Raw genomic sequence first — 922,746 nt, 5'->3', positions numbered from 1 at the left:
CGGGGCGCGGGCCCAGCGTGCCGACGATCTTGCGCACGATCCGCAGCGCGTCGCGATCGTCGTCGGCGAGATGGTCGGTGACGCCGGAGGTGCGCGAGTGCAGCAGGCCGCCGCCCAGGTCCTCGGCCGAGACGACCTCGCCGGTCGCGGCCTTCACCAGCGGCGGGCCGCCGAGGAAGATGGTGCCCTGGTCGCGCACGATGACGGCCTCGTCGGCCATCGCGGGCACGTAGGCGCCGCCCGCGGTGCAGGAGCCGAGCACCGCCGCGATCTGGGCGATGCCCTTGGCGCTCATATTGGCCTGGTTGTAGAAGATGCGGCCGAAGTGATCCCGGTCCGGGAACACCTCGTCCTGGCGGGGCAGGAAGGCGCCGCCGGAGTCCACCAGGTACACGCACGGGAGGTTGTTCTGCGCGGCCACCTCCTGGGCGCGCAGGTGCTTCTTCACCGACATCGGGTAGTAGGTGCCGCCTTTGACCGTGGGGTCGTTGGCCAGGATCAGGCATTCCCGGCCCTCGATCCGGCCGATCCCGGCGATCACGCCCGCGGCGGGGCATTCGTCGTCGTACATGCCCGTGGCGGCCAGCGGGGCCAGTTCGAGGAACGGACTGCCGGGGTCGAGCAGCTGTTCCACCCGCTCGCGGGGGAGCAGTTTGCCCCTGGCCACGTGCCGCTCGCGGGACTTCTGCGGACCGCCCAGCGCCGTGCTCGCCAACCGCTGTCGCAGGTCGTCGACCAGGGCGTGGTGCGCGTCGCGGTTGCTCGTCGCGGCCGCGGCGTCGTTGTCGAGGTCGTGCGTCACCGTCATCACGCCATCCTGCCATCCGGTTAATCGCCAATAACTGAAATTCAGGTTAATCTTGACTAACCAAGTTGTCCAGAGCAGGTGAAGGGAGACGAGGTTGGCTGCGGTCGAGCCCGCCCCGGCGACCCGGCGTGACGTGCTGAAAGCCCAGCGACGCGAGCAGCTGCTCGACGCGGGAGCCCGGCTCATCGCCGATCGCGGGTTCTTCGGTGTCCGCCTCGACGACCTCGGCGCGGCCGTCGGCATCAGCGGTCCCGCGGTCTACCGGCACTTCGCGAACAAAGAAGCGCTGCTGATCGAGCTGCTGGTCGGCGTCAGTGAGCGGCTGCTGGCCGGCGGGCGCGCGGTGGTCGAGGCGGCGGAGTCGCCCGGCGCGGCGCTCGAGGGCTTGGTGGACTTCCACCTCGACTTCGCCTTCGGCGACCCCGAGCTCATCCGCATCCAGGACCGCGACCTGGACAATGTGCCCGCCGCCGAGCGCCGCACGCTGCGCCGCACCCAGCGGCACTACGTGGAGGTCTGGGTACAGGTCCTGCGCGACGTGCATCCCGGCCTGGCCGAGGAGACCGCCCGGATCCAGGCGCACGCGGCCTTCGGCCTGATCAACTCGACCCCGCACAGCGCCACTCCGGCCAGCGCCACCAAGGCGCGGCCGGTGCTGCGGCAGATGGCCATGGCGGCGTTGACGGCCCCGGTCACCGGCGGATAGCCGCGACCGGCGGCTCACTCGAACTGGTTGCGCAGCCAGCCCGGTCCCACCGAATCCGCGCCGTAGGCCTCCACCCGATGCCGCAGTTCCCGGTCGGCGGTGACGACCGTGAGCTGCTCGAACCCCGTCGCCGCGGCGACCACTTCGACGATCTTGTCGTCCCCCGACCGCTCGGCGAGCACCACCGTCATCCGCGGCGCGGTCGGTTCGTCCCCGTCCACCGCGCCCTTCGCCGCGCCCTCGAGCACCACGATCACCTCGGTCGCCTCCGGCAACCGCCCCACCAGCCCCGCGATACTCCCCAGCAGCCGCCGCGCCGCCCCCGCCCGGTCCCGCCACCACCCGTCGGCCTTGGACCCGATGACATTGGCCGCGTCGACCACGATCACCCGCTTCGGCTCGCTCATCGTTCCAGTCTGCCCGGCCCCCGGTGCCCCGACCAGGGGCACGCCGGTTCGCGCCGTGCGGTGACGTGGCGCGGTGGCTACAATTGGCTAGAAATTTATGGCTACGAAAGGGGACGTGGTGGAGGTCGGTGTGCGGGACCTACGGGATCACCTCAGCCGTCATCTGGCCGATGTGCGTTCGGGGCGAACTGTGACGGTGACCGACCACGGGAAACCGATCGCTCGTATCGTCCCCGTCGATCGGCTGACGGCTTTGGAACAGTTGCGCGAGGAAGGCCGGATCCAGACGGCCCGCAAGCGCAAGCGGCCTACGGCCGAGCCGGTTCAGGGCAGCGGTATGGTCTCCGACCTGATCGATGACCAGCGTCGGTGATCGGCTACCTGGATACTTCGGCGTTCATCCCTCTGTTGGTGGCCGAGCCGGGCAGCGCCGCGTGCCGTCGATTCTGGGACGTGGCCGACGACATCGTCGCTTGTCGGCTGCTCTACGTGGAATCGTCGGCGGCGCTGGCCCAGGCGCATCGAATGGGCAGGCTCGACGAGATCGCACTGCGCTCGGCGATGCGGTTGCGGGATGAGTACTGGCAGCAGCTGAACGTGACAGAGGTGGACGAGGCGTTGATCCGGACGGCGGCGGACTTCGCGCAGGCGCACGCATTGCGTGGCTACGATGCGGTCCACTGCGCGGCCGCGGCGCAACTGGACGACGACGACCTGGTTGTGGCGTCGGGCGATCGGAAGCTGCTCGCCGCGTGGAAGGCGCTGGGAATAGCCACTTTCGACACGAATTCGCCGGAGCTCTAGGCCGGCCGGATCAGGTCCGGGCCGGGACCTCGAGGGGGGTCAGGTGGCCGTCGGTCATGCGGTAGACGGCGTCCATGCGGTGCAGGTGGGTGGGGTCGTGGGTGACCAGGATGGTGGCGGCTCGGTGGGTGCGGGCGATGGTGGTGATGAGGTCGAGGACGGCGGCGCCGCGTTCGGTGTCGAGGGCGCTGGTCGGCTCGTCGACGACGAGCAGGGCGGGGTCGTTCATCAGGGCGCGGGCGATGTTGACGCGCTGACGCTGACCGCCGGAGAGCTGGGCGGGTCGCTTGCCCGCGTGGTCGGCGAGTCCGACGGCGGCGAGTAGTTCCATGGCGCGGGTGCGGGTTTCGCCACGGCTCGCGCGCTTCCTGCCGCCGAGGTGGGCGGTTACCTCCAGCTGTTCGACGGCTGTCAGGGCCGGGATGAGGTTCGGCTGCTGGAAGACGATGCCCATCGCGGTGCGGCGGACGGTGGCCGCCTCGCGCCTGCCCAGCGTCGCGAGATCGGTACTGCCCGTGTCGGTGTCGAGGACGACAGTGCCCGCGTCGGGTCGGATCAGCGTCGCCGCCACCGCGAGCAGGCTCGACTTGCCCGAGCCGGACGGTCCGGTGACGGCGGCGATGGTGCCGCCGGGGACGCGCAGGCGCACGCGGTCGAGCGCGGTGAGCCTGCCCGCGCCGTCGGGGTAGGTGAGGGTGACATCGGTGAGAGTGAGCGCCATGGGGGAGTCCTTCAGCGGGTCGCGCCGAGCGCGGTCAGCGGATCGGTGGTGAACAGGAAGCGCAACGCGACCGCGGCGCCGGCCAGGCCGAGCGCGATCAGGGCCAGCGCGGGGACCAGCGTCGTCGCGGGCGACAGCACGAACGGCATCGCGTCGCCGAGGAACAGGGAGGTCACCGCGGTGATGCCGAGCCCGGCCGCGACACCGGCGACCAGCACGATCGCCGCCTGCGCCAGCGCGTCGAGCACCAGTGAACCGGTGGTCGCGCCGAGCGCCTTCAAGGTGGCGATATCGGGTTGGCGCTGGACCGTCCACACCGTGAAGAAGGCCCCGATGACCAGCGCGGAGATGGCGAACAGCAGCACCGTCATCAGGGTGAGCGAGCTGTTCTCGGCCTGGTAGGACCCGATCGCCCGCACGGCATCCTGCGCGGGCACCGTTCGGGTGCCCGCTTCGGTATCGAGGGCCGCGGGCGAAGCGTCGCCGGTCACCGCGAGCACGGTGGCGGCGCCCGAGCGGGGGCTGGCCGCCTGCCAGTCCGCCATGCTGGTCCAGACGACCGGCGTGTGGCTGTACCACTCGTCCCCGGCCACCTCGGCGACGGTGAACTCGTGGCCTGCCAGCAGCACGGTGTCGCCCGCGCCCGCCGACAGCTCGCGGGCCGCCGCGGCGCTCAGCACCACCGCGCCCGGCGCGGTAGCAGGATGATTGCCGAAGGCCGACGGGTCGCCGCCGAACAACGCCACCTGCTCCGGGCTGGCGCCCGCGTGCTCGGCCCGCGCCCGGGAGATGCCGATCGGGTCCACCCGGATACCGTCCGTGGCCCGCCACCGCGCGATCTGCTGCTCGGTGAGCACCGACGAGTCGAAGGACGGATCGGTGCCGGTCTCGGCGAACACCACGTGCTCGGCGTCGATGCCCTCGACCGCGGAGATGTTCTGGTGGGCCAGTCCGGCGGTGAGGCCGCTGAGGAAACTCACCAGCACCGCCACCAGCAGTACGACGGTGGTGATCAGCAGGAAGCGGCCGCGGGCGGCCCGCAGATCTCGGAGTGCGACGAACATGCCTCCACTCTCGCCGCGCGCGTCCGGTCCGCCATCGCACCGGCGCAGGAAACCCCGTCCATCCAAGGTGGGCCCGCGTTTACACCTTTCGATGGATGCCGGGGCAGTTGCCGCACATAAGCTGGTCGGGTGCACTCGTCCCCGCTGACGCCGGTCGTCACCACGCTGCGGCTCGGCCTGCATGTGCTGGTCACGGCGCTGGCCGTGGTGGTCGTGGTGCGGGCGGTGCTGCCGGGCGGCGGGGATCACGATGTCGCGGTGGTGGTGTCGACCGTCGTCTGGCTGCTCGTCTACTTCGCGGGCGCCGAACTGCTCCGGCGCGCCGGTGTCGCGACCGACCCGGAGCGCACCGACGGCTCGACCGTCAGGTCACCGGCGACCGCGGTCCTGCTCTGGCTGTTCGCGCTCACCGCGTTGTGGCTGCTGCTGCTCGGACTCACCCCCGACGCGGTGTACCTGGCCTTCGGATTGTTCTTCCTCTACCTGCACCTGTTGCCGCGGCCGTGGAGCCTGATCGCGGTGGTGCTGGCCACGGTGGTCGGCGTGCTCGGCTTTGCCGCGCATCGCGGCTGGTCGGTGGGCGCGGTGGTCGGGCCGGTGTTCGGCGCGGCGGTCGCGATCGGGATCGGGCTCGGTTATCAAGCGCTGCGCCGCGAGGCGCTGGAACGTGACCGGCTGATCGCCGAATTGCTCGGCACCAGAGCGATTCTCGCCGAACGGGAACGTACCGCGGGCAAGCTGGCCGAGCGGGAACGGCTGGCCAAGGAAATCCACGACACCGTCGCGCAGGGGCTCAGCAGTATCCAGTTGCTGCTGCACGCCGCCGAGCAGGCCGCGCCGGATCATCCAGCGCTGGACCGGATTCGGCTCGCCCGGGAGACGGCGGCCGAGGATCTGGCCGAAACCCGCAGGCTCATCGACGAATTGTCGCCCGCCGCGCTCGACGGGCAGTCGCTGGCCGAAGCGCTGGCCCGGATCTGCGATCGCGCGCAGTCGCCCACCCTGGCGACGCAACTGCTGGTGGAGGGTGAACCGGAGCGACTGCCGATGCCGGTGGAGGCGGCGCTGGTGCGGATCGCGCAGAGCGCGGTCGCCAATGTGGTGCAGCACGCCGCGGCCACCCGGATGCGGGTCACCCTCACCTACGACGACACCGACGCGCACCTCGACATCGTCGACGACGGCATCGGCATCGACGCGGCCGTGCTGCGCGGCTCGCGCGGGCCCGGGGCGGAGGACGCCGGCGTGCGTGGGTTCGGGCTGTCGGCCATGCGCAGCCGGGTCGAACAGCAGGGTGGTGCGATGACGGTCGAGTCCGAGCCGGGCCACACCGCGGTCACGGTGTCCTTCCCGCTGGGAGCCGCCGAATGATCCGTTTGCTGCTCGCCGACGACCACGCCATCGTGCGCGCCGGGCTGCGCGCCCTGCTCGAGGCGGCCGACGACATCACCGTCGTCGGCGATGTGCCCGACGCCGACGCGGCCGTCGCCTTCTGCGCCACCACCCCGGTCGACCTGGTCCTGATGGATCTGCGCTTCGGCGACGGCCGCAGCGGCGCCTCCGCCACCGCCGGCCTGCGCGCCCTGCCCACGCCGCCGAATGTCCTGGTGGTCACCAACTACGACACCGACGCCGACATCCTCGGCGCCATCGAGGCGGGCGCCGTCGGCTACCTGCTCAAGGACACCCCGCCCGCCGAACTCCTGGCCGCCGTCCGCGCCGCCGCCGCGGGCGAGAGCGTGCTCTCCCCGACGGTCGCCTCCCGCCTGATGACCCGCGTCCGCCGCGCCGACACCACCCTGAGCCCCCGCGAAGTCGAAGTCCTGCGCCTGGTCGCCGCGGGCCTGTCCAACCGCGACATCGCCAAACAACTGTTCCTCAGCGAGACCACCGTCAAGTCCCACCTGGTCCACATCTACGCCAAACTCGGCGTCAAATCCCGCACCTCCGCCGTAGCCACCGCCCGCACCCAGGGCGCCATCTGAGCTGTTCCTACGCCGGGCCGTCGGCCTGCCACGGATCGATGACGGGAATGCCGGTCGGTGCGAAGTCCTTCGTATTGCGGGTGACCACGGTCATCCCGTGTTCACTCGCGGTCGCCGCGATCATGGTGGCGCGCTCGAGACGGGGATCTGGGACGTGCATGCGCGCGGCACGGCGCGCGACCGCGAGGTCGATGGGCAGGATCCGCCCGGCGAAAGCGTCGAGCACGGTGTCGTCGAGCCATGCTCGCAGCCGTTTGCCCTGCGCGGAGTCGCGGCGCTCCACGCGGTTGATGCCGATGTCGAGCTCCATGATCGTGACCACGCTCAGATAGAGCTCCGAGGGCCGCCGCGCGGCGATCCAGGACCGCACCGACGGGTCCGCCGAGCGCGCCGATTTCCGCAGCTCGCTCAGCACGTTCGTATCGAGCAGGTAGCTCACAGCTCCGGGACTTTCAGGTCGACCCGCAGCGGTTCCGGCTCGAAATCGATGTCGTCGTCATCCATGCTCAGCCGGGCGACCAGGTCCTGGCTGTCGGCCCGTAGCCGCCGATACTCCTCGATGGACAGCAGCACGAACGCTTCCTCGCCGCGATCGGTGATCACGACGGGGCCCTGCAGAGCTGCGCGTTTGGCCGCGCTGACGTCCTGGTTGAGCTCGCGAGCACTCATTCTCGACATGCCGCCTCCAGTAGGTAGGTATGTACCTACAATAGCGCGCCGACCGGTCGGCGACATACCTCGCGTCGTCGGGGTGGCCACGCGGTGTCCGCGCCTAGGGTGGGGGGATGGCCTCTCTTGCTGATGCTCAGGTGCGCGAGTTTCTCTCCCACGGGACGCGGACGGGGAAGGTGGCGTTCACCGGTGGTGACGGGCGGCCGTTGGTGACGCCGGTGTGGTTCGTGGTGGAGGGGGACGAGCTGGTGTTCAACACCGGGAAGAACACGGCCAAGGGGCGGGCGTTCGCGCGGGATCCGCGGGTCGCGCTGTGCGTGGATCTGGAGGAACCGCCGTACGGGCTGGTGGAGGTGCAGGGGACGGTGACGTTGTCGGAGGATCCCGGCGAGCTGGTGCGCACGGCGACCGAGATCGCGGCCCGCTACATGGGGCCGGACAAGGCCGAGGAGTTCGGCAAGCGCAACGGGGTCGCGGGCGAACTGGTCGTGCGGGTGCGCCCGACGAAGGTCATCGCCCACTTCCGGGTGACGGAGTAGGCAGGCCAGGGACCGTGCCGCCGTCGCTGTTCGGGTCGACGGCGTCGGGGCCGGGCGGGGTGGGATCGAACGGCGGCGGGTTGGTGCGGTCGAACAGCGGGGACGAACAGGTCGCGCCCGGTTCCGGTGTGGTGTACGGGTTCTCGCGCAGGGCGAGGATGAACTGGTCGATCCGGTGGTCGTCGGCGCGGTCGAGTTTCAGCTGGTGGCCCCAGGATTGCAGAGAGATGGGGTCGGCCATGCCGGGGATCGGCGACATCAGGGTGTAGGGCCGACCCGTCACCCGGGCGGCGAGCGCGGTCCGGTCCGTCGCGCTCACCTTGTCGGGGTTGTAGGCGATCCACACCGCGCCGTGTTCCAGCGAGTGCACCACGTTCTCGGTGCGGACCCCGGTGGCGTACACGACACCGTCGCAGGCCGCCCACCTGCTGTCGTGCGGTCCGCCCAGCGGCGGGATCACGGGGTAGGCGACCCGCTGCGTACTGGTCACGTGCAGGCCGGGCGGGAACTCGGTGATCACGATGCCGGGGATCTCGCGGGACGGGTCCTGGTTCTCCTGGGTGGGCACGAAGGCGTCCGTCGCGGCGACCGGGGTGCCGTCGACCTTGCCGCCCGGCGCGCACCCGGCGACGAGGAGCGCGGCGATCGCGATGCCCACCGTGGCGGCGGCGCTGCCCACCGTGGCGGCGGCGCTGGTAGTTGGCGAAATCCGCACTGCGGTCCCCTGTCGTCGGGACGGCCCGCGCCGTCGGGTCCGAACATACTTGCCCGCCGCCCCCGCCACCGCGCCCACGGTCTCGACAACCCGGGTGACCTGCGCGAAAGCGCGCGTCGCTGCCGGTTCGGACGGACGACCAGAGCTACCGTTTCGGCAAGTTTCCTCGGCAACGGCGCTGGCGAACGGAGCTCTGGCATGGCCGGACGAACTGTGCTGCGGGCCTGGCTCGCCGCCTCCCTCGGCGCGCTGCTCGCCGTCGGCACCGCGACATTCGCGCAGGCCCAGCCACCGAGCCCACCCGCCGACCGCGCGTCCGAGCACTTCGAGGACGCGGAGTCCGGCCTCGCGATCGACGTGTTCTACTGCAGCTCGCGCACCCAGACCTACACCGTGCCCGCGGGCACGACGAGCCTGTACATCGAGGCCGTCGGCGGCCAGGGCCAGACGCCGAATCCGAACTTCACCGGTATCGGCGGGCTCGGCGGACAGGTCAGCGGTGGTCTGCGGGTGACGCCGCAGCAGCAGTTCCAGGTGCAGGTCGGGTGCGCGGGCGGGGAGAACGGCGGGTTCTCGCCGTACGCGCCGGGCGGGGCCAGGGGCGAGGCCGTCGATCAGGTCACCAATTTCGGGACGGTCTACTCGAGCGGCTGGGACGGCGGTGGCGGCGGAGGGGCGTCCGCCGTGCTCGGCCCGGACAACGCGCCGGTACTGGTGGCCGGTGGCGGCGGCGGGGCGGGCGGCAACGCGCCCGACTGCTATTCGGTGTCGCCGGTGCAGGACTCGACCTTCTTCTACTGCGGCGGCGGCTCCCGGCGCGACGGCGGCGACGGTGGTGACGGCAGCGCCGCGGTCGGCTGGCAGGAGGGTCCGCCGTGGACGGGTGGGGCGGGCGAGAACAATCCGGCGGGCACCACGCCCAGCGGTCTCACCTGTGGTGGTCCACGCGCGGGCGGCGCCGGGCACACCTTCGACAAGACCGGCGGCGGTGGTGGCGGTGGCGGCGGGGGTGGCGGCTATCAGGGCGGCGACGGTCAGGGCGGGGGATGCGGTGGCGCGGCCGCGCCGGAGACGCCGATCTCGCACGGCCCGCACGCGGCGCCCGGAGCCGGTGGCGCCGGCGGCGGTGGCGGGACCTCGTACGCCTCGCCGGGTCTGTCGAAGGCGAGCGTCACCACGGCGTCGGTCTCGGGCGACGGCTACGTCCTGTTCCTCACCTCGGCCGACGGCGTCCGCACCACCACCTTCGGTGTGCACGGTGACCAGGCCCAGTACTACTGCGTGGGCGACGGCGTCGACGAGATCTTCGCCGACGTCCTCGGCGCGGCGGGCGGGGGCGGCGGCCACGACTTCGGCGATGTGGGCACCGGCGGCGCGGGCAGCGGGGTGCAGGCCGTCATCGCGGTGCGGGAACGCAAACAGCTGAAGATCGAGGTCGGCCGGTACGGCGGGGCCGGTGGCGGCTGGGGGTACGGCAAGGGCGGGTCACGGGGGACGGCCGACTCCGACGCCTCCTACAGCGGGGCCGGTGGCGGTGGCGCGTCGGCGGTGAGCCAAGACGAAGCCGAGTGCGGGACAAGACCTTCCAGAGACAGCAAACCCATCGTGATCGCCGGTGGCGGCGGTGGAGGCGGTGGCAACGGCTTCGGCGCCGGCGGCGGTGACGGTGGCAACGGCGCTCCCACGCCCGGCGACGGCGGCAGCGGCGGTTTCGGCGGCGGTTTCGGCGGCGAGGGCGGCAGCGAACGCGGCGCCGACGGCGGCCACGCGACCGGCAGTACCACCGGCGGTGGCGGTGGTGGCGGTGGTGGCGGCAGCAACGGCGGCGGCAAAGGCCATGGCGCACAGGACGGCAACGACGGTGGCGGTGGTGGCGGTGGTGGCGGCCGGTCCACGGTCGAGGCCGTCGCGAACCAGCGGCCGCACTTCTACAACGGCCCCGACGGCAGCTACGGCAATCGCGATCGGCTCAACGACGGCAAGGTGCAGCTGATCGTGCCTATCCCGTCGAAACGCAGCCGGGTGAACCTGATTTCGGGCAACAGCCAGAGCGCCTATTCAGGTCAGCCGTTCGCCCAGCCGTTGCGGGTGCAGTTCGTCGACGCGATCCATGGTCCGCAGGCGGGCAAGTCGATCACCTTCGAGCTGCCTGCCGGGCAGCCGCCTGCCGCCGTCTTCGCCAACGGCGGCACCAGCATTCAGGCCACCACCGACGCGGAGGGCTTCGCCGAGGTGCGCCTCACCGCGCTGCCCGCCGCGCGGCAGGGCGAGCTGAGCGGTGGTTTCCTGGTCCACGCCGCCGCCACCGACGACCCGGCCCACCTGATCGGCGGCACCGTCTTCCGCCTGCACGACGACCAGGTTCCCACCGAGATCGAGGTGACGACGAGCGCGCCCGGCCAGATCTCCCGGGTCGGCGAGCCGGTGAATTTCCGCGCGAAGGTGAGCCAGAAGCCCGGCACCACACCGGCATTCGGCACACCGGCCGGTCACGTGCGGTTCGAGATCGACGGCGTCGCGACACCGGGACCGATCGAACTCGTCGACGGCGTGGCGACCCTGCCCGCGATCAGCGGTCTGCGGCCGGGCACCCACCACGTGCTGGCAACCTACCTGGCCGACGACCCGAGCAAGGTCTTCGCGCCGGTATTCGGCAGTGTCGGGCTGCTGGTGCAGGCCGACCAGGCGGCCACCGAAACACACCTGACCCTCCCACCGCCGCCGGTGCTCGCCGGCGCGGTGGTCGGCGCCACGGTCACCGTGCCGACGCCGAGACCGGATACCCCCGCGCCGACCGGTGCGATCCTGTTCGCCCAGAACGGTTCTCCACTCGGCGACCCGGTGCCGATCGCGGCCGACGGCACCGCGAGCTCACCGCCGCTGCGCGCGGGTACCGGCACGATCGAGGCGCGCTACCTCGGCGACGACAACTACGCGCCGTCGCAGGGACAGGCCGAGCTCACGGTCTACACCGCGACCACCACGACGACGGTCAGTGCCGACCACAACCCGGTCTCCTACTTCGAACAGCTCGACCTCACCGCCCGGATCACCCGCGACCCGGCAGGGGAGATCGACGCGGGCACCGTCCAGTTCTCCGCCGACGGGAAACCGCTCGGCGCGCCGGTGCCCGTGGACAACGGTCTCGCGATCGCCCGCGACGTCGACGTCGCCCACCTCGGCTTCGGCACCCACCTGGTCGCCGCCGACTACTCCGGCGACGCGGCCACCGGGGTCGCGCCGAGCCGGGGCACGATGACGCTGTGGGTGCTGCGGGTGGGCCAGTCGCCCGGCGACCTCCCCGGCGACGTGGGCGTGCGCCTGGACCTGCCGCGCACGGCCGAGCCCGGCGCGCAAGTGACGGCGACGGTCACCCTCACCAATGCCGGCGGCCGACAGGCGACCGGGGTGGAAGCGCGCCTGTCGACCCAGGGCTGGGACCGGCTGGTCGACCCCGGCGGCGGTGAGGTGCGCCCGACCCACGTGCGCTTCCTGCTGCCCACCCTCGAGGCGGGGGAGACCAGGACGTTCACCGTGGTCTTCACCGCGCCCCGCCGGCTGACGCTGATCACCTCGTTCCTGCACGTGTCGAGCGCGAGCACGGACGCGAACCCGCGGAACAACCTGCATCTCGCGTCGACCTTCGTGCGGGCGACGACGCGCTGAGCCGTCGTCGCGGCGATCCGGACGGCGCTCGGGAACGGGCGATACGCGGGCTCTACGCTGCTGGCATGACGGTGCACTTCATCGGCGCGGGCCCCGGCGCGGCCGACCTGCTCACGGTGCGCGCGGTGAACCTGCTGCGCGCGAGCCCGGTGTGCCTGTACGCGGGCACCTACCTCGACCCCGAGGTGCTGGCACACTGCGCGCCCGGCACCGAACTGATCGACACCCAGCGCCTCGACCTGGACCAGATCACCGAGCACCTGGTCCGCGCGCACCGGGCCGGGCAGGACGTGGCCCGCCTCTGCTCGGGCGACCCGTCGATCTACTCGGCGCTCACCGAGCAGACCCGCCGCCTCGACGCGCACGGCGTGCCGTGGGACATCACCCCCGGTGTCCCCGCCTACGCGGCCGCGGCCGCCGCCCTCGGTACCGAGCTGACCGTTCCCGAGGTCGTCCAGTCGGTGGTCCTCACCCGCACCCAGGCCCGCTCCACCGCGATGCCGGAGGGTGAAGCGCTGGCCAACTTCGCCGCCACCGGGGCCACCCTGGCCCTGCACCTGGCGATCACCCGCGTCCGGATTCTGGCGGCGGAACTGGCCGGCGAGTACGGCCCCGACTGTCCCGTCGCCGTGGTCTACCGCGCCAGCCAGCCCGAACAACTCGTCCTGCGCGGCACCCTCGCCGACATTGCCGACCAGGTCGAGGCCGCCGGCCTGCGCCAGGCCGCTGTGATCCTCGTCGGCCGGGCCCTCACCCCCTCGCTCGACTGCGCGCAATCCCACCTCTACGACCCGGCCCGGGTCCGGGCGAGCGCTACCCCGGGAGCAGACCGCCCGGTGTGATCCACGCCTCAGTTCCTGCGCCGCCGAAGCCATCCCACGACGATGTGAGAACGCAGACAAGCGTCAGCTAACCGGCTCCGTGGTCCTTACCTGGTCCGATGCTCGGTGGCTATGGAGGTGGTTGGTTGCCGGGCGAGCGCACCGGTAGATTGGTGCGATGGTTTGCGACGAGCACACCGGCGCTGCCGGTCCGGCGGTCGTGGGCATGGTCTCGGCCATGTAACACGACCGGACGGCCTGACAGATAGTGCCAATGGACATTTTTTGCCTGATTGATTTCGAGAACTGAACCCGAGACGCAGGCGCCACGCTAGTTCTGGCTGAGGCGCCTGCGTTCCGGTGTCGTCGGGGAGCGCCTACCCAGGTGTTCCGGAAGCGAGGTTTGGGTTGGACCGGCTGGATTTCGGCGGAAACGGCGAAACTGGTGACGGACGTGGAGTCTCTGCGGAGTACTTCCCGCTCTCGCCCGCACAGCTGGGTATCTGGTACGCGCAGCACGTCGACCCACAGGTGCCGATCAACATCGCCCAGTTCGTCGACCTGCGTGGCCGCCTCGACGTGCCCACGCTCGAGCGCGTCAGCTCCGCGGCCGCCGCGGAGCAGCAGTCGGGCTTCCTGCGCATCGTCGAGATCGACGGCGAACCGATGCAGACCGTCGACCTCACCCAGGACGACACCCTGATCTATGTCGACCTGCGCGGCGAGGCCGATCCCGAGGCCGCGGCCGCGGCGTGGATGCGCGCGGAGTACTCCCGCCCGCTCGACATCGTCGCCGACCGCCTGGTCCAGGCCGCCGCGCTGCAGCTCGAGGACGAGCGCTGGTACTGGTACGCCCGCGTCCACCACATCGTGCTCGACGGTTTCGGCGCCAACAACTTCGTCAACCGCACGGCACAGCTCTACACCGCGGCCGTCACCGGCGTGGACGCGCCGGACAACAAGGCCACCGATCTGCGCGCGCTCTACGAGTCGGAGATCGCCTACCGCGACAGCTCCCGCTTCGAGTCCGACAAGCAGCACTGGGCTCAGCGGGTGGCGGGCCTGGAGGAGGGCAGCAGCCTCACCGGCCGCTCGGCCCCGCCCTCGCCGGTCAACGACGTCACCAGCGCCGCCCTGAGCCCCGCCCAGGACGAGCTGCTCGACGCCGCCATCGCCCGCCACGACACCACCTCGGCGCCGCTGCTGATCGCCGGCTTCGCGGCGTACCTGGCGCAGATCACCGGCACCGAGGACGTCATCCTCAGCCTTCCGGTGACCGGCCGCACCACCGCCGTGATGCGCCGCTCCGGCGGCGTCACCTCCAACATCGTGCCGCTGCGCCTGCGCGTCGGCCACGACACCACCGTGGCCGAGCTGCTGCGCGCGGTCACCACCGAGGTCTCCGGGGCGCTGCGCCACCAGCGCTACCGCCACGAGGACATCCGCCGTGATTCGGCGGGCGACGGCATGGTCGCCACGGAGTTCTTCGGTCCGTGGGTCAACATCATGCTGTTCGACAACGGGCTGCGTTTCGGCGACATGGACGGCACCCTCAACGTGCTGTCCACCGGTTCCATCGAGGACCTGGGCGTCAACTTCTATCAATCGCACGGCGGCACCCGCTCGCACATCGACTTCGAGACCAACCCGAACCTGTACACGGCGTCGGAGGCGGCCACCCACCACGCCCGGTTCCTGGAGTTCTTCGACCGCTTCCTGGCCGCCGACGCCGCGCTGCCGGTGTGGCGCCTGCCGGTCACCGGCGCCGCCGAGCTGGAGCGCTCGCTGACCGAGTGGAACGACTCGGCGCACGAGGTCCCCGCGACCACCCTGCCCGCCCTGCTGGACGCGCAGATCCCGCTCACCCCGGACAACATCGCGCTCGACTTCGAGGGCCGGACCCTCACCTACGCCGAGTTCGGCGCGCGGGTCAACCGGCTGGCCCGGTTCCTGATCGCCGACGGGGTGGGCCCGGAGTCGCTGGTCGCGCTCGGCATGCGCCGATCGCTGGACCTGGTGATCGGTATGCACGCGGTGCTGCGGGCCGGTGGCGCGTACGTGCCGATCGACCCCGACCACCCGGCCGACCGCACCGCCTACATCCTCGAGTCCGCGGCACCGGTTTGCGTGCTCACCACCACCGGCGACGACCTGGACCTACCGGAGACGGTGGCCCGGGTGGAGATCGACACCCTCGACACCGCCGCCTTCGCCGACGCGCCGATCACCGACGCCGACCGCCTGGCGCCGCTGCGCCCGGACAACACGGCCTACGTCATCTACACCTCGGGTTCCACCGGCCGCCCCAAGGGCGTGGCGGTGACCCACCACGCGATCGTCAACCAAGAGCTGTGGATGCTCGACGAGTACCGGTTGACCGCCGACGACGTCTACCTGCAGAAGACCGCCACCACCTTCGACGTGTCGCTGTGGGGCTACTTCCTGCCGCTGATGGTCGGCGCCAAGCTGGTCATCGCCTCGCCGGACGGCCACCGCGACCCGCTCTACGTGGCGGACATGATCGAACGCCACGGCGTCACCGTGACGGACTTCGTGCCCTCGATGCTCACGGTGTTCGTCTCGCACGCCACCGCGGCCCAATGTGAAACGCTGCGTGCGGTTTTCGTGATCGGTGAGGCGCTGCCGCCGGAGACCGCCGCCGGTCTGCGGGCGATCTCCACCGCGGGCCTGCACAACCTGTACGGCCCCACCGAGGCCGCGGTCTCGGTGACCTACTGGGAGGCCACCGAGGCCGACACCGTGACGGTGCCGATCGGTATCCCCGAGTGGAATGTCGAAGTGTACGTGCTGGATTCGCGGCTGCGCCCGGCCGCGATCGGCGCCCCGGGTGAGCTGTACCTGGCGGGCCGTCAGCTGGCGCGCTGCTACCGTGGCCGTCCCGATCTGACCTCGGATCGCTTCGTGGCCAACCCGGTCGGCGGGCCCGGCGAGCGCATGTACCGCACCGGTGACCTGGTGCGCTGGAACGCCGACGGCGTGCTCGAGTACATCGGCCGCACCGACTTCCAGGTGAAGTTCCGTGGTCAGCGCATCGAGCTCGGCGAGATCGAGACCGACCTGCTCGCGCATCCGGCCGTGAGCCAGGCCGCGGTGCTCGTGGTGGACACCGCCACCGGCCAGCAGCTGGTGGCCTATGTGGTGCCCGCGCCGGGCCAGTCCGCCGACCCCGCGACACTCACCCGCTTCGTCGCCGAGAAGCTGCCCAGCTACATGGTGCCCGCCTCGATCATGGTGCTCGAGGCGTTCCCGCTCAACACCTCCGGCAAGCTGGACCGCAAGGCGCTGCCCGAGCCCGTGTTCACCGCCGCCGCAGGCGATTTCCGCGCCCCGCGCACCCCGGCCGAGCAGATCGTGGCAGGCATCTTCGCCGACGTGCTCAGCCAGGAGCGGGTCGGCGCCGACGACAACTTCTTCGAACTCGGCGGCAACTCGCTGGTCGCCACCCAGGTGGTGGCCCGCATCGGCGCCGCGTTCGGCATCCAGCTGGGTGTGCGCGCGCTGTTCGAGACCCCGACCGTGGCCGGGCTGGCCGCGCGGGCCGAATCCGTCACCCCCGCCGATGTCTCCGCCGCGCGCCCGCCGCTGGTGGCCCAGCAGCATCCGGCGCAGGTGCCGCTGTCGCTGGCGCAGCAGCGGATGTGGTTCATCAACCAGTTCGACCCCGCCGCACCGACGTACAACCTGCCGTTCGTGGTGCAGATGAAGGGCCGCGTCGACGTCGACGCGCTGATCGCCGCGCTCGACGACGTTGTGGTGCGCCAGGAATCGCTGCGCACCATCTTCCCCGACGCCGACGGCGGCTACCAGCAGGTGCTCGGTGCCGACGAGTTCGATCTCGGCATCACCGTCACCCCGATCGACCAGTCGCTGCTGCGCGACGAGCTGATCAACTTCGCCTCCACCGGTTTCGACGTCACCCTGGAACTGCCGATCCGCGTGCGGATCTACCAGGTGACCGGCGGAACCACCAACGGCACACCGGAATTCGCGGTCGCCTTCGTGGTGCACCACATCGCGGCCGACGGCTTCTCGTTCGGCCCGCTGGCCCGCGACGTGGCCACCGCGTACCTGGCCCGCTCGGCGGGCGAGGCGCCCGGCTGGGCGCCGCTGCCGGTGCAGTACCGCGACTACACCCTGTGGCAGCGCGAACTGCTCGGCGCCGAGAGCGATCCCACCTCGATGGCGGCCCGCCAGCTCGACTACTGGCAGCGCGCGCTGGACGGCCTGCCCGATCAGCTCGACCTGCCCAGCGACCGGCCGCGCCCGCAGCGCCAGAGCTTCCGCGGCGCCCGGGTCGGTTTCGACATCGACGCGCGGACCCACGAGCAGCTGGCCGCGCTGGCCCGCGCCAACGGGGTCACCCTGTTCATGGTCATGCACGCCTCGCTGGCCGTGCTGCTGGCGCGGCTGTCCGGCACCACCGACATTGCGGTCGGCACGCCCATCGCCGGCCGTGGTGAGCAGGCGCTCGACGACCTGATCGGCATGTTCGTCAACACCCTGGTGTTGCGCTCCGACGTCGACCCGACCCAGCCGTTCAGCGAGTTCCTCGCGCGGACCCGCGAGACCGACCTGAGCGCCTTCGCCAATGCCGACGTGCCGTTCGAGCGGCTCGTCGACGTGCTCAACCCGTCGCGCTCGCAGGCCAGGCACCCGCTGTTCCAGGTGGTCCTGTCGTTCCAGGAGATGTCGCACGGCACCCTGGAGCTGCCCGGCCTGTCGGTCAACGCCGACGAGGTCGAGGTCGACATGGCCAAGTTCGACCTGCAGTGGACCCTCACCGAGGAGCACACCGGCACGGGCGCGCTGTCCGGCATGACCGGCGTGCTCACCTACGCCGTGGACCTGTTCGACCAGTCGACCGTGGAAGAGCTGCTGCTGCGCTGGCGGCGCGTGCTCGACGCGATCCTGGCCGACCCGGCGATCACCGTCGGCGCCATCGACGTGCTCGACGACGCCGAGCGCACCGACCTGGTCACCCGCTACGGCGCGCCGGCCGCGGTCGCGCGCACGCTGCCGCAGCTGATGGCGCAGGCCGCCCGCGAGACCGAGGCGACCGCCGTGGTGTTCGAGGGGACAGCTGTGTCCTACGGCGAGCTGGATCGCCGCTCGAACCAGGTGGCGCGCTTGCTGATCCAGCAGGGGCTCGGCGCCGAGGACTTCGTCGCCGTGGCGGTGCCGCGCTCGCTGGAGTCGGTGCTCGCGGTGTGGTCGGTCGCCAAGACCGGCGCCGCGTTCGTGCCGGTCGACCCGAACTACCCGGCCGACCGCATCGCGCACATGATCACCGATGCCGGTGTGTCCGTGGGTATCACGGTCACCACCGAGGCCGGCGAACTGCCGGAATCGGTGCGCTGGATCGAGATCGACGAGGTCGAGCTCGACGACATCTCCGACGCGCCGCTGGCCCCGCGCGAGCTGGTCCGCCCGACCGATCCGGCTCAGCCCGCGTACCTGATCTACACCTCCGGTTCCACCGGTGTGCCCAAGGGCGTCGTGGTGACCCATGCCAGCGTCGCCAACTTCTGCGCCGAGCAGATCGACCTGTACTCGCTCGACTCCGACACCCGCGCACTGCATTTCGCCTCGCCGTCGTTCGACGCGTCGGTGCTGGAACTGCTGCTGGCGCTGGGTCGCGGCGGCACCCTCGTGGTCGTGCCGCCGGGCGTGTACGGCGGTGAGGAACTGCGCGACATCCTCATCACCGAGGAGGTCACCCACGCCTTCGTCACCCCGGCCGCGCTGGCCACCTTCGACGCCCGCGGCCTCGATCACCTGCGGGTGCTCGCCGCCGGTGGCGAGGCGGTGCCGCCGGAGCTGGTCACCAAGTGGGCGGTGCCGCTGCCCGACGGTTCGCGCCGCATGCTCGGCAACGTCTACGGCCCCACCGAGACCACCATCGCCTCGAACCTGTCCGAGGGCCTGATCCCGGGGGAGCGGGTCGTCATCGGTGGACCCATCCGCGGTGTCCACACCCTGATCCTGGACGACCGCCTGCGCCCCGTGCCGGTGGGCGTGGCCGGTGAGCTCTACATCGGCGGCGTCGGCATGGCGCGCGGCTACCACGCGCGCGCCGCGCTGACCTCCGACCGTTTCGTCGCCAACCCGTACGCGCCCGGCCTGCGGATGTACCGCACCGGTGACGTGGTGCGCTGGACCGCCGACCGCAATGTCGAGTACGTCGGCCGCTCCGACTTCCAGGTGAAGGTCCGCGGTTTCCGGATCGAGCTGGGCGAGATCGACTCCGCGCTGGCCTCGCACGAGACCGTCGACTTCGCGGTCAGCATCGGCCACAAGAACAAGGGCGGCAGCACCTCGCTGGTGTCCTACGTGGTCGCGGTGCCGGGCAGTTCCATCGATGTGCCCGCGCTGACCGACCATGTGGCGCAACGTCTCCCCGCGTACATGGTGCCGTCCTCGATCATGGTGCTGGCCGCGATCCCGCTGACGGTCAACGGCAAGCTCGACCGCCGCGCGCTGCCCGCGCCGGTGTTCGAGGTGCGCGAGTTCCGCGCGCCGACCACCCCGATCGAGCAGATCGTGGCGCAGGTCTTCGCCGACGTGCTGGAGCTGTCGCGGGTCGGTGTCGAGGACGACTTCTTCGAGCTGGGCGGCAACTCGCTGATCGCCACCCAGGTGGCCTCCCGCATCGGCATCGCCCTGGACACCCGCGTCCCGGTGCGCATGCTGTTCGAGGCGCCCACCGTCGCGGCGCTGGCCGCGCGGGTGGAGTCGCAGGCGGGCGACGGCGCCCGCAAGGCGCTGGTCGCGCGCGAGCGGCCCGAGCTGGTGCCGCTGTCGCTGGCCCAGCAGCGCATGTGGTTCCTGAACCGCTTCGACACCGCCTCGGCGGTCAACAACATCCCGGTCGCGATCCGCCTGTCCGGTGACCTCGACGTGGCCGCGCTGCAGGTCGCCGTCATCGACGTGATCGACCGGCACGAGTCGCTGCGCACCGTGTTCCCCGAGTCGGGCAACGGCCCGGTGCAGGTGGTGCTCGACGCCGCGCAGATCGTCCCCGACCTGACCCCGTACCGGGTCACCGAGGACAACCTCATCGACCATCTGATCGACCTGGCGTCGATGGCCTTCGACGTCACCAGCGAGGTGCCGCTGCACGCCCGGCTCTTCGAGATCAGCGAGACCGAGTACGTGCTCGGCATGGTGGTGCACCACATCTCCGCCGACGGCTGGTCGATGGCGCCGCTGTCGCGCGATGTCATCGTCGCCTACGCCGCGCGTACCTCGTGGGAGGCGCCGACCTGGGCCGAATTGCCGGTCCAGTACGCCGATTACGCGCTGTGGCAGCGCGAGGTGCTCGGCTCCGAGGACGACCCGCAGTCGCTGATCTCCTCCGAGATCGACTACTGGACCCGCGAACTCGCGGATCTGCCCGACGAACTGGTGCTGCCCGCCGACCACCCGCGCCCGCCGGTGGCCACCTACCGCGGCGGCACCTACAGCTTCGTCATCTCCGGCGACACCCAGCGCGCCCTGGTGGAGCTGGGCCGCCGCTACAACGCCTCGCTGTTCATGGTCATGCACAGCGCGCTGGCCGTGCTGCTGGCCCGCGCCAGCGGCACCAGCGACATCGCCATCGGCACCCCGGTGGCCGGCCGTGGTGACCAGGCCCTCGACGACCTGGTCGGCATGTTCGTCAACACCCTGGTACTGCGCAGCCAGGTCGAGGGCGCGACCCCGTTCGCGACCCTGCTCGACCAGGCCCGCGAGACCGACCTGCAGGCGTTCGCGCACGCCGACGTGCCGTTCGAGCGTCTCGTCGAGGTGCTCAACCCGCCGCGTTCGCAGGCCCGGCACCCGCTGTTCCAGGTGATGCTGTCGTTCCAGAACAACAAGCAGGCCTCGCTGCAGCTGCCCGGCCTGTCGGTCAGCGGCATCGACTACGACTCGCAGCTGGCCAAGTTCGACCTGCAGCTCTCGCTGACCGAGATCCAGGACACCGACGGCGAAGCCGGTGGCATGGCCGCCGAATTCTCCTATGCGCTGGACCTTTTCGAAGAGTCCACGGTCGCCGCGTTCGCGCGCAGGCTCGACAACATCTTCGCCGCGATCGTGGCCGATCCCGAGGTCGCCGTGGGCGACATCGATCTGCTCGCGCCGGAGGAGCACGCGCAGGTCCTCGTCGACTGGAACGACACCGCCCGCGCGGTGCCGCCCGCCACCCTGATCTCGCTGTTCGACGCGCAGGTCGAGCGCACGCCCGACGCGGTCGCGCTGGTCTTCGAACAGGAACAGCTGACCTACCTGGAGCTGCAGGAGCGGGCCAACCGCATCGCGCGCCGCCTGATCGCCGACGGTGTCGGCCCCGGTTCGCATGTGGCCCTGGCCATCCGGCGTTCCACCGAGCTGGTCGTGGCCATGTACGCGGTGCTGCAGACCGGCGCCGCCTACGTGCCGCTGGACCCGGATCAGCCCGCCGACCGCATCGGCCACATCCTCGAGACCGCGCAGCCGCGCCTGGTGCTCACCAGCCGCCGCGACGCGTTCGAGGCCGAGGGCGTCACCGTGCACGCCGTCGAGAACATCGAGTCGCCCGCCGATTTCAGCGGTTCGCCGATCCGCGACGCCGAGCGCACCCAGCCGCTGCGTGCCACCAACACCGCCTACGTGATCTTCACGTCGGGTTCGACCGGCCGCCCCAAGGGCGTCGCGGTCGACCACGCCGCGATCGTCAACCGCCTGCTGTGGATGCAGCACGAGTACCCGATCGATGCTGCCGACGCGGTGCTGCAGAAGACCCCGGCCACCTTCGACGTGTCGGTGTGGGAGTTCTTCTGGCCCTTGCAGACCGGCGCGCGCCTGGTCGTGGCCAAGCCCGACGGCCACCGCGACCCGGTGTACCTGGCTCAGATCATCGCCGAGCGCGGCATCACCACCGCGCACTTCGTGCCGTCGATGCTGTCGGTGTTCGTGTCCACCCTGGGCAACAACGGCAACGGCACCGCCGTGCGGATGCGTCAGGTGTTCGCCTCGGGTGAGGCGCTGCCCGCGCCCACCGCGCAGCGCCTGCGCGAGCTCACCGGCGCCCGCCTGCACAACCTGTACGGTCCCACCGAGGCCGCGGTCGACGTCACCTATCACGAGGTCGTCGACACCGACGTGGAGTCGGTGCCGATCGGCCGTCCCGTGTGGAACACCCGGGTGTTCGTGCTGGACGCGCGCTTGCACCCGGTGGCCCCCGGTGTCGCGGGTGAGCTGTATCTGGCGGGCGATCAGCTCGCCGTCGGCTACCTCAACCGGGCCGACCTCACCGCCGACCGCTTCGTCGCCAACCCCTACGGCGCGGCCGGTTCGCGCATGTACCGCACCGGTGACCTCGTCACCTGGACCCGTGACGGTGAACTGAACTACCTGGGCCGCACCGACTTCCAGGTGAAGCTGCGCGGTCTGCGCATCGAGCTCGGCGAGATCGAGGCCACCCTGCTCGCACAGCCGGGTGTGGCGCAGTCGGTCGTCGTGGTGCGCGCCGACGCGCACGCCGGTGACCAGCTCGTGGGTTACGTGGTGCCGGAAGCGGATTCGAGCATCGACGTCGCCGCCGTGAAGGCGGGTATCGCCGACGAACTGCCCGCGTACATGGTGCCCGCGGCCCTGATGGTGCTCGACGAGTTCCCGCTCAACGCCTCCGGCAAGCTCGACCGCAAGGGGCTGCCCGCGCCGGTGTTCGAGGCCAAGGTGTTCCGCGCGCCCTCGACCCCGATCGAGGAGATCGTCGCGGAGATCTTCGCGGATCTGCTCGGCGCCGAGCGGGTCGGCGTGGACGACGACTTCTTCGCCCTGGGCGGCAACTCGCTGGTCGCCACCCAGGTGGCGGCCCGGCTGAGCAAGGCGCTGAACGCCGAGGTCGGCGTGCGCACCCTGTTCGAGGCGCCGACCGTCGGCGCGCTCGCCGCCCGGGTGGAATCGCACGCCGGCGCGGGGATGCGCGCCGAGCTCACCGCGCGGCCGCGCCCCGAGCACCCGCCGCTGTCGCTGGCACAGCAGCGGATGTGGTTCCTCAACCGCTTCGACCTCGGCGACACCGGCGACGCGGGCACCTACAACATCCCGGTCGCGGTCCGCCTGCAGGGCCTGCTCGACCTGCCCGCGCTGCGCGGCGCGGTCGCCGACGTGATCGCCAGGCACGAGTCGCTGCGCACCGTCTACCCCTCACACGACGGCACCGCCTTCCAGAAGGTGCTCGCCGCCGCCGTCGCCATCCCCGAGGTGGAACTGGTCGAGGCCGACGAGACCGACATGGCGATCTCGCTCTACGAGTTCGCCCGCCGCGGGTTCGACGTCACCGCCCACGCCCCGGTCCGCCTGCGGGTCTACGAGCTGGGCGAGCGCGAGCACGTGCTGGTGATGGTGGTCCACCACATCGCCGCCGACGGTTTCTCGCTGCGCCCGCTGGTGCGCGACCTGATGACCGCCTACGTGGCGCGCACCGCCAACGCCGAGCCGGGCTGGCCGCCGCTGGCCGTGCAGTACGTGGACTACGCGCTGTGGCAGCGCGAGACCCTCGGCGAGGAGACCGATCCCACCTCGCTGATCTCCGAGCAGCTCGACTACTGGCGCGGCGCGCTGGCCGATCTGCCCGACGAGCTGCGCCTCGGCCACAAGTCGCGGCCCGCGCAGGCCACCTACCAGGCGGGCACGCACCGCTTCGAGGTGCCGGGCGAGCTCGTCGACGCGCTGAACCGGGTCGCCCACGAGCACGGCACCACGCTGTTCATGGTGGTGCACAGCGCCTTCGCGGTGCTGCTGTCGCGCCTGTCGGGCACCGAGGACATCGCCGTCGGCATCCCGGTGGCCGGTCGTGGTGAGCAGGCGCTCGACGACCTGGTCGGCATGTTCGTCAACACCCTGGTGCTGCGCGCCCAGGTCGACCCCGCGGCCACCTTCACCGAGCTGCTCGGCCGGGTCCGCGAACACGACCTGGCCGCGTTCGCGCACGCCGACGTGCCGTTCGAACGCCTCGTCGAGGTGCTCAACCCGGCCCGCTCGCAGGCACGGCACCCGCTGTTCCAGGTGATGCTGTCGTTCCAGAACCTGGGCCGCACCACCCTGGAACTGCCCGGCCTCACGGTCTCCGAGCTGGCCATCGACCAGCACGTGGCCAAGTTCGATCTGCAGCTGGCGCTCAGCGAGGTGCCCGCCGACGACGACAGCCATATGGAGGCCGAACTCGTCTACGCCACCGACCTTTTCGACGCCGGCTTCGCCGCCACCTTCGGCGCCCGCCTGCTGCGGGTGCTCGAAGGCGTGGTCGCCGATCCGTCGGTGGCCGTGGGTGACCTCGACCTGCTCGACGCCGCCGAGCGCACCCTGGTGCTCGACCGCTGGAACGACACCGAATTCGCCGTCGACGCCGCGCTGAGCACCCCCAGCGACGACGACCCGGCCACTCTCAACGCCTTGTTCGAGGCGCAGGTCGCGCGCACGCCCGACGCGACCGCGCTCACGTTCGAGGGGACGAGTCTGTCCTACGCCGAGTTCGCGGTGCGGGTGCGGCAGCTGGCGCGCTGGCTCAAGGACGCCGGCGTCGGCCCGGAATCGTATGTGGCCCTGGGGATGCGGCGCTCGATCGACCTGCTGGTCGGCATGTACGCCGTGTCCGCCGCCGGTGGCGCGTACGTGCCGCTCGACCCCGATCACCCGGCCGAGCGCATCGAGCACATCCTCGAGACCGCGCAGCCGGTGTGCGTGCTGACCTCCGGGGAGAGCCTGCCCGGCGTGGCCGGGCGCGAAGTGCGCATCGATCAGCTCGATCTGTCCGGCCAGTCGGCCGAGCCGGTGACCGACGCCGACCGGCATCGCCCGCTGCGCTCGGACAACACCGCCTACGTCATCTTCACCTCCGGTTCGACCGGTCGCCCGAAGGGTGTGGCGGTCAGCCACGCCGCGATCGTCAACCGCCTGGTGTGGATGCACGCCGCCTACGGCCTGGCCGCCGACGACGTGGTGCTGCAGAAGACGCCCGCCACCTTCGACGTGTCGGTGTGGGAGTTCTTCTGGCCCCTGCAGGTCGGCGCGCGCCTGGTGGTGGCCAAGCCGGACGGGCATCGCGACCCGGCCTACCTGGCCCGCCTGATCGCCGCCGAGCAGGTCACCACGGTGCACTTCGTGCCGTCGATGATGGCCGTGTTCGTCACCGAACCGCTTGCCGCGGACTGTGTCTCGCTGCGCAATGTGTTCGCCTCCGGTGAGGCGCTGCCCGCGCCGACCGCGCAGCGCCTGCGCGAGCTGACCGGTGCCGCGCTGCACAACCTGTACGGCCCCACCGAGGCCGCGGTCGACGTGACCTATCACGAGGTCACCGACGCCGACACCGACACCGTGCCGATCGGCGCCCCGGTGTTCAACACCCGTCTCTACGTGCTGGATTCGCGGCTGCGACCCGTTCCGGTGGGTGTCGCGGGTGAGCTCTATCTCGCGGGCGTGCAGCTGGCGCACGGCTATGTGGGTCGCCCCGACCTCACCATGGACCGCTTCGTCGCCGACCCGTTCGCCCCCGGCGAGCGCATGTACCGCACCGGTGACCTCGTCACCTGGACCCCGGACGGCGAGCTGGAGTACCTGGGCCGCACCGACTTCCAGGTGAAGCTGCGTGGTCTGCGCATCGAGCTGGGCGAGATCGAGTCGGCGCTCACCGCGCTGCCGCAGATCGCCCAGTCGGTGGTCGTGGTCCGCGCCGACGAGCGCACCGGCGATCAGCTGGTGGCCTACGTCATCCCGCAGCAGGGCTCGATCGTCGACACCGACGCGGTCAAGGACGCCCTCGGCGCCGAGCTGCCGGTGTACATGGTCCCGGCCGCCTACGTGGTGCTCAACGCCTTCCCGCTCAACGCCTCCGGCAAGCTGGACCGCAAGGCCCTGCCCGCGCCGGTGTTCGCCGCGCGCACCTTCCAGGCGCCGGTCACCCCGGTGCAGCAGATCGTGGCGGCCACCTTCGCCGAGGTCCTCGGCGCCGGTCAGGTCGGCCTCGACGACGACTTCTTCGAACTCGGCGGCAACTCGCTGGTGGCCACCCGGGTCGCCGCGCGCCTGTCCGAGGCGCTCGACACCCAGGTGCCGCTGCGCGCGCTGTTCGAGGCGTCCACCGTGGCCTCGCTGGCCGCCCGGGTGGAGACCGCCACCGGCCGCGGCGGGCGCATCCCGCTGGTGCCGCAGCCGCGTCCCGAGCTGGTCCCGCTCTCGCAGGCCCAGCAGCGCATGTGGTTCCTCAACCGCTTCGACAACCGCACCGCGGTCAACAACATCCCGGTGGCCATCCGCCTCACCGGTGACCTCGATGTCGCCGCGCTGGAAGCGGCCATCGCCGACGTCACCGCGCGGCACGAGTCGCTGCGCACCTTCTACCCCGAGGTCGAGGGCGCCGGGTACCAGCAGGTCCTGCCCGCCGACGAGGTCCGCTTCGCGCTGCCCGCCCAACCGGTGACCGCCAACGAGGTCGTCGCCCGCGTAGTGGAACTGGCAGGCGTGCACTTCGACGTCACCCGCGAGGTGCCGTTCCGCGCGAGCCTGCTCCGCGTCGACGAGCGCAACCATGTCGCCGTCCTGGTCATGCACCACATCAGCGGTGACGGCTTCTCGCTGCGTCCGCTGCTGCGCGACGTGGTGGTGGCCTACACCGAGCGCGTGCGCGGCGAGGTCCCCGCGTGGGCCCCGCTCGAGGTGCAGTACGCCGACTACACGCTGTGGCAGCGCGAGGTGCTCGGCGAGGAGTCCGATCCCGAGTCCGTCGCCGCGAGCCAGATCGCCTACTGGACCGAGCAGCTGCGCGACCTGCCCGACCAGATCGAGCTGCCCGCCGACCGGCCGCGTCCCGAGATTGCCACCAATGCCGGTGACCTGTACCGCTTCTCGGTCGACGCGCGACTGCACCAGTCGCTCACCGACATCGCCCGCGCGCACGGCGTCACCCTGTTCATGGTGATGCACGCGGCGCTGGCCACCTGGGCCGCGCGCCTGTCCAACAGCACCGACATCGCCATCGGCACCCCGATCGCGGGCCGCGGCGAGCGCACCCTCGACGACCTCGTCGGCATGTTCGTCAACACCCTGGTGCTGCGCAGCGAGGTCGACCTCGGCGCCCGCTTCGGCGACCTGCTCGACCAGGTCCGCAAGGTGGACCTGGCGGCCTTCGCCAACGCCGACGTGCCGTTCGAGCGCCTCGTCGACGTGCTCAGCCCCACCCGCTCGCAGGCGCACCACCCGCTGTTCCAGGTGGCGCTCACCTTCGAGGCGGCCACCGCCGCCGACACCGGCACCGTGGCACTGCCCGGCCTTGACCTCGACGTCGTCGACTTCGACCCGGGCACAGCGAAGTTCGATGTGCAGCTGACCGTGGGCGAGGCCGCCGACGGCTCGCTGGCCATGTCCTGGAACTACGCCACCGATCTGTTCGATGCCGAGACCGTCGCCGCCTTCGGCGACCGCCTGGTGCGCATCCTGCGCAGCGTCGCCGAGAACCCGGACGTGATCGTCGGCGACATCGACCTGCTCGGCGAGGCCGAACAGCGCGACGTCGCGCAGCGCTGGGTGTCCTCCGGCGCCGACGCCATCGCCCTGCCGGTGATCCACGATGCGAGCACCCCGGCGGGTCACCGCCGTGGCCTGTTCGGCAACAAGCACACCACCCTGGTCGACCTGTTCGACGCCGCCGCGGCGGCCTACCCGGACCGCATCGCGGCCAAGTTCGGTGTCGAGTCGCTGACCTACGCCGAACTCGACCGGCGCGCGAATGTGCTGGCGCGCAGGCTGATCGACGACGGCGCCGGCCCCGAGTCGCTGGTCGCGGTGATCCTGCCGCGCTCGCTCGACCTGGTCGTCGCGCTGCTGGCCGTGGTGAAGACCGGTGCCGGTTACGTGCCCGTCGACCCGACCTACCCGGCCGAGCGCATCGCCTACGTGCTCGAGGACTCCCGGCCCACCAGCGTGGTCCTGGACTCGACCGTCCAGGTGACCGTGCCCGCCGAGCTGCCCTCGGTGGTGCTCGACGGATTCGCCGTGGAGACCGGCAATGTCGAGGACGCCGACGACCTGCCGATCACCGACGCGGACCGGATCGCGCCGCTCTCGCCGGACAACGTCGCCTACGTCATCTACACCTCCGGCTCGACCGGCCGCCCCAAGGGCGTCGCGGTCGCGCACCGGAACGTGGTGCGCCTGTTCGCCAACACCGATCGCGATTTCGGCTTCGGTCCGCGCGATGTGTGGACGCTGTTCCACTCCTACGCCTTCGACTTCTCGGTGTGGGAGCTGTGGGGCCCGCTGCTGTTCGGCGGCTCGCTCATCGTGGTGGACTACTACACCTCGCGCTCGCCCGAGCAGTTCCTGGAACTGCTGCGCGTCGAACAGGTGACGGTGCTCAACCAGACACCGTCGGCGTTCTACCAGCTGGCCGAGGCCGACCGGATCGCCGGACCCGGCCTGGCGCCGCTGGCGCTGCGCTACGTCGTGTTCGGTGGCGAGGCGCTGGAACTGCGCCGCCTGTCGGACTGGGTCGCCCGTCACGGCGACAGCGCGCCGACGCTGGTGAACATGTACGGCATCACCGAGACCACGGTGCACGTGTCGTACCGCGCGCTGGACGCGAAGACCATTGCCGCCGCGGCCGGTTCGGTCGTCGGCCGGGCCATCGCGGGCCTGGGCGTGTACGTGCTCGACAACCGGCTGCGGCCGGTGCCGGTGGGCGTCGCGGGCGAAATGTATGTCGCCGGACCGCAGTTGGCGCGCGGCTACCTCGGTCGCCCCGACCTCACCGCCACCCGTTTCGTCGCCAACCCGCTGGCGGGCCCGAACCAGGCCGGTTCGCGCCTGTACCGCTCGGGTGACCTCGCGCGCTGGAACCGCTTCGGCGAACTCGAATACCTCGGCCGCGCCGACGATCAGGTGAAGGTCCGCGGTTTCCGCATCGAACTCGGCGAGATCGAAGCCGCCGTGCTGGCCCAGCCGGGCATCGCCCAGGCCGCGGTCATCGTCCGCGAGGACCAGCCGGGCGACCAGCGCATCGTCGCCTACGTGGTCGCCGACGGCGACGCCGAGCCCGACCTCGACGTCGTCCGCAGCGGCGCCGCCGAACAGCTGCCCGCCTACATGGTCCCGGCCGCGCTGGTCCGCCTCGAGTGGATCCCGCTGACGGTCAACGGCAAGCTGGACCGCCGTGCCCTGCCCGCGCCCGCGGTGCAGGCGCGCGCCTTCCGCGCGCCGGTCACCCCGGTGCAGGAGACCGTCGCCGCGGTCTTCGCCGACGTGCTCGGCCTGGACCGGGTCGGCGTCGACGACGACTTCTTCGACCTCGGCGGCAACTCGCTCATCGCCACCCGCGTCGTCGCCCGCATCGGCGCGGCGCTCGGCGCGACCGTGCCGGTGCGCGCGCTGTTCGAGGCGTCCACCGTGGAAGCCCTCGCGGCGCGGGTGGAATCGCACACCGGCGGCACCGCCCGCGCGGCGCTGGTCGCCCGCGAGCGCACCGACGGCGAGCTGATCCCGCTGTCGTTCGCGCAGCAGCGCATGTGGTTCCTGAACAAGTACGACACCACATCGGCCGCCTACAACCTGCCCGTCGCGATCCGCCTCACCGGCGCGCTCGACACCGAGGCGCTGGCGCTGGCGCTGGCCGACCTGCTGCGCAGGCACGAATCGCTGCGCACCCGCTACCCCGAGCACGGCGGCACCCCGGTGCAGCAGATCGTGGCCGCCGAACGCATCTCGCTGGATCTGCGTCCGGTCACGGTCACCCAGGACCGGCTGTTCGACACCGTCACCGAGTTCGTCTCCACCGGTTTCGATGTGGCCGAACAGGTTCCGCTGCGCGCCCGCCTGTTCAAGGTGAGCGACGACGAGCACGTGCTCGTCGTGGTGGTCCACCACATCGCCGCCGACGGTTTCTCCATCGCGCCGCTGACCCGCGACGTGATGCTGGCCTACACCGCCCGCGCCCAGGGCACCGCGCCCGGCTGGGCGCCGCTGCCGGTGCAGTACGCCGACTTCGCGATCTGGCAGCGCGCCGTGCTCGGCACCGAGGACGACGCCGACTCGCTGCTGTCGCGCCAGGTCGGCTACTGGCAGCGCCAGCTCGCCGGTGTCCCCGACGAGCTGACCCTGCCGTTCGACCGGGCCCGCCCCGCCATCGCCTCGCATCGCGGCGCCACCGTGCACCGCGAGCTGTCGCCGGAGCTGATCGGCAAGCTCGACGAGGTGGCCCGCAGCCAGGGCGCGTCGCTGTTCATGGTCATGCACACCGCGCTGGCGGTGCTGCTGTCGCGCCTGTCCGGCTCCGACGACATCGCCATCGGCACGCCCATCGCGGGCCGTGGCGAGCAGGCCCTCGACGACCTGGTCGGCATGTTCGTCAACACCCTGGTGCTGCGCACCGGCGTGCGCCCGGCCGAGTCGTTCACCGACCTGCTCGAGCAGTCCCGCAAGGCCGACCTCGACGCGTACGGCAATGCCGATGTGCCGTTCGAGCGCCTGGTGGAACTGCTGGCGCCGGAGCGCTCGCAGTCGCGCAACCCGCTGTTCCAGGTGATGCTGGCCTTCCAGAACCTGGACCGCGCCACGCTGGAGCTGCCCGGTCTGGCCGTCTCCGCGCTGGACCTCGACGAGAGCGTCGCCCGCTTCGACCTGCAGTTCACCCTGTCCGAGCTGGGTGAGCCGGGCAGCGGCGGCATGGCGCTGGCACTGAACTACGCCACCGAACTGTTCGACGAAGCCACCGTCGACACCATCGCCACCCGCTGGGAGCGCGTGCTCGCGGCCGTCGCCGCCGACGCGTCGGTGACCGTCGGCGCCATCGACGTACTCGACGCCGCCGAGCGCACCGACCTGGTGTTGCGGGTCGGCGAGCCGCCGGTGCCCGCGCGCACCTTGCGCAGTCTGCTCGCCGACGCTGTCGCCCAGAACCCGACCGGCGACGCCGTCGTGTTCCAGGGGACAGCTCTGTCCTACGCCGAGCTCGACGAGCGCTCGAACCGCCTGGCGCGCTTGCTGATCGCCGAGGGCATCGGCGCCGAGGACCTGGTCGCCGTCGGTGTGCCGCGTTCGGCCGACTCGGTGTTCGCCGCCTGGGCCGTCGCCAAGACCGGCGCCGCCTTCGTGCCGGTCGACCCGACCTACCCGGCCGACCGCATCGCGCACATGGTCACCGACTCCGGCTCACCGCTGGGCCTCACCGTGGCCTCCGTGCGCGAGGGCTTGCCCGAATCGGCCCGCTGGCTGGTGCTCGAGGAACTGGATCTGGACGCCTTCGACGGCGGCCCGATCGACGACGCCGAGCTGGTCCGGGCGACCACGCCCGAGCAGCCCGCCTACGTCATCTACACCTCCGGCTCGACCGGTGTGCCCAAGGGCGTCGTGGTCACCCACGCCGGTCTGGCCAACTTCGGCGAGGAGCAGGCGAAGCGCTACGCCCTCGACTCCGACACCCGCGCACTGCATTTCGCCTCGCCCTCGTTCGACGCCTCGATCCTGGAGCTGCTGCTGGCGCTGGCCCGCGGCGGCGCGCTGGTCGTGGTGCCGCCGGGTGTCTACGGCGGTGACGAACTGTCCGAGCTGATCCGCGCCGAGCGGGTCACCCACGCCTTCATCACCCCCGCCGCGCTGGCCACCTTCGACCCGAGCGGCCTGGACTCGCTGCGCGTCCTGGTCGCCGGTGGTGAAGCGGTGCCCGCCGACCTGGTGAGCAAGTGGGCTGTTCCGCTGGCGGACGGCACGACTCGTGCCTTCCACAACGGCTACGGTCCCACCGAGACCACCATCATGACCAACATCAGCGCGGCGCTGACGCCGGGCGAGCTGGTCACCATCGGTGGCCCGACGCGCGGTATGCGCTCGCTGATCCTGGACGCCCAGCTCCAGCCCGTTCCGGTGGGTGTCGCGGGTGAGCTGTATCTGTCGGGCATCCAGCTGGCGCGCGGCTACCACGCCCGCGCCGGCCTGACCGCCGACCGCTTCGTCGCCGATCCGTTCGTGCCGGGGGAGCGGATGTACCGCACCGGTGACGTCGTGCGCTGGACCGCCGACGGCACCGTCGAATACGTCGGCCGCTCCGACTTCCAGGTCAAGATCCGTGGTTTCCGTATCGAACTGGGCGAGATCGACTCCGCGCTCGCCGCGCACGAGACCGTCGACTTCGCCACCACGGTCGGCCACAAGAGCACCGCGGGCGCGGTCTCGCTGGTCGCGTATGTGGTTGCCGCGCCGGGACATTCGATCGATGTCGCGGCGCTGACCGCGCACGTCGAGGAGCGCCTGCCCGCCTACATGGTGCCCTCGTCGATCATGGTGATCGACCACGTGCCGCTGACTCCGGTCGGCAAGCTCGACCGCAAGGCGCTGCCGGAGCCGGTGTTCGCCACCGAGGTCACCTTCCGGGCCGCGCGCACCTCCGTCGAGCAGACCATCGCCGAGGTCTTCGCCGAGGTGCTCGGCGTGGAGCGGGTCGGCGTGGACGACTCGTTCTTCGCCCTGGGCGGCGACTCGATCGTGTCCATCCAGCTCGTCTCCCGGGCCAAGGCCCGCGGCGTGCTGTTCACCCCGCGCCACGTCTTCGAGCAGCGCACCGTCGCCGGGCTGGCCTCGGTGGCCGAGACCGCCGATGTGGCCTCGGCCGCCGCGATCACGCTGGCCGAGCTGCCCGGTGGCGGTGTCGGCGAGATGCCGCTGACCCCGGTCGTGCGGTTCATGGCCGAGCGGTCCGGTTCGTTCGACCGGTTCAACCAGACCATGGCGCTGGAACTGCCGGTCGGCATCGACCGGGCGGGCATCGCCGCCACCGTCGGCGCGGTCGTCGACCGCCACGACATGCTGCGTTCGCGCCTGCACCAGGTCGACGGCCGCTGGGTGGTCGACACCGCGCCCGCCGGCGCGGTCGACGTCGACGCGCTGATCGATCACAGCACCTTCCCGGCCGACGCCACCGACGACCAGCTGGTCGAGATCGCTTCCGCCGCACTGGATGCCAGCCTGGACCGGCTCGATCCGGCCGCCGGTGTGGTCGTCCGCTTCGTGTGGCTGGAGCCGACCGTGAGCGCGTCGGCGCCCGCGATCTCGCTGCCCGCGACCGGCGATGCCGCGGGTTCGGCCGTCGGCGCGCTGGCCGGCACCGAAGCCGCGGCTGCGGCGAAGGTCACCCGCGCCGGTCGCCTGATCGTCGTCGCCCACCACCTCGTGGTCGACGGAGTCTCCTGGCGCATCCTGGTGCCCGACTTCGTCGCCGCCTGGGGTCAGCTGTCCGCCGGACAGGCCCCCGAGCTGGTCGCCCCGGCCACCTCCATGCGGGCCTGGGCGCACGCGCTGGCCGACGAGGCGCGCACCCCCGAACGCGCCGCCGAGCTGGACTTCTGGCGCGAGGTCGTCGCGACCCCGGATCCGCTGCTCACCGAGCGGCCGATGAACCCGGCCGTCGACGTCTCCGGCGTCATCGAGAAGCTGCCGGTGGAGGTGTCCGCCGAGGTCACCAAGGCCCTGCTGACCACCGTGCCCGCGCTGTTCCACGGCGGCGTCAACGACGGTCTGCTCACCGCGCTGGCCCTGGCCGCCGCCAAGTGGCGGGCCGCGCGCGCCGGCACCACCGGTGATCAGCTGCTGGTGCGCCTGGAAGGCCACGGCCGTGAGGAAGAGGTGGCGCCCGGCGCCGACCTGTCCCGCACCGTCGGCTGGTTCACCGCGATCTTCCCGGTCCGCCTGGACCTGGCCGGCATCGATATCGATGCCGCCCTCGCCGGTGGTCCCGCGCTGGGCCGGGCCGTCAAGGCGGTCAAGGAACAGCTGCTCGCCGTGCCCGACAAGGGCATCGGCTACGGCCTGCTGCGGTACATGAACGCCGAGACCGCCGCGGAGCTGCCCACCCAGCTGCCCGGCCAGATCAGCTTCAACTACCTGGGCCGCGTCGCCGACAGCGACGTGCCCGACGCCCTGCGCGGCTTCGGCTGGATCCCCGCGCCCGAGCTGGCCGCCCTCGGTGGCGCCTACGACGCCGACATGCCCGCGATGGCGCCGCTGGACGTCAACGCGATCGTCGTCGGCGACAAGCTCAGCGCCAACATCGGCTACCCGAGCACCCTGCTCGGCGCCGACGAGGTGCGCGAGTTCGCCGACCTGTGGGTCACCGCGCTGGAAGCCGTCGCCCGGCACGCCAACTCGGCCGACGCGGGCGGCCACACGCCGTCCGACTTCGCGCTCGTGCGCTCGACCCAGCGCGACATCGACGTCTGGGAGAAGCGCTACCCGGCGCTCACCCAGGTGTGGCCGCTGGCCGCGCTGCAGGCCGGTCTGTTCTTCCACGCCCGCCTGGCCGCGAGCTCGGTCGACGTCTACACCGCCCAGGCGGTCCTGACGCTCACCGGTCGCGTCGACGCCACCCGTCTGCGCGCCGCCGCCCAGGCCCTGCTGGACCGGCACGAGACCCTGCGCACCGCGTTCGTCACCGACCACGACGGCAACGCCGTCCAGGTCGTCCTCGATCACGCCCAGGTGGCGTGGACCGAGCACGACCGCACCGAGACCGGTGAGTTCGCCGACCTGGTCGAGGCCGACCGCACCGCCCGCTTCGACCTGGCCGCGCCGCCGCTGATCCGCTTCACCCTGATCCGGATCGCCTCGGCGGATGCGACGGGCCCGGAGGCGGCAGCTCGCGTAACCACGGAGGGACCCGCAGCCGCCGGATCCGGCACCGACGAGTGGCGCTTCGTGGTGTCCAACCACCACATCCTGCTCGACGGCTGGTCGACCCCGCTGGTCATGCGTGACCTGCTCGCGCTCTACGCGCTGCACGGCGACACCAGCGCGCTGCCCGCCGTCCGCTCCTACCGCCACTTCCTGGAATGGGTCGCCCAGCAGGATCACGCGGTGTCGGTGGCGGCCTGGTCCGACGCGCTGCGCGGCGTCACCGAGCCGACCCTGCTGGCCAGGGCCGACGCGGGCCGCGAGATCGCGGCCCTGTCGGACGAGTACCTGTTCGACCTGGACGAGCCGGCCACGGCCCGCCTGGTCGCGCTGGCCGCCGACCTCGGCGTCACCCCGAACACCGTGCTGCAGGTCGCCTGGTCGATCGTGCTCGGCCGGATGACCGGCCGTGACGACGTGCTGTTCGGCACCACCGTCTCCGGCCGACCGGCCCAGCTGTCCGGTGTGGAGGGCATGGTCGGTCTGTTCATCAACACCGTCCCGGTCCGGGTGCGTTTCGACGCCGCCGAATCGGTGCGCGAGGTGCTCACCCGCACCCAGGGCGAGCAGGCCGACCTGCTCGACCACCACTACATCGGCCTGGCCGAGATCCAGTCGGCCGCCGGCGTCGGTGGCCTGTTCGACTCCCTGGTGGTCTTCGAGTCCTACCCGGTCGACGCCGAGGGCATCAAGGCCCAGGCCGCCGACATCGACGGCATGGCCGTCACCGGCCTGGACGCCGCCGACGCCACGCACTACCCGCTGTCGCTGATCGCCCAGCTCGACACCCAGCTGCGCATCCGCGCCGGCTACCTGAGCGACCTGTTCGACGCCGCCACCGTGCACCGCATCGCCGAGCGCCTGATCCGGGTGCTCACCGCGATCACCACCGAACCCGGTGTGGCCGTGGGCGATATCGAACTGCTCGACGCCGCCGAGCGTGAGCTGGTGGTGCGCGACTGGAACGCCACCGCGCACGAGGTGGACACCACCGCCACCCTGGTCTCGATGTTCGAGGCGCAGCTGGCCAGGACGCCGGACGCCGTCGCCCTCAGTTTCGAGGGGACGAGTCTGTCCTACGCCGAGTTCGCCCAGCGGGTGTACCGCCTGGCGCGCTGGCTGATCGATCGCGGCGTCGGCCCGGAAACCTATGTGGCCCTGGGCATGCGCCGCTCGATCGACCTGGTGGTCGGCATGTACGCGGTGAGCGTGGCCGGTGGCGCCTATGTGCCGCTCGACCCCGATCACCCGGCCGAGCGCACGGAATACATTCTGGCGACGGCGGATCCGGTGTGTGTGCTCACCTCGGACACCGATCTCGAGATCGACACCGCGCAGGTCCGCATCGACCTGCTCGACCTGGTCGGCTACGCCGATACGCGCATCACCGATGCCGAGCGCACGGTGCCGCTGCGTCCGTCCAACACCGCGTACGTGATCTTCACGTCCGGTTCGACCGGTCGTCCCAAGGGCGTCGCGGTGAGCCACGGCGCGATCGTGAACCGTCTGGTGTGGATGCAGACCGCCTACGGTCTCACCGAGGCCGACGTGGTGTTGCAGAAGACGCCCGCCACCTTCGACGTGTCGGTGTGGGAGTTCTTCTGGCCCTTGCAGATCGGCGCGCGCCTGGTCGTGGCCAAGCCCGACGGGCACCGTGATCCGGCCTACCTCGCCGAGATCATCCGGGCCGAGGGCGTCACCGTCACCCACTTCGTGCCCTCGATGCTCGCGGTGTTCGTCGCCGACGCGGCCGCCGCGCAGTGCGAGTCGCTGCGGATGGTGTTCGCCTCCGGTGAGGCGCTGCCGCCCAAGCCCGCGCACCGCCTGCGCGAGCTCACCGGCGCCGCGCTGCACAACCTGTACGGCCCCACCGAGGCCGCGGTCGACGTCACCTTCCACGAGGTCGTCGACACCGACACCGACACCGTCCCGATCGGCGCCCCGGTGTTCAACACCGAGGTCTACGTGCTGGATGCGCGGCTGCGGCCGGTTCCGGTGGGTGTCGCGGGTGAGCTCTACCTGGCGGGCACCCAGCTGGCGCGCGGCTACGTGGCCCGTCCGGACCTGACCGCCGACCGCTTCGTCGCCAACCCCTTCGAGGACGACGGTCGGCGGATGTACCGCACCGGTGACCTCGTCGCCTGGACCGAGCACGGCGAGCTGGAGTACCTGGGCCGCACCGACTTCCAGGTGAAGCTGCGCGGTCTGCGCATCGAGCTGGGCGAGATCGAGTCGGCGCTGACCGGGCTCGACGAGGTCGCCCAGTCGGTGGTCGTGGTCCGCGGCGACCAGCACACCGGCGACCAGCTGGTGGCCTACGTCATCGCCGCGCCGGGCCGCACCGTCGACATCGAGGACGCCCGCGAGGAGCTGGGCGAGAACCTGCCCGCCTACATGGTGCCCTCGGTCATCGTGGTGCTCGACGAGTTCCCGCTCAACGCCTCCGGCAAGCTCGACCGCAAGGCGCTGCCCGCGCCGGTGTTCGAGGCCGCGGTGTTCCGCGCCCCGACCACCCCGGTCGAGGAGATCGTGGCCGCCACCTTCGCCGACGTGCTCGGCCTGGAGCGGGTCGGCCTCGACGACGACTTCTTCGCCCTCGGCGGCAACTCGCTGACCGCGACCCAGGTCGCCGCCCGCCTGTCGGCCGCACTGGAGACCGACATCGGCGTGCGCGAGCTGTTCGAGGCCTCCAGCGTGGCCGGGCTGGCCGCGCGGGCCGAGACGCACTCGGGCACCGACCGCCGCGCCGCCCTGGTCCCGCAGCAGCGTGGCGAGCGGGTGCCGCTGTCGCTGGCGCAGCAGCGCATGTGGTTCCTGAACCGCTTCGACCCCGAATCCGCGGTCGACAACATCCCGGCCGCCGTGCGGCTGTCGGGCCTGCTCGACCGGCAGGCGCTGCAGGTGGCCGTGGCCGACGTGCTCGCCCGCCACGAGTCGCTGCGCACCTACTACCCGGAGGTCGCCGGCGCGGCCCACCAGGTGATCGTGCCGACCGGCAAGGTCATCCCCGACCTCGCGCCCATCGAGACCACGAGCGCCGAACTGCCGCAGCGTCTTTCGGCGCTGGTGGCGACCGCGTTCGACGTCACCGCCGAGGTGCCGTTCCGGGCCGCGCTGTTCGAGATCAGCCCGACCGAGCACGTGCTCGCCCTGGTCGTGCACCACATCTCGGCCGACGGCTTCTCCATGGGCCCGCTGACCCGCGACGTGATGACCGCCTACAGCGCCCGCGTCGAAGGCGCGGAACCGGCCTGGCGTCCGCTCGAGGTGCAGTACGCCGACTTCGCGCTGTGGCAGCGCGCCGTGCTCGGCGACGAGGACGACGCCAAGTCCGTGATCGCCCAGCAGATCTCGTTCTGGGGCGAGCGGCTGCGCGGCCTGCCCGAGCAGCTCGACCTGCCCGCCGACCGACCGCGTCCCGCGGTCGCCAGCGGTCGCGGCGCCACCCACACCTTCGAGATCGACGCCGAGACCCACGCGGCGCTGGCCGAACTGGCCCGCACCCGGGGCGCGACGCTGTTCATGGTCACCCACGCGGCGCTGGCGCTGCTGCTCTCGCGTCTGTCCGGCGAGGCCGACATCGCCATCGGCACCCCGATCGCGGGTCGCGGCGAGCGCGCGCTCGACGACCTGATCGGCATGTTCGTCAACACCCTGGTGCTGCGCACCGAGGTGGACGGCGACGCGAGCTTCACCGAGCTGCTCGGCGCGGTGCGCGCGAGCGACATCGCGGCCTTCGGCCACGCCGACCTGCCCTTCGAGCGCCTGGTCGAGATCATCAACCCGGCCCGCTCGCAGGCGCGGCACCCGCTGTTCCAGGTGATGCTGGCCTTCCAGAACACCGGCCAGACCAGCCTGGAGCTGCCCGGTCTGACGGTCAGCGGTGTGGAGCTTCCGGTCGACGTGGCGAAGTTCGACCTGAACGTGGTGCTCACCGAGAAGCGACCGGCGGGCCCGGAGGCGGTAGCGAAGCGTGACCACGCAGGGCCCTCGGGAGCGGATCAATCGGGCACAGCGAAGCAAGCCGGCAGCGCGTCCGGGATCGTGGCGGAGCTGATCTACGCCACCGATCTGTTCGACGCCGAGACCATGGCTGGCTTCGGTACCCGGTTCGCGCGCCTGCTCGCCGAGATCGCGGCCACCCCGGACCGCGCCGTCGGCGACATCGAACTGCTCGACGCCACCGAGACCGCCCTGGCCGTGCGCGGCTGGAACGACACTGCGCGCGCCCTGCCGGACGCGGGCACCCTGGTCGAGGAGTTCGCCCGCCAGGCCGCCGCCACCCCGAACGCGGTCGCGATCGTCGACCCGGCCACCGGCGCCACGCTCACCTACGCCGAATTCGCTTCGCGTGTGCACCGTTTGGCGCGTCGCCTGATCGAGGCGGGCGTCGGCCCGGAGACCCTGGTCGCCCTCGGTCTGCGCCGCGGCATCGACCTGGTCGTCGCCGCCTACGCCGTGCAGGAAGCCGGCGGCGGCTACGTGCCGCTCGACCTGGACCAGCCCGCCGACCGCATCGCCTACGTGCTGGAGACCGCCGCTCCGGTGGTGGTCCTCACCACCGAGCGCGACGGTTTCGACGCGGGCGAGCTGCCGACGCTGGCCGTCGACACCCTCGAGGTGGCGGCCTACGCCGACGCGCCGGTCACCGATGCCGAGCGCGTGGCGCCGCTGCGTCCGCAACACCCGGCCTACGTCATCTTCACCTCCGGTTCGACCGGTCGCCCCAAGGGTGTCGCGGTGTCGCACGCCGCCGTGGTCAACCAGATCCGCTGGATCACCGGTGAATACGGCATCGGCGCCGACGACGTGGTGCTGTTCAAGACGCCCGCCACCTTCGACGTGTCGGTGTGGGAGCTGTTCGGCCCGCTGAGCACCGGTGGCCGGATCGTGGTGGCGAGCCCCGACGGGCACCGCGACCCGCAGTACCTCGCCGATGTCATCGCGGCGCAGCGCGTCACCATGACCTCCTTCGTGCCGTCGATGCTGACCGTATTCGCGGGCAGCGTCGACGCGGCGGCCGTCCAGGGCGGAGCTCTGTCCTCGCTGCGGGCCCTGCTGATCGCCGGTGAGGCGTTCACCGGTGACGCGGTCGCCGCGCTGCGCAAGGTGAGCGACGCCGCGCTGTTCAACCTGTACGGCCCCACCGAGTTCACCGTCCACGCCACCCACGGCCCGGTCGCCGACCAGGTCGACGGCGCGGTCCCGATCGGCGCGCCGGTCTGGAACTCGCAGGCCTACGTACTGGATTCGCGTCTGCACCCGGTCGCCGCCGGGGTCGCCGGTGAGCTGTACCTGGCCGGCGCGCAGCTGGCGCGCGGCTACTTCGGCCGCGCCGATCTGACCGCCGACCGCTTCGTCGCCGACCCGTTCGGCACCGACGGTCAGCGCATGTACCGCACCGGTGACCTGGTGCGCCGCGACGAGCAGGGTGTCATCACCTACCTCGGCCGCACCGACTTCCAGGTCAAGCTGCGCGGTCTGCGCATCGAGCTCGGCGAGATCGAGGCCGCGCTCACCGCGCACGAGAGCGTCGGGCAGTCGGTCGTGGTCGTCCGTTCGGATGCCCGCACGGGTGACCAGCTCGTCGGCTACGTCGTGCCCGCCGCCGGTGCTACCACCGAGATCGACGCGCTGCGTGCGCATCTGGCCGCGCAGCTGCCGTCGTACATGGTCCCGGCCGCGTTCGTCGTGCTCGACGAGATGCCGCTGAGCGCCAACGGCAAGCTGGATCGCCGTGCGCTGCCCGACCCGGTGTTCGAGGCGCGCGAGTTCCGCGCGCCGAGCACGCCGATCGAGGAGATCGTCGCCGCCACCTTCGCCGAGGTGCTCGGCCTGTCCGGCGACCGCGCCGTCGGCCTGGACGACGACTTCTTCGACCTGGGCGGCAACTCGCTGATCGCCACCCAGGTGGTGGCTCGCCTCGGCGCCGCCCTGGACAGCCGCGTCCCCGTGCGCGTGCTGTTCGAGGCGCCGTCGGTGGCCGCGCTGGCCGCCAGGGTGGAATCGCACGCGGGCAGCGGCAGCCGCCGCGAGCTTGTCGCCGGACCGCGCCCGGAGCAGATCCCGCTCTCGCTGGCCCAGCAGCGCATGTGGTTCCTCAACCGCTTCGACAGCGCGACCGCGGTCAACAACATCCCGCTGGCCGTGCGGCTCACCGGCGACCTCGACATCGAGGCGCTGCGCCAGGCCGTGGCCGACGTGGTCGAGCGGCACGAGGTGCTGCGCACCGTCTACCCGGAGACCGCCGAGGGCCAGGGCGTGCAGGTGGTGCTGCCCGCCAACCAGGTCCCGATCGCGCTGAGCCCGATCACCGTGGGCGAGGACGAGATCCGCGACCGGATCAGCGAACTGGTGCTAGCCGGTTTCGACGTCACCGCCGAGGTCCCGGTCCGTGCCGCGCTGCTGCGCGTGGCGGGCTCGATGGACGGCTCGCACCCCGACACCCACGTGCTGGTGTTCGTGGTGCACCACATCTCCGGTGACGGCTGGTCGGTGCGTCCGCTGGCCCGCGACGTGATGATCGCCTACGCCGCGCGCTCGCGCGGTGAGGCGCCGGGCTGGGCGCCGCTGCCGGTGCAGTACGCCGACTTCGCGCTGTGGCAGCGCGAGACCCTCGGCGCCGAGTCCGACGAGTCCTCGATGATCGCCCAGCAGGTCGCCTACTGGTCGGCCAACCTGGCCGGCCTGCCCGACCAGCTGGACCTGCCCACCGACCGTCCGCGCCCGGCCGTGGCCTCCAACCGCGGTGGCGTGCACGAGTTCTCGATCGACCCGGCGCTCACCGCCGGCCTGAACGCGCTGGCCCGCGAACACGGCGCCAGCCTGTTCATGGTGGTGCACGCCGCGTTCGCGGCGCTGCTGGCGCGCCTGTCCGGCACCGACGACATCGCCATCGGCACCGCGGTCGCGGGTCGTGGTGAGGCGGTGCTCGACGACGCGATCGGCATGTTCGTCAACACCCTGGTGCTGCGCAGCGCCGTCGACCCGGCCCAGCCGTTCACCGGCCTGCTCGCGCAGACCAGGGAGAGCGACCTGGCCGCGTTCGGCCACGCCGACCTGCCGTTCGAGCGCCTGGTGGAGATCCTCAACCCGGCCCGTTCGCAGGCGCGGCATCCGCTCATCCAGGTGATGCTGTCGTTCCAGAACACCGGCGAGGCCTCCTTCGAGCTGCCCGGCCTCGAGGTCGCGGGTGTCCCGCTGGACGTGGTGACCGCCAAGTTCGACCTGCACCTGAACCTCACCGACCGGCACCGTCCCGACGGTTCCGCCGACGGCATGGCGGCCGAGTTCGCCTACGCCACCGACATGTTCGACGCCGACACCGTCGCCGCGCTCGCGCAGCGCCTGGTGCGGATGCTGACCGCGGTCGTGGCCTCGCCCGAGCGCGCGATCGGCGAGGTCGACCTGCTGGCCCCGGCCGAATACCGCCAGGTCGTCACCGGCTGGAACGCCACGGAGCACCCGGTCGACCCGGCCGCGACCCTGGTGTCGATGTTCCAGGCGCAGTCGCTGACCAGCCCGGACGCGATCGCCCTCACCTTCGAGGGGACGACTCTGTCCTACGCCGAGTTCGCCGCGCAGGTGAACCGCCTGGCCCGGCACCTCATCGCCCAGGGCGTGGGCCCGGACACCATGGTCGCGCTCGGCATGCGCCGCTCGCTCGACCTGGTGATCGGCATGTACGCGGTGAGCGTGGCCGGTGGCGCGTACGTGCCGCTGGATCCCGACCACCCGGCCGAGCGCACCCACTACGTGCTCGAGACCGCGGCCCCGGTGTGCGTCCTGACCACCGCCGGTGACGAGTTCGACGCGGGCTCCACCACCGCGCTGCACATCGAGAGCCTGGACCTGTCGGCGTACTCCGACGCGCCGGTCACCGATGCCGAGCGGATCGCCCCGCTGCGGCCGGCGAACACCGCCTACGTGATCTTCACGTCGGGCTCGACCGGTCGCCCCAAGGGTGTGGCGGTGAGCCACGGCGCGATCGTCAACCGCCTGGTGTGGATGCAGGCCGCCTACGGCCTCACCGCCGCCGACGTGGTTCTCCAGAAGACCCCGGCCACCTTCGACGTGTCGGTGTGGGAGTTCTTCTGGCCCTTGCAGATCGGCGCGCGCCTGGTCGTGGCCAAGCCCGACGGGCACCGTGATCCGGCCTACCTGGCCGCGATCATCGCCGCCGAGGGCGTCACCACCGCGCACTTCGTGCCGTCGATGATGTCGGTGTTCGTGGCCGAGCTGGTCGAGACCGCCGCCGTGGCACTGGCCGAGGGCACGACGACCGCGAGCAGCCTGCGCCTGGTCTTCGCCTCGGGTGAGGCGCTGCCCGCACCCACCGCACAGCGCTTGCGTGCGCTCACCGGCGCGGCCCTGCACAACCTGTACGGCCCCACCGAGGCCGCGGTCGACGTGACCTTCCACGAGGTCACCGACGCCGACACCACCTCGGTGCCGATCGGCGCCCCGGTCTTCAACACCCAGGTGTACGTGCTGGATTCGCGGCTGCACCCGGTGCCCGTCGGCGTCCCCGGCGAGCTGTACCTGGCCGGTGTCCAGCTGGCGCGCGGCTACGTGGCCCGTCCGGACCTGACCGCCGACCGCTTCGTCGCCGACCCGTTCGGCGCCGACGGGGCCCGCATGTACCGCACCGGTGACCTCGTCACCTGGACGTCCGCGGGCGAGCTGGAGTACCTGGGCCGCACCGACTTCCAGGTGAAGCTGCGCGGTCTGCGCATCGAGCTGGGCGAGATCGAGTCCGCGCTCACCGCGCTGCCGTCGATCGCCCAGTCGGTCGTGGTCGTGCGCTCCGACGAGCGCTTGGGCGACCAGCTGGTCGGCTACCTGATCCCGGCCGCCGGCGCGAGCGTCGACCTGGACGCTGTTCGTACCGAACTCGGCGGCGCGCTGCCGGGCTACATGGTGCCGACTGCGTACGTGATCCTGGAAGCCTTCCCGCTCAACGCCTCCGGCAAGCTCGATCGCAAGGCGCTGCCCGCGCCGGTGTTCGAGGCCAAGGTGTTCCGCGCGCCCTCTACCCCGATCGAGGAGATCGTGGCGGGCACCTTCGGTGACGTGCTCGGGGTGACCCGGGTCGGCGCCGACGACGACTTCTTCGAACTCGGCGGCAACTCGCTGCTGGCCACCCAGGTCACTGCCCGGATCGGCGCGGCCCTGGACACCCAGCTCTCGGTCCGCGACCTGTTCGAGGCGTCCACCGTGTCCGCGCTGGCCGCTCGCGCCGAGCACAACGCGGGCTCCGGCCGCACCCGTCCGCGCCTGACGGCGGGGGAGCGGCCCGCGATCATCCCGCTCTCGCCCGCCCAGCAGCGCTACTGGTTCCTCAACCAGTTCGACACGTCCACCTCCGCGGTGGACAACATCCCGCTGGCCGTGCGCCTCACCGGCGAACTCGACGTGCCCGCGCTCGAGCAGGCGATCGGCGATGTGTTCGCCCGGCACGAGATGCTGCGCACCACCTACCCGCGCTCGGCCGACGGTCCGCACCAGGTGATCCTGCCGGTCTCGCAGAGCCGTGCCGTGGTCCACCACATCGAGGTGGACGAGGCCGATCTGCTCGGCACCGTCATCGAATTCGCGATGACCACCTTCGACGTCACCGTCGAGGTGCCGCTGAAGGTCGCGCTGTTCAAGCTCTCCGACACCGACCACGTGCTCGCGTTCACCGTGCACCACGTCTCGGCCGACGGTTCCTCGATGGGCCCGCTGGCGCGCGACATCATGGCCGCCTACGTGGCCCGCGTGCAGGGCGAGGCGCCGCAGTGGGCGCCGCTGCCGGTGCAGTACGCCGACTACGCGCTGTGGCAGCGCGAGGTCCTGGGCGACGAGTCGGACCCGGAATCGCCCGCCGCCAAGCAGGTCGCCTACTGGAGCACGGCCCTCGCCGGGCTGCCCGACCAGCTGGAACTGCCCGCCGACCGGCCGCGCCCGCCCGCGCAGTCGTTCCAGGGCAAGGCGATCCGCTTCGAGATCGATCCGCAGCGCCACGCCGCGCTGCACGAACTCGCGCGGGCCAACAACGCCTCGCTGTTCATGGTCGTGCACGCCGCCCTCGCGGTGCTGCTCGCGCGCCTGTCCGGCACCGACGACATCGCGGTCGGCACCCCCATCGCGGGCCGTGGCGAACGCGAACTCGACGACCTGATCGGCATGTTCGTCAACACCCTGGTGTTCCGCACCGCGGTCGACTCCGGTGCCACCTTCGCCGAGCTGCTCGCCGACGTGCGCGAACGCGACCTGGAGGCGTTCGCCAACGCCGACGTGCCGTTCGAGCGCCTGGTCGAGGTGCTCAACCCGGTGCGCTCGACCGCGCGCAACCCGCTGTTCCAGGTGGGCCTGTCGTTCCAGAACCTGGCCGACACCACCTTCGAGCTGCCCGGACTGACCGTCAGCGCCGTGGACTACGACTCGCAGCTGGCCAAGACCGACCTGCACGTCACCCTCTACGACCGCTACACCGACGACGGCACCCCGGCCCAGCTGGTCACCGAATTCGGTTACGCCATCGACCTGTTCGACGAGTCGACGGTGCAGAGCTTCGCCGACCGCTTCCTGCTGGTGCTCGACGCGGTCGCCGCCGACGCGAGCGTCCCGGTGGGCGATATCGACCTGCTCACCGCCCCGGAAGCCGACCAGATCGTCACCGCGTGGAACGACACCGCCCAGGCTGTCGACACCGACGCCACCCTGGTGTCGCTGCTCGACGCCACCGTGGCGGCCACGCCGGACGCGGTGGCCCTGGTGGCCGACGCGGCCGACGGCCGTCGCGAGCTCACCTACGCCGAGCTCGACGCCGAGGTGAACCGCCTCGCGCGGCACCTGATCTCGCGGGGCATCGGCACCGAGGATCGGGTGGCGCTGGCCATCCGCCGCTCCGCCGAGCTGATCATCGCCATGTACGCGGTGGCCCGCACCGGCGCGGCCTACGTGCCGATCGACCCCGATCAGCCCGCCGAGCGCACCGACTACATCCTGGCGACCGCGGCGCCCGCGGTGGTGCTGACCACGGCGAACGCCGAATTCCGCACGGCGGCGGCCGAAGTGGTCGTCCTCGACGAGCTCGACCTGAGCACCGTGGACGCGACGGCGATCACCGAGCGTCGCGGCGCCCTGGTGCCCGCGAACACCGCGTACGTGATCTTCACGTCCGGCTCCACCGGCAAGCCCAAGGGCGTGGCGGTCTCGCACGGCGCGATCGTCAACCAGCTGCTGTGGGAGACGGCCGAATTCGGCATCGGCGCCGACGACGCGATCCTGTTGAAGACCGCCGCCACCTTCGACCTCTCGGTCTGGGAGTTCTGGACCGCCGCCGTCGCAGGCGCCCGCCTGGTGGTCGCGACCGCCGACGGCCACCGCGACCCGGCCTACCTGAACGATCTGATGCGGGCCACCGGCGTCACCACGCTGCACGTGGTGCCGTCGATGCTCGACGCGCTGCTCACCGAATCCGGTGCGGCGCTGCCGCGCACGCTGCGCCGGGTGCTGGCCATCGGTGAGGCGCTGCCCGCGTCCACCGCGCAGCGTTTCCGCACCGCCAACACCGCCGAACTGTTCAACCTGTACGGCCCGACCGAGGCCGCGGTCTCGATCACCAGTCACGCGGTGACCGACGCCGACCAGGTGTCGGTGTCGATCGGCGCGCCGGAGTGGAACAGCCGTGTCTACGTGCTGGATTCGCGCCTGCGGCCGGTGCCGGTTGGTGTCTCCGGTGAGCTCTACCTCGCCGGTACCCAGCTGGCGCGCGGCTACTACGGCCGTGCCGATCTGACCGCCGACCGCTTCGTCGCCGATCCGTTCTCCTCCCTCGGCGAGCGCATGTACCGCACCGGTGACCTGGTGGCCTGGAATGCCGACGGCGAACTGGACTACCGGGGCCGCACCGACTTCCAGGTGAAGATCCGCGGCTTCCGCATCGAGCTCGGCGAGATCGAGGCCGCCCTGCTGCGCCAGGACGGCATCACCTCCGCCGCGGTGCTCGCGCACACCGATCCCGTGGTCGGTGACCGCCTGGTCGCCTACATCGTGGCCGGCGCCGAGGTCGACAAGCTGGCCCTGCGCACCGCGCTGGCCGCCGAACTGCCGTCCTACATGGTCCCGACAGTGTTCCTGCAGCTCGACGCGCTGCCGCTGAACGCCAACGGCAAGCTGGACCGCAAGGCCCTGCCGGAGCCCGAGGTCGAGAAGGCCGTGTTCCGCGCGCCGGTCAGCCCGAGCGAACAGCTCGTGGCGGCGACCTTCGCCGAGGTCCTGCGCCTGGACGCCGACAAGCGTTTCGGCCTGGACGACGACTTCTTCGCCTGGGGCGGTAACTCGCTGCTGGCGACGCAGGTCGCCGCCCGCCTGGGCGAGGCGCTGGACACCCGCATCCCCGTGCGCCTGCTGTTCGAGGCGTCCACGGTGGCGGCCCTCGCGCAGCGGATCGAGCAGCACGCCGAGACCGGCGACCGCAAGGCGCTCACCGCGGGCCCGCGGCCGGAGCACATCCCGCTCTCGCTGGCCCAGCAGCGCATGTGGTTCCTCAACCGCTTCGACACCCAGTCGGCGGCCTACAACGTGCCCGTCGCGGTCCGCCTCACCGGCGACCTCGACGTAGCCGCGCTGCGCGCCGCGATCACCGATCTGGTGTCGCGCCACGAGATCCTGCGCACGGTCTACCCGCAGACCGAAGCCGGTGCGGCACAGGTGATCCTGTCGCCCGCGCAGGCCGCGCCGGAACTGCTCGAGCGCACCGTAGCCGCCGACGAGGTGGAAACGGCGGTGGCCGAACTGATGTCGACCATCTTCGACGTCACCGTCGAGGTGCCGCTGAAGGTCGCGCTGTTCCGCGTGGCGGGCACCGACGAGTTCGTCCTGGCCATGGTCGTGCACCACATCTCCGGTGACGGTTCCTCGGTGGCCCCGCTGACCCGCGACCTGATGACCGCCTACGCCGCCCGTTCGACCGGTCAGGAGCCCGGCTGGGCTCCGCTGGCCGTGCAGTACGCGGACTACAGCATCTGGCAGCGCGAACTGCTCGGCAGCGAGGACGATCCGGACTCGATGGCCGCCAAGCAGGTCGCGCACTGGAAGCAGGCGCTGGCCGAGCTGCCCGATCAGCTCGACCTGCCCGCCGATCGTCCGCGCCCGGCGGTGCAGACCTTCGCGGGCAGCAAGGTCGACGTGCAGATCGACGCCGACACCCACCGCGCGCTGGTCGAACTGGCCCGCGCCGAGGGCGCCACGCTGTTCATGGTCGTGCACACCGCGCTGGCCGTGCTGCTGGCCCGCCTGTCGGGCACCGACGACATCGCCATCGGCACTCCGATGGCCGGTCGCGGCGAGGCCGTCCTCGACGACATGATCGGCATGTTCGTCAACACCCTGGTGTTCCGCACCAAGGTCGACGGCGGCGAGGCGTTCACCGAGCTGCTGGCCCGCCAGCGCGAGGACGACATCGCGGCCTTCGCCAACGCCGACGTGCCGTTCGAGCGCCTGGTCGAGGTCCTCAACCCGGTCCGCTCCACCGCGCGTCACCCGCTGTTCCAGGTGGGCCTGTCGTTCCAGAACCTCAGTCGCGCCACCCTGGAGCTGCCCGGCCTGACGGTCTCCGGACTCGACATCGACTCGCAGCTGTCGCAGTTCGACCTGCACCTGATCGCCACCGACCGCTACGGCGACGCCGGTGAGCCCGAGGGCATCTCGGGCATCTTCACCTACGCCACCGACCTGTTCGACCACGCCACGGTCGAGGGCTTCGTGGCGCGGTTCGTCCGGCTGCTCGGCGCCATCGTGGCCACCCCGCGCACCGCGGTCGGCGACATCGAACTGCTGGCCCCGGCCGAGCGGACCCAGATCCTGGACACCCGCAACGCCACCGGCTCCCGCGTCGACACCGCGGCCACCCTGGTCTCGCTGCTCGACGCCTCGGTGGCCGCCGATCCGAAGTCGACCGCCCTGGTCACCGACGACGGCGCCCAGCTCACCTACGCCGAACTCGACGCGAGGGTGAACCGCCTGGCCCGCCACCTGATCTCGCTGGGTGTGGGCCCGGAGGCCCGCGTGGCGCTGGCGCTGCGCCGCTCGGTGGACCTGATCGTCGCGATGTACGCGGTGGCCAAGTCCGGTGGCGCGTACGTGCCGGTCGACCCCGACCAGGCGGCCGAGCGCACCTCCTACATCCTGGAGACGGCGGCACCGGTCTGCGTGCTGACCAACGCCGAGGCCGAGTTCGACACCGCGGTCGCGCCGCTGGTGCGCATCGACGAACTCGACCTCGAAGCCCTCGGCGCCGGACCGATCGCCGATGCCGAGCGCACCGAGCCGCTGCTGCCCGCGCACACCGCGTACGTGATCTTCACGTCCGGTTCGACGGGCCGGCCGAAGGGTGTCGCCGTGCCGCACGGTGCCATCGCGAACCAGTTGCAGTGGAAGCTGGTCGAATTCGGCATGGACGCCGCCGACGCGGTGCTGCTCAAGACCGCCGCGACCTTCGACCTCTCGGTCTGGGAGTTCTGGTCGGCCGCCGTCTGCGGTGGCCGCCTGGTGATCGCCGCGGCCGACGGCCACCGCGACCCGGCGTACCTGAACGAGCTGATGTCGCGCGAGTGGGTCACCACCCTGCACGTGGTGCCCTCGATGCTCGACGCGCTGCTGGCGGCGGGCATGCCCGACTCGCTGTGGCGGGTGCTGGCCATCGGTGAGGCGCTGCCCGGTGCGCTGGCGCAGAAGTTCCGCACCGCGTTCCCGCGTACCGAGCTGTTCAACCTGTACGGCCCCACCGAGGCCGCGGTGTCGATCACCTCGCACCGGGTCAACGCCGCCGACCAGGGTTCGGTGTCCATCGGCGCGCCCGAGTGGAACAGCCAGGTGTACGTCCTGGATGCGCGGCTGCGTCCGGTGCCCGACGGTGTCGCCGGTGAGCTGTACCTGGCGGGCGCGCAGCTGGCGCGCGGCTACTTCGGCCGCCCCGACCTGACCGCGGACCGTTTCGTGGCCAACCCGTTCACCCCGGGTACCCGCATGTACCGCACCGGTGACCTGGTGGCCTGGCAGAACGGCGAACTCGACTACCGTGGCCGCACCGACTTCCAGGTGAAGATCCGCGGCTTCCGCATCGAGCTCGGCGAGATCGAGGCCGCGCTGCTGGCCCTGCCGGAGATCGCGCAGGCCGCCGTCATCGCCAAGTCCGACCCGCGCACCGGGGACCGCCTGGTCGCCTACCTGGTCGGTACGGATCTCGATGTGGCGCAGGTGAAGTCGACGCTGGCCGCCGGGCTGCCGTCGTACATGGTGCCCGCCGCGTTCGTCGTGATGGACGCGCTGCCGCTCAACGTCAACGGCAAGCTCGACCGCAAGGCGCTGCCGGAGCCGGAGTTCGAGGCGCAGGCCTTCCGCGCGCCGTCCACCCCGATCGAGGAGATCGTGGCGGGCGTGTTCGCCGACGTCCTCGGCGCCGAGCGCGTCGGCGCCGACGACGACTTCTTCGCCCTCGGTGGCAACTCGCTGCTGGCCACTCAGGTCGCGGCCCGCCTCGGCGCCGCCCTGGACAGCCGGGTGCCCGTGCGCCTGCTGTTCGAGGCCTCGACGGTCGCCGGGCTCGCGGTGAAGGTGGAGCAGGGCGCGGGCGCCGGTGGACGGCGCGCGCTGGTCGCCGGACCGCGTCCGGCGCAGGTGCCGCTGTCGCTGGCACAGCAGCGCATGTGGTTCCTGAACCAGTTCGACACCAGCTCCGCGGTGAACAACATCCCGGTCGCCGTCCGCCTGACGGGCGCGCTGGACGTCGAGGCGCTGCAGCTCGCGGTCGCCGACGTGCTGGCCAGGCACGAGACCCTGCGCACGGTGTACCCGTCGGCCGACGGCACCCCGCACCAGGTGATCCTGCCGGTCGAGGGCAATGTCCCCGACCTCACGCCGGAGACCGTCGCTCCCGACGAGGTCCCCGACAGGATCGCCGGCCTGATCTCCACCGGGTTCGACGTACTCGACGAAGTTCCGTTGCGCGCGAAGCTGCTCCGCCTCGCGGACGACGAGTTCGTGCTCGTCTTCGTCGCCCACCACATCAGCGCCGACGGCTGGTCCATGGGCCCGCTGACCCGCGACGTGATGGTGGCCTACGCCGCCCGCGCCGCCGGGGAACGGCCGGGCTGGGCACCGCTGCCGGTGCAGTACGCCGACTTCAGCGTCTGGCAGCGCGAAGTCCTCGGCTCCGAAGCCGACGACACCAGCCTGATCTCCCAGCAGGCCGACTACTGGAAGCGCGCGCTCGCCGGCGTCCCCGACGAGCTGAACCTGCCGCTGGACCGGCCGCGTCCGAGCACGCAGTCCTTCGCGGGCGGCCGGGTCCTGTTCCCGATCGACACCGAGATCCACGCCGGCCTCTCGGCGATCGCCCGGGAACAGAACGCGACGCTGTTCATGGTCGTGCACACCGCCCTCGCGGTGTTCCTGGCGCGCATGTCGGGCACCGAGGACATCGTCATCGGCACCCCCATCGCCGGTCGTGGCGAAGCCGAACTCGACGACGTCATCGGCATGTTCGTCAACACCCTCGCGCTGCGCACGCAGGTCGGCGGCCAGCTCGGCTTCACCGAGCTGCTGGACCGGGCGAAGGAGGCCGACCTGGCCGCCTTCGCGCACGCCGACATCCCGTTCGAGCGTCTGGTGGAACTGCTCAACCCCGAGCGCTCCACCGCGCGGCACCCGCTGTTCCAGGTGGCGCTGTCGTTCGAGAACCTGCCCGACGCCGCGTTCGAACTGCCCGGCCTGTCGGTCTCGGCCGTCGACTTCGACGTCGACACCGCCAAGTTCGACCTGCTGCTCACCGTCCGTGAGGCGGCGGCGGGCGACGACGCCGGCGCCTACGCCGAGTTCTCCTACGCCACCGACCTGTTCGACCAGGCCACCGTCGAGAAGTTCGCGCAGCGCTTCCAGCGTCTGCTCGCCGCGGTCGTCGCCGACACCACCACCCCGGTCGGCGATCTCGAACTCCTCGACGGCACCGAGCGCACCGAACTGCTCACCCGCACCGGCGGTCCCGCCGCGTCGACGAGCACCCTGCCGGAGCTGCTGGCCCAGGCCGTGGCGGCCAACCCGACCGGTCAGGCGATCGTCGCCCCCGGCGAGTCGGCCGACATCGGACTGGTCGGCGCGCTCGTCGACGCCGGTGACGCCCGGGCGCTCACCTACGCCGAGCTCGACGCGGCGTCCTCGCGTCTGGCCCGCGTGCTCATCGCGCGTGGCGCCGCACCGGAGACGGTCGTCGCCATCGCCATGCAGCGCTCGCTGGAGACCACCCTCGCCATCTGGGCCGTGATCAAGTCCGGCGCGGCGTTCCTGCCGGTGGACCCGAAGTACCCGGCCGAGCGCATCGCGCACATGATGTCGGATTCGGGTGCGGCACTGGGCATCACGATCGCCGCCGAGGCCGGCCACCTGCCCGCGCCCGCGCTGGGCGAGTGGCTGGTGCTCGACGACGCGGTCCTGCAGGCCGAGGCCGTCCGGCAGTCCGCCGAGCCGGTCACCGACGCGGACCGCAACGGTGCCGTCCGGACGACCAACACCGCGTACATGATCTACACCTCGGGCTCGACCGGTCTGCCCAAGGGCGTCGTCGTCAGCCACACCGGTGTGGCCAACTTCGCCGCCGCCCAGGTGGCGCAGTTCGGGCTCGGGTCGGACGCGCGCACGCTGGCGTTCGCGTCGCCCTCGTTCGACGCGTCGATCCTCGAGTTCCTGCTGGCCGTCGGCTCGGCGGGCGCGCTCGTCATCACGCCGGTCGGCGTGGTCGGCGGCGAGGAGCTGGCCGAGATCATCGTGGGCCAGGAACTGACCCACGTGTTCCTCACGCCGCTGGTCGCGGCGTCGATGGAGCCCGCGGCACTGGCCGGGCTGGAAGCGCTGATCGTCGGTGGCGACAAGGCCCCCGTCGACCTGGTGGCGAACTGGCACAGCGCGGGCACCGACCCGGCGCACCACCGGTTCTACAACGCCTACGGCCCGACCGAGGCGACCATCGCGACCAACCTCTCCGACCCGCTGCTGCCCGGCGACACCATGAACATCGGTGGGCCGATCGCGGGCGCCACCGTGTACGTGCTCGACAACCGCCTGCGCCCCGTCCCCGCGGGCGTGGCCGGTGAGCTGTACCTGGGTGGCGTCGCGCTGGCGCGCGGCTACCACGACCGCGCCGGCCTCACCGCCGAACGCTTCGTGGCCAGCCCCTACGCCGAGGGCGAGCGGCTGTACCGCACCGGTGACGTCGTCGCCTGGCGCACCGTGAACGGCAAGTCCGTCGTGGAATACGTGGGCCGCAACGACTTCCAGGTGAAGATCCGCGGTTTCCGCATCGAACTGGGCGAGATCGACGCGGTCCTCACCGCGCACGACGACGTCGAGTTCGCCGCCACCATCGGCCGCACCACCGACGCGGGCGCCACCATCCTGGTGTCCTACGTCCGGGCCACCCCCGGCGCGGCCGCCGACCCGGCCGAGCTGGTGGAGTACGCCGCGCAGCAGCTGCCCGCGCACATGGTGCCCGCGGCCGTCATGGTGCTCGACGAGATCCCGCTGACCCCGGCGGGCAAGCTCGACCGGCGCGCGCTGCCCGAGCCGGTCCTCGCCCCGCGCGAGTTCCGCACGCCCACCGGTGAAGTCGAGGCGATCATCGCGGCCGTCTTCGCCGAGGTGCTCGGTGTGGACGCCGTCGGCCTGGACGATTCGTTCTTCGCCCTCGGCGGTGACTCGATCCTGTCCATCCAGCTGGTCTCCCGCGCCAAGGACCGCGGCGTGCTGTTCAAGCCGCGCGACGTCTTCGAGAAGCGCAGCGTGGCCGGGCTGGCCGAGATCGCCGTGCTCGCCGGCGATGCCGACCAGATCGTGCTGGAGGAACTGGCAGGCGGTGGCGTCGGTGAGATCCCGATGCTGCCGATCATGCGCCAGATCCTGGCGAGCGGCTCCACCTACGACCGGTTCTCCCAGTCGATGGTGCTGCGCCTGCCCGAGAACCTCACCGAGGACGTCCTGCACGCCACCGTCGGCGCGGTCTTCGACCACCACGACGTGCTGCGTTCGCGGGTGGCCAAGGATCCCGAAAAGGGCTGGGTCTTCGAGGCATTGGCGCCGGGCGAGGTCGACGTGGCCGCGCTGGTGCGCCGCGTCGAGGTGCCCGGCGAGATCGGCGACGAGCAGCTGTCCAAGCTGGCCTCGGTCGAATACGACGAGGCCATGGGCAGGCTCGATCCCGCGAACGCGGCCATGGTGCAGTTCGTGTGGTTCGCCTTCGGCGAGAACGCCGACGGTCCGCGCCGCCGCGACGCGCTGCTCATCGTGGGTCACCACTTCGTGATCGACGGCGTCTCCTGGCGCATCCTGATCCCGGACCTCGCCATGGCCTGGGGTCAGGTGGCGGCCGGCCAGCAGGTCGCGTTGCCCGTCAACGGCACCTCGATGCGGCGCTGGGCGCACAGCCTGGTCGAGCAGTCGACCGATCGCCGGGCGGAACTGCCGTTCTGGCGTGAGGTCTCGGCCACCGCCGACCCGCAGCTGGGCGCGCGCGCCTTCGACCCGCGGGTCGACACGTTCGCCACCGTCGACCGGGTGCAGGTCACCCTGTCGCCGGAGGTCACCGACGCGGTGCTCACGGCCATCCCCGGCCTGTACCACGGCGGCGTCAACGACGGCCTGCTCACCGCGCTCGCGCTGGCCGTATCGCGTTGGCGCGAGGACGAATCGGGGACCGCGGCGCTGATCAAGCTGGAGGGCCACGGCCGCCAGGAGGAGATCGTCGCCGGTGCCGACCTCTCGCGCACCGTCGGCTGGTTCACCACCGCCTTCCCGGTCCGGCTCGACCTGGCCGGCGCCGATCTCGACGACGCCTTCGCCGGCGGCGCCGTGCTCGGTGAGCTGATCAAGTCGGTCAAGGAGCAGATGCTCGCGGTGCCCGACAAGGGCATCGGCTACGGCATGCTCAAGTACCTGTCCACCGAGGGTGCCGATCTGCCGTCCGTCGGCCAGATCAGCTTCAACTACCTCGGTCGCGCGACGGCCGGTGAGATCCCGGCCGAACTCGCCGAGCTGGGCTGGGTGCCGGTGGCTGATCTGGGTCAGCTCGACGCCGAGATGGACCTGGACATGCCCGCCAACGCGACGCTGGACATCAACGCCATCGTCAACGACGGCGACGAGGGCCCGCAGCTGGGCGCGAACATCGCGTTCCCGACCGGGCTGCTCACCCAGGAGCAGGCGCAGCGCTTCGCCGACCTGTTCGTGGCCGCGCTGACCGCGCTGGCCACCCACGCGCGGCGGACCGACGCGGGTGGTTTCACCCCGTCCGACATGCCGCTGGTGCGGGTGCAGCAGTCCGATATCGAGCTGTGGGAAGGCACCTATCCGGCGCTGTCGGAGGTGTGGCCGCTCTCGCCGCTGCAGGCGGGCCTGATGTTCCACGCCATGCTCAGCTCGGCGACCGTCGACGTGTACACCGTGCAGGCCGTGCTCGACCTGACCGGCACGCTCGACACCGAACGGCTGCGCCGCGCCGCCCAGGCGGTGCTGGACCGGTACCCGAACCTGCGGACCGCGTTCGTCACCGACTCGGCCGGTCAGCCGGTGCAGGTGGTGCTGTCGGAGCTCGAGGTGCCGTGGCGCGAGGTCGACCTGACCGATCTGCCCGAGGACGAACGCCTGCCGCGCATGCAGCAGCTGCTCGTCACCGACCGCGCCGACCAGTTCGACATGGCCACCGCGCCGCTGATCCGCTTCGGCCTGTACAAGACCGGTCCGGAGCAGGCGCACCTGGCGATCACGGTGCACCACATCCTGATCGACGGCTGGTCCATGCCGCTGCTCATGCGCGACCTGCTGGTCCTCTACGCGGTGCACGGTGATCTCACCGCGCTGCCGCGAGTGGCCTCGTACCGCAACTTCCTGTCCTGGCTGTCCGGCTGGGATCGCGAAGTGTCGCTGCGGACCTGGGCCGAGGCGCTGGCCGGGGTCGAGGGCCCCACCCAGCTGGCGCCCGCGCCGCGCACCGAGGAGCGCTACGAGATCGGCAAGGTCGTCGTCGAGATCGACAACGACCGCACCAGGGCGCTCGGCAAGCACGCGGGTGAACTCGGCGTCACCGTGAACACGCTGCTGCAGACCGCGTGGGGCATCGTCGTCGGCCGCCTCACCGGCCGCGACGACGTGGTGTTCGGCGCGACCGTGTCCGGCCGCCCGGCCGAACTGCCCGGCGTGGAGTCGATGGTCGGTCTGTTCATCAACACCCTGCCGGTGCGGATCCAGATCGACGACCGGATCAGCGCCGAGGAGCTGACCAAGCGGGTGCAGGCCGAGCAGGCCGACCTGCTCAGCCACCACTTCGTCGGCCTGTCCGACATCCAGCGGGTGGCGGGCGCCGGCGCGGCGTTCGACACGCTGCTGGTGTTCGAGTCCTACCCGATGGACAAGGACGCCGTCACCGCGGCGAGCTCGATCGACGGCATGCAGGTCACCGGCGTCGGCCTCGACGACGCCACGCACTACCCGCTCACGCTGGTGGTGATGGCCGAGTCGACCATCGAGATCACCCTGCGCTTCCTGCGCAGCACCTACACCGAGGACGAGGTCCGCACCCTGTCCGCGCGGTTGCTGCGGGTGCTCGACGAGCTGCTCGACAACCCGACCGGCCTGGTCGGCGACATCGACATCCTCGACGCGGGTGAACGCGCCCAGCTGCTCGCCGAATCCGGTGTGACCGCGGCCGTTTCGGCCCCGGTCGCGGTCACCGGGGTCGGCGCGCAGACCGTCGCCAAGGTGCTGGCCGAGGTCGTCGAAGCCGATCCGCAAGCGCCCGCGCTGCTGCGCGGGGACAGCGAGATCGCCTACAGCGCGCTGGATCGCAAGTCCTCGCAGCTGGCCCGCGTCCTCATCGCCCGCGGTGCGGGCCCCGGTGACGTGGTCGCGATCTCACTGCCGCGCGGCGTGGATTCGGTACTCGCCGCCTGGGCGATCCAGAAGGCCGGTGCCGCGGTCCTGTTCGCCGGTGAACTGACCGGTGTCGAGATCGCCGAGACCGGCGCCACCTTCGGCATCAGCGCCGAACCGGTGGCCGGTGTCGCCGGGCAGTGGCTGGTCCTGGCCGACGTGGAAGCCGAGATCGCCGCCGCCGCGGCGCATCCCGTCTCCTACGCCGACCGCGTCCGCCCCCTGTCCGAGGACCACCCCGCCTTCGTCCAGGTCACCGGCGCCACCACCACGACGCTCACCCAGAGCGCCGCGGTGGCCCTGGCCGAACGCCTGCGCGACGAACATGGCATCGACTACGAGTGCACCACCTACACCACCCACGCCTCCGGCCCCGCCGCCATCCAGGAATTCCTGGCCGCGTCCACCGCAGGCGCCCTGTCGGTCCTCCCCACCGGCCCGGTCGAAGACGACCTCGCCGACGGAGAGGTCACCCACTGGTTCGTGGTCGAAGGAGACTCGACCGACCCCGCCGACGACGAGATCACGATCGTCGTCGCGAAGTAGCCCCACCCCGCTCGCCTACCCGGGTCCGCCCTGGTAGGCGAGCACAGGTGGCTCAGTCGACGCCTGCTAGCTGGCTAGCGGGAAATCGCGCTAGTCAGCTTGCTGAAGGAGCTGCTAGCTTGGTAGCGTCGATCGATGATCGCGGAGCAACCGACCAGGAAGGTCCTGCAGGCCCTGAAGAAGGAGGGCTGGTCGAAGCTACGCGGTGGAGCCGGCAGTCATTCGATCTATGGTTGCCGGTCGGGCAAGCATGACGTGAGCGTTCCTGATGGGCACCGAACCGTTTCGCCAGGGGTGGTTCGAACGATCTTCAAGGCCGTAGCGGCATGCAATTGCCCGGAGGAGGATGCGAAATGAGTACGGCAATCACCTACGACGTGCACGCGAATCGTGTCGGACGATGGTGGGAGATCACGGTTCCCGACGTGTACGGGGACGATCCGTGCGGGCAGGCCAAACATCTCACCGACGTCGGCTACGAAGCCCGGACGATTATCGCCGCCAAACTCGATGTACCGCTGTCTCGTGTCGAAACCCGTTTGATCGTCGATGATTTCGGCGACGCCCGCGACGTGAGCGGACGCGTGCGTCATATCTCCGAGCTCCGCTCGAAAATCGAGCGCCTCACCGAGGAACTGAACGACGAGCAGCGCTCCCTGGTCCGCGAACTCCGCCGCGAATCAGTCCCCGACGTCGACGTCGCCACCCTCCTCAACGTCGCCCGCCAGAGAATCGGCCAGCTGGCGAAATAGGGTCTCGGCGCTTCGGCGGTGGTTGTGGATCCGGGTGGAGTTGGGTTCGGTGTGTGCCGCCTGGGCGCTATTTCTCCGCGTCGAGCAGGGTGTTCAGGCCGGTGAGGAGGAGGTCTAGGCCGAAGGTGAAGTCGGCGATGCCGGAGTGGGATCCGGTGATGACGAGGGTGGTGAGGGTGTGCATGTGGGGGTGGGTTTCCGGGGGGATCAGGGGGAGGAAATGGGTGGCGGCGGTGGTGTATTCGGTGGGGTCGAGGGGGAAGTTGACGGCTTGGAGGGTGAAGCCGTAGATGTGGCTGTCGAGGGCGTTCCAGGCTCGGTCGGCTTGTACGTAGGTGAAGCCCGCGGTCACCAGGCAGGCGAGGGTGGCGTCGATGTAGCGGAGCATGGCGGGGCCGACATTGACGCGGGAGCCGATCAGGCCGGTGGCCCACCGGTGGCGCAGCAGGACCTCGTGGGCCGAGATCGCGCGGCGGCGTAGTTCGGCCTGCCAATCACCACCGGCCGCGGGCACGTAGATCTCGGCGACGACCAGGTCGACGATGCCGTCGAGCAGGTCGTCCTTGTTGGCGACATGGTTGTACAGCGACATCGCCTCCACGCCGACCGCCTTGGCGAGCCGGCGCATCGACAGCGCGCCCAGACCGTCCCGGTCGGCGATCCCGATCGCCGCGCGCAGCACGTGCTCCCTGGTCAACGGCGTGCGAGGTGGCATGGCGTGTCCTGACTGTCTCCTTGACCCACTTACGGCGTAAGCGTAGCGTCTGGCGAAAGAGGCTTACGCTGTAAGTGCGAGAGGGAACGCTCATGACCGGTGTGGATACGACGACGATGACCGCCTGGGTCGCGCCCCGCTACGGCGGCAGCGAGGTGCTACGCGCCGAGCTCGTACCGGTCCCGGTGCCGGGGGAGCGCGAGGTGGTGGTCCGGGTCGATGCCGCCTCGCTGTGCAGTGGCGATCTGCACCTGCTCACCGGCACGCCGTATCTGCTGCGGCTCGGCTTCGGCCTCCGCAAGCCCAAGCGGCCGCGGATCGGCCAGAATCTCGCCGGTGAGGTGAGCGCGGTCGGCGCCGGTGTCACCGAATTCGCGGTGGGTGACCGGGTTTTCGGCACCGTGCCCAGCGGCGCGTTCGCCGGCTACGCGCGCGCCTCGGTGGACACCCTCGCGATCGTGCCCGCCGCGCTGAGTATGGCGGAGGCGGCGGCGATCCCGGATTCCGGCATGACGGCCCTGCAGGGGCTGCGTGATATCGGCGCGGTGCGGCCGGGTCGGCGCGTGCTGGTCAACGGCGCGTCCGGCGGGGTGGGCAGCTTCGCGGTGCAGATCGCGAAGGTCATGGGCGCGCACGTGACCGCGGTGTGCAGCACCAGGCACGTCGACATGGTGCGCGGCATCGGCGCCGACGTCGTGATCGACTACACGGCAGACGATTTCACCCGAACCGACGAGCCCTACGACGTCATCTTCGATCTCGCGGGCAACCGCACCCTGCGTGAGTGCCGCCGCGCGCTGACCGCCGACGGCGTCTTCGTCTCCTCCGCCGCCGCGCCCGGCGACAACTGGTTCGGCCCGGTCCGCTGGCTCGCGGCGGTGGCGCTCACCGACCTGGTGACCCGGCAGACCTTGAAGGCGCTGCTCATGCGGCCCGCCGCCGCCGACCTGACCTATCTGGCCGGGCTGGCGGCGGCGGGTTCGCTCCGTCCGGTGATCGAGCGCCGAATCCCTCTGCGGGAGGCGAACTCCGCGATCGAACAGTTCGCTCGCGGGCACGCTTCGGGAAAGACGGTCCTCACCGTGTCCTGAACAGGGCCGCCACGTCGACGGTGTCGGCCATGGCCGCCGCGCCCGCGTCGTTGAGGTGCATGCCGTCGCCGCTGTCGAACTCGGGCCGGATGAAGTCGGGCCGCGCGGGATCGGCGACGGCGCGGTCGACATCGAAGACCGAGTCGAAAACGTCGGTGGCGCGGATCCATTCGTTGACCGCGTGCCTGGTCGGCTGGGTTTCCAGCAGCGGCATGCCGGGGTACACGCACCCGGCGTAGGGGCCGATGGTCGCGACGTGGATGCGCAGACCCGCCGCGTGCGCCCGGTCCGCGAGTGCGGTGAAACCGGCGATCAGCTCCGCCGCGGTCGCCGACGGCTGGCCGCCCATCGCGCCCAGGATGAGGTCGTTGATGCCGAAGTTCACCAGCACGTCGCTGACGCCGGGAACCGCGAGGGCGTCGGATTGGAAACGCCCGAGCCCGGATTCGCCGATCTCGGTGGCGGTGAGCCGGTTGCCCGCGATGCCGTTGTTGACCACCCAGCCGTCGGTGAGGCGCGCGTTGAGCGCGTCGACCGATCGGCGGTTCGCGCTCAGGGTGGTGCCGACCCCCTCGAACCAGGAATCGCCGAACGCCACCGCGACCCGGCTGTCCGGCGCGGCGAGCACGTCGATGCCGGTGACGAAGAACCGGAACGGAACCTCCTGCGCGCCGGGCAGTTCCACATCGGCGCTGTGGTCCCCGGCGGTGATGTAGGCGATCTCGCCGGGCTGATGCGAGTAGGTCGCCAGGCCGGTCGATTCCGGCAGGTACAGGCTGAGCAACAGATCCTCGCCCGCGCCGACTGTCAGGTCCACCGGATCGCTCACCAGTTCCGCGCCCGGCGCCACGACGGCGATCGGCTCGCCGCCGAAGCGGAGCTCCCGATCCGTCTCGACCGCCGATCCCGCCTTGCGATGTCCCACCCGCGCCGCGCCGATCAGCAGCGGCGCCGTGCCGTAGCGATTGGTCAGCCGCACCCGCAGTGCCGCGCCGCCACCGGCCAGGCGTACGACCTGGCGCACCGTCTCGTCGTCGAAGGCGCGCGATTCGGCGAGCTTGATCTGCTCGTCGGGGCTGATCACTCCGGAGCGGAAACCGGCGACCCACATCTGCTGCATGACTACTCCATTAGTTGCTTCGAGGAATATTGCGTATGCATAGTTCTACACCGGAGTATTCCGCGCGTCAACTATCCGCTGAGCAAATATTGGCTAGAGTGGTCGGCATGCAGGAACTGTTCGACGACCCGCGGCTCACCATCTCCGGCTTGCTGTTCGAAGCGCACAGCGGCGTGCTGAAAAAGGTCGAGCCGGTGTGGAAGGCGCACGGCCTGTCCGGCCTCGATCTCAATGCCCTCATGCGCCTGAGCCGGTCGCCGCGGCGGCGTCTGCGGATGTCGGATCTGGCCGCGCAGACCGACCTGTCGACCAGCGGGGTCACCCGGCTCGTCGACCGGCTGGCCGCGGCCGGTCTGGTGGAACGCAGGCTCGATCCCACCGACCGGCGCAGCGCCTACGCCGCGCTCACCGATGCCGGCGCGACCCGGCTCGAGCAGGTGCTGCCCGACTATCTGGTCGCGCTCGAGGAGTGGCTCACCGGGTTGCTCACCCCGGCGCAGCTCGACGGCCTGGTCACGGGCCTGCGGGTGATCCGCGACGCCACCAATCCCACGGCCACGGCCATCGCCGACCGGCCCTGAGCGCTACTCGGCGCTCTCGCGGTACTTGCGGACCTTCGACAGGTTTCCGCAGCGGTCCATGGAGCACCAGCGGCGGCGGCCGGGGCGGGACGCGTCGACGAACAGCAGGCCGCAGGTCTCCGACGCGCACACACGAATGCGGGCGGCGAGGGGACTCGCGAAGAGGTCGACGGCGTCGCGGGCCAGCGTGGAGAGCGCGGCGCGCGCGGTCGGCGCCGGGTAGTCGCGGGTGCCGTCGGCGCCGAGCTGGGGGACCAGGGGTGGTTCGGTCGCGGCGGCATTGACGACGGCGATGTCGGCGGGGTCGAGGGGATGGCCCGCGGCGGCGCCGAACGCCGCGCGGGACAGGGCCGCGCGCAAGGTGTGGAACGCCGCGAGATCGGTGTCCTCGGCGGATACCTCGGGCAGCTCCAGGATGACGCCGAGCCACCGGCTCAGGTCCTCGGTGGTGTGCACGATCTCCCACACCGCGAGCTCACCCTCGCCACCGGTGTGTACCAGGTCGAGGCAGGCGCGCCCGGTCTGGAAGCGACGGCGCACCGCGGGCGGGAGAGACTTTCGCTCTTGCATGACACCAGTTTAACCGGTTACCGTCATGGCATGGCAATCGCGACGTACATCAATCCCGAATCCCTGCATTCCAACCCCGCATTCTCGCAGGTGGTGCGAGTCCCCGCCGGCGCCGACCTGGTCTACATCGGCGGCCAGAACGGGGTCGACGCCACCGGCCGCGTGGTCGGCGCCGACCTCGCCGCGCAGGTCCGCCAGACCCTCGACAATCTGCGCGCCTGCCTGGCGGCGGCCGGCGCCGAGCCCGCCGACGTGGTCAAGTGGAACCTGCTCATCAAGGAGGGGCAGAGCCTCCAGGAGGGCTTCGCCGCCTTCGGCGCGGCGTGGGGTCCGATGCCGAACCCGCCCGCGATCACCTTCGCGTTCGTGTCCGGTCTCGCGGTCGAGGGCGCGCTGATCGAGATCGAAGCGGTGGCTGCGGTTCGCTGATCAGTCGGTGAGTTCGCCCGCGGTGCGCCAGGATTGGCGTTCGGCGGCGAAGGCGTCGGCCTGCACCGCGCGGAAGTCGGCGATCGAGCCCGCGTTCTCGGTGAGGAAGCGGCGGTAGTCGGCCAGGCGGAATTCGCCGTCCTCGGTGGGCACGTGCACCTGGCCCGCGGCGAAGTCGGCGCGCAGGTCCAGCAGTTCGTCCGGCTCGACGGGATACCACCGGATGCGGTCGAAATAACGCAGCAGCCAAGGCGTTTCGGCATCCGTGTGGAACCGGTCGACGCCGGGGCCCGCGGTGCCGACGGGGCGCGCCCGGTGGTTCCAGACCTGCGTGGTGCGGCCGACGAACTGGTATCCGCCGGGTCCCTCCATGCCGTAGATGCACAGGTAGGCGCCGCCGATGCCGACGGCGTTCTCCGGCGTCCAGGTGCGGGCCGGGTTGTACTTGGTGGTGACCAGGCGATGCCGGGGGTCGGTCGGCGTGGCGACGGGCGCGCCGAGGTAGACGTCACCGAGGCCGAGCACCAGGTATTCGGCGTCGAAGACCGTGCGGTAGACGTCGTCGACCGAGTCCAGGCCGTTCATCCGGCGGATGAACTCGATGTTCCACGGGCACCACGGCGCGTCGGCGCGCACGCCGTGCATGTAGCGGGTGATCGCCTCACGGGTGGACGGGTCGTCCCAGGACAGCGGCAGGTGGACGGTCCGGCTCGGGACCACCAGCTCGGCCGAATTCGGCAGGTGCGCTTCGGCTTCGGCGAGCAGATCGAGCAGCTGGGGCACCGGCAGCACGGCGGGGTCGACGCGGATCTGCAAGGACCTGATGCCCGGGGTGAGTTCGACGACACCGCGCGGACTCAGCGCGATCAGATGCTGGTGCAGCGCGTGGGCCCGGGCCCGCAGGCCCAGATCCAGGGTGAGCGTGCCGTATTCGACCAGGACGCCGTCGTCGCCCTGGCGGCGGTAGGTCACGCCGGTCTCGTCGTCGACCTCGGCGCGGCGCAGGATGCCGTCGTCACCGTCGCGGCCCGCCGACACCACCGTGCCGAACCCGGCGCGGCGGCGCTGACCGAGTTCGTTCGCGGGCGCGGCGTGTTCCGCGCGGATCGGCACGAAGCGGACCTTGTCGCCGGGAGTGAGCTGGCCGAGCTTCCAGCGGTCGGCTGCGACGACCGTCACCGGGCAGACGAAACCGCCCAGGCTGGGGCCGTCGGGGCCGAGCAGGATCGGGGTGTCGCCGGTGAAGTCGAGCGCGCCGATCGAGTAGGCGTTGTCGTGGATGTTCGACGGGTGCAGCCCCGCCTCGCCGCCGTCGGTGCGCGCCCACTCCGGCTTCGGGCCGATCAGCCGGACGCCGGTGCGGTCGGAATTGAAGTGCACCTCGTAGTCGGTGCCGAGGATGGTGTCGAAGTCGGCGCGGGTGAAGAACTCCGGTGCGCCGTGCGGGCCCTCGGTGACCGCCAGTTCCCAGCGGTGGCCGAAGGCCGGGATATCGGTCATCGGGACGGCCGCGGCGAGGCGGGCGGGGGGTGCGCCGAGCGTCAGCGTGTCGTCGGCGCGCAGGGCCGCGCCGGTCCCACCGCCGAACTTTCCCAGGGTGAAAGTCGCCGCGCTGCCGAGGAATTGGTCGACATCGATACCGCCGGAGACGAGGACGTAGGTGCGCATGCCCGGACCGCGGATCGCGCCGACGTCGAGGACGCCGCCTGCGGGCACCTCGACCGTGCGCCACTGCTCGACCGGCGTGCCGTCGACCCGTACGTCGGCGACCGCGCCGGTGACGCACACCCAGGTCGCCGCGCCGAACCGCAGCGCGGGCCCGCCGAGCGTGCATTCCAGTCCGGCCGCGCCTTCCGGGTTGCCGAGCACGCGGTTGCCCAGCCGGAACGAGAGATCGTCCATCGGTCCCGACGGCGGAACGCCGATGTGCCAGTAGCCGATGCGGCCGGGCCAGTCCTGCACGGTGGTCTGCATGCCGGGGCGGAGAACCTCGACCGAGCGCGCGGTGTCGGTGCCGTGCCCGCCGAACGACGCCGGAGCGCCCACGGGCAGGCTCGCGATCGCGGCGGCGGCATCACGGCTGCCCGCGCGGGTGGCCGGGATGGATGAACGGGGCACGGTGCCGGTCGATTCCGAGACTCGGCCCACGGCGATCGTGGCGTCGACGCGGCTCATCGGGTCACCACCATGCGCACCGGCGTCGGGTCGAAACCGTTGCAGGGGTTGTTGATCTGCGGGCAGTTGGAGACCAGGACCAGCGTGTCGATCTCGGCGCGCAAGGTCACCTTCTTGCCCGGCGCGGACAGTCCGTCGACGATGCCGAGGGTGCCGTCGGCCTCCACCGGGACGTTCATGAACCAGTTGATGTTGGACACCAGATCCCGCTTGCCCAGACCCCATTCGAGCGCGGCGGTGAGGAAGTTCTCCACGCAGGCGTGCTGGTGGCGGGTGTGGTGGCCGTAGCGCAGGGTGTTGGATTCCTGCGAGCAGGCGCCGGCGATGGTGTCGTGATTGCCGACCTCGTCGGCGACCACCGTCATCAGCGGGGTGCCCGCCTCGGTGCGCAGCACGCTGCCCGTGGTCAGGAAGATGTTGCCCTGCGCGGCGACGGTGGCCTGCGCGCTGTAGCGGTCGGTGCGGTCGGCGGCGGAGTAGAGCAGGCAGTCGACGGCCTGGTTGCCGTGCAGGTCGATGATCTCGAGCTGGTCGCCCGCGCGGACGATCGCCGACCACGGCGCGTTGGCGGGAACGGTCTCGTCGAGGACGACGATGCGGGTGGACGTGGTCATGCCGGAACCTCCGTGTTCAGTGCGGCCGTCCAGGCGGCTTCGGTGTTGGCCACGGCCCGTCGGTATTCCGGGTCGTCGTTGGGGAGGGTGCCGAGTTCGGCGGGGGCCGACCAGGCGACCAGGTCGAGGTCGCCGGTGGGGCGCTCGTCGAGCGGGTGCGCGGCATTGGCGACCAGCAGGGTCAGCGGCAGGTGGATCAGCAGGTCGAGCGCCGCGCCCGCGGGTGCGTTGCCGGTGGCGACGAGACCGCCCACGGCGTCGACGCGGACGCCACGGAACAGTCCGATCGAGGGACCGATGTCGCGGGGTTCCAGGCCCTGCTTGGCCCCGGCGAGGTGCAGTTGCCGACGGCCCGCGATGGTCGGGCCGCACAGGGTGTCGTGGTGGCCGGAGGAGTCGGCCAGCACGGTCGCCAGCACCCGGCCCTGATCGGAGAGCAACGGGTGTCCCGCCCCGAGATAGGCCTGCCAGGGCACCTTCACGGTGTCGGCGACATTGAGCCGCTCCCACGGTGATTCGGCGCGCAGCAGGAACAGATGCGCGCCTGCGGTTCCGGTGGGATCGGCGAACCGCACGCGGGTTCCCCGGCCGAGCACGACATTCGCGTACCCGCCCGCGGGAATGCGCTGCGCGAGAACCACGGTGGCGGGGTCGACGCCGTCGGGCAGGTCGGGGCGGGCGATGGTCGCCGCCGCGGCTTGGGCGCGCGCGTGGGCGCGGGCGCCGTCGGTGGACTGGGTGCTCGTCATCGAGAAGCTCCTGCGTCGAGGGAAAGGAGGCGGGGCGGGTGGTGGCACGGCCGGCGTATCCGGCCGTGCCACCGTGGATCACGCGGCGGCAGGCGCGGTTTCGGCGATGGGCTCCTCCGTGGTCCGGACGGCGACCACGAATCGGTAGACGACGGCGCCCACGGTGAGGATCACCGCCACCGACAGCGGACCGGCCCAGAGCTGCCACCAGCTGCCACCCGCGGGGATGTACACCTCCGGTCGCGGCCAGGCCAGGTTGATCACCATGGCGATGCCCCACGCCACGGCGAGCGCGTTGATCGGCACGCCCCAGCGCCCCAGGCTGAACAGCGCCGGATCGTCCATGGCGGGCAGGCCCTTGATCCTGCGCACCAGCAGCGGCACGGTGACCAGCAGGTACGCCAGGTACAGGCTGACGATGCAGACACTGGCCAGCGTCGCGAAGATGGCGGGATTGCCCAGGTTCAGCACCAGCAGGCCGATGCCGAGCGCGCCGATCACCACCGCGGGCCACACCGGGGTGCCGAAGCGCGGGTGCACCGTCGACAGCGCCTTGGCGAACGGCAGCTTGCCGTCGCGCGCCATCGAGAACATCAGGCGCGAACCCGCGGTCTGGATGGCCAGCGTGCACACGATCACCGCGACGGCAACGCACCCGAGCAGCACCGATCCGGCGGGGCTGTTCAGCTTCGACATGATGACGTAAGCCAGTCCGCCGGAGGCCAATTCGCCGTCGGACAGGCTCGGCGCCGCCATCAGCGCGCCGATCAGCATGAGTCCGCCGCCCAGCGCCGACACCGACAGGGCCAGCAGGATGGTGCGCGGGGCGACCCGGCGCGGGTTCTTCGTCTCCTCCGACAGCTCGCCGGCCGAGTCGAAACCCACCATCACATACGCGGCCATCAGACCGGACACCAGGAACGCCGCCCAGTACGGGCCGGGCGCGGCCTGGTCGGTGTGCAGCACCACGCCGGGGCCACGCTCGGCGCCGGTGAAGAACAGCGCGATGATGGCCAGCACGCCGACGATCTCGATGGTGACGCCGATCGAATTGATCCGGGCCATCAGGTCGATGCCGATCACATTGATCGTGGTGGTGACCACCAGCAGCGCGCTGCCCAGCAGTACGGCGTTCATCGCGCCGTCGCGGGAGGTGAGCGCGGTGTCGGTGCCGATGATCTGGAATCCGCTCCAGATCGTGGGCAGCACCACCTGCAGCGCGATGGCGGCGGCCGCGGCGGTGACGACCTGGGCGATCACCATCATCCAGCCGGCGAACCAGCCGATCAGCCCGCCCGCCAGGCGGCGCGACCACTGGTAGATACAGCCGGAGATCGGATACCGGGCGGCCAGCTCGGCGAAGTTCAGCGCCACCAGGAACTGGCCGGCGAAGACCAGCGGCCAGGTCCAGAAGAACGCGGCGCCGCCGAACGAATAGCCGAATCCGAAGAACTGGAAGATCGTGGTGAGGATGGAAACGAACGAGAAGCCCGCCGCGAAGGACGCGTAGCGTCCCAGCTTGCGGTGCAGGACCGGCTGGTAGCCGAATGCCGCCAGATCGGCACTGTCGCGGGCGGTTTCGGGCGGGACGGCGGGGGAGTCGAGAGTCGCGGCCATGTCGGTGTCCTTCGGCGGTGCGGCCAAATATCTATCAGTCGATAGTTTTGCGCTCGCGATCGCTCGAACGGTGTCGTGCGTGTATCGAGTGTGGGACGCGCGGTAACTTCTGCGTTGCCCACGTTTCTATCGAGTGACAGGAATTCGACCGCGCGGCATCCGCGCCGGTGAGCAGCCCCTCCCGGGGCCGGTCCGGTCCCGATGACAGAATCGGGGACGTGGCAAACCTCGGACCCGGGCGCCCCCGGCTGGAACAGCGACGCAGACAGGGGACGACGCCGCGCGCGGAGATCCTCGACGCGGCGGCGGAACTGTTCACCACCAAGGGCTATGCCAACACCTCGACCAGGGCGGTCGCCGACGCCGTCGGCATCAGGCAGGCCTCGCTCTATCACCACTTCGCCGCCAAGGACGACATCCTCGACGCCCTGCTGGCCGAGACCATCGCCGCCCCGGCCGCGCTGGCCGGGCGCATGCGCGCCGAACCCGACGACGCGATCACCAAGCTCTACGCCCTGGCCCTGTTCGACGTGCGCCAACTCCGCGCGGCCCGCTGGAATCTCGGTGCCCTCTATCTGCTCCCCGAGGTGCGTACCGAACGCTTCGCCGTCTTCCGCGACCGCCGCGACGAGCTGCGCGCCCATTACGAACACCTGGCCGCCGCGGCCGCGCCCACGGCCGCCGGCGCCCGGATCCTGCCCTTCCGCCTGGTCGAAACGGTCATCGGCATCCGCTCCGACGAAGGCGCGGCGGGTCCCGAGACCGAACACGTCATCCCCGACGCAATCGTGCGCGTTATCGGCCATCCCGCCGACCCCGCCGAGATCCGCACCGCCGCCGAAGCCCTGCTCGCGCGCGTCGGCGAGATCGGGACCGATCCCGCCTGAGCAGGGCCGCGGCGCGCGCTCAGCCGGCGATGAACTTCAGGATGTCGCCGATGAGCTCCTGCTGGTAGGCGCCGAAGATGCCGTGCGGCGCACCGGGATACACCTTCAGCGTGCCGTCGCGGACCAGCTCGATCGACTTCAGCGCCGCGCCCGCGATCGGCACGATCTGATCGTCGTCGCCGTGCGCGATGAAGATCGGCACCTCCAGCGCCCGCAGGTCCTCGGTGAAGTCGGTGGCCGAGAACGCGGCGACACACTCGTAGGCGGCCTGGATGCCCGCCTGCATGCCCTGCCGCCAGAAATCCTCCTGCGCGCCCTTCGACACCGTGGCGCCCTCCCGGTTGAAACCGAAGAACGAGGGGGCGAGCTCCTGGTAGAAGTTCGACCGGTCGGCCAGCACTCCGGCCCGGATCCCGTCGAACACCTCCATCGGCAGGCCGTCCGGGTTCGACTCGGTCGCGACCATGATCGGCGGCACCGCGCCGACGGTGACGACCTTGGCCACCCGCTCGCGCCCGTGCCGCGCGGCATAGCGCACGACCTCGCCGCCGCCGGTGGAATGGCCGATCACGACGACATCGCGCAGGTCCAGCGACTCGATCAGCTCGGCGAGGTCGCGCGCGTAGGTGTCCATGTCGTTGCCCTGCCACGGCTGCGCCGAACGGCCGTGCCCGCGGCGGTCGTGCGCGATCACGCGGTAGCCCGCGTCGGCGAGGGTCTTGCGCTCGAGCGACCACGCGTCCGAGTTCAGCGGCCAGCCGTGGCTGAAGACGACGGGTTGCCCGGTGCCCCAGTCGGAGTAGTAGATCTCGGTGCCGTCGGACGTGGTGAAGTAGGGCATTGCGTTCCCATCGAAGAGGCGGATCGGTAGGTTCACCATCGTTGCTGGCCGGATGCCCGGCTGTCGCCTGCCGTACCGGCCGCCGATCCCGCTCTTTCGGACAGGCTCTAGATTCTCCGGTATGCGTGCTCTGCCCGATCGTGCCCGAATTCTTCCTCCCTCCGGGCCGCGGCGAATCGGGTTTCTCCTGTTCGACGGGGTGAAAGCCCTCGACTACATCGGTCCGGCAGAGGTTTTCGTCGAAGCCAATCAGTTCGCCGAGGCATACGACGTGGTGCTGCTCTCACCCTCGGGCGCGCCGGTGCAGACTTCCGTCGGCGGTGGGGTTGCCGTGGCGATGGCCGCCGCCGACGCACCCGCGCTGGACACGCTGGTGGTGCCGGGCAGCGAAGTGTCGCCCGACGAGTTCGTCCGGCCCGATCTCGTCGCGGCCGCGCGCCTGCTCGCGGCCCGCAGCAGGCGCGTCGTGTCCATCTGCAGCGGCGCGTTCGTCCTCGCCGAACTCGGCCTGCTGGACGGGCGCGCGGCGACCACGCACTGGAAGTTCGCCGACGAGCTGGCGCGCCGGTATCCGCGGGTCGACCTGCGGCCCGACCGGATCTTCGTCCGCTCGGGCGAGATCGCGACCTCCGCCGGTGTCGCCGCCGGAATCGACCTGGCCCTGGCGATCGTCGAGGAGGACTGCGGCAGCGCGGTGGCGCGCCGGGTGGCACAGGGACTGCTGGTGTACCTGCAGCGCTCCGGCGGGCAGGACCAGTTCTCCACCCCACTGCGCGCCGTCGCGGCCCGGCCGGGGCCGGTGCGCGTGGTCACCGACCTCATCGCGCGCGACCCCGCCCGCCAGCACAGCGTGCAGGCACTCGCGCGCCACGTGAACGTGAGCCCGCGCCATCTCACCCGGCTGTTCACCGAGGAGATCGGGATCGGCCCGGCCGAATACGCGGCCAGTGTGCGGTTCGAGCTGGCCAGGGCCCGGCTCGAAGCCGGGAGCTCGGTGAGCCGGGCGGCCGCCGACGCCGGGTTCTCCAGTGCCGAGTCCTTGCGCCGGGCCTTCATCGCCCGGCTCGGCGTCTCGCCCTCGGCCTACCGGCGACGCTTCCGCTCCGGCGCCGGGGCGCCGCCCCCGGAGCAGGCCGCCGCGGGCTGAGCGCCGTCAGCGGGTGGTCGGCGGGGCGATCTGCCAGTGCTGGTTGAGCGCGCCCGCGATCTCGGGGAGCACGGTGATCGGGATCCGCTTGGCGCGCAGGAATTCCCGGATCTCGGTGACCTGCTCGCGTTTGCGCATGTCGTAGGCGCCCGCGACGGGACGGACCACCGGCGGGATGGACAGCAGGACCAGCTCGTCGGTGGAGGCGCCGCCGGTCAGGTCGAGGGCCAGCGCCCAGCGGGAACGCTCGTCGAGGGTGAACCGGCCCGCGACGACCCGATCCCACGGGACCGTCGCGGACCGGAACGGGGTCCTGGTGTAGATGGCGTGCTCGGTGAGCTCGACGACATCGCGCACGAACAGCGCGACACCCGCCGCGACGCCCGCGATCGCGCCGACGAGCAGGCCGGTGACCACCCGGTTCACCCCGAACATCGCCAGGAACAACCCGACGAAGCCCGTGGTGACCAGCAATCCGATCAGGCAGTAGAACAGGCTCCGGCTCGCAGGCACGACCCCGGCACGCACGACCGCCATGCGGACCTCCTTCTCGACGACTCGCGGCCCACCCTAGCGGCAGGCCTCACGACCCGAGCGACACCGCCGCCTCGGAGGTCTCCACCAGGAAGGTGAAGGTCTCCTGGAAGTACAGCTGCACGGTCTCGGCATCGTGGCTCAGGTAACCGATCGACAGATCCTGGCCCAGCGCCAGCTCGAAGTCGCCGCCGCGGGTGGTGAGCGCGAAGCCGCCGGTGATGGCGGGCGCCCAGATGATCTCGCCGTCGATCAGCCGCTCGATATGGGTGCGGATCGGGTGACCGTGGTCGGAGGTCTCGCTGACCTTGGTGTACAGGTCGGCGCTGAGCACCACCGAGTACGGGCCCTGCACGCCCGCCAGGCGCAGGCCGGTGAGCGCGTGCGAGATCGCGTCGGGGATGTCGACGACATTGCTCGGCAGCGCGACCGGATCGTTGGACGCGGCCGCCCGGATGCCGGTGATGCCGGCGGCGGCGTAGCTCTCGAAGATCGCGCGGTCCTCGGCGAAGGCGATCTTCTGGGCGGCGTCCTTGAGGTTGTCGAAGTCGGCGTCGCCCGCGCCGCGCTCGATGTCGTCGAGCTCGGCGCGCTGCAACGTGAACGGCACGCGCAGCTCCACCAGCGGTTGCACCACCCGCTGGTGCGCCTGGACGCCGGTGTCCGGGGACTCGATGGAGGTGAGCCTGCCGCGGTTGAGCGCCGAGTACGCGACCCCGTGCGGGCCGGACACGTCGACGACCCGGCGGCCCGCGATGTTGCGCTTGAACGTGCGGGTGGCTTCTTCCTCGATCTCGGCCCAGGCCTCGTCGCTGATCGGCGCGAGTTCGCGATGCAGGTTGTTCATTCAGATACTCCTTTTCATCGTGCCGATGCCGAGCGAGCCGTCGGAGCCGGCCGCCGCGGCGTTCGCCTGTTCCACCGGGGCGAATTCGGGCAGGGAATCGGATTCTTCGTCGGTGGCTACGGATTCGGGTGCGTCGGGCAGGTCGTCGAGGAAATCGACGGTGGGGGTGAAGAACAGGGTGCCGGTGACGGCGAAGGAGAAGTCCAGGATCCGGTCGTAGGCGGCCTCGTCGGTGCCGAGGAACATCCGCTCGAGCATGCGTTCGGTGACGCTCGGCGTGGCCGCGTAGGCGATGTAGTACGTGCCGAACTCGCCGGTGCCGATGGTGCCGAAAGGCATGTTGGCCCGGAGGATCTCGCGTTCGGTGCCGTCGGGGTCGACCAGGGTGTTGACCGCCACGTGCGAGTCGGCGGGCTTCACGTCGTCGGGCAGTTCGTAGTCGGCGAGCTTGGTGCGGCCGATCACCCGCTCCTGCTCCTCGATCGAGAGCGCGTTCCACTGGTCCAGCGGATGGGTGTACTTCTGCACGATCACGTAGCTGCCGCCGGTGAATTCGGGATCCTCGTCCCCGATCAGCGCCGCCGACGCCGCGGCGCGGCCCTCGGGATTCTCGGTGCCGTCGACGAAACCGAGCAGATCGCGCTGTTCGAAGTAGCGGAAGCCGACGGTCTCGTCGACGATCGTGGCCGCGCCGCGCAGCCGCTCGCCGATCACCATGGCCAGTTCGAAGCACGGGCCCTGGGTCTCGGCCCTGATGTGGAAGAGCAGGTCGCCCGGCGTGGCCGGGGCGCTGTGGATCGGGCCGGCGTAGCCCGGGAACTCGTGCAGCTCAGCGGGTTTCGGGCCGACGAAGAGCCGGTCCCAGGCCGCGGCGCCGATGGAGGTGACGCAGGACAATCCGTCGCCGGGTACCCGGAAACCGATGGAACGGCGCAACCCGGAGATATCGGACAGGAGGTCACGCACCGCCGACTCGCCGCCCTCGTCGATGGTGGCGACGAGGAAAATGGCGGCCGGCGTGAGTGGATCGAGGATCGGCTGAGGCTCACCCATGCCGTCCAGAGTAGAGCTCCGCGCCGACAGGTACGCGCCACGCCCTGGCGTGTCAGCGACCCGCGGGCTACCCCTACTTGGCGACGGTCAGCAGAAACGCCACGTCATCGATGGCTTTCACGCTGTGCCGGGCCCGTGGGACCACGATCAGGTCACCCGCCGAACCCTTCCACTCGTCGGTACCCGAAATCAGCACCAGCGTGCCGGTGAGCACCTGGATGGTGGCGTCGCCCGCGTTGTCGTGTTCGGCCAGGCTCTGGCCCTCGGTCAGCGCGACCACGGTCTGCCGCAGCACATGGGTGTGGCCGCCGATGACGGTCTGCGAACTCCGGCCACTCGTCGAGGTGGCCGCCAGCTTCAGCTGTTGGCGGGCCACCGCGGTCAGCGATTTCTTGTCCATGACATCGCGCCTTTCCCGGGGGCTTGGTATCAGGGAGTATGCCCGAGACCCCGCCGGGAACCGGCCGTTTTGCCCCGACCGTCACCGACGTGTTGTCAGCGGCGGGTGTAGTGGCGAACGCGATATCTCAGGCCCGATTTCGACTCCAGCCAGGCGGTTTCCGGCGCGTGCCAGCCCGCGTCGATCGGCGGGGCGAAGGCGTCGCCGGCGACGGTGGTGTCGACCTCGGTGACCAGCAGGTTCGTCGCCAGGGGGAGGGCGGCGCGGTAGATCTCGCCGCCACCGGCGATCCAGACGTCGGCGTCACCGGCCAGCGCCAGCGCGTCGGGGAGGGAGGCGGCGCGTTCGGCGCCCTCGGCCGACCAGTCCGGCTGCCGGGTGACCACGATATTGCGGCGCCCGGCCAGCGGGCGGAAGGCCGCGGGCAGCGAATCCCAGGTGCGCCTGCCCATGACGACCGGGTGGCCCATGGTGGTGTCGCGGAAGTTGGCCATGTCCTCGGGGACGCGCCACGGAATCGTGTTGTCCACCCCGATGACGCCGTTCGCGGCCTGCGCCCAGATCAGGCCGATCCGTCTGCTCACACCGCCACCGGCGCCTTGATGGCCGGGTGGTGCCGGTAACCGGTGATCTCGATGTCCTCGTAGGTGTAGTCGAACAGGCTGGTGGCGGGGCGCAGGTGCAGCTGCGGGAACGGGTAGGGCTCGCGGCCGAGCTGCTCGCGCGCCTGGTCCACGTGGTTGTCGTAGATGTGCACGTCGCCGCCGGTCCAGATGAACTCGCCCGGTTCCAGCTCGGTCTGCTGGGCCACCATCAGGGTGAGCAGCGCGTAGCTGGCGATATTGAACGGCACGCCGAGGAACAGATCGGCGCTGCGCTGGTAGAGCTGGCACGACAGCTTGCCGTCGGCCACGTAGAACTGGAAGAACGCGTGGCAGGGGGCCAGGGCCATCTTGTCCAGCTCGGCCACGTTCCAGGCCGACACGATCATCCGGCGCGAATCCGGGTCGGTGCGCAGGGTGTGCAGGACCTGGGAGATCTGGTCGATGTGGGTGCCGTCGGGCGTCGGCCACGAGCGCCACTGCACGCCGTAGACCGGGCCCAGCTCGCCCTGGGGGTCGGCCCACTCGTCCCAGATGGTGACGCCGTGTTCCCGCAGCCAGGACACATTCGAGTCGCCGCGCAGGAACCACAGCAGCTCGTAGGCGATGGACTTCATGTGCACCCGCTTGGTGGTGATCAGCGGGAAGCTCTCGGCCAGGTCGTAGCGCAGCTGGTGCCCGAAGATGCTGCGGGTTCCGGTGCCGGTCCGATCCGCTTTGGGCGTGCCGTCCTCCAGCACGTGCCGGAGCAGATCCTCGTACTGCGTATCAGGGGTGGCCACGCCTGGCGATTCTAGTGGGCGCGGCACCTGGCAAGCTCTCCGCGTATGCGCAAGCTCTACGTGATCGGTATCGGTGCCGGTGACCCCGACCAGGTGACGATGCAGGCGATCAAGGCCATGCGACACGCCGACGCGTTCTTCGTCATCGGCAAGGGCGCCGAGAAGCGGGAACTCGTCGACGTCCGCACCGCGATCCTCACCGAGCACGTGCCGGGTCCGCATCGGATCGTCGAGATCGCCGACCCGCCGCGCGACCGCACCCCCGACGACTACGCCGGGGTGGTCCAGGACTGGCACGAGCGCCGCGCTGCCCTGCTCGCGGCCGCGTTCGACGAGGTCGACGGGGTGGGCGCGATCCTGGTGTGGGGTGATCCCGCCCTCTACGACAGCACCCTGCGGATGGTCGAACTGGTCCTGGCGCGCGGCCGCTCGGCCTTCGACTACGAGGTGATCCCCGGCGTCACCAGCGTCGCCGCCCTGGCCGCCGGGCATCGCGTGGTGCTGCACCGGATCGGCGAGCCGGTCCACGTGACCACCGGGCGCAGGCTGCGCGAGGAAGGCCTGGGCCCGGGCTCGACCGTGGTGATGCTCGACGGCGACTGCTCGTTCACCGAGATCCCCGGTGACGACGTGCACATCTGGTGGGGCGCCTACCTGGGCATGCCCGACGAGACCCTGATCGAGGGCCCGCTGCGCGAGGTGGAGCAGCGGATCCTGACCCGCCGGGCCGAGCTGCGCGCGGCCAAGGGCTGGATCATGGACGTGTACCTGCTGCGGAGCCGATAAACTGGCCGGGTGCCCGAGCTACCCGAGGTAGAGGCGCTGGCGCAGTTCCTGCGGGACCACGCGGTCGGCGCGGTGGTGGGGCGTGTCGACGTGGCGGCGCTGAGCGCGGTGAAGACGTTCGACCCGCCCGTCACGGCGCTGTCCGGACGCGATGTCACCGGCGCGAACCGGTGGGGCAAGTTCCTGGGCATGGACTGCGGCGGGCTGTGGCTGATCACCCATCTCTCGCGTGGCGGCTGGCTGCGCTGGGTGGACGAACCGAATCCGCTGCCGCCGAAACCGGGCGGCAAGTCGCCGCTGGCGCTGCGGGTGCACTTCTTCACCCCCGAGGGCGCCACGCCGGCGATCGACCTCACCGAGGCGGGAACGAAGAAGCGGCTGGCCGTCTACATCGTCGACGATCCGAAGGCGGTGCCCGGTATCGCGCGGCTCGGGCCGGACGCGCTGGCGGTGACCGAGGACGAGTTCGCCGCGTTGCTGCGCGGCACCTCGCAGCGGATCAAGACCGCGCTGGTGGACCAGACCCTGCTCGCCGGAATCGGCAACGCCTACTCCGACGAGATACTGCACACCGCCAAGATCTCGCCCTTCGCCAATACGAAAACCATGCCGGCGGAGACCGTTTCGCAGCTGTACGCGGCGATGCGGGAGGTCCTGCTCGACGCGGTGGCGCGCTCGGTCGGCCAGGACGCGGCCCGGCTCAAGGGCGAGAAGCGATCCGGGATGCGCGTCCACGCGCGCACCGGCGAGAAGTGCCCGGTGTGCGGTGACGTGGTGCGCGAGGTGTCCTACGCCGAGCGCTCGTTCCAGTACTGCGCCACCTGCCAGACCGGCGGCAAGGTGCTCGCGGACCGGCGGATGTCGCGGTTGCTCAAGTAGGTCACCGGTCGCGCCTGGCCTCCAGCAGCCGCAGCCAGAACTCGCTGACGGCGGGAAACGCCGGTACCGCGTGCCACAGCGTCTCCAGCGGCACGGCACCGACCACCGCGATGGTGGCGGCGTGCAGCTGCTCGCCCATGTCGGGGCCGACGAAGGTGGCGCCGAGCAGGCGGTCCGCGGCGGCGTCGATGACGAGTTTGGCGCGGCCGTGGAAGTCGTCGCGCGACAGCGACGAGCCCGCCACCGCGATATCCAGCTCCACGGTGTCGACGGCGAATCCGGCCTTGCGCGCGTCCTGTTCGGTGAGCCCGACCGAGGCCAGCTCCGGCGCGGTGTACACCACCTGCGGCACCTGCCCGTGGTCGGCGCTCGCGGCGTAGCGCGGACCGTCGAGCGGCTTGCCCTCGGCGCGCGCGGCGATCACGTCGCCGCACACCCTGGCCTGGTACTTGCCCATGTGGGTCAGTGCCGCACGGTGATTCACGTCGCCCACGGCGTAGAGCCAGTCGCCGGGCACCGAGCGGACGGTCAGCTGATCGTCGACCTCCACATAGCCGTCGGGCAGGCCGACGCTGTCCAGGCCGAGTCCGCCGGTGGCCGGGGCGCGGCCGGTGGCGACGACGATCTCGTCGACCTCGAGTTCCCCGTCGTCGAGGACGAGGGTGACCGGCCCGCCGTGGATGGCGCCGACGCCGGTGGCGACCGGGTCGCGGCGGGCGATCAGGCTCGGCTCGGTGTGCAGCCGCACGGTGACCACGCCGGTGTCGCGCAGGCCGCGCAGGATCAGTTCGGCGGCGAACGGTTCGGCACGCGGCAGCAGCCGGTCGCCGCGCACGAGCATGGTGACTTCCTCGGCGCCCAGTTCGGCCAGCCAGGTGGCGGCCTCGCAGGCGACGACGCCGCCGCCGATGACCGCGACCCGGCGCGGGACGATGGTCAGATTGGTGACGTCGCGGGAGGTCCAGGGCAGCGCGTCGCGCAGGCCGGGCGTGTCCGGGATCGCGGCGGTGGTGCCGGTGGCCAGGACGACGGCGTGCCGGGCCCGCAGGACGCGCACACCGTCGCCGGTGTCGACCTCGACGAGTCGTTCGCCGACGAGCCGGCCGGACCCGCGGACCGGCTCGATGCCCGCCGATTTCACCCAGTCGACCTGGGATTCGTCGTCGTGGTCGTGGACGAAGGTGTCGCGGCGGGCGAGGACGTCGGCGACCTGCGGTCCGGCGGCGGTGACGCCCGGCATGGACCGGCCCAGGCTCAGGACTGCGCCGGGCCGCAGCAGCGCCTTGCTGGGAATACACGCCCAGTAGCTGCATTCGCCGCCGAACAGCTCCCGCTCGACGAGCGCGGCGGTGCGATCGCTGCCCGCGACGGCGTAGGCGGCGGCGTTCTCACCCGCCGGGCCCGCGCCCAGGACGATGACGTCGTAGTCGGCGTCGGTCACTGCAGATAGCCCTCGACCTGACGCGGCGAGCGCATCTCGGTGTCGTTGGGGGATTCGTCGGCGCCGGAGCGGGCCCGGCGTTGCCGCAGCAGATCCCACGCCTGATCGAGCATCACTTCCAGCTGCGCCAGCTGCTGCCGTTCGGCGACCGGGTCGATCTCGCCCGCGGTGGCCTTGGCGCGCAGCGCGTGCTCGTCGTCGACCAGCTGTTTGATTCGCGCCAGAATGTCCTGATCGTTCATGTGCTCACCACTTCGATGGTCGGAGGGGTAGTGCCCGAACAGCGACCCGCGTGGGCCTGGGCTCCACTCTACGACCGCGTCGCCACGGGTGGGGTGGACGCGGACCGTGGCCCGGCCGCCGCGGCGAGGCAGTCGGCGGCGATCGGCATGGCCGTGGCCAGCTCGGCCGCGCTCGCCGCGGTGTAGCCGATGGCGACGCCGAACCGGTGCGCGGCGCCCAGATGGTGGCGGGCCAGGCCGTCGAGCAGCACCCCGCGGGCGTGGGCGGCGGCGATCGCCCGCTGTTCGGCGGCGGCGCCGGGCAGTTCGACCACCACGTGCGAGCCCGCGTCGTCCCCGATCACCGGGAGCCCGCGCCGGGCCAGCTCCGCGACGACGAGGGCACGGCGGGGTGGCACCACCCGGCGCAGCCTGCGCAGGTGCCGGGCCAGGTCGCCGTGCCGGGCGAACTCGGCGAGCACCCGCTGTCCGGCCGGGCTCGGCGCGGTGCCGGTGGTGGTCCGGTAGGCGAGCACCGCCGCCGTGATGTCGGGCCGCGCGACGAGCCAGCCGACACCGAGGGTGGTGGCGATGATCTTGCTGGTGGTGCCGAGGTGCACCACCACGTCGGGGGCGATCGAGGCCAGCAGCGGCAGTGGCGCTGTGTCATAGCGCAATTCGCCGTCGTAGTCGTCCTCGATGACGAAGATGCCGCGTGCCCTGGCGAATTCGACCAGCTCCACCCGCCGCGCCGCGGGCATCCGGGCGCCGAGCGGAAACTGGTGCGCCGGTGTGCAATACACCGCGCGCACGCCGTCGGGGATGTCCTCGACGCGCAGGCCGTCGGCGTCGACGGGCACCGGAAGCACCCGGATGCCCGCGGCCCGGAACGCGCCGACCGCGCGCAGGTAGCCGGGGTCTTCGATCGCGACCGCGTCGCCGGGGCGCAGCAGCGCGCAGGCCAGTTCGCCGACGGCGGCGCTGGTGCCCGCCGTGGCCAGTACCGCGGCGCCGTCCGCGGCCAGTCCCCGGTGGCGCAGCAGGTGCTCGGCGACGGCGCGGCGGAACGCGGGTTCACCCGCGCGGTCCCTGCGGGCGTCGGCGGGCTGGTCACCCGCCGCGCGCCAGGCACGGCGCCAGGCGGCGGGGTCGACCGCCTCGGCGCACGGTGCCCCCGGTCCGAGGTCGAGCAGATCGGCCACGGGCTCGGCGTCGAGGCCCGGCGCGGTGCGCGGCGGCGCGGCGGCCGGGGCCGTGCTCAGGTAGGTGCCGGAGCCGCGGCGGCCGGTGAGCCAGCCCTCGGCGTGCAGCTGGTCGTAGGCGGCCGACACCACGGCCCGGCTCACGCCGAGCCGGCTCGCGAGGGCGCGCGAGGACGGCAAGCGGTCGTCCACGCGCAGTACTCCGCCGGTGGCCGCGGCCCGCAGGGCATCGGCGACCTGCACCGACAGCGGTTCGGCCGCCGCCCGGTCGAGCGGGATCGGGAGGTCGTCCAGCATCGTCCACCTCGAATTGGCCTGTTGATCTTCTGGCGAAGTGGACCTGTTTCCAGGCCACTTCTCCGGCGAAGCTCATCTTATGACCACGCACGACGCTTCCCGCACCCCTTTGTCGCCGACCCCGCGAACGACCCTCACCCGGGCCAAGGAACGCGGCGTGGCCGATCGCGCCGCACTGGACGCGGTGCTCGACGCCGGTCTGGTCTGCCACCTCGGCGTGCTGCTCGGCGGCTCGCCGGTGGTGCTGCCGACCATCTACGGCCGGCTCGGCGACACCCTGTACCTGCACGGATCCACCGGCGCGGGCAATATGCGCGCCGCGATCGACACCGACATCTCGCTGTCGGTGACCCACGTCGACGGCCTGGTGTACGCCCGCTCGGCCATGCACTTCTCGATGAACTTCCGCTCGGCGGTCATCCGCGGCCGGGCGACGCTCGTCACCGACGAGGCCGAACGCACGGCCGCGCTGCGGGCGATCGTCGAGCAGGCGGCGCCCGGCTCCTGGGACCGGGTGCGCCCGCCCAACCGCAAGGAGATGGCCGCGACGATGGTGCTCGCGCTCGACCTCACCGAGGCCTCGGTGAAGGTGCGCACCGGCGGCCCCAACGACGACACGGCCGACATCGCGACCGGCGGCGTCTGGGCCGGGGTGCTGCCGCTGCGGCAGGTCTGGGGCGAGCCGATCGACGCGGACAACCTGGAGCCCGGCCTCGACGTGCCCGCCGACGTACTGGCCCGGGTCACCCCGGTCGCGGTCGGCTGAGTCAGCGGCCTGCGGCGCCGAGCGCCATCAGGTCCTTGGCCGAGACCTCGGGCAGATACGCCTTGGTCAGCGCGATCCCGATCCGGGGCAGGTCGGCTTCGTCGCGGTAGCACAGGAACACCGGTTCGTGGCGGGGCTGGAACTTCGCCTTGAACGTGTGCAGCGACCGGAAACCGTAGTACGGCTCCATCGCGGCGCCGAGCCCTTCGAGCAGACGATCGATCGGCTCGGCGCCGTCGGCGCCCGCAGTCCGGGCCAGCGGTGCGCCCGAGAGCGAAACGATCTCGGCGCCTTCCTCTTTGAAGGCCTGGCAGGCCGAGGCGATCAGGAACTCGATCACCGGCCGGAAGCCGTCGGGGCGCCTGCGCATCACGTCGAGGGTCCAGCCGCGGATCTGGTCACCGGCGCCGAACACCGGCAGCCACGAGGTGACGCCGTGCACGCTGCCCTCGGCGTCGACCGCGAGGCCCACCCGCACGGCCGGGTCGAGCGCCTCCTCGACGCCGCCGAGGGTGAAACCCATTTCCGGCAGGCCCTTCTCGCCCACCCATTCCTCCGAGATCGCGCGGACCTGCGCCAGCACCGCGAACGGTTCGTCGTCCAGCTGTACCAGCCGGAACTCGATGCCCTCCTTGCCCGCCTTGTTGATCGCGGAGCGGATGTCCTGCCAGGCCTTGCCCTTGAACTCGAGCTGGGGCAGATCCACGATGGTGTCCTCGGCGATCTGCGCACTGCGCCAGCCGAGTTCGGCGGCCAGGTCCGCGACCGTCCGCGTGGTGGAGAACAGGCACGGCACCAGACCCTCGGCCTCGCACCCGTCGGTGAAGCGGGCGATGGTGTCGGGCAGCAGGTCCGGCGGGCCGACGGGGTCGGTGAGCGCGACGACGGTGCCCGCGTGCCGCTGGTAGGCCACGTAGCGTTCGCCGTCGTCGGCGAACCAGTACTTGTTCTCCGGCCAGGTGGTCATCCACGACATGGTGCTGCCGCCGTAGCGCGCGAGCAGGGCGCGCACGGCGTCGCCGGGCTCGGTGCCCGACAGCGCGCCGCCGGAGATCTTGCGCCGCACCGGAACCCGGAACGCGCCGCGTCCGCCGTAGAGCAGCGCCACCTCACCGGCCCACAGCAGCGCGGTGCCCACCGTGACCGCGCCGGTGGTCCGGTAGTCGGTGCCGATCGCCACGCCCAGCAGCACGAGCGTGAGCGTCACGTGCAGCGCGCCGTAGCCGAGGGCGACCCACCAGGCCCAGCGCCTGCCCTTGCGCAGCTGGTCGGCGACCACCGCGATCACCACCACGGTGAGGATCGTGCTGCCCAGCGAACCCCGTTCCTCCGCGGTGGGGCCGAGCAGGCTGTCGCCGGGGAAGAAGTACACCAGCACCGAGGCCGCGGCGATCACCAGCAGGCCCACGAACGCGAGCATCCGGACCTCGCGCCGGGTCCGTGGCCAGAAACCGTGCTCGCCGCGGCTGAACAGCTTCTCGCCCAGCGGTAGCCACACCGCCGCGGCGAGCACGTGCATGAGATCGGCGAAGGTGGATTCGAACAGGAAGGTGATGGCCACCCACGCGCCCAGCGCGGCGCGGACCCGCAGCCGCCACGGCGAGCGCAGGGTGGCCGACACCGCGGCCAGGCCCGCGATGGCCGCCGTGGTGAATCCGACGTCGCGGACGTCGGCGAGCCGGTCGGCCCAGCCCAGGTGGGTGTGCGCGAGCAGCCCCACCGTCAGCGCGGCGCCGAGCACCCCGATCAGCTGCCCGCTCACACACACCAGCGCGGTGCGCGCGGTGCCGAGCCGCCACTCGGTCCAGCCGACCGCGATCGCGAAGAACACCGCCATGGTGACGTACTGGAACGGGGTGAGCCCGAAGGGCCAGCCGGACAACGGCGTCCACCACTTGCCCTCGGTGAGCGCGGGCCAGCCGTAGGCGATGTCGTGGAACCAGGCGCGGCCGTCGAGCCTGTGCCAGAGCCCGCCGGTCGCGACGCCGAGCACGACGACCAGGGCGAGGAAGGCGATCGTGAACGGCACCCGGCGCAGGACGGCGCCCACGCCGGCGAGCGGGCCCGGCGGGGCCGGTGCGGTGGCAGCTGTGTCGTCGTCCATCGATCCACCCTTTGCTGCGAGTGCGCCGCACGGGCGCGGTGAAGTCGTCTGTGTACGGTATGTCATCCGGTCGCGTCCCGGACCGGCTCGCGCCAGAGGGTTCGGCATCTGTGGAGGTCAGCGATGACGAGGCTCACCGATCTGTCGTTGCTCACCGGGTGGCTCCCGGTGACGCTCACGGTGCTCGGCGTGCTGGGTGCGGTGTGGTTGCTGATCGCCCGGTCGCGCCGCTATGTGACGGTCACCGCGCCGATCGTGGTGCTCACCGCCGCCGTGTTCACCACGGCGCTGTATCTGGTCGTCGAGGAGGTGTGGCGGCCGCTGTCGGATCCGATCGCCGTCTCGGTGTACGTGCTGATCGGGATCGCGGTGGCGGCGGTGCTGCTGGTGGTGCCGCGGATCCTGGTGCGCAGACGGGTGTGGACAGCGGTGGTGACGGTACTGGCCGCGGCGGCCGTGCTGGTCGCGGTCGGCGTCCGGATCAACCTGATCTACGCCTCCTATCCGACGGTCGGCACCGTCTTCGGCGTCGACGAGCTCGATCACGTCGCGGCCGATCAGCTGACCCGCACCGCCGAGGTGGTGACCGGGCGGCCGCTGACCTCGGTGTGGCACGCGCCCGCGGGGCTGCCCGCGCACGGCAAGGTGCTCTCCGCGAGCATTCCGCCCACCGCGTCGGGCTTCGAGGCGAGAGATGCCCAGATCTACCTGCCGCCCGCGTATTTCGCCGATCCGCGACCGCTGCTGCCGGTGCTGGTACTGCTGGCCGGGAACCCGGGCGCGCCGGAGGACTGGTTCGTCGGTGGCCGGCTGGCCCGGACCATGGACGAGTTCGCCGCGGCGCACGAGGGGCTGGCGCCGGTGGTCGTGGTCGCCGACGGCACCGGGAGTCAGCTGGCGAATCCGCTGTGCCTGGACTCGCGGCTCGGCAATGTCGCCACCTATCTCGCGGTCGACGTGCCCGCCTGGACCAGGGCCAACCTTCAGATCGACCCGGATCCGCGGGCATGGGCGGTGGGCGGGTTGTCCTACGGCGGGACCTGCTCGCTGCAACTGGCCACCAACTGTCCGCAGGTGTACCCGACCTTTCTGGACCTGTCCGGGCAGGACGAGCCGACGCTGGGCGACCGGCAGCGCACGGTCGACGCGGCCTTCGGCGGCGATACCGCCGCGCTGCTGCGGGTCAATCCGCTCGATCTCCTACGCACGCAGCGCTTTCCGGATTCGGCGGGAGCGTTCGTGGTGGGCGCCGACGACGCGGAATTCCGCCCGCAGGTCGAGCGGATGTACCAGGCGGCCAGGGACGCCGGGATGGACGTGCGGCTGCGCGAGCTGCCCGGCGGCCACGACTTCGCGCTGTGGTCCGCCGGGCTGCGCGATCAACTGCCCTGGCTGGCAACCCGTCTCGGCATCACGCCCTGACGGGCCAGCAGCACGGCGAAGGCCAGGAGCCAGCAGCTCCACAGCAGGTAGCCGACGAAATTGACCAGTCCGGCCTGCTCGGCGATCGGAGCGAGCACGCCGACGGCGATGGCCGCGGCGCTGACATAGCCGAGCCAGGCGAACCAGCCGGGCACCCGGTCGCGCAGCGCGGTGACGACCAGCGCCGTCCATGCCGCGGTGAGGGCATAGCCGAGCGTTTCGCCGACGAGAGTGCCCAGCACGGTGTTGAGCGTCGCGAAGGTGTCGAGGGATTCCGGCGTGCCGTCGGCCGCCAGCCCGGGGACCAGCAGTGGCCAGCGCAGCAGCCCGACCGCCTGCACGACGGCGGCGGCGATGCCCGCCCGCACGGCCCAGCGCATGGTGGCCGAGTCGTCGAACCGGCCGACGAGCACCGCGAGCGGACCGAACGCGCAGGCCGCGACGGCGAGCAGGGTGAACAGCGCTACGACGGTGGACTGGTGCGCGCGGAACCGCGCGAGCACGTCGGCAGCGGGGGATTGCAGGACGTCGGGGTAGTCGAACGACACACCCAGGCCGGTGAAGGCCAGGTTCATCAGGATCGGGGCGCAGATCAGCAGCGTGATGGCGGGCCAGGGCTTGGTACGCATGAGATATCCGTTCTGGCTGTACGGGGTACAGGTAGCTGTACGGAGTACAGTCCAACGCATGGCGGACGGGAAGTCAACACCTCGGCGCGCGCCGGCCGGTGCGCCGCGGCCGACGCGGCGGTCGTTCACCGAGCAGCAGGTCGTGGACACCGCGCTCGAGCTGCTCGACGAAGGCGGGCCCAGCGCGCTCTCGATCCGCGCGGTGGCCGCCCGGCTCGGGGTGAACCCCAACGCGGTGTACACCTACGTCGCCAGCCGGGCCGATCTGGAACGCGCGGTGATCGAGCGGGTGCTGTCGGCGGTACCGCTGGGTCCGCTGTCCGATCCCGGCGTGGAGTGGACCGCGGCGGTCATCCAGTTCGCGCTCGGCCTGCGCGAGCAGTTGCTGGCCCATCCGGCGGTCGCGACGCTGATGATGTCGGGCTCGATGGACGGCCCGGCCGCGCGCGATGTCGGCGAGGCGATGTTCGGCTGCCTGGCTCGCGGCGGTCTCCCCGCGCCCGCCCGCGCGCACGGCGTGTACGCGGTGATCGTGCAGGTGCTGGGCGCGATCGCGCTGGAGGTGGCCGAGACCGACGGAAAGCCGCCGCTGCCACCGGAATCCGAGCGCATCGCCCAGCGCAGGGCGGCCCTCGACGAGCTGGACGCCACCCGCTGGCCGCGCACCGCCGCGCATCTGGACGAGATCGCCGCCTGGAACTCGGTGGATCAGTTCGTCTGGGGGTTGCGGGCGCTGCTCATCGGCATGACGGCAGCCTGATCAGTCGTCGATCACCACGCCTGCGCGCGTAGTCCGGCGGTCGAGCAGACGCGATCGGTCGCGGTGAGCAGGGTTTCGCGATCGCGCTCGAGGCTCACCAGGGCCAGCGTGTAGCGGTCGGTGAGCAGGGACAGGTACCCCGACAGCCGGGTGCGCGGGAACTCGGTGAGTCCGGGGTGGATCGCGCGGGCCGCGACCCGGTCGCAGTGGTGTGGGCCGACGGTGCGCAGGGACTCGGGGAGGGTTCCGATGTTGGAGCACAGGATGTCTCGCTCGCCCGCGCCCTTGCTCAGTGAGTAGGCCCAGCGGTCCGGGATGACCTGGAGGATCTCTTCCGGCAGGCCCGCCGGGCTCGACATGCGGCGCTGATAGGCGATGCGGGCTTTGTCGCGGATCGTCGCCGGAGTGTCGGTGCGGTCGATGGCGATGTCGGTGACGGCGAGGTCGTTGTCGACGCGGGGTTCGTCGCGGGTGTCGACGGGCAGGCTCGCCTCGATGATCGGGGGCTGGAAGCCGCTCTCCCACAGGATATTCGCGACCAGGTGGATGAACAGGCTGTTCGGGGTGCCACCGGCGGCGGCCGCGGCGGAATCCCACGCGATCGCGTCGAAAGCCAGCAGGATGCTGTGCACCGCGCGATCGGCTGCGTTGTCGGGAACGGTGGTCGCGGGCGGCCGGGGAATGCCGCGACGCAAGGCGCGTGCGGTTTCGCCGAGGACGATCGACCACTGGGACAGGGCATCGGCCCAGTCGGATGGCGAAGTGGGACGGCCGGTTTCGGACGGCGGAATCGCGCACTGGTGCCGGTCGAGTTCGTCGAGGGCGACGGCGACAGCGTGGATCAGGCCGCGCGCGTCGGCGAGCGCGTGCGAACAGGTCAGGGCGACAACGGTTCCGCCATCGCGCAGTGGCGCCGCGGACAGGCGCCAGCCGGGGCCGAACTCCGGGTCCAGATCGGCGCCGAGGGTATCGGCCCACGGCAGGATCGCGTCTTCGGACAGCGGTGTGCCCGCGATGACCAGTGGATGCGCCGAGACGGTGGGCCGCCAGCCGCGTCGCGCGCCGGGGACACGGGCGCGCACCACCCGTCTGCCCAGGCTGCCGACCCGCAGGCGATCGTGGATCGCTTGCAGCAGCGCGGGTTCCATCGCCTCGTCGATCCGCCACAATCCTTGCAGCGCGATCGGGGTGCCCATCCCACGGTGGGTCCGCAGGAAGATCTCGTCGACGACGGTGAGCCGGTCGGTCACCGGTGGTCGGTGCTCCCGTGCCTGCCCGCGCCCGCGGCGAAGCGAGCGGCGCCCTCGAGCGCGCCGCCGGTGAGCGCGTCCAGTCCGTGCCGGAACTCGATGCGCATGGCCTCCTCCTCGGGACGGCCCTGCGCCTCGTAGAGCGCGGCGCGGTCCGAACGCAGGCAGGTCTGGGGGAGCGCGGCCAGCTGACCGGCCAGTTCCTCGGCGACGCGGCGGGCGTCACCGGTCGGGACGACCCGGGTGACCAGTCCCATCTGCAGCGCCTCGGGCGCGCTCACCGCGCGACCGGTGAGGATCATGTCCAGCGCCCTGCCCTCGCCGACGATGCGCGGCAGCCGCACGGTGCCGCCGTCGATGAGCGGCACGCCCCAGCGGCGGCAGAAGACGCCGAAGGTGGCGTCCTGTTCGGCGATCCGCAGGTCACACCACAGCGCGAGTTCCAGTCCGCCCGCCACGGCGTAGCCGGAGACTGCCGCGATCACCGGCTTGGACAGGCGCAGCCGGGTCGGTCCCATCGGGCCGTCACCGTCGACGGTGGCCTGGTTGCCGGTCTCGGTGCCGAGCGATTTGAGGTCGGCGCCCGCGCAGAAGGTGCCGTGCTCGCCCCACAGCACCGCGACCGAGGCTGTCGGGTCGGCGTCGAAGGCGCGGAAGGCCTCGGTCAGCGCGCGGGCGGTGGGCCCGTCGACGGCGTTGCGGGCGTGGGGCCGGTCCAGGATCACCGTGGTGACCGGGCCTGCGTGTTCGACGCGTACGGACATCACTCGACCATACGGCCGATCCACCCCTTGCGTGAAGTAATGAATCAGTGGTTCACTTCTTGGCATGGTGTACCGCAGAACCCCGGCCGTGCAGGCCCGGCTCGACGCGCAACGGGCGCTGATCGTGCAGGGCGCCACCCGGGTGCTCTCCCGTGACGGCTTCGCCGGCCTGTCCATGGCCGCCGTCGCCGCCGAGGCGGGGGTGGCCACCGGCACGGTCTACAAACAGGTCGAGAACAAGGCCGCGCTGGTCGCCGCGGTGTTCGAGACCGTCGTCGCGCGCGAGGTCGAGGCCGTGCGCGCCGCCGTGGCCGAGGGCGACGCGCTGCAACGGGTGAGCGCGGCGGTGGAGACCTTCGCGGGCCGCGCCCTCAAGAATCCGAAGCTGGCCTACGTGCTGCTCGCCGAACCGGTGGACGCCGCCGTCGACGCGCAACGCCTGGAATTCCGCCGTGCCTTCGCCGCCGCGTTCGAGTCCGCGATCGTGCACGGCGTCACCACGGGCTCGGTGCCCGCGCAGGACGCGGCGATGAGCGCCGCCGCCCTCGTCGGCGCGATCGGCGAGGTGCTCGTCGGCCCGCTGGCGGCCGCGCCGCCCGCCGAGACCGTCATCCCCGAATTGGTTGCTTTCGCCGTGCGCGCGCTGGGCGCGCGCCCGGAATCGCTGTAGTCGAAGGAGTTCCGGCCATGCCGACCCATGAAGTCTTCAACCAGGTTCCCCCGCTGGTGCCCTTCGACGCCGCGCGCAACCCCGCGCTGCTCGAAGGCCTGCACCGCGAGGGCGCGGGCTGGGCCGAGGCCGAGGTGCGCGAACTCGGCAGGCTCGCCGGCGATGTCGCCGCGCAGGAGTGGGGCAGGCTCGCCAACGAGTACCCGCCGGTCCTGCACACCCACGACCGCTGGGGTCACCGCGTCGACGAGGTGGAGTTCCACCCGCACTGGCACGACCTGATGTCGGTCGCCGTCGCCCACGGCCTGCACGGCTCGCCCTGGCTCGACGACCGGCCGGGCGCGCACACCGCCCGCGCCGCCAAGTTCTACACCTGGGGCGCCGCCGACGCGGGCCACATGTGCCCGATCTCGATGACCTACGCAGTGGTGCCCGCCCTGCGCCACAACCCGGAACTGGCCGCGCGCTACGAGCCGCTGCTCGGTTCGCGCAGCTACGATTTCGGCCTCCGCGAGCCGTCGACCAAGTCGGGGCTCATCGCGGGCATGTCGATGACGGAGAAGCAGGGTGGCTCCGACGTGCGGGCCAACACCACCACCGCGGCGCCGCAGCCGGACGGGTCCTACCGGATCGTCGGGCACAAGTGGTTCACCTCCGCGCCCATGTCGGACATGTTCCTCACCCTGGCCCAGGCGCCGGGCGGGTTGTCGTGCTTCCTGCTGCCGCGCGTGCTGCCCGACGGCACCCGCAACCCGATCCGCATCCAGCGGCTCAAGGACAAGCTGGGCAACAAGTCCAACGCGTCCTCGGAGATCGAGTACGAGAACGCCACCGGCTGGCTCGTCGGCGCCGAGGGCGCGGGCGTGAAGACCATCATCGAGATGGTCAACATGACCCGCCTCGACTGCGTGATCGGCTCGGCCACCGGCATGCGGATGGGCGCGGTCGCCGCCGTGCACCACGCCAGGCACCGGGAAGCGTTCGGCGCCAAGCTGATCGATCAGCCCGCCATGCGCAATGTGCTCGCCGACCTGGTCGTCGAATCCGATGCCGCGACCACGGTGATGATGCGGCTGGCCGGCGCCACCGACCGCGCCGGCAGCGACCCGGCCGAGGCCGCGCTGCGCCGCATCGCGCTGGCCATCACCAAGTACTGGGTGTGCAAGCGCGCGCCCGCGCACGCGGCCGAGGCGCTGGAATGCCTGGGCGGCAACGGCTATGCCGAGGAATCCGGCATGCCGCGGCTGTACCGGGAGGCGCCGCTCATGTCGATCTGGGAGGGCTCGGGCAATGTGGCCGCGCTGGACGCGTTGCGCGCCATGGGCCGTCAGCCCGAGACCGTCGAGGCGTACTTCGCCGAGGTCGGCCTGGCGCGCGGTGCCGATCCGCGCCTCGACGACGCGATCGACCGCGTCGGCAAGGAACTCACCGACCTGTCCGACATCGAATACCGCGCCCGCCGCGTGGTGGAACTGATGGCACTGGTGCTGCAGGGCGCCCAGCTGGTGCGGCACGGTCATCCGGCGGTCGCGGACGCGTTCTGCGCCACCCGGCTCGGCGGCGACTGGGGCATCGCCTTCGGCACCCTGCCCGTCGGCGCGAACACCGGCGCCGTCATCGAGCGGGCCTTCGTCGACCTGGACTGAGTAGGTTGATCCGGTGACCTCGGACGACGGCACCCTGCCGGTGCGCGACCTCGCCCGGCGCGTACCGGCGGCCCCCGCGCCGGGGCAGCGGTATCTGCTCGGACTCGCCGGTCCGCCCGGCGCGGGCAAATCGACGCTGGCGCAGCGGCTGTGCGCGGAACTCACCCGGGCGGGCAGGCCCGCGGTGGTGGCGCCGATGGACGGTTACCACCTGCGCAACGAGGTCCTGCGGGCGCGGGGCGCGCTGGCGCGCAAGGGCGAACCGGACACCTTCGACGCCGCCGGGTTCGTCGCCGACCTGCGCTCGCTGCGGCAGTCGCGGGTCGGTGAACCGGTGCCGTGGCCGCTGTTCGACCGGGCCGTGGACGAACCGACTCCGGCGGGTGTGCTCGTGCGCGACGAGGAGATCGTCGTGGTGGAAGGCAACTATCTGCTGCTCACCGAGGCCGAGGCGCCCGGCTGGTCCGCGGTCGCGAGTCTGCTCGACGCCCGCTGGTACCTCGACGCGCCGCGCGCGGTCCTCACCGAACGGCTGTTGCGCAGGCACACCCTCGGCGGCCGCACACCCGCGCAGGCGAGCGTGAAGGTCACCGACAGCGATCTGCGCAACGCCGACCTCGTCGCCGCGAGCCGGTCGCGCGCCGACGCGGTGCTCACCGCACAGGGCGCGGGGTACCGGATCGGCCGGGTGACTCGGCAGGGCTGATCGGTCGGCGGCCGCTCGGCGCGTACACCACGGAATCGGGCCGTCGACGGGCAATCATGGAGTGATGACGCGACGGTGGCGGACCAGCATGCCGGGGCACGCGCTGCGCAACGCGGCGGCGGCGGTGTGCGCGCTGCTGCTGTACTACAGCGTGCCGATCGGTGTCGTGTTCGACCTCGACGCCTGGCCGGGGCGGGTGCTCGGGGTGTGCACCTTCGTCGCCGGGATCATCGGGCTCGGCTGGCTGGTCTGGCGCCGGATCCAGCACTTCCTCAACGCGCCGTCCTCGGCGGGCGGACGGGTCGACGGTGTGCTGCTGGTGGTGTGCATCGTCTGTGTGGTCTTCTCGCTCTACTACTTCCGGCTCGAGCAACTGCAACCCGGCGAGTTCGACGGCCTGGTCACGCGCACCGACGCGCTGTACTACACGATGGTCACCCTGGGCACCATCGGCTACGGCGACGTGCACGCGGTGGGTCAGGCGGCCCGGATCGCCACCATGGTGCAGATCGTGTTCGACCTGATCGTCCTGGGCACCCTGATCTCCATCGCGACCAACAGCGTGAACACCCGCATCGCCGCCGCCGACCGCGCGGCCGCGAAACGCGCGGCCAGCGACGAGATCACCGACGATGGGCGCGATACCACTCGATGAGCTCGTCGGTGGAGGAATCCAGGTCCGCCGCGGGCCGATCCGCCTCGCTCAGCAGCGGCATCAAGGCCAGCGCCTGCTGCTTGCCCAGCTCGACGCCCCACTGATCGAAACTGTCGATACCCCAGATCACGCCCTCTACGAACACCTGGTGCTCGTAGAGCGCGATGAGCTGACCCACTGTGGCGGGCGTGAGTTCCGGCGCCAGGATGGTGGTGCTGGGCCGGTTGCCCGGCATCACCTTGTGCGGCACCAGCTTCGGGTCGGTGCCCTCGGCGGCGATCTCCTCGGCGGGCTTGCCGAAGGCCAGCACCTTGGTCTGCGCGAACAGGTTGCTCATCAGGATGTCGTGCATGCTGCCGGTGCCGTCGCGGGTCGGCAGGTCGTCGGTGGACCGGGCGAAGCCGAGGAAATCGGCGGGGATCAGCCGGGTGCCCTGGTGCAGCAGCTGGTAGAAGGCGTGCTGGCCGTTGGTTCCCGGCTCGCCCCAAAAGATCTCGCCGGTGGAGGTGGTCACCGGGGTGCCGTCGGCGCGCACCGACTTGCCGTTGGACTCCATGGTCAGCTGCTGCAGGTAGGCGGGAAACCGGGCCAGATCGTTCGAATACGGCAGCACCGCCCGCGATTCCGCGCCGAAGAAGTTCGTGTACCAGACGCCGAGCATGGCCAGCAGGACCGGACCGTTCTCGGCGAGCGGCGCGGTGGCGAAATGCCGGTCCACGGCGTGCATTCCGCCGAGGAACTCGCCGAACTGCTCCTTGCCGATGGTCACCATCACCGACAGGCCGATCGCGGAGTCCACCGAGTAGCGGCCGCCGACCCAGTCCCAGAACCCGAACATGTGCGCGGGATCGATCCCGAATTCGGCGACCCGCTCGGCATTGGTCGACACCGCGACGAAATGCTTGGCGACGGCGTCCTCGCCGAGCGCGGCGACGAGCCAGCGGCGGGCGGCGGTGGCGTTGGTCAGGGTCTCCAGGGTGGAGAAGGTCTTGGAGGCGACGATGAACAGGGTGGTCGCCGGGTCGAGCCCGGCGAGCTTGGCGACCACGTCGCACGGGTCGACATTGGAGACGAACCTGGCCTCGATGTTCGGGTCGGTGTAGTGGCGCAGCGCGCGATACACCATGTCGGGCCCCAGATCCGAGCCGCCGATGCCGATGTTCACCACCGCGGTGATGCGCTGCCCGGTCGCGCCGCGCCACTGCCCGGAGCGCACCGAATCGGCGAATTCGCCCATCCGGCGCAGCACGTCGTGCACCTCGGCGTCGGCGTCGGTGCCGTCGATGCACAGCTGGTCGCCGTCGGGCAGCCGCAGGGCGATATGGCCGACCGCGCGGTCCTCGGAGGTGTTGATGTGGGCGCCGGAGTACATCGCGTCGCGCCGCTCCGGCACGCCCGCGGTCTCGGCGAGTTCGACCAGCAGACGCAGGGTTTCGCGGGTCACGCGATGCTTGCTGTAGTCGATGTGCAGGTCGGCGACCTGCAGGGTCAGTTCGCTGCCGCGCTTGGGGTCGTCGGCGAACAGCTGGCGCAGGTGCACGGGTGCGACGCTGCGGTGATTGTCTGCCAGGGCCTGCCAGGCCGCCGACGCGGTGATGTCGCTGGTCACGTCAGCCGACATTACAGCGTCCGGTCCGGTCCGGCCCCGCAGTCGGGTGTGCTCGGCCTACGCTGGCGGCATGGTGTCCGAACGTGACGTAGTGGAATTCGTACCGAAGGGTTTGTGGATCGGCTCCGGGCCGGTTCCGGCGACGGGCGGGGGCACCTTCGCGGTGCACAACCCCGCCGACGGATCGGTGATCGCCGAGGTCGCCGACGCGACGCCGGACGACGCGATGCGCGCGCTCGACGCGGCCGCGGCGGCGGGCGAGGCGTGGGCGGCGACCCCGTCCCGGGAGCGGGGCGAGATCCTGCGCGCGGTCTTCGATCAGCTCACCGCGCGGGCCGAGGAGTTCGCGCTGCTGATGACGCTGGAGATGGGCAAGGCGCTCACCGAGAGCCGCAACGAGGTCCGCTACGGCGCCGAGTTCTTCCGCTGGTTCAGCGAGGAGGCGGTGCGCGTGCACGGCCGCTACCTGCACGCGCCCTCGGGCACGGGCCGGATCATGGTGGCGAAACAACCGGTCGGTCCGTGTCTGGCGATCACGCCGTGGAACTTCCCGCTCGCCATGGGGACCCGCAAGATCGGCCCCGCGCTCGCCGCCGGCTGCACGATGATCGTCAAGCCCGCGTCGGCCACCCCGCTGACGATGCTGGCGCTGGCCAGGCTGTGCAGCGAGGCCGGACTGCCCGACGGGGTGCTGTCGGTGGTCACGACGAGCCGTTCCGGTGCCGTCACCGGCCCGCTGCTCGACGATCCGCGCCTGCGCAAGCTCACCTTCACCGGCTCGACCGAAGTCGGTAAGAAGCTCGTCGCGGCCTCCGCGAACAAGCTCCTGCGCACCTCCATGGAGCTGGGCGGCAACGCGCCCTTCGTCGTGTTCGACGACGCCGACATCGACGCGGCCGTGGCCGGCGCCATGCAGGCCAAACTGCGCAACGGCGGCGAGGCGTGCACCGCGGCCAACCGGTTCCACGTGCAGCGCGGGGTGCTCGACGAGTTCACCACCAAGCTGGTCGCGGCCATGACCGACACCGTGGTGCTCGGCCCCGGCACCGACCCGGCCAGCACGCTGGGGCCGCTGGTCAGCGAGGACCAGCGCGAGATCGTCAGCGACCTGGTCGAGGACGCCGTGGCGGCCGGCGCGCAGCTGCTGCTGGGTGGCAAGGCGCCCGGCGGACCCGGCTGGTTCTACCCCGCGACGGTGCTCGGCGATGTCCCGCCCGCGGCCCGCATCCTGCGCGAGGAGGTGTTCGGGCCGGTCGCCCCGATCGTCGCCTTCGACACCGAGGAGGAGGGCCTGGCCGCGGCCAACGACACCGAATACGGCCTGGTCAGCTACGTCTACACCCGGGATCTGGACCGCGCGCTGCGGGTCGCGGAGGGACTGGAGACGGGCATGGTCGGGGTGAACCGCGGTGTCATCTCCGACCCGGCGGCGCCGTTCGGTGGCGTCAAGGAATCGGGCTTCGGCCGTGAGGGCGGCATCGAGGGCATCGAGGAATACCTGAACACCAAGTACATCGCCCTGACCTGAGACACGAAACCGCCCCGGGGATGGTGTCGCACCCGGGGCGGCTTTGTGGAAGCGGCGAGCTGGTTGCCCGCCGCGTGGCTGGTGGTGGCCCTAGCGGCCGAGGCGTCCGCGACCGAGTCGCAGCAGGAGCATGGCGAGGGTGTGCCCCTCCTGGCCGAGCTCACTGAAGCGCTCGAGCACCTTCATCTCGCGACTGTGGACCAGCCGCGGACCGCCGGAGGCCATCCGGGTGCGACCGATGATGCGCGAGATCTCGCTCCGGCGTTTGATCGCGGCGAGGATCGTGGCATCGAGCTGGTCGATCTCGAGACGGAGCTTCTCGATCTCCGCCTCGGATTGCGGCAGCGCCGAATCGGACCCGGTGGTCGTAGCAGGGGTGCTCATCATTCATCTCCTCGTGTCAGAACTGGGATCGGTCCGGCCGCACGGCCCGTTACCCGATCTGTTCTTTCACCCTGAAACTTTCCCGATGGGCGGTACGTGATCCCCCCGGGAGTGCGCAAAAAGCCGCGCCGACGCCACGATATCGGATCGGATGCCGATCCGGGCATGCGGCGATGCACTGACCATGAGGCCCAGTGTGCCACGGGCATGTAACTATGCAAAACAGTTGTGTTTGTGAATCAGCTGAGAACCCGGCGGTTCGGTGCCTGTCGGTGCCCGCCGGTAGCGTGGACAGACGATGGATATCACGGTCGCTCCCCACGCCTCAGCCGCCGATCCCAGCGAACCCGCGCCCGCGGAACTATCGCGTCGTGACAGCGGTGGTTCCGGCACGTCCGGCGGCGGTCTGGCGGAGGCGGCGGCCCGGCACAGCGCCGAGCAGGAGCAGCGCCGCAAGGAGCGCGAGCAGCGCCGGGCCGAGGAGACCGAGCGCCTGCTCGACGGGCTCAATCCGCAGCAGCGGGCCGCGGTCGTGCACGCCGGTTCGCCGCTGCTGATCGTGGCGGGCGCCGGCTCGGGCAAGACGGCCGTGCTCACCCGCCGCATCGCCTACCTGCTCGCGGCGCGCGGCGTGCACACCGGGCAGATCCTGGCGATCACCTTCACCAACAAGGCGGCCGCGGAGATGCGCGAGCGGGTGGCCGGGCTGGTCGGCCCGCGCGCGGCCAGCATGTGGGTCTCCACGTTCCATTCCAGCTGCGTGCGGATTCTGCGGATGCAGGCCGCGCTGCTGCCCGGCCTGAATTCGAATTTCTCCATCTACGACGCCGACGATTCGCGCCGGCTGCTCACGATGATCAGCCGCGATTTCGACATCGACACCAAGAAGTATTCGGCGCGTTTGCTGGCGACCGCGATTTCCAACTTGAAGAACGAACTCATCGGCCCCGAACAGGCCGCCGCCGACGCCGAGGCCGACGAGACCGAACTGCCCGCGCTGGTGGCCCGCGTCTACGCCGAGTATCAGAAGCGGTTGCGCGCGGCCAACGCGATGGACTTCGACGACCTCATCGGCGAGACGGTCGCCCTGCTGCAGAACCACCCGCAGGTGGCCGAGTACTACCGGCGCCGGTTCCGGCACGTCCTCGTCGACGAGTACCAGGACACCAACCACGCGCAGTACGTGCTGGTGCGTGAACTCGTCGGCCATCACAGTGCCGACGCCGCCGAGGAATCCGGCGTCGAGCCCAGCGAACTGTGCGTCGTCGGTGACGCCGATCAGTCGATCTACGCCTTCCGCGGCGCGACGATCCGCAACATCGAGGAATTCGAGCGCGATTTCCCGGATGCTGAAACCATTCTGCTGGAACAGAACTACCGCTCCACCCAGCACATCCTCTCCGCCGCCAACGCGGTGATCTCGCGCAACGAGGGGCGCAGGGAGAAGAAGCTGTGGACCGATTCCGGTGAGGGTGAACTGATCACCGGCTATGTCGCCGACAACGAGCACGACGAGGCGGCCTTCGTCGCCAAGGAGATCGACAAGCTCGTCGACGCGGGCGAGGCCAACTACGGCGACGTCGCGGTGTTCTACCGCACCAACAACAACTCACGGGCGCTGGAAGAGATCTTCATCCGGATGGGCCTGCCGTACAAGGTCGTCGGCGGCGTGCGCTTCTACGAGCGCAAGGAGGTCCGCGATGTGGTGGCCTACCTGCGCGTGCTGGAGAACCCCGACGACGCGGTGAGCCTGCGCCGCATCCTCAACACCCCGCGCCGCGGCATCGGCGATCGCGCCGAGGCCTGCGTGGCGGTGCACGCCGAGCAGCGCGACATCGGTTTCGCGGCCGCGCTGCGCGACGCCGCCGACGGCAAGGTCGCCCTGCTGAACACCAGGGCCCAGCGCGCCATCGCCGGATTCCTCGACCTGCTCGACGAGATCCGCGCGGCCGGGCAGCGCGCCGACAGCGAATACCCCGACGTGGGCAATGTGGTCGACGCGGTGCTCGACCGCACCGGCTACCGCGCCGAGCTGGAAGCCTCCGACGACCCGCAGGACGGCGCCCGGCTCGACAACCTCAACGAACTGGTCAGCGTGGCCCGCGAATTCAGTTCCGAGGCCTTCAACAACGCCGAGGCCGCGCGCGAGGAGGGGCTGCTGCCCGAGGCGGGCGACGGTGAGCCCGAACCCGGTTCGCTGGCGGCCTTCCTGGAGCGGGTGTCGCTGGTGGCCGATACCGACCAGATCCCGGACGAGGGCTCGGGCGTGGTCACCATGATGACCCTGCACACCGCCAAGGGCCTGGAGTTCCCGGTGGTCTTCGTGACCGGCTGGGAGGACGGGCAGTTCCCGCACATGCGGGCGCTGGGCGATCCGACGGAGCTGGCCGAGGAGCGCAGGCTCGCGTATGTGGGCATCACCCGGGCGCGGCAGCGGCTCTACCTGTCGCGCGCGGTGGTGCGCTCGGGCTGGGGGCAGCCGGTGTCGAATCCGGAATCCCGTTTCCTGCAGGAGATCCCGCAGCATCTGCTGGATTGGCGCAGGCTGGAGCCGGTGGTGTCGCCGGTGCAGCGCGGCCGCAGGCGCGAGGACAGCGGCGGTTTCGAACGCGACTGGACCCGGGGCGACGGCTGGGATCAGCGTCCCGGCGTGCGCGGCGGCACCGGGTCGCGCAGGCCCGCGCCCGGCGGCCCGGTCAAGCGCAACAACACCGATCTGGTACTGGCCGTGGGTGATCGGGTCAGCGACGACAAGTACGGCCTGGGCCGGGTGGTCGCCGCCGACGGTGTCGGGCCGCTGGCTACCGTCACCATCGACTTCGGCACCGCGGGAAAGATCCGGCTGATTCCTCAGTTCAGCCGGACCATCGTCAAGCTCTAGTCAGTGCGGTAGCAGGTCGGCGAGGGCCTCGTCCAGGGTGGGGAAGCGGAACACGAAGCCCGCTTCGCGCAGGACCTCGGAGGTGGCGTGGCGGCCGGTGAGGCCGAGGGCCGCATCGGTGCGCAGGGCCACCGCACCCACCTTCAGCATCGCCGCCGGGGTGGGCGGGGACGGCGGCCGGTGCAGCAGGCGCCGCAGGGTGGCCATGAGTTCGGCGTTGCGGACCGGGAATTCGGTGGCGGCGACGAGAATGCCGCCGGGCAGCGTGCGGCCGGGATCGAGGCCGAGCGAGGCGCGGACGATCGCCAGCCAGTCCTCGATGTGGATCCAGCTGAACCACTGGTCGCCAGGGCCGACGCGGCCGCCGAGACCCGCCTTGGTGAGCTGGGCGAGGCGTTTGAGGGCGGGGGCGTCGGGGTCGAGGACGATGGAGGTGCGCAGGATCGTCCAGTGCTCGGCGCGGGCGGGGTCGAAGGTCTCCTCCCACGGCTGGGCGACGCCGGTCATCTGCGGCAGGCCGACCGGCAGGGGAGTGGTCTCGGTGCACCGGGTCTCGCCCGCGTCGGACCAGATGGCGGTGGTACTCGCCTGCACCCAGTAGTCGACCGGAGTGTCGCGCAGACCCGCGGCGGCGACGAGCGCGGCGGTGGAATCCACCCGGCTGGAGCGCAGCTCGGCGATATTGCGCTCGGTGGGCCTGCAGTCGACCAGTTTGCCCGCGAGGTTGATCACCGCGAGCGGGCCGGGTTCGCGCAGTTCGGCGGCCCAGGCGCCGACCGAGCGCCCGTCCCATTCGGTCTGCCGGAACGGCAGCGCGGGGTTGCGGCGGCGGGTGAGCAGGGTGATCCGCTGTCCCCGGCAGGTGAGGTCGGCCGCGATCTGGGTGCCCAGGGCGCCGGTGCCACCGGCGATGACCACGGTGAGCGCGTCGGCGGCGGGGACGAGTCCGGCCAGCCGTGCCAGCCGCGAGAAGTTCACCCGCGCATCGGTTTCGACGAAGGGCCGCACGATCGCGCGGGCCGCCCCGGCGGAGGCGCCGGTGAACCGCAGCTCCTGACTGATCTCGGTGCCGCCGTCGCGCGGGGTGAGCCGCCAGGTGAGGTGCATGCTCCCGGCGGGCTCGGGCTGTTCGATGCGCAGTTCCCGCTCCGGCACGAACGTCCGCACGGTGAACGATTTTCCGAAGCGACCGTGGATCCGCGCGCCGACCGTGCCGTTCGGCAGATAGTCACCGGTGGCGCCGACCGCGGTCGGTCCGTGCATCCGCACCGACCGCACTCCCGGATTCCATTCCGGCCACTGCGTGAGATCCCCGAGCACACTCCACACCGATTCCGGTGGGAGAGCGATGAACTGCGTGTACTTCGTCGTACCAGCCATGACTGGAACGCTAGCCCGACCACCAACTCAGCGGAAGCGTGCTACTGATCACGCGACAACTGATCGACGCGCCAGAAGACGCGGAGCGGCTGCTCAGTCGCGCAGGCCGCCGAGGCTGATGCCCCGGGTGGCCAGCCACGGCACCGGGTCGATCTTGTCGGTGCCGTTGAGCCAAACCTCGAAGTGGCAGTGCGGGCCGGTGGAGAAGCCGCGGTTGCCCATGGTGGCGATCTGGTCGCCGGCCATGACGCGCTCGCCGGCCGAGACCGTGGCGGTGTCGATGTGGCCGTAGATGGTGACGGTGCCGTCGTCGTGCAGGACGCGCACCCACATCCCGAAACCGGAGGCCGGACCGGCTTCGATGACGGTGCCGTCGGCGACCGAGTAGATCGGGGTGCCGATCGGCCCGGCGACGTCGATGCCGAGGTGCTGCACGCCCCAGCGGGCGCCGAAGCCGGAGGTGTAGTTGCCCGAGGTGAACTTGGCGAACAGCGGCCGTAGCTTCGCCGATTCCTGCGCGGCCAGGTCTTCGGCGAACTTCTGGCCCTTGGCCAGGATGTCGTCGAAGTGGCTCTTGTCGGCGACCGTGCTCGCGTCGAGAACCGAGGCGCCGGTGGTGTTTCCGTCGATGTCGGCGGTGCTCATCGACTGGGCGGCGATCTCGTGGATCTGGCCCGCGGCCTCGTAGTCCACGCCGTGCGCGGGCTGACCCGGGTCGGCCATGGCGGCCTGGCCCGCGGCGACGACCGCGCCCGCGGCGACCGCGATGACCGCGGCGCGGCCCTTCAGCGCGGCGGGCGGGGCGGGAACGCGGTGGGCGCCACCCTTGCGCTCGGCGCGGCGCGGACCGGGCTCGTCGGTGGTCTCGGCGGTGGGGGTGGGTTCCCACGAGGTGGCGTAGGCGCCGGAGTCATAGGTGTGGGACTCGTCCGGGGTCCATTCGTCCTCGGCGGGGGTCCAGGCGCTGTTGTCGGACCAGGTGTGCTGGTCGTTCCACATGTCCTGCTGCGGCCACGCCGTCTCGGGCGCCGCGGCGGGCGCGCGACGGCCCTGCGGATGCGAGGTGTACTCGTCGGCGTACCGGTAACGGTGGCCGGAGTTCGAACGATTTTCGACTGTGAAGGTGGAGCGGTGGTTCATCGGCTGCGCCGAATCGCCGACGGCTGATCCAAGCGAGTGCTGACGTGCCTCAAGCTTGTCGTCCTCCTCAGTCCTGACTTGCCAGTCGTGACCTGGTTGTCGTGACCTGGTTGTGACTTCGACCGCATTGACGGTAACGAAGCGATTGCAGAGTGGCAAGCGCTGTCCGAAAACCTATCCTATCGTGTGAGATTCGTCACCGTAACGCAACGTGAGTTCTCACGGTTTTCCGGCGCTCCGGGTGAGGTGTGTCGACTACATAAGGTAGTAGATCGTGAGGTGTCGCGGCTTTACATGTTCCGACCTGCCACGGCGTCGGAAAAGCCCCGAAAACTACTCGCCAGTAGCCTTGGCCAGCGGTTTTTCCGACCTCCCCTCACCCGTCGTGACCTGCGCCACTTAGGATGAATGTGGCCGATTGGCCCTCCATGTGACTGGTTAGAGTCCGACCCGACCCGCTACCGACGTCGGGCCGCCAACAAAGACGTTGTCATAGCAACGCAGACGAGACGGTGAGTACATGGATCTCTTCGAATATCAGGCGAAGGAGCTCTTCGTTAAGCACGGAGTGCCTTCGTCGGAGGGCCGCGTTTGCGACACGGCCGAAGAAGCACGCGCCATTGCCGAGGAAATCGGCAAGCCTGTCATGGTCAAGGCGCAGGTCAAGGTGGGCGGTCGCGGCAAGGCGGGTGGCGTCAAGTACGCCGCCACCCCGGAGGACGCGTTCACGCACGCGCAGAACATCCTGGGCCTGGACATCAAGGGCCACATCGTCAAGAAGCTCCTTGTCGCCGAGGCCAAGGACATCGCGGAGGAGTACTACATCTCCTTCCTGCTCGACCGCTCCAACCGCACCTACCTGGCCATGTGTTCGGTCGAGGGCGGCATGGAGATCGAAGAGGTCGCCGAGAAGACCCCCGAGCGCCTGGCCAAGGTCCCGGTGGACGCCGTCAAGGGTGTCGACCTGGCCTTCGCCCGTGAGATCGCCGAGAAGGGCCACCTGCCCGCCGAGGTGCTCGACGCCGCGGCCGTGACCATCCAGAAGCTGTGGGAGGTCTTCACCAAGGAAGACACCACCCTGGTCGAGGTCAACCCGCTGGTGCGCACCCCCGGCGACGAGATCCTCGCCCTCGACGGCAAGGTCACCCTGGACGAGAACGCCGAGTTCCGTCAGCCCGGCCACCTCGAGTTCGCCGACGTCGACGCGACCGACCCGCTCGAGCTCAAGGCCAAGGAGAACGACCTCAACTACGTCAAGCTCGACGGTGAGGTCGGCATCATCGGCAACGGCGCCGGTCTGGTCATGTCGACCCTGGACGTCGTCGCCTACGCGGGCGAGAACCACGGCGGCGTGAAGCCGGCCAACTTCCTCGACATCGGCGGCGGCGCCTCGGCGGCCGTGATGGCAGCGGGCCTGGACGTCATCCTGGGCGACGCGCAGGTCAAGAGCGTGTTCGTCAACGTCTTCGGCGGCATCACCGCGTGCGACGCGGTCGCCAACGGCATCGTGGGCGCCCTCGAGGTGCTCGGCGACGCGGCCACCAAGCCGCTGGTCGTCCGTCTCGACGGCAACAAGGTCGAGGAGGGCCGCAAGATCCTCGCCGAGGCCAACCACCCGCTGGTGACCCTGGCCCAGACCATGGACGAAGGCGCCGACAAGGCTGCCGAACTCGCGTTCACCGCCAAGTAAGGAACACTGACATGTCCATCTTCCTGAACAAGGACAACAAGGTCATCGTCCAGGGCATCACCGGCGGCGAGGGCACCAAGCACACCGCGCTGATGCTGAAGGCGGGCACCAACATCGTCGGCGGCGTCAACGCCCGCAAGGCCGGCACCACGGTCACCCACACCGACAAAGACGGCAACGAGATCGAGCTGCCCGTGTTCGCTTCCGTGGCCGAGGCCATGGAGAAGACCGGCGCCGACACCTCCATCGCGTTCGTGCCGCCCGCCTTCTCCAAGGACGCCATCATCGAGGCCATCGACGCGGAGATCCCGCTGCTCGTGGTCATCACCGAGGGCATCCCGGTGCAGGACTCCGCCTACGCGTGGGCCTACAACGTGGAGAAGGGCGAGAAGACCCGCATCATCGGCCCGAACTGCCCCGGCATCATCACCCCCGGCGAGGCGCTGGTCGGCATCACCCCGAACAACATCACCGGCAAGGGCCCGGTCGGCCTGGTGTCGAAGTCGGGCACCCTGACCTACCAGATGATGTACGAGCTGCGCGATTTCGGTTTCTCGACCGCGATCGGCATCGGCGGCGACCCGGTCATCGGCACCACCCACATCGACGCCATCGAGGCGTTCGAGAAGGACCCGGAGACCAAGATCATCGTCATGATCGGCGAGATCGGTGGCGACGCCGAAGAGCGTGCCGCGGCCTACATCAAGGCCAACGTCACCAAGCCGGTCGTCGGCTACGTCGCCGGTTTCACCGCGCCCGAGGGCAAGACCATGGGCCACGCCGGCGCCATCGTCTCCAGCGGCGGCGGTACCGCGCAGGCCAAGCAGGAGGCTCTGGAGGCCGCGGGCGTGAAGGTCGGCAAGACGCCGTCCGCCACCGCCGCGCTGGCCCGCGAGATCCTGGAGAAGGCGTCGATCGCTTCCGCCTGATCGATCTCACACCCGCCGAAGGCCGCCTCCATGTTTGACGGAGGCGGCCTTCGTCGATTTATCCACAGGCGGGATCGGTAGGTGGTGACCGCGGGAGCGGCGTGCAGTAGCGTCAGATACCAGATCAGCACCAGTCAGTTCGACGCGACCGATGCGCACGACTCGACAAGGAGACGACGACATGTCCTACCCGACCGGGGGCTCCGGGTACAACGCACCCGCGACACCCGCCGCGCCCAGCCAGGGCCCGAGCACCGGTGCCGCCGCGGCTGCGCCATCGACCGCGACCACCGCGGATGGCAAAGGGCTGCCGTTCATTCTGACCGCGGCCACCGCAGGCCTCGGCGTGCTGACGTTCCTGCTCGGCTTCCTGCCGTTCGTCGGCGCCAAGCCGGTGACGCTGGGCGGCACCACCGTCAGCAGCGACGAGACCGACAGCCTGTTCGCCTACTTCGGTGGCGCCGCGACGCTGACCATCGTGCTGGTGGCGGGTCTGCTGGCCGCGGTCTCGCTGCTGCCCAAGCAGAATCTGCTCGGCGCCGCCGCCGCGACCGGTGTGGCCGGTCTGTTCGGTGTGCTCGCGCTGTCGTTCTCGCTGCCCGACGGTGTCGAGCTGGAGTTCGGCGCCTACATCGTGATCGTGTTCGCGCTGCTCACCGCGGCCGCCGCGGTCGTCGGCCTGCTGTTCGGGCTGGGGATCATCAAGCCGCCCGCGCCCAAGCCGGCGCAGCCGCAGCAGCAGCCGGGTCAGTACGGGCAGTACGGCCAGCAGCAGGGTTACGGCCAGCAGGGCTACGGCCAGACCACCGGTCAGCAGGCCTACGGTCAGCAGGGTTACGGCCAGAGCCAGACCGGCGGTCAGTACCCGGCCGCCTCGCCGTACGGCCAGCAGAGCCAGCCGTCGGTGCCGCAGGCTCAGCCGTCCTATGGCCAGCCGCAGCAGCCGTCCTACGGTCAGCCGCAGCAGCAGTCGCCCTACGGCCAGCAGTACGGCGCGCCGCAGCAGCCCTCGCCGTACGGCGGTGCGCCGCAGGCACAGCCGCGTCCGGACGAGAGCGCGACCCAGAACTTCGGTGGTCAGCCGCAGGCCGGTCAGCAGCAGGGGCAGCCGTTCGGCGCGCCGTCCTACGGGCAGCCGGGTCAGCAGCCGGGTGCCGGCTCGCCGTTCGGAGGCGAGCAGAACGCCGATCCGGCGTCGGACGCGACCACCGCGTTCCGTCCGAGCGACGACAACAAGTAGAAACGACGGCCGCCGCGCGTGGCATCGGATGCATCGCGAGCCCACAGGTCCGCCTGTGGGCTCGCGGCGCGCCTGCCCCGCGGCCGCCGGGGAAGCTGCCACGCTGAATTGTCATGAGCTCCCGTAACGCCCTCGTGCGCCGGACCTCCGGGTCGCGCGGCGACGGGGCGGCCACCGCATCGCAGACCGGGCACGGTCACGAACCGCCCTGGTGGTCGCTGTCGCCCGAGCGGGCGCGGACGCTGCTGCTGGTCGCGGCCCGGCCGACCATCTGCGCGATGACGGCGACGATCGTGCTGGTTCTGGTGGTCATGCTGACCGCAGGTACCGAGCTGACCAGCGCGCCGGGCGCGGTCGCCGCCACCTGGCTGGCCGCGCACCAGATTCCGCTCACCGTCGGCCGCACCACCCTCGGCCTGCTGCCGCTGGTGCCGACCGCGGTGCTGGTCTGGCTGGCCGCGCGCGAATGCGCGCGCGCGGTCCCCAAGCGGCCCACCCCCGTCGACCTGGGCTGGCTGGCCGCGGCCGTGCTGGCCGGACCGATGCTGGTGACGGCGGTCTGCTTGGCCGTCACCGGTGACGCGGCCGGCGTCACCCCACTCGAACCGCCCGGCCCGCTGACGGCGTTCGGCTGGGTGTTCGCGCTGTACCTCGGCGCGGCCGCGGCGGGCATCGCGAGCCGGGCGCTGCCCGCGATCTGCGCGCTGGTTCCGGTCGAGATCCCGGCGTGGGCGGTGCTCGGCGCCCGCGCGGCCCGCCGCACCGTGCTGCGGATGCTGGGCTGCGCCGCGCTGGCCACGGCCGTCTCGTTCTTCACCCATCTGTCCCGGCTCGACGGCGCGTATCAGCAGGCGCACAACGCCACCGACGTGCTCGGGATGACCTTGCTGTCGCTGCTGTACCTGCCCAATGTGGTGATCGCCGCGGCCGGGCTGCTCAGCGGTGCCGCCGTGCAGTTCGGGGCGGGCTCGGTCGGGCTGTTCGGCGTGAGCGCGGGGCAGGTGCCCGCGCTGCCCGCGCTCATCCCGCTGCCCGAGGGCCCGGCCGCCGCGTGGTGGCCGGTGCTGCTGCTGGTGCCGCTCGCCGTGGGGGTGCTCGGCGGGATCGAACTCGGGCGCACCAGCGACGACCGTCCCGGCGCGCCCTGGGCGACGCTCACCTCCGCGGGCCTGTCGACGCTGACCTTCCTCGTGCTCGCGATCCTCGGTGGTGGTCAGCTCGGCGCCGTCGGCTGGGTGGGCGTCGACCTGCCGATGCTGGTGGTGCTCATGGTCACCTGGTTCGGCTTCGGCGGCTTCGTGGGCATGGTCTTCGCCCGCCGCTTCCTCGCCCCGGCCGCACCCGCCGTCGACGACTACGACAGCTACGACGACCTCGACGAGTACGACGACTACGACGAGGACGATCACTACGACGACTACGACTACGACGACGAAGAAGACGACGAGTACGACGACTACGACGACGAGGACGAGCCCGCCGTAGAAGTCGACGCCGAACTCGTCGAGGACATCGACGACGACGTCGAGGTCAGCATCGCCGCGCCCGGCTCGGCGGACCGGCCCGCCGACGACATCGTCGACGCCGAGGTCGTCGAGTCGGACCTGCCGGAAGGTGACAAGACCACCGGTCGTTAAGCTCGACCCGGCGGTATCGCCGATCGCCGCCGCCCGACCAACGCAGGAGTAGAGCGCTGACGTCCTCGTTTGCCCAGTGGAAGCCCGCAGGGACCCCGGCCACCGTCGTCGTCCTCGCCTCGGGCACCGGCTCGCTGCTGAACGCGCTGCTCGCGGCCGCGCGCGAGCCCGGATTCCCCGCGAAGATCGTCGCGGTCGGCGTCGACCGCGTGTGCCAGGCCACCGAGCACGCCGAGACCGCGGGCATCGAGCACTTCCGGGTCGCCGTGCAGGACTTTCCCAACCGGTCCGCCTGGGACGTCGCGCTCACCGAGGCCGTCGACGCGTTCCGGCCCGACCTGGTGGTCTCCGCCGGTTTCATGAAGATCGTCGGCCCCGCGTTCCTGGAGCGTTTCGGCGGCCGGTTCATCAACACCCATCCCGCGCTGCTGCCCGCGTTCCCCGGCGCGCACGGGGTGCGCGACGCGCTCGCCTACGGCGCCAAGGTCACCGGCTGCACGGTGCACCTGGTCGACGGCGGGGTCGACACCGGCCCGATCCTCGCGCAGGAGGCGGTCGACGTGCTGCCCGGCGACGACGAGGCCACCCTGCACGAGCGCATCAAGGTTGTCGAGCGACGGTTGCTGGCGGAGGTCATCGCCGCTGTCGCGACGCGAGGCATTGTCTCCGACGGACGAAAGGCAGAAATTCCAGATGAGCGAGCACGCCGGTGAGTGAACGTAAGGCGATCCGCAGGGCGCTGGTGAGCGTCTACGACAAGACCGGGCTCGTCGAGCTGGCCACCGGACTGCACGCCGCCGGCGTGGAACTGGTGTCGACCGGTTCGACCGCGGGCAAGATCGCCGAGGCGGGCATTCCGGTCACCAAGGTCGAGGACCTGACCGGTTTCCCGGAGACCCTCGACGGCCGCGTGAAGACGCTGCACCCGCGCGTGCACGCAGGCATCCTCGCCGACACCCGCCGCCCCGAGCACGTCGACCAGCTCGTCGAGCTCGGCGTGGAGGCGTTCCAGCTGGTGGTGGTGAACCTCTACCCGTTCACCCAGACCGTGGCCAGCGGCGCGAGCATCGACGAGTGCGTCGAGCAGATCGACATCGGCGGCCCGTCGATGGTGCGCGCCGCCGCCAAGAACCACCCGTCGGTGGGCGTGGTGGTCGACGTGACCGACTACGACGACGTGCTCGCCGCGGTGAAGTCGGGCGGGTTCACCCTGGCCGAGCGGACCGCGCTGGCCGCCAAGGCCTTCCAGCACACCGCGAGCTACGACGTGGCCGTCGCGAGCTGGATGGGCTCGGTCGCCGTGCCCGCCGTGCAGCCCGAGACCGAGCAGTTCCCGGGCTGGGTCGCCGGTTCGTGGGAGCGCGCCGCGGTGCTGCGTTACGGCGAGAACCCGCACCAGGCCGCCGCGCTGTACACCGGCAACGACGGCACCGTCGGTATAGCCCAGGCCGAGCAGCTGCACGGCAAGGAGATGTCGTACAACAACTACACCGACGGTGACGCCGCCTGGCGCGCCGCCTTCGACTTCGACGAGCCCGCCGTCGCGGTGATCAAGCACGCCAACCCGTGTGGCATCGCCGTCGGCACCGACATCGCCGAGGCGCACCGCAAGGCGCACGCCACCGACCCGGTCAGCGCGTACGGCGGCGTGATCGCGGCCAACCGCGAGGTCAGCGTCGAGATGGCCGAGCAGGTCGCCGAGATCTTCACCGAGGTCATCGTGGCGCCCGGCTACGCGCCCGGCGCGGTGGAGGTGCTGGCGCGCAAGAAGAACGTGCGCGTGCTGGTGGCCCAGCCGCCGCAGCGCAAGGGCGTGGAGCTGCGTCCGATCAGCGGCGGCGCGCTGCTGCAGGACCGCGACGTCCTCGACGCCCCGGGCGACGACCCGGCCAACTGGACCCTGGCCGCCGGCGATCCGGCCGACGCCACCACCCTGGCCGATCTCGAATTCGCTTGGCGCGCTTGCCGTGCCGTGAAGTCGAACGCCATCCTGCTGGCCGACGACGGCGCCGCTGTCGGCGTCGGCATGGGCCAGGTCAACCGGGTCGACTCCTGCAAGCTCGCGGTCGAGCGCGCGGGCGAGCGGGCCAAGGGGTCGGTCGCGGCCTCCGACGCGTTCTTCCCGTTCTCCGACGGTCCGCAGATCCTGATGGCCGCGGGCGTGCGCGCGATCGTGCACCCCGGTGGCTCGATCCGCGACAAGGACACCGTCGAGCTGTGCAAGGAAGCCGGCGTCACGCTGTACCTGACCGGAGCGCGCCACTTCGCGCACTGAGTTACGGCGAAAGCCCACGGGTGCCGCACCGAATCCTCGGTGCGGCACCCGTTTTCGCTATTCGGCGTCGATCACCTGACGGCTGCCGAGTGGCGCCTTCAGCGTGATGTCGATGGTGCCGAAGACGGCGTTCATCGTGCACATCTTGCCCACCGCGTCGGCCCTGGTACCCGCGCGCAGCGCGACCGTCACCGCGTCGGTGGATTCGGTGACGGTGGCGTCGACGCCGAAGCACTCCGGGTTACCGGTCTGGAAATTGACGCCGATCGTGTTGTCGCTGAGCCGGGTCCACGACGTGAAGGGGAGGGGATGGGGGTCGACGATGGTGGGATCGGCGGTGAAGCGGTGGCCGAGGCTCGCGTTGCCGTCCTCCGGCCGGGCGCCGGCTGTCGTCGAATTGGATTGGGGTGCAGCGTCATCGGAGCTCGAACACGCGGTGAGCGGGCCGGACAGCACGGCCAGGGCGGCCGCGGCGGCGGTGAAACGCGACATCGTTCGCATGGCGCGAGCCTAGTCGGCGTGGCGCGCGCGTTCGCGCGGCCGGGTGCGGCATCCTAGTCACGGTCCTCGCCACAGTGAACTTTCCGCGAACGCTGCGCGTAACTCACCCATTTCGGCTCGGCGGGGACTACATTCGCTTCCGACGCGGCGCCGTGGCATACGGTCGGCGTCACTTTGTTGGATGCTCTGCAACTGGATCTTCGAAAGGACGAACGTGGGCGACACGCTGCGCGTAGGCGAAGAACTGGGACTGGGACAGTCCCTGACCGGCGGTGCGTACACCCTGGCCCTGCAGCCGGACGGCAACCTTGTGCTGACCGAGCCCGACGGCAACGTCGTGTGGGCCGCACAGACTCATGGACAGGACGTGCAGCGCGCGGCCCTGCAGCACGATGGCGACTTCGTCATCTACAAGGGCGACGGCTCGCGCGTCTGGGCGACCGATACCGCCGGTAAGAACGTCGAGCGGCTGGTCGTGCAGCCCGACCGCAACGTCGTGCTCTACGGCACCGACGACTCGGTCGCGTGGGCCACCGCCACCAACACCGACAACCCGCTGCCCGCCCCGGCCGCCGAGCCGGAGCCGGTCGCCGCCGCCCCCGTCGCCGAGGAGGTCCCGCCGCCGCCGGCCGCGCAGACCTACACGGTCGAGCCGGGCGACACCCTGTGGGCCATCTCCGAGCGCTTCTACGGCGACGGCAACCGCTACCACGAGATCGCCAACGCCTCCGGGATCGACAACCCGGACCTGATCAACGCGGGCCAGGTCCTCACCATCCCGTGACGATCTGACCGCGGCGTCTCATCGCCCGCGTAACGAAAGTGGCCCCGAGGCAACAGCTTCGGGGCCACTTTTCGGTCTTCGTCGTCCTACCGGCTGGTGAAGGGCAGCAGCGCCATCTCACGCGCGTTCTTCACCGCGACGGCGACCTGACGCTGCTGCTGCGGGGTCAGGCCGGTGACGCGACGGCTGCGGATCTTGCCGCGGTCGGAGATGAAGGTGCGCAGCAGGTTGACGTCTTTGTAGTCGACGACTTCGATGCCCGCGGCGATCAGCGGGTTCTTCTTCGGCTTACGGCCCTGCTCGGCGCGTGCCTTCTTGGACGGTGCTCGCTTCACTGCCATGCGATGTTCCTTCTCACGAGATCAGTGGGTGTCTACCAGCTCGATTTGTGGACCCCAGGGAGCTCGCCCCGGTGGGCCATCTCGCGCACACGAACACGGGAGAGGCCGAACTTCCGGAGATGGCCGCGTGGCCGGCCATCGGCTGCATCCCGATTGCGCAATCGTACCGGACTGGCGTCGCGGGGCTGGCTGCGCAGTTCGGCCTGCGCGGCGGCGCGCTCGGCGTCACCGGTTCCCGGCTTGCGGATGAGCTCCTTGAGCTCGGCGCGCCGGGCGGCATAGCGCTCGACGATCGCGCGGCGCTGTTCGTTGCGGGCGATCTTGGACTTCTTCGCCATCTCAGCGCTCCTCGCGGAAGTCGACGTGCTTGCGCACGACTGGGTCGTACTTGCGCAGGACCAGCCGGTCGGGGTCGTTGCGACGGTTCTTGCGGGTGACGTAGGTGTAGCCCGTCCCCGCGGTGGACTTGAGCTTGACGATCGGCCGGATGTCGGTCGATTTCGAGGCCATGGGGCTCCTCCTAGATCTTGTCGCCGCGAGCGCGGATGCGGGCCACCACGGCCTCGATCCCGTCCCGGTCGATGGTCTTGATGCCCTTGGCGGAGACCGTCAGCGTGATGCGGCGGCCCTCGCTGGGCAGGTAGTAGGTCTTGCGCTGGATGTTGGGGTTCCAGCGCCGGTTGGTGCGCCGGTGCGAATGCGAGACGGCTTTCCCGAAGCCGGGCTTGCGACCGGTGACCTGGCAGTGGGCCGACATGCGACCTCCCTCCATGGGTATGACAACCATTTTCGACAACAGGTATTCCGCACTGTACCGTTGGGCCAAGTTAAATGAAAATCGTTATCGAAAGGGGTTTCGGGTGCTGGACCAGTCCGACCGGAGAACGCCCGTCGTGCTGCTGGCCGGCTTCTCCGGACCCGCCATGACCGGCGTGGAGCACATCGCGGCGACGCTGAGCGAGGACGCGGGCACCGTGGTGGTGCACCACGACCTGGCCGAACTGCGCGAAGGTGTGGTGCGGCGCACGGTGCGCACCGCGGGCACCGTCACCACCACGGTGCTGGAGCTCGCGCACGGCTGTGTCTCCTGCACGCTGCGCGCCGACCTGCTGCCGATGCTGTGCACGCTGGCCGCCCGTGAGCACGTGCGTCGCATCGTGCTGGCGCTGGACCCGGCCATCGAGGCCGAGGCGCTGTGCCACGCGATCGACACCGTCGAGGTTACCGGCGTGGCGGACCGGGTGGACGGGCCCGCGGGCCGCAACGTGCGCATCGAGGCCGTGCTGACCTGCCTGGACGGGCAGCAGTGGCTGGCCGACGCCACCGGCGACGAGGCGCTGGCCGATCGCGGCCTGGCCGCGGCCGACGACGAACGCACCGTCGCCCAGGTGGCCGTTGGCCAGGTCGACTTCGCCGACGCGCTGGTGGTGCTCACCACCGATGTCGACGCGCTCGAGCGCGAGCGGCTCGACGCCGTGCTGGCCCGGATGGCGCCCGCGGCGCCGGTGGCCTGGCTCGCCGAGCTGCCCGCCTTCGACGCCGTGGAGATCGGCGCGCTGCTGACCCGGATCCCCGCCGACGCGCGCCGCGGCCGGATCTTCGACGCGCACGCGCCGCTGCTGCGCGGGCAGCCGCCGCTGACGACCGACTGTGGCGTCACGATCATCGAGTTCGCCGCGCGCAGGCCGTTCCACCCGGTCCGGCTGCACGAGGCGCTGGATGTGCTGTTCGACGGTGTCGTCACCGCGCGCGGCCGGATCTGGTTGGCCACCCAGCCGGATCAGGTGGTGTGGCTGGAATCGGCGGGCGGTGGCCTGCGGGTCGGCGGCGCCGGTCGCTGGCTGGCGGCGATGAGCGCCGAGGAGCAGGCGGGCGCCGACCCGGACCGCAGGGCGATGGCCGCGCTGCGCTGGGACGAGCGTTTCGGTGACCGCGATGTGTCGCTGGTGATCCTGGCGCACGACGCCGACCCCGCCGAGATCCGGCACGCCCTGCACTGGGCGCTGGTCGAGGACGACGAGCTGCTGCTGGTCGACCGCGCGCCGGAGCGAGTCGCCCAGTGGGAGGACCCCTTCGGCGACTGGCACGAAGACCCCTGCGCCGATCCCACCGAGGCCACGGCCACGGCGGGGGAGCGCACCGATCCGAGAGGAGAAACGTCATGAAAGCGGGCATCCACCCCGACTATCACCCCGTGGTGTTCGAGGATTCGAGCACCGGCAAGCGGTTCCTGACCCGGTCGACCGCGACCGCCGACCGCACCGTCGAATGGACCGACGGCAACACCTATCCACTGCTGATGGTCGACGTCACTTCCGATTCGCACCCGTTCTGGACCGGGGCGAGCCGGGTGCTCGACACCCAGGGCCGGGTGGAGAAGTTCGAGCGCAAGTACGGAAAGCGCACGCGCGCAGGCAAGGAGGGCTGACCCGTGGCGGTTCCCAAGCGCAGGATGTCGCGCGCCAACACCCACAGCAGGCGTTCGCAGTGGAAGGCCACCGCGCCGCAGCTGGTCCCGGTCACCGTGGGCGGTGTCGAGTACCGGGTGCCACGCCGTATCGTGGCAGCCGTGCGGCGTGGTCTGATCGATCCCTCGCGGATCTGATTCCACCCGCACCTCGGAGTTCGAGAGCTGGTTCGGAGGGGACAACCCGAATCGGGGATCGGACACAGCAACGGCCTGCCGGATAACTCCGGCAGGCCGTTCGCGTGCGCCCAACGCGACAGTCACAGTTCGCGGCCCGCCTCGCGTCCGAGGGGCGAGACGTCCCGGCGAAGCCGAAGTATCGCCCCTCGGACGCGAGGCATCAGGGGGCCGCGAACCCCGCGGCGCCAGCCGCCATAAACTCAGCCTTCGCGTTCGGCGAGTTCGACCAGGGCGGCCGCGAGCTGGAAGAACTTGTTGCTGCCGAGGTCGGCGATGGACTTGATCTTGAGCGCGTCGAGCAGCTGCTTGTCGTGCGCCTCGGTGAGACCGGCCAGGGCCGACGGCGGCGCGGCGAGGATTTCCTTCAGCGTCTTGTTCTCGAATTCCTTGTCGAGAACTTTGTCGAGCACCACGTTGACGGCCATGCGAACTCCTTCGAACGAACCTTGGATGTGCTGGGCGAGACGAATGCGCCCTCGGCGACGATAACCCGTGGAACGGCGGTGTGGGGGGCGAACGCGCCGCCGGTGGCCGGTTCGGCGGGTCGGGCTGTCCAGGGGGCTATCACCGCGGGCGTCGCGACCGCCCGACGGTGCGGAGATGGGCGCGGGGCTATCGACCGGTTAACCATGTGACACATACCACTTGGCCCGAGTGCGGCGAGCGGCTTGCCGGATGGTTGCTGCACCGCGCAGAACGGACTTCTGGTTTGTTTTGCCGCACAGGAAAATTCCCGAACGACTGATGCGGAGTCCTTGGCGGGTATGTACTCTCGTGCGGGAGGGCGGGTTCTCCGGTTAAGGAGAACCCGCTCATCGCCACTTCAGGGGCGGTTTTCGGGCCGGACGCGGTGCGCGGCCACGGATTCCGCGAGCGGGCCCGGAGTCCGGTATCAACCGGACAAACCGGGCGATAGCTGGTCAGCGAGCGGCGACCGGCCGCCGCGGCGCCTCGGTCCGCTGCGCGGCTTCGCGCCGATCCGGCGCCACCAGCACCGCGGTGATCGGCACTGTCAGCCCCAGCGCCCCGATCACGAACATCGGGAACACCATGTCGAACAGCGGCAACCCGGACGGGGTCCGGCTGCCCGGATCGATCGTGAACTCCAGCGCGGTGATCGCGAAGAAGTAGACGCCCGCGGCGCCGAGCGCGAACAGCAGCGACCCCGCGATCCGCAATGGGATCGAGCGGATCACCTGGAACGCCCACAGCATCGCCGTGCACACCGCGATGGACAGCAGGATGGCCAGGCCGATCAGGCCGAGCGACTCGTCGACACCGCCCTGCACCTCGAGCGCGTCCAGGGTCAGATAGATCGACAGCCCGACGCTGAGCCCCATCGTCAGCCCACCGACGACCAGGCGCGGCAGCTGTGGCTCCCGGCCCGCGATCAACAGGCCGGCCAGCACGCCGACGACCGCGACGGCCAGCGCCGACGCGCCGAGCGCGGCATTGAGCCGGATGACACTGTCGGGCACCCGGATGGCGAGCAGGGCCACCGCGTCGGCCAGCCAGATGCCCACCCCGCCGAGCGAGACCGCGGCCATCGTCAGCCAGACCAGCCGGAACCGCAGCGAGTACTTGGCGTGCCGCACACAGGCGAACGACACGAGCGCGCCGAGGACCGACAGGGCCAGCGCGAGCCAGGCGATGCCGAAGCCACGACCGAACGTCTCGACGTCGGTCGCGGCGAGCACGTCAACCACGCCGGCCAGCCTCCTCGAACTGCTGCGGCTCCAGCTGAGCGATGGCGTACTCGGTCACCGCGGCCAGCGCCTGCCGCACCTCGACGGCGTTGCGCGCGTCGATGTCGACGATCGGGATGCCCTCGCGCACCGAGAGCGCCTCGCGCAGTTCGGCGATCGGGAAACGCGGGGCGTTGGGGAAGCGGTTCACCGCGATCAGGAACGGCAGCCCGCGCGCCTCGAAGAAGTCGACGGCCGCGAAACTGTCCTCCAGCCTGCGGGTATCGATCAGCACCACCGCGCCGATGGCGCCGCGGATCAGGTCGTCCCACATGAACCAGAAACGCTTCTGGCCCGGGGTGCCGAACAGGTACAGCACCAGGTTGCCCGGCAGCACGATGCGGCCGAAGTCCATGGCGACGGTGGTCGTCTCCTTGTCCGGCGTCTCGGCGAGATCGTCGATGCCGTCGGAGAAATGGGTCACCATCGCCTCCGTGCGCAGCGGCACGATCTCCGACACCGACCCCACGAATGTGGTCTTGCCCGCGCCGAATCCACCGGCCACGACGATTTTCGTCGACGCGACCCGTTGATCGGGTGCCGGGGGGCGCATGCCCTCAGAGGCCACGGAGTCCACGCAAAGTCCTCTCCATCAGTGATCGGCGTTCGTCGTAGCTCGCCTGCTCGGTCAGCGTCGAATGCACTCGAAGAATCCCGCCGACAACGAGATCGCCGATCATCACCCGGACCATACCCAGTGGGCGGCCGAGGTATGCAGCTATTTCCGCGACCGAGAGCCGATGAGTCCCTAGTCGCACGATTTCGGTACGCAGATCTCCTGCGGGCCATTCCATGTTGTACGCGACCGTCTCCACGACCGCCTCCAGCGGCAGCGTGACGGCGGGTTCGGTCCGGCCCGAGGTCAGCGCGTAGGGCCTGACCCTGGTCGTCGGCCGGTTTTCTGCTCCGTACGGGCTCGACATCTCACCTCAGCCGGCGGAGCGGGCGGTGGCGGTGACCGCCGAGCCCACCCGATCGACGAGCAACGCCATCTCGTAGCCGATGCGGCCGATGTCGTGGCTCTTGTTGGCCAGAACCGCCAGGTGCGAGCCGTTTCCGACGCTCATCACCAGCAGGTATCCGCGCTGCATCTCCACGATCGACTGCATCACCTTGCCACCGTCGAACAGGTGCGCCGCACCCATCGACAGGCTCGCCAGGCCCGCGGTCACCGCGGCCAGCTGCTCGGCCCGGTCGGACGGCAGGTGCGGGCTGGTCGCCTGCAGCAGACCGTCGGCCGAGACCAGCACCGCGTGCGAAACGCCGGGCACGTCCCTGGTGAAGCGGGCGACCAACCAGTTCAGATTCTCGTCTGTGGGATGCGCGTTGCTCATTCGAGGCCTCCGTCGTTGTACTGGATCTCGGCACGGCCACTGCGAACGCCGCTGAGATGTCTGGTCAAGTTGCTGCGGATCTCCTCGGGATCGCGCGCGCCCGCTTCCTCGGCGGGCGCTAAGCCGCCGGGGACGAGCTGGGCGCCCGGTTTACGGATCGGCAGGCCGCCGACGGTGCGCGAGGAAGTCTGCGGATTGCCCGCGCTGGCCGCGGCCGACCAGCCCGCGTCGCCGGGGGAACTCCATGATGCGCCGTTGCCGCCGGATTCGACAGTGGCCGAGGCGGGTTCGACGAGCCATTCCGAGACCATCCGCTGATAGATCGGGGTCGGGGCCTCACCGGGCACCGGCTGCAGCCGGGTGCTCGAGGTCGGCATCGGGTCGGCCGCGGCGACCGGAGCCGGCTGCTGCACCGGGGCGGGCGACTGGACAGGCTGCTGCGTCGGCGCCGGCGATTGGACGGGCTGTTGCACCGGGGCGGGCGACTGGACCGGCGCCGACGGCGGCACGGGCGTCGGCTCGGGTCGCGGTTCCGGCGCCTGCCTGCGCGGCACCTGGTTCGCCTCGGTGAGCTCGGTGAGCGCGGAAGCCGGAACACGCTGCGGCAGACCGACGGGGCGCGGCGCGGGCTCGGCCCGCGGCGGGACCGGCGCGGCGGGGACCGGCAGGTCGTCGGTGTCGTGCTCGTGCTCGGCCCACAGCCCGGTGGGCTCGTCGGGTTCCGGTTCCGGCTCCGGCGCCGCGACGCGGGCGGGCTCCGGCGGCAGGCCGTTGGCTGGCCTGCGCTGCGGCAGCCCCGACGGGGTGAACGGCGGCCTGGCGATGTCGGTCTGCTCGGTGTCGTGGTTCGGCACCAGCGGATTCGGGCCGGTCGGCGTCGCACCGTAGGGCGCGGCGCCGTTCGGCGCGGTGACCGGGTTCGGGCCGGTGATGTCGGCCGGGGTCAGCGCGTGCGGACCCATGGCGGCCGTGGCCAGCGCGTGCGAGCCGGTCGACACGATCGGGTTGGGACCCGTCGCCGGACCCGACAGCGAGGGCGGCGGCGGGGCGACCAGCGCGCTGGGCAGGTGCACGCTCGCGGTGATGCCGGGCTGCGGCGCCTGGGTGGTGGTCCGGCGCAGGCTGACGGTGATCGTGTGCCGCTTGGCGAGCCTGCCGACCACGAAAAGACCCATCCGGCGGGCGGTCTCGATGGTGACCTCACCACCGGAGGCGAGCCGGTCGTTGGTGGTCTGCAGATCGTCGGCCGACATGCCGAGGCCGCGGTCGGTGATCTCGATCAGGTAGCCGCCGTCGACCGCGCGGCCGACGATGACCGCCACCGACGTGCTCGGCGGCGAGTAGCGCAGCGCGTTGTCGATGAGTTCGGCGAGCAGGTGCTCGATATCGACCGCGGACTCACCGGCGACGATGCCGTCGGGCACGTTGCCGATCTCGACGCGCTGGTAGTCCTCCACCTGGGAGACCGCGCTCCACAGCATGTCCGACAGCGGCACCGGCGGCAGATGGCCGCGGCGCAGCACGGTACCGGCGAGCACCAGCAGGTTGTCGCCGTTGCGGCGCATGCGGGTGGCCAGGTGGTCGAGCCGGAACAGTGTCTGCAGCCGCGACGGGTTGTCCTCGTCGTGCTCGAGCTCCTCGATCAGGGCCAGCTGCTGTTCCACCAGCGACTGGCTGCGGCGCGAGAGCGTCTCGAACATGTTGCCGATCTGCAGGCGCAGCCGCGCCTGGTCGGCGGCCAGGTTCAGCGCCTGCTCGTGCATCTCGTCGACGGCGCGGGCCAGCTGACCGACCTCGTCGGTGGAATGCACGCCCACCGGGGTGATCTCGGGCGTCGCGCCGCCGCTGCGCACCACGGCCAGCTCGTCGGGCAGCTTCACATGGGCCACCTCGAGCGCGTCGCGGCGCAGCCTGCGCACCGGGACGACCAGGGTGCGGGCCACCGCCAGCGCCAGCGCCAGACCGGCCAGCAGCATCCCGAGCACCAGCGTGGTCTCGCGCAGCGCGTTGGTCTGCGCGTCGGAGGTGTTGGTGTCGAGGGTGTGGTCGATGTTGTCGAGCAGGGACGCGATGCTCGAGGCGTAGGTGTCGGAGCTGACCTGCAGGGTGTTGAGCAGCGCCGGATTGGTGGTGGGGTCGCCGTTGTTCTGGCTCAGCACACCGATGCGGGTCTGCACGGCGTCGAGCAGCGCGGCGGTGCTGCCCGCGTTCTCCGGCATGATCATGGCGTAGGTCATGATCGTGGTGGCCTCGGAGCCGAGCTCCACCAGCATCCGCCCGCGCACGGCCATGCTGCGGCCCGCGTCGGGGGTGGCGATCAGCATGCGCTGGTGGGTGAGCACCCTTCGCGCCTGGTGCAGCGCGCTGAGCTGCAGGAAGTAGCGCTGGACCACGAAGTCGTCGACCTTCGGGGTCTTGGTGAGGGCGTTGCCGATCCGCTCACCGATCTCGTCGGTCTGCTCGCCGACCATCGCCGGGGAGCCGCCGCGCACGGTGTTGCGCAGGGTGGCGCCCAGCGTGGTGGCCGCGGTGATCTCGGCCGCGATGTCGGGCTCGACCTTGGCCGAGCGCAGCGCGCTCTGCACCTCGGCGAGCGCCTGGTCGTAGTTGGTGAGCGCCGCGTCGGTCTGCGGGTCGGCGATGGCTCCCCAGTTGGCGGTCGCCGCGACGGCGAGTTGCTCGGTCGCGGTGGCGAATTTGACGACCGGCCGGATGACGGTGGCCTGTTCGGTCGCCGCGCCGAGCTGGGTCATCATTTGCAGTTCGTTGTTGATGCGCAGCACGGCGAACGTGGTCGCCAGCATCACCGGCAGCACCAGCACCACACCGACCTTGCGCGTAACCGACCAGTTCGACAGGCTGAATTGCCAGGAGCGCGATGCAGGTTCCATCCGCGTGCGTTGCCTCTGCTTCCACGTATGACCCGGGCCCGCGCGGGGAGGTCGCGGAGGATGCGAGCGCAGAACCAACTGGAGGTCTTCAATTACCGCAGGAAAGATACCGTGCTGGGTGGTCAACGGCAATCCGGGCCGTGTACCCGGAAATTCGCCGAATATGCGCTGACACAAAGACGATTCGCTCTGAGTTGTCAAGAGCGACAGGCCGCGACACCGATCCGGGTCCGCCACGCGGGGCGTGACCCTCTCAGTGCGTTCTCAGTCGGTCACGGCAAACTGAGCACATGCGCATTCTGGTAGTCGACGACGATCGCGCCGTGCGGGAATCACTGCGCCGGTCGCTGAGCTTCAACGGCTACACCGTCGACCTGGCGGTGGACGGCATGGACGCCCTCGAAAAAGTGGCCGCGGCCAGGCCCGATGCCCTCGTGCTCGATGTGATGATGCCCCGGCTGGACGGGTTGGAAGTGTGCCGCCGCCTGCGCAGCACCGGCGACGATCTGCCGATTCTGGTATTGACCGCCCGCGATTCGGTCTCCGAACGCGTCGCGGGGCTCGACGCGGGCGCCGACGATTATTTGCCGAAGCCATTCGCGTTGGAGGAATTGCTGGCGCGTTTACGCGCGTTGCTGCGCCGACGTGCGCCCGACCCGGGCGAAGCCTCCGAAGCGATGGTGTTCGCTGATCTGTCGCTGGATCCGGTGACCAGGGAGGTGGCCCGTGGCGAGCGCGCCATCAGCCTCACCCGCACCGAGTTCTCGCTGCTGGAGATGTTGATGGCCAATCCGCGCCGGGTACTCACCCGCGGCCGGATCCTGGAAGAGGTCTGGGGCTACGACTTTCCCACCTCGGGAAATGCGCTGGAGGTCTACATCGGCTATTTGCGCCGCAAGACCGAGGCCGACGGGGAGGAACGACTGATCCACACCGTGCGCGGCGTCGGCTACGTGCTGCGCGAGACCCCTCCGTAGGCGGCGGGCATGGCCTCCAAGGAACCCGCGGTCGCGGTGCTGCGCCCGGCGGACGCAAGCGAGATGCGTCCGCCGATGCCGCTGACCCGCTCGGTGTCGCTGCGCTGGCGGGTCACCCTGCTGGCGGCCTCGGTGGTGCTCATCGCCGTCGCGGTCACCTCCATCGCGGCCTACGCGATGGTGGCGCGCGCCCTCTACGCCGACGTCGACGCCCAGCTCGAGGCGCGCGCGGCGACGATGATCAACAACAACTTCGAGACGCTGGGCTTCCAGTCGATCGTGCTGGCCGGGCTGTTCTCCAACGATGTCGGTGTCGCGCTGATCTACGCCGACCACAAGCCGTACATGCCACCGCAGCAGACCATCCCGCCGGTGGGCGCCCAGGAGCTCGCGGTGGCCGACGGCAAGCTGAGTTCGTCCCTGCGCACCGTCGGTGACCAGCGGGTTCTCGCCGCGCGCACGCATTCCGGCGCCACCCTGATCATCTCGCAGAAGCTGTATCGCACCCGCGAGGTGCTCGACCGGCTGGCGTGGCTGCTGTTCGTCGTCGGCGCCTGTGGTGTGGTGCTGGCCGCCGCGGCGGGCACCGCGGTGGGCCGCACCGGCCTGCGCCCGATCGCCCGGCTCACCGCCGCCACCGAGCGCGTCGCCCGCACCGACGATCTGACCCCGATCCCGGTCACCGGCGACGACGAGCTGGCCCGGCTCACGGAAAGCTTCAACACGATGCTGCGGGCCCTGGCCGAATCCAGGGATCGCCAGCGCAGGCTCGTCGCCGACGCGGGCCACGAGCTGCGCACCCCGCTGACCTCGCTGCGCACCAATATGGAACTGCTCATCGCCTCGGGCAGGCCGGGCGCCCCGCGGCTGCCCGACGAGGACATGGCCGAGCTGCGCGCCGATGTCGTTGCCCAGATCGAGGAGCTGTCCACCCTGGTCGGCGACCTGGTCGACCTGGCCCGCGAGGACGCGCCCGAAACCGTCTACGAGCGGGTGGATCTCGGCGAGGTGGCCGAGCGGGCGCTGGAGCGGGCGCGGCGCAGGCGCACCAACGTCACCTTCACCGCCGAGCTGAGCCCGTGGTTCGTCTACGGGCACGAGGCGGGCCTGGAACGCGCGGTGCTCAACGTGCTCGACAACGCGGCCAAGTGGAGCCCCGGCGACGCCGAGGTGCGCATGACCATGCGCCCGGCCGGACCGGGCCTGCTCGAACTGGCCGTGGCCGACGCGGGCCCCGGCATTCCCAGCGGCGAGCGGGAGCTGGTGTTCGAGCGGTTCTACCGCACCACGGTCTCGCGGTCCATGCCCGGTTCCGGGCTCGGGCTGGCCATTGTCAAACAGGTGGTCACCAAGCATGGTGGCACCATCGCGATCGATACCTCCGATCGCGGCGGCGCCCTGGTCCGGATCGTGCTGCCGGGCGAAGCGCCCGCGATTCCGGACGAATCCGAACCTGGCTCGAGATGATCGGCCGCGGAGTCTAGGCGAACTGACGGGGCGATCTCAGCCGCCTCTCAGTACCCGTCACGAAGCTGGTCGGCAAGCGTGAGGAGACAGACACCATGACCGACGATCCCCAGCAGCGTCCTGCTGACCAGCCCGCCGACCCCGGACCGGGCCACACGGATCATCCCGCCGAGGCACGGTTCCCCGGTCAGGGCCAGGGGCCCGCCGCCGCCCAGCCGTCCGGCCCGATCCCGCAGCCACCGTTCCCCGGCCCGGCGCACCCCGGCGGCCCCGCCTCCGACCCCGCCCGGCCCGTCGCCGGTCATCCCTACGGCTCCGCGCCGTCGCACTCGCCCGAACAGCCGTACGGCGCCGCGCCCTCCCACAGCGCCGAGCAGCCGTACGGCTCCTACGGCACCGCTCCGCTGCCCGGCGTGCCCGCTTTCGGCGCGTCCCACGGACCGCAGGCGTACGCCGGTCAGCCCGGCGCCTATGCCGCCCCGCCCGCACCGCAGCGCAAGCCGTTGCGGCTGGGCCTGGTCGCGGGCGCGACCGCGCTGGCGCTGGTCAGCGGTGGCATCGGCGGTGCCGTCGGCGTCCTGGCCACCAACTCCGACTCGGCCGCGGTGACCAACGCGCTCGACGTGCCCAAGCCCGCGGTCAACAACGTCGCCAACGCGCCGGCCGGATCCACCCAGGCGGTCGCGCAGCGGGTGCTGCCCAGCGTGGTGATGATCAAGGTGGCGGGCGCCCGCGCATCGGGGGAGGGGTCGGGGGTGGTGCTGTCCTCCGACGGCCTGATCCTCACCAACAATCACGTCGCCGCCGGGGCGGGGGCCGCGGCCAAGATGGAAGTGGTCTTCAGCGACGGCAGCACCGCGCCCGCGACGATGATCGGCGCCGACCCGGTCTCCGACCTCGCCGTCATCAAGGTGAGCGGCAAGACCGGGCTCACCCCGATCGAGCTCGGCACCTCCGACGGGCTCGCCGTCGGTCAGCCGGTGATCGCCATCGGCTCGCCGCTCGGCCTCGCGGGCACCGTCACCACCGGCATCGTCTCCGCGCTCAACCGCCCGGTCTCCACCAGTGGTGAGGGCACGCCCAGCCAGGTCAACCCGGTGATCGACGCGATCCAGACCGACGCCGCGATCAACCCGGGCAACTCCGGCGGCGCCCTGGTCGACGGCCAGGGCAAGCTGATCGGCATCAACACCGCCATCGCCAGCCTCGGTGGCGAGGCGGCCGGCGGCGCGCAGAGCGGTTCGATCGGCCTCGGCTTCGCGATCCCGGTCGACCAGGCCCGCCGCGTCGCCGACGAACTGATCAAGACCGGGCACGCCACCTACGCCCAGATCGGGATCAAGCTGCGCCCGCAGGACACCGCGGCGCGGGTGCTCGAGGTGACCCCCGACAGCCCCGCCGCCAAGGCGGGCATTCCGGCGGGCGCGGTCGTCACCCGGCTCGACGACCGCCCGATCGACTCCGGCGACGCGCTGATCGCCGCGGTCCGCTCGCACCAGCCGGGCGACAAGGTGAAGCTCACCTACACCGACGAGCAGGGCGGCAACGCCAAGACCGTCGAGGTCACGCTCACCGGCGCGGCCGTGGAGGGTGGCCGATGATGCGTTCGAGCGCGGCACTGTCGTGTGTAGGCGCTACGGTGATGAGCATGGACATCGATGCTCCCGTGGCAGGGCGTGCACTGGTAGTTGTGGTCGACGATCGGACGGCGCACGGCGGCGTGGATTCGATCGGCCCGCTCGTCACCGAACTGCTCAGCGAAGCCGGCTTCCTGGTCGACGCGTCGGTGACGGTGCAGGCCGAAGAGGTCGAGATCCGCAACGCCCTCAACACCGCGGTGATCGGCGGTGTCGACCTGGTGATCTCGGTCGGCGGCACCGGTATGTCCCCCCGTGACATCACCCCGGAGGCCACCGCCCAGGTGCTCGACCGGGAACTGCCCGGCATCACCGAGGCGCTGCGGGCGTCCGGCCGGGTCGCCGGATCGCTGGACGCCGGGCTCTCGCGCGGTGTCGCCGGCATCTCGGGCAGCACCCTGGTCGTGAACCTGCCCGGCACCCGCTCGGCCATCCGCGACGGCATGGCTACGCTCGGCCCGCTCGCGAGCAGGGTGATCGGCGAGCTCTCCGGATTGGACGAGTGAGCACGATGACCCGCCCGGACAGCACGTCGTCGCCCGATCCCGAGGCGGCCCGGCGCAAGGCCGCCGAGGCCGCGCGCCTGGCGCGGATCTTCGGCGACGTGCTGCCCGAGACCACCGGCGACGAACGCGGCGACGATTCACGCCGCTCCGACAGTGATGAATGGTTACGGTCGCAGGTGCCACCGCATCACGGGTGACCGTTCCGTTATCTACGTAGCGGCTACGTAATAAAGCCTCACCGAAATGTCCTTTTCGGTGTGATTGCGAACGGGTGACAATTCCTCTGGACCACGCTTCTGCGTGGTCCTTTGTCGTATGGGCCGCCAATTGCGGCCAACGGCCATCTCCGGTCCACCCCCGTTGACGCGATCATGCACGGATGCATTTATGCACGTCAAAGCATGCGGCGATGTGTGCTCCTGTGCCTGGGGTCACAATGAAATTTACGAACTCTTTCGTTGCTGGAACTACGGCACAGCGTTTAATGTTCGCCATCGAGCCATCAACTATCGGCCCCCGCAGTACCCCACTTCTGAGCGTCGAACCACCCGGTGGAGCCCTGGCTCGGGTTCGCCACACCGGCCCCGTCCGTATCGTCGAAATAACAGTTGGTTACGTAACGGCAACAAAGGGGCGACACACTGAGCTGGGCCTGTGAGGTCCACCCGTCCGGTCTCGATGGTCGAGGCCGGCTGCTAGACACTGATGAGGGGAAGTATGAGCGAGAACCGCACCACCGGTGTGCGCCGCGGAGCCCGTGCCGCGGGCGTCGGCGCTGCCGCGGCCGCCGTGGCTTTCGGCCTGCTGTCGACCGGTGCCGCCAATGCCGATACCTTCGTGCCGTTGCCGGACGGCCAGAAGGTGAGCCCTGCGGGCGTCACCATCACCCGCACCCACGAGAGCGCCCTGATCTCGCCGTCCATGGCCGCCAACGGCGCGGGCCGCGTCGTGTGGGTCTCGGGCTCCGCGATCGCCGAGGTCGCCGACACCCCCGAGGGTGAGGTCGGTCCCTGGAACGGCCCGTCCGGCCGTCCCGGCTCGAACAACTCCTCCACCCACGGCACCTCCCAGCTGAACACCGGCTACATCGTCGGTTGCCAGGTGAGCATCGCCGACGACGCGATCGGCGCCGGCGTCTCCGGTGGCGTGAGCACCGGTGGCGTGAGCGCCGGCGGTTCCATCGGTGTCAACCTGGGCCCGGGCGAGGTCAAGTTCGTGCAGATCAGCTCGAAGGACATCCAGAAGGCGGGCACCTACGCCGTCGATTACCAGGACGCGGAGATCGAGATCCAGGGCTGCGCCGGCTACGCGCAGGCCCGGGCGTACACCGTGGTCGAGATCATCGGCGACCACTACTCGAAGACCACCCTCTACGGCATGCCGTTCAGCATCGGCTGACGTCTTCGAACCGGTACGAATCTTCTTCTCGCTACGGCGAACTCACTCTTCGAGGGACAAAACCAATGATCAACCGTACGTTCATGGCGCGGATGGCGGGCGTCGGCGCCGCGGCCACCGTGGCTGTCGGCCTGTTCTCCACGGGCGCGGCCAACGCCGACACCTTCGTTCCGCTGCCGGGCGGACACATCACCAAGGTCCTCTCCGACGGCACCGTCGTCGACATCAGCCTGGTGGGCGAGTCGGCCAACATCAACCCGTCGATGGGCTCCACCCCGGTCCACCGCAACGCGTGGGTCTCCGGTAGCGCGCAGGTCACCGTCTCCGACGGCGGCAGCGGCAAGATCTACCCGGGCTACACCGTGGGTTGCCAGGTGAACATCGCCGGCGGCGGTGTCTCCGGCGACGCGACCGTCGAAAGCGACTGGGAGGGCAACGCTTCCGGTGGCGTCGGCACCGGCGGCGAGCTCTCGCTCGGCCCCGGCCAGTCCAAGTCGTTCTACATCCTCGACATCGAGAAGGCCGACGACTACGGCTCCGAGTCGCACGGCAAGAACAACAAGTTCAAGAACGGCTCCGGCTCGGTCACCTGGTCCGACTCGACCATCGGCCTCACCGGCTGCGGCGGCTACGCGCAGGCTCGCGCCTTCGTCAGCGTCGAGGTCGAGACCGACAACGTCATCAGCTGGGTGACCCTGTGGGGTCAGCCGTTCAGCCTGGGCTGATCTGCTCGATCACCAACCCGACAACGGGCCGGCCGCGAAAGCGACCGGCCCGTTTGTTGTGCCGTCGGCATACTCGGCGCTGGACATTGCGGGGTCGTCTCATTATGTTTGTGGCGAAATCGTGCTATTCAGCTTTCTCGATACACCTCCCGGCTGGGCGAGTCCGCCCTGTTGCCAGCAACGCGGTCCGCGGACCCGTTTCGGCTGGGCCCGGGCGCAACACAGATATCGGCCTCGATGGTCGAGGTCGATTTTGCGTACACCTCGAGGGGAAGTATGAGCGAGAACCGCACCACCCGCGTGCGTCGTGGCGCCTGGAGCGCCGGCGCCGCGGTGGCCGTGACGATCGGCCTGCTGTCGACCGGCGCTGCCGACGCGGATACCTTCGTGCCCTTGCCGGACGGGCAGAAGAACGGTCCCGGCGTCACCGTCATTCGGACCGGTGAGAGCGCTGTCGTCTCCCCGTCGCTGGCCGCCAACGGCGCGGGCCGCGTCGTCTGGGTCTCGGGCACCGCGCGCGCCGATGTGCAGGTCACGCCGGAGGGCGAGGTGGGTCCGTGGAACGGGCCGTCCAACCGCCCCGGCTCCAACAATTCGTCGACACACGGTGCGTCGCAGCTGAGTACGGGCTACCTCGTGGGGTGCCAGGTGAGCATCGGTGACGACGCGATCGGCGGCCAGGTCGGCCTCGGCCTCGACAGCGACGGCCCGATCGGTGAGGCCTCCATCGGCCTCGATCTCGGTCCTGGTGAGGTGGCCTTCGCCCAGATCAGCTCGAAGGACATTCTGAAGCCGGGCGTCTACTCGGTGGAGTACCAGGACGCCGAGATCCAGGTCCAGGGGTGCGCGGGCTATGCCCAGGCCCGGTCGTACACGGTGGTCGAGATCATCGGTGACCACTACTCCAAGACCACCCTGTACGGCATGCCTTTCAGCATCGGCTGAACACGAGCCGACGAAATTCTCGCTAGTTCACACGAATTCACCCTCGAGGGGTCACCAGTGATGATCAATGTTGGCAGCATGGCGCGCGCGGCCGGTCTCACCGCCGCGGCGACCATGGCGTTGGGCTTGTTCTCCACGGGTGCGGCGCACGCCGACACCTTCATCCCGCTGCCGGGCGGGCATATCAGCAAAACCCTCTCCGACGGCACCGTCGTCGACATCAGCATGGTCGGGGAGTCCGCGAACATCAATCCTTCGATGGGATCCACTCCCGCGCACCGGAATGCGTGGGTGTCGGGCAGTGCGCAGGTCACGGTGTCGGGCGGGGGCGGCGGCAAGATCTTCCCCGGCTACACCGTCGGCTGCCAGGTCAACATCGAGGGCGGCGGTCCGCAGGCCGAGGGCGGGTTCGACTCCGGTGGCGCGGTGGGCCTCGGCGGCGGTGCGCTCTCGCTCGGCCCCGGCCAGTCGAAGTCCTTCTACGTACTCGACCTGGAGATGCCCGACGACTACGGCGAGGAATCGCACAAGACCCGCAACGCCTTCAAGAACGGCAGCGGCTCGGTCACCTGGGCCGACGAGACCATCGGGCTGTCCGGCTGTGGCGGTTATGCCCAGGCCCGCTCGTTCGTGAGCGTGGAGGTGGAGACCGACAACGTGATCAGCTGGGTCACCCTGTGGGGCCAGCCGTTCAGCCTCGGCTGATTCGTCAGCGCGGGGGAATCGGGGCTCGGTCCACGGGGCCGGCCCCGATTCCCTTCTCGGCGAACGGAACTCAGTAGCTGTGCTTGCCGCCCTCGGAGCTGGCGTCGCGCTCGGAGAGCAGGTCCCGGATCTGGATCAGCACCTCGTTGTCGGAAAGCACCTCGTCGGCCTTGGAGAAGCGCTTCTTGGCCATGGTGGCGGGCAGCACCAGGACGAAGTACAGGATGACGGCGATCATCAGGAAATTGATGAACGCGGTGATGATGGGTCCGATCGCGATGAAGGTCGCGGGCTTGTCGGCGACCAGCTGGATGCCGAGTCCCATCTCGTTGGTATCGCCGAACACCGCGAGCAGCGGGTTGATGATCCCGGTGGTGAACGCGGTGACGATCGCGACGAACGCGGTACCCATCACGACGGCGACCGCCAGGTCGATCACATTGCCGCGGAGCAGGAAGTCTTTGAAACCTTTGAGCATTGCCGATGTCTCCTTCGTCTAGGAGCGGGCCGGGGGCACTGTGCTCCAGGTTCGAATGCTGTGAAACGGTCGAGCAGGTTCGTGTGTGATGCTAACCAGCATTGCGGCAAATTTCTCGCGAACTGATTCAGGGCGGGATCCGCGAGCCGTGCCCACGCGTCAGTGGAAGACGACGGTGAGCGCGGTGCGCAGCGACGCGCCCGCCACCGCCGTGGCGTTGTGGGCGTCCAGCGCGACCAGGACCACCCGTTCCGTACCCGAGCGCCGCTCGCCGCTCGTGGTGACCAGCACCACGGCGGCGTCGGTCGCCAGGGTGCGGGCCGGTTTGCTCGCGCCCGGTCCGCCCGCGTCCTCGACGCCGACCACGTCGACCCGATCGCCCGCGCGCAACACCTCGGCCACCGCCGGATCGGCCAGCCGGATGGGCACGATCCTGGCCTCGGGGCTGCCCGCCGCGGCCGCGGCCAGACGCGGGCCGACCACCCGCAGATCGGTGAAGGTCTCGCCCGCGCGCATCGCGCCGGTGAGTGTGGCGCCGAGCAGGGCGGCGGTATCGGTGGCTGAACCCGAAGGCAGGGAACGGGATTCGCGTTCGTCGAGGCGCAGATCGTCGGCGGTCAGCAGCCTGCCCGGTGCGAGGTCACGGGCGGCGACTACGACGGTGTGCCGGGCGGCGCCGGGGTCACCGCGTACGAACAGGGCCAGTGCGAGCAGGGCGAGCGCACCGGCGGCCAGACGGCGGGCGAGCAGGGCATCGGCCCACGCGGGGCGGTTACCGAGGGCGAAGCGCCAGGAACTGCCACGTCCCAGATCGGCGAGACTGCGAGTCATGCCCGAAGCCTAGGAGCGTGGCAGTGCGCGAAAGCCGCCGAAAGTCCAGGTTGTGGACAACTACGGGGCTGTGGACAAATCGGGAAGTATCAGCTGGCGGCGGCGGGGGTGGAGCTGGTGCTGGTGGCCGCCGAGCTGCCGTTGCCGCTGCTGTCCGACGAGGACGACTTGGCGGGCTCGCTCGCGGTGGACGCGCCACCCCGGCTGTCGGTGCGGTAGAAACCGCTGCCCTTGAAAACGATGCCGACCGAGTTGAACAGCTTCCGCAGCTTCCCGGAACACTGCGGGCATTCCGTCAGTGTGTCGTCGGAGAAGGACTGAACGATGTCGAAGCGGTTGTCACACTCGGTGCACGCGTATGAATAAGTTGGCACAGGATCCTCCGCAAGTCTCGTCGATCTAGCACTCTACCGCCGACACTGCCAACGTTGCGAATCGCCTTTTCATTCCGGGGAAACCGGCCGGTCAGCGCCCGAGTTCGCACAGGCCGCCGCCGGGCGTCAGTGCCCAGCCCATCCGCCGGTCGTGCGGCTCCTCCGGCAAGTGGTCGACGAGTTCATCATCGCGCACCACGGCGATCAGGCGCGCGCCGGAACCGGCGGCGCCCAGCGTCCGGTCGTAGTAGCCGGCGCCGCGACCGAGCCGGACACCGCGCCGGTCCACCGCCAGCGCGGGCACCAGGATCGTCGTGGCGGTGGCGACGGTCTCGGGCGGCAGGGTCGGCGTCGTCGGCTCGCGCAGGCCGAAGCGGGCCTTGCGCAGCGAATCGGCGCCCTCGTAGCGCGCCCAGCTCAGCGGGCCGGGTTCGCCGGTCACCGGCAGCAACACTGTGGCGTCGCGCACACGCAGCGCGTCGAGCATGCGCAGATCGCCGGGTTCGCCGCGGATCGGAACGTAGGCGCAGACCACGTCGTCCGCCCCGGCCAGCGGGCCGATCGCGGCCGCCAGCGCTGCGGCTTCGACGGCGTGCTCGGACGGCGTGACCTGTGCGCGCGCGGCGAGGATGTGGCTGCGCCACGCATATTTGGTGCGCTCACCGGGCATCTCCACAGCGACCACCCTAAGCTCTTGCCGACGCCGGATCGTCGCGACGGGCGATCGGACGGCAGCTGAATGGATAGGGTATGCGCATGACAGACAAGACTTCCGGTTTCCGCACTGCGGTGGTACCCGCGGCCGGACTCGGGACGCGGTTTCTGCCTGCCACCAAGACGGTGCCCAAGGAATTGCTGCCGGTGGTCGACACCCCCGGTATCGAACTCGTCGCCGCCGAGGCCGCCGACTCTGGCGCCGACCGGCTGGTGATCGTCACCTCGCCCGGCAAGGACGGTGTCGTCGCGCACTTCGTCGAAGATCTGGTGCTGGAGAGCACCCTGGCCGAGCGCGGCAAGTTCGCGCTGCTGGAGAAGGTCCGCAAGGCGCCGGGCCTGCTCGACGTGACCTCGGTCGTGCAGGAGGAGCCGCTGGGCCTCGGGCACGCGGTGGCCCAGGCCGAGGCCGTCCTCGACGCCGACGAAGCGGCCATCGCCGTGCTGCTGCCCGACGACCTGGTGCTGCCGTGCGGCGTCCTGGAGACGATGAGCCGGGTGCGCCGCGAGCGCGGCGGGTCGGTGCTGTGCGCCATCGACGTGCCGAAGTCGCAGGTCAGCGCGTACGGCGTGTTCGACGTGGAGGATCTCACCGAGGGCGCCGAGGCCGATGTCCTCCGGGTCAGGGGCATGGTCGAGAAGCCCGAGCTGGCCGACGCGCCGTCGACCTTCGCCGCCGCCGGACGCTACCTGCTCGACCGGGCGATCTTCGACGCGCTGCGCCGGATCGAGCCGGGCGCGGGCGGTGAACTGCAGCTCACCGATGCCATCGCGCTGCTGATCGCCGAGGGACACCCGGTCCATGTGGTCGTCCACCGTGGGTCGCGCCACGATTTGGGTAACCCGGGCGGCTATCTTCGAGCTGCCGTGGATTTCGCCCTCGAGCGGGAGGAATACGGTCCGCAACTGCGTGAGTGGCTGAACTTCCGGCTCAGCCCGGAGTGGGACCCTCAGGCCCCGAACGCATAGCGGTTGGACAACAGGCAGGCAGTCGCCGATAGACACAGGAGCTCGATGCGCTCGGTTGAGGATCAGCTGATCAAGGTCACCGCGGCCGCGGTCGCACCCAGGCCGGTCCGGGTCGCGATATCCGAGGCCCAGGGTCTGCTGTGCGCGGAGGACGTCGTCACCGAGCGCCCGCTGCCCGGCTTCGATCAGGCCGCCATCGACGGGTACGCGGTGCGCAGCGTCGACGTCGCCGCCGCGGGGACCGATGTGCGCGACGAAGAGGGCGAACTGATCGACCTCACCCTGCCGGTGGTCGGCGAGGTGGTGGCCGGTTCCCGCCAGCCCATCCGGTTGCAGCCGCGCCAGACCGTGCGCGTCGACACCGGAGCCCCGCTGCCGACCCTGGCCGACGCGGTGCTGCCGGTGGACTTCACCGACGGCGGCCGGGCCAGGATCAAGGTGTTCGAGCCCGTCCGTTCCGGCGACTACGTGCGCCGCATCGGCGACGACGTGCAGCCCGGCGACGTGGCAGTGCGCGCGGGCACCATCATCGGCGCCGCGCAGGTGGGCCTGCTGGCCGCGGTCGGCCAGGACAAGGTGCTGGTCCACCCGCGTCCCCGGCTGTCGGTGATCTCCATCGGTGGCGAGCTGATCGATATCGATCGCACGCCGGGACCGGGCCAGGTCTACGACGTGAACTCCTACGCGCTGGCCGCCGCCGCGCGCGACGCGGGCGCCGACGTGAACCGGGTCGGCATCGTCAGCGCCGATCCGCGCAGGCTGCGCGATGTGGTCGAGGGCCAGCTGGTGCGCTCGGAGGTCGTGGTGATCGCCGGCGCGGTCGGCGGCTGGGCCTCGGAGCAGGTGCGCGAGGCGCTCGACGGGCTCGGTGAGCTGGAGGTGGACCGGGTGGCGATGCACCCCGGTTCGGTGCAGGGCTTCGGGCGGCTGGGCCGCGACGAGGTGCCGACCTTCCTGCTGCCGTCGAATCCGGTGAGCGCGCTGGTGGTCTTCGAGGTGATGGTGCGTCCGCTGATCCGGATCGCGCTGGGCCGCAGGCAGCCGATGCGCCGGATCGTCAACGCGCGCACCATCACTCCGATCACGTCGATGCCGGGGCGCAAGGGCTACCTGCGCGCGCAGCTGCTGCGCGACGAGGCCACCGGCGACTACCTGGTGCAGCCGCTGGGCAACGGCACCAACGGGTCGTCGCACCTGCTGGCGACCTTGGCCGAGGCCAACAGCCTGATCGTGGTCGATCCCGACGACACCGATTTCCGCACCGGTGACGAGGTCCGGGTCGCGTTCCTGGCGCAGCGCGGCTGAAACGTGGAGTCGATGAACGTATTCCGGGCAGGTCAGCATCCCGGATGGCCGGCCCGGCTCGGCCCGGTGGTCGTGGCGGGCGGTCAGGTCACGCTGCGGCCGGTGCGGTTCCGCGACGCCGCGGCCTGGAGCCGGATCCGGCTGCGCGATCGGGACCATCTGGAACGCTGGGAGCCCACCGGTCGCGGCAGCTGGGAGGCGCGCAACCACGCGTCGAACTGGCCCTCGCTGTGGACGAGCTTGAAGGCCGAGGCCAGGCGGGGCGCGATGATCCCGCTGGTGATCGAGGTCGACGGGCAGTTCAGCGGCCAGCTCACCATCGGCAATATCGTGCGCGGCGCGCTGCGCTCGGCCTGGATCGGCTACTGGGTGGCCAAGGATCTGGGCGGGCAGGGCGTGGCGACGGCCGCGCTGGCGCTGGGCCTGGACCACTGCTTCGGGCCGGTCGGCCTGCACCGGGTGGAGGCCACGGTGCGGCCGGAGAACCTGGCCAGCCAGGCGGTGTTGCGCAATGTCGGCTTCCGCGAGGAGGGGCTGCTGCGCCGCTACCTCGATGTGGACGGCGAATGGCGCGATCACCTGCTGGTGGGCTTGACGATCGAAGAGGTCATGGGCACCGTCGTCGATCGCCTGGTCAGAGAGGGTAGAGCGGCACTGCCGTGAAATTTCTGTTACTCATGTGACAGGTGAGCACGGCGCGCCTGCCGCGTACGCAGGCGTGCCCGAATTAACCTACGGACGTCGGTAGTGCGTCCACGAAACGGACAATACGCGCAGGCGGGGACGGGAGGTGATGACCGCGATGCCGAATTCGATCCTGTGGATCGGACTTGTCGTGCTGTGGGTCTTCGTCCTGTTCCCGATTCTGGCGGACCGGCATCCCCGGATCCGCCGCACCACCGATGCCGCGCTCGCCACGCGTGTGCTGCACCGTGGCGGGGCCGAACGACGGATTCGCATCGGGGCGGCGGGCGGTCACGAGAGTGACCCCGATTATCGCCCCCGTGTGCTGAGCAGGCGCCCCCACCGTACTGATTCGGAGGATCGGATGACGACACCGGCCGACGAGCCCGTCACCGAAGCTGACGACGAGAAGCTCGCCACCACACCGCAACTGGAAGCCGCGTCGGAGGTCGAGGTGGAACTCGACGACGACGCGACCGCCGTCGAGAACGAAAAACCCGCCGAGACAACCGCTTCCGCCGACGACGACGTCGACGATACTGCGGCGGAGCCGGACTCGGACCGCGACACGGCCGAGCCCGACGCCGACGACGCGGACGATCCGCCGGTCACCGCGCGCATCCCACCCGCGCCGCCGGCCCGGCTCGACGACGTCGCCGAGCCGATCGCCGCCGCCGACGAGGACGACGACGACTTCGTGCCGAGCCGCCGCGGCCGCGGCGGTTACGACCCCGAGGCCGACGCCATCGCCCGCGCTGCGCGCTACAGCTTCCGCCAGCGCGCCGTGCTCGGGCTGATCATCGCCGTCATCCTGTTCGCCGCGTTCGGCCTGCTGCTGAACTCGATGTTCTGGTGGGCGTGCGGGCTGTCCACGGCCGTGCTGGTGGGCTATCTGGCCTATCTGCGCAAGCAGGTCCACGTGGAGGAGGAGATCCGCCGCAGGCGCGCGGCTCGCCTCACCCGGGGCAAGCGCCGCGAGGACACCGCGACGCCGGAGGCGGCGACCATCCGGCGCACCATGGACCGCGACACCGCGCGGGCCCTGCGCCGCCGTTCCACCCTGCTCGACACCGACGACGAGGACCCGATGTTCGAGCACCTGGAAACCTTCGATCCGGCCACCGCACGCGCCCTCCGCACCCGGGTCGACGACCTCGGGCGCGCTGTCGGCGAGTAACTGGTGAAACCACGCAAAATGGCAGGTCAGAGTACCGATTCGGTATCTGGGCGCAACGCCTGATACAGTGTCACAGCGCGGTTCGCCAGAGCCGCACGGGGCTATAGCGCAGTTGGTAGCGCGTCTCGTTCGCATCGAGAAGGTCAGGGGTTCGATTCCCCTTAGCTCCACTCCCAGATCCCCAGGCGCAACGCCTGGGGATCTTTTTTGTGTGCCTGAAGTCCAACTGTCTCGGACAGCTCTTGCCTCCACGCTGTGATCCGGCTAACCTCACTCCAGATTTGAGACGCATCCGTCTCAAGTGGGAGAGGAAGTAGATGGGATGGCACCGGTGACGAAGATGTCCCGCAGGTTGGCGGCCTTGGCGGTCGCGGTCACGGCGATAGCGCCCGCACTCAGCGTCGCGGTGGCGACGGCCGAACCTGCTGGGACAGCTCCGGTGGCGGTGCAACCGGCGCCCGCGGTGGCTGTTCCGCCGGAACTGGATCCGGCGTTCTACCGGCCGCCCGCCGAGCTGGTCGCGGCCAAGCAGCCGGGCGAGATCATCGCCGCGCGGCAGGTCAACGTGGCCAACGCGGGCCTCATCCCGGTGAATGTCGACGCCTGGCAGGTCTCCTACCGTTCCACCAACACCAGGGACGAGGCCATCGCCGCGGTCGCGACGGTGCTCAAGCCGCGCGGATCGACCCCGGACAAGCTTGTTTCGATGCAGATCGCCGAGGACTCCCTCGCGGCCTACTGCTCGCCGTCCTACGCCGTGCAGCAATGGTCGGCCGCGGCCGCGCTCGGGCAGATCGTGGCGCCACTGGAATTCGTCGTCGCCCAAGCCCAGCTCCAGCAGGGGTGGGCGGTGGTCATTCCGGATCACCAGGGGCCCGACAGCGCGTTCGGCGTGGGCCCGCTGGGCGCCCGGATCACCCTCGACGGCATCCGCGCCGCCCGCGACTTCGCGCCGATGCGGCTCGCGCCCGACACCCGCGTCGGCATGTACGGCTATTCCGGCGGCGCCATCGTGACCGGCCATGCCGCCGAGCTCGCGCAGAGCTACGCCCCCGAACTGAACATCGTCGGCGCGGCCATCGGCGGTGTGCCCGCCGACTTCGGCCCGCTGCTCGACATCGGCAACGGACAGATCTGGTCGGGCATGATCATGGCCGCCGTGCTCGGACTCGGACGCGAATACCGCGAGTTCGGCGAGCTGCTCGACCGTGATCTGGACCCGCTCGGACAGGGCCTTTCGGTGATCAAGGGCGGCCTGTGCGTGCAGTACAACACCGCGCTGTTCCCGTTCCTGAACATGAAGGGCATGCTGCGCGTCCCCGAGGGCGACCCGATGCGCAATCCCGTCGTGCGCGACGTGCTCGACAAGACCCGCATGGGCAAGGCCGTCCCGGACATGCCCATGTTCATCTGGCAGGCCAACCCCGACGAGCTGATTCCGGTGGGCCCGGTCAACACTCTCGTCGACACCTACTGCCAGAGCCCGGACGCGCAGGTCCAGTACATCCGCGAACACCTCGGCGAGCACATCACGACCGAGGTCTCCGGATCGGCGACCGCGCTGCTGTGGCTGCGTGACCGCCTCGACGGCGCCCCCGCCGCCCCGGGCTGCAGGACCGCCGACGCCGGCCTGCTCGCGCTGAACCCCGACGGACTGGCGCTGCTCGCGAACACCTTCGGGGAGACCATCGCCTCCTTCTTCGGCAAGCCGATCGGTGTCCGCTAGCCGTCACCGCCGACTCCCGCAGATCCCCAGGTCCCACGGCCTGGGGATCTTTTCGTGCGGTGCTACGGTGGCGGTGTGCTCATCGAGGTCGACAGACTCTAGCCGCCCAGTCGAAGGCGGCGTTCCGGCAGTGCGCGCTCCGTCGAGCGCGAGCACCCTCACCTGCGCCTGAACCGGCGTGCCGCCACGCGGTCACGTCCGCCTGCCTTCGCCTGCTGCCCGGGATCTGTCACATTTCTCGCAGCCGCTCCTTCGCGAGCAGGAAAGAGCCACTTCTCATGTCCACTTCCATCGTCCTGCGCGGTGTCACATTCGAATGGCCCGACGGCACCGTCGCGCTGCACGACGTCGACGGCGCGTTCTCCGCCGGGCGCACCGGCCTGGTCGGCCGCAACGGCGCGGGCAAATCGACGCTGCTGCGCCTGATCGCCGGAATTCTCACACCGACCTCGGGGCGGATCGAAACCACCGGCGACGTGGGCTATCTCCCGCAGACACTCACCCTCGGCCGCGACGCCACCATCGCCGAGCTGCTCGGAATCGCCGACAAGCTCGCCGCCGTGCGCGCCATCGAGGCCGGTCGCGTCGACGAGGCGCTGTTCGACACCGTCGGCGACGACTGGGACATCGAGCCGCGCGCCGACGAAGCCCTGCACGAGATCGGCTTCGGCGCCGCCGATCTCGATCGCCGGGTGGGCGCGATCTCGGGCGGCCAGGCGGTGCTGGTCGCCATCACCGGTCTGCGCCTGCGGCGCACCCCCATCACCCTGCTGGACGAGCCCACCAACAACCTCGACCGCGAAACCCGGTCCGCGCTCACCCGATTCGTGGACAGCTGGCCGGGGACACTCGTGGTGGTCAGCCACGATCTGGACCTGCTCGAGCACATGGACGCCACCGCCGAACTGCACGGCACCACCCTGACCACTTTCGGCGGTCCCTACAGCGCCTGGCGGCAGCAGCTCGACCAGGAACAGGCCGCCGCCCAGCAGGCGGCCCGCACCGCCGAACAGGCGCTGAAAACCGAGAAGCGCCAGCGCATCGAGGCCGAGACCACGCTGGCCCGGCGGGAACGCACCGGCAAGGCCACCCAGCGCAACGGCGGTATCCCGCGCATCCTCGCGGGCAATCGGGCGAGCAAGGCGCAGGGTTCGGCAGGCGCGCTGCGCACCACCCTCGACGCGAAAGTACGCGCTGCCCAAGAGGTGCTGGACGCCACGGCGGCAAGGGTGCGTCGCGAGGAACACATCCACCTCGACCTGGCCGACCCCGAAGTGCCACGCGGCAAACGCATCGCGGACCTGTCCGACGGTGATCGGACCGTCCTGATCCAGGGCCCGGAGCGGGTCGCGGTGGTCGGCCCCAACGGCGCCGGGAAGTCGACGCTGCTCGAGAATCTCCTGCACGGCCGCGCCGGTGTCCTGCACACCGACCGCGTGGGATATCTCCCGCAACGCCTGGACGGTCTGGACGAGCGGCTCGGCGCGCTCGACAATGTGCACGCGGTGGCGCCGGGCACGCCGCCCGCGACGATCCGCAACCAGCTGGCCCGATTGCTGTTGCGCGGCAACAGCGTCGAACGGCCGGTCGCCACCCTGTCCGGTGGAGAACGATTCCGGGTCTGCCTGGCCCGGCTGCTGCTGGCCGACCCGCCCGCCCAGCTGCTGGTCCTCGACGAACCGACCAACAACCTCGACATCGCCACCGTCGACCAGCTCGTCGAGGCGCTGGCCGGCTATCGCGGCGCACTGCTCGTGGTGAGCCACGATCTGCCGTTCCTGCGCCGGCTCGGCATCGACATCGTCGTCGAACTCGACGCCGCGGGCCGGTTCCAGCCGGGCGCGACGCTGTAGACCGCCCCGCCGGGCCCGGTCAGCGGGCCCGGCGGTGGGCGGCGCGCCGGGTCAGCGTGTCGACGATGCGCTACCACGCCGGGGAGGCTTCCGCGATCCGGGACGTGACGAGTGCGTCGGTGCCGGGCCTGGCGGCGGGCGGCGCGTGCGCGATCTCCCAGGCGTCCAGGTCGTCGATGAGCTGGTCGAGGCGGGGATCGCGCGGGTCCCAGCCGACGGCCGCGTCGACCGCGCGGAGCAGGCGGATCGTCTCGGGGTCGTCCAGTTCGGCGTTCTTCTCGCGCACCCGTCGCGGGAGGGCGGCTGGGTCGAGGGCGCACAGCAGGATCCAGGAGTCACGCTCGAGCCGGATCCGCTCCTCGCCGATGCCGAAGCCGCGCAGCCGGTCCAGGACCGCGACCACCTCGGGCGGCAGGACCAGCCGTTCACCGCTCGCCAATTCCGCGATGCGGGCGCGGTATTCGGTGAGCTGATCGATCTTGCGGCGCAGCTCGGCGTCGATATCGGTGACGGCGGCGGCGAATTCGGCGGGCCGCGCGTGCAGCAGGGCGTCGATGCGGGCCAGTGGGACACCGGCGTCGGCGAGGGTCCTGATCCGGATGAGGTCGACCGCGGCCTGGGCGCGATAGCGGCGATAGCCGGAGGCGTCGCGCTCGGGCTCGGGCAGCAGGCCCACGTGGTGGTAGTGCCGGACGGTGCGCACGGTGACGCCCGCGGTCGCCGCGAGCTGGCCGATCGTGAGCACCGTCCTCCTCGGATCCCCGCCGAATATGCGCACGTCGAGTCTAGGCGCGCGCCGTCAGGGCGAGCACATCGCGCACGGCCGCGACGACAGCGTCGGGACGGTCGAAGCAGAGGCGATGGTGCACGGTGTCGGTCAGGATCCGGTGCTCCCCGCGCGTGACCGTGCGGACCAGGGCGGCGTCCATGCCCGTGCGCCCGGCGTGCATCGCCGCCAGCGCGTCCGCGGGCTGGGTGGGGTCGGGGCCCAGCGCGCTGAGCGCGATCAGCGGGACATCGGGCAGGCCGGGTCCGGCGCGCAACTCGGCGGCCAGCTCGCGCAGATTCGCGCGCTCGGCGATGCCGACTCGGGTCCACTCGTCGGTGTCCTTCGCCGCGAGCAGGGTCTGCCGGATGTCGGCGGGATAGTCCGTCAGCAGTTCGGCCCGCTGGGCGCGCAGGGCGGGACGCAGCTGGTCCAATTCGGCGAGGTCGGTACCCATCCGCTCGGCCGCGGCCAGCCGCATGGCCGTAGGCATGAAGTGGTCCCAGTCGCGGTGCAGGCCGTCGAGCCAGACCAGTCCGGCCACCTCCGCCGGGTAGAGCTGGGCGAAGCGGTGGGCGTAGAAGCCGCCCAGCGAATGCGGCACGAGGACATAGGGTTCGGGCACAGCGAGAGCCCGCAGGAGCGCGCGCAGCTCGGTGGCGACCGCGGCGGCGCTGCGCGGCAGGTCGAGCGGGTCGCTGAAGCCGGTGCCGCCGCGGTCGTACACCACGGCGGTGGCGAACCGCGAAACTGTTTGCTGGACGCCGAAATAGTCCAGGCCGACCGCGCTCGCGCCGGGCAGGAACACCACCGTGGGCCCGCTTCCGGCGCGGTGGGTGAACAGGCGGTGGCCGGCTACTTCGGTGAACCCGCCGACGGGTGGGGCGCACCGGGCCGGGGGAGTACTGGGCTGCGTCATGGGATCAGCCTGCAACCCTGACGCAGGGTCAAGGTCAATCCCGTTACCGACAATCATTTCCGGGACTTGCCTGAAATCCTCGCTCTGATATTCGGTAATTCGGGTCATCAATTCGAAATGATCATTGGCGCCGTTACCGTTTTATCGCCGAGATCACATCTGTACCCGCCCCGTTCGCGCGTTAATCACAGCGATTCGCTATTGCCGTGCCGCGTATTTGCGGACCCTGCCGACAGCCGATAACGTTCCGGTCAACTGAACAATCCGAGCAGGACCGCGAGCATGGCCTCGAAAAGTTCGCTGCCGGGGAGCAATCGGTTCATCAGCGAACAGACGTGACGCCGCCGACGGGAGGGGGGCGTCACGATCGGAAATACCAGGGGCAGTTCATGACAGCGGTCATCACGGCACGCGCCGTGCCGGAAGATGTACCGAATATTCACCCGTCGTTCGCTTATCGCGGAGTCGCGCTGATCGCTTCGATCACGGCAATCGTGCTGACCGCGACGGCGGGGCGATACGAATTCTTCGGTGACGAACTCTATTTCCTTTCCGCCGGGCGGCGGCTCGACTACACCTACGCCGACCAGGGTGTGATCGTCCCGCTGGTCGCCTGGATCTCCGATCAGCTCGCGCCGGGATCGGTGATCGCGCTGCGGTTCCCCGCGGTGCTGATGTGCGTGGGCGCGGTCGTGATCGCGGCCCTGATCGCGTATGAGCTGCGCGGTAGCCACCGTGCCCAGCTACTCGCCGCGGCCGCCTACGCGATGTCGGGTCTGGCGGCCAATCAGGTGGTGCTGAGCACCTTCTCGTTCGACGCCACCTTCACCGCCGTGATCACCTGGCTGTTCATCCGCTGGGTGCGTACCCGGCAGGACTGGCTGATCGTGGTCGCGGGTCTGGTCGCCGCCGTGGACATGCAGGTGAAGTGGATGATCCCGATCGTGTGGGGATGCCTCGGGCTGGCCGTGGTGCTGTGCGGCCCCCGCGAGGTGCTGCGGCGCCCGGCGCTGTGGGTGGCGACCGGCATTCTCGCGGCGTCGCTGGTCCCGATCCTCTACTGGCAGTCCCAGCACAACTGGCCCCAGCTGGCCATGGGCGCGGTCATCGGCGCCGAACAGGACGCCACCGGTTACGGCCCCATCGGATTCCTGCCGCAGTGGCCCATCCTGGCCGGCGTCATGGGGACCCTGCTGCTCGCGATCGGGTTGTGGGCGGCGTTCAAGCAGGAGTCGTTGCGGCCCTACCGTTTCATCGCGGTGGCGCTGGTGATCATGACCGCCTTCGTGATGCTGACCCACGGCAGGCCCTACTACCCGGGCGGGCTGTTCCCGGCGATGTTCGCCCTCGGCGCGGTCGGGCTGTGGCAGTACGACCGCAAGCGCTGGATGAACCTGGCGCTCTACCCGATCGCGGCGCTGTCGGTGCTGGTGGTGCTGGTGACCCTCACGGTGGTGCCGTTGTCGCCCGGCTGGCGCACACAGGCCGAGGACGCGATCGATCTCGGTCTCCGGGCGGCATTCTTCGGCAACACCAACTGGACCTCGCTGGTCGCGGCCGTCGACGCCGGGTACGACACGCTGACCCCGGCGGAGCAGGCGCACGCGGTGATCGTCGCGCAGGGCTATCCGCAAGCCGGCGCCATCGAGCACTTCGGCGGGCGGTACGACCTGCCCGCCACCTACAGCCCCAGCCGTGGTTTCGGGTTCTTCGGCCCGCCACCGGATTCGGCGACCACCGTGATCTATGTGGGCCTCGACACCGCCGAAGCCGATCTGCGGAGCCGTTTCGCCCAGGTGGAACGGGTGGGCGGGCTCGACGATCCACTGGGCGTTCCGGGCATCGACCGTATGGTCGCGGTCTGGAAATGCCAGGGGCCGCGGGAACCCTGGTCGGTCATGTGGGACTCGATGACCACGCTGTACTACGACCTCGGGCTCTGGCGCGATCCCGCCACGAGTACCCGGCCCACGCGCTGACCCGGCCTCAGAACAGGCCGCGCAGCGCCAGGAACCGCAGACCGCCCGCCGCCGCGAGCACCGCCAGCACGGCGCCCGCCTGCGCGGCCCCGCCGAGGCCGGGCGCCACGGCCGCCAGCCCGGCCAGGGCCGCGGTGCTGGTGGCCAGGCCGACCAGCGCCAGCCCGCCGCCTTCCCACTGGGCGGTGAACCAGCCGACCCGCCCCGCCGCGCGGAAGGTCAGCCTGCGGTGCAGTTCGTTGGCGAGCACCGTGCTGACCACCGAGCCGATCGCGTTGGCGACCAGCGCGCCGAACCCGCCGCACGCCAGGAACAGCGCCGCGTAGGCGATATTGCTGACTCCGCCGACCAGCGCGAACCGGACCAGCTGGGCGAACACGTGATCGCCGCGCAGCGCCCGCCGGACACGGGCGAGCGGTTCCCGGAGCGGCATCGGGGCGAGGACGGGACCGAAGACCGGGGTGGCGATGGCGATGCTGTTCACGCGGACAACGCTCGCCCGGCCCGCTGACGCCGACCTGACGCCGGACTGACACGCCACTGGCGCCGGCCGCCGGTCGCGCTGTCAGCCGCCGTGTCAGAGCGCTGTCAGGTCGGTATCAGCCGCACCGGCGACGGTAGTTCCCATGAACAGCACAGCCATCGCGGCCTCCGGGCTGCGGAAGTCCTACGGGGACAAGACAGTCCTCGACGGTATCGACCTCACCGTCGGCGCGGGCACCATCTTCGCCCTGCTCGGCCCGAACGGCGCGGGCAAGACCACCACCGTGAACGTCCTGACCACCCTGCTGAAGGCCGACGGCGGCACCGCGCGGGTGGCGGGACACGATCTCGACACCGAGACCGGGGCGGTCCGCGCGGCGATCGGCGTCACCGGCCAGTTCGCCGCGGTCGACGACCTGCTCACCGGCGCGGAGAACCTGAAGCTCATGGCCGACCTGCACCGCCTGCGCGGTGCGGAGGGCAAGCGGGTGGTCGGCGACCTGCTCGAGCGGTTCGACCTCACCGCCTCGGCGGACAAGCAGGCCGCGAGCTACTCCGGCGGCATGCGCCGGAAGCTGGACCTGGCGATGACCCTGGTGACCAAGCCCGAGATCGTCTTCCTCGACGAGCCGACCACCGGTCTCGACCCGCGCAGCAGGCGCACCATGTGGGAGATCGTGCGCGAGCTGACCGCCGGTGGCGTGACGATCTTCCTCACCACCCAGTACCTCGAGGAAGCCGACCAGCTGGCCGACCGGATCGCGGTCCTGGACCAGGGGCGGATCGTCGCCGAGGGCACCGCCGAGGAACTCAAGCGCCGGGTGCCCGGCAGCCACATCCGGTTGCGCTTCGCCACCGCGGCGGAGCTGGCCACGGCCGCGGACATCGTGCCCGGCGCCACCGCCGACACCGACGCGCTCACCCTGAGCGTGCCCGGCGACGGCGACTCGAAATCCCTGCGGGCACTGCTGGACCGGCTCGCCGCCCACGACCTCGAGGCCGAGCAGGTCTCGCTGCACACCCCCGATCTCGACGACGTATTCCTCGCCCTCACCGGGCACCCCACCACGGAGGCCGAAGCCCGATGAGCACCCTGTCCGCCGCCCTGTTCGACTCGTCGGTCATGTTGCGCCGCAACTTCACCCACATCACCCGTTCGCCCGTCACGATCTTCAACGCCGCGCTGATGCCCGTAGTGATGATGCTGATCTTCGTCTACGTCTTCGGTGACGCGTTCGACGTGGGCGAGAACTACATCGACTACGCGGTGCCCGGCATGCTGATGCTGGCCATCAGCTACGGCCTGTCCGGTACCGCGGTGTCGGTGAGCTCCGACATGACCACCGGGGTGATCAACCGGTTCAAGGTGATGGACGTGTCCCGGGGCGCCGTACTCACCGGACATGTGGCGGCGAGCATGGTGACCAACGTGGTCGCCATCGGTTCCGTCCTCGCCGTCGGCTTCGCGCTGGGCTTCCGTTCCCCGGCGAGTGCGGCGCAGTGGCTGGGCGCGCTCGGTGTCCTGCTGGCCACCGCCTTCGCCGCCGCGTGGCTCACCGTCGCCCTCGGCATGGCCGCGAAAACCCCGGAGGCCGCGGGGATGTCGGTGGTGCCGCTGATCATGCTGCCCTTCGTGAGCAGCGCGATCGTGCCCGCCGACAAGATGGGCCCCGGCGTCCGCCAGTTCGCCGAGTACCAGCCCTTCACCCCGATCATCGAATCAGTCCGTGGGTTCCTGACCGGAAGTCCTTCCACGGGGTACACCGTCGCGGCGCTGGCCTGGTGCGCGGGGTTCGCGGTGGTCGGATACCTGTGGTCCCGAGCCACTTTCACGAAGCGGGCGTGAGTGCCATCGGCCCCCGACCCCTATCGCCCCGGTGATCACCGATCGCCGGGGCGATCGGTGTGTTCGGTGTGGCTTGTCATGAATAGTGCTGGAGCCCAGACGGTTTGGAGGCGCCGCACGTAGGCTGTGTGGTGCGTGGATATCGGGCCGCCAGCGGCGCGACGGCTGCGGTGCGGTCCGCTGGGGAGCTGGGACGAGGGGGTTCGGATGGTCGATCCAGGCGCGGTCGCGATCGTCATCCGCGGCAAGACCGACGGTCTCCCCGAGGACCGGACCGCCGAGGTCACCGTCTGCGATCCGGGACCGCGGCACGTCCGGGTGCGGTTCGGCGGCTCGCGGGACTACTCGTTCGGATGGGACCGGGTCGCGATCCTCGAACATCCGACGCGGGTGTCGCTGGGATCGGGCGCGCGGCTGTTCGTCGACGGATCGCCGCAGGACGCGACCACCGGCTACCTGTTCACCGGACCGCCGGATGCCGGGTCGTGGTGGCACGTGCTCAACAGCCGTGGCGGGTGGGACGTGTACCGCGCGGATCGGGTGCTGGTGCTGCCGAACGCCGCGGGCGATCCCCGATCCCGCGAGGTGCTCGCGTACTGGCGCGCCGTGGCCGGGAAGCTGGCGGGCGATTCCGGTGTCCTGCTGCGTAACCACGAGAAGCTGGACTTCGTCCACCCCGACAGCGCGCTGGCCCGGATCCTCGCCAAGGGGCCGATCCCGGCCCGGCCCGACGCCGAGATGCCGTTGCCGCTCTATCCTTTCCACACCAACATCAGCCAGACCGACGCGGTGCGCAGAGCGCTGCGCTACCCGATCTCGGTCATCGACGGCCCGCCCGGCACCGGCAAGACACAGACGATCCTCAACATCATCGCCTCGGTGATCTGCCGACCCGACGCCACCGTGGGGGTCGTGTCGTTCAGCAATTCGGCCGTGGACAACGTCTTCGAGAAGCTGACCAGGGAGGGCTTCGGGATGGTCGCGGCCAACCTGGGGCGCGCGGAGAAGCGGCAGGAGTTCTTCGATCGGCAGGGCGGCCGCCACACCGCCGTCGACACGCTGCTGCGGGCGGGCGCCGCCACCCCCGCCACCAAGACCGCGAGCGAACTCGCTGCGGTGCACCGGCGCCTCGACGACCTGCAGCACCAGGACCGCCGCCGGGCCGAGCTGCGCGGACAACTGCACGGATACCAGTTGGAACAGCGGCACTTCCAGTCCTTCTTCGACCGTGGCGAGGTGCCCGACGCCGACGCCCTGCCGCTGCTGCGGCGCTACAGCGCGGACAAACTGCTCGACTTCATCGCCGACACCGATCCACGCCGGCCCCGCGACAGCGGGTGGGAGCGGATGCGCGACACCATGAACCGCTACTTCCGCTACCGTGCGCTGCGCACGGTCGACGCCGGCGACGTCGAGGTGGTCCTGCGGATCCAGCGCCTGTACTACGCGAAGAAGATCGCCGAACTGGAGCGGCGAGTCGAGCAGCTCACGAAGACGCTGGAACACAAGAAGTTCGAGGCGCTGCGCGCCGACCGGACCCGGCTGTCCCAGCAGCTGCTCGGCGACGCGCTGCGCGAGCGGTATCGCGCGCTGTCGCGCACGACCTATACCCCGGCCTACCGATATCGGCAGTTCCGGCAGTTCACCCGCGACTACCCGCTCATCCTGAGCACCTGCCATTCGCTCCAGAACAGCATCGGGCCCTCGTTCCTGCTCGACTACCTGATCATCGACGAAGCGTCGCAGGTGGATCTGCTCACGGTGAGTCCGGCGCTGGCCTGCGCGCGCACGGTGATCGTGGTCGGCGATCTGGCGCAGCTGCCGCCCGTCACCACCGAGCTCGCCGATCCGCCGCAGGCACCCGCGCCGGACTTCGACTACCGGCGCAGCGTGCTGTCCTCGATCATCGACCTCTTCGGCGCCGAGCTGCCCCGGACGATGCTGCGCGAGCACTACCGGTGCGATCCCGACATCATCGAGTTCTGCAACCGGAAGTTCTATGGCGGCAAGCTGATTCCTTACACCCGCGGCGCGACGGGTGGCTCGGCGCCGATGACGGTGGTGCGGACCGTCCCTGGCCACCACATGCGCCGGACCTTCGGCGACGACGACCCGATGTCGAAGGGGCGCAGCAATCAGCGCGAGATCGACGTCATCCGGCAGCAGGTCCTGCCGTGGGTATCCGCCGACACCCCGCCGCACGAGATCGGGGTCACCACGCCGTACCGTCGCCAGGCGAACAAGGTGGCCGACGCCCTGATCGAGTCCATCGAATCCGACACCGTGCACAAATTCCAGGGGCGGGAGAAGGAAGTGGTCGTCATGACCACGGTGCTCGACGACTCGCGCAGCGCGGTGGCGGCACTGGAATTCGCCGACGACCCGAAACTGATCAATGTCGCGGTGTCGCGGGCGGTGCGCTCGTTCGTGCTGGTCACGCACCCGTCCGAGCTGCCCGCCAGCAGGCACCTGCGCGATCTCATCGGCTACATCCGCTACCGGGACCCGGACAACGCGGTGGTCGACAGCGAGGTGGCGTCGATCTTCGACCTGCTCTACACCGACTACACCGCCCGGCGGCGCAGGCATCCGCTGATCGGGTGGGGTCGCACCGAGTGGCCGTCGGAGGACATCGCGCTGACGATGCTCGAGACCGTGCTCGCCCGGCCCGGCTACCACCACCTCGCCGTCCACCGGCAGGTGTTCCTGCGGAACGTGTTTCCGCGCTCGCTGGACAGGCTCGACGAAAAGCAGCGCCGGTTCGTCCGGGATCGGGCGTCGTTCGACTTCGTCCTCTACAACCGGATCACCAACGAGAACGCGGGCGCTGTCGAGGTGGACGGCTTCGGCACCCACGAGGCCGACCCGGCCCAGCTCGCCCGCGACAGGCTCAAGGATCAGATCTGCCGCCGCTACGACTTCCCGTTGCTGCGCCTGCCGACCACCGGCAGCGACGAAGCCGCCCGGTTCCGGGCGTTCCTGGACCGGCTGGCCTGACCGCGTTCAGCGGGCGAGGACCAGCCCGACCAGCTCGGCCGGGTCGGTGTCGGCTCCCGCGCGCACGGCTGCGTGGAAGGCCTTGTCGCCCAGGTGTTCCCGGGTGGACCGGGCGACCCGGGTCGCGTCCGGGTGGGCCAGGTCGGGCAGGCCGCGGGTGGTGTCGCTCGCGCCGAGGAGCCGGGCGGCCCGGTCCGGTTCGCCCGAGCGCAGGGCGAGGTCGGCGATGCCGACGAGCACGTGGGCCACCAGGGGAGCGTGACCCGCCGCCCCCGCCGCCGCGTAGGCGGCGGTGAGATGGGTGGCCGACTCGGCGGGGTCGGTGGCCAGGTAGCCCAGCAGCACATGCACCATCGCGCTGACGTTGGGCTGTTCGGCGTCGGGGCCGAGCAGCGTGCGGGCGAGGGCGATCTGGTCGTGCGCCAGTTGCGGGTCGTCGCCCCAGCGGGCCAGTTCTGCACGCGCCATGGCGACTTCGGCCAGCGCGGTGGGCCAGCCGTTCTGATCGGCGTGCCGCTGCGCCTCAACCAGGGCGGCGGCGCTCGCCGCCGGATCGCCGAGCAGCTGATGCAGATGGGCTTGCCTGGCGCGCATGCCCACCACGTCCTCGACCGCGCCGACCTCGGTGACCACCGCGATCGCGTCGTCGAGAAGTGCCACGGCCCGGGCGAATTCGCCGCGCATGGCGGTGCGGTTGGCCAATTCGGTGAGCGCGAAGGAGATGCCCCAGCGTTCGCCGAGCGCGCGGAATTCGGTGAGCGCCTGCGCGAGATACTCGTCTGGCTCCGGGCCGGCGTGGCCGAGCACGGTGCGCAGCTTGCCCAGCTGGAGCCGGGCCAGCGCCCGCACCCAGGGATCGTCGTCGTCGAGCACCGATTCGAAGGCGGGCAGGTACTCGTCCGGGCCGCCGAGCATCCGGTCCAGGGCGGCGGTGAAGCGCAGCGCGGGATGGCCGCCGCCTGCCTCGCGGCCGAACCGGTGCGCCTTGCGGATCCACTCCGCGACCTGCTGTTCGTCATTGCGGCCCGAGGTGACGAAGTGCACGACCAGCCCGTACACCAGTGCCCTGGTCTGGTCGTCGACCTCGCCGGGCAGCTCGGCGGCGGCGATGACCAGTTCGGTGCCCTCGCCCTTGTGCCCGCCCAGCCACCAGTACCAGCCCGCGGCCCCCGCGAGCCGCATCGCCGCGGCGGCGTCCGCGTCGGCCAGCGCGCCGCGCATGGCCGCGGCGATATTGTCGTGCTCGGCCTCGAGTACGGCGAGCCAGCTGAGCTGCTCCGCGCGCCGCAGGTGCGGTTCGGCGGATTCGGCCAGGCCGGTGAAGTAGTCCAGGTGCGCGCGCCGGGCCGCGTCGGCATCGCCCGACTCGACCAGGCGGTCGGCGGCGTACTGCTTGATGGTCTCGAGCATCCGGAAGCGCGGACTGTCGTCCGGGGTCACCAGCAGCAGGGACTTCTCCGTCAGCGTGGTCAGCAGTTCCAGCACCTCCCACTGCTCGACGGCACCGCCGTCGGCGCAGACCTGTTCGGCCGCTTCCAGACTCGCGCCACCGGCGAACACCGCGAGCCTGCGCAACACCTGCCGTTCGGCGTCGCTGAGCAGTTCCCAGCTCCAGTCGACCACCGCGCGCAGGGTCCGGTGCTGCGGGATCGCGGTGCGGCTGCCGCCGGTGAGCAGCCGGAAGCGGTCGTCGAGGCGGTGCGCGAGCTGGTCGAGCGACATCGTGCGCAGACGCGCGGCCGCCAGTTCGATGGCCAGCGGGATGCCGTCGAGCGCGCGGCAGATCCGGGCCATGGTCGCCAGGCTCGCCGCGTCGGTGCCCAGGTCCTTGCGGATCGCGCCCGCCCGGTCCCGCAGCAAGGCGACGGCGGGGGCGGCGGCGATCGCGGTGGGCTCGGCGTTCGGGGCGGGCAGGGCCAGCGGTTCGACCTGCCACAGCGCCTCGCCGGTGATGCCGAGTGGCTCACGGCTCGTCGCGAGGATGCGCAGGCGGGTGCACTCGCCGAGCAGCCGATGCGCGAAGGCCGCCGCCGCCTCGACGACGTGTTCGCAGTTGTCCAGGATCAGCAGGGTTTCGCGGTCGCGGATCGCGGCGATCAGCCGGTCCATCGGCTCGGCGTTCGGTGCGCTGCCCAGCAGCGCGTCCCTGAGCCCGAACGCGGCCAGCGCCGCCTGCGCCAGATCACCGCCGCCGTCGGCGCCCGCCAGTTCCACCAGCCAGGCGCCGTCGGGCAGATCGCCGAGCATGGTGCGCGCGGTCTCCACCGCGAGCCGGGTCTTGCCGGAGCCGCCGGGGCCGGTGACGGTCGTGAGCCGGTGCGCCGCGATGAGTTCGCGCACCGCCGCGATATCGGCGCGCTTGCCGACGAAGCTGGTCAGCTCGGCGCGCAGGTTCGTGGTGCGTTCCTCGGCCCGTGCGCCGACCTCGCCGCGCAGCAGCGCGACGTGCAGTGCCGAGAGCTCCGGCGACGGGTCGACGCCGAGTTCGTCGGCCAGTTCCTCGCGGGTGCGCTGATAGACCGCCAGCGCCTCCGGCCCGCGGCCCGCGGCGGCCAGCGCCCGCATGAGCGCGCCGGCCAGCCGTTCCCGCACCGGATGTTGCGCGACCAGGTCGGTCAGCTCACCGACCAGCTCGGGGCCACGCCCCAGCCGGATATCGGCCTCGTACAGGTCCTCCAGCGCGGCCAGGCGCAGGCCCTCGTAGCGGGTGATCACGGCGGCGGCCTCGGTGCTCTCGCCCAGCTCCGGCATGGCCGCGCCGCGCCACAGCTGCACCGCCTCGCGCAGCAGCGCGGCCTGTCGCGTGTCGTCGCCGCCACGGGCCAGGTCGAGCAGCTGATCGAAGCGCACGGCGTCGACGGCGCCGGGGTCGACGGTCAGCCGGTAGCCGCCCGGCTGCACCTCGAGCGAACCGTCGGGCAGGGCGCGGCGTAAGCGGGAGACCAAGGCCTGCAACGCGTTCGCCGCGTCGGCGGGCGGCTGCTCACCCCAGATCCAGTCGACCAGCTTCGACTTGGCGACCGCGCGTCCGGGTTCGAGCGCCAGCGCGATCAGCAGGGCCCGCAGCCGGGCGCCCGGTACCTCGATCGCACCGCCGTCCGTGGTTCGGATCTCCAGCGGTCCCAGCATCGCGATCTGCACCGGCCCATTGTGCCCCGCACGTCAACCGGTCGTCCGACCTGCTCGGCGTGAGCGGGGTGGACGCGGTGTCAGGGCGCGCGTCAGGCCGGTGTCAGCCCGGTATCAGCGCGGCTCGCGACAGTAGTCCACATGAACAGCACGACCAGCGCGGCTCCCGGGTCACGCCGAGGGTGCCGGTTCACCGACTACCGCGCAGTACCGACTCCCGAGGAGACCGTCATGACCACCACCTTCCAGACCCCCGCCCCGATCGCCGTCACCGTCGACGTGCTCGCCGCCGATGTCACCGTCATCGCCTCCGAGCGCACCGACAGCGTCGTGGTGATCCGTCCCGCGGACCCGGCCAAGAAGGCCGACGTGCGCGCCGCCGAACAGACGAAGGTCGACTTCGCCGACGGCGTCCTGAGCGTGAGCAGCCCGAAGAACTGGCGCACCTACACCCCGTTCGGCGGCAACGCGGCGATCGCGGTGACCATCGAGGTGCCCGCGGGCTCCCGGCTGACCAGCACCACCGGCGTGGGCCAGGTCCTCGGCGCCGGCGAGCTCGGCGACTGCGAGGTGACGGTGTCGCTGGGCGACATCGTCGTCGAGCGGCCGCAGGGTTCGGTCACCGCCAAGACCGCCAAGGGCGACATCCGCATCGGCGCCGCCGTGCGCGGGGAACTGCGGCTGGAGACCTCGGTCGGCGCGGTCGAGGTGGGCATCCACCCCGGCAGCGCGGCGCGCCTGGAGAGCGACACCTCGCTCGGCACCGTCCAGAACTCGATGGCCCCGGTCGGCGCCGAGCCGGTGGACACCGTGCGCGTGTTCGCGCGGAACTCGCTGGGCAACATCGTCATCCGGCACGCCGAGGCGGCCTGAGACCATGATCGACACCACCGCCGTCCCGCACGGCCTGCCCCAGCACCGCGACGCGGGCCCCTTCGACCCGCCCAGCGCGATCACCCGCCTGCGCGCCACCCGCCCGGTGAGCCCGCTGAAGTTCCCCGACGGCCACGACGGCTGGCTGGTCACCGGCCACGAGGCGGTGCGCAGGCTGATGGCCGACACCCGGTTCAGCTCGCGCCAGGACCTCGGCGTCGTGCACGTGCCGTACGAGACCCCCGGCATGCCCGCCGCCACCGAACCGTCCCCGCCGATGCCGGGCGTGTTCGTGGCCATGGACCCGCCGGACCACGGCAGGCTGCGGCGCAAGCTCACCGGCGCCTTCACCGTGCACCGCATGCGGGCGCTGGAGGAGCACATCGCCGAGATCGTCGAACAGCGCCTCGACGCGATGGCGCGGCTCACCCCGCCGGTCGACCTGGTGGCCGAGTTCGCCTTGCCGGTGCCCTCGCTGGTGATCTGCGAGCTGCTCGGCGTGCCGTATGAGGACCGGGCGACGTTCCAGGTCAACACCGCCAAGTTCCTGGTGCGGGACCAGACCCTCGAGGAGAAGATGGGCGCGCTCGGCGCGATGAACATGTACCTGGCCGAGCTGGTGACCCGCAAGCGGGCCGAGCCCGGCGAGGACATCCTCTCCGACCTGGCCCGCGACGAGGATCTCGGCATCGACGAACTGACCGGCATCGCCTTCCTGCTCCTGCTGGCCGGGCACGAGACCACCGCGAACATGCTGTCCCTCGGCACGTTCGCGCTGCTCGAGCACCCGGCGGAGCTGGTGCACCTACACGCCGATCCGGAGCTGATCCCCGACGCCGTCGAGGAACTGCTGCGCTACCTGTCGGTCGCCGACATCTTCTACCGCTACGCCACCGAGGACATCGAACTGTGCGGCGAGACGATCCCCGCCGGCTCGACGGTCGTCGTCTCGCTCCTGGCCGCCAACCGCGACCCGCTGCGCTACGACGATCCCGACCGCCTCGACGTCCAACGAAAGGCCCGCGGGCACACCACCTTCGGCCACGGCATCCACCTGTGCCTGGGCCAGCAGCTGGCCCGCATCGAGCTCCGCGCCGGTTTCGCCGGCCTGCTCCGCCGCTTCCCGACCCTGGCCCTGGCCGTCCCGGCGGAGCAGGTGCCACTGCGCAGCGACATGAACATCTACGGCGTGCACCAACTCCCGGTCACCTGGTCGACGAGCTAGTCCCGACGCCGCGAGCCCCTGGCCCTCCCGCCGGGGGCTCGCGGCGTGTGCTCAGGCGCGCAGCGGGCTGGGCCGAGCACCGAAACGCACTGCGACATCGAGAAGTCGAGATGTTTCATCGCCGCCCGCTGGACGGTGGGGAGGTCTAGTAGCGATAGCGGGCCTGGGCGATGAGGATGTTGTCGCCGGAGACGGCGTAGACCAGACGATGCTCATCATTGATGCGCCGAGACCAGTAGCCGGACTTGTCGCCCTTCAGGCTCCGGCTTACCGAGACCGGAGAAGGGATCGCGATCGATGTCGTCGATCAGACGTAAGACCCGCAACGCTATCTTCCGGTCGGTGGCTGTCCAGTGGCCGAGGTCTTCGAATCCGACCTTCGCGAAGACGACCTTCATTCGAGCTCTTTCGCGAGCCGCTCCATGTCGATCTCCATCACGTCACCGGATTCCAGCTGCGCGATTCCCTGGGCAAGACGTGCCGCGTTGGCAGGGGAGCGCATCAAGTACAGCGTCTCCCGCAGAGAGTTGTATTCGTCCTCCGAGATCAGTACGGCGTTGCCTTTGCGGCTGGTGATATGAATAGCGACAGCATCGTCGTTGACCTGTTCGATCAACGGATAGAGACTGGCGCGTGCCTCGCTGGCGGACATGCTGGTCATCGGATACTCCTCTCCCACCCCACACGCCTATGGTCCGGGAATGCGGTACGAGTGTCGACCGTGTGGTGCTCGGCGTGACGAGCGGGTGGGACCCGGCTTTCGATAAGGTACCGATCGGTCCGCGTGTCGTCGCGGGGCCGGGAGGAGAGCGCCGCGAATGCCGATGATCGGACGGGACAGCGAGCTGGCGGAACTGGCCGCGCTGGTGGGCGCTCCCGAGGGCCGCAGCGGCGTCGTGATCGAGGGCGAACCCGGGATCGGGAAGTCGACCCTCGTCGAGCGGGTGGTCGTGGTGGCGGCGGACGCGGGGTTGCGGGTGCTGCGGACCACGGGTGTGGAAGCCGAGCACGGCCTCGCCTACGCCGGACTGCACCGGGTGCTGTATCCGCTGCGCCGGGCCTTCGACGCGCTGCCCAGCCGTCAGCGCGAGGCGCTGACCTGCGCGCTGGGCATGTCGGACCTGGTCGAGGAGCCGAGCCCGCACCTGGTCGGGCTCGGCGCGCTGACCGTGCTGGCCGATGTCGCGGCCGAGCGGCCGCTGCTGGTCGTCGCCGAGGACGCGCACTGGCTCGACCCGGCCAGCGCCGAGGTGCTGGCCTTCGTCGCGCGACGGATCGATGCCGAACCCGTCGTCCTGGTCGCCACCGTCCGCGACGGCGCGAGCTCACCACTGCGTGATGCCGAGCTGGCCGTGATGCGGCTGGGCCCCCTGTCCGACGCCGACGCGAACGCGCTGCTCGACCGGATGGCGCCGGGCGCACCGGCCCAGGTGCGGCGCCGGGTGCTCGCCGAGGCACACGGCAATCCGCTCGCGCTGACCGAATTGCCCACGGCCGCGGTCGATCTCGCCGACACCACCGCCGCGCTGCCGCTGACCGAACGGCTCGAACACGCCTTCTCGGCTCGCGGCGCGGAACTGCCCGAACACACCAGGTCGGCGCTGCTGGTCGCCGCGCTCGACGACGGCAACGCGCTCGCCGAGATCCTCGCCGCCACCGGGCAACTCATCGGATCCGTGGTCGACGCCGACGTGCTCGCGCCGGCGGTGAGCGCGCGCCTGATCGATATCGGCTCCGGCACAGTCGCTTTCCGCCATCCGCTGGTCCGCTCCGCACTGGTCACGGCGGCGCGGGCGGAGGAGCGCTGCCGCGCGCACCTGGCGCTGGCCGACGTGCTCGCCGGGTCGCCGGATCGCCAGGTGTGGCACCGGGCGGCGGGCACGCCGGGCACCGACGAGGAGGTGGCGGCGGCGCTGGAGGCGGCCGCCGAACGCGCCAGGCACCGCGACGGGGCCATCGCGGCCCTGGAACGCGCCGCCGCGCTCAGTGGCACTCCCGGCCGCCGCGCCGACCGGCTGCTGCGCGCGGCCGAACTCGCCGTCGAATCGGGTCGTCGCGACATCGTGGACCGGCTGGTCGACGCCGCGCGCTCGCTGCCGCTCACCCCGGGGCAGGAGGCCACGGCGAGCTGGGTACTCAGCGCGCCCGAGGACGGGATCAGGGAGAGCCCGGCGCGGATCGGCGAACTGGCGGCGCTGGCCGCCGCCGTGGCCGCCGACGGGTATCCCGATCCGGCGCTGCGGATCCTGTGGGGCGCGGCCATGCGGTGCTTCTGGTCCGAGCCGGGACCGGACATCCGGCGCGCGGTCCTGGCCGTCGCCGACTCCTTCGGCATCCCCGACGGGGATCATCGCAAGCTGGCGATCGACTCGATCGTGGCGCCGTTCGAGCGCGGCGAGCAGGTCCTCGGCCGGCTCCGGGTACTCGCGGCCACCACCGGACACGACCCGGAGGTCGACTACTTCCTCAGCAGCGCCGCCTACCAGGTCGGCGCGTTCGATCTCGCGGCCCACTTCGCCGGGGCGGCCGCACCCGGCTTCCGCTCCGCGGGCAGGCTCGGCCTGCTGACGCGGGCGCTGGCCATCCAGGCGTGGAGCCTGGCCAGGGTCGGTGACCTCGCCGCCGCGGCCCCCATCGCGGCCGAGGCGGCGGCCTTCGCGCTGGAGACCGGGCAGACCTTCATGCACGCGTCCGCCACCGGCGTCCAAGCCGAGATCGCCGCGCTGCGTGGGGATTACCCGACGGCCACGGCTATCGCCGCGGACACCGAACGGACCGGGCTGGCCGCCGCCGTGCGACCGGTGCTGGCGACCGTGCAGCTCACGCGCGCGATCATCGCCCTGGGCGAGGGCCGTTTCGACGACGCGTTCACCGATCTGGCCCGCGTCCACGATCCGCTGGACCCGTCGTATTCGCCGGCCCTGCGGGTGTGCTTCCTGACCGAGCTCAGCGAGGCCGCGGTGCGCGCGGGCCGCACCGAGGCCGTCGCGAACCTGCTGCGCGGGCTGGAGCCGGTGGCGGCGGCCACCTCGTCCCCGGCGCTGCACATCGGAATGCGGTATGCCCGAGCCGTTCTCGCGGGCGACTCGGCCGCGGAGATGTTCGCCGAGGCACTGGCGGCCGATCTCACCGGCTGGCCGGCCGAACGCGGCAGGCTGCACCTGGCCTACGGCGAGTGGCTGCGCCGCCAGCGGCGGGTGGTCGAATCCCGGACCCACCTGCGCACGGCCAGGGAGATCTTCGACGCCCTCGGTTTCACCGCCTGGAGCGAGCGGGCCCGTCTCGAGCTGCGCAGCGCCGGCGAATCCAGCCCGAACCGGGACCCGGACGCGCGCGAACGGCTCACGCCGCACGAGCTCAGCATCGCCCAGCTGGCGGCGCAGGGGCTGACGAACCGGGAGATCGGGCAGCGGCTGTACCTGTCGCACCGGACGGTCAGCACGCACCTGCACCGGATCTTCCCGAAACTCGGCATCAGTTCGCGCGGTGACCTCGCCGCGCTGCTGCCGACACTGGACGACGCGGCGGTCTGACGGCGCCGAGCGATCGACACCGATTACGTCATCCGACGCACGCGGCGGACCCCACCCGCTCCCTAGCTTCGATGACATGGACATCAATCGACGACGACTCTTCGGCGGCGCGCTCGCGGCGGGCGCCGCGGGGCTGGCCGTGACCTCCCTCGGCGCCTGCGCCACCGAAGCGCCGGCCGCGCCCGCCGTCCCCGGCGCCGCGCTGCGGGCGGGGGCGGGAGCCAACACGAGCCTGGGGCCGATCAAGACGATCCAGGCGGGCGTGCTCGACATCGCCTACGCCGAATTCGGGCCTGCCGCAGGTCAACCCGTGGTGCTGGTGCACGGCTGGCCGTACGACCCCTACAGCTTCGCCGACGTGGGCCCGCTGCTGGCCGAGTCGGGATTCCGGGTGCTGGTCCCGTTCCTGCGGGGGTACGGGCCGACCCGCTTCCTGTCCGCGCAGACGCCACGCAACGGTCAGCAGTCGGCCATCGCGCGCGACATCGTCGACTTCCTGGACGCGCTGCGCATCGACAAGGCGGTGCTCGGCGGATTCGACTGGGGCGCGCGGACGGTCGACATCATCGCGGCGCTGTGGCCGGAGCGGGTCAAGGCCATGGTCGCGGTGAGCGGGTACCTCGTCACCCAGCTGGCGGCGCAACAGCAGCCGTTGGCGCCCGCGGCGGAGCTCGGCTGGTGGTACCAGTACTACTTCGCCACCGAACGCGGCCGCCTCGGCTACGCGCGCAATCGGCACGATTTCAACAAGCTCATCTGGCGCAACGCCTCTCCGGCGTGGGATTTCGACGAGGCCACCTACCAGCGCAGCGGCGCCGCCTTCGACAATCCCGACCACGTCGACATCGTCATCTCCAACTACCGGTGGCGCCTCGGCCTGGCGCCCGGTGAACCGCGGTACGACGACTACGAGCAGCGGCTGTCGACCGGCCCGGTCATCACCGTCCCCGCCATCACGATCAGCAGCGACTTCGACGGCGCGGCCAAGGACGGAAAAGGCTACCGGGGCAAGTTCACCGGGAAGTACGAGCACCGCGTGCTCGACGGCATCGGCCACAACGTTCCGCAGGAGGCGCCACGGCCGTTCGCTCAGGCGATCGTCGACGCCGACCGGATGTGACCGGAAGGCACAGTCACACAGACGAACTCCGGCGCGGGGCGATCGCCGCCCGGCGCCGGAGTGCTGTCGATCGCTAGACGGTGATGGTCTGGTACTCGGTGTACTGGCCCAGTCCGACCGCCCCGAACTCGCGACCGATCCCACTGGCCTTGAACCCGCCGAACGGGCCGTCGAATCCCACCGGCGCGCCGTTGACGGTGACCGTCCCCGTCCGGATGCGGCGCGCGACCGCCAGGGCGGCGTCCTCGTCGGCCGACCACACGCCGCCGGAGAGCCCGTAGTCGGAGTCGTCGGCGATGCGGACGGCGTCGTCGATGTCGTCGTACGGGATGACCACCAGGACCGGGCCGAAGATCTCCTCGCGCGCGATCCGCATGGCCGGGGTCACGTCGGCGAAGACGGTCGGGGTGACATAGAAGCCGTCGCCCAGGCCGGGCGGTAACTGCGGCCCACCACAGACCAGGCGCGCGCCCTCGGCGATACCCGCCTCGATGTAGTCGCGGACCCGCTGTTGCTGATCGCCGCGGACCATCGGCCCGATGAACGTGCTCGGATCGCTCGGATCGCCGACCGGCAGCGACTCCACCAGCGCGGCGAGCGCGGCCACCACCTCCGCGTACCGGCCGCGCGGGGCGAGGATCCGGGTCTGGGCGATGCAGGATTCACCGTTGTTCAGCAGCGATCCGAACTTCAGGCCCGCCGTCACCGCGGCCAGGTCGGCGTCCGGCAGGATCACCGCCGCCGACTTCCCGCCCAGCTCGAGGCTGACGCGCTTGAGCTGCGCGCCCGCGATGGCCGCGATCCGCCTGCCCGCCCCGGTGGACCCGGTGAACGCGATCTTGTCCACCCGGGGGTGCGAGATCAGGTGCTCGCTGGTGTCGCGGTCGGCGGGCAGCACGCTGAGGACGCCGGCGGGCAGCCCGACCTGATCCAGCAGGTCGGCCAGCAGGCCCATGCTCAGCGAGTTCTCCGGAGACGCCTTGAGCACCACCGAATTCCCGGTGAGCAGGGCGGGCAGGATCTTCGCGGTCGCGGCGGCGAAGGGCGAGTTCCACGGAATCACCGCGGCGACCACGCCGACCGGCTCCCGGCGGACCACGGTGCGAACCGGGTCGGCCGGGTCGGACGGGATGAGCGTGCGCTCCCACGGAAAGTCCTCGGCCGCGGTGAAATAGGCGCGCGCCTGCCGGGTCAGTCCCGCTTGGCTCGCCGTGGTGAACCAGGCGGCCGAGCCGTTCTCGGCGGTGATGAGCGCGGCGATGCGGTCGGCCTGGGCGGCGCGCAGCTCGTCGAAGCGCCGGAGCGTGGCGATGCGGCGGGCCGGTGGGGTGTCACGCCAGACGCGGCTGTCGAAGGCCGCGGCGGCCGCCGCCACCGCCCGGTCCACGTCGGCGGGTTGCGCCTGCGCCGCCCGGCCGATGACCGAGCGGTCGTGCGGGGAGAGGATCTCCAGGAGGGCGGGTTCGCTGGGTTCGGTCCAGGTGCCGCCGACGTAGAGCCGGTCGTAGACGATCACGCCACCGCCTCCTCGCCCTGCTGGTCGCGGTAGGTTTCCAGCAGCCGCAGCCAGACCTCGCCGATGGTGGGGAACGACGGCACGGCATGCCAGAGCCGTTGCAGCGGAACCTCTCCGGTGATCGCGATGGTCGCCGAGTGCAGCAGTTCGGCCACCCCCGGACCGGCGAAGGTGGCGCCGACGACGACACCGCGATCCGGATCGAGGAGCACCCGCGCCCGTCCGCGATATTCGGGATCGTGCTGGATCGCGCCGGCCACGTGGCCGATCTCGTAGTCGACCACGTGCACCGCGCGTCCGATGCGGGCGGCGTCGGCGGTGGTGAGGCCGACCGAGGCGATCTCCGGGTCGGTGAACACCACCTGCGGCACCGCGTCCAGATCGGCGGTGGCGGTATGCGCGCCCCAGCGCCCGGTGTCCAGTGCCTGCCCGCGCGCTCGCGCGGCGATGACCGCCCCGGTGATGCGGGCCTGGTATTTGCCCTGGTGGGTGAGCAGGGCCCGGCGATTCACGTCGCCGACGGCGTAGAGCCACTCGCCCTCGACCGCGGTGACGGTGAGCGTGTCGTCGGTGCTCAGCCACCCGCCCGGCCGCAGGCCGACGGTGTCGACGCCGAGGTCGGTGGTGCGGGGTGCGCGCCCGGTCGCCAGCAGCAGTTCGTCGGCCACCAGCTCGGTGCCGTCGGCGAGGGCGAGGTGAACCTCGTCGCCGACCCGGGTCGCCGTCTCGATGGTGGTGCCCAGTCGCAGGTCGACGCCCGCTTCCCGGAGCCGCTCGGTGACCAGGTCCGCGGCGAACGGCTCGACGCGCCCGAGCAGCCGGGATTCCCTGGCGATCAGGGTCACCCGGGCGCCGAGGGCCTGCCAGGCGGTGGCCATCTCCACCGCGACCACCCCGGCGCCGAGGATCGCGAGCCGGTCCGGCACCGACCGCGCCGCCGTGGCCTCGCGACTCGTCCACGGCCGCAGCGCGTCCAGATCGGGCAGCGGTGGCAGTGCGGCGGTGGTGCCGGTGCACAGTGCGACCGCGTGCCGGGCGAGGAGCCGCACGGTGCCGCCGTCGGGCGTGCGGACCGTCACCCGCTTGGGCCCGTCGAGCCTGCCGTGGCCGCGCACCAGGTCGACCCGCACGGAGTCGAGCCAGGCGAGCTGGTCCTGGTCGTTCCACTCGGCCGCCATGCGGTCGCGATGCTTCAGCACCGCGGCCGCGTCGAGACCGCCGGTCACCGCGCCAGCCACCCCGGGGAAGCGGGCGGCCTCGCGATGGAGCAGCGCCGGGCGCAGCATCGCCTTGCTGGGTTCGCACGCCCAGTAGGAACATTCGCCGCCGACCAGTTCGGCTTCGACGATCACCGTGCGCAGCCCGGCGGCGCTGGTCCGGTCGGCGACGTTCTCACCGACCGGACCGGCGCCGATCACCACGACGTCGTAGCTGCGGGTTTCGTTGTCGGACATGATGTTTCCTTCCGGGTCAGCGGCCGGGCGCGCGCTGGGTGACTTCCTGCAGGTACCAGCCGTTGCCGTCGGGATCGGTGAACGCGGCGAAGGAGCCGTAGGAGCGTCGCCGCGGGTCGGCGCCCGGCACCCGGTGCGCGGTGCCGGGGTGGTGGAACACGCCGGTGGCGTCGCGGAAGGGGCCGTCGACCGCGACACCGCGCGCGGTCAGTTCCGCGACGGCCTGCTCGATATCGGTGACGATCAGGTGCAGGCCGTGCGTGGAGCCCGGTGCGGCCGAGGCGACTCCGGTGCCGAAGATGATCGAGCACTCCGAGCCGGGCGGGGTGACCTGCACGACGCGATAGCCGTCGTCCACCGGGAAGTCGGCGTCGAGCCGGAAACCCAGCCGGTCGACGTAGAAGGCCTTGGCGCGGTCGACGTCGGCGACGGGCAGCACGACGACTTCCAGTTTCAGATCCATGATCGGTGATCTCCTCGAACGATTTTCGTGATGGGTCAGTGGGCGGCGGCGGCCTGTTCGATGACGTCGGCGACGACATCGGGATGCGAGACGGCCACCGAATGCGAGGCGGCGACCTCGGTGATCCGGGAATGCGCCCGCTCGGCCATGAACCGCTGCGCGGCGGCCGGGATGTTGAGGTCCTGGGTGGTGACCACCGACCAGTTGGGCTTGTCGGTCCAGGCGGCCACCGTGGCCTTCTCCTCGAGCGCGGCCTGCGCGATCGGGCGCTGGGCGGCGGCGGCCAGCGCGGCGCGCTCGGCGGGCACGTCGGCGGCGAACTGGGCGGGGAACTTCGCCTGCTGGATGTACAGGTCGGTGCCCGTGCCGCCGTCCGCGCCGGTGACCGGGACCGGGTCGAGGGTGCCGGGCAGGGTGGAGCCGGGGAACTTGTTCGTCAGCTCCAGCGCGGTCTCGCCCGGGGCGGGCTGGAAGGCCGCCACGTAGACCAGCGACCTCACCTGGTCGTTGCCCGCGGCGGCCGCGCTGATGACCGATCCGCCGTAGGAGTGCCCGACCAGGACCACCGGGCCCTGGAGGTGGCTGATCACGCTGCGCACGACCGCCGCGTCCGCGGCCGGCCCGCGCAGCGGATTGGCCACCGCGACAACGGGATAGCGGTCGGCGATGAGCTTGTCGACGACGTCGTTCCAGCTCGAGCCGTCCGCGAACGCGCCGTGGACCAGGACCACGGTCGGCCGTGGCGCGTCCGGCGTGGGGCCGGCCTGGGTGGTGGTGCTCGCGGTGCAGGCGACGGCGAGGGCGCCTGCGGCGACGGCGGCGGTCGCCGCGGCGATGATCCGGTGCGGGCGGCGGATGTCGACCATGTCGATGGTCCTTTCGAACGAACGGTGCGATGCGGGTGGTTTCACCCTGGGCCGCACCGCCCGGCCGCCACATCTGTCATCTGACGCCGACCATGACGTAGTCGCCCGCGATTACGTCATCGCCTGCGTCATCCGACAGATTCGGCGGGTACCCGCGGACGGCGATCGTTGTGCCATGACAACGATCCGGTTCCACCTGCTGTCCACCCTGACTCCCGCCGAGGTGGTGCGCGTACTCACCGACTTCGGCCCCACCCGCCCCGAGACCTGGGCGAACACCATCGACGCCGCGCACTTCGTGGTGCACGAGCGCGGCGACACCTGGGCCGAGGTCACCGAGGGCACCGCCGCCGCCTGGGAACGCGCCCGCTACGACTGGGATCCCGCCGGCGACACCGTCACCGTCACCACGCTGGACTCCAAACTCTTCGGCGCGGGCGGCGGCTGGGTCTTCCGTGCCACGCCCACCGAGCGGGGTTCGCGCGTCGACGTCGAACTGACCCGCACACCCACGGCGGTCAAGGGCAAGATCCTGGCTGCGCTGCTGCCGCTGATCGGACCGTCCTCGCTGCGCAAGTCCTTCGCCGCACCGCTGCGAGCCGCGTGATGCCCGCTGTCCGCCCGCAGGCGCCAGTCATGACCGAACGCCCTTTCATCGCAACCCTTTTCGTGACCGGCCCGATCGCGATGGTGATCTGGTCGGAAGCCGCCGTGCTGCACGGCCGCGGCCCCGGTCCGCGCGAACTACTGGGCTGAGCCCGAACCGATCGAACGGAAAATCCCATGAACAAGACCGCAGTACCGGCCGTCGCGACGACGGAACGGGCGTCGGTGATCCGGCTGTCGCTGGGCCGCGGAGTGCTGGCGATCGGGTGGGCGTCGGCCTTCGCCGTCGTGAGCGACACCCTGGGCCCGGTGGCCGTCGCGCTGCTCGTCGCCTATCCGCTGATCGACGCCGTGTCGTCGCTGATCGACCACGGGGGAATGCCCGACGGACCCGAACGCCGGGTGACGGCGCTCAACGGCACACTGAGCGCGGTCGTCGCCGTCGCGCTCGGCCTCGCCGGCGCACTCGGCGGAGCGGGCGCGGTGCTCGGGGTCTTCGGGGCCTGGGCCGTGGTGTCGGGCGCGGCGCAGCTCGTCGTCGGCCTGCGCCGTCGGGGCCCGGTATTCGGTAAGCAGTGGCCGACGCTGATCTCCGGTGGTCTGTCCTTCCTGGTCGGCCTCACCTATCTGGCCCAGGCGGCGGGCGACTCGCCGTCACTGCACGTGCTGTCCGTGTACGCGACCGGCGGCGGCGTCTTCTTCGTCGCCCAGGCGGCACTGCTGGCGTGGAAGTCACGTCAGGGCAGCGAAATTCACTGATTCATCGTCGAATTCGACAACGGCAAGGAGCATTTCATGACCCAGCGACTGCGCGGCAAGACGGCGCTGATCACCGGATCCACCAGCAATATCGGGCGTTCCATCGCGCTCGCGTTCGGCGCGGAGGGCGCGCACGTCGTCGTGTCGGGCCGGGACCGGGCGCGCGGCGCGGAGGTCGTCGAGCGGATCCGGGGCGACGGCGGCACCGCGGACTATGTGCGCGCCGATCTCGACGGCAGCTCCGCCGCCAGCCGCGCGCTGGCCGCCGCGGCCGTCGAGGCGGCGGGCGGACGGCTCGACATCCTGGTCAACAATGCCGGAATCTATCCGCGCGCCACCACGCTCATGGTCGACGACGACACCTTCGACCGGATGTACGGCGTGAACGTGAAGGCGCCGTTCTTCCTGACCCAGGCGCTGGTCCCCGGCATGATCGCCGCGGGCGGCGGCATCCTCGTCAATCTCGGCTCCTGGGTGGCCCGGCTCGGTGTCGGCTCCGGCGCGCTGTACAGCTCCACGAAGGGCGCGATGGAAACCCTCACCCGCGCCTGGTCGGCCGAGTTCGGGCCGGACGGCATCCGGGTCAACGCGATCTCCCCCGGCGTCATCCTCGCGCCCGACGGTGATCCCGCGATCGAGGAGGTGGCCGGGGTCATGATGCACGGCACCCCGGCTGGCGCGACCGGCCGCCCCGATGCCATCGCCGCCGCGGCCGTCTACCTGGCCTCCGACGACGCCGCGTTCGTGCACGGCACCGTCCTCGATGTGGACGGTGGCCGTACCGGCGTCGCGGTCGTCGCCGGAGCAGGCCGGCGCGGGCATGGTCGGTCCGCCTGAAACGCCGACGGCCACCCCCGGGTGGACCGGGAGTGGCCGTCGGCGCGGGCCGAGGTCAGTGCTTGACCAGGACCGGCTGTTCCGGCTCGTCGGACGGGGTTTCGTCCTGGGCGCCGTGCGGGTTGCCCGCCGCGCGGTTCGGCAGCAGCACGGCCATGGCGATCACGATCAGGGCCAGGGCGGCCGAGACCAGGAAGGCCAGGCGCATGCCGTCGAGCGCGGCCGAGGTGGGGTCGGTGCCCGCGTCGATCAGCGAGGTGCTGCGCGCCGACATGACGGTGACCACCAGGGCCGTGCCGAACGCCGCGGCGACCTGCTGCAGGGTGCCCAGCATCGAGCTGCCGTGCGAGTACAGATGCATCGGCAGGGCGCCCAGGCCCAGCGTGAACACCGGCGTGAACGCGGCGGCCAGCGAGACCATCAGCAGGATGTGCAGGGCGAGCAGCTGCCAGTACGGCATGGTCAGCGAGATCTGGGTGAAGCCGGCCAGCGAGACGGCGATACCGATCGAGCCGGGGATCACCAGCATCCGGCCGCCGAACTTGTCGAACAGGCGGCCGACGGTCGGGCCGAGCAGACCCATCGCCAGACCACCCGGCATCACCAGCAGGCCGGTCTCCAGCGGGCTCAGGTGCCGCAGGTTCTGCAGGTACAGCGGCAGCAGGATCATCGAGCCCATCATCGCCAGGAACGCCACCGCCATCAGCACCAGCGCCTTGCTGTAGGTGCCCGACAGCAGCACCCGCAGGTCCAGCAGCGGGGTGCCGTTGCGCTGCAGCTGGATCTGGCGCAGCGCGAACGCCGCGACCAGGGCGACGCCACCGGCCACGATCAGGGCCGGAGTGGTGTAGCTGCCGCTGTGGAACTTGCTCAGACCGAACACCAGGCCACCGAAGCCGAGCGCGGCCAGCGCCACGCTGAGCACGTCGATCCGGCCCGCCTGCGGCTCACCGACATTCTCCAGCTGCCGCAGCCCGAGCCAGGTGACCAGACCGGCGATCGGCAGCATGATGACGAACAGCCAGCGCCACGACGCCACCTGCAGGATCAGCCCGGAGATCACCGGGCCCATGGCGGGCGCCACCGAGATCGCCAGGGTGACGTTGCCCATCACGCGGCCGCGGTCCTGCTCGGCCACCACGGTCATCAGGGTGGTCATCAGCAGCGGCATCATCACCGCGGTGCCGCCCGCCTGGATGATCCGGCCGATCAGCAGCACGGCGAAGCTCGGCGCCAGCGCCGAGATGACGGTGCCCGCGATGAACACGCCCATCGCGGTGGCGTAGGCCTGCCGGGTGGTGACCCGCTGCAGGAACCAGCCCGTGGTCGGGATGATCGCGGCCATCGTGAGCATGAACGCGGTGGACACCCACTGCGCGGCCACCTCGGTGACGTGCAGGTCCGCCATCAGCCGCGGGATGGCGTTGATCATGATGGTTTCGTTCAGGATGACCACGAAGGTCGCGAGCACCAGCACCCGGATGACGGTGGGTGTGCGCCCTTTCGTCGTCGTCGGGGATAGGTCGGCCGGCATCGGGGTACCTCCAGAACAGGGATCGGCAGGGCGAACGGTGGCCCGATGCCGAGTCGACTGCGTCCCGGCACCACATCAGAGAAGACGGATTCGGTCGGTCCAACTCATCGGGCGCGGCACAGTATTCCGCTCACCTACGACACAAATCACCTTCTTTTCGCTGCGGGGCCCGCGCGATAGCCGAGTGAACCCGCAGGTAGAGGCGATTTTCTCGCGTCGATTTCGGGTGATGGTGACCCTGGTCACTCGTCCGATACGCACTGTTCGGGGTGCGTGTGCGGGTCGAAACCCCGGGGTATACCGGAGGAGTGACGGCATCGAGACTGTGGCTTGCTGTGGTGTGCGCGATCGTCGCTTCGCTGGGGGGTGTCCAGGCGTCGGCCGATCCGGGGGCGCGGGTGGCGGGGGAGGCGCCGCTGGGCGGGCGGGCCGCGCAGCTCGACGTGTATTCGCCCGCGATGGGCCGGGTCATCCAGAACCGGGTGATCAAGGCGGCCGGTCCGGGCGCGCCCACGCTGTACCTGCTCACCGGCGCTGGCGGCGGCGCGGACGGGATCTCCTGGTGGGACAACACCGACGTGCGCCAGTTCTTCGCCGACAAGTACGTCAACGTGGTGATGCCGGTGGGCGGCGCGTTCACGCTGTACACCGACTGGATCGCCGACGATCCCGGCGTCGGCCGGGTGCGCTGGGAGACCTACCTGACCAGGGAACTGCCCGAGGTCATCGACGACGCGCTCGGCGCCAGCGGCCGCAACGCCATCGCCGGTGTCTCGATGAGCGCGTCCTCGGCGCTGGACCTCACCATTCGCGGCGGGTCCAGGTTCGCCGCGGTCGCCGCGCTGAGCGGCTGTCCATGGGCGGCCGACCCGCTCGGCATCACCATGGCCAGTGCGCAGGCCGTGCGCGGCGGCGGCAATCCCGGGAACATGTGGGGTCTGCCCGGCGGGGACGTGTGGCGCGAACACGACGTGTTCGCCAACGCCGGCGGGCTGGCGGGCAAGACGGTCTTCCTGTCGGCCGCCACCGGCATCCCGGGCGCGAACGACGCCGGGCTGCCGTTCCCGCCGCTGGAATCGATCGCGGGCGCGTGCACGGCGGCCTTCGCCGGGCGCCTGGGTCAGCTCGGTATCCCGGCCACCTACGTGCACCGGCCGACCGGTTCGCACACCTGGGGCCAGTTCCAGGCCGACCTGCACGAGGCCTGGCCGCACCTGGCCGCCGCCATCGGGGCTTGAGCCTCAGGCGTCGACGGCGACGGAACCGCTCGGCGTGACGATCTCCTCGGCCGGAGCCGGCGTGACCGGCTCCACGACGCTGTCGTCGCGCCTGCCACGCCGGTACCACCACTGCAACAGCCCGACGGCCACCACAGCAAGGGCCGCGCTGGTGAGGCTGATCGGCAGGCCCGGCGGACGCCAGGTCACCGTCAGCCGCGCGTTCCTGGTGCCGGGCGGGATGTCCACGGCGACGAAGGTGCCCGCGACCGCGCGGACGGGGATCTCGCGGTCACCCAGCGTCGCGGTGTAGCCGGGCCAGGCCAGGCGCGACAGGACGATCCGGCCGCCGGTGCCCGAGGACACCGTGGCGCTGCTGGTGAGACCACCCTCCGCCATCACCGTGGCGTGCACGCCGGACTCGTGTGCGATGACATCACCGGGCGAGGGCAGCGGGTTGACCCGCTCCAGCACCCAGATCTGCGCCTCGTGCCCCGGGTAGTGCACGAACTTCCAGCCGGCGGGCGCGGGCTTGTTCCCCGCGTCGGGATATTGGCTGCGTTGCAGGACAACGCGATCCAGCCGCATCAGGTCGACGACGGGCGTGTCGGTCGACGGCTCCACCGCGAACACCTTCTGATACGCCTGCGGGCAGGTGCCCCCGTCCCAGGCCATGCACAGCAGCCCGGCGAAGGCCGCGTGCCCGACCGGGGTGTAGCCGTTGACGTACTGCAGGCCCAGATTCTTGGCGTAGCTGCCCAGCGCGATCGAGCCGTAGGTGCCCGCCAGGGTGCGCTCCTCGTCGCGCACCATCACCCGGTCGGCCAGTTGCAGTGTGCGACCGCCGAAATCGGGGAACGCGGCCGTCATCTCGGAGCGGCGCTCGGGGAACCCGTACGACAGCGGCGTCTTCGGCGCCGCGGCTACCTGCGCGAAGGCGATGGGGAAGATCGACACGATGGTCAGCGCGGCCGCCGCGGTCACGCCGCGGGTGCGCGCCAGCCACAGCACGCCCGCGCCGAGCGCCACCACGACGATGACCCCGAGCAGGTGCCGCTCCAGCAGTTTCGGCGCCGCGGAGAACGACCGGACGAACAGCAGCGCGATCAACGCGCCCGCCGCCGCGTAGCGCCGCTTCGACGCCGCGAACACGCCGTAGCGGCTGAGCAGCACGCACACCAGCACCAGCAGCGCGATCGCCAGCATCGGCAGCACCCGGGCGGGCCAGCGCAGCGGGCCGATGGCGCCGGGCCCCGCGGTCCACATCAGCGCGGCGACGGCGAACAGCGCGATCCCGCTCCACTCGGACGCGGCGCGCGCGGCGGCCTTCCAGTCCACGAACGCCAGCGCCGGGATCACGAACCAGGCGATGTAGACCATCGGCAACGGCTGCACATGGCCCCACCAGGCGGTGAACGCGGGCACCGTGCTCGGCAGGCTCGCGTTCAGCGATTCCGACCACGGGACGGTGAGGAAGGGGTCGTTGTGGATGGTGGAGACGTCACCGCGCCAGGTGGCCTGCGAGGACAGCAGGATCGGCAGGTTGGCGACCATCGACGCGGCCACGGCCAGACCGGCGGTGCCGAGCACCCGCAGCACCGGCGCCCAGCGCCGCTGGTACAGGTATTCGCCCGCGGCGACGGCGGCGATCATCAGGCCGGATTCGACGGCGGGGAAGGCGTATTGGATGGTCAGCGCCAGGTACAGGAACACGAACAGCGGGATCGGCCCGGAGCGGCCCCTGGCGTAGAGCACCGCAGAGGCCCAGGCGTGCACCAGCCACGCGGTGCCGGTCTGCGAGGTGAACCAGCTGGCCTCGTCGAAGAACAGGAACCAGCCGCTGAACGGGAACGCCACGCCGGCCACCGCCGCCCAGGGCGCGCGGGCGCCGTAGGCCAGGCAGATCCGGAACACCCCGAGCGCGGCGATCGCCGAGAACACCAGCTTCACCGCGGTCGCGTAGGCCGCCAGATTGTCGAACGAGGGCGCGAGCAGATACACCAGCAGCTGCGCCGGGTTGTAGAGCCCGGCCTCCTCGAGGCTGTAATTGCCCGCCATCCACTCCCACGGCACCATCGCCGGGAACCGGCCCGCCCGCAGTTCGGTGCCCAGCAGCTGCCACATGGGCACGTACTGGGCCTCGGTGTCGTCGGTGTAGAAGTGCCGCGAGTCGCCGAGCAGGACCGCGAGATAGCCGGCCAGTACCGCGATCACGACGATGATCGCCCACTGCGCCACTTGTTTTCGCGGCTCCAGCACCGCGCGTACCCACACGAGCGCGGGAGCATAGGGCATGGAAGTGAATCGGACAATACCGAGGCCTGTCCCGGCGTGGTGGTGGACGTTTGACCAGCTCAGGTGTGGTTAGGTTGGGGTAACCACATCTCGGTGTGCCGCGCTGTCCGGATCGCAGTTGGTAGCATGGCCAGACCGAGCCGACCCTTCGAGAGAGTCATCAATGCAGTTCGAAATCGTCGAGCGGGACGAGACATGGGTGGCCGGTCTACCGGTCCGTAGTCCCAAGCGTGCGCTCGGGGAGCTGCGCGACCGGGATCTCGAAGCCGCGTGGTCGGCCGTCCTGCACCAGGATCTCGGTGGCCCGCTGGCCAGCGCGTACACCGACTACACCGGTGAGCTGAGCACCTACAACACCCAGATCGTCGGGTACCAGTGCGCGTCGCTGGATCAGGTCACGCGCGGACACCTCGCCGCCCGCCTCCCGCGCGGCACCTACGCGCGCTTCTCCTCGGTGGGTAACTTCCCGCAGGTGATGACGGATCTGTGGACCCAGATCGCCTACGCCGAGGAGCACAACCAGATCAAGCGCACCTTCACCGGCGATTTCGAGTGCTACCCGCACGCGTACAAGATCGACCTGTATCTGGCGGTCGATCCGCGATGAGCTACACGATCGTCGTGCGCGGCGGCGCACTGTACGGCGGACTGGCCGTGCCGCGGGTGCATCCGAGTTTCAAGGTGAGCAACAGCGACCTGATCGAGTTCCTCAAGGATCGGCTGCGCGACCGTCCCGGCGGCGGCGAACCGCTGCACACGGTGTACGTGCCGGACCCGGCGGGCAACTGGAACGCCCTGGTGGCCAGGGAATTCGCCTCTCCGGACGACGTCCCCGTCGGCGACCTGATGGTCCGGGTGCCCAAGGGCATCTACGCCCGGTTCGCGCCCAACGGCGATTACCACGATCCGGTCGAGGATGTCTGGGCCCAGGTGGACGACGCGACCGCCTCCGCGGAGATCTCCCGGGCCTATCGCGAGGAGATCGAGGTCTGGCACGGGCCCGACACCGTAGAATTGTTCGTTTCGATCACGGTAGATAGCTGATCGGTAGCCGGGTCGGAACCGGACGGTTGGTATCGACCATAACCCGCTACCTACACCCCGGTTGACCTGCGGATATTTCAATCCGCTCTGAATGTTGTCGGGGAATTTGCCACTGGCCTGGTGAATTCCTTTCGGATGACGGATACTGCGTAGGAAATCTTTGGCCGGTCGGACGAAACCGACAAGGGTGTAGCTACGGAGTTGTATGAGGGTGTCGGTTCACACCGGCGTGGGCCAGGCCGCCGGGGGAGCGGATGCGGGAGGATTGCACTACCTCGACGATCTGTCCGGATGCCGGGTTCGCGTCGGTACCCCCGCGGAACTTCCCGAGCTGTGGCGGCGATATGTCGACGGTGCGCTAGTTGTTTACCGGCACTACGGAGTTGAGGACGCCCTCGACATCGAGTCCATCGCCGACGGCCGGACCACCACGATGTTCCTCGTCGCGCAGGATCCGGACGGCACCGTGGTCGCGGGGCTGCGCGCGCACGGTCCCCACCGCACCGCCGACGAGATCGCGGGCTTCCAGCCGTGGCTCGGCGCCGAGGGTGAGCGGGAGTTGCGCGCCGCTGTCGCCGAACGGGTTCCGGCCGGCGTCATCGAGACCAAAGGGGCGTGGTCGACCCGGGAGCGGCCGCGCAGGCCCGAACTCGGCGAGCTGCTGGCCCGCGGCATCGTCCACCTGGCCTGGCTCCTGGACGCCCGCTACGTCTTCGGGGCCAGCCCGCTGCACCGGCTCGAGCTCTACGGGTCGAGCGGCGCGCAACAGCCGCCGGAGATCCCGGCGGTGAACTACCCCGACGACCGGTACGTCACCGTGCCGATCTGGTGGGACCTGGAAGACCTCTCGACCGCGACACCGTCCCAGCGTGAACTGGTCACCGTCGAACGCGCGCAACTCGCCACCACGCGGGTGCCTGCCGGAAACCCGGAGCTCTCTTGACCCGAGCCGCTGTGCCCGCCACCACCTTTCGGCCCCGAATCCTGAACGAGCACGATCCCGCCGACGCGGCGGAACTGGCCGGCCTGCGGGCCGCCGCCGAGGTCGTCGATCTGCGTGCCGGCATGCGCGCCGAACTCGGCAAGCTCAAGACCGCGCCGTCGGCCGATCCCGCCGAGGACCGCTGGGTGTACTACCCGTGGCGGTCCGCGCTGGTCGGCGTGGTCGGTACCGAGGCCTTCCGGGCCATCCGGCTCGACCGCAACCGCAACAAGCTCACCGCGGACGAACAGCGGCGGCTGCGCGAGCGCGCGATCGGCGTGGTCGGGCAGAGCGCGGGTCACGAGATCGCCTATCTCGCCGCGCTGGAGGGCATCTGCGGGCAGCTGCGGATCGCCGACTTCGACACCGTCGAGCTGTCCAACCTGAACCGGATCCCGGGCGGGCTCTTCGACATCGGCCTCAACAAATGCGTCGTCACCGCCCGGCGCATCGCCGAACTCGACCCGTACCTGCCCGTCCAGGTCTACCCGGCGGGCATCGACGAGAACACGATGGACGAGTTCCTGCGCGGGCTGTCGGTCGTGGTCGAGGTGTGCGATTCGCTCGACGTGAAGCTCGCGACCCGCGAAGCCGCACGGCGACACCGGGTTCCGGTGCTGATGGAAACGAACGACCGCGGCCTGTTCGACGTCGAACGCTTCGATCTCGAGCCGGACCGGCCGCCCTTCCACGGCCTGCTCGACGGCGCGGGCAGCCGCGAGCTGCGCGACCTGTCGACCAGGGACAAGGCCCCGCACGTCATGCGGATCATGGACCCCACCCAGCTGTCGGCGCGCCTGGCGGCCAGCCTCGCCGAGATCGACGAGACCGTCACCACCTGGCCGCAACTGGGCAGCGAGGTCGGGCTCGGCGCGGCGGTGATCGCGACCGCGGTGCGCCGGATCGGTCTCGAGCAGCCGCTGCCCTCCGGCCGGATCCGGGTCGATCTGGACCAGCAGCTCGACCGGCTCGCCAGCCCGGAACCCGCGCGGCACACCGGCGCGGCGGCGGAGGCGGCGAAGCTCGACGTGGTCGCTCCGCACGGGCGCATCGCCCGGATCCTGCACTGCGTGGAGCGGGCGCCGTCCGGTGGGAATTCCCAGCCATGGGTGGTTCACACCGAAGGTGAGCTTGTTCACATAGCGGTGGATCCGAATCGCAGCTCCGCCATGGATATCCGATTCCGGGGCAGCGCGCTGGCCCTCGGCGCGGCCCTCTACAACGCCCGCGTGGCGGCGGCGGCCCAGGGTTTGCTGACTCGCTCGGAGATCGCGCTGGGCGGGGCGAACCCGGTCTCGATCACCCTGCGATTCGACGACGGCGCCGACCCCGAACTGGCCGCCGACTATCCCGCCGCCCTCGCCCGGGAGACCAACCGGCACCTCGGTGACGGCGCGCCGCTCGCGACGGGCGTGCTCGACGCCCTCACCGCGGCGGCCGCCCGCGAGGGCGCCGCGCTGTACGGCGTCGTCGACCGCGCCGACCTGGGCGAAGCCGCCGAACTGCTGGCCGCCAGCGACCGGATCCGGTACCTGACACCCCGGTTGCACGCGGAGATGTTCAGCGAATTGCGCTGGCCCGACGAGGATCTGCGGACCGGTCTGGACGTGCGCAGCATGGAGCTCGGCCCGGCCGAACAAGCCAAGCTGCAGATCGGCGTGCGCGCGGATGTGATGGCCCAGCTGCGGGATTGGTCGGGGGGCCGGGCACTGGGCGAGTACACCCGTGACCGGGTCGAATCCGGTTCGGCGGTGATCGTCGTCACCGTGCCGGCCGAGCCGGTCGAGACCGATCTGGCGGGCTATGTCCGGGCCGGTAGCGCCGTCGAACGGGTGTGGATAGCCGCGCAGAAGCTGGGGCTGGCGGTACAGCCGGTGTCGCCGGTTTTCCTCTATGCCCGCGACGGCAACGATTTGCACAACGTATCCGCTGCATTCACAGATACACTGACCTCGATCCAGAAACGGTTCTCCGCACTGATGAGAGTCCCCGGGCATGAGACGGTCGCTGCTGTACTACGACTGAGCTACGCCCCTGCTCCGACAGTTCGGAGCGAAAGGCTCCCAGTACTCGGTTCAGGGAACGACAGATAGCACGATCGGAGAAACGGTGCCGCGGCGAACCCTCGACTCGTTGGTGACGCAGGTCGCCTCGGAGTTGATGGGTGTCGACGCCACGACCATGGTCTCCGCCACGGAGCGGGTCCTGGCCAGCCTGGTCAGCTACTTCGACGTCGACTTCGCCTACCTGCGTCACACCGACCGCAAGCACCGCCAGACCGTGCTCATCGCCGAGTGGCCGCGCCGACCCGAGGTGCCCGAGCCCGACCCGCTGCGGGTGATCGACTTCGAGCAGGCCGACTCGCTGTTCCAGGCCAGCGAGAACGCGGTCGAGCCGATCATCGTCAGCCGCGGCGACGAGTACCCCGACTACCAGGAGACCATCCGGCGCAGCACCGGCATGCCCGACATCGTCACCGCGTGCGTGCCGCTGGTCTCGCGCGGCGTGTCGACCGGTGCGCTGGGCTTCATCCGGCGCGGTGACCGGGTGTGGAGCGTGCGCGAGCTCAACGTCCTCAAGGCCATCGCGGCCCTGTTCGCCCAGCTCCAGGCGCGGGTCGCGGCCGAGGACCAGCTGCGCTACATCGCCTCGCACGACGACCTGACCGGTCTGGCCAACCGCCGCGCCCTGCTCGAATACCTCGAGGACCGGCTCGCCGCGGGCAATGTGGGCCCGGTCGCGATCTTCTTCCTCGACCTGGACCGGCTCAAGGCGCTCAACGACTTCCTCGGGCACAACGCGGGCGACAACTTCATCCGCACGCTCTCGGCCCGGCTGCGCAAGAACTTCGATCCTGAGGACATGATCGCCCGCCTCGGCGGCGACGAGTTCGTCATCGTGCCGGCCAAGACCATGGACGCCGTCGCCGCGGAGCTGGAAGCCGCCCGGATCCAGGAACTCGTCGGCAGGCGGGTCTCGGTCGGGCAGGAATCGGTCAGCCGTGGTGTCAGCGTCGGCGTGGCGCTGGGCGTGCCGGGCGAGACCACGGTCTCGGATGTGCTGCGCCGGGCCGACCACGCCCTGCTCTCGGCCAAGTCCGGCGGCGGCAACGGCGTCGCGGTGTTCACCGACGCCATGCGCATGCAGTTCGAACTCCAGGACGACGTGGAGGTCAACCTGCGCAGCGCCGTGTCCGACGGCTCGATGGTGCTGCACTACCAGCCCGAGGTGGACCTGCGGACCGGCCGGATCGTGGCGCTCGAGGCCCTGGTGCGCTGGCAGCATCCCACCCGTGGCCTGCTGCCGCCCGGCGCGTTCGTCGCCGTGGCCGAGGCCACCAACCTGGCGGGCGAACTGGGCCGCTGGGTGATCCGCTCGGCCTGTTCCCAGTTCGCCGACTGGCGGCGGCGCGGGCTGGCCGCCAATGTGGTCATCCGGATCAACGTGTCGCCGGTGCAGCTGGTCAGCGCCGACTTCGTGGAACGCATCGAGGACATCCTGCGGCTGTACGGGATCGACGGCAGTTCGGTCTGCCTGGAGATCACCGAGCACGTGGTGGTGCAGGACCTGGTCCGCACCCGGCTCACCCTGCGCGGACTGAAACGGATGGGAGTCCAGATCGCCATCGACGACTTCGGCACCGGCTACAGCTCGCTGTCGCACCTCAAGGCGCTGCCGGTGGACGCGGTGAAGATCGACCGCGGTTTCGTGCAGCGGCTCGGTGACAGCAACGACGACCTGGCGATCGTGAAGTCGATCATCGGCCTGGCCGGTTCGTTCGGTCTCGGCGTGGTCGGCGAGGGCGTGGAGACGCCGATGGCGGCGCGCACCCTGGTCGGCCTCGGCTGCTACCGCGCGCAGGGCTTCCTGATCGCGCGGCCCATGCCGACCGACGAGGTCGAGGCGCACCTGCGCGACGGCCGCATCCCGCTCGACCTCGACCTGCCGCGGGCCGGCCGCGGCGTCCCGAGCTGACGGCGGCGATGTCGGGCGACTGGATGCTCGTGGAGACCCTTGCCTCGGACCTGGAGCCGAGCGTGGTCGCCGTCGGAGAACACCCCAAACAATGGACCCCGCTGGCCTCGCTGCGCCGCTGGGTCGGCCCGGCCGCGGCCGGACTCGCGGTCGAGGCGATCCGGCAGTGCCGCGACACCGGCCTGCCCGTCCGGCTGGTCGACGGTGACCGGGTGGCCGTCGCCGAACCGGTGCACTGTGCCTTCGGCGGGGTGCACGGCGTGGAGCTGTGGACCGGCACCGACGGCGCGCCCGTTCCGCCGCGTCGGCCGGTGGCCGCGTGGGACTGGGAGGCCGACACCGAACTCGCCTACCACGGCCCCGGCCTGGAGGAACTCGTCTTCGCGCGCGATCCCGCGCGGGTGGAGGTCGTCCGGACGCCACCGGACGCCTTCGGCCGGATGGTCCGCTTCGACGGCCGGGTCGACTACTTCGCGATGGTCTCGCGCCTGGACCTGGGCGGCAACTGGCAGGGCGAGGTCGACATGGCGGGCGACGACGACCGGGTCCGGCACTTCCAGATGATCACCAGGGCCCGCCCCGGCCTGCGCCGCATCAGCGCGCTCATGCACGACATCCCGGTCCTGAGCCCCGCCGAGGCGGTCGCCGACCCCGACGTCACCATCCTGCGCGCCGTCTCCCAGCGCAGCGGCGTAGGCGTCGGCATCATCGAACTCTCCACCGCCCTCATCTACGAGTGGGCAGGCGAACCCCTCCCCCCACTCGACCGCTGGGCCGTCGAACGCCCCACCGTCGACCCCGACGACCTCACCGCCCTCCGCACGGCCTGCGCCGAGGTCGCCGAACGCCCCGGCATGTCCCGCCGCCTCTCCCTCCGCGTCCGCTTCGCCACCGGCGACTGGGTCCTAGCCCAGGTAGAACTGGTCTCCATGACCATCGCAGGCACCGGCCACGGCCTCCTCCGAGTCTGGGCCGAAGACCCCGCCCACGCCGGTTAGCCACTGCCGTTGCGCTTGGGCGATGCCCTACTTGCCCGCAGGAAGAGGCTGAGGTGGCTCCTGCACGTACGGCTCAGGCCGGAACGGTTCGCAGGTCCGGCGCTCCAGATCGTTCGGCTGGCCAGGGCGCTGCGCGAACTCCTCACCGGAGGTCCGGACCACCAACAATCTCGGCACGGCGGTCGTCTCACCGTCGGCGGATTTCTCGGTGGTCAACTCCACTGTCGAACGCACAGCGTGGTATTCGTGAGGTTCGTCGAGCAGTGCCAGTTGACCATCTTTACCCGAGGAATACACGCCGGGCGTGTCATACCTGCATATAGTCACGACCCACCGGTCGCCGTCCTGCTCCGAAATATCGACCGCCCGATAACGTGCGCCACCCGTTTCCGGTAGGCGCGGCGCGCCGTCATAGGGCAGCGCCGCGTTGAACGGGCCTACCGCCTCGTTGATCTCCGGGAGGAGAGAATTGTCCTTGTTGCCGATACGGATGACTTCAGAACCTGGACATCGAGGGCCGGTTGTGCCGCAGCGGTGGCACGTTCGGTCGGCTCTACGGCGATATCCGACGTGAGGGGCTTCGCCAGTTCACCCAGCGGGGCAGAGGCACATGTTGCGGGGCAGCGAGGTTCAGGCTCGGGATGAGAAAGGCTCTATGTCGCGTGGCTATCGATGTATTGCGACACGTATTTACTTCCCGGCAGGAAGTGGCTGGGGTGGCTGTTGGAGATACGGATCGGGTCGAAATTGTTCGCAGGTTTGCCTCGCCATATCGTTGATAATCGGCTGGGAGTCAACCACCAGGAATCGAGGTGTATCCGACTTTTCTCCGGCGCCGTTCGGATCCGTCGTCAACGCTACGGTGTGCGTATCAGCCGCGTATGGGATATGCGGCGTACTTAATTGTAGCTGACCATTGGTGCCCATCCTGTACACCCCTGGCGTATCGTATCTGCAAACATCGAAATCCCATCGAGATGACGATATTTCCCTGACGGCGACCACCCGATAAGTGTCGCCTCCGGTTTCTGCAAGCCTTTCTATCGGCACGTACGCGGGCTTATTTTCAGGGCCGACGATTGCAAGAATCTCGGGTGGAATTTTTGAATCGGCCAGGGGATTCCAATCGCTGACCAAGATGTTCTTCCTTACCGCAGTTTCGGCAGCCTGTTGTTGTTGTGTGGTCAGCGGGACGGCAGCATCCCATCCGGTTTTCACGGGCGGGAATGGGAACGGTGAGCTGGTAACCGGCGCGGCAGTGGCATTTCTTGCGGGATCCGTCGCTGGTGATGTAGCGCACGAGGATGCGAAGAACGCGGTAACGGGGATGAGTGTGGCGCCAAGAACCTTTGCTGGGAATCTCATTGAAATCATTTACCCACTCCTTCGGTTCCTGTCCGGATTACTGAAAGGCTTGAGCCACCCAGGCCTGTGCCTGATAGTGTAGTCATCCCATATTTTGTCGCGTAATCATCTATTAGCGACTGAAATCCTTGCGACTGCATATAGGCGGCCAGCTGTCGCTGCGTTTCCTCTGGTTGGGGAATATTCAGATTGATGGGTTGACCGGTTTGTGAATCTATTAGATTTTCATTGTCGAGCATTCCATGTGCAAGTGCATTCTCAAGGATTTTTTGCTGAAATTCGTTTACTGCCAGCGAATTCATTGTGGCACTTTCGGGATACTTGACCGATAGCTTTTCGGGCTCGTCGACATAGTTCATAATTGCCCCCTCGACGAGGCCCTCTCCAAGCATTGCTGCGACTTTCTTGCCTCCCTCCACGCCCGTGGCTGCCCCTAGTCCGTAACTGTCTTGCGTGAGGCCTTTTGTATAGTCCAACCCTACATCGACACTTCCCATAATTATCTGGTCGACAAGTTTCGCTGCAGCCTTCTTGTTGTCGTAGATCTCTTGTTGGGCGTTATTGTAATCCTGGACAGTGTTCTGGTCCTGGAATGTGAGCGCATTGGCGGCCGCATTCGAGATGCGACCATCCAATGTGGCGAGACTGCTGAGATGTTGCTCAAGGTATTTCCCGGGCGGCATTTCGTTCTGCGTGAAGGCGCTGTTCAAGATATCTGTTTCATACGCTGATCGCGCCATCTCCAGGGTCAGCCTGCCACCCTCGGATTGGCTTGCCAAGTACAGCAGACGATTTGCATCCGTCACAGCGAGCTGTGCCTCACCGTGCTCAGGAAGGTAGGCAGTTCCGGGGGACAAGTGGTTGTCCCATGACTGGAGATTGGACCCCATGGCAACCGACAATCCCCGAGCAAGTTCAGGATTGTTCACGAATCCCAGCTCGATCTTCTGGAACTCCTCCACATCGATCCCACCCGACCGATGGCGATCGGGTTTGTCGTCGTCAGGATCGTCCACCTCCTCGCGTGGTGTGAGCAGGTCGGGCAGGTGAGTGAGGGTCTCGCGTGCTTGCAGGGCGTCGGTGGTCAGTTTGCCGTCCGCGCCGACTTCATGAGACTCGGTGCCGACCCAGTTGATCATCTGGCCGGCGGCGGTGCCGTTATCGACCCAGTCGTGTTGGAAGATCCCTCGCACGACCTGCGGGTCGTACTTCTCGTAGCTTTGTCCGGGGACGTCCTTGCCGAAGAGTTCCTCGCTGCCGTTGCCCGTCAGCAGGGCGTAGCTGCTGTCGTTGTTGCGGGCGCCGACGGAGAGCAGGTCATTGGCGCTGAGTTCGTTTCGTTGCAGCCACTCCGGTTCGTTGTCCTGGCCGGTGTACTTCTCGTAGCCGCCGTTGTCGGTGATGTACGCCAGGTTGGCCGCCTGGCGATCGAGTTCGACACCGAAACGTTCGCCGGGAATGTAGGCCTGGTCGGAGGAGGCGAGGAACTGCCCGAAACCGCGCATGTCCTTGGTGTATGCCTGGACGCCGGCCCATTCGTCCATGTTCGGCTTGAAGAAGCCCGAACGGTAGTCGTCGGGCAGGTCACTGGTGTTGCCGTCGGGGCTGTCGTTCAAACCGGGTCGGGTGCCGATGAGTTCGCGGACTTCGGGGTGGAGCTGGTCCCAGCCGCCGCGGTTGACGATGGCGCCGGTGGTGTCCTTGGTGACCACGTCCTCGTTGGACAGCGTGAGCAACCCGTCGGCGAGGTTCGAGCGGAGTTCGAGTGCCTCGGGTGAACCGTTCATCACGAGGCGGTCGGCCAGATCGATCAGGCCGTCACGGCCGGCCTTGTCGTACAGGTTCTCCAGGTAGGTCATGGTCGAGGCGGGGACCGTGACTTCCTGGCCGTTCGCCAGCGCCTCGAGCTGCTCGGGGGTGAGTCCGGCCTGGTCGAGGCGGGCGGTGATCTGGGCGATCTCGGCGTCCGACAATTTGCCGTCGGCGATGGTCTCGCCGTCCTGACGGCCGAGCGCGGCCACATCGACGGTCGTCGGGGTCGGGACGTCCAAACCGTTGCCGAGTTGATCGCCACGGACGCGCACCTCGTCGGAGGCGGCGTTGATGGCGGTGATCGCCTCGCCGACGGCCGTCAGCAGGCTCGTCTTCCCGGTATCGATCAGGCCCTGGTGATGGGTGATCCGGTCTTTGATCTTCTGCTTCTGCTCGTCGGTGTAGTCGGACTCGGTGTACGGCTTGGCCGCGACCTTCCAGCTGTCGTCGACGGTCAGGCCGACGGGGCACTCGGCGTCGGTCTCCGCATCAGCGACCCTGCGGAGCAGTGCGTCACGCTCGCCGGACAGCCGGGAGTCGGCGTTGCGCAGGGCGGTGGCGATGTCGCGAATCTCGATCGACAGCCTGCGTCCCTGGTCGTTCTCCTCGTGGAAACGGTCGTAGGCGGCCAGATAGGCCGCGCCCTGCCAGCCGGTTCCCTGGAAGTGGGTCAGCATGGATCCGAGCTGGGCTTCGTAGGCGGTGGTGTCGTCTTCCAGCTCCTGAGCCCATTCCGACAGCTTGGCCGGCTTCCATGCGTCGACATTCGCGCGGGTCGTCATCAGCCGACGCTCCCGGTGGCGAAGAAGTCCATTTCCTCCAGGCGGTTCTTGAATTGCTGGTCGGTGGTCTGGACGTTGTCGGCGCACTGGTTGACGATGGCCGCGAGCTTCTGCATCCGCTCGGCGATCCGCAGCCACGCGCCCTCGGAGTACTCACCTGCTTTCGCGCACGCGGCCCCGATCTCGACGCCGGGGAAAGCCTCACCGACCTTGTCGCCGTTGGTCCGGACATCGATCTTGTCGATCTCTGCGCCGACCGAAGTGACTGTGGTGGCGAGTCGCCTCAGCTCATCTATATCGACCTGCAACACGAGATGTTCTCCCCCTCCGATAAACAACCAGGAACCGTCCAGTCGGTGAACTCTACAAGATCTGCGGGTGGCTGAATCGTGCGAATGGGAGCACTACTCGCAAAGGTCTGCGCCGGGTGGGCGACCGCATCTTTCGACGCTGTTCACGCGTTGTTTCACGGGCTGGTTCCGGCGGGCATCCGGGTCGTTGAACGATCGGACGGGTGCGCATCGTGCAGCTCGCCAACTTCTATGGTCCGCGATCGGGTGGGCTGCGCACCGCCCTGCATCACCTCGGGGAGGGGTATGTGGCGGCTGGGCACGAGGTGGTGCTGATCGTGCCGGGGGCGCGGCGCAGCGAAGAGGTATTGCCCACGGGGGCGTTGCGAATTACGCTGCCCGCCTTGGCAATTCCGTTCACCGGCGGATACCGGGCGGCGGATCCGCGGCGGGTGGCCGAGGTGCTGGGTGGGCTGCGGCCCGATGTGCTCGAGGTGTCGGATCGGCTCACGTTGCGTGGGTTCGGGCGGTGGGCGCGGCGGCGCGGGGTGGCGAGTGTGATGATCTCGCACGAACGGCTCGATCGGTTGCTCGGGCAGTTCCTGCCGGGGCCTGCCGCGCGGCACTGCGCCGACGTCGCCAACCGGCGTACCGCCGACGACTACGACATGGTGGTGTGCACCACCGACTTCGCCAGGGCGGAGTTCCAGCGGATCGGCGCGACCAATGTGGAACTGGTGCCGCTGGGGGTGGACCTCGACCTGTTCAGCCCGCGCCGCCGCGATCAGCGGCTGCGCGCGGATCTGGGCGTCGCGGGTCATCCGCTGCTGGTGCACTGTGGCCGGTTGTCGGTGGAGAAGCGGGTCGACCGCAGTATCGAGGCGGTGGGCGCGCTGCACCGGGCCGGGGTGCCCGCGCGGCTGGTGGTGGCCGGTGACGGGCCGCGCCGCGAATCGCTCGAACGCCGCGCCCGCACTTTGCCGCCGCTGCCCGGCGGCGCGCCCGCCGTGCACTTCACCGGTTTCATCAACGATCGGGCGATGGTCGCGAAACTTCTCGCCACCGCCGATGTCTCACTGGCGCCCGGCCCGCACGAGACCTTCGGGCTCGCGGCGCTGGAAGCGCTGGCGGCGGGCACGCCGGTGGTGGCCAGCCGGTCCTCGGCGCTGGCCGACATCGTCACCACCGAATGCGGCGCCATCGCCGCCGACCGTCCCCGCGCGTTCGCCCGCGCGGTCACCGATGTGCTCGCCATGCCGACCCCGGGGCGCAGGCAGGCCGCGCGGACCAGGGCCGAACAGTTCACCTGGCCGCGCGCGGTGGCGGGAATGCTGGCCGTGCTGGACCGCTAGGCGCCGGACCGGGCCGCCAGCACCGCGTCGTAGAGTTCGCGCCGCGAGGCGCCACGGGCGGCCGACACCTCGGCGCAGGCGTCCTTGAGCCGCATCCCCGAGTCGACCAGGGTCTCCACCTCCGTGACCAGGTCGGCCGGGTCGGCCGAAACCGGTTGCGCGCCTTCGAGAACCACGGTGATCTCCCCGCGCGCGCCCTCGACCGCCCACGCGGCCAGCTCGGCGAGCGTCCCGCGCACGACCTCCTCGTAGGTCTTGGTGAGTTCGCGGCACACCGCACCCCTGCGGTCGGGGCCGAGCACGGTGACCGCGTCGGCCAGGCAGTCGGCCAGCCGGTGCGGCGCCTCGAAGAACACGCAGGCCCGCTGCTCGGTGGCCAAGGTGCGCAACCATTCCCGGCGCTGCCCGCCCTTGCGCGGGGCGAACCCGTCGAAGCAGAACCGTTCGACCGGCAGGCCCGACAGTGCCAGCGCGGTGGTCACCGCCGACGGGCCGGGCAGGCAGGTGACGGGCAGGTCCCGCGCCACCGCGGCGGCGACCAGCCGATAGCCGGGATCGCTGACCGACGGCATGCCCGCGTCGGTCACCAGCAGCACGGTCAGGCCGCTCGCGAGGTCGTCGAGCAGGGCCGGGATCCGGGCCGTCTCGACGTGGTCGTAGAAGCTGACGACACGCCCGGTGATCTCCACGTCGAGGGCCTTGGCCAGCGACCGGGTCCGGCGGGTGTCCTCGGCGGCCACCACGTCGGCCGAGCCGAGTGCGTCGCGCAGCCGCTGGGACGCGTCGCCGATGTCACCCATCGGGGTTGCCGCTAAGACCAACAAGTGCTGTCCAGCCTCTCCGGTAGTTTGGCGCAGCGACCATTCTGTCAGGCGGGCAGGCAGCGCCGGTCCGCGCGTCGGCGGGAAACGAGGGGGACAAGTGTCGGGTCGGACTTCGGTGGGCGCACCGCCTACGATCGGGGCGTGATCCCGGTGACCGAAACGCGTGCGATGCCACCGTCGCGGCCCGCCTCGGCGCTGGTCAGTCCGGCCCCGCTGCGACCGACTCCCGACTTCGGCCCGCTCGACACCGCGCGCGGCTGGGCGGTCACCGCGGTGCTCACCCTGATCGCGGCGCTCACCCGGTTCGTCAACCTGGCCTATCCCACCGACGCCCGCACGCCGGTCTTCGACGAGAAGCACTACGCGCCGCAGGCCTGGCAGATGGTCACCGGCGGCGGCGTGGAGGACAACCCCGCCTACGGCCTGGTGGTGCACCCGCCGGTCGGCAAGCAGTTCATCGCGCTCAGCGAGGCGATCTTCGGCTACAACGCGCTGGGCTGGCGCGGCAGCGCGGCGCTGGCGGGCACCGTGCTGGTGCTGCTGGTGATCCGGATCGTGCGCCGGATGGCGCGATCCACGCTGATCGGCGCCTTCGCCGGCATCCTGCTCATCGCCGACGGGCTGACTTTCGTGTCCTCGCGCATCGGCATGCTCGACATCTTCATGGCGCTGCTGGTGACCGCCGCGTTCGGCTGTCTGATCGTCGACCGCGACGAGGTCCGGGAACGGATGGCGCGCGCCGATCTGGCTGGCCGGGTCGGGCTCACCGGTTTCGGGCCACGGCTCGGTGTGCGCTGGTGGCGGTTCGGCGCGGGGGTGCTGCTGGGGCTGGCCTGCGGCACCAAATGGTCGGGCCTGTACTTCATCATGTTCTTCGGACTGCTCTGCGTGGCCTTCGACGTGAGCGCGCGGCGCACCTACGGGGTGCGCAAGCCGTGGGTGGGCACCCTGGTCCGCGATGTGGGCCCGGCGCTGTACGCGCTGGTGGTGATCCCGCTGCTGGTGTATCTCGCGACGTACTGGGCCTGGTTCGCGAACGAAACCAGCGTGTATCGCTACACCGTCGGCAATCCGGCCGTGACGAAAGACCCCATCGGCACCGGGGGTTTCTGGTCGTCCGTGGCGCCGGACGCGCTGCGCTCGCTCTGGTATTACAGCGCCAGGACGATGGAGTTCCACACCGAGCTCACCAACTCCTCGGGCAATCACCATCCGTGGGAATCCAAGCCGTGGACCTGGCCGATGGGCCTGCGCCCGATGCTCTACTACTACGCCGACGGCACCGTCACCGGTTGCGGCGAAGCGCAGTGCGTGAAGGCCGTGATGGCGGTCGGCACGCCCGCGCTGTGGTGGCTGGCGCTGCCCGCGCTGGGCTGGATGATCTGGCGCACCGTGGTGCGCCGCGACTGGCGCTACGCGGCGGTGCTGGTGGGCTACGGCGCCGGTCTGCTGCCCTGGTTCCTGACGCTGGACCGGCAGATGTACTTCTTCTACGCCGTGGTGCTGGCGCCGTTCCTGGCGATGGGCGTGGCGCTGATCCTGGGCGACATCCTGGGACCCTCCCGTCCGGCCGGCATCCCGCGCAGCCCGAACGGCACCTATCTACCCGCCCCGATGAACGAGCGCTATGCCCTCGGCCTGCTGATCGTGAGCATCTACCTGGGCCTGGTGATCGCGAACTTCGTCTGGCTCTGGCCCATCCTCACCGCTCAGCCGATCACCCCGGCCAGCTGGCAGGACCACCTCTGGCTGCCCAGCTGGCGGTGACATCTCACAACCGAACGGCGTTGCGGCGCACAGATTTCGATCTATCCGTGCGCCGGATCCTCGGATAGGCTGGCCGACGGGTCGCGCAGTACGGCGCGATTCATTCTGGGAGGGGAACCCACATGATGCTTTCACGCCTGCCCATCGGCACGGGGATCGCGTTGTCGAAGGATCCCTAGCCCGGCGAACGGTGAGTCCGCTCGTCAACGGTGCCGGGCGGGCTCAGCCCTTTAGAGCCGATTCCACGAAGTGCCGGGCGGCGGCGTCGTCGAGACCGAGTCTGCGGACGGTCGTCACGTAGTCCAGGGCCGCGCGGCTGGCGATATCGCGGGTGGGATCGCCGGAGGACGCGATGAAAGAGCCTTGGCGGCCACGGGTTTCGAGGACACCGTCGGCCTCGAGTTCCCGATAGGCGCGAGCCACGGTATTGGGGGCGATACCGAGTTCGGCGGCCAGCGCGCGCACGGTGGGGATCTTGGTGCCCGCGGTGAGCGTGCCGGCGCGGACCTGTTCGATCACGGCCATCCGCAGCTGCTCGTAGGGCGGCTGGGTGGTGTCGGTGGACAGCTCGACGTGGAACATCTTCGCTCACACCTCGTCTCGGGACAGCGGGCAGGACATGCAGCGCGGGCCGCCGCGGCCGGAGCCCAGCTCCGAACCCTGGATGGTCAGCACTTCGACACCGGCGTCGGTGAGCCGGGAGTTGGTCATCTCGTTGCGCTCGTAGGCCACGACCACTCCCGGGGCGAGGGCGAGGGTGTTGTTGCCGTCGTCCCACTGTTCGCGTTCGGCGGTCGGACCGTCGCGGCCGGTATCGATCACCCGTAGCTTCGCGATGCCCATCGCGGCGGCCGCGGCGGGCAGGAACGGTTCGGGTCCGTCGATGCTGATCCGGTCCAGGTCGCTGCGGCCGGAGAACCCGTCCTCGCGCCGGATCGTGAACGCCTGCAAGGTTTCCCGCACGCCGGGATACATCACCACGGCGTCGGTGTCGACCATGGTGCACACGGTGTCCAGGTGCATGGTCGCGCGGTTCTGCGCGATCGGCACCACCAGCACGGTGTGGGCCAAATCGTCGTCGAAGAGGCTGCGCGCCAATGCTTCCGCGCCCGCGGGGGTGGTCCGTTCGCCGACGCCGACGGCGACCACGCCCGGCGCGAGCAACAGGACGTCGCCGCCCTCGATCGGGGCGGTGTGCGATTCGTAGGCGCGGCGCACACCGAGGAAACGCGGATGGAAGGCATAGACGAGATCGGTGATCGAGGTTTCCCGGATCCGGGCGGGCAGGGCCAGCGAGGTGATCGCGACCTTGGGGCCCACCCAGAACGACGAATCGCGGGTGAACAGCAGATTGGGCAGCGGATCGATGACGAAATCACCGCCGTGGTGCATCCGGCGGACCAGCGAGGTGGTGTCGGGGCCGAACGGCAGTTCGTCGAAAGTCATCCCGGCCATCAGGATGTCGGCGAGCTCGCGCGCGGGGACCTTGCGCAGTTCGGCGGCGAGCTGGTCGGCCAGGCCGTGGCCGAGCCTGCGGGCGTCCACGGCGGCCGAGATACCCTGGATTCTGGCCGCTCCGCTCACCTCGAGTGTCTCGGCGAGCAGGTCCGACAGCAGCAACACCTCCACGCCGCGTTCGCGCAGCAGCGCGGCGAAGGCGTCGTGCTCGGCCTGGGCGCGTTCCACCCAGGGAATACCGTCGAACAGCAGCTGGTCGTTGTTGCTGGGGGTGAGCCTGCGCAGTTCGTCGCCGGGGCGGTGCAGCAGCACCGTCCGCAGCGTGCCGACCTCGGAGGTGACGGCCAGGCGCGAGTCGGAGGCGGTTCCCATGCGGAAACCGTAATGCGAGGAGCGCGCGTCGGCACGGAAGACCCGCAGACCTGTGCGGGTTGGTCCGCCCGTTTTCGTACGCGACACAAATACCTAAAGTATTGTTGAGGTGAAAGCGGGAGGAGCGAAGATGACGACGGCCGATTGGCAAACGAAGGAGCTGACCCCCGGGCAGCTATCCGATCGTAGTGGAGTTGCAGTGTCCGCGTTGCACTTCTACGAACGGGAAGGTCTCATATCGAGTCGTCGGACCAGCGGCAATCAACGGCGCTACGCTCGGGAAACGCTGCGCCGGGTCGCGTTCATCCGGATCTCCCAGCGGGTGGGGATCCCGCTCAGTGAGATCCGCTCCGCGCTGGACCGGCTGCCGGAGGGCCGCACGCCCACCCGGCGCGACTGGGAGACGCTGTCCACCACCTGGCGCGAGGACCTCGACGACCGGATCACCCAGCTGGTCCGGCTGCGCGACAACCTCACCGGCTGCATCGGCTGCGGCTGCCTGTCGCTGGGGTCGTGCAAGCTCGTCAACGAGCACGACCGCCTCGGCGCGGAGGGGCCGGGCGCGCGGGTACTCGACGTCCAGCTCAACTGCCCGCCCAGGTCCAACTGCTAGCCCGCCTCCCCGCGTACTCCGGCCAGACTCAGGTCCGGGGTCCAGCGACGTCGGCGTCCGCCTGGATGTCAACCGGTGCGTCTGCCCGTACCCGGTGAGTTACCCATGTTGTTTCGAGACCAGTCGTCGGCTTCTCGAACGGTGGCCCGGTGAACCGCGGTGCGGCATCATCGCTGGCATGACCTCTCTGGACGCGAAAGCGAAGACTCTGCTCGAACTGCACCGCCCGGGCGATCCGGTGGTGCTGCCAACCGTGTGGGACGCCTGGTCCGCGAATGTCGCTGTGGCCGCTGGCTTTTCGGGGCTGACGCTGGGTAGTCACCCGGTCGCCGACTCGGTGGGCCGCAGTGACGGCGAGGGGATGAGCTACGACGAGCTGCTGGCGCGGGTCACCCAGGTGACCGGCGCGGTGGAGGTGCCCGTCTCGGTCGACATCGAGTCGGGCTACGGGCTCGAGCCCGCGCGGCTCGTCGAAGGGCTGCTCGCGGCGGGCGCGGTGGGGCTCAATATCGAGGACACCGTGCACAGCGAGGGCAAGCGCCTGCGCTCGCCCGAGGAGCACGCCGAGCTGGTGCGCGGGCTGCGCACGGCCGCCGACGCGGCGGGCGTGCACGTGGTGATCAACGCGCGCACCGACCTGTTCCTGCGCCAGGACGGCGACGAGGCCGACCGCGTCGACCGGGTGATCGCCCGGCTGCGCCTGGCCGCCGACGCCGGCGCGGACTCGCTGTACCCGGTGGGCTGGCACTCCGACGAGGTCCAGCGCAGGCTCGCCACCGAACTGCCGTTGCCGATCAACGCGATCGCGCAGCCGGGGACACCCGCGAAAGAGCATCTCGCCGAACTCGGCGTCGGCCGGATCAGCTTCGGACCGCTCCTGCAAGCGGCACTGGGCGCCGAAGCGACCAAGCTCCTCGCCACCTGGCGCTGATTTCACACCAACACCTGGCGCTGAACTCGTATTAACACCTGGCGCTGACCTCGCACAAACACCTGGCACTGATCTCGCACGAACATGGGTAACTCGTCGGGAACGGGCTGACCAGCTCGGGTCACCTACCGCCGGCCGCCGACGGTAGGTGACCCGGACCCGGGTCTGGCCTGAATTCGCGGGGAGGCGGGCAGCCTAGCTCAGTCTTTGGGTTCGATGTAGCGCGGGAACACCGGCTCCGGCGCGGGCAGGTCGACCCCGGGGACCAGGGGAGTGGCGATATCGGCGAAGGTACGGCCGTCCTGGGCCAGCAGATCCAGGATCTTGGCGGCCGAACCCGGCATCACCGGCTGCACCAGGATCGCCACGATCCGGACCACCTCGAGGGTCACGTAGAGTACCGTGGCCATCCTGGCCAGGTCCGCCTCGGTGCCCGACTTGCGCAGCGCCCAGGGCGCGTTGGCGGAGAAGTAGCGGTTGGTCTCGCCGAGGGTCAGCCAGATGGCCTCCAGCGCGAGATGCATCTGCTGGGCGTCGAACTCGGTGCGGCAGCGCTCGAGCAGGGCGTTGGCGCGGTCGAGCAGGGCGCGGTCGTCCTCGGTGAACTCGCCCGGGGCCGGGGCCTTCGCGTCGCAGTTCTTGTTCACCATGGTCAGGCTGCGCTGGACCAGGTTGCCGAACTCGTTGGCCAGGTCGGCGTTGATGCGGCCCGCGATGGCGTCGTTGCTGTAGCTGCCGTCCTGGCCGTAGGAGATCTCCCGGAGCAGGAAGAACCGCACCTGGTCCAGGCCGTAGGTGGCCACCAGCTCGAGCGGGTCGACGACATTGCCCGTCGACTTCGACATCTTCTCGCCCTTGTTGTACAGGAACCCGTGCACGAACACCCGGTCCGGCAGTTCGATGCCCGCCGACATCAGGAACGCAGGCCAGTACACCGTGTGGAAGCGGGTGATGTCCTTGCCGATGATGTGCACGTTCGCCGGCCAGAACCTGCCGAAGCGGGCCGACTCGGTGTCGGGGAAGCCGACGCCGGTCAGGTAGTTGGTGAGCGCGTCGACCCACACGTACATGACGTGATCGGGGTGGCCGGGCACCGGAACACCCCAGTCGAAGGTGGTGCGCGAGATCGACAGATCCTTCAGCCCGGCCTTGACGTAGCTGACGATCTCGTTGCGCCGGGTCGCGGGCGCGATGAACTCGGGGTGCTCCTCGTAGAGCGCCAGCAGCTTGTCCTGGTACTCGGAGAGCTTGAAGAAGTAGTTCGACTCCTCGGTCCAGGTGACCGGGGTCTGGGTCTCGGTGGACACGCGGGTGCCGTCGTCGAGGAGGCTGGTCTCCTCCTCGGTGTAGAACGCCTCGTCGCGCACCGAGTACCAGCCGGAGTAGTTGCCCAGGTAGATGTCGCCGTTGGCGAGCATCTTCTCCCAGAGGGCGACGCTGGCGGCCTTGTGGTCCTCGTCGGTGGTGCGGATGAAGCGGTCGAAGGAGATGTCGAGCGCCTTGTCCATCGCCTCGAAGACGTCGGAGTTGCGGGCCGCGAGCTCCTGCACGGGGATGCCCTCGGCGGCCGCGGTCTGCTGCATCTTCTGGCCGTGCTCGTCGGTGCCCGTCATGAAGAACACGTCGAAGCCGTCGAGTCGCTTGAACCGGGCCAGCGCGTCGGTCGAGATGTACTCGTACGCGTGCCCGATGTGCGGCGCACCGTTCGGGTACGCGATGGCCGTCGTGATGTAGAAGGCGGGCGCCTCGGCGCCTTCAGCTGCGCTCATGATGCGAACTACTGTAATCCGCGTGGCAAACCAGAATCGTCCGGCTCCGCCCCTTCCGCCGCCGCTCGCACCGCTGATCGACGCGCACACCCACCTCGACGCGTGCGGCGCGACCGACGCCGAGTCGACCAAGCTGATCGTGGACCGGGCCGCCTCGGTGGGTGTGGGGCAGGTGGTCACGGTCGCCGACGATCTCGCCGCGGCGCAGTGGGCGGTGCGGGCCGCGCAGTGGGACGACCGCGTGTACGCGGCTGTCGCACTGCATCCCACCAGGGCGAACGCGCTCGACGACGAGGCCAAGGCGGAGCTGGAGCGCCTGGCCACCGACCCGCGCGTGGTCGCGGTCGGGGAAACCGGGCTCGACTACTACTGGCCCGGCAAGCTGGACGGCTGCGCCGACATCGAGACCCAGATCGAGGGCTTCCGCTGGCACATCGACCTGGCCAAGCGGGTCCGCAAGCCGCTGATGATCCACAACCGTGAGGCCGATCACGACCTGCTCACCGTGCTGCTCGACGAGGGCGCGCCGGACACGGTGATCTTCCACTGCTTCTCCTCCGACGCCACCATGGCGCAGGCCTGCGTGGCGGAGGGCTATGTCCTCAGCTTCTCCGGCACCGTCAGCTTCAAGAACGCGCACGAGTTGCGCGAGGCGGCCACGCTGGTGCCCGACGATCAGATCCTGGTCGAGACCGACGCGCCGTACCTGACGCCGCACCCGTATCGGGGCGCTCCGAACGAGTCGTACTGCCTGCCCTACACGGTGCGCGCGCTGGCCGAGGTGCGCGAGCAGGACCCGGCCGAGCTGGCCGAGATCACCACGGCGAACGCGCGCAGGCTGTACCGGATCCGCTAGGGCGTTTCGTCCGGTCGGTAGGGGACTGGACGCTAAACGTGTTTCGGCTCACATCCGCCGGTCGCGGTCGTTATCTACCAGCTACGTCTATACCGAATCGTGACCTGCGATCCCGCTGATCGGGGCGTTCGGTGTTGTCTGACGCAAACCTTGTCGTTATCGTTCTGTAACCATGTCGGCTTTTGCGCGGATCAACTCGTCTCGCTCGCCGCTGCTGTACGCGGCGGTGGCGGCCTTGCTGCTGACGCTGCTCGTCGGCGCGTCGATGGCCATCGTCAACCACAAGACGGTCGCCCTGGTCGTCGACGGCGAGCGCAGCGAGTTCACCACCATGTCGCGCGATGTGCGGGCCATCCTGGCCGCCGCGGGCTACGAGCTCTCCGAGCACGACTCGGTGACCCCGGCCGCGAGCAGCAAGGTCGGTGACGGCGCCACCATCACGCTCAACCGCGGCCGCGAGATCACGCTGTCGGTCGACGGCACCGAGCGCAAGGTGTGGACCACCGGCATCACCGCGGGCGACGCGCTCGCCCAGATGCAGATCCCGTCCGACAGCCACGTGGTGCCGACCCGCACCGAGAAGCTGCCGCTGGCCGGCGCCGCGCTCAGCGTCTACAGCCCGCGCACGGTCTCGCTCGTCGACGGCCTCGCCGCCGCGGTCGACGTGCGGCTGGCCGCCGCGACCGTCGGCGAGTTCCTCGCCGCTGCGGGCGTTCCGCTGAAGGACCAGGACTTCACCGAACCCGCCGCGACGACCCCGCTCACCGAGGGCATGCACGTCACCGTCACCCGGCAGCGGGTGGAACAGCGCACCGAGACCCTGCCGCTCGAACCCACCGAGCTGGTGATCGAGGACGTCACCATGAACATGAGCCGCACCGTCGTGGAGAACCCCGGCGCGCCCGGCCTGCACGAGGCCACCTTCGCCGTCACCATGACCAACGGCGTGGAATCCGCGCGCGTGCAGACCAACTCGAACGTCATCACCCCGGCGCAGCCCAAGACCATCCGCAAGGGTGCCAAGCCCGGCACCGAGGTGCCCCCGGTCCGCGACGGCGCGATCTGGGACGCGCTGGCCCGCTGCGAGTCCACCGGCAACTGGGCCATCAACACCGGCAACGGCTACTACGGCGGCATCCAGTTCGACCAGAGCACCTGGGAACGCCAGGGCGGCCTCAAGTACGCCCCCCGCGCCGACCTGGCCACCCGCGAGGAACAGATCGCCATCGCCGAGGTCACCCGCGCCCGCCAGGGCTGGGGCGCCTGGCCCGCCTGCACCAGCCGCCTCGGGGTGAGCTGACGCGATCCCGGCGCGCCTTCCCGGCGGGTCGGGTTGATCGGGGCGGTGAGCCCGGTACGGTGCACTCGTTTCGCCGAGTCCGCTGTGCTCGTGCGGTGGTCTCGGCTCGTCGGCGAGTCGAAGGTGGTTGTGATGCGTGGGGTTTCGGCCTGGCGGTGGGCGGCCGCCGCGGTGGTGCTGACGGCGGGTGCCGGGGTGTGCGCCCCGCTGCCGGTCGCGTCGGCGGCGGCGCCGGGGACGGTGATCGCGGTGATTCCGCAGGCCGACGGATTCCACGGCATGAACGGCGCGCAGGTCGTCGAGTACTGGACGCACGGTGTGGCGGGCGAGCCACAGCCGGCCAGCGGGGCGCTGTACCTGCCGCCGGGTGACGCCCCCGCGGGCGGCTGGCCGGTGGTCGCCTTCGACCACGGCACCACCGGGCTCGGCGCGGGCTGTGGCGGGCAGTCGGATCCGGCCGGCGCGCCGTGGCCGGAGTCGCAGGCCGCCCAGGACGAGTTCCTGCGGCATCTGGTGGCCCAGGGTTATGCCGTGGTCGCGCCGGACTACCTGGGGCTCGGGCGATTCGACACCGGACCGCATCCCTATCTCGGCATCGACACCGAGGCCACCGCCACCCTGGACCTGCTGCGCGCGGCCAGGTCGGTGCGCCCGGACCTGTCGCCGGTGTGGGTGGCGGCGGGCATGTCCCAGGGCGGGCAGGCCGCGCTCGGCACCGGTCACCGGCAGTCGAGCTACGCGCCGGAGCTGGACTTCCGCGGCACCATCGCGATCGATCCGGAATCCGACGTGGAGAAGGTGGCGCCGCTGCTCGGCCCCGGCAATCCCGATCGGGTCAGCGGCGGCATCCTCGGTTTCTCGGTGAGCATCCTGGCCGGTCTGCGGGCGGCCAGGCCCGACGCGCAGGTCGACAGCTACCTGAGCCCGCTCGGCCGCCGGATCCTCGACGAGATCGGCACCCTCTGCCAGGACGCCATCGACGAGCGGGTCGCCGAGTTGACCCTGGGTCAGCTGCTCACCCGCTCCCTCGGCGAGGAGCCGCTGCGCTCGGTGATGGCCGACTACATGACCGTCCCCACCAGCGGTTACGACGCGCCGATCCTGTTGCTGGTCAACGCCACCGACCGCACGGTGCCCTCGCCCCTGCACGCCGCGCTGGCCGCCCAGTTCACCGCCAACGGGGTGGACTACACCCCGGTGGTCGGCACCGGGAAACACTGCGAGCTGAATCCGGCGATGATCGCCGCGATCGATGATTTCCTGGCCCGGGCGCGCTGAACCGTGTCGATGTGTAACCCCCTGAAACCGAAGTTCCTGAGCCGCACCCTGATCGCGGCCGTGCTCTCGACCGCCGTGCTGGCCACCGCCGCCGCCGCGTCGGCCGACCCCGGCAACGTGCTCGCCGCCGAGTCCCGTCCCGACGGCTGGCACGGCCAGGCCCGCGGCGCGGTGATCGAATACACGACCACCGATTCCGCCGGGGCCGAACGCCCGGCCAGCGGTGCGCTCTTTCTGCCCGACGGCCAGGCGCCCGCCACCGGCTGGCCGATCGTCGCCTACGACCACGGCACCCTGGGTTCCGGCGTCGGCTGCGGCGGGCAGGCCGATCCCGAACTCGCCCCGCTGCCGGCCAATCGCGCCGCCGAGGACGAGCTGATCGGCCGTCTGGTCGAGCAAGGTTACGCCGTCGTCGCCCCGGACTACCTGGGGCTCGGGCGCTTCGACACCGGGCCGCACCCGTATCTCGAGGTGGCCAGCGAGGCCTCGGCCACCATCGACCTGGTGCGCGCGGCTCGCGAAGCCGAGCCGGACCTGTCGCGGACCTGGACCGTCGTCGGCGCCTCGCAGGGCGGGCACGCGGCGTTGAGTACGGCCCATGTGCAGCAGACCTACGCGCCCGAACTGGACTTCCGCGGCGTGGTCGCGCTCGATCCCGCGTCCGATGTGGAGAAGGCGCTGCCCCTGCTCGGGCCCGGCTTCCCGGAGATCGAGGGGACCGCGGCCCTGACCGGCTTCACGGTGAGCATTCTGGCCGGGCTGCGCGCGACGCATCCCGAGGCCGACGTCGACTCGTATCTCACGCCGAAGGGCAGACAGATCGTCGACGCCGCGGGTACCCGGTGCATCGACGCCATCGTCGCCGACGTCAAGGGACTCGGCTTCGGTGACCTGCTGGCCCGCCCGCTCGCGGACGGTCCGCTGCGTCCCGCGCTCACCACGTACATGACCGTGCCGACCAGCGGCTACGACGCGCCGATCCTGCTGCTGGTCAACGCCACCGACACGGTCGTGCCCTCGCCGCTGCACGCCGCGCTGATCGCCCAGCTGGCCGCGGGCGGTGTCGACTTCGAGACGGTGACCGGATTCGGTCAGCACACCGTGCTCAGCCCGCGGATGTGGAGCGCGCTCGACGGTTTCGTCGCGCGGGTGAACGCCGCCCCGCCACAGCGCTGAACGACGTGCCGGTTCGCTCGATGCCCGGGCGGACCGGCCGTCGATCTGTACACTCGTCCAGGAATTGTCGCCTGGTGGAGAGCTGAAATCCCGTGCCGAAGACCCCGTTCCGCGCCGCCGTGCTCGCCGCCCTCACCGCGAGCACGCTGCTCGCCGCCGGCTTCGCCCCTGCGACCGCCGACGCGCCCGGCTCGCTCATCGCGGTGGAGGCCAGGCCCGCGGGCTGGCACGGACTCGCGCGCGGCTCGGTGATCGAATACTGGATGACCGACTCGGCCGGCGTCGCGCGCCCGGCCAGCGGCGCGCTGTACCTGCCCGAGGGTGACGCGCCGGCCACCGGCTGGCCGATCCTGGCCTACGACCACGGCACCTCGGGTTCCGGACCCGGCTGCGGCGGCCAGGCCGACCCGGAGCTCGCCTCGATGCCGCAGCTGCGCGCCGCCGAGGACGCGCTGATCAAGCGGTTCGTGGACCAGGGCTTCGCCGTCGTCGCCCCCGACTACCTCGGTCTCGGCCGCTTCGACACCGGCCCGCACCCATACCTGGAGGTCCGCAGCGAGGCGACCGCCACCATCGACCTGGTCCGAGCCGCCCGCGCCGCCGAGACCGGCCTGTCGCGCACCTGGAGCGTGCTCGGGGTGTCGCAGGGCGGGCACGCCGCGCTGAGCACCGCGCACGAGCAGGCCGCCTACGCGCCCGAACTGGACTTCCGCGGCACGGTCGCCATCGACGCGGCCTCCGATGTGGAGAAGGTGCTGCCCTTCGTGGGTCCGGAGCTGCCGGAGATCCCGGCGCTGGCCACGGCCACCTCGTTCGTCGTCAGCATCCTGGCCGGGCTGCGCGCCACGCACCCCGAAGCCGAGGTCGACTCCTACCTCACGCCGCTGGGCCGCTCGCTGGTCGACGCCGCCGGGCACCAGTGCCTGGACGCGATCATCGCCGGGACCCAGGGGCTGTCCGCGCGCGACCTGCTGACCCGCCCGCTCACCGGCCTGCGCGAGGTGCTCGCCGCCTACATGACCCTGCCGACCAGCGGCTACGACGCGCCCATGCTGCTGACGATGAACGTCACCGACACCATCGTGCCCTCCCCGCTGCACGCCGCGCTGGTCGCCCAGCTCGCGGCCAACGGCGTCGACCAGCAGGTGGTGCCGGGCAACGGCAGGCACGGCTCGATCTCGGCCGAGCAGCGCGCCGCGATCGACGCCTTCCTCACCCGGGTCAACACCGCCCCGCCGCAGCGCTGAGCTGCTCGATCGGCCGGGTTGGTAGGTTCTAGCGGTGCCCGAACCAGAGATTCCCGCGCGCGGTCGCGCCGCACTGCTCGGTCCCGCCGAGGTGCGGACGCTGGCCGAACGCTTCGGCGTCCGGCCGACCAAACAGCTCGGGCAGAACTTCGTGCACGACGCGAACACGGTGCGCCGCATCGTCACCGCCGCGGGCGTCGGCACCGGTGACACGGTGCTGGAGGTCGGGCCCGGCCTCGGCTCGCTGACGCTGGCCCTGCTCGACGTGGTCGACCGGGTGGTCGCCGTCGAGATCGACCCGGTGCTGGCCAACTATCTGCCGGAGACCGTCGCCGACCGCGCGCCCGGCCTGGCCGATCGCCTGCAGGTGGTCGAGGCCGACGCCCTGCGTGTGCGCCCGGACCAGCTGCCCGCCGAGCCGACGGCACTGGTCGCGAACCTGCCCTACAACGTGGCGGTGCCGGTACTGCTGCATCTGCTCGCGGTGCTGCCGAGCATTCAGGTGTCGCTGGTGATGGTGCAGGCCGAGGTCGCCGACCGGCTCGCGGCCGAACCCGGCAACCGGGTGTACGGGGTGCCCAGCGTCAAGGCCGGTTTCTTCGGCACGGTGCGCCGCGCGGGCGCGGTCGGCACGCAGGTGTTCTGGCCGGTGCCGCGGGTGGAATCGGGCCTGGTCCGCATCGACCGCTACGTCGAGCCGCCGTGGCCGATCGACGAGGACCATCGCAAGCGGGTCTTCGAGGTGATCGACGCGGCATTCGCGCAGCGCCGCAAGACGTTGCGCTCGGCGCTGTCCGGCTGGGCGGGTTCGCCCGCGGAATCCGAGCGCAGGCTGGTCGCGGCGGGCATCGACCCGACCGCCCGCGGTGAGACGCTCGACACCGCGGCGTTCGTCCGCCTGGCCGCGCAGGCCTGACCGGCGAATCCCGGGCTCGCGCAGCCGAACCCGCAGTACACCGGCTGTTCACCGGGGCCCTGTGCCCGCACCCTGTGAAAGCAATTGTGGACAACCGGTTTTCGCCCGCATCGGAGTTGATCATGATGTCCGGACGACATCGCCGGTCCGGTGCGAAAACCGCCGGTGGCGGGCCGCTGGGTGCAGATGTGGATGACTCTGTGGATGATTCACGACGTCCAGGCGCCGGTATGAACCGTCGGTGAACGCCGACACCCACCACGTTTTCGGCCGCCTCGCGTTCGAGGGGCGCGACGTCACGCCGTAGGCGCTGTATCGCCCCTCGAACGCGAGGTTACGAGGCCGAAAACCCGCGGCGCCAGCCGCCTAGGATCCAGCCAGTTCGTAGCCTGCCTCGTCGACGGCGGCGGCGATATCGGACTCGGTGAGTTCGTTCGCGCTGTCGACCTTGACGAGACCGCTGGCGAGGTCGACGTCCACGCTGGTGACACCATCGATCTTGCCGATCTCCTGCTTGACCGAGCTCACGCAGTGTCCGCAGGTCATCCCCGTGACGGTGTAGGTGCTGGTGGCCATGGCCGACTCCTTCGCTCTTCGCTCATACGGTCCAGGGGTATGTCCCCGACACGAATGAACATACCCCCCACGGGTACCCGGCGCAACCCCTTCGGTGCGCCGGTGTGCGCGGGATCGCACTTCTCGTCCCCGCATGGCGGGATTCAGCGCGGGTACTCGTCGGTGTAACCCGTTACGCTTGGTGACCGTGCTGTCAGTTGTGCCCAGCCCGGTCGTCGTGCGCGCGCCTTCGAAGGTGAATCTGCATCTCGGAGTCGGTGATCTGCGTCCGGACGGCTATCACGATCTGACCACGGTCTTCCAGGCACTGTCGCTGTCCGACGAGCTCGAGCTGGCCCCGTCGGCCTCGCTGACCGTGCGGGTCACCGGCGAGGGCGCGGCCGAGGTACCGACCGATCGGGAGAACCTGGTCTGGAAGGCGGCCGTGCGGCTGGCCCATCTGGCGGGCCGGGCGCCGCTGGTGGAGATCGCCATCGCCAAGGGTATCCCGGTGGCGGGCGGCATGGCGGGCGGCAGTGCCGACGCGGCCGCCGCGCTGGTCGGCCTGAACGAGCTGTGGGACCTGGGCCTGGGCCGCGACGAGCTGTCGGCGGTGGCCGCCGAACTCGGCAGCGATGTCCCTTTCGCCCTGCACGGCGGCACCGCGCTCGGCACCGGCCGCGGCGAACGGTTGCTGCCGGTGCTGTCGCGCAACACCTTTCACTGGGTGCTGGCCCTGGCCAAGGACGGGCTGTCCACCCCGTCGGTCTTCCGGGAACTCGATCGGCTGCGCGCCGAAGGCGAACCGCCGCGCCTGGGTGACCCGCAGAAACTCATGCAGGCGCTGGCCGCGGGCGACCCGCACACCTTGGCGCCGCTGCTCGGCAACGATCTGCAAGCCGCGGCGCTCTCGCTGAAGCCGGAACTGCGCCGCACGCTCCGTGCCGGGGTGGGCGCGGGCGCGCTCGCCGGCCTGGTCTCCGGCTCCGGTCCCACCTGCGCGTTCCTGTGCGATACCGAGGAGGCCGCGATCGCGGTGGCCGCCGAACTGGCCGGTGCCGGGGTGTGTCGCAGTGTGCGGACCGCCAGTGGCCCGGTGCCCGGCGCGCGGGTGCTCGAGACCGAGCGCTGAGGCTCAGCCGACCAGGTCGGCGAGCCGGTCGACCTGGTCGGCGTCGCGGCCGTAGCAGTAGAGCATGACCTCGTCGGCGCCGAGTTCGCCGAACTCCGCGATGGTCGAGCGGATGGCCTCGGGCGTGGTGAGCAGGCCGTCCAGCATGAAGGCCGAGCGATCGCCGGCGAAGGCGTAGTAGGCGCGCATCGCGGCGCGGGCGTCGGCGAGTACGTCGTCGTCACCGAGGGCGACATTCACCTGGGCGACGATGCGCGGTGCACCGGCACGGCCGTGGTCCTTCCAGGATCGGCGCACGGTGTCGAACAGGCCGCCCGCCCACGACGGCGGCGCGGCGGCCAGGAAACCGCCGCCGCACCGGCCGACCCGGTCGAGCGCGGCCGGCTGGAAACCGCCGAACAGCAGCTCCGGTCCGGTGGGCTGGACGGGCGCGGGACCGATCGGGCCGCAATCGGGACCGAACGGTTCGCCCGCCCACAGCCGCCGCAGCAGGTCGATCTGCGCGTCGAGGCGGCGGCCGCGGGTGCGCGGGTCGGTGCCGGCGGCGACGTGGTCGTCGGCCCGGCCGCCGACGCCGACGCCGAGGGTGAACCGGCCGCCGGACAGCACGTCGAGGGTGGCGGTCTGCTTGGCCAGCAGCGCGGTCTCGCGCAGCGGTGCGAGCAGGACCTCGGTCTGCAGCCGGATGCGGCGGGTGGCGCCGGCCAGGGCGGCCAGGGTGACCAGCGGTTCGGGGTTGTCGTAGACGAGCCGGTCGAGCAGGCCCAGCGTGCGGAACGGGCCGTCGTCGGCGCGGCGGGCCCAGTCGAGCAGGGCGGCGGGGTCGGAGATGGGCAGGCCGAGGCCGATGTGCATGGAATCCTCCGGTAAGAACGTTGTTCGTGTCGAACGTTGTTCGCTACGAACGACGTTAAACGAACGATGTTCGTGGCGCAAGGGGAGCGGCCAAGAGCCGGGCCGACCGGGGCAAGTAGGCTCGTCACGGCCCCACAGAAGTCACGCGGAAGGCGGGCGAGCAACACCTATGTCCAACCTGATCAACCTCGAACAGGTCTCCAAGAGCTTCGGCATCAAGCCGCTGCTGGACGACGTCTCGCTCGGTGTGCACGCGGGAGAGCGGATCGGGGTGGTCGGTCTCAACGGTGGCGGCAAGACGACCCTGCTCGAAGTCCTGACCGGCCTGGAGGCGCCCGACAGCGGCCGGGTGAGCCGCGTCGGTGGCCTGCGGATGGCCGTGGTCACCCAGCGCGGCGTGCTGCCCGAGGGCGCGACCATCGGTTCGGTGGTGCTCGCCGGCCTGTCCGACGACCTGTCCACCGCCGACATCGCCGAGCACGAATGGGCCGCCGACGCGCGCATCCGCTCGGTGCTCGACGGCATCGGCATCGCCGACCTGGGCCTGGACACCCCCGTCACCAACCTGTCCGGCGGCGAGCGCCGCCGCGTCGCCCTGGCCGCGGCCCTGGTGCGCGAGCTGGACCTGCTCGTCCTCGACGAGCCGACCAACCACCTCGACATCGAGGGCGTGCAGTGGCTGGCCGAACACCTGATCGCCCGGCGCACCGCGCTGGTGGTGGTCACCCACGATCGCTGGTTCCTCGACACCGTCGCCACTCGCACCTGGGAGGTCGTCGGCGGCAAGGTGGAGACCTACGAGGGTGGCTACGGCGACTGGATCTTCGCCCGCGCCGAGCGCGCCCGCCAGGCCGACGCCACCGAGGCCCGCCGCCAGAACCTGGCCCGCAAGGAACTGGCCTGGCTGCGCCGCGGCGCCAAGGCCCGCACCTCCAAGCCGCGCTACCGGGTGGAGGCCGCCGAGGCGCTGATCGCCGACGTGCCGCCGCCGCGCGACTCGGTCTCGCTGGCCGCCTTCGCGCGCAAGCGGCTGGGCCGCGTGGTGATCGAGCTCGAGGACGCCACCCTCACCACCCCCGACGGCCGCGTCCTGGTCGACGACCTGACCTGGCGCCTCGCCCCGGGCGAGCGGGTGGGTCTGGTCGGCGTCAACGGGTCGGGCAAGACCACGCTGCTGCGCGCGCTGGCCGGCGCCGCCGAACCCGCCGCGGGCAAGCGCATCCAGGGCCAGACCGTCCAGATCGGCTGGCTGCGCCAGGAACTCGACGATCTGCCCACCGATCTGCGGGTGCTGGAGGCGGTGCAGCAGGTCGCCCAGCGAATCATGCTCGGCGACAAGGAGATCTCCGCTGGTCAGCTGGCCGAACGGCTCGGCTTCACCCCGGCCCGCCAGCGCACCCCGGTCGGCGACCTCTCCGGTGGTGAGCGCCGCAGGCTGCAGCTGACCCGCATCCTGATGGCCGAACCGAACGTGCTGCTGCTCGACGAGCCCACCAACGACCTCGACATCGACACCCTGCAGCAGCTCGAGGACCTGCTCGACAACTGGGCGGGCACCCTCGTGGTCATCAGCCACGACCGCTACCTGGTCGAGCGCATCTGCGACACCACCTGGGCGCTGTTCGGTGACACCAAGCTCACCAACCTGCCCGGCGGCATCGACCAGTACCTCACCAAGCGCGCCGCCCTGGCGTCGAGCGCCAAGCCCGCCGCCGCGAAACCGGCCGCGTCGTCGACGGATTCGGCCGACCGCCGCGCGGCTCGCAAGGAACTGTCGCGCCTCGAACGCAGCATCGCCAAGCTCGACGAACGCGAGCAGAAACTGCACGTCGCCCTGGCCGACGCCGCCACCGACCCGGACAAGCTGGTGAAACTCGGCGCCGAACTCAAAGAGGTCGTGCAGGAAAAGGAAGCGGCCGAGGAGCGCTGGCTCGAACTGGCCGAGGACCACTGATTTCGCGAGCACATGGGTAACTCACCGGGACGGGCTGACCTGGCCCGGTGAATCGCCGGTCAGCCGCCGACGTGACGCAGCCCAGCGCTCAAGCCTGGCCTGAAGTCTCGGAGAGGCGGGACAGCAGGCAGGTTTGCACGAAATCGGCGCCGAACTCGGTGAGGATGATGCTGCGGTAGCTCACCTTCGTACCGAATCCACGCTTGAGCGCGTCGCGCACCTGCTCCTGCGCCTCGATGAGCTGGTAGCGGCTCGGATTGCCCACGGGCTCACGGGTGAACTCGATCAGCCCGAGCCTGCGCAGGTTCGGCAGGTACTGCGGAACGCGATTCGGGAAGCGCAGGCCCGCGTGCTCGCCGACCATGGTCAAGCCGCTGATCAGGCGCTCGCCGCCGAAGGCCCGCTGACGGCCGGTGCGCACGTCGAGCGCGGGCTGCGGTCCGTCGACGTGCAGGAACCGCAGCACCCGCGCCTCGTCGGGGGTGATCTCGGCGAGGATGCCGGGATAGGCGGGATGGGTATCCGGCTGCGCCGCGTGCGTGCTGGCCGAGAGCCGCAGCAGTTCGGCGCCCTGTTCGCGCAGTGTCGGCATGCCGCCGTCGCCGTGCTGCTCGCCGCCGACCGGCAGGCCGAGCGCGTGCCGGAGACGTTCGCGCACTTCGCCTTCCGCCTCGGCGAGGACTTCCTTGGGCGGGGCGCCCGCGATGCTGCCGCGCAGCACGGTGACGGTCACCCCGAGCGCGGTGTCGAGCGTCCACAGCGTCATGCCCGAGGCCGCGGTGAGCGCGACCCGGGCGACGCCGGTGGCCGCGCGCACCGTGCGGACCGGCGAGACGGGCAGCACGCCGCGCCGGTCACCGGTTGTTTCGAGCGGCGGTACCGGTCGTCGCACCAGTTCGGTGGACGGGGTCCCGTCGTCTACATCCATGTCGTCGCTACTCCTGTTCCGAAGACCAGGATGTGAGCGTATCCGGCGAGCAGCCCCAGCGCGCCGCCATGGACGAAAAGCAACCATTCGTCCTGTTTGATCGCCGAACGCAGCATGTCCACGAAGTCGTGCGGGGAAAGTGCGGACATTTGCCGGGCGATGTATTCGTTGACCTGCCTGCCCTGTTGGACGTTGAACTCCGGGTCGGCGAAGGCCATCGGCGCGATCGTCATGGCCTCGGCGGTGAGCGTGGACTGCAGCGAGTCGTACTCGCGGCTGCCGAGCATGAACTTCACCGCGGGCCGGGCCGGGCCGAGCGCGCGGTCGGCGGCCGGGCGCAGGGTGTCCTCGAGCATCTGCAGGGTGCGGTCCGAGCGCGGGCCGTTGAGCAGTTCGTCGCCGATGTTGGCGACGGTGACCACCTCGGTCGAGACCAGCGCCGCGTAGCCCGCGGTGATCTCGGGCTGGCGCTTGATCAGCAGACCCTGCCGCCACGGGCACCACCACTTGGGCGTGGCGGGCGCGAAGATCATGTTGATGCCGACCCAGTTCACCACCCAGCCGATGACGATGCCGCCGACCGGCAGCACGATCAACGGCGACAGGCCGGTGGTGTGCAGCGCGAGCACCAGCAGCAGACCGCAGGGCGCGCCGAAATAGAAACCGAAGTTCTGCATGAACCGCAGTTCCTTGGCGCCGAGCACCTGGAACAGCTGGTTGAGCAATTGCGGACGGGCCTGGAAATAGCGGATGACCATCTGCTTCACATCGAGCAGCTGATCGATATTGGTGCCGAGTTCGATGGTGAGTTCGCGCAGGATCTCGGGCAGTTGCGAGCGCACCCGCTGATGCACCATCTCGCGCACCTGGGTCGGCAGGTTGTACCAGAGCTGCGGATGCTCGCGGCGCAGGATCACTTCGACGATGTCGCTGATCTGCGCGTCGGCCACCTCGGCCAGATGTTCGGCGAGCTTCTCCGGATCGAGTTCGCGGTAGAAGTCGGCGACGCTGCCCAGTTTGGACAGGCCCTTGTCGACGGCGATGCTCGCCATTTTGTCCGCGCGCGAGGGCACGATGCCCTGCCAGCCGATCCGGCCGTCATAGCTGAGCAGCGGCAATACCTGGATCCGCTTGGGCAGGTACGGAAAGACCGCGCGGAGCCCGGGTAGCTTCACGCCGTAGAACTTGATCGGCTGGAACAGCATCAAAATGCCGGTCCAGTTGGTGATGTATCCGATCACTCCTGTGAAAAGAGGAATGGTCAGAATTTCGAGCAGGAGTGTCGGGTGTAACCCGAACACACTCTCCAACAACGACACCCTCCTGCCGTAGCCCGGTGACCACCGCCTTCACCGGCAAACCAAAATTAGCACCCCCATGGCGAGGTGACCCTACTGTGAGGTGGGGAACTGGGTCCATTCGTCGTGCCCCAGGCCACAGGGTAGTGTCTGAGACATCAGTCACAGAACCTGTCCCGAATGCCGTACTCGTCCGGACGAGTCGGAACAATGAGCACCACCACAATTCGTGACAGGCCACAACGGGCGCGTTCAGGGGGCGCGCTGCGTATGCACTGTGCCTGGAGCGTGGTCGGGCAATAATCTGTGGGCGAGCGTTCCCATGGCGAGACTTCGGAGTTGGACGTGACAGACGACAGGACCGGACAGGATCTGGCCCGTGCCGGTACCCGCGCCGTCGAGCGCAGCTCGGATGTCGAGCAGCGACAGATCAGCAACGAGGCCAGGTTGATCCGCGGCGTGTTCCGCGCCGCCGGGCTGGCCGCCGGCACCGCGGTGCGCGGCAGCCAGTGGGCGGTCGGGACCACCTACGAGGTGACCAAGGAACTGGCCCAGGCGGCGCTGGACGGCGAGTCCTCGGCGGATATCGCCGAGCGCACCGGCAACGCGCTGCGCTCGATCGCGCGCAGCGCGCTCGGCGTCACCGAGGGGTCGGTGCGCGAGATCGTCAGCTACGTGCCGACGCCCAACGGATCCAGCCAGCAGGCCATCACCGTGGGCCCGTACCTGCGCTCGGCCAGTACCGAGGACCTGCGCAGGCGCGGCGACGCGCTGCTGGCCCGCTCGGCCGACGTGTACTTCACCGAGGACGTGCACCCGGCCTACGACCGGATCCTCGACGAGATCGCCCCCGACGAGGCCCGCATCCTGCGGTTCATGGCCCTCAACGGTCCGCAGCCGGCGGTCGACGTGCGGACCAACCGCCCGCTCGGCATCGGCTCGGAGCTGGTCCAGGGCGACCTCACCTCGGTGCCGGAACAGGCGGGCGTGCGCTACCCCGACCGGGCCAGGTCCTACCTGATCAACCTCAACCGCCTCGGCCTCACCTACTCCTCCGACGACCCGGTGGTGCTGAGCCGCTACATGGTGCTCGAGGTGCAGCCGGTCGTGGAGGACGCGCTCAAGAAGGCGGGGCGGGCGCCGAAGATCGTCCGCAAGAGCCTGCGGCTGTCGGAGTTCGGCGAGGACTTCTGCCGCACCTGCTTCACCATCGGGTAGCTGAGACAGCCGCGCCCGCCGACGCCGGAGGTCACGCTCCGGTGTCGGCAGTGATAGCGATCTGATACAGATCCGGCACTGCGCGCGTTTCAGTGGGATCGTGGAGGAATGGAGCAGGGGTCCGAATCCGCGAACGTGCGCGTCGACGAACCGGTCGCGCCCACGTGGGTGCGCCCTGGGCCGCTGCTGCCCGGCGACGACGAACCGATGGTCGCCGGGCCGGAGGTGGGGGAGGACCGGATGGCCGAGCAGCCCGGCGTGCGCGCGACGGACGACGAGGCGCCCGAGCCGGTGCCGCGCCCGCCCGATCACCCCGACGACCTGATCGCGATCAGCAGGCTCAAGTTCCGCTACCTGCGCGCCCTGGACACCAAGTCCTGGGACGAGTTCGCCGACACCCTGGTCCCCGAGGCGACCGCCACCTACAGCGAATACCTGCAGTTCGAGTCGCGCGAGGCGTTCCTGGCCTTCCTGCGCAACACCCTGGGGCCGCACGTCATCACCGAGCACCGCTGCGATCACCCGGAGATCGACGTCGACGGCGATACCGCCACCGGCACCTGGTACCTGGCCGACACGGTGATCATCCCCGAGCACAACATGTGCCTGCGCGGCGCGGCCTTCTACACCGACCGCTACGTGCGCTGCGAGGACGGCCACTGGCGCATCGCGCACACCGGCTACGAGCGCACCTACGAGGTGGTGCTCTCGCTCAGTGATCTGCCCAGCCTGCGGTTGACCGCGAGCCGCTGGGGCATGATCGCCCAGGAGAACCACATCTCCTCGGTCGAGCGCAACCCCGGACCGGCCGCGTAGCCCGACTCAGACAGTCGACCAGTTAGTCCGCCGTGGCGACGAGCGGCTCCAACGTGAGCTTCGGATGCTCCTTCTCGATGTACTGCAGCCGCCACTTGTCGCTGAACAGCGCCAGGATCGCCCCGTCGGTGCGGGTGAACACCTCGACACCGCGCTGACGGTCGAGTTCCGGCGCCGACTCGGCGTCGGTGCGCCGGGCCAGGGTGAAGGGCAGGAAGTCCAGCTGGGTTTCCACATTGAACTCCGCCTGCATGCGCGCGGTGACGACCTCGAACTGCATCGGGCCGACCGCCGCCAGCACCGGCGACTGATCACCGCGGGCGTCGTTGCGCAGCACCTGCACCACGCCCTCGGAGTCGAGCTGGTCGATGGCCTTGCGGAACTGCTTGTACTTGCCCGCGCTCTGCGCGCGCAGGGTCGCGAAGTGCTCGGGGGCGAAGCTCGGGATGGGCGGGAACTCCACCTTCTTGTCCACGAACAGGGTGTGCCCCGGTGCCAGCGCGGTCGCGTTCACCAGGCCGACCACATCGCCCGGGTAGGCGGTGTCGACGGTGGTACGCTCGCGGCCGAACACGGTCAGCGCGTACTTGGTGGCGAACGGCCGACCGGTCTGCGCGTGCGTGACGACCATGCCGCGCTCGAACTCGCCGGACACGATCCGCATGAACGCCAGCCGGTCGCGGTGCGCGGTGTCCATTCCGGCCTGCACCTTGAACACCACCGCGCTGAACGGATCACCGGTCTGGCGGTCCTTGCCGGTGACGTCGGCGCGCGCACCCGGCGCGGGCGCCAGCGCGACCAGCGTCTCCAGCAGCTGGCGCACGCCGAAGTTCAGCATCGCCGAGGCGTAGATGACCGGCGAGGTCTGCCCGGCCAGGAACAGCTCCTGGTCGTGGTCCTGCCCGGTGGCCGAGAGCAGCTCGCTCTCCTCAGCGGCGGTCGTCCAGGCCTCGCCCTCGCGCGCCTCGGCCTCAGCCGGGCTCAGCGACTCCTCCGGTGCGATGGTCGCGCCACCGGCGGTGCGGGTGAAGTGGACGTACTCGGTGGCCTCGCCCTCGGGGCCGCGGCGCAGCAGGCCGCGGAAGTCGCCCGCGATGCCGACCGGCAGGAACAGCGGGGTGGGCGTCAGACCGATCCGCTCGCTGATCTCGTCGAGCAGCTCCAGCGGCGCCTGGCCAGGGCGGTCCCACTTGTTGATGACGGTGATGACCGGGATACCCCGGTGCCTGCACACCTGGAACAGCTTCAGCGTCTGCGGTTCCAGGCCCTTGGCGGCGTCGATCAGCATGACCGCGGCGTCGACCGCGGTGAGCACGCGGTAGGTGTCCTCGGAGAAGTCGGAGTGGCCCGGGGTGTCGACCAGGTTGATCACGTTGTCGACATCGGACCCGGCGGCCCGGTAGTTGAACTGCAGCGCGGTCGAGCTCACCGAGATGCCGCGCGCCTTCTCCATCTCCATCCAGTCCGACACGGTCGACTTGCGGCCGGCCTTGCCGTGGATGGCGCCCGCCTCGGAGATCATCTTGGCGTGCAGCGCCAGTGCCTCGGTGAGCGTGGACTTACCGGCGTCGGGGTGCGAGATCACGGCGAAGGTGCGGCGGCGCGCGACCTCGGCGGGAAGTCCGCGCGGGGTGGGGGCTGCGGTCTCTCCGGACTCGGTCAACGCAGGTACCTTTCGCAAAGGGTCGGCAACCTATCCAGCCTAAAGGTCACCGGTCCGGCGAGGTCGGCCGGGTGTTTCGCGCGGACCGACCCGGTTTTTCCGGGCGATGCGGATGCGATATGGTTGTCGGGTTGTCTCGGCGAGGGTGAGTGACCCCAGTGGTGTGCTCACCGTGATCGACGCGGCTCGGCCTTCCGGTCGTCCTCGTTCGTTCTTCGTCCGACGAGTAGACGTTGACCCCGCAGATGGGTCGCCACAATGACCAGCCCGGAAGAGCCGTAGGAGCGCATTCAGTCATGTCCGACGTGAACCAGATCGAAGCCGCCGTCCGCACCGAATTCGGTAAGGGCGCCGCTCGCCGTACCCGTCGCGACGGCAACGTGCCCGCCGTGCTGTACGGCCACCAGGCCGAGCCGCAGCACCTGAGCCTCAACGCCAAGGCCTTCGCCGCCATCCTGCGTGAGCACGGCACCAACGCGATCCTGAACCTGGTCGTCGACGGCAAGCAGCAGCTCGCTATGACCAAGTCGGTCGTGGTCCACCCGATCCGCCGCTACATCGAGCACGCCGACCTGCTGATCGTCAAGCGCGGCGAGCGCGTCACCACCGACGTGAACGTCACCGTCACCGGCGACGCCGCCGCGGGCACCCTGGTCACCCAGGAAGCCACCACCCTGTCCATCGAGGCCGACGCGCTGAAGCTGCCGGAGGCCATCGAGGTCTCCGTCGAGGGCATCGAGGCCGGCACCCAGATCCTGGCCGGCGCCATCGAGCTGCCCGCCGGTGTCACCCTGGCCGCCGACCCGGAGGCGCTGATCGTCAACGTGATCGCCGCGCCGTCCGCCGCCGAGCTCGACGAAGAGGGCGAAGGCGCCGCCGAGGGCGAGACCGCCGAGGCCGAGGCCGAGTCCGCCGAATAATTCCGCTGGTACGGTTCGGCCGATGACCGAATCCTCCGGGCCCGCACTCGTGGTGGGGCTGGGTAACCCCGGCCCCGAATACGAGCGCACCCGCCACAATGTGGGCTTCCTGGTCGCCGACGTGCTCGCCGAGCGCGTCGGCGGCCGTTTTGCCGTGCACAAGAAGTCGGGCGCCGACCTGCTGCAGGCCCGGCTGGACGGGCGCCAGATCCTGATCGCCAAGCCGCGTGCCTACATGAACCTGTCGGGCAGGCCGGTGGCCGCGCTGGCCAAGTTCTTCTCGGTGCCGGTCGACCAGGTGATCGTCGTACACGACGAGCTCGACCTGCCGTTCGGCACGATCAAGCTCAAGCAGGGTGGCGGCGAGGGCGGGCACAACGGCCTGCGCTCGATCTCGCAGGCCCTCACCACCAAGGACTACCTGCGCACCCGGATCGGCATCGGCCGTCCGCCCGGTCGCCAGGATCCCGCCGACTACGTCCTCAAGCCGTTCGCCGCACCGGAACGCAAAGAGGTGCCGGTGATCGTCGAACAGGCCGCCGACGCGGTCGAGCTGCTGCTGAAGGTCGGGCTGGAAACCGCCCAGAACTCGTTGCACTAGTTTTGGAGCGCTGGCGCGCTCGAGTTCGCGGCCCCTTGTGTCCCGCCGGTCAGGCGCCGTTGCTTGCTCCTTCGTCGCGTACGCAACGGCGCCTGACCGGCGGGACGGCCGCGAACCGCCGCTGCGCGGCGGCCCCTCCTCGAGGTCGGGGCGGGGTGGCCGGGCAGCGACGGATCGGTGTTACCTCAGGTGCACCGCTGTGGCCGCGCGGCGCAGCTTGCCCGACGACGTCTTGGGCAGGGCGCCGGGGCCGAGCACCGCGACCGTGCGCGGGCGGGCGCCGACCTCGGTGAACACCTCGTGGACGATCTCGCGCTCCATCCGTTTCACCTCGTCGGGATCCTGGTAGTCGTTGGATTCCACCACCACGGCGAAGCTTTCGCGCTTCTCACCGGCGTCCAGGCGCACCGCCACCGCGTTGCCGGGCCGGACGCCGGCGACCCGCATGGCTGCCCGCTCGATGTCGGTGGGGTAGATGTTGCGGCCGCCCATGATGATGACGTCCTTCATCCGCCCGCACACCACGATCAGCCCGGCCTCGGTGAAGTAACCGATGTCGCCGGTGTCGAGCCAGCCCTCGGCGTCCTGGGCGGGCCGGAACCCGTCGACGGTCACATAGCCCGAAGTCACGGCGGGACCGCGCAATTCGATGACGCCGACCGTGCGCACGGGCAACGGCTGGCGCTCGGCGTCGACCACCCGGCCTTCCAGATCGTCGACCAGGTGACCCAGGGTGGGCAGCCTGCGCGGGGCGCCGTGATGACCGTCCTCGGCCACCGGCACCGCCTTGCCCACCGCTTCCAGCAGGTCGGCGTCGATGATGTCGAGGACCATGCCGTGGCCGGGGTCGGGGATCGAGACGGCCAGGGTGGTCTCGGCCATGCCGTACACCGGGGTCAGCGCCATCGGGTTGAGCCCGAAGTGCTTGCCCGCCTCGGCCAGCGCGACCATGGTGTCCGGGTCGACCGGCTCGGCGCCGTTCCACATCCACCGCACGCTGGACAGGTCGATCGATCCCGGTTCGGCCTGGCGCAGCCGCCGGGCCAGCAGCGAGTAGGCGAAGTTGGGTGCCGCCGTGACGGTTCCGCGGTACTTGGCGATCAGCTCGGCCCACAGCAGCGGCCTGGCCAGGAAGTCCAGCGGGGTCACGCACACCACTTCGGCGCCGAATTGCATGGGCACGCTGAGGAAACCGACCATGCCCATGTCGTGGAACAGCGGCAGCCAGCTGATCATCACGTCGTCGTCGAGCTGGAATTTCACCCGGTTGAACATCGCGTGCGCGTTGACGTTGAAGTTCCCGTGCGTGATCCGGACGGCCTTGGGCGAGCCGGTCGACCCAGAGGTCAACTGCTGCAGCGCGATATCGGACTCGGCGGTCGGTACCGGATCGGTGTCGGGACCGTCGTGCAGGTCCTCGATCTTGACCACGGTGATCCCCCGTTCGAGCAGTACGGGTTCGGCCGCGGCGAACGGCGCGCCCAGGACCACGGCCTTGGCCTCGATCATGCCGAGGACGGTCTCGGTGTCGCGGACCCAGACCGCCAGGTCGGTGCGCGGAGTGGGCTGGTGCAGCATGGTGATCGAGGCACCACGCATCCAGATGGCCTGGCAGACAGGGGCGATGTCGACCGGCAACCCGGCGAGCACGCCCACCGCGTCGCCGTGTTCGATCCCGGCGGCCGCCAAGCCGCCCGCCATCCGCCGCGCGGCGCGATGGATTTCCCCCCAGGTCTGCCGCAGCGGCGCTTCCGGTTCCCCGGTGACCAGCCCCCGCGGGCTGGTCAGCGCTGTGGCGAACATTTCGTCGGTGAACCTGCTCAACGTCGGACTCCCTTTACGCCAACGATCGGTTTCGGCCGTGCTCTCCCAACAGAAAATCCCGCCCCGCCCACCCGGTGTTAACCCCGACTGACAACCGAGTTCCCCCTCGCCCCGTGGTCGGCGGCGAAGGAGGCAGCGTAGCGGTCCACATATGGTCTACCTGATTGCCTGGCAATTTCTTGCATCAGCTGGTCAGTTGCCACTCTGACCTGGGCTCGATGAACCGCTGCCGGATACCGCCGCGCCGGCTGGATGCTGATGCGCACCTTGGTGAAACGCAACAGTTTCCGACCGCGCGGGTTCATGCGGTCGGTTCCGTCCAGCACCACGGGCACCACCGGCGCCCCTGTAGCCATGGCAACGCGCAGTGCCCCGGTGCGACCACGATAGACCCTGCCGTCCACCGACCGGGTGCCCTCGGGGTGAATTGCCCACGCGCCTCCCCGCGCGAGGATCGCGGTGGCCGCGGCGAGCGCGTCCGCGGCCGCGTCGCCACCGGTCCGGTCCACCGGCACCTGCCCGGCGGCGGTGAAGAACCGTCGCTTCGCCCGCCCGCGCAGGCCGGTCCCGGTGAAGTACTCCTGTTTGGCCAGGAAGGTGAGCGGGCGCGGGATCACCAGGGCCAGGTAGAGCGAGTCGATGAAGGCCAGGTGATTGGCCGCGATGATGACCGGCCCGGTGCGCGGTATGTGCTCGAGCCCCTCGACCTGCGGTCGCCCGAGCAGCCGGAGCAGCGGGCCGATCAGGACGTGTTTGCACAGCGGGTACCACATAAGACCTCCGAGTAGACAGTGTCTACAGCACGATAGTAGACAGTGTCTACGAATGCGCGGGAGGCCGCCGCGCACCCGGTGTGCAGAATTGCCCGTATGTCCGAACCGTTGCGCGCGCGCCTGATCGACGCCGGGGTCGAACTGCTCGAACGCGACGGCGTCGGTGAGCTGGGGCTGCGGGCCATCGCGCGCGCGGCCGGGGTGTCCCACGGTGCGCCGCGCCGCTGGTTCCCCACGCACGCCGCCCTGCTCGCGGCCATCGCGGCCCGCGGCTTCGCCGATCTGACCGACCGGTTCGCCGGGCTCGCGGCGATCGACGATCCCCGGGAGCGCCTGCGCGGGATGGCGATCGACTACCTCGACTTCGCCGTGACCAGGCCACAGATGTTCACCCTGATGTTCCGGCACGACCTGCTCGCCGGTTCCGGCGAGAATCTCCGGGCCACCACCCGCCCGCTGTACGGCCGGATCGTCGACCTGGTCGCCGCGGCGGCGCCGGGCGCCGACGCCACCGCGACGGCGCTGCTGCTGTGGACGAATGTGCACGGCCTGGCCACCATCGCGGCCAATCGCACCCTGGAAGTCGTTGCGCCCGACGTCGACCCGCGTGCGCTCGCCGACCGGATCGTCGGCGAGCATCTGCGCTAGTGGGTGACGCGGGCCAGCGTCGCGACGAAGCGGTCCAGCTCCTCGGTGCTCACGAAGTAGTGCGGGGACGCGCGAACCACCGCGGGTAGCGCGCGGCCGGTCATGTCGAGCAGGGTCGACCAGGCGTGACTCACAGTCACCGTGACGTCGTGTTCGGCGAGCCGGTCGCGCAGCCACATCGGGTCGCGGTCGTCGACGGTGAAGGAGACGATGCCGCTGTGCTCGGTGCCGAGGTCGCGCACCCGGACGCCGGGCACCTCGGGCAGTGTCTTGCGCAGGTGGTCCGCGCGCTCGGCCACCGCCGCGTAGGCCTGGTCCGGGCCGATGCCGAGCAGGTAGTCGACGGCGGCGCCGAGGCCGAGGCGTGCGGCGATGCTGGATTCCCAGAACTCGAAGCGCGAGGCGTCGGGGGCGAGCCGGTACTCGTCGCGGCTCACCCACTGCGCGCTGTGCAGGTCCAGCCGCGCGGGTTCCATGGACTGGGCGAGTTCGCTTCGGACATACAGGAATCCGGTGCCACGCGGACCGCGCAGCCACTTGCGCCCGGTGGCCGAGAGCGCGTCGACACCCAGCGCGGCGACGTCGATGGGCAGCTGTCCGATCGACTGGCAGGCGTCGAGCAGCACCAGCGCGCCCGCGTCGTGCGCGATCCGGGTGGCCTCGGCGACCGGGTTCACCAGACCGCCGTTGGTCGGCGCGTGCTGGAGCGAGACCAGCCGGACCCGCTCGTCCAGCATGGCCGCCAGCGCCGCGGTATCCAGGCGTCCGGTGTCGTCGCTGGGGATGTGCTCGACCACCGCGCCGGTCTGGCGCGCACGTTGCAGGGCGGCGATCGCGTTGCTGGCGTAGTCGGCCTCGGAGATGAGGATTCGGTCGCCGGGACGAAGCGGGATCGAGTACGCGAAATCGGCCCACGACCTGGTGGCGCTGTCACTGAGCGCGATGGTGTCGGGGGTCGCGCCGATCAGGGCCGCGATCGAGGTCTTCACCGCGGCCAGATCGTCGAGACGCTCGTTTGCCGCCCGATAGCCACCGATCTCCGCTTCGCGGCGCAGATGGGCGATGACGGCCTCGGTGACCACTGTGGGCGACAGCGACGATCCGGCGCTGTCGAGGAAGATTCGGCCCTGGGAAAGTCCCGGGGTGGCGGCTCTGATCGCGGCGAGATCCAACATGGCGACGACCATACCGCCGGGGCGATGTTCCTCATTTGGACACTTTTTCTGTCGGAGGCCCTCGCTATTCTGGATTGGGTCGGCTGCACGAGCACGTTGATTCCCCAGCACGCGGAGGTTGGCATGGCGGTCATTCTGGAACGTTCGTCATGGCCCGATTCCGCCGTCGACCAGGGCGAACTATCGTCCAGAGCCGCGGCGGAGGCCTATGTCGGCGGGGTCTGTTTCAAGCTCGGGCCACCCGCGCTGATCGGCGCCGAACTGGAGTGGCTCACCGTCGGGCCCACCGGTGAGCGGCCCGCACTCGAGCTCATGGCGGCGGCCCTCGGGCCCCACGCACCCGTCTCGATCGCCCCGGCCTCGGCCGCGGCCCCCCTGCCCGGCGGGAGCAGGGTGACCATCGAACCCGGTGGTCAGATAGAACTTTCCAGCGCACCGTTCGCCGATCCGGAGGCGCTGACGCAGCACCTGCGCGCTGATGCGGCCCGTTTGCGGGACCTGCTCGCCGCCGCGGAGATCGGCATCGTGGCCGCTGCCGCCGACGTCGATCGGCAGGCCGAACGCCTGCTCCGCCTCCCTCGCTACGCCGCCATGGAACGCCGCTTCGCGGCCGTCGGGCCGTTCGGCACGCTCATGATGTGCAATACCGCGGCCACCCAGGTCAGCGTCGACGCGGGCGCCGACGCCGACGAGGTGCGGGCCCGCTGGACCGCCCTGTACGTGCTCGGACCCGCGCTGATCGCCGCCTTCGCCTGTTCGCCCCGGCTGGCGGGCGCACCGCGGGGTGAGTGGGCCTCTCAGCGGATGCGCACCTGGTTGCGGCTGGATCCGTCGCGTACCAGGCCGCCGGTCGCCGACTGGACCGACCCGATCGCCGCCTACGCGCACTGGGCGCTGGACGTGCCGCTGCTCTGCGTGCGCTGTACCGAGCCGGGCGCGGACTGGTCACCGCCGCCCGGCGCCACCTTCGCCGACTGGCTGTGCGGGGCTCTCGACGACGAGGTCGGCCGCCGCCCGAACCGGGCCGACCTGGACTACCACCTCACCACCCTGTTCCCCCCGGTCCGCGCCTCCGGCCACCTCGAGGTCCGCTACCTCGACACCCAGCCGGGCGACACCTGGACCACCCCGATCCACCTCTTCGACGCGCTGCTCTCGGCGCCTGCCGTGATCGCCGAGGCGACCGCGCTGGCCGCGCCGGTCGCGGGGGAGTGGTTCCGCGCCGCCCGCGACGGACTGGCCGACCCGGAGCTGCGCGCCGTCGCGACCGGCCTGTTCGAGCTGGCCGAGGCACACGCCCGATCCGCCACCGCCGCACAGGAATTGGCGCACGCCGCGCGCCGGTGCCGCGCGGGTGCGGTCCCGTCCCAGTCCCCCTCTCGTTCGGAGCCGACCCGGTGACTCTCTCCGCCCCCGCCGATCACAGCGACCGCGACCGCACCCGCGACCGGATCGCCGAGGTATTGCAGCGCGCCCGCCGCCGCACCGCCACCCTCACCGACAGCGTCGGCGAAGCCGATCTCGTCGCCCAGCATTCGCCGCTGATGAGCCCGCTGGTCTGGGATCTTGCGCACATCGGCAATCAGGAGGAGCTGTGGCTCGTCCGCGATGTCGGTGGTCGCGAGGCCGTGCGGGCCGACATCGACGAGCTCTACGACGCGTTCAAACACGCCCGCGCGAACCGGCCCACGCTACCGCTGCTGAACCCCGACCAGGCCCGCGGCTACGTGGGCACCGTGCGCGAGAAGGTCTGGGACGTGCTGGATTCCAGTGACCTCGCCGGAAACCCGCTGGTGGACAACGGCTTCGCCTTCGGCATGATCGCCCAGCACGAACAGCAGCACGACGAGACCATGCTCGCCACTCATCAGCTGCGCGTCGGCGCGCCGGTGCTGTCGGCCCCGCCCGCACCCACCGCGGCGGTCCCGGCCGCGGGCGAGGTGCGGATTCCGGCGGGTGAGTTCCTGATGGGCACCTCCGCCGACCCCTGGGCGCTGGACAACGAGCGCCCGGCCCACCCGGTGCACGTGCCCGGCTTCGCCATCGATGTCGCGCCCGTCACCAACGAGCAGTACCTGGCGTTCGTCGCCGACGGCGGCTACGAGCGGCCCGAGCTGTGGTCGGAGCGCGGCTGGGCGCATCGCCAGGAGGCCGGGCTCGTCGCGCCGCAGTTCTGGGAGCGCGACGGCGAGCAGTGGACCCGCCTCGCCTTCGGCGTGCGCACGCCGCTGCGGCCGCGTCAGCCGGTGGTGCACGTGTGCTGGTTCGAGGCCCAGGCCTATGCGCGCTGGGCCGGAAAACGCCTGCCCACCGAGGCCGAATGGGAGAAGGCGGCCAGGTACGACCCGGCCACGGGCGACTCCCGGCGCTACCCCTGGGGTGCCGACGCGCCCGACGCGAGACACGCCAACCTCGGTCAGCGGCATCTGGAACCCGCCGAGGTCGGCGCCTATCCGGCCGGCGTCTCGGCCACCGGCGTGCACCAGCTGATCGGTGACGTCTGGGAATGGTGTTCCTCGGGTTTCGAGGCCTACCCGGGCTTCCGCGCGTTCCCCTACCGCGAGTACTCCGAAGTCTTCTTCGGCGGCGACTACCGGATCCTGCGCGGCGGTTCGTTCGGTACCGACGAGGTGGCCTGCCGCGGCACCTTCCGCAACTGGGACCACCCGATCCGGCGCCAGATCTTCGCCGGCTTCCGGCTCGCCCGCGATCTGCGAGCGGACGAGATCTGATGGGCGACCGAGCTTTCCCGCCCCGCCCTGCCCGGTGCGAGGTGGACCGCTGATGTGCAGGCACCTGGGCTACCTCGGCCCGTCCGAGTCGGTCGGCGAACTCGTGGTGCGCGGACCGCATTCGCTGTACGTCCAGTCGTGGGCGCCCGCCGACATGCGGGCGGGCGGCACCATCAACGCCGACGGTTTCGGTGTCGCCTGGTGGCGCCGCGCCGATATCGGGGTCGAGGGCGAGCGCGCGGCCGTCACCCGCTATCGCAATGCCGCGCCGATCTGGACCGATCCGGCGGTGGTCGAGGTGCTCGGCCAGCTGGAATCGCGCGCCGTGCTCGCCGCCGTCCGGTCGGCCACCGTCGGCATGCCGGTGGAGCGGGGCGCGTGCGCGCCGTTCACCGACGAGCACTGGGCGTTCAGCCACAACGGTGTCGTGCCCGACTGGCGGATCGCGCTGACCGCCGTGCTCGCCGACCTGGACGAACTGCTCGCGCCCACACCGGTGTTCGGTTCCGCCGCCGTGCTCCTGCACGCCGAATCGCTGACCGACTCGGCGGCGCTGTGGGTGCTGCTGCGCGGCCTGCTCGCCGCGATCACGCCCGACGGCCCAGTCACCTCCCCGGACGACGCGCTGCGCCTGCTGGTCACCGCCGTCCTGCGCCGTCAGCCGACCGCGCGCCTGAACCTGCTGCTCGGCGACGGGCAGCGGCTGTGGGCCACCACCTGCAGGCACGCGCTGTCGGTGCTCGTCGCCGACGACTACATCGTGCTGTGCTCCGAACCGTACGACGACGATCCGCGGTGGCGGCCCATCGCCGACCACCAGCTGGTGGCCGCCACCGCGGGCCACTGCACCGTCACCGCTCTCGAGCTTCCCGCCACCGAAAGGGTCCGTTCATGACCGCGCCGCTGCTGGACATCCACCTCACCGACGACGATCTCACCGCCGCCCTGCGGGCCGACGCCGTGGCAGGTCTGACGGCCGAGCCGAAGTCGCTGCCGCCCAAGTGGTTCTACGACGCCCGCGGCAGCGAACTGTTCGAGCGGATCACCGAGCTGCCCGAGTATTACCCGACTCGCACCGAGCGGGCCCTGCTGGAACGGGTCGTCGGAGAGATCGCCGCCGCCGCGCGGCCCGAGGTCCTGGTCGAGCTCGGCTCCGGCTCGGCCGCCAAGACCCGCCTGCTGCTCGACGCGCTCACCGCCGAGGGATCGCTGAAAACCTATGTGCCGCAGGATGTCTCCGCGTCGGCGCTGCGCGGGGCGGCCGCCGAGGTGGCGGCCGAGTATCCGCAGCTGGCGGTGCACGGTGTCGTCAGCGATTTCACCGACACCCTGCACAATCTGCCGCGCGGCGGCCGCCGGATGATCGCCTTCCTCGGCGGCACCATCGGCAACCTGGTCCCCGCCGAGCGCGCGGAGTTCCTGGCCGGCATCAACGAGGTGCTCGAACCCGGGGAACTGCTGCTGCTCGGCGCGGGTCTGGTGATCGATCCCGCGGTGCTGGTCCCGGCCTACGACGATGCCGCCGGTGTCACCGCCGAGTTCAACCGCAATGTGCTGCACGTGCTCAACCACCGTCTCGGCGCCGATTTCGAGCCGGCGAAGTTCGAGCACGTCGCGCTGTGGGACGCCGCGAACGAGTGGATCGAGATGCGCCTGCGCGCCACCGAGGAGATGACAGCCACTGTCGCCGATCTCGACCTCACCGTGCGGTTCGCGGCGGGTGAGGAGATGCGCACCGAGATCTCCGCCAAGTTCCGGCCCGAGGGACTGCGGGCCGAACTGGACGCGGCCGGTTTCACCACCGCGCGCACCTGGACGGACCCCGACGAGCGATTCGCCCTGGTCCTGGCCGAACGGCAGTGAGCAGGTCCTACAGGTCGAGTTCGCCGGCCAGGTATTCGCCGTTGATCAGGTCCTCGTCGCCGGCGCGGTCACGGTCGAGGTCTTCCGCGCCCTCGCTCGCGTCGTCGTAGAGGTCGCCGTCGACGCCGTCGTCGCCGACCACCCGGACCGCGGACACCTCGGCGGGGCGCTCGTCTTCGGCGACGGCCTCCCTGGCCGCGCTGCCCTCGGACCACTCCTCGGCCAGCTCCTCGCCGATCCCGAGGAACCCGTCGGCGTCGGCCTCGTGGTTGCGGATCACGTAGTCGGCGGGCGGGTCCTCGACGTACCGCTCGTATTCGACGATGTCGTCGGCCTGATCGTCGTCGCCCATGTCCATGTCCAACGGTTCACGGCTCATAGGTCCAGTATCGGCTTCCGCCCGGCGTCCGTCACGCAAGGCCACGCGCCGCCTCGGCCCTGGTCAGTGCTCGATGCCCTCGAAGACGCCGGTGAACCACTCGACGAGCGGGCGCAGCTCGGTCCAGGCCCGCCGGATCTCGGTGGCGGCGGCCGGGGTGCTCAGCCAGTCGGGGGCGCCGAACTCGCGGCGCGCGGTGAGCGACTTGTGGCGCAGCAGCTCGATGCGGGGGTGGTCGGCCGGGTAGCCCTTGGGCTTGGTCTTGAGCTGGTCGCCGCCGATGGTGAAACCGGCCGCGGTGGCGTCGGCGAGGATGTGTTCGAGTTCGGCGCCGCGGACGTCGTCGTCGATGGTGGCGCGCAGGGTGGCCAGCGCGGCAGGCGACATCATGTAGCAGCCGCCTGCGACGAAGAGCCCGGCCGCGCCGATCTGCACGTACCAGCCGACGCCCGGCATGGTCGCCGCGACCGCGCCCTGATGGTCCTTGTACGGCGACTTGTCGGCGGCGAACCGCACGTCGCGGTAGGGCCGGAAGATCTTGGCCGGGCCGAACTCGGCCTCGAGCTCGGCGGTCAGCGCGGTCATCGGCGCGCGCACCGCCTCCTCGTAGGTCTGCTTGTGCGCGGCCCAGAAGGTCTTGGAATTGTCGGCTTCCAGGTCCTCGTAGAAGTCGAGGGCCGTCAGCGGGAAACCGGTGAACGCGTCGGCAAGCTCGGGCACGGCTACCAGTATCACCCCTCGGCGCTCAGGCTCCGCCGATCGCCACCACGAGCAGCACGAACACCACCGCGGCGAGGGCGGCCACCGCGGCATTGGCGATCGCCGCCCACTTGCCCATCTGCTCGCCCTTGGCATGGCCGACGACGCCGAGCACGATCCCGGTCGGCGCCGTGACCAGCACCGGAATCCCGCACAGCATCGCACCGCCGAGCACCGACGCGGCGACACAGCAGAAGCTGATGATCGACCAGATCGGCGTGTTGTCGGCGTACCCGTACCGCGGCTGGAGACCCGGCGGCGGCTGATACGGAATCGGCCCCGGATAGCGCGGGGCACCGTAGCCGACCTGCCCCGGGACAGGGTAGGCGGGCGGATACGCGGGTGGCGGCGGCGGATACGGCGGCAACTCGGCCGGTGGCGCCGGACGCTCCAGCCCCGCCCACGACGCCTCGGCCCGCACGGGTCCCGGCGCAGGCGCCGGCGGCAGCTCGGCGGGCGGCAGGTTATCGGTCCACATCCGCTGAGTCGGCTCCGGCGGCGGCGGAGCGTCCTGCACCCGCGGCTGCTCCCGGTCCTTACCCAGCTCGACCCGTCGTTCCGGTTCGGTACTCATATGCCCCCTGCCACGTCCCGGACTACAGGACCACCATGCCCGAAGACCAGTCGGCGCGCCACGTCCGAAGACGAGCGCGCCGACCGCTTTCACAAGAACATGGGTAACTCACCGGGTACGGGCCAACCCGTCATTCCCGAAAAGCTTGCCGCGTCTCCAGCGTCCCCGCACCTGAGTCTGGCCAAAGTACGCGGAGAGGCGGAACAGCTCAGGCGTTGCCGTTGAAGAGGCCGGTTACGGACCCGTTCTCGAAGACCTCGCGGATGGTGCGGGCCAGCAGCGGCGCGATGGACAGCACGGTCAGCGTGGGGAACTTCTTCTCCTCGCTGATCGGCAGGGTGTTGGTGATGACGACCTCGCGCGCGCCGCAGTTGGCCAGGCGCTCGGCGGCCGGGTCGCTCAGCACGCCGTGCGTGGCGGCGATGATGACATCGCCCGCGCCGGCCTCCTTGAGCACCTTCACCGCGCCGGCGATGGTGCCACCGGTGTCGATCATGTCGTCGATCAGCACGCAGGTGCGGCCCTCGACGTCACCGACGACGCGGTTGGACTTCACCTGGTTGGGGACCAGCGGGTCGCGGGTCTTGTGGATGAACGCCAGCGGCGTGCCGCCGAGCGCGTCGGCCCACTTCTCGGCGACCTTCACGCGGCCCGCGTCGGGGGAGACGACGGCCAGGTTGTCCGAGGGGTAGTTGGTGCGGATGTACTCCGAGAGCTGCACCAGCGCGTGCATGTGATCGACGGGGCCGTCGAAGAAGCCCTGGATCTGGTCGGTGTGCAGGTCGACGGTGATGATGCGGTCGGCACCGGCGGTCTTGAGCAGGTCGGCGACGAGGCGGGCCGAGATCGGCTCGCGCCCGCGGTGCTTCTTGTCCTGGCGGGCGTACGGGTAGAACGGCAGCACCGCGGTGATCCGCTTGGCGGAGCCGCGCTTGAGCGCGTCGATCATGATGAGCTGTTCCATCAACCACTGGTTCAGCGGCGCGGGGAAGCTCTGCAGCACGAAGGCGTCGGAACCGCGCACCGACTCCTCGAACCGGACGAAGATCTCGCCGTTGGCGAAGTCACGCGCGGTCTGCGGGGTGATGTCGACGTCCAGTTCCTTGGCGACCTGCTCGGCCAGCTCGGGATGTGACCGGCCGGCGAAGAGCATCAAGTTCTTCTGGTTGTCGATCGAGAACGCGGTCACTGCTGGTTGCCATCCTTTTGCTCGATTGTCTGATCAGACGTCTCGTTTGCCGCGATGGCCTCCGCCGCCGCGCGCGCCGCAGCGGTTCCTGGACGGTAACGCTGCACCCAGTTCTCAATGATGCGCTGTGGCCCACCCGACACGGCCAGTGCCCCCGGTGGAACGCTTCTACGCAGCACAGTACCCGCTCCGGTATAGGCGCCGTCACCCACGGTGACCGGAGCGATGAACATGGTGTCGCTACCGGTCCGCACGTGCGAACCGACCACGGTGTGGTGTTTGTCGACACCGTCATAGTTGACGAAAACGCTGGAAGCGCCGATGTTGCTGTACTCGCCGATGGTCGCGTCACCGACATAGGTCAGGTGCGGCACCTTCGAGTGCGCTCCGATCGAGGCGTTCTTCGTCTCCACGAACGCGCCGAGCTTGCCTTCCTCGCCGACGACGGTGCCCGGCCGCAGGTAGCTGAACGGCCCGATGGTCGCGCCCTCGCCGATCTCGGCCCGCTCGCCGTGGGTGCGGATCACGCTCGCTCCGTCGCCGACGACCACGTCGGTGAGGGTGGTGTCCGGCCCGATCTCGGCGTCCTCGCCGATCCGGGTCGCGCCGAAGAGCTGGGTGCCGGGGCGCAACACGGCGTCGCGCCCGATCCGGACGCTCGCGTCGACCCAGGTGGTCGCCGGGTCGACGACGGTGACGCCGGCGCGCATGTGCCGTTCGAGGATGTAGCGGTTGAGGGTGGCGCCCGCCTGGGACAGCTGCACCCGGTCGTTGACGCCGGTGACCTTGTTCGCGTCGACCAGGCGCGCGCCGTGCACCGGGTGCCCGGCCTCGCGCGCCAGCCGCAGCACGTCGGTCAGGTAGAGCTCGTGCTGGGCGTTGGCGGTGGAGAGCCTGCCGATCATCGTGCGCAGCACGGTCGCGTCGAAGGCGTAGACGCCGGAGTTGACCTCTTTGATCCTGGTCTGTTCCGGGGTGGCGTCGGCGTGCTCGACGATCTCGGCGACCTGGCCGTCGGCGTCGCGCACGATCCGGCCGTAGCCGTTGGCGTCGTCGGGGACGAAGGTCAGCACGGTGACCGCCGGGCGCTCGGTGTAGCTGCGGTGCTCGTCGAGCAGCGCGGACAGCGTGTGCCCGTCCAGCAGCGGCACGTCGGCCGAGGTGACGAGCAGGTCGCCGTCGAAGTCCGCGGGTACCGCGTCCAGCGCGCACTGCACCGCGTGGCCGGTACCGAGCTGCTCCTCCTGCACCGCGCAGACGATCTCGCGGCCGAGTTCCTTGCCCACCTCGGCGACGGCGGCGCTGACCTTCTCGCGGTCGTGCCCGACCACGGTGATCAGGTGGGTCGGCGCGATCTCGGCGGCGGCGTGCAGCGCGTGCGAGAGCATCGACCGGCCGGCCAATGGGTGCAGCACTTTCGGAGTCTTCGACCGCATTCGCGTCCCGGCACCTGCGGCGAGGACGACGACGGCGGTCTGCGGTGGCATGGATCTCCCTCGGCTGCCTGTCAGCGAGTGTGCTGTGGCGGGTTCGGTCGGTAGATGGTGCGGGCCGACGATACGTCACTGTGTCCGTGTGTGCTCCGCCGCCAGGACTCGAACCTGAACTATCTGAACCAAAATCAGAGGTGCTGCCATTACACTACGGCGGATCGCCACACCAGTGGGCCGTGTGACCCACCACTGTGCTACGGCACGGCCATGATCCTCGCACAGTTGCCGCCTCTCCGGAAATTCTGGCGTGCCCGCCTCTCCGAGGATTTGGCCGGACTCGGGTGCGGGGTGTGTCGGGTGGGCGGCAAGCTTGCGGGAAGTGGCTGGGGTAGCCCGTTCCCGGTGAGTTACCCATGTTCTTGCCGAAGCGGCTGCTCCGGGGCGGGGGCCGAGGTTCGGCGGGGGTCTGAGACAGTTGTAAGACTGTCGGGCGGTAGGAGAGGCGGGGATCTGGTGAGTGACGCGGGGCGGCCCAGCAGACCGAGGATGACCGGGACCCAGCGGCGGCAGCAGCTGATCGAGATCGGTCGCGCGTTGTTCGCCGAACGCGGGTATGACGCGACATCGATCGAGGAGATCGCCCAGCGTGCCCAGGTGTCCAAGCCGGTGGTCTACGAGCATTTCGGCGGCAAGGAGGGCTTGTACGCGGTGGTCGTGGACCGCGAGATGTCCATGCTCCTGGACATGATCACCTCCTCGCTCACCCAGAACCGCTCCCGGGTGCGGCTCGAGCAGGTGGCGCTGGCCCTGCTGGCCTACATCGAGGAACGCACCGACGGCTTCCGGATCCTGGTCCGCGACCAGCCCGCCGTGAACGCCGACGGGCGCTACTCGAGCCTGCTCAACGAGGCCGTCAACCAGGTCGCGCATCTGCTCGCCGGTGATTTCGCGCGCCGCGATCTGGATCCGAGCCTGGCCCCGCTCTACGCGCAGGCGCTCGTCGGCATGGTCTCCACCGCGGCCACCTGGTGGCTCGACGAGCGCACCCCGCCGAAGGAAGTGGTCGCGGCGCATCTGGTCAACCTGTGCTGGAACGGATTGAGCCACTTGGAAGCCGAACCGGGGCTCAGCTCCGAATGGAATACCGGGCGGACCCACGGAACGGCCGGGTAACCGGGCGATAGCGCCCTTCGCCGCAGCGAATCCAGGATTCGGCTGCCACCGGAAAGTCTGGTGGTACGGTTCACCCATCCTTTTGGGTGCTGCCGGGCGGTAAGTCGATCAAACTTCGGGATGTCGGTCTACTTCAGGATGGCTGGATTATTGGATGACAGGCGGATCTGATGGCTAGGCAAGCGCGCGCGGAGATCACCCGCGACTCCGTCCTTGCTGGCGCTGCCGATGTCTTTCTCCGTTTGGGCTACGCCAACGCGAGCCTCAGCGAAATCATCGCGCAGTCCAATGTGACCAAGGGCGCCTTGTACTTTCACTTCGGCTCCAAGGAGGAGCTGGCCAGGGCGGTGGTCGATCAGGGCAACGAACGCCTGGTCGGCTCGTGCCAGGGATTCTTCGATTCCCGGGTCCCCGCGCTGGAGGCGTGCATCGGCATCACCTACGTGGTGGCCGACCTGTCGATGAACGATCCGATGGTGGGGGCGATGCTCAAGCTCACCCACCAGATCGGTGACTATCGCGGCGCCCAGGGCGACAACATCGCCAAGGTCTGGAGCGAGACGTACCGGGTGCTGGCCGAGCGGGCCATCGCGCAGGGCGATCTGCACGCCGACCTGGACCCCGAGGTGGTCGGCCTGCTGCTGCACGAGCTCACGGCGGGCGTGCACATCGTGGCCGTCGGCACCGAGTCGATGGAGCAGATGGCGTCCCGGATGGAACGCGCCTGGTACTTCCTGCTGCCCTCGATCGTGCCGACGGAGAAGCTCTCCTACTTCCGCGAGTTCGCAGCCTAGACGCTGCGGTCGGTGGCGAGCACCGCCCGCACGTCGGCCTCGGCGCCGGTCGTCTCGATCCTGACCTCGTTGCGGCCGAAGGCGTGCAGCAGCAGCTCCGAGGGCTTGCCGGTGAGTACGACCTCCGGGCCCTCGGCGCGGTGCGCGGTCACCCGGTCGCCGTCCGGCGTCGCGAGCACCACGGCGACCGGCGACTTGCGGTAGGCCGTGCGCGCCACCATGCGCAGCGCCGACCACAGCCGCTTCTCGTCGGCGGCCGCCAATTCCCGTGGCGTCCAACCGGGTTCGGCTCGGCGGACGTCCTCGTGGTGGACGAACATCTCGGTCAGGTTGGCGTAGGCGTCGACCGGCTTGAGCGGTGACCACCACGGCGGGCCGGTGCGGACCAGTTCGGCCAGTTCGGCGAAGGGTCGCTGGGCGATCTTGTCCTGGGCCGCGTCCAGGTACCCGGCCAGCGGCTTCACCAGGATGCCGAGCGAGGCGTCGGGCCTGCGTTCGCGCACCACCAGGTGGGCGGCCAGATCGTGCACCGTCCAGGTACCGCACAGGGTGGGGGCCGCGGGCCCCGCTTCGATCATCGTCGCCACCAGGGCGTGGCGTTCACGCTGAGCCAGACTCACGCCTCCGACCGTACGCGCCGGCGGACGGTCGCCGCAGTGCCGGGCCCGGGACGGTGGGGGACGGAGGCGTGTCGGTGCCGGAGATTAGACTCGACGCGGAACATCCCGTCTGCGTATTCAGGAGCGTTCATGTCCTCCCTTCGTCCTCCGCTCGCCGGTCTGGCCGAGGCGGCTGGGGGTGACGCCGCGCTGCGGACGGTTGCCGACCTGGTCGGGAAGTCCGGGGTGGAGCTGGTCGCCCCGTCGGCGGTCCGGCCCTTCGTCGCGCAGGCCGTCGCCGCCCAGCGACCGCTGGTCGTGGTGACCGCCACCGGCCGCGAGGCCGACGACCTGACCGTCGAGCTGGCCGAGATGCTCGGGCCCTCGGTCGCGCAGTTCCCGTCCTGGGAGACCCTGCCGCACGAGCGGCTCTCGCCCGGCCCCGACACCGTGGGCCGCAGGCTCGAGGTGCTGCGCAGGCTGGCCCACCCCGAGGACCCGGTCTACCCGGAGCCGCTGCGCGTCGTCGTCACCACGGTGCGTTCGCTGATGCAGCCGATGACGGCCGGGCTCGGCGACATCGAGCCCATCGTGCTGCGCACCGGCGCCGACTACGACTTCGACGAATTGCTCACCCGCCTGGTGGAATTCGCCTACACCCGGGTCGACATGGTCGGCAAGCGCGGCGAGTTCGCCGTGCGCGGCGGCATCCTCGACCTGTTCCCGCCCACCGCCGATCATCCGGTGCGCGTGGAGTTCTGGGGCGACGAGGTCACCGAGCTGCGCCCGTTCTCGGTCGCCGATCAGCGCTCGCTGGACGAGCAGTCCGTGGAACTCGTCGTCGCGCCGCCGTGCCGTGAACTGCTGCTCACCGCCCCGGTGCGCGAGCGCGCGGCCGCCGTCGCGGCCGACAACGCCGCCGACGCCGCCCTGGTCGAGATGCTGGACAAGATCGCCGAGGGCATCCCGGTCGACGGTATGGAGGCCCTGCTGCCGGTGCTCGCCCCCGGCCATCTCAGCCTGCTCACCGAGGCCCTGCCCGCGGGCACCCACCTGCTGCTGTGCGATCCGGAGAAGATCCGCACCCGCGCCGCCGACCTGGTCCGCACCGGCGAGGAATTCCTCGAGGCCTCCTGGACCGCGGCCTCGTTCGGCAGCGACGCGCCGCTGGGCGCGCACGGTCTGGACCTGGCCGCCTCCGGCTATCGCAGCCTGCCCGAACTGCACACCAGCGCCGACGAACTCGGGCTGCCGTGGTGGACGCTGAGCCCGCTCAGCTCCGGCGATCCGGTCGAGGTGAACTTGCCGGTGCTGGCCGGTCCCACCGCGCGCGGGTCCGAGGAACTGGTGGCCACCATCTTCGCCTCGCTGCGCGCGCACGTCGCCACCGGCGGCCGCGCGGTCGTCGTGGTGACCGGACACGGTACGGCACAACGCATCCTGGAACGCCTCGCCGACGCCGAGGTGCCCGCGAGCGCGCTCGCGGCGGGGGCGGCGCCGGAGCCGGGCGTGGTGGGAGTGCTGTGCGGTTCGCTGCACGACGGCGTGATCTTCGACGACGCCGGGCTGGTCGTCGTCGCCGAGTCCGACCTCACCGGCAACCGGGTCACCGCGCCCAGCGAGGGCAAGCGGCTGCCCGCCAAGCGCCGCAACCAGGTCGACCCGCTGGCGCTGTCGGCCGGTGACATGGTCGTGCACGACCAGCACGGCATCGGCCGCTTCGTGGAGATGATCGAGCGCACGGTCGGCGGCGCCCGCCGCGAGTACCTGGTCATCGAGTACGCGCCGGGCAAGCGCGGCCAGCCGGGCGACCGGCTGTTCGTGCCGATGGAATCGCTCGATCAGCTGTCCCGCTATGTCGGCGGCGAACTGCCCAGCCTGTCCAAGCTCGGCGGTTCCGACTGGGCGAACACGAAACGCAAGGCGCGCAAGGCCGTTCGTGAGATCGCGGGCGAGCTGGTGCAGCTGTACGCGGCCCGCCAGGCCGCGCCGGGTCACGCCTTCGCCCCGGATACCCCGTGGCAGCAGGAGATGGAGGACGCGTTCGCGTTCACCGAGACCGTCGACCAGATGACCGCCATCACCGACGTGAAGGCCGATATGGAGAAGGCGGTCCCGATGGACCGCGTGGTCTGCGGCGACGTCGGCTACGGCAAGACCGAGATCGCGGTGCGCGCCGCGTTCAAGGCGGTCCAGGACGGCAAACAGGTCGTGGTGCTCGTGCCGACTACGCTGCTGGCCCAACAGCACCTGCAGACCTTCACCGAGCGGGTCGCCGGGTTCCCGGTGACGGTGAAGGGCCTGTCGCGGTTCACCGACGCGGCCGAGTCCAAGGAGATCATGGCCGGGATGGCCGAGGGCGAGGTCGACATCGTGGTCGGCACGCACCGGCTGCTGCAGACCGGCGTGCGCTGGAAGGACCTCGGGCTGGTCATCGTCGACGAGGAACAGCGCTTCGGTGTCGAGCACAAGGAACACATCAAGGCGCTGCGCACCCACGTCGACGTGCTCACCATGTCGGCCACCCCGATCCCGCGCACCCTGGAGATGAGCCTGGCCGGCATCCGCGAGATGTCGACCATCCTCACCCCGCCGGAGGAGCGCCATCCGGTGCTCACCTACGTGGGCGCCTACAACGACAAGCAGGTCACCGCCGCCATCCGGCGCGAGCTGATGCGCGACGGCCAGGTGTTCTACGTGCACAACCGGGTGTCCTCGATCGACAAGGCGGCCAAGCGGATTCGCGATCTGGTGCCCGAGGCCAGGGTGGTCGTGGCGCACGGGCAGATGAACGAGGACCAGCTCGAGCGGACCGTGCAGGGCTTCTGGCAGCGCGAGTTCGACGTGCTGGTCTGTACCACGATCATCGAGACCGGCCTGGACATCTCCAACGCCAACACCCTGATCGTGGAACGCGCCGATTCGCTGGGCCTGTCGCAGCTGCACCAGCTGCGCGGTCGCGTCGGCCGGTCCCGCGAGCGCGGCTACGCCTACTTCCTGTACCCGCCGGAGAAGCCGCTCACCGAGACCGCCTACGACCGGCTGGCCACCATCGCGCAGAACTCCGATCTGGGCGCCGGTATGGCGGTGGCCATGAAGGACCTCGAGATCCGCGGCGCGGGCAATGTGCTCGGCGCCGAGCAGTCCGGCCATGTGGCGGGCGTCGGTTTCGATCTGTACGTGCGGCTGGTCGGCGAGGCCGTGGAGGCCTATCGCGCGGCCGCCGACGGCAAGCCGATCGTCACCGAGGAGAGCAAGGAGGTGCGCATCGACCTGCCGGTGGACGCGCACATCCCGCCCGACTACGTCGCCAGCGACCGGCTGCGGCTCGAGGCCTACCGCAAGCTGGCCGCCGCGCAGGACGACGCGGCACTGGCCGCGGTGGTGGAGGAGCTCGTCGACCGGTACGGCCCGCTGCCGGTGGAGGTCGGCAGGCTGGTGTCGGTGGCCAGGCTGCGGCTGCTGGCCCGCTCCTACGACGTGGCCGAGATCGTCGTCACCGGAACCACGCTGAAGATCGCTCCGATGACCCTGCCCGATTCCAAGCAGCTGCGGCTCAAGCGGCTCTACCCGAGCGCCACCTACCGCGCGGCCAGCGGTCTGGTGCAGCTGCCGCTGCCGCGGGTCACCGACAGCGTCGGCGCCGAGCGGGTGCGCGATGTGGCCGTGCTGCAGTTCGTCGCCGATCTGCTGCTGGCACTGGACGGTAAACCGCAAGGCCTGGTGGATCTTTCGGTGCCGACCGAAGTGACCACGGTCTGATGGGCGAGGCGCAGGAGGCGGCCGACACCGCGGTGGTGGCGGCCGGGCTGGCCGGCGCGGTCGAGGTGATGGACCGGCTGTGGCATTTCGGCGGCTGGGAGACCACCCAGACCCACGACTCGCTGCGCCCGTACCTGCTCGAGGAGACCTACGAGCTGCTCGACGCCATCCAGGCGGGCGACTACGAGACGATCAAGGAGGAACTCGGCGATCTGCTGCTGCAGGTGCTGTTCCACTCCCGGATCGCCGAGGCCGCGGGCGAATTCACCGTCGACGAGGTGGCGGCCACCCTGGTGGACAAGCTGGTGCACCGCAGCCCGCACCTGATCGCCGCCGACCTGCCTGCGGGCACCTCGGTGGCCGACAAGATCGCCGCCCAGGAAAAGGCCTGGGAGGAGCGCAAATCCGCGGAGAAGTCGCGGCGCTCCTGCCTCGACGGGATCGCCATGGCCCAGCCGGCGCTGGCGCTGGCCGAGAAAGTTCGCTCCCGCAGCGCCAGGGCGGGGCTGCCCGACGATCTGATCCCCGACGCGCTGCGCGTCGTCGAACTCGGCGGCCCCGACTCCGCCGAGGAACGACTGCGCAAGGCCACCCTGGACTTCGCCCGCGCCATCCGAGCCACCGAGGACGCGGCGGAATCCGCACGCGGCGACCGGCTCCCGCTCACCGCGACCGAATGGCGTACTCACTGGCCCGCATAGCTACCGGTCGGCTATCACCTCACGGCGGCTGAGACGTTGCTGAGATCTGGTGGACAATCCGGCGCAGGCCAGCGAGCAAGTGGCACACCGAATTAGACTCGGGGTGGCTCGCCGTTCGCGGTGGGTCACGCGATGTCCGACGATGGTCGAGGTGAGGTAGATGGCAACAGAAGTCGATCCGGCAGGACAGGATTCCATGACCGATCATCCGGAGCTCGACGTGTTGCCGGTGTGGCCGCAGGAGACGATCGCGGTGCTGGTCACCACCGATCCCGCGCCGCACGCGATTCCCGTGTCGTGGCCGGTGCGCGCCGGTGACCGGCGCATTCTGCTCAGCCTCAAGTCCGACCGTGGCTCGCTGGCCCGGCTGCGGGCCCAGCCCGAGGTGGCGTTGCTGATCCTGGGCGGCGGCAATGTGGCGCTGTGCGCGCGGGGACGCGCGAAGGTGATCGCCGAGCAGATGCCGGCCGCCGAGGACTACACCGCCGTGCAGCTGGACGTCGACGTGATCGACGACCACCGCCAGTCCGCCTTCGCGGTGGATCGGGGTATCCAGCGTACCGTGCTCGACGAGACCGAACTGCACGCCTTGGAGGGCCGGGTCGAGACCCTGCGGACCTGGGCCGAGAGCGGACACTGACCAACACGATCAGATAGAAGGGTTTTCATGAGCGTCACACTCGCCAAGGGCGGCAATGTCTCGCTGTCGAAGCAGACCGACAATCTCACCAAGGTGGCCGTCGGTCTCGGCTGGGACGTGCGCACCACCACCGGCGCCGACCACGACCTCGACGCCAGCGCGCTGGCGACCGGCGCCAACCTGAAGGTGCTCTCCGACCAGCACTTCGTCTTCTACAACAACCTGCGCTCGCCCGAGGGCACCATCGAGCACACCGGCGACAACCTGACCGGCGCCGGCGACGGTGACGACGAGGTGATCAACGTCGACCTGGCCGCCACGCCGCCGACGATCACCAACATCTTCTTCCCGGTCTCGATCCACGACGCCCAGGCCCGCGGCCAGTCCTTCGGCCAGATCCGCAACGCCTACATCCGCGTCGTCGACGCCATCACCGGCGTCGAACTGGCCCGCTACGACCTGTCCGAAGACGCCTCCACCGAGACCGCGATGGTCTTCGGGGAGCTCTACCGCCACAACAGCGAGTGGAAGTTCCGCGCCATCGGCCAGGGCTACGCCTCCGGCCTGGCCGGCATCGCCAGGGACTACGGCGTCAACATCTGACCGGTACGCTTCGACCGGACCCACCGCACCGCAGTGGGTCCGGTTTTCGTTGCGCGGGAGGGGTGGGAGTTGGAACGGGGCAGCGTTTTCGCCGGGTACACGATCCTCGGTGAGCTCGGCCGAGGCGGGATGGGCACGGTGTATCTGGCCCGGCATCCGCGCCTGCCGCGCAATGTCGCGCTGAAGCTGCTCGCCCGCGATCACGTCGCGGATCAGGATTCGCTGCGCCGGTTCGAACGGGAAGCGGAATTGATCGCGGCGCTGGACCATCCCGGCATCGTCACCGTGTTCGACCGTGGGTCGGTGGACGGTCATCCGTGGCTCACCATGCGTTATGTCGAGGGGACCGACGCGAGCCGCCTGCGGGCCGAGGATCTGCCGCTGCCGCGCGCCGCCCGGATCGTCGCCGATATCGCCGGAGCGCTGGACTACGCGCACCGGCGCAATGTGCTGCACCGCGACATCAAGCCCGCCAATATCCTGCTGACCGTGGAAAGCGGCGCCGAACGCGCGCTGCTGTCCGACTTCGGGATCGCGTTGCCGGGCAACTCCACCACCCACCGCACCGCGACCGGGACGATCAACGCCACGCTCGCCTACGCCTCGCCGGAACAGCTCACCGGCGCCCCGCTGGACGGCCGGGCGGACCAGTATTCGCTGGCCTGCACCCTGTTCCGCCTGCTGACCGGCCGGACACCGTTCGTGGCCGACGACGCGGTGGCCCTGATCGCCGGGCACTTGCAGCTCGACCCGCCCGCGCCGAGCACCTATCGACGCGATGTGCCACGGGCACTCGACGAGGTCATCGGCCGCGCGCTGGCCAAGCGTCCGGACGAGCGCTTCCCGTCCTGCGCGGAGTTCGCGGCCGCCGTCGCCGCCGCGATCGCGGTGCCCGCCGCTCGCTCGTCGGCCGAGGTTCGGCCGTCGGCCGTCGCGTCGGTGCCGTCGACCGGCGCCGTGGCCGCACGACCGCGCGCGACCACGAGCAAACCGGCACGGACCGTGGTGTTCCGTCGCTGGCAGGCGGCGCTCGCCATCGCGGCGGTCGTCGTCCTGGGTGTCGGATCCGGACTGGCCGTGGTGAAGATGCTGGGGGTCGACTCGATCACCGAGTCGGCCTCGGTGACCACCACGGTGAGCCAAGCGAAGACTGCGCTGAAGCCCGCGACCGCAGCGGACACCGCCGAGGCCGCGCGGGCGATAGAACTCCTGCGCACGACCTTTCCCCGGATGACCCCTGCGGGGTCGGAGGGACCCGGGTTCCGCGGCACTACGTGTACGTCACATGCCAAAGTGATCGTGCCGCACGCACTCCCCACGGTCGCGCCAGCTCTCGGCGAATGGGTGTCGGCGTGGCGGTGCCTGGGTGGACTCGATGCCCGATGCTGCGCGTACTACATCGTCGCCTACCGGACTGCGGCCGACGTGCAGAGTGTCGTCGACCGGCTGCAGGCCCGTTCCAGGCTCGCGGATTCAATCGGGACGGTGGCCGTGACCAACCACTGGTTCTCCCTGCCGAGAGACTCCTCCGAGACTACGAATCTCATCACGACGTTTCCTGGTGATCCCGTTCGCGGAACGATGCTCCTGTACGCGACGCCGCTCTACGGAAACACCGTCGCCACCCGGGACGAGATAGCGAACACCATGACCGCCTGGTGGCGCGACGCTCCGCTGGCGTGAGCGCCGCACCGCCATCGGTCAGGTCGACTGGGTCGCCGGGATCCTGCTGGGCTGTGCGGCCCCGGCGCGATCGAGCAGCGACAGGTACTTGCGCAGCATCAGGACCGCGGTGGTGGCCAAGCCTGCGGTGAGACCCCACCACACCCCCGCCGGGCCCAGGTGCAGGGGGAAGGCGAACAGCAGGGCCGCCGGCAGACCGACACCCCAGTAGCCGACCAGGGACAGGCGGAAGCCGGCCGAGGTCTCCTTGAGACCGCGCAGCAGACCGGTGCCGATGTTCTGGGCGGCGTCGAAGAACTGCAGGACGATGCCGATGAGCAGCAGGGTGTGGGCGATCGCGACGGTGTCGGTGTCGGCGAGGTCCAGGAACGGGGCGAGCACGAGGTCGGGGGCCACCACGTAGACCACGCCGGTGATCGCGGCGACGACGCCCGCCTGGCGCAGCGCCAGCCAGGCCAGCGCCCGCGCGTGGCTGTACTCGTCGCGCCCGACGGCATGGCTGACCAGGATCGACGCGCCGTGCGAGATGCCGATCGCGACCTGGAACACGATGTAGATGATCTGGTAGACCACATTGTGCGCGGCCAGCGCGGCGGGCCCGAAACTGCCCATCACCAGCGCCAGCACCGAGAACATGCCCGCTTCCGACCCGTAGGTCAGCGCGATCGGGGTGCCGAGGCGCAGTTCCTCGCGCACGATCGACCAGCGCACCGGCCACGGCGTGCGCGGCAGGATCGGGCCGAGTGTGTCGTCGCGCGCCACCATCGCCCAGAACACCCCGAAGGTGATCAGGAAGACGAGCGAGGTCGCGATGCCCACACCGGTGAGACCGCTGGCGGGCAGTCCGGCCCAGCCGTGGATGAAGCTGAGCGCGAGCACCAGGTTCAGCGCCACCGAGCCGAGCGTCACCAGCAGCAGCGCCTGCGGCCGCTGCATGCCGACGGTGTACTGACGCAGTACCTGGAACCACAGACACGGCAGCAGGCCGGGCGCCAGCGCGATCATCATCGGCCGAGCGAGTGCGAACACCCCCTCGTCCTGCCCCAGCCAGGGCAGTACCCAGCCCAGCCCGATCAGCAGCGCGCCGCCGAGCAGACCGGCGATGGTCGCGATGACGAACGCGGCCCGCACCACGTCGCGGATCTCGTCGTCGGGGGAGTCGCCGCGCTTGCCCGCGGCGCCGACCGCACCGGCGATCTGATTGCCGGTGCCGGTGATCAACCCCACGCACATGGTGCGGATCTGGTTGAACAGCACCAGCGCGAGCCCGCCCGCGGCGACCTCACGGATCCCGAGTGTGCCCATCAGGACCAGATTGGTGGTCGAGACCGCGATCTGCGCCAGCTGGGTGAGCGCGATCGGCGTCGCCAGCTTGGCCAGCGCGCTGTTGTCGGTGGCCTTGGTGCTCACCCACCCACTCCGGGATTCGTCTCGCGCGTGCTCGCGCTCACCTGACCTCCATCAATTCGTCGTGGCGCCGCAGCGGCGAATAGCGGCGCAGCAGCGTGGTGACCTCGCACTCGGCGGCGGGGTCGAGCAGCTCCCGCGCGGCCATCCAGTCGTCGTCGAAGACGGTGTCGAGGTACTTCTCGCCACCGTCGCACACGATGGTGACCACCGTCGACCCGGCCGGAAACTCCTCGAGCCGCGCCAGGGCATTGTGCACCGAACCGCCCGCCGAACCGCCGATCAGCAGCCCGTGTGTCCTGGCGACGGCCCGCGCGGTGGCGAAGGCGTCGACGTCGCTCACCTTCACGCCCTCGTCGAGCTGGGAATAGTCGACCGCGGTGCCGATGGTCGCGCCGGGCGGCGTGCCGGTGCCCGACTGCCAGTACGGGCCGCCCTCGCCGCCGAAGGCGATGGATCCGACCGGTTCCACGCCGATCACCCTGGCGGGTTTGCCGAGTTCGCGCAAGCGGGTGGCGGTGCCGAACAGCGACCCGCCGGTGCCGACCGCCGACAGCAGGATGTCGACCCGCTCCACCTCGTCCAGCAACTCCTCGGCCACCGCGTAGTAGCCGACGGCGTTGGCGTCGTTGTTGTGCTGTTCGGTGAAGTACGCGTCGTCGCGGGCGGCCGCCATCGCCTCGGCGAGGTCCTCCCGTGCCGAGGTGGCGAGCTCGTCGTCACCGTCGTCGGCGACGAACACCAGGTCGGTGCCCATGGCCTTCATCGCGCGTATTTTGTCCTTACAGGCGTGGTTGTCGACCACGGCGGTGAACCGGTAGCCACGTTCGGCCGCGATCACCGCCAAGCCGAGTCCGGTGTTCCCGGACGTCGACTCGATGATATGCCCGCCATCGCGCAGCAAACCTCGCCGCTCCGCGTCGAGCACCATCGAACGGGCCATCCGGATCTTCGCGGCGCCGGTCGGGTTGAACTGTTCGAGCTTGAGCAGCAGCCGGGTGCCGGTGTCGGTGACGGCGAGTTCGAACAGGGGAGTGCGGCCGATCAGATCCGTCACGCGGGTGACGAGAGCCATGGGGTTGTTCCTCCATCGGGTCGGGAGCTCGGGGGGATCAGCGGGCGGTGGCGTCCAGGGTCCAGCGCAGCCGGGCGCCGTGCTCGCGCAGCACGACCTTCGGCGGGAGCGGGAGTTCGTGGAACGGGGACTCGTTGGAGTCCATCTGATACCCGGCGGTGTTCGGGTAGACGAGCAGATCGCCGACGCGGGCGCGCCGCGACAGCGGGATCCGACGCCTGCTCAGCAGGTCGGATTCCAGGCAGGTGGTGGCGCCGACGCAGCTGGGCGCCGGGGCGCCGGGCCGTGCGGGCCACAGCACCGGATCGGGCAGGTATTCGCTGGCGAACCACTGTTCGGACAGGCTCAGGCTGGTGCCGTCGACGGTGAGGATGTCGTACGGTTCGCCGTGCGCGGTCCGGGTTTTCACGCCCTGCACCCGGAACACGGAACTGCCCGCCTGATCGAGCAGCGCGCGGCCCGGTTCGACGGCGAGCCGGATTCCGTTGTCGCGCAAGAGCCCGGCTAGGTCGTTGTGCGCCAGGATGGCGGCGAGCATGTCCGCGCCGGGGGCCGGGAAGTGATACGGGTAGTAGCCGCCGGTGGGCGCTTCGCCGTGAAACCAGTCGTCGCTCGGTGAGTTCCGGAACTGCGCCCAGGATTCGGCGTCGAGGTAGTCGACACCGAAGCCGCCGCCGATCGAGATGGTGTCGGCGGGATGCCCGGCCGCCCGTGCCCGCAGGCAGAGTTCGACCAGACCGGCCGCCTGCTCGGCGCGCGCGATCGCGTCGTACCCCGACAGGTGGAAACTGAAGCCGCGCAACTCGATCGGCCCACGCGGCACGATCGTCCGGACGGCCTGGTCTAGTTCGTCCGGGTCCAGGCCGAAGCGGCTGGTAGATCCCTCGGGAAGCACCCGCAGCAGCACGCGCGCCGGCAGGTCCATGCCCGTGAGCCGGTCCAGCTCGTCGAGCGCGTCGAGCGCGATCGACGCATCGTGCCGGGCCGCCAGCCACAGCAGCTCGTCGGACTTCGCGGGTCCGGTGATCATGAGGTCCGCACCCCGCACACCCTGTGCCAGTGCGGCGACCAGTTCACCGGTGCTCGCGACATCGATACCCGCGCCGCCGTCCGCGCACGCCCGAGCCACACAGGCCGCCTTGTTCGCCTTCTTCCCGAAGTAGACGAACCCGTCGACGCCCGCGGCGGTGAACGCGCGCTGAAAGGCCTTGATGTTCAACGCGACTCGCTCGGGAAACAGCACATGGAACGGCCCGCCGACGGCCTCGGCGATATCGCCGAGCACTTCCGGATCGTCCATCAGCCGCCGTTCCAGCGCGCCGATCGCCGCGGGCAGCGGTGGTGCGCAGTGGCTGGGCCGCGCACGCGGCGGGTCCACCGGACGCACAACGACGGCGTCGGCGGACGAACCACCGACGCCGCCATCGGTATCCGTCAGTCCCACAGCGGCACCTCGACGCCCCGTCCCTCGGCGATGGCGCGGGCCGCGAGGGCGTGCGCGACCGCGATATCGGTGAGCACCAGGCCGCTGTTGTAGACGAAGATCTTCTCGTCCTCGCGGCGTCGCGCGACCGCTGCCCTGGTGAGGATCTGCGGCAATTCGGCGTCGACGCTGCGCAGGGTCCCGTCGGGCCCGGCCATGTCGGTGCCGGTGAGTGCCATCTGCGCCGCACTGGTCGCCACCACCCGGTCCGCGTCGACCAGTGTCGAGGGCGCCAGCCCGTAGCCGACCAGCACGGCGACCGAGCCCGGTGCGAGATGCTCGGATTCGAGCGCGACCTCGGTGCCCGGCCCCGCGGTCGCCAGCACCACGTCGGCCTGCGGCGCCGCCGCGTAGGGGTCGTCGACCACTTCGAGCAGCGCGTGCGGCGCCGCCTCGGCGAGGTGGGCGTGCACCGCGGCCAGTCCCTCGGGATGGGTGCCGAACACCATCAGCTTGCGTAACTGCGGATTCGCCGCGAGCAGGTGTGGCAGGGCGTTGCGTCCCTGGGTGCCGGTGCCGATGAGCAGGGCGCTCTCGGCGCCGCGCCGCACGGTCTCGCGCACCAGCAGCGCCGACACCGCCGGCGTGCGCAGCGCGCCGACCCTGGCGCAGTCCATCATCGCGATGGGCGCGCCGGTGGTGTCGTCGTAGAGGGTGATGGTGGTGTAGTACCGCTTGGTGCTGCGGTCGTGGCCGGGATCGAACTTGTAGGAGGTCTTCATGGCCACCACCCGGCGCCTGCCGTCGCGGCCCAGCATCGCGTAGGACACCGAGGAACCGCCGGGATCGGCGACGCTCAGCTTGCGCGGGTTGTCGGATTCGCCTGCCGCGAAGGCGAGATACGCCTCCTCGACGGCCCGGACCACCTCCGCCGGGGTGATCGGCACGTCGGCCAGGTCGCTGCGCGAGAGCACCCGCAGCGGGATGCTTCGGTCACGGTTGTTCAACGGATCCTCGTTCATCTGTCCTGCCCCGCTCTGCTGTCCGATCGGTGCTCGCCCGGAACGGCGCGATCACTTCTTGCCCATACCCATTCTCGGACGACTCCTGCGCGCGCCTGCGACGTTCGGGCAACCGGATGTTCACGCGCTTGAGCCAGCGGTCGGTGCCGTCGTAGCGGGCGCGGAACGGCACCCGGCCGTGCACGGCGACATCGTTGTCCAGCAGCAGGATCTCCCCGGGCGCGAGCGCGGGCGCGTGGCAGACCCGGGCCAGCTCGGCGGTGAGGCGGGTGTAGGCCGCGGCGAACACCGGGTCGGCGTCGTCGAGCGGGGTGTAGGCGGGATCGTAACGCAGTGTGGGACTGCCATTTTCGTCGAACCACACGGTCGGCAGCGCGGGGGCGGGCTGGTCGAAGCCGGTGCCGTAGGACACGTCGGGCAGGATCGGCACCGTCGGCACGGACAGCGTGCGCAGGTCGCCCTCGGTCAGCTCGACCTGCCGCACCGACGACACCGTGGTGGCGACCCGGTCGCGATTGCGCAGGCAGGTCAGCATCAGCAGGTTCGCGCGGGCGGCGTGGAAGGCGTCCTCGGTGTGCGGGCTGAGCAGGGTGGAACTGCTCGCGCCGGACTGCTCGTCCTCGTGGCCCGCCGCGGGCACGATGTTGTTGACCAGCCTGCCGTTCTGCTGGCCTGCCCAGCCGAACGGCTCACCCGCGCAGCGCGCCAGCAACAGCATCGCGATGTCGAGATCGAGCGAGCTTGTAGCGGCGGCGCCGGTGGCCGCGGCCTGCCAATGCGGCGGGGTCGGGCCGAATTCGGCGTCGTCGACGGGCAGACCGCGTACGACGGTGGCGCCCGCCGCGGTGGCGGGTGGGCGCACGGCGTCGCGGACGGCGTCGGGGAGCTCGTCGACCCGACTCGCGATCTGGGCCAGCAACGCGGGGTCGTGCAAGGTGGTGGTGTGAAGTGTGTCACCTAATCGGTGACGAATGTCGGACGCGAGAGCGCGGACGGCCGAGGCGGCGTCGTGGGGCAGCTCGCGCTGTTCGATGTCGTGCAGGTGAAACGTCATACGTTCGGACAGAACGCTTTTCACCGGCCATCCCTTCTTCGCATCGGTCGAACGCGGGTGAAATTCGGACTCGATGTGCGAAGGTAGTGCCTGTATTCTGATTAGGCAAGACTTACCTAATGTGTCGCTCGGAAATAGCGGGTTCACATAACGGGCAGTTGTACCCCAGCCGTCGACGGGGTGGTCGTCCGGGGTGTCCGAGTCGACTGCGGTTCGGTGACGGTGGCGACGAAGCTCCCCACCCCGCGCTGGTTTTAGGCTAGCCTCGCCTAGTTTGCGGCGTCGGCAAAAGGGGTGCGGCGCATGCGGTTCGAGGGAGGCAACATCATGGGTTTCACTCGCAGGCAGCTCCTGCAATCCGGGCTCGGCGTCACCGCACTGCTACTGGTGGCCGCGTGCACGAGCGACGAGGAGGCCGACGGACCCGCGAAGCAGGGTGGCACCCTGCGCGTCGGCGCGCTCGGCACCGCCGCCCGGATCGAACGAGATCCGCACGCCAACCTCAGCAACGACAGCGACTTCCTGATCGCCTCGCTCGTCTACGACGCGCTCACCGTCCCCGGCGGTGACCCGAATGTCGCGCCGCGTCTCGCCTCGCGCTGGGAACCCTCGCCCGACAACCGGCGCTGGACCTTCACCATCGCCGAGGGCGCCACCTTCCACAACGGCGCGCCGGTCACCGCCGACGACGTGGTCTGGTCCATGCGGCGGCTGCGGCAGGTCGGCGGCGCGTCGAAGATGCCGGTGGCCGAGAACGACATCGTCGCCGACGGGCCGAACCGCGTGGTGTTCACTGTGCCCGCACCCAATACCCAACTGCCGCTGCTGCTTCGGCTGATGACCTTCACGGTGCCGCAGGGCACCACCGACTTCACCGCCGCCGTCGGCACCGGGCCGTTCCGGCTGGAGTCCTATCAGAACGGCAACGCGCGGCTGGTCCGCAACGAGCGCTGGCACGGCACCCCGCCGCTGCTCGACGCGATCGAGGTGACCATGTTCGACAGCGTCACCGCGCTGGGCAACGCCGCGCTCGGGGGCCAGATCGACCTCGCCTCGAACGTCGGCGCGATCGCCGGGCGCACCGCCGCGGGCCGCGGCGACCTGCAGGTGGTCCGGCGCGCGAACGACACCATGCTGGGCGTGGCCATGCGCGCCGCCGACGGACCCTTCGCCGACGCGCGGGTGCGGACCGCCCTGCGGCTCGGCGTGGACCGGACCGCGCTGGTCAACCAGGTGCACTCCGGCTACGGCAGCACCGCCGCCGACATCCTCGGCACCGCCGACCCCGCCTACGACACCGCCGTGCGTCGCGATCGCGAGGTGGAGCGGGCCAAGACCCTGCTGCGCGAGGCCGGCTTCGACACCGGTCGCAGCTACCCGTTCGTCACCAAGGCCGAGGTCCCCGGCGAGGTCGAATCGGCCAAGGTGATCGCCACCCAGCTGGCCGAGATCGGCGTGAAGCTCGATGTGCAGGTGGTCGAATCCGGTGCCTTCTACGACCAGACCTGGCTGAACGCGCCGCTGTACACGGTCTCGTGGGGCACCAACGACTCGGTGCTGTTCCTGGCCGACAAGCTGATGACCACCGGCTCCAACCGTAACGAAACCGCTTTCCGTGACCCGGAATTCGACGCGGCGACCGCGAAGGCGCTGGCCGCGTCCGGCGACGACTACACCAAGGCGGTGCGCGATATCCAGCGCATCGAGTTCGAACGCGGTGGCTACCTGGTGTGGGGCATGGCCGACGGCGTCGACATCGCCGCCGCGCCGGTGCGCGGGTTGCCCACCCTCGGCGGCTTCGCCCGCGTCCAGCTGGAACGTGCCTGGTTGGCGTGAGCGCCGTGCAGACCCTCGTCCTCCCCGTGCTGCGGCGGATCGCGCTGCTGGTGACCCTGCTGGCCATCGTCTTCGTCGCGGTGGACCTGCTGCCCGGCAGCGCGGCGAGCTCGGCGCTGGGCCGGGACGCGGATCGGGCCGAACTCGCCGCCAAGGAGCACGAGCTCGGCCTGGACCGGGCGCTGCCGGTGCAGTTCTGGCACTGGCTCACCGGGGTGCTGACCGGCGACTTCGGGCAGACCGCGCGGGGTAACTCGATCGGGACGCTGCTGGCCGACAAGTTCCCGCAGACCCTGCTGCTCGGGGGGATCGCGCTGCTGCTGACCGTGGTCACCTCGCTGGCACTGGGCTGCTGGTGGGCGGTCCGACCGCGGGCCTTCGGCGCGCGGTTGTTGCAGCCGGCCAGCACCGTCGCCGTCGCCGTGCCCGAATTCGTCTGCGGCACCGTGCTGATCCTGGTCTTGTCGCTGGCCACCGGATGGTTGCCCGCGGTGACCATCACCGACCGTTCCGGATTCCCGGCGGGGCCCGAGATGCTGGTGCTGCCGGTTCTGGCACTGGCGATTCCGCAGATCGGCTGGAACGCGCGGGTGGTGCGCTCGGCGCTGCTCGACGTCGGTACCGCGCCGCACGTGGAAAACGCGGTGCTGGAGGGGCTTCCGGCGCGCACGATCCTGGTGCGGCACATGCTGCCGTTCGCCGCGCCCACCATCGTCGCCGGCTACGCCACCTCCGTCGGCATGCTGTTCGGCGGTGCGCTGGTGGTGGAGACGCTGTTCAACTATCCGGGAGTCGGCGCGGTGCTGGCCGGTTCGGTCGCCGACCGTGACACCGCGACCGTCGCCGCCGTGGTCGCGTTGACCGCGATCGTGATCATGGTGCTGCTCGGCGTCGCCGACATCGTGCGCAACCTGGCCGCGGGAGGTGCGCGATGAGCGGACGTCCGCGCGGATCGTGGTGGCGGTGGACGCTGGCCGCGGGGATCGGGCTGGTCGTGCTCGCGGCCGTCCTCGGGCCGCTACTCGCGCCGCACCCGGCTGACAAGGCGGTCGGGATGCCGTTCGCCGAGCCCGGCGGGCAAGCCGTGCTCGGCACGGACCGGCTCGGTCACGACGTGCTGAGTCACCTGCTCACCGGCGGTACCGAATTGCTGCTGGTGTCGGCGGTGATCGCTGTGCTGGTGACCGTGCTCTCCGCGCTGCTCGGCGCGGTGGCCGCGGTCCGCCCGCGCGCGGGTTCGCTGATCGAGCTGGGTGGCGACCTGGTGATCCTGCTCCCCGCGGTGCTCGGCATCCTGCTGATCCTCACCGCGTGGCCACAGGGCGGGGTGAGCGCGCTGATCGTCGTCGCGCTGCTGTTCGGTGTGCCCTACTGTGCCCGGATCTTCGCCGCGGCCGCCGCGGGCATCGCCGCCACCGGCTATGTCGAGGCGGCCGTCGCGAGCGGGGAATCTCTCCCGCACCTGGTCTTCCGTGAGATCCTGCCCAACCTGCGGGCCGTCTTCACCACCCAGCTCGGCCTGCGCTTCGTCGTCGCGGTCTACCTGGTCAGCACCGTCTCCTTCCTCGGCGTCCCGGCCCTGTCCGACGACAACTGGGCGAACATGGTCCGCGACAACGCCTCCGGGCTGCTCCTCAATCCCTGGGCGGTCCTCGCGCCCAGCGCCGCCATCGCGATCGTCGCCGTGGGCGTGAACCTGGTGGTCACCGGCGGTGCCGTCCGCAGGCCCGCCGGATCCGCGAGCAGTCCCGCGGCAGTGGCGCGGCCTGAACCGGCGGAGTCGGTGAACAAAAGGTCGGCTCGTTTGGTCGACGCAGGTCACCGCGCCGGTGGATCGTCCACCTCCGAGAACGAACAGGCCTCGGCCGGGGTAGCTGAGCCGCGGGAGGATTCGCGGGACGGTCGCCGAGACGACTGTGGGATCTCGGTGGTCGATGCCGGAGACGCGGCGGTGGTCGAAGGGCTGACTGTGGTCGCAGCGAGTGGGGCGGTGCTGCTGGCGCCGTTGTCGTTCCGGTTGAAGGCCGGGACGGTGACCGCCCTGACGGGGGCATCGGGGGCCGGGAAGTCCACGGCCATGCGGGCATTGCTCGGGCATGTGCCCGCCGGTGCGCGGCGCGACGGCACGGTCCTGGTGGCGGGGCACGAGGTGTTCGCGCTGGATCCCGGTGCGCTGCGGTCGTTTCGGCGGACCCGGATCGCCTACGTCGGCCAGGATCCCGGCTCCGAGCTGAATCCGCTGCTGCGCGTGCGCACCGCGCTCGCCGAGGCGGCGCCGAAAGCCTCCGACGCCGAACGTCGCGCGATGCTCGAGCTCGTCGGCCTCGACGAAACCCATCTGCGCCGCCGCTGCGGCCGCCTCTCCGGCGGCCAGCAACGCCGCCTCGCCCTGGCCCGCGCCTTCCTGCGCCGCCCGGACGTGCTCGTCCTCGACGAGCCGCTGGCCGGTCTGCACGGCTCCTTGCGCACCGATATCGCCCGCCTCGTCGCCGACCTAGCCGTCCGCGAATCCACCGCCGTCCTGCTCTCCGGCCACGACACCACCACCATCCACGCCATCGCCCACACCGTCATCGAGGTCCACCCGCCCGGCGGTTCCCCGATCGTCGGCCCGGCTGCCCCAGATGCCACGGGCGCGGTGGAACGAAAAGCGCCGCATGACAGCACTACCGAGCCGGACCCATCGACGGAGCCGGACGAACGCAGTCCCGGTCGGCGCGAGACAGCGTCGCCGGACGGACGGCCGGGTGACGCGGAGCGCGGGAGTTCGGAGCGCGGTCGAGGTATCGATGCGGCAGCGATCAGGGACGACAGCGAGGCCAGTCAGGGGAGAGCCCTGGCCCTGCGCGTCGACGGGGTGACGGCCCGGGCTGACGGGCAAGACGTGCTCGCCGACGTCGGATTCACCGTCGACGAAGGGCAGTCGCTCGCCGTGGTCGGCCCGTCCGGCGCGGGCAAGACGACCCTCGCCCGGGTGGTCGCGGGCCTGCGGCCGGCGAACGCCGGAACACTCGCCCTGCGCGGCGAGGCGATAGCTCTCGATCGCCGTCGCCGGATCAAGGCCGCGCCCAGGGGGATTCAGCTGGTCACGCAGAATCCGCTGGCCGCGCTCAATCCCCGCCGGACGGTGGAGCAGACCCTGGCGCGCCCGCTGCGCCGGATCGCCGAGGTACCGCGCACCGAGATCGCGGCACGGGTCGCGTCCCTGCTCCGCGCCGTGGAGCTGCCGGTCGAACTGGCGGACCGGCATCCACACGAACTCTCCGGTGGGCAACGGCAACGGATCGCGCTCGCCCGGGCGCTCGCCGCCGACCCGGCCGTCCTGATCTGCGACGAGATCACCACCGCGCTGGACGCGCCCACCGCCGCGGCGATCATGCGGCTCCTCGACCGCCTGCGCGCCGACCACGACACCGCCGTCGTGCTGATCAGCCACGACATGGCCCTGGTCGCCGCCCACTGCGCCGAACTGCTCGTCCTCGACCACGGCCGCGTCGTCGAATCCGGGTCGACGACAGCGGTTCTCGCGGCTCCGGAACAGCAGGCGACGGCAGCCCTGCTCGGCTGACTGCCAGGAGGTAACCAGCCGGGCCGCGCTGCCCCCGGCGTGATCAACGCCACCGCATCCACTCTGAGAACTCGCTGTGAGAGGTGCCGTGGCCGCCGCGAATCTGGATGATTGGTTGAGTGTCTGTGCAGAAGATCGGCGTTCTCGCCGCGGTGGCGGTGACCGCGTTGCTCGCGGGGTGTAGTTCGCTCGCCTCGATTCCCGGTGACATGCCGCCGGGTCCCGGCACCGCGCTGCCCGTGATCGACGTGGACGCGCCGGGCCGGGCGGCCGAGCAGTTACGTGGCTGGGCCGACGAGCAGTCGGGGGCGGTCGGCATCGACACGGTGGCGCTGGAGGCCTACGGGTACGCCGCCGCGGTGCTGGCGCGGTCCAAGCCCGAGTGCGGGATCGCCTGGACCACCCTGGCCGGGATCGCCAGCGTGGAGAGCGGGCACGGCACCCATCGCGGCGCGTCGGTGGACGGCGACGGCACGGTGCGGCCCGCGATCATCGGCGTCGCCCTCGACGGCACGAAGAACAATGCCGAGATCCGCGACACCGACGGCGGCAGCCTCGACGGCGACACCACCTACGACCGGGCGGTCGGGCCGTTGCAGTTCATCCCCGAGACCTGGCGTCGCTGGGGTGTCGACGCCAACGGCGACGGCGTGATCGATCCGCAGAACATCGACGACGCCGCACTCACCGCGGCCAGGTACCTCTGCGTCCGCGGTGGCGACCTGACCTCGGCCGACGGCTGGCAGCGCGCGCTGTTCGCCTACAACCAGTCGAACAAGTACATGCGGGTGGTGCGTGACCGCGCGGCCACCTACAGCATCGGCCGCCGGGTGTAGTTCCCGCCGGGCCGGAGTGCCGGTTACTCGACGTCACGCCGAGACGATAGGCTCGCAACCGCACGGACCATCCCGTGAGACCTACCGTGCCTTCAGTCGTAAGGAGTCGTTTTCGTGGCCATCATCGAACAGGTCGGAGCGCGCGAGATCCTGGATTCGCGCGGCAATCCCACTGTCGAGGTCGAGATCGCCCTCGACGACGGCACCCTGACCAGGGCGGATGTCCCCTCCGGCGCGTCCACCGGTGAGCACGAGGCCGTCGAGCTGCGTGACGGTGGCGACCGCTACAACGGCAAGGGTGTCACCAAGGCCGTCGAGGGCGTCCTCGACGAGATCGCACCCGCCATCATCGGCCTCGACGCCGTCGAGCAGCGCACCGTCGACCAGGTCCTGCTGGACCTGGATGGCACCCCCGACAAGTCCCGCCTCGGCGCGAACGCCCTGCTCGGCGTGTCGCTGGCCGTGGCGCGCGGCGCGGCCGAGTCCTCGGGCCTGGAGCTGTTCCGCTACCTGGGCGGCCCGAACGCCCACGTGCTGCCCGTGCCGATGATGAACATCCTCAACGGTGGCGCGCACGCCGACACCGGCGTCGATGTCCAGGAGTTCATGGTCGCCCCGATCGGTGCCCCCACCTTCCGCGAGGCGCTGCGCTGGGGCACCGAGGTGTACCACTCGCTCAAGGCCGTGCTCAAGGAGAAGGGCCTGTCCACCGGCCTGGGCGACGAGGGCGGCTTCGCCCCCGACGTCGCGGGCACCGTGGAGGCGCTCGACCTGATCAGCCTGGCGATCCAGCGCGCGGGCTACAAGCTCGGCACCGATGTCGCGCTCGCGCTCGACGTGGCCGCCACCGAGTTCTACACCGCGGGCGAGGGCTACAAGTTCGAGGGCAAGGTCCGCACCGCCGCCGAGATGGGCGAGTTCTACGCCGACCTGCTGACCCGCTACCCGCTGGTCTCCATCGAGGACCCGCTGTCGGAGGACGACTGGGACGGCTGGGTCGCGCTCACCGACTCGATCGGCGACAAGGTGCAGCTGGTCGGCGACGACCTGTTCGTCACCAACCCGGAGCGCCTGGAAGAGGGCATCGCCAAGGGCGCGGCCAACGCGCTGCTGGTGAAGGTCAACCAGATCGGCACTCTCACCGAGACCCTCGACGCCGTCGAGCTGGCGCACCGCAACGGCTACAAGACGATGATGTCGCACCGGTCCGGCGAGACCGAGGACACCACCATCGCCGACCTCGCGGTCGCCGTGGGTTCGGGCCAGATCAAGACCGGCGCCCCCGCTCGCTCCGAGCGTGTCGCCAAGTACAACCAGCTGCTGCGCATCGAGGACGCCCTCGGCGACTCGGCACGCTACGCGGGTGACGTGGCCTTCCCGCGTTTCACCGGCGAGTTCTGACGAACTGCAGTACCGCAGTACAGGTTGAGATGACGGGGCGGTAGCGAATGACCGAGCGACGTGCGCGTGGAACCAGTCCGGGTGGACGAGGCGACCGCCGCACGTCGCGGGCCGCACGCTCCCGCCCCAGTCATCTCGACGCCGCGGGCCGCCGCACCGCGGCCAAGCGCACCACCCGCCGCAGGCCGGAGACGGCCACCGGCGGCACCCGCAAGCCCAGCGGCAAGCTGGAACGCGGCGAGCACACCATCCTCGGTCTCTCGACCGGCAAGGCGGTGATCCTGGCCGCCGTGCTGTGCGGCCTGGCGCTGACGCTGGCGGTCCCGACCCGCACCTACTTCAGTCAGCGGGCCGAGGCGGCCGCGCTGGCCCAGCAGCGCGCCGAACTCGACGCCGACCTGGCCGCCCTGCGCGACCGCAGGGCCCAGCAGCAGGACCCGGCCTACATCCGGTCCGAGGCCCGCGACCGGTTGCGGCTGGTCATGCCCGGCGAAACCCCTTACATCGTGCAGATTCCCGGCATCGAAGCACCGGCGCCGCCGCCGATGAGCACCCGCACCGCGGCGCCCGACCCCTGGTACACCGACCTGTGGCGCAGCATCTCCGAACCGGCCCCGGAAGGACCAAGGTGACCGCACCGACAGAGCGCGACCTCGAGATCATCGCCCAGCAGCTGGGCCGCGAGCCGCGCGGTGTGCTCGCCGTGGCCTACCGGACTCCGGACGGTCTGCCCGCCGTGGTGAAGACCGCGCCGCGCCTGCCCGACGGCACCCCGTTCCCCACCCTGTACTACCTCACCGACCCGCGCCTGACCGCGGAGGCGAGCAGGCAGGAGTCGGCCGGGGTGATGCGCGAGATGTCCGAACGTCTCGCCGCCGATCCCGAACTGGCCGCGGCCTACCGCGCCGCGCACGAGAGCTACCTGGCCGAACGCGACGAGATCGAGTCGCTGGGCACCGACTTCACCGGCGGCGGCATGCCCGACCGGGTGAAGTGCCTGCACGTGCTGATCGCGCATTCGCTGGCGAAGGGCCCCGGCCTCAACCCGTTCGGCGACGAGGCCGTCGCCCTGGCCGCCGACGCCGGCCTGCGCGGCACCGCCATCCCCGCCGACTGGCCCGCCGCCCGCACATCCGAAGAATCGGCATAATCGCGGACAGCGCTTCGCGCCGGTTCCGCACCGGTGCCGGGCGATCGGGCCGACCAGGAGGAACATCATGACCGAGCGCATCGCCGCGGTGGACTGTGGCACGAATTCGATCCGTCTGCTGATCTCCGAGGTCGCCGCCGACGGCACCCTCACCGACGTGCACCGCGAGATGCGCATCGTGCGGCTGGGCCAGGGCGTCGACGCCACCGGCCGGCTGGCGCCCGAGGCGATCGAGCGCACCAGGGCGGCCCTGGCCGACTACGTCGACGTGATGCTCGCCCAGGGGGTTTCGCGGGTCCGCATGGTCGCCACCTCGGCCACCCGCGACGCCGCCAACCGCGACGATTTCTTCGACATGACCCGCGCCGAACTGGGCCGCGTGGTCGAGGGCGCCGTCGCCGAGGTGATCACCGGCGACGAGGAGGCGCGGCTGTCCTTCGCGGGGGCGGTGGGTGAACTGTCCGCCGACGCGGGCCCGTTCGTGGTGGTCGACCTGGGTGGCGGTTCCACCGAACTGGTCGTCGGCGACGGCGACGGCGTGCGCGCGGCCTACTCCGCCGACATCGGCTGCGTGCGCGTCACCGAACGCTGCCTGCCCGGCAACCCGCCGACCGCCGACCAGGTCAGCGCGGCCCGCGAATTCGCCCAGACCAAACTGGACGAGGCTTTCGCCAAGGTGCCGGTGGACGAGGTGCACACCTGGGTCGGCGTCGCGGGCACGATGACCACCATCACCGCAGTCGCCCTCGACCTGCCCGAATACGACTCCACCCGGGTCCATCTGACCCGGCTGAGCCTGGCCGAGGTCCACGATGTCTGCGACCGGCTGATCGCCATGGACCACGACCAGCGCGCGGCACTGGGCCCCATGCATCCCGGCCGGGTCGACGTGATCGGCGGCGGCGCGGTGATCACCGAGGTGCTGGCCGACGAACTGGCCCGGCGCGCCGGGGTTTCCGAGCTGGTCGTCAGCGAGCACGACATCCTCGACGGCATCGCGATGTCGATCGTGGAGCGATCCGCCGACCACTGACCACACCGACATCGCTACGCACCGGACCGGATCCGGTGCGTAGCGGCATCGGGCTATCGGATCAGGGCAGCACCTGCGGGATGACCTCCGGCACGACCGCACCGACGGCCGCGCCGATGAGGGCGCCGACGAGGGCGTTGGGCAGACCGACCAGCCCGACGCACGGCAGGTACAGGATCATCGTGGTGATCATCGGGATGCACACCACCGCGGCGGCGACCAGTCCCACACCCGCGCCGATCGCGGCGGCGTTGTGCACCGGATCGGAGTACTGCGCGGCCGGGTTGGTGGCGATCGTCTTCACCTCGGCGGCCGCGGCCTGGGTCATCTGGGGGGTCGCGGTGAGGGTGCGGCCGTCCTCGGAGATCTGGGTGGCGACGGTGATGGTGTTGCCACCGACGGTGCCGAAACTGGTCGGCACCTGGGCGATCGGGCTGCCCGCCGCGTTCTCGACCGTCAGCGTGCCGTCCTGGGCGAGGACGAAGCGTCCGTCGTCGACGGTGGCGGAGACGGTGCGCAGGTCGGGGGCGACCGTCGTGTGGTAGCCGATGCCCTCGGCCTGACCCACCGACGACAGTCCCGCGACGTACTGTGCCTGCTGGTCCGCGGTGACCTCGGCCGAGGCCGCACCGGCGAACGTGACCGCGACCGCGACCGGCAGAACCGCGGCGAGCACGCGCCGCGTCGCGCTGAAACTCGAGCTGTGGAACATATCGGAGAAACTCCCTCTCCGAACCCGCCCGAAGAATTCGACCCCCCGGGTGAATTCGAGATCGTGGTCGATGAACACAGATGATTCGGATTGCCCCGGCGTCTTGGATGGCTTTCTTCGCCCGCCCTTTTCATTCCGGGCGTGGCGTGAGGTTTCTCAGCGCACCTCCGCGCACGTTTTCGGCCTCGTCCCAGATCGCGCTGCGCAGTTCGTCGGGATTCGACGGGAATTCCTCGCGGGCCAGTACCTGGGAACGCGCGCGCCGGGCGATGCCGACCATCGAGCGGAATGCGCGGAATATCTGGATTTCGCCGTCGTGGCCGCTGTTCCATTCATCCAGGTAGACGTGGTCGGAGCCGAATCCGGAGGGGTCGAGGCGGGCGGCGTCGACGGCCCACACCCGGCAGTCGTCGGGGGTGCGCGGGGTGAGGACGAGGGTGCCGCCTCGGCGGGTGATCTCGCCGCGGACGCGGCGGTGCCGGTGCTCGGTCCACCAGGTCTCGAGCGCGTTCGGCGCCAGCGTCCGGTCCAGTCCGAAGGTCTGCCATCGCACCGTGCCCGCCTGGGTGCGGGTGCGCGTCCGCAGGGCCGCGGCGGCGCCGTCGTCGAGCCGGGTACACCAGCCCGGCACCAGCACGATCGGGTCCGCCGGATCGGCGTCGAACGGTGTCGGCAGCAGGAATTCCCGGTCGATCAGCACCACGGTCCCCGGCCGGGCCTGATACGACAGCCCCCACAGCAGCCGGGCGAGCATCCGCGCGCCGTACTCGTCGGACAGCACATGCCAGGTATCGTGAAAACGATTGGTGCTGAACCGGGTTCGTGATCCTGGCCGTGGCGTCACGACTGTCCGGACGCCGCGAACTCCCCGCACGGTGTGCCGGTGCAGTTTCAGGCCGTCATCGATGTTCCGGGCGTTCCCCGGTCGTTGTCTTCTCATCTCCCCAAGGAGGCCACAGCGCCGCGCGCCCGGGCAATCGGTTTTCCGGCCGACGTCAGCCGGGCCGGACGGATATCGTTAGACAAACATGTCTATGTGTCTTACCGTGGAGGCATGAGTTCAACGACGTCTCATGCCGCGGTCTTCGAGCTTCGCTCGGGGGAGACCTGGCGCGATCCCTGGTCCATGTACGCCGCGCTGCGCGATCACGATCCGGTCCATCGGGTGATCCCCGACGGCCGGGAGGACGCGGACTTCTACGTCCTGTCCCGCCACGCCGACGTCTGGGCGGCGGCCAAGGATCCCGAAACCTTCTCCTCTGCCGCGGGTTTGACCGTGGACTATGTGGACCTGGCCGCCGCCGGATTCGGCGCGGTCAAGCCGTTCGTCTTCATGGATCCGCCCGAGCACACCGACTTCCGTCGCCGGGTGTCGCCCGGATTCACCCCGCGCCAGGTGAATTCGGTGGAACCCGCGGTCCGCCGCTTCGTCGTGGACCGGATCGAAAGGCTGCGCGCGGCAGGCACCGGCGACATCGTCGAGCAGCTGTTCAAACCGCTGCCGACAATGGTCGTCGCGCACTATCTCGGGGTGCCGGAACAGGACCACGGCAAGTTCGACGCGTGGACCGAGAACATCGTCGGCGGCGCGGTCGCCGGTGCCGGACTCGCCGCGGGCGACCAGCACGCCTTCACCGCGGTCGGTGAACTCGCCGGCTACTTCAGCGAACTCATCGCCCGCCGCCGCGTGGAACCGGGCGACGACACCATCTCGCACCTGCTGGCCTCGGGCCTGGGCGCCGACGGCGACAACGACGGCCTGATCGCCATCCTCGGCTTCGCCTTCACCATGATCACCGGCGGCAACGACACCACCACCGGCAATCTCGGCGGCGCGGTCCAGCTCCTCACCGCCTACCCCGACCAGCGCGAGCTGCTCGTCGAGGACCGGTCGCTGATCCCCGACGCCATCGAGGAGTTCCTGCGGATGACCTCGCCGGTGCAGGGACTGGCCCGCACCACCACCCGCGATGTCGAACTGCACGGCACCACCATTCCCGCCGGTCGCCGCGTCCTGCTGCTGTACGGCTCGGCCAACCGCGACGAACGCGAATTCGGCGACACCGCGGGCGAACTCGACATCCGGCGCAACCCCAAGCGGATCCTCACCTTCAGTCACGGTCACCACCACTGCCTCGGCGCGGCCGCCGCCCGCATGCAGGCGCGGGTCGCGCTGGAGGAACTGCTCGCCCGCTGCCCGGACTTCACCGTCGACCTGGACGCGGTGCGCTGGTCGCAGGGCAATTACGTGCGCTGGCCGGTCGCGGTGCCGTTCCGGGCGGTGCGGGCGTGAGCGGCGACTGGCTCGCCACCGACCGCGCCGACCTGGCCGCCGAGCGCATTCTCGACGCGGCCGCCCAGCTGTTCGCCGAGCGCGGGGTGGCGGCGGTCGGCATGCGCGACATCGCCACCGCGGCGGGCTGTTCGCGGGCGACGCTGTACCGCTACTTCGACAATCGCCAGGCCGTGCGCGTGGCCTTCGTGCATCGCGAGACCCGGCGCATCGTGGCCGGTCTCGGCCCGCGGGTCGCCGGCATCGCGGACCCGGGGGAGCGGATCATCGCCGCCATGCTCGGCGCGGTCGCCGCGGTCCGCGCCGACCCGCTGCTCATCGCCTGGTTCCGGCCCGACGACTCCGGCACGGCGGGGCGCATCAGTCAGGATTCCGATGTCATCGAATCCCTCGCGGTGACCATCTTCGCCGACATCGACCTGTCCGATCCGGAGCGCGGCCGGCTGGCCCGCTGGCTCACCCGCATCATCGTCTCCCTGCTGGCCACGCCGGGTCGCGACGACGCGGACGAGCGCGCCATGCTGGAGCAGTTCGTGGCCCCCGTCATCCCACGTGCCTTCGTCTGAGGACCGACCCAACTAGAACGTGTTCTATATTCGAGGCACAGTTCCGGCTATACCTCGGGAGTCCAGACATGTACCAGTGGTCCGACGAAGATCTGATGTTCCGCGACGCCGTGCGCGGATTCATCGCCAAGGAAGTCACCCCACACGTCGACCAGCTGGAGAGCGGCGCGCTGCCGCCGTTCGACATCATCCGCAAGCTCTACGCCACCTTCGGGCTGGACGAGATGGCGCGCGAGGGTCTCGCCAAGGCGATCGCGCGGGAAGAGGCGGGCACGACCGGCTCGGGGAAGTCGGGCGGCTTCAGCGGCGCGGGCAGCATGGGCGTCATCCTGAACAGCGAGCTGGCCGGGGTGAGCCTGGGCCTGGTGGCCTCCATGGGCGTGAGCCTGGGTCTCACCGCGGCCACCATCCGCAGCCGCGGCACCCTCGCGCAGAAGAAGCGCTGGCTGCCCGAACTGGTCACCATGGAGAAGGTGGGCGCCTGGGCGATCACCGAACCCGACTCGGGCTCCGACGCCTTCGGCGGGATGAAGTCCTACGTCCGTCGCGACGGCGCGGACTACATCCTCAACGGCCGCAAGACCTTCATCACCAACGGCCCGTACGCCGACGTCACCGTCGTCTACGCCAAGCTCGACGAAGAGGACGGCACCGACCGCCGCGACCGCAAGGTGCTGGCCTTCGTCTTGGACAAGGACATGCCGGGCTTCGTGCAGAGCCCGCCGTTCAAGAAGATGGGCATGAACTCCTCGCCGACCGGCGAACTGTTCTTCGAGAACGTCCGCATCACCCCCGACCGGCTGCTCGGCGAGACCGAGAACCCGGCCAAGGGCGACGGAAAGGACAGCGCCAAGGAGTCTTTCGCCGCCGAGCGCATCGGCATCGCGTCGCTGGCGCTGGGCATCATCAACGAATGTCACCGCCTGTGCGTCGAGTACGCGAAGTCGCGCAAGCTGTGGGGCAAGGAGATCGCGCAGTTCCAGCTGATCCAGCTGAAGCTGGCCGAGATGGAGATCGCCCGGATCAATGTGCAGAACATGGTGTTCAACGCCATCGAGCGCACCGCGGCGGGCGACAAGGTGACCCTGGCCGAGGCCTCGGCCATGAAGCTGTACTCCTCGCGCGCGGCGACCGAGGTCGCCATGGAGGCCGTGCAGCTGTTCGGCGGTAACGGGTACATGGCCGAATACAAGGTCGAGCAGCTGGCGCGCGACGCCAAGTCGCTGATGATCTACGCGGGCAGCAACGAAATCCAGGTCACCCATATCGCCAAGGGTCTGGTCGCCGGATAGGTCCGAATTGTCGCGGCGCGCTCGGCCGGGCGCGCCGCGCATGGCTCGTTTTCGCTATTCGCGCAGGTCGCGGGCTCGTATACTACGAAGATGCGAATCCGCCGGGAGGTTCTCGTCGGCGCCGCGGTCGCCGCCGCGACCCTCGCCCTCGCGCCCGCGACCTCGGCCACCCCGTCCTCGGGGGTGACCGTCCAGCCGCTCGCCCAGGTCGACGTGAGCGCGTTCGTCCCGTTCGCCGAACTACCGACCACCTACACCTTCCGCCGCATCGGCCTCGCCCCCGGCGCCACCCTCGGCTGGCACTATCACGACGGCCCGGTGCTGGCCTTCGTCACCGCGGGCTCGGTGACGCGATACGAGGCGGCCGACTGCCTGCCGGTCACCTACACGGCCGGCCAGGGGTTGTCCGAGACCGTCGGCCCCGACCACGTCCACGTCGGCCGCAATCTCGGCACCGAACCGGCGGAACTGTACGTCGCCTACCTCAACCGGCCCGGTGAGCCCCTGTTCGTCGACGCCCCGGACCCGAACTGCCCGTAGCGCGGGTCAGGCGCCGTCATCGGCCTGGCGTGATCGAGCGGGTTCCGGGAGGGCACAGGCCATGCCGTCCGACATTCCCGTCGGCTGCACGCCGAGACCCTGGTTGAGCCGGGCGCGCTGGTTCTCCCACGCGATGCCCGCCGCCAGCTCGGTCAGCTGGGCCTTCGACAGATGGGTGAGCAGTTCCTCGCGCACCTCGTCGAGGTCGACGGCCGGAGTCGACGTCATCGCCTCGGCGAACGCGATGACCAGGCGTTCCAGCTCGGTATAGGCGGTGCTGGTGCGGTACCGGGGCAGGTCGGTGATCTGCTGCTCGGAGAGTCCGCTGGTGGCGGCCAGCGCCGAGCCGATGTCCAGGCAGAACTGGCAGGCCACGAGCCCGGCCGTCTTGAGCTCGGCGAGTTCCTTGAGCCGGGGATCGAGTTTGTTGCTGAACAGCAGCGCGGTCTCGTAGACCGCCGTCGCCGCCCCGATCTGCGGCCGTCTGCCCAGCCACCCCACCAGATCACCGCGATTGCGCCGGGCCTGGCCCAGCACCGTGGCGTAACTCCGGATCCGCTTGGCCACCCGCATCGATAACACCCCTCCGTGTCGACGATTCGCCTCACCTGTGAACCTACGCCGGGCCGGCCCCGAACCCCAGCGTGATCTCAGTCGCCGAAGCAGGCCGCGGCGCCGCCGGCGGCGAAGGTGCCGGTGTCGCAGTAGGTGGTCCGCGGGTAGTACGGGCCCATCGTGGTGGCCGGGTCGGCGCCGGAGTCCTGGGACGCCTGGATCGACGACGGATAGAACGCGGCGCTCGGAGTCATGTTCCGCAGGAACAGCACCTTGTCGACGGCGGTGCTGCCCCAGGGGATGACCGTCACGGTCGCGGGCAGGTCGGCCGGAACATCGGCGGGCGCGGCGACCACATAGGTGTAGTACCCGTCGCCGTCGAGCGCGGTCTGGAAGTCGGCGGCGCAGGCGACCACCGGATATGGCGAGACCAGATCGTTCTGGCACATCGACCAGTACCGCACCTCGGTCGGCTCGGTGGGCGACTGTCCCGCCCTGGTGTCCGGGAAGGTCGGCGCCTTGCCGCGCACCACCAGCAGGCGTCCCGGCTGATAGCTGAGGCGCGTCCCGATGTACTTGTTGTCGCCGTTCGGGAAGAGCCCGGAGGTACTGGCCGGGTTCCGGAACGTCGCCTCCGGCGTGTTGCCGGGAAACGCGCCCGAGGCGGCGCCGGCGATGAGCCGGTCGAAGGCGCCCTTGGCGGCATCGGCGACCGGACCGGTGTAGGCGCTCGGGTCGAACGGCTGCGCGCACGGCTGCGCCGGGACCTGCGCGCCCGCGAGGGAGAATCGCGCGTCCGGCAGCGGAACACCGCCGCTGAGCGAGGCCGGATCGGTCGGCACGTAGACCCGGACGATGACGAACCCGATCGTCGTGCTCTGCCCGGGCGCGACGGCCTGGATCTCGTTGCGGCTGTGGTCCGCCGGGCCGTTCACCAGCGTGGCGTGCCACTGCCGTTGCTCCGGCGGCAGCGCGGCGGCCGACGCGTCGACGTACGGGTTCGCACTCCCCGGATCCGCGACGATCTGGTTGTCGCGCAACGTGTCCACCGTGTCGAGATTCGTGCCGTAGGTGTTCAGCGAGAAATACCGCGCCGCCGGATACGTGCCGGACAGCTCGATCGAATCGCCCGGCCCGAGCGCGTACGGCATCAGCCAGTACGTCGAATTGGCATCGGGGAACGCCACATTCAGCACCGTGCTATTGGACATGAACCGCCACGCGCACAGCGGCGAGTCCGGCGCCCCCGCCGACACCGGTGCGGTCACCCCCACCACGGCCAGCGCCATGGCCACCGCACAACCGACGCGCACGAGCAAAGCCACAACCGAATGCATGACGATCCCTTCGCTGCACCAGAGCTGTCGAAGAATCCACACGTCGTCCACGCCAACCGCGGCCGGCTAACGCATCACCATAGTGCGCCCCATGGGCGACACCGAACCCGCCACCCTTAAGAATTCCGCATGCGCGCCATTGGCGACCGTCCCTAGATTCATGTGTGTCGCCGAAGGGGCGAATTCATTTACACCAGGGGAGATTTCAGTTGAAGAAGACGATTACGGGACTGCTCATGGGCGCGCTGGCGACGGGGGCTGTGGTCGCCATGGCGCCCGCGGCGCAGGCGGCGCCGTACGCGAACCAGAAGGATTGTCTGGTCGCCGCGAAGCAGCGGGAGCAGGAGCGAGTCGCACAGGGCGATATCAACGTTCCCAACTACACGTGCGTGCGTGACGGAAACGGCTGGCGGATCACCATCACGCGCTAGTCGCAGGCGGCGCGGGCACAGGGTTTGCGACGCTGTGCCCGCGCCATCCGGCCGTCGCTCCGAACGTCACTTCGTCGGGGCGGCGTTCTCGTCGATCGCGCGCGTCAGGCGTTCCGCCACTTCACTCGGGGGAAGAACCGATAGGGCCTGATTGACAATCAGCCAATCCGAGACATCGTCACCGCGGACATATTTGCAGAAACAGTTGTAGATCGCGTAATAGCCGAGTTCGACCGAGTCGGGAAATGCCAGATCGTCGTCCTGCAGCGCAGCGATGGGCTCGAGATACCGCTTACCGATATCGGCGACATCCTCACCCGCTCCGGCCGCGCGAAGGGCATCGCCAGGAAGCTCGACATCGACACGATGCCACATCCCGACCACCGAGTCGCGGTACCGAAGCGCAGCGGGCTTTCCCTGCACATAATCGTTCCAAGCCAGCAGCGCATCCTCGCACAGTGACAGATGAACCAGCCGTCGACTGTCGGCTCCCAACTGGAAGAACGGGTGCCTCGAAGCCATAGCCGATTCTAACGAGCACCACCGACCCCGACATTCGGGGCAACCGAAATCATCGGCCCAACCCTACGATTCGGCCATGACCCTCCTGACTCGCACACTGCGCATCGGCATCGCCACCCTCGCCACCACCACCGGCCTCCTCCTCACGGCAGGCCCGGCCACCGCCGAAACCACCGGCAGCAGTTCCCTCGACACCGGCTCCGCCCAAGACCTCATCGATGCCTTCGCCTGCGCCGTAGGCGCCAAGTCCTGCTCGATCGTCATCCCGCAGTAGGCGGTCGGCAGGGGCCTGGCATGGTGCGCCTGGCGGAATGCGCTGGGGCCACAGCACCACGCCGATGATCACTGCTACCGGCAGTCCAACCGCGACTACGAATCCGAGCGTGATCATCCGTCCGCCCTCGTCCCGACGAAGCCCGCCGGTAGACCACACCCGTCGCGTTGTTCGGCAGCGGTCAACCACGCGGCGATATCATCGAGCGACCCATGACAGACGACTCGAAACGGGCTGTACAGCTCCCAGCCGAACGGTGACTCCGGTGCGCGTCGGACTGCCATCGAACGGCGTGCGGCCCGCTCGTTCAGGCTGTCGAGTAGCGGTTTGATCGCGTTGCTCATCAGTCCCCCTGTGGGTATCGGTAGCGATGCGCCCACCGCCGAAGAGCTTTCGCCATCGTTCGCGCAGCTCACTGCACCCGATGCGCCAAGAATTATCCGCGGCGTCGGTCCGGCGGTGGGGCTGAGAGATACTCTCGGGGACTACCGAGAAAATGGCCCGACCAATACGGTTTACCTATGTTTACCGATGGCGGGGCGGTGACCGGGGGCCTGCTGCGCGAGCTGCGCACGATCGCCGGGATCGGACTGCGGACGATGGCAGCACGCACATGCTTCACGACCGGCTACCTGTCCCTGGTCGAGACCGGGCGTAAGCCAGTGACCTCAGCCGTTCTGGCCGGATACCGAGCGGTACTCGGCGACCCGACGTTGGGTCTGGCGAATGTCGACCCGGAGCGGCTACAGGCCACGGTCGCCGACCCGTCCGCCGCCGGCACCTCCAGCCTGGAGGACGTCGCGGTAATCCTCGAACGCACAAGGCATTTGGAAGACGCGGCAGGCGCGGAACTCGTTGCGCCGGTGATCCGGGGGATGGACGGCGTAGCCCGGGCGCTCGCCGCCGAGCGGGTCGGTGGCAGCGGGGCGGCGTGTATCGCATCGGAGGTCGCGCGTTACCGGGGATGGCTCGAGCACGCGATCGGTCGTCCGCATCTATCCAACCGTGCGCTCGAAGATGCGGCACGGCTCGCAGAGGCAGCGGGGGACCGGTCCCAGCTCGCACACTCCTACAGCTTCCGCGCGTACACCGCGCGCCACCAGGGCGACACCGCGAGGGCGGTCGCGCTGACAGATGCCGCTATCGGCGTGGACGGCGCGCACCCGATCCTCGGTGTGTACGACCGGTACCAGCGCGCGGAACTGCTCGCGGTACGCAAGGAATCACGCCAGGCGGGAAAGGCTCTGGTCCTGGCGGACAAGGCAGCCGAGGCGGCAGACGGGATCGAGCTGCCGACCTTCGGCTACTGGTACACGGCCGGATTCTGGGGCGTTCAGCGAGGCATCGTGCTGGCGCTGCTCGGCCGCAAATCCGACGCCATGGCCGAGGCTGCACAGGGCGTAGCCGCGATGCCCGCTGGGCACCAGACCGCCGGTTGGCTGGCATCAATGCTCGAACAGATCGACCCTGAGATGAACTCGGGGAGTTAGTCCGCGGTGTGGTCCACCTCCGATAGCCTCGGTTCGTGTCGGCATTCTTCCCTCCGATCGATCCGTACGCCGACGGCCTGCTCGAGGTCGGCGACGGCAACGAGGTGTACTGGTGTGCCAGCGGGAACCCTGCCGGCCGACCGGTGTTGGTGGTGCATGGCGGGCCCGGCAGCGGGAGTAGTGAGCGGGCCCGGAAGTCCTTCGACCCGAGCCTTTTCCGGATCGTGCAATGCGACCAGCGCGGCTGCGGCCGCAGCATTCCGAACGCCGCCGACCCGGCCACGGACATGACGGTGAACACCACCGAACACCTGATCGCCGATATGGAGCGACTGCGCGTCCATCTCGGCATCGACCGCTGGCTGCTCTACGGCGGTTCCTGGGGCTCCACACTCATCCTCGCCTACGCCCAGCGGTACCCGGAGCGGGTCACCGGGATCATCTTGATCGGGGTCACCACCACACGCCGCCGCGAGATCGACTGGCTGTACCAGGGGCTCGCGCGACTGCTGCCCGCCGAATGGTCGCGGTTTCGATCCGTACTGGGCCGCGACAGCGACCTGGTCGAGGGCTACCGGCAGCTACTCGAACACCCGGACCCCGCTGTGCGGCGCGGCGCCGCGATCGAGTGGTGCCGCTGGGAGGACGCGGTCATCGCGCACGAATCCCAGGGCAGTCCAGGTCAATACAGTGCCGTATCCGACGCCGACATGCTCGCCTTCGTCCGGATCTGTACCCACTACTTCGCACACGGGGCATGGCTCGACGAAGGCGTACTGTTGCGCGACGCCGGGCGGCTGGCCGGGATCCCCGGCGAGCTGATCCACGGCCGCCTCGATCTCAGCGCCCCACTCGAAACCGCATGGGAACTCGCCAACGCCTGGCCGGATGCCCGTCTGCACGTCATCGACGACTCCGGACACACCGGCAGCCCCGCGATGGGCGAGGCCCTCGCCGCCGCCCTCGCCCGCTTCGCACAGCCGGATACCGACTCGACCGGATAGTTTCCGGCGGCAACGACGTTCCAGCCGAGCACGCCTCCAGCGCCGAGACTTGGGGACGTTCGCGCGTGCCGCTTGTCCCACCGAGTGACCGGGTTTGGGTCGGTCCGACGAAATCGGGCTGCGTTCCGGTACGGCGCTCTGCGAGCATGGCTGGATGCCGGATCTGCTGTGGACCGAGGTGAAGAACTTCTTCGACCCGCACCTGATGGGTGCGCTGCCGGATCTGTGGGTGCCGGACACCTCGGTGGAGGACTGGCAAGCGGTGTTCGACCTGGTCCGGCCCAATGGTTGGGCGATTGAGTACGTAGTAGACGACATCGTGCTACCGCTACCGGCCGCGGCGGAGTTCCTGCCACGCGCTGTCGATGCGGAGGAGCACGTCGTGCTGTGGGTCAGGCCTGCCCCGGCTGTGACGGCGATCTTCTATCCGATGTCGGCCACGGAGATCGATTTCGACGTGGACCTCCGCGAACTCCAAGGCCAGGCGGGAGTCGATACCCTGTGCGGCTTCATATCCGCGCTCGGTCGTCGGTTGGGCAAGCCCGTGTTCATGGCCGCCGAGGGGCAGTACGGCTACCCGCTGCTCGGGTTCGACCCAGCAGCCGATCGTGTGGTGCTATTTGCCGATCCGATAGACCCGGGAGCTTGAAGGTGGGGTCCGTGGCGGCCTCTGTCGATCTCGAGGGCACGCCGCTGTGGATCGGACAGGTGGGGTGAGCGTGTCCCGGGGGAGCTCAGGTCTGTTACCTGCGACGATGGAGTGCCCCCACAGGGACTCGAACCCTGACTTGGCGGATTTTAAGTCCGCTGCCTCTGCCAATTGGGCTATAGGGGCGTCCGGGACAGCCTAGCGACTCGTACGGGTGTACCGGAATCGTGTCGGTATACAAGGTCGGCCCGGCGTGTCGTCGATGACCTGCCGGACCGACCTTATCCCCGAAGGCGCTGGTCAGTCGGCGGTCGGGGCTTTCTTGCCGAGCAGGGAGTGGCGGCGGCCGTAGGCGAAGTAGACGGCGAAGCCGATGATCATCCAGACGATGAAGCGCAGCCAGGTGTCGACCGAGAGGTTGACCATGAGCCACAGGCACGACAGCACGGCCAGGATCGGCAGGAGCGGGACCAGCGGGACGCGGAAGCCGCGGGGCAGGTCGGGCCGGGTGCGGCGCAGCACGATGACGCCCACCGACACCAGGACGAAGGCGAACAGGGTGCCGATGTTCACCATTTCCTCGAGGGTGCCGAAGTCGACGAAGCCGGCCAGCACGCAGCAGACGACGCCGACGATGGCGGTCAGCCGCACCGGCGTGCCACGCGAACCGGTGTGGGCCAGCCAGCGCGGCAGCAGCCCGTCGCGCGCCATCGCGAACAGCACGCGGGTCTGGCCGAGGAACAGCACCATCACCACGGTGGTGAGACCGGCCAGCGCGCCGATGGAGATGACGTTCTTGGCCCAGTCCACGCCGTGGATGGCGAAGGCGGTGGCCAGGGTGGCGTTGTCGCCGGCCAGGTCGGTGTAGGGCACCATGCCGGTGAGCACGAGCGACACCGCCACGTAGAGCACGGTCACGATGAGCAGTGAGCCGAGGATGCCGCGCGGGACGGCCTTCTGCGGGTTCTTGGTCTCCTCGGCGGCGGTGGCCACCACGTCGAAACCGATGAACGCGAAGAACACCAGGCTGGCCGCGGCGAGCAGGCCGTACCAGCCGAAGTTGCTGTCACCGGCGCCGGTGAGGAACGAGAACAGCGACTGGTGCAGTCCGCTCGCGCCCTCCTCGGCCGGCTGCGACGGCGGGATGTAGGGGCTCAGGTTGGAGGCCTTGAAGTAGGTCATGCCGAGCACGAGCACCAGCGCGATCACGGCCAGCTTGATCGCGACCGCGATCGCCGACACCCGCGAGGACACCTTGGTGCCCACGGCCAGCAGCACACCGAGCACCGCGATCAGCGTGACCGCGCCCCAGTCGAAGGTGACCGAGCCCAGTTGCACGGTGGCCGTTTCGAATCCGAAGACCGTGCCCAGATACTGCGACCAGCCCTTGGCCACCACCGACGCGGCGAGCGCGAACTCCAGGATGAGGTCCCAGCCGATGATCCAGGCCACCAGCTCGCCGAAGGTCGCGTACGAATAGGTGTAGGCGCTACCGGCGACGGGCACGGTGGAGGCGAACTCGGCGTAGCACACCGCGGTCAGACCGCAGGCGATCGCGGCGAAGACGAAGGCCAGCGACACCGACGGTCCGGCGACATTGCCCGCGGTCCGCGCCGTCAGCGTGAAGATGCCCGCGCCGACGACCACGGCCACACCGAAGATCGTCAGGTCCCAGGCCGTGAGATCTTTGCGGAGCTTGGAATCGGGCTCGTCGGTGTCGAGGATCGATTGCTCGACGGACTTGGTGCGGAACAGCCCGCCCCAGCCGCCTGCTGGTCGGGTCGCCCCTGGTGTGGCTTCCGGTGTCGGCACGGTCCTTCTCCTTCTGTGCGAACGTCTTCGGGGAGTACCCGCCCGGACGGGTCAGTGCACGCCCTGCATGTGGCGCTTGATCCAGGGCGCGCACGCGGCCACGACGAGACCCGCCGCGATGGCGGCGGCACCGCTGATTCCGAAGTAGGCGGTCTCGTTCTCGGGGCTGTAGTAGCGGGCCAGGGTGCCCGCCATGGACGTGCCGATGCCGACGGAGAAGAAGTAGAGGGCCATCATCTGCGAGCGGTAGGCGGCGGGGGCCAGGTGCGTGGTCACCGCGAGACCGATCGGGGACAGCAGCAGCTCGGAGACCGCGAAGCCGCCGAGGATGACGAAGACCGCGAGCACCGGGACCGTCTTGCCCTCGAATCCGCTCAGCAGCGCGAACAGCCAGAAGGCGATACCCATGCCGATGACGCCGAGCGCGAACTTGATCGGCGTGCTCGGCGCCCGATTGCCCAGCTTGGTCCACATCAGCGCGAACAGCGGCGAGAGCGCGATGATCCACACCGGTTCCACCGAGCCGATCCAGCTGGCGGGCGCCTCCCAGCCGAAGATGCGCCAGTCGACGCGCTCGTCGGAGTACACCGCGAGCATGGTGAACATCTGCTGGAACAGCGACCAGAACACCGCGTTGGCGATGAACAGCGGAATGAACGCGCGCACCCTGGTGCGCTCGACCGGGGTCACCTTGGCGCTGGTGAGCAGCACCGCGAAGTAGGCGATCGAGGCCAGCACGATCACGCCGGTGGTGACATCGGACAGGTTGTCCAGGGTGATCAGGCCCGCCACGACGGCCACCAGCACCACGACGGCGGCCACGGCCACCCCGATCAGCACCGGGGTCAGGTCGCGGCGGGTGATCGGGTTGGGCACCTCGCGGCCGTGGGTACCCAGGTTGCGCCGGAAGACAACGTACTGGGTCAGGCCCAGCGCCATGCCCACCGCGGCGGCGGCGAAGCCGGCGTGGAAGCCCCATTCGCGCTGCAGCAGACCGGTGAGCAGCGGGCCGGTGAACGCGCCGATGTTGATGCCGAGATAGAAGAGGGTGAAGCCACCGTCGACGCGGGCGTCGTTGGGCGCGTACAGGGTGCCCAGCAGCGAGGAGGCGTTGGCCTTGAGGGCGCCGCTGCCGAGCGCGACGAGCACCAGGCCGACGCCGACCCCGGTCAGCCCGGGCAGGACGGCCAGCGCGATATGGCCCGCCATGACCACGACACCGCCGTAGAAGACGGTTTTCTCCATCCCCAGCACCCGGTCGGCAATCCAGCCGCCGAGCACGGTGGACAGGTACACCAGGCCGCCGTAGGCGCCGACGATGCCGAGCGCGGTGCTCTGGTCGAGGCCGAGCCCACCCTCCGTGGTGGAGTAGTAGAGGTAATAGCCCAGGATGGTGAGCATGCCGTAGAAGGAGAAACGCTCCCACAGCTCCACGCCGAACAGGTTGGTCAATCCGATCGGGTGGCCGAACAGGGTCCGTTCGGCAGCCTTCTCGGCGGGGCCAGGTAGGTGACCGACCCGCGTTTCGTCGGTGGACATAGGGGAACGATCCCACGTCCGAACGGTGTACAGCAATTTTCCCGCATCATCGCGAGTTCGGCGCGCCGCACCCCGGCGGGACGGCCCGGCTCGCCGCGCGACCCGGCCGCGCGCGAATTACGCTGGAGGGGCCTGACTCCCGCGACGGACGAGGACTTCCCCATGCTGACAGCCGAGGTGACCGTGCCGGTGGAGTGCGCGGCGGCGTTCGCGACCCTGGCCGACGGCTGGCTGTACGCGAGCTGGGTGGTCGGCGCCTCCCATATCGGCCGGGTCGATCCCGAGTGGCCCGCGGTGGGCAGCCGGATCCATTACCGGTTCGGGTTGTGGCCGGTGCTGATCAGCGACACCACGGTGGTGCGCGCGGCGGACCCGCCACATCGGCTGGAATTGGAGGCCAGGCTCTGGTCGGTCGGTTCGGCGCTGATCCGGATCACCCTCAGCGAGGATCAACCGGGTCGGACCACCATCCGGATGACCGAGCGCGCCTCCAGCGGTCCGGCCCGGCTGATTCCCGGCCCGGCGCAGGACATCGCCTTTGCCGCGCGCAATCAGGAGTCGCTGGACCGGCTCGCGAACGTGATCATGGCGCGCGCCCAGAATTCCGGCGGATCGCCGCACGATCGCTGACGACCGGGCGCGGCCACCCGGCCCGGCAAGGGACAGGGTGGCCGCGCCGGGCCCGGCCACGGCGACTACTGGCTCGGTTCCGGGAGCGCGCAGTCGTCGACCTTGGGGTTGACGCCCATGTAGTTCAGCGGACCGGCGATCACGGTCACGGCGATGGTGCCCAGGCTCGCGCAGTTCTGTTCACGGTCGGTGAAGTAGCCGCGCTGACCGGCGGCGAGGACACCGAGCAACAGCCAGATCACTACGAGAACGGTGATTATGCGTGGCACGTTCGCGGTCATGTTCGTTCCTCCTTCGAAAGATCAGGCTCGCGTCACCAGTAGTGGCGACGACCGCCGACCGGGCGGCCGAGGCTGCCGGTCAGGGCCAGGACCAGGCCGATCACGAGAAGGACGACGCCGATCGTGGACAGCAGCGAGATGCCGAACACCAGGCCTGCGATCAGGAGTACTGCGCCGAGAAGAATCATCGAGCTCACCTTTTCGGTATGGGTAAAACGTCGGACGCGCCGGATCGCACGTCCTATGGGCCGTATGCCCGGTTCTCCGGATCGGAAACAGGCATCTGCTGCGCGGGAACGGATCTGCGGCGGATCAGGGGGCCGTCGTGGGCGAAGCGGCCTGCTCCCGCCGTGACGCCGCGGCATTGTCGGCGGTGAGCCGGTAGACGGTGCGTTCCAGGGTGGCCAGCACCTCGGTGATCGGCAGGGTCCCGGCGGCGAACCGCCCGATCAGGGCCAGTGCCATATTGCCCATGATCAGGCCGAGGTCTTCCAGATAGCCCGTGTCCAGGCCGCGCAGGGTGACCTCGGCGGCGGGCAGCACGGCCGCCAAGCCCTGGCTGTCGAGGCGCTCGCCGCCCGGCCCGGTGCGGGCGTGGTGATAGGCCACGAGCATCTTGGGATTGCGCTCCCACGGCTCGAAGATGGTGCGCAGCATGCGGTTCAGGCTGTCGCGCACCGATTCGCCGGGCGCGGGCGGCGCCACGTCGGCGTAGGCGTTGGTGTCCATCCACTGGTGCAGGGCGGCGATGATCAGCTCGTCCCTGGTGTGGAAGAGCCGGTAGATCTTGGCGAGCGAGACGTGCGCCTGGGCGGCGACGGTCCGCAGCTGCACCGCTTCGTAGCCCTCGGTGTTCAGCAGCTCGAGCACCACCGCGATGATCTTCGCCGATGCGTCCGATTCGGTTCCGCTGCTCACGGTTGAATGGTAGCGTCGCGCAGCGGTAACCCAGTTACCGCTGGATGGGGACGGTGCACACCCTGTCTGAACGCCGCGATACCCGACCACTCAGGCGCAAGAAAGGCGACCCCGTCCGCCGGGGTCGACGACAACTCCATGATTCGTTCGTTCCCCCGCACGGCGCGCCGCTACGGCCTCGCCGCGGTGGCGGTCCTGCTGCTTCCGCTCGGCGCCGTCGCCACCACACCCGCGATCGGTGCACCCGCTCGCCCGCCCGTCCAGTGTCTGCCCGGCTCCCTGCCCGAAACCGGCCTGCAAGGCGACGTCCCCGCCGCCGACCGCGACAGCGGCCGTTCCCGCGACGGTTTCCGCTGCAATATGCGTCTGCTCGGCAGTTCGGCGGGCCGCGGTGGCGGCATCACCTCGGTGACCTTCGACCACTGCGCCTATATCGGCACATTCTTCCCGGGCAACCTGCTCGGCCCGGACGAGGGCGTGCGGGTGCTCGACGTCGCCGACCCGGCCACGCCCGTGCACACCACCACCCTCACCGAGCCGGCCATGCTGGCGGGCACCTGGGAGAGCCTGAAGGTCAACGCGGCACGCAAACTCCTTGTCGGCGCGGGTGTTCCGGCGCTCACCGGGGCGGGTTTGCTCTCGGTCTACGACATCTCCGACTGCGCGCATCCCCGGCTGCTCAATCCCGGCCCCGGCACGAATATCGCGCTGCCGGTGCCGATCACCGCGCACGAGGGCGGCTTCTCCCCGGACGGCCGCACCTACTGGGCTTCGGGCACCGCCCCGGGTCTGCTCAGCGCCGTCGACCTCACCGATCCCGCGCAGCCCCGGGTGATCTGGCAGGGTCTGCCCGGACTGTCCATGCACGGGTTCGGCTTCTCGCCCGACGGCAACCGCCTCTACCTGGCCGACAATCTGGGCGGGCTGAAGATCCTCGACGTCGCCGCCGTCCAGCGCCGTGACCCGCAACCCCACGTCCCCGAACTCGCGGCCATGACCTGGACCGACGGCTGGGCCACCCAGCACGCCGTGCCGGTGACCTACGGCGGCAGGCCCTACGTCTTCGCCGTCGACGAGGCGGGCTCGGGCGGGGTGAAGCTGATCGACGTCGTCGACGAGCGCGCGCCCCGGATCGTCGATTCGATCAAGCTCGCCATCAACCTGCCCGAGCATCAGGACAGCATGCTCGCCTCGGCGTCGGGCGGCTCGCTGTTCGCCTACGACGCGCACTACTGCGCGGCCGACCGCCCGGTCGACCCGACGGCCCTGGCCTGCAGCTGGACGTCCTCGGGCATCCGGGTCTTCGATGTGCGCGACCCCGGCGACATCCACGAGATCGGCTACTTCAACCCGCCCGCCCGGACCGGTGAGAACGCCGGGCTGTGGAATTCGCCGCACGCGCTCGCCTCGATCATCGGCCCGCCGCTGCTGGCGGCGCCGACGCTGGCCCAGGCGATGTTGCAAGGCGCGTTCGAGCCCGCGCAGGCGCTCAGTACGCGCACCGGCACCCTGGCGTTCGGCGATCTGTCGACGGACTGGTGTTTCTCGCCGCCGGAATGGCGGGGCAACCAGCTGTGGACCACCTGCGCGGACAACGGTTTCCTGGCGCTGGAACTCGCCCCCGAGGTGTACACCCCGCCCGCCGGGCAGACCTCCACCACCGGATCATGAACCGGTACCGCGTGATCCGGGCCGCCGCCGCGATCGGCGTGATCGCGATGTCGCTGGCCATGGGCGCCGCGCTGCGCCCGCTGCTGCCCGGCGGCGCACTGCCCGCGGCGCCGGTGCTGACCGCGACCGAGATCGGTTTCGTGCAGGACATGGTCGCCCACCACGGTCAGGCGCTCGCACTGGTCGACCGGCTGGACCCGGCCGCCGACCCGGCGGTGCGCGCGCTGGCCCGGCAGATCGCCGACACCCAGCGCACCGAGCTGGGCCTGCTGCTCGGCTGGCTGCGGCTGGCGGACGCGCCGGTCACCGCCGCCGAGCCGATGGCCTGGATGCGTCCCGTCGGCGCGCACCGGCACGCCGGTGTCGACCTCGCGCACCATCATTCGACGATGCCCGGCATGGCGAGCACGGCCGAGCTCGACGCACTCGCCGCGGCCCGTGGCGGCCCGGCCGAGGTGCTGTTCCTGCGGCTCATGCAGCGACATCACCACGGCGGCATCGAGATGGCCGCCGCGGCCGACGCCCGGCTCGACGGCGGCCACGTCGAGCGCGCGGCCCGCGACATGATCACCGGCCAGGGCCGCGAGGCCGGGTTGCTCGGCCTGCTGCTCGACCGCCGCGCCTGAGCCGGGCACACATCATTCCCACCCCCACCGATGAAGGTTTTCCCGAATGCCGAAGTTCACCCGCCGTACCCTGCTGACCGGTGCGGCCGCCGCAGGACTGACCCTCGCCACCGCCCGGACCGCCGGGGCCGTACCCGGCATCGCCGCCCGTCACGGCGGCATCCCGCTGACCACCGAGGAACGCCGCGTCGTCGTCATCGGATCGGGATTCGGCGGCGGCGTCACCGCGCTGCGCCTGGCCCAGGCCAAGGTGCCGGTGCTGCTGCTGGAGCGGGGCAGGCGCTGGGAGACCGGGCCGAACGCCCAGACCTTCCCGCTGGCCACGCAACCCGACAAGCGGATGCTCTGGTATCGCTCCGACCCCATGGTGTTCGGCAGGCCGCTGGTCTTCGAGCCCTACGCCGGTCTGGTGGAGGCGGTTCCGGGTGAGGGCATGACGGCCCTGTGCGCCGCCGGGCTCGGCGGTGGTTCGCTGATCTACCAGGGGATGTCGCTGCAACCGGAGCGCGCGGTCTTCGAGGCGCACTTTCCGGCCGGGCTCGACTGGGACCGGCTGGACCGCGTCCACTACCCGCGCGTGGCGCGCATGCTCGGGCTCGCGACCGCGCCCGACGAGCTCGTCGCCCACGAGAACTACGCGGCGGCACGGATCTTCGCCGAACGGGTGCGCGGCGCGGGCTTGCCGCTGTCGAAGATTCCGATGCCGATCGACTGGAACTACGCGCTCGCCGAGCTGCGTGGGGAGATGCGGCCGTCCTACACCAACGGTGACGGCGCGCTCGGGGTGAACAACGGCGGCAAGCACTCCGTCGACGTCACCTATATCGCCGCCGCCGAGGCCACCGGCCTGGTCGAGGTGCAGACCCTGCACGAGGTGACCGAGATCGAGCGCGCCCCCGACGGCCGCTGGGTGGTGCGTGTGGACCGGGTCGACACGTCCGGAAACGTGCTGGAGCACAAGGTGATCACCACCGGCGCGCTGGTGCTGTCGGCGGGCAGCCTCAACACCACCAGGATGCTGGTGCGGGCGCGCGCCACCGGCCTGATTCCCGATCTGCCCGACGATGTCGGTCGCGGCTGGGGCACCAACGCCGACCGGATCTACGTGTGGCGCGATCCGGCCGCGGGATTCGGGGCGGCACAGGGCGGTCCGGTCGTGTACGGCAGCAAGAACTGGTCCGACCCGCAGGCCGCGTTCACGGTCATCCAGGCGTCGATCCCGTCGCTGCCGATCGACCCGGGCGCCACCATGCTCGTCGGTTACGGCGTGAGCTCCGGTCGCGGCGAATTCGTCTACGACGCGGGCAAGGACGCCGCGACCCTGCGCTGGCCCGGCGACGGTGACCGCGCGATCCAGGACGGCCACATCGGTCCCGCCGTCGCTCGGATCGCCGGTCCCGGCAGCACCCTCGTCGACACCAACGCCCTGTTCCCGTCCACCTGGCACCCGCTGGGTGGGGCGAACATGGGCTCGGTCTGCGATCTGGACGGCCGGGTGCTCGGTCAGCGTGGTCTCTACGTCATCGACGGTGCCCTGATGCCCGGCAACACCGCCGCCTGCAACCCCTCCATGACCATCGCCGCCATCGCCGAACGGGCGCTGGAGAACCTCGTCCGTACCGACGTGGGCAGCGTCATCTGAGGAACCGCGGCGCGCCGGAAACGGGCGCGCCGCGGGGGAACTCAGCCCGCGGAACCGGGCAGGACGGCCGAGCCGGTGTTGGGCGGGGGCACCGGCGCCGACGAACCCAGATCGGCGTCGAAGGAACCGGTGCCGCTGCCGACGTCGACCGAACCCATGGAACTGCCGGTGGGCGGGCCGATCTCGACCGAACCCGACGGCAGCAGGTCCCAATCGAGGCCGCCGATGGCACTGGCGGTGCCGCCGGAGCCGAGCAGGGTTCCGGCGGCGAGCACGGCCAGCAGGCCGGCCCGGCTGGTGGACTTACGGATGGACATGGGGCGATACCTCCGAGCACTTCGCTGTGATAGCGCCCATACAGTATCTGAAATATGTCTGTTTCATAGCTGGGATCGGTGACCGACTTCCATCTGGACGCGATAGCGGTCGGCGCGATACCAGCTGTGGGTGTGCTCGATCGGCACCTCCGCGCTGAACGACACCCGGTCGAAATGCAGGACGGGAGCGCCCTTCTTGACGCCGAGCAGCACGGCGATCCCGGTGTCGGCGGCCTGGGCGTCCACGGTCTGCTCGGCCCGCTCGATCGGACGGCCGTAGTGCTCGGCGGTGGTCCGGTAGATCGATCCGGTGAGGTCGTGCGAGATCAGGCCGGGCAGCAGTTCGGGATTGAACCAGGCGTCGTCGACGCTGATCGGCTCCTCGTCGGCCAGCCGCAGCCTGCGCACGTGATAGGCGCGCGCGTCGGTGGGCAGGCGCAGCGCGCGGGCGGTGGCCTCCGGCGGCACGGCCTCCTCGGCGACCAGCACCAGGGTGGTCGGCTGATGGCCGAGCGTGCGCATCTCCTCGGTGAACGAGGCCAGATGCAGCCGCGACTGCACCGGCCGGTGCGCCACGAAGGTGCCCTTGCCGCGGACCCGGACCAGATAGCCCTCGTTGACCAGCTGACCGATCGCCTCACGCACGGTGATCCGGCTGACGCCGTAGTCCTGCATGAGGTTGCGTTCGCTGGTCATCAGGTCGCCCGGCTGTAGCTCGCGCGTGCATTTCTGCAACAGGATCGCGCGCAGCTGTTCGTGTTTGGGCACTGCGCTGTCGCGCAGCGGTGCGGGCATGAGGGCGGCTCCTCTCGCGAGCGTGCACCGGTCCCTACTGGTCCTGTCCGGCGGCTTCGAGAATACGCGACCGCGATGAAGACCGACAGCCTCGCACACCGACCGGATCGGTGGACGAGGCTGTCGGGCGGAACGGCGCTCAGGACAGTGCTTTGGCCTTGAGCTGCTCGAATTCGGCCTGGGTGATCGAACCCGCGTCGAGCAGCCGCTTGGCGTCGGCGATCTGCGCGGCCGGATTGGTGCCCGCGGTCTCCCTGATGTAGGAATCCTGGGCCTGCTGGATCTCCTTGGCCTGCGCCTGCGACCGCTCGGCCATGCCCTGACCGCGCGCGATCAGGTACACCAGGGCGGTGAGGAACGGCAGGAAGATCAAGCAGATGATCCAGATCGCCTTCACCCAGCCCGAGGTCTTGTGATCACGGAACAGGTCTCCGATGATCATGAAGACCATGAGCAGGTAGGCGACAAAAGCGAAGCTCACAATGATGAGCCAGATGACTTCCCAGAATGACATGGCACACCTCGCGGGGGAGAGGGATCGATCGTCTGGTGGGGCGATCGATTGAACCACGCCGGATGCCGGGAAATAGCCGGTCGCCGCGCGTTTCCTTGACCCTGTTCAGGGTGGGTACCGCCTCAGCGGATCCCGGGCGTCGCCGGATCGCTTCCGACGCAGCCCAGCACGACGCAGCCGGGCGGCCAATCCGAGAACGGCGGCTTGGGCGTCTCGCCCAGGCAGTCGACGAAACTGCACCCCGGATAGGCGTAGGGTCCGATGCCCAGCGTGCCGAGGAGCGCGTCGGGGCGCGCGATCATCGGATCGGTCACGCTCACGTCGGGCCGCTCCTGATACGGGCCGGGATCGGGTAGCTGCCGGTCGACGAAAGACGCCACCAGCGAGCGCATCACATTGTGGGTGTAGGTCGAGGAGGCGCCCGGCGTGGCCACGCCGGTCCAGTTCAGCATCAGGCCCAGGCTGGGCACGATGTAGCTGTCGTTGCGCAGCATGCCCGACATCTTCACCGCGTCGTCGGGCAGGCCGGGGAACTCGAGCCGGCACGGAGCGCCGTTGATCACGAACAGGAAGCCGTAGCAGGGCATGCTCGCCGAGGGCGAGAGCGCGGCGCGCATGTAGTCGTCGGAGATCACCTGCCGCTCGTTCCAGCGGCCCCGATTGCCCACCAGCAGGCCGAGTTTGGCGAAGTCGTCGGGCGGCAGGATCAGATGCGCGTGGCCGTAGGTGTTCCCGGCCCGGTCACGGGCCCAGAAGTAGTCCGAGCGCGCGATACCCAAGGGGTCGAACAGCTTTCGCTGCGCGAAGTCCTGGAAATCCTCGCCGACGGCCCGTTGCACGATGTAGACCAGCAGGTCCACCGCGCGCTGGCTGTAGCGGAACATGGTGCCCTGCGGGCGCTCGATCGGCATGGCCAGCGCCTGGGCGACGACATTCGGGTCGAGCGCGGCCAGCCCGGTCATGCCCTCGGCGGCGACCGCCACCTCCATCCCGGAGGACTCGGTGAGCAGGTTGCGCACGGTGATCTCCCGATGCGCGGCGTCGCCCAGGCCCTCGGGCAGGTAGCGGCCGATCGGCTCGTCGACCACCAGCTTGCCCTCGTCCACGGCCAGACCCGCCACCAGCGCGACCACGCTCTTGGTGCCGCTCCACAGATTCCAGGCGACCCCGCCCGATTCGGCGTTACGCGGACCCGCGGCGACCAGGCAGTTGTTGCGATATAGCTGGATGTTGAAGCGGGTGGTGTCGACCGCCAGGTTCATGGTGGCGGCGAGCCGGTCCGGATCCAGCGCCGCCTCGGCGGGTGTCGCCGTCTGCGGCGTGCGGCCCGAACTGACCTCGCACTGCTTGGCGGTGCCGGGTTCGGCCTGCGCCGCGCCCGGCAACAGCGCTCCCGAACCCAGCGCCATCGCGGCAACCAGCGCCGCCACACCATGTTTCACTGACCCGCGCACACAACCCTCCCGATGAAGACTCCGGAAAGGCAATCGCGAACAGTGACGTTCTTGTTACGGTGATCAGTTGCCGTACGGCTTGCACACGTCGATCGCGGTGTCCTTGGCGGCGTTGAAGGTGTCGATCACGCCGTTGAGTTCGTCGGTGGGAGCCCGGCGTTCGAGCGTGTCGGCCAGGGTGTTGGTGTTGTCGCGGTAGGCGCGCAACGGGGTGGCCAGCGAGGGGATCACGTCGTTGGTGATCTTGCGGCCGAGATCCTTGGCGTTGTTGCGCAGCGTGGTGACGGCTTCGTCGGCCTTGGCGTCGGTGTCGGGCGCCCTGCTGTTGCTGGCGTCGATGTAGGCGTTGAACGCGGTCACCGAGCTCTTGTTGGCCGCGCGCAGGCCGTCGCAGGCGGTGTCGTTGGCCTTTTCCACGCGCGCCGCCGAGGACGCGGCCACCTCGGAGGTGTAGGAGGCGAGGTCGGCCTGGTTGGCCTGCGCGTCGCCGGGGACCTGGTTGGTGCAGGCGACCAGGATCAGGCCGGTCGCGGCGGCCGTGAGCGCCGCGGTGACCCCCACGCGTTCCTGTCTTCTCATGTCTCCCTCTCCTCCCTCGGGGCCGCCGGCTCCGGATTGCGCCGGAGCCGAACATATCGACCGTACTGGCTGGAGGCGGGTGACGTCAGCTCGCGGTGGCGATTTCGATGACCAACCGAGACGTCGGGCCGGTCCCGGCGCCGGACCACGCGGCCCGGCGCCGGTACCCGGTCAGCGCTGGCCGAGCATGCCACGCATGGTGGCGATTTCGGCCTCCTGAGCGGCCACGATGGCCGTGGCGAGCTGCCTGGACTCCGGATTGACGCCGTTCGCGAGCTCGGTGCGGGCCATGTCGACCGCGCCCAGGTGGTGCTCGATCATCATCTCCACCCACTGCTTGTCGAACTCGGCGCCCTGGGCCGCCTGCAGCGCGCTCATCTGCGCGTCGGTCATCATGCCCGGCATCGAGTGGCCCTCGTGCCCGGCGCCCGCGCTCGGTGCGGGCTTGCCGAAACTGGTCAGCAGGGTGGTGATCTGCTGCATCTCCGGCGCCTGGGCCTGCTCCACCTGCGCGGCCAGCGCGATCAGCTGCTGGTTCTGGGTGTGGCTCGGCACCATCTTCGCCATCTCGACCGCCTGCGCGTGGTGCGGGTACATCATCTGCAGGAAGGTGACGTCGGCGTCGTTGAAATCGGTGCGAGCCGCGGCCGTGGCGCCGGTCGCGCTCGCCGAGCTGGTCGCGGAGTGGGCGTCGTGGGTGGTCGCGTCGTTGTCGTCGCTACAGCCCGCGGCGAGCAGCAGGGCGCTCGCGGCGGTGACGGCGAGGACGGTGGCGCGGGTACGGCTGATGAACATGGGGATCCTCCTGGGGATTCGTGGGAACGCGGGACGGGAACCGCCGCCGGACACGCCGGTGGCGGGCTGACCTGTCAGATCCGCAGAATCGCCAGTTGAGCCAGGGTGAGGACGGTCCACGGCGGCGGCCGCTCCCGCCTGCCCCGCCAGGTGCGGACGGCGCGCGCGGCCGCGGCCTCGACATCGGTCAGCCGGTAGAGCAGCACGAGCGTCGCCGCGAGTACCAGCGCGACGAGGACGAAGACGCAGGAATGCACCGCCGAGTGCTCGTCGCAGCCGGCCGCGCCGCAGCCGGTGTCGCGCTGATCGGGGGCGAGTGGCGTCGTCGCGGCGGCGGGGGAGGCGGCGGCGAGCACGGGGAGGGCAGGGGCGGCGTCGTGACGGGGCGCGGCCGCGTGGGTGCCGGCCGCGCGCGAGTGGGTTGCGGTGGGTGCGGGCTCGGCCGCCGCGAGGTGGCCGGTCCGCGCTGGTTCGGTGGGCCCGTGCGCGGCGTGATCCGCCTCGGCGGCATGGCCCGGTCCGGCGAAGACCGCCGAGTGCATGGCCACGATCCCGGCCAGCAGCATCAGCAAGGCGAGCACCCTGGCCAGGCCGGGTGCGCGCAGGAGCGGATGCCGAGCGATCACGGTGCCCAGTCTAACCAGCGCGATCCGGTCGGTGGAAATACCCGCACACGGTAGGGGTAGCTACTGGACGGCGATGTCGACGACCAGCCGGGGCGGGTTGGTCAGGGCGGTCACCGTGAACGGCGGCCGGTCGGCCTCGACCCCGATGAACGACTGGGTGGTGCCCTCGAAGACCAGGGTCTTGTAGACGCCGGCGATGCCCGGCGCACTCGGGTCGGTCGCGGGGTCGGGGCCCGAATAGGCGGGCACCGGCGAGTCGAACGGGTAGGCCGAGCCCAGGATGCGGACCTCGAGAATCGAGTCGCCCGCCACGTCGACGGTCTTGCCGCTGCCGTCCTGGACCGCGCGGTCGGTGTAGTCGACCTGCCAGCCGGGCGTGCCGGTCCCCGCGAGCGCGAAGACCACCCGGTCGAAACCGGGCTGACGGCCGATCCGGATATCGGTGACGGTGAGCGCGGCACCGGCGGACGCCTCGGCCGACTTGGGCGAGCTGTCGGTGGGCGCCTCGCCGGTGGCGTCGGCGAAGGTGCTGGTGGTGCTCGTCGTCGGCGGTGGCGAGGCGGCCGGCGTGTCGTCGGTGCCGCAGCCGGGCAGCGTCAGCGCCGCGGCGGCGACCAGTCCGAACACGAGAGCGTTACGCATGAGGCCGATGGTACGCAGCGGCGGCGCCGGGGTGGGGGAGGAAAGGCCGGGTGTGTTCGGGCTACGGCAAGTTTGCTGGGCCGGTCGCGGCCACGCGGATCGGCCGGAATGTCGCGCGTACGGCGACGAAACCCCGCGGGCGGCAGGTTCGCCGGACCCGCCGCGGTGCGAGCTCGTCGGCGCGAACGCGTGCTCGCGGCGCGGTGAACGCGGGCGAAACAGTGGGGAACAACGGGATTCGTGACATCGACCGCACCGAAACCGTGCGCAAGGGTGTCGCAAATCGATGGAAGCTGTTCGTGCCCATCGAAATACCCACTCCGACAACGCGCTGTGAGCGGGGCCACGGACCGATACTGGGCCCGGATGTGACGGTGGGGCAACGATCTAGCACACTTGTCGCGTGGACAGAGTCGAGGACGTATTCACCCGGTTGCGCCGGTATCCGGACGTGGAGGCGCCGAACCTCTATGCCGTCGACGCCGCCGACCGCCTGCTCCTCGACACCGCCGCCGACGCGCTCGCGGCCGCCGGTAGCGGCGAGGTTGCGGTGATCGGTGACGCGTACGGCGCGCTCACCCTCGGGGCGGCCGCCCGGCACGATCTCACCGGTCTGCGCGTGCACCAGGACCTGCTCACCGGCGAACTCGCGCTCGCGGGCAATGCCAAGAATCTGGGGCTCACCGATCGCTACACCGCGCACGATCTCGACGCGGAGTTGCTGGCGGGCGCGCGGGTGGTGCTGATGCGCCTGCCCAGGATGCTGGCCGGCCTGGCCGAGATCGCCGAGACGATCGCCCGCTTCGCGGCTCCCGATGTCGTCGTGTTCGCGGGCGGGCGCGACAAGTACCTCACCCCGGCGATGAACGAGGTGCTGGCCGAGTCGTTCGGGCAGGTGCGCGCGAGCCGCGGCAGGCAGAAGTCGCGGGTGCTGGTCGTGGGCGAGCCGCTGCCGGTGGGGGAATCCCGGTTCCCGGTGGCCGAGCGGATCGCCGAGATCGACGGCGACGTGCTGGCCTACGGCGCCGCCTTCTCCGGCCCGCGCCTCGACATCGGCACCCGCTTCCTGCTCGAACATCTGGACCGGATGAAGCCGGACGCGCGCGAGGCGATCGACCTGGGCTGCGGCACCGGCATCCTGGCGGTGGCGCTGGCCAAGTCCCGGCCGCACCTGCGCGTGGTCGGGACCGACCAGTCGGCGGCCGCGGTGGCCTCGGCCAGGGCCACCGCGGTGGCCAACGGCGTGGCCGACCGGGTGACGGTGGTGCGCGACGACGCGATGTCCTCGGCCGCGGACAACAGTGCCGACCTGGTGCTGTGCAATCCGCCGTTCCATGTCGGCGCGGCGGTGCACACCGGATCGGCGATCAAGATGTTCGCCGAGACCGGGCGGGTGCTGCGCCCCGGCGGGGAGCTGTGGACGGTGTACAACTCACATCTGAACTATCGCGGCGTGGTGGAGCGGATGGTCGGACGGACCGATGTGATCGGCCGGAACCAGAAATTCACGGTGACGCGGTCCGTTCGTGGTCTGCGCGACGTACAACGATAGAGCCGGTCGGACGGGGTAGAGTCCGATTTGTCCGATCGTCGGGTGTCCGGTCCAGGCTGGGAACTTTGTCCGATCGCGGCACGTTGAACAGGGCAGTTGGAGCTGTACAGCGACTAATAACTCCAAGAAAGGCGCACGGTGCGTACCTCATCGAATCCGGTGTTCAAGAACTTACCTCGCCAGGAGGGAGTCGGCGGTTACGCGAACTTCGGTTCGGGCGTGGCCGGCGCGGGTCAGCTGGGCAACCAGCAGTACGGCGAGTACGGGCAGCAGTACGGCCAGCAGTTCCAGCAGGCCCCCGCCACCCGCGCGATGACCATCGACGACGTGGTCACCAAGACCGGCATCACCCTCGCGGTGCTGACCGTCACGGCGATCATCTCGTTCGCGCTGTCCTCGGCGAACCCCTCGCTCGCCCCGCTGTTCGTCATCGGCGGCGGCCTGGTCGGCCTGGTGCTGGTCCTGGTGGCGAGCTTCGGCAACAAGATGGACAACCCGGCCATCGTCCTGTCCTACGCGGCGTTCGAGGGCCTGTTCCTCGGCGCGCTGTCGCTGATGTTCACCGACGTGACCTTCGGCGGTGTGGGCGGTAGCGCCCTGATCGGCCAGGCGGTGCTCGGCACCTTCGGTGTGTTCTTCGGCATGCTCGTGGTCTACAAGACCGGCGCCATCCGGGTCACCCCGCGCTTCACCCGCATGCTGCTCGGCGCCATGGTCGGTGTGCTGGTCCTCATGGTCGGCAACCTGATCGCGAGCTTCTTCACCGACGGCGGCTTCGGCCTGCGCGACGGTGGCGCCCTGGCCATCGTGTTCAGCCTCGTCTGCATCGCGATCGCCGCGTTCAGCTTCCTGTTGGACTTCGACGCCGCTGACCAGCTGATCCGCGCCCAGGCCCCGGAGAAGGCCGCCTGGGGCGTGGCCCTCGGCCTGACCGTCACCCTGGTCTGGCTCTACGTCGAGATCCTCCGCCTGCTGAGCTACTTCCAGCGCGACTGAGAATCGGCCTGAACAGCACAAAAGCGGCTCCCCACCACGGTGGGGAGCCGCTTCGCTATGTCTGGACTAGCTGAGACGCTCGATGATGAGAGCCATGCCCTGGCCGCCGCCGACGCACATGGTCTCCACGCCGAACTGCTTGTCGTGGGTCTGCAGGTTGTTCAGCAGGGTCGCGGTGATGCGGGCGCCGGTCATGCCGAACGGGTGGCCCAGCGCGATCGCGCCGCCGGAGACGTTGAGCTTGTCCTCGTCGATCTTCAGCTCGCGAGCCGAGCCGAGCACCTGCACGGCGAAGGCCTCGTTGATCTCGAACAGGTCGATGTCGGAGACCGACTTGCCCGCCAACGCCAGCGCGCGCTGCACGGCCTCGACCGGGCCGAGGCCCATGATCTCGGGCGACAGGCCGGACACGCCGGTGGAGACGATGCGGGCCAGCGGGGTCAGGCCCAGCTCCTTGGCCTTGGTGTCGCTCATGATGACCAGCGCGGCGGCACCGTCGTTGAGCGGGCAGCAGTTGCCGGCGGTGACGGTGCCGTCGGGACGGAACACCGGCTTGAGCTGGCTGACCGCCTCGTAGGTGACGCCGGCGCGCGGGCCGTCGTCCTTGCTGACGACGGTGCCGTCGGGCAGGGTCACCGGGGTGATCTCCCGCTCGAAGAAGCCGGCCTTGATGGCCTCCTCGGCGCGGTTCTGCGAGCGCACGCCCCAGTGGTCCTGGTCCTCGCGGGTAATGCCGGTCAGCGACGCGACGTTCTCCGCGGTCTGGCCCATCGGGATGTAGACGTCGGGGATCAGGTTGTCCTCGCGCGGGTCGTGCCACTGGCCCGCGCCGCCCTCGGCGGTCTTCTTGGTGCGGGCCTCGGCCTCGGCGAACTCGGGGTTCTTGGTGTCGGGCCAGCTGTCGGCCGAACCCTTGGCGTAGCGGGAGACGGTCTCCACACCGGCGGAGACGAACACGTCGCCCTCGCCGGCCTTGATCGCGTGGAAGGCCATCCGGGTGGTCTGCAGCGAGGACGCACAGTAACGCTGCACGGTGGTGCCCGGCACGGTGTCCAGGCCCAGCTGCACGGCGACGTTGCGGGCCATGCCGAAGCCGCCCTCACCCGCGGGGGAGCCGGTGCCGAGCATGATGTCGTTGATCGTGCTCGGGTCGAGTGCGGGGACCTTGGCCAGCGCGGCGCGCACCATCTGCGCGGTCAGGTCGTCCGGACGCATCCCCGCGAGGGAACCCTTGACGGCACGGCCGATCGGGGAGCGGGCGACGGAGACGATTACGGCCTCGGGCATGAGGACTCCTTTTCGGATGGTTCAGTGAACGGCGTTTACAAGCCGGTCTTTCTGGAATCTACGTCTCGCCGTGCGCGACCGGAAGACCAGGGCGGGTCTGCACCGCTCCGACGAGGACGGGCAGCAGCTGGGCCGCCGCCAATTCGTACCCCGCCGCGGAGGGGTGGAATCCGTCGGTGGCGAAGAGGATCTCGGGCGCGGCGCGGAACTCCGAGGCGACCAACGGCGAGCCCATGGCCACCGGGATTCCGCCCGCGATGGTGGTCGCCACGGTCTGCGCCTTCGCCAGGCGCACGCTCCAGTTCGCGACCACCGTCCGCAGCGGCTGCGGGATCGCGGTGACGGTACCCAGGTTCGGACACGTCCCGACGATCACGAGCGCGTCGGCCTCGCGCAGCCGTGACACCGCGGCGGCCAGCCTGCGCGCCGAGGCGCGGATGGAGTGCTTCTTGGTGATGTCGTTCCCGCCGACCAGGATCACCGCGGCGTCCGGCGGCGGCCCCGCGACGAACATCGCGTCGACCTGCCCGGCCAGACCCTTCGAGGTGGCGCCGGAGATCGCCTTGGTGCTGAGCCGGATCCGCAGCCCCGTCGCGTCGGCGAGGCCGCGGGCCAGCCGCACGCCCGGCACGTCGGCGGCGCCGAGGCAGCCGAGCCCGGCGGCGGTGGAGTCGCCGAAGATCATCAGGTGCAGGTCGCTGGGCACGCCCTTGCGCCACGGTTCGGGCAGTTGTGCGCCGGGCGCGTACACGCCGTCGGCCTCCGGCGGCTTGGAGGTGTCGCGGCCGATGACCGCGCGTGCCGCCCCGGCCTGCGTCATCAGTAATCGGTAGGTCGCCCAGGAGACGGTGCCCGCACCCGAACCGGCGAGCACGGTGGTGGCGCCGGTGACGGCGGCGGTACGCCAGCTGATTCGTGGTGCGCTCACATCCGAAAATTGTACGGCGGGAATCGGCCGCCGGGCAGGCGCCGTGCCCACTGAGCGGGCGGCTCGCGCGGTGCCACGAGAGCCACAGATCCCACCGCGCCGCCCCTCCGAGCTACCCGTGTGCGCACGAAATCACGGGTGCGGTGACCGCGGCACCCACCGGTGCCGTAGGCCACATCGTCGGACCACGTCGCGCCGCGGACCTAGGGTTCTGCAACGATGGGGCTATGCGCATCGCGGATCATGTCGTCGACCTCATCGGCAACACGCCCCTGGTTCGGCTGAACTCGGTGGTCGGCCCGAACGCGGGCCTGGTCGCCGCCAAGATCGAATACCTCAACCCCGGCGGCAGCTCCAAGGACCGGATCGCGGTCAAGATGATCGACGCCGCCGAAGAGGAAGGGCTGCTGAAGCCGGGCGGCACCATCGTCGAGCCCACCTCGGGCAACACCGGCGTCGGCCTCGCACTGGTCGCCCAGCAGCGCGGCTACAAGTGCGTGTTCGTCTGCCCGGACAAGGTCAGCGAGGACAAGCGCAACGTGCTGCGTGCCTACGGCGCCGAGGTCGTGGTGTGCCCGACCGCCGTGCCGCCGGAGCACCCGGACAGCTACTACAACGTCTCCGATCGCCTGGTCCGCGAGATCGACGGCGCCTGGAAGCCGAACCAGTACGCCAACCCGGGCGGCCCGGACAGCCACTACGAGACCACCGGTCCCGAGATCTGGGCCGACACCGAAGGCAAGATCACGCACTTCGTCGCGGGTGTGGGCACCGGCGGCACCATCACCGGCACCGGCCGCTACCTCAAGGAGGTCTCGGGCGGGAAGGTGAAGATCGTCGGCGCCGACCCCGAGGGCTCGGTGTACTCCGGCGGCACCGGCCGCCCGTACCTGGTCGAGGGTGTCGGCGAGGACTTCTGGCCCTCGGCGTACGACCCGAGCGTGCCCGACGAGATCATCGCCGTCTCCGACGCCGACTCCTTCGAGATGACCCGCCGCCTGGCCCGCGAGGAGGGCCTGCTGGTCGGTGGCTCCTGCGGTATGGCCGTGGTCGCCGCGATCGAGGTGGCCCGGCGCGATCCCGACGCCGTCGTAGTGGTGCTGCTGCCCGACGGTGGCCGCGGCTACCTGTCCAAGATCTTCAACGACAAGTGGATGAGCTCCTACGGCTTCCTCACCACCCCGCTCGAGGCCGGTCCCGAACCGCTCGTCGGCGACGTGCTGCGCGGCAAGTCCGGCGAGCTGCCCGACCTGGTGCATACCCACCCGTCGGAGACCCTGCGCGACGCCATCGAGATCCTGCGCGAGTACGGCGTCTCGCAGATGCCGGTCGTCGGCGCCGAGCCGCCGGTGATGGCGGGCGAGGTCGCGGGCAGCGTCACCGAGCGCGACCTGCTCTCGGCCGTCTTCGAAGGCCGCGCGCAGCTCACCGACTCCGTGGCCCAGCACATGAGCCCGTCGTTCCCGCTGATCGGCTCGGGCGAGCCGCTGTCGACGGCCACCAAGGCCCTGTCCGACACCGACGCCCTGATGGTCGTCGAGGACGGCAAGCCGGTCGGCGTCATCACCCGCCACGACCTGCTCGGCTTCCTCAGCACCGGCTCCATCGGCCACTGAGCCCGGCGCCGCCCCTACCCACGGGGCGGCACCGGCACCCGGTCAGCGGATGAGCGCCGCGTGCAGTGCCACCCACTGCTCCGGGTGGACGTAGGCGACCACCGTGTCGTGGGCGATGCCCGCCGCGGCCAGGGCCGCATGGACGCCCAGGTAGCGGGTGCGCAGCGACGCGCGACCGTGCAGCCGATTGTGCTCAATTCGACGGGCTGAAACCCACACGACCCGGACTGAGCTCCCTGAGTGCGCGAGCCGGCATCTCTCGATAGCCGTTGGCGCGCAAGCGCTTCCGAGACGCTGTCATTCGTCCATGAATTGACAACCTGCATGGATGTCCGAGAGGGTGGGCTGAAACTCTACGGAGAAGGCCTGGACAAACGGGGGATTGATGGCGATTCGACTCGCGCTGCCGACATCGTGCGGAATTGTCGAGCTTTGGTGATGGCGACCGGTTCAACCACTAGGGCGATCCGGGCGAGCTCTGTAACGACGAGCATTATCGGCGGGAGTCAGATCTCGCAGGCGAGTTCGGATATTGACGGTCTACCGGAAAACAAGCGGCCGTCCATGGTTGCGGTGGCAGCGATCGCAGTTTCGCTCGTGTCGTCGTGCGGGCTGAATACTGCGGAAAGTCCTGTGATGACAGAGTCGAGTCATACTCGTCGCGAGCAGTGCGATCGGACGCTGACCTTCTTCGCGAGAGATCTCGAAATATCTTCTGCGGGTATTGAATACGGATCCGGCGCGCCCGGCGAGAAAATTGGGCTGGGAGCTCTCTGTACGATTACGCAGGATCAGCTTGCAGTGGGGCAGACGCGCCTACGGGCAATGTTGCCGGACGAGTCGAAGCCCGCCTTGCTCGAGGACGACCTGAGCTACATCCCGCTGTCCGGGACGGACGAGAAGGTGTGGATAAAGAAGGCGGCCAGCGCGGTGTACATCGTTACCCAGGTTGATGGTTGGCAGGGCACTCTCGATATACAGACGGCTCAGATCAACTTGCAGGAGTCGAGGACCAGCGCCGGTCGAACCAAGTTCGAGGTATCGGACTTGCAGATCCGAACCGCGTCTCAGTTCCTGCTCACTTTGACCGAAGAACTCGGGGCACAGGGCTGAGCGAAGGCAGGTGCTGACCGGAACCTCGAGTGAGCCGGAGTGAGAGGGATAGGCGCTTCCGGCGGGAGGCGAGGTCGCTGCGGCCGGAAGTGCGTCGTGACCCTGGGGGCCGGAATGCCTCTTCGGCCTCGGCTTCCTCAGCACCGCTCGATCCAGTGACCTGCGCGACCCGCGGCGCCGCCCAGTGGACGGCGCCGCGGAACGGCTAGCCCGTCAGCGCCGCGTGCAGTGCCACCCACTGCTCCGGGTGGACGTAGGCGACCACCGTGTCGTGGGCGATGCCCGCCGCGGCCAGGGCCGCGTCGACGCCGTGGTAGCGGGTGTGCAGGGACGCACGGACCGAGCCGCCGATTCCGGAGAATCCCGTGCGGACCAGTTCGGTGTAGGAATCCCGGTGGGCGACAAGGGGTTCGGCGCGACGGTCGATCCGCAGGATCGCGGAGTCGACGGCGGGGACCGGTCGGAAGCTGGTGCGGTGCACCTGGCCGTGCAGCCGCCAGTCGAACCACGGCCAGCTGGTCGCGGTCAGCAGACTCCAGCGCCCGTAGTCGCCGGTGCGTTTACGCGCGTACTCCCGCTGCGTGAGCAGGGTCGCCGAGGTGAGCGCGGGTGCGGCCAGGCACCAGTCGACGATCTCCGCGGTGACGGAGAACGGGATGTTCCCCACCACCGCGAACGGGGTACGCGGCGCCTTCGCCTTGGTGAAATCGCCACGTATCACCCGGATTCCGGCATCGGCGCCGGTGCGTGCCGAGAGTTTCGCCGCCAGCAGCGGGTCGATCTCGTACGCGGTGACCTGCGCGCCACGCGCGGCCAGTGCCCGGGTGAGTACGCCCTCGCCCGCACCGGGCTCGAGCACGGTCCCGGCCGGGTCGGCGGCCGTCATCATCAGGTCGACGGCCGAGGAGTCCACCAGGAAGTTCTGGGACAGCGTCCGGCGCGCCTGATCCCGCGATGTCCGGCCGCCGGCCCGTCCGGTGACCTTGCGCTGAGTGTGTGAATAGTTTCGGTGTGCAAAATCCTGCGCCACGGCAGTAGCCCCTTCGGGTCATCGAGTAGTGGAAAGCTCGATGGGCCCTGGGCGCGCCGGTGGACGCCGAGAGTCTCCGCGTCCGCTAGCGGGCCAGAGCCCGGGCGGAGCGGATGCGGATGAACACGTTGCAGGCGCACAGAGACGACATGCGGCTCACCTTAGGAAGCGCTCGGCGCGCGGCGCAACCGAATTTCGGCGCGGCATCGTGGCCGTCGCCGATCCGGCTCACGGCACCGGCCGGGACCGACCCGATCGGGATCGGGGACCGTCGATCGGGTCGGTCGCCGACGGCTAGGCGGGCCGGGTCCTCGGCAGGACGCCGGACGCCGTCCGCAGGGTGGCGACGGCGGACGCGGCGGCGGTGACGGCACTGTTGACGGAGATCTCGCCCCGCATGCCCGGCGCGGCGACCATGTCGCCCACCAGGTACACCCCGTCGCCGCGGTCGATGGCGTGCCGGTCGCGCCAGGTGCTGCCGGGCCGGTCGTTGGCGCCGGTCCGGTTCTTCGCCGTCGACGTCCGGTGGAAGGTGGTGCGGGAGCGCCAGTCCGGGACGGTGGCGTCGGCGAGGGCTTCCAGCCTGCGGTGCGCCGATTCGCGGGATTCGTTGTCGCGCACCGGCATCTGGAGCTGGAACAGCGACTGCCCCGCGGGCGCGATGCTGTCGTCCTGCGCGGTGTAGCACTCGTGGAAGCCGCCCTGGTCCAGGTCGAAGACCACGAACCGGTCGCGCCGGTCCTTGGTCACCGCGAGATCGAGCAGCGCGGCGAAACCGCCGGTGCCGCGCAATGTCTCGTCACCGAGCAGCCGGCGCGCGGCGTCGAGATCGGTGGCGACGATGACCGGCCCGTCGGCCGGCAGCGTGTCGATGCGCGATCCGGTCTCGATGACGACGCCGAGCTCGGTGGCCCGCGCGATCATCCGGTCGAGGACCCGCTGCCATCCGCCCCGCACCCACCGGACCCCGGGGACACGCGCGCCGAGCGCACGCTGGAACAGGTCCCAGACGAACGCGGCCGACAGGGCGCCGGTGTTCGCGTCGTAGGTCACCACGCTGATCGCGTTGGCGACGTGGGTGGCGGTGCGCTCGTTCCAGCGTTCGGACGCCCAGCTGTGGAAGTCGACGTCGACCGGCGCGCGCAATCCCCTGCGGGCCTGGGCGCGCAGCATGCCCGGCGACGGCACGTGCCGGATCCGGCCGTCGACGCGGAAGCCGACCTTGGCCGCGTCGGCCGGGCCGGGCCAGCCGAGCCCGGCGACGAAGCCGCGCTCCTTCAGCCAGGTGTAGTGCGGTCCGTCGGCGTAGAAGACATGGGCGCCCTCGTGGGCGACATGCGGTGGCGGGGTCGCACGGCCCCGGCCGCCCAGCGTCCGGTGAGCCTCGTGCAGGCGTACCGGCACGCCGGTCTCCGCGACGGCGATCGCGGCGGTGAGACCCGCCAGTCCGCCCCCGACCACGGTGATGGTGGTGTTCATCGTCGGTCCTCTCCCTCGGTGTCCGCCCAGTCGAGCCGGGCGGCGATCATCTCTGCGGTGGCTCTGAGGTAGCGCTCGGCGTCGACGTTCGCCGGATGCCCGCCGTCGAAGATGTCGCGGATCAGCCAGAAGTGGGCGACCGCGCCGACGAGGACGGCGGCGGTGGCATCCCAGTCCTGGTCCCGCCCGCGCGGGCCGGCGAGTTCGGTGAGTCCGCGGGTGACCACCGACATCACCACGGCGTACTCCTCCTGCCGGAAGACCTCCAGCATGGGAGCCGGAATCGAGTTGTCCCGCAGGAGAATCCGGGTGACATCGCGGCCGTGGTCGAGCCGGGCGAGGCCGATCCGGCACAGTGCCTCGAGCTGGTCGACGGTCGAGCCGGACGGCGCGGCGGCGGCGAGGGCCGCGGCCATCGAGAAGTCCGGTGACACGTACAGCTCCCACTCGCCGCGGTCGCCGAGCTTCGCCGCCACCGCCTGCACCAGCAGTTCGTCCTTGGACTTGAAGTGCCGGTAGAGCGCTCCCGAACCTCCCGACAGTCCGGCGGCCCGTTCGATCTGCGCGATCGAGGTCTTGGCGAAACCCTGCTCGCCGAACAGGCGCAGAGCCTCGGTCATGATGCGTTCCCGCGAGGTCGGGGCCACGGCACCTCCGTCGTTGTAAGTAACCACTTACTTACACTCTGATCCCGATCCGGCCCTGGCGCAACCCCGGGCCCCGGTCAACGGCCGGATGACCGGGCGAAGAGCAACTTTCTCGCAAATTGGAGATTCGGTGCGGTCAACCCGGGTACCCAGCGGTGGACAGGTAGCGGGCGGGAAGAAGCGAAAGGATGTGCTGTGGATATCTCCGTCGTCGCGATCGATTTCCAGCAAGGTTTGTCCGACGCGTGGAGTTCGGTCGCGCAATTCGTGCCCAAATTGGCCGCCTTCGTCGCCATCCTGCTGATCGGCTGGATCATCGCGAAAGTGGTCGCCAAGGTCGTCGACGCGGTGCTAGAACGCGTGGGCTTCGATCGGCTGGTCGAACGTGGACAGATCAAGAAGATGCTGTCCAAGAGCAAATACGACGCCTCCGATCTCCTCGCCAAGATCGCCTATTACGCCATCCTGCTGATCGCCCTGCAGATCGGTTTCGGGGTCTTCGGGCCCAACCCGGTCAGTGATCTGCTCACCGGCATCGTGGCCTGGCTGCCCAAGGCGGCGGTGGCGATCGTGATCGTGGTGATCGCGGCGGCCATCGCGCACGCGGTGAGCGAACTGGTCACCTCGATGCTGGGCGGGCTGTCCTACGGGCCGATGCTCGGCCGGATCGCGGCGGTGTTCATCTGGGGTATCGGCATCATCGCCGCGCTGAACCAGATCGGGGTCGCGACCTCGGTGACCACGCCGATCCTGATCGCCGTGCTCGCCACCATCGGCGGCATCCTGGTGGTCGGTGTCGGCGGCGGCTTGGTCCGGCCGATGGAACAGCGCTGGAGCAGCTGGCTGGGCAACCTGGAGGCCGAGATGCCCGCGATGAAGGGGCAGGCCGAGGCCTACCAGCGCGGACGCGAGGACGCGGCCAGGGTGAGCGGTCAGGCGGCACCCGGTGCGCACGCCGAGAACGCGCAGCAGTGGGTCACCCCCGGTGCGGGTTACCCCGAGCCGGGGCGCCAGGAATGGGGTGGCGAAACAGCTCGATGACCGACCGGCGCCGGCGCTTCGCCCACCGATACGGAGGCGAAGCGCCGATTCCGGTGTCTCAGGCGTGCCGGCAGACCGCGGCCAGGCGCAATTGCAGCCAGTCGGCCTCGGACCAGGACGCGGGGGCGACCGCCAGCAGGCCGCCCGCGTATTCGGCGACCTGGTCGAGCAGCCCCCTGGCATAGCCGGCGAGCAGAACGGTGAGCGGTATCCCCGTCGATTCGCCGACGCCGAACGCGAGAATGTCGCGCACCGCCGCGGCGTGCTGATCGAGTTCGGCCGACAGGCCGGGATTGTCCGCCGCGGCCAAGGCCGCGGGAATTCCATACGTGGTATTCAGTTTGTGCAGATGACGTCGTGCCGAGAATTCGAGCAACGCGGGGCCGGGCGAAAACACCACCAGATGGTAGCAACAGGGCGGATTCGCCCCGGCGGCGAACTCGGCGCAACCGCGCATTCCGATCGAATTGTGTTGAGCGCAACCATGGTCGAGCGCCCAGGAGTCCTGCTGGACTGCTGACATGGCCACCGAACGCCGCACCCTGAAGACCGTCACCGGGGTGAGCGGATCACCCGACGTGTACGCCGCCGCGCTGGATCCCACCCGGTCGACCCTGGACGAGGCGGTGCGCGTCGCCCGGATCGCCGAGGAACACAAGATCGGCGCGCTGTTCGCCGCCGACCTGCTCGCCTTCGGGGCCCAGGGCGCGATCGGCGCGCAGGAACCGATCGTCCAGCTGGCCGCGCTGAGCGCGGTGACCACCCACGTCGGCCTCATCGCGACGGTCACCACCACGTTCCACCACCCGTACAACCTGGCCCGGCTGTTCGGCACCCTCGACCACGTGAGCAACGGCCGTGCGGCCTGGAACGCGGTGACCTCCTCGCTCGGCGAGGAGAACTACGGCGACGCGGACCTGCCCAGCCCCGAGCGGCGCTACGACCGCGCCACCGAGGCGCTCACCGTGGTCAACGCCCTGTTCGACAGCTGGCGGCCGGGCGCGCTGCGGCCCGACGGCGCGGGCGGCACAGTGCTCGACGCGTCCCTGGTCCGGCCGATCGACCACGCGGGCGAACACTTCTCGGTCCGCGGGCCGCTCAACATCCCGCCGCTGCCCCAGGGCAGGCCGGTGCAGTTCCAGGCGGGGCAGTCCGCGGGCGGTATCGAGCTCGGCGCCCGCTTCGCCGAGGTGGTCTTCACCTCGCTGCCGACGCTGGAGGACGCCGTCGTCTACACGAAGAAGATCCGGACCCGCGCGCGGGAGCTGGGCCGCGCCGACGGCCTGCCGCTGATCTTCAGTTCCTTCCACGCCACCTACGGCGCCACCGAGGCCGAGGCCCGGCGGCTGGTGCGGGAGGCGGCCGAGGCCACCGACTTCGACGCGGGCCGCCGTCAGCTGGCCGACATGCTGGGCGGCGGACTCGACCTGTCCGAGCTGCCGCTGGACAAGCCGATACCGGAAAGCCTCCTGCCGCAGCTGGATTCGGTGCGGCGTCGCCGCGGCCGGGTGGAGATCTTCAGCAAACTGGCCGCCACCGGCGCGACGCTGCGCGAGCTCGTCGTTGCCGCCAAGGACACCGGCCACTGGGCCGCCGCGGGCACGCCCGAACAGCTCGCCGACGCCATCGAGGAGCGCTACCGGGCCGGCGTCCTTGACGTGATCTCGCTCGGCGGCCTCACCGACCCGCGCACCGGCGACTTCGTGCTCAACGGACTGCTGCCCGAGCTGCGCCGCCGCGGCCTGGTCGACACCGACTACCTCGGCGGCACCTACCGCGAGAACCTGGAACTGCCCCCGCCGGCCTGACGCTCAGAACGGCACCTCGGTCGTCAGCAGTCCGGTCCCGCTCGCCCGGCCGGACAGGATCCGGCAGAACTCGACGGCGTCGAGCTCGAGCGCGGGACCGTCGCCCTCGGCCCAGCTGCCGCCCGCCGGGCCGTGCAGCGTGAGCCGGTAGGGGCTGCCGTGGCGCTGGGCCCATTCGCGCACCACGCCGTCGACGATGCGACCGTCGTGCTCGGCGGACAGTTCCAGCGGCCGCCCGGTGGCCCGGCTCAGGTCGACGCGGTGCATCCACGGGTCGCGGGTCAGGATCACCTCGGTCAGGTAGCCGACGGTCCAGCGTTCGTCGACGCCGTTCACCCGTTCGGCGCCGGGCATCGGCAGCTTGCGGACGAGGCCGGGCAGCCTGCGCCGAGCCGCCGCGGCGCGGGGTCCGAGCTCGGCGAGCAGCGCGGTCAGCTCGGCGGGTGAGCGACCGCCGAAGAGGTCGACCTGATGGGCGGTGAGTGCGTCGATGCGCGGCTGCCCGGGTTCGCAGCGCCGGTCGGCGGCGCGCTGCTGCCGGACCATCTCGGGGAACGACGCGGTCATCGCCGCCATGCCGACGACATGCGAGAGCATCTGGCGCACAGTCCATTCGGGACAGTCGGTGGGACGGTCCCAGTCGGCGGGGTCGAGCGCGGCCGCGGCGCGGGCGATGCGCTCGTACTCGGTGGCGGCCAGGGTCATCGATTCCGGACGTGGTGAGGCGCTGCGGCGGGGCCGGGTGGGCGCCGGGGTGGTGGTGGTCATGGGTTCCCTCGGATCAGGCCGGCAGGCCGACGCTGTCGGCCCACATGGTCATCGCGCGTTCGATCAGCCTGCGCCTGCTGTCGCCGGCCGGATCGTTGGCGAGTTGCTGGTCGATGAGGCCGCCGATCAGGCAGAACCAGATCTCGATGTCACCCCGATCGGTGACACCTGCCTCGGCGAACAGGTCTACGGCGGCGCGCACCACCCGTTGCGACGGCGCGAACGCCGCGGCCGACGGTTCGAATCCGGGCACCGTGCGCTGATTCATCAGCTGGTAGCGGGCCAGATCCGCGACGGCGAAATCGAAGAAGCTGTAGGCCACCGCCAGCAGCCGGGCACGCGGAGCGTCGGGCAGATCGGCGGTGACCCGCGCGGCGTGCTCCTCGTACTCGGCCCAGGCCTGGCCGAACATCGCGTCGTAGATCGCGTGCTTGGCCGGGAAATGCGTATACAGCGACGGCGCGCGCATGCCGACCCTGGTGGCCACCTCGCGCAGGGTGAGCTGGGCCAGTCCGTGTTCCCTGGCGACATCCCACGCGACCTGCAGAATCTCCCGCCGTGTCGCCTCACGGCGTTCGGCTTGCCTATCGCGAGTAGTTTCACCTAACACGATTAGAATTGTGACGCAGATCACGACCGGGGTCAAGGGTTTCTCGCTGGTCGCCGGGTGCGGCGGACTTGCGTCAACGGGGTGCCGGGTGGATTCTGGGCGGGTAGTACCGACTCGAGACAACTTTCGGCTAACCAGCTAGGCGAGCGAAAGGGCCCGTTGTGGACGTCACCGAACCGGCCATCCAGCTGCTCGGCCTGACCCCCGTCATTCCCGCGGCCGCGGGCTACGCCGCCCGTGCGGGCGTGAACCGGGGGCTGCGGTCCCCGTACGCCCCGCTGCTGGGCCGATTCCTCGCCGTGATCCTGTGGGGCTGCGGCGGTATGGCTTCGCTGACCGTCCTCGGCATCCCCACGGCGATCACCGTCCCGATCGCGCTCACGGTGCTGACCGTCGTGGTGGCGGTACTGGCGCTGGCCTTCGCCGGCGGCCTGATCCGGCCCGCGCCCGCGCGGGAGCCCGGGCAGGGCCTGATCATCCGCGGCTGACTAGCGGAAGGCGTTCGCGTCGGTGAGCGCCTTGCCGAGCACCAGCTGATGCACCTCGGCGGTGCCCTCGTAGGTGAGCACCGACTCGAGGTTGTTCGCGTGCCGCAGCACGGGGTAGTCGAGGGTGATTCCGTTGGCGCCCAGGATCGTCCGGCACTCGCGCGCGATCGCGATGGCCTCGCGGGTGCTGTTCAGCTTGCCCGCGCTGATCTGCTCGCCGGTGATCTCGTGCCGGTCCTTGAGCCGGCCCAGGTGCAGCGCCAGCAGCTGGCCCTTGCCCAGTTCCAGTGCCATGTCGGCGAGTTTGGCCTGGGTGAGCTGGTAGGCGGCCAGCGGCTTGTCGAACACCTCGCGGGTGCGGGCGTAGTCGATCGCCGCGCTCAGGCAGTCGCGGGCCGCGCCGAGCGCGCCGAACACGATGCCGAAGCGGGCCTCGCTGAGGCAGGCCAACGGCGCGCTCAGGCCACGGGATTCGGGCAGCACGGCGTCGGCGGGCAGCCGCACGTCGTCGAAATCCAGTGCGGCCGTGAGGGACGCGCGCAGCGAGAGCTTGCCGTGCAGTTCGCGGGTGGTGAAACCCGGTGTGCCCGCGGGGACCAGGAAGCCGCGCACCCGCGGCTTGTCGGCGCCCTCGTCGACGTAGGCCCACACCACGGCCACGTCGGCGACCGAGCCGTTGGTGATCCACATCTTGGAGCCGTTGAGCACCCAGTCGTCGCCGTCACGCACGGCCCTGGTGCGCATGCCGCCCGGATTGGAACCGAAGTCGGGCTCGGTGAGCCCGAAGCAGCCGATCAGCTCGCCGGCCGCCATGCCGGGCAGGTAGTGCTGCTTCTGCTCCTCCGAGCCGAAGAAATGGATGGCCGACATGGCCAGCGAGCCCTGCACCGACACCATGCTGCGCACGCCGGAATCGACCGCCTCGAGCTCCTGGCAGGCCAGGCCGTACGCGGTCGCGGACATGCCCGCGCAGCCGTAGCCCTCGAGGTGCATGCCGAGCAGGCCCAGCTTGCCCAGTTCGGGCGCGAGCTCGCGGGCCGGGAAGGTGCCTGCCTCGAACCACTCGGCGATGTGCGGGCGCAGCCTGCGCTCACCGAAACGGGTCACCGTGTCGCGGATCTCGCGCTCCTCCGGGGAAAGCAGCGGGTCGATCGCGAACAATTCCTCAACAGTCACCATGGCCGCAGCCTAGTCCGCCGCGCCCGCGCAATACCCCAGCGTTTCGGCCCGGATCCGGCCAACTAGTCTGAGGCCATGAGTGAGCTGGGATTCTCGACCAGGGCCATCCACGCCGGATATGAACCCGATCCTCAGACCGGTGCGGTCAACGTGCCCATCTACGCGAGCTCCACCTTCGCCCAGGACGGCGTCGGCGGCATGCGCGGCGGCTACGAATACGCGCGCACCGGCAACCCGACGCGCACCGCGCTGGAGGCCAACCTCGCCGCGCTCGAGTCGGGCAGCTTCGGCCGGGCCTTCGCCTCCGGCATGGCCGCCACCGACTGCGCGCTGCGCGCCACCCTGCGCCCGGGCGACCACATCGTCATCCCGGACGACGCCTACGGCGGCACCTTCCGGCTGATCGACAAGGTCTTCAGCCAGTGGGGCATCGAACACTCGCCCGCCCACATCGCCAACCTGGACGAGGTGCGCGCGGCCATCCGCCCCAACACCAAGCTGGTGTGGGTCGAGACCCCCACCAACCCGCTGCTGAGCATCGGTGACATCCCCGGCCTGGCCGACATCGCGCACGCCGCGGGCGCCAAGCTGGTCGTCGACAACACCTTCGCCACCCCGTACCTGCAGCAGCCGCTGCTGCTGGGCGCCGACATCGTCGTGCACTCCACCACCAAGTACCTGGGCGGGCACTCCGACGTCGTCGGTGGCGCGCTGATCACCAACAGCAAGGAACTCGACACCGCGTTCGCGTTCCTGCAGAACGGCGCGGGCGCGGTGCCCGGCCCGTTCGACGCCTACCTGACGCTGCGCGGCATCAAGACCCTCGCGGTGCGGATGGAGAAGCACTGCGACAACGCCGAGGTGATCGCGGAGTTCCTCACCAACCACCCGGCCATCTCGCAGGTGGTCTACCCGGGCCTGCCCACGCACCCCGGCTACGAGATCGCGCAGAAGCAGATGCGCCGCAGCGGCGGCATGATCTCGGTGCGGCTGGCCGGCGGCCGGGAGGCGGCGCTGAAGTTCTGCTCGCGCACCGAGATCTTCACCTTGGCCGAGTCGCTGGGCGGCATCGAATCGCTCATCGAGCACCCGGGCGCCATGACCCACGCCAGCACCGAGGGTTCGGCGCTGGAGGTACCCGCCGACCTGGTCCGGTTGTCGGTGGGCATCGAGGACATCAGCGACCTGCTCGCCGATGTCGAGCAGGCGCTGAGCTGACGGGACACCCACACATGACGAAGCGGCCGCATCCGAGTCTCGGATGCGGCCGCTCGCGTTCGGGTTCGTTCGGTGCGGGCTCGGGCTCAGCCGTGGTACGGCTCGGCGCTGACCAGCGTCACCTTCATCGTGTTGCCGTTGGGCAGCGTGTACTCGCGGGTCTCGCCCACCTTGGCGTCGATCAGCGCGCCGCCCAGCGGGGAGTTCGGCGAGTAGGTCTCCAGGTTGGTGGCGCCGAGGCCCTCTTCGCGCGTGGCGATCAGGAAGGTCTCGGTATCGTCGGAGTCGCCGTCGTAGTAGACGGTGACGACCGAACCCGGCAGGGCGACACCGGACTTGGTGGGGGCGACGCCGACCTTGGCGTTGTTCAGCAGCTCCTGCAGCTGGCGGATACGCGCCTCCTGCTGGCCCTGCTCCTCACGCGCGGCGTGGTAGCCGCCGTTCTCCTTGAGGTCGCCCTCTTCGCGGCGCTCGTTGATCTCGGCGGCAATGACCGGACGATTGGCAATGAGCGAGTCCAGCTCACTCTTGAGCCTGTCGTGCGACTCCTGGGTAAGCCAGGTCACATTCTCGGTCATCTCGATCACTCCCTAGTAGTTGTTCCCGGCGCACCGGGATTCCCTGAAACCAGCACTTACCCACCGATGAAGCGGGCATGCGCCAGCCCGACGGCTGGAGCGATCCTGGGGGTGAACCCGTAACCCGGAAACAGCACCGCTGGCCGCCAATGCAGCAAACACGGCTCCGAGCCCCGGAACCGTGTATCAGCCCATTTTAGCATGTCTCACAAAGATGCAGGTCAGGTGCGATTGTGGCTGCTATTCGACGCGGAGATAGCCCGGTATCTGCTCGGTGCAGCCGTAGATGTCGCCCGCGGAGGCGCGCGCCGAGGACTTGACCGTGGTGGTCACCTGCACGCTGGTGGAGTCGGAACCGGGGACGAGCACCTCGCGCCTGCCGACCTCGGCGCCGTCGCGATCCATGGCCCGGACGAAGCAGACGACGTCGCGCTGCGGGGTGTCTCTGGTCACCTTCATCCGCACCGACAGCGTCGAATCGTCCACCACGACGTAACCGAGCTGCTCGGTCTCGATCGCCTTCGGCCCGTATTTCTGGAAGCCGAGGTAGGCCACGCCGAGCCCGGCGACCACGACGCCGATCCCGAGAACGACCAGCGGCCACAGCCGACGCGCCGGGGGTTTGGTGCCGTAGCGATCGGCGTGTCGCGCGGCGGCCGCGGCCGAGTCGGCCGCGGCGTCCGGTGCGGGCTCGGTCATCGGTTTCACGCTCCCGGGGGTGGTCGGAACAAACGGGGGGTCGGATGGAACTATAGGGAACGAAGTTCTGACACCCGCGAGCGAGAGCGATGGTGAGCGAGACGTGAGTGGCCTTCGCCTCATGGCGGTGCACGCCCACCCCGACGACGAGTCGAGCAAGGGCGCGGCGACCACGGCCAGGTACGCGGCCGAGGGCGTCGACGTCCTGGTCGTGACGTTGACCGGTGGCGAGCGCGGCAGCATTCTCAACCCGGCCATGGACACCCCCGGCGTCCTGGACCGGATCGAGGAGGTCCGGCGCGAGGAGATGGCCGCGGCCGCCCACGCGCTCGGTGTGCGGCAGCACTGGCTCGGCTACGTCGACTCGGGACTGCCCGAGGGCGACCCGCTGCCGCCGCTGCCGGAGGGCTGCTTCGCGCTGGTCCCGCTGGAGGAGTCCACCGAGGCGCTGGTGCGGATCGTGCGCGAGTTCAAGCCGCACGTGATCACCACCTACGACGAGAACGGCGGCTACCCGCACCCGGACCACATCCGGTGCCACGAGGTGTCGGTCGCCGCCTACGAGACCGCGGGCGACCCGGACAAGTTCCCCGACGCCGGTGCTCCGTGGACGCCGTCGAAGCTGTACTACGACCACGGCTTCAGCATGAAGCGCCTGGAGACCTTCGCCGAGGAGTACGAGCGCATCGGCGAACCGTTCCCGCTGCAGGAGTGGCTGGACCGGATGCGGCAGTTCAAGCGCGGTGACGCGTGGGGCCGGGTGACCACCCAGATCGAATGCTCGAAATACTTCCCCCAGCGTGACGACGCCCTGCGCGCGCACGCGACCCAGATCGATCCGAACGGGGCGTTCTTCGCGATCCCGTTGGAGATGCAGCAGCGGCTCTGGCCGACCGAGGAGTTCGAATTGGCCAAGACGAGGGTGAGCACCGCCATCCCGGAGACCGACCTGTTCGCCGGTATCGAGGACGCCGACCGGTGATGTTGGTCTACCTCGCGCAGAACACCCCGACCGGACCCGAGTTCGGCAAGGCGTCCCCGCTCGGCCTGCTGGTGATCCTGATCCTGCTCGCGGGCACCGTGCTGCTCGTGCGCTCGATGAACAAGCACCTCAAGGGCCTGCCCGAGACGTTCGAACCCGAACATCCGGAACCGGACCAGAAGGCGGACGAGGGCACCGAACCTGGCGCCATCGAGCCGGAAACCGGCAAGGGCGCCACCGAGACCCCGAAAACCGAGTGAGCTAGGGCAGCCGGGCGATATCGGTCACCAGCTCGCCGACCAGGTCCCTGGCGGCGGCCGCGTGCTCGGCCAGCTGCCGCGGCGCCCCGGCCGCGCTGAGCTCGATCATCTTGTTCATCAACCCGAAGATGACGACGAGCCTGCGTAGCGCGGCCCTGCGCTCGGCCGCGGTCAACTCGGTGCTCAGTGTCTCTGTCCCCGTCACGTGAGTGTGATCGGCGCACCGCCACACAACGTTTCGCCGCGGCACCGCGACCCGGGGTGGACCGGCCGCACGGGCGGATCCACGCACCGGGCCGTGCGGTCACCAGTCGATGAGGTCGAGTTCGTGCAGGCGGCGGAAGACCATCATGGAGCCGGGGGCCACGTGGTCCATGGCGGCGTATTCGCCGACGGTGAAGTAGCGGAATTCGGCGATCTCGCCGGTGGCGCGGGGCTCGCCGGTGAGGTCGCCGAGGAAACAGGTCATGTGCAGGCCGGTGTTCCTGCCGTGGCCGAACGCCTCGGCCTCGAAGATGCCCAGTTCGGCGACGCCGGACACCCCGACGCCGAGTTCTTCCTCGATCTCGCGATGTAGCGCCTGTAAGGGGGTCTCGCCCGGATCGATCTTGCCGCCGGCCATGTAGAAGACGTCCTTGCCCTCCGGGCGCGTCTGGATCAGCCTGCGGTCGCGGACATGGGCGAGGGCGGCGGTGCGGATCATGGGCACAACATTATGGGGCGAGGCGCCGCGGCTCACGTCGAACCGCCCACGCCTCGCCCCGGTGTCTGGGTCAGCCGAGTGTCCGGCGACTCCCATGCGGTGCCGGGCACCCGTGCCGGCCGTCAGCGGAAGACCCGGTCCTGCTGGTCGGGAACGGTCGTGCCGTCCGGCCTGCGCAGCGGCACGCCGGTGCCGTCGGCGGCGGTGAATCCCGCTGAGGCGCACGGATACGGCTCGGACCTGCGCGGCTTCGGGTCGATGAACATCGGGTTGATCACCCAGGTGCCGTCGTCGGCGCCGTAGGCGTTGCACATCAGCTCGGTCTTGTTGCGATTGACCACCAGCCGCAACCCGGTCGCGTCACCCAGGAAGACCACGTCGGTGTCGGAGTCGCCTGCGGCGAAGGCGGCCCGCCGGGCGGCGGGTAGCTGCTGGAAGGCGGCCGCGCCCTCGACACCGAAGACCTGCTCGTTGACCCGGCAGCGCTTGCCGTCGATGTAGGTGATCACCTGGTCGAGGTCCTTGCCGCCGCAACCGGGGATATGCCCGGTGTAGACGCCGTTGTCGGCCAGCAGCGGTACGCCCATCACCTTGTCGCCGGGGATGTCGAGCTCCTCGGCCCAGACCCGGACCACCGGTTCGGCCGAGGCGGAGATGATCCGCACGTCGAACCCGTTGTCGCGCAGGACGGCGATCAGGTTCTGGATCTGGGAGTAGTACCGCACATAGCCGTCGACCTCGGTGGTGCCGATGGTCTGTTCGGATCCTTCGGTGGCGTCCAGGTTCTGTTTCCTGGCGGCGCGCGCGAAATCGGCGATCTGGGCTTCGGTGTAGCCGCGCATCAGCTGCACCACGAGTGCGTAGCCGGGGTTGGTGAGGCGGTGGTCGTAGTTCGCGAAGGCCGGTTCGCCCGCGGTGGTCTCGGATTCGTCACGACCGAGATCAGTTCGCCGACATCGTTCTTCACCACCGTGTTGTCCCAGTCGAACAGCGCCAGCGGTGCCGAGGCCGAATCCGTTGTGCCACATCGGCCGTTCTCGCTGATGAATTGCCCGATGCGCTCCCGGTTGTCGCCGTACCAGGGCTGGGCCGGATCGAGGGCCGAGCAACTCTGCGCGGCGGTGGGCGTCTCGGCGGTACCGCACGCGGCCGAGCCGAGCAGGGCAGCCGTCAGCGCCACCGCCGCGAGGGCGGAGTTCTTCGTCATGTCGGGATTCCTCAGCTGTCCGTCGCCGCGGCGATGACGGTGGTGTCTGCGTTGTCGAGAAGGTCGACGCGGGAGGTGTCCTTGAGGTCGACGCCGGAACGGCCGAGTGCGCGCGCGCCGGCGACCAGATTGGCGACCACCCGGGCGGCGTCGGCGTAGGTGAGCCCGTCGGGCGGATGGATATTGGAGACGCAGTTGCGTTCGGCGTCGGCGCGGCCGGGCCGGGGCAGATGGGTGAGGTAGATGCCCAGGCTGTCGGCCACCGAGAGGCCGGGGCGCTCGCCGATGATCACCAGAACGGTGCGCACGCCCAGCGCTTCGCCGATGTGATCGCCCAGGGCGACGCGCGCCTGAGTGGCGATCACCGGCGGAGCCAGGGTGTAGCCCTCGCCGAGTTCGCTCGCCAGCGCGGCCAGCAGGCCCGCGCCGTGATCGGTGAGCGCGCGCGGGGACAGGCCGTCGGCCAGCACGAAACCGATGTCGGCGCCGTGGTTTTCGACGCCGGACAGGTCGGCGGGCAGTCTGCCGAGATCGGGACGGCGCAGATACTCGGAGCGGTCGGCGGCCCTGCTGGTCACCGAAAGGGGTTCGCCCAGGCCCATGCTCGCGATCTGCTCGGCGAAGATCTCCACGTCCAGCGGGACGTGCACCGCGTCGCGGGCGGCGGCGTGCGCGGCGCGCAGGGCGAGGACCTCCGCGGTGGGCAGCGCGTCGCCGGTGCGCCCGAGCCCGATCCTGGCCTGGGTGTTGCGCCGCAGCTCGCGCCAGAACTCCTGGGCCACCGCCGGGTCCGCGCCGGGCCGGTCCGTCGCCTGCTCGCCCACGGCGTGTCCTCTCGGTTCGGAATGCACGATGCGCAGAACTGGTTTCGTCATCGGTTCGCCGCCAAGGCGCGTAGCGGTGAGGACAGCGGCTCGACCTGGCGGATCCGGCCGTTCGCGTCGAGCATGCCCAGGCTCGCCAGCCAGGTCTCGAATTCCGGTGCCGGACGCAGGTTCAGCACCTGCCGGGCGTAGAGCGCGTCGTGGAACGACAGGCTCTGGTAGCCCAGCATCACGTCGTCGGCGCCGGGCACCGCGATGACGAAGGCGCAGCCGGCGGCGCCGAGCAGGGTGAGCAGGGTGTCCATGTCGTCGGCGTCGGCCTCGGCGTGGTTGGTGTAGCAGACGTCGACGCCCATCGGCAGGCCGAGCAGCTTGCCGCAGAAGTGGTCCTCGAGCCCGGCCCGGATGATCTGCTTGCCGTCGTAGAGGTACTCCGGGCCGATGAACCCGACGACGGTGTTCACCAGCAGCGGTCGCAGCTCCCGCGCGACGGCGTAGGCGCGCGCCTCGAGGGTCTGCTGGTCCACCGGCCGATCACCTACGCCCAGATGGGCATTCGCGCTCAGCGCCGAACCCTGACCCGTCTCCAGGTACATCACGTTGTCGCCGACAGTGCCGCGCGCGAGTGAGCGGCCCGCCTCGTTGCCCTCGCGCAGCAGCGAGAGGTTCACGCCGAAGCCGGTATTGGCGCCCTCGGTGCCGGCGACCGACTGGAACACCAGGTCCACCGGGGCCCCGGCCTCGATCAGGCCGATGGTCGTGGTGACGTGGGAGAGCACGCACGACTGGGTCGGGATGTCGAAGCGCAGGCGGACCTCGTCGAGCAGGTGCAGCAGATCGGCGGTGGCCTGGGGCGAGTCGGTGGCGGGGTTGATGCCGATCACCGCGTCACCGCAGCCGAGCAGCAGCCCGTCGAGGGTGGCGGCCGCGATGCCGCGCGGATCGTCGGTGGGATGGTTGGGTTGCAGGCGGGTGCTCAGCCGGCCGGGCAGGCCGATGGTGGTGCGGAAACCCGCGGTCACCTCGGTCGCCTTCGCGACGGCGATCAGATCCTGATTGCGCATGATCTTGCTGACCGCCGCCACCATCTCCGGCGTCAGGCCGGGCGAGACGGCGGCCAAGGTCACCGCCGCCGAGCCGGTGGCGGCGACCGCGAGCAACCAGTCGCGCAATCCGCCGACGGTCAGATGCGAGACCAGGGCGAACGCGGTCCGGTCGTGGCTGTCGATGATCAGCCGGGTGACCTCGTCGGTCTCGTAGGGCACGACCACCTCGGTGAGGAAGGTGGTCAGCGGGACGTCGGCCAGCGCCCACTGCGCGGCCGCCCGTTCCGCGTCGGTCGCGGCGGCGCAGCCTGCCAGCTGGTCGCCGCTGCGTTCGGGGGTGGCCTTGGCCATCAGGTCGACGAGGCCGTCGAAGGTGTAGGTCGTGGCGCCGACGGAACTGCGGTACACGGTCATCGGGTGCCGCCTCCTTTCGCGGATTCGGGTGGGTTACTCGAGTTCTTGTTCCGCCTTCGCCAATGCGGCGAATTCCTCGTCGGGCGACTTGGCGACCAGGTGTTTGCGACTGTAGAGGCCGAAGTAGGCCATGAAGGCGCAGAACACACCGAGGGTGAACAGCGCCGCCTTCGGATCGACCAGGAAGGTCGCCGCCACCGAGGCGGCCGCGATGACCAGGGCGAACGAGGTGGTCGCGATGCCGCCCGGGGTGCGATACGGCCGCGGCATCTGCGGCTCGCGGACCCGCAGCACGATGTGGCTCACCATCATCAGCACGTAGCTCACCGCGGCGCCGAACACCGCCATGTTCAGCAGCATCGCGCCCTCGCCGGTGAGCGAGAGAGCGAAGCCGATCAGGCCGGGCACGATCAGCGCCAGCACCGGCGCCTTGCGGGAGTTGGTCACCGACAGGCTGGTCGGCAGGTAGCCGGCCCGCGAGAGCGCGAAGGTCTGCCGGGAGTAGGCGTAGACGATGGAGAAGAAGCTGGCCACCAGGCCGGCCAGGCCGATGTAGTTGACCACCTTGGCCGCCGGGCTGTCGCCGAGCGCCTCCACCAGCGGGTTGCCCGAGGTCGACGCGCCCTGCGCGCCGAGCGCGCCGGTCACCAGGAACAGCACCACCGCGCCGGTGACCACCAGCAGCAGCATGGCCACGATGATGCCCTTGGGCACGTTCTTCTCCGGCTCGGTGGCCTCCTCGGCCGCCAGAGGCACGCCCTCGACGGCCAGGAAGAACCAGATGGCGAACGGGATCGCGGCCCAGATTCCCAGATAGCCGAACGGCAGGAACGACGAAGAACCGGTGGCGTCGGGATCCGGCGCGATATTCGTCAGGTTGGCCACGTCGAACTTGCCCAGCGCCGCCACCGCGAAGATCGCCAGACCCACCAGCGCGATCGCGGTGATCACGAACATCGCCTTGAGCGCTTCACCGGCGCCACCCAGGTGGATGCCGATGAACAGCGCGTACACCGCCAGATACACCCACCAGCCGTCGGTGATCCCGAACAGGTTCAGCGACTCCACATAGGCGCCGATGAAGGTGGCGATGGCGGCCGGTGCGATCGCGTATTCGATGAGAACCGCTGTGCCGGTGGCGAATCCGCCCCACGGACCGAGCGCGCGGCGGGCGAAGGTGTAGCCGCCGCCCGCCGCGGGCAGTGCCGAGGACAGCTCGGCCATGCCCAGGACCATGGCCAGATACATGGCGGCGATGACGATCGCGGCGATCAGCAGACCACCGAAACCGCCCTCGGCCAGGCCGAAGTTCCAGCCCGAGTAGTCGCCGGAGATCACATAGCTCACGCCGAGACCGGCCAGCAGCACCCACCCGGCCGAGCCGGAGCGCAGGGTGCGTTTGGCGAGATAGTCGTCGGCGGGCGTCTCGGTGCCCGTGCCGGGAATCGCGTCGGTACTCACAGGAAAGCTCCTCATCAACAAACAAGCGCGTAGCGACGGCAACGGTGATCGTCGAGGGTTGAAGAATGGTTGACGACTGTTACGGCCGTGGATCCCACAGGTCAGCGGCGCGTATCGAGCGCCGCCGACCTGCGGAAACGATGTGAGAACGCGTGTTTCACATCACTGGGGAAGGGTGTCACCGGTGGGTGGCGGGGGCTGGGATTCCAGCGCGGCCACCTCCTCGTCGGTGAGCAGGCGTGAGCGGATCAGGAACCGCACGCCCTCGGGGGCCTCGAGCGAGAAGCCGCTGCCCCGGCCGGAGACCACGTCGACGGTGAGATGGGTGTGTTTCCAGTACTCGAACTGGTCGGCACTCATCCAGAACGGGGTGTCGCCCGGCAGATATCCCAGCAGCACATCCGCGGCGCCCACGCGGAATTCACCGCGCGGGTAGCACATCGGGGAGCTGCCGTCACAGCAGCCGCCGGATTGGTGGAACATGACCGGGCCGTGCTGCCCGGTCAGTTCCCGCAGCAGCGTCGCCGCCTGTTCGGTGAGGTCGACGCGCTGCCCCATCAGAAGAAGCCGAGCTTCTGCGGCGAGTAGCTGACCAGCAGGTTCTTGGTCTGCTGGTAGTGCTCGAGCATCATCTTGTGGTTCTCGCGGCCGATGCCGGACTTCTTGTAGCCGCCGAAGGCCGCGTGCGCCGGGTAGGCGTGGTAGCAGTTGGTCCACACCCGGCCGGCCTTGATGCCGCGGCCGAGGCGGTAGGCGGTGTTCATGTCGCGCGTCCACACGCCCGCGCCGAGGCCGTAGAGGGTGTCGTTGGCGATCTGCAGCGCCTCGTCGGTGGAGTCGAAGGTGGTCACCGCGACGACCGGGCCGAAGATCTCCTCCTGGAACACGCGCATGTCGTTGCTGCCCTTGAAGATCGTCGGCTCGATGTAGAAGCCGTCGGCCAGCCCGTCGACGGTGCGGACCGCGCCGCCGGTGAGGACTTCGGCGCCTTCCTTCTTGCCGATGTCGATGTAGGACAGGATCTTCTCGAACTGGTCGTTGCTGGCCTGCGCGCCGATCATGGTGGCCTCGTCGAGCGGGTTGCCGCTCACGATGGCCTTGGTGCGCTCCACGCAGCGGGCCATGAACTCGTCGTAGATCGACGACGCGATCAGCGCGCGCGAGGGACAGGTGCACACCTCGCCCTGGTTGAGCGCGAACATCACGAAGCCCTCGACGGCCTTGTCCAGGAAGTCGTCGTCGGCGGCCATCACATCGGGCAGGAAGATGTTGGGGCTCTTGCCGCCCAGCTCCAGCGTCACCGGGATGATGTTCTCGCTGGCGTACTGCATGATCAGCCGGCCCGTGGTGGTCTCGCCGGTGAAGGCGACCTTGGCCACCCGGGGGCTCGACGCCAGCGGCTTGCCCGCCTCCACGCCGAAACCGTTGACCACGTTGAGGACTCCCGGCGGCAGCAGATCCGCGACCAGCTCGACCACCTTCATGATCGAGGCGGGGGTCTGCTCGGCGGGCTTGAGCACCACCGCGTTACCGGCCGCCAGCGCGGGCGCCAGCTTCCAGGTGGCCATCAGGATCGGGAAGTTCCACGGGATGATCTGGGCGACCACGCCCAGCGGCTCGTGGAAGTGGTAGGCGATGGTGTCCTTGTCGACCTCGCTGATCCCGCCCTCCTGCGCGCGCAGCACGCCGGCGAAGTAGCGGAAGTGGTCGACCGCCAGCGGCAGGTCGGCGGCCAGGGTCTCGCGGACCGGCTTGCCGTTGTCCCAGGTCTCGGCGACGGCCAGGGCCTCGAGGTTGGCCTCGATCCGGTCGGCGATCTTGTTCAGGATGTTGGCGCGCTCGGCCGGGGAGGTCTCACCCCAGGCGTCGGCGGCGCGGTGGGCGGCGTCGAGGGCCAGCTCCACATCGGCGGCGGTGGAGCGGGCGATCTCGCAGAACGGCTGACCGTCCACCGGCGAGGTGTTCTCGAAGTACCGGCCCTCCACCGGCGGCACCCACTTGCCGTCGATGAAGTTGTCGTACCGCTTGGCGTAGCTGACGATGCTGCCCTCGGTGCCCGGCTTGGCGTAGATCATGTGCGGAAGCTCCTCGCTGATTCCGGTGAATCGTGACGCCCATCACTATCCGCCCCGAGGGTTGATAAAACGTTGAAGCCGGACCGATCAGGCGCGGAGGGCGCAGATGTCATCGGCCACCGCCGAGCCTGGAGTTGGCACCGTGGTCGGCGGCATGCTGTAGGGGTGGGAGGGGTACAGATGGCTATGAGGGGGATCTTCTCGGCTCTGTCGATCGGCGTGGACTACCGTCGGCTTTGGCTCGCGCAGGCGTTCTCATCCTTCGGCGAGTACTTCTTTGCCGGAACGAGCACGGTATGGGTTGCCGTGCAACTGTTTCCGGACAGTCCGAGTCTGCCCGCGCTCGTCGGAGCGGTAATTCTCGCGGCTTCGATTCCCCGCATCGTCGTCGGGCCCCTGGCTGGGGTTTACGCGGATCGCCGGCATCCGCGGACGATGATGATCGTCAGCGATGGGGTGCGGGCCGGGCTCCTCGCATTCCTGCTTCTGATCGTTCAGTTCGGCGGCCTGGGCAGCGCGCAGCTCTTCACCGTGATTCTGGCCTGCGTCGTCGTATCCGAAACGAGTGCGCAGTTCTTCAACCCTGCTCGGGCTTCGATCATGCAGGTGGTCATTCCCGAGGACAGGCGTGTCGATGCCGCGAGCCTGTCGATGTTCTCGCTCACCGGTGTCGCGATTGCCGCCACCGCTGCCGGGCCCGCCGTATTCGGCCTTTTCGGTGCTCGGGCGGCAATATCCTCGTGCATTGCGGCGTACGTTCTTTCGGGGATTCTGACTACGCGGGTGTGTCGGGAACATCGTCCTGCGCCACGAGTGTCCGGCAGGTTCTGGCGTGACTTATCCGATGGTTTTCGCGCGGCCTGGCGTGCGCCGATGTTGCGAGTCGTGCTGATCGGGGCCTGCTTCTACGGTGTGTCGTTGGGTGTCAACAGTTCGGTTCTCGCGCTGTTCGGACTGAAATCTCTGGGATTGGCGCCGAGCCACTACGGATTGCTGTCGATGATGTTCCCGCTCGGCAACATGATCAGTGCCGCGCTCGGGGTGAAACTCGTCAAGTGGGCCGGTGTGCACCGTGGCTATCCGGTGGCATTGTCGGCGCTCGGGCTCGGGTATTTCGCCTATGCGTGTGCCGGCCGGTTGGTGACCGCCTGCCTGTTGATGCTGGTGTGCGGGGCCGTCTTCTCGATCTATGTCATGTGCCAAGGCCCGATTCTGCAGGAAGCGGTGCCCGAGGGATATATGGGGCGCATCAGCGCGGTGGTCGGACCGCTGGTTTCGATGACCTCGGCGGTATCGACGCTTTTCGCGTCACAGGTGCTCGCATTCGCTGGTGCTCACGGCGTGATTGCCGGCGACGGCAGCCGGCACGACCCGTACCGGCTGCTGATCATGTTCGGTGCCGCCTTCCTACTGGTCGGAGGTGCCGGTATCTATGCCGTACAGGTGCGGGCGCGTCGGAAGAGTCAGTGGTCCGCAGCGGTGGGATGAGGCCGCACTGCCGCGGCCGGCGAGCGGCGGAAAGCGGGAGGTTGAAGCCGGACCGATCAGGTGCGGAGGGCGGTGTGGAGGCGGGCGGCGGCCATGGCGCGGCGGGGGTCGCGGGGTGGGAGCAGGGTGAGGGCGTGTTCGTGGACGGCGATGTCGTCGGGGGCGGATTCGCCGTAGGTGAGGGCGTGGTCGGGGTCGGGGCTGGCCAGGACCGCGTTGCGCATGGCGACCTCGAGGTAGTCGCGCCACTCGCTGATGCCGGGGGTGTCCGAATCCGGAAGCAGCGGACCGTGATACAGCCGGACGGCGGTGTCGAGGTCGCCGGATTCCAGTGCCCGCAGCACGTCGACGGCGTCGCAGGACAGGGCGGTGGTGAAGCGGTAGACGCGGTTGGTGATGTCGCCGCCGGTGGCGCGGCGCAGGTACGACATCTCCGACTTCAGGGTGCTCGCGCCGACCGCGCGATCGCCGTAGACGGCGTAGTGCAGGCGTTCGTGGCTGTAGCCGTCGTCGTCGAGGGCGAGCAGCGTGAGGATTTCCAGCTGGCGCGGGCGCAGCCGGATCGGCACACCGTCGCGGATCAGTTTGCCGCCGCCCAGGCAGGTCAGGCGCATGCCGGCCGGCGCGGGCATCGCCGTGTGCAGTTTGGACTCGATGGCGGTGGTCAGCGAGCGCACCGTGGCCATGGCCAGCGGATGCGAGCGTTTCCAGGTTGTCGACAGGTCGAGCACGCCGAGCAGCGTGCCGTCGGCCGCGCGGATCGGCGCGCAGTAGCAGACCCAGCCGTGCAGGGCGGCCACCAGATGCTCGGCCGAGAACACCGTGTGCGGTTGATCGGTGCGCAGTGCCAGCGACAGCGCGTTGGTGCCCATGTGCGCCTCGTCCCAGCGGCCGCCGGGCGCGAAGTTCACCTGCTCGGCCCGCCTGCGCATGACCGGTCCGCCGTCGGTCCACAGGATGGTGCCCGAGGCGTCGGTCACCGCGGCGACGAAGCCGGCCTCGGCGACGCCGTGCAACTGCTCGCTCAACTCGGTGACCGGCCCGCGCAGCGGCGACTGCGCCCATCGCGGCGCGATGTCGTCGATCTCGCTCTCCGGCGCGCAGTCACGCCCCGGGTCGACCGTCCGCAACGACCGCAACCACGACTGCGCGACCTCGGTCCGCACCGCCGAACTCCCCGGCGCCGATCCGCCCGCGGGCACCCACTGCGCCCACTCCCGCTCCAGCGCGGCGCGCTGTGCCGAGAGTGTCAGCTGCGAGGCCATCTGCGGTTTCGCGTCTTCCTGTTCGATTGCACGACGGGGTTTGCACCTTCATCATGCCCCACCTCCGCCCACTGAGCAGCAGTTTCCACGGCCCTACCGGGCTCGCTCGTACCATGGCGATGTGCCTGTGCATCCGGTTCGGATCGCCGGGGCTGTGGTCGATGTCGCGGTCCCCGGGTGGTCCATGGCGGGGGTGGGGTTGGCGGGGTTCGCCGGGCGGGCGGCGGCCGAGTTGGAGCTGCAGGTGGTGCCGTATCCGGCGTCGACGTTGTTTCTCGATTTCGGGGACGGGTGGCTGGTCGGCGCGGAGGGCGGGACGGGGCAGCGGGGGAGCGCGGTGATCGGGCTCGGGGCGGCGCGGGTCAGTGGGCGGGCGCGGGACGTCGAGCTGTTGCAGGTGCGGTTGTCGCCGGTGGTGGCGCATGCCGTTCTCGGGCCACCCGGAGGAGCCGCGGTGGTCACTCTGGACGAGATCTGGGGCCGGGACACCGAGCGCCTGCGGGAGCGGCTGCACGCCGCGCCGGGGTGGGACGAGCGGTTCGCGATCGTGCGGTCCGAGATCATCCGCCGCGCCGCCGCGGGCGGCCGGGTGGACCCGGAGACCGCCTACGCGTGGCGGCGCATCGTGTCGTCCCAGGGCCGGATTCGAGTGGACGCGCTGGCGGACGAGGTCGGGTGGAGTCGCAAGCGGCTCTGGGCGCGCTTCCGGGCGCAGCTCGGCGTGACACCGAAGCAGGCCGCGCAACTGGTGCGCTTCGACAACGCCGCTCACCGGCTGGCCGCGGGGGACAGTGCCGCGATGGTGTCGGCGGAGAGCGGATACACCGACCAGTCGCATCTGCACCGCGCGGCGGTGTCGTTCACCGGGCTGACACCCTCGGCGCTGGCGACCGCGCCATGGCTGTCGGTCGACGATGTCGCGTGGGCGGGTCGCCCGTACGCGACCACCGGATGACCCTGGCGCTGTTCGAGACCGGTCGATCAGGTATCGGCACCGAGTAGGTACTGAATCCCAAGATTATTGGCTCTCACTGCCTTTCATGCGCCAGTTTGTATTGCGACCGATCGGTCAATTATGTCAGGCTCTGAGCGTCATCCGATCGGCAAGGTAAGGCTCTGGAGGATTCCCGCATGCAACGAAATATGACCCTGTTCAAGGCGATTCGGGCGGCCGCCACGGTCGGCGTCGTCGCCGCGGCGGCCGCGATGCTCGCTCCCGCCGCCTCGGCGACCGTCACCAGCATCGGGATCGAGCCCTCGGTCACCCTCGGCGCCCATCGGTACGGCACGACCTGCACCTACAACGTGAGCGTGACGGTCGACGACGACACCAAGCGGGTGTACTTCTTCGAAGAGGGGCAGGGGCCGAGCGGATTCGCCGACGCGATGCCGTCCGGCGGGGTCGCGAAGACGACGTGGACGCCGTCGCGGCCAGGTATCACCTACATCTACGCCGTCCAGCCGGACGCGTGGCCGGAGACCCGGCAGGTCGTGGACGTGGGCACCGGTATCGATCTCGGATCTGCCTGCGTCGCTGTGTAACCCGGCAGCTCCTCCCGGCGGGAACATTTGTCCAATACTTCGATCCGCGTGCCGTCGATGCTGAATCAGTCGCGCGCTCGGCGCGATGTGATCGAGGAGGTACGACATGAACGAGGGGTCCCGCCGGGAGAAGGTGTCGTGGGGTGTGCGGTTGCTGCACGCCGTGCGGAAGGAACCGGACTGGGAGTCGCTGACGGCGCAGGAGCTGGCCGCTGTCAGCGCGGCCGCGAATCGCACGGCGTCGTCCCCGCTGTCCCGGCTGATCACCGGCTTCCCGGACCGGGGCGCCACGATCGGCTGGCAGGAGGTGACTCTCGCGGATCGGGTGATCCCGGTACGGGTCTACCGCCCCGCGCGTGCGACGGACGACCCGCTGCCGCTGGTGGTGCACGTGCACGGCGGCGCCTACGTCGGCACCGCCGTGCAATGCGATTGGGCCAACAGCCATCTCGCCGCCCGGCTGCCCGCCGTCGTCGTCTCGGTCGAGCATCGGCTGCTGGCACCGGGCACCCCGCTGTCGGCGGCCGTCGACGACGGCTGGGACGTGCTGCGCCACGTGGTCGCCGCAGCCGCCGACTGGGGGATCGACCGCACCCGCGTCGCCGTCGCGGGGGAGAGCTGCGGTGGGCTCATCGCCGCCATGACCGCCATCCGGGCCAGGGACGCCGGCCTGGCGCTGCGCGCCCAGATCCTGGTCAACCCGGCTGTCGACCCGACCGCGTCGATGCTCGACTACCCCTCGATGACCGACCCCGGCGACAGCCCGATGCTGACCCTCGCCCGCCTGCGCTACTTCCAGCGGCTGGCACTTCCCCCCGGCGCCGACCCCGCCGTCGTCTCGCCGATCCACGCCGACCTGCGCGACCTCGCCCCGGCGCTGGTCCTGGTCCCGACCGTCGACCCCATCGCCGACCACGGCCGCCGCTACGCCGAACGGCTGCGCGCCGCGGGCACCCCCGCCCGCCTCCTCGAACACCCCGGCGCCCCACACGCCTTCATCGCCCTGCCGGGGCTGGTCCGGCAGGCGAAGACCGCGCGCGCCCAGATGACCGAATTCCTCACCGATCGGTTCGCGGTGCGGCCGTCGCCGCGGCCGCTGCGCTGAGGAGCGCGTGGGGGTCACGCGTCGCCCGGCCGGGTATGGAAGGGTGGCAGGTGTGAACCGGTTGGGTAGCGCGACTTCACCGTATCTGCGTCAGCATGCCGACAACCCGGTGCATTGGCGGGAGTGGGATGCCGACGCGCTGGCCGAGGCGGCGGAGCGGGATGTGCCGATCCTGTTGTCGATCGGGTACGCCTCGTGTCACTGGTGCCATGTGATGGCGCACGAGTCGTTCGAGGACGTGGCCACGGCCGCGCAGATGAACGCCGACTTCGTGTGCGTGAAGGTGGACCGGGAGGAACGGCCCGACCTGGACGCGGTGTACATGAACGCGACCGTCGCCATGACCGGCCAGGGCGGCTGGCCGATGACCTGCTTCCTGACCCCGGACGGCGCGCCCTTCTACTGCGGCACCTACTACCCGAAGCAACCGCGCGGCGGCATGCCCTCGTTCACCCAGCTGCTCAGCGCCATCACCGACACCTGGCGCAACCGGCGCGAGGACGTCGACAAGGCGGCCGAGCAGGTCACCGACGCGCTGCGCGCCCAGGCCACCGGGCTGCCCGACGCCGAATTCGCCGTCGGTCCCGAACTGCTCGACCAGGCCGTGCTCGCCGTCGCGGGCGACGAGGACCGCGCGCACGGCGGCTTCGGCGGCGCGCCGAAGTTCCCGCCGTCGGCGCTGCTGGAAGGGCTGCTGCGGCACTGGGAACGCACCGGCGACAGCGCGGTGTTCGACCTGGTCGAGCGCACGGCCGAGGCGATGGCCCGCGGCGGCATCTACGACCAGCTGCGCGGCGGCTTCGCCCGCTACTCCGTGGACGCGGGCTGGCTGATCCCGCACTTCGAGAAGATGCTCTACGACAACGCCCTGCTGCTGCGCGCCTACGCCCACCTCGCCCGCCGCGCGCCCGCGACGCCGCTGGAATCGTTGCCGCACCGGGTGACTCGCGAGACCGTCGAGTTCCTGCTCGCCGATCTCGGCACCGCCGAGGGCGGTTTCGCCTCCGCGCTCGACGCCGACACCCACCTCGAACCCGGTGGGCCCGGCGTCGAGGGCGCCACCTACGTGTGGACACCGTCGGAGCTGATCGGCGACCTCGGTCCGCTCGACGGGGTCTGGGCCGCTGAGGCTTTCGGCGTCACCACGGCGGGCAACTTCGAGCAGGGCACCTCGGTGCTCACCCGGCGCAGCGATCCGGTCGACGCCGAGCAGTCGGCCCGCTTCGACCGGCTGCGCGCCCGGCTGCTGGAACTGCGGGCCCAGCGCCCGCAGCCCGAGCGCGACGACAAGGTGGTCACCGCGTGGAACGGCATGGTGATCACCGCCCTCGCCGAAGCCGGTGCGGCACTGGAGGAACCGTCGTGGGTGGCGGCCGCGGTGCGCTGCGCCCGGTTCCTGCTCGACGTGCATCTGGTCGACGGCAGGCTGCGTCGCGCGTCCCTCGACGGTGTCGCGGGCACGCCGACGGGCGTGCTCGAGGACTACGCCTGGCTCACCACGGGTTTGCTCGCGCTGTATCAGGCCACCGGTGAGGCGGATTGGCTCGCCGCCGCGCAGGTGTTGCTGGACAGCGCGATCGAGCATTTCGCCGATCCGGAGCGCCTCGGCAGCTGGTTCGACACCGCCGACGACGCCGAGACGCTCGTCGCCCGGCCGCGCGATCCGGTCGACGGCGCCACCCCGTCGGGTTCCTCGGCCCTGGCCGAAGCCCTGTTGACCGCGTCGGCCGTCGCCGATACCGAGCGCGCGGTCCGCTATCGCGAACTGGCCGACCACACCCTCGCCCGCGCCGCGGTTCTGCTGGCGCGCGCACCGCGCACCGCGGGCCACTGGCTTGCCGTCGCCGAGGCGTCCCTGCGCGGCCCGATCCAGGTGGCCGTCTCCGCGACCGAGAAGTCTTCGGCCGCAACCGAACTCCTCGCCGCGGCGCGCGCCTCGGCGCCCGGCGGCTCGATCGTGCTGGCGGGTCAGCCCGACACCGCCCCGCTGCTGGCCGACCGCCCTCTGGTCGACGGCGCGCCCGCGGCCTACGTCTGCCGTGGCTCGGTGTGCGACCTCCCGGTCACCGACCCCGCGTCGTTGACCGCCGCACTGCGCGGCTAGATCCGGAGCGCTGTTCGTCTCCGCCGACGGCGTCGCCGAAGCACGGGGGCGGTCGACCGGCCGATCCTGCTCGGGCACGTACGGCGGGTCTCACCGATGATTCTCCCGCGTCGTGCGCGCCGGGCGGCTGCCGATCGCGCCGTTGCGAGCCTTTGATCGGCGCAGTATCGACCGTGAGTGGTGTCGCGGGCCTACTGCCCGGGACGACGACCGCGCGGTTCCGTTCACCGCACCGGCGGGATGTCCGTCCAGGTGCGGGTGCGGCCGGGGATGCCGCGCAGGCGCAGGTCCTTGTGCCGCTTCCAGTGGGCGCGTTCGGTGGGGGCGGCGGCCTGCAGGACCGCGTCGCTGACCAGGACGCGGCGGGGCACTTCCTTGGCCATGGTGGTCAGGCGGGCGGCCTCGTTGACCGCGTCGCCGATGACGGTGAATTCGAGGCGGGTGTCGGCGCCCACGTCACCGGCGAAGACGCGGCCGCGGGCGACGCCGATGCCCACGTCGAGTTCGCCGGTGGCGACGACCTCGTCGCGGATGCGGCGGGCGGCGCGCAGCGCGGGGGTGGCGTCGTCGGGCAGGGCCGACGGCGCGCCGAAGATACACAGCGCGGCGTCGCCGGCGAACTTGTTGACCAGGCCGCCGTTGGCCTCGGTGGCCGCGACCACGGTGGCGAGCAGCCGGTTGAGCTTGTGCACGAACTGTTCCGGGGCCATCTCCGCCGACAGCTGCACCGATCCGGTGACGTCGACGAACAGCGCGGACACCGTCCGCACGTCGCCGGTGAGATCGGTGCTGCCCGCCAGTGCGCGTTCGGCGACGGTGGAGCCGACGTGCCTGCCGAACACGTCCTCGGTGTGCGCCTGGTCCTGCAGCGTCGCGGCCAGTTCGTTGACGGAGTGCTCGAGGCGCCCGATCTCGCTGGCGCTGCCGACGGGAACGCGCACGTCGAGTTCGCCCCGGGTGATCCGGTCCAGCGCCCGGTACATCGTGCGCATCGGGGTGGCGACCGACCGGGCCAGCAGCGCGGTGGCCAGCGCGCCGACCAGCAGCGCGACGATGGTGAAGATCCAGGCCGCCCGCACCCGGTCCTCGGCGGGGGTGGCCGGATCGCTGAGCACCACGATGATGATCAGGCCGGGCAGCGCGCTCGACACCGCCCAGGTGACCAGCACCCGGACCAGCACGGTGGAACTCGGATGCACGGTGGGCCCGAGCACCGCGGTGATGATCGGGACGGCCGGCCGGATGAGCCGGTCCAGGATCAGGTAGGTCGCGCCCGCGGATTCGAGGGCGCCGAGCGCGAATCCGGCGATCACGACGGCTTTGTTGTCGTAGTCGGTGAAACGGTCGACCAGCCACACCGTCAGCGCGATGCCGGGGATCCACAGCACGATGGCGCGCAGCGTGATCGCGGCGGGCAGCGCGATCAGGCGGCGGGCTTCCTCGGGCGTGGGTTTGCGTCCGTCATCGAGCCAGCGCAGGTACCGGCGCCGGTCGTAGATGGCCATGGCGATGCCGAGCCCCACCGCGAACGCGGGATAGATGCCCAGCAGGGAGGCGGCCTCGCGCCAGTTGGGACCCACCCGGGTGAAGACGCCGTCGGCCCAGGCGACCAGGAAGATGGCGCCGAGGCCGACCAGGTTGGCGGTGATCACCACCAGCGCCAGGCCCCAATAGCTGCGCAGAGCCCAGCGGACCAGCCGATTCACCGCGCACGCTCACACAAGACGCGCCGAAGCGCCCTGAGCTCACATGCTGCGCTGACGGGTGACACGAATATCGAGCATAGAAGGCCCCGCCGGGCCCGCCGCGCGCACGCGCCGGTCAGCCGAGCACGACCAGCCAGATGGCGACGTAATGGAACATCGCCGCGAGCACCGTCGCCGCGTGGAAGAACTCGTGGTGCCCGAAGTGCGTCGGCCACGGATTGGGCCATTTCGTGGCGTAGAGGATCGCGCCGACGCTGTAGATCACGCCGCCGACGGCGAGCAGCACCAGCGGGAGCACGCCCACGTTGTGCAGCAGTTCCGGCGCCACCGGCACGATGGCCCACCCGAGCAGCAGGTAGAGCGGCACGCCCACCCAGCGCGGCGCCGTCGGCCACAGCAGCTTGAGCGCCACCCCGGCCAGCGCCCCGGCCCAGACCACGATCAGCAGTGTCCGCCCGGTCGAGCCGGGCAGCCCGAGCAGCGCGAACGGCGTGTAGCTGCCCGCGATGAACAGGAAGATCATCGAGTGGTCGGCCCGCTTCATCCGCACCCTGGCCTGCACGCTCTGCCAGGTCACCCGGTGATACACGGCACTGATCCCGAACAGCAGGCACACGGTGATCCCGTAGACCAGCGTCGACCACCCCGCCGTCGCCGACTCCCCGAACGCGACGACCACGAGCACCGCCACCGCGATCGCCGCCACCCCGACGGCCCACGTATGAATCCACCCCCGCAGCAGCGGCTTGCCGAGCGCGACAAGCTCCTCGACCTCAGCCCGCACAGAGTCCACGAATCCTCCCGAAGCAAAAACCTACGGTACCGTAAGTTAGCCCCCACGCTACGTCAAAACCCGACCCCACCACCACAAACGTGCCCACCCCCACAAAGACCCCAACCCACTGATCTCGAAAGAACATGGGTAACTCCCCAACCACCCCAGAACAGGACTACGCACTCTCCGCCGGCCCGGTGCGCCACTCGCCACCTCCCCACGACCGGCAAAATACCCGGAGAGGCGGTCCAGGCGTAGGGTGCGGGCGTGGAGTTTCTCGGTCGGGTGCGTGGTCTGCCATATCGCATCTACGAAGCCAGGCTGTCCAAGCAGCTGGCCGACAAGCAGCACCCTCGCCATGTAGCCGTCATGTGCGACGGCAATCGCCGCTGGGCGCGGGAGAACGGGTTCACCGATGTCAGCCACGGTCATCGGGTCGGCGCGCTGAAGATCGCGGAGCTGGTCGGCTGGTGTTCGGACGAGGGCATCGAGATGGTCACCGTCTATCTGTTGTCGACGGAGAATCTGCGGCGAGATCCCGACGAGCTGGAAACCCTGTTCGAGGTGATCACCGATGTGGTGGAGGAGCTGTCCGCGCCGGAGCAGAACTGGAGTGTGCGGATCGTCGGTTCGCTGGCGGGTTTCCCGGAACTGATCGCCAAGCGGCTGCGGGTGGCGGCCGAGCGCACCAGCGGGCGCGACGGCGTGCATGTGAATGTGGCCGTGGGTTACGGCGGGCGGCAGGAGATCACCGACGCGGTCCGGTCGCTGGTGCGGCAGGAGATCGCGGCGGGTGAGTCGGGTGAGGATCTGGTGCAGTCGATCACGGTCGACGCGATCGGCCAGCACCTGTACACCTCGGGTCAGCCGGATCCGGATCTGGTGATCAGAACCTCTGGCGAGCAGCGGCTTTCGGGTTTCCTGCTGTGGCAGAGCGCGTATTCGGAGATCTGGTTCACCGAGGCGTACTGGCCGGAGTTCCGCCGGGTCGACTTCCTGCGCGCCCTGCGCGATTACGCCGCGCGGCACCGCCGTTTCGGCGCTTGATCGTCACCGGGGTCGCGTACTCTGCGGGCAGTGGAACCCGATCAGCCGTCGTATATAAGTTATGAGGAATTCGGCAGGCGATTTCTCGAGTACGCCGTCTCCGAGCAGCGGATCGCCGAGGCCTTCGGCGAACTCACCGGAGCTGCTTTCGATTTCGGGCCGATCGGGGTGGGGCCGGGTCGTCTGGCCAAGGTGACGGCCCAGGTGGAGCTGGGGCGGCCACGCATCCTGCGCTACGTCGACGCCTTCATCTCCTTCGAGCTGACCATTCCTCTGCACGTCGACCTGGTGGTGGATCTGGCGGTGGACCGGTCGCGCTTCCGGGTGGACGGCACGGTGCACCTGCATCTCACCGCGCGCACCGCCGATCCACTGCGGGTGATCATCGATATCGCCGAGCCCAGGCCCGCTGATGTGCGGGTGAACGTGGCGAGCGCGACCAAGCGCGGGCAGCTGCTGCGGGTGCTGGCGAGCGTGGATCACGAGATCCGCCGGTTCGTGGCCCGCTATATCGCCGAGGAGATCAGGAAGCCGGAGATCGCGGCGGTCCGCAACATCGATGTGGCGACCAGGCTCGACGCGGCCTGGAAACTGTAGGACGGCGCCCCGTGTCCCGTTAGGCTGCTGCGCGAGACGTGGCCGACCTAACACGGGCAGGGGTGAGCTGTGGGAGTTGCGAGCAGGCCGGGACCGGGCATCGGTGCCCGCCTGGCGGCGATCGGTGCGGTGTCGGGCGCGGTCCTGCTGCTGGCGGGCTGCGGCGTCGACCGGACCGCGCCGCCCGCGATCACGCCCGAGGGTGGCCCGAACGCGACGGGCGCGGTGTTCGCCTATCGCACGGAGGGGGAGCTGGCGGTGGTCCGCGCCGGCGACACCGTGCGCGCGCCGGGCAGTTTCGGCTATTCGTCGGCCGCGGTGAACTTCACCAGGGACGGCCGGTACGCGTTCGCGGTGGAGGCGGGGTCGAAGACGCTGGTGGCGCTGGGCGTGCGGGACGGCAAGGTGTCGCGGATCGAGTGCGACTGCACCGACGCCGTCGCCCTGCGCGGGTCGGTGGTCGGCTGGTGGCGCGAGCCCGGCGAGATCATGAGCATGGATCTGGCCGGGACCGCGCCCCCGGAGACCGAACGCGAGGTGGAGCTGCCCGATTCGCCGAGTCCGCTCTCGGGCGGCCGGTTCGACGACGCGCGGCTGCTCGCGGCGACCGAGGACTACCTGCTGGTCGCGCGGGTCGAGTCGCGCGGGCTGTGGTGGGAAAAGAGCCACCTGTACGCGATCGGGGCCGACGCGATCCTGCCGCTGGGCCGGGTGCCGGGCATCGACGCCAATACCGCCGCCGCGGCGGGCCGGGACAGTCACCAGTTCGTCCTCACCGGGACCACCGGGCGCAGCGCGTCCTGCGGGACCGGTCATGTCGCGACGATCGACGTCCGCAGCAACGCGGTGCTGGAACTGCCCGAACTGCCGGGCGAATGCTCGGCGGCGTACAGCCCGCGCTGGGGCGGCGATCGGTCGATCACCGTGGCCACCAGGAAGTGGGCCGATCTGGCCGGCGCGCCGAGCGCGGTGGACCGGCTGCAGTCGGCGGCGCAGGGCTGGGCGCCGGTCGCGGAGGTGCCGGTGGTCGACATGCTGCCGGGCGCGCCCGAGTCGATCGTCCAGGTCGTCGCCGGTGATCCGACCTCGGCCCGCGAGACCCCGAACGGGGTGCTGTTCGTCGAGAAAGGCGGCACGCGAACCGAACTCGCCACGCGGGTGGTCTCGCTGGGCGCGCCCGACACCGCGAAATAGGTCGCGCAGGCCGGTCTGCTCATCCCTGAACCGCGGCGGGCCGTGGGGCGGGTCGGCTCGCTCGAGCCGTCGTGATCTGCGGCGGGCTATATCGCCGGTCAGCTGCGCCGAGCCGTCGTGGGCCAAGCCGGGCTGTGCGGTGGAACCGCGGTTGAACCATCGTGACCCGTCTCGCGTATACCCACCCGCCGGGCGCCGTTCCCGGCCGGTCGGCGCCGCGCACGGTGGCGCCGGGGTGGGGAATTCCGGAGGTAGGGATGGGAATCGGTCGGTTTCGGTGGGTGGTCGTGGCAGCCATGGCCGTCCTCGGCACGGGGTGCGCGCCCGCGCTGCCGCAGGGGCCGCAGATCGTGACGGGCGCGCCGCCCGCCACGTCGCTGTTCGCGGTGCACACCACGACGGGCATGGGCGTGGCCGACGCGTCCGGGATGCGTGGTGACCGGGTGGGTGACTACCGCGACATCGGGTTCAGCCAGGACAATTCGCTGGCCTACGCGGTCGACGGCGACGGTATGGTCTCCGCGCTGGAGACCGCGGAACTGCTGGTGGCCTCCGGCCGTTTCGACTGCCACTGCGCGCGAGTTTTCCCGCTGCACGACGCGGTGGTCGGCTGGTGGCACGACGGCGCCGTCATGCACGCCGACTTGCGGAACCCGGAACCCGCTGTGCTGCGGTCGATCACGCTGCCCGAGCCGCGTGACCCGCTGGACGCGGGCAGCGCGCTCGCCGGGACCGAACTGATCGCGCTGGACCGCGATCGCGCGGTGCTGACCCGGATCGAATCGGTTCCCGGCGCGAGCTGGGGCGTCAATCACCTGTACGTGGTCGACCTGAATTCCGGTGCGGTGCAGCAGTTCGGCCGGATCCCGGAAGTCAACACCGTGTTCCGGCAGGCCGCGATCGCGGCGGACGGCCGGTCGGTGGTCGTGGCCGGTTACAGCCGCGACAATGTCGCCTGCGGCACCGCCTCGGTGCACCGGCTCGACCTGGCCACCGGCGCGGTCGATTCCGCGGGCCCGCCGTTTCCCTCGTGCAGCTCGATCGCCGACATCCGGGCCGACGGCGCCGATGTCGTACTGACCCGGCTGGTGTGGGACCGCGACGATGCGAAGACGCTGCTGTCGTCGACGGTGTGGCGCTACCGCGACGGCTGGACCCAGGCCGGCGCCGATCCCGCCCTGCGCCTGATCACCGATCCGCTCCGGCTCGAACTGCGCCGCACCGGCCCGGCCGCCCCGTTCGGCACCCTGACCGGCGACCTGTACCTGGACGGAAAGTCATTGCTGGGCAATGTGATCGAGGTCCGCACCGCGCACCGCTGATCAGAGCTTGCGCAGCCGCAACCGGTTGATCGTGTGGTCGGCGTCCTTGCGCAGCACCAGGGTCGCGCGCGGGCGGGTGGGCAGGATGTTGTCCACCAGGTTGGGCCGGTTGGTGGAGTTCCAGATGTCGCGCGCGGCCGTGGTGGCCTGCTCGTCGTTGAGCGCGGAGTAGTGGTGGAAGTGCGCGTCGGGGTCGGCGAAGCCGGTCTTGCGCAACGCGAGAAAGCGCTGCACGTACCAGTTCTCGATGTCCTCGATCCTGGCGTCGACGTAGATGGAGAAGTCGAACAGGTCCGACACCATCAGCCGCGGCCCGGTCTGCAGCACGTTCAGGCCCTCGACGATGAGGATGTCGGGCTGGCGCACGCAGTGCTTCTCGTCGGGCACGATGTCGTAGGAGATGTGCGAATACACCGGCGCGCACACCTCTTCGGCGCCCGACTTCACCTCGGTGACGAAGCGCAGCAGCTTGCGCCGGTCGTAGCTCTCCGGGAAACCCTTGCGGTGCATGATGCCGCGGCGGGTGAGTTCGGCGGTGGGGTAGAGGAATCCGTCGGTGGTCACCAGGTCGACCCGCGGGTGGTGGTCCCAGCGGGCCAGCAGCGCCTGCAGCACGCGCGCGGTGGTCGACTTGCCCACCGCCACACTGCCCGCGACGCCGATCACGAACGGCACCTGCTTATCGGGATGTTTCTCCCCGAGGAAGGTGGCGGTGGCGGCGAACAGCCGCTGCCGCGCGGCCACCTGCAGGTGGATGAGACGCGCGAGCGGCAGGTAGACCTCGGCGACCTCCTCGAGGTCGATCTGCTCGCCAAGACCGCGCAGTCCGGTCAGTTCCTCCTCGGTCAGGACCAGGGGAGTGGACTTGCGCAGGGTGCGCCACTGCTTGCGGTCGAACTCCACATACGGGCTCGGTTCGCTCATCCGTGCCACTTACCCCACGCTCCGTCCGGGCGCACACGCACAGCTCGGCTGCCCGTCCAGTGAGATCCGGGATAACTCTGACCGCATGCCGCGATTGTGCTCCGTCCCGGCCGTCCACGCGCAACAGGGGGTTTGGCTACTCGCCGGTAACGAGGGACAACGCCGAGGTAGGGCCCGCTTTTCCGAATTACCCCGTAAGGTCGGACGGCATGGGGTCCCATCCACTTGTCACCGAATACCTGCGGCTCGGACTGGCTTTCGACCGGCTCGAGGAAGGCTTCGTCGACGCCTACACCGGCGATCCGCAGCTGCGCCGCGACGTCGAGAACGCGCCGCTTCCCGAACCCGCCGACCTGGTCCGGCGCGCCGTCGACCTGCGCGCGGGCCTGGCCGACGCCGGGCTGTCGGCGCGGCGCACCGAATTCCTCGACGCCCACCTGGTGGCGATGGAGTGCTCGGCCCGCAAGTTCGCCGGGGAGGACATCGGCTTCGTCGACGAGGTCCGCGCCTACTTCGACGTCGACATCGCCCCCGGCGACCCCGAGGACTACCGCGCGGCGCACCGGCTGATGGACGAGGTCCTCGGCGGCGAGGGTCCGCTGGCCGAGCGCGCCGCCGCCTACCGGCGCGGTGACGAGATCCCGCCGGAGCGGCTCGCGGTCTGCGTCGAGGCGTTCTCCAGCGCGCTGCGCGAGCGCGTCCGCGAACGCTATCCGCTGCCCGACCACGAGACCGTCACCTACGAGGTGGTCGGCGACAAGCCCTGGTCCGGATTCAACTACTACCTGGGCAATTTCCACTCCAAGGTGGCGATCAACTCCGACCTCAAGCAGCACATGGCGCACCTGCCCGCGCTCATCGCGCACGAGGCATACCCGGGCCACCACACCGAGCACTGCCGCAAGGAGGCCGGGTTGGTCGCCGCGGGCGAGGACGAGCAGACGCTGTTCCTGGTCAACACCCCGCAGTGCCTGATGGCCGAGGGCCTGGCCGACCTGGCGTTGCAGTCGATCATCGGACCGGGCTGGGGTCTGTGGGCGCAGGAGATCTACGCCGACCTGGGCTTGCGATTCGACGGCGAGCGCGCCGAACGGTTCGCGACCGCCTCGGCCGGGCTGCTCGGCGTGCGCCAGGACGCGGCGCTGCTGCTGCACGATCGGCGTCGCGGCGAAGACGAGGTGGCGGCGTTCCTGCAGCAGTGGAGCCTGGCCACGCCGGAGCGGGCGCGGCAGTCGCTGCGCTTCCTGTCCTCGCCGCTGTGGCGGGCCTACATCAGCACCTACGTGGAGGGCTACCGCCTGCTCGGCGGCTGGCTGGACAACGCCGTCGACGCGCAGGACCGGGTCGAGCGATTCGGCCGTCTGCTCGACGAGCCGCTCACGCCGGGCGCGATCCGGCGGATGCCGGTCTGAGCTACAGGACGACGGCGCAACCGCCGGGGCTGAACAGTGAGCAGACGAGATAGCTCAGCTGCATCAGCAGCGCCTCGATCGGGTTGGCCGGCGCGATGGCCGGGGTCACGGGCAGGGGGTTCATACCTGTGTCATCGGTCACCGCGTCCGCCGCCGTTACCGCGTTTCGCCCTGTCGGGCCGGTCGACGACCCGGCCGCAAGCCTGTGACCTGGGTCTCCCGGGTGGCGGCCCGGCCGGTGTTGCGCTATCCCCGTGCTCGGGCGTCCACGCGCGGCCCATAGACTGAGGGTCGTGACGCAGACGACCGCTTCGGTGAATACCCAGTCTCTCGGTGAGCTCGATCCCGAGTTGGCCGCCGCGATGGCGGGCGAGCTCGCCCGCGAGCGCGACACCCTCGAGATGATCGCCTCGGAGAACTTCGTGCCGCGCGCGGTCCTGCAGGCGCAGGGTTCCGTGCTCACCAACAAGTACGCCGAGGGCTACCCCGGTCGTCGCTACTACGGTGGCTGCGAGGCCGTCGACGTGGTGGAGACCCTGGCCCGCGACCGCGCCAAGGAACTCTTCGGCGCCGAGTTCGCCAACGTGCAGCCCCACTCGGGCGCGCAGGCCAACGCCGCGGTGCTGATGGCGCTGATGAACCCGGGCGAGACCCTGCTGGGTCTGGACCTCGCACACGGCGGTCACCTCACCCACGGCATGCGCCTGAACTTCTCGGGCAAGCTCTACGACGTCCACTCCTACGGTGTGTCGAAGGAAGACCACCGCATCGACATGGACGAGGTCCGCGACATCGCGAAGGCCTCGAAGCCGAAGGTGATCGTGGCCGGCTGGTCGGCCTACCCGCGCCACCAGGACTTCGCGAAGTTCCGCGAGATCGCCGACGAGGTCGGCGCCTACCTGTGGGTCGACATGGCGCACTTCGCCGGCCTGGTCGCCGCCGGCCTGCACCCCTCCCCGGTGCCCTACGCCGACGTGGTGTCCTCCACCGTGCACAAGACCCTCGGCGGCCCCCGCTCCGGCCTGATCCTGGCCAAGCAGGAATTCGCCAAGAAGCTGAACTCCGCGGTGTTCCCGGGCCAGCAGGGCGGCCCGCTGATGCACGTGATCGCCGCCAAGGCCGCCGCGTTCAAGATCGCCGCGACCGAGGAGTTCAAGGACCGTCAGGTGCGCACCCTCTCGGGTTCGCGCATCCTGGCCGAGCGTCTGACCGGCGCCGATGTCAAGGACAAGGGCGTCTCCGTCCTCACCGGCGGCACCGACGTGCACCTGGTCCTTGTCGACCTGCGCAACTCCGAGCTCGACGGCCAGCAGGCCGAGGACCTCCTGCACGAGGTCGGCATCACCGTCAACCGCAACGCGGTCCCGTTCGACCCGCGCCCCCCGATGGTCACCTCCGGCCTGCGCATCGGCACCGCCGCCCTGGCCACCCGCGGCTTCGGCGACGCCGAGTTCACCGAGGTCGCCGACATCATCGCCGCCGCCCTCGCCGGCACCTCCGACACCGAGACCCTGCGCGCCCGCGTCGCCAAGCTGGCCCAGAGCGTCCCGCTCTACCAGGGCCTCGAGGACTGGCGCCTGCTCGGCTGAGCCGACCCCCGACCGAACGCCCTCGCCCGCCGATCATCCAGCGGGCGAGGGCGTTTCGTCGTTTCAACCCGTAACGCCCACCGGGTCACCGGACCGTGTCCCGAAGACCTGCCGCGCGTCACGCCGCCGCACGGCGGGGAGCAGATAGCGTTCCGGGCGTTCGGGAACGGTGCTGTTGCCGAGGACCAGGATCGGCATGATCACCCCGACCAACCAGGCCGCGAGAAGGCGGCCCACACGGGGGTAGCGGCCGGTGTCGCGGTCGATGATGACCAGTCCGAACACGGCTTTGCCGAGCGTCGTCCGTGTCACGGACTGGAGCACGACCCGGTCGACGAACGACGCGAGCAGGAAGTACCCGATCATCGTCCACCACTTGATCTGCGTGCTGTCCCAATCCTGGTGCGTCACGGCGTGACGCGTCACCTCGTCGCTGAGGAACACGACACCGAACCCGATCGCCAGATGCACGACGACGTCGAGCAGATAGGCCAGCGTCCGGCGCAGCTTCCGCGGTGACGGGAAAGTGGCATCGTCGAGCCCGCCGTGCTTGCCCGGCGGTTCGGGTGTTTTCGCGGGAGAAGTGCTGTGTGGCTGCGGAATCGGAGGAGCGGACTTGTCCTTGACCAGCAGGGCGGTACCGAAGCGCGGCGGCACGTAGAAGAGCGACCGATAAGCCAGCTGCGCGCCCGCTCCGCCCGGTTTCGCGATGAGACCCGCCTTGTTCGGCACCCCGGCGAACCAGACGACCTTGTCATCGCCGCCGAATGTTCGCGACGACCATTTGCGCAGCACCAAGGTGCCTGCGACTGACCCCCGGTCATCCAGCAGATTGACCCATTCCTGAATTTGGGGCCGAAGAGTCTCGATATTCCACACCTGCCAGCGATGCCTCGCCGACAACCACCGGCGAAACGCGGTTCGCGTCATGACCAGTCCGGTGATCGTGAGCGGCAGAATGGCCAGGAAGACGAACACTGCGGCGTCGGAGCTCCGCCCATCAGCCTCGCCCGCCGGGCCGGAAGTCCCCGCCAAGTGCAGAAACGCTGGCACACAGGCAATTCCGCAGACCAGCACCGCCAGCGCCCGCGCGGTGGTCCACACCAGCGTCCACAGCGTCCGCGGCGTATGCCACGCCCGCCTCCCCAACTGCTCCTGAACCGCCATCTACCCCCCACTTTCGTGTTCTATCGGTTGGACGCACGGACCCTCGGTTCGGTTCCCTCGCCGGGGCGAGGATTGCGCACCGGTTCTTCGGATCCGGAGTGCCAACATAGCCGGAAACGCGCAACCGCCCGCGGTGCCGTGGTGGGCAGCGCGGGCGGGTGAGCGTGGGGTGGTAGGTCAGCTCACCAAGGGGCGCAACGCTTTGGCTGCTGCTTCGATGACGCCCGGCTCGTGGCCGTTGGTGATCATGTTGACGATGACGCCGTCGATGCCATGGTCGAGGACACGGGTCTGGATCTGTTCGGCGACTTCGTCCGGGGTGCCGACGAATTGGCGGTCGGCGGGGGTGGCGCGGATCTCGGCGGGAGAGAGGGTGGACAGGTCGATGCCGTAGCGGGCCAGCATGTCGGCCTGCTGTTTGCGGGCGCGGTCGCCGTCCTCGTCGGCGATGACGAAGGCGAGGAAGCTGGTTTCCAGGGTGGCCGGGTCGCGGTCGGCTTCGGCGCAGCGCTGGTGCAGGGCCTCGACCTTGCGTGGCAGTTCGGAGGCGTTGGCGATGATGTTGAGGTGGTCGGCGTAGCGGGCGGCCAGGGCGAAGGTCTTCTTCTCGCCGCCACCACCCAGCATGATCGGCAGGTCGTCGCGGACGCGCGGCTCGTTCATGGCGTTCTCGGTGCGGTACCAGGCGCCGTCGACGGTGGGTCGCTGTCCGTGCAGCATGGGCGCGATGATCGCCAGCGCCTCCTCGAGCCGCTGGAAGCGTTCGGTGAAGGTGCCGAACTCGAAGCCGTACTGCTGGTGTTCGAGTTCGAACCAGCCCGCGCCGATGCCGAGCACGGCCCGCCCGCCGCTGACCACGTCGAGGGTGGTGACGGTCTTGGCCAGCAGCGCCGGATTGCGGTAGGTGTTGCCGGTGACCAAGGTGGACAACTGGATTCGGTCGGTGGCCGTGGCGAGCGCGCCGAGCGCGGTGTAGGCCTCGAGCATCGGCTCGTCCGGGCTGCCGATCCCGGGCAGCTGATAGAAGTGGTCCATCACGAAGGCGGCGTCGAAGCCCGCCGCCTCCGCCGCCCTGGCCTGCGCGATCACCGTGGGGAAGAGTTCGCGCACCGAGGACGTGTTGCTGAAGTTGGGCATCTGGTAGCCGAGGCGAATGCTCATGCCGACGACCATAGAACTTGGAGTGCACTCCAGGTCAAGGGTGTGATGCCGTCGCGGCGACCAGACTCGGGTAGTCGATCAGGTCGATGTCGTTGGCTGCCTTGTCGCCGTATTTCAGCATGAGCGTGAACAGGGGCGAGCCGAGGAACCAGTTGCGGGCCTTGATGCCGAGCGCGGTCTTCGGCGCGAGGAACCGTCCGGTGTTCGAATTGCCCGCGATCTTGGCGTAGCGGCGCATGATCCGTTCGTAGGCGTCGAACGCGGCCACGTGATCGCCTGCTGCGCATGCGAGTTCGCCCGCCAGAACATAGGCGCCGACGACGGCCAGTCCGGTGCCGAAGCCGGCCAGCGTGTTGCCGTAGGCCGAGTCGCCGACCAGCGCCACGCGTCCACGGGTGTAGGCGCCGTCCATCCTGACCTGGCTGATCGAGTCGAGGTACACCTCGTCGAACTCGGCCAGATCGGCGAGCATGCGCGGGACGTGCCAGCCGGTGTCCGCGTAGGTCGTGGTGATGACGCGGCGCGCGGCGTCGATGTCGTCGCGGTCGTATTCCAGTGTGGGACTGGCGAACAGGTACATCTGCTGTGCCTTGGACCCGCCGTCGACCGCGAGCTTGCCCGGGGTGTTGTGGGCGTAGCCGCGCGCCCGCTCGCGCGGCAGGGCGGCGTCGGCCCAGCGGCTGGTGCCTGCCACGCAGTAGTAGTGACCGAGGTGGTGCACGTAGTCGGACTCCGGACCGAAGGCCAATCGCCTTACCCGCGAATGGATTCCGTCGGCACCGATGACCAGGTCGAAGGTGCGTGACGGCCCGCGCTCGAATTCCACGCGCACACCGGACTCGGTGTCGGTGAGCGCGGTGACGGTGTCGCCGAAGACGTAGTCGACGGTGTCGGCGGTCCGTGCGTACAGGATCTCGGCCAGGTCGCCGCGCAGGATCTCGATGTCGCCGCCGGTGAAGTCGCCGGACAGCTGCGCCAGTTCGCGGCCGTCGTCGTCGACGAAGGCCAGGTCGGTGGTGCCGGTGCGGCGGGCGCGGACGGCGTCGAGGATGCCCATTCGCTCGAGCACGGTGAGGTGGGTGCGGCCCTTGAAGTCGACGGCCTGGCCGCCGGGGCGCAGCGCGGGCGCCCGCTCGACGACGGTGACGGCGAAGCCGTAGCGATGCAGCCAGTAGGCCAGGGCGGGCCCGGCGATGCTCGCGCCGGAGATGAGAACGGTCTGGTTGCGCATGGTGTGCCCCTCGAAAGATTGGTGTCCGATGGAAACTGTATCCGGTGGATGCTGATTAGAGTATGGTAGACACAGTTCCGCGTCAACCGGGAATTCGAGAGGATCGATCGATGCCAGCGCCGACCACCGTCGAACTGCTCTGGGGCACCGCCCAGCGGCCCAAGCGCGGCCCGAAACCCGCCCTCACGCTGGCGGGCATCGTCGCCGAGGCGATCGCGCTGGTGGACGCGGAGGGACTGGCCGCGCTGTCGATGCAGCGGCTGGCCGAGCGGCTCGGCTTCACCAAGATGTCGCTGTACCGGTACGTGCCGGGCAAGGAGCAGCTCACCGCGCTGATGCTGGACACGGCGATGGGGGAGGCGCCGCGACTGGACGGCGCGTCCTGGCGCAGTGGACTGCGGCAGTGGATCGAGGCGATCTTCGCGCGCTACCGGGCCCACCCGTGGACCATCGAGCTCACCCTCGGGATCCGGCCGCTGGGTCCGAACGAGATGGGCTGGACCGAGGCGGCCGTCGCCGCGCTGGCGGGCACCGGCCTCACCGGTCCCGAACGGCTCGACACCATCGTGTTGCTCAACGGGCACGCCCGCAGCCTGGCCCAGCAGGTCGAATCGGTCGGCGACGGCGACGGTGCCATCCAGTTCGCCGAGCAGTTCACCGCCATGATGGCCGCGGCCGGTGGCCGGTTCCCCGCCGTCGAGGCGGCCTTCGCCGAGGAGGCGGCGGCCGTCGGCGCGGGCGCGGCACCCGGCGCGGCCTTCGACTACGGCGTCGACCGGATCCTGGACGGGCTCGCCGTGCTCATCGACCGGCGTGCTACGAGTGGGTAGCGCGCCGGGTCTGGTCTGGCGCGGGCGAACGTCCTAGGCTCGCAGCATGACCGACCAACCGGAGCTGCCGGAGAACGCCGTCACCGTCGTGCGGGAGTTCTTCGCCGCGTTCGCCGTCGACGCCGTCGACGAGGCGCTCGAGCTGCTCGACCCGGCGATCGTCTGGAAGAACACCGGCCTGCCGACCCTGCGCGGCAAGCAGCGGGTCGCCCAGGTGTTGCGCGGCCTGGAACGGCCCGCGTTCGGCTTCTGGGCCGAGATCCACCACATCGCGGCCGACGGCCCCATCGTGCTCACCGACCGCACCGACTACCTGCGGGCCGGACCGGTCCGGATCGGCTTCTGGGTCACCGGCACCTTCGAGGTGCGCGAGGGCCGGATCGTGCTGTGGGACGACCACTTCAGCATGGGCAACGTGGCGCGCGGCACCGTCGTCGGTGCGGCGCGGGCGGTGCTGCGCCGCTGATCCCGCCGGGGACTACCGGTGCTTGCTCAGGTAGTCCAGGTACGTCGGCCGCAGCACATCGGCCAGTTTTCCGTCGCCGGCGTGGAAGTAGTCGTCGATCATCGGCAGCACGTACTTGATGTCGGCCTCGCTCTCGCCGATGTCGCCCGCCTCGGCCTGCGCGGCCGGAATCGCCTTGAGCAGGTCCCACAGGAACTTCACGTCGCCGCGGCGCACGGCCGTCTTCACCGCACGGTCGTGCAGTTCCTTCGACGACAGTTTCGCCAGATCCTCGTCCTCGGCCATGCTTCGACTCTAGCGCTCGCCGACACCGCGGTGGCGGATCCTTCGCGTCGGCGCCGGTTAACGACAAATTCACGGACACGTCCGGCTGTCCGGCAGCGCGGCCGGGCGCCGACCGGTAGCGTCGGTGATGCGGGCCGCGTCGGTGTGGCTCGTACGGGAGGTCCTGACCGTGACTGAGCTACTCAGTGCGAGAGGGCCGGCACCCGGCCCTCGTGGCGGCTGATCAAGCCGCCTACCAGGACGGACCGGTCCAGCGAGATCGTTCGCGCGGGTGCCGTGCGAACACATAAGGAGCCCACCGTGACTGCTGCACGCTCCGTTTCCGCCCCCGCGATGCACACGGCCTCGGCCTCGAAGAAGGGGGTCCGCCCCTCGCGTTCCGGTCGCAAGACTTTCATCGTCGACACCTCGGTCCTGCTCTCGGATCCGTGGGCCGTCACCAGGTTCGGCGAACACCAGGTGGTTCTGCCGCTGGTCGTGATCAGTGAATTGGAGGCCAAGCGGCACCACCACGAACTCGGCTGGTTCGCCAGGGAAGCCCTGCGCATGCTCGACGACCTGCGGGTCAACCACGGCAGGCTCGATCAGCCGCTCCCGATCGGCACCGACGGCGGCACTCTTCAGGTGGAGCTCAACCACACCGACCCGTCGGTGCTGCCCGCCGGATTCCGTTCGGAGACCAACGATTCCCGCATCCTGGCCTGCGCGCTGAACTTCGCGGCCGAGGGCGCGGAGGTGGTGCTGGTGTCCAAGGACATCCCGCTGCGGGTCAAGGCGAGCGCGGTCGGCCTGTCCGCCGACGAGTACCACGCCCAGGACGTGGTGACCTCCGGGTGGAGCGGGATGGTCGAACTCGACGTCGCGGGCTCCCAGATCGACCAGCTCTACGCCGATTCGGTGATCGACCTGGACGAGGCGCGGGAACTGCCCTGCCACACCGGGATCCGGCTGCTCGGTAGCAGCTCGAGCGCGCTGGGCCGGGTCACCCCGGACAAGCGGGTGCAGCTGGTGCGCGAGCGGGAGGCCTTCGGCCTGCACGGCCGCTCGGCCGAACAGCGCATCGCGCTCGATCTGCTGCTCGACGAGAGCATCGGCATCGTGTCGATGGGCGGCCGGGCGGGCACCGGTAAGTCGGCGCTCGCGCTGACCGCGGGCCTCGAGGCGGTGCTGGAACGGCGGACACAGCGCAAGGTGGTCGTGTTCCGGCCGCTGTACGCGGTGGGCGGGCAGGAACTGGGCTATCTGCCCGGTTCGGAGAGCGAGAAGATGGGCCCGTGGGCCCAGGCCGTCTTCGACACGCTCGACGGGCTGGCCAGCCGCGAGGTGATGGAGGAGGTGCTCAGCCGCGACATGCTCGAAGTGCTGCCGCTGACCCACATCCGCGGCCGCTCGCTGCACGATTCCTTCGTGATCGTCGACGAGGCGCAGTCGCTCGAACGCAATGTGCTGCTGACGGTGCTGAGCCGGCTCGGCACGGGCTCGCGGGTGGTGCTCACTCACGATGTCGCCCAGCGCGACAATCTGCGGGTCGGCAGGCACGACGGTGTGGCGGCGGTGATCGAAAAGCTCAAGGGACACCCGCTTTTCGCGCACATCACGCTCACCCGGTCCGAGCGTTCGCCGATCGCGGCGCTGGTGACCGAGATGCTCGAGGAGTACGGCCCCAACGCGTAATCTCGGCAATCGGGCCGCGTCGCGGGCCTGATTGCGTTTGATTACCGCGAACAGTGGGTATTATCCGCGGCGACACCAATCCAGCAACGGCTCGGCGAACAACGTTCCGCCGGGCCGTTGCGGATGTCGGCCAGGCTCCATTCCGGGGGCGTGCCCCCGGGGGGCCACTCGCGAGAGGATGGATATGAACCACTTCGCTCGACGTACTGCCGCTGGAGGCGCCGCGGTCCTCGCCGCGGCCGGTCTGCTGCTCGCCGCGGGCTGCAGCGACGAAGATCAGGACAAGGCCAAGGACACCGTCGGCTCGGTGACCTCGGCCATGGGCGGGGCCGGCTCGACCACCACCACCGGTATGGGCGGCATGACCACCACACCCGACGCCGACGAGAGCGGCACCGGCACGGCCACCCCCACCACCAGCGCGACGGCCGCCGGTGAGTCCACCACCATCTCCACCCCGAACGGCGACATCACCGTCTCCGGCGAGGTCTACAAGAAGTACGTCGCCGCCGGTGGCGCCACCAGCCCGCTCGGCGCGCCGGAGGAAGCCCAGGAGGCAGGCCCCAACGGCGGCCAGTACCAGGACTTCGAGGGCGGCACCATCTACTGGAGCTCGGACTCCGGCGCCCACATCGTCTGGGGTGACATCCGCGAGACGTGGGAGGACGAGGGCGGCGCCAACGGTCCGCTCGGCTACCCGACCTCCGACGAGACGAACACCGCCAACGGCGGCAAGCAGAGCGAGTTCACCGGCGGCACCATCGTCTGGGTCAACGGCGAGACCACGGTGACCAAGAAGTAGCTCCGATGCCCGGCCCCGGCGCGGGGACCTGATCACCGTGTAGGTCCCCGCGCTTGCGGCCGACCGGCTAGGTTGTCGGAGTGCAGAAAACTTTGACCGACCGCGAGCTGCTGGACTCGCTCGCGGATGTGGTGGAAACCAACCTGGCTCGGCACACCGAGGTGGCCGAGGGCTGGCAGCCGCACGAGTTCGTGCCGTGGGCCGACGGGCGCAACTTCGCCTTCCTCGGCGGCACCGACTGGACCCCCGAGCAGTCCGAGCTGAGCGAGACCGCCAAGCTCGCGCTGACGGTGAGCGTCCTGGTCGCCGACAACCTGCCGTCCTACCACCGGGAACTCGGCAAGCATCTGCGCACCGGTCCGTGGTGGCGCTGGGTCGGCCGGTGGACGGCCGAGGAGAACCGCCACGAGATCCTCATCCGCAACTACCTGATGGTGACCCGCGCGGTGGATCCGGTGGCCCTGGAACGGGCTCGCATGGCGCACATGACCGACGGCTTCAACCGTCCCCCGCTGCACCTGATCGAGGTGCTCACCACCTGCGCCCTCGAGGAGCAGGCCGCCGCCATCCGGCACCGCAACACCGCCGCCCTCGGCGAGAACCCGATCGTCACCGCCATCGCCGAGAAGCTGGCCGCCGACGACGCGCTGCAGGCCGACTTCTTCGCCGCCCTCGTCGCCGCCGCCCTCGATCTGGTCCCCGACCAGGCCGTGCGGGCCATCGCCGACCAGGTCGCGACCTTCCGTGTCCCGCAGGTGGAGCTGCCCGGCGGCGGCTCCAGCGACGAGGCCCTGGCCGAGGCCGGCATCTACGACCGGGCCAAGGAAGGCGAGCTGGTGTTCGGGCCGCTGCTGAAGCGCTGGAACATCTTCACCCGCACCGACTTCAGTGAGGAAGGCGAGAAGGCCCGCGCCGAACTGGCGCACCTGGCCTGACCGTCCCGACGCGAACGGCCGTCACTCCCTCGGGGTGACGGCCGTTCGCGTGCCGATCAGGACTCGCGATCCACGTTCGCCATCGCGAGCACGTCCAGCTTCTGATCGAGTTCCTCGACCGAGAGCTTGTCCGGGGTCAGCCCACGGTCGATGACCGTCTGCCGGATCGTCTTCTTCTCCCGCAGAGCCTGTTTGGCCACCGCCGCCGCCTCCTCGTAGCCGATGGCCGAATTGAGCGGGGTGACGATCGACGGTGAGGACTCGGCCAGCGTGCGCAGGTGCTCCTCGTTGGCGACCAGGCCCACGACACACTTGTCGGCGAACAGCCGGGAGACATTGGCCAGCAGGCGGATCGACTCCAGCAGGTTGCGCGCCATCACCGGAATGTAGACATTGAGCTCGAACGCGCCGCTCGCGCCGCCGAACGCGATGGCGGCGTCGTTGCCGACCACCTGCACCGCCACCTGCGTGACAGCCTCGGGCAGAACGGGATTCACCTTGCCGGGCATGATCGAACTACCGGGCTGCAGATCCGGCAGCTGGAGCTCGCCCAGACCGGTCAGCGGGCCCGAACCCATCCAGCGGATGTCATTGGCGATCTTGGTCAAGCTCACCGCGACGGTGCGCAGCGCGCCGGAGGCCTCGACCAGCCCGTCGCGCGCGGCCTGGGCCTCGAAGTGGTCGCGAGCCTCGCGCAGCGCGTCGATCCCGGTGGCGCGCACCAGCTCCGCCACGACCTTGGTGCCGAACCCGGCCGGCGCGTTGAGCCCCGTCCCGACCGCGGTGCCGCCGATCGGCAGCTCACCCAGCCGGGGCAGCGTGGCCAGCGCGCGCTCGATACCCGCCTCGATCTGCCGGGTGTAACCGCCGAACTCCTGGCCCAGCGTCACCGGCACCGCGTCCATCAGATGCGTGCGCCCCGACTTCACCACCGTGCGCCACTGCTCCGACTTGTCCAGCAGTGCCAGCCGCAGATGCTCCAGCGCGGGCACCAGGTCCGTGATGACGGCCTCGGTGGCGGCCAGATGCGTCGCCGTGGGGAAGGTGTCGTTGGACGACTGCGACATGTTCACGTCGTCGTTCGGGTGCACCGTCACCCCGTTGCGCGCCGCGATCGAGGCGATCACCTCGTTGGCGTTCATATTCGAACTGGTCCCCGACCCGGTCTGGAACACATCGATCGGGAACTGATCGTCGTGCAGACCCTCGGCGATCTCGTTCGCCGCGGCGACGATGGCATCCGCCTTCCCCGGATCCAGCAACCCCAAATCCTTGTTGACCTGCGCACACGCGGCCTTCAACAGCCCCAAGGCCCGGATCTGCGCCCGCTCCAACCCCCGCCCACTGATCGGGAAGTTCTCCACCGCCCGCTGCGTCTGCGCCCGCCATAACGCCTCGACCGGCACCCGAACCTCCCCCATCGTGTCGTGCTCGATGCGGTACTGCACGTCGTCATCAGCCATGCCTCGACCCTAGGACGATCCCGCCCCGAATGGGGTCCCCACACCCCCGCAAAATCCCACACCCCGAAGGGGGAATAGACCAGGCGGTGCCCAGTCGTACTCGACCGCCAGGGTCACAGCAGTCGATGGAATCCGAGGATTTCGTACTCGTCGTCGAATGACATCGCGACCGACCGCTCATCCCCTGCAATGAAATCCAGATTGTCGCCAAGAGCGCTACGAAGAGATGCGAGCCAGCGGCCATCCTCGACGACGCACTCCAAAAAAGGGAAATTTTCCAAGCCGGTGCCGCAGTAGAACCGGGACCCGATCCGCGCCTCTCGCAAGAGCGTTTTGTACCAGGCGGTGATCCGATCGGTCCCGGCGCTGTCGTCGATTCTGGCGTTCGGGACCGTGGAGAGTCGATTGAAATTGCGGAGTGTGTCCAGGGCTTCCCTCGAAATCGCGGCGCGATCTCGGTATCCGACAACGTCGATCCCGTCCAGGCCGTCGACCAAGCGGCGTAGCTCCCGTCTCTCTCGGAGCAGGGTCAGCTTGTCCCGAAGATCTTCGCTCGCCAATCAATCGTCCCGACGTCGGATTCCGTATGGTCACTTCGTGCGGCCGTCGATGGCCACCATGCGTAGTGGATCGACGTGTCGAGCGCCGGAGACGTAGAGCGCCCAGAGCAGTTCACCGTGGGGAATGTGGGGCTCGCCGCGGGTGTCGACCCGAACGGCGATGCCATCCGGTTGTCGGGTGATGTCCCACCACGTCCATGCGCGCAGGTCGGGGTCGAAGCAATAGATCCACTCCGCTGGGTCCCAGGGAGGTCCCAGGTTCGCCGCGACGTAGTTGTTCGCGCCCTCGGTGCTCGCGAAATCCGGTGCGTCCCGAAACCATCGGGGCAACGAGTCGAGCGCGATTTGCTCGTCCAGATCGAAGTCGACGGTCTGGGCAATGTCGACGGCGGCTGAGATCAACGCCCGGAATCGTTCGATGTAGAGCTCCGCCGGTATGGCGGGGCGTACCGCGAACATCGCCAAGGATGCGCTGGGGATCATCGGCTTCCTGCTTACGAGAGGTCCGGCCGACTGTCGAACGACCGTGCAAAGGCCGCGCACCGAAGTGCGCGGCCTTTCACATCACGGCAGGGGCGGGTTGGCGCTGTCGTCGCCGTCGAAGTCGACGGAGGAGTATTCGCGGAGCTTGGTGAGGCGGTGGTAGGCGTCGATCATGCGGACGGTGCCGGACTTGGAGCGCATGACGATGGACTGGGTGGAGGCGCCGCCGCCGAAGTAGCGGACGCCGCGCAGGAGGTCGCCGTCGGTGACGCCGGTGGCGCAGAAGAAGACGTTCTCGCCGGCCACCAGGTCGGTGGTGGACAGGACGCGGTCCAGGTCGTGGCCCGCGTCGATGGCCTTCTGGCGCTCTTCGTCGTCCTTGGGGGCGAGCATGCCCTGCAGCTCACCGCCGAGGCAGCGCAGCGCGGCGGCGGCGATGATGCCCTCGGGGGTACCGCCGATGCCGACGAGGATGTCCACGCCGGACTCGGGGCGGGCGGCGGCGATGGCGCCGGCGACGTCACCGTCGGAGATCAGGCGGATGCGGGCGCCCGCGTCACGGGTCTGCTGGATGATCTCGGCGTGCCGGGGGCGGTCCAGGATGCAGACGGTGAGGTCGGAGACCGAGGACTTCTTGGCCTTGGCGACGCGGCGGATGTTCTCGCCGATGGGGGCGGTGATGTCGATCGAGCCGGCGGCGTCGGGGCCCACGGCGATCTTGTGCATGTAGAACACGGCCGACGGGTCGAACATGGCGCCGCGCTCGGCGACCGCGAGGACCGAGATGGCGCCGGGGGAGCCCTTCGACATCAGGGTGGTGCCGTCGATCGGGTCGACCGCGAAGTCGACCTCGGGACCGGTGCCGTCACCGACCGCCTCGCCGTTGTACAGCATGGGCGCTTCGTCCTTCTCGCCCTCACCGATCACGACGACGCCCTGCATGGACACGGAGCTGACCAGCTGGCGCATCGCGTCGACCGCGGCGCCGTCGCCACCTTCCTTGTCTCCGCGGCCGACCCAGCGGCCCGCTGCCATCGCGCCTGCCTCGGTGACGCGGACCAGCTCGAGTGCGAGGTTACGGTCGGGTGCCTCGCGGCGGCTGGGGGCGGGCGAAGATGCCGTCATTGCGGAGTGCCTCCTTGGCGTCGGTGTACGCGGCAATTGTCGCATTAGGATCGGCACGGCCGTGCACGACCTGCGAAGCCCCGTGGCGGGCCTGGTCACCGGCGAGTGGATACTGGTAGCCGTGGCCCAGCAGAAACACCGGATCTTCAACGACTATCGCGACCTGTTCTGGTCGCTGATCCCGTTGGTGTTGATCGCGATCGTGCTGGCGGGCGCCGCGAGCCAGTGCACGGTGGCCACGAACGGCCCGACCCAAGGTCAGGTGCCGTTTTTCGATGCCGACGCCGCGCTGAAGTCGGACGCCCGATCGCTGCCGTTCGCGATCCGCAATCCGGACCTGCCGCAGGACTGGGTGTCGAACTCGGGCAGCCGCGACACCATCGTCACCACCGGCGGTGGTCCGGTGAGCACCGTCGGTTACATCACTCCGCAGGGCACCTACATGCGGTACTCACAGACCTCCGCGTCGGAGGAGGCGCTGTCGCGGCACGTGCTCGGCTCGCGCTATCCCACCGGCACGCAGGACATCGCCGGGCACCGATGGGTCGTCTACAGCGAGCCGACCGAGGAGTCCGGCTGGATCACCGACCTGGACGGTGTCCGGATCCTGATCACCGGCGCGGGCAACGAGGCCGCGTTCGCCACGCTGGCCGAGGCGATCACGGTCGCCGCGCCGCTGGCGAAGTAGCGGCCGGACCTACTCGCCCGCCTCGTCGGCGTGCGCGATGGCGTCCTCCACGCGCTTGCGCGCACCGGCCAGGTGCTGTTCGCAGCGGCTGGCCAGCGCTTCGCCGCGTTCCCACAGGGCCAGCGAGTCGTCGAGGTCGAGGCCGCCCTGTTCCAGCATCTTGACCACGTTCACCAGCTCGTCGCGGGCGCGTTCGTAGCCGAAGCCCGCGATCTCGGCGAGGGTGTCGGTGGGCTCGGTTCCGGCGTCGGGCACGATCATTTCCCCTTGTCGTCGGTGGCTGGTGTCAGGCGCTGGGTGCCGAGCGCGGCGGCGCTGACGGCGCCGTCGGCGACGCGGATGCGCAGCTGGCTGCCCGCGGGGGCGTCGTCGATCGCGCGGACAACGTGCCGTTCCGGTCCGGCCACGCGCTGCACGACAGCGTAACCACGGGCCAGCGTCGCGGCCGGGCCCACCGCGGTGAGTTTCTCCCGCAGATGCGCGGCCGCGGTCGACTCGGTACGCAGGGTCTGCTCGACCGTGCGGCGGGCCTGGGCGCGCAGCCGTTCCACCTCGTCGTGCCGGTGCCGCAGCTCGCGCAGCGGATCGGCCAGCACCGGGCGCGAGCGCAACTGGGCGATGAGGTGGGCTTCGCGCTGCACCCAGCCGCGCAGCGCGGCGGCGGAGCGGGCCCGCATCTCGCGCACGCCGGCGAGTTCGGCGGCGGCGTCGGGGACGATGCGCTTGGCGGCGTCGGTCGGAGTGGCGGCGCGGACATCGGCGACCAGATCGCTGAGCGGGGAATCGGGTTCGTGGCCGATCGCGCTGACGATCGGGGTGGTGGCGGCGGCGATGGCCCGGCACAGCGCCTCGTCGGAGAACGGCAGCAGGTCCTCGGTGCTGCCGCCGCCCCGCGCGAGCACGATGACGTCGACAGCCGGGTTACGGTCCAGCGCGGCGAGCGCCTCCAGCATCTGCGGCACCGCCGTCGGACCCTGCACCGCCGTGTTCTCGACGATGAAACGGACTGCGGGCCAGCGGTTCTGGGCCACGGTGAGCACGTCGCGTTCGGCGGCGCTCGCCCGCCCGGTGATGAGCCCGACGGTGCCGGGCAGGAACGGCAGCGGCCGCTTGCGGCGCGCGTCGAACAGGCCTTCCGCGGCCAGCAGCGCCTTGAGCCGTTCGATGCGGGCCAGCAGTTCGCCGATGCCGACCGGGCGGATCTCGGTGACCCGCAGCGACAGCGTGCCGCGCCCGGTGAAGAACTGCAGCTTGCCGTAGACCACCACCCGGCTGCCCTCGGTGAGCGGAACAGGGCTGCGGCGCAACAGGTCCGGATCGCAGGTCACCGACAGCGACATGTCCGCCGAGGTGTCGCGCAGCACCAGGAACGCCGTGCGGGTGCCCGGGCGCAGGTTGATCTGGGTGACCTGCCCCTCCACCCAGACGCTGCCGAGCCGGTCGATCCACTGCGCGACCTTCACCGCGATCGACCGCACCGGCCACGGTTGCTCGGCCGAACTGCCCGGCGCGTCGGACTGCACGGCAGCCGAGCCCGCGGGTGCGCCGTCCTCAGTCATACGTCAGGTATACGCGGCGCTACCGACACAAACAAAAGCGGCCGCGACCGGCGGGTCGCGGCCGCTTCGAGGCCTGCGGACAGCCTTACTGGGCCTGCACGGTCGCGATGCGGTTGGTCAGCATGGTGACGAACGGGGCGCGGGCGCGGGTCTGCTGCTCGAAGGCCAGCAGCTGGGCCAGCTCCTCGACGGTCAGCATGCGCAGCCGGGCGCGCAGCTGGGCCAGCGTCATCGCGGGGTAGTCGTAGCGGATGGCGACCTCGGGGGCCTGCACCTCCTCGGGCTCCGCCGTGACGACCGGCTCGGGCTCCGGCTCGGCGGCCCGCTCCTCGGACTCGAGCAGCAGCAGCGAGGCCGGGGCGGCCTTGCCGTTGGTCTGCTCGACCGGGGTCTCCTCGGTGAACAGATCGAAGCGGCTGGCATGGCCGTTGGTGGCCACGGCGGGCTCGGGCGCGATGTCCTCGTCGAAGGTGGCCCACTCGGGCTGCTCCTGCGGAGCCGAACCCAGACGCTCGAACACCAGGTCGCCCTTGAGCGCGAGACTGGTGACGAACTGCTGCACGTGCATCGTGGTCTGCAGCACGCGACTGATCGCGGTGATCGGGAAATTGACGGCGGCGACGGGTAGCCGCCGGGTCTCTTCTAAGGCGTAGACCGCGGCACCGGCGGCGACCCTGGCCAGGAACGGAGGACGAAACATGGTCCCAGCCTGCCGCAAACGGCCTGTGATGCAAAGGTCCAGGCGCCCCCGATGTGACTTTCGCCCCTCTATCCGCCCTGATCCCGCCCGCGCGGCGCACGTAAGCTGTGGACTATGACCTCGGCAATTCCCTTGAACGTCGGTATCGCGCGCTCCGCGGGCGCGTCGGCTGCCGGTGGCAAGCGCGTGCTGCTGGCCGAGCCGCGCGGCTACTGCGCCGGCGTCGACCGCGCCGTCGAGACCGTGGAGAAGGCGCTGGACAAGCACGGCGCCCCGATCTACGTCCGCAAGGAGATCGTGCACAACCGGCACGTGGTGGAGACGCTACGTGAGCGCGGCGTGATCTTCGTCGACGAGACCGACGAGGTGCCCGAGGGCGCGCTCGTGGTGTTCTCGGCCCACGGTGTCGCGCCGATCGTGCACGAGACGGCCGCCGAACGGAACCTGCGCACGATCGACGCCACCTGTCCGCTGGTCACCAAGGTGCACCAGGAAGCCAAGCGTTTCGCCCGCGACGACTACGACATCCTGCTGATCGGCCACGAAGGCCACGAGGAGGTCGAGGGCACCGCTGGTGAGGCGCCCGAGCACGTGCAGCTGGTCGACGGTCCCGACTCGGTGGACAAGGTCACCGTGCGCGATCCCGCGAAGGTGATCTGGCTCTCGCAGACCACGCTGTCGGTCGACGAGACCATGGAGACCGTGCAGCGCCTGCGTGAGCGGTTCCCCACGCTGCAGGACCCGCCCAGCGACGACATCTGCTACGCCACCTCCAACCGGCAGACCGCGGTGAAGGCGATGGCGCCCGAATGCGATCTGGTGATCGTGGTCGGCTCGCGCAACTCCTCCAACTCGGTGCGCCTGGTGGAGGTCGCCCTCGGCGCAGGCGCGCGAGCGGCCTACCTGGTCGACTACGCCCGCGAGGTCGACCTGGCCTGGCTCGACGGCGTGCGGACCGTGGGCATCACCTCGGGCGCCTCGGTGCCGGAGATCCTGGTCACCGGCGTGCTCGACCTGCTGGCCGAACACGGTTTCGGCGAGGTGCAGCCGGTGACGACCGCCAACGAGACCCTGGTGTTCTCGCTGCCGCGCGAGCTGCGCGCTTCGCGCCGCGACGCCTGACACCGCCTGACAAAGAAGCCCCGCCGCGTACTCGCGGCGGGGCTTCCTTCTTCTCTAGACGTTGTCCGGCCTGCGCCGTTCGGTACGGCCGGTGTCGGCGCGGTCGCGGTAGCGCACGTTCGGCTGCGGATGCGGTGGGGCGTCGCCGCGGCGGCGCTGGGTGCGGGCCGGTTCGGCCTCGCGCGGGGCCGCGGCGCCACGGGCGGCGCGCGGTTCCCTGGTCCTGGCGGCGGCCGGGGCCCGCTTGGGCTCGGCCGGGCGCGCGGGACGGCGGGCGGGGCTCGCCATGTCGACCGTGGTGACCGGGTCGTCCAGGACGGCGGTGCCGCGGCGGGTGCGCTTGCCGCGGGCCGCGTCGTCGAGGGTCTCGGGGCGACGTCGTTTGACGGGCTTGCGCTCGGTCTTGCGTTCGGCACGGCGTTCGGGCGTGGCGGCCCCTGCCGTCGCGGGGGAGCGCCGGGCCAGCGCGATCCGGGCGCCACCGATCGCCAGGACGAGCACGGTCGCCAGCATCATCGTCGGGAAGCGTTCCACCAGCGGGATGACGAGATTCATCAGCACGTCTTTGATGGAGGTGGTGGCGCGTCCACCCAGCATCTGGCAGGCCACCGGCACCGCGACGAACAGCAGCAGCGGCGGCATGACCATGGTGGAGAACAGCCCGCGGAACCGCACGGCGCACACGGCGAGCACACAGCCGAGCACATACAGCGCCGAGAACGTCGTCGTCGGGTAGGTCTCGCCCCCGAGCGCGTCGATCAGGAACCCGAACGCCGTCATGCCCGCCGCGAGCAGAATCGCGCCCCAGGCGGGGACGCCGGGCACCGAGGGCAGGATCGAACGTTGCGGCGCGGGCACCCGGGGTCGCGCACGTTGGGAAGCAGCCACCCCATGACACTAACCGCACAACCCGGCCCCGGGCGCCGCGGCACGGGGATCTCAGTACCGATCCTCGGCGTCGGCGAAGGCGACGACCCGTGGTCTGGCCTCGGTCGGCCGGATTGCCGGCAGCTCCTGATCGGCGATGCCGAGATCGTGCATCCGGCGCGCGGTGACCAGCACCCGCGACTCCACCGAGCCCACCGTCGCGTTGAAAGCGGCCACGGCCTTACCGAGATTCACCCCGAGATTGTCCAGGTGTTCGGCCACCTTGCCGACCCTGGTGTAGAGCTCCTTGCCCAATTGCTGCACCGTTGCCATGTCCCGGGACAGCGCTTCCTGCCGCCAGCTGAACGCGACCGTGCGCAGCAGCGCGATCAAGGTGGTGGGGGTTGCCAGGATCACGTTCCGGCCGAACGCGTACTCCAGCAGGCCCGCGTCGGTGGTGAGGGCGGCGTCGAGGAACGGGTCGCCCGGGACGAACAGGACCACGAACTCCGGGGCCGGATCGAAGGCCGCCCAGTAGGCCTTGTCGGCCAGCTGGTCGACGTGGGCGCGCAGGTGTTTGGCGTGCCGGGCCAGCAGCTGGTCGCGGGCGGTGGGGTCGTCGGTGGTGGCCGCGTCGAGGTAGGCGGTGAAGGGGACCTTCGCATCGACGACGATGTGTCTGCCGCCCGCCAGCCGCACCACCAGATCCGGCCGCACGCCGCCGCGATCCCCGGCGCCCGCGCGGTGCACCTGGGTGTCGAAATCGCAGTGCCTGGTCATGCCCGCCAGCTCGACGACACGCTCCAGCTGGATCTCGCCCCAGCGCCCCCGCACCTGCGGCGCGCGCAGGGCCGCCACCAGCTGGCCGGTCTGATCGGAGAGCCGATGCGAGGTGCGCTGCATCCCCGCGACCTGTTCGCGCAGGCCGGAGTACGCGTCGATCCGATGATGCTCCACTTGGCGGATGTGCTGCTCGAGCGCGCCGACCGCGTCGCGCAGCGGGTCGACCAGCGCGCCGATCGCGGCCGAATGCCGCCGTGCCGCATCCTCGTTCGCCGCGTGCAACGACTGTTGCAGCAATCGTTGATTGTCGCCCGCGGCAGCGAGCCTGGCCTCCGCGGCCGCGGTGCGCTGACCACCGCGGGCGGTATGCCCCAACCAGCCGAGACCGAACCCGGCAGCGAATACCAAGACGAGCGCGACGAGCATCGAGGCGGTCATAGCCGCGATAGTGCCCGAGGGCACCGACAAACTCGCAATCACCGGGCAACCCGGGCGTGGTGCCACGCCGACGCCACGCCGGGCGGCGACCCTCGCGGGGTGCGTCGATTGAATTCTGTCGGGGGTGTGGCCTAAGTTTCGCCGCATGCGGATCCTGCACACCTCCGACTGGCACATCGGGCGCACCTTCCACGGTGTCGACCTGCTGGCCGACCAGGCGCTGGTGCTGGCATCGATCGCCGAACTGGTGACGGCCGAGTCGGTCGACGTGGTGGTCGTGCCCGGCGACATCTACGACCGCTCCATCCCGAACGCCGACGCCATCGCCGTCTGCAACGCCGGTTTCGAAGCCATCCGGGCCGCGGGCGCGCGGATCGTGGCCACCTCGGGCAATCACGATTCGCCCGCCCGGCTCGGCGCAGGCGCCAGTTTCGCCGCCGCCGGCGGACTGCATCTGTGCACCCGGGTGGCCGACGCGGGCAGGCCGGTCCTGCTCGACGACGCGCACGGTCCGGTGGCGTTCTACGGCATCCCGTATCTGGAACCGGAGATCACCCGCGTCGAACTCGGTGTGCCACAGGCGCGCTCGCACGCGGAGATCCTGGACGCGGCGATGGGCCGGGTCCGTGCCGATCTCGCCGACCGCCCGGGCACCCGGTCGGTGGTGCTCGCGCACGCGTTCGTCGTCGGCGGTGCGGCGACCGGGTCGGAACGTTCCATCTCCGTCGGCGGGGTGGAGACGGTGTCGATGTCGGCGTTCGACGGCATCGACTATGTGGCGCTGGGACACCTGCATTCGCCGCAGACGCTGTCGGACTCGGTGCGCTACAGCGGGTCTCCGCTGCCGTACTCGTTCGCCGAGAACTCGCACCGCAAGGCGGTCTGGATCCTCGATCTCGACGCGACCGGCCTGGCCGAGGTGCGCAGGCACGATCTGCCGGTGGTGCGCGGGCTCAGCAAGCTCACCGGCACCCTCGACGAGTTGCTCACCGACGAGCGGTACGCCGACGCGCAGGCGCACTACGTCTCGGCCACCCTCACCGACCCCACCAGGCCGGTCGATCCCATGCGTAAGCTGCGCGAGCGGTTCCCGCACGCGGTGCACGTGGAATGGGCACGGCCCGAGGGCAATCCGGAGCTGCGTTATCGCGAGCGGGTGCACGGCCGCCGCGACGCCGAGGTGGCGGCGAGTTTCCTGACCGACGTGCGTGGCGAGCCGAGCGAAGGGGAGATGGTGTGGGTGGAACGCGCCTTGGCGGCCGCGGTGCACGAACCCGACACGCGGCGGCTCGACTCCGGCCTCGACGGTGCCGAGTCCCTGGAAGTGACGGCGTGAGGCATCCGCGCTCCGCCGGGACGGGCGGCGGTGCGGCGTGAGACTGCACCGGCTGGAGATGGTCGCGTTCGGCCCGTTCGCCGAATCGACCGTCGTGGATTTCGACGCGCTCGGCGGCGACGGGCTGTTCCTGCTGCACGGGCACACCGGCGCGGGCAAGACGACGGTGCTCGACGCGATCGCGTTCGCCCTCTACGGCCGGGTGCCGGGCGCTCGTGGCGACAGCAAGCGGCTGCACTCCGACCACGCCGACCCGCAGACACCGCCGCGCGTCACCCTGGAGGCAACCCTCGGCGGCAGGCACCTGCGCCTCACCCGCAGCCCCGCCTTCGAACGGCCCAGCCGGGACGGCACCAAGACCAGGGAGATCCAGGCCAAGGGCACCCTCGAATGGCTCGACGGTTCGGGCGAGAACCTGTCCCGGCTCACCGACATCGGTGACGAGGTGCTGCGCCTGCTCGGCATGAGCGCCGACCAGTTCTTCCAGGTGGTGCTGCTGCCGCAGGGCGATTTCGCCAAGTTCCTGCGCGCGGAGAACGAGGACCGCGAGAAGCTGCTCGAAAAGCTCTTCGACACCCAGCGTTTCGGCGTGGCCGAACAGTGGCTGGCCGACCGCCGCCGCGCCGCCGGGGCCGACCTGGAGACCCGCAGGCAGGGCATCGATCGGCTGATCACGAAGGTCGGCATGGCGGCGGGGTACGGCGGTGCGGAGTCGGTGGGTGTCCTCGATGCCGTCACCTGGTCGCAGGACCTGCTGGCCACCGCGCGCACCGAGCTTGCCGAGGCCAACGCGAATGCCGAACTGCGCCAGAAGGAATCGGCCACTGCGCGCACCGAGGCGGAGGAGCAGCGGCGGATCGTCGAGCTGCACGCCCGGATGGCCGCGGCGCGGGCCGAACTGGCGGGGTACACCGCCTCCGCCGAGCGCCGCGCCGAGCTGGAACACGAACTCGCGCAGGCGCGCCGGGCCGAACCGGTCGTCCAGGCCATCGACGAGGCGCGCTCGGCGGTGCGCGCCCTGCGTCGCGCGGAGACCGCGACCCGTACCGTCGCCGGGCGGCTGGCGGTGCAGGTGAACGCCGAAGCCGCTGCCGATATCGCCGGTATCGATCTGCTCGAGATCGTGTTCGACGTGGACGACAGTGAGCGACCGGAAGTCGCTGCGGCACAACCTGGTCCCGCGACTGGTCACAACGGCCCCGAGCGGCGGAGCGCTGGGCACGCGGGCCGCCTGGGCGAGAAGGCCGGGAGTACGCGAGAGAATCACCCCGGAAGCTTCGATCCGGGTGCGGTGCGTGATGTGGTCGGTGATCTCGACGGCGCGGTGAGTCAGTGGAACGCGCTGCTCGGCGTGCTCGGTGAGGTGCGGGCCGATGCCGAGGTGGCGCAGCAGCTGACGGCCGAGCTGTCCGCGCACGAGGCCGAGGCGATCCGGCTCACCCAGCGCGCGACCGAACTGGGCGAGCGTCGCCTCGCGCTGCCCGCCGTCCTCGCCGAAGCGGGGGAGCAGCTGCGGGAGGCGACCGATGCCGCCGCGGCGCTGCCCGGCTTGCGCACCGCGCTCGGCAAGTGGCAGGAATCCGCAGCTGCCGCAGTGGAATTGGCCAGGCAGCGGCCTGCTCTGGACCGCGCGCAGGCCGAGTTCGACGCCGCCCGTCGTACCCATCTCGATGCCAGGGAGCGCGTGCTCGATCTGCGCACGCGTCGCCTGGCCGGGATGGCCGCCGAGCTCGCGGGCGCGCTGGCGATCGGCGCGCCGTGCGCGGTGTGTGGTTCCGCCGACCACCCCGACCCGGCCCAGCCCACCGACGACGCCGTGTCCAAGGACGCCGAGGACGCCGCCACCGTCGCCGAGCAGCAGGCCGAGGCGGTGCGCGACCGGATCGCCGAGCGCATCGGCGTCATCGAACGCGAGATCGAGGCGCTCACGGCGCGTGGCGGTGACGCCGACCCGGTCGTGCTGGCCGATGCAGTCCGTAGCGCGACCCACCGCGTCGAGGACGCCACCGAGAACGCGAACCGCGTCGCATCCCTGACCGCCCGCCTCGACTCCCTGCGCACCGAGGAGACCGCGCTGCACGAGCAGTCCCGCGACCTCGACGCCCGCCTCGGCACCGTCACCGCCACCATCGCCGCCACCCGCACCCGCCTCGACGAACTCACCCTCCGCCTGCGCACCGCCGCGGGCGCCGACAACGCCGTCGAAGCCCGCACCACCCGCCTCGAGGCCCTGATCGCCGCGGCCACCGCCCTCCGCACGTCCCGCACCGAGGAATCCACCACCCGCGACGCCGTCCGCCAAATCGCCACCCGCGTGGAAACCCTCGCCCGCACAGCGGGTTTCGTCCCCGAAGGCTACGAACACGCGACCAGCGCGCCCATGACCGGAGTCGCGGCCGGCCCTGCCACCGAGACGACCGGCAGCACCGTCGCACCGAGTTCTACCGCCGGTGCTGAGGCTGCGGAGACTGTCGATGCTGTAGCCGAATCCGCCGACGCGCCTTCTGAGTTCGGTACCGGCCAGGTCACCCCTGAACTCGCCGCCACGTCGGTCGACACGCGCCCTGCTGCCACCGCGAGCACCGGCGTGACTGCTGTGCCCGCCGATGTCGCCGCCGGCGAGTCGGATGCAGGCGTCGGTTCCGAGGCCGCTATGGCGACTGGCGCCGATGCCGATAGGACCGCCGCGCGCTCTGGTGGTCCCGCCGCTGCCGCCGACGCCGCTGCCGCCGACGCCGCTGCCGCCGACGCCGCTGCCGCCGCTGCCGACGCCGACGCCGCTGCCGACGCCGACGCCGCTGCCGACGCCGCTGCCGCTGCCGCTGCCGCCGGTGCCGACGCCGCTGCCGCCGGTGCCGACGCCGCTGCCGCCGGTGCCGACGCTGCTGCCGACGCCGCTGCCGCTGCCGGTGCCGGGACCGCCACTGCTGCCGACGCCGATGCCGATAGGAGCGCGGCGCGCTCTGGTGGTGCCGCCGGTGCCGCCGACGCTGCTGCTGCTGCCGACGCCGACGCCGCTGCTGCCGACGCCGTCGCTGCCGGTGCCGCCGACGCCGCTGCTGCCGCTGCCGCTACCGACGGGACGGATGCCATTGTCGGGACTGACGCCGTTGACGCTGAGCCTGCTGCCACTAGCGCGGCCTCGGGTCACGAAGCGGGTAAAACGCAGCGGCGGGCCGCGAGTGTCGTTCGGTTCGAACCCGATATGCCGACGCTTTTCGATCTGTTCGACGAGGACCCCGTCGAGGACGAGCCGGAGCCCGAGGCGGAACCGGCGCCTCCCCGCGACGACATCGCCCTGCTCACCGCCTACGCGAAGGTCGTCACCGCGGTGGCGCGTACCGCGCAGCGGCTGGCGGAGATCGAGGCCGAGCTGACCGCGGCGGATCGGGCTCGGGCGCATGCGGAGGCGGTGCTGGCCGAGCCGGCGATTCGGGCGGTGGCCGAACAGGTGCCGGGGGATCTGGCCGCGTTCGAGCAGCGGTTCGCCGAGGCGCAGGGCGCGTTGACCGCGGCGGTGTCCGCGCAGTCGGCGGCGGCCGAGCGGGTGGCGCAGCTGGAGCAGTTGGGGACGCAGCTGTGGGGCGAGGTGGAGCGGATCGCGCCCCGGCAGCGCGATTTCGACGAGCTGGCCACGCTGGCGGAAGTCGTCGCGGGGCGTGGGGAGAACAGTCGGCGGATGTCGTTGCGGTCCTACGTGCTCGCCGCGCGGCTCGAGGAGGTCGCGGTGGCGGGGTCGCTGCGGTTGCGCCGGATGTCGGGTGGGCGTTACGAATTCGTCCACTCCGACAAGGCGGGTCCGCGGGGCAGGCGGGGCGGGCTCGGACTCGATGTCCGCGACGACTACACCGGCGCCGTCCGCTCCGCCAAGACCCTCTCCGGCGGCGAAACCTTCATGGCCTCACTGGCGCTCGCACTCGGTCTGGCCGATGTGGTCGCCGCCGAAGCGGGTGGGCTGGTGCTGGACACGCTGTTCATCGACGAGGGTTTCGGCAGTCTCGACGCCGACACCCTCGACGCGGTCATGGGTGTCCTCGACGAACTACGCGCGGGCGGTCGCGTCGTCGGCGTCGTCAGCCACGTCGACGAGATGCGGCAGCGGATCCCGAGCAGGCTGCACGTCATCCGCGGCCGCTCCGGCTCGGTCCTCGAGGTCAACGTCGCCTGAGCCGGGACGCAGCAGCGCGACAGCGAGCAGCGCACCCACCGCCGCCATCCCCGCGGCGGCCAGGAAGGCCATGGCCAGGCCGGTGCGGTACGCGGACTCCGGCGCGGCCGGAGATGATTCGGTCACCTTCTGCGCCAGCAACAACAGCGCGGTGACGCCGATGCCGGAACCGATCCGGCCCGCGGTGTTCACGATCCCCGCCGCGGTTCCCGCCGCTCGCGGCCCGACCGCGGTGACAGCGGGCTGGGTGACTCCCACGAACGCCGCGGGCAGGCCGATGCCGAGCAGGATCGCCCCCGGCAGCACGTCGACCGCATAGCTCGCGTGCTCGGGCAATCGGGCGAACAGCGCCATGGCCAGCGCCTGCAGGGCGAGTCCGCCGGCGAGCACCCAGCGGGCGCCGAACCGGTCCAGCGCCGGCGGCAGCGCCGTGCGTGAGACGACGATGTTCACCACCGCGACCGGCAGCACCGCCAGCCCGGACAGCGTGGGGCTGTAGTGCTGGGTGTGTTGCAGGTACAGCGCGAGCAGCGCGAACACCGGCACGTGCGCGGCTCCTACCAGGAAGTTCACCAGCGCCGAACCGCTCACCTGCCGCACTCCGAACATCGACAGCGGCAGCAGCGGATGCGGCGAGCGCACCTGGATCAGCAGGAACACCGCCAACAGGAATCCACCCGCGCCGAGCACCGCGCCCGCACGCGCGCTCTGATCCGGAGTGCCGAGCGCGCCGATGCCGTAACCGAGCAGCAGCAGCGACGAAGTCCCGGTCACGGCGCCGGGCAGGTCCAGCAGTCGCAGCGCCGCACCCGCGCGCTGGGTGTCGCTGGGCAGCAACCGGATTTCGGCCAGCGCGAGCAGCCCGACCGGCACGTTGATCAGGAAGATCGACGGCCACCCGAACAGGTCGGTGAGCGGCCCGCCGAGCGCCGTGCCGAGCGCGGCACCCGCCGCGCCCATGGCGCTCCACACCCCGAACGCCCGGTTGCGGGCCGCCGGTGTGGTGAAGACCGCGGTGAGCAGCGCGAGCTGGGCCGGGATGAGCAGCGCGGCGCCGACACCCTGGGCAGCGCGGGCGGCGATGAGCACCGCCGCCGACGGCGCCAGCCCGGCCAGCGCCGAGGCCACGGTGAACACCGCGAGGCCGGTCGCGAACATTCGCCGCGCGCCCAGCAGATCGGTGGTGCGGCCGCCGAGGAGCAGGCAGCCGCCGAAGGCCAGCAGGTAGGCGTTGGTCACCCAGCCCAGGCCGGATTCGGTCAGGCCGAGCTCGGCGCCGATGGTCGGCAGCGCCACGTTGAGCACGGTGGTGTCGAGGAAGACGACCAGCTCGACGGCGGTGATGAGCAACAGGATCACCCGCTCGCGGGGTGAGGACAGGGAACCGGACATGACGCGGCCTCTCGCTAGAGCAGTACTCTAGCGAGAATGTCACTGTAGTTCCGCTCTAGTCAAGTAGGATCTGCGGCATGACGGAACGCACCGCCGGGGTTCGCGCGGCCAAGACCATCGCCAATCGCGCCCGCATGCTCGCCGCGGCCAAGGAGCTGTTCGTCGAACGCGGCTACGCGGCGACCACGATGAAAGCCATTGCCGAACAAGCGGGCATGGCCGTGCAGACGTTGTATTTCACCTTCGCGACCAAACGCGCGATCCTGCTCGAGGTGCTCGACACCGAGATCGCCGGCGACGCCGAACCGGTCGCGACGATGGACCGGCCGTGGTTCGCCGAAGCCGTCGCCGCGCCGCCCGCCGAACAGATCCGGCTCCAGGTGGCCGCAGCGGCCGGGATCCACGCGCGGGTGGCCGCGCTCCTCGAAGTTGTCCGTTCGGCGGCGGCCACCGATCCCGAACTGGCCGAGATCTGGCAGACCAATCTCGCCCAGCGGTGGACGGTGCAGCAGCGGCTGGTCACCGAGCTGGCAGCGAAAACGCCCTTGCGAAAAGGGGTTTCGGTCGATCGCGGCGCCGATATCGCGCTCGCGCTCACCGCGCCCGAGACCTACCGGCTCCTGGTCGGCGAGCGGGGGTGGTCGGCTCGGGAATGGCAGGATTGGGTCGCGGACGCGCTGACCCGAGAGCTGCTCGGGCGCTGATTCAGGCCGCGACCGGCTGCGGCTGCGGCCGCGCGGCGAACCCGGGCAGCCACCCGTCGACGTAGGGGATCATCAGCTGGATGAGCGGGCCGATGCCGAAGGCGTAGACCAGGGTGCCGATACCGACGCTGCCGCCGAGCAGCCAGCCGGTGGTGAGCACCGTGGCCTCGATCCCGGTGCGGACCGACCAGACCGGCCAGCCGGTTCGTGCGACCAGTCCAGTCATCAGTCCATCGCGGGGGCCTGGACCCATCCCGGCGCCGATGTAGAGGACGGTGGCCGCGGCGTTCACGACCACCGCGACCAGCATCGCCGTCACCCGCAGCCAGAGCCCGTCGACGGCCGGGATCAGCCAGAGCCCGGCGTCGACCGCGATCGCGATCACCACCACATTGCTGACCGTGCCGAGCCCGGGCCGCTGCCGCAGCGGGATCCAGGCCAGCAGCACGGCGACGCCGGTCAGCGCCGTCACCGCGCCGAAACTCAGCGGCAAGTGCGCGGCGACGCCCTGATGGAAGACGTCCCACGGGTCGAGCCCGAGCCCGGCCCGGATCATCACCGCCATCGACGTCCCGTACAACCACAGACCGGTGTAGAGCGCGACCAGGCGACGAGTGAGCATGCGTTTCAGGATCCCGCCCGACTGGACCTCGCAAAAGATCCACTCACGAGAAACTGGCCTCGTCCGGCGCGGTGGAGGGACGGTCCACTACGCCTCGTGCGCGAGCAACCAGCGCTTGGCGTCGAGACCCCACCGGAACCCGCCGAGCTGCCCGCCGATCCGCAGCACCCGGTGACACGGTACGAACAGCGCCGCGGCATTGCGCGCGCACGCGTTGGCGGCGGCGCGGGTCGCGGCGGGCCTGCCGGACAGGCCGGCGAACTCGGTGTAGGTCACCGGTTCGCCCGCGGGGACCTTGCGCAGGACGTCCCAGGCGTGGCTGAGGAATTCGCCGGAACGCTGGTGGACGGGGATCGCGTCGATCGCGGTCAGGTCGCCGGCGTGGTAGTCGGTCACCGCGCGGGTGACCTCGCCGAGCGAGTCGCGCCGCCGCAGCTCGCTCGGCCGCAGGGCGACATGGATGACTGTGGTCAGCTCGGCCGGATCGGCGGTCCAGCCCGAGCCGAGGACCGCGCCGTCGGCGTCGACGATGACGGTGAACGGGCCGATCGGAGTGGGCACGGTGGCGACGTCGGCGAGGCGGGTGATGGTGGCAGACATGGTGTTTCGCTTCCGGTCGGGGATCAGGCGTGGACGAGGACGGCGCCGCGGTGCGCGAGGGCCGTCTTCCACAGGTGCATGGACAGGTAGGAGCGCCACGGCGCCCAGCGGGTGGTGTTGTCGAGATCGATACGGGCCAGCACGGCGCCCTGGCGGACCACCAGGTCGGTGCCGAGCAGGATGTCGGGGTCGGCGAGCAGGCGCATGGTGACGTAGTCGGCCGTCCACGGCCCGACGCCGGCCAGCGCCAGCAGGTCGCGGCGCAGTTCGGCGGCGGTGCGGCCGGGGTGCAGGGCCAGCTCGCCGTCGGCGATCGCCCGCGCCGCGGCGACCACGGCGGCGATCCGGCGGGTGGGCCCGGTGAGGATGTCGGCGCCGCGCTCGGCCACCGCCGCCGGGGTGGGGAACAGCCGGGGGACGGCGCCCTCGATCGGTTCGCCGAGCGCTGTCACCAGGCGCGCGGTGTGCGTGGCGGCGGCCTGCACCGAGATCTGCTGACCGATCATGGTGCGCAGCAACAACTCCGGGCCGTCGAGGCAGCCGGGCACGCGAATGCCCGGGGTGAAGGCGGTGCCGTCGATGCCCAGCGCGTCGTCGATGCCCTGCGGGTCGGCGTCCAGGTCGAGCAGGTGCCGCACCCGGGCCACCGTCGGCGCGAGATCGCGCATGTCCCGCAGCGCGAGTTCGGCCCGCACGTGCCCCGGCTGGAACGACAGCCGGATGGTGGCGTGCCCGTGCGGGGTGCGCAGACTGCGCGTGTAGACGCCGTCCTCCCAGGTCTCCATGCCCGGCACGGTGTGCGCGGACAGGAACCAGGCCAGCCAGCCGGTGTCGAGCGGCTCGCGATACGGCAGCCGCAGGGTGAGCAGGCCCGGGGTGGCGGGGGCGACCACGTCGGAGCGGGGTGAGCGTCGCGATTCGGTGCGCATGGTCGTCGGGCTCACCGCGAACACCTCGCGCACGGTGTCGTTGAACTGGCGGATGCTGGCGAACCCGGCCGCGAAGGCGATGTCGGACATCGGCATCTCGGTGGTCTGGATGAGCAGCCGCGCGGTGTGCGCGCGATGGGCCCTGGCCAGGGCCAGCGGTCCCGCGCCGAGTTCGGTGGTGAGGACGCGGGTGAGCTGACGTTGCGAGTAGCCGAGGGTAGCCGCCAGCGCCGGGACGCCGCCGCGTTCGATGACGCCGTCACCGATCAGCCGCATGGCCCGCGCGGCCAGATCCGCCCGCACGTTCCACAGCGGTGATCCGGGCGCGGCGTCGGGCAGGCACCGGCGGCAGGCGCGATATCCCGCCTGCTGGGCCGCCGCGGCCGTGGGTAAGAACGAGACGTTGACACGTTTGGGCGTGATCGCCGGGCACGACGGCCTGCAGTAGATGCCGGTGGTGCGCACCGCGGTGAAGAACTGCCCGTCGAAGCGGGAGTCCCGGGTCGACACCGCGCGGTAGCAGCGTTCGAAGTCCAATGCCGTGATCGTCACGGCTTCCACAATGCCCGCATCACCGACGAGCTGCTAGCGGAAATCGGCCACTTATCCCCGGTGCTGTCCTGCGGTTGTCCGGCCCCTCCGGCGACGCCCGGTCGGCATCGCGTTCAGCAGCAGCGCGTGGTCGGATTCCGCTCCGCCTCGGCGTAGCGGTCACGCCAGTACTGGCGCTCGCTGGGGACCGGGCAGCCGGGATGCGCGCGCTGGAGATGGGCGACATAGCGCTGGTAGTCCTGGCCGCCGTTGATCGCGCTGTACCACCGGGCGACCCCGCGCACGCCCGCCCACAGCCGCGTCAGCAGCGCACGGGCGGGGGCGGCCGATCCGGTGGACCGGTCGCTCCCGTCCCGCGACGCGCTCACGACACGTGCGCCGATCCGGGCGCGGTGACCTTGCCCTCGGCGATCAGCACGTCCCACTCCTTCTGCACGTCCTTCTCCGCGGCGGTCGAGACGAAACCGCTGGGCGCGAAGATCTTCGACGGCTGCTCCTCGGACTCGGTGCTCGACACCGTGCCCGACCGGATCGCCCGCACGCACACGATCGCGCCGACCACGGCCACGATGAGCACCAGCACCGCGAACACGATGGAGAGCGTGCCCTGGATGAAGGTGTTGCGGATGGCGATGTCGACCTGCTCCGGGGTCTTGGCCGTCAGACAGCCGGTGCCCGCTTCCTTGGCGGCCTGGCACAGGCTGTGCTGCTTCCAGTAACCGAGCTTGGGATCGGCCGAGAAGATCTTCTGCCACGACGCGGTCATCGTGACGAGCAGATCCCAGACCAGCGGAACACCCGGAATCCAGGCCCATTTCAGCAGGCCGCGCTTGACGATGATGGTCAGCACGATGGTGAGCGCGATCGCGGCCAGCAACTGGTTGGCGATACCGAACAGCGGGTAGAGCGCGTTGATGCCGCCGAAGGGATCGTTGACGCCCATCAGCAGCACACCGCCCCAGCCCGCCACGACGAGCACCGAGCACAGCCACGCGCCGACCCGCCACGACGGGTCACGGAACTTGGTGAAGCCACCGCCGAAGTTGCCCAGCGCGTCCGACACCAGGAACCGCGCGACACGGGTGCCCGCGTCGATCGTGGTGAGGATGAACAGCGCCTCGAACATGATCGCGAAGTGATACCAGAACGCCTTCATCGATTCGCCGCCGAGGAACTTGTGGAAGACCTCGGAGATGCCGACCGCCAGCGTCGGCGCGCCACCGGTGCGCGAGATGATCGTCTTCTCACCCACGTCGGCGGCCGCGTCGGCGAACAGTTCCGGCGTCGCGGGCGGACCGGACAGCCCGAGCGTGTTCGTGTACGCCGCGGCCTTTTCCGGGGTGCCACCGGTGAGCCCGAGCGGAGCGTTCATGCCGAAGTACAGGTGCTGATCGATGATCGACGCGGTGATGATCGCCATCACCGCGACGAACGACTCCATCAGCATGCCGCCGTAGCCGATCATCCTGGCGTTGGATTCCTTGGCCAGCAGCTTGGGCGTGGTGCCCGAGGACACCAGCGCGTGGAAGCCCGAGAGCGCGCCACAGGCGATGGTGATGAACAGGAACGGGAACAGGCTGCCCGCGAAGGCCGGACCCGTTCCGGTGTGCGCGAATTCCGACACCGCGGGCGCCTTCAGCACCGGCATGGTGATCAGGATGCCCGCCGCCAGCAGCACGATCGTGCCGACCTTCATGAACGTCGACAGGTAGTCGCGCGGAGCCAGCAGCAGCCACACCGGCAGCACCGAGGCGAAGAAGCCGTAGGCGATCAGGCACCAGGCGATGGTGGTGCGCGAGAGGGTGAACCAGTCGGCGCCCCACTCGGTTTCCGACACCCAGCCGCCGCCGACGATCGCCGCCAGCAGCAACACGATGCCGATCGCGGACACCTCGCCGACCTTGCCCGGCCGCAGATACCGCAGGTACACGCCCATGAACAGGGCGATCGGGATGGTCATCGCGATGGAGAACACGCCCCACGGGCTCTCGCCGAGCGCGTTCACCACGACCAGCGCCAGCACCGCGAGCAGGATCGTCATGATGGCCAGGATCGCCACGATCGCGGCGACACCGCCGATCGCGCCCAGCTCGTCGCGCGCCATCTGCCCGAGGCTGCGCCCGCGGCGGCGGGTCGAGGCCCACAGCACCAGGTAGTCCTGCACCGCGCCGGCGAACACCACGCCGACGATGATCCAGATGGTGCCCGGCAGGTAACCCATCTGCGCGGCGAGCACCGGGCCGACCAGCGGCCCGGCGCCCGCGATGGCGGCGAAGTGGTGCCCGTAGAGCACCCGCCGGTCCATCGGCATGAAGTCCTTGCCGTTGTCGTAGATCTCGGCGGGAGTGGCCACGTCGTCGCGCGGCTTGGTGATCTTCCATTCGATGAACCGCGCGTAGAACCGGTACGCGATGATGTAGGTACAGACCGCCGCGATGACGATCCACACCGCGTTGACCGACTCGCCACGCACGAACGCGAGGATCGCCCACGCGATGGCGCCGAGCACGGCGATCCCCGCGAACACGGCCTTCTTGGCAGGCGTGATCGGCGTGCGATCGACGACACCGACCGGAGGCAAGTCCGGGTCGGTCCGCAGATATTCGATGGTCGCCATTGACTCAACTCCCTGGTATAACGCGCAGAGCCTCGGGTGAAACATAGGAAACGTAGCCGATGGGCCCAGCGCGTCGGAGAGGTTCACCCACCGTCGCCGCCAAGATGAAATTTTGTTCAGCGGGTCATTCGCCGCGGTAGGTGCCGAAGCTCCAGAGGTTGCCTTCGGGATCGGCGACGGAGAACCCGCGCGAGCCGTAGTCCTCGTCGCGCAGGTCGCGGATCAGGCGCGCGCCCGCCGCGATGGCGCGCGCGTGCAGGGCGTCGGGCTGGTCGGTGACCAGGTACAGGGAGGCGACGCCGGCCGGGCGGGTGCCGAAGGGGCTGTCGTCGCGTCCGGTGGAACCGAACATGATCCCGCCGCCCGCGGGCCAGCGCAGTTCGCCGTGTTCGACGACCGAGGCGTCGTCCTCCCTGGCGTAGACGGCCACCTCTTCGAAACCGAAGGCGGTGGTGAGGAATTCGATCTGGGCGCGCGCGTCGTCGAAGGCGAGGCACGGCCAGACCGCGGTCTGGGTATTGGTCGAAGTAGTCATGGTCTCAGCCTCCCGCCGCCGGGGCGTCCGGGTCTTGGACGGATGGAATCTCCTCCGCCAGCCAGGTGGTCGGGGCGCAGCCGGCCAGCTCGGCGAAGTCGCGGTTCAGGTGGGCCTGGTCGTAATAGCCGCAGGCGGCGGCCACCTGGGCGATGGAGACATAGGACGGGGTGGCCGCCAGCATCCGCCGGGCCCGCTCGAACCGGATGATCCGCGCGGCCAGTTTCGGGCTCGCGCCGAACTCGGCGGTGAACTTGCGGGTCAGGTGCTGACGGCTCCAGCCGATCCGCTCGGCCAGCGGCGTGATCTCGCAGGTGCCGCCGGTGCCGACGAGAGTGCGCCAGGCCCAGGTGAGTTCGGGTCCGGCGAGACTGCCGGTGCGCGCGGCCGTGCTCAGCGCCCGATCGCAGGCGGCGAAGCGGCCGGGCCAATCCGGTTGGGACTGCACGGCATCGGCGAGCTGATCCCCCAGCGGGCCGCTCGCGTCGGCGCATTCGATCGAGACATCCCACAGTTCGCTCGCGGGCATGCCGAACAGCACCCGGCTGCCCAGCGGAGTCAGCTCGATCGCGATGCCCTCCTGGAAACCGGTGTGCGCGATCATCGCCGGGCTCGCCTGCAAACCGCTCAGCACGCAGCGGTAGCTCCCGGGCGACTGGTGCGGGTCGGTGTGCTCGACCACGTCGATGGTCGGGCCGATGGCGACGATGAAGGTCATGTGCCGCGAGGGCAGACCCCGGTGCAGGCCGGGCTCGAACCCCGCGAGCCGATAGCCGATATAGCGGTCGATGAAGGCCGCCAGCACCGGCGCGGGGGCCGCGGTCACCACCTGCGTGGTCGACTCCATACGGTCACGCTACGCCGGGGACGGTGGTGGCGACCAGGGCCGACCGGCCGCCGGAGACCGGTGTGGCGTGTCCCACGCGTCCCGGACGCCGCTGTCGGGTAACCGTTCTGTGAAGGTGCTCTCCGTGACGCGCGCGCGTCGGTGAGATTTCGCACTCACAGCGCTGTGAGCTGTGGGAACGTGCACTCGTCCGGTTACCGTTGCGCCTTCGCCCGAATTCAGGAGGTGTCATGCGGCGAGTTCAGTACGAGCGCAGCGGTGGTCCGGAGGTGCTCGAGGTCGTCGCGGCCGAGATGCCGGTGGCCGGTCCCGGTGAGCTGCTGGTGAAGGTCGAGGCGGTCGGTGTCACCCTGTCGGCGATTCGCCGGATCAGCGGCGAGGTGCCCCAGCAGCTGCGGGCCGAAGTCGCGGGTGAGGTCGTCGCGGTCGGTGACGGTGTCGACGGGTTCGACCCCGGCTACCGCGTCGTCGGCCTGTGCGCCGACGCCTACGCCGAATACGCCGTGCTGCCCGTCGACCAGGCTTCCGCCATCCCCGACGGCGCCTCCGCGGTCGACGCGGTGGCGCTGATGCGCAGCGGTCTGGTCGCGCTCGGCGCGCTCGACGCCGCCGCGCCGCGTGAGGGTGAGACCGCGCTGGTCACCGCCGCCGCGGGCGGCGTCGGCCACCTGGCCGTGCAGCTGGCCCGCGTCCGCGGCGCCGGCTGGGTCGTCGCCGCGGTCTCCGACGAGGCCAAGGCCGACTTCGTGCGCGGTCTCGGCGCCGACGAGGTCGTCACCTACGACCAGCTGCTCGCCGCCAAGCAGGCCGACTTCGCCCTCGACGGTGTCGGCGGCGCAGGCCTGGGCGACACCTTCGGCGCGCTCGCCGAGGGCGGCCGCGTGGTCACCTACGGCACCGGCGGCGGCCTCATCGACACCGAGGACCTGCTGGCGGGCGGCAAGACCCTGTCCGGTTTCCGGATCGGCCGCCTCGCCCAGCGCGACCCCGCCCGCTACGAGGACCTGCGTCAGGAGGTGTGGCAGTACTACGCCTCCGGCCTGCTGCACCCGGTCGTGCACGCCGAGTTCGGCCTCGACGAGGCCGCCGCCGCGCACGCCGTCATCGAGCAGCGCGCCAACCTGGGCAAGGTCGTCCTGGTTCCGTGATCGCCGTCGACCCGCTCCGCCCGTGCGGGGCGGGTTCCGGTGGTCTCGCGACCGGGCGCACCGCGTAGACTCTGATCCTCGTGAGCCTCACCCTCGGAATCGTCGGCCTGCCCAACGTCGGAAAGTCGACGCTGTTCAACGCGCTGACCAAGAACGACGTGCTGGCCGCGAACTACCCGTTCGCGACCATCGAGCCCAACGTCGGCGTGGTCCCGCTGCCGGACCCGCGCCTGGACAAGCTGGCCGAGATCTTCGGTTCCGAGAAGATCGTCCCCGCCGTCGTGTCGTTCGTCGACATCGCGGGCATCGTGAAGGGCGCCTCCGAGGGCGCGGGCCTGGGCAACAAGTTCCTGGCCAACATCCGTGAGGCCGACGCCATCTGCCAGGTGGTGCGCGTGTTCGCCGACGACGACGTGGTGCATGTCGACGGTCGCGTCGACGCCGCCGCCGACATCGAGGTCATCGAGACCGAGCTGATCCTGGCCGACATGCAAACCCTCGAGAAGGCCATCCCGCGCCTCGAGAAGGAAGCCAAGGTCAAGAAGGACCGCAAGCCGCTGCTCGACGCTGCCAAGACGGCGCAGGAGTTCCTCAACGAGGGCACCACCCTGTTCGCGGCGGGCAAGAAGGTCGACGGCGAGCTGCTGCGCGAACTGTCGCTGCTCACCATCAAGCCGTTCCTCTACGTCTTCAACGCCGACGAATCCGTGCTCACCGACGAGGCCAAGGTCGCCGAACTGAAGGCCTCCGTCGCCCCCGCCGACGCCGTCTTCCTCGACGCCAAGGTCGAAGCCGAACTCCTCGAACTCGACGACGAGTCCGCCCTCGAACTTCTCGAGTCCATCGGCCAGACCGAGCCCGGCCTGCACGCCCTGGCCCGCGCCGGCTTCCACACCCTCGGCCTGCAGACCTATCTCACCGCAGGCCCCAAGGAAGCCCGAGCCTGGACCATCCACCAGGGCGACACCGCCCCCAAGGCCGCAGGCGTCATCCACACCGACTTCGAACGCGGCTTCATCAAGGCCGAAATCGTCGCCTTCACCGACCTCGTCGAAGCCGGCTCCATGTCCGCCGCCAAGGCCGCGGGCAAGGTCCGCATGGAAGGCAAGGACTACATCATGGCCGACGGCGACGTCGTCGAGTTCCGCAGCGGACTAGCCTCTGGGAAGAAGTAGCAGCACTCGGTTAGGGTTACGACACTGCCAGTCGGGAACAGGTCTTCGACAAGGTCGGCCGGCTCCTTGCACAGTAGACGGTGTTGAGCCAGCATAGCGCTGCTGCGTTTGCGCATATCGCACAAGGTAACCGTTGCACTTTGACCGTTCGATCGGTGCTACTTGTACTTTGCCTGTCGTCAAATTCCTGCCTATTGGTCAACTGATCAGTTCGTTTGTTGACAGCAGCGAGCGGAATCATGGGCGAATCCGCAAACGGTGCGCATTCCGCCCTTCTTTAGTACTCTCGTGGTGTGACAGTGCCCGAACTATTCGATCAACTTGAACCTCAGCTAACTGAGGAGCGTAAGAAAGTTGACGTTGCGTATCATGACTTCTCGGTCCGCGAGCTAGTCCGGATGCTTGTGGACCGAGAGCTGAACATCGCACCAGCGTATCAGCGCAAGTATCGCTGGAAGTCTGAAGTTGCCTCCATCTTTATAGAATCAATTTTTCTTGGGCTTCCAATTCCTCCGATCTTCGTGGCCACTGATACGGGCTATGAGTGGGAAGTCGTAGATGGGCTGCAACGACTCTCCAGTCTGCTGCTCTTTTGCGCTCCCACGCGTGAGGACTTGAGTCTTGTGGGTCGTGGTAGCCACCTGAAACTTGAAGGCCTTCAGAAGCTGTCTAAATTGAATGGTCTGCGTTTCGCGGATTTTCCGCGAGAGCTCCAGTTGTATTTCAATCGTCAGCCGCTGAAAGTTATTTCTCTTACCGATAAGAGCAACCCGGATGTGAGGTTCGATCTATTCGAAAGGCTTAACGCTGGTGCGATATCTTTATCGCCGCAAGAGGTGCGCTCCTGTATCTTTAGGGGCCCCTTCAACGACTTCTTGGATCGCCTAGCTGCTACTGAAGAATTTCAGGTACTTCTTAAACTAAACGACTCTGCAACAAAGGATGGTACAGCGGAGGAAGAGGTGCTTAAATTCTTTGCCTATAAGAACAATGCTCCAAACTTTACAGGACGTGTAAAAGAATTCCTGAACGACTACATGAAATCCGCGACGAAGACGTTTGATTATGGCGGAGAAGAAGAGGTCTTTCGTAGGGCGGTGGAATTTGTTTATGAGGCGACCGGCGGAATGCCGTTCTTGAGAAGTGGCGCTCAGGTTACACCGACTGTCCAGTTCGAAGCCTGCCTAGTCGGTGCGGCAAAAATTATTGAGCGTGGTGACCGCCCTTACGTTTCTGATGCAAACTGGATAAACGACGAAGAATTGAAAGAATTCAGTCGCGGGGGGGCTAATACACGCGCACTGTTGGGTAATAGGATTGACCGCGCGATTACATTGTTCGGGGGGTAAGTTCTGTGACTTGTGAGGAGGAGGTTTTCAAGGCTGCGGACCGCGCATTGGCTCGAGTAGATCGTCTGAAAACCTTTCTATTGCATGCTTCAACCTCACCGCCTGGATTGCCGCAGAATGCGTATTCACAGGAAATTCGAGCGTCATGCATCATATTCTCGATGGCAGAGCTTGAGTCTCTGGTTACCTACGTGATCCGGAGTGTGAATGGTGTAATAAACGATCGAGCCCATGTGGTAAGTGATATCAAACCCTGCCTGCGTTCGATCGCGTGTCATAGCGTATTTGATAGTCTCAGGACGGTTGCTGATTCACAGAAAGTGTGGAGCAGCCGACAGTTAGTTACGACACTGGAGTCGTCTACGGATATACTTGAACTTCCAGTTACCTACGGTACTGCTCAGCCGCCTCTGGACGGGCGGACTTTGACACCAGGGCATTTCATAAGGATATGGTCCATATACGGGCTCGATGGGACCTGGTATCCGACAATCTCGTGCGCAATGACACTCACAAAGTTGAGTGGCGCTAGAAATGACTTAGCGCACGGAAATGAGCCGTTCAACATCATATTTTCGCAACCGGGACTAGATGTAAAGTCGATTGAGCGTTACATGGACGAAATGTGCATGCTGTACATTCATTTCTCTAATTCGTTCGTGGACTACATCGAAAACTCTCGCTATATCTAGCGTCCGGCTTATCGGAGTAGCTTTCTGGTGTTATGACTTAAATGCTGTCCGATTTTATCATCCGGCAATTCGGAAGGCGGTGGTTAACATTGTAGATGGTTGCACGCTGGGTTGGTTTGCGCACGACAAATCCGTATGTTATTGGCGGCGCAGGCGTGCGAGGCTGGCTGACAGAGTGACAATTCGTCATCGACCAGTTCGCTAGGTCTAGGGCAGCTCCTGTTGTAGGCGAGTTTCGATGTGGTCGAGTTTCGCAGCGAACTAGCCTCTGGGAAGAAGTAGCACCCGGGTCGATTGTGCGGCCGGATTTCTTAGCCGGCGTCGAGCCCCGGATACTTGACCGTGCGCGTTCGGTGCTCGGTCGTTCCAAATACTAGTCCGGCGCTTCTTCGTCGAGGAAGTCCAGGGCTCGCGCGAGAGTGGCGAGCTTAGCTCGGACAAGCGCTGGGCTGTCAACGAGGTGATAGGCGGCCGGTCGTCCGCGATCGGCACGCACCGTCCGGACCGAGTCAATCAACGGATGCTGCAGCAAGTCTAGCGTCGCCTCAATATCTGTGGGGTGTGGGCGAGAACCGGTGCTGCCCTCGCGTGCAATCAAGTAGATCTGATCGCTGGTGAGCGCCCCACGTGTGATCTCATCGGTGTCACGTGCCTCTTCCGCGAGCACAGTGATGATCTGCGCCAAAAGGTCTATTCGACGTTCGGCACCAGACCAGCGCAGGTCGAGTTGCCGCCGGTCGTCCTCTTTGCCGGTGATTAGACCCAGGTAATGGTAGGGCGACAGCGGCGAATTAGCATGGCGTACAAGGACTTCCGTCAATTCGGTCGTCGTGATCAGCACGACACCATTTTGTTCTGCTCGCGTTCGTACTCGCCCTGTATCGAAGCCGGGTCCAACCAGGACGACATGGTCGGCTCGGTGCTTGGATTGATGCTCGCGCAGCGTATCAAATGACACCGCCCCCTCGTTTACGGATCCTGATCGCGCAGACTTGGCATCCACGATTATTCGAACTGGCTTTAGCTCGCCATTATCCACAGTCGCCAGTACATCTGTCTTGCCGCCGCCACCGATATGGCGAGCCTCGAAACCGAGAAATTGAAACGCGCGTGCTACGGCTTGCTCAAGCCGGATTGGGCTATCGGCATCCCTACCCCCGTTCATCAAATCGCGGCCGATGTCCGCGGCCTGCTGTAGCTGGGTCTCGCCCGTCGGTTCACCGGTCTCTCCCACGCCCGTCTCGCCGGACCCGCTGGTCTCTGCAACGTCGCGTGGTGTTTGCAGGGGATACCGGGCTGCGATTTCCTCACCGAGAGCAGTCGACTGGTAGCGCCAGTTCGCCCGCTCCATGATCAGCCCAGCCGCCAGGAGAATCTGGAGGCGTGTTCGGACGCCACCTACATCGGCACGGCGAAGCCCGTAGTTCTCCACGGCCGCGCGCGCGAGATCTGGTGCTCGGTCGTGCTCCCGCAGCATGGGGATGATTTCGAGCATGAACAGGTATCGGGTGTGCATCGCAAGCACCAAGTCGAGCGGCTCTGCCGTCTCCAGCCAAGCACGGGCAGCGGGTGTGGGCTCGTAGACATTTAACGATGTCTGTTCGATCAGGCCGGACTTGGTGAGCGTTGTAAGGATCGCGCCAAAAGAAGATTCACTCACCCCAAAGTGTTTTTCGGCAAAAGTGAGCAGTTGAGCTTTACTAACGGAGGGAGAAGCGGCATTGACCAACGCCTGCAGGGCTTGCACGACGTCGGTCTCTCCCTTACCACGCGGCACGTACCCGAGAATCTGATTCCGGGATTCGAGCGCCGACGGTGTCAGGTCGGCAAGGAGGTCTGCAATCGCGGTTGGTGGGTCTTTAATCTCTATTGGCTGCGACGGGGAATGATCTACTTCGGTTGGGCCGTCGAGAGCGAGGCTAGATAGCAGCTTTTCGCCGCGGTCGGTAAGAGCCACGAGCGTTGCAGTCCGGTACTCGACTGCGCCCATGCATGACAGCCAAGTCACACGCCGTCGCGCCTGATCGGCCGTGGTCCACGTGAGGTCATACCGGGTAGCTGCTGCCTCCATAAGTTCGCGCACCGAGAGTGGGCCTGGTCGAAGGGTGTCCAACAACTCGCCCACATACCTGACGTGGCGATGGAAGATCGCCAAAAGTGCGGCGTCATCGCCCGACTCTAGCCAAGCCAGTGCCTCGTCAGCGACCGCAACGTGGGTACGGTCGACCGGCTGTACGAACCCAGCGGATGACAACGGCTTCAATGCGTCGCGTAGCGATCGCTCTTGGCCGCTCCCGTCGCTGATCGCGACCGTCAACAGTCCATCGTGTACGAGGACAGCCTGCAGCAGCTCACGCAAAATGACGATCTGTCTCGCCCCGCCGCCAGGTAGGTACGGCATAGCCGAAAGACGGGACCTCCATGGCAGTGGCCTGACGACGACCGCTTCGCTCGGCTCGTCAACGCGGTTTCCTCTATCGTTAAGGTCGCTTGGAGCAGCATCCATCAGGCTATTATGAATGATCGGTGGCTCTGCCGTAGTCCGATACGTAAGATGCTCGGACCCCCGCAGGTGGTCACAAGTCGTCGAGGAAACCTGGTTCAGGTATCACGCTTCAACCTCAGCGGATAGGCACAGTGTGAGATGGAGTGAGAGCGCTTCAGGCAGCGAATCCGTTGTGTCCCAGGGTATCGCAACAAGGCCATCTGATACTTCGTGCCGAAGCCCATACGGGCTATCTCGACGATCGCGGTTGTCTCCGATGTCCAGTGCTGCAACTCGAAGTCGATCGAGATCGCCGACATTGCCTCGGCCACCATGTGCTCTATGTCGCGATGGCCTGTTCGGTCTTCCATGACGTTCAGTTTAGTGGAACAGATGAAAATATTGAACACGACGCGGGCGCGGTCTTCCTCAACGTCAAGGTCGAGACCGGTTCCATGGCGGCAGCCAAGGCCGCGGGCAAGGTCCGCATGGAAGGCAAGGACTACATCATGGCCGACGGCGACGTCGTGGAATTCAGATTCAACGTGTAATCCCTTGCGCCTGGGGCCAATTGAAGGAGCCCCAGGCGCGGGCGGGGGACTACAGGCCGCCGGTGTTGAGCAGCCGGTTCACCGTGGGTTGGGCGCCGACATTGCCGTTGAGCTTGGGCAGCACGACATTCTTGGTGGATTTGTCCTTGATCCAGTCTGCGATGACCGTGTAGCTGGCATCTCCATACGTCGCCTTGTACAGGGCGCCGACTCCTGCGACCATCGGCGCAGCGAATGATGAACCCTTGCCGATCGCGAAGCCGCCACCGATCTTCGGCATGGGGACCAGATGTCCGGGTGCGTACAGTTGAATGCAGCCACCCCAGTCCGAGGTGTCGGCGGCGTGATCGTCGGCGTCCGTGTGCGCGACCGCCATGACCCCGGCCGCATCGGCAGGCCAACCGAGGCAGGCGTCCATTTGACGATTACTCGTGGAATTGGTGATGAAGAAGCCGGATTCGGCGAGATTGTTGAATACCCCGCGCATCCATCCCGCCGCGATCTGGTCCTCGAATGTACCGGTTGCGTTGGCATTGGACGACAAGTTCACTACGGCAGGCTTCTGGCCGTGTCCCAGCAACCAGTTGGTGGCGCTGAGAATATCGGTGAAGCTGGCTCCCGAGTCACAAGGTGATATGCGGAGGGAGACCAACGTGACCTTCTTGGCCACGCCGAACTTGGCGCCGCCCAGCATGCCTGCGACGCCGGTACCGTGCTGATAATTCGCGCAGGTGGCGGTCATCGGCGAGGTGATCGTGGACATGCCCTCGGAGGCTCGTCCCTCGAAGTCCGGGTGAGTGACATCTATGCCACCGTCGATCACGTAGGCCGTGACGCCGGCGCCGGTGGCACTAGTGGTGTAGTTTCCATCACCGGGCAGAGCTGCCTGATTGATTCGATCGAGTGCCCACCCCGGACCAGGTTGGTCGGTCGGAGTGTACCCATCGACGCTCGAGGGACTCAGTGTGTGCTGGTCCTGCAGGATCAACTCCACCGATGAATCGTCCTGTAGCGCTTCGATTTGATGCTTCGAGAGTTTCGCACTGAAGGACCTCAGCGCGGTCGCTGTTACCCGAGTCTCGTTGATCTTCGCCCTTGTCAACACGGCGTCGAGGTCCGCGCCCTCTTTCACGCCGACGATATAGACGTCTGGGATGCCGCGGCCGTTTTCTGCCAGTGCCACAGGCACCTTCGGCTTCTGCTCGGCAGGATCGGCGGCGGCGGGGATCGCCGCTGCGGCCAGTATGGAAAGTACCGCGACTGGCAGCGCCAACCAGGTCGTTTTCACGTGAATGAAGTCCCCTCGCTTGGTGAAATGCGTTGTTGCGCAGGTGGATCAGTTGCCCCGAAGTCGCCGCAGCGCGTAGTCGTCAGCGTTGGCCGAGAAGCTCCCACCCCATCCCGCCCGGAACGGTACGGACCCCGAATCTCAAGTGAAGTATGTATGTTTCAAATATGACGAAGATTACTAGGCCTCCTGTTGCGCATAAGTAGCGGCGCGTCGAATGTGCTGGAAACCGTTGTGCGCAGGTAGAGCGCGGACCGTGTCCAAAGGTGGACGGCCGTGACGTCCCAGCCGGCCGCGAGGACGGCCTTCGTGCAGCAGCGAGGTAGCGGTAGGTGACTGGTTGACGACGATCGCCGACTGGGTATCGGCGGCCTAAGCTCAGGTCGTGTACAACGAAATCCCTTCGCCGAGGGAGGAATTGGAGCAGCGGCTCCGGGCCGCTCTCGTCGGCTACCCCGCGTTCACAGTGCGGGCGGTCGGCCGGCGTGAACTCCGTATCGAACGCCCCTACCGTCATGATCTGCGGGGAACTCCGTATTGCTTCCGGCTACACCTCGAACAGAAGCGTAAGTATGCCCTGACCTGGGAACTTTGGGACACGGAGGGGCAAACTCCGCGTCGGGAACGAGATCGGGAGCAACCGGTGCGGGACTTGATCGCGGCCGAGGTGTCGGAGTTGGGTTGGCGACCGGGACGTAGCGTCGTGGGTTGGATGATCACCATGCTCATCACGACGATCAAGATCGTGATGGCAGTGATCGTGGCGCTGGTGTTCGCTTACTACGTCGGCAGATAGCGAAGCGCACCTCAGGATCGACCGTTCGGTCGTCCATGGCGTTCACTTCGATTGAACGCCGTCAAATACTGAACATGGCGGCCGCCTGCGCCGGGGAGCCGGTCGCTCGGCGGGGCTCAGGAGATGCCGAGGGTGGCGGCGGTCAGGTGCCAGAGGCGGGCGGTGGCTTGGTGCTGGTCGGCCGGAGGTGTCGAGCGGAGTTGCTGGGCTATGCCGTGGCGGAGGCCGCCGATGACGTAGGCGCCCGCGCTGTCGGGGTCGAGGGTGGTGGAGAGCTGACCGGCGGTCTGGCCGTGGCGGATGTTGTCGGCGGCCTTGGCGCTCATTCTTTCGATGTGGACGGCTTCCAGTTCGGCGAGGTCGGGGTCGAGGGCGGCGCGGGTGAGGAGGATGGGGGCCAGGGGGTCGTCGAAGTGGTAGGCGACGAACAGGTGGGTGCGGGCGTGTTCGCGGGTGGCCCAGTCGGCGTCGGCGGGGAGGTTGGCGTCGGCGATAGCGTGGCGTAGGCCGTCGTAGAAGCCGTCGTAGATGGCGGCGAGCAGGCCGGACTTGGAGCCGAAGTGGTGGTAGAGGGCGCCGGTGCTCAGGTTGGCGCGGCGGGTGAGCGCGCTCAGTTCCAGGACGCCGTTGCCGCGGACCAGTTCCTCGCGGGCGGCGGTGAGAAGTTGTTGACGTCCGATCGGAGCGCGTGCCATATTCGAAACATAACAGAACTCAGTTATGTTAGAGGAGCCGGCATGAGCAGCGAAGTGTCCTCGTTGACGGATTTGGGCGGCGATCTGGCCGGTACCTACCGGCGGACCGCGAGCGGCGGCGCCGTCGTCGACCCGGCGGTCGTCGAGGCGGATCTGGCCGCCGTGCGGCGCGACGGGTTCGTCATCCTGCCGGACCTGCTCACTGCCGACGAGCTGGCCGGGATTCGCGAATCCGTGACGCCGCTGCTGAATCGGCACGGCCGCAACAACTTCGAAGGACACACCACCCAGCGCGTATACAGCGTGCTGAACAAGACGGCGAGCTGCGACCGGATCGCCGACCATCCGCGGGTGCTGGCGCTGCTGGACCGGATGTTCCAGCCGAACTACCTGCTCTCGATGTTGCAGGTGATCAATATCCTGCCGGGCGAGCAGGCCCAGATGCTGCACACCGACGACGGCTTCTACCCGCTGCCGCGTCCGCGCGCGGCCCTCGGCGCGGCCACGATCTGGGCCATCGACGACTTCACCGCCGACAACGGCGCCACCGACATCATCCCCGGCAGTCACCACTGGGGCGATCGGCTGCCCGCGGACGAGACCCGCGAGCCCGTGGTGATGCGCGCCGGTTCGTGTGTGTTCTTCCCGGGCACGCTGTGGCACGGCGGCGGCGCCAACCGCACCGACCGGCCGCGGCTGGCCGTCACCGCCCAGTACTGCGAACCGTGGTTGCGGCCGCAGGAGGCGTTCACCCTCTCGATCACCCGCGACACCGCGCGCCGGGTCTCCGAGGACATCCGGCGCATGCTCGGCTACAGCATCCATCCGCCGTTCATCGGCCAGGTCGACGGCATGCACCCGAAGCGCCTGCTCGAGCCCGGCGCGCAGCCGCTCTAGTTCGCGCCGAGTTCGAGTTCGACCGCGCCGGTGAGCAATCGACGGGCGCGCGGCAGATCGAGCGATCCGCTGTGCCAGCGCTCGCTGAGCCCTTCGACCAGGGCGGTGAGGCGTTCCGCGGCGGCGGCGGGGTCGACCGTGGCGGCGACCGTGCCCGCCGTCTGCGCCGCACCGATCAGGTCCGCGATGTCGGTGTTCCAGGCGGTGGTGGTGGTGCGCAGTGGCGCGCGCAGATCGGCGTCGAAGGCCGCCGTGGCGCGCAGTTCGCCCCAGGCGACGCTGTTCTCACGCACCGCGTCGACGTCCTGGAGTTCGAGCAGCAGCATGTCCAGCACGCGGGTGCGCGGATCGGTGGCGGCGGTCCCGTCGGTGTAGGACTGGGCGCGGTGATTGATGTGTTCGAGCGCCGCGCGCAGGATGCCGGCGCGATCCTTGAAGTGGTAGTAGATCAGCGCCGTGGAGACCTCGGCGGCCGCGGCGAGCTTTTCGACCCGCAGTCCGCGCACGCCGTCCTGGGCGATGACGCGGACCGCGGCTTCCATGATCTGGGTACGACGATCCGACACGATTCCTCACAGTAGGTGCCCGGCCGGGGGCCGGAGGCGGCTCAGTCGACGGGTTCCTGCTGGGTGGTGCAGTGGATACCGCCGCCACCTGCGGCGATGCCGTCGATATTGATCTGCACCACTTCCCGGCCGGGGAACAGCCGGGTCAGGGTCGACGCGGTGGCGGCGTCGGCGGCGGGATCGCCGAACTCGGGGGCGATCACCGCGCCGTTGCAGACGTAGAAATTGATGTAGCCGGCGGCGAAGTCGTCGTTCTCGAACTGCTCGCGCACCGTCGACGGTCCCGTGAGCACTTCCACGCGCAGCGGGCGGCCGTGCGCGTCGGTCGCCGTGCGCAGGATGTCGAGGTGACGGCGGGTGACGTCGTAGTCGAACGAATCGGGATCGTTGTCGAGCCCGGCGACGACCACGCCCGGGCCGGTGAAGCGGGCGTAGAAATCGGTGTGCCCGTCGGTGATGTCCTCGCCGGCGATGCCGGGCAGCCAGATCACCTTCTCGATGCCGAGCAGATAGGCGAGTTCCTCCTCGACATCGCGTCTGCTCCAGCCCGGATTGCGGTTGTTGTTGAGGACGCAGCTCTCGGTGATGATCGCGGTGCCCTCGCCGTCGACCTCGAGCGCGCCGCCCTCGAGCACCAGATCGGTGTGCAGGGTCTCCACGCCGGCCCGGGCGGTGACGAACTCGGCGACCTTCGCGTCGGCGCGGTGGCGCTGCTTGTCGCCCCAGCCGTTGAAGTTGAAGTCCACGCCGGCCTTGGCGTCGCCGCCGCGCACGAACACCGGTCCGGTGTCGCGCATCCACAAGTCGTCGAGGTCGGTGGTGATCAGTTCCACGTTCGCGGCGCCGATCAGCCGCTGGGCCTGGGCGAGGTCGCCGGGGCGGACCAGCATGGCGACCGGCTCGAAGCGGGCGATGGTGGTGGCGATGGTGGCCAGGTTGCGCTGCACCTCGGCCACCAGGTGGGCGCCCCAGATCCGCTCGTCGGCCACGAACGCCATCCAGGTGCGCTTGTGCGGCTGCCCCTCCTCGGGCATGAGCCAGGTCCTTCCGTCGTGCTCGGCCGTGGTGGTGCTGTCGTCGCAGCCCGTCCACAGCACGCTGCCGAGTGCGGCCAGCGTGGTCTGCACGAAAGTGCGTCGTCGCATCGGTTTCTCCTTCCGGTACGTCCGACCCTAGATCCTGACTGAAATTTCAGTCAAGGTGACGCGCCCCACCTGGGTGGGGTTCTGTCCACCCTCGGGGCGTGGGCGCCAGCACTCGGGGACCTGATGAGCGCGGCCGATCCGGCGCAGAGTTGTACCTGTCACCGCACCACGAATCGGAGGCCACGATGAGCATCAGGACAATCACCCAGGTCGGGGAACGTCGGGTGCCGGTCGTGACCGGAGACGGCGTGGAACTCGCCGTGCGCGAGTACGGCAGCCGCGCCGCGGAGCTGACGGTGGTACTCATTCACGGGCACTGCCTGCGCACCGAATCCTGGGCCGGCGTCCGCGACGCGCTGCTGCGTGACTACCCCGGCGCGCGGGTGGTCTGCTACGACCACCGCGGCCACGGCGAGTCCGCCGTCGCGCCGCGTCAGACCTACCACCTCGAACAGCTCGGCGACGACCTGCACACGGTGCTCGACGCCGTCGCGCCCACCGGGCCGGTGGTGCTGGTGGGGCATTCGATGGGCGGGATGACCGTGCTCACCTACGTCAGCCGGTATCGGCACGAGATCGGTACCCGCATCGTCGGCGTGGGGCTGGTGGCGACGGCCGCCAGCGGGCTGGCCGACGCCGGCTTCGGCCGCCTGCTGCGCAACCCGATCATCTCCGTGTTCCAGGCCGCCGTCCGGCGCGCGCCGCGGCTGATGCAGCGTGCGAAGGTGCTGGCCTGCAAGGTTTTCGCGCCGGTGGTGCGGACCGCGGAGTTCGGTGACCGCACGGTGAGCCCGCGGGTGCTGGCGCTGGCCGAGGCCATGCACAACGCCACCTCGATCGTCACCATGGCGACCTTCCTGAGCGCGTTCAAGACCTTCGACCGCACCGACGCGCTGGCCGACCTGTCGACCGTGCCCACCCTGGTGCTGTGCGGCTCGGCCGACCTGATGACGCCCGCTTCGCACTCGGTCGCCATGGCCGCCGCCGTCGACTACGCCGACTTCGTCCTGATCGAGGGCGCGGGCCACTCGGTCATCCTCGAGCAGCCCGCCCAGGTCGCCGCGGCCATCGCCCGCCTGGTCGGCCGCGCGCGCACCGCCGACCGCGCCGAACTGGCCCTCGCCGCCTGACCCGCCGTCACGGGCGGCCCGGTGGTTCCGGTAGCAAGTCGCAGCCGAGGTATTGGAAAGCCTCGTCGAGGGCATCCTCGGGGACCGGTAATTCGAATTCATGGATCGGGGAGTTCGGCGCTAATTTTTCGCTTCATGCGCCGGGTTCGTCAGCGATATTCCGGATAATTCGGCCGAAGGCGCCCGCGACGATATCGAGGGCGTCGTCGGTGACCGGGTCCACGAAGTGGTCGCGGACAATTCTTTCGTAGCCGGGTAACGCCGCGTCGACCGTGCGGGTGCCTGCCCGGGTGAGTTCGGCGACGACGCCGCGGCGGTCGTACGGGTCGGGCCTGCGGCGCACGAAATCGCGGGCTTCCAGGGCCCGGACCAGGTGGGTGAGCTGGCCGCGGGAGACGCGGACGCGGTCCGCGAGCGCACTCATGCGCAAAGCGGATTGTGGTGCGCGGTGCAGGGCGAGCAGAATCCGGAATTCGGCGAAACCGAGCTGATGGCCCTGTTCCAGGTGGCGGTTCACGATGTCGTCGAGTGAGGACTTTCCGTCGAGGTAGGTACGCCAGGCCAGTCGTTCGCGGGGTGTCAGTTCGTCGTCGCTCTCGTCCGTCGAACGAGAACGCTCGTCCACCATGGAGCGGATGTTACCGCGTTGATGTCGATCACACTCATGTCGCTATTGCTATTTGTTATCACTCCGAACGGCGATGTAGGCGACGGAATTGTTGAAGATTTCACTATTCCCGCGGACGGGAACCGCCGGTTCGACTGGTGTCCGACGCTGCCGTCTGAAAACCTCTGCGGCAGAGCTGATCTCGTGAAGCGCGACAGCGGTGACAGGGAAACGATCGCGAAATACGTTGGGTCAGGGGGCATCTGAGATGTGTGCTGGAGAGGACTGGGCGCAGCGGATATCGCAGGCGCTGGCGCCGGTCCGGGTGGAAGTCGGCGCGCGGCAGCGGCCACGCGGCCGGATCGCCGCGCAACGATTCGCCGGCTTCGATCTGGCCGTGCTGCGGGCAGGTCCGCAGACGCTGCACTCGGTGCCCGACGACGCCTCCGGTGGCGATGTACTCGTGAGCATCCAATTCGAAGGACAGGCGGAAGCCGAGCACGCCGGGCGCACGATCGCGGTCGGCCCCGGCGATTTGGTCGTCTACCGCGCCGGCGATCCGTTCCGCTGGACCATGCGCGAGGACTGGGCCCAGGTGCTGTTGCGGCTGCCCCTGGACACGCTCGCCGACGGCGCGATCACGGCCCTCCCGCTGCACCTGCCCGCCACCGGCGCGGCCGAGGTGATCGCGCGATTCTTCGCCGGTGTCGCGGAACTGCGCCAGCCCGAGCACGCGGCGGCGCTGGCGGTGGGCGGCCTCGACATGGTCCGCGCGGTGGTCGCCGCCGCGCGCACGCCGGTGCTCGCCGAGAAGCCGGGGCGGGCGCTGTCGCGTGGGCAGGTGCTGGTGTTCCTGCGCAGGCATTTCACCGATCCGGAACTGACCGTCGACGGGATCGCGCGCGGCTGCCTGGTCTCGCGGCGCACGCTGCATCGGGCCTTCGAGTCGCTGGGGACCAGCCCGGCGGCCATGCTGCGCGGGATGCGCGTGCGTCACGCCAGGCAGCTGCTGCTGCGAGACCGGGCGCGGTCGGTCGCCCGGGTGGCCGAGGCGAGCGGGTTCGCCTCGGTGCGGCAGTTCTATCGCGCCTTCCGGCTCGAGACCGGGATGACGCCGGGACAGTTCCGGGTGGTCAGGACCGGCGCCCGGTTACCCGTGACCGCCCTCGGGTTGACGGCGTGAGGTCGCCAGCGCGGCGTAGCGGCGCATGTCGTCGGTGGCCGGGCGCTCGAACCGGTCGATTTCGGTGAATCCGGCGTCGGCCAGCACCGCGGCCATGGTGTCGACCGGCCAGCGGTAGGCGGGCGTGACCTTGTGCGCGAACACCTCCACCGGCTCGTCGGTGTCGAAGAAGCCGAGCACCAGCCGCCCGCCCGGCGCCAGCACCCGGGCGAATTCGGCCAGCACGGCGGGCAGTTCGCCCGGTGTGAAGTGGATCAGCGAGAACCAGGCCAGCAGGCCGCCGATCGACCCCGTCGGCGCGTCGATGGCGCGGATCGAGTCGACCCGGAACGGGATCCCGGGATAGCGGGACGCGGCGTGGGCGATGAACTCCGGGACGAGGTCGATACCGGTGGCCGCCAGACCCGCCGCGTGCAGTGTCTGGGTGAAATGGCCTGGTCCGCAGCCGAGGTCGAGCACCGGGCCGTCGGTGCCGGCGAGGTGGCGCAGGACGAACGCGGAGTCGTCGGGAGGCAGGTCGGTGGGGGAGCCGAACAGGTCGATGTACAGCTCGTTGATCGCGCTGTAGGCCGTTCGGACGGTGGTGTCGGACACCACGCCGACGGTAGCGGCGGGGTGTGACTGAACAGTGCATGCCCTGTCGCCGCGATCGTTTGTGGTCCGAGGTCCGGGGTAGTCGACTGGCAAGGAGCCGTACTCCCCAGTCGTAGACGAAGGGATCCGACGATGCCGATCAAGCCTGTCCGCCGCGTTGCCCGCACCCTGCTGGCGACCACATTCGTCGCCGGGGGCATCAACGCCTTGCTGAATCCGAAACCGCGCGCCGCCGCGGCCACCGCGCTGGCCGACAAGGGCCGGGCCGACCTGCCCGACTCCCTGGCCGCCCGCGTCCCCGACAACCCGGACGTGCTGATCAAGGTCAACGCCGCCGCGCAGATCGTCGGCGGGCTGGTCCTGGCCAGCGGCCGGGCACCCCGCCCCGCCGCGTTCGTCCTCGCGGCGACCGTCATTCCGGGCACCATCACCGAACAGGACTTCTGGGCCGAGCCGGATCCGGATCGCCGGGCCGCCAAGCGCGTCGGCTTCCTGAAGGATCTGGGGCTGCTCGGTGGCCTGCTGATCACCGCGTCCGACACCGCGGGCAAGCCGTCGCTCGGCTGGCGCGCCAGGCAGGCGCTGTCGCGGCGCGAGTCGCGCGTGGCCGCCGAGAGCGCGGCCCTCGTCGGCGCCGCCAAGCTGCGCGGCGCCCAGGTGGCCGACGCGGCCGGCGAACAGGGCGCCCACCTGGCCGACCTCGCCCGCGAGCGCGGCCCGGAGCTGGCCGAGGCCGCCCGCGAACGCGGTGCGCACTGGGCCGAGGTCGCCAAGGACCGTGGCCCGGAGCTGGCCGAAGCCGCCCGGGAGCGCGGTGCCCAGTGGGCGGACGTCGCGAAGGATCGCGGGCCGGAGCTCGCCGAGGCGGCCAGGGACAAGACCGCGCAGTGGGCCGAGGTCGCGAAGGATCGCGGACCCGAACTGGCCGAAGCCGCCAGGGAGCGCAGCGCGCACCTGGCCGAGGTCGCGCAGGAGCGTGGACCGGAGCTGGCCGCCGTGGCGCGGGAACGCGGCGTGCACCTGGCCGAGGTCGCGCGGGAACGCGGTGCGCAGCTGGCCGAGGTGGCCAAGGAGCGGGCGCCCGAGCTGGCCGAGGCCGCGCGGGAACGCGGTTCCCATCTGCTGGAGGTGGCGCTGGCGCGTGGCTCGCACGCGGCCGAGGTCGTGCGCGACCGGGCGGAGAAGCTGGAGGAGGCGGCCAAGGAACGGCGGTCCGCGCACTGATCGCGCGGGCCGGGGCCCGGCGGCCTGAATCCCACTGCCCCGATATCCGTGGTCTGCCGAACCGGCCCGCCGCGCCGGACAATTGAGCCGGGTCGGGACCGGTCGCCGAAAATAATGCTCCGAGAACCGTGCAAAGTGGTCAATCCGCTCGAATCGGGCTCGGAGCGTTGTTTCGGCGTGAATACTGCATATTCGCAGTGCTTTTCGGAGAGTGGGATTCAGCTGATGTCGTCCGGTCGTGAAATGTCCAAGCCGTATGCCGTGCGAGTCGCCGTGGTGGGTGTCGCGCTGGCGATCGGGATGCTCGGCGCGGCGGGTCCCGCGTCGGCGCTACCGGGCTCGGGCTCGTCGACCGGGTCGGCCACCGGCTCGGCCGATCTGGCCTCGGGTTCGGCGAGCGGCTCCTCGGGTGCGGCCGCCGCGGGTGCCGCCAGCCTCTACCTCACCTGGCAGTCGGCGCAGTTCATCCAGAAGACCATCCAGATGCTGCTGGCCATCCCGCGCGCCCAGATGTGAGGCGCCTACTTCCAGGCGCGTTCCCAGCGTTCGGCCGCCCAGTCCCGCACGTCGGGACTGAGCGCGATCGCGGGCAGCAGCAGCGCGAAGCCGAGGGCCAGCACCGCCAGCCGCACCCAGACGCTGAGTTCGGCGACGGCGCGCAGCAGCGCGGGTAGTACACAGAGCGTCGCGAGTACGACCAGGACGATGGCCGCGAGATTGCGGCCGGGGCCCGCGATCAGCGCGGAACAGGTGCCGAAGCACAGGCCGAGGACCAATCCGCCGACCCCGACGAAGTAGTTGTCCCAGGCGAGCCAGCTCGGGCGGGTAGACCGGTGAGTGACCACGCGGCGGAGCTTAGCGCGCTCAGTCCTGTCCGCGTGGCGGTCTGGGCCAGGGGTTTTCCTCGATCCGCTCCACCGAGCGGTTGAACTTCTGCATGAGCCTGCTCAGCTCGGTCACGTCGTGCTCGTCCCAATCCGCCACGACGACACCGATTCCGGCCGCCCGGTGCTTCTGATCGGCGGCCAGCGCGGCCTTGCCCTGCGCGGTCGCGCGGATCTTCCTGGCCACGCCGCCGTCGGGATCCGGGACCCGTTCCACCAGATCCTGTTTCAGCATCGCCCCGACCTGGCGATTGATGGTGGAGATGTCGAGCTGGAAGGCCTCCGACAGTTCCCGCAGGCTCAGCGGCTCGGTGAGTTCGAGGCGGGTGAGGATCAGGAACGCGGAGCGGTCGAGCAGGAAGCCGGGTCGGCGGCGCGCCGGGGTGGGGAAGTGGCGCGAGATCAGGTTCAGCTCGAACACCAGGCGGGTGAACGGGGTGTCGTCGACGGGGCCGGAATCGGACATGTGCCAACTATGTCGTGTGGATCACTCCGAGTCCAAATTGTGTACCATACACATGCTGTGTACCGTGCATATTCGTGTCCGTTACCGATGCCGACGTCTCGCCGGCCACTCCCGAAACCCGTGGCGTCACCCCCGTCGTGCTCATCGCGGTGCTCAGTACGGTCGGCGTCGTCGTCTCGCTCATGCAGACGCTGGTCATCCCGATCATCCCGTCGCTGCCCACCCTGCTGAACACCTCGGCGTCCAACGCGTCCTGGGTGGTCACCGCGACGCTGCTGGCGGGCGCCGTCTCCACGCCCATCGCGGGCAAGCTCGGCGACATGTTCGGCAAGCGGCTGATCTTGGTGATCAACCTGGGCTTCATGATCGTGGGCTCGATCATCTGCGCGAGTTTCTCCTCGCTGCTGCCCGAGATCGTCGGCCGCTCGCTGCAGGGTGCCGCGGTGGGCGCGATCCCGCTCGGTATCAGCATCATGCGCGACGAGCTGCCTGCCGAGCGGGTCGGCGGCGCGATGGCCGTGATGAGCGCGACGCTCGGCGTCGGTGGCGCCGTCGGCCTGCCGTTCGCGGCCGTCATCGCGCAGAACGCGGACTGGCACATGCTGTTCTGGGTGGCCGCCGGGCTCGGCGCGCTGTGCGCGGTGCTGGTGTTCGTGTTCGTGCCCGAGTCGCCGGTGCGCACGCCCTCGAAGTTCGACTTCGGCGGCGCGGTGGGTCTGTCCATCGCGCTGCTCACCCTGCTGATCGGCATCACCAAGGGCGCCGACTGGGGCTGGGCCAGCCCGTCGATCCTGGCGCTGTTCGCGGTGTCGGTGGTGAGCTTCCTGCTCTGGGGGCTCTACGAGCTGCGGCAGTCGGCGCCGCTGGTGGACCTGCGGGTCTCGGCGCGGCCGCGGGTGCTGTTCACCAACCTGGCCTCGATCGCGGTGGGCTTCGCCCTCTACGGCATGTCGCTGACCTTCCCGCAGCTGCTCATGGCGCCCGAGGCCAGCGGCTACGGCTTCGGCCTGTCCATGGTGGTCGCCGGACTGGCGATGGCGCCCACCGGCCTGGTGATGATGCTGCTCTCGCCGGTGTCGGCGCGGCTGTCGGCCAGGAAGGGCCCGAAGCTGACCCTCGCGCTCGGCTCGGCCGTGATCGGCATCGGCTACCTGTGCGCGGTGGTCATGATGGACAGCGTCTGGCAGATCATGCTGGCCTCGGTGATCGTGGCCGGTGGCGTCGGCCTGGCCTACGCCGCGATGCCCGCGCTGATCATGGGCGCGGTGCCGATCACCGAGACGGCGGCCGCCAACGGCCTGAACTCGCTGATGCGCTCGATCGGCACGTCCACCTCGGCTGCGGTGATGAGCGTGGTGCTCGCGCACATGACCATGCAGCTCGGCCCGCACGTGCTGCCCTCGCGGGCCGGGTTCCACACCGCCTTCTTCATCGCGATGTCGGGTGCGGTGGTCGCGATCGCGCTCACCGCCTGCATCCCGGTCCGCAAGGCGGACTAGCTCACTCCAGGATCGGGCAGAACACGACCAGCGACCATTCGCGGCGCGGGATCGTGTACTCGAGGGCGTGCATGATCATGGTGATCGGCTGCCCGGTCTCCGGGTCCTTGAACCGCTGCACGGGCCGGTCCAGATGGGTCGGCGCGTGCGGTTCGGTGGTCCAGAACTCCGCCCATTCCGGCGCCTGGGAGCAGGCGCCCACCAGCTGATCGATGCGTGCCTGCGGCACCACGCCCGGGCTCATCACCCGGAAGCCGTAGACGCACAAATGGACCTGGGTGTGCCAGTCCAGCATCGCCTCGCGGGCGCGGGGATCGAGCAGCATCCATTCCAGCAGGGTCGTGCCCGCGGTGAGACCGGGGAAGATGCGCTCCCAGGCCGCGTTCGCCGCCACGATGTCGAAGGTCGAATACACCTGCAGGCTGGCCGGATACGGGATCGCGTTCAGCAGCACCAGGTCGGTGATCGGCACCTGGTCCGCGGGGTCGGGCGGGGCGCTGTCGTAGCGGTCGGCCAGCGACAGCGACACCAAGTGGTCGCGGAACAGCGCGGGTACCTCGAGCACGTCGAACATCGCGTTGAGAGCCTCGATGGTCGGCGTGCGCGTGCCCTGCTCGATCTTCTGGATGAGACCGGGCGAGATGCCCGCCGCCGCACTGAGCGCGGCCCGGGTCAGGCCCGCCGATTCCCGGCGTTCGCGCAGGTAGCGCGCGATCGGTGGATGCGGGTTTGCCACGTCGCAGTCCTCTTTCGGAAACAGGGGTTCGCTAGGCGTCCGGTCGCGGGACCATGGCGACCAGCGCCCATGGCCTGCGTGGCAACGCGAAATCCAGGTTGTGCATCGCCATCACCGTCGGCTCGCCGGTGTCGACGTGCCGCACGATCAGCTCCGGTTGCTCGATGCCGTACGGCGGGGGCGGCTCCGTCGTCCACAGCTTCGTCCATTCGGGGGCACGGGAACAGGACGCGACGAGCTCGTCGATCCGCTCCTGCGGCACCACGCCGGGGCTGATCACCCGGAAACTGTAGACGCTCATATGGATCTGCCGCTCCCAGTGCACGACCAGCGAGCGCGCCGCCGGATGCAGCAGCATCCATTCCAGCAGCGTGGTGCCCGCCTCGAGGCCGGGGAACTGGCGCGCCCACGGCTCGTTGACGGCCAGCACGTCGAAGGTCGGGAAGACCTGCAGGCTGGCCGGGTAGGCGAAGCCGTTCAGCAGCAGGAGCTCGGTCTCGGGTACCGCCATCTCGACCGGCGCGGGCCGGTCGTAGCGATGCGACAGCGACAGCGACACCAGATGGTCGCGGAACGGATCGGGGATCCCGAGCGCGTCGCACAGCGCGGTCAGCGCCTCCAGCGTGGGCGAGCGGGTGCCCTGTTCGATCTTCTGGATGAGCGCGGGTGAGACGCCGGCCAGGGCGCCGAGCGCGCTCCTGGTCAGCCCGGCCGACTCGCGGCGTTCGCGCAGGTAGTGCGCGATCGGCGCATGCGGGTCTTCCACGCAGGCATCCTCCAGTGGTCGTCGGTACAAATTGGGACAGTCGTCTAGCTTGACCGACAGTAAAGCTTTCGCAAAAATTCTCACAGCCGAGCGGGTGATCGCGCGGCTGCCAGCCCAGCGTGGCGCGGTGCTCCAGGCCGGCGATCGCGCTGGTGCGGTCAGTGAGTTCCGGAGCGGTACGTGTTCCAACCACGTCCGCGCCCCGTGCGTGGACGTCGCCGGAGGGGACGGCACGCACGCTGGATGCGCGCCGAGAGCGCGGTAGCGAGCCGACGCCCGGGTGGCGCAGGGGTCCACCCGGTGGTCGTGCTCCGCCCGGCCCGCTCCGGAGCCCACACACACATTCGCGCATCCGGGAACCAGTGGCGTCCCCGATTCGTCTTAGAGTGCAGAAGACAGATCGAAAGTGGGGGGCGATGGCGCAACTGCAGACCGAACCGATCGAACGGACCGGTCGCCGGGGCCGGTGGGCACTCGGTATCTCGGGGTTTCTCGCGGCCACGGCCGTGGTCGTCGTCGGGCTGGTGTGGTGGCAGCACGACTGGGGCGAGCAGTTCCCCGCGCTGGACAGCGAACACCTCGACGAACAGCAGATCGCCCTGGTCGACGTGCTGCGCCAGGAATTCGAGCACCCGGGTGACGGCAAGAAGTACGCCGAGGGCGTCGAGGAGGCCTGGTGCGCCGACTTCGTCAGCTGGACGATGCGGGCGGCGGGCAGGCCGCTGGCCAATCCGAATTCCGGGTCGTGGCGCATTCCCGGCGTCTACACGCTGCAGGAGTACTACCAGAGCGTCGGCCGCTTCACCCCCGGCAGCGTCGGCTACCGGCCCCGCATGGGCGACGTGGTGCTCTACGGCCCGTCGAGCCCGCTCGGGCAGCACACCAACATCGTGCTGAAGGCCGACGGCGACACCATCACCACCATCGGCGGCAACGAGATGGGCTCGGTGCGCGTCCGCACCATCACCCCCGCCGACACGCCCGATCTGGTCGGCTACGGGCGTTTCTGAAATCGATTGTCGCTCATGACAACTGGGAAGCTCCGGGACGGCGCTCCAGCGCTGGTACCCGTACGATGGAGTCGGTGGCGCCCGGCAGCGCCCCGGCCGGCCCCTCCGTCCTGCTTCCCCCTCATCGGCAGGACGGGGGAGTTGTGCCTGTAACCGCCGGTTCCACCTCGTCCCGTACCGTGTCCGATGTGCGCGGGAACGTGAGTGAACAGGCACGGCGGGATCCGAGATGGATCGAGTACGCCGATTTCGGCGAGCGATTCGTCACCTACGCCGTCACCGAGGAGCGGATAGCCGCAGCCGTGGCGGGCATGACCGGCCGAGGCGTCACGATCGGCCCGTTCTCCCTCGGACCGGCCGGACTGGCCGGATTCGTCGCCGAAGGCGCGCTGGGGACGCCCGTGGTCACCCGTAACCCCGGTGACGCCCTGACCTTCAACGTCCAGGTGCCGCTGACGCTGGCGGTGAACCTGGTGCTGGGTGGCCGCAAACTGCGCCTGGCCGCCGTTGTCGAGATCGGCCTGACCCTGCACGCGCGCACCGCGCAGCCGCTGCTGGTGGTGATCGACGTGGCACCGGTGACGGCCAGGGACGTCAGCTTCACCCTGCGCGCCGAGGCCATCGACACCGCGTGGGAGATGCTGCTCGACCCGATCGCCGGGCTGGTGCAGCGCGAGGTCGCCAACCGGGTCAACGCCATCGTCAACGACCCCAAGGCCCGGCCGGAGCGGGTCTTCGACATCGAGGCCATCCTCGACGGCTACCGCTCACCGCACCGTAACGACACCGTCTTCGAGTGGATCGACTTCCGCGAGTTCGGCCTGCGCTTCTTCACCCAGATCGTCACCAGGGAGCGGGTGCACGACGTGGTGGCGCAGATGGCGGGCAGTGAGATCGCGATCGGCCCGCTCTCCGAAGGACCGCGCGGCGCGGCCACGGTGACCGTGCGCGGCGCGATCGAGCAGCCGCGCGTCGTCGACCGGGGGATCGGCGCGCCGGGCGATCCGCGGGTGTTCGACATGACGCTGCCGGTGGGCCTGGACATCACCGTCGACGTGCTCAAGGCCAACCACTACCGCGCCGACCTGGAGATTCCCCTGGTGCTCACCGCCAGGGCCGCCGAGCCGCTGCAGATCGTCATCGCCGTGCCGCCGCCGGCCGTCGAGGACATCTCGCTGGAATTCACCGCCAAGGGGCTGCGCGCGGCGACGCTGGCCCGGCTGGCCGGGATCAAGAAGCAAGTGGTGGCCCAGGTGGTGGCCGTGGTCAGCACCGAGGTGGCCGATCCGGCGGGCCGCACCATCGACGTGGGCGCGGCCATCGACAGCGCCACCTGACCCCTGTGACCACTGGGACGAAAGTGACCTTTGGTTCTAGCGGTTCCCCTGTGGTTGTGGTGAAATGAGTGCACGTTCGAGGCTCCCGGCGCGCGGGATTCGGGGAAGGCGCGCCGGGCACGCTGCCGGTTGAAGGTCGGGTTGCGCGAAGGAGTCCTGCGATGCGTTCTGTTCCGGTGACCCGGCGCGAGTTCTTCGGATTCGCCGCCGCGGCGGCCACTGTCGGCCTGGGTCTGTCCGCGGCGCCCGCGGCGGCCCAATCCTTCGGCACCCTGGTCGACTACGCCGCGGGCGTGCCCTCGGCCGAGGCCATCGCCGCCGCGGGCCATATCGGGGTGATCAGGTACGTCTCCGACCGCAGGCCGGGCGCGGAGTGGATGGAGGGCAAGCCGCTGCTGGCCGCCGAGGTCGAGGACCTGTGGGCGGCGGGGCTGTCGATCGTGTCGAACTACCAGTTCGGCAAGGGCCCGACGGCCGACTGGCGCGGCGGGTTGGAAGCGGGCAAGGAGCACGCCGAACGCGGCTGGGCACTGCACACCGTCGCGGGCGGGCCGGACACCGCGCCGATCTACGCCTCCATCGACGACAACCCGTCCGAGCAGGAATTCGACGAGATGATCGCGCCCTACATCGAGGGCTGGCAATCGGTGCTCGGCGCCGAACTCGTCGGCATCTACGCCAACACCCCCACCATCGACCGCGCGCTCGACGCGGGCCTGGGTTCCTGGTTCTGGCAGCACAATTGGGGGACGCCGCAGGGGTACGTGCACCCGGCCGCGCAGCTGCACCAGTTCGAGATCGACAAGCGCGACATCGACGGCATCGGCGTCGATCTGAACCGGGTGCTCGCCGAGGACTACGGCCAGTGGTGACGGATTAGGTCTGGCAGTGGCAGGTCGGCGCGAGCCGCAGCTCCGGCTCGTCGTCGGGGATGACCCGCAGCGCGGTCCGGCCCTCCGGCTCGGCCAGGACGCCGCGCCAGGCCAGCAACGACCACCGCGACAGCCCGGACAGCGCCGATCCCAGGCTCACGAACGAGCCCGACGACAACGCCGACCCGAACGACCCGACCGACCCGATGGACAGCACCGACCCGACACTGCCGATCGACAGGACCGAATACGCCGACCCGATCGACAGAATCGACCCCTCCGAACGCCAGGACAGGATGGAGCGCCGCGAACGCGCACTCCGAATCGACCGACTGCCTTCTGAACAAGAGCGCTTGGTCGCCATGATTCCCGGTCTACCACACCCCACAGCCCCCAGGAACCCCCAAAAAAGCCGAGAGACCACTGACCGACGCAAGCACATGGGTAACTCACCGGGCACGGGCAAACCAAGCCCCCACCACTGTCTGGCCGCCAACGCAAACCTCCCCGCGCCCCAGGTCTGGCCTGGAGTCCCGGAGAGGCGGAACAGCCGCCAACGCAAACCTCCCCGCGCCCCAGGTCTGGCCTGAAGTCACGGGGAGGCGGAACAGCCGAGTTCTAGACGGTGAAGAAGCCCAGGGTGGGCATGAACGAGCAGGTGCGCGGGGCGGCGCCCTCAGCCTGCGTGGTCAGCGAACCCGAGACCACCGCGACGACGCGACCGTGTCCGGTGCTCGCGATGGCCGACAGGGTGGCCGGGCCACCCGGGTTGATCTTGGCCTCGTCGGTCAGCGTCTGCACCGCGGACTGGCGGGTGTCGAGGTTGAGCCACTGCACCGTCATCGGCGGGTTCTGCTCGGCGGTCGGGGCCTTGGTGCCGAGCGCGGTGAACACGAAGCCGGCCTGACCGGGTTCGACGCCGGGCGGCGGCAGCTGGGCCGGGCCCGCGACGGCCAGCGCGGTGCCGACCGAGTCGGCGCCGTCACCGATGCAGCCCTTGCCGATGGTGGGGTACAGGAACTGGGCGATGACCGGACCGTCCTGCGGGATCTCCGGGCCGCCACCGCCGCTGCCGTCGAGGAAGGTGATGATCCGCTCGAGGGTGGACTTGATGGCGGGCGGCAGGTTCAGCGTGGCCAGCAGCGCGCGCGCCTGGTCGAGCAGGGCGGTCTGCGGGCTCGCGACGTCGGCCGGGCCCGCGATCAGGCCCGCGACGGCGGGGGCGAAGGCGGCGAGCGCGTCGACCGGGACGCCCTCGGGCACCATCGGCACGCTGACCGGTGCGGCCTGCTGAGCAGGCGCCGGAGCGGCGATGGTCGACGCCGGCGCGACGAGCATGGCGCTTGCCGCAATGGCGAATGCGGTCGTTGCGATCCGCGATCCTCGGCTACGAAGCACTTGTCTAGCCGTCCTTACCTCGGTGTTGCGATGGGACGAGGGTGTCGAGCCCTTCGATGTCGGGGTCACTCTAAGGACATCGCTGCCGTGTTGTACAGCCGCCTGGCCAGTGGCATCGTGACGACACCGACCGTGTTCATCGACGCTAGCCCCCAGCGCTGTTACAGCTGGGGATGTTGATGCAAATGTTACCGATGGTGTCGTGCGCTCGCGCGCGGGCCCGGGCGCGGTGGCGCCGGTGGCCGCCCGGTTAAGGTGATCGGAGCAACGCGACGCGGTGCCGACGCCTCCCTCCCGACCGAAAGCCTGGCCTTGAACCGACATCTCCGATGGGCTCTCGTGCTGCTCGGACTGTCCGTGCTCGCCCGGCTGGGCTGGATGTTGTTCGCGAAGAACGGGCTCAACGTCGTCGACCTGCACGTCTACGTGGACGGGTCGGCCGCCCTGCTCACCGATCGCCTCTACGACTTCACCTACGCGGAGAAGACGCCGGACTTCCCGCTGCCGTTCACCTATCCGCCGTTCGCGGCGCTGGTCTTCTTCCCGCTGCACTATCTGCCGTTCTCGGCGGTCGCGGTGGGCTGGATGCTGGCCACCGTCGCCGCGCTCTACGGCGTGATCCGGATCAGCTTCGAACTGCTACTGGGTGCCGAGCGCGCGCGGCGGACCCGCTGGATCACGGCCGCGGTGGCGTGGACGGCGCTGGGTGTGTGGCTGGAGCCGGTGCGGACCACCATCGACTACGGCCAGGTGAACGTGTTCCTGGTGTTCGGCGCGATGCTCGCGGTGCGCAGCGCGCGCTGGTGGATCTCGGGCACGCTGGTCGGCGTGATCGCCGGCATCAAGCTGACGCCCGCGATCACCGGCCTGTACTTCGTGGCTCGCCGGCGCTGGGCGACGGTGCTGTGGTCGGCGGCCGCCTTCGGGCTGACGGTGGCTGTGAGCTTCGTCATCAACGCGCACGAGGCGAAGCGGTACTTCGGCACCCTGCTCGGCGACGCCGACCGGATCGGGCCGGTGGGCTCGGTGTGGAACCAGTCGCTGCGTGGAACGCTGAGCAGGATCCTCGGCTACGACGTGCAGTCGGGACCGTGGTGGATCGCCGCGGTGCTGGTCACCGTGGTGCTGGCGCTGCTGGCCTGGCGCACGCTCGGCCCCGACGACCGCCTCGGCACGCTGGTGCTGGTGCAGCTGTTCGGCCTGATGATCTCGCCGATCTCCTGGTCACACCACTGGGTCTGGCTGATCCCGACCGTGCTGTGGCTGCTCTACGGACCGCTGCGGACCCAGCTCGTCGCGCGGATCCTGGCCGGGTTCTGGGTGCTGACCATGCTGATCGGGGTGCCGTGGGTGCTCTCGTTCGCGCAGCCGACCATCTGGACCATCCCGCGCCCGTGGCCGCTGGCCTGGCTCGGCGCGGTCGACGTGATCGGGGTGTTCGTCCTGCTCGGCTGGCTGATCTGGCACGGGCGCGACACCCTGCGCGCGCAGGCGCGCCGGATCGGCCGACGCGAGGTCGAGGTGCCCGCGGCGAACTGAGCGCTCAGCCGCCGACGAGGTCGTCGATGGTGTGCGCCAGCGCCGTGTCGTTGGCGGTGAGACCGCCCGCGGAGTGCGTGCTCAGGGTGAAACGGACTGTGCGCCATCGGATGTCGATGTCGGGATGATGGTCGGCCGCCTCGGCGGCGTTGGCCACCCGGCGGACCAGCTCGATGCCGGCGAGGAAGTCGGGGGCCTGCACCGCGCGGGTGATCGAGGCGCCCTCGCGTGACCAGTCCGGCAGCGTGGCCAGGGCGATGGTGATCTCGGGGTCGGACAGCAGTGCCGGTTTCGAGGTACCCATACCAGCAGTTCTACGCCTCGCCGGGGCAGCGCGCATCGCCCGTCGTCGGACGGCTCAGGCCGCGCGCGCCTTCTTCAGTGCCTTTTTGAGATCTTTACCGCACATTCCCGCGGCTTCGGCCTTCTTCATGCGCATGATGACGACGGGGCATTTGAAGCAGCGCGTCTTCTTCCTGCAGCACTTTTTCTTCGGCTTCAGGCTCGACACCTTCTTCGCCTTCACCTTGCCCATGCGGGTTAGCGTACCCTAAGTACAATGCCTGACACGTGCGCGCCACTCCGGTACCGGTACGGTGTAACAGGCCGCGATGCCAGATGAATGCGCGCCAATACACCAACATGCAGGAGGATTGAGGCGTGTCGTCTACACGCGATTTTCGCAACGTCGCCATCGTGGCCCACGTCGACCACGGCAAGACGACGCTGGTCGACGCCATGCTTCGTCAGTCGGGTGCGTTCGCCGAACGAGCCGAGCTGGTCGACCGGGTGATGGACTCCGGTGACCTGGAGCGCGAGAAGGGGATCACCATTCTCGCCAAGAACACCGCGGTGCACCGGCACCACCAGGACGGCTCGGTCACCGTCATCAACGTGATCGACACCCCGGGCCACGCCGACTTCGGCGGCGAGGTCGAGCGCGGCCTGTCCATGGTCGACGGTGTCGTGCTGCTGGTCGACGCGTCCGAGGGCCCGCTGCCGCAGACCCGGTTCGTGCTGCGCAAGGCGCTCTCGGCCAAGCTGCCGGTGATCCTGGTCGTCAACAAGACCGACCGCCCCGACGCCCGGATCGAGGAGGTCGTCGAGGAGTCGCACGACCTGCTGCTCGACCTGGCCTCCGACCTCGACGACGAGGCCGCCGAAGCCGCCGAGCTGGCGCTGGACCTGCCGGTCCTCTACGCCTCCGGCCGCGAGGGCAAGGCCTCCAAGGAGCGTCCGGAGAACGGTCAGGCGCCCGACGCCGAGAACCTCGACGCCCTGTTCGACGTGCTGCTCAACAACATCCCGGCGCCCAAGGGCAACCCGGAGGCGCCGCTGCAGGCCCACGTCACCAACCTCGACGCCTCGGCGTTCCTCGGCCGTCTGGCCCTGGTCCGCATCCACAACGGCGAGCTGCGCAAGGGCCAGAACGTCACCTGGATCAACGCCGACGGCGCCAAGCAGGTCAAGATCACCGAGCTGCTGCAGACCATCGGTGTCGAGCGTCAGCCGGGCGAGGTCGCCGTCGCCGGTGACATCGTCGCCATCGCCGGTATCCCGGACATCATGATCGGCGATACCCTGGCCGACATCGACAACCCGGTCGCGCTGCCGCGCATCTCGGTCGACGAGCCCGCCATCTCGGTGGTCATCGGTACCAACACCTCGCCGCTGGTCGGCCGGGTGCAGGGCCACAAGCTGACCGCCCGCATGGTGAAGTCGCGCCTGGACTCCGAGCTGATCGGCAACGTGTCGCTGCGCGTGCTCGACATCGGCCGCCCCGACGCCTGGGAGGTGCAGGGCCGTGGTGAGCTGGCGCTGGCCATCCTGGTCGAGCAGATGCGCCGCGAGGGCTTCGAGCTGACCGTCGGCAAGCCGCAGGTGGTCACCAAGACCGTCGACGGCAAGGTGCACGAGCCCTTCGAAGAGCTGACCATCGACTGCCCCGACGAGTACCTGGGCGCGATCACCCAGCTGCTGGCCGCCCGCAAGGGCAAGATGGTGCAGATGAGCAACCACGCCGCCGGCTGGGTGCGCATGGAGTTCATCGTCCCCTCGCGTGGCCTGATCGGCTTCCGCACCGTGTTCCTCACCGAGACCCGCGGCACCGGCATCGCCAACGCCGTCTCGCACGGCTACGCGCCGTGGGCCGGTGAGATCCGCGCCCGCCACACCGGTTCGCTGGTGTCGGACCGCGCGGGCACGGTCACCCCGTTCGCGATGATCCAGCTGGCCGACCGCGGTCAGTTCTTCGTCGAGCCGGGCGCCGACACCTACGAGGGCATGGTCGTTGGCATCAACCCGCGCGCCGAGGATCTCGACATCAACGTCACCCGCGAGAAGAAGCTGACCAACATGCGCAGCGCGACCGCCGACGTGATGGAGACCCTGGCCAAGCCTCTGACGCTGGACCTCGAGCTGGCGATGGAGTTCTGCGCCGGCGACGAGTGCGTCGAGGTCACCCCCGAGGTGGTCCGCGTGCGCAAGGTGGTGCTCGGCGCCAACGAGCGTGCTCGCGACCTGTCGCGCCGCAAGGCCCGCGACCGCGCGGTGAGCAACTCCTGATCGAGTTCTGACAGTGGGACGGTACTTCGGTACCGTCCCACTGTCGTTTTCCACGGAGACCGGTGCCGGGCTCCGCACAGATGGGCGAGGTAGGGTGCCAGAGTGAGCTCGGGGGTCAGACGCGCAAGGTGGCGCGTGGCGGTGTTGGCGATGACGGCCTCGACGGCGGTCCTCGCCGGTTGCACCGCGAATCCACCACCGCCCATCGAGAGCACCGATTCCCCCAAGACCACCCAGGCCAAGCCGGGGAAGAACACCGTCGTGGTGGCGATCGACGACATCGGCATCGGCTTCAATCCGCATCTGCGCTCGGACCAGTCGCCCGCGACGAACGCGGTGAGCTCGATGGTGCTGCCCAGTCCGTTCCGGCCGGTGCCGAACGCGCTGGCGCCCGGCGTGGTCGACCGGGTGCCCGACGCCGCGCTGATCGAATCCGCCGATGTCACCGCGCAGGAACCGTTCACGATCACCTACACGCTGCGCAACCAGGCCAACTGGTCCGACGGCGCCCCCATCGCCGCCGAGGACTTCCGGTTCCTGTGGCAGCAGATGATCACTCAGCCCGGCGTGGTGGATCCGGCGGGCTACCGGCTGATCTCCGATGTTGCGTCGGCCGACGGCGGCAAGAAGGTCACCGTCACAATGACGCAGCCGTATCCGGCGTGGCGGGAGCTGTTCTCGAATCTGCTGCCGTCGCATCTCGTGAAGGATTCCCCCGGCGGATTCGCCAGCGGTCTGGCCGAACGGATCCCGGTTTCGGGCGGGAACTTCACGATGCGGGTCGACCGTGGCCGCGATGAGATCCTGCTGGAGCGCAACGATCGCTTCTGGGGCACTCCGGCGGCACCCGACCAGATCCTGTTCCGCCGCGGCGGAACCTCGTCTCAGCTGGCCGAGTCGTTGCGAACCGGGGATGTTCAGATGGCGCTCGTGCACGGCGGCGTGGCAACGCAGGCACAACTCGCCGCCATTCCCTCGGTGCGCACCACCATCATGCCGCAGGCCCGTGAGCTTCAGCTGGTACTCAACGGTCGCTCGGGCGATCTGAGTGACGCGCGGGTGCGCAAAGGGGTTCTGGCGTTGCTCGACCCCGGTCTGTTGGCAACTGTCGGTGCGCAGTCCGGTGGCTGGGTGGAACCCGCACGCGCGCAGATACTTCCACCGTCGAGTCCCGGGTACAGTCCGACCGCGCCCCCGCGCCCGAGCACCGAGGAAGCGTTCGCGCTGCTGGCCGAGGCCGGTTTCGGGCGCACGCCGGAAACCGCACAGACCAACTCACCCACCTCGCCGGCGCCGCAGCCACGGCCGGTGGTCCGTACGGGTAAAGCGCTGACGGTCCGGATCGGCGCCGTCAACGAGGACGCGGTCGCCCTCGCCGTGGCCAATACCGCCGCCGACCAATTGCGCAGTGCCGGAATCGATGCCACCGTTCGCGGTCTGCCCGCCGACGAGCTGTACGGCAAGGATCTCACCGACTCTGCGGTCGACGCCGTTGTCGGCTGGGAGCTGGCCGGTGACGACCCGGCGACGGCGCTGGCCTCGCGCTACGGCTGCCCGCCCCCGCAGCTCCCCGCTGCTGACAGCAAGGCGCTGGCGGCGGCCGAGTTCTACCGCACGGCGCCGAGCAATATCGGCGGGGTGTGCGACCCGACCCTGCAGCCATCGATCGACGAGGCGCTGCGTGGTGTCGAGGTACCGCGCGTGCTGGCCGAGGCCGAACCACGGCTGTGGGAGTTGTCGACCGTGCTGCCGATCGTGCAGGACAATGTCGTCGCGGCGGCGGGACCGCGGGTGGACGGCGTCTCGCTGTCGGGCGCCATCCAGGTCGGTATTTTCGGTGACGCCGCGCAATGGCGGAAGCTTCCGTGACGACCTGTTCGGACGCCTCGTACTTGTCAGGCGCTGCGCGGTCCTTTAGCCTGTTGGCTGTGCGACCGAAAAGTCGCGCCGTATCAGGGAGGGGATTGACAGTGCGTACCAAGATTGGTGTCGCTTTTGCTACGTCGGTGTTTTCGATTGGATGTCTGGCCGTCTTGGCTGCTCCAGCGCAAGCCGCCGACGAATATATCGGATCATGTCACTACACTGACGGTTCCTGTAAGGCTGCTGCCGACCAGCGGTGCCCGGGTCAATACAAAATCGTCCAGCGAAATGACGGATCGCTGATCGATGATTGGTTCTGTGTCCGGCTGTAACGGAGCTGGCCCTGTCCACTGGACAATGTGATGTCGCTGAGGGATCACCGCAGGTGGTGAACCCTCAGCGACTGCTCACGTCGACTCCCGGCTTCGCGCAGAAGTGTGGGGATTTGCGTAGGTGCAGGCTTCGGCGTCGACTCGTGCGAGCCGATGCCCGGGTGTTCGGCAAATGCGAATAATTCGCGTATCGCTCACATAGTGAAGAGTAGTCGAATTTCTCCGTCCTTTCAGATTCTGATGTCTTGTTGCTGTCGGGTAGATTTCGGTCGGAAAATCGGACCAGTCGATTCTGGGCTTTGCTGTGTAGCGCGGCGGAAAAGGGCGGGCGGGTGGCGCGCAGACGTGTCGGCACATATCCCGGCTGCAGATTTCGTTGTGTCGTGAGGATTAATGGGGCGCGTCGGCTAGCATTCAACGGTCGCTGGTTCGGCGACGGGAGGAGAGGTGCTTTCGATGGACGGAACCCGCGGAACCGGCGGACTGTTGCTGGTGCACGCCCACCCCGACGACGAAACCCTCACCACCGGTGGCACGATCGCGCACTATCGCAAGCGTGGCGTCCCGGTCACCGTGGTGACCTGCACGCTCGGCGAGGAGGGTGAGGTCATCGGGGAGCGGTGGGCCGGTCTGGTGGCCGCCGAAGCCGACCAGCTCGGCGGGTATCGCGTCGCCGAACTCACCGCGGCGCTGGCCGCTCTCGACGCGGGCGAACCGTGGTTCCTCGGCGGCGCGGGGCGCTGGCGGGATTCGGGGATGGCGGGCACGCCGTCGGCCGAGCATCCGCGCGCGTTCGTGAACTCCGGCGACGCGGCGGTCGAGGAACTGGTGGCGGTCCTGCTCGAGCTGCGTCCCCGCGTCGTGGTGACCTACGACCCGCGCGGCGGCTACGGCCATCCCGACCACATCCGCGCCCACGAGATCACCACCGCGGCGGTGGCCGTCGCGGCCGAACGGGGTTGGGACGTCCCGAAGTTCTACTGGACCGTCACCGACGCCGACCTGCTGCGTCAGCACACCGCGGCATTGGCCCGCCGCACCGTCGACGAGCTGCCGGGCGCGCTGCCCGCGGGCTGGCGGCTGCCGGTGGAGGCCGAGCTGGCCGCCATGTCGACCACCGGGGTGACCACCGTGGTCGACGTCTCCGACGCCGTCCCCGCCAAGCGGGCCGCCATGCGCGCGCACGCCACCCAGGTGACCGTCGCGCCCAGTGGCCGGGAGTTCGCCCTGTCCAACAACATCGCGCTGCCGGTGCTGCCGGAGGAGCATTTCACCCTGGTGCGCGGCAGCAAGGGCCAGGTCGGCGCGGACGGCTTCGAGCACGACCTGTTCGCCGGTCTCGATTGAGTCGCTAGCCACGGGGTTGCCGTGACGCCACCGGTGGCCGCCCGGTAGGTTGCCGATGTCCGCGTATCCGGGTGTTGGTGCACGAGGGGTGGCGTCATGACCACAGTGGGTGATCGGCCGGAACTCGAGGACGAGGACGCGGGCTACCACCAGTCGCTGGGCAAGCGGCAGCTGATGATGATCGCCATCGGTGGCGCGATCGGCACCGGGTTGTTCCTGAGTTCCGGTGGCAGGCTGGCCAGTGCCGGACCGTCGCTGTGGGTCGTCTACGCGGTGTGCGGCGTGTTCGTGTTCTTCATCCTGCGCGCGCTCGGCGAGCTGGTGCTGCACCGGCCTACCTCGGGCTCGTTCGTCTCCTACGCTCGCGAATTCCTGGGCGAGAAGGCCGCTTTCGTGGCCGGCTGGATGTACTTCCTGAACTGGTCGATGACCGGCATCGCCGACTCCACCGCGATCGCGCTGTACTTCCACTACTGGCAGCCGATGACGGTGGTGCCGCAGTGGGTACTCGCGCTGATCGCGCTGGTGATCGTACTGATCGTGAACCTGGTGAGCGTCAAGGCCTTCGGTGAGATGGAGTTCTGGGCGGCGCTGGTGAAGGTGACGGCGCTGTGCGCGTTCCTGGTCGTGGGCACGGTGTTCCTGCTCGGCCGGTTCACCGTGCGCGGCGAGCCGACCGGGCCCGCGATGATCGCCGAACACGGCGGGCTGTTCCCGACCGGCATCCTGCCGCTGGTCACCGTCACCTCGGGGGTCGTGTTCGCCTATGCCGCGGTCGAATTGGTCGGTACCGCGGCGGGGGAGACCAAGGACGCGGAGAAGCTCATGCCGCGCGCGATCAACTCGGTGATCCTGCGGATCGCGGTGTTCTACGTGGGCTCGCTGCTGCTGCTCGGACTCCTGTTACCCTACACCGCCTATCACGAGGGCGAGAGCCCGTTCGTCACCTTCTTCGCCGCGCTCGGGGTGCCCGGCATCGGTTCGCTGATGAACATCGTGGTGCTCACCGCGGCCTTCTCCAGTCTCAACGCCGGGTTGTACTCGACCGGGCGGATCCTGCGCTCGATGTCGGTGCGCGGCAGCGCGCCCCGGTTCACGGCGGTGATGAGCGGTCACGGGGTGCCCTACGGCGGCATCCTGCTCACCTTCGGGATCGCGTTGCTCGGGGTGGTGCTCAACGGGGTGGTGCCGGATCAGGCGTTCGAGATCGTGCTGAACCTGGCCTCGCTCGGCATCCTCACCTCGTGGGCCACCATCGTGCTGTGCCAGCTGCAGATGTGGCGGCTGTGGAAGCGGGGGCGGATCGAGCGGCCCGGGTTCCGGATGATGGGCGCGCCCTACACCGGCCTGCTGACGCTGGCGTTCCTGGGCACGGTGCTGGTGCTGATGGCGATCGACCGGCCGATCGGCACCTGGACCGTGGCGAGCCTGGCACTCATCGTGCCCGCGCTGCTGATCGGGTGGCGCTTCGCCGGGCCGCGGGTGCGTGCGGCCGATGCCGTGCGCCCGGCCGAATAGACTCCGTGGCATGGTGACCGACTCCGATCAGCCCGCAGGGACACCCACCGCCGTGCTGCGGTCGGTCCGGCTGCCGTCCCGGCTCGACCCCGTGCTCTCGGGACTGATCGTCGTGCTGCTGCTCGTCGACGCGCTGATCACCCTCGCCCTCGAGGTGCTGTTCCTGCCGCTGTACCTCGGGGCGGTGGCGTTCCCGATCGCGGCGGTGCTGGCAGCACCGATCAATGTGGGCCTGGTCTACGGCATGGAGTCGGTGACCGGCAGGCTCGGGTTCACCTTCGCCCCGATCGTGGTGTGGGTCTTCGGTTTTCTCGTCTGCTCCTCGCGCGGACCCGGTGGTGACGTGCTGCTGCCCAGCGACGGGCGCACCCTGCTGCTGCTGGCCTGCGGCGTGCTCGCGCCCGCCGCGTACCTCTACTTCCGGGCCAACACGGGTCTGTTCCGCTCGGCCTGAGGGTCGTCAGCCGCGGCGGGTCTCGGCGCCGTCCAGGATCAGATCGATCGCCTGGCTGAACTGGTTGAGCGCCCCGGTCGTCGCCTCGGCCACCACCTGTGACCGCTGGTCGACGTAGCGGCGGTGCAGCCGGGGGAAGCCTGCCGACGCGGCGGCGCTGGCCGTCATCACCCGGTCGACCCAGTCCTGCGGCGGCAGGCCGCTGCGCGCGATCGTCATCAGCAGGGCCGCCTCGTTGGCCGAGGAACCGACGATGAACCGGAACAGCGTGTTGGTGGTGACGTCGACGATGGCGTCGTCGAAGCCGCCCGCCTCCACGATGGCCAGCATCCCCTCGGTCAGCCGCATCATGTTCGGGCCAAGGTAGGTCAGGGCCGTGTTGCTGAACACGATGGTGATCCACGGGTGCGCCAGCAGTGTCGCGCGGAGTCCGTCGGCCTGCTCGTGCGCCGTTTCCCGCCAGCGCGCGGGATCCGGCGCCGGGCACGGGACCTCGCCGATCACCTGGTCGACGACCAGTTCCAGCAGTTCGTCCTTGTTCGCGACGTGGGTGTAGAGCGAGGTCGCGCCCGCGCCGAGCCGGGCGCCGAGCTTGCGCATGCTGAGCGCGTCGAAGCCTTCCTCGTCGAGCAGCGCGATCGCCTGGGCGACGATCTGATCTCGGCTGAGCGCGGGTTGATCTCGGCGTTCGCGGGTCGGCCTGGTCCACACCGATGCGATCTCGGTCGAGTTCGTGCTGCCCGCGGCCATCGCTGCCTCCTGTGCTGGGGATGTCGGTCTCCACGTCGCGTTGTCCGCACAGCATAGCGGTTCATGAACACTGTTCGGATTCCGTACGCCGTACCTATTGCGTACGTTGTTCCGCAGTCTTACAGTGTTCGACATAACCGCACACTGTGCGGCGACATTCGAGAGGAGAACGGGATGGACGCGCTCGCAACGGCTTCCACCGGCCAGGAGACCCGGAACCCACGGCGGTGGTGGATCCTGATCGTGCTGTGCCTGAGTTCGCTGGTGCTGGTGGTGGACAACATGGTCCTCACCGTGGCGATCCCGCAGATCGCCACCGATCTGGGCGCGAGCTCCCAGCAGATCCAGTGGATCATCGACGCCTACCTGCTGGTCTTCGCCGGCCTGCTGCTCACCTCGGGCAGCCTGTCCGACCGGTTCGGCCGCAGGCTGGTGATGGTGATCGGCCTGGTCCTGTTCGGCGGCGCGTCGCTGCTGGCCGCCTACGCGAGCAGCCCCGAGCTGTTGATCGCGGGCCGGGCGCTGATGGGCATAGGTGGCGTGCTGATCATGCCGAGCACGCTGTCGATCCTGATCACCGTGTTCGACGACGACGAACGGCCCAAGGCCATCGGCGCGTGGAGCGCGGTCGCGACGGTCGGCATGGTCGGCGGTCCGGTGGTCGGCGGCGTGCTGCTGGACCACTTCTGGTGGGGTTCGGTGTTCGTCCTGAACGTGCCCATCGCCGCGGTGGCCATCGTGGCCGCGCTGGCGCTGATGCCGGAGTCGAAGGGCCCGTGGCGCAAGCCCGACGTGCCCGGCATGGTGGCCTCGATCATCGGCATGACCGCGCTCGTGTGGTCGATCATCTCGGTGCCGCACGCCGGCTGGACCGACCCCGGTGTGCTGGCTGGATTCGCGGTCACCGTGCTCGCCCTCGGCGCCTTCGTGCTCCGCGAGCTGCGCACCGACGAGCCGATGGTGCCGCTGCAGCTGTTCGGCAACCGCACCTTCACCGGGTCCAGCTTCTCGCTGGTGCTCGTGACCTTCGCCAACGGCGGCCTGGTGCTCGTGCTCACCCAGTACCTGCAGTTCGTGCTCGACTACTCGCCGATGCGGACCGCGCTCGCCTTCACCCCGATGGCGGTGACCCTGCTGGTGGCCAACGGGATCGGCGCGGTGCTGGTCGGCAAGCTGGGCGCGCGGATCGTCACCATCGCGGGTCTGCTCGTGGTGGCCGCCGGCTTCGCGGTGCTGGCCACCCTCGACGCCGGCGCGAGCTTCACCCTGCCCGCCGTGGCCATGGCCCTGCTCGGCGCGGGCGGCGGGCTGGCCATGCCCGCCGCGATCGGCGCGCTGATGAGCGCGGTGCCGGGGGACCACGCCGGTGTGGGCTCGGCGCTCAACGACACCATCCAGCAGGCAGGCGCGGCCCTCGGTGTCGCGGTACTGGGCGCGGTGCTGGCGGGAACCTTCGCCGGCGCCATGCCGGACTCGGCGCCCGCCGCGGCCAGGGAGTCGATCGCCGGTGCGCTGGGCACCGGGGACGGCACCGTCATCGGCCTGGCCCGCGATGCCTTCTGCACGGCCATGCAGGTCACCTTCGGGGTCGGCGCGCTGGCCTCGGTGGCGGCGGCGGTGCTCGCGGTGGTGCTGATGCGGGACGCGAAAGCGGTTGCGGGCGAGGCGGAATCCGAGTTGGCGACCGCCTCGGCGTAGTCGCCGGGAGTGCGCGGCGGCCGGGAGTGGCTACTCCCGGCCGCCGCCGTCTGCGTCAGGTGCGGCCGTATCGGTCGGTGCTGTCTCGGGATTCGGCTGCTGCCAGGGCCAGCGGCCGGTCAGTTCGAGTTCCAGGGAGTAACTGAGGAAGGTTCGTACCAGCACGATCAAGGCCAGCACGCCGACGCTGGTGAACGTCGGCGCGATGGCGACGGTGCGGATGATGTCGGCGGCGACGAGGAATTCCAGGCCGAGCAGGATGGCCCGGCCGAGTCCGCGCCGGTAGTCGCGATAGGCGGGATCGAAGTCGCGGCGTCTGGCCAGCGCGTTGGCGAAGCGCACGGTGCCGTACAGCGCGCCGAGGACGATCGCGGCGACGCCGGCCCCGTCCAGCACCTTGCCCGCGGTCTCGATGATCTCGGTGAACTCCACCAACCGCCTCCGTCCGCATCCCGGCGTCCTGTCCGAAGGCTACGCCGCGGACATCGCCATTTCGGGCGGACACTCCCGGTCACCTGGCTGATCGGCGTCGGCAAGCCGGGCCCGGCGTACGGAATCCGGTGCCCGCCCGGTCCGAGCGGTCAGCGGCGGCCTGGCAGACCGGGTGTGACCGCCTCGATCAGCGCCACCGCCTCCGCCAGCGGCAGATCGATCACCGAGTACGCCTTCTTGCCCGCGGCGGTGGCCGCGACCACGGTCGCCAGTCCCGCGCGCCGCTGCCAATACGTGCGGCGGATGGTCCAGCCGATGATGCCGGGTGACTCCAGGCAGTCGCGATTGCGGTCGAGGCTGCCGTGCCGGGTGATCAGCCAGGTCGGGCCGGTGCTGCCCGGCAGGACCCGGTGCCCGAGGCTGCGGTAGCGGTCCTCCGCGAGTGCCGCCATGATCAGGGCGAACACCACCGGGACCGACCAGACGCCCGCGGGCAGTGGACCGGTTGTGAGCGCGAGCGCGAGCATCAGCGCGACCAGGATGCCGACCGGCCACGCCGCTTTGGTGTACCGGCGGCGCCGGGCGGCGGGACCGTGCCGGATCAGCTCGATGGTGCCCAGGGTCGCGCCCGTGACCGGTGCCGAGGCGCCCTCCTGGCCGGGCTCGCGACGGGTGCGCAGCAGTTCGTCGAGGGTCCGTTCGACGGCGGACCTCGGGGCCTGCGGGAGGATCTTCTGGCGGGGGTTCTCGCCGGTCATGATCATTTCCAGCTGGGCGGCCCTGGCCGCGCGCAGCAGCAGCGGATCGTTGAGGGTCGCGCCGCGGAAGCGGGCCAGGTCGAGGGTGATCTGGCGGGTGGTGAACAGGCCGTGGCGCAGGTGCAGGGTGCTCCCGTTGTCGAGTACCCGCAGGCCGAACCAGGTGGCGAGGTACTGCGCGCACGCGGCGGCGCTCACCAGGGCCAGCGAGAACAGCGACAGCCCCGCGATGACGAACGCGACGACCGGCGCGGTGTCGTCGTCGAGATGCTGCACCGCCGACGAGCGCGACACGACGTCGATCAGCCCGTACTGCGCGCCCAGGCCCGCGATCGGCGCGACCACGGCCAGCCCGGTCAGCGACAGCGGCGCGTACCGCACCCAGGCGGGCCGCCAGTGCCCGATCTCGATGCCCGACTCGGCGGCGTCGTGCGGTGAAACATGCGACGGCACCGGCGTATCGGCGGACTCGGGCACCGATTGCCCGGTGTGCGAGAGCAATTCGGCACGCAGCGCGGGAATCCGGCTGATGTCGAGCGCGTCGAGTTTGAACTCCTCGCCCTTGTCGGTCTGCTTGCCGGTGCCGATCGCCAGCACCGCCAGCCCCAGAACCCGGTGCAGCAGATCGGCTTCCACGTCCACCGACCGGATGCGCGGGCGCGGGACCGACAGGGTGCGCCGCTGCACGATCCCGCTGCGCAACTGCACGTGATCGGCGTCGATGCGATAGGAGGTGGTGAACCAGCGGCCCACGCCGTACCCGGCGATCAGCGTCACCGGCAGCAGGCTCCACAGCGGATTGCCGCTGGTGGTGCCGACGATGATCGAGCCGAGCAGCACCGGGATGTACTTCACGATCTCGTTGATCGGGTACACCAGCAGCATGCGCGGATCGAGCCGCTGCCAGGCCGGCGGCGCCGCGGATTCGATCACGTGGCGTCCCCGCGATGCTGGGCGGCGATGGCGGCCAGCCGGGCGACGGTCTGCTCGGCGATCGGCAGGTCCAGCGCGCTGATCTTCACCGCGCCCGCCGAGGACGCAGTGGTGACGGTGACCGTGGCCAGCCCCAGCATCCGTTCCAGCGGCCCGCGCTCGGTGTCGACGGTCTGCACCCGCGAGATCGGCGCGACCCGCGATTCCTGATCCAGCCACCCGACCCGGGTGTAGACGGCCTCGTCGGTGACCTCCCACCGATGCACCGCGTACCGCCACAGCGGCACCACGAGCACCCCGAGCGCCGCCAGGACCACGATCACCGCCCCCGCCACGAGCTGCCAGCCGCGATGCTGCGCGTCGACCGCGAACCACACCCCGAGCAGCACACACAGCACCGCGATAGCGATCGCGTTCTCCAGCGCCCACAGCAGCTTGGCCTTGGCACTGGGACGCCAGGCCGGCTCGGCCAGGATGGTGGAGGGCGGCTGCGACATGCTGCCATGGTTCCATGCGAGGCACGGTCTCTTCACCCTCTCGGGAATACCCGTGGTCGGTCGGAGGGTTGTCGTGCGACGAGGACGACCGACACCTGCCTGTCCAGGCACCGTGAGCAGCCGACCGCACGTTCCGGAAAGAAGTAGCGCATGATCGACGGGGTGACCGACCTTCCGAACCCGAGCGTTCCCCTTCCGCCGCCGACACCCGCCGCCATGCGCCGGGCGCTGCGCCGGGCACGCGACGGTGTCACCCTGAATGTCGACGAGGCCACCGTCCTGCTGCACGCGACCGGCGACGATCTCGCCGATCTGTGCGCCAGCGCGGCCCGCGTCCGCGACGCCGGGCTGGAATCGGCGGGCCGCCCCCGCACGATCAGCTACTCGCGCAATGTGTTCATCCCGCTCACCAAGCTGTGCCGGGACAAGTGCCACTACTGCACGTTCGTGACGGTGCCGGGCAAGCTGCGCGCCGAGGGTCACGGCATGTTCCTCGAGCCCGACGAGGTGCTCGAGATCGCCCGCCAGGGCGCGGCGCTGGGGTGCAAGGAAGCCCTGTTCACCCTGGGCGACCGGCCCGAGGACCGCTGGCCCGAGGCCGCGCAGTGGCTCGACGAGCGCGGCTACGACTCCACCCTGGACTACCTGCGCGCCGTCTCCATCCTGGTGCTCGAGGAGACCGGGCTGCTGCCGCACCTCAACCCCGGCGTGATGAGCTGGGCCGAGATCGCCCGGCTCAAGCCGGTCGCCCAGTCGATGGGCATGATGCTCGAGACCACCTCGACGCGGCTGTTCACCGAGAAGGGCCAGTGCCACTACGGCAGCCCCGACAAGGACCCGGCGGTGCGGCTGCGCGCCATCACCGACGCGGGCAGGCTCTCGGTGCCCTACACCACCGGCATCCTGGTCGGCATCGGCGAGACGCTCACCGAGCGCGCCGAGTCGATCATGGCCCTGCGCAAGCAGCATCGCGAGTTCGGGCACATCCAGGAAGTGATCGTGCAGAACTTCCGCGCCAAGGACGACACCGCCATGCGCGACGTCCCCGACGCCGATGTCGCCGAGTTCCTGGCCACCGTCGCGGTGACGAGACTGCTTCTGGGCCCGGATGTTCCGGTGCAGGCGCCGCCGAACCTGGTCTCGCACAGCGATTGCCGCGCCCTGATCGACGCCGGCATCGACGACTGGGGCGGCGTCTCCCCGGTGACGGTCGACCACGTGAATCCCGAACGCCCGTGGCCGAACCTGGACACCCTGCGCGAGATCACCGAGGCGGCCGGCTTCACCCTGGTCGAGCGCACCTCGGCGCATCCGAAGTACGTGCGGGCCGGGCACCCGTGGATCGATCCGCGCATCGGCGCGCACGTCGCGGCGCTCACCGACCCGGCGACCGGTCTGGCCCGGGCCGACGCGCTGCCCGTCGGCCTGCCGTGGCAGGAGCCGGACGAGTCGTGGGAGTCGGTCGGGCGCGTCGACCTCAACACCGCCATCGACACCGAGGGCCGTAACACCGACAGCCGCAGCGATTCCGGGCTCGGTCAGCAGGTCGTCGGCGCGTTCGGCGACTGGGAGACCATCCGCGAACACGCCCGCGACCTGGCGACCACCGCGCCCGAACGGCTCGACTCCGACGTGCTCGACGCCCTGCGCGCCGCCGAGCAGGACCCGGCCGGGCTCACCGACGACCAGTACCTGGCGCTGGCCACCGCCGACGGCGTGGACCTGGACGCCATCGCCGCCCTGGCTGATTCGCTGCGGCGCGAGGTCAACGGGGACGACGTCACCTACGTGGTGAACCGCAACATCAACTTCACCAACATCTGCTACACCGGCTGCCGGTTCTGCGCGTTCGCCCAGCGCAAGGGCGATGCCGACGCGTTCACCCTGAGCACCGGCGAGGTCGCCGACCGCGCCTGGGAAGCCCACGTCGACGGTGCCACCGAGATCTGCATGCAGGGCGGCATCGATCCCGAACTGCCGGTCACCGGCTACGCCGATCTGGTGCGCGCGATCAAGGCGCGGGTGCCGGGCATGCACGTGCACGCGTTCAGCCCGATGGAGATCGTCAACGGCGCCTCGCGCGGCGGGCAGAGCATCCACGACTGGCTCGCGGCGCTGAAAGAGGCCGGGCTCGACTCCATTCCGGGTACCGCGGCCGAGATCCTCGACGACGAGGTGCGTTGGGTCCTCACCAAGGGCAAGCTGCCCACCTCGGCCTGGATCGAGGTGATCACCACCGCGCACAAACTGGGCATCCGGTCCAGCTCGACGATGATGTACGGCCACGTCGACAATCCCAAGCACTGGGTGGGCCACCTGCGGGTGCTGCGCGGCATCCAGGACGAGACCGGCGGCTTCACCGAATTCGTCCCGCTGCCGTTCGTGCACCAGAGCGCCCCGCTCTATCTGGCGGGCGCGGCCCGGCCCGGACCGACCAATCGCGACAACCGCGCGGTGCACGCGCTGGCCCGGATCATGCTGCACGGCCGCATCGACAACATCCAGACCAGCTGGGTCAAGCTCGGCACGGTCGGCACCCGGATGATGCTCACCGGCGGCGCCAACGACCTGGGCGGCACCCTGATGGAAGAGACCATCTCCCGGATGGCCGGCTCCCAGCACGGCTCGGCCAAGACCGTCGCCGAACTCACCGAGATCGCGGCGGGCATCGACCGGCCGGTGCGCGAGCGCACCACCGTCTACGGCACGGTGCCGCCCAAGCCGGTGGCTCTGCCGCTGACGATCGGCTGAGCGCGGCGAATGCCGAACGGGCTGATCAGGATTCGAGCCGGGCTCGAATCCTGATCAGGCGCTCCGCCAGCTCGGTTTCATCGATGACGCCGCGGGCCACCAGCGAGTGCGCCAGCGCGACGAGCTGGTTCTCGGGGTAGGGCAGGCTCGGATAGACGGTCGCCGCGAGCGCGTCCTCCTCGTCGCGCCTGGCCTGGAAGTCCAGGCCGCCCGGCGCGCACCGGGCGTGATCGAGCGCGTCGCAGAGGCCGTCCAGGCTGGACTTCCACGGTGGCAGGGGATTGGTCACGCCGTAGGCGGCGGCCATCCGGGGCCACACCTGGTCGCGGTCGACGATCGCGCGCAACGACGCGATATCGCGTGGGGTACTCATCGTCGCCTTCCGCTAGGTCGCCGGGTGGATGGCGGGCCGGGTCGCGGTGATCACGTTGGTGGTCACCCCCGGCTTCGGGAGCGCGACGCCGATCAGGCAGTCCCTGGTGATGATCTCCGCGAGCTGATCCTCGGTCCAGCCGTCGGTGCCGGCGGGACGCATCGGCAGCACCATGAACCGGTGTTTCTGGTTCGAGTCGTGCACCCGTACCGCGACCTCCGGCGGCAGCGTGAGCCCGAACTCCGAGAGCACCTGGCGCGGCCAGCGCACCATGCGGCGCCGATAGTTGGGCGTGCGGTACCACTCGGGTGAGTTGCCCAGGATCGGGCGCGGGTAGCACGAGCACAGCGCGCACACGATCACGTTGTGCAGCGTCGGGGTGTCCGCGAGGATGGAGAACGCGGTGAAGTCGCTGGGCGTACCGAAACCGGTCGGCTCCAGCCAGTCCACGCCCACCTCCTTGCTCGCCGTCATCGGCTCGGCCAGCGCCAGCGCGTGGAAGTCGGGATCGAGCCAGGCCCTGGCCACCAGGCGCACCGCGGGCGTCGGCCCGATCTGCTCGGCGAACTCGGTGAACCGCCGGTGCTCCTCGGCGGTGAACAGGCCCTTCTCGATGCACAGTTCGCGCAGCGCGATCTCGAGCACCTCGAAGTCGGTGATCTCGTCGACCATGGGCGCCACGGTGCGCTCGTGGTCGTGGTCGTGGTCGTGCTCGGTCATACCGCCGCCTCCAGCCAGCGTTCGGGGATCTCGGTACGCAGGACGTCGCTCGCGGGCCCGGTGTAGCCGTGCCACAACCGCGCCATGTCGAACTCCACCACGTAGAACCACTCGGGTTTCGCGTCGCGACGGTCCCAGGTCTCGTCCTCGGGGGCGGGGCTCTCGTAGGCCGTCGCGGCGACCTGTCCCACCGCGCCGCGTACGTACTCCGGTGTGCGTGTGTAGAACAGCGCGGGCAGTTCCCGCACCCGCACGGCGTCACCGACCGCGAAGGCCGCCGGGCCGGCCTGTCCGGCGAACACCTGCGGATCGCCCTTGCCGACCGCCTCGAGGTGGTGCCGGTTGCGGCGGACCTGGGTACCGTCGCCCTCGAACTTCGGCTCGGCCGCCGACGGCCGCCCGGCCAGGCCGCCTGCGTAGCGCGCCTGGACCTCGAGCATCCGTTCGCTCAGCTCGGTCAGGCCGATGTGCTGCTTCTCGGCCAGGACCCGGGCCACGGCGAGCAGCCAGCGGCCGTAATACGGCAGGCCCAGGTACATGGTGCGGCCGAGATCGACATTGCCGATCCGGCGCCGTTCCTCCGACAGCCAGATCCCGCGCCAGGCGAGTACCTCGCAGATCACATAGGTGTTGTGCTCCCAGACCTCGTACTGTTTGTTCTCGTAGGTGATCGCAGCGTCGGGTTCACCGCCGACATCGTGGTCGGTCTTCAGATAGGCCCACAGCCGTGCGTGGTCGAGGAGGTCCGGCGGCGGCGCGTCGGGAAGTTCGGGATATGCGGATTTCAGCCGGGCTACCAGATCAAGCGCGGCCGCACGATCTTCCGCCGTACTCATGGCGGCTCCCTTCGTTGCGCTGACGACAACGAGATCCTGTTCTGAATCTAGGGTCCGATACGCCGGAGGTAAAGAGTGATCGGCTGATCGGGAGTGCGAGTTAGGGCAGGCTGACCTGGGACTGAGGTGCGGTCTCGGGATAGGGTTTCGGTTGGCGGAGTACCACCGCAGGTGAGGACAGACTAGGAGAACGGCAGTGCCGTACATCATCGCTGAACCGTGCGTTGACGTGAAGGACAAGGCGTGCATCGAGGAATGCCCCGTGGATTGCATCTACGAGGGTGGCCGCATGCTCTACATCCAACCCGACGAGTGCGTTGACTGTGGTGCGTGTGAACCGGTCTGCCCGGTGGAGGCGATCTTCTACGAGGACGACACCCCGGACCAGTGGAGCGGTTACATCAACGCCAACGTCGACTTCTTCGACGAGCTCGGTTCGCCCGGCGGCGCCACGAAGGTGGGCAAGGTCGACTACGACCCGGCCTTCATCAAGGCGCTGCCGCCCATGGCCGAAGAATGAGGGTCAGCAGCCTGCTGCCCGACTTTCCCTGGGACACGATCGCCGCGGTCAAGCAGAAGGCGGCCGCGCACCCGGGCGGACTGGTCGACCTGTCGGTCGGCACCCCGGTCGACCCGGTCGATCCGCTGATCCAGGCGGCCCTGGAATCGGTGGCCGCGGTCCCCGGCTACCCGACCACGCACGGCACCCCTGAGCTGCGCGAGGCCGCGGTGGCGGCGCTGGCCCGCCGGTACGGCATCACCGGGGTCGACCCGGCCGCCGTGCTGCCGGTGATCGGCACCAAGGAGCTCATCGCCGGGCTGCCGCGCCTGCTCGGGCTCGGCGCCGACGACCTGGTGGTGATCCCCGAGATCGCCTACCCGACCTACGAGGTCGGCGCGCTGCTGGCGGGCGCCAAGCCGTGGCGGGCCGACGGGCTCACCCAGATCGGCCCGCAGAAGCCCGCGCTGATCTATGTGAACTCGCCGTCGAACCCGACCGGCAAGGTGCTCGGCGTCGACCATCTGCGCAAGGTGGTGGCGTTCGCGCGCGAGCGCGGCGCCGTGGTGGCCTCCGACGAGTGCTACCTGGGCCTGACCTGGGAGGGCGAGGCCGTCTCGATTCTCGACCCGCGCGTGTGCGACGGCGACCATACCGGCCTGCTGGCGATCCATTCGCTGTCGAAGACCTCGAACCTGGCCAGCTACCGCGCCGGATTCGTCGCGGGCGACCCGGAACTGGTGGCCGAACTGCTCGAGGTGCGCAAGCACTCGGGCATGATGCTGCCCTTCCCGATCCAGGCCGCGATGACCGCCGCGCTGCGCGACGACGAGCACGAGGCGCGGCAGCGCGAGCGTTACCGCGCGCGCCGGGACCTGCTGCGAAAGGCGTTGCGGGAAGCCGGTTTCCGGATCGACTTCTCCGAGGCGGGCCTGTACCTGTGGGTCACCCGCGGTGAGTCCTGCCGGCGCACGCTGGACTGGCTGGCCGAGCGCGGGATCCTCGCCGCGCCCGGCGATTTCTACGGTCCGCGCTCGCCCGAGCACGTGCGGATCGCGCTCACTGCGACCGACGAACGGATCGCCGCCGCGGCCGAACGCCTGGCCTGATCCACCGCTTCCGCAAACCCCGGGCACTCCCGTGCCTGGGGTTTCGTTTGTCCGAAACGCGGTTGTTTCACTGCAAGTCTCGGTATAACAGGTTCTCATTGCAGTCTCGATGAGGAGCCTCTCTGTGCGTGAATTCTTGTATGAAAAGCCAGGTCAGTACCGCTACACTGGCGGCCTATCGCGGCGCCGCTTCCTAGCTGCAACAGGTTTCACGCTCGGTGCGGCGGCGCTGGGTGGCCAGGCGGTCGCCGCCGCCGCGCCCGCCGCCGACGGCGACAAGGTCCCGGCGCTGGTCATCGGCAGCGGCTACGGCGGATCGGTCGCCGCGCTGCGGCTGGCTCAGGCGGGGGTCGACGTGCTGGTCGCCGAGATGGGCATGTCCTGGACCAAACCGGGCTCCGACGGCAACATCTTCTGTCCGGTCCTGAAACCCGACGGCCGCTCCTACTGGCTGCGCGACACCACCGATCAGCCCGTCGGCTACTTCATGGGCGGCTCGTACAACAAGGACATCGACCGCTACACCGGCGTGCTCGACTCGGAGAACTTCGGCGGGATCCGGGTCTACCAGGGGCGCGGCGTCGGTGGCGGCTCGCTGGTCAACGGCGGCATGGCGGTGACGCCCAAGCGGGAGAACTTCGGCGCGATCCTGCCCTCGGTGAACGCCGACGAGATGTACGCCACCTACTACCCTCGGGCCAACAGCGCGCTGGGGGTGAACTCCATCGACCAGAACTGGTTCGAATCGGCCGAGTGCTACCAATTCGCGCGGGTGGGGCGCAAGCATGCCGAAAGGTCGGGCTTCGGCTGGACTTTCGTGCCCAACGTCTACGACTTCGAGTACATGAAGAAGGAGCAGGCGAACACGGTGCGCCGCTCCGCGCTGGCCGGTGAGGTGATCTACGGCAACAACGCGGGCAAACGCTCGCTGGACAAGACCTACCTGGCGGCGGCCACGGGTACCGGCAAGGTGACCATCGCCGCCCAGCACATGGTCACCGGGGTCACGCCCAGCGGCGGTGGCTACGAGGTGGAGCTGGCCCAGATCGACACCCAGGGGCGCACCACCGCCACGAAGAAGATTGTGGCGGAACGGGTCTTCTTCGCCGCGGGCAGTATCGGGACCAGCAAGCTGCTGGTCGCCATGAAGGCCAAAGGGCAGCTGCGCGACCTGTCCGACGCGGTAGGCAAGAAGTGGGGCAACAACGGCAATGTGATGGTCGGCCGGGCCAACCACATGTGGGATGCCACCGGCAGCCTGCAATCGGCCATGCCGTGCCTGGGTATCGACAATTGGGCCGACGCGGGCGGTCCCGCGTTCGCCGAGGTGGCGCCGTTCCCCTCCGGGCTGGAGACGTACGTGAGCCTGTACCTGGCGATTACCAAGAACACCAACCGGGCCCAGTTCACCTTCAACTCCGGTACCGGCAAGGTGGATCTGAACTGGCAGACCGCCTGGAGCCAGCCCTCGATCAATGCTGCCAAGCGGATCTTCGACAAGATCAACAGCAAAGAGGGCACCATCTACCGCACCGACCTGTTCGGCGTGTACAAGACCTGGGGCGACGATTTCACCTATCACCCGCTGGGCGGCTGCGTGCTCAACGAGGCCACCGACAACTACGGCCGCCTGCACGGCTACCAGGGTCTCTACGTGATCGACGGCTCGCTCATCCCCGGCAATACGAGCGTGAACCCCTTCGTCACCATCACCGCGCTGGCCGAACGCAATATCGAACGGATCATCGCCGACGATCTGGGCTGACCTCGCGTCCCGGCTGCCGGATCGGCTAGGGTCCGGCAGTCGGAGTGTGGGATCGAAAGGCTCGTCACGAATGCACGGGGTGGAGTTCGGCGCGGGCACGGTGTTCGCCGGATATCGGATCGAAAGGCTGCTCGGCCGGGGTGGCATGGGAACCGTGTACCTGGCGGCGCACCCGCGGCTGCCGCGGCAGGTGGCGCTGAAACTGCTGAATCGGGAACTGTTCTCGGATCCGGAGGTGCGCGGGCGGTTCGAGCGCGAGGCCGATGTGTCGGCGCACCTGGATCATCCCGGCATCGTGTCGGTGCTCGACCGGGGTGTCGAGGACGGGCTGATGTGGATCTCCATGCAGTACGTCGACGGGACCGACGCCTCGGTGTTCCGCGGCACGCCGGTGGAGCCCGCCCGCGCGCTCGGCATCGTCGCCCAGACCGGTGAGGCGCTGGACTACGCCCATGAACGCGGGGTGCTGCACCGGGATGTGAAGCCCGCCAACATCCTGCTGGCCCGCGCCCGGACCGGTGATCGCGTCCTGCTCACCGACTTCGGCATCGCCCGCCTGCGCGGTGACGCCCGTCAGCTCACCCGCACCGGTGCCTTCCTGGCCACCCTCGCCTACGCCTCACCCGAACAGCTGTCCGGCGCCGCGGTGGACCACCGCTCCGACCAGTACTCCCTGGGCTGCACCCTGTTCACCCTGCTCACCGGCGAAAGCCCGTTCCCCGCGGACAATCCCGGCGCCGTGGTCGCCGCGCACCTGACCAAACCGGTGCCGAGCGCCTCGGCCGCGGTACCGGCCCTGCCTGCCGCCATCGACGCCGTGATCGCCCGGGCGCTGGCGAAGAACCCCGACGAAAGATTCGGCAGCTGTGCGGAATTCGCGCAGGCGGCGACGGCGGCGCTGGCGCCGGGTGGGCCGTCGCCGGTCGGCGCAAGCGGGTCGGGATCGGGCGGGCACGCGGTGGTGGGGGCCGGGTATGGCGTCGGCGTGGCCGGTCCCGCCGTGGGGGCAGGGCCCACCGCCGGTGTGGACGGCTCGACGCCGAGCCTCGGCGGGGGTAACGCCCTGTGGGGATCGAATCACCAGGTGGGGCAGGGGAACCCGCCGATGCGGCAGGCCGGCGCTTCCAGGTCGAGCCCGGCGATGGCGACGGTGATCGCCGCACCGCCGCAGTCGCTTCCGCGACCGCCGGTCGACGGTGGGGCGGCGGGGCCGCGGTGGGATGTGCCCGGGTACGGCTCGGGCCGTGGGCCGGTCGCACCCCGGAAAGCGGTGTCGTCGCGGTGGCGGGTGCTCGCGGTGAGTCTGCTGGTGCTGGCGCTCGTGGCCGGTGTCGGTGTGGTCGGGGTGGGGGCCGTGTACTGGAAGTTCGTGCGGCCGGGGCGGATCGCGCCGCTCCCGGTGGCGTCCTGGGGCGAGCATCGCTCGATCCTCTATGACTTCTCCGGGGCGCTGCCCGCCGATCCCACCGCCACCGGATGGCTGGATTCGAAGTGCCACGCCACCGGCGCGCTGGTCGTCCAGACCGGGGACCCGGTACCGCTGCGGCAGATCACCTGCACCGATTCCCAGGGCGTCACCTCCTGGTACACCCAGTACGCCGATTCCGCCGCCGCCGACGCCTACCTCACCCGGCACGCCACCGCGCAGCCGGACACCACCCGCAAGGCCGCGGTCGGCGCGAATGCCACCATCACCGCGTGGCGCCCCCGTGCCGGCGAACCGTTCACCCTGGCCGCCCGCCGCGCTGTCGACGGTGTCGGGCAGCCGGTCGTCGTCGAGGTCTCCGCGCCGGGTGGTTCCTTCGAATCGACCCAGCTCAACTGGTATCTCTGGGCGCCGCTGTAAACGCCTGCCACGCTGGGGTGTTCGCCGCGCAGACCTCGCGCCGCTAGCGCACGGGGACCAGCGCGGCCCCGACGAAACGCAGCACCAGCGCGGGCAGGGCGTCGAGGACGTCGGCGGACTGGTCGGCGGGGCTGCCGTAGGTGTGCGCGGCCACCGAGAAGCCGGGCGCGAACGAGGCCGACGCCACCTCGGGCGCGCCCACGTCCGACCAGCCCCACTTGCTGCCCTGCACGCCGGGCAGCTGCGCGGTGCCCCAGTTCTGCGGGGTGCCGTCGGCGGCGGTGTTGCTCGCGCCCGCCATCCATTCGAAGATCGGCGAGCCGGGGTCGGTGCGCTGCTTGGTGACCAGGAATTCGGTGAGATCGGCGGTGCTGGTGGTGGAGCGGCCCCAGTCGGCGGTGCCGTGGGTCTGGCGCAGGTTGTATTCGCTCGCCGTGGCCTCGATGGCCTGCGGATACTTGTTCGCCAGTTCGGTGGCGGCGCCGTCGTCGGAGTCGCGGATCATACGTTCGCCCAGTGCGCGGTCGGCAGGGGAGCCGTCACCGTGGCGCAGCGCGTAGTCGACGATGTAGAGCTTGGACATCGACAGCGCGCCGCGTGGTTCGTGCTCGTTGGCTGTGCCCCAGGCGAATCCGCCGGGCGTGCGCAGCGACATGGCGGTGCGCGAGGGCACCGTGTTCGGGGCCTCGTCGGCGTGGGCGGCGGGCGCGGCGATCGCGAGCCCGACGGCGGCCGCCGCCACACACCATGTCACTGTTCGAATGCCCACGAGCGTCCTCCGGTTTCCGCGCGACGGTGATCACGATCGTGCGAATGAAACCCGAACGTCGCAGGTCGGCGCGGGAGGCGCGCGGGAGAATCGGTCAGATCAGCGGCTTGCCCGTGCGCTGCCTGCGCCGCATGTCGGCCAGGGTGAGATTGAACGGAAAGTTGCGGATGGCGCGCGGCATGCGGGCCGAGATTCGCCCGCCCGTGCGCATCAGCCGGTTGAGCCTGCGCTCGTCGCGGTCGGACCAGGACAGGCCCATCTCGTCGCGCAGACGCTGGGGCAGCAGGCCGGTGGTGAACCAGCGGTGGAAGCGGGCGTAGGGCTGACGCAGCGGCCTGGCGACCATCTTCAGATCGAGCAGGTCGTCGAAGTAGGCCTTGATGGTGGGGTCGATGCTGGTCTTGGCCAGGTTCTCGGTCCAGTAGGCGTCGAAGGCGGCGCGGTCGGCCGGCCACATCTCGCGCGGCACCTGCAGCGTGGTGCCGAGGTGGTGGGCGTATTCGTAGAAGGTGTCGGCGATCTCGTCGTCGGTGGGGCCGTAGATGCGGGCCATCACGTCGACCGAACCCCAGTACAGGCAGGCGGCCACCCACATCTGCAGGTTGCGGTCGAAGGCGTTGTACTTCACCGGGCTGTCGGCGGTGGAGTGGACGTACTTGTGCGCGCCGTTGACGGCGGTGCGGTAGGCGGCGCGATCCTCGTCGGTGCCCATCAGGGCCACCGCGAGATAGGTCAGCGTCGTGCGCGTTCGCTTCACCGGGTGCAGCATGATGCTGCCGCTGTGGACTCGGGATTCCGCGACGCCGTAGCCGACCGGTGCCAGACTGAGCTGCATGATCACATTGGCGGTGGCGCCCCAGAAGGCGGCCGAACCGTCGACGTAGTCCCGGATGTCGAATTCCGCTGGTCCGGAGCGGCCCGAGCGCGCGCGAGCAAGGATGGTCATCGTTGACCCCTTCATCGGTGAGAGAACTATACAAAGAATGTCTCATCATGTCGCCGGGGTGTCAACGGACGGCGGCGTGCGACAGGCGAATCGCGTGGCATTAGCGTGAACGAATGCCCTACGGTCCGCCGCTGCTGCTCTCCTCGCTCGACCCGATCGCCGTCGCCGCCGGGGCCGACATTCCCGACGCCGTCACCATCGATGATGCCACTCTGTCGCGCTCGGATCTGCTGGGTGCGGCGACCTCGGTCGCCGAGCGGATCGCCCGCGCCGACCGCGTCGCCGTGCTGGCCGAACCCACCGTGCGTACCGTGCTCGCGGTGGTCGGCTGCCTGATCGCGGGCGTCACCGTGGTGCCGGTGCCGCCGGACTCGGGCGCGGCCGAACTCGAGCACATCCTGCGCGACTCGGGCGCTCAGGCCTGGCTCGGCGCCGCGCCGGAGGGCACCGGGCTGCCGGTGGTGCCGGTGCGGCTGCACGCCCGCTCCTGGCACACCTACCCCGAGCCCGACCCGGCCTCGACCGCGTTCATCCTCTACACCTCCGGGACCACGGGCGCGCCCAAGGGCGTGATGCTGAGCCGGGCCGCCATCGCCGCCGGGCTCGACGCGCTCGCCGAAGCCTGGGCCTGGACCTGGAAGGACACCCTGGTGCACGGGCTTCCGCTGTTCCACGTGCACGGGCTGATCCTCGGACTGCTCGGCCCGCTGCGGGTGGGCAGCCCGGTGATCCACACCGGCAAACCGACGCCGGAGGCCTACGCGGCGGCGGGCGGCAGCCTGTACTTCGGGGTGCCGACGGTGTGGTCGCGCGTGGTCGAACAGCCCGAGCTGGCCCGGCGCCTGGGCAAGGCCCGGCTGCTGGTGTCGGGCAGCGCGCCGCTGCCGGTGCCGGTGTTCGAGAAGCTCGCCGAGCTCACCGGGCAGGCGCCGGTGGAGCGCTACGGGATGAGCGAAACCATGATCACGCTGTCCACCCGCGCCGACGGCGAGCGCAGGCCGGGCTGGGTGGGCACGCCGGTGCGTGGCGTGGAAACCCGGCTGCGCGACGAATCGGGGGCGCCCGTGCCGCACGACGGTGAGAGCATCGGCGCGTTGCAGGTGCGCGGGCCGATGCTGTTCGGCGGCTACCTCAACCGGCCCGACGCCACCGCCGCGGATTGGACCGAGGACGGCTGGTTCCGTACCGGCGACGTCGCGGTGATCGACGCCGAGGGCTTCCACCGCATCGTCGGGCGCGAATCCATCGACCTGATCAAGTCCGGCGGGTACCGGATCGGCGCGGGCGAACTGGAGACCGCGCTGCTCGGGCACCCGGCGGTGGCCGAGGTCGCGGTGGTCGGGCTGCCCGACGACGACCTCGGTCAGCGCATCGTGGCCTTCGTCGTCCCGCGCGCGGTCGGCTCCGCCGAGCTGGCCACCGAACTGATCGCCCATGTGGGCGCGCAGGTTTCGGCGCACAAGCGGCCCAGGGAGGTGCGCTTCGTCGAGAGCCTGCCGCGCAACGCGATGGGCAAGGTGCAGAAGAAGCTGCTCGGCTGACTCAGTCGCCCCTGCTGCCGCGCGCGCTCAGCGCCCGGATCGGCCCGATCAGCCGGTGGTAGAAGGGCCGCACCACCCGGCCGGGCAGATACCGGTGCCGTTCCTCCACCCAGACGCGCGCCCTGCGGTGCGCGGCGATCGGCGAGAACCGTTCGGGGTCGGGCGGTTCGGTGGTGTGGAACTCGATGCGGCACAGGTGCTTCGTATTGACGAAGCCGTACTGGCTCGGGCTCACCAAGCGGATCGGTGCGCCGTGGTCGGCGGTGAGCGGCTGCCCGTCGAGCCGGTCGGCGATGAGCACGTCGGCGGCCAGGGCGTCGTCGAGCAGAACGATCGACTGGTAGCCGTCGAGTCCGGCGAACACGACGTGGGTGATCGTGGCGCCGGGCCGCACCGCGGGCTCGACCCGCTGCCGGTAGAAGGTCTCGAACGAGGTCCCCTCCCACCGCAGTCCGGTCGCCGACCAGCCCGCGACGCAGTGGAAGTCGGCGAGCTGTTCGTGCCGGGGGAGGGCGGCGAGGTCGGCCTGGGACAGCGTGACCGGTTCGGTCAGCGCGCCGGTCAGCGTGAGCGTGGGGGCGGCGGGCACCGGCGGCGGTGGGTGATGGAGGTGGGTTCCGAAGCGCGGAAAGCCCTCGACCGCGCGTTGACCAGGGGGAAGTACCATGACGATCCTCCAGATATACGGTTCCGTATATCTGGGAGCCTACCCGCGGTGCCCGACGGCGTCGAGCACCGCGAGGCGCAGGTCACCCCGGAATCCGGACGCCCCTGAGCTTTTCGGGGTTGCGGACGCAGTAGACGGCGGTGACCACGCCGTCGGTGACCTCGACGGAGGTGACCTGGTCCAGGACGCCGTCGATGGTGACCGCGACGCTGGGCATCGCGTTGTAGACGCCGGTGTGCACCCCGATCGCGCCCATCCTGCTGCCCTTCTGGAACAGGCCGACCACCAGCCTGGCCACCTTGTCGGGGCCGAGCACCGGCCTGCGCACCGCGTTGACCACGCCGCCGCCGTCGCCGATGTAGACCACGTCGGGGGCCAGCACGTCCATCAGCGCCTGCACGTCGCCGGTGGCCGCGGCGATGGAGAACCGCTCGGCCACCGACTGCGCCTCCGACGGGGTCGCCACCGCGGTGTGCCGTTTGGCGTGCACGCGCTCGCGCGCGCGCTGATTCACCTGGCGCACCGCGGCTTCGGACTTGTCCACCGCCGCCCCGATCTCGGCGTAGCTGAAGGCGAACACCTCGCGCAGCACGAACACCGCGCGCTGGATCGGCGTGAGCGTCTCCAGCACCAGCAGCATCGCGGTGGTCACCGCCTCGCCGGTGAGCACGTGCTCGACCCCGTCCGGCGACTCGGCGGCCAGCGGCTCGGGCAGCCACGGGCCGATGTACTCCTCGCGCCTGCGCGCGGCCGAACGGAGCACGCTGAGCGCCTGCCGGGTGACGATCCGGGCGAGGTAGGCGCGCGGGTTGTCGACCGTGGCCGGGTCGACCTCGCGCCAGCGCAGGTAGCTGTCGTGCAGCACGTCCTCGGTGTCGGCCACCGAACCGAGGATCTCGTAGGCGATCGAGAACAGCAGCCTGCGGTGCTCGGCGAATTCGTCGGCCGGATCGGGGGTTCCGGTCATTTCTTCGGTCCGCGCAGCCAGACGGTGTTGCCGGTGCGCGCGCTCCACGCGGCGTAGCGGACGATGCGTTCCTTGGTGACGGCGGCGACCCGGCCACGGAACGCCGCGGGCAGCGGGGAGTCGTCGCGCCGCGAGGTCTGCATGACCGCGTCGTGCCTGCCCAGGCTCAGCGCCTGCCCGCCGTAGCCCATCGAATAGGGCCGTGGCTCGCGTCCGTCGATCATCCTGGCCAGCGTATCGGCCGCGTGCGCGCCCTGCGGCGCCGCGGTCGCGCAGGCCATGCGCGCGCCGGGGACGGCCGCGCAGTCGCCGACCGCGAAGATCCGCGGATCGGTGACGCTGCGCAGGTACGGGTCGACCAGCGCCCGGCCGGTGGCGTCCACGGCGAGGCCGCTGCGCGCGGCCAGGTCGGGCACCGCCGACACGACCGCCCACAGCGTGAGGGCGGAGTCGAGCGCGGCCCCCGAGCGCAGGGTCACGGTGGTGCCGTCGATCGCGACGACCTCGTCGGTGTGCACTCCGACGCCGAGCCGGTCCAGGCTGCGCAGCACGCGCCGCTGTCCCGCGTCCGACAGGCTCGCCCCGATCTGCGCGCTCACCAGCCGCACGGTCAGGTCGGGCCGGGCCTCGGCGACCTCGGCCGCGGTCTCGATACCGGTGAGGCCGCCGCCGATCACGGTGACGGTCGCCTCGGCCGGCAGCGCGGCGAGGGCGCCTCGCGCCTGCTCGGCGCCCTCCCACGTGCCCACCGCGATCGAGCCGGGCAGCGGCGTCGCCGTGCTGCCGACCGCGAGGAACAGGTGGTCGAACGTCAGCCCGGTGCCGTCGTCCAGGGTGACCGCGCCGTCGCCCACCTTCTCCACGCCCGCCACCCGCGTCTCGATCCCGGGACGCAGCATCTCCGCGAGCGGTGTCGCCGCCGACCCCGTCCCCGCCAGCTGTTCGTGCAGCCGCACCCGCTCCACGAACTCCGCGCGCGGATTCACCACGGTGATCCGTGCCCCCGCGACCTTCTTCCTCAGCCGGTTCGCCGCGACCGCCCCCGCGTACCCCGCTCCGACCACCACGATGTCCATCTCTGCCTCCTGCCGTGGAATGTGCGTCGACCATGAGATGCGCGGGCGCCCGGATTCGTGATGGTGAGGTGGGTCACAGGTCGTCACGCCGGGGTCCGGAAACGACGACGGCCCCGCGCTCGGTGAGCGCGGGGCCGTCGGAGTGGGGCTCAGTCGTTGGCGTGCAGGGCGGCGTTGAGCTCGATGCCGGTGCCCTGGCGCGGGACCACCTCGACGGCGCCGGTGGTGGAGTTGCGGCGGAACAGCAGGTTGTTCTGCCCGGACAGGGTCGCGGCCTTGACCACGGTGCCGTCGGGGCCGGTCACCTTGGTGCCCGCGGTGACGTAGAGGCCCGCCTCGATGACGCAGTCGTCGCCGAGGGAGATGCCGAGGCCCGAGTTGGCGCCGAGCAGCGAGCGTTCGCCGACCGAGATCACCTGGGTGCCGCCGCCGGACAGGGTGCCCATGATGGAGGCGCCGCCGCCCACGTCGGTGCCGTCGCCGACGACGACGCCGGCCGAGATGCGGCCCTCGACCATGGAGTTGCCCAGGGTGCCCGCGTTGAAGTTCACGAAGCCCTCGTGCATGACGGTGGTGCCCGAGGCCAGGTGCGCGCCGAGGCGGACCCGGTCGGCGTCGCCGATCCGGACGCCCGAGGGCACCACGTAGTCGACCAGGCGCGGGAACTTGTCGACGCTGAGCACGGTGACCGGGCCGCGGGCGCGCAGCCGCAGCCGGGTCTGCTCGAAGCCGTCCACCGCGCACGGGCCGTGGTTGGTCCACACCACATTGCTGAGCAGGCCGAACTGGCCGTCCAGGCTCAGGCCGTGCGGCTGGACGAGGCGGTGCGAGAGCAGGTGCAGGCGCAGGTACACGTCGTGCGCGTCCACCGGGGCGGCCGACAGGTCCGCGATGGTGGTGCGCACCGCGATCACCTCGACCCCGCGGGCGGCGTCGACCCCGAGCAGCTCGGCGAACTCGGCCACCTCGGCGGCGTCCAGGCGCTTGGAACCGGTCTCGGTGAATTCGCCCAGCTCGGGGCTGGGGTACCAGGTGTCGAGGACCGTGCCGTCCGAGGTCACGTTGGCGATGCCGACTGCAGTTGCTCCCTGAATACTCACGGCCTTCATCTTGCCGGTTCGGCGGCCGGAAGTGTCGGCCACCCCCTGACAGCGCACGGGGTGCGCGAGCGCGAACGCCCACGCACCCCGCGCGGTGCTACAGCCGGTGGATCAGGGCTGGCCGGTCGCGAACGCGATCACGGCGTCCAGGAACTCCTGACCGCCCATCACGTAGCCGCCGATCAGCGCGCCGGCCGGGATGGTGATCAGCCACAGGAACGGGATGAACGCGCCGATGACCGCGCCGATGACGATGCCCGGCAGGTTCTTGTTGACCTGCTCCATCAGCCGGTCGTAGGAGCTGATGTCCTTGGCGTTCGCGACGGCGCCCAGCTTCGCGGTGTCCTCCTGGCTCATCGACGCGGCCAGGGTGACGCTGCGCCCGTCCTCGCTGATCGTCGGCGTGACCGCGATCGGCAGCCCGGCGACCTCGGAGCGCAGCGGCGCCTGGTCGACGGTGACGCCGTCGGAGGTGCGCAGCTGCACGGCCGAGCCGTCGGCGGCGACCTCGAACCGGCCGCTGTCGACCGCCCAGGTGATGGTCTTGTCCGCGGGCGACACCGAAGTGGTGTAGTTGATTCCGTGGGTAACACCGGAAGTCGCGCCCCCCGAAGCCACTACGGCAGGCTGCTCGGTCGCCACGGCGGGCTGACCGTTGGCGGTGGCCGCGGTAATCCCCATCGCGGTGATCGCCAGGAATGCAGCGGTAGTGATCTTTCCGAACTTCATTTCGTGTGAATCCCTCCGTATTTCCGGCTGCCCCGGAAAGGGCAGCGCCAGAACGCTAGCGCGCGGCAATTCGGCTGCCGCGCAAGGGGGTTCATCGTCAAACAATCGTAATATTTGCTCCGGCGGGTAATTCTCGCGCAATTCGTCGCGGTGCCGATTGCGTATTCGGGGGCTGATTGGTGGCGACGGCACGGGCACCGCCGATTCGCTCCCCGGATGCTGTGTTTCCCGGGCACCGCGCGCGCAGGTGGGAACGCCGGTCACCGAGCGCGCCGCCCGGTGAACAGCGGAGGTGTCCGCCGTGCCGTACTACTGTCGAGATGTGACTCTCGATTTGCATGCCGACCCCATCCAGTTGACGGCCGCCCTGGTCGACATCCCGAGTGTGTCGCGGGACGAGGCCAAGATCGCGGATCTGGTCGAGCAGGCATTACGGGAACAGACCACCGGCTTCGAGGTGCTGCGGCACGGCAACGTGGTGCTCGCGCGGACCACCCGCGGCCTGCCCACCCGGGTCATCCTGGCCGGTCACCTGGACACCGTGCCGATCGCCGACAACGTGCCGAGCCGTCCCGACAAGGTCGACGGCGAACCGGTGCTGTTCGGCTGCGGCACCGTCGACATGAAGTCCGGCGACGCGGTGTTCCTGCACCTCGCCGCCACCATCGCCGATCCGGCGCACGACCTCACCCTGATCTTCTACGACGGCGAGGAGATCGCCGCCGAGTTCAACGGCCTCGGGCAGATCGAGCGGGAGATCCCGGAGTGGCTCGACGGCGACCTGGCCATCCTCGGCGAGCCCTCCGGCGGCTGGATCGAGGCAGGCTGCCAGGGCACGCTGCGGGTCCGGCTCACCACCTCCGGCGTGCGCGCGCACTCGGCCAGGGCCTGGCTGGGCGAGAACGCCATCCACGGCCTGGCGCCGGTGCTCGAACGGCTCTCCGGGTACGAGGCGCGGCAGGTCGACATCGACGGCTGTGTCTACCGCGAGGGCCTGTCGGCCGTGCGGGTGGCGGGTGGCGTCGCGGGCAATGTGGTGCCCGATGTGGCCGAGGTGGATGTGAACTTCCGTTTCGCCCCCGATCGCACCGTCGAGCAGGCGATCGCGCACGTCCGCGAGGTCTTCGCGGGGCTCGACGTCGCGTTCGAGGTCACCGACTCCTCGCCCGGCGCGCTGCCCGGCCTGACCGCGCCCGCCGCGCGCACCCTCATCGACTCGGTCAACGCGCACGGCGGTGGCGGCGTGCGCGCCAAGTACGGCTGGACCGACGTCTCGCGCTTCGCCGCCCGCGGCATCCCGGCCGTCAACTTCGGCCCCGGCGACCCGAACCTGGCGCACAAGCGCGACGAGCACGTCCCGCTGAGCCAGATCACCGCCGTCACCGCCATGCTGCGCACCTACCTGTCAGCCCGCTGACGACCGCCGTTCCCTCCCACCCAGTAGCGTGGTGGCATGTCTACCGATTCCGCTGACCAGGCTGGGAAGGTCAAATCCACGGCGAAGTTCCGGGGGCCGGTGATGTTCCGGCGCAACCGCAAGCAGGGCATGCGCACCGCCGACCGGAACCTGCTCGACTCCCGGCAGGACAGCGACTGGGTACACACCGATCCGTGGCGGGTGCTGCGGATCCAGGCCGAGTTCGTGGAGGGTTTCGGCGCGCTCGCCGAGGTGCCGCCCGCGGTGACCGTCTTCGGATCGGCGCGGACCCTGCGCAGCGATCCCGAGTACGCCGCGGGCCAGGCCATCGGCGCCGCGCTGTCGCAGGCCGGTTTCGCGGTGATCACCGGCGGCGGTCCCGGCGCCATGGAGGCCGCCAACCGCGGATCCTCGGAGGCGGGCGGATATTCGATCGGCCTGGGGATCGAGCTGCCGTTCGAGCAGGGCCTCAACGAGTGGGTCGATCTCGGGATCAACTTCCGGTACTTCTTCGTGCGCAAGACCATGTTCGTGAAGTACTCGCAGGCCTTCGTCTGTCTCCCCGGCGGTTTCGGCACCCTCGACGAACTGTTCGAGGCGCTGACGCTGGTGCAGACCCGCAAGATCACCCGGTTCCCGATCATCCTGTTCGGCAGCGCCTACTGGACGGGCCTGGTCGACTGGCTGCGCGACACCATGGCGGTCGCGGGCAAGATCTCGCCGGAGGACCTCGACCTGATCCAGATCACCGACAGCGTCGACGAGGTCGTGCGGATCATCCGGGGCGAGACCGGCGACCACGCCGACATCGAGCGCCTCGGCACCGAGGACAAGTGGTGAGCGCGCCCTATTCCGTCTGCGTCTACTGCTCGGCCAGCACCACCGATCCCGCCCTGATCAGCCTCGCCGCCCGCGTGGGCACCGAGATCGCCCGGCGCGGTTGGCAACTGGTGTCCGGCGGCGGTCACGTGTCGATGATGGGCGCGGTCGCCACCGCGGCCAGGGCCGGTGGCGCGCACACCATCGGCGTGATCCCGAAACACCTGGTGCACAAGGAAGTCGCCGATGTCGACTCCGACGAGCTGCTGGTCACCGACACCATGCGCCAACGCAAGCAGCTGATGGAGGCGCGCGCCGACGCGTTCCTCGCGCTGCCCGGCGGGGTCGGCACACTGGAGGAACTGTTCGAGACCTGGACCGGCGGCTACCTGGGCGAACACACCAAACCCGTGGTGGTGCTCGACGCCGACGGTTTCTACGGCGGCCTGTTCCGCTGGCTCGACGAACTGTACGAACGCAGAATCGTGACGCGGCAGGCGCGCGAGCGGCTCATCGTGGCCACCGACCTGCCCGCCGCGTTCGCTGCACTGGAACCGGCCGCGGCCGAGGGCTAGAGGAGATTTCGACGTGAGCAACGACGCCCGCTCGACCATCAGCGTGTTCGACCTGGCCAGGGCGCTGCCCGGGATGGCGCTCGACGCACCGGGCATGCTGCGCAACGCGCGCGGAATGCTGGTGCGGCCCAAGGACACCGCGTCCATCGGCCTGTACTTCCAGCGGGTCGCGCACCGTCGCCCCGACCGGGTGTTCCTGCGCTTCGAGGGCAGCTCCTTCACCTACCGTGCCGCCAACAGCGAGGTGAACCGGTACGCGGCGGTGCTGGCCGAGCGCGGGGTGCGCCGCGGCCAGGTGGTCGGCGTGCTGATGACCAACCGGCCCGAGACGCTGTTCACGGTGCTGGCCGTGCTCAAGCTGGGCGGCACCGTGGGCCTGCTCAACTACAACCAGCGTGACCAGGTGCTGGCACACAGCCTGGGCCTGCTCGACGCGGTGCTGACGGTGGTCGGCGCCGAATGCGCCGAGGCGCTGGACTCGCTGCCCGAGCCCGCGACGAACCTGCTCACCGCCGAGGACCTCGCCGCGGCCGCCCGCACCGCCCCCGACGCCGACCCGGCGGTCTGCGCGCGGGTGACCGCCGGCGAGCGGGCGTTCCTGATCTTCACCTCCGGCACCACCGGCATGCCCAAGGCCAGCGTGATGACCCACCTGCGCTGGACCAAGAGCATGTCCGGCCTCGGCGGCCTCGGCGTGCGGCTGCGCGCCGACGACGCCCTGTACTGCTGCTTGCCGCTGTATCACAACAACGCGCTGACGGTCGCGCTGTCGGCGGTGCTGGCCGGCGAGGCCACCTACGTGCTCAGCCGCAAGTTCTCGGCGTCCAACTTCTGGGACGAGATCGCCCGCGAGCGCGCGACCGCGTTCATCTACATCGGCGAACTGTGCCGGTACCTGCTCAACCAGCCGGTGCGCCCGGCCGAGCAGGGCAACCGGGTGCGGCTGGCGGTCGGCAACGGGCTGCGGCCCGAGCTGTGGGACGAGTTCCGCAGCCGGTTCGGCATCGACCGCGTGGTCGAGTTCTACGGGTCGAGCGAGGCGCCGCTGGCCTTCGTCAACGCCTTCGGCGTCGACCGCACCGCCGGGCTGTGCCCGCTGCCGTACGCGGTGGTGGAGTACGACGACGAGACCGGCAAGGCCAAGCGCGGCCGCGACGGCAAGCTGCGCCGGGTGCGCTCGGGCGGGGTCGGTCTGCTGCTGGCGAAGGTGAACGACCGTCAGCCCTTCGACGGCTACACCGACAAGCGGGCCTCGGAGTCCAAGCTGGTGCGCGACGGCTTCAAAAAGGGCGACTGCTGGTTCGACACCGGCGACCTGGTCCGCGACCAGCACTTCTGGCACATCGCCTTCGTCGACCGGCTGGGCGACACGTTCCGCTGGAAGGGCGAGAACGTGGCGACCACCGAGGTGGAGGGCGCGCTCGACCACGACGAGGCCATCGCGCAGGCCGTCGTCTACGGCGTCGACATCCCCGGCACCGACGGCAAGGCGGGGATGGCCGCGGTCACCCTGCACCCCGGCGCCGAATTCGACGGCAAGGCGCTGGCGGCGACCGCCTACCAGCGGCTGCCGCTGTACGCGATCCCGCTGTTCGTCCGGGTGGTCGCCGAGCTGGAACAGACCTCCACCTTCAAGAGCCGCAAGGTGGAGCTGCGCAAACAGGGGTACGCGCCGGACACCGACAGCGAGCTCTACGTCCTGTCCGGTCCCGCGACCGGCTATGTCCCCGCCTACGACGGGTACGCCGACGACGTCGCGGCCGGTCGGGCTCCGCGCTAGCAAGGTAACGTCTGGTCTCGCATGAACATGGCTAATTCGTCGGGCACGCCCGGACTTCGACCGCCGACACAACCGCCTGCCCGGAGCGCCGGCAGTAGCGGTGCCGAGTCGTCGGCAGCGGGGCAGGCGCCGGGTTCTACGTTGTGTGGTCGCTCGGTCGCCACCGATCGTGCCCTGGTCATGGCGATCGTGAACCGCACCCCCGATTCGTTCTACGACCGGGGCGCCACCTTCAGCGACGCGGCCGCCATGGAACGCGTCGCGCGCGCGGTCGACGAGGGCGCCGATCTGGTCGACATCGGCGGGGTCAAGGCGGGCCCGGGCGCCACCGTGGACGCGGCCGAGGAAACGCGGCGGGTGGTGCCGTTCGTCGCGGCGATCCGCGCGAAGTATCCCGAGCTGTTGATCAGTGTGGACACCTGGCGTGGCGCCGTGGCCAGGGCGGCGGTCGAGGCGGGCGCCGACCTGATCAACGACACCTGGGCGGGCGCGGACCCCGAGCTGGTGCACGTGGCGGCCGCGACGGGCGCGGGCATCGTGTGCAGCCACACCGGCGGCGCGATCCCGCGCACCCGCCCGCACCGCGTGCGCTACGCCGACGTGGTGGCCGAGGTGACCGGCACGGTGGTCGCGGCGGCGGAGAAAGCGGCGGCGGCGGGCGTGCGGCGCGACGGCATCGTGATCGATCCCACGCACGATTTCGGGAAAAACACCTATCACGGGCTCGAGTTGTTGCGCGGAATCGACGGTCTTGTAAATACCGGATGGCCAGTCTTGATGGCGCTGAGTAACAAGGATTTTATCGGGGAGACTCTAGGTGTCGGTCTGACCGAAAGGGTCGAGGGCACATTGGCGGCGACCGCGTGGTCGGCCGCCGCGGGCGCTCGAATCTTCCGGGTCCACGAGGTCGCCGAAACCCGGCGAGTCGTCGACATGATCGCCGCGATCCAGGGCATCCGGCCCCCCGCACGAACTCTGCGAGGTCTGGCATGAAAATCCAACACCGCGAGCCCGCCTGGGCCACCACCCACACCTGGGACACCCCTGACTGGACGGTCGGCGAACTGGTCGCCGCCAAGGCGGGCCGCACCGTCTCGGTGGTGCTGCCCGCGCTGAACGAGGAAGACACCGTCGCCACGGTGGTGGCCAGTATCCGGCCGCTGCTCGGCACGCTCGTCGACGAACTGATCGTGCTCGACTCCGGCTCCACCGACGCCACCGCCGAGCGCGCTCGCGCGGCCGGCGCCGAGGTGATCAGCCGGGAGGAGGCCGTGCCCGAGCTCGAGCCGGTCCCGGGCAAGGGCGAGGTGCTGTGGCGCTCGCTGGCCTGCACCACCGGTGACCTCATCGCCTTCGTCGACTCCGATCTGATCGACCCCGATCCGGCCTTCGTGCCCAAGCTGCTCGGCCCGCTGCTGACCACGCCGGGCACCCACCTGGCCAAGGCCTACTACCGGCGTCCGCTGCGCCAGGGCGAGGCCGTCGACGCCAACGGCGGCGGCCGGGTCACCGAGCTCGTCGCCCGGCCGCTGCTGGCCGCGCTGCGGCCCGAGCTGTCGCAGGTCCTGCAGCCGCTGGGCGGCGAGTACGCGGGCACTCGGGAACTGCTCACCGCGGTGCCGTTCGCGCCCGGCTACGGCGTCGAGATCGGCCTGCTGCTCGACACCTACGACCAGCTGGGCATGGATGCCATCACCCAGGTCAACCTGGGCGTGCGCACGCACCGCAACCGCCCGCTGGCCGACCTGGGCGTGATGAGCCGCCAGATCCTCGGTACCGCCCTGCGCCGCAGCGGCGTTCCCGATTCCGGCGCGGCCCTCACCCAGTTCCCCATGATCGAGGGCGAGTTCATCGCGCACTCCACCGAGGTCTCGCTCGAGGATCGCCCGCCGATGAAGACCCTGCGGCCCGAACAGGTCGCGGCCTAGCGATACCGCGAGCGCCGCGCCGGTTCGTCGACCGGCGCGGCGTCGCGCTGTTCAGCTGTGGCGGGTCCGCCGTTCGGCGCGGACGGTGAGCAGCGCGGCGGCGGCCAGCGCGATCAGCAGGATCACCGACAGCAGGACCTGCGGATGCAGTCCGAGGGCGGTCGGATTGTCGAAGCCGGGGTCCTGGATCGCGGTGCCGGGGAACAGGAATGCCCCGAGCAGCCCGAGCCAGGGGGTGGCCAGGAGGGCGCAGGCGGTCCACAGTCGCCTGCTGCCGGGTCCGCGCAACAGGACCAGGGCCAGCGCGCCCAGCAGCATCGACATGACGATGTACTGGGCGTCGTGGAATTTGGCGTGCGGCGGCCACTCGGCGTTGTCGAGGTGCTGGGCGGCGCCGCCGGGAATCACGAAATCGGCGAGGAGCGCGCCGAATACCGTGACCACGGCGACGACGACGGCGAGGATGCGGGCGGTCATGTCACGAATGTCCTTGCCTGGAACTGGGATCGGTGGGGTGGCCGCGCAGGAAGTCGTCGACGACCGCGCGGACGTAGTCGAGCTCGAAGGTGCGATGCGCGACCAGGCGGCGGAAGAACAAAGGACCGTGCAGCTGATCGACAGCCAGGTCGACGTCGAGTCCGGCGGGCAGCTCGCCACGGGCGACGGCCTCGGTGAGGACGGCGCGCGCCCCGCTGGTGCCCGACCGGTACAGCGCCGCCTTCACCTGCGCGAATGCCGGGTCCACCGAAGCCCTTTCGATCAGTACGCGCATGGCCTGTTCGCTGGCGGGCTCGTGCAGCATCGCGTGCGTGGCCGTCAGGGCGGTGAGCAGATCCGTGCGCAGCACGCCGGTGGGCGGTGTCCGGGCCAGGTCGATGTGCAGGGTGATGGCGGCCCGGATCAGGTCCGCGGGTTCGGGCCAGTGCCGGTACAGCGTGGCCCTGCTGATCCCGCTGTGTGCCGCGACCGCGCCGTGGGTCAGCCCGGCCAGGCCCTGCTCGACCAGCAGTGCCCGCGCCGAGGCCAGGGCGGCGTCCCGGCTGCGCACGGTCCGCGGATCGGGTGGTCGCACGTTCCCTCCCTGTGAGACAGTCTGTTTCGTATCTATGAAACAGACTGTATCGAAGATGGGGTCGGCGCGAAAGCGTCAGCGGCGATGGATGGGCCCGTCCAGGGCGGACAGCGGGCGTGCGGTGGCGCCGCCACGGGTCGCCAGGATCTGGGCCAGGATGGAGACGGCGGTCTCCTCCGGCGTGTGGGCGGCCAGGTCGAGGCCGAGGGGGCTGTGGACGCGGGCGAGATCGGCGGGGGTACAGCCGAGATCGCGCAGGCGGCGGGTGCGGTCGGCATGGGCGCGGCGCGAACCGAGAGCGCCGAGGAAGCCGAGGGCGGGCAGCCGCAGGGCGGTGGCGAGCAGGGGGACATCGAACTTGGGATCGTGGGTCAGCACGCACACCACGGTGCGATCGTCGACGCGGCCCGCGCGCTGCTCCGCGTCGAGGTAGCGGTGTGGCCAGTCGACGACCACGGCGTCGGCCGCGGGGAACCGGGCCGGGGTGGTGAAGGTTTCGCGCGCGTCCACCACGGTCACGTGGAAGCCGAGCTGGGCCGCGGCCACGGTGAGGGCGCGGGTGTAGTCGTTCGCGCCGGCCAGGATCAACCGGGCGGACGCGCGGAAGACCTGCACGAAGGTCCGCGGCCGGGTCGCCTGGGCGGGCGTGCATTCCTGGGCGCCGATCAGGCCGCTGTGGCCGGCCGCGAGCAGCGCGGCGGCATCCTGGTCGAGCTCGCGCCACGGCGCGCTGCGGCCGGAGCGGATCAGCGCGCGGTCGGGGCAGCTCTCCAGGGTGGTGGCGTAGGCGATCGGCGTGTGCGTGGCGAGGGCGCGGGCCAGCTCGGTGAGCTGCGGCAGGTCGGTTGCGTCGAGTCGTTCGACGAACACCTCGATCTCGCCGCCGCAGGGCAGTCCGACGCCGAAGTCGTCCGCGGCGGCGAAGCGTTCCGCGCCGGCCTGCCCGTCGCGCAGCACCTGACCGGCGGTCGCGAGCACGGTGGATTCGACGCACCCGCCCGAGAGCGAACCGAGGACCTGGCCGTCGGCGGTCACGGCCATGGCGGCCCCGGTCTCGCGCGGCCCGGCGCCGGTCCGGTCGACGATTCTGGCCAGCGCGAGCGGGCCGTGGGGGAGCAGGTCGAGCAGTTGCCCGAGGATCTCACGCATGGCGCACCGGCCTCTCCGCGATCACCGTCGCGGGCGGGTGACCGTGCTGACCAGCCTAGCTATCGCGCAGCAGGCGCGCGCGGCGTCAGTCGAGAATCTCGCGGTGTGCCAGTTCGCCGGGCACCGTGCCGCGGTGGAAGAAGCAGCGGAACACCTCGGCGGCGAGTTCCGCGGTGAACACCTCTTCGGGGTAGACGTAGGTCTCCTCGTCGCCGTGCGGCAGGTACACCGTCGGCAGGCCGAGCCGGTTGCCGCCGAAGCCGAGGGTGAAGCGCCGGGTGACGTGGTCGACCGTGCGGCGTAGCTGCAGGGTCATGGCATCGGCCGAGCCCGCGCACTGCAGCGCGAGATCGCCACGGGCGGTACTGACCGCCGTGGTGACCTCGGTGGCCGGCATGGGGTCGGGCAGCACTGTCAGATCGAGCGCGTACCGCTGATGGCCGTCCAGGCGGCGCAGCGGGCGCAGGAAGCTGTCCACGTCCTCGTGCGGGCCGATGAAGACCTTCAGGCGATCGCTGTAGGTGAGGCGATGGGTCGCGACGATGACGTCCTCCGCGGTCGGCTCGGTGCCGATCGGGGGGACGGGAAGGGGTTCCGGAGTGCTTGCCGCGCGCACGGGCAGGACCCGGCATGCGCTGGCCTCGGGAGACGAGAACATGTGACGCTCACCTACTCACATTCGGTTACTCGCTAGCAATCTAAACATCGTGCGGAACTTGTGATGCATAACAATAGCGTGATGCAGATCACAAAGTGTGCATAGTTTAGATCTAACTATGGACGAACCCGGGTCGTAGCCAACCTGGGGTCGGTTTCATGGCGATAAACCGGGGTGAGTAGGTCTGCGTCGACGGGTTCACCTGTGGTCCGGTCGTACCGGACCGCGATGAGCACCGAGAACAAATGGCTGCTCGCGCGTTCGTGCAGGGTCGCGAGCCGGGTGGCCAGCAATCGGATCGCACCCAGCGAGCCCGGCGGATGCAGTCCATCGATCAGCATCACGCTGCCGCGCCGGTCGGGGCGGGGCAGCCGGGCCAGGTAGGCGATGTCGTGCGGTTCGGTCCCGCCGGGGCGGTAGACCCGGCGCGCGGCGCGGTCCTCGATGCCCCGCCGGGTGTCGCCGGCGCGGGTGACGGTCCGGCGCAGGCGCGGGTCGGCCACCACCAGCTGGCGTAGGCTCGGCGAGAGCTCGGGACCGCCGAGGACGACCAGGCCGTCGCGGTTGAGGTCGACCGGCCTGCCGGGCAGGAAGGTCTCCACGGTCGCGGCGAAGCCCAGCTGCCGCAGCAGCTCGGCCAGGCGCTGGGCCGCGGCCGGGTCCGGTGCGCCGAGCAGCCGCCCGGCACGGACCTCGGGGGCGAGCACGGTCAGTGCGCCGTGCCCGAAGAACAGGCCCTCGGGGACCGGTCCCTGTGTGCTCACCTGATGGATGCGCGCACGGGAGAGTCCAGCCGCGGCGCCGATCCGGGCGAACGTCCAGCCCTCGGCATGGAGTTCGCGGATCACGGCGCGCCTGATCCTGGTGAGTTCGTTGATGGTCTGCTGAGCAGCCGCCACTCCGTCGGTGGCTGCCTTGAGTCGCTCGACCTTGTCCTCGATCGCAAAGACTCGTGCCACGTCATCGGCCGACATGTGCGAAGTCTAGACAGCTCGACAGCATTCCGTGTCTATAACGGTTGACATCCAACTGTCTTGCGCCACAACGACAATCATGTTCGACTTGTCGGCAATCACAATCGGCCGAGGTGATCGCGGTTGTGACCTGGTCACGCGACCGCCGGGCAAATGCCGACCGTGCGGTGTTTTCCGGCGATTACGTCGCGTCGAGGTCGATCGGCGGGCGCTCGTTGCGCTCCAGCGGCTTGGACAGCGAGGGCTTCGACAGCGACGTCGATCCGGTGCCGGGCATACCGCTGCTCGTCCCGAACAGCTGCTGCTTGTCGGGCACCGCGTTCTCCAGATCGCGCAGCACCGAGTCGTCACCGCCCAGCAGATGCTTGGTGACGGCGGCGCGCGGGCTCATCCCACGCAGTTCGTTCAGCTCGGCCAGCGGCTTGCGCAGCTCCTCGAACTCCGGTCCCAGTTCCTGCTTGAGCTGCGAGGTGGCGCCACTGGCGTAGTCGCGCACCTGCCGCAGCGAACGCGTGGTCCAGCGGACCGCGCCGGGCAGGCGCTCCGGGCCGAGGATCACGAGGGCGGCGACGAGCAGGATCATCATCTCGCTCCACCCGACATTGCTGAACACGAACCCAGGTTACCTGGCAGCACGGGCGGGCGCCGGTGCGAGGTGGTTGCGTGCGGGCGAACAGAAAATGCCAGGTGGCCGCGCGGCCACCTGGCATTCGTGCTGCTCGGGCGTCAGTCGGACTCGAGGGTGACCGGGATGTCGACCTTGCGGCCGTCGCGGACCAGCTGGACGGTCACCGTCTGGCCGATCTGGTGCAGCTGCTCGGCCACGGTGAACTCGTCGGCGCTGGTCACCTCGCGGTCGCCGATCCGGATGATCACGTCGCCCTCGCCGATACCCGCTCTGGCGGCGGGGCCGCCGGGCGTGACGTCGGCGACCTCGGCGCCGCTGGTGACCTCGTTGGCGACCGTCTTGGTGCGCACGGCCAGGCGCATGGTCGGATGGTGCATCTGGCCGTCGCGGATCAGCGTCTGCGCGACGTTCTGCATCACGTCCACCGGGATGGCGAAGCCCAGGCCCACCGAGCCGCCGGTCTCGCTGCGGATGGCGGTGTTGATGCCGACCACGCGGCCCTGCATGTCCACCAGGGCGCCACCGGAGTTACCCGGGTTGATCGCGGCGTCGGTCTGCACGGCGTCGATGACGGCGTTGGTGTCGCTGCCCTCGCCGGCCAGTTTCACCGGGCGGTGCAGGGCGCTGACGATGCCGGAGGTGACGGTCTTGCTCAGGCCCAGCGGCGAGCCGACCGCCAGCACGTCGTCGCCCACCTGCACGTCCGCGGACTTGCCGAGGTTGGCCACGGTCAGGTTCTTGGCCTCGACCTTCAGTACGGCCAGGTCGGTCTTCGGGTCGCGGCCCACGATCTGGGCGGGTACCCGGGTGCCGTCGGAGAACTGCACCTGGATGGCGGCCCGCTCGGACTTGTCGGTGGCGGCCATCGAGATCACGTGGTTGTTGGTGACGACGTACCCGGCGCCGTCGATGACGACACCCGAACCGGTCGCGCCGTTGTCGCCGACGGTGACCCGGATCGACACCACCGACGGCAGCACCGCGTTGGCCACGGCGGCGATCCGGCTGTGCGGCTCCTCCACCCCCGCGCTCTGGTCGAGGGTCACCTCGCGCGAGGTCAGCGTCGAGGCGGTCTCGGCGGTGATCCGCCCGATCAGCCCGCCGAGCACGGCGATGCCGAGGGCGAGCGCGGCCAGCACGGCCAGCGCCTTGGGCGCCACGCGCGAGCCGAACAGCACCTCGCGGGCGGTGAGTTTGGGTGCGTCGGGCAGACGTTCGGCGGCGGGCGTGGCGACGGCGGGCGCGCCGAGGCGGGCCGCGGCCGCCGGGTCACGCCAGGGATCGACCGGTCCGGCGACGACCGTGCGCGCCTCGCCGGACCCCGGCTCGCGCTGCAGCAGTTCGTCGGAACCCTCGGGGCGGGCGAAGGCCTCGGCCAGCACGCCGTCCGGCGGGCGCTGGGTGATGAGCTGATCGGCGTCCTGGGAGTCCCGGCGCTGCGGGTCGTGCGGTGCGAACGAGCCGTTCTGCCCGTTCGGGCGGCGGAACGCGCGCGCGGTATGGCTGTCGATGTGCGGCCGGTACACGGGGCGCGGGCCCAGGCTCGGTGCGTCCGACGGCCGCAGGTTCCCCCGGTCGGCCGCCGAATCCGCGTGTTCGGTCGATCCGGAATTCGTCGATTCGCCTGTCACGCCCGTGACTCTACTTGCGCCGCCAGGTTGTCCACCGGGTCGCGGTGAAGGAATCGGTGATGAATCCGAGAATCGCCTCGTTACGGCGCGGCGGTTCGGGGCTGGTGCCGGGCAGTTCGGCCAGCGGGATCCGGGTCAGGCTGTCGTGCAGGCTGCGTGGCACCGCCACTTCGGCGGCCCGGCGCAGAGCGATCCGCGCCTGCTGCTGGGCGTCGACCTCGGCGGCGCACTCCGGGCACACCGAGAGATGCTGTGCGGCACGCAGGTAGGCGTTCATGCGGAGCTCGCCGTCGACATAGGCCGCGATCGCCTCGCTGGCCAGATGCTCGGTGGGCTGAAAGCGCGGGGGACGACCTGCGGAGCTGGGGTCCACGCTCATACGGAGTTCTTCCTTCCGACCGACATCACCCGAGAGGCCCGATGACGTCGACAACGGCGTCACCCGGCGTAGGCGTCAGCGGAGTACCGCTGCTCAGTTCCATTATGCGCAAGGTAGTCGCGCAGTGCCTGCCGCCCACGGTGGATCCGGCTGCGCACGGTGCCCAGTTTCACGCCGAGCGTGGCGCCGATCTCCTCGTAGGACAGGCCCTCGATGTCACACAGGACCACCGCGGCACGGAACTCCGGCGCCAGCGAGTCCAGCGCCTTCTGCAGGTCGGGGTCGAGCCGGGCGTCGTGGTAGGACTCCTCGGGAGTCGGACCTTCGGCGGGGACTCGGTCGTAGTCCTCGGGCAGCGCTTCCATGCGGATGCGGTTGCGCCGGCGGACCATGTCGAGGAACAGGTTGGTGGTGATGCGGTGCAGCCAGCCCTCGAAGGTGCCGGGCTGGTAGTTCTGCAGCGAGCGGAAGACCCGGATGAAGGTCTCCTGGGTGAGGTCGTCGGCGTCCTGCGCGTCGCCGGAGAGGCGGTAGGCCAGGCGGTACACGCGGTCGGCGTGTTCGCGGACGAGTTCGTCCCAGGACGGCATGACGGTGCGATCGCCGGTCGCGTCGAAGGCCGCGGTACCGGTGAGTTCGCCCTCGAACTGCGCGTCGTCGGACGCGGCGAGGTCGGCGGTGGTGGTCTGGTCGGGCAGTGTGGCGTGACGCGCCGTGTCTACCATCGGGATGGGACACCTCCTACTCGGGACCGCTGGCACGAAACCTGCCGGGTCCGGGTCAGCGAACCTTGCTATCGGAATCAACCAGCAACTGTGTGAGGTTGTTCCCGCGTCTCGTACCCGCCGCGATCGGCTGGTCTTGCGTAGGGCAACTATTTCCTGCCCCGATATGGGGCAGATGTGGAGATCCTGAGGGAGACCTGAGAATCCGGGCCGGACCTGACCCTAACCCCGCCCGCACCGGAAAAACAGCAGTTCCAGGCCCTTCGTGACCTTTCCGCAAACTTTCGGCAATTGCCTGTTCGGCGCGCGACACTTATCCACATCGGCGCATTCGCTGAATACACAGACCCCCTCGGTGGCCTAGCCTCATAGCTGTGGCATCGAACGTGGAGCGGAACCTGGCCTATGTGGAGGAGTCCGTCGTCGAGGACGAGGTCCTCCTCGACGCGCGCGAGCGGGCCACCGAACTGGGTGCCGCGCCCGTGCCGGCCTCCGTCGGCGCCCTGCTGAGCATGTACGCCCAGATGCTGGGCGCCCGGGCGGTCGTCGAAGTGGGCACCGGCGCCGGGATCAGCGGATTGTGGCTGCTCGACGGCATGCGCGAGGACGGCACCCTCACCACGATCGACTCCGAGCCCGAGCATCAGCGCGCCGCCAAGGAGGCCTTCCGCACCGCGGAGATCCCGCCGGCGCGTACCCGGCTCATCAACGGGCGCGCCCTCGACGTCCTACCCCGGCTCGCCGACGGCGCCTACGACCTCGTCTTCGTCGACGCGGCCCCGATGGAACACCCGTTCTACGTGGAGCAGGGCGTGCGCCTGCTGCGCGAGGGCGGCGCGTTCATCCTGCACAACGCGCTGCTCGGCGGGCGCGTCCCCGACCAGACTCAGCGCGACCCGGCCACCCAGGCCGTGCGCGCGGCCACCCGGGCCATCGCCGAGAACCCCGAGCTCACCAGCGTGCTCATCCCGATCGGCGACGGTCTGCTCTGCGCCTCGCGCTGCTAGCCGACCCAGATCCCCTTGCCGACGGTGACCACCCCACCGTGGCTCACGGCGAACCGCTCGCGATCCCGGTCCAGATCCACGCCGATGATCTCGCCCTCGCCGACCACCACGTTCTTGTCCAGGATCGCGTGCCGCACCACCGCGCCCTTGCCGATCCGCACCCCCGGCATGAGCACACTGCCCTCCACGGTGGCGCCGTCGTCGATCAGCACATTGGAACTGAGCACCGAGTTGCGAACGGTGGCCGCCGACAGGATCGACCCGGCGCCCACGATCGACTCCTGGGCCAGCCCGCCGCGCGCGAACTTGGCGGGTGGCAGGTTCTCGGCGGCACCGCGGATCGGCCAGTGCTTGTTGTAGAGGTTGAACACCGGGTGCACCGAGACCAGGTCCATGTGCGCGTCGTAGAAGGCGTCGATGGTCCCGACGTCGCGCCAGTAGCCGCGGTCGCGTTCGGTGGCGCCGGGCACCTCGTTGTCGGCGAAGTCGTAGACGGCGGCCTTGCCGGCCGCGACCAGCGCTGGGATGATGTCGCCGCCCATGTCGTGGTCGGAGTCGGAGTTCTCGGCGTCGGCGCGGATGGCGTCGACCAGCACCCGGGTGGTGAAGACGTAGTTGCCCATCGAGGCGAAGGTCATGTTCGGATCGTCGGGCGTGCCGGGTGGGTGCGCGGGCTTCTCCAGGAACTGGGTGATCCGGCCGGACTCGTCGGAGTCGATACAGCCGAACGCGCTCGCCTCGCTGCGGGGAACGCGGATGCCCGCCACGGTCACGCCGGCGCCGGACGCGATGTGGCTGGCGACCATCTGTTCCGGGTCCATCCGGTACACGTGGTCGGCGCCGAAGACCACGATGTAGTCGGGGTCCTCGTCATAGATCAGGTTGAGCGACTGCATGATCGCGTCGGCGCTGCCGGTGTACCAGCGCGGCCCGAGCCGCTGCTGCGCGGGCACCGGGGTGATGTACTCACCGGTGAAACCGGACAGCCGCCAGGTCTGCGAGATGTGGCGGTCCAGCGAGTGCGACTTGTACTGGGTGAGCACGCACAGGCGTAGATAGCCCGCGTTCACCAGATTGCTGAGCACGAAGTCGATGAGCCGATACGCTCCGCCGAACGGAACCGCGGGCTTGGCGCGGTCCGCGGTGAGCGGAAACAGGCGTTTGCCCTCGCCACCGGCGAGCACGATCCCGAGTACGTGCGGCTGGCTCCTCACCCTGTCAACGTACAGGCTGGGCGGCACCACGGTGGCTCATGTCGACCCGAGGGTCTAATTTGGACCAGTGAGTTCTGGCACCCACGGCGAGCAGACGGCGGCGGAAACGCTGCGGGTCGCGATGCTGACCCGGGAGTATCCGCCCGAGGTGTACGGCGGCGCGGGCGTGCACGTCACCGAACTCACCGCGCGGCTGCGGAAATTGAGCGAGGTGACGGTCCACTGCATGGGCGCGCCGCGCCACGGCGCGGTCGTGCATCGTCCCGATCCCGAGCTGTACGCCGCCAACGCCGCGCTGCAGATGATGTCGGCGCAGCTGCGCATGGCCGACGCGGTGGGCGCGGTCGACGTGGTCCACTCGCACACCTGGTACGCGGGCCTGGCCGGGCATCTGGCCGGCGCGCTGTACGGCATTCCGCATGTGCTCACCGCGCATTCGCTGGAACCGCGCAGGCCGTGGAAGGCCGAGCAGCTCGGCGGCGGTTACCGGCTCTCCTCCTGGTCGGAGCGCAACGCGATGGAGTACGCCGACGCCGTGATCGCGGTGAGCGAGGGCATGCGCCACGACGTGCTCGACGCCTATCCGGCGATCGACCCCGACCGGGTTCACGTGGTGCACAACGGCATCGACGCGACGGTGTGGCATCCCGGCCCGCCGGCCGGCGACGAGGCGCCGGTGCTGGAACGTCTCGGCGTGCGCACCGACCGGCCGATCGTGTCGTTCGTCGGCCGGATCACCCGGCAGAAGGGCGTGGGTCATCTGCTCACCGCCGCCGCGCACTTCGACCCCGGCATCCAGCTGGTGCTGTGCGCGGGCGCGGCCGACACCCGCGAGCTCGAACTCGAGGTGGCCGACGCGGTCGACGGTCTGCAACGCCGGCGCGGCAACGTGTTCTGGGTGAAGGAGATGCTGCCCACCGAACAGGTGCGCCAGATCCTCACCGCCTCGGCGGTCTTCGTCTGTCCCTCGGTCTACGAGCCGCTCGGCATCGTGAACCTGGAGGCCATGGCCTGCGCGACCGCCGTGGTCGCCTCCGACGTGGGCGGGATTCCCGAGGTCGTCGATGACGGCGTCACCGGCCGGCTCGTGCACTACGACGCGGGCGACACCACCGCCTACGAGCGGGGTCTCGCCGCCGCCGTCAACGAGGTGGCGGGCGATGCGGCCGTCGCGACCGACTTCGGCGCCGCCGGTCGCGCGCGGGCCATCGCGCGGTTCGACTGGGCGCGCATCGCCGAGAACACCCTCGAGGTGTACCGCAGCGTGCTCCGCTAGCCCGGGGAGCGTTCGGGAATGGCCGATCAGGCCACGGGGAGGTAAGTCGACACCGCCACCGCGGCGGTCACCTCGGTGAGATCGGGCAGCGCGGCGATCCGCGGGTCGTCGGCGGGGGCGCCGTGGAAGGCGGACGGGCCCATCCCGATCACGTGGGTGACATCGCGGTGGGACAGCTTCATCGGGAACGTGACCCGGCGGTGGTCGACACGTTCGAAGGTGCCTGCCATGGCCTCGGCCAGGCGGCGTTCCTTGTCCGGGTCCACCCGGACCATCCCGAGCGGGCCGACCAGTTCACGCAGATGCTCGGCGGTCGGCGTGACCACCACGAACCGGCCACCGGGTGCGAGGACCCGGGCGACCTCGGCGGGGTTGCGCGGGGCGAAGACCGACAGGACGCCGGTGAGTACGTTGTCCCGGATCGGCAGGCCGCGCCAGGCATCGGCCAGGATCGAGGCCATGCGGGGATGGGCGCGGGCGGCCCGGCGGGCGGCGGGCTTGGCGACGTCGAGTGCGATGCCGTCGGTGCCCGGAACCGCCGAGAGCACCTCGGCGAGGTAGTAGCCGGTGCCTGCGCCGACCTCGAGGATCGCCCGAGGGTCGTCCGCGGTCGTCGTGCCGAACGCCTGGGCCGCGGCAGCGGCGATGGGCGCGAAATGCCCGGCGCCCTGGAACGCGGCGCGGGCGTCGAGCATGTCGGCGGTGTCGCCGGTCATCTTGGTCGATGCGCCGGTCAGCAGCCCGACATAGCCCTGGCGGGCGATGTCGAAGCTGTGCCCGGTGGTGCAACGCAGCGCACGATCGCGCGGGTGCAGTTCGTCGCCGCACTCCGGGCAGGCCAGGAGCGCGGAGACCGCGGTGAGTGCGGTCAGCTGGTGACGCTCTTCAGTTCGTCACCGAGCGCCGCAGCCTCGTCCGGTGTGAGTTCGACGACCAGACGCCCGCCACCCTCGAGTGGAACCCGCATGACGATTCCACGACCTTCCTTGGTTGCCTCGAGGGGACCGTCCCCGGTACGGGGCTTCATGGCCGCCATCCTCTGCTCCCTCCAGATCTGCGCGGTCGAGTGCGCATATGTTCTCGGGCTCGCCGGGTGTTCGGCGGGCCACACCGGTCCTATTCTTCCCTATTGCCGTCTCGGGCGGACACCTGAGTACGAAATGTGACTGGCGAGTCGGTTCCTTTCGGGGCCGGGTCGACCCAGCAAACCGCCAGGTGGTCGTCCACCATTCCGGTCGCCTGCATCAGCGCGTAGGCCGTCGTCGGGCCGACGAAAGCGAAGCCCCGGCGCTTCAATTCCTTTGCCAGAGCAATGGATTCAGGTGTGGTCGCGGGCACATCGGCGATGGCCGCCGGCCGGGGGCGCGGCTCGGGAGCGAAGGACCACAGCAGCTCGTCGAGGCTGACCGGCAGGTCCCGAGCAACCCGCGCGTTGGCGATCACCGCGTCGATCTTGGCGCGATTGCGGACGATCCCGGCATCGGCGAGCAGCCGGGTCCGGTCGTCGTCGCCGAACTCGGCCACCCTGGCGATCTCGAACCCCGCGAACGCGGCCCGGAAGGCCGGTCGCTTGCGCAGGACGGTGATCCAGGCCAGCCCGGACTGGAACGCCTCGAGACACAGCCGTTCGAACAGCGCGTCGTCGCCGTGCAGGGGCTTGCCCCACTCGGTGTCGTGGTAATCCCGGTACAGCGCGGAACCGGTCGACCACGGGCAGCGCACCAGCCCGTCGTCGACGAGGTCGGTCACGGGCGGTCCTGCCCGGAGCTCACGTGGGCCTGCCACTGCCGGGCGTGCGCCAGCTCCAGCTCGAGCTCGTCGATCCGCTCGGCCAGCCTGCTCAGCGCCCAGTCGACCTCACCGGCCTTGTAACCGCGCACCACCTGCTGGAACCGCAGCGCGCGCACATCGGCGCCGGTGACGCCCTGCGCGGGCAGCACCGTGGCCGTCGTGCCCTCGGGCAGCGGACCGAGCTCCTCGGACCGGCCGAACACCGCGCTGGCCAGCAGGAACAGCATCGCCGCCACCAGCCCGACGATGAGCACGTACAGCAGCAACGTCATTTCCGCCTCCCCGCGAACTTCCGGCCGGATTGATGTGCGTGGGCACCCGGCGTCGGCGGCCGACGGTTCTCCAGTCGGCTACCTTCGCCCGTCCCCGTCGAATTACCCATGGCCTACAGGTGGCGGGTGGTATCGATACCGAGCGACATGCCCGCGAGCCCGCGGCGGCGGACGGCGAGCTTGTCGGCGACCTCACGCAGCGCCTTGGCGGCCGGGTTGTCCGGATCGCCGATCACGATCGGGGTGCCCGCGTCACCGCCCTCGCGCAGCGCCTGCTCGATCGGGATCTGGCCGAGCAGCGGCACCGTGGAGCCGACGGCTCGGGTGAGGCGCTCGGCCACGACCTGGCCGCCGCCGGAGCCGTACAGCTCCATCCGGGAGCCGTCGGGCAGGTCCAGCCAGGACATGTTCTCCACCACGCCGGCGATCCGCTGCCTGGTCTGCAGGGCGATCGCGCCCGCGCGCTCGGCGACCTCGGCGGCCGCGATCTGCGGGGTGGTGACGACCAGGATCTCGGCGCTGGGGATCAGCTGGGCGATGGAGATCGCGACGTCACCGGTGCCGGGCGGCAGGTCAAGCAGCAGCACGTCCAGGTCGCCCCAGAAGACGTCGGCGAGGAACTGCTGCAGCGCGCGGTGCAGCATCGGACCGCGCCACACCACGGGCGTGTTGCCCTGGGTGAACTGCGCGATCGAGATCATCTTCACGTCGTGCGCGATCGGCGGCATGATCATCCGCTCCACCTGGGTGGGGCGGGCGTCGGTGCCGAGCATGCGCGGGATGGAGTGGCCGTAGATGTCGGCGTCGAGCACGCCGACCGACAGGCCGCGCTCGGCCAGCGCGACGGCCAGGTTGGCGGTGACGCTGGACTTGCCCACACCGCCCTTACCGGAGGCCACCGCGTAGACGCGGGTGAGCGAACCGGGCTGGGCGAACGGGATAACCGGCTCGGCCGAGTCGCCGCGCAGCGACTTGCGCAGTTCGGTGCGCTGCTCGTCGCTCATCACATCGAGGTCGACGGTCACCGCGCCCGCACCGGGCACATCGGCGACGGCCTTGGTCACCCGCTGGACGATCTCGGTCCGCAGCGGGCATCCCGACGTCGTCAGGAAGATCTCCACGTGCACGTCACCGCTGTCGGCGATGGCGATGCTCTTGACCATGCCCAACTCGGTGATCGGCTTGCGGATCTCCGGGTCGTCGACCTTCGCGAGCGCCGCCCGCACATCCGCTTCCGTAATCACTGGCATACGCCCGATTTTATGCTGCCCCGGATTCGGGGAAGGTCCTGGGGCTGATCCGGTCGTCACCGTAGACACCCGGGTGCCGAACCCGCCACGAAGCCCGGATACCGACGCGCGAGCGCAACGCCCTGGGCAGGTCCGACACCGTGTTCACCGCCGCCCGGCCCTGGATTGCGCCACCGCGGCCACGAATTCCGGATGCGCGGACACGATCAACTGATCCGCGTCCTGATTCATCCACACGTCCGCGAAGAACCCCGCTCGGCTCCAGGTCAACAAGGCCACGAACGTCGCGATCGGAAAGCACCCGGGCACCACCGCGAAGCCCAATGGCACATAAAGCGGACTCAGCTCCAACAGAACCACCGCTACGAGAACGGCAAGCGTCGACAAGGTCGCCAGCAGCACCGTCAGCGCACGTTCAGCGGCAAACGAGGGCTGGTCGGTGGGGTGGGATCTCAGATTCGGGGGAGGTCGGAGGGCTTGGGGGCCATGCCGCTGGAGTAGGAGGTGGACCAGGCCATGACGTTGGCGACGTAGGCCATCGAGTTGTTGTAGCGGAGGATGGCCTTGGACTGCTGGGACAGGTCGCGCATGTTGAGGCCGCCGTCGCAGAGGTAGCGGCCCGCGGTGAGGGCGGCGTCGAAGAGGTTCTGCGGGTCGGCGACGCCGTCGCCATTGCCGTCGGCGGCGTAGCGGTGCCAGGTCTCGGGCAGGAACTGCATGGGGCCGATGGCGCGGTCGTAGCCGCCGAGGCCGTCGAGCTCGCCGCCGTCGCTGTCGTGGATGACATTGTTGCCGTACAGGCTGCCGTCGAGGACCGGGCCGTAGACGGCCTTGATCGGGTTGCCGTCGGCGTCGGCCTTGCCGTAGGCATGGGTCGACTCGACCCGGCCGATGCCGGCGAGCAGGTTCCAGGACATGCCGCAGGTCGGATTCTCCACGGCCAGTTGCTCTTCGGCGCTCTGGTACGCGGCGACCGCGATGCCGGGGATGCCCAGCGGGCCCGCGGGCAGATCGGACGACGCCCGGTTGTCCGGCAGCGCAACGGTTTTCACGACGGGCGCGGCCGAGGCGGACTGGCGGGCCTCCGCGTGCGCGACCTCGGCCAGGTCGGCCTGGGGCGCGGCGACCAGTTCGGGCGCCGCTTCCGCGTCGGCGCCCGGCAGCAGGTCGTGTTCGACGGCGGCGGTACTCGCGGTGGTCGCGTCGGTGGCGGCGGCGGTAACGGCCACGAGCCCGGCGGGGACCAATCCGGTCAGTGCGATGAGCGAGCTACGTCGAACCGTCGTAGCAGGCTGTTTCCGATGACGACCCACTGTGTGGTGCCCTCCTCAACCGTGTTGGATGAGAAGAGATTACCGCACCCGAGACCTTTTTGTTACCCCTCCGTGATCTGTGTTTCGGTTTGATTTCTAGGGAGCCGGCGGGCCGGGCGGCAGCGGGATGACGATGTTGAACGGCAACGTGATCCCCGGCTGCGGCGTGGGCGCCACCGGCGCGGGCTCGGCGGACGCCGGTTCCTCGGCCGGCGCGACGCCAGGCTCCGGGGTCTTCGTCGGGTCCTCGGTCGCGGGCGCCTCGGCAGGCGGGGGTGCCTGCTCGGTGGTGGCCGGGGTGCACACCGGCGCCGTCGCCTGCTGCTCGGGCTCGGGCTTCGTCGGATCCTTCGGCGCCGCGGCGCCGAAGGTCTGCTCGACCTGGCGCTGCTCCGGCTCGATCGGATTCGGCATCTGGGCGGGCACCGGCTCGCTGACGCACACCTCCGGCGCGGGCGCGACCGGGGCGGGGCAGAAGATGCCGCAGGGGATGGGCGGCAGGCCGGGCAGGGTGATCATCACCTGCGTCGGCGTGGTCACCTTCGGCGTGTTGGGCGGCAGCTGGTTGGTGGTTCCCGGCGGCGCCGCGGTGACCGGTGCGTCGGTGGTGGCGGCCAGCACGTTCGGGGAGACCAGCGGGGCGCTGCCCGGCGGCACGATGTCGGGGGAGATGGTCACCTGGCTCGGCGCGCCGCCGGTCCGGTAGGCCGCCGACCAGCTCAGCACGTTGGCCGCGTACGACATCGAGTTGTTGTAGCGCAGCACCGCGCGCAGCTCCTGGGACGCCTCGCGCAGGTTGAGCCCGCCCGAGCACAGGTACTTGCCCGCGCCCAGGGCCGCGTCGAAGACGTTGTGCGGATCGGTGGCGCCGTCGCCGTTGCCGTCGGCGGCGTAGAGCGCCCAGGTGCTGGGCAGGAACTGCATGGGGCCCACGGCCCGCACGAAGCCGCCGTCGGCTTCCTTGATCACCTCGTTGCCGGGCAGGGTGCCGTCGAGCGCGGGGCCGAAGATCGGGGTGGTGGAGGTGCCCGCCGCGTCGGTGCGGCCGTTGCTGGCGTGCCCGGACTCGATACGGCCGATGCCGGCCAGCAGGTTCCAGGTGAGCCCGCAACCGGGCTGAGCGCTCTCCAGCGCCAGCTCGGCATTGCGGTAGGCGGCGAGCACGATCTCCGGGATGCCAAGCGCGCCACTGCCGGTGGGCAGCGAAATGCTCTGCAGCGGCACGGTTCCCGCGAAGGGGGCCAGGCTGTTGGCCGACGGCGACAGCGCGCGCAGCTTGCGCGGCGCCTCCTGGCTCACCGGCAGCAGGCCCACGATCTCGGAGGGATCGGTTTCGGGAGTGTCCTCGGCGGTGCTCGCGGTCGCGGCGAGCAGGGCCTCCGGCGCGGTGGGCGCGGTGCTGGGCGTCGCGGTCTGCACGGCCGAACCGGAAGCGACGAGTCCAGCGACGACAAGGGCCGACATCGTTATCGGAGCAGAGATTCGCACGGCCACACCAACCCTTTTCGTCGAAGCAGCGGCACCGCAGAGTCCCCCTCCGGGCCGCCCGGAACAACGTGATCCAGGTTACCTACCGGTCAGGAAGTTGTAGAGCATTTCCGGTTACTCGTCTGGAGCACCTGGCGAAACCGGGGCAGGAGTGGGCGTTTGACCGGAGGTTTTCTTGCGTGCGGCTTTTCGCTTCTTCTCCGGCTTCGGCGCGCCGTCGGGTGCGGTGACCGCGTCGATCCGGTCGAGCACCTCCTTGATCTCCTCCAGCTCCCGGCGCAGGTAGTCGCGGGTGGCGACATCGCCGACGGCCAGGCGCAGCGAGGCCAGCTCGCGGGCGAGGAACTCGGTGTCGGCCTTGGTCTGCGCGGCCCGGCTGCGGTCCTCCTCCAGCGAGACCTTGTCGCGGTTGTCCTGGCGGTTCTGCGCCAGCAGGATCAGCGGCGCGGCGTAGGCGGCCTGGGTGGAGAAGGCCAGATTGAGCAGGATGAACGGGTACGGGTCCCAGCGCAGCGCGACCACGAACACGTTGAGCACGATCCAGACGATGACGATCACCGTCTGCATCGCCAGGTAGCGCCCGGTGCCGAGGAACCGCGCGACCCGCTCGCTGCTGCGCGCGAAGGCCTCCGAATCCCAGTCGAAGCTGAACCGCGAGCTGACCGGGGTTTCCAGCCGCTGCCTGGCCGGGTTCTTCTCACTCATAGCCGGCTCCCGTCCGGGCCCAGCTCGGTGTGGGCGAACTGCTGTTCCTCTTCTTCACGCCAGTCCTCCGGCAGCAGGTGGTCGAGCACGTCGTCGACGGTCACCGCGCCGAGCAGGTGATTCTCGGCGTCGACCACCGGCCCGCAGACCAGGTTGTAGGTGGCGAAGTACCTGGTCACCGCCGAGAGCGGCAGGTCAGGCGCCAGCGGCGTCAGGTCCGTGTCGACGATGCCGCCGACCAGATGCGCCGGTGGTTCGCGCAGCAGCACCTGGATGTGCACGCACCCGAGGTAGCGCCCGGTCGGGGTGGCGGTGGGCGGCCGGACGACGAACACCATCGAGGCCAGCGCCGGGGTGAGATCGGGATCGCGGACCCGGGCCAGCGCCTCGGCGACGGTGGTCGACGGGCTGAGCACGATCGGCTTGGGCGTCATCAGACCGCCCGCGGTGTCGGGCGAATGCGCGAGCAGCCTGCGGACCGGCTCGGATTCCTCCGGGTCCATCAGGGCCAGCAGCGATTCGGCTTCGCTCTCCGGGAGCTCGCCGAGCAGGTCGGCGGCGTCGTCGGGGTCCATCGCCTCGAGCACGTCGGCGGCGCGGCGCACCTCGAGATGGCCGAGCAGGTCCACCTGGTCGTCGTCGGGCAGCTCCTGGACGACGTCGGCGAGGCGTTCGTCGTCGAGCGCGATCGCCACCTCGACGCGGCGCTTCTCCGGCAGCTCGCGCAACCGGTGGGCCACGTCGGCGGCGCGCAGGCCCTCGAATTGCTCGAGCAGGGTGGTGACGTCCTGGCCCGGGCGGCCCACATCGGCGGGGGTGAGGCCGTCGACCTGGGACCAGTCCACCACGTGCACGGTGCGCCTGCGCCCGATCCGGCGGTGCCCGCGCACCGCGACCCGGCCGATCACCCAGTCCCTGGTCCTGGTCTGCTCGATGCCGAGATCGGAGACGAACACGTCGACCCCGGCCAGGTCCGGCAGGCCGGGATCGTTCACCCGCACCTGCGAATCCACGATCTGGGCCAGCGCCAGCATCTCGCCGGGGCGCTGGGCGAACCGGCGCAGGCTCACGGTGCCGGTGTTGAGGGTGACGATGCCCGGCTCGATCGCGGTGACGCGCAGCATCGGCACGAAAATCCGCCGCCGGGTGACCAATTCGACGACCAGGCCGTGCACCCGTGGTTGCTGGCGCCCGTGCCGGACGGCCACGACGACGTCGCGGACCCGGCCGATAGACTCCCCGTCCGGACCCAGCACCGTCAGGCCGGCGAGCCGGGCGACGTACACCCTGGTGGTTGCCATGACCCTCAGGCTAGGCGGTCCGCAACGGCCGGGCAGCACCCGCCACGGCCGGTGTGACGAACAAAGGAGGAGGGCCCATGAAGCCCCGCCGCTCAGTGCTGGCCGTACCCGGCAGCAACCCGAAGATGATCGCCAAGGCCAAGGGCCTGCCGGTGGACGAGGTCTTCCTCGATCTCGAGGACGCCGTGGCGGCGGGCGCCAAGACGGCCGCGCGCGCCAATATCGTGGCCGCGCTGAACGAGCCGGGCTGGGGCGCGCAGCTGCGGGTGGTCCGGGTCAACGACTGGTCCACCGAGTGGACCTACGCCGACGTGATCACCGTCGTGGAGGGCGCGGGCGCGGCGATCGACGCGATCCTGCTGCCCAAGGTCACCGACGCCGGGCAGGTGCGGGCGCTGGATCTGCTGCTGACCCAGCTGGAGAAGGCCTGCGGGCTCGAGCTCGGGCGGATCGGGATCGAGCCGCAGCTGGAGAACGCCATCGGCCTGCGCAACATCGACGCGATCGCCACCGCCAGCCCCCGGGTGCAGGCGCTGGTGTTCGGTCCGGCCGATTTCATGGCCAGTATCAACATGCGCACGCTGGTGGTCGGCGAACAGCCGGAGGGCTACGACGTCGGCGACGCCTACCACCACATCCTGATGACCATCCTGCTCGCCGCCCGCGCGCACGGGCTGCAGGCGATCGACGGTCCCTACCTGCAGGTCCGCGATGTCGACGGCTTCCGGCGGGCGGCCGGGCGCACCGCCGCACTGGGTTTCGACGGCAAGTGGGTGCTGCACCCCGATCAGGTCGACGCCTGCAACGAGATCTTCAGCCCGCGCCAGGCCGACTACGACCGCGCGGAACTGATCCTGGAGGCCTACGCCTTCCACACCTCCGCCGCCGGCGGCGCTCGTGGCGCGGTGATGCTGGGCGATGAGATGATCGATGAGGCCAGCGCGAAGATGGCGCAGGTCATAGCGGAGAAGGGCCGAGCTGCGGGAATGACGCGCACAACGCGTTTCACTCCGCCCCAGCCGGACCAGAACTAGCAGAATGGGACTATGACGAATCCCTTGGGCAACCCGAATCGCGGGCGGCAGGCGTTGCCGACGCCGCCGTCGGGCTGGCCGGTCGGCTCGTATCCGACCTACGCCGAGGCGCAGCGCGCGGTCGACTACCTGGCCGACGGGCAGTTCCCGGTGCAGGACGTGACCATCGTCGGCGTCGATCTCATGCAGGTCGAGCGGGTGCTGTACCGCCTGACCTGGGGCAAGGTCATCGGCGGCGGCGTGGTCTCGGGCGCCTGGCTCGGCCTGTTCCTCGGTCTGCTGCTGAGCCTGTTCACCACCACCGGCGGAGCGTTGGGCCCGCTGGTGGTCGGTCTGCTCGGTGGCATCGTGTTCGGCGTGATCACCACCTCGATCCCGTACGCGGCCACCAAGGGCCAGCGCGACTTCGCCTCCACCATGCAGCTGGTGGCCGGCCGCTACGACGTGCTGTGCGACCCCAAGACCGCCGAGCGCGCCCGCGACATGCTGGCCCGATTGGCCCTGTGACGTCATGGATGTGGTGGACACGGTCCGCACCGCGGTGCTGGACCACTACGGCGTCGAGCGCGCCGGGGTCGACTCGGCCTCGGTGACCTTCCTCGGGCTGGAGCCGATCGAGATCCTGCGCATCCCCGGTGACGGCGCGGTGCACTACGCGACGCTGGGCGGGTCACGCCATCCGATGGGAGATCCGGCCGATCTGCTGGCCGACCCGGTGCGCGGCCCGCGCGCCGAACTGGTGCTGACGCTGCTGGCGAGCGCCGGTCCGCAGGCCGGTGTGGTCAGGTCGCTGGGCGTGCTCGTCGCGACGCCGTCGGTGGAAGGCGTTGTGCTGCAAGCGGACGCGCTGCTCGACCTGGGAGAACCGTTGTGGCACAACGCGCCCTTCACGGCGGTGCTGCTCGGCGAGAGCGACATCACCGAGGTCTCGCTGCCCGAACCGGCCGAACCGGTGCGGTATCTCACCGTCACCCCGATCACCGCCACCGAGGCCGCGTGGGTACGGGTACGCGGCGCGCAGGCCCTGCGTGACGCGTGGGCCGAGGCCGGGATCGACGTGCGCGACCCGGGCCGTGGCGCGGTGAACCTCTAGATCCACTTGCTGCGCCGGAACACCACCAGCAGCACACCGCACAGGGCGACCATGATCAGCACCACCACCGGATAACCCCATGGCTGGCGCAGCTCCCACATGGAGTCGAAGTTCATGCCGTAGATGCCGGCGATCATGGTCGGCACGGCGGCCATGGCGGCGTAGGCGGCGATCTTGCGCATGTCGGTGTTCTGCTGGACGCTGATCTTGGCCAGCGCCGCGTTGACCAGGCCGCTCAGCGATTCGTCGAAATAGGCGATGTGCTCGGTGACGCTGGTGTGGTGGTCGGCGACGTCGCGCAGATAGCGGCGGATCTCCTTGGGCACCGGCAGATCCTGGTTGTGCACCAGCAGCTGCAACGGCGGGCCCAGCGGCGAGACGGCCCTGCGCAGCTCGACCACCTCCCGCTTCAGCTGGTAGATCGAACCGATGCCGATCTTGGAGGCGGGCGTGAACACCGCTTCCTCCATCTCGTCGATATCGGATTCCACCGATTCGGCCACGTCGACATAGGAGTCGACCACGTGGTCGGCCACCGCGTGCAGCACCGCGATCGGGCCGAGGCGCAGCTGATCGGGCCGGCGTTCCAGCTCGTGGCGCACGCCGGCCAGTCCGGTGTGCTCGCCGTGGCGCACGGTGATGGCGAAGTGCGGGCCGGTGAAGACCATGATGTCGCCGGTCTCGACGATCTCGCTGATGGCGTGGATGTCGTGCTCGATGTAGCTGACGGTGCGCATCACCAGGAACAGCGTGTGGTCGTAGCGTTCCAGCTTCGGGCGCTGCCTGCCCTGCACCGCGTCCTCCACCGCCAGCGCGTGCAGGCCGAAGATCTGGGCGATGTCGGTCATCTGCCCCTCGTCCGGATCGTGCAGCCCCACCCAGACGAACCCGGCCTCGGTCGCGGTCGCGGCGGCCAGCGCCCGCTCCGGCGTGAAATGGCCGGGCAGCCGCTTGCCGTCGACATAGACACCGCAGTCGACGATGGCGCGCGCGGTGGGCACCGGGACCCGCGGCCGTGGCGGTGCCGGTCTGCTCGGCCCGCGAAACGACGGCATCTGCGGTAGCGAAGGCACGCGCCCGAGCCTACGGGCACCGGCGTAGTCGGCCCAGGAGCGCACGCCCGGTGAGACCGCACTGTAAGACTGAGAGTGTGCGCATCGATCTGCATACCCATTCGACGGCCTCCGACGGCACGGACAGCCCGGCCGAGCTGGTGCGCCGTGCCGCGGCGGCCGGTCTCGACGTCGTCGCGATCACCGACCACGACACCACCGCGGGCTGGGCCGAGGCCGAGGCGGCCCGCCCGCCCGGCCTGACCCTGGTGCGCGGGATGGAGATGTCGTGCCAGGGGATGGGTGAGGACGGCTACCCCGTGCCGGTCCACCTGCTGGCCTACCTGTTCGACCCCACGGCCCGCGGCTTCGCCGAGGAACGCGAACGGCTGCGCGCCGAGCGGGTGGCGCGGGTGCGCGCGATGGCGGAGAAGATGGTGGCCGACGGCCTGCCCGTCGACCCCGACGCGGTGCTGGCCGGCGCGGGCCCGGCGGCCGGACGCCCGCATCTGGCGCGGGCGCTGGTCGAGGCGGGCGTGGTGGAGAGCGTGGACGCCGCGTTCAAGGACCTGCTCGCTCCGCACGGCCCGTACTACGCGGAGAAGGCCGACACCCCGCTGAGCCGGGCGGTGCAGCTGATCGCCGCCGCGGGCGGAGTGAGCGTGATCGCGCACGTGCGGGCTCGCAAGCGGGGCAGGCTGCTGGCGCTCGAGGAGATCAGGGATCTGGCCGCGTTCGGGCTCGGCGGCCTCGAGATCGACCATCCCGACCACAGCGACGCCGATCGCGCGGTGCTGACCGACCTTTCGGCCGAGCTCGGGTTGCTGCGGACCGGTTCGTCGGACTACCACGGCAGCAACAAGACCATCGAGATCGGCGCCTGCCGGACCGATCCGGAACAGTTCGAGGCGCTGATCGGCAAGGCGAGCGGGGTGCCGGTGATCGCACCGTGACGCTGGTGCGCGCGCTCAGCGGCGTGGTCGCCGGCGGCGTAGTGGTGCTGCTGTGTGTGGTGGCGGGCGCCGCGGTGATGGGCGCGCGCCGCGATTTCCCTGGGCCCGGCGCCGAGTCGCTGACCTGGCACGTTCTGGCCGCCGTCGTCGTGGTCACGGCCCAGCTGTTCGCCGATCGGAACCGGGGCGTGGCGGCGCTGTCCGGGTCGGCCGTCGTGTTGATCACGACCGGTGTACTGCTTTGGACACAATGGTGGGGTTGACCGCCGCGTAATGGTTGCGTCCGGGTGAACTGTGCCCGAATATTTGACCTTGTGAGCAACATCGAGACGGATGTTCTGATCCTCGGCGGCGGGCCCGCCGGGCTCTGGGCCGCCGTCTCGGCCGCGGCCGCCGGTGCGCGCGTCGTCCTGGTGGACAAGAACCGCTGCGGGTCCAGCGGTTCCACCGTCTACGGCAGCACCGCGCTGTGGGATCTCGCGCCGGGCCGGGACCGGGCCGAAGCCGTGGTCGCGACGCTGGCTCGCGGCGGCGGGCTCGGTGACACAGCCTGGCTGCACCGGGTCGCCGACGAGACCCACCGCAGGTTGCAGAGCTGGTCGGGGACCCGGCACCGCGCGCCGGTCCCGGCGGGCGAGGAAGCCGCGGCCGTGCTGCTCGACGGCGCGAGCTATCTGCGCAGGCTGCGCCGCGGCGCGCTGGAAGCCGGCGTGCGCATCCTCGATCACCATCCGGCGCTGCACCTGCTCGTCGACCCGGCGGGTGCCGTGGTCGGCGCGGCCGGGGCGCAGCGGCACAACAAGTTCCGGCCGTGGACCGTGCGCGCGGGCGCGGTGGTCGTCGCGACCGGCGGCTGTGCCTTCCTCTCCGGCGGCGCGGGCACCGAGGTGAACACCGGTGAGGGCCTGCTCATGGCGGTGGAGGCGGGCGCCGAACTGTCCGGGATGGAGTTCTCCAGCGCGTACGGCCTGGCGCCGGTGCTGGCGCGGGTGCATCCGAATCCGGCGGTCGCGCCCGGGCTCTCGGTGCACTTCGCCGCGCTCTACGACGAGGCGGGCAGCGAGCTGGCCGGTCGCTACCCGTCCGCGCTGGCCGCGCTCGCGGACGGCAGGCGGGTCTTCGCCGCCCTGCACGAGGTGCCCGACACCGTCCGGCACTGGCTGAGCAGGCACGGCGCGGTCGACCAGGCCGGGCGGGTGCCGGTGCGCGCGGTCCTGGAAGGCACCGTCCTCGGCGCGGGCGGACTCGCCCTGGCCGGCACCGACTGCGCGACCACGCTGCCCGGGCTGTATTGCGCGGGCTCGGCCGCGGGCCGCGAGGTCGTGGCAGGCGCGGCCGGGGTCACCGGCGGACTGGCCGGTGCCTGGGCGGTGGCCTCGGGCACCTGGGCGGGCGAGGGCGCCGCCGCGTTCGCGGTCGGCGCCGACCGCTCGGCCGACGCGCGACCGGTGCTCGGCGCGGGACTGGGTCCGCACGCGCACATCGATCCGCGCTCGGTGATCGGGTTGGTGCAGGAGCACACCCTGCCGCTGCGGCGCAGCTACCGGCGCAGCGCGGGCAGCCTGGGTGACAGCATCGCCGAATTGGACGCGATGTGGCCGGGCGCACAGTTCGAGCTGGGCGGGATCGGCGCCGAACGGGTGCGGGCCAGGCAGGCCGCGGCCCTGCTCGCGGTCGCCCGCTGGGCCGGCTACAGCGCGCTCGTGCGGGCCGAGACGCGGGGCATCCACCGGCGCATCGACCACCCGGACGCGGTGGCGGGTTGGCGGGTGCGGCAGCGATGTGGTGGGCTGGACGAGATCTGGGTCCGCCGCGACACCGTGCCCGCCGCGCACGGCGAACAGCTCACCGCAGGGCGACCCGCCACGGTGTGATTGTTCACCGGTTGTTCCCCGTCAGCTGCGAGTTTTCTCTAACGCCATGGCAATTCGCCACGGATACGCTCGACCTATGACGCGTTGCCCGGTGACAGACGGAACCGGTTTGGCAAGCGGTCGGCCCGGCTGGCAGAATATTGCGGATTCCCTGCCCTTGCCACCGCCGGGTTCGGGGACCTTGGTGACCTATCGCCTCGCGACGCACCGTCGCGGCCGAGGGTCGACCCGTTCGTCCGCCCGGACCACCCGTCCGGCTCCGCTCGCCGGATCAGTGCCGCGCCAGGAGACCGTTTTCCCGGTGTTCCCCGACGGCTGCGCACCCCATGAGCGTCATGAAATTCCGTAATCCCGATATACCCGGCGGTAACCGTCCCCCGGTTGAGTCCGACTCGAGCAGGAGTGAAATCGTGTCACCTGTGACTGACGCACCGAATGCCACCGCGGCGCCCCAGGCCGATGACGCAGCGAGCCTCGCTGCCATCACCCAAGACGAGATCTTCGCGGGCCACCTCGGTGGCAAGTTGTCGGTCGAGCTCAGTGCCCCGCTCGAGACCCAGCGCGATCTGTCCATCGCCTACACCCCGGGTGTCGCGCAGGTCAGTCGCGCGATCGCCGAGGACGCGGCGCTCACCAAGACCTACACCTGGACCGAGCGTCTGGTGGTCGTGGTCAGCGACGGCACCGCCGTGCTCGGCCTCGGCGACATCGGCCCGCGCGCCTCGCTGCCGGTCATGGAGGGCAAGGCCGCGCTGTTCAAGAAGTTCGCCGGCCTGAACTCGATCCCGCTGGTGCTCGACACCACCGACCCGGACGAGATCGTCGAGACCCTGATCCGGCTGCGCCCGAGCTTCGGCGCGGTCAATCTCGAGGACATCTCGGCGCCGCGCTGCTTCGAGATCGAGCAGCGCGTGATCGAGGCCCTGGACTGCCCCGTCATGCACGACGACCAGCACGGCACCGCCATCGTGGTGCTGGCCGCGCTCAAGGGCGCCGCCGCGCAGCAGGGCCGGGACATGTCGGCGCTGAAGGTCGTCGTCTCCGGTGCCGGCGCGGCCGGTGTGGCCTGCGCCAACATCCTGCTCGCCGCCGGTGTGCCCGACGTGGTCGTGCTCGACTCGAAGGGCATCGTCAGCGCCGGTCGGGACGGCCTCAACGGCGTGAAGGCCGACCTGGCCGCCCGCAGCAACCCGCGCGGTCTCACCGGTGGTGCCGCCGAGGCGCTGGCCGGGGCCGACGTGTTCCTCGGTCTGTCCGCGGGCACCATCCCCGAGGAGCTCATCGCCTCGATGGCGCCGGAGTCGATCGTGTTCGCCATGTCGAACCCGGACCCGGAGATCCACCCCGAGGTGGCCGCCAAGTACGCCGCCATCGTGGCGACCGGCCGCAGCGACTTCCCGAACCAGATCAACAACGTGCTCGCCTTCCCCGGCGTGTTCAAGGGTGCGCTGGACGCGGGCGCGCGCCGGATCACCGAGGGCATGAAGGTCGCCGCCGCCGACGCCATCTTCGGCGTCGTGGCCGGTGAGCTGTCGGTGGACCGGATCATCCCGAGCCCGCTGGACCCGCGCGTGGCGCCCGCCGTCGCCGAGGCCGTGGCCGAGGCCGCGCGCGCCGAGGGCGTCGCCTAGTCCGCACCGCCGTACCGACTGCGCCCCGTTCCCCGGAACGGGGCGCTGTCGCGTTGTCTGGGATCATCGGGGGATGACGACCTTCTCCGCGCAGCTCCCCGACGAGGTGTACGCCCAGCTCGCCGGCGCGGCCGAGGCCGACGGCCTGTCGGTGAACGCGGCGGTCGTGACGGCCGTGCAGGAGTGGCTGCAGGCGCGCGCCCACCGCGTCCAGGAGCGCGCCCGCCTGCAGCAGGTGCTGGCGGCGGATCCCCACCTGCGCGCACTGCTCGGCGACGACTGACCGCGACCGAGGTGCGCCGATGAACAGCCGGGGCGAGTCGTCCACAAGCGGGCGATCGCAGACCCCGGATACCCGCTGACTCGCGCCGATCGGCCCGGACTACTCCGCGACCCGCGATACGTCGGCGCCGACGACGGTCCCGCGTGCCAGTCGCCCGGTGCCCGGCGCGCTCGCCCACACCGCCGCCGCCAGCAGCGCGTCCAGCACCAGCGCCAGCACCGCCACGAGCAGCGCGCCCACCAGGACCAGGTCGTAGCGATACAGACCGATCCCGTCGAAGATGTAGCGGCCGAGGCCGCCGAGGTTGACGTAGGCGGCGATGGTCGCGGTGGCCACCACCTGCAGCGTGGCGGCGCGCAGCCCGCTCAGCAGTACCGGCAGGGCGTTCGGCAGCTCCGCCCGGAACAGGACCTGCGGCTCGGTCATCCCCATCGCGCGGGAGGCGTCGACGACATCGGCGGACACGTTCGCGATGCCCGCGTAGGCGCCCGCGAGCAGCGGCGGCACGCCGACGGTGATCAGCGCCAGCAGCGGCGGGATCAGCCCGAGGCCGAGCAGCAGCACCAGGAAGGTGAGCAGGCCCAGTGTCGGCAGGGCCCGCATGGCATTGGCGAAACCGACCAGCGCGGCGCTGCCCCGCCGGGTGTGCCCGATCACCAGGCCCACCGGCACCGCGATCACCGCCGACAGCGCGACGGCCAGGAAGCTGTACCAGAGATGTTGCAGCACACGGGTTTCGATCCCGGCCGGGCCGCCCCAGTTGGCGCCGTCGCTCAGGTACTGCCAGGCGTCGACGAACAGATTCATGCCGCCGCCCCCGCCGTCCGCCGCCCGCGCGTGTCCGCTCGGGTCCACGGGGTCGCGAGCCTGCCGAGCAGGAACACCAGCCGGTCGAAGATCAGCGCGAGGACGAGCGTGACGATGATGCCCGCCACGATCTGGCCCGGATAGTCGCGCTGATACCCCTGGGTGAACAGCTTGCCGAGCCCGCCGACGCCGATCAGCGCGCCCACCGACACCATCGCGATATTGGTCACCACCACCACCCGCAGCGACGACACGAACACCGGCAGCGCCAGCGGCAGGTCGACGGTGAGCGTGCGCCGCAGGCGGCCGAAGCCGATCGCGTCGGCGGCGTCGACGACGTCGGCGGGCACGGTGTCCAGCGCGGTCGGCACCGCGATGAGCAGCAGCGCGGTGGAGTACACGGTGAGCGCGATGATCACGTTCAGCGGATCGATGGCCGAGATGCCGATCAGCGGCGGGATGATCACGAACAGCGCCAGCGACGGGATCGTGTAGGCCAGGCTCGACCCGGTCGTCAGGATCCGTCTGGCCCAGCCGCGCCCGCGCACGGCGGCGCCGACCGGAACCGCGATCACCAGGCCGAGCAGCAACGGGACCAGCGCCAGCACCAGATGGGTGCGGGTGATCGCCATGACCTCGGCGAAGTTGTCGATCAGATACCTCACGAGCGGTCCTGGCCGAAGTACTCCCGGTTGCGCTCGGCGTCCTCGGCGCCGCGCTGTTCGGCGAGCTGGGCGAGCACCTCGGTGGCCGGCAGCCCGCCGCGCACGGCGCCGGAGTCGTCGACGGCGACGCCGATGCCCGACGGCGAGGAGATGGCGGCGTCGAGTGCCTGACGCAGGTCGCCGTCCGGCGTGAACAGCGAACCGCCCGCGGACACGCTGTCGGACAGCGCTTTCCCGGCCCGGACCGCCTCCACGCCGGTGGCGTCCACCCAGCCGCCCGGTCGGCCGTCGGCGTCGACCACCAGCGCCCACTCGCCCTGGGCCAGTCGTGACCCGGCCACCTCGTCGGCCGTGACGGTCCGGATCGGCGTCAGCGCGAGGGACCCGGCGCTGCGGAACGACAGCGCCCGGTAGCCACGATCGCGGCCGACGAACCCCGCGACGAAGTCGGTCGCGGGCTGGGCCAGCACCCGCTCCGGCGTGTCGTACTGCTGCAGCACCCCGCCCCGGCCGAACACCGCGAGCTTGTCGCCGAGGGTGATCGCCTCGTCGATGTCGTGGGTGACGAACACGATGGTCTTGTGCAGTTCGGCTTGCAGCCGCCGCATCTCGACCTGCAGTTCGGCCCGCACCACCGGGTCGACGGCACTGAACGGCTCGTCCATCAGCAGCACCGGCGGGTCGGCGGCCAGCGCCCGCGCCACGCCCACCCGCTGCTGCTGACCGCCCGACAGCTGCGCCGGATACCGGTCGGCCAGCCCACGATCCAGGCCGACCCGGTCGAGGACGGTCAGCGCGGCGGCGCGGGCGGCCTTGCGGGACTCGCCCAGCAGCATCGGCACCGTCGCCACATTGTCGATCACGGTGCGGTTGGGCAGCAGCCCGCCGCTCTGGATCACATAGCCGATGCCGAGGCGCAGCCGCACCGGGTCCACGCCGGCGATGTCGCGGCCGCCCACCGTGATGGTGCCCGCGCTGGGACTCACCATCCGGTTGATCATCCGCATCGAGGTGGTCTTCCCGCACCCCGACGGTCCGACGAACACGGTGAACGAGCCCGATTCGATCGTCAGATTCAGGTCGCGCACCGCCCGGGTACCGTTCGGATAGGTTTTCTCGATTCCGCGGAATACGATGTCGGACAACGGGACTCCTAGCCGATCGGGGAATCTAGTCCCTGCGCGGTGATCCAGGCCAGCGCGGCGGCCTTCGGTTCGATCTTGCTGTCCCCGGACACGGCGGTATTGAGCGAGATCAGCTCGGTGGTGGTGAGTTTGGCCGAGACGGCGTCGAGCACCGCCACCGCTTTGTCGGTCTTCTTGGCGGCATTGAACAGCGGCACCACGTTCTGGGCCGCGAAATTGCTCTTCGGATCGGCGAGGACCACCAGGTTGTTCTGCGCGATCGCGGGGGAGGTGGTGAAGATATCGGCCGCGGTGACCTGTCCGTCGACCAGCGCGCGCACCGTCGCCGGGCCGCCGCCGTCGGCGATGGGCACGAATGCGTCGCCGGCGATGTCGAGGCCGTAGTTCTTCTTCAATCCGGGCAGACCGCCGGGCCGCTGGGCGAATTCCGCGGGGGCGCCGAATTTCACCTCGGCCGAGTGCGGGGCCAGATCGGCGATGCTGGTCAGCTTCCATTTGTCGGCGGTCGCGCGGGTCACCACGACGGCGTCGGAATCCTGGCCGGGAGCCGGTGTCGCGATGGCCAGCTCGGTGCCCAGCGCCGCCGTCAGCGCGGCGTTCACCTCGGGTTCGGCGGTGGCGGTGGCGTTCTTGTCCAGGTATTGCAGCAGGTTGCCGGTGTATTCCGGGATCAGCGAGATGGCGCACTGGCGTAAGGCCGGAATGTAGGCCTCGCGGCTGCCGATGTTGAACTTCGTGTCGACCTTGAAACCGTTGATCCGCAGGACCTCGGTGTAGATGTTGGCGACGGTCTCGGATTCGGGGAAATTGGCCGAGCCGATGATCAGCGCGTCGCTGGCGCAATCGCCTTTGGCTGCCAGTGGGTCGGAGTTGCCGCAGGCGGACACGATCATGGCGGCGGCCAGTGCGACAGCGGCTGCCAGCACCCGGCCCGCGCGGACGGCGAACCGGCGAGCCGGCCGGCGTTGTCCGTGCGAAGAGGAGGAGAACGCGGTTTTCACTGGTGTCCTTCCGGCAAAGGCGGGCAGTGCGCTGTGCATGCGTCCCGGGGGCCGCAGGTACATTCTGGGTGTTCATACTGCCCGCGTCGCGCCGAATTGCGTGGGTTGACCGCAAATACGGGAAGTTGGTGTCGCCGGATGGTGTCGCGAGCGGTGCGCCGGGCAGCGACCGCGCTACTGGTCGTCACCTGCGCGTTCGGTGCGGTTTCCTGTGCCGGTGACGAGCCGGGAACCGCCGTCGCGGTGGGCGCGGATTCCTCGGCGGAATCGATTGTGCTCGCGCAGGTCTACGCGCAGGCGCTGGCCCGCGCCGGCGTCGCGACCACCGTGGTCGCCGACGCGGCCGACCCGGCGGCCGATCTCGACGCGGGCCGGATCACGGTGCTGCCCGCCCGTTCCGGCGCGTTGCTCGACCGCTGGCACCCGGCCGCGTCCGCGCGCACGCCCGAGGACGTGGTGGCCGCCGTCAATGCCGCGCTCCCGGCGGGCCTGTCGGTGTCCGACCCCGCCGACGGCACCGACCTGCGCTCCCGAATGCTGGTCACCCCGGAGTTCGCGGCTCGCGAGAACCTCGGCACCGTCGCCGCGCTCACCTCGCGCTGCGCCGAGTTCACCGCGGGCGCCGTCGACCTGCCCGGTCTCGACGGCACCGCCACCGCGCCGAACGGCTGCGCCTTCGCCACCACCACCCGCTATCCGGATCTGGCCGCGCTGCGCCAAGCGCTGCGAAACGGCGAGATCCAGGTCGGCATCGTCGACGGCCCGCCCGCCGACGCCGCGGACCTGGTCGTCTTGGACGACCCGAAATACGCCGTGCGCGCCCAGAACCTGCTCGCCCTGTACCGCTCCGGCCAGTTCGACCGCATCGAGCTGAAGAAGCTCAACTACGTCGCGGGCGAGCTCACCACCGAGGGCCTGCTCGACCTCGTCGCCCAGGTCGAGTCCGGCACCGACCCCGCCACCGCCGCCCGCCGCTGGCTCGACGAACACGGCCTCTAGGCCGCTCGCCGACACCTGGCGTGACGGGCCCGCCCGCTCGCCGGGGCGGGCCCACCGACGACGAAACCCGCCCCGGCGCATCGCGTTCCGGGACGGGTTCCTTTAGTCGGGCGGTGCGGTCAGGGCACCAGCTGCGGGTTGAGCGTCACCGCGCCCGCGCCGATGCCCGCCCCGACGAGCGCGCCGATGCCCGCCGCGGGAATTCCCGCGATGCCCGCGCCGATGGCGGCGCCGATCGCGACACCCAGGACCGCGCCGACGGCGATGGACGGCGCCGCGATCACGGCCTCGGCGGCCAGCCCGGCGAGGAAGATCGGCACGTCGATCAGGCAGCCCGTGGTCACACAGCCGACCATCGCGCCGATCAGGACGCCGGCCGCGACCGTACCGATGCCGATCAGGAAGCCCGCGCCCGCGCCGATGACGCCACCGACGACCGCGCCCGGCACCGCGCCGACGACGGCGGCCGGAATCCCGGCGGCCGCGGCGCCGACCCCGGCGCCGACCAGGGCCCCGGTGCCCACCTTGTCGGGCGTGGCGAGCGGCGCGTCGATCGTCATGACCGCCTCGGCGGGCGTCGCGACGGTGCGGAACGACACCGGACGGTCATCGACCCGCACGACGTGCTGGTCGTCGACGGTGACGGTGTGCCCGTCGATGGTCATCGTCCGGTCGTCGACGAAGGTGATGGTGTGGCCGTCGTAGGTCGTGGTGCGCTCGACGTTCGAGACCACCGGTGCGACGGGCGCCGCCGAGGCGATGTCCGCACCGCTCACGGCGATGACCACCGGCAGCGCGCCCAGGACGAGTGCCCGGCTGAACCTTCTCGAGGCATGGCGACGAGTCATTGTTCCCCCCAAATATTTCGTTCGAATATCTCTCAGACGCGATGATTCAACCGGAATCGGAATCCGAACTTCAAAATTTGTGACGGCGCGAACGTTGGGCCCTGATGGTGCCGGCGATCACAGCGGGGGTCCGCGCCGAGTGTTGCCGGGGCTATGTTCCGGGCCGTATATTCCTACTGGAATATTTGGTGCGGAAGTGGTCCCGTGTCGGCGCGGGAGTGGAGGTGCGGCCGTGGGTCAGCCAGGGCGGAATGCGATGACACCGTTGGCGATCGCGGTGCTCGCCCTGCTCGACGAGCGGCCCATGCATCCCTACGAGATGTATCAGCTGCTGATCTCGCGTCGCGAGGACCTGCTGATCAAGGTGCGGCCGGGCTCGCTGTATCACGCGGTGGCCCGGCTCGCCGTCGACGAGATGGTCCGGGCGGAGGGGACCGAGCGCGAGGGCAACCGGCCCGAACGCACCACCTACCGCATCACCGAGACCGGCCGCGCCGCGTTGCGCGGCCGCATCGCCGACCTGCTGCGCACGCCGGTGCAGGAGTTCCCCATCTTCCGGGTGGCACTCGCCGAGGCGCACGCGCTGCCGCTGGACCAGGTGATCGCGCTGCTCGGGGAACGTACCGATCACCTCGCCGCGGCGCTCGCCGATCTCGAGGCGATGCTGGAATGGGCGCGCGGGCACGATATTCCGCGCCGCTACTTCTTCGTCCTGGAGTACATGCGAGCCACGACGCGGGCCGATCTGGCCTGGATCCAGGACTTCACCGCCGAACTGGCCGGTGGTGGCGTCGCGTGGGAACAGTTCGACCCGGTCACCGGCGACCGGATCGAACCCGATCCGCCCACCACCGAACCGCCGCTCGGGGACGACCCCGATGCCGTGCCCCGACCGAGGTGGGCGGCCGACGCCGCCCGTAGCCGATAGGAATTCGATGACCACCGAACGTAATCCGTGGCTGGCGCTGTTCGCGCTGGTGGTCGGGTTCTTCATGATCCTGCTCGACATGACGATCGTCGCGGTCGCCAATCCCGCGATCATGACGGACCTGAACAGCGATATCTCCAATGTCATCTGGGTGACCAGCGCCTACCTGCTCACCTACGCGGTGCCGCTGCTGGTGACCGGCAGGCTCGGTGACAAGTACGGGCCCAAGAACATCTATCTGATCGGCCTGGCCCTCTTCACCGGCGCGTCGCTGTGGTGCGGTCTGTCCGGCAGCATCGGCATGCTGATCGCCGCCCGCGCCGCGCAGGGCATCGGCGCCGCGCTGATGACCCCGCAGACCATGGCCGTGATCACCCGTACCTTCCCGCCGGACCGGCGCGGCGCGGCGATGGGCCTGTGGGGCGGTGTCGCCGGGCTGGCCACGCTGGTCGGCCCGATCCTGGGCGGCGTGCTGGTCGACAGCCTGGGCTGGGAGTGGATCTTCTTCGTCAACGTGCCCGTCGGCATCATCGCCTTCGCGCTGGCCGTGTGGCTGGTGCCCGCGCTGCCCACCAACGACCACAAGTTCGATCTCGTCGGCGTCGCGCTCAGCGGTATCGGCATGACCGCGCTGGTGTTCGGTATCCAGGAGGGCAACGCCAACGACTGGTCGCTGCGCATCTGGCTGCTGATCGGGTTCGGTGTGCTCATGCTGATCGCGTTCGTGGTCAACCAGGCCCGCAACAAGGGCGAACCGCTGGTGCCGCTGAGCCTGTTCCGCGACCGCAACTTCTCGCTGTCGAACATGGCGATCGCGGCGATGGGCGCGGCGATCACCGCGATGACGGTGCCCTCGTACTTCTACCTGCAGGCCGTGCGGGAGATGTCGCCGACCGAGTCCGCGCTGGTGTTCGCGCCGATGGCGATCCTCACCGGTTTCGCGGCGCCGTTCGTCGGCAAGTTCGCCGACCGCCTGCCGCCGCGGCTGGTGCCGACCGTCGGCTTCACCCTGTTCGCCGGTTCGGTGTTCGCCTTCGCCGAGCTGATGACGCCGGATTCGTCGATCCCGCTGTTCATGCTCGCCGCGGCCGTCGCGGGTCTGGCCAATGCCTGCATCTGGGCGCCGCTGGCGTCGACTGCCACGCACAACCTGCCGATCGCGCAGGCCGGCGCCGGTGCCGGTGTGTACAACACCACCCGGCAGGTCGGCTCGGTCCTCGGCAGCGCCGCCATCAGCGCGCTGATCGCCGCCCGCCTCACCGCCAACGGGCTCGGCGGCGGCGGTCCCGTCGGCGAGGGCGCCGCCACCGGCCCCCTCCCACCGCACATCCTCGACGAGTTCAGCACCTCGCTGGCCCAATCGATGCTGCTACCCGCCGCCATCCTCGTCATCGGCATCATCGCCTCGTCCCTGTTCGTCGGCCACGGAAAGTCCGACGCCACCCCGACCCCCGAACTGGCCAAGGCCGACGCGGGTTCCTGAACACCATGCCACCGCCTGCCCCCTGGCGTCATCGCGTGGCGGGCAGGCGGTTTGCTGCCCTGCGCTGTGGGCGGGCTAAACTGCGAGTGTGCAGGTCCGGTACAACTTCCGGCTCTACCCGACGCCTGGCCAGCGGGTTGCGTTGGCCCGGGCATTCGGGTGCGCACGGGTGGTGTACAACGACGGGTTGCGTGTGCGGCAGCAAGCCCGCGCGGCGGGATTGCCGTACGTCAAGGACTCGGTGCTGCAGACCCAGGTGATCACCGCGGCCAAGAAGACCTCGGAACGCGCGTGGCTGGGGGAGTCGTCATCCGTGGTGCTGGTGCAGGCGCTCGGCGACCTGCACACGGCCTACCGCAACTTCTTCGCCTCGGTCACCGGTAAACGGAAAGGTCCGAAGGTCGCGGTGCCGAAGTTCCGATCCCGCAAGGACAATCGGCAATCGATCCGGTTCACGCGCAATGGCTTCAGTCTTCGATCGAATCGGCGACTGTATCTGGCCAAGATCGGCGAGCTGAAGGTCGCGTGGTCGCGGGCCTTGCCGTCGGAACCGTCGAGCGTCACGATCGTCAAGGACGCGGCAGACCGGTATTTCGCCTCGTTCGTGGTGCAAGCGGACGACAGGTCGTTGCCGGAGGTCGAGTCCGAGGTCGGCATTGATCTGGGGTTGACTACTTTCGCAGTGCTCTCGGATGGGACGAAGATCGTCTCGCCGAGGTTTCTGCGGCAGGCCGAACGGCGGCTGCGCAAAGTTCAGCGGGCGCTGTCTCGCAAGCAGAAAGGATCGAAGAACCGGGCCAAAGCCCGGGTGAAGGTGGCTCGCGTCCATGCGAAGGTGGCCGACACGCGCCGGGACTGGGCGCACAAGCACTCCAGAAAGATCATCCGCGACAATCAAGCGGTGTTCGTGGAGGACTTGTGCGTGAAAGGTCTGGCGCGGACGCGGCTGGCGAAGTCTGTCCACGATGCCGGATGGAGTATGTTCACCCGCATGCTCGAGGAGAAGGCCGCGCGGTACGGACGGCATTTCTCCACGGTGGACCGGTTTTTCCCGTCGACACGCTTGTGTTCGGCCTGTGGTGTGGTCAGCGAGAAGAAGCCGTTGCACATTCGGGAATGGGTATGCACGTGCGGAGCTGTCCACGACCGTGATCTGAACGCAGCACACAACATCCTCGCCGCCGGACGGGCGGAGAGGTTAAACGCCTGCGGAGGGACAGTAAGTCCAGCCGCCTAGCGGAAGGCACGTCCCTGTGAAACAGGAACCCACTGAAGAACCGAAAGGTTCAGTCGGAATCCCGGCCGTTCATGGCTGGGAGGGCGTCAAAGCACGTTCACTTTCGCGATTCGTGTCTGCAGCTCTCCTGGCAGCCGCGTTTCCGCTGGTATCACCCGTTCAGTCCGCGATCGCGGCACCGTGTTCCGACGTGGAGGTGGTGTTCGCGCGGGGCACCGCGGAGCCCGGCGGCGAGCTCGGGCTCACCGGGACCTCCTTCGTCGAGGCGTTGCGGGTGAACTCCGGTGGCCGCTCGGTCGGCGCATACGGCGTCGACTACCCGGCCAGCAGCGACTTCGCCGACCGGCTCGCCTTCGCGCACACCGTGGTGCGCGGCATCGACGACGCGCAGCGCCGCGTCGAGTACATCGCGGCCAACTGCCCGGCCACCCGGATCGTGCTCGGCGGTTACTCGCAGGGCGCCGCGCTGGCCGGGTTCGCCACCGGCACCGGTGTGCCCGACGGTGTGCCCGCGGAGTACCGGTCCTATCTGCCCGCGCCGATGGCGCCCGAGGTGGCCGAGCATGTCGCCGCGGTGGTGCTGTTCGGCAAACCGTCGGACCGGTTCATGGCCGACGCGGGCGCGCCCGCCGTGGTGGTCGGTGCGGCGTACGCGGGCAAGACCCTCGACCTGTGCATCGATGCGGACAACATCTGCGACGGTTCCCCGCTCGGTCAGCCCAATGCCCTGCACACCCTCTACGGCATCAACGGAATGACGATCACCGCAGCGCAATTCGCCGCGCAGCGGTTCTAGCTCCCGGGTGACGGAAATGCCGGTCACGGGTGCGGCCGGCCTTTCCCGCTGTCAGGCGACCTGGAGGGTGAGGGTGGGATAGCCGGTCGCACCGTCCGGCACGACATCCTGCTGGACCGCGGTCTGCGGCGTCCCCGTCTCGTCGAGGGCGCGGGCGCGGAGGGTGTGCTGGCCGGAGGTGGCGTCCCAGTCGTAGACCCATTGCCGCCAGGTGTCGACGGTGACCTCGGTGGACAGCCGCGCCGCCCGCCACGGACCGTCGTCGATCTGCACTTCCACCCCGGTGATACCGCGATGCTGGGCCCAGGCGACACCGGCGATCGTGGTGCGGCCCGGTGGAATCCGGCCGCGCCCGCGCGGGGTGTCGATGCGCGTGCCGGTCTTGATCGGGCCCAGCGCCGACCAGCCGCGCCGGGTCCAATAGGCGGTGGCCCGGTCGAATCGGGTCACCTCGAGTTCGGTGACCCACTTGGTGGCCGAGACGTAGCCGTAGAGACCCGGCACCACCAGGCGCGCCGGATACCCGTGCCGAATCGGCAGCGGCTCGCCGTTCATGCCGATGGCCAGCAGCGCGTCGCGGCCGTCGGTGAGCGCGCTCAGCGGGGTGCCCGCGGTCCAGCCGTCGGTGCTGCGCGAGAGCACCATGTCGGCCTCGGGCAGCGGGCCCGCCTCGGCGAGCAGTTCGTCGAGGCGGTAGCCGAGCCAGGGGGCATTGCCGATCAGGTCGCCGTTCACCGGATTGGACACGCACGCCAGCGTCACCAGCCGCTCCACCGGGGTCCGCCGCGCGAGATCGTCCCAGGTGAGCCGGATTTCGCGCGCGACCAGGCCGTGGATGCGCAGTTCCCACGCGTCGGTGGACAGCTGGGGAACGACCAGCGCGGTGTCGATCCGGTAGAAGTCGCTGTTGGGCGTGAGAAACGGGGTGAGGCCGGGCACCGGCAGGTCGGCCTCGGCGGGCAACGCGGGCAGCGGCGCCACCGGGCGGGGGAGTGCGACCGTCGCCCGTTCGGCCGACACATCGGTCCTGGCGCCGCCGAGCAAACGTCCGGCCAGGCCCGCACCGATCGCGAAAACGCCTGTCGCCGCGATCCCGCCGAGGACTCGGCGGCGGCCGGTGCTCGCCGTGTCGGCGGCCGCCGTGCTCGTTTCCGGCTCGCCCGGCCGAGCCGGCCCGCGTAACCCGGCGGTGCTCGCCGTGTCGGTGGCCGCCGTGCTCGTTGCCGGCTCGTGGGTGCTCGCCGGATCGAGGTCTGCGAGCGCGTCGCGTCCGGACTCGACGTCGGCGTGGATGTCTCGGACCGGGCCGGTGTCGGCGGTATCGTCGGCGGCTGAGTCAGCGGCGGAGCTGTCCGCAGCGGGGCCGCGTGCCGGAGCCGCACCGGCGGCCACCTCCGCATCGATCCGGCGGGTGAGCGCACGCAGCGCGAGAATCCCTGCGGCGGTGCCGATCAGCGCGGGCAGCGCACCACCGATCCCATCGACCCGGCCCGCCCCGACGACGGCCGCCACCACCCCGAAGATCCCGAAGACGATCGACCCGACCGGCCGCCCGACCCGCTCCAGCGCGCCGGCCAGCCCGGCGACCACCACCGCCACCACGCCCATGCACACGAACAGCACGGCTTTGTCGTTCGTGCCGAAGGTCTGGATCGCCCACTCCCGGATCCCGTCCGGGGTATGGTCGACGACCGTCGCGCCGAGCGCGTAGGCGGGCGCGCTGCCCGCACCGGTGAACACCGCGACCAGCTCGGCCACCCCGAGCACCAGCGCGGCCGCGACGATCCCGGCCACCACCCGCAACAACGCCATACAGCGAGCCTACGTCGGGCGCGGCGAAACAGCTGCGCGCACCACCGACTGAAAACTACACTGTGTAGTAGAACTGAATCCGTCCTCGGCAGGAGGCTCCCATGCCCGAGACCACTCCATCCGACACCGCACTCCGCCGCGCGACCGGCGTCTTCGCCGTCGCCCTCCTGGTCCACGGCGCCGACCACATGCGCCGCGGCATGGAGGTCACCTCCGCCCTCGTCAACGCGCTGGGCACCCTGCAACTGCTGGCCGCTCTGCTCGTCGTCTACCTGGTGTTCCGGCGCAACCCGTCGGCCCCGCTCGCCGCCGCCGTCGTCGGCTACGCCAGCGCGGCGGGCTTCTTCGTCGTCCACCTGCTCCCGGACTGGTTCGGCCCGCTCAGCGACAGCTTCATCGCCGCCCCGCCGCGGGCGAAGGTCACCGGCTTCTCCTGGTTCGCGGCACTGTTCGAAATCGTCGCCGACCTGGCGCTGGCCCTCGCCGCCACTCGCGTCCTGCGCGAACGCTCGGCCCGCGTCCTCGCCTGATCGTCCAGGAAAACGCGAAACGGCCGGTTGCCCAGGGCAACCGGCCGTTTCACGGCGTATCTCAGCTGTAGATCTTGTCGACCTCGGACGCGTACTGCTTCATGACGACAGCGCGCTTGAGCGACATCTTCGGGGTGAGCTCGCCACCCTCCTGGGTCCAGTCGACCGGGAGGATGCGGATCTTCTTGATCGCCTCGGCCTTGGAGACCTTCTTGTTGGTCTCGTCGACCGCGGCCTGCACCTCGGCGACCAGCGTCGGGTTCTCGATCAGGGTCTCGATCGCGGTGTCGGCGGCGACGCCGTTGCGATCCTTCCAGCCCGGCAGGGCCTCCGGGTCGAGGGTGATCAGGGCGCCGATGAACGGCTGACCGTCACCGACCACCATGACCTGGCTGATCAGCGGGTGCGCGCGCAGGGAGTCCTCGAGCACGGCGGGGGAGACGTTCTTGCCGCCCGCGGTGACCAGGATTTCCTTCTTGCGGCCGGTGATGGTGATGAAGCCGTCGGCGTCGATGGCGCCCAGGTCACCGGTCTTGAACCAGCCGTCCTCGAAGGACTCGGCGGTGGCCTCCGGGTTGCCCCAGTAGCCGTCGAACACGACCGAGCCCTTGAGCAGCAGCTCGCCGTCCTCGGCGATCTTGGCCGCGTGGCCCTGGATCGGGCGACCCACCGAACCGACCCGGATGAACTGCGGGGTGTTCACGCTGAACGCGGCGGTGGTCTCGGTCAGGCCGTAGCCCTCGTAGATGGTGACGCCGACGCCACGGAAGAAGTGACCGAGGCGCGCGCCCAGCGGGCCGCCACCGGACACGGCGGCCAGGCACTGACCACCGAGCGCGGCGCGCAGCTTGCTGTAGACCAGCTTGTCGAAGACGAAGTGCTTCAGCTTCAGGATCAGGTCGGGGCCGCCCTTTTCGAGCGCCTCGCTGTAGGCGATGGCCGTCTCGGCGGCGGCGTCGAAGATCTTGCCCTTGCCGCCGTCGTGCGCCTTCTGCTTGGCCGAGTTGTAGACCTTCTCGAACACGCGCGGGACCGAGAGGATGAAGTCCGGCTTGAACTCGCCGAACTGCTCCACCAGGGTCGTCCAGTCCGAGCTGTGCCGGATGGTCACCTTGGAGTCGAAGGCGATCAGCGCGACCGCGCGGGCGAACACGTGCGCCAGCGGCAGGAACAGCAGCGTCTTCTGGCCCTCGGAGACGAAGGCGGACAGCTCGATGCCGCCCGAGCGCGACTCCGCGTAGAGGTTCGCGTGGGTCAGCTGCACGCCCTTGGGCTTGCCGGTGGTGCCCGAGGTGTAGATCAGGGTGGCCGGCGAGGCCGCGCCGACCTGCTTGCGACGCTCGTGCACGACGGCGTCGTCGAGGTCGGCGCCACGCTCGGTGAGCTGGTCGACCGCGCCCTTGTCGATCTGCAGGGTCTCGGCCAGCGCGGGCAGCGAACCGGCCTCGATCTCCTCGATCGTGGCGCGGTGCTTGTCGTTCTCGACGACCAGCAGCTTGGTCTCGGAGTCCTGCAGGATCCACTTGGCCTGCTCGGCGGCCGAGCTGTCGTAGATCGCGACGGTCACGCCACCGGCGGCCCAGATCGCGAAGTCCAGCAGCGTCCACTCGTAGCGGGTGGCTGCCATGATGGCGACACGGTCGCCGAGTTCGATGCCGGAGGCGATCAGGCCCTTGGCGACGCCGATAACGGCCTTCTCGAACTGCTTCGCCGTGACGTCGTTCCAGCCGCCGCTGCCGTTCGGGACGTTGAACAAGACCGTGTTCGGCGTCTCCGCGGCGAAGCGGAAGACGTTGTCGGAATTGTTCGCATCGTCCGGGATGGTGTAGGAAGCCGGAACTTCGAACTCTCGCATCAGTGCCCTTCCAGTGGGTTCTACTCGCCAGTAATCTACGACACGTTCGGCCGGGCCGCGATATCGCCGTCCGAAAATCCTGTCACCAGGACTTATCGTAAATCGTCGATCGATACTGGCTGGATTGCCTCTCGCAGGAATTCTGCGAGTTCGCTGAGGGCCAACGCTGCCTCGGTGACCAGCGCGGCCTGCAGTTGCGCGACATGCCACAGGCCGCGGGTTTCGGTGAAGCGGACGTGCACGCCCGCGCCACGCAGGGCGGAAACCAGCTGGCAGCACTGATCGTGTAACAGTTCGCTCACATCGGCCTGCACATAGGTGGGAGGCAGCCCGATCAGGTTTCCGGCGAGCGGGGCGTAGCCCGCTTCGGTTGCGGCGCCGTCGCCGAGGTAGTAAGCGGCGCACGCCTGCGACCACGCCCGGTTGATCACCAGGTCGCGGCTGCGGCTCGGCACCTGGGTGGGGTCGACCCAGGGCGCGATGAGGCCGAGCGCGGCGGGCGTCATCTGGTGACGCTCGATCAGCCGCTGGGCCAGCGCCAGCGCCAGCCCGCCGCCCGCCGAGTCACCGGCCACGCAGATCTGGTCGGGCCGGTAGCCCACGTTCCCGACCAGGTCGAGGAACGCCGTCTCGGCGTCGTCCAGGCCGGCCGGGAACGGGTGTTCCGGCGCGAGCCGGTAGTCCAGCGAGTACACCGCGCAGGAACTGTCCCTGGCCAGCCGCGCGACCAACGAGCGGTGGGTGGCCAGCGAGCCGACGACATACCCGCCGCCGTGCAGGTACAGGATCGCGCCCGCGGCGCGCTCCGGCGGGACCGCCCCGGTCCGTGAACCGGGCATCGCGGCCTCGGCGATGACCCGCTCGGCCGGGCGGCCGCCCAGCTGCAGATGCTGCACGACCGAACCGTCGGGCATCAGCTGCAGCCGGGAGGCCACGTCGAGCAGAGCGCGCTGCACCGTCACCGGCAGCCGCGCGTTGAGCGTCACCCGGAAGACCGGGTCGAGCACGGCGCGGACGATCGGCAGCGGAATGGTGAACTCGCGCATGGCGTTTCCTAGTCGCGTCAGTGCGGCATGAAACGGCCGTTGACCACGGCCGAGATCCGGTTGTAGCCCGAGGCCAGGAAGCGCACGCTCACGTCGAGCACCTTGGCCTCCCAGCCGATCAGCACGCGCGCGTGACCCTTGCGCACACCCTCGGTGATGGTCTGCGCGGCCATCTCCGGGCTGTGGATCGCCAGGTACTTGTCGAACAGCGAGGCGGTGTTCTTGCCGTCGATGCCCTCGGCGTAGGTGGCGTTGCGGGCCACCGCGGTCTTGATGCCGCCGGGGTGCACGCAGGTGACCTTGACCGGCGACTTGGAGATCTTCATCTCCTGGTACAGCGCCTCGGTGAAGCCGCGCACCGCGAACTTGGCCGAGTTGTAGGCCGCCTGGCCGGGCACGGTGACCAGGCCGAACAGGCTCGACACGTTGACCACGTGGCCGTCGCCGGACTCGATCAGCATCGGCAGGAACGCCTTGGTGCCGTTGACGACGCCCCAGAAATCGACATCCATGATGCGTTCGATGTCTTTGAAGTCGGTCTTGACCACGTCACCGTGGTAGGCGATACCGGCGTTGTTGTAGATCTGGTGCACGACGCCGAAGTGCGCCTTCACCGAGTCGGCGTAGACCAGGAACGCCTCGCGCTCGGCCACGTTGAGCCGGTCGGACTTGACCTGCGCGCCGAGGCCCTCGACGATGCGCACGGTCTCGGCCAGGCCCTCGGCGTCGATGTCGGACAGCGCCAGCTTGGCGCCGCGCCGGGCCAGGTTCTCGGCCAGCGCCCGGCCGATGCCGGAGCCCGCGCCCGTGATCACACAGACTTTGTTCGTGAAGTAAGCATCATTGCTCACTGTGCTGCCACCACTTTCAGTTCGGTGTCGGAGTCGGTCGAAGAAGTCGTGTCGTAGGCAGCGACATCGAAATTCTTGGTCAGCCTACGGAACTGGAAGGTGAAATCGGGCCACAGCGTGGTGTTGTTGCCGTGCTTGTCCAGGTACCAGCTGGCACAGCCGCCGTTCATCCAGACGCTGTCGGCCATCTTCGCCTGCAGTTCGGCGTTGTACTCGCGGACCGCGTCCTGACGGACCTCCACGGTGCGCAGGCCCTGCTTGTCGATGGTGGCCAGGGCGTCGGCGACGTAGTTGATCTGCGACTCGATCATGAACACCATCGAGGTGTGGCCCAGGCCCACGTTCGGGCCGAGCAGGAAGAACATGTTCGGGAAGTTCTCGATGGTCGAGCCCTTGTAGCCGCGCTGGCCGACCTCGTCGAACTGCTCGGACAGGGTCTGCCCGGTCCGGCCGACGATGGTCTCGAAGGCGGGGGAGTCGGTGACGTGGAAGCCGGTGGCCACGATCAGGGCGTCGATCTCGCGCTCGGTGCCGTCCTTGGTGACGATCGAACCGGGCTTGACCTCGGTGATGCCCTCGGTGATCACCTCGACGTTGTCGCGGTCGATCGCCGGGTAGTACTCGTTCGAGATCAGCATGCGCTTGCAGCCGATGCGGTAGTTCGGGGTGACCTTGGCGCGCTTGACCGGGTCGCGGACCTCGGCCAGCAGCTTGGCGCGGGAGATGGTCTCGAAGATCTTCATCAGCGCGGGGTACTTGGCCAGGCCGACGACCTGGGTCTCGCGGGCGGCGTAGATGGCCGCGCGGGACAGGCGCTGCACGCCGGGAATGTACTTGAACGCCAGGCGTTCCGGCAGGAAGTACGGGCGGTCCATGCGCGGCAGCAGCCACGGCGCGGTGCGCTGGTAGAGGTCGAGGTGGGCGACCTTGTCCGCGATGGCGGGCACGATCTGGATGGCCGAGGCGCCGGTGCCGATCACCGCGACCCGCTTGCCGGCGAGTTCCACGTCGTGATCCCAGCGGGCCGAGTGGAAGATCTCGCCCTCGAACTCGTTGATGCCCTTGATGTCGGGCAGCGACGGCTCACACAGGGCGCCGACGGCGGAGACCACGGTGTCGGCGGTGAAGTCGCCCTTGCTGGTGGTGATGTCCCAGCGCGCGGTCTCGGCGTTCCAGCGCATCCCCAGCACGTCGCAGTCGAACAGGTGCTTGTCGAGCACGTTGTTCTTCTCGGCGACGCCGCGGATGTAGGCCTGGATCTCGCCCTGCTTGGAGAACGAGCGCGACCAGTCGGGGTTCAGCGCGAACGAGTACGAGTACAGGTGCGAGGGCACGTCGCACGCGGCGCCGGGGTAGGTGTTGTCCCGCCAGGTGCCGCCGACATCGCTGCCGCGCTCGAGGACGAGGAAATCGTCGCGGCCCTGCTGATGCAGCCGGATGGCCATACCCAGGCCCGCGAACCCGCTGCCGACGATGATCGTCCGGACGTGGCGGGGGGCGCGGTCGGTGACAACTTTGTCTGTAACCTTGCGACTCATGTAACCCAGACTACTTTCCTATTGAGCGGGAGTCAACAGCTATTGAATCAGATTCAGTAGCGTTAGGATGAGCTACGTGACTATCAGGAGTGCGGGAGCGGCCAAGCGGGTGCGTCTCAGTCCCGAGGAACGTCGGCTGCAGCTGATCACCCTCGGCGCCGAGATGCTGGCCGATCGGTCGCTCGAGGACATCGCGGTCGACGACATCGCCAAGCAAGCGGGCATCTCGCGCGGGCTGCTGTTCCACTACTTCGCCTCGAAGCAGGAGTTCCACGAGGCCATCGCCCGGCACGTGAGCGCGGAGTTCTTCGCCGCCGTCACCCCCAACCGGGACCTGTCGCTGTTCGACATGCTGCGCGACTCGATCGAGCGGTTCGTCGACTACGCCACCGAGCACTCCGCCTCCTACCGCGCGGTGCTGCGCGGCCCGGCCAGCGTGGCCCCCGCCGTGGTCGGCTACGTCGACGAAACCCGCGGCGCCATCGCCGATCTCATCGTCGGCGAACTCCCCCTCCCTCCCGACGACCCCGACCTGGCCCGCCTGACGCTGACCGTCCGCGGCTGGATCGCCTTCGTCGAGGAGACAATCCTCACCTGGATGGCCGAAAAGCCCATCTCCCGAGAACAATTGGTGGATCTGCTGGTGGAATCGCTCCCGGCCCTGGCTCTGAGCCCGGCACTGATCGCGGCACTCCAGGGCTGAGGTCCGGCGCCGAGGTGGTCGTCCGGCATGGCGTGTACGGAGGAGGTCGCGTGCGTGATCCGCTGAATCCCGGTCGGCACCAGCTCGTACGCCCCGACGGAACAGTCCTGCGCGGGTGGTCGGTGGGTGTCGGGTCGACTGTCCTGTTGCTGCACGCCGGGGGTGAGCGGAGCCGGGTCTGGGAACCGGTGGTCGGTGGGCTGGTCGCCGAGGGCTGTCGGTGCGTCGCCTTCGACCTGCGCGGACATGGAGACAGCGGAGGTTCCGCGCGGTCGGTGACGACCTGCGCGGCCGACATCGCCGCGATGATCCGCGACGAACCGCCCGGCTGTGTCGTCGTCGGCGCGTCGCTGGGCGGGTTGGCCGCGCTCGCCGCCCTCGCCGATGCCGAGGTGTGCGCGCGGGTCGCCGGTCTGGTGCTGGTGGACGTCGTCCCGACCATGAATCCCACCCGCGTTCGCGAATTCCTCTCCGGGGCACCTGATTTCGGTTCGTACGTCGAGATCGTCGAGGACATCCTCGGCGGGATTCCCCAGCTCGGGCAGGCCGCGGCGGCGCTGGAAGTGCCGGTACTGCTCGTGCGAGCCGGTGAGCGCACGCCGGTCACCGAGGATTATGTCGACGAATTTGTGCGCCTGGTGCCGCATGTCGCCGTCCACCGGATCGCCGGTGCCGGTCATCTCGTGGCCAGGGAGCGCCCCGGCGAACTCGCGGAGGCCATCGCCGGGTGGCTGTCGACGGCCCTCTCTCGCGGCTGATCAGCCGGAGCCTTTGGGCCGGGCGCGGAAGTGGGCTCGTTCGCCCTGTTTGCCGAAGAGGCTGAGGAATTCGACCGGGTGGTCGTCGGCGGCGCCGAACCAGTGCGGGACGTGGGTGTCGAATTCGGCGGCTTCGCCGGGGGTGAGGACGATGTCGTTGTCGCCGAGGATCAGGCGCAGGCGGCCGTTGAGGACGTAGAGCCATTCGTAGCCCTCGTGGACCTGGGGCTCCTCGGGCCGATTGCGGGCGTTCGGGGCGATGATCATCTTGAAGGCCTGGATGCCGCCCGCGCGCTTGGTGAGTGGGAGCATGGTCATGCCGTGGCGGGTGACCGGGCGCAGGTGGATGCGCGGGTCGCCGGTGGGTGGGGCGTCGACGAGTTCGTCGAGGGTCACGCCATGGGCTTTGGCCAGGGGAAGCAGCAGTTCGAGGGTGGGTTTGCGGTCGCCGGACTCCAGGCGCGACAGCGTGCTGACCGAGATGCCGGTCTCGGTCGAGAGGTCGGCCAGCGTGGTCCGGCGTAGTTTGCGCAGTTCACGGAGCCGGGGGCCGACCGATCCCAGCGTCTTCTCCAGGTCGTCCATGGATCCCAGTTTGCCATAGCGGCAAGAAAGATTGCCACCACCGTCATGCGGGGTGCACGGTGGATCGCGAAGGAGGCTTGGAGATGACACAGTTGAACGACACCTACGACGTGGTGGTCCTCGGCGGCGGCGCGGCCGGGCTGAACGCGGCGCTCATGCTGGCCCGTTCCCGCCGCACGGTCGCCGTGATCGACGCGGGTTCGCCGCGCAACGCGCCGGCCGACGGAGTGCACGGGCTGCTCGCGCGGGAGGGGATGCCGCCGCTGGAACTGCTCGAGCGCGGGCGTTCCGAGGTGCGCGGGTACGGCGGGCACGTGGTGCCCGGCCGGGTGGTCGGGGTCGAGCGGCCGGATGCTGTTGTGGGCGAAGGTGATCCGGCCCCGATCGGGTTCGGGTTCCGGGTGACGCTGGAGGACGGCCGCGCGGTGTCCGCGCGCCGCGTCCTCGTCGCCACCGGCCTCGCCGACGAACTCCCCGAGGTGCCCGGGCTGCGGGAGCAGTGGGGCCACGGCGTCCTGCACTGCCCCTACTGCCACGGCTGGGAGGTGCGTGACCAGCGCATCGCCGTCCTGGCCGGCGGACCGATGTCGGTGCACCAGGCGCTGCTGTTCAGTCAGCTGAGCGAGGACATCGTCTTCCTCACCCACACGGCCGCCGGGCCGAGCGACGAGGACGCAGAAATGCTTGCCGCGCGCGGCATTCGGGTCGTCGACGGCGAGGTCGCCGAGGTGCTGTCCACGGCGGGCACCCTCACCGGCGTCCGCCTGGCCGACGGCACCGTGCTCGACCGCGACGCCCTCGTCGTGGGCCCGCGCATGAACACCCGCGCCACCTTCCTCGCCGGCCTCGGCCTGGAACCGCAGCCGCACCCGTCCGGCATCGGTGACCACATTCCCGCCGATCCCGTCGGCCGCACCGCGGTCCCCGGCGTCTGGATCGCGGGCAATGCGACCGACCCGTCCGCCCAGGTCGGCGCGGCCGCGGCGGCGGGTGCCATGGCGGGTGCGCAGATCAATGCCGAACTGGTGATGGCCGAGACCGAACACGCGGTCGCCGCCCGGCGGCCTGGCATTCCCGCCTGATCGGGCGCCCTCGGCGGGGTGTGATGTCTCGCCGGGGGCGTTCGCGGGTGGGGTCGAACCCGCCGGGGTGGGGAACTCGGATCCAGGTCACCGCCGCCGCCGAAGCAAGCGAAACCTCGCCGCTCTGGCGGTCGACTGGTCGGTCAGCGGCGTCGCTACGTGTTCCGGCTGGCGGAGAGGTGCGTGCGACAGCCTGTTCCCGGTCAGGGGCATCGGCGCTGAGGTTTCGGAGGCTACGTGTTCCCGTTCGGGGTCGTGTTCGTGTGGCTGTGCCGGGCGGCGTATTCGAAGGTCGGAACTGTTGCCGCTCAGCGTGTTCGGGCAAGCGCGTCGTCGATGGCCGAGGTCAGCAGGGCGTGGGCCCGTTCGGCGGGGAGTTGGCCGAGGGTGACGTGGAGGGCCAAGCCGTCGAGGAAGGCGAGGAGGGATTCGGCGGCGTCGGTGGGAGCGGGGTGGTCGGGAAGGAGACCGGCGATGTGGTCGCGAAAGGCCAGGCCGTTCGCGGCGATGGTGCCCGCGATCGGGGGACGCACCGAGGCGAACGCCAGGTAGCCGATGAGACTGCGGGCTTCGGCGACCGATTCCGGGTCGTCGGTGGGGAGCAGGGCGGTGAGGATGCCGTGCAGCCCGGGTTCGGGGCCCGCGGCGTCGATCCGGGTGGCGATGCGCTCGGCGATGGTGGTCGAGGCGTACTCCATCATCGCCTCCTTGGTGGGGAAGTAATGCTGGACCTGACCTGCGGAGACACCGGCTTCGGTGGCGACGTGGCGCAGGCTGATCGCCTCCAGTCCGTCGCGGGCGAGCAGGCGCATCACCGCGTCGCTGATCGCGGCCCGCCGGGCACTGTGGTCCACGCGTTTCGGCATGGACCCCATCTTTTCACGATGCGATCGTATTGCCATATCGGCTCGCCAGTCTTTACAATGCATTCGTATTGCAAAGGAGGGTGGCATGCGCCCGATCATGCGGCTCGGACTTCGTTTCGTCCGGCTCGAAATCGACATCTGGGTCAGCCTCGCACGGGCGATCACCCGCAGGCCCGACACCCTGGGCGGCACGCCGATCCGCTACGCGGGCGCGGTGTCCGCGGTGATCTGGGCCTTCGTGGTGGTCAGCGCCATCGAGATCCCGGCGGTGCACGTACTCATCCCGTGGGCGCCGGTGCGGCTCGCGGTGCTGGCGCTCGGGGTGTGGGGACTGCTCTGGATGCTCGGCATGCTCGCCGCGCACCACATGTATCCGCATGTGCTGCAAGGAGATCGATTGCGAGTGCGCTACCTGCGCCGGGTCGAATTCGTGATCCCGCTGGACGCGATTCGCGCCGTGCGCCAGGATCTGCGCGCCTACGACGGCTCGAAATCGGTGCGTCTCATCGACACCGACGTCCTCGCAGTGCCGATCGCCGACTCGACGAACGTGCGAGTGGACCTCACCGCACCGCACACTTTCGCCACTCCACAGGGCGCTGTCACCGTACGCACGGTCGTCTTCTGGGCCGACGATCCCCGCGCCGCGATCGCGGCGATTCGCGCGACGCCGGAGCGAACCGGCGCCGCCTGAGAACCGTCAGCCGGGAAGTGGTGCATCCGAGGGGAATCGGCGCACCACGGTGATGGGGCCGACGATGTGGCGGTTGAACTCATCCAGTTCCTCAGCCGGAATCCAGTATTCGAGAATGTCGCGGCCACCGGCCTGTTGCACGTCGTAGCGGTCGAGGAAGTCGGCGCGCACCGCGAACCGGGTCACATAGCCCGCGCCGGAGGCGGGGACGTTCCAGTCGCGTGCGATCAGGACCGCGTACTCCTCGGTGAGGACCGGGTAGAAAATCGGCTGGTCGGGCAGCCGCGCCGGCCACGCCGACCACCCCGACGCGGCGACCAGCGCCAGTTCCTCCGGGCCGGTCGGCCGCCACAGGGTGGTGGTGCGCATGTGTCCTCCTTGTCGAGGAACGCACAGTAGCCGGGCGCTGGGCGCTGAGGCCACCGGTTATCCGGGCGCCGCGTCCGACTCGAAGGCGGTGACGCGCAGCGGTTCGAGGGCGCTCGGGACGGGGTGCCCGATAGGGCCGAGTGAAAGATGGCGGTAGGCAGCCGACGCAGGCGGAGACATTGCCACCGGCCTCCTCTGGCGTCATGACCACGTGCCTCATTCCGGTGCGCCCAAAATGGACATCGCGGGTCTATATCCGTTGCGTCGTCTGCGCTGCCGCGTCAAGAACGTCACTATTCGATCTGAGGCGCAAATATTTTACGCTGCTATAAGTCATGTATAGGGCGGAGATCATTCCGTAGCCATTACGTGGATTGACCCCGCAGACTCAATCTGCAGAGCCGGCTCGGGGGTGTGGCACATTGGTATTGGTGTATTAGATCGAGCCTGCTGCCGGGCGGCAGCGGAAGTCGAGATCCTCATAACGAGTCTGACGTGGAACGTCGAGACTGGTAGGCGACCGGCAGTGTCACGTCGCGTCGATGAGTCATTCGTGAGCGGCGGCCGGTTCAGGGCTACGCTGTTCGGGTGGGAGAAGATAGTGAGTCCGGGGCCAAGTCCGACAACGGGGGGCGTTGGTGGGCAGTGCGCCGACAGCGGACTACCCAGAGGCCATTCTGGCAAGAGCTACCGATCTTGATGCTTGTCGCAGCGCTGATTGCTGCGTTCATGGTCACTTTTGTCGGCCGCCCGTATGTAATTCCCTCGCAGTCCATGGAGCCTACTTTGCACGGCTGCAGTGGTTGCACAGGCGATAGGATTTATGTCGAGAAACTGAGCTACTATGGGGATGATCCAGAACCTGGCGATGTGGTCGTTTTTGTTGGACCACCTTCGTGGAACACCATGTACACATCAATTCGCTCCAGCAATCCCGTCGTGCGGGGATTGCAGAATTTCTTGTCGTATTTTGGGCTGGTTCCACCTGACGAGAATAATTTGGTCAAGCGGGTGATTGCTGTAGGTGGCCAAACGGTTCAGTGCTGCGACCTTCAGGGTAGGGTTGTCGTAGATGGTAAGCCGCTGAATGAACCGTATGTGGTCAAAGACTATGCCTGGGACCCTGATGGAAGTAATGCGGTATATCCCAGAGGTCGGGTATTCGGGCCAGTGAAAGTGCCTGATGGGTACTTGTGGGTCATGGGGGATAATAGAAATGAGTCCAGAGACTCCCGCGCGCACGTGGCGGACGATTTCCAGGGTGCGGTGCCCATCGACAACGTGCGTGGTCGTGCCGTGTTCAAGATTTGGCCGCCAGGGAGAATCGGGTCGGTTGAGGGGCGGAATCCACAGAGCTGAATAAGCTGCGTAGGCAGGCCGACATCTACCGGTAGCTGAGTTGGCAGTCCTCAGGAATCCCAGTGGGATCGATACCAGAGATCGTCGTGCCAGAGATTGTCGTATCGCAAGTGGTCGTGGATGGGCGACAAATCGGGGCCGGACCTCGAGGGCGGGTCGTATGGTGTCGAGTAGGAGGTCTGGGCGGCCGATTGCGCGCCGTCGCTGACTGTCTGCGAGCGTGCCCGGCGGGGCAGAGGGACTCTTCTCGGCGACGGCGAGTCGGCAATGACAGTTGCGTAGGGGTTGTCCTCGCCGGGTGTTATCACGTCGTACGTGTCGCGGCTATCGTTGGCCGGCTGGTGTGGGCGGATCAGGTGTGCTGGCTGGTTCTCTGGATCTGTGCCGTGCGCGACAGCGCTCAGTGCTGCCTCGTCGGTTCGGCCTTGCGCATCTGGACTGAGATCCGGAGGCTCGGGTGTTGGGCTCGGATCCGGGTTTCGTTGGCGGGGCGAGGCTTCGTCGTGCGGCTGTTCATCATTCGGCGGCTCGGGCTGCGGCGATTCGGCCGGAGCGTCTACCGGGGTGCTTGATCCGGCAACAGCTTCATCGAGATCGTCGCCGGTCTGGGCGTTCACATCGGCCGTGGACGTTTCGACCGTGTGGTCTTCGAGCGTTGCTCGCATGGCCTCGCCGGCTTCGGCGTGAGCGAGTCGGTGTAAGACGACGATGTGGTCGACCAGCTGTTGCGGATCCAGTCGCTGGCCGGACTCACTGAGCCGGACCGTATGCAGCGCACCGTTGGCGCCGACCTCGACAGTCACTGAGCTGTCGCTGGAGGATGCAGTCCCCCGGATACGCAGTAGAACTTCTTGCAGGTACTCCAACCGTGCGTTGTCGGCGTCCTCCGTCATGACAAACCTCACTAGTTCCTCGGTGCATAGCATCGAACGCGTCTGCACAGCTGTCGATGTGGCGCTGGGGGGCGGGAAACCACCCGTTCAGCCTCGGTATCGGCGGCCGTCGAGCACTTCGTGCGGTGCTGCCCTGCTGCCCACCCCCGGCAGTCCGCCACTGGTTCCACGATGGTTTCGATCTCGATGGAACCATTTCCGAGTCTGCCGCGTCATATCCAGTGACACAACAGATCTGGTCTCGAACCGCGAAGCGCAATGCCGAACGCAAGGCATGCGCCCGCCGCACGAGTCCGAGCGCACACCAGGTCACATCGAAACAGTGGCCCGGCAGGGGGATTCATGGAGATGAACAGCGAGGGATTGCAGCTGCTGGCAGGCAGCCAGGGTGCGTCGAGCCTGGAGCTGTGGGCTAGCGGAGGTCGGCTGACGAGCGCGGCAGCCGAATATGCTCCGGGGCAGGCCGGCCGCGACTATCAGTACTACGGAACACAGATTCAAGCGGCGATGGAAGCGATCGGCGTTCAGGTCGCCGGCTGGGCCGCCGCTCTGGAGCAGCACGGCAGTGGCTTGACGATCAGCAAGAACGCGATCGTCGGAACGGACGACACAGCGGCAGCCGGCATCGGCGCGGTCGACGGGACCCTCTGATGCAGGGGAGCACCGAGCAAGGTGATACCGATGTCGATCGGATTTTGGCTCAGGGACTCGGCAAACTGAATGCGCTCGGACAGTTCATGTCCCTGTACAAGGACTGGACCGGAGCGTACCCACACGAGACGAGCCCTGACACACTGCTGGACGGCTATCAGCAACAGCAGGGTATGAGTGTGGAGGCGCTCCGAACCTACGCGACCGCGCTCAGCAACGAGCTGGCCGTGACGCTGAATGACCTCGTCGTGGATCAGCAGTCGGCGGTGGGCCAATTGGATGCGGTGTGGAACGAATCCGCGGGATCGGCTGCAGCGTCGCAGGTGCAGGCGCAGCTCAGTGTCGGGATAGCAGCCGATACCGAAGCTCTGTCCCTCGCCTCGGACACCGTCACTACGGCTGCCGACACCCTCGAGCGGATGGTTTCGCAGAAGGCCTCCGCTATCGAGGAATGCCTCAGCGACAACATCGCCGGTTTGTCACTTCAGCAAGTCTGCCAGCTGGTGGAGTACGCCAAGAACGGGTTCGGCGCTTCGAGTTCCGAAGAGGCGGCAGCGAAGCTGCGCGCGATACTTCCCGAATACCCTGGTGGTTCCGATGTCTCTTGATCCGCAGCAGTACGCGACTGAGTGGCTGAACTCGGTGTTCAAGCCGGATGTCGAGAACAAGGTGCAACTCGTGTCGGGACTGAACACCGAAACCGATACCGCCGTGGCAGGTTCGTTGCAGACGGTCGCAGGCCAGATGGATACTGCGGCTGGGACTGGCGGGACTCAACCTGGTGGGGCGCAGACCGGTGGGGACCAATCCGGCGGAAGCCAAGCCGGCGGGGCGCAGACCGGTGGGGACCAATCCGGCGGAAGCCAAGCCGGTGGGGCGCAGACCGGTGGGGACCAATCCGGCGGAAGTCAGGCCGGCGGGGCACAGACCGGTGGGTCGCAGAGCGGCGGCGGGAGCCAATCCGGCGGCACCTCAGACATGGGTAAGGCCGGTGAGTGGCGTCCTGGGGACATCGCCAACGTGCTGGATTCGGCCAGCAAGATCACTGGCAGCATTCCTGACCTGATCAAGGCTGTCGGCACGTTGGACGATGATGTCGACGACATCATCAAGGCTGGTGGCGAGGCCATCAAGTCGGGTGGCGAAGGCATCGCGACGGTGCTCGACTCGATCAACAAGATGGACGACCCGACGGCCAGTGGATCGGATTCCCCGGGCTCGAGTACTGACGGTGCGGCCAAGTCTGGTGGAACCCAGGGGGACGGGAGTCAGTCTGGTGGGGCTCAGGCTGGCGGGAGTCAGTCTGGTGGGGCTCAAGCTGGCGGGAGTCAGTCTGGTGGGGCTCAGTCTGGCGGGGCTCAGGCTGGTGGGGCTCAGTCTGGCGGGAGTCAGTCTGGTGGGGCTCAAGCTGGCGGGGCTCAGTCTGGTGGGGCTCAGTCTGGCGGGAGTCAGTCTGGTGGGGCTCAGACTGGTGGAACTCAAGTCGGTGAGACCAAGGTCGGCGGTATCCAAACTGTCGGGAACATTGTCTCGTCCGGGTCGCCGGGGGCCACCGTGCCCGCGAGCGTTTCCCAACCTCTTCAACCCTCACTGGCCGGGCTTCCCCTGCTCCGAGCGGTCTCCGGTAGCGACCAGGAGCACCGACGTGCCCCGAGCATCACGACGGCACCTACCACGGCGTCGAGCGACGAACAGGAGGCTCCGCAGTGAATCCGATCGCGCGTTTGGAGAATCTCGGTGACCAGCACGCATCCGCGGTCAAACGTATTCGGGATCAATTCGAGCAAATCGACCAGCGCGCGAAACAGAGCTCTCGGGAACTCGCTGCTCGGGAGCGGGAACGCCGGGCTGACCGCGACAAACAGAGAGCGCCCCGGAAGTCCGCCGCCGGGCCCCTCGCACCCAGCGAACTGCTCGGCCACCCGGAGCTGCTTTTGTGGGCCCTGAGGAAGTAGCTGTTCTGCCGACGCGGGTGTCTTTCCGGTACGAGTCGATCATCACTACGCGGATAAGCCTGTGCCCACAGGGGTTATCGAGGGCGCGGTGCCGGCGGGATAGGGGTGGATCGGCGGTCCTAGGTCTTGGTGGCCCTGGTGGAGGGGGCTCGGTGGGGTGAATCTGGGGGTATGACACAGACGATCGCCCTGGTTACCGGGGGCAACAAGGGGCTCGGCCGGGAGACGGTGCGCAGGCTGGGTGGGCTGGGGTGGCAGGTTTTTCTCGCTGCTCGGGATGTGGGGCGTGGTACCCGGGCGGCTGCCGAATTCGTCGCGGACGGGCTGGATGTGCGGTTCGTGCCGCTCGATGTCACCTCCGACGAGTCGGTCGCCGCGGCGGCGGAGACGGTGCGGGCGGGCGCGGGTCGGCTGGATGTGCTGATCAACAACGCGGCCGTCGCGGGGTCGCGTACCGCGCCCGGTGACACCGTGCCCGACGAGCTGCGGGAAGTGTTCGAGACCAATGTGTTCGGGCCGATCCGCGTCACCAACGCGTTCCTGCCGCTGCTGCGCGCTTCCGGGCATCCGCGCATCGTGATGGTCTCCAGCGGTGTCGGATCGATCGCCACAATCTCCGAGCCGAGATTCGCGGGCCTGCTGCCACCTGCCCTCGGGTACCCCAGCAGCAAGGCGGCGCTGAACATGGTCACCGTCATGTACGCGCGGGAACTGACGGGGATGCGGGTCAACGCGGTCGATCCCGGGTATACGGCGACCGACCTCAACGGGCACAGTGGATTCCAGACCGTCACCGAGGGCACCGACGCCGTCGTGGCCCTCGCGACGGCGGACCGGGACGGCCCGACCGGTGGCTTCTTCGACCGCACCGGCCCCACCTCGTGGTGAGAGCGGGTGCCCTGCTCGCGGCCGGCGTGGCGGCCCTGCGGGCGGCCGGGTTCGACACCTCTCCGGAGACCACGATCGACGCGCTGCGGCGGTGCGGCCCAGTTGAGCGCGGCTACTTGTGGCCGCCGCCGTGATCGTGGCCGCCGCAGGTGTCGGTGCGCCTGCCGTCGGTGGCGCTCGCCTGGCCCGCGCCGTGGCCCTCCAGCGCGGCGAACGGGCCGCATTCGTGCGGGGCGATCCACACGTGCACCATCGGATTGCCCGAACCGGGGTTGATCGAGTTGGGCGGGCAGTTGCCCTGGGCATCGGTCACGCCCGCGACGACGGGACCGTTGTCGCCCGCCTTCCAGCACAGGTTGTCGTGGACGTGCCACTGCATCAGCGAGCCGCCGAAATCGGTGAGCGCCGGGTCGTCGATCTTCTTGCCGTTGGCGATGTACATGGCCGAGACCAGGGTGCGGTTCGCGCCGTCGACCCGGTAGACCAGCGACTCCGGGTGCGTGGCGTCGAGGAAGTTGCCGTCGCGGATGTAGCCGGTGTTGATGTAGTGCTCGTAGCCGGTCGCCGCGTCGCCGATCGAGCGGAAGCCGAGGGCGCCGACGGTCGACACATCGGCGAAGGCGGGCAGGCCGTCGAGGGTGCTGCGGATCAGGTTGGTGGCCCGCTGCTGCTGATCGGCGGTCACCCCGGGCACACCCGACAGGTCGATCGGCTGGGTGGGGTCGAACGGGCGCGGCCACGCGGAACCGGTGTCGTGGTGGTCGCCGTGGTCCTCGCCGGCGGCGTGGGCGTGGTCGCCCGTCTCGCCGTGGCTGTGCACGTGGCCGACGCCGTTGAGCATCGCCGCCAGCGCCAGCACGCCCACGGCGGCCGCCGCGACTCCGGACCGCAGCGGTGGCAGCGTCGCCTGGGGGCGGAGCAGGCCGATGCCGACGGCCACGGCGGCGAGCGCGCCGAGCGCGGCGCACACGGTGTCGGCCACCTGCGGCGACTCCGCGGTCAGTCCGGTGATCCACGGAATGTCGGCGAAGCGGGTGAAGGCCCAGATCGCCGCCGCGAAGGCGTTCACCGCCAGCACCGCCGACGCCACGATCCGGCGTTCGCTCAGCAGCACCGCGAGTCCGGTCGCGCACTGGATCGCGGCCAGCACCACCATCGATCGCGCCAACGTGGCATGTTCGGTGTGCATCCCGGCGGCCATGAAGTGCACCGCGCCCGCGCCGACCGACGAGATCCCGCCGAGCAGCAGGAAGCCGTTTCGTCCGCTCACTTCTACGCTCCTATCGATGGTTCGTGCCGCACGCTACCTGGCCGCGATGAGGCCGGGGTGCCGCGCGGTTGAGAGATCTCTGAGAGCGGCCGTTGCCGTATTGAGACCATTACGGTGGGTAACGATCGCCGGGTGGGTCGCGAAATCGCAGACATGAGTCTGAAAAGCACACAAGGTCAACGGGTTTCGGTTCGGGTCGGGGTGGCCGCCGCAGCGGCCGTTACCGCGCTCGTCGGGTTCAGCGGTCCGGCCACGGCATTGCCGTCGGATCAGGTCGTCCAGTTCAACCCGACCCTCGCCAGGATCCCGGGCACCGGCTGCGCGGCCATCATCAATGCCGAGACGGTCCCGCAACCGCAGGCCGGGCAACTCGGTGTCCGCGTGAAAATCGTCCAGACCGGCGAGAGCTGCGACGTCTATCGCGTCTCGGTGCGGTGGAAGAACCTCGATACCGGCGTCGCGAACGCCCAGTCCCACAAGGTCGACAGCAACGGCGTCATCGAACACGCCCCCGACGGCGTGATCACCGGCATGGGCATGGCTCCCGGCCCCGGCCGCGTCGAGGCCACCATCGTGGCCACCACCGACACCTACCCCAACCACCATGACCTGGAACAACTCTCGGGCAAGGCCTGGATCACCCTGAACGCGTAAACAGGAAAGCCGACAGGGGCGGACGTAGGCGCCCGGAAACGGCCGACGCCGGGTGGATCGGGGGATCCACCCGGCGTCGGGCGTTGTGCGGGGAGGGATTACGCCGTGGGCTCGAAGGCTTCGGCGATGATCTCGGCCTGTTCGACCGCGTGGACCTTGGACGAACCCGAGGACGGGGCCGACATGGCGCGGCGGGAGATGCGGCGGAGCTTGCCGAGGCGGTCGGGGAGGACCTCGGGGAGGTTCAGGCCGAAGAACGGCCAGGCGCCCTGGTTGGCGGGCTCCTCCTGGACCCAGGCGATGTCGGTCGCGTTGGGGTACTTGGCCAGTGCCTCGTTGAGGCGGTACGTCGGGATCGGGTACAGCTGCTCGACCCGGACGATGGCCACGTCCTCGCGCTTGTGCTTGGCCTTCTCGGCGGCGAGCTCGTAGTAGAGCTTGCCCGAGGTCAGCAGGATGCGCTTGACCTTGGCGGTGTCGCCGATGCCCTGCTCGTAGGTGGGCTCGTCGAACACCGAACGGAACTTCGACTCGGTGAAGTCCTTGATGTCGGACACCACGGCCTTGTTGCGCAGCATCGACTTCGGGGTGAAGACGATCAGCGGACGACGGATGCCGTCGAGCGCGTGGCGGCGCAGCAGGTGGAAGTAGTTGGCCGGGGTGGACGGCACCGCGACAGTCATCGAACCCTCGGCGCACAGCTGCAGGAAGCGCTCGATGCGGCCGGAGGTGTGGTCGGGACCCTGACCCTCGTGGCCGTGCGGCAGCAGCAGCACCACGTCGGAGAGCTGGCCCCACTTGGCCTCACCGGAGGAGATGAACTCGTCGATGATCGACTGGGCGCCGTTGACGAAGTCACCGAACTGGGCCTCCCACAGCACCAGCGCGTTCGGGTTGCCCAGGGAGTAGCCGTATTCGAAACCGACGGCGGCGTACTCGCTCAGCGCCGAGTCGTGCACCGCGAACCAGCCCGGCTTCTCCGAGCCGATGTTGTGCAGCGGGGTGTACTCGTTGGCGTTGAGGCGGTCGATGATGACCGCGTGGCGCTGGGTGAAGGTGCCGCGGCGCGAGTCCTGACCGGTCAGGCGCACGTCGTGGCCCTGGTCGATCAGCGTGCCGAAGGCCAGCAGCTCGGCGAAGGCCCAGTCGACCTTGCCCTCGTAGGCCATCTCGCGGCGCTTCTCCAGCACCGGCTTGACGCGCGGGTGCACGTTGAAGCCGTCCGGCGGGGAGTTGAACGCGTCGCCGATACGCTGCAGGACCGACTTGTCGACCGCGGTCTGCACGGTGGCGGGGACCTTCTGGTCGTCCTCGACGGACTCCGACGGTTCCGGGCTGTACTTCTCCAGCTCGCGGACCTCGTTGAACACGCGCTCCAGCTGACCCTGGTAGTCGCGCAGCGCGTCCTCGGCCTCCTTCATGGAGATGTCGCCACGGCCGATCAGCGATTCGGTGTAGGCCTTGCGGACCGAACGCTTGGTGTCGATGACGTCGTACATCTCCGGCTGGGTCATCGAGGGGTCGTCGCCCTCGTTGTGGCCCCGGCGGCGGTAGCAGACGAGGTCGATGACGACGTCCTTGCGGAACTTCTGGCGGAAGTCGACAGCCAGGCGCGCGACCCAGTCGCAGGCCTCCGGGTCGTCACCGTTGACGTGGAAGATCGGCGCGCCGATGAACTTCGCGATGTCGGTGGAGTACTCGGTGGAGCGGCTGTTCTCCGGCGCGGTGGTGAAGCCGATCTGGTTGTTCACCACGATGTGGATGGTGCCGCCGACGCGGTAGCCGCGCAGGCCACCCAGGTTCAGCGTCTCGGCGACCACGCCCTGACCGGCGAACGCGGCGTCGCCGTGCAGCATCAGCGGCATGACCGAGAAGCCCTCAGGGCCGTCGCCCTTGTCCAGCAGGTCCTGCTTGGCGCGCACCAGGCCCTCGAGGACCGGGTCGACCGCCTCCAGGTGCGAGGGGTTGGCGGTGAGCGAGACCGCGATCTCGTTGTCGCCGAACATCTGCAGGTACTGGCCCTCGGCGCCGAGGTGGTACTTCACGTCGCCGGAGCCGTGGGTGGCCGCCGGGTTCATGTTGCCCTCGAACTCGGTGAAGATCTTCGAGTAGGGCTTGCCGACGATGTTGGCCAGCACGTTGAGGCGGCCGCGGTGCGGCATGCCGATGACGACCTCGTCGAGCGAATGCTCGGCGCACTGGTCGATGGTGGCGTCCATCATCGGGATGACGGCCTCGGCGCCCTCGAGCGAGAAGCGCTTCTGGCCGACGTACTTGGTCTGCAGGAACGTCTCGAACGCCTCGGCGGCGTTGAGGCGGTTCAGGATGTACTTCTGCTGGGCGACCGTCGGCTTGACGTGCTTCTGCTCGACCCGGTCCTGGATCCACTTGAGCTGCTCGACGTCGAGGATGTGGGTGTACTCCACACCGACGTGGCGGCAGTAGGCGTCGCGCAGGATCGACAGCACGTCGCGCAGCTTCATCCGCTCCTGGCCGTGGAAGCCGGCGACGTTGAAGGTGCGGTCCAGGTCCCACAGGGTGAGCCCGTGCTCGGTGACGTCGAGGTCGGGGTGGCTGCGGAACTTGTCCTTGACCAGGCGCAGCGGGTCGGTGTCGGCCATCAGGTGACCGCGGTTGCGGTAGGCCGCGATCATCTCGAGCACGCGGGCGCTCTTGTCGACGCCGCGCTCGCTCATGTCCTTGCGCCAGCGGACCGGCTCGTACGGCACGCCGAGGCCGTGGAAGATCTCGTCGTAGAACTCGTCGGAGATCAGCAGGTTGTGGATCGTGCGCAGGAAGTCGCCGGACTCGGCGCCCTGGATGATCCGGTGGTCGTAGGTGGAGGTGAGCGTCATCAGCTTGCCCACGCCGATCTCGGCGAGGCGCTCGTCGCTCATGCCCTGGAACTCGGCCGGGTACTCCATGGCGCCCGCACCGATGATCGCGCCCTGGCCCGGCATGAGGCGCGGCACCGAGTGGACGGTGCCGATGGTGCCGGGGTTGGTCAGCGAGATGGTGACGCCGGAGAAGTCGTCGGCGCCGAGCTTGCCCTCGCGGGCGCGGCGGACGATGTCCTCGTAGGCGGTGTGGAACTGGCCGAAGCTCATGTCCTCGGTGCCCTTGATGGCGGCGACGACCAGCGAGCGGTTGCCGTCCTTGCCCGCCAGGTCGATCGCCAGGCCCAGGTTGGTGTGGGCCGGGGTGACCGCGTTGGGCTTGCCGTCGATCTCGGCGAAGTGGCGGTTCATGTTCGGGAACGCCTTGACCGCCTGCACGATCGCGTAGCCGAGCAGGTGGGTGAACGAGATCTTGCCGCCGCGGGTGCGGGCCAGGTGGTTGTTGATCACCAGGCGGTTGTCGATCATCAGCTTGGCCGGGATCGCGCGCACCGAGGTCGCGGTGGGGATGGTCAGCGAGGCCGACATGTTCTTGGCGATGGCCGCGGCGGGGCCGCGCAGCACCTTGGACTCGTCGGCGGTGGCGACGGCCGTCTTCGGCGCGGTGGTGGCCGGCGCGTTCGACACCGGGGCAGGCGTGGTCTGCGGCGCGCGCACGGTGGCCGCGGCGGGCTTCGGCGCGGGAGCCGGGGCCGGCGCGGGAGCCGGCTTGGGCGCCGCGGCGGCCGGAGCGGGAGCAGGAGCGGCTGCCGCGGGAGCGGGTGCGGCCGGGGCCGGAGCGGCCGCCTGGCTGTTACCGGATTCGGTACTCGCCTCGGGGGTGTAGTCGGCGAGGAACTCGTGCCAACTCGCGTCGACCGACGATGGGTCCTGTTTGAACTTCTGATACATCTCGTCGACTAGCCACTGGTTCTGTCCGAACTGGGAAGTTGAGCTGCTCACAGCTGGTGTTCGCCTCATTTCGTTCTTCGCGCTGCGACGTTTGTGACGTGCCCGGCAGGGGTATCAGCGGATGGCTGCCGATGCGCCCTCACCGAGCATATGCCCAGGGCCTAACCGGCGTTGCTACTGACCCGATCTCCTCGATCACGACCGGTCACGCGCCGACCCTATTCCCTCCGCCGCGATGCCCGCAGCCCAGAGTCGCGCGTAACGTCCGTCGCGGGCGAGCAGTTCCTCGTGGGTTCCGAACTCGACGATCCGGCCCTGCTCGACGACGCCGATCAGGTCGGCGCGCGCGGCGGTGGCCAGCCGGTGCGCGACGACGACGGTGGTGCGACCACGCGCCAGCGATCTGCTCGCTACCAGGACCGATGCCTCGGTCTCCGGGTCGAGGGTGGAGGTGGCCTCGTCGAGCAACAGCAGGTCGGGATCGACCAATTCGGCCCGCGCGAGCGCGATCAGCTGACGCTGTCCGGCGGATAATCCCCGACCTCTTTCACCGACCGGTTGGTTCATTTTCTGCGGTAATCCGGCGATCATCTCGGCCGCGCCGACGTTGGATGCCGCGGTGCCGATGTCCACCGGTGTGGCGAAAGGTTGCCCGAATGCGATGTTGCTCGCCACGTCGCCGGTGAACAAGTGAGCTTCCTGCGGCACAATTCCCAGCCGCCGCCGGTAATCGGTGAGCAGAAATTTACGCAAATCGACCCCGTCGACCCGGATCGCACCGGCCGCGGGATCGTCGGGGAGGTCGTAGAGGCGCGCCAGCAGCTTCACGATGGTGGATTTGCCCGCGCCGGTCGCGCCGACGAGTGCCAGGGTCCGGCCCGCGGGCACGGTGAAGGAGACGCCGTCCAGCGCGGGGGCGTTGGCGCCGGGGTAGCGGAAGTGGACGTCGTCGAAGACGATCTCGCCGTCGAGCCGGTCGACGGCGATCGCGTCCGGCGGATCGGCCGCGATGGACGACTCGGTGCGCAGCAGATCGCCGATCCGGCGCAGCCCCACCCTGGCCTGCTGATAGCCGTCGAACACCTGCGACAGCTCCTGGATCGGCGCGAACAGCAGGCCCAGGTACAGCACGAAGGCGACCAGGGTGCCCGTCGTCGTGCGGCCCTCGGCGACCGCGTTCGCGCCCAGGTAGACCACCACCGCCAGCGCCAGATCGGCCCAGGCCTGGCCGAAGGAGAAATAGGCCGCGATGGCGCGCTGGGCGCGCATGCGGGCGTCGCGGTAGCGGTGCGAGTACTCGGCGAAGCGGCGGGCCGCGCTGGGCTCGTTGCGCGCGGCCTGCACCGCGCGCAGGCCGGCGATGTTCTCCTGGAAGTCGGCGTTGACCACCGAGACCCGCTCACGCGAGACCGTGTAGGCGGTCGAGGACACCCGGCGGAAGGCCAGCGTGGCCAGCAGCATCGGCGGCACGGTGCCCAGCACCACCAGGGCCAGCCCGGCATCGATGAAGACCAGGCCGACGGCGACGCCGACCAGGGTGATCAGGCCGACCAGGCCGGTGGCGACGCCGGTCTGCAGGAACGTCGACAGGGCGTCGACGTCGGTGGTCATCCTGGTCATGATCCGGCCGGACAGTTCGCGCTCGTAGTAGTCCAGCCCGAGGCGCTGCAACTGGGCGTAGCTGCGGACCCGCAGGCCGAACAGCACCCGTTCGCCGGTGCGCGCGGTGAGCACGGTGACGGCGGCCCCCACCAGCAGCCCGGCCAGCACCAGGGCGATGCCGATCGCGCCCGCGACGGCGAGCGCGGTGCCGTCACCCGCCGTGACGCCGGTGTCGATGGCGTAGCGGACCAGCGGTGGGAAGGCCACGCCGATCAGCGCGTCGGCGGTCAGCAGCAGCATGACCGTGGCGACCAGGCCGCGCACCGGGCGCAGCAGCGCGCGCAGGCCGAAGCCGGGTTGGGGCGCGCGCAGGTCGCCGGGCAGGCCGGGCTGTTCGGTGGCCGGGGGCAGCGCGTCGACGGCGGCGCGCAGTTCCGGTGTCTCGCTGAGGTCGGCCGAGGCCGCCGCCATCGACCGGGGTCTGCCGCTCTCGGGCAGATGCTTCGCCGACGTCGGCGCGGTGGGGACGACCGAGCCGACGGGCCCGGGCAGCCGGATGACGCGGTCGGCCTGGGCCAGGGTCGATTCGCGGTGCGCCAGGATCAACGTGGTGCGCCCGCCCGGGTCGGGCAGCCTGCGGAAGATCTCCGCCTCGGTCACCGCGTCGACCGCGGAGGTGGCGTCGTCGAGGACGAGCACGCGCGGGCGGGTGAGCAGCACCCTGGCCAGGGCGACGCGCTGGCGCTGCCCGCCGGACAGGGTCAGCCCGCGTTCGCCGACCACGGTGTCGTAGCCGTCGGGGAGCGCGGTGATGAAGTCGTCCGCGGCGGCCGCCGTCGCGGCGGCCCTGATCTCGGCGTCGGTGGCCTCCGGCCGGCCGAGGGCGATATTGGCGGCGATGGTGTCGGAGAACAGGAAGGGATCGTCGAAGACCACGCCGAGCGCGCCGCGCAGGTCCTCGGCGCGCAGGTCGGCCACGTCCACGCGGGTGCCGTCGGTGCCGACCAGGTTGATCCGGCCCGCGTCGGGCGCGTAGAAACGGGGCAGCAGCAGCGACAGTGTCGACTTGCCCGAGCCGGCGGGCCCGATGACGGCCACTGTCTCGCCCGGCCGCACGGTGAGGTCGAGGTCGTGCAGCACCGGCTGTTCGGCGTCGAAACCGAACCGCACCCCCTCGAATTCGAGGCCGAGCGGGCCCTCTGGCACCGCCGCGGGACGGTCCGGGTCGACCAGCACCGGCGCGGCGTCGATCACCTGGAACACCCGGTCGACGGCGGCCTTGGTGAGCTGGCCCATGATGATCACCGAGGTGATCGTGCGGGCCGCCGAGGTCATCGTGGCCAGGTAGGCGGTGAACGCGAGGAAGGTGCCGACGCCGATCGCGCCGTGCCGGGCCAGCACCCCGCCGACGATGATCACCGCGACCAGCCCGGCCTGCGGCAGCGCCGAGACCACCGGCGCGAACCTGGCGTTGATCCTGGCCGCGCGCAGCCGCTCGGCGAACAGGCGGCGGCTGTGGTCCTCGAGCACGTCGACCATCCGGGCCTCCTGCCCGAAGCCCTTCACCACCCGCACACCGGTGACGGTCTGCTCGACGTGTTCGGCGAGATCGGCGGCCCGCTGCTGGGCCGACCAGGTCGCCGCGTACAGGCGGGGCCGCAGCCGCAGCACCACCACCGCCATGGCGGGCGCCACCAGCAGCGCGGCCAGGGCCAGCGGCGGGCTCAGCCACACCATTACCACCGCCGACAGCACGAATTGCAGCACGGCCAGGCCCGACCACGGCACCATCGCCAGCAGGCCCTGCACGAGTTGCAGGTCGGTGATCGAGCGGGACACCACCTGGCCGGTGCGGATGGCGTCCTGGCCCGCGCCGTCGAGGCGTTGCAGCGCGCCGAGCAGCGAGACCCGCAGGCTGTGCTGCACTTCCAGCGACAGCTTGCCCGCCCAGAGCCTGCGTGCGAAGGTGGCGGCGAACCGGCCCGCCGCGAGCAGCGCGAGCAGGGCGGCGGCGCTGCCGATGACCGCGGTGTCGCCCGCGACCGCGGCGTCGACGGCGCGTTTGGTGGCCAGCGGCGCCGCGATCGAGACGACGGCCCCGGCCAGGACCGCGGCGCCGATGCCGGCGAGCAGGCGGGGATGCCGCAGGCTCAACCGCCACAGTCTGCGGATCCACCCCGGTGTGGTGGTCGCCATCGGGCCTACAGGTCGCGCCGGCGCAGGTCCCACCAGCCCGCGGCACCGATCGCGGTGGTCCAGAGCAACAGCACCACCAGGGCGGCGGGCGTCGGCGCGAACACCTCGGCGTCGGCGAAGGAACCGGCGCTGACCCCGGCGACGGTCGCCGAGACGGGCAGGATGGCGGCGAAGCCACCGGCGCCGAATCCCTTGGCCACCATCCAGATCAGCGGTTCGAGCACGAACGCCCAGCCCAGCACCAGCCACACCGCGCCGCTCACGGTGCGCAGCAGCAGGCCGATGCCCGCTCCCAGCACCGCCCAGCACATCGCCACCAGCAGTCCGGCGCCGAGCACCTCGAACAGCCGCCAGCCGAATTCGGCCTTGCCGCGCGCGGCGGCCAGCAGCGCCACCACGCTCACCACTTCGGCGGCCAGCGCCACCAGGAAGGCGAACGCGGCGGTGGTCGCGTACTTCGCGGTGACCAGCCGGTCGCGATCCGGCGCGAACAGCACGGTCAGCGCCATGGTCCGCTGCCGGTACTCGCCGCCGGTCGCGGCGATGCCGAGCAGCGCGGCCACGACCGTCACCGCGGCCGAGCCGAGATAGAGCCCGATGGTCGCGGCGCCGGTGACCGGCTGGCCGTCCGGATCCGCCGGACCCGCCATGACGGCGGTGATCAGCGTGGCGACCAGCGCCAGCGCGACGGGGGCGGCCAGTAGCAGCCGGGTCGGGCGCAGGGCCAGCACCTTGCGTGCCTCGGACTCGATGCCGGGAACGAGATCGGCGGGCAGCACAGTGGTCATCGTGGCATCCCATACGAGGTCGGCGCCGGGGCGAAGGTGGCCGCACCCGCGGGCGGCGCGGGCACGGCGGGCCGGTGGCCGCGGGGCTTGGTAAGCGAGGCCAGCACCCGATCGGGATGGATCGGATCGGCGACGATGCTGCCGATGCGCACCTGCGCGGTCTCGGCGACCGCGCGGATGGTGGCCTCGTCGGCCTCGGCGACGGCCAGGCGGCCGTCGGGACGCATCACCGCGTCGGTGAAACCGCGCGCGGCCAGCGCGGTGGCCAGCGCGATCGAGGGCGAGGCGGCCACGACGAGCCGGTCCGGATGACCGCGCCGCAACCGCGCGGGCGTGCCCTGCCAGACGACCGCGCCCTCGCTCAGCACGACCAGCTGATCGGCGGTGGCCACCACATCGGCGAGCTTGTCCGAACTCAGCAGCACGGTGCCGCCACGGCCGACGTGCCCGCGCAGTACCTCGTGCAGCCAGCCGCGGTCGAGGCCCTCGGCACCGGCGAACGGATCGTCGAGCACGAGCAGCGGGGGATCGGCCAGCAGCGCGGTGCCCAGCGCCAGCCGGGTCTGTTGACCCGGATGCAGCTGGGCCACAACGGTATCGGTGACAGCGGCCAGCCCGGTGTCCGCGAGGACCGCCTCGACCCGCCGCCGCGACACCCCGGCGACCGGGGCATAACAGCGCAGGTGCTCGCGGACCGTGCGTCCCGGATGCAGCCCCCGCGGGTTGAGCACCGCGCCGACGCTGCCCGGACCCGTGCCCGGCAGCCCGTGCTCGACGGTGCCGGTGGTCGGCTGCTGCAGACCGAGGACGATCCGCAGCACGGTCGACTTGCCTGCACCCGCCGGGCCCACCAGCGCGGTCACCGAGCCGGTCGGCACCGCGAACGCGATGTCGTGCACGGCGCCGACGAGCTCGTACTGCTTGCCGACACCGCGCAACCGCACGGCGTCGCCGTGGGCGCGGCTCACTGCGTCTTCGCCGACGGCGAGTCGATGGCGGGGAGCGGGTCGGCGTCGATCACCGGGTGCAGCGGGCTCGGCCAGAACGCGGGCGCGGGCCCGAAAGCCTTGCGCGCGTTGTCGATCGTCACCTTGCCCAGCGCGCGGTTACCCGCGCCACCGATGGCGGCGCCGATGCCCGCGGGCAGGATCTTGCCCGCCATCAGCGCGGCCCGCTTGGTGATGAAGCGCTTGATGAACTGCTGCAGCAGCCGGTTGTTGATCGAGGCCATGCCGGGCACCTTGTTGGCCAGCGTGGCCGCCCAGTTCTTGGACGAGGTGCCCAGGCCCTTCTGCACGATGGCCATGCCCGCGTCGCCGAGGACGACGGCCAGCACCAGCGCGCGCCTGGCTTCCTTGTCCTCCGGCTCGATGCCGTGCACATAGGCCCTGGCCAGGGTGAACAGCGCGGAGGCCTCCATGAAGAACGCGGTCTCCGCGCTGATCGCGCCGAGCGCGGCCAGGGTGCCGACGCCGGGCACCGCCGCGGTCGCGCCGACCGCGGCGCCGCTGCCGGTGACGGCGAGCAGGTACTGCTTCTCCAGTCGTTCGACGAGCTGGGCGGGACTCTCGCCGGGATGACGCTCACGTAGATAGGCGACGTAGCGGCGCACGGCGGGCGCCTGCAGCTTGGATCCGGTGTCGAGCACGTCGACCACGGCCTTCTCGATCGCTTTGTTGAACACGGCGTCGTCCTCCTCTTCGCCCGGCAAAACGAACTGTAGGGCACCGAGGTCCCCGACAACTCATCATGTCAACGAGTGCCGACACCGCGTCGGTTCCACGATGTGGGCACCATCTCCACCGGGTTCCCGCCCGGTTCTACGCTGACGGGATGAGCGCAACGCAGCCCACCCGCCTGATCCGCGACTTCACCGACGCCGGTGCCGAGATCGCGACGATCACCATCGATCATCCGCCGCTGAACCTGTTCGACCGGCGGCTCATGGACTCGCTGATCGCCGACGTCGCCGCGCTGGGCAAGCAGCCGCCGCGCGCGGTGCTGATCCGGGCCGAGGGCAAGGTCGTCTCGGGCGGGGTGGACGTCAACATCTTCGACGGGCTCACCGTCGAGGAGGGCGCCCGGCTGTGGAGCGACCTGTTCGCGAACCTCATCCATCCGATCGAGGCGCTGCCGTGCCCGGTGGTCTTCGCCGCGCACGGGCTCACGCTCACCGCGGCCTTCGAGGTCTCGCTGGCCTGCGACATCATCCTGGCCGCGCCCAAGGCCAAGTTCGGCCTGGTCGAGACCGTGGTGGGGCTGACCCCGTCGATGGGCGGCCCGCAGCGCCTGGCCGAGCGCGCCGGATCGGGCCGCGCCCGCGAGTTCGTGATGACCGGCGACCTCTACGACGCCGCCACGATGGCCGAGTGGGGCGTGGTCAACGCGGTCCACGAGGACGTCGACACCGCCGCCCGCGAGCTCGTCGCCCGGCTGGCCGCGGGACCGACCCGCGCGCACGGCGCCACCAAGCAGATCATCGAGGCGTGGCGTTCCGGCGGTGTGGCACACGCGGATTCGGTGACCCCCGCGGTCTCGGGCGAGCTGTTCGCCACCGCCGATCTGCGCGGCGCGGTGCGCAGCTTCCTGGAGATCGGGCCGGGCAAGGCGACCTACCGCGGCGAATGACCCCGCCGAGTGCCTGACAACGATGTGATCCACGTCATATAGTCACAGGTGCGGTGCTGCATCGACGTACGTGGAGGTCCGGATGGGTCAGAGCGAGCACGAACCGGGCGCGACCATCATCGAGTTCCCCACCGGGGGTGCGGCCGGCCGGCTGACCAGGGGTTCCGACGGCGTGCTGCGCTACGGCGACCTCAGCCCGGCCCTCACCGAACTGCTCGATCTGCGCGTGCACTCGTTCACCGGCCGGGAGGCCGTCGTCGAGGTCGGCGGCCCCCGGCTGACCTATCGCGAGCTGTGGCACAGCGCCTCGCGGATCGCGGGCGGCCTGCAGGACCACGGCATCGGCTACGGCGACCGGGTCGCGGTGCACATGCCGACCAGCGCGCGGTGGGTGCAGGCCTTCCTCGGCGCGTTGCTGTCCGGCGCCGTGCCGGTGCTCGTGCCGGACTCGCTGCCGCCCGCGGTCGCCGAGCGGGTGATCGCCGACAGCAGTGCCGATTTCGTGCTCGGCCCCGACGGTCCGCTGCCCGACAGCGCCGCCTACATCGACGACGGCGCCGCACTCGACGACCCGGCGCTGCTCTGCTACACCGGCACCGCGGCCCGGCGACCGGTGCCCACCGGCGTGGAACTGAGCAACGAGAACCTGCTCTCGGCCGTGTCGTCGGTGATCGGGGCCCTCGACCTGCCCGCCGACGGCCTGCGCAACCTGGTGCTGCTGCCGCTGGCCCACGCCAGCGGCTGTGTCGACCAGCTGCTGCCCACCTTCGCCGTGGGCGGGACCGTGGTGCTGGCGCCGGGCGCGCGCGATCTGGCCGACGTGCTCACCGCCGAGCGGATCGACACGGTCTCGGGCACGCCGCGCCTGTTCGCCGGCCTGCTGCCCGCGCTGGCCGCGCGCGGGGGCGGGGCCGGGGTGCGGCGGATCAGCAAGGCCTGTCACCGCTCCGAACGCGCCGCCGCCGCGGCACCGGCCAGCCTGACCGCGGCCCTGCGCGCGGCTTTCCCCGCCGCCAGGCAGTGGTCGGTGTGGGGCGCCACGGAGACCAGCGGCATCGGCCTGATGGTCGACGACACCGACCGCACCGAGTCCACCTCCACCCTCGGCTTCGCCTTCGGCGGAACGGAATTGGCGCTGGCCGGACCGCATGCCGACGCGGGCCGCGGCGAATTGCTGTGCCGCGGACCGAATGTCAGCAGGCGCTACTGGAACGACCCGGACGCCTCGGCCGCCCGGTTCAGCGGAAGCTGGTTCCACACCGGCAATCTGGTGAGCATCGAGGCCGACGGTCTGGTCCGCGCGGTGCTGCCGATGCGGCAGCGCCGCGTCAGCGGGCTCTAGCTCACAGCAGCCGGGCGCGCAGCTGCGTGCGTAGCTCGCCGGTCAGGCCGATGGCGGCCAGGTAGCCCTCGGTGTCGCCGTAGGCGTCGGCGACGGTGGCGTCGGCGGTGCGCAGGTACTCCTCGTGCACGCCGAGCAGGTCGTCGGACAGCGCGGCGCCGTTGCCGATCTTGGGTTCGAGCAGCACGCGCAGCGGCGCGACGGCGGCATTGCTGGCCAGGTAGTCGGCGTAGACGTCGTCCTCGGTGACGCCGACCGCGCGCAGCAGGGTGGCCACCGCCCAGCCGGTGCGGTCCTTGCCCGCGGCGCAGTGCACCAGCGCGGCGCCCTCGCCAGCGACGACGGAGCCGGCCAGCCGGGTGATCGCGGCGTGCGCCTCCGGCATCACCGGGAACTGCCGGTAGACCTCGAGCATGTGCGCCCGCGCCGAGACGGTCTGCGCCTCGTGCGGGGGCGCCTGCTCCATCCGCGAGTCGAACGGCGTGATGTGCAGCCGCACGCCCGCGGGGAGCACGTCGTGGCCGATGTGGTCGATCTCCCCCAGGCCGCGCAGGTCGTGCACGTCGGTGACGCCCAGGCCGCGCAGCGTGTCGTGGCCCTTCGCGTCGAGGCCGCTCAGCTGGGCCGAGCGCAGCAGCACGCCGGGGCGCGTCGTCGTACCGTCGGCGGTACGGAGCCCGCCCACATCGCGGAAATTGAAGGTGCCGCTGAGGGCGAACTGGTCGGCAGGAGGCGAGAGAGTCACTTGACCAGGTTATCGACGCCACCGGCGCGCCGGGGAGGGAGTTCGCGGATCCGACACGCACTGTGTTGTGTCCGTTTCGCCGGGTGCCACTGTGCCGTCGCCCACAGGGAGCGGCCGTGACCTGCGCATACTTGTACCATCGACTAGAACTGCGAAATCGGGCCGTCGGGGCGCCGAATGCGGGGGAATGTGCGCTATTCAAGCCGTATGGTCGGTTTTACAAAAGGTCGCATTCGGATAACAAAACAATCTTTCAGTCTGAAAAACACGACTGAAGCAGTTCGTGAATCCAGAAAACCTTCTAAGATCGAGCTCGCTGGATAGGTTGATCCGCAACGGTCGTCCTCATCCACTAGCTCGCATCGCCGCGGGCAGCGAAATTTGTTGCCGAGGAGTTGTCGTTGAGCGCCAGTCGTGAACTTACCGAAACCGCGCTGCGGCCCGCTGTATGTCAGGCCGTCGAGCAAGCCGCAGCGAGTACCGATGCCGCGGGCGTGCGCGCCCTGCGGATCTTCCTGCACGCCGGGCTGAGCGCCTACTGGCCGCTGGTGAAAGCCGCGCCGGAGCGTCAGGTCGCCGCGTACGAGACCGCGCTGCAGACGCTGCGGGAGCGCTGGTCGCCCTCGGGCGGCACCGTCGGCGATCCCACGGCTACCGCTTTGTTCCGTGAGCTCGACGACGAGGCGATCGGCTTCCTCGGTCTGTGCGCCCGGCACTCGGGCACCCAGTGGCTCGAGCCGCTCGACTCGATCGCCACCTACATGGTCTCGGTGCTGCACGGCGCGGTCCTGCGCTGGCTCGCCGACGGTAACGACGAGACCACCCTCGTCGTCATCGACGATCTGGTCGGCTGCCTGACGCTCAAGGCCGTCGAAGCCTGATCCGCCGCGATGCTGGACGCCTGACCAAATAGGTGGTTCAGTAGTCGAGTGACCCAGACGACATCGCTGCACCCGCTGCACGCGGCGACCGCCGACCTCGACCCGCCGCTGGCGGCGCTCGACCTCGCCGCGCTCGACGCCAACGCCGCCGACCTGGTCCGCCGCGCGAACGGCGTCGCGATCCGGGTCGCCAGCAAGTCGGTGCGCTGCCGCGCCGTGCTCGAGCGGGTGCTCGGCGACGGACTCACCGCCCGCGACGGCTTCGCCGGCATCATGGCCTACTCGCTGCGCGAGGCCATCTGGCTCGCCCGCCTCGGCGCGGGCGACATCCTGCTCGGCTACCCCGTCACCGACCGGGCCGCGCTGGCCGAACTGGCGGGCTCACCCGAGCTGCTGCGCGCGATCACCCTGATGATCGACGACGTCGCCCAGCTCGAACTCACCCGCGCCGCCCTCGGCACCGACCTGGTCCATCCCCGGGTCTGCCTCGACGTCGACGCCTCGCTGCGGATCGGCCCGCTGCACCTGGGCGTGCGGCGCTCCCCGGTGCGCGACCCGGGCCAGGCCGCGGTGCTGGCCACCGAGGCACGCAGGCGCGGCTTCGACGTGGTGGGCGTGATGACCTACGAGGCCCAGATCGCCGGCCTGCCCGACAGCAACCCGGCCGTGCGGGTGGTCAAGCGGCTGTCCGCGCGCGAGATCGGCCGCAGGCGCGGCGAGGTGCTCGACGCCGTGCGCATGGTCACCGGGCCGCTCGAGATCGTCAACAGCGGCGGCACCGGCTCGATCGAGGTCTCGATCGGCGATCCCGACGTCACCGAGGTGACCGCGGGTTCCGGGCTGTACGTGCCGACCCTGTTCGACCACTACCGCTCGTTCACCCCGCGCCCGGCGCTGTTCTTCGCGACGCCGGTGCTGCGCAAGCCGACCCCGACCATCGCCACCGTGTTCGCGGGCGGCTACATCGCCTCCGGTCCGGCCGGGCCCAGCCGGGTGCCGCTGCCGGTGTGGCCCGCCGGGCTGAAGCTGCTCGGTTCCGAGGGCGCGGGCGAGGTGCAGACGCCGCTGGCCGGGGGCGCCGAACTCGCGATCGGCGACCGCGTCTGGTTCCGGCACGCCAAGGCGGGCGAGCTGTGTGAGCGCTTCGACCGCATCCACCTGGTCGACGAATCCGGTTCGCGCACCACCGTGCCGACCTACCGGGGCGAAGGGCAGTGCTTCGGCTGAGCTAGCTCAGCAGCGCGCGGACTTCCTCGTCGTCGAGCTGGTGGAAGTCGTGGTAGGCCATGCCGACGCCGCCGAGATCGGCCGGCGTCCACAGGCAGATCAGCTCGTCGCACTCGCGCCGGACCCGGCGCGCCGCCTCGGGCGAGGACACCGGCATCGCGACCACCAGCCGGTCCGGGCGCTGCGTCGCCGCCACCCGGCACGCGGCCAGCACGGTGGCCCCGGTGGCCATGCCGTCGTCGACGATCACCACCGCGCGCCCGCCCAGCGGCACCGGGTCACGCACCCGCAGGGCGTGCTGCCTGCGCGCCAGCTCGATCCGCTCGTCGCGCTCGACCTCGTCGAAGGCTTCCTGGGTGACCCCGCTGCGCTCGACCACGTCGCGGTTGACGACCAGCACGCCGGTCTCGCCGAGCGCGCCCATGGCCAGCTCCGGCTGCCAGGGCAGCCCCAGCTTGCGCACCAGCAGGATGTCGAGTTCGGCGGCGATGACCCCGCACACCGCGGCCGCCACCGGCACACCGCCGCGCGGTAGCCCGAGCACCAGCGGACGTGGCGCCCGCAGGTGTTCCAGCGCCTTGCCGAGGACCCGGCCTGCCGCGGCGCGATCCGGATAGACCACGTCTCGAACGCTACTCCGCGACCGGCTCCGGCGATACGCGCTCGCTGATCGCGAACCGGCGCAGCGACAGGCTCGGGTTGGCGGTGCGCACCCGCGCCACGTGCCCGAGATCGACCGTCGCGGTGAGGACGCCGGGGTCGTCACCGAGCTCGGCCAGCACCGTGCCCGCCGGGTTGACGATCATCGACGCGCCCGCGCCACGCGGCGCGCACTGATCGGCCGCGGCCACGTAGACGGTGTTCTCGATCGCGCGGGCGCGCAGCAGCGTGGTCCACTGTTCGACCTTGGCCGGGCCGGGAATCCACTGCGCGGGCAGCAGCAGCACGTGCGCGCCCGCCGCCGCGACACGCCGACACCCCTCCGGGAATCGCAGATCGAAACAGGTCTGCATGCCGAAGATCACACCGTCGACCTCGAAGGTGGCGGGCGCCACGAGCGGACCCGGCTCGACCACATCCGATTCCAGATGCCCGAACGCGTCGTAGAGATGCACCTTCCGGTACACCGCGACCAGCTCGCCGTCGGGTCCGGCGGCCAGCAGGGTGTTGCTGATCCGGGTGGCCTCCCGGCTCGTCCGCTCGACCATGCCCGCGATCAGGAACACCCCGAATTCGGCGGCGAGGGCGCGCAGACCGGTGCCGAACGGGCCGTCGAGCGGCTCGGCGACGGCCACCACCCGCTCGTCGAGCCGGGTCACCGCAAACATCGAGTATTCGGGCGCGAGCACCACCTTCGCGCCCGCCGCCGCGGCGGCGCGGACGTGCTCGCGCAGGGCGGCCAGATTGGCCGTCGGCTCGGTCTGGGGAGCGAATTGGACGACGGCGATCGTCACCCCGTCCGCCGCCGGTCGCTGATGCGCTGACCCGTTCTGCAGTTGCATAGGTCTCACCGTATTCACCCGGTGGCCGGTCCAGCTACCGCCAGGCAGTAAACTGCAGCTCAATGAGTACTAATGAGGTCGACAGCGTTCCTGCCGACGACGACAGGCACGACGAAGGCCCGACCTTCGCCGATCTCGGGATCGATGACCGCATCCTGGCGGCCATCGCCGATGTGGGCTACGAGTCCCCGTCCCCGATCCAGGCGGCGACCATCCCGCCGCTGCTCACCGGCGCCGATGTCGTCGGTCTGGCGCAGACCGGCACCGGCAAGACCGCGGCCTTCGCGATCCCGATCCTGATGGGTCTGGACACCGCGCAGAAGAAGCCGAGCGCGCTGGTGCTCGCGCCCACCCGGGAGCTCGCCATCCAGGTCGCCGAGGCCTTCGGCAAGTACTCCGCGCACATCCCCGGCCTGCACGTGCTGCCCATCTACGGCGGGCAGAGCTACGGCGTGCAGCTGTCGGGCCTGCGCCGCGGCGCGCACGTGGTGGTCGGTACCCCGGGCCGCGTCATCGATCACCTGGAGAAGGGCACGCTGGATCTGTCCCAGCTGCGCTACCTGGTGCTCGACGAGGCCGACGAGATGCTCAAGATGGGCTTCCAGGAAGACGTCGAGCGCATCCTGGCCGACACGCCCGAGGACAAGCAGGTCGCGCTGTTCTCGGCGACCATGCCGGGCGCGATCCGCAAGATCTCCAAGCAGTACCTGCACGACCCGATCGAGATCACGGTCAAGTCCAAGTCGCAGACCAACACCAACATCACCCAGCGCTGGGTGCAGGTGTCGCATCAGCGCAAGCTCGACGCCCTCACCCGCGTGCTCGAGGTCGAGGACTTCGAGGCGATGATCATCTTCGTCCGCACCAAGCAGGCCACCGAGGAGCTGGCCGAGAAGCTGCGCTCGCGTGGTTTCTCCGCCGCGGCGATCAACGGTGACATCGCGCAGAACCAGCGTGAGCGCACCATCGGCCAGCTGAAGTCGGGCGCGCTCGACATCCTGGTCGCCACCGACGTGGCCGCCCGCGGTCTCGACGTGGATCGCATCTCGCACGTCGTCAACTACGACATCCCGCACGACACCGAGTCCTACGTGCACCGCATCGGCCGCACCGGTCGCGCGGGCCGCTCGGGTCAGGCGCTGCTGTTCGTCGCGCCGCGCGAGCGGCACCTGCTCAAGTCGATCGAGCGCACCACCCGGCATCCGCTCATCGAGATGCAGCTGCCCAGCGTGGACGACGTCAACGCGACCCGCGTCTCGAAGTTCGGCGACATGATCACCGAGAACCTGTCCTCGGACAATGTGGCGCTGTTCCGCAAGCTCATCGAGGACTACGAGGCCGAGCACAACACGCCGCTGGTCGACATCGCGGCCGCGCTGGCCGTCGGCGGCTTCGACGGCGACAACTTCTTCATGGAGCCCGAGCCGGAGCCCGCCCCGCGGCGCGAGCGTGATCGGGACCGTGAGCGCGCCCCGCGCCGCTACGACGACGACGATCGCGCGAGCCGCGGCCCGTCGTTCTCCCGCGAGACCGGCCAGGAGCTGGCGACCTACCGGATCAGCGTCGGCAAGCGGCACCGCGTGGTGCCGGGCGCGATCGTGGGCGCCATCGCCAACGAGGGCGGCCTGCGCCGCAGCGACTTCGGGCACATCAGCATCCGGCCGGACTACAGCCTGGTGGAGCTGCCTGCCAACCTGCCGCACGAGACGCTGGAAGCCTTGCGCCGCACCAGGATCAGCGGCGTGCTGATCCAGCTGCAGCCCGACCAGGGCCCGCCGGCACAGCGGCTGAACTCGCGCGGTCCGCGTCGCGATCGGGACCCGCGCCCGCGCACCGAACGGCGCAAGCCCCGCTCCTAGCGGCGGCTCGCCGGGGTCGTACCGCGCGCGAAGGATCGACATGTCCGCGGGTAGCGCCCTGGTCGCCCGGGGCGCTGGTTAAGGTGTTGCCGTCGGGTGTGCGTGAACACAGGAGGGCCGCGTTTGTTCGTGTCCGGTGATCGGGTGGTCGGTGCCGTCGGCGATCTCGTGCGCGCCGCGGACTGCGAGTTCGCGCTGTTGCGCGCGCTCGACACAGCCATCGGCAACCTGCCCGGCGTACCGGACGCCGCCACTCCCGTCGTCCGCGCGGCGGAGGTGGCGCCGGAGTTGCTGCGGCACTTCGGCGACACCCTGATCCGCGTCGCGTCGCCGGAGACGCCGGGCGCCACCCCGGCCGAACGCACCCTCGCCCTCGCCACCGCCGCCGAACAGACCCTGACCGCGCTCCGCGCGAACGCGGCCGCCGTCCATGGCGCGGTCTTCTTCGACGGCCGATTCGCCTGCGGGATGGACCTTCTGGTCCGCGACCCGGACACCGGGCAGTACACCCTGCACGCCACCACCACCGCCGCCCTGGCCGGGGCCACCGCCGTGCCGGGCGCATCGGCTACTGCCGTGCCGGGCGGATCGGTTACCGCCGTGCCGGGCGGATCGGTTACCGCCGTGCCGGGCGGATCGGTTACCGCCGTGCCGGGCGGATCGGTTACCGCCGTGCCGGGCGGATCGGCTACTGCCGTGCCGGGCGGATCGGTTACCGCCGTGCCGGGCGGATCGGCTACCGCCGTGCCGGGCGGATCGGCTACTGCCGTGCCGGGCGGATCGGCTACTGCCGTGCCGGGCGGATCGGCTACTGCCGTGCCGGGCGAGTCGGCCACCGCTGGTCCTGGACATGGCACGGTGACCGGCTCCGCTTCAGATGCCGCATTGGATAAGTTCGTGTCAGGCGACGACTTCAACTCCGAAGCGGCGGACGGACCGGAGGGCGCGGAGCCCGCGGCGACCGACGCGTCCGTCCCCGACAGTCGATTCGGCCTGGCGGGGGACGACTTCCGGGTGCTGCGACGTGAGCTCGCGGCCGGACGGACCCCGTTCGAGCGGGCCACCGCCTCGGTCGGTGCCGTCGACGCCGACGTGCCCCGCGAGACGCTGCGGGCCCGGCTGGCCTTCGCTGCCTGTGCGGAAGCGTTGACGGCGGCGGGAATCGGGGTCGATCCGGTGGCGCGGCTGGCGACGCCCGCGGGGGAGCAGCGGATGCGGGCCGACGAGCTCGCGCCGGTGTACCTGGCGCGGCGCGCGCGGGTGGAGCGCATCGTCGAGGAGAAGCTGACCGAACTGCTGCCGGTGCAGTGGGGCGACCCGCGCTACCTGGCCTGCGGGCGGTGCGCGGCTTGCCGGGCGGCGGCCGTCAACGCGCGGGACCTGTTGCTGGTGGCCGGGATCCGGCCCACCCAGCGGGCACGGCTGCGCGAAGCGGGCGTGCTCACCATCGACCGGCTCGCCACCACCACGACCCCAGTCGCCGGGCTCACCCCGCGCACGGTGACGGCGCTGCGCCGCCAGGCCGAGATCCAGGTGCGGCGCGAGCGCACCGGCGAACCGGCCTTCGCCCTGCGCGACGCGGCCGCGCTCGGCGCGCTGCCCCGCCCGCACCACGGCGACCTCGCCCTCACCGTCGAGCTCGATCGGCGCGGCGGCGTCGCGGTGCTGGAACTGGCGGACGCGCACACCGTGGTCTACCGGCCCGCGAGCACGGGCCCGATGACCGCCGACGTGCTCGACGAACTGCTCGACATCATCGGCGACCACCGCGCCGCCGACCCGGATGTGCGCGTCTACCACCACGGTTCGGCGGTGCGCACCGCCCTGCTGGACTGGGCGGGCACCCTCGGCACCGGCGCCGACCTGCTCGACGAGCTGCTCGCCGACGGCGCCCTGGTCGACCTCGCGCCGATCGTGCGCACCGCGCTGCTGATCGGCGAACAGTCCTACGACACGGCCGGATTGGCCGGGCTGCTGCCCGCCACCGAGGCCCGCGCCGTCACCGTGCTCGCCCTGCGCGACTGGTTGCTCGCCCGCGCCGCCGAGGCGGGCATCGAGGTGCCGGGCGCTCGCTTCGCCGTCGCCGAGGCCGACGCGCCGCCCTCGCTGCGTCCCGGCTCGCTGGAGGCCGCGCTCACCGAATTCGCCGCCGACGCCGCCGGTGACGCCGCCAGGGCCGCCGCCCTGATGGCCGCCGTGCTCGGCTACCACCGCCGCGAACGGCAGCCGCGGTGGTGGGCGCACATGGACCGGCTCGGTCTGCCGGTGGGCGACTGGGCCGACGCGCCCGGCGTGCTCGTCGCGGAGTGGGGCACCGTCGACACCAAATGGCATCGCACACCCCAGCTTCCGACGATGCGCCGCTACCTGACCCTCACCGGCCGCCTCGGTACCGGCGCCACCCTCACCCCCGGCACCCAGATGGTGACCATCTACGACGGTGCCGCCGCCGCGGGCATGACCCAGGCCCTCGGCCGTCGCGCCACCGCGACCGCCACCGTGCTCGGCTGCGCCGTGGACCCGAACTTCGACGACACCGTCCGCCTCGAGGAACTGCTCCCCGCCGGTTGCCCGCCCTACGACGACCTGCCCGCCGCCATCGCGCCCGGCCCGCCCGACGGCGAGGCCGAAATCGAAGCGGCACTGGAACTCACCGCGCAGGACCTGCTGGTGACCCTGCCCGCGGTGCCCGAGAACGCCGTGCACGATCTGCTGCTGCGTCGCGCGCCCCGCCTGCGCGACGGCATGGCGCTGCCCCAGGCCCACGGCGACATCGCCGCGGCGCTGGCGAGCGCGGTGGGCGCGCTGGACTCCTCCTACCTGGCCGTGCACGGGCCGCCCGGCACCGGCAAGACCGGCACCACCGGGCGCGCCATCGAACGGCTGGTCACCCGGCACCGCTGGCGCATCGGTGTCGTCGCGCAGTCGCACGCGGTGATCGAGCGGATCTTCGACGCCGTCGTCGAGGCCGGGCTGCTGCCCGAGCTGGTGGCCAAGAAGGACGTGGCCTCGGTCGGTCCGGAATGGTCGGCCATCGACGCCGACAAGTACCCGCGGTTCCTCGACAACGCCGTCAACGGCTGCGTGATCGGCGGCACCACCGCCGATTTCGTGGACGAGACGCTGATCGCGCCCGGCGCGCTCGACCTGCTGGTGATCGCCGACGCGGGCGCGAGCTCGCTGGCCGACACCGTCGCGGTGGCGGTCAGCGCGCGCAACCTGCTGCTCATCGGCGACCCGGTGCCCGCCCGCGCCCAGGCGAGTCACCCCGAACCGGTGCAGGTCTCGGCGCTGGAATGGCTGTGCGAGGGCGCGGCCACGCTGCCCGCCGAGCGCGGCTACTTCCTCGACCGCACCTGGCGCATGCATCCCGCCGTCTGCGACCCGGTGTCGGCCAGTTGCTACGACGGCAGGCTGCGGGCCAGCGAGACCATCACCCTGGCGCGCGACCTGGCCGGGATCGCGCCCGGCGTGAGCACCGTGCTCGTCGAACATCGCGGCAGCGCCACCGAATCCGATGCCGAGGCCCGCGAGGTGGTACGCCGGGTGCGTACGCTGCTCGGGGAGACCTGGACCTCCGGCGGTCGCGCGCGCAGACTGCACCCGCACGACGTGTTCGTCGTCGCGCCGTACGCCGCGCAGGTCGCCCGGATCCGGACCTTGCTGGCGCGGGCCAAGATCGAGGACGTGCTGGTCGGCACGCCCGACCGGTTCCGGGGCAGGGAGGCCGCCGTGGTGGTGCTCTCGATGACCACCTCCACCCCCGCCGACGCCCCGTTCGGCATGCGGGCGCTGTTGTCGCGCACCGTGATCCACGAGACGCTGTGCCGGGCGATGTGGAAGGCGATCGTGATCCGCTCGCCACTGCTGACCGAATATCTGCCCGAGACACCGGAGGAGCTGGCCGCGCTGGCCGGGTTCCTGCGCCTGGACTGAGTTCTCAGACCCGGCGCAGCAGCCTGCGTAGCCAGTCGGCGGCGGTATCCGGCGCCGCGGCGACGATGTCGACGTGGTGGCCCGTGTGCACCAGGTAGCGACCGTCGCCGGTGACGTCGATCCACGACAGCACCCCGGACGGCGGTTCGTGGGCGCCGGGGCCGACCAGGATCTGGCCGATCCCGCTGCGCGGCCGCTGCAGCAGCTTGCGGACGCGCGCCGCCTCGGACGGCCCGGCGACGGGTGCGGTCACCAGATCGCGGCTGTCCTCGCGCACCCGGGCGGCGAGCGCGGACAGCCGTGGCCCGGCGCCGACGGGACAGGCGGGCAGGCGGGAGAAGACCTGGGCGGCGAACCGTTTCGTGCCGCCGACCTGGACGTGCACGGTCCCACCCCGGTCGTCGCCGGTACCGGGCGCCTGGACCGCGAGCACCGCGACATCACCGGTGACGGCACCGAGCATCCGCACCGGCGCCGTCGCCGAGCCGCACACCTCGACCCGGATCTCCGGCTTGCCGAGGACCCGCAGCGCCGCCGACAGGTCCGCGTCCAGCGTCGCGGCGCACCAGGCGTCGAGCGCGGGCTGACGCGCAGCGCGTTCGGCGGTGTCGCGGGCCGAGGCGCGCACGGCGAGCGGATACGGGATCCGGTCGCCGTCGGTGCGCGCCCAGGCCAGCGCGAACTGGTCCGGCGTCAGGTGCCAGTTCACCCCCGCTCGGTCCACTCACCGAGCACGGCGGGACTGGTCGGCTCCATCTTGCCGATCAGGGCGTTCACCTCGTCCGCGGGTTCCAGGTAGGTCGGTTCCTCGTCGAGGAAACGCAGGAACTCGTCGTCGTCCTCGTCCTCGTAGTCGTCCTGCCTGGGCTGCGGGCGGGGACCGCCGGACGGGCGGGTGGTGTCGGCGGCCACCATGGCGCCGCCCATCAGACCGCCGATGGCGCCCGCGCTCATCCCCGCGGTGGCGTCGGCGCTCGCGGCGGCCGCGTCATGGCGTCCGTCGGCCGAGGCTGCGGAGGTGGGATCGCCGGCGTTGGCGGCCGTGACGGCGTGGCCCGAGTTGGCGGGCATCGTGGGAACGCCCGCGCCGGCGGCTGTGACGGGGTGGCCCGAGTTGGCGGGGATAGTGGGATCGCCTGCGTCGGCGGCCGTGGTGGAATCGCCCGTGTGAGTGGGCGTGATGGGGCTGCCCGGGTCGGCGGCGGTGACCGGACCGCCGTCGGCGGCCGAGGCGAATTCATCGGTGGCCGTGCGGGGTCCACCAGCCAGGGTGTCGGCGGACCCGGGGCGGGTGGTCCGGGCGGGGCGGCCGATGCTCGGATCGGCGGAGGCGTAGCCGACCGGCGCGGCGGCTCCAGCCGATCCGCCCACGGCGGCGGGGACGGTCCCCGGCGCGGGTTGGACGACCTGTCCGGGCGCCGCGACGGCCGCGGGTGCGGTGGCCGGGGGAACGAACGCGGCCGCGGAAGTCGTTGTCGCCGGACGGGTTCCGTCGATCGCGGTAATTGCGGACGCAGCGGTGGCCGGGTCGGCGGCACCGACGGTGACCACGCCGGGTGCCTCCGCAGCCGCATCGGCGGTGGCGGGAGCGCCGACACCCGGTGCCGCGACGACGAACTCGGCGGACGACGGGGCTCCGGCCTTCGGCACGGCGGCAGCGGGCACGGCGCCCGGTTCGGTGACGGGGTCGGGGAAGGCAGGCACCCCGGCGCCGGTAGGCACGAACGCGCCCGCGTAGATCGTCTCCATGGCACGGACCGCGTCGAGCCGGGCGTCCTCGGCCCGCCGGGTGATGTCCGCGTTGTCGGTGGCCCGCTCGTTGTCCAGCAGCGCGGCCGCCGAATCCGGTCGCACCGTGGACGGTTCGGCGACGGCCGCGCGCACCGACTCGGCGGCGTCGCCCGCCTGCCCCAGGCGCACACCGACGGCGGTGAGCACATCGGCGATCCGCCTGCCCGCCTGCTCGAACGCGGTGATCGCGTCGGCGGCCGACTGGGCGGCGCCACCGCGCCAGCCGTCGGCGATCGCGGCGCTGATCTCGGCGTGCGCGTTCTCCACCTCGGTGCCCAGCCCGGTGGCGGTGGTCAGGAAGACCTCGCCCGCGCTGGTCAGCGCGGCCGGATCCAGTTGCCGCACGGCTTCGTAGATCTGGGTGTGCGAGAGATTGTCGAAGACCTCGACGACGGGGGCGTAGTCGGGATCGGTGCCCGCGGTGCGGCCGGAAATGCTACGCATCCTGGCCTCCGGCCCGGGTGATCGAGGCGGCCGTGGCCTGGTCGCCCTCGCGGTAGGCCGCGCCCGCGGCACGCAGCACGGCGGCGAGTTCGCGCGCGGTGCTCGCGTAGGCCCGTAGCTGCTCGAGCGCGTCGGCGGCCTTCGTCTCGAAACCGGTGCGCAGCGCGGTGCCCGAGGCCAGCGGGCCGAAACCGGGGATCACCGCCGTCGCGCCGAGCGCCGTCAGCTGGGCGTCCACCGCGTCGGCCAGTCGCTCGTAGCGCAGCGCGCAGCGTTCCGGGGCGCCGTCGGCGACCAGCAGGCCGTCGATCCACAGCCCGCCTTCGTCCACGGCCTGGCCGAGGGCGGCCGTGTTCGGCAGCCCTGTTCGATTCGGTTGCACCGTCTTCCCCCTCCGTCGTTCATCGCACCGCGGCGAGTACCCACTCCGCGATCTCGGCCGCGACCCGCTGCTGCACCGGTTCGTGCAACAGGTCGTGTCCGGCGTCGGTGTACTCGCGCAAATCTACCGATCCGTGCCGTGCTGTCCATAGCCGCACCGCATCGATCGGCGCGCGCCGATCGTCGACCCCGTGCACCGCGAGCACCGGCAGACCCGGTGCGGGGGTGAATTCGGTGGCGTGGCGCGGTGTGCCGCAGAGCACGAGCGCGGCCAGTCCGTCGTGGTCCGCGGCGACGGACAGGGCCGTGACAGCGCCGAGCGAATGACCCATCAGCACCGGCGCGGTGGCCGTCGCACCGGCGACCTCGTCGAGCAGTCCGCGCGCGTCGGCGGCCAGTTCGGCGATGGTGCCCGGCGCCGCCGGATCACCTTCGCTCAGGCCCTGTCCCGCGGTGTCCAGTGCCCACAGTTCGATCCCGGTGGGACCCAGCGCGTCGGCGAGGCGGTGGTAGTGCCCGCTGTGCTGGCCGGTACCCGGCAGCAGCACCAGCGACACGGCTGGCCGCTCCACCGGCCACCGCCGGTAGTGCAGCCTGCCGCGCGGACTGTCGAAGTAGGGCACGCACCGATTATGACGCCGGGCGAATTGCCCTGTGCGACAGCATCGGTACCCACGCGTACCGCCCGGCGGATGTGCGCATCCCCTTACCTGCCGGTAGCCGTTAGACTTCGCCCGTCGAGCTGGTCAACAGAGTCGAGGTCTGCCATGTCGTCGTTCCGCCGTTGCGTCGCCCACGTCGTCGTCGGCGCGGCCGTCGTGACCACCGTGTCGCTCGGGACCGGGACCGCGGGCGCGGCCCCCACCGCCGAGTGCGGACAGGCGCGCCAGGACGTCGCCATCCGGTCGAGCGTGCCGCTGCTGGACTGGTCGGAGAACTTCGGTCTCGACAGCGAGGGCGACCTGTGGGTGTCGCGGGTGATGCGCGGTGAGGTGCAGCGCTACGACCGCGACGGCAAGCTCGTCGCGACCGTCGCGGTGGCCGCCCCCGGCGCGGTCCGGTTAGGTCCGGACGGCCTGCTCTACGTGGTCACCGGCAATTCGCCGCTGGCCGGGTCGGGTGGGATCGTCCGCTTCGACCCCACGGCCGACAAGCCGGTCCCGGCGCCCTTCGCCACCGGTTTCCCGCAGCCCAACGGCGCCGCGTTCGACGCCGACGGCAACCTCTACGTCACCACCCGCGACGGCGTGCACCGGCTGCGCCGCGACGGCAGCGAGGACATGGAGTGGTGGTCGTCGGTGAACGTCGAGGGGCCCAACGGCATTGTCGTCGTGGGTGATTCGGTCTACGTCACGGCCAACTACGTCACCGCCGACGGCGCGCCGGTGGGCCGGGTGCTGCGACTGTCGCGGACGAACCCGGCCGTGAGCAGCACGGTCGCCGACCTGACCTCGTTCGGCACGCTGCCCGATTTCGTCGACGACCTGGTCGTGCGCGACGGCGTCCTCTACGTCACCACGCTGGCCGGTCATCTCGTCCGCGTGGACCCGGCGACGGGCGCGGCCTGCAATGTCGTCTCCACCCAGCCGCTGACGGCGGTGGTCGCCGATCCCGCCGACTCCTCGGCCCTGCTGGCCGGATCGGAAGAGGGCACGGTCCTGCGCATCCGGCCGCTCGGCTAGCGGCGGTCCCACGCCCGGCGGACTGACGAGAGCGGGCCGATCAGCGGCCGACCGTGCCCTGCGGTTCAGCCGCCGACGGTGACCGCGGACGGCGCGGGCGCCGGAGCCGCGGGCTGCGGCGTCTCCACCGGAGCGGGCACCGGAGCCGGTGCGGGCGCGGGGGTTTCGGGCGCGGGCGCCTGCGTCTGCGGTGTTCCCCCCTCACCCGAACCCGGGCTGGTGGCCTGCGGTGCCGGCGCGGCGGGCGCCGCGGGGGCCTCGGTGGCCTGCACCGGCAGATCGGGGACGACGAAGGTGCCCACGGTCGGTGTCATCACGCAGCGCGCGCCGGGGTAGTCGATGGTGCCCCACATGGAGGCGATGATCGTGCCCGCGCCGCTGTGCACGGTCTTCGACAGCGACGGCAGCTGGAACTCGGTCTGGTCGTCGAGGGCGACGATGCCGCTCTGCCCGTTGTTCACGTTCACCCAGGCCACGCTGAGCCCGGATGCCAGCGCGAAGCCGGTGTGCCGCGGGCTGGCGCTGAACCGGATGTCGCCGGGGGTCAGGCTGGTCTCCGTGCGCGGGCCCGGTCCCTCGACCGTGGCGGCGGCGATGATGGTGGTGATCGGGCCGTTGCTGCCGCAGCCGAAGGTCGGCGCGGCGTAGCTGAACGGGATGAACTGCGCGGAGATGTCGCGCAGGGTGTCGGCGCCGACCAGCTTGGTGAAGCTGTCCAGCGCGCCGACGCCGGCCTTGGCCGAGACGTCCTCCCCGGCGATCCGCGACAGGTTCCCGAGGCCCTCGTCCAGCGGGGTGGGGCTCGCGCTCGCGGTGCTCGCCAGCAGTGCCAGCGCGCCGATGCTCGCCGCGGTGACCGCCGCTGCCCTGCCTGCGATGGATCTGCCGTTCACCCGTGACTCCTCGGTGGCTGCTCGTCACCGGTTCCCCGGCTCGTCTGGCAACGTACCAGGTCGGCGCGGGGGTCGCCGAGCCGACGGCGCGCACGTCACCACCGGCGCGCGGACGGACAGGTGTGATGTAGTCGACACTCCCGCTTACTCAGAGGTAGGTTTCATTCGACGGCTACCAACCACGCTGGGAGACCCGGATGAAGTTAGCCCTTTCCCCTGAAGAGGTCGCCTTCCGCGACGAGCTCCGGCACTTCTACACCACCGAGATCCCGGTGGAGATCCGCGACCGCGTCAAGTACGGCCACGAGCTGTCCCGCGACGACATCGTCACCGCGAACAAGATCCTCAACGACCACGGTCTGGCCGTGCCGAACTGGCCGGTGGCCTGGGGCGGCAAGGACTGGACGCCGATGCAGCGCCACCTCTGGCTCGACGAGATGCAGCTGGCCTCGGTGCCCGAGCCGCTCACGTTCAACGCCTCGATGGTCGGCCCGGTGATCGCCCAGTTCGGCTCCGAGGAACTCAAACAGCGCTTCCTGCCGCCCACCGCGGCCCTCGACATCTGGTGGTGCCAGGGCTTCTCCGAACCCGACGCCGGCTCCGACCTCGCCTCGCTGCGCACCACCGCGGTGCGCGACGGCGACTCCTACATCGTCAACGGCCAGAAGATCTGGACCACCCTGGGCCAGTACGCCGACTGGATCTTCTGCCTCGTGCGCACCGACCCGAACGCGCCCAAGAAGCAGGCGGGCATCTCGTTCCTGCTCTTCGACGTGAAGTCGCCCGGCGTCACCATGCGCCCGATCAAGCTGATCGACGGCAGCTACGAGGTGAACGAGGTCTTCTTCGAGAACGTCCGGGTGCCCGCCGATCAGCTGGTCGGCGAGGAGAACCAGGGCTGGACCTACGCCAAGTTCCTGCTCGGCAACGAGCGCACCAGCATCACCGGCGTCGGCAAGACCAAGGTCAAGATCGGGCTCGCGAAAGACTATGCCCGCCAGACCAGGACGGGCCACGGCACGCTGCTCGAGGACCCGGTCTTCGCGGCGCGGGTGGCCGAGCTGGAGAACGAGCTGCTGGCCCTGGAACTCACCCAGCTGCGGGTGGTCTCCAATTCCGCCGACGGCAAGCCCAACCCGGCCTCCTCGGTGCTCAAGCTGCGCGGCTCCGAGCTGCAGCAGGCGGCCACCGAACTGCTGCTCGACATCGCGGGCGCCGACGCGCTCCCGGTGGACGCCGACGGCATCGCCTCGCCCGGCTGGGCCCAGCACTCCGGTCCCGGCTATCTGAACTACCGCAAGGTCACCATCTACGGAGGCTCGAGCGAGGTACAGCGCTCGATCATTTCCTCCACGATCCTCGGATTGTGAGGCGCTGACATGGATCTGGAACTCACCGAAGAACAGACGATGCTGCGCGACACCGTGCGCGACCTGCTGCGCCGGTTCTACGACGGCGAAGCGCTGGCCAAGGTCGGCGAGACCGACCCCGGCTGGAACCGCACGGTCTGGAAGCAGCTCGCCGAGCTGGGCGTGCTCGGCCTGACCATCGACGAGGACGACGGCGGCGTCGGTGCGGGCCCGGTCGAGGCGATGCTGGTGCAGGAGGAGCTCGGCCGCGCGCTGGCCCCGGAACCGGTCCTCGACGCGGTGGTGATCCCGGCCAAGCTGCTCGAGCTCACCGGCAGCGCCGAACAGCGCGCCCGGCTGCTGCCCGCGCTGGCGGGCGGCGAGAAACTGCTCGCCTTCGCCCATGCCGAACCGGGACAGCGCTGGCCCGCCACCGAACTCACCACGACGGCGGCCGCGCAGGGCGACGGCTACACCGTGTCCGGGGTGAAGAACCCCGTGCTGCGCGGTGATGTCGCCGACGAGCTGATCGTCAGTGCGGTGCTGCCCGGCGGCGGCACGGGCCTGCTGCTGGTCGATCCCACCGGCGCCGGCGTCACCAAGCGCGCCTACCGGACCTTCGACGGCAGGCGCGGCGCGCAGTTCGACTTCGACGGCGCGCCCGGTGAGCTGCTCGGCGACACCGTCGACGCGGCCGAGCAGATCGCGCTGACCCAGGGGTACGCGCAGGCGGCGCTGTGCGCGGAATCGGTGGGGGCGATGGAGATCGCGCTGACCCTGACCACCGAGTACCTCAAGGCGCGCAAGCAGTTCGGCGTCACCTTGTCGAAGTTCCAGACGCTCACCCAGCGGGCCGCGGACTGCTACGTCTCGCTCGAACTGGCCCGCAGCATGAGCTTGTTCGCCACCGCCGCGCTCGCCGACGGCGGCAACGATCCGGTGGTGGCCTCGCGGGCGCGATTGCAGGTGGGCCGTTCGGCCGAGCACATCGGGCAGGAGGCGGTGCAGATGCACGGCGGCATCGGCGTCACCGCGGAGTATCCGGTGAGCCACTACGTCGCCCGGCTCACCGCGATCGGGCAGACGCTCGGTGGCGCGCTGGAACATCGGCGGGTGCTGGCCGACCGCGTCGGCGGCTACGACCTGCCCGAGCTGTAGCGGCGGACGGGACTGGTGCGTGCCCCCGGCGGGGTGCGCACCAGTGCTGTGTCAGCCCTCGTCGGTGGTGGTCGGCGCCGTGGTCGTGGTTTCGGCGGTGTGCGCGGGGGTGGGGGTGACGGCGGTGTCGGCGCCGGTGGGCGTCGGGGAGGTCGCGCGGTCGTGCGCGTGCGTCGTGGGGTAGTCGGTCTCGGCGGCTTCCTCGTCCTCGACGGTGGGCCGGGTGGTCAGCGTCGGGACCGGGACCGGGCGGGTGGTGCGCGACGGTGTCGTGGTGGTCTGGTCCTCGGTGGTCGTCTCGGGAGCGCGGGACTCGGTGGTCGGCTCCGGCGAGCGGGATTCGGTCGTGGCTTCCGACGGCCGGGAACCGGAGGTGGTCTCGCCCTCGGCGGGCGGCTCCGACGGCGAGGTCTCGGTGGAGCTGAGGCTGAACGGTTTCCGCGGCGACATGTACGGCGCGATCCGCCAGGTGGGGGAGGGTGGGATTGGGACCCGGGTGGTGGTGGAGGTGCTGCTGTCCTCGGCGATCCGGCTCGGCGCGGCGGCCAGATTCGCGGCCAGCGGCGGCGGCGGGACGTAGACATCCTGCTGGCCGACGCCACACGCACCGATGATGATCAGTCCGAGCGACACCGCGCCAACAGCGATTGCCGGACCTGCCAGCTTGGTCCTGCTGTCATCCATCGCGTGCACTCCTCGTCGGCTTCGAGTCGCCTCACAGTAGTGCAGGGTTGGCCAAACGGCCTATTTTAAACATATTCGATTCAGATATCGGATTGATTTCGTCAGCGTGTCGCGGGGACGTGTCGCGCGCGAAGGGCGTCGCCGAGTCGTAGCGTGTGTGAGCAATGTGACGCATGAGACGCCCGGAACGAAGTCCCTGACGCGCGAAAGTTGCGCGAAGAAAGAATCTGATCGGCGTCATCGAGGAGAATCTGATGGGAGCTTATTCGACACCCCGGCTGGAATCCGTAGCGGCGACCGAAGATCCGGTCGTGTCGGCAACTGTTCAGCACGCACTGTCGAACCCGCCGGGCAATCGCGCTTTCGCGGTGGTCGCGCGGGTCATGGGCTGGTTGTTCTTCGTCGGCGGTCTCGTCGGCGCCGGGCTCGGCATCGCCGGCCTGCACGTGGAGATCACCGTCGCCGGCCTGATCCTGGCCTGCACCGCTGGCCTCATCCTGCTGAAGCTGCGCACCGATCGCGACGCGCGCGAAAAGGACTGATCAGCCCTGTAATTCAGCTGCGAACCGGCCGCTCGAGGCCTACGGTCGAAGGCGTGCGCATCGATATCACCGGCGACGCCGCCCGCTTCCTGGCCGACGCGGAACCCTTTCTGCGTCGAGACCCCTTACGCCATACGGTGATCGCGACCGGTGCCGCCAATGTGCTCGGCGGCCGCGCCGGCGGCGCGGAGACCCGGTTCCTGTCGGTGCGCGACGACGCGGGTGAGGTCGTCGGCGTCGCGCAGAGCTCCTACGGCGGCAACGTCTACCTGGGTGAACTGCCCCCGCACAGCATGGCTGCCGTCGCCGATGCCTTTCACGCCGAGGAACCTGCGCCGACGAGCGTCGAGGGCGTCGACGTGGCCGCGACGGCCTTCGCGCGGCACTGGTCCACTCGGTCCGGCGGCTCCTTCGCCGAGTTGTACGGAGCCCGGCTGTTCCGCCTCGGAACCCTGGCCGTGCCCGAGGTTCCCGGCGAGCCGCGCCAGGCGATCATGGCCGATCTCGGGCTGTGCCGGGTGTTCATCGAAGCCTTCTACGCCGAGATCGGCGATCCGCCCCGGCTGGACGAGACCGCCGTCCGGCGTCGGATCCAGGCCGGGCTGTGGTGGCTGTGGGAGCGCGACCACACGCCGGTGGCGCTCGTCGCGCGGCAGAGCGAGATCCTGGGCTGGGCCAGGATCGGGCCCGTCTATACGCCACCGCTACTGCGCGGCAACGGATACGCCAGCGCGCTCACGGCCACGGTGTCGGCCGTGATCCGGGCCGAGGGCGCCGATGTCTGCCTGTTCACCGACACTGCCAATCCCACGTCGAACAAGATCTACCAGGCGATCGGCTTCGAGCCCGTGCGCGACTTCGTGCACTACACGCTGACGGCGGCCTAGCTCAGCGGCGCGGCCTGCCACCAGGCCAGCATCTGCGCCTCGTCGGCGATGAAACCCCGGCTGTACATGAGCATCGCGGCACGGGCCGGGTCGCTGTCGAAGCGGGTGACCATGCGCGGCGACCTCGGCTGACTGTCGTGCAGCACGAAGTTCGTGTAGCTGTGGCCGGAGTGTGGCGCGGCGCGGGTGTCGTTGGCGGGCAGGGCCGCGACAGCCTGGCGCGCCTGGTCGGCGCTCGGGTAGAGGAAGAACTCGTAGGTCGCCTTGTTGCCGCCGCCGAAGCAGTGCCACATGACCACCCAGTCGCCCATGTCGGCGTCGTCGGAGTCGCGGCTCGCGGTCGTCCGGTCGTAGGCGAAACAGCCCGCGCCGCCGAGCCCGGAACCGGCGTGCACCAGGGTGCTCGCGCTGGTCTGCGGCAGCATGCGCGGGAACTGTTCGCTGAGCTGGGCGGCATTGGCGCCGATGACCGTGCGGTCGCTGGTGGTCGGCGTCGTGCTCGGGGTGTACGGGCGCTGCGCGGTCGAGGTCGTCGTGGGCACAGCCGATTCCGAGGCGGGGACTTCGGCCGAGCCGGTGCTGTCGGGCCCGGTCACCGTGCCGACGATCATCCATCCCACCAGCCCGAGCAGGACCAGCAACGCCAGCCACGCCACCGGCGAGGCCTCCCACCGGGACTTCCGTTTCCGGCCCAGGTAGTCCTCGGCCACCTTCGACCGTCCACCGTCGGCATCCCGCGGCCGCTGCGCCCGCGCATTGCCGTACGGCGCACCGGATCCCGGGCGCGCCGACGATGCCCAGCCTGCCTGTGGACTTTCAGGCCATCCGGCCTGCGGCATGCCGGGCGAGGACTGCCCGGAACCACCGGGGTGCGCGCCGGACCAACCGTGCTGCGCACCGGGCGTCGCCTGTGGAAAGCCCGGCGAAGGCGGCTGCCCAGCCCCGAACCGGGGTGTCGCGCCGTTCCACCCGGCCTGCTGTAGTCCAGGCGTCACCTGCGCCGAACCTGGGGAGGCGGCCTGTGCACCGGTCCAACTGCCTTGCTGGGCACCGGGCGTTGGCTGGGGAAGGCCGGGGGCCGAGGACTGCGCGCCGGGCCAACTGCCCTGCTGGGCACCGGGCGTTGGCTGGGGAAGGCCCGGCGACGAGGACTGTGCGCCGGGCCAACTGGCCTGCTGCGCACCAGGCGTGGGGGACGAGGGCTGCGCGCCGGTCCAACTCCCTTGCTGTGCACCGGGCGTCACCTGAGGGAACTCGGGCGACGACTGTGCGCCGGGCCCGGTGCTGCGTGGCACAGGCTGGGGAAGGCTCGGGGACGAGTGTCCGCCGGTCGCGCCGGCGAGGGGGAAGCCGGGGGCGGGGGTGTAGGGGGAGTCGCGTGGGTAGGTGCGGGTCTGGGCGGTGGCCGGGAAGGGGTGGCCGGGGGACGGTTCCGTGAGGGCCGCGGCGGCGGCCGCGGCGAACTCGGCGCAGGTGGCGAAGCGATCGGCGGGGCGCTTGGCCATGCCGCGGGCGATGACCTCGTCCAGCGCGGGCGGCAGGTCGGCGCGCCGGGCGCTGGCGCGCGGGGGATCCTGCTGGAGGTGGCCCTGGATCACGGTCACCGGATTGGCCGCGTCGAACGGCGTGGTGCCGGTGAGCAGCCGGTACAGGGTGCAGGCCAGGGAGTACTGGTCGGCCCGCCCGTCCAGCGCGATGCCGGAGAGCTGCTCGGGGGAGGCGAAAGCCAGGGTCGCGGTGAAGGTTCCGGTCTGGGTGAGCTTGGCGGCGTTGTCGTCGTGCAGGCGCGCGATACCGAAGTCGGTGAGATACACCCGCTCGCCGCCGTCGACCGGCTCGATCAGGATGTTGGCCGGTTTCACGTCGCGATGCAGCACGCCGCGGCTGTGCGCGAAGTCCAGGGCGGCCGCGGTCTCGGCGACGATCCGCACCGCCCGCGCCGCATCCACCGGCGCGGGCAGCGAGGCCGCGTCCGAGCCGTCGATGTAGCGCATCGAGATCCACAGCTGGTTGTTCTCGACGCCACGGTCGTAGACGGTGACGATGTTCGGATGCTCGAGCTGCGCGACCAGGTCGGCCTCGCGTTCGAACCTGGCCCGGATCTCGGTGTCGTCGAACAGTTCCCGGTTCAGCAGCTTCATCGCGGTGCGCCGGGGCAGGCGCGGATGCCGCGCCAGATACACCGAGCCCATGCCGCCGCGGCCGAGCAACCGCTCGATGGTGTAGCCGGCGAAGACGTCGTCCTGGTCGAGCATCGACATCAGTTCAACGGCGCCGAGCGCCACCAGCGCAGCACCTCGTCGGCCTTGCCGTAGCCGTCGGTGAACATCAGGAACTGGGCGCGGTCGGGATCGCCGGTGAACTGGGTGATGATCTTGTTCCCGTTGTCGGTGTACTTGTAGTTCGTGTACTGCTTGCCACCGTTGGTGTCGACCGACTTGGTGTTGGTGGGCAGGGCGTTGATCACGGCCTGCACGTCGGCCGCCGTGTCGTAGACGTAGATCCGGTAGAACGGATCGTCGCTACCGCCGCCGTCGTAGCAGCGCCACTGCCACACCCAGGCGCCGAAGTCCGGGTCGCCGTCGTTGGCCGAGGGGGTGTAGCTGCTGTCGGTCTCCCAGCAGGAGGCGCCGTTGTAGCCGGTGTCGCCGTCGACGGTGGCCGGCACCATCTGGCTGAACTCGGCGCTGATGGCGTCGGCGTTCGGGGTGACCTGCTTGCCCGCGACCGCCGAGGTCGTGGTGGTGCTGCCGCCGCCGGAATCGTCACCGCTGACCGCGATGCCGATGCCGATCAACAGGGCAAGCACCACCACCACGGCGACCACGATGCCGACGATCAGCCCGGTGTTCGACTTCGACGGTGGCCGCTGCCCGGCCGAGTACGCGCCGTAGTTGCCCGTCGGCGGGCGTGGCGGCGCGGGCGGCGTCGGATACTGCGGGCGCGACTGCTGCTGGTACGGATTCTGGGTCGCGGCGCCGCCGGTCAACGGCGCGGCGGACTGGTTGGCCATGGGGCCCGCGGTCATCGGGCCCTGCGTCATCGGCCCGGCGGTCATGGGACCCGCCGTCATCGGGCCCTGGGTGTGCGGACCCTGGTTGACGGTGCCCATCGGCCCGCCGGTCAGCGGGCCCTGCGTGGCGAGCGGATACGGCGAGCCGGTCTGCGGGATCGCGCCACCCGTGGTCGGACGCTGACCTCCCGTCACCGGGATCGCGCCGCCGGTCGTCGGGCGCTGTCCCACGATCGGCATCGCGGGCGCGCTCGGATTGTTGAGCGCGGCGATCGCGGCGTTCGCGAAATCCGAGCAGGAGTCGAAGCGGTCGTCGGGACGCTTGGCCATCGCCTTGGCCAGCACGCCGTCCAGCGCGTACGACAGCCCCGGCCGCACGGTGCTCAACGGCGGCGGCGGCTGCTGCAGATGTCCCTGGATGACGGCGGCCGGATTGGTCGCCGCGAACGGCCCCGACCCGGTGAACAGCCAGAACAACGTGCAGGCCAGCGAGTACTGATCGGACCGGTGATCCAGCGACGCGCCGGTGAGCTGCTCGGGCGAGGCGTAGGCCAGGGTGGCGGTGAACGTGCCGGTCTGGGTGAGATGACCGGTGTCGTCGCGCAGTCGGGCGATGCCGAAGTCGGTGAGGTAGACGCGCTCGCCGCGGCCCGCGCCGGAGCGGGCGAGCAGGATGTTGGCCGGCTTCACGTCGCGGTGCAGCACGCCCATCCCGTGCGCGTAGTCCAGCGCGTCGGCGGTCTCCTTCACGATCTGCAGCGCGCGGGCGGGCGGCAGAGTCTCCGGATCCACCGAGGCGGCGTCGATACCGTCGATGAACTGCATGGAGATCCACAGCTGCTCGTCGTCGAGACCGCGGTCGTAGACGGTGACGATGTTCGGATGATCCAGCCGCGAGACCAGATCCGCCTCCCGCTCGAACCGCGCCCGCACCTCCTGATCGAAGAACATCTCGCGGTTGAGCAACTTCAGCGCCGTCATCCGCGGCAACCGGGGGTGCTTGGCCAGGTAGACCGAACCCATGCCACCACGGCCGAGCTGCCGTTCGATGACGTAGCCGGCGAAGACATCTCCGTTGGCCAGCATGTCTGCTCCACTTCCCGCCGTGCGCCGGGACCCACCAGCGCACGCGCGTACAGCAAGAAAAGCCGCGGCCGGGTGGCCCGCCACGGGAAAATCAACGAAACCTTAGCAGTCGGACGACGTGCGGATCCCCGCCCGCGCGACGGCCGACCCGACCCCGCCGATCACGGTGGCCTGCGCGGCTGCGGCGGCACGATATAGCCGGGATGGTTACGCCCACCGGGGAAATCGATGGTGCCCTGCCGATGCGTTCCGCGTCGCGCGGGCACGGCCCCGCCGCCGGTCGCGGGCCGAGGGGCCTGCGGATAGGGCTGGGCCGGAGTAGTCGGCCCCACCGCGCCGGTCGGCGGCACCTGCCGGTACGGCTGCGGCGGCGTGGCCGGACGCGAATACGGTTGCTGCGGATACGGTTCGCGGGCGCGCAGCACCACTCCGGTCGCCGTGACCTGCTGGTGGTGCCGGTGCCACGGTCCCGGGGCGGCGAAGAGCGCGGACCTGGCCGCCTGGGCGAACTCCGCGCAGCTGTCGTAGCGCGCGTCGGCCCGTTTCGCGGTGGCCCTGGCCAGCACTACGTCCAAGGTGGTCGGCAGATCCGGGCGCAGGCCGCGCAGCGGCGGCACCGGCCGGTTCAGGTGCGCCTGGATCACCGCGGCCGGATTCGGGCCGGGGAACGGCACCCGCCCCGTCAGCATCCAGAACAAGGTGCAGGCCAGCGAGTACTGGTCGGCCCGGTGATCCAGCGGTGCCCCGGCCAGGTGCTCGGGCGCCGCGTAGGCGAGGGTGGCGGTGATGGCGCCGCTCGACGAGAGCGTCGTCTCGCTGTCGCGCACGGCCGCGATCCCGAAGTCGGTGAGCACGACCCGTTCCGGACGGCCGATCGGCGGCTTGGCGAGCAGGATGTTGGCCGGTTTCACATCACGGTGCAGGACCCCGCCCGCGTGCGCGAAGTCCAGCGCGGTCGCGGTCTCGGCGATGATCTGCACCGCGCGCTCGGGCGGGAGCACGTCGACGTCGGCGGTCGCCACGTCGGTGCCCGCCACGTACTGCATGGAGATCCACAGCTGGTCGTCGTCGGTGCCGCGGTCGTAGACGTTGACGATGTTGGGGTGCTCGAGCTGGGCCACCAGGTCGGCCTCGCGTTCGAAGCGGTGCCGGATCTCGTCGTCGGCGGACAGGTCGCGGCTGAGCAGCTTGAGCGCGGTGAGCCGGGGCAGGCGCGGATGCCGGGCCAGGTAGACCACGCCCATCCCGCCGTAACCGAGGACGCGCCGGATCGTGTACCCGGCGAACACGTCGCCTTTGCGCAACACCGCGAAGTCACCCCCTCCAGGGCAGAGCACCCGTCCGAAAATTCTACCGATGTATCTCTCGACGGCCCCCGGGTGCAACAAGGTCCGATCCTGTCGGTGCCGCGGATTAGGGTGACGTCATGCGCATTGGAGCACACGTTCGTGACGAGAGCGATCCGATCGGCTTCGGCGAGAAGCTCGGCGCCGAGGTCATCCAGCTGTTCGTGGTCGATCCGCAGAGCTGGGACAAACCCCAGCCGCATCCGCAGGCCGCCGAGATCCTGGCCAGCCCGATCGACGTGGTGGTGCACTCCTCGTACCAGATCAATGTGGCCAGCCTGAACAACCGGCTGCGCATGCCCTCGCGCAACGCGGTGGCCCAGCAGGCGAAGGCGGCCGCCGAGCTGGGCGCGTTCGGCCTGGTCGTGCACGGCGGGCACGTGCGTTCCGACGCCGAACTCGACACCGGGATCGACAACTGGCGCAAGCTGTTCGAACGTCAGCAGGACAAGGGCGGCTTCGCCGTGCCGATCCTCATCGAGAACACCGCGGGCGGCAATCACGCCATGGCCAGGCACTTCGATTCCATCGCCCGGCTGTGGGACGCGGTCGGTGACTACGGCGCCGGTTTCTGCCTGGACACCTGCCACGCCTGGGCGGGCGGTGAGGATCTGGTCGGCATCGTGGAGCGGATCAAGGCCATCACCGGCCGGATCGACCTGGTGCACCTGAACTCCTCGCGCGACGAGTTCGACTCCGGCGCCGACCGGCACGCCAACTTCGCCGAGGGCACCATCGACCCGCAACTGCTGGCCGAGGTGTGCCGCACCGCGGGGGCGCCGGTCATCCTGGAGACCCCGGCCGACGGCGTCGCCGACGACCTCGCCTACCTGCGGGAGCACCTCGGCTGAGGCCGGTTGCGATCACCGCGAACCTAAACCTGTGGCTCGAGCGGGTTTTTCGGTGTGCTTGATGCACATCAACCGACGAGTACGACAGTGAAGGTGATCTCCCATGACGGTCGACCACGCCACCCCCGCCACCCTGACGGTGACCAAGCTCGGCGCCCACATCGGTGCCCAGGTCGACGGTGTCCGTCTGGGTGGCGACCTCGACGCGGCGACCGTCGCGACGATCCGCCGGGCGCTCAACGAGCACAAGGTCATCTTCTTCCGCGGCCAGCAGCACCTCACCGAGGACACCCAGCACGAGTTCGCGCAGCTGCTGGGCAGCCCCACCACCCCGCACCCCACGGTGACCTCGCAGGGGGTCAAGAGCCTGGCCATCGACTCCGAGACCGGCCGCGCCAACTCCTGGCACACCGACGTCACCTTCGTCGACCGGGTCCCGAAGGCGTCGATCCTGCGCGCGGAGTACCTGCCGACCTACGGCGGCTCCACCACCTGGGCCTCCACCGTGGCCGCCTACGACTCGCTGCCCGAGCCGCTCAAGCTGCTCGCCGACAACCTGCGGGCCGTGCACACCAACGTCTACGACTACGCCGCCCGCAATGTCGAGCCGCTGCGCCCGAAGACCGCCGAGTACCGCGCCGAATTCCAGTCCACCTACTACGAGACCGAGCACCCGGTGGTGCGCGTGCACCCCGAGACCGGTGAGCGCGCGCTGCTGCTCGGCCACTTCGTGAAGAACTTCGTCGGGCTGTCCACCAGCGAGTCCCAGGCGCTGTTCCGCCTGTTCCAGGACCGGGTCACCCGCCTGGAGAACACCACCCGCTGGACCTGGGCCGACGGCGACGTCGCCATCTGGGACAACCGCGCCACCCAGCACTACGCCGTGGACGACTACGACAGCCAGCCCCGCCGCCTGACCCGCATCACCCTGGCCGGCGACATCCCGGTCGGCGTCGACGGCCGCCCCAGCACCGTCATCGAGGGCAACGCCGAGCACTACTCCATCGTCGAGGACGTCGAGCTCCTGGCCAGCTGAGCCGACGCGCCCCCGGGCGGCCCGCTGATGCCGCGGCGACGCGCAGCAGCGATACTGCCTGCATGAGTATTCGGCCGCTCGACGGGGTCCGGGTCCTGGAACTCGGCAACTACGTCGCCGCTCCCACCGCCGGACGCATTCTCGGTGACTTCGGCGCCGAGGTGATCAAGGTCGAACGGCCCGGTACCGGCGACGAGTTACGCAACTGGCGGCTCTACGGCGGTGACACCTCCATGCTGTACCGCACCGTCAACCGCAACAAGAAGTCGATCGTGCTCGACCTGCGCACCGAGGCGGGGCGTCAGGTCGTGCTCGATCTGCTGCGGCACTGCGACGTGCTGCTGGAGAACTTCCGGCCCGGGATGCTGGAGAAGTGGGGACTCGGGCCGGAGGTGCTCGAGCAGGTGAATCCGAAGCTGGTCATCACCCGCATCTCCGCCTACGGCCAGACCGGCCCGATGGCCGCGCGTCCCGGGTTCGCCGCCGTCGCCGAGGCGGTGGGCGGGCTGCGTGAGCTCGTCGGCGATCCCGATCGGCCGCCGGTGCGGGTCGGGGTCTCGATCGGTGACTCGATCGCGGGCATCTACGCCGCGTTCGGCACGGTCATGGCGCTGTTCCAGCGCGAGCGGGTGTCCGGCCCGGTGCCGCAGGTGGAACGGATCATCGACGTGGCGCTCAACGAGTCGATCCTGTCGGTGATGGAGTCGCTGGTGCCCGACCACCTCGCCTACGGCATCAACCGGGAGCGGGTCGGCGGCCGGATGGAGGGCATCGCGCCCAGCAACGCCTACCCGACCAGCGACGGCTACAGCATCATCATCGGCGGCAACGGCGACGCCATCTTCCAGCGGTACATGCAGGTCATCGGCCGTCCCGACCTGGCGGTCGACCCGGAACTGGCCGACAACGCCGGACGCTGGCGCAACCGCGAGCGCCTGGACGCCTCGATCGCGGAGTGGTCGATCCGGCACACCAGGGCGGAGGCGCTGAAACTGCTCGACGACGCGGCCATCCCCTGCGGCCCCATCTACACCGCCGCCGACATCGTGGCCGACGAGCAGTACCGGGCACGCAATATGATCCAGTCGTTCCCCGTCGACGTGGGCGAGCCCGAACCCAAGGACGTAGGGTTTCCCGGCATCGTCCCGGTCATCGGGGGACAGTCGCTGCCGATCCGCAATGTCGGCCCCGACCTCGGCGAACACACCCGCGAGGTGCTCGGCGAGCTGCTCGGGATGAGTGAAGATCAGATCGACGCGCTGGAGGCATCGTGAGCAGGCGAGTACACGGCAGACGCCGCCCACCGGTGCGCAGCAAGTGGGAGCAGCGCGGGCCCGGTCACGTGCGCCCCACCGTGCACCCCACCCCGGCCAGCGTCGGCGACAAGCCGTGCGGCGGCGTGATGTGCGTGCCCGCGCAGGAACCGGACCACCGCCGATGACCGCGCCGCTGCTGCGCGATGTCACCCTGCGCGACGGACTCCAGCTCACCGGCAAGGTGCTGCCGACCGAGCAGAAGATCGACGTGGTGCGGCGGCTGCTCGCGGCGGGGGTGCCCGCGCTGGAGATCGGTTCGATGGCCCGGCCGGACCTGGTGCCGCCGATGGCCAACTCGCTCGACCTGATCGCCGCGCTCACCCCCGACGAGCTGGACAGATGCTGGGTGTGGGTGGCCACGCCCCGGCACATCGAGAAGGCGGCGGCCGCGGGCGCGCGCAACTTCCAGTACTGCTTCTCGGTCTCCGACGCGCACAACAAGGCCAATATCGGCCGCGACACCGAGGCCTCGGTGGCCGCCATGCCCGATGCGATCCGGCTGGCGCGGGAGGCGGGCGGCTCGATCCAGCTGTGCCTGGCCACCAGCTTCACCTGCCCGTTCGACGGTCCCGTCGACCCCGAACGGGTGCTGGCCATCGCCCGTGACCCGCGCACCGACGGCGCCGCCGACATCGTGCTGGCCGACACCCTCGGCCAGGCCCACCCCGGCCAGGTGAGCGCGCTGGTCGCCGCCGTGCGCGCGGACACCCCGCCGCGCCGCATCGTGTTCCACGGGCACGACACCTGGGGGATGGGCGTGGCCAACACCCTCGCCGCCGTCGCTGCGGGCGCGGGCATGGTCGACGGCGCCCTCGGCGGGCTCGGCGGCTGTCCCTTCGCGCCCGGCGCGAGCGGCAACACCGCCTCCGAGGACATCCTCTTCGCCACCCGCCCGGACTGGTTCACCCCGCCCGCGCTGGCGAGCCTGGTCGGGCTCGCCGAGGAACTGCTCGCCGACCTCGGCGAACCCAACCGCTCTCGCACCGCCGAGGGCGCGCGCTCCGAGGCCGAGGCGTTCGGCTGGGTCATCCGGTAGGTCTCCGGGGAATCCCGGATGGCGCGGTGCCCGGTGGACAGACAGACTGGACACCATGACTTCGCACGCCATGGGCACCGAGGCCGTCGAGACGGCGGCCGACACCGAGATCGCGGCCGCAGCGCTCGACCTGATCAAGCAGTACGGTTCGGGAGACACCCAGGTCAAAGCCCTCGACGGGGTGTCGGTCGAGTTCGCCAAGGGCGAGTTCACCGCGATCATGGGCCCCTCGGGCTCGGGCAAGTCGACCCTGATGCACTGCCTGGCCGGCCTCGACAGCGCCAGCGGCGGCGAGGTCCGCATCGGTGACACCGCGCTCACCGGGCTGTCCGACAAACAGATGACCGCGCTGCGGCGCGACCGGATCGGCTTCGTGTTCCAGGCGTTCAACCTGGTACCGACGCTGACCGCGCTGGAGAACATCACGCTGCCGCTCGACATCGCGGGCCGCAAGGTCGACCAGGAATGGCTCGACACCGTGGTCAAGCGCCTCGGCCTGGGCGACCGCCTCGGCCACCGGCCCTCGGAGCTGTCGGGTGGGCAGCAGCAGCGCGTGGCGTGCGCCCGCGCGCTGGTCGGCAAGCCGGAGATCATCTTCGGCGACGAACCCACCGGCAACCTGGACTCGCACTCCTCCGGCGAGGTGCTCGCGATCCTGCGCGCCTCGGTCGACGAGTTCAAGCAGACCGTCGTCATCGTCACCCACGACCCGCGCGCGGCCTCCTACGCCGACCGGGTGGTCTTCCTGGCCGACGGCCGGATCGTCGACGAGCTGCGTGATCCCACCCAGGATTCCGTCCTCGACCGGATGAAGGCGCTGGAGAACAAGTGAGCCCGAACCCCATGCGCAAGGTGGCCTTGCGCAATCTCGCCGCGCACAAGGTGCGCCTCGCGCTGACCGTGCTGTCGGTGGTGCTCGGCACCGCCTTCATCTCCGGCTCGTTCGTCTTCACCGACACCCTGCAGCGCACCTTCGACGGCATCTTCGCCGGTCAGGCCGAGGGCGTCGACGTGCGCGTCGGCCCCAAGGAGCGTCAGTCGCTGGGCCTGCCCACCAATATCGTGGACGCGCTGGCCAAGACCGAGGGCGTGGAGCGGGTCGCCCCGGCCATGAACGGCCCGGTGGTGCTGCTCGATCCCGACGGCAAGAAGGCCGTGCAGACCGGTGGCGCGCCCAGTTTCGGCCTGTCGTACCTGCCGCCGGACCAGGCCGTCGAGGAACCCGACACCTTCGTCGCCGGTGCCCCGCCCACCCAGCCGGGGGAGATCGCGCTCAACGCCAGCGGTGCGGAGAAGGCCGGGCTGCGGGTCGGCGACCGGACCAAGGTGCTGATCCCGTCCAGGGGCGACCCGTTCGACGTCACCCTCACCGGCATCTACGAGATGCCGGGCACCGAGGGCGGCGGCGTGGTCGCGGTGATGTTCACCGAGCCGCAGGCCCGCAAGCTGTTCACCGACGGCACGCACGTCGCCTACGCCGATATCGCGGCGGCGCCGGGCATCTCCGCCGACGACCTGCGCGACCAGCTCGCCGCCGGCCTGCCCAACTACAAGGTGCAGAACGCCGACGAGGTCCGCGAGGACATGAAGAAGGAGATCTCCGAGGCGCTCACCTTCATCAACTACTTCCTGCTCGCCTTCGGCGCGATCGCCTTGATCGTCGGCACGTTCATCATCTACAACACCTTCTCGATGATCGTGGCCCAGCGCCTGCGCGAGCTGGCGCTGCTGCGCGCGGTCGGGGCCAGCAGGCAGCAGGTGGGCCGGTCGGTGGTCGCCGAGGCGGTGGTGATCGGCCTGATCGGCAGCGCGATCGGCCTGGCCGCCGGGATCGGGCTGGCGTTCGGTCTGTCGGCGCTGCTCAACGCCTTCGACCTCGGGCTGCCGACCGGTTCGCTGACGGTGCTGCCGCGCACCGCGATCGTCGCGCTGCTGGTCGGCCTGATCGTCACCGTCGCCAGCGCCTACGCCCCGGCCCGCCGGGCCGCGAAGGTGCCGCCGGTGGAGGCCATGCGCTCGGAATTCGCCAGCGCCGGTGACTCGCTGCGGGTCCGCACCATCGTCGGCGCGGTACTGGCGGTGGCCGGGGGCGTGCTCGTCTACGTGGGCGCGCAGGGCACCGGCAAGGGGTCGGCGGTCACCGTCGGCATCGGCGCGCTCGGGTTGATCCTGGCCGTGCTGCTCGCCGCGCCCGCCCTGTCGCGGCCGATGGTGCTGGTGCTGGGCGTGCTCACCCGCCCGTTCGGCGCGATCGGGCAGATGGCGCGCAACAACGCCGTCCGCAATCCGCGCCGCACCGCCGCCACCGCGTTCGCGCTGACCCTCGGGCTGATGCTGGTCTCGGCGATCGGCATTCTCGGCGCCTCGGCCAAGACCAGCGTCGGCGTGCTGATCGACAAGGGCGTCAAGGCCGAGTACGTGCTCGCGGGCCCGCAGATGATCGGCGCGCCGATCGGCGCGGTCGACGCGGTGCGCAGCCAGGTGCCCGGCGTCAGCGACGTCACCGGTATCCGGGTCGTGGCGTTCAAGGTCGGTGACGAACAGATCGGCGCCACCTCCCCGGACGGCCCGATCGATCCGGTGATGGACATCGATGTGCTCAGCGGTTCCACCGCGCTCGCCCCCAACGGCCTGCTCATCGACGAGAAGGAAGCCACCGACCGGGGCTGGAAGGTCGGCGACGCGGTCACCGTCACCAGCCTCGACAACAAGAAGTTCGACCTCACCGTCGGCGGCGTGTACGCCAACTCGCCGCTGCTCGGGCCGATGGTCGTCGACCCCGGCGTCTACGACCAGCTGATGCCACAGAGCCTGCGCACCAACATCTTCGTGCTGGTGAAGGCGGCGCCCGGCACGGATATCACCGCCATGCGGGCGAATCTGGAGAAGGCCACCGAACCGTTCGTCGTGGTGCAGGTGCAGGACCACGAGGACTTCAAGGGCGCCCAGGGCAAGCAGATCAACACCCTGCTCGCCATCCTCTACGGTCTGCTGGCGCTGGCCGTGGTGATCGCGGTCCTCGGCATCATCAACACCCTGGCCCTGTCGGTGGTGGAACGTCGCCGCGAGATCGGCATGCTCCGCGCCGTCGGCACCCAGCGATCCCAGGTGCGCCGCACGATCTACCTGGAATCCATGCTGATCGCCATCTTCGGCGCGATCGTCGGCCTGCTCCTCGGCATCGCCCTCGGCGTCGGATTCCTGCGCACCCTGCGCGACCTGGGCATCGACCAGATCACCATCCCCTGGTCGCAACTGCTCATCGTCCTGATCGCCTCCGGCGTCGTCGGCGTCCTGGCCGCCGTCTGGCCCGGCGTCCGCGCGGCCCGCACCCCACCCCTCGCGGCCATCGCGGATCTGTAAGGACCGGTAGCCGATTCGGCCCCTGGTGGATTCGTTCCACCGGGGGCCGATCGTCTTGTGTGAACCCTTCCGATGCCGAAGATCCGATACGCGCGCCGGGTCGCGAACGACGGCGCGTTTCGCCGCGGGGCCGCGGGGCTGCCAGCGTCACCGGCTAGGCCGGGTAGCGGGCGTACCAGTCGTCGGTGGGTTGGCCGTGGTCGTCGCGGGGTGGGGTGAGTCCGAATTCGGTGCAGTAGTCGGTGGCCAGGCGGTCCAGGACGCGGCGGGCGTCGATGGTGTCGGACCAGCGGCGGGGGAGGGCGGGGCGGCCGTAGCGGGCGCCGAGGAGGCTGCCCGCGATGGCGCCGGTGGCGTCGCTGTCGCCGGAGTGGTTGACCGCGAGCAGGAGTCCGGTGCGCACGATCACGTGGGACGGCCCACCGACCGCCTCGGCGGCCAGCGTCGCGAAAACGGCGATGGACAGGGCTTCGGGTCCGATCCAGCCCTGGCCCAGGGTTTCCAGGTCTTCGGGAGTGGGTGCGCTGCCCGGCCGGGTGGTGCGGGCGGCCAGGGTGATCGCCGCGTCGACAGCGGCCGCGGTCTCCTCGTGGTCGGGGTAGGTCGTGAGTTCGGCCCGGGCCCGGTCCAGGGCGGTCGCGGTATCGACACCCCGGCTCAGCTGGTAGACGAGCGCCGCGAGGGTACCGGCGGGCAGCCAGCCGCTGGGGTGGCCGTGGGTGAGCGCGGCCGCGTCGCAACCGAGTTCGAAGATCGCGCCGAGCGCGGCGCCGGAACGGTCCGCGGCGTAGCCGAATCCGCACGGCGCCGCGCGCATCACCGCGCCGCTGCCCTTGGAGTTGTTGATCGGCTGGTCCCGGGTGCCGAGCACGCCCCGTTCGGACGCCCGCCGCAGGGCGGTGTACACCGAATTCGCGATGCCGCGTTGCTCGATCAGTTCGGGATGGTGGGTCAGCGTGCTGTGTAGCTTGGGGGGTTGACCGGGCAGCTCGGCGACCTGCCCGCGCAGCCACACCAGCATGCCCTGCTGCAACAGCCCCAGCGTGGCCCCGCCGATGCCCTTGGCCCTGGCCCGCACCGAGCCGCGGATGAGCGCCTCCACTGTGAACGCGGTGAGCTGGGTCTCCTCGGAGATGCGCAGGTCGGTGGCGTTGTCACCGATGCCGAGATGACCGTGCGCGGCGCGGATCTGTTGCAGCGTCCGGGTTTCCACGGGTGCGCCCAGCGCGTCACCGATCGCACCGCCGAGCAGGCAGCCGTGCACCGCGTTCAGCCACACCGGAGCGGCGTTCGCTCCCGCATCGCCGCCGGTCCGCGGGTGTTCGCGCCGGTCTACCCCGGTCGCCGGCCCGGAAACCGGTCGACCGCCGTGCCGGTCCGGATGCCGGATGTCGATCCGGGGGCCGCGGTCGGCGGGCGACTGTTCCCGCGCGGTCGGGTCGAGCCGGCGGGCCGGGTCGCCTCGATGCGACGGCGGCCGACTCGCGCCGGTGGACGGGGCAGCGTGGCCACGAATGTCATTGCCGGATCGATGTTCCGGCGCACGGAGGCCAGGGTTCTGGGCGCTGGTGGACGGCATTGCGTGGTTACGGATGTCGTCGCCGGGGCGGTATTCGGGCGCGCGGTCGCCGGGACTTCGGACGCTGGTGGACGGTGTCGCGTGGCCGCGGCTGTCGTTGCCCGCGTGATGCTCCGGCGCGCTGCCGCCGGAGAGCCGGCCACTGGCGGGCTGGGCGCCGGTTCGGGGGGAGCCGGCCGACGCGGGGCCGGTGCGGCGGTCGACGGCCTCGGCGAAAGCGGCGGCGAAGTCCGAGCAGCTGGCGAACCGCCGCGCCGGATCCTTGGCCATGGCCTTGGCGAGCACGGCGTCGACCGCCGGCGGCAGCGCGGCCCGGTGGGTGCTGGCGCGGGGCGGCACCGCGTTCAGGTGGCCGAGCATGACGGTTGCCGGGTTGGGCGCGTCGAATGGGCCGGTGCCGGTGAGCAGCCGGAAGACGGTGCAGGCCAGCGAGTACTGGTCGCCGCGATGATCGAGCGGAGCGCTGCTGAGCTGTTCGGGCGAAGCGTAGGCGATGGTGGCGGTGAACTGGCCGGTGCGGGTCAGGCCGCCGGTGTCGTCGAGGAGCTTGGCGATGCCGAAGTCGGTGAGCACCACCCGTTCGTCGAAGCCCGCGCCGACTCCGGCGGTCCGGGAGAGCAGGATATTGGCCGGCTTCACATCGCGGTGCAGCACGCCCTGCCGGTGCGCGTAGTCCAGCGCGCTCGCCGTCTGGGCCAGGATCTGCGCGACCCGATCGGTGCCGAGCTGCGCGGTCGGTACCGCGGCCGCGTCCACACCGTCGACGAACTGCATCGCGATCCACAGCCGTTCCTCGTCGAGGCCGCGATCGTAGACGGTGATGATGTTCGGGTGGTCGAGCTGGGCGACCAGATCGGCCTCCCGCTCGAACCTGGTCCGGATCTCGTGGTCGGCGAACAGATCCCGGTGCATCAGCTTGAGCGCGGTCAGCCGGGGCAGCCGCCGGTCCCTGGCCGCGTAGACCGCGCCCATCCCGCCCCGGCCGAGCTCCCGTTCGACGACGAATCCGGCGAACACATCCCCGCGCCGCATCATCGCCTCACCCCCCGTTCACCGAACTCGATCGTTGGCAGCCTAGCGAAACTCGGGCCGTCACACGGCCGGAGCGTGTGTCTGCGCCCACCGCGCGACGTCGCCGCGATCCAGCGCGGTGGCCAGCAGATCCGGGAATTTGTCGGGTGTACAGGCGAAGGCCGGGATGCCGAGGGCGGCCAGCGCGGCGGCATTGTCGTGGTCGTAGGCCGGTGCGCCGTCGTCCGACAGGGCGAGCAGCACCACCACCTGCACGCCCGCTTCCTTCATCGCGTTGCAGCGGCGCAGCATCTCCTCGCGGACACCGCCCTCGTACAGGTCCGAGATCAGCACGAACAGGGTGTCGGTGGGCCGGGTGATCAGCGACTGCGAGTACGCGATGGCCCGGTTGATGTCGGTGCCGCCGCCGAGCTGGGTGCCGAACAGCACGTCCACCGGGTCGCTGAGCTGCTCGGTGAGATCGACGACCTCGGTGTCGAACACCACCAGCGAGGTCTGCAGCGACCGCATCGTGGCCAGGACCGCGCCGAACACCGAGGCGTAGACGATGCTGGCTGCCATCGACCCGGATTGGTCGATCGCCAGCACCACGTCGCGCTTGATCGACTGCGCCTTGCGCCCGTAGCCGACCAGCCGCTCGGGGACGACGGTGCGCTGCTCGGGCAGATAGTTGGCGAGATTCTTGCGGATCGTGCGGTCGAAGTCGATGTCACGCAGCTTCGGTCGGTGGGTGCGGGCGGAGCGGTTGATCGCGCCGGTGACGGCGGCGACGGTCTTGGCGGCGATGCGCTGCTCGATCTCGCGCACCACTTTCTCCACCACCATGCGCGCGGTGGCCTTGGTGGTCTCGGGCATCACCCGGTTGAGGCCGAGCAGGGTGCCCACCAGGTGCACGTCCGGTTCCACCGATTCCAGCAGTTCCGGTTCGAGCAGCAGCTGGGTGAGGTTGAGCCGCTGCACGGCGTCGCGCTGCATCACCTCCACCACGCTCGCCGGGAAGTAGGTCCGGATGTCGCCGAGCCAGCGCGCCACCCGTGGCGCCGAACCGCCCAGTCCACCGGACCTTTTCGTCGTGCCGCCCGCCTCGCCGGTGTTGTACAGGGCGGCCAGCGCCTGATCCATGGCCTGGTCGGCGCCGCCGGACAGCCCGCCGAGCTGGTCCTCGGCGGCGGACCCGAGGACGAGTCGCCAACGGCGGTCGTGGGATTCGTCGGTGCCGGTCATGTGTGCTCCTCATCGGTGCGGAAGGTCCCCGGACGCGCGGTCATCCCGCGGCGCCGAGAATCGAGGCGGCGGCGCGCAGCGCGAGTGCCCCGCGATCGGGATCGACGGCGGTGGCCGCCGCCTGCGTCACGGGTGCGGCGCCGGTGTCGCGCAGAGCCTGGCCGATGGCGCGGCGCTCGCCCGATTCGAACGCGCCGAAGGTGCGGCGCAGCAGCGGCAGGGTGGTGACGAACTGGTCCTCGGACAGGGTCCGCAGCCAGTCGTCGATGCGGCGCAGCAACTCCCGGTCGTGCACCAGCAGCAGGCCGCGCCCGCCGAGGAATCCGTCGATCCAGGCGGCCTTGGCGGCGGAGGTGTTGCCCACCGACAGCGCGGCGGCCAGCCTGCGGGCCGAGTCGGCGTCGTCGATGCGTTCGGCGTCGCAGAGCAGCCGCACCGCGCGGCCGCCGATCGCGCCGTGCACGTCGTCGCGGTCGGCGATGCGCTGCAGGGTGGCCAGCCATTCGGTGGTGGCGTGCTCGTCGTCGCGGGTGCTGATGGCGGTGTGCGCGGCATCGATCTGGGCGCGCAGCGACTCGGCGGCATCGGTGTCGAGGCCGGTGACCGCCCCGGGCAGGCCGGCGCAGATTCGCACCAGCAGGCCGTCGGCGACGTGGCCGAGCGCCTTGGTGTCGGTGCCGCGGACGTCGCCGTAGCGCAGCGTGCGGGTGAGGCCGGGCAGCGCCGCGAGCAGGTGGGTGACGTCGTGGTCGAGGGCGGCGGCCGCCTCCAGCCGGGTGATCAGGCCGTCGGTGGCGCCGCTCAGATCGGCGAGCAGGGCCAGCTCCAGGGCGTCGGCGAGGGCGGCGACGGTGACGCCGTCCTTGTTCGCCGTGTCGAGGATCTTGGTCTCGGCGGCGGTGCGCAGCGTGGTGCCCCACACCGCGGCCTCCACGATGCGCACCTCGAACTCCGGTTCCCAGCGCAGCGTCCACGTCTCCCGGAAGGTGCCGGTATTGCGAACCTCACCGACGGTCGGTGTGCCCCAATCGATCCCGAGCAGACGCAGCCGATGCAGCAGCTGCGAGCGCTCGACGTCGCGGTCCTTGCGCAGATCCAGGTCGACGGTGCGGGCCAGCGCTTCCTGCTTGAGGCGCAGGGTCCGGCTGCGGGCCCGCAGGTCCGCCGCCAGCGGCACGGTCGGGGTGTCTTCGGGTACGCCGCCGAGCGTCTCGCCCACCACGAGTTCGTCGATCACCAGGCGCAGCATGGTTTCGTCGCCGCCGCACATGACCGCGCGCACGGCCTCGGTGACCTCGGACAGGCCGGCCAGCGGCCGGTCCCGCAGCGCGGCCATGGTGTCGGCCAGCCGCACCGATTCGATGATGTGCGCGCTCGACACCGGCAGATCGTGGGCCCGCAGCACCCCGGCGACCTTGGTCAGCCAGCGCGCCACCGGCCGCTCGGTCTCGGTGAACAGGTGGTGGTACCAGCCGGGTGAGGTGACGCCCGCTCCGTAGCCCGAGCCCGTGGCCAGCCGGGAATGCGTCCAGGGCACCCAGGTGAGCGCGGCTTTGGTCTTCGGCATGCCCTTGAGCAGCCGGGCATCGGGGGCGGCGGGCCCGAGCGCACCCGTCAGCGCGGGCGCGTGCCAGGCGCCGCACACCACGGCCAGCCGTCGCGCTCCGCCCTTGAGCGTCTGCCGCATCACCTGCCGCATGTACGCCTCGCGGCGCAGGGTGTGCTGGTCGACGACCAGTGGTGCCACCTGCTCCGGTGCGGCGGGCGTGGTCGTTGTCCGGTCTTCGCCCTCGGTGCCTCCGGTGCGCTCGGTGCTCTGGCTGTGCTCGGTCTCCCCGGTAGCAGGCGCACCGGTGTGCGTCGCGGCGTCGTGCGGGGCGTCCTCGCGCAGAGCTGCCATCGCCTCGGTGATCGCGTCGAAAGCCGCGCTGTCGGGGACGGATTCGACCACCGAGTCCCACCAGCGTTCGGCGTCGTCGTAGCCGGCGGCCGTGGCCAGCGCGGCCAGCGGGTCGGTGCGGTCGCCGCGTGCCTCGTCCTCGGCGACGAGCACATTCGCGGCGGGCAGGTCGCAGAAGCGCACCGGCACGGCGTGTTCGACGCCGTAGCGCATGGCCTGCCATTCGGGGGAGAACACCGCGAACGGCCAGAAGGCGGCTTTGGCCGGTGTATCGGGCACATAGGCCAGCAGCGCGACCGGCGGCGCCATGGTGTCGGCGGCGACGAAGCCGACGAGCGGATCGGCGTCGGCGGGCCCCTCGATGAGGATGGCGTCGGGCCGGAACTCCGCCAGCGACTGCCGTAGCGATCGCGCCGACCCCGGTCCGTGGTGGCGGATGCCGAAGACCCGGGTCTGCGCGGCGCCTTCGGCCTCGACCGGCTCGGCCGTGCTCGGGCCTGGCGTCGAGTGGGCCGGATCGTGGCCCGGGGGCGTGGCGTCGGTCGGTCGATTCATCGAAAATCCCCTGTGTGCGGTCGGTTCCGTCCTCCCTGCGGTGCGCGGTCAGCCGGTGATCTCACGGCAGGCGCGATAGAAATCGGCCCAGTCCGGGCGCTCGCGCACCACGGCCTCGAGGTATTCGGTCCAGATCACCGAGTCGGCGACGGGGTCCTTGATCACCGAACCGAGCACCGCGCCCGCGATATCGGAGGCCCGCAGCACACCGTCGCCGAAGTGTGCCGACAGCGCGAGGCCGTTGGTGATCACCGAGATGGCCTCGGCGGTGGACAGCGTGCCCGACGGCGTCTTGAGCTTGGTCCGGCCGTCGGCGGTGATGCCCGAACGCAGTTCGCGGAACACCCGCACCACCCGGCGCACCTCCTCCGCGGCGGCCGGAACGGTCGGCAGTTCCAGTGCCGCGCCGAGCTGTTCGACCCGCCTGCTGACGATGGCGACCTCGGAGTCCTCGTCGGCGGGCAGCGGCAGCACCACCGTGTTGAAGCGCCTGCGCAGCGCCGAGGACAGGTCGTTCACGCCGCGGTCGCGGTCGTTGGCGGTGGCGATCAGATTGAAACCCTTGGCCGCCTGCACTTCCGCGCCGAGCTCGGGCACCGGCAGCGTCTTCTCCGACAGGATGGTGATCAGCGCGTCCTGCACATCCGACGGGATGCGGGTGAGTTCCTCGATCCGGGCGATCGCGCCGGTCCGCATGGCGGTCATCACCGGCGAGGCGACCAGCGCGGCGTCGCTGGGGCCTTCGGCGAGCAGCCGCGCGTAATTCCAGCCGTAGCGGATCGCTTCCTCGGCGGTACCGGAGGTGCCCTGCACCAGCAGGGTCGACTCGCCGCTGATCGCGGCCGAGAGATGTTCCGACACCCAGGTTTTCGCGGTGCCGGGCACGCCGAGCAGCAGCAGGGCGCGGTCGGTGGCGAGAGTGGCCACGGCCACCTCCATCAGCCGGCGCGGGCCGACGTACTTGGGGGTGATCACGGTGCCGTCGTCCAGGGTGCCGCCGAGGATGTACGTCACCACGGCCCAGGGGGACAGGCGCCAGGACGGCGGGCGCGGGCGGTCGTCGACGCGGGCCAGGGCCGCGAGCTCGTCGGCGAAGGCCTGTTCGGCGTGCGGGCGCAGCAGGGTGGTCGCCGGTTCGGTGGTGGTCATCGCAGCTCCTCGAGCATGGTCGCGCGATCGGTGAGATCGTGGGCGAGTCGGTGGAAGGCCTGGTGCCAGGCGGGGTCGTCGGTGCTGTCGGCGAGCGCGGTGACGCTGCCGGCCAGCTCGGCGGGCAGGTGCACGCCCGCCGCGGTGAGCAGGGCGCGGTCGGCGTAGACGCCCGCGCTCGCGTGGGGTTGCCGGGCGGTGGTGCGGGCCCGTTCGGTCAGCAGACGCAGCACATGGTCGGCGACCGGCCGCGGCCACGGATGGCCGAGTCCGGGCAGGATGGCGTGCAGCTCGGTGAGCTGGTGCGCGTCGAGGTCGAGTACATGCTCGACCCGGTCGGTGGCGTCGAGCAGGGTGAACAGTTCGCGGCGGCGCAGCACCGCCTGCTCGGTGGGGGTCGCGTGCGCGAACAGCGCACGGGCCCAGGTGGTGTCGCGCTGGGCGAGGGCGGCGTCGACCCAGCCGTCGACGATGGCCTTGGCGTGCCGCGGCGGCAGGCTCAGGGTGAGCGCGGCGGTGGCGGTGCCCGCTCCGGTCGCGCGCACCAGTGGTTCCCACGCGGTGAGCGGGGTCGCGGCGATCGCCTGGTGCAGCGTCTTCAACGTCGAGTCCGGGGTGTCCCAGCGCAGCGTCGCCTGGTCGGTGCTGTCGGTGCTGTCGGTGATGCCGTCGCGGCGGGCCTGCGCGTCGACCTCGGCGGGCACCGCCACCTCGACCGTCCCGTCGGCGTTCACCCGCAGCCAGGCCCGCACGCGGGCGGCCATCCGCTGTCCGAGCGCGGAGCCGGGCAGCCGGGCCAGCAGGCCGGCCGCGGTGCGGCGCACATCGCCGCGCCGATCGTCGAGCGCCCGTTCGAGCAGTGGCTCGTCGTGCAGGTTCAGGCCGTCGGCGAGCAGCGCGAGCAGCTCGGCCTTGATCGCCCCCGATTCCTTGGCCCACGCGGTGGTCAGCACCTCGAGGGCGGCCGCCGGGTCGCGCCTGCGCAGCTGCGCGAGCCAGTCCTTGCGCTCGCCCGGTGCGCCGAACAGCCAGATGTCGTCGGTGCCAGGCGATTCGGGCGTCTCGTCAAGGTGCTCGGCGACCGCGGCGCGGTCCACCGGGAAGGCGTCGAGCAGTCCGGACCAGGCCGGGTTCCGGGCCGCGAGCCAGCGTCCGCGACGTCCGGCCATGCGCAGCAGGGAGCCGCGCAGGCTGACGTCCGAGGCCGCGGTGAGCGCCTGCACGCAGAGCACGTCCGGCAGCCGGAAGTCCATCGGGGCGGCGGCGGCGAACCATTCGGGCAGGAAGGCCGACTTGTCGGCCAGCATCCGGCTGAGCCGGTCGGCCGCCTGCCGGGGCAGCAGCGGGCGTGGGTCATCCAGCGCGGGTTCGGGTTTCGGCGCGGAGCCGGGCAGCCGGCCACCGCGCAGGTACAGATCCTGGAGCGCGGCGGTGTCGAGCAGCCGGACCGCCGGTTCGCCGGAGCGCTGCGGAACCGCCGCCGCGATCGCGGGCGCGAGGGTGACGCCGTCGGCACTGCGCCGCGCGGTTCCCAGCAGGGCCACCGAAACCAGTTCGGCCAGTTCGGGAGTGTGCGCGGCGCGCGCCGGGAACTCGGTCTCCAGGTCGGTCACCTCGCCCGCGCTGAACACCGAGATGGGGTCGAATCCGTCGGCGCGCCACTCGCCGGTCACCGTCACCGGATGACCACCGGCGACCGCGGCCAGCCGCCAGGGCCGCACCCCGGCGGGCAGCGGCAGCGCGGCGCCCTCGGCGTCGACGAGCTGCCAGCCGTGCTCGTCCAGCACCGGCGTCACGTCGCGGAGCAGGGCGGGCCAGGAACGCAGCCACGGATCGGCGCCGAGTGCCCCGGCGTAGGCCGACAGGGCGCCGTCGACGGTGTCGCCGCCGATCGCGGGCACGGTGGTGAACGGCTCGGGGACGCCGTGGCGCGCACCCCACTGCACGCGCAGCGGCGCGGCGCCGGGGTAGTAGTGCAGATCGGCGTCGACCTCGTGGCCCGGCGCGGGGACCTCGCCGGTGAAATTCGGTGTGCCGAAGGAATGTTCGACCAGCACCGCCCAGCGTCCCCCGGTCCGGCCCCGCAGCCAGGTGCGGCGGGTGTAGAGCCGCTCCTCCTCGCCGACCCGCATGCCGAGCACCAGCCAGCGATCGCGCACCGCGGGCTCGGCCAGCACCGTCTCGGCCTGCGTCGGGTAGCCGATATGGGTGCGGATGCCCGCCTGCAGCGGTTCGGGCACGGCGTCGATCGTGCGATGGGCCAGCACCAGCAGGTGCAGCCGGGCGTACTCGCGCAGCAGCAGCTCCGGCCAGTGCTCGCTGGTGAGCACGGCGGCGGGCAGCCTGCGCAGGGTCGCGGCGACGCCGGGCGCCTGGGCGTCGACCATCCTGGCCGCGATCGCCTCGTAGGCGGCGAACGAGCGGTCGGTCTGGGCCAGACCGGTGCGGATCTGGTCGGTGAGCCAGATCTCCAGCTCGGTCAGCCCGGCCGACACCCTGGCCCGGCGTTGCTCGACGGTCGCCTGGGAGGGGGTCGACGCGGCCTTCGCCCTCGGTGGCGCGGCGGCCTTGGCGGCGCGACCCGCCAGCCACTCGGCCGCGAAGTCCGCGGGCTCGTCCTGTGCTCGCACCGCCCCGCCTGCCCAGGTGAGCAGCAGCGACAGGGCGTGTTTGCAGGGGAATTTGCGGCTCGGGCACGAGCATTTGTACGCGGGACCGGCCAGGTCGACGATCGTCTGATACGGCTTCGCGCCGCTGCCCTGGCACAGTCCCCACACGGCGGACCCGCTCGCGCCGGTGCCGCGCCAGCGACCGGCCAGCTTGCGCGCGGCAGCCAGTGAGCTCGCGTCGGGCGCGAGCGCGCGGACCTGGTCTTCGGTCCATGGCGCCTGTGGATCGGTCATCGCTTCCCCCGTTCTCTGTCGCCGAAATATGTACCGCAGCGCACCGACAACTGCCGTCCACGCCGACGAAAGTCCTGGAAAACCCTGGCGCTGTGGCAGATTCATGCCGGAAGACTTGCCGAGGAAGGCAAACTCTGGCATTCTGACCTGTTCGGCTCGCCCGGACCACTCGCGTCGCTCATCGCAGCGTATCGCGGGTGTGAGCACCTCATCGAGCTGCCCGCCGGGGTGGGCGAGGGGTGGACATCGAGGGGCCCGCAGCGGCCTCACGATGGCCATTCCACTCCCGCGGGCAGATTCGCTGGGGCGCTGCGCATCCCCTGGGCGAACGTCCGGCGATCAGGTAGCGTTTAACTCGGCCACCGCGGTGCGCGCGGGCGCGAAGGGGGATGTCGCACAGTGTGCTCGGATCGGATCGCCCAGGTGGTCGCGCGCGAGCTCGACGCCGACCCCGTCGTGGAACGCCAGGTCGCCGACTGCGTGCTGGCGGCGCTGGCCGCGACCGACGGTGATCCGTCCGCGCCCGAGGCGGGCGACACCGGTGTCTTCCTGCGGGCCATCACCGTGCACGGTTTCCGCGGCATCGGGCCCACGGCCACCCTTCGGCTGAATCCGGGGCCCGGGCTCACCCTGGTCGTCGGGCGGAACGGCAGCGGCAAATCGAGCTTCGCCGAGGCCGCGGAATTCGCCCTGACCGGCGGAAACCGCCGCTGGGACGGCCGGTCGACCGCCTGGCGGGAAGGCTGGCGCAACCTGCATGAACCCGACCTCGCGCGGATCGAGGTCGACCTGCTCACCGCGGGCGAGGACAGCGAGCTCACGATCGCCACGCACTGGGCACCCGGCAGCGAACTCGGCGAAGCGCACTGGACCGAACGGCGCGGTCCCGCCGCCCCCGTCTCCATCGACCCGGGCAGCAGGCGTCAGCGCCTGGACCTGTACCGGCCGTTCCTGTCCTACAGCGAACTCGGCGCGCTCGTCGACGGCAAACCCAGCGACCTGTTCGACGCCCTGCACCGCCTGCTCGGCCTCGACGAACTCGCCGCCGCCGCCGAACACATCCGCCTGCGCAAGCTGGAACTCGAACGCGCCGTGAAGGATTCGCGGCAGTCCCGCACGGACCTGCTCGCCGAACTCGCCGACGCCGACGACGACCGGGCCCGGCGCGTCGCCGACCTGCTGCGCGCCCCCGAACCCGACCTCGACGCGGTCGCCGCGGCCGTCGCGGACTCCGCTCTGGGCTCCGACGGCCCCGACGGACTGCGCGCCATCCTGCGCCTGTCCCTGCCCGACCCGGCCCGGGTGGCGGCGGCGGTGGATCGCCTCGCCGAGGCGTCCACCGCGCTGGCCCGCCACGCGACCGCCGATGCGGAGGCCGACCTGCGGGTCCTGGACCTGCTCACCCGCGCCCGCGACCACGTCACCGCCGGCGGCGCGTGCCCCTGCCCGGTGTGCGGCCGTGGCGATCTCGACACCGACTGGCTCGCCGCCGCCGACACCGAAATCGGCGAGCGCAGTGCGCAACTCGCCGCGCTGCGGGCCGCACGCGTCGAATTCGACGCCGCACTGGCGCAGGCGCGCGCCCTCACCTCCCGCGTGCCCGCCGAACTGGGTCCGGAACCGTCACCGCCCACCGAACCCGGCGTCGGCCGACCGTCCGCCGTCGACCCGGCTCCCGTTACGGTCAGCGCGTCGGCCGACGGTAATCCGGACGACAACGAGCCCCTGGGCACGCCCACGGAGACGGTGGACCGGCGAGACGAATCCACCGGCCCGCCGCCCACCGGCCGCCCACTGTCGCCGAGCGACACTGCCCCGGGCGCGGTGGATCCCGGCGCGCTCCGCCGACAGCTCGCCGCGGTGCGCGCCCGCTGGGCGGCGTGGTCCGCGCTCGGCGAGGTCGACCACGACGCCGGTCTCGCCGAACGGCTGCGCACCGTGTACCTGGCTCTGGCTGCGGACCTCGCTGCGCTGCAACGAGATACCCGGGCCGACCTCGACCGCCTCGATGCCGTCTGGTCACCGCTGGTGCCGCGCATCCTCGCCTGGCTCGACCCCGCCCGCGCGGTCTCGGCCGACGCGGCGGAACTGCGGGTGGTGAAGAAGGCCGCCGACTGGCTCAAGTCGGCCACGGCCACCATCCGGGGCGAGCGGATGCGGCCGCTGGAGAGCACGGCGCGGTGGGTCTGGAGCACGCTGCGTCAGCAGAGCAATGTCGAGCTGGGCGCGATCCGGTTGCAGGGCAGTGCCGGGACGGCGCGGCGGGTGCTGCTCGACGTGACCGTCGACGAGGTGGACGGCGCCGCGCTGGGCGTGATGAGCCAGGGTGAGCTGCACGCGCTCGGGCTGTCGCTGTTCCTGCCGCGAGCGACGGTGGCGCACAGCCCGTTCCGGTTCGTCATGATCGACGATCCGGTGCAGGCGATGGACCCGGCCAAGGTCGACGGACTGGCCATGGTGCTCGCCGAGGTCGCCACCACCCGGCAGGTGGTGGTGTTCACCCACGACGAGCGGCTGGCCGAGGCGGTGCGCCGCATGCAGCTCGACGCCACCGTGCTCGAGGTGCAGCGCCGGGAACGCTCGGTGGTCGAGGTGCGGGTCACCGGCGACCCGGTCCGCCGCTACCTCGACGACGCCAGGTCGCTGGTGCGCACCCCGCAGCTGCCGCCCGCCATCGCCGACGAACTGGTCGCCACCTGCTGCCGGTCCGCGATCGAGGCGGCGGGTCTGGCCAAAGCCCGGCACGAACTGCTGGCCGCCGGACTCGACCACGCCGAGGTGGAACGGCGCGTCCGCAACGCGCACACCACCCGCGCCATGCTCACCCTCGCCCTGATGGGGCCGCGCGCCCGCGTCGACGACCTCAACAAGCACCTCAGCGCGGTCGGCGGCCGCTGGCTGGTGGGGGTGCTGCGCGACGCCACCGCGGGCGCGCACGTGCCGATCGACCGGCCGATGCGCGAATTGATCAGCGACACCGAACGATTCATCGCCTGGTTGCGCGCCCATGAACCCACCGCGGTGCGCGTATGAGCTCGGCACAGCGGCCCGAGGCGTGCCCGTGAACCGCCGGAGCAGGCCCCGGCGCCCGAAATTCACGCCGCGCCCGTCCGTGGCCGAGCGACTGGAGGCCGCCGACCACCTGCTCTCCGGCGCGGTGTCCGACGCGGGCGGGGTGTGGTCGCGGGCGGTGGCGTGGATCCTGCGGCTGGCGCTCGAGCAGGCCGTAGACGAACTGTGGGCGCAGATCGCACCCGAACTCATGCGCTGCCCGATGCGGGCCCAGCTGCTGGCCCTGCGCGTCTACGCCGGGCCGGAGACGGCCGGTCAGGTGGGCGCGCTGTGGGCGGCGCTGTCGCGGGCCGCGCACCACCTCGACTACGAGATGGCGCCCAGCGTCACCGACCTGCGGCGCTGGCGTGATCAGACCGGCGAGCTGGCCACCGCGCTCGAGCTGGTCCCGCTGGCGCACCAGCCGTTCGGCTGACCGCCCGGACGGGCACCGCGACCGGCGACCCGGCAGGATGACCGGCATGGGTGAAGCGAAACCGTGTCCGTGCCGCCGTGGCGAACCGTTCGACCAGTGCTGCGGCCCGATCCTGGCGGGCGACAAGCCCGCGCCGACCGCCGAGACCCTGATGCGCTCGCGCTACACCGCCTACGTCGTCGGCGACACCGGCTACCTGCTGCGCTCCTGGCACCCGAACACCCGGCCGGCCGACCTCGAGCTCGATCCGGCGCAGCGTTGGCTGTTCCTGGAGATCGTCGGCACCTCGCGCGGCGGCCCGTTCGACGACACCGGCACCGTGGAGTTCATCGCGCACTCCAAGACCGGCGGCGTGCGCGACGCGATGCACGAGAACAGCACCTTCGTCCGGGTCGACGGCGCGTGGGTGTATCTCGACGGCACCTTCCAGGCCTGACCCGTGGATACTGACCCCGTGCCCAGGATCGCGATCGAATACTGCACCCAATGCCGCTGGCTGCTGCGCGCGAGCTGGATGGCGCAGGAACTGCTCACCACCTTCGCCACCGAACTCGGCGAGGTGGCGCTGGTCCCCGGTCAGGGCGGCATCTTCCGGATCACGCTCGACGGCGAACAGCTGTGGGAGCGCAAGGCCGACGGCGGATTCCCCGACATCGCGCTACTCAAGCAGCGCGTGCGGGACCGCATCGCCCCCGACCGCGATCTCGGCCACGTCGACCGGCGCGACTGAACTCCGGCGAACCGGGGTCAGCAGCAGCCGCCGCCACCGCAGCAACCCCCACCCGCAGGCCGCGGCGCGGCGACCGGCGCGGGCGCGCTGCCGCGGCCCACGGTCGCGAAGGTGGTCAGCAGTTTGACCGTGTCGTCGTGGCCCGCGGGGCACGCGGCCGGATCCGAGGACTGCGCCATCGGCCGGTTCACCTCGAACGTGTCGCCACAGGAGCGGCACCGGAAGCTGTAGTTCGGCATCGGCACAGTGTAGGCGGGCCGGGCGACACCGTCGCAGCTGTGGCGCAGCACATATCCAGCTAACCGTTACCTGCGGGAATGGTGCGTTGGGAGGTCGATCGGGGCCAGCGGACGTACTCTCGAAAGGGAGTCACCAGGTGCTGCGGCCTGCGGGAGCAAACGCGCAGGTACCCGTGAGGTCGCGCCGGCTAGGAGGTGTGCGATGAGCATTCAGTCCGATATCGACCCCGACGTGCGGACGCACGAGGCCGAACCGCTGGCACGCACGGAATACGGAAACGTCAGTGGTACCTGGGACGGGCCGGTCGCGGTCTGGCGCAGCGTCCCCTACGCGGCGGCGCCCGCGGGTCCGGCCAGATTCGCACCGCCACGACCGCCGCGGCGCTGGGACGGCGTGCGCGAGTGCGTCGTGTACGGCGACATCGCCCCGCAGGCGATGGGCGCCATGGTCCCGGTCGATTCCGATCTGGCGATGGGCGAGGACTGTCTGTGGGTGAACGTGTGGTCCCCGCGACCCGAGCCCAGCGAGGACGAACCGCGCCCGGTGATGGTGTGGCTGCACGGCGGCGCCTACTGCCTCGGCACCGCCGCCCAGACCATCTACGACGGCCGCAAACTGGCCGAGGCGGGCGACGTGGTCGTCGTCTCGGTGAACTACCGGCTCGGCGTGCTCGGCTTCCTCGACCTGTCCACCTTCGGCGAGCAGTTCACGCCGAATCTGGGCCTGCGCGATCAGCTGGCCGCGCTGGCCTGGGTCCGCGACAATATCGCCGCGTTCGGCGGCGACCCCGGCAACGTCACCGTCTTCGGTGAGTCCTCCGGCGCGGGCTGTGTGACCGCGCTGCTCACCGCGCCGGCGGCCGCCGGGCTTTTCCACAAGGCGATCGCCCAGAGTCCGCCCGCCACCACGGTTTTCGGGCAGGAACGCGCCGCCGTGGTCGCGCAGCGGTACCTGGAACTGCTCGAACTCGGTCCCGGCGAGGCGGATCGGCTGCTGGAGCTGCCGATCGAGCGGCTCGTCGAGGTCGGGGCGGTGCTGCTCGACGAGGTCCCGATCAAGGAGCCGGGCAGGCTGGCCGCGGCGCCGGTGGTCGACGGTGATCTGCTGCCCGGCTATCCGATCGACCTGTTCCAGCAGGGCCGCTCCCACCGGGTTCCGCTGCTGATCGGCACCAATCGCGACGAGGCCTCGCTGTTCCGGGTGCTGCGCTCGCCGATCATGCCGGTGACGCCCGACGCGGTGAACGCCATGCTGCGCGATGTCGCGGCCTCGCATCCGGAGATGGGGCCGGAGCGGATCGCCGAGATCACCTCGGCCTATCCGGATCTGGCGAAAACCCGTGGGGCGCTGGCCATGTCCACCGACGCGGCGTTCCGGATGCCCGCCGCCTGGGTCGCCGAGGGGCACGCCCAGCATTCACCGACCTGGATGTACCGGTTCGACTACGCGACACCGATGTTGAAGGCCGCCCGCGTCGGCGCCGGACACGCCACCGAATTGCCTTATGTCTTCGGCAATTTCGGCACGCTCAACCATGACCCGACCTTCTGGCTCGGCGGCCGCAAGGTCTCGGACGCGGTCTCGGGCCGGATGCAGCGCCGCTGGCTGGCCTTCGCCGAACACGGCGTCCCCGCCGCCCTGGACGGCTCCAAACACTGGCCGCACTACCGCTCCCCGGCCCGCACGACCCTGCTCATCGACACCATCGACCGCGTCGTCGACAACCCCGACGCCGACCTGCACACCGCCTGGGGCGACCACGCGGTCGGCTTCAGCTGACCGCGCGGCGCCGGGACGGTGACAGGTCAGACGTCGGTGGAGAAGCGGATGCCGCCGTCGGGGATTTCCACGCCGGGCCAGACCCGGGCGCCGCGGAGCAGTTCGCAGCGGGCGCCGACGTTGGCGCCGTCGCCGATGACGCCGTCGCGGACCAGGGCGCGCGGGCCGATACGGGCGCCGAAGCCGACGATGGAGCGTTCCACGGTGGCGCCCGCCTCGACGACCGCGCCGTCGAAGATCACGGCGCCGTCCAGGCGCGCGCCCGCGCCGATCTCCGCGCCGCGGCCCACGACCGTGCCGCCGATGAGCAGCGCGCCCGGCGCCACCCCGGCGCCGGGGTGCACCAGCGACTCACCCCGCTGACCCGGCAGGGCGGGCGAGGGGGCGATGCCGCGGACCAGGTCGGCCGAGCCGCGGACGAAGTCCTCCGGGGTGCCCATGTCGCGCCAGTAGGAGGCGTCGACGTGACCCTGCACCCGCGCGCCCTCGGCGAGCAGCGCGGGGAAGACCTCGCGTTCCACCGACACCGGGCGCCCGCTCGGGATCTTCTCGATGTACTCGCGGCGGAACACGTAGCAACCGGCGTTGATCTGGTCGGTCGGCGGATCCTGGGTCTTCTCCAGGAACGCGGTGACCCGGCCGTCGGCGTCGGTCGGCACGCAGCCGAAGGCGCGCGGATCGCTGACCCGGACCAGATGCAGGGTGACATCGGCGTTGGTCGACTCGTGCGTATCCAGGATCGCGCCCAGATCGGTGCCGCCCAGCACGTCGCCGTTGAACACCATCACGTTGTCCGCGCGCAGCTTGGGCAGCACGTTGCGGATACCGCCGCCGGTGCCCAGCGGCTCGGTCTCGGTGACGTACTCGAGCTCGAGCCCCAGGTCGGAGCCGTCACCGAAGTGCTCTTCGAACACCTCGGCCTTGAACGAGGTGCCCAGCACCACGTGGGTGATCCCGGCCTCGGCGATGCGGGCCAGCAGGTGGGTCAGGAACGGCAGCCCGGCCGTCGGCAGCATCGGCTTGGGCGCCGAGAGGGTGAGCGGACGCAGCCGCGTGCCCTGTCCGCCGACGAGGATGACCGCGTCGGTGCCTGAGTTGCCTGCCATCGAGTTTCCCCTGTTCACAGTGACGGCGCCCTGGTCAGGCGCCGGTGCGCGCTTTCTCGCGCAGCGCCGATCGAACCGCAATCCGGGAGCGAACCGCAAGTCCGGCGCGCAGCGCGCCCCGCAACGGCGCCTGCCACCAGTGCGGATGCCGGTCGGCCTGGAATCGGTAGGCACTGGCGTGGTGGGCCGGCAGCATCAGTTCCGGATGCTTGCCCGCGGCGTGACCCTTGGCGTGGGTCACCTCGGCGTCGGGGACGAACACATTGTGCCAGCCCGCCTTGCCCATGCGGTCACCGAAGTCCACGTCCTCCATGTACATGAAGTAGCGCGAGTCGAAGCCGTCGATGGTGTCGAAGGCGGCCCGGCGCACCAGCAGGCAGGAGCCCGACAGCCAGCCGACCACCCGCTCGGAGATCTCCTCGTTCTCCTGCCGGTAGCGCACCGACCAGGGGTTCTTCGGCCAGATCGTGCCCAGGATCGCGTGGCCCGCGCCGTCGGCGAGGCCGGGGACGCGGCGCGCGGAGGGGTAGACGCTGCCGTCGGGTTCGCGGACCATCGGCCCGAACGCGCCGGCCCGGGGCCAGCGCTTCGCGGCCTCGAGCATCTTGTCGATGGAGTCCACGCCCCAGCGGATGTCCGGGTTGGCCAGGATGACGAACTCGATCGACGGGTCGATCTCGGCGACGGCCCGGTTGATGGCGCCGCCGTAGCCGATGTTGCCGCCGGTGCGCAGCAGCCGCACGTGCGAGTTGGCCTCGGCGACGAGCTCGGGCACGCCGTCGGTGGAGCCGTTGTCGGCCAGGATCACCTGCGGCTTCTCGCTGGTGGCGTCGGCCAGGGTGGTGATGAAGTGCTCGAGGTGCTCGCCCGGCGAATAGGTCACCGTGACGACGGCAAGGCCAGCGGGGGCCACAGAATCGGCTGCATCGGCTGCGTTCACGACTGGGCAGCCTAGCCGGAGACCCGGCGGAATGTGTCGGTGAGTGCGGAACGCCAGGGCCGCAACGGGGTCAGTCCCGCCGCGTTCCACACCGTGGGCGAGAGCACCGAATAGGCCGGGCGCGGTGCGGGTCTGGGGAAAGCGGTGGAGTCGCAGGGCAGGACCCGCGCGGGGTCGGCGCCGAGCTCGGTGAAAACCGCCCTGGCGAGGTCGAACCAGGTGGCGGTGCCGGAATTGGTGGCGTGCAGCACCCGGGGGGCGTCCGGCCGGGTGCTCAGTTCGAGCAGGGCGGCGGCCAGGTCGGCGGCGCTGGTGGGGGAGCCCACCTGGTCGTCGACCACGCTGACCGTCTCGCGCTCGCCCTCCAGCCTGCGCATGGTCGCGACGAAATCGCCGTCGACCCCGGCATACACCCAGGCGGTGCGCACGATCTGCGCCGCCGGACACAGCTCGCGCACCGCCTGCTCACCGGCCAGCTTGGACTGTCCGTAGACCGTGGCGGGCCCGGTCGGGTCGTCCGGCTCGTACGGTGTGCGGGCGGTGCCCGGGAAGACGTAATCGGTGGAGACGTGGATCAGCCGCGCGCCCGCCGCGGCGCAGGCCGCGGCCAGGACGGCGGGACCGGTGGCATTGCCGGTGAAGGCGGCCTCGCGGTCGGTCTCGGCGGCGTCGACGGCGGTGTAGGCCGCGCAGTTGAGCACCACGGCGCCCGGGCTGACGACGGCGTCGACGGCGGCGCGGTCGGTGATGTCGAGCTCGCTCCTGCCGTAGCCGGCCGCCGCGGGCGCGAGCCGCAGGATCTCTCGCCCCAGCAGACCGCGCGCTCCGGTTACGATCAGGCGAGTGGGGGCGGGGGAATCGGCGTTCACGCGGCCAGTCTGGCACGCCGGAGCACCGGTGGTTCGGCCCGAGTGTGGTAACTGTTGGTTAGCCTGTGATGGCCGGTTACGGCGGACGAGCCCAGGTTTTCGAGAAGGCGGGGTTTGCCGGGGGAGATACGGGCCGGGCGCGGAGTTCGTCGAGAGGATGCACGAGTGCGAGAGTCGACCAGACCACCAACGATGGCCGCGCAGACCGGTGCCCTCGGCCCGGCCAAGGTGATGGTGGCGATCTCGGCGGTCCTGGTGCTCGCCCTCACCGGCTTCGCCTGGCGCAGCGTCGACAATCTGATCGCCAATATCGACCGTATCGGCGGCCTCGGTCTCGGCGGCGGCCGTGACGGCGCGGTCGACATCCTGCTGGTCGGCGTGGACAGCCGCACCGACGCGCACGGCAACCCGCTGACCTCCGCCGAGCGCGCCATGCTGCACGCCGGCGACGAGGTGGGCACCAACACCGACACCATCGTGCTGGTCCGCGTACCCAACGACGGCAGTTCGGCCACCGCCATCTCGATCCCGCGCGACTCCTACGTCGACATTCCCGGCCAGGGCAAGGGCAAGATCAACTCCGCCTACGGCTCCACCAAGGAGACCGAGCGGGCGAAACTGCTGGACAAGGGCAGTTCCGAGGGCGACGCCGAACGCGAGTCGACCAAGGCGGGCAGGCAGGCGCTGATCAAGTCGGTGGCCTCGCTCACCGGCATCACCGTCGACCACTACGCCGAGGTGAGCCTGCTCGGGTTCGTGCTGCTCACCGATGCCGTGGGCGGGGTCGAGGTGTGCCTGAACAACGCGGTGGACGAATGGATGTCGGGCGCGGAGTTCCCGGCCGGGGAGCAGCGCCTCGACGGGCAGCAGGCGCTGAGCTTCGTGCGGCAGCGGCACGGGCTGCCCCGCGGTGACATCGATCGCATCGTGCGTCAGCAGGTGTTCATGGCCCAGCTGGTCGGGCAGCTGCTCAATGCCAAGGTGCTGGCGAATCCGGGCAAGCTGAACGAGATCAGCGAGGCGGTCGGGCGCACCGTGGTGCTCGACGAGGACTGGGACGTGCTGGCCTTCCTGCAGCAGCTGAAGGATCTGTCCGGCGGCAAGGTGGAGTTCGAGACCATCCCGGTGGCCGATCTCAACAGCATGACCTCGGCCGGTGAGTCGGTCGTGCGGGTGGAGCCGAAGGCGGTGCAGGACTACGTCGCCGGGCTGGTCGGCGAGGAGAAGTCCGGCGGCGACGACAAGCCGAAGGTCGACCCGTCGACGGTGGCGGTGAGCGTGTTCAACGCGGGCGGAAAAGCCGGTCTGGCGGCCAAGGTGTCGGCGGCGTTGACGGGCAAGGGTTTCCGCGAGGGCCTGGTGGGGAACTACACCGGCGGCAGCGTGAGTTCGAGCCGGGTGCTCGCCGCCGACGAGTCCGACCCGAAGGCCGCCGCGGTGGCGGAGGCACTGGGTGGTCTCACCGTGGTCGCGGATCCGTCACTGTCGGCGGATACCGTGAGCGTGGTGCTGGCGAGCGACTATTCTGGTCCAGGCTCGGCCGCGGCGGGCATGTTCGATTTCGATGGAACATCCTCGGCGACCGCGACGCCAGTACCGCCAGCCCCGCCGATCGACGCAGGCCAGAACGGACCGAAATGCGTGAACTGACCCATGCGTGAGCCGAACTCCACCCTCACCGACGCCCTCCTCGACCCGATCCTCGAACGCGACCCGGCCGGTCCGCGCGTCACCTGGTATGACGACGCCACCGGTGCCCGGATCGAACTGTCCGGTCTGACGCTGGCCAACTGGGCCGCCAAGACCGCGAATCTGCTGCGCGACGAGTTCGCGCTCAGTCCCGGCGCCCGGGTCGCGGTGCTGCTGCCCGCGCACTGGCAGACCGCGGCCGTGCTGCTCGGCTGCTGGTGGGCGGGCACCGAGGTGGTGCTCACCCCCGATCCCGACGCCGACCTCGCGCTGGTCACCCCCGACCGGCTCGACGACGCCGACGGAGTGGGCGAGGTGGCCGTGCTGTCGCTGGACGCGATGGGCACCCCGGTGCGGGACCTGCCGGTCGGCGTCACCGACTTCGCGACCGCGGTGCGCGTGCACGGCGACCAGTTCCTGCCCGGCGGTTTCCGCGCCGCGCTGGACGGTCTCTCGGTGAGCCAGGTGCTCGACGACGCCCGCACATCGGCTGCCATGCAGGGCATCTCGGCCGGTGACCGGGTGCTGTCGAGCGCGCCGTGGGAGACCGTGGCCGAACTGATCGACGGGTACGTCGCGGTGCTGTACGCGGGCGCCTCGCTGGTCCAGGTGGTCAATCCCGATCCGGGCGCGGTCGAGCATCGCGCCACCACCGAACGGGTCACGATCCGGCGCTGATCTCCTACCCCGGTAGGAGACGATCTCCGACTGGAACACGTTCCGTTTCGGTCGTGCAGTCCGTACGGTGGAGTCATCCTTCGGCAGAGTGGCAGGGGTGGCGATGAACGCGCAGTACTGGTTGCGATGGTCGGCCGAGCACGGGGCGCCCCGGGCGGTCCTGCGCTGGCGGGTCCGCAGGCGCGACCCCTTCGCCACCCTGCTCAGCGGGCAGCGCGGCCTGCACGATCCGTATCCGCTGATCGACGAGCTGCGCGGGTCCGGCGGGCTGCTGCACACCCCGCTCGCGCACGCCGCCTTCGACCACGCCCAGGTGCGGGGCATCCTGCGCGACAGCAGGTTCGGGGTGCGCCAGGCCCTCGGCGGTGATCTGCCCGCGCCGTGGCGCAGGCTGGCCGCCCTGGTGACGCTGCCGCCCAATCCCGTCGAACCGCCGTCGATGCTGGTCATGGACCCACCCGAGCACACCAGGATGCGCAAGCCGGTGTCCTCGGCGTTCACCCCGCGCGCCATCGCCCGGCTGCGCGACCGGGTGGAGATCGTCACCGAGGAACTGCTCGGCGCGATGCCCGCGCACGGCTCGGTCGACCTGATCACCGACTACGCGGCCCGGGTGCCGATCGCGATCATCGCCGACATGCTCGGTTTCCCCGCCGCCGACCGCGACCTGTTCCTGCGCTGGGGCGACCGCGTCACCCCGCTGCTCGACATCGGCACCCCCTGGGCCGCCTATCGCGACGCGATGCGCGCCATCGAGTCGATGGACGACTACCTGGCCGCCCACATCGCCGGGCTGCGCCGCGAACCCGGCGACGACATCCTGTCCACGCTGGTCCGCTCCGGCGACCTGGACCTGCGCGAACTCCAGGCGGGCGCGAGCCTGCTGATGGGCGCCGGCTTCGAGACCACGGTCAACCTGATCGGCAACGCCATCGCCGCGCTGTCGGCCCACCCCGACCAGCTGGCCATCGCCCAGGCCGATCCGGACCGCTGGCCCGCCGTGGTGGAGGAGACGCTGCGCTACGACCCGCCGGTGCAGACCACCGCGCGCCAGGCGCTCGAGGACGTCGAGATCGACGGGACCACGATCCGCGAGGGCAGCACCGTCATCCTGTCGCTGGCCGGCGCCAACCGCGACCCCGCGGTCTTCCCCGACCCGCACCGCTTCGACATCGACCGCCCGAACCTGAAGGAGCACGTGGCCTTCAGCAGCGGCATCCACGCCTGCCTCGGCGCCAGCCTGGCCCGCATGGAAGCCGTGCACGCCCTGCGCGCCCTCTACACCCGCTACCCCGACCTGCGCCTGCGCGGCGCCCCCACCCGGCGAAACCTGTTCACCCTGCACGGTTTCGAGCACATGCCCGTCGACCTGGGCCCGGTCGCCCGCACCCAGGCCCCCGACGATCTGGCCGGGACCGTCAGCCGGTCCTAGGCGCCGGTGCGCCAGCGGTAGCGGGTCTTGGGGCGGCCCGCACGGCCGTAATCGGCGCGGCGCTCGGCCAATCCGTCGTCGGCGAGCTTCTCCAGGTAGCGCCAGGCGGTGATGCGGGAGACGCCGACCGCCGCCGCGGCGTCGGTGGCGGTGATGCCCGCCTCGGCCGAGCGGACCGCGCGCGACACCTCCTCCAGCGTGTGCTGCACCACGCCTTTCGGCGCGCCCGCGCGCTGGTCGGCCGTGCGCAGGGCGCCCAGCGCGCGGTCGATGTCGTACTGCGACAGGGCGGCCTCGCCCGCGGGGAGCGCGGTGTCGAAATCGCGGTAGCGTTCCAGCTTCTCGCGGAACGCGGCGAAGGTGAACGGCTTGAGCAGGTAGAGCACCACACCGTGCGCGACGGCGTTGCGGACCATGGTCAGTTCCCGCGCCGAGGTGATCGCGATGACGTCGGGACGCGGCTCCAGGCTGTTGAGCGCGGCGGCGACCTCGAGTCCGCTGATGTCGGGCAGGCCGATGTCCATCAGCACCAGGTGGAACGGGTTGCCGTCGGCGATCGCCTCGGCGGCCAGGCCGAGCGCGTCGCGCCCGGTGTGCGCGACACCGCCGGTGACGAATCCGTCGAGCCGCTCGAGGTAGGCCCGGTGCGCCTGGGCGATCAACGGCTCGTCCTCGACGATCAGGACGCGGATCATGAGTTCTCCCTCAGCGGAATGCGAACGGTGACCGCGCTGTGTGGTGCGGCCGTGGTGGTGATGGCGCCGCCGTGCCGATCGACGAGGCGGTGCACGAGAGCCAAGCCGAGTCCGGCGTGGTCCGATTTGGTGGTGTAGCCGCGTTCGGCGGCCCGTACGAACATCTGCGCCGACATGCCGGGACCGCTGTCGCCGACGCGGACCAGCAGTTCGCCGTCGCGGTGGCAGACCGTCACCTCGACCCGCTTGTCGACGGTGCCCGCCGCGGCGTCGATCGCGTTGTCGACCAGATTGCCGACCAGGGTGACGGTCTCGTGGGCCGAGAGCGGATCGGTGGAGTCCAGTGCGGTGTCCTCGCTGATCGCCAGGCTCACCCCGCGCTCGGCCGCCTGGTCGACCTTGCCCAGCAGCAGCGCCGCCAGCGCCGCGTCGCCCACGGCCGACAGCAACCGGTCGATCAGCACCTGCGACAGCCGCAGCTCCGCGGTGGCGAAGGCGACGGCCTCCTCCGGGCGGCCCAGCTCGACCATCGTCACCACGGTGTGCAGCCGGTTCGCCGACTCGTGCGCCTGGGCCCGCAGCGATTCGGCGAAGCCGCGCACCGAATCGAGTTCGCCGAGTACGGCGCGCAGTTCGGTCTGGTCGCGGATGGTGAGCACGGTGCCGATGTCGCGGCCCTCCCAGGTGACCACGTCCTGGTTGACCAGCAGCACCCGGTCGGTGGTCACGTGGGTCTCGTCGCGCACCACGCCGTCACGCATGTGCTGCAGCGAGATCGGCAGGTCGGTGCGGTGCACGGGTCCGTCGGGCAGATCGAGCAGGGTGCGGGCCTGATCGTTGACCACTTCGGCGGGGCCAGGTCCGGTGCCGAACACGACCAGGCCCTCGTGCACGGAATGCAGGACGGCGTCGTGGTGCTCGTAGAGCGCGCGCAGTTCGTCCGGCGCCAGGCCGTGGGTCTGGCGGCGCAGCCTGCGGCTGATCAGGAACGACGAGCACGCGGCCAGCAGCAGCCCCGCCGCCGACACCCCGAGGATCACCGGCACCTGCGAGGCGACCTGGGTGCCGATCTTGGACCGGGTGACCCCGGCCGAGACCAGCGCCACCACCCGTCCGCCGTCGTAGACCGGAGTGACCGCGCGGATCGATGGGCCGAGCGAGCCGGTGAAGGTCTCGGTGAGGGTCTGCCCGGCCAGCGCGGCGTCGATGGTGCCGATGAACGGCTTGCCGATCATGTCGGGATTGGTGTGGGTGTAGCGGGTGCGGTCCGGCGCCATCACGACGATGAAGTCCATGCCGGTGTCGGCGCGGATCCGTTCGGTCGTCGGCTGCAGCAGCCCGCTCGGGTAGGGGGAGTTCACCGCGGCCAGCGTCGACGGCGCCCTGGCGACGGTCACCGCGACGTCGCGGACCTGCAGTTCGGTGGCCACGTCGTGGTCGTGGCGAGCGTCGAAGACCGCCAGGACCGTCCCGGTGCAGATCATCAGGGCCAGCACCACCAGCTGCCAGACGAAGGCCTGCCCGGCAAGCGACAGCCGTACTCGTCGCATCGTGCCCTCCGACCTCATCCTGAAACTTATGCACCAAATGTGATGGGTATCACAGCTGTTGCTCATGCTTGGTCGCCATGAGCACAACCACCGCAGCATCGCGGAAACGCGACCATACCCACTGGCTGTACATCGCGGTGATCTTCGCGGTCCTGGCGGGCATTCTGGTCGGCCGGCTCGCGCCGGAATTCGGTCAGTCACTGGCACCGCTGGGCACCCTGTTCGTGAACCTGATCAAGATGATGATCGCACCCGTCATCTTCTGCACGATCGTGCTGGGCATCGGATCGGTGCGCGCGGCCGCCACCGTCGGCAAGGTCGGCGGCCTGGCCATCGCGTACTTCCTGGCCATGTCGACGGTGGCGCTCGGCATCGGCCTGGTGGTCGGCAACCTGATCGAGCCGGGCTCGGGTCTCGGTACGGGCACCGCGGGCGCGGGCGCCAAGTACGCCGAGCAGGCCCATGGCGCGGGCGGCACCTGGGACTTCGTCCAGAACATCGTCCCCACCACGCTGGTGTCCGCGCTCACCGCGGGCAGCGTGCTGCAAGCGCTGTTCGTGGCACTGCTGGTCGGCTTCGCCGTGCAGGCGATGGGGGAGACCGGCGCGCCGATCCTGCGGGCGGTGGCGCTGGGCCAGAAACTGGTGTTCCGGATCCTGTCGATGATCCTGTGGCTGGCCCCGATCGGCGCGTTCGGCGCCATCGCCAACGTGGTGGGCCGCACCGGCTGGTCGGCGGTGGTCGAGCTGGCGACGCTGATGATCGCGTTCTACCTGACCTGCCTGGTGTTCGTCTTCGGCGTGCTGGGCGTGGTGCTGCGGCTGGTGTCGGGCATGTCGATCCTGAAGCTGTGCCGCTATCTGGCGCGGGAGTACCTGCTGATCGTGGCGACCTCGTCCTCGGAGTCGGCGCTGCCGCGGCTGGTCGCGAAGATGGAGCACGCCGGGGTCGAGCGCACCACCGTGGGTGTCGTCGTGCCGACCGGATATTCGTTCAACCTCGACGGCACCGCGATCTACCTGACCATGGCCTCGATCTTCATCGCCGACGCGATGGGCAAGCCGCTGAGCCTGGGTGAGCAGATCGGGCTGCTGCTGTTCATGATCATCGCGTCCAAGGGCGCGGCCGGGGTCACCGGCGCGGGCCTGGCGACGCTGGCGGGCGGCCTGCAGAGTCATCGTCCGGAACTGCTCGACGGCGTGGGCCTGATCGTGGGCATCGATCGCTTCATGTCCGAAGCCCGTGCGCTGACCAACTTCTCGGGCAACGCCGTCGCCACCCTGCTCATCGGTACCTGGACCAAGACCGTCGACGCCGACCGGGCGCGTCGGGTGCTGGATCGGGAGCTGCCGTTCGACGAGGAGACCATGGTCGACGACCACCCCGTGGAGGCCCCGGTGACCGACCCGGACCCGGACCCGGTTCCGGTGCGGTGACACACGCGAAGGGCCCCGCGGTGGCTGCGGGGCCCTTCGATGCGCGGTGGCTCAGACGCGGGCCCACTTGCCCGGGTTGAGGTGGTACTGCACCAGGGCGGTGGCGTGCCCGTGCCCCATGCCGTGCTCGGTCTTGAGCCAGTTGACCAGCGCGGTGTGCCCGGTCGGTTCGGCGGTGCCGAGCAGGGCCAGCCACTCGTCGACGGTCCGGCCGTACTTGGCCTCGATGGTGGGGAAGTAGGACGCGGGGCCGTGCGGTGCGTTCGCCATGGTGGTTCCTCCTCGGTGGCTGCTCGTCATCGGTGAAGACGATGTGGCGGACCGGAATTCATCGCCGTGGTGGTCGAGGTCACACCGCGACCGCGGCGCGCGGCGCGACGGCGGCCGACCGGGCCTCGCGGACCAGCAGGGCGCCCGAGAGGGCGACCAGCGCCGCGGTGAATCCGTGCACGCCGAAGGCGACAGCGGTGGAGCCGCTCCAGCTCAGCACGGTCAGCATGTCGCCGACCGGGACGAGCGCGAGCACCAGCAGGGTGACGCCGAGCGCGAACCGCTGCCGCAGGGCCAGCAGCGCGATGATCAGGATGCCGCTGACCGTGTCGCGCACCCCCTTGAGATTGAGGAACGCCTGCGCGTCGCCCGAGGGCCAAGCGGGCAGGCCGAAGCCGGGGGCGATGGTCTCCGGCGTGATCAGGTAGCTCAGGCCGATGTAGAGGATGAAGGCCGCGCCGGCCAGGGAGAGGGCGGTGGCGATGCGCGAGACGGTCATGGGGTGCTCCTGTTGCTGTGCTCTGAAATCTAGCGGCGCTAGGTGATGAGAGGAACGATAGCGCGCCACCGCCCTCTTGTCTAGCGTTGCTAGAATTTCGAGCATGAGCACGCAAACGCGCAAGGAACGCGACCGCGCCCAGCGCCACCAGCAGATCATCGACAACGCGCGCGAGCTGGCCGAAGCGGAGGGCTGGGACGCGGTCACCATCCGGAAACTGGCCGACCGCATCGAGTACAGCCAGCCGGTGCTGTACAGCCACTTCGCCAACAAGGCCGCGATCGTCGGCGCCGTGGCGCTGCAAGGGTGTATCGAGCTGGCCGAGGAGGTGCGCAAGGCACGCGAGAGCGCGACCGACCGCACCGAGATGTTCGACAAGGTCGCCCGCGCCTACCTCGACTTCGCCGCCGCCAACCCGGCCCGCTACGACGCGATCTTCGTCCTCACCACCGACCTCACCTTCGGCCTGGACGCCCCGCAGCCGCTGCGCGACGCCTTCGCCGGCCTCGAGGCGATGTTCAGCTCCGGCGCCGAGGGTGACGAACTCGGCGCGCGCACCGAGGTGGCCTGGGCTTCCATGCACGGCATCGTCACGCTAGAGCGCAGCGGCCGATTGCGCCCGGAGCTGCGGGAACGGCGGATCGCCCTGCTGGTCGAGAGCTGGGCCGCGTTCGCGTGACCACCGCCGGGTGGCCGGCCGCACGGTGACCGACGACTCCTCGGCGGCGGTCCGCGCGCCGCGTAGGTTGGAGTCGACGGCGCGGGTCGCCGCGTCGGCCGAGGGCGAAGGGACGGCGGATGGCTGAGGTCGTAGTAGTCGGTTCGGGACCGAACGGCTTGGCCGCGGCGGTGATCGCGGCCCGCGCGGGCCTGTCGGTGCGGGTGCTCGAAGCCCAGGAACACCCGGGCGGCGGATCCCGCACGGCCGAGCTGACCCTGCCCGGCTTCCACCACGACGTGTGCGCGGGCGCCCATCCGATGGCGCTGGCCTCGCCCTTCTTCCGCGCCTTCGACCTGCCCGCGCACGGGGTCGACCTGCTCACCCCGACGGTGTCCTACGCCCATCCCCTCGACGGCGGTGTCGCGGGATTGGCCTGGCGCAATCTCGAATCCACCGTCGCCGACCTCGGCGCCGACGGCCCGGCCTGGCGCGCGCTGTTCGAGCCCCTGGTCGAGCACTGGCCCGACGTGGTCGACCTGGCCATGTCGGATCTGCGGCATCCGCCGCTGCGGCCCGCCACCGCGGTGCGCTTCGGTCTGCGTCTGCTCGAGCAGGGATCGCCGTTGTGGAACAACCGCTTTCGGGGCGAGGTCGCGCCCGCGCTGCTCACCGGTGTCGCCACGCACGCGATCACCCAGCCGCGCGCGCTGCCCGCGGTCGGCGCCGCCCTGCTGCTGGGCACCCTCGCGCACGCGGGCGGCTGGGTGATTCCGCGCGGCGGCAGCCAGGCCATCCCGAACGCCCTGATCGCCGAGCTGGAACGGCTCGGCGGCGAGCTCGTCACCGGGCACCGCGTCGACGACTTCGCCGAACTGGCGTCGGCCCGGGCGGTCCTGTTCGACACCTCGCCCGCCGAACTCCTGCGGATCGCCGGCGACCGCCTGCCTGCGCGATACCGCAACGCGCTGGGCCGGTTCCACTACGGCGGCGCCGCCTGCAAGGTGGACTTCGCGCTGTCGGGCCCGGTCCCGTGGTCCGCGCCGGGCTGCGAGCTGGCGGGCACCCTGCACCTGGTGGGTTCGCGCGCGGAGGCGATGCGGGCCGAACGACAGGTCGCCGCGGGACGATTCGCCGACCGGCCCTATGTGCTGGCCATCCAGCCGGGCGTGGTCGACGCGACCAGGGCGCCCGAGGGCAAGCACACCTTCTACACCTACGCCCACGTCCCCAACGGTTCCGACCGCGACCTCACCGAGACGGTGATCGCCCAGGTCGAGCGCTTCGCCCCCGGCTTCCGCGACCTGATCCTGGCCCATCATGTGACCCCGGCCGCGTTCATGCCCGCCCACAACGCCAACTACGTCGGCGGCGACATCTCCGCGGGCGCGATGACCGTGCGCCAGACGGCGTTCCGGCCGCTGGCCCGCTGGAACCCATACGCGACCCCGATCCCCGGCACCTACCTGTGCTCGTCGTCCACCCCGCCGGGCCCCGGCGTCCACGGCATGCCGGGCCTGCACGCGGCCGGGCATGTGCTGCGCACCCGCTTCGGGATCGTCACCGACCCGCTGGACCTACTGCGCGGCGCCGCGCCCGCCTATCACTGAGTCTCGGCGGCCGCGTGCGCGGACTCCGGCTTGAACACGTCCGGTTCCAGGTACACGGTGCAGGCGTTCGGGGCGGCGGCGCGGATGCGGGCGTCGGCGGCATCGATGGCCGCGCCGACCTCGCTGATGTCCAGGCCGGGCCGCATCGCGATCTTCGCGTTCACCAGCAGGTCCTCCGGGCCGAGATACTGGGTCTGGATCCGGATGACCCGCACGATGCGCGGATCGGCGACCAACGCGGCCCGCATCGCCGTGTCCTCCCGCGGCGTCGCGCCCTCGCCGATGAGCAGGCTCTTGGTCTCCACGATCAGCACCACCGCGTTCACCCCGAGCAGCAGCCCGATGAGCAGCGTACCGACCCCGTCCCACACCCCGTTGCCGGTGAGCACCGACAGGCTCACCCCGGCCAGCGCGAACACCAGGCCGATCAGCGCGCCCATGTCCTCGAGCAGTACCACCGGCAGTTCCGGATTGCGGGTGTTGCGGATGAAATGCCACCAGCTGTGCTTGCCCTTCAACGGCGCCGACTGCTTGCGCGCGGTCCGGAAACTGCCGCCCTCCAGCACCATCGACACCAGCAGGATCACGATCGCCACCGAGGGCGACTCGATCTCGTGCGGGAACCGGATCTTGTGGATCGCCTCGTTCACCGCGAACAGGCAGCCCATGGTGAACAGCACCAGCGCCACCACGAACGAATAGAAGTACCGGTTGCGCGAATACCCGAACGGGTGCAACGTGTCCGGGTCCTGCCCGGCCCGGTTGCGCCCGACCAGCAGCAGTGCCTCGTTGCCGGTGTCGGCGACCGAGTGCACGGCCTCGGCCAGCATCGACGACGAACCGGTGACGAACGCGCCGATGAACTTCGCGATCATGATGCCCGCGTTCGCCCCCAGCGCGGCCAGGATCGCGATCTTGCTGTCTCCTTCGGCGGCCATGTCACCGAACGGTACCCGCCGGGCCGAGCGCGTCGCGGCCACGCGCCGACCGTGTCGGTGGACGCGCATCGCCGCCACCCCGGGGGAGTGACGGCGATGGGAGCGGACCGGATCAGGCGGGCTGGGTGCGGTACAGGTCGGGCTCGAGGTAGATCAGCCGGGCGGTGGGCACCGCGGCCCGCACCCGCACCTCGGCGGCGTCGATGGCCTCGGCGATGTCGGCGATGCCGAGGTTCGGCGCGATCGCGACCTTGGCGGCGACCAGCATCTCCTCCGGGCCCAGGTACTCGGACTTGAGGTGGATCACCGAGGTGATCTTGTCGCCGTCGACCAGGTTGTCGCGGATGGCGCGGTCCTGTTCGGGGGTGGCGCCCTCACCGATGAGCAGGCTCTTCATCTCCACGATCAGCACGATCGCGATGAGGCCCAGCAGGATACCGATGGCCAGGGTGCCGATGCCGTCGTAGACCGGATCGTCGGTGACCACGGTCAGGCCGACCGCGGCGAAGGCCAGGATCAGGCCGATCAGCGCGCCGGTGTCCTCGAGCAGCACCACCGGCAGCTCGGGGCTGCGCGAATTGCGGATGAAGTGCCACCAGCTCGCGTCACCCTTGAGCGGCTTGGACTCGCGGTAGGCGGTGAGGAAGCTGAACGTCTCCAGCCCGATCGCGATGCCGAGGATGACGATCGCCACGATCGGCTGACTCAGCTCCTCGGGATGCTGGATCTTGTGGATGCCCTCGTAGATCGCGTACACCGAGCCGAGGGTGAACAGCACCAGCGCCACGACGAACGAGTAGAAGTAGCGGTTGCGGCCGTACCCGAACTGGTGCAGTTCGTCGGCGTCCTTGGCGGCCGCGCGCTGACCGAACAGCAGCAGACCCTGGTTCGCCGTGTCGGCGACCGAGTGCACCGCCTCCGCCATCATCGACGCCGATCCCGTGATCGCGGCGCCGACGAACTTCGACACCGCGATTCCCGCATTGGCCGTCAACGCGGCGACGATCGCCTTCTTGCCACCACCAGCCGACATTTCGGCCCGCCCTTCTGCTCCGCTGTACAAATCGTGCCCGCAACAGACTAGGCGGCCGCGTGCGAAAAGTGCGCCCCGGCGTCAGTTCACGGCGCCGACACAGGCGCTGAACAGCTGTGCCCGGCCGCCGACCGCGCGGGCCTTGATGTCGGTGTCGGCCGCCGAGATCCACGCCGCGCTGCCGCAGGGCACGGTCAGCGCGTGCCCGTTCTGGTACAGCTCGACGGTGCCCTCGGTGCACAGCACGATGCCGGGTCCGGCGTCGGCCAGCACCACCGGTTCGGCGTCGGCCGACAGGTCGAACCGGCACAGCGCGAATTCCGGCGCGGGCGTGCGATACCGCATGCCGCCGTCGGTGCCGGGTTCCGGTTCCAGCACCGGCAGATCGATCGGCTCGAAGTCGAGCACCCGCAGCAGTTCCGGCACGTCGACGTGCTTGGGCGTGAGCCCGCCGCGCAGCACGTTGTCGGAGTTGGCCATGATCTCCACGCCGACACCGCGCAGGTAGGCGTGCAGATTGCCGGCCGCGAGGAACAGGCCCTGGCCCGGTTCCAGGGTCAACCGGTTCAGCAGCAGCGCGGCCAGTACGCCCGCGTCGCCGGGGTAGGCCTCAGCCAGTTCCAGCGCGGTGCGCACCTCGGCGGTGAACGCGCGCTCGCCCTTGCCGGACAGGTACCGCACGCAGCCCTCGAGCACCGCGGGCAGCAGCGTCGACAGGGCGGCGGGCGGCAGCGTGATCCAGGTGGTGAACAGGGTGCGCAGCCCGGCCGAATCGGGCTGGGCGGCAAGCAGTTCGGCGTAGATGTTCAGGCCGGGCACGTCGAGCGCGCGCAGCAGCTCGACGGTCCGGTGCGGATCGCGGAAACCGGCCAGCGCCTCGAACCGGTCCAGCGCCACCACGAGTTCGGGCTTGTGGCTGTCGTCGCGGTAGTTGCGCATCGGCGAATCCAGCGCCACCCCGGTGCGGTTCTCCCGCTCGAAACCGACCCGCGCCTGCGCCGAACTGGGATGCGCCTGCAGCGACAGCGGTTCCTCGGCCGCGAGGATCTTCAGCAGGAACGGCAGCCGGGTGCCGAAGTCGTCGGCCACGCGGCCCAGCTCCCGCGCCGGATCGGCGGCGACCACGTCGAGCAGCGATTGGGTGCCGCCGTCGGCGAGCTTGACGTGCGCCGGGTCGGCGGGGTGGGCACCGAACCAGAGTTCGGCCTCGGGATGGGCCGACGGTACCGGCCTGCCGCACAGCTGAGCGAGCGCGGTGCGCGACCCCCAGGCGTAGGAACGCAGCGCACCAACGAGTTCCTGCACTAGTAGCGTCCCCCGTCGTGATATGGATCCGGGGCCTGCGCGGTCGTCCCGCGCGTTCCCGTCAGTCGAAGATAGGCGGCGGCCATGTCCAGTCGCAGCGCCAGCACCGCCAGCTGCTCGATCTCGCTGCCGTGTCCGCCCCCCGCGGCGGAGGTGGCGGCGGCGCTGTCGGTGGTGGGGGCGGTGCCGGGCTCGGCCAGCTGGGTCTGCAGCACATCGACGTCGGCGTGGACCAGATCGGCGTCGACGAGGCCGTTGCCCGCGCCGTCGAACACCGCCAGCTTGCGGCGCGCGGCGGCCTGATCCGGATGCACGCTCAGCGCGAGCACCCGCACCCGGTCGACCGGGGCGGGCCCGTCGAGTTCCTCGTCGTGGAACAGCGGATCGAAGCCGGGCGCCGACCCGCCGGTGGCCTCGGACAACCGCGCCACGGCGGCGACCGCGTCGGCCAGATCGGCCGCGGCGGCGAGCTTGCCCGCCGACTGCAGCAGCACCTCGGCGCCGTGCCCGGCCAGTTCCACCGCGGCGGGGGAATCGCCCGCCAGCACCACACCGACACCGTGCATGCGCGCGGCCAGCGTCTTGGCCGGATTGTGGAAGACCTCGTTGTGCGGGCCGTCGCGTAACGCCTCGGCGTCGAGCATGTCGGCCAGCGCGGTCAGCTCGGGCGTGGCGGGCACGCTGCGCTGGGCGTCGACGCCGCGCAGCACCGCGATGCCGACGGCGAGGAACCGCAGCAACCGGTTGTGGTCGAGCACCGGCACCCGCGGTTCGAGCACGATGGCCCGGCCCGCGGCGACCGCGCGCAGCGGACCCTCGTTGGGCGCGGCCACGACCACCTCGGCGCTGCGGCGCAGCGCCCGGTCGACCGCGTCGATCAGCCGGGGATCACCCGCGTCGTCGCCGGCGACGAGCACCACGTCGAGCGGACCCACCCACGGGGGCAGCGAGGTGACGGGCACGATCGGCAGCCCGGCCCGGTCGCCCAGGGTGGCGACCAGCAGTCCGGCGGCCCTGGCCGCCCGGCCCGAGCCGGAGACGAGCACCAGACTGCGCGGGCGCAGCTGCGAGAGCCGTTCGACGAGCGAGGCCTCGGCGACCGCCGCGGCCGTCGCCCGCACCTGCGCGCCACCCGAAGCCGCCGAACGCAGGGCACCGCCGGTGTCGGCCGCCTCCAGCGACGCGGCATCGTCGAGGTCGAATACCGGTGTTCCAGCGATCATCGCCGATCCCACCTCCCCTCATCGCGCTGTGTCGTCTGCCGGCAAGCCGTCGGCGAATACAAGGTCTGTGATTCCACTATTCCAGTCAGGCGCGGACGATGCCCAGGATCTCGGTCACGAGTTCGTCGACTTCAGCCTGCGATCCGGCCTCGACGTTGAGACGAAGCAGCGGTTCGGTATTCGAGGCCCGCAGATTGAACCAGGCATTGCCGCCCAGGTCGACGGTCACGCCGTCGAGGCGGTCCACCGAGACGGTCCGGTCGGCGAACGCGGCCAGCACCGCGGCGGTGCGGTCGGCGGCGTCGGCGACGGTCGAGTTGATCTCGCCCGAGGCTGCGTAGACGTCGTAGGCGGCCATCAGCTCCGAGACCGGGCGCTGACCCTCGCCGAGCGCGGCCAGCACGTGCAGCGCGGCCAGCATGCCGGAGTCGGCGCCCCAGAAATCGCGGAAGTAGTAGTGCGCGGAGTGCTCGCCGCCGAAGACCGCGCCCTCGGAGGCCATCTCCTGCTTGATGAACGAGTGGCCGACCCTGGTCCGGACCGGCTTGCCGCCGAGCCGCTCGACCAGCTCGGGTACCGCGCGCGAGGTGATCAGGTTGTGGATGACCGTGGCGCCCGGCTCCTTGGCCAGCTCCCGCTCGGCCACCAGCGCGGTGATCGCCGAGGGCGAGACCGGCTCGCCGCGCTCGTCGACCACGAAGCAGCGGTCGGCGTCGCCGTCGAAGGCCAGGCCGATGTCGGCGCCGCTGCGGCGCACCAGCGCCTGCAGGTCCACCAGGTTCTTCGGGTCCAGCGGGTTGGCCTCGTGGTTGGGGAACGAACCGTCGAGCTCGAAGTACAGCGGCACGATCGTGACCGGGCCCAGGGTGCCGAGCACCGCGGGGACGGTGTGCCCGCCCATGCCGTTGCCCGCGTCGACCGCGATGGTCAGCGGGCGGATGTCGTCGAGGTTCACCAGCTCGCGCAGGAAGGTGGCGTAGTCGGCGAGCAGGTCGACGGTGGAATCGGTGCCCGCGGCGCCGTCGTAGCCGGGCACGCCGTCGACGATCTCGGCCGAGATGGTGGCCAGCCCGGTGTCCTGGCCCACCGGCAGCGCGTTGGCGCGGCACAGCTTGATGCCGTTGTAGCGGGCCGGGTTGTGGCTGGCGGTGAACATGGCGCCCGGACAGCCGAGCTTGCCGGAGGCGAAGTAGAGCTGGTCGGTGGAGGCCAGCCCGATGTGCACCACATCCAGGCCCTGGGCCCGCACGCCGTCGGCGAAGGCCGCGGCCAGCTCGGGGGAGGACTCGCGCATGTCGTGGCCGATAACGACCCGGGTGGCGCCCTCGGCGCGCATCAACCGGGCGAAGGAGGCGCCCACATCCTGGACGAACGCCGCGTCGATCTGTTCGCCCACCACCCCGCGGACGTCATAAGCCTTGATCACGGCGTTCACGAGTTCGCCAGAGCGCGCGACAGTCGTCATGACCAACACCCTAGTGGGGGACGGCCCGCAGGTACGCATGTACCTGTCGGCATGAGCGGTGACCCGCTGATTTCGTTCGGACACGGGTAACTCGCCGACCACCTCTAGCTGGGCGGTGGGAACGTAGGACCTGTACGTACGGCCGAGCTCCCGGACCTGTACGGCCTGAGTTCGCGGAGAGGCGGTACCGCCTGAGTTCGCGGAGAGGCGGTTAGGGATCGGGGAGGACGCGGAGGTGGCCGCGGCGGCCGGTGCGGGTGGTGCGCGGGGCCGCGGGGGCGTTGTCGCGGTAGCCGGGCTGGTCGGCGTCGGCGGGGCGACGGCGCAGGCCCGCCTCGCGGACGGCCTCGGCGAGGGCGGTGAGGTCGTCGTCGTCCGGCGTGCTGGAGGAGAATCCGCCTTCGTGGCGCACCAGTTCCCAGCCCTTGGGGGCGGTGATGCGGCAGGCGTGGGTTTCGCACAGATCCCAGGAGTGCGGTTCGGCGACGGTGGCCAGTGGTCCGACGACGGCGGTCGAGTCGGAGTACACATAGGTCAGCGTCGCTACAGCGGGGTTCTTGCAGCCGGGTCGGCAGCAACGACGCATGGGGATCACGACACCGAGATTAGCCCTCCGGCCCGCAAAAGTGGATACGGACACGCGGTGATACGCCCGGTTGTCGGGCGGTTCGTCACTCCGGTTCCGGATCGATGAGGTCCGGATCGACGCCGAGATAGGTCGCGATCTGCTGCACCAGGACCTCGCGCAGCAGCTCCACCAGATCGTCGGGATCGGCGGCGCGCAGTTCCAGCGGCTTGCGGAACAGCACCACTCTGGCGCGGGTGGCCGCGCCACGGGAGTCGACGCCCGCGGGGATCAGCCGCGACAGCGGCACCGGCCCGTCGGCCACCACCTCGTCCGGCCAGGTGACCGAATCAGGGTGCAGCGGACGGATTTTCGGGACATCGTCGACGGCGATGTCGAGCTTGGTGAGGCGGTCGTGCCAGCGGGTGTCCAGCGGGGCGAAGGCCTCGAGCACCAGCCGATCGAATTTCTGCCCCCTCGTGCGCCACGCGGGAACGGTGGGCGGGAGCATGGGTCCGCGGACACCACGGCCGCGGCGGGTCACCGATCGGGCGGTGGGCGCCGGGGTATGACGCCGGGAGCGTGCCATGGGGTTCGTCCGCCTTTCTCGCGTGCACTGCCTCGTGCCCGTCGAGCCGGGGGACGGTTCGACTACTGGGCGTGCGCCCGAAGCACCGACGTACTGCGCCTGCGTGCTCCGGGCTGGAGCCTCAGAGTCTACTTTCGAACTATTCTCTAACCGATTCCGCGCTTCAGCCTGCGGCGCTCTCGTTCCGAGAGGCCACCCCAGATGCCGAAACGTTCGTCGTGCGCCAGTGCGTACTCCAGGCACTGGTCCCGTACCTCGCAGCCCATGCAGATGCGCTTCGCCTCGCGGGTCGAGCCGCCCTTCTCGGGAAAGAACGCCTCGGGGTCGGTCTGAGCGCACAGTGCGCGTTCCTGCCACTGCTCTTCGATGGACTCGAACATCTCGTCGAAGCCCGTCACGACCAGACTCAGCCGGGGAGCAGCGACTTCGCTTACCACGTCCGGTTCCGGCCAGCTCATGTCAGCGCAGACAGCGTGAGCTGCGCCTGCTGTGGAATCGGTCGGCGAGACCAGGTTTTCGGTCATCGTTCCGCCTCCTCACTATGTGTTAGCGCAGAATGATTCTTTCCGTCGGACCAACACCGAACGCCGACGGCCCAACACCGCGACGTAGTCTCGCGGGCTTCCCCGAGCCTGTCCTCCGGCGAGCCAACACCCTCTCGCAAACGCCCCCGCGCTATGCCTATCGCGGTGACCGGAATGACATGTCTGTGATTAGACACGCCGCACTTGCCGGTGGTCAACCCGCCGTCACCCTTCCGTTACACTCCGCACCCGCCTTTCGTTTTGATCTTGTTATGTGCTGTGGCAAATGACCAGCAACTTTGCCGGAATTCGGCGCGGAACCGTCCGGCAATCGCCACCGCATAAGCTCTGACCCTGTGACTGCACAAAACGCGGTGCGCGAGCCCAAGATCGCCGTTCTGGTCGGCGGTGTCGGCGGCGCACGGTTCCTTCTCGGCGTCCGGCAGCTGCTGCCCGACGCCGACATCTCGGCCATCGTCAACGTCGGCGACGACGTCTGGATGCACGGGCTCCGGATCTGTCCCGACCTCGACACCTGCATGTACACCCTCGGTGGCGGGATCGACCCCGAGCGCGGCTGGGGTCACGCGAACGAGACCTGGCACGCGAAAGAGGAGCTGGCGAAATACAACGCCCAGCCCGATTGGTTCGGCCTGGGCGATCGCGATATCGCCACCCATCTCATCCGTACCGAGATGCTGCGCGCCGGATATCCGCTGTCGGCGGTCACCGAGGCGCTGTGCAATCGGTGGCAGCCGGGCGTGCGCCTGATCCCGGCTACCGACGATCGCTGTGAAACCCATGTGGTTGTCAGTGATCCCGACAACCCCGGCGAACGTCGCGCGATCCACTTCCAGGAATGGTGGGTGCGGTACCGCGCGGCGCTTCCGACTCACGGATTTGCCTCGATCGGTGCCGAACAAGCCTCGCCGGCCCCGGATGTGACCGAAATCATAGCCTCCGCCGACGCCGTGTTGCTGGCCCCTTCCAACCCCGTCGTGAGCATCGGCGCCATCCTCGCCGTGCCCGGTATCCGGGGCGCGCTGCGCACCACCGAGGCCAAGATCGTGGGCCTGTCGCCGATGATCGACGGAAAGCCGTTGCGCGGCATGGCCGACGAGTGCCTCTCCGCCATCGGCGTCGAGTCCACGGCCGAGGCGGTCGGGCGCCACTACGGCGCGCGCTCGGCCACCGGCATCCTCGACGGCTGGCTGGTGCACTCCACCGACACCGCCGACGTACCCGGCGTCGAGGTGCGCAGCGTGCCGCTGCTGATGACCGATCCCGAGGCCACGGCCGAGATGGCCCGCGCCGCACTGGAACTGGCGGGAGTCAAGGCATGAGTGTGCTGCCCGATCACGCGGCCGACGAGCTGCGGATCCTGCCCGTCACCGGGCTGCCGGAGTTCCGGCCCGGTGACGATGTCGCCGAACACCTTGCCGCGCAGGCGCCCTGGCTCGCCGACGGTGACATCGTCGTGGTCACCAGCAAGATCATCTCCAAGGCCGAGGGCCGCATCGTCGCCGCGCCGACCGACCCGGAGGAGCGCGACACCGCCCGCCGCAAACTCGTCGACGACGAGGCGGTGCGGGTGCTCGCGCGCAAGGGCCGCACCCTCATCACCGAGAACCGGCTCGGCATCGTGCAGGCGGCCTCCGGGGTCGACGGCTCGAACGTGGCCGAGGGCGAACTGGTGCTGCTGCCCACCGATCCCGACGCCAGCGCGAAGGCGCTGCGGGCCGCGCTGGCCCAGCGCCTCGGGGTGAACGTCGCGGTGGTCGTCACCGACACCATGGGCCGGGCCTGGCGCAACGGCCAGATCGACGCGGCCATCGGCGCGGCCGGGCTGCGCGTGCTGCACGACTACGCGGGCGCGGTCGACGGGCAGGGCAACGAGCTGCACGTCACCCAGGTCGCGATCGCCGACGAACTCGCCGCGGCCGCCGACCTCGTCAAGGGCAAGCTCGGTGGCGTCCCGGTGGCGGTGGTGCGCGGCCTGGCGACCGACGACGACGGATCCACCGCCGCTGCCCTGCTGCGCGGCGGTGTCGAGGACCTGTTCTGGCTCGGTACCGCCGAGGCGATCGAGCTCGGCCGCAAAGAGGCTGTGCCGCTGCGCCGTTCGGTGCGGGCGTTCTCCGACGAGCCGATCGACCCGGAGCGGATCAGGGCGGCCGTGGCGGTCGGGCTCACCGCGCCCGCGCCGCACCACACCCGTCCGGTGCGCTTCGTCTGGCTGCGCAAGCCGAAGCTGCGGGCTCAACTGCTCGCGGCGATGGCCGAGCGGTGGCGGGAGGACCTCATCGCCGACGGCCTCGACCCGGAACGGGTGGAGCGGCGGGTCGCGCGCGGCCGCATCCTGTTCGACGCTCCCGAGGTGATCATCCCGTTCTGCGTCCCCGACGGCGCGCACGCCTATCCAGACGCCCGCCGCCAGGCCGCCGAGCAGACGATGTTCACCGTCGCGGTGGGCGCGGCCGTGCAGGGACTGCTGGTAGCGCTGGCCGCCGATGGGCTCGGCAGCTGCTGGATCGGTTCGACGATCTTCGCCCCGGAGATCACCCGCGAGGTGCTCGGGCTGGACGAGGACTGGATGCCGTTGGGCGCCATCGCGATCGGTCATCCGCTCGACGAGCCCACCCCGCGCCGGGTGGGTTCGGCCGGCGCGGGCCTGGTCGAGCTGTGAGCGCGGAGTCGCTGCACGCGTCGGCCACTGCGCTGCTCACCGAATGGGATCCGGCGAGCGGACCCGACCGCTCGCTGCGCGAGGCGATGCTGGCGTTCCTGGGTTCGGCGCCGCGCGGGTGTCTGCGCGAGCACGCGCCGGGGCACATCACCGCCTCGGCGATCGTGTTGTCGCACGACCGCAGCGAGGTGCTGCTCACGCTGCATCCGCGCGTGGGCCGCTGGATCCAGCTCGGCGGCCATTGCGAGCAGGGTGACGAGACGGTGGCCGACGCCGCGCTGCGCGAGGCCGTGGAGGAGTCGGGCATCGCGGACCTGCGGCTGACGCCCGGGCTGTACGGCGCGCAGGCGCATCCGATCACCTGTTCGCTGGGGGTGCCCACGCGGCATCTGGACCTGCTGTTCGAGATCGTCGCACCGGCGGGCGCGGTCCCGGTCCGCAGTGCCGAATCGACGGATCTGCGGTGGTGGCCGGTGGCCGAGCTACCGGCCGGCGCCGACGTCCTGCTGGTTCCATAGAGGCCGCTACAACGCTCTGACCTGCATCGACAGCGACCGTGCCCGGACCGGGCACGGTCGCTGTTCCGTTATCCGACCGTTGCAGCTTTACAAATCATCGAATTTGTCTAGACGCCGGACAAATCGGGGCCTATCGTCTGTGACAGAGAGTTACGCACATCACAGATGTGAGATGTGCCTCACGATGGAGACGACGATGTCGACAGATGCCAACGCGTCCGAGCAGCGGGTCGCGCCGCCGCAATGGCGTGATTCCAAGCGCTACCTCTGGCTGTGGGGCCTGTTCGCCCCGACCGGCCTGTTCACCATCGGGATCCCGCTGATCTGGGGGATCAACCAGCTGGGCTGGCACCGGCTGGCCGAGGTGCCGTTCTGGCTCGGCCCGATCCTGGTCTACATCCTGATCCCGCTGGCCGACCTGTTCTTCGGTCCCGACGGCAACAACCCGCCCGACGAGGTCATGGAGTACCTGGAGAACGACAAGTACTACCGGTACCTGACCTACCTGTACCTGCCGTTCCAGTACGCCTCGCTGATCTTCGCCTGCTACATCATCACCGCGCCGAACCTGCACTGGCTCGGGTTCCCCGGCGGCGCGAACGTGGTGGACAAGATCGGCATCGCGATCAGCGTCGGCATGATCGGCGGCATCGGCATCAACACCGCGCACGAACTGGGCCACAAGAAGGTGCACCTGGAGCGCTGGCTGGCCCGCATCGCGCTGGCCCAGTCGTTCTACGGGCACTTCTACATCGAGCACAACCGTGGTCACCACGTCCGCGTCGCCACCCCGGAGGACCCGGCCAGCGCGCGGATCGGCGAGACCTTCTGGGCGTTCTGGCCGCGCACCGTGTGGGGCAGCTTCCGCTCGGCCTGGCATCTGGAGCAGGAGCGGCTGCGCCGGCTGGACAAGAGCCCGTGGACCTTGCGCAACGACGTGCTCAACGCCTGGGCGATGTCGGTGGTGCTGTGGCTGGGCCTGATCGCCGTCTTCGGCGTCGAGGTGCTGCCGTACCTGATCCTGCAGGCCGTCGTCGGATTCAGCCTGCTCGAGTCGGTGAACTACCTCGAGCACTACGGGCTGGTGCGGCAGAAGACCGCCACCGGACGCTACGAGCGGCCCGCGCCCGAGCACAGCTGGAACAGCGACCACATCGTCACCAACATCTTCCTGTACCACCTGCAGCGGCACAGCGACCACCACGCCTACCCCACCCGGCGCTACCAGACGCTGCGCAGCTGGGACGGCGCGCCGAACCTGCCCAGCGGCTACGCGAGCATGATCCTGATCGCCTATTTCCCGCCGATCTGGCGCAAGGTGATGGACAAGCGGGTGCTGGCCCATTACCGGGGTGACGTCACCCTGGCCAATATCGAACCGAAGCGTCGTGACACAGTGCTGGCGCGGTACGGACAGGGGGATCCGGCATGAGTGCGTACAAATGCCCGGTCTGTGATTATGTCTACGACGAAACGAAAGGAGCCCCGCGCGAAGGATTTCCGGCGGGAACACCATGGGCGTCGGTACCCGACGACTGGTGCTGTCCGGACTGCGGGGTGCGCGAGAAGATCGACTTCGAAGCGGTAGGAGTGTCGCAGTGACCGAGTACAAGCTCTACCAGTGTGTGCAGTGCGGGTTCGAATACGACGAGGCGCAGGGCTGGCCCGACGACGACATCGCCCCCGGCACCAAGTGGGAGGACATTCCCGACCACTGGACCTGCCCGGACTGCGGTGCGGCCAAGTCCGACTTCTTCATGGTCGAGATCGAACGTTCGTGAGTATCGCGGGCGCGCCGCGCGCCGCGCGCATCCCGTACCAGGAGGCCGCGCGCGAACTGCTGCGTACCTCCGTCCTGGACGGGATGCGCGAACTGCTCACCGAGCGTGACTGGTCCAAGATCACGCTCGGTGACGTCGCGGCGCGCGCCGGGGTCAGCAGACAGACCCTCTACAACGAGTTCGGTTCCCGCGCGGGCTTGGCGCAGGCCTACGCGCTGCGGCTGGCCGACGATCTCGTGGACCACGTGCGCGAGGCGCTCGACGCCAATGTCGGCGACGCCCGCGCCGCCATCCGGGTCGGCATGACCGGCTTCTTCCTCGCCGCCGCGGCCGATCCGCTGGTGCGCTCGCTGCTGGCCGGGGAGATGAAGCCGGACCTGCTGCGCCTGATCACCCTCGACGCGGGCCCGCTGCTCGAACACGCCACCGCGCGGCTGGCCGCGGTCTTCCAGCACGGCTGGGTGGCCGCCACCGACGCGGAGGCCGACGTCCTGGCGCACGCGCTGGTGCGCATCGCGCTGAGTTACATTCCCAACCCGCCGGTGCCGGAGCGGGACGCGCCCGCCGAGATGAGCGCGCTCCTGAGTCCCTATGTCGAGGCCATTGTGCAGGTACGGGGCATCAGGAGCCCCTCTGGTGACGGTAGTCACTCCGGCCTGTGATCGTCTCTGATTCGCCGACGTGTAACCATCACCACGTTTGTCGACGTGACGCTGTGTAACGCGCCACCGGTCTGTCAGTATTCACATCGGTCGGCGATTGGTCTTTTTACTGCGGAGCGTGCGTGCAAACGGTTGGCAAACCGGGGGGTTTCCGTGACCCCAAACGGTATCTCTGGGCTTTAGGGCTGATCGCTCCGGCGAGCGCGTTGTTGCCCTCGCAGCTCGTGTACCACACCAAAGCCGAAGTCTTGTGGTGGATCGGTCCCGTGATCGTGCTCATCGCCATTCCGATCCTGGACTGGATCGTCGGCGAGGACGGCAACAATCCGCGCGACGAGGACTACGAAGCGCTCTCGGCGGACCGGTATTACCGCTGGTGCACCTACCTTTTCCTGCCGGTCCAGCTGATCGGCCTCGTCATCGCCTGCGTCATGTGGACCGGCGACGAACTCGACGTCCTCGACAAGCTCGGGCTGGCCGCGACCGTCGGCTTCGTCAGCGGGATCGGCATCAACGCCGCGCACGAATTGGGCCATCGGGTCGAGCGTGCTGAAAGATTGCTGTCGAAAATCGCGCTTGCCCAATCCGGGTACGGTCACTTCTTCGTCGAACACAATCGCGGCCACCACGCCCGGGTCGCGACGCCGGAGGACCCGGCCAGTGCCCGGCTGGGGGAGTCGCTGTGGGAATTCCTGCCGCGCAGCGTGATCGGTGGCTTCCGCTCCGCCGTCCAGCTCGAGCGATCCCGCCTGGCCAGGCAGGGCCGCGGCTGGTGGAGCGCGGGCAACAACATCCTGCAGGCCTGGGCCATGAGCGCGGTGCTGTTCGGTTCGCTGATCCTGGTCTTCGGCCCCGGCATCATCCCGTGGCTGGTGCTGCAGGCCTTCGTCGGCATCGGGCTGCTGGAGGCGGTCAACTACGTCGAGCACTACGGCCTGCTGCGCGCGCGCAAGCCCAACGGCCGCTACGAGCGCTGCTCGCCCCGCGACAGCTGGAACTCCGATCGCCTGGTCACCAACATCTTCCTGTTCCATCTGCAGCGCCACAGCGACCACCACGCCAACCCTGGTCGCCGCTATCAGACCCTGCGTTCGACCAGCGAATCGCCGCAGTTGCCCGCCGGCTACGCCACGATGCTGCTGCTGGCGGCCGTCCCGCCGCTGTGGCGTGCGGTGATGGACCCCAAGGTGGCCGCCCATTACGGCGGCGATCTGTCGCTGGCCAACGTCGCGCCGCCCAAGCCGCGGCGTTTGCTGGCCCGAAACCGCGCCACGGCCTGACCGCGCGCACGGCCGACCGGGAAACGGCGGGGCCGACAGGCGGTAGCCTTGCCTCGGTACTGACTACCAGGAGAGGCTGATGACGACCTCAGAACTTCCCGCGCGCACCGAGCTGACCGCCGACGTTCGCAACGGCATCGATTACAAGGTGGCAGATCTCTCGCTGGCCGAATTCGGCCGCAAGGAGATCCGCCTCGCCGAGCACGAGATGCCCGGCCTGATGGCGCTGCGCCGCGAATACCACGATGTGCAGCCGCTGCGGGGCGCGCGCATCTCCGGCTCGCTGCACATGACCGTGCAGACCGCCGTCCTGATCGAAACGCTGGTCGCGCTCGGCGCCGAGGTGCGCTGGGCGTCCTGCAACATCTTCTCCACCCAGGATCACGCCGCCGCCGCGGTCGTCGTCGGGCCCACGGGCACCGTCGACGAGCCCAAGGGCACCCCGGTGTTCGCCTGGAAGGGCGAGACGCTGGAGGAGTACTGGTGGGCCGCCGAGCAGATGCTCACCTGGCCCGGCGAGCCGGCCAACATGATCCTCGACGACGGTGGCGACGCGACCATGCTCGTGCTGCGCGGCGCGCAGTTCGAGAAGGCCGGTGTGGTCCCGCCCGAGGACGCCGACCACTCCGCCGAGTACACGGTGTTCCTCAACCTGCTGCGCGAGCGCCTCGCGACCGACAAGACCAAGTGGAGTGTCATCGCCGACTCGGTCAAGGGCGTCACCGAGGAGACCACCACCGGCGTGCTGCGGCTGTACCAGTTCGCCGCCGCGGGTGAGCTGGTGTTCCCGGCCATCAACGTCAACGACTCGGTCACCAAGTCGAAGTTCGACAACAAGTACGGCACCCGCCACTCGCTCATCGACGGCATCAACCGCGGCACCGACGTGCTCATCGGTGGCAAGAAGGTGCTGATCTGTGGCTACGGCGACGTCGGCAAGGGCTGCGCGGAGTCGCTGGCCGGCCAGGGCGCGCGCGTGCAGGTCACCGAGATCGACCCCATCAACGCGCTGCAGGCGCTGATGGACGGCTACGACGTGGTCACCGTCGAGCAGGCGATCGGCCAGGCCGACATCGTCATCACCTCGACGGGCAACAAGGACATCATCACCCTCGAGCACATGAAGGCGATGAAGGACCAGGCCATCCTGGGCAATATCGGCCACTTCGACAACGAGATCGACATGGCCGCCCTGGAGCGCTCGGGTGCCTCGCGCCTGAACATCAAGCCGCAGGTCGACCTGTGGACGTTCGAGTCGGGCCGCGCGATCATCGTGCTGTCGGAGGGTCGCCTGCTGAACCTGGGCAACGCCACCGGCCACCCGTCGTTCGTGATGTCGAACAGCTTCTCCAACCAGGTCATCGCGCAGATCGAGCTGTGGACCAAGCCGGAGGAGTACGACAACGAGGTCTACCGGCTGCCCAAGCACCTGGACGAGAAGGTCGCGCGGATCCACGTCGAGGCGCTCGGCGGCACGCTGACCAAGCTCACCAAGGACCAGGCCGAGTACATCGGCGTGGACGTGGAGGGCCCGTACAAGCCGGAGCACTACCGGTACTGACGGTCTGACCGACAGTGGCCCGCCGACCCGCACGGTCGGCGGGCCACTGTCGTGTTCGCCCGGGCTGTCAGCCCACCGGCCCGGTGTCGCAGATCGTCGGGTTGTTGCCGTTGCTCAGCGACAGCAGGCCGCAGAACAGGAAGCCGGCGGCCTGGGATGAGCCGGTGTCGGTGGCGGCCTCGTTGCTCCCGGTGAGGAAGGCCTGCCCCGAACCGGTGGCGGCGCCGGCGTTGACCAGGGGGTTCAACAGGTCGATGACGGCCGAGCCCTCCGCGGACGCGGTCGGGGCGGCGATGCCGGTCAGCGCGCCGAGCGCGGCGAACGCGAGGGCGGCGGTGGTCAGTCTGCGGGTGCTCATGAAACTCCTGGACGGTGACGGGTGCGTGAGCCCACCGTGCCCGGACCGGGTGACGCCCGCCAGACCGGAGAATTCGGGGCTTTATGAAACATAAATGCTTCGGAGTCGTGCCGGAACAGCGCGACGGCCCGCCGATCGGGAATCGACGGGCCGTGCGAGAGGGGCTCAGATCAGGAGCAGGCAGACCGGCAGCGGGATGACGGCTTCCAGAACGGCGCAAACGGCGAGTTCGGCCGCCGAGCCCGCGGCGGCGGACCCGGCTTCGGCCGAGCCGCTGAGCAACGCGGACGAGCCGGTGCGGGCGTGGTCGCCGCGGCCGACGGGTTCGGCGGAGGGTGCGGCGGTGGCGAGGCCGGAGCCGGCGAGGGCGATACCGAGCGCGGCGACGGCCGCGGTGGCGCGGAGAACGGTTCGGGTGGGCATGGTGACTCCTGGATCGAGCGGCCCGGAGCGGGCGAGGGGATGCTCTGGAATGAGACCACTTCACACCGTCGCGAGGGGGAGAAACGGGCAAACCGGGGCGTGCGGCACGCGCGGGCGCGGGGCGGGTAATCTCACCGCTCATGGGCGTGTTGATTACGGTGGAGGGCCTCGACGGTGCCGGTAAACGGACGCTGATCGACGGCCTGATCACCGAACTGTCGGGGAAGGGGCTGCGCGCGGGCACCCTGGCCTTCCCGCGATACGGCCGCTCGATCCACGCCGACCTCGCCGCCGAGGCCCTGCGCGGCGGGCACGGCGACCTGGCCGGCTCGATCAACGCGATGGCGATCATGTTCGCCCTCGATCGCGCCGAGGCGAGCGCGGAACTGTCGAACCTGTTGGACGCCAACGACATCGTCGTGCTGGACCGCTGGGTGGCCTCCAACGCCGCCTATTCCGCCGCGCGCGCCGCGCAGGACGCCGACGGTGAAATCGTCTCCTGGGTGGGCGATCTGGAGTACGGCAGGCTGGCCCTGCCGGTGCCCGACCTCACCGTCCTGATCGACCTTCCCACCGAGGTCGCGGCCGAACGTGCCCGGCGCCGTGGTGAACTCGACAGCGCCCGCGCGCTGGACGCCTACGAGCGGGACGGCGGCCTGCAGCACCGCACCGGGGAGGTCTATCGTGAGCTGGCCGACCGCGACTGGTTCGGCCGCTGGTGGACATACCGATCCGATGACGATAGGCCCGCCCTACTCACCCTCTGCTCGGAAATCGCTGCCGGATAAGGTTGGATACGCGACGGGTTCACATCATTAATGGCGTGGCAGCCCGATCCTGGCCTGGGAGATGACAACATAGGACTATGAAGCCCAAGATTCTGGTCGTCGACGACGATATGGCACTCGCTGAGATGCTGACCATCGTCTTGCGCGGGGAAGGGTTCGACCCGCACGTGGTCGGCGACGGCACACAGGCCCTGTCGGCGGTGCGGGAGATCCGCCCCGACCTGGTTTTGCTGGACCTGATGCTGCCCGGCATGAACGGCATCGACGTATGCCGCGTGCTGCGGGCCGATTCCGGCGTGCCGATCGTCATGCTCACCGCCAAGACCGACACGGTCGACGTGGTGCTCGGTCTCGAGTCCGGCGCCGACGATTACATCGTCAAGCCGTTCAAGCCCAAAGAGCTCGTCGCCCGCGTGCGCGCGCGCCTGCGACGCACCGAGGACGAGCCGGCCGAGCTGCTGTCCATCGCCGACATCGTCATCGACGTGCCCGCGCACAAGGTGACCCGCGGCGGCGCGCAGATCTCGCTCACCCCGCTGGAGTTCGACCTGCTGGTCGCCCTGGCGCGCAAGCCGCGTCAGGTGTTCACCCGCGAGGTGCTGCTCGAGCAGGTCTGGGGCTACCGGCACGCGGCCGACACCCGGCTGGTCAACGTGCACGTGCAGCGGCTGCGGGCCAAGGTCGAGAAGGATCCCGAGAATCCGGAGATCGTGCTGACCGTCCGCGGTGTCGGCTACAAGGCCGGACCGCCGTGATCGGTACCCGCGAGGCGCCGCTGTGACCGACGGTCGACCTGCCGGTACAGCGTCAGCGCCTCCAGCGCACGAGGGTGCGCAATCCTTCGTCACGCAGCTGCGGCGATGGGCGGCCCCGGTCATGGCCTGGTTCCAGGCCGTCGGGACCGCGCTGGGCCACCTGTGGCGCCGTTCGCTGCAGCTGCGTGTCATCGTGTCGACGTTGACGCTGTCGCTCATCGTCATCACGATTCTCGGTGTCGTGCTCACCGGTCAGATCACCGACCGGCTGCTCGAGGCCAAGATCAACGCGGCGGTCGAGGAGATGGATCGTGCCCGCAGCACGATCGAGAACAAGCTCTCCGGGGTGCACGACGCGAACAGTCAGCAGCAACAGCTCGCCGACGCGCGCGCCGCGCTGTCCAGCCGCGGCGGCACCGGCCAGTCCACCGGCGCCGCCGGTAGTTTCGACTCGGCGCTGGCGATGGTCGGCGGCACCCCGCCGCAGGAGATCACCACCGACCTCATCTCCGAGGTGCCGCCGGAGCTGCGCCGGTTCGTCCAGCGCAACCAGGTCTCCTACCAGTTCACCACCGTCGCCGACCCCGACGGCTATCGCGGGCGCGCGCTGATCATCGGCAGCCCCAGCGCCGAGGTCGCGACCCTGGAGATCTACCTGATCTTCCCGCTGGCCAGCGAGGAGGCCAGCCTGTCGCTGATGCGCGGCACCATGCTCATCGGTGGCGTCGTGCTGCTGGTGCTGCTGGCCGCGATCACGGCGCTGGTCACCCGGCAGGTGGTGCTGCCGATCCGGTCGGCGGCCCGGATCGCGGGCCGGTTCGCCGACGGCAGGCTCAAGGAACGCATGCTGGTGCGCGGCGAGGACGACATGGCCCGGCTCGCGCAGGCGTTCAACGAGATGGCCGAGAGCCTGTCGAACCAGATCACCCAGCTCGAGGAGTTCGGCAACCTGCAACGCCGGTTCACCTCCGACGTCAGTCACGAGCTGCGCACCCCGCTCACCACGGTCCGCATGGCCGCCGACCTCATCCACGGCTCCAGCGACGATCTCGATCCGGCGCTGGCCCGCAGTTCGGAGCTGCTGGTCAACGAGCTGGACCGATTCGAGGGGCTGCTCAACGATCTGCTCGAGATCTCCCGGCACGACGCGGGTGTGGCCGAGCTGCAGGTGGAATCGCTCGACATGCGCATGTGCGCGCGGGCCGCGATCTCCACGGTCCGGCACCTGGCCAAGGAGGCCGGCGTCGAGGTCGTCATCGACCTGCCCGAGGACCCGGTCGTCGCCGAGGTGGATCCGCGCCGGGTGGAGCGCGTGCTGCGCAATCTGCTCGCCAACGCCATCGACCACAGCGAGGGCAAGCCGGTGCTGATCCGGATGCGCGGCGACGCCGAGCTGAACGCGGTGGCCACCGTCGTGCGCGATCAGGGCGTGGGTCTGCGACCGGGCGAGGAGAAGCTGGTGTTCAACCGCTTCTGGCGCTCGGATCCGTCGCGGGTGCGCCGGTCGGGTGGCACCGGCCTCGGCCTGTCGATCAGCGTCGAGGACGCCAATCTGCACGAAGGCAGGCTCGAGGCGTGGGGCGACCCAGGGGTCGGCGCCAGCTTCCGGCTGCTGCTGCCCATGGTGCGTGGCCGCAAGCTGGGCGCGAGCCCGCTGGCGCTGGAGCCGATGCTGCGCAAGGTGCCCGCGCTGCCCGAGGCCGATCCGGACGTGGCCGTCGAGACGGAACCGAGCGAGGCCGCCGAGCCGCCCGGCTCCGAGACCGACCCGGCCGCCGGAGCCCCGGCGGCGAACGGCCGCGAACCCGCGACCGAGGCCGACGACGAGGAGCCGATGTCCACCGAGACCGGAGACCGACAGTCATGACGAACGCGGGTGGTGATCGCCGGCGGTGGCGAGGTGGACTGCTCGCGACCGTCCTGACCGGTCTGCTGGTACTCACCGGCTGCGCGAGCCTGCCGGAGTCCTCGGCGCCGCAGGCACTCGGCACGATCAACCGCGCGCCGACCTCGGAGGGCCCCCCGCCGCCGATCTCCGGGCGCGATCCCGACCTGCTGGTCAGCGATTTCCTCACCGCCAGCGCCGACCCGGCCAACCGGCACGCCGCGGCCCGTCAGTACATGACCGCCGAGACGGCCGGTGAATGGAACGACGAGGCGGGCACCACCATCGTGGACCGCCCCGACACCCTGCGCGAGTCCCGCTCCGGCGACAAGACCAGCTATGTCATCCGCGCTCGCAAGGTCGGTGAACTCGCCGGCGACGGCGGATACCGGGCGGTGGAGGGCACGCTGGAGAACAAGATCGAGCTGAGCAAGGTCGACGGTGAATGGCGGATCACCGAGCTGCCCGACGGTGTCGTCATGGACTCGACCGCGTTCGACAAGTCCTACCGCCGCTACGTCCTGCAGTACGTGGACCCGGGCAGTTCCGTGCTGGTTCCGGACCCGCGCTGGGTCTCGGTCCCGCGCGCCCAGCTCACCGAGCGGCTGGTCGGCATGCTCGGCGCGGGCCCGCAGTCGACGATCGCCCCGGTGGTGCGCAATCAGCTGGCCCAGCCGGTGGCGGTGCGCGGCCCGATCACCAAGGCCAACAACGAACCCGGCGAGGTCGGCATCGGCATCGGTGGCGTGCGCATCGACTTCACCGGCATCGGCACGCTCGGGCAGCGCGAACGCGAACTGCTCGCGGCGCAGGTGGTGATGACGCTGGCCGGCGCCGACATCCTCGGTCCCTACGTCCTGCTGGCCGACGGCAAACCGCTCGACGACCGTTACGCGAGCGGCTGGTCGGTCGCCGACCTGGACCAGTACAGCGCCTCGGCGCCGGGCCAGAACCGGATCGGCCTGCACGCGCTGCGCGACGGCACGCTGGTGCAGGTGACCCCGGACGGCATCGTCACCCCGAGTGGTTCCTTCGGCGAGGCGACCAACCTGCAGTCGGTCGGCATCTCCGCCGACGGCCAGTTCGTCGCCGCGGTCGCCGACACCGGCAGGCCCGCGCCCGAGCCCGGCCGGACCCTGCTGATCGGCAACTACGGCGCCAAGGCCTTCGCGGTCGCCGAGGGCGCGAGCATCGCGCGCCCGTCCTGGACCGCCGACGGCGGCGCGGCGTGGACGGTGCTCGACGGCGAGCGGGTGATCCGGGCCGTCACCGACCGTGCGACCGGCAACGTCTCGGTGCAGGAGGTCGACACCACGGCCCTGTTCGAGGGGGCGGGCGCGCCGCGGCCACCGATCAGTGAGGTGGCCGTCTCGCGGACCGGGGTGCGTGCCGCGCTGATCGCCGACGGCAAGGTCTACGTCGCGGTGGTCGAACGCCGCGCCGACGGCAAGTACGCGCTCACTTCCCCGCTGCCGCTGGCCCTCGGCCTGAGCAGCCGCGCGGTCTCGCTCAGCTGGGTCACCGGTGACACGATCATGGTGGCGCGCGAGGGCAATGTCGACCCGGTGTTCACCGTCTCCATCGACGGCTCCCAGTTCACCCCGGTGACCTCGCAGAACCTGACGCCGCCGGTGCGCGTGGTGACCGCGGCGCCCGCCACCCAGTACGTCGCCGACTCGCGCGCGGTGCTGCAACTGCAGACCGCCGATCCGGCGCGCAACGACCGCTTCTGGCGTGAGGTCCCCGGCCTGACCGGCGACCGCGTCGTCCCGGTGCTGCCCAGCTGATCGGTGTCGGTGGGCGATGTCATACTCGCTCGCTATGAGAGCTTTGCTCGATCTGGTGCTGCCCGTCCACTGCGGTGGTTGCGCGACCGCGGGCACCGCCTGGTGTGCCGACTGCGCCGACATCCTGAGCCGCGCGCCCGTGCGGGTCCGCCCGCGCACCGATCCCGGCGTGCCGTGCTGGGCGCTCGGGCCGTACCAGGGGCCGGGCAGGCGGGCCGTACTGGCCGCCAAGGAGCACGGCCGACGTGATCTGGCCGCGCCGCTCGGCCTGGCTCTGGCGCTCGCCCTGGCCCGCTTACGCGACCGGGACAGACCGCTGCTGCTGGTTCCGGCGCCCACCCGGCCCGCGGCCGCACGGCGCCGCGGCGGCGACCCGGTGGCCGGCGCCGCGGCGATGGCGGCGCGGTGGCTGATCGATAGCCGATGCGTGCCGCTGCTGCGGATGGGGCGCGGTGTGCGCGATTCGGTCGGGTTGAGCGCCGGTGAGCGCGCCGACAATCTGCGCGGGCGGATCATGACCGCGCGCGGGGTATCCGAACCGGCCGTTCCGGCCGCGAACTCCGAGGTCGTCGTGGTCGACGACGTGCTGACGACAGGGGCAACCGTCACCGAGTCGGTACGCGTTCTTGGCCGAATCGGCGTATCGCCGTGTGCTGTTTTGGTGACCTGTGCGGCTTGACTCCGCGAAATTTGCGTGAACAGTGGCGGACTTGCCCATGGCGGACTAGCGTCGCGATCACACACCGAACGACGAGTTTGGGAGGTGGCGCCGCGGACATCTGGTGCCGAGCGAATCCCGATCGGCACAGCTCAATCCCGCCGCATTCGCTTCATCGTGTGCGGCCATATCCGGGAGGTACGCGTGACGACTTCTTCACGGGCATCAGTGCGAGATGCTGACCCTACGGCGCAGGGCGAAAGCGCCGCCGACTCGACCGAGAACCCGCACGCCGAAGTGGTGGTCTCCGGTCGGAATGTCGAAGTCCCCGACCACTATCGAATCCATGTCTCGGAGAAGCTGGCTCGGCTCGAGCGCTTCGATCCGTCGATATTCCTCTTCGATGTGGAACTGTTCCACGAACGCAACCGTCGTCAACGCAAGGCCTGCCAGCGGGTGGAGATCACCGCACGGGGGCGCGGACCGATCGTGCGCGCGGAAGCCTGCGCCGACAGCTTCTACGCCGCCCTCGAATCGGCCACCCAGAAGATCGAGAGCCGACTGCGCCGGACCAAGGACAAGCGGCGCGTCGTGCACTACGGCGACAAGACGCCGGTCTCGGTCGCGCAGGCCACCGCGACACTGGTGGATGATTCCCTGTTCGCCGCGCCGAACGGCGCCGCGGCGCACGCGCACGCCGAAGAGCCCGAGCTGAACGAGGGCCCCGGCCACATCGTGCGCACCAAGGTGCACACCGCGACACCGATGTCGGTGGACGACGCGCTGTACCAGATGGAACTGGTCGGACACGACTTCTTCCTGTTCCACGACCGCGAGACCGACCGTCCCTCGGTCGTCTACCGCAGACACGCCTTCGACTACGGCCTGATCCGACTGGCCTGATCCGGCACCACCGATCCGGGCATCCGCTTCCAGCGGGTGCCCGGATCGCGTTCAGCCACCGAAGGTTTCGTGATGCACGGCCTCGGCCAGGGCCCGGCCGGTCCGCCAGCCGAACCGTTCCAGGTCGGGGACCTGCTGGAACTCGCGTACCGGCCCCACGCACAGCCAGGCCACCGGCTTGATCCCGGCGGGCAGATCGATCAGCGCGCGCAGGAATTCCGGATCGTAGAACGACACCCAGCCGACGCCGACCTGTTCGGCGGTGGCGGCCAGCCAGAGGTTCTGGATCGCCAGCACGGTCGAGTACACGCCGGTCTCCGGCACGGTCGCACGGCCCAGGATCTGGGGTCCGCCGCGGCGGTCGTCGTGGGTGACCACGATGCCGGTGCCGCTCTCGACGATGCCGTCGATCTTGATCGGCTCGAAGGTCTCGGCCCGGTCGGCGGGCAGCGCGTCGCGGAACTCGGTGCGCTTGTCCGCGACGTGCTCGGCGAAGCGGCGCAGGGTGTCGGCCTGGCGGACCACGACGAAGTCCCACGGCTGGGAGTTGCCGACGCTGGGCGCGCGATGGGCGGCGTCGAGGATCCGCCAGAGGGTCTCGTCGCCGACGAGCTCGCCGGTGAACTCGGCGCGCACGTCACGGCGCAGGCGGATCGCGTCGTAGACGCTCAACTGGTCGGCACACACGCCGACCAGTCAACCAGGACCGTCAGGCCGCCGAGCGGCGGGCCAGCTTGCGACCGGCGGCCAGCGCGGTGCGCAGGCCACGGCGACGGCCGGTCACCGGGTCGACGGTGGGGACTGCGTTGCCGCCGAAGAACCGCTCCGACTTGGTCTCCGGCGCGTCGTCGGAGGTGTGGCGCAGGTACTTGTTGGGCAGCGACAGCTTGAGGATCGTGCGCCAGGACTTGAAGTACTGCACCGGCAGCGAGCCCGTGGTGTAGGGCAGGTCGTACTTCTCGGCCAGCTCGCGCACCCGCACCGCGATGTCGGCGTAGTGGTTGCTCGGCAGGTCCGGGAACAGGTGGTGCTCGATCTGGTGGCTCAGGTTGCCGGTCATGAAGTGCATGACCTTGCCGCCGCTGATGTTGGCGCTGCCCAGCATCTGGCGCAGGTACCACTCGCCCTGCGTCTCGTTCTCGATGTCGGCTTTGGTGAACTTCTCGGCGCCGTCGGGGAAGTGCCCGCAGAAGATGACCGCGTTGGTCCACACATTGCGCACCACGTTGGCGGCCAGGTTGGCGGTGAGGGTGGAGAAGAACGACGGGCCGGTGAGCAGCGGGAAGATCAGGTAGTCCTTGGCGGCCTGCTTACCGATCTTCTTGAGCACCAACTTGCGGTCGGCGTCGAACTGCTTCCACTCCGGGGAGTCCTTGCTCCACTTCTTCTTGGCGACCTTGCCCAGCTCCAGGTGCTGGATGGCGACGCCGTACTCGAACAGCATCTGCAGCAGCAGGTTGTAGACCGGGTTGCCCAGGTAGAACGGCATCCAGCGCTGGTCGCGGGTGACGCGCAGCAGGCCGTAGCCGATGTCGTCGTCCATGCCGAGCACGTTGGTGTACTTGTGGTGCAGGAAGTTGTGGGTGATCTTCCAGTGCGCCGACGGGCCCGCGTTGTCCCATTCCCACGAGGTGGAGTGGACTTCCGGATCGTTCATCCAGTCCCACTGCCCGTGCATGACGTTGTGCCCGATCTCCATGTTCTCGATGATCTTGGCGGTGCCGAGCAGGGCGACGCCGGCCAGCCAGGCCGGGGGCAGGAAGCTGGCGAACAGGACGGTCCGTCCACTGATCTCCAGCGCTCGCTGTAGGCGGATGACGTTGCGGATATAGCGCGCGTCGGCGGCCCCCCGCGAAGATTCGATTTCGCGGCGGATCGCGTCGAACTCAGCACCGAGAGCTTCGACATCCGCGGCGGTGAGGTGCGCGTATTCCTTGACATCCGAGATCGCCATGCCGGTTACACTACCGTAGGTTACGAGAGCGTAGGTTGGCGATTTCGCGCCCTGAATGTGTGAAACGTCCTATTGCGAAATCGAAATCGAGATGTTATCTCAGGCGTGTCGGGCCATCCGTCGGGCCGCCCGGTCGCGCAGCACGCCGCGTTCCTGCTTGGCCCGCTCGGCGAGCGCGCGCTTGGCCTCGCGCAGCGCCAGCTTCTCCTGCCGGGCGCGCGCCTTCAGCGTCGCCTTGGCCTCGCGCAGCACCTCCTTCTCGTGCCTGGCCTTGATCTCGAGCGTCACCTTCGCGTCGTGCAGCGCCGAGCGCAGGCCGAAGCGCTTACCGGTCTCGGGGTCCACCCGCAGCGCCTCCGGCAGCGAGATGCCGGTGAACTTGCGCTCCGAGGACGTCTCCGGCGCATCGTCGGCGGTCCGCTTGAGGAAACGGTCCGGCAGGGCCAGCTTGTGGATGGTCCGGAACGCCAGCAGGTACTGCTTGCCCAGCGAGCCGGTGGTGTACGGCAGGTCGTACTTGTCGCACAGCTCGCGCACGCGTACCGCGACCTCGGGGTACCGGTTGCTCGGCAGGTCGGGGAACAAGTGGTGCTCGATCTGGTAGCAGAGATTGCCGCTCATGAAGGCCATCACCGGACCGGCCTTGAAGTTGGCGCTGCCCAGCATCTGGCGCAGGTACCACTCGCCCTGGGTCTCGCCGTCGAGCTGCTCGATCGTGAACTTCTCGGCGCCGTCGGGGAAGTGACCGCAGAAGATCACCGCGTAGGCCCACAGGTTGCGCACCAGGTTGGCGGTGGTGTTCGCCTTCAGCGTGGACTTCCAGGCGGGGCCGGTGAGCGCCGGGTACAGCACGAAGTCCTTGACCACCTGACGACCGGCCTTGCGCGCGAACTCCTTGTTCGGCTCCGAGAACACCTGCTTGGCGGGGATCCCGGCCAGCTCCTTCTCGATACCGAGGTCGTGCAGCGCGATGCCCCACTCGAAAGTGGCGGCCAGCAACAGGTTCGCCGCCGGCTGCACCAGGTGCTTGGGGTGCCAAGCCTCGTCGCGGGTCATCCGCAGGATGCCGAAGCCCAGGTCCTCGTCCTTGCCCAGGACGTTGGTGTAGGTGTGATGGGAGTAGTTGTGCGCCCGGCGCCACTGCGCCGAGGTCCCGGTCATGTCCCACTCCCAGCTGGTGGAGTGGATCTCCGGATCGTTCATCCAGTCCCACTGCCCGTGGCTGACGTTGTGCCCGAGCTCCATGTTCTCGATGATCTTGGCCACCGACAGCAGCGCCGTGCCGCCGAGCCAGGCCCAGCGGTTGCGGCTGCCGAACAGCACCGCGCGGCCCGCGACCTCGAGGGCGCGCTGGGCGGCGATGGTGCGCCGGATGTACTTCGCGTCGCGTTCGCCACGCGAAGTCTCCACGTCACGGCGAATCGAATCGAGCTCTTTCCCCAGTGTCTCGATGTCGGCGGCCGTGAGATGGGCGAAGGCCTGGATATCGGTGATGGCCACCGGGGTCCTCTCTGTCGGTTGGCGGCTGGCCGGTTCAGCAGTGAACGGGCCGAGAACGGAGCGGCTGCGCCGCTGTTCTCGGCCCTGACGCGCCGGTCGGCACGAGGTGGGCCGGGACCAGCCGCTGTCGGCCAGTCATATGGCCGACGCATGACTCCGAGGGTACCCGCTGTCCCGCGGCGGCGGGATCCTCAGATGTCGAGTGTGCAGTCGCCCGCGGCGGCCGAGATGCAGGTCTGCACCTTGTCGCCGGGCTGGCGTTCGTCACCGTTGCGCAGATCGCGGGCGTGTCCGGCCGACAGCGTGACCACGCAGGTCTGGCAGATGCCCATGCGGCAGCCGAACGGCAATTGCACGCCCACCGACTCGCCCGCCTCGAGCAGGCTGGTCGCGCCGTCGGCGGCGACGGTGCGACCGGTGGTGCCGAAGGTCACGGTGCCGCCCTCGCCGATCGCCGAACGCTCCACCTCGAAGCGCTCCACGTGCAGCTTGTCGGGGATCCCGGCGGCCTTCCAGTGGTGCTCGATCGCGTCGAGCATCGGTGCCGGACCGCACGCCCAGGTCTCGCGCTCGCGCCAGTCGGGGTAGAGCTCGTCCAGGCTGGCCAGCGAGAACAGGCCCTGCGCGTCGGTCAGCTGCAGGTGGGAGACGAAGCTGGGGTGCTTGTCGTGCAGGGCGCGCAGCTCGGCGCCGAACATCACGTCGGCGTCTGTGGGCGCGGAGTGCACGTGCACCACGTCGGTGACACCGTCGCGCCGGTCCAGCGTGCGCAGCATCGACATCACCGGGGTGATGCCGCTGCCCGCGGTGAGGAACAGCACCTTGGCCGGCGGCGGCTCCGGCAGCACGAACCCGCCCTGCGGCGCGGCCAGCCGGACGATGGTGCCCGCGGCGACCCCGTTGACGAGGTGGCTGGACAGCTTGCCCTCCGGCATCGCCTTCACCGCGATGGAAATGAGCCGCTTGCCGCCCTCGCCGGTCCAGTCCGGCGGACAGGTCAGCGAGTACGAGCGCCAGTTCCAGCGGCCGTCGATCAGGATGCCGATGCCGATGTACTGGCCCGGCTTGTACTTGAAGTCGAAACCCCAGCCCGGCTTGATCACCAGGGTGGCCGAGTCGGCGGTCTCCTTCCGCACCTCGACGATCCGCCCGCGCAGCTCCCGCGCCGACCACAGCGGGTTGGCCAGGTGCAGGTAGTCGTCGGGCAGCAGTGGCGTGGTCACCCGGGCCACCGCGCCGCGCAGCACGTTGAGCTTGCCGCCGCGATCGGCGACCTGCGCGGCCGGTGCTTCCAGCCATTCCCGGAACTTGTTCATGACCATGCTTGCCGTTGTCTCCCTGTGTGCATCCGAGCAGGCGTGCGGTGCCTCGCTCGCAGCCAGGTTACGGCATCGTAGGTTTTCTGGCAGGGGGCGGATTGCCCGCGATGCCGGGATCGGTCAGAGCAGGTCGAGCAGGAACGGGAGTTCCTGGGTGGCGTACCAGGCGAGCTGGTGGTCCTCGGCGTCACCGAGGACGAACTCGGCGTCGGTATCGCCCAGATCGGCGGCGTCGATCACGTCGACGGCCTTGGCGACCTGCGGCTCGGCCTCGGCCAGGTCGACATGCACCGAGGCCACCTGGTCGTAGGTGATCGGCCCGGCCAGCTTCACCACGGCGTCGTCGAGATCGGGCCGCAGCTTGGCGCCGGTGACGTCGGCGGCGATCACCGCGCGCCGGTAGACCGGGCTGCCCGGCGTCGCGTCCGTGTCCGCGGCGGGGGCGTCGTCGTCGAGCCCGTCGCGGTCGGCGGCCAGTAGCCGCAGCGACGCCCTGGCCGCCTCCTGCATCGCCACCTCGGCGAGTTCGTCGTCGTCGCCGGCGGCGTAGGCCTCGCGCAGCGCGGGCGTGACCGCGAAGGCGGTCGCGCCGAGCGGAAACACCTCCCGCTCGTCGACGAGCCTGCGCAGCATCGGGATCGTCGCCGGGATGTAGACGCGCAGCTTGCCGTTGTCAGATACAGGCACCGAGCAACTCCTCCATCGATTCGTGCACCGACGCCGCCAGGACGTCGATGTCGGCCATGGCGTCGCGGTCGGCGTTGAGTCCGTAGAAGACCTGACCGTCGTACGAGGTGAGCCCGAAGCTCAACGTCTGATTGCGCAGCAGCGGCGATACCGGATACATCTCCAGCATGCGCGCTCCGCCGATGTACATCGCGGTCTGTGGACCCGGCGCGTTGGTGATCACCAGATTGAACGTGTTGTCGGCGAAGGTACTCGCCGCGCGCACGCTCATCGCGTGCAGGCTGGCGGGCGCGAAACCGGCCAGGTGGACCAGGGTGCGGGCGCGCACGCCGCGACGCTGCCTGCCGGCGGCCTCGGTGGCGTGCGAGATGTGCGACAGCCGCATCACCGGATTCGGTTCGCCCACCGGCAGATCGATGAGGAACGAGGACACCTCGCTGGCCGGGGTGAGCTGGTCGTCGCCGTCGACGTAGACCGACATCGGCACCACCGCGCGCAGGTTCGTCGACTCGACCAGTGCCTCGTTGCGCGAGAGCAGCCAGTTGCGCAGCGCCCCGGTGACCACCGCGAGCACGGTGTCGTTGATCGAGCAGTCGAAGTGCCGCCGGATGGTGCGATAGTCCTCGAGGTCGGTGCGCACCACGTCGAAGCGGCGGCTGCGCGAGGTCCTGGCGTTGAGCGGGCTGTCGGCCACGCCTGAGGTCGCGGCGCGGACCGCGTCGGCCGCCGCCTTCACCGCCATCCGAGTGCCGCGGACCAGCCCGAACGCGTTGGAGCCCGCGTCGCGGGCCACCTCGTAGGCCTCGCGCGGCTGCGCGGCCAGCTGCGAGAGCGCGCCGGCCAGCAGCTCGACGTCGGTGGGCTCGCGGGGCGCGCGCCAGGCGTCGTCGGCCAGATCTCGGGGCAGCGGGGTGTTGTCGAGGATCACGTGCCCGATCTCGAGCGCGGTGTCGCCGTCGACGAGCGCCGAGTGCGACTTGGTGAACACCGCGCTGCGCCCGTCGGCCAGTCCCTCGATCAGGTACATCTCCCACAGCGGCCTGGCCTGGTCCAGCGGCCGCGAGGCCAGCCGGGCGACCAGGTCGTAGAGCTGTTCGTCGCTGCCCGGACCCGGCAGCGCGGAGCGGCGGATGTGATAGGTGATGTCGAAGCGGCTGTCCTCCACCCACACCGGCCTGCCGAGGGCGAGCGGGATCTCGCGGACCTTGCGGCGATAGCGGGGGACCAGCGGCAACCGGGATTCGACCAGGTCGATCAGGCCCTCGTAGTCGAGAACCTGGCCCGTGGCGCCGGTCGCGGTGTTCTGGAGGATCGCGAGAGAGCCGATGTGAATCGGGTTGCTGCTCGACTCGAGCCGGTAGAACGACGCGTCCTGCGGCGTCAATCTCGTGATCACGCGCTCCGATACTCCTTCCGGTGCCGCACCGCGCAGATCGGGCACGTGCCTCATCCTACGTCAACGTAGGTGAATCGCGGTGCCGGGCAAGGAGCCTCATCGGCCGTTGTGACCTGGGCCGATGGCATCGGCCGGTACGCCGGGCACGGGTACTCCCGGCCGGGTACGGTGGGCTGCGGACTACGATGGCCCATAACACCGTGGCTCACTAGCCGAACACACTCCGACCAGAGGACTGACGAGACCCGTGCCTGCGCTGACACTGACGAGGTTGCTACGGATTGGTGAAGGTCGCATGGTCAAGCGGCTGTCGAACCTCGCCGACGAGGTCATCGCGTACGGCGAGGAGATCGAGCAGCTGACCGACGACGAGCTGCGCGCCAAGACCGCCGAGTTCAAGCAGCGCTACACCGACGGTGAGACCCTCGACGACCTGCTGCTCGAGGCCTTCGCGGTGGCCCGCGAGGCGTCCTGGCGAGTGCTGAACCAGAAGCACTACAAGGTGCAGATCATGGGCGGCGCCTCGCTGCACCTGGGCAACATCTCGGAGATGAAGACCGGTGAGGGCAAGACCCTGACCTGTGTGCTCCCGGCCTACCTGAACGCCCTGTCGGGTGAGGGCGTGCACGTCGTCACCGTCAACGACTACCTCGCCAAGCGCGACGCCGAGTGGATGGGCCGCGTGCACCGCTTCCTCGGCCTCGAGGTGGGCGTGATCCTGGGCGGCATGACCCCCGCCGAGCGCCGCGTCGCCTACCACGCCGACGTCACCTACGGCACGAACAACGAGTTCGGCTTCGACTACCTGCGCGACAACATGACCCACTCGCTGGACGATCTCGTCCAGCGCGGCCACAACTTCGCCGTGGTCGACGAGGTCGACTCCATCCTCATCGACGAGGCCCGTACCCCGCTGATCATCTCGGGCCCGGCCGACGCCTCGTCCAAGTGGTACGCCGAGTTCGCGCGCATCGCGCCGCTGCTGAAGAAGGACGTCCACTACGAGGTGGACATCAAGAAGCGCACCATCGGTGTGCACGAGGCGGGCGTGGAGTTCGTCGAGGACCAGCTCGGCATCGACAACCTCTACGAGGCCGCGAACTCGCCGCTGGTGAGCTACCTGAACAACGCCATCAAGGCCAAGGAGCTCTACACCCGCGACAAGGACTACATCGTCCGCGACGGCGAAGTGATCATCGTCGACGAGTTCACCGGTCGCATCCTGGTCGGCCGCCGCTACAACGAGGGCATGCACCAGGCGATCGAGGCCAAGGAGAAGGTCGAGATCCAGCCGGAGAACCAGACGCTGGCCACGATCACCCTGCAGAACTACTTCCGCCTCTACAACAAGCTGTCCGGCATGACCGGTACCGCCGAGACCGAGGCCGCCGAGCTGCACTCGATCTACAGCCTCGGCGTGGTCCCCATCCCGACGAACAAGCCGATGGTCCGCAAGGACCAGGCCGACCTGATCTACAAGTCGGAAGAGGCCAAGTTCAACGCGGTCGTCGACGATGTGGTGGAGCGGCACGAGAAGGGCCAGCCGGTCCTGATCGGTACCACCAGCGTCGAGCGCTCGGAGTACCTGTCCAAGCAGTTCACCAAGCGCGGTGTGGCCCACTCGGTGCTGAACGCGAAGTTCCACGAGCAGGAAGCCCAGATCATCGCCGAGGCCGGCCGGCCCGGCGCGGTCACCGTCGCCACCAACATGGCCGGTCGTGGTACCGACATCGTGCTCGGCGGCAACGCCGACATCATCGCCGACATCCTGCTGCGCAAGCAGGGCCTGGACCCGGTGAACACCCCCGACGAGTACGAGGCCGCCTGGCACTCCGCGCTCGAGCAGGTCAAGAAGCAGACCGAGGCCGACGCCGACAAGGTGCGCGAGGCAGGCGGCCTGTACGTGCTCGGCACCGAGCGCCACGAGTCGCGCCGTATCGACAACCAGCTGCGCGGTCGTTCCGGCCGTCAGGGCGACCCGGGCGAGTCCCGGTTCTACCTGTCGCTGGGTGACGAGCTGATGCGCCGCTTCAACGGCGCCGCGCTCGAGGCGATCATGACCCGCCTGAACCTGCCCGACGACGTGCCGATCGAGGCCAAGATGGTCTCCAAGGCCATCAAGAGCGCGCAGACCCAGGTCGAGCAGCAGAACTTCGAGATCCGCAAGAACGTCTTGAAGTACGACGAGGTGATGAACCAGCAGCGCACCGTCATCTACGGCGAGCGCAACCGGATCCTGCGCGGCGAGGACATGGAGGGCCAGGTCCAGAGCATGATCACCGACGTGACCACCGCCTACGTGGACGGTGCGACCGCCGAGGGTTATGTCGAGGACTGGGACCTGGACAAGCTGTGGACCGCGCTCAAGACCCTGTACCCGGTGAGCCTGGACCAGAAGGAACTGGTCGGCGAGACCGCCACCGGTGACGCGGGCGAGCTCACCCGCGACGAGCTGCGCCAGGCCCTGCTCGACGACGCGCACACCGCCTACGAGAAGCGCGAGCAGGAGATCGACGGCCTCGCCGGCGAGGGCGCGATGCGCAACCTCGAGCGTCAGGTGCTGCTGTCGGTCCTGGACCGCAAGTGGCGCGAGCACCTCTACGAGATGGATTACCTCAAGGAGGGCATCGGCCTGCGCGCGATGGCCCAGCGCGATCCGCTCGTCGAGTACCAGCGCGAGGGCTTCGACATGTTCGCCGCGATGCTGGAGGGTCTGAAGGAGGAGTCGGTCGGCTTCCTGTTCAACCTCCAGGTCGAGGTGCAGCAGCCGCAGCCCGAGGGCGTCTCGGTCGGCACCGGTCTGCGTTCCCCGGTCGGCGCCGCGCGCCCCCAGGACGCCCCCGCCGAAACCCAGGCCCCGCCCGCCCTGCGCGCCAAGGGCATCACCGATCAGGCCCCCCGCGGCCTGAACTACTCGGGCCCCGCCGAGGACGGCCGCGCCGAATCCCATTCCGACGCCCAGGAATACGGCGGCCAGCAGTCCGGTACCCGCCGCGAGCGCCGCGAGGCCGCCCGCGCCGACACCAAGGGCAAGCGCCGCCGCTGACCCGACTCCCACCGAGGCCCCCGCACACAGTGCGGGGGCCTCGGTCGTTGCCCGGCACTTCGACCATGCATGTACTATTGCATGCATGGTCGCCTTGCAGATACGTGATGTGCCGGAGCCGCTGCGCGACCAGCTGGTCGCGCTGGCCCGGCAGCGTGGCCAGTCGCTCCAGGCCTTCCTGTTCGACCTGGTCCGCGACGAGGCACGCAGGCAGGACAACATCGCCGTACTCAAACAGTTCAGCCCCGCCGCGATGGACATCGCCTTCACCACGCGCGAGGTGGAAGTCGCGCTGGATGCCGAACGGGCCGAACGGGATTCGGACCTGGGCGGGCGGGGGCTCGGCGGGTGATCGTGGTCGACGCGTCGGTGTTCGTCCATGCCCTCCTGAACCCGGACCCGCTCGGCGATGCCTGCCGCAGTGCCCTGGAATCCGACAATCGATGGATCGCTCCGCAACACTGGACGGTCGAGGTGCTGTCGGTGATCCGGCGGTTCACCCGCGCGGGCACCATCACCGCCGAGCAGGGCGCCCGTGCGGTCACCGCTCTCGGCAGGCTGGACCCCGAGGTTCCCGTGACCCGGGTCCTCGTCCCCAGGATCTGGGAACTGCGCGACAACCTGTCCGCCTACGACGCCGCTTACGTCGCGGCCGCCGAAGCCTATGGGTGTGAGCTGCTCACCACGGACAGCAGGCTGGCCAACGCCTCCGGTGTGAAGTGCGCGGTCCGCGTCGTCGGAGACCGCGAGTAGCGCTCAGTTCACGGAAGACGACGAACTGGTGGGTGTGGTGGTCGTCGACGACGTGGTTGTCGACGACGATGGCGCGGATGATTTCGGGGTGCTCGGGCCGGTGGGCGTGGTCGGGGTGGCGGTGGGGATGGGGCCGACCGTCAAAGAACGAGCGCGAGATTGCCAGGCGGCGGGAAGATCGCCCTTGGCGGATGTCGCGACCGTGTGGGTGTCGCCGGAATGGCCGCGGGCGGCGAAGAGGGTGGCGGTCTTGCCGCTGCGGTTGTAGACGGAGACGGTGGCGGCGTCGATGTGCTGGCCCGCCAGGTCGGGGGAGCCGATCTTGAACAGCGACATCTTGCCGGTGCCCTCGCTGCCGGTGAACAAGCACAGGTAGTCGGTGGGGCAGCGGTCGTAGCCGGTGCAGCCGCCGGTCCGCTTGCACCAGCTCTCGGTGACGCTGGTGAAGGTGTTGCCGCTGATCTTGGTGGTCTCCGAGCCCTTGCCGTTGTCGAGAGTGACCTCGTGTTCTTCGTCGGGCGCCGCGCCGATCCGGTCCAGCAGCAGCGTGCAGGCCTTGCTCAGCGCGAGGCCGGTGGCGGCGGCGATCAGTGTCGCCGTCACGGTCACGCCGGCCCGCATCTTCACCACCACGGCGTCGATGATCGGCACCACCAGCTCGCAGGCGATCTCCTGCGCGATCTCGGCGGTCGACTTCTCCCCGGCTGGTTTGTCGTCGAGGCAGGCGGCGGCGCCGAACCCGACGACGACTGCGAGGATCACCGCGAACAGCTTCTGCACCGCGTCAGAATGCGCGCGGAATACGCACCAGGGCAAGGAAATTCGTGAGTGCGTGCCCCGCGCCCGGGCGTGGTTTCGGTTAGTGCAGGGAACGAACGGTGACGGCGGGGGCGCCCGAGGCGGCGAACCAGGCGGCGAGTTCCGCGCCGTCGAGCCAGTGCGGGCTGCGTTCGCCCACGTCGACCGGGCCGTCGATGGTGCCCGCGGCCCCGGCGACGGCGCAGTGTCCCAGCCGCGCGCCACAGAAGCTGGCCGAGTCGACGCGGCACCCGCGCAGGCTGGCGCCGCGGAAGTCGGTGTCGCTGAACGTGCCTCGGCGCAGGTCGGCGCCGGTGAGGTCGGCGCCGTGGAAATCGGAGGTCGCGAAGTCGGCCTTCATCAGGCGGGCGCCGTGCAAGGTGGTCTCGCGCAGGGTGCAGTCGCGGGCCTGCGCCTTGCCCAGGTCGGCGCCGGTGAGGTCCGCGCCGGACAGATCCGTGGACAGCATCCACGCGCCGTAGAGGTCGGTGTCGACCAGCCGCGCCCCCGTCAGCCGCGCCTCGCCGAGCTCGGCGCCACCCAGGTCGAGCCCGGACAGGTCGCTGCCGCCGAGGTCGAGTCCCCAGCCGTTGAACAGCATTTCGGTCGTGCGCGGGGCGGCCGGGTCGGTGGGCAGATTGTTCAGATAGCGGGCCAGCGCCTGCCTGGCGTCGGGGTCGGTGGGCCAGGAGGGCACCGCGTGCAGATCACCTTTCGGGCGACGCCGCCAGAATTTCATGAGCCATGTTTACACCCTGTGGTTTTCGCGCGTGCACGATCCCGGCGGGTCGGTGGATCAGCTGGCCCGATGGATGGGGTGGACCCGCGACAGCGCGCGTTTCGCCTCGGCGAGCGAGATCAGCTGATCCTCGTCGTCGATCTCGGCGACCGCGGCTTCGGCCCACTCCCGCAGCAGCGTGGACACCCCGACGCGGCGTTCGTCGGCCAGGTCCTTCAGGCGGGAATGCAGCCCGAGGGGCAACCGGATGGAGGTGGTCACCATGATGTCCTCGTTGGCGGGCAGCCGGGGCGGGGCGTCGGCGGGCGCGTCGGAGAAACTCAGCCGATCCATGAAGTCGGTGAGTTCTTCCTTACTCGATGGATAGTCCTGCTCGCTCATGCGGTGTTCCCACTTTCCCACTCCTCGAACTGCGCCAGTTCCTCGGCGCGCAACGCGCGGGCGCCGATGATCACCCACGTCCAGTCGTCGCGCTGCCGTGTGACCACGATCAGCGGGCGTCCGGCCGTGGTGCGCCCCCACACCGTCAGAACGGCCACCTGACCGTCGAAGGCCGGGCGTGGCCACCGTCGTGACGCTGCGAGGACCTGCCGTACCTCGCTGGGTTCGACGCCGACCAGGTGAGCGATCGCCCAATCAGGCCACTCGAAACCCATAACCTCATAATACGCACGTAGTAACAGCCTGTGAACGGCCTGTGCTCTGGTCGCGGGTCGGGGCGGCGCACCGGTGGACGACACATGCGGGCGCGGTGGGTGGCCCGGTCGTACCCTCGAGGACGTGCGCACGGGCGAATCGTCGTGGTGGTGAGGTGACGAGCGAAGGTGGGGCGATGGTGCGGGCCGGGGAGATCGAGCGCCAGCTCTCGGCCTCGGAGCGCTGGTTCTGGCTGGTCGATCAGCTGTCGCCGGCCAACTGCGTGGTCCGCCTGCGGGTACGCGGGCCGATCGGCGCCTACCGGCTCGAGGACGCGGCGGCCGCCGTCGTCGCCGAATATCCACTGCTGCGGGTGGTCGTCGCGGACGGCCCGCGGTTCGTGCCCGCGCCGGATCCGCATCTGCCGGTGCTGCACCGGATCGTCGCCGACCCGGACGAGTGGCGCACCGTCCTCGACGAACAGCTCGCGACCCCGGTCGACCTCGCGACCGCACCGGGCAGGCTGATCGATCTGGCCTGGCGCCCCGGCACTTCCGACGAACAGCACGACCTGATCCTGGTGTTCTCCCATGTGCTGATCGACGGCCGGTCGATGGCCGCGCTGGGCTCGCGCATCCTGGCCGTCGCCTTCGGCGCACCCGCGGCCACCGTCACCCGTCCGCCGACGCCGCCCGCCGACGAGCTGATCCCGCGCAGGCACACTCGCCTGCTCACCTGTCTCCGCACGAATCTCACCGGCCAGCTCACGGTGTTCACCCGGCGCGCCGTCGGCCTGCCCGGCACTCCGCCGCCCCTGCGCGCCCGCCGTACCCGCACGGTCATCCGCGCCATCGACGGCAACGAACTCGCCGCGCTGCGCACCCGCTGCCGCCGCGCGGGCGTCACCGTCAACGCGGCCCTGACCGCCGCCCTCGCCCAGGCGCTCGGCGCGCTGAACCGCCCACTGGGCTCCGGGACGGCCGCGATCGGCATCCCCGTCGACGTCCGCTCCCGGCTGCGGCCCGCGCCCGCCGACGACGAACCGGGCATGTTCACCGCTGTCGTCCCGGCCTTCGTCCCCTTCGGCCCGGGGGAGTCACTCTGGGACGCCGCCCGGGCCGCCAAAGCGCAACTGGCCCAGCGCATCACCGGCGGCGCCGACCTGGCCGGCTTGGCCGCCATCCGCTACGGCTGCCCCCGTTCCCTCGAATCCGGTGTCCGCGCGGTGGAACTCGTCGATCGCCGGGCCCCGTGGAATGTCACGCTCAGCAATCTCGGCAGGCTCACCGCCCCCGAAACTCCCGCGCCGCTGCCGATCACGGCGCTCACCGTCGCGGGGACCAACTCCTGTGCCAGCGCCCTCACCGTCGCCGTGGCCACCTACGACGACACGATGTCGATCACCTTCTGCTACGTCGACACCCAGCTCCCGCACGCCACCGTCGAACTCCTGGCCGACCGCACCGTCGCCCCGCTCAACCGCTGACGACGGTTCAGTCCAGCCGGTGCCGCAGCTGCTCGCGCAGGGCGGTGCGGTCGGGCTTGTTGGTGCGGCCGGTGACCGGGATGCGGTCGACCAGGACGATGTCGTCAGGCACGGCGGAGGTGTCGATGAGATGCGGGAGCCGGGTGCGCAGCAGCGTGGCGACATCGCCCGCGCCGGGAGCGGGCACGACGGCGAGGACGATGCGCTCGTCGCCGACCTCGTCGGGGATGCCGACCATGATCGCTTCACGAACCCCGTCGATCGCGGTGATCACCGGTTCGTACAGTCCCGGATAGATATTGGTCTTGCCGCGGATCATCATGTCCTTCTTGCGGCCGGTGAGGACCAGCTGGTCACCGTCGAAGCGGGCGAGGTCGCCGGTGTGGATCTCGGTGAGCGGTTCGTCGCCGAGATAGCCGCGACACAGATTCGGCCCCGACAGCACCAGCTCGCCGTCCGCCGCGATCCGCGCGGTCACCCCGTGCACCGGCGCCCCGAGCAGATCGCCGGTGTGCGCGAGCTTGGCGACATCGTTGGTGACCGCGACGGGCAGGATCTCCGTCATCCCGTAGACGGCCAGGAACTCGGTGCCGGGCAGCGACTTCCGGGCTCGCCGCAGCAGCGCGGGCGTGACCGGCGCGCCGCCGAGCGCAACCTGGCGCAGATACGGCGGCGGCCCGATCTCGCCGGCTTCGAGCGCGGTGAGCGCCACCGCCAGATCGGCGGGGGTGTAGAAGGCGTGCGTCGCGCTGTGCAGATTCTGGGTGAACCGCACCGGATCGACGTGGGTGCCGAACCGGGGATACGGCGGCATCGCCCAGCGCGCGCCCGCCATCAGCGCGGGCAGCCCCATCATCAGCTGCTCGGTGTGCAGGAACGCGCCCGGCGCGAGGCTGGTCTGCCCGCCCATCGCCGCCAGCCCGGCGCCCAGCGAAGCCCGGGTGTGGACAACGGCTTTCGGGTCGTCGGTGGTCCCGGAGGTGAACACGATGAGCGCGGGCGCGGCCGGGTCGGCGCGCACGGTCGCCGTGCTCGCGGCGGGACCGGTGAAGCGGCGCAACGGAATCGACCCCGCTGGGGTGCCGGGCAGCCAGGGGCCGCTGTGGATGTGGCGCACGTCGAGCGCGCCGAACCGGGGGAGGGCGAGCCCGCGCCTGCGCCCGAACCCGGACAGCGGTCCGCTCACCGCGTACAGCAGCGATTCCGTGGCGGCCCAGGTCGGTTCGACCAGCGCCACGCGGCGGGCGAACAGTTCGGGCCCCACGCCGGGATCGACGAACACGATGGTGCCGCCCGCCGCGATCACCCCGAAGATCAGGGTCACCGAGGACACGCTCGGCCGGATCGAGAACAGCATCCGGTCGCCCGGAACGAACCCGGCCGCACCGAGATTGGCCGCGACCCGGTCGACGGTGCCGACCAGCTCGCGATAGGTCATGGCGCGCTTGCCCACCGTGCCGAGCGCCGAGGCGTCGGGGATGCGGTCGGCCTGCATCCCCAGGTGGTCCAGGAAATCGATCGTCACCGGATGTCCACGATGTCGGGCCGGTACCGGTGGTCGGCGTACCAGGCCAGCGTCTTGCGGATGCCCCACGCCCGCACCCGCCGGTTGGAGCCGTAGACCCGCACGTCGCGACGCAGGCCGTAGTCGGTGGTGATCGTGCGCACCGCGTTCACCAGGGCCCGGTCCTCGTGCAGATCCTCGATCGCGGTGCGCGGGAATCCGCCTGCGGCCGTGTACAACTCGGCGGTGATGGCCATATTGCAGCCGGGCGTCATCACGTACGGGCCCAAGTACTTCGGGTCACGATTGCCCGAGCGCACCTTCCCGAAGGCCGAGGCCACCTCCAGCGCGACCCGGATGACGGTGCGGTCGACCCACGAGATGCCTTCGTCGGTGCGCGGCACCAGCTGCCCGCTGACCAGCCGCAGTCCGGTGCCGAACGCCGCCTTGATCCGCTGCGTCCAGTCCGGTGCGGGCAGGCAGTCGGCGTCGGTGCGGGCGAGGTAGGCCGCGCCCTGGGCGATGGCGTAGCGCATCCCGGTGTCGGCGGCGGCGCCGGTGCCCTTCTGCGGCTCACTGATCACCTCGATGGCGGGCACGGGATGCGCCGCCGCGAACGCGCGCACGATCTCGACGGTGCGGTCGCTGGAACCGTTGTCGACCACCACCACCCGGAAGCCGGTATCACGCTGCGCGGCAATGGCTTCCAGGGTCGCGCCGATCCCGCGCTCCTCGTCGAAGGCGGGGATCACCACCCAGAGCTCGCCGGCGCTCACAGCTGCGCCACCAGCCGGTCCAGGCCGCCGATCTCGGTGACCCAGTCGTGGAAACGGTCCAGTCCCTCGGCGAACGGGACCGTCGGCCGGTAGCCGAGTTCGCGTTCGGCGCGCGACAGATCGTAGGTCGCCGATCGGGTGACCAGGGCGACGGCGTAGCGCGACAGCGGCGGCGTCCAGCGCTGCGCGACCGCCGGGATCCGCCACACCGTCTCGATCGCCGCCAGCGCGCCGCCCAGCACAGGAGCGGGCACGGTGACGCGCGGTGCGGCCAGCCCGAACCGCTCGGCCACCGCCGCCATCGTCGGCCATACCTGTACCGGCTCCGCGTCGGCCACGAAATAGGCTCGCCCACCGACATTCTCGGCCGTCAGCGCCAGTTGCACCGCGTGCGTGAGATGGTCGATGTAGCACAGCGAGGCCAGCACCTCGCGCCCGCCGGACAGGTCGGGCAGCCGGCCCGCGCGCAACTTCGCCAGGATCTGCACGATCGGCCCGTGCCGATCGCCGGGGCCCCACACCGCGCGCGGCCGCAGCGAGCAGGTGGTGAACGCGGGCGTGTCGGCGGCGAGCACCAGCTGTTCGGCGACCGCCTTGGTCTGGCAGTAGCTGTTCAGGAAGCGGTCCGGATACGGCACCGTCTCGTCGATGCCGAGCTGATCACCGCCGTCGGGCGCCATGAGCGCGCTGGGACTGCCGAGGAACACGAACCGCCGCGCACCGGCCGCCGCGGCCTCCTGCATGAGCCGGTCGGTGCCCGCCACGTTCACCGCGAAGAACTCCGCGGGCCTGCCGAACTCCCCGAGCAGCGCCGCGGCGTGCACCACCGCCCGCACACCGGTGACGGCGCGGGCCAGCGCGGCGGTGTCGCCCAGCTCGGCGACCGCCACTTCGACACCCGCCGGGGCGGTCGCCGGATCCCGCACCATCGCCCTGACCGTCGTTCCGGCGCCGGCCAGGGCGCGCACGACCGCGCCGCCGACGAATCCGCTCGCCCCCGTCACCAGGACAGTCATGACGACACCGTACGGCCGCGCCCGCGCGGCGTCACCGATCGCCGAGGGTTTTCCACCAGGTCGCCCCGAACAGCATGGTCATCGCCGCGGCCCGGCCCGCCGGAATCCCACGCCGGGCGGCCTCCCGCCGCGCCACCGGAATCTGTGCCGCGTGCACGCCGACGCTGAGCATCGCGTCGATCCAGAACACGATCCGGCCCAGCCGCGACCGGAACGGCCGCACCACGCCGAGCGCCAGGAAGGCCCAGCCGAGCACCGGGATCGCCCGCAGTGCCAGCACCGCGGACGAACTCGGCACCCCCGGTGCGCGATGCCGCGCCCGGCCGTTGCGCGGCGCCTCCACCGTCCAGCTGAATTCGTCGTCCCCGGCCGGGGTCGCATGCATGGCCATTACCGCACCTCAGGTCCGCGATAGGTGACCGCTGCGGCCGTCGGACCGCCGTCGGCGGCGACGAACAGCAGCGGACGATCGGTCAGTCCGGCCGCGCGGGCGGTCACATAGCCCGCGGTCAGGGCCGAGGTATGCGCGTCGCCGGCGAGGTCGTCGGTGACGACGGTACCCGCGCCGAGTTCGGCGGCCAGCTCCGCGGCGAACTCCGGCGTCGGCTTGCCGCAGATCAGCACCACCTCGGCCGCGTCGAGATCGTCGGCGGCCAAGGCTTCCCTGGCCGCGGCGGCCGCGTGCTCGACGAGTTCGCCGGTGCTCGTGCCCAGTTCCACCGTCATGGCCGAACGGCCGGTCGTGCCCATCGCCGACAGCGTGACGTAACCCTGTGGATCGGGCAGGGTGTCGCCGGCGCTCACGTGTACGCCGCCGAATCCGGTGGCGGTGGTGGAGTTCTCCAGCACCAGCGCCGCGCCGACGGGCGTGAAGGTGAACTCGGCGTCGGCGCTCATCGACGGGTGCGCGTCACCGGAGACGACGACCACGTGTCCGGTGGGCAGGTCGGCCAGCAGCGACGCGGCGACGCCGACGGCGTTCACCAGGCCGCAGGCGCCGTTCATCAGGTCGAACGACAGGCAGGGCACGTCACCGGGCCGGTACTCCAGGCCGATCTCGGCGGCCTGCTGGATGAGCGCGGCCACCGCCGGTTCCACGAGGTTCGCGTCGCGATAGACACCGACGTTGATCAGCGCGTCGACCTGGTCGGACGGACAGTTCGCCGCCTCCAGCGCCGCCCGTGCCGCCGTGGCCGCCTGGCCCACCGAGCTGACGCCGCCGGTCTGCGTGACGGCCGAAGAAATGATGATTCCCATACTGTCCTATACCCGCAGATCGCCGATTGTCACCGACAGGAATCCGGCGACCACCCCGGAAGCGGCCGGCACCAGCAGCACTTTCGACCCCGGCGCGATCAGTCCCTGCCGCAGTGCGTCGTGCAACACCACGAAATGTGAAGTGGAAGCGGTGTTCCCGTACCGGTCGAGCACAGCCAGCTTGGGCGGCATCACCGCGTCGAACTCGCGCTCGGCGATCTTGTCGATCAATTCCACGGCGGGACCGCTGAATTGGTGATGGATCAGGTAGTCGTAGTCCTCGGCGGCGAAGCTGGAACCGCGCGCAGCCAGGAACTCCCGCTGCCGCGAGGTCCACAGCAGGTACCGGGACTCGTTGTGCATCGCGCGGTTGTCGGTGTAGAGCGCGACACCGGGCCCCTGATCGCTGGGCATGCCGAGGCACAGCTTCGCGAACGCGGCACTGGTGTTGAGTTCCACGTAGTCCAGGCCGGGGCCGTCGGTGCTGTCGAGCAGTACCGCCGCCCCGGCGTCGCCGACGGTCAGCGAGGCGAACTGCGGATCGTATTTCTGCGAGATCTCGCGCACCGCGGTATCGGCGATCGGGGTGATGCACTCGCCCGAGACCACCAGGCCGCGCCGGACCGCGCCGGAGCGGATCATCCTGTCCAGCACCAGCACTCCGGTGAGCATGCCCGCGCACGCGTTGGACACGTCGAAGTGGATCGCGCGGGTCGCGCCCAGCTCGGTGCGGAGCATGAGCGCGAAGGAGGGTTCGAGGCAGAAGTCGTCGCCGCGGGTGCGGGTGATCGAGCAGGAGATGATCACGTCGAGATCGGTGGCCTCGTACCGTGAGTTGGCCAGCGCACTGCGTGCCGCCGCCAGCGCGATGCCGAAGGAGTCTTCTCCCGGCCCGCGCACGCGCCGGGCCGCGACGCCACTGACCTTCTCCAGATCCAGTGGCGCGTCGATGGCCAGCCGGCTCATCAATTCCGCTGTTGTGACCTCGCGGTCGGGCAGATAGGCGCCGACGGCTTCGATTGTGGATCTCACCATGTGCTCTTTCACTTCCGCGCCATACTAGCCACAGATCTTCACTAATCGGGCGGGGTCAACTAGATTCTGCCGGGGTGTGGAGTGTCGCCCGACGTCATGAACTCACCCTACTCGCCGCAGGTCAGCCCTGGTTGCCAGGCGTGCTGCTGCTGGGCAGGGTGGCGCGCCCGATCCGCAGGGTGCCGAAACTGGGCTGGTTCGTGGCCGATCCGCTGGTCGCGCGCCAGATCTACAACGACAGCACGCACTTCAGCATCGTCGCCGAGGGCGCGGCCGGGCACTGGTGGGCACAGGTCATCGGCGACTGGGTGGAGGACCTGTTCGAAGGACCGGGCCACACCGAGCTGCGGACCAAGGTTCGTGACCTGTTCACCCTCACCCACACCGACGCCCTCGTGCAGCGCGTCATCGGTCCTGACCTGCGGGATCTCTCGGATCGGCTGGCACGGGGCGAGACCGTCGACATCGCCGCGCGGGCCCAGATCCTGGTCGGGCGCAGCGTGTCCGACCTGGTCGGCATGCGCCCCGAGGACATCGCCGCGGCCATCGGCGGTGACCCCACCGACGACACCGACGCGCTGTTCCTGCGCCTGTTCCACCACGTGGAAGAGCTGGTCAACCTGGGCTTCGGCACCATGGCCTCGACCACCCTCGACCCCGTCGCGGTGGCCCGTGCCAAAGAGCTGGCCACCCGTTTGGCTGTCAATGTCCCTGGCGCCTACGCGCGCGCCGACCCCGACACGACGCTCGGGCGCTGCCGGGAACTCGGGCTGGACGTGGAACACGCGGCCGGCCTGGCGATCCTGATGGCCGTCGCGGGCACCGACACCCTGGCCAGCGCGATGACCAGGATGGTCGCGATCATGCACGACACCGGTCAGCATCGGGCCCTGCTGGCCGCACCCGAACGGCTGCCCGACGCGGTGCGCGAGACCCTGCGGGTGACCAGTCCCGCCTATCTGGTCGGCCGGTCGGTGACCGCGGACGTGCGCGTCGGCGGGCGGGAACTGCGCGCCGGGGAGCACGTCAAGATCCTCACCTGGACGATCAACAACGCCGTCGGCGAGTTCTCCGTGCACCGCGACTACGTGCCGGAGACCCGGCAGCTGTGGTTCGGCGGCGGACGTCATCTGTGCCTGGGCGCGCAGCTGGTCCACTCCGAACTGACCGCGCTGCTCACCGCGCTCACCGCCGACGGCAGGCCGTGGGAGATCGTCGAGCGCCGGTATCGCCGGAAGGTGTTCATCCCCACCTACGAGACCTTGCGCATCCGGCTCGCGCGCTGACCCGGACAGCACGAAGGCCCGCCCACCGATCGGTGGACGGGCCTGTCGCGGCTGGGGCTACTGGTTCTCCGGCGCGTTGATCCGGTTGTGGAAACCGATGCCGATCGCGATCGCGGCGGGCACGCCGGTGATCACCAGACCGGCCGCGGCGCCGAGCGGGATGCCCACCGCGCCACCGGCCAGGCAGCCGGCGACACCGGTCGCACCGCCGAGGGCGAGTACCGGGATGCCCAGGATCAGGCCGCCCGCGGCGCCGATCGCGCAGCCGGCGACACCGCCGACGAGGGTGCCGACCAGGGTGCCGATGGCGGTGATGATGCCGAACTGGGTGGCGGCGGCGCTCACCGCGTCGTCGAAGGCGTCCTGCCGGACGACGTCCTTGAGCAGGGTCGACGGGCGGGCCGAGGCGGCCTCGGTGCGCGGCGTCAGCACGGCGCGGGTGCCGTCGATGGCGGCGTCGATCGGGTACTCGAGATCGTTGAGCGTGTAGGCGAGCGGGAACCCGACCACCACGTTGCCCGCGTCGTCGAGCACCTGGAACTGGTTGTTCGCGGTGGTAAGCGAGCCCGCGTCGGTCTCCACGACCACGGAGTCGCCCTCGATGGCGGTCTTCCAGTTGATCCCGGGCAGCACCTGGTTCACGCCCTGGCCGACGCCGTCGAGGAAGGCGGGGACGGGGGCGGGCGCCGGAGCGGCGTGCGAGGTGCCGGTGGCGATACCGAGCGCGGCGATGACAAGTGCGGAGGTTGCGGCAACCTTGCTGAACTTCATGAATGCAGTCTTTCCCTCAATGGCATGCTCCCGGGGGAGCGCAGGCCCTCGATCGAGCACCCATGATCAAGTGTCCAACTCAATGTTGCTGAGATGTAACTTAAGATCTCATAAGAGTTCAAAACGGACAGTGATCTGCGTCATTACCGCCGAATGGCGTTTGCCGCTAAGTGTTTTCGCTCGGAAATACACCGCCGTGATCTGGAACACGTCGCCGCAGCTCACCCCGAGACGAGCTGGAGCCGGCGCGACAGGTCGGAGGCGAACACCCGCCCGGGATCCACCCGATCCCGAACCCGCCGCCATTCCGCCAACCGCGGGTACATCGCCGCGATCGTCTCCGGGGTGGTGCGCGAATCCTTGGCGAAATAGAGGCGTCCGCCCGCCGCCAGGACGAGGTCGTCGAGCTCGGCGCAGAACCGGTCGAGACCGGGCGCAATAGGAAAGTCCAAGCTCAGCATGTATCCAGGGTGCGGCCAGGACAGTGGCGCCGGGTTGCTCGCCCCCATCCGCTTGAAGACGTTGAGGAACGAGCGGTGGCCCGATTCGGCGATGGTCTGCACGGCGTGGGCGAGCTGGTTGTCGGCGCCGTAGGGCATCGAGAACTGGTACTGGAGAAATCCGCGCCTGCCGTAGGCGCGGTTCCATTCGCCGAGCAGATCCAGTGGGTGATAGAACTGCGTCAGATTCTGGATCCGGCCACGAGCCTGGCGCGGGAACATACGATGCGCGGCCTCGGCGGCGATGCGCGTGGTCGTACCGTTCACCATCCCGTTCGGAAAGATATCGGGCACGGTGAACAATTGCGGTGCGTCGAAATTCAGCGGTTTGCCCCGAAGTTTCGGCGGGAGTTGGTCCACCGTCGCCAGCGAGCCGCGACTGAATCCGGCGCGACCGAGCTTGGCCCCGGTGGAAATGGTGTCCGGCACCGACATCGAATAGTCGTAGCCGTCGTCGGATCCGTTGGTGAGCAGCTCCATGGTCTCGTCGAGATCGCGCGTACGGTCGTTGTCCACCAGGAAGTAGGCGGTCTCGGTGTGCTTCAACCGGATTCGCGCTCCGATGATGATGCCGGTCAGCCCCATGCCGCCGACCGTCGCCCAGAACAGGTCGGATTCGGCGCCTTCCGGCGTCAGCGTGCGGACCGAGCCGTCGGCGGTGAGCAGGTCGAGCGACACGACGTGGTTGCCGAAGCTGCCCTGCGAATGATGGTTCTTGCCATGGATGTCCGAGCCGATGGCGCCACCGATCGTCACCTGCCTGGTGCCGGGGAGCACGGGAATCCACAGCCCGTACGGCAGCGCCCGGCGCATGAGGGTGTCCAGGCTGACACCGGCGTCGACGGCGACGATCCCGCTGTCGGGGTCGATGTCGTGGATGCGGTCCAGCGCGGTCATGTCGATCACCAGGCCGCCGCCGTTCTGGGCCGGGTCGCCGTAGCTGCGGCCGAGACCGCGCGCGATGACGCCGCGTGGGCCGGCGGTCCGTACGCGTTCGGCGATCACCGCGATGTCGGAGGTGCGCAGCACCTCGGCGACGGTCGGTGCTGTTCGGCCCCAGCCGCTCAGGCTGCGTCGGGTGCTCACTGGATTCCCCTGCGTGAAAGTCACAGGGGCACACAGTAGGACGCGTTGCTAAGCGGAGGCTGAGGGGCGGTGCGGGGTCAGGGTGCCGGTGGTGACGGTGGTGGTGCGGGTGCAGGCGGCGGTGAGGAGGGGTTGGTCGTGGCTGATCAGGAGGACGCCGAGGCCGGTGGCGGCTTCGGACATGATCAGGCGGATGACGGTGGCGGTGGTGGCGGCGTCGAGCATGGCGGTCGCCTCGTCGAGGATCAGGTGGCGGGGGCGCTGGGCGAGGGCGCGGGCCACGCAGGCGCGCTGGAGCTGGCCGTCGCTGAGGGCGTGCGGGCGGCGGTCGAGGAGGTCGGGGGTCAGGCCGACGGCCGCGATGGCGGCGGTGAGGTCGGGGGCGGGGGCGCGGCGGATGCGGGCCGGCTCGGCGATGATCTGGGCCAGGGTGAAGTGGGGATTGGCAGCGGCGCGCGGATTCTGGAAGACCATGGCGACGGCGCCGCGCTGCTCGCGCAGCGGCTTGCCGTCGAGGGTGACCCGGCCCGCGCTGGGCGTGAGCAGCCCGGCCAGGACTCGGGCCAGCGTGGTTTTGCCCGAGCCCGAGTCGCCGCTGATCCCGACGATCTCACCCGGCGCGACCCGCAGGTCCACCCCGCGCAGCACCGGCTCCCCGGCGCGATACCCCGCGCTGACGGCCTCGGCGATCAGCATCACGACCTCGCTCGGCGGATCAGGCGCTGCTCCTCGCGGCGCAGCTCGGTGGTGGTGCCCGCGTACGGGCAGATCTCGGACAGCCCGGTCAGCGCGCGCGGCGGATGCGGGAGCGGACGCAGCCCGCGTTCGGGCAGCGCCGCCAGCAGGTCACCGGTGTAGGCGTGCCACGGATCGGCCAGTACCTGCGCGGCGGGCCCGACCTCCATCAGGCGCGAGGTGTACATGATCGCCAGCGTGTCCGCGATGCCCGAGCGTTCGAGGTGACTCAGATCGTGGGTGATCAGCAGGACCGCCGCGCCCCGGTCGGCGCACTCGCGCAGCAGCTGCCCGATCTGGTCGGTGCGGGCCTGGTCCAGGCCCGAGGTCGGTTCGTCGGCGATGATCACCTCCGGGTCACCGGCCAGCGCCGCGGCCACCGCCGCCCGCTGCGCCATCCCGCCGGACAGTTCGTGCGGGAACATCGCCAGCGCCGCGCTGGGCAGCCCCGCCCGGTCGACCAGGTCGGCGGGAGTGTGCGCGGTCCCGAGCGCGGCGATGGTCTCGGCCAGCTGGGCGCCGATCGTGCGCACCGGGGTGAAATGCGTCCCGGGCGACTGCGGGACCAGCGCGACGTGCCTGCCCCGATACGGCTGATCGGTGCTGCGCAGATCGAGCGTCCGGTCGGCCAGTTCCAGCCGGATCGACCCGGTGACCACGGCTTCCGGCGGCAGCACGTCGAGCACGGCGCTCGCCACGATCGATTTCCCGCAACCGGATTCGCCCGCCAGCGCCGTCACCGTGCCCGCGGCGATATCCAGCGTCACTTCGGTCGCGGCATGCACAACGCCTGTGCCGCACACCGGAATCCGCACGGTGAGATCGGTGATCGACAATCCGGTCATCGCGGCATCCTCGACGGTTTCGGTGGCAGCAGCACCCCACGCAGCGCCGATCCGGCGACAGCCACCGCCACCGTGGTCAGCACCAGGAAACCGGCCGGGAAGGCCAGCGTCCACCAGCCGCCGAGCAGCAGCGAGGTCCGCGCCTCGGCGAGCAGGGTGCCCAGGCTCGGTTCGTGCGGGGGCAGCCCGAACCCGAGGAACGACAGCGTCGACTCGTGCCAGATCGCGTGCGGCAGCAGCAGGACCACCGCGATCAGCGCCTGCGGGGCGACGGCGGGCAGCAGATGCCGCCGCAGCAGATGCCCACGCCCCGCCCCGGCCAGCACCGCGGCCGCCACGTACTCGCGTTCGCGCAGACTCAGGCTCTCCGCGCGCACGATCCGGGCGACCTGCACCCAGTGCGTCAGCCCGATCGAGAGCACCACCGCCACCGTGTTGCCGCGGAACAGCGCCACGAGCACGATGCCAAGCAGCAGGTGCGGCAGCGCGTTGGCGGTGTCGGCGGCGCGCATCACCACCCGGTCGGTCCAGCCGCCCGCCAGCGCCGACACCGCGCCGACCAGCACCCCGATCGCCGTCGACACCGCCGCCGCGCAGGCCGCCACCAGCAGCGAGGTCCGCAGCGCCGCCGCGATCCGCACGAACAGCGAACGCCCGGCCGCGTCGGTGCCGAACCACCACGCGCCCGACGGCGCCTGGCGGGCGACGGCGAAGTCGGTGAGCCGGTCGTCGACACCGGCCAGCCACGGGACCAGCACCGCGTACAGCACCACCGCGACCAGCACCGCCAGCGCCATCGTCAACCGCCGCTCAGCCATCGGCCCGCACCCGCGGATCCAGCACCACGACAGCGACATCGGCGAGCAGCGAACCCAGCATGACCGCGCAGGTGGTGCCCACGGTGAGGACCGCGAGCAGCGCCATGTCCAGATCCTGCGCCGACCGCACGAACGCGCCCGCGACGCCGGGCCAGGAGAAGATCTCCTCCACCAGCACCGCGCCGACCACGATCTCGGGCAGGCGCACCCCGAGGATCGTCACGAACGGCGCGAGCGAGGCGGGCAGGATGTGCCTGCGGGTGATGGTGGCGTTCTCGATCCCCCGGGTCGCCGCGCCCACCACGAAGTCCTCACTGCGATTGGCCGACACCGACTCCCGCACCGCCAGCAGCAGCCACGGCACCTGCGAGAGCGCCAGCGCGGCGGCGGGCAGCACGAGATGCCGGGCCACCTGGCCGAACCCGACCTCGGCCCCGGCGTCGGTGAGCCCGGCGGGCGGCAGCCAGCCCAGCCCCACCGCGAACAGCGCGATCGCCGCCAGCGACACCACGAACGGCGGCAGCCCTTGCAGCACCACACAGGTGGCGGCCAGCGCCCGGTCCACGATGCCGCCCCGACGCATCCCCGCCCAGACACCCGCCCCGAGCGCCACGGCCACGGCCGCGCTCATCGCGACCACCACCAGCAGGACCGTCCACGGAATGCGCTGGGCGAGTAGCTCGCTCACCGGCTGGGCGAATCCGCGCGACACTCCGAGATCGCCGTGGACCAGGTCGACGGCCCACCGCCGGTACAGCTCGTACCAGGGCAGGTCGACGCCCAGCTGCTGGGCGAGCACGGTCCGGTCGGCCGCGCTGGTGGATTCGTAGCGGTCACCGAGATAGCCGACCAGCGGATCGAACGGCGACACCGCCGCCGCCGCGAACAGCGCGGCCGACACCGCCGTCAGCACCGGCACCAAGGTCGCCAGCCGGAGCCCGATCATCGCGCCGAGACCACGCCCGCGCCAACGGGTCACCGGCGCGTCCAGGTGTGCAGCGACCACCACGGACCCCAGGTGACGCCGTGGGCGTGCGGTTCGAGAATCCGTCCCGAACTCGCCCAGCCCGACTCCTTCAGCACGTAGGTGTGATCGAGGTGCACCAGGAACACGTGGCTCGGGTCCTGGACGTACCGGCTCTGCACCTCGCGATAGGCGCCGGCCCGCACCGCCGGATCGGTACTGCGCCGCGCCCGGTCGAGCAGCGAGTCGATCGCGGGATCGGTGTGCCTGCTCGCATTGTCGTAGGGGCTGCTCGCGCCGGGATCCGCCGACGGCGAGTGCAGGGTGCCGTAGACCTGGGTGTCGGGATCGAAGGGTTCGGCGCCACCGCCGAGCAGAATGCCCGCCTGCCCGATGCGTGGCTCGATCCGATCCCAGGACAGCGCTTCCAGATCCACCTCGACGCCGACGCGCCTGGCATCGGAGGCGAAGGCGAGGGCGAGGTCGCGGCGCAGCGTGTCGGTGGAGTTGTACATCACCGTGAACCGGGCGCGCACACCGTCTTTCGCGCGGATGCCGTCGGCGCCGGCGCGCCAGCCCGCGTCGTCGAGAATCCGTTCGGCACGGGCCCGGTCGAAGGTGAAAGTGGCTGCCGGATTGTGTGATTCGCCGTAGACCGCGGGTAGTGGGGTGTAGGCGGGCCTGCCGTAGCCGCCGAGGATGTTGTCGATCATGGACTGCCGGTCCACCGCGTAGTTCAGGGCCAGGCGCACGGCCGGATCGCCCGCCACCCGGTCGCCGGCGGGCATCGAGACGCCGCGCCAGTCGGCGGAAGTGCTGGACCGCACCGATATCGACGGCTTCCCGTCGAAGGTGGCGGCCAGCAGCGGCGGCAGGGAGGTGCCGTCGAGTTCGCCGCCCGCCATGCGCTGGGCGCGGGTGTTGTCGTCGGGGACGTGGAGCAGGGTCAGCCGTTTCACGGCAGGCGCACCGCCCCAGTAGTTCTCGTTCGCCGCGAAGACCGCGCGGGTGGGCTCCAGGCTGGTGAGCCGGTAGGGGCCGGTGCCGATCGGGGCGGTGTTGAGCGGGGACGCGGTGGCCGGTCCCGGCGTCGCGACCGACTCCGACGGGACGATGCCGATCAGCAGTTTGGTGTGGAAGGCGGCATAGGGATGGCGCAGGGTGAATCGCACCGACGCCGGGTCGACCGCCTCCACCCGCTCGATCATCGAGAACGAGGACCGCGCCTCCGACGCCGAGGCGGGATCCAGAATCGCCCGGTAGGTGGCGACCACGTCGGCGGCGTCGAATTCGGAGCCGTCGCTGAAGCGCACGCCCGGGCGCAGCGGCGCGGTCCAGACGGTGGCGTCGGCGTTCGGTGTCGGCAGCGCGGTGGCCAGCGCGGGTGCGAAACCGGGCAGGCCCGCGCTGCCCGTCAGGCGCAGCAGGCCGTCGTAGACCTTGGCCTCGCCGGCCGCGCCGTAGCCCGCCACCGGGTTGTATCCGCCCAGCTCATAGGCGTCGGCGAGGACCAGGGAATCGGTGGGACCGCTGGTCGGCGCGCCGCACGCGGACCCGGCGACGACCAGCGCGCACGCGGCCCCCACAGCGAACAGCGGCCGAGCGCGGAGCCTCATCCCACATCCCAACTCATGTCTATCTGAACAGATGGACAGATAATAGCGGCGCTGTCCAGCCGGGGACTAAGCTGAGCGGGCCATGGGAGAGCCACGCACACTGGAGGGAACGCCGGTCGAACTGGGCCGGCGCGCGATCGGCGATGTCGAGATCGCCGCCTGGGCGCAGCGTTTCGACCTGCTGTCCGACCCGAACCGCCTGGAAATCCTGCTCTGCCTGCACCGCACCCCCGGTATCAGCGTCGGCGAACTCGCCGCCGCCATCGGCCGCACCGAGAACGCCATCTCCCAGGCCCTGCGCGTCCTGCGCCACGAAGGCTGCGTCACCTCCACCCGCGAAGGCCGCACCGTCACCAACCGCCTGACGGACCCCACCATCCACGAAATCCTCCACACCATCGGCGCCAAACACACCTGAGGTGACTGCGTGGCCCGGAGGTATGGGCGCGCAGGGGAGGCGAGACGCGGGGCGAGCACGTGGCGCCGCGCCGCAGGTGTTGTGGCTCAGGGGAATTCGGCGACCACTTCGTAGAGGGCGGGGTTGGCGGTGGCGACCCGGCGGGCCTGGTCGACGGAGGCGACGACGGTGGGGTTGAGGCCGGCGGCCTCGCAGGCTTCGGCGCTGTCCCAGTGGGCGACGTTGATCAGCTGGAAGCGGGTGTCGGGGAGCAGGGCGCGGTGCAGGCGGACGTCGCGGAAGCCGGGGGCGGTGCGCATGAGGGCGGCTCGCTCGCGCCACTGGTCGACGAAGGCGTCGACGTCGGCGGCGGCTACCTCGATGACATTGATGAAAGTGACTCCCTGGTCGGGCATGTCGGAATCCTTCAGTTGGTGGAGCCGGGGCGGACGATCATGAGGACGACGACGGCTGTCCAGAGCAGGTTGTAGATGCCGGCGAGCATCGACAGGGTCTTCAGGCGCCGGCCGGTGTCGGGTTCGGCGAGGGCCAGGCGCTGGAGTGGGTGGATCTGGACGGCGAGCAGGCCGCCGGCGATCGCGGTGGTGATCATGGCGACGGTGATCCAGATTTCGTTCATCCGGCCCTGGATGGTGGCCAGCACGATGCCGATCACCGGGACGATGATCGCGAGCTTGGCGTAGTTGCCGGTGATCCGGTGCAGGGCCACCGCCACCGACCGGCTGCGCACCGAATCCGGGTCGGGCCCGCCCGCGGCGACCGGGGCGTAGCGGGGAAACAGGCTGGTGGCGACTGCCGAACCCCCGACGAAGACGATGCCCGCGACCACGTGCACGGACAGCAAGAAATGTTCCACCGGTGAACTCCCTCCGACCTTCAATATGGCTGAAGCTTAGCTCGAGTTTCAGCCATGTTGAAGGTTGTCTGGATCACGTCCGGTGGGAGCGCTGGTCAGGCGGGTGACGCGCCGGTGAACGCCGCCACGATGGCCGCCCCGACGCGCCGCTGGATGGGATCGGCATCGGGCCCGAAGAGCTGGGTGTCGACCTGGGTCACCACTTTTCGCGCCTCGCCGAGCAGTCGCGTCCCCGCCTCGGTGAGCTCGATCGCCGAGGCCGACCCGGCGCGGGCCGTGCGGTCCTGCACCAGTCCCGCCGCCACCAGCGACTTCACCGCGGTGTGCGCACTCTGCACGCTGGTCCCCGACATCCGCGCCAGCTCGCTGAACGAGGCTCCCGGGACGCCGTTGATATGCCCGAGCAGCCCGAGCCGGGCCACGGTGAGATCCAGCGGCGCCAAGGCAGCGCTCAGCTCGGCCTCGACCCGCCGCGACAGCGTGATCACCAGGATGGTCGGGCTCATCGCCGGCGGTCGGGGGCGCGGATTCTCGGTGGTCACCCGGTCATTTTCCCGTACGCGCCCACACCCGGCCGGGACAGGCCGGGCGCGGGCGCGCCGGATCAGATGCCCGAGCGGATCATGCCCTTGCAGCGCATGAGGAATTCGGCCAGGTAACCGTCGTGCGGAACGCCGGGCCGCAGCCAGGTGGTGGGATTGTCGCCGAGATAGAGATTGGTGATCGTCGGCTCGGTCAGCAGGGCGTCGACCAGGTCGGCGCGGGTGGTCATCGCGGTGAGCACCAGTGAATCCCGCAGGGGCGCAATGCCGTCCGCGGGCCGCCAGGGCCCCACCCAGACGCAGGGGAAGGCCAGCTCGACGCCGAGCTGTGGTGCCGTCGCCGAGTCGACCAGGTGGACCGCGGGGCGCAGCACCGCGCCCCCGGACGGCAGTTCGTCGACGATGGTCTCTCCGCCGAGCAGCGGCCGCGCCGATCCGGCGACCTCGTGCAGGTATTCGTCGATCGCGACCACCGCGGGCACCGGCTGCACGGTGAGCAGGGCGTCGGGATGATCGGCGGGCAGGCTCGGAATGCGGGCGAGCCGCTCGGCCAGCGCCCGCGCGAGCGGCTCCGGATCGCCCTCCACCAGCACCCCGGTGGTGCAGGTGCAGGCGGTGCCGCCCAGGTGACTCACCGAATCGGCGATCACGTCGATCCGCTCCCGCCAGTCCACGTCCGCGGTGATCAGGATCTTGGACCGGCCGGGGCCCTGGGTGAGCACCCGCGGGCTCGCGCCGTACTTGTCCACGACATCCTGACCGCCGTACACGATCGCGTAGTCGGCCTCGGCGATGATCACGTCGGCGGCGGCGTAGTCGGTGGGCAGCAGGGTCACGATCTCCGGCGGGAAGCCGGCCGCCCGCAGGGCACTCACCAGCCGGAACGCGGTGAACGGCTCGCGCGCCGACGGCCGCACGACCACCTTGTAACCCAGCGCCAGCGCCTCGGGCCAGAGCCCGTGCACCGCCGGAGTGTTGCCCGCCGCGTGCACCGCGAAGACGTCGCCCTTGCGGACCCACACGCCCGCGCCGTCGCCGGTGCGCGCGTCGGACCACTCGGCGACGGCGCCGCGCGGCATCGCCAGCGCCATCGTGTCGGGCTGTGCGCGCAGCACCTCGGCGACCCACTCGACCGACTGGCGCACCACCTGCCGGGGCACGCCCGACACGGTCGAGACGATCCGGACGTACTCCTCGGGATCGAGCCCGCCGATGGTCGCGGTGGTGAACAGCTCGGCGGCCTCGCTCATCAGCGCGAGGCATTCGCCCACCGGCAGCGTGGGCGCGGCGCGCATCGCGGTGAGCGCCCGCCGGACGAACAGCGCCGGAACCTGGCCCAGCTCACCGACTTTCGTGCCGTCCAGCGCGGTGATCGGAATGCGCTGCCTGGCCCGGTACGCGCCGGCCGGGCCGAGGGCGTCGATCTCGATCATCAGTACACACCCTCGATGACCGACTTCTCGGCGAAGGTCGACACCGGTCGCACATCGGCGACCGCGCAGCCGAGCGTGCCCGGCGCCGGCTCGGCGCGCAGCGCGGTGTCGCGCTCCAGATTGTTCGGCAGCAGCGCGTATCTGGTGAGATGGTTCATCACCACCTGTCCGCGCTCACCCTCGTCGACGTCGTCGCCGGTGGCGGGGTCGACCACCCGGAAGGTGATGAAGGGGCTGGGCGTGTCGAACACCGCGAGCCCGTCGTCGCGTTCGCTGTCGCGTTCACGGGACATGCCGAGGATGGTGGTGCTGCCGTAGAGGCCTTTGAGCGGGATGCCGGGAAAGACCTCCTGGCGCAGGATCTCCCTGGTGTCGGCATCCATGTGTGCTCCACTCCAGCACAGGTACCGCACCTGCGCGCGCACCGCGTCCACGAGCTCCGGGCGCCTGGCCAGTCGCTCCAGCAGGGGCGGCGTGGTGATGAGGATGCCCACCGACTGGGTGGTCAGGATCGCCGCGGCCTGGTCGATCAGGTGCTCGGCGTAGCGATCGGCGCCCTCGGTGTCGCCGGTGGCGATGAGGTGCTTGATCCAGCGCGGGTCCAGGTCGACGGTGAACTTCACCCCGTCGTGCCTGCGGGCGCGCCGGGAGGCGAACTCGCCGAACATGTGCGGGCCGCTGGGCGCGATGGCCAGGGTGTTCGTGGTGCCGAGGTCGGCGTAGTGGTGCTCGTCCCAGGACAGCGCGAATTCCATCCACCGCTCGAACATCACGAACCGCTTCGGCGCGCCCGTCGTGCCGCCGCTCTCGTAGATCCCCGCGATCTCGCGATCGGCTCCGCGCAGACCGCGCGGAATCAGATCCCCGACGGCGACGTCGCGGAACTCGTCGATCACGTTGGGGAACAGGCGAAGATCGTCGAAGGTCCGCACGTCGGTCCGTGGATCGAAGTCGAGCCGTTCGACGCGGCGCAGCCAGTACGGGCTGCCCGTCTCGGGGCTGAAATGCCAGTGCATCACCGCCTGGATGTAGTCGTCGGGGTCGGGGTCGACCACATCCAGATCGAGTATGTCGGACCACATGGCACAGCCTCCGGAGCGCGCAAGGAGTGGGCGTTTTGCGAGGTTTATCGTTGCGCGCCCACTGCTTGCGCCGGTGGTCCCGGCGCCCACGTCGATCAGACGATAGGAACGTCGATGGTGCGGTCTACGCGGGCAGGGCCGGGATGGTGCGTGGGTGGACGACCTCGGGGGAGACGGTGATGATGTCGCAGCGCGCGAGCAGGGCGTCGGGGAGGTCGGGATCGAGGTGGGTGAGGTCGGGGATGACCACCGCGACGGCCTCGGTGGTGGCGACCACGTCGAGGAGGCGGCCGATCGGATCGGTGGTGCGATTGCTGAAGACGACGGTCTTGGTGAAGCGGTAGCCGAGCCGCTCGGCTAGCGAACGGATCTGCGTTTCGTCCCAGGATTGGGCGACACCCGAGATGTCGCGGCGCAGATAACCGATCGCCGGTGGCTTCATGGGGGAGACGCTACCGGCGCCGGGTGTCCGAGACCGGGAACGCGGACGAACGTGAGTCGAATTCGCAATCTGAATGATGCTCATTTCGGATTCCGGTCCGCGAGTGCCCGCCGCCGTGATCTACTGCTCGCCAACTCGGGCGAACCAGCCGCCTCGACGACGATGTCGAGGGGCGCCCGACGCATGTGGGAGACAACGATGGTGGACAGAAACAGGCAGCGGGCAGCCGGTGCGATGGCCGTGTTCGCGGTGGCGGCGGGTTTCGCCGTGGCGGCGGTCCCCGGTACGGCCGCGGCCGCCCCGGGCACGATCACCTGGAACGACGGGAACAGCAAGTTCACCAGGACGGTGTCCAACACCAACCCGGTCGTCGGCGACACCGTGACCGTGACGACGAAGTTCGAACGCACCGGCATCCCGGTCGAATACATCTACAACATCAAGGATCTGCACCCGGCCTGCCTGACCCCGGTCGCGGGCTCGGCGAAGATGGGCGGTGACCCGGTCCAGCTCGACACCTCGTCCTCGGACTGGGTGCGTGCCGAGTTCGGCATCACCAAGTACCCGGTGTACCCGAACATCGAGCCCAAGTCGCAGACCTTCGAGGTGCAGTACAAGGTGGGCGTGAACTGCGCCCGCGACACCCCGCTGCCGACCTCCATGCACTACGGCGGCTCCCTGGGCGACGGCACCTATCAGGGCAAGGGCCCGGCCATCACGGTGTCCAGCGACGCGGTGTCGAGCACGGTCATCACCGACGTCTCCGGTGCCCAGGTGGGCAAGGCCGTCACACTCGAGGCCAGCGTCTCGCCCGCGGCGGCGGGCGGCACCGTCCAGTTCAAGGCGGGCGACAACGTCCTGGGCGACATCCCGGTCGGCGCGAACGGCAAGGCCTCGATCGTGTGGACCCCGGGCGCGCCCGGCGCCTACACCATCGGCGCGACCTTCTCCGGGCGCAGCGGCGTGGCCAGTTCCTCGACCACCAAGGTGGTCACCGTGGCCGACGTGCCGACCGATCCCGGCCCGGGTGACGGCGGCGGCACCGGCACCGGATCCTTCGGGTTCTGAGCACCCTCCCCGGCACGGAATCGGTTGCTACCAGGTCTCGTTGGAGATCAGCGCGGTCAGCAGCTGACGAATCGCGGCGACCCGCCGTTCCGTGCCGGGGAGCTGGTCCAGCGCGCACTCCGGATCGGCGGGCGGCCCCAGGTGGGTGCAGCCACGCGGGCAGTCCTCGATGGCGTCGGCGAGGTCGGTGAACGCGGCGATCACGTCGTCGGAGGTGATGTGCGCCAGCCCGAAGGACCGCACGCCCGGTGTGTCGATCACCCAGCCACCGCCGGGCAGCGGCAGCGCCACCGACTGGGTGGAGGTGTGCTTGCCCTTGCCCACCCCGGACACCTCGCCCACGGCCCGATACGCGTCGGGCACAAGACGATTCACCATCGTCGACTTGCCGACGCCGGAATGGCCGATGAGGGCGGTGAGCCGGTCGTCGAGCAACTCCAGCACCGGCTCGATCGGGTCGTCGATCCCCGCGTAGCGGATCTTCAGATCCAGACCCTCGAAGGCGGAAGCGAATTCGGATTCCGCCACCAGATCGCGCTTGGTGAGCACCAGGATCGGTTCCAGCCCGCCTGCATACGCGGCCACCATGGCCCGCTCGACGAAGCCGGTGCGCGGCGGCGGATCCGCCAGCGCAACCACGATGAACAACTGCTCGGCATTGGCCACCACGATCCGTTCGAACGGATCGGTGTCGTCGGCGGTACGCCGCAGCACGGTGCCGCGCTCGGCGACGCGCACGATCCGGGCCAGGGTGTCGGGCTTGCCGGTCAGATCGCCGACGACGTCGACCTGGTCGCCGACCACGATCGGGGTGCGGCCCAGTTCCCTGGCCCGCATGGCCACGATGCGGCGGTCGGCGTCACCGTCGAGGACACACCCCCAGCGCCCGCGGTCCACCGAGACCACCATCGCGGGCTCGGCGTCGCTGTGCTGGGGACGCGTCTTGGTGCGCGGTCGCGAGGCCCGGCCGGGACGAACCCGCACATCGGTCTCGTCGTAGCTGGCTGCGGTGCGGCCGCGGCGGCTCAGCGCACCGCTCCCTCACCCGATAAGGCGGGAGCCAGCATCTGCTCCCACAGCGCGACGAAGGTCGGCAGCGTCTTGGCGGTGGTGCCGATGTCCTCGATCTCCACGCCGGGCACCCGCAGGCCCAGGATGGCGCCCGCGGTGGCCATCCGGTGGTCGGCGTAGGAGTGCCACTGCCCGCCCTTCAGCGGGGCGGGATTGATCACCAGGCCGTCCTCGGTCTCGGTGACATCGCCGCCGAGCCGGTTGATCTCGGTCGACAGCGCGGCCAGCCGGTCGGTCTCGTGACCGCGCAGGTGCGCGATGCCGCGCAGGTGCGAGGGCGAGTCGGCCAGGGCGGCCAGCGCGGCGACGGTGGGGGTGAGTTCGCCGACGTCGTGCAGGTCGATATCGATGCCGGCCAGGCTCGCCGGGCCGCGCACGGTGAGCACACCGTCGAAGATGCGCGCCTCGGCGCCCATCCGCACCAGGATCTCGCGGATCACGTCGCCGGGCTGGGTGGTGCCGCGCGGCCACATCGGAATGCTCACCTCGCCGCCGGTGACGGCGGCCGCCGCCAGGAACGGGGTGGCGTTGGACAGATCGGGCTCGATCTCCCAGTCGACCGCGCGGATCGGGCCCGGCTCCACGGTCCAGGTCTGCGCGCTGCGCGAGTCGGCGGGGGTGTGCACCACCACGTCGGCGCGGCGCAGCATCTCCACCGTCATCTCGATGTGCGGCATGGACGGCAGCTGCTTGCCGTCGTGGTGGACGGTGATGCCCTCGTCGAAGCGGGCCGCCGAGAGCAGCAGCCCGGAGACGAACTGCGAGGAGCCGGAGGCATCGATGGTGACGGTGCCGCCGCGCAGCCTGCCGGTGCCGTGCACGACGAACGGCAGGGCGTCGCCGTCGACGTCGAGACCGAGCGCGCGCAGCGCGTCCAGGATGGTGGTCAGCGGGCGGGACTTGGCCTGCTCGTCACCGAAGAAGGCCACATCGCCGGTGGCCAGGGCGGCCGCCGGCGGCAGGAACCGCATGATGGTGCCCGCCAGCCCGCAGTCGACGGCGGAACTGCGCAGCGGCGCCGGGGTGACCTCGAGCGTCTCGGCGTCGCCGAGGATCTCGGTACCCAGGCCCTGCAGCGCCTTGATCATCAGGTCGGTGTCGCGGCTGCGCAGCGCACCGGTGAGGGTGGACGGGCCATCGGCCAGTGCGGCCAGGATGAGCGCGCGATTGGTGATGGATTTCGAACCGGGCAGGGTCACGGTCGCGTGGACGGGGACCTCGATATGGGGCGCTGGCCAGAAACTCACCCGCCCATCTTCGCGCATGTGCGGTCCGGACACACGGCTGGTGTGGAATTCGACCGCGTCGCGTCGCCTCCGGGTGTCGGACTCCGATGAGACGATGGCCCTATGTGCGGACGATATGCGACGACCACGAATCCGGGTCGGCTGGCGGCCGAACTCGACGCGATCGACGAAACCGATCTCGACACCGACCAGCAGGACGCGGCGGTGAGCTACAACGTGGCGCCCACCAGTCAGGTGCTGACCGTGGTGGAACGGCACGAGCACGGTGAGCCCGAGGACGACCCGAAGCTGCGGGTGCGCCGCATGCGCTGGGGCCTGATCCCGTCCTGGACCAAGGCGGGCGAGCCGGGCGTGCCCGCCAAGGGCAAGCCGCTGTTCAACGCCCGCGCCGACAAGGCGATCACCGCGCCCTCGTTCCGCGACTCGGCCAAGCACAAGCGCTGCCTGGTCCCGATGGACGGCTGGTACGAGTGGCTGGTGGAATCGGCGCCGACCGCCAAGGGCAAGGCCGTCAAGCAGCCGTATTACATGGCGCACGCCGACGGTTCCCGGCTGTACATGGCCGGGCTGTGGTCGGTCTGGCGCGACCGCGAGGCGCCCGATTCCGCGCCGCTGCTGTCGTGCACGATCCTGACCACCGACGCGATCGGCGACCTCGCGCGCATCCACGACCGGATGCCGCTGCCGATGCCGCGTGAGCACTGGGACGCGTGGCTCGACCCCGATCATCCGGCGCCGGCCGAGCTGCTCACCGGCGCCTCGCCCGAGGAGGTGTCGTCGATCGTGGCGCGGCCGGTGTCGACATTGGTCAACAGCGTGCGCAACAACGGCCCGGAACTGCTCGCCACGGCTGACACAGCGGGCGAACCGGGGTTGTTCTGACGCGACGGGCCGGATCAGCGGTCGCTGATCCGGCCCGTCGCGGGTACGTCAGAGCTTGCAGGGCACCGCATCGGTGGCGATGTTCAAACCACACTTGAGGATGCCGGTGGCCAGGTCGATCAATTCACTGGCGACACCGCCGCCGAGCTTCTCCGCCTTCTCAGCCTTTTCGTCCTTCTCCGGCGCGGCCTGCGGCGAGTTCTTCGGCGTGCCCTGGCCGTTGAGCGGGTAGTCGCCCGGGTCGGTGGGCGCCGAGGGCGCGACGGGTGGGATGGCGGTGGCCGGCGCGGCGAAGGCGACAGCGCCGAAGGTCAGGACAAGAGCACCGGACAGGGTGGCGATCGTCGAACGAGCGGACATTTCTCGCATCACATCCTCGGGTCGAATCGGTCGTACCGGGCGCGGAATGCGTCGTTGTGGATTCGGAACCAGACCGGGATCGGATGGCTATCCGCGCGCCTGGGCTGTGATCTCCGCCGTGACCGCGCCCGTCGCGCGGACCAGATCGGCCGGGGCGAGCTCGATCTCGAGCCCCCGTCTGCCCGCGCTGCACAGCACCCGGTCCCACGTCAGCGCCGAGGCGTCGACGACCGTCGCGAGCTTCTTGCGCTGTCCCAGCGGCGACACGCCACCCAGCACATAGCCGGTGGTGCGCTCGGCCTTGGTCTTGTCGGCCATCCCCGCCTTCGGCGCGCCCAGCGCCGCGGCCGCCGCTTTCAGCGACAACTTGGCCGGTACCGGCAGCACCGCCACCGCCAGCGCGCCGGTGGACAGCTCGATCACCAGCGTCTTGAAGATCTGCCCGGCCGCCACCCCCAGCTCGGCGCCGAGCGCGTCGACGGCCTCGCCGCCATAGGACTCCGCCCGCGGATCATGGGCGTAGGCGTGCACCCGGTGCGCGATACCCGCACCGGTGAGGACCTTGATAGCGGGCGTCGACGCGGCTGCCATGAGCGTCACCCTAACCACCGCGCCGCCCCGCCCGGCAAACAATTTTCCGACCCGCCGGGAACACCGGTCCGTGAGTGCATGTTGCACACGAGTGACAAGCCAACCGCCCCCCGACCGGTGAAGGAGAGACTGTGACAGTGCTGCTCGAGGAGCGTCCCGTCTCGCCCCGGGGTGCGCGATTGCCTTTCGAATCCGTGGTGCCGGTAGATTCGGCTACTACGGCGATCGAAGGGATTGGTGTGACGAGCGACGATGACGTGGTGCCCACCGAGGCATCAGGCTCGGCAGTCGACGACGCCGAGCTGGCGGCCCGGTTCGAGCGCGACGCGCTCCCGATGCTGGACCAGCTCTACGGCGCGGCCCTGCGGATGACCAGGAACCCGGCCGACGCCGAGGACCTGGTGCAGGAGACGTATGTGAAGGCGTTCCAGGGGTTCAAGTCCTTCAAGGAGGGCACCAACCTGCGCGCCTGGCTGTACCGCATCCTGACCAACACCTACATCAACTCCTACCGCAAGAAGCAGCGTCAGCCCGCGCAGTACCCGACCGACGAGATCACCGACTGGCAGCTCGCGGCAACCGCCGAGCATTCCTCGACGGGCCTGCGCTCGGCCGAGGTGGAGGCGCTGGACGCGCTGCCCGACGACGAGATCAAGGCCGCGCTGCAGCAGCTGCCGGAGGAATTCCGGATGGCGGTGTACTACGCCGATGTCGAAGGCTTCCCGTACAAGGAAATCGCCGACATCATGGGCACCCCCATCGGTACCGTGATGTCCCGGCTGCATCGCGGCCGTAAGCAACTCAAGGGTTTGCTCGCCGACGTGGCGCGCGACCGTGGATTCGACCGTGGGGAACGCCAGGAGGTTTCGAAGTGAGCGACCCCGATATGGAGATGGACTGCACGGCGGTTCTGGCCGACGTATGGCTCATGCTCGACGGCGAATGCGACCAGGCCACCCGTGACCGGCTCCAGCAGCACATGGACCACTGCAGTCCGTGCATCGAGGCCTACGGCATCGAGGAGAAGATCAAGGGGCTGCTCAGCCGCAAATGCGGTGGTGAGCACGCGCCGGAGGGTCTGCGCGAGCGGCTGAAGCTGGAGATCCACCGCTCGATCACGGTCACCAGGATCGAGACCACCGAGGGCTGAGCGCCCGGGTCGGGACACAGAAAAGGGGCACCCGTCGGGTGCCCCTTTTCGCAACTTCCGAGCGCAGCTCAGGAGTTGGGCCGCTTGCCGTGGTTGGCGGCGTTGCCCTTACGGCTGCGCTTCTTACGTCCACGCTTACCCATAGGTAGCTCCCTTCTCTGGGTCCTCCCCGCCGGAGCGCGGAGCACGATCTGATCGAGAGCCATTGTTTCATGTGTGATTGGCTGTAGCTTCGGCGGATACGGCCATCGCCCGCTCGCGGTGGCCGAACGACTACTGAACGGGGTGCCATGGCTGAGGAAGTGCGCGCGGAGATGGTCTCGACCGTGCTCGCGGTGGAGGTCGCGGTCGGCGAGCACGTCCAGGTCGACCAGACGCTGGTGCTGCTGGAGTCGATGAAGATGGAGATCCCGGTGCTCACCGAGGTCGAGGGCGACGTCACCTCGATCGATGTGCGGCCCGGCCAGGTGCTGCAGGCGGGCGACCTGATCGCCACCATCGCCTAGGACACCGGACAAGCGAAGCGGTAGATCCACGTGGCAACACTGAGCGAGCTCCTGGCCGAACACACCGACCTTCCCGGCATCGCCGTGGATCACTTGCAGCGGGTGGTGGGCGACTGGCAGTTGCTGGCCGACCTCTCGTTCTCGGATCTGCTGCTGTGGGTGGGCGCCGGACCGGTCGCCGACGGGGCCGACGTCGTCTGCGTCGCCCAGATCCGCCCGACGACGGCGCCGACGGTCCATCTCGACGACAAGGTGGGCACCACCGCCTCGCGCATCGATTTCCCGCAGGTCTTCGACGCCCTGCTGACCGGGCAGACCGCGCGCACCGACACCGAGGTCGAGGTGAGCAGCGTCTATCACCCCAGCCCGATGCACGCGGTGCGCGAGGCGATCCCGGTGCGCTGCGGCGAGGACGTGATCGCCGTGCTCAGCCGCGACTCCGATCTGCAGCGCGCGCGGGTGCGCAGCCTGCTGGAGACGGCGTATGTCTCCTGCGCCGACGACCTGTGCCAGATGATCGCCGACGGCAGCTTCCCGACACCGGAGGACCGCGCGGCGACCCATTCCAGCCCACGCGCCGGCGACGGCTTCATCCGCCTCGACACCGACGGCATCGTCGTCTACGCCAGCCCCAACGCGCTGTCGGCCTATCACCGGATGGGCATGCAGGCCGATCTGGTCGGCCAGGATCTGGCGGTGACCACGCGCTCGCTGATCACCGACCCGTTCGACGCGCAGGAAGTGGTGGCCGACATCCAGGCCGCGCTGGCCGGGCGCACCGGCCGCCGCATGGAGGTGGAGGCGCGCGGCGCGACGGTGCTGCTGCGCACGCTGGTGATGCGGCCCGGCGGCCAACTGGCCGGGCCCGCGGTGCTGGTGCGTGACGTCACCGAGGTGAAGCGGCGCGACCGCGCGCTGCTGAGCAAGGACGCCACGATCCGCGAGATCCACCACCGGGTGAAGAACAATCTGCAGACCGTCGCGGCGCTGCTGCGCCTGCAGGCCCGCCGCACCGAGAACCCGGAAGCCCAAGTGGCGCTGACGGAGTCGGTGCGCCGGGTGACCTCGATCGCCTCGGTGCACGAGATGCTGTCGATGTCGGTGGACGAAGAGGTGGATCTCGACGAGGTCGTCGACCGGCTGCTGCCGATCATGGCCGACGTGGCCACGGTCCACACCGCGCGGATCAAGGTGCGCCGGGCGGGCTCGCTCGGGGTGTTCTCCGCCGAGCGCGCGACGCCGCTGGTGATGGTGCTGACCGAACTGGTGCAGAACGCGATCGAGCACGCCTTCGACGCGGGCCAGAACGGTACCGTGACGATTCGGTCGGAACGGTCGGCCCGCTGGCTCGACGTGATCATCAGCGACGACGGCCGTGGCCTGCCCGCCGGGTTCAGTCTGGAGAGTTCCGACCGCCTCGGCCTGCAGATCGTGCGGACTCTGGTGACCTCGGAACTCGGTGGTTCGATCGGGCTGCACCCGGGCGCCGACGTGGGGACCGACGCGGTGCTGCGGGTACCGCTGGGCCGTCGCTCGGCGCGCTGAGAATCACCGAAAACGGCTGTAGGGCAACAATAAACCCGGCACCGCGAGGTGCCGGGTTCTCACACGCGTTACCGGACCGGGCTGAATGGCCCGGTAACGCCTCCTTCGTCGACTAGACGGAGGTACGCGTACGGGTGCGCGCGTTGCGCCGCTTGAGCGCGCGACGCTCGTCTTCGCTCATTCCACCCCACACGCCGGCATCCTGTCCGGACTTCAGGGCCCACGACAGGCAATCGGCAGTGACGGGGCAACGGGCGCAGACCAGCTTGGCATCGGCAATCTGCGCGAGCGCCGGACCACTGTTACCCACCGGGAAGAACAGCTCGGGGTCCTCGTCGCGACAGATGGCCTTGTGGCGCCAGTCCATTCCTCTGCTCCTTTGCGCGGGCGCCACAAGGGCACCTCTGGTTAGTGGATCGTTCACTTGTGCGACTCGAATGTTTCCGCACGGTTGCTTGTGAATGCTTTCACGAACACCGTAGATGTCAATAGGTGTCCGGCGCACCGTGGGGGAGATCACGCTCTAGAGGTCCCACAGGGGGAACCTGCCCGGTCCTTTGTACTCGCGTCTACTGGTTTTCGCAGCGCAACCGGGAGATTTTTCCGCGTGTCCGGAGGTCAGGACGGCTTGGGGGCCACCACATCGAGCACACTGGGCACCGATGTGAAATGCACCATCTTGCGTTTTCCGATGAAGTCGCCATCGATTTGCAGGCCGATCTCGGTCGGCGTCTCGACGTGCACCGAAGGGACGTCGTCGGCCCGAAACAACACGTCCGACTTGGGGTTTCCATTCTCGGCCAGCAACTGGCGGGCAAGCAGCAGCGTGCGGGTCACACTCATCGATCGCACCGCGAACACCCCCAGCCCGGTCTCGAACGTGGTATCGGGATTCGTGCGAATCGGGCGGTCCTCGAGATAGGTCCACGGGCTCGAATTCGTGACGAAGGCGTAATACACCGACTCCACCGGATCGTGTCCCGGGACCTCGACAGTGACGCTCGGTTCTTGCTTGCGCGCGCGGAAGAACTGGCGCACGGTGGTGCGCAGATACCGGGCCGGGGTGGCCTTGCGGCCTTTCGCGCGCGCGGCGTCGATCGCCTCGCACACATCGGCGTCCAGGCCGACGCCCGCGCTGAAGGTGAACCAGCGGTCGTCGGCCAGCCCGAGCCCGATCCGGCGGTCGGCGTCGCGGCCGAGCAGATCGATGAGCTGGTTGGTCGCGGTGACCGGATCGGGGGACAGGCCGAGCGCGCGGGCGAAGACGTTGGCCGAGCCGCCGGGGATGATGCCGAGGCGCGGCCGCCACACCTGGTCGTCACCGACCTGGGGGACCGGCAGGAACCCGTTGATGGTCTCGTTGACCGTCCCATCGCCACCGTGCACGACGATCAGGTCCATCTCCTGGGTCGATGCCCACTGGGCCAGTTCGGCCGCGTGGCCGCGATGCTGGGTGTGCGCAACGGTCAGCTGGGTCCGGCTCTCCAGGGCATGGGCGAGCAGGTCCCGGGTCGCCGGGGTGGTCGAGGTGGCATTCGGGTTGACGATGAGCAGCGTCCGCACGCTGTCGAGGGTAATGGGCGTCACCGATCGGCCGGTACGCGCCGGGCCGCCACGACACGGCGTCGTAGGCTGGGGCCCGTGGCGGAGCAGGACGTGACAGACGGTGGCGAACAGCGCGAGGGCGAACCGGCGCGAGCGGGCATCCCGGCGAGCGTGCGGGTGGCGGGCGCGCTGGTGACGCTGGAGGGCCTGGCCGGTGTCGGCACGGCGATCGTGCTGGTGGTGCGGGCGCTGACCGGCCACGACCAGTCGGTGGCCAGCGGCATCGGCACCGCGATGTGGTTCGGCGTGCTGTTCGGCGGCGTGCTCGCCGCGGGCATCGCGCTGCTGCGCGGCAAGCGCTGGGGCCGGGCCATCGCGGTCATCGCCCAGGTGCTGCTGCTGCCGGTGGCCTGGTCGTTGCTGACCGACTCGCATCAGCCCCTGTGGGGAACCCTGCTGGCGATCGTCGTCGTCGGCGCGCTCGGCGCGCTGTTCGCGCCCGCGTCGAGCCGGTTCATGGCCCAGGACTACGGCGAGCTGCCCGACGACGAGCGCGACGGCCGCTAGTCAGGCCGTGGCCGCGCGCAGCGCCGCGCGGCACAGCTGATCGGCCCTGCGCGTGGTCTCCGGCTGTCGGAAACCCCGGGTGAGCGCGAGCACCTGCGCGCACGCGGTGTCCAGGTCGACGAGGTGGCCCACGGAGACGAACAGCGGCTTGACCCCGTCACGGGTGCGCAGGGCCCGGCCCACGATCTCGCCGTCGATGGTGACGTCGGTGGCGTCGCCCCGGCGCGGGCCCGGTTCCCGGTATTCACCCCACACCGATTTCGCGACGCCGACGGTCGGAATTCCGGTCAGCAACCCCACATGGCAGGCCAGCCCGAAACGCCGCGGATGGGCGATGCCCTGGGCGTCGCAGACGAGCAGATCCGGTGTGCCGGTGAGTTTCTCCAAGGCGGCCACGGTCGCCGGGAGTTCCCGGAACGCGAGCAGTCCCGGCACATAAGGGAATTCCGAAATTCCTTGTGCCACAGCAGTTTCCACGGTATCAAGGGTGGCGATATCGAGAATTACCGCCGCGGTGGCCACCGTGCCGTCCTCGGCATAGGCGGAGTCGATTCCGGCCGCGGTCGAGAATTGCGGCGGCGCGGGGTTTTCCGCGCGCACCAGCGGGCGCAGTTCGTCCTGGAGCGCGATCGCCGCCGCGGGCGTGTCCGGCCATTCGGCGGGTGCGGTGATCCGCATCCGGTTCAGCCCGCCGTCGCGGCCAGCGCGGCCAGTTCGGCACCGGCGATCCGGTAGCCGATCCACTCGTCCTGCGCCGCGGCCCCGAGGGATTCGTAGAACGCGATCGAGGGCGTGTTCCAGGTGAGCACCGACCACGAGACCCGGCTGTAGCCCTGCGCCACCGCCTCGGCCGCCAGCGCGGCCACCAGCGCCCGCCCGAGCCCGCTGCCACGCGCCTCCGGCCGCACGTACAGATCCTCCAGGTAGATCCCGTGCACCCCGTCCCACGTGGAGTAGTTCAGGAACCAGATCGCGCACCCGACCACCACCCCGTCGAGCTCGGCCACATGCGCGAACAGCGCGGGCGCCGCCCCGAACAGCGCCGTGTCGAGCTGCTCGTCCGTGAGCGTGCACTCCTCGGCGGCCTTCTCGTACTCGGCCAGATCGTGCACCAGCCCCACCATCGCCGGCACGTCGGCGGGGATCGCGCGGCGGACGACAGCACTCATCGGGTGGCTCCCTCGGTGGGTTCGGTGCGGGTGGTGAGGTTGTGGCCCCAGACGGTGCGGGCGTCGTGGTCGTAGCCGAGTTCGCTGATGGCGCCGGTGGACATGGCGAAGCGGCGGCCCTCGGTGACCGGGAATTCGGACCAGCGGGCGATCAGGACGCGGGAGAAGTGGCCGTGGCCGACGAGGACGACGTCGCGGTCGGCCAGCAGGGGCTCCACGCGGGCCAGGACGCGGTCGGCGCGGGCGCCCACCTGCTCGGTCGTCTCGCCGCCGGGGACGGGGGCGGTCCACACGGTCCAGCCGGGGACGGACTCGCGGATCTGGACGGTGGTCAGGCCCTCGTAGTCGCCGTAGTTCCACTCGGCCAGGTCGTCGTCGACGTGGGCGTGCCCGAGGCCGGCCAGCTCCGCGGTCTGGCGGGCGCGCAGCCGCGGGCTGGTGAAGACCAGCGGATCGCGCAGGTCCAGCGATTTCAGCACGAGCCCGGCCGACCTGGCCTGGGTCTCACCGAGCGAGGTCAGTGGCAGATCGGTGTGGCTGGTGTGCCGTCGCTGCCGGGACCAGGTGGTTTCGCCGTGGCGCAGCAGGACCAGCCGGGCGTCGGGAGTGGACATGGGTCCATCATGGCAGGCGCGCGCCGGGCGACCCCGTCAGCCGAGGGCGTAGAGCTGACCGCCGCGCCGCTCGAACACAGTGTTGCCGAGGACGGCCGTGGAGATGGTGCCGCCGTCGTAGTCGCTGCGCTGGACCGGGATCCGGGCTACCGTCGCGCCGGTGGCGGAGTCGACCGCGAGCATCCCGTCGGCCACCGGGACCAGCAGCCTGCCCGCCATCAGCGCGGGCGTGCCGAGCACGTTCGGGACGGTCCACGCCGGCTGTAAAGTGCTCGCGCTCAACGCGATCAGGCTGTCGCCGGTGAAGACGTACACCGACGATCCGAGCCGGGCCACCGTGGTGGTCCGCTCGTTCCACGGCGCGGCCAGCCGGTGTTCGGCGATCTCGTTGCCGGTGCCGTCGTACACCGCGAGCCGCGCGGGCAGCCCGGGTTCGGTGGCCGTCGCCGGGGTCGGCGGGTAGTAGACCGCGACCTTGTTCTCCGACACCGCGATCACCCGCACCTCGGGGGCGTCGGCGCCCGGCGCGGTGAGTACCCGCGAGCCGTACTCCTCGGGGTTGGTCGACTCCTTCGGCGCCGGATTGAGCACGGTGAGCCGGGCGGTGGGGTCGTCGGGGCAGCGTTCCAGCACCGCGAGCCGGGTGGAACTCGACGCGGCCGAGTGCAGGGCGCAGCCGGAGCGGGGCTGGGTGTTCGGGTTCACCGGTGCGTCGAGGTAGCCGTATTCGAGGGTGCGCACCAGGTCCGAACGCCACATCTCCAGCCGCTCTGGGCCCAGGGCGAGCAGATAGGTGCCGTCACCGGTGACGGTGATCGCGTCGTCCATGTAGCTGCTGCGCGCCACCTCGCGCTGGCCGGTGTCGGCCGCGAGCATTGTGGTCTGGCTGCATCCGCGCTGGTCACGGTAGGTGGCGATGACGGTGCCGAACTGCGATTCCACCGCGCACAGCGGCATGTCCCTGCGGTACCACCACAGCTGCTCGCCGGAGCGTGGATCGCGGCCGCTCACGGTGCCCGCGTCGCCGGTGACCACGACATTGCCCGCGGTGAGCGCCCGCGTGCTGGCCGCGTCGCCCGCGTGCCACAGTTCGTTCAGGGTGGCGGGCAGCTGGGTGGCCGCGGTGACCGTCGACGGCGGGGTGGAGGCGGTGACCGAATCGGTCCCGGTGGCGTCGGCTCGCGCCCACACCACGATCGCCGCCACCACGAGGGTGACGGCGATCGCTACTGCGGCAAAGATATCGGCGCGCGTCCGCCGCTCGGGTGCGAGCACACAGGCGAGTGTATTTGCCGCACGCCGGCACCCGAGTCCGCGGGCCCTGGTGGCTCGCTCGCGCCGGTAGCGCTGTCGTCCGCGCGCAGGCATCTGACCAGCGGAACGTCGACCGCATCCGGCCCCGAGGGGCAAGGGGCGATCGGCGTGGCGTGCCGCGTCGTGCGTCGAGGTCGGCGGGCTGCCGGGCCGGGAGTCCGGGTGATCGGCGCCGTCCGCGAGGCCGTCCTCCGTGCGCAGGCGCCTGACCAGCGGAACGTCGACCGCATCCGGCCCCGAGGGGCAAGGGGCGATCGGCGTGGCGTGCCGCGTCGTGCGTCGAGGTCGGCGGGCTGCCGGGCCGGGAGTCCGGGTGATCGGCGCTGTCCGCGAGGCTGTCCTCGGCGCGCAGGCGCCTGAGCAGAAGACCGGCGGGTGCGCCGACCGCCTCGGTCCCGAGGTGGGCAGGGGCGCTCGGCGTGGCGGGAGCGTCAACCGTGCCCGGTCCCGAGGAGAGGCAGAGTCGCTCGGCGCGTGGGGACGGGGCGAGCCTGACCGGGGCGGCAAGCGGAAATGCGACCGCCCCCGGCCCGAGGTGGGCAGGGGGCGGGCGGCGTGCGGGGCCTGGGTCAGGCGTCGACGGTGACGGGGCTGTCGACGGATGCCGGGCTGTCGGCCGTGGCGGACTCGGCCGGCTTGCGCCGACGGCGGCGCCGGGCGGGCTTGGCTTCGGCGGGCGCGTCACCGGTGGTGGCGGGCTCGGCGGCGGCGTCGCCGGTGGCGGACTCGGTAGGGGAGTCGCCCGAGGCGGCCGGAGCTGCTTCGGCGCCCGACTCGGTCGTGGTCGACTCGCCCGACTCGGCGGGCTTGCGGCGACGGCGCCTGCGGCGGGCCGGCTTGTCGCCCTCGGCGTCGTCGGCCGGGGCCGCGGTGGTCTCGCCGGTGCCCGCGTCGGCCTGCGGCTCGGTGGCCGCGGCATCGGCCTTGCCGCCCCTGGTGCGGCGGCGGTTGCGGGTGGACTTGGGCCGCTCGGGGCGGTCCTCCACCACGTCGCCCTCCTCGCGGACCGGCTTCGGCTTCCGGATGACGCCGGTGACGCCCTCCGGGATGCCGAGATCGGAGTACAGGTGCGGCGAGCGCGAGTAGGTCTCGGCGGGCTCGGGAATGCCGAGGCCGAGCGCCTTGTCGATGGCGGCCCAGCGGTGCAGCTCGTCCCAGTCGATCAGGGTGATCGCGACACCGGTGCGCCCGGCGCGGCCGGTGCGGCCGATCCGGTGCACGTAGGTCTTCTCGTCCTCGGGGCACTGGTAGTTGATGACGTGGGTGACGTCGTCGATGTCGATACCGCGCGCGGCGACATCGGTGGCGACGAGCACGTCGATGCTGCCCTTGCGGAACTTGGTCAGCGCCTTCTCGCGGGCGATCTGGCCCAGGTCGCCGTGCACGGCGCCGACCGCGAAACCGCGCTCGGCCAGGTCGTCGGCCACCTTCTGCGCGGTCCGCTTGGTGCGGGTGAAGATCATCGTGGCGCCGCGGGACTCGGCCTGCAGCACCCGCGCGACCAGCTCGCTCTTGTCCAGCGCGTGCGCGCGGTAGACGAACTGCGCGGTGCGGTCGTGCACGGCGGAATCGTTGGCCAGCTCGGCGCGGATGTGCGTGGGCCGGGTCAGGAACGTGCGGGCCAGGGTGATGATCGGGCCCGGCATGGTGGCCGAGAACAGCATGGTCTGCCGCTTGTCGGGGACCATCGCCAGGATGCGCTCGATGTCGGGCAGGAAGCCGAGGTCGAGCATCTCGTCGGCCTCGTCCAGGACCAGCACGCCGATCTTGCCGAGGATCAGGTGGTTCTGGTTGGCCAGATCGAGCAGGCGTCCGGGGGTACCGACGACCACGTCGACGCCGTCGCGCAGGGCGGCGATCTGGGTGTCGTAGGGCCGGCCACCGTAGATGGAGGCGACCTTCAGCGGGCCCTGGTGGTTGGTCAGGTACTTGCTCGCGTTCTCCAGGTCCTTGGTGACCTGGATGCACAGCTCACGCGTCGGCACGATGACCAGGGCGCGCGGGGTGCCGTCGAGCGGGGTGGTGCCGGAATCGGCGGTGGCGACGCGGTGCAGCAGCGGCACACCGAAACCGAATGTCTTGCCCATGCCGGTGCGGGCCTGACCGATGAGATCCTCGCCGGCCAGCGCCAGCGGCAGGGTCAGTTCCTGAATCGCGAAGGTGCGTTCGATGCCGATCTCGCCGAGCGCGCGCACGATTTCGTCGCGCACGCCCAATTCGGCGAAACTCGGCGGGATGTGGGTGTTGTCCAGTTCGGCCGTCAGGAGGGTGTCGGTCAAACCGGGTTCCTGTTCGACAGTGATCTTGCTCAGGGTTCGTGCCTTCCTCGTCATTGCATCTCGCACGCACGAGGTGGGGCGGGCCGGTCGGCCCGCGACGACCACATATCCGCCTGTGATATTCACCGGGCCTGCACCGAGCGCTAACGCGTCATCGGCGCGGCACATCGGTGATGCGGATTCGGTGCGCGCACATTTTCCGTGGACATCGCCGCTGTTCCACCCGCGTGAGGCGCAGGCGAAGTGCGGGAGTACCGCGCCCGCAGAGCCTGTCGGGGCGATAAATCTAGCGTTGTCCACGGTGATTGTAGCGTGATATTGTTCGCAGCCCGAATTTCGGCCCGGCTTCCCGGTGCGGAAATGGCCTCGATCAGGGGCGTTGCGCGCCGTTCGGGCCGTGTCCCGCAGGGCAATTCGGCCGTCCCGCAATTCGGGCGTGGCGCGGCACTGTAACGAGGCTCACGTGGGACCGGCGGTACCGGATATGAGACATTCTTGTCGTGAGCATCACCGACACCGTCACCACCGCGGCCCGCAACGCGTGGGCGCTGAGCTTCGGCTCCGGCATCGAAGCGCCCGACCCGGCGCCCTCGACCGTGCTGTGGGACGAGCCGCATCGCTTGCTGCGTCGCTACGAGAGCGAAACAGCTTCCGCCGCAAGTGATTCCGCGGTGCTGCTGGTGCCGCCGCTGGCCGCGCCCGCGACCTGCTTCGACCTGCGTCCCGACCAGAGCCTGGCCCGGCATCTGGTGTCCACCGGCCGCTCGACCTACCTGGTCGACTACGGCGACATCAGCTTCGCCGACCGCGCGATGGGCTTCGAGGACTGGGTCACCGACATCCTGCCCGAGGCGATCCTGCGCACCAGCGCCGATCGCGGCGGCGCGCCCGTCGACCTGGTCGGCTGGTCGATCGGCGGGGTGTTCGCGCTGCTCACCGCGGCCGCCAACCCGGAACTGCCGATCCGCTCGGTCACCGGCGTCGGCTCGCCGCTGGACTACGACAAGATGCTCGGCATGCCGCAGCTGCGCGCCGTCGCGAGCCTGACCGGCGGCCAGGCCACCACCGCGCTGGTGCGAGCCGCGGGCGGCATCCCCGCGCCGCTGGTCAAGATCGGCTACCGGCTCGCCGCCATCGACCGGGAACTGGCCAGGCCGATGTTCCTCGCGACCAATATCGCGCGCACCCGGACGCTGGCCAAGATGGAATCCATCGACCGGTTCCGGGCCGCCATGCCCGGCTACCCCGGCCGCTTCTACGGCCAGATCTGGGGCCGGTTCATCCTGGCCAACGACATCGGCAAGGGCAGGCTGCAACTGCGCGACCGCGTGGTGGAACTCGCCGACGTGCGCGTCCCGGTGCTGCTGGTCGGCGGCACGGCCGACGTCATCACGCCCAAGGCCGCCGTCGAGGCGGGTCTGCGCACGCTCACCGGCTCGCCCTCGGTCACCTACGAGGTCGCTCCCGGCAGCCATCTGGGCATCCTGGCTGGCCCGGACGCCCGCCACACCACGTGGACCTACCTCGACAAGTTCCTGGCGGAGCGCGACTGATCATCGATCGGGACTAAGGTTGACGGTCATGGGAGCACAGACCTCTGCCGCGCCGGATGTTGCCTCGACCGAACCGCTCGCCGCGGACCACCCGGGGGTGACCGAGCTGTACGCCGTGGTCGCCTACGGCGAGATCTCGGCCTTCTACCGGCTGGCCGAAGAAGCCAAGCTCGCGCCGTCGCTGCGCGGCCGGGTGGCCGTGGCCAAGATGGCCGCCGCCGAGCTGGCGCACTTCGAGACCCTGGAGTCGGCGCTCACCGCGCGCGGCGCCGATCCCGAGGCGTCGATGGCGCAGTACCAGGGCGCGTTGGACTCCTACCACGCCTCCACCGACCCCTCGACCTGGCTCGAGTCGATGGTCAAGTTCTACGTCGGTGACGGTCTGGCCGCCGACTTCTACAGCGAGATCGTCGGCGTGCTCCCCGCCGAGGTCGCCGACGTGGTGCGCGACGTGCTCGCCGAGACCGGGCATTCGCAGTTCGTCGTCGACGAGGTCCGCAGCGCGGTGGCCGCCAGCCGCTCCGAGCGCGACCGCCTCACCCTGTGGGGGCGCAGGCTGCTCGGCGAGGCGATCACCCAGGCTCAGTACGTGATGGCCCAGCGCGACGAGCTGGCCGAACTGGTCCTCGCCGCGACCGGTGACCTCAACGGCATCGCCACCCTGTTCGACCGCATGCAGGAGCGCCACGCCGCCCGCATGGCCGAACTCGGGCTGTAGTCGTTACTCGCCGACCGCGTGACCTGGTACCAGACGCAGTTCTGGTGCGCGGGCCGCGGTCTGGCGCGGTAGCCAGATGACGACCTGCTGATCGCGCTCGGCCGCCAGGGTCTGCACCGTGAAGGTGAGCGTGCCGCGGACCGGGTGTTCGAAGCCGAGCAGGGTGGGGGTGTCCTCGGCCAGCCGGTGCGGTTGCCAGCGGCGGGCGAATTCCGGTTCCGTGCACAGGTGCGCGATGACCGCGGCCACCCGCTCGTCCTCCGGCCTGCGCAGCCGGGTGCGGGCCAGCTGATCGGCGAGGTGGTCGGCGTACTGCGGCCAGTCGCTCACCGTGGTCCGCGCCAGCGGATGCCGGAAGGCCCAGTCGGCCAGGTTGACCTGGGCCGGGTCGTCGAGCAGGCCCAGCGGCCGGGCCAGGTCCGCCCAGGCGGAGTTGTAGGCGAGGACATTGGCGCGCGGGCCCAGCGCGAAGGCCGGTGTCGGCGCGAGCGCGTCGAGCACCCCGCGCAACGCGGTCGGCACCTGATCCAGGACCGGATCGAACGCGGTACTCGGGCAGCGCGCCTCGGCGCTCGAGGTCAGTGCCAGCCAGCCGAAGTGCGCGCGTTCGGTGTCGTTGAACCGCAGCGCGGTGGCCAGCGCGTCGACGACGGCCATCGACGGGTTGGTGTCGCGGCCCTGCTCGAGCCGGGCCAGATAGTCCGCGCTCACGCCGGCCAGCACCGCGACCTCCTCGCGTCGCAGTCCGGGCGTGCGCCTGCGGCCGCCGCCGGGCAGCCCGACCTCCTGCGGCGTGAGCTCGGCCCGCCGGGCGACGAGGAGTTCCGCGAACGCCGAACGAGCCGCCGTGTGGTCGGTCATGTCGTGGCCTGCCATATCTCGATGGTGCCGGGTCCGCGGCTCGGCAGCCACGCCCTGGCAGGTCCAGGATAAGCGCGGTCTGGTTAGCGGACTGCGGTCCGGTCAGGGTGGAGGCATGACTTCTCCGACACAGACCCAGCAGCTGAAGGCCGGATCCTGGGCGCTGGACGCCAGCCACTCCACGGTCGCCTTCACCGTCCGCCACCTCGGCATCGCCAAGGTCCGCGGCGGTTTCACCCGCTTCGAGACCGAGTTCGTCGTCGACGAGACCGGGGCCGCGACCATCGGCGCCACCATCGACCTGGACTCCTTCGACACCGGCAACGCCGACCGCGACGCCCACATCCGCAACGCCGACTTCCTCGACGTCGCCAACCGGCCGACCCTGACCTTCCGTGCCGCCGGTCCGGTGCGCGTGGCCGAGTCGTTCACCGTCGAGGGCCAGGCCACCCTCGGCGCCGTCACCAAGCCGGTGACCCTCGAGGTCGAATGGGGCGGCGTCGCCGACTTCGTGGACGGCACCCGGCACGCCGGCTTCTCCGCGACCGGCACCATCAAGCGCACCGACTTCGGAGTCGGCGGTCCCATGCCGGGCATGCTGTCGGACGCGGTGAAGATCGAACTCGACATCGAGCTCGTCGAACCCGCCTGATCCGTTCGCTCACAGCGCAGGCGGGCATGACGCCGTCCTCACCCGCCTGCATTAGCCTGGGAGACGACAACACAGGACTCTTACGTTCGGAGGTTGGCCGTGGAGGTCAAGATCGGTATTTCGGATAGCCCGCGCGAGCTCGTCATCAACAGCGCGCAGAGCCCTGATGAGATCGAGGCGCTGGTCTCCGAGGCGCTGAGCGGCGCGAGCGGTGTGGTGTCGCTGACCGACGAGAAGGGCCGCAAGTTCCTGATCCAGTCGGCGAAGGTCGCCTACGTGGAGATCGGCTCGACCGCGACCGGCCGCGTCGGCTTCGCCACGGTCTGAAGTACTGACAGCGAAACACCCCGTCATCCGAGGATGGCGGGGTGTTTTCGTACAGCTCGGCGGGCCGATGGCCCTGGCGCGCTAGCCGATCGGGTGCAGCGGGACGTGCTTGAGGCCGCCCCAGGCGAGCGCGACGGTGGTGTCGACGGCTTCGTCCTTGGGGATCGGGCGGTCGGCCTCGAGCCAGTAGCGGGCGGTGAACTGGCTGGCGCCCACCAGGCCGACGGCCAGGATGCGCGCGCGGTAGGGGTCGAGGCCGGAGTCGTGGGCGACGAGGTCGAAGACCGCGTCCACGCACGCCTCGGTGGCCTGCTCGACCCGGCGCTGCACCTGCGGCTCGCTGGTGAGGTCGGATTCGAAGACGAGGCGGAAGCCCTGCATCTCGTTGTCGACGAAATCGAAGTAGGCGGCGACGGCGGCCCGCACGCGCTGCTTGTTGTCGGTGGTGGAGCGCAGCGCCTGGCGCACGCTCGACACCAGGATGTCGACATAGTTCTGCAGCACCGCGAGGTAGAGCTCCAGCTTGCTCGCGAAGTGCTGGTACAGCACCGGCTTGCTGACACCGGCCACCTGGGAGATCTCGTCCATCCCCGCCGCGTGGTAGCCACGCTGCACGAAGACTTCGCTGGCCGCGAGCAGAAGCTGCTGGCGCCGCTCGTCACGAGGCAGCCGGGTGCCGCGCTTGGCCGGGACCGTTTCCGGCACCGATCGGCGCGAGGTCATGCGGTCCACGAGGTCTGTCATCTCGGCTCTCTTTGTCGATTACCCCGGGCCATGGGTGAGCGGTCCGGTATCCCACGAACGATACCCGCCTGGTGTTCCCAACAAGTTTCGCCCTGGAAATGTAGTACCAGTAAGCGGGGTTCGCCGGGCCGTAACCGCGGGATCTCGCGCGGGGGCCGCAAGGCCGGGGTTGCGCACTGTGAGAATCTGGTGGGGTGACCGACCGACCGGAACGACCATCCGGCGGCGGGCGCGATGTCGCTCGCCCCACGCAACCCACCGAGTCCGGTTCTGTGACGTCGGCGCCAGAAGGGCGAGAACTGCAGGTCTACGACCCGCTCGGGCTGTATCAGCCCGCCGACCGATCACGGCAGCCGCTGCGCGCCCACTGGAATCCCACCGACGCCGACCTCGGCCGTCAGCGCAGCCCGCAGCGCGAGGCCAAGAAGCAGAGCGCGATCGGCCGGTTCGTCCGCCGCTATGGCTGGCGGGCCTACGCGTTGCCGGTGTTGCTGGCGGTGACCGTGCTGGTGATCGTCGACGCGCTGCGGACCGGACCGGCCCCGGCCCCGACCGACCCCGGTTTCGGCGCGTTCAGCACCGAGGTGGCGCGCACCGGCATCATCGGCGCGCCGCCGGGCGACGGCAAGTTCCCCGCCGACCTGCCGCTGGGCGCCCTGCCCGAGGGCGGCGACTACGTCGACCGCGCGGCGGGCACCTGGCACGTGGTGCCCGGCGCCGGCGCCCAGGTGGGCACCGGCACCGAGCGCGTGTTCCGCTACACCGTGGAGGTGGAGGACGGCATCGACACCGCCCCCTTCGGCGGCGACGCCGCGGTGGCCAAGATGGTGGAGACCACCCTGGCCAACCCCAAGAGCTGGATCCACGACCAGCGCTTCGCCTTCCAGCGCATCGACACGGGCGACCCCGACTTCCGGCTCTCGCTGACCTCCCGCGAAAGCACCCGCGCCGCCTGCGGTTTCGAGATCCCGATCGACTCGTCCTGCTACAACGCCGACATCGACCGGGTGGTGCTGTCGGAGGTGCGCTGGGTGCGCGGCGCGCTGGCCTTCGACGGCGACATCGGCTCCTACCGGCAGTACCAGATCAACCACGAGGTCGGCCACGCCATCGGCTACCACGGCCACCAGCCTTGCGAGACCGACGGCGGCCTCGCCCCGATCATGATGCAGCAGACCTTCGGCACCAAGAACAACGACATCGCCACCCTCGACCCACACGGCGTCGTCCCCGCCGACGGCAAGACCTGCCGCTTCAACCCCTGGCCGTACCCGAGGGGGTGAGCCCCGCGTCCATGCGCGACCATGGACGGGAAGAACCCCGCGGCCGGCGACGTTGTCACCATTGCCAACCCGCACGGTTTTCGGCCGCCTCGCCGCCGAGGGGCGAGGCGTAACGGCGAAGCCGCAGAATCGCCCCTCGGCGGCGAGGTCACGAGGCCGAAAACCCGCGGCGCCAGCCGCCATAGATACAGGAGCTCTGACGTGTCATTCAACGGGTCCCTGCCGCCGCTCGTGGAGCCGGCCGCGGAACTGACCAAGGACGAGGTCGCTCGCTACAGCAGGCACCTGATCATTCCCGATCTGGGCGTCGACGGTCAGAAGCGCCTGAAGAACGCCAAGGTGCTCGTGATCGGCGCAGGCGGGCTGGGTTCGCCCGCGCTGCTGTACCTGGCCGCGGCCGGTGTCGGCACGCTCGGCATCGTCGAGTTCGACGAGGTCGACATGTCGAATCTGCAGCGCCAGATCATCCACGGCGAGTCCGATATCGGCCGGTCCAAGGCCGACAGCGCCCGCGATTCGATCCTGGAGATCAATTCCGGGATCGACGTGCGGCTGCACAAGATCCGCCTGGAGCCGGACAACGCGGTCGAGCTGTTCGGCGAGTACGACCTGATCGTCGACGGCACCGACAACTTCGCCACCCGCTATCTGGTCAACGACGCCGCGGTGCTGGCGGGCAAGCCCTACGTGTGGGGTTCGATCTACCGCTTCGAGGGCCAGGTGTCGGTGTTCTGGGAGGACGCCCCCGACGGCCGCGGCATCAACTACCGCGACCTGTACCCGGAGGCCCCGCCGCCGGGCATGGTCCCGTCCTGCGCCGAGGGCGGCGTGCTGGGCGTGCTGTGCGCCTCGATCGGTTCGGTGATGGTGACCGAGGCGATCAAGCTGATCACCGGCATCGGTGAGACGCTGCTGGGCCGGCTGATGGTCTACGACGCACTGGACATGAACTACCGCACCATCAAGCTGCGCCGCGATCCGGAGCGTCAGCCGATCACCGAGCTGATCGACTACGAGGCGTTCTGCGGCGTGGTCTCGGAGGAAGGCATGGCCGCCGCGGCCGGCTCGACGATCACCGCGGCCGAGCTGAAGGATCTGCTCGACGCGGACAAGATCGAGCTGATCGATGTCCGTGAGCCGGTGGAGTGGGACATCGTGCACATCGAGGGCGCGACGCTGATCCCGAAGGACCGCATCCTGTCCGGTGAGGCGCTGGCCGAGCTGCCGCAGAACAAGCCGATCGTGCTGCACTGCAAGACCGGTATCCGCTCGGCCGAGGCGCTGGCCGCGCTCAAGCGGGCCGGTTTCGCCGACGCCACGCATCTGCAGGGCGGCGTGGTGGCCTGGGCCAAGCAGGTGGATCCGTCGCTGCCGGTGTACTGATCGGGTAGCTGCGCTGTTGCGGTCCTCGCCGAAGATTGCGGCGAGGTCGCAAAGTGGAGTTGCCAGCGTGCCTTCGGGCTCCGGGGGTGAAACCGGGGTTACGGTACGGCCGTGACCTCAGTCGAACCTCCCGAGCATGTGCGGGCCACATTCGGGCTTCGCGAAGTGACACCGGTCTCCCTCGGTGACTGGGACGGCGGCTGGCGGCTGGGTGACGTGGTGCTGAGTCCGGTAGCCGATCATGCGCGGGCCGCGTGGTCGGCGAAGGTGCGCGAGACGCTGACGGTCGACGGGCTGCGGGTGGCGCGGCCGGTGCGGGCCACCGACGGCCGGTATGTGGTGTCGGGCTGGCGGGCCGACACCTATGTCGACGGCGCGCCGGAGCCGCGGCACGACGAGGTGGTGTCGGTGTCGCTGCGCCTGCACAAGGCGACGGCGACGCTGGAACGTCCGCGGTTCCTGGTCCAGCCGCCGGTGGCGCCGTGGGTCGACGTCGATGTGTTCGTGGCCGCGGATCGGGCGGCGTGGGAGACGATTCCGCTGCGCAGCCTGCGGGCCGGTGGCGTGCCGATCACCGCGTCGCCGGACGGGCAGCGCAGCCTCGAGCTGATCGGTCAGCTGTCCACGCTGCGCAAGCCGATCCGCAGTCCCGATCAGCTGGTGCACGGCGATCTGTTCGGCACCGTGCTGTTCGCCGGCGCGCACACGCCCGGTCTCACCGACATCACTCCGTACTGGCGGCCCGCCGCGTGGGCGGCCGGGGTGGTCGTGGTGGACGCGCTGGCGTGGGGCGGCGGTGACGACGGACTGCTCGACCGCTGGTCCTCACTCCCGGAGTGGCCGCAGATGTTGTTGCGCGCGTTGATGTTCCGGCTGGCGGTGCACGCGCTGCACCCGCGGTCGACGCCCGAGGCGTTTCCCGGTTTGGCCCGCACGGCCGACATGGTCCGTTTGGCGCTGTAAGGGCGAATTGCGCCGATCGTGACCGATGGGTCGGATGTGGTTTCAAATCCGTTGAGACCCAACGTTTCCTGGCAGGTGACGTGCTATCTTCAGCGAGCATCGCCGCCATGTGTCCTGCGCCGGACCGGGGGACCCACCGCGGCCCGTCACGAGCGGTGAGGATTGCTGCGGGTGAGAATCCAGCCCAGACAACAGATTCTGGATATTTGGAGCGCCATGCTCTCGGCCTGCTACCGGGACGAGAAATGGCATTGGGACGGTGTGCTCGGCGCCAATTCGATCAGCGATTCCGAACAGCTGCTGTGCCTGCTGTATCCGGCGACCGAGATCGAGAGCTTCGCGCTGGACCGGCCGGAGGCGATGTCGGACGACGTCAAGATCGTGCTCGAGGCCTTCGGCGGGCAGGCCAGGATCGGGATCACGGTGCTCGGTCTGGTCGAGGAGTACCTGGCCCGCAACACCGATCCCGACGGGCTGCCACGGTTCGACGCGGGCAGCTATCTGCGCGCCACCGCCGATCGGGAGCCGACAGCCGCCCAGCACACCCTGGAGGTGGTGGACGGCTACTCCATGTCGGTGACGCTGTGCATCGCGGCGCTCGGTTTCGCGCGGGTCTTCGACCGCTGGGCGCGCACCGAACGGCGCAAGGATGTCAGCGCCAGGATCGCCGAGCTCAGTACGGGTCTGAGCACCCGGCTCACGGCCGCGATGACCGGCCTCGTGCGCAGTTTCGTGGTCAACACGGCCTCGCCGCGTTCGCCCTCGGGCAAGGCGATGCTGGGCATGCTCAACCAGTCGGGACAGCCCGAGAAGGTGGTCGTGGACGCGGTCTCGCGCAGCCTGGACCGGGTCAGGGCCCGGCTGCGCAACGACGTCACCCTGGGCCGGGCGCCGGAATCCGAACTCGACGACGAGGATCTGCTGTTCGAGTGCGGCTGGAGCTGGGGCGTGGTGCAGGGTGCCGACCCGGTGGACTTCGTGCCCGACGCGATCGGTTCCAGCGTCGGCTACGCCGACCCCCGGCCCTACCTGTACTTCACCATCACCGCGCTCGACGGCATCAACGACGTGCTCTCCCAGCGCACCAGAGAGCTCGACCTGCTCGACGACACCCAGTACCGCCTGGCCGAGGCGCTGCGCATCCGCTGGGACATCACCCAGCGCTACTGGGCCACGGTCGCGCGGTTCGGCAGCGGCACCTGGCCGCTGGAGGACATTCCGTGGCGCACCTCCGACGGCGAGGAGTCCGACTACTTCTCCCTCATCGTGTCGGCGGTGCTGATCCAGGAACTGGTGGCCCGCACCGCCTCCGACGACGACCTCACCCGCGCGATCGGCATCTTCGACGAGCTGGCCCGGCGCGGCCGCATCATCCGCAGACCCACCCAGGACGACCCGTCGGTGTCGCTGCACCACCCCGGTGTCCGGATGACATTGCGCGGCAGCGAACTCGTGGAGGGCGGCGGTCCCCGGCTGGAGTGGATCGCCTCGGACTTCGCGCCGGTGCTGCTCAAGCGGAGTCTGCAGGCGGCCCGCCTGTCCGGCAACATCACCGCGCGCGACCGGCTGATGGAGCTGGCCAAGAAGGTGATGGACCACCTCGACCTGCGCATGATCACCGAGGGCGACGCCGCGGGCCTGTGGGACGACCCCGGCGCGGCCTTCGGCGCCGCGGCGCGGGCGGGTCAGACCCTGCCGTCCTGGTACATGACCGAGCGAGTCATCGAATGCCTGGTCACCGCCGACCGCACCTACCGGGAGGCGCCGTTGCGGTCGCCCGCCATGGTCGTGCGCGCGGTCGAGCTGCTCAACGAGGCCGAGCACCTGCTGAACCAGGAGATGCTCAATGTCAGCGTCGAGGACACCTCGGCCAACCGCATCGCCCTCGACGGCGTCGAGCAGCAGCTGGCCAGGGCGCGCGACGTGGTGAATCTGCAACCGGGAACGGCGTTCACGCTGGCCTCGGCGGCCCTGATCGAACTCGACCGGCTCGCCTACGCTCGTCTCGACGCGATGAGGAGCACCTGATCACATGATCGTTTTCGCCACCTCGGACAAGGGCGGCACCGGGCGGTCGGTGACCAGCTGCAACCTGGCCTACCGGCTGGGTTTGCGCGGCATCAGCACGGCCTACCTGGACTTCGACTTCGGCTCGCCCACCGCGGGCGCGCTGTTCGAGATCAGCGCGGTCGAACGTGGCACCCAGCCGGGCAACGGCCTGCACTCGTATCTGCGCGGTCACAACACCCTGCCGCAGCGCATCGACGTGCGGGCCAACACCAACCGCGACGCGCTGCGCAGCCAGCGCTCGCGCGGCGGCAAGCTGGTGCTGCTGCCCGGCGACGAGGGCGGCGGCGAGGCCATGTCGGCCAACGACACCCAGGTGGTGCGCCGCTGCCGCGAGCTGCTGCTCGACCTGGACAGCACCTACAAGGTCGTGATCGTGGACCTGAGCGCGGGCCGATCGGTGGCCATGCAGATCGCGCTGGAGGCGACCAGGCCGCAGGACATGCCGGACAAGGAGGTGTGCTGGCTGGTCTATCACCGCTGGACCCGCCAGCATCTGATGGCCGCCCAGGGCTTGGTGCACGGGCCCAAGGGCCTGTTGAAGACCGGCGTCGAACTCGGTTACGCGCCCGACGACCTGCTCGCGCGAATCCGCTTCGTGCGCACCGCCGTTCCGCGCGTCACCGACGAGCACGCGGCCAGCGGCGGACCGCAGGCCGCCTGGCTGCTCAAGCAGAACGACGCGCTGCGCTCGCTGGCCGCGGAGTACCGGCTCGGCGCGGGCGCGTTGCTGGGGGAGACGCCGGTGGAACCGGTGCTGCAATGGCGCGAGCAGATCGTGCTCGACGCGGACGTGAACGCGGGCATCGCCAACCGCGCCACCGTCGACGCCTTCGAGGAACTGGCGCGACGGCTGTGGGATCGCGCCACCTGGGTCCGGGTGTAGCCGGGCACAAGCCACAATCCCGGCAAAGGTTGCGAAAAGGACTGCGGGAGGGGAAAATTCGACCGGGCGTGTTCCGGCTGTGCACTGCCCACGTGGTGGTTAGAATCGCCAGCGATTCTATCCCGACGGGTTGACAAGGGGCAGTGGTTGTGGGTGGCGCCGTCTACGCCGAGTCGACGGCGTCCGTTCGAGTCGAGGATGTTCCGCTCGCGCACCTGTCGATCGAGGTCGGGCATTTCTACATGTCGGATCTGCTCAACGGCGAAGCGGCCATCGAGGCCCAGTTCCGCCGGGTCGCCCCGCTGCTCGAGGCCTTCACCGATATCGCCAGGCGGGAATTCGGCGAGGTCGCCGGTGGCCCGTCCCGGGTGCGGGTGAGCACCTGCTTCCTGCTCGACGACTACTTCCAGACCGACGCCGACCCCCGCCGCATCGTGCCCAAACTGCTGCGCATCGCCGGCGACTGCGGCGTCCGGATCGACTACCTGGCCAGCGAGGCCGGGTGCAGCAAGTACCTGCGCCGCCAGCACGACGAACCCCGGATCCCGCTGGCGCAGATGGTGGCCGATTCCATCGTCGCCGAGCCCGCGCCCGGCAGCACCGGGCGCAGGCCGCCGACCGCGGAGTCGGGCTGGCTGTGCAACGGCGATCGTTCCAGCGATCACGAGCCGGGCCAGGCCATGGAGGTCGGCTACCGGCCGCCGGTGGAGTTCGCCGCGCGCAACCACTCCATCTTCCTCGACGTCGAGATGTGGCGCGACCGCGGCGCCGGCCAGGACGTGCTGTGGTCGTGTCCGTTCCTGGCGTCGGTGTGGCAGCTGCTGCGCCTGGGGATGCTGCGCTACGAGGGCAAGGCCGTCGTGGACGCGGAGTACTGGGCGCCGGGACACGAATGGCCCGCCCGCTGGAGCGATTTCCCGAGCGTGATCCGGTTGCAGGAGCGCGCCGCGCCCTTCGCCGCGTTCCGCTCGCTGTCGCTGCTGCCGCAGCGGTACGTGGGAATCGAGCACGCGGTGCGGATGATCCTCGACCATGTGCAGCCCGACCCGGCCGTCGTCGCGCTGATCGCCCGCCGCGCCCGGGAGCAGGGGATCACGATGACCGACGACGTCACCGACCGGCTCTCGCACCACTTCCTCAGCTCCGTCTGATCGCATGCCCTCACCTGCGCAAACCAGTTACGCTGCAGCAATGCAACGCAGCGGTGGTCCGCTGGCACTTCTGGGCGAAGTGCGCACCGGCCTGCTTCCGGAGTCGGCGGCGCTGAGCCGCGGGTCGGCGGCGGAATTGCTGACCCTGGTTCGCGGCCGTCGCGTGCAATCGCGGGAACGGCCGGTCAGCTGGGCACAGTCCCCGGTGATCGCTGAAGGGGTCGACTGCAGGCTCGCGACGCCGAATCGCGCGCGGGTGCGGGCGGTGGGCACGGTCGCCGCGCACGCCGTCGTCACCGGTGGGCGGATCCTGCAGAGCTCGGCCATGGCGGCGGTCACCGCGGGGGAGGGGACCCACCGGCGCGGCTGGGGGCACTACCTCGGGCGGATCGGCATCGTCGAGATCCTCACCCGGATACCGGCCGATGTCGGCAGTCTGCTCGTCGAGGGGTTCCTCGGCACCGGCGACCCCACCGTCGCCACCCTCGACCCCGGTGCGATCGCGGCCCGCCTGCACATGCGGGTGCGCACCGATCCCATGCTGAACCAGAAGCCGCCGATCCAGACCGGCGCGTCCCGGCTGCGCTGGGCGGCCAGGGTGGAACACGGTGCGGCGCCGAGCATGTCGTTCGTGTTGCTCGACGAGGAGACCCGGCTCGCCTCGGTGGTCGTCGGCGACGAGGTGGAACTGGCGGCGGTGCAGGGCTTCTGCGAGGACCTGGCCCTGCACGACTGGCTGCTCACGGTGCTCACCGAGGTGATCGACGAGGCCGAGATGGCCGAGCTGTCGCGCAGCTCGCCCGCGCAGGTGCTCACCCCGCTGCTGGAGCATCTGGTGCACCTGTGGCTGCCCGGGGCGTTCACCCCGCCGCCACTGCGCGGCCTGTGGGTGGGGCTCGAGGCCGATCCCGGGTTCACGGTGCAGTGGAACTCGCGCATCGGCCAGCTGCGCGACCGGGTCGCGGTGGCCACCCTCAGTGCGCTGACCCGCAGCCAGGCCCGGTGGTGATCACAGCCGGAACAGCTGGCGCACCAGCAGCGCGAAGAACACCGAGGTCGACACGATACCGGCGTAGGACTCCACGATCAGCGTGGTCTGGGCGAAGGTGCTCAGCGGTGGCAACCCCTCGGTGCCGACCGGGTTCAGGAAATTGAGCAGCCCCACCCGGGTGGCGGTGGCGACCCCGATCCCGGTGCTCGACAGGTAGAAGACCAGCACGAACAGCGCGATCTCCACCGCGATCCAGGCCAGCAGCAGGAACGGCCGATACCCGTAGCCGCACAGCAGGTCCGAGGCGATACCGGGCGCCCGCCGCCAGCGTGGGTTGCGCGCCCTGGTCTTGGCGCGGGCCAGGTTCAGCCCGCACCGGTCCTGGCCGCGCGGGTTCTCGGTGATGGTGTGCAATCGGTAGGCCTGGCGGTAGGCCAGGGCCGCGTGCGCGGGCAGCTTGTGCGCCGAGAGTTGTTCGCCCAGTTCCTCGTACCGCTCGGCGAGCAGGGCCGACTGGGTGCGGCTCAGCCGCAGCGGGCCGCGGAATTCCACCTCGGCGGCGAACAGCGCGGTGAGCACCGTCTCGCAGGCCAGTTCGCGACCCGCGTTGTCGAGGACGTCGGGATCGGCGTCGCGGTAGAGGTGGGCGAAGACCAGGCTGTCGCCGATCCGGCGCGAGGACGGCGGAACATAGTCGGCGAGAAACTGTTCCACGCGATGATTGAGTTCGTCGAGCAGCGTGTATTCGGTGGCGGCTCCGGGCGCGCGCTGGAAATCGGTGATCACGTCGGCGAAAGCCCCGGCGTGCCTGCGGATCAGGGTGGTCTTGGAGGCGACGAAATCGCCCAGCCGGTCGTGCTCGGCGTATTCGGTCATCCGTCGTCGACCGGTCCGCGATCTTTGTGCCAGCGCCGATCATCCGGATCGGCGGCCGCCCAGTCGTGGGTGATGCGGTGTACCAGCAGATCTCGTGGTTCACCGGCGCCGAAATACTGGTCCTCGTGGTCCACCCAGGTGAAGCCGGAATCCTTGTACAGATTCGCGGCGGGCACATTCGACGGGCGCACGGTGATGAAGATGGCCTCCACCTGGGAGGACCGGCAGCGGGCCACCGCGCGGTCGAGCAGCGACCGGCCGAGTCCGCGCCCCTGGAAACGCGCCGACACGGCCAGCCCGATCAGCCACGCCGACCGCCTGCCGACGGCCACCAGCGCGTACCCGCAAATCGAACCTGCCAGATCGGCGACCACCCATTGCGAACCGTGGATATCGAACAATTGCCGCAGCGCGAAATAGGGATAGGCCAGCGGCATGAATTCGTGCGATTCGAGCTCGGCGATGGCGGCCAGATCGTCGACGGTGGCGGATCGGAATCGTAGCTCTGCCTGCTCGTTCGAGGATTCCAATACCGCTCACCTCTGCCGCCCCGGTGCAAGTCTGAACTCCAGGGTAAGGGCAGATCGGTGCTCGTGGCCACCATCGCGGCCGAAAGGTGTTGGCACACAGCCGAAAGCCACGTCCGGCGAGGGGAGGCCGGACGTGGCTTTCGGGGTGGGACAGGTGGTTACTCAGACGCTGGCGTAGGCCAGCGAGGGGACCCGGTCGGTGGCGAAGCTGGAGCGCAGGTAGCACCACCAGGTGACCGCCGCCATCACCAGGAACACCGCGGCGTAGGCCCAGAAGGCGGGGGCCATGGTCTTGAGGTGGACATTGGACAGGCGCAGCGCCTGCTGGACCACGAACCCGCCCGCGGCGCCCACCGCGCCGATCACACCGATCGCGGCACCGGCCTGGCGCTTGGCCGAGATGGCGGCTTCGGCGATGTCGATGCCGTGTTCGGCGGCGTACTTCTTGGCGGTGGCGTTGAAGATCGACGGGATCATCCGGTAGGTGGAACCGTTGCCGATGCCCGCCAGCACGAACAGCGCCAGGAACGCGGCCAGGTAGAGCGGGAAGCTCTTGAGGTCCACCGCGAGCACGATGAACGCGACCGCGATCGACATGCCGCCGAAGACATAGACGGTGATCTTGGCGCCGCCGCCGACCTTGTCGGCCACCCAGCCACCGAACGGGCGGCTGAACGAACCCACCAGCGCGCCGAGGAAGGCCAGGTTGCCCAGGGTGGTGATCCAGCCGATCTTGGCCAGGTCCGGGAAGGTGGCCTTGATCAGCGTCGGGAAGGCGAAGGAGAAGCCGATGAACGAGCCGAACGTGCCGATGTAGAGGAACGCCATCACCCAGGTGTGCCGGTTGGTCAGGGCCAGCTTGTAGGACTTGCCGTCGGACTTGGCCTCGGTGACCGAGTCCATGAAGTACAGCGCGCCGAGGGTGGCGACCGCGATGAACGGCAGCCAGAACAGCACGGCCAGGGTGATGCCGAAGCGGTAACCGCCCGCGTCCTTGGCCATCACGTGCGTGCCCAGGGTGATCAGCAGCGGCACGATCAGCTGGGTCTGCGCGACACCGAGGTTGCCGCCCGCGGCGTTGAGGCCCAGCGCTGCGCCCTTCTTGCCCTCGGGGAAGAAGAACGAGATGTTGGCCATCGAGGACGAGAAGTTACCGCCACCGACACCGGCCAGCGAGGCCAGCACCAGGAACACCCACATCGGGGTGCCCGGCTGGTTGACGAAGTAGATGATGCCCAGGGTCGGGATGAACAGCATCGCCGCGCTGAACGCGGTGAAGGCGCGTCCACCGAACTTCGGGACGGCGAAGGTGTAGGGGATGCGCAGGGCGGCGCCGACCAGGGTCGGGACGGAGGTCAGCAGCAGCGCGTTGCTGACCGCGGTCGGGTTGCCCTTGCCCAGGCCGGCCAGGAACTCGAAACCGGCCGAACCCATGGCGGTGACGATGGAACCCCAGATCACCCAGATGCTGAAGCCCAGGTTCTCGGCGAAGACGGAGAACCAGAGGTTCTTGCGGGCGGTCTGCTTGCCGCCCGCTTCCCAGAACGCCGGATTGTCGGGGTTCCACTGGGTGAGCCAGCGGCCCTTCTTCTGATATTCGAAGGACGGGGATTCCGTCTCCTGGCCGGTGGCGGCGATCGCGGTCATCGGCTTCCTCTCGATCGGGCTCTGCGGAGGCGCATCGTCGTCGGGCGCCGGCGGCGATGCGTTCCTTGCGGGGTCGAGATAAAACGGTAGGAGCCGGTTGTTGCGTGACCGTGGCTTCAGGTGACGTTCCCGGCAACTCGGGCTCACCGACCGAAGCGCCGGTCGGTGACTGCTCGGTTACCTGGCCGTAGAGAAGGTTCCGGTGTCAGCGATCCGGATACTCGGCGATGAGCGAACCGAGGAAGCAGCGGGTCGCCTGCATGGCCTTGTCGGCGTCGCCGTCGATGACGGCCTGCACGAGTTCGGCGTGCTCGGTGTCGTAGGCGTCGTCGGAACGGGCGGTGCGCGCGTGGATCACGTGCTCGATGATCGGCAGCAGCGAATCGTAGAACTCCAGATATACCGCGTTGTGGCTGGCGACGACGATCGCCCGGTGCAGCTCCACGTCGGCGGCGATGGCGACCGGGTCCGGTTCGGTCCAGTTGCGGTTGCTGCGCTCGGCCAGCAGCCTGCGCAGATTGGCGATGTCGGTGTCGTCGCGGCGGCGCGCGGCCAGACCGGCCGCGGTGGTGTCGAGGGCCTGGCGTAGCTCGAGGATGTCGCGCTCCTCGGCGTCGGCGAAGTACTTGGCCAGGGTGCCGCCCACCTCGGAGGTGGCGATCACATAGGTGCCCGAGCCCTGACGGCGTTCGAGCATGCCCGCGTGCACGAGGGCCTGCACGGCCTCGCGCACGGTGTTGCGCCCGGTCCCGGTGAGCTCGGTGAGCTCGGGTTCGGTCGGGATCCGTTGGCCGGTCGGCCAACGGCCGGAACGGATTTCGGCCCGAAGCTGCTCGGTGACCTGGGCGATGAGGCTGGTTCGCCGGACGGGTTGCACGTCGCAAGGGTACCGCTGCTCACAAATCATTGCACCGATCATCGGGTCATCCTATGATTTGTCGGTGACCGCGACCCTCCCCGATACCAGCTCCGTGCCCGATGTGGGCACCCGCAGCCGCACCCGCGCGCTGATCGAAGGCCGCCTGCTCGTGCTGGCGGCCATTGTCATGTCGGCCCTCACCCTGCGCGCCGCGGTCACCGCGTTCAGTCCGCTGGCCGAGGAGATCGGCGCCGACATCGGGTACGGGACCGCGGTGGTCGGGGTGTTCGGCATGCTGCCCACCGCGATGTTCGCGGTCGCGGGGCTGATCGCGCCGCTGCTGGTGCGCCGGTACGGGCTCGAGCGCACGGTGCTGCTGGCGATGCTGCTGGCCGGTCTGGGCTCGCTGACCCGCGCGTTCGCCGCGGGCACCGGCGAGCTGCTGGCCTTCTCCGCGGTGGTGCTGCTCGGCATGGGCATCGGCAACGTGGTGATCCCGCCGCTGGTCAAGCGGTATTTCGCCGACCAGTTGGCCGCCATCAGCTCCCTCTACATCGTGATGGTGCAGATCAGCACCGTGGTGCCCGCGTTCGTCGCGGTGCCGCTGGCCCACGATCACGGGTGGCGCATCTCGATGGGTGTGTGGGCGATCGTCGGCTTCGCCGCCGCCGTGCCGTGGCTGTTCGTGCTGCGCGACCGCAAGGGTCGTGACCTGCACGATGTCACCGCGCTGCCGGCCGAGCCCGCCGCGGCTCCCGGCAAGGTGTGGCGCTCCCCGGTGGCCTGGGGCATGGCCGCCATGTTCGGCATGACCTCGCTGACCACCTACGCGATGTTCGCCTGGCTGCCCAAGATCCTGTCCGACGCGGGCGCGAGCGCGGCCTTCGGCGGCAGCATGGTCGGGCTGTTCGCGCTGATGGGGCTGATTCCCGCGCTGGCCGCCCCGACCGTGGTGTCGCGGATGCGCAACCCGTTCCCGGTGGTCGTCGGCTGCATGGTGCTGTTCGTCGTCGCCTTCGCCGGTCTGCTGATCGCCCCGATGGGCGCGCCGGTGCTGTGGGTGGTGCTGCTGGGCCTGGGCCCGAGCACCTTCCCGATGGCGCTGACCCTGATCAACCTGCGCACCCACACCCCGCACGGTTCGGCCGCGCTGTCGGGTTTCACCCAGGGTGTCGGCTACGCCGTGGCCTGTGTCGGGCCGTTGCTGTTCGGCATGCTGCACACCTGGACCGGTGGCTGGCTGGCCCCGTTCGGCATGCTGCTGGTGGCGCTGGCGGTGCTGCTGGCCGGTGCCTGGCAGGCCTGCAAGCCGCGCATGCTCGAGGACACCTGGAATTGAGCCGCGAAATTCTCACTGTTCGAGTTGCGCCGGTGTGCGTGCGGAGTAATGCTGTGTAGATCACACCCTCACCGAGGTGTATGCCGATTTCCGGCTGCTTCCTTACGTGCGGAAATCGTTGTGTCACATGCCGGAAACAAAAGCCCCGATCTCACCTCCCTGATCGGGGATTCGTGAGAAACCGTTGATTCGGGCGACATTTCCCGCAGCATTCCGGCAATACCCATTTCCTACCGTTGGGCCATCGCACTTTTGGGAGGCCCAACTTGAGCACGCTGAAGCGTAACCACGACATCGAGCACTGGGATGCCGAAGATGTCGCGGCCTGGGAGGCCGGCGGCAAGGACATCGCCAAGCGCAACCTGATCTGGTCGGTGTTCGCCGAGCACATCGGGTTCTCGGTGTGGTCGATCTGGTCGGTGATGGTGCTGTTCATGCCCACCGACAAGTTCGGCATCGATCCGGCGGGCAAGTTCTTCCTGGTCGCCATGCCGACCCTGGTCGGCGGATTCCTGCGGATCCCCTACACCGTGGCCACCGCCCGCTTCGGCGGCCGCAACTGGACGATCTTCAGCGCGCTGCTGCTGCTGGTCCCGCTGCTGCTGACGCTGTACTTCGTCACCCAGCCGGGCACCTCGTACACGACCTTCTTGATCGTGGCCGCGTTCGCCGGTGTCGGTGGCGGCAACTTCGCCTCGTCGATGACCAACATCAACGCCTTCTACCCGCAGCGGCTCAAGGGCTGGGCGCTGGGTATGAACGCCGGTGGCGGCAACATCGGCGTCCCGGTGATCCAGCTGCTCGGCCTGCTGGTGCTGGTGACCCTCGGCGGCGACTACGCCTACCTCATCTGCGCGATCTACCTGGTCCTCGTCGGTGCGACCGCGGTCGGCGCCGCGCTGTACATGGACAACCTGCGCAACCAGAAGGCCGACCTGTCCTACATGGGCAAGGCCCTGCGGGTGCCGCAGTCCTGGGCGATCGCGTTCCTCTACATCGGCACCTTCGGCTCGTTCATCGGTTACAGCTTCGCCTTCGGCCAGATCCTGCAGATCAGCTTCAAGGCCGGTGGCGACACCGCCGCCCAGGCCGCCGTGCACGCCGCCTCGATCGCCTTCATCGGCCCGCTGCTCGGTTCGCTGGCCCGCCCCTACGGCGGCAAGATGGCCGACCGGATCGGCGGCAGCAAGGTCGCGATCGGCACCTTCGGCGCCATGATGGCCGCCGCGCTGATCGTGATCGCCGCCTCGACCATGGCCGACCGCAACAACGGGATCGCCTCCGGCGCCACCATGGCCTTCCTGGTCGTCGGCTTCATCGCCCTGTTCGTGCTCTCCGGTTTCGGCAACGGCGCCGTCACCAAGATCATCCCGTCGGTGTTCGAGGCCAAGTCCAAGAGCCTGCGGATGCCGCGCGCCGAGCAGGCCGCCTGGTCGCAGAACACCGGTGGCGCCCTGATCGGCTTCGTCGGCGCGATCGGTTCCCTCGGCGGCGTCGGCATCAACATGGTGCTGCGCACCTCCTACGCCAGCACCAACTCCGCGACCACCGCGTTCTGGGTGTTCCTCGCCTTCTACGTGGTCTGCGCGGCCGTCACCTGGACGGTGTTCCTGCGTCGTCCCCGTCTGTCCCCCGTGTCCTCCGACTCCGATGTCGTGGTCGAGGCCGAGTCCCTGGTCCTCGAGGCCGAAACATCCGCTTCGTCGGCCAAGACGTCGGCTCGCTGACAAACCGACCATCATCAAGGAGGTCACTCTCATGAACAGCACTCGCAAAACAGTGGTCGTGGTCGGCCACGGCATGGTCGGTCACCGTTTCGTCGAGGCCCTGCGCGCCCGCGACGAGGCCGGTCAGTGGCAGGTCGTCGTCCTCTCCGAGGAGAAGCTGCCCGCCTACGACCGGGTCGGCCTGTCCTACTACGTCGGCAACTGGAACCCCGACGAGCTGGCGCTGCCGGGCAACATGTACGACGGCGACGCCTTGGTCGACCTGCGACTGGGCCAGCGCGGCGCCTCGATCGACCGCGAAGCCAAGACCGTCACCAGCTCCAACGGCGACGTCATCGCCTACGACGCGCTGGTCATGGCCACCGGCTCCTACGCCTTCGTGCCGCCGGTCCCCGGCCACGACCTGCCCGAGTGCTTCGTCTACCGCACCATCGACGACCTCGACGGCATCCGCGCCGCCGCCGAAGCCGCAGGTCCCGGCGCGCACGGCGTGGTCATCGGCGGCGGTCTGCTCGGTCTGGAAGCGGCCAACGCGCTGCGCCTGATGGGGATGACCCCGCACGTCATCGAGTTCAACGACCGCCTGATGCCCGCCCAGGTCGACGCGGGCGGCGGCGCGATCCTCGAGCAGCTGGTCTCCGACATCGGCCTGAACGTGCACACCGGCGTCGGCACCGCCAAGATCGTCTCGATCGAGGAGGACGGCCCGCACAACGTCACCCTGCACCTGTCGGACGAGTCCGAGATCCACGCCTCCCTGGTGGTGTTCTCCGCCGGTATCCGCCCGCACGACGCGGTCGCCAAGGAAGCCGGCCTCGAGCTCGGCCCGCGCGGCGGCATCCTGACCGATGTCACCCTGCAGTCCAGCGACCCCAGCATCTGGGCGATCGGCGAGTGCGCCGCGGTCGAGGGCATCTGCTACGGCCTGGTCGCGCCCGGTTACACCACCGCCGAGATCGTCGCCGACCGCCTGCTCGGCGGCGAGGGCGAGTTCCCCGGCGCCGACATGTCCACCAAGCTGAAGCTGATGGGCGTCGACGTGGCCTCCTTCGGCGACGCGCACGGCACCACCGAGGGCGCGCTGTCGGTCGTGCTGCACGACGCGGCCAAGGGCACCTACGCCAAGCTGGTCGTCTCCGACGACGCGCAGACCCTGCTCGGCGGCATCCTGGTCGGTGACGCCAGCCAGTACGCGGCGCTGCGCCCGCTGGTCGGCCGTCCGCTGCCCGCCGACGCCGCCGCGCTGATCTCGCCCGCCGGCGCCGAGCTGGGCGCCGACGCGCTGCCCGACGACGCCCAGATCTGCTCCTGCAACAACGTCAGCAAGGGCTCGATCTGCGGCGCGATCGCCGAGGGCGCCTGCGACATCCCGGCCATCAAGAGCTGCACCAACGCGGGTACCTCCTGCGGTGGCTGTGTGCCGATGATCAAGAAGCTGCTCGAGCAGTCGGGCGTGGAGATGTCCAAGGCGCTGTGTGAGCACTTCACCCAGTCGCGCGCCGAGCTGTTCCAGGTCGTGCAGGTCACCGGCATCCGTACCTTCTCGGAGCTGATCGCCAAGCACGGCAAGGGCACCGGCTGCGACATCTGCAAGCCGACCGTCGCCTCCATCCTGGCCTCCACCTCGAGCGATCACATCCTCGAGGGCGAGCAGGCCGCGCTGCAGGACACCAACGACCACTTCCTGGCCAACCTGCAGAAGAACGGCACCTACTCGGTGGTGCCGCGGATGCCCGGTGGCGAGGTCACCGCCGAGCAGCTGATCGTGATCGGCGAGGTCGCCAAGGAGTTCGGCCTCTACGTCAAGGTCACCGGTGGTCAGCGCATCGACCTGTTCGGCGCCACCGTGGACCAGCTGCCGCCGATCTGGCAGCGCCTGGTCGACGCGGGCATGGAGTCCGGCCACGCGTACGGCAAGTCGCTGCGCACCGTCAAGAGCTGCGTCGGTTCCACCTGGTGCCGCTACGGCCAGCAGGACTCGGTCGGCATGGCCGTGCTGCTGGAGAAGCGCTACCGCGGGCTGCGCTCGCCGCACAAGCTCAAGCTGGCCGTGTCGGGTTGCGCGCGCGAATGCGCCGAGGCCCGCGGCAAGGACGTCGGCGTGATCGCCACCGAGAACGGCTGGAACCTCTACGTCGGCGGCAACGGCGGTCTGACCCCCAAGCACGCCGTGCTGCTGGCCGGCGAGCTCGACGACGAGACGCTGATCAAGTACATCGACCGCTACCTGATGTTCTACATCCGCACCGCCGACCGCCTGCAGCGCACCGCGCCGTGGCAGGAGGCCCTGGAGGGTGGCATGGACTACCTCAAGGGCGTCGTCTGCGACGACAGCCTGGGCATCGCCGCCGACCTGGAGGCCGCCATGGCCAAGCACGTCGACGGTTACAAGGACGAGTGGGCCGCGGTGCTCGAGGACGAGAACAAGCTGTCCCGGTTCGTCTCCTTCGTCAATGCCCCTGACGAGACCGACCCCACGATCTCGTTCGACGACAGCGGTGAGCGCAAGGTTCCCGTGCTCCTGGGTCTGCCCGGCATGCCTGTCGGTGTTGGCTCGGACACAGCACCGGCCGGGAAATAAACGCTTAACCCTGCGGAAACAGGGCGCCTGTACCAATAGGTAAGGCGTTCGGAGGAGGAACCGATGACCGTTATCGACACACCCACCATCACCACGGAGACGGCGACCTGGACCCAGGCGTGCCGGCTCGACTTCCTGATCCCGGGCCGCGGCGTCGCAGTCCTGCTGAAGGGTGGCAGGCAGGCCGCACTGTTCCTGCTCACGGACGGCACGCTCGCCGCCGTCGGCAACATCGATCCGTTCGGCCGGGCCGCGGTGATGTCGCGCGGCATCGTCGGCGATCGCGGCGGCGTCCCCGTCGTCGCCTCGCCGCTGCTCAAGCAGGCCTTCTCGCTGATCGACGGCCGCTGTCTCGACGACGACACGCACTCCATCCCGGTGTACGCCGTGCGGCTCGACGGTGGCGTCGTGGCGGTATCCAACGAGCCGGTGCCGGTCGCGGGCCTCGAATCCTCGGACGGCTGAGTACATGACTGGACCTACCGACAGCGGCAACGGCCTTGCCGGTTTCACCATCGGTGTCACCGCGGCGCGCCGCGCCGAGGAATTCGGCACCCTCCTCACCCGCAAGGGCGCGACCGTGGTGTCCGCCCCGGCCATCCGGATCATCCCGCTGGCCGACGACACCGAACTCGAGCGCGTCACCGAGCTGCTGATCGCCGATCCGCCGCAGATCACCGTGGCCACCACCGGCATCGGCTTCCGCGGCTGGATGGAGGCGGCCGAGGGCTGGGGCCTGGCCGAGACGCTGCGCGACACCCTCGCCGCGACCCGGATGCTGGCCCGCGGCCCCAAGGCCAAGGGCGCCATCCGCGCCGCCGAACTGCGCGAGGAATGGTCGCCCGCCTCGGAGTCCTCGGCCGAGGTGCTCGACCACCTGCTCGCCGAGGGCGTCGAAGGGGTGCGGATCGCGGTGCAGCTGCACGGCGCGACCACCGAGTGGGAGCCGGTTCCGGACTTCTGCGAGGTGCTGCGCTGCGCCGGCGCCGACGTGGTGCCGGTGCCGGTGTACCGGTGGGAGCCGCCGGCCGATCGCGGCCCGATGGACAACATGATCGAGTCGATCATCTCCGGCAGCCTGGACTGCGTCACCTTCACCAGCGCGCCCGCCGTGGCCTCGCTGCTGATGCGGGCCAAGGAGACCGGGCTGCTCGAGTCGGTGCTGCACGCGCTGCGCGGCCGGGTGCTCGCGGCCTGCGTCGGCCCGATCACCGCGGCGCCGCTGGAGGAACTCGGCGTGCCGACCACCATGCCGGGCCGTGCGCGCCTCGGTGCGCTGGCCCGCCACGTCGCCGAGGAACTGCCGCGCCGGGCCAGCCGCATCTACGCGGCCGGTCATCTGATCAGCGTGCGCGGTGGCTGTGTCGTCGTCGACGGTGAGGTACGTCAGCTGGCGCCCGCGCCGATGGCGCTGATGCGCTCGCTCGCCCGTCAGCCCGGCCGGGTCGTCTCCCGCGAGGACCTGCTCTCGGCGCTGCCCGGCGGCGGCGACGACACCCACGCCGTGGAGACCGCCATCGCCCGTCTGCGGGCCGGCCTCGGTACCCCCAAGGCCATCCAGACCGTCGTCAAGCGGGGCTACCGCCTCGCGCTCGACGCCGCCGACTGCGCCGACCCGCCGGTGGGCCGTCCGCCGGTGCAGTCGCCGCATCAGGCCGGGATCGGCACGCCGGCCCGGTCGCCGCGTCCGGCGCACGCGATCGGGGCGTGGTGAGTACCGCGCGGCCGGGTGAGCCGGCCCTGGTGCTCGTCGCGCACGGCACCCGGAGCGCGCGCGGCGTGGAGATGATCGCCGCGCTCGCCGACGCGGTGGCCACCGAACTCGGTGCCGCGGTGTCGGTGCGCGCGGAAGGCGCCGAAGCCGCGGCGGCGGCGCCCAATCCGGCGCTGCGCACCGCCTTCGTCGACGTGCTCGGCCCGTCGCCGTCGGAGGTGCTGCGCGACCTCGACGGACCGGCCGTGCTGGTTCCGGCGTTCCTCGCCTCGGGCTACCACGTCTACCAGGACGTGCCGCGCGAGGTGGCCGAGAGCGGTCATCCCTCGGTCGCGGTCACCGCGGCCATGGGCCCCGATCCGGCCCTGACCAGGATCATGGCGGTGCGCCTGCGTGCCGCGGGCTGGCGGCCGGGCGACGCGGTGGTCTTCGCCGCCGCCGGTTCCTCGGACGCGCGGGCCCGGCAGGATGTGCGCCGCGCCGCGGGCATGCTGGCCGAACAACTCGGCGCCCCGGTCCGCATCGCCTACGTGGCGACCGGCACCCCCAGGGTCCCCGAAGTCGTCGCCGAGCTGCGCGAATCCGGCGCCGAACGGGTCTACGTCGCGTCGTATCTGCTGGCCCACGGCCTGTTCCACCAGCGTCTGCACGACGCGGGCGCCGACGGCATCGCCGAGCCCATCGGTGTCCATCCCGCGGTGGTCCGGCTCATCGCCGACCGCTACCGCACCGCCGCTCGCGACCTGGTCCGCGCCCAGGTCCGCTGAGCGGTCCCGGCGCCGCGCGGGCTCGGGGGCTCGCGCGTCGTCGTCGGGTAGCTCCGGTCCGCGGCGGATAGAGTTGGCCGGTACTTCACCGGGAGGGGACCACCGTGCCAGATCCATCCGCAGACCACGAGCATCCGCGCCCGCAGGATGACCTGACGTCGTACCCAGACGCTGTTCCCGGGGCGCCCGGCGCCCCGAACGCGGCGGTTCCACAGCCGCTGTATCCAGGTGCCGCCGCGGGGCCGCGGCCGCCTGTTTCGGACGCGCCCGTGCCGCGACCTGTGGTCGATGGGCGACAGTCGCGCCCGGACGATGGGGGATCGCCGGTCCCGTGGGCGGGCGCCGGCCCTGCCCTGCCGGGGGCCACCGCCGCTTTCGCTGGTCAGCCTGTGCCGCCGCCGGGCGTGCCCGGGCAGCCGCCGTATCCGGCATCCGTGCCCTATCCACCGCCCGTGCCGGGCCAGCCGCCGTATCCCGTTGGCGGACAGCACTATCCGAACCAGCCGGTGGCACCCTCCGCGCCCCGGACGATGCCGCAGCAGGTGCAGATCTCGTTCTACGTGATGCTGGCGGGCGCCCTGGTGACCGTGCTCAGCGCCGCGTACATGCTCACCACGATCGACACCATCCGCGACAACGCGTCGCATGCCTCGAGTGGCGTGCTGCGCGGCGACGAGCTGGATCTGGTGGTGTACGCCGGAATCGGCGGTGGGTTGCTGACCTCGGCGGTGTCCGCTGGGTTGTGGATCTGGATGGCGTTCGCGTGCCGGTCCGGCAAGAACTGGGCCAGGGTCACCGCGACCGTGTTCTTCGGCATCAATCTGCTGTTCGCGGTGATCGGGGTGATCGGCGTGGTGATCGGGGGCGACCTGGGCACCGGCACGGGGACCGACCCGCAGTCGCTGGCCTTCAGCGCGGTGACATTCCTGATCGGGGTCGCGGCCATGGTGCTGCTGTGGCATCCCCGCTCGTCGGCCTATTTCGCCCCGGCACCGCCGCCCGCCTACGCGCCGTACCCGCCTACCGGGCGGTGGTGAAGTTCGCCCGGTAGGTGCTGGGCGGCACCCCGAGCTGACGGATCATGTACCGGCGCAACGACTCCGCCGCCCTCACCGCGCACGCCACCGGCGCCGCTGACCGCGCCGGTGCGCTGAACCTGTCGGTGGCCGGGCGCACACTGGATCCATGGCCTATGACGAGGAACTCGCCGAGCGGATCCGGGAGATCGTCTACCCGGGGCGCGACCTCACCGAGCAGCGGATGTTCGGCGGGCTCGCCTTCCTGATCGGCGGCAATATGGCTGTGGCCGCCAGCGGCAAGGGCGGGCTGATGGTGCGGGTCGACCCCGCCGAGGGCGAGGCGCTGCTCGACGGCGGGACGGCGACGCCGATGGTGATGCGCGGGCGGGAGATGCCCGGCTGGATCCGCGTCACCACGGCCACCGTCGCCGATGACGCGGTGTTGCGGGAGTGGGTCGAACGCGGCGTGCGCTACGCCGGGAGCCTGCCGCGAAAAAAATCGAAGAAAAGTTCGGGAGATGTGTCGAGCCGATGATGACGGCTCCGACCAAGGGGTGACAGCAGGCCAACACACAGCCCCAAGGAGCACATCATGTCCGTCACCACCTTCCTCTGGTTCGACACCGAGGCCGAAGCCGCCGCCGAGCTCTACACCGCGACGGTGCCGAATTCACGGATCGTCGAGGTCACCCGTCAGGGTGACGGGTCGGCCTTCATCGTCGGCATCGAGCTCGACGGCCACTCGGTCACCCTGATGAACGGCGGCCCGGGACACCCGCCGACCGATGCCGCGTCGCTGCAGGTCATCGTGGACAGCCAGGACGAGATCGACCGGCTCTGGGACGCGCTGTCCGAGGGTGGCGAGCCCGGTCCCTGCGGCTGGCTCACCGACCGGTTCGGGGTGTCCTGGCAGGTGGCGCCCGCCGTACTGCCCAAGCTGCTGGGCGGCGAGCCCGCGCAGGCGATCGCGGTGGGGACCGCGCTGCGGAGCATGTCCAAGCTCGACATCGCCGCGCTGCAAGAGGCGTACGACCGGGCCTGATCGGTGACGAACGACGACGGCCGCCGCGGATCGGTATTCCGCGGCGGCCGTCGAGGCGTGGGTCGGGTCAGCCGGCCGAACCGGTCAGCAGGCCGCCGAGGTCGGCCGAGCCGGTGCCGCCGGGGGTCGGGGTGGTCGGCTTCTCGCTGACCTGCACGGTCACCGTCTTGACGCTGATCAGCTCCTGTACCGCCTTGATCTCGTGCGCGCCCGGAGTCGACGGGGTCCAGGTGATGGTGGCCTTGCCGTCGGATACCGACACCGGCTCGCCGATCTGGGTGCCGTTGTCGGAGAAGGTCACCTTGAACAGGAACGAGGTCGCGGTGACGTCGGCGGTGACGGTGTACGGGGTACCGACGTAATGCGTGGTGCCGCTGACGGTCACGCTCTGCACGAGCGCCGAGGCCTGCGGCGCCACCAGGACGCCGGCCGCGGCCACCGCGGTGAGTGCTGTGAGTCCGAAGCCGGCCCGCCGAGCCTGGTTGGTCTTCATGGTGTGTTCTCCTGTTTCGCGCTGTCCCACCGCTGTGGGTGTGGGCGAGACTATCCACCCGGTCGGCTCGCTGTCCGGGAAACAGAAAAACACATGTTTAAAATCATCTGGACCAATTCGTCGCAGGTGGCGCCGGATTCACCCCGTGCGGATGAGGCGATCGCGCGCCGGTGCGCCGAGACTGGGCACATGCCGACGTCGGGTGCGGTTCGCTACCAGTTCGTCATCGAGGGCGAGCTGACCGAACGTGCCGTCGCGGCCTTTCCCGAACTCCGGCGCAGCGCCCATTCGGCCACCGGAACCACCACGCTCTATGGCGAACTCGCCGACAACACCGCCATGCGCGGGGTGCTCGCTCGCATCGATGTCCTCGGGCTCACCCTGCTCGGGATGTCCCGGTTGCCGGACTGACCGGGGAAGATAGCCAACAATTAGCCGATATGGGTAAACCTGGTCGATGACGTCGATCTCATAACCATCGGCTCGTCGCTCCGTGACTCCCGAACGCGCAGGTCGGGTTTCGCCTACCGTCGAACCTGCTGGTGAATCGGACCCGCAGGGGAGACGACGAGCTCAGGAGTGTGGTGGTGGCAGCCTCGTACCGCGCGTTAGCTGAAATGCCTTCGGTCGCCGATGTCCGCGTCCCCGAGCTGTCCTTCGCCGCCGTCCGGTGCGCCGAGATCAGCGCCCGCTTCGATCGCGCCCAGGCCGGTGCCGGGCACACCGTGTTGGTGTCCGGCCCGGCGGGCAGCGGCAAGACCGTCGCCCTGGTCGACTGGCTGACCCACTCGCGCCGGGTCCGGTCGGCCACCGTCGGCTGGCTCACCGTCACCGCCGCGCTGGCCGACAGCGGCGACCTGCTGCCCGCCATCGCACGCGTGCTGGACCGGTCGGCCGAGATGGCCGCCGACGCCACCGTGCGCACACCGGTCGACCAGGCGGCCGACCTCGTGGCCACGCTCACCACAGCCGAGCGCACGGTGCTCATCGTCGACGACGCCCACCTGCTGACCGATCCGATGCAGCTGGCCGGCCTGGAACACCTGCTCACCCATCTCCCGCCGACGGTCACCGTGCTGATCGCGGGCCGATTCGATCCGCCGCTGCGCTGGCATTCGCTGGAACTGGCGGGCCGGCTCACCCGGCTCGGCGTCGCCGACCTCGCGCTCACCCCGGAGCGGATCGCCCGGCTGTTCGCCCAGCACGGCTGCCTGCTCGACGACACCGAACTCGCCATGGTGCACGCGCTGACCCGCGGCTGGGCCGCGCTGGTCCGGATCGCCGCCATCTACGTGGCCGCGAACGCCGACGACCGCGACACCGCGCTCACCACCTTGGCCCGCCCCTCGCACGCGGTCGCCGACTTCCTGGTCGCCGAGCTGATCCAGTCGCTGCCCGCGCCGACGCTCGAATTCCTCCTGGCCACCGCGGTGCCCGCGCGGTTCTGCCTGCCGATGGCCGAGGAACTGGCCGGTGAGCACGCCGCCCGCATCGTCGACGAGCTGCTGCGCGCCAACTTCCCCATGCAGACCGTGGCCGAGGCGGGCCAGCTGTGGCACAGCTACCACCCGCTGCTGCGCGCGTATCTGCTCGCCGAGGCCACCCACACCAGGGCCGACAGCCTGCCCGGCGTGCACCGCCGGGTCGCGGAATGGTTCGGCGCCGCGGCGATGCCGGGCGCGGCACTCGACCACGTCATGGCCGAACCCGGCGCGCCGGGCCTGGTGCCGTTCGTGCGGGAGTGGGGTCCGCGCATGGTGCTCGACGGCACCGGCCACCTGCTGCTCGCCGCGGTCGAGCACCTGCCCGAGGCCACCGACGACACCTTCGTACGGCTGCTGCGCGCGGCCGTCGCGGTCGAGAACGACGAGATCGCCGCCGCCGAGGTATATCTCGAGGCGGCCCATGTGGACAGCGAGCAGGTCTCGCGCCTGGTCCCGGCCGCCTGGACGGCCGCCCTGGACCGGGCGGTCAGCGCGGGACTGGCGGTGCTGGTGGGGGATTCGGCCTCGTTGCGCTGGCCGTTGCCCGCCGTGACGGGCCAGCTCGATGTGGACTGCTACGCCGCGCTGCACTGCGGCACCGCGGCGGTCACCGGCGGTGACCTCGACGGTGGAACCGCCGCGCTGCGCCACGCGCTGGTACACGCCGAGGAAGTGGGACTGGGCCGGATCGCGGTGCGGGCCAGGACCGGGCTGGCCGTCGCGGCCGGATCGGCGGGCCGGATCAACGAGCTACGCACCCTGGCCGAGGCCGCCGTCGCGTGCGCCGAGCGGCACGACCTGACCCGGTCGCCCGAGGCGGCGAGCGCCCGGGTGATCGCGGCTTACGGTGCCTACCTGCAGGGTTCGGCCGTCGACTTGCCGGGCGCACCCGGCGGCACTGTGCCCGAGGCAGGCGCGCCCGCGCCGGTGCGACAGGGCGCGATCTACGCGGGCATCATGACCTTCGACGCGGCCACCGACCGGGCCGCCGTCGCGACGGCACTGTGCGCGCAGGCCCATCGGCTGCTCGACGAGTCGCCCGGCCTGCTCGGCGTCGGCACGCTGGTCACCGACGTGCTGTGGTTGCTGTTGCGGCTCCAGGCGAAAACCGATGCGCAGCATCTGGTCGACCACGCGCTGCGGGTGTTCGGCCTCACCCCGCAGCTGGCCGTCGCCGAGGCGGGCCTGGCCGTGCACACCCACCGGCCGACCGCGGCGCTGGCCCAGCTCGAACCCGTCCTCGGCGGAGCTTCGCAGCTCACCGCTGGTCCGCTGGTCACCGCCTGGTTGCTGGTCGGGGTCGCCGCCGACCGGCTCGACCGGCCGCGCAAAGCCGAGGACGCCTTCGAACAGGCCCTGGCCCTGGCCTGCGGGGAACACCTGATCCGCCCGTTCCTGGACGTGCCGGGCGCCGCCGAGGCACTGGACCGGCTGGGCGGCCGATTCGGCCGGTACGACGCCTTCGTCGACCTGGTCCGCTCGCACCGCGCGCCCGCCACCGACGCACCCCAGCTCACCGACACCGAACTGGCCGTCCTGCGCCAGCTCCCGTCCGGCATGACCGCGATCAATATCGCCGCCAACATGGGTGTTTCGGTGAACACGGTCAAGACCCATCTGCGCGGTATCTATCAGAAACTCGGTGTCAACGCCCGCGCCGACGCCATCACCAACGCCCGCCGCGTCGGCCTCATCTGAGCGTCGCGCCACCCTGTGGGAAGGACCCCATGACCAGTCAGCAGCAGGATGTCTCGGCCACGGTCGCAGCAGGCGCCGATCGGGCGTTGCGCGCACTGCCCTTCGACGACGCCCAGGATTTCGCCGATGCCGAACGCGGCTTCGTCGCGGCGCTGACGCCGGGCGTGGTGACGGACGCGGCGGGCGCGGTGGTCTGGAACAGCGACGAGTTCGCCTTCCTCGACGGCGATTGCCCGCCCACGGTGCACCCGAGCCTGTGGCGGCAGTCGAAACTCTGTGCGCTGCAAGGGTTGTACGAGGTCACCGACGGCATCTACCAGATCCGCGGACTCGATCTGTCCAATATGACCCTGGTCGAGGGTGAGACCGGCGTGCTGGTCGTCGACCCGCTGATCTCGGCGGAGACCGCGGCGGCCGGGCTCGCGCTGTATCGCGAGCATCGCGGCGATCGCCCGGTCGTCGGGGTGATCTACTCGCACTCCCACATCGACCATTTCGGCGGCGTCAAGGGGGTGACCACCGAGGACGACGTCGCCGCGGGCCGGTGCCCGATCATCGCGCCGGCCGGGTTCACCGAGCACGCGGTCGAGGAGAACGTCTACGCGGGCACGGCGATGGCGCGCCGGGCCGCCTACATGTACGGCGCGGCATTGCCCCGTGGCCCACTGGGTTCGGTGGGCGCGGGCCTGGGCCCGACCACCTCGACCGGAACGCCGACGCTGATCGCGCCGACCGTTCGCGTCGACCACACCGGTCAGGCCGTCACCGTCGACGGCATCGCCATCGAATTCCAGATGACCCCCGGCACCGAGGCGCCCTCGGAGATGAACTTCTACTTCCCCGACCGCCGCGCGCTGTGCATGGCCGAGAACGCCACCCACACCCTGCACAATCTGCTCACCCTGCGCGGCGCGCTGGTGCGCGATCCGCACGTGTGGTCGAAGTACCTCACCGAGGCGATCAACCGCTACGCCGCCCGCGCCGATGTCGTATTCGCCTCCCACCACTGGCCCACGTGGGGCACCGAGCGGCTCACCGAATTCCTGTCCGTGCAGCGCGATCTCTACGGCTACCTGCACGACCAGACGTTGCGCGCGCTGAACAAGGGCGCCACCGGAATCGAGATCGCCGAGGACATCCAGCTGCCGCCCGCCATCGAGGCGGCCTGGCATACGCACGGGTACTACGGGTCGGTGAGCCACAACGTCAAGGCCATCTACCAGCGGTACATGGGCTGGTTCGACGGCAACCCGGCCAACCTGTGGCAGCACACCCCGGTGGACGCCGCGGTCCGGCACCTGGACTTCATGGGCGGCGCGGACGAGGTGGTCCGCAAGGCGCGCAAGGCCTTCGACGACGGCGACTTCCGCTGGGTCACCCAGGTGCTGAACTACGTGATCTTCGCCGAGCCCGACAACGCCGAGGCCAAGGCGCTGCAGGCCGACACCTTCGAGCAGCTCGGCTACGGCTCCGAGAACGGCACCTGGCGCAACTTCTTCCTCATGGGCGCCTACGAACTGCGCCACGGTTCGGTCGGCACCCCGACCGTCGCGGCCTCGCCCGACATCGCCGCGGAGCTGTCCGTGGAGCAGGTCTTCGACGCGATTGCGCTGCGCGTCGACGGTCCGCGCTCGTGGTCGGCGCACATCGTCATCGACTGGCACCTCACCGACACCGGCCTCGTGCACCGCACCGAGCTCCGCAACGGCGTCCTCGTGCACTTCGACGTGGAGACCGACGACCTGCCGCCCGCCGGCGTCACCTTCACCCTCACCACGGCGAATCTGCGCGCGGCCCTGCTCGGTACCGAGGATCTGTCGCACCTGATCGCCGACGGCCGCATCGTCGTCGACGGTGATCCGACCAAGCTCGCCGAACTCGTCGGCTACCTGGACAATCCGGATCCCGACTTCGCCATCGTCACCCCCTGATCCCGCCGCGACTTCCGAGGACGAAGGGGCATCGATGCTGCGATTCCTGGTTCCCCCGGCTCAGCGCAGGTCGCTGGACGAGCTCACCGGCAGCCTGGATCTGTCGGTCGGGGACAGCACGGCGAAACGATCCGCGTTCTGGGTCATGCTCGTGCTGTCGGCGGTCATCGCGATCTCCGGTGTCGTCGGTGATTCCACCGCGACGGTCATCGGCGCGATGATCGTCGCGCCGCTGTCGGTGCCGATTCTCGGGGTGGCGCTCGGCGTGGTCACCGGCCGCGCGGCGCTGGTGGGGCGCAGCGTGATCCTGGTGCTGTCGGGGGTCGTGATCGTCGTCGCGCTGGGTTTCGTGTTCGCCCAGGTGCTGCCGAATCCGGTGGATGTGCTGTCGAACGCGCAGGTCACCGGGCGCACCTCACCGAAGCTGATGGATCTCACCGCGGCGATGGCCACCGGCCTGGTCGCGGCGGTCGCGATCACCCGCCGCGACGTGGGCGACGTGCTGCCCGGCGTCGCGATCGCGATCTCGCTGGTGCCGCCGCTGGGTGTGGTCGGCGTGTGCCTGGGTTCGGGGGCGCCCTCGCTCGCGCTCGGGGCGTTCGTGCTGTTCGCGTCCAATGTCGTCGCCATGATCATCACGGCGACGGCGGTGCTGCTGATCGCCGGGTACGCGGCCGAGGCCGAGGCGGCGACGGCGCGTCGCGGTCGGGCCTACCTCGTGCTGGGTGCCGTTCTGGTGCTGGTGACGATTCCGATGGTGCTCAATTCGCTGTCCACCCTGTGGGCCGGGCAGATCGCCGACGCCGCCAGGGACTGGCTGCGCGACGAGCCGGGGGCGCAGGTGGTGAACGTGACCCTGCAGAACGACGTCGCCACCGTCTCGGTGCTCGGTCCACAACAGCTGCCGCCGGTGTCGGAACTGCAGCGCGCGGTCGACGATCTGGTGCCGTGGAACCCGGACGTCGTCGTGGTGCACACCGTCGGCGGCCGGGTCCGGCAGTAGGGCCGCCGAACTCGTCGGCTACCTCGACGACCCGGACTTTGCCCGAGGTCGTCAGCCGTCGGTGTCCAGCACGGCGCGCACGGCCTCGATCATGAGATCGGTGGCGCGTTGGAGAACCTCGGTCAGCGGCTCGCCGAATCCCGTCGCGGCCCAGTGATCGACGGCGGCGAGGTAGCCCCAGGCGGCCTGGGCGGCGGCGTAGCGGATGTTCAGGTCGATGTCGGCACGCCCGAGCCGCTGGGTGAGCAGCTCCCGGATGTGGTGTTCCAGGCCGTGGATCTGCAGCAGCTCACCGGCGCGGACCTCGGGCTCGGAGGTCATCAGCTGGACCCGCCGCCGGATGCGTTGCTCCTCGCCCGCGTGCGCCAGGGCCGCGATGACCATCGGCGCGACGGCGGCGACCGCGACCAACAGCTCGGTGGCGGTGACGGTCTCGCTGCCCGCGGTCAGGATCGTGAGGGCCTGAGTGTCGATGTGGTCCCAGACGACCAGCTGTTCCTTGGTGCCGAAGTAGCGGTAGATCGTGCTCGCCGAGACCCCGGCGGCGGCGGCGACCTGCTCGACCGACACCTTGCGATAGCCGTCGGACTCGAACAGCCCCAGGGCGACATCCTGGATTTCCAGCATCGCCTGAATCTTGCGGCGCTCCAGCAGACCGGGCGCCTGCGGCGGGCGGAGGGGATCGGGCACCCCGAAACGATACGCGAGCCCCCGGTCCTCGGCGGTCACCTCTTGCGCCCCCGGCCCGAGCGCCGCTAGCCTATGAAAGTCACTTTCAGACAGCGAGTGACATTCATCTGGGGGGCCGCTTCGGTTCACCGAGAGTGCAGGAGTCAGGGATGGGTGGAAACTCCACAGTCGGCGCCGGATCCGCGCGCCGAACCGCGCCGCGGCGGCACGATCTCGTCGTCGACGGGCGCCGCGTCGCGTACACGCAGGCGGGGGCCGGTGACCGAGTCTGCGTCCTCGTCCACGGCCTGGGCGGCTGTCGGCGGCACTGGGCCGCGACGATCCCGGCGCTGGCGCGCACGCACCGGGTCCTCGCGGTCGACCTGCCGGGATTCGGCGATTCCGAGAAACCGCGCGCCGCGACCATCGGCAACGCGGTGGCGGTGATCGACGCCCTGCGGGACCGATGCGAGGTCGAGCGGATCGATGTGGTGGGGCACTCGATGGGCACGCTGGTGGCGTGCGAGGTCGCGACGACCCTGCCGCACACGGTGGACCGAATCGTGCTGGCCGGTGGCCCGATCACCTCGGTGCTGGAGCTGTTCGCCGCGCCGATCACGACCTTGCGCCGCGACCCCGGGCTGGTGAGTTTCCTGATCGAGGCGGCCACCGCGGGAGTGCCGCTGCCCTCGTCGATCAAGGAACTGATCGTTCGGACACCCTGGGCGCGCAGGCTGGCGCTCGCGCCGTATGTGCCGCGCCCGGACGACATCCCCGCGGAGATGTTCGCGCACTTCCTCGCCGGCGTCGGCGGTTCGGGCACCCTGTCGACATTGCGGCAGGGATTCGGCTACGACTTCACCGCCGCGCGGTCGCTCACCCGTCCGACGCTGGTGATCGGCGGCGAGCTCGACCGGATCGCGCCCGCCGCCGATCTGCACGGCTTCGCCGCGGGGAACCCGGCGGTGCGGCAGGTGGTGATCCTGCCCGGCACCGGGCACCTGCCGATGCTCGAACAGCCCGAGGAATTCAATCGAACGGTGACCGGGTTCCTCTCCTCCGAATCCGCCGCAGCGGGAGCCAGGTGATCTCATGACAACGTTGCCCACCGACATCGCCGCCGATCTCCGACGTCTCGTCGAATCGGAGGATCTCGGCTCGTCCTTCTTCGCCGCCGCTGCCGACCACGCCGCCGTACCTCGGCACCGCGCCGGATGGCAGGCCCTGCACGAGTTGGAGATCCGCACCCAGGCCGGTGTCGGCGCGTTCCTCGAACGCGTCCATCCGGCCATTCCGTCGACCAATGCCGTCGCCGACACCGTCGGCCGCATCGGCGGCAGCGGATTGCACGTGTTGCCCTATGGGCTGCAACTGCGCGCGGTCCGGGAAACGACCACCCGCTACCTGCCCGCGTTTCATCGCCTCGCCCACTACTACGCCGACACCGCCGAGGCGGCGTTCTTCGACTACGTCGTCCGCCATGAACTGGCCATCATCGAATTCACCAGTCACGCCCTCGCCGACGCTCCCGCCGGTCTCGACGCCGTGCTCCGGCTGCTCGACCACCCGGTGCCGCGCACCTGAGCCCGCGATCGATCGCGGGGGCCGCCGCGGCTCAGCCGAGCAACTGGGCCTTGGCCGCGGCGAATTCGGCGTCGGAGAGGGCGCCGGCGGAGTGCAGTTCGCTCAGTTCCTTCAGCTTGGCGACCACGTCGACCGGTGCGGCGGGCGGTGCCTGCGGCGGCGGTGGCGGGGGAGCGTAGGCGGGCTGGGGTGGCGGCTGCTGGGCATAGGCCTGCTGGTCGGCGTAGGCCTGCTGCTCCGACGAGCGGCGGGCGGCGCGTTTGTTCACCGCGTTGGAGGTGGCGGTGGCCGTTCCGGCGACGACGGCGGTGCGGGCGATGGTGCCCAGCAGACCCGGTCGCCCGACGCGACCTCTACGTAGCGGCATGTCGAATCCTCCCTAGGCCGTCGCCGCGGCGGCCACCGCGGTCTCGACGGCATCGCGCGGTACCTGCACGTGCAGGGCCACCTCGCCGCGGCTGTCGCGCACCGCGGTCGCCAGCCGGGCGGCCCAGGTCTGTTCGAAGACCAGGATCGCCGCGGTGCTGCCGGGTGCCATGGAGGTGCGGACCACTTCCACATCGGCGTCGCTGACCAGGTCGATGTCGGCGGCGGTCAGCCCGGTGAGGCCGACCTCGGTGAGGTCGTCCTCGATCTCGAGTTCGGTGACCACCCCCGCCTCGTCCATCGTCAGCACGATCAGATCGAGCAGCGTCACCAGGCCGTTGCCGACCACCTCGGCGAGCGCGTCGGTGACGGCGTCGTCGACGGTGGTGCCGGGAAAGGTGAGGACGAGGAAGTCGACCGGGCCCAGCGCAGGTGTTGTTCCCATGGGGCGATCCTGCGCCGTTGCGGTGCGGTCCGCCTCACCCGATTCGGATGAACCGCGCCGCGCGCCCGACAACTAGTGTCGGCCTCGGTCCGCGCTCACCCCTGTCGGAAGGACGCCCATGAACGGCATCGTCGTCGCGGTGGTCGGTGCGCTGCTGTGCTTCTACGGGATCCGCTCGGTGCACCTGGGCATCCTGGCGATCGGCTTCGGCCTGGGCTGGCTGATCGCGGATCTGTTCAACGCCACCTTCTGGTGGTTGCTGCTGGTGGCGCTGATCGGCGCGATCTCGGCGTGGGTGGTGACCTCGCTGGTGTTCCGGTTCGCGTCGTATTTCATCGGCGGCCTGACCGGCGCGATGATCGGCGCCAAGCTGGCCACCGTGTTGCAGCCGGGGGACAAGAACGTCGCGCTGAGCATGATCGTCGCGCTGGCGATGTGCGTGGCCGGCGCCTTCCTGGCGCAGCGCTTCCGCGCCCGCGCGCTGCTGTGGCTCACCTCCATCGGCGGCGCGGGCATGGTGCTGGCGGGCCTGGGCCGGATGGACGACTCGCTGGCGTTCCTGCGCGAACCCGAGCAGGGCTGGCAGCAGATCACCTCCACCCTGGCCTGGATCGGGCTCTCGGTGCTGGGCTGGATCACCCAGCGGCATCTGTTCGCCGAGAAGCTCGGCATCGAGCACCTCGCCGGTGACGACGACCGCAAGGCGGACCAGCGCAAACGCAACGGCGGCTGGCCCACCGGGTAGCGCCTAGTCGCCCGCCGGGGCCTGCAGCGCGGGATACCAGACGTCGGTGAGCACGGCGGCGGCCTTCTCCGCGGTGACCTCGATGGTGCCCTGCATGGCCCACCGGGTGAAGAACCGCTCGAGCTGGGCGACGAGCAGCTCTATCCGCAGCCTGGCCTCGTCGCGGCGCGGTTCGGGCCAGCGGGCGAGGTAGGCGGGCATGCTGTCGGCCAGCGTCATGATGCCCTCACGCGCCACGGCCCGGAACTCCGGTTCCAGTGCGGTGGCCTCGTCCCAGGCCGGGAGCATGTCCTTGTTGGTGAGGAACCAGTAGATCGCGCGGGTCATCCACTCCGCGAACGCCTCCCGGGATCCGGTGGTGAGCACCCGGTCCAGGTCGGCGTAGAACTCGCGGACGCTGGTCAGTGTGCCCTCGTTGGCGATCGCCCGCAGCACCTCGCCCTTGCTGGTGAAGTGCAGGTAGAAGGTCGCCCGGCTGCAGCCGACGGCGGCGACGATGTCGTCGACGCGGACATCGGAGTAGCCCTGGGTCTCGAACAGCGAGCGCGCGGTGTCCACGATCCTGGCCCGGGTGAGGCGCTTCTGTTCCTCGCGCAGCGAGCCGCGGCGGCCACTGGATTCGGTCGGCATGGCTTCATCCTAGACGATCCGATCATTCACTAGACATGATGTCCAGCGAGACGCTACGCTGTGCTTCACGTCACTCGGCTGGGTCACCGTCGATCGAGCCGTTCAGGAGTTGTGCATGGATACACGCGAATTGCCCAGGGTCTGCGTCATCGGCGCCGGACCTTCGGGTATCACCGTCGCCAAGAGGCTGGCCGAGAACGGCATCCCGTTCGTCTGCTACGAGGCCTCCGACGAGGTCGGCGGCAACTGGTACTACAAGAACCCCAACGGGATGTCGGCCTGCTATCAGAGCCTGCACATCGACACCTCGAAATATCGCCTCCAGTTCGAGGACTTCCCCGCGCCCGAGGAATGGCCGCATTTCCCGCACCATTCCCAGTTGCTGCAGTACTTCAAGGACTACGTCGAGCATTTCGGCCTGCGTGCGCACATCCGCTTCGACAGCCTGGTCACCGCCGCCGAACGCGACGAGGACGGCCTCTGGCACGTCACCACGCAGGCAGGCGACACCGAGGTCTTCGACGCGCTGATCGTCTGCAACGGCCACCACTGGAATCCCCGATTCCCCGACTACCCGGGCGAATTCGACGGTGTGCTGATGCACAGTCACGCCTACAACGACCCGTTCGATCCGATCGATATGCGCGGCAAGCGGATCGTGGTGGTCGGCATGGGCAATTCCGGCCTCGACATCGCCTCGGAACTGTCCCAGCGCTTCATCGCCTCGAAGCTGTTCGTCTCGGCGCGGCGCGGGGTCTGGGTCCTGCCGAAATACGTCAACGGCGAAGTGGGCGACCGGCGTTCGATGCCGTCCTGGATGCCGCCCAAGCTGGCGCTCAAGCTCAAGCAGCGTTTCGTCCGCAAGAACCGCGGCGACATGCGCAACTACGGTCTGCCCGCCCCCGATCACGAGCCGTTCGAGGCGCACCCCTCGGCGAGCGAGGAATTCCTGCACCGGGCCGGCTGCGGCGATGTGGAATGCAAGCCCGCCATCACCCGATTAGACGGTGACACGGTGCATTTCGCCGACGGCAGCAGCGAGCGGGTCGATGTGATCGTGTGCGCCACCGGCTATCACATCAGCTTCCCGTTTCTCACCGACTCCGCGCTGGTGCCCGATGCCGCCAACCGGTTCCCGCTGTTCCAGATGATGCACAAGCCCGGGGTGGACAATCTGTTCTATCTCGGCCTGGCCCAGCCGATGCCGACGCTGGTCAATTTCGCCGAGCAGCAGAGCAAGCTGGTCGCCGCCTATCTCACCGGCCGCTATCACCTGCCCCCGCGCGAGCAGATCGATCAGGTACTCGCCGCGCAGGAGGCCGCCCGCACCGGGCGCTATTACGATTCACCGCGCCACACCATCCAGATCGAATTCGAGCCGTATGTGCGCGCGATGACCAAGGAGATCGAGCGCGGCGCGAAACGCGCCGCCGCGGCGGGCAATACGCTGCCCGTGCGCGCCAGGGCGACGGCGGAGGTGGCCCGATGAGCGCCGCCGGTTTCTGTCGCGACGAATTCGCCGCGGTCCGCGCGGCTTTCGACGAGCAGCTCGACAGCGGCGCCGAACTCGGCGCGGCGCTGTGCGTCACCGTCGACGGTGATCCGGTGCTCGACCTGTGGGGCGGCTACGCCGACGCGGGCAAGACCACGCCGTGGGCCGCCGACACCCTGGTCAACGTGTTCTCGGTGACCAAGACGATGACCGCGCTGTGCGCGCTGCTGCTCGTGGACCGGGGCGAACTCGACCTCGACGCGCGGGTGGCCGCCTACTGGCCGGAGTTCGCGGCCAACGGCAAGGAGTCCATCCAGGTCCGGCACCTGCTCTCGCACACCTCGGGCGTCTCCGGCTGGGAGAAGCCGATCGAGCTGCCCGACATCTACGACACCGAGGCCGCCGCCGCCCGGCTGGCCACCCAGGCGCCCTGGTGGGAACCGGGCACCGCCTCGGGCTACCACGCCATCAACTACGGCCACCTGATCGGGGAGCTGGTGCGCCGCATCACCGGCCGCTCGCTCGGCCGCTTCTTCGCCGAGGAACTGGCGGGCCCGCTCGGCGCCGATTTCCACATCGGCACCGGCCCCGAGCACGCCGACCGGATCGCCACCCTGATCCCGCCGGAACTGCCCGAGTTCGACCTGTCCACCCTCGATCAGGACAGTGTCCTCATCAAGACGCTCACCAGCCCGTGGCTGGAGGTGTCCGAGACCGCGACGCCGCAGTGGCGGTCGGCCGAGATCGGCGGCACCAACGGCCACGGCAACGCGCGCTCGGTGGCCCGGGTGCAGTCGCTGATCGCCAACGGCGGCGAGCTCGGAGGCAGGCGGTTCCTCGGGCCCGCCACCATCGACCAGATCTTCCGCGAACAGGCCGACGGCGTCGACCTGGCCCTGCTCACCCCGCTGCGCTTCGGCATCGGCTACGGCCTGCCCCGCCCGCAGACCTTCCCGCACATCCCCGACGGCCGGGTCTGCTGGTGGGCGGGCTACGGCGGGTCGATGGTGGTCAACGATCTGGATCGCCGGGTCACCTTCGCCTACACCATGAACCGGATGGCCACCGGCCTGATCGGCTCCGATCGCTGCGACCGGTACCTGAAGGCCACCTTCGACGCGGTGGGGGCCCTGCGATGACCATGCGCGCGATGCAGCTGACCGCCCCGGGCACCCTGGAACTGCGCACGGTGCCCGTCCCCGAGCTGGGCCCCGACGACCTGCTGCTGCGGGTCGGGGCGGCGGGCATCTGCCATTCGGATTCGTTCGTGCTGAGCCTGCCGTATCCGCTGGGCGACAAGCCGCTCACCCTCGGCCACGAGATCGCGGGCACCATCGAGGCGGTGGGCGCGCGGGTGGCGGGCCGCCGGGTGGGCGAGCGCGGCCTGGTGTATCTGTGCTGGTCGTGCGGCGAATGCCGGGAGTGCCTGCACGGCAACGAGAACGTCTGCCTGGCGGCGGGGCGCACCGCGATGCCGCCGTGCCCCGGCCTCGGTCCCGACGGCGGCATGGCCGAATACGTGCGGATCCCGGTGCGTTCGTTCGTGCCGATCGGCGAGATGGACTTCGCCCAGGCGGCCCCGCTGGCCGACGCGGCGCTCACGCCCATGCACGCGATCCGCGGCGCCATGGATCAGCTGTGGCCCGGCGCCACCGCCGTCGCCATCGGGATCGGTGGCCTGGGCCATGTGGCGGTGCAGCTGCTGAAGGCGCTCACCGAGACCAGGGTGATCGCGGTCGACGTCGACCCGGGCAAGCTGGCCCTGGCCACCGCCTGCGGCGCCGATGTCGCGCTGATCGCGGGCGCCGACACGGCGGCCGCCATCCTCGACCTCACCGGCGGCCGCGGCGCCGAAGCGGTCTTCGACTTCGTCGGCGCGGACGCCACCGCGAAGCTGGCCGTGGAGACCGTCGCGCCCAACGGCGCGTACCGGATGGTCGGGCTGGCCGGCGGCGTGCCCGGCATCGACTCCGGCCCGGCGGGCGGTCCCGGCCTGCCGTGGGGCGCCACGGTGCGCAAGTCCTACGGCGGCACCCGCGCCGATCTCGTCGACGTGATCGCGCTGGCCGCCGCGGGCAAGGTCAGCGCCGAGATCGAGCGTTTCGACCTGGCCGACGCCCGTACCGCCTTCGACCGGCTCGACGCGGGCGCGATCCGCGGCCGCGCCGTCCTCATCCCCTGATGGAGAACCAGAACATGACCGAAGTCGTAGACCCGCAGGAATTCGTGGCCAAGGTCGCCGCGGGCCTCACCGCGCCGGGCGCCCCGTTCGAGCTGACCGTCGAACCCGTTCTCGGCGTGCCGATTCCGGTGCTCGCGCGGCGCCGCCGCAGCCTGCGTGACCTGCTCGAGCACTCGCTGCGCTGGGGCGAGCGCGACTACCTGGTCACCGAGGACCGGCGCCTGTCGTTCACCGAGCACGCCGCGGCGGCCGGTGCGCTGGCCACCGCCCTGGCCACCCGGTACGGCGTCGGCAAGGGCGACCGGGTCGGCATCCTGGCCGCCAACGGCCCGGACTGGGTGATCACCTTCTGGGCGGCCCAGTGCCTGGGCGCGATCCCGGTCGGCTACAACGCCTGGTGGGCGCCGCGTGAGATCGCCTACGGCCTCGACCACGCCACCCCCGCGGTCGTGATCGCCGACGCGAAACGGGCCGCGCTGCTGGCCGCGACCGGCACCGAGATCCCCGTGCTCACCATGGAGACCGACCTGCCCGCCCTGATCGCCGAGTTCGGCGGCGGCGAGCTGCCCGCCACTCCGGTCGACGAGGACGACCCGGCGGTGATCCTCTACACCAGCGGCACCAGCGGCAAGCCCAAGGGCGTGGTGCACTCGCAGCGGAACATGGTGGCGATCAGCGACTATCACCGCTTCACCGACGCCATGCTGGCCGCCTTCACCGGGCAGCCACCGGGCGACGGGCCCAGCGACCGCCGGTACCTGGTCACCGCGCCGCTGTTCCACATCGCCAGCCTGCACAACCTCGTCATCCCGCGCCTGGTGACCGGTGCCGCCGCGGTGTTCCCGCACGGCGCGTTCGAGGTGGGCCGGGTGCTGAGCCTGGTCGAGCGCGAGCGGGTGACCAACTGGGCCGCGGTGCCGACCATGGCCTCGCGCTTGCTGGATCACGATGTGGCACAGCATGATCTGTCGTCGCTGGCCGCGCTCTCGCTCAACTCGGCGCCGTCCTCGCCCGCGCTGCTGGCCAGTCTGCGCGCGAAGATCCCGTCGCTGCAGTTCGCGCTCACCACCAGCTACGGCCTCACCGAGAGCGGCACCGCGGCCACGGTCGCCACCCCGCTGGATCTGGCCGCCGACGACGCCTCGGTCGGCCGGGCGATCTTCGGGGTGGCACTGGAGATCCGCGACGCCGACGGCAATGCCGTGCCCGACGGGGAGGAGGGTGAGATCTGCATCCGCAGCCCGTACGTCATGCTCGGCTACTGGAACGACGAGGCGGCCACCGCCAAGGCGATCGACGGCGAACGCTGGCTGCGCTCCGGTGATTTCGGCACGGTGGTCGACGGCAGGCTGACCGTGTCCGGCCGGCGCACCGACCTGATCCTGCGCGGCGGCGAGAACGTGTACCCCATCGAGATCGAGAACGTGCTCGCCGAGCACCCCGCCGTCGCCGAGTGCGCGGTGTTCGGCGTCGCACACCCCGACCTCGGCCAGGAGGTGGCGGCCGTGGTGGTCGCCGAGCCGGGCGCGGTGGACCCGGAGGAGCTGCGAGCCTTCGTCGCCGAGCGGCTCGCCTATTTCAAGGTGCCCGCCCGCTGGCGGATCACCTCGGACGCCTTGCCGCGCAACGCCACCGGCAAGGTCACTCGTCGCGATCTCGCGCTGTAGGGAGCCGGACATGTTCGACAGCATCATCAAGGGCGGCCGCTGGTTCGACGGCACCGGAGCGCCGTCGGCGATCCGCCACCTCGGCATCAAGGACGGCAGGGTCGCCGAGATCTCGGCGACCCCGCTCGACGAGACCGGCTGCGCCCGGGTCGTCGACGCCACCGGCCAATGGGTCGTGCCCGGCATGGTCGACATCCACACCCACTACGACGTGGAGGTGCTGCTGGATCCGTCGCTGTCGGAGTCGGTGCGCCATGGCGTCACGACCGTGCTGCTCGGTTCCTGCTCGCTGTCGACCGTGCACGTCGACGGCGAGATCGCCGGCGACCTGTTCGGCCGCGTCGAGGCGATCCCGCGCGCGCACGTGGTCCGCGCGATCGAGGAGACCAAGACCTGGCACAGCGCGGCCGACTACGCCGCCGCGCTCGACGCGCTGCCGCTGGGCCCCAATGTCGCGAGCTTCATCGGCCACTCCGACATCAGGTCGGCGGTGATGGGCCTGGACCGCGCGACCCGCAAGGACGTGCGGCCCTCGGAGACCGAGATCGCCGCCATGGCCGCCAAGCTCATCGAGGCGCTCGACGCCGGCTTCGTCGGGATGTCCTCGCAGCGGCTGCTGTTCGACAAGCTCGACGGCGAGCTGTGCCGCTCGCGTACGCTCCCGTCGACCTATTCGACCAGGGCCGAACGCCGGGCGCTCAACACCATCCTGCGCGTGCGCGGTCGCGCGTTGCAGGGCGGGCCCGACGTGAACCGGGCCGACACCATGCTCGCGATGGCGGCGAGCAGCATCGGCCTGTGGCGGGCGCCGCTGAAGGTGAGCCTGCTCTCCGCCGCCGACATCAAGGCCATTCCCGGTGTGGCCAAGGTCTTCCCGCTGCTGGCCCGCGCGGTCAACGCGCTGAAGGGCAACTTCCGCTGGCAGCACCTGCCGGTCCCGTTCGAGGTGTACTCCGACGGCATCGACCTGCCGATCTTCGAGGAGTTCGGTTCCGGCGCGGCCGCGCTGCACCTGGCGAACCACATCGACGAGCAGCGCCACCTCATGCAGGACGAGCAGTACCGGCGCCGGTTCCGCAAGGACTACGACCAGAAGTACGGTCCCCGCGTGTGGCACCGCGACTTCTTCGACGCCGACATCGTCGAATGCCCCGACCCCACCGTCATCGGCAAGACCTTCGGCCAGGTCGGCCTGGATCGCGGTGACCTGCACCCGGTCGACGCCTTCCTCGACCTGGTCGTCGAGCACGGCTCGAAACTGCGCTGGCGCACCACCATCTCCAACCACCGGCCGTCGGTGCTGAACGTCCTGGCCGCCGATCCCGGTGTCCAGCTGGGGTTCTCCGACGCCGGGGCGCACCTGCGCAACATGGCCTTCTACAACTTCGGCCTGCGCCTGCTGCGCCGGGTCGCCGACGCCGAGCGCGCCGGCACCCCGTTCATGACGATCGAACACGCGGTGCACCGGATCACCGGCGAACTCGCCGACTGGTACGGCATCGACGCCGGGCACCTGCGCGTCGGTGACCGCGCCGACGCCGTCGTCATCGACCCCGCGCACCTGGACGACACCCTCGACGCCTACGCCGAGGACCCGATCCCGGAGTTCGACAATCTCCCGCGCATGGTCAACCGCAACGACGCGACCGTCACCGCGGTGTTCGTGGGCGGCCGGTACGTGTTCGGCGCGGGCGCGAAGGATCCCGTGCTCGGCGCCGAGCGCACCGGCCGCTTCCTGCGCGCCGGCTAGCCGGGACGACCGCCCGCCGACTCGCCCTGGCGGCGGGCCGGTGGGCGCTCGGCCCACCTCGATCTGCGACAGTCGACGGGGAGACCGCGCGGTGCGGCCCGGACGCGCCTGTCAGCGAGAGGATCGACATGTCGGATGCGAAGCGGATCACCTGGGGCAAGCCGCGCCGGCCCAGCGACGAGGATCGCGACGCCTTGCGCGCCGACCTACTCGCCAGGGCCCGCGCGGTCCGGTCGGACGGCTGGGCGGGTCACCGCGACGCATGGCCCGCCGGTCAGGTCGCCGTCGTCGCCTACCTGCTCGGCGACACCGAAGTGCTCGCCGAGCTCGAGGAAACCGACGCGACGGTGCTGAGCCGGTTCGCCGCCGACCTGTTCGGCTTCGTCGGCGGCCGCAAGGACAATGAGAAGGGCCTGGTCCAGACCCAGGCCTGGTTCGACGAGGTCCGCGCGCTGCTGCGCTGAGCTCAGACCGTGGCGTCGGGGCGCAGCACGCAGCGGGTGGTGGAGTAGATGGTCGGCATGCACTCGTTGCAGTGGGTGCACAGCGAGCGGGTCGCGCTGTCGGTGGCCCAGCGCCGGACCAGGTCGGGCTCGCGCAGCAGCGCCCGGCCCATGGCCACGAAGTCGAAGCCGTCGTCGATGGCCTGCTGGGCGGTCGGCCGGTCGGTGATGCCGCCGAGCAGGATCAGCGGCACGGTCAGCTCCTCGCGGAACCGGCGCGCCTTGTCGGCGAGATAGGCCGGGCGGTACGGGTATTCGCGCAGGAACTGCTTGCCGACCAGCTGGAAGCCCCAGCGCGTGGGGATCGGCAGCGTCTTGGCGAAGTTCTTGCGCGGGGCGTCGCCACGGAAGATCGCCATCGGGTTCAGCAGCGAGCTGCCCGCGGTGAGCTCGATCGCGTCGACCCCGCCGTCGTCCTGCAGCCAGGTCGCCACCTGGAGCGACTCCTCGATCGAGAACCCGCCGCGCACACCGTCTTCCATGGTGAGCTTGGCCGTCACCGCCATCGTGTCGCCGACCGCGTCGCGCACGGCCCGCAGCAGTTCCCTGGCCACCCTGGCCCGGTTGACCAGCGGACCGCCGTAGTCGTCCTTGCGGCGGTTGAGGATCGGGCTCAGGAACGAGCTCGCCAGGTAGTTGTGCCCGAGGTGGACCTCCACCGCGTCGAAGCCGGATTCCCTGGCCAGCCGCGCGGCGCGGGCGTGCGCGGCGACGACCTCGGCGATGCCGAGCGCGTCGGGCACCTTGGTGAAGCGCATCCCGAGCGGGTTGAACATCCGGCTCGGCGCCAGCGCGGGCGCGCGGTTGGACGCGGCGTTGGCCACCGGCCCGGCGTGCCCCAGCTGCGCGCTGACGGCGGCGCCCTCGGCGTGCACGGCGTCAGTGAGCCTGCGCAGCCCGGGCACGGCCTCCTCCCGCATCCAGATCTGGTGCCGGTCGGTGCGGCCGCCCGGGGCCACCGCGCAGTACGCGACGGTGGTCATCCCGACGCCGCCCGCGGCCACCTCGCGGTGGAACTCGATCAGGTCGTCGGTCACCAGCGCGTCGGGGGTCCGCCCCTCGAACGTGGCCGCCTTGATCACCCGGTTCCGCAGGGTCAGCGGACCGAGAGTGGCGGGTGCGAGGACATCGCTCATGCACAAAAGTGAAACACGTTACAGTCTGGTGAGGCAATGCTTGGTGCCCACTCAGCGGACCTCCGGATACGACGAGGCCCCGCCCGACTGTGGTCGGGCGGGGCCTTCGCGATCGATCTACCAGCGGTCGGGCGTGACCGGGGCGTCCCAGGCCTTGGCGAAGCGGGTCTTGTCCTTGGTGTCGACTTCCTTGCGGCGATACACGATGTAGGGCCGGGTGAGGTAGCCGATCGGCGCGCTGAACATGTGCACCAGCCGGGTGTACGGCCAGGCCGCCACCAGGGCGAGCACCACCAGGCCGTGCAGCTGGAAGGTCCACGGCACGCCGACCATCAGGCCCGGTTCCGGGTTGATGGTGAACAGGCTGCGGAACCACGGCGAGACGGTCTCGCGGTAGTTGTAGGTGCCCCACAGCAGGTTGGACCCCCAGGTGTTGAGCAGACCGGTCACCAGCGCCAGCGTGAGCAGCGTGTACATCAGCACGTCGTTGCGGCTGGTGGCCTTGCGCACGGCGGGCACCACGATCCGGCGGTAGCACAGGATCGCGACACCGGCCACCACCATCAGACCCGCGACGGACCCCGCGCCCACCGCGACGAGGTGATAGGCGTGCTCGGAGATCCCGATCGCGCTGGTCCACGCCTCCGGAATCAGCAGCCCCATCACGTGCCCACCGAACACCCCGAGCATGCCGAAGTGGAACAGCGGACTACCCAGCTGCAGCAGCTTGGACTCGTAGATCTGCGAGGACCGGGTGGTCCACCCGAACTGGTCGAAGCGGTAGCGCCAGACATGGCCGAGCACGAAGGACGTGGCGGCGATGTAGGGCAGGATCAGCCACAGGCCTTCGGGGAGCGGGATGGTGGCGTTCATCGGCGGCCTTCCGTGGCGTCGAAGAGGACGGGGTCCATGGCGAAGGGTTCCAGCCCGACTTCCTCCTCGGGCGGGCCCTGCGCGGCGAGTTCGGCGATCCGGCGCCGGTCGGCGGTGGTCACCGGCGGCAGGGTGCTGAGCACCGCGGCCAGGACACCGCTGTAGGGGGAGTCGCTGTCGCCCAGCGACAGTCGCAGCAGCTCCAGTACCGGCACGTGCTCACCGAGCAGCCGCTCCCCGCCGACCGGGTCGACGGTGGCGGCGAACTCCAGCAGCACCGGCAGGTGGTCGGGCAGTTCCTCGTCGCCGAGTTCCACCCCCGCCTGCCGGTAGGCGTGCTTGAACCGCAGCAGCGCCATCCCGCGCTTGCGGGTGTCGCCGTAGGCGTAGAAGGTCAGGTGCAGGCTGGCGCGGCGGCGCATGTCGAAGGTCTCGACATAGCTCTGCGCGACCTCGATCGAATCGGTGTCACGCAGGTAGGCGAGCACCGCGTCGAAGTGCGCGCGCACGGTCTCGGGCAACTGCGCCGCCGCGGCGCTCAGCTGATCGACCATGGCCAGCGTCGACTCACCGGGGTAGTCCAGCAGCAGGGCCGCCAGCCGCCACACGACCCGGCGGTCGTGCTCGGACAGCTCCAGCACCGGCTGTGGCCGCTTGCGGATGGAGAGCAGGCTCATCGCTGCTCCCCTCGCGCGCGGGCGGTCACGGCGCGACTCCGCCGACGGTGGCATCGGTGGTGGCGGCGCCGTTGCCGCCACCACCGGACCCGGCGCCGTTGCCGTTGTTGCCGTTGCCGTTTCCGGTCGGCACGAGTCCGCTGGTGCTGCGCCCGTCCCAGTTGAGCAGGTTGATCCGGCCCGACTTGTCCTCCGGCGCGGCCTGATTGGTGTCGGCCAGCGAGAACTTCTCCACCACCTGGTCGAACGCGGTCATGCCGGGCCCGCCGTCGGTGTCGAGCGAGCAGCCCGTGGCCAGTGAATCCAGTTCGTGCGCACGGGAAGTGGCGCCCGAGGGGATCACGTAGCGGTGCTCGTACTTGGCGATGGCCAGGAGCCGGTACATGGCCTCGATCTCCTCGGGCTCGAGCCCGATCGAGGGCGCGATACCAGGTTCGGGCTCCTCGCCGAGGTTCACCGAGCGCATGAACGCGCGCATGCCCGCCAGGCGTTGCAGCGAGGCGCGCACCGGCCCGATCTCCCCGGCGGTGAACAGCTCCGCCAGGTATTCGATCGGGATGCGCAGCGCGTCGATGGCGCCGAACAGGTTGCCCGCGTCCTCACCGTCGTGACCGGTCTCGCTGAGCACGTCCACCACCGGCGACAGCGGCGGCACGTACCAGACCATCGGCATGGTGCGGTATTCCGGATGCAGCGGCAGCGCCAGCTGGTAGTCCACGATCAGCTTGTAGACCGGCGAATCCTGCGCGGCCTGAATCCATTCCGGCGAGATGCCGGCCTTCTCGGCCTCGGCGATGACTCGCGGGTCGTGCGGGTTGAGGAACACGCCGAGCTGCGAGGGGTACAGGTCCTTGTCGTCGGTCACCGACGCCGCCTCGAGCACCGCGTCGGCGTCGTAGAGCATCACGCCGATGTAGCGCAGCCGCCCGACGCAGGTCTCCGAGCACACGGTCGGGATGCCGACCTCCACGCGCGGGTAGCAGAAGGTGCACTTCTCCGCTTTGCCCGTCTTGTGGTTGAAGTAGATCTTCTTGTACGGGCAGCCGGTGATGCACTGGCGCCAGCCTCGGCACTTGTCCTGGTCGACCAGGACGATGCCGTCCTCCTCGCGCTTGTAGATCGCGCCCGAGGGGCACGACGCGGCGCACGAGGGGTTCAGGCAGTGCTCGCAGATGCGCGGCAGGTAGAACATGAAGGTCTCTTCGAACTCCAGTTTCACCTTGTCCTCGAGCTTGCCGAGCAAGGGGTCCTTGCCGACCGCTTCGGGACCGGAGCCCAGGTCGTCGTCCCAGTTGGCGCCCCAGGTGACCTTGGTGTCCTCACCGGTGATCAGCGACTTCGGCCGCGCGACCGGGGTGGTGTCGGTGGGCGGGGAGGCCAGCAGGTTGTCGTAGTCGTAGCTCCACGGTTCGTAGTAGTCCTCGACCGTGGGCAGGTCCGGGTTGGCGAAGATGTTCATCAGGCGCTTGAACCGCGAGCCCGACTTCAGCGACAGCTTGCCACGCTTGTTCAGCGTCCAGCCGCCCTTCCACTTCTCCTGGTCCTGGTACTGGCGCGGATAACCCTGTCCGGGACGGGTTTCCACATTGTTGAACCAGACGTACTCGGTGCCGCCGCGGTTGGTCCACGCCTGCTTGCAGGTCACCGAGCAGGTGTGACAGCCGATGCACTTGTCCAGGTTCATGACCATGGCGAGCTGAGCCATTACGCGCATGTCAGTACTCCACGTTCTGGTTGCGGCGGCGGATGGTGGTGACCTCGTCACGCTGGTTTCCGGTGGGGCCGTGGTAGTTCAGGGCGAAGGACTGCTGGGCGTAGCCGCCGATCAGGTGCGACGGCTTGATCAGCACCCGGGTGAGCGCGTTGTGGATACCGCCGCGCTTGCCCTTGGATTCCTTGGTGGTCTGCTCGGTGCCCTCGATGCGCGGCACGTCCACGGCGCGGTCCTGCGCGTGGTACATGAAGACCGTGCCCTCCGGCATGCGGTGCGAGACGATCGCGCGGGCGACGACGATGCCGTTGCGGTTGACCGCCTCGATCCAGTCGTTGTCGGCGACACCGATCTTGGCCGCGTCCCGGTCCGACATCCAGATCGTCTGACCGCCGCGCGAGAGCGTCAGCATGTGCAGGTTGTCCTGGTAGGCGGAGTGGATGGACCACTTCGAGTGCGGGGTCAGGTAGCGCACGGTGACGCCGCTGCCGCTCACATTGCCGATGCTCGGCTCGGCGAACAGCGCGGTCATGTCCAACGGCGGCCGGAAGATCGGCAGCTGCTCGCCGAGCTCGATCATCCAGTCGTGGTCGAGGTAGAAGTGCTGACGCCCGGTGAGCGTGTGCCACGGCTTGAGCCGCTCGACATTGATGGTGAACGGCGAGTACCGGCGGCCACCGCTCTCACTGCCCGACCACTCCGGTGAGGTGATCACCGGGACGGGCCGGGCCTGGGTGTCGGCGAAGGTGATCTGCTTGCCCTCGGCCTCGGCCGCGAGATCGGCCATCTTGGTGCCGGTGCGCCGTTCCAGCTCGTGGAAACCCTCGACCGCGAGGCGGCCGTTGGTGGTGCCCGACAACGCCAGGATGGTCTCGGCGGCGAAGGTGTCCTTGGCCAGCGAGGGCCGCCCGGCGGCGACGCCGGAGATCACGGTGCCGTTCTTGCCCGCGAGGTAGGCCACCTCTTTGTCCGGATAGGTGGTGATGCCCTTGGTGGTCACGCCCAGGGTGTCGACCAGCGGGCCCAGCGCGGCCAGCTTCTCCGCGATCTTGGTGTAGTCGCGCTCGATCTCCACGATCTTGGGCATGGTCTTGCCCGGGATCGGCTCGCACTCACCGGCTTTCCAGTCCAGCACCTTGCCGCCGGCCTGGGCCAGCGCGTCGGGGGAGTCGTGCTGCAACGGCACCGCGACGATGTCCTTGCGGGTCCCGAGGTGCTTCTCGGCCAGCCAGGAGAACCCGCGCGCGATCCGGTGGAACGCGTCGAAGTCGGTCTTGGCCTCCCACGGCGGGGAGATGGCCGGGGAGAACGCGTGCACGAACGGGTGCATGTCGGTGGAGGACAGGTCGTGCTTCTCGTACCAGGTGGCGGCGGGCAGCACGATGTCGGCGAACAGCGTGGTGCTGGTCATGCGGAAGTCCAGCGCCAGCAACAGATCCAGCTTGCCCTCGGCGCCTTCCTCGCGCCATTCCAGTTCCTGCGGGCGCACGCCGGTGGCGTCGGTGGTCTGCAAGTTGGAGCCGCAGCCGAGCAGGTGCTTCTGGAAGTACTCGTTGCCCTTACCCGAGGAACCGAGCAGGTTGGCTCGCCACACCGTGAGCACGCGCGGGAAGTTCTCCGGGGCGTCGGGGTCCTCGCACGCGAACCGCATCTCGCCCGATTTGAGCTGGGCGACAACGTGTTCGGCCGGCGTCACGCCGGCGGCCGCGGCCTCGTCGCTCAGGTCGAGCGGATTGCGGTTGAAGGTCGGGTAGCTCGGCATCCAGCCGAGACGACTCGCCAGGGCGATGTTGTCGGCGGCGGTGCGCCCGGCGAACTTGCCCTTGCCCAGCGGCGAGGCGAACGCGTCGGAGGTGAAGGGGTCGTAGCGCCACTGGTCGTTGGTCAGGTACCAGAACACGGTGCCCTGCATCTGCCGCGGCGGGCGCTGCCAGTCCGACGCCGAAGCCAACGTGGCCCAGCCGGTGACGGGACGGCACTTCTCCTGGCCGACGTAATGGGCCCAGCCGCCGCCGTTCTTGCCCTGGCAGCCGGTGAGCAGCGTCAGGGTGAAGAAGGCGCGGTAGATCTGGTCGGAGTGGAACCAGTGGTTGGTGCCCGCGCCCATCAGGATCATCGAGCGACCGCCGGAACGTTCGGCGTTGTCGGCGAATTCGCGGCCGATGCGCGCGGCCTGCACGGCGGGTACGCCGGTGATGCGTTCCTGCCAGGCCGGGGTGTAGGGCGAGTCGGCGTCGTCGTAGCCCGTGGCCCACTCGCCGGGCAGGCCGTCACGGCCCAGGCCGTACTGCGCGAGCAGCAGGTCGAAGACGGTGGTGACCCGCTTGCCCGCGACGATCTTCGTCGGCACACCGCGGCGGATGGTCTCGGCCGAGTCGGTGTCGAAGCGCGGCAGCGCGATCTCGGCGGGGGCGTCGCCGGAGTGGCCGAGCAGGGTGAGCAGCGGGTCGACGCCCTCGAGATCGAGGTTCCACTTGCCCGCGCCCTCGGGGCCGAAGCGATGCCCCAGCGAGCCGTTGGGCACGACCGGGTTACCGGCCTGATCGAGCAGCACCGGCTTGTGCTCGGCGCCCTCGCCGGTCTGGCCGAGGTCGGCCGCGGTGAGGAACTTGCCCGGCAGGGCGCCGCCCTGATCCGCCGCCTCGTCGAGACAGATCAGGTACGGCAGGTCGGTGTAGGACTTGATGTAGTCCAGGAACATCGGAGTCTGCTTCTCGAGGAAGAACTCCTTGAGCACCACGTGGCCCATGGCCATCGCCAGCGCGGCGTCGGTACCGGGGCGCGCGGCGACCCACTCGTCGGCGAACTTGGTGTTGTCGGCGTAGTCGGGGGAGACCACCACGACCTTCTGGCCGCGGTAGCGCGCCTCGGTCATGTAGTGCGCGTCGGGCGTGCGGGTCACCGGGACGTTGGAGCCCCACATGATCAGGTAGCCCGCGTCGAACCAGTCGGCCGACTCCGGCACGTCGGTCTGGTCACCGAAGACCTGCGGCGAGGCCACCGGCAGGTCGGCGTACCAGTCGTAGAAGGAGAGCATGTAGCCACCGAGCAGCGACACGAACCGCGCGCCGGTGGCATGGCTGACCATCGACATCGCCGGGATCGGCGAGAAGCCGGCCACCCGGTCGGGTCCGTACTGCTTGATCGTGTACACGTGCGCGGCCGCGGCGATCTCGGCGGCCTCCCACCACTCGGCACGGACGAAGCCGCCCTTGCCGCGCGCGGTCTTGTAGGCCTTGGCCTTGACCGGGTCCTCGACGATCGACTCCCAGGCCAGCACCGGATCCTTGAGCTCGGCCTTGGCCTTGCGGTACAGATCCAGCAGGGTGCCGCGGACATAGGGGTATCGCACACGGGCGGGGGAGTAGGTGTACCAGGAGAACGACGCGCCACGCGGGCAGCCGCGGGGCTCGTACTCCGGCTTGTCCGAACCCACCGACGGGTAGTCGGTCTGCTGGGACTCCCAGGTGATCACGCCGTCCTTGACGTAGATCTTCCACGAGCACGAGCCGGTGCAGTTCACGCCGTGCGTGGAGCGCACCACCTTGTCGTGCGACCAGCGGTCCCGGTAGAACGCGTCGGCATCGCGCCCGCCGACCTTGTACACCGAACGGCTGTCCGGGGACACCTCACCGCGCTGGAAGTATTTTCCGAGGTTCAGCAACGTGTCGCCGATATCGGTGGGCGACGGACCATGAGTGCGCGAATTAACCACGACGCCCCCTTCGAGCTGTGCTTTCGGGCTGTTAGGTGGCAACTGTAAAGAGGCCGGGTGCTCCGGCAAAACGAACTTTTCACATCCCCGTTCGGCCGTCGGTGAGGTGTGAGGTCGGCGAAATGTTGCGGTCACGGGGCCGGGACCCGGCCGGAACGGCGATCCGGGGCTCACCTGGGTGAACGGGGCGCGATCTGGTCGAATGCGGTCGCCGGGGAGCTGGTTTCCTGGGCCGCGGTGATGCTTCCGAAACGCTCGGTTCTCGGGCGGTTTACATTTGTTTACACACCCGGTCGGCCCGCTGAACAGGGCGGATGTGACGGCCCACACAGTGCGACGTGACTCGGCATGCGTAATCCGGTGCGGTCGACGAACCGGTGCCGGACCTCTCTGTGACCGCGCTGGACTGCGTCGGGACCGGGAGTCCCGCGTGCGATGGACGGTTCGGTGCCCAGCGGAGTGGAACGGCCTCGACGACTCCCGGGTCGGCGCTTCGCCGGGCCGGATGATCGTCGACGGCATCGGCCGGGCGAGCGGGCCGTGGGGCTGCCCGGATCGGCCGGATCACCGTGCGGCGGGAAAGTCTAGAGCACTACCCGACGGAAAGATTTGGAATCCTTTTAATTCGGCTCACTACAGAGGTTTTCGTGACCGCGCACACAGTTGCCCACCGGTAACTGTCCAATAGACAACGCGTCAATATAAAGAAACGGCAACTTTTCCGTTCGGCGATTGGTTCGAGGTTGAAACGTCATCGAGGATGGGGCGGTGCAGACAGGGAGGGTTGCGGTGCTACCGAAGTCATCGTCCGACGGACCAGGAGGTCCGCCGAAGCCGCCGACACTCGGCGGATTGCTGCGGCGACTGCGCGATGATCGGCGGATTTCCCGGGAAAAACTGGCCTTCGCGGCCGGTGTCAGCTCGAGTTACATCACCCATCTGGAGAGCGGTGACCGGGACCGTCCCACGCAGGCCGTGATCGAGGCGCTGGTGCGTTATCTCGACCGGATCGCGCCGGTCAGCGATATCGAGCGCAGGCACCTGTGGGACCTGGCCGGCCTGGCCCCGGTGGACAATCCGTCGGTCGAGGACCTGCGCGCCGAGATCAACGACGAGATGCGCCGCGCGCTGTCGCTGCAGGCGCCGAATCTGGCCGCCTACGTCGACACCCGCTGGAATGTGCTGGCCGGCAACGACGCCTATCACCACGCGTTTCCCGGACTGGTCGAGGATGTCAACATCCTGCGCTGGTTCTTCGGCAACCCGCTCTCGCGCAAGGTGATGGTGGAGTGGGAGAAGGAATCGACGCTGACCGTGCACTGGCTGCGCGGTCTGATCGGCCAGCAGGGCGGCGCCGACTGGGCTGCCGAACTGCTCGACGAGCTCGCGCAGTATCCCGACTTCCGGCGGATCTGGGACGACGGCGACACCGTGTACGGCCGTGAGCACACCGCCATGCGGCTGTGCGACCTGCACACCGGCGAGTACTACACCGTCGATGTCCAGCTGTTCCGGCTCGATTCGGTCGCCTATCCGGGCCGCATCCAGTTTTACCTGGCGGTTCGCGGCCCGGACGGCGGCTAGATCCCGGCGGCCGCGACCGGAGCGGGAGAATGCGGCGTGCATGCGGTGACCAGCTCGATCAGGGCGGCGGCGACGTCCTCGGGATGGGTGACGGCGCAGCCGTGACCCGCGCCGGGCACCGTCCGCACCGCGCCCGCGCCCGGTAGGCCCGCGGCCAGCAGCGCGCATTTCCCGGCCGTGCTGTTGTAGTCGTGCTCGCCCCGCAGGACCAGGGCGGGCGCGGTGATCTCCCCGAGGCGCCCGACCACCGAATCGCGATCGATGAGGCAGCGAGCCGCCGGATACAGCGCCGTGCGGTCGTGGGTGAGCCAGCGGGTGATCCACCAGCGCCAGATGTCGGGGCGGTCGCCACCGATCAATTGCGGCGCGAGCTGTTCGGCCAGCGGCACCAATTCCGCGGTGCCGCACCAATTGTCGAAGAATTCCTCGTAGTATTTCTCGTCGGCCCTGGTGCACGAATCCGCTTCGGTGTCGAGCAGCGCCAAGCCGCTGACCCGCTCCGGCGCCAGCAGGGCGATGCGCAGCGCCGTGTATCCGCCCTGGCTCATACCGCCCACCACGGCGGTCTCCACCCCCACGGCGTCGAGGACGCGCAGCCCGTCCTCGGCCAGGTCCCAATAGTCGAAACGGGGATCGGCGCCGTACCCGGTGCGGCCGTGACCACGGGCGTCCCAGGCGACGACATTGATGTCGTTGCGCGCCAGGATCGTTCGAATCGGATCGAACATCGACTCGTCCATCAGGAAACCATGGGCCAGCAGTACCGTCGGCCCACGGACCGCGCCGGTACGGAAATGGATGTTCACCGAATCCGAGTGCACATAAGGCATGATCGAAACATACAAGTGTTAACCACCATTCCGTGTCCGCCTGGTCGAATATCGGCACCGCCGGTCCTGTGAATTCACTGGCGAGTGTATGTACCTCAGGGGGGCGTCCTATTTCGGTTACAGCTATGGACACAGGTGTTCATCGCCGATTGGATCGACACCATAACGACGTACGGCTCGATCAGAGAATTTCGGGGAGTGAACTGATGAGGGTGACGGAGTACGAGAACGACGCACATATATGGCTCGCCGCGGCGGGCGACGGCGTCTCGGATACGTTCGCGGTGTGCGGGGCGGAGGGGCGGGCGATCTGGTACGGGCCCTACCTCGACGCCGATACCGATCACCCGAGGGGCGACCGGCGGGCCGCGGCGATGGGCGCGGCGGGCCGGGCCATCTGGCTGGCAGGCCGGGCCCGTGAAGACGTCGGGGTCGAGCGGGCGACCCTGCACCTGGCGGTCAGCGACGACGAGCTCGACATCGTCACGCTGGCCTGCACCGCATCGATGGCCGGTCTGGCCCTGGAACTCGTTGTCACCGAGGACAATCCGGCCCAGGACTGGTGCCATGCCTTCGGCCGGCTCGACTGGACCAGCGGTCGGCTGGACAGTCTCATCGATCCCGCCGAAGCCGCAGGCGCACCGGCCCTGCGCTCGATCAGCGGCGGCCTCGAACAGCAGTCCGAACCACAGGAGGGATCTGTCATGCACGACATCGTCACGGACAACTGGTCGGAACTGCGTTCGGCGCTGGAGAGTCTGCTGCTGCACGACGCGGTCGGGATGGACGCCAAGATGCGTCATTCCGTCGCCGCGATCGTCCACCTCACCGTCGACACCCCGCACGGCCCGCCCGAGGACGCCGAGGAATTCCTCGGCCGCTTCGATGCCTCCTGGCTGGTGGCCTCCTGGCTCGGCCACGACACCGAGCTGTCGCTGATCGCCACCCTCGCCGCGGGCGAGATCCCGGCCCTGTCCTGGTGCGAGCTGATGTTCACCACCACTTTGGCCCCGTGGTCGACCAGCCCGGTCGCGGTGCACGCCCGGCGGGTGTTCGCCACCGTGCAACGCGGGAAGCTGGGCGCGGTGCGCGCCCACGTGAGCTGAGAAGGGCTGGGCGGCAGCGCTTCCCGCTCGTCAGCGAACGGTGACGCGCACACCCCGCTCGCGCAGGCCGTCCAGGATGTGCGGCGGGAACAGCCCGCTCGGCAACATGATCGGCACGCCGTTGTAGCCGACCGCGGCGACCGGCCCACGGATGTCGATGGTGCCGAGGGCGGTATAGGGCAGGCGGACGAGATAGCTCGTGGTGGACAGGAGCACCGCGTCCGAGCCGAACCGGGCGGACAGGGTGGCTCCGGGCGCGGCGGCATGCCGGAACATGCGCAGCACGGACTCCCTCGGATGGCGCGCCGAGTACCCCACGAACAGCGCGTACAGCGCACCGGCGAGCACCGGCACCGCCGCACCGAGCGGGCCGAGATTATTGCCGGCCACCACGGCCGCGCCCACGATGAGCAGCGCCAGCAGCGCGACATTGATCCTGGCCTTCGCCCGGCGCCACGGTTCACTCAGATGGGCCACGGCCAGCAGCCGGGCGGTGTCATGGTCGGCGGTGACGACGGTGTCCGGGTTCGGCACCGCCGGGAGCGGCGGCAGGGCGTCCATGCTCGCCGAATCCCGATGCCAGCGCTCGACGAGCGGCGCGGGGAACAACGGCGTGGGCAGGGCCAGGCGCATCCCGTCGACGTGCAGCACCGCCACCCGCTCGTCCACGGACAGCGACCGGATCCGCTCCCGGCCGAACCGGCTGTAGCTGTCGTGATCGGTGAGCGCGATCCCGTCGGCACCGAACCGCACCCGCCACGTGGTCGCCGGCACCGCGTCACCGAGCGCGACCTCGAAATGCCGCCGGAAGTGCCGGTACAGCGCATACGGGATGTACAGCGTCCCCGCGACGACCCCGCACACCACCGGCACCACCGGCAGCCCGAACATGGTGAGACACACAGTGATCAGCGGCATCCACACCACCACCGTCCACACGGCGGGCCGCACCGCCGCCCGCCACGCGTTGTACCGCGCCAACTGCTGCGCCGCCCCGGCCGTATTGGTGTACTCCGTATCCGGCCGCACCAGCACCGGCCGCGCCGGCGCGGGCATCGCGAACGCCCCGGCCGCCACGCGCGTTTCGGCGGTCGGAGCGGTGGGATCATCGGCATCCGCCGACCCCGCGGCGCAGACGCGGCCGTCCCCCGGAGTGTTCATGCCGGGAAGACTAACCAGTCCGGCGCCTAGGCGCTCGCCCCGACCTCGATCTCGGCGAACGATCCCACCCAGCGGTGTGGCGCGCGCGGCGGATTCGGTTCGCCCTCGCGGTGCACGCCGATGACCTGCCAGCCCGCGGTGACGGCGGCGTCGAGTTCGTCCGGGTGGTCGGAGAGGAACAGGATGTTCGCGGCTGGGACGGCGATGCGGGCGGCGATGTGTTCGTAGGAGGCGGGCTCGCGTTTGGGGCCCGCGCTGACCAGGTCGAAGTGGTCGGTGATCAGGGCCGACAGGTCGCCGGGTTCGGCGAAGGCGAACCAATCTCGTTGGTTGCGTTCGGAACCCGAGGAGTACACGTACAGCGGGAGTCCGGCGGCGTGCCACGCGGACAGGGCGGGCACGACGTCGGCGAAGAAGCGGCCGTGCAGGGCGCCGGAGCGGAAACCCTGGGCGCAGATCGCGCCCTGGGCCGCCTTGAGCGGTTCGGCCTTCACATCGGAATGCAGCCAGCCGGTGAGGATCTCGGCGACCCGATCGGTGTCCGCGTCGGGTTCACCCGCCAGTTCGCGGGTCGCGGTCAGCACCGATTCGGCCGCGCCCGTGGCGTTCTCGGCCAGCCAGCCGGGCAGCCGCTGTTCGGTGTAGCCGTACAGGTCGTTGCGGACCGAGTCGGTGGGGCTGGTGGTGCCCTCGATGTCGAGGACGACGGCGCGGGTCACGACGCGGTGAGCAGTTCGTCCAGCGTGGGGAAGCCCGCGCTGATCTTGTCGCCGGTGAAGTCGCCGATCCAGCCGTCGGCCTCCTCGAAGAAGCGGATGGCGATGAAGTCGGGGCGGGTGCCCATGTCGAACCAGTGCAGCGTGCCCGCGGGCACGGACAGCAGGTCGCCCGCCTCGCACACGGTGGCCAGCACGGCATCGCCCAGGTGCAGGTAGAAGCAGCCGCGACCGGCGGCGAAGAAGCGCACCTCGTCCTCGGCGTGGCGGTGCTCGTCGAGGAATTTGGCGCGCGCGCCCGCCGCCGTGGCGGGCCATTCCGGGTTGTCGTCGTCGGGGTGGATGCGCGCGACATCGATGTGCTCGTAGCGGCCGGTGGAGTTGAGCTCCCCGATCCGCGGGGCGTAGTGCGCGAGCAGGGTCTCGGAGTCGGTGCTCACGGCGTCGTCGAGCACCGGCCAGCGGGAGAAGGCGATGCCGTGCTCGGCCAGGACGGCGCCGATCTCGGCGGTGTCGGTGGTGCGCACCCGCACGTCGGCGGCGTTGTCGGCGGCCATCACTTGCAGCAGGGTCATGTTCTATCCGATCTCGAGTGGCGTGGCGTCGGTGCGCCCGGTGCGTGCGATCAACTCGCACAGGGCTTCCAGGCATTCGGCGCGATCACGCGCCTGGGCAAGAGTGTCACCCCAGGTGGTGATGCCGTGCCCGGTGATGAACAGAATCGGTGGGGCGGAAGGGTTCTCGCGCAGGTAGCGCTCGATGTCGGCGCCGATGCGCGGAACGTCGGGCCAGTTGGGGAACACCGGGATCTCGACCGTGGCCGGGTCGGTGAGGCCGAAACCCTTGAGCAGTTCGTAGCCGCTGATCCGCAGCGGTGTCACCGTGTCGCCGGGCCGCGCGGCCGTGGTGGCGAGCGCCGTCGCGAACGGGGAGTGCACATGCACGACGGCACCCGCGGTCCTGGTCCGGTAGACGGCGGTGTGAATGCTGGTCTCCGCGGACGGTTTCCGCGTCTGGCCCGGGCGCGGGGTCGTGTCGGCGATCGCGACCAGCACCGTATCGCTGTCGCTCAGTTCGCCTTTGGACAGGCCGCTGGCGGTGATCAGCGCGTCGTCGCCGATCCGCACCGAGATATTGCCCGCGGTGCCCGGCATCCAGCCGCGCGCGTACAGCTGACGCGCGGTCTCGGCGACGGCCGCGCCCTGCGTCGCGGTGCTCGCCCGATCGTGCTCGCCGAACCGATCCGAATTCCGGTAGACCACACCGTTTTCGGTGACCACCGCCGTCACCAGATCGGCGGGCGTCACGTCGAAGGCCGGATTGAACACGGCGGTACCGGCCGGCGCGGTCGACACCCCGCCGAACCCGGTCACCTCGCCGGCGGCGCGCTGCTCCACCACGATCTGCGCGCCGGTCGCCATCGCGGTGTCGCGGGTGGACTCCGGGGCGACGACGATGAACGGGATGCCGTGGTAGCGCGCGGCCAGGGCCAGGGTGAAGGTGCCGATCTTGTTGGCGACGTCGCCGTTGGCGGTGATCCGGTCCGCGCCGACCAGCACCGCGTCGACCTGGCCGGTGGCCATCGCCCACGCGGCGGCGGAGTCGATGGTGAGCCGGTGCGGGATCCCCGCCTCGGCCATCTCCCACGCGGTCAGCCGGGCGCCCTGCAGCAGCGGCCGGGTCTCGTCGACGATCACGTCGGTGACCACGCCGCGCTCGTGCAGCACCCGCAGCGCGCCGATCGCGGTGCCGACCGCGCTGGTGGCCAGCCGACCGGTGTTGCAGTGCGTGAGCAGCCGCAGCGACCGCTCGCCGCAGAGCCGCTGCACCAGGTCGGCGGCATGGGTGGCGGCGGCCAGATTGACCCGGCCGTCCTCGGCGAGCAGGTCCAGGGTCTCGGCCAGCACCGCGTCCGCGCCGTCGGCGATGCGGGTACGGACCCGCTCCACCGCCCAGGCCAGGTTGACCGCGGTGGGCCGGGCCGCCGCGATCCGGTCGGCCTCGGCCTGCACGGCCGCCTCGTCCACCACGCCGTCGGTGGTGTGCGCCCGGGTGGCGATCACCACACCGAACGCGCCCGCGATGCCGATCGCCGGCGCGCCACGGATGGCGAGGGTGGTGATCGCGTCGATGATCTGATCGACCGTGCCCAGCCGCAGTTCCCGCACCTCGTGCGGCAGCCCGCGCTGGTCGATGGTGAGCAGCGCTCCGTCGTCCCAGGTGAGCGAGCTGTCGTCCATCGGTGTCCTTACTGCCTGTCGGTCATCGTGCCTGGTCAACGGTATCCGACTGGGTGGGCAGGCCGGTACCGGCCTCGGCGGGCGCGGTGGCCGGTCACTCGGCCACGTACTCGGCCTCGTGTTCCACCGCGTCGATGGTGGCCTGCGGAACCTGGATCGGCCCCGGCGTGTACGTGACCGCACGCAGCGACCCGGTGTAGCGGAACGGCCCACGCCGTTCCCGCAGCTCCCACGACACCGGACCGCGCGCGTCGACGCCCACCGAGATGCCGGTCCACGGCGCCATCCCGACCAGCTGCACCTGATCGGTCAGCTCGGCGACCGCGCTGCCGTCGACCTCGACCACGAAGTCCCAGCGCAGCCGCGGCCGGATCGCCGCCCGCACGGTGATCTCGCGCGTCCCGGTGGGCACCGGCGCCGTGACCGCGGCGTAGCGGCCGTAGCTGTTCACGCCGAGCGTCACCGCCCCGTTCTCGATGTACAGCAGATAGCCGCCGAGCGGGTCACCGTGTGCGACGAGCACGCCCTCCTCGCCCGGCCGGTAACCCGCGTCTCCGGTGGGACGAGCGCCATGCCGTGAGGAGGACGCGCCGGTCAGCTCCACGGTGATGGTGAAGTCGCGGTAGGCGATGAGGCGCTGGGAGCGATAGCGCTCCAATGTCGGGGTACCGGGCAGCACCCGGACCGGGGCGGCGAACCGTGCCTCCTCGGGTCGGCGCCGGAACAGGTCGGCCCGGCTGAGCAAGGGGAAAACGGTATTGGCCCAGGCGGATTCGTCCCAGGCCGCGGCCAGTTCGGCCGCCTTGTCCGGGAACCGCTCGGACAGGTCGTGCAGTTCGGTCGGATCGGCGCGCACGTCGAACAGCTGCCAGTGCGGCGCGTCCAGGTCGGCCCCGGCCTCGTACAGTGACAGCAGCTTCCATCCGTCGCGGTAGAACCCGCGGTGCCCGGTCATCTCCGAGTACTGTTCGGTGTGCCGGGTCGGCGCGGCCGGATCACGCAGCAGCTCGGCGGCCGACACCCCGTCGAACTCTTTGGCGGGCAACCCGTTCCGTACGCTCGGCCGGGTGAGACCGGCCAGCTCGAGCAGGGTCGGCGCCAAGTCGGTGACATAGGCGTATTCGTGCCGGATCCCCGAGTCGGTACCGGTGCGCGGCAGCCCCTTCGGCCACGACACCACCAGCGGCACCCGCACGCCACCGGCGAAGGTCTGGCCCTTGTAGAACCGGAACGGGGTGTTGGAGGCCTGTCCCCAGCCGCGCGGATAGTGCACGCCCAGCTTCGCCGTGCCGATCAGGTCCTCGTCGTGCGGGATGTCGCCGATCCAGTCCGGATCGTCGATGTGGGCGAACTCGGCGAAGTAGGAGCGCGTGCCCTCCGGGCCGCCCTCGGCGGTGCCGCCGTTGTCGGAGGTGAACACGATGATGGTGTTGTCCAGCTCGCCGAGCTCGGTCAGCAGGTCGACGATGCGGCCCAGGCTCTGGTCGATGCTGTCGACCATGCCCGCGTACACCTCCATGTACTTGGCGTAACGCCGCTGCTCCTCGGCCGACAGCGAATCCCATTCCGCGGCTTCGTAACCGGGCTCGGTATTGCGCGGCTTCTGTTCGGTGCCGGGCGGGAACAGGCCCTGCGCCAGCTGCTCGGCGAACCGCTTGCGGCGCAGTTCGTCCCAGCCCTCGGCGTAGCGCCCGCGATACTTCGCCTGGTCCTCGGCCTTGGCCTGGAGCGGACCGTGCATGGCCACGTGCGCGAAATACAGGAAGAACGGCTTGGTGGCGTCGTGGGCGCGCAGGTCCTTGATGTAGCTCAGCGCCTTGTCGGTGAGATCGTCGGTGAGGTAATAGCCCTCGGGGTACTCCTCGACGTCGACCACCGAACTGTCGGAGACGAGCTGGTTCGGGTAGTAGAAGGAGTTCAGTCCTTCCAGTGACCCGTAGTAGCGGTCGAACCCGCGCTGCGTCGGCCAGGAATCCCGGTGTGCCGAGGGGTTCATCGTGGCATCACGCACGAGATGCCATTTGCCCACCGCGTAGGTGGCGTAGCCGTTGCCGCGCAGGATCTCCGGCAGCGTCAGCACGTCGTCGGCCAGTTCCAGCCGCAGTCCCGGATAGCCGGGATCGGCATTGGCGACGAAGCCGAAACCCGCACGGTGCGAATTGATCCCGGTGAGCAGGGCCGCGCGCGACGGCGAGCACAGCGGCGTCGTGTGATAGTTCGACAGCCGGACCCCGGTGGCCGCGAGGCGGTCCAGCGTCGGTGTCTCGATCTCGGATCCGAACGGCCCGATGTCGCTGTACCCCATATCGTCGACCAGGACCACGACGATGTTCGGCGCACCGGCGGGGGCGGCGGGCGGCGAGGTCCACTCGGGTGTGGAATCGGCGGAGGTGCGGCCGGCCGTGCCGCCGAAGGATTCGTAACCGCGAGCGTGGGGTGGAACAGGCATGCTCGCAGTAAAGGTGACATATCCGCTGGTCACCAGGGTTATATGCACTGTGCGTGGAATCGGTGACCCCGGTGCCGCAACTTGTTAGCGTCACTGCCGTGCCCACGAATCAGCCTTCTTGCTGCTGTTCGTGTCGCGTTCCGCGTGGCTGACGTCCGTCTGCTGACGGACGCGGCCGAACGCCGATGAGTCCCTTACCCACGGCGCGCCGTCTCCCCGCGCGCCGCCCGGCCCGCTCCCGCGGGCCGACGTGTCTTCGAGGAATCCCACGATGAGCGTTACCCCCGGCGGCTTCGACCGCCGTAACTTCCTGCGCGCGGGCGGCATCGCCGCGGCGGCCATCTTCGGTGGCGCCGCGCTCGCGGCCTGCACCTCGGCCGTCTCCGAGCAGAAGGCCGGCGGCGACGACGCCACTCCGGTGCGCGGCGGCACCTTGAAGGTGGGTATCCGCGACGACCTCGTCCCGGCGAACCTGCTCACCAATACCGGCGCCACCCCGGTGCTGATCGGCCTGGTCTACGAATCGCTGATCCGCTACCCGAACGACAAGCTGGAACCGCAACCGCTGCTGGCGAAGTCGTGGCAGCTTGCCGCCGACGGCCGCTCGCTGAGCCTGGACCTGCGCGACGACGTCACCTTCCATACGGGCCGCCCGTTCACCGCCAAGGACGTGGAGTTCTCGATCCGCACCTACGCCGACGCCAAATGGTCCGCCCAGCTGCGTAGTTCGGCCGCCGCGGTGACCGGCTTCGACATCGTCTCGCCCACCCGGATCGTGCTGCAGTTCGCCCACCCGCTGTCCAATGTCTTCGACCTGCTCGACACCGTCCCGATCCTGGACAGCGAGACCTCGGGCGAGCTCGGCGGCGGCGAGAAATACATCGGCACCGGTCCGTTCAAGTTCGTCCAGCGAATCCCCAACTCGCAGCTCGTGTTCGAGAAGAACCCCGCCTATCGGGTGCCGGACCGGCCGTATCTGGACCGGGTCGAGGTGTCGATCATCCCCGACCCGCAGGCGCTGCTGAACGCCCTCAAGTCCGGCCAGATCGCGCTGGCCAGGGAACTGAACTACCGCGACACCGAGAACCTGGCCAAGTCCGGCGGCTACCGCGTCCACGATCTGGACGGCGCCGAACTGCAGGCCTATGTCGGTGTCAATGTCACCGAGCCCGCCCTGGCCGACGTACGGGTGCGCCAGGCCATCGCCTACGCCCTGGACCGCGAGCGCATCATCGCCGAGGTCTTCCGCGGCTCCGGCTACCCGCTCAATGTGCCGTGGCCGAAGAACTCGCCCGCGTTCGACCAGTCCCGCAACACCCGCTACAGCCGCGACATCGGCAAGGCCAAGGACCTGCTCGGCCAGGCGGGCAAACCGCCGAAACTGCCGCTGACCTTCGCTCCCGGCTACGAGGAGCTGGCCCAGATCGTGCAGGCCAACCTCGCCGAGATCGGCATCGAGGTCACCCTCGACCCGGTCGACGGCGCCACCTTCGTAAAGCAGCTCACCGGCCAGCAGTTCCGCGGCCTGTGGGTCACCGACCACTCGTGGGCCCAGTTCGTGCCGTCCACGCTCACCGTGAGCGCCTACCCGTTCAACGCCCGCCGCAACGCCTCCCGCTACGAGTCGCCCGCCTACACCGCGGCCGCCGACGCCGCCTGGCAGCTGCCGCAGGGCACCGGCCCCGACGCGGTCCGCGCTTTCCACGCGGTGAGCGACCAGCTGCTCGAAGGCCTGTTCCTGATCGAGATCGGGGTGCGGTTCCAGCAGTTCGCCGGCTCGAACAAGGTGCACGGCTTCGGGTGGACCAAGCGCAGGGAGACCCTGCTGACCGACACCTTCCTGTCATGACCCGCTATCTGCTGCACCGCCTGCCGTCGGCGCTGCTCGTGCTGTTCGGCGCCTCGGTGCTGATCTTCCTGCTGCTGCGGCTGGTCCCCGGTGATCCGGCCACGATCCTGGCGGGCAACGACGCGACCCCGCAGTCGATCGCGGCCATCCGCCACCAGCTGGGCCTGGACCGGTCGATCCCGGTGCAGTACGTGAGCTGGCTCGGTGACCTGTTCACCCTCGATCTGGGCCGGTCCTACATCATCGGCGGGCAGATCACCGATCTGGTCGGCCGCGGCCTGACCAACACCCTGGTCCTCACGGTGAGCGCGCTGGTACTGGCCGTGCTGCTGAGCCTGGCGGTGTCGCTGGCCTCGGTGCTGTGGCCGAGCCGGTGGCTGAACAGCGTTGTCGCCGCGGCCAATACGGTCGCGGTGGCGCTGCCGACGTTCGTCGTCGGGCCGCTGCTGGTGCTGGTGTTCGCGGTCGCGATTCCGGTCCTGCCCGCGGGCGGCGTCCCGCCGGACGGGTTCATCGCCCGGCCCGACATCGCCGTGCAGTATCTGCTGCTGCCCGCGATCTGCCTCGCCCTGCCGGTGGCCGCCGCGCTGACCAGGTTCCTCACCGAGGCGCTGCGCACCGAACTCGCCAAACCCTATGTGCTGACCGCCCGTTCGCTCGGGGTGTCGCACCGCGAGATCGTCACCAGGGGCGCGCTGCGCAACGCGCTGCCGACCATGCTCACGGTGCTCGGCATCCAGACCGGGCAGCTGCTCGGCGGCGCGGTGCTGGTGGAGGCGGCCTTCGTCTGGCCCGGCATCGGCCAGCTCATCGAACAGGGCATCAGCCGTCGCGACTACCCGCTGGTGCAGGTGCTGTTGCTGCTGTCGGTGGCGGTGTTCGTGGTGATCCAGCTGCTGACCGACATCGCGCACGCCTGGCTGGATCCGCGGGTCCGGATCGGAGGCAAGTCATGACCACCGTGCTCGCGGCGCCGCCGCGCCGATCGACACCGCTGGCCGCGCTCGGCCGGGGCCAGGGTCTGGCGGGCGTCGTGCTCATCGCCGTGATCGCCCTGGCGGGGATCTTCGCCGGGGTGCTCGTCGCGCACGATCCGCTGACCCAGATCCCCGCCGCCAACCTGCTCGGCCCGAGCGCCGACCACTGGCTGGGCACCGACCATCTCAATCGCGACGTCGCGGCCAGGGTCCTCGCCGGTATCCGTGTCGACCTGCTGATCGTGCTGCTCGCGGTGCCGATCGGCGCGGTGATCGGCTCACTGGCCGGCCTGGCCGCCACGATCAACCCGTGGGCCGACGTGGCGGCTCAGCGGATCTTCGACCTGATCCTGGCCTTCCCCGCGCTGATCCTCGCCATCGCGCTGGCCGCGGTGACCGGCCCCGGCTGGCACGCGGTGGTGATCGTCATCGTCGCCACCGAGATCCCGATCTTCGGCCGCCAGATCCGCACCGCCGTCCTCGCCGTGCGCGAGCAGCCCTTCGTCGAGGCGTCCGAGGTGATCGGAGCCGACACCTGGTGGACCCTGCGCAAACACGTGCTGCCCAATGTGCTCGAACCGCTGGGCGTGCAGTTCGCGCTGTCGCTGTCGATGGCGGTGTTCATCGAGGGCGCCATGAGTTTCATCGGCATCGGGGTGCGGCCGCCGGAGCCCTCACTCGGCTCGCTCATCGGCGAATCGATCGCCAACCTCGACGCCAATCCGTGGATGGCGGTGGGACCGCTGACCGTCGTGGCCGGGCTGACCCTCGGCTTCCTGTTGATCGCCCAGGCGCTGGGCCGGGCCAGGAGAGTGGCATGAGCACATCGTCGGATGCCCCCGTGCTCGACATCGACGGGCTGAGTGTCCGTTTCGGTGATCGGACCGTCGTCGACCAGGTGAGCCTGCGGGTGCACCGCGGCGAGGTTGTCGCACTCGTCGGCGAATCCGGGTCGGGCAAGTCGCTCACGGCGCGCTCGGTCCTCGGCCTGCTCCCCGGCACCGCCCAGGCGAGCGGTTCCATCCGGCTCACCGGCGCCGAGGTCGTCGACGCGGACGAGGCGGCGCTGCGCACCCTGCGCGGCACCGCGGCGGCCATGGTGTTCCAGGAACCGCAGACCGCGCTCAACCCGGTGCAGAAGATCGGCACCCAGCTGGCGCAGGCGCTGCGCGCGCACGGTGTCACCGACCGGGCCGCGGCCAGAGCCCGTGCGATCGAGCTGCTCACCGCCGTCGACATCCCCGAGCCCGCCAAGCGCCTGGACTGGTATCCGCACCAGCTCTCGGGCGGGCAGAAGCAGCGCGTCGTCATCGCGCTCGCCCTGTCCGGTGATCCCGCGCTGCTCATCGCCGACGAGCCGACCACCGCCCTCGACGTCACCGTCCAGGCCGAGATCCTCGACCTCCTGCGCACCCTGCAACACGAGCGGGGCACCGCCATCCTGTTCATCACCCACAACCTCGGCGTGGTCGCCGAGATCGCCGACCGGGTCGTGGTGATGCGGGCCGGCCGGGTGGTCGAGCAGCAGCCGGTGTTCGAGTTGTTCGCCGAGCCGGGGGAGGAGTACACGCGGACCCTGCTGGCCGCGGTGCCGAGGTTGCCCGCGGTCTCGGTGCGCGGGATCGCGGAAGGCGATCCGCGCGAGGTGCGGTCGAGCGAATCGGCGGGTGCCAATTCGTCCGACCTGGAAAGTGCGGAGCCCTCGGAGGGTGATGCCGTGTCGACGGACGGCGATCCCGTGCGGTCAGCCCCGTCCGGTGCACCCGCCGCGTCAGCTTCGGCCACGGATCCAGTTGCGGCGGGGTCTGCGGGCGGCGCGGCGGCGTCGGAGTCCGCCGGTGCGGTCGAGGTAGTGGCGGCCGCCGGTGAAGCGACTGCCGAGGAGCCGGCTGTTCGGCGGATTCTGCGGCGCGTCGTCGTGCGGGGACGGGCGGTTGTCGCCGAGAAGGGCGGCGGCACCGGCGAACCCGACTATCGTGACGTGCTGCGGATCGACGATCTGTCGGTCGTGTATCCCGGCCGCCACGGTGCCCCCGACTTCGCCGCCTTGCAGGACGTTTCGCTCACCCTGGGCCCGCGCGAGGTCCTCGGACTCGTCGGTGAATCCGGCTCGGGCAAGAGCACGCTGGGCCGGACCGCGCTCGGCCTCGTGCCCGCGACCTCGGGAACCGTGGAGCTGCAAGGGGTTCGGCTGGCGGGCCTGTCCCGCGGCGAACTGCGCGGACTGCGCAAACATGTCGCCCTGGTGCACCAGGATGTGAGCGCCTCGCTGGACCCACGCCGCAGCGTCGCCGACGCGATCGGCGAGCCGCTCCAGGTGCATCGAGCAGCCTCCGGCGCCCTGCTCCGCGCCAAGGTCGCTGATCTACTCGAATCGGTCCGGCTGCCAAGGGATTACGCGCAACGCAGGCCGGGCGAGCTGTCCGGTGGGCAACGTCAGCGGGTGGCCCTGGCCCGCGCGCTGGCCCTGGCGCCACGGCTGCTCGTGGCCGACGAGCCGACCAGCGCGCTCGACGTGTCGGTGCAGGCCCAGGTCCTCGACCTGTTCGCCGACCTGCGCGCCGAATACGGCTTCGCGAGCCTATTCATCAGCCACGACCTGGCGGTTGTGCATCAGGTCGCCGACCGGGTTGTGGTGCTGCGGCAGGGCCGGATCGTCGAAACCGGCGAGGTCGGTGCCGTGTTCGCCGCACCGGCCCAGGAGTACACCCGCCGCCTGCTCGACGCGGTGCCTGCTCCCGATCCCGTGACGGCTCGCCGTCCGCACGGCGAATCCGCGGCGACCGCGCTACAGCCGATCGGGGCCTGACGTGGACGAGCCGCCGGAAGGGGTACCGGCGGCTCGTCGACATCTGTGGATCAGTGCTGGCCGGGGCGGCGCGGTTCACGCCGATCGTCCTGACCTGCTCGCGTCATTCCCCGCGAGTCTTCGCCCATCTGCTCCTGCCGCTGTTGCTGCTGCTGCCGCGGCATCTGCTTGGGCATTTTCTTAGGCGTTTTCTTCGACTTGTCAGCCATCTCCACACGGTCCTTTCCGAGGGATAGTGTTTCGCCTAACGCGCCTACGATAACCAGCGGAAATGTCCTGCGGTAGGGGTGCGCGCAAAATTGCTGTCCGACCGGGCAATTCCCGGCGTGTCGATTATCTGCGTTGAATTCTGGAACATTATTTTCCGACGCATTGATCACCCCGAATTACCGCGCTGACGGCGCGTTTCAGTTCGTTTCGGCGAGATACCTGCGCCGCGCCCGCGTCAGCATCTGCCGAATACCCGCCGTCATCCGCTCCCGATCGAGCGGTTCGGCGATGATCGGATCACCCGTCCTGGCGTAGTAGCGGCCGTCCGGATAGTCCATCCACCAGAAGGTGCGCTCCGGGGTCACCGGCCGGGCGTCCACCGCGCCGCCCGCGTACGCCGCGATCTCGCCGAAGCCCGACCGGGGCCGCCGGAACATGCGGTCGAGCTGGTCGACCGCGCTGAGCGCGTCCCTGCGGTACTCGAAGTGGTCGTCTTCCTCGGCGATCCGCGCCCGTGGGATCTCCAGCGGCGCGAGCGTGCCCGGCCCGCGTGCGGGCAACGCGTCCACCGCCGCCTCGGCGACCTGGTCGCTGCCACCCCAGCCGAGAACGACATCACCGCCGATATCGTCGGCCGGCCCCGGTTCCTGGACGAGCGTTGCGCCCGCCGCGCCCTTGATCGCCCCGAAGAAGCGGATGATCCGCGGAGTGTTTTGTCCGGCAAACCCTTTCGACTCCACCCTGGCTTCCGAATGGATCAGTGCGTCGAGCGCGTGTTCGACCGCCGGGTCGTATTTCGCGAGCAAGGTCTGCACCGCCCGGTCGCGATCCCGCTTCAAAGCATCGAAATCGTCGATGGCGGTGCGGAATTGCAGCGGATAGGGCAGCCGGTCCCGACCGTAAGCGGCCCAGAGTATCTCGAACTCCTGCCCGGTGAACCTACTGCTGCGCATCGCCGTAGTCCCCTCCGATCACCGGTGGCACAGCTCTGACATCACCGATCCCGGTGAGGATCTCGCCGTTCTCCTGCGTGATCAGATAGTCGGGGACCCCGCGGTGCTCATCATCGTTCTGCCCGCCGCGCCCAGCGCCGGGCATACCCATGCCCGGCATACCGGACATCCCGGCGCGCCCGGTACCACCACCGGCCGAACGCGCCGCCGCGGCAGCGGGATTGGCGGCACCGGGCGTCGACGGCGCGGCCCGGCCCGGAGTCGGGGTACCCGCGGTCGTCCCACCGCGACCGCCCGGCGAACCACCGCCGCCCGGTGTCGTGCCGAGCGGTGTGGTTCCCGGGCTGGACGGGTTCGTGCCCGTGGGAGTGCCCGGTTGGCTGGTGGTGGGGTTGGTCGTGGTCGGCGATGTGGTGCTCGCGGCGGTGGTGTCCTCGGTCGACGACGGATCCGTCGCCGACTCCTCCGTCGAACTGCCCTCGTCCGTGGTCGAATCGTCCCCGCCGCCGCTGTCCTGCGGCGACTGCCCCCCGGCCACCGTCTCCGGCGTGGTCTGCTCGTCGGCCCCCGAAGTCTCGTCGGTCCCGCCACCGGACGGCCGCTGCGAGGACCCGCCCCCACCCGGAACCTGAGGATCCCCACCGTCCCCGACCACCTTCGGCGCCGTCGGCATGAACGGCACCCCGGAATCGGACTGCACCGCCACCTGCCCGTACACCGTCCGCAGAATCCGCCGCGCTTCGTCCGTGGCTTCCGTCTCGGTGTAATCCCCGAGCTTCATCTCCCCGTCGGTGGGCAGGGTCTTGCCGGTGAGCGTGGGGCGCTCGGTGAGGCCGGGCATGAGGGCCTGGGTTTGCTCGAGACCGGTCTTCATCTCGGCGAGTTTGAGGCTGACGGCCGTGGCCGCAGCGGGAAGAGTGCTCGATTGCTTGGCATAGTTGTTGACCGCGGTCACCGCCGCCGATGCCGCTTCGCCGGCCCAGCCGTTCTGCGCAGTGGTGGTTGCCTCGAACGCCTTGTTGAACGCGACGATCGTCGTCGACAGATCCGAGCCGATCTTCTTCCATACTTCCGAAGCGCTGTTCACCACACTCGGTTTCATCGCGGCGACGGCACTCTGCATCTCCGCCAGTTGCATGTGGTCGTAACTGTCGTCGGTTCCGGTCAGATGGTTCGGCTGGGTCTCACCGGCGAAGATCGACGAGAAGTTCGCCAGGTGCTGCGTCAGATAGATGACACTGCGTTCCTGGTTCCACTGCTCCTGCGCGGCGATCACCCGCGCCTTGTACTCCTCATAGGTCATCAGTTCCCCCCGATACCGTTGAATTGCCCTGCGGTGTAGTCGTCTTGGGCTTCGAAGTTGGCTATTGCCTTGAGTACCACTTCTTTCGCTGTGGTGACCGCTTCGATGTGCTGGAGGATCGTGGCGTCGAGGGCGCGATCCCCGCCGACAGCCGTCTGCGAGAACTTCTGCTCCAAGATCCTGCTTGTGTTGAACGAGCCGAACCCTGAAATGCGTTCTACGCGACGAATCTGGACCAGGATCGCATCCAGCGCTGCAAGGTGGTCGTCGCAGACCCGTGCAAGGTCCCGGCCAACCTCAGCGTTGAGCGACAGCTGTCCAGTTTCGGCCTGGCCTTTCAACGCCATCCACTCTGTGGGGTCGATATACGCAGCCATGGACCCGCCTCACTTGCTGGGCAGGTAGGGCTCGAATGCCTCACTCAGGCGCTGGACCTCTGCGCACGGATCACCAGCAGTCTTCACACTCGCCCGATTCTGGACATCGAATTCGACCAGACCGGTACCGACCTCGATGCTGAAATAGCAGGCCAGGTCGTGGGAAGCTCCGATCGGCCTGGATACCAATGCGCGATGCGTCCCGAGAGTGGTCTCGGCGAAGCTGGTGTAGTCCGTCCGTGCCCTTGCATCTGCCAACGTGTGGGTCGTGGAAGCTGCTGTCAAGGTGTAGGTCTTGCCCGAGTCTTGCCAGCCGCACACCTTCCACCCCTCGAACGCCACCCCCGCGACATCCTTTTCCTTGGTGGAGGTGTTCAACCCGGCCGCGGATATCGCCGAGTCGGGCAGCGTACACGGATCCCACAGCCCGGCCGAAGGATCGGCACTCGTGGTGGCCACGGTGGTCCCGCTGCTGGTCGGCGCGGTCTGCACCGGTTCGGGATCGCTACACCCGCCGGCTACTCCGACCATCGTGACAGCGAGTACCGCCGCCCGCCAAGCCCGCATGATGCCTCCCCCTACGTGTCCGACTCCCCGCCGCAGGGAACGCCTGCCGCGAACTCCGCCTGTGACTCTACCGGATCGCGTCCGGCGCTGTTTCTGCTGGTAGCGGCACATATGCGCACTAGGAATGACAGTTGAGAGGGACTCGCGACGCTGTCGCTGCGCCACTGGTGGGCGAACACTGACTGACCGAAATCCGCGCGTTCGAACGCTTTGTTGAATGTCTGCGATGTCATCGATAGGTCATTGCTCACCGCCGAGTCGATATGGCTGACGGTCAAGGTTCCCCCAGGTTCAAGCAGGCGGCAGGTAGGAAACGAAGGCCTCACTGAGGCGCCGTGCCTCGGTGCACGGGTCGCCTGCGTTCTTGGCGCTCACGCGATTGCCGACGCTGAAATCGACGATCCCGCCGGGAACCTCGATGGTGAGGTAGCAAGCGAGATCGTTCGCCGCGCCCACCGGGCGAGATTGCAGTGCCTTGTGCGAGCCGATCGTCGTGTCGACGTGGCCGGTGTAGTCGGTCCGGTTGCGCGCTTCGCCGATGGTGTGGTTACCGGAGGCAGCCGTGAATGTGTAGGTCTTCTTGGCATCCTGCCATTTGCACAGCTTCCACCCCTCGAACGCCACCCCCGCGACGTCCTTCTCCTTGGTCGAGGTGTTCAACCCGGCCGCCGACAATGCCGAATCGGGCAGCGTGCACGGATCCCACAGCCCGGCAGCGGGATCCGCATTGGTCGGCGCCGCCGCGGTGGTACTACTCGGCTGCGCGGTGGCCGGCTCGGTGTCCCCGCACCCGGCGATCACCCCACCGACCACAACCGCGAGACCGGGTACGACCGTCCGCCAAGCCCGCATGATGCTCCCCCTACATGTCCAACTTCCCGCCGCAGGGAACGCCTGCCGCGAACTCCGCTTGTAACTCCACCGGACCGTACCAAGCGCTGTTTGCACTGGTAGCGGCGCATATGCGTACAGGAATGACAGTTGAGAGGGAGTCGCGGCACGGTCGGCGACACCGGGCGCCGCGCCACTGCGTCCAGGTGGTCATCGCATACGCGGGCGAAATTGGTGCCCCCTCAGGTGGCAGGAACGTTTTGAACCAGAGCTTCGGCGAGCCGACGTGTCTCCTGGCAGGCTTCCTTGGCGACGCTGCGTGCAGTGTGTCGGTTCAGCACGTTGAAGTCGACCATTTGGCGTCCTACGGCGAGGCTGATGAAGCACTCGGAGTCGCGTGACGAGCCCGCGGGCCGATATTGGAGTCCGTCGTAGGACCCGACTCGCACCGGCGAGAACTCTGTCCGGTCGGTCCGTGCCCGGACCTCGTCGATCGAGTGCTCGCTCGCGTAAACCGCAAACGAGTAGGTCTTGGCGGTGTCCCGCCACCCGCAGACCTTCCAGCCCTCGAAAGCAACCCCCGCAACGTCCTTCTCCTTGGTCGCTGTGTTGATCCCCGCGGCAGCCAGAGCTGAATCGGGCAGGGTGCACGGGTCCCAGAGCCCGGCGGAAATGTCGGCGCTCGTTATTGCCGCTGTGGTCCCGCTGCTGGTCGGCGCAGCCTGCACTGGCTCGGAGCCTCTACACCCGCCGACCGCCCCAACTATTGCAACAGCGAGAACAGGTACTGCCGTTCGCCGTGCCCGCATAATGCTCCCCCCCCTGTGTTTCTGGCTTCCTCGCTCTCAGGACACTCCACGAGTGGCCCATCCGTTTGACCGTACCGAATCAGGCCAACCAGAACCTCCGCAGGAAAAGGGGGCGACGGCCCACAGGATAGGCGCAGCTGCTGCTTGGATGTCGAGTTGGCGGGTGCTGGCGCCAGAAAATTGGGAGACACGGTTACCTGCTCGGAAGGTAACCGGCCAGAACGGCGGCCAGACGTTGTGTTTCGCCGCAAGGTTCCACTGTGTCCTTAGCGCTGACTCGCACTCGCACATGGAACTCGACGAGCCCCGTCGGAACTCGAACGCTGAGGAAGCACGCGTCACGCAGTGTCCCCGTCGGCCGGGATTGCAGGGCCGGACGCGAACCAACCGTCGTGTCCACGAAGTCGGTGTAGTCGGTCCGCGCCCGCGCCTCCTCCAAGGTGTGGTCGGTGGCGCTGACCGTGAAGCTGTATGCCCTCTTCGAACTGTCCAGCCAGCTGCAGACCCTCCAGCCCTCGAAGTTGACGCCCGCGACGTCCTTCTCCTTGGTCGAGGTATTCAACCCGGCCGCTGACAGCGCCGAATCGGGCAGCGTGCACGGATCCCACAGCCCGGCCGAAGGATCGGCACTCGTGGTGGCCACTGTGGTCTCGCTGCTGGTCGGCGCGGTTTGCACCGGTTCGGGATCGCTACACCCGCCAATCGTTCCAACTATCGCAACAGCGAGAACGGGTACCGCTGTCCGCCATGCTGGCATTTTTATCCCCCTGTGTGTCTGGCTTCCCTCGCGTCGGGACCGGCGTCTACCTGTCGTATCTCATGCAGGGGCTGACGTGGACAGGCTTTCGGCTAGTCTGCGGACTTCGGCGCACGGTTCCGGAGCCGTGTCGCGGGCGCTGTGCCGAATCAGCACATCGAAATCGATGAACCCGAAGGGCGCTTGCGCGGCGATCGAGCACGAATAGTCGTGGCTGGAACCCATCGTCCGGTATTGCACCGCTGCCCTGGTGCCGACGGTGGTGTCGACGAACTCGCCGTAGTCGGCCCGCTGCTTGACCTCGGCCAGAGTATGGCGGGTCGCGAACATCGTGAACGTGTACTGCTTCTTCGAGTCCTGCCAGCTGCACACCTTCCAATCCTCGAAGGCGACGCCCGCGACGTCCTTCTTCTCGGTCGAAGAATTCAATCCGGCTGCCGATTGCGCCGAATCGGGGAGCGTGCACGGATCCCAGAGCCCGGCAGCGGGATCCGCAGTGGTTGGCGCCGTCGCAGTGGTGCCGGTCGGCTGCACATCGACCAGCTCGGTGTTTCCACACCCGGCGATCACCCCACCAACCACGACCGCGATGGCGGGTACGACCGTCCGCCGAGCTCGCATAATGCTCCCTACGTGTCCGAGTTCCGCGGCGAGGAACACCTGCCGCGAACTCTGTTTGCGATCCTACTGGATGCAACTCAGTGCTGTTTCCGCAGGTAGTGGTGTGTATAGGCACGGGGATCGACGGTTGTGGACGGTGCCAGGGATACCGTGCTGCCGGACGTCGGTCTGCATACTGGCCGACGAGTGATGCGTAACCGTCGCGACCAGGCGGCCAGATGTTGGGGTGTGGAATGGGTAGAACGAGAAGCCAGCTGGCAGATCCCTGGCCGGTCCTGCCTAGGCAAGCTCGCCGACGCGTCGTTGCGAGCATCTTCGCTTGCGGCTTTGCCGTGATCCTGGCCGTCATTGCGTGGATGATGTGGCGCAGTGGGGATTCGGCGGCCAACGTCGTGGCGAAATATGTGGCGCTGTTCGGGTTCAGCTGGGTGCTCATGATCGCTATGGGCCTGTATGCCGATCCTCGGTGTCAGCGCCGAGCGTCGGTTCGGTCCGGACTCGCCGATGGACAGCTGGCGACTGTCGTGCCAGGATCCGGAGTGTATTTCGCTCTGTTCCAAGCGATTTGGATCTGCCACGCCATCTCGGCCTATCTCGCCGCAGCTGAAATCGCCGCAGCGGCTTGGCTTTCGCATTGGCCCGCCGCGGTTCTACTCCTGCTCGCGGCCGGAACAGCCGCGGCGTCGGCACCAGCGCTCACGGTGTCAGGTCGCTTACGGCCGGGCGGCATCGCACTCACCCCGGACGGCCTCGTCGTCCGCGGATGGAGTTCGCGAACGAGTCTGCGCTGGAACGAGATCGCCCAGGTGCGCTGCACCTTCGACCAAATGCCATTGCTCGATATCGTCGGCACGGCAACAGCCCACTGGCACCGCCACGACCTGATCCCGAGCATCACATTCCGTGGCACCCGCAAACAGATCTGGATGCTCGACCGCCCACCCCACCGGAGTTGTCTCGTTCTGGAATGTCCTCGCCTCGCAGTCGACCGGCGAAAGCTGTATCGCTTCCTGGCCTACTACCTCGAAACACCGTCGGCTCGAGCTGAACTCGGTACCCACGCCGCACTCGAACGATGGAGTGGACTCGGATGAAGTCCTGGTCCTTATCGACGGCGTCGAAGCTACGGGCAATTCCGGGGCTGCGCCGCGGGTGGATGAACACTGATCGAACTCCATGTGAGGGGCTGTCGGAGCAGTTCCCGCGCTGTTAGCGTGGGTGCCGAGCATCCGGGGAGGCTGACTCCGCGGCGTTCTGGGGCGGGGGATCATGCGGGTCGGACGAGAGACTGGAGTCGCGCCGCGATGAGGCAGCGCGCGGGAGTGGTGTTGGCGGTCATGCAGACTGCCGTTCTTATAGCGCTCGCCGGTGACGGCGCGGTGCGGCCGGACCTGTGGTCTGACCGCTATCAGTACAACTTCCGGTGGGCATCCCCGTCGGGGATCGACCTGAATTCCGAGGTCGCGATTCAGGCGAGGTCCTATGTCGAGACCGCGTTCCTGGTAGGGGCGGGGCAAAACGACGTGGTCGCGGTTGGTGAGCGGATGGGGATACGCCCCTACTATTCGGCGCGCGCCGGGCGGTCATCCTTGCCGAAGTCGCTGTCGCTGCGGTTCGACGACCGTGCCGGCGATCGGAACTGGACCATTCGTGGAACGGTCTACGCGTCGCTGGAACATGTCGAACTCTATCGGGTGGTGCCGTCGGGCGGTACGGCCACCGGCGACGATCCTTCGGACTCGTGGTGGATGGACGTGCGAATCTGCGTGTGGGGCACCGGTTTGGCGTATGGAGACAAGGACGGGGAATTCTACTCGGGCAAATACGCGGCGCTCCGATCCGGCAGGCTCTGGGTGTCCTTCGGATTACCGGCAGGCGGGCGGGCAGCGCCGGAAGCGCGGATATCCGGTCCCGCCCGATACCCCACCCGCGACTACTTCGGTGATTGGATAACCCTGATGCCGGATACGTATACTCCGGATGTCAAACGCGGGTCCAAGCCCGAATCATGCCGTCTTCCAGCAGAGTTCCCCGCCACGCTCGATCCGGGTGACTATGCCGAGAAGCCGTCCGTGCGGGTCCCACCGCCGGAAGTTCTACCGCCGTATCCGGGCTGGCCGGAATAGGGTGGGCCGTCGGACCGGCTACGGCTTGCGCCACGCCGCGACCAGATCCTCCGGACCCCACCAGGCTGTCACGGGCGCACCGGAGGTGAGCCCGGACCGGGAGACCGCCACCAACGGGGTGTCGGGTGTGGTGCCGGGGACGGCGAGCACGGCACGGGTGAGCGCGTCGTAGTCGTGCCGGTCGAAGGGCTGATTCTCCAGCCATTTGATCGACCCGATGAAGTGCACCGATTTCGCTACGGGAGCACGGTCCGCGCCGACCAGGTCGACCTCGGGATTGTTGGTGCGATTCCACCAGCCGCCGATCTCCTCGGTGCCGGGCCAGCTTCGGTCCGGCAGTAGACGCAGCAGGGCGGCGCGGATGAGGGGTTCCACGGCCCGGCCGCGCCAGGAAGTCCAGGATCGTTCGATGCGCGCGAGGGCGATATCGCCGCGGCCGCGTTCGACCAGGGGAATGCCACGCTCGAGAAACGCCAGCCAGAAACGCAGGTACGAATCGGTGATGCGGTAGCGCTTGTTCTTGGTGTCCGAGGCCGTGGACAACGGAAGATCGGCTGCGACGATGCGCTTGTCCTGCAGGGTGTTCAGGAGCGGATTGAGGGTGCCGGCGGGCAGGGCGCCGGACGAGCCTGCCTGGGCGGCGATGGCGCCGAAACTGCGTTCGCCGCTGCCGATCGCCTGGAGCACCGCACGGGAGCGGGTGCCCTCCGGAAATTCGCCGAGCAGGGACAATTCGCCCGCGACAAGGAGAGGGGACAGCGGATCCGCGGTCGCGTCGCGCAGAAAGTCCAGCCGGCTCGTGCCAGGGCGCCACGAGGCGAGGATTTGTGGAAAGCCGCCGGTAATGAGGCGGGCGTCGATGGCGGTGGCCGCATCGAGTCCGGTCATCGCCTGCACATCCGCGACGTCGAGCGGGTCGACGGTCATCTTCGTCGCTCGGCCGAAGAACGGGCGATCGCGGGCACCCAGTGCCTCCATCACCGAGATGTCGCTGCCGACAAGGATCAGCAGCACGGGTCTGCGGGACAGGTCGCGATCCCAGACGGTCTGCAACGCGCCTTCGAACTCGCGATCCTGCTCGACCAGCCATGGCACCTCGTCGATCACGGCGATCGACGGCCGATCCGCGGGGATTGCCAGCGCCAGGGCGCGCAGCGCCTGGTTCCAGTCGGCGGTGGGCAGGCCGCGGACGGTTTCGGCCTCGGTCGTGCCGATCCGGCTCGCGGCGTCGATGAAATCGGCGCGCTCGGCTGCCGGATTTCGGCCACGGGTCGCCTGGAATACGCTGTAAGGGGCGCCTGACCGGTCGCAGAACTCCTGCACCAGGCGTGATTTGCCGACGCGGCGGCGGCCGGTGACTATCACCGCGCGACCTGGGGTACCGGAGACGCCGTCGGTGACCGCGCCGAGTTGTCGGGCGAGCAGGTCGAGGTCGTGTGCTCGGCCGGTGAACTCCATGGCTACACCTAACTAAGATGTGATCTTACTAAGATGTCATCTTAGTTTAGCGCGTCGAGCTGTCAGCGGGGTAAAGGGAGGAATTCGACGACGGTGTCGTCGGTGGCGTCCGGGGGGACGATGACCAGGCCGTCGCGGTCGATGAGGCCGGCCAGGTGGGCGGTGCGGACGGAGGTGTCGCCGGTGAAGCCGCCTTCGGGGGCGTGCTGGGCGGGGGTGACTCGCTGGATCGGGCCCGCGATGGCGGCGGCGTTGTGCAGGGGGCCGTGGACCGGGCGGGGTGGGGGTGTGGCGGTGCGGGCGGCGACGATGGTGGGGGTGAGGGCGAGGAGGACGGCGATGGCGGCGAACGGGTTGCCGGGGAGGCCGAGAACTGTTGTCGTGGTGGGGAGTTCGGCGACGACGGTGGAGCCGCCGGGGCGCATGGCCAGGCGGGGGACGACGATGCGGGCCTCGGCGCGGGTGAGGGCGGCGCGGAGCTGGTCCGCGGCGCCGCCGCCGGTGGCGCCTACCACCAGCAGCAGGTCGAAACCGGCTGTGGTGGTGAGCATGTCGTCGAAACCGTGTTCGGTGTCGCGTAGGTGCACTCGGTCGATCACCTGGACACCGAGGCCGGCCAGGAGATCGGGGAGGACGGGGCCGATCGAGTCGCGGGTCTGACCGGCCTGCAGGGGGCCGGTGCTGCGGATCTCGTCGCCGGTCATGACGATGCGGGCGCGCACCGGGCCGCGGACCAGGGCGGCGGTGACCTCGACGGACGCGGCCGCCGAACGCAGGGCCGTGGTGACACGGGTGCCCGCGGGGGCCAGCAGGTCGCCGGCCATCTGGTCCTCGCCGCGCGTGCGGACGTCGCTGCGGATCGGGGTGTCGGGGCGGCGGGTCAGGTCGTCGCCGGTGATCACGGCGAACTCGTCGCGCAGGACGGAGGTGGTGCCGTCGGGGACGTGGGCGCCGGTCGCGATCCGGACCGCCTCGCCCGGCAGCAGGCCGATCGGGCGGGCGCCGCCGGCGAAACCGATATCGCGGCGCAGGCGCCAGGGACCGTCGCCGCAGACGGCGTAGCCGTCCATCGCGGAGACGTCGAAGCGTGGGAGGGCGCCCGCGGCGACGAGCGGGGCGGCCAGCGCGGCGCCGGGGACCTCGCCGAGCTCCGCCTCGTAGGCGACGAGCGGGGTGAGGCCGGTGCGCAGCCGATCCCTGGCCTCGGCGAGGGACAGGCGGGCGGTCGCGACCGATTCGCGGGCGTGCCGGACCTGCTCCTCGGTGTCGCAGTCGGCGGTGCCGGGCAGTTGGATCAGGGTGGTCTCGGTGGGCACGATCGCCTTCATCGGCTGGTTCTCCAGTGCGTCCAGGCCCGCCAGTGCCGCGGTCAGCGCGGAGCGCCGCCACACGCCGACCAGATACTGTGGCCGCCCGGAGCCGTCGATGGCGAAGACCGCCTCGGTGGTGGATTCGCTTGCGCGGCGCAAGAGTTCGCGCACGGTGTCGGCGGTGAGGAACGGCATGTCGGCGGCGAGCACCACGACCCAGGGCGCCGTGCCGGTGGCGATCGCGCTCAGGCCGGTGCCGACGGCGGCCACCGGACCCGAGCCCGGCGGCACCTCGCGCACCTGCCGGATCCGCGCGTCCAGTTCCGGTCGATGCGGGCCGACCACCACGATCTCGCCGCACTCGGCCACCGCGGACAGCGCGGCGTCGAGCATCGACCGGCCGCCGATCACGATCGCGGGTTTGTCCACCCCGCCCATCCGGCTGGCCCGTCCGCCCGCGAGCACGATCGCGTCGGCGGCGGTCATCGGTGGATCCGGCGTAGGGTTGACGGCACGAAAGTCATGCTAGCTGGCATCACATCGATGCTGGAGCGCCCGCACGGCTCAGGCCGTCCGTGGGTGTAGTCACGGTTCGGGGGTGGAAATGGCGGGCGGCGGTGGGCCGGGTCAGCCGACGATGCTCGGCGACGTGATCCGCGGATTCCTGTTCGTGATCGTCACGCTGGGCGGGATGTTCGGCGCGATCGGCGTGATGGTCGGACTCCTCGACCGCGACATGCCGACACTGCTGTTCTACCTGGTGTGGTCGGTAATCTTCGCGATCTTCGGCGCGCTGGTGTTCTGGTGGATCAAGGCGTCGCGGTCGCCTCGGCAACGCGGTGGGGTGCAGGGGTTTTCGGTGCTGGGTCGCGGCGGGCACGCCGGGGCTCTGCCGGGTGGGCCCAGCCCCTCGGCGCTGCCCGCGCGCGGCCTGGCGCAGTCGTCAGGCGGACCCGGCCGGCCCGCCGCACCGGCGCCCGGCGCCGCGGCATCACCTGGGCCGGCCCCTCGGTCCGCGCAGGCTGGGGCCGGGAACGCGCCCGGCGTGCCATCGGCTGCCGCCGGTTTCCCGCCCGGCGTCGCCGGACCCACTCCACCGGCCTTCGGCGGTTCCCCGGCTGTGCGCGGTGATCAGCAGGGCGAGTCGACGCCCGGACGACCTGCCCCGTGCGGGTCTGTCAGCCCAGCCGCGGGGCGTGGAACGGCGCCCGCCGGCGCTCCTCGGGCTGCGGGTCTGCCAGCTCCCGGGTCGGCGACGACCCGCGCTTCGGCGGTGCCGCAGTCGGACGTGGGCTCGCCCGTCACACCGCCGCCGGTGCGTCCCGGTGCCCGGCCACCCGCGCACTCGCCCGTGGCGGAAACCCAGTCGGACAACCTTGTTCGCCGGGATGCGCCGCCGACGCCACCCGCCCGGCCGGTCGCGCCTTCGGACCCGACGATTCGGCAGCCGTTCTCCGACGACCGCTGACCAGCCGGGCCGAGCCTCAGAGCCGGGCGGTCTTCAGGTCGACGCGCCCGTCGACGATCGGCACACCTTCCTCGCCCAGCAACCGGAGCTGACGGGCGGCCAGGTGGGCGGAGGGGCGGCCGGAGGCGCCGATGACGCGGTGCCAGGGGAGGTCGGCGGAGTCGGTGCGCATGATCCAGCCGACCGTGCGGGGCGAGGACAGACCGGCGGCGGAGGCGATGTCGCCGTAGGTGGCGACCCGGCCGCGCGGGATCGCGGCGACCAGCGCGCGAACCTGCTCGACCTGTTCCTCCGTGGTCGCCGCCATCTACAGGGCCGCGGTGATCAGGGCGGCGGTCTCGGCGGGGCGGGCCTGGGCGACCATGTGGTCGCAGTCCCACACGTGCACGGTGAGCCGGTCGCCGAGATGGTCGGACAGGGCGGACAGGAACTCGGGCGTCACGTACGGCGGCTGCACCTTCGCGGCCCGCACCAGCACCGTCGGCAGGTCGGCGGGCGGCAGCACGAACGGGCGCGCCAGCTGACCCCAATACGACGTGATCGCGGGCTGGAAGATGCGCCAGCCCACCCGGCCGCCGTCGGTGGGCACCAGGTGCTCGGCCAGTTCGCGTTCCAGGGCCGCCGGGTCGACCTCGTCGGGGCTCCACGCGCTGTGTTGCTTGTCCGACCTGGCCTCGGCGACATCGGTGTAGTCGGGGGAGGCGAGGTTGGCGAGTGCGACCTGTTCGATCAGTTTCGCGTCGATGCCGATCGCGGGGTCGAGCAGCACCAGCGCCCGCACCAGCTCGGGATGCCGTCGCGCCAGATGGATGCCGACGGCGCCGCCGAAGGAGTGCCCGGCCACCACGACCGGGCCGTCGGTCTCGGCGCGCACCAGGGCGGCCAGATCGTCGACGACGGTCTCGAGATCCCACGGCGGCAGGGAGCTGGATCGGCCGTGTCCGCGCAGGTCGGGGGCGATCACCCGGGCCTGGGGCAGGTGTTCGGTGGCGAGGGTTTCCCAGCGGTTGCCGTGACCGGTGAGACCGTGCAGGGCGAGGACGACGGGACCGTCGGCGGGGCCGAAACGGTGCACATGAAGCGAGGACACGACAGCCATTCTGGCCGGTCGGCGCGGACGGCGCAGCGTGTCCCTCCGGTGGGGGAGTGCTGGCGTGTCGTACTGGTCTGTTGCAATAGCCGACGTGGTGCGATCGGATAGCTCGGTGCGACTCGTGCGCCGGACGACGCGGGCGCCCCGGCCGCGGGCCTGGGGCGCCGACGTTCGCGCGCTGTTCGCCGAGCAGGCCGAGCCCGCCCCGCCGCGCCCCGGCTGGCTGCCGTGGCAGGTGCTCGGCGGACCGGGGACCGGCAAGACCGCGCTGCTCGTCGACCTGGTCACCGCGCGGATCGTCGACGGCGCCGACCCCGCCGCCGTCCTGGTCCTCACCCACACCAAGCAGGCCGCGGCCGCCCTGCGCGACGCCATCACCACCCAGCTGGGCCCGCATGCCGGCGGCATCCCGGGCGCGAGCCGGGAACCGATGGTGCGGACCCTGCACTCCTACGCGTTCTCGGTGCTGCGCCGCCACGCCGACCTGCACGGCAACCCGCCGCCCCGGCTGCTCACCGGCGCCGAACAGGACGCCGTGCTGCGGGAGATGCTGCGCGGCGACCTCGACGACATCGAGGCGGGCGCGCGTGGCCTGTGGCCGCCGCGGTTGCACCCGGCGCTGGCGCTGGGCGGCTTCGCCGAACAACTCCGCGACCTGCTGCTGCGCGCCACCGAACGCGGGCTCGGGCCCGAGGACCTGATGGCGCTGGGCCGCGAACACGACAACGACGCCTGGGTGGCGGCGGGCCGCTTCTTCCAGCGCTATGAGCAGGCCTCGATGCTGCGCTGGTCGGTGGGTGTGGCCGCGCCGGAAGCCACCGCGCCCGCCCTCGACGCCGCCGAACTGGTCGGCGCGGCCCTCGACGCGCTGGCCGGTGACCGCAATCTGCTCGCCGGCGAACGCGACCGGATCCGCTACCTGCTCGTCGACGACGCCCAGCATCTCGACCCCCAAGCCGCCACCCTGGTGCGCGCCGTCGGCAGCGGCAGCGCGAGCACGGTGATCACCGGCGACCCGGACCAGGGCGTGTTCACCTTCCGGGGCGCCGACGCCCGCTTCCTCACCGAGCTCGACACGGTGCCGCAGCGGCGGATCATCTTGCGGCACAACCATCGCAGCGGTGCGCCGATCCGCCTCGCCACGGCGCGGATCGCGGCGCGGCTGCCGGGCAGCGCGCGGCACCGGGTGCTCCCGGGGCAGGAGTCACGGAGCGCGGAAGATCCGTCACGGTGGGAAGTTCCGGGACGGCCCGCCGGTCCGGATGACGTGCGCGGTGATGCGACGCCGGTGACGAATCCTCCTGATGCGCAAGATGATCCGCGCGAGGCCGACGAGTCCAGTGTGCGGGTCCGGGTGCTCTCGACCGCGGCGAAGGAAGCGGCGCTGATCGCCGATCATCTGCGTCGCGCCCATCTCACCGACGGCATCCCGTGGTCGTCGATGGCGGTGATCGTGCGCTCGGTTCCGCTGTCGCTGGCGCCGCTGCGGCGGGCCCTGCTGGCGGCGGGGGTGCCGGTGCGCAGGCCCGCGGTGGCCGAACCGCTGGCGCGCAGGCGAGGCGCGGCGTGGATGGTGCTGGCGTTGCGGGTGCTGCTCGCGGGGGACCCGGCGCGGCCGGGGTCGCGCCGCGCCATCGATGCGATGTTCTCCCCCGAGGACGCCATGGACCTGCTGTCCGGTCCGCTGGGCGGCGCGGATCAGATCGCGCTGCGCCGGCTGCGGCGCGGTGTGCGCCGCACGGTCCTCGACCTGGAGCGCACGGGCGCGCTGGCCGCGGCCGACCCCTACGCCGACGGCGGCGGCCAGTTCCACCTGTGGGACGAGCCCGCTCCGCCGCCACCGGAACTACCCGACCCCGACCGCGTCGACGACGAATGGCTCCCGCCCCCACCGGATCCGGACGACCCGCTGCGCCCCGACCCCGAACCCGACTGGGACATCGCCGACCGCCTGCCCGACGACATCGACGTCCTCGACGCCGAGACCCTGCCCGCCGCACCGCCGGTCCTGGCCGGTCCGCCCCGCCCGGAACCGGAACCGCCCGCGGTGCCGCTCATCGACCAGTCCTCGGCCGAGGTGCTGCGCGACCTCATCGTCGGCATCGGCGAGGAACGGCTGCTCGACGGCCTCACCGAGGTGGAAGCCGCACCGCTGCAACGAGTCCTGCGCGCGGTGCGCAAGGCGCGTGAGACTCAGGCCAGGGGCCAGGGTCTCGAAGACGTGCTGTGGACGCTGTGGACCAGCTCGCGGCTGGAACGTCGCTGGTTCCGGCAATCGCGGCGCGGCGGCGCCGCGGGCATGCAGGCCGATCGGGACCTGGACGCGGCGGTGGAACTGTTCGACGCGGCCGCGGGTTATGTCGACCGGCTGCCCAAGGCGAGTATCGACGGTTTCGTCGAATACCTGCTGCACCAGCAGATTCCGCAGCAGGGCAGGCCGCTGGCCGCCGAGGGCGAGGCGGTGTCGCTGCTCAGCGCGCACGCGGCGGCGGGCCGGGAATGGGATGTGGTGGCGGTGGCCGCCGTGCAGGAGGGCATCTGGCCCAACCCGCGCGCCAGGGGCACGCTGCTGCACACCGAGGACCTCGTCGACCTGGTCGCCGGGGTCGATCCCGGCGCGACGACCAGCCGGGCGGCGCCGATCCTGGCCGAGGAACGCAGGCTGCTGCTGGTGGCGTGCAGCCGGGCGCGGCGGTCGCTGCTGGTCACCGCGGTCGAATCCGCCGCGGGCGACCAGGATCTGGTGCCGTCGCGATTCCTCACCGAACTGCTCGGTGACGACGACACCGGCGAGCCGGGCGCCCTGCCGGTCGCCGACCCCGGGCGCGCGCTGGTGATGCACGCGCTGGTCGCCGAACTGCGCGGCGTGGTCTGCGATCTCGCGACCGACCCCGACCGGCGCGCCAGAGCCGCCCACCAGCTGGCCCGGCTCGCCGACGCCGGGGTCCCCGGCACCGACCCCGGCGACTGGTACGGCACCGCCGAACTCAGCTCCGAGCGCGAACTGTGGGACGACGACGATTCCCCGATCGGGCTCTCCCCGTCGACGGTGGAACTGCTGCGCAGCTGCCCGCTGCGCTGGGCGCTGGAACGCCACGGCGGCACCGACGGCGACAACCCGCACGCGGTGAAGGGCAATCTCGTGCACACGCTGGTCCAGGCACTGGCCGGGGAGGTGCCGGAAGCGCAGGTCCGCGCGGCCCTCGAACAGGCGTGGAAGACCGTCGACCCGGCCGACGGCTGGCACTCGCGGCAGGAACTGCGCCGCACCGAGGCCATGCTGGAGACCTTCCTGGCCTGGGTGCGCGCCACCCGCGGCGAACTCACCCAGGCGGGGGTGGAGGTGCCGGTGGACTGCGTGCTGCCCGCGCGCGCCGAGGGTGAGCGCGCGGTGCGGATCCGTGGCCGGATCGACCGGCTCGAGCGGGACGCGCAGGGGCGCTTCGTGATCGTCGACGTGAAGACCGGCAAGAACCCCGTCTCGGAGAAGTCCACCGCCGACCACGCCCAGCTCGCCACCTATCAGGTCGCCGCCGCCCACGGCGCCCTCGACGAGGAGGAGACCGAGGCTCCCGCCGACCCAGGGGGTGCGCGGCTGGTCTACGTCGCCAAACCGAACCGCAAGACCGGCGCCACCGAACGCGCCCAGACCGCGCTCGACGCCGAAGGCCTCGAGACCTGGCGCACCACGATCCACGATGCCGCCGCCGCCACCCGCGGGCCGGGTTACCTGGCCGTCCGCAACGACGGGTGCAGGCACTGCCCGGTGACGGGCAGCTGCCCGGTGCAGGACACCGGACGGCAGGTGACCGACGAGTGAGCGGCGTGCGCGTCACCCCGCAGCGGCTGGCCGACGCGCTCGGGCTGCCGCCGCCGACCGCCGAACAGGCGGCCGTCATCGCCGCCCCCGCGGAACCGACCCTGGTGGTGGCGGGTGCGGGCGCGGGCAAGACCGAGACCATGGCCGCGCGCGTGGTGTGGATGGTGGCCAACCGGCTCGTCGCCCCCGACGAGGTCCTCGGGCTCACCTTCACCCGCAAGGCTGCCCAGCAGCTGACCTCCCGGATCCGGACCCGCCTGGCCCGGCTGGCCGGGTCGCCGCTGGTGCGTGAGATCGATCCGTCGGGCGCGCTGCGCACGCTGATCTCCGGCGCCGAACCCGAGATCAGCACCTATCACTCGTACGCGGGCAGGCTGCTCACCGCGCACGGGCTGTTGCTGCCGGTGGAACCGTCGGCCGCGCTGCTCACCCAGACCCAGCTGTGGCAGCTGGCGCACGAGGTGGTGCGGTCCTGGGACGGCGACCTCGACACCGATCGCACCCCGGTCTCGGTGACCGAGGCGGTGCTCGCGCTGTCCGGGCAGCTCGCCGAGCATCTGGTGGAACCCGAACAGCTCGCCGAGGCCCACGCCGAACTGGAGAAACTGGTCTACACGCTGCCCGCGGGACCGCGACAGCGCGGCGGACCGAGCAAGGCGCTGACCGCCGTCGTCGACGCGCAGCGCGAGCGTGTGGGCCTGCTGCCCCTGGTCCGGCAGCTGGCCGAGGCGCTGAACCGGAGGGGCGCGCTGGATTTCGGCTCGCAGATGTCGCTGGCCGCGCAGCTGGCCGTGGACCATCCGGAAGTCGCCGCCGCCGAACGGGATCGGTTCAAGCTGGTGCTGCTCGACGAGTACCAGGACACCGGCCACGCGCAGCGGGTGCTGCTGTCGGCGTTGTTCGGCAATGCCGAGGCGGTGCGGCAGGATCGGCCCCGGCCGGTGCGCGTGCGGGAGCGGGCGCCCAGCGCGCCGCCACCCGATGTCGACATGCTGTGGGGGACAGAAGAAGTCGCCGAGCCGGTGCCGGCCGTGGATGCGGCCGACCAGACCTCGGTCATGCGGGACCACGGGCCGGGCACCGGCTCTCCGGACCTGACCGCCGGTCGACCCGGCACGGGAGCGGGCGCGAACGGGGACCCCGGCACGTTGGCCGTGACCGCGGTCGGCGACCCCATGCAGTCGATCTACGGCTGGCGTGGCGCCTCGGCCGCGAACCTTCCGCGCTTCGCCACCGACTTCCCCGCCGCGCCCGGCGTTCCCGCGCCGATCCTGCCGCTGCTCACCAGCTGGCGGAACCCGCCCGAAGCGCTCGCCCTGGCGAACCTGGTGGCGGATCCGCTGCGGCTGCGCGCGAAGGCCGCGGGTGGCGCCACCGTCGACGCCTTGCGCGCCAAACCGGCGGCGCAGCCGGGCGTGGTCGAACTGGCGCTCACCGAAACCGTTGCCCAGGAACGTGACTGGATCGCCGAGCGGATAGCCCGGGAATGGGCGGCGGCCCGCGAAGCCGAGCAGCCGCCGCCCACCTCGGCGGTGCTGATCCGGCGCAACGCCGATGCCGCGCCGATCGCGGAAGCACTGCGCGAGCAGGGCCTGCCGGTCGAGATCGTCGGCCTCGGTGGGCTGCTCGCGACCCCGGAGGTCGCCGATATCGTCGCCACCCTGCGGCTCATCGCCGAACCGGGCACCGGCAGCGCCGCGATCCGGATTCTCACCGGTGCCCGCTGGCGCCTTGGTGTGGCCGATCTCGCCGCCCTCGCCCGGCGGGCCCGGATGCTGTCCATCGGCAGCCTGTCCGGTGACGCGAGCGACGCGATCACCGACGCCGCCGGGCTGGCCACCGCCCTGCGTGAGGTCGCGCCGGAACCCACCGAACAGGCGGGCCTGGCCGACGCCATCGCCGATCCCGGTTCGCCCGAGCACTATTCGGAGTCGGGGTTCACCCGTATCACCGCGCTCGGTGCGGAACTGGCCGCGCTCCGCGAGCGCAGCGGTCAGCCACTGGTGGAACTCGTGGCCGACGTGGAACGCACCATCGGGGTGGGAGTGGAGACCCAGGCCCGGCGGGCCATCGCGGGCGGCGGCGCGGGCCGCGAGCACCTCGACGCGTTCGCCGAGGTGGTGGCCGGCTACGCGGCCGACACCCGGGCCTCGCTGAGCGGTCTGCTGGCCTTCTTCACCGCCGCCGAATCCGTCGAGAACGGTCTGGAGCCGGGCGAAGTGGAGGTCGCCCGCGACCGGGTGCAGGTGCTCACAGTGCACGCGGCCAAGGGGCTGGAGTGGGAAGTCGTCGCCGTGCCGCATGTGAGCGCGTCGGTGTTCCCGTCCACCACCGCGCTGAGCACCTGGCTGGGCGCGCTGGCCGAACTGCCCACCGCGCTGCGCGGCGACCGCGCCCAGCCCGACGCCTCCGAGGGCGTCCCGGTGCTCGACCTGAGCGGGGTCGGCGACCGTGCCGAACTCGAGCGCGCGCTCGTCGACCACAAGGACGCGCTCAAGAGCCGCCGCCTCGACGAGGAACGCCGCCTGTTCTATGTCGCGCTCACCAGAACCGAACGGGTACTGCTGGTTTCGGCCTTCTACTGGCCCGAGACCGGCACGGCCCAGAAGGGCCCGTCGGAGTTCCTGCTCGAACTCAAGCAGGCCAACGAGGACCCCGGCAGTCCGGCCTTCGGCGTGGCCACCATCGCGCGCTGGGACGAACAGCCACCGCCCGACGCCGTCAACCCCTTCGCCGACAACCCGCCCACCGCGCCGTGGCCGCGCGACCCGCTCGGCAACCGGCGCGACCCGATCGAACAGGGCGCGGCGCTCGTCCGCGACGCCCTGGACCAGTTGCGGTCGGGCCCGGCGGTTCCCGACGACCCGGACGCCGACGACCCCGAGGGCTGGGCCACCGACGTCGACGCGCTGCTCGCCGAGTTCACCGCCGCCGAACTCGCCGACCAGCAGGTGGAACTGCCCGGCCAGCTCCCCGCCACCGCCCTGGTGGAACTGCGCGCCGACCCCACCCGCCTCGCCGCCCGGCTGCGCAGGCCACTGCCGTACCCACCCAACCCGATGGCCCGCCGCGGCACGGCCTTCCACGCCTGGGTGCAGTCCTGGTTCGGCACCGAACAGCTGCTCGGGCTCGACGAACTGCCCGGCGCCGCCGACAGTGCCGCCGAGCTCGGGCGCGCCGACCGCGAACTGGCCGCCATGCAGGCCGCGTTCCGGCGATCGCCGTGGGCGCACCGCAACCCGATCGACGTGGAGGTGCCGTTCGAGACCAGCATCGCGGGCACGGTGATCCGCGGCCGGATGGACGCGGTGTTCGCCGAACCGGGCGGACGCTGGGTGGTGGTGGACTGGAAGACCGGCGCCGAGCCGGGACCCGCCGACGAAGCCGCCGTCGCCATGCAGCTCGCCGTCTACCGGCTGGCCTGGGCCCGGCTGATGGCCGCCCGCACCGGCGCGAGCGAGGACCAGATGCTCCAACGCGTCGGCGCGGCATTCCATTACGTGCGGTCCGGGCGCACCATCGCGCCCGCCGAACTGGCGGGCCCGCGTGAACTCGAACAGCTCATCCGCGACGCCGCGCCGGTCCCGGACGTCGACTGAGCCCCTCGCCCGCACAGGCAGTAGGCTCCGGGTTTGTCCCGGCTCCCGACGGATCGGTGACGGGCCGAGCGAAAGGACGACCGCGATGCTGGGGGACCCCCGCCGCCCGATCGGGCTCGGTACCAGTCCGGACTACGCGCTGGTCGGGATGTTGCGGATCCCGGCGGCCCAGACCAGCCCGTGGATCTCGCTCACCCGGCGCGTGCTGTTCGCGATCGGGCTGCTGTTCGCCGCGGCCACCGTGGTGTACATCGGGCGCGACGGTTACCGCGACAACACCGGCGACGAGCTGTCGTTCCTCGACGCGATGTACTACGCGACCGTCTCCCTGTCGACCACCGGCTACGGCGATATCGCCCCGGTGAGCCCGATGGCGCGCCTGATCAACACGATCGTCATCACCCCCCTGCGTGTCCTGTTCCTGATCGTGCTGGTCGGCACCACCCTCAGCGTGCTCACCGAACGGTCGCGGCAGGCGTTCAAGATTCAGCGATGGAGGCACACCGTGCGCAATCACACCGTCGTCGTCGGCTACGGCACGAAGGGACGCACCGCGATCGACGCCATGATCGGCGACGGGGTGCAGCAGTCCGAGATCGTGGTCGTCGACACCGACGCCGTGGCGCTGGAAGCGGCGGCGAACGCGGGACTGGTCACCGTGCACGGCTCGGCCACCAAGTCCGACGTGCTGCGGCTGACCGGCGTGCAGCGCGCCGCCGCGGTCATCGTCGCGACCAACCGCGACGACACCGCCACCCTGGTCACCCTCACCGCGCGTGAACTGAACAAGACCGCCAAGATCGTGGTCGCCATCCGCGAGGCCGAGAACACCCACCTGGTGCGCCAATCCGGCGCCGACTCGGTGGTGGTGTCCTCCGAGACCGCGGGCAGGCTGCTCGGCATCGCCACCACGACGCCCACGGTCGTGGAGGTCATGGAAGACCTGCTCACGCCCGAGGCGGGCTTCGCGGTCGCCGAACGTGAGGTGGAGCCCGGCGAGGTCGGCGGCTCGCCGCGGCACCTGAGCGACATCGTGCTCGGCGTGGTCCGCAACGGCACCCTCATCCGGGTGGGCGAACCCGAGGTCGACGCGCTCGATTCCGGCGACAAGCTGCTCTACATCCGCCGCGCCGCCACCAAGTAGTCCGGGGACGGCGCCGCGGGCTAGGCTCGGAGTGTGTCGTTTCGCCTGAAAGACGTTCCGCTGCTGTCGCGTTCTGCCATCGACCGTGCCGAGCACGTCCGGCTCGATCCGGACGCGCTGCGGGAGGGGTGGGGTAAGGCCAAGGTGCTGCGCGTCGACGCGCGCGGACGGGTGCGGGTGGAGAGCGCCGGCGTCGTCCTCGACGCGGCCGTCACCCTCGGCGAACAGCCCGGAGTCGGCGCGGTGTTCCTCGGCGTCGCCGACGGCAGCCACCTGTGGGCCGTGCGCGAGCCCGAGCTGGAGGGCACCCTCAAGGATCTGCGGGCGCTGGGCGCCGTCGACGATTTCACCGCCGACCTGCTGGCCACCGCCTATGCCCTGCTGAACTGGCACGACCGGGCCGGCTTCCACGGGGGCGACGGGACGACGACCACGCTGTCGCGCGGGGGCTGGTCCCGGCTCACCGCGGCGGGCGAGGAGGAATTCCCGCGGATCGACCCGGCCATCATCTGCCTGGTGCACGACGGCGCCGATCGGGTACTGCTGGCCCGTCAGCAGAGCTGGCCCGCGACGATGTTCTCGCTGCTGGCCGGCTTCGTGGAGGCGAACGAATCGCTCGAACGCTGTGTCGTCCGCGAGATCCACGAGGAGGTGGGCGTCGATGTCACCGACGTCACCTACCTCGGCAGCCAGCCGTGGCCGTTCCCGCGCTCGCTGATGGTCGGCTTCGCCGCGGTCGGCGACCCGGCGCAGGAACTGGTGTTCTCCGACGGCGAGATCGCCGAGGCGCACTGGTTCACCCGCGAGGAGGTCCGCGCGGCCCTGCGCGCCGGGGACTGGTCGGCGCGGGATCAGGGCGCGCGGCTGCTGGTGCCCGGATCCATCTCGATCGCGCGCACGATCATCGAATCCTGGGCGGAGTAGTCGGAGCGCTGGCGCGCTCGAGTCGCGGCCCCTGGTGTCCCGGCCGCGACGGCCGACTGCGTCGGCCTGCCCCTCCTCGAGGTCGGGGCGTGTGAGTCGCGAGGAGTTGTCAGGCCAGGGCGGCTAGTGCCTGCTTGACCTGGGACAGCGACGGGTTGGTCGCGGTGGAACCGTCGCGGTACTTGATCGTCGGGACGACGTGGTTGCCGTTGTTCACGCTGCCGACGAAGTCGGCCGAGGCGGGGTCGTCCTCGATGTCGATCACGGTGTAGGTGATGCCCGCCTCGTCGAGCTGGGTCTTGAGGCGACGGCAGTAGCCGCACCAGGTGGTCGAGTACATCGTCAGATCGGTGGTTGCGTCAGTCACGCGATGTGCAACGTCGGGGAAGCGCGTCCTGTTCCGCGCCGGGTCTTGCCCGGCAAATAGTAAGCGCGCATACTAACCTCATGATTCTTGCCGAGGCCACCGCCGAGACCGTCGCCACGCCTGCCACGCTGTTCGCCATCTGGGGCGACATGGCGAGCTGGCCGGAATGGAACGCCGACACGGCCTGGGTCCGGCTCGACGGCCCGTTCGCCGAGGGCGCGACGGGCAGGCTCAAGCCCAAGGGCGGGCCCGCGGTGCGATTCGAGGTCACCCGGCTCACCGACACCGAGTTCGTCGATGTCTCGCGCCTGCTCGGAGCCACCCTGACCTTCGCGCACACCGTCGTCCCTGCGGGTGCGGGCCGGGTGACGGTCACCGTGCGGGTGGAACTGGACGGGCCGCTGCGCCGGCTGTGGCACCTCGTCCTCGGCCGCGACGTGGCCGCGTCGGTCGCGCCCGACCTGGCCGCGCTGATCGCCCGCGCCGAGGCCGTCGACGCCGCCGTGGGCCGCGCGTGACCGGGGGGCTGCGCACCGAGTTCGACGAGGCCGAGCACAGCCCGGGGCTGCTGCTGTGGCAGGTGACCAACCGCTGGCAAGCTGCCGTCCGGGCCGCGCTCGCCCCGTTCGACCTCACCCACGTGCAGTTCGTGCTGCTGGCCTCGCTGAGCTACCTGGCCGGCCGCGCCGACGACGCGGTGCGCCAGCGGGACCTGGCCGAGCACGCCGCCACCGACCCCATGATGACCTCGCAGGTGCTGCGCACGCTCGAACAGAAGGGGCTGGTCGAGCGTCGCGCGCACCCGCGCGATCGGCGGGCCAGGGCCCTGGTGCCCACCGCCACCGGCGTCGCCCTGGCGAACCGGGCCGTCGTCGCCGTGGAATCGTGTGACCGGGAGTTCTTCGCGCCGCTGGGCGCGGAGGTGACCGGCTTCGCGGGACAGCTGCGGGCACTGCGCGACGGCGGCGCCGCGCCGTAGGTCGAGGTCCGGCGGGCTTCGGGGCCGGTTGTCGGCGGGCGCTGTCATGATGGTGCCCGTGCCAGCACTCGAACTCACCGCCCTCGACCCGGAACAGGCAGCCGCGGTGCGGGCGCCCCGAGGGCCGGTGTGCGTGCTCGCCGGTGCGGGCACCGGCAAGACCAGGACCATCACCCACCGCATCGCCCACCTGATCGCGGGCGGACACGTGAAGGCCGACCAGGTGCTCGCGGTCACCTTCACCGCCAGGGCCGCGGGCGAGATGCGTAACCGGCTGCGTTCCATGGGACTCGGCGGCGAGGCCGGTCAGGTGCAGGCCCGTACCTTCCACGCCGCCGCGCTGCGCCAGCTGCGCTACTTCTGGCCGCAGGTCGTGGGCGAGGTGCCGTGGCGGCTGCTCGACAGCAAGTTCCCGGTGGTGTCGCAGGCCGCGCACCGCGCCGGACTCGGCACCTCCACCGAACTGATCCGCGACCTGCTCAGCGAGATCGAATGGGCCAAGGCCTCGCTCATCGCGCCCGAGGACTATCCCGCCGCCGCGGCCAGGCATCACCGCGACGCGCCGGTCGAGGTGACCAGGGTCGCCCAGGTGTACGCGGGCTACGAATCGATGAAGACCTCGCCCGACGGACTGCTCCTCGATTTCGACGATCTGCTGCTGCACACCGCCGCCGCGCTCGAGGACTTCCCGGCCGTCGCCGACGAGTTCCGCGGCCGCTACCGCAGTTTCGTCGTCGACGAGTACCAGGACGTCACGCCCCTGCAGCAACGCGTGCTCGACGCCTGGCTCGGTGAACGCGACGACCTCACCGTCGTCGGTGACGCCAACCAGACCATCTACTCCTTCACCGGCGCCACCCCGAACTACCTGCTGGACTTCTCGCGCCGGTTCCCCGACGCCACCGTCGTCCGCCTCGAACGCGACTACCGCTCCACCCCGCAGGTGGTGTCGCTGGCCAACCGGGTGATCGGCGCCGCCCGGGGCCGCATCGCGGGCACCCGCCTCGCCCTGATCGGGCAGCGCCCCGACGGCCCCGAACCCGAATTCGCCGAGTACCCCGACGTGCCCGCCGAGGCCGCCGCCGTCGCGGGCCGGATCAAGAAGCTGATCGCGGCGGGCACCCCCGCCGCCGAGATCGCGGTGCTGTACCGGATCAACGCCCAGTCCGAGCCGTTCGAGCAGGCGCTCAACGCCCGCGACATCCCGTTCCAGGTGCGCGGCGGCGAAGGGTTCTTCCAGCGTCAGGAGGTCCGCCAGGCGGTGCAGGCGCTGCGCCAGGCCGAGGCCCGCGACGACCTGCCCGACGAGGCGCGCGGCGGCGCCGAGCTGATCACCCTGGTCCGCGCGGTACTGGCGCCGGTCGGGCTCACCGCCGAGGAACCGGCGGGCGCGCAGGCCAAGGAACGCTGGTCCTCGCTGCTGGCGCTGGTCCAGCTCACCGAGGAACTGGTGGGCCACGACGGGGACATCGACCTCACCGGGCTGCTGCGCGAACTGGCGACCCGGGCCGAGGCCAAGCACCCGCCGACCGTCGACGGCGTCACGCTGGCCTCCCTGCACGCCGCCAAGGGCCTGGAATGGGATGCCGTGTTCCTGGTCGGCGTCAGCGACGGCACCCTGCCCATCCAGCACGTCCTCGGTGACGACGGCAGCCCGTCCGACCAGGCCGCGCTGGAGGAGGAACGCAGGCTGCTCTACGTCGGCGTCACCCGGGCCCGCGAGCACCTGGCCGTGTCCTGGGCGCTGGCCCGCGCCGAGGGCGGCCGGCGCTCCCGCAGGCGCTCCCGGTTCCTCAACGGGCTGGTCCCCGACGACTCGCCCGCCTCCCGCATCGCCGCCACCGCCGACGGCCCGAAGGACGCCGACGGCAAGCGCCCGCTGTGCCGGGTCTGCGCGAAACCGCTGATCGGCACCTACGCCACCATGCTGGGCCGCTGCCGCCGCTGCCCCGCCGAGCTCGACCAGCAGCTGCTCGAGGCGCTGCGGGAATGGCGTGCCGAGAAGGCCGAGGCGCTGCGGGTGCGCGAGTTCGTGGTCTTCACCGACACCACACTCACCGCGATCGCCGAACAGCTGCCCGCCGACGACGCCGCGCTGGCCGCCATCGCCGGCATCGGCGCGAAGAAGATCGAGCAGTACGGCGCGGACGTCCTCGCCATCGTCGCGTCCCGGATGCGGGCAACGACACAAAACCGCAGGTAGAAAATAGGTTGTTCGGTTCTCGATCATTGCCTATGGTGGAGAACACGCACCGAGAGTGATCTCGGCGCGGGTTTCTATCAGCACACGAGTTCAGGAGGGAGGCAGTCAGATGAACAGCAACACCACGTTCGATGCATTCGCGAAATGCGTCCTGGTGAATACGTCCATGGTGTCGGCCTCCCGGGGGGTCCTCGCTCTGCAGGGGACCGGTCTGTCCGGCGTCGATACCACCGCTGTGCCGATGACTGTCGTTCATCAGCACACCCCGATTCGTCTCCAGGACAAGCCCAGCGTGGGTTGGCAGCCGGCGGCCTTCGAGGCACCGGCAGCACCGGCCGTCGAGATCGGGTACGCACCCGAATTCACCGGCGCAATCCGCCTCCGTGTCCACCCAGCGACCGTGCTCAGGTCTCGGCAGAAATGTCGAACTAGGTACTAGGGAACCTCCTCCCAGACCTCCTGGCCACGGATCGCGAGAAGCGAAATCCGTGGCCTTTTTCATTCGGCTCCTCAGCCGTCGGCACCGGGTTCGCACACCGAACGAACAACCGCTGCAAACGAGCTGAAGGAGAACGACGTGTTCACCGCCCAGGAATGGCCGTCGGCCACTACTGACGTGACATGCCGAACCGTGGCGTCCCTGCCCTGCCGGGCCGGAAACCCTGATCTGTGGTTCGCCGAGAGCCCGAACGACCTGGAGCAGGCCAAGCAACTGTGCGCCGCCTGCCCGATCCGCAAGGGCTGCCTGACCGCGGCCATCGACCGCGCCGAGCCGTGGGGTGTCTGGGGCGGTGAGATCTTCGACCAGGGTGTCGTGATCGCCCGCAAGCGCCCGCGTGGTCGCCCGCGCAAGGTCGCGATCCCGGCATGATTCCCGGAAAAGGCTTGTACCGCAAACGAACCGCTCACCGAGTTCCGGTGAGCGGTTCGTTTGTTTCGTGCGGGAGGGCCGGCTAGGAAGCCTGCTCGGCGCGGAAGCCGGGCACCCAGGTGCGGACCAGGTTCATGAAGCCGAGTTCGGCGTCGAGCTGGGCGAGGATGCCCACCGAGCCACCGAGCACCCGGAAGATCATCAGATATTCGGCCGGAAGTTGCAGCGCCCGCGCCGTTTTCATCTCCGGGCTGGTGAACTCCGAGGCCTTGCCCGCCACCCGCTGCATCCAGGCGCGGGTGAAGTGGAAGGTGTCGGTGCGGATGGGGTCGCTGAACGGGCGCAGGTAGGCGGCGATCTCCTCGTGGGTCACCGTCCGGCCCGGAATCACCCAGCCGTGCTCGTGCATCAGCTCGGTGAGGGCGGCGTAGTCCTCGGCGACCGCCAGCGCGAGCATCCGGCCCAGGATCTCGGGGAAACCGTCCGGCATCGGCGCGCACGCGCCGAAATCGAGCACCGCCAGCCTGCCGTCGCCGAGCACCAGGAAGTTGCCGGGGTGCGGGTCGCCGTGCAGCAGCCGGGCCTTCTCGGGCGAGGAGAAGTGGAACACGCCCATCAGCTCGGCGATCCGGTTGCGCTGGGCCCTGGTGCCTTCCGGGTCGGCCGCGCCCGCGGCGATGAGCTGGGAGACCGGCGTGCCGTCGAGCCATTCGGTGACGATCACCTTCGGCGCGCCCGCCACCACCCGCGGCACCACGATCTGCGGATGCCCGTCGAACGCGGCGGCGAAGCGGCGCTGATTGGCCGCCTCGGTGCGGTAGTCGAGTTCCTCTTCGGTGCGCTCGGTGATCTCGGCCAGCAGCGGCTTCACATCCGCGCCGGGGATCACCGAGGACAGCAGTCCGGTCATCCGGGACAGGGTCTTGAGGTCGGCGCGCAACGCCTCGTCGGCGCCCGGGTATTGCACCTTCACCGCGACGGCGCGACCGTCGGACCACACCGCCCGGTGCACCTGACCGATGCTGGCCGAGGCGGCCGGGGTGTCGTCGAAGGACTGGAAGCGCTCACGCCACTTGGTGCCCAGCTGCTGGTCGAGCACCCGGTGCACCGTCTCGGCGGGCATCGGCGGCGCGGCGGCCTGCAGCTTGGTGAGCGCCTCGCGATAGTGCTCGCCGAACTCCTCCGGGACGGCGGCCTCCATCACACTCAGCGCCTGGCCGAACTTCATCGCGCCGCCCTTGAGCTCACCCAGCACGGTGAACAGCTGTTCGGCGGCCTTCTGGTTCAGCGTCGCGTTGATCTGCTGCTTGTCACCGCCGACGAGCTTCTTGCCGAAACCGACGGCGGCTCGTCCGGCGATGCCGAGTGGAATCTTGGCCAACTTGGCATTGCGGCTGGAACTGCGGCGCACGATCTCGGACACGCTACCCATCATGGCCGAACTTGCCGCCGGTGTGCCATGGGAATGCTCACACCGCCTGGTGAGACCGCTCATCGGCCGGCCTCGGGCCCGGTGCCGGACAGGGTGCGGCACCCGCAGTCCGGGTGTGGTGGCCACGGCCGGTGCTGGATCTCGTGGGTGTCCAGATTCAGCTCCATCGTGGCGTCGAGGGTGTCCGGTCGCCTGCGCGGGGAGCAGGCCACGATGGTCTCCAGCTCGCCCAGGGCCAGCGCCGTGGTGGCGGCGATGCCCGCGGGGGAGGCGTGCCCGGTGCGGCCGAGCAGCTGGGCGGCCAGATGCGGCCAGTCGGCGTCGAAACCGGTGCGGGTCAGGTCGGCGCAGCGCAGGCAGCTGGTGTCGCCCGGCAGGACCAGCGGACCGACCACCCCGACACCGTCGCGGATGCGCACCTGCAGGTGCGGGACGCGGCGCAGCAGCAGATCGACAGCCAGCCGCGGATCGATCATCAGCGCGTCGGTGAGCACCACCAGATTCCCGCCCGCGCCGACGGCGGTGCCGGCCCGGAACTCCCGGGAGCGGGCGGGCCGCAGCCCCATGCGGCGCAGGCCCATGGTCACCGCGTCGGCCAGCGGCCCGAGCCCGTGCACGGTGACACCGCGCACCACACCCTGTTTGCGTTCGGGCCGCAGCAGCAACCCGGCGTCGTCGATGGCGGACAGCAGCGTGGTGGTCGCGTCGGGACTCATTCCGAATTCGCCTGCTCGCCAGACGATCTGGGGCAGCGATTGCAGGCCGTCGAGCAGCCGCAGGAAGGCCAGGACGGTGCCGGTGTCGAGCTCGGCGGTCTCCAGCAGCAGCGCGCGCTCGGGATCCCAGCCCAGCTGGACCGCGCCCGAGGGCCGGACCAGGGTGATGACCCGCGGGTGCAGCATCGGGCCGCGCAGTGGTGTCGTGGTCGTCATGCCGCAAGTATCGCCAGCCGCACGACCCGGCTCAGGCGCCGAAAGCCAAGTTATCCACAGTCTTTCGGCGTGTCGGGCCAAGGGTGTCGGCCTGTGGACAACTCCCGTTCCGCAGGTCGAACGGCGGGATTACCGACGGGGACGCGTGTCGCGGCCCGGCGGGGCGAAGAATTTTCGCCGCCCGCCGGAACCGCGCGGGATCAGGGCTTGCCGGTGTCGGTGCCGGACTCGTCGTCACCCTCGCCGCGGGCCTGGTCGCGTTCCCGCGCCTCGGTCTCGGCGAGCTGGGCCAGCGGATCGTCGAACGCGCCGGTGCCACCGCCGATCACGGAATCGATGAAGCCGGCGGGGGAGTCCAGGTCGCTGGAATCGGGCAGCAGGTCGGGGTGGGCCCACACGCCGTCACGGCCCTCCATGCCGACATCGGTGGTGAGACGGCGCCACAGCGCGGCGGCCTCGCGGACCTTGCGCGGGCGCAGCTCCAGCCCGACCAGGGTGGCGAAGGTCTGCTCGGCCGGTCCACCGGTGGCGCGGCGGCGGCGCAGCGTCTCCGACAGCGCGCCCGCGCCGGGCAGGCGCTCGCCGACCGCGTCGGTGACCACCACGTCGACCCAGCCCTCGATCAGCGCCAGCAGCGTCTCGAGACGTTCCAGCGCCTGCTTCTGCTCGGGGGTGGTCTGCGGCTCGAAGGTGCCCTGCGAGAGCAGCTCCTCGAGCTTGGACGGGTCGCTCAGCGACATCGGGTCGATGTTCTGCGCGGCCTGCTCCAACGACGAGAAGTCCATCTTGATGCCGCGCGCGTAGTCCTCCACCGCGCCGAGCACCTGGTGGCGCAGCCACGGCACATGCGCGAACAGCCGCTGGTGGGCGGCTTCCCTGGCCGCCAGGAAGACCATGATCTCGCTCTCGGGCTGCTCGAGTCCCGCGCTGAAGGTGGAGATCGCGGTGGGCAGCAGCGCCGCGGTGCCCGCCGGGCCCAGCGGCAGACCGATATCGGTGGAGGTCAGGACCTCCTTGGCCAGCTGGCCGAGGGCCTGGCCGAGCTGGGAGCCGAACGCCAGCCCGCCCATCTGCCCGAGCATGCCGACCATCGGCCCGGCGAACTGCCTGGCCTCCTCCGGCAGCTGCGCGGTCCACATGCCCGAGATCTGCTCGGCCACCGGATCGCACAGGCGCTTCCAGGTGGGCAGGGTCTCCTCGATCCAGTCGTTGGCGGTCCAGGCGACCGTCTTGGTCGCGCCCGCGGGCAGCACGGTGGCGCCGTCGAGCCACAGCTCGGCCAGGTGCGCCGCGTCGGTCACCGCCGAGGAGGTCTGCGCCGAGATCGGGGCCACGGAGGCACCGAGCTGCTGGCGGGCCAGCCGTTTGGCCACGTCGTAGTTGACCGGGCCCGCGTTCGCGCCACCCGGGCCGGTCGCCTGGCCCATGCCGCTGATCATCTGCCCGAGCTGGGTCAGCATCTGACCGAGCTGCGACGGGTCGAAGCCGCCCGCGCCCGCCGCCCCGAACCCGAACGGATCGTTTCCGCCGGGTCCGTTCGCCTCGTCGCGACGCTTACCCGACTCGTCGTCGTCGCGGTTCGAGAAGCCGAAGGGGAGATCGCTCATACCTCTTACGTTACGCGGGACCCCCGGGGCCCCGGTGTTCGCGCATCGCGAAATCGCCACCACGGGCTCACCCGGTAAATGCGTGCCACTGCCGCCGGTAGCGGCCGGTGATCACTACTGTGGTCCGAGTGAATCGTCGGATCCTCACCCTGATCGTGGCCCTGGTACCCGTGCTCGTGCTCGGTGTGATCGGCAGCGTGGTCACCGTGCCGTTCGTCGCACTCGGCCCCGGCCCGACCTTCGACACCCTCGGTGACGTGGAAGGCAAGCCGGTGGTGGATGTCACGGGCGCGCCCCTCGATCCGACCACCGGGCATCTCAACATGACCACCGTCTCGGTGCGCGACGGCCTCAACCTGTTCGAGGCGTTCGGCTTCTGGGTCAGCGGCGAGCACGGCCTGGTCCCGCGCGCCGAGGTGTACCCGCCCGGCGTGTCGCGCGAGGAGGTCGACAAGTCCAACCAGCAGGACTTCAAGGACTCCGAGAGCAACGCCGAGGTCGCGGCGCTGCACTACCTGAAGATGCCGACGGTGGTGCTGGTGCGCGGGCTCGGTGACGAGGGCCCGGCCAAGGACGTGCTGCAGGTCGGTGACGAGCTGATCAGCATCGACGGCACCCCGATCCTCGCGCCCAAGGATGTCGTCGACCTGGTGTCGACGAAGGGGCCCGGCACCACCATCACCGTCGTCTACCGCCGCGGCGACGCCCAGCAGAGCGCCCCGATCACGCTCGCGGCCCGTCCCGACGACCCGGCCAAGGGCTACCTCGGCCTCACGCCTGGCGAAGGTGGCCGCCCGCCGCTGCAGGTGGAGTTCAACCTCGCCGACATCGGCGGCCCCTCGGCCGGGCTGATGTTCAGCCTGGCGCTGATCGACAAGCTCTCGCCCGGCGAGCTCAACGGCGGCCGGTTCGTCGCGGGCACCGGCACCATCGACCAGGAGGGCAAGGTCGGCCCGATCGGCGGCATCCAGTACAAGATGATCGCCGCCCGCGAGGCGGGCGCCGAGACGTTCCTGGTGCCGGCTGACAACTGCAACGAGGCCAGGCAGCGCGCCCCCGAGGGCCTGCGCCTGGTCAAGGTCGACACCCTCGACAGCGCGGTGACCTCGCTGGCCGACATCGACGCCGGCCGCGAGGCGGTCAGCTGCGGCTGATCACTCCAGCGTGTGGTGCAGGGCCTGGACCAGGCCCGGCGCCAGATTCGGATAGGTGCGCAGGTCGAGGTCGCCGAAGCCGTCGTCGTCCTCGGGGCGGATCTGCAGCAGGCACAGCGAGGTGCCCTGGCGCAGCACGCCGGCGATGAGCCGCGCGTCGCGCCGGCCGGGGTGGGCGTGGGCCGCGGCGCGCCCGGCGGCGTCGGCGGCGTCGGAGTCGGCCAGCAGCGGCACGAGCGCCTCGTCGAGATCGCTCTCCGCGTCGGGCGGCAGCACCACGATCTCCTGGACCAGTACGCAGCCCTCGACGGCAGGCGGCCAGGTGGTGGTCGCGAGGAACTCGTCGAGCGCCATCGACCCGCCGGTGATGTCGTCGGGGAAGGCCTCCTGCGCGATGGGCGTGAGTTCGCTGCCGTCGTCGAGCTGATCCTGCAGGTCGGGTTCGGCCGCGACCAGGTCGGCGGTCGGAACCAGGGCGAACATCTGCGGCGGGTTGCCCCAGCCCTCGGCGTCGGCGAACTCGACGACCTCGCGCACACAGCGGGCGAGGACGACTTCGGCGTGCTGGTCATCGGTCACCCGCCCATCCAATCATTTTCGGCCCAGCCGCTTGCACGGTGTCCGATTTCCGTAGAGTGGGCGCCAACGGTCCGGTAACGGACCATCCGCAACATCGGACTGCGGTGTCTGCGCCGATCACCGGCGCGGGTCGCCGCCGGACCCTTGGAGAGTGGCACCGTGGGCATGCGGCCCCCCACCGGCTTACCTTCGTTGTCCCGACGCAGCCGAGTGCTGCTCGTGGCGGCAGTCGTCCTCGCGGCGCTGCTGCTGCTCGGGCCCCGCTTCACCGACGCCTACACCAACTGGTTGTGGTTCGGGGAAGTCGGCTATCGCAGCGTCTATCTGGGTGTGTTGCGCACGCGGCTGATCCTGTTCGTCGTGGTCGCGCTGTTCGTCGGCCTCGTCGTGTGGGGCGCGCTGCTGCTGGCGTACCGGTCGCGGCCGGTGTTCGTGCCGGTGGCCGGTCCCAACGACCCGATCGCGCGCTACCGCACCACGGTGATGGGCAGGCTGCGGCTGTTCGGCGTCGGCATCCCGGTGCTGCTCGGGTTGCTGTCCGGTCTGGTCGCGCAGTCGAACTGGGCCACGGTGCAGCTGTTCCTGCACGGTGGTGAGTTCGGCGAGCAGGACCCGCAGTTCCACCTCGACGTCGGCTTCTACGCCTTCGATCTGCCGTTCTACCGGATGGTGCTGAACTGGCTGTTCGTGGCCGTGGTGATCGCGTTCTTCGCGAACCTGGTGACCCACTACGTGTTCGGTGGCCTGCGGCTGGCCGGGCGTGAGGGCACGCTGACCAGGGCGGCGCGCATCCAGCTGGCGGTGCTGGCCGGAATCTTCGTGCTGCTCAAGGCCGTGGCCTACTGGTTCGACCGCTACGACCTGCTGTCGAGCACCCGCAAGGAGCCCACCTTCGGTGGTCCGTCCTACACCGACATCAACGCGGTACTGCCCGCCAAGCTGATCCTGCTCTCGATCGCGGTGATCTGCGCGATCGCGTTCTTCGCCGGCATCGTGCTGCGCGACCTGCGGGTACCCGCGATGGCGGCCGCGCTGCTGGTGCTGTCGTCGATCCTGGTCGGCGCGGTCTGGCCGATGGTCGTCGAGCAGTTCTCGGTGCGCCCGAACGCCGCGGACAAGGAGAGTCCGTACATCGAGCGCAACATCCTCGCGACGCGCCAGGCGTACGGCATCACCGACGACAAGGTCGAGTATCAGGACTACCAGGGCGAGAGCAAGAAGAACCCGCTCGAGGTCCCCGCGGACGCGGCGACCATCGGCAACGCCCGCCTGCTCGACCCGAACATCCTCTCGCCCACGTTCACCCAGCTGCAGCAGCGCAAGAACTTCTACGGCTTCCCCGAATCGCTCGACATCGACCGCTACACGCTCAACGGCGACACCCAGGACTACATCGTCGCCGCGCGTGAGCTGCATCCGGAAGCGCTCTCGGGCAACCAGAAGGACTGGATCAACCAGCACACCGTCTACACCCACGGCAACGGTTTCGTCGCCGCCCCGGCCAACCGGGTGAACAAGCCGCAGTCCGACGCGCAGAGTCCGCTGGGCGGCAGCGATTCCGGCTATCCGCTGTTCATGGTGAGCGACCTGTTCACCAAGATGGACGACCAGCAGATCAAGGTCGAGCAGCCGCGGATCTACTACGGCGAACTGATCGCCCAGTCCGATCCCGACTACGCCATCGTCGGCGCCGCCGACGGCCAGGCGCCGCGCGAGTACGACTCCGACCAGGCCTCCTACACCTACGAGGGCAGCGGCGGCGTGCCGATCGGCAACTGGTTCAACCGCCTGGCCTTCGCGGCCAAGTACGCCGAGCGCAACATCTTGTTCTCCTCGGCGATCAGTGACGATTCCAAGATCCTGTACAACCGCGGTCCGCGCGAGCGGGTGCAGAAGGTCGCGCCGTGGCTGACCACCGACGGCAACGCCTACCCGGCGGTCGTCGGTGAGCGCATCGTCTGGATCGTCGACGCCTACACCACTCTCGACAAGTACCCCTACGCCCAGTCGACCTCGCTCGACGGCGCGGTCGAGGACAGCATCGACAAGAAGACCGGCCGGGTGATCCCGCGCAAGGAGGTCAGCTACATCCGCAACTCGGTGAAGGCCACCGTCGACGCCTACGACGGCACCGTCACCCTGTACGAGACCGACACCGCCGACCCGGTGCTCAAGGCCTGGCGCGGGGTGTTCCCGAACGCGGTGAAGCCCGAGTCCGAGATCTCCCCGGAACTGCGCGCGCACTTCCGCTACCCGGAGGACCTGTTCAAGGTCCAGCGCGACATGCTGACCAAGTACCACGTGGACAACCCGCGTGAGTTCTTCACCAACAACGCGTTCTGGTCGGTCCCCAGCGATCCCACCATCGAGGGCGGCACCTTCAACCAGCCGCCGTACTACGTGCTGCTGGGTGATCCGAAGACCAACAAGCCGGTGTTCAACCTGACCTCGGCGATGGTCGGCTACAACCGCCAGTTCCTCTCGGCCTACATCTCGGTGCGCTCCGACCCCGACGGGTACGGCAAGTTCACCGTGCTGCAGCTACCGGTGGAGACCCAGACTCAGGGTCCGCAGCAGACCCAGAACTCGATGACCACCGCCGACGCGGTGTCCCGGGAGAAGACCCTGCTGTCGAACTCGAACAAGATCCGCTACGGCAATCTGCTCACCCTGCCGGTGGCCGACGGCGGCATCCTCTACGTCGAACCGTTCTACAACGAACGCAACACCGGTTCCTCGACCTTCCCGCAGCTGCTGCGCGTGCTGGTCAGCTACCGCGACGCGGCGGGCAGTGTGAAGGTGGGCTACGCGGCGACGCTGGCCGACGCGCTGAACCAGGTGCTGCCCGGTTCGGGTTCGCTGGCCACACCGTTCGGCGGTGACCCGGCGGTGAAGCCGAAACCGGGGGTGACGCCGCCGGTGGATCAGGGCACCACCCCGCCGGCCAACGGCACGACCCCGCCGCAGGGGACGACGCCGCCCGCCGGTTCCACCGCGCAGGAGGCCGCGGCCGCCGAGCTCAGCCGCAAGATCGAGGCGGTGCGCACGGCGATGCGCACGGGCAACTTCACCGATTTCGGTAAGGCGCTCGAGGAACTGGACGCCGCGGTGAAGGCGTACCAGGACGCGGGCGGCCGGTAACCGTCCCGGATCGACAAGAAAGGCCCCGCCGGTCGGCGGGGCCTTTCTCGTGCAGGGGGAACGGTGGATCAGCCGCCGATCGAGGCGATCAGCGGAGCACTGGCGGTGAGCAGTTCCTGGTACTGGCCGGCCACGCCGTACTGCTCGGCCAGCGCCTGACCGGCGGCCTTGGCCTGCTCGACGGCGTTCTGGACGTCGGTCTTCACCGGCGCGGGCAACTGCTCGACGGCGGGCTCTTCGACGACGGCGGGCTCGGGCTCGGAGGTGCCCGCCTGCAGGTACCGGCCGCAGTGCGGCCACGCGCCGACGCCCTGGGTGGCGAGCACGTTCTCGGCGACCCGGATCTGCTCTTCCTTGCTGGCGTTGTGCGCCGAGCCCTGGCCGCCGTTGGCCGCCCAGGTGCTCTGCGAGAACTGCAGGCCACCGTAGTAGCCGTTGCCGGTGTTGATACCCCAGTTGCCGCCGCTCTCGCACTGGGCGACGCCGTCCCAGTTGTGCGTGGCGGCGGAGGCGGTGCCGGTGGCGAGGCTGAACGGAACGGCAACAAGGGCGCCGGTGATGGCGGCGACGCCAAGGGCGCGGGTGCTGAATTTCCGGGTCTCAGTCATGGAGGAGACGCTAACCAATAAATCCGCGTCGATCACATCTTGATAACGTCGCAATTCTGTGAATGAAATAGACGTCTTACCAATGTTTACGGTGCATAACCTCGGGGAATACCTGGATTCCGGTCGGTCTGTTATTGCGTCGTTATGTGCCCGAGATCACCGCGAAATAGTGACCCCCGTCACCGATTGAAGCGAGCCACCTTCGAGGTCGATTGTGTCCTACATCACATTCGCTCCCGCCCGCGCGCTCCGAGGTGCGCCGAAGATCGCGGACAAGTGGTGGAAATGCTGGTGTGACCTGGCGATTTGGCATCCGCGCTAACCCGTGTGTAATGTTGTATTCACCGACGCGGGGTGGAGCAGCTCGGTAGCTCGCTGGGCTCATAACCCAGAGGTCGCAGGTTCAAATCCTGTCCCCGCTACAAACGAAAGGCCCGGAACCACCAGGTTCCGGGCCTTTCTTCTTGTCAGGACCGGCGCAGCACGGCCTGGAATCCCTCGGTGGTGCGCAGGGTGAACTCGGCGGTGTTCGACGTCGCCATCACGTTGGCGGCACGATCCGGCCCGGTCAGCTCCTCGGCGACGGCGCGCAGGGCGGGGGAGAGGGCGTTCCACTCGGACTCGGGGACCTGCAGCAGGCCGTGGTAGGTGCGCGGGGTGTCCGACAGGCCCTCGGGCTGCCAGCCGAAGCGCGGCGTGCCGGCCAGGAACAGGCTCAGGTCGGCGCAGGCGCCGTCCGCGGCGCACAGCCGCATCGGCATCACGTCGTCGGCGTAGTCGTAGTCGCGCAGGCGCAGCGACCAGCCCGCCGGGTCGCGATAGTCGTAGTGCACGCCGGTCGGGCCGACCATGGTCAGTGCCGAGGTGTCGCCGGGCCGGTTGTCGAGCAGGTCGGCCGACAGCGGACGGTCGTCGGCGGTGAAGGACCAGTCGCCCGTGTCGACGGGCTTGTGCCAGAACCCGGTCCGGCCGCCGTCGCGGCCCTCCACCCGCAGCTCCCGCTGCTCCGATCGACCGCCCGTGGTGTGGATGCTGATCGTCGAGGTGATCTCGCCGGGCACCTTGGGCTGCCGCACCCAGGCGGGCGGCGGCAGATGGATGCCGGTGTACTGGGGAAAGAACGGCCGGAGGAACTCGAACTGGCCGACCCAGGCGTCGAAGTTGGTCGGCGCCTCGGCGCGATCGGGATTCTCGCCGTAGGTATAGGAGAAGAACAGGGTGTCGGCGCCGGAGATGTCGAAGTCCCACAGCCGGGTGTACATGTCGCCGTACTCGTTGACCAGGAAGGTCGTCGACCCCGACGCGCTGAGGTTGACCGCCTGGAACCGCCCGTCCAGCGGCCCCGGCAGCTCGTAGCTGTAGTCGTCGGCGAACTCCGGGTCGCTGATCCGGAGCGGATCGCTGCCGGGCAGCCAGGGGTCGAGGATGACGATGCGATTGCCCTCGGGGGAGAGCACGAACACCGTCGTCACGCCTGCCCCGCCCACCGGTTGCTGCTTGCCCGCCGAATCGGTCCAGAAACCCTGCTGCCGGAACGGGATCAGCTCCACGTACTCCGGGTCCAGCCACGACAGGCTCCAGGCCCGCGAGGCCGGCCGGACCTGGCTTCCCGTGGGATCCAGCCAGATCGGCGACCCGAACCGCGCCGTCCACCACCACAGCTCCGGCGTCTGATCCGCCAGGTCCAGGGTGAACACCCGCCCGCCGGGCACCAGCGCGACCAGGCGGCTGCGATCCACCGAGATCGCCGAGATGCGCCCGCGCAGGCAATTGGGCAGCGGCGCCGTCCGCCAGCCCGATTCGCCCGCCGTGGCCTGCACGTAGAGGTTCCCGTCGAGCAGCGCGAACTGCCATGCTTCGTTGAAACCGCCCCGCGGCGTACGCAACTCGATCCGGGCCGGTAGCCGCGCCGTGATACCGGCGGGCGCGAGGGGCATCGTCAGCAAACCGATTCCGGTGTTGGGGAAGTGCATCGGCAACGGCCACGCGCCGGCGCGGCCGGGCAGGGTGAGGGCCGCGCAGCTGAGCCCATCCGGCAGTACCCCGAACGGCCACCATTCGTCGGCCACGGCGGGCCCGCTCGTGGCGACCGTCGTCGCGGTCAGTAGTGCCGCGACCAGTCCGGACCAGCCTCGACGCAGCAGCGATCACACCTTCCGCTCGCCGGGCCCGACGCCCGGGATATCAGGGGGCAACGCGACAACAGCCGGGGCGATCGGCCCCGGTGAACAGGAAAACGGACCGGCGGGGTCGGGCGGCAGAGGGTGCGCGACCGGCGCGGAACGGTCGAACGGTACCAGCCCCGGCAACTTTCCAGTCATCGAACACGGCGAACTCGGATGGTTCGACAAGCGCGCGGCCGTGATTTCGGCCATGATGTAGAGGGCTGGCTCGAGGCCACCGGCGATCTTGGTCGAACCCCCGCTCCGAGGGGGTTAACCGGGAGGAAACCGGACGGTTGACAAGGTTGAGAACGGCCAAATACTGTGAGGTTCAATGAGTCTTGTTCTGCCGCTAGAAACCCCCGAGAGGGAAGACTGTGCCGGTTCACACGGGCACAGCACCCTCGTAGCCGCGCTCAGAGTCGCCGGAATGGCGGCGTAGCGCGTCAGCTTTCAGTGTCGATCGCTGATCTTCCCTTCCGCTGAGATCCAGGCCTGTCGCCGGATCCAGCCGGAGCCTGGCCCGCCCTTCTGCTCGGGTCACGGCCGTCTCGCGGACACGGTCCGCGCCAGGCGCGCATCCGCGGTGAAAACCGTTGTGCCCGACTGTGATCGGCCGACTCGTCCGACCCCGCTCTTCAGCTCGAACTACGAATCGATGGTGACATGACTCGCTCCGCGATCCGGTAGCCCACAGAGATTCATTCGTCAGGGGCTACGGGGGCCCAGCTTGCTTTCGCGGAAGGGATGTTCAGATGGCCGAATCGGCATGTGACGTCGCTATCGTCGGTATGTCCTGCAGATTGCCGGGCGCAGCCGATCTCGACGGTTTCTGGCAGTTGCTGAGGGAGGGCCGCGCCGCGATCGGCGCCGCGCCGCGCGGGCGGGCCGACCTCACCGAGCGGGCCGGGTTCGTCGAGAGCGTGGGCCGTTTCGACGCGGACTTCTTCGGCGTCTCGCCGAACGAGGCCCGCGCGGTCGATCCACAGCAGTTGCTCGCGCTGGAGCTGAGCTGGGAGGCGCTCGAGGACGCGGGCCTGGCGGGCACCGCGCGCGCGAATCCGCGCTGCGGGGTGTTCCTGGGCAGCACCGGCAGCGATTTCGCCGAGGTCTTGGCCTCGCGCGGCGGGCCAGGCGTCAGCAGGCATTCGCTGTGGGGCACCGGGCGCGGCATCATCGCCAACCGGGTCGCCAATCACTTCGGTTTCACCGGACCGAGTCTCGTCGTCGACAGCGCTCAGGCGTCCTCGCTGGTCGCGGTGCATCTGGCGTGCGAGAGCCTGCGCAGCGGCGAGAGCGAGGTGGCGCTGGCCGGCGGCCTGAACCTGATCCTGTCGCCGGCCAGTGGCGCGCGGATCGAGCAGTTCGGCGCGCAGTCGGCACGCGGCGCGTGCTTCACCTTCGACGCGCGGGCCGACGGTTTCGTACGCGGCGAGGGCGGCGGCATGGTGGTGCTGAAACCGCTGGCCGCGGCCGTCGCCGACGGCGACCGGGTGTACGCGGTGATCCGCGGCAGCGCGGTCAACACCGGCAACGAGCGCCGGGTGCTGAGCGCCCCGAGCCGGGACGCGCAGGCGTCGGCGATCCGTGCCGCGCTGTCCGCGGCCGGTGTCGCGGCGTCGTCGGTGCAGTACGTCGAATTGCACGGCACCGGTACGCCCGCCGGTGATCCGGTGGAGGCCGCCGCGCTCGGCGACACCTACGGCCCCGGCCGGGCGGCCGACGCGCCCTTGGCCGTCGGCTCGGTGAAGACCAATATCGGTCACCTGGAGGGCGCCGCCGGTATCGCGGGCCTGATCAAGACCGCGTTGTGCCTGAGCCGCCGGGAACTGGTGGCCAGCCTCAACTTCGAGACCCCGAATCCACGGATTCCGCTCGCGGACTTGGGGATCCGCGTCGTGACCGGTGCCGAGGACTGGTCGGCGGCGGGCGTGCGCCGCGCGGCGGTGTCCTCCTTCGGCATGGGTGGGTCCAACGCGCACCTGATCGTGGAGCAGGCGCCGGTCGCGGCGCCCGCGCCCACGGCTGATCTCGCCGCGGTGCCCTGGGTGCTGTCGGCCCGCACCGACACCGGGGTTCGCGCGCAGGCGGCCCGACTGCGCGACCTGCTGGTCCGGCGTCCGGAGCTGGACGCCGTCGACGTGGCGCATTCGCTGCTGACCACCCGCGCCCAGCTGGAGTGGCGCGGCGGTGTCGTCGGCCGCGACCGGGCGGAACTGCTGGCCGGGCTGTCGGCCCTGGCCGAGGCGTCCGAGGGTGGCGTCACCCGTGCCGCGCGGCGCCGGGTCGCGTTCGTCTTCGCCGATCACGGCACCTGGCATGTCGACGCGACGCGTGAAATACTCACGGCAAGTGGCGAATTCGCCGCGGCGATCGCCGACTGCGGCGCGGCGCTGGAACCGTGGGTGAGCTGGTCGCTCGGCGCGGTGCTGCGCGGTGACCAGGGCGCCCCGCCGGCGGACCGTGCCGACGTCGCCGGTCCGGTGCGCTTCGCGATCATGGTCGCGCTGGCCCGGATGTGGCGGGCGGCGGGTGTGGAACCGGCCGTGGTGCTCGGCGACGGCCTCGGCGAGATCGCGGCGGCGCACGTCGCCGGGAGCCTGACGCTCACCGACGCGGCCCGGGTGGTCGTCCTCCGCACGGCGGGCGACGCGAGCCCGGCGCGGCTGCGCGCCGAAGTGGCGGCCATCCGGCCGCGCGCCGGCGCGACTCCCTTCGTCTCCACACGCACTGCCGACTGGGTCGACACCGCTTCGCTGGATGCCGCGTACTGGGCCCGGGACGTCCGGGAATCCGATCGACTCGCCGAATCCGTGTCCGCGCTGATCGCCGACGGTGTCACCGGATTCGTAACAGTGGGCGCCGAGCCCACTGGGCTCATGACCGCGCCGGGCGAGTCCGTGGCCGGGCTCGCCGGATCGTCGGCGGAGATCGCCGTGATCGGCGGGGAACTGGACCGGTTCGCCGAGTCGCTGGTCGCGGCCTACTGCGCCGGCCTGGCGGTGGATCCCCCCGCGCTGGTTCCCGGTGGCGCGCGCGTCGACCTGCCGACCTATGCCTTCGAGCGTCGCGACTTCTGGACCCCGTCGCCCGTCGCGTCCCCCATGGCTGCGGTGGCGGTCCCCGACGAACCCGTGGTCGAGACCTGGGACGACAGTCCGCTCGCCCGGACCCTGCTCGACCTGCCCGAATACCAGCGCGACGCCGTGCTGCTGGATGTCGTGCGTGAGCACGCCGCCGCCGTCCTCGGTCACGACTCCGCCGGGTCGATCCACCCCGAGCTGCCGTTCACCGAGCTCGGATTCGACTCCATCAGCGGCGTCGAACTCCAGGTCCGGCTGGCCGAGGCCACCGGCGTGGCCCTGCCCAAGACCCTGGTCTTCGATCACCCCACCGCGACCGCCGTGGCCACCCTGCTGCGGTCGTCGATCACCGGGCAGGGTCGCCGCGCCCGCCGGGTGACCCGGCGGGCGGGCAGCGACGAGCCGATCGCGATCGTCGGCATCGGCGCGCGCTTCCCCGGCGGCGTGCGATCCGCCGAGGACCTCTGGGACCTGATGGCCGAGGGCCGTGACGCGATCGGGGAGTTCCCCACCGACCGCGGCTGGGACCTCGACCGGCTGTTCGACCCCGACCCGGGCAAGCCGGGCACCGTCTACACCCGCCACGGCGGATTCCTCGACAGCGCGGGCGATTTCGATCCCGAGTTCTTCGGTATCAGTCCGCGCGAGGCGCTGGCGATGGACCCGCAGCAGCGGTTGCTGCTCGAGACCGCCTGGGAAGCGCTCGAGGACGCAGGCATCGACCCCACCTCGCTGCGCGGCGGCGACACCGGCGTCTACGTCGGCGCGTGCTCGTCGGGCTATTCCCGCCGGGTGACCGGTGACCTGGAGGGATACCGGCTCACCGGTACCTCGCACAGCGTGGTCTCCGGCCGCGTCGCGTACGCGTTCGGCCTGGAAGGGCCCGCGGTCACGGTGGACACGGCGTGCTCCTCGTCGCTGGTGGCCCTGCACCTGGCCTGCCAGGCATTGCGTCAGGGTGACAGTTCGCTGGTGCTCGCCGGTGGTGTCACCGTCGCCGCCAGCCCGTACCTGCACGTGGACTTCGCCCGCCAGCGCGGCCTGGCCCCGGACGGCCGGTGCAAGCCGTTCTCGGCCGCCGCCGACGGCGTCGCCTGGTCCGAGGGCGCCGGTGTGCTTGTGCTGGAACGACTTTCGGATGCCCAACGACTCGGTCACGACATTCTGGCCGTGGTCCGCGGCAGTGCGGTGAACCAGGACGGCGCGAGCAACGGCCTGACCGCGCCCAACGGGCCGTCCCAGGAGCGGGTCATCGCGCAGGCGCTGGCCAATGCCGGACTGACGGCGGCCGAGGTGGACGCCGTCGAGGCGCACGGCACCGGCACCACCCTGGGCGACCCGATCGAGGCCCAGGCGCTGATCGCCACCTACGGTCAGGACCGCGACGAGCCGGTCCGCATCGGCTCGCTGAAATCCAATATCGGCCACGCCGTGGCCGCCGCCGGTGTGGCGGGTGTGATCAAGATGGTGCAGGCCCTGCGGCACGAGACACTGCCGCGCACCCTGCACCTGGACACCCCGTCGCCGCATGTGGATTGGACCGCGGGCGCGGTCCGGCTGCTGGCCGAAGCCGAACCGTGGACCGCGGGGAGCCGCGTGCGGCGTGCGGGTGTGTCCTCGTTCGGGATCAGTGGCACCAACGCGCATGTCGTGCTGGAAGAGGCGCCCGTCGCCACCGCAGGCGAGCCGAAGCAGTCCACCGCCGTCGTGCCGGTGCCAACCCTGCTGGTATCGGGCCGATCCGATGTCGCGCTGCGTGCGCAGGCGGCGCGACTGCGCGATTGGCTGTCGCGGCATCCGGACGCCGACCTGGCGGAAGTGGGCGCCACGCTCGCGATCAACCGCACCCAGTTCGACTCGCGCGGTGTGGTTTTCGGCTCCGATCGCGATGAGATCCTGGCCCGCCTGGCCGACTTGGCCGGATCGCGGATCGCCACCGGTGTCGTCGACGGTGCCGCCGGGGCGGGTCGCACGGCCTTCCTGTTCACCGGTCAGGGAGCGCAGCGGCTGGAGATGGGCGCCGGGCTCTACGACGCCTTCCCGGTCTTCGCCGACGAACTCGACACGGTCTGCGCCGAATTCGACGAGCTGCTGGAATTCTCGCTCACCGAGGTGCTGTTCTGCGGCGACGCCGCGATCCTGGACCGGACCGAGTACACCCAGCCCGCCCTGTTCGCCTTCGAGGTAGCCCTGTTCCGGCTGCTCGAATCCTTCGGCGTGACACCGGATGTGGTGATCGGGCACTCGATCGGTGAGCTGGCGGCCGCCTATGTGGCCGGCGTCTGGTCGCTGCCGGACGCCTGCGCGCTGGTGGCGGCGCGCGGCCGGTTGATGGGCGCGCTGCCCACCGGCGGCGCGATGCTCGCCGTCGCGGTCGGGGAGGAACGCGCGACCGAGCTGGTCGCCGGGCGCGGCGACCAGGTCTCGATCGCCGGGATCAACGACCCCACGTCGACGGTGCTGTCCGGCGCCGTGGACGCGATCGAGCAGATCGAAGGCGATCTCGCCGAGGCCGGCGTGCGGACGAGCAGGCTGCGCGTCAGCCACGCTTTCCATTCGGCCCTGATGGATCCGATGCTCGACGAATTCCGTTCCATCGCAGCGGGGATCGACTATCGGTCCCCTCGGCTGCCGATCGTGTCGAACGTGACCGGTGAGCTCGCCGGCGACGCGGTGACCGACCCCGATTACTGGGTGCGGCAGCTGCGTGGCTGCGTGCGGTTCGCGCCGGGCGTGGACACCCTCGTCGACAGCGGTGTGCGGCGGTTCGTCGAGGTCGGCCCGGATGCCGTGCTGGCCGCACTGACGCGCGGAAACCTGGCCGGGCACCCCGCTGCCGAGGCCGAGTCCGTGGTGGTCGCGACCGCGCGGCGCGACGCCGACGAGGTGAGCCAGCTGCTCACCGCCCTGGCGCAGGCGCATGTCGCCGGCGCCGAGGTGGACTGGCGCCCGCTGTTCGTCGGTCGCTCCGGCCGAGTTCCCTTGCCCACCTACGCTTTCCAGCATCGACGGTTCTGGCTCGAGCCGACCGATGCGACCACGCGGGATGCCGCGGCCCACCCGGTCCTCACCGGGGTGGTGGAGCTGGCAGGAACCGACGAGTGGGTGATCACCGGTCGCCTGTCGTTGCGCGCACAGCCGTGGATCGCCGACCACACGTCGTTCGGCGTGGTGGTGGTACCGAGCGCGGTGCTGGTGGAATTCCTGCTGGCCGCCGGTACCCGTATCGGGTGCGCGATGCTGGACGAGCTCACCTTGCAGGCGCCGATCCTGCCGTCCGCCGACGACGAGGTCGAACTCCAGGTGCTGGTCCAGGCGCCGGACCCGACCGGGCGGCGCCAGTTCGACTTCTCCTACCGCACCGCCACCGAGGGGACCTGGGTGCGCAACGCGACCGGCGCCTTGGCGGCGGAGGCGGACGGCGACAGCGGTCTGCTCGATCGTCTGCGCGACGAGGCGTGGCCGCCGTCCGACGCCGAACCGATTGCGGCCGAGTCGATCCCCGAACAGATGACGGCGGGCTCCGGGCTCGAGTACGGCCCGGCGTTCACCGGGGTAGGCGCAGCCTGGCAGCGCGACGACATCGTCTTCGCCGAGATCGGTCTTCCCGCCGATCTGAGCGCGGAAGCGGGACGTTTCGAGCTGCACCCGACGCTGCTCGACATGACCCTGCACGCCGGTCTGGCCCGGCTCGTGTGGGGTGACGACGACACCGCCGCCGACACCGGCAAGCTGCTGTTCCGCTGGGGCGGTGCGCGATTCCACGCGCCCGCGCGGACCGAGGTCAGCTCGTTGCGGGTCGCCGCGGTGGCCACCGGGCCGGAGACCGTGTCGGTGGCGGCGATCGCTGTGGACGGTACGCCGATCCTGTCGGTCGACGCCGTCGTGATGCGTTCCTATGACGTCGCGGAATTCCGGCGCGCGCTCGCCGATTCCGAGGCGGATCTGTACGAAGTACGGTGGGAGCCCGTCACCGTGGCGGCCGGCCGGGCCACGCCGGCGATGGCCACCCTCGCGGGAACCGGTGTTCCCGGAATCGCCACCGAATTCGCCTCGGTCACCGATATCGCCGCCGCGGAACATATTCCGGCTGTCATGGTGTGGCGAATTCCTTCCGGCGACAATGAGGACGATATTCCGGGCGCTGTCAGGGAAACCGTACACCCGGTTCTCGAGCTGTTGAAATCGTTTGTGGTTCAAACTAGTTCGCTCGACAGCACATTGGTAATTGTCACTGCCGGCGCGGCCGGTCTGCCCGGCGACACCATTGATCCGGCTGCCGCCGCGGTGTCGGGCCTGGTCCGTAGCGCACAGGCCGAACACCCGGACCGGTTCGTGCTCGTCGACGAGGATCCTGCCACGCCGCTCGACGCCGCACAGATCCTGGACGTGGTGCGCTCCGGCGAACCCCAGCTCGCGGTGCGCGGCACCGACCTGCTGGCGCCTCGCCTGACCAGGGCGTCGGCGCCGTCCGGGGACGTGCCGCCGCTGGGCGACGGGACCGTCCTCGTCACCGGCGGTACCGGCGGGCTCGGTGCGCTGTTCGCACGCCATCTCGTCGCCGAGCACGGTGTACGGAGCCTGGTCCTCACCTCACGCCGCGGTCCGGCGGCCCCCGGCGCCGCCGACCTGGTCGCCGAGCTGGCCAAGGCGGGCGCGCGGGCGAGAGTCGTGGCGTGTGATGTCACCGAGCGCGCCGCTGTCCAGGCGTTGCTCGACAGCGAGGACGGGCTGTCCGCGATCGTGCACACCGCGGGCGTGCTCGACGACGGCATCGTCGCCACCATGACCGGCGCCCAGGTCGACCGGGTGCTGGCGCCCAAGGTCGACGGCGCCTGGCATCTGCACGAACTCACCCGGGATCGGGACCTGGCCGCGTTCGTGGTGTTCTCCTCGGTCGCCGGTGTGCTCGGCTCGGCGGGCCAGGGCAACTACGCCGCGGCCAACGGTTTCCTGGACGCCCTCGTACAACTGCGGCACCGGGACGGGCTGGCCGCCACGTCGCTGGCGTGGGGGCCGTGGAACCAGGCCGGTGGTATGACCGGCGAGCTGGACCGCGCCGCGGTCGCGCGCTGGGATCGATTGGGGCTGGGTCAGCTCGGCGATGTCGAGGGCCTGCGCCTGTTCGACGCCGCGCTCGCGCACACCGGGTCGCGACTGGTTCCGATCCGGTTCGACGCGACCGCGTTGCGCCGGGAATCGGCGGCGAGCGTGCCCGCGGTGCTGCGCGGCTTCGCCCGCCGACCCGTACCGGCGGCAGCGGATCACGCGGCGGGTTCGCTGGGCGCCCGGCTCGCCGAGGTGCCCGAGGCGCGGCGCGCCGACCTGGTGCTGTCGGCAGTGCTGGATGAGGTCGCCGTGGTGCTCGGATACGAGTCGGGTGCCGCGGTCGACGCGGCGAAGCCGTTCCGGGAGCTGGGTTTCGACTCGCTGGGCGCGGTCGACTTCCGCAACCGGCTGGGCAAGGCGACCGGCCTGGCCTTGCCGTCCACGCTCGTGTTCGACCATCCGACACCGGCGGCGGTCGCGAAGCTCGTGCAGTCCCGTGTGGAACCGGCCGCGGTGAGCGCGCCGGCGCCGAAGGCCCTGCGCCGCAAGCAGACCGACGAGCCGATCGCCATCGTCGGCATGGCGTGCCGGTACCCGGGCGGTGTCGCCTCACCGGAGGACCTGTGGGAGCTGGTGTCCTCGGGCACCGACGCCATCGGCGACTTCCCCGGCGACCGCGGCTGGGACCTGGATCGCCTGATCCATCCCGACCCCGACCACCCCGGCACCACCTACTCCGGCAAGGGCGGCTTCCTGAATCAGGCCGCCGACTTCGACGCGGCATTCTTCGGGATCGCACCGCGCGAAGCGGTGGCGATGGACCCGCAGCAGCGGTTGCTGCTCGAGGTCTCGTGGGAGGCGCTCGAACACGCGGGCATCGATCCGACCTCGTTGCGCGGCAGCGACACCGGTGTCTACACCGGCGTCATGTACCAGGACTACGAGAACCTGACCCGCAAGGCCGGGCGTGAGGTGGAGGGGTACGTCGTCACCGGCGCCGTCGGCAGCGTGGCCTCCGGGCGCGTGTCCTACGCGCTGGGGCTGGAAGGTCCCGCGATGACGGTCGACACCGCGTGCTCGTCCTCGCTGGTCGCGCTACACGTGGCGTGCCGGGCCCTGCGCCAGGGCGAGAGCTCCCTGGCCCTGGTCGGCGGCGCGACCGTGATGGCGACGCCGATAGTGTTCCTCGAGTTCTCCCGTAACCGCGGCCTCGCCTCCGACGGGCGCTGCAAGTCGTTCTCCGCCGCGGCCGACGGGGTGTCCTGGGCCGAGGGCGCGGCGGTGCTGGTGGTGGAACGACTCTCCGACGCACGGCGCCTCGGCCACAATGTCCTCGCCGTCGTGCGGGGCACCGCCGTCAACCAGGACGGCGCGAGCAACGGCCTGACCGCGCCGAACGGACCCGCGCAGGAGCGGGTGATCGCGGCGGCACTGGCCGACGCCGGCCTGACACCCGCCGACGTCGACGTCGTGGAGGCGCACGGCACCGGCACCACCCTGGGCGATCCGATCGAGGCGCAGGCGCTGATCGCCGCCTACGGTCAGGACCGCGACGAGCCGCTGCGCATCGGTTCGCTCAAATCCAATATCGGGCATTCGCAGGCCGCCGCCGGTGTCGGTGGCGTGATCAAGATGGTGCAGGCGCTGCGCCACGACACCTTGCCGAAGACGCTGCACGTGGACGCGCTGTCGCCGCATGTGGACTGGTCGGCGGGTGCCGTGCGGGTGCTGTCGGACGCCGAGCGGTGGCCGGCGGGCGGCAGGCCGCGCCGCGCGGGCGTGTCCTCGTTCGGGATCAGTGGCACCAACGCGCACGTGATCATCGAGGAACCGCCGGTGCGTGCCGAGAGCGCGGCGGCGTCTGCGCCGGAGCTGGTGCCGGTGCTGGTGACGGCGAAGTCCGAGGCCGGGCTGCGGGCGCAGGCGGATCGACTGCGACAGTGGCTGATCCGGCATCCAGAGGTGACCGCCGCGCAGGTGGCGTCGGCGTCGATCGACACCAGGGCGCTGCTCGAATGGCGTGGCGGCGTTGTCGGGCGCGACCGGCAGGACCTGTTGTCCGGCCTGGCCGACCTCGCCGCGGGCACCGGGTCGGCCCGGACCGCCGAAGGCGTGGTGGGACAGGGCAAGATCGCCTTCCTGTTCACCGGGCAGGGCGCGCAGCGTCCCGGCATGGGCGCCGGGCTGTACCAGGACTTCCCGGTGTTCGCGGCCGCGCTCGACGAGGTGTGCGCCGAATTCGACCGGCTGCTCGGCGGATCGCTGCGCACGGTCATGTTCACCGCGCCCGAGGAGGGGCTGAGCCGGACGGCGTTCACCCAGCCGGTGCTGTTCGCCTTCGAGGTGGCCATGTTCCGGCTGCTCGAATCGTTCGGGGTGGTCCCCGATGTGGTGGCTGGGCATTCGATCGGTGAACTCGCGGCCGCCTATGTGGCCGGGGTGTGGTCGCTGCCGGACGCGTGCGCGCTGGTGGCGGCACGGGGTCGGCTGATGGGCGCGCTGCCGGAGGGCGGCGCCATGCTCGCGGTGGACGTGTCCGAGGACGACGCCCTGGCCGCGGTGGCGGGCTACGGCGACCGGGTCGCGGTGGCCGCGGTGAACGGACCCGAGGCGGTGGTGTTCTCGGGTGACGAGGACGCCGTCGACGAACTCGCCCAGCGGTTCACCGACCGCGGCAGGCGGACGCATCGGTTGCGCGTCAGCCACGCTTTCCACTCGGCCCGCATGGATCCCATGCTCGAGGAGTTCCGCACGGTGGCAGCGGGTTTGACCTATCACGCGCCGCTGCTGCCGATCGTGTCGAACGTGACCGGCGCGCAGGCCGACGACGCCGTGCTCGACCCCGGGTACTGGGTGGCCCAGGTGCGCGGCAGCGTGCGCTTCGCCCCCGGCGTCGACACTCTGGTCGCGTCGGGAGCGCGGCGGTTCGTGGAAGTGGGACCGGACGCGGTGCTCACCGCGATGACCCGGGCTTGCCTCGCGAAAGAGCCTGAGGTGGAGGCGAAGTCGCTGGTGGTGGCGTCGTCGCGCCGTTCGGTCGACGAGACAGTCGGGTTCGTCACCGCCCTCACCCAGGCCGCCGTCGTGGGTGTGCCGGTGGACTGGACGCCGATGGTCGGCGACCGGTCCGCGGGTCGGGTGACCCTGCCCACCTACGCTTTCCAGCACCAGCGTTTCTGGGCACAGCCCGTCGACGCGGCGGACCAGTCCGCGTCGGGGCTGGACGCGGCGGGACATCCGCTGCTGAGCGCCATGATCCGGCTCCCGGACGCACCGGACGTGGTGTTCACCGGCAGACTGTCCCGCTCCGCTCAGCCGTGGCTGGCCGATCACGCGGTCACCGGGGTGGCCCTGCTGCCCGGCGCCGCCCTGGTGGAGCTGACACTGCATGTGGGCACGGTCCTGGACTGCCCGTTCCTGGCGGAACTGGTGATCGAGGCGCCGCTGCCGATCCCGTCGACCGGCGCGGTCGAGTTGCGGGTGGTGGCGGGCGGCCCGGACGACACCGGCGCGCGGACGGTCTCGACCTATTCGCGCTCGAGTGCCGACGACGACCGGTGGGTCCGGCACGCCGTCGCGACGGTCACCGCCGACCGGGCGCAGGCCGCCGTGGACACCGAGATGGCGACCTGGCCGCCCGTGGGCGCGACCGCGGTGCCGATCGACTACGCGGAGCTGGCCGACCGCGGCTACGAGTACGGTCCCGCCTTCCGCGGACTGACCACCCTCTGGCAGCGCGCAGGCGAGGTCTTCGCCGAGGTGACGCTCCCGGAGGCCGCCGGATCGGCGGAATTCGGCCTGCACCCGGCCCTGCTGGACGCGGCGCTGCACGCCATCCTGGCCGGCGGCCTCGCCCCCGGCGCGCTCGTGGTGCCCTTCGCCTGGGAGAATGTCGCCCTGCACGCCACCGGCGCGACCACCCTGCGGGTCCGCGTGACCAGTGCTGGCGCCGAGCGCGTCGCGCTGACCCTCGCCGACCAAACGGGCGGCACGGTCGCCGAGATCGGCGTCCTCACCCTGCGAGCACTGTCCACCGACGCGCTCGGGGCGGCCCGCCGCACCGACGGCCTCGGCTACGAACTGCACTGGGTCGCCCAGCCGGACACCGTGCCCGGACCGGCCGGCGACTGGAACATCTTCGACCATGCCGAAACGGTCGAGTTCGGCGAGACGCGAGCGACGGTGCTGCGGATCGACGGAACCGTCGACGGCGGCGACCTGCCCACGACCGTGCGGGATCTGGTGACCGCGATCGGTGACCGGGTTCGCTCGGCGCTGTCCGGCGACGAACTGCTCGTCGCGGTGACCCGTCGCGGCGTGGCCGTTCACGCGGGCGAACAGGTCGACCTGCCGGCCGCGGCCGCGCTGGGTCTGCTGCGAACCGCGCAGAGCGAGAACCAGGACCGGATCGTGCTCGTCGACATCGACGACTGGGCCGACTACCGGACCGCCGTGGCCTCGGCCGTGGCGAACCCGGCAGAACCCCAGGTCGCGGTCCGCCGCGGCCTGGTCTACGCGCCCCGGCTGGCCCAAGCCTCCGTGCCGCTCACCGCGCCCGACGACACCGCCTGGGCGCTGACCCCGCTGGACAAGGGCACGCTGACCGGCGACAACTTCGCCCTCGTCGAGCATCCCGCCGGACGGGAACCGCTGGCACCGGGCCAGGTGCGGGTGGACATGCGTGCCGTGGGCCTCAACTTCCGTGACGTGCTCATGGCGCTGGGCACCTACCCGGACCCGAACGGGCGCATCGGTGGCGAAGGCGCGGGCATCGTGCTCGAGGTCGCCCCCGACGTGACCGGATTCGCGCCGGGCGACCGGGTTTTCGGTTTCACGCCCGGTTCCGCCTCGGTCGCCGTGGTGGACCATCGGCTGCTCGCGCCGATGCCGCACGGTTGGACTTTCAGCCAGGCCGCCGCGGTGCCGATCGTCTACGCCACCGCCTACTACGGTCTCGTCGACCTGGCCGCGGCGCAGCCGGGGGAGACGCTGCTGCTGCACGCGGCGACGGGCGGCGTCGGCATGGCGGCGGTGCAACTCGCCCGCCACCTGGGGCTGCGAATGCTCGTCACCGCGAGCAAGCCCAAGTGGAACGTGCTGCGCGCCATGGGCTTCGACGACGCCGTCATCGGTGACTCGCGCACCCTGGAATTCGAGCCGCGGTTCCGTGCGCTGACCGACGGTCACGGCGTCGACATCGTGCTCGATTCGCTGGCAGGCGATTTCGTCGACGCGTCGCTGCGGCTGCTGCCGCGTGGCGGCCGCTTCGTCGAGATGGGCATGATCGATCGCCGCGACCCCGCCACGGTGGCCGAAACCCATCCGGGGGTGCGGTACGCGAGCTTCATGCTGATGGAGGCGGGCCCGGACCGGTTGCGCGAGATCCTGGCGACGCTGGTCGAGCTGTTCGAGGCGGGCGCGCTGACGCCGTCGGCGACGACGGCGTGGGATCTGCGCCGCGCGCCGGAAGCCTTCCGGTATCTCAGCCAGGCCACCGGTGTCGGCAAGAACGTGCTCACCGTGCCGACTTCGCTGCGGCCCGGCGGCACCGTGCTGATCACCGGTGGCACCGGCGGACTGGGCGCGATCGCCGCCCGGCACCTCGTCACCGCGCACGGCGTCGGCAGGCTGGTGCTGGCGGGCCGGCGCGGCCCGGCCACCCCCGGTGCGAGCGAACTGGTCGCCGAGCTCACCGCGCTCGGGGCGCAGGTGGAGGTCGTCGCCTGTGACGCGGCCGATCGCGCCGCCCTGGACGCCGTCCTGGCGGCCATCCCGGCCGAACATCCGCTGACCGCCGTCGTGCACGCCGCGGGCGTGCTCGCCGACGGACTGCTGGCCACCATGACCGCGGACCAGATCGCCCGGGTCCTGCGGCCCAAGGTGGAGGCCGCGTGGAATCTGCACGAGGCCACGCGACACCTGGACCTCGCGGCCTTCGTGCTCTACTCCTCGATCGCCGGCGTCATCGGCAATCCGGGCCAGGCCAACTACGCCGCCGCCAATGTCGCCCTCGACGCGCTGGCCCAGCACCGGCGAGTGAACGGACTGCCCGCCACCTCGGTGGCGTGGGGCCCGTGGCAGCAGAGCAGCGGCATGACCAGCGACCTCGGCGAAGCGGACCTGCTGCGGTTGCGCCGCGAAGGGCTGCTGCCGCTGGGCGCCGACGAGGGTATGGCCCTGTTCGACGCGGCCCTCGCGGGCGGCCGGGCGGACTTCGTCGCGATCCGGGTCGACCGGAACGCGCTCGGCGAGGCCGGTCCGGGCGAGCTGCGGCCGGTCATGCGCGGGCTCGTGCGCCCGGCCCGGCGCCGGGTGAGCGAGCCGGCCGACACGGCACCGGATCTGGCGGTCCGCCTGCACGGACAGCCCGCCGCCGAGCAGGACCGGATCGTCCTCGACGTGATCCGCGCGCAGGCCGCCGCCGTGCTCGGCCACGGGGGCGCCGACGCGATGGCGCCGGACAAACCGTTCAGCGACATCGGGTTCGACTCGCTCGGCGTCATGGAATTCCGCAACCGGCTGAAATCCGCGGCGGGCGTGCAGCTGTCCACGACCGCCATGTTCGACTACCCGACCCCGGCGGCACTGGCCGGATTCCTGCGCCGCGAACTCGTCCCCGACGACGACCCCGCGCAGCGGCTCAGCACCGGGATCGAGGCACTGGCCCGCGATCTCGGCAGCGCCGAACTCTCGGCCGGGGCCCGGTCGGAGCTCGCCACGACGCTGACCGCGTTGCTGCGCACGCTCGACGTCACCGTGGCGGTCCCCGTCGCCGAGGTCGGCCCGGACCTCGACGTCGACAGCCTCGACGGCGCGGACGACGACGAGCTGTTCGCCTTCATCGACAACCTCAGCTGAGCTGACACGAGCAGGAGTTCCACCGATGGCCGACAACGACGAGCTACGCCGGTACCTCAAGAAGACCGCGAAGGAGCTGTACGAGACCAAGCAGCAACTGCGCGAGCTCACCGACCGCTCGACCGAGCCCATCGCCATCGTCGGCATGGCCTGCCGGTACCCCGGCGGCGTGCGCTCGCCCGAGGACCTGTGGCGGGTGACCGCCGACGGAGTCGATGCCGTCGGCGCCTACCCGGCCGACCGCGGCTGGGATCTGGACCGCCTGTTCGACACCGACCCGGCCGTACCGAACACGATCTACACCCGCGACGGCGGATTCCTCGACGCCGTCGGCGATTTCGACGCGGGCTTCTTCGGCATCGGACCGCGCGAGGCGGCGGCGATGGACCCGCAGCAGCGGCTCATGCTGGAGGCCTCGTGGGAGGCGCTCGAGGACGCGGGCATCGACCCGGTGTCGTTGCGCGGCAGCGAGACCGGGGTGTTCGCCGGTGTCATCCACCAGCACTACGGGCCCAAGATCGGCGCGGCCGGGATCAGCGCCGAGACCGAAGGCCATGCCTACCTGGGCGTGTCGAACAGTGTGCTGTCCGGGCGGATCGCCTACAGCCTCGGGTTCAAGGGCCCGGCCATCTCGGTCGACACCGCCTGCTCGTCGTCGCTGGTGGCGCTGCACCTGGCCTGCCAGGCCCTGCGGCAGGGCGACGCGACCCTGGCGCTGGCCGGTGGCGTGACGATCATGTCGGATCCGTCGCTGCTGATCGCGTTCGCGCGGCAGCGCGCCCTGTCGCCGGACGCCCGCTGCAAGGCGTTCGCGGCGGCCGCCGACGGCACCGGGTTCTCCGAAGGTCTCGGAGTGCTGGTGCTGGAACGGCTCTCGGACGCGCGCAGGCTCGGTCATCCGGTGCTGGCCGTGGTGCGCGGCAGCGCGGTGAACCAGGACGGCGCGAGCAACGGCCTGACCGCCCCCAACGGGCCGTCGCAGGAACGGGTCATCGCGCAGGCGCTGGCGAACGCGGGCCTGGAACCGGCCGATATCGACGCGGTCGAAGCGCACGGCACCGGCACCACGCTCGGCGACCCGATCGAGGCGCGCGCCCTGATCAGCGTCTACGGACATCAGCGCGACGGCGCACCGTTGCGGCTGGGCTCGTTCAAGTCGAATGTCGGGCACACCTCCGCCGCGGCCGGTGTCGGCGGCGTGATCAAGATGGTGCAGGCCATGCGCCACGGCGTGCTGCCCAAGACGCTGCACGTGGACGAGCCGACACCGCATGTGGATTGGTCCGCCGGGACGGTGCGGCTGCTCCAGGACAACGAGCCGTGGCCCGCGGGGGAACGGACCCGCCGCGCCGGGGTGTCGTCGTTCGGCGCCAGCGGGACCAACGCCCACCTCATCCTCGAGGAAGCTCCGGGGGAACCCACGCCCGAGGCGGACACCGAGCCGATCGCGCCTTCTGCCTCGACCGACGTTGTCGCCCTGGTGTTCTCGGCCAAGTCCGAGACGGCGCTGCGGGCCCAGGCGGATCGGCTACGGGAGTGGCTGCTCGGCAACCCTGACGCGCGCCCGCGGGATGTGGCCGTGGCGCTGACGAATGCGCGGGCGCAGCTGGAATGGCGGGGCGCGGCCGTCGGCCGGGACCGTGACGACCTGCTGGCCGCGCTGGCCGGGCTGGCAGCGGGCGCGCCCGGCACGATCGAGGCGACCGCGACCCCCGAGCGCACGGCATTCCTGTTCACCGGACAGGGTGCCCAGCGGCCGGGGATGGGGGCCGAGCTGTCGCGCGCGTTCCCCGTGTTCGCCGCCGCGCTGGACGAGGCGTGCGCCCACTTCGATCCCCTGCTCGGGCGGTCGCTGCGGGAGCTGATGCACGCCGACACCGACGGGGAGCTGGACCGCACCGAGTACACCCAGCCCGCGCTGTTCGCGTTCGAGGTGGCGATGTACCGCCTGCTCGAATCGTTCGGTGTCGCACCTGATCTGCTCATCGGGCATTCGATCGGGGAGCTGGCCGCCGCGTATGTCGCCGGCGTGTGGTCGCTGCCGGACGCGTGCGCGCTGGTGGCGGCGCGCGGCCGGTTGATGGGCGCGCTGCCCGCCGGTGGGGCGATGCTCGCGGTGGCCGTCGGTGCGGCACGGGCCGCCGAACTCCTCGCCGACTTCGGTGACCGGGTGTCGGTGGCCGCGGTGAACGGTCCCGCGTCGACCGTGCTCTCCGGCTCGGCCGAGGCGATCGAGGCACTGGCGCAACAGCTTTCCGCGCTCGGGGTGAAGACCAGCAGGCTGCGGGTGAGCCATGCCTTCCACTCGGCGCTGATGGACCCGATGCTGGCCGAGTTCCGTACCGTGGCGCGGGGCGTCGCGTATCACGCGCCGCGCGTTCCGCTGGTGTCGAACGTGTCCGGTGCACTCGCCGGTGACGAGATGACCGATCCCGAGTACTGGGTGCGGCAGCTGCGCGGCGGGGTGCGGTTCGCGCCCGGTATCGACACGCTCGTCGCCGCGGGCGTGCGCCGCTTCGTCGAGGTCGGCCCGGACGCGGTCCTCACCGCGATGACCAGGGAGTGCCTGACCGAGCATCCGGCGGTCGAGCCGGTGGCGGCGACCGTCGCGACGGCGCGGCGGTCGGCGGCCGAGGAGATCCAGTGCGTCACCGCGCTGGCGCAGCTGCACGTCGCCGGGGTGCCGGTGGACTGGCGGCCGCTGTACGCGGGGCACGAAGTCCGCCGGGTCGCGCTGCCCACCTATGCCTTCCAGCGGCGCCGGTACTGGTTGCAGCCCACCGGCGTGACCACGGCGGCGGCCGGGGACCATCCGATCCTGACCGGTGTGGTCGGCCTGGCGGGCACCGACGAGTGGCTGTTCACCGGGCGGCTCTCGCTGCGTACCCACCCGTGGATCGCCGATCACATGACCTACGGTGTCGTGGTCGTCCCGAGCGCGACCCTGATCGAGTTCCTGCTGGTGGCGGGCGGTCGCCTCGGGTGCGGTGTGGTCGACGAGCTGACCTTGCAGGCGCCGATCCTGCCCACCGGCGACGCCGAGATCGAACTGCAGGTGCTGGTGCAGGCGCCGGACGGCTCGGGCCGGCGCCAGTTCGAGTTCTATTTCCGTACCGCGCCCGGCGAGGACTGGGTCCACAACGCGACCGGTGCGCTGGCGGCGCACTGGGACGGCGACTCGGCGCTGCTCGCGCGACTCCAGGCGGAACCGTGGCCGCCCGCCGACGCCGACACCCTCGACGCCGCGGGCCTGCCCGCCCGCATCGCGCAGGACGCCGGACTCGAGTACGGCCCCGCCTTCCTCGGCGTGCGCGCCGCCTGGCAGCGCGGCGACACCGTGTTCTCCGAGATCGCCCTCGACCTCGACGCCGCCCCGGACCCGGGCCGCCACGATCTGCACCCGGCACTGCTGGACATGGTGATGCACACCGGGTTCTCCCGGCTGCTGTGGGGCGAGTCCGAGCACGATCCGGACGCGGGAAAGCTCCTGTTCCGCTGGGGCGGAGCGCGTTTCCACACCGAGGACGGACGGTTCCCCGCCGAGGTGACCGCGCTGCGGGTCATCGCGGTGGCCACCAGTGCGGAGACGCTGTCGGTGGCGACCATCGATCCCCACGGCAATCCGGTCGTGTCCGTCGACGCGGTGGTGATGCGCCCGTACGACGTGAAGGAATTCCGCCGCACCGTGTCCGGTGACGCCGCGGGGCTGTACGAGGTCCGCTGGGAGTCGCCCGCCGACGCGTCCGCGCTGCCCGCCGTGTCGCCGGTCGCGCTCGGGGACACGGTCGTTCCCGGCGTCGACAAGCATTACGCATCCGTCGCCGACTTGGCGGCCGCCGAGTCCGTCCCGGGAATCGCCGTGTGGCGCAGCGCCGGTCGCGCGGAAACTCCCGCCGACGTCCGGGCGGGTGTGCACGCGGCGCTGGCGACGGTGCGGGCCTGGCTGGCCGAGGAACGTCTGTCGACCACCCGGCTCCTGATCGTCACCACGGGTGGCGCGGGTCTGCCCGGTGAGACGCCCGACCTCGCCGCGGCGGCGGTCTGGGGGCTGGTGCGCAGCGCGCAGTCGGAGAACCCGGACCGGTTCGTCCTGCTCGACGCGGACCCGGCCGAACCGCTGGACGCCGACCGGATCGCGGTGGTGCTGCGGGCCGGGGAACCGCAGGTCGCGGTGCGTGCTGGGCAGGTCCTGGTCCCGCGCCTGACCCGCGCGGCCGACACGACCGCCGCGCCGGTGTCCTTCGGCGACGGCACCGTGCTGATCACCGGCGGCACCGGTGGGCTCGGCGCGCTGTTCGCCTGTCACCTCGTCACCGGTCACGGCGTGCGTGACCTCGTCCTGACCTCCCGGCGCGGCCCCGCGGCGGACGGTGCCGCCGAGCTGGTCGCGGAACTGACCCAGCTGGGCGCGCGGGCCCGTGTCGTGGCCTGCGATGTCGCCGATCGCGCCGCGGTCGCCGCGCTGCTCGACACCCTGGGTTCCGGACTGACCGGTGTGGTGCACACGGCCGGTGTCCTCGACGACAGCACGGTCGCCACGCTCACCGGCGAGCGACTCGACGGGGTGCTGGCGCCCAAGGTCGACGGCGCCTGGCATCTGGACGAACTCACCAGGGACCGCGACCTCGCCGCCTTCGTGCTGTTCTCCTCCGTCGCCACCGTCCTCGGCTCGGCGGGCCAGGGCAACTACGCCGCGGCCAACAGCTTCCTCGACGCGCTGGCCCAGCGCCGCCGGGCGACCGGCGCGGTCGCGACCTCGCTGGCCTGGGGTCCGTGGGAACAGGGCAGCGGCATGACCGGCGGCCTCGACCACACCGCCCTCGCGCGCTGGGAACGGCAGGGTCTGAGTCCGCTCGGCCACGCCGAGGGCCTGCGCCTGTTCGACACGGCGCTGACCCATGAGCAGGCTCGGCTGGTGCCGATCCGGTTCGACGCGAGCGCGGTGCGCCGCGAGACCGACCCGTCCGCCGTGCCCGTGGTCCTGCGCGGCTTCGCGCGCCGGACCACGCGTGCCGCGCAACCCGCGGCGGCGGCGGAGAGTTCGCTGGGCGCCCAACTGGCCGGTGTCCCGCAGGCCCGGCACGGCGAAGTAGTGCTCGAACTGGTGCTGGCCCAGGCCGCCGCCGTCCTCGGCCACGAGTCGGCCGCCGACATCCGCCCCGACCAGCGCTTCGACGAGATCGGTTTCGACTCGCTGGGCGGCGTGGAGTTCCGCAACCGGCTCGGCAAGGCCACCGGCCTGCAACTGCCCTCGACCCTGGTGTTCGACCACCCGACCCCCGTGGCCGTGGCGACCCTGATCCAGTCCCGCGTGGCGCCCACCGCGTCCGCACCCGCGCCGAAGCCGGTGCGCCGGGTACGCGCCGACGAACCCATCGCGATCGTCGGCATGGCCTGCCGCTTCCCCGGCGGCATCCAATCACCGGACCAGCTCTGGGATCTCGTCGCCGCGGGCATCGACGCCACCGGCGAATTCCCCGCCGACCGCGACTGGGACCTGGACCGCCTCTACGACGACGACCCGGACAAGCCGGGGACCGTCTACACCCGCCGCGGCGGATTCCTCTACGACGCGGGCGATTTCGACCCCGGCTTCTTCGGGATCAGCCCGCGCGAGGCCTCGGCCATGGACCCACAGCAGCGGCTGCTGCTCGAAGTGTCCTGGGAGGCGCTCGAGGACGCGGGCATCGACCCGATCGCGCTGCGCGGCAGCGATACCGGTGTGTTCGCCGGCGCCGGATACTCCGGCTATGTCGACCGGGTGGTCGGCGACCTGGAGGGCTACCGGCTCACCGGCACCACCAGCAGTGTGATCTCCGGCCGTGTCGCCTACGTGCTGGGGCTCGAAGGACCCGCGGTCACCGTGGACACGGCGTGCTCGTCTTCGCTGGTCTCGCTGCACCTGGCCTGCCAGGCGCTGCGGCAGGGGGAGAGCTCGCTGGCGCTGGCCAGCGGTGTGACCGTGGCCGCCAGCCCGTACCTGTACGTCGATTTCGCCCGGCAGCGCGGGCTCTCGCCGGACGGCCGGTGCAAGGCCTTCTCCGCCGAGGCCGACGGTGTCGCGTTCGCCGAGGGCGTCGGCGTGCTCGTCCTGGAACGGCTTTCCGACGCCCGGCGCGCCGGGCACACTGTTCTCGCCCTCGTGCGCGGCACCGCCGTGAACCAGGACGGCGCGAGCAACGGCCTCACCGCCCCGAACGGGCCGTCCCAGGAGCGGGTCATCGCCCAGGCGCTGGCCAGTGCCGGGCTCACCCCGGCCGACGTGGACGCGGTCGAGGCGCACGGCACCGGCACCCCGCTCGGCGACCCGATCGAGGCCAACGCCCTGATCGCCGCCTACGGCCAGGACCGTGGGGAGCGCGAGCCGCTGCGGATCGGCTCGATCAAGTCGAACATCGGCCACACGGTCGCGGCGGCCGGTGTCGGCGGCGTGATCAAGATGGTGCAGGCGCTGCGCAACGAGACGCTGCCGCCGACCTTGCACGCGGAAACCGCCTCACCGCATGTGGATTGGAGCGCGGGCGCGGTCCGGCTGCTGACCGAGGCGGAGCCGTGGCGCGCGGGTGCCTCGGTGCGCCGGGCCGGTGTGTCCTCGTTCGGTGTCAGCGGCACCAACGCCCACGCGATTCTCGAGGAGGCACCGGCGCGGGCCGTCACCGCACCGGTGACCGAGCGGCCACGCACGACGCTGCCGTGGTTGATCTCGGCCAAGAACCCGGCCGCGCTGCGGGCACAGGCGGCGAAGCTGCGGGACTGGCTGATCGAACATCCGGACGCCGACGCGGCCGACGTGGCCTACTCGCTGATGACCTCCCGCGCCCAGCACGAGACCCGGGCCGCCGTGCTCGGCGACGACCGCGACGACCTGCTGGCCCGGCTGACGAAGCTGGCCACGGGTGGCACCGCGCCCGGCGTGGTGTCCGGCACCGTGGGCGCGGGCAAGACCGCGTTCCTGTTCACCGGTCAGGGCGCCCAGCGAGTCGGCATGGGACGCGAACTGGCCGAGGCGTTCCCGGTGTTCGCGTCGGCGCTCGACGAGGTGTGCGCCGCGTTCGACCCGCTGCTGGGACTGTCCCTGCGGCAGGCGATGTTCACCGGTCACCTCCTCGACGAGCACGGTGTGGCTGCGGAGTCCGGGATCCTGGACCGCACCCGGGTGACCCAGCCCGCGCTGTTCGCGTTCGAGGTGGCGCTGTACCGGCTGGTCGAATCCTTCGGGTTCGTACCGGATCTGCTGATCGGGCACTCCATCGGCGAGCTGGCCGCGGCCCATGTCGCCGGGGTGTGGTCGCTGGACGACGCGTGCGCGCTGGTCGCGGCGCGCGGCAGGCTGATGGACGCGCTGCCCGCGGGCGGCGCCATGCTGGCGGTGGCCGCCCCGGAGTCCGAGGTCGCGACCGCGATCGCCAGCTTCGGCGACCGGGTGTCGATCGCGGCCGTCAACGGGCCCGCCGCCGTGGTCGTCTCCGGTGACGAGGACATCGTCGACGCGGTCGAACGGCACTTCGCCGACCAGGGCCGCAAGACCAACCGCCTGCGCGTCTCGCACGCGTTCCACTCCCCGCGCATGGAGCCGATGCTGGCCGAGTACGCGACGGTGGCCGCAGGCATCACCTACCAGCCGCCGCGAATTCCGTTGGTGTCCACCGTGTCCGGTGCCGCCGCCGGTGACGAGATCCTGGACCCCGGGTACTGGGTCGCGCAGGTGCGCGGGGCGGTGCGCTTCGCGCCGGGCATCGAGGCGCTCGCCGCCGCGGGCGCGCGCCGCTTCCTCGAGCTCGGGCCCGACGCGGTCCTGGCCGCCATGACCCGGCACTGCCTGCCCGCGGACGTCGAGGAACGCTCGGTGGTCGCCGCGGCCGCGCGCCGCGAGCACTCCGAGGTGACACAGTTGCTCACCCTGCTCGCCCACGCGCACACCGCGGGCCTGCCCGTCGACTGGACCGGGCTGTTCGCCGCGGACCAAGTGACGCGAGTCCCGTTGCCCACCTACGCCTTCGACCATCGGCGATTCTGGCTGGACGCCGGCCGCGCCGAGCAGCGCGACACCCCGTCCGAGCATCCGCTGCTCACCGGGGTGGTGCGGGTGGCCGATCGGGACGAGTGGCTGTTCACCGGCAAGCTCTCGCTGCGGACCCATCCGTGGATCGCCGACCACACCACCTACGGCGTCATCCTGGTCCCCAGCGCCGCGCTCATGGAGATGCTGCTGGTGGCGGGCGCGCGGATCGGCTGCGGCGCGGTCGAGGAACTCACCCTCGAGGCACCCATCCTGCCGCCGGAGGAGGGCGAGGTCGAACTGCAGGTGCTGGTGCGCGAACCCGACGCCACCGGCCGCCGGTCCTTCACCTTCCACTACCGCCTGCCCGGCGCCGTCGACGGCGAGTGGACGCGCAACGCCAGCGGTGTCATGAGCGGCCGGCACCTGGTCGACATCGGCATGACCGACATGCTGCGCACCGAACCGTGGCCGCCGGTCGAGGCCGACCCGGTGGATCCGGCCTGGATCCCCGCGCAGGTCGCGCGGGTCGCCGGCCTCGAATACGGTCCGTCGTTCATCGGCCTGCACGGCGCGTGGCGCAGCGGCGACACCATCTTCTCCGAGGTCACCCTGAACCCGGACATCCCGGCCGACCGCTTCCGGCTGCATCCGGCGCTGTTCGACATGGTGATGCACGCCGGTCTGGTCTGCCTGATCTGGACCGAGGAGAAGAACAACCCCGCCGAGGGCAAGCTGTTGTTCCGCTGGGGCGCGACCCAGTTCCACACCACCGACCCGGTGACCTCGCTGCGGGTGATGGCCATCCAGCGCGACAGCGAGACCATCAGCGTGGTCGCCGTGGACCAGGACGGCAACCCCGTCGTCTCGATCGACGAAGTGGTCATGCGCTCCTACGACGTCCAGCAGTTCCGGGCCAATCTGGCCGGTGGCCGGGCCGCCCGGTACGGACTGCGCTGGACCGCGGTCGACGCACCGGCCGCCGCTGTCCCCGGCTCCGCCGCGATGGATGGCTCCGACAGCGGCATCGGGTCCGCCGCTGTACTCGGGGAGACGAACGTTCCCGGCATCGAGGAGCGGTATCCGGTCGTCGCGGAGGCCGCGACCGTCGCCGACCTCGTCGTATGGTCGGAAAGCTCTGCCTCGCCCGGTGATTCGAGTGCCTACTCGGAAAACGACGCCTCGCACAGTGATTCGGCGATCGACCGGGTGACTTCCGCGCTGGGGACCGTGCGTGACTGGCTCGCCGACGAGCGCACGACCCGCTCGCAGCTGGTCGTGCTGACGTCCGGCGCCACGGGACTGCCGGGGGAAACTCCGGATCCGGCGTCGGCCGCGGTCGCCGGCCTGCTGCGCAGCGCCCAGACCGAATACCCGGGCCGTATCGTGCAGCTCGATGCCGACGCCCCGGTCCCGGTGGCGACGATCAGGGCCGCCCTCGCCACCGGCGAACCCCAGCTGGCGATCCGGGGCGAACGGATGCTGGCACCGCGCCTGGAACAGGTCGCCGCCCCGACGGGGGAGCCGGTGTCGTTCGGCACCGGCACCGTGCTGATCACCGGCGGTACCGGCGGACTGGGCGCTCTCCTGGCCCGCCACCTGGTGACCACGCACGGCGTCCGGCGGTTGCTGCTGGTGTCGCGGCGGGGCGAGAAGGCCGAGGGAGCAACCGAACTCGCGGCGGAGCTGACCGGGCTCGGGGCCGAGGTCACGATCGCCGCCTGCGATGTCACCGACCGCGACGCCCTGCGCGCCCTGCTGGACGGCCTTCCCGCCGAGCGTGCGCTCACGGCTGTCGTGCACACCGCGGGCGTGCTCGACGACGGCACCGTGCACACCCTCACCGCCGAGCAACTCGACCGGGTGTTCGCGCCCAAGGCCGAGGCGGCCCGCCACCTGCACGAACTGACTCGCGACCGGGAGCTGTCGGCGTTCGTGCTGTTCTCCTCGATCGCCGGTGCGCTCGGCTCGGCCGGGCAGGCGAACTACGCGGCCGCCAACAGCTACCTGGACGCGCTCGCGCTGTCCCGCCGCGCGGCGGGTCTGCCCGCGCTGTCGCTGGCCTGGGGGCCGTGGGAGCAGGACAGCGGCATGACCGGCACCCTCGACCGTGTGGCCATGAGCAGGCTGGAACGGCTCGGCCTGGCGCCGCTCGACCGCGCCGACGGCTTGCGCCTGTTCGACGAGGCGCTCGCCGCGGGCGAACCCGTGTCCACACTGGTGCACCTCGACGCCGACAAGCTGCGCCTGGAAGCCCACTCGGGCATGATTCCCGGCGTGCTGCGCGGCTTCGTCCGCACCCGGGACCGGGCCGTCACCACCGCGAGCAACGAACCGTCGCTCGGCGAACGGCTGGCCGGTGTACCCGAGGGCAAGCGCCGGGGCCTGGTCCTGGACCTGGTGCGCGAACACGTGGCCGCCGTGCTCGGCTACGCCTCCGCCGACGAGATCGCCCCCGACCGCGGCTTCGACGAACTCGGCTTCGACTCGCTCGGCGCCGTCGAATTCCGCAACCGGCTGACCACCCTGACCGGGCTGTCGCTGCCGTCGACGCTGGCCTTCGACTACCCGACCGCGGCCGACCTGGCCGACTATCTGCTGTCGCGGACCACCGTCGCGGCACCGCAGACCGCACCACCACCGGCGGCGACGGCGACAGCCGACGACATCGCCCGCCTGGAAGCGTTGCTCGACCGCATCATCGCGGCCGGTGGCGACGACGACGAGACCGTCACCGGACTGCGCGGCGTCAACGAACGCCTGCGCACCCACCTGTCGGGACGCTGGTCGGACAGCGACTTCGACGATCTCGCCTTCCATTCCGACAGTGAGCTCTTGGATCTGATCGACGAGGAGTTTGGCCCAGCATGAGCAACCCCGGCAGCAGCAACGAGGAACGACTCAGCCGGTATCTGCGCAAGCTCACCGGGGATCTCCGCGCCGCCAAGAAGCACATCGACCAGCTCGAAGAGCGAGCGAGCGAACCCATCGCCATCGTCGGCATGAGCTGCCGATACCCCGGCGGCGTCGAAACCCCCGCGCAGCTGTGGGACCTGCTGGCCGGCGGCACCGACGCGGTGGGCCCGTTCCCGGCCGACCGCGGCTGGGACCTCGAGCGGCTGTTCGACCCCGACCCCGACGCGGCGGGCACCATCTACACCCGCGAAGGCGGATTCCTCTACGCCGCGGGTGAATTCGACGCCGGCTTCTTCGGGATCGGTCCGCGCGCGGCGGAAGCGATGGACCCGCAGCAGCGGCTGTTCCTCGAAGCGGCATGGGAGGCGTTCGAGGACGCCGGGATCGATCCGGTGTCGTTGCGCGGCAGCGACACCGGTGTCTTCGCCGGTGTCATCCATCAGGACTACGGGCCGCGCGTGGGCTCGCCCGGCCTGACCGCCGAGGCGGAAGGCAATGCCTACCCGGGCGTCTCGGCCAGTGTGCTGTCGGGCCGGGTGTCGTTCACCTTCGGGCTCAAGGGACCGGCGCTGTCGGTGGACACCGCGTGCTCGTCCTCGCTGGTGGCCCTGCACCTGGCCTGCCAGGCCCTGCGGCAGGGCGACACCTCGCTGGCGCTGGTCGGCGGCGTCACGGTGATGTCGGATCCGACGCTGCTCATCGCGTTCGGCAGGCAGCGGGCGCTGTCCCCGGACGCGCGCTGCAAGGCGTTCGCGGCGGCCGCCAACGGCACCGGCTTCTCCGAGGGGCTGGGCATGCTGGTGGTCGAGCGGCTCTCGGACGCGCGCCGCCACGGGCACCGGGTGCTGGCCGTTGTCCGGGGCACCGCGGTCAACCAGGACGGCGCCAGCAGCCGGCTGACCGCGCCCAACGGCCCTTCGCAGGAGAAGGTGATCGCGCAGGCCCTGGCCAATGCCGGGCTGACGCCCGCCGACATCGACGCGGTCGAAGCGCACGGCACCGGCACCACCCTCGGCGACCCCATCGAGGCGCAGGCGCTCATCGCCGCCTACGGCACCGGCCGCACGGGCGACCCGCTGCGGATCGGTTCGCTCAAGTCCAATATCGGGCACACCTCGGCCGCGGCCGGTGTCGGCGGCGTGATCAAGATGGTGCAGGCCATGCGGCACGAAATGCTGCCCGCCACCCTGCATGTCGACGAGCCGACCCCGCATGTGGACTGGTCGGCGGGGACGGTGCGGCTGCTGACCGCGGCCGAGCCGTGGCCCGCGGGCGAGCGGGTCCGCCGCGCCGGGGTGTCCTCGTTCGGTGCCAGTGGCACGAATACCCACGTCATCCTGGAGGAGGCGCCGGAGTTCGCCGCCGAACCGCCCGGGGAGGACGCGCCCGCCGTGGTGTCGGCCGCGGTCACGCCGGTGCTGGTGTCGGCCAAGACCGAGGCCGGGCTGCGGGCGCAGGCCGCCAAGCTGCGGGAGTGGGCGATCGAACATCCCACCCTGTCCGTCGAGGAGCTCGGCTATTCGTCCATCGCGACGCGCGCCCGGCTGGAGTGGCGGGGTGCGGTCGTCGCCGCGGATCGCGACGCGCTGATCACCGGTCTGGCGGCGCTGGCCCAGGACGGCGCCGCCGCCGCGGCGGTCGGCCGGAAGGTGGCGTTCCTGTGCACCGGGCAGGGAGCGCAGCGCGCGGGCATGGGCCGCGAACTGGCGCAGGCGTTTCCGGTGTTCGCCACGGCGCTGGGCGAGATCTGCGCGGAGTTCGATCCGCTGCTCGGGGTCTCGCTCCAGGAGCTGATGTTCACCGGTGGGGCCGAGGCGCTGAACCGGACCGAGTTCACCCAGCCCGCGCTGTTCGCCTACGAGGTCGCGGTGGCGCGGCTGTGGGAATCGTTCGGTGTGACACCGGATGTGCTGCTCGGGCATTCGATCGGTGAGCTGGCCGCCGCCCACCTCGCGGGCGTGTGGTCGCTGCCGGACGCGTGCCGTCTGGTCGCCGCCCGCGGCAGGCTGATGGGACAGCTGCCCGGCGGCGGCGCCATGCTCGCAGTCGCGGCCGGCGAGTCCGAGGTCGTCGCGGCACTGGCCGAGGTCACCGGCGCGGCATCCATCGCCGCCGTGAATTCGCCCACCTCCGTGGTCGTTTCGGGCGACGAGGACGCCGTGGCGGCCGTCGAGCGGCACTTCGCGGGCCGCAAGACCACCCGGCTGACGGTGTCGCACGCCTTCCACTCGCATCGGATGGATCCGATGCTCGCCGAGTTCGAGGCGGTCGCCCGGCAGGTGACCTATCACCGGCCGCAGGTCCCGGTGGTCTCCAATGTGTCCGGGCAGCCGGCCGGCGACGAAATCCTCGACCCCGCCTACTGGGTCCGGCAGGTGCGGGCGGGCGTGCGCTTCGCCGAGGGCGTCGACGCCGTGGTGGCCACGGGCGCGCGGCGATTCCTGGAGATCGGCCCGGACGCGGTGCTGACGGCGATGACCCGGCAGTGCCTGGACGCGGAGGTCGACGCGCAGTCGCTGGTGGTCGCCGCCGCGCGGCGCGGCCAGGACGAGGTCGAGCAGTTCGTGCGGGCCGTGGCGGCCGCCGAGGTCGTCGGCGTCGATATCGACTGGACGAGCTTCTTCGCCGGTCGGCCCGTGACGCGCGTGCCCCTGCCCACCTACGCGTTCCAGCGGCGCCGCTACTGGCTCGAGACCACGGCCGGGTCCGCCGATGTCGCGTGGGCGGGGCTGGGCGCGGTGCGGCATCCACTGCTGGGCGCGGTGGTGTCGGAACCCGAATCCGGCGGTGTGCTGCTGACCGGACGGCTCGCGATCGCGACACAGCCGTGGCTGGCCGATCACGTGGTGGCGGGCTCGATCCTGCTGCCCGGCACCGGATTCGTGGAGCTGGCGCTGCGCGCCGGGGCCGAAGCCGGATGCCCGGTGCTCGACGAACTCACCTTGCAGGCGGCGCTGGTGCTGCCCGCGTCGGGTGGGGTGCAGATCCAGGTGGTCGTCGGTGGCGCCGAGGCGGATTCGCCGACGCGCACGGTCGCGATCTACTCGCGGGCCGAGAACGAGCACGACGGGCCGTGGCTGCTGCACGCGCGCGGCCGGCTGACCGAGCAGCCCGGCCCGGTGGCGCCCGACCTCACGGCCTGGCCGCCCGCCGCGGCCGCGCTGGATGTCGCCACCGGCTACGAGAGCCTGCGGGCATACGGCTACGACTACGGCCCGGCCTTCCAGGGCGTGCGCGCGCTGTGGCGCGACGGTGCCGAGGTGTTCGCCGAAGTCGCCGTCGATCCGGATACCGGCGTACACGCCGAAGGATTCGGCATCCATCCCGCCCTGCTGGACGCCGCTCTGCAAACAGGGCTCATGGCCGGTGCGCTGGAGAGCGCAGCGGGGGAGTCGCCGTTCGCGCTCGCGGACGGGCAGGTCGTGCTGCCCTTCGCCTGGCAGTCGGTGTCCTTGACCGCGACCGAGGCGTCCGCGCTGCGTGTGCGCCTGACGCCCAGCGGCTCCGCCGTGACGATCACCGCCGTGGACGAGCAGGGCCGTCCGGTCCTGTCCGGCTCGCTCACCACCCGCCGCATGCCGCTGGCCCAGCTCGCCGCGAGCGCCGCCGCCACCCCGGCCGCCCCGATCCTGGATCTGCGCTGGTCACCGACCGGCCCCGCCCCGGCGGCACCGGTCACCGACCTCGGCCACTGGGACGACCTCGCCCCCGACGCCCCGGTCCCGCCCGTGGTCGTCGTCGAAGCGGGCACCGGCTGGGCAGGCACCGACTCCGACGTCGTCCCGGCGACGCACACCGAACTCGCCCGCGTCCTCACGATCGTCCAGACGTGGCTGGACCAGGACCGCTTCGCCACCAGCACCCTGCTGATCGCCACCCGCGGCGCGATCGCACTCCCCGGCGAAGACCTCACCGACCTCCCCGGCGCCGCGGTCTGGGGCCTGGTCCGCAGCGCCCAGACCGAAGACCCCGGCCGAATCATCCTGGTCGACACCGACACCCGGATCGACGCCGCGCTCGCCACCACCATCACGGCGGTCGCCGAACCGCAAACGGTGCTCCGCGCGGGCATCCCCCACACCGCCCGCCTGACCCGCCCCACCACCGACCTCACGCACACCACTGCGAGCGCTGAAGTAGACACGGCTGCTGCAAGTTTCGGCACCGGTACGGTTCTGATGACCGGTGGTACCGGTGGCATCGGGCCCGTGGTGGCTCGCCACCTGGTCGCCGAGCACGGGGTGCGGTCGCTGCTGCTGGTGAGCCGACGTGGTCCGGAGGCCGACGGGGTCGAGCGGCTGTGCGCCGAGCTGACGGAGCTGGGCGGGCAGGTGCGGGTGGTCGCGTGTGACATCGCCGATGCCACGGCCGTCGCCGGGCTGCTCGGTGAAGTGCCGGAGCAGTGGCCGCTGACGGCGGTGATCCATGCCGCCGGTGTGCTCGACGACGGTGTCGTCGCCGCGTTGACCGCCGAGCGGATCGACGCCGTACTGGCGCCCAAGGCCGATGCCGCCTGGCACCTGCATCAGGCGACGGCGGGTCTCGAGCTGGCCGCTTTCGTGGTGTTCTCGTCCGCTTCGGGCACCGTCGGCGGTCCCGGTCAGGGCAATTACGCCGCCGCCAACACCTTCCTCGACGCGCTGATCACCCACCGGCGAGCCCGCGGGCTGGCCGGGCAGTCGCTGGCGTGGGGGCTGTGGGCGCGGTCCAGTGGCATGGCCGGGCAGCTCGGGCAGACCGAGGTGGCCCGGATGAGCCGCACCGGGTTCACCGCCATGCCGGACGAGCGGGCGCTGGCCGGCTGGGACGCGGCCGTCGCCCGAGGCGCGGCGCACACGGTCGTCGCCGTCCTCGACACCGCCGCGATCCGCGCCCAGGCCGACGCCGGACTGCTCCCGCCGCTGCTGCGGGAACTGGCGCCCGCGACGGCCCGCCGCGCCACCGCCACCTCGGCGGCGCCGTCCGGCTTGCGCGGGCGGCTGGCCGGGCTCGACACCGACCGGCAACGCCAGCTGGTCCTCGACACCGTGCGCACCCACATCGCGGCGGTGCTCGGCCACGACAGCGTGGCCGAGGTCGATCCCGGTCGCGCCTTCTCCGAACTCGGCTTCGATTCGCTGAGCGCGGTCGAGCTGCGCAACCGGCTCAAGACCGTCACCGGCCTGTCGCTGTCGACCACGGTCGTCTTCGACTACCCGACCCCGCAGGCGCTCGCCGACCACGTCGCGGGCGAATTCCTCGGCGCGACAGCCGAACTGGAACTCGGCACCGGCCAGTCCCTCGACGACGACCCCATCGCCATCGTCGGCATGGCCTGCCGCTACCCGGGCGGAGTGAGCTCGCCGGAGGACCTGTGGCGCCTCGTCGACGACGGTGTCGACGCCGCCTCCCACTTCCCGATCAACCGTGGCTGGGACACCGACCGGATCTACGACCCGTCGGGCGAGACCCCACACACCACCTACACCCGCGAGGGCGGATTCCTGCACGGCGCGGGCGAATTCGATCCCGGGTTCTTCGGGATCAGCCCGCACGAGGCCGCGTCCATGGACCCGCAGCAGTTCCTGCTGCTGGAGAGCTCGTGGGAGGCGTTCGAGCGGGCCGGTGTCGACCCGGCGGTCCTGCGCGGCAGCGCGACCGGCGTCTTCACCGGCATGATGTATCACGACTACGCGGGCAACGCGAACGCCGGTTCCATCGCCTCGGGCCGTGTTTCGTATGTCCTGGGCCTGGAAGGCCCGTCCGTCACGATCGACACCGCGTGCTCGTCCTCACTGGTGGCCATGCATCTCGCGGCGCAGTCGCTGCGGTCGGGGGAGTGCGACCTCGCCCTGGCCGGGGGTGTGGCCGTGATGGCGACACCCGAGACCTTCGTGGAGTTCTCGCGGCAGCGCGGCCTGTCCCCGGACGGGCGCAGCAAGTCCTTCGCCGACGCGGCCGACGGCGTCGCCTGGTCCGAGGGCGTCGGCGTGCTGGTGCTGGAACGCCTGTCCGACGCCCGCCGCAACGGGCATCCGGTGCTGGCGGTCGTGGCCGGTTCGGCGGTGAACCAGGACGGCGCGTCGAACGGCCTGACCGCGCCCAACGGCCCGTCCCAGCGACGGGTGATCCGCCGGGCACTGGCCAACGCCGGTGTCCGGGCGGCCGACGTCGACGTGGTCGAAGCGCATGGCACCGGAACGACATTGGGTGACCCGATCGAGGCCCAGGCGCTGCTGGCCACCTACGGCCAGGACCGCGACCCCGCGCGTCCGCTGTGGCTGGGCTCGCTCAAGTCGAATATCGGGCACGCCCAGGCGGCGGCCGGTGTGGGCGGCGTGATCAAGATGGTCATGGCCATGCGCCACGGCGTTCTGCCCAGGACCCTGCACGTGGATCAGCCGTCCACCAAGGTGGATTGGAGCGCGGGCGAGGTGCGCCTGCTGACCGAGCCGGTCGCGTGGCCGGAGGTGGATCGGCCGCGCCGCGCCGGGGTGTCCTCGTTCGGTATCAGCGGGACGAATGCCCACGTCATCGTGGAACAGGCGCCGCCGCCGCCGGATTCACCCACCGAACCCGAGATCATCGCGCCCGGTGTGGTGCCATGGGTGCTGTCGGCCCGTGGCGGTGACGCGCTGGCCGAGCAGGCTGCCCGGCTCGCCGCGCTGGTGACCGCGTCCGAACCGGATCCGGCCGACATCGGCTTCTCCCTCGCCGCCACCCGCGCCGTGTTCGAGCACCGTGCCGTGCTCGTGGGCGCGGACCGCGACGAACTGCTGACCGGCGTCCGGGCGCTGGCCGCGGGCGATGCCGCGACCGGCCTGGTCACCGGCCGCGCGCTGCCCGGGTCCACCGGTGTGGTGTTCTCCGGCCAGGGCGCGCAGTGGGCGCGGATGGCGCAAGACTTGCGCGCCGCGTACCCGGTCTTCGCCGAACACTTCGACGGCATCGTCGAGTGGCTGGAACCGCTGCTGGCCCAGCCGGAGTCGCTGGCCGACGCGCTGGCCGACGACGCGCTGGTCGATCGCACCGTCTTCGCGCAGGCGGGTCTGTTCGCGTTCGAGGTGGCGCTGTACCGCCTGCTCGAGTCGTGGGGTTTCCGCGCCGACGTGGTGGCCGGTCACTCGATCGGCGAGGTCGCGGCCGCGCATGTCGCCGGGGTACTGACCCTGGCCGACGCCTGCGCGCTGGTGGCCGCCCGTGGCCGGTTGATGCAGGCGCTGCCCGCCGGTGGCGCCATGGTGGCGGTCGGTGCCGCGGAAGCCGAGGTGCTGGAGCTGCTGACCGGCGAGGTGTCGATCGCGGCGGTCAACGGCCCGGCCTCGGTGGTGCTGTCCGGCGCCGAGGACGCGGTCCTCGCCGTCGCCGAGGCGTGCGCCGAGCGTGGTTGGCGCACGCACCGGCTGCGCGTCTCGCACGCCTTCCACTCGGCCCTCATGGAGCCGATGCTCGCCGAATTCGCCGCGGTGGTGGCGGGTGTGACCTTTGCGCCACCGACGCTGGAACTGGTGTCGACCGCCACGGGGAACCGGATCGACGAGGAGATGACCGACCCCGGCTACTGGGTCGATCAGCTGCGCGGCACCGTGCGCTTCGCGGCGGCCGTCACCACCATGACCCAGCTGGGCGTCGCCCGGTTCGCCGAGGTCGGGCCCGACGCCGTCCTCACCCCGATGCTCACCCAGGTCGACGCGGCGGTGGCCGCCCTGGCCCGCCGTGAGCGCGCCGACGCACCGGCCCTGCTGAGCGGTCTCGCCGCGTTGTTCGTGGCCGGCGCCGAGCTCGACTGGGCGCGGGTGTTCGCCGGGAGCCGTGCCCGGCGCGTCGACCTGCCCACCTACGCCTTCCAGCACGATCGCTTCTGGCTCGACGCCAAGCAGGCGCTGGCGAACTCGTGGATCGGTGCGGAGCTCGGCGGCGTCGCCGCGGTCGGGCTGGACACCGTGGACCATCCGCTGCTGGGCGCCGCGGTGCCACATCCGGAATCGGGGGCGGTGAGCTTCACCGGCCGCTGGTCGGTGGACACGGTGGACTGGCTGGCCGATCACAGCGTGCTCGGCGTGGTGCTACTGCCCGGCACCGGATTCGTCGAGCTGGCCGCGCACGTCGGCGGCCTGCTCGGCTGCCCCACCGTGGACGAACTGGTCCTGCACACCCCGCTGACCCTGCCCGCCGAGGGCAGTGTCGCGGTGCAGGTCGTGGTGGCCGCCGCCGACGACGCGGGTCGCCGGCGCCTGAGCGTGCACTCCCAGCAGACCGGCGACGGTCCGTGGGCGATCCACGCCGAAGGCATACTGGCACCCTCCGATCCGGTCGCCGCCTTCGACCTCACGGCCTGGCCGCCCGCCGGAGCGCAGCCGCTACCCGTGGACACCGCCTACGACGAACTGCTCGAGGTCGGCTACGGCTACGGCCCGTACTTCCAGGGCCTGCGGGCCGCCTGGCAGCGCGGTGACGAACTGTTCGCCGAAGTGGCGCTGCCGGATTCGCGCGCCGCCGACGGCTACGGAATCCATCCCGCGCTGTTCGACGCCGCGCTGCACGCGGGCATCATCCACGGCCTGCGTGGCGGGGTCGACGGCTTCCCGGCGCTACCGTTCACCTGGAACCAGGTCACCGTCCATGCCGCCGGTGCCGCCACGGTCCGCGTGCGGATCACGCTGGAGGGCACCAGGTTCGGCATCCAGATCGCCGACGAGCAGGGCAGCCCGGTGCTGTCGGTCGGTGCGCTGGTGTCGCGCCCGGTCTCGGCCGAGCGGCTCGGCGCCGACCGGGTCGCCGACGCCCTCTTCGGCGTGGACTGGGTCGCCGTGACACCCACGACAGCCGCCGTCGACACGAATCGCGTTGCGCTACTGGGGTCCACGGAGACCACGAAGGTACGTGGTTACCCGGATCTCGCGGCACTGACCGCCGAACTGGACGCCACCGACGCGGTGGTTCCCGACGTCGTCCTGCTCACCACTCCCGACCACGACGGCCCCGCACCCGAAGCCGCGCGCCGGATCGTGGCGGACGTACTCGGCACTCTCCAGGACTGGTTGGCCGATACCCGGTGGGCCGCGACTCGCCTGGTGGTGCTGACCCGGAACGCGGTGCACGACACCGTCGACCTGTCCCAGGCGCCTGTGTGGGGTCTGGTGCGCGCCGCCCAGGCCGAACATCCGGGCCGCATCCAGCTCCTCGACCTGGACACCGACGGCGACCCGCTCGCCGCCGCGGCGGCAGCCGCCACCGGGGAACCCGAGGCCGCCCTGCGCGGAACCACGCTGCTGGTCCCGCGCCTCACCCGCCGGACCCCGGCCCCGGCCGACGGGCCGATCGAGCCGGGCACGGTGCTGGTCACCGGTGGCACCGGCGGACTCGGCGCGGTCCTGGCCCGGCACCTGGTCACCGACCACGGTGTGCGCCACCTGCTGCTCACCTCGCGACGCGGGCCCGATGCCCCCGGTGCCGCCGAACTCGTCGCCGAACTGACCGGTCTCGGCGCCGAGGTCACCGTCACCGCGTGCGATGTGACCGATCGCGACGCCCTGGCCGCCGTCCTCGCCGCGATTCCCGCCGACCGCCCCCTGGTCGGTGTGGTGCACGCGGCGGGCACCGCCGACAACGGCCTGATCGCCTCGATCACGCCCGACCGGCTCGCGCACGTCTTCCGGCCCAAGGCCGACGCCGCCTGGCATCTGCACGAGCTCACCCGCGACCGGGCGCTGTCGCTGTTCGTCCTGGTGTCCTCGGCCGGTGGCCTGGTACTGCCCGCCGGGCAGGCGAACTACGCGGCGGCCAATGTCTTCCTCGACGCGCTCGCCGCGCACCGGCACGGCCTCGGCCTGCCCGCGCTCGCCCTCGACTACGGCATGTGGGCGCGCGCCACCGGCCTCGGCGCCGAGCTGTCCGACCGGGACTTCGACCGGATGCGCAGACAGGGCTTCCCGCCGCTCACCGAGACCGAGGGACTGGCGCTGTTCGACGCCGCGCTCGGCGCCGGCGCGGCGCAGCTGGTTCCGCTGCGTATCGACCCGGCCGTGCTGCGGACCCGAGGGGACCAGATCCCCGCGCTGCTGCGCGGCATCGTCCCCGCGCCGGTCCGGCGGGTCACCCGCACGGCGGCGGGGCAGGCGTTCCTGCGGAAGCTGGCCGGGCTCTCCGACGCCGACCGGGGCAGTGCCCTGCTCGACCTGGTGCGATCCGTCGCGGCCGAGATCCTCGGCCACACCTCGGTCGAGGCGATCGAACCGCACCAGCCGTTCCAGCAGCTGGGCTTCGACTCGCTCGGCGCGGTCGAGTTCCGCAACAAGCTCAATGCCGCGACCGGGCTGCAACTCCCAGCCACGCTGCTGTTCGACTACCCGAATCCCCAGGTCGTCGCCGAGTTCGTGGAGGCACAGCTCACCGGCGTCGGCGCGGTCGCCGAGGTGGCCGTGAGCCGGGTGCGGGCCGACGACGAACCGATCGCGGTGGTGGCCATGAGCTGCCGCTACCCGGGCGGGGTCGCCTCGCCGGAAGACCTGTGGCAGCTGGTCACCTCCGGCGGCGACACCACGGGCCCGATGCCGCTGGATCGCGGTTGGGACATCGACGGCATCTACGATCCCGAACCGGGCAAGGCGGGCAAGACCTACACCCGCAGCGGCGGATTCCTCTACGAGGCAGCCGAATTCGACGCGGGCTTCTTCGGCATCAGCCCCAACGAGGCCACCGTCATGGACCCGCAGCAGCGGGTTCTGCTCGAGGTGTCGTGGGAGGCGCTGGAGCGGGCCGGACTCGACCCGGCCGCCCTGCGCGGCAGCGCCACCGGTGTGTTCACCGGCGTGATGTACCACGACTACGCGCAGGGCACCGGAACCGGCAGCAGTGCCGCGGGCAGCCTCGTCTCGGGCCGGGTGTCCTACGTGTTCGGCCTGGAAGGGCCGTCGGTCACCGTGGACACCGCGTGCTCGTCCTCGCTGGTCGCGCTGCACCTGGCGGCGCAGTCGCTGCGCTCGGGCGAGTGCGAGCTGGCGCTGGCCGGTGGTGTGGCCGTGATGGCGACGCCGGACATGTTCCTGGAGTTCGGCCGTCAGCGCGGCCTGTCACCGGACGGACGCTGCAAGTCCTTCGCCGACGACGCCGACGGTGTCGGCTGGTCCGAGGGCGCGGGCGTGCTGGTGCTGGAACGGCTGTCCGACGCCCGCCGCAACGGTCACCAGGTGCTGGCCGTCCTGGCCGGCTCGGCGGTGAACCAGGACGGCGCGTCGAACGGGTTCTCGGCGCCGAACGGACCGTCCCAGCAGCGGGTGATCCGGCAGGCGCTGGCCAATGCGGGGGTGTCGCCGGTCGACGTCGACGCGGTCGAAGCGCACGGCACCGGAACGACATTGGGCGATCCGATCGAGGCGCAGGCGCTGCTGGCCACCTACGGCCAGGACCGTGCGCTGGATCGTCCGCTGTGGCTCGGTTCGCTGAAATCCAATATCGGGCACGCGCAGGCGGCGGCCGGTGTGGGTGGCGTGATCAAGATGGTGATGGCCCTGCGGCACGGTGTGCTGCCGCGGACCCTCCATGCGGACGAGCCCTCCACGAAGGTCGACTGGAACGAAGGGCACGTGCGGCTGCTCACCGAGGCGGTGCCGTGGCCCGACACCGACCGGCCGCGCCGGGCCGGTGTCTCGTCGTTCGGCATCAGCGGGACCAATGCCCACGTCATCGTGGAACAGGCTCCCGCCGTGGCGGATCCGGTCACCGAACGGGGAGTTCCGGCAGGTGGTTTCGTGCCGTGGGTGCTGTCGGCTCGCACGGCCGAGGCACTCGCCGACCAGGCCGCGCGACTGGTCGCGGCGGCCCAGGACACCGAGCCGGTCGACGTAGGCTTCTCGCTGGCGTCCACGCGCACGGTCTTCGAGCACCGCGCCGTCGTTCTCGCCGAGGACGGTGCCGGTCTGCTGGCCGGGGCGAGCGCGCTGGCCACCGGCGCGCAGGCGGCGGGGGTGATCACCGGCCGGGTGACCACGGGGTCGGCCGGTCTGGTGTTCTCCGGGCAGGGTGCGCAGTGGGCGGGCATGGCGACGGACCTGCGCGCCGCGTTCCCGGTGTTCGCCGAGAACTTCGACGGCATCGTGGCGCAGTTGGAACCGCAGCTGGGACAAAGTATCTCGCTCACCGAGGCGCTGTCCGACGACGCGGCCCTGGCCCGCACGGTCTTCACCCAGGCCGGGCTGTTCGCCTACGAAGTGGCCCTGTTCCGGCTGCTCGAATCCTGGGGTGTGAAACCCGATGTGGTGGCCGGACACTCGATCGGTGAGATCGCGGCCGCGCACGTCGCGGGGGTGCTGTCGCTGACCGACGCGTGCGCTCTGGTGGCCGCGCGTGGCCGGTTGATGCAGGCCCTGCCCGCGGGTGGCGCGATGGTCGCGGTCGGCGCGCCGGAAGCCGATGTCCTCGAAATCGCCGCGCTGCTGGACACCAAGGTGTCCGTCGCGGCGGTGAACGGCCCGGCGTCCGTGGTGCTCTCCGGTCTCGACGCCGAGGTCACGGCCGTGATCGAGCGCTGTGCCGAACGGGGCTGGCGGACGCACCGGCTCACGGTGTCGCACGCCTTCCATTCGGTGCTGATGGAACCGATGCTCGACGAATTCGCCACCGTTGTCCGAGGTCTGACCATCCACCGGCCCGACATCACGCTGGTCTCCACCGTGACCGGCGCCCGGGTCACCGAGGAGATGACCGATCCGTCGTACTGGGTCGGCCAGGTCCGCGACACCGTCCGCTTCGCCGACGCGGTCACCACCATGGCCGCACTCGGCGTGACCCGCTTCGCCGAGGTCGGCCCCGACGCGGCCCTCACCCCGATGGTCGCGCAAACCCTCGACACCGCGACGGCGGTCGCGCTGACCGTGCGCAAGCACGCGCACACCGCGACCCTGCTCACCGGCCTCGCCCGGCTGTACGTCGCGGGAACGGCGGTGGATTGGGCGCGGCTGTACGCCGGGACCGGTGCCCGCCGGGTCGACCTGCCCACCTACGCCTTCCAGCGCACGCGCTACTGGATGACCGAAGCAACGGCAGGCGGCGGCGACGCGCGGTCGATGGGCCTGACCGCCACCGGGCATCCGCTGGTGTCGGCGGTGATCGCCCAGCCGGACTCCGCCGGGGTGATCCTCACCGGTCGCCTCGCCACCTCGACCCACCCGTGGCTGGCCGATCACCGGGTGCACGACGCGGTCGTGTTCCCCGGGACCGGCCTGGTCGAACTCGCCCTGCACGCCGCCGGACAGGTCGGTTGCGCCACCGTCGACGACCTCGTGCTCCAGGCTCCGCTGGTACTCCAGGAGCCCGGGGGCTCGGCCTTGCGCGTCGTCGTCGGCGACCGGGACGACACCGGTCGCCGCCCGCTCCGGATCTTCTCCAGCCCGGACGACGGCGACCCGGTGTGGACCCTCAACGCCGAAGGCACCGTCCGCCCGGCCGACACCGCCACGGGTGCCGACCTCGTCGCCTGGCCGCCCGCCGACGCGCGGCCGCTGCCGATCGACGACGGCTACGCCGGACTGTCCGCCGCGGGCTACGGATACGGCCCGTTCTTCCAGGGGCTGCGCGCGGCCTGGCGACGCGGTGACGAGGTCTTCGCCGAGGTCGCCCTGCCCGATGCCCGCCTCGCCGACGGCTTCGGCCTGCACCCCGCCCTGTTCGACTCGGCGCTGCACGCGCTACTGCTGGCCGAGGAGATCCCCACGGCGGGAACGGCTCTCGCGCTGCCGTTCGAGTGGTCGGGGGTGACACTGCACGCCGCCGGGGCGACCGCGCTGCGGGTGCGGATGACCAGGGTCGGGGAGCACGGTGTCGTCCTGGACCTCGCCGACGCTGCGGGCGCGCCCGTCGCCACGGTGCGTCATCTGGCCTCGCGGCCGATGGACCCCGCGCAACTGGTCCTCGGTGCCTCCGCCGTCGGCAACGCGCTGTTCGACGTCGGCTGGACGCCGATCACGCTGTCCGGCACCGCCATCGACACGGCACCGTGGGCCGAGCCGGGTGACACGATCCCACCCGTCGTGATCCTGGACTGCCCGGCGGGCAACGACGCCGCCGCGGTACGCGCCGCCACCCACCAGGTGCTGCATGCCGTGCAGTCCTGGCTGACGGAACCACGATTCGCGGATTCGGTACTGGTCGTGCGCACGTCCGGCGCCGTCTCGGTAGCCGGCGAGGACATCACGAATCTGGCCGGCGCCGCGGTGAGCGGCCTCGTCCGCGCCGCCCAGTCCGAGGCCCCGGGCCGGATCATCTTGGTGGACATCGACTCCGAGCGGGCTCAGGTCGAGTCGCTGCCGTTCGCCGACTCCGGTCGCCCTTCGGGTGAGCTGCTCGGCGCAGGTCGGGCCCCGAGCGAGCCTGCACCGGACTCCGTCGCCTCGCGAATCCCCGGAGACGATCTCAGCCGCGATCTGGGCTCGCTGCTAGGCCCGGTCCTCGGCACCGGCGAACCCCAGGTGGCCGTACGTGGCGGGATCGTGCACGCCGCACGGCTACGCAGGATCGACACCGCCGCACTCGGTTCGGCGCAGGCGCCGGCCTACGACCCCGCCGACACCGTGCTGATCACCGGTGCCGGCGGTGCGCTGGCCGGCCTGTTCGCCCGGCACCTCGTCGCCGAACACGGTGTCCGGCATCTGCTGTTGCTCAGCCGCCGCGGCGAATCCGCGCCCGGCTCAGCGGAATTGCGGGCCGAGGTGACCGAGGCCGGTGCCGATGTGCGGTTCGCCGCCTGTGATGTCACCGATCGCGGCGCGCTCGCCCGCGTCCTGGCCGACATCCCGGGTGACCAGCCCTTGGCCGGGGTGTACCACCTCGCCGGTGTGCTCGACGACGGAGCGATCGCCTCGCTGACCCCGGAGCGGCTGGACACCGTCCTCGGCCCCAAGGTCGACGCGGCGCTGCACCTGCACGCACTGACCGCCGACCTGCCGGTGAAGGCGTTCGTGCTGTTCAGTTCGGCGGCGGGCGCTTTCGGCAATACCGGCCAGGGCAACTACGCCGCAGCCAACGCCTGCCTGGACGCGCTCGCCGCCCACCGCAGGGCCACCGGCCGCGCCGGACAGTCACTGGCCTGGGGTCTGTGGGACGGCGGCATGGCGGGCGAACTCGGCGACGTCGACCGGCTGCGGATGGCCCGCACCGGCATGCTGCCGCTGTCCCGAGCCCAGGGCCTGGCCCTGTTCGACGCCGCGGCCCGGCTCGACGTGGCGGCCCCGGTCCTGGCCAGGATGAACCTCGACGTCATGCGCGACGCGGGCTTCGCCCCCGCGCTGCTGGCCGGCCTCACCACGCCGCGGCGCAAGGTCACCGACGGCACGGCCGCGGCACTGCGCGCCCGCCTGGCCGCCACCCTGGCGGGGGAACGGCTCGACGTGCTCGTCGACCTCGTGCGCGGTCAGGTCGCGCACACGCTCGGGCACGGCAACGCCGCCGTGGTCGAGGCGGGCAAGGCGTTCAACGACCTGGGCTTCGACTCGATCACCGCGCTCGAGTTCCGCAACGGTCTCAACGCCGCGACCGGCCTGGCCCTGCCCGCGACGCTGGTGTTCGACTATCCGACCCCCGCCGCGCTGGGCGAGTACCTGCACGAGGAGCTCACCGACGGCGACGAACCGCAGCCGGTCGACCTGCCCGACGACGACATCCGCCGGGCCCTGCAGACCATCCCGCTCGCGCGCCTGCGCGAGGCGGGCCTGCTGGACGCGCTGCTGCGGCTCACCGACGAACCCGACAGCCCCGCCGACACCCCACCGGCCGACCCGGCGGACGCGATCGACGACCTCGATCTCGACGACCTGATCGACCTGGCCTTCCACTCGGAGGACTGACCCACGATGTGATCCCGGCATCGCCCGACAGCCTCCCGACAGACATTCCGCCGGATCGTTCCGGCGACCGCAGGAAGCGATAGACGCATGACCCAGCCAGACCCGAAAATCCAGAAGCTCACCGAGGCGCTCCGCAGCTCGCTGAAGGAGACCGAGCGGTTGCGCGCCCGCAACCGGCAGCTCGACGCCGCCCAGCGGGAGCCGATCGCGATCGTCGGGATGGCCTGCCGGTATCCGGGCGGGGTGAGCACACCCGAGGGGCTGTGGCAGCTGGTCGCCGACGGCGTCGACGCGGTCTCGGAACTTCCGGTCAACCGCGGCTGGGACGCGGACCGTCTCTACGACCCCACGGGTGAGACGCCGAACAGCATCTACACCCGTGAAGGCGGATTCCTGCACGAGGCGGGCGAATTCGACCCGGGCTTCTTCGGGATCAGCCCCAACGAGGCGGCCACGATGGACCCGCAGCAGTTCCTGCTGCTCGAAACGTCGTGGGAGGCACTGGAACGCGCCGGGGTCGAGCCCGCCGCGCTGCGCGGCAGCCGGACCGGCGTCTACGTCGGCATGATGTATCACGACTATCCGGCCAACGCGAACTCCGGCGCGGTCGCCTCCGGGCGCATCTCCTATGTGCTCGGCCTGGAAGGGCCATCGGTCACCGTCGACACGGCGTGCTCGTCGTCGCTGGTCGCGCTGCACCAGGCCGCACAGGCGCTGCGGGCGGGGGAATGCGAGCTGGCGCTGGCCGGCGGTGTCGCGGTGATGGGATCGCCGGAGACGCTGGTGGAGTTCAGCAGGCAGCGCGGTATGGCCACCGACGGCCGCAGCAAGGCGTTCGCCGACGCCGCCGACGGCCTGGGCTGGGCCGAGGGCGCCGGTGTGCTGGTGCTCGAGCGGCTGTCCGACGCCCGCCGCAACGGGCATCCGGTGCTGGCGGTGATCAGCGGCTCGGCGGTGAACCAGGACGGCGCGTCCAACGGCCTCACCGCGCCGAACGGGCCCTCGCAGCGCCGGGTCATCCGGCAGGCGCTGGCCAACGCGGGCATCACCGCCGCCGACGTGGACGCGGTCGAAGCGCACGGCACCGGAACGACCTTGGGTGACCCCATCGAGGCCCAGGCCCTGCTGGCCACCTACGGCCAGGAACACCAGGAAGACCGGCCGCTCTGGCTGGGCTCGCTGAAATCGAACATCGGGCACTCGCAGGCCGCCGCCGGTGTGGGCGGCGTGATCAAGATGGTCATGGCCATCCGCCACGGCCTGTTGCCGAAGACCCTGCACGTGGACGCCCCCACCACCAAGGTCGACTGGTCGGCCGGACAGGTGCGCCTGCTGACCGAGGCCAGGCCGTGGCCGGAACTGGACCGGCCGCGCCGCGCCGGAGTGTCCTCGTTCGGTGTGGCGGGCACCAATGTGCATCTCATCGTGGAGCAGGCGCCCGCCGAGCCCGAGCCCGAAACCGCCGAGCCCGCGCCGGGCGGCGTGCCGGCGTGGGTGGTGTCGGCCCGCGGCCCGGAGGCGCTGGCCGAGCAGGCCGCCCGCCTGGCCGCGCACGTCGATGACCTCGATGCCCGCGATGTCGCGTACTCCCTGGCGTCCACCCGCACCCTGTTCGACCAGCGCGCCGTCGTCCTCGGCGCCGACGGTGACGCGCTGCGCCGCGGCGTGCGCGCCCTGGCCACCGGTGCCACCGCCGCCGACGTGGTGACCGGCCGGGTGGTACCGGGTTCGACCGGTTTCGTCTTCACCGGCCAGGGCTCGCAGTGGGCGGGCATGGCCGGCGCGCTGCGCGCCTACCCGGTCTTCGCCGACCACTTCGACGCCATCGTCGCGCAGCTGGAACCGCTGCTGGGACAACCGGAATCGCTCACCGAGGCACTGGCCGACGACGAGATCCTGGCCCGCACCGTGTTCACCCAGGCCGCCGTGTTCGCCTTCGAGGTGGCCCTGTTCCGGCTGCTCGAATCCTGGGGCGTGCGTCCCGATGTGGTGACCGGTCACTCCATCGGTGAGGTCGGCGCGGCCCACGTCGCCGGGGTGCTCGACCTCGCCGACGCCTGCGCGCTGGTGGCCGCCCGTGGCCGCCTGATGGAGGCCTTGCCGCCGGGCGGAGCCATGGTCGCCGTCGGCAGCACCGAGACCGAGGTGCTCGCGGTGATCGAGGCGCTCGGCACGACCGGTCAGGTCGCGATCGCGGCGGTCAACGGCCCGGCCTCGGTGGTGGTCTCCGGTGTCGAGGACGCGGTGACGGCCGTGGTCGAAGTCTGCGTCGAACGCGGTTGGCGCACGCACCGGCTGCGCATCGCCATTGCCTCGCATTCGGCGCTGATGGACCCGATGCTGGCCGAATTCACCACGGTGGTCCAGGGTTTGACGCTGCGGCGGCCCGATATCGCGCTGGTGTCCTCGGTGACCGGCGCCCGCGTCACCGACGAGATGACCGAACCCGCGTACTGGCCCGGCCAGGTGCGCGGCACGGTCCGCTTCGCCGACACCATCACCACCCTGTCCGCGATGGGCGTGACCCGCTTCGCCGAGATCGGGCCCGACGCCGTCCTCACCCCGATGATCGCCCAGATCGTCGACGCCGCGGGTGATCCGCAGGGCGCGGCACCGGTGATCGTGCCGCTGGCCCGCAAGGAACAGACGAGTCCGGCCACGCTGCTGACCGCCGTGGCGGGACTGTTTGTGGCGGGCACGCCGGTGGACTGGGCGGGCATCGGCGGTGGTGGCAGGCGAATCGACCTGCCCACCTACGCCTTCCAGCATGTGCGGTTCTGGCTCGACGCCAAGCAGGTGCTCGCGGAGTCGTGGCTGGGCGCCGAGCTGGGGGGTGTCACCTCGGTCGGGCTCGACACCGTCGAGCATCCGCTGCTCGGCGCCGTGGTGCCGCACCCGGAGTCGGACGCGGTGAGCTTCACCGGCCGCTGGTCGGTGGACACGGTGCCGTGGATGGCCGACCACAGCGTGTTCGGGGTGATGCTGCTGCCCGGCACCGGCTATGTGGAACTGGCCTGCCAAGTCGGTGCCCTGGTGGGCTGCCCGATGGTCGACGAGCTGATCCTGCACACCCCGCTGACCCTGCCCGCCGAGGGCAGCGTGTCGGTCCAGGTGATGGTCGGCGCGGCCGATCACACCGGCCGCCGCAGGCTCAGCGTGCACTCCCGGCAGATCGCGGGTGGTCCGTGGGCGATCCACGCCGAAGGCGTGCTCGCACAGGCGGAGCCGGTGGCCGCCATGGACCTGGTCACCTGGCCGCCGCGCGGCGCCGTCGCGCTGCCCCTCGACACCGCCTACGACGAACTGCTCGACGGTGGCTACGAGTACGGGCCGTTCTTCCAGGGCATGCAGTCGGCCTGGCAGCGCGGTGACGAACTGTTTGCCGAGGTGGCCCTGCCCGACCGCCGCGACGCCCAGGGCTTCGGGATCCACCCCGCCCTGTTCGACTCGGCCCTGCACGTCGGCATCCTGCATGCCCGCCGCCACGGCGAAATCGACGCTCCCGAACTGCCGTTCAGCTGGAACCAGGTGCAGCTCCACGCCACCGGCGCCGACGCGGTGCGGGTGCGGATCGCGCGCGCCGACGGCCGCCACGTGGTGCAGATCGCCGACACCGAGGGACAACCGGTGCTGTCGGTCGGCGCCCTGGTCTCCCGCCCGGTCTCGGCCGATCGGCTGGGCGCGGACGGCATCACGGACGCGCTGTTCGGCATCGACTGGACCGCCGCCACCCTGCCCACGGTGGAGCCGGGGCGCGTAGCGGTCCTCGGCTCCGCCCGAAGTGGCAGTGCTGCAACCACTTCCATCGAAGGGTCCGAGCCGGTCGCCGCTTTCGCCGACGTGACCGCGCTGATCGCCGGTCTCGACGACGCGGCAGCCCCCGAGCTCGTCCTGCTCGACTGCGCCGAACCCGAGGACGCGCCGCCAGCGGCCGCCCGGCAGCTCATCGCCGAGATCCTCGACACCGTCCAGCGCTGGCTGGCCGAACCGGGTCTGTCCGCGTCCCGCCTGGTGGTGCTCACCCGCAACGCCGTACGCACCGGCGACACCGACCAGGTCCGCACGGCGCAGGCGCCAGTGTGGGGTCTGCTCCGCGCCGCCCAGGCCGAACATCCCGGCCGGTTCCAGCTGCTCGACCTGGACACCGAACGCGAGCCGCGCGAGATCGCGGCCCTCGCCGCCGCGGCCTCGGCGGAACCCGAGGCGGCGGTGCGTGATTCGACCGTGCTCGTGCCACGGATGACCCGGCACGCGCCGGGCGCGAGTGTGCGCTCGACCGGCTCCGGCACGGTCCTGGTGACCGGTGGCACCGCGGGGATCGGCGCCGTGATCGCCCGCCACCTGGTCACCGCGCACGGCGTGCGCCACCTGGTGCTGACCTCGCGGCGCGGCGCGGAGGCGCCCGGCGCGACCGAATTGGCCACGCAGCTGGGCGAACTCGGCGCCGAGGTCACCCTCGCCGCCTGTGACGTGTCCGACCGCGCCGCCCTGGCCGCGCTGCTGGACGGCATCCCGGCCGAGCATCCACTGGTCGGGGTCGTGCACTGCGCCGCCACCGCCGATCACGGCGTGATCGAGTCGATGACCCCCGAGCGGGTCGACCGGGTCTTCGGCCCCAAGGTCGATGCCGCGTGGCACCTGCACGAACTCACCCGCGACCGGCCGCTGACGCTGTTCGCGCTGCTCGGCTCTGTCGGTGGTCTCGTGCTCACCGCGGGCCAGGCCAACTACGCCGCCGCCAATGTCTTCCTCGACGGTCTGGCCGCCTACCGGCACAGCATCGGTCTGCCCGCGACCTCGCTCGACTACGGCCTGTGGGAGCGTTCCAGCGGTCTGGGCGCCGACCTGTCGGCCGAGGACTTCGAGCGCATGGCCAAGCAGGGCTTCCCGCCGCTGACCGAATCCGATGCCCTGGCCCTGTTCGACGCGGCGATCGCCACCGACACCGCGCAGCTGGTGCTGCTTCGGGTCGACCCGGCCGTGCTGCGTGCCAGGGGCGATCAGGTCCCGGCCCTGCTGCGCGGCATCGCCCCCACCCCGGTGCGCCGCAACAGCCGGACGCCCGCGGGCCGCGCGTTCGCACAGAAGCTGGCCGGACTGTCCGAGGCCGACCGCCGCGCGACCCTGCTCACCCTGGTCCAGACCGTGGCCGCCGAGGTGCTCGGACACGCCACGATCGCGGCGATCGAACCCCGGCAGGCTTTCCAGCAGCTCGGTTTCGATTCGCTCGGCGCGGTCGAGTTCCGCAACAAGCTCACCACCGCCACCGGTCTGCGACTGCCGGCCACCCTCGTCTTCGACCACCCGAACCCGCAGGTGGTGGCCGAGTTCATCGACTCCCAGCTCAGCGGCGCGGTGCCGGATGAGGTGGTGACCGCGGCCAAGACGGCCGACGGTGAGCCCATCGCGGTGGTGGCGATGGGCTGCCGCTACCCCGGCGGCGTCGACTCGCCCGAACAGCTGTGGCAGCTGGTCGCGACCGGCGGCCACGCCACCGGCGGGCTGCCCGCCGACCGTGGCTGGGACCTGGACAACCTGTACGACCCGGAGCCGGGCAAGCCCGGCAAGACCTACACCCGCCAGGGCGGATTCCTGTACTCCGCAGGCGAATTCGACGCCGACTTCTTCGGGATCAGCCCCAACGAGGCCACCGCCATGGACCCGCAGCAGCGCCTGCTGCTCGAGGTGTCGTGGGAGGCGCTGGAACGAGCCGGGGTGGACCCGGCGACCTTGCGCGGCAGCGCGACCGGTGTGTTCACCGGTGTGATGTACCACGACTACGCGCAGGGCGCGGGCACCGGCGCGAGCGCGGGCGGCAGCTTGGTGTCGGGCCGCCTGTCGTATGTGTTCGGGCTGGAGGGCCCGGCGGTCACCGTGGACACCGCGTGCTCCTCGTCGCTGGTGGCGCTGCACCTGGCGGCGCAGTCGCTGCGCTCGGGCGAGTGCGATCTGGCGCTGGCCGGTGGTGTGGCGGTCATGTCGACGCCGGACATGTTCCTGGAGTTCAGCCGGCAGCGTGGCCTGTCGCCGGACGGGCGCTGCCGGTCCTTCGCCGACGGCGCGGACGGTGTCGCCTGGGCCGAGGGTGCGGGCATGCTGGTGCTGGAACGGCTGTCCGACGCGCAGCGCAACGGGCACCAGGTGCTCGCGGTGCTCACCGGGTCGGCGGTGAACCAGGACGGTGCCTCCAACGGCTGGACCGCGCCGAACGGTCCGTCGCAGCGACGGGTGATCCGGCAGGCGCTGGCCAACGCGGGGGTGTCGCCGGTCGACGTCGACGCCGTCGAAGCGCACGGCACCGGAACGACATTGGGCGATCCGATCGAGGCGCAGGCGCTGCTGGCCACCTACGGCCAGGACCGCGATCCGGAACGGCCGCTGCTGCTCGGTTCGCTGAAGTCGAACATCGGGCACGCGCAGGCCGCCGCCGGTGTGGGTGGCGTGATCAAGATGGTGATGGCCATGCGGCACGGGGTACTGCCGCAGACCCTGCACATCGACCAGCCCTCGACCAAGGTCGACTGGACCGAAGGCCACATCCGCCTGCTCACCGAAGCCACGCCGTGGCCGGAGCTGGATCGCCCGCGCCGCGCGGGTGTGTCGTCGTTCGGGCTCAGCGGTACCAACGCGCACCTCATCCTGGAACAGGCCCCCGCCGTCGCGACATCGCGGGTCGACACCGTCGCTCCGGCCGGTGGTCACCTGGCATGGGTGCTGTCGGCACGCGGTGAGGAGGCGCTGGCCGGGCAGGCCGCGCGGCTGATCACGGCCGTACGGGATCAGGATCCTGTCGACGCCGGGTTCTCCCTCGCCACGCGAGTGCGGTTCGACCAGCGCGCGGTGGTGCTCGCACCCGACCGGGACGGACTGCTGGCCGGGGCGCAGGCGCTGGCCGACGGTGTGCCCGCCGCGAACGTGCTGACCGGGCGGGTGCTGTCCGGGTCCACCGGTTTCGTGTTCTCCGGTCAGGGTGCGCAGTGGGCCGACATGGCGGCCGGGCTGCGCGGGTATCCCGGGTTCGCCGAGCACTTCGATGCCGTTGTCGCCCAGTTGGATCCGCTGCTCGAGCAGTCGCCGTCGCTGGCGGCCGCGCTGGCCGACGCGGACCTGGTCGACCGCACCGTGTTCGCGCAGGCCGGGCTGTTCGCCTTCGAGGTGGCGCTGTTCCGGCTGCTCGAAGCCTGGGGTGTGCGGCCCGATGTGGTGGCCGGTCACTCGATCGGTGAGATCGCGGCCGCGCACGTGGCCGGGGTGCTGTCGCTGACCGACGCGTGCGCGCTGGTGGCGGCGCGGGGCCGGTTGATGCAGGCGCTGCCCGACGGCGGCGCGATGGTGGCCGTGGGCGCGCCGGAGGCCGAGGTGCTGCCGCTGCTCAGTGGCGCGGTGTCGATCGCCGCGGTCAACGGCCCGGCGTCGGTGGTGCTGTCCGGCGTGGAGTCGGCGGTGCTCGCGGTGGTCGACGTGTGCGCGCAGCGCGGCTGGCGGACCCACCGTCTGCGGGTGTCGCACGCGTTCCATTCGTCCCTGATGGAGCCGATGCTGGACGAATTCGCCTCGGCTGTGGCGGGTGTGACGTTCGCCAGGCCCAATATCGCCCTGGTGTCGACGGTGACCGGTGCTCTGGTGACCGACGAGATGAGCGATCCGGCCTACTGGGTCGGGCAGGTTCGTGACACCGTGCGCTTCGCCGACGCGGTCACCACCATGGCCGGTCTCGGGGTGAGCCGGTTCGCCGAGGTCGGCCCCGACGCCGTGCTGCTGCCTGCCGTCACGGCCACCGTCGAGACGGCGAACGGTGTCGCGGTGGCCTGCGCGCGCCGGTCGCAGGCCGACGCGTCCACGCTGCTGGCCGCTGTCGCCGGACTGTTCGTCACCGGTGCCGACGTGGACTGGGCCGCGCTCTACGCCGGGACCGGTGCGCGGCGAATCGATCTGCCCACCTATGCCTTCCAGCGTCGCCGCTACTGGCTCACCGAGAGTGGCACCGGAAGTGGCGCCCGTGCGCTCGGTCTCGTCCCCACCGCCCACCCGCTGGTGTCGGCCGTGGTGTCGCAGCCGGACTCCGACGGTGTCACCCTCACCGGCCGGTTGTCCGCGCAGACCCAGGACTGGCTGCCCGATCACCGGGTCATGGACACGGTGCTGTTCCCCGGTACCGGTTTCGTCGAGCTCGCGTTGTCCGCCGGTGAGCGGGTCGGCTGCACGGCCGTCGCCGAGCTGGCGCTGCGCGCCCCGCTGACGGTGCCGGACACGGCGGGTGTCGCGGTGCGCGTCGTGGTCGACGCGGAGGACGCGGCGGGTCTGCGCCCGGTCCGGATCTACTCCCACCTCGACGACGACACCGACGACACGGTGGCATGGACCCTCAACGCCGAGGGCCTCCTGGCTCCCGCATTCGACGGCGTGCCCGCCGTTCTCGCGGACTGGCCGCCGACCGGTGCGACACCGCTCGAAGTGGACGGCGTCTACGACGCCCTCGACGAGCAGGGCTACCACTACGGCCCGGTGTTCCAGGCCCTGCGCTCGGCCTGGCGCGACGCCGACGGCGTGCTCTACGCCGAGGTCGAACTACCCGAACAGGCCAGGTCCGACGCCCAGCGGTTCGGCGTGCATCCCGCGCTGCTCGACGCCGCGCTGCACGCGCTGCGGCTGTCCGGCGACGTCCCGGCCGGTGCCGGGCCGGCACTGCCGTTCGAATGGTCCGGAGTGGCGGTGCACGCCGGTGGCGCCGACGCGCTGCGGGTGCGGCTCACCCGGATCGGCGAGTACGGGGTGAGCCTCGATATCGCCGACCCGACCGGTGCCCCCGTCGCGACGGTCCGGCACCTGGCCTCGCGACCGATCGATCCCGCCCAGCTGACCACGGGCGCGTCCACGGTCGCCTCCTCGCTGTTCCAGGTCGACTGGACGCCGATCAGTCTGTCCGACACAGAGATCGAGACGCTGCGCTGGGCGGAGCTCGGTGACCGGGTGCCCGCCGCGGTGATCCTGGACTCCCCGGCCGGCAGTGATGCGGCCGCCGTCCACGCCGCCACCCACGCGGTGCTCACGGCGATGCAGACCTGGCTCGCGGACGAGCGGTTCGCCGAATCCACACTTGTCGTCCGCACCAGGGGCGCGGTGTCTGTTGCGGGCGAGGACATCGTCGACCTGGCCGGTGCCGCCGTGGGCGGCCTGGTGCGGTCCGCCCAGGCCGAGCGCCCTGGCCGGATCATCTTGGTGGACACAGCCTCCGCACCGGACTTCGGATCCGGCAGCAGCGCCGATAGCGACGCCGATGGTGGTCCCGGCACCGACTCCGGCATCGCCGCTGGTGGCGGCCTCGGTATCGCCGCCGATGGCGGTCCCGCCCACGGCACCGACTTCGGCTCGGGCAGCGCCGCTGGTGGCGGCCTCGGCACTGACTCCGATGGCGGCCCCGGCGCTCACCTGGGTGGCGACCTCAGCGCCGACTCCGGTGACGGTGCCGGGACTGACTCCGGTGCCGGCATCGACTCCGAGGCGGAGTTTCGCCGGCTGCTCGGCGGAATTCTGGCCACCGCGGAACCACTGGTCGCCGTCCGGGGCGGACGCGCCTACGGTGCGCGACTCGCGCGAATCGCTGTGCCTGCCAGTGGTTTCGCGCCGAAGCTGGCGTTCGGGCCGGACGAGACCGTGTTGCTCACCGGTGCGAGTGGCGCGCTGGGCGGCCTGTTCGCCCGGCAGCTGGCGGACACGTACGGCGCTCGACACCTCATCCTGCTGAGCAGGCAGGGCGAATCCGCTTCCGGCGCGGCGGAATTGCGGGCCGACCTGGCACAGGCGGGAGCCGAAGCCGACTTCGTCGCCTGCGATGTCTCCGACCGTGACGCGCTCGCCGCGGTCCTGGCCGCCATCCCGGCCGACCGGCCACTGACCGGCGTATTCCACCTCGCCGGTGTGCTCGACGACGGCGCCATCGCCTCGCTGACCCCGGACCGGATGGACACCGTCCTCGGCCCGAAGGCCGACGCCGCGTTGCACCTGCACGACCTCACCCTCGACCTGCCGTTGACGGCGTTCGTGCTGTTCAGCTCGGTGGCCGGGCCGATCGGCAATGCCGGCCAGGGCAACTACGCCGCCGCCAACGCCTGCCTGGACGCGCTCGCCACCCGGCGTCGCGCCGCCGGGCTGGCCGGTGTGTCGGTGGCCTGGGGCCGCTGGGACGGTGGCATGGCGGGCGAACTGGGCGAGGTCGAGCGGCAGCGGCTCTCCCGCGCCGGCCTGCTGCCGATGTCGGCGGAGCAGGGCCTGGCCCTGTTCGACGCCGTCACCGGCCTCGACACCCCGGCGCCCGTCGCCGCCCGGCTCGACCTGGACATCCTGCGCGGTGCCGGGTTCGCCACCCCCGCGCTGTTCGCCGGGCTCATCCCGCAGCGCCGCAAGGCCGCCTCGGGGGCGGCCACGGCCCTGCGCACCCGGCTGGCCGGCGTCCCCGAGGACGACCGGCTCGGCGTGCTCGCCGAGATCGTGCGCGGCCAGGTCGCCGCTACCCTGGGCCACCAGGACCTGACCGCGATCGCCGCCGACCGGGCGTTCAGCGAGCTGGGCTTCGACTCGCTCACCGCCATCGAATTCCGCAACGGGCTCAAGACCGTCACCGGACTGCCGCTGCCCGCCACCCTGGTCTTCGACTACCCGACCCCGCAGGCTCTGGCCGAGTACCTGGCCGCCGAACTCAGCGGCATCAGCCACGAGGTCGCCGTCACCGCCAGCCGCCTGGCCGGCGACGACCCGATCGCGGTCGTGGCCATGAGCTGCCGCTACCCGGGCGGTGTCGCCTCGCCGGAGGACCTGTGGGAGCTGGTCACCGCGGGCACCGACGCCAGCGGCGACCTGCCCGCCGACCGCGGCTGGGACATCGACGACCTCTACGACCCGGAGCCCGGCAAGCCGGGCAAGTCCTACACCCGGCGCGGCGGATACCTCTACGACGCGGCGGAGTTCGACGCCGACTTCTTCGGCATCAGCCCCAACGAGGCCACCTCGATGGACCCGCAGCAGCGACTGCTGCTGGAGGTCTCGTGGGAGGCGCTCGAGCGGGTGGGCGTGGATCCGGCTGTCCTGCGCGGCAGTTCGACCGGTGTGTTCACCGGCGTGATGTACCACGACTACGCCCAGGGCAACGGTGGCAATGTCACCGGCAGCCTGGTCTCCGGTCGCATCGCGTACACCTTGGGGCTGGAAGGTCCCGCGGTGTCGGTGGATACGGCGTGTTCGTCGTCGCTGGTCGCCATGCATCTGGCCGCGCAGTCGCTGCGGTCGGGGGAGTGTGATCTGGCGCTGGCCGGTGGTGTCGCGGTGATGTCGACACCGGAGACGCTGGTGGAGTTCAGCCGCCAGCGTGGTCTGTCGCCGGACGGCCGGTGCAAGTCGTTCGCCGACGCGGCCGACGGTGTCGCCTGGGCCGAAGGTGCCGGTGTGCTCGTCCTGGAGCGGCTTTCGGACGCGCGGCGCCACGGTCACCAGGTGCTGGCGGTGCTGGCGGGGTCGGCGGTGAACCAGGACGGCGCGTCCAACGGTCTGACCGCGCCGAACGGCCCGTCCCAGCGGCGGGTGATCCGCCAGGCCCTGGCCAACGCGGGTGTCGCCGCGACCGACGTCGACGCCGTCGAAGCGCACGGCACCGGAACGACATTGGGCGATCCGATCGAAGCCCAGGCGCTGCTGGCCACCTACGGCCAGGATCGCGACCCCGAACGCCCGCTGTGGCTGGGATCGCTGAAGTCCAATATCGGGCACGCCCAAGCCGCCGCCGGTGTCGGTGGCGTGATCAAGATGGTCATGGCCCTGCGGCACGGCGTACTGCCGCCGACGCTGCACGTGGATCAGCCCTCCACCAAGGTGGATTGGAGCGCGGGCGAGGTTCGGCTGCTGACCGAAGCCGTCGACTGGCCGGAGGTGGACCGCCCGCGTCGTGCGGGCGTGTCGTCCTTCGGGATCAGCGGCACCAACGCCCACGTCATCGTGGAGGCGGCGCCGGTCGAGGTGTCCGCGCTCCTCGCGCCGGGCGGCCCGGTCGAGGTGCCGGCCGTGGTCGGCGCATCGGAGGCCGCCGACGAGCAGTCCGGCGATGTCGTCGGATCGCGCGCGGGCGCGGCGTCCACCGGGGTGGTCGTACCGGTCGAAGGGGTGCTGCCGTGGGTGGTGTCGGCGCGCACCGCCGCGGCGCTGGCAGATCAGGCGGATCGCCTGGCCGCGCACGTGAGTGCGCACGAGGCCGACCCGGCCGATGTCGGCTACTCCCTCGTCACTTCCCGCGTCGGTTTCGACCACCGCGCCGTAGTCCTCGGCTCGGGCCGCGACGGGCTGTTGGCCGGTGTCCGTGCGGTGGCCGGTGTCGAAGCGGAGCCCGACATGCTCGGCACGCGCCGTGACGGGTCGTCGGGGGTGGTTGATGCCGACGAGCTGTACGGCGTGGTGACCGGCCGGGTCGTGACCGGGTCCACCGGATTCGTGTTCTCCGGCCAGGGCGCGCAGTGGGCCGGGATGGCCGACGAGCTGCGCGGGTACCCGGTGTTCGCCGCGCAGTTCGACGGGATCGTCGACGAGCTGGATTCGCTGCTGGGACAGCCGGAGTCGCTGCGCGAGGCGCTGGCCGACGCGGACCTGATCGATCGCACCGCGTTCGCGCAGGCCGGGCTGTTCGCGTTCGAGGTGGCGCTGTTCCGGCTGCTCGAGTCCTGGGGTGTGAAACCCGCTGTGGTGGCCGGGCATTCGATCGGTGAGATCACCGCCGCGTATGTGGCCGGGGTGCTGTCGCTGTCCGACGCGTGTGCGCTGGTGGCGGCACGCGGCAGGCTGATGCAGGCGTTGCCGGCGGGCGGAGCCATGGTGGCGGTGGGCGCGCCGGAAGCCGAGGTGCTGCCGCTGCTGTCGGGCACGGTGTCGATCGCCGCGATCAACGGACCGGCGTCGGTGGTGCTCTCCGGTACGGAAGACGCGGTGGCCGCGGTCGCGGACAGCGCCGCCGAGCGCGGCTGGCGCACCCACCGGCTGCGGGTCTCGCACGCCTTCCACTCGGCGCTGATGGAGCCGATGCTGGCCGAATTCACCACGGTGGTGGCGGGTTTGACGCTCAACGCGCCGAGTATTCCGCTGGTGTCCACGGTGACCGGCCGCCGTGTCACCGACGAGATGAGCGACCCGGCCTACTGGGTCGGACAGGTGCGCGAGACCGTGCGCTTCGCCGACGCGGTCGCGACCATGGCCGAGCAGGGTGTCGCCCGGTTCGCCGAGATCGGTCCGGATGCCGCGCTGTTCCCGATGCTCGACCAGATTCTCGACGGCGCGGGTAACGCCGTCGCCCTCGCGCGCCGCGAGCACGCCGATCCGGCCGCCGTGCTGGCCGGGGTGGCCGGGCTGTACGTCACCGGCGGCGAGGTGGACTGGTCTCGCCTGTTCTCCGGTGCCCGGCGCGTCGACCTGCCCACCTACGCCTTCCAGCGGCAGCGCTACTGGCTGATCGACACTGCCGCCGGAAACAACGCCCGCGCACTGGGATTCGTCGCCAGCGAGCATCCACTGGTCTCGGTGGTGGTCGCGCAACCGGACTCCGACGGTGTCGCGCTGAGCGGGCGCCTGTCGGTTCCGGCGCAGCCGTGGCTCGCCGATCACGCGGTGCTGGACACGGTGCTGTTCCCCGGCACCGGCTTCGTCGAACTCGCGTTGCGGGCCGGGCAGGAAGTCGGTCTCGACACGCTAGAGGAGCTGATCCTGCGGGCCCCGCTGCCGCTGCCCGCCGCGACGGGCGTCGCGATCCGCGTCGTCGTGGGCGACGCGGACGACCAGGGCCGTCGCCCGGTGCGGATCTTCTCCCGCGCCGACGGCGACGCCGCGCGGCCGTGGACCCTGAACGCCGACGGCGCGCTGGGTGGCGCGGCGGTCGCGCCGGTGGAGCTGCGGCAGTGGCCACCCGCCGACGCGACGGCCGTCGACCTCGACGGCGCCTACGACGACCTCGACGCCCTGGGGTACCACTACGGCCCGGTGTTCCGGGCGCTCACCGCGGTCTGGCGCGGCGGCGACGACGTCTATGCCGAACTGGCCCTGCCCGATCGGGCCCGCGCCGACGCCGACCGGTTCGGCCTGCATCCGGCCCTGCTCGACGCGGCCCTGCACGCCGTCCGCATCGCCGGTGCCGACGACCCGACCGGTCTCGTGCTGCCCTTCGAATGGTCCGGCGTCACCCTCCACGCGCACGGCGCCGACGCCCTGCGGGTCCGGCTCACGCGGACCGGCGACCACGGCGTCACCCTCGCGCTGGCCGACGCCGCTGGCGCACCGGTGGCGACCGTGCGGAACCTGGCCACCAGGCCGATCGACCCCGCGCTGCTCAGCACGGGCAGCGCGAACGTCCTGTACCAGGTCGAGTGGGTGCCGACCGTGCTCGCCGAGACGCCGGTGACCACGGCGACATGGGCCGAGCTCGGCGCGCAGCTTCCCGACGCGGTGATCCTGGACTGCCCGGCCGGTACCGATGCCGCCGCCGTGCACGCCGCGACCCACCACGTCCTCACGGTGCTCCAAACCTGGACCGGCGAACCACGATTCGCCGATTCGACCCTCGTCGTGCGCACGCGCGGCGCGGTCTCGGTCGCCGGGGAGGACAGCCCGGACCTGGCCGGTGCCGCCGTGTCCGGTCTCGTGCATTCCGCGCAGTCGGAGCATCCGGGCCGCATCGTGCTGCTCGACGACGACACCGAGCGCGACACCCTGCCCGTCGAGCTCGTCGGCGGAATCCTGGCCGCCGCCGAACCGCGCGTCGCCGTGCGGGCCGGACAGGTCCACAGCGCCCGCCTGACCCGCGTCACCACGCAGGCCACCGACCTCGGCGGCCGGGAGTTCGGTGCCGACGACACGGTGCTGATCACCGGTGCCAGCGGTGCGCTCGGTGCCCTGTTCGCCCGGCACCTGGTCGCCACCCGGGGCGTTCGCCACCTGCTCCTGGTGAGCAGGCGCGGCGCCGACGCGCCCGGCGCCACCACGCTGCGCGAGGAACTCGCGGCGGCGGGCGCCGAGGTGACCTTCGCCGCCTGCGATGTCGCCGACCGCGACGCGCTGGCCCTGGTGCTGTCCGGCATCGCGCCCGAACATCCCCTGACCGGGGTGTTCCACCTCGCGGGCGTGCTCGACGACGGCGCCGTCGGTTCCCTCACCGCCGACCGGCTCGACACCGTGCTCGGCCCCAAGGTCGACGCCGCCCTGCACCTGCACGAACTCACCGCCGACCGGTCCCTGACGGCCTTCGTGCTGTTCAGCTCGGTCGCCGGCGTCTTCGGCAATCCGGGGCAGGGCAACTACGCCGCCGCCAACGCCTGCCTGGACGCGCTCGCGCTGCACCGCAGGGCCACCGGCCGTCCGGCCACCTCGCTGGCCTGGGGCGCCTGGGACGGCGGCATGGCCGGTGACCTGGGCGAGGTCGAACGGCAGCGCCTCGCGCGAGCGGGCCTGCGCACACTGTCGGCGGAGCAGGGCCTGGCCCTGTTCGACACCGCCACCGCGCTCGACGCGGCGAACCCGGTGCTCGCAAGCCTCGACCTCGACGCCCTGCGCGGCGCCGGGTTCGCGCTGCCCGCCCTGTTCACCGGCCTGATCCCGCAGCGCCGCAAGGCCGGCTCCGGCGCCGCGACCGCCCTGCGGGCCCGGCTGGCCGACACCCCGGACGGGGAACGGCTCGGCGTGCTCACCGAGATCGTGCGCGGCCAGGTCGCCACGGTGCTCGGCCATCAGAACGCCGGCGCGGTCGAGGCCGACCGGGCGTTCGGCGAACTGGGCTTCGACTCGATCACCGCGATCGAGTTCCGCAACGCCCTCAAGGCGGTCACGGGTCTCCCGCTGCCCGCCACCCTGGTGTTCGACTACCCGACCCCGCAGGCGCTGGCCGAGTACCTCGCCGAGGAACTCACCGGCGTCGGCCGCACCGTCGCCGTCACGGCCGCCAAGGTCGTCGACGACGACCCGATCGCCGTCGTCGGCATGGCCTGCCGTTACCCCGGCGGCGTCACCTCGCCCGAGGACCTGTGGGACCTGGTCAGCGACGGCCGGGACGCCATCACGGAACTGCCCACCGATCGTGGCTGGGATGTCGACGGCCTCTACGATCCGGAACCCGGCCGGGCGGGCAAGTCCTACACCCGCGAGGGCGGCTTCCTGCACACCGCCGCCGAATTCGACGCCGACTTCTTCGGGATCAGCCCGAACGAGGCCACCATGATGGACCCGCAGCAGCGGCAGTTGCTCGAAACCACCTGGGAGGCACTGGAACGCGCCGGTGTGGACCCGGCGGTGCTGCGCGGCAGCGCGACCGGTGTGTTCACCGGCGTGATGTACCACGACTACGCCCAGGGCAACGGTGGTAACGCCACCGGCAGCCTGGTCTCCGGTCGCATCGCGTACACCCTGGGGCTGGAAGGTCCTGCGGTGTCGGTGGATACGGCGTGCTCGTCGTCGCTGGTCGCGATGCATCTGGCCGCGCAGTCGCTGCGGTCGGGGGAGTGCGATCTGGCGCTGGCCGGTGGTGTCGCGGTCATGGCGACCCCGGAGACCTTCGTCGAGTTCTCGCGGCAGCGCGGTCTGTCACCGGACGGGCGGTGCCGCTCGTTCGCCGATTCCGCCGACGGTGTCGGCTGGTCCGAAGGCGCCGGTGTGCTGGTGCTGGAACGGCTCTCGGATGCCCGCCGCCACGGTCACCAGGTGCTGGCGGTGCTGGCGGGGTCGGCGGTGAACCAGGACGGCGCGTCCAACGGGTTCACCGCGCCGAACGGCCCGTCGCAGCGGCGGGTGATCCGGCAGGCCCTGGCCAATGCCGGTATCGCCGCCACCGAGGTCGACGTGGTCGAAGCGCACGGCACGGGCACGACGCTGGGTGATCCGATCGAGGCGCAGGCGCTGCTGGCGACCTACGGCCAAGATCGTGATCCCGAGCGTCCGCTGTGGCTGGGATCGCTGAAGTCCAATATCGGGCACGCGCAGGCCGCCGCCGGTGTGGGCGGCGTGATCAAGATGGTGATGGCCCTGCGGCACGGGGTGCTGCCCCGCACGCTGCACGTGGATCAGCCCTCCACAAAGGTGGATTGGACCGAGGGCAATGTCCGGCTGCTGACCGAGGCGGTCGGCTGGCCGGAAGGGGAGCGGCCACGGCGGGCCGGTGTGTCGTCCTTCGGCATCAGCGGGACCAACGCCCACGTCATCGTGGAACAGGCCCCGGCCGTGGTCGCGGAACCGGCGACGAAAATCGCGCCCGCCGGTGGGGTGGTGCCGTGGGTGCTCTCGGCGCGCGGTGAAGCGGCGCTCGCGGGCCAGGCCGCGCGTCTGGGCTCTCATGTCGCCGAGCATGATTCGGATCTCCTCGATACCGGGTTCGCGCTGGCCGCGACGCGTGGAGTCTTCGAACAGCGCGCTGTCGTCCTCGCCGAAGACCTGGCCGGCCTGCTGGCCGGAACCCAGGCGGTGGCCGAGGGATCGGTGTCCGCCGTGGTGCCCGGCCACCGGCGAGCGGCCGATCGCGGATCGGGTGTGGTGACCGGCCGCGCGCTGCCGGGATCGACCGGTGTCGTGTTCTCCGGCCAGGGTGCCCAGTGGGCCGGGATGGCCGCCGAACTCTGCGCGTATCCGGTGTTCGCCGAGCACTTCGCCGGGATCGTCGCCCAGCTGGATTCGCTGCTGGACCAGCCGGTTTCGCTGAGCGAAGCACTCGTCACCGAGGACCTGGTGGACCATACGGTGTTCACCCAGGCCGGGCTGTTCGCCTACGAGGTGGCCCTGTTCCGGCTGCTCGAATCCTGGGGTGTGAAACCCGATGTGGTGGCCGGACACTCGATCGGTGAGATCGCGGCCGCGCACGTCGCGGGCGTGCTGACGCTGACCGACGCCTGCGCGCTGGTGGCGGCGCGCGGCGCGCTGATGCAGGCGCTGCCGTCCGGTGGGGCCATGGTCGCCGTGGGCGCGGCGGAAGCCGATGTGCTGCCGCTGCTGTCCGGTGAGGTCTCGATCGCGGCGGTCAACGGCCCCGGCTCGGTGGTGCTGTCCGGCACCGAGGACGCGGTGGACGCCGTGGTCGCCATGAGTGCCGAACGCGGCTGGCGCACCCGCGCGCTGCGGGTCTCCCACGCCTTCCACTCGGCGCTGATGGAACCGATGCTCGACGAATTCGCCCGGGTGGCACAGGGTCTCACCTTCGCCCGGCCGACCGTCGCGCTGGTGTCCACCGTCACCGGGACCAGGGTCGACCACGAGATGACCGACCCGGCCTACTGGGTCCGTCAGGTGCGCGACACCGTGCGCTTCGCCGACGCGGTCACCACCATGGCGGAACTGGGCGTGACGAGGTTCGCCGAGGTCGGACCCGACGCCGTTCTCACGCCGATGGTCGCGCAGACCCTCGACACCGCCACGGCGGTCGCGCTGGCCCGCCGTGGCAGTGCCGACCCGGCGACTCTGCTCACCGGGCTGGCCAAGCTGTACGTCGCCGGCACCGCGGTGGACTGGACCCGTCTGTACGTGGGCACCGGCGCCGCGCGGATCGCGTTGCCCACCTATGACTTCCAGCACCGCCGCTACTGGGCCGTGAGCCCGTCGCACACGGGGGAAGCGCACGCGTTGGGCCTCGGCGCCAGCAGCCACCCGCTGCTGGGGGCCGTGCTGACCCAGCCCGACAGCGGCGGCCTGCGGCTCACCGGCCGCCTGTCCACCACCACCCACCCGTGGCTGGCCGACCACGACGTGCTGGGCGTCGTCCTGCTGCCCGGCACCGGATTCGTCGAACTCGCCACCTACGCCGGTGACCAGGTCGGCTGCCCGGAGGTCGAGGAACTCACCCTGCTCGCGCCGCTCGTGCTGCACGGCCACGGCGGGGTCCAGCTCCAGGTGATCGTCGGCGACGACGAGGACGGCCGCCGCCGGATCGACATCTACTCCCGCGCCGACGGCGACGACCCGTCGTCTCCATGGGCCCACCACGCCGAAGGCGTGCTGAGCCAGGGCGGTGGTGAGCAGGTCGACTGGGCCGAGTTCGCCGACTGGCCACCGGCCGGAGCCACCCCGGTCGCGCTCGACGGCGCCTACGACCAGCTGGCCGACAACGGCTACCACTACGGTCCCGCCTTCCACGGGCTCGAAACCCTGTGGCGCCGTGGCGAAGACCTCTACGCCGACGTGGTCCTGCCCGAGCACACCGGCGCCGACGGCTACGGCATGCACCCGGCGTTGCTCGACGCCACCATGCACGCGCTGTCGTTCGGCCTGCCCGCGGGCATCGACGAGAACGCCGAGCGGCCCACACTGGTCCCGTTCGCCTGGTCGTCGGTGCGGTTGCACGCCGACGGCGCCCGGCGGGTCCGGGCCCGGCTGACCTGGGTCAACCCGGGCACCGTCGCCCTCACCATGAGCGATACCGCGGGCACTCCACTGCTGTCGGTGCGATCGCTCGCCCTGCGGCCGGTCTCGCGGGAACTGCTCGCCGGCTCCCTGGGCGGCGCGCGGGACGGGCACTACCAGCTCACCTGGCGGCCCGGTCCGCACCCGCAGTCGACGGAAACCGCCTGGGCCGACTGGGATTCGGCGGACCAGGTACCGCTGCTGGTCTTCCGGCCCTCGACCGAGGGCGCCGATCAGCCGGACCGAATTCGTACCGCGCTGCACGGCACCCTCGCGGTCCTGCGGCAGTTCCTCACCGAACAGCGGTACGCCACCAGCACTTTGGTGATCGTCACCGCCGACCCCGCCGCGGCCGCGGTCTGGGGCCTGGTGCGGGCCGCGCAGGCGGAGAACCCGGGCCGGATCGTGCTCGTCGACGCCGACCCGGACACGACCACCGCGCAGGTCGTGGCCGCCGCCGCGACCGGTGAAGCGGAACTGGCTGTCGACGCCACCGGCATCCGGGTGCCGCGCCTGGCCCGCGCCACCGCCGCCCCCACCGCACGGACGGTCTGGGATCCCGAGCACACGGTCCTGATCACCGGCGGCGCCGGCGGCATCGGCAGGCTGCTGGCCCGGCACCTCGTCACCGAACACGGTGTGCGGCACCTGCTGCTGGCGAGCAGGCGCGGACCCGAGGGCAGCGCGGATCTCGTCGCCGAACTCGCCGACCTCGGCGCGCACGTGCGCGCCGCCGCCTGCGACGTCACCGACCGTGCCGCGCTGGCCGAGCTGCTGGCAGGCATCCCCGCCGAGCATCCGCTCGGCGCGGTGGTCCACGCGGCGGGCGTCGCCTACAACGGCCTGGTCGACACGATGGCGCCGGAGCAGATCGACGTCTCCCTGGCCGCCAAGGCCGACGCGGCCTGGCACCTGCACGAGCTCACCCGCGACGCGGACCTGTCCGCGTTCGTGCTGATCTCCTCGGTCGCCGGGTCGATCCTGCCCGCCGGTCAGGGTGGCTACGCGGCGGCCAATGTGTTCCTCGACGCGCTCGCGACCCAGCGGCACGCCGAAGGACTGGCCGCCACCTCACTGGCCTACGGCCTGTGGGACATCGACACCGGTATGTCGCAGTGGCTCGGCGAGGCCGACCGGCAGCGGCTGCGCCGCCAGGGCCTGCCGCCGCTGTCCGCGGACAAGGCGCTGGCCCTGTTCGACGCCGCGACGGCCACCGACGACCCGGTGCACGTGCTCACCGAGCTCGACCTGGCCGCTCTGCGCGGCCGCGACACGGTGCCGCCGGTGCTCGTCGACCTGGCCAAGCGGACCGGCCGCAGGCAGAGCGCGGCCGCGCCCGACGCGGGCGCGGTGCGCAGGCAGCTGGCCCAGCTGTCGGAACCGGAACAGGAACAGTGGCTGCGAACCCACATCCTGGAAACCGCGGCACGGCTGCTCGGCCACGACAGCGCCGCCGCGCTGGACCCCGAACGGGACTTCCTCGAATCCGGGTTCGACTCGCTGGCCGCGATGGAGTTGCGCACCACGCTCAACGCGTCCACCGGGCTGACGCTGCCGACCGCCGCGATCTTCGACCAGAAGACCCCGGCCGGACTCGCCCGCTACCTGCGCGCGGAACTCAGCGCGACCACGGGTAGCGCGCGGGCGGACGACTCCCTGTACGGCATGTTCCGCGACGCCGTCCAGGGCGGGCAGGCCCGCACCGGTTTCGCGCTGCTGCGGGTGGCGGCCGAACTGCGCGAACAGTTCGCCTCGGCGGCGGATCTCGAGGACCTGCCGGTGCCGACCCGGCTCGCCGCCGGTGCGGATCGACCGCGGATCATCTGCATCAACCCGCCGCTGGCCACGGGTGGCGCGCACCAATACGCCAGGATCACCGCGCAATTGCGCGCCGACCGCGACGTGGTGGTGCTGCCGCCCATCGGCTTCGCGGCGGGCGAGGCGCTGCCGGCCACCCCGGAGGCGGCGCTGGAGACGCTGGCGTGCTGCGTCCTCGAAGCCGCCCAGGACGAGCCGTTCGTGCTGGTCGGCTACTCCTCCGGCGGCTTGCTGGCCTACCTGGTCACCGAGTATCTGGAAGCCGCGTGCGGTCCGGTGCCCGAGGGTGTCGCGATGATCGACACCTATCGGGTGCACGACGACGGCGAGTGGCTGCTGCGGGAGATGGCCGAGCACATGGTCTCGCGGGAAGCCGAATTCGGTCGCTTCGACCGCGCCCGGCTCTCCGCCATGGGCTGGTACGTGCAGCTGATGCAGCGGATGATTCCCGGCACCGTCGCCACGCCCGCACTGCTGCTCCAGTGCGCGCAGTCGTTCCTGGCCGACCCGGCCGACCGGGAGGACTGGCAGGCCGTGGCCTGGGATCCGGCGCACACCGTGGTGCCGGTGGAGGCGGATCACTTCTCGATCCTGGAGGGCGGGTCGGCCGACGCCGCCGCCGCGATCGAGAACTGGCTCGACAGCTGACCGGGCAGGCGATCGGGTGCGCACCGGCGCACCCGATCGCCGCCGCGTCAGCGGGCCAGGGCGCGGGCGGTGTGCTCGCGGATCAGCTCACCGATCCCGTCGACATTGGCGTCGATGAAGAAGTGGCCGCCGGGGAACGTCGTCAGGGCGAAATCGGCGGAGGTGTGCGCGGCCCAGCCCTCGAGATCACCGCGCTGCGCGTCGGCGTCCTGCGCGCCGGCCAACGCGACCAGTGGGCTGGCCACGGTGACATCCGGTGCGCACGAATAGGTTTCGATGGCGCGATAGTCGTTGCGGGTGATCGACAGGATGATCTGCCGGAACTCCGGATCGTCGAGCAGCGCCCGCGGCGTGCCGCCGAAGTTCAGCAGCTGCGCGGCCAGGTCACGGTCGCTCAGCAGATGCACGGTGCCCAGCTGGGGCGCCGACGGCGCTCGCCGGCCCGAGGCGAACAGGACGCGGGCGGTGCGATCGGCGTCGCGCTCCAGCCGCCTGCACGCCTCGAACGCCACCACCGAACCCATGCTGTGCCCGAAGACGGAGAAGTTCTCGACGCCGTCGACCGCGGCGATCAGCTCGGGCAGCAGCCCGTCCACCAGGCCCTCGATGCTGTCGACCAGCGGTTCGTGGCGCCGGTCCTGCCTGCCCGGATACTGCACCGCCAGCACGTCGTAGTCCGCGCCGATCACCTTCGCCAACGGGCCGAAGGAGATGGCGGAGCCACCCGCGTGGGGAAAGCAGATCACTGTGTGTGAGGCCTTCGTCTCGGTGGGGGAGAGGCGGCGCAGCCAGTGAGTACCCATAGGGCAGAGGGCCTTCCAGTAGAGCTGGTGTTCGAGCGTCCTCGAATCTACCCGCGAACGACACCTGACCGCCCGGTGGAGCGGGCGGTCAGGAGGCATGCGGGGTCAGGCGTCGAGGTCGCTCGCGACCAGCTCGGCGATCTTGTCCAGGGTCGGCTGGTCGTCGCTGGTGAGCACGACCTCGGCGCCCTGGCCCGCGCCGAGGGTCATGATCATCAGCGCCGAACCCGCGTCGACGGGATCGCCGCCCGCGAGCGCGATGGTGACCGGAATCCCGGCCGCGCCGACCGCCTCGGCGATCAGCGCGGCGGGACGAGCGTGCAGGCCGACCGAGGAGCCGACGGTGACGGTGGTACTTGGCATGGGATATCTCCTTGTGTGCGAACGGTTTACGCGGGGGTGGGAACGGGGGACGCGGACGGCTTGTGGGTGAGTTCCTTGGCGAGGGTGACGCACAGCGCGGCGACCACGGTGCCCGCCACCAGGGACGCCACGAACCAGCCGAGATGGCCGATCGCGAAGAACACGAAGATGCCGCCGTGGGGCGCGCTCAACGTCACCTCGGTCGCCATCACCAGACCGCCGGTGACCGCGCCGCCGAGCATCATCGACGGCAGTACCCGCAGTGGGTCGGCCGCGGCGAACGGGATGGCGCCCTCGGAGATGAACGAGGCCCCGAGCAGCCAGGCGGCCTTGCCGTTCTCCCGCTCGGCCTCGGTGTAGAGGCGCGGGCGCAGCGTGGTCGACAGGGCCATCGCCAGCGGCGGCACCATGCCCGCCGCCATCACCGCGGCCATGATCCGCAGCGTCGCCGGATCGGTCACCGACAGGCCTGCGGCGGCGAAGGAATAGGCCGCCTTGTTGACGGGCCCACCGAGGTCGAAGCACATCATCACGCCCAGGATGACACCGAGCGCTACCGCCGAGGTGCCGGACAGGCCGTTGAGCCAGTCGGTGAGTCCGCGAGTGACCGCGGCCAGCGGCTTGCCGAGCAACACGAACATCAGCACACCCACCAGCAGTGATGCCAGCAGCGGGATCACGACCACGGGCATCAGGCCACGCGCCCACGTGGGCACCGGCAGCCTGCCGACCCACAGGGCGGCGAACCCGGCGACCAGGCCGCCGACCAGACCGCCGAGGAACCCGGCGCCGACGAATACCGCGATCGCGCCCGCCGTGAAACCCGGTGCCAGCCCGGGCCGGTCGGCGATGGCGAAGGCGATGTAGCCGGCCAGCGCGGGAACCAGGAAGCCGAACGCGAGCGCGCCGATCTGGAACAGCACCGCGCCGAGATAGGTGGCCAGGCCGCCGTCGGGCAGGTCGGTGAGGGAGCTGTCAAGCACGATGTCTTTCGCGCTGTCGGAGATCTCGTAGCCGCCGAGCAGGAAGCTCAGGGCGATGAGCAGACCGCCCGCCGCCACGAACGGGATCATGTAGCTCACGCCGGTGAGCAGGATCTGCCGCAGCCGCGTACCCCACCCGATGCCCTTGGCGGCCTGCCGCGGCGCCGGAGCCGATCCGCCGACGGTGGCGGCGCCCGGGGTCGTGACGGCCGCGACCGCCTCGGCGATCATCGTGTCCGGCTCGTTGATGGCCCGCTTGACGCCCGACTCGATCACCGGCTTGCCCGCGAACCGGTTGCGGTCCTTCACCCCGACATCGGTGGCGAAGATGACCGCGTCGGCGGCGGCGATGGTGGCCGGATCCAGCTTCTGCCCACCACTGGACCCCTGCGTCTCCACCGCCACGTCGACCTCGGCCCGTTCCCCGGCGGCGGTCAGTGAATCGGCGGCCATGTAGGTGTGTGCGATGCCGGTGGGGCAGGCGGTGACGGCGACGATCTTCGGCCGTCGTGCGGGTGGTGCGGTGGTCGACCGTGATGCACCGGTGGGTGTTTCCGTGGACGCGTCGTGCGGATGGCCGGTGGCGGCAGAACTCGCTGCCTGGCCGGTTTCTGCACCGGCGGTGCTCGATGCGTCGGCGATGGCGGGAGCGCCGGTGTGGGGCTCGCGTGTGCTGGTGGCTGTGCCTGCCGCGGGGGAGGCCGGAATCTGTTGCGGCGCAGCATTGGTAGCCGGGGCCGGTGGTGGGTCGACCACTCCGTCGACCAGGGCGACCACGTCGGCCGGTGTCGCGGCGGAGCGCAGGTCGGCCACGAAGGCGGGGCGGACGAGGGCGCGGGCCAGGGCGGACAGCAGCTTCATGTGTTCGGCGCCAGCGCCTTCCGGTGCCGCGATGAGGAAGACCAGGTCGGCCGGGCCGTCGGGGGCGCCGAAGTCGACCTTCGGGGCGAGCCGGGCGAAGGCGAGGGACGCGCGGGTGACGGCCGCCGATCGGCAGTGCGGGATGGCGATGCCGCCCGGCAGTCCGGTGGCCGACTGCGCTTCCCGGGTCAGCGCCGCCGCGCTCACCGCCGCGGCGTCGCTCGCGCGCCCCGCCGCGGCGAGCGTGCCGGCGAGCGCGGTGATCACCGCGGACTTGTCGGCGCCGAGATCGGCGTCGAGGGTGATCAGGTCGGGGGTGATGATCGAATCGGCCATCGTGGGTGTCTTTCAGGAGTGGGGGTGGAGCGGGAGTCGGTGGGCGGTGGTGCTCATGGCGACACCGGGGGCAGGCCGGGAGCGGCGCGCAGGGGGTGCGCCGTCACCGCGTCCAGGGTGATGTCGCTCGGGGCGGGCAATTCCGTGCCGGGCAGGGCGGTCGCGGCGCTGCCGTAGGCGACGGCCGCGCGCAAGCGATCGGCGGGCGAGGCGCCGGCCCGGTCGGCCAGGAGGTAACCGGCCAGGGCGGAGTCGCCCGCGCCGACGGTGCTGCGCGGGGTGATCGGTGGGGCCGGGGCGAACCAGGCGTCCTCGGCGGTGACCAGCACCGCGCCCGCCGCGCCGAGGGTGGCCAGGACGGTGCCGACGCCGCGGTCGACGAGGGCCGACGCGGCCGTGGCCGCGGCGACGGGATCAGCGAGCGTCGCCGGGTCGAGGCCGGTGAGCTGGGCCAGTTCGTCGGAGTTCGGCTTCACCAGGTCGGGCGCGGCGGCGGGCGATGCCTCGAACAGGGCCAGCAGAGGCGCGTCGGAGGTGTCGACCGCGACCCGGACGCCGTGCGCCGCGCGCAGTGGCGCGAGCACGGTGACGAGCTGGGCGTACCAGTCGGCGGGCACGCCGGGCGGCAGCGAACCGGACAGCACGATCCAGGTGGCCCCGGCGGCCAGTTCGACGAGGATCGCCGTCAGCTCGGCCAGTTCCGGCGCGGCCAGCGGACGGCCCGGCGCGTTGATCTTGGTTGTCGTGCCGTCGATTTCGGCGATCGTGAGATTCACCCGTGGTTCGCCGGGCACCGGCACCGTGCGCGCGTGCAGGCCCGCCGCGTGCAGACCCCGCACCACGGGATCGTCGTCCGTGCCGGGCAGCACGGCCACCGTGGGCGCGCCGTGCGCCGCGACCACCCTGGCCACGTTCACGCCCTTCCCGCCCGGCTGCGCGGTGGCTCCCGCGGCGCGGTGCACCTGGCCGCGGCGCAGCGGCTCGGTGAGGGTGATGGTGCGATCCACGCTCGGATTCGCGGTGAGGGTGACGATCACGCGAGCACCACCTCGACGCCCGCCGCCACCAGATCCGCGTGCGTGCCCGAGGGGATCTCGGCATCGGTGACCAGCACATCGATCTCGCCGACGGTGCCGAATCGGACGAAGTCCTCGCGGCCGATCTTGCCCGCGTCGGCCACCACGACGACCCGGTCGGCAGCGGCGATCATCGCCCGCTTCACCGCGGCCTCCTCCGGATCCGGCGTGGACAGCCCGTGCCGGACGGTGAGCGCGTTGGTGCCCACGAACGCCACGTCCACCCGCAGCTCCCCGAGCGACCGCAGCGTCTCGGCCCCGACGGCGGCCTGGGTGACCCCGCGGACCCGCCCGCCCAGCAGATGCACCCGCACCCCGGCGAACCCGGTGAGCCGGGTCGCGAGGGGCAGGGAGTTGGTGACCGCGACGAGATCCAGATCGGTGGGCAGCTCGGCGGCGACCCGGGCGGTGGTCGTGCCCGCGTCGAACAGCGCGCTGCCGCCGGAGGGCGGCAGGAAACGCTGGGCGAGGGCGGCGATGCGGTCCTTCTCGGCCGCGCGGGTGTGCTCCCGCTCGGCGGTGCCCAGCTCGACGGTGGTCAGCGCGCCCGCGCCGACCGCGCCGCCGTGTACCCGCCGGATCAGCCCGAGCCGGTCCAGGACCGCCAGGTCGCGCCGGACCGTCTCGGTGGTGACCGCGTACCGGTCGGCCAGCTCGGCCACGGAGACGCGTCCGCGCTGCTCGATCAGCGTCGCGATCGCCTGCTGCCGTTCCTCGGCGTACATGATTCCTCCGGCTCGTGAATGTGTACTTATGTTGTTTTATGCCCGATTGTGTGGCTTTGTCAATCCATTTTTGTGCCCCGAGTCACAATCGTTGCCTGCGGCTATGCGGCCCGTCCCGGTGGCGGCAGTCACAGCGGTGCGGCTCGGGTGGTCGGGATCACGAGGAAAGATCTTGCAGGTCAACGCCTTTCGAGCGGGCCGTCACGCTGCCGTTACGCGCCCCTTCGGTGATCGACACGCGCGCGGGCGACGCTGACCCGCATGTGGCGAATCGCAGTGCGACCCCGTGTCACGGCCCTGGCCTGCGAGGTGTGCGGACGCCTGCCGCACCCCCGGCGCAGCCGGCTGGCGCTGGCCAAGCTGGCGGCGGTGTTCCCGGTGGAGCTGGCGCTGCACGCGCTGGTGATCCACCTGCATCCGCCGTATCTGCTGACCGTCGCCCTGCTGACGATCACCACCACGATCCTGGTGATCTGGGTGGTCGAGCCCTCGGCCATGCGCGTGCTCGGCGGCTGGCTGCACGGCCCGGAGCTGCGGCACCGGCATCACATCACCGAGGCGCAGGCGCTGTGGCGGATCCGCGTGCGGCTGGCCGATCGGCCCGGTGCCCTGGAGACGCTGGCCAAACACCTGGCCCAGCGCGACGCCAACATCCTGACGGTGCATGTGCATCAACTGGAGGACGCGGTCCTCGACGAACTCGTCGTCGCGGCACCGGCGGAGGTCACCACGCACACCCTCACCTCGGCCGTGGTGCAGGCGGGTGGATCCGGGGTGCGGGTCTGGCCCGCGACGGTGCTGTCCCTGATCGACGGTCAGACCAAGGCGCTCTCGATCGCGGCCAGGATCGTGGGTGATCCGGCCGAATTGCCGCTGGCGGTCGCCGAACTGCTGGGGGCGCGCTATCTGGCCCCGGGCACGCCACCGGCGGGCGACACGGGCGAGGGCACCCTGCTGGCGATCGATCGCGCCGACGGGAGCTGGGGTTTCGTACGCCCCGACGAACCGTTCACGCCCGCCGAGATCGCCCGGGCGCACCGCCTGGCCGACCTCGCCGCGCTGACCGTGCGCCGAGGATGAGGATCAGTCGAAGCCGAGGTCGCTGGTGAGCGGATCGCGCAGGGCGCCCTCGGCCGCGCGTAGTCGGTCGGTGACCGAGGTGAGCAGGTCCATCGAATCCTGCGACAGGCCGCAGGCCAGGAGGGTGAGATACCGGATGGCGCCGCTGGAGATGCGCTGAGCGAGGAGAACGTCCGGGTCGGCGGGTGCGGCCGAGTGTTCGACGAGGGTCACGACAGGGGCACTCACAATCTCGGAACGTGCTGCTGGGTACGCTGCTGTCTACTTTTCGAGTATGACGCACCTTACATCCCCCCTGGGGTCTGTGAACCACGGCTCGCATGCGAAAGTTCAGCGATGAGTCAGTTCGCCGACTATCAGAACGAGATCTACCTGGCCGCGCTCGGTGGGAACCTGCCCGAATTCCCCATGGAGTACGCGACGCTCGAGCGCAAGGCGACCGCCGCGCTGCCCGACACCCTGCTGAACTACATCGCCGGTGGCGCCGGTGACGAGCTCACCCAGCGCCGCAACGCCGAGGCCTTCGCCGACTGGGGCCTGGTGCCGCGCATGCTGGTCGGGGCGACCGAGCGCGACCTCACCGTCACCGCCTTCGGCCACACCTTCGCCAGTCCACTGTTCCTGGCGCCGGTCGGTGTGATCGGCCTGGTCGGCGAGAACGGGCACGGCGATATCGCGGTGGCCCAGGCGACGGCGAAAACCGGTGTGCCCGCGCATTTCTCCACCCTCATGGAGGACCCGCTCGAGGACGTGCGCCCGCACGCCGGCGACACACCGGCGTTCTTCCAGCTGTACACGCCGAAGAACCGTGAACTGGCCGAGAGCCTGGTCCGTCGTGCCGAGGCCGCGGGCTACGCGGGCATCACCGTCACCCTCGACACCTGGGTGCCCGGCTGGCGGCCCCGCGACCTGGCCTCCGGCAACTTCCCGCAGCTACGCGGACACGTGCTGAAGAACTACACCAGCGACCCGGTGTTCCAGGCGATGGTCGGCTCCGACGACCCGAAGATGATTGTCCTGCACTGGATCTCCACCTTCGGCAACTCCCTCACCTGGGACGACCTCACCTGGCTGCGCTCGATCACCGACCTGCCGCTGATCCTCAAGGGCATCTCGCACCCCGAGGACGCCCGCAAGGCCATCGACTACGGCGCCGACGGCATCTACTGCTCCAATCACGGTGGCCGCCAGGCCAACGGCGGCCTCAGCGCGCTGGAGACGCTGCCGTCCGTGGTCGCCGCGTGCGACGACCGGGTGCCGGTGCTGTTCGACTCCGGCGTGCGCTCGGGCGCCGATGTCGTCAAGGCGCTGGGTCTGGGCGCCACCATGGTCGGTCTCGGTCGGCCGTACGTGTACGCGCTGGCGCTGGGCGGGGTCCGCGGCCTGGTGCACCTGCTGCGCGGCTACGCCGCCGAGGCCGACCTGCTGATGGCGGTCAACGGCTACCCCGACCTCGCCGCGGTCCGCGCGAACATCCGGCCGACCACGCGCGGCAACGCGACCAGAGGCTGACGCGCGCGGTCCGACAAACCCGGCACCGGGCGGGTTTTCGGACCGTGACGTCCGTCTCGACTTGCGAACATGTCGGTGGGGTGCGGCATCATCTCCAGCACACCACGCTGAAGAACGCACCAACCTCCCGGAGTCCACGATGTCCTCGCCGAGCACCAAGTCCGCATCCCGCCGATCCGCCACCCAGGTACTGTCCGAGGCCGAGCTCGCGCGCATCGCGGGCGAGCTGGCCGAGGGCAAGCCGCCCATGGTGTGGTTCACCGCCGCGGCCGTGGGGGTGGCCGAGGGTAAATCGGGCAAGGTCGTCGCCCTCGGCGACCCGTCCGACGGTGACTTCCTGCAGGTGAAGCCCACCGGTTCCAAAGATGTGCTGTCGTTCGGCCCCAGCGAGGTGACACTGACCAAGCCGGCCCGCGCGACTACCGTAGCGCCGGGCGGATCCGCGCGGACCCGCCCGGAGAGCGTTCCCGAGCCGAGCAACCGAAAGGACACCACTGTGACCCAGCCGTCGACCCTGCCGAGCGCCGCACCCACGCCGCCCGCTCCTCGGTCGCTCGCGCCCGTTCCCGACGAGACCGCTCCCGCGCCCAAGCCGGCCGCACCGCGTCAGCCCAAGGCCCCCGCGGCCCGCAAGCCCAAGGCGCCCGAGGTCACCGTCACGCTCACCGGCACCGCCGACGGCGAATGGACCGTCGACGTGGTCAACGGCAAGAAGCGCAGTGTCAAGGGCCTCGCCGTGAGCAGCGGCGCCGTCGCCCAGGCCGCCAAGATCCTGCACCCGGAGGTCGAGGAAGTCGTGGCCGGCATCCTGGAGGCCGCGCGCGGCGCCCAGGAAGCCAAGGTCGCCCAGCTCCAGGCCGAACTGGAGGCGGCCAAAAGGCTTCTCGCGGAGTTGAATTGAGCGCTGGCGCGCTCGAGTTCGCGGCCCCTGGTGTCCCGCCGGTCCGGTGCCGGTGCTTGCTCCTACGTCGCCTACGCACCGGCACCTGACCGGCGGGACGGCCGCGAACCGCCGCTGACGCGGCGCCCCTCCTCAGGGTCGGGGTTCGGGGTTGCGTCCTGGATGGCCGTGTCGGTCAGACGGCTGTGCTGGTCGGTCTGCCCGCGCGCAGTGGTGGACGATGCTGTGGCGCCGCGCGCAGGCCGTCGTGGAAGGCGAGGCCGAGGCGGTACTCCTTGGCGTGGTACATCGCGGCGTCGGCCGCCCGGATCAGGTCGTAGACCGTGGAATCGGTCGGCCGGGTGGCCACGCAGGCCACGCCGATGCTGGCGGTGATGGGGATTTCGCCGCAGCTCAGGTCGAACGGGCGCACGAACGCGCCGAGCAGCTGCTGGGCGAGGACGGCGGCCTCGGCCCTGGTCCGGGCGGCGAGGACGACGAATTCGTCCCCGCCGTAGCGGGCGGTGACATCGGAGCGCCGGGCCGTGCGCCGGATGCGGGCCGCGGCCTCGGCGATCAGCTCGTCGCCGACCGCGTGCCCGTAACTGTCGTTGACCATCTTGAAACCGTCCAGGTCGATGAACAACAGGCACAGCGGTTTTCCCGCCCACTCCGCGCGATGCCGGTGCGGTGCGCGCAGTAGCGCGCTCCGGTTGAACAGGCCGGTGAGCAGATCGTGGTCGGCCTGGTACTGGGCTCGGCGTTCGCTGCGCAGACTGCGCGCGATGGCGCGTTCGCTGCGCACCAGCACGCCCGCCAGCAGCAGCGTCAGCAGCAGGCAGATCACCGCGCGGTCGCCCGCCCCGAGCTCGGCGCCCACCGCGCTGACCAGCGACGCGGCCACCAGCGCCACCGCGATCACCCCGGCCCGCCTGCGCGAGCGGTGCGGGTGTACGTCGGCGTCGGCGTGGGTGGCGCCCATGGTCGGGTGCAGCGCGGCGAGCCCGGCCAGCAGGTACCCCCACTGCTGTGGCACCAGCGCGAGTTCGCTGCCGACCGCGAGAGTGCCGGCGGCGGTGAGACTGTCGAGCAGACCACCGATCAGCACCGCGATCAGCGCCGCCTGGAGCAATCGCAGCGCGGTCTCGGTGCGGACCACGGTCGCCAGCGAATGCGCGAGCACGGTGAGCAGCAGTGCCTCGATCACCGGGAAACCGGCGGCCAGCACGGTGTCGAAGCCCGCGGACTGACGCAGGATCGGCGAGATCAGGAAGGTCCACGAAGCCAGCAGGGCGCTGAGCCCGATCAGTGTGGAATCCAGCCAGAGATCCCTGGTGCCGACCAGCCTGCGCGGCTGGAGCCAGCCCACCGCGGCCAGCCCCAGACAGAGATACGCCGTGACGGTGCACAGATCGTCGAGCGGAGGCCAGGGCGTGGCGGGCCAGAGCTGCCCGATCGCGGTGCCCGTGGCGAACAACGGCACCGACGCGGCCAGCAGATACCAGGGCATCGGGTGCGCTGGCCGATGGTGGTAGAGCCCGGCGCCGATCATCGCCAGACTGCCCGCCACGATCACGACCAGCAACAGCAGCGACAACGACCGGGTACCGAACAGCGGAGCGACGAGCGCGGCCACCGCCGCGCCGAGGACCACCGCGCACCAGCGCAGGTTCCCCCGGTGTGTCTCGCTGATGCTCATCAGCCCCCCTCGATCCTGCTGCGCACGCGACGAGCGCCGATCGAACGTGAGGCCGGTGAATTCTCGCGGGGCGTCGGCCGGGGAGCACCGAGTGTTGTCGTCCGAGCAGAATTCCCAGCCGGCTGACGCCGACGCTCAAAACCTTTACAACTCAGTCGATCATGACACGTCCGGGCACCCGATGTCGCGCCCTTGACGGCATTGGAGGATACCGATTCGGCACCGCGTGCCCGACCACCGGGGTCCGCTGGAATGTGATGGGATCTGCGCAGCGCCGGGAACGAAAGGGAGCGGGAATGCACAGGTGGTTCGCGCCGGGCCGGGTGAATCTGATCGGCGAGCACACCGACTACAACGACGGGTTCGTGCTGCCGATCGCGCTGTCGCTCGGCGTCGTCTGCGCGGCCGCGGCGCGCGACGACGGCAGCGTCCGGCTCCGCTCGGCGCAGCGGCCGGGAGAGGTCGTCGAGGTCGGCGTCGAAGAGCTTGCGGCGCAACGCGATCGACTGCCGGCGTGGTCGCGGTATCCGCTCGGTGTCGTCTGCGAGTTCGTCCGCCGCGGGCTCCCGGTCACCGGTGTGGTGCTCGCGGTCGACGGGACGGTCCCGATCGGCGCCGGGCTGTCGTCCTCGGCCGCGCTGTGCTGCGCGGTGACGGTGGCGCTGCGTGATCTGTTCGCCCCCGGCCTGCCCGATCGCGCGCTGGTCGACATCGCCCACGCCGCGGAGAACCGGTTCGCCGGGGTGCCGACCGGTGTGCTCGACCAGACGGCATCGATCCTGTGCACCGCCGGGCACGCGCTGTTCCTCGACGTGCGCGCCTACACCGCGCCGGGCGGACCGAAACCGGTTTCGACGGAACAGATTCCGTTCGACCTCGACGCCGCGGGTCTGGCGCTGCTCGTCGCCGACACCGGCCACCCCCACGACCTCGCCGACGGCGGCTACGCCGAGCGCCGCGCCCAGTGCGAGGCGGCCGCCGCGGCCCTGGGCGTGCCCGCGCTGCGCGACGCGAGCGAGGCCGACCTGCCTCGCCTGGCCGATCCGCTGCTGCGCCGCCGCGCGACCCATGTGATCGGGGAGAACGCCCGGGTGCGTGCGGTGGCCGACCGATTGCGCGCCGGCGCCGACCCGCGTGTCGTCGGCCCGCTGCTCACCGCCTCGCACCGATCCCTGCGCGAGGACTTCGCGGTGTCGGCGCCGGCGCTCGATCTCGCGGTCGACGCCGCCCTGGCCGCGGGCGCGCACGGGGCGCGGCTGGTCGGCGGCGGCTTCGGCGGCAGTGTGCTCGCCCTGGTCGACCGCACCGCCACCGACCGCGTCACGGCGGAGATCGAACGACGGTTCGCCGGAGCCGGATTCGCCCCGCCCCGCGTGTTCCTCGCCGAACCGGCCGCCGGAGCGCGGAAAGTGGACTGAAAAGCCATCAATTTGAACAATTGACCAGTAGAGTGCGGGCTTCCGGACGTCGGTGCCGGGCCACGCGCTACGCTACACATCCCCGGGGAGATTCTGCCGCATGAGACGCATTCTGTGCACGATTCTGTCGGTGGCGGCCCTGGTCGCGAGCGGCGGCACCGTGGCGGGGGCCGCGCCGGCGGATGGCGGTGGGTCGAGTTCCGGCGCACCCGCGCCCCGGACGGTGCCCGCGCTCGGCCGCGACTTCCTCTGGGGCGTGTCGATGTCGGGCTTCCAGTCCGAAGGCTCCGCGCCGGACAGCAATTGGAGCCGATACGCCAATTCCGGCAAGGCCAGGCACCGATACGGCGAATCGGTCGACTTCTACCACCGCTACGCCGAGGACATCGATCTGGCCGCGGGGCTGGGCGTGGGGGTCTACCGGCTGAGCATCGAATGGGCGCGGGTGCAGCCCCGGGCCGGGGTGTGGTCCGACGCCGACTTCGGCTTCTACGACGCCGTGCTCGCCAAGATCCGCGCCGCGGGCATGCGGCCGATGCTCACCCTGGACCACTGGGTCGTCCCGGGCTGGGCGCTGGACCGGGGCGGCTGGAAGAACCAGGCCATGGTGGCGGACTGGCTGGCCAATATGCAGCGCGTGGTCGACCGGTACGCGGCGTTCGATCCGCTGTGGGTGACGATCAACGAACCGATGGGGTATGTCGCGCAGTCGCTGAAGATCGGTGACATCGGGGCGCTCGACATCCAGCCGATGTTCGACCGGCTGGTGCAGGCGCACAGCGCGATCTACGACTACATCCATCAGCGCCAGCCGGGCGCGCGCGTCACCAGCAATGTGGCGCAGTACCCGATCGTGCAGAACCTGACGGACCTGCTGTTCGTCGACCGGGTGCGCGCCAAACTCGACTACCTCGGCATCGACTTCTACTACGGCACCTCGCTGCAGCATCCGCCGACCACCGCGCTGCTGGGCGACGAGCTGTGGAAGAACGCGATCGAGCCGGAGGGCATCTACTACACCCTGCGCGTGTACGCCGAACGCTTCCCGCGGCTGCCGATCTATGTGGTGGAGAACGGCCTGCCGACCGAGAACGGCGCGCCGCGCGCCGACGGCTACACCCGCGCCGACCACCTGCGTGACACGGTGTACTGGATCCAGCGCGCGCGGCTCGACGGCATCGACGTGATCGGCTACAACTACTGGAGCCTCACCGACAACTACGAATGGGGCAGCTACGCACCGCGTTTCGGCCTCTATACGGTGGATGTGGCCTACGACCCCGGCCTGACCCGCCGTCCCACCGACGCGGTGGCCGCCTACCGCGCCATCACCGCGGCCGACGGTGTCCCGCCGGACTACCGCCCCACCCGCGACCCCGCGCTCTGCTCCGTCGTCACCCCGCTGGACAGCTGCCTGCGCCCGGTCTCGGTGCCCTGATCGGCCTCAGACCTGCACCGCGCCCGGCACACCGTCCTGGACGACGAAACTCGCTCGCGTGGAGATCGGCGCGCCGGGGGTGGTGACATAGGGCACCACCCGGAAGTCGGTGCGCCACAGCCGCTGATCCAGCTCCACCCGCGCGTAGCCGCGCTGCCGGTTGTAGAACTTCAGATCCGGGTTGGCCGCGAGCAGCACCCGGCCGCCGTCGGTGAGGTCGGCGCCGTCGCCACCGGTGGAGATCGAGGTGCCGATGAACTCGGTGGCGACGACCGGTGATGCGGGGTCGGTGTAGTCGCCGCGCAGGTCGGCCACACAGTTCTCGTGCCGGTCACCGGTGATCACCACGAGGTTGCCCGCGGACCGTTGCCTGGCCGCGCCGAGCACGGTGTCGCGGTCTGCCACGTAGCCGTCCCAGGCGTCGGTGCCGAGGCGTAGATCCGGCCCCGGGTCGTAGTCGGATTGCGCCATGGCCACCTGATTGCCGAGCACCTGCCAGCGGGTCGAGGAGGTGGTGAGACCGTCGACGAGCCACTCCCGTTGCGCCGCACCCAGAATCGTGCGGTCGGTCGCGTACCGGTCGGCGCAGCCGGTGACGGCCGAACCGTCGCCACAGGCCTGCGGCGAGCGGTACTGCCTGGTGTCGATCATGGTGAACTCGGCCAGATCGCCGAAGCGGTACCGGCGATGCAGGTGCATCGCGGGTCCGGCGGGCAGCTGGGCCAGGCGCATCGGCTGATGCTCGTACATCGCCTGGAAGGCGGCCGCCTTGCGGCGCCGGAACAGCGGCGGCAGCCGGTGGATGTCGACACCGAGACCCGGTTGCGCGCCGGCCCAGTTGTTGTCGATCTCATGGTCGTCGAGGGTGACCAGCCACGGGAAGGCCGCGTGCGCCGTTTGCACCGGTGCCTCCGCCTTGACCTGGGCATAACGCAGGCGGTAGCCGGCCAGATTCACGGCCTCACCGTCGAGTTGCGGTGGGGCGGTGGCGCCGCGACGGGCCAGCACCCACGAGCTCTCGTAGATGTAGTCGCCCAGATGCACCACCAGGTCCAGGTCCTCGGCCGCGAGGTGGTCGTAGGCGGTGTAGTAGCCCGAACTCCACGACTGACACGACGCGAAGGCGAACCGCATCCGCGCGGTCGGGCTGCCCGGCGCGGGCGCGGTCCGGGTGCGGCCGACGGGGGACAGCGCCGAACCGGCCCGGAACCGGTAGAAGTACCACCGGTCCGGGGCCAGCCCGGCGACCTCCGGGTGCACGCTGTGGCCCAGCGCCCGGGTGGCCACCGCCGAACCGCGCGCCACCACCCGGGCGAAGCGCTCGTCCTCGGCGACCTCGTAGTCGACGGTCACCGCGTCGACGGTCATCCCGCCGTAGCCGTCCGGTGCGAGCGGGTCCGGCGCCAGCCGCGTCCACAGCACGAACCCGTCCGGCGTGGGATCACCCGAGGCGACCCCCAGCGAGAACGGCTCACCGAGCCGCCGCGGCGCCGCGAACCGGGCGCTGCTCACCGCCGAGACGCCGACCAGCGCCGCCACCGAACCGGACGCACCGAACTGCAACAGCCGCCGACGCGACACCACCATCGACCAGACCTCCACTCACCGGGTTCCCTGCCGATTGTGTCGGGTTCGGGCCCGGTGCGCGAGGACGACGCCTACTTGGCGGGCGGGGTGAACGGGGCGTTGATGGTGGTGAAGTACTGGATCGCGGCGCCGACCGCGACCGGGGCGGCGATGAAGATCTGGCCCGCCAGGGCGCCGAGGGAACCCACGGCCAGGATGCCGCCGATGCAGCCGACGGCCGCGGCCGGGAGGAACGGGCCGAACAGGCCGATGATGGTCGCCGAGGCGACGGTGGCGCCGACGATGCCGCCCAGTACGCAGCCCACCGCGCCACCGGCGATGCCGCCGACCAGCGCGCCGACGCTCGCGCCCAGGCTGATCGTGCCCGTCATCCGGCTCCAGGCGTCCTTCTCCCGGTCGTACTCCGACTTCCACGGCGCGGAGTTCTCGAACGGCAGCGCCACCGGCTTGTACACCGCCTTGGCCGGGTCGAGCTGCGGGGTGAGGGTGGCGGTGCGGCCGGAGATCTCCGCGGTGATCGGGAACTCGAAGTCGTCGAGCCGGAAGTGCAGCGGAGTGGCGGCGACGACGGTGCCGTCGGCGGCCACGACCTGGAACGCGCCGTCCTCGGCGACCAGCGAGCCCGCGTCCGTGGTGATCAGCGAGGCGCCGCCGACAGCCTCGGCGGTGAAGTTGATCGGCGCTTGCTCGGCGTGCGCGGCGCCCGCGGCGGCGGTGCCCGCGGTCAGCAGGGTGGCGGCGGCGAGGGCGAGGGTGAGGAGCTTCATGGCTTTCGGTGATTCCTTCATCGGTAGGTAGCGTCGGCGGGCGCGCGTCATCACGACGGCACCCGCGAACGGGAAAAGTTGTGTCGGCGTGGCGTTTTCGCCGCGCCGTGTGGGGGAGTGGGTCAGGCGGCAGGGGTGGCGCGCGCGGCGAGTCCCAGACCGAGATCGATCAGCAGGAAGCCGAGCAGGCTCACGCCGATCAGCGGGATGAACCAGCCGATCAGCAGCGCGGCCGCGACCAGCGGGACCGTGAGCCACAGCGAGGTCTTGCGCAGCACACCGCGACGGGGCGCGGTGCCGACCGCGAAACGGCTCGTCGCCCGGGTCGGACGACGCTTCCACCACATCAGGTAGCCCAGCACGATCAGCGCGCACAGGCCCAGCGCCACCGCGAGCAGCAGCAGCTGGTTCGGCAGCCCGAACAGCAGACCCATGTGGAAGGCGATGCCCCAGTTGGTCAGCTTGGCCATCAGCGGCCAATCGGCGAAGGCCAGCCGGTCGGTGACCGTGCCGGTGCCGTCGACGGCCACCGAGTCGATGCTGTAGGTGCCGGACTTGCGCAGTTCCTTGACGGCGAACGCCTTCTCCGGCTGCGCCGGGATCGCGATCTCGGCGGCCTGATCGATGCCGTTGACCCGCGCGGTCGCCCACACGGTGTCGAGCTGGGCGATCCGGGCCGTGGCATCGACCGGGGCGGGCGCGGTGTGGCCCGCGCTGTGGTGATCCCCGCCCGCCGACTGCGCCGGACCGGCCGCGCCGGGCAGCTTCACGTTCACCGCGGGCGTGGTCCAGCTCATCTCCTCGCGCAGCGCGGTGACGTTCTCACCCGCGTAGGCCGACCAGGTGATGCCGGTCGCCGACAGCAGCACCGCCACCGGCAGGATCCACACACCGATCGCGCCGTGCCAGTTCAGCTTGCGCCGCTTGGGCTCGGACAGATCCGGCGCGAGCAGCCATCCGGCCGAGCGCCGGGCCCGGCGCTTGCGCACCCGGTGCACCCACAGCACCAGCCCGAACAGGGCGATCACCCACAGCCAGGACGCGGCGAGCTCGCTGTAGAGCCGGCCGGTCTCGCCCAGGTGCAGGCTGCGATGGAATTCGCTGATCCAGGTCCGCAGCGGCAGCGCGCCGCCGCTGCCGTAGACCACCGACTCGCCGACCGGCTGGGCGGTGTGTGGGTCGACGAACACCGAGAGCCGCTCGGAATCACCGAGTGTGGGGTCGTTGAACAGCACCCGGGTGGTCTCCCCGTCGGCGGGCGCGGGGGCCACGGCGACCAGGGTGAGGTCCGGTGTGGTGGCCACGGCGGCGCCGACCTGGGCCGACAGCGGCTGGGCGGGGCCGGAGGTGTCGACCTGGAGCAGATCGCGCGAGACGAACCCCTCGATGGTCGGTGCGATCGCGTAGAGCGCGCCGGTGAGCGCCGCGATCAGGATGAACGGGGCGACGAAGATGCCCGCGTAGAAGTGCAGGCGCAGGGCCAGCGGATAGAGACGGAGGCCCCGGCGGGCGCCGGAGCGGGGACGTCCACCGGAGACCGGTGGTGCCGAGACGGGTTCGTCCTCGGCCGGACGGGTGTCCGTGATGCTCATCGTGATTCGTTTCTGGAGTACGGGAACCCGGCGCGCCGAAGGGTGCACAGCCTCGCCCGGGCGGCAGCACGTGCTGCGTCCGGGGGCGACGGCGGTGCACACGGGTGCGGTTCGAGGGCGCTGTGCACGCACGTCCGGCGGCGAACCGACATCGAGTCCGATCGGTCCGGCGAAGACGCGCGACAGCGCACGGCGAGAACCGCGCACCGGGTGAGGGAAAAGTTCAGAAAGGAATCGCGAGCGGCGGACCGCGGGTGCGCAGCGACTGCGCGGCGAAGATCCGCAGGATGACGCGGTCACGATGGACCAGACGCAGCGGCGCCGGGTCGGGTACACGCGGCGAGCGGTACCGCAGGGGCAGGACCCGCGCCACGACGGCGCAGGCGATCCGGTAGGCGGCCTCGGTACCGAGGATGATCGCGGCCGCGAGTACCGCGGCCACGGCGTGCGCGGTGAGCATGCCGAGGCCGAGCGAGTCGTCGCCGTGGTGGGCGTGCCCGGACCAGCTCATCGTCGTGTGGCCCAGCAGCTGACCGCCCAGCAGCACCGCCGCCAGACCGGTCGCGCCCCGGCGCAGCGGTCCGATACCGGCGACGACCGCGCCGATCACCGCCGAGACCGCGGCCAGCAGGACCACCGTGGTGCTGCCCGGCAACGCGCCGCCGGAGACCAGCCCGTGGGCGGCCAGCGAGAGCGCGCCCGACATCGAGCCGGCGCAGGCGCCACGCAGCCGCGCGCCCAGGGCACGCGGCGGCGCGGACGCCTGCTCGAACTCGATGATCACCGGCTGATGATAGACGACCGGTATCGGCCGTCCGGCCGCGATGCGGGCGGGCGGCTCACGCCTCCTCGACGCTCATCTCGATCAGCGGCTTGCGCAGCAGCTTGCCGGTGGCGTTGCGGGGCAGCTCGTCGAGGAAGATCACCTCGCGCGGCACCTTGTACCGGGCCAGGTTCTCCTTGACGAAGTCCTTGATCTCCTGGGGATCGCGGGCCGAGTCCGGGCCGGGCACCACGATCGCGCGCAGCCGCTTGCCGTAGTCGCGGTCGTCGACACCGACCACGGCCGCCTCGAACACGTCGGGGCGGCCCGCGATGAGGTTCTCCACCTCGAGCGGGAAGACGTTCTCGCCGCCGGAGACGATCATGTCGTCGTCGCGGCCGTCGATGTAGAGCAGGCCGTCGGCGTCGAAATGGCCGACGTCGCCGGAGGACATCATGCCGTCGACGATCTCCTTGGTCCGTCCGTCGGTGTACCCGGTGAAGGCGAAACCGTTGTCGACGAAGATGGTGCCGGTGACGTTCGGCTCGGTGATCGGCTTGCGGTTCTCGTCGAGCAGCACGATCCGGATGCCGACCGGCGCCTTGCCCGCGGTGGTCGGCGCCTTGCGCAGATCGGCGGGGGTGGCCACCGTCATCACCGCGCACTCGGTGGAGCCGTACAGGTTGTAGAGGCTGTCACCGAAGTAGTCCAGCGTGCGGGTCACCACGTCGGGCGCGATGGCCGAGCCGGCCGCGAAGATGACCTTGATGGTCTTGGGGTCGTAGTTCGCCAGTACCGCGTCGTCCAGGTCGAGGATGCGCTGCAGCATGGTGGGCACCACGATCAGCGAATCCGCCCGGTACTTCACGATATTGGCCAGCGTCTGCTCCGGATCGAACCGGCGCTGCTGGAAGATCACCCGGTTGCCCAGCGCCAGGCCGAGGGTGAACTGCGACAGACCGGTGCCGTGGAAGATCGGCGCCGCCATGATCATGGTGCCGTTGTTGGGCAGCGGCACCCGGTCGACGAACTGCGCGGAGGCGAACGGGCTCACCTTGTCGCGCGGGGCGCCCTTGGGGGTGCCGGTGGTGCCGCTGGTCAGGATGACCATGCCGCCCGGCTTGGCCGGCGGGGTCAGCGGCGCCACCGAACGGCCCGCCGAGAGCGACTCCACGGTCGGAATCGACGGGTCGACGCCGTGGGCCTCGTCCACCCAGGTGAGCACCCGCGGGATCTCGGCGGGGATGGCGCTCATCAGGTCGACGAACTCGCTGTCGTGCAGCACCGCCTTGACCTTCTCGCGCGCGGCCACGTCGGCGAACTGCGGCTTGGCGAAACCGGTGTTCATCAGCACCGCGCGCACGCCCAGCTTGCCCGCCGCGAGCAGGCTCAGCACCATGCCGCGATGATCGCGGGCCAGCACCGCGATGACGTCGCCCTCGGCGATGCCGCTCGCGCGCAGCCCGCGAGCCAGCGCGGTGGACTGCTCGTCGAGCTGCCCGAAGGTGAGTTCACCCCGCTCGTCGACGATGGCGCCCGCGTCCGGCCGCGTCTGCGCGGCGTGCATGACCACACCGGCGAACGGGCCGAACTTCGAGACGTTGAAGAACGAGCGGGCGGCATGGTCGGGGCGCAGCGGATTGAACAGCTTGCGGTCCATCATGACCTTGACGCCGAGCGCGAAATCACCGGCGCGCCGGGCGGTCCCACTCAGCGCGGGCAGAGACAGAGACATCGAACAGCCTTCCGGCAGACCGATCCCACGGCGAACACGCGGGGCCGGACCGCGTCATCGAGATCCAGTGCTGGTGCTAACAATAGCAAGCATCCGAGATCGCGATCACTGTGAAACCTCATAGTCGACCAGCACCCGGCGCAGGATCTTGCCGGTGGCGTTGCGCGGCAGTTCGTCGAGGAAGACCACCTCGCGCGGCACCTTGTACCTGGCCAGATTCTCCTTGACGTGCGCCTGGATCGCGGCGGCGTCGGTGGTGTGGCCCTCCTCGAGCACGACGAACGCGCGCAGGCGCTTGCCGAACTCCACGTCGTCCACGCCGACCACCGCGACGTCGAACACGTCGGGGCGCTCCACCAGCAGGTTCTCCACCTCCTGCGGGAAGACGTTCTCGCCGCCGGAGACGATCATGTCGTCGTCGCGGCCGTCGACCATGAGCAGGCCGCTCGCGGTGAAGTGGCCCAGGTCGCCGCTGGACATGAAGCCGTCGATGATCTGCTTGTTGCGGCCGTCGGTGTAGCCCTCGAAGGGCGCGCCGCTGCGCACGAAGATCCGGCCCGCGGTCTCCGGGGCGGTGACCCGCTGGTCGTTCTCGTCGTAGAGGCGGACCTCGCAGGTGATCGGGGAGCGCCCGCAGGTACCCGGCGCCTCGGCCAGCTCGGGCGGGGTCGCGATGGTCGCGATGGCCACCTCGGTGGACCCGTACAGGTTGTAGAGCACCGGACCGAACGCCTCGGTGGCGCGGACGCACAGTTCCGGCGAAAGCGCGGAGCCGGCGAACAGGATGACCTTCAGCGAGGACAGGTCGTACTTGGCGCGCACCTCGGCGGGCAGTTCGGTGAGCCGGTGCAGCATGGTCGGCACACAGACCAGCATCTCCACCTTGTGCTCGGCGATCGCGGCCAGGGTGGCCTCGGCGTCGAAGCGGCGGCGCATGACGATCTTGTTCGACAGGATGCTGCCGACCAGCCAGGTGCCCAGACCCGTGCTGTGGAAGATCGGCGACACGATCATCATGGTGCCGCGCTTGGGGAAGGGCACCCGGTCCACGAACTGCGCGGTCGCCATCGGGGTCACCTTGGTGCGCGGCGCGCCCTTGGGCAGGCCGGTGGTGCCGCTGGTGAGGATGATGAAGCCGCCGGGCTTGCTCGGCGCGGGCAGCGGTTCGGTGGAGTTGCTCGCGATGAGGTCGTCGAACGAGGTGGCGCCCGCGGGCAGTTCGGTGCCCTCGTCGACCCAGGTGAGGAAGCGCGGCAGCTCCGGCGGCAGCGCGTCGAGCAGGCCGATGAACTCACTGTCGTGCAGGACGGCGCGCACGTTCTCGCGCTGACACACCTCGGCGAACTGCGGCTTGGCGAAACCGGTGTTCATCAGCGCGATCCGCGCGCCCAGCTTGCCCGCCGCGATCATCGACATGATCAGCCCGCGATGGTCGCGCGCCAGCACCGCGATCACGGTGCCCTCGGTGATGCCGGCGTCGTGCAGCCCGCGGGCCACCGCGGTGGACTGCTCGTCGAGTTCCCGGTAGGTCAGCTCGCCGCGTTCGTCGGCCAGGGCGACCTGGTCGGGGGCGATGCGGGCGGAGTGACGGACCAGGGTGGCCTGCGGGCCGTAGATCTTGGATTCCTTCATCGTCCGCAGGGTCTCGAGCGGCTGCGTCGGATCGGAGACGCCGCGTTTGCGCAGCACACCCAGTGCCTTCACGCTTTCGAGCAGATGGGTCACGTTCACTCGGCTACCTCCACAGCATCGATCCCTGGATGCTCACGGTAGCAGTCCCTGTGCCCTGGATCACAGGATTCTAAACGGGCAATTAGGACATTTCTTCGATCACCGTTGCGCGCTCGCCAACGCGGCGAGCAGCGGGACCAGCCTGCCCTCGGGCACCTCGAACCGTCCGAGGCCCGCGGTCTGCAGCCAGCCGACCGCGGCCAGCTGCCGCAGATGCTGATAGATCTCGGCCGAGGTGCCCAGCTCCTCGATGGCGGCGAGGTCGGCCGCGGTGCGCCTGCCGTAGACGATCTCGCGCAGCAACCGGAGCCGCACCGGATTGGCCAGCACGGCGAGGCACGTGGCGGTCTCGTGCGTCCAGACATCGTCCACGATGGCGTCGGTGGCGAATTGCGCCTGCCAGTCCAGCCGTTCGCCGGTGGGCAGTTGCAGCGCGCCGGCCAGCAGGACACCGCCGTTGCGCACGCCGCCCGCGTCGAATTCTTGCCGCAGCCGCGCCACCGCCCACGGCAGGTCGGCGTCACCGCCGCCGGGCCGTGCGTTCTCCAGGGCGGCAACCCGCCGTTCCAGTTCTTCGAGTCGGTCGACCAGATCCACGCGGCAAACCTACGCCACCGCGAACCCGTTGCGCTGCAGTCGTCCACGCGAACGCACCCCGGACCCGTCGGGGTTCCGGGGTGCGCTCGGTGGGGGACTAGCGGGTGACGGCGCCGAAGGACGGCTGCTGGATGGTGCCCAGCTGGTAGGCGTAGCCGTCCGGGTGCGCCTCGTCGACCGGCACCGACCAGCGGTGCCACAGGTTGCCGAAGACCGCGGCCACGACCAGGCCGCCGCCGGTGTTCAGCGGCGCGGAACGGATGGTGGTGTCCACCGGCACGTCCTGGTGCTCGGTGAGCACCGCGGTGCCGCTCTGGCCGCTGGTCAGATTCAGCCACATGACCTCGAGCTTGGCTCCGCCCTGGTTGGGCGAGATGGTGCCGGGGCCGCCGAAGAAGCCCATCCGGAAGCCGTCGATGTCGAGCGCGATGCCGGAGCCGTACACGCCGGCGCCGGCGCCGTTCTGGCCGATGTCGGAGGTGGCCGGGATCTGGAACGGCTGGGCGGGCAGCGCGACCTCGACCGTGCCCTTCTCGACCAGCTTGTCCAGGGCGGCGAGCGCGCCCGGGTTGTCCGCGACGGTCGTGCGCAGCTGGGCCACGGCCGCGGCCACGTCGACGGTGGTCTGCGGTGCCGGTTCGGCGACCGCGGGGGCCGCGAAGACGACGGCGACGGCGGCCGAGGTGGCGGCCACCGCGGTGGTGAAGCGACGCATGAAACTCAGATGATGCATAACCAGCTCTCCTCGAGTGTTCCTGGTACTGCTCTTTCTGGTGATTCGTTCGCTCAGGAAGCAGGCCCCCGGTCATACCGCCTGGGCCGCGCGACTACTCGGTCGCTGCGTGCACGGTAACCGACAGCGCCGCCGCGCGCGGGCACCGGCCCTACGGCATCGGCGCGATCTGCACCTTGTACCCGCGATACAGCTCCGGCTTGGCGGTCAGCACCGGCATGTCCAGGTGCTGCGCGGTGAAGACGACGGGCGCGACCAGCGGCCATTCGGTGTGGTCGTCGGCCATAGGCACGGTGGTGCCGGTGCGGATCGCGGTGGCGGCGTCGAGTTCGGCCCAGCGCACCGCGACGCGGTTGTCGAGCAGTCGGCCCAGTTCGTCGATGTTGTCGACGGCGCGCATCGCGGCCATCAGACTCACGGTGGGCACCACCATGATCCGGCGCTGCTGGGTGAACTGGCGCATGATCACCTGGCCGAACAGGGGCGAGCGGGCCAGCGAGGTGAGCGCGGTGTGGTCGGCGACGCTCACCGCAGGCCCGCGCCCGTGCCGTCCAGTGCGCTCATGAGGGAGTCGAGTTTCGCCTCGGCGTCGGCGATCTCGTCGGCCGAATGCTGTTTGATGCGGTCGTCGAGGCCGCCCAGGATCTGCTCGCGCAGGTCGTCGTTGAAGTAGGCGGGGGGCAATGCCCCGTGCCGCAACACCTCGGCTGGTACCACCGCGACCAATTCCTTCCCCTCCCGCGTCACGATCACCGGGCGTCCGCTCGCGGAGACCCCGTCGAAGACACTACCGAGCTGGCCCCGTAATTCGGTCAGCGGCACAGTTTCATAATCGGCCATAGTCCACTGTACATCGGTGTGTACAGTCCGGCCCGGAAAGCGGGCGCCCGCCGGAACCCGGGGTCCGGCGGGCGTCGGCGGTGGTCTCAGGCGACCTTGCGCGCGGGCTCGCTGCGGTACCGGGTGACCGGGCCGTCGATGCCGAGCAGCCGCCAGGTGAGCTTGGCGACCGGGTTCATCATGCCGCTGTTGGTGGCCAGGGCGCGCACGTCGCCGAAGATGTTGCGCATGGTGGTCTGCGACTCCTCGCCGCCCCAGTACGCCTCGCGCATCACCTCGGCGGGGATGTCGAACTTCTCCACGAATTCCTTGGGCGGCGTCATGATCATGTCGAGCATCACCCGCATGGCGATGGGGAAGGCCACCGACAGCACACCCTTGGTGATCGGGTTCATCCCGGGCACATTGCGGCGCAGGTACTCGTGCGCGAACGAGATGTGCCTGGCTTCCTCGGCCACATGGATCTGCATCACCCGCTGCACCATCGGATGCAGGTCGACTCCGGCGCGCAGCAGCGACTTCTGCAGGTGATCGATCGGCTCCTCGCCGCCGAGGATCATCGTGAAGAACAGCTCCGGGAAGTACTTCACCGCGGGCCAGATCGCCATCGTCAGCTTGCGGTCGATGCTGCCCATGCCGACCACATCGCGGTAGCCGATGCGGTTGATCATCTCCTGGAACATCATCGTGTGGTTGCACTCTTCGGCCGCCTCGTGGGTGACGTACCGGAACTCCGGATCACCATTGGGGACCGAGACCAGGTACTGCATCAGCCCGCGGATCAGCAGCTGCTCGAAATCCAGGCCGACCTTGGCGATCCCCGCCTGACGCCACATGCCCATGGCGATCTGGCGCTCGACCGGCTGCGCCTTGTACCAGGGGTGGCGGCCCAGCGGGTCCTCCTCCGGCATGATCCAGCGCGGGTCATCGGCGTGCACGGCGAATTCCGGTGCGTCCCAGTCGATGTCGACATAGGGATCGAAGTGCCGGTTCACCGAGCCTTCGGACAGGTTGCGCAGGATCTCGTGGTACTCGGGATCGGTTGCGGTGTTCTTGAGCGTGGTTGACAGCATCGGCGACGTCTCCTTCGGGGTGGCGCGCATCTCACTTTATATGGGACTCGGAGTCTCAGGCAACTGTACGGGCGCTGACATGCGGTTGCTGCGCGCCCTACCTGGGTCGACGTACGATGAGGCATCGCAGAACGTGTCGGACGGTTGACCAGTCAGCCAGCTCCTGGCTGCCAGTGAACGGGCGGGCCCACGTCGGTCACGCGCCGAGAGAGCGAGGATCGCGATGCCCCACCTGACTCCGGCGAAGGCCGTCTGGCCCGCGCTGCGCGTGGACTCCTGGATCGATACCCGCGACACGCTGCACATGTGGACCCAGATCATCGGCAAGCTGAAGATGGCGGGCACACCGCTGGTCAACCACTGGTGGAACGTCACCTTCGCGGTGAACGCGCGCGGCCTGGCCACCGGCGCGATTCCCGTCGACGGGCGGTTGCTCGACATCGAATTCGACTTCACCGACCACGAACTGGTGCTGCGGACCAGCGACGGCCGGCACGCCACCGTCGCGCTGCGGCCACGCACCGTCGCCGACTTCTACGCCGAACTCGGCCATGTGCTGGGGCGCCTGGACATCGTGGTCGACATCGAGGCCTCACCCAACGAGGTGGACCCGGCGATCCCGTTCGCCGAGGACACCACGCACCGCTCCTACGACGGCGACGCGGTGCATACGTTCTGGCAGCAGCTGGTCCAGATCCAGCGCGTCTTCGGGCTCTGGCGGGCCGGGTTCGCCGGGAAGTCGAGTCCGGTGCACGTCTTCTGGGGATCGCTCGACCTGGCCTGCACCCGCTTCTCCGGCCGCAGCGCGCCGCTGCATCCGGGCGGCGCGCCGAACTGCGCGGACTGGGTCATGGAAGAGGCGTACTCGCGGGAATGCGCCAGCGCCGGTTTCTGGGCGGGTGGCGCCGAGGGCACGTTCTACGCCTACTCCTATCCCGCCCCCGACGGTTACTCCGGCGAGCCCGCCGGTCCCGAAGGCGCCGCCTGGGATTCCACGCTGGGCGAATTCGTCCTCCCGTACGAGGTGGTCCGCCAGAGCGAGGACCCCGACGCGACCCTGCTGCACTTCCTCGACACCACCTACGCCGCGGCCGCCGACCTGGGGAAATGGGATCGCAAACTTCTCGACGTGAACCCGCACCGGCTCGATCGCAGGCTGCATCTGGACGACACCACCGCGCTGTGACCGATGAATCCGGCGCGGCCGGGTCGTCACTGTGGGTAGATCACCGACCCCAGGAGTGACCATGGACCGCGACCGGATCCAGGCGTGGCTGCGCGCCGAACGGCTCGACCTCGCCGATTTCCTCGACACCCTCGGCCCGGACGAGTGGGCGCGGCCGTCCGCGTGCGCCGGCTGGACCGTGCACGACGTCCTCGCCCACGTCACCTCCACCGACACGGTCCGCGACACCGTCGTCGGCCTGATCCGCGCCAGGGGCGACTGGAACCGGATGACGGCCCGCCTGGCCACCGACTACGCCGCCCGCCACACCCCGGCCGACCTGATCACCCAGCTGCGCGCCGCCGCCGACTCCACCCGCCGTGCTCCCGGCGCCGCCCCCATCGACCCGCTGGTGGACCTCATCGTCCACGGCCAGGACATCGCCCGCCCGCTGGGCCGCACCTGCACCGCCCCCACCGACACCGTCCTGGCCTGCCTGGATCACGTTATGGCCAGCCGCTTCTACGGCGCCCGCACCCGCCTGCGCCGCACCCGCCTCACCGCCACCGACACCACCTGGACCCAGGGCCCCGGCCCCACCGAAATCGAGGCTCCCGCCCTGGATCTCCTCCTGGTAGCCACCGGCCGCCCGGCCCCGTAGGCCTCAGCAGCGCCGCCGCCACCACGGTTCGTCGGCCGCGGCGTGCGGATCGGGGTGCGTGCGGGCGAGGAATCGCTCGTCGAGCGGGCGGATCAGTGCCCGCAACTCCCGCGCGGCACCGCGTGACAGCACCCGAAGCGCCTGCTCGAGCACATCACGCGAATTGTTCACGGAGGGACAGCATCCCGGCTCTCCACAGCCACCGTCCCAGCGCGCCTCGCGCAGCCGTCGGCGCGGTCCGTGCGCGACGGCCACCCAGCCCGCCATCGCCTCGCCGACCGCCCCCGGCCACCATCGGGCATCCTCGAAATCGGCTATCTCGCGCTGTGCCCGCGCGGAAACCCCTGAAACCACACGTCGGTTCGTGCCGGACTCGCCCCGCGCGGAGCGAGGCCTGTCGGCACGAACGCGGCCCGGCGCCTTACGCGCCATCGGCCTTTCGTCGAAGAATCATCACGACAGCCATGCTGACAAACCCGGAAGATCCGGTCAATACTCGGTATTCGGCGTCGAAGGTATCGGCGTCATTACTGGATCCGCCGACCGGCACCGGATCGACACGACCAGCCACCATAAAGAAAAATCCGGTGCGAGTCGGCAAGTCGACTCGCACCGGATTTCTGTTGTCTAGCAGCTCACTTGAGCTCGGCGCTGGTCTTGCCGAGGACCCGGCGAGCCACGATCAGCTGCTGGATCTGCTGGGTGCCTTCGAAGATGTCGAGGATCTTCGAGTCGCGGCCCCACTTCTCCAGGAGCAGGCGCTGCGAGTAACCCACGGTGCCGGCGAGTTCGACGGCCTTGAGGGTGACGTCGGTGCCGGTGCGGCCCGCCTTGGCCTTGGACATGGAAGCCTCGAGCGAGTTCGGCTTCTTGTTGTCGGCCATCCAGGCGGCGCGCAGGGCCAGCAGGTAGGCCGACTCGTAATCGGCTTCCATGCGCAGGAATTCGGCCGCGGCGGCGTGCTGGTTCATCGCGGGGGTGTCGTAGGAGATCTCGACACCGGCCTCGGTGAGGATGGTGCGCAGTTCCTCGAGCGCGGCGCGGGCGACACCGATGGCCATGGCGGCCACCAGCGGGCGGGTGTTGTCGAAGGTCTGCATGACCCCCGCGAAACCCTTCTCCACGTTCACTTCCGGCGAGCCCAGGATGTTGTCCGCGGGAATGCGGCAGTCCTGCAGCAGCAGCACGGCGGTGTCGGAGGCCTTGATGCCGAGCTTGTGCTCGAGCCGCGCCACCGACAGGCCCGGAGCGTCGCGCGGGACGACGAAGGACTTGATCGCCGCGCGACCCAGGCTCTTGTCGACCGAGGCCCACACCACGATGTGGGTGGAGCGCTCACCGGCGGTGACGAAGATCTTCTCGCCGTTGAGGACCCACTCGTCACCGTCGAGGACGGCGGTGGTGGTGACCGCGGCCGAGTCCGACCCGAAGGACGGCTCGGTGATGGCCATCGAGGCCCACACCTTGCCGAAGCGGGCCAGCTGCTCGTCGGTGGCGACCGCGGCGATCGCGGCGTTGCCCAGGCCCTGGTAGGGGATGGTCAGCATCAGGCCGACATCGCCCCACGAGGTCTCGAGCGCGTTGAGCAGCGCGGACATGTTGCCGCCGTTGGCGTTGGCGAGGATGTCGGTCTCGCCCGCCTCGTCGTTGCGGCCGCCCGCGGCGCCACCGATCTTCTGGGTGCCGGAGTCGGCCAGCCCTTCGACCATGGCGGCCATGGTGTCGAGCTCGACCGGGTACGCGTGCTCGGCGAGGTCGTACTTGCGCGAGATGGGACGGAAGATCTGGGAGGCGACCTGGTGGGCCTGGTTGGCGCTCGCCTTCAGCTTCTTGGGGAGTTCGAGATTGATCATGGAATTCTCCTGGGTATCGAAGACGGACCGACTAGACCAGCACCACGCCCTCGGCAACGCCGACGGCTCGCAGGTCGCGGTACCACCGCTCGACCGGGTGTTCCTTGGTGAAGCCGTGACCGCCGAGCAGCTGCACGCCGTCCAGGCCGATCTGCATGCCCTTGTCGGTGGCCAGCTTGCGCGCCAGCGCCGCCTCGCGACCGAACGACAGGCCCTGCTCCGCGCGGGAGGCGCCACGCAGGGTCACCAGCCGCAGGCCGTCGAGCTCAATCGCCATGTTGGCGACCATGAACGCGACCGCCTGCCGGTGCGAGATCGGCTCGCCGAACGCCTCGCGCTCGTTCACGTACGGGATCACGTAGTCGAGCACGGCCTGGCCGGTGCCGATGGCGAGCGAGGACCAGCCGAGGCGGGCCAGCTGCACCGCGTCGGTGTACTCCTGCGCGCGGGTCTTGGCGTCACCGTCGCCGAGCACGGCCTCGGCGCCGACGGCCACGTTGTCCAGGATCAGCCGGCCCAGGCCCGCGGCGCGCAGACCCATGCTCGGGTCGGCCTCCACGGACAGGCCCGCGGTGTCGGACTCGACGATGAACAGCGCGGGGCGGCCGTCGAGCTCGGCGGCCACGATGAACAGCTCGGCGTCGGCGGCGGCCGGGACCAGGCTCTTCACGCCGTTGAGGCGGAAGCCGCTGGGGGAGCGGGTGGCCTTGGTCTGCAGGGCGAACGGGTCGAACAGCGCGCGCGGCTCGCTGATGACGACCGAGGCCTGCGGCACGTTCTCGCCGGTGAAGGCGGGCAGGTAGGTCTGCTGCTGCGCGTCGGTGCCCCACTGCGACAGCGCGACCGCGACGCCGCTGGGCGCCAGGATCGGCAGGGCCAGGCCCATGTCGCCGTGCGCGAGGGCCTCGGCCACCAGCGAGTTGGTGACGGCGCCACGTTCGCCCGCCGCGCCCTCGAGCTCCTCGGGGACATTGATCAGGGTGATGCCGAGTTCGGCGGCGCGCTCGAGCAGGTCGCGCGGGGCCTTGGCCGCGTTGTCGGCCTCGTAGGCGGCCGGGCGCAGGATCTCGCCGGCGAAGTCCTTCACGGTCTCGACGATCATCTGCTGCTCGTCGGACGGGGTGAGGTCGAAGTAGTCCTTGGTCTTGGACTCGTTGTCGGGCAGGCGCTTGGGCTGGCCGCCGCCGGTGACCTTGGCGAAGGTGCGGGTGGCCGCGCCCAGGGTGCGGAACCCGGTCTTGGTGCCCTCGTAGGTGACGCGTTCGATGGGCTTGCGCAGGTTGTACTTCTCGGCGAGCTCCGACCCGGTAATGGTCGTCAAAGCGCGCATCGCCGTGCCCATCCAGTCCCGCTTGGGCTGGCTGAGGCCGACTGCGGACGTGTCGTTCGGACGTCGCTTCGTCGCGCTGTCTCGAGTGCTCATCATCACCTGATTTCCTCGGCTGTCGGGGCGTTGGGGACCCCAGCTATCTTACTCCTCGGTAAGACTATCTTACTCCGGAGTAAGAAGCTCGTCGATGTCCGGGAAATCGGCGATTCCGTGTCATTCTGGACGAGTGACCGCAATCGCGTCGGTTTTCGCCGTGGTTCTGTCGATCACCACGACGCGCTATGGCTACCACCGTGACGAGTTGTACTTCCTGGCCGCCGGACGGCGGCTGGACTGGGGGTATCCCGATCAGCCGCCGCTGACGCCCGCGCTGGCCCGGCTGATGTCGGCCATCGACCCCGATGCGCTGTGGGTATTACGGCTGCCCGCGGTCGCCGCCGCGACCTTCGTCGTGGTGTGTGCCGGACTGATGGCGAAACAGCTGGGTGGTGGCCGTGGCGCGCGGGCGCTGGCGGCGGCCGCGGTGGCGGGCGCGTCGCTGACGCAGGCCGCCGGGCACCTGTTCGGGACCACGGTGTTCGACCTGGCCGCCTGGTCGCTGATCTGCCTGCTGGTGCTGAAGTTGCTCGGCGGCGCCGACCCGCGGTGGTGGCTCGCGGTGGGCGCGGTGGCCGGGCTCGGGGTGCAGAACAAGGTGCTGATCGTCGTCCCGATCGGCGCGCTGGTGGCCGCCGTCCTGCTGACAGATGCGCGAAAAATGTTCGCCACCAGGTATTTCGCGGCCGCGATCGGGATCGCGGCGGTACTCGCGGCGCCGTACCTGTGGTGGCAGGCGGGCAATGGCTGGCCGCAGTGGACGCTGAGCCGGGCGATCGCGGGCGGGTCGTCGGGCACCTCGGATTCGCCGATCATGTTCGTGCTCCTGCAGTTCGGGCTGTTCGGTCCGCTGCTGGTGCCGCTGTGGGGGTACGGGCTGTGGCGGCTGTGGCGCTCGCGATATCGGGCGTTCCCGCTCGCCTACGGCCTGCTGTTCGGGCTGTTCCTCGCGGCCGGTGGGAAGGCGTACTACCTCGGCGGGATGTATCCGGTGCTGCTCGCGGCCGGCTCGGTCGGGCTCGCCGCGGCGCTCGACAGTCACCGGAAGCGCTGGGCGGCGGTGGGTTCGGTGCTCGCGGTGAACGCGGCGCTGTCGGCCGTGCTGTTCCTGCCGGTCCTGCCGGTGGCCGCGGTGCCGGACTCGCCGGTGCTCGCGGTGAACTACGACGCGGGCGAGACGATCGGCTGGCCACGGGTGGTCGCGCAGATCGCGGCAGCCCGGCCGCCCGACGCGGCGATCCTCACCGCGAACTACGGCGAAGCCGGTGCCGTCGAACGCTATGGCGCCGAATACGGGCTGCCGACACCGTATTCGGGCCACAACGCGTACGGCTGGTGGGGCCCGCCGCCCGACTCCGCGACCACGGTGCTCACCGTCGGCATCCAGCGCGAGCGACTCGCCGACCTGTGTGCGGTGGTCGAGCCGGCGGGCATGCTCGACAACGGACTCGGCATCGACAACGACGAGCAGGGCGCGCCGCTGTTCGTCTGCCGGGACCCGGTGCGGCCGTGGTCGCAGGTGTGGCCGCGGCTGCGGACTCTCGGTTAGAGCCCGCGCCGGGACAGGAAGTCCAGCAGCACCTTTCGCCACGCGTCGGGCCGCTCGGCCATGACCACGTGGCCCGCGTCGATCTCGGTGTACTCGGCGCCGGGGATCGCGGCGGCCAGCGCGCGCGAGTTGGCGGGATCGACGAGCAGATCCGCGGTCGTGTTCACGATCAGCGTCGGTACCGCGATGCCGGCCAGGTCGGCGGTGGTGTCGACCGTCTCGATCAGTGCCGCCTGCTGCCGCGTGCCGCCCGGGATCGCGGCGGCGGTCTGCGCGACCAGCTCGTCGATCGCCGACGCGGGCAGCGCGTTGACGAACTCGGTCGAGAAACCGGTCAGCAGGACCAGCCGCGCGAAGCTCTCGTACGCTCCGCGCGCCAGCAGATCCTGCCAGGCCCGCACCGCCAGCCGGGCGCGGTTGTCGGGCGCGGCCAGCCCGGCGGTGAGCACCAGACCGGTGACCCGTTCCGGATGCCGGGCGGCGGCGCGCACGGCGACGACCGTGCCGAGCGAGAAACCGACGACCGTGAAGGTCGGCACGCCCGCGTCGACCGCGGCCGCGACCAGCGCGTCGGCGAGGGCGTCGAGATCGAGCACGGTGTCGTCGGCGGGGTAGTCGGAGGCGACCACGGTGTGGGCGGCGGCCAGGTCGGCCAGCACCACGCTGAAGTTGCTCTCGATCGCACCGCCGGCGCCGTGCGCGAGGACGATACCGGGGCCGGAGCCGTGCACGGTGGTCTGCAGGGGAATCGTTGTCATGCGTCGGAGGTTAGGGATTCACATGGATGTGAAGGTCAAGGCGAGCGTGTGGACGGTCACATGCTGATCGGCGAACTCGCGCACCGGACCGGCGTCAGCACCCGGCTGCTGCGCTACTACGAGGAGCAGGGACTGCTGCATCCGGACCGCGGCCCGAACGGGTACCGCAGCTATCCGGAGGTGTCCGTGGCGGCCGTGGCCAAGATCCGCGAGCTGCTCGCCGCCGGCCTGACCACCGACGACATCGCCCAGCTGATGCCCTGCGCCGAACCGGACGGGCCGGTCCAGGCGTGCGAGATGTCGGTGCGGATCATGTCCGAGCGCACGGCCGAGCTGGAGCGGCGCATCGCGGGCCTGGACCGGCAGCGCGCCGAACTCACCGCGCAGCTGGGCGCGTCACTGGCCGCGCGGACGCCGACGGCGGGGACCCGGTAACCGGATCCCCGCCGTCGAAGGTTTGCCTATTCGCGGACGTAGAACCGCAGCGTGAGGTAGGCCGTGACACCGGCGAAGACGATGCCGATCGGCGCGATGGTCAATGCCACCACGGCGATGTCGTCACCGGTGATGCGCGGGAACACATTGCTGTCGAACAGCGGGCCCAGCGCCCGGTCGATCACCAGCGGACGCGCGATCACCAGGCCGAGGATCGCGAGCACCGAGCCGACGAACGCCGCCGCCACCGCCTCCAGCAGGAACGGCAGCTGGGTATACCACCGGGTCGCGCCCACCAGGCGCATGATCCCGACCTCCGTGCGCCGCGTGTACGCGGCGATCTGCACCATGTTCAGCACCAGCAGCATCGCCGCCAGCGCCATCACCAGCGCCAGGCCGAACGCCGCGTTGCGCAGGCCGTCGAACAGGCTCACCAGCCGGTCGACGAACTCCTTGTCGTTGGCCACGATCCGCACGCCCTGCCGGGTCGCGAAGCTGTCGTAGATGTGCTGGTACTGGTCGGCGTCGGTCATCTTCACCCGCAGCGACGCGGGCAGCGGGGAATCGGCGATGTACTGCACCATCTCCGGCTGATCGGCGAACAGCTTCTTGGCCTCCTCCAGCGCGTCGGCGCGGTTGAGGAACTGCACGCTCTCCACACCCGAGGTGCTCTTCAGATCGGCCAGCAGCGACTTGCACGGATCGGCCGCGCAGTCCGGATCGGTGTCGGAGACCGCGTCGTCGAGGTAGAAACGCACCTCGAGCCTGCCGATGAAGAAGTTCTCGGTCTTGTCGGCCATCCGCACCGACAGCATGCCGCCGCCGAGCATCATCAGCGACACCGCGGTGGTCAGGATCATCGCGATGGTCATCGTCAGGTTGCGGCGCAGCCCGTCGGCGACCTCGGTGAACAGGAAACTCAGTCGCATTATCGCCCCACCCCGTAGACACCGGTCGCTTCGTCACGCACGAGTCTGCCGTGGTCGAGCTCCACCACCCGCCTGCGCATCGCGTCGACGATGTGGTTGTCGTGGGTGGCCATGAGCACCGTCGTGCCGGTGCGGTTGATCCGTTCCAGCAGCGCCATGATGTCGGCGCTGGTGTCGGGATCGAGATTGCCGGTCGGTTCGTCGGCCAGCAGGACCAGCGGCCGGTTGACGAACGCGCGGGCGATCGCCACCCGCTGCTGCTCACCACCGGACAGCTCCGACGGCAGCCGGTTGCCCTTGCCGCCGAGCCCGACCATGTCGAGCACCTCGGGCACGGTCCGTTCGATGAACTGGCGCCGCTTGCCGATCACCTCGAGCGCGAACGCCACATTCTGCTCCACGGTCTTCTGCTGCAGCAGCCGGAAGTCCTGGAAGACGCAGCCGATCCGCTGCCGCAGCTTGGGTACCTTCCGCCCCGGCAACCGGTCGACCCGGAAATCGGCGACCCGGATCTCGCCCGCGGTCGGCGTCTCCTCCTTGAGCAGCAGCCGCATGAACGTCGACTTGCCGGAACCGGACGGGCCGATGATGAAGACGAACTCGCCCTTGTCCACCTCGACGGAGACGTTGTCCAGCGCCGGCCGCGTCGAGGTCTTGTACGACTTGGTGACGTTGCGCATGGTGATCACGGGGAGCCAGTGTAGCCAGCGACCCCGCCGTGACCGGGCCCCGTGACGCCGTCGGCGAGGCGGCGAGCAACCCTACGGCGTCGGATCCACCCAGGTGGGCACGGCGTTGAGCAGCGACACCGGGCCGGTGTTCGTGGTCTCGGCGGGCTTGACGAACAGGTAGACGACGAACGTGGACACCCAGGTGGCCATCAGGATCGCCGTCGACTTACGTGGTTTCACTGATTCCTTCCTTACGCAGGGCGGCCGCGACGCGCACGCGCAACTCGCGCCCCACTTCGAATTGTTTGCCCGGCAAAGTGCGGGCAACCATCCGGATGTTCATCTCGTCGAGCGAGAGATCTTCCACACCCATCACGGACGGTTCGTCGAGGAGCAGGGGCTTGAGGCGGCGGTCCTGGTAGGCCTTGGTGCACACCTCGTGCAGGACCTCGTTGATCTTGGTGATGTCGGCCTGGGCCGACACCGGTACGTCGATCGCGGCGCGTGCCCAGTCCTTGGAGAGGTTGGTCACCTTCACGATCTGCCCGTTGGGGACGGTGATCACTTCGCCGTCGGAGTTGCGCAGCGTGGTGATGCGCAGCGTCACGTCCTCCACCGTGCCCTCGGCCGCGTCAGCCGATCCGGTGACCGCGATTCGCACCACGTCACCGAAGCCGTACTGGCGTTCGGTGATGAGGAAGAACCCGGCCAGAATGTCCTGCACGATGCGCTGGGCGCCGAAACCGAGCGCGGCGCCGAGCACGGCCGCCGGGGCGACCAGACCGGTCACCGCGAAGCCCAGCCTGCGCAGCACCTCCATGCCCACCAGCACGTAGACGATGGTCAGCACCACCCAGGTGATGACCTGGGCCAGGGCGTGCCGATGCTTGGCCGCTTCGGTGCGGACCAGCGCGTCGCTGGAGTGGAAACCGGCGTCGATCTTGGTGGTCACCCGGTCGCGGACGAACGCCGCGAACCGGCCGAACAGCATCGCGCCGACGATCAGCAGGACGATCTCGAGCCCGCTCGAGCGTAGCCAGGCGGTGATCTCCGGCGCCGTGTTGATGGCGAGAACGCCGCTCATCGCATCGCCCCGGTCGAGAGCCGACGGGCGTTGCGCTGACACAGTTCCGGTTCGCTCGAACACACACCAGAAAGGTTACAGCCCGGTCACGGTGCTCGGTCAAACGCGAAGTCGCTCACAGCGTGCGAGCGAACAGGTGGCTACGCGTCGGCCTGTTCCCGCATGCGCCAACGGATTCCGGACTCGATGAAGCCGTCGATGTCGCCGTCGAGCACCGCCGAGGGGTTGTTCACCTCATAGTTGGTGCGCAGATCCTTGACCATCTGGTACGGGTGCAGCACGTAGGAGCGCATCTGGTTGCCCCACGAGGCGCCCTCGTTGGTCTTGAGCGCGTCCATCTGCGCGCGCTCTTCCTGGCGCTTGCGCTCGAGCAGCTTGGCCTGCAGCACGCGCATGGCCGAGATCTTGTTCTGCAGCTGCGACTTCTCGTTCTGACAGGTCACCACGATGCCGGTGGGGATGTGGGTCAGACGCACCGCCGAGTCGGTGGTGTTGACGCTCTGACCACCGGGGCCCGAGGAGCGGTACACGTCGACGCGGACCTCGCCCTCGGGGATCTCGATGTGGTCGGTGGTCTCCACCACCGGCAGCACCTCGACCTCGGCGAAGGAGGTCTGGCGGCGACCCTGGTTGTCGAACGGGCTGATCCGCACCAGGCGGTGCGTGCCCATCTCCACCGACAGGGTGCCGTAGGCGTAGGGCGACTTCACCGCGAAGGTGGCGCTCTTGATGCCCGCCTCTTCGGCATAGGAGGTGTCGTAGACCTCGACGACGTACTTGTGCCGCTCGGCCCAGCGGATGTACATGCGCATCAGCATCTGCGCCCAGTCCGCGGCGTCGACGCCACCGGCGCCGGAGCGGATGTTCACCAGCGCGTCGCGCTTGTCGTACTCGCCCGAGAGCAGGGTGCGCACTTCCATCGCCTCGATGTCGACGCGCAGGGTGGCCCGCTCGGCGTCGGCGTCGGCGGTGGCCTCCTGGGCGGCCTCGCCCTCCTCGGCCTCGGCCAGTTCGTAGAGCACCGGCAGGTCTTCCAGCCGCTGGCGCAGATCCTCGACGCGGCGCAGCTCGCTCTGCGCGTGCGACAGCTCGCTGGTCACCTGCTGGGCGTGATCCTGGTTGTTCCACAGCTCGGGGTCGGCCGCCTGGTGCTCGAGCTCGTCGATGCGACGGCGTAGCTCCTCGACATCGAGCACCGACTCGACCGTCTTGAGCGTGGTGTCGAGTTCGGCGAGATCGGCGATAACGTCAGGATGCACGATGTCCAAGGTTACCGGTCGCCTCCGACACCGCGAAACACCCTCCCGCCGGGGGCGGTGCGGGTCAGCTCGCGACCGCGCGCAGGCCGCCGGGGTGGCGTCCGACCAGGCGATCCAGTGCCGTCGCGCTCGCTTCGTCGGCGGGCAGCAGCACGTACAGCGACTGGTCGTCGTCCAGCGACAGCTCCAGGGATTCGTAGGCCAGCCGCAGCGTGCCCGCCTCGGGATGCCGGATCCGGTTGATCCCACCCGAGGGCGGCAGGCCCGGCAGCGACGCCAGCCGATCGGTGAACGGCGCGCCCGCGGTGACGGTGAGCTCGTCGACCAGCGCGGCCACCATCGGGTCGGCGCGGAACGGGCCCTGTTTGAGCGAGGCGACCAGCTTGTCGGCGGCGTCGTCCCAGTCCGGGTACAGCTCGCGCGCGCCCGGATGGGTGAAGACGAACCGCGCGACATTGGCCGGTTCGCCCTGCTCGAACAGGCCGCTCGGTGTCATCAGCGTGCGGTAGCCCGCGGTGCAGGCCAGCACCTCGGTGAACCGGTTGGTGATCGCGGCGGGCGCGGGATCGAGCTGGTCGAGAATCGCCCGGACGGTGGGGCGCACGGTGCGGTTCGGGCCGTTCTCCGCGGCGCCGCAATTGAATCCGGACACGCCCTTGGTGAGCTGATGCAGATGCACCCGCTCGCGCGGGCTCAGCCGCAGCGTCTCGGCCAGCGCCGACAGCACCGGCGCGGACGGATGCCGATCCCGGCCCTGCTCGAGCCGGATCAGATACTCCACGCTCACTCCGGCCAGCATGGCGACCTCGGCGCGGCGCAGGCCGGGCGTGCGCCTGCGCGGACCGGCGGGCAGGCCCACCTCGGCGGGGGTCACCGCCTCGCGGCGCGTGCGCAGGAACAGGCCGAGTTCGTTGTCGCTCACCTGATCGACGGTACCCAGCCGGGCGGTCCGGAGAGTGGCCGTGCCACTACCACTCTCCGCGTGGTCTCCCTGGCAGCTCCGGGAGCGGCGAACGTTATCTGCACCGGCCGATCGGGCCGGCGCAGGACGACAGAGGAGAACACCGTGTCCGCACAGCCACTGAAGCTCGCGATCATCATCGGCAGCGTCCGCGAGGGCCGGTTCGGACCGGTGGTCGCGAACTGGTTCGCCCAGCAGGTCGACGACCGTTTCGACGTCGACATCATCGACCTGGCCGACGCCGAGGTGCACGCGGCGCTGCCCGCGATGCCGCCGGCGCTCGAGCCCGACCCGCAGCGTCCGGCCGGCATGGGCGCGCTCACCGAACGGCTGTCGGCCGCCGACGCCTACGTCATCGTGACGCCCGACTACAACCGCAGCTACCCGGCCGCCCTCAAGGCCGCCATCGATTGGCACTTCACCCAGTGGGACGCCAAGGCGATCGGCTTCGTCGGCTACAGCGGCGGCTCCGGCGGGCTGCTCGCCATCGAGCACCTGCGACAGGTGTTCGCCGAGCTCAACGCCCACACCGTGCGCAACTACGTCTCGTTCCCCCGCTACTACCTGCTGTTCGACGAGAACGGGCAGCTGAGGGAACCGGCCGAGTTCGAGGCCGCGGCACAGGCGCTGCTCGACCAGTTGCACTGGTGGACAAGCGCTCTGGTGGCGGCACGAGCGGCCCGGGTCGCGGCGTGATCCCGCGCCTGCGGGTGCCCGGCGCGGTCGCCGGCGGGCCGGGGGTCGCGACCACGGGTGCGCCGGCCCGCCGAATACACTTCCCGCGTGGCTGCCTACTCCGCTGACCTGGACCTTGCCCTTCGACTCGCCGACGAGGCCGACGCGATCTCGCGGGTGCGGTTCGGCGCCGTCGACCTGAAGGTCGACGCGAAGCCGGACCTCACCCCGGTCTCGGACGCCGACCTGGCGGTCGAGCAGGCCATCCGCCGCGTGCTCGGCGCGGAACGCCCCGGCGACGCGGTGCTGGGCGAGGAATTCGGCGGCGACGCCGAGTTCACCGGCAGGCAATGGGTGGTCGACCCGATCGACGGCACCAAGAACTTCGTCCGCGGCGTCCCGGTCTGGGCCAGCCTGATCGCGCTCCTCGTCGACGGCGTCCCGGTGGTGGGCGTGGTGAGCGCGCCCGCGCTGGGCAGGCGCTGGTGGGCGGCGGCGGGCTCGGGCGCCTGGACCCAGGTGCACCCCGGCGCCCCGAAACCGATCAGCGTGTCGGCGGTGGGCGAGCTGGACGCGGCCAGCCTGGCCTTCTCCAGCCTGTCCGGCTGGCACGAGCGCGGCCTGCGGGAAACGTTCGTCGACCTCACCGACGCCGTCTGGCGAGTCCGCGGTTACGGCGACTTCTTCAACTACTGCCTGGTCGCCGAAGGCGCGGTCGACATCGCCGCCGAGCCCGAGGTGTCGCTGTGGGACCTGGCCGCCCTCGACATCCTGGTCCGCGAGGCGGGCGGCACGTTCACCGCCCTGGACGGGCAGCCCGGCCCGCACGCCGGGTCCGCCGTCGCCACCAACGGCCTGCTCCACGACGAGGTCATCGGCCGTCTGCGCGGCTGATTCGGGTTATCCACATGTGAGCGACCGGCGGTGAACGCCGCCGTCGGGCCCGGTGGACGGGCTGCGCGGTCGGGCCGCGCTCGTAGGATGGCCCGGTGAGCAATTCCGGCGCCACAGCCCCCGATGTCGACGACTTCCCGCCCGAGGACTATCCACCCGACGACGCCTACGCGTCCGGCGGCGGGTACGTCGCCGAGCACGACTTCGACGACACCGGCGGCTTCCACTTCGACGATCTCGCCCCGGCCACGCCGGGCCGGGCCGCTCCGCCCGCACGGGGCGAGACGGCCGAGGACGTGCTGCGCCGGGTCTTCGGCTACGACAGCTTCCGGGGGGATCAGGCCGCCATCGTCGAACAGGTCGTCAGCGGTGGTGACGCGCTGGTCCTCATGCCGACCGGTGGCGGCAAGTCGCTGTGCTACCAGGTGCCGTCGCTGGTGCGGCCCGGCGTCGGCGTGGTGGTCTCGCCGCTGATCGCGCTCATGCAGGACCAGGTCGACGCGCTCAGCGCGCTCGGTGTGCGGGCGGGCTTCCTGAACTCCACCCAGTCGCTCGACGAGCGGCGCACGGTCGAGGCGCAGTTCGTCGCGGGCGAACTGGATCTGCTCTATCTGGCGCCGGAACGCCTGCGCCTGGAGGCCACGCTGCGGCTGCTAGACCGCGGCACGGTCGCGCTGTTCGCCATCGACGAGGCGCACTGTGTGTCGCAGTGGGGCCACGACTTCCGGCCCGACTACCTGGCGCTGTCGCTGCTGCACGAGCGCTGGCCCGACGTGCCGCGGATCGCGCTCACCGCCACCGCCACCGAGAAGACGCGCGCCGAGATCGTCGAGCGGCTCGACCTCGGCGGGGCCAAGCAGTTCGTCTCCAGCTTCGACCGGCCCAACATCCAGTACCGGATCGAGTCGAAGAACCGCGCCGACCGGCAGCTGCTGGAGTTCATCCGCGCCGAGCACCCCGGCGACGCGGGCATCGTCTACTGCCTCTCGCGCAATTCGGTGGAGAAGACGGCGGCGCTGCTCAACGAGAACGGCGTGCGCGCCGTGCCGTATCACGCGGGCCTGGACAACCGGACCAGGGCGGAGAACCAGGCCAGGTTCCTGCGCGAGGACGGCCTGATCGTGGTGGCCACCATCGCCTTCGGCATGGGCATCGACAAACCCGACGTGCGTTTCGTCGCCCACCTCGACCTGCCCAAATCGGTGGAGGGTTACTACCAGGAGACCGGCCGCGCGGGCCGCGACGGGCAGCCGTCCACGGCCTGGATGGTGTACGGCCTCAACGATGTCGTCCAGCAGCGCAAGATGATCGACTCCAGCGAGGGCGACGCCGCGCACCGCAGGCAGCTGCAACTGCACCTGGACGCCATGCTCGCGCTGTGCGAGACCGTCGGCTGCCGCCGCGTCCAGCTGCTGCAGTACTTCGGCCAGTCCGGCCGGGCCTGCGGCAACTGCGACGTGTGCCTGAACCCGCCCGAGACCTGGGACGGCACGGTGCCCGCGCAGAAGCTGCTGTCGACGGTGCTGCGGCTCAAACGCGAACGCGGACAGGCCTTCGGCGCGGGTCACGTGATCGACATCCTGCTCGGCAAGGCCAATCCGAAGATCACCCAGCACCGGCACCACGAACTGTCGGTCTTCGGCATCGGGACCGATCTGCGCGACACCGAGTGGCGCGGCGTCGTCCGGCAGCTGCTCGCCGGCGGACTGCTCGCGGTGCAGGGCGAGTACGGCGTCCTGGCGATGACCGACGCGGGCAACGAGGTGCTGTTCGAGGGCAGGCAGGTACCGATGCGCCGCGAACCCGAGCGCGCCGCCCGGCCCGCCCGCGCGGCCAGATCCGCCAAGGCCACCGTCGACCTGGCCGCGAGCGACGTGCCGGTGTTCGAGCGACTGCGGGCCTGGCGCGCGGCCACCGCGAAGGAACAGGGCGTGCCCGCCTACGTGGTGTTCCACGACGCCACCCTGCGCGACATCGTTGCGCGCAAACCGGGTTCGCTGGCCGAGCTCGGCAGCGTCGGTGGGGTCGGTGAGAACAAGCTGGCCCGCTACGGCGAGGGGGTGCTGGCCGCACTGGCCGAGGACTAGGCGCCACGGGAACTCCGCGACGAACCGGGCCCCGCGCGATACTGTCGAGAGATGGCGAACGGCGAAGGCTCCGAGGACACTCCGAGCGGCGCGAGTTCGGGCGGCGGCGATACTCCGCTGCCGCCGATGCCGCACCGGCACATCGACCCGTCGGTCGCGCCGTCGCTGCTCGGCGGCCGGCATCCGGTGGTGCACCGGGGCAGGCCGCGCTGGTCGACGGTGGCGCTGATCGTCGTCTTCACGACGGCGCTCGCGCTCTACCTCGCGCTGCGTCCCGGCGGCTGATCCGTCCCGCCCAGCGGTAACCGGGACCCCGGCCGGTTCCGGAATCTTTGCGATGCTGCGCCCCAGCGGATCTCGCCCACGCGCTGTGACCTGTGGTAACCGCAGGTCGAAGCCCTTCCCGCACACCCGGCGGCAGCGCACTGTTGGCCTCCTCGACCGATCGCGCCGATCGGTCGCCGGCTCGAGGAGGCGACGGGAATGCTGTGGGCGACCTGGATGATGCGTGGGGTGTGTGCCGCGGTCACGGCGGCCGGATTGGTCTGCGCGGCAGCCCAACCGGGCGCCGCCGAGCCGGTGCAGGACCTGCACCGGCTGCTGACCCCGGGGCTGCCGGGCACCTACGGCGGCGACACCGCCGTGGTGATCCTCGGCTACGGCCTCACCCCCGAGGGCACGATGCGCCCGGAACTGATCCGGCGGCTGCGCGCGGGCGCGGTGCAGGCGGTGTTCGCGCCGTGGTCGCCGATCATCGTCACCGGCGGTAATCCGCGGGCCGGCCTGAGCGAGGCCGACGCGATGGCCGACTGGCTCGTCGCCGCGGGCATCGACCCGGCCCGGATCCTGCGGGAGCCGCACGCCGAGTCGACCGTCGCCAACGCCCGCAACACCGCGGCGGTGATGGCCGAACACCAGTTGCGCTCCGCGGTGCTGGTGACCTCCGGCGACCACGTCGACCGGGCCAGAGCCGCCTTCGCCGACGCGGGCGTCCTCGTCGTCGGCGAACTCACCCCCGACCGCACCCTGTGGCCCGCGCTGCCGCTGCGGATCGACCAGTTCGGCCCCGCTCTGCCCCCGGCCTAGCCCGCACCACGTCGCCGCTGTGAGCGGACACAGTGTTTCGTCATGTGACCGCCGCCGTCACAATCGCCCGGCCATCGTTGGCCCCAGGGGAACCGCCCCGCGACACCGAGGTGACATCTATGACGCTCCAGCTGTCCGATCGCGACATCCTGGCCGAGCTCGAACCGACCGCCGAAGCCAACCTGAACGACCACCTGGCCAAGGCCAAGGACTGGAACCCGCACGACTACGTGCCGTGGGACGAGGGCCGCAACTTCGCCGAGATGGGCGGGATCGACTGGGAGCCGGGGCAGTCGCGGCTGAGCGAGGTCGCCAAGGCGGCCATGATCACCAACCTGCTCACCGAGGACAATCTGCCCTCCTACCACCGGGAACTGGCCGACACCTTCGGTTTCGACAACGCCTGGGGCACCTGGGTCGGCCGCTGGACCGCCGAGGAGAACCGGCACGGCACCGTCATGCGCGACTACCTGGTGGTGACCCGCGCCGTCGACCCGGTCGCCCTCGAGGCGGCCAGGATGACCCACATGACCGCGGGCATCGCCAAGCCGGAGCCGGGCTCGCAGTTCCTCAAGGGCGTCGCCTACGTCACCTTCCAGGAGCTGGCCACCCGGATCAGCCACCGCAACACCGGACGCCTGTGCGACGACCCGATCGCCGAACGGATGCTCGCCCGAATCGCCACCGACGAGAACCTGCACATGGTCTTCTATCGCAAGCTGTGCGCGGCGGCGCTCGAACTCACCCCCGACGCCGCCATGCGGGCCATCACCGACGTGGTCCTGCGGTTCCAGATGCCCGGACTCAACCAGCCCAACTTCCGCCGCAACGCGGTGCTGCTGGCCAAGCACGGCGTCTACGACCTGCGTCAGCACCTCGACGTGGTGCTCGGCCCGGTCCTGCGCACCTGGCGGATCTTCGAGCGCACCGACTTCGGCGTCGAGGGCGAACGCGCCCGCGACGAACTGCACGCCTACCTCGCCGACCTCGAGCTCAAGGCCGCCCGCTTCGAGGAACAACGCGACCGCGCGCTGGCCCGCGCCGCCGAACGCGCCGCCGGCTGAGCACCGGACGGACCTCGGAATAAACCGGTGGCGCGGTCACTTAGAGTTGACCGTTATGAAGGAAAAGGGGCGCAAGGTCATCGCGACCAACCGCCGGGCGCGGCACAACTACACGATCCTCGACGTCTATGAGGCGGGGATCGCGCTGGTCGGTACCGAGGTGAAGAGCCTGCGCGAGGGCAAGGCCTCGCTGGTCGACGCCTTCGCGACCGTCGACAACGGCGAGGTCTGGCTGCGCGGCCTGCACATTCCGGAGTTCAGCCACGGCACCTGGACCAACCACGCGCCGCGGCGCACCCGCAAGCTGCTGCTGCACAAGCGCGAGATCGAGCATCTGGTCGGCAAGTCCAGGGAGGGCAACCAGACCCTGGTGCCGCTGTCGATGTACTTCTCCGACGGCAAGGTGAAGGTGGAGCTCGCGCTCGCCAAGGGCAAGCAGGACTACGACAAGCGCCACGACCTCGCCCGCAGGCAGGCCGAGCGTGAGGTCACCCGCGAACTGGGTCGGCGGGTCAAAGGCATGCGTTGATCTCCGTGCTGCTGGCGCTGGTCGCGGCGGCAGGTTACGGAGTCAGCGATTTCTTCGGCGGTATCGCCGCCCGGCGGGTCACCGCGCTGCGGGTGGTGGTGGTGTCCTACCCCTGGTCGGTGCTGCTGGTCCTGCTGATCGCGCCGTTGGTCGGCGGGTACGCGGACACGGCGTCGATGCTGTGGGGGCTGGCCGCGGGCGTGGCCAGCGGGCTGGCGGTGTGGTGGTTCTACGCCGCGCTCGCCGACGGGCCGATGTCGGTGGTGTCGCCGGTGACGGCGGTGCTGGTGGCCGGGATCCCGGTCGTCGCCGGGTTCTTCCTCGGGGAACGCCCGGGTCCGGCCGCGGTCGCCGGTATCGCGCTGGCGCTGGTCGCGGTGGTGCTGGTGAGCCGCGAAGCGCCCGACGAGACCACCGAGGAGATCATCGGCGGGCGCGAACTGCGGTTCACCCGCAAGGTCGCGCTGCTCACCGTCGGCTCGGGGGCCGCGTTCGGGTTCGCGTTCTTCTTCCTGCACGAGACCAGCGCGAGCGCCGGGCTGTGGCCGTTGCTCGGGCAGCGCGCCGCCGCCACGGCCGTGGTCTGGACCTCGGCCCTGGCGGCGGGTCAGTTCCGCGGCCTGCGCGGCGAACCGCTGCGGCTGGCGCTGGCGGTCGGGGTGCTCGACGTGATCGCCAACGCCGCGCTGCTGTACGCCTTCCACGGGTCGATGCTGTCGGTAGTCAGCGTGATCGGCTCGCTCTATCCGGCCGCGACGGTGCTGCTGGCGATGGTCCTGCTCGGCGAGCGGATCAGTGCCGTGCAGAAGGTCGGCATGGGGCTCGCGCTCGCGGCGGTGGCGATGATCGCCGCGAGCTGAGCCGCCACTACAGCCGGGTGCAGGGCTCGTGCAGGTTCAGCTTGCCCAGCGTCTGGCCCTGATAGCCGACCTCGATCGCCCTGGCGCCCATCGGTGCGGTCTTGTCCGGTTCGAACACCGAGGACCACTCCACGTCGGGATCCGGCCCGGCCGCGCCGGTCGGGTGGATGGCCACCATGCCCTCGCCGTCGGGCCGCAGGTCGACCACCGCCCGCCGCAGCCCGGCCCGGGTGAGCTCGCCGTTCTCCGCCGCCGCGCGCAGCAGGGCCGCCAGCGGATAGGAGATCGCCCAGCCCAGCGAATAGCCGAAGTTGGACGGCTCCCGGTCGACCGCGGCGCGGGCGTGCCTGGCGCCCGCGCTGTCGCCCAGCCAGCTGTCGACGGGGGTGGTGTAGTTGTACAGCGCGGTCAGCGCGGGCGCCGCCGCCGTCTGCAACAGGGCGGCGTTCCAGGTCGGCAGCGAGCCGAGGAAACGCCCGGTGAACCCCGACTTCACCAGCTTGCCCACGATCTCGGCGGTCTCGGCCGGGCCGGTGGCCAGCAGCACCAGGTCGGGCGCCGCGGCGAGGATCTGCGCGACCGGCTCGTCCTGGTTGCCGACCTCGCCGTTGGGGCCGGTGTCGATCCGGTCGGCGATGGTGGCGCCGTTGGCGATCGCCCATTTCAGCGCGCCGCTGGCGTAGTCACCGCCGTAGTTGCCGCGGTAGGCGACCACGGCGATGTTGCGCGGCTGGTAGTGCGCGCGGGCGAACCAGTCCAGCCCGTTCACCGCCTCCGTGCAGTAGGAGTAGCCGGCGCTCAGCACCAGGTTGCGGTCGGCGCTGCGGTAGTTCCAGCCCGACCACTGGGTGGCCGCCACGCTGACCATGTCGTCGGCGTCCATCTGGTTGAGCATCGCGATGGTCTGCGCGGTGCCGAAGCTCATCGCCAGCGCGAGCACCTGCGGCTCGATCTCGGCGTAGGAGGTGCGGTGGAGGCGGGGGTCGAGGGAGGTGTTGCGGGTGTTGGTGGTGATGTCGACATCGTAGCCGCCGATGCCGCCCGCGCGGTTCACCTCGTTCCAGAACGCCACCTGCCCCTCGTGCATCGAGGCGCCGAGCGCGCTGAACGGGCCGTTCTCGAGATCGGACAGGACGCCCAGATAAATACAGCCCCGGTCCTGGTGAGCGGATCCGGGGCAGGGTGAGCTGGTGACGCCGGGCTCGGACGACGACTCGCCCGAGGAACACGCCGCGACCAGTACCAGGCTCGCTACGACGGGAACGACCGCCGATCGGCGTAACCGACTGGTGAATGCCATGAGGTAACTCCTTGTTCCAGCCGCGCACGGGATCTCGCGCGTCCCGGTCCGGCCGAAGGTGAACGTTACCCCGCTCCACCGGCCCGGCTACCGAGATCGAGCGGACCGATCGGTGTGGTTCGCTGCGGTGTCACACCGGCGACACCGCGCGCTGGCAGAAATAAGGGGAAGAAACCCGGCGGCGGCGGTGTTACCATGACTAGCCCGCACGGTGCGGGCACGTACGGGGCTGAACGGTTTCGACTGCGTACGTTGATTCAGGGGAAGCGTGTCGGTGCAGGCAAGAGACCACCGTAAGCGTCGTTGCAACCAATTAAGCGCCGATTCCAATCAGCGCGAGTACGCCCTCGCTGCCTAAGTAGCAGGTCGTCTCTGTCAGACCGGGTTCGTCCCTCGACCCGGATCCTGGCATCAGCTAGGGGGACTTACCGTCTGGGCCGGTCGCGGGTCACGGCGGAACATCACACAGCGACTGGGATCGTCATCCGAGCTTGTTCGTGAGACCCGGAGATCCGAGCAGAGGCATAGCGAACTGCACACGGAGAAGCCCTGAAGACGCGGCGGAGGACCCGGGTTCGATTCCCGGCAGCTCCACCAAAAGGCCCCTCACCCCAGGTGAGGGGCCTTTTTCATGCACCGGCCGGCAAACAGCACGGCGTTCACATCGACCCGTTCGGCGGCCGCGGGACGACGGCGCCGAGCTCGACGAGACGCATCCACGCTGCGGCCTTGCGCGCGCACCGCACGCGATCGCACACGCGATGCAGCTGCAGGACCCGGTGCGCCATCTCGCGGGAGAGCGGATAGTCCGGCGCGGAGTGGTCGAGCACCGGCGACGGCCGCCCGTTCTGCTCGGCCTCCTGCGCCAATCGCGCGATGATGTCCCACACGGTCAGATCATTCGGCTTCTGTGCCCACATAGTTGCCCCTCCTTCGGCTGGGTGCTCGACCCGACGCCGAAGATTCGCGGCGTTCGGCGCCGGGGAGCGAAACCAACAGTGCCCGCCTCCGATGTGTGCCCGCGACGACAGCGCGGGTGTCGATCGATGCCTATTCGGGGCGACATTCAGGCGTCATTCGGGTTACCGTTGCAGCCATGGGGAGCACTCCGAACACGGCACTTCGCGCCGCGCGTACCGCCCGGATCATGAGTCAGGACGACCTCGCCCGCGCGCTGCGCGATGCCGGGTGCGTCAGCGCGACGAAACGTCTTGTGCAGCGCTGGGAGTCCGGCACCACCACCCAGCCACGACCGAGCCATGCTCGCGCGCTCGAGCGGGTGCTGGGACTGCCGATCGAAACGCTCGGCTTCGGCATCGTGCGTGCCGGCCGCGAGGTCGGGGGAGCGTTCGACCGCAGCCACGAAGTCGAGTCGCCCATCGACGCGGTGACCGCGCCGGACGCGACCACTCCCGCGCGCGCGGTCGGAGATTTCTCCGGGGTCTGGCTGTCGCGTTACGAGTACTATTCCAGTGGGCGCGAATCGTCGTTCACCGTCGCGCATTACGCCGTGGTGCTACAGCACGGAACCCAGGTCACCGTGCGTAGCCTCCCCGGCTCGTCGCCGTCGACGATCGAGCTCGACCTCACGCTCGAAGGCAACGTCGCGACGGGCACCTGGTCCGAGCGCACCGCGATGGACGGCTACTACCACGGGGCGCGCTACCACGGCGCGCTCCAATTGCTGGCCGACCCGACCGGCAACCGGCTGGCCGGGAAGTGGCTCGGATTCGGCAAGGATTTCGAGATCAACTCCGGCCCCTGGGAACTGGTGCTGCAGAGCCCCAGCACCAGCAAAACCACGATCGACACCTACCAGCGGCCCCCTGCCTAGCGAAGCGCGGAGATGGGTGCGCGCGAGGAGAGCTCGAAGTTCCGGCGCGGGAAGTCGGCGCCGGAGGGGTGATCCTCGACTCGATCCGGCGATAGCGCCTCAGCGCATGAACTCGGGCAGCCCGTCGTCGACGTTCGTCCCGGCGAGTTGACCTGCGAAGGCATCGCGCGCGGCCTGAACCGATTCCACACCGGCCGTGGGGAACTCGCGGGGCGAGATTTCGGAGGGCCGCGAGCGTCGAGGAGTCCACGGGCGTACAGGTCCGGATCATGCCCCCGAGTGCCAGCTGCAAGCCCCGCTCGAAGGCCAGAACCAGTTCGTCTCGTGTCGGCTCGCGATAGGCGCTCATGCGCTACGGAAGGGCCTTTCACCCAGGTGGGCGTTCTTATTCACCCGGCCGACAGGCTTTCGAGGGCCTCGCGGATGAAGCACAGGGGGCAGATCGGGTCGAATGGTGGTGTCGGTGCGCCGCCGATCACGGGCTGGGCGGACACGGGCGGGGTGGGCGGGTTTGCGGTGGCGATGGTCGGGGTGGTGCCGATCGCCAGGGTGAGGGAGGCGGTGGCCAGGGTCTTCCACAGGATTCGGGTCATCAGTTCTTCTCGCTCGCAGGGGTATCGGTGGGGTCGGCATTCATGACGGGACCGCGGGTGGGCGGTCGGGGACGAGGTGGGTGGCGAGGGCGGTGCCGAGGGGGATCGCGTTGTTGGTGGCGGGGGAGGCGGGGCCGTGGGTGGTGTAGACGACGATGGTGGTGTCGGTGACGTTGTCGTGGAAGGCGACTCCGTCGTAGCCGCCGTAGGCGGGGTTCATGTAGAGCCAGTCGTCGAGGTGGACCACGCCGAAGGCGAAGTACTTGTCCTCGGTGAAAGGGCCGATGCCCGCGGTGGAGGGGCCCATCATCTGCTGGAACTGGTCGGGGGTGAGGCGTTCGCCGGTGGCGAGGGCGCGGACCCAGCGGCCGATGTCGGCGACGGGGGCGTTCATATTGCCGCTGTGCAGGAAGGCGGTCGGGTTCCAGAAGGTGGAGTCCTCGAAGACCTTGCGCTCGTTGGTGTATCCGTGCAGGTAGGGCGGGTCGATGGCGGGGTCGAGGACGACCTCGCTGTCCTTCATGCCGAGCGGTTCGAGGATGTGTTCGGCGATCAGCTCGCCCAGCGGTTTCCCGGTGGCGATCTGCAGGACCTCGCCGAGGACGACGAGATCGCTGTGCGCGTAACCGAAGTCGGTGCCGGGCTCGAACAGCGGCGGCCGGGAGTTGGCTCGTTCCATCAGCTGGGTCGCGGTCCACTCGCGGATCGGGTTCTCGCCGAAGATCCGCAGGAACTCGGGATCGGTGACGTAGTCGGAGATGCCGGAGGTGCTGTCGGCGAGCATGCGCGGGGTGATCTTGTCGGCGCGCGGGAACGTGGGCAGCCAGCGCGCGATCGGCGCATCGATCGGCACGACGCCGTCACCGTCGAGCCGCCACAGCACGGTGGAGAGCATGGGTTCCATGGGCTGCCCGACGCGCACCTTCATGTCGGGGGTCGCGGGGACGCCGAGCGGCGAACCGCCGAGTCGCACGCGCGACGGTGCCCCCGATACCGGGAGGACACGCTCATGACGACGATCCCTTCACCGAAGAAGACTCACCCGAGCAGCGCAGACGAATCTACGCCGCCCCCTACCGCGGCGACAGCCCCTCGGTAGGATCCAGCGAGGTGCGGGGCTGGCCAGGAGGGATGTGGCTGTGATCGAGGTGTGGGGTACACGGGTCGCCGTGCGCTACGGCGACGGACGGCTGGTCACGACGCCGCTGCGGGCCGACGACGAGGCGGCGCTCGACATCGGGGTGGCCGAGCTCGCCCGGATCGCCCTGGCGACCACCGACGACGACCAGCTGGCGATGCTGCTGTTCTTCCGCACGGCCCAGGTCGGCGCCGACGGCACCCCCACCGACCGGCATCCGGTGCCGGTGTTCCTCGACCTCGGCGTACGCGCGCAGGCGCAGGTCCTGGTCCGGGCGGTCGAGCGCGACCTGATCGGCCTGCGCCGGGTGTTCCCGCCGCGCCCGAATCTGGCACCGCCACCGCCGATTCCCGGTCCGAACGGACCGCGTCGACCTGATGTGTCGGCCGCGGCGGCCCGCATGCGGCACGCCGGAAACTGCCTGCGCGAGATCGACATCCTGCACACCTGCGCCCGCCGGGACGAGTACGTACTCGAGCTTGCCCAGGCCGGTCACGAGGGCGCGCCGGGACTGGTCGCGATCACCACGCTGCGCCTGCTGTTCGTCTCGGCCTGGGCGGTCTACGAATTCCCGGTCGCCGTGCTCACCGGCGCCGAGGTGCGGGCCGTGCCAGGTCAGGTGGTGACGTTGCGCGTCGCCGGTGCGGGCGTGGAGCTGGACTTCCTGGACTGGGAGCCCGAGGACTTCACCCGCGTCGCGGGCGCGCTGCGGCTGGCCTGCGAGATCGAGCACGTCGACGGCTCGATCGCCCCCACGCTGCCCTCCTCGGCCGACCTGTTCGGCGAATGGCAGCTGCTGGTGGAGCGCCGCAAACTGGGAATGGTGTCCGACGACCCGTTCCGGCGTCAGGCCGTCGGCATCATGCTGGCGATGCCGGGCTGAACACCGGCGCGCCCGCGTGCAGGGCCACCCGCCGCCACGGGCTCGACGGGCGCAGGTGCAGCCCGGCGATCATCCGCCTGCGCTCGGCGATCTGGTTCCGCGCGGCCGAGAGGTCTTGCGCGGCCGCCCAGAAGATCGCGCCGGTGAGGAAACCGTCGCCGAACTGGCGCCAGTTGCGATAGTGCTGGCGAGCCCGGTCCAGGCCGGTCAGCATGTGTTCCCACGCCTCGTCGTCGGTGAGGTAGCCCGCGGTGCAGGCCGCCCTGGCGATGAAGACCAGCCGGGCCAGGTCCCAGGCGGTGGCGTCGGTCTGCAACGGGCTCGGCAGGCTGTCGGTGATGCCGAGCTTGATGGCCTGCAACCAGGCGTCGTAGTCGCGGTCGATGCCCGACGGGCCGCGATAGCCGCGGAAACCCGACAGGGTGTGCAGGAACTCGCGATGCTCGTCGGCCAGGCCGGACCGGTCGACCCGGCCGTTCTCGGTGGCCGCGGCGACGGCGAGCGGGTGCACGAGTTCGAACAGCGGCGCGTGCATGCCGGCCAGCAGCCTGCGGATGGTGTCGCGCGCGTCGTCGGCGTTGTCGACGCCCCACGATTCGTGCAGCCCCTCGATCGCGGTCTCGCGCCGGGTGGCGGTGCTGCCTTCCTCCTCGGGCAGGAACGCGACGCCGTCGCAGTGCGCGCCCCAGCTGCGCCCGTAGTAGGCGCCGACGGCCAGCGCCCTGATCCGGTCGTCGTCGACCGGCGCCCCCGACCAGACGTCGGGTTCGTCGTCGATATCGGGGCCGGGAAATCCCGCGACCCGCGGTTGCCGCACTGATCCTGCCGGTTGCATGGAGCCCACCCCTCCGCCGAGCCGAACGGTTGTGCCGCCAGATCTTACGGTCGCGCCCGGCGCGGGCGGCAGTCAGGGACGGGCGGCGGGTCTCAGCGCCCGAAGGCGCGCAGCTGATAGACCCCACGGGAGGTGGCCACGGTGGTGCCGTCGGCGTCGGTCACCACCGCTTCCAGCACGAAATCGGACTTGCCGTGCTCGGCGGCCTCGGCGCCCACCCGCGCGATCTCGTCCTCGCTGAGCGTCGCGGTCGCGCGCAGGTCGCTGCGGGCCATCGCGCGGAAGGCGATGTCGAAGGACTTCACCAGCGGGTAGAACGCGGCGGTGTCGAAGCTGGCCGCGGTGATCGCGCCGCCGAGGACTTCGGCGACGGTGAACTGCACGCCGGCGTAGATGGCGCCGAAGTGATTGCCGTTGCCCTCGCTGGGCACGGTGGTCACCGCGTGGCCGCGGCCTACCTCGAGCGCGCGCACGCCCATCTTCGCCGCGGCGGGCACCGCCAGCTCGATGGCGCTGTTGACGGTGTCGACCAAGTCGTCTGCGGGCATGGGCCGCGTCCTTTCCCGAACGGGACCGCTCTGTCCCGTGCGGCCAGCGTATCGGCGCGGTCCCGGTCACGGGCCGGTTCGCGGTGTCGGTGGCCGGGGTTACCGTCGAGGGGTGACCGAATACCGGGAGCGTCCGGCGCGGCTGGCCCGTGCCGTGGCCTGGACGAACACGATCACCGAGCCCGCCGCCCCGGTGACGGTGTTTCCCGACGGCTGCATGGACCTGATCTGGACCGAGGGCACGCTGCTGGTGGCGGGCCCGGACAGCCGCGCCGTGCACCTGCCCACCGCCAGGGCGCGCGAGTTCGCCGGCCTCCGGTTCGCGCCCGGTACCGCCCCCACCCTGCTGGGGATTCCGGCGGTGGAACTGCTGGACCGGCGCGTCGGGCTGGCCGACCTCTACGGCGACCGCCGGGCGCGCGAACTCACCGAGCGGGTCGACAACGCGCCCGACCGCGTTGCGGCGCTGGAATCGATCGCGTTGCGATTCGCCGTCGACGCGGCACCGGCCGACCCGGCGATCCCCGCGATCGTCGACGCCATCGCCGCGGGCGCCACGGTGTCGGGCACGGCCGCCCTGGCCGGGATGTCGCCGCGGTTGCTGCACCGGCGCGCCCTGTCCGCGTTCGGCTACGGACCCAAGACACTGGCCCGCATCCTGCGGTTCCAGCGGGCGCTGGCGGCGGTGCGGGCCGGGGTTCCGGCCGCCGAAACGGCCGCGGTCACCGGGTTCGCCGACCAGGCGCACCTGTCCCGGGAGTTCCGTGACCTGGCCGGATGCTCGGTCCGCGCTCTGCAAACCCGCTGAGTGGCCGGTCGGCGCCCGGAAAGTCGCATTCGGCAAACATCGCGCGGCGGGCTAGGCTCACAGTGCACGCCCCGTCGCAAGTGTCAGGCACGTCCGAACCACCGACGAGAGGATGTGAACCCCAATGATCGACGTATCCGTGTACTCCACGCTCCGCATCGAGGCCGAAAGAGACGAAGTCCGTCGACTTGTCGTAGGCGCGGTCGTCGTCCGGAACGAGCGGGTCCTCATCCTCCGCCGCCGACGATCGGATTCGCTGAGTGGCCGCTGGGAACTACCCAGCGGAGTGGTCGAGCCGGGGGAGTCGCTCGACGCCGCCCTGACTCGCGAGGTGGCGGAGGAAACCGGCCTGCGGGTCACCGAAATCACCGACTATCTGGGCGATTTCGACTATCTGTCCGGGCGCGGCGCCCGGACCAGGCAGTTCACCTTCGCCGTCGAGGTGGCGGAAGTCGGGCCGGTGAGTCTCACCGCACACGACATGCACCTGTGGCCCCGGCTGACCGAGGAACCGCCGGTCAGCGACGAGGTCCGCGAGATGCTGGGCCGGTACCGGCAGCGCCGGCTCGACCCGCACCGCTGGTCGGCCTATTCGCTGGGCAACGGGGCGTAGAGGTCGACGCCCTGGCCGTCGGGGTCGGCGAGCGAAGCGTAGCGCTGGCCCCAGACGGCGTCCCATGGCGCGAGTTCACCGTGGTAGCCGGCGTCGACCAGTTCGGCCCAGAGCTTGTCGACCTCGGCCGGGTCGGCGCAGCGGAAGGCGATACCGCTGCGGCCCGGCCCGGTCGGCGGCTGCCAGCCGGGGCTGAACGAGGCGATCACCTGTTCGGCGTCCAGGGCCAGCCGCAGGCCGCCGCCCAGTGGCGCCTCGGTGTGCACCTCGGTTTCGGCGCCCTCGGGGAACGCCAGTCCCAGCCTTCGGTAGAAGGCCACCGAGGCGGCCATATCGGAGACGACGATCGAGAAGACATCGAGCTGTGGAGTCATATCCGCAGCGTAGGCACTGCCGGGCGGCGCGGTCTTGAACGAATCGGACCTCAGCGCGCCGGGACCGGAACCAGTTCGGCGATGAGGTTGCCGATCAGGATCCGCAGGTGGTCGCGCATGCCGCGGACCACCTCGATCGGCTGCCCGGCCGGGTCGGCCAGCACCCAGTCGCGGTAGCTGATCCCGGGGAAGTACGGGCACACCTCGCCGCAGCCCATGGTGACCACCACATCGGACAGGCCGACGGCGTCGTCGGTGAGCGGTGTGGGCCGTTCACCGGCGATGTCGATGCCGATCTCGGCCATCACCGCGACCGCCGCCGGATTGAGTTCGGGGGCCGGGTCGCTGCCCGCGGTGCGCACGTCGATCCGGTCGCCCGCCATCGCCCGCAGCAGTCCCGCCGCCATCTGCGATCTGCCCGCGTTGTGCACGCAGACGAAGAGCACGCTGGGAGTGTGGGCCATGGTCGCCCTTTCGGCGCAGGGGCGAAGTGCTTGTGGCACTTCGGGTATCAGCGACCATCATTCCATCCGGCCGGGTGGGTGCGGGGCCGACCGGCGACACTGTTGTCCGCCGGATGTCCGCTCCTCAGCCGACCGGGCCGAGTACCCGGTTCACGTAGTCGTTGGCGAACACCCCGGCGGGGTCGAAACGACGCCGGACCTCGGCGAATCGATCCCACTCGGGGTAGCGGGAGCGCAGCGTCTCGGCGGTCTGGAAGTGGCGTTTGCCCCAGTGCGGCCTGCCCTGATAGCGATCGAAGACCGCCTCGCAGGCGCGGAAGTAGGGCTCCCACACCATGCCCTGGTACTGGTGCACGGCGATGTAGCAGGTCGCGCGTCCGCCCGCGGGGGACAGGAACGCGTCGTCGGGGGCCACCCAGCGCACCTCGATCGGCATCGGGGTGTCGAATCTCTTGGTCAGTTCGAGGATCTCGCCGATCGCGGCCCGGGCGTGCTCGCGCGGGATGGCGTATTCCATCTCGGTGAACCGCACCAGGCGCGGCGTCGCGAAGACGCGGTAGGAGCGGTCGATCTTGCGATTGTTGCTGCCCGCCCTGGTGGCGATCTTGTGGATGGCGGGGACCGTGGCGGGAATCCGCCTGCCCACCTTGCACAGACCGTCGAAGAGGTGGTTCGACAGCAGGACGTCGTTGAGCCAGGCGCCCGCCCGGCCGCGCGGCTGCTCGGGCGCGGTGGTGCGGTTGCTGGACTTGGTCATCGCCATGTCGCTGTGCGCGAAGGCGAAGAACTCGAAATGGTCGCTGCCGTCGGCGAGTTCGTCGAGATTGTCCAGCACCTCGGCGACCGGGACCGGGCGCTCCTCGAGCTCGAGCACGAACGACGGCTCCAGTTGCAGGGTGACCGCCGTGACGACGCCGAGCGCGCCGATGCTCACCCGCGCCGCGCGCCAGCCGTCCGGATCGGTCTCGGCGTCGAGCTCGACCCGGGTGCCGTCGGCGCGCATCACCTCCACCGCGTGCAGCGCGGCGGAGATGTTGCGCAACTGGGCGCCGGTGCCGTGGGTGCCGGTGGCGGTCGCGCCCGCGATGGTCTGGGTGTCGATGTCGCCCAGGTTGGGGAACGCCAGGCCGTGCGAGTGCAGCAGCGGGCTGGCCGCGTGCAGGGTGAGACCCGCTTCGACCCGGACCCGGCCCGTCGCGGTGTCGACGTCGAGCACGCGGTCCAGGCCGGCGAGGTCGACCAGCGTGCCGTCGGTGAGCACCGCGTCGGTGAACGAATGGCCCGATCCGGCGACGCGCACGGTGCGGCCCGCGGCGGTGGCCGCGGTGAGGATCTCGGCCAGTTCTGCGACGTCGCGTGGCGCGGCGACGACGGCGGGTGAGCAGCGCTGCTCGCCCGCCCAGTTCACCCAGGTGCTCTTGGTCATGTGTCCAACTGTAGAGGATGGACTGTGACGCGCGCTACTCGATCAGGGAAGAAGTACTGCTCAGCGGCGGCGGCCGACGCAGTGCATGGCCTTGGCGCGCTCGACCTGATCGTCGGTCAGCGGGTCGACCAGCAGGGGCCGGCGCGGTACCGCGTCGGTGCGCACGCCGTTGAGGGTGATGGCCATATAGCGCTGCCACACTTCGGAATTCACCGGTCCGGCGAACTCGGCGAAGGAGTTGACCATGTGGATCAGCGCGAAGAAGTCGGTGGTGGTGATGTCGGGGTGCACGGCTCCCGCGTCGCGCGCGCGATCGATGATCGCGGTGACCGACGGGCGGATCCGGTCGCGCAGCTCGGCGAAACGGGCCGGGTCCTCCTCGAGCTCGAGCATCACCTCGCCGAAGCCGCGGTTGGTCGCCAGGTGCTTGCAGGCGTTCTCGAAGAACTCCACCAGGCCCAGCCACGCGTCGGGGTTGCGGATCGCTTCGTCGGCCGCGTCGGCGAAGTCGACCATGTGCTGGTCGAAGACCTCGGCGATGAGTTCCTTCTTGTTGGCGAAGCGGCGGTAGACGGTGCCGACGCCGACGCCGGCGCGCTCGGCCACGTCGTCGAGGGTGATCTCCAGGCCGTGGTCGGCGAACAGTTCACGCGCGGCGGCGACGATGCGGGCCTGATTGCGCGCGGCGTCGGCGCGCAGTCGGCGGGGTGGTGCGGCAGTCGTCGTGGCGTGATTCACAGGTACATCCTACCAATCGGGGGATTAAGCGGAGGTGGTTTCTCCGTTAATCTGGTAGCTTCGAATGAAGCGGAGGCGGTATCTCCGATTATGCCACCGAAACGACACCCAGCCGACCTACAAGGGGAGTTATGACCACCACACTCGAGACCGGGACGAAGAGTCCCGCGGCCGCGGATACCGGCCGCCGCGGGTCACACGCCCTGCGCTGGTGGGTGCTTGCCGTCCTCGGCATCGCCCAGCTGATGGTGGTGCTCGATGCCACGATCGTGAACATCGCCCTGCCCGCGGCCCAGGCCGACCTCGGCTTCGGCGACGGTGACCGGCAGTGGGTCATCACCGGCTACGCCCTCGCCTTCGGCAGCCTGCTGCTGCTCGGCGGCAGGCTCAGCGACCTGTTCGGCAGGCGCAACACCTTCATCATCGGTCTGGTCGGCTTCGCGGTCGCCTCCGCCGTCGGCGGTGCGGCCACCACCTTCGAGATGCTCGTCGCCGCGCGCGTCGGTCAGGGTGTCTTCGGCGCGCTGCTCGCGCCCGCCGCGCTGTCGCTGCTCACGGTGACCTTCACCGAGCCGGGTGAACGCGCGAAGGCCTTCGGCATCTTCGGCGCCGTCGCCGGTGCCGGTGGCGCGATCGGCCTGCTGCTCGGCGGCGCGCTCACCGAGTGGGCCTCCTGGCGCTGGGCGATGTACGTCAACCTGATCTTCGCCGCCGTCGCCCTGGTCGGTGCCGTGCTGCTGCTGGCCAAGCACACCTCGGTGTCGCGGCCCAAGCTCGACTGGCCCGGCACGATCACCGTCACCGCCGCCCTGTTCGGCATCGTCTACGGCTTCTCGCAGGCCGAGTCCGAGGGCTGGACCGCGCCGTCCACGCTGGCCTTCCTGATCGGTGGCGCCGTGCTGCTCGCGGCCTTCGCGTGGATCGAGACCAGGGTCGCGCACCCGCTGCTGCCGCTGCGCATCGTCGCCGACCGCACCCGCGGCGCGTCCTACCTGACCGTGTTCATCATGGGCATCGGGATGTTCGCGATCTTCCTGTTCCTCACCTACTACATGCAGCTGACCCTGCAGTACTCGCCGATCATGACCGGCGTCGCGTTCCTGCCGATGGTGGCGGGCATGGTGGCCTCCTCGACCACGGCGCCCTCGCTGCTGCTGCCCAGGGTGGGCCCGAAGGTCGTCATCAGCGGTGGCTTCCTGGTGGCCGCGGCGGGCATGCTCTGGTTGACACAGATCGGCCTGGACACCGGCTACGCCACCCACATCCTGCCCGCGCTGGTGCTGCTCGGCCTCGGTCTCGGTGGCGCGATGTCGGTCGCGTTCCAGGGTTCGACCGCCGGTGTCGACCACGAGGACGCCGGTGTGGCCTCGGCCATGGTCAACACCAGCCAGCAGGTCGGTGGCTCCATCGGCACCGCGCTGCTGAGCACCATCGCGGCCTCGGCGATGACCGACTACGTGTCCTCGCACCAGCCCGGCCCGCTGACCATGGCGCAGGGCGCGATCGAGAGCTACACCACCAGCTTCTGGTGGGCGACAGCCACCTTCGTCCTCGGCGCGATCGTGATCGGCGTGCTCATGCCGAACAAGGTGCCCGCTCCGGCCGAAGGGGAGCCGGTGCTCGCGCACTGACCTGCCTCCGCACCACACCGGCGATGGCCCGGACCGAATCCCGGTCCGGGCCATCGCCGTTCGCTGCCCGGTGCTGAATGTTTGCTCGAAGTCGTGCGCGGAGCGTGTGCACTACGTCGTCCGGGAGGTCGCGTGACCGCCGTTGTCCGCGTCACGGCTGGCACAATCGGCGAAATCGCCCGTCCGGCCATATCTCGGACACCGGTGAGCGTGGCGTTCGCTGGGATGTCAACGTGCGCCACGGCGTAGCGGGCGACCGCCCGTCCGGGTGTCGGTGGGTCTCGATACCATGAGCAACGACCACCGTCGGATCAGCAGGGGAGGGCAGCGCAATGGCATCGCGGCCCCCGGCGCTCGATCCCGCCGTTCTCGCGGCGATCTCGGTGGGCGGCGGACTGGGCGCGACCGCCCGTTTCGGTCTCGCGCGACTGTGGCCCGTCCACCCCGGAGCCTTCCCGTGGTCGACCCTGGTGGTGAACGTGTCCGGCTGCTTCGCCATCGGTGTGCTGATGGTGGCGGTCACCGAGCTGTGGGCGGCGCCGAAACTGGTGCGCCCGTTCCTGGGAATCGGTGTGCTGGGCGGCTTCACGACTTTCTCCACCTTCGCCCTCGAGCTTCGTACACTGATCGGCACCGGTGCGGTGGGTACCGCGACGGCCTATCTGGGCCTGTCGCTGCTCGCCGGGCTCGGTGCCGTCGCCGTGGCCGTGTTCGCGACCCGGTGGGTGGCCGGTGCCGGACAGGGGACCACGTGAATCCGAGGACGGAAGGGCGCCATCCGATGATCGAGACGTGGACGCTGGGACGGGGAGGTCGGGCATGACGACGGCACTCGTGGTGGCCGGGGGCATGCTCGGCGCACCCGCCCGGTACCTGGTCGATCGGGCGGTCTCGGCGCGCTTCCCCGCGGGGCTGCCGTGGGGCACGCTTGCCGTTAACATTGTCGGTTCGGCGTTGCTCGGTGGTCTGATCGGCGCGGGGACCGGCAGTGCGCTGCTGGCGTTCGCGGGGACCGGCTTCTGTGGTGCGCTGACCACGTTCAGCACGTTCGGTTACGAGACCATCCGTCTGGTGACCGAGGGCGCCTACGTGTACGCCGTGGGCAACGTCGTGATCAGTGTCGCGGCTTGCCTGGCCGCGGTGTACGCCGCGGCGTCCCTGACCCAGTGGTTGTGCGCATGATCCTCATGACCAGCCGCGCGCAGCCGACACGGAAGGGAACACCCGCCATGGCCCACGATCGCGCCGGACGGCCTGCTCGCCCGACCGACCTGGTGGACATCGCCCACCTGGTCACCGCGTACTACAGCCGCGTCCCCGATCCGGCCGAGCCGAGCCAGCGGGTGGTGTTCGGCACCTCGGGCCACCGCGGGTCCAGCGAGGATTGCGCGTTCAACGAGGCGCACATCATGGCGATCACCCAGGCGATCGTCGAGTACCGCGCCACCCGCGGCATCACCGGGCCGGTCTACCTCGCGCGCGACACCCACGCCCTGTCCGAGCCCGCCTGGACCACCGCGCTCGAGGTGCTCGCCGGCAACGACGTCACCGCGATCGTCGACGCGCGCGACCGCTACACCCCCACCCCGGCGCTGAGTCACGCTGTGCTGCGCCACAACCGGGGCGGCACCAAACACCAGGCCGACGGCATCGTGGTCACCCCGTCGCACAATCCGCCGCGCGACGGCGGCTTCAAATACAACCCGCCGCACGGCGGCCCGGCCGACACCAAGGCCACCGACGCCATCGCCGACCGCGCGAACGAACTGCTGCGCGGCGGGCTCGCGGGAGTCAAGCGGGTGCCGCTGACCCAGGCGCTGAGCACCCACGTCGAGCGCTACGACTACCTCGACCACTACGTCGCCGACCTGCCGAACGCGTTGAACCTGGACGCGATTCGCGGGGCCGGTATCCGGATGGGCGCCGACCCGATGGGCGGCGCGAGCGTGGACTACTGGGAGGAGATCGGGCAGCGCTTCGATCTCGAACTCGAGGTGGTCAACCCGTTCGTCGATCCCACCTGGCGTTTCATGACTCTCGACAGCGACGGCCAGATCCGGATGGACCCGTCCTCGCGGCACGCCATGGCCGCGCTGGTCGGCATCAAGGACGACTACGACATCTCCACCGGCAACGACGCCGACGCCGACCGGCACGGCATCGTCACCCCCGACGGTGGCCTGATGAACCCCAACCACTTCCTGGCCGTGGCCATCGAATACCTGGTGGCGAACCGGATGTGGTGGGACGCGCTCACCAAGATCGGCAAGACGGTGGTCAGCTCGTCGATGATCGACCGGGTCGTCAACGTGCTCGGCCGCGACGTGTACGAGGTGCCGGTCGGGTTCAAGTGGTTCGTGCCCGGATTGTTCAGCGGCAGTCTGGCATTCGGCGGTGAGGAGAGCGCGGGCGCGTCGTTCCTGCGGATGGACGGCACCGTGTGGACCACCGACAAGGACGGCATCCTGCTGGCCCTGCTGGCCGCCGAGATCGCCGCCGTCACCGGTCAGACCCCGTCGGCCCGGTACGGCGAGCTGGAACGCCAGTACGGCAGCCCCGCCTACGCCCGCGTCGACGCGGCGGCCACGCCCGCGCAGAAGGCCAAGCTGGCCGCGCTCACTCCCGACGCGGTGACCGGCACCGAGATCGCGGGCGAGGAGATCACCGGGATCCTCACCACCGCGCGCGGCAACGGCGCGGCCCTGGGCGGGCTGAAGGTGACCACCGAGAACGCCTGGTTCGCGGCCCGCCCGTCGGGCACCGAGGACAAATACAAGATCTACGCCGAATCGTTCCTCGGCGCCGAGCACCTCACCCAGGTGCAGGCCGCGGCCGAGGAGATGGTGAACCAGGCGCTGGTCGAGTGAGCGCGCCCGCCAAGGTCCGGCTACCCGCCGAGATCTGGGTACTGATCGCGGCGGCGTTCGTCATCGCCGTCGGCTTCGGGCTGGTCGCGCCGGTGCTGCCGCAGTACGCGCGGGAATTCGGCGTCGGGATCGCGGCGGCGTCGGCGATCGTGAGCGCTTTCGCGCTCATGCGATTGCTGTTCGCGCCCGCCAGCGGCAGGCTCGTGCAGAAGCTGGGCGAGCGGCGGGTGTATCTGGCCGGCATCGTGATCGTCGCGTTGTCGACCGGGGCCTGCGCGCTGGCACAGACGTATTGGCAACTGCTGGTGCTGCGTTCGCTGGGCGGGGTCGGCTCCACCATGTTCACGGTGTCGTCGATGGCGCTGATCATCCGGGTGTCGCCGCCCGTGGCGCGCGGCCGGGTCTCCGGGATCTACTCCACCAGTTTCCTGATCGGCTCGCTGCTCGGCCCGCTGGTCGGTGGCGCGCTGGCCGGGCTGGGACTGCGCGCGCCGTTCCTCATCTACGCCGCGGCGCTGCTGATCGTGTGCGTCATCGTGTTCGCCGGGCTGCGTGATTCGCCGGTGCTGGCCGCCGAGGAGGCCACCGCCGCGGCGCCGTTCACCTTCCGCCACGCCTGGTCCGAGCCCGCCTATCGCGCGGTGCTGCTGTCGAGTTTCGCCGGTGGCTGCGCGGTGTTCGGGGTGCGGATGGCGTTCGTGCCGCTGCTGGTCGTGGAGATTCTGCATCAGGAATCGGGCATGGCCGGTGTCGCGCTGACGGTGTTCGCGGCGGGCAACGCCGCGGTGCTGTTCGTCTCGGGCCGCCTGTCGGACCGGTTCGGCCGCAAACCGTTCCTCATCGCCGGCTCGGCGATCTGCGCGCTCGGCACCGGTGTCCTCGGCGTCGCGCCGTCGCTGCCCTGGTTCCTGCTGGCTTCCTTCGTGGCCGGGATCGGCTCGGGCATGTTCAGCCCGGCCCAGCAGGCCGCGCTGGCCGACGTGCTGGGCACCCGCTCCCGTGGCGGTCCGGTGCTGGCCGCCTTCCAGATGGCCGCCGACCTGGGCACGGTGCTGGGCCCGATCGCGATCGGCTGGCTGGCCGAGCGCACGTCCTTCGGGCTCGGCATGGCGATCACCGGTGGCGTGCTCGCGGTGTCGGCGGTGCTGTGGGTGGTGACGCCGGAACCGTCCCGGATCAAGCATCCCGAGGACCCGGATCATCCCGATCACGCCGGTGACGGCATCGATCCGCAATGCACCTGCGACGGCTGCCCCGACGGTGTCCCCGTGGTCCGCGAGGGTCTCGTGCCGACGCTGCGCCCCGTCGACGCCGACCCGTCGAAGCGGTAGATCCGCAGGTCGGAGCCACTTTCATCGGCCCAGCCGACGCGCCGGCGCCGGCTCGAGGCAGAGTGGACGGGTGAGCAGCGCCGGTTCTTCGCACAATCCCCGCCCCGTCTCCAGCAACACCACCTACGCCTTGGCCGCGGTGGCGCTGGTGGTGATCGGGTTCCTCGTCTTCGCCGCGTTCAAGTGGAACAAGCAGGCGCCCACCGAGGTGCGCAACGACGGCTACGGCGCCGTGCGCGAGGCCGCGGTGCAGGTCACGGCCTCGCCGGAGGGCGTCATCCGGCTCGGCAGGCCCGACGCCGCGAAGACCGTCGACATCTTCGAGGACCCGATCTGCCCCGCCTGCGGCGTGCTGGAGACCACCTTCGGCCAGGAAATCGCCCAGAAGATCGACGAGGGCAAGCTGGCGGTGAACTACCACTTCGTCACGTTCCTCGACGCCCAGTCCAAGAGCAAGGACTACTCCACCCGCGCCTTCGCGGCCAACCTCTGTGTCGCCCAGGCCAACTCGGGCCCGGCCTACGGCAAGTTCCACGAGGCCCTGTTCACCACCCGCCAGCCCGAGGAGGGCGGCGAGGACCTGAGCAACCCCGCCCTGGCCGCCCTGGCGATCGAATCCGGCGCCCCCGAGTCCGTCGGCCCCTGCATCACCAACGGCACCCAGCTCGACGCCGCCCGCGCCGCCGCCAAGAAGAACCTCGACGATCTCGACGCCCGCACCGGCAACAAGGCGGCCACCCCGTCGGTATACGACGGCACCACCAAGATCGACTGGACCGACGAGAACTGGGTCGTGAACCTCGCCCCCTGATGCCCCCGGCCGCGCGCGCGTGAGGTTCGGCACATTCTACTCCGCCCCCACGACCCCCGCCCCCCACGCGCGCCACACCCGCCGCACCCAAAACACCACTTTTTTGCCCTCTACCAGCCGATTTGTAGTCGCCGAGATGCATGGTGTAACTTCATTCAGGCAGCAGCGAGAGCGGCTGAAACAAAAGAACAAGGGGCTATGGCGCAGCTGGTAGCGCACCACACTGGCAGTGTGGGGGTCAGGGGTTCGAGTCCCCTTAGCTCCACTTTCTTCGAAGAAGAGGTCCGGCTTTCGAGCCGGACCTCTTCTTCGTTTCGGCGATGATGCCCTCGCTGAAAAAGGAACTGTCACCGGAATTCTCGGACCTGCGGTGGCACCGAGATACCTTCGCGTCGAACAGGCCGGACAAGGTCGCCGGGATTCAGTCGGCCACCGAGGCGTGGGCGGCGATGACTCGCCAGCCATGGGAGTCGTCGTATGCCCAGGTGCGGGTATAGCGCATCCTGGCCGCGAATGGTGATCCGTGAACGCTGCCCTCGACGCGGCCGAGGAACCACGTGACGCCGGTTGTTCCTTCCACCAGTACGGTCAGCTGTTCTTGCTCGAGTTTGGTCACGACCTGACCTTTGGTGCGGTGCAGCTCGAGGTCATCGGACTTGGTAGCCGTGTCGGCGCCGATCGTGAAGATCAGCCGATCGTCCAGCAACTCGTCCAGCGCCTGGACGTCGCCGGCCAGCTGCGCGGCCTGCAGCCGCCGTTCGGCTTCTCGCAAGTCCTTCTCCATGGCCCCACCTTGCCAGTTCGGTGGTGGTCGAGCACTCCTGTTTCGCTGACGGCGGACCCACTTTCGCGGATACCGGGCGCCTCCACTGTCGACGAGGAGGTCTGGCCTGCGCGCCGGACCTCCTCGTCGTTTCGGGGGGCTGTCGTCTCGGATCAGGAGACGGAATGGCCGTCCCACGAGACGAGTTTCCAGCCCTTCGCGGGGCTGCCCTTCACGACCACCCGGCCGGTGTTGTGCAGCGGATCGGTCTGCAGCTTGCTCATGTCCGGGTCCTTGACGGTCATGAGGGCCCAGATCATGATGGCGCCGCCGTGGGAGAAGACCACGGCCCGCTTGTCGCCGCGGTCCTGGATGTCCTGGATGGAGTCGTCCATGCGCTTCTTGAACTCGTGGCCGTTCAGGGAGCCGGGGATGCGGGCGTCGAGGTTGCCCTGCATCCACTGGATCGGGGCGGCGAGGTAGCCCCTGGGCGCTTCCGATTCCGGTGTGCCCTCGTAGATGCCGGCTTCGATCTCGTGGAAACCGTCCTCGACGATCGTCGGCATGTCGCATCGCTGTGCGGTCGGCGCGGCGGTCTGCTGGGTCCGCACCATCGTCGAGGCGTAGACGCCGTCGAACTTGCAGTCGCCCAGGAACTCCGCCACCGCGGCGGCCTGACCCTGGCCCTTGGCGGTCAGGTCGGGTCCCGGCACCGAGGTGTCGATCAGGCCCGAGGTGTTGCCCGCGGATTCGGCGTGCCGGACGAAGGTGAGGAACATTTCACCGGTGCTCGGCGCGGCGACGGCGCTACCGCCGCCGGCCGCGGTGAGGGCCCCCGCCGCGATGATCGCTCCGATGATCGCGGACGGACGGGTTTTCAGCAGACGCATGTTGACTCCTTTGTGGCTCTGCGTGTGAGCCAGGACACTAGGGTCCGCTCGCCATGGCTCCTCCGCTCTCTCCCGATGGCCGGGACACCTCCGTCGCGCCCCTTGCCTACTCGCGCTCGATGTGGCTCATGCCGGGGACCTCGCCGAAATCGGGACGCACTGTTCCGCGATTGGGTATTGCAAAATCTCATCGCGCGCTACAAGCTTGTAATAGATCGCGGTACGCCTTCCCGCCCGGCCCAGGGAGATTTCTCGCCATGACTCACGTCGTCACCAATCAGGTCCCGCCGCTCGTCGACTACGACGCCGCCGAGCAGCCCGTCATCCTCGAAGCGCTGCATCGTGCCGGCGCCGGTCACGCGCTCGACGAACTGCACGAAGTCGGGCGTCTCGCGGGCAGTGCGCACGGTCAGCACCTCGGTGACCTGGCCGAGGAACACCAGCCGGTGCTGGAGACGCACGATCGCTACGGCCATCGGATCGACGAGGTCCGCTACGACCCCAGCTACCACGAGCTCATGCGGCATGCCGTCGGCTTCGGCCTGCACGGCGCGCCCTGGGCCGACACCAGGCCGTCGCCGCACCTGGTCCGCGCCGCGAAGTTGAGCGTGTGGGGCCAGGTCGACGCCGGACACGGCTGTCCCATCTCGATGACCTACGCCGTCGTCCCCGCCCTGCGCGCGAATCCGGAACTGTCCGCGCGGTACGAGCCGCTGCTCACCACGCGGGTATACGACCCGGTCCTCGCGCCGCTCGCGGGCAAGGGCGGGCTGATCGCGGGCATGTCGATGACCGAGAAGCAGGGCGGCTCCGACGTCAGGGCCAACACCACCACCGCCGTCGCGCAACCCGACGGCAGCTACCGGATCACCGGGCACAAGTGGTTCACCTCGGCGCCCATGTCGGACTTCTTCCTGGTGCTGGCCCAGGCGCCGGGTGGCCTGTCGTGCTTCTTCGTGCCGCGCGTGCTGCCCGACGGGACCCGCAACCCGTTCCGGCTGCAGCGGCTGAAGAACAAGCTGGGCAATCACTCCAACGCCAGCAGCGAAGTCGAATACGACGGCACCGTCGGCTGGCTCGTCGGCGACGAAGGTCGTGGCGTGCCCACCATCATCGAGATGGTCAACCTGACCCGCCTCGACTGCACCCTGGGCTCGGCCACCGCCATGCGCACCGGCGCCACCGCGGCCATCCACCACGCACTGCACCGCCGCGCGTTCGGCGCCGACCTCATCGACCAGCCGCTGATGCGAAATGTGCTGGCCGACTTGGTCATCGAAGCCGACGGCGCGAGCACCGTCGCGCTGTGGCTGGCCGATCTCACCGACCAGGCGACCGCGGGCGACGAACAGGCCGACCTGCTGCGCCGGATCAGCCTCGCGGTCAGCAAGTACTACGTGTGCAAGCGGGCGCCCAGCCATGCGGCCGAGGCGCTGGAATGCCTGGGCGGCAACGGATATGTGGAGGACTCGCGCATGCCGCGGCTCTACCGCGAGGCACCGCTCATGTCGGTGTGGGAAGGCTCGGGCAATGTGGCCGCGCTGGACACGTTGCGCGCCATGGCCAAACAGCCGGCGGTGCTCGGCGTCTTCCTCGACGAGGTGAAGCGCGCGGCGGGCGGTCATGCCGCACTCGACGCCGCCATCTCGCGCCTCGAAGGCCAGTTCGGCGACTTCGAGACCGCCCAGCACCGGGCGCGCCGCATCGTCGGCGACATGGCCCTGGTGCTCCAGGGCTCGCTGCTGCTGCGCTATGGCCACCCGGCTGTCGCGGAGGCGTTCGCCGTGACCCGGCTCGGTCGCGACCGCGGTGACGTCTTCGGCACCCTGCCCGTCGGCCTCGACACCGGGGCCGTGATCGACCGGCTCACGCCCAAGCTCGGCTGAGCCACCGACCCGAGGAGTCGACGATGACACTCGCGAATCGCGCACCCGGCGAACGCCATCGAGCCGGCGAACCCGAGGATTACGCGCGCCTGCTGCACGAACTGGCCGACGCGTCGGTGCACCGCCACTTCGATCCCTACCGCGACGTGGCCTGGGACGACCCGGAGGTGCGGGTCGTGCCCGACGATCCGCGCTGGATCCTGCCGGACTTCGACCCGCTGGGCGGCCACCCCTGGTACCGGGCGTTGCCGAGGGAACGCCAGATCGCCGTCGGCATGTATCGCCAGGCGAACACCGCGCGGGTCGGTCTGCAGTTCGAGCAGCTGCTGATCGCCGGATTCATGGTGTATCTCGGGCGGCTGCCCAACGGGTCGGCCGAATTCCGTTACGCCACACACGAAGTGATCGAGGAGTGCAACCACACCCTGATGTTCCAGGAGGCGGTGAACCGGTCCGGGGTCGACGCTCCCGGCTTCGGTCCGCTGTTCCGGGCGGTGGCGCCGCTGGTGGCGCTGTTCCCGCGGATCTCCGGGTCGTTCTTCTTCATGTGCGTGCTCGCCGGCGAGGAACCCATCGACCACATCCAGAAGCAGTACCTGCGCAGCGACGACGGCTATCACCCGATGGTGCGCGGCGTCATGCGGATCCACGTGGCCGAGGAGGCGCGGCACATCTCCTTCGCGCACGAGTTCCTGCGCACCCACGTGCCGCGCGCCTCGGCACCCGCGCGGTTCGCGCTGTCGCTGGTGTTCCCCGTCGCGCTGCGCGTGGCGTGCGATCTGATCGTGGTGCCGCCGCGCGAGTTCTGGCGGGAATTCGAGGTGCCGGATGCTGTTCGGCGCGAGGTGTTCTGGCGCTCGCCCCGGGCACGCGCGACCCTGCGCGGCTACTTCGGAGACGTCCGGATGCTGGCCGACGAGATCGGGCTGATGAACCCGGTGGCGCGGCTGCTGTGGCGCGGGCTCGGCATCGACGGGCGCCCCTCGCGGTATCGCGGGGAGCCCGATCGGGAACCCGCGGTCACAGCTGCGACGGCGGGTGCTCGCCGATGAGGTTGGTGGCGAAGGTGTAGAACTCGGTGCGGAAGTCGGCGTAGCGGGCGCGGAGGGCGTCACCGGGCCAGTCGGTGGGCAGCAGCTGGTCGGGCAGGACCGGGTCGTCGAGGATATGGCGCACGGTCGCGGCCGCGACCTCGAAACGGGCCGCGAGCGTGTCCGCCTCGGTGAAAGCGGCGAGCAATTCGCGGGCCCGTGCCGCCCAGCCCGCCGGGTCGAACAAGCGGTCCGCGAGGGAGTCCGACGGTTCCTCCGGGGTGCCGTGGAAGACGCTGACCCGCGCACGGAACGCCTCGGGCAGGCCGAACGCGACATTGTCCGGACGGCACCACACTCCCTCACGCAATTCGCCGAACCTGGCCTGCCGCAGGGCTTCCCGCACCGCGGCCCGGTCGGTGGAATCGCTGGCCCCGACCGTCACCACGGCCAGCACCCACCCGCCTTGCCATGGGCGCGGATCCGGCGAGATCGCCACATCCTGGCGCCGCTGCCGCTCCGCGAGCCGCCCCGACAGCCGATACGTCGCGTCGCTGCGCTCCAGATCCCCGGCCGCGACCATCCGCGTGAGCGCCGCCCGCACCGCCGACTCCTGCAAACCCAGCCCGGCCCCCACCCGCACGATCCACCGCGCGGGCGCCTCCGCCGGATGCGCCCCCAGCAACACACTCAAGATCGCCGACCGCGCAGTCAGCGCCCGCACCGCCGTCCCGCCACCAGCCATCCGCCGATCGTATCGGTCCTCCCGAAAATCACTGTCGCCCCGCCCGCCCACCCGGCTACAGTCGAAGCACGCAAGCGGACGGGCCGGACTCGGTCGGTTACCTTTGATCCGCAGGTCGCGGGTTCGATCCCCGCCGGACACCGCGAGGTGCCCGTAGCTCAGCTGGCAGAGCAGCCGAACCGTCCCGGCCGAACCCCACACGCCCGTCCCTTGCGTCCCTTGTCCTGATGTCCTCGGTCTCTCCGGGAGCGTCCAGCTCGGCCCGAGGCCTGCAATGATGGGCGGTATGAGCACCCCTGACCAGCATCGCGAGCGGCGGCTGACCGCTTCGGAGTTCCTGGACGGCGCGGCGGACGATCTGGGGGACATCGAAATCGTCGACGGCCGGGTCGTGCAGCTGATGGCGCAGAGCCCTCTGCACAGCCGCGTGGTTCGGCGGCTCGCGGGGTTGCTGGAGGCGGCTCGGCGAGCAGGCGGGCCGTGCATGATCGTCGACTCCGATGTGGCGGCGCGGTTCGCCGATGCCGACTCCGCCAAGCCGGACCGGCGGTTGAACATCCGCTATCCCGATGTGTGGATCCGGGACTGCGAACCGTACGACGTCAACTCGGTCCGGGATCATCTGCTGCTGGTTGTCGAGGTCACCTCCGTGTCCACCATCGACGCCGATATCACCGACAAGCGAATCCAATACGCGGCAGCGGGAATTCCGCGCTACCTCATCGTCCGTCTCGACCAGAAGGAAGACCGGATCGAGGAGATCGAGGAGTATCGCCTCGACTGGTCCGGGCGTCGCTACCGGGTACACACCGTCCACCGGCGGGTTCTCCTCCTGGACGAGCCCGTCGAAGTGACCATTCCGTTCGACACCTTGGAACAGGCCTGACCCGCTCGGCGCGGGTGAGAATGGTGGGGTGGGAACGGGACCTGGGGTGCGGTTGGTCGGTGACGGTGCGTTGGAGTTGTCGGGGGTGGTGGCCAACAACGCGATGAATCGGGGGCGGGGGTTGGTGGGGGTCAACAGTTATGCGAAGGAGCTGGGGTTCGATCCGGGGGGTTGGGTGGTCGAGCGGGTGCGGGCGGCTCCGGGGGTGGGGGTGACGTGGGTGGATGTGTGTTGTGGGTCGGGGCGGGCGTTGCTGGAGGCCGAGGAGCGGTTCGCTCGGGAGATTCCGGATGGCGAGGTCTCGGTGATCGGGGTGGATCTGGTGGACTTCTTCGCCGGGCGGCCGCGGAGTTCGCGGTTGCGGCTGGTGACGGCGTCCGCGGTGGGGTGGGAGCCGCCGGGGGCGGCTGATCTGGTGACCTGTGTGCACGGGCTGCACTATCTCGGCGACAAGCTCGGGATGATCACCGCGATGGCGGGGTGGGTGGCGCCGGGCGGGTTGTTCGTCGCGGACTTCGATGTGGCGGAGATCCGGGCGGCGGACGGGACGTCGGCGGGTGCGCGGGTGACCGCCGCGCTGCGGGCGGCCGGGCTGACCTACGACCGGCGGAAGCGGCGGGTGCGGGGAGTGGGGCCGCGCAGGCCCGAATTCGGGGCGACGTACCTCGGCGCCGACGACGCCGCTGGTCCGGGGTATACCGGGCAGCCGTCGGTGCGGTCGTATTACGACTGGTGATGTCGCGCAGGGGTCTTCGGTCAGCGGGGTGGTGGACGCGCCAGTAACCTGTGGCCGTGAGACCGATGGATGCGGCGCCGGGTGCACCGGCGCGACCGGGAGTCGCTTTGGCAGCGGTCGTCGCCGTGGTGTTCGTGACCTTCTTGGACACCACCGTGGTCAGCGTTGCGCTCGGCGATATCCGACGCGAGATGAGTTCCGACGTCACCCAGTTGCAGTGGGTGGTCAACGCCTACACGGTGGTTTTCGCGGGGCTGATGCTGGCCGGTGGATCGCTGGGCGACCGCTGGGGGCGTAAACGGGTGATGATGGTCGGCCTGGTGATCTTCTGCGTCGGGTCGGTGGTGTCGGCGCTGGCGAGCAGTGTGGCCGTGCTGATCGCCGGACGCGCGATCATGGGTCTGGGCGCCGCCGCGTCGGAGCCGGGGACGCTGTCGGTGCTGCGGCACATCTTCCCGGGGGAGCGGTCGCGGGCGAAAGCGGTCGGCGTGTGGGCGGCGGTGTCGGGCCTGGCGCTGGCGGCGGGCCCGGTGCTCGGCGGCGTGCTCGTCGACCAGTACGGGTGGCGCTCGATCTTCTGGTTCAACCTGGTGATCGGCGCGGTGGCGCTGCTGGTGGCGCTGTGGTCGGTGCCGGAGAGCGCCGATCCCCGGCACGAGCCGGTCGACTGGGCCGGCGCCGTGCTCAGCGCGGCCGCGTTCGGTGCGCTGGTCTACGCCGCGACCATCGGCCAGGACCGCGGCTACACCTCGCCGCCGGTGCTCGGCCTGTTCGGTCTCGGTGGTGTCGCGCTGATCGCGTTCGTGCTCGTCGAGCGCCGGGTGCGCGCGCCGCTGCTGGACTTCCGGTATCTGAGACTGCCGGTGGTGCGCAGTTCGCTGGTGGTGGCGTTCGCCGTGTACTTCGGCATCTTCTCGATCTTCTTCTTCACCGCGCTGTATCTGCAGATCATGCAGTCGTATTCGGCCGGCCGCACCGCCGCGGTGTTCGTGCCGATGGCCGTCACCATCGTGCTCGGCTCGCTGGTGGCCGGGTTCTGGGTGTCGCGGCGCGGTGCGCGAGTGCCGATGATCCTCGGTTGCGCGGTCGCCGCCGGCGGCATCCTGCTGACCCGGCACGAACTGGACGGGGCGCTGCACGATCCGATGCTGGCCGCCGCGATGGGCGTGGCGGGTCTCGGGTTCGGGATCGCGGTGGTGCCGTTGACCTCGGCGGTGATGTCGGGGGTGCCCGCCGAGCATTCGGGAATGGCCGCGGCGGTGACCAATACGATGCGCCAGGTCGGATCGGCCTTCGGCGTCGCCGTGCTGGGCGCGCTGGTGAGCGGGTTCCTGTCGGCGGATCTGAAGGCACGGATGACCGAACTGGGCCTGCCGACGACGCTGCAACCCGACGCCATCCAGGCCGTCGAGCGGGGCCGCATCCCCGAGGGCGTCGACATCGGCCCGTACCTGAAGTACCTGTCGAAGGTGAACGAGGTGCTCAACACGGGCAAGGTGGCCTTCCATCACGGTCTCGATGTGGCCCTGCTGGTTTCGGCGATCTTCATCCTCGTCGCGGCCGCCTTCACCGCGGTCGACACCGGCCGCCGCCGGAAGAACGCGGAGTGAGCGAGGCGACGTCACGCGGATGTCGTCCTGTGCCACAGGGTTGTTCACCCGGTGGTGGTCTCGATGCCGCACACTGATCCGGTGGTGACTGTGTCGGGCGTCGTTCCCGTGCGTGGCAGCGAGTACGCCATCCTCCTACGCCGGGTGCGGGCGGCGGGTCTGCTCGCGCGGCGGACACGGTACTACGCCGTGAAGAGCGCGCTGACCGCCGCGGCGTTTCTGGGTGGCTGGGCGGTGTTCGCCGTCCTCGGCGACTCCTGGTGGACCCTCGCGGTGGCGGCGTTCCTGGGCGCGGTGTTCGCGCAGATCGCCTTCCTCGGCCACGATGCCGGGCACCGGCAGATCTTCGCGGCGCGGCGGGCCAACTATCTGTACGGCCTGATCGCGGGCAATCTCGCCATCGGGTTGAGCATCGGCTGGTGGACGAGCAACCACAACCGCCACCACGCGCACCCGAACACCGAGGGCGCCGACCCCGACGCGATGGGCCTGCTCGCCTTCTCCGGCGACCGCGCCAGGGCGGGCAGTGGTGTGCGCCGGGTGATCTTCCGCTACCAGGCCTGGCTGTACTTCCCGCTGATCTTCCTGGAGGCGGGCAGCCTGCACTACGCGAGCGTGCGGGCGGTGCTGCGCTGGCCGATCCCGCACCGGGCGCTCGAGGGCGCGACGCTGGCGGCGCACGCGCTGGCCTACTGCTCGACGGTGTTCCTGGTGCTCCCGCCGGGAAAGGCGCTGGCGTTCATCGCCGTTCAGCAGGGCCTGTTCGGCTTCTACATGGGCTGCACCTTCGCGCCCAACCACAAGGGCATGGCGGTCCTGCCCGAGGGGGACAGCACCGACTTCCTGCGCAGGCAGGTGCTGACCTCACGCAATGTGCGCGGCGGGTTCCTCACCGACACCGCCCTGGGCGGCCTGAACTATCAGATCGAGCACCACCTGTTCCCGTCCATGCCGCGTCCCAATCTCGCCCGGGCGCAGCCGATCGTCGTCGACTTCTGCGCCGAGATCGGGGTGCCCTACTGCGAGACGAGCCTGTTCGAGTCCTATGCGCAGGCGCTGGGTCACCTCGACGAGGTCGGCAGGCAGGTCCGACCGCTCGCGCGGGTCGGCTAGCGCGTCGCCGGTGCGGCGGCGCGGGCGCGGGAGATAATCGCGGCGAACGCCCGGTGTGGGCCGGGCCCTTCGAGAGGTGGACCGATGACGGCGGTCGCGGTGGTGTTCGTCGGGATCGCCGTGCTGTTGCACGGCTACATCTTCGTCATGGAGTCGCTGCGCTGGACCCATCCGCGCACCAGGGCGACCTTCGGGATCTCGGCCGAGGAGGCCGCCGCCACCCGGGAGATGGCCTTCAACCAGGGGTTCTACAACCTGTTCCTGGCGGTCGTCGCGGCGGTGGGCCTGGGCTTCACCCTGTTCGGCGACACCGGGATCGGGTTGGCGCTGGTGCTCGCGGGCGCGGGTTCGATGGTCGCGGCCGGGGTGGTGCTGCTGGTCTCCTCGCCGGACAAGGCGCGGGCCGCGCTGATCCAGCTGGTACCGCCGTTGATCGGCTGTGCCGCGCTGGTGCTCGCCCGGCTCTGAGCGGCCTCAGACGAAGCCGAACAGCGGCGGCACCGCGACGATCACGACGGCGGCCCAGATCCCGTACACCGGCAGGTAGTGGGTCTGCCAGCGCTCCAGATCACCGAATCCCCGCCGGCCACGGACGAATCCGAGACCCAGCCACAGCGACCACACCAGGTTCACCGCCAGCACGATGTTCATCCCGAGCGCGACCACCTTGTTCGGCGACGAACCGAATTCGGCGATCCGGGTGAGCATCGCCGCCAGCATCACCACGTCCACCGCCAGGGCGGCCGCCACCAGCACCAGCTGCGCGCGGTCGAAGAACCCGGGCGGGGCCAGCGGATCGCGGGCCGAGATCGCGTACAGCAGCAGGCCGAGCACCAGCACCAGGATGAGGTCCATCAGGATCAGCAGACTGCGGTCCACGTCGAGCACACTGCGGGTGGTGGCGAACGCGGCCAGCAGGGCCAGCAGCATCACGATGGTGAGCGGGGTGAACACCCGGGTGAGTACCGGCGCGATGTTCTCCACCACGTTCTGTTTCGCCTCGACCAGCCACGCCGCCACGATCACCGCGCCCGCGGCGCCGAACGGCACCACCCAGTCCTCGATGATCGGTTCGATGTCGAAATCCAGCGTCGAGAACGCGCCGACCGTCAACCCGATCAGGACGCCGCCACCCAGCGCGAGCAACGTCAGGTAGACGAACCACTCCCCGGTGAAGCGGATGAAGTCCATCCGCCGCCGGTCGCTGCGCCAGTCGCCGCCCACATAGGCCAGGCCGACGCCGAACCACAGCGCGATCGGCGCGTGGATCATGGCGATGACCTCGGTCGCGGCGCCGACCTCGAACGGATACAGGTTCAGGATCAGCGCGGCGAGCGCGAACGGCACGGCCAGCGCGACCGCGACCTTGACGCGCACCTGCCGTTTCCACGCGAAATACCCGGCCAGGAACGGCAGGACGAGCAGCGAGAGGTTACGGCCGAGTGCCGATTCACCGAGCTCGGCGACGCCGATCTTCAGCGTCAGCGCCGCGCCCACGGCCAGCGCGAGCACCACCGCCAGTTCGCGATTGCTGCCGCGGTCGGTCTCCGCGGACTCGGCGGGCAGCAGTACCAGCTGTTTCCACAGCCGCTCGGAATGTTCGCGGGCGAACTCGCGCGAGATCGCGTCCAGGTTGCCCATCCGCTTGACCGCCACCAGGAACGCCTCGTCGCCGGCCAGGCCCGCGTCCTGGAGGGCCGAGACCTGTTCGCGCAGATGGTCTTCCATTTCGTCGACATCGGCGACCGCGATCACACGGTGCCGCTGGACGTAGCCGCGCCACTGCGCGATGTGGTGCTGCAACTGCGCTTCGGTGTCCATCACGCCCATCCCTTCGCGATGTTCGGCGGTGTCGTCGCGTCGCGCCAGACCTGGTCCAGCGCCTCGGCGACGACGGCCCACTGGGCGCGTCGTTCGGCGAGCGCGGCCCGGCCGGCGTCGGTGATCAGGTAGTGCTTGCGGCGGCGGCCCGCCTCCGAGGTCCGCCACACCGAGGTGACGTGACCGAGGCGTTCGAGCCGGTGCAGCAGGGGGTACAGCATCCCGTCGGTCCACTGCATGCGGCCGCGCGAGAGCGCGTTCACCTGCTCGAGGATGGCGTAGCCGTACGACTCGCCCTCGGCCAGGATGCCGAGCACCAGCGGGGTGGCCGAGGCCGCCACCAGATCCTTGTCGATCCGCATCGCACTCCTATACCTAGAAGATCTAGGGCACAACCTAGCAGATCTAGGTATCACTCGGCAGTGGTCGCCCTCAGTGGCGTTCGGTGCTTTCTGTCGGTAACGATTCGGCGCCCTGGTCGATACGGTGGGTGGGTATATCGCAGACACGAGTGGAAGGATCTGGATGACTATGCGCGTGAAGTCGATGCTCGCCGGATTGGCGGCGGGAGCGGTGGCGATGGGCACGATGGTCGCGGGAGCGGGGACGGCGAGCGCGCTGCCCAGCAGCCTGGTCGGGATCAACTGCATGGGCTTGAGTCCCAATATCGTCGACGTGCCCTACAGCAACCAGGTGATCGTCTCCTACCTGCGCGACCAGTCGGGGCTGCCGTCGTTCACCGTGCATTCCGGCGCCAGCATCTGGGGTTACCAGACCCACCCGACGCTGACCTGGACCAACCTGGCCACGGGGGCGTCCGGCTCGCTCACCGGGCACACCAACATCTCCTCGATCTTCGGCACCGGCGGCACGGTGTACTTCACCGACGTGCCGACCGGCACCGGCCCGGTGCGCGTCGACCTGTCGATCGTGAACACCGGCCTCGTCCCGGTGCCTGCCGTGACCTGTTCGGGTACCACCGACATCGTCTGAGCGAGCTGTCGACATCGGCCGGGCACCGTCGGGTGCCCGGCCGATTCTCGTTGTCCGCGAGCGCTGTTCGGGCCGCAGGGTGATGATCCGCCACCCTAGGGTGATGATCCGCCGATTCGGCCTAACGGGCCTGACCAGGGCCCCGATGGAGTCAGCAGAACGCGCGCCCGGCGCGGACGGAATCGAGGGGTGTCATGAACAACGTTGTGCGGATGAGCGCGCTGACCGTCGCCGCGGCGGCCACGGTCGCGGGATGCACCGGTGACGGCGGTTCCACGGGGACGCCGCCGAAGACGACGGTAATCGCCACCTCACCAGCGCCCACCGGCGGACCGCAGCCGACCGGCGGCCAGGAGCCGACGGGCGGTCAGCAGCGGCCGACGGTCGGTCAGGAGCCGACCGGTGGGCAGACACCGCCGACCACGGTGGTGACCGAGCGGCCCGGACCGACCTCGGCTCCGGATCGACCGTCGGGCAACGACATCAGCGGACCCGGCCGATGCATCGACCCCGCTTCGACCGGCGTGCGGAACGCGGTGGCCACGTTGGGCGACGGCTGGGTCGCCCAGCGGGCCTCGGCCGATCAGCCGGGCCAGTGCGCCCAGCTGCTGTGGGTGCGCGCGGTCGGCGGCAACTCCGCGGGCGCGCCGATCCACGTGCTGTTCTTCCACGACGGGAAGTACCTGGGCACAGCCACTTCCGAGCCGTACGCGTTCACCACGGTGGCCGGCTACACCGACACGGTGGTCACCGTCGAGTACAAGTGGCTGGCCGGTGACGAGCCGTTCGCGACACCGCAGGGCGGACCGGCGGCGATCCACTACACCTGGAACGGCGCGAATGTCGTGATGAGCGGGCCGCTGCCGACGGAAGTCACCCAGCCGCACCGCTAGGCCGGATGCAGCACCAGCACGGTGATCTCGCTGGGCGCGAAGATCCGCAGCGGCGGACCCCAGTAGCCGGTGCCGCGGCTGGTGTAGAGCTGGGTGTCGCCGGCGTGCTTGCTCAGCCCGGCCACCACCGGCTGGTCCAGCCGGACCAGGTAGTGGAACGGCCAGATCTGGCCGCCGTGGGTGTGCCCGGAGATCTGCAGGGCCACCCCGGCGGCGGCGCTGTCGAGGATCTGCTTGGGCTGGTGGGCCAGCAGGATCACCGGCAGGCCGGGGTCGGCGCCGGCCAGGGCCGCGGGCAGATCGGGTCCGTGGCCGGGCAGTCCGACGCCGGTGGGGTCGTCGATGCCGGCGATGATCAGCCGGTCACCGTCGCGTTCGACGGTCCGGTGCGCGTTGTGCAGCGGCTGCCAGCCGAGCCCGGCCATGTGGTCGATCCAGCCCTGCGCGTCGCCGAAGTACTCGTGGTTGCCGGTGATGTAGAACCGGCCCAGCGGCGCCTCGACCCGGCCCAGCGGGTCCACCTGGGCGCGGCGCTTGGCGACCGAGCCGTCGGCGAGATCACCGGCGTGGCAGGCGATGTCGGGGCGCTGCGCGTTCACCAGGTCGACCACCCGCTCCGACCAGCGCAGCCGGTCCAGGGCGGCGAAGTGGGTGTCGGTGACGACGACGACCCGCAGTCCGTCGAGCCCGGCGGCCAGGCCGCGGATCTCGATGTCGACGGTGCGGACCCGCGGCACCCGCCGCGCCTCGTACACACCCCAGGCGATCAGCACCACCGAGGTCACCGCCACCGCGGCCGCCACGATGCGCGCGGCGAGGGCGCCGTCCACCCCCGCGACGGCCAGCGCGCCCCGCGCGAACAACCCGAACACCGACCAGGCGAACACCACCCACATCGCCCCGAGCAGGGCGTCGCCGACGATCACCGCCGGATCGGACTGGGCGGGACCGTGTCCGAGGAACATCGCCGCGGGCAGGCACAGGTAGCCGAGCACGCAGATCGCGGTACCGGCCCAGAACAGGGCGCCGGTGCCGCCGGTGGGCGCGGCGATCAGGGTCCACCAGGGGAGTGCGAACAGGACCGCCGGGATCAGCAGCATCAACATCAGGCGTACAGCGATTCTCACTCCGGTCCCGTCCTGCGCAGGGCCGCCGGCGACAATCGCGGCCACGATTGTTCTCCCAGGGTAGTCGTGGCCGCGACGGGGTGGGCGCAGGGCCGATAGCCTGGGCACGGTCGCGCGGGTGGTCGCGACCTGAAGGAGCAGGTGATGGAGTTCGGGCCGGGCGCGACCCTTGCGGGCTACCGCATCGAACGCAGGCTCGGCGGCGGGGGCATGGGCGCGGTGTATCTGGCGCGGCATCCCCGGCTGCCGCGCCGGGACGCGGTGAAAGTACTCGACGCGCGACTCGCGGTGGAGCCGACCTTTCGCGCGCGTTTCGAACGCGAAGCCGATATGGCCGCCCGCCTGCGGCATCCCAATATCGTGCAGATCTTCGACCGCGGCGTCGACGGTGACCGGCTGTGGATCGCCATGCAGTTCGTCGACGGACAAGACGCCGCGCAACTGCTGCGCCAGGGCCTGGCCGTCCTCACCCCCGAGCGGGCGGTGCGCATCGTCACCGAGGCCGCGGCGGGCCTGGACTACGCGCACCGGCAGGGCCTGCTGCACCGCGACATCAAGCCGGCGAACCTGCTGATCGCGCGCGCCGACGACGGCACCGACGAGGTGCTGGTCACCGACTTCGGAATCGCCCGCAGCATGGGTGAGACCACCAGCCTCACCTCGGCGGGCTCGGTGCTGGGCACCCTGGCCTACGCGGCGCCCGAACAGCTCGAGGGCGACCCGCTCGACGTGCGCACCGATGTCTACGCCCTCGGCGGCACCCTCTACGAGCTGCTGACCGGCTTCGTCCCGTTCCGGCGCGACAGCCCGGCATCACTGATCAGCGCGCATCTGATCGAGCCGCCGCCGCGTCCCTCGGCCGCCAACCCGGCCCTGCCGCCCGCTCTGGACGCGGTCATCGCGCGGGCCATGGCCAAACGCCCGGACGACCGGTTCGCCACCTGCGGCGAACTGGCCGACGCCGCGGTCGCCGCGCTCGGCGGCACGCTGCCGGGCACGACCACCGCGCTCACCCGGACCCCGACCATCGCGCCGCCGCGCCGCCGCGCGAAGACGATCCTGCTCGGCATCGGCGCCGCCGCGGTGGTCGCGGGCGTGACAGTGGTCGCCGTGCTGACTGCCCAGAACCGGGCGTCCCCGGGCAATTCCGACGGACCGGCGACCGCCGTGCAGATCGCGGCCGTCCCCGGCAGCCCCACCGCGGCGACGGTGCTGCGGCCCTGGCTCGACGACGTGCTCGCCGGTGACCTGGCCGCTCTGACCCGCAAATGCTGGACCCAGTCACCGGCCGAGATCCCGCGCATGTACGGCGACGCCCGGCAGATCGCCGACGCCGTGGGCAGGCCCGGAGTACTGGGGAAATTCGGTCCGTCCTGGCACAACGACACCATCCAGGTGAGCCTGCGCCCCAGCGAATTACAGTCCGAGTACGGCTGCCCGATCGTCACCGACCGGGACGCGCCGCTGCTCACCGACGAGCAGGCCCGCTACACCGTCGAGCGCTATCTGAGCCGGGTGGTGGGTGATCCGGTGAATCCCGCCGATGTGGAACCCGACTACCCGCTGCTGTGCGCGGGCGCCCAACCGGGCACCGTGCTGTCGGGGGTGCGGCGCTTCGCCGACCGGGAACTCACCGTGCGGCGCTCCACCGGCACCACGGCGACCGTGGACGCGCCGGTGACCAGCGCCGACGGTACCGCCGCCGCCGTGACCCTCGGCCTCGATCAGGCCGCGAACGGGTTCTGCATCACCCGTATCGAGCGCGCCGGCTGAGCGCCGGCGGCCAAGGGAATTGCGTCACATCGCATTTGGCTCTGCCCCGCGGATCGGGGGCGCGCTATGCTGCCCGGCAGGATCCGTCCGCAGGCCGAGCCGCCGCGGACGGGTGGAGTGGGGAGCGGCGGGTGCCGCACAACGGAAAGGTCTGACCTAGATCATGCGTGGCGTAACTGGGGGCGGGGCGCGGACGCGCCCGCACCGGTCCAGCAGACTCCGACGTGGCATGGCGGGCGCCGCCGTGGCCGCGTTGCTGCCGCTCGGCGCGTCGGTGGCCGTGGTCGCCCCGGCGTCGGCCGATGCCGATCCGTCGGCGATCGACTTCGCCGTCGATTCCTCGATGGGCACCATCAACACCCGGATCGTGCGCGCCGCCGACGGCAACACCGACCGGGTGGTGTACCTGCTCGACGGCGAACGCGCCGAGGACGATCTGAACGGCTGGGAGAAGCACACTTCCATCCCCGCCCAGATCGCCAAGTTCAACATCAATGTGGTGATGCCGGTCGGCGGCCAGTCCAGCTTCTACGCCGACTGGGACCAGCCGAGCAGCTTCTTCGGCGTGAACCCCGACGGGTCGGCCCTGCCCAGCGCGGACTCCGGGTCCGCCGTCGGCGGCTGGGAGGACACCAACGGCAAGGTCACCAAGTACGAGTGGGAAACCTTCATCACCAAGACGCTGCCCGACGCGCTGAAGAGCCGACTCGGGTTCAGCAACACCCGCAACGGCGTGCTCGGCCTGTCCAGCGGCGGCAGCGCCGCGCTGCTGATGGCGGCCTACCATCCGGAGCAGTTCGTCTACGCCGGATCGCTGTCGGGCTACCTGCACATGTCGATGCCCGGCATGCGGGAGGCGCTGGGCGCGGCGATGATCGCCAGCGGTGGCTACAACATCGAGGCGATGGCGCCCGCCGGGAGCGAGAAGTGGCGGCGGATGGACCCGTACGGGTTCGCCGAGAAGCTGATCGCCAACAACACCCGCCTCTACATCTCCGCGGGCAGCGCCAAGCCCGCCGACCAGGATCTCTCGTCGGTGGACGCGATCACCCAGGGCATGCCGCTCGAGGCGATCGCGCTGGCCAACACCCGCTCGTTCGAAAAGCGGATCACCGCACTGGGATACACCAACGTCAGCTACGACTTCCCCGATATCGGCATCCACAACTGGGGTACCTGGGAGCAGGTCGCCATCCGGTTGATGCCCGACATGGCGCGCAATATCGGCAAGCCGCTGCCCGCGGGCGCGCCGCCCGCCGGTGGTGAGCCGCCCGCCGGTGCGCCGGGTCAGCCGCCCGCCGGTGGCCCGCCGGGGAACGAACCGCCGAAGTAGGTTCTCCCACAGCCGAAACCGCCGTTGCCTCGATGAAGGCAACGGCGGTTTTCTGTGTGTCAGCGGGTCCGGATGGGGCTCTCGCCGGTCCAGCCCCACGCGCTGTCCGTGCGCGTGGTGAGCTCGGCCGGTGGGGCCGCGATCAGGCGGGTGAGGCGCTGGAGCTCACCCCAGTCCCTGGTCCAGTCCTCGGCCAGGTAGGCGGGGATGGTGCGCGACTGCGTCAGCAGGCCGGTCCAGCCGAGCGGGCCGCCGCCGGTGTCGCCCTGCCAGGTCTCGGAGACCTGGGCGTTGAGCTTGTCCGGCTGGATCCGCCACAGCGGCGTCTCCGCGACCCCGACGCGATGGTCGAACGGACGCTGGCACGGGAAGGCCAGTCCCACATGGAAATCCGTGAGGACCGGATCGGTGCTGCCGACCACGGTGTTCAGCGATGACAGCGTGGGCAGCCGCGGCGGGGTGAGCGCCAGCCACTGCAGGGGATCGGGTTCCCTCGACTCGGCCACCAGCCGGACCGCGGTGGTACCCACCGGGATCCGATCCAGATCGATCGGCAGATTCCGCCAGCCGGGCGCCCCGCCGACCGTCGGCGGCGCCAGCTCACCCGTCGGTGTGACGGTGCCGTCCTCCGCTCGCCGCGCGAACTCGACCCGCAACCGCTGCCCGGGCATCCGGCTCCCCTCCGGCGACACCGACTCGATCCGGCCCGCCACGGTCAGGATCAGCACCCGGTGCGCGGGATTCTGCCGGGCGGCAGCGAGATCCAGTCGATACCACTGCGTGGTCAGCGCACTCCGCTGCGGGGCGCCGGTGGAATAACTGCCGAGCACCGGCGTGCGCTCGGGGACCAGCCCGAACGGCAGTGCCACGGTGCTGCCGTTGACACCGGTCACCGGATTCTGGCCCGCACCACCCGGTCCCGATCCACCACCCGGCGCGGCACCCGGTCCGCTGGGCGCGCCCTGACCCGCTGTGCCGCCGGTCGGGGCGGATCCGCCGGGTGTGTTACCCGGGCTGCTGGATGGGGCGGATCCGCCCGGGGTGCCACCCTGGCCGCTGGGAGCGCCGCCGGCGGATGGCGGGGGTCCGGCGGGGGTGCCGCCTTGGCCGTCGGGGCCCGGGGTGGGGCCTGAACCTGATGGGGGAGCGGAGGATTGGCCGGGGCCCGGGTCGGGGGCGAGGCTGCCGAGGCCGTTGGGGGTGAAGCCGGTGTTCTCGGCGGCGAGTCCGTCGGCGACCGTGCCGGTGTAGGGGGTGAGGAGGGAGTCGGCGGTGTTGGTCTCTACGAGGACCTCGTCGGCCATGGCGCACTGGTCACCGGTCATGGTGCGCAGGTTCGACAGGGCGACCGAGTAGGCGGGGTACTGCGAGACGGCGGCCGTCGCCAGTGATCCCACGTCGAGCAGGACCATGCCCGCCGCCGCGAGAGTGAGTGGCACCACGGCTGGGAACCGGGAAGTTCGTATGGCCGTGCCGTTCTCGGGCGTGCGGTAGTACTGCCTCAGGGCGACCAGTAGGGCGAGAACGGTCGCGGCGAGGAGCAGGGTGGAGACTTCGATGCCGCCCAGGGCCGGGGCGCGGTCGGGCCAGGGGACCCCATAGCCGGAGACGTACCAGTAGCCGTTGGAGCCGGTGAAGCAGACCGCGAGCAGGAACAGGACCGCGGCGGCGAACAGCGTGCGCAGGTAGTTCGCGCGCACGACGGTGCGGCTCAGCGCGACCGTGGTGATCGCGGCGAGACCGCCTGCCAGGCCCGCGTAGACGCCGAAATGGTGGGTCCACTTGGTGGGGGTGAACATCATCAGCAGCAGGGCCAGGAACGTGACCGCCAGGATGCGGGTGACGGGGCCGCGCGCGGTCCCGGGAATGCTCCCCCCACGGCGTACGGCCGCCAGGATGCCGACGGCCAGGCAGAGCAGCATGGCGAGCACACCGAAGCGGCGGGCCAGCGAACCGTCGGGGTTCACCGACAGCAGCGAATCCCAGCGGGTGCGTTCCTCGAACCACGACATGTCGGGGCCGACGAGCTGCCGGACACGGGTGGCTTCCAGCACCGTCGAGAAGGTCTGGTCGGCGAAGACCACCACGAGCACCAGGGTGCCCGCCGCCGCTATCGGCGCCAGCACCGCCGCGTATCGCCACCACCGCGGACCCGAATCGGTCGCTGCCCGTGCGGCGATGACGCGCAGGACCGGGCGCGAACCGGCCAGCAGCGCGCCCACACAGATGAGGCCGGTCGGGCCGGCGGCCAGGGAGAAGGCGGCGACCAGCACCGCGACGGCGGCGGGCAGCAGCCGCCGGGTGGCGATGGCGCGTTCCATCGAGCACCAGGTGAGCAGCGCGCCCACCGCGATCAGCGGTTCCGGGCGCAGGCCGTTGTTGAAGGGCAGCCACAGCGCGAGGAACACCAGCGCCGCGGTCCAGCGTGCCGTCGCACTCGCCGTGACCCGGGAACCCAGGCGCGGCAGCACTTCCCGGCTCAGCAGCAGCCAGCAGACCAGGCCGGCCAGCAGCGCGGGCAGGCGCATCCACAGTCCGGCCTCGCTGACCCGGGTCAACTGCGCGAGCACCTCGTACGGCCAGCCGAACGGGGCCTCGGCGACCTGGAACCACCGGTAGTAGTTGGCCGTGTAGCCGGCCTCGCGCGAGGCCTTCGCCATGGTCAGGATGTAGCCGTCGTCGGAGCTGTTGGCCCCGATCACGTGCCACACCACGAGCGTGCCCGCGACCGTTCCGTCCAGCCAGGTCGGCCGCCACCAGCGGGCGGGCAGGACGCGGCGCGAGCGTCGGCCGTCACGAATATCCGCGCGGTGCAGGCAGATCAGCGCGAGCAGGGTGCACAGCACGGCCCCGAGTATCGCCGCCAGCTTCCACCCACTCGGGCTCGACGAGAACCGCGTGTCGATCTCCGCGTGCAGGCGCGCGTCACCCATCCGCCCACGATCCAGCTCGGTGTAGACGCCCACGATCTGCGGCCGCACATCCCCCTCGACGACCGTCCGCAGCGGCGACCCGTCGGCCTTGCTCAGCCCGGTCAGCTCGGCTGTCGTGCGCGACGCGGTCGACGTGATGGTCAGCGCGCCACAAGCCGCCGCTTGCACTTTCTCCTTTGCGCCGCTGGGGATTCCACCGCCCGGGCCCGCTGGCGGACTACCTGGTGTGGCGTTGCCTGGTGTCGGGCTGCCTGGTGTGGCGCCGCCTGGTGTCGGGCTGCCTGGGGTGGCGTTGCCTGGTGTTGGGCTGCCTGGTGTGGCGCCGCCTGGTGTTGGGCTACCTGGGGTGGCGCCGCCTGGTGTCGGGCTGTCTGGTGTGGCGCCGCCTGGTGTTGGGCTGTCTGGGGTGGCGCCGCCTGGTGTCGGGCTACCTGGGGTGGCGCCGCCCGGTGTCGGGCTACCTGGGGCAGCGCCGACCGGTGGCGGACTACCCGGAGTAGCACCGTTCGGCGGGCTAGCCGGGCCAGCACCGCTCGGCGGGCTAGCCGGAGCAGCGCCGTTTGGGGGCGGACCGGTCGGTGCGGTGGCGCCGGGATCAGGGCGGCTCCCGGGTGCCGGTGTCCCTCCTGGTCCAGAATCGGCGAGCGTTTCGCCCGGGCCGGCGATGTCCGCCAGGGACGCGCTCAGCAGCAGGCGGTCGCGCAGGACGACGGCGAGGGTGCGGCCGCTTTCGGGGCGGTCTTCGATGCGGGCGACGAGGCCTTTGGAGCCCGCGCGTGGGGCTTGGGGAGGCACCGTCGACAGCACGGTCGCGCCGGTCAGGTCGCGCAGGGCCGTGCACGGGACGCTCAGGTCCAGCGACAGCGGCACGTAGTCCACCAGCGGCGCGCTCAGCTGCATCGACTGCGGTTGCGGCCAGTCCAGGCTCGCCCGTTCCTGCCGAACCGGCAGTAACGGCGCCGACACCGCCAGCGCCGCCCCGACGACCCCCGCCACGATTCCGGCCAACCGCACCCGGCCGAAGCCGGAAGAATCTCCACCCACGAACGACGATGCTAGCCATACCGGGTGCGGGCGGACAGCGTCAGCGGGGGCGGCGCAGTTCGGTCACGGCGATACGGGCGGCCTCGCCGATGGCGGCGTCGACCACGGGCAGAGTCGGGTCGGCCCGCGCCGCGCGGGTGAAAACCGCCACGGCGACCGGGGTTTCGCCGGGAAACTCCACCACCGCGACCTCGTTGCGGATCACCCCGATGGTGCCGGTCTTGCCCGCCACGAGGACCCCGCTGTGCGGGAAGGCGGCGGCGATCCGATGCTGCCAGACCTGACGGCCCATCACCGAACGCACGAATTCGGTACTCGCCGTGGACAACACGGCCCCGCTCCACAGCAGGCGCAGGAACCGGGTCATCTCCTCGGGGGTGGTGGCGCTGGCGTAGGAGGGGTCGTAGGCCGACACGGTCCACGCCTCGTCGTTGTCGGCGAGCGCGGCGAAGGCCTCGGCGGTGGTGTGGGTGTCGGTGTCGCGCACCAGGCTGCGGTGCTGGTCGGCGGTGCCGCCGACGATCCGGGTGCCGGTGAGCCCGAGTTCGTCCACGAGATCACCCACCGCGCCCAGCCCGACCTCGCCCAGCAGGACGTCGGCGGCGGCATTGTCCGACACCGTCATCATCGACGTGGCCAGATCCCGGAAGCTCAGCGTGACGGGATCATGCAGGGCCGCGAGCCCGGTCGGGCCAGGCGTGCAGTCGGCGGGGACGACGGTGATCCTGGCCGCCGGATCGAGCCGGCCGTCGTCGACGCGGCGGCAGAACGCGGCGAGCAGCAGCAGCTTGTACACCGACGCGACCACCACCCGGTCGTCACCGCCCAGCGACACCTCGGCGGCGGAGTCGTCGCAGCGCCGGGCGTGCAGCCACCCGGTGCAGCCCGCGTCGGCGAAGACGGCGCGGATCCGGTCGACCGGGCTCACCGCAGACGTTCCCGGTACAGCACCCGATCCAGCGCGTCGGCGTGCGCGCCCGCATCCGGGCGGCGAATGATCCTGACCCGCAAGGCCACCGACTGGGGCGCCAGCGTCAGCCAGGCCACCCCCGGTGTGGGCGTCGGCGGGGTGGCGGTGAACCCGAAACCGGTGCCGGCGGCGACCGCGGCGAGCACCGCGCGATCGTCGGCGGCGGTCAGCGTGGGTACGTCGAGTCCGCGCTCGCGCAACAGGTCCAGGACGGTGTCGAAGGCGGGTGGATTGGCGGCGCGCGCGGGATGGGCGAAGTGCAGGCCCGCGAGCATCGGGAAGGTGGGACGCTCGGTCGTGGTGGTGCGGTGGTCGGCCGGAACCACCAGCCAGCGTGGGAGTTTCACCACCGGTCCCGCGTCGACGCCGTCGACCAGGGCCGGATGTTCGACCACCGCGACATCGCACACCCCCGCCCGCACCTCGGCCACCAGGTCGACGGTGGTTCCGAGCGCGGTCGACACCGTGCCGCCCGCGGCCCGCAGCGCGGTGACGCACGCCGTCACCAGCCGGTCGGGCAGCGCCGTGGTCGCCGCGAAGCGCACGGTGCCGCTGCGCTGGGCGATCCGTTCGGATTCCGCGAGCAGCCGGTCGGCGTCGTCGACCAGCAGCCGGGCTCGGGGCAGCAGCTGCCTGCCCGCCGCGGTGAGCACGGCGCCCTGGCTGGTGCGGTGGATCAGTTCGAGGTCCAGATGCTGTTCGAGCCGCCGCAGCCCCTGTGAGAGCGGCGGCTGGGTCATCTCCAGCGCGGCCGCGGCCCGCCCGAAGTGGCCCTCGTCGGCGACCGCGACGAAGAACCGGAGATGACGGAGCAGATCCATGTCGGCCATTGAACCAGCGCCCGCCCGGCGAGTACCCCGGATCGGGCACCGGCAGCCGACCGTCCGCACGGTTGTCCCCAGCGTGACCTGGGCCGATATCGAAGCCGACTCGGACACACCCCGCTCGGGTATTGGCCGCGCCCGCGGCCGCGGTGATGGGCTGCACCGGTGACTTCCTTCGTGACCCTCTCCTTCCGCAGGCGCCTCGCCGCCGCCGCGCTGGCGCTCATCGCCGTCGCCGCGTCGGCGTGCTCCACCGCCGCCACCGAGGCCACCGCGCCCAGCTCCACCGCGGCGGCCGCGGACGCGCTCGCGTTCGCCGCCCTGGAGTCGACCTACGATGCGCGCCTGGGCCTGTCGGTGCTCGACACCGGCACCGACCGCGTCGTCGCCTACCGCGAGCACGAACGTTTCCCGATGGCCTCCACCTTCAAGGGCCTGGCCTGTGGCGCCCTGCTCCAGGCGCATCCCCTCGCCACGGGCTATTTCGAGCAGGTGATCCGGTACACCGCCGCCGACATCGTCGTGAACTCCCCGGAGACCGAGCAGCACATCGACACCGGTATGACCGTCACCGCCCTCTGCGACGCCGCGATCACCCAGTCCGACAACACCGCGGGCAACCTGCTGCTCCGGCTGCTCGGCGGCCCCGAGGGTTTCACCGCCTTCCTGCGCACCCTGGGCGACCAGGTGTCGCGGCTGGACCGCTGGGAACCCGAGCTCAACACCGCCGTCCCCGGCGACGAACGCGACACCACCACGGCCGCCGCGCTGGCCGCCGACTACCGGGCTCTGGTCGTCGGCACCGCGCTGGCCGAACCCGAACGCGCCCAGCTCGCCGCGTGGTTGAAGGCCAGCAGGACCGGCGCCAAACGGATCAAGGCGGGGCTGCCCGCGGACTGGACCATAGGCGACAAGACCGGCACCCCCGCCTACGGATCCGCGCTCGACGTCGCCGTCGCCTGGCCGCCCGGCCGGGCGCCGCTGGTCCTGGCCGTGCTCACCACCCGCACGGAGAAGGACGCCGATCCGGTGAACGAGCTCGTCGCCGAGGCGGCGAAAACCGCGGTGGCGAGCCTCAACTGACCCGCCGGCCCGCCGCCACCGACCGCGCGCACCGCCCCGGCTCGTCAGCGGCCGCTACGAACTGGGCGGTGAGCACGGGGCCGGAGCCGAGCACGGCCGGATCCGGACGATGCCCGCTGCTCTGCGAGGGTGTCGCCGAGGCCACCGCGAGGCTCGGCGGCGACCCGGTTGAGCCGATCACCCCCGCTCGGTGTCGCCGCCCTGGGTGAGCCGGAGCCTCGTGCCGAGGTAGCGGCCACCGTCTTCCTATCCTGATTCAGGAGGCGCCCGCGACCAGCAAGGGGGTTCCGGTCGCGCGGTAGCGGCCGGGGGCCGTGCCGAAGGCGCGTTTGAAGGCCTTGCCGAAGGCGTATTCGGAGCCGTAGCCGGTGCGCCGGGCCACGGTGGACAGCGGATGGTCGGTGTCGCGCAGCAGCCGGGCGGCGGTGAGCATCCGCCAGCGGGTGAGGTAGGTCAGCGGCGGTTCGCCGACCAGGGCGGTGAAGCGGCGGGCGAAAGCGGCACGGCTGAGACCGGCTCTGACGCCGAGGGATTCGACGGTCCAGCCGCGAGCGGGGTCGTCGTGGATGGCCCGTAGCGACCGGGAGATATCGGGATCGGCGACGGCCGCCGCCCAGCCCGCGGTGTCCCGGGATTCGGCGAGCTGCGCGCGCAGCAGATACAGCAGCAGCAGATCCAGCAGCGGTGGAATCGCGGCGTCGGCGCCGGGACCGGCGTCGGTGAGTTCGTCGGCCAGCAGGTCGACGGCGGCCCGCAGCGCCGGGTGGGTGCCGAGGCGGGCCGGAATGTGCACCACCTCGGGCAGTTCCGCGAGCAGGGGATGGGTGCGGTCGGCGGCGAGCTGATAGGAACCGCACAGCAGCGTCGACGGCGCGCCGGGTCCGTCGACGACCCGCACGTCGACGGGCCCGGCCGTTTCGGTGACGGGGCTGTCGAGCTGATCGAGCAGCTCGTGCGCGACCCCGCGCGGCATGAACACCGCGTCGCCCGCGCCGAGCGCGATCGGGTCGGCGCCGGGCCGCGTCAGCCAGCACGAACCCTGCAGCACCACATGGAAACCCGCGCTGTCGATGTTCGGATACGCCCGGCCCCATGGCGCGTGCCGCACGAACATCCCGGAGGCCGGGCTGCCGGTGCGCGCGGTGGCCAGCACGTCGCTGAGAAGGTCCATGTCGAAAACTCTACCCATCGAGACGATGAGATATTCAGGGGAGACTCTGGATGATTTCTTGTCTTCGCTCCTGTCCATAAGCTGAGTTCATCAGCACGACGAACAAGGAGCACGACATGAGGATCGCCGTCTACGGAGCCACCGGACACGTCGGCCGGTTCGCGATCGCGGAACTGCGCGAGCGCGGCATCGACACCGTCGCCGTCGGCCGAGATGCCCAGCGACTCGCCGAACTCGGCACCGAGACCCGGGTCGCCGCCGCCGACGATCACACCGCCCTGGTCACCGCCTTCACCGGCGTCGACGTGGTGATCAGCACCCTGCCCGACTACACCGGCACCGGCGAGGGCGTGCTGCGCGCCGCGATCGCGGCCGGCGCCCACTATGTCGACGTCGCGGGCGAACAGCTGTTCGTGCGGCGGGTTTTCGACGAGTACGGCCCGCTCGCCGCCGAGGCCGGGGTCACCCTGTCCACCGCCACCACCGAGGCGGGCATCTTCGGCGACCTGCTCGCCCACCTCGGCGCGCGACGCCTCGGCGGCGCCGACGAGATCGTCCTGAGCCACGTCGCCGCCCCGGGTGGGGAGGGCTCGCGCGGCAGCATGCGCACGGTCCTGCGCAATCTCGAGGTCTTCACCAGCGGCGGTCTGTCCTGGACCGGAGCGGATTTCCGCACCGGCCCGCAGCCGCGACGCGACACCTTCCTGCTCCCCGGCGACACCGCGCCCATCGAGGTGATGAAGTTCCCGCAGCCCTCGGTGGTCACGATCCCGCGCCACACCACCGCCGGATCGGTGGAGGGCGTGCTGGCGAAGTCGATCTTCGAGGTGGTCGGCACCGTCACCGAGGAACACCTGGCCGCCGCGCCCGAAACGCCCGCTGCCCCCGCCGCGTACGCGATGGTCGTCGACATCCACCACGACGGACGGACGCTGCGCGGTATCGGCAGCGGACCCGACGCCTACCGCAACAGCGCTCAGCTCGCGGTGGAGGTCGCCACCAGGATCGGCGCCGGCGCGGGCAAGCCGGGCGCGCAGGCACCGGCCGAACTGTTCGAGCCCACCGAATTCCTCGACGCGCTGGCCGCTTTCGGCATGAGCTGGACGCTCGGATGAGCCTGCGCACGCGATTGCTCGCGCTGCTGGTCACCGCCTTGACCACGACGGCACTGGTGGCCTGCGGCACCGAGGCCCCGCCGCAAACCTGGTCGGGGGCATGGGCGGCCGCCGCCCAGCACCCGGCCACCGCGGTGACACCGAACTGGTCGGCGGCGGGATTCGCCGATCAGACGCTGCGGCAAGTGGTTCGGCTCACCGACGGCGGGCCGCAGGTGCGGGTGCGGCTGTCCAACCGCTACGGCACGACACCGCTGGTCATCGCGGGCGCGAGTGTCGCCCGCGGTGCGGGCGGGGCCGCCGTGGTCGCGGAGACACTGCGACCGCTGACCGTCGGCGGGGCGAGGTCTTTCGAGATCGCCCCGGGGACAGAGACTGCCAGCGACATCGTCACCATCTCCGTCGCCGCGGGCGAGACCGTCACGGTGACGCTCTATTTCGCCGCCCCCACCGGCCCCGCCACCCAGCACGCCCAAGCCGCTGCGACCAGCTACCGCACCACGGGCGACCGCACCACCGACCCGGCATCCACCGCATTCACCGAGACGTCCCAATCCTGGTATTACCTGGCCGGTGTCGACACTCCGCGGCCCGGCCGTGCCGATGACGTCACCGTCGCGTTCGGCGACTCGATCACCGACGGTTACCGCTCCGGCCTCGACGCCGACCAGCGCTACCCCGACCAGCTGGCCCGCCATCTCGCCGCCGCCGGGCACCCCGGCGCGGTACTGAACGCGGGCATCAGCGGCAATCGGCTGCTCACCGATTCGACCGTGCTCGGCGACAGCGCGCTCACCCGGTTCCGGCGCGACGTGCTCGATCAGCCCGGCGTCGGCACCGTCGTCGTGCTGATCGGGATCAACGACATCGGCCTCGGCGGCAGCGTCGGGCCGGACGGGCAACTCTCGCCCGAGGTTTCGGCCGAGCGGCTCGTCGCCGGATACCGCGAGCTGATCACCCAGGCCAGGGCGGCGGGCGTGCGCGTCGTCGGGGCGACCCTGCTGCCGTTCGCGGGCTCGCCGTACTACTCGGCCGACAAGGACCGCGTCCGGACCGAAGTGAACACCTGGATCCGCACGGGCGGCGCCTTCGACGCGGTGGCCGATCTCGACCGTGCGATGGCCTCGCCGACCGATCCCACGCGCCTCGCCGAGGCGCTCGACAGCGGTGATCACCTGCATCCCAATAACTCCGGCTATGGTGTGACAGCCGCCACTGTCGGCAGTGTGCTGACGGAATGAGCGCAGGTCGCGGGCCTCGCGACATCCCGATTCGGTAACGAATCGCAGACGAACACGTGATGAACCCTCGCCGCTCGGGTGGCAGTCGGTGCGAGGGCTCGATATGCTCGCCCTCGTTATCGAAACCGGCTGTCGTGCTGTGGGTTCGGTGTGCCGATCGGTGGTTGGGGGCCTGTGAGTACTGCGGAAGTCATGCTGCCGTCGGCATCCGTGCCGGGGGAGTCCGCCGTGAGTGGGGAATCCGCCGGGGCGGCAGGCTATCTGGTACTCGGCGGCGGCATCGCGGTGGCCGCGATCGGCGCCGTGGTCGCGGTCTTCGTGCCACCCGCCATCGGGATTCCGGTGCTCGCGGCGACGCTCGCCGTCGCGCTCACGGCCTGCCCCGCCGTCCTGGTCGCGCTGCGTCAGCGGGCACGCGCACGGGCCGCCACCGCTGTCGCCGTCGAGACCGAGCAGCGGCTGGCCACGACCATCGCCGAGGCCACCCAGCGCATCGCCCAGGCCGAGGAACACGCCACCCACTACGCGTGGGAAGCGCAGGAGAACGGACGACGCGGCGCCGCCGCCCTGGCCGCCTTCGCCGGCGCCGCGGGCCGGATCCAGGCCATGACCACCTCCATGCTGGCCGAACTGCGCGAGATGGAACACCGGCACGCCGACCCGCGCGTACTCACCGACCTGCTCCACATCGACCACCGCACCGCCCAGACCGGCAGGCTCGCCGACAGCATCGCCGTGCTCAGCGGCGCGCGCACCGGCCGCCGCTGGGCCAAACCGATCGCGATGGAATCGATCCTGCGCGGCGCCATGGGGCGCGTCGCCGGATACCAGCGCGTGCGGCTGCGCGCGATCGCCGAGGTCGGCATCGCCGGACACGCGGCCGAGGGCGTCATGCACACCCTGGCCGAACTGCTCGACAACGCCTGCAACTTCTCCCCGCCCACCACCGAGGTGCACGTCTATGCCGCGGAAGTGCCCGCGGGCGTGGTGATCACGATCGAGGACAGCGGACTCGTGATGAGCGAGTCGGCGCTGCGCCGGGCCGAGGCCGCGGTGAGCGGACGCGACAACCAGGGCAAGGGCACCGATCTGGCCTCGCTGTCGGGCACCCGGCTCGGCCTGGCGGTGGTCGGTCACCTGGCGCGCAAACACGAACTGACCGTGTCGTATCGGCCCTCGGCGATCGGCGGCACCGCCGTGGTGGTCGTCGTCCCGCGTGAACTCACCGCCCGTGCCGAACCCCGCAGCCGCGCGGCCGCGCCCCGGCGCACCGACGCCCCGCTCGCCTCGCTGAGCCGGTTCGACCCGCCCACCCCGCGCGAGCGGCAACCCGAGGGCTGGGCCGAGACCGTCGTCCGGCCCGTGGGCACCGAGAACCCGGACCCCGCGGTCCCCACCTCGCCGGCACTGCCCAAACGACGCAGGGGCGACACGCTGGCCAAAGTCCATCCCGACGGCATGACCGGCACGCCGGCCGCCGACGCCGCACCCGCCAAACCGGCCGCTCTCGGGGCGTTCCAGCGATCCGCACCTGGTCGCAGGCCCGCCGGGAACGGTCACGAGCCAGGCAGCGCCGCCACTGCTCCCGACCCCATGGAGGACCGATGACCACCACCGCCCCCAGCAACCTCGGCTGGCTGCTCGAGAAGCTGCTGGCCCGCACGCCACGGACCCGGCACGCGCTGCTGCTGTCCGGCGACGGCCTGAAGATCTGCCACACCCCGGAACTCGACACCGACCGCGCCGACCAGCTGGCCGCGATCGCCGCCGGATTCCAGAGCCTGTCGCACGGGGCTTCCGTCGAGTTCGGTGACGGGCGTGGCGGTGTCCGCCAGTCGATGACCGAGTTCTACGGCGGCATCCTGTTCGTGGTCGAGGCGGGCAGCGGGGCGCATTTAGCGGTGGTCGCGGCCGAGGACGCCGACGCGGGGCTGGTCGGGCACACCATGCACGAGCTGATCGAACAGCTCGGCGAACACCTGGCGACCCAGCCCCGACGCGGAGTGCCCAATTGACCAGGGCCGGCCGTGACGACGACCCGGACCGGTTCTACACCCTGACCGGCGGGCGCGCCCCGGCCACCGAGGATTTCGACCTGGTCACCCTGGTGGTCGCCGAATCGGCGCCGTCGGCGGGCATGTCCTCGGAGCAGGTCGCGATCCTGGACATGTGCCGGGCGCCGACCGCCGTCGTGGAGATCGCCGCCGAACTGCGCCTGCCGGTCGGCGTCGCCACGGTGCTGCTGGCGGATCTGCTGCACGCGGGCAAGATCACCGTCCGGCCCCCGCTGTCGGCGGCGATGTCGCTGGACGCTTCCACCCTCGAGAAGGTGCTCGTTGGACTTCGCAAGCTCTGATTCCGCGCCCGAGCGCGCGCTGGCGCCGCTGCGCAGCACGGCGACGCACGGGTTGAAGATCGTCGTCATCGGTGGATTCGGGGTCGGCAAGACCACCCTGGTGCGGTCGGTGAGCGAGATCCGCCCGCTCGACACCGAGGCGACGATGACCGACGCCGGCGTCGGCATCGACGATCCCGCCGGGGTGCCCGGCAAGTCGACCACCACCGTGGCCTTCGACTTCGGCCGGATCACCCTCGACGACGAACACGTGCTGTACCTGTTCGGCGCGCCGGGCCAGCAGCGGTTCTGGTTCCTGTGGGACCGGCTGTTCAGCGGCGCGCTGGGTGCGATCGTGCTGGTGGACCAGCGCCGCATCGCCGACTCGTGGTACGCCATCGACCGGCTCGAGCATCAGCACACGCCGTTCGTGGTGGCCTGCAACGATTTCGGCGGCTCGCACGCCCCCGACGCGGTGCGCGACGCGCTGGATCTCGATCCCGCCGTGCCGCTGCTGATGTGTGACGCGCGCTCGCGCGAATCGAGCAAGCAGGTGCTGATCGCGCTGGTCGAGCACCTGTATTCGGCTGTTCCGCAGGGGGAAACGGTTTCATGAGCACACCCACCGGCACCGGTGCCTGCCCGATCACCGGCGCGGTGCCGCTGAGCGGTCCCGAATTCCACATCGAACCGCACGAGGTCTACCGGCGGATGCGCCGCGACCACGGTCCGGTGGTCGCGGTGGAACTGCCCGGCGGGTTCCCGGCCTGGCTGATCATCGGCTACCGCGAACTGCACCAGGTGACCAGCGACCCGCTGCTGTTCCCGCGTGACGTCTCGCTGTGGAACCAGTGGGGCCGGGTGCCCGAGGACTGGCCGCTGCTGCCCATGATCGGTAGACCGATGCCCTCGATCTACTTCACCGCGGGCGCCGAGCACCGCAGGCATCTGGCCATGGTGGAACCCGCGCTCGACGCCGTCGACCACTTCGAATTGCGCCGTGCCTGTGAGGAACTCGCCGACCGCCTGGTCGACCGGTTCTGCGGCCGCGGCTCGGCCGACCTGGTCGCCGAGTTCGCCGAGCCGCTGCCGGTGCTGGCCCTGGGCCGCATCCTCGGCCTGCCCGACACCGACGCCGCCGACCTGGCCCTGACGATGAAGCTGCTCGCCGACGGCGGCGCCGACGCCCAGGCCGGGCACGCCCGCTTCGGTGAGCACATGGCCCGGCTCGTCGCCGCCAAGAAGGCCCGCCCCGCGGGCGATCTGGTCTCGCTGATGCTGGCCGACCCCGAGCCGTTCACCGACGAGGAATACATGAACGACCTGATGGCGATCACCGCCGCGGGTCACCTCACCACCGCTGACTGGCTGGGCAGCTCCATGCGGCTGATGCTCACCGACGACCGGTTCGCCGCCGCGCTCGGCGGTGGCAGGCGCAGCGTCGGCCAGGCCATGAACGAGGTGCTCTGGGAAGAGGGCCCGACCTCGATCCTGGCGGGACGCTGGGCCGCGCGCGACACCCGCCTGGCCGACCGGACCATCCGGGCCGGCGACATGCTGCTGCTCGGCCTGGCCGCCGCCAATCTCGACCCGCACGTGCGCCAGTCGTTCACCGACGGCGACACGGTGCCCACCGGCAACAACGCGCACTTCGCGTTCAGCTACGGCGAATACCGCTGCCCGTTCCCGGCGCAGCAGATCGCCGAGATCATCGCCAGGACCGGGATCGAGGTGCTGCTCGACCGGCTCCCCGATGTCGACCTGGCGGTGCCCGCCGACCAGCTCACCCGGCGGCCTTCGGCTTTCCTTCGGGGCATGACCGCACTGCCCGTACGTTTCACACCGGTTCGACCCGTCGGAGGTTCGTCGTGAGTTCCCCATGCCCCTTTTCCATCGACCCGATGGTCGGTGACCTCGACGGCGAGACCGCCCGACTGCGCGCCGAAGGCCCGCTCACCCGGATCGACCTGCTCGGCGTGCCCGCCTGGACCGTCACCGACCACGCGATCGCCCGGCAGCTGACCACCGACGCCCGCCTGGTCAAGGACATCAACGCGTGGGCGCTCTACGCCGACGGTGTGGTGACCAACCAGTGGCCGCTGATCGGCATGGTCGACGCGGGCCGCTCGATGTTCACCGTCGACGGCGCCGAACACCGCAGGTTGCGGCTCAAGACCGCGCAGGCGCTGGCCCCGCGCCGGCTCGAGGAACTGCGCCCGGTGATCGAACGGCTCACCGCCGAACTGCTCGACGATCTGGCGGCCGCCGGGGCCGACGGCGCGCCCGTCGACCTCAAGCAGGTCTTCGCCTACCCGCTGCCGATGCGGGTGGTCGGCGATCTGATGGGCGTCGCGCGCGAGGACCACGCGCAGCTGCTCGACTGGTACAAGAAGTTCTTCTCGGTGATGACCCCGCAGGACGAGCGCCTGCGCGTGATCGGCGATCTCGACGTGTATTTCACCGATCAGGTCCGCCGCAAGATCGCCGATCCCGGCGACGATCTCACCTCGGCGTTCGTCGTCGCCGACGAGGAGGGCGGGGCGGCGCTCACCGAGGAGGAGGCGATCGGCAATATCAAGGCGCTGGTCGCCGCGGGCCACGAGACCACGGTCAGCCTGATCGTCAACACCGTGCGCGCCCTGCTGAACGAGCCCGAGCAGCTGGCGAAGGTGCTCGCCGGTGACGTGGAGTGGAAGCAGGTGATCGAGGAGTCGCTGCGCTGGGACGGCCCGGTCTCGCACCTGCTGATGCGCTTCGCCACCGAGGACATCACCGTCGGCGACACCGTCATCGCCAAGGGCGAGGGCGTGGTGATGTCGTACCGGGCCATCGGCCGCGACACCGCCGTGCACGGCGAGACCGCCGACGAGTTCGACGTGACCCGCCCGACCGCGCACCGCCACTTGGCCTTCGGCTACGGCCCGCACATCTGCCCCGGCGCCGCCCTGTCGCGGCTGGAGGCGGCGGTCGCCCTGCCCGCGCTGTTCGCCCGGTTCCCCGGCCTGCGCCTGGCCGTGCCCGACAGCGAGCTCGGCAACCTGCCGGTGCTCACGCAGAACGATCTGGCCGCGTTGCCGATCATCCTGAACTGACCGGCGTCGCGTCGCGCCCGGTGGTCGTTCGCCGGGCGCGACGCTCCTAACTTCCCTACAGGCCGAGGTCGCGGCCGATGAGTTCCTTCATGATCTCGTTGGAACCGGCCCAGATCTTGGTGACGCGCGCGTCCATCCATGCCCGGGCGACCCGGTATTCGCGCATGTAGCCGTAGCCGCCGTGCAGCTGCACGCAGGCGTCGAGCACCTCGTTCTGCACCTGCGCCGACCACCACTTGGCCTTGGCCGCGTCGACTGCGGACAGGGTGCCCGCGGCGTGCGCGGCGATGCCCTGGTCGACGAACGCCTGTGTCACCTCGACCTTGGTGACCAGCTCGGCGAAGAGGAACTTGTTGTACTGGAAACTGCCGATCTGCTGGCCGAAGGCCTTGCGCTCCTTGGCGTAGGCCAGCGTCTCGTCCAGGATCGCCGCGGCGTGGGCGATATTGGAGATCGCGGCGCCGATGCGCTCCTGCGGCAGTCGCTCCATCATCGCGATGAAGCCCCGGTCGACCTCGCCGATCCGGTTGGCGTCGGGCACCCGGACGTTGTCGAAGAACAGTTCGGCGGTGTCGGATTCGGGCTGGCCGACCTTGTCGAGCTTGCGGCCGCGGGTGAAGCCCTCCATGCCGTTCTCCACCGCGAACAGCGTGATGCCCTTGGCCTTCTTCTCCGGGCTGGTGCGGGCCGCCACGATCACCAGGTCGGCGTTGAAGCCGTTGGTGATGAAGGTCTTGGAGCCGTTGACGATCCAGTCGTCGCCGTCGCGGACCGCGGTGGTCTTGAGCGCGGCCAGGTCGGAGCCGCCGGAGGGCTCGGTCATGCCGATGGCGGTGACGATCTCGCCGGTGCAGAACTTGGGTAGCCAGCGCCGCTTCTGCTCGTCGGTGGTCAGTTCCACCAGGTAGGGCGCGCACACATCGTAGTGGATGCCGAAGGAGGACGACAGCGCCGCGCTCGCCTTGGCCAGTTCCTCACCGAGGACGGCGGCGAAGCGGTAGTCGCCCGCGTCGCTGCCACCGAACTCCTCCGGCACACCCAGTCCGAGGTAGCCGAGTTCGCCTGCGGCGAGCCAGGTCTCGCGGTCGATGGCGCGTTCCTCGGCGAAGCGTTCGGCGTTGGGCTCGATCGAGCGCTTGACGAATTCGGCGACCGACGCGCGGAAGGCCTCGTGGTCCTCGGAGTAGATGGTGCGCTGCATGGGTTTCCTTTCGCTTCCTACTGTTCGGGCCGTTCGCCCAGCAGAACCAGCGACGCCTGTACGACCTTGGCCGCGTCGGGTTCCTCGCCGCTGATCACGTCGGCGTAGATGAAGGTCTCGGTGATCCGCGCCAGCAGCAGTGCCAGTTCCGGCACCGGCAGCGGCGGATCGAGTTCGCCCGCCGAGATCGCCTCGGTGAGCAGGGCGGCGATGACGGCGACGAAGCGCCGCTGCACCGAACCCGCGGTGGTGGTGAGCAGGCGCAGCGCGCGTTCGGGTTCGCGGCGCAGGAACTGGCGGAACGCGTCGGAGTCGTTGACGGCCTGGGCGAAGTCGCCGAGCACGGTGGCGATCCGGCGGGCGCCGGTGCTGGTGGCGGCGGCGGTGGCGCGGCGCAGGGTGGGGTCGGCGACCGACCAGATCACCTCGGCCAGCAGCTCGTCGCGGCCGCCGACCCAGCGGAACAGGGTGGCCCGGTTGACGCCGAGTTCGTCGGCGAGCTCCTTCATCTCCAGCCTGCGGCCGGCCAGGAAACCGGAGCGCGCGGCCTTGAACGCGGTGATCGCGTCGGGCCGGGCGGCGAGGTCGTCGAGACGCTGTCCCAATGCGGTCTGCTCGCTCACGCCACCTCCTGCTGCAACATTTCCCTCAGTGTATTGACCATGCAACATCTGTCAATCTGTCGCATCGGGGGCACAAAAAAACTCCCCGGTCGCAATGACCGGGGAGTTCGTTGTAGCCCCGACGGGATTTGAACCCGCGCTACCGCCTTGAGAGGGCGGCGTCCTAGGCCGCTAGACGACGGGGCCAGAACCACAGCTCACCTGCGTGAACCGCGCGGAACATACGATAGCCCACCACCGGGCAATCGACCAAAACAGCTGGTCCACGGCCCGGGACCCGGCTTCATCTTGAACTTGTCGGTGGGTGGGGGGAGGGTGGGGGCATGGCGGGTAAAGAGGTGCGGGGTGGGGTCGAGATGTCGAATCTCGATCAGCCGTTGTTCGACGGCGCCGAGGCGACCAAGGGAGATCTGGTCGGCTACCTGGAGTTCCTGGGGGAGCGGTTCGTGCGCGTGCTGCGGGGGCGGCCGCTGTCGGTGGTGCGGGTGCGGCCCGGTCAGGAGCCGTTCATGCAGAAGAATCTGCCCAAGTACACGCCCGAGTGGGTGTCGCGGACGACGGTGTGGGCGGAGAGTTCGCGGCGGCAGATCACCTACGCGCTCTGCGACGATGTGCGCACGCTGCTGTGGTTCGGTAATCAGCGGGCGGTCGAGTATCACGCCACGCTGTTCCTCGCCGACAGCGTGCCGGAGCCGACACACCTCGTGCTCGACCTGGACCCGTCGCCGGGGCAGACCTTCGCCGACGCGGTGGCAGGCGCCCGGCTGATCCGGGACGCGCTGGCCGCCGACGGTCTGGCGGGTGCGGTGAAAACCAGTGGTTCCAAGGGGTTACACGTCTTCGTCCCGGTGGTCCCCGGTATCGATGTCGAGGACGCCGCCGCGGCCACCCGGGCGGTGGCGGCGCGCGCCGAACGCCTCGATCCCGGCGTCGGCACCACCGCGTTCATCCGGGAAGACCGCGAGGGCAAGGTGTTCCTCGACGCCACCCGATCCGGCGGCGCCACCGTCGCGGCCGCGTACAGCCCCCGCATCCGCCCCGGCTGCACCGTCTCCTACCCGCTGCGCTGGGCCGATCTGGACGACGTGACCCCCGCCGACTTCACCCTGCGCACCGTCCCGGCCCTGCTCGGCGACACCGATCCGTGGGCATCGGAAATGCCCGCCCCGCAGCGACTTCCGGAAGACCTTGTCGCCGAGGGGCACACCATCCCGGTAGCCCGGGTGCAGGCCATGCACGAGGGCAAACGTCGCGCGAAGGCCCGGCGCGAGGAGTGACTCAGTGCAGGGAGTCGATGGCGGCACGCAGTTTGGTGGTGGCCTCGGCGGCCACCGGCTGCAGCGCCGGTTCGGCGGTGACCTGCACCATCAGCTGCGGGTTCATCGCCTCGACGACGACATCGGCGGCATTGTCGCGGGAGCGGCGGACGACCACATTGCACGGCAGCAGCAGGCCGATCTGCCGGTCGACCTCCACCGCGCGGTGCGCGAGCGGGGGATTGCAGGCGCCGAGGATGCGGTAGTCCTCCATCTCGTGCCCGAGTTTGGCCTGCAGGGTGGCCCGCATGTCGATCTCGGTGAGGATGCCGAAGCCCTGGGCCGCGAGCGCGGCCTTGGTGCGGTCGACGGCGTCGTCGAAATCGGTGGTCAGGGTGGTGGACAGAGCCAGGTCGGTCATGGGGTCCTCCTCGGGGAGTAAGGGTTTCAGGCCAGGGAGAGGAAGAGTTTCTCCAGTTCGTCGACGGTCATCGGGTCGCCACGCTCGCCGTCGGGATCGGTCAGGCATTCCCGCAGGCCGGTCGCGACGATCTTGAAACCGGCCCGGTCCAGGGCTCGCGAGACCGCGGCGAGCTGGGTGACCACGTCCTTGCAGTCGCGTCCCTGCTCGACCATGGCGATCACACCCGCGAGCTGTCCGTGCGCCCGGCGCAACCGGTTGAGGACCGCCGCGGTGCTGTTCTCGTCGCCGACCATCTGTGTCTCCTCCTCGATCCGCCCCCTACCCAGAATACCCTATGGGGTATCTGGGTAGGGGGCGGTGATCAGTGGTGCGAGAAGTTCACCGCGGGCAGGATCCGGCGCAGCCACCGTGGCGACCACCAGGCGGCATGCCCGGTCAGCCGCAGCAGGACGGGCAGCAGTACCAGGCGCACCACGAGGGCGTCGAGCAGGACCGCGACGCCGAGGATGATGCCCATCTCCTTGGGCGGCAGCGGCTCGGCCAGGGCGAAGGTGAAGAACACCGCGACCATCACCGCCGCGGCGGCGAAGATCACCCGCCCGGAATGGGCCAGGCCGTCGACCAGCGCGGACTTCGGATCGCCGGTGCGTTCGTAGTGTTCCTTCGCGGTGGCCAGCAGGAACACGGTGTAGTCCATCGCGATCGCGAAGATCATGGCGAAGAAGAACACCGGACCCCAGCCGTCCAGGAAGCCCTGCGGGGTGAAGCCGAGCAGGCCAGCGCCGTGACCGTCCTGGAAGATCAGCGTCGCCACCCCGAAGGCCGCCGCCGTGGACAGCAGACTGACCAGCGTGCCGAGCGCGGCGATGAGCGGCGCGCGCAACGCCACCAGCAACAGCAGGAAGCCGAGGACGAGCACGACCGCGACGATGATCGGCAGATAGTCGTTCAGCGCCTCTTGCAGGTCCAGGTTCTCCGCGGGCGCGCCACCGACCAGCGCCGAGCCGGGCAGGTCGGCGCGGAGGCGATCGAGGATCGCCGCCATCCGGGCGTCGGAGGGGTCGACCTCGGGCAGGGCCTGCATGAGCACCAGGCCACCGCCGCCGGGCTGGGCGGGGGTGAGCAGCGCGATGCCGTCGGTGGCCGCCGCGATCCGGGCGGTCTCGGCGGCGTCGGCGGCCGGCACGACGATCTGCAACGCGCCCGGCGCGCCGACGCCGAGCTGGCGTTGCACCAGCTCGTAGCCCTGACGCACCGCCGCGTCGGCGGGCACGACCTCGATCGAGGGCATCGCGACCTTCAGCCCGAACACGGGAATCGCCAACCCGATCAGCACCGCCAGCCCCGCGGCCGCGAACGGCCAGGGACGGGCGTGCAGCACCGCGCCCCACCGCGCGAACAGCGACGGTCTGCCGCGGGTGACGAACGGGAGCGCGCCGCCGTCGACGCGATGGCCGAGCTTGCCCAGCGCGGCGGGCAGCAGCGTGGTGGTCGCCGCGAGGACGAACACCACCGCGAGCATGATGCCGACCGCCATGGTGCGCACCGCGGGCGCGGGCACCAGCAGCACCGCCGACAGGCTCACCAGCACGGTCAGCCCCGAGAGCACCACGGCTTTGCCCGCGGTGTCCATGGTTTCGGCCACGGCCGAGCGCGCGTCGCCGGTCTTCGCCAGCGCCTCACGGAAGCGGGCGACCAGGAACAGGGCGTAGTCGATGCCGAGCGCCAGGGCGAACATCATCGCGAAGTTCATGGCCCACACCGAGATCGGGGTGACCTGGTTCAGCAGCACCAGCCCGCCCGCCGAGGCCACCAGCCCGGCCACGGTCAGCAGCAGCGGCAGTCCGGCGGCGACCAGCGACCCGAACGCGAGCACCATGATCGCCAGCGTGACCGGCCAGCTGAACAGTTCGGCCTTGATCATCGCGTCGTGATTGGCCTTGTTGAAATCGCTCCACAGGGCCGAGGCGCCGGTCGGATACACCTCGATCCCGTTGCCGGACAACGCGGTCAGCGCCTGCTTGTGGTCGTCGACGGCGCGGACCATGTCGTCGGGGGCGGCCGCGGCGCCCGCGACGAGGATGCCGGTGTGGCCGTCGGGGCTGACCGTCATGCCCGGCCGGGGCGCGATGATCTCGCCGAAGCGGGCGTCGCCGGACAGCTGCGCGGTGACCGCGTCGAGCACCGCCGCGACCGCGGGGCTGTCGACGGTGGCGGTCTCGGCGTGCACCACCACCTGCACCGCGGCTGACGAGTTGCCGCCGAAGTGCTGCTGGGCCAGCTCGCGCACCTGGACCGACTCCGAGCCGTTCGCCTGCCAGCCGGCTCCGGCCAGCGAGCTGAACACGCTCGGCGCGGCCGCGCCCAGGGCGATCAGGGCGATCAGCCAGGCGCCGAACACCCAGCGGGCGCGATCGGCCATCGTGGTGCCGAGCCGGGCCATCGGCCCGCCGGTCGGGCGCGGCGTCCGCGCGCGGGTCATCGTTTCCGTCACTGTTCCACCTCTGCGTTCACCGATCGGTGATACCCCTGGGGGTATCCAACTCGAACCAAGATACCCCAGGGGGTATGACAACGGCGAAAAGGCGTCTTCCGGATAGACGCCGACGGCCCGATGACCGGGTGGTCATCGGGCCGTGCGAGATGGGTGCTACTTGCCGATCGCGGCGACGCCGGCCTGGGCGAACTTCTCGTCCAGATCGCCGCTGGGGGCGCCGGCCACGCCGATGCCGGCGATCGGGGCGCCGTTGGCCTTGACCGGGGCGCCACCGCCGAGGAACAGGGTGCCGTCGATGTCGGCCAGGTGCGGGGCCGACTCGAGCCGCTTGCCCAGTTCGGTGGTGGGCGCGTTCCAGGACACGGCGGTGAAGGCCTTCTGCTGAGCGGCGTCGTAGGACTGCGGGCCCGCGCCGTCGCCACGCAGCGTCACGATGACATTGCCGTTGCGGTCGACGACCGCCACGCTCACCCGCTGGTTCTCCTTGGCCGCGGCGTCGAGCGCGGTCTGCGCGGCCTTGGTGGCGGCCGCGATCGAGAGGTGGGTGCTCTGGGTCAGGTTGGCGTCGGCGGCGTCGGCGACCACCGGGGTGCGGGTGGCCGGGTCCGGGTTCTGCGCCTGCACGGTCACCACGCCGACGACACCGGCGGCGACGACGGCGGCCGAGGCGCCGGCGACGATGAGACGGTTGCGGGTGCTGAACGGGGTGCTCATGGCTGCTCCTGATCGGATTCTCGGCCGTCCGGCGAACTGCCGTGGCCTGGTGATATCCATCCTGTTCGCCCGGCGGCCCGCGCGGATCGGCGAACCGGCTGCACTTGCGCGGCCGGAACGGGCGACACCGGGGTCGACCGATCGGATGACCCGAACCCGGCGCGCCGCGGGGGAGAATGGGGGAGTTTGCCCGGCCGGTGACGAGAGGAGTGGCGATGCGGAGCACGCTCGGTGACCGCGGCGACGATACGCGGCTGCTCACCGTCATCGTGTACAGCGCGTTCTACGTGCTGCTCGCCGCGTCGCTGATGCGCTGGCTGATCCGGCATTCGGAGACCCGCTCGACCCCGCTGGTCGTCGCCCTCGCCCTGCTGCTGGCGGTGTTGTACGCCATGAGCGAACTGCGGCACTCGAACCGGGTGATGTGGTTCGCGCTGCTGGTGGCGGCCTGGGCGGTGCTGGTGGTGCTGGCGCCGAGTTTCGCCTGGTGCGCGGTTCCGCTGGTGTACACCGGTTTACGGATTCTCTCGGTGCGCGTCGCGGTGACGCTGGTCTGCGCGCTGACCGCGCTGGTGGTGTTCAGCCAGGTGCGGATCGCGGGCTGGCTCGACCCGAATCTGGTGCTCGCCCCGCCCGCGGTCGCGGCCGTGACCACCGTGCTGTTCGTCGGTATGCGCCGCCAGACCGAACACCAGGCCGCGCTCATCGACGACCTCGTCCGCACCCGGCAGGAGCTGGCCGAGACCGAACGCCGCGAGGGCACGCTCGCCGAACGCGAGCGCCTCGCCATGGAGATCCACGACACGCTCGCGCAGGGGTTGTCGAGTCAGCGGATGCTGCTGCAGGCGGCGGACCTGGTGTGGGACACCGATCCCGCCCTGGCCCGCACCCACCTGCGCGCCGCCGCCGAGATCGCCGAACGCGACCTCGCCGAGGCGCGCCGCTTCGTCCACGACCTGGCCCCCGCCGACCTCGCCGCGGGCGGGTCGCTGGCCGCCGCGCTCACCGCCCTCGCGGCGCGCGAGACCACCGACACGCTGACGGTGCGCTGCCATCTGGAAGGCACCCCCGGTCCGCTGCCGCAGCGGGTGGAGGCCACCCTGCTGCGCGTCGCCCAGGGCGCGCTCGCCAATGTGCGCGAGCACGCGGCGGCGACGACCGCGACCATCACCCTGACCAGCCTCGACGACCAGATCGTCCTCGACGTCGCCGACGACGGCCGCGGTTTCGACCCCGACGACCTCGACGACCCCGCCGAGCACCGCGGCCACGGCCTGCCCGCCATCCGGGCGCGGGTGCGTCAGCTGGGCGGGACCTGGACGATCGAATCGGCGCCCGGCGACGGCACGGTCCTGTCGGTCGCCGTCCCGCTGGCGATGAGCTGAATTCCTACACGGCCACGGGTAGCCACGGTGCGAGTGCGAACCGGGCCGTCGTGGAGCGCACGCCGGCCTGAGCCCGCGGCCTCGTCGTGAGCATCTGCTGCGGGGAACCGGAGGCATTTCGTATGCCGAGGGTCCATCGGATGCTGACCGGGCTCGTAGGAGCCAGTGCCGAATCCGTGGTGTCGGCGCTCGTCGCCGGCGCGAAGACGACCATCCGGAGGACGAGGAAGCGGGCGAGGCCGGCCATGGCCGAGGCGGACAGGTAGACGATCTGCTCGGTGAGCGCGTCCGGCGCCGGTTCGATCGAGAACAACGCGAGCATGGCGACGCTGGTCGCCGCGTAGGCGACCGCGGCCGAACCGGCCGACTGCAGATGCTCGCGCCAACCCGGCAGGGTGTGTCCGCCGAAGGTGATCAGCGCGTGCGCGACGGTGCCGAGCAGGGTGGAGACGATCGTGACCACCGCGTTGGCGAGCACCCAGGGCAGCAGGCCCGCGAGCTGGGCGACGGCCAGGCTCGAGGCCAGCCCGAGTCCGCCACCGCATGCCACGAACCGCGCGAACGCGGTGATCGGGCCGGGCGCGCTGCCCGCCTGCCGCTCGCTCCGCGGGGCGAGCACGATGTTCGTCATGTCGAACACTGTACGGCTACCGAACACTGTGCGCAATGGGGAACGCTGATCGGTCAGGTGGCGCGCGCTAGCATCGGCACTTGTGAATCCCGCCGTGCGCCTGTTGATCTGCGACGATCACGCGGTCGTGCGTGCCGGACTGCGCGCGCTGCTGTCCAGCGCGCCCGATATCGAGGTCATCGGGGAAGCCGCCGACGGTCCCGCCGCCGTGGCGCTGGCCGCGAGCCTGCGGCCCGATGTGGTGCTGATGGACCTGCAGCTGGGCGCCGACATGGACGGTGTCGAGGCGACGCGCCGGATCACCGCGCAGCCCGCGCCCACCCCGCACGTCCTGGTGCTCACCACCTACGACACCGACGCCGACATCACCCGCGCCATCGAGGCCGGCGCCACGGGCTATCTGCTCAAGGCCGAACGTCCGGAAGAACTGTTCGCCGCCATCCACGCCGCCGCGAGCGGGCAGACCGCGCTGTCGGCGCCGGTCGCGGCGAAGGTGATGGCCAAGATGCGCAATCCCGGACCCACCCTCACCGCCCGCGAACGCGACATCCTCGGCCAGCTCGCCCAGGGCCTGGGCAACCGGGAGATCGCCCGCGCCCTGCACATCAGCGAGGCCACGGTGAAGACCCACCTGGGCCGGATCTACGACAAGCTCGGCGTCGACACCAGGGCCGCGGCGGTCGCGGTCGCCACCGAGAAGCGGCTGCTCGCCTGAGGTGACCGCGGCGACACCGCTGTAACGCCGGGGCCGCCCCCGGCTCTGAACGAGTGATTATGCTGTGCCGAGCGAGGCGGAAGGAGCCGGTGCCATGGACTGCGACGAGTTCGTCGAGCTGGTCACCCGCTTCCTCGACGGCGCCCTCGACGGGCCGACCGAGGCCCGCTTCCTCGCCCATATCGCCGAGTGCGACGGCTGCGAGGTCTACCTCGACCAGATCCGCCGCACCACCCGCGACCTCGGCACCCTCGAAGCCGAGCAGCTCTCCGCGCCGGTCCGCGACACCTTGCTCGCGGCCTTCCGCGACTGGCATCGACCCGGCTGAGAACCTCAGGTCGCGGGCGTCAGCGTCGCCGCGCCGAACGAGACGTGGAACCGGGCGCACCAGATGCTCACCGAGGTCAGGTCGGCCGGGTCGGTGCCCGCGGGCAGCTCGTAGTTCTGATTGCCCTCGTTGCCCTTGAGCGCGCCCAGGTCGACGTGCTCGCCGTCGTCGAAGTTGTGCCAGTCGTCGGTCACCGGTTGATCGGTGAGCCACACCCGTAGTGCCGGCCCGTCGGAGGTGCGCAGATCGGTGATGCGCAGCACCAGGGTGCCCTCCGGTGTGCGCTGCAGCTGCGCGGTTCCGCTGGTGTCGTGCTCGTGTGAGCGGAAGGTGCCGGTCGCCAGCACCGTCACCGGCGCGCCACCCGCCGCGACGATCGGGGCTTCGTCGACGGTGGTCGTGGTGAACAGCCGCCACGGCTGGAACAGATACAGCCCGACGGCCAGCGCGGCGACGAGCCCGATCGCGAGCGCGCCGAGGACGGTCCGGCGGAGACGACGTTGCGCCATGGTGTTCTCCTTCTCTCCCATGCGCGTTCCGTTCCCGGACCGGTCCCGCGCGTTACAGGCGCGCCCGGCGGTACTGTGCTGCCAGCGACGCGAGCTGTGACGGCGAGGAGATCCTGTGCGACACGACGGCGCCCTGCCCGCGGACGATGTGCTCGTCGCCGAGCTGCGCACCGGCGTCGAGGCGACGTTCGCCCTGGTCGTCGACGCCTGGTCCGGGTCGATGCTGCGCCTGGCCCGCTCGTTCGTCTCCACCGACGCCTCTGCCGAGGAGGTCGTGCAGGAGGCGTGGCTGGCGGTGGTGCGGGGCATCGACCGGTTCGAGGGCCGATCCTCGCTCCGGACCTGGGTCTACCGGATCCTGGTGAACACCGCGAAGAAGCGGGGCGTCAAGGAGCATCGCACGGTCCCGTTCGCGAGCCTGCATCCCGAGGACGAGGGCCCGACCGTGGACCCGGACCGTTTCCGCCCACCCGGCGACCCCTATCCCGGCCACTGGGCGATCGGGCGAGGGCCACGGCCGTGGTCGGAGCCCGAGGACGCCGCCGAACGCGCCGAGCTGGCTCGCTGCCTCGCCGCCGCCGTCGCCGCGCTGCCCGATCGGCACCGCGCGGTCCTGACCCTGCGCGATGTCGAGGGTTACGCCGCCGACGAGGTGTGCGAGCTGCTCGACCTGTCCGCGGGCAATCAGCGGGTCATCCTGCACCGGGCCAGGGCGGCGGTGCGGGCCGAGCTCGAGCGGTACTTCGGGCGCTGACGGCGGCACCGTCTCGTGTTCGCGACGCGGGTGTGACATCGCGGTCGTAACGTCACCGGGAGCAGGGACACCGAAGGGGGCGGCGTCCCCGGCGTCGCGTCACCCACCCGAGGAGGCCGGACGACCATGGCGACCTACGACGACCTGTCGGCACTGTTCATCAACTGCACGCTCAAGCGCTCGCCGGAACCCAGCAACACCCAGGGCCTGGTGGAGCTGAGCGCGCGGATCATGGCGGCGAACGGGGTGCGCGTCGCGCACCTGCGCGCTGTCGACCACGACATCGCCACCGGCGTCTGGCCGGACATGACCCAGCACGGCTGGGCCACCGACGCCTGGCCCGGGATCCAGGAGCAGGTGATGGCCGCCGACATCCTGGTCATCGCCGGGCCGATCTGGCTCGGCGACAACAGTTCGGTCACCAAGAAGGTGATCGAACGCCTCTACGGCAACTCGAGCGTGCTCAACGCGGCTGGTCAGTACGCCTATTACGGCAAGGTCGGCGGCTGTGTGATCACCGGCAACGAGGACGGCGTCAAGCACTGCGCGATGAACATCCTCTACAGCCTGCAGCACCTGGGCTACACCATTCCGCCGCAGGCCGACGCGGGCTGGATCGGCGAGGCCGGCCCGGGCCCGTCCTATCTCGACCCGGGCTCCGGCGGCCCGGAGAACGACTTCACCAACCGCAACACCACCTTCATGACCTGGAATCTGCTGCATCTGGCCCGGATGCTGCGTGACGCGGGCGGGGTGCCCGCGCACGGCAACCAGCGTTCGGAGTGGGACGCGGGCTGCCGCTGGGGCTTCGAGAACCCCGAATACCGCTGACCGCGCGGGCGCGATGCCCGAATTGCCGGGTGGGAAACGTGACCGGGCTCTCTATATCGTAGTGATCCCGGCCACATTACGGTGCTATAACGACAGTTGTGTCATTACGGATTTGTCACGGCGGACCAGCGGGGAACAGTGTTCCTTTGGACAATGGTCGCTACAGAAGCGCCCGTGATCGGGGCGTGATCTCGGCTGGCATTCCGGCTACATTCGGTCACGGCTTGAACAACAACCCGAGCCGAATCGAATCGCAGAACACCGGAAAGCCTGCCCCGTGATTCGAGGATCCCCGACATTACTGAGGGGCAGGGACGCGGTAGTTTCGAGCACCGAGTCGGTGGGCGCAGGCAGGAAATCTTATGTCTTTCAATCGCAAGTTCACCACCCGTGCCCTCGGTTTCGCCGCTGTCGCCGGCGCCATGATCGCCGTTCCGGCCGGTCTGACCACCGCGACCGCCTCCGCGAACAACTGGGACGCCGTGGCGCAGTGCGAGAGCAGCGGCAACTGGGGTATCAACACCGGTAACGGCTACTACGGCGGTCTGCAGTTCTCGCAGAGCACCTGGGAGGCCTACGGTGGTGCCGGCACCGCCGACAACGCCAGCCGCGAGGAGCAGATCCGCGTCGCCGAGAACGTGCTGGCCGCGCAGGGTCCCGGCGCCTGGCCGGTGTGCAGCGCCTACCTGTAAAGCGCGCTGATTCCAGACTTTCCTTGTCGGGAAACGAAATACCCGCTATTCGGAGCACACGCCGAATAGCGGGTTTTTTCGTTGTATTTCAATTACGGATCAACAATGTGACACCGGCCGCGACAAATGCCAGCGCGATGGCCGCCAGGCCGTACCGCAGCTTGTAGTCGCGCAGGCCGGGCACGAACCGGTCGAGCGCGAAACCGCCTGCGCCGGTGAGGGCCAGGCTGCCCGCGGCGACCGCCAGGATCATCTCGTATTCCACACCCTTGGGCGTGAAGAACCCGCCCCATTTCACCGCGATCGCGTTGAGCATCGTCCCCAGGATCGCCGCCGCGGCCAGTGGCGTGAGCAGGCCGAGAATCAGGCCGAGGCCGCCGAGGGTCTCGCTCAGCCCGGCGATCACGGCGAAGGCCTTCGCGTTCGGATAGCCGCTCGCGGCGAAGAACTTCTCGGTGCCGGACAGGCCGCCGCCGTCGAACCAGCTGAACAGCTTCTGGGTGCCGTGCGCGAACATGGTCGCGCCGACGCCGAGGCGCAGGACCAGCAGGCCCGCGTCGGTGGGGGTGGTCGTCGTGGTCATCGCGAATCCTCTCCGTGGTGTCCCGGTCAGCCGATCTGAACCGAGCGTCGTGCCATCCCGAACCAGTAACCGTCGATGACGGTGCGCAGGGAGTCGAGGTCGTCGGCGCCCGCGCCCAAGCTGAGGAACAGCGGCGCGAAGTGCTCGGTGCGCGGGTGGGCCAGGCGCGGTGCGGGGGCGGTGTGCTCGAAGTCGAGCAGTGCGTCGATGTCGCGGTCGTCCAAGGCGCGTCGGCCCCAGTCGTCGAACTCGGCGGTGAACGAGTGGACGTGGTGGTCGTCGGCGGTGAGCGCGCGCAGATTATGGGTGAAGAACCCGCTGCCGATGATGAGCACGCCCTCGGCGCGCAGCGGGGCCAGCAACCGGCCGAACTTCATCAGGTCCCGCGGATCCAGTGTAGGGATCGACAGTTGCAGCACCGGGATGTCGGCGTCGGGGTACATCTGGCTCAGCGGCACATAGGCGCCGTGGTCCAGGCCCCGGGTGGGGTCGTCGGCGACGTCGCCGCCGAGCAGTTCGCGCACCCGGGCGGCCAGTTCGGGCGCACCGGGGGCGGGGTAGCGCACGTCGTAGTAGCGCGACTCGAAGCCGCTGAAGTCGTAGACCAGCGGAACGGTCTCGGTCGCGCCGAGGGTGATCGGCGCGGACTCCCAGTGCGCGGACACGATGAGGATCGCCCGCGGCCGGGGCAGCTCGGCCGACCAGGCCGCGAGCTCGGCGGGCCAGGTGGCGTGGTCGATCAGCGGCGGGGCGCCGTGCGAGAGGTAGAGCACCGGCATGGACACGGTCGGCTCCTTCGGATCGGTGAACATCGGTTGTTCAAATTTGAACGATACCGGATGCGCAGCTATTCCGTCCCGCTGACTAGGGTTGCGGCATGGACGAACCCAGGTGGCTCGACGCCGCGGAGATGCGGTTGTGGGTCCGGTTCCTGGCCGCGGGCGCGCTGGTCGACCGTGCGGTCGACCAGCATCTGAAGGGCGAGGGCCTCACCCACACCCAGTACGAGGTGCTGGTCCGGCTCGCCGAAGCGCCCGAGGCCACGATGCGGATGACCGACCTCGCCGCCGCCCTCTACACCTCCAAGAGCGGCCTCACCTACCAGGTGGGCAAGCTCGAAGAGGCCGGGCTGGTCCGGCGGGTCGACGCCGACACCGACGTCCGCGGCGTCAACGCCGTGCTCACCGCCGCGGGCCGGGCCACCCTCGCCGCCGTGGCACCCGGGCACGTCGAGGTCGTGCGCCGGGTGTTCGTCGACGTGCTCGAGCCGGACCAGCGCGCCGCCATCTCCGCCGGACTCGGCGCGGTCGCCGACCGGCTGACCCGCTAGTCCTGCCGGTCCTCGGCGGGCCGTCGCGGCCCGTCGAGCCGGTGCACGGTGAGGGCGGCGGCCAGCATCCGCGAATCGGTGGGGTCGGCCGGGTCGAGACCGGTGAGCTCGGCGATCCGGCGCAGCCGGTAGGTGAAGGTGTTGGGGTGCACGTGGATGCGGCGTGAGGCCGTCTTGCGGTCGGCGCCGTGGCGTAGGTGCGCCTCCAGCGCCTCGATCAGGTGGGGGCTGCCGAGCAGCGGAATCACGCGCTGCGCCAAGCGTTCCCGCGCGGGGCCGGGCCGGGTGAGCTGGTACTCGAGCAGCAGGTCGTCGAGGCGGTAGCAGCCGCCCGGCCTGCCGCGCAGCCGGGCCAGTTCGGTCAGTTCGATCGCGTCCTTGGCGGCGGCGGGGATGCCGTCCCTGGCGATGCCGGAGAACTCGGCCAGATACACCGTCACCCCGAACTGCTCGCTGAGCCGGGCGGCCAGTTCGTCGAACCGCGCCGCGTCCAGGACGTCGGATTCGGAACTGCTGCTCAGCAGGGCGATGCCGTTCGAGCCGTCGAAGGTGGCCGGGGTGGTGGTGCCGGTGAGTTCGTCCAGGGCCCGCTGCAGCACCCGGATCCGGCGCCGGGTCACCAGATTGGCGGCGCTGCCGGTGCGCGGCGGTTCGCTCAGGTGGATCGCGAGCACCGTGTACTGGTCGGCGAGCGCCGTGTCGGCGCGCGCGGCCAGTTCCTCGGCGGGCAGCCCGCGCACCAGCGCCGAGCACAGTTCCCGGCGCGCCTCGCGTTCGGCGTGGTAGATCGACTGCTCGACCTCGGTGTAGGTCTCCACGACGGTCATGTTGATATGTCGGAGCAGTTCGAGCAGCCGGGAGCCGACCAGGATCAGGTCGTTCATCTCGGTCGGCTCGGCCATCGCCGACGCCTCCGCCAGCACCGACTGCGCCGACCCGTGGATGGCGCCGATCAGCATCGGCAGCGGCAGCCGGTCCTCGGCGTGCCGCTCGGCGACCGGCCCGACGAACACCGCCACCTCGGCCTGGGTGAACTCGCGGTCGGCGGCGATCGCCTCGAGCACGGCCCGCCCGCACGCGTAGATGGTGGGCAGGACCTCGGCGGTGAAGTGGCCCGGCGGCAGTTCGGCAGGCGCGGTGGCGCCGAGCCCCTCGGCGAGCATGCGTTCGGCGATCTGGGGCCAGCGCGTCAGCAAGCGGGTGGTCAGAGCGGGTGGTGCGGAAACGGGGTGTTCGGCGAGCATGACCCGATTGTGTCCGAGAACAGGGCGGTAAGGGAGCCCACGGTCGAATTCACACAGAACTTGGTTCCCGCGCCAACAGACCGTCCGTTTTCTCTGTTCCCCGTGCAGTGACACCACTGTGGCGCCGGTCATAGATTCGCAGAGCGCGTCCGAGCCGCCTGCTCGCCGGCGCGGATATACGGAAGTGACTCAATGATTGCAACGACGCATTCCCTGCGCCGGACCCTGTGCGGGTTCGGCATCGCCGCGGGCCTGACCGCGGCCTCCGCTCTGGGCGCGGGGCCCACCGCCGCGACGCCCACCCTGGAACCGACCATCGCCTCGCTGGCCGAATACCTCGACGCGAACATGGCGACGGCCCCCGACGGCCGCCGCCCCACCGCCATCGCCGACACCGGCAGCGCCTCCGGCAGCAGCTCGGGCTCGTCCGGCAGCCGATCGGGCGACGCGGTCGGCGAGGGCCCGGAGATGTCGGCCTACCTGCCCGCCTTCGCCTACGGCCTGCTGCACCCCGACGCCGCGCCGCCCGGCGCCAACCGCTGGGACTGCAAGCCCACCGCCGCGCACCCGCGCCCGGTGGTGCTGCTGCACGGCACCTGGCTCAACGCCTACGACACCTTCTCCTATCTGTCCCCGCGCCTGGCCAAGGCCGGGATGTGCGTGTTCACCCTGAACTTCGGCAAGTCCGGCCTGCTCGAGGGCGGCGGAATGGGGGCGGTGCTGCCCGGCCGCTACGGGGTGGGCCCGATGGCCGATTCGGCGAAGCAGGTGGCGGCGTTCGTCGACCGGGTGCTCGCGGCGACCGGCGCCGAGCAGGTCGACTTCGTCGGCCACTCGCAGGGCGGCACGGTCGCCAACCACTACCTCAAGTTCGAGGGCGGGCAGGGCAAGGTCGGCAAGCTGGTCAGCTTCGGCGCCACCCACCACGGCACCGCGCTGCTCGGCCTGGCCACTCTCGGCCGCATGATCAACAACGCCGGCATCGACATCCTCGGCTTCTACCGCCCGATCATCGGCGCCTCGAATGTGGAGCAGGCCATCGGCTCGCCGTTCTACACCACGCTCAACGCCACCGGTGACACCGTGCCCGGCGTCGACTACACCGTCGTGGCCTCCCGCTACGACGAGGTGATGAACCCCATCGACCTGGCCTTCCTGCGGGCCGGACCCGACGCCACGGTCGACAACATCACCCTGCAGAACGGCTGTGAGCAGGACATTTCCGACCATCTCACGATGATGTACTCGCCCCGCGCCGCCTCCCTGGCGCTGCGGGCGCTCGATCCGGAAGGCGGTCACGCCGTGGCATGCACGTTCAACCCCTGGTTCTTCGGTGGCGGCGGCAGCCTGTGATCATCGACGCGCTGGTGCGGGTTCCCGAACCCACCGCACCGCTGCTGCCGCCCGCCGACCCGTTCTACGCGACGCCGCCCGACCTGGACGAGCTCGCGCCGGGCACGGTGGTGCGGGCGCGGGCGGTGGATCTGGCCCTGTTCGGGCTGGTGCGCCAGCGCATCGCGGCGTGGCAGCTGCTGTACCGCACCTGCGATCTGGACGGTGCCCCGGAGGTGTCGGTGACCACGGTGCTGCTGCCCTGGGGCGCCGACCCGACGCGTCCGCGTCCGCTGGTGTCGTTCCAGTGCGCCATCGATGCCGTTGCCCCGCAATGTTTCCCGTCCTACGCGCTGCGGCACGGGGCGAAGGTGAACGGCTCCATCGCACCGCTGGAGCTGCCCATCGTCGCCATGGCGCTGCGGCAGGGCTGGGCGGTCTCGGTACCCGATCACGAGGGGTTGGGCGGACGATTCGGCGCCGCCCGCGAGCCCGGGTACCGCGCGCTCGACGGGGTGCGGGCCGCGCTGTCCTTCCTGCCGCTGGGCCTCACGCCTGCCACGCCCGTCGCGCTGTGGGGATACTCCGGCGGCGGCCTGGCGACGGCGTGGGCCGCCGAGCTGGCGGCGGAGTACGCGCCCGAGCTGAACATCGTCGGCGCCGCGGCGGGCTCGCCGGTCGGTGACCCGGCGGCGGCGTTCGTCCGGCTCAACGGCGGCTGGTTCGCCGGATTCCCCGCGGCCTTCGTCGCGGGGCTGCGCCGCGCCTACCCCGAGCTCGACCCGGTGCTGGACGACCACGTCGACGCGCGCTTCCGCGACCTGCTCGGCGAGGCCGAAGTGCGCACCACCTTCGCGCTGCTGTGGCGCTTCGCCCGACGTGACGTCTCCCGGCATCTGCGCGGCGGGCTGGCCGGGTTGCTCGCCGAACCGGCCCTGCGCCGCATCCTCGCCGACATCGAACCCGGCACCCGGGCACCGGCCGCCCCGCTGCTGGTGGTGCAGGGCGTGCGCGACGAGGTGATCGCCGTGGCCGACATCGACGCCCACGTCGACCGCTATCGTGCGGCCGGCGCCACCGTCGAGTACCTGCGGGTGCGCCGCGGCTCGCACCTGCCGCTGGAATTCCTCGTCGTGCCCGTGGTCCTGACCTGGCTGGCCGAGCGGTTCGCCGGTCGGCCGGTCGAGTCGGGCACCTCCACCGTCACCTCGGTCGCCCGTGGCCTCGGGCCGCTGCGGGCGCACCTGGACTTCCTCGGCCTGGTCGCGGCGATGATCGCGGGCCGGGCGATCCGGGGCGCCGGAGAATAGGTGCGACCAGATGTCACGTCATTCGTTCGTGATCTGCCCCTATTTCTCGGGGCATCGAAAATTCGGGCTTATCGGATACGCGCAACATGACTCTCATCCGGCTCTCAGAATTTCCTCAGAAAGATGAGGTATCGGCGAATATCCGCAGGTGGTGATAGGTTTTCAAACCTCTTTGTTACGAGGGTCACGAAATCCGGAATTTCGTAACTCCCGGCGATTTCGCGTCGATAGGCCATTCGTAAGCCAGCTCCGGCTGGGCCTATGCGAGAAACAGAGGAATTACTATGATCCCCGTTATCATCGACACCGGTAGCGCCGCTCTGAACGGCCTCTTCGACACCCTCGGCGCCGCACTGCACGGCCTGGTCGACACCCTGTGGACCGGCTCCTTCGGCGGCTGAGACCCCAGCCTCCCGGTCGATGAAGCGACCAGGTCCGCCCTGACAGCGTGACCGACGAGAAGGCCCCGCACCTGATCCAGGTGTGGGGCCTTCTCTCGTCCGCGGGTCAGTGCGTGTGCGATGTGTGCCCGCTCGCGACCTGCCCGCTCGCCACGTGCTTGGGTCCGTGCGAGTCGGCGCAGTGGTTGTCCGTGCCGCCGGTCCCGATGTCGATCACCTCGGGCCGCGCGTGATCCACCTGCAGGGTGACGTGCTCGATGTGGTGCTCGTGGTCGAGCATGTGCGCGATGTCCTCGCGGACCGCGTGGCAATCGTGGCCCGGCTGCACGAGCACGTGCGCCGAGAGCGCGGGGGAGCCGGAGGTGATCTCCCAGATGTGCAGGTCGTGCACCTCGGTCACGCCCTCGCGCGCGGCCATGTCCCGGCCGACCCGCTCGGGGTCGAGGTAGTCCGGCGCCGCCTCGAGGAAGATGCGGCTCGACGCCCGGATCAGCCCGATGCCCGCCTTGATCATCAGCACCACCACGATCAGCGTGGCGATCACGTCGGCCTGCACCCAGCCGGTCAGGATGATGATCAGACCCGCCGCCGCCGTGGCGATGAAGGCGAACAGGTCGTTGAGGATGTGCTGGTAGGCGCCCTCGACATTGAGGCTGGTGCGGTCGGCGCGGCTGATCATCCAGGTGGCCAGCACGTTCACCACGATGCCGATCAGCGCGGTGACCAGGACCAGCGTGCCGTGCACCTCCGGCGGCTCGAACAGCCTGCGGATCGCCTCGTACCCCAGCCACAGGGCCAGCAGGAGCAGTGTCAGGCCGTTGGCCTGGGCCGACAGGATCTCCACCCGCTTCCAGCCGAAGGTCATCCGGCCGCTGGCGGGGCGCGCCGCGAGCCGGATCGCCATCAGCGCCAGCACGATGGAGGCCGCGTCGGTGGTCATGTGCGCCGCGTCGGACAGCAGGGCCAGCGAATCGGCGACGATGCCGACGATCACCTCGCCGATCAGGAACGTGACGATCACCGCCAGCGCTCCGGCCAGCCACCGCCGATCGCTGTCGGCCGACACCTTGTGGTCGTGGCCGTGTCCTGCGCCCATCGCGTTCACCTCTCCCTGTGGTTCGATCGGTCGCTATCGTATGCACACATCGCTATGTATGCAATTCGTCCTCGATCCGTACGCCACCGGAGCAGTGATCGTCGCAGGTCATCGACCGCGGGCCGGGCGATCATCCGGTCGGATTCCAGCCTAGGCCCGCCGTCGCCGTCGTGGTGAAGTCCGGCCCGTCACGGCCGCCAGCCGGTCGCGCGCAGCCAGGTGGGCAGGTCCTGCAAGCCCGGGTGCAGCGCGCGCAGCGCGGACACGTCGACCCCTTCGTCGGGCGCTTCGTTGAAGAAGGCGAACATCTTGGCCACCTGCTCGTCGAAGGCCCGCACCGCCTCGTTCGGCACCACCACGTTCCGGGCGGGCAGCCCGGCGGCCGCACCGAACACCTGGGCGATCTGCGGCGGGGTCAGCCGGTCGCCGGCGATGGACAGCGTGCGGCCCAGGAATTCGTCGCGGTGGGTCAGGGCCAGCGCCGCGAACGCGCCGATGTCGCGGACCGAGATCAGCGAGAGCGGGATCTCCGAGCGCACCGCGAGGTTCACCGTGAGCGTGCCCGTGTCGTCGAGTACCGGCCGGTTGAAGGACGCGAAGTTGTCCATGAAGAACACCGGCCGCAGGATCGTGGCGGGCACGCCTTGCACGGCGAGATAGGACTCCAGATGCTCCTTGGCCGCGTAGTACTCCACGCCCGAGTTCTGTCCGGCGCCGCGCAGCGAGCTGTAGACCAGATGCTCGATCCCACTGTCGCGGGCCAGGTCGATCACCAGCTCGCCCCGGCGCTGCTCGGCCGCGATGCCCGCGGCGGTGATGTGCACCCCTTCCATCATGGTCAGCATCAGGAACACGCTCGCGCTGCCGTCCAGCGCGGCCTTCACGCTGCCCGGGTCGTCGAGATCGCCCACCACCAGCTCGGCGCCTTCGCTCCGCAGCGCCCGCGCGCCCGCCGACTCCGGGTCGCGCACGAAAGCCCGTACCCGCCCGCCCTGTTCGAGCAACGCGGTCGCCGTCGCCCGCCCCTGCTGTCCGGTGGCCCCGATCACCAGCACCGGTCCGCTGTCGTTGCTCATCGCCGTACTCCCTTGTCCCGGATGATCTTTCGCGATCACCTCGTGTCTTCGACGGTAAGTGCCCTGCGCGCGCCGGTCCTGGCACCGATACTGCTACCCAGAACATCTGTGTTCATGAAGACACCGGGAGCGCCATGAGCGAGAATCGCCGCGCCGAACTGGCCACGTTCCTCAAGACCCACCGCTCCCGGCTGCGCCCTGCCGACGTGGGTCTGCCCGCGGATCTGGTCCCCGGGCGACGGCGCACCCCGGGCCTGCGCCGGGAAGAGGTCGCCGAACTGGCCGGGGTGAGCCTCACGTGGTACACGTGGCTGGAGCAAGGCCGCAAGATCACCGCCAGCCCGCAGGTGGTGGACGCGCTGGCCCGCGCCCTGCGCCTGGAACCCGTGCAGCACCGGCAGTTACGCCGGCTCGCGGGGCTCGCCGACCCGGTGGTGACGCCGCGGACCGGCGACGAGCGCGCGCGCTGCCAGCGGTTGGTCGACGAGCTGCACCCGGCCCCCGCCGTGGTGCACGACGCCTGCCTGGACTTCGTCGTCTGGAACAGCGCGTTCAGCCGGATCCGCGCCGACCCGTCCGCCCTCGCACCCGAGCACCGGAATCTGCTGTGGTGGATGTTCACCGACGAGCGCAACCGCGCCATGATGCGCGGCTGGGAAGCCGCCGCACGGGCCATCCTGAGCCAGTTCCGGGTGCTGCTCGGCAACGATCCCGGCGATGCGCGGCTGACTTGTGTGGTGACCGAGTTGTCCACTGCCAGCGCGGAGTTCCGCGCCTGGTGGTCGGAGTATCCGGTCCAGGACTTCCAGCCCGCCGTCATCGGCATAGACCACCCCGAGGCGGGACGAATCGACCTCGAACTGTTCCAGTTGCGGCTGGTCGAGAACCCGGAACTGCTACTCGTCGCACAACTTCCCGCGACGGACGGTGACCGCGAACGTCTCCGCGCCTACCTCGACAGGGCGGACGACCGAATCGTGTGACCGCCGGAGGGAAGCAGTGCACGGGCAGCCGACCGATGGCCAACGCCCGCGAAAACCGCCGGTCGGCGAACGACTCGCCGGCGGGTAGCTCAGTCGTCCTCGTCGGGCCAGGAATCTTCGACGATCACGCGGTCGGCGGTGTAGCGGTGTTCGATGGCCGAGACCGGGTAGGTGGGCCAGCGGGAGATGGCGCCGGTGGTCTTGTCGACGACGTGGACCGAGCCGCCCACCGGGAGCGGGCGGTCGGGGGGCGCGTGCTGCGGGCGGACGGCGAAAACGGCGAAGCCGTCGGCGAATTCGACGACGTGCCGGTCGGTGCCGGGGATCTCGGGTAGGTGGGTCGCCGCGACCCGGATGGCCTCGGCCCGGTCGACCGGTGTGTGCGCGTCGGTCGGGTATGCATGGATGTCCACGTGAATCGCTCCTCGCCGCGATTGTCGTCGCCGGGGCGCGATCGTATCGGCGAATGGGCCAGAACGGGCAAAAGAGCGAGCCCGGCGGCCCTGCTCCCCCCTCCTGGAGCAGGCCCCGGCCGGGCTCGCGGGAAAAGTGTCACCTGCCGGGCTCGCAGGATCCTGAAGAGTCGCTTAACGGCGTTGTCATCGGGACGAGCCGGTGCGATAACCCCATATGAAGGACGATTCCTGCGGTGCGCACTGCGCGCGACTGTGTACCACCGACGGGCTGGCCCAGGTGCTGGCCGCCGACCGCGGCCTGCTGCACTGGCGGGCGATGCGCAGTCTCGGCGACCCAGGGTTGGCCGAGCACGCGGTGCAGGAGACCCTGCTGCGCGGCTGGCGTTCGTGCCGGGACTTCGACGAACGCAAAGGCAGCGTGCGGACCTGGCTGCTGGCGATCGAACGCAATGTCGTCGTCGATATCGTGCGGGCCCGCGCGGTCCGGCCCGGCGATGTGGGCTGGGAGGACATCACCGAGGTGCCCGGCTGCGGGAGACCCGACTTCGCGGACGGGCTGGTCGACGGGCTGCTGGTGGATCAGCTGCTGGCGCGGCTGCCGGAACCGCAGCGCGCCGCGGTGGTCGAGGTGATCCTGCGCGATCGCGGATACCGGGAGGTGGCCGCCGATTTCGGTGTTCCGGTGGGCACTGTCAAGACGCGCGTGCACTACGCGCTGCGCTCGCTGCGGCAATTGCCGGAGGTTGCCTGACCTGCCGGTCCCGCTCCTGATCTGGGCGCCTGACCAGCGCTAACCTGCTCTTCCCTGCCGTCACAGTTCGGTAACGGTGCTTGCTCTGTAGTTGCTCACGTTGCAAGAGTGAACCACTGGGTTTGGTGTTACCAATGGGAAGGGAGGGGTGCTCCGTTCCGGAGCACCGACCGAACATGCAACCAAACATCATCAAGGCCGGTCTCTGCTCCACCATCTCCGCGGCCGTCGCGGTGTCGCTGACCGGGCTCGTGCCAGGGCCCGCCGTCGCCACGCCCGAACCGGCCGCCAGTGACCAGCTCGCGGGCACCACCGTCTTCCTCGATCCCGGCCATCAGGGCTCGGCGCACAGCGAGGACCTGAACCGGCAGGTCGACAACGGCCGCGGCGGCACCAAGGCCTGCCAGACCACGGGCATGACCTCGCTCGGCGGCATCCCCGAGCACACCATCAACTGGGACGTCACGCAGTTGGTGAAGGCCTCGCTGCAGGCGCTCGGCGCCCAGGTGGTGCTGAGTCGCGCCGACGACACGGGCTGGGGCGGCTGTGTCGACGACCGCGCCCGCGCCGCCAACCAGTCCGGCGCGGCGGTGGCGGTGAGCATCCATGCCGACAGCGCGCCCGCCGACCAGCGCGGCTTCCACCTGATCGTGCCGGAGCTGCCGATCCCCGACTCCGCCGCCGACCGCGCCCAGTCCGGTCCGGGCCGCACCGCCTCGACCGCGGTCCGCGACGCCTACCTGGCCTCCGGATTCCCCGCCGCCACCTACGCCGGTGTCAGCAACGGCCTGCAGACCCGCGCCGATGTGGCGGGCCCGGCGTTGACGCAGGTCCCGCTGGTGTTCGTCGAGATGGGCAACGGCGCCAACGCCGAGGACGCGGCCCTGCTGGAATCGCGCGAAGGGCAGCTCAAGCACGCGGTCGCCATCGCGACCGGCGTGGTCGCCTTCCTGCTGAACAAGCCGGTGTCGGCGGAGGTGCCCGTCTCGAACCCGGACCCGGCGCCGGGCCCGGTCCCCGCCGCGACCACCGCGCCGACGCCCGCGCAGGAACCGGAAGTGGCCTCGCCCCCGGCCACGGGCTCCGAGACGTCACCGACCCCTGCACCCACTCCCGCCGAAACGCCGGCGCCGAGCCCTGCGGACTCGTCGACCTCGCCTGCCCCGGCCGGCTCCGACACGCCGACACCAACGGAAACCCCCGCCGCCGCGGACCCGGCCAGCCCGGCCAACGGGTCGCCTGCGCCCGCTCCGGCTGATCAGCCCGCTCCCGCCGACGGGCCGGCGCCTGCCCCCGGCGACGCGCCCGCCCCAGCCGACAAGCAGGCTCCCGCCGAGGAGCAGCCCCCGGCCGCCGACCAGTCCACCGCCCCGACCACCCCCGCCGCGGCCCCGGCCCGCCCCGTGTCCGTCGTGCCGAAGCCTCCCGCCGGTTCCAGTGGCCACTTCCACATGCCCGGCGGTCAACCGGGACAGGGGCCGGCCGGTCAGCAGGGCCCGGCGGGCCAGCCGGCCAAACCGCCGACCGGGTCGGGTGGTCACCTCGCCGTGCCGGCACCCTCCGACGTGACGGGCCGAACGGGAAACGGCACCCAGGTCCGCACCGCCTCGCCCGGCGCGCCCGCGGCCCCGGCACCCACGCCACGGCAGCGCGGCACCACGCCCAAGAACCAGCCGGCGCCCGCGGAGGAGGAAGGGCCCGATCTGAGTTCGCTGGGCGGCCCGATCCTGGCGGTGATGGAGATGCTGATGCCGCTGGCCCGTGCCCTCGGCATGGACAACACCGCCATCACCAACCAGCTGATCAACCTCGCCTACACCCTCGTCGGGATCGTCTTCGGTCCGACGAAGTAGCCGTCTCCGCCGACGCCGCCTGTTCCGCCCGGAGCAGGCGGCGTCGGCGCGTTGCGGCACAATCGGCACGGTGATTCCTGTGGTGATCGTTGCGGGTTTTCTCGGGTCGGGGAAGACGACCCTGCTCAACTACCTGCTGCGCAACAACCGGGGTACCCGGATCGGCGTGGTGGTCAACGACTTCGGCGCGGTCAACATCGACGCCATGCTGGTGGCAGGCCAGGTCGACGCGATGGTGTCGCTGGGCAACGGCTGTGTGTGCTGCGCGGTCGACGTGTCCGAACTCGACGACCTGTTCGCGCAGCTGGCCCAGCCGCGCAGCGCGGTCGACGTGATCGTGGTGGAGGCGAGCGGCCTGGCCGAGCCGCGGAATCTGATCCGGATGGTGGTGGCCAACCCGAACCCGCGGATCGGATACGGCGGGCTCGTCGAGGTCGTCGACGCCGAACTGTTCGAGTCGACCAGCGCGCGGCACCCGGAACTGGTGACCCACCTGCGGCTGGCCGATCTGGTGCTGGTGAACAAGGCCGACCGTGTGCCCGCCGCGACACTCACCGCCCTGCGCACGCGGATCACGGACTGGGTGGGACAGGTCCCGGTCTACGCCACCACCCACGGCCGCGTCGACCCCGGCCTGCTGTTCGACGAGCGGGTGCGCGAGGAACCGAAGGTGGCGCAGCAGCTGAGCTTCGACTCCCTGCTCGACGAGCACGACCACGATCACGACGACCCGGACCACCGGCACCTGCACGACGACTACGTCTCGGTCTCGTTCACCAGCAAACGCGCGCTCGACCCGCGCGCCCTGATCGGCTTCCTGGAGGACCCGCCGCCCGGCCTGTTCCGCGCCAAGGGCTGCGTGACGTTCGCGGTGGCGGGGGAGCGGCGCAAGTTCGAGCTGCACGTGGTCGGCAGGCACGTGGTGTTCACGCCGGGACCGTGGGCGCGCGGCGAGGAACGGGTGTCGAACCTGGTGCTGATCGGTGCCGGACTCGACGAGGAGGCGGCCCTGGATCGCTTGCACGCCACCGTCTTCGAGGGCGAGGAGCCGATGGACGAGCAGGCGATGCTCGGCGTCTGGCGCTACACCGCGCAGTGACGCTCAGCCGCAGGCGTTGACCCATTCGGACAGGCCGTCGGCGAACAACTGCCGCTTCCAGATCGGCACCTCGTGCTTGATCCGGTCGACCAATTCCGCGCACACCGTGAACGCCTCGGCCCGGTGCGGTGCCGCGACGGCCACCACGATCGCCAGGTCACCGATGGTGAGCGAGCCGATGCGATGCGTCGCCGCCACCGGAAGCCCGTGCGCGGCAGCCACTTCGGCGCAGATGGTGTGCAGGAAACGTTCGGCCTGCGGGTGCGCCGAGTACTCGAGCGCGGTCACGGCCTGCCCGCCGTCGTGATTGCGCACCTTGCCGGTGAACACCACCACGGCACCGAATTCCGGTCCGTCGACGGCCTTCTCGACGGCGACCGGGTCGAGCGCCTGATCGCTGATGGTGGTGAGGCGCACCGCGCCGTGGTCAGTCATGGGAGCCGCCTCCGGCTACTTGCGCGAGCAGATGATCCAGCAGCGGTTCCAGCACCGCGATACCGTCTTTCACCCCACCGGGGGATCCGGGCAGATTGACCACCACGGTACGCCCGGCCAGGCCGGCGACGCCGCGGCTGAGCGCGGCGAGCGGGAACTTCGCGGTGCCACGCTGCCGGATGGCGTCGGCGACGCCGGGTAGCTCCCGGTCGAGCACGGCACGGGTGGCCTCGGGGGTGGCATCGGTGGGGGAGGCACCGGTGCCGCCGGTGGTGATCACCAGGACGGGGCCGCCGAGCAGGGCGTCGGCCAGGCCGGTGGCGATGTCGGCGTCGGCGTGGACGAGCGGTCCGCGCACCGAGAAGCCCTGTGCGGTCAGCCATTCGGCGAGAACGGGGCCGGTGGTGTCGACGCGGGTGCCCGCGGCGGCCCCGGTGGAGGCGACCACGACCACCGCGGTCCGCGCGGCACTTTCCGAGGTTGCGGTGTCGGCGGGCGCTGCGGCGTTCTCGATCGGTCCGGCTTCGGCCTGGCTCGCCGCCGCCTCGGGCCGCACCCAATGCCCGTGCTTCCCACCCTCTTTGGTGACCAGCCGGACCCCGTTCATCACCGCGGCGGGATCCACCGCCTTCACCATGTCGTGCAGGGTGAGCCCCGCGACGGCGACCGCGGTCAGCGCCTCCATCTCGACCCCGGTCGGCCCCGTGGTCTTCGCGGTGGCCTCGACCGTGATGGTGGTCTCGGTGAAGCCGAACTCCACCTTCACCGACGACAACGCCAGCTGATGGCACAGCGGGATCAGCTCGGAAGTCTTCTTCGCACCGGCGATTCCGGCCAGCCGCGCCGTCGACAGCACATCCGCCTTGGGCATCCCCTCGGCGCGTACCAGCCGGACCACTTCGGCGGTGGTCTGCAATTCGCCCGCGGCGACGGCGATCCGCGCCGTGTCGGACTTACCGCTGACATCGACCATGCGCGCGCGACCTTCGTGGTCGACGTGGGACAACTCGCTCATAGCGCCAAGATTCGCACAGTGGCTCCCACGGGCAGCGCGGTGACCTCGGCGGGCACGTCGACGAGCACATCGGCCCAGGCCATCCCGGCGATGAGATGCGACCCCGGACCCGAGACCACCTCGACGCCACCGTCGGTGACCAGCCCGCGCAGATACTGCCGCCTGCCCGCGGGGGAGCGGACCGGCGTCAGCAGGGTGACCTCGGCGGTGTCGACCGGCGGCAGGCCGCCCAGGGCGCGGATCGGCTCGCGCGCGAACACGGCGTAGGACACCGTCGTGCTCACCGGGTTACCGGGAAAGCTCAGCACCGGGACGCCGTCGACGACGGTGTAGCCCTGCGGCCCGCCCGGCTGCACGGCGACCGAACCGAAGGTGCCGCCCAGCGGGGCTAGCACATCCTTGACCACCTCGAAGTCGCCCTTGGACACCCCGCCCGAGGTGAAGACCACATCGGCGGCGGCCACGGCGGCCCGCAGCACGGCGGTGAACTCGGCCGGGTCGTCGGTGCTGTGCGCGACCTCGACCACCTCGACGGCGTCCGCGCGCAGGGCCGCGGCCAGCGCGATCCCGTTCGAGTTGAAGATCTGGCCCGGCGCCAGCTCGCTGCCCGCGGGCCGCAGCTCGTCGCCGGTGGTGATACACACCGCGCGCAGCCTGCGCAGCACCGGAACGGTGGGCAGCCCGACCGCGGCCAGCGCCGCGATGTGCCGGGGCGCCAGCACCGAGCCCGCACGGGCCACCAGCGCGCCGGCGCGCACATCGGTGCCCGCCTCGCGCACGAACTCACCGGACCCACGGCCCCGCTCGACCACGATCCGGTCCGCGCCCGCCTGCACGTCCTCGACGGGAACCACACAGTCGGCGCCCGGCGGAATCGGCGCACCGGTCATCACCTTGAGCGCCGAACCGGCGGGCAGCGGGGCGGTGCCCGGCTTGCCCGCGGCGACGACCCCGGCGACCGGCAGCGTGACCGGCGTGACGGCCACGTCCGCGGCGCGCACCGCGTATCCGTCCATCGCCGAGTTGCGGAACACCGGCAGATCGATCGGCGACACCACATCGGCGGCCAGCACCCGGCCCAGCGCGTCGGGCACCGCCACCTGCTCGGCCGGGCGGTCGGCGAGGTGGGCCAGCAGCGCGGCGACGGTGTCGCGGTACTCGTCGACGCTGCGCGCCGACGCGGTCGCGGGCCGGGGATTCATGATCTCAGCCTAATCGCCGTCCGACCGGCGGGTCAGCCCCGGATCGCTCACCGCGACCCGGCCCCGGCGGTGAGTAGTCCACTTGGCGACGGATCGGCGCTCCCGACGGTTCCCGGCGGCCCGGACGGGTCATACTGTAGGAATGACGCTGGTCGAAATGGGGATACCCGCTGTGCGATCGGAGCGGCCTTCCCTCGACGGCCGGCCCGAGACGCCGCTCCTCGTCGACCGCTTCGGCCGGGTCGCCCGCGACCTGCGTGTCTCCATCACCGAGAAGTGCTCGCTGCGCTGCACCTACTGCATGCCCGAGGAAGGGCTGCCGCCGATCCCGCGCGAGGAACTGCTCAGCGCCGAGGAGATCGTCCGGCTGGTCTCGCTGGCCGTGCGCGAACTCGGCGTCCGCGAGGTGCGCTTCACCGGCGGTGAACCGCTGATGCGGCGGGAGCTGGAAGAGATCATCGCGGGCTGTCACGCGGCGGTACCCGGCACGCCCCTGGCGATGACGACCAACGGCGTCGGCCTCGAACACCGGGCGCGCGGCCTGGTGCGGGCCGGGCTCAGCCGGGTCAATGTCTCCCTCGACACCGTCGACCGGGCCGACTTCACCCGGCTGACCCGCCGGGATCGGCTCGAATCGGTGCTCAACGGCATCCGCGTCGCCCGGGACGCCGGACTCGCTCCGGTGAAGGTGAACGCCGTGCTGATGCGCCAGAACCTGGCCGGGGCGCCGGACCTGCTGGCCTGGTGCCTGGCCGAACAGTGTGAGTTGCGCTTCATCGAGGAGATGCCGCTCGACGCCGACCACGAGTGGGCACGCAACAACATGGTGACCGCCGCCGATCTGCTCGACGTGCTCGGTCAGCGGTTCACCCTCACCGAGGCCGGGCGCGCCGACCCGTCCGCACCGGCCGAGAAATGGCTGGTCGACGGCGGACCGGCCACGGTCGGCATCATCGCCACCGTCACCCGCAAGTTCTGCGACAGCTGCGACCGGACCCGGCTCACGGCCGACGGCATGCTGCGCTCCTGCCTGTTCAGCGATCAGGAGTTCGACGTGCGCACCGCACTGCGGGCAGGCGCCGACGACGACGAGATCGCCGAGCTGTGGCGCGGCGCCATGTGGCAGAAATGGGCGGGACACGGCATCGACGCCGCCGGCTTCGTCCCTCCGGAACGCACGATGGGAGCCATCGGTGGTTGAGGTCCGCTACTTCGCCGCGATCGCCGACGCGGTCGGCAAGAACACCGAATCACTGGACCTGCCCACCGGCGCGACCGTCGCCGACCTGCGGGCCACTCTCGCCGCCACCTACGGCTCCGAGATCGACACCCTGGTCGGCGTCTGCGCCTTCCTGATCGGTGACGAGCTCACCCGCGATCCCACGGCCATGCTCCGCGATCGCGTGGACGTCCTGCCGCCGTTCGCGGGCGGCTGACGGCGATGGTCCGGAGCGCGGCGCCCGACGTCGAGACCTACCTCGCCCAGCTCCCGGACGCGCGGCGCGCGCCGCTGACCCGGTTGCGTGAGCTGTGCCTGGCCGAACTCCCCGGCTTCACCGAGGTGATGGCCTACGGCATGCCGTCCTACGAGCGCGACGGCGTCGGCGAGGCGTCCTTCGCGGGCCAGAAGCAGTACATCTCCTTCTACCTGCTGCGCTCCGACGTCCGTGCCGCGTTCGCGGACCGGCTCGCGAACGCGGACATGGGAAAGAGCTGTCTGCGCTTCCGCGGGGAACCGGACTACGACCTCGTCCGCGACCTGTTGCGCGCGACCGCCGCGACCGGCGGCGCGATCTGCGAGGACTGATCGCGCGCGCGGGTCACGCCGCGTCGGCTACTTCCACCACGTGTCGAGCGGGGTGACCGGAACCGTGCGCTTGTGCCGGGTGTTGGTGAACACCTGCTCGACGCGCGCGGCGACCTCGGGCGTGACGTCCTTGCCTTCGAGGTAGTCGTCGATCTGGGCGTAGCGCAGGCCGAGGGCTTCCTCGTCGGGCAGCGCGGGCCGGTCGTCCTCGAGGTCGGCCGTGGGGACCTTGGACCAAACGCTGGACGGCGCGCCCAGCTCCTGCAGCAGGGCCGCGCCCTGGCGCTTGGTGAGACCGGTGAGCGGGGTCAGGTCGACGCCGCCGTCACCGAACTTGGTGAAGAACCCAGTGACCGCCTCGGCGGCGTGGTCGGTGCCGACCACCAGCAAGTTCTCCTGCCCGGCCAGCGCGTACTGGGCAACCATCCGCTCGCGGGCCTTGATGTTGCCGCGCACGAAATCGCGTAACCGCTCGTGATCGAGCGCGCCGGCGACCTCCGCGGCCACCGCGTCGGCGCCCGGCTTCACGTTCACCACGACGCACCGGTCGGGGTCGACGAAGTTCAGCGCCACCTGCGCGTCGTGCTCGTCGGCCTGCACGCCGTAGGGCAGCCGCACCGCGAGGAAGGTGGCCTCGCCGCCCTCGGCGCGCAGCTCCTCGGCGGCGAGCTGGCACAGCCTGCCCGCCAGCGCGCTGTCCTGGCCGCCGCTGATGCCGAGGACGAAGCCCTTGGCGGGGGTGGAGTTCAGGTAGTCCTTGAGGAAGTCGACCCGGCGGCGGACCTCCTGCTTCGGCTCGATCTCCGGCAGCACGCCCAACTCGGCGATGATCTGTTCACGCAGTGTCCCCATGCCGTCTCACTCTACGTGTGCGACAGGGGAAACGACCCGGCGAACGAGCCATTCCCAGTTGTCGCCGAGCTGAGCGCGGGTGTGACCGAGGATGTCGATCTGGTGGGTCACCAGCTCCGCCGAGAGCGCCGACAGCAGGGTGTCGGCGATCAGCGGCAGTTCGCCGTCCACGCCCGCCGCTCGCAGCAGCAGCACGACATGGGCCTTGTGCAGGGCGAACGGTCCGGCGCCGAAGCGGCCCTTGGCCTCGGCGGCGCGATGCAGGTCGCCCTCGATCGCGATGTTCTGCAGCCGGGTGCGGCCGAACGCGATCAACCGGTCCACCGGGGCCGCGGCGGGGCCGAGCGGGGGCGGTCCGAACATGAACGCGGCCTGGAACTTCTGTTCGGAGTGGTCGAGCAGCGCCAGCATCAGCCCGGTGCGATTGCCGAACCGGCGGAACACCGTGCCCTTGCCGACGCCGGCCCGCTTGGCCAGCGCGTCCATGGTCAGGCTGTCGACACCGTGCTCGCGCACGAGCTGCTGGGCCGCGTCGAGCAGCAGCGCGCGGTTGCGGGCGGCGTCGGCGCGCTCGACGGGCTCGGCGTTGCCGGGCAGCGGTCGACCGATCGGCAGCAGCGCGGGCTCGTCCGACCTCGGTGTGCTGGAGCTCACGCTGCTCACACGTCCTCCGCGGGAAGTAATCGGACCGAGGTCCGGTTATTGTCGGATGAAACTTCGAACATCCCACTCAGTACACCAGGAGTCAGACATGGCCGAGACCCGCATCCTCACTCTCGTCGGCAGCCTGCGCGCGGGCTCGATCAACCGCCAGCTGGCCGAAACCGCCGCGCAGACCGCTCCCGAGGGTGTCGACATCGAGATCTACGAGGGCCTGGCCGAGATCCCGTTCTACAACGAGGACCTCGACGTACCCGGCGCCGTCCCCGCGCAGGCCGAGGCGCTGCGGGCCGCGGTGGCCCAGGCCGACGCCCTGCTGCTGGTGACCCCGGAGTACAACGGCACCCTGCCCGCCGTGCTGAAGAACGCCATCGACTGGGCCTCGCGCCCCTACGCCGCCGGTGCGATCAAGGGTAAGCCCGTCGCCGTGGTGAGCGCCTCGATCAGCCCCCGTGCCGCCGAGTGGGCCCACGGTGACACCGTGAAGGCGATCGGCGTGGCCGGCGGTGTGGTCGTCGAGGCCGCCACCGCGCGCTTCGGCACCATCGGCGAGCGTTTCGGCCAGACCCACCCGACCCAGGACGCCGAGGCGCTGACCCAGCTCGGCGCCACCGTGCACGAACTGGTGACCGCGGCGGACGGCTCGCTCGTCACCGCGTAAGCTGTCGAGCGGCTCTTCCGAGGGGCGTCGCATCCATCGCGGATGCGACGCCCCTTCGCTGTGTCCGCGAGTTTGCTGAAGACTCGCCGGGATGCAAAATCGTGATCTGGGCC

Annotated in this window: 791 protein-coding genes, 6 tRNA genes, 1 other RNA gene and 6 pseudogenes (1 of these 804 only partly in view); 394 read left to right on the top strand and 410 right to left on the bottom strand. The window is 70.4% G+C overall.

Translation table 11 applies throughout. The features are described 5' to 3' along the window. Positions 1–808 carry the 5' portion of a carboxyl transferase domain-containing protein gene (locus EL493_RS31835; RefSeq protein ID WP_019049327.1) on the bottom strand. 800 nt of this gene lie to the left of the window's left edge, so only the first 808 of its 1,608 coding nucleotides appear in the window; its start codon is at positions 806–808; its stop codon lies off the left edge, out of view. Between the two features lie 94 nt (positions 809–902). On the opposite strand from EL493_RS31835, the gene EL493_RS31830 reads away from it, so the two are divergent. Continuing rightward, a complete protein-coding gene (locus tag EL493_RS31830) occupies positions 903–1,514 on the top strand; it encodes an SACE_7040 family transcriptional regulator (RefSeq protein ID WP_022566218.1) in 612 nt (203 codons plus the stop codon). 14 nt (positions 1,515–1,528) lie between these two features. Here the strand turns inward: EL493_RS31830 and EL493_RS31825 are convergent, their stop codons facing one another. Beyond that, complete coding sequence (locus EL493_RS31825) at positions 1,529–1,921, bottom strand: NYN domain-containing protein (protein ID WP_019049325.1); 393 nt, start codon at positions 1,919–1,921, stop codon at positions 1,529–1,531. A 115-nt stretch (positions 1,922–2,036) separates the two neighbouring features. On the opposite strand from EL493_RS31825, the gene EL493_RS31820 reads away from it, so the two are divergent. Both EL493_RS31820 and EL493_RS31815 read left to right on the top strand, forming a co-directional pair. Beyond that, positions 2,037–2,294 (top strand): type II toxin-antitoxin system Phd/YefM family antitoxin, encoded by a 258-nt coding sequence (locus EL493_RS31820; RefSeq protein WP_198040849.1) that lies wholly within the window; start codon positions 2,037–2,039, stop codon positions 2,292–2,294. After that, entirely contained in the window at positions 2,291–2,725 is a 435-nt protein-coding gene (locus tag EL493_RS31815; protein ID WP_019049323.1) for a type II toxin-antitoxin system VapC family toxin, read from the top strand. Before EL493_RS31820 ends, EL493_RS31815 begins: the two co-directional genes overlap by 4 nt. A gap of 10 nt (positions 2,726–2,735) precedes the next feature. On the opposite strand, the gene EL493_RS31810 is transcribed toward EL493_RS31815, so the two are convergent. Both EL493_RS31810 and EL493_RS31805 read right to left on the bottom strand, forming a co-directional pair. Continuing rightward, a complete protein-coding gene (locus tag EL493_RS31810; RefSeq protein ID WP_019049322.1) occupies positions 2,736–3,446 on the bottom strand; it encodes an ABC transporter ATP-binding protein in 711 nt (236 codons plus the stop codon). A gap of 11 nt (positions 3,447–3,457) precedes the next feature. Beyond that, positions 3,458–4,510 (bottom strand): ABC transporter permease, encoded by a 1,053-nt coding sequence (locus EL493_RS31805; protein WP_019049321.1) that lies wholly within the window; start codon positions 4,508–4,510, stop codon positions 3,458–3,460. Positions 4,511–4,639: 129 nt separating this feature from the next. On the opposite strand from EL493_RS31805, the gene EL493_RS31800 reads away from it, so the two are divergent. After that, positions 4,640–5,881: a sensor histidine kinase gene (locus tag EL493_RS31800; RefSeq protein WP_019049320.1), complete on the top strand. Its 1,242-nt coding sequence runs from the start codon at positions 4,640–4,642 to the stop codon at positions 5,879–5,881. Beyond that, positions 5,878–6,495 (top strand): response regulator transcription factor, encoded by a 618-nt coding sequence (locus tag EL493_RS31795; protein WP_019049319.1) that lies wholly within the window; start codon positions 5,878–5,880, stop codon positions 6,493–6,495. The genes EL493_RS31800 and EL493_RS31795 overlap by 4 nt, the downstream gene beginning before the upstream one ends. 7 nt (positions 6,496–6,502) lie before the next feature. Here the strand turns inward: EL493_RS31795 and EL493_RS31790 are convergent, their stop codons facing one another. Further along, a complete protein-coding gene (locus EL493_RS31790; RefSeq protein WP_019049318.1) occupies positions 6,503–6,934 on the bottom strand; it encodes a type II toxin-antitoxin system VapC family toxin in 432 nt (143 codons plus the stop codon). Continuing rightward, positions 6,931–7,173 (bottom strand): type II toxin-antitoxin system prevent-host-death family antitoxin, encoded by a 243-nt coding sequence (locus tag EL493_RS31785; protein ID WP_030201155.1) that lies wholly within the window; start codon positions 7,171–7,173, stop codon positions 6,931–6,933. The genes EL493_RS31790 and EL493_RS31785 overlap by 4 nt, the downstream gene beginning before the upstream one ends. A 107-nt stretch (positions 7,174–7,280) precedes the next feature. Between EL493_RS31785 and EL493_RS31780 the strand changes: the two genes are divergently transcribed. Further along, positions 7,281–7,706 carry a PPOX class F420-dependent oxidoreductase gene (locus EL493_RS31780; protein WP_022566220.1) on the top strand — a complete coding sequence of 142 codons (426 nt, stop codon included), beginning with the start codon at positions 7,281–7,283 and terminating at the stop codon, positions 7,704–7,706. On the opposite strand, the gene EL493_RS31775 is transcribed toward EL493_RS31780, so the two are convergent. Then, positions 7,678–8,421 carry a DUF3105 domain-containing protein gene (locus EL493_RS31775; RefSeq protein ID WP_022566221.1) on the bottom strand — a complete coding sequence of 248 codons (744 nt, stop codon included), beginning with the start codon at positions 8,419–8,421 and terminating at the stop codon, positions 7,678–7,680. The two genes, EL493_RS31780 and EL493_RS31775, sit on opposite strands and share 29 nt — an antisense overlap. A gap of 198 nt (positions 8,422–8,619) precedes the next feature. Here EL493_RS31775 and EL493_RS33685 point away from each other — a divergent pair, with 198 nt between their 5' ends. From EL493_RS33685 to EL493_RS31750, 5 genes are all read left to right on the top strand, one after another. Next, positions 8,620–12,087 (top strand): Ig-like domain repeat protein, encoded by a 3,468-nt coding sequence (locus EL493_RS33685; RefSeq protein ID WP_022566222.1) that lies wholly within the window; start codon positions 8,620–8,622, stop codon positions 12,085–12,087. 65 nt (positions 12,088–12,152) lie between these two features. Beyond that, positions 12,153–12,929 (top strand): precorrin-4 C(11)-methyltransferase, encoded by a 777-nt coding sequence (gene cobM, locus EL493_RS31765; protein WP_019049313.1) that lies wholly within the window; start codon positions 12,153–12,155, stop codon positions 12,927–12,929. A 387-nt stretch (positions 12,930–13,316) separates the two neighbouring features. Then, a complete protein-coding gene (locus EL493_RS31760) occupies positions 13,317–57,107 on the top strand; it encodes a non-ribosomal peptide synthase/polyketide synthase (RefSeq protein ID WP_022566223.1) in 43,791 nt (14,596 codons plus the stop codon). Between the two features lie 135 nt (positions 57,108–57,242). Next, entirely contained in the window at positions 57,243–57,464 is a 222-nt protein-coding gene (locus EL493_RS31755; RefSeq protein WP_022566224.1) for a type II toxin-antitoxin system HicA family toxin, read from the top strand. Beyond that, complete coding sequence (locus EL493_RS31750; protein ID WP_019049311.1) at positions 57,461–57,859, top strand: hypothetical protein; 399 nt, start codon at positions 57,461–57,463, stop codon at positions 57,857–57,859. Before EL493_RS31755 ends, EL493_RS31750 begins: the two co-directional genes overlap by 4 nt. A gap of 67 nt (positions 57,860–57,926) precedes the next feature. On the opposite strand, the gene EL493_RS31745 is transcribed toward EL493_RS31750, so the two are convergent. Next, complete coding sequence (locus EL493_RS31745) at positions 57,927–58,574, bottom strand: TetR/AcrR family transcriptional regulator C-terminal domain-containing protein (RefSeq protein ID WP_022566225.1); 648 nt, start codon at positions 58,572–58,574, stop codon at positions 57,927–57,929. Positions 58,575–58,666: 92 nt separating this feature from the next. Between EL493_RS31745 and EL493_RS31740 the strand changes: the two genes are divergently transcribed. After that, on the top strand, positions 58,667–59,665 hold the full coding sequence (locus tag EL493_RS31740) for an NAD(P)-dependent alcohol dehydrogenase (protein WP_197724360.1): 999 nt from the start codon (positions 58,667–58,669) through the stop codon (positions 59,663–59,665). Here the strand turns inward: EL493_RS31740 and EL493_RS31735 are convergent. Next, on the bottom strand, positions 59,652–60,785 hold the full coding sequence (locus tag EL493_RS31735) for a GDSL-type esterase/lipase family protein (RefSeq protein ID WP_019049308.1): 1,134 nt from the start codon (positions 60,783–60,785) through the stop codon (positions 59,652–59,654). The genes EL493_RS31740 and EL493_RS31735 overlap by 14 nt on opposite strands. Positions 60,786–60,892: 107 nt before the next feature. Between EL493_RS31735 and EL493_RS31730 the strand changes: the two genes are divergently transcribed. Next, a complete protein-coding gene (locus EL493_RS31730; RefSeq protein ID WP_022566226.1) occupies positions 60,893–61,366 on the top strand; it encodes a MarR family winged helix-turn-helix transcriptional regulator in 474 nt (157 codons plus the stop codon). Between the two features lie 3 nt (positions 61,367–61,369). Here EL493_RS31730 and EL493_RS31725 read toward each other — a convergent pair whose 3' ends face one another. Next, complete coding sequence (locus EL493_RS31725) at positions 61,370–61,936, bottom strand: CGNR zinc finger domain-containing protein (RefSeq protein WP_022566227.1); 567 nt, start codon at positions 61,934–61,936, stop codon at positions 61,370–61,372. 30 nt (positions 61,937–61,966) lie between these two features. Between EL493_RS31725 and EL493_RS31720 the strand changes: the two genes are divergently transcribed. After that, positions 61,967–62,365, top strand: a complete 399-nt coding sequence (locus EL493_RS31720) for a RidA family protein (protein ID WP_019049305.1) — start codon at positions 61,967–61,969, stop codon at positions 62,363–62,365. On the opposite strand, the gene EL493_RS31715 is transcribed toward EL493_RS31720, so the two are convergent. The 4 genes from EL493_RS31715 to EL493_RS31700 all read right to left on the bottom strand — a co-directional run bounded on the left by EL493_RS31715 (position 62,366) and on the right by EL493_RS31700 (position 67,520). Further along, on the bottom strand, positions 62,366–64,339 hold the full coding sequence (locus tag EL493_RS31715) for a 5-oxoprolinase/urea amidolyase family protein (protein WP_030201153.1): 1,974 nt from the start codon (positions 64,337–64,339) through the stop codon (positions 62,366–62,368). A 197-nt stretch (positions 64,340–64,536) separates the two neighbouring features. Continuing rightward, positions 64,537–65,154, bottom strand: a complete 618-nt coding sequence (locus EL493_RS31710; protein ID WP_019049303.1) for an urea amidolyase associated protein UAAP2 — start codon at positions 65,152–65,154, stop codon at positions 64,537–64,539. Further along, complete coding sequence (locus EL493_RS31705; protein ID WP_019049302.1) at positions 65,151–65,903, bottom strand: DUF1989 domain-containing protein; 753 nt, start codon at positions 65,901–65,903, stop codon at positions 65,151–65,153. Before EL493_RS31705 ends, EL493_RS31710 begins: the two co-directional genes overlap by 4 nt. 78 nt (positions 65,904–65,981) lie before the next feature. Continuing rightward, entirely contained in the window at positions 65,982–67,520 is a 1,539-nt protein-coding gene (locus EL493_RS31700) for an amino acid permease (RefSeq protein WP_022566228.1), read from the bottom strand. Between the two features lie 218 nt (positions 67,521–67,738). On the opposite strand from EL493_RS31700, the gene EL493_RS31695 reads away from it, so the two are divergent. Continuing rightward, on the top strand, positions 67,739–68,407 hold the full coding sequence (locus EL493_RS31695; RefSeq protein ID WP_019049300.1) for a TetR/AcrR family transcriptional regulator: 669 nt from the start codon (positions 67,739–67,741) through the stop codon (positions 68,405–68,407). A gap of 19 nt (positions 68,408–68,426) precedes the next feature. Here EL493_RS31695 and EL493_RS31690 read toward each other — a convergent pair whose 3' ends face one another. Beyond that, positions 68,427–69,248, bottom strand: a complete 822-nt coding sequence (locus EL493_RS31690; protein WP_019049299.1) for an alpha/beta fold hydrolase — start codon at positions 69,246–69,248, stop codon at positions 68,427–68,429. Between the two features lie 199 nt (positions 69,249–69,447). Here EL493_RS31690 and EL493_RS31685 point away from each other — a divergent pair, with 199 nt between their 5' ends. Further along, entirely contained in the window at positions 69,448–70,395 is a 948-nt protein-coding gene (locus EL493_RS31685) for a GlxA family transcriptional regulator (RefSeq protein ID WP_019049298.1), read from the top strand. A 6-nt stretch (positions 70,396–70,401) separates the two neighbouring features. Here the strand turns inward: EL493_RS31685 and EL493_RS31680 are convergent, their stop codons facing one another. The 6 genes from EL493_RS31680 to EL493_RS31655 all read right to left on the bottom strand — a co-directional run bounded on the left by EL493_RS31680 (position 70,402) and on the right by EL493_RS31655 (position 74,613). After that, positions 70,402–70,932: a hypothetical protein gene (locus EL493_RS31680; protein ID WP_019049297.1), complete on the bottom strand. Its 531-nt coding sequence runs from the start codon at positions 70,930–70,932 to the stop codon at positions 70,402–70,404. A 46-nt stretch (positions 70,933–70,978) separates the two neighbouring features. Then, entirely contained in the window at positions 70,979–71,776 is a 798-nt protein-coding gene (locus EL493_RS31675; RefSeq protein WP_019049296.1) for a family 1 encapsulin nanocompartment shell protein, read from the bottom strand. Then, entirely contained in the window at positions 71,777–72,829 is a 1,053-nt protein-coding gene (locus tag EL493_RS31670; RefSeq protein ID WP_019049295.1) for a Dyp-type peroxidase, read from the bottom strand. A gap of 73 nt (positions 72,830–72,902) precedes the next feature. After that, complete coding sequence (locus EL493_RS31665) at positions 72,903–73,229, bottom strand: cupin domain-containing protein (protein ID WP_019049294.1); 327 nt, start codon at positions 73,227–73,229, stop codon at positions 72,903–72,905. Positions 73,230–73,324: 95 nt separating this feature from the next. Continuing rightward, positions 73,325–73,813, bottom strand: coding sequence for a dihydrofolate reductase (locus tag EL493_RS31660; RefSeq protein WP_019049293.1), 489 nt, complete (start codon positions 73,811–73,813; stop codon positions 73,325–73,327). Further along, positions 73,810–74,613, bottom strand: a complete 804-nt coding sequence (locus EL493_RS31655) for a thymidylate synthase (RefSeq protein WP_019049292.1) — start codon at positions 74,611–74,613, stop codon at positions 73,810–73,812. The genes EL493_RS31660 and EL493_RS31655 overlap by 4 nt, the downstream gene beginning before the upstream one ends. A 45-nt stretch (positions 74,614–74,658) precedes the next feature. On the opposite strand from EL493_RS31655, the gene cobF reads away from it, so the two are divergent. Next, positions 74,659–75,399 carry a precorrin-6A synthase (deacetylating) gene (gene cobF / locus EL493_RS31650; RefSeq protein ID WP_019049291.1) on the top strand — a complete coding sequence of 247 codons (741 nt, stop codon included), beginning with the start codon at positions 74,659–74,661 and terminating at the stop codon, positions 75,397–75,399. A gap of 9 nt (positions 75,400–75,408) precedes the next feature. Beyond that, a complete protein-coding gene (locus EL493_RS31645) occupies positions 75,409–76,278 on the top strand; it encodes an Fpg/Nei family DNA glycosylase (RefSeq protein WP_019049290.1) in 870 nt (289 codons plus the stop codon). Between the two features lies 1 nt (position 76,279). Here EL493_RS31645 and EL493_RS31640 read toward each other — a convergent pair whose 3' ends face one another. The 3 genes from EL493_RS31640 to pdxR all read right to left on the bottom strand — a co-directional run bounded on the left by EL493_RS31640 (position 76,280) and on the right by pdxR (position 79,439). After that, a complete protein-coding gene (locus tag EL493_RS31640; RefSeq protein WP_019049289.1) occupies positions 76,280–77,719 on the bottom strand; it encodes a dihydrolipoyl dehydrogenase family protein in 1,440 nt (479 codons plus the stop codon). Beyond that, positions 77,716–77,961, bottom strand: coding sequence for a DUF2630 family protein (locus tag EL493_RS31635; protein WP_019049288.1), 246 nt, complete (start codon positions 77,959–77,961; stop codon positions 77,716–77,718). The genes EL493_RS31640 and EL493_RS31635 overlap by 4 nt, the downstream gene beginning before the upstream one ends. 68 nt (positions 77,962–78,029) lie before the next feature. Continuing rightward, the gene (gene pdxR / locus EL493_RS31630) at positions 78,030–79,439 is read right to left on the bottom strand and encodes a MocR-like pyridoxine biosynthesis transcription factor PdxR (RefSeq protein ID WP_019049287.1); all 1,410 of its coding nucleotides are present in this window, start codon (positions 79,437–79,439) and stop codon (positions 78,030–78,032) included. 79 nt (positions 79,440–79,518) lie between these two features. On the opposite strand from pdxR, the gene EL493_RS31625 reads away from it, so the two are divergent. Next, on the top strand, positions 79,519–80,205 hold the full coding sequence (locus EL493_RS31625) for a pyridoxamine 5'-phosphate oxidase family protein (RefSeq protein ID WP_019049286.1): 687 nt from the start codon (positions 79,519–79,521) through the stop codon (positions 80,203–80,205). A 1-nt stretch (position 80,206) separates the two neighbouring features. Here the strand turns inward: EL493_RS31625 and EL493_RS31620 are convergent, their stop codons facing one another. Next, positions 80,207–82,309, bottom strand: coding sequence for a bifunctional lysylphosphatidylglycerol flippase/synthetase MprF (locus EL493_RS31620; RefSeq protein WP_019049285.1), 2,103 nt, complete (start codon positions 82,307–82,309; stop codon positions 80,207–80,209). A 123-nt stretch (positions 82,310–82,432) separates the two neighbouring features. Here EL493_RS31620 and EL493_RS31615 point away from each other — a divergent pair, with 123 nt between their 5' ends. Then, complete coding sequence (locus EL493_RS31615) at positions 82,433–83,731, top strand: alpha/beta hydrolase-fold protein (protein ID WP_019049284.1); 1,299 nt, start codon at positions 82,433–82,435, stop codon at positions 83,729–83,731. On the opposite strand, the gene EL493_RS31610 is transcribed toward EL493_RS31615, so the two are convergent. Next, positions 83,689–84,360 carry a DUF4386 domain-containing protein gene (locus EL493_RS31610; RefSeq protein ID WP_019049283.1) on the bottom strand — a complete coding sequence of 224 codons (672 nt, stop codon included), beginning with the start codon at positions 84,358–84,360 and terminating at the stop codon, positions 83,689–83,691. The two genes, EL493_RS31615 and EL493_RS31610, sit on opposite strands and share 43 nt — an antisense overlap. Before the next feature lie 58 nt (positions 84,361–84,418). Here EL493_RS31610 and EL493_RS31605 point away from each other — a divergent pair, with 58 nt between their 5' ends. Beyond that, positions 84,419–85,120 carry a TetR/AcrR family transcriptional regulator gene (locus tag EL493_RS31605; protein ID WP_074965394.1) on the top strand — a complete coding sequence of 234 codons (702 nt, stop codon included), beginning with the start codon at positions 84,419–84,421 and terminating at the stop codon, positions 85,118–85,120. An 11-nt stretch (positions 85,121–85,131) separates the two neighbouring features. On the opposite strand, the gene EL493_RS31600 is transcribed toward EL493_RS31605, so the two are convergent. Together EL493_RS31600 and EL493_RS31595 are read right to left on the bottom strand one after the other, a co-directional pair. After that, a complete protein-coding gene (locus EL493_RS31600; protein ID WP_019049281.1) occupies positions 85,132–86,370 on the bottom strand; it encodes a hypothetical protein in 1,239 nt (412 codons plus the stop codon). Then, positions 86,367–87,134, bottom strand: a complete 768-nt coding sequence (locus EL493_RS31595; protein WP_019049280.1) for a crotonase/enoyl-CoA hydratase family protein — start codon at positions 87,132–87,134, stop codon at positions 86,367–86,369. Before EL493_RS31595 ends, EL493_RS31600 begins: the two co-directional genes overlap by 4 nt. 64 nt (positions 87,135–87,198) lie before the next feature. Here EL493_RS31595 and EL493_RS31590 point away from each other — a divergent pair, with 64 nt between their 5' ends. From EL493_RS31590 to EL493_RS31575, 4 genes are all read left to right on the top strand, one after another. After that, complete coding sequence (locus EL493_RS31590; RefSeq protein ID WP_019049279.1) at positions 87,199–87,804, top strand: TetR/AcrR family transcriptional regulator; 606 nt, start codon at positions 87,199–87,201, stop codon at positions 87,802–87,804. A 17-nt stretch (positions 87,805–87,821) separates the two neighbouring features. Beyond that, positions 87,822–89,450 carry an acyl-CoA dehydrogenase family protein gene (locus EL493_RS31585; RefSeq protein WP_019049278.1) on the top strand — a complete coding sequence of 543 codons (1,629 nt, stop codon included), beginning with the start codon at positions 87,822–87,824 and terminating at the stop codon, positions 89,448–89,450. A gap of 13 nt (positions 89,451–89,463) precedes the next feature. Next, positions 89,464–90,156 (top strand): nucleoside/nucleotide kinase family protein, encoded by a 693-nt coding sequence (locus EL493_RS31580; RefSeq protein ID WP_019049277.1) that lies wholly within the window; start codon positions 89,464–89,466, stop codon positions 90,154–90,156. A 64-nt stretch (positions 90,157–90,220) separates the two neighbouring features. Next, positions 90,221–90,811 (top strand): potassium channel family protein, encoded by a 591-nt coding sequence (locus EL493_RS31575; RefSeq protein ID WP_019049276.1) that lies wholly within the window; start codon positions 90,221–90,223, stop codon positions 90,809–90,811. Here EL493_RS31575 and pgi read toward each other — a convergent pair. Then, a complete protein-coding gene (gene pgi / locus EL493_RS31570; protein WP_030201148.1) occupies positions 90,780–92,420 on the bottom strand; it encodes a glucose-6-phosphate isomerase in 1,641 nt (546 codons plus the stop codon). The two genes, EL493_RS31575 and pgi, sit on opposite strands and share 32 nt — an antisense overlap. Positions 92,421–92,490: 70 nt before the next feature. Between pgi and EL493_RS31565 the strand changes: the two genes are divergently transcribed. Next, on the top strand, positions 92,491–93,948 hold the full coding sequence (locus tag EL493_RS31565) for an NAD-dependent succinate-semialdehyde dehydrogenase (RefSeq protein WP_030201145.1): 1,458 nt from the start codon (positions 92,491–92,493) through the stop codon (positions 93,946–93,948). Positions 93,949–94,038: 90 nt separating this feature from the next. Here the strand turns inward: EL493_RS31565 and EL493_RS31560 are convergent, their stop codons facing one another. Then, entirely contained in the window at positions 94,039–94,332 is a 294-nt protein-coding gene (locus tag EL493_RS31560) for a chorismate mutase (RefSeq protein ID WP_022566231.1), read from the bottom strand. A gap of 298 nt (positions 94,333–94,630) precedes the next feature. Here EL493_RS31560 and pcrA point away from each other — a divergent pair, with 298 nt between their 5' ends. Next, a complete protein-coding gene (gene pcrA / locus EL493_RS31555; RefSeq protein WP_019049272.1) occupies positions 94,631–97,213 on the top strand; it encodes a DNA helicase PcrA in 2,583 nt (860 codons plus the stop codon). On the opposite strand, the gene EL493_RS31550 is transcribed toward pcrA, so the two are convergent. Continuing rightward, positions 97,214–98,593, bottom strand: a complete 1,380-nt coding sequence (locus EL493_RS31550; RefSeq protein WP_030201142.1) for a DUF1731 domain-containing protein — start codon at positions 98,591–98,593, stop codon at positions 97,214–97,216. Positions 98,594–98,686: 93 nt separating this feature from the next. Beyond that, a complete protein-coding gene (locus EL493_RS31545; protein ID WP_019049270.1) occupies positions 98,687–99,733 on the bottom strand; it encodes a M23 family metallopeptidase in 1,047 nt (348 codons plus the stop codon). Positions 99,734–100,253: 520 nt separating this feature from the next. Between EL493_RS31545 and sucC the strand changes: the two genes are divergently transcribed. From sucC to purH, 6 genes are all read left to right on the top strand, one after another. After that, the gene (sucC, locus tag EL493_RS31540) at positions 100,254–101,423 is read left to right on the top strand and encodes an ADP-forming succinate--CoA ligase subunit beta (RefSeq protein WP_022566233.1); all 1,170 of its coding nucleotides are present in this window, start codon (positions 100,254–100,256) and stop codon (positions 101,421–101,423) included. Between the two features lie 11 nt (positions 101,424–101,434). Then, entirely contained in the window at positions 101,435–102,352 is a 918-nt protein-coding gene (gene sucD / locus EL493_RS31535; protein WP_019049268.1) for a succinate--CoA ligase subunit alpha, read from the top strand. A gap of 181 nt (positions 102,353–102,533) precedes the next feature. Continuing rightward, complete coding sequence (locus EL493_RS31530) at positions 102,534–103,592, top strand: DUF5336 domain-containing protein (protein ID WP_019049267.1); 1,059 nt, start codon at positions 102,534–102,536, stop codon at positions 103,590–103,592. Positions 103,593–103,705: 113 nt separating this feature from the next. Beyond that, positions 103,706–105,229 carry a cell division protein PerM gene (locus EL493_RS31525; protein ID WP_022566234.1) on the top strand — a complete coding sequence of 508 codons (1,524 nt, stop codon included), beginning with the start codon at positions 103,706–103,708 and terminating at the stop codon, positions 105,227–105,229. Positions 105,230–105,285: 56 nt separating this feature from the next. Then, positions 105,286–105,942, top strand: a complete 657-nt coding sequence (gene purN, locus EL493_RS31520) for a phosphoribosylglycinamide formyltransferase (protein WP_030201140.1) — start codon at positions 105,286–105,288, stop codon at positions 105,940–105,942. Then, complete coding sequence (gene purH, locus EL493_RS31515) at positions 105,939–107,504, top strand: bifunctional phosphoribosylaminoimidazolecarboxamide formyltransferase/IMP cyclohydrolase (RefSeq protein ID WP_019049264.1); 1,566 nt, start codon at positions 105,939–105,941, stop codon at positions 107,502–107,504. Before purN ends, purH begins: the two co-directional genes overlap by 4 nt. 57 nt (positions 107,505–107,561) lie before the next feature. On the opposite strand, the gene EL493_RS31510 is transcribed toward purH, so the two are convergent. Beyond that, positions 107,562–108,005: a hypothetical protein gene (locus EL493_RS31510; protein WP_198040845.1), complete on the bottom strand. Its 444-nt coding sequence runs from the start codon at positions 108,003–108,005 to the stop codon at positions 107,562–107,564. 214 nt (positions 108,006–108,219) lie between these two features. Between EL493_RS31510 and EL493_RS31505 the strand changes: the two genes are divergently transcribed. After that, on the top strand, positions 108,220–108,789 hold the full coding sequence (locus EL493_RS31505) for a LysM peptidoglycan-binding domain-containing protein (RefSeq protein ID WP_022566235.1): 570 nt from the start codon (positions 108,220–108,222) through the stop codon (positions 108,787–108,789). A gap of 86 nt (positions 108,790–108,875) precedes the next feature. Here EL493_RS31505 and rpsR read toward each other — a convergent pair whose 3' ends face one another. The 4 genes from rpsR to rpmB are packed head-to-tail and all read right to left on the bottom strand — an operon-like array spanning position 108,876 to position 109,887. Next, a complete protein-coding gene (gene rpsR / locus EL493_RS31500; RefSeq protein WP_022566236.1) occupies positions 108,876–109,130 on the bottom strand; it encodes a 30S ribosomal protein S18 in 255 nt (84 codons plus the stop codon). Positions 109,131–109,162: 32 nt separating this feature from the next. Continuing rightward, positions 109,163–109,468, bottom strand: coding sequence for a 30S ribosomal protein S14 (gene rpsN, locus EL493_RS31495; protein WP_019049260.1), 306 nt, complete (start codon positions 109,466–109,468; stop codon positions 109,163–109,165). 1 nt (position 109,469) lies between these two features. Beyond that, complete coding sequence (rpmG, locus tag EL493_RS31490; RefSeq protein WP_019049259.1) at positions 109,470–109,640, bottom strand: 50S ribosomal protein L33; 171 nt, start codon at positions 109,638–109,640, stop codon at positions 109,470–109,472. Between the two features lie 10 nt (positions 109,641–109,650). Continuing rightward, positions 109,651–109,887, bottom strand: coding sequence for a 50S ribosomal protein L28 (rpmB, locus tag EL493_RS31485; RefSeq protein WP_019049258.1), 237 nt, complete (start codon positions 109,885–109,887; stop codon positions 109,651–109,653). 166 nt (positions 109,888–110,053) lie between these two features. Between rpmB and mrf the strand changes: the two genes are divergently transcribed. The 3 genes from mrf to rpmF are packed head-to-tail and all read left to right on the top strand — an operon-like array spanning position 110,054 to position 111,735. Then, positions 110,054–111,295 (top strand): ribosome hibernation factor-recruiting GTPase MRF, encoded by a 1,242-nt coding sequence (gene mrf / locus EL493_RS31480; RefSeq protein WP_051719438.1) that lies wholly within the window; start codon positions 110,054–110,056, stop codon positions 111,293–111,295. Continuing rightward, entirely contained in the window at positions 111,292–111,558 is a 267-nt protein-coding gene (locus EL493_RS31475; RefSeq protein ID WP_019049256.1) for a type B 50S ribosomal protein L31, read from the top strand. Before mrf ends, EL493_RS31475 begins: the two co-directional genes overlap by 4 nt. A gap of 3 nt (positions 111,559–111,561) precedes the next feature. After that, complete coding sequence (rpmF, locus tag EL493_RS31470; RefSeq protein ID WP_022566237.1) at positions 111,562–111,735, top strand: 50S ribosomal protein L32; 174 nt, start codon at positions 111,562–111,564, stop codon at positions 111,733–111,735. A 242-nt stretch (positions 111,736–111,977) separates the two neighbouring features. Here the strand turns inward: rpmF and EL493_RS31465 are convergent, their stop codons facing one another. The 6 genes from EL493_RS31465 to EL493_RS31440 all read right to left on the bottom strand — a co-directional run bounded on the left by EL493_RS31465 (position 111,978) and on the right by EL493_RS31440 (position 117,747). After that, positions 111,978–112,202, bottom strand: coding sequence for a hypothetical protein (locus tag EL493_RS31465; protein WP_019049254.1), 225 nt, complete (start codon positions 112,200–112,202; stop codon positions 111,978–111,980). Positions 112,203–112,697: 495 nt separating this feature from the next. Further along, a complete protein-coding gene (locus EL493_RS31460; protein WP_019049253.1) occupies positions 112,698–113,483 on the bottom strand; it encodes an MHYT domain-containing protein in 786 nt (261 codons plus the stop codon). Further along, on the bottom strand, positions 113,476–114,075 hold the full coding sequence (locus EL493_RS31455; protein WP_040872653.1) for a GTP-binding protein: 600 nt from the start codon (positions 114,073–114,075) through the stop codon (positions 113,476–113,478). Before EL493_RS31455 ends, EL493_RS31460 begins: the two co-directional genes overlap by 8 nt. A gap of 4 nt (positions 114,076–114,079) precedes the next feature. Next, on the bottom strand, positions 114,080–114,445 hold the full coding sequence (locus tag EL493_RS31450) for a DUF742 domain-containing protein (RefSeq protein WP_022566239.1): 366 nt from the start codon (positions 114,443–114,445) through the stop codon (positions 114,080–114,082). A 6-nt stretch (positions 114,446–114,451) separates the two neighbouring features. Then, the gene (locus EL493_RS31445; protein ID WP_019049250.1) at positions 114,452–114,856 is read right to left on the bottom strand and encodes a roadblock/LC7 domain-containing protein; all 405 of its coding nucleotides are present in this window, start codon (positions 114,854–114,856) and stop codon (positions 114,452–114,454) included. Then, a complete protein-coding gene (locus tag EL493_RS31440; RefSeq protein ID WP_022566240.1) occupies positions 114,853–117,747 on the bottom strand; it encodes a sensor histidine kinase in 2,895 nt (964 codons plus the stop codon). The genes EL493_RS31445 and EL493_RS31440 overlap by 4 nt, the downstream gene beginning before the upstream one ends. A 290-nt stretch (positions 117,748–118,037) precedes the next feature. On the opposite strand from EL493_RS31440, the gene EL493_RS31435 reads away from it, so the two are divergent. The 9 genes from EL493_RS31435 to EL493_RS31395 all read left to right on the top strand — a co-directional run bounded on the left by EL493_RS31435 (position 118,038) and on the right by EL493_RS31395 (position 126,107). After that, a complete protein-coding gene (locus EL493_RS31435) occupies positions 118,038–118,724 on the top strand; it encodes a response regulator transcription factor (protein ID WP_019049248.1) in 687 nt (228 codons plus the stop codon). A 9-nt stretch (positions 118,725–118,733) separates the two neighbouring features. After that, complete coding sequence (locus tag EL493_RS31430; protein WP_019049247.1) at positions 118,734–120,191, top strand: sensor histidine kinase; 1,458 nt, start codon at positions 118,734–118,736, stop codon at positions 120,189–120,191. A gap of 95 nt (positions 120,192–120,286) precedes the next feature. Continuing rightward, positions 120,287–121,792: a trypsin-like peptidase domain-containing protein gene (locus EL493_RS31425; RefSeq protein WP_074965396.1), complete on the top strand. Its 1,506-nt coding sequence runs from the start codon at positions 120,287–120,289 to the stop codon at positions 121,790–121,792. Beyond that, positions 121,792–122,334: a MogA/MoaB family molybdenum cofactor biosynthesis protein gene (locus EL493_RS31420; protein ID WP_177230653.1), complete on the top strand. Its 543-nt coding sequence runs from the start codon at positions 121,792–121,794 to the stop codon at positions 122,332–122,334. The genes EL493_RS31425 and EL493_RS31420 overlap by 1 nt, the downstream gene beginning before the upstream one ends. 5 nt (positions 122,335–122,339) lie before the next feature. Beyond that, positions 122,340–122,531: a hypothetical protein gene (locus EL493_RS31415; protein WP_022566244.1), complete on the top strand. Its 192-nt coding sequence runs from the start codon at positions 122,340–122,342 to the stop codon at positions 122,529–122,531. A 520-nt stretch (positions 122,532–123,051) separates the two neighbouring features. Further along, positions 123,052–123,732: an MspA family porin gene (locus EL493_RS31410; protein WP_019049244.1), complete on the top strand. Its 681-nt coding sequence runs from the start codon at positions 123,052–123,054 to the stop codon at positions 123,730–123,732. Positions 123,733–123,797: 65 nt separating this feature from the next. Next, positions 123,798–124,457: an MspA family porin gene (locus EL493_RS31405; RefSeq protein WP_019049243.1), complete on the top strand. Its 660-nt coding sequence runs from the start codon at positions 123,798–123,800 to the stop codon at positions 124,455–124,457. A 276-nt stretch (positions 124,458–124,733) separates the two neighbouring features. Then, positions 124,734–125,402, top strand: coding sequence for an MspA family porin (locus EL493_RS31400; protein ID WP_019049242.1), 669 nt, complete (start codon positions 124,734–124,736; stop codon positions 125,400–125,402). 60 nt (positions 125,403–125,462) lie between these two features. Further along, on the top strand, positions 125,463–126,107 hold the full coding sequence (locus EL493_RS31395) for an MspA family porin (RefSeq protein ID WP_030201132.1): 645 nt from the start codon (positions 125,463–125,465) through the stop codon (positions 126,105–126,107). 70 nt (positions 126,108–126,177) lie between these two features. On the opposite strand, the gene mscL is transcribed toward EL493_RS31395, so the two are convergent. The 4 genes from mscL to EL493_RS31375 form a co-directional block, all read right to left on the bottom strand. After that, positions 126,178–126,585 (bottom strand): large conductance mechanosensitive channel protein MscL, encoded by a 408-nt coding sequence (gene mscL, locus EL493_RS31390; protein ID WP_019049240.1) that lies wholly within the window; start codon positions 126,583–126,585, stop codon positions 126,178–126,180. A gap of 159 nt (positions 126,586–126,744) precedes the next feature. Further along, complete coding sequence (locus tag EL493_RS31385) at positions 126,745–127,416, bottom strand: SAF domain-containing protein (protein ID WP_019049239.1); 672 nt, start codon at positions 127,414–127,416, stop codon at positions 126,745–126,747. Positions 127,417–127,505: 89 nt separating this feature from the next. Then, a complete protein-coding gene (locus EL493_RS31380) occupies positions 127,506–127,790 on the bottom strand; it encodes an FmdB family zinc ribbon protein (protein WP_019049238.1) in 285 nt (94 codons plus the stop codon). A 91-nt stretch (positions 127,791–127,881) separates the two neighbouring features. Then, positions 127,882–128,460, bottom strand: coding sequence for a 5-formyltetrahydrofolate cyclo-ligase (locus EL493_RS31375; RefSeq protein ID WP_030201128.1), 579 nt, complete (start codon positions 128,458–128,460; stop codon positions 127,882–127,884). Positions 128,461–128,546: 86 nt separating this feature from the next. Between EL493_RS31375 and EL493_RS31370 the strand changes: the two genes are divergently transcribed. From EL493_RS31370 to EL493_RS31340, 7 genes are all read left to right on the top strand, one after another. Then, complete coding sequence (locus EL493_RS31370; RefSeq protein ID WP_030201125.1) at positions 128,547–129,473, top strand: UTP--glucose-1-phosphate uridylyltransferase; 927 nt, start codon at positions 128,547–128,549, stop codon at positions 129,471–129,473. Positions 129,474–129,518: 45 nt separating this feature from the next. Beyond that, on the top strand, positions 129,519–130,778 hold the full coding sequence (gene glp / locus EL493_RS31365; protein ID WP_019049235.1) for a molybdotransferase-like divisome protein Glp: 1,260 nt from the start codon (positions 129,519–129,521) through the stop codon (positions 130,776–130,778). A gap of 12 nt (positions 130,779–130,790) precedes the next feature. Beyond that, positions 130,791–131,441 (top strand): GNAT family N-acetyltransferase, encoded by a 651-nt coding sequence (locus EL493_RS31360; protein WP_022566245.1) that lies wholly within the window; start codon positions 130,791–130,793, stop codon positions 131,439–131,441. 139 nt (positions 131,442–131,580) lie between these two features. Then, positions 131,581–132,639 (top strand): divisome protein SepX/GlpR, encoded by a 1,059-nt coding sequence (sepX, locus tag EL493_RS31355; protein WP_022566246.1) that lies wholly within the window; start codon positions 131,581–131,583, stop codon positions 132,637–132,639. A gap of 97 nt (positions 132,640–132,736) precedes the next feature. Further along, positions 132,737–132,809, top strand: a tRNA-Ala gene (locus EL493_RS31350). Positions 132,810–132,979: 170 nt separating this feature from the next. Further along, the gene (locus EL493_RS31345; RefSeq protein WP_030201122.1) at positions 132,980–134,365 is read left to right on the top strand and encodes a lipase family protein; all 1,386 of its coding nucleotides are present in this window, start codon (positions 132,980–132,982) and stop codon (positions 134,363–134,365) included. Positions 134,366–134,643: 278 nt separating this feature from the next. Then, positions 134,644–136,218, top strand: a complete 1,575-nt coding sequence (locus EL493_RS31340) for an ABC-F family ATP-binding cassette domain-containing protein (RefSeq protein WP_019049231.1) — start codon at positions 134,644–134,646, stop codon at positions 136,216–136,218. 70 nt (positions 136,219–136,288) lie between these two features. On the opposite strand, the gene EL493_RS31335 is transcribed toward EL493_RS31340, so the two are convergent. Next, positions 136,289–136,963 carry a MerR family transcriptional regulator gene (locus tag EL493_RS31335; protein WP_019049230.1) on the bottom strand — a complete coding sequence of 225 codons (675 nt, stop codon included), beginning with the start codon at positions 136,961–136,963 and terminating at the stop codon, positions 136,289–136,291. 40 nt (positions 136,964–137,003) lie between these two features. Further along, positions 137,004–137,903 (bottom strand): alpha/beta fold hydrolase, encoded by a 900-nt coding sequence (locus EL493_RS31330; RefSeq protein WP_030201118.1) that lies wholly within the window; start codon positions 137,901–137,903, stop codon positions 137,004–137,006. Positions 137,904–138,397: 494 nt separating this feature from the next. Between EL493_RS31330 and EL493_RS31325 the strand changes: the two genes are divergently transcribed. Further along, entirely contained in the window at positions 138,398–139,882 is a 1,485-nt protein-coding gene (locus tag EL493_RS31325) for an ArnT family glycosyltransferase (protein ID WP_162178112.1), read from the top strand. A 7-nt stretch (positions 139,883–139,889) separates the two neighbouring features. On the opposite strand, the gene EL493_RS31320 is transcribed toward EL493_RS31325, so the two are convergent. Then, the gene (locus EL493_RS31320) at positions 139,890–140,315 is read right to left on the bottom strand and encodes a GtrA family protein (protein ID WP_036835308.1); all 426 of its coding nucleotides are present in this window, start codon (positions 140,313–140,315) and stop codon (positions 139,890–139,892) included. A gap of 193 nt (positions 140,316–140,508) precedes the next feature. Here EL493_RS31320 and EL493_RS31315 point away from each other — a divergent pair, with 193 nt between their 5' ends. From EL493_RS31315 to EL493_RS31305, 3 genes are all read left to right on the top strand, one after another. Beyond that, complete coding sequence (locus tag EL493_RS31315) at positions 140,509–141,453, top strand: daunorubicin resistance protein DrrA family ABC transporter ATP-binding protein (RefSeq protein ID WP_019049226.1); 945 nt, start codon at positions 140,509–140,511, stop codon at positions 141,451–141,453. After that, complete coding sequence (locus EL493_RS31310; protein ID WP_019049225.1) at positions 141,450–142,211, top strand: ABC transporter permease; 762 nt, start codon at positions 141,450–141,452, stop codon at positions 142,209–142,211. The genes EL493_RS31315 and EL493_RS31310 overlap by 4 nt, the downstream gene beginning before the upstream one ends. Positions 142,212–142,418: 207 nt before the next feature. Continuing rightward, the gene (locus EL493_RS31305) at positions 142,419–145,208 is read left to right on the top strand and encodes an AAA domain-containing protein (RefSeq protein ID WP_019049224.1); all 2,790 of its coding nucleotides are present in this window, start codon (positions 142,419–142,421) and stop codon (positions 145,206–145,208) included. A gap of 6 nt (positions 145,209–145,214) precedes the next feature. Here the strand turns inward: EL493_RS31305 and EL493_RS31300 are convergent, their stop codons facing one another. Further along, positions 145,215–148,349, bottom strand: coding sequence for a BTAD domain-containing putative transcriptional regulator (locus EL493_RS31300; RefSeq protein WP_019049223.1), 3,135 nt, complete (start codon positions 148,347–148,349; stop codon positions 145,215–145,217). 219 nt (positions 148,350–148,568) lie between these two features. On the opposite strand from EL493_RS31300, the gene EL493_RS31295 reads away from it, so the two are divergent. Further along, positions 148,569–149,210 (top strand): DUF4097 family beta strand repeat-containing protein, encoded by a 642-nt coding sequence (locus tag EL493_RS31295; RefSeq protein WP_019049222.1) that lies wholly within the window; start codon positions 148,569–148,571, stop codon positions 149,208–149,210. A gap of 4 nt (positions 149,211–149,214) precedes the next feature. After that, positions 149,215–150,435 carry a cytochrome P450 gene (locus EL493_RS31290; protein ID WP_019049221.1) on the top strand — a complete coding sequence of 407 codons (1,221 nt, stop codon included), beginning with the start codon at positions 149,215–149,217 and terminating at the stop codon, positions 150,433–150,435. A 145-nt stretch (positions 150,436–150,580) separates the two neighbouring features. Here EL493_RS31290 and EL493_RS31285 read toward each other — a convergent pair. Both EL493_RS31285 and EL493_RS31280 read right to left on the bottom strand, forming a co-directional pair. Further along, positions 150,581–150,833, bottom strand: a pseudogene (locus EL493_RS31285) (Txe/YoeB family addiction module toxin). Then, a complete protein-coding gene (locus tag EL493_RS31280; protein ID WP_022566250.1) occupies positions 150,830–151,096 on the bottom strand; it encodes a type II toxin-antitoxin system Phd/YefM family antitoxin in 267 nt (88 codons plus the stop codon). Before EL493_RS31280 ends, EL493_RS31285 begins: the two are co-directional and overlap by 4 nt. Before the next feature lie 157 nt (positions 151,097–151,253). On the opposite strand from EL493_RS31280, the gene EL493_RS31275 reads away from it, so the two are divergent. Both EL493_RS31275 and EL493_RS31270 read left to right on the top strand, forming a co-directional pair. After that, positions 151,254–153,968, top strand: a complete 2,715-nt coding sequence (locus EL493_RS31275) for an ATP-binding protein (protein ID WP_019049219.1) — start codon at positions 151,254–151,256, stop codon at positions 153,966–153,968. Positions 153,969–154,044: 76 nt separating this feature from the next. Continuing rightward, positions 154,045–155,088: an alpha/beta fold hydrolase gene (locus EL493_RS31270; protein ID WP_019049218.1), complete on the top strand. Its 1,044-nt coding sequence runs from the start codon at positions 154,045–154,047 to the stop codon at positions 155,086–155,088. A gap of 73 nt (positions 155,089–155,161) precedes the next feature. Here EL493_RS31270 and EL493_RS31265 read toward each other — a convergent pair whose 3' ends face one another. Genes EL493_RS31265 through EL493_RS31250 form a run of 4 tightly spaced genes read right to left on the bottom strand, consistent with a single transcriptional unit; the run spans position 155,162 to position 159,387 of the window. Then, positions 155,162–156,604 (bottom strand): aldehyde dehydrogenase, encoded by a 1,443-nt coding sequence (locus tag EL493_RS31265; RefSeq protein WP_019049217.1) that lies wholly within the window; start codon positions 156,602–156,604, stop codon positions 155,162–155,164. Continuing rightward, positions 156,601–158,058: a dihydrolipoyl dehydrogenase family protein gene (locus EL493_RS31260; protein WP_019049216.1), complete on the bottom strand. Its 1,458-nt coding sequence runs from the start codon at positions 158,056–158,058 to the stop codon at positions 156,601–156,603. The genes EL493_RS31265 and EL493_RS31260 overlap by 4 nt, the downstream gene beginning before the upstream one ends. Positions 158,059–158,074: 16 nt before the next feature. Then, a complete protein-coding gene (locus tag EL493_RS31255) occupies positions 158,075–158,521 on the bottom strand; it encodes a VOC family protein (RefSeq protein WP_019049215.1) in 447 nt (148 codons plus the stop codon). Positions 158,522–158,556: 35 nt separating this feature from the next. Continuing rightward, positions 158,557–159,387 (bottom strand): alpha/beta fold hydrolase, encoded by an 831-nt coding sequence (locus EL493_RS31250; RefSeq protein WP_019049214.1) that lies wholly within the window; start codon positions 159,385–159,387, stop codon positions 158,557–158,559. A gap of 175 nt (positions 159,388–159,562) precedes the next feature. On the opposite strand from EL493_RS31250, the gene EL493_RS31245 reads away from it, so the two are divergent. The 3 genes from EL493_RS31245 to EL493_RS31235 all read left to right on the top strand — a co-directional run bounded on the left by EL493_RS31245 (position 159,563) and on the right by EL493_RS31235 (position 161,589). Next, positions 159,563–159,994, top strand: a complete 432-nt coding sequence (locus EL493_RS31245; RefSeq protein ID WP_019049213.1) for a hypothetical protein — start codon at positions 159,563–159,565, stop codon at positions 159,992–159,994. Positions 159,995–160,170: 176 nt separating this feature from the next. Beyond that, positions 160,171–160,752 (top strand): hypothetical protein, encoded by a 582-nt coding sequence (locus EL493_RS31240; protein ID WP_019049212.1) that lies wholly within the window; start codon positions 160,171–160,173, stop codon positions 160,750–160,752. Positions 160,753–160,788: 36 nt separating this feature from the next. Next, the gene (locus tag EL493_RS31235; protein ID WP_019049211.1) at positions 160,789–161,589 is read left to right on the top strand and encodes an SDR family NAD(P)-dependent oxidoreductase; all 801 of its coding nucleotides are present in this window, start codon (positions 160,789–160,791) and stop codon (positions 161,587–161,589) included. Between the two features lie 55 nt (positions 161,590–161,644). Here EL493_RS31235 and EL493_RS31230 read toward each other — a convergent pair whose 3' ends face one another. Beyond that, the gene (locus EL493_RS31230; RefSeq protein ID WP_022566251.1) at positions 161,645–163,123 is read right to left on the bottom strand and encodes an MDR family MFS transporter; all 1,479 of its coding nucleotides are present in this window, start codon (positions 163,121–163,123) and stop codon (positions 161,645–161,647) included. A gap of 308 nt (positions 163,124–163,431) precedes the next feature. Between EL493_RS31230 and EL493_RS31225 the strand changes: the two genes are divergently transcribed. Next, positions 163,432–164,361 carry an alpha/beta hydrolase gene (locus tag EL493_RS31225; protein WP_036835055.1) on the top strand — a complete coding sequence of 310 codons (930 nt, stop codon included), beginning with the start codon at positions 163,432–163,434 and terminating at the stop codon, positions 164,359–164,361. Between the two features lie 3 nt (positions 164,362–164,364). On the opposite strand, the gene EL493_RS31220 is transcribed toward EL493_RS31225, so the two are convergent. Continuing rightward, positions 164,365–166,635, bottom strand: coding sequence for a glycosyltransferase family protein (locus EL493_RS31220; RefSeq protein WP_198040843.1), 2,271 nt, complete (start codon positions 166,633–166,635; stop codon positions 164,365–164,367). A 163-nt stretch (positions 166,636–166,798) separates the two neighbouring features. Between EL493_RS31220 and EL493_RS31215 the strand changes: the two genes are divergently transcribed. From EL493_RS31215 to EL493_RS31190, 6 genes are all read left to right on the top strand, one after another. Continuing rightward, a complete protein-coding gene (locus EL493_RS31215; RefSeq protein WP_019049207.1) occupies positions 166,799–167,242 on the top strand; it encodes a GyrI-like domain-containing protein in 444 nt (147 codons plus the stop codon). Continuing rightward, a complete protein-coding gene (locus tag EL493_RS31210; protein WP_019049206.1) occupies positions 167,239–167,679 on the top strand; it encodes an AraC family transcriptional regulator in 441 nt (146 codons plus the stop codon). Before EL493_RS31215 ends, EL493_RS31210 begins: the two co-directional genes overlap by 4 nt. Before the next feature lie 205 nt (positions 167,680–167,884). Beyond that, complete coding sequence (locus tag EL493_RS31205; RefSeq protein ID WP_019049205.1) at positions 167,885–168,622, top strand: hypothetical protein; 738 nt, start codon at positions 167,885–167,887, stop codon at positions 168,620–168,622. Further along, complete coding sequence (locus EL493_RS31200; RefSeq protein ID WP_030201108.1) at positions 168,619–170,754, top strand: Rv1355c family protein; 2,136 nt, start codon at positions 168,619–168,621, stop codon at positions 170,752–170,754. The genes EL493_RS31205 and EL493_RS31200 overlap by 4 nt, the downstream gene beginning before the upstream one ends. 67 nt (positions 170,755–170,821) lie before the next feature. Further along, the gene (locus EL493_RS31195) at positions 170,822–172,636 is read left to right on the top strand and encodes a putative bifunctional diguanylate cyclase/phosphodiesterase (RefSeq protein WP_051719436.1); all 1,815 of its coding nucleotides are present in this window, start codon (positions 170,822–170,824) and stop codon (positions 172,634–172,636) included. Positions 172,637–172,644: 8 nt separating this feature from the next. Next, positions 172,645–173,634 carry a GAF domain-containing protein gene (locus EL493_RS31190; RefSeq protein WP_019049202.1) on the top strand — a complete coding sequence of 330 codons (990 nt, stop codon included), beginning with the start codon at positions 172,645–172,647 and terminating at the stop codon, positions 173,632–173,634. A 690-nt stretch (positions 173,635–174,324) separates the two neighbouring features. Here the strand turns inward: EL493_RS31190 and EL493_RS31185 are convergent. The 3 genes from EL493_RS31185 to EL493_RS31175 are packed head-to-tail and all read right to left on the bottom strand — an operon-like array spanning position 174,325 to position 177,904. After that, entirely contained in the window at positions 174,325–175,008 is a 684-nt protein-coding gene (locus EL493_RS31185; RefSeq protein ID WP_126405969.1) for a hypothetical protein, read from the bottom strand. Further along, positions 175,005–177,593 (bottom strand): TPR repeat region-containing protein, encoded by a 2,589-nt coding sequence (locus EL493_RS31180; protein WP_019049200.1) that lies wholly within the window; start codon positions 177,591–177,593, stop codon positions 175,005–175,007. Before EL493_RS31180 ends, EL493_RS31185 begins: the two co-directional genes overlap by 4 nt. Further along, positions 177,593–177,904, bottom strand: a complete 312-nt coding sequence (locus EL493_RS31175) for a type VII secretion target (RefSeq protein WP_019049199.1) — start codon at positions 177,902–177,904, stop codon at positions 177,593–177,595. The genes EL493_RS31180 and EL493_RS31175 overlap by 1 nt, the downstream gene beginning before the upstream one ends. 203 nt (positions 177,905–178,107) lie before the next feature. Here EL493_RS31175 and EL493_RS31170 point away from each other — a divergent pair, with 203 nt between their 5' ends. Beyond that, complete coding sequence (locus EL493_RS31170; RefSeq protein ID WP_019049198.1) at positions 178,108–179,235, top strand: glycosyltransferase; 1,128 nt, start codon at positions 178,108–178,110, stop codon at positions 179,233–179,235. Here EL493_RS31170 and rsmI read toward each other — a convergent pair. Beyond that, entirely contained in the window at positions 179,232–180,035 is an 804-nt protein-coding gene (gene rsmI / locus EL493_RS31165; RefSeq protein ID WP_019049197.1) for a 16S rRNA (cytidine(1402)-2'-O)-methyltransferase, read from the bottom strand. The two genes, EL493_RS31170 and rsmI, sit on opposite strands and share 4 nt — an antisense overlap. Before the next feature lie 192 nt (positions 180,036–180,227). Between rsmI and EL493_RS31160 the strand changes: the two genes are divergently transcribed. Then, positions 180,228–181,826 (top strand): dolichyl-phosphate-mannose--protein mannosyltransferase, encoded by a 1,599-nt coding sequence (locus EL493_RS31160; protein ID WP_022566255.1) that lies wholly within the window; start codon positions 180,228–180,230, stop codon positions 181,824–181,826. Positions 181,827–182,048: 222 nt separating this feature from the next. Here EL493_RS31160 and EL493_RS31155 read toward each other — a convergent pair whose 3' ends face one another. After that, positions 182,049–182,408, bottom strand: a complete 360-nt coding sequence (locus EL493_RS31155; RefSeq protein ID WP_019049195.1) for a GntR family transcriptional regulator — start codon at positions 182,406–182,408, stop codon at positions 182,049–182,051. 6 nt (positions 182,409–182,414) lie between these two features. Further along, the gene (gene arcA, locus EL493_RS31150) at positions 182,415–183,656 is read right to left on the bottom strand and encodes an arginine deiminase (RefSeq protein ID WP_019049194.1); all 1,242 of its coding nucleotides are present in this window, start codon (positions 183,654–183,656) and stop codon (positions 182,415–182,417) included. Between the two features lie 130 nt (positions 183,657–183,786). Between arcA and soxR the strand changes: the two genes are divergently transcribed. Both soxR and EL493_RS31140 read left to right on the top strand, forming a co-directional pair. Then, a complete protein-coding gene (gene soxR, locus EL493_RS31145) occupies positions 183,787–184,269 on the top strand; it encodes a redox-sensitive transcriptional activator SoxR (protein WP_030201101.1) in 483 nt (160 codons plus the stop codon). A 178-nt stretch (positions 184,270–184,447) separates the two neighbouring features. Further along, positions 184,448–185,200: an isocitrate lyase/PEP mutase family protein gene (locus EL493_RS31140; RefSeq protein WP_019049192.1), complete on the top strand. Its 753-nt coding sequence runs from the start codon at positions 184,448–184,450 to the stop codon at positions 185,198–185,200. A 200-nt stretch (positions 185,201–185,400) separates the two neighbouring features. Here EL493_RS31140 and metG read toward each other — a convergent pair whose 3' ends face one another. Continuing rightward, positions 185,401–186,969 (bottom strand): methionine--tRNA ligase, encoded by a 1,569-nt coding sequence (gene metG, locus EL493_RS31135; protein WP_019049191.1) that lies wholly within the window; start codon positions 186,967–186,969, stop codon positions 185,401–185,403. Position 186,970: 1 nt separating this feature from the next. Here metG and EL493_RS31130 point away from each other — a divergent pair, with 1 nt between their 5' ends. The 6 genes from EL493_RS31130 (at position 186,971) to rsmA (ending at position 193,742) form a co-directional block, all read left to right on the top strand. Next, a complete protein-coding gene (locus EL493_RS31130) occupies positions 186,971–187,825 on the top strand; it encodes a TatD family hydrolase (protein WP_030201098.1) in 855 nt (284 codons plus the stop codon). Between the two features lie 172 nt (positions 187,826–187,997). After that, positions 187,998–189,125: a resuscitation-promoting factor gene (locus tag EL493_RS31125; RefSeq protein ID WP_019049189.1), complete on the top strand. Its 1,128-nt coding sequence runs from the start codon at positions 187,998–188,000 to the stop codon at positions 189,123–189,125. A 132-nt stretch (positions 189,126–189,257) separates the two neighbouring features. Further along, positions 189,258–190,403 carry an alpha/beta fold hydrolase gene (locus EL493_RS31120; protein ID WP_019049188.1) on the top strand — a complete coding sequence of 382 codons (1,146 nt, stop codon included), beginning with the start codon at positions 189,258–189,260 and terminating at the stop codon, positions 190,401–190,403. Between the two features lie 9 nt (positions 190,404–190,412). Next, complete coding sequence (locus tag EL493_RS31115) at positions 190,413–191,579, top strand: lipase family protein (protein WP_019049187.1); 1,167 nt, start codon at positions 190,413–190,415, stop codon at positions 191,577–191,579. A gap of 92 nt (positions 191,580–191,671) precedes the next feature. Further along, the gene (locus EL493_RS31110; RefSeq protein ID WP_019049186.1) at positions 191,672–192,826 is read left to right on the top strand and encodes a lipase family protein; all 1,155 of its coding nucleotides are present in this window, start codon (positions 191,672–191,674) and stop codon (positions 192,824–192,826) included. A gap of 34 nt (positions 192,827–192,860) precedes the next feature. Then, the gene (rsmA, locus tag EL493_RS31105; RefSeq protein WP_019049185.1) at positions 192,861–193,742 is read left to right on the top strand and encodes a 16S rRNA (adenine(1518)-N(6)/adenine(1519)-N(6))-dimethyltransferase RsmA; all 882 of its coding nucleotides are present in this window, start codon (positions 192,861–192,863) and stop codon (positions 193,740–193,742) included. A gap of 366 nt (positions 193,743–194,108) precedes the next feature. Here the strand turns inward: rsmA and EL493_RS31100 are convergent, their stop codons facing one another. Beyond that, the gene (locus tag EL493_RS31100; RefSeq protein ID WP_019049184.1) at positions 194,109–194,318 is read right to left on the bottom strand and encodes a heavy-metal-associated domain-containing protein; all 210 of its coding nucleotides are present in this window, start codon (positions 194,316–194,318) and stop codon (positions 194,109–194,111) included. A 187-nt stretch (positions 194,319–194,505) separates the two neighbouring features. Between EL493_RS31100 and EL493_RS31095 the strand changes: the two genes are divergently transcribed. Next, on the top strand, positions 194,506–195,429 hold the full coding sequence (locus EL493_RS31095) for a 4-(cytidine 5'-diphospho)-2-C-methyl-D-erythritol kinase (RefSeq protein WP_030201095.1): 924 nt from the start codon (positions 194,506–194,508) through the stop codon (positions 195,427–195,429). Positions 195,430–195,432: 3 nt separating this feature from the next. Here EL493_RS31095 and EL493_RS31090 read toward each other — a convergent pair whose 3' ends face one another. Then, positions 195,433–196,284, bottom strand: coding sequence for an LLM class flavin-dependent oxidoreductase (locus EL493_RS31090; protein WP_019049182.1), 852 nt, complete (start codon positions 196,282–196,284; stop codon positions 195,433–195,435). A 169-nt stretch (positions 196,285–196,453) separates the two neighbouring features. Here EL493_RS31090 and EL493_RS31085 point away from each other — a divergent pair, with 169 nt between their 5' ends. Further along, a complete protein-coding gene (locus EL493_RS31085; protein WP_019049181.1) occupies positions 196,454–198,238 on the top strand; it encodes an ABC-F family ATP-binding cassette domain-containing protein in 1,785 nt (594 codons plus the stop codon). Positions 198,239–198,326: 88 nt separating this feature from the next. Here EL493_RS31085 and EL493_RS31080 read toward each other — a convergent pair whose 3' ends face one another. Both EL493_RS31080 and EL493_RS31075 read right to left on the bottom strand, forming a co-directional pair. After that, positions 198,327–199,166 (bottom strand): Abi-alpha family protein, encoded by an 840-nt coding sequence (locus tag EL493_RS31080; protein WP_019049180.1) that lies wholly within the window; start codon positions 199,164–199,166, stop codon positions 198,327–198,329. Beyond that, the gene (locus EL493_RS31075) at positions 199,157–200,407 is read right to left on the bottom strand and encodes a DUF445 domain-containing protein (protein ID WP_019049179.1); all 1,251 of its coding nucleotides are present in this window, start codon (positions 200,405–200,407) and stop codon (positions 199,157–199,159) included. The genes EL493_RS31080 and EL493_RS31075 overlap by 10 nt, the downstream gene beginning before the upstream one ends. A gap of 402 nt (positions 200,408–200,809) precedes the next feature. On the opposite strand from EL493_RS31075, the gene EL493_RS33445 reads away from it, so the two are divergent. Continuing rightward, positions 200,810–201,682 carry an Abi-alpha family protein gene (locus EL493_RS33445; RefSeq protein ID WP_022566258.1) on the top strand — a complete coding sequence of 291 codons (873 nt, stop codon included), beginning with the start codon at positions 200,810–200,812 and terminating at the stop codon, positions 201,680–201,682. A gap of 291 nt (positions 201,683–201,973) precedes the next feature. Further along, positions 201,974–202,498 carry a nuclear transport factor 2 family protein gene (locus EL493_RS31065; protein WP_030201084.1) on the top strand — a complete coding sequence of 175 codons (525 nt, stop codon included), beginning with the start codon at positions 201,974–201,976 and terminating at the stop codon, positions 202,496–202,498. Positions 202,499–202,520: 22 nt separating this feature from the next. Here the strand turns inward: EL493_RS31065 and EL493_RS31060 are convergent, their stop codons facing one another. Then, positions 202,521–204,161 (bottom strand): peptide chain release factor 3, encoded by a 1,641-nt coding sequence (locus EL493_RS31060; protein ID WP_019049176.1) that lies wholly within the window; start codon positions 204,159–204,161, stop codon positions 202,521–202,523. A 296-nt stretch (positions 204,162–204,457) separates the two neighbouring features. Here EL493_RS31060 and EL493_RS31055 point away from each other — a divergent pair, with 296 nt between their 5' ends. Beyond that, the gene (locus EL493_RS31055) at positions 204,458–205,081 is read left to right on the top strand and encodes a 50S ribosomal protein L25/general stress protein Ctc (RefSeq protein ID WP_019049175.1); all 624 of its coding nucleotides are present in this window, start codon (positions 204,458–204,460) and stop codon (positions 205,079–205,081) included. A 22-nt stretch (positions 205,082–205,103) separates the two neighbouring features. After that, positions 205,104–205,682, top strand: coding sequence for an aminoacyl-tRNA hydrolase (gene pth, locus EL493_RS31050; protein WP_019049174.1), 579 nt, complete (start codon positions 205,104–205,106; stop codon positions 205,680–205,682). Positions 205,683–205,862: 180 nt separating this feature from the next. Here pth and EL493_RS31045 read toward each other — a convergent pair whose 3' ends face one another. Together EL493_RS31045 and EL493_RS31040 are read right to left on the bottom strand one after the other, a co-directional pair. Next, positions 205,863–207,506 (bottom strand): fatty acyl-AMP ligase, encoded by a 1,644-nt coding sequence (locus EL493_RS31045; protein ID WP_019049173.1) that lies wholly within the window; start codon positions 207,504–207,506, stop codon positions 205,863–205,865. A 77-nt stretch (positions 207,507–207,583) separates the two neighbouring features. Next, positions 207,584–208,279 carry a lysophospholipid acyltransferase family protein gene (locus EL493_RS31040; RefSeq protein ID WP_019049172.1) on the bottom strand — a complete coding sequence of 232 codons (696 nt, stop codon included), beginning with the start codon at positions 208,277–208,279 and terminating at the stop codon, positions 207,584–207,586. 96 nt (positions 208,280–208,375) lie between these two features. Here EL493_RS31040 and EL493_RS31035 point away from each other — a divergent pair, with 96 nt between their 5' ends. Beyond that, positions 208,376–208,927: a TetR/AcrR family transcriptional regulator gene (locus EL493_RS31035; RefSeq protein ID WP_019049171.1), complete on the top strand. Its 552-nt coding sequence runs from the start codon at positions 208,376–208,378 to the stop codon at positions 208,925–208,927. Here the strand turns inward: EL493_RS31035 and EL493_RS31030 are convergent. Further along, on the bottom strand, positions 208,924–210,102 hold the full coding sequence (locus tag EL493_RS31030; RefSeq protein WP_022566259.1) for an aminotransferase class V-fold PLP-dependent enzyme: 1,179 nt from the start codon (positions 210,100–210,102) through the stop codon (positions 208,924–208,926). The genes EL493_RS31035 and EL493_RS31030 overlap by 4 nt on opposite strands. A 123-nt stretch (positions 210,103–210,225) precedes the next feature. Here EL493_RS31030 and egtA point away from each other — a divergent pair, with 123 nt between their 5' ends. Genes egtA through egtD form a run of 4 tightly spaced genes read left to right on the top strand, consistent with a single transcriptional unit; the run spans position 210,226 to position 214,697 of the window. Next, positions 210,226–211,503 carry an ergothioneine biosynthesis glutamate--cysteine ligase EgtA gene (gene egtA / locus EL493_RS31025; protein WP_019049169.1) on the top strand — a complete coding sequence of 426 codons (1,278 nt, stop codon included), beginning with the start codon at positions 210,226–210,228 and terminating at the stop codon, positions 211,501–211,503. Beyond that, positions 211,500–212,834 carry an ergothioneine biosynthesis protein EgtB gene (egtB, locus tag EL493_RS31020; RefSeq protein WP_019049168.1) on the top strand — a complete coding sequence of 445 codons (1,335 nt, stop codon included), beginning with the start codon at positions 211,500–211,502 and terminating at the stop codon, positions 212,832–212,834. The genes egtA and egtB overlap by 4 nt, the downstream gene beginning before the upstream one ends. Before the next feature lie 52 nt (positions 212,835–212,886). Further along, positions 212,887–213,729 carry an ergothioneine biosynthesis protein EgtC gene (gene egtC, locus EL493_RS31015; protein WP_019049167.1) on the top strand — a complete coding sequence of 281 codons (843 nt, stop codon included), beginning with the start codon at positions 212,887–212,889 and terminating at the stop codon, positions 213,727–213,729. Next, entirely contained in the window at positions 213,726–214,697 is a 972-nt protein-coding gene (gene egtD / locus EL493_RS31010; RefSeq protein ID WP_019049166.1) for an L-histidine N(alpha)-methyltransferase, read from the top strand. The genes egtC and egtD overlap by 4 nt, the downstream gene beginning before the upstream one ends. 7 nt (positions 214,698–214,704) lie before the next feature. Here egtD and EL493_RS32630 read toward each other — a convergent pair whose 3' ends face one another. From EL493_RS32630 to EL493_RS30980, 6 genes are all read right to left on the bottom strand, one after another. Beyond that, on the bottom strand, positions 214,705–215,076 hold the full coding sequence (locus tag EL493_RS32630; protein WP_022566260.1) for a hypothetical protein: 372 nt from the start codon (positions 215,074–215,076) through the stop codon (positions 214,705–214,707). A gap of 63 nt (positions 215,077–215,139) precedes the next feature. Continuing rightward, the gene (locus EL493_RS31000; RefSeq protein WP_019049164.1) at positions 215,140–215,796 is read right to left on the bottom strand and encodes a DUF2461 domain-containing protein; all 657 of its coding nucleotides are present in this window, start codon (positions 215,794–215,796) and stop codon (positions 215,140–215,142) included. Positions 215,797–215,821: 25 nt separating this feature from the next. Next, complete coding sequence (locus tag EL493_RS32625) at positions 215,822–216,409, bottom strand: hypothetical protein (protein WP_019049163.1); 588 nt, start codon at positions 216,407–216,409, stop codon at positions 215,822–215,824. 208 nt (positions 216,410–216,617) lie between these two features. After that, entirely contained in the window at positions 216,618–217,562 is a 945-nt protein-coding gene (locus EL493_RS30990; RefSeq protein WP_232017371.1) for a ribose-phosphate diphosphokinase, read from the bottom strand. A gap of 32 nt (positions 217,563–217,594) precedes the next feature. Beyond that, positions 217,595–219,085 (bottom strand): bifunctional UDP-N-acetylglucosamine diphosphorylase/glucosamine-1-phosphate N-acetyltransferase GlmU, encoded by a 1,491-nt coding sequence (glmU, locus tag EL493_RS30985; RefSeq protein ID WP_022566262.1) that lies wholly within the window; start codon positions 219,083–219,085, stop codon positions 217,595–217,597. A 93-nt stretch (positions 219,086–219,178) separates the two neighbouring features. Further along, positions 219,179–219,249, bottom strand: a tRNA-Gln gene (locus EL493_RS30980). Positions 219,250–219,577: 328 nt separating this feature from the next. Here EL493_RS30980 and EL493_RS30975 point away from each other — a divergent pair. Then, positions 219,578–220,204: a TetR/AcrR family transcriptional regulator gene (locus EL493_RS30975; protein WP_019049160.1), complete on the top strand. Its 627-nt coding sequence runs from the start codon at positions 219,578–219,580 to the stop codon at positions 220,202–220,204. A gap of 170 nt (positions 220,205–220,374) precedes the next feature. Further along, positions 220,375–220,998, top strand: a complete 624-nt coding sequence (locus EL493_RS30970) for a TetR/AcrR family transcriptional regulator (protein WP_022566263.1) — start codon at positions 220,375–220,377, stop codon at positions 220,996–220,998. On the opposite strand, the gene EL493_RS30965 is transcribed toward EL493_RS30970, so the two are convergent. Continuing rightward, positions 220,995–221,618, bottom strand: a complete 624-nt coding sequence (locus EL493_RS30965) for a TIGR03085 family metal-binding protein (RefSeq protein WP_019049158.1) — start codon at positions 221,616–221,618, stop codon at positions 220,995–220,997. The two genes, EL493_RS30970 and EL493_RS30965, sit on opposite strands and share 4 nt — an antisense overlap. Before the next feature lie 129 nt (positions 221,619–221,747). Here EL493_RS30965 and mfd point away from each other — a divergent pair, with 129 nt between their 5' ends. The 5 genes from mfd to EL493_RS30940 all read left to right on the top strand — a co-directional run bounded on the left by mfd (position 221,748) and on the right by EL493_RS30940 (position 228,986). Further along, positions 221,748–225,359, top strand: coding sequence for a transcription-repair coupling factor (gene mfd, locus EL493_RS30960; protein WP_022566264.1), 3,612 nt, complete (start codon positions 221,748–221,750; stop codon positions 225,357–225,359). Then, a complete protein-coding gene (locus tag EL493_RS30955; RefSeq protein WP_019049156.1) occupies positions 225,359–226,060 on the top strand; it encodes a MazG family protein in 702 nt (233 codons plus the stop codon). The genes mfd and EL493_RS30955 overlap by 1 nt, the downstream gene beginning before the upstream one ends. Positions 226,061–226,220: 160 nt before the next feature. Continuing rightward, the gene (locus tag EL493_RS30950; RefSeq protein ID WP_232017266.1) at positions 226,221–226,700 is read left to right on the top strand and encodes a hypothetical protein; all 480 of its coding nucleotides are present in this window, start codon (positions 226,221–226,223) and stop codon (positions 226,698–226,700) included. A gap of 27 nt (positions 226,701–226,727) precedes the next feature. Beyond that, positions 226,728–227,303, top strand: coding sequence for a TerD family protein (locus tag EL493_RS30945; protein WP_019049154.1), 576 nt, complete (start codon positions 226,728–226,730; stop codon positions 227,301–227,303). A gap of 69 nt (positions 227,304–227,372) precedes the next feature. Beyond that, entirely contained in the window at positions 227,373–228,986 is a 1,614-nt protein-coding gene (locus tag EL493_RS30940; RefSeq protein ID WP_019049153.1) for a serine/threonine-protein kinase, read from the top strand. Between the two features lie 18 nt (positions 228,987–229,004). Here EL493_RS30940 and EL493_RS30935 read toward each other — a convergent pair whose 3' ends face one another. Genes EL493_RS30935 through EL493_RS30915 form a run of 5 tightly spaced genes read right to left on the bottom strand, consistent with a single transcriptional unit; the run spans position 229,005 to position 234,967 of the window. Next, the gene (locus tag EL493_RS30935) at positions 229,005–230,396 is read right to left on the bottom strand and encodes an MATE family efflux transporter (RefSeq protein WP_019049152.1); all 1,392 of its coding nucleotides are present in this window, start codon (positions 230,394–230,396) and stop codon (positions 229,005–229,007) included. 37 nt (positions 230,397–230,433) lie between these two features. Then, entirely contained in the window at positions 230,434–231,468 is a 1,035-nt protein-coding gene (locus tag EL493_RS30930; protein ID WP_019049151.1) for a PLP-dependent cysteine synthase family protein, read from the bottom strand. Between the two features lie 37 nt (positions 231,469–231,505). Then, positions 231,506–232,912, bottom strand: a complete 1,407-nt coding sequence (locus EL493_RS30925) for an alanine racemase (RefSeq protein WP_019049150.1) — start codon at positions 232,910–232,912, stop codon at positions 231,506–231,508. Beyond that, a complete protein-coding gene (locus tag EL493_RS30920) occupies positions 232,903–233,913 on the bottom strand; it encodes an ornithine cyclodeaminase (protein WP_019049149.1) in 1,011 nt (336 codons plus the stop codon). Before EL493_RS30920 ends, EL493_RS30925 begins: the two co-directional genes overlap by 10 nt. Next, positions 233,885–234,967 (bottom strand): TauD/TfdA family dioxygenase, encoded by a 1,083-nt coding sequence (locus EL493_RS30915; protein ID WP_019049148.1) that lies wholly within the window; start codon positions 234,965–234,967, stop codon positions 233,885–233,887. Before EL493_RS30915 ends, EL493_RS30920 begins: the two co-directional genes overlap by 29 nt. Positions 234,968–235,270: 303 nt before the next feature. Between EL493_RS30915 and EL493_RS30910 the strand changes: the two genes are divergently transcribed. From EL493_RS30910 to EL493_RS30875, 8 genes are all read left to right on the top strand, one after another. Continuing rightward, on the top strand, positions 235,271–236,803 hold the full coding sequence (locus EL493_RS30910; protein ID WP_019049147.1) for an ABC transporter substrate-binding protein: 1,533 nt from the start codon (positions 235,271–235,273) through the stop codon (positions 236,801–236,803). Continuing rightward, the gene (locus EL493_RS30905; protein ID WP_019049146.1) at positions 236,800–237,738 is read left to right on the top strand and encodes an ABC transporter permease; all 939 of its coding nucleotides are present in this window, start codon (positions 236,800–236,802) and stop codon (positions 237,736–237,738) included. The genes EL493_RS30910 and EL493_RS30905 overlap by 4 nt, the downstream gene beginning before the upstream one ends. Continuing rightward, positions 237,735–240,371 (top strand): ABC transporter ATP-binding protein/permease, encoded by a 2,637-nt coding sequence (locus tag EL493_RS30900; protein ID WP_019049145.1) that lies wholly within the window; start codon positions 237,735–237,737, stop codon positions 240,369–240,371. Before EL493_RS30905 ends, EL493_RS30900 begins: the two co-directional genes overlap by 4 nt. A 125-nt stretch (positions 240,372–240,496) precedes the next feature. Beyond that, positions 240,497–241,207: a lytic transglycosylase domain-containing protein gene (locus tag EL493_RS30895; protein ID WP_019049144.1), complete on the top strand. Its 711-nt coding sequence runs from the start codon at positions 240,497–240,499 to the stop codon at positions 241,205–241,207. 114 nt (positions 241,208–241,321) lie between these two features. Further along, positions 241,322–242,608 (top strand): phosphopyruvate hydratase, encoded by a 1,287-nt coding sequence (eno, locus tag EL493_RS30890; protein WP_019049143.1) that lies wholly within the window; start codon positions 241,322–241,324, stop codon positions 242,606–242,608. A 47-nt stretch (positions 242,609–242,655) separates the two neighbouring features. Then, the gene (locus EL493_RS30885; protein ID WP_019049142.1) at positions 242,656–243,240 is read left to right on the top strand and encodes an FtsB family cell division protein; all 585 of its coding nucleotides are present in this window, start codon (positions 242,656–242,658) and stop codon (positions 243,238–243,240) included. After that, positions 243,237–243,758, top strand: a complete 522-nt coding sequence (locus tag EL493_RS30880) for a DUF501 domain-containing protein (protein ID WP_019049141.1) — start codon at positions 243,237–243,239, stop codon at positions 243,756–243,758. Before EL493_RS30885 ends, EL493_RS30880 begins: the two co-directional genes overlap by 4 nt. Before the next feature lie 67 nt (positions 243,759–243,825). Next, complete coding sequence (locus EL493_RS30875) at positions 243,826–244,791, top strand: Ppx/GppA phosphatase family protein (protein ID WP_019049140.1); 966 nt, start codon at positions 243,826–243,828, stop codon at positions 244,789–244,791. A 61-nt stretch (positions 244,792–244,852) separates the two neighbouring features. On the opposite strand, the gene EL493_RS30870 is transcribed toward EL493_RS30875, so the two are convergent. After that, on the bottom strand, positions 244,853–245,503 hold the full coding sequence (locus tag EL493_RS30870; RefSeq protein WP_022566268.1) for a hypothetical protein: 651 nt from the start codon (positions 245,501–245,503) through the stop codon (positions 244,853–244,855). Positions 245,504–245,633: 130 nt separating this feature from the next. Then, complete coding sequence (locus tag EL493_RS30865; protein ID WP_019049138.1) at positions 245,634–246,284, bottom strand: hypothetical protein; 651 nt, start codon at positions 246,282–246,284, stop codon at positions 245,634–245,636. A gap of 273 nt (positions 246,285–246,557) precedes the next feature. Between EL493_RS30865 and EL493_RS30860 the strand changes: the two genes are divergently transcribed. From EL493_RS30860 to EL493_RS30845, 4 genes are all read left to right on the top strand, one after another. Then, a complete protein-coding gene (locus tag EL493_RS30860; RefSeq protein ID WP_030201069.1) occupies positions 246,558–247,796 on the top strand; it encodes a cytochrome P450 in 1,239 nt (412 codons plus the stop codon). Continuing rightward, a complete protein-coding gene (locus EL493_RS30855) occupies positions 247,793–248,362 on the top strand; it encodes a TetR/AcrR family transcriptional regulator (RefSeq protein WP_019049136.1) in 570 nt (189 codons plus the stop codon). The genes EL493_RS30860 and EL493_RS30855 overlap by 4 nt, the downstream gene beginning before the upstream one ends. 68 nt (positions 248,363–248,430) lie before the next feature. Further along, complete coding sequence (locus tag EL493_RS30850; RefSeq protein ID WP_019049135.1) at positions 248,431–249,654, top strand: acyl-CoA dehydrogenase family protein; 1,224 nt, start codon at positions 248,431–248,433, stop codon at positions 249,652–249,654. Positions 249,655–249,744: 90 nt separating this feature from the next. Beyond that, the gene (locus EL493_RS30845; protein ID WP_019049134.1) at positions 249,745–250,194 is read left to right on the top strand and encodes a cupin domain-containing protein; all 450 of its coding nucleotides are present in this window, start codon (positions 249,745–249,747) and stop codon (positions 250,192–250,194) included. A gap of 6 nt (positions 250,195–250,200) precedes the next feature. Here the strand turns inward: EL493_RS30845 and EL493_RS30840 are convergent, their stop codons facing one another. Then, positions 250,201–250,767, bottom strand: a complete 567-nt coding sequence (locus EL493_RS30840; RefSeq protein WP_022566269.1) for a carboxymuconolactone decarboxylase family protein — start codon at positions 250,765–250,767, stop codon at positions 250,201–250,203. Positions 250,768–250,844: 77 nt separating this feature from the next. After that, the gene (locus EL493_RS30835; protein ID WP_022566270.1) at positions 250,845–252,086 is read right to left on the bottom strand and encodes a hypothetical protein; all 1,242 of its coding nucleotides are present in this window, start codon (positions 252,084–252,086) and stop codon (positions 250,845–250,847) included. Positions 252,087–252,295: 209 nt separating this feature from the next. Between EL493_RS30835 and EL493_RS30830 the strand changes: the two genes are divergently transcribed. Continuing rightward, positions 252,296–252,517, top strand: a complete 222-nt coding sequence (locus EL493_RS30830; protein WP_126405960.1) for a hypothetical protein — start codon at positions 252,296–252,298, stop codon at positions 252,515–252,517. A gap of 66 nt (positions 252,518–252,583) precedes the next feature. Here EL493_RS30830 and EL493_RS30825 read toward each other — a convergent pair whose 3' ends face one another. Next, complete coding sequence (locus EL493_RS30825) at positions 252,584–253,039, bottom strand: hypothetical protein (RefSeq protein WP_022566271.1); 456 nt, start codon at positions 253,037–253,039, stop codon at positions 252,584–252,586. 76 nt (positions 253,040–253,115) lie between these two features. Here EL493_RS30825 and EL493_RS30820 point away from each other — a divergent pair, with 76 nt between their 5' ends. The 4 genes from EL493_RS30820 (at position 253,116) to EL493_RS30805 (ending at position 256,456) form a co-directional block, all read left to right on the top strand. After that, on the top strand, positions 253,116–253,313 hold the full coding sequence (locus EL493_RS30820) for a hypothetical protein (RefSeq protein ID WP_019049129.1): 198 nt from the start codon (positions 253,116–253,118) through the stop codon (positions 253,311–253,313). A 521-nt stretch (positions 253,314–253,834) separates the two neighbouring features. Beyond that, on the top strand, positions 253,835–254,803 hold the full coding sequence (locus EL493_RS30815; RefSeq protein WP_019049128.1) for a helix-turn-helix domain-containing protein: 969 nt from the start codon (positions 253,835–253,837) through the stop codon (positions 254,801–254,803). 35 nt (positions 254,804–254,838) lie between these two features. Next, positions 254,839–255,807, top strand: a complete 969-nt coding sequence (gene pip, locus EL493_RS30810) for a prolyl aminopeptidase (protein WP_019049127.1) — start codon at positions 254,839–254,841, stop codon at positions 255,805–255,807. 154 nt (positions 255,808–255,961) lie between these two features. Then, positions 255,962–256,456 carry a hypothetical protein gene (locus EL493_RS30805; RefSeq protein ID WP_019049126.1) on the top strand — a complete coding sequence of 165 codons (495 nt, stop codon included), beginning with the start codon at positions 255,962–255,964 and terminating at the stop codon, positions 256,454–256,456. A gap of 112 nt (positions 256,457–256,568) precedes the next feature. Here EL493_RS30805 and EL493_RS30800 read toward each other — a convergent pair. The 3 genes from EL493_RS30800 to EL493_RS30790 form a co-directional block, all read right to left on the bottom strand. Further along, positions 256,569–256,642, bottom strand: a tRNA-Leu gene (locus EL493_RS30800). A 114-nt stretch (positions 256,643–256,756) separates the two neighbouring features. After that, on the bottom strand, positions 256,757–258,268 hold the full coding sequence (locus EL493_RS30795; protein WP_019049125.1) for an amino acid permease: 1,512 nt from the start codon (positions 258,266–258,268) through the stop codon (positions 256,757–256,759). Positions 258,269–258,319: 51 nt separating this feature from the next. Then, entirely contained in the window at positions 258,320–259,807 is a 1,488-nt protein-coding gene (locus EL493_RS30790; protein WP_019049124.1) for a peptide MFS transporter, read from the bottom strand. Between EL493_RS30790 and EL493_RS30785 the strand changes: the two genes are divergently transcribed. Next, positions 259,778–260,437, top strand: a complete 660-nt coding sequence (locus EL493_RS30785) for an SRPBCC family protein (RefSeq protein WP_232017265.1) — start codon at positions 259,778–259,780, stop codon at positions 260,435–260,437. The genes EL493_RS30790 and EL493_RS30785 overlap by 30 nt on opposite strands. 65 nt (positions 260,438–260,502) lie before the next feature. Here the strand turns inward: EL493_RS30785 and EL493_RS30780 are convergent, their stop codons facing one another. The 3 genes from EL493_RS30780 to EL493_RS30775 form a co-directional block, all read right to left on the bottom strand. Beyond that, positions 260,503–260,718, bottom strand: coding sequence for a hypothetical protein (locus tag EL493_RS30780; protein ID WP_019049122.1), 216 nt, complete (start codon positions 260,716–260,718; stop codon positions 260,503–260,505). Between the two features lie 32 nt (positions 260,719–260,750). Further along, positions 260,751–260,906, bottom strand: coding sequence for a DUF6131 family protein (locus tag EL493_RS32620; RefSeq protein ID WP_019049121.1), 156 nt, complete (start codon positions 260,904–260,906; stop codon positions 260,751–260,753). Positions 260,907–261,030: 124 nt separating this feature from the next. Beyond that, positions 261,031–261,636, bottom strand: coding sequence for a TetR/AcrR family transcriptional regulator (locus tag EL493_RS30775; protein WP_019049120.1), 606 nt, complete (start codon positions 261,634–261,636; stop codon positions 261,031–261,033). 138 nt (positions 261,637–261,774) lie between these two features. Here EL493_RS30775 and EL493_RS30770 point away from each other — a divergent pair, with 138 nt between their 5' ends. Genes EL493_RS30770 through EL493_RS30760 form a run of 3 tightly spaced genes read left to right on the top strand, consistent with a single transcriptional unit; the run spans position 261,775 to position 265,575 of the window. Beyond that, positions 261,775–263,307, top strand: a complete 1,533-nt coding sequence (locus EL493_RS30770) for an LVIVD repeat-containing protein (protein ID WP_030201060.1) — start codon at positions 261,775–261,777, stop codon at positions 263,305–263,307. Next, positions 263,304–263,933, top strand: coding sequence for a DUF305 domain-containing protein (locus tag EL493_RS30765; RefSeq protein WP_019049044.1), 630 nt, complete (start codon positions 263,304–263,306; stop codon positions 263,931–263,933). Before EL493_RS30770 ends, EL493_RS30765 begins: the two co-directional genes overlap by 4 nt. Positions 263,934–263,979: 46 nt before the next feature. Then, complete coding sequence (locus EL493_RS30760) at positions 263,980–265,575, top strand: GMC oxidoreductase (RefSeq protein ID WP_019049043.1); 1,596 nt, start codon at positions 263,980–263,982, stop codon at positions 265,573–265,575. Positions 265,576–265,616: 41 nt separating this feature from the next. Here the strand turns inward: EL493_RS30760 and EL493_RS30755 are convergent, their stop codons facing one another. The 8 genes from EL493_RS30755 to EL493_RS30720 form a co-directional block, all read right to left on the bottom strand. After that, positions 265,617–265,892 (bottom strand): hypothetical protein, encoded by a 276-nt coding sequence (locus EL493_RS30755; protein WP_019049042.1) that lies wholly within the window; start codon positions 265,890–265,892, stop codon positions 265,617–265,619. 63 nt (positions 265,893–265,955) lie between these two features. Continuing rightward, on the bottom strand, positions 265,956–266,687 hold the full coding sequence (locus tag EL493_RS30750) for a GntR family transcriptional regulator (RefSeq protein WP_019049041.1): 732 nt from the start codon (positions 266,685–266,687) through the stop codon (positions 265,956–265,958). Between the two features lie 139 nt (positions 266,688–266,826). Next, complete coding sequence (locus EL493_RS30745) at positions 266,827–267,201, bottom strand: SHOCT domain-containing protein (RefSeq protein WP_019049040.1); 375 nt, start codon at positions 267,199–267,201, stop codon at positions 266,827–266,829. A 122-nt stretch (positions 267,202–267,323) separates the two neighbouring features. Beyond that, positions 267,324–268,631: a serine hydrolase domain-containing protein gene (locus EL493_RS30740; protein ID WP_019049039.1), complete on the bottom strand. Its 1,308-nt coding sequence runs from the start codon at positions 268,629–268,631 to the stop codon at positions 267,324–267,326. Between the two features lie 87 nt (positions 268,632–268,718). Beyond that, positions 268,719–269,234 (bottom strand): hypothetical protein, encoded by a 516-nt coding sequence (locus EL493_RS30735; protein WP_022565803.1) that lies wholly within the window; start codon positions 269,232–269,234, stop codon positions 268,719–268,721. Positions 269,235–269,405: 171 nt separating this feature from the next. Further along, positions 269,406–270,029 carry a DUF305 domain-containing protein gene (locus EL493_RS30730; protein WP_019049037.1) on the bottom strand — a complete coding sequence of 208 codons (624 nt, stop codon included), beginning with the start codon at positions 270,027–270,029 and terminating at the stop codon, positions 269,406–269,408. 74 nt (positions 270,030–270,103) lie between these two features. Next, on the bottom strand, positions 270,104–270,655 hold the full coding sequence (locus EL493_RS30725) for a hypothetical protein (RefSeq protein WP_019049036.1): 552 nt from the start codon (positions 270,653–270,655) through the stop codon (positions 270,104–270,106). 60 nt (positions 270,656–270,715) lie between these two features. Beyond that, entirely contained in the window at positions 270,716–271,297 is a 582-nt protein-coding gene (locus tag EL493_RS30720; RefSeq protein WP_022565804.1) for an AMIN-like domain-containing (lipo)protein, read from the bottom strand. Positions 271,298–271,700: 403 nt separating this feature from the next. Here EL493_RS30720 and EL493_RS30715 point away from each other — a divergent pair, with 403 nt between their 5' ends. Together EL493_RS30715 and EL493_RS30710 are read left to right on the top strand one after the other, a co-directional pair. Next, a complete protein-coding gene (locus EL493_RS30715) occupies positions 271,701–272,849 on the top strand; it encodes a class I SAM-dependent methyltransferase (protein ID WP_019049034.1) in 1,149 nt (382 codons plus the stop codon). A 138-nt stretch (positions 272,850–272,987) separates the two neighbouring features. Beyond that, complete coding sequence (locus EL493_RS30710; protein ID WP_030201055.1) at positions 272,988–273,845, top strand: Bax inhibitor-1/YccA family protein; 858 nt, start codon at positions 272,988–272,990, stop codon at positions 273,843–273,845. A gap of 66 nt (positions 273,846–273,911) precedes the next feature. On the opposite strand, the gene EL493_RS30705 is transcribed toward EL493_RS30710, so the two are convergent. Together EL493_RS30705 and EL493_RS30700 are read right to left on the bottom strand one after the other, a co-directional pair. Continuing rightward, positions 273,912–275,132 (bottom strand): acetyl-CoA C-acetyltransferase, encoded by a 1,221-nt coding sequence (locus EL493_RS30705; protein ID WP_019049032.1) that lies wholly within the window; start codon positions 275,130–275,132, stop codon positions 273,912–273,914. A 58-nt stretch (positions 275,133–275,190) separates the two neighbouring features. Then, positions 275,191–276,060, bottom strand: a complete 870-nt coding sequence (locus EL493_RS30700) for an SGNH/GDSL hydrolase family protein (protein ID WP_019049031.1) — start codon at positions 276,058–276,060, stop codon at positions 275,191–275,193. Between the two features lie 227 nt (positions 276,061–276,287). On the opposite strand from EL493_RS30700, the gene EL493_RS30695 reads away from it, so the two are divergent. Then, on the top strand, positions 276,288–277,676 hold the full coding sequence (locus tag EL493_RS30695; RefSeq protein WP_019049030.1) for a cystathionine beta-synthase: 1,389 nt from the start codon (positions 276,288–276,290) through the stop codon (positions 277,674–277,676). A gap of 42 nt (positions 277,677–277,718) precedes the next feature. Here EL493_RS30695 and EL493_RS30690 read toward each other — a convergent pair whose 3' ends face one another. Continuing rightward, complete coding sequence (locus tag EL493_RS30690; RefSeq protein ID WP_019049029.1) at positions 277,719–277,895, bottom strand: hypothetical protein; 177 nt, start codon at positions 277,893–277,895, stop codon at positions 277,719–277,721. A gap of 21 nt (positions 277,896–277,916) precedes the next feature. Between EL493_RS30690 and EL493_RS30685 the strand changes: the two genes are divergently transcribed. Continuing rightward, positions 277,917–278,789, top strand: coding sequence for a hypothetical protein (locus EL493_RS30685; protein ID WP_126405958.1), 873 nt, complete (start codon positions 277,917–277,919; stop codon positions 278,787–278,789). 205 nt (positions 278,790–278,994) lie between these two features. Here EL493_RS30685 and erm read toward each other — a convergent pair whose 3' ends face one another. The 3 genes from erm to EL493_RS30670 all read right to left on the bottom strand — a co-directional run bounded on the left by erm (position 278,995) and on the right by EL493_RS30670 (position 281,945). Next, positions 278,995–279,720 carry an ErmE/ErmH/ErmO/ErmR family 23S rRNA (adenine(2058)-N(6))-methyltransferase gene (gene erm, locus EL493_RS30680; protein ID WP_407938945.1) on the bottom strand — a complete coding sequence of 242 codons (726 nt, stop codon included), beginning with the start codon at positions 279,718–279,720 and terminating at the stop codon, positions 278,995–278,997. Between the two features lie 393 nt (positions 279,721–280,113). Further along, positions 280,114–281,298: an NAD(P)-binding protein gene (locus EL493_RS30675; RefSeq protein WP_019049025.1), complete on the bottom strand. Its 1,185-nt coding sequence runs from the start codon at positions 281,296–281,298 to the stop codon at positions 280,114–280,116. Next, a complete protein-coding gene (locus EL493_RS30670) occupies positions 281,295–281,945 on the bottom strand; it encodes a TetR/AcrR family transcriptional regulator (protein WP_019049024.1) in 651 nt (216 codons plus the stop codon). The genes EL493_RS30675 and EL493_RS30670 overlap by 4 nt, the downstream gene beginning before the upstream one ends. Positions 281,946–282,140: 195 nt before the next feature. Between EL493_RS30670 and EL493_RS30665 the strand changes: the two genes are divergently transcribed. Continuing rightward, complete coding sequence (locus tag EL493_RS30665; protein ID WP_019049023.1) at positions 282,141–282,986, top strand: mechanosensitive ion channel family protein; 846 nt, start codon at positions 282,141–282,143, stop codon at positions 282,984–282,986. A 58-nt stretch (positions 282,987–283,044) separates the two neighbouring features. Here EL493_RS30665 and EL493_RS30660 read toward each other — a convergent pair whose 3' ends face one another. Next, positions 283,045–283,383: a DUF6401 family natural product biosynthesis protein gene (locus EL493_RS30660; protein WP_030201054.1), complete on the bottom strand. Its 339-nt coding sequence runs from the start codon at positions 283,381–283,383 to the stop codon at positions 283,045–283,047. A 124-nt stretch (positions 283,384–283,507) separates the two neighbouring features. On the opposite strand from EL493_RS30660, the gene EL493_RS30655 reads away from it, so the two are divergent. Next, positions 283,508–284,794, top strand: a complete 1,287-nt coding sequence (locus EL493_RS30655; protein ID WP_019049021.1) for an NtaA/DmoA family FMN-dependent monooxygenase — start codon at positions 283,508–283,510, stop codon at positions 284,792–284,794. Positions 284,795–284,797: 3 nt separating this feature from the next. On the opposite strand, the gene EL493_RS30650 is transcribed toward EL493_RS30655, so the two are convergent. Both EL493_RS30650 and EL493_RS30645 read right to left on the bottom strand, forming a co-directional pair. Continuing rightward, positions 284,798–285,562: a maleylpyruvate isomerase family mycothiol-dependent enzyme gene (locus tag EL493_RS30650; RefSeq protein ID WP_019049020.1), complete on the bottom strand. Its 765-nt coding sequence runs from the start codon at positions 285,560–285,562 to the stop codon at positions 284,798–284,800. A 13-nt stretch (positions 285,563–285,575) separates the two neighbouring features. Then, positions 285,576–286,172 (bottom strand): TetR/AcrR family transcriptional regulator, encoded by a 597-nt coding sequence (locus tag EL493_RS30645; RefSeq protein ID WP_074965398.1) that lies wholly within the window; start codon positions 286,170–286,172, stop codon positions 285,576–285,578. Between the two features lie 161 nt (positions 286,173–286,333). On the opposite strand from EL493_RS30645, the gene EL493_RS30640 reads away from it, so the two are divergent. After that, complete coding sequence (locus EL493_RS30640; RefSeq protein ID WP_019049018.1) at positions 286,334–286,660, top strand: hypothetical protein; 327 nt, start codon at positions 286,334–286,336, stop codon at positions 286,658–286,660. Here EL493_RS30640 and EL493_RS30635 read toward each other — a convergent pair whose 3' ends face one another. Further along, positions 286,661–287,839 (bottom strand): acyl-CoA dehydrogenase family protein, encoded by a 1,179-nt coding sequence (locus EL493_RS30635; RefSeq protein WP_022565808.1) that lies wholly within the window; start codon positions 287,837–287,839, stop codon positions 286,661–286,663. 75 nt (positions 287,840–287,914) lie between these two features. On the opposite strand from EL493_RS30635, the gene EL493_RS30630 reads away from it, so the two are divergent. Continuing rightward, positions 287,915–289,057, top strand: a complete 1,143-nt coding sequence (locus tag EL493_RS30630; RefSeq protein WP_019049016.1) for a cystathionine gamma-synthase — start codon at positions 287,915–287,917, stop codon at positions 289,055–289,057. A gap of 86 nt (positions 289,058–289,143) precedes the next feature. On the opposite strand, the gene greA is transcribed toward EL493_RS30630, so the two are convergent. Further along, complete coding sequence (greA, locus tag EL493_RS30625) at positions 289,144–289,635, bottom strand: transcription elongation factor GreA (RefSeq protein WP_030201047.1); 492 nt, start codon at positions 289,633–289,635, stop codon at positions 289,144–289,146. 240 nt (positions 289,636–289,875) lie between these two features. Beyond that, positions 289,876–290,334: a DUF4307 domain-containing protein gene (locus EL493_RS30620; RefSeq protein WP_019049014.1), complete on the bottom strand. Its 459-nt coding sequence runs from the start codon at positions 290,332–290,334 to the stop codon at positions 289,876–289,878. 121 nt (positions 290,335–290,455) lie between these two features. Here EL493_RS30620 and mca point away from each other — a divergent pair, with 121 nt between their 5' ends. Both mca and EL493_RS30610 read left to right on the top strand, forming a co-directional pair. Next, positions 290,456–291,316 carry a mycothiol conjugate amidase Mca gene (gene mca / locus EL493_RS30615; protein WP_019049013.1) on the top strand — a complete coding sequence of 287 codons (861 nt, stop codon included), beginning with the start codon at positions 290,456–290,458 and terminating at the stop codon, positions 291,314–291,316. Then, entirely contained in the window at positions 291,316–291,576 is a 261-nt protein-coding gene (locus tag EL493_RS30610) for a hypothetical protein (RefSeq protein ID WP_019049012.1), read from the top strand. The genes mca and EL493_RS30610 overlap by 1 nt, the downstream gene beginning before the upstream one ends. A gap of 1 nt (position 291,577) precedes the next feature. Here the strand turns inward: EL493_RS30610 and EL493_RS30605 are convergent, their stop codons facing one another. The 9 genes from EL493_RS30605 to adh all read right to left on the bottom strand — a co-directional run bounded on the left by EL493_RS30605 (position 291,578) and on the right by adh (position 299,306). Continuing rightward, positions 291,578–291,781: a hypothetical protein gene (locus EL493_RS30605; protein WP_019049011.1), complete on the bottom strand. Its 204-nt coding sequence runs from the start codon at positions 291,779–291,781 to the stop codon at positions 291,578–291,580. A gap of 99 nt (positions 291,782–291,880) precedes the next feature. Next, the gene (locus EL493_RS30600; RefSeq protein WP_022565809.1) at positions 291,881–292,279 is read right to left on the bottom strand and encodes an NUDIX hydrolase; all 399 of its coding nucleotides are present in this window, start codon (positions 292,277–292,279) and stop codon (positions 291,881–291,883) included. Between the two features lie 122 nt (positions 292,280–292,401). Beyond that, entirely contained in the window at positions 292,402–293,121 is a 720-nt protein-coding gene (locus EL493_RS30595; RefSeq protein WP_022565810.1) for a haloacid dehalogenase-like hydrolase, read from the bottom strand. Then, entirely contained in the window at positions 293,121–293,486 is a 366-nt protein-coding gene (locus EL493_RS33440; RefSeq protein WP_022565811.1) for a hypothetical protein, read from the bottom strand. Before EL493_RS33440 ends, EL493_RS30595 begins: the two co-directional genes overlap by 1 nt. 11 nt (positions 293,487–293,497) lie before the next feature. Continuing rightward, the gene (gene eutC, locus EL493_RS30590) at positions 293,498–294,361 is read right to left on the bottom strand and encodes an ethanolamine ammonia-lyase subunit EutC (RefSeq protein ID WP_081723016.1); all 864 of its coding nucleotides are present in this window, start codon (positions 294,359–294,361) and stop codon (positions 293,498–293,500) included. Beyond that, positions 294,358–295,770, bottom strand: coding sequence for an ethanolamine ammonia-lyase subunit EutB (locus tag EL493_RS30585; RefSeq protein ID WP_019049008.1), 1,413 nt, complete (start codon positions 295,768–295,770; stop codon positions 294,358–294,360). Before EL493_RS30585 ends, eutC begins: the two co-directional genes overlap by 4 nt. Positions 295,771–295,803: 33 nt before the next feature. Continuing rightward, positions 295,804–297,246 (bottom strand): ethanolamine permease, encoded by a 1,443-nt coding sequence (eat, locus tag EL493_RS30580; RefSeq protein WP_081723017.1) that lies wholly within the window; start codon positions 297,244–297,246, stop codon positions 295,804–295,806. A gap of 147 nt (positions 297,247–297,393) precedes the next feature. Beyond that, a complete protein-coding gene (locus EL493_RS30575; RefSeq protein WP_019049006.1) occupies positions 297,394–297,789 on the bottom strand; it encodes a DUF779 domain-containing protein in 396 nt (131 codons plus the stop codon). Beyond that, a complete protein-coding gene (gene adh, locus EL493_RS30570; RefSeq protein WP_019049005.1) occupies positions 297,789–299,306 on the bottom strand; it encodes an aldehyde dehydrogenase in 1,518 nt (505 codons plus the stop codon). The genes EL493_RS30575 and adh overlap by 1 nt, the downstream gene beginning before the upstream one ends. 186 nt (positions 299,307–299,492) lie before the next feature. On the opposite strand from adh, the gene EL493_RS30565 reads away from it, so the two are divergent. Beyond that, complete coding sequence (locus EL493_RS30565) at positions 299,493–300,794, top strand: MFS transporter (RefSeq protein WP_030201036.1); 1,302 nt, start codon at positions 299,493–299,495, stop codon at positions 300,792–300,794. A 56-nt stretch (positions 300,795–300,850) separates the two neighbouring features. On the opposite strand, the gene EL493_RS30560 is transcribed toward EL493_RS30565, so the two are convergent. Continuing rightward, a complete protein-coding gene (locus EL493_RS30560; RefSeq protein ID WP_019049003.1) occupies positions 300,851–302,059 on the bottom strand; it encodes a hypothetical protein in 1,209 nt (402 codons plus the stop codon). Between the two features lie 121 nt (positions 302,060–302,180). Here EL493_RS30560 and EL493_RS30555 point away from each other — a divergent pair, with 121 nt between their 5' ends. The 4 genes from EL493_RS30555 (at position 302,181) to EL493_RS30540 (ending at position 306,810) form a co-directional block, all read left to right on the top strand. Continuing rightward, on the top strand, positions 302,181–303,014 hold the full coding sequence (locus EL493_RS30555) for a helix-turn-helix domain-containing protein (protein ID WP_051719405.1): 834 nt from the start codon (positions 302,181–302,183) through the stop codon (positions 303,012–303,014). A 176-nt stretch (positions 303,015–303,190) separates the two neighbouring features. Further along, positions 303,191–303,601, top strand: a complete 411-nt coding sequence (locus tag EL493_RS30550; protein ID WP_022565812.1) for a hypothetical protein — start codon at positions 303,191–303,193, stop codon at positions 303,599–303,601. Positions 303,602–303,707: 106 nt separating this feature from the next. After that, positions 303,708–304,706, top strand: coding sequence for an alpha/beta hydrolase (locus EL493_RS30545; protein ID WP_019049000.1), 999 nt, complete (start codon positions 303,708–303,710; stop codon positions 304,704–304,706). A gap of 52 nt (positions 304,707–304,758) precedes the next feature. Next, entirely contained in the window at positions 304,759–306,810 is a 2,052-nt protein-coding gene (locus tag EL493_RS30540; RefSeq protein WP_022565813.1) for a thioredoxin domain-containing protein, read from the top strand. 224 nt (positions 306,811–307,034) lie between these two features. On the opposite strand, the gene EL493_RS30535 is transcribed toward EL493_RS30540, so the two are convergent. Next, positions 307,035–308,516 (bottom strand): adenylate/guanylate cyclase domain-containing protein, encoded by a 1,482-nt coding sequence (locus tag EL493_RS30535; RefSeq protein WP_019048998.1) that lies wholly within the window; start codon positions 308,514–308,516, stop codon positions 307,035–307,037. 115 nt (positions 308,517–308,631) lie between these two features. Next, the gene (gene trhA / locus EL493_RS30530) at positions 308,632–309,300 is read right to left on the bottom strand and encodes a PAQR family membrane homeostasis protein TrhA (protein WP_019048997.1); all 669 of its coding nucleotides are present in this window, start codon (positions 309,298–309,300) and stop codon (positions 308,632–308,634) included. 258 nt (positions 309,301–309,558) lie between these two features. On the opposite strand from trhA, the gene EL493_RS30525 reads away from it, so the two are divergent. The 4 genes from EL493_RS30525 (at position 309,559) to EL493_RS30510 (ending at position 313,451) form a co-directional block, all read left to right on the top strand. Further along, a complete protein-coding gene (locus EL493_RS30525) occupies positions 309,559–310,338 on the top strand; it encodes an isoprenyl transferase (RefSeq protein WP_022565815.1) in 780 nt (259 codons plus the stop codon). A gap of 30 nt (positions 310,339–310,368) precedes the next feature. Beyond that, complete coding sequence (locus tag EL493_RS30520) at positions 310,369–310,935, top strand: hypothetical protein (RefSeq protein ID WP_019048995.1); 567 nt, start codon at positions 310,369–310,371, stop codon at positions 310,933–310,935. Positions 310,936–311,004: 69 nt separating this feature from the next. After that, a complete protein-coding gene (locus EL493_RS30515; RefSeq protein ID WP_022565816.1) occupies positions 311,005–312,129 on the top strand; it encodes a hypothetical protein in 1,125 nt (374 codons plus the stop codon). Positions 312,130–312,416: 287 nt separating this feature from the next. Beyond that, positions 312,417–313,451, top strand: coding sequence for a hypothetical protein (locus tag EL493_RS30510; protein WP_126405956.1), 1,035 nt, complete (start codon positions 312,417–312,419; stop codon positions 313,449–313,451). On the opposite strand, the gene coaA is transcribed toward EL493_RS30510, so the two are convergent. Beyond that, positions 313,452–314,384 (bottom strand): type I pantothenate kinase, encoded by a 933-nt coding sequence (gene coaA, locus EL493_RS30505; RefSeq protein WP_030201027.1) that lies wholly within the window; start codon positions 314,382–314,384, stop codon positions 313,452–313,454. 200 nt (positions 314,385–314,584) lie between these two features. On the opposite strand from coaA, the gene EL493_RS30500 reads away from it, so the two are divergent. Then, complete coding sequence (locus EL493_RS30500) at positions 314,585–315,787, top strand: hypothetical protein (RefSeq protein WP_019048991.1); 1,203 nt, start codon at positions 314,585–314,587, stop codon at positions 315,785–315,787. Between the two features lies 1 nt (position 315,788). Here the strand turns inward: EL493_RS30500 and EL493_RS33680 are convergent, their stop codons facing one another. Further along, complete coding sequence (locus tag EL493_RS33680) at positions 315,789–315,911, bottom strand: hypothetical protein (RefSeq protein ID WP_019048990.1); 123 nt, start codon at positions 315,909–315,911, stop codon at positions 315,789–315,791. Between the two features lie 238 nt (positions 315,912–316,149). On the opposite strand from EL493_RS33680, the gene glyA reads away from it, so the two are divergent. Continuing rightward, complete coding sequence (gene glyA, locus EL493_RS30495) at positions 316,150–317,376, top strand: serine hydroxymethyltransferase (protein WP_232017369.1); 1,227 nt, start codon at positions 316,150–316,152, stop codon at positions 317,374–317,376. A 63-nt stretch (positions 317,377–317,439) separates the two neighbouring features. Here glyA and EL493_RS30490 read toward each other — a convergent pair whose 3' ends face one another. The 3 genes from EL493_RS30490 to EL493_RS30480 all read right to left on the bottom strand — a co-directional run bounded on the left by EL493_RS30490 (position 317,440) and on the right by EL493_RS30480 (position 320,935). Then, entirely contained in the window at positions 317,440–318,543 is a 1,104-nt protein-coding gene (locus tag EL493_RS30490; RefSeq protein WP_022565817.1) for an RDD family protein, read from the bottom strand. Positions 318,544–318,720: 177 nt separating this feature from the next. Further along, positions 318,721–319,704, bottom strand: a complete 984-nt coding sequence (locus tag EL493_RS30485; protein WP_030201025.1) for an LLM class F420-dependent oxidoreductase — start codon at positions 319,702–319,704, stop codon at positions 318,721–318,723. Positions 319,705–319,738: 34 nt separating this feature from the next. Beyond that, a complete protein-coding gene (locus EL493_RS30480) occupies positions 319,739–320,935 on the bottom strand; it encodes an FAD-dependent monooxygenase (protein WP_019048986.1) in 1,197 nt (398 codons plus the stop codon). 110 nt (positions 320,936–321,045) lie between these two features. Here EL493_RS30480 and EL493_RS30475 point away from each other — a divergent pair, with 110 nt between their 5' ends. Both EL493_RS30475 and EL493_RS30470 read left to right on the top strand, forming a co-directional pair. Further along, on the top strand, positions 321,046–321,765 hold the full coding sequence (locus EL493_RS30475; RefSeq protein WP_019048985.1) for a TetR/AcrR family transcriptional regulator: 720 nt from the start codon (positions 321,046–321,048) through the stop codon (positions 321,763–321,765). A gap of 46 nt (positions 321,766–321,811) precedes the next feature. Then, positions 321,812–322,231, top strand: coding sequence for a limonene-1,2-epoxide hydrolase family protein (locus EL493_RS30470; RefSeq protein WP_019048984.1), 420 nt, complete (start codon positions 321,812–321,814; stop codon positions 322,229–322,231). Between the two features lie 12 nt (positions 322,232–322,243). On the opposite strand, the gene EL493_RS30465 is transcribed toward EL493_RS30470, so the two are convergent. Further along, positions 322,244–322,516, bottom strand: a complete 273-nt coding sequence (locus EL493_RS30465) for a hypothetical protein (protein WP_019048983.1) — start codon at positions 322,514–322,516, stop codon at positions 322,244–322,246. 300 nt (positions 322,517–322,816) lie between these two features. Here EL493_RS30465 and EL493_RS30460 point away from each other — a divergent pair, with 300 nt between their 5' ends. The 3 genes from EL493_RS30460 (at position 322,817) to EL493_RS30450 (ending at position 325,927) form a co-directional block, all read left to right on the top strand. Continuing rightward, positions 322,817–324,190 (top strand): PhoH family protein, encoded by a 1,374-nt coding sequence (locus EL493_RS30460; RefSeq protein WP_022565818.1) that lies wholly within the window; start codon positions 322,817–322,819, stop codon positions 324,188–324,190. Positions 324,191–324,374: 184 nt separating this feature from the next. Further along, a complete protein-coding gene (locus tag EL493_RS30455; RefSeq protein ID WP_036835260.1) occupies positions 324,375–324,992 on the top strand; it encodes an LGFP repeat-containing protein in 618 nt (205 codons plus the stop codon). 80 nt (positions 324,993–325,072) lie between these two features. Further along, complete coding sequence (locus EL493_RS30450; RefSeq protein WP_036835038.1) at positions 325,073–325,927, top strand: acyl-ACP desaturase; 855 nt, start codon at positions 325,073–325,075, stop codon at positions 325,925–325,927. 56 nt (positions 325,928–325,983) lie between these two features. Here the strand turns inward: EL493_RS30450 and EL493_RS30445 are convergent, their stop codons facing one another. The 4 genes from EL493_RS30445 to glpX form a co-directional block, all read right to left on the bottom strand. Continuing rightward, positions 325,984–327,390 (bottom strand): class II fumarate hydratase, encoded by a 1,407-nt coding sequence (locus tag EL493_RS30445; protein WP_019048979.1) that lies wholly within the window; start codon positions 327,388–327,390, stop codon positions 325,984–325,986. A gap of 113 nt (positions 327,391–327,503) precedes the next feature. After that, a complete protein-coding gene (locus EL493_RS30440; protein WP_019048978.1) occupies positions 327,504–327,950 on the bottom strand; it encodes a hypothetical protein in 447 nt (148 codons plus the stop codon). 30 nt (positions 327,951–327,980) lie between these two features. Continuing rightward, positions 327,981–328,433, bottom strand: a complete 453-nt coding sequence (locus tag EL493_RS30435; protein WP_074965400.1) for a hypothetical protein — start codon at positions 328,431–328,433, stop codon at positions 327,981–327,983. An 81-nt stretch (positions 328,434–328,514) separates the two neighbouring features. Continuing rightward, positions 328,515–329,558, bottom strand: a complete 1,044-nt coding sequence (gene glpX / locus EL493_RS30430) for a class II fructose-bisphosphatase (protein ID WP_019048976.1) — start codon at positions 329,556–329,558, stop codon at positions 328,515–328,517. Positions 329,559–329,619: 61 nt separating this feature from the next. On the opposite strand from glpX, the gene EL493_RS30425 reads away from it, so the two are divergent. Then, positions 329,620–330,246 (top strand): DUF4245 domain-containing protein, encoded by a 627-nt coding sequence (locus EL493_RS30425; RefSeq protein WP_198040836.1) that lies wholly within the window; start codon positions 329,620–329,622, stop codon positions 330,244–330,246. 9 nt (positions 330,247–330,255) lie between these two features. Here EL493_RS30425 and EL493_RS30420 read toward each other — a convergent pair whose 3' ends face one another. The 3 genes from EL493_RS30420 to EL493_RS30410 form a co-directional block, all read right to left on the bottom strand. Beyond that, complete coding sequence (locus EL493_RS30420) at positions 330,256–330,507, bottom strand: exodeoxyribonuclease VII small subunit (protein ID WP_019048974.1); 252 nt, start codon at positions 330,505–330,507, stop codon at positions 330,256–330,258. Next, positions 330,504–331,805, bottom strand: coding sequence for an exodeoxyribonuclease VII large subunit (gene xseA / locus EL493_RS30415; RefSeq protein WP_019048973.1), 1,302 nt, complete (start codon positions 331,803–331,805; stop codon positions 330,504–330,506). The genes EL493_RS30420 and xseA overlap by 4 nt, the downstream gene beginning before the upstream one ends. Positions 331,806–331,890: 85 nt before the next feature. Next, on the bottom strand, positions 331,891–332,505 hold the full coding sequence (locus tag EL493_RS30410) for a lipid droplet-associated protein (protein ID WP_019048972.1): 615 nt from the start codon (positions 332,503–332,505) through the stop codon (positions 331,891–331,893). Between the two features lie 114 nt (positions 332,506–332,619). On the opposite strand from EL493_RS30410, the gene EL493_RS30405 reads away from it, so the two are divergent. Next, positions 332,620–333,627 carry a 4-hydroxy-3-methylbut-2-enyl diphosphate reductase gene (locus EL493_RS30405; protein WP_022565822.1) on the top strand — a complete coding sequence of 336 codons (1,008 nt, stop codon included), beginning with the start codon at positions 332,620–332,622 and terminating at the stop codon, positions 333,625–333,627. Between the two features lie 54 nt (positions 333,628–333,681). Here the strand turns inward: EL493_RS30405 and EL493_RS30400 are convergent, their stop codons facing one another. Both EL493_RS30400 and EL493_RS30395 read right to left on the bottom strand, forming a co-directional pair. Continuing rightward, entirely contained in the window at positions 333,682–334,515 is an 834-nt protein-coding gene (locus tag EL493_RS30400; protein ID WP_030201019.1) for a DUF6542 domain-containing protein, read from the bottom strand. A 51-nt stretch (positions 334,516–334,566) separates the two neighbouring features. After that, a complete protein-coding gene (locus tag EL493_RS30395; RefSeq protein ID WP_019048969.1) occupies positions 334,567–335,715 on the bottom strand; it encodes a DNA recombination protein RmuC in 1,149 nt (382 codons plus the stop codon). A gap of 145 nt (positions 335,716–335,860) precedes the next feature. Here EL493_RS30395 and EL493_RS30390 point away from each other — a divergent pair, with 145 nt between their 5' ends. Together EL493_RS30390 and EL493_RS33955 are read left to right on the top strand one after the other, a co-directional pair. Next, the gene (locus tag EL493_RS30390) at positions 335,861–337,051 is read left to right on the top strand and encodes an exonuclease SbcCD subunit D (RefSeq protein WP_019048968.1); all 1,191 of its coding nucleotides are present in this window, start codon (positions 335,861–335,863) and stop codon (positions 337,049–337,051) included. A gap of 37 nt (positions 337,052–337,088) precedes the next feature. After that, positions 337,089–341,219: an AAA family ATPase gene (locus tag EL493_RS33955; RefSeq protein ID WP_051719404.1), complete on the top strand. Its 4,131-nt coding sequence runs from the start codon at positions 337,089–337,091 to the stop codon at positions 341,217–341,219. A gap of 63 nt (positions 341,220–341,282) precedes the next feature. Here the strand turns inward: EL493_RS33955 and EL493_RS30380 are convergent. Further along, a pseudogene (locus EL493_RS30380) lies at positions 341,283–342,611 on the bottom strand (MFS transporter); the annotation flags it as partial. A 77-nt stretch (positions 342,612–342,688) separates the two neighbouring features. Between EL493_RS30380 and EL493_RS30375 the strand changes: the two are divergent. Beyond that, complete coding sequence (locus EL493_RS30375; protein WP_019048963.1) at positions 342,689–343,315, top strand: TetR/AcrR family transcriptional regulator; 627 nt, start codon at positions 342,689–342,691, stop codon at positions 343,313–343,315. A gap of 1 nt (position 343,316) precedes the next feature. On the opposite strand, the gene yczE is transcribed toward EL493_RS30375, so the two are convergent. The 7 genes from yczE to EL493_RS30340 all read right to left on the bottom strand — a co-directional run bounded on the left by yczE (position 343,317) and on the right by EL493_RS30340 (position 350,017). Beyond that, positions 343,317–343,937: a membrane protein YczE gene (gene yczE, locus EL493_RS30370; RefSeq protein WP_019048962.1), complete on the bottom strand. Its 621-nt coding sequence runs from the start codon at positions 343,935–343,937 to the stop codon at positions 343,317–343,319. Positions 343,938–344,024: 87 nt separating this feature from the next. Continuing rightward, positions 344,025–344,537 (bottom strand): methylated-DNA--[protein]-cysteine S-methyltransferase, encoded by a 513-nt coding sequence (locus EL493_RS30365; RefSeq protein ID WP_019048961.1) that lies wholly within the window; start codon positions 344,535–344,537, stop codon positions 344,025–344,027. 23 nt (positions 344,538–344,560) lie between these two features. Then, entirely contained in the window at positions 344,561–346,027 is a 1,467-nt protein-coding gene (locus EL493_RS30360) for a DNA-3-methyladenine glycosylase 2 family protein (protein WP_019048960.1), read from the bottom strand. A 104-nt stretch (positions 346,028–346,131) separates the two neighbouring features. Beyond that, the gene (locus tag EL493_RS30355; protein WP_019048959.1) at positions 346,132–346,386 is read right to left on the bottom strand and encodes a YbdD/YjiX family protein; all 255 of its coding nucleotides are present in this window, start codon (positions 346,384–346,386) and stop codon (positions 346,132–346,134) included. Next, positions 346,383–348,635, bottom strand: coding sequence for a carbon starvation CstA family protein (locus EL493_RS30350; RefSeq protein ID WP_019048958.1), 2,253 nt, complete (start codon positions 348,633–348,635; stop codon positions 346,383–346,385). Before EL493_RS30350 ends, EL493_RS30355 begins: the two co-directional genes overlap by 4 nt. 124 nt (positions 348,636–348,759) lie before the next feature. Then, complete coding sequence (locus EL493_RS30345; protein ID WP_019048957.1) at positions 348,760–349,170, bottom strand: VOC family protein; 411 nt, start codon at positions 349,168–349,170, stop codon at positions 348,760–348,762. 4 nt (positions 349,171–349,174) lie between these two features. Beyond that, the gene (locus EL493_RS30340; protein WP_019048956.1) at positions 349,175–350,017 is read right to left on the bottom strand and encodes a helix-turn-helix domain-containing protein; all 843 of its coding nucleotides are present in this window, start codon (positions 350,015–350,017) and stop codon (positions 349,175–349,177) included. A 230-nt stretch (positions 350,018–350,247) separates the two neighbouring features. On the opposite strand from EL493_RS30340, the gene EL493_RS30335 reads away from it, so the two are divergent. The 3 genes from EL493_RS30335 (at position 350,248) to EL493_RS30325 (ending at position 353,689) form a co-directional block, all read left to right on the top strand. Continuing rightward, complete coding sequence (locus EL493_RS30335; protein WP_019048955.1) at positions 350,248–351,165, top strand: quinone oxidoreductase family protein; 918 nt, start codon at positions 350,248–350,250, stop codon at positions 351,163–351,165. Positions 351,166–351,245: 80 nt separating this feature from the next. Beyond that, positions 351,246–352,340 carry a redox-regulated ATPase YchF gene (ychF, locus tag EL493_RS30330; protein ID WP_019048954.1) on the top strand — a complete coding sequence of 365 codons (1,095 nt, stop codon included), beginning with the start codon at positions 351,246–351,248 and terminating at the stop codon, positions 352,338–352,340. A 293-nt stretch (positions 352,341–352,633) separates the two neighbouring features. Continuing rightward, positions 352,634–353,689 (top strand): DUF262 domain-containing protein, encoded by a 1,056-nt coding sequence (locus tag EL493_RS30325; protein ID WP_022566365.1) that lies wholly within the window; start codon positions 352,634–352,636, stop codon positions 353,687–353,689. A gap of 1,065 nt (positions 353,690–354,754) precedes the next feature. On the opposite strand, the gene EL493_RS30320 is transcribed toward EL493_RS30325, so the two are convergent. Then, complete coding sequence (locus EL493_RS30320) at positions 354,755–356,371, bottom strand: restriction endonuclease (protein ID WP_022566363.1); 1,617 nt, start codon at positions 356,369–356,371, stop codon at positions 354,755–354,757. A 935-nt stretch (positions 356,372–357,306) separates the two neighbouring features. Between EL493_RS30320 and EL493_RS30315 the strand changes: the two are divergent. After that, positions 357,307–357,417: pseudogene (locus tag EL493_RS30315) on the top strand (DUF933 domain-containing protein); the annotation flags it as partial. Between the two features lie 49 nt (positions 357,418–357,466). Here the strand turns inward: EL493_RS30315 and EL493_RS30310 are convergent. Further along, entirely contained in the window at positions 357,467–358,705 is a 1,239-nt protein-coding gene (locus EL493_RS30310) for a S8 family serine peptidase (RefSeq protein WP_022566362.1), read from the bottom strand. Positions 358,706–359,090: 385 nt separating this feature from the next. Between EL493_RS30310 and EL493_RS30305 the strand changes: the two genes are divergently transcribed. Next, positions 359,091–359,501 (top strand): hypothetical protein, encoded by a 411-nt coding sequence (locus EL493_RS30305; RefSeq protein WP_022566361.1) that lies wholly within the window; start codon positions 359,091–359,093, stop codon positions 359,499–359,501. A 116-nt stretch (positions 359,502–359,617) separates the two neighbouring features. Here the strand turns inward: EL493_RS30305 and EL493_RS30300 are convergent, their stop codons facing one another. Next, the gene (locus tag EL493_RS30300) at positions 359,618–360,196 is read right to left on the bottom strand and encodes a TetR/AcrR family transcriptional regulator (protein WP_019048947.1); all 579 of its coding nucleotides are present in this window, start codon (positions 360,194–360,196) and stop codon (positions 359,618–359,620) included. A 42-nt stretch (positions 360,197–360,238) separates the two neighbouring features. Here EL493_RS30300 and EL493_RS30295 point away from each other — a divergent pair, with 42 nt between their 5' ends. Beyond that, positions 360,239–361,093 carry a phytanoyl-CoA dioxygenase family protein gene (locus tag EL493_RS30295; RefSeq protein WP_019048946.1) on the top strand — a complete coding sequence of 285 codons (855 nt, stop codon included), beginning with the start codon at positions 360,239–360,241 and terminating at the stop codon, positions 361,091–361,093. Here the strand turns inward: EL493_RS30295 and EL493_RS30290 are convergent. Together EL493_RS30290 and EL493_RS30285 are read right to left on the bottom strand one after the other, a co-directional pair. Then, positions 361,090–361,659 carry a TetR/AcrR family transcriptional regulator gene (locus EL493_RS30290; RefSeq protein WP_022566360.1) on the bottom strand — a complete coding sequence of 190 codons (570 nt, stop codon included), beginning with the start codon at positions 361,657–361,659 and terminating at the stop codon, positions 361,090–361,092. The two genes, EL493_RS30295 and EL493_RS30290, sit on opposite strands and share 4 nt — an antisense overlap. A gap of 41 nt (positions 361,660–361,700) precedes the next feature. Then, positions 361,701–362,804 (bottom strand): agmatine deiminase family protein, encoded by a 1,104-nt coding sequence (locus EL493_RS30285; protein WP_022566359.1) that lies wholly within the window; start codon positions 362,802–362,804, stop codon positions 361,701–361,703. A 185-nt stretch (positions 362,805–362,989) separates the two neighbouring features. On the opposite strand from EL493_RS30285, the gene EL493_RS30280 reads away from it, so the two are divergent. Beyond that, positions 362,990–363,934: an alpha/beta fold hydrolase gene (locus EL493_RS30280; RefSeq protein WP_022566358.1), complete on the top strand. Its 945-nt coding sequence runs from the start codon at positions 362,990–362,992 to the stop codon at positions 363,932–363,934. Between the two features lie 133 nt (positions 363,935–364,067). On the opposite strand, the gene EL493_RS30275 is transcribed toward EL493_RS30280, so the two are convergent. After that, positions 364,068–364,562: a MarR family winged helix-turn-helix transcriptional regulator gene (locus EL493_RS30275; protein ID WP_019048942.1), complete on the bottom strand. Its 495-nt coding sequence runs from the start codon at positions 364,560–364,562 to the stop codon at positions 364,068–364,070. A gap of 21 nt (positions 364,563–364,583) precedes the next feature. Between EL493_RS30275 and EL493_RS30270 the strand changes: the two genes are divergently transcribed. Then, the gene (locus EL493_RS30270; protein ID WP_022566357.1) at positions 364,584–364,808 is read left to right on the top strand and encodes a hypothetical protein; all 225 of its coding nucleotides are present in this window, start codon (positions 364,584–364,586) and stop codon (positions 364,806–364,808) included. Position 364,809: 1 nt separating this feature from the next. Further along, the gene (locus EL493_RS30265) at positions 364,810–365,724 is read left to right on the top strand and encodes a helix-turn-helix transcriptional regulator (RefSeq protein WP_022566356.1); all 915 of its coding nucleotides are present in this window, start codon (positions 364,810–364,812) and stop codon (positions 365,722–365,724) included. Here the strand turns inward: EL493_RS30265 and EL493_RS30260 are convergent. Then, positions 365,692–366,318: a class I SAM-dependent methyltransferase gene (locus tag EL493_RS30260; RefSeq protein WP_036835254.1), complete on the bottom strand. Its 627-nt coding sequence runs from the start codon at positions 366,316–366,318 to the stop codon at positions 365,692–365,694. The two genes, EL493_RS30265 and EL493_RS30260, sit on opposite strands and share 33 nt — an antisense overlap. A 132-nt stretch (positions 366,319–366,450) precedes the next feature. Between EL493_RS30260 and EL493_RS30255 the strand changes: the two genes are divergently transcribed. Continuing rightward, positions 366,451–367,542 (top strand): DoxX family membrane protein, encoded by a 1,092-nt coding sequence (locus EL493_RS30255; protein WP_019048939.1) that lies wholly within the window; start codon positions 366,451–366,453, stop codon positions 367,540–367,542. Between the two features lie 243 nt (positions 367,543–367,785). Beyond that, the gene (locus tag EL493_RS30250; RefSeq protein ID WP_019048938.1) at positions 367,786–368,058 is read left to right on the top strand and encodes a hypothetical protein; all 273 of its coding nucleotides are present in this window, start codon (positions 367,786–367,788) and stop codon (positions 368,056–368,058) included. A 5-nt stretch (positions 368,059–368,063) separates the two neighbouring features. Here the strand turns inward: EL493_RS30250 and EL493_RS30245 are convergent, their stop codons facing one another. Together EL493_RS30245 and EL493_RS30240 are read right to left on the bottom strand one after the other, a co-directional pair. After that, on the bottom strand, positions 368,064–368,387 hold the full coding sequence (locus EL493_RS30245; protein ID WP_019048937.1) for a hypothetical protein: 324 nt from the start codon (positions 368,385–368,387) through the stop codon (positions 368,064–368,066). Positions 368,388–368,406: 19 nt separating this feature from the next. Further along, positions 368,407–368,892, bottom strand: coding sequence for a MarR family winged helix-turn-helix transcriptional regulator (locus EL493_RS30240; RefSeq protein ID WP_019048936.1), 486 nt, complete (start codon positions 368,890–368,892; stop codon positions 368,407–368,409). Positions 368,893–368,960: 68 nt separating this feature from the next. Between EL493_RS30240 and EL493_RS30235 the strand changes: the two genes are divergently transcribed. Beyond that, positions 368,961–370,391: an MFS transporter gene (locus tag EL493_RS30235; RefSeq protein ID WP_378770485.1), complete on the top strand. Its 1,431-nt coding sequence runs from the start codon at positions 368,961–368,963 to the stop codon at positions 370,389–370,391. A gap of 1 nt (position 370,392) precedes the next feature. Here EL493_RS30235 and EL493_RS30230 read toward each other — a convergent pair whose 3' ends face one another. Together EL493_RS30230 and EL493_RS30225 are read right to left on the bottom strand one after the other, a co-directional pair. After that, the gene (locus EL493_RS30230; RefSeq protein ID WP_019048934.1) at positions 370,393–371,127 is read right to left on the bottom strand and encodes a helix-turn-helix domain-containing protein; all 735 of its coding nucleotides are present in this window, start codon (positions 371,125–371,127) and stop codon (positions 370,393–370,395) included. Between the two features lie 31 nt (positions 371,128–371,158). Then, on the bottom strand, positions 371,159–371,893 hold the full coding sequence (locus tag EL493_RS30225) for a helix-turn-helix domain-containing protein (RefSeq protein WP_019048933.1): 735 nt from the start codon (positions 371,891–371,893) through the stop codon (positions 371,159–371,161). Positions 371,894–372,309: 416 nt separating this feature from the next. Between EL493_RS30225 and EL493_RS30220 the strand changes: the two genes are divergently transcribed. The 3 genes from EL493_RS30220 (at position 372,310) to EL493_RS30210 (ending at position 375,112) form a co-directional block, all read left to right on the top strand. Further along, positions 372,310–372,903 (top strand): CHAP domain-containing protein, encoded by a 594-nt coding sequence (locus EL493_RS30220; protein ID WP_019048932.1) that lies wholly within the window; start codon positions 372,310–372,312, stop codon positions 372,901–372,903. Positions 372,904–373,103: 200 nt separating this feature from the next. Then, positions 373,104–374,240: a hypothetical protein gene (locus EL493_RS30215; RefSeq protein ID WP_019048931.1), complete on the top strand. Its 1,137-nt coding sequence runs from the start codon at positions 373,104–373,106 to the stop codon at positions 374,238–374,240. Between the two features lie 161 nt (positions 374,241–374,401). Further along, positions 374,402–375,112 (top strand): DUF1906 domain-containing protein, encoded by a 711-nt coding sequence (locus EL493_RS30210; RefSeq protein WP_022566352.1) that lies wholly within the window; start codon positions 374,402–374,404, stop codon positions 375,110–375,112. A gap of 4 nt (positions 375,113–375,116) precedes the next feature. Here EL493_RS30210 and EL493_RS30205 read toward each other — a convergent pair whose 3' ends face one another. Together EL493_RS30205 and EL493_RS30200 are read right to left on the bottom strand one after the other, a co-directional pair. Beyond that, positions 375,117–375,476, bottom strand: a complete 360-nt coding sequence (locus EL493_RS30205; RefSeq protein ID WP_022566351.1) for a hypothetical protein — start codon at positions 375,474–375,476, stop codon at positions 375,117–375,119. Positions 375,477–375,730: 254 nt separating this feature from the next. Beyond that, positions 375,731–376,450, bottom strand: a complete 720-nt coding sequence (locus EL493_RS30200) for an Rv1157c family protein (RefSeq protein ID WP_019048928.1) — start codon at positions 376,448–376,450, stop codon at positions 375,731–375,733. Between the two features lie 315 nt (positions 376,451–376,765). Between EL493_RS30200 and EL493_RS30195 the strand changes: the two genes are divergently transcribed. After that, positions 376,766–378,049, top strand: a complete 1,284-nt coding sequence (locus EL493_RS30195) for a mannosyltransferase (protein WP_267890409.1) — start codon at positions 376,766–376,768, stop codon at positions 378,047–378,049. A 4-nt stretch (positions 378,050–378,053) separates the two neighbouring features. Here EL493_RS30195 and EL493_RS30190 read toward each other — a convergent pair whose 3' ends face one another. Together EL493_RS30190 and EL493_RS32610 are read right to left on the bottom strand one after the other, a co-directional pair. Next, on the bottom strand, positions 378,054–378,353 hold the full coding sequence (locus tag EL493_RS30190; RefSeq protein WP_019048926.1) for a 4a-hydroxytetrahydrobiopterin dehydratase: 300 nt from the start codon (positions 378,351–378,353) through the stop codon (positions 378,054–378,056). Between the two features lie 54 nt (positions 378,354–378,407). Further along, positions 378,408–378,584 carry a hypothetical protein gene (locus tag EL493_RS32610; RefSeq protein WP_022566349.1) on the bottom strand — a complete coding sequence of 59 codons (177 nt, stop codon included), beginning with the start codon at positions 378,582–378,584 and terminating at the stop codon, positions 378,408–378,410. Positions 378,585–378,709: 125 nt separating this feature from the next. Here EL493_RS32610 and typA point away from each other — a divergent pair, with 125 nt between their 5' ends. From typA to EL493_RS30165, 5 genes are all read left to right on the top strand, one after another. After that, positions 378,710–380,614 carry a translational GTPase TypA gene (gene typA / locus EL493_RS30185; RefSeq protein WP_022566348.1) on the top strand — a complete coding sequence of 635 codons (1,905 nt, stop codon included), beginning with the start codon at positions 378,710–378,712 and terminating at the stop codon, positions 380,612–380,614. A gap of 150 nt (positions 380,615–380,764) precedes the next feature. Next, on the top strand, positions 380,765–382,483 hold the full coding sequence (locus tag EL493_RS30180) for an ABC transporter family substrate-binding protein (RefSeq protein ID WP_030200990.1): 1,719 nt from the start codon (positions 380,765–380,767) through the stop codon (positions 382,481–382,483). 782 nt (positions 382,484–383,265) lie between these two features. Next, entirely contained in the window at positions 383,266–384,156 is an 891-nt protein-coding gene (gene mshB / locus EL493_RS30175; protein WP_019048922.1) for an N-acetyl-1-D-myo-inositol-2-amino-2-deoxy-alpha-D-glucopyranoside deacetylase, read from the top strand. 96 nt (positions 384,157–384,252) lie between these two features. Next, positions 384,253–385,674 (top strand): amino acid permease, encoded by a 1,422-nt coding sequence (locus tag EL493_RS30170; RefSeq protein WP_019048921.1) that lies wholly within the window; start codon positions 384,253–384,255, stop codon positions 385,672–385,674. Between the two features lie 10 nt (positions 385,675–385,684). Then, positions 385,685–386,128 carry a hypothetical protein gene (locus EL493_RS30165; protein ID WP_019048920.1) on the top strand — a complete coding sequence of 148 codons (444 nt, stop codon included), beginning with the start codon at positions 385,685–385,687 and terminating at the stop codon, positions 386,126–386,128. 6 nt (positions 386,129–386,134) lie between these two features. Here the strand turns inward: EL493_RS30165 and EL493_RS30160 are convergent, their stop codons facing one another. Next, entirely contained in the window at positions 386,135–386,878 is a 744-nt protein-coding gene (locus EL493_RS30160; RefSeq protein WP_019048919.1) for a TetR/AcrR family transcriptional regulator, read from the bottom strand. Positions 386,879–387,052: 174 nt separating this feature from the next. Between EL493_RS30160 and EL493_RS30155 the strand changes: the two genes are divergently transcribed. Then, positions 387,053–388,576 carry an MFS transporter gene (locus tag EL493_RS30155; protein ID WP_019048918.1) on the top strand — a complete coding sequence of 508 codons (1,524 nt, stop codon included), beginning with the start codon at positions 387,053–387,055 and terminating at the stop codon, positions 388,574–388,576. Positions 388,577–388,606: 30 nt separating this feature from the next. Here the strand turns inward: EL493_RS30155 and EL493_RS30150 are convergent, their stop codons facing one another. From EL493_RS30150 to EL493_RS30140, 3 genes are all read right to left on the bottom strand, one after another. Beyond that, positions 388,607–389,008: a DUF1622 domain-containing protein gene (locus EL493_RS30150; RefSeq protein ID WP_019048917.1), complete on the bottom strand. Its 402-nt coding sequence runs from the start codon at positions 389,006–389,008 to the stop codon at positions 388,607–388,609. A gap of 149 nt (positions 389,009–389,157) precedes the next feature. Next, entirely contained in the window at positions 389,158–390,699 is a 1,542-nt protein-coding gene (locus EL493_RS30145; protein WP_019048916.1) for a PH domain-containing protein, read from the bottom strand. Beyond that, positions 390,696–391,196 carry a PH domain-containing protein gene (locus EL493_RS30140; RefSeq protein WP_019048915.1) on the bottom strand — a complete coding sequence of 167 codons (501 nt, stop codon included), beginning with the start codon at positions 391,194–391,196 and terminating at the stop codon, positions 390,696–390,698. Before EL493_RS30140 ends, EL493_RS30145 begins: the two co-directional genes overlap by 4 nt. A gap of 150 nt (positions 391,197–391,346) precedes the next feature. Between EL493_RS30140 and EL493_RS30135 the strand changes: the two genes are divergently transcribed. Further along, positions 391,347–393,947, top strand: a complete 2,601-nt coding sequence (locus tag EL493_RS30135; protein WP_019048914.1) for a bifunctional FO biosynthesis protein CofGH — start codon at positions 391,347–391,349, stop codon at positions 393,945–393,947. A 25-nt stretch (positions 393,948–393,972) separates the two neighbouring features. On the opposite strand, the gene EL493_RS30130 is transcribed toward EL493_RS30135, so the two are convergent. From EL493_RS30130 to EL493_RS30120, 3 genes are read right to left on the bottom strand one after another with little or no spacing between them, the layout of a single operon-like run. Further along, entirely contained in the window at positions 393,973–394,320 is a 348-nt protein-coding gene (locus EL493_RS30130; protein ID WP_022566346.1) for a hypothetical protein, read from the bottom strand. A 12-nt stretch (positions 394,321–394,332) separates the two neighbouring features. Then, the gene (scnC, locus tag EL493_RS30125) at positions 394,333–395,040 is read right to left on the bottom strand and encodes a thiocyanate hydrolase subunit gamma (RefSeq protein ID WP_019048912.1); all 708 of its coding nucleotides are present in this window, start codon (positions 395,038–395,040) and stop codon (positions 394,333–394,335) included. Next, on the bottom strand, positions 395,037–395,876 hold the full coding sequence (locus EL493_RS30120; RefSeq protein WP_019048911.1) for an SH3-like domain-containing protein: 840 nt from the start codon (positions 395,874–395,876) through the stop codon (positions 395,037–395,039). The genes scnC and EL493_RS30120 overlap by 4 nt, the downstream gene beginning before the upstream one ends. A gap of 196 nt (positions 395,877–396,072) precedes the next feature. On the opposite strand from EL493_RS30120, the gene fdxA reads away from it, so the two are divergent. From fdxA to EL493_RS33675, 4 genes are all read left to right on the top strand, one after another. Further along, positions 396,073–396,396 carry a ferredoxin gene (fdxA, locus tag EL493_RS30115; RefSeq protein ID WP_022566345.1) on the top strand — a complete coding sequence of 108 codons (324 nt, stop codon included), beginning with the start codon at positions 396,073–396,075 and terminating at the stop codon, positions 396,394–396,396. Continuing rightward, positions 396,393–397,484: a succinyldiaminopimelate transaminase gene (gene dapC / locus EL493_RS30110; protein WP_019048909.1), complete on the top strand. Its 1,092-nt coding sequence runs from the start codon at positions 396,393–396,395 to the stop codon at positions 397,482–397,484. The genes fdxA and dapC overlap by 4 nt, the downstream gene beginning before the upstream one ends. A 124-nt stretch (positions 397,485–397,608) precedes the next feature. Then, positions 397,609–399,249 carry a GMC oxidoreductase gene (locus EL493_RS30105; protein ID WP_019048908.1) on the top strand — a complete coding sequence of 547 codons (1,641 nt, stop codon included), beginning with the start codon at positions 397,609–397,611 and terminating at the stop codon, positions 399,247–399,249. 70 nt (positions 399,250–399,319) lie between these two features. Beyond that, the gene (locus tag EL493_RS33675) at positions 399,320–401,095 is read left to right on the top strand and encodes a serine/threonine-protein kinase (protein ID WP_019048907.1); all 1,776 of its coding nucleotides are present in this window, start codon (positions 399,320–399,322) and stop codon (positions 401,093–401,095) included. A 43-nt stretch (positions 401,096–401,138) separates the two neighbouring features. On the opposite strand, the gene EL493_RS30095 is transcribed toward EL493_RS33675, so the two are convergent. Next, a complete protein-coding gene (locus EL493_RS30095) occupies positions 401,139–401,864 on the bottom strand; it encodes a hypothetical protein (RefSeq protein WP_174435984.1) in 726 nt (241 codons plus the stop codon). 94 nt (positions 401,865–401,958) lie between these two features. Further along, positions 401,959–402,810, bottom strand: coding sequence for an oxygenase MpaB family protein (locus tag EL493_RS30090; protein ID WP_019048905.1), 852 nt, complete (start codon positions 402,808–402,810; stop codon positions 401,959–401,961). A 113-nt stretch (positions 402,811–402,923) separates the two neighbouring features. On the opposite strand from EL493_RS30090, the gene EL493_RS30085 reads away from it, so the two are divergent. Continuing rightward, positions 402,924–404,351 carry an acyl-CoA synthetase gene (locus EL493_RS30085; RefSeq protein ID WP_019048904.1) on the top strand — a complete coding sequence of 476 codons (1,428 nt, stop codon included), beginning with the start codon at positions 402,924–402,926 and terminating at the stop codon, positions 404,349–404,351. Between the two features lies 1 nt (position 404,352). Here the strand turns inward: EL493_RS30085 and EL493_RS30080 are convergent, their stop codons facing one another. The 5 genes from EL493_RS30080 to EL493_RS30060 all read right to left on the bottom strand — a co-directional run bounded on the left by EL493_RS30080 (position 404,353) and on the right by EL493_RS30060 (position 408,890). Beyond that, on the bottom strand, positions 404,353–405,018 hold the full coding sequence (locus EL493_RS30080; RefSeq protein ID WP_030200976.1) for a molybdopterin-dependent oxidoreductase: 666 nt from the start codon (positions 405,016–405,018) through the stop codon (positions 404,353–404,355). An 82-nt stretch (positions 405,019–405,100) separates the two neighbouring features. Beyond that, positions 405,101–405,985: an RNA polymerase sigma-70 factor gene (locus EL493_RS30075; RefSeq protein WP_019048902.1), complete on the bottom strand. Its 885-nt coding sequence runs from the start codon at positions 405,983–405,985 to the stop codon at positions 405,101–405,103. Further along, a complete protein-coding gene (locus tag EL493_RS30070; RefSeq protein WP_019048901.1) occupies positions 405,982–407,061 on the bottom strand; it encodes an NAD(P)/FAD-dependent oxidoreductase in 1,080 nt (359 codons plus the stop codon). Before EL493_RS30070 ends, EL493_RS30075 begins: the two co-directional genes overlap by 4 nt. A 149-nt stretch (positions 407,062–407,210) precedes the next feature. After that, a complete protein-coding gene (gene dapD, locus EL493_RS30065; RefSeq protein ID WP_030200973.1) occupies positions 407,211–408,161 on the bottom strand; it encodes a 2,3,4,5-tetrahydropyridine-2,6-dicarboxylate N-succinyltransferase in 951 nt (316 codons plus the stop codon). Positions 408,162–408,272: 111 nt separating this feature from the next. Next, the gene (locus EL493_RS30060) at positions 408,273–408,890 is read right to left on the bottom strand and encodes a hypothetical protein (RefSeq protein WP_019048899.1); all 618 of its coding nucleotides are present in this window, start codon (positions 408,888–408,890) and stop codon (positions 408,273–408,275) included. Positions 408,891–409,212: 322 nt separating this feature from the next. Here EL493_RS30060 and dapE point away from each other — a divergent pair, with 322 nt between their 5' ends. From dapE to EL493_RS30030, 6 genes are read left to right on the top strand one after another with little or no spacing between them, the layout of a single operon-like run. Next, positions 409,213–410,307 (top strand): succinyl-diaminopimelate desuccinylase, encoded by a 1,095-nt coding sequence (gene dapE, locus EL493_RS30055; protein WP_019048898.1) that lies wholly within the window; start codon positions 409,213–409,215, stop codon positions 410,305–410,307. Positions 410,308–410,343: 36 nt separating this feature from the next. After that, on the top strand, positions 410,344–411,147 hold the full coding sequence (locus tag EL493_RS30050) for an LOG family protein (protein WP_030200970.1): 804 nt from the start codon (positions 410,344–410,346) through the stop codon (positions 411,145–411,147). Further along, positions 411,144–411,701 carry an LOG family protein gene (locus EL493_RS30045; RefSeq protein WP_030200962.1) on the top strand — a complete coding sequence of 186 codons (558 nt, stop codon included), beginning with the start codon at positions 411,144–411,146 and terminating at the stop codon, positions 411,699–411,701. Before EL493_RS30050 ends, EL493_RS30045 begins: the two co-directional genes overlap by 4 nt. A gap of 13 nt (positions 411,702–411,714) precedes the next feature. Continuing rightward, a complete protein-coding gene (locus EL493_RS30040; RefSeq protein WP_019048895.1) occupies positions 411,715–413,481 on the top strand; it encodes a long-chain-acyl-CoA synthetase in 1,767 nt (588 codons plus the stop codon). A 27-nt stretch (positions 413,482–413,508) separates the two neighbouring features. Further along, the gene (folP, locus tag EL493_RS30035; protein WP_081723097.1) at positions 413,509–414,474 is read left to right on the top strand and encodes a dihydropteroate synthase; all 966 of its coding nucleotides are present in this window, start codon (positions 413,509–413,511) and stop codon (positions 414,472–414,474) included. Continuing rightward, positions 414,471–415,409: a glucosyl-3-phosphoglycerate synthase gene (locus EL493_RS30030; RefSeq protein ID WP_019048893.1), complete on the top strand. Its 939-nt coding sequence runs from the start codon at positions 414,471–414,473 to the stop codon at positions 415,407–415,409. Before folP ends, EL493_RS30030 begins: the two co-directional genes overlap by 4 nt. Positions 415,410–415,460: 51 nt before the next feature. Here the strand turns inward: EL493_RS30030 and EL493_RS30025 are convergent, their stop codons facing one another. The 9 genes from EL493_RS30025 to sigE all read right to left on the bottom strand — a co-directional run bounded on the left by EL493_RS30025 (position 415,461) and on the right by sigE (position 422,625). Further along, positions 415,461–415,886 (bottom strand): DUF6640 family protein, encoded by a 426-nt coding sequence (locus tag EL493_RS30025; protein ID WP_019048892.1) that lies wholly within the window; start codon positions 415,884–415,886, stop codon positions 415,461–415,463. 1 nt (position 415,887) lies between these two features. Continuing rightward, a complete protein-coding gene (locus EL493_RS30020; protein ID WP_019048891.1) occupies positions 415,888–416,481 on the bottom strand; it encodes a TetR/AcrR family transcriptional regulator in 594 nt (197 codons plus the stop codon). Positions 416,482–416,556: 75 nt separating this feature from the next. Continuing rightward, complete coding sequence (locus EL493_RS30015) at positions 416,557–417,630, bottom strand: XdhC family protein (protein WP_019048890.1); 1,074 nt, start codon at positions 417,628–417,630, stop codon at positions 416,557–416,559. Positions 417,631–417,715: 85 nt separating this feature from the next. Beyond that, positions 417,716–418,288 (bottom strand): hypothetical protein, encoded by a 573-nt coding sequence (locus EL493_RS30010; RefSeq protein ID WP_019048889.1) that lies wholly within the window; start codon positions 418,286–418,288, stop codon positions 417,716–417,718. A 116-nt stretch (positions 418,289–418,404) separates the two neighbouring features. Further along, positions 418,405–419,262 carry a hypothetical protein gene (locus EL493_RS30005; RefSeq protein WP_019048888.1) on the bottom strand — a complete coding sequence of 286 codons (858 nt, stop codon included), beginning with the start codon at positions 419,260–419,262 and terminating at the stop codon, positions 418,405–418,407. A gap of 181 nt (positions 419,263–419,443) precedes the next feature. Next, on the bottom strand, positions 419,444–419,875 hold the full coding sequence (tatB, locus tag EL493_RS30000) for a Sec-independent protein translocase protein TatB (protein WP_019048887.1): 432 nt from the start codon (positions 419,873–419,875) through the stop codon (positions 419,444–419,446). Positions 419,876–419,988: 113 nt separating this feature from the next. Then, on the bottom strand, positions 419,989–421,521 hold the full coding sequence (locus EL493_RS29995; RefSeq protein WP_019048886.1) for a S1C family serine protease: 1,533 nt from the start codon (positions 421,519–421,521) through the stop codon (positions 419,989–419,991). A 10-nt stretch (positions 421,522–421,531) separates the two neighbouring features. After that, positions 421,532–421,900 carry a zf-HC2 domain-containing protein gene (locus tag EL493_RS29990; protein WP_019048885.1) on the bottom strand — a complete coding sequence of 123 codons (369 nt, stop codon included), beginning with the start codon at positions 421,898–421,900 and terminating at the stop codon, positions 421,532–421,534. A gap of 59 nt (positions 421,901–421,959) precedes the next feature. After that, on the bottom strand, positions 421,960–422,625 hold the full coding sequence (gene sigE, locus EL493_RS29985) for an RNA polymerase sigma factor SigE (RefSeq protein ID WP_019048884.1): 666 nt from the start codon (positions 422,623–422,625) through the stop codon (positions 421,960–421,962). A gap of 374 nt (positions 422,626–422,999) precedes the next feature. Between sigE and EL493_RS29980 the strand changes: the two genes are divergently transcribed. Next, a complete protein-coding gene (locus EL493_RS29980; RefSeq protein ID WP_022566341.1) occupies positions 423,000–423,632 on the top strand; it encodes an O-methyltransferase in 633 nt (210 codons plus the stop codon). Here the strand turns inward: EL493_RS29980 and glgC are convergent. Next, a complete protein-coding gene (gene glgC, locus EL493_RS29975; RefSeq protein WP_030200955.1) occupies positions 423,629–424,846 on the bottom strand; it encodes a glucose-1-phosphate adenylyltransferase in 1,218 nt (405 codons plus the stop codon). The two genes, EL493_RS29980 and glgC, sit on opposite strands and share 4 nt — an antisense overlap. A 109-nt stretch (positions 424,847–424,955) precedes the next feature. Between glgC and glgA the strand changes: the two genes are divergently transcribed. Further along, entirely contained in the window at positions 424,956–426,122 is a 1,167-nt protein-coding gene (gene glgA, locus EL493_RS29970; RefSeq protein WP_030200953.1) for a glycogen synthase, read from the top strand. A 26-nt stretch (positions 426,123–426,148) separates the two neighbouring features. On the opposite strand, the gene EL493_RS29965 is transcribed toward glgA, so the two are convergent. The 10 genes from EL493_RS29965 to EL493_RS29920 form a co-directional block, all read right to left on the bottom strand. After that, positions 426,149–426,994 (bottom strand): putative RNA methyltransferase, encoded by an 846-nt coding sequence (locus tag EL493_RS29965; protein ID WP_030200951.1) that lies wholly within the window; start codon positions 426,992–426,994, stop codon positions 426,149–426,151. Next, positions 426,991–427,158: a DUF3117 domain-containing protein gene (locus EL493_RS29960; RefSeq protein WP_011211259.1), complete on the bottom strand. Its 168-nt coding sequence runs from the start codon at positions 427,156–427,158 to the stop codon at positions 426,991–426,993. Before EL493_RS29960 ends, EL493_RS29965 begins: the two co-directional genes overlap by 4 nt. An 80-nt stretch (positions 427,159–427,238) precedes the next feature. Beyond that, on the bottom strand, positions 427,239–427,871 hold the full coding sequence (locus EL493_RS29955; RefSeq protein WP_019048878.1) for a DNA-3-methyladenine glycosylase I: 633 nt from the start codon (positions 427,869–427,871) through the stop codon (positions 427,239–427,241). Further along, positions 427,868–428,185: a DivIVA domain-containing protein gene (locus tag EL493_RS29950; RefSeq protein ID WP_019048877.1), complete on the bottom strand. Its 318-nt coding sequence runs from the start codon at positions 428,183–428,185 to the stop codon at positions 427,868–427,870. The genes EL493_RS29955 and EL493_RS29950 overlap by 4 nt, the downstream gene beginning before the upstream one ends. 113 nt (positions 428,186–428,298) lie before the next feature. Beyond that, complete coding sequence (locus EL493_RS29945; protein ID WP_022566339.1) at positions 428,299–429,435, bottom strand: Mrp/NBP35 family ATP-binding protein; 1,137 nt, start codon at positions 429,433–429,435, stop codon at positions 428,299–428,301. A gap of 144 nt (positions 429,436–429,579) precedes the next feature. Then, positions 429,580–429,837: a hypothetical protein gene (locus EL493_RS29940; protein WP_019048875.1), complete on the bottom strand. Its 258-nt coding sequence runs from the start codon at positions 429,835–429,837 to the stop codon at positions 429,580–429,582. Between the two features lie 50 nt (positions 429,838–429,887). Beyond that, positions 429,888–430,748 carry a lytic transglycosylase domain-containing protein gene (locus EL493_RS29935; protein WP_030200948.1) on the bottom strand — a complete coding sequence of 287 codons (861 nt, stop codon included), beginning with the start codon at positions 430,746–430,748 and terminating at the stop codon, positions 429,888–429,890. Positions 430,749–430,844: 96 nt separating this feature from the next. Continuing rightward, positions 430,845–432,167, bottom strand: coding sequence for a lytic transglycosylase domain-containing protein (locus EL493_RS29930; protein ID WP_019048873.1), 1,323 nt, complete (start codon positions 432,165–432,167; stop codon positions 430,845–430,847). A gap of 183 nt (positions 432,168–432,350) precedes the next feature. Further along, positions 432,351–432,941, bottom strand: a complete 591-nt coding sequence (locus tag EL493_RS29925) for a DUF1003 domain-containing protein (protein ID WP_019048872.1) — start codon at positions 432,939–432,941, stop codon at positions 432,351–432,353. Beyond that, the gene (locus EL493_RS29920; RefSeq protein WP_019048871.1) at positions 432,938–434,242 is read right to left on the bottom strand and encodes a magnesium transporter MgtE N-terminal domain-containing protein; all 1,305 of its coding nucleotides are present in this window, start codon (positions 434,240–434,242) and stop codon (positions 432,938–432,940) included. Before EL493_RS29920 ends, EL493_RS29925 begins: the two co-directional genes overlap by 4 nt. A gap of 77 nt (positions 434,243–434,319) precedes the next feature. Between EL493_RS29920 and EL493_RS29915 the strand changes: the two genes are divergently transcribed. From EL493_RS29915 to EL493_RS29905, 3 genes are read left to right on the top strand one after another with little or no spacing between them, the layout of a single operon-like run. Further along, complete coding sequence (locus EL493_RS29915; RefSeq protein WP_022566335.1) at positions 434,320–435,276, top strand: HpcH/HpaI aldolase/citrate lyase family protein; 957 nt, start codon at positions 434,320–434,322, stop codon at positions 435,274–435,276. 12 nt (positions 435,277–435,288) lie between these two features. Further along, positions 435,289–435,783 carry a general stress protein gene (locus EL493_RS29910; RefSeq protein ID WP_019048869.1) on the top strand — a complete coding sequence of 165 codons (495 nt, stop codon included), beginning with the start codon at positions 435,289–435,291 and terminating at the stop codon, positions 435,781–435,783. Between the two features lie 4 nt (positions 435,784–435,787). Further along, entirely contained in the window at positions 435,788–436,369 is a 582-nt protein-coding gene (locus EL493_RS29905; RefSeq protein ID WP_019048868.1) for a suppressor of fused domain protein, read from the top strand. On the opposite strand, the gene EL493_RS29900 is transcribed toward EL493_RS29905, so the two are convergent. After that, complete coding sequence (locus EL493_RS29900) at positions 436,366–437,442, bottom strand: magnesium and cobalt transport protein CorA (RefSeq protein WP_030200937.1); 1,077 nt, start codon at positions 437,440–437,442, stop codon at positions 436,366–436,368. The two genes, EL493_RS29905 and EL493_RS29900, sit on opposite strands and share 4 nt — an antisense overlap. Positions 437,443–437,519: 77 nt before the next feature. Here EL493_RS29900 and EL493_RS29895 point away from each other — a divergent pair, with 77 nt between their 5' ends. The 5 genes from EL493_RS29895 to EL493_RS29875 all read left to right on the top strand — a co-directional run bounded on the left by EL493_RS29895 (position 437,520) and on the right by EL493_RS29875 (position 442,162). Continuing rightward, a complete protein-coding gene (locus tag EL493_RS29895) occupies positions 437,520–438,374 on the top strand; it encodes a PHP domain-containing protein (RefSeq protein WP_019048866.1) in 855 nt (284 codons plus the stop codon). Then, entirely contained in the window at positions 438,371–438,637 is a 267-nt protein-coding gene (locus EL493_RS29890; protein ID WP_019048865.1) for a hypothetical protein, read from the top strand. The genes EL493_RS29895 and EL493_RS29890 overlap by 4 nt, the downstream gene beginning before the upstream one ends. A gap of 51 nt (positions 438,638–438,688) precedes the next feature. Beyond that, positions 438,689–440,248, top strand: coding sequence for an FAD-dependent oxidoreductase (locus tag EL493_RS33670; protein WP_019048864.1), 1,560 nt, complete (start codon positions 438,689–438,691; stop codon positions 440,246–440,248). A 410-nt stretch (positions 440,249–440,658) separates the two neighbouring features. Further along, a complete protein-coding gene (locus tag EL493_RS29880) occupies positions 440,659–441,879 on the top strand; it encodes an NAD(P)-dependent malic enzyme (RefSeq protein ID WP_030200934.1) in 1,221 nt (406 codons plus the stop codon). Positions 441,880–441,952: 73 nt separating this feature from the next. Beyond that, complete coding sequence (locus tag EL493_RS29875) at positions 441,953–442,162, top strand: hypothetical protein (protein WP_019048862.1); 210 nt, start codon at positions 441,953–441,955, stop codon at positions 442,160–442,162. 99 nt (positions 442,163–442,261) lie between these two features. Here EL493_RS29875 and EL493_RS29870 read toward each other — a convergent pair whose 3' ends face one another. Genes EL493_RS29870 through EL493_RS29855 form a run of 4 tightly spaced genes read right to left on the bottom strand, consistent with a single transcriptional unit; the run spans position 442,262 to position 445,672 of the window. Continuing rightward, on the bottom strand, positions 442,262–442,969 hold the full coding sequence (locus EL493_RS29870; protein ID WP_030200931.1) for an ABC transporter permease: 708 nt from the start codon (positions 442,967–442,969) through the stop codon (positions 442,262–442,264). Then, positions 442,966–443,634, bottom strand: coding sequence for an ABC transporter permease (locus EL493_RS29865; RefSeq protein ID WP_019048860.1), 669 nt, complete (start codon positions 443,632–443,634; stop codon positions 442,966–442,968). The genes EL493_RS29870 and EL493_RS29865 overlap by 4 nt, the downstream gene beginning before the upstream one ends. Beyond that, the gene (locus EL493_RS29860; RefSeq protein ID WP_019048859.1) at positions 443,631–444,779 is read right to left on the bottom strand and encodes an ABC transporter ATP-binding protein; all 1,149 of its coding nucleotides are present in this window, start codon (positions 444,777–444,779) and stop codon (positions 443,631–443,633) included. The genes EL493_RS29865 and EL493_RS29860 overlap by 4 nt, the downstream gene beginning before the upstream one ends. Positions 444,780–444,787: 8 nt before the next feature. Next, positions 444,788–445,672 carry an ABC transporter substrate-binding protein gene (locus EL493_RS29855; protein WP_126406591.1) on the bottom strand — a complete coding sequence of 295 codons (885 nt, stop codon included), beginning with the start codon at positions 445,670–445,672 and terminating at the stop codon, positions 444,788–444,790. Between the two features lie 246 nt (positions 445,673–445,918). Between EL493_RS29855 and EL493_RS29850 the strand changes: the two genes are divergently transcribed. Then, positions 445,919–446,779 carry a glycine betaine ABC transporter substrate-binding protein gene (locus tag EL493_RS29850; RefSeq protein WP_019048857.1) on the top strand — a complete coding sequence of 287 codons (861 nt, stop codon included), beginning with the start codon at positions 445,919–445,921 and terminating at the stop codon, positions 446,777–446,779. Between the two features lie 119 nt (positions 446,780–446,898). Here the strand turns inward: EL493_RS29850 and EL493_RS29845 are convergent, their stop codons facing one another. Beyond that, a complete protein-coding gene (locus EL493_RS29845; protein WP_022566333.1) occupies positions 446,899–447,627 on the bottom strand; it encodes a hypothetical protein in 729 nt (242 codons plus the stop codon). Between the two features lie 256 nt (positions 447,628–447,883). Here EL493_RS29845 and EL493_RS29840 point away from each other — a divergent pair, with 256 nt between their 5' ends. From EL493_RS29840 to EL493_RS29825, 4 genes are all read left to right on the top strand, one after another. Beyond that, positions 447,884–448,555, top strand: a complete 672-nt coding sequence (locus EL493_RS29840; protein ID WP_019048855.1) for a PadR family transcriptional regulator — start codon at positions 447,884–447,886, stop codon at positions 448,553–448,555. Positions 448,556–448,562: 7 nt separating this feature from the next. Next, positions 448,563–450,038: a DHA2 family efflux MFS transporter permease subunit gene (locus EL493_RS29835; RefSeq protein ID WP_019048854.1), complete on the top strand. Its 1,476-nt coding sequence runs from the start codon at positions 448,563–448,565 to the stop codon at positions 450,036–450,038. Between the two features lie 88 nt (positions 450,039–450,126). Continuing rightward, the gene (locus tag EL493_RS29830; RefSeq protein WP_022566331.1) at positions 450,127–451,275 is read left to right on the top strand and encodes an RNA-guided endonuclease InsQ/TnpB family protein; all 1,149 of its coding nucleotides are present in this window, start codon (positions 450,127–450,129) and stop codon (positions 451,273–451,275) included. Between the two features lie 112 nt (positions 451,276–451,387). After that, positions 451,388–452,071, top strand: a complete 684-nt coding sequence (locus tag EL493_RS29825) for a cutinase family protein (protein ID WP_036835028.1) — start codon at positions 451,388–451,390, stop codon at positions 452,069–452,071. Between the two features lie 51 nt (positions 452,072–452,122). Here EL493_RS29825 and EL493_RS29820 read toward each other — a convergent pair whose 3' ends face one another. Next, the gene (locus EL493_RS29820) at positions 452,123–453,883 is read right to left on the bottom strand and encodes a molybdopterin-dependent oxidoreductase (protein ID WP_019048851.1); all 1,761 of its coding nucleotides are present in this window, start codon (positions 453,881–453,883) and stop codon (positions 452,123–452,125) included. Between the two features lie 101 nt (positions 453,884–453,984). On the opposite strand from EL493_RS29820, the gene EL493_RS29815 reads away from it, so the two are divergent. Then, positions 453,985–454,413, top strand: a complete 429-nt coding sequence (locus EL493_RS29815) for a hypothetical protein (RefSeq protein ID WP_019048850.1) — start codon at positions 453,985–453,987, stop codon at positions 454,411–454,413. Between the two features lie 61 nt (positions 454,414–454,474). Here the strand turns inward: EL493_RS29815 and EL493_RS29810 are convergent, their stop codons facing one another. From EL493_RS29810 to EL493_RS29795, 4 genes are all read right to left on the bottom strand, one after another. Further along, entirely contained in the window at positions 454,475–456,268 is a 1,794-nt protein-coding gene (locus tag EL493_RS29810) for an AMP-dependent synthetase/ligase (RefSeq protein WP_019048849.1), read from the bottom strand. A 92-nt stretch (positions 456,269–456,360) separates the two neighbouring features. Further along, positions 456,361–457,314: an alpha/beta hydrolase gene (locus EL493_RS29805; RefSeq protein WP_019048848.1), complete on the bottom strand. Its 954-nt coding sequence runs from the start codon at positions 457,312–457,314 to the stop codon at positions 456,361–456,363. 17 nt (positions 457,315–457,331) lie between these two features. Further along, positions 457,332–458,165, bottom strand: coding sequence for an SDR family NAD(P)-dependent oxidoreductase (locus tag EL493_RS29800; RefSeq protein ID WP_019048847.1), 834 nt, complete (start codon positions 458,163–458,165; stop codon positions 457,332–457,334). Next, positions 458,162–459,703, bottom strand: coding sequence for a flavin-containing monooxygenase (locus EL493_RS29795; protein ID WP_022566329.1), 1,542 nt, complete (start codon positions 459,701–459,703; stop codon positions 458,162–458,164). The genes EL493_RS29800 and EL493_RS29795 overlap by 4 nt, the downstream gene beginning before the upstream one ends. A gap of 67 nt (positions 459,704–459,770) precedes the next feature. On the opposite strand from EL493_RS29795, the gene EL493_RS29790 reads away from it, so the two are divergent. Further along, entirely contained in the window at positions 459,771–460,406 is a 636-nt protein-coding gene (locus tag EL493_RS29790) for a TetR/AcrR family transcriptional regulator (RefSeq protein ID WP_019048845.1), read from the top strand. Positions 460,407–460,456: 50 nt separating this feature from the next. Beyond that, complete coding sequence (locus tag EL493_RS29785; RefSeq protein WP_019048844.1) at positions 460,457–461,164, top strand: alpha/beta fold hydrolase; 708 nt, start codon at positions 460,457–460,459, stop codon at positions 461,162–461,164. Here EL493_RS29785 and EL493_RS29780 read toward each other — a convergent pair whose 3' ends face one another. Beyond that, positions 461,165–461,749: a helix-turn-helix domain-containing protein gene (locus tag EL493_RS29780; RefSeq protein ID WP_022566328.1), complete on the bottom strand. Its 585-nt coding sequence runs from the start codon at positions 461,747–461,749 to the stop codon at positions 461,165–461,167. It abuts the gene before it with no gap. A gap of 83 nt (positions 461,750–461,832) precedes the next feature. Between EL493_RS29780 and EL493_RS29775 the strand changes: the two genes are divergently transcribed. After that, a complete protein-coding gene (locus EL493_RS29775; protein WP_019048842.1) occupies positions 461,833–462,831 on the top strand; it encodes an NAD(P)/FAD-dependent oxidoreductase in 999 nt (332 codons plus the stop codon). Positions 462,832–463,139: 308 nt separating this feature from the next. On the opposite strand, the gene EL493_RS29770 is transcribed toward EL493_RS29775, so the two are convergent. Further along, positions 463,140–463,697, bottom strand: a complete 558-nt coding sequence (locus tag EL493_RS29770) for a TetR/AcrR family transcriptional regulator (RefSeq protein ID WP_019048841.1) — start codon at positions 463,695–463,697, stop codon at positions 463,140–463,142. Positions 463,698–463,782: 85 nt separating this feature from the next. Here EL493_RS29770 and EL493_RS29765 point away from each other — a divergent pair, with 85 nt between their 5' ends. Further along, positions 463,783–464,391 (top strand): hypothetical protein, encoded by a 609-nt coding sequence (locus tag EL493_RS29765; RefSeq protein WP_019048840.1) that lies wholly within the window; start codon positions 463,783–463,785, stop codon positions 464,389–464,391. A 6-nt stretch (positions 464,392–464,397) separates the two neighbouring features. Here EL493_RS29765 and EL493_RS29760 read toward each other — a convergent pair whose 3' ends face one another. After that, a complete protein-coding gene (locus tag EL493_RS29760) occupies positions 464,398–464,760 on the bottom strand; it encodes a hypothetical protein (protein ID WP_019048839.1) in 363 nt (120 codons plus the stop codon). A 699-nt stretch (positions 464,761–465,459) separates the two neighbouring features. Between EL493_RS29760 and lepB the strand changes: the two genes are divergently transcribed. Continuing rightward, positions 465,460–466,119, top strand: a complete 660-nt coding sequence (lepB, locus tag EL493_RS29755; RefSeq protein ID WP_022566327.1) for a signal peptidase I — start codon at positions 465,460–465,462, stop codon at positions 466,117–466,119. Positions 466,120–466,169: 50 nt separating this feature from the next. Here lepB and EL493_RS29750 read toward each other — a convergent pair whose 3' ends face one another. Then, entirely contained in the window at positions 466,170–467,012 is an 843-nt protein-coding gene (locus EL493_RS29750; RefSeq protein WP_022566326.1) for a YbaB/EbfC family nucleoid-associated protein, read from the bottom strand. A 342-nt stretch (positions 467,013–467,354) separates the two neighbouring features. Between EL493_RS29750 and EL493_RS29745 the strand changes: the two genes are divergently transcribed. From EL493_RS29745 to EL493_RS29735, 3 genes are all read left to right on the top strand, one after another. Then, positions 467,355–467,663, top strand: coding sequence for a hypothetical protein (locus tag EL493_RS29745; RefSeq protein ID WP_019048836.1), 309 nt, complete (start codon positions 467,355–467,357; stop codon positions 467,661–467,663). Then, positions 467,663–468,271, top strand: a complete 609-nt coding sequence (locus EL493_RS29740) for a hypothetical protein (protein ID WP_019048835.1) — start codon at positions 467,663–467,665, stop codon at positions 468,269–468,271. The genes EL493_RS29745 and EL493_RS29740 overlap by 1 nt, the downstream gene beginning before the upstream one ends. 1,518 nt (positions 468,272–469,789) lie before the next feature. Beyond that, positions 469,790–470,506: an SDR family oxidoreductase gene (locus EL493_RS29735; protein ID WP_022566323.1), complete on the top strand. Its 717-nt coding sequence runs from the start codon at positions 469,790–469,792 to the stop codon at positions 470,504–470,506. Positions 470,507–470,618: 112 nt separating this feature from the next. Here EL493_RS29735 and EL493_RS29730 read toward each other — a convergent pair whose 3' ends face one another. After that, complete coding sequence (locus EL493_RS29730) at positions 470,619–471,776, bottom strand: hypothetical protein (protein ID WP_019048832.1); 1,158 nt, start codon at positions 471,774–471,776, stop codon at positions 470,619–470,621. 201 nt (positions 471,777–471,977) lie between these two features. On the opposite strand from EL493_RS29730, the gene EL493_RS29725 reads away from it, so the two are divergent. Next, on the top strand, positions 471,978–472,430 hold the full coding sequence (locus EL493_RS29725; RefSeq protein ID WP_019048831.1) for a hypothetical protein: 453 nt from the start codon (positions 471,978–471,980) through the stop codon (positions 472,428–472,430). A 98-nt stretch (positions 472,431–472,528) separates the two neighbouring features. Here EL493_RS29725 and EL493_RS29720 read toward each other — a convergent pair whose 3' ends face one another. The 5 genes from EL493_RS29720 to EL493_RS29700 all read right to left on the bottom strand — a co-directional run bounded on the left by EL493_RS29720 (position 472,529) and on the right by EL493_RS29700 (position 482,488). After that, positions 472,529–476,287, bottom strand: a complete 3,759-nt coding sequence (locus EL493_RS29720; protein ID WP_074965417.1) for a multifunctional oxoglutarate decarboxylase/oxoglutarate dehydrogenase thiamine pyrophosphate-binding subunit/dihydrolipoyllysine-residue succinyltransferase subunit — start codon at positions 476,285–476,287, stop codon at positions 472,529–472,531. 126 nt (positions 476,288–476,413) lie between these two features. Next, positions 476,414–480,016 carry an ABC transporter ATP-binding protein gene (locus EL493_RS29715; RefSeq protein WP_019048829.1) on the bottom strand — a complete coding sequence of 1,201 codons (3,603 nt, stop codon included), beginning with the start codon at positions 480,014–480,016 and terminating at the stop codon, positions 476,414–476,416. 5 nt (positions 480,017–480,021) lie between these two features. After that, a complete protein-coding gene (locus EL493_RS29710) occupies positions 480,022–480,804 on the bottom strand; it encodes an ABC transporter permease (RefSeq protein WP_019048828.1) in 783 nt (260 codons plus the stop codon). Next, on the bottom strand, positions 480,801–481,772 hold the full coding sequence (locus EL493_RS29705; RefSeq protein ID WP_019048827.1) for an ATP-binding cassette domain-containing protein: 972 nt from the start codon (positions 481,770–481,772) through the stop codon (positions 480,801–480,803). Before EL493_RS29705 ends, EL493_RS29710 begins: the two co-directional genes overlap by 4 nt. Further along, on the bottom strand, positions 481,769–482,488 hold the full coding sequence (locus EL493_RS29700; RefSeq protein WP_030200913.1) for a hypothetical protein: 720 nt from the start codon (positions 482,486–482,488) through the stop codon (positions 481,769–481,771). The genes EL493_RS29705 and EL493_RS29700 overlap by 4 nt, the downstream gene beginning before the upstream one ends. Positions 482,489–482,637: 149 nt before the next feature. On the opposite strand from EL493_RS29700, the gene EL493_RS29695 reads away from it, so the two are divergent. Then, the gene (locus tag EL493_RS29695; protein ID WP_019048825.1) at positions 482,638–483,432 is read left to right on the top strand and encodes an enoyl-CoA hydratase/isomerase family protein; all 795 of its coding nucleotides are present in this window, start codon (positions 482,638–482,640) and stop codon (positions 483,430–483,432) included. An 82-nt stretch (positions 483,433–483,514) separates the two neighbouring features. Beyond that, positions 483,515–484,774 carry a class I adenylate-forming enzyme family protein gene (locus tag EL493_RS29690; protein WP_019048824.1) on the top strand — a complete coding sequence of 420 codons (1,260 nt, stop codon included), beginning with the start codon at positions 483,515–483,517 and terminating at the stop codon, positions 484,772–484,774. Between the two features lies 1 nt (position 484,775). Here EL493_RS29690 and EL493_RS29685 read toward each other — a convergent pair whose 3' ends face one another. Next, positions 484,776–485,519: a tyrosine-protein phosphatase gene (locus EL493_RS29685; RefSeq protein ID WP_019048823.1), complete on the bottom strand. Its 744-nt coding sequence runs from the start codon at positions 485,517–485,519 to the stop codon at positions 484,776–484,778. A 401-nt stretch (positions 485,520–485,920) separates the two neighbouring features. On the opposite strand from EL493_RS29685, the gene EL493_RS29680 reads away from it, so the two are divergent. Together EL493_RS29680 and EL493_RS29675 are read left to right on the top strand one after the other, a co-directional pair. Continuing rightward, entirely contained in the window at positions 485,921–486,400 is a 480-nt protein-coding gene (locus tag EL493_RS29680; protein WP_022566321.1) for a hypothetical protein, read from the top strand. 48 nt (positions 486,401–486,448) lie between these two features. Then, entirely contained in the window at positions 486,449–487,627 is a 1,179-nt protein-coding gene (locus EL493_RS29675) for an alanine racemase (RefSeq protein ID WP_019048821.1), read from the top strand. A gap of 1 nt (position 487,628) precedes the next feature. Here EL493_RS29675 and EL493_RS29670 read toward each other — a convergent pair whose 3' ends face one another. Continuing rightward, positions 487,629–488,249: a phosphoribosyltransferase gene (locus tag EL493_RS29670; protein ID WP_019048820.1), complete on the bottom strand. Its 621-nt coding sequence runs from the start codon at positions 488,247–488,249 to the stop codon at positions 487,629–487,631. Positions 488,250–488,259: 10 nt separating this feature from the next. Continuing rightward, positions 488,260–489,129: a carbon-nitrogen hydrolase family protein gene (locus EL493_RS29665; RefSeq protein WP_019048819.1), complete on the bottom strand. Its 870-nt coding sequence runs from the start codon at positions 489,127–489,129 to the stop codon at positions 488,260–488,262. 62 nt (positions 489,130–489,191) lie between these two features. Between EL493_RS29665 and EL493_RS29660 the strand changes: the two genes are divergently transcribed. Together EL493_RS29660 and EL493_RS29655 are read left to right on the top strand one after the other, a co-directional pair. After that, the gene (locus EL493_RS29660) at positions 489,192–490,988 is read left to right on the top strand and encodes a DEAD/DEAH box helicase (RefSeq protein ID WP_019048818.1); all 1,797 of its coding nucleotides are present in this window, start codon (positions 489,192–489,194) and stop codon (positions 490,986–490,988) included. Between the two features lie 129 nt (positions 490,989–491,117). Beyond that, positions 491,118–494,924, top strand: coding sequence for an AAA domain-containing protein (locus tag EL493_RS29655; RefSeq protein WP_126405948.1), 3,807 nt, complete (start codon positions 491,118–491,120; stop codon positions 494,922–494,924). Between the two features lie 4 nt (positions 494,925–494,928). Here the strand turns inward: EL493_RS29655 and EL493_RS29650 are convergent, their stop codons facing one another. From EL493_RS29650 to EL493_RS29635, 4 genes are read right to left on the bottom strand one after another with little or no spacing between them, the layout of a single operon-like run. Continuing rightward, positions 494,929–495,633, bottom strand: a complete 705-nt coding sequence (locus EL493_RS29650; RefSeq protein WP_019048816.1) for an ESX secretion-associated protein EspG — start codon at positions 495,631–495,633, stop codon at positions 494,929–494,931. Beyond that, entirely contained in the window at positions 495,630–497,159 is a 1,530-nt protein-coding gene (locus EL493_RS29645; RefSeq protein ID WP_019048815.1) for a WXG100 family type VII secretion target, read from the bottom strand. The genes EL493_RS29650 and EL493_RS29645 overlap by 4 nt, the downstream gene beginning before the upstream one ends. After that, positions 497,152–497,541, bottom strand: a complete 390-nt coding sequence (locus tag EL493_RS29640) for a hypothetical protein (protein WP_022567020.1) — start codon at positions 497,539–497,541, stop codon at positions 497,152–497,154. Before EL493_RS29640 ends, EL493_RS29645 begins: the two co-directional genes overlap by 8 nt. A 19-nt stretch (positions 497,542–497,560) precedes the next feature. After that, entirely contained in the window at positions 497,561–498,163 is a 603-nt protein-coding gene (locus EL493_RS29635) for an alpha/beta hydrolase (protein ID WP_019048813.1), read from the bottom strand. A 144-nt stretch (positions 498,164–498,307) separates the two neighbouring features. Here EL493_RS29635 and EL493_RS29630 point away from each other — a divergent pair, with 144 nt between their 5' ends. Beyond that, entirely contained in the window at positions 498,308–499,222 is a 915-nt protein-coding gene (locus EL493_RS29630; RefSeq protein ID WP_019048812.1) for an NHL repeat-containing protein, read from the top strand. 65 nt (positions 499,223–499,287) lie between these two features. Here EL493_RS29630 and EL493_RS29625 read toward each other — a convergent pair whose 3' ends face one another. Next, a complete protein-coding gene (locus EL493_RS29625) occupies positions 499,288–500,115 on the bottom strand; it encodes a hypothetical protein (protein WP_019048811.1) in 828 nt (275 codons plus the stop codon). A gap of 197 nt (positions 500,116–500,312) precedes the next feature. Between EL493_RS29625 and EL493_RS29620 the strand changes: the two genes are divergently transcribed. Both EL493_RS29620 and EL493_RS29615 read left to right on the top strand, forming a co-directional pair. Further along, complete coding sequence (locus EL493_RS29620) at positions 500,313–501,485, top strand: acyl-CoA dehydrogenase family protein (protein ID WP_019048810.1); 1,173 nt, start codon at positions 500,313–500,315, stop codon at positions 501,483–501,485. Positions 501,486–501,494: 9 nt separating this feature from the next. After that, positions 501,495–502,622 carry an acyl-CoA dehydrogenase family protein gene (locus EL493_RS29615; protein ID WP_019048809.1) on the top strand — a complete coding sequence of 376 codons (1,128 nt, stop codon included), beginning with the start codon at positions 501,495–501,497 and terminating at the stop codon, positions 502,620–502,622. Between the two features lie 51 nt (positions 502,623–502,673). Here the strand turns inward: EL493_RS29615 and EL493_RS29610 are convergent, their stop codons facing one another. Beyond that, the gene (locus EL493_RS29610) at positions 502,674–503,306 is read right to left on the bottom strand and encodes a hypothetical protein (RefSeq protein ID WP_022567021.1); all 633 of its coding nucleotides are present in this window, start codon (positions 503,304–503,306) and stop codon (positions 502,674–502,676) included. Positions 503,307–503,560: 254 nt separating this feature from the next. Between EL493_RS29610 and EL493_RS29605 the strand changes: the two genes are divergently transcribed. Both EL493_RS29605 and EL493_RS29600 read left to right on the top strand, forming a co-directional pair. Then, the gene (locus tag EL493_RS29605) at positions 503,561–503,848 is read left to right on the top strand and encodes a hypothetical protein (protein WP_022567022.1); all 288 of its coding nucleotides are present in this window, start codon (positions 503,561–503,563) and stop codon (positions 503,846–503,848) included. A gap of 53 nt (positions 503,849–503,901) precedes the next feature. Continuing rightward, the gene (locus tag EL493_RS29600; RefSeq protein ID WP_019048806.1) at positions 503,902–504,735 is read left to right on the top strand and encodes a GNAT family N-acetyltransferase; all 834 of its coding nucleotides are present in this window, start codon (positions 503,902–503,904) and stop codon (positions 504,733–504,735) included. Here the strand turns inward: EL493_RS29600 and EL493_RS33800 are convergent. The 3 genes from EL493_RS33800 to EL493_RS29585 all read right to left on the bottom strand — a co-directional run bounded on the left by EL493_RS33800 (position 504,732) and on the right by EL493_RS29585 (position 510,141). Further along, entirely contained in the window at positions 504,732–507,020 is a 2,289-nt protein-coding gene (locus EL493_RS33800) for a protein kinase domain-containing protein (RefSeq protein WP_019048805.1), read from the bottom strand. The genes EL493_RS29600 and EL493_RS33800 overlap by 4 nt on opposite strands. Next, positions 506,996–508,834: a serine/threonine-protein kinase gene (locus tag EL493_RS29590; RefSeq protein WP_019048804.1), complete on the bottom strand. Its 1,839-nt coding sequence runs from the start codon at positions 508,832–508,834 to the stop codon at positions 506,996–506,998. Before EL493_RS29590 ends, EL493_RS33800 begins: the two co-directional genes overlap by 25 nt. A 161-nt stretch (positions 508,835–508,995) precedes the next feature. After that, the gene (locus EL493_RS29585; protein ID WP_019048803.1) at positions 508,996–510,141 is read right to left on the bottom strand and encodes a serine/threonine-protein kinase; all 1,146 of its coding nucleotides are present in this window, start codon (positions 510,139–510,141) and stop codon (positions 508,996–508,998) included. A gap of 119 nt (positions 510,142–510,260) precedes the next feature. Here EL493_RS29585 and EL493_RS29580 point away from each other — a divergent pair, with 119 nt between their 5' ends. The 7 genes from EL493_RS29580 to EL493_RS29555 all read left to right on the top strand — a co-directional run bounded on the left by EL493_RS29580 (position 510,261) and on the right by EL493_RS29555 (position 517,782). Beyond that, on the top strand, positions 510,261–511,031 hold the full coding sequence (locus tag EL493_RS29580; protein WP_019048802.1) for a deoxyribonuclease IV: 771 nt from the start codon (positions 510,261–510,263) through the stop codon (positions 511,029–511,031). A 103-nt stretch (positions 511,032–511,134) separates the two neighbouring features. Beyond that, positions 511,135–512,067, top strand: coding sequence for a TauD/TfdA dioxygenase family protein (locus tag EL493_RS29575; protein ID WP_019048801.1), 933 nt, complete (start codon positions 511,135–511,137; stop codon positions 512,065–512,067). A gap of 62 nt (positions 512,068–512,129) precedes the next feature. Then, positions 512,130–513,341, top strand: coding sequence for a CaiB/BaiF CoA transferase family protein (locus EL493_RS29570; protein ID WP_019048800.1), 1,212 nt, complete (start codon positions 512,130–512,132; stop codon positions 513,339–513,341). Beyond that, a complete protein-coding gene (locus tag EL493_RS32605) occupies positions 513,338–513,508 on the top strand; it encodes a hypothetical protein (RefSeq protein WP_155982491.1) in 171 nt (56 codons plus the stop codon). The genes EL493_RS29570 and EL493_RS32605 overlap by 4 nt, the downstream gene beginning before the upstream one ends. Further along, positions 513,505–514,419, top strand: a complete 915-nt coding sequence (locus EL493_RS29565) for a beta/alpha barrel domain-containing protein (RefSeq protein ID WP_019048799.1) — start codon at positions 513,505–513,507, stop codon at positions 514,417–514,419. The genes EL493_RS32605 and EL493_RS29565 overlap by 4 nt, the downstream gene beginning before the upstream one ends. 55 nt (positions 514,420–514,474) lie before the next feature. After that, entirely contained in the window at positions 514,475–515,251 is a 777-nt protein-coding gene (locus EL493_RS29560) for an ABC transporter ATP-binding protein (RefSeq protein ID WP_022567024.1), read from the top strand. An 11-nt stretch (positions 515,252–515,262) separates the two neighbouring features. Next, positions 515,263–517,782, top strand: a complete 2,520-nt coding sequence (locus EL493_RS29555) for an ABC transporter permease (protein WP_019048797.1) — start codon at positions 515,263–515,265, stop codon at positions 517,780–517,782. 154 nt (positions 517,783–517,936) lie between these two features. Here EL493_RS29555 and EL493_RS29550 read toward each other — a convergent pair whose 3' ends face one another. Genes EL493_RS29550 through EL493_RS29530 form a run of 5 tightly spaced genes read right to left on the bottom strand, consistent with a single transcriptional unit; the run spans position 517,937 to position 528,124 of the window. After that, on the bottom strand, positions 517,937–520,396 hold the full coding sequence (locus EL493_RS29550) for an ADP-ribosylglycohydrolase family protein (RefSeq protein ID WP_019048796.1): 2,460 nt from the start codon (positions 520,394–520,396) through the stop codon (positions 517,937–517,939). Between the two features lie 57 nt (positions 520,397–520,453). Then, positions 520,454–521,617, bottom strand: a complete 1,164-nt coding sequence (locus EL493_RS29545) for a VWA domain-containing protein (protein WP_019048795.1) — start codon at positions 521,615–521,617, stop codon at positions 520,454–520,456. A 40-nt stretch (positions 521,618–521,657) separates the two neighbouring features. Further along, complete coding sequence (locus EL493_RS29540) at positions 521,658–524,072, bottom strand: DUF5682 family protein (RefSeq protein ID WP_019048794.1); 2,415 nt, start codon at positions 524,070–524,072, stop codon at positions 521,658–521,660. 48 nt (positions 524,073–524,120) lie between these two features. Further along, positions 524,121–525,221 (bottom strand): ATP-binding protein, encoded by a 1,101-nt coding sequence (locus EL493_RS29535; RefSeq protein WP_019048793.1) that lies wholly within the window; start codon positions 525,219–525,221, stop codon positions 524,121–524,123. Beyond that, the gene (locus EL493_RS29530; protein ID WP_019048792.1) at positions 525,218–528,124 is read right to left on the bottom strand and encodes an SWIM zinc finger family protein; all 2,907 of its coding nucleotides are present in this window, start codon (positions 528,122–528,124) and stop codon (positions 525,218–525,220) included. The genes EL493_RS29535 and EL493_RS29530 overlap by 4 nt, the downstream gene beginning before the upstream one ends. Positions 528,125–528,523: 399 nt before the next feature. Between EL493_RS29530 and EL493_RS33420 the strand changes: the two genes are divergently transcribed. From EL493_RS33420 to EL493_RS29505, 4 genes are all read left to right on the top strand, one after another. Continuing rightward, positions 528,524–531,157 (top strand): AAA family ATPase, encoded by a 2,634-nt coding sequence (locus EL493_RS33420; protein WP_019048791.1) that lies wholly within the window; start codon positions 528,524–528,526, stop codon positions 531,155–531,157. 79 nt (positions 531,158–531,236) lie between these two features. Beyond that, positions 531,237–531,611: a hypothetical protein gene (locus EL493_RS29515; protein ID WP_019048790.1), complete on the top strand. Its 375-nt coding sequence runs from the start codon at positions 531,237–531,239 to the stop codon at positions 531,609–531,611. Between the two features lie 37 nt (positions 531,612–531,648). Further along, entirely contained in the window at positions 531,649–532,047 is a 399-nt protein-coding gene (locus EL493_RS29510; protein ID WP_019048789.1) for a YchJ family protein, read from the top strand. Between the two features lie 78 nt (positions 532,048–532,125). Continuing rightward, the gene (locus EL493_RS29505) at positions 532,126–532,341 is read left to right on the top strand and encodes a SelT/SelW/SelH family protein (protein ID WP_232017367.1); all 216 of its coding nucleotides are present in this window, start codon (positions 532,126–532,128) and stop codon (positions 532,339–532,341) included. Between the two features lie 17 nt (positions 532,342–532,358). On the opposite strand, the gene EL493_RS29500 is transcribed toward EL493_RS29505, so the two are convergent. Further along, positions 532,359–532,580 carry an FmdB family zinc ribbon protein gene (locus EL493_RS29500; protein ID WP_030200893.1) on the bottom strand — a complete coding sequence of 74 codons (222 nt, stop codon included), beginning with the start codon at positions 532,578–532,580 and terminating at the stop codon, positions 532,359–532,361. A 202-nt stretch (positions 532,581–532,782) separates the two neighbouring features. On the opposite strand from EL493_RS29500, the gene EL493_RS29495 reads away from it, so the two are divergent. After that, positions 532,783–534,360, top strand: a complete 1,578-nt coding sequence (locus EL493_RS29495) for a carboxylesterase/lipase family protein (protein ID WP_019048786.1) — start codon at positions 532,783–532,785, stop codon at positions 534,358–534,360. 26 nt (positions 534,361–534,386) lie between these two features. Here EL493_RS29495 and manB read toward each other — a convergent pair whose 3' ends face one another. The 3 genes from manB to rfbD are packed head-to-tail and all read right to left on the bottom strand — an operon-like array spanning position 534,387 to position 537,275. Continuing rightward, positions 534,387–535,466: a mannose-1-phosphate guanylyltransferase gene (gene manB, locus EL493_RS29490; protein WP_019048785.1), complete on the bottom strand. Its 1,080-nt coding sequence runs from the start codon at positions 535,464–535,466 to the stop codon at positions 534,387–534,389. Positions 535,467–535,500: 34 nt separating this feature from the next. Further along, the gene (locus tag EL493_RS29485; protein WP_030200890.1) at positions 535,501–536,379 is read right to left on the bottom strand and encodes a glycosyltransferase family 2 protein; all 879 of its coding nucleotides are present in this window, start codon (positions 536,377–536,379) and stop codon (positions 535,501–535,503) included. A gap of 38 nt (positions 536,380–536,417) precedes the next feature. After that, positions 536,418–537,275, bottom strand: a complete 858-nt coding sequence (rfbD, locus tag EL493_RS29480) for a dTDP-4-dehydrorhamnose reductase (RefSeq protein ID WP_019048783.1) — start codon at positions 537,273–537,275, stop codon at positions 536,418–536,420. 192 nt (positions 537,276–537,467) lie between these two features. On the opposite strand from rfbD, the gene EL493_RS29475 reads away from it, so the two are divergent. From EL493_RS29475 to EL493_RS29465, 3 genes are all read left to right on the top strand, one after another. Continuing rightward, the gene (locus EL493_RS29475) at positions 537,468–538,925 is read left to right on the top strand and encodes an LCP family protein (protein WP_019048782.1); all 1,458 of its coding nucleotides are present in this window, start codon (positions 537,468–537,470) and stop codon (positions 538,923–538,925) included. Between the two features lie 3 nt (positions 538,926–538,928). Beyond that, positions 538,929–539,642 carry a TIGR03089 family protein gene (locus EL493_RS29470; RefSeq protein ID WP_019048781.1) on the top strand — a complete coding sequence of 238 codons (714 nt, stop codon included), beginning with the start codon at positions 538,929–538,931 and terminating at the stop codon, positions 539,640–539,642. A 103-nt stretch (positions 539,643–539,745) separates the two neighbouring features. Then, positions 539,746–541,074 (top strand): cytochrome P450, encoded by a 1,329-nt coding sequence (locus EL493_RS29465; protein ID WP_019048780.1) that lies wholly within the window; start codon positions 539,746–539,748, stop codon positions 541,072–541,074. Here EL493_RS29465 and EL493_RS29460 read toward each other — a convergent pair. Both EL493_RS29460 and EL493_RS29455 read right to left on the bottom strand, forming a co-directional pair. Next, positions 541,071–541,769 (bottom strand): response regulator, encoded by a 699-nt coding sequence (locus EL493_RS29460; protein ID WP_019048779.1) that lies wholly within the window; start codon positions 541,767–541,769, stop codon positions 541,071–541,073. The two genes, EL493_RS29465 and EL493_RS29460, sit on opposite strands and share 4 nt — an antisense overlap. Next, positions 541,766–543,319 (bottom strand): ATP-binding protein, encoded by a 1,554-nt coding sequence (locus tag EL493_RS29455; protein ID WP_022567028.1) that lies wholly within the window; start codon positions 543,317–543,319, stop codon positions 541,766–541,768. Before EL493_RS29455 ends, EL493_RS29460 begins: the two co-directional genes overlap by 4 nt. Positions 543,320–543,396: 77 nt before the next feature. Here EL493_RS29455 and EL493_RS29450 point away from each other — a divergent pair, with 77 nt between their 5' ends. Next, entirely contained in the window at positions 543,397–544,755 is a 1,359-nt protein-coding gene (locus EL493_RS29450; RefSeq protein ID WP_019048777.1) for a C4-dicarboxylate transporter DctA, read from the top strand. A 51-nt stretch (positions 544,756–544,806) separates the two neighbouring features. Here EL493_RS29450 and EL493_RS29445 read toward each other — a convergent pair whose 3' ends face one another. Continuing rightward, positions 544,807–545,025: a DUF4287 domain-containing protein gene (locus EL493_RS29445; protein WP_019048776.1), complete on the bottom strand. Its 219-nt coding sequence runs from the start codon at positions 545,023–545,025 to the stop codon at positions 544,807–544,809. 79 nt (positions 545,026–545,104) lie between these two features. Then, entirely contained in the window at positions 545,105–545,524 is a 420-nt protein-coding gene (locus EL493_RS29440; protein WP_019048775.1) for a DUF4267 domain-containing protein, read from the bottom strand. Positions 545,525–545,627: 103 nt separating this feature from the next. On the opposite strand from EL493_RS29440, the gene EL493_RS29435 reads away from it, so the two are divergent. Together EL493_RS29435 and EL493_RS29430 are read left to right on the top strand one after the other, a co-directional pair. After that, the gene (locus EL493_RS29435) at positions 545,628–546,203 is read left to right on the top strand and encodes a TetR/AcrR family transcriptional regulator (protein WP_019048774.1); all 576 of its coding nucleotides are present in this window, start codon (positions 545,628–545,630) and stop codon (positions 546,201–546,203) included. A 119-nt stretch (positions 546,204–546,322) separates the two neighbouring features. Then, positions 546,323–547,792: a phytoene desaturase family protein gene (locus EL493_RS29430; RefSeq protein ID WP_036835021.1), complete on the top strand. Its 1,470-nt coding sequence runs from the start codon at positions 546,323–546,325 to the stop codon at positions 547,790–547,792. Here the strand turns inward: EL493_RS29430 and EL493_RS29425 are convergent. The 8 genes from EL493_RS29425 to EL493_RS29390 form a co-directional block, all read right to left on the bottom strand. Then, the gene (locus tag EL493_RS29425) at positions 547,786–548,730 is read right to left on the bottom strand and encodes a cation diffusion facilitator family transporter (RefSeq protein WP_030200882.1); all 945 of its coding nucleotides are present in this window, start codon (positions 548,728–548,730) and stop codon (positions 547,786–547,788) included. The two genes, EL493_RS29430 and EL493_RS29425, sit on opposite strands and share 7 nt — an antisense overlap. Positions 548,731–548,842: 112 nt before the next feature. Further along, positions 548,843–549,763 carry a cation diffusion facilitator family transporter gene (locus EL493_RS29420; protein WP_019048770.1) on the bottom strand — a complete coding sequence of 307 codons (921 nt, stop codon included), beginning with the start codon at positions 549,761–549,763 and terminating at the stop codon, positions 548,843–548,845. 81 nt (positions 549,764–549,844) lie between these two features. Further along, on the bottom strand, positions 549,845–551,068 hold the full coding sequence (gene manA, locus EL493_RS29415; protein WP_019048769.1) for a mannose-6-phosphate isomerase, class I: 1,224 nt from the start codon (positions 551,066–551,068) through the stop codon (positions 549,845–549,847). Next, complete coding sequence (locus tag EL493_RS29410; protein WP_019048768.1) at positions 551,068–552,291, bottom strand: hypothetical protein; 1,224 nt, start codon at positions 552,289–552,291, stop codon at positions 551,068–551,070. The genes manA and EL493_RS29410 overlap by 1 nt, the downstream gene beginning before the upstream one ends. A gap of 85 nt (positions 552,292–552,376) precedes the next feature. Further along, positions 552,377–553,756: a phosphomannomutase/phosphoglucomutase gene (locus tag EL493_RS29405; RefSeq protein ID WP_022567029.1), complete on the bottom strand. Its 1,380-nt coding sequence runs from the start codon at positions 553,754–553,756 to the stop codon at positions 552,377–552,379. Between the two features lie 211 nt (positions 553,757–553,967). Continuing rightward, positions 553,968–554,342 (bottom strand): DUF3499 domain-containing protein, encoded by a 375-nt coding sequence (locus tag EL493_RS29400; protein ID WP_022567030.1) that lies wholly within the window; start codon positions 554,340–554,342, stop codon positions 553,968–553,970. 85 nt (positions 554,343–554,427) lie between these two features. Next, a complete protein-coding gene (locus EL493_RS29395; RefSeq protein ID WP_197724359.1) occupies positions 554,428–554,910 on the bottom strand; it encodes a metallopeptidase family protein in 483 nt (160 codons plus the stop codon). 146 nt (positions 554,911–555,056) lie between these two features. After that, a complete protein-coding gene (locus tag EL493_RS29390; RefSeq protein ID WP_085999665.1) occupies positions 555,057–555,290 on the bottom strand; it encodes a WhiB family transcriptional regulator in 234 nt (77 codons plus the stop codon). Between the two features lie 518 nt (positions 555,291–555,808). Between EL493_RS29390 and cofD the strand changes: the two genes are divergently transcribed. The 9 genes from cofD to ahcY all read left to right on the top strand — a co-directional run bounded on the left by cofD (position 555,809) and on the right by ahcY (position 563,922). Then, complete coding sequence (gene cofD, locus EL493_RS29385) at positions 555,809–556,777, top strand: 2-phospho-L-lactate transferase (RefSeq protein ID WP_019048763.1); 969 nt, start codon at positions 555,809–555,811, stop codon at positions 556,775–556,777. Continuing rightward, positions 556,774–558,120 carry a coenzyme F420-0:L-glutamate ligase gene (locus EL493_RS29380; RefSeq protein WP_019048762.1) on the top strand — a complete coding sequence of 449 codons (1,347 nt, stop codon included), beginning with the start codon at positions 556,774–556,776 and terminating at the stop codon, positions 558,118–558,120. The genes cofD and EL493_RS29380 overlap by 4 nt, the downstream gene beginning before the upstream one ends. Further along, positions 558,117–558,638: an NUDIX hydrolase gene (locus tag EL493_RS29375; protein ID WP_019048761.1), complete on the top strand. Its 522-nt coding sequence runs from the start codon at positions 558,117–558,119 to the stop codon at positions 558,636–558,638. Before EL493_RS29380 ends, EL493_RS29375 begins: the two co-directional genes overlap by 4 nt. A gap of 196 nt (positions 558,639–558,834) precedes the next feature. Continuing rightward, positions 558,835–560,070 carry an alkane 1-monooxygenase gene (locus tag EL493_RS29370; protein ID WP_022567033.1) on the top strand — a complete coding sequence of 412 codons (1,236 nt, stop codon included), beginning with the start codon at positions 558,835–558,837 and terminating at the stop codon, positions 560,068–560,070. Then, positions 560,067–560,240 (top strand): rubredoxin, encoded by a 174-nt coding sequence (locus EL493_RS29365; RefSeq protein WP_022567034.1) that lies wholly within the window; start codon positions 560,067–560,069, stop codon positions 560,238–560,240. Before EL493_RS29370 ends, EL493_RS29365 begins: the two co-directional genes overlap by 4 nt. Next, on the top strand, positions 560,237–560,419 hold the full coding sequence (locus EL493_RS29360; protein ID WP_019048759.1) for a rubredoxin: 183 nt from the start codon (positions 560,237–560,239) through the stop codon (positions 560,417–560,419). The genes EL493_RS29365 and EL493_RS29360 overlap by 4 nt, the downstream gene beginning before the upstream one ends. Continuing rightward, positions 560,416–561,081 carry a TetR family transcriptional regulator gene (locus EL493_RS29355; protein ID WP_019048758.1) on the top strand — a complete coding sequence of 222 codons (666 nt, stop codon included), beginning with the start codon at positions 560,416–560,418 and terminating at the stop codon, positions 561,079–561,081. The genes EL493_RS29360 and EL493_RS29355 overlap by 4 nt, the downstream gene beginning before the upstream one ends. A gap of 122 nt (positions 561,082–561,203) precedes the next feature. Beyond that, entirely contained in the window at positions 561,204–562,361 is a 1,158-nt protein-coding gene (locus tag EL493_RS29350; protein WP_022567035.1) for an alkane 1-monooxygenase, read from the top strand. A gap of 79 nt (positions 562,362–562,440) precedes the next feature. Continuing rightward, positions 562,441–563,922 (top strand): adenosylhomocysteinase, encoded by a 1,482-nt coding sequence (gene ahcY / locus EL493_RS29345; RefSeq protein ID WP_019048756.1) that lies wholly within the window; start codon positions 562,441–562,443, stop codon positions 563,920–563,922. Between the two features lie 67 nt (positions 563,923–563,989). Here ahcY and EL493_RS29340 read toward each other — a convergent pair whose 3' ends face one another. Together EL493_RS29340 and EL493_RS29335 are read right to left on the bottom strand one after the other, a co-directional pair. Further along, positions 563,990–564,280, bottom strand: coding sequence for a hypothetical protein (locus EL493_RS29340; RefSeq protein WP_019048755.1), 291 nt, complete (start codon positions 564,278–564,280; stop codon positions 563,990–563,992). A gap of 165 nt (positions 564,281–564,445) precedes the next feature. Further along, positions 564,446–564,703, bottom strand: a complete 258-nt coding sequence (locus EL493_RS29335) for a hypothetical protein (RefSeq protein WP_019048754.1) — start codon at positions 564,701–564,703, stop codon at positions 564,446–564,448. 140 nt (positions 564,704–564,843) lie between these two features. Here EL493_RS29335 and EL493_RS29330 point away from each other — a divergent pair, with 140 nt between their 5' ends. The 6 genes from EL493_RS29330 (at position 564,844) to hpf (ending at position 571,479) form a co-directional block, all read left to right on the top strand. After that, positions 564,844–565,491, top strand: coding sequence for a dTMP kinase (locus EL493_RS29330; RefSeq protein WP_022567036.1), 648 nt, complete (start codon positions 564,844–564,846; stop codon positions 565,489–565,491). A 77-nt stretch (positions 565,492–565,568) separates the two neighbouring features. After that, positions 565,569–566,246, top strand: coding sequence for an MtrAB system response regulator MtrA (gene mtrA, locus EL493_RS29325; RefSeq protein ID WP_019048752.1), 678 nt, complete (start codon positions 565,569–565,571; stop codon positions 566,244–566,246). A 121-nt stretch (positions 566,247–566,367) separates the two neighbouring features. Next, on the top strand, positions 566,368–568,113 hold the full coding sequence (mtrB, locus tag EL493_RS29320) for an MtrAB system histidine kinase MtrB (RefSeq protein ID WP_019048751.1): 1,746 nt from the start codon (positions 566,368–566,370) through the stop codon (positions 568,111–568,113). Further along, positions 568,110–569,918: an MtrAB system accessory lipoprotein LpqB gene (gene lpqB, locus EL493_RS29315; protein ID WP_019048750.1), complete on the top strand. Its 1,809-nt coding sequence runs from the start codon at positions 568,110–568,112 to the stop codon at positions 569,916–569,918. Before mtrB ends, lpqB begins: the two co-directional genes overlap by 4 nt. Positions 569,919–569,952: 34 nt before the next feature. Next, a complete protein-coding gene (locus tag EL493_RS29310; protein ID WP_030200867.1) occupies positions 569,953–570,597 on the top strand; it encodes a ComF family protein in 645 nt (214 codons plus the stop codon). A 183-nt stretch (positions 570,598–570,780) separates the two neighbouring features. Then, positions 570,781–571,479: a ribosome hibernation-promoting factor, HPF/YfiA family gene (gene hpf / locus EL493_RS29305; RefSeq protein ID WP_022567037.1), complete on the top strand. Its 699-nt coding sequence runs from the start codon at positions 570,781–570,783 to the stop codon at positions 571,477–571,479. Positions 571,480–571,530: 51 nt separating this feature from the next. Here the strand turns inward: hpf and bluB are convergent, their stop codons facing one another. The 6 genes from bluB to EL493_RS29275 all read right to left on the bottom strand — a co-directional run bounded on the left by bluB (position 571,531) and on the right by EL493_RS29275 (position 578,335). After that, positions 571,531–572,166 carry a 5,6-dimethylbenzimidazole synthase gene (bluB, locus tag EL493_RS29300; protein ID WP_019048747.1) on the bottom strand — a complete coding sequence of 212 codons (636 nt, stop codon included), beginning with the start codon at positions 572,164–572,166 and terminating at the stop codon, positions 571,531–571,533. Between the two features lie 22 nt (positions 572,167–572,188). After that, a complete protein-coding gene (locus EL493_RS29295; protein WP_019048746.1) occupies positions 572,189–573,433 on the bottom strand; it encodes a fatty acid desaturase family protein in 1,245 nt (414 codons plus the stop codon). Positions 573,434–573,532: 99 nt separating this feature from the next. Then, a complete protein-coding gene (locus tag EL493_RS29290; protein WP_019048745.1) occupies positions 573,533–574,933 on the bottom strand; it encodes a fatty acid desaturase family protein in 1,401 nt (466 codons plus the stop codon). A 191-nt stretch (positions 574,934–575,124) separates the two neighbouring features. Further along, entirely contained in the window at positions 575,125–576,255 is a 1,131-nt protein-coding gene (locus tag EL493_RS29285) for a ferredoxin reductase (RefSeq protein ID WP_019048744.1), read from the bottom strand. Between the two features lie 117 nt (positions 576,256–576,372). After that, positions 576,373–576,885, bottom strand: a complete 513-nt coding sequence (locus EL493_RS29280; protein ID WP_174436009.1) for a DUF6912 family protein — start codon at positions 576,883–576,885, stop codon at positions 576,373–576,375. A gap of 40 nt (positions 576,886–576,925) precedes the next feature. Then, positions 576,926–578,335, bottom strand: a complete 1,410-nt coding sequence (locus EL493_RS29275; protein WP_030200861.1) for a WS/DGAT/MGAT family O-acyltransferase — start codon at positions 578,333–578,335, stop codon at positions 576,926–576,928. Between the two features lie 247 nt (positions 578,336–578,582). Here EL493_RS29275 and secA point away from each other — a divergent pair, with 247 nt between their 5' ends. From secA to EL493_RS29260, 3 genes are all read left to right on the top strand, one after another. Then, positions 578,583–581,381: a preprotein translocase subunit SecA gene (secA, locus tag EL493_RS29270; RefSeq protein ID WP_030200859.1), complete on the top strand. Its 2,799-nt coding sequence runs from the start codon at positions 578,583–578,585 to the stop codon at positions 581,379–581,381. A gap of 85 nt (positions 581,382–581,466) precedes the next feature. Then, the gene (locus EL493_RS29265) at positions 581,467–581,733 is read left to right on the top strand and encodes a hypothetical protein (protein ID WP_019048740.1); all 267 of its coding nucleotides are present in this window, start codon (positions 581,467–581,469) and stop codon (positions 581,731–581,733) included. After that, positions 581,730–582,134, top strand: a complete 405-nt coding sequence (locus tag EL493_RS29260) for a type II toxin-antitoxin system VapC family toxin (RefSeq protein WP_019048739.1) — start codon at positions 581,730–581,732, stop codon at positions 582,132–582,134. The genes EL493_RS29265 and EL493_RS29260 overlap by 4 nt, the downstream gene beginning before the upstream one ends. A gap of 3 nt (positions 582,135–582,137) precedes the next feature. Here the strand turns inward: EL493_RS29260 and EL493_RS29255 are convergent, their stop codons facing one another. The 4 genes from EL493_RS29255 to EL493_RS29240 all read right to left on the bottom strand — a co-directional run bounded on the left by EL493_RS29255 (position 582,138) and on the right by EL493_RS29240 (position 584,327). Further along, positions 582,138–582,914, bottom strand: coding sequence for a peptidase inhibitor family I36 protein (locus EL493_RS29255; RefSeq protein WP_019048738.1), 777 nt, complete (start codon positions 582,912–582,914; stop codon positions 582,138–582,140). 79 nt (positions 582,915–582,993) lie between these two features. Then, positions 582,994–583,671 (bottom strand): pentapeptide repeat-containing protein, encoded by a 678-nt coding sequence (locus tag EL493_RS29250; protein ID WP_019048737.1) that lies wholly within the window; start codon positions 583,669–583,671, stop codon positions 582,994–582,996. 57 nt (positions 583,672–583,728) lie between these two features. Then, a complete protein-coding gene (locus tag EL493_RS29245) occupies positions 583,729–584,052 on the bottom strand; it encodes a hypothetical protein (RefSeq protein ID WP_019048736.1) in 324 nt (107 codons plus the stop codon). After that, positions 584,049–584,327 carry a hypothetical protein gene (locus EL493_RS29240; RefSeq protein ID WP_019048735.1) on the bottom strand — a complete coding sequence of 93 codons (279 nt, stop codon included), beginning with the start codon at positions 584,325–584,327 and terminating at the stop codon, positions 584,049–584,051. The genes EL493_RS29245 and EL493_RS29240 overlap by 4 nt, the downstream gene beginning before the upstream one ends. Before the next feature lie 155 nt (positions 584,328–584,482). Between EL493_RS29240 and EL493_RS29235 the strand changes: the two genes are divergently transcribed. Continuing rightward, entirely contained in the window at positions 584,483–585,793 is a 1,311-nt protein-coding gene (locus tag EL493_RS29235) for a phthiocerol/phthiodiolone dimycocerosyl transferase family protein (RefSeq protein ID WP_126405940.1), read from the top strand. Between the two features lie 7 nt (positions 585,794–585,800). Here EL493_RS29235 and EL493_RS29230 read toward each other — a convergent pair whose 3' ends face one another. From EL493_RS29230 to EL493_RS29205, 6 genes are read right to left on the bottom strand one after another with little or no spacing between them, the layout of a single operon-like run. Further along, complete coding sequence (locus tag EL493_RS29230) at positions 585,801–587,318, bottom strand: class I adenylate-forming enzyme family protein (RefSeq protein WP_019048733.1); 1,518 nt, start codon at positions 587,316–587,318, stop codon at positions 585,801–585,803. After that, entirely contained in the window at positions 587,315–588,073 is a 759-nt protein-coding gene (locus tag EL493_RS29225) for a glycosyltransferase family A protein (protein WP_019048732.1), read from the bottom strand. The genes EL493_RS29230 and EL493_RS29225 overlap by 4 nt, the downstream gene beginning before the upstream one ends. After that, positions 588,070–589,089, bottom strand: a complete 1,020-nt coding sequence (locus tag EL493_RS29220) for an NAD-dependent epimerase/dehydratase family protein (protein WP_019048731.1) — start codon at positions 589,087–589,089, stop codon at positions 588,070–588,072. Before EL493_RS29220 ends, EL493_RS29225 begins: the two co-directional genes overlap by 4 nt. A gap of 31 nt (positions 589,090–589,120) precedes the next feature. Beyond that, complete coding sequence (locus EL493_RS29215) at positions 589,121–589,480, bottom strand: hypothetical protein (RefSeq protein ID WP_019048730.1); 360 nt, start codon at positions 589,478–589,480, stop codon at positions 589,121–589,123. Continuing rightward, the gene (locus tag EL493_RS29210; protein WP_019048729.1) at positions 589,480–590,346 is read right to left on the bottom strand and encodes a beta-ketoacyl-[acyl-carrier-protein] synthase family protein; all 867 of its coding nucleotides are present in this window, start codon (positions 590,344–590,346) and stop codon (positions 589,480–589,482) included. Before EL493_RS29210 ends, EL493_RS29215 begins: the two co-directional genes overlap by 1 nt. A gap of 6 nt (positions 590,347–590,352) precedes the next feature. Continuing rightward, positions 590,353–591,381: a 3-oxoacyl-ACP synthase III family protein gene (locus tag EL493_RS29205; protein WP_030200850.1), complete on the bottom strand. Its 1,029-nt coding sequence runs from the start codon at positions 591,379–591,381 to the stop codon at positions 590,353–590,355. A 140-nt stretch (positions 591,382–591,521) separates the two neighbouring features. Here EL493_RS29205 and EL493_RS29200 point away from each other — a divergent pair, with 140 nt between their 5' ends. Further along, complete coding sequence (locus EL493_RS29200; protein ID WP_019048727.1) at positions 591,522–592,667, top strand: cytochrome P450; 1,146 nt, start codon at positions 591,522–591,524, stop codon at positions 592,665–592,667. 57 nt (positions 592,668–592,724) lie between these two features. Here the strand turns inward: EL493_RS29200 and EL493_RS29195 are convergent, their stop codons facing one another. From EL493_RS29195 to EL493_RS29165, 7 genes are all read right to left on the bottom strand, one after another. Continuing rightward, positions 592,725–593,438 carry a hypothetical protein gene (locus EL493_RS29195; protein WP_019048726.1) on the bottom strand — a complete coding sequence of 238 codons (714 nt, stop codon included), beginning with the start codon at positions 593,436–593,438 and terminating at the stop codon, positions 592,725–592,727. 221 nt (positions 593,439–593,659) lie between these two features. Further along, positions 593,660–595,024, bottom strand: coding sequence for an FAD-binding protein (locus EL493_RS29190; RefSeq protein ID WP_022567042.1), 1,365 nt, complete (start codon positions 595,022–595,024; stop codon positions 593,660–593,662). 48 nt (positions 595,025–595,072) lie between these two features. Continuing rightward, a complete protein-coding gene (locus EL493_RS29185) occupies positions 595,073–595,720 on the bottom strand; it encodes an ABC transporter ATP-binding protein (RefSeq protein ID WP_019048724.1) in 648 nt (215 codons plus the stop codon). Then, positions 595,720–596,604, bottom strand: a complete 885-nt coding sequence (locus EL493_RS29180; protein ID WP_019048723.1) for an ATP-binding cassette domain-containing protein — start codon at positions 596,602–596,604, stop codon at positions 595,720–595,722. Before EL493_RS29180 ends, EL493_RS29185 begins: the two co-directional genes overlap by 1 nt. After that, entirely contained in the window at positions 596,601–597,422 is an 822-nt protein-coding gene (locus EL493_RS29175; RefSeq protein ID WP_030200848.1) for an ABC transporter permease, read from the bottom strand. The genes EL493_RS29180 and EL493_RS29175 overlap by 4 nt, the downstream gene beginning before the upstream one ends. After that, positions 597,415–598,431, bottom strand: coding sequence for an ABC transporter permease (locus tag EL493_RS29170; protein WP_019048721.1), 1,017 nt, complete (start codon positions 598,429–598,431; stop codon positions 597,415–597,417). The genes EL493_RS29175 and EL493_RS29170 overlap by 8 nt, the downstream gene beginning before the upstream one ends. Then, positions 598,398–600,002: an ABC transporter substrate-binding protein gene (locus EL493_RS29165; RefSeq protein ID WP_022567044.1), complete on the bottom strand. Its 1,605-nt coding sequence runs from the start codon at positions 600,000–600,002 to the stop codon at positions 598,398–598,400. Before EL493_RS29165 ends, EL493_RS29170 begins: the two co-directional genes overlap by 34 nt. Positions 600,003–600,084: 82 nt before the next feature. On the opposite strand from EL493_RS29165, the gene EL493_RS29160 reads away from it, so the two are divergent. Then, entirely contained in the window at positions 600,085–600,420 is a 336-nt protein-coding gene (locus tag EL493_RS29160) for an ArsR/SmtB family transcription factor (protein ID WP_019048719.1), read from the top strand. A gap of 86 nt (positions 600,421–600,506) precedes the next feature. On the opposite strand, the gene EL493_RS29155 is transcribed toward EL493_RS29160, so the two are convergent. The 6 genes from EL493_RS29155 to EL493_RS29130 all read right to left on the bottom strand — a co-directional run bounded on the left by EL493_RS29155 (position 600,507) and on the right by EL493_RS29130 (position 604,775). Then, the gene (locus tag EL493_RS29155) at positions 600,507–600,815 is read right to left on the bottom strand and encodes an antibiotic biosynthesis monooxygenase family protein (RefSeq protein WP_019048718.1); all 309 of its coding nucleotides are present in this window, start codon (positions 600,813–600,815) and stop codon (positions 600,507–600,509) included. A gap of 11 nt (positions 600,816–600,826) precedes the next feature. Then, positions 600,827–601,276: a hypothetical protein gene (locus EL493_RS29150; RefSeq protein WP_019048717.1), complete on the bottom strand. Its 450-nt coding sequence runs from the start codon at positions 601,274–601,276 to the stop codon at positions 600,827–600,829. A gap of 95 nt (positions 601,277–601,371) precedes the next feature. Next, complete coding sequence (locus tag EL493_RS29145; RefSeq protein ID WP_022567045.1) at positions 601,372–601,818, bottom strand: MarR family winged helix-turn-helix transcriptional regulator; 447 nt, start codon at positions 601,816–601,818, stop codon at positions 601,372–601,374. A 62-nt stretch (positions 601,819–601,880) separates the two neighbouring features. After that, entirely contained in the window at positions 601,881–603,251 is a 1,371-nt protein-coding gene (locus EL493_RS29140; protein ID WP_019048715.1) for an aldehyde dehydrogenase family protein, read from the bottom strand. After that, positions 603,251–604,333, bottom strand: coding sequence for an AMP-binding protein (locus EL493_RS29135; protein WP_019048714.1), 1,083 nt, complete (start codon positions 604,331–604,333; stop codon positions 603,251–603,253). The genes EL493_RS29140 and EL493_RS29135 overlap by 1 nt, the downstream gene beginning before the upstream one ends. Before the next feature lie 124 nt (positions 604,334–604,457). Beyond that, a complete protein-coding gene (locus EL493_RS29130) occupies positions 604,458–604,775 on the bottom strand; it encodes a hypothetical protein (RefSeq protein ID WP_019048713.1) in 318 nt (105 codons plus the stop codon). Between the two features lie 198 nt (positions 604,776–604,973). On the opposite strand from EL493_RS29130, the gene EL493_RS29125 reads away from it, so the two are divergent. Further along, positions 604,974–605,843, top strand: coding sequence for an Ig-like domain-containing protein (locus EL493_RS29125; RefSeq protein WP_022567046.1), 870 nt, complete (start codon positions 604,974–604,976; stop codon positions 605,841–605,843). 27 nt (positions 605,844–605,870) lie between these two features. On the opposite strand, the gene rsgA is transcribed toward EL493_RS29125, so the two are convergent. After that, positions 605,871–606,872, bottom strand: a complete 1,002-nt coding sequence (rsgA, locus tag EL493_RS29120) for a ribosome small subunit-dependent GTPase A (RefSeq protein ID WP_232017365.1) — start codon at positions 606,870–606,872, stop codon at positions 605,871–605,873. Further along, on the bottom strand, positions 606,869–608,179 hold the full coding sequence (gene aroA, locus EL493_RS29115; protein WP_019048710.1) for a 3-phosphoshikimate 1-carboxyvinyltransferase: 1,311 nt from the start codon (positions 608,177–608,179) through the stop codon (positions 606,869–606,871). The genes rsgA and aroA overlap by 4 nt, the downstream gene beginning before the upstream one ends. 84 nt (positions 608,180–608,263) lie before the next feature. Here aroA and EL493_RS29110 point away from each other — a divergent pair, with 84 nt between their 5' ends. Then, positions 608,264–609,043 carry an SOS response-associated peptidase gene (locus tag EL493_RS29110; protein WP_019048709.1) on the top strand — a complete coding sequence of 260 codons (780 nt, stop codon included), beginning with the start codon at positions 608,264–608,266 and terminating at the stop codon, positions 609,041–609,043. A gap of 48 nt (positions 609,044–609,091) precedes the next feature. Here EL493_RS29110 and EL493_RS29105 read toward each other — a convergent pair whose 3' ends face one another. Together EL493_RS29105 and ybaK are read right to left on the bottom strand one after the other, a co-directional pair. Further along, positions 609,092–609,403: a hypothetical protein gene (locus tag EL493_RS29105; protein WP_019048708.1), complete on the bottom strand. Its 312-nt coding sequence runs from the start codon at positions 609,401–609,403 to the stop codon at positions 609,092–609,094. An 87-nt stretch (positions 609,404–609,490) separates the two neighbouring features. After that, entirely contained in the window at positions 609,491–609,994 is a 504-nt protein-coding gene (ybaK, locus tag EL493_RS29100) for a Cys-tRNA(Pro) deacylase (protein WP_022567047.1), read from the bottom strand. Between the two features lie 233 nt (positions 609,995–610,227). On the opposite strand from ybaK, the gene EL493_RS29095 reads away from it, so the two are divergent. Then, positions 610,228–610,869, top strand: a complete 642-nt coding sequence (locus EL493_RS29095) for a sigma-70 family RNA polymerase sigma factor (protein WP_378770492.1) — start codon at positions 610,228–610,230, stop codon at positions 610,867–610,869. A gap of 11 nt (positions 610,870–610,880) precedes the next feature. Further along, entirely contained in the window at positions 610,881–611,144 is a 264-nt protein-coding gene (gene rsrA, locus EL493_RS29090; protein WP_019048705.1) for a mycothiol system anti-sigma-R factor, read from the top strand. A 68-nt stretch (positions 611,145–611,212) separates the two neighbouring features. Here rsrA and EL493_RS33950 read toward each other — a convergent pair whose 3' ends face one another. Next, the gene (locus tag EL493_RS33950) at positions 611,213–611,287 is read right to left on the bottom strand and encodes a 50S ribosomal protein bL37 (protein ID WP_110293457.1); all 75 of its coding nucleotides are present in this window, start codon (positions 611,285–611,287) and stop codon (positions 611,213–611,215) included. A 147-nt stretch (positions 611,288–611,434) separates the two neighbouring features. Between EL493_RS33950 and EL493_RS29085 the strand changes: the two genes are divergently transcribed. After that, positions 611,435–611,650 (top strand): biotin/lipoyl-binding carrier protein, encoded by a 216-nt coding sequence (locus EL493_RS29085; RefSeq protein ID WP_019048704.1) that lies wholly within the window; start codon positions 611,435–611,437, stop codon positions 611,648–611,650. A 30-nt stretch (positions 611,651–611,680) separates the two neighbouring features. Beyond that, the gene (locus EL493_RS29080; protein ID WP_019048703.1) at positions 611,681–613,195 is read left to right on the top strand and encodes a sensor histidine kinase; all 1,515 of its coding nucleotides are present in this window, start codon (positions 611,681–611,683) and stop codon (positions 613,193–613,195) included. Between the two features lie 112 nt (positions 613,196–613,307). Here EL493_RS29080 and EL493_RS29075 read toward each other — a convergent pair whose 3' ends face one another. Both EL493_RS29075 and EL493_RS29070 read right to left on the bottom strand, forming a co-directional pair. Further along, on the bottom strand, positions 613,308–613,562 hold the full coding sequence (locus EL493_RS29075) for a WhiB family transcriptional regulator (protein ID WP_022567051.1): 255 nt from the start codon (positions 613,560–613,562) through the stop codon (positions 613,308–613,310). A 251-nt stretch (positions 613,563–613,813) separates the two neighbouring features. Continuing rightward, entirely contained in the window at positions 613,814–614,758 is a 945-nt protein-coding gene (locus EL493_RS29070) for a diacylglycerol/lipid kinase family protein (protein WP_019048701.1), read from the bottom strand. 141 nt (positions 614,759–614,899) lie between these two features. On the opposite strand from EL493_RS29070, the gene EL493_RS29065 reads away from it, so the two are divergent. Next, positions 614,900–615,307, top strand: coding sequence for a hypothetical protein (locus EL493_RS29065; RefSeq protein WP_030200839.1), 408 nt, complete (start codon positions 614,900–614,902; stop codon positions 615,305–615,307). Here the strand turns inward: EL493_RS29065 and EL493_RS29060 are convergent, their stop codons facing one another. The 5 genes from EL493_RS29060 to EL493_RS29040 all read right to left on the bottom strand — a co-directional run bounded on the left by EL493_RS29060 (position 615,308) and on the right by EL493_RS29040 (position 620,737). Further along, entirely contained in the window at positions 615,308–615,985 is a 678-nt protein-coding gene (locus EL493_RS29060) for an endonuclease V (protein WP_019048699.1), read from the bottom strand. A 5-nt stretch (positions 615,986–615,990) separates the two neighbouring features. Further along, a complete protein-coding gene (locus EL493_RS29055) occupies positions 615,991–616,476 on the bottom strand; it encodes a GNAT family N-acetyltransferase (RefSeq protein WP_019048698.1) in 486 nt (161 codons plus the stop codon). After that, a complete protein-coding gene (locus tag EL493_RS29050) occupies positions 616,473–617,090 on the bottom strand; it encodes an acid phosphatase (RefSeq protein ID WP_019048697.1) in 618 nt (205 codons plus the stop codon). Before EL493_RS29050 ends, EL493_RS29055 begins: the two co-directional genes overlap by 4 nt. A 36-nt stretch (positions 617,091–617,126) precedes the next feature. Continuing rightward, positions 617,127–618,365: an Rv3212 family protein gene (locus tag EL493_RS29045; RefSeq protein ID WP_022567054.1), complete on the bottom strand. Its 1,239-nt coding sequence runs from the start codon at positions 618,363–618,365 to the stop codon at positions 617,127–617,129. Positions 618,366–618,973: 608 nt separating this feature from the next. Continuing rightward, positions 618,974–620,737 carry a DEAD/DEAH box helicase gene (locus tag EL493_RS29040; protein ID WP_019048695.1) on the bottom strand — a complete coding sequence of 588 codons (1,764 nt, stop codon included), beginning with the start codon at positions 620,735–620,737 and terminating at the stop codon, positions 618,974–618,976. 446 nt (positions 620,738–621,183) lie between these two features. Here EL493_RS29040 and EL493_RS29035 point away from each other — a divergent pair, with 446 nt between their 5' ends. After that, a complete protein-coding gene (locus tag EL493_RS29035) occupies positions 621,184–622,236 on the top strand; it encodes an alpha/beta fold hydrolase (protein ID WP_019048694.1) in 1,053 nt (350 codons plus the stop codon). Between the two features lie 28 nt (positions 622,237–622,264). Beyond that, positions 622,265–622,954, top strand: coding sequence for a ferritin-like fold-containing protein (locus EL493_RS29030; RefSeq protein WP_019048693.1), 690 nt, complete (start codon positions 622,265–622,267; stop codon positions 622,952–622,954). A gap of 3 nt (positions 622,955–622,957) precedes the next feature. On the opposite strand, the gene EL493_RS29025 is transcribed toward EL493_RS29030, so the two are convergent. Next, positions 622,958–623,830, bottom strand: a complete 873-nt coding sequence (locus tag EL493_RS29025; protein ID WP_198040830.1) for a helix-turn-helix transcriptional regulator — start codon at positions 623,828–623,830, stop codon at positions 622,958–622,960. Positions 623,831–623,930: 100 nt separating this feature from the next. Here EL493_RS29025 and EL493_RS29020 point away from each other — a divergent pair, with 100 nt between their 5' ends. Both EL493_RS29020 and EL493_RS29015 read left to right on the top strand, forming a co-directional pair. Continuing rightward, a complete protein-coding gene (locus EL493_RS29020) occupies positions 623,931–624,467 on the top strand; it encodes a YceI family protein (RefSeq protein WP_019048691.1) in 537 nt (178 codons plus the stop codon). Between the two features lie 99 nt (positions 624,468–624,566). After that, positions 624,567–624,794, top strand: a complete 228-nt coding sequence (locus EL493_RS29015; RefSeq protein WP_019048690.1) for a DUF3107 domain-containing protein — start codon at positions 624,567–624,569, stop codon at positions 624,792–624,794. An 81-nt stretch (positions 624,795–624,875) separates the two neighbouring features. Here EL493_RS29015 and EL493_RS29010 read toward each other — a convergent pair whose 3' ends face one another. Further along, on the bottom strand, positions 624,876–625,538 hold the full coding sequence (locus EL493_RS29010) for a TetR/AcrR family transcriptional regulator (protein ID WP_019048689.1): 663 nt from the start codon (positions 625,536–625,538) through the stop codon (positions 624,876–624,878). A gap of 299 nt (positions 625,539–625,837) precedes the next feature. On the opposite strand from EL493_RS29010, the gene EL493_RS29005 reads away from it, so the two are divergent. The 7 genes from EL493_RS29005 (at position 625,838) to EL493_RS28975 (ending at position 634,280) form a co-directional block, all read left to right on the top strand. Then, positions 625,838–626,821 carry a DUF3152 domain-containing protein gene (locus EL493_RS29005; protein ID WP_232017364.1) on the top strand — a complete coding sequence of 328 codons (984 nt, stop codon included), beginning with the start codon at positions 625,838–625,840 and terminating at the stop codon, positions 626,819–626,821. Between the two features lie 201 nt (positions 626,822–627,022). After that, positions 627,023–628,204, top strand: coding sequence for an adenylyltransferase/sulfurtransferase MoeZ (gene moeZ / locus EL493_RS29000; RefSeq protein WP_022567057.1), 1,182 nt, complete (start codon positions 627,023–627,025; stop codon positions 628,202–628,204). 111 nt (positions 628,205–628,315) lie between these two features. After that, positions 628,316–629,167: a TIGR02569 family protein gene (locus tag EL493_RS28995; protein ID WP_022567058.1), complete on the top strand. Its 852-nt coding sequence runs from the start codon at positions 628,316–628,318 to the stop codon at positions 629,165–629,167. A 171-nt stretch (positions 629,168–629,338) separates the two neighbouring features. Then, positions 629,339–631,195 carry an SCO2524 family protein gene (locus EL493_RS28990; protein WP_030200828.1) on the top strand — a complete coding sequence of 619 codons (1,857 nt, stop codon included), beginning with the start codon at positions 629,339–629,341 and terminating at the stop codon, positions 631,193–631,195. A 4-nt stretch (positions 631,196–631,199) separates the two neighbouring features. After that, positions 631,200–632,120, top strand: coding sequence for an SCO2523 family variant P-loop protein (locus tag EL493_RS28985; protein WP_019048684.1), 921 nt, complete (start codon positions 631,200–631,202; stop codon positions 632,118–632,120). Between the two features lie 149 nt (positions 632,121–632,269). Beyond that, positions 632,270–633,271: an SCO2522 family protein gene (locus EL493_RS28980; RefSeq protein ID WP_019048683.1), complete on the top strand. Its 1,002-nt coding sequence runs from the start codon at positions 632,270–632,272 to the stop codon at positions 633,269–633,271. 40 nt (positions 633,272–633,311) lie between these two features. Next, entirely contained in the window at positions 633,312–634,280 is a 969-nt protein-coding gene (locus EL493_RS28975) for an SCO2521 family protein (RefSeq protein ID WP_019048682.1), read from the top strand. Here the strand turns inward: EL493_RS28975 and EL493_RS28970 are convergent, their stop codons facing one another. The 4 genes from EL493_RS28970 to EL493_RS28955 form a co-directional block, all read right to left on the bottom strand. After that, complete coding sequence (locus EL493_RS28970; RefSeq protein WP_019048681.1) at positions 634,281–635,138, bottom strand: hypothetical protein; 858 nt, start codon at positions 635,136–635,138, stop codon at positions 634,281–634,283. Further along, the gene (locus tag EL493_RS28965) at positions 635,135–635,668 is read right to left on the bottom strand and encodes a GNAT family N-acetyltransferase (RefSeq protein ID WP_019048680.1); all 534 of its coding nucleotides are present in this window, start codon (positions 635,666–635,668) and stop codon (positions 635,135–635,137) included. Before EL493_RS28965 ends, EL493_RS28970 begins: the two co-directional genes overlap by 4 nt. A 162-nt stretch (positions 635,669–635,830) precedes the next feature. Beyond that, positions 635,831–637,315, bottom strand: a complete 1,485-nt coding sequence (locus EL493_RS28960) for an MFS transporter (RefSeq protein WP_019048679.1) — start codon at positions 637,313–637,315, stop codon at positions 635,831–635,833. A gap of 205 nt (positions 637,316–637,520) precedes the next feature. Further along, complete coding sequence (locus EL493_RS28955) at positions 637,521–638,192, bottom strand: FadR/GntR family transcriptional regulator (protein ID WP_019048677.1); 672 nt, start codon at positions 638,190–638,192, stop codon at positions 637,521–637,523. A 64-nt stretch (positions 638,193–638,256) separates the two neighbouring features. Here EL493_RS28955 and EL493_RS28950 point away from each other — a divergent pair, with 64 nt between their 5' ends. The 9 genes from EL493_RS28950 (at position 638,257) to EL493_RS28910 (ending at position 648,363) form a co-directional block, all read left to right on the top strand. Continuing rightward, entirely contained in the window at positions 638,257–639,513 is a 1,257-nt protein-coding gene (locus EL493_RS28950) for an MFS transporter (protein WP_019048676.1), read from the top strand. A gap of 266 nt (positions 639,514–639,779) precedes the next feature. Continuing rightward, positions 639,780–641,240 (top strand): nitrate/nitrite transporter, encoded by a 1,461-nt coding sequence (locus EL493_RS28945; RefSeq protein WP_019048675.1) that lies wholly within the window; start codon positions 639,780–639,782, stop codon positions 641,238–641,240. A gap of 31 nt (positions 641,241–641,271) precedes the next feature. Beyond that, entirely contained in the window at positions 641,272–643,821 is a 2,550-nt protein-coding gene (nirB, locus tag EL493_RS28940) for a nitrite reductase large subunit NirB (protein ID WP_019048674.1), read from the top strand. Positions 643,822–643,884: 63 nt separating this feature from the next. Beyond that, positions 643,885–644,286 carry a nitrite reductase small subunit NirD gene (gene nirD / locus EL493_RS28935; RefSeq protein ID WP_019048673.1) on the top strand — a complete coding sequence of 134 codons (402 nt, stop codon included), beginning with the start codon at positions 643,885–643,887 and terminating at the stop codon, positions 644,284–644,286. Positions 644,287–644,290: 4 nt separating this feature from the next. Further along, positions 644,291–645,535 carry a uroporphyrinogen-III synthase gene (locus EL493_RS28930; RefSeq protein ID WP_019048672.1) on the top strand — a complete coding sequence of 415 codons (1,245 nt, stop codon included), beginning with the start codon at positions 644,291–644,293 and terminating at the stop codon, positions 645,533–645,535. Positions 645,536–645,606: 71 nt separating this feature from the next. Beyond that, positions 645,607–646,302 carry a sirohydrochlorin chelatase gene (locus EL493_RS28925; RefSeq protein WP_051719426.1) on the top strand — a complete coding sequence of 232 codons (696 nt, stop codon included), beginning with the start codon at positions 645,607–645,609 and terminating at the stop codon, positions 646,300–646,302. A gap of 530 nt (positions 646,303–646,832) precedes the next feature. Next, positions 646,833–647,339: a hypothetical protein gene (locus EL493_RS28920; protein ID WP_019048670.1), complete on the top strand. Its 507-nt coding sequence runs from the start codon at positions 646,833–646,835 to the stop codon at positions 647,337–647,339. Positions 647,340–647,487: 148 nt separating this feature from the next. Beyond that, positions 647,488–647,856, top strand: coding sequence for a TfoX/Sxy family protein (locus EL493_RS28915; RefSeq protein ID WP_019048668.1), 369 nt, complete (start codon positions 647,488–647,490; stop codon positions 647,854–647,856). Between the two features lie 57 nt (positions 647,857–647,913). Then, positions 647,914–648,363, top strand: coding sequence for a VOC family protein (locus EL493_RS28910; protein WP_019048667.1), 450 nt, complete (start codon positions 647,914–647,916; stop codon positions 648,361–648,363). A 67-nt stretch (positions 648,364–648,430) separates the two neighbouring features. On the opposite strand, the gene EL493_RS28905 is transcribed toward EL493_RS28910, so the two are convergent. Next, on the bottom strand, positions 648,431–648,856 hold the full coding sequence (locus EL493_RS28905; RefSeq protein ID WP_019048666.1) for an Ig-like domain-containing protein: 426 nt from the start codon (positions 648,854–648,856) through the stop codon (positions 648,431–648,433). Positions 648,857–649,045: 189 nt separating this feature from the next. Here EL493_RS28905 and EL493_RS28900 point away from each other — a divergent pair, with 189 nt between their 5' ends. The 4 genes from EL493_RS28900 to EL493_RS28885 all read left to right on the top strand — a co-directional run bounded on the left by EL493_RS28900 (position 649,046) and on the right by EL493_RS28885 (position 654,972). Further along, on the top strand, positions 649,046–649,267 hold the full coding sequence (locus tag EL493_RS28900) for a hypothetical protein (RefSeq protein WP_019048665.1): 222 nt from the start codon (positions 649,046–649,048) through the stop codon (positions 649,265–649,267). A gap of 206 nt (positions 649,268–649,473) precedes the next feature. Continuing rightward, entirely contained in the window at positions 649,474–652,038 is a 2,565-nt protein-coding gene (locus tag EL493_RS28895) for a LuxR C-terminal-related transcriptional regulator (protein ID WP_019048664.1), read from the top strand. 29 nt (positions 652,039–652,067) lie between these two features. Continuing rightward, complete coding sequence (locus EL493_RS28890; RefSeq protein WP_019048663.1) at positions 652,068–653,969, top strand: alkyl/aryl-sulfatase; 1,902 nt, start codon at positions 652,068–652,070, stop codon at positions 653,967–653,969. A 34-nt stretch (positions 653,970–654,003) separates the two neighbouring features. Continuing rightward, positions 654,004–654,972, top strand: coding sequence for a DUF389 domain-containing protein (locus tag EL493_RS28885; RefSeq protein ID WP_019048662.1), 969 nt, complete (start codon positions 654,004–654,006; stop codon positions 654,970–654,972). 51 nt (positions 654,973–655,023) lie between these two features. Here EL493_RS28885 and EL493_RS28880 read toward each other — a convergent pair whose 3' ends face one another. Continuing rightward, on the bottom strand, positions 655,024–655,662 hold the full coding sequence (locus EL493_RS28880; RefSeq protein WP_126405932.1) for a TetR family transcriptional regulator: 639 nt from the start codon (positions 655,660–655,662) through the stop codon (positions 655,024–655,026). A 149-nt stretch (positions 655,663–655,811) separates the two neighbouring features. Here EL493_RS28880 and EL493_RS28875 point away from each other — a divergent pair, with 149 nt between their 5' ends. Next, positions 655,812–656,729: an alpha/beta fold hydrolase gene (locus EL493_RS28875; RefSeq protein ID WP_019048660.1), complete on the top strand. Its 918-nt coding sequence runs from the start codon at positions 655,812–655,814 to the stop codon at positions 656,727–656,729. Between the two features lie 4 nt (positions 656,730–656,733). Continuing rightward, positions 656,734–657,225, top strand: coding sequence for a hypothetical protein (locus tag EL493_RS28870; protein ID WP_019048659.1), 492 nt, complete (start codon positions 656,734–656,736; stop codon positions 657,223–657,225). A 31-nt stretch (positions 657,226–657,256) separates the two neighbouring features. Here EL493_RS28870 and EL493_RS28865 read toward each other — a convergent pair whose 3' ends face one another. Further along, positions 657,257–657,592: an SHOCT domain-containing protein gene (locus tag EL493_RS28865; RefSeq protein WP_019048658.1), complete on the bottom strand. Its 336-nt coding sequence runs from the start codon at positions 657,590–657,592 to the stop codon at positions 657,257–657,259. A gap of 12 nt (positions 657,593–657,604) precedes the next feature. Beyond that, positions 657,605–658,036 (bottom strand): DUF6325 family protein, encoded by a 432-nt coding sequence (locus EL493_RS28860; RefSeq protein ID WP_019048657.1) that lies wholly within the window; start codon positions 658,034–658,036, stop codon positions 657,605–657,607. A gap of 118 nt (positions 658,037–658,154) precedes the next feature. Between EL493_RS28860 and EL493_RS28855 the strand changes: the two genes are divergently transcribed. After that, on the top strand, positions 658,155–658,781 hold the full coding sequence (locus EL493_RS28855; protein ID WP_019048656.1) for an ABC-2 transporter permease: 627 nt from the start codon (positions 658,155–658,157) through the stop codon (positions 658,779–658,781). Between the two features lie 3 nt (positions 658,782–658,784). Here the strand turns inward: EL493_RS28855 and EL493_RS28850 are convergent, their stop codons facing one another. Then, on the bottom strand, positions 658,785–659,411 hold the full coding sequence (locus EL493_RS28850) for a TetR/AcrR family transcriptional regulator (RefSeq protein ID WP_019048655.1): 627 nt from the start codon (positions 659,409–659,411) through the stop codon (positions 658,785–658,787). A gap of 115 nt (positions 659,412–659,526) precedes the next feature. Between EL493_RS28850 and EL493_RS28845 the strand changes: the two genes are divergently transcribed. The 6 genes from EL493_RS28845 (at position 659,527) to EL493_RS28820 (ending at position 666,966) form a co-directional block, all read left to right on the top strand. After that, a complete protein-coding gene (locus EL493_RS28845) occupies positions 659,527–660,900 on the top strand; it encodes a flavin-containing monooxygenase (protein ID WP_019048654.1) in 1,374 nt (457 codons plus the stop codon). After that, positions 660,897–662,042 carry a serine hydrolase domain-containing protein gene (locus EL493_RS28840; protein WP_019048653.1) on the top strand — a complete coding sequence of 382 codons (1,146 nt, stop codon included), beginning with the start codon at positions 660,897–660,899 and terminating at the stop codon, positions 662,040–662,042. The genes EL493_RS28845 and EL493_RS28840 overlap by 4 nt, the downstream gene beginning before the upstream one ends. 2 nt (positions 662,043–662,044) lie before the next feature. Further along, on the top strand, positions 662,045–663,085 hold the full coding sequence (locus EL493_RS28835; protein WP_030200817.1) for an NAD(P)-dependent alcohol dehydrogenase: 1,041 nt from the start codon (positions 662,045–662,047) through the stop codon (positions 663,083–663,085). Between the two features lie 14 nt (positions 663,086–663,099). Then, on the top strand, positions 663,100–664,752 hold the full coding sequence (locus EL493_RS28830; RefSeq protein WP_030200815.1) for a class I adenylate-forming enzyme family protein: 1,653 nt from the start codon (positions 663,100–663,102) through the stop codon (positions 664,750–664,752). 10 nt (positions 664,753–664,762) lie between these two features. Further along, positions 664,763–666,502 carry an N-acyl-D-amino-acid deacylase family protein gene (locus EL493_RS28825; protein WP_019048650.1) on the top strand — a complete coding sequence of 580 codons (1,740 nt, stop codon included), beginning with the start codon at positions 664,763–664,765 and terminating at the stop codon, positions 666,500–666,502. 128 nt (positions 666,503–666,630) lie between these two features. Beyond that, on the top strand, positions 666,631–666,966 hold the full coding sequence (locus EL493_RS28820; RefSeq protein WP_019048649.1) for a hypothetical protein: 336 nt from the start codon (positions 666,631–666,633) through the stop codon (positions 666,964–666,966). A 2-nt stretch (positions 666,967–666,968) separates the two neighbouring features. Here EL493_RS28820 and EL493_RS28815 read toward each other — a convergent pair whose 3' ends face one another. The 5 genes from EL493_RS28815 to EL493_RS28795 all read right to left on the bottom strand — a co-directional run bounded on the left by EL493_RS28815 (position 666,969) and on the right by EL493_RS28795 (position 675,117). Beyond that, a complete protein-coding gene (locus EL493_RS28815; RefSeq protein WP_019048648.1) occupies positions 666,969–668,141 on the bottom strand; it encodes an NADH:flavin oxidoreductase in 1,173 nt (390 codons plus the stop codon). A gap of 117 nt (positions 668,142–668,258) precedes the next feature. Beyond that, positions 668,259–669,014, bottom strand: coding sequence for a respiratory nitrate reductase subunit gamma (gene narI, locus EL493_RS28810; protein ID WP_019048647.1), 756 nt, complete (start codon positions 669,012–669,014; stop codon positions 668,259–668,261). Continuing rightward, entirely contained in the window at positions 669,011–669,691 is a 681-nt protein-coding gene (gene narJ, locus EL493_RS28805) for a nitrate reductase molybdenum cofactor assembly chaperone (protein ID WP_019048646.1), read from the bottom strand. The genes narI and narJ overlap by 4 nt, the downstream gene beginning before the upstream one ends. Positions 669,692–669,716: 25 nt before the next feature. Beyond that, positions 669,717–671,396: a nitrate reductase subunit beta gene (gene narH / locus EL493_RS28800; protein WP_019048645.1), complete on the bottom strand. Its 1,680-nt coding sequence runs from the start codon at positions 671,394–671,396 to the stop codon at positions 669,717–669,719. Positions 671,397–671,406: 10 nt separating this feature from the next. Beyond that, positions 671,407–675,117, bottom strand: coding sequence for a nitrate reductase subunit alpha (locus tag EL493_RS28795; RefSeq protein ID WP_030200809.1), 3,711 nt, complete (start codon positions 675,115–675,117; stop codon positions 671,407–671,409). An 852-nt stretch (positions 675,118–675,969) separates the two neighbouring features. On the opposite strand from EL493_RS28795, the gene EL493_RS28790 reads away from it, so the two are divergent. After that, the gene (locus EL493_RS28790; protein WP_019048643.1) at positions 675,970–676,701 is read left to right on the top strand and encodes a helix-turn-helix transcriptional regulator; all 732 of its coding nucleotides are present in this window, start codon (positions 675,970–675,972) and stop codon (positions 676,699–676,701) included. Here the strand turns inward: EL493_RS28790 and EL493_RS28785 are convergent. Beyond that, positions 676,698–677,531 (bottom strand): alpha/beta fold hydrolase, encoded by an 834-nt coding sequence (locus EL493_RS28785; RefSeq protein WP_022567066.1) that lies wholly within the window; start codon positions 677,529–677,531, stop codon positions 676,698–676,700. The two genes, EL493_RS28790 and EL493_RS28785, sit on opposite strands and share 4 nt — an antisense overlap. 206 nt (positions 677,532–677,737) lie before the next feature. Between EL493_RS28785 and EL493_RS28780 the strand changes: the two genes are divergently transcribed. Next, positions 677,738–678,637: a hypothetical protein gene (locus EL493_RS28780; protein WP_019048641.1), complete on the top strand. Its 900-nt coding sequence runs from the start codon at positions 677,738–677,740 to the stop codon at positions 678,635–678,637. Positions 678,638–678,667: 30 nt separating this feature from the next. On the opposite strand, the gene EL493_RS28775 is transcribed toward EL493_RS28780, so the two are convergent. From EL493_RS28775 to EL493_RS28755, 5 genes are all read right to left on the bottom strand, one after another. Beyond that, positions 678,668–679,798 (bottom strand): hypothetical protein, encoded by a 1,131-nt coding sequence (locus EL493_RS28775; protein ID WP_019048640.1) that lies wholly within the window; start codon positions 679,796–679,798, stop codon positions 678,668–678,670. A gap of 26 nt (positions 679,799–679,824) precedes the next feature. Then, a complete protein-coding gene (gene mtnC, locus EL493_RS28770) occupies positions 679,825–680,517 on the bottom strand; it encodes an acireductone synthase (RefSeq protein WP_019048639.1) in 693 nt (230 codons plus the stop codon). Next, positions 680,514–681,089, bottom strand: coding sequence for a 1,2-dihydroxy-3-keto-5-methylthiopentene dioxygenase (locus EL493_RS28765; protein WP_019048638.1), 576 nt, complete (start codon positions 681,087–681,089; stop codon positions 680,514–680,516). The genes mtnC and EL493_RS28765 overlap by 4 nt, the downstream gene beginning before the upstream one ends. Before the next feature lie 3 nt (positions 681,090–681,092). Further along, positions 681,093–682,754 carry a bifunctional S-methyl-5-thioribose-1-phosphate isomerase/methylthioribulose 1-phosphate dehydratase gene (locus EL493_RS28760; RefSeq protein ID WP_019048637.1) on the bottom strand — a complete coding sequence of 554 codons (1,662 nt, stop codon included), beginning with the start codon at positions 682,752–682,754 and terminating at the stop codon, positions 681,093–681,095. A 94-nt stretch (positions 682,755–682,848) separates the two neighbouring features. Then, positions 682,849–685,203 (bottom strand): arylsulfatase, encoded by a 2,355-nt coding sequence (locus EL493_RS28755; RefSeq protein ID WP_030200804.1) that lies wholly within the window; start codon positions 685,201–685,203, stop codon positions 682,849–682,851. A gap of 271 nt (positions 685,204–685,474) precedes the next feature. Here EL493_RS28755 and EL493_RS28750 point away from each other — a divergent pair, with 271 nt between their 5' ends. From EL493_RS28750 to EL493_RS28735, 4 genes are read left to right on the top strand one after another with little or no spacing between them, the layout of a single operon-like run. After that, positions 685,475–687,052 (top strand): ABC transporter substrate-binding protein, encoded by a 1,578-nt coding sequence (locus tag EL493_RS28750; protein ID WP_019048634.1) that lies wholly within the window; start codon positions 685,475–685,477, stop codon positions 687,050–687,052. Continuing rightward, on the top strand, positions 687,049–688,008 hold the full coding sequence (locus tag EL493_RS28745) for an ABC transporter permease (protein ID WP_019048633.1): 960 nt from the start codon (positions 687,049–687,051) through the stop codon (positions 688,006–688,008). Before EL493_RS28750 ends, EL493_RS28745 begins: the two co-directional genes overlap by 4 nt. Beyond that, positions 688,005–688,850, top strand: coding sequence for an ABC transporter permease (locus EL493_RS28740; RefSeq protein ID WP_019048632.1), 846 nt, complete (start codon positions 688,005–688,007; stop codon positions 688,848–688,850). Before EL493_RS28745 ends, EL493_RS28740 begins: the two co-directional genes overlap by 4 nt. Next, complete coding sequence (locus EL493_RS28735) at positions 688,847–690,838, top strand: dipeptide ABC transporter ATP-binding protein (protein WP_022567069.1); 1,992 nt, start codon at positions 688,847–688,849, stop codon at positions 690,836–690,838. The genes EL493_RS28740 and EL493_RS28735 overlap by 4 nt, the downstream gene beginning before the upstream one ends. 50 nt (positions 690,839–690,888) lie before the next feature. Here the strand turns inward: EL493_RS28735 and EL493_RS32600 are convergent, their stop codons facing one another. The 9 genes from EL493_RS32600 to EL493_RS28695 form a co-directional block, all read right to left on the bottom strand. Beyond that, positions 690,889–691,047: a hypothetical protein gene (locus EL493_RS32600; RefSeq protein WP_155982492.1), complete on the bottom strand. Its 159-nt coding sequence runs from the start codon at positions 691,045–691,047 to the stop codon at positions 690,889–690,891. A gap of 198 nt (positions 691,048–691,245) precedes the next feature. After that, on the bottom strand, positions 691,246–692,001 hold the full coding sequence (locus EL493_RS28730; protein WP_019048630.1) for an ESX secretion-associated protein EspG: 756 nt from the start codon (positions 691,999–692,001) through the stop codon (positions 691,246–691,248). Continuing rightward, on the bottom strand, positions 691,988–693,304 hold the full coding sequence (locus EL493_RS28725; RefSeq protein WP_019048629.1) for a hypothetical protein: 1,317 nt from the start codon (positions 693,302–693,304) through the stop codon (positions 691,988–691,990). Before EL493_RS28725 ends, EL493_RS28730 begins: the two co-directional genes overlap by 14 nt. Then, entirely contained in the window at positions 693,304–693,681 is a 378-nt protein-coding gene (locus tag EL493_RS28720; protein ID WP_019048628.1) for a hypothetical protein, read from the bottom strand. The genes EL493_RS28725 and EL493_RS28720 overlap by 1 nt, the downstream gene beginning before the upstream one ends. Positions 693,682–693,690: 9 nt before the next feature. Then, complete coding sequence (locus EL493_RS28715) at positions 693,691–694,248, bottom strand: DUF3558 domain-containing protein (protein ID WP_022567071.1); 558 nt, start codon at positions 694,246–694,248, stop codon at positions 693,691–693,693. A gap of 291 nt (positions 694,249–694,539) precedes the next feature. Continuing rightward, on the bottom strand, positions 694,540–695,061 hold the full coding sequence (locus EL493_RS28710) for a DUF3558 domain-containing protein (RefSeq protein ID WP_019048626.1): 522 nt from the start codon (positions 695,059–695,061) through the stop codon (positions 694,540–694,542). Between the two features lie 260 nt (positions 695,062–695,321). Then, positions 695,322–695,807 (bottom strand): DUF3558 domain-containing protein, encoded by a 486-nt coding sequence (locus EL493_RS28705; protein WP_019048625.1) that lies wholly within the window; start codon positions 695,805–695,807, stop codon positions 695,322–695,324. Between the two features lie 274 nt (positions 695,808–696,081). Beyond that, positions 696,082–696,531: a DUF3558 domain-containing protein gene (locus tag EL493_RS28700; RefSeq protein WP_232017261.1), complete on the bottom strand. Its 450-nt coding sequence runs from the start codon at positions 696,529–696,531 to the stop codon at positions 696,082–696,084. Between the two features lie 174 nt (positions 696,532–696,705). Further along, positions 696,706–697,305 (bottom strand): DUF3558 domain-containing protein, encoded by a 600-nt coding sequence (locus EL493_RS28695; RefSeq protein WP_022567074.1) that lies wholly within the window; start codon positions 697,303–697,305, stop codon positions 696,706–696,708. A gap of 293 nt (positions 697,306–697,598) precedes the next feature. Here EL493_RS28695 and EL493_RS28690 point away from each other — a divergent pair, with 293 nt between their 5' ends. Together EL493_RS28690 and EL493_RS28685 are read left to right on the top strand one after the other, a co-directional pair. Then, positions 697,599–698,360 (top strand): hypothetical protein, encoded by a 762-nt coding sequence (locus tag EL493_RS28690; protein WP_022567075.1) that lies wholly within the window; start codon positions 697,599–697,601, stop codon positions 698,358–698,360. A gap of 234 nt (positions 698,361–698,594) precedes the next feature. Further along, complete coding sequence (locus tag EL493_RS28685; RefSeq protein WP_126405927.1) at positions 698,595–699,392, top strand: hypothetical protein; 798 nt, start codon at positions 698,595–698,597, stop codon at positions 699,390–699,392. A gap of 18 nt (positions 699,393–699,410) precedes the next feature. On the opposite strand, the gene EL493_RS28680 is transcribed toward EL493_RS28685, so the two are convergent. Together EL493_RS28680 and EL493_RS28675 are read right to left on the bottom strand one after the other, a co-directional pair. Next, positions 699,411–700,850 carry an AAA family ATPase gene (locus EL493_RS28680; protein WP_019048622.1) on the bottom strand — a complete coding sequence of 480 codons (1,440 nt, stop codon included), beginning with the start codon at positions 700,848–700,850 and terminating at the stop codon, positions 699,411–699,413. Between the two features lie 62 nt (positions 700,851–700,912). Continuing rightward, the gene (locus EL493_RS28675) at positions 700,913–702,646 is read right to left on the bottom strand and encodes an NTP transferase domain-containing protein (RefSeq protein ID WP_019048621.1); all 1,734 of its coding nucleotides are present in this window, start codon (positions 702,644–702,646) and stop codon (positions 700,913–700,915) included. Positions 702,647–702,758: 112 nt separating this feature from the next. Between EL493_RS28675 and EL493_RS28670 the strand changes: the two genes are divergently transcribed. Then, positions 702,759–703,628 carry a hypothetical protein gene (locus tag EL493_RS28670; RefSeq protein ID WP_022567077.1) on the top strand — a complete coding sequence of 290 codons (870 nt, stop codon included), beginning with the start codon at positions 702,759–702,761 and terminating at the stop codon, positions 703,626–703,628. 16 nt (positions 703,629–703,644) lie between these two features. Here the strand turns inward: EL493_RS28670 and EL493_RS28665 are convergent, their stop codons facing one another. Together EL493_RS28665 and EL493_RS28660 are read right to left on the bottom strand one after the other, a co-directional pair. Continuing rightward, positions 703,645–703,935: an MGMT family protein gene (locus EL493_RS28665; protein WP_019048619.1), complete on the bottom strand. Its 291-nt coding sequence runs from the start codon at positions 703,933–703,935 to the stop codon at positions 703,645–703,647. Further along, positions 703,936–704,727 carry an alpha/beta fold hydrolase gene (locus EL493_RS28660; RefSeq protein WP_030200794.1) on the bottom strand — a complete coding sequence of 264 codons (792 nt, stop codon included), beginning with the start codon at positions 704,725–704,727 and terminating at the stop codon, positions 703,936–703,938. A gap of 115 nt (positions 704,728–704,842) precedes the next feature. Here EL493_RS28660 and EL493_RS28655 point away from each other — a divergent pair, with 115 nt between their 5' ends. The 4 genes from EL493_RS28655 to nudC all read left to right on the top strand — a co-directional run bounded on the left by EL493_RS28655 (position 704,843) and on the right by nudC (position 714,208). Next, the gene (locus tag EL493_RS28655; protein ID WP_019048617.1) at positions 704,843–708,541 is read left to right on the top strand and encodes an ATP-dependent helicase; all 3,699 of its coding nucleotides are present in this window, start codon (positions 704,843–704,845) and stop codon (positions 708,539–708,541) included. Continuing rightward, on the top strand, positions 708,538–712,140 hold the full coding sequence (locus tag EL493_RS28650; protein WP_019048616.1) for an ATP-dependent helicase: 3,603 nt from the start codon (positions 708,538–708,540) through the stop codon (positions 712,138–712,140). The genes EL493_RS28655 and EL493_RS28650 overlap by 4 nt, the downstream gene beginning before the upstream one ends. Before the next feature lie 85 nt (positions 712,141–712,225). After that, entirely contained in the window at positions 712,226–713,284 is a 1,059-nt protein-coding gene (locus EL493_RS28645; protein WP_019048615.1) for a potassium channel family protein, read from the top strand. Between the two features lie 33 nt (positions 713,285–713,317). Beyond that, the gene (gene nudC, locus EL493_RS28640; protein WP_019048614.1) at positions 713,318–714,208 is read left to right on the top strand and encodes an NAD(+) diphosphatase; all 891 of its coding nucleotides are present in this window, start codon (positions 713,318–713,320) and stop codon (positions 714,206–714,208) included. Between the two features lie 109 nt (positions 714,209–714,317). Here the strand turns inward: nudC and EL493_RS28635 are convergent, their stop codons facing one another. Then, a complete protein-coding gene (locus EL493_RS28635) occupies positions 714,318–714,548 on the bottom strand; it encodes a mycoredoxin (RefSeq protein WP_019048613.1) in 231 nt (76 codons plus the stop codon). A gap of 107 nt (positions 714,549–714,655) precedes the next feature. Between EL493_RS28635 and EL493_RS28630 the strand changes: the two genes are divergently transcribed. The 5 genes from EL493_RS28630 to EL493_RS28610 all read left to right on the top strand — a co-directional run bounded on the left by EL493_RS28630 (position 714,656) and on the right by EL493_RS28610 (position 718,628). After that, on the top strand, positions 714,656–715,093 hold the full coding sequence (locus EL493_RS28630; protein ID WP_019048612.1) for an SRPBCC family protein: 438 nt from the start codon (positions 714,656–714,658) through the stop codon (positions 715,091–715,093). Further along, positions 715,090–715,554 carry a MarR family winged helix-turn-helix transcriptional regulator gene (locus EL493_RS28625; RefSeq protein WP_019048611.1) on the top strand — a complete coding sequence of 155 codons (465 nt, stop codon included), beginning with the start codon at positions 715,090–715,092 and terminating at the stop codon, positions 715,552–715,554. Before EL493_RS28630 ends, EL493_RS28625 begins: the two co-directional genes overlap by 4 nt. Positions 715,555–715,600: 46 nt before the next feature. Continuing rightward, positions 715,601–717,757: an ATP-dependent DNA helicase UvrD2 gene (locus tag EL493_RS28620; protein ID WP_019048610.1), complete on the top strand. Its 2,157-nt coding sequence runs from the start codon at positions 715,601–715,603 to the stop codon at positions 717,755–717,757. A 109-nt stretch (positions 717,758–717,866) separates the two neighbouring features. Then, the gene (locus tag EL493_RS28615; protein WP_022567082.1) at positions 717,867–718,196 is read left to right on the top strand and encodes a hypothetical protein; all 330 of its coding nucleotides are present in this window, start codon (positions 717,867–717,869) and stop codon (positions 718,194–718,196) included. Positions 718,197–718,334: 138 nt separating this feature from the next. Next, the gene (locus EL493_RS28610) at positions 718,335–718,628 is read left to right on the top strand and encodes a WhiB family transcriptional regulator (protein WP_022567083.1); all 294 of its coding nucleotides are present in this window, start codon (positions 718,335–718,337) and stop codon (positions 718,626–718,628) included. Positions 718,629–718,710: 82 nt separating this feature from the next. Here EL493_RS28610 and EL493_RS28605 read toward each other — a convergent pair whose 3' ends face one another. The 3 genes from EL493_RS28605 to EL493_RS28595 form a co-directional block, all read right to left on the bottom strand. Then, a complete protein-coding gene (locus EL493_RS28605) occupies positions 718,711–720,060 on the bottom strand; it encodes an ABC1 kinase family protein (RefSeq protein ID WP_022567084.1) in 1,350 nt (449 codons plus the stop codon). Between the two features lie 59 nt (positions 720,061–720,119). Continuing rightward, positions 720,120–720,992, bottom strand: a complete 873-nt coding sequence (locus EL493_RS28600) for a TOMM precursor leader peptide-binding protein (protein WP_019048606.1) — start codon at positions 720,990–720,992, stop codon at positions 720,120–720,122. A gap of 200 nt (positions 720,993–721,192) precedes the next feature. Further along, positions 721,193–722,599 carry a zinc-dependent metalloprotease gene (locus tag EL493_RS28595; protein ID WP_019048605.1) on the bottom strand — a complete coding sequence of 469 codons (1,407 nt, stop codon included), beginning with the start codon at positions 722,597–722,599 and terminating at the stop codon, positions 721,193–721,195. A 128-nt stretch (positions 722,600–722,727) separates the two neighbouring features. Here EL493_RS28595 and EL493_RS28590 point away from each other — a divergent pair, with 128 nt between their 5' ends. Further along, positions 722,728–723,753, top strand: coding sequence for a YlbL family protein (locus tag EL493_RS28590; RefSeq protein ID WP_019048604.1), 1,026 nt, complete (start codon positions 722,728–722,730; stop codon positions 723,751–723,753). On the opposite strand, the gene EL493_RS28585 is transcribed toward EL493_RS28590, so the two are convergent. Then, positions 723,754–724,332, bottom strand: a complete 579-nt coding sequence (locus tag EL493_RS28585) for a PPA1309 family protein (protein WP_019048603.1) — start codon at positions 724,330–724,332, stop codon at positions 723,754–723,756. Between the two features lie 159 nt (positions 724,333–724,491). Between EL493_RS28585 and EL493_RS28580 the strand changes: the two genes are divergently transcribed. Then, entirely contained in the window at positions 724,492–727,473 is a 2,982-nt protein-coding gene (locus EL493_RS28580) for a UPF0182 family protein (RefSeq protein WP_030200787.1), read from the top strand. Between the two features lie 68 nt (positions 727,474–727,541). Here the strand turns inward: EL493_RS28580 and EL493_RS28575 are convergent, their stop codons facing one another. Continuing rightward, the gene (locus EL493_RS28575; RefSeq protein ID WP_019048601.1) at positions 727,542–728,081 is read right to left on the bottom strand and encodes a transglycosylase family protein; all 540 of its coding nucleotides are present in this window, start codon (positions 728,079–728,081) and stop codon (positions 727,542–727,544) included. Between the two features lie 348 nt (positions 728,082–728,429). On the opposite strand from EL493_RS28575, the gene EL493_RS28570 reads away from it, so the two are divergent. Beyond that, positions 728,430–728,503 (top strand) — tRNA-Met (locus EL493_RS28570). 45 nt (positions 728,504–728,548) lie between these two features. Here the strand turns inward: EL493_RS28570 and EL493_RS28565 are convergent. After that, a complete protein-coding gene (locus EL493_RS28565) occupies positions 728,549–730,150 on the bottom strand; it encodes a hypothetical protein (RefSeq protein WP_019048600.1) in 1,602 nt (533 codons plus the stop codon). 13 nt (positions 730,151–730,163) lie between these two features. Between EL493_RS28565 and EL493_RS28560 the strand changes: the two genes are divergently transcribed. The 5 genes and pseudogenes from EL493_RS28560 to EL493_RS33665 all read left to right on the top strand — a co-directional run. Continuing rightward, positions 730,164–730,463 (top strand): hypothetical protein, encoded by a 300-nt coding sequence (locus EL493_RS28560; RefSeq protein ID WP_126405923.1) that lies wholly within the window; start codon positions 730,164–730,166, stop codon positions 730,461–730,463. Positions 730,464–731,034: 571 nt separating this feature from the next. Beyond that, positions 731,035–745,233, top strand: a complete 14,199-nt coding sequence (locus EL493_RS28555) for a type I polyketide synthase (RefSeq protein WP_162178128.1) — start codon at positions 731,035–731,037, stop codon at positions 745,231–745,233. A 25-nt stretch (positions 745,234–745,258) separates the two neighbouring features. Then, a complete protein-coding gene (locus EL493_RS28550; RefSeq protein ID WP_019048598.1) occupies positions 745,259–756,103 on the top strand; it encodes a type I polyketide synthase in 10,845 nt (3,614 codons plus the stop codon). Then, the gene (locus EL493_RS32830; RefSeq protein ID WP_019048597.1) at positions 756,100–771,966 is read left to right on the top strand and encodes a type I polyketide synthase; all 15,867 of its coding nucleotides are present in this window, start codon (positions 756,100–756,102) and stop codon (positions 771,964–771,966) included. The genes EL493_RS28550 and EL493_RS32830 overlap by 4 nt, the downstream gene beginning before the upstream one ends. An 87-nt stretch (positions 771,967–772,053) precedes the next feature. Further along, positions 772,054–793,719: pseudogene (locus EL493_RS33665) on the top strand (SDR family NAD(P)-dependent oxidoreductase); the annotation flags it as partial. A 155-nt stretch (positions 793,720–793,874) separates the two neighbouring features. Here the strand turns inward: EL493_RS33665 and EL493_RS28485 are convergent. The 5 genes from EL493_RS28485 to EL493_RS28465 form a co-directional block, all read right to left on the bottom strand. Next, positions 793,875–794,630, bottom strand: a complete 756-nt coding sequence (locus EL493_RS28485) for a thioesterase II family protein (RefSeq protein ID WP_019048595.1) — start codon at positions 794,628–794,630, stop codon at positions 793,875–793,877. 105 nt (positions 794,631–794,735) lie between these two features. Beyond that, positions 794,736–794,993 carry an HPr family phosphocarrier protein gene (locus EL493_RS28480; RefSeq protein WP_019048594.1) on the bottom strand — a complete coding sequence of 86 codons (258 nt, stop codon included), beginning with the start codon at positions 794,991–794,993 and terminating at the stop codon, positions 794,736–794,738. Between the two features lie 26 nt (positions 794,994–795,019). Further along, positions 795,020–797,173 carry a PTS fructose transporter subunit IIABC gene (locus EL493_RS28475; protein WP_019048593.1) on the bottom strand — a complete coding sequence of 718 codons (2,154 nt, stop codon included), beginning with the start codon at positions 797,171–797,173 and terminating at the stop codon, positions 795,020–795,022. A gap of 53 nt (positions 797,174–797,226) precedes the next feature. After that, entirely contained in the window at positions 797,227–798,210 is a 984-nt protein-coding gene (locus tag EL493_RS28470; protein WP_019048592.1) for a 1-phosphofructokinase family hexose kinase, read from the bottom strand. After that, positions 798,207–798,974 (bottom strand): DeoR/GlpR family DNA-binding transcription regulator, encoded by a 768-nt coding sequence (locus EL493_RS28465; RefSeq protein WP_019048591.1) that lies wholly within the window; start codon positions 798,972–798,974, stop codon positions 798,207–798,209. Before EL493_RS28465 ends, EL493_RS28470 begins: the two co-directional genes overlap by 4 nt. A 261-nt stretch (positions 798,975–799,235) precedes the next feature. Here EL493_RS28465 and EL493_RS28460 point away from each other — a divergent pair, with 261 nt between their 5' ends. Next, the gene (locus EL493_RS28460) at positions 799,236–800,054 is read left to right on the top strand and encodes an ACT domain-containing protein (RefSeq protein ID WP_019048590.1); all 819 of its coding nucleotides are present in this window, start codon (positions 799,236–799,238) and stop codon (positions 800,052–800,054) included. Between the two features lie 3 nt (positions 800,055–800,057). On the opposite strand, the gene EL493_RS28455 is transcribed toward EL493_RS28460, so the two are convergent. Beyond that, positions 800,058–800,282 (bottom strand): hypothetical protein, encoded by a 225-nt coding sequence (locus EL493_RS28455; protein ID WP_126405921.1) that lies wholly within the window; start codon positions 800,280–800,282, stop codon positions 800,058–800,060. Between the two features lie 108 nt (positions 800,283–800,390). On the opposite strand from EL493_RS28455, the gene EL493_RS28450 reads away from it, so the two are divergent. Then, positions 800,391–801,566, top strand: coding sequence for an alpha-hydroxy-acid oxidizing protein (locus tag EL493_RS28450; RefSeq protein ID WP_019048588.1), 1,176 nt, complete (start codon positions 800,391–800,393; stop codon positions 801,564–801,566). Between the two features lie 139 nt (positions 801,567–801,705). Further along, entirely contained in the window at positions 801,706–802,467 is a 762-nt protein-coding gene (locus EL493_RS33660; RefSeq protein WP_019048587.1) for a DUF6319 family protein, read from the top strand. Positions 802,468–802,642: 175 nt separating this feature from the next. On the opposite strand, the gene EL493_RS28440 is transcribed toward EL493_RS33660, so the two are convergent. Next, on the bottom strand, positions 802,643–804,145 hold the full coding sequence (locus tag EL493_RS28440) for a GGDEF domain-containing protein (RefSeq protein ID WP_019048586.1): 1,503 nt from the start codon (positions 804,143–804,145) through the stop codon (positions 802,643–802,645). Positions 804,146–804,441: 296 nt separating this feature from the next. On the opposite strand from EL493_RS28440, the gene galK reads away from it, so the two are divergent. Continuing rightward, positions 804,442–805,563 carry a galactokinase gene (gene galK / locus EL493_RS28435; protein WP_019048585.1) on the top strand — a complete coding sequence of 374 codons (1,122 nt, stop codon included), beginning with the start codon at positions 804,442–804,444 and terminating at the stop codon, positions 805,561–805,563. A gap of 100 nt (positions 805,564–805,663) precedes the next feature. Continuing rightward, positions 805,664–807,001, top strand: coding sequence for a family 1 glycosylhydrolase (locus tag EL493_RS28430; RefSeq protein ID WP_019048584.1), 1,338 nt, complete (start codon positions 805,664–805,666; stop codon positions 806,999–807,001). 6 nt (positions 807,002–807,007) lie between these two features. Here the strand turns inward: EL493_RS28430 and EL493_RS28425 are convergent, their stop codons facing one another. The 11 genes from EL493_RS28425 to EL493_RS28370 form a co-directional block, all read right to left on the bottom strand. Further along, positions 807,008–808,588, bottom strand: a complete 1,581-nt coding sequence (locus tag EL493_RS28425) for an alkaline phosphatase D family protein (protein WP_022567090.1) — start codon at positions 808,586–808,588, stop codon at positions 807,008–807,010. Positions 808,589–808,659: 71 nt separating this feature from the next. Continuing rightward, positions 808,660–809,355 (bottom strand): hypothetical protein, encoded by a 696-nt coding sequence (locus tag EL493_RS28420; protein ID WP_019048582.1) that lies wholly within the window; start codon positions 809,353–809,355, stop codon positions 808,660–808,662. A gap of 122 nt (positions 809,356–809,477) precedes the next feature. Then, on the bottom strand, positions 809,478–810,947 hold the full coding sequence (locus EL493_RS28415; RefSeq protein ID WP_019048581.1) for a PepSY-associated TM helix domain-containing protein: 1,470 nt from the start codon (positions 810,945–810,947) through the stop codon (positions 809,478–809,480). 223 nt (positions 810,948–811,170) lie between these two features. Next, positions 811,171–811,731 (bottom strand): hypothetical protein, encoded by a 561-nt coding sequence (locus EL493_RS28410; RefSeq protein ID WP_019048580.1) that lies wholly within the window; start codon positions 811,729–811,731, stop codon positions 811,171–811,173. A 55-nt stretch (positions 811,732–811,786) separates the two neighbouring features. Next, positions 811,787–813,445 (bottom strand): acyl-CoA synthetase, encoded by a 1,659-nt coding sequence (locus EL493_RS28405; protein ID WP_019048579.1) that lies wholly within the window; start codon positions 813,443–813,445, stop codon positions 811,787–811,789. Between the two features lie 105 nt (positions 813,446–813,550). Further along, the gene (locus tag EL493_RS28400) at positions 813,551–815,176 is read right to left on the bottom strand and encodes an acyl-CoA synthetase (protein ID WP_019048578.1); all 1,626 of its coding nucleotides are present in this window, start codon (positions 815,174–815,176) and stop codon (positions 813,551–813,553) included. A 99-nt stretch (positions 815,177–815,275) separates the two neighbouring features. Then, positions 815,276–815,773 (bottom strand): ArsR/SmtB family transcription factor, encoded by a 498-nt coding sequence (locus EL493_RS28395; protein ID WP_019048577.1) that lies wholly within the window; start codon positions 815,771–815,773, stop codon positions 815,276–815,278. 97 nt (positions 815,774–815,870) lie between these two features. Further along, complete coding sequence (locus EL493_RS32560; protein ID WP_019048576.1) at positions 815,871–816,506, bottom strand: hypothetical protein; 636 nt, start codon at positions 816,504–816,506, stop codon at positions 815,871–815,873. 151 nt (positions 816,507–816,657) lie between these two features. Further along, a complete protein-coding gene (locus EL493_RS28380) occupies positions 816,658–817,035 on the bottom strand; it encodes a PIN domain-containing protein (RefSeq protein ID WP_019048575.1) in 378 nt (125 codons plus the stop codon). Then, positions 817,032–817,346, bottom strand: a complete 315-nt coding sequence (locus tag EL493_RS28375; RefSeq protein WP_019048574.1) for a type II toxin-antitoxin system Phd/YefM family antitoxin — start codon at positions 817,344–817,346, stop codon at positions 817,032–817,034. The genes EL493_RS28380 and EL493_RS28375 overlap by 4 nt, the downstream gene beginning before the upstream one ends. Positions 817,347–817,432: 86 nt before the next feature. Then, entirely contained in the window at positions 817,433–818,419 is a 987-nt protein-coding gene (locus EL493_RS28370; protein WP_126405917.1) for an AurF N-oxygenase family protein, read from the bottom strand. Between the two features lie 223 nt (positions 818,420–818,642). Here EL493_RS28370 and EL493_RS28365 point away from each other — a divergent pair, with 223 nt between their 5' ends. Then, entirely contained in the window at positions 818,643–819,605 is a 963-nt protein-coding gene (locus EL493_RS28365) for a DUF5996 family protein (RefSeq protein WP_019048568.1), read from the top strand. A 61-nt stretch (positions 819,606–819,666) separates the two neighbouring features. Then, on the top strand, positions 819,667–820,245 hold the full coding sequence (locus EL493_RS28360) for a maleylpyruvate isomerase family mycothiol-dependent enzyme (protein WP_019048567.1): 579 nt from the start codon (positions 819,667–819,669) through the stop codon (positions 820,243–820,245). Positions 820,246–820,248: 3 nt separating this feature from the next. Here the strand turns inward: EL493_RS28360 and EL493_RS32555 are convergent, their stop codons facing one another. The 4 genes from EL493_RS32555 to EL493_RS28340 all read right to left on the bottom strand — a co-directional run bounded on the left by EL493_RS32555 (position 820,249) and on the right by EL493_RS28340 (position 823,524). Further along, a complete protein-coding gene (locus EL493_RS32555; RefSeq protein WP_126405915.1) occupies positions 820,249–820,599 on the bottom strand; it encodes a hypothetical protein in 351 nt (116 codons plus the stop codon). 67 nt (positions 820,600–820,666) lie between these two features. Further along, positions 820,667–820,858, bottom strand: a complete 192-nt coding sequence (locus EL493_RS28350; RefSeq protein WP_126405913.1) for a hypothetical protein — start codon at positions 820,856–820,858, stop codon at positions 820,667–820,669. 22 nt (positions 820,859–820,880) lie between these two features. Next, positions 820,881–822,098 (bottom strand): acyl-CoA dehydrogenase family protein, encoded by a 1,218-nt coding sequence (locus EL493_RS28345; RefSeq protein ID WP_019048565.1) that lies wholly within the window; start codon positions 822,096–822,098, stop codon positions 820,881–820,883. Positions 822,099–822,129: 31 nt separating this feature from the next. After that, positions 822,130–823,524, bottom strand: coding sequence for an acyl-CoA dehydrogenase family protein (locus EL493_RS28340; protein ID WP_022565473.1), 1,395 nt, complete (start codon positions 823,522–823,524; stop codon positions 822,130–822,132). Positions 823,525–823,654: 130 nt separating this feature from the next. Between EL493_RS28340 and EL493_RS28335 the strand changes: the two genes are divergently transcribed. Further along, positions 823,655–825,073 carry a glycosyltransferase family 39 protein gene (locus EL493_RS28335; RefSeq protein ID WP_019048563.1) on the top strand — a complete coding sequence of 473 codons (1,419 nt, stop codon included), beginning with the start codon at positions 823,655–823,657 and terminating at the stop codon, positions 825,071–825,073. On the opposite strand, the gene EL493_RS28330 is transcribed toward EL493_RS28335, so the two are convergent. Then, complete coding sequence (locus tag EL493_RS28330) at positions 825,070–825,831, bottom strand: alpha/beta fold hydrolase (RefSeq protein ID WP_019048562.1); 762 nt, start codon at positions 825,829–825,831, stop codon at positions 825,070–825,072. The genes EL493_RS28335 and EL493_RS28330 overlap by 4 nt on opposite strands. Before the next feature lie 48 nt (positions 825,832–825,879). Here EL493_RS28330 and EL493_RS28325 point away from each other — a divergent pair, with 48 nt between their 5' ends. Continuing rightward, entirely contained in the window at positions 825,880–826,266 is a 387-nt protein-coding gene (locus tag EL493_RS28325) for a MerR family transcriptional regulator (RefSeq protein ID WP_407938924.1), read from the top strand. A 26-nt stretch (positions 826,267–826,292) separates the two neighbouring features. Here EL493_RS28325 and ftsX read toward each other — a convergent pair whose 3' ends face one another. The 6 genes from ftsX to EL493_RS28300 all read right to left on the bottom strand — a co-directional run bounded on the left by ftsX (position 826,293) and on the right by EL493_RS28300 (position 831,131). After that, positions 826,293–827,195, bottom strand: coding sequence for a permease-like cell division protein FtsX (gene ftsX, locus EL493_RS28320; RefSeq protein ID WP_019048560.1), 903 nt, complete (start codon positions 827,193–827,195; stop codon positions 826,293–826,295). Next, a complete protein-coding gene (gene ftsE, locus EL493_RS28315) occupies positions 827,195–827,884 on the bottom strand; it encodes a cell division ATP-binding protein FtsE (RefSeq protein WP_019048559.1) in 690 nt (229 codons plus the stop codon). The genes ftsX and ftsE overlap by 1 nt, the downstream gene beginning before the upstream one ends. 72 nt (positions 827,885–827,956) lie before the next feature. After that, positions 827,957–828,106, bottom strand: coding sequence for a hypothetical protein (locus EL493_RS32550; protein WP_022565475.1), 150 nt, complete (start codon positions 828,104–828,106; stop codon positions 827,957–827,959). Continuing rightward, positions 828,093–828,950: a mechanosensitive ion channel family protein gene (locus tag EL493_RS28310; protein ID WP_019048557.1), complete on the bottom strand. Its 858-nt coding sequence runs from the start codon at positions 828,948–828,950 to the stop codon at positions 828,093–828,095. The genes EL493_RS32550 and EL493_RS28310 overlap by 14 nt, the downstream gene beginning before the upstream one ends. A gap of 140 nt (positions 828,951–829,090) precedes the next feature. Further along, entirely contained in the window at positions 829,091–830,209 is a 1,119-nt protein-coding gene (gene prfB / locus EL493_RS28305) for a peptide chain release factor 2 (RefSeq protein ID WP_030203420.1), read from the bottom strand. A gap of 64 nt (positions 830,210–830,273) precedes the next feature. Then, positions 830,274–831,131, bottom strand: coding sequence for a helix-turn-helix transcriptional regulator (locus tag EL493_RS28300; protein WP_019048555.1), 858 nt, complete (start codon positions 831,129–831,131; stop codon positions 830,274–830,276). Positions 831,132–831,275: 144 nt separating this feature from the next. Between EL493_RS28300 and EL493_RS28295 the strand changes: the two genes are divergently transcribed. The 8 genes from EL493_RS28295 to EL493_RS28260 all read left to right on the top strand — a co-directional run bounded on the left by EL493_RS28295 (position 831,276) and on the right by EL493_RS28260 (position 838,365). After that, positions 831,276–831,866, top strand: coding sequence for an NADPH-dependent FMN reductase (locus EL493_RS28295; protein ID WP_019048554.1), 591 nt, complete (start codon positions 831,276–831,278; stop codon positions 831,864–831,866). A gap of 87 nt (positions 831,867–831,953) precedes the next feature. Further along, on the top strand, positions 831,954–832,739 hold the full coding sequence (hisN, locus tag EL493_RS28290; protein WP_019048553.1) for a histidinol-phosphatase: 786 nt from the start codon (positions 831,954–831,956) through the stop codon (positions 832,737–832,739). 95 nt (positions 832,740–832,834) lie between these two features. Further along, positions 832,835–834,826 (top strand): DNA helicase RecQ, encoded by a 1,992-nt coding sequence (gene recQ / locus EL493_RS28285; protein ID WP_019048552.1) that lies wholly within the window; start codon positions 832,835–832,837, stop codon positions 834,824–834,826. A gap of 51 nt (positions 834,827–834,877) precedes the next feature. After that, positions 834,878–835,111, top strand: a complete 234-nt coding sequence (locus tag EL493_RS28280) for a hypothetical protein (protein ID WP_019048551.1) — start codon at positions 834,878–834,880, stop codon at positions 835,109–835,111. A 198-nt stretch (positions 835,112–835,309) separates the two neighbouring features. Beyond that, entirely contained in the window at positions 835,310–835,912 is a 603-nt protein-coding gene (locus tag EL493_RS28275) for a YdcF family protein (protein ID WP_019048550.1), read from the top strand. 119 nt (positions 835,913–836,031) lie between these two features. Further along, a complete protein-coding gene (locus tag EL493_RS28270; protein ID WP_019048549.1) occupies positions 836,032–836,976 on the top strand; it encodes an acyl-ACP desaturase in 945 nt (314 codons plus the stop codon). A 55-nt stretch (positions 836,977–837,031) separates the two neighbouring features. Continuing rightward, positions 837,032–837,505: an SsrA-binding protein SmpB gene (gene smpB / locus EL493_RS28265; protein ID WP_019048548.1), complete on the top strand. Its 474-nt coding sequence runs from the start codon at positions 837,032–837,034 to the stop codon at positions 837,503–837,505. Next, positions 837,502–838,365 carry a DMT family transporter gene (locus EL493_RS28260; RefSeq protein ID WP_019048547.1) on the top strand — a complete coding sequence of 288 codons (864 nt, stop codon included), beginning with the start codon at positions 837,502–837,504 and terminating at the stop codon, positions 838,363–838,365. Before smpB ends, EL493_RS28260 begins: the two co-directional genes overlap by 4 nt. A gap of 7 nt (positions 838,366–838,372) precedes the next feature. Here EL493_RS28260 and EL493_RS28255 read toward each other — a convergent pair whose 3' ends face one another. Then, on the bottom strand, positions 838,373–839,665 hold the full coding sequence (locus tag EL493_RS28255; protein ID WP_022565477.1) for an ABC transporter substrate-binding protein: 1,293 nt from the start codon (positions 839,663–839,665) through the stop codon (positions 838,373–838,375). A gap of 225 nt (positions 839,666–839,890) precedes the next feature. On the opposite strand from EL493_RS28255, the gene ssrA reads away from it, so the two are divergent. Then, positions 839,891–840,262, top strand: a transfer-messenger RNA (tmRNA) gene (ssrA, locus tag EL493_RS28250). A 62-nt stretch (positions 840,263–840,324) separates the two neighbouring features. Here ssrA and EL493_RS28245 read toward each other — a convergent pair. Next, positions 840,325–840,585, bottom strand: a complete 261-nt coding sequence (locus EL493_RS28245; RefSeq protein WP_019048545.1) for a hypothetical protein — start codon at positions 840,583–840,585, stop codon at positions 840,325–840,327. 116 nt (positions 840,586–840,701) lie between these two features. Here EL493_RS28245 and EL493_RS28240 point away from each other — a divergent pair, with 116 nt between their 5' ends. After that, the gene (locus EL493_RS28240) at positions 840,702–841,499 is read left to right on the top strand and encodes a helix-turn-helix domain-containing protein (protein ID WP_232017260.1); all 798 of its coding nucleotides are present in this window, start codon (positions 840,702–840,704) and stop codon (positions 841,497–841,499) included. Positions 841,500–841,888: 389 nt separating this feature from the next. Here the strand turns inward: EL493_RS28240 and EL493_RS28235 are convergent, their stop codons facing one another. Together EL493_RS28235 and EL493_RS28230 are read right to left on the bottom strand one after the other, a co-directional pair. Continuing rightward, positions 841,889–842,092, bottom strand: coding sequence for a hypothetical protein (locus EL493_RS28235; RefSeq protein ID WP_019048542.1), 204 nt, complete (start codon positions 842,090–842,092; stop codon positions 841,889–841,891). A 40-nt stretch (positions 842,093–842,132) separates the two neighbouring features. Then, positions 842,133–843,065: a serine hydrolase domain-containing protein gene (locus EL493_RS28230; RefSeq protein WP_019048541.1), complete on the bottom strand. Its 933-nt coding sequence runs from the start codon at positions 843,063–843,065 to the stop codon at positions 842,133–842,135. Between the two features lie 160 nt (positions 843,066–843,225). Between EL493_RS28230 and EL493_RS28225 the strand changes: the two genes are divergently transcribed. Beyond that, positions 843,226–844,113: a hypothetical protein gene (locus EL493_RS28225; RefSeq protein ID WP_022565479.1), complete on the top strand. Its 888-nt coding sequence runs from the start codon at positions 843,226–843,228 to the stop codon at positions 844,111–844,113. Here the strand turns inward: EL493_RS28225 and EL493_RS28220 are convergent. Both EL493_RS28220 and EL493_RS28215 read right to left on the bottom strand, forming a co-directional pair. After that, the gene (locus tag EL493_RS28220; protein ID WP_019048539.1) at positions 844,091–844,930 is read right to left on the bottom strand and encodes a DUF1266 domain-containing protein; all 840 of its coding nucleotides are present in this window, start codon (positions 844,928–844,930) and stop codon (positions 844,091–844,093) included. The two genes, EL493_RS28225 and EL493_RS28220, sit on opposite strands and share 23 nt — an antisense overlap. A gap of 110 nt (positions 844,931–845,040) precedes the next feature. Continuing rightward, positions 845,041–845,496, bottom strand: coding sequence for a PaaI family thioesterase (locus tag EL493_RS28215; protein WP_019048538.1), 456 nt, complete (start codon positions 845,494–845,496; stop codon positions 845,041–845,043). Positions 845,497–845,608: 112 nt separating this feature from the next. On the opposite strand from EL493_RS28215, the gene EL493_RS28210 reads away from it, so the two are divergent. Continuing rightward, on the top strand, positions 845,609–846,304 hold the full coding sequence (locus EL493_RS28210; protein ID WP_019048537.1) for a helix-turn-helix domain-containing protein: 696 nt from the start codon (positions 845,609–845,611) through the stop codon (positions 846,302–846,304). Positions 846,305–846,428: 124 nt separating this feature from the next. Then, positions 846,429–846,917, top strand: a complete 489-nt coding sequence (locus tag EL493_RS28205) for an NUDIX hydrolase (protein WP_022565480.1) — start codon at positions 846,429–846,431, stop codon at positions 846,915–846,917. Here EL493_RS28205 and EL493_RS28200 read toward each other — a convergent pair. The 4 genes from EL493_RS28200 to EL493_RS28185 all read right to left on the bottom strand — a co-directional run bounded on the left by EL493_RS28200 (position 846,893) and on the right by EL493_RS28185 (position 849,919). After that, the gene (locus EL493_RS28200) at positions 846,893–847,291 is read right to left on the bottom strand and encodes a VOC family protein (protein WP_019048535.1); all 399 of its coding nucleotides are present in this window, start codon (positions 847,289–847,291) and stop codon (positions 846,893–846,895) included. The two genes, EL493_RS28205 and EL493_RS28200, sit on opposite strands and share 25 nt — an antisense overlap. Before the next feature lie 50 nt (positions 847,292–847,341). Next, entirely contained in the window at positions 847,342–847,755 is a 414-nt protein-coding gene (locus tag EL493_RS28195) for an arsenate reductase ArsC (RefSeq protein ID WP_019048534.1), read from the bottom strand. Positions 847,756–847,879: 124 nt separating this feature from the next. Then, the gene (locus EL493_RS28190) at positions 847,880–849,181 is read right to left on the bottom strand and encodes a D-arabinono-1,4-lactone oxidase (RefSeq protein WP_019048533.1); all 1,302 of its coding nucleotides are present in this window, start codon (positions 849,179–849,181) and stop codon (positions 847,880–847,882) included. Between the two features lie 60 nt (positions 849,182–849,241). Then, positions 849,242–849,919, bottom strand: a complete 678-nt coding sequence (locus EL493_RS28185; RefSeq protein ID WP_019048532.1) for a TetR/AcrR family transcriptional regulator — start codon at positions 849,917–849,919, stop codon at positions 849,242–849,244. Between the two features lie 131 nt (positions 849,920–850,050). On the opposite strand from EL493_RS28185, the gene EL493_RS28180 reads away from it, so the two are divergent. The 7 genes from EL493_RS28180 (at position 850,051) to EL493_RS28150 (ending at position 856,824) form a co-directional block, all read left to right on the top strand. Then, complete coding sequence (locus EL493_RS28180; RefSeq protein ID WP_019048531.1) at positions 850,051–851,550, top strand: MFS transporter; 1,500 nt, start codon at positions 850,051–850,053, stop codon at positions 851,548–851,550. A 332-nt stretch (positions 851,551–851,882) separates the two neighbouring features. Then, positions 851,883–852,305 carry a fluoride efflux transporter FluC gene (locus EL493_RS28175; protein ID WP_019048530.1) on the top strand — a complete coding sequence of 141 codons (423 nt, stop codon included), beginning with the start codon at positions 851,883–851,885 and terminating at the stop codon, positions 852,303–852,305. 64 nt (positions 852,306–852,369) lie between these two features. Then, entirely contained in the window at positions 852,370–852,732 is a 363-nt protein-coding gene (gene crcB, locus EL493_RS28170; protein WP_019048529.1) for a fluoride efflux transporter CrcB, read from the top strand. A 47-nt stretch (positions 852,733–852,779) separates the two neighbouring features. Then, the gene (pgm, locus tag EL493_RS28165; protein ID WP_022565481.1) at positions 852,780–854,417 is read left to right on the top strand and encodes a phosphoglucomutase (alpha-D-glucose-1,6-bisphosphate-dependent); all 1,638 of its coding nucleotides are present in this window, start codon (positions 852,780–852,782) and stop codon (positions 854,415–854,417) included. Next, on the top strand, positions 854,414–855,748 hold the full coding sequence (locus EL493_RS28160) for an MFS transporter (RefSeq protein WP_019048527.1): 1,335 nt from the start codon (positions 854,414–854,416) through the stop codon (positions 855,746–855,748). The genes pgm and EL493_RS28160 overlap by 4 nt, the downstream gene beginning before the upstream one ends. A gap of 70 nt (positions 855,749–855,818) precedes the next feature. Next, positions 855,819–856,559 carry a DsbA family protein gene (locus EL493_RS28155; RefSeq protein ID WP_019048526.1) on the top strand — a complete coding sequence of 247 codons (741 nt, stop codon included), beginning with the start codon at positions 855,819–855,821 and terminating at the stop codon, positions 856,557–856,559. A 192-nt stretch (positions 856,560–856,751) separates the two neighbouring features. After that, positions 856,752–856,824: transfer RNA gene (locus EL493_RS28150), tRNA-Ala, on the top strand. A gap of 156 nt (positions 856,825–856,980) precedes the next feature. Here the strand turns inward: EL493_RS28150 and EL493_RS28145 are convergent. Continuing rightward, positions 856,981–857,343 (bottom strand): nuclear transport factor 2 family protein, encoded by a 363-nt coding sequence (locus EL493_RS28145; protein ID WP_019048525.1) that lies wholly within the window; start codon positions 857,341–857,343, stop codon positions 856,981–856,983. 152 nt (positions 857,344–857,495) lie between these two features. Beyond that, positions 857,496–858,212: a histidine phosphatase family protein gene (locus EL493_RS28140; protein ID WP_019048524.1), complete on the bottom strand. Its 717-nt coding sequence runs from the start codon at positions 858,210–858,212 to the stop codon at positions 857,496–857,498. 257 nt (positions 858,213–858,469) lie between these two features. On the opposite strand from EL493_RS28140, the gene EL493_RS28135 reads away from it, so the two are divergent. Then, positions 858,470–860,098, top strand: a complete 1,629-nt coding sequence (locus EL493_RS28135) for an acyl-CoA dehydrogenase family protein (protein ID WP_019048523.1) — start codon at positions 858,470–858,472, stop codon at positions 860,096–860,098. 23 nt (positions 860,099–860,121) lie between these two features. After that, on the top strand, positions 860,122–861,150 hold the full coding sequence (locus EL493_RS28130; protein WP_019048522.1) for an AurF N-oxygenase family protein: 1,029 nt from the start codon (positions 860,122–860,124) through the stop codon (positions 861,148–861,150). Here the strand turns inward: EL493_RS28130 and EL493_RS28125 are convergent. Continuing rightward, on the bottom strand, positions 861,119–861,874 hold the full coding sequence (locus tag EL493_RS28125) for a PaaX family transcriptional regulator C-terminal domain-containing protein (protein WP_022565482.1): 756 nt from the start codon (positions 861,872–861,874) through the stop codon (positions 861,119–861,121). The two genes, EL493_RS28130 and EL493_RS28125, sit on opposite strands and share 32 nt — an antisense overlap. A 286-nt stretch (positions 861,875–862,160) precedes the next feature. Here EL493_RS28125 and EL493_RS28120 point away from each other — a divergent pair, with 286 nt between their 5' ends. The 5 genes from EL493_RS28120 to EL493_RS28100 all read left to right on the top strand — a co-directional run bounded on the left by EL493_RS28120 (position 862,161) and on the right by EL493_RS28100 (position 866,687). Further along, the gene (locus EL493_RS28120) at positions 862,161–862,760 is read left to right on the top strand and encodes a Uma2 family endonuclease (RefSeq protein WP_022565483.1); all 600 of its coding nucleotides are present in this window, start codon (positions 862,161–862,163) and stop codon (positions 862,758–862,760) included. 250 nt (positions 862,761–863,010) lie between these two features. Beyond that, positions 863,011–863,496 carry a class I SAM-dependent methyltransferase gene (locus EL493_RS28115; RefSeq protein WP_232017259.1) on the top strand — a complete coding sequence of 162 codons (486 nt, stop codon included), beginning with the start codon at positions 863,011–863,013 and terminating at the stop codon, positions 863,494–863,496. 107 nt (positions 863,497–863,603) lie between these two features. After that, entirely contained in the window at positions 863,604–865,106 is a 1,503-nt protein-coding gene (locus tag EL493_RS28110) for an MFS transporter (RefSeq protein ID WP_019048518.1), read from the top strand. Positions 865,107–865,187: 81 nt separating this feature from the next. After that, complete coding sequence (locus EL493_RS28105; RefSeq protein ID WP_232017258.1) at positions 865,188–866,219, top strand: fatty acid desaturase family protein; 1,032 nt, start codon at positions 865,188–865,190, stop codon at positions 866,217–866,219. Between the two features lie 84 nt (positions 866,220–866,303). Beyond that, positions 866,304–866,687 carry a DUF1304 domain-containing protein gene (locus tag EL493_RS28100; RefSeq protein WP_019048516.1) on the top strand — a complete coding sequence of 128 codons (384 nt, stop codon included), beginning with the start codon at positions 866,304–866,306 and terminating at the stop codon, positions 866,685–866,687. A gap of 6 nt (positions 866,688–866,693) precedes the next feature. Here the strand turns inward: EL493_RS28100 and EL493_RS28095 are convergent, their stop codons facing one another. Next, complete coding sequence (locus EL493_RS28095; protein WP_022565486.1) at positions 866,694–868,040, bottom strand: permease prefix domain 1-containing protein; 1,347 nt, start codon at positions 868,038–868,040, stop codon at positions 866,694–866,696. Beyond that, a complete protein-coding gene (locus EL493_RS28090; RefSeq protein ID WP_019048514.1) occupies positions 868,040–868,402 on the bottom strand; it encodes a PadR family transcriptional regulator in 363 nt (120 codons plus the stop codon). The genes EL493_RS28095 and EL493_RS28090 overlap by 1 nt, the downstream gene beginning before the upstream one ends. Positions 868,403–868,565: 163 nt before the next feature. Here EL493_RS28090 and EL493_RS28085 point away from each other — a divergent pair, with 163 nt between their 5' ends. After that, complete coding sequence (locus EL493_RS28085) at positions 868,566–869,033, top strand: hypothetical protein (protein WP_036836519.1); 468 nt, start codon at positions 868,566–868,568, stop codon at positions 869,031–869,033. Positions 869,034–869,227: 194 nt separating this feature from the next. Further along, positions 869,228–869,926, top strand: coding sequence for an LppP/LprE family lipoprotein (locus EL493_RS28080; protein WP_022565487.1), 699 nt, complete (start codon positions 869,228–869,230; stop codon positions 869,924–869,926). On the opposite strand, the gene EL493_RS28075 is transcribed toward EL493_RS28080, so the two are convergent. Beyond that, positions 869,923–871,032 carry a metallophosphoesterase gene (locus EL493_RS28075; protein WP_019048511.1) on the bottom strand — a complete coding sequence of 370 codons (1,110 nt, stop codon included), beginning with the start codon at positions 871,030–871,032 and terminating at the stop codon, positions 869,923–869,925. The two genes, EL493_RS28080 and EL493_RS28075, sit on opposite strands and share 4 nt — an antisense overlap. A gap of 165 nt (positions 871,033–871,197) precedes the next feature. On the opposite strand from EL493_RS28075, the gene EL493_RS28070 reads away from it, so the two are divergent. Further along, a complete protein-coding gene (locus EL493_RS28070) occupies positions 871,198–872,826 on the top strand; it encodes a serine/threonine-protein kinase (RefSeq protein ID WP_022565488.1) in 1,629 nt (542 codons plus the stop codon). A gap of 229 nt (positions 872,827–873,055) precedes the next feature. After that, positions 873,056–874,159, top strand: coding sequence for an alpha/beta hydrolase (locus EL493_RS28065; RefSeq protein ID WP_019048509.1), 1,104 nt, complete (start codon positions 873,056–873,058; stop codon positions 874,157–874,159). A gap of 59 nt (positions 874,160–874,218) precedes the next feature. Here the strand turns inward: EL493_RS28065 and EL493_RS28060 are convergent, their stop codons facing one another. After that, entirely contained in the window at positions 874,219–877,260 is a 3,042-nt protein-coding gene (locus EL493_RS28060) for an arabinosyltransferase domain-containing protein (RefSeq protein WP_019048508.1), read from the bottom strand. Between the two features lie 8 nt (positions 877,261–877,268). Here EL493_RS28060 and EL493_RS33385 point away from each other — a divergent pair, with 8 nt between their 5' ends. Continuing rightward, positions 877,269–877,592: a hypothetical protein gene (locus EL493_RS33385; RefSeq protein ID WP_019048507.1), complete on the top strand. Its 324-nt coding sequence runs from the start codon at positions 877,269–877,271 to the stop codon at positions 877,590–877,592. 208 nt (positions 877,593–877,800) lie between these two features. Here the strand turns inward: EL493_RS33385 and EL493_RS33945 are convergent. From EL493_RS33945 to EL493_RS28050, 3 genes and pseudogenes are all read right to left on the bottom strand, one after another. Then, positions 877,801–877,992 (bottom strand): annotated as a pseudogene (locus EL493_RS33945) (hypothetical protein); the annotation flags it as partial. A gap of 184 nt (positions 877,993–878,176) precedes the next feature. Next, positions 878,177–879,064 (bottom strand): serine hydrolase, encoded by an 888-nt coding sequence (locus EL493_RS28055; protein WP_019048505.1) that lies wholly within the window; start codon positions 879,062–879,064, stop codon positions 878,177–878,179. Further along, positions 879,061–879,936, bottom strand: a complete 876-nt coding sequence (locus tag EL493_RS28050; RefSeq protein WP_019048504.1) for a LysR family transcriptional regulator — start codon at positions 879,934–879,936, stop codon at positions 879,061–879,063. Before EL493_RS28050 ends, EL493_RS28055 begins: the two co-directional genes overlap by 4 nt. 171 nt (positions 879,937–880,107) lie before the next feature. On the opposite strand from EL493_RS28050, the gene bla reads away from it, so the two are divergent. After that, on the top strand, positions 880,108–881,013 hold the full coding sequence (gene bla / locus EL493_RS28045) for a class A beta-lactamase (RefSeq protein WP_019048503.1): 906 nt from the start codon (positions 880,108–880,110) through the stop codon (positions 881,011–881,013). Between the two features lie 256 nt (positions 881,014–881,269). On the opposite strand, the gene EL493_RS28040 is transcribed toward bla, so the two are convergent. Continuing rightward, positions 881,270–882,184 (bottom strand): AraC family transcriptional regulator, encoded by a 915-nt coding sequence (locus tag EL493_RS28040; protein WP_019048502.1) that lies wholly within the window; start codon positions 882,182–882,184, stop codon positions 881,270–881,272. Between the two features lie 116 nt (positions 882,185–882,300). On the opposite strand from EL493_RS28040, the gene EL493_RS28035 reads away from it, so the two are divergent. The 8 genes from EL493_RS28035 to EL493_RS28000 all read left to right on the top strand — a co-directional run bounded on the left by EL493_RS28035 (position 882,301) and on the right by EL493_RS28000 (position 889,967). After that, positions 882,301–883,299 (top strand): saccharopine dehydrogenase NADP-binding domain-containing protein, encoded by a 999-nt coding sequence (locus EL493_RS28035; RefSeq protein WP_019048501.1) that lies wholly within the window; start codon positions 882,301–882,303, stop codon positions 883,297–883,299. Next, positions 883,296–884,540 (top strand): SGNH/GDSL hydrolase family protein, encoded by a 1,245-nt coding sequence (locus EL493_RS33655; protein WP_019048500.1) that lies wholly within the window; start codon positions 883,296–883,298, stop codon positions 884,538–884,540. Before EL493_RS28035 ends, EL493_RS33655 begins: the two co-directional genes overlap by 4 nt. A 228-nt stretch (positions 884,541–884,768) precedes the next feature. Continuing rightward, positions 884,769–886,148: a sensor histidine kinase gene (locus EL493_RS28025; protein ID WP_198041098.1), complete on the top strand. Its 1,380-nt coding sequence runs from the start codon at positions 884,769–884,771 to the stop codon at positions 886,146–886,148. Then, positions 886,145–886,555, top strand: a complete 411-nt coding sequence (locus EL493_RS28020) for a roadblock/LC7 domain-containing protein (RefSeq protein ID WP_019048498.1) — start codon at positions 886,145–886,147, stop codon at positions 886,553–886,555. The genes EL493_RS28025 and EL493_RS28020 overlap by 4 nt, the downstream gene beginning before the upstream one ends. After that, on the top strand, positions 886,552–886,896 hold the full coding sequence (locus tag EL493_RS28015; RefSeq protein ID WP_019048497.1) for a DUF742 domain-containing protein: 345 nt from the start codon (positions 886,552–886,554) through the stop codon (positions 886,894–886,896). The genes EL493_RS28020 and EL493_RS28015 overlap by 4 nt, the downstream gene beginning before the upstream one ends. Beyond that, positions 886,877–887,491 carry a GTP-binding protein gene (locus tag EL493_RS28010; protein WP_022565491.1) on the top strand — a complete coding sequence of 205 codons (615 nt, stop codon included), beginning with the start codon at positions 886,877–886,879 and terminating at the stop codon, positions 887,489–887,491. The genes EL493_RS28015 and EL493_RS28010 overlap by 20 nt, the downstream gene beginning before the upstream one ends. Further along, positions 887,488–888,747 (top strand): cytochrome P450, encoded by a 1,260-nt coding sequence (locus tag EL493_RS28005; RefSeq protein WP_019048495.1) that lies wholly within the window; start codon positions 887,488–887,490, stop codon positions 888,745–888,747. The genes EL493_RS28010 and EL493_RS28005 overlap by 4 nt, the downstream gene beginning before the upstream one ends. After that, positions 888,744–889,967, top strand: a complete 1,224-nt coding sequence (locus EL493_RS28000) for a cytochrome P450 family protein (protein ID WP_022565492.1) — start codon at positions 888,744–888,746, stop codon at positions 889,965–889,967. The genes EL493_RS28005 and EL493_RS28000 overlap by 4 nt, the downstream gene beginning before the upstream one ends. 55 nt (positions 889,968–890,022) lie before the next feature. On the opposite strand, the gene EL493_RS27995 is transcribed toward EL493_RS28000, so the two are convergent. The 3 genes from EL493_RS27995 to EL493_RS27985 form a co-directional block, all read right to left on the bottom strand. After that, the gene (locus tag EL493_RS27995; protein ID WP_019048493.1) at positions 890,023–891,168 is read right to left on the bottom strand and encodes an acyl-CoA dehydrogenase family protein; all 1,146 of its coding nucleotides are present in this window, start codon (positions 891,166–891,168) and stop codon (positions 890,023–890,025) included. 17 nt (positions 891,169–891,185) lie between these two features. Then, positions 891,186–891,791, bottom strand: a complete 606-nt coding sequence (locus EL493_RS27990; protein WP_019048492.1) for a QsdR family transcriptional regulator — start codon at positions 891,789–891,791, stop codon at positions 891,186–891,188. Positions 891,792–891,904: 113 nt separating this feature from the next. Then, positions 891,905–891,977 (bottom strand) — tRNA-Glu (locus EL493_RS27985). A gap of 137 nt (positions 891,978–892,114) precedes the next feature. Here EL493_RS27985 and EL493_RS27980 point away from each other — a divergent pair. After that, positions 892,115–893,068, top strand: coding sequence for a DNA polymerase domain-containing protein (locus EL493_RS27980; protein ID WP_019048491.1), 954 nt, complete (start codon positions 892,115–892,117; stop codon positions 893,066–893,068). Between the two features lies 1 nt (position 893,069). On the opposite strand, the gene EL493_RS27975 is transcribed toward EL493_RS27980, so the two are convergent. From EL493_RS27975 to EL493_RS27960, 4 genes are all read right to left on the bottom strand, one after another. Next, positions 893,070–893,468, bottom strand: coding sequence for a DUF302 domain-containing protein (locus EL493_RS27975; protein WP_019048490.1), 399 nt, complete (start codon positions 893,466–893,468; stop codon positions 893,070–893,072). 26 nt (positions 893,469–893,494) lie between these two features. Continuing rightward, the gene (locus tag EL493_RS27970; RefSeq protein WP_019048489.1) at positions 893,495–893,764 is read right to left on the bottom strand and encodes a metal-sensitive transcriptional regulator; all 270 of its coding nucleotides are present in this window, start codon (positions 893,762–893,764) and stop codon (positions 893,495–893,497) included. Positions 893,765–893,832: 68 nt separating this feature from the next. Further along, a complete protein-coding gene (locus EL493_RS27965; RefSeq protein ID WP_019048488.1) occupies positions 893,833–895,953 on the bottom strand; it encodes an MMPL family transporter in 2,121 nt (706 codons plus the stop codon). A gap of 168 nt (positions 895,954–896,121) precedes the next feature. Continuing rightward, the gene (locus tag EL493_RS27960; protein ID WP_019048487.1) at positions 896,122–896,682 is read right to left on the bottom strand and encodes a GlcG/HbpS family heme-binding protein; all 561 of its coding nucleotides are present in this window, start codon (positions 896,680–896,682) and stop codon (positions 896,122–896,124) included. Between the two features lie 215 nt (positions 896,683–896,897). On the opposite strand from EL493_RS27960, the gene EL493_RS27955 reads away from it, so the two are divergent. Then, positions 896,898–898,067 carry a sensor histidine kinase gene (locus tag EL493_RS27955; RefSeq protein WP_019048486.1) on the top strand — a complete coding sequence of 390 codons (1,170 nt, stop codon included), beginning with the start codon at positions 896,898–896,900 and terminating at the stop codon, positions 898,065–898,067. 4 nt (positions 898,068–898,071) lie between these two features. On the opposite strand, the gene EL493_RS27950 is transcribed toward EL493_RS27955, so the two are convergent. Further along, the gene (locus tag EL493_RS27950) at positions 898,072–898,698 is read right to left on the bottom strand and encodes a GtrA domain-containing protein (protein WP_174435966.1); all 627 of its coding nucleotides are present in this window, start codon (positions 898,696–898,698) and stop codon (positions 898,072–898,074) included. 82 nt (positions 898,699–898,780) lie between these two features. Between EL493_RS27950 and EL493_RS27945 the strand changes: the two genes are divergently transcribed. Together EL493_RS27945 and EL493_RS27940 are read left to right on the top strand one after the other, a co-directional pair. After that, on the top strand, positions 898,781–899,413 hold the full coding sequence (locus tag EL493_RS27945) for a response regulator (protein ID WP_019048484.1): 633 nt from the start codon (positions 898,781–898,783) through the stop codon (positions 899,411–899,413). Between the two features lie 94 nt (positions 899,414–899,507). Beyond that, complete coding sequence (locus EL493_RS27940) at positions 899,508–899,741, top strand: anti-sigma factor family protein (protein ID WP_019048483.1); 234 nt, start codon at positions 899,508–899,510, stop codon at positions 899,739–899,741. Between the two features lie 5 nt (positions 899,742–899,746). On the opposite strand, the gene EL493_RS27935 is transcribed toward EL493_RS27940, so the two are convergent. After that, complete coding sequence (locus tag EL493_RS27935) at positions 899,747–900,271, bottom strand: DM13 domain-containing protein (protein ID WP_019048482.1); 525 nt, start codon at positions 900,269–900,271, stop codon at positions 899,747–899,749. Between the two features lie 94 nt (positions 900,272–900,365). Between EL493_RS27935 and EL493_RS27930 the strand changes: the two genes are divergently transcribed. From EL493_RS27930 to EL493_RS27920, 3 genes and pseudogenes are all read left to right on the top strand, one after another. Then, positions 900,366–901,004 carry an RNA polymerase sigma factor gene (locus EL493_RS27930; protein WP_019048481.1) on the top strand — a complete coding sequence of 213 codons (639 nt, stop codon included), beginning with the start codon at positions 900,366–900,368 and terminating at the stop codon, positions 901,002–901,004. 126 nt (positions 901,005–901,130) lie between these two features. Continuing rightward, positions 901,131–901,835 (top strand): flavodoxin family protein, encoded by a 705-nt coding sequence (locus EL493_RS27925; protein WP_019048480.1) that lies wholly within the window; start codon positions 901,131–901,133, stop codon positions 901,833–901,835. Positions 901,836–902,197: 362 nt separating this feature from the next. Beyond that, a pseudogene (locus tag EL493_RS27920) lies at positions 902,198–902,524 on the top strand (transglycosylase family protein); the annotation flags it as partial. A 91-nt stretch (positions 902,525–902,615) separates the two neighbouring features. Here the strand turns inward: EL493_RS27920 and EL493_RS27915 are convergent. Both EL493_RS27915 and EL493_RS27910 read right to left on the bottom strand, forming a co-directional pair. Further along, positions 902,616–903,110: a DoxX family protein gene (locus EL493_RS27915; RefSeq protein WP_019048478.1), complete on the bottom strand. Its 495-nt coding sequence runs from the start codon at positions 903,108–903,110 to the stop codon at positions 902,616–902,618. 26 nt (positions 903,111–903,136) lie between these two features. Then, positions 903,137–903,889 carry a dioxygenase family protein gene (locus EL493_RS27910; RefSeq protein WP_036836566.1) on the bottom strand — a complete coding sequence of 251 codons (753 nt, stop codon included), beginning with the start codon at positions 903,887–903,889 and terminating at the stop codon, positions 903,137–903,139. A gap of 98 nt (positions 903,890–903,987) precedes the next feature. On the opposite strand from EL493_RS27910, the gene EL493_RS27905 reads away from it, so the two are divergent. After that, on the top strand, positions 903,988–904,440 hold the full coding sequence (locus EL493_RS27905) for a MarR family winged helix-turn-helix transcriptional regulator (protein ID WP_019048476.1): 453 nt from the start codon (positions 903,988–903,990) through the stop codon (positions 904,438–904,440). Here the strand turns inward: EL493_RS27905 and EL493_RS27900 are convergent. Continuing rightward, the gene (locus tag EL493_RS27900; RefSeq protein ID WP_019048475.1) at positions 904,437–905,684 is read right to left on the bottom strand and encodes a PucR family transcriptional regulator; all 1,248 of its coding nucleotides are present in this window, start codon (positions 905,682–905,684) and stop codon (positions 904,437–904,439) included. The genes EL493_RS27905 and EL493_RS27900 overlap by 4 nt on opposite strands. A 192-nt stretch (positions 905,685–905,876) precedes the next feature. Between EL493_RS27900 and EL493_RS27895 the strand changes: the two genes are divergently transcribed. Both EL493_RS27895 and EL493_RS27890 read left to right on the top strand, forming a co-directional pair. Beyond that, a complete protein-coding gene (locus EL493_RS27895; RefSeq protein WP_019048474.1) occupies positions 905,877–907,037 on the top strand; it encodes an esterase/lipase family protein in 1,161 nt (386 codons plus the stop codon). Then, a complete protein-coding gene (locus tag EL493_RS27890; RefSeq protein ID WP_019048473.1) occupies positions 907,034–908,326 on the top strand; it encodes a lipase family protein in 1,293 nt (430 codons plus the stop codon). The genes EL493_RS27895 and EL493_RS27890 overlap by 4 nt, the downstream gene beginning before the upstream one ends. Positions 908,327–908,833: 507 nt before the next feature. On the opposite strand, the gene EL493_RS27885 is transcribed toward EL493_RS27890, so the two are convergent. After that, entirely contained in the window at positions 908,834–909,823 is a 990-nt protein-coding gene (locus EL493_RS27885) for a cation diffusion facilitator family transporter (protein ID WP_022565493.1), read from the bottom strand. Between the two features lie 188 nt (positions 909,824–910,011). Next, positions 910,012–910,899, bottom strand: coding sequence for an NmrA/HSCARG family protein (locus EL493_RS27880; RefSeq protein WP_019048470.1), 888 nt, complete (start codon positions 910,897–910,899; stop codon positions 910,012–910,014). 134 nt (positions 910,900–911,033) lie between these two features. On the opposite strand from EL493_RS27880, the gene EL493_RS27875 reads away from it, so the two are divergent. Next, a complete protein-coding gene (locus EL493_RS27875) occupies positions 911,034–911,882 on the top strand; it encodes a helix-turn-helix transcriptional regulator (RefSeq protein ID WP_019048469.1) in 849 nt (282 codons plus the stop codon). Between the two features lie 89 nt (positions 911,883–911,971). On the opposite strand, the gene EL493_RS27870 is transcribed toward EL493_RS27875, so the two are convergent. Then, positions 911,972–912,295: a hypothetical protein gene (locus EL493_RS27870; RefSeq protein ID WP_019048468.1), complete on the bottom strand. Its 324-nt coding sequence runs from the start codon at positions 912,293–912,295 to the stop codon at positions 911,972–911,974. A gap of 217 nt (positions 912,296–912,512) precedes the next feature. On the opposite strand from EL493_RS27870, the gene EL493_RS27865 reads away from it, so the two are divergent. From EL493_RS27865 to EL493_RS27855, 3 genes are all read left to right on the top strand, one after another. Next, the gene (locus EL493_RS27865) at positions 912,513–913,049 is read left to right on the top strand and encodes a sigma-70 family RNA polymerase sigma factor (protein WP_019048467.1); all 537 of its coding nucleotides are present in this window, start codon (positions 912,513–912,515) and stop codon (positions 913,047–913,049) included. Between the two features lie 176 nt (positions 913,050–913,225). Continuing rightward, positions 913,226–914,902 carry an N-acetylmuramoyl-L-alanine amidase gene (locus tag EL493_RS33940; RefSeq protein WP_019048466.1) on the top strand — a complete coding sequence of 559 codons (1,677 nt, stop codon included), beginning with the start codon at positions 913,226–913,228 and terminating at the stop codon, positions 914,900–914,902. A gap of 79 nt (positions 914,903–914,981) precedes the next feature. Continuing rightward, on the top strand, positions 914,982–916,001 hold the full coding sequence (locus EL493_RS27855) for a CobW family GTP-binding protein (RefSeq protein WP_019048465.1): 1,020 nt from the start codon (positions 914,982–914,984) through the stop codon (positions 915,999–916,001). A gap of 3 nt (positions 916,002–916,004) precedes the next feature. On the opposite strand, the gene EL493_RS27850 is transcribed toward EL493_RS27855, so the two are convergent. The 3 genes from EL493_RS27850 to EL493_RS27840 are packed head-to-tail and all read right to left on the bottom strand — an operon-like array spanning position 916,005 to position 918,653. Further along, complete coding sequence (locus EL493_RS27850; RefSeq protein WP_019048464.1) at positions 916,005–916,436, bottom strand: molybdenum cofactor biosynthesis protein MoaE; 432 nt, start codon at positions 916,434–916,436, stop codon at positions 916,005–916,007. Further along, positions 916,429–917,451 (bottom strand): bifunctional molybdenum cofactor biosynthesis protein MoaC/MoaB, encoded by a 1,023-nt coding sequence (gene moaCB, locus EL493_RS27845; RefSeq protein WP_022565494.1) that lies wholly within the window; start codon positions 917,449–917,451, stop codon positions 916,429–916,431. Before moaCB ends, EL493_RS27850 begins: the two co-directional genes overlap by 8 nt. After that, complete coding sequence (locus EL493_RS27840) at positions 917,448–918,653, bottom strand: molybdopterin molybdotransferase MoeA (protein ID WP_019048462.1); 1,206 nt, start codon at positions 918,651–918,653, stop codon at positions 917,448–917,450. Before EL493_RS27840 ends, moaCB begins: the two co-directional genes overlap by 4 nt. A gap of 142 nt (positions 918,654–918,795) precedes the next feature. On the opposite strand from EL493_RS27840, the gene moaA reads away from it, so the two are divergent. The 3 genes from moaA to EL493_RS27825 are packed head-to-tail and all read left to right on the top strand — an operon-like array spanning position 918,796 to position 920,460. Further along, on the top strand, positions 918,796–919,854 hold the full coding sequence (gene moaA, locus EL493_RS27835; protein WP_030203376.1) for a GTP 3',8-cyclase MoaA: 1,059 nt from the start codon (positions 918,796–918,798) through the stop codon (positions 919,852–919,854). Continuing rightward, complete coding sequence (locus EL493_RS27830; RefSeq protein WP_019048460.1) at positions 919,847–920,089, top strand: MoaD/ThiS family protein; 243 nt, start codon at positions 919,847–919,849, stop codon at positions 920,087–920,089. The genes moaA and EL493_RS27830 overlap by 8 nt, the downstream gene beginning before the upstream one ends. Positions 920,090–920,094: 5 nt before the next feature. Further along, the gene (locus tag EL493_RS27825; RefSeq protein ID WP_019048459.1) at positions 920,095–920,460 is read left to right on the top strand and encodes an iron chaperone; all 366 of its coding nucleotides are present in this window, start codon (positions 920,095–920,097) and stop codon (positions 920,458–920,460) included. Positions 920,461–920,487: 27 nt separating this feature from the next. On the opposite strand, the gene nadE is transcribed toward EL493_RS27825, so the two are convergent. Beyond that, positions 920,488–921,312 (bottom strand): ammonia-dependent NAD(+) synthetase, encoded by an 825-nt coding sequence (gene nadE / locus EL493_RS27820; RefSeq protein WP_019048458.1) that lies wholly within the window; start codon positions 921,310–921,312, stop codon positions 920,488–920,490. Between the two features lie 6 nt (positions 921,313–921,318). Next, complete coding sequence (locus EL493_RS27815; RefSeq protein ID WP_022565496.1) at positions 921,319–921,966, bottom strand: TetR/AcrR family transcriptional regulator; 648 nt, start codon at positions 921,964–921,966, stop codon at positions 921,319–921,321. Positions 921,967–922,063: 97 nt separating this feature from the next. Here EL493_RS27815 and EL493_RS27810 point away from each other — a divergent pair, with 97 nt between their 5' ends. After that, positions 922,064–922,633, top strand: coding sequence for an NAD(P)H-dependent oxidoreductase (locus EL493_RS27810; protein WP_019048456.1), 570 nt, complete (start codon positions 922,064–922,066; stop codon positions 922,631–922,633). Positions 922,634–922,746 lie beyond the last annotated feature (113 nt).

The organism is Nocardia asteroides, from assembly GCF_900637185.1.
GTDB lineage: Bacteria > Actinomycetota > Actinomycetes > Mycobacteriales > Mycobacteriaceae > Nocardia > Nocardia asteroides.
The sequence above is the reverse complement of the archived record's forward strand: the minus strand, read 5'-3'. Positions and strand labels throughout refer to the sequence as shown.

Bases quoted from the DNA above. Each gene is read 5' to 3' on its own strand.
- EL493_RS30675 (WP_019049025.1), bottom strand. From the start codon at position 281,298: ATGAACACCACCATCACCGTGGTCGGGGGCGGACTGGCGGGTCTCACC.
- EL493_RS28960 (WP_019048679.1), bottom strand. From the start codon at position 637,315: ATGACCGCGATCGCCGCCACCGGCCAGGAGACGGAATCCCCGTCCTTC.
- narJ (WP_019048646.1), bottom strand. From the start codon at position 669,691: ATGAGCCTGCTCTCCATCCGCAAGCGGCCACAGCCGGTGCTGGAGCTG.
- EL493_RS31795 (WP_019049319.1), top strand. From the start codon at position 5,878: ATGATCCGTTTGCTGCTCGCCGACGACCACGCCATCGTGCGCGCCGGG.
- EL493_RS31260 (WP_019049216.1), bottom strand. From the start codon at position 158,058: ATGTCCGACAACGAAACCCGCAGCTACGACGTCGTGGTGATCGGCGCC.
- EL493_RS28370 (WP_126405917.1), bottom strand. From the start codon at position 818,419: ATGCTGTCAACCACGCTCAAGAACACCGCAACCGATCCCGAGTACCAC.
- EL493_RS31090 (WP_019049182.1), bottom strand. From the start codon at position 196,284: ATGCACATCGGCCTCGGCCTGCCCATCTCCGACCCCGCCGCCCTGCTC.
- EL493_RS28845 (WP_019048654.1), top strand. From the start codon at position 659,527: ATGGATACACGCGAATTGCCCAGGGTCTGCGTCATCGGCGCCGGACCT.
- EL493_RS30835 (WP_022566270.1), bottom strand. From the start codon at position 252,086: ATGCATTCGGTTGTGGCTTTGCTCGTGCGCGTCGGTTGTGCGGTGGCC.
- EL493_RS29695 (WP_019048825.1), top strand. From the start codon at position 482,638: ATGAGCGCAACGCAGCCCACCCGCCTGATCCGCGACTTCACCGACGCC.
- EL493_RS29945 (WP_022566339.1), bottom strand. From the start codon at position 429,435: ATGCCAGTGATTACGGAAGCGGATGTGCGGGCGGCGCTCGCGAAGGTC.
- EL493_RS30390 (WP_019048968.1), top strand. From the start codon at position 335,861: ATGCGGATCCTGCACACCTCCGACTGGCACATCGGGCGCACCTTCCAC.
- EL493_RS30970 (WP_022566263.1), top strand. From the start codon at position 220,375: ATGGCTAGGCAAGCGCGCGCGGAGATCACCCGCGACTCCGTCCTTGCT.
- EL493_RS29560 (WP_022567024.1), top strand. From the start codon at position 514,475: ATGACTTCGCACGCCATGGGCACCGAGGCCGTCGAGACGGCGGCCGAC.
- EL493_RS30190 (WP_019048926.1), bottom strand. From the start codon at position 378,353: ATGGGTACCTCGAAACCGGCACTGCTGTCCGACCCCGAGATCACCATC.
- EL493_RS31705 (WP_019049302.1), bottom strand. From the start codon at position 65,903: ATGACGAGCACCCAGTCCACCGACGGCGCCCGCGCCCACGCGCGCGCC.
- EL493_RS29135 (WP_019048714.1), bottom strand. From the start codon at position 604,333: ATGTGGTCCGACATACTCGATCTGGATGTGGTCGACCCCGACCCCGAC.
- EL493_RS31410 (WP_019049244.1), top strand. From the start codon at position 123,052: ATGAGCGAGAACCGCACCACCGGTGTGCGCCGCGGAGCCCGTGCCGCG.
- EL493_RS28135 (WP_019048523.1), top strand. From the start codon at position 858,470: ATGACTCACGTCGTCACCAATCAGGTCCCGCCGCTCGTCGACTACGAC.
- rpmB (WP_019049258.1), bottom strand. From the start codon at position 109,887: ATGTCGGCCCACTGCCAGGTCACCGGTCGCAAGCCCGGCTTCGGGAAA.
- EL493_RS30080 (WP_030200976.1), bottom strand. From the start codon at position 405,018: ATGGTACTTCCCCCTGGTCAACGCGCGGTCGAGGGCTTTCCGCGCTTC.
- EL493_RS28905 (WP_019048666.1), bottom strand. From the start codon at position 648,856: ATGAAGACCAACCAGGCTCGGCGGGCCGGCTTCGGACTCACAGCACTC.
- EL493_RS31250 (WP_019049214.1), bottom strand. From the start codon at position 159,387: ATGGTCGACATCCGCCGCCCGCACCGGATCATCGCCGCGGCGACCGCC.
- EL493_RS31330 (WP_030201118.1), bottom strand. From the start codon at position 137,903: ATGACGCAGCCCAGTACTCCCCCGGCCCGGTGCGCCCCACCCGTCGGC.
- EL493_RS29210 (WP_019048729.1), bottom strand. From the start codon at position 590,346: ATGGGAATCATCATTTCTTCGGCCGTCACGCAGACCGGCGGCGTCAGC.
- ftsX (WP_019048560.1), bottom strand. From the start codon at position 827,195: ATGCGACTGAGTTTCCTGTTCACCGAGGTCGCCGACGGGCTGCGCCGC.
- EL493_RS29240 (WP_019048735.1), bottom strand. From the start codon at position 584,327: ATGGGTTTCGAGTGGCCTGATTGGGCGATCGCTCACCTGGTCGGCGTC.
- EL493_RS28600 (WP_019048606.1), bottom strand. From the start codon at position 720,992: ATGACGACCACGACACCACTGCGCGGCCCGATGCTGCACCCGCGGGTC.
- EL493_RS28195 (WP_019048534.1), bottom strand. From the start codon at position 847,755: ATGGCCCACACTCCCAGCGTGCTCTTCGTCTGCGTGCACAACGCGGGC.
- EL493_RS29570 (WP_019048800.1), top strand. From the start codon at position 512,130: ATGAGTATTCGGCCGCTCGACGGGGTCCGGGTCCTGGAACTCGGCAAC.
- EL493_RS31400 (WP_019049242.1), top strand. From the start codon at position 124,734: ATGAGCGAGAACCGCACCACCCGCGTGCGTCGTGGCGCCTGGAGCGCC.
- EL493_RS29810 (WP_019048849.1), bottom strand. From the start codon at position 456,268: ATGCGAGAGTTCGAAGTTCCGGCTTCCTACACCATCCCGGACGATGCG.
- EL493_RS27875 (WP_019048469.1), top strand. From the start codon at position 911,034: ATGAGCGAGAATCGCCGCGCCGAACTGGCCACGTTCCTCAAGACCCAC.
- EL493_RS29075 (WP_022567051.1), bottom strand. From the start codon at position 613,562: ATGGACTGGCGCCACAAGGCCATCTGTCGCGACGAGGACCCCGAGCTG.
- EL493_RS31825 (WP_019049325.1), bottom strand. From the start codon at position 1,921: ATGAGCGAGCCGAAGCGGGTGATCGTGGTCGACGCGGCCAATGTCATC.
- EL493_RS29390 (WP_085999665.1), bottom strand. From the start codon at position 555,290: ATGTTCGAGTCCATCGAAGAGCAGTGGCAGGAACGCGCACTGTGCGCT.
- EL493_RS29265 (WP_019048740.1), top strand. From the start codon at position 581,467: ATGGTCGCCTTGCAGATACGTGATGTGCCGGAGCCGCTGCGCGACCAG.
- EL493_RS31035 (WP_019049171.1), top strand. From the start codon at position 208,376: ATGTCCGAACCGTTGCGCGCGCGCCTGATCGACGCCGGGGTCGAACTG.
- moaCB (WP_022565494.1), bottom strand. From the start codon at position 917,451: ATGAGCGAGTTGTCCCACGTCGACCACGAAGGTCGCGCGCGCATGGTC.
- EL493_RS28340 (WP_022565473.1), bottom strand. From the start codon at position 823,524: ATGATGAGCACTCGAGACAGCGCGACGAAGCGACGTCCGAACGACACG.
- EL493_RS30945 (WP_019049154.1), top strand. From the start codon at position 226,728: ATGAGCGTCACACTCGCCAAGGGCGGCAATGTCTCGCTGTCGAAGCAG.
- moaA (WP_030203376.1), top strand. From the start codon at position 918,796: ATGACGCTGGTCGAAATGGGGATACCCGCTGTGCGATCGGAGCGGCCT.
- EL493_RS33680 (WP_019048990.1), bottom strand. From the start codon at position 315,911: ATGAACCCCCTGCCCGTGACCCCGGCCATCGCGCCGGCCAACCCGATC.
- EL493_RS31565 (WP_030201145.1), top strand. From the start codon at position 92,491: ATGGTGTCCGAACGTGACGTAGTGGAATTCGTACCGAAGGGTTTGTGG.
- EL493_RS30135 (WP_019048914.1), top strand. From the start codon at position 391,347: ATGATCGACGGGGTGACCGACCTTCCGAACCCGAGCGTTCCCCTTCCG.
- EL493_RS29245 (WP_019048736.1), bottom strand. From the start codon at position 584,052: ATGAGCGAGCAGGACTATCCATCGAGTAAGGAAGAACTCACCGACTTC.
- EL493_RS28460 (WP_019048590.1), top strand. From the start codon at position 799,236: ATGTGGCGAATCGCAGTGCGACCCCGTGTCACGGCCCTGGCCTGCGAG.
- EL493_RS30455 (WP_036835260.1), top strand. From the start codon at position 324,375: ATGAACCACTTCGCTCGACGTACTGCCGCTGGAGGCGCCGCGGTCCTC.
- EL493_RS28275 (WP_019048550.1), top strand. From the start codon at position 835,310: ATGCTGTGGGCGACCTGGATGATGCGTGGGGTGTGTGCCGCGGTCACG.
- EL493_RS29715 (WP_019048829.1), bottom strand. From the start codon at position 480,016: ATGGCGACCACCACACCGGGGTGGATCCGCAGACTGTGGCGGTTGAGC.
- EL493_RS31670 (WP_019049295.1), bottom strand. From the start codon at position 72,829: ATGGGTGAGCCTCAGCCGATCCTCGATCCACTCACGCCGGCCGCCATT.
- EL493_RS28725 (WP_019048629.1), bottom strand. From the start codon at position 693,304: ATGACCTATGAGGAGTACAAGGCGCGGGTGATCGCCGCGCAGGAGCAG.
- EL493_RS28745 (WP_019048633.1), top strand. From the start codon at position 687,049: ATGACCCGCTATCTGCTGCACCGCCTGCCGTCGGCGCTGCTCGTGCTG.
- EL493_RS29745 (WP_019048836.1), top strand. From the start codon at position 467,355: ATGGAGATGAACAGCGAGGGATTGCAGCTGCTGGCAGGCAGCCAGGGT.
- lpqB (WP_019048750.1), top strand. From the start codon at position 568,110: ATGACGAACGCGGGTGGTGATCGCCGGCGGTGGCGAGGTGGACTGCTC.
- EL493_RS31710 (WP_019049303.1), bottom strand. From the start codon at position 65,154: ATGACCACGTCCACCCGCATCGTCGTCCTCGACGAGACCGTTCCCGCC.
- EL493_RS28620 (WP_019048610.1), top strand. From the start codon at position 715,601: ATGATGGTGCCCGTGCCAGCACTCGAACTCACCGCCCTCGACCCGGAA.
- EL493_RS27970 (WP_019048489.1), bottom strand. From the start codon at position 893,764: ATGGTCGGCGACGAGAACAGCACCGCGGCGGTCCTCAACCGGTTGCGC.
- EL493_RS31690 (WP_019049299.1), bottom strand. From the start codon at position 69,248: ATGCCCTACTTCACCACGTCCGACGGCACCGAGATCTACTACTCCGAC.
- EL493_RS27810 (WP_019048456.1), top strand. From the start codon at position 922,064: ATGGCCGAGACCCGCATCCTCACTCTCGTCGGCAGCCTGCGCGCGGGC.
- EL493_RS28820 (WP_019048649.1), top strand. From the start codon at position 666,631: ATGTCGGATGCGAAGCGGATCACCTGGGGCAAGCCGCGCCGGCCCAGC.
- EL493_RS28925 (WP_051719426.1), top strand. From the start codon at position 645,607: ATGATCGCCGCGCTCGCCGACGCGGTGGCCACCGAACTCGGTGCCGCG.
- EL493_RS30410 (WP_019048972.1), bottom strand. From the start codon at position 332,505: ATGTTTCGTCCTCCGTTCCTGGCCAGGGTCGCCGCCGGTGCCGCGGTC.
- EL493_RS31675 (WP_019049296.1), bottom strand. From the start codon at position 71,776: ATGAACAACCTGCATCGCGAACTCGCGCCGATCAGCGACGAGGCCTGG.
- EL493_RS30050 (WP_030200970.1), top strand. From the start codon at position 410,344: ATGTCTACCGATTCCGCTGACCAGGCTGGGAAGGTCAAATCCACGGCG.
- EL493_RS28605 (WP_022567084.1), bottom strand. From the start codon at position 720,060: ATGGGTAGCGTGTCCGAGATCGTGCGCCGCAGTTCCAGCCGCAATGCC.
- EL493_RS29405 (WP_022567029.1), bottom strand. From the start codon at position 553,756: ATGACGACTGTCGCGCGCTCTGGCGAACTCGTGAACGCCGTGATCAAG.
- EL493_RS28255 (WP_022565477.1), bottom strand. From the start codon at position 839,665: ATGGCATTCACCAGTCGGTTACGCCGATCGGCGGTCGTTCCCGTCGTA.
- EL493_RS29025 (WP_198040830.1), bottom strand. From the start codon at position 623,830: ATGGCAGGCCACGACATGACCGACCACACGGCGGCTCGTTCGGCGTTC.
- EL493_RS30915 (WP_019049148.1), bottom strand. From the start codon at position 234,967: ATGACGTTTCACCTGCACGACATCGAACAGCGCGAGCTGCCCCACGAC.
- EL493_RS30600 (WP_022565809.1), bottom strand. From the start codon at position 292,279: ATGATCCGCACCGCCGCCCTCGCCCATGTCCGCGACCGCAGGCTGATC.
- EL493_RS30335 (WP_019048955.1), top strand. From the start codon at position 350,248: ATGCGGCGAGTTCAGTACGAGCGCAGCGGTGGTCCGGAGGTGCTCGAG.
- EL493_RS28080 (WP_022565487.1), top strand. From the start codon at position 869,228: ATGAACAACGTTGTGCGGATGAGCGCGCTGACCGTCGCCGCGGCGGCC.
- EL493_RS29280 (WP_174436009.1), bottom strand. From the start codon at position 576,885: ATGCTGCGCAGGCTCGTCGACGAGCGGGAGGTGTTTCCGCTCGGCGCG.
- EL493_RS28740 (WP_019048632.1), top strand. From the start codon at position 688,005: ATGACCACCGTGCTCGCGGCGCCGCCGCGCCGATCGACACCGCTGGCC.
- EL493_RS27865 (WP_019048467.1), top strand. From the start codon at position 912,513: ATGAAGGACGATTCCTGCGGTGCGCACTGCGCGCGACTGTGTACCACC.
- EL493_RS30320 (WP_022566363.1), bottom strand. From the start codon at position 356,371: ATGGGCGCAGTCGAGTACCGGACTGCAACGCTCGTGGCTCTTACCGAC.
- EL493_RS28365 (WP_019048568.1), top strand. From the start codon at position 818,643: ATGCCCCACCTGACTCCGGCGAAGGCCGTCTGGCCCGCGCTGCGCGTG.
- EL493_RS30485 (WP_030201025.1), bottom strand. From the start codon at position 319,704: ATGAGCATTCGCCTCGGCTACCAGATGCCCAACTTCAGCAACACGTCC.
- EL493_RS31615 (WP_019049284.1), top strand. From the start codon at position 82,433: ATGACGAGGCTCACCGATCTGTCGTTGCTCACCGGGTGGCTCCCGGTG.
- EL493_RS30270 (WP_022566357.1), top strand. From the start codon at position 364,584: ATGTCGATCACACTCATGTCGCTATTGCTATTTGTTATCACTCCGAAC.
- EL493_RS32830 (WP_019048597.1), top strand. From the start codon at position 756,100: ATGAGCAACCCCGGCAGCAGCAACGAGGAACGACTCAGCCGGTATCTG.
- EL493_RS29195 (WP_019048726.1), bottom strand. From the start codon at position 593,438: ATGAAGTTCAGCAAGGTTGCCGCAACCTCCGCACTTGTCATCGCCGCG.
- EL493_RS29060 (WP_019048699.1), bottom strand. From the start codon at position 615,985: ATGCGGATCACCGCACCCGCCGAATGGCCGGACACGCCCGCGGCGGCG.
- EL493_RS29365 (WP_022567034.1), top strand. From the start codon at position 560,067: ATGAGTGCGTACAAATGCCCGGTCTGTGATTATGTCTACGACGAAACG.
- EL493_RS30630 (WP_019049016.1), top strand. From the start codon at position 287,915: ATGAGTGAGCTGGGATTCTCGACCAGGGCCATCCACGCCGGATATGAA.
- EL493_RS31310 (WP_019049225.1), top strand. From the start codon at position 141,450: ATGAGCACCCTGTCCGCCGCCCTGTTCGACTCGTCGGTCATGTTGCGC.
- yczE (WP_019048962.1), bottom strand. From the start codon at position 343,937: ATGCTCACTCGTCGCCTGGTCGCGCTCTACACCGGTCTGTGGTTGTAC.
- EL493_RS31560 (WP_022566231.1), bottom strand. From the start codon at position 94,332: ATGAGCACCCCTGCTACGACCACCGGGTCCGATTCGGCGCTGCCGCAA.
- EL493_RS29030 (WP_019048693.1), top strand. From the start codon at position 622,265: ATGGGAGCACAGACCTCTGCCGCGCCGGATGTTGCCTCGACCGAACCG.
- EL493_RS30575 (WP_019049006.1), bottom strand. From the start codon at position 297,789: ATGGGGCAGCGCGTCGACCTCACCGAACAGGCGGCGACGCTGCTGCGG.
- EL493_RS30955 (WP_019049156.1), top strand. From the start codon at position 225,359: ATGGGCGAGGCGCAGGAGGCGGCCGACACCGCGGTGGTGGCGGCCGGG.
- EL493_RS30010 (WP_019048889.1), bottom strand. From the start codon at position 418,288: ATGTTCTCGTCTCCCGAGGCCAGCGCATGCCGGGTCCTGCCCGTGCGC.
- EL493_RS28985 (WP_019048684.1), top strand. From the start codon at position 631,200: ATGATCGTTTTCGCCACCTCGGACAAGGGCGGCACCGGGCGGTCGGTG.
- EL493_RS30275 (WP_019048942.1), bottom strand. From the start codon at position 364,562: ATGGTGGACGAGCGTTCTCGTTCGACGGACGAGAGCGACGACGAACTG.
- EL493_RS31030 (WP_022566259.1), bottom strand. From the start codon at position 210,102: ATGTTGGATCTCGCCGCGATCAGAGCCGCCACCCCGGGACTTTCCCAG.
- EL493_RS27915 (WP_019048478.1), bottom strand. From the start codon at position 903,110: ATGACCACGACGACCACCCCCACCGACGCGGGCCTGCTGGTCCTGCGC.
- EL493_RS31530 (WP_019049267.1), top strand. From the start codon at position 102,534: ATGTCCTACCCGACCGGGGGCTCCGGGTACAACGCACCCGCGACACCC.
- EL493_RS31120 (WP_019049188.1), top strand. From the start codon at position 189,258: ATGCGTGGGGTTTCGGCCTGGCGGTGGGCGGCCGCCGCGGTGGTGCTG.
- EL493_RS29550 (WP_019048796.1), bottom strand. From the start codon at position 520,396: ATGATGCGGCGCGGGGATGTGTTCGCCGGATTCGTCGTCGAACGGGAG.
- EL493_RS30820 (WP_019049129.1), top strand. From the start codon at position 253,116: ATGACCCTCCTGACTCGCACACTGCGCATCGGCATCGCCACCCTCGCC.
- EL493_RS31750 (WP_019049311.1), top strand. From the start codon at position 57,461: ATGAGTACGGCAATCACCTACGACGTGCACGCGAATCGTGTCGGACGA.
- EL493_RS30755 (WP_019049042.1), bottom strand. From the start codon at position 265,892: ATGTCCATCCGTAAGTCCACCAGCCGGGCCGGCCTGCTGGCCGTGCTC.
- rsmI (WP_019049197.1), bottom strand. From the start codon at position 180,035: ATGGGTGACATCGGCGACGCGTCCCAGCGGCTGCGCGACGCACTCGGC.
- EL493_RS29820 (WP_019048851.1), bottom strand. From the start codon at position 453,883: ATGGCGTTGTTGCGGGTGGTGGCCGGGATCGTCGCGGCCGCGCTGGTG.
- EL493_RS31780 (WP_022566220.1), top strand. From the start codon at position 7,281: ATGGCCTCTCTTGCTGATGCTCAGGTGCGCGAGTTTCTCTCCCACGGG.
- EL493_RS28330 (WP_019048562.1), bottom strand. From the start codon at position 825,831: ATGACAACGATTCCCCTGCAGACCACCGTGCACGGCTCCGGCCCCGGT.
- EL493_RS30140 (WP_019048915.1), bottom strand. From the start codon at position 391,196: ATGTCGCAGCCGCCCTCCACCATCCTGGCCGAGCCGGCCTGGCGTCCC.
- EL493_RS31320 (WP_036835308.1), bottom strand. From the start codon at position 140,315: ATGCCGCTCCGGGAACCGCTCGCCCGTGTCCGGCGGGCGCTGCGCGGC.
- EL493_RS29790 (WP_019048845.1), top strand. From the start codon at position 459,771: ATGAGCTACGTGACTATCAGGAGTGCGGGAGCGGCCAAGCGGGTGCGT.
- EL493_RS31280 (WP_022566250.1), bottom strand. From the start codon at position 151,096: ATGACCAGCATGTCCGCCAGCGAGGCACGCGCCAGTCTCTATCCGTTG.
- EL493_RS29010 (WP_019048689.1), bottom strand. From the start codon at position 625,538: ATGACAGACCTCGTGGACCGCATGACCTCGCGCCGATCGGTGCCGGAA.
- egtC (WP_019049167.1), top strand. From the start codon at position 212,887: ATGTGCAGGCACCTGGGCTACCTCGGCCCGTCCGAGTCGGTCGGCGAA.
- EL493_RS30470 (WP_019048984.1), top strand. From the start codon at position 321,812: ATGACCGACCAACCGGAGCTGCCGGAGAACGCCGTCACCGTCGTGCGG.
- EL493_RS30170 (WP_019048921.1), top strand. From the start codon at position 384,253: ATGACCACAGTGGGTGATCGGCCGGAACTCGAGGACGAGGACGCGGGC.
- EL493_RS30090 (WP_019048905.1), bottom strand. From the start codon at position 402,810: ATGACCATCCTTGCTCGCGCGCGCTCGGGCCGCTCCGGACCAGCGGAA.
- EL493_RS28825 (WP_019048650.1), top strand. From the start codon at position 664,763: ATGTTCGACAGCATCATCAAGGGCGGCCGCTGGTTCGACGGCACCGGA.
- EL493_RS28075 (WP_019048511.1), bottom strand. From the start codon at position 871,032: ATGTTGATGCTGCTGATCCCGGCGGTCCTGTTCGCACTCCCCTGGTGG.
- crcB (WP_019048529.1), top strand. From the start codon at position 852,370: ATGACGACGGCACTCGTGGTGGCCGGGGGCATGCTCGGCGCACCCGCC.
- EL493_RS31185 (WP_126405969.1), bottom strand. From the start codon at position 175,008: ATGATTTCAATGAGATTCCCAGCAAAGGTTCTTGGCGCCACACTCATC.
- EL493_RS29665 (WP_019048819.1), bottom strand. From the start codon at position 489,129: ATGCAACTGCAGAACGGGTCAGCGCATCAGCGACCGGCGGCGGACGGG.
- rpmG (WP_019049259.1), bottom strand. From the start codon at position 109,640: ATGGCCTCGAAATCGACCGACATCCGGCCGATCGTCAAGCTCAAGTCC.
- EL493_RS27880 (WP_019048470.1), bottom strand. From the start codon at position 910,899: ATGAGCAACGACAGCGGACCGGTGCTGGTGATCGGGGCCACCGGACAG.
- EL493_RS29400 (WP_022567030.1), bottom strand. From the start codon at position 554,342: ATGCGTCGTTGCTGCCGACCCGGCTGCAAGAACCCCGCTGTAGCGACG.
- EL493_RS28575 (WP_019048601.1), bottom strand. From the start codon at position 728,081: ATGACTGAGACCCGGAAATTCAGCACCCGCGCCCTTGGCGTCGCCGCC.
- EL493_RS29565 (WP_019048799.1), top strand. From the start codon at position 513,505: ATGACCGCGCCGCTGCTGCGCGATGTCACCCTGCGCGACGGACTCCAG.
- EL493_RS31450 (WP_022566239.1), bottom strand. From the start codon at position 114,445: ATGTCGAGCCCGTACGGAGCAGAAAACCGGCCGACGACCAGGGTCAGG.
- EL493_RS29410 (WP_019048768.1), bottom strand. From the start codon at position 552,291: ATGATCGCTGGAACACCGGTATTCGACCTCGACGATGCCGCGTCGCTG.
- EL493_RS31340 (WP_019049231.1), top strand. From the start codon at position 134,644: ATGTCCACTTCCATCGTCCTGCGCGGTGTCACATTCGAATGGCCCGAC.
- sepX (WP_022566246.1), top strand. From the start codon at position 131,581: ATGCCGAATTCGATCCTGTGGATCGGACTTGTCGTGCTGTGGGTCTTC.
- EL493_RS31755 (WP_022566224.1), top strand. From the start codon at position 57,243: ATGATCGCGGAGCAACCGACCAGGAAGGTCCTGCAGGCCCTGAAGAAG.
- EL493_RS29645 (WP_019048815.1), bottom strand. From the start codon at position 497,159: ATGCGTAGCATTTCCGGCCGCACCGCGGGCACCGATCCCGACTACGCC.
- mfd (WP_022566264.1), top strand. From the start codon at position 221,748: ATGTCCTCCCTTCGTCCTCCGCTCGCCGGTCTGGCCGAGGCGGCTGGG.
- lepB (WP_022566327.1), top strand. From the start codon at position 465,460: ATGCTTGTCGCAGCGCTGATTGCTGCGTTCATGGTCACTTTTGTCGGC.
- EL493_RS31205 (WP_019049205.1), top strand. From the start codon at position 167,885: ATGAGGGTGTCGGTTCACACCGGCGTGGGCCAGGCCGCCGGGGGAGCG.
- EL493_RS33660 (WP_019048587.1), top strand. From the start codon at position 801,706: ATGTCCTCGCCGAGCACCAAGTCCGCATCCCGCCGATCCGCCACCCAG.
- EL493_RS30815 (WP_019049128.1), top strand. From the start codon at position 253,835: ATGTTTACCGATGGCGGGGCGGTGACCGGGGGCCTGCTGCGCGAGCTG.
- EL493_RS31305 (WP_019049224.1), top strand. From the start codon at position 142,419: ATGGTCGATCCAGGCGCGGTCGCGATCGTCATCCGCGGCAAGACCGAC.
- EL493_RS30250 (WP_019048938.1), top strand. From the start codon at position 367,786: ATGTCCAAGCCGTATGCCGTGCGAGTCGCCGTGGTGGGTGTCGCGCTG.
- EL493_RS30005 (WP_019048888.1), bottom strand. From the start codon at position 419,262: ATGTCGGCCGATGACGTGGCACGAGTCTTTGCGATCGAGGACAAGGTC.
- ybaK (WP_022567047.1), bottom strand. From the start codon at position 609,994: ATGGCAGCCGCGTCGACGCCCGCTATCAAGGTCCTCACCGGTGCGGGT.
- EL493_RS30490 (WP_022565817.1), bottom strand. From the start codon at position 318,543: ATGGCGGTTCAGGAGCAGTTGGGGAGGCGGGCGTGGCATACGCCGCGG.
- EL493_RS28345 (WP_019048565.1), bottom strand. From the start codon at position 822,098: ATGATCAATCTCGAACTCCCCAAGAAGCTGAAGGCGAGCGCCAACCAG.
- arcA (WP_019049194.1), bottom strand. From the start codon at position 183,656: ATGGGAACCGCCTCCGACTCGCGCCTGGCCGTCACCTCCGAGGTCGGC.
- EL493_RS29605 (WP_022567022.1), top strand. From the start codon at position 503,561: ATGGGAGCTTATTCGACACCCCGGCTGGAATCCGTAGCGGCGACCGAA.
- EL493_RS28900 (WP_019048665.1), top strand. From the start codon at position 649,046: ATGCCGACGTCGGGTGCGGTTCGCTACCAGTTCGTCATCGAGGGCGAG.
- EL493_RS29950 (WP_019048877.1), bottom strand. From the start codon at position 428,185: ATGACGTTGCTGCTGTACGTGCTCATCGTCGGGCTGGTGGCGGCGATG.
- EL493_RS27975 (WP_019048490.1), bottom strand. From the start codon at position 893,468: ATGACCGACCTGGCTCTGTCCACCACCCTGACCACCGATTTCGACGAC.
- EL493_RS31370 (WP_030201125.1), top strand. From the start codon at position 128,547: ATGACAGACAAGACTTCCGGTTTCCGCACTGCGGTGGTACCCGCGGCC.
- EL493_RS29615 (WP_019048809.1), top strand. From the start codon at position 501,495: ATGGATCTGGAACTCACCGAAGAACAGACGATGCTGCGCGACACCGTG.
- EL493_RS29055 (WP_019048698.1), bottom strand. From the start codon at position 616,476: ATGAGTGCTGTCGTCCGCCGCGCGATCCCCGCCGACGTGCCGGCGATG.
- EL493_RS28125 (WP_022565482.1), bottom strand. From the start codon at position 861,874: ATGGCTGGTGGCGGGACGGCGGTGCGGGCGCTGACTGCGCGGTCGGCG.
- EL493_RS28485 (WP_019048595.1), bottom strand. From the start codon at position 794,630: ATGGGTACTCACTGGCTGCGCCGCCTCTCCCCCACCGAGACGAAGGCC.
- EL493_RS32620 (WP_019049121.1), bottom strand. From the start codon at position 260,906: ATGATTCTTCTCGGCGCAGTACTCCTGATCGCAGGCCTGGTGTTCGGC.
- EL493_RS28200 (WP_019048535.1), bottom strand. From the start codon at position 847,291: ATGACTCCACAGCTCGATGTCTTCTCGATCGTCGTCTCCGATATGGCC.
- dapC (WP_019048909.1), top strand. From the start codon at position 396,393: ATGAGGGTCAGCAGCCTGCTGCCCGACTTTCCCTGGGACACGATCGCC.
- EL493_RS33685 (WP_022566222.1), top strand. From the start codon at position 8,620: ATGGCCGGACGAACTGTGCTGCGGGCCTGGCTCGCCGCCTCCCTCGGC.
- adh (WP_019049005.1), bottom strand. From the start codon at position 299,306: ATGATCTACGCCAAGCCGGGCACCGAGGGCAGCATCGTCAGCTACGCC.
- EL493_RS30480 (WP_019048986.1), bottom strand. From the start codon at position 320,935: ATGCGCAACCAGACCGTTCTCATCTCCGGCGCGAGCATCGCCGGGCCC.
- EL493_RS30765 (WP_019049044.1), top strand. From the start codon at position 263,304: ATGAACCGGTACCGCGTGATCCGGGCCGCCGCCGCGATCGGCGTGATC.
- EL493_RS29395 (WP_197724359.1), bottom strand. From the start codon at position 554,910: ATGGCACGCTCCCGGCGTCATACCCCGGCGCCCACCGCCCGATCGGTG.
- EL493_RS28630 (WP_019048612.1), top strand. From the start codon at position 714,656: ATGATTCTTGCCGAGGCCACCGCCGAGACCGTCGCCACGCCTGCCACG.
- glyA (WP_232017369.1), top strand. From the start codon at position 316,150: ATGGCGGGCGAGCTCGCCCGCGAGCGCGACACCCTCGAGATGATCGCC.
- EL493_RS29020 (WP_019048691.1), top strand. From the start codon at position 623,931: ATGACTTCTCCGACACAGACCCAGCAGCTGAAGGCCGGATCCTGGGCG.
- mscL (WP_019049240.1), bottom strand. From the start codon at position 126,585: ATGCTCAAAGGTTTCAAAGACTTCCTGCTCCGCGGCAATGTGATCGAC.
- EL493_RS31230 (WP_022566251.1), bottom strand. From the start codon at position 163,123: ATGCCGGCCGACCTATCCCCGACGACGACGAAAGGGCGCACACCCACC.
- EL493_RS27950 (WP_174435966.1), bottom strand. From the start codon at position 898,698: ATGACGAACATCGTGCTCGCCCCGCGGAGCGAGCGGCAGGCGGGCAGC.
- egtD (WP_019049166.1), top strand. From the start codon at position 213,726: ATGACCGCGCCGCTGCTGGACATCCACCTCACCGACGACGATCTCACC.
- EL493_RS30155 (WP_019048918.1), top strand. From the start codon at position 387,053: ATGGACGCGCTCGCAACGGCTTCCACCGGCCAGGAGACCCGGAACCCA.
- EL493_RS31275 (WP_019049219.1), top strand. From the start codon at position 151,254: ATGCCGATGATCGGACGGGACAGCGAGCTGGCGGAACTGGCCGCGCTG.
- EL493_RS30030 (WP_019048893.1), top strand. From the start codon at position 414,471: ATGAAAATCCAACACCGCGAGCCCGCCTGGGCCACCACCCACACCTGG.
- EL493_RS28440 (WP_019048586.1), bottom strand. From the start codon at position 804,145: ATGAGCATCAGCGAGACACACCGGGGGAACCTGCGCTGGTGCGCGGTG.
- EL493_RS30860 (WP_030201069.1), top strand. From the start codon at position 246,558: ATGAGTTCAACGACGTCTCATGCCGCGGTCTTCGAGCTTCGCTCGGGG.
- EL493_RS28870 (WP_019048659.1), top strand. From the start codon at position 656,734: ATGACAACGTTGCCCACCGACATCGCCGCCGATCTCCGACGTCTCGTC.
- EL493_RS28475 (WP_019048593.1), bottom strand. From the start codon at position 797,173: ATGGCCGATTCGATCATCACCCCCGACCTGATCACCCTCGACGCCGAT.
- EL493_RS31425 (WP_074965396.1), top strand. From the start codon at position 120,287: ATGACCGACGATCCCCAGCAGCGTCCTGCTGACCAGCCCGCCGACCCC.
- EL493_RS31215 (WP_019049207.1), top strand. From the start codon at position 166,799: ATGCAGTTCGAAATCGTCGAGCGGGACGAGACATGGGTGGCCGGTCTA.
- EL493_RS29510 (WP_019048789.1), top strand. From the start codon at position 531,649: ATGACCGGCATGGGTGAAGCGAAACCGTGTCCGTGCCGCCGTGGCGAA.
- EL493_RS28050 (WP_019048504.1), bottom strand. From the start codon at position 879,936: ATGGCCGACATGGATCTGCTCCGTCATCTCCGGTTCTTCGTCGCGGTC.
- EL493_RS27840 (WP_019048462.1), bottom strand. From the start codon at position 918,653: ATGAATCCCCGGCCCGCGACCGCGTCGGCGCGCAGCGTCGACGAGTAC.
- EL493_RS29380 (WP_019048762.1), top strand. From the start codon at position 556,774: ATGAGTGTGCTGCCCGATCACGCGGCCGACGAGCTGCGGATCCTGCCC.
- EL493_RS31785 (WP_030201155.1), bottom strand. From the start codon at position 7,173: ATGTCGAGAATGAGTGCTCGCGAGCTCAACCAGGACGTCAGCGCGGCC.
- EL493_RS28875 (WP_019048660.1), top strand. From the start codon at position 655,812: ATGGGTGGAAACTCCACAGTCGGCGCCGGATCCGCGCGCCGAACCGCG.
- EL493_RS31445 (WP_019049250.1), bottom strand. From the start codon at position 114,856: ATGAGCAACGCGCATCCCACAGACGAGAATCTGAACTGGTTGGTCGCC.
- EL493_RS27885 (WP_022565493.1), bottom strand. From the start codon at position 909,823: ATGGGCGCAGGACACGGCCACGACCACAAGGTGTCGGCCGACAGCGAT.
- EL493_RS31405 (WP_019049243.1), top strand. From the start codon at position 123,798: ATGATCAACCGTACGTTCATGGCGCGGATGGCGGGCGTCGGCGCCGCG.
- EL493_RS30930 (WP_019049151.1), bottom strand. From the start codon at position 231,468: ATGGCTCTCGTCACCCGCGTGACGGATCTGATCGGCCGCACTCCCCTG.
- EL493_RS30350 (WP_019048958.1), bottom strand. From the start codon at position 348,635: ATGGCGACCATCGAATATCTGCGGACCGACCCGGACTTGCCTCCGGTC.
- EL493_RS28835 (WP_030200817.1), top strand. From the start codon at position 662,045: ATGCGCGCGATGCAGCTGACCGCCCCGGGCACCCTGGAACTGCGCACG.
- EL493_RS31730 (WP_022566226.1), top strand. From the start codon at position 60,893: ATGCAGGAACTGTTCGACGACCCGCGGCTCACCATCTCCGGCTTGCTG.
- mtrB (WP_019048751.1), top strand. From the start codon at position 566,368: ATGGCCTGGTTCCAGGCCGTCGGGACCGCGCTGGGCCACCTGTGGCGC.
- EL493_RS29185 (WP_019048724.1), bottom strand. From the start codon at position 595,720: ATGCTGATCGCCGAGGCCGTCAGCGCGGGGTATCGCGCCGGGGAGCCG.
- aroA (WP_019048710.1), bottom strand. From the start codon at position 608,179: ATGCGCGAAGATGGGCGGGTGAGTTTCTGGCCAGCGCCCCATATCGAG.
- EL493_RS30375 (WP_019048963.1), top strand. From the start codon at position 342,689: ATGACGGAACGCACCGCCGGGGTTCGCGCGGCCAAGACCATCGCCAAT.
- EL493_RS28750 (WP_019048634.1), top strand. From the start codon at position 685,475: ATGAGCGTTACCCCCGGCGGCTTCGACCGCCGTAACTTCCTGCGCGCG.
- EL493_RS31100 (WP_019049184.1), bottom strand. From the start codon at position 194,318: ATGGCCACCAGCACCTACACCGTCACGGGGATGACCTGCGGACACTGC.
- EL493_RS30840 (WP_022566269.1), bottom strand. From the start codon at position 250,767: ATGCGGGTGGCCAAGCGGATCCGGAGTTACGCCACGGTGCTGGGCCAG.
- EL493_RS30220 (WP_019048932.1), top strand. From the start codon at position 372,310: ATGGCGCAACTGCAGACCGAACCGATCGAACGGACCGGTCGCCGGGGC.
- scnC (WP_019048912.1), bottom strand. From the start codon at position 395,040: ATGACCGAGCACGACCACGACCACGACCACGAGCGCACCGTGGCGCCC.
- rpsR (WP_022566236.1), bottom strand. From the start codon at position 109,130: ATGGCAGTGAAGCGAGCACCGTCCAAGAAGGCACGCGCCGAGCAGGGC.
- glp (WP_019049235.1), top strand. From the start codon at position 129,519: ATGCGCTCGGTTGAGGATCAGCTGATCAAGGTCACCGCGGCCGCGGTC.
- EL493_RS30075 (WP_019048902.1), bottom strand. From the start codon at position 405,985: ATGACCGGAACCCCCGATCCGGCCGACGAATTCGCCGAGCACCGCAGG.
- EL493_RS28140 (WP_019048524.1), bottom strand. From the start codon at position 858,212: ATGCGTCTGCTGAAAACCCGTCCGTCCGCGATCATCGGAGCGATCATC.
- EL493_RS28100 (WP_019048516.1), top strand. From the start codon at position 866,304: ATGACGGCGGTCGCGGTGGTGTTCGTCGGGATCGCCGTGCTGTTGCAC.
- EL493_RS30025 (WP_019048892.1), bottom strand. From the start codon at position 415,886: ATGACCGCCCGCATCCTCGCCGTCGTCGTCGCCGTGGTCACGGTATTC.
- EL493_RS29180 (WP_019048723.1), bottom strand. From the start codon at position 596,604: ATGACCGGATTGTCGATCACCGATCTCACCGTGCGGATTCCGGTGTGC.
- EL493_RS29440 (WP_019048775.1), bottom strand. From the start codon at position 545,524: ATGACCGTCTCGCGCATCGCCACCGCCCTCTCCCTGGCCGGCGCGGCC.
- EL493_RS31395 (WP_030201132.1), top strand. From the start codon at position 125,463: ATGATCAATGTTGGCAGCATGGCGCGCGCGGCCGGTCTCACCGCCGCG.
- EL493_RS30085 (WP_019048904.1), top strand. From the start codon at position 402,924: ATGCCCTACGGTCCGCCGCTGCTGCTCTCCTCGCTCGACCCGATCGCC.
- EL493_RS30445 (WP_019048979.1), bottom strand. From the start codon at position 327,390: ATGGCTGATGACGACGTGCAGTACCGCATCGAGCACGACACGATGGGG.
- EL493_RS27965 (WP_019048488.1), bottom strand. From the start codon at position 895,953: ATGACCCGCGCGCGGACGCCGCGCCCGACCGGCGGGCCGATGGCCCGG.
- EL493_RS30365 (WP_019048961.1), bottom strand. From the start codon at position 344,537: ATGTCTGCCACCATCACCCGCCTCGCCGACGTCGCCACCGTGCCCACT.
- EL493_RS29125 (WP_022567046.1), top strand. From the start codon at position 604,974: ATGGTGGACAGAAACAGGCAGCGGGCAGCCGGTGCGATGGCCGTGTTC.
- EL493_RS27960 (WP_019048487.1), bottom strand. From the start codon at position 896,682: ATGAGCACCCCGTTCAGCACCCGCAACCGTCTCATCGTCGCCGGCGCC.
- nirB (WP_019048674.1), top strand. From the start codon at position 641,272: ATGAACAGCACTCGCAAAACAGTGGTCGTGGTCGGCCACGGCATGGTC.
- EL493_RS29425 (WP_030200882.1), bottom strand. From the start codon at position 548,730: ATGGCCGCCGAAGGAGACAGCAAGATCGCGATCCTGGCCGCGCTGGGG.
- EL493_RS31290 (WP_019049221.1), top strand. From the start codon at position 149,215: ATGATCGACACCACCGCCGTCCCGCACGGCCTGCCCCAGCACCGCGAC.
- EL493_RS31210 (WP_019049206.1), top strand. From the start codon at position 167,239: ATGAGCTACACGATCGTCGTGCGCGGCGGCGCACTGTACGGCGGACTG.
- EL493_RS30120 (WP_019048911.1), bottom strand. From the start codon at position 395,876: ATGAGTACGGCGGAAGATCGTGCGGCCGCGCTTGATCTGGTAGCCCGG.
- EL493_RS29495 (WP_019048786.1), top strand. From the start codon at position 532,783: ATGAGCATTCAGTCCGATATCGACCCCGACGTGCGGACGCACGAGGCC.
- EL493_RS29660 (WP_019048818.1), top strand. From the start codon at position 489,192: ATGAGTACTAATGAGGTCGACAGCGTTCCTGCCGACGACGACAGGCAC.
- ahcY (WP_019048756.1), top strand. From the start codon at position 562,441: ATGACGACCTCAGAACTTCCCGCGCGCACCGAGCTGACCGCCGACGTT.
- EL493_RS31420 (WP_177230653.1), top strand. From the start codon at position 121,792: ATGCGTTCGAGCGCGGCACTGTCGTGTGTAGGCGCTACGGTGATGAGC.
- EL493_RS31715 (WP_030201153.1), bottom strand. From the start codon at position 64,339: ATGCAGACCACCGTGCAGGACTGGCCCGGCCGCATCGGCTACTGGCAC.
- EL493_RS31180 (WP_019049200.1), bottom strand. From the start codon at position 177,593: ATGACGACCCGCGCGAATGTCGACGCATGGAAGCCGGCCAAGCTGTCG.
- EL493_RS30635 (WP_022565808.1), bottom strand. From the start codon at position 287,839: ATGGTGACTGTTGAGGAATTGTTCGCGATCGACCCGCTGCTTTCCCCG.
- EL493_RS30760 (WP_019049043.1), top strand. From the start codon at position 263,980: ATGCCGAAGTTCACCCGCCGTACCCTGCTGACCGGTGCGGCCGCCGCA.
- EL493_RS31155 (WP_019049195.1), bottom strand. From the start codon at position 182,408: ATGTTCCACGTCGAGCTGTCCACCGACACCACCCAGCCGCCCTACGAG.
- EL493_RS28730 (WP_019048630.1), bottom strand. From the start codon at position 692,001: ATGCGCAGCAGTAGGTTCACCGGGCAGGAGTTCGAGATACTCTGGGCC.
- EL493_RS28595 (WP_019048605.1), bottom strand. From the start codon at position 722,599: ATGAGCGATCTCCCCTTCGGCTTCTCGAACCGCGACGACGACGAGTCG.
- EL493_RS28040 (WP_019048502.1), bottom strand. From the start codon at position 882,184: ATGGACCTTCTCAGCGACGTGCTGGCCACCGCGCGCACCGGCAGCCCG.
- EL493_RS30395 (WP_019048969.1), bottom strand. From the start codon at position 335,715: ATGACCGCCTCGATGCTCGTCGCGCTCGTCTTGGTATTCGCTGCCGGG.
- EL493_RS29840 (WP_019048855.1), top strand. From the start codon at position 447,884: ATGACACCGTTGGCGATCGCGGTGCTCGCCCTGCTCGACGAGCGGCCC.
- EL493_RS31605 (WP_074965394.1), top strand. From the start codon at position 84,419: ATGGCGGACGGGAAGTCAACACCTCGGCGCGCGCCGGCCGGTGCGCCG.
- EL493_RS30705 (WP_019049032.1), bottom strand. From the start codon at position 275,132: ATGCCCGAGGCCGTAATCGTCTCCGTCGCCCGCTCCCCGATCGGCCGT.
- EL493_RS28205 (WP_022565480.1), top strand. From the start codon at position 846,429: ATGATCGACGTATCCGTGTACTCCACGCTCCGCATCGAGGCCGAAAGA.
- EL493_RS31720 (WP_019049305.1), top strand. From the start codon at position 61,967: ATGGCAATCGCGACGTACATCAATCCCGAATCCCTGCATTCCAACCCC.
- EL493_RS31545 (WP_019049270.1), bottom strand. From the start codon at position 99,733: ATGAACCACCGCTCCACCTTCACAGTCGAAAATCGTTCGAACTCCGGC.
- EL493_RS31620 (WP_019049285.1), bottom strand. From the start codon at position 82,309: ATGGACGACGACACAGCTGCCACCGCACCGGCCCCGCCGGGCCCGCTC.
- cobF (WP_019049291.1), top strand. From the start codon at position 74,659: ATGCGCAAGCTCTACGTGATCGGTATCGGTGCCGGTGACCCCGACCAG.
- EL493_RS29540 (WP_019048794.1), bottom strand. From the start codon at position 524,072: ATGAATCGACCGACCGACGCCACGCCCCCGGGCCACGATCCGGCCCAC.
- EL493_RS31700 (WP_022566228.1), bottom strand. From the start codon at position 67,520: ATGGCCGCGACTCTCGACTCCCCCGCCGTCCCGCCCGAAACCGCCCGC.
- EL493_RS30900 (WP_019049145.1), top strand. From the start codon at position 237,735: ATGAGCGGACGTCCGCGCGGATCGTGGTGGCGGTGGACGCTGGCCGCG.
- EL493_RS29910 (WP_019048869.1), top strand. From the start codon at position 435,289: ATGACGAATCCCTTGGGCAACCCGAATCGCGGGCGGCAGGCGTTGCCG.
- EL493_RS29530 (WP_019048792.1), bottom strand. From the start codon at position 528,124: ATGACCGATCCACAGGCGCCATGGACCGAAGACCAGGTCCGCGCGCTC.
- EL493_RS29455 (WP_022567028.1), bottom strand. From the start codon at position 543,319: ATGCGACGAGTACGGCTGTCGCTTGCCGGGCAGGCCTTCGTCTGGCAG.
- EL493_RS29505 (WP_232017367.1), top strand. From the start codon at position 532,126: ATGGCGCAGGAACTGCTCACCACCTTCGCCACCGAACTCGGCGAGGTG.
- EL493_RS28085 (WP_036836519.1), top strand. From the start codon at position 868,566: ATGACTATGCGCGTGAAGTCGATGCTCGCCGGATTGGCGGCGGGAGCG.
- EL493_RS29580 (WP_019048802.1), top strand. From the start codon at position 510,261: ATGCGCATTGGAGCACACGTTCGTGACGAGAGCGATCCGATCGGCTTC.
- EL493_RS28555 (WP_162178128.1), top strand. From the start codon at position 731,035: ATGTCCTGCAGATTGCCGGGCGCAGCCGATCTCGACGGTTTCTGGCAG.
- pcrA (WP_019049272.1), top strand. From the start codon at position 94,631: ATGGATATCACGGTCGCTCCCCACGCCTCAGCCGCCGATCCCAGCGAA.
- EL493_RS31525 (WP_022566234.1), top strand. From the start codon at position 103,706: ATGAGCTCCCGTAACGCCCTCGTGCGCCGGACCTCCGGGTCGCGCGGC.
- EL493_RS27910 (WP_036836566.1), bottom strand. From the start codon at position 903,889: ATGCCGGTGCTCTACCTCTCGCACGGCGCCCCGCCGCTGATCGACCAC.
- pth (WP_019049174.1), top strand. From the start codon at position 205,104: ATGACCGAATCCTCCGGGCCCGCACTCGTGGTGGGGCTGGGTAACCCC.
- EL493_RS31725 (WP_022566227.1), bottom strand. From the start codon at position 61,936: ATGCAAGAGCGAAAGTCTCTCCCGCCCGCGGTGCGCCGTCGCTTCCAG.
- EL493_RS31415 (WP_022566244.1), top strand. From the start codon at position 122,340: ATGACCCGCCCGGACAGCACGTCGTCGCCCGATCCCGAGGCGGCCCGG.
- EL493_RS30345 (WP_019048957.1), bottom strand. From the start codon at position 349,170: ATGACTACTTCGACCAATACCCAGACCGCGGTCTGGCCGTGCCTCGCC.
- EL493_RS29875 (WP_019048862.1), top strand. From the start codon at position 441,953: ATGACGACCTTCTCCGCGCAGCTCCCCGACGAGGTGTACGCCCAGCTC.
- EL493_RS31590 (WP_019049279.1), top strand. From the start codon at position 87,199: ATGGTGTACCGCAGAACCCCGGCCGTGCAGGCCCGGCTCGACGCGCAA.
- EL493_RS28005 (WP_019048495.1), top strand. From the start codon at position 887,488: ATGAGCACACCCACCGGCACCGGTGCCTGCCCGATCACCGGCGCGGTG.
- EL493_RS29140 (WP_019048715.1), bottom strand. From the start codon at position 603,251: ATGATCGAGATCGACGCCCTCGGCCCGGCCGGCGCGTACCGGGCCAGG.
- EL493_RS31130 (WP_030201098.1), top strand. From the start codon at position 186,971: ATGCGAACTACTGTAATCCGCGTGGCAAACCAGAATCGTCCGGCTCCG.
- EL493_RS27825 (WP_019048459.1), top strand. From the start codon at position 920,095: ATGGTCCGGAGCGCGGCGCCCGACGTCGAGACCTACCTCGCCCAGCTC.
- EL493_RS31665 (WP_019049294.1), bottom strand. From the start codon at position 73,229: ATGGACAAGAAATCGCTGACCGCGGTGGCCCGCCAACAGCTGAAGCTG.
- EL493_RS29420 (WP_019048770.1), bottom strand. From the start codon at position 549,763: ATGTCGGCTGGTGGTGGCAAGAAGGCGATCGTCGCCGCGTTGACGGCC.
- EL493_RS31610 (WP_019049283.1), bottom strand. From the start codon at position 84,360: ATGCGTACCAAGCCCTGGCCCGCCATCACGCTGCTGATCTGCGCCCCG.
- EL493_RS28095 (WP_022565486.1), bottom strand. From the start codon at position 868,040: ATGGACACCGAAGCGCAGTTGCAGCACCACATCGCGCAGTGGCGCGGC.
- EL493_RS30735 (WP_022565803.1), bottom strand. From the start codon at position 269,234: ATGAGAAGACAGGAACGCGTGGGGGTCACCGCGGCGCTCACGGCCGCC.
- EL493_RS28065 (WP_019048509.1), top strand. From the start codon at position 873,056: ATGGCGGGCGCCGCCGTGGCCGCGTTGCTGCCGCTCGGCGCGTCGGTG.
- nirD (WP_019048673.1), top strand. From the start codon at position 643,885: ATGACCGTTATCGACACACCCACCATCACCACGGAGACGGCGACCTGG.
- EL493_RS28755 (WP_030200804.1), bottom strand. From the start codon at position 685,203: ATGCCTGTTCCACCCCACGCTCGCGGTTACGAATCCTTCGGCGGCACG.
- EL493_RS31195 (WP_051719436.1), top strand. From the start codon at position 170,822: ATGGGTGTCGACGCCACGACCATGGTCTCCGCCACGGAGCGGGTCCTG.
- EL493_RS29050 (WP_019048697.1), bottom strand. From the start codon at position 617,090: ATGTCCACTCCCGACGCCCGGCTGGTCCTGCTGCGCCACGGCGAAACC.
- EL493_RS29285 (WP_019048744.1), bottom strand. From the start codon at position 576,255: ATGGTCATGAACAAGTTCCGGGAATGGCTGGAAGCACCGGCCGCGCAG.
- EL493_RS29740 (WP_019048835.1), top strand. From the start codon at position 467,663: ATGCAGGGGAGCACCGAGCAAGGTGATACCGATGTCGATCGGATTTTG.
- EL493_RS31085 (WP_019049181.1), top strand. From the start codon at position 196,454: ATGTCCAACCTGATCAACCTCGAACAGGTCTCCAAGAGCTTCGGCATC.
- EL493_RS31455 (WP_040872653.1), bottom strand. From the start codon at position 114,075: ATGCGCCCCCCGGCACCCGATCAACGGGTCGCGTCGACGAAAATCGTC.
- egtA (WP_019049169.1), top strand. From the start codon at position 210,226: ATGGCGGTCATTCTGGAACGTTCGTCATGGCCCGATTCCGCCGTCGAC.
- EL493_RS30420 (WP_019048974.1), bottom strand. From the start codon at position 330,507: ATGATCGTGCCCGACGCCGGAACCGAGCCCACCGACACCCTCGCCGAG.
- EL493_RS30750 (WP_019049041.1), bottom strand. From the start codon at position 266,687: ATGCCCGCACCGCTGCGCGACAGCGCAGTGCCCAAACACGAACAGCTG.
- EL493_RS31625 (WP_019049286.1), top strand. From the start codon at position 79,519: ATGACCACGCACGACGCTTCCCGCACCCCTTTGTCGCCGACCCCGCGA.
- EL493_RS29465 (WP_019048780.1), top strand. From the start codon at position 539,746: ATGAACGCGCAGTACTGGTTGCGATGGTCGGCCGAGCACGGGGCGCCC.
- pgm (WP_022565481.1), top strand. From the start codon at position 852,780: ATGGCCCACGATCGCGCCGGACGGCCTGCTCGCCCGACCGACCTGGTG.
- EL493_RS28890 (WP_019048663.1), top strand. From the start codon at position 652,068: ATGACCAGTCAGCAGCAGGATGTCTCGGCCACGGTCGCAGCAGGCGCC.
- EL493_RS30620 (WP_019049014.1), bottom strand. From the start codon at position 290,334: ATGACCGAGCCCGCACCGGACGCCGCGGCCGACTCGGCCGCGGCCGCC.
- EL493_RS31385 (WP_019049239.1), bottom strand. From the start codon at position 127,416: ATGACTCGCAGTCTCGCCGATCTGGGACGTGGCAGTTCCTGGCGCTTC.
- EL493_RS30565 (WP_030201036.1), top strand. From the start codon at position 299,493: ATGAGGGGGATCTTCTCGGCTCTGTCGATCGGCGTGGACTACCGTCGG.
- eutC (WP_081723016.1), bottom strand. From the start codon at position 294,361: ATGACGAAACCAGTTCTGCGCATCGTGCATTCCGAACCGAGAGGACAC.
- EL493_RS29330 (WP_022567036.1), top strand. From the start codon at position 564,844: ATGGGCGTGTTGATTACGGTGGAGGGCCTCGACGGTGCCGGTAAACGG.
- EL493_RS31190 (WP_019049202.1), top strand. From the start codon at position 172,645: ATGTCGGGCGACTGGATGCTCGTGGAGACCCTTGCCTCGGACCTGGAG.
- EL493_RS28405 (WP_019048579.1), bottom strand. From the start codon at position 813,445: ATGTCTCTGTCTCTGCCCGCGCTGAGTGGGACCGCCCGGCGCGCCGGT.
- EL493_RS30545 (WP_019049000.1), top strand. From the start codon at position 303,708: ATGAACGAGGGGTCCCGCCGGGAGAAGGTGTCGTGGGGTGTGCGGTTG.
- EL493_RS27955 (WP_019048486.1), top strand. From the start codon at position 896,898: ATGCGGAGCACGCTCGGTGACCGCGGCGACGATACGCGGCTGCTCACC.
- EL493_RS28865 (WP_019048658.1), bottom strand. From the start codon at position 657,592: ATGCCGCTACGTAGAGGTCGCGTCGGGCGACCGGGTCTGCTGGGCACC.
- EL493_RS29805 (WP_019048848.1), bottom strand. From the start codon at position 457,314: ATGCGCGAGTTCACCATTCCGCTGCCGATCGTCCGCGCCGTGCTCGAC.
- EL493_RS28780 (WP_019048641.1), top strand. From the start codon at position 677,738: ATGAGGGTGACGGAGTACGAGAACGACGCACATATATGGCTCGCCGCG.
- EL493_RS30015 (WP_019048890.1), bottom strand. From the start codon at position 417,630: ATGCGTGAGATCCTCGGGCAACTGCTCGACCTGCTCCCCCACGGCCCG.
- sucD (WP_019049268.1), top strand. From the start codon at position 101,435: ATGTCCATCTTCCTGAACAAGGACAACAAGGTCATCGTCCAGGGCATC.
- EL493_RS29310 (WP_030200867.1), top strand. From the start codon at position 569,953: ATGAGAGCTTTGCTCGATCTGGTGCTGCCCGTCCACTGCGGTGGTTGC.
- EL493_RS28310 (WP_019048557.1), bottom strand. From the start codon at position 828,950: ATGAGCGGCGTTCTCGCCATCAACACGGCGCCGGAGATCACCGCCTGG.
- EL493_RS30435 (WP_074965400.1), bottom strand. From the start codon at position 328,433: ATGATCCCCAGCGCATCCTTGGCGATGTTCGCGGTACGCCCCGCCATA.
- EL493_RS33675 (WP_019048907.1), top strand. From the start codon at position 399,320: ATGCACGGGGTGGAGTTCGGCGCGGGCACGGTGTTCGCCGGATATCGG.
- EL493_RS31235 (WP_019049211.1), top strand. From the start codon at position 160,789: ATGACCCAGCGACTGCGCGGCAAGACGGCGCTGATCACCGGATCCACC.
- EL493_RS28830 (WP_030200815.1), top strand. From the start codon at position 663,100: ATGACCGAAGTCGTAGACCCGCAGGAATTCGTGGCCAAGGTCGCCGCG.
- EL493_RS29780 (WP_022566328.1), bottom strand. From the start codon at position 461,749: ATGGACGACCTGGAGAAGACGCTGGGATCGGTCGGCCCCCGGCTCCGT.
- EL493_RS31550 (WP_030201142.1), bottom strand. From the start codon at position 98,593: ATGGCTGGTACGACGAAGTACACGCAGTTCATCGCTCTCCCACCGGAA.
- EL493_RS30130 (WP_022566346.1), bottom strand. From the start codon at position 394,320: ATGAGTACCCCACGCGATATCGCGTCGTTGCGCGCGATCGTCGACCGC.
- EL493_RS28215 (WP_019048538.1), bottom strand. From the start codon at position 845,496: ATGCCCGCAGACGACTTGGTCGACACCGTCAACAGCGCCATCGAGCTG.
- EL493_RS29710 (WP_019048828.1), bottom strand. From the start codon at position 480,804: ATGACCACTGTGCTGCCCGCCGATCTCGTTCCCGGCATCGAGTCCGAG.
- EL493_RS30780 (WP_019049122.1), bottom strand. From the start codon at position 260,718: ATGACCGCGAACGTGCCACGCATAATCACCGTTCTCGTAGTGATCTGG.
- EL493_RS28840 (WP_019048653.1), top strand. From the start codon at position 660,897: ATGAGCGCCGCCGGTTTCTGTCGCGACGAATTCGCCGCGGTCCGCGCG.
- mshB (WP_019048922.1), top strand. From the start codon at position 383,266: ATGGACGGAACCCGCGGAACCGGCGGACTGTTGCTGGTGCACGCCCAC.
- EL493_RS29475 (WP_019048782.1), top strand. From the start codon at position 537,468: ATGGCCGCGCAGACCGGTGCCCTCGGCCCGGCCAAGGTGATGGTGGCG.
- EL493_RS30990 (WP_232017371.1), bottom strand. From the start codon at position 217,562: ATGCTCTTCGCCGGCCGGTCACATCCCGAGCTGGCCGAGCAGGTCGCC.
- EL493_RS30790 (WP_019049124.1), bottom strand. From the start codon at position 259,807: ATGTCCACCGACGAAACGCGGGTCGGTCACCTACCTGGCCCCGCCGAG.
- EL493_RS31805 (WP_019049321.1), bottom strand. From the start codon at position 4,510: ATGTTCGTCGCACTCCGAGATCTGCGGGCCGCCCGCGGCCGCTTCCTG.
- pdxR (WP_019049287.1), bottom strand. From the start codon at position 79,439: ATGCTGGACGACCTCCCGATCCCGCTCGACCGGGCGGCGGCCGAACCG.
- EL493_RS31680 (WP_019049297.1), bottom strand. From the start codon at position 70,932: ATGGCGGTCGTGCGTGCCGGGGTCGTGCCTGCGAGCCGGAGCCTGTTC.
- EL493_RS28660 (WP_030200794.1), bottom strand. From the start codon at position 704,727: ATGGCTGTCGTGTCCTCGCTTCATGTGCACCGTTTCGGCCCCGCCGAC.
- EL493_RS28190 (WP_019048533.1), bottom strand. From the start codon at position 849,181: ATGACCAAGAGCACCTGGGTGAACTGGGCGGGCGAGCAGCGCTGCTCA.
- EL493_RS29205 (WP_030200850.1), bottom strand. From the start codon at position 591,381: ATGGTGAGATCCACAATCGAAGCCGTCGGCGCCTATCTGCCCGACCGC.
- EL493_RS30610 (WP_019049012.1), top strand. From the start codon at position 291,316: ATGTTGGTCTACCTCGCGCAGAACACCCCGACCGGACCCGAGTTCGGC.
- EL493_RS28775 (WP_019048640.1), bottom strand. From the start codon at position 679,798: ATGAACACTCCGGGGGACGGCCGCGTCTGCGCCGCGGGGTCGGCGGAT.
- EL493_RS29775 (WP_019048842.1), top strand. From the start codon at position 461,833: ATGACACAGTTGAACGACACCTACGACGTGGTGGTCCTCGGCGGCGGC.
- EL493_RS30770 (WP_030201060.1), top strand. From the start codon at position 261,775: ATGATTCGTTCGTTCCCCCGCACGGCGCGCCGCTACGGCCTCGCCGCG.
- EL493_RS28090 (WP_019048514.1), bottom strand. From the start codon at position 868,402: ATGCGGATCGACAAGGATCTGGTGGCGGCCTCGGCCACCCCGCTGGTG.
- EL493_RS29960 (WP_011211259.1), bottom strand. From the start codon at position 427,158: ATGGCGGCCATGAAGCCCCGTACCGGGGACGGTCCCCTCGAGGCAACC.
- EL493_RS31125 (WP_019049189.1), top strand. From the start codon at position 187,998: ATGTCGGCTTTTGCGCGGATCAACTCGTCTCGCTCGCCGCTGCTGTAC.
- EL493_RS27900 (WP_019048475.1), bottom strand. From the start codon at position 905,684: ATGCTCGCCGAACACCCCGTTTCCGCACCACCCGCTCTGACCACCCGC.
- EL493_RS30180 (WP_030200990.1), top strand. From the start codon at position 380,765: ATGACGGCCTCGACGGCGGTCCTCGCCGGTTGCACCGCGAATCCACCA.
- soxR (WP_030201101.1), top strand. From the start codon at position 183,787: ATGACGACGGCCGATTGGCAAACGAAGGAGCTGACCCCCGGGCAGCTA.
- EL493_RS28070 (WP_022565488.1), top strand. From the start codon at position 871,198: ATGGAGTTCGGGCCGGGCGCGACCCTTGCGGGCTACCGCATCGAACGC.
- EL493_RS30845 (WP_019049134.1), top strand. From the start codon at position 249,745: ATGCGAATCCGCCGGGAGGTTCTCGTCGGCGCCGCGGTCGCCGCCGCG.
- EL493_RS28645 (WP_019048615.1), top strand. From the start codon at position 712,226: ATGCTGGGGGACCCCCGCCGCCCGATCGGGCTCGGTACCAGTCCGGAC.
- metG (WP_019049191.1), bottom strand. From the start codon at position 186,969: ATGAGCGCAGCTGAAGGCGCCGAGGCGCCCGCCTTCTACATCACGACG.
- EL493_RS29500 (WP_030200893.1), bottom strand. From the start codon at position 532,580: ATGCCGAACTACAGCTTCCGGTGCCGCTCCTGTGGCGACACGTTCGAG.
- EL493_RS30295 (WP_019048946.1), top strand. From the start codon at position 360,239: ATGAGCAGCGAAGTGTCCTCGTTGACGGATTTGGGCGGCGATCTGGCC.
- EL493_RS29435 (WP_019048774.1), top strand. From the start codon at position 545,628: ATGAGCACGCAAACGCGCAAGGAACGCGACCGCGCCCAGCGCCACCAG.
- EL493_RS31315 (WP_019049226.1), top strand. From the start codon at position 140,509: ATGAACAGCACAGCCATCGCGGCCTCCGGGCTGCGGAAGTCCTACGGG.
- EL493_RS29845 (WP_022566333.1), bottom strand. From the start codon at position 447,627: ATGACTCGTCGCCATGCCTCGAGAAGGTTCAGCCGGGCACTCGTCCTG.
- EL493_RS29160 (WP_019048719.1), top strand. From the start codon at position 600,085: ATGGGAGAGCCACGCACACTGGAGGGAACGCCGGTCGAACTGGGCCGG.
- EL493_RS31160 (WP_022566255.1), top strand. From the start codon at position 180,228: ATGCCACCGTCGCGGCCCGCCTCGGCGCTGGTCAGTCCGGCCCCGCTG.
- EL493_RS28895 (WP_019048664.1), top strand. From the start codon at position 649,474: ATGCCTTCGGTCGCCGATGTCCGCGTCCCCGAGCTGTCCTTCGCCGCC.
- narI (WP_019048647.1), bottom strand. From the start codon at position 669,014: ATGAACGCCACCATCCCGCTCCCCGAAGGCCTGTGGCTGATCCTGCCC.
- EL493_RS31810 (WP_019049322.1), bottom strand. From the start codon at position 3,446: ATGGCGCTCACTCTCACCGATGTCACCCTCACCTACCCCGACGGCGCG.
- EL493_RS29250 (WP_019048737.1), bottom strand. From the start codon at position 583,671: ATGAAATTCTGGCGGCGTCGCCCGAAAGGTGATCTGCACGCGGTGCCC.
- EL493_RS30210 (WP_022566352.1), top strand. From the start codon at position 374,402: ATGCGTTCTGTTCCGGTGACCCGGCGCGAGTTCTTCGGATTCGCCGCC.
- EL493_RS31255 (WP_019049215.1), bottom strand. From the start codon at position 158,521: ATGGATCTGAAACTGGAAGTCGTCGTGCTGCCCGTCGCCGACGTCGAC.
- EL493_RS30595 (WP_022565810.1), bottom strand. From the start codon at position 293,121: ATGCGCGGCTACACCGAAGCCCAGATCGCCGATTTCGCGCGCGCCGCC.
- EL493_RS30870 (WP_022566268.1), bottom strand. From the start codon at position 245,503: ATGTTCCACAGCTCGAGTTTCAGCGCGACGCGGCGCGTGCTCGCCGCG.
- EL493_RS28425 (WP_022567090.1), bottom strand. From the start codon at position 808,588: ATGGTGGTGTCGCGTCGGCGGCTGTTGCAGTTCGGTGCGTCCGGTTCG.
- EL493_RS27995 (WP_019048493.1), bottom strand. From the start codon at position 891,168: ATGCAGCGCACCATCTACTCCGAGGACCACGAGGCCTTCCGCGCGTCG.
- EL493_RS29175 (WP_030200848.1), bottom strand. From the start codon at position 597,422: ATGGCTGAGCGGCGGTTGACGATGGCGCTGGCGGTGCTGGTCGCGGTG.
- EL493_RS30885 (WP_019049142.1), top strand. From the start codon at position 242,656: ATGACCGAGCGACGTGCGCGTGGAACCAGTCCGGGTGGACGAGGCGAC.
- smpB (WP_019048548.1), top strand. From the start codon at position 837,032: ATGAAGGAAAAGGGGCGCAAGGTCATCGCGACCAACCGCCGGGCGCGG.
- folP (WP_081723097.1), top strand. From the start codon at position 413,509: ATGGCTAATTCGTCGGGCACGCCCGGACTTCGACCGCCGACACAACCG.
- EL493_RS28735 (WP_022567069.1), top strand. From the start codon at position 688,847: ATGAGCACATCGTCGGATGCCCCCGTGCTCGACATCGACGGGCTGAGT.
- EL493_RS28815 (WP_019048648.1), bottom strand. From the start codon at position 668,141: ATGAGCGATGTCCTCGCACCCGCCACTCTCGGTCCGCTGACCCTGCGG.
- EL493_RS28120 (WP_022565483.1), top strand. From the start codon at position 862,161: ATGAGCACCCCTGACCAGCATCGCGAGCGGCGGCTGACCGCTTCGGAG.
- EL493_RS28765 (WP_019048638.1), bottom strand. From the start codon at position 681,089: ATGACCCTGCTGCAAGTGATGGCCGCCGACAACGCCGCCGACGTGCGG.
- EL493_RS28910 (WP_019048667.1), top strand. From the start codon at position 647,914: ATGTCCGTCACCACCTTCCTCTGGTTCGACACCGAGGCCGAAGCCGCC.
- EL493_RS28635 (WP_019048613.1), bottom strand. From the start codon at position 714,548: ATGTACTCGACCACCTGGTGCGGCTACTGCCGTCGCCTCAAGACCCAG.
- EL493_RS29815 (WP_019048850.1), top strand. From the start codon at position 453,985: ATGCCCGAGACCACTCCATCCGACACCGCACTCCGCCGCGCGACCGGC.
- EL493_RS29870 (WP_030200931.1), bottom strand. From the start codon at position 442,969: ATGAATCTGTTCGTCGACGCCTGGCAGTACCTGAGCGACGGCGCCAAC.
- EL493_RS30300 (WP_019048947.1), bottom strand. From the start codon at position 360,196: ATGGCACGCGCTCCGATCGGACGTCAACAACTTCTCACCGCCGCCCGC.
- EL493_RS28860 (WP_019048657.1), bottom strand. From the start codon at position 658,036: ATGGGAACAACACCTGCGCTGGGCCCGGTCGACTTCCTCGTCCTCACC.
- EL493_RS29990 (WP_019048885.1), bottom strand. From the start codon at position 421,900: ATGAGCGTGGACCCCAGCTCCGCAGGTCGTCCCCCGCGCTTTCAGCCC.
- EL493_RS29770 (WP_019048841.1), bottom strand. From the start codon at position 463,697: ATGCCGAAACGCGTGGACCACAGTGCCCGGCGGGCCGCGATCAGCGAC.
- EL493_RS29215 (WP_019048730.1), bottom strand. From the start codon at position 589,480: ATGGCCATGCATGCGACCCCGGCCGGGGACGACGAATTCAGCTGGACG.
- EL493_RS31360 (WP_022566245.1), top strand. From the start codon at position 130,791: ATGAACGTATTCCGGGCAGGTCAGCATCCCGGATGGCCGGCCCGGCTC.
- EL493_RS30550 (WP_022565812.1), top strand. From the start codon at position 303,191: ATGCAACGAAATATGACCCTGTTCAAGGCGATTCGGGCGGCCGCCACG.
- EL493_RS28375 (WP_019048574.1), bottom strand. From the start codon at position 817,346: ATGGCCGATTATGAAACTGTGCCGCTGACCGAATTACGGGGCCAGCTC.
- EL493_RS31635 (WP_019049288.1), bottom strand. From the start codon at position 77,961: ATGAACGATCAGGACATTCTGGCGCGAATCAAACAGCTGGTCGACGAC.
- EL493_RS31220 (WP_198040843.1), bottom strand. From the start codon at position 166,635: ATGCCCTATGCTCCCGCGCTCGTGTGGGTACGCGCGGTGCTGGAGCCG.
- EL493_RS28760 (WP_019048637.1), bottom strand. From the start codon at position 682,754: ATGGACGACAGCTCGCTCACCTGGGACGACGGAGCGCTGCTCACCATC.
- EL493_RS28130 (WP_019048522.1), top strand. From the start codon at position 860,122: ATGACACTCGCGAATCGCGCACCCGGCGAACGCCATCGAGCCGGCGAA.
- EL493_RS29555 (WP_019048797.1), top strand. From the start codon at position 515,263: ATGCGCAAGGTGGCCTTGCGCAATCTCGCCGCGCACAAGGTGCGCCTC.
- EL493_RS30585 (WP_019049008.1), bottom strand. From the start codon at position 295,770: ATGACCGTGTACCGCAGTTCCGTCGGCGCCACGACCTACACCTTCGAC.
- EL493_RS29460 (WP_019048779.1), bottom strand. From the start codon at position 541,769: ATGATCCGCGTCCTGATCGTCGAGGACGAGCCGTTGATCGCCCAGGCG.
- EL493_RS30255 (WP_019048939.1), top strand. From the start codon at position 366,451: ATGCCGATCAAGCCTGTCCGCCGCGTTGCCCGCACCCTGCTGGCGACC.
- glmU (WP_022566262.1), bottom strand. From the start codon at position 219,085: ATGCCACCGCAGACCGCCGTCGTCGTCCTCGCCGCAGGTGCCGGGACG.
- EL493_RS28175 (WP_019048530.1), top strand. From the start codon at position 851,883: ATGGCATCGCGGCCCCCGGCGCTCGATCCCGCCGTTCTCGCGGCGATC.
- EL493_RS28450 (WP_019048588.1), top strand. From the start codon at position 800,391: ATGAGTCAGTTCGCCGACTATCAGAACGAGATCTACCTGGCCGCGCTC.
- EL493_RS28180 (WP_019048531.1), top strand. From the start codon at position 850,051: ATGACCACCACACTCGAGACCGGGACGAAGAGTCCCGCGGCCGCGGAT.
- EL493_RS27925 (WP_019048480.1), top strand. From the start codon at position 901,131: ATGGCGACCTACGACGACCTGTCGGCACTGTTCATCAACTGCACGCTC.
- EL493_RS29155 (WP_019048718.1), bottom strand. From the start codon at position 600,815: ATGCCCGACCAGGGAGTCACTTTCATCAATGTCATCGAGGTAGCCGCC.
- EL493_RS29590 (WP_019048804.1), bottom strand. From the start codon at position 508,834: ATGCTGGCCAACGGAGATGTCTTCGCCGGCTACGTCATCGAACGGCAG.
- eat (WP_081723017.1), bottom strand. From the start codon at position 297,246: ATGAGGAGCTTTCCTGTGAGTACCGACGCGATTCCCGGCACGGGCACC.
- EL493_RS29750 (WP_022566326.1), bottom strand. From the start codon at position 467,012: ATGACGGAGGACGCCGACAACGCACGGTTGGAGTACCTGCAAGAAGTT.
- EL493_RS30500 (WP_019048991.1), top strand. From the start codon at position 314,585: ATGGGGTCCCATCCACTTGTCACCGAATACCTGCGGCTCGGACTGGCT.
- EL493_RS30165 (WP_019048920.1), top strand. From the start codon at position 385,685: ATGGTGACCGACTCCGATCAGCCCGCAGGGACACCCACCGCCGTGCTG.
- EL493_RS30730 (WP_019049037.1), bottom strand. From the start codon at position 270,029: ATGTTCATCAGCCGTACCCGCGCCACCGTCCTCGCCGTCACCGCCGCG.
- EL493_RS27935 (WP_019048482.1), bottom strand. From the start codon at position 900,271: ATGGGAGAGAAGGAGAACACCATGGCGCAACGTCGTCTCCGCCGGACC.
- glpX (WP_019048976.1), bottom strand. From the start codon at position 329,558: ATGACGGCATCTTCGCCCGCCCCCAGCCGCCGCGAGGCACCCGACCGT.
- EL493_RS29835 (WP_019048854.1), top strand. From the start codon at position 448,563: ATGACCACCGAACGTAATCCGTGGCTGGCGCTGTTCGCGCTGGTGGTC.
- EL493_RS27850 (WP_019048464.1), bottom strand. From the start codon at position 916,436: ATGACTGACCACGGCGCGGTGCGCCTCACCACCATCAGCGATCAGGCG.
- EL493_RS33655 (WP_019048500.1), top strand. From the start codon at position 883,296: ATGAGCCTGCGCACGCGATTGCTCGCGCTGCTGGTCACCGCCTTGACC.
- EL493_RS29130 (WP_019048713.1), bottom strand. From the start codon at position 604,775: ATGAAGCCACCGGCGATCGGTTATCTGCGCCGCGACATCTCGGGTGTC.
- EL493_RS30560 (WP_019049003.1), bottom strand. From the start codon at position 302,059: ATGGCCTCGCAGCTGACACTCTCGGCACAGCGCGCCGCGCTGGAGCGG.
- EL493_RS31740 (WP_197724360.1), top strand. From the start codon at position 58,667: ATGACCGGTGTGGATACGACGACGATGACCGCCTGGGTCGCGCCCCGC.
- EL493_RS29450 (WP_019048777.1), top strand. From the start codon at position 543,397: ATGAGCACAACCACCGCAGCATCGCGGAAACGCGACCATACCCACTGG.
- EL493_RS29850 (WP_019048857.1), top strand. From the start codon at position 445,919: ATGGTGTCGCGAGCGGTGCGCCGGGCAGCGACCGCGCTACTGGTCGTC.
- EL493_RS29295 (WP_019048746.1), bottom strand. From the start codon at position 573,433: ATGGCGATCTCGGATGTCAAGGAATACGCGCACCTCACCGCCGCGGAT.
- EL493_RS29855 (WP_126406591.1), bottom strand. From the start codon at position 445,672: ATGATCGTGTCCGCCTGCGGCAACTCCGACCCACTGGCAGCCAAAGGC.
- EL493_RS32630 (WP_022566260.1), bottom strand. From the start codon at position 215,076: ATGAGCCGTGAACCGTTGGACATGGACATGGGCGACGACGATCAGGCC.
- cobM (WP_019049313.1), top strand. From the start codon at position 12,153: ATGACGGTGCACTTCATCGGCGCGGGCCCCGGCGCGGCCGACCTGCTC.
- EL493_RS29720 (WP_074965417.1), bottom strand. From the start codon at position 476,287: ATGAGGCGAACACCAGCTGTGAGCAGCTCAACTTCCCAGTTCGGACAG.
- EL493_RS28855 (WP_019048656.1), top strand. From the start codon at position 658,155: ATGAACGGCATCGTCGTCGCGGTGGTCGGTGCGCTGCTGTGCTTCTAC.
- EL493_RS28550 (WP_019048598.1), top strand. From the start codon at position 745,259: ATGGCCGACAACGACGAGCTACGCCGGTACCTCAAGAAGACCGCGAAG.
- EL493_RS30805 (WP_019049126.1), top strand. From the start codon at position 255,962: ATGCCGGATCTGCTGTGGACCGAGGTGAAGAACTTCTTCGACCCGCAC.
- EL493_RS30465 (WP_019048983.1), bottom strand. From the start codon at position 322,516: ATGGCCGAGGACGAGGATCTGGCGAAACTGTCGTCGAAGGAACTGCAC.
- EL493_RS31745 (WP_022566225.1), bottom strand. From the start codon at position 58,574: ATGCCACCTCGCACGCCGTTGACCAGGGAGCACGTGCTGCGCGCGGCG.
- EL493_RS28920 (WP_019048670.1), top strand. From the start codon at position 646,833: ATGCCGCAGCAGGTGCAGATCTCGTTCTACGTGATGCTGGCGGGCGCC.
- EL493_RS29340 (WP_019048755.1), bottom strand. From the start codon at position 564,280: ATGAGCACCCGCAGACTGACCACCGCCGCCCTCGCGTTCGCCGCGCTC.
- EL493_RS32560 (WP_019048576.1), bottom strand. From the start codon at position 816,506: ATGCATCATCTGAGTTTCATGCGTCGCTTCACCACCGCGGTGGCCGCC.
- EL493_RS28360 (WP_019048567.1), top strand. From the start codon at position 819,667: ATGGACCGCGACCGGATCCAGGCGTGGCTGCGCGCCGAACGGCTCGAC.
- sucC (WP_022566233.1), top strand. From the start codon at position 100,254: ATGGATCTCTTCGAATATCAGGCGAAGGAGCTCTTCGTTAAGCACGGA.
- EL493_RS28245 (WP_019048545.1), bottom strand. From the start codon at position 840,585: ATGTGGGCACAGAAGCCGAATGATCTGACCGTGTGGGACATCATCGCG.
- EL493_RS30285 (WP_022566359.1), bottom strand. From the start codon at position 362,804: ATGCGACGACGCACTTTCGTGCAGACCACGCTGGCCGCACTCGGCAGC.
- EL493_RS28970 (WP_019048681.1), bottom strand. From the start codon at position 635,138: ATGACCGAATACGCCGAGCACGACCGGCTGGGCGATTTCGTCGCCTCC.
- mrf (WP_051719438.1), top strand. From the start codon at position 110,054: ATGACCGGCGTGGAGCACATCGCGGCGACGCTGAGCGAGGACGCGGGC.
- EL493_RS31140 (WP_019049192.1), top strand. From the start codon at position 184,448: ATGACCTCTCTGGACGCGAAAGCGAAGACTCTGCTCGAACTGCACCGC.
- EL493_RS31575 (WP_019049276.1), top strand. From the start codon at position 90,221: ATGACGCGACGGTGGCGGACCAGCATGCCGGGGCACGCGCTGCGCAAC.
- EL493_RS29760 (WP_019048839.1), bottom strand. From the start codon at position 464,760: ATGCGCACCACCACCCTGTGGCGGCCGACCGGCCCGGAGGAACTGGCG.
- EL493_RS31475 (WP_019049256.1), top strand. From the start codon at position 111,292: ATGAAAGCGGGCATCCACCCCGACTATCACCCCGTGGTGTTCGAGGAT.
- EL493_RS30060 (WP_019048899.1), bottom strand. From the start codon at position 408,890: ATGAAGTTCGGAAAGATCACTACCGCTGCATTCCTGGCGATCACCGCG.
- EL493_RS28280 (WP_019048551.1), top strand. From the start codon at position 834,878: ATGGCGAACGGCGAAGGCTCCGAGGACACTCCGAGCGGCGCGAGTTCG.
- EL493_RS29905 (WP_019048868.1), top strand. From the start codon at position 435,788: ATGGATGTGGTGGACACGGTCCGCACCGCGGTGCTGGACCACTACGGC.
- EL493_RS28975 (WP_019048682.1), top strand. From the start codon at position 633,312: ATGCAACGCAGCGGTGGTCCGCTGGCACTTCTGGGCGAAGTGCGCACC.
- EL493_RS28715 (WP_022567071.1), bottom strand. From the start codon at position 694,248: ATGCGGGCTTGGCGGGCGGCGGTACTCGCTGTCACGATGGTCGGAGTA.
- EL493_RS28915 (WP_019048668.1), top strand. From the start codon at position 647,488: ATGGCCTATGACGAGGAACTCGCCGAGCGGATCCGGGAGATCGTCTAC.
- EL493_RS29610 (WP_022567021.1), bottom strand. From the start codon at position 503,306: ATGGATGACAGCAGGACCAAGCTGGCAGGTCCGGCAATCGCTGTTGGC.
- EL493_RS30975 (WP_019049160.1), top strand. From the start codon at position 219,578: ATGACCGGGACCCAGCGGCGGCAGCAGCTGATCGAGATCGGTCGCGCG.
- mca (WP_019049013.1), top strand. From the start codon at position 290,456: ATGGCGGTGCACGCCCACCCCGACGACGAGTCGAGCAAGGGCGCGGCG.
- EL493_RS29735 (WP_022566323.1), top strand. From the start codon at position 469,790: ATGACACAGACGATCGCCCTGGTTACCGGGGGCAACAAGGGGCTCGGC.
- galK (WP_019048585.1), top strand. From the start codon at position 804,442: ATGCACAGGTGGTTCGCGCCGGGCCGGGTGAATCTGATCGGCGAGCAC.
- EL493_RS30920 (WP_019049149.1), bottom strand. From the start codon at position 233,913: ATGAACGAGGATCCGTTGAACAACCGTGACCGAAGCATCCCGCTGCGG.
- EL493_RS29795 (WP_022566329.1), bottom strand. From the start codon at position 459,703: ATGAGTCGCAAGGTTACAGACAAAGTTGTCACCGACCGCGCCCCCCGC.
- EL493_RS31465 (WP_019049254.1), bottom strand. From the start codon at position 112,202: ATGGCCGTCAACGTGGTGCTCGACAAAGTTCTCGACAAGGAATTCGAG.
- EL493_RS28930 (WP_019048672.1), top strand. From the start codon at position 644,291: ATGACTGGACCTACCGACAGCGGCAACGGCCTTGCCGGTTTCACCATC.
- EL493_RS31510 (WP_198040845.1), bottom strand. From the start codon at position 108,005: ATGCGAACGATGTCGCGTTTCACCGCCGCCGCGGCCGCCCTGGCCGTG.
- EL493_RS30475 (WP_019048985.1), top strand. From the start codon at position 321,046: ATGCCAGCGCCGACCACCGTCGAACTGCTCTGGGGCACCGCCCAGCGG.
- EL493_RS30875 (WP_019049140.1), top strand. From the start codon at position 243,826: ATGACCGAGCGCATCGCCGCGGTGGACTGTGGCACGAATTCGATCCGT.
- EL493_RS29620 (WP_019048810.1), top strand. From the start codon at position 500,313: ATGAAGTTAGCCCTTTCCCCTGAAGAGGTCGCCTTCCGCGACGAGCTC.
- rsrA (WP_019048705.1), top strand. From the start codon at position 610,881: ATGGAGATGGACTGCACGGCGGTTCTGGCCGACGTATGGCTCATGCTC.
- EL493_RS29545 (WP_019048795.1), bottom strand. From the start codon at position 521,617: ATGACCGGCACCGACGAATCCCACGACCGCCGTTGGCGACTCGTCCTC.
- EL493_RS28035 (WP_019048501.1), top strand. From the start codon at position 882,301: ATGAGGATCGCCGTCTACGGAGCCACCGGACACGTCGGCCGGTTCGCG.
- nadE (WP_019048458.1), bottom strand. From the start codon at position 921,312: ATGGGGACACTGCGTGAACAGATCATCGCCGAGTTGGGCGTGCTGCCG.
- EL493_RS30160 (WP_019048919.1), bottom strand. From the start codon at position 386,878: ATGGCCGCGGGCAGCACGAACTCGACCGAGATCGCATCGGTGTGGACC.
- EL493_RS33440 (WP_022565811.1), bottom strand. From the start codon at position 293,486: ATGACGAAGAACTCCGCCCTCGCGGCGGTGGCGCTGACGGCTGCCCTG.
- EL493_RS31345 (WP_030201122.1), top strand. From the start codon at position 132,980: ATGTCCCGCAGGTTGGCGGCCTTGGCGGTCGCGGTCACGGCGATAGCG.
- EL493_RS28480 (WP_019048594.1), bottom strand. From the start codon at position 794,993: ATGCCAAGTACCACCGTCACCGTCGGCTCCTCGGTCGGCCTGCACGCT.
- EL493_RS29920 (WP_019048871.1), bottom strand. From the start codon at position 434,242: ATGGCAACCACCAGGGTGTACGTCGCCCGGCTCGCCGGCCTGACGGTG.
- EL493_RS30340 (WP_019048956.1), bottom strand. From the start codon at position 350,017: ATGGAGTCGACCACGCAGGTGGTGACCGCGGCCCCCGCGCCGGTGCTG.
- EL493_RS29575 (WP_019048801.1), top strand. From the start codon at position 511,135: ATGACGGTCGACCACGCCACCCCCGCCACCCTGACGGTGACCAAGCTC.
- EL493_RS29105 (WP_019048708.1), bottom strand. From the start codon at position 609,403: ATGTCCGCTCGTTCGACGATCGCCACCCTGTCCGGTGCTCTTGTCCTG.
- sigE (WP_019048884.1), bottom strand. From the start codon at position 422,625: ATGGTAGACACGGCGCGTCACGCCACACTGCCCGACCAGACCACCACC.
- EL493_RS30910 (WP_019049147.1), top strand. From the start codon at position 235,271: ATGCGGTTCGAGGGAGGCAACATCATGGGTTTCACTCGCAGGCAGCTC.
- EL493_RS31240 (WP_019049212.1), top strand. From the start codon at position 160,171: ATGAACAAGACCGCAGTACCGGCCGTCGCGACGACGGAACGGGCGTCG.
- EL493_RS29430 (WP_036835021.1), top strand. From the start codon at position 546,323: ATGGCTGAGGTCGTAGTAGTCGGTTCGGGACCGAACGGCTTGGCCGCG.
- EL493_RS28665 (WP_019048619.1), bottom strand. From the start codon at position 703,935: ATGGCGGCGACCACGGAGGAACAGGTCGAGCAGGTTCGCGCGCTGGTC.
- rpsN (WP_019049260.1), bottom strand. From the start codon at position 109,468: ATGGCGAAGAAGTCCAAGATCGCCCGCAACGAACAGCGCCGCGCGATC.
- EL493_RS28465 (WP_019048591.1), bottom strand. From the start codon at position 798,974: ATGTACGCCGAGGAACGGCAGCAGGCGATCGCGACGCTGATCGAGCAG.
- EL493_RS27905 (WP_019048476.1), top strand. From the start codon at position 903,988: ATGGACGAACCCAGGTGGCTCGACGCCGCGGAGATGCGGTTGTGGGTC.
- EL493_RS30695 (WP_019049030.1), top strand. From the start codon at position 276,288: ATGCGCATCGCGGATCATGTCGTCGACCTCATCGGCAACACGCCCCTG.
- EL493_RS28885 (WP_019048662.1), top strand. From the start codon at position 654,004: ATGCTGCGATTCCTGGTTCCCCCGGCTCAGCGCAGGTCGCTGGACGAG.
- EL493_RS30720 (WP_022565804.1), bottom strand. From the start codon at position 271,297: ATGCGTAACGCTCTCGTGTTCGGACTGGTCGCCGCCGCGGCGCTGACG.
- EL493_RS30205 (WP_022566351.1), bottom strand. From the start codon at position 375,476: ATGGCGACCAAGCGCTCTTGTTCAGAAGGCAGTCGGTCGATTCGGAGT.
- EL493_RS30070 (WP_019048901.1), bottom strand. From the start codon at position 407,061: ATGGACATCGTGGTGGTCGGAGCGGGGTACGCGGGGGCGGTCGCGGCG.
- EL493_RS29110 (WP_019048709.1), top strand. From the start codon at position 608,264: ATGTGCGGACGATATGCGACGACCACGAATCCGGGTCGGCTGGCGGCC.
- EL493_RS31440 (WP_022566240.1), bottom strand. From the start codon at position 117,747: ATGGAACCTGCATCGCGCTCCTGGCAATTCAGCCTGTCGAACTGGTCG.
- EL493_RS28615 (WP_022567082.1), top strand. From the start codon at position 717,867: ATGAACAGCAACACCACGTTCGATGCATTCGCGAAATGCGTCCTGGTG.
- EL493_RS30745 (WP_019049040.1), bottom strand. From the start codon at position 267,201: ATGTCATTCTGGGAAGTCATCTGGCTCATCATTGTGAGCTTCGCTTTT.
- EL493_RS29085 (WP_019048704.1), top strand. From the start codon at position 611,435: ATGGCTGAGGAAGTGCGCGCGGAGATGGTCTCGACCGTGCTCGCGGTG.
- EL493_RS29470 (WP_019048781.1), top strand. From the start codon at position 538,929: ATGCGTGAGCCGAACTCCACCCTCACCGACGCCCTCCTCGACCCGATC.
- EL493_RS29445 (WP_019048776.1), bottom strand. From the start codon at position 545,025: ATGGCGAACGCACCGCACGGCCCCGCGTCCTACTTCCCCACCATCGAG.
- EL493_RS28850 (WP_019048655.1), bottom strand. From the start codon at position 659,411: ATGCCGACCGAATCCAGTGGCCGCCGCGGCTCGCTGCGCGAGGAACAG.
- mtrA (WP_019048752.1), top strand. From the start codon at position 565,569: ATGAAGCCCAAGATTCTGGTCGTCGACGACGATATGGCACTCGCTGAG.
- EL493_RS28720 (WP_019048628.1), bottom strand. From the start codon at position 693,681: ATGGCTGCGTATATCGACCCCACAGAGTGGATGGCGTTGAAAGGCCAG.
- EL493_RS29535 (WP_019048793.1), bottom strand. From the start codon at position 525,221: ATGACCACCACCGAACCGGCGACCACCCTGCTGCGCCCGCACGCCGAA.
- EL493_RS31270 (WP_019049218.1), top strand. From the start codon at position 154,045: ATGGACATCAATCGACGACGACTCTTCGGCGGCGCGCTCGCGGCGGGC.
- EL493_RS28270 (WP_019048549.1), top strand. From the start codon at position 836,032: ATGACGCTCCAGCTGTCCGATCGCGACATCCTGGCCGAGCTCGAACCG.
- EL493_RS30950 (WP_232017266.1), top strand. From the start codon at position 226,221: ATGGCAACAGAAGTCGATCCGGCAGGACAGGATTCCATGACCGATCAT.
- EL493_RS29765 (WP_019048840.1), top strand. From the start codon at position 463,783: ATGCGCCCGATCATGCGGCTCGGACTTCGTTTCGTCCGGCTCGAAATC.
- EL493_RS28415 (WP_019048581.1), bottom strand. From the start codon at position 810,947: ATGAGCATCACGGACACCCGTCCGGCCGAGGACGAACCCGTCTCGGCA.
- EL493_RS30240 (WP_019048936.1), bottom strand. From the start codon at position 368,892: ATGTCCGATTCCGGCCCCGTCGACGACACCCCGTTCACCCGCCTGGTG.
- EL493_RS31080 (WP_019049180.1), bottom strand. From the start codon at position 199,166: ATGGATGTAGACGACGGGACCCCGTCCACCGAACTGGTGCGACGACCG.
- manB (WP_019048785.1), bottom strand. From the start codon at position 535,466: ATGGCAGGCAACTCAGGCACCGACGCGGTCATCCTCGTCGGCGGACAG.
- EL493_RS28020 (WP_019048498.1), top strand. From the start codon at position 886,145: ATGACCACCACCGCCCCCAGCAACCTCGGCTGGCTGCTCGAGAAGCTG.
- EL493_RS28785 (WP_022567066.1), bottom strand. From the start codon at position 677,531: ATGCCTTATGTGCACTCGGATTCGGTGAACATCCATTTCCGTACCGGC.
- EL493_RS28145 (WP_019048525.1), bottom strand. From the start codon at position 857,343: ATGGAGAAGGACTTGCGAGAAGCCGAACGGCGGCTGCAGGCCGCGCAG.
- EL493_RS31375 (WP_030201128.1), bottom strand. From the start codon at position 128,460: ATGCCCGGTGAGCGCACCAAATATGCGTGGCGCAGCCACATCCTCGCC.
- EL493_RS30655 (WP_019049021.1), top strand. From the start codon at position 283,508: ATGGCCACCGAACGCCGCACCCTGAAGACCGTCACCGGGGTGAGCGGA.
- EL493_RS31245 (WP_019049213.1), top strand. From the start codon at position 159,563: ATGACAACGATCCGGTTCCACCTGCTGTCCACCCTGACTCCCGCCGAG.
- greA (WP_030201047.1), bottom strand. From the start codon at position 289,635: ATGACCGAGAATGTGACCTGGCTTACCCAGGAGTCGCACGACAGGCTC.
- EL493_RS30200 (WP_019048928.1), bottom strand. From the start codon at position 376,450: ATGCTCGTCGCGCCGGCGTCGACCATCGCCGCTCCGGCGCCTGCTCAG.
- EL493_RS29630 (WP_019048812.1), top strand. From the start codon at position 498,308: ATGTCGTCGTTCCGCCGTTGCGTCGCCCACGTCGTCGTCGGCGCGGCC.
- xseA (WP_019048973.1), bottom strand. From the start codon at position 331,805: ATGACTGAGGACGGCGCACCCGCGGGCTCGGCTGCCGTGCAGTCCGAC.
- EL493_RS31595 (WP_019049280.1), bottom strand. From the start codon at position 87,134: ATGTCCGTACGCGTCGAACACGCAGGCCCGGTCACCACGGTGATCCTG.
- EL493_RS29040 (WP_019048695.1), bottom strand. From the start codon at position 620,737: ATGACGAGGAAGGCACGAACCCTGAGCAAGATCACTGTCGAACAGGAA.
- EL493_RS31585 (WP_019049278.1), top strand. From the start codon at position 87,822: ATGCCGACCCATGAAGTCTTCAACCAGGTTCCCCCGCTGGTGCCCTTC.
- EL493_RS27895 (WP_019048474.1), top strand. From the start codon at position 905,877: ATGATTGCAACGACGCATTCCCTGCGCCGGACCCTGTGCGGGTTCGGC.
- EL493_RS30280 (WP_022566358.1), top strand. From the start codon at position 362,990: ATGAGCATCAGGACAATCACCCAGGTCGGGGAACGTCGGGTGCCGGTC.
- EL493_RS28235 (WP_019048542.1), bottom strand. From the start codon at position 842,092: ATGACCCGAATCCTGTGGAAGACCCTGGCCACCGCCTCCCTCACCCTG.
- EL493_RS32600 (WP_155982492.1), bottom strand. From the start codon at position 691,047: ATGGCTGACAAGTCGAAGAAAACGCCTAAGAAAATGCCCAAGCAGATG.
- EL493_RS30265 (WP_022566356.1), top strand. From the start codon at position 364,810: ATGTGTGCTGGAGAGGACTGGGCGCAGCGGATATCGCAGGCGCTGGCG.
- EL493_RS29335 (WP_019048754.1), bottom strand. From the start codon at position 564,703: ATGCCCACCCGAACCGTTCTCCGCGCCACCGCGGCCGTCGCCGCGCTC.
- EL493_RS28420 (WP_019048582.1), bottom strand. From the start codon at position 809,355: ATGAAGCTCCTCACCCTCGCCCTCGCCGCCGCCACCCTGCTGACCGCG.
- EL493_RS31295 (WP_019049222.1), top strand. From the start codon at position 148,569: ATGACCACCACCTTCCAGACCCCCGCCCCGATCGCCGTCACCGTCGAC.
- EL493_RS29370 (WP_022567033.1), top strand. From the start codon at position 558,835: ATGTCGACAGATGCCAACGCGTCCGAGCAGCGGGTCGCGCCGCCGCAA.
- EL493_RS31430 (WP_019049247.1), top strand. From the start codon at position 118,734: ATGGCCTCCAAGGAACCCGCGGTCGCGGTGCTGCGCCCGGCGGACGCA.
- EL493_RS28675 (WP_019048621.1), bottom strand. From the start codon at position 702,646: ATGACCGCCGCCGACGCGATCGTGCTCGCGGGCGGACGGGCCAGCCGG.
- EL493_RS31115 (WP_019049187.1), top strand. From the start codon at position 190,413: ATGTGTAACCCCCTGAAACCGAAGTTCCTGAGCCGCACCCTGATCGCG.
- EL493_RS31435 (WP_019049248.1), top strand. From the start codon at position 118,038: ATGCGCATTCTGGTAGTCGACGACGATCGCGCCGTGCGGGAATCACTG.
- EL493_RS29690 (WP_019048824.1), top strand. From the start codon at position 483,515: ATGGGTCAGAGCGAGCACGAACCGGGCGCGACCATCATCGAGTTCCCC.
- EL493_RS30405 (WP_022565822.1), top strand. From the start codon at position 332,620: ATGACCTCGGCAATTCCCTTGAACGTCGGTATCGCGCGCTCCGCGGGC.
- EL493_RS29925 (WP_019048872.1), bottom strand. From the start codon at position 432,941: ATGAGTGAGAAGAACCCGGCCAGGCAGCGGCTGGAAACCCCGGTCAGC.
- EL493_RS31735 (WP_019049308.1), bottom strand. From the start codon at position 60,785: ATGCAGCAGATGTGGGTCGCCGGTTTCCGCTCCGGAGTGATCAGCCCC.
- narH (WP_019048645.1), bottom strand. From the start codon at position 671,396: ATGGCTCAGCTCGCCATGGTCATGAACCTGGACAAGTGCATCGGCTGT.
- EL493_RS30825 (WP_022566271.1), bottom strand. From the start codon at position 253,039: ATGGCTTCGAGGCACCCGTTCTTCCAGTTGGGAGCCGACAGTCGACGG.
- EL493_RS33940 (WP_019048466.1), top strand. From the start codon at position 913,226: ATGCAACCAAACATCATCAAGGCCGGTCTCTGCTCCACCATCTCCGCG.
- EL493_RS31040 (WP_019049172.1), bottom strand. From the start codon at position 208,279: ATGTGGTACCCGCTGTGCAAACACGTCCTGATCGGCCCGCTGCTCCGG.
- EL493_RS31055 (WP_019049175.1), top strand. From the start codon at position 204,458: ATGTCCGACGTGAACCAGATCGAAGCCGCCGTCCGCACCGAATTCGGT.
- EL493_RS29220 (WP_019048731.1), bottom strand. From the start codon at position 589,089: ATGACTGTCCTGGTGACGGGGGCGAGCGGATTCGTCGGCGGCGCGGTC.
- EL493_RS32610 (WP_022566349.1), bottom strand. From the start codon at position 378,584: ATGGGCAAGGTGAAGGCGAAGAAGGTGTCGAGCCTGAAGCCGAAGAAA.
- EL493_RS29165 (WP_022567044.1), bottom strand. From the start codon at position 600,002: ATGAGGCTCCGCGCTCGGCCGCTGTTCGCTGTGGGGGCCGCGTGCGCG.
- EL493_RS29915 (WP_022566335.1), top strand. From the start codon at position 434,320: ATGAAGCCCCGCCGCTCAGTGCTGGCCGTACCCGGCAGCAACCCGAAG.
- EL493_RS30850 (WP_019049135.1), top strand. From the start codon at position 248,431: ATGTACCAGTGGTCCGACGAAGATCTGATGTTCCGCGACGCCGTGCGC.
- EL493_RS27940 (WP_019048483.1), top strand. From the start codon at position 899,508: ATGGACTGCGACGAGTTCGTCGAGCTGGTCACCCGCTTCCTCGACGGC.
- EL493_RS27980 (WP_019048491.1), top strand. From the start codon at position 892,115: ATGGCGGGTAAAGAGGTGCGGGGTGGGGTCGAGATGTCGAATCTCGAT.
- EL493_RS28430 (WP_019048584.1), top strand. From the start codon at position 805,664: ATGAGACGCATTCTGTGCACGATTCTGTCGGTGGCGGCCCTGGTCGCG.
- EL493_RS30650 (WP_019049020.1), bottom strand. From the start codon at position 285,562: ATGACCACCACCACCCCGGCGCCCACCCGGCCCCGCCGCAGCGCCTCA.
- EL493_RS28680 (WP_019048622.1), bottom strand. From the start codon at position 700,850: ATGGAGTTCACCGGCCGAGCACACGACCTCGACCTGCTCGCCCGACAA.
- EL493_RS32625 (WP_019049163.1), bottom strand. From the start codon at position 216,409: ATGAGTACCGAACCGGAACGACGGGTCGAGCTGGGTAAGGACCGGGAG.